This window comes from Catenuloplanes atrovinosus (genome assembly GCF_031458235.1).
Classification (GTDB): domain Bacteria; phylum Actinomycetota; class Actinomycetes; order Mycobacteriales; family Micromonosporaceae; genus Catenuloplanes; species Catenuloplanes atrovinosus.
On record NZ_JAVDYB010000001.1, the window covers coordinates 3,416,244 to 4,326,728 of the forward strand.

The window sequence follows — 910,485 nt, forward strand, 5'->3', positions numbered from 1 at the left end:
GCCGGTGACCACGAACCTCATGGGCATGTACAAGCCGGTCGACTACCACCGGTGGGCGCCGCACCTGGACTTCGCGAGCTGGGACAACTACCCGCCGGACGACACCGCGCACGCGCGGATGGCGTTCACCCACGACCTGATGCGCGGGATCAAGGGCGGCGCGCCGTTCTGGCTGATGGAGCAGACCCCGTCGACCACCGCGTCCCGGCAGGTCAACCCGGTCAAGCGGCCCGGCGTGATGCGGCTGTGGAGCTGGCAGGCGGTCGCGCACGGCGCGGACGCGGTGCTGTTCTTCCAGCTACGGGCGAGTCGCGGTGCCTGCGAGAAGTACCACGGCGCGGTGATCGGGCACGCCGGGCGGGACGACACGCGCGTGTTCCGCGAGGTGGCGGCGCTCGGCGCGGAGCTGCGCGTGCTCGGCGGCGTCACGCTGGGCGCGCGCACGCCGGCCCGGGTGGCGCTGCTGTTCGACTGGGACAGTTGGTGGGCGCTGGAGATGACCGACGGGCTCAACCGGCACCTGCGCTACACCGAGATCGTGCTGGCGTACCACCGGGCGGTCTGGGCGTGCGGCACGGACCTGGACGCGGTCGCGGTCACGGCCGATCTCAGCGGATACGACGTGGTGCTCGCCCCGGCGCTGCACGTGCTGGCGGACGGCGTGGCCGAGCGGCTGGCCGAGGTGGCCGCGCGCGGCGGCACGGTCGTCGTCACGTTCCTGTCCGGGCTGGTCGACGCGCACGCCCGGGCGTACCTCGGCGATCCGCCGCTGACCTCGCTGCTCGGCGTGCGGGTGGACGAGTGGGACTCGCGCGAGCCGGCCACGGTCAACCCGGTCACGCTGCCCGGCGGGCCGGACGTGGCGGCGCGCCTGCACTTCGATCTGATCACGCCGGTGACGGCCGCGGTCGAGGGCGTCTACGGCGCCGACTTCTACGCGGGCACGCCCGCGGTGACCCGCAACGAGTACGGCGGCGGCGAGGCCTGGTACGTCGGCACCGCGCTGGAGCAGGCCGGCGTGGACCGGGTGGTGCGCCGCGCGCTGGACCGGCACGGGCTGGCCGGGCCGTACGCGGACGTGGCCGGCCTGGAGGTGGCCACGCGGGTCACGGCGGACGGCGTACCGCTGACGTTCCTGCTCAACCACCGCGACGAGCCGGTGGAGGTGGTCGCGGACCGGGACGCCACGGACCTGCTCACCGGTGCCCCCGTCACCGGCGGCGCGACGCTCCGGCTGGCACCGAAGGACGTCCTGATCCTGCGGTGACTCAGCGCTTGACCGCGACCGCGCCGGTCATCTGCACGTGGACGTCGTTCTCCGCCGGGTCGACGCCCGGCTCCGGCCGCCAGTGGTGGACCGGGACCACGCCCGGCTCCTCCAGCTCCAGCCCGCGGAACAGGCCGCGCACCTCGTCGTCGGTGCGCGGCTTCGCCGGGATGCCGCGCGCCTTGTAGCTCGCGGCGGCGCCGACCGCCTGCAGACTGTTCGCCGTGACCGTGGAGATCGCCAGCGCGCTGCCGGCCGGGACCGCGGCGAGCAGCGCGTCGATGATCGCGTGCGCCTCCGCCTCGTCCGTGATGAACTGCAGCACCGCGATCAGGCTGATCGCCACCGGCCGGGACAGGTCCAGCGTCTCGCGCAACTGCGGCGCGGCCAGGATGGCGGGCACGTCGCGCAGGTCCGCGTCGAGGTAGGCGGTGGCGCCGGCCGGGTGCGAGGTCAGCAGCGCGCGGGCGTGCGCCAGCACCAGCGGGTCGTTGTCCACGTACACGATCCGGGACTCGGGCGCGATCTCCTGCACCACCTCGTGCAGGTTCGGCGAGGTCGGCAGCCCGGTGCCGATGTCCAGGAACTGGCGGATGCCGTGCTCGCGGGCCAGGTGGCGAGCCACGCGCACCATGTAGTGCCGATTCTCCCGCATGGAGATCGGCAGGCTCGGCGAGGCCTGGAGGATCGCCTCCGCCGCCTTGCGGTCGGCCTCGAAGTTGTCCTTGCCGCCCAGCAGGAAGTCGTAGATGCGGGCGGAGTGGGCAACGGTCGTGTTCAGCTCAAGCGGCGGCACGCTGTGAAATCTACTCGCCCGCGGTCCCGGATGGACAGACGGGTTCGCCGCCGTCCGCGGTCACGGCGGGTGACCGACGGGTTCAGGCAAACGCGAGACGCAGCCAGGCCCACAGTTCCTCCGATCGGTGCGCGACCCGGGCGTGGACCGCGGGCAGCGTGCGCCGCAGCCAGGCGCGGAACGACTCCGGTGTGTCGAGGATGCGCTGCTGATCAGCGCGGCTCTCCCGGTCGAGCGCGGTGACGATCGCCCGGCGGTCGCGGTGGTCGACCTCGGTCACCGGTTCGCCCGGCTCTCCCGGTGCGCCCGGTCGACCAGCCGGACCAGGTCGGGTGCGCGGCAGCAGCCGGCTGCGCGGTGCCGGAGCATGGCGCGCAGCAGGCCCGGCATCCGGCGGCGGGCCGGCGTGACGCGGCGGCGCGCCAGGCCGGTGGCCGCGGCGGTGAGCTGGCTCATCTGCCCTCCTCGAAGATCTCGCGGTGCAGCCGGTCGAGGTTCCAGCCGGCCTCGATCGAGTACGGCACGACCCGGACCCGGCCGGCGGTGGTCCAGGCGGACGGGATGACGCCGGCGGCGGCCTCGGACAGCGTGCGGCGGATCAGGTCGGCGCCGGCCGGCTCGGCGGCGCTGCCCGGCAGCCCGGTGAGCCGGGCGTCGAACCGGCCGACCGCGAGCACCAACCGGGTCCGGGCCGCGACGAACCGGGCGTGGTCCCGCCAGAAGAGCTGGTCCTGGCGGTACGTCCGGACGGCCGCGTGGGTGATCCAGACGAGCACGTCCGCGTGCGGCAGCCAGCGGCGGTGATGCGCGTCGTAGTCCGTGTCCGCGGCGATGCCGGGCAGGTCAACGACCAGCCAGGACCGGCCGTTCGCCGCTCGCAGCCGGTGCGCGGACGGGCCGGTGCGGCACTCGCGCAGCGGGTCGGTGTCCAGGCCGAGCGCGAACAGCCGGTTCAGCGTGAGGCCCTTGCCGACCCCGCGTCTGCCGACGAAGACCGCGGTGGGAAGGGAGCGTCGCATACCCTCCGGTCTACCGCCGCGACGGGCCGGGCACATCCCCTCGATCCGCGGCGGGCACCCCCTCGGCGACCGCCTCGGCCAGCACCGCGTCCTCGTCCTCGACCGGCTGGATCTCCAGCTTGCCGTGCCGGACCGCACGCATCAGGTTCTCGATGCTCTTGGGCCGGTAGTGCATCGCGGCGGCGATCGCGGCGTGCGTGGCACCGTCCAGGTGGAGGCGGATCGCCCGGCGCTCGTGGGCGCCGAGCCCGTGGCCGGTGTGGCGCCCGACCGGCAGGGACAGCTCGGCCGCGAGCGCGCTTGCCTGCCCATGGTACGCACCGGCGCCGCACTCGCGGAACCCGCGCAGCGCCCGGTCGACGAACCGCTCGGCGGCGCGCCGCCGGCCCAGGGCGGTCAGGCAGCGGGCCGCGACCATCCGCACCCGGCCGGCCTCCAGCGGCAGCCCCACCCGCTCGGCCGCGCGCAGCGCCGCGAAGGCCAGGTCACGCGCGGTCGCCGGGTCGCCGGCCGCGAGCGCGATCTGCGCCGCCACCCGGTCCGCGGCCATCCGCGCGGACGCGCGGCCCAGGTGGTCGTAGCGGCTGCGGAACGCGGTCAGCTCGGCCGTGGCCTCGTCCAGGCGGCCGAGGCGGCTGAGCGCGTCCGCGCGCAGCGGCCCGAACAGGTGGGTGCCCGGCTCGCCGACGTCCAGCACCGCGGCCAGGTCGTCGGCCGCGGTCAGCAGCGCGCCCGGGTCGTCGCGAGCCTGGGCGAGCGCGGCCAGCCCGCCGGCGAAGTAGGCGCGCCCGATCCGGGTGACGGCGGTGTTGCCGGCCGAGCGGACCAGTTCCTCCGCGGTCTCCCAGTCGCCGCGGGCCGCATGCGGGTACGCCCCCAACGCCCGGACCAGCGCGAAGTCCCAGAACCGGGCGTTGGCCTCGGCGTCGTCCGCGGCCCAGCGCGCCAGGTGCACGGCCGCGTCCAGGTCACCGCGGCGGAACTCGGTCTCGGCGAGGTAGGCCAGCGCCTGGCCGATCCGCAGCGACTCGCCGCGGGTGGCGCGCCGCACCGCCTCGGTCAGGTCGTCCCGGGCGGCGTCCAGTTCGTCCGCCCAGAGGTGGATCATGCCGCGGGCGACCAGCGCGTCCAGCCCGGACGCGCGGACCAGCGCGGTGGAGCTGGTCAGCGCGGCCAGCGCCGCCGCGCCGTCGCCGACCATGGCCAGGCCGACGCTGCGGGCGAACCAGGCGAACGTGAGCACGGACGGGTCCCGGGGCCCGAGCGCCAGCGCGCGGTCGGCGTAGCTGACCGTGTCCTCGTGGCGCAGCTCCACGATGCCGACGATCGCGATCTGGCCACAGATGCGGGCCTCGAGGTCGACGGGCGCGGCGTCGCCGCCGGCGTCCGGGCCGGCGGGCGCGCCCGCGCTCGCGTCGAGGTCGTCCAGCGCGGCCCGGAAGCCGGCCTGGGCCGCGGGCAGATCGCCGCCGATCAGCAGCAGGTAGCTGCGCACGTACGACCGCCACGGGCTGGGCGGCAGGTCGTCGAGCGCGTCCAGGTAGCGCGCGGCGGTGGCGATGTCGCCGGAGACGAGCAGCAGCTCCACCGCCTCGAGCAGCCGGGCCGCGCGGTGCGGGCTGTCGCGCGGGGTCAACTCCAGCGCCTGGGCCAGGAACCGCGCGGCGCGCTGTGGGCGTCCGGCGCGCTGCTCCGTGCGGGCCACCCGGGCGACCGCCTCGGCGAGGTGCTCGTCCGGGCGGTCGCTGGCCGCGACCCGGTGCCAGACGGTGTCCCGGTCGCCGAGCTTGGCGGCGGCGCGGTGCAGCGCGCCGCGCCGGTCGGCGGGCAGGCGCGCGTACGCGGCGTCGCGGACCAGCGTGGTGACGAACCGCAGCCGCCGGCCGGCGCTGCCGGGCTCCTCGTCGAGCAGCCCGGCCTCGACCCCGGCAGCCAGCGCGACCCGCACGTCGGCGCCGTGCAGCTCGCGCACGTCCGCGACGCTGAACCGCCGGCCCAGCACGGCGGCCGCCATGATCACGTCCTGCACCTCGGCCGGCAGGTCGGCGAGCCCGGCCGCGACCGCGCGGGCCACGTCCGGCGGCGCGTCCAGCGGCCCGATCGCGGCGGTGAGCGTGCCCGGGTCGTACCGGTCGAGCAGGTGCACCGCGTGCACCGGGTGCCCGCCGGTGATCTCGTGCAGCCGGACCGCGGCGGCGGTCGGCAGTTGCCGCTTGCGCGCGTGCGCGACGTGCATCAGGTCGTCCACGGTCAGCCCGCCGAGCGTGATCTCGTCCACCCGGGCCGGGTCGGCGTCGTCCACCCACTGCTGGGCCCGGTCCGGGTCGGCGTCCTGGCCGGCCAGCCGCCAGGTGGGGTCGATGCCGTCCTGGTAGGCGAGCACGATCAGCAGCGGGTGACCGGTGGCCCGGCCGGACGCGTGGCGCAGCGCGGCCAGCGAGGGCGCGTCGGCCCGGTGCGCGTCGTCGACGAACACGATCAGGCCGCCGGCCCGCTCGATCAGCCCGGCCAGCGTGGAGGCGACCAGGAACGGGTCGGCCGTCTCGGCCAGCGGCACCGGCTCGCCGGCCAGCTCGCGCAGGATCGCGGTGAGCACGGCCCACGGCGAGACGAAACCGGCCCGGTCCGCGCTGACCCGGATGGCGCGCGGCGCACCGTCCATCGTGGTCAGCACGTGCCGGACCAGCGCGGTCTTGCCGATGCCCGCGGGCCCGTGCACGGCGGCCAGCCGGGGCCCGCCGTCGCGTGCGGCACGCCACGCCCGGTGCAGCATCCCGGCCTCGGCCGCCCGGCCGACGAACTCGAATCGCTGGCTCATCAGGGCCGGACATTAGCAACGCGGCCGTACCGTCGATGCGCGGTTTTGTCCGTCTTCGACGCTGAGGCCGAAAGCGGCCCCCTCCCCGGTGCGGGAGGGGGCCGCCGGGCGATCAGTTGGCGGTGAAGGAGTAGAGGTCGCCGCCGTCGAGGTGGAAGCGGAGCCGGACCGCGCCGGCCGGCAGCGTGCTGCCGCCGGTCCAGGCCGCGCGCACGCCGGGTGCCCGCGCGTCGGTCGTCACCGGGACGGAGTCGGCCGGTCCGTACCCCTGGACGGGGTTGCCGTTGGCGTCGAGCACCTCCACGCGCAGCGAGTCACCGGCCGCGGCGGGCCGGTAGTTGACGGTGAGCGCCTTGCCGGCCGCGGTCAGCGGGCGCGTGGTGACCACGCCGGTGCCGTCCGCGTGGAACGAGGCGAACCGGTCGGTGGGCCAGGAGACCATGCCGACGTTGGCCGGACCGTAGTTCGTCGTGCACTGACCGGCGTTCTTGGCCGCGTCGTCGCACATGTGCTCGCCCGCGAACGCGCCGTAGTACAGGCGCGTCTGCGAGGTGCCGTCCGGCAGCGTGACCGTGACGAGCCCGCTGCTGGACAGCGCGAACCCGTAGTCCCAGGTGCCCGGCGCGCCCGGCTGGACGAGATTGCCGCGGCCGGGCCGGCTCCAGTTGACCAGGTCGCGGGAGGCGGCCACGCCGAGGTGGCTGCGGCCCTTGTCCGTGCCGGGGTTGCCGAACGGGTTCGGGCTGTAGACGATGTCGAAGATCCACGGGACGCCGAGGTACTGGTCGCCGTAGCGGATCGCCGGCATGCCGTAGATCTCGCTCCACGCGGTGGTGCCGAGCCGGCCCGCGCCGGCCGGGATCAGCGCGTCGTCGAGCAGGTCGGCCGCGAAGGACGGCCGCGGCGTGGTCCACGTCTTGAAGTCCACGCTGGTGGACACCCAGGTGGTACGCGGGCCGAACGGCGAGGTCAGCTGGTTCTTGATCATCGCGACGAACCGCTGGGTGGCCGGGTCCCAGGTGGCCGTGGCCACGTCGAAGCCGGGAATCCCGCGGGCGCCGGGGATGGCGGTCCAGGTGATGCCGTCGTTCGACTGCTTGCCGATGTACTGGGTGTTCTCGGCGGCCATCATGAAGAACTTCGGCACCGAGCTGCCCGGGGCCCAGGCCGGGTTGCGCACGACGCCCTGCGGGCCGCCGGAGAACACGGCCGAGGTGCGGCCGTCCCGGCTCCAGGTGATGCCGTCATTGCTGATCGCCCGGCCGGTGCCGGTGCTGGTCTGGTACCACATCGTGTACGCGGGCTCGCCGGGGAACGCGGCGGGCAGCACGGTGCCGCCCATCCGCGGATTCGCGTCCCAGGTGCCCGCGCCGGTGCCGGTCAGCACCCGGCCGTCCGTACCGGCCTTGGTGCCGGGGTGGACGACGCGCTCCACGCCGGAGTAGGACTCGACGCGCTGGTCGCCGACGAACAGCACGGTCGCGCCGGTCGCCAGCGCCGCGCTGTCCGCCACGTCCGCGCTGGAGCGCAGCTCCACGTCGTCCCACCGGGTCTGCCCGACGCCGGCCAGGTCGCCGTAGAGCCGGACGCTGGTCGTGGTGGCGCCGGCCGGCGCGGTCCGGCCCACCGTGACCTTCTGCCAGCCGGCGCCGGCCGGCACGACCGTGTCCAGCGAGTCGATCCGGTTGCCGTTCGCGTCGCGGAACTCCACGTAGATCCGCGCGCCGTCGCCGCTGAGCCGGTGCGCCCAGGCGGACGCCGTGATCGTCTCGCCGGCGTTGACCGGGACCGCGTCGCTGAGCACGGAGACGGCCTCGTTCGCGGACGTGTCGTTGATCAGCACGTAGCCGGTGCCGCCGTGTGCGACCGTGCCGCGCAGCAACTGGACCGGGCAGGCCGTGCCGGTGCAGTTCTGCTCGGTCGAGGTCCACTGGGTCGGGACCTCGGTGTTGCGCCGCTCCTCGAAGCCCGCGTTCGGCACCTTGCGCAGCGGCGGCGGCAGCGCGGTGAGCCCCGCGTCGTCCCAGTGGGTGGTGCCGTTGTCGGCCCAGGTGGAGTAGGCGAGCACGGTCGCGGTGACCGCGTCCTCCGGCACCGTGCCGACCGCGGTCAGCCGCTGCCACGCGGTGCTGGAGGCGGCCTCCATCGAGCTGACCGGCGTGGTGCGCGAGCCGTCCGCGCGCCAGAACTCCAGATAGAGTGTTCCGCCGGCCCCCGCGGCCGACTGCTGCACCCAGATGGAGGCGGTCAGTTCCTCGCCCGGCAGCACGGCCAGGTGCGCGCTGCGCACGCTGACGCCGCTGCCGGTCGAGGTGTCGGTGATGCGGACCGCGCCGTTGCCGCCGTGCACCGGGGAGGTGACGACCGCGGTCGCGCCCGCGTTGTCGGTGGACCAGGAGGACAGCCCGGACTCGAAGCCCGGGTTCGCGAGGAGGCGCGGTGACGGTGACACCGCCGCCGTCGCCTGCGTCTCCGTCACCGCGACGAAGGCGCCGATCAGTAGCGCGGCAGTGACCGCGCGTGTAAGTGATCTCACGGTCGTCATTCATAGCAGGGGCTGGATGCGAGTTGATCGTCCCGATCGGACGTTCAACTTCTGTTCACCGACTAAAGTCGGCGGCCGGTCGACTCCCGGCCGCTGCGGATGGTCCCCCGGCCCTCGTACGGTCGGCGTATGCACGGGCCGACCCTGGTGACGGACCGGGCGCTGGGCCCGGACCTGGCGCGCGGCTTCATGCTGCTGTTCATCGCGCTGGCCAACTCGCATTACTTCCTGCGCGGGTCCTCCGTGCTCGGCGGCTACCCGCAGGAGGGCACGGCCGTGGACTCGGCCGTGATCTGGCTGCTGTCCACGTTCGTGGACGGGCGCGCGTTCCCGCTGTTCGGCCTGCTGTTCGGGTACGGCGTGGCACGCATCGCCGACCGGCAGCGGTGGCGCGGCCCGCGCGGCGTGCGGTGGCTGCTGTGGCGTCGCGCCGCGGTGCTGATCGCGGTCGGCCTGGTCGACGCGATGCTGTTCTACGTCGGGGACATCCTGGCCATGTACGGCGTACTGCTGATCGCCGGCGCCTGGCTGGTCCACCGGCGCGACCGCTGGCTGCTGGTGGTCGCGGTGGCGCTCACCGCGCTGAACGCGATCCCGAGCGCCGATCTGTCCACGGTCAGCGCCGCCGGGCCGGACCCGTCCATGCTGCCGCCGGACCCGGTCGCGATGGTGATCCACCGGCTGCCGGTGGCGCTGGTGATCGCACTGGTCGGCCCGCTCGGGTTCGCGGCCCCGTTCGCGGTCGGGCTGTGGGCCGGCCGGCGCCGGATTCTGGAGCGGCCGCCGCGCTGGCTCACCACCGTCGCCGCCGGCGGCATCGGGGCCGCGGTGCTGGGCGCGCAGCCGATCGCGCTGGCACTGGCCGGGGCGGTCGCGCCGCCCGGCCGGGCGGTGTTCGAGGCGCTGGGCGCGCTGCACGCCACGACCGGCCTGCTCGGCGGCTTCGGGTACGCGGCCGCGGCCGCGCTCCTGGCGTCCCGGCTCGCCCGCCGGCCCGGCCGGGTGACCACCGCGATCGCCGCGACCGGGCAGCGCTCGATGAGCTGCTACCTGCTGCAGTCGGTGACGTGGGCGGTGGTGTTCACCCCGTTCCTGCTCGACCTGTCCGGCGCCCTCTCCGTCACCACCACGGCGCTGCTGGCGACGGCCACGTGGGCGGCCACGGTGGTGCTCGCCGACCGCATGCGGCGGGCCGGGCAGCGGGGCCCGTTCGAGACGCTGGTCCGGCGGGTCACGTACGGCACGTGGTGATCCCGCCGTCGTCTGCCGCCGCACACCTCGCCGACCGCGACGCGCACCCACGAGCTGACATAGTCATCCGAAACTGTTGACGCTGTCATCTCGTAGGCCTACGCTGCTGAGGTGACAGCGTCATCTTAATGGCGCACAGCTGCGGGAGGAACCATGAACATCTTTCTGACGGGCGGCTCCGGATTCGCCGGAGGTGCCATCCTTCGGCGGATGGTGGCCGGCGGTCACACCGTCCACGCGCTCGCCAGATCCGAGCGCGCCGCCGCGGCGGTCAGCGCCGCCGGAGGGGTACCGGTGCGCGGCGACCTGTCGGATCTGGGCGAGCCCGGCAGCCGGCCGGCCTGGCTCGGCGCTCTCGACCGGATCGACGCCGTGGTGCACGCGGCGGCCTTCATGGAGTTCTGGGGCCCGGATCAGCGGTTCGTCGACCGCAACCTGCTGCCGGCCCGCGCCCTGTACCAGGCGGCCGTCACCGCGGGCGTCGAGCGCTTCGTGCTGGTCTCCGCGGCCAGCGTCTCCACCGGCGACAACCACGCGAGCGTGGTGGACGAGAACACCGACCCGGGCCGGCCGAACATCGCGTACAGCCGGGTCAAGCTCCGCACCGAGCGGGAACTGCTCGCCATGCCGCACGGCAGGACGGCACTGGTGATCATCCGGCCGCCGTTCATCTGGGGGCAGGGCATGACGCACACCCTCCAGGGCTTCATCGACGCGGTCCGGGGCGGCCGGTTCTCCTGGATCGACGGCGGGCGGCATCTGGTCGACTTCGTGCACGTCGACAACCTCGCCCACGCCGCCACCCTGGCGCTGACCAACGGGGAGCACGGCCTGATCTGCTACGTCACCGACGACAGCCCGCGCCCGGTCCGGGACTTCCTCACCCCGCTGCTGGCCACCCGCGACGTCGACGTGAGCAAGGCCAACAGCGTCCCGCGCGCGATCGCGTCGCCGCTGGCCACGGTGATGGAGACGGTCGCCAAGGTGCGTCGCAGCGCGACCGCGCCGCCGCTGACCCAGTGGATGATCTCGTTCGTCGGCCGCGATCGCGTCTACGACATCACCCGGGCGCGCACCCGGCTCGGATACCAGCCCGAAGTCACCGTCGAGGAAGGACTCCGCCGGATGGCGGGGGCCCGCAAGTGACCGTCTCCGCCCGAGAGGACAGCGTCATGAAGCGATTCACGGTCGAGAACGTCACGGCGAGCATCAGGCGGGTGACGTTCGCCAATCCGCCGGTCAACCTCGTCGACGCGGCCACCCTGTCCGAGCTGTCGCGGATCGTCGACTCGCTGAGCCACGACGAGGAGGTCACGGTCGTCGTCTTCGGCAGTGCGGTGCCGGGGTACTTCATGAACCACGCCGACGGCGACGACTTCCCCGCGTTGCTGGCCATGACCGGCGACACCGGCAGCCCGATCTTCCTTGACCTCACCACCCGGCTGGCCACCGCGCCGCTCGTCAGCATCGGCGCGATCCGCGTTCGACCTGCGGTACGCCGGGCGTGAGGACGCCACCTTCGGCCAGCCCGAGGCGGCCGTCGGCCTGATCGCCGGTGGCGGCGCCGGCGAGCGCCTGCCGCGGCTGCTCGCAGGGTGGGCCGGGCGCCGGCGGCGAGGAACCCGTCGGGCAGGGCGATCGGTACGACCGCGCGGCCCGGCCGGCTCGCCGCCGGCCACGTCGACGTCGCCGTCCGGCACGTGCCGCGGCTTCGGCCGCGTGCTCTCGACGTCCCCGGTCTCCGCCGAGCGCGGCGGCGGAGTCTTCGGTGGAGTCGACCGTCGACGACGCCGCGGACCCGATCGCATACCTGCGCGGCGGGGTCCGGCTACATCACCGGCGCGACGTACGGCGTCAACGGCGGTGCGCAGATCCACTGACGATCGAGTTCGTGCTCGTCAGCGGTGCCGGCTCGTGGTCACCGGGCACGCGCCCGATCGATCTGCGAGGCGGTCCGGCCGCTCCCGGAGGGTCGCCACCGCAGGCCGTCGGCGAGCAGACTCGCCACGAAGCCCGCGGCGGCGGCCGCGACCACTCCGGCCAGCAACGCGAGCCACGGGTCCGGCGCCGCCCGGACCTCGAGGACCGGGACCGAGAACAGCAGAGCCCGCACGCCCACCTCGGCCGACGCTCGCGACAGCACCGCCAGGACGCCCAGGACCGCGCCGGTCACCGGCCCGAACCAGGCCGCGAAGACCACCGCCCGGCGAACCGGACCCCCCGCACGGACGGTCACCGAGGCGACGACCACCCCGGCCGCCACCAGGATGACGCCGGCCACCACGACGAGCATCCCGCCCGCGGGCAGTGCCACGCCACCGTCCAGCACACAGGACAGCGCACCATCAACGTGCACCGGCCACGGCACCCCCAGGCCCAGCAGCACCGCACCCCCGACGGCCACCGGCGACGCCAGCACGACACCTCCGGCCGCCGCCGGCCCGGCGACGATCCACACACCGAGAACACCCAGGACCGCGAGCACAGACGCGGACCAGCCGAGGGTACGCAGCCCGGCCGCGCTCGCCGGGAACCGCGCGACCAGCAGGCACACCGCCACCACCGCCAGCGCACCGCCGGCCGCGCCCAGCACCGCCGGACCGGCCGCCACCGCGACCACGCCGTCCAGCGACGACAGCGACCCGCCACCGCCGAACGGCAGCCCCGTACCGGGGAACGGCAGGCCGGCGCCGGACGACGCACAGCGAGGCGCCGCACCACCCCCGGTGAGCGCATCACCGACCGGCGCGGTCACCGGCCCGCGCGCCGCCCAGGCCGCCACGCCCACACCACCGGCGACGACCGCGACCGCCGACGCGCCGCGGAGCAGAAGCCGCTCGCGACCGCGCCATAGCAGCAGCACTCCCAGCACCACCGCACCGACCAGCGAAATCCCCAGCGGTATCACTTCGACCCGGGCCTGCACCGCGATCGGCAGGCCGCCCGGCGCGGCACCGACCTCGGCCGGCCCGCCGGCCGCCATGGCGACGAGAGCCGCCGTGAGCCGATCCACCCGCCCGAACCGGCCGGCGTCCAACAGCAGCAGCCCGCCCACTGCCGTGCCCGCCATGGCCAGCAGCGCGACCCCCGCCGCGGCCGCACCCTCGTAGACGTCGCGCACCGCCATCAGACGTCACGACCCCGATACGCCGCCCGGCCGCCGTACACCGGCGTCAACGGCGCCGGAAGCCCGGTGCGCACGGTGGCCGAACCCCGGTCCGGGTCCCCCACGCCGCCAGGCCCGGTCCCCCCGCCGCCCCGCACCGTGCACGCCGCCATCGCCCGGCAGCCGTACCGCTCGGACAGCCCACTTACCTCGATCATTGCCATGGCGACATGCTGACCGCCCGCGCTGACCGGTTCCGCGGCACTTCTGGGAAGGTTCTGAGACATCCACCGATCCGGCCGGGCGGCGGGACCGGCCGGACCGGCGATGAACGTCCTGGATCCGGCCTCAGGACGGCGTCAGGATCAGCCATCCGAAGCCGACAACGCCGCGGTAGCCGCTGAGGTACTCGTCGCGCCGCTGATCGGCGAACGACCGGGCGGCCGGAGTGCCGAGCCGCTCGATGCCCGCGCGCCAGTCAGACTCGAAGTCGTCCCATTCGGCCACCGTCGACTCGGCGATGTGCAGTGGCCGGAACCCGGCGTCCACCGCCGCCCGCGCCAGGGACGGCAGGTCCGGTAGCTCACCGAACACCTCGCGGACGCGCCCGTCCGGAGCGGTGCGGTAGAAGCCGTCGGCGAACAGTGCCTTCCCGCCGGGCGCGGTGAGACGGCGCAACGCGGCCAGTGCCTGGCCGGCATCGCCCCAGATGTGCCCGGCACCCACGTTGAGGACGAGCTCGGCGGGCCGGCGCCAACCGGCTGCGTCGTCGCTGTGGAAGGTGACCCGCGTAGACAGTCCTCGTTCCGCCGCACGCTGCCGAGCCCGTTCCCCCTCGGCGACATCGCGCTCGACCCCGTCACCAGCGATACCGAACGTCTCACACAGCCGCATCAGCAGTCGGCCGTTGCCGCACCCCAGGTCCAGCGCGCGCCATCCCGCCCCGGCCGGCTCCAGCCGCCGGACCACATCGGCCGCCCGGTGCTCGCTCAGGGGCGCGTTGTAATCGATGCCGGCCGCCGCGGCGGCCAGATACACCTTCAGTTCTTCCTCGGTCACCGGCACACGGTACTGCGGCACGAACTCGCGCTCGGCCGCGTTCGCAGACTCCGTGGCGGGAACTGTTCTCAGCGAAGGCTGATCGCCGCATAGATGCAAGCAAGGCCGAACGACATCGCCGCAAATAGGTACATTATCGACACAAGAACAGAAGGTGCCTCCGCCTTGCCGCGTTTCCGCAGAATCTCCGCGGTAACCGCTAGCGACGGAACCTCAAGCCGCTCCGCCAGGCGGGCTTCGAGCTCGACGGTAGGGCCGATCGCGGCGTCCATGAACACCTTGTAGGCGCGGTCCGCGTACCAGAAGGCGCAACCGATCAACATGCCGGAGGCGCCGACAGCTACCGCGACAACGGTCAGGCCACCGCCAACGGCGGTTATATAGCCAGCCGTCACGAACGCCGCGATGACCAGATAGTAGTTGACCAGTTGCAGGCGCTGCGACCGCCGGGTTTCCACCAATGACCACAGGTGACTCAACGCCGCCAGGAAAATCTGATCATCATTGTTGGGCGGCCGCGGATCGGGTGCGCCCATCGACATGACCCACCTCCGATCTCGATGACGGAGTCGCACCCACTATCCCAACACGACGTCCCGTGACGCCATACCGCAAGCACCGCGAGCGCCGAGTCCGATCCACCAGGACGCGCGCACCGGCATGGCGCAGAAGAGCGATCACCGAGTTCGTGCCGAGCCGTAAAGGCGACACATCGTGGTGGCGTGCACGTTCTATCGTGCAGGGAAGCGAACGTCGAGCGAACTGGTGGCCGTCATGGGTGCGGAAGAGCTCCGCCAGAGGATCGTGCTGGCGACGATCCCCCTGCTCGACGACTACGAAACGCTGACCATGGCGCGGATCGCCGAGGCCGCGGGAATCGATGAGGCCGAACTCCTGACGATCTTTCCCGATAAGGACGCGGTCGTCCAGGCGTGGAGTTCCATGCTGATGGCGCAGCTGAGCGCGGCGAGCAACCCCACCGAGGACGTAGGCAAGCTGAACGCGATCCGGATGGATCAGCCGATCGGGCCGCGCCTTGTCGAGGTGGTCACCATCCTCGGCGCCTACTACGATCGCATCCGCGCCGAGCTCGAATCCGTCGAGCGGGTCGGCTTCCCACGCCACGGCACGGCCACTGAGGCGGGCACCGCACCACTGAGCCGGAACGATTTCCGGGTCCTCGGCAGCCTGCCCGAGTTTCAGCAGGCGGTCGCGAGACTGCTGAAACCGGACGAGCAACGCCTACGCGTTCCCGTCGAGGTCCTCGCGGAGATATTCCTCAGCATGTCGCGATTCTGCACCCGGGCGCCGAACGAGGTACGTCCGCTGCCGGCCGAACAGGTCGTCCACCTCTTCCTGCACGGCGCCCTGATCAGCGACTGACGGCTACGACGGGACGCCGCGGACGTGCTCTGGCAGCGGCACGACTGGCAGCACGTCGATCCCCTCGGTACGCCGTCCGGGACGGGCCCGGACGGCGTACCGGTTCAGGCGACGATCCAGCTCAGCGTGTGGGTGCGGGTGTTGCCGTCCGGGTCGGTGGCGGTCAGGGTGACGGGGTACTCGCCGGCCACGGTGGGCGTGCCGGAGATCCGGGTGGTGCCGGGGTCGAGGCGGGTGCCCGGCGGCAGGCCGGTGGCGGTCAGCGTGACCGGTCGCCGCTGCGGGTGCGTGACCTGGACGTAGTGGTAGGTCGAGGCGCCGGCGGCATCGTGCCAGGCCCCGATGAAACGGATCTTCGGGCCGGTCGGCGCGGGCGGGACCGGACGGGTGCCGTCGACCCCGACCGCGGTCCACGCGGCGGCCACGGTGGACACCTCCACGCTCGACGGGCCGTAGAGGTCGGTGGCGGCCCGCAGCGTCGCGGCCCGGGCGCCGGCATAGTCGGTGTTCGAGACCATGTACTCGGTCACCGCGCGGAACCAGATCCGCCCGGCGCGCTCGTTGCCCAGCCCGGTGACCGCGGGCGCCCCACCACAGGTCGGGCTGTCACCCCAGGCAGACCGTCCACTACCGACGGACAGCTGGTAGAAGAACTTGATCGCGGGCGCCCCGATCCGGTGGTTGGACGGCTCGTCCACCAAACTCGGATCCCAGCAGCCCTTCCCGGCGCCGTTACGGGTGGGGTCGTCCATGTACCGCAACGGCCCGCCCGGCGTGCTCTCCCCGATCATGTAGTCGGGTGCGTCCGCCGGATTACCGGCCGCGAACTCGACCAGCGTGCCCAGGATGTCACTGTTCGCCTCGTTGAGCCCACCGGACTCACCGAAGTTGTCGAAACCGGCGGTCACCCCGGAGACGCCGTGCCCGATCTCGTGCGCCACGACATCGATGGCGTTCATCGACCGGCTACCGGCCGGCGGCGGGCTCAGCAGCACACACCGGCAGTCGGCCTCGTAGGACGCCACACCGTCCGGCTCGCCGACGTTGGTGAGAACCAGCGGGCCCACCCCGTCACCGGCGATCCCGAACCGCCCGTGCACGGCCCGCAGATAGTCCCAGGTCACCTCGGCGGCATAGTAGGCGTCGACGTTCGCCGTGGCCCGGTCGTCGGCGACACCGGTACCCCACCGGTTGTCGGCGTCGGTGGGACGGACTCCGCTGTACGGGCCCTGGAAGAAGCCGCCGCCGAGGTCGCGTACCTCCAGGCCGCCGCGGCCGCGGTCGACCAGCGCGTACCCGCCGGCCCGATCCCGCTCGGTGACGATCGTGACCGTACCGCTGTGGAACCCGTGCGCGATACCGGCGGCGCCGGGCGCGGCGTTCGCCGCCGGAGGACCGGAGACGGCGACCGCACCGAGGACGCCCGTCACGGCCACCAGCCGCACGAGCCGCCCTCCGGCACGGCGCCGCCGCACTGTGGTCGAGGTGTCTGTCATGGCGGCGACCGTACGACCGTCCACATAAGGCGAAGATAAGCGGCCACGGTACGGCGAGAGTGCTCCGTACCATCGGCGCCACCGGCCGAAGGCTGAGCAACCGCTGAGGGCCGCTCAGCCTGCGCACGGGTACGCGCATCGACGATGGTGACGTTCGGTTCACGCATCATCGTCACGGGGGTTGATCCAATGCGGAAGAAGATCCTGACGGCCGCGGTCGCGCTCGCCGCCACGACCGGCCTGCTGGGCGCGGCGGCGCCGGCCACGGCGGACCGCAAGCCGGATGAGCCGAGCTTGACCGGCTCCGCGCAGTTGTTCCGGCTGGACGGGCAGGACGTGCGGTTCACGTTCGACGTGCGCGGGTTCGCCATGGACGCGCAGGGCACGTTCCGGTTCACGCACCGGCACGGCGAGCAGTACGGCTGGGCGGACCTCAAGGCGGACTGCCTGATCACCGGCGGGCCGGTCGCGACCGTCACCGGCATCGTCACGGCCACGAACGTGCCGGGGCTGATGGGGCAGCGCAAGGGCGTGTCGGTGTACGACCACGGTCGCCACGACCGGCTCGGTTACAGCTGGCCGATCTCGCACGACATCCACGTCGAGCAGTGCCTGAGCATGGCGCCGTTCGAGACCGTACGCACCGGCGACTTCCGGGTCGAGCACTGGTTCCCGCCGCTGCCGCGGTAGGGCACCGAATGGTGACACCTTCCGCACCGACTCCGTTCGACTTTTGCTTTGGTCGATCTTCGAGTGGCTTGGGTGAAGCGATTCTGAAGCTGATGTGAAATTCCTGACTGCTACGTTTCCTGCCACCGCCAACGTGCCATTCGTGATGGGAGAAGACATGTCACCGCAACGTAATCGCCGTCGCTCGGTGCTGCTGTCGGCCGCGGCGGTCGCCTGCGCGGCCGCGACGATCACCGTGGCGAGCGCGACCCCGGCGTCCGCCGCCACCGGCGTGCTCATACTCAGGCACTCGGACCCGGCCGGCAACATCACTTACCTCGCCAACCCCGCCCCGGGGTGCTACTCCGTACGCGACGGCTACAACGTCGCCGACAACCGGCTCAACACCTACGTCCTCGCGTATCGGAGCACCTTCTGTAACGGCTCGGCGATCCGGATCGAGCCCGGCACCGCGCCGTCTCTGTGGCAGACCGCCTACAGCGTCCAGGTGCCCAGCTGAGGCCCGGCGTGGCGCCGTACCGGTCGGGGAACGACGTACGGCGCCACGATCGGATAGGCGCACCGGCCGCGGACAGGTGAAGGAAAACCGGCCGATGTCGACGATCCCGGACGGCCGGGATGGTCCGCGGCGGTGCGGACCATCAGCCGGGGTCTGGCATTCTTGGGGCGTGGCCGACCTGGAACTGCGACACCTCAGGTACCTCGTCGCCGTGGCGGAGACCGGGAGCATCACCCGCGCGGCGCGGCGGCTGCTGCTGACCCAGCCGGCGCTGTCGCGTGCGCTGCGGTCGCTGGAGCGGGCGGCCGGGGTGCCGCTGCTCGTGCGTGGGTCGCACGCCACCGAGCTCACGGCGGCCGGAGCGGTGCTCTTGGCGGACGCGTACGACCTGCTGGAACGCTCCAGGATCGCGCTGGAACGGGCGCGGGAGACGGAGACGCTGACCGTGACCGCGCCCGCCTGTGACGTCATCGCCGTGGCGGCGGCCAGCCGGGACTTCGAGGCGGCGAATCCGGGAGTCCAGATCGACGTGGTGCCGCGTGACTGGCTGGCCCCGGAGGAGCTGCGGGCGGGCACGGCGGACGTGTCGATCCTGCGTGACTCGTTCGATCGGCACGGCCTCGCGGTCGAGTCGATCATGACGGAGCCGCGCATGGTGGTGCTGGGCGCGGACCATCCGCTCGGCGAACGGGAGCGTCTGACCCTCGCTGACCTGCGGGACGAGACGTTCACCTACTGGGCGGGCATGTCCGGTGCGGAGGCGGCGCATTGGACCGGCGCCGACGTGGACGGGCAGCCACGCCGGCAGAGCCTGCGCATCCGGTCGGTGACCGACGTGCTCGCCGCGGTCGCGCTCGGGCGGGCGGTCGTGTACGCCCACGGCTCGACACTTCCGGAGAAACTGCCGGGCATGTCCGTACGGCCGGTCGAGGGCCTGTCCGGGAGCCGCCTGGAGGTGGGGACGCCGTCGCGTGCCACCGGGGCCGCACGGTTGTTCGTGGAGCACATTCTGCGGTGGCCTGCCTGGCGGGCATGACCCGCTCTGCCCGATCGGCATTACCGCCGGTTCCACGCCGCTGGTTGGATCAGGCAAATGCAAGATCAATCAACTGTCGTCATCACCGGCGCCAGCTCGGGCATCGGGCTCGCCGTGGCGGAACTCGTCGCGGCGCGGGGCGCCCACGTCGTGCTGGTCGGCCGGACCGAGCAGCGTCTCGCGCCGGCCGTCGACCGGGTCCGGGAGGCCGGACACGGCCGGACACCGGGACGGTTCCTCGCCGACTTCGAGCGGCTCGCGGACGTCCGCGCGCTGGCCGACCAGTTGCGGGACCGATACCCGACGATCGACGTGCTGATCAACAACGCGGGCGGGCGGATACGGTCATATCGCCGCACCGTGGACGGGAACGAGGCGACGGTCCAGGTCAACCACCTGGCGCACTTCCTGCTCAGCGGCCTGCTGCGAGACCGGCTGCGCGGTGGCCGGATCATCAACACCGCCGTGCGGCCGGCACCCAACGTCCGGATCGCCCCGGAGGACCTGAACGGCGCGCCCGAGCGGTACCGCGGCGTGCCCGCCTACCAGATGACCAAGGCGGCCAACATCCTCTTCGCCATGGAGGCGGCCCGCCGCTGGCCGGACATTCTCAGCGTCAGCTTCCATCCCGGCCTGGTACGCACGAACATCGGCGACGGAACGGCGCTACGGTACTTCTTCCGGTACGCACCGTTCCTGATCAGCCCGGAGCGGTCCGCCGCCGACATGGCCCCGCTGATCACCGCCCCGGCGGACGAACTGCGCAACGGCGGCTTCTACGCCGGCGGCAAGCTGCCCCGGCTCAACCGCCGGATCTTCAACCCCGACATCGCCGCACGACTCTGGAGCACCTCGGAGGCCTTGGTGGCGAAGGGTTGACGTCAACGATCGGGTGAGGTGGCCACGGATGGACTCAGGCCCGGGTCCGGGGATTCGGCATCGCCGGCGTCGGAGTCGTTTCTCCTCGTGTCCCGTGCGTACCGCTCCAGCGCTGCCGCCATCTCCTCCTCGGTCATCGGCCGGCTCGGTTCCGTCCCTCGACCTCCCATGACGATGTTCCCCGGTCCCGTCTGGCCGGGGAACATGCGCTCGATGTCCTCCAGGGTCAACGGGGTGCCGGACGCGCTCGGTGCAGGGCTTGCCCCGGCCGTTGCGGGAACAGCGGACACCGTCGCATCCGGCGCCGCGGCGGGCTCGTGGTCCGCCGGAGCCGTGCAGGCGGTCATCGCCACGCCCAACACGGCGGACACCAGCATCACCATGTGTCGCCCCGCCATCGTCAATCCTCTCGGCCGCCCGATTCACTGCGCGGAACGGTACGCGGCGACGAGGGGTACGCACCGTCGGCTTGCGAGCCGGGTTATTGGCTCCATATGGCCGCCCACCGCGCCCGAAAGGCCGCAAGACAATGCCCGTCCCAGGGCAGGAACATCCGGAAGATTCCTCAGGTGTGACCGGCGTGATGCGGGAACGAGCCAAGCGTCAAGCCTTTATCGAGGCACCCGCGAGGATTGCCGAACGTCGACCGCCGGCCCGTCCGGACGCCATGGGTGACCGCTGTCGGCCAGCGGGGCAGCATGCCGGCCGGCCGTGAGCGCGTCACAGGAGCCCGGCGTCGCCGCCGGGGATGGCGGATCCGGCCGGGGGCGGCCGGCCGGATCGCGGTGGGCGGAATCAGTGGAGGTAGCCCTCGACGCGGACGTAGGTGTAGCCGGCGGCGTACGCGGAATCGATGCCCACCTGCGTGGCGGTGGTGAAATTGTCGCCCCGGGCCTCGTTCCAGAACAGGTACAGCGGGCGTCCGCCGGACGTACCCACGTAGCCCTCGACCCGCACGTAGGTGTAGCCGGCGGCGTACGCGGAATCGATGCCCACCTGGGTCGAGGTGGTGAAGTTGTCGCCGCGGGCGGCGCTCCAGAACAGGTACAGCGGCCGGGTGCCGGAGACCTGCGTGGTGTGGAGGTAGCCCTCGTTACGGACGAAGCTGTACCCGGCCGCCGTTGCGGCGGAGTCGCCGGCCGCGGTGCCCGAGCTGAAGTTGTCCTCGCGGGCGCCGCTCCACCAGGTGGTGAGCGGGGTGCTCGCGGGCACCGCGGCCCGGTCCGGTCCCGGGCCGGCGACGGCCGGCCCGGCGAGGGCGAACGTACCCGCGAGCGCCGCCACGATCGTGGCGAGAATTGCCTTCCGCATCCGCTTCTCCCATCGGAGTGTCCCCCATTCCCGTGAATGAGGTCGTCTCCAGTAGAGCGGTCCGGGCGGCACGAAATCCAGATAGCTGTCAATGTCGCGCCATTGTGTATCAACGGCGCTGTTCGTATCTCGCGTTCAATTCAGAGCATTTCGCGTCCCGATCAGCATCCTACGCCATAAGAATGCCTCACCCGATTCGAATGCAGCGTTTCCGACACATATCCCGCGGCGCGCGGACTACGGCGGCCGGAACCTCCGCGGCGGCTCTCCAGGAACAGCTGCGGTACCGATCCACGGACGGCCGGTTCCTGGTGTACTCCCTGTCGCGCGTCGGGCGAGACCATCTCTTCGCCTCCGTTCCACTCTGCCGCGGCACGAGTGAGTTCCATATGCTGGCCGGATGTATTCGACGACGGTCTCCCGGCACATCGCGGCGCCCCGAGACGTGATCTACCGGGCGTTGCTGGACGCGGACGCGATCGCAACGTGGCGGACGCCGGACGGCATGACCGGGCACGTGCACGAGTTCGAGGCGCGGGAGGGCGGCCGGTTCCGCGTCTCGCTCAGCTATGTGGACGAGGCCGGGGCCGGCAAGTCGGGTGCGCACACCGACACCTATCGGGGCCGGTTCGTCACGCTGGTGGCGGGTGAGCGGGTGGTCGAGGAGCTGGCGTTCGAGTCGGACGATCCGGCGCTGGGCGGGGTGATGACGATGACCACCACGCTGGCCGACTCCGGCGGCGGCACCGAGGTGACGATCGTCCACGAGGGCGTGCCCGACGTCGTCCCGCCGGCCGACAACGAGGTCGGCACGCGCATGGCGCTCGACAACCTGGCCCGCTTCGTCGGGGCCTGACCGGCAGCTCAGCTCACGGTGACCGGCCGCGGGACACGGCGGCGCCGCAGGACACCGGCGAGCAGGATGACGAGGACGCCGGCGGCGGGGACGATCAGCAGGCCGGTGCGCAGGCTGGTGGCGTCCGCGACGGCGCCGACCAGCGGCGGGGAGACCAGGGGGCCGAGGCGCATCAGCCAGGAGACCACGGTCAGGCCGGTGCCGGGCGCCAGGCCGGGCAGTTCGTCGGCCTCGTGCATCGCGGCGGGCACCAGTGTGGCGACGCCGAAGCCGGCGGCGGCGAAGCCGAGGACGGTGCCGGGGATCGACGGCATGGCGAGTGCCAGGCCCATGCCGGCCGCGACGATCAGGCCGCCGGCGCGGGCGACCGTGCGCTGGCCGAAGCGGTCGACCAGCCGGTCGCCGATGAGCCGGCCGGCGAACTGGGCGCCGACCAGCGCGATGTAGCCCCAGGCGGCGACCTCGGCGGCGGCGTGCAGCGAGCCGGAGAGGTAGACGGCGGCCCACGAGGTGCCGGCGTCCTCGACGAGCGTGCCGCCGACCGCGATCAGGGTGAGTGCGGCGATCAGCAGCCAAACCCGTGCCGGGACGCGGGGACGTCCGTACCCGTGCGGGGTGGTGGTCTCCGGTGTCTCCGGGCCGGGCAGCCGGAAGCGCCACGCGACCAGCGCGACGATCACCAGCAGCGCGCCGGAGACGCCCAGGTGCACGCCGAGGGAGAGGCCGAGCGCGATCGCGCCGGCGGCCATGGCGCCGCCGGTGACCGCGCCGATCGACCAGATCGCGTGGAACGAGTTGATGATCGAGCGGCCGTATCGGCGCTGCACGCGCAGGCCGTGCGCGTTCTGCGCGACGTCGGTGATCGCGTCCATGGCGCCGGCCAGGAACAGCATGGCGGCGAAGACGGCGACCGCGGGGGCCAGGCCGGCGAGCAGCACGCCGGCCGCGGTCAGCACCGTGCCGGCGGCGGCCACGGTGGCGGAGCCGAACCGGCGCACCAGCACGCCGGCGGCGAGGCCGGCGACGATCGCGCCGGTCGGGAACGCGGCGACGGACAGGCCGTAGAGCGCGTTGCTCAGCCCGAGGCCGGCCTTGATCTCGGGGTAGCGCGGGACCAGGTTCGCGAACAGCGCGCCGTTGGTGAAGAACAGCGCGCCGACGGCCAGCCGCGCCCGCCGGACAGGATCAGTCATGCGTACGATCGTACACATGGCTCGTGTACGATCGTACGCATGACGCAGGATGTGCCGAAGGCCACGCGACGCCACGACCCCGAGCGCCGGGACCGGATCATCGACGCGTGCTTGGACGTCATCGCGGAGTCCGGCGTGGCCGGCGCCTCGCACCGCCGGATCGCGGCCGCGGCCGGCGTGCCGCTCGGCTCGATGACCTACCACTTCACCGGCATGGACCAGTTGCTCCGGGAGGCGTTCGACCGGTTCACCAGCGGGTTCGCCGCGCAGTTCGAGCGCCGGATGGCCGCGGCGGCGGACCTCGACGCCGCCCGGCGCGCGGTGGCGGACCTGATCCTGGTCGACCTGTACGCCAGCCGGCGCGAGCTGGTGATCACGCACGAGCTGTACACGCTGGCGGCGCGCGAGCCGGCCTACCGGACGCTGACCAACGAGTGGATGCGGCGCAGCCGGGCCGCGCTGGAGCGGCACTTCGACCCGGTCACCACGCGGCTGCTGGACGCGCTGATCGAGGGCCTGACCATCCACCGCGCGCTGGACACCGAGCCGGCCGACCCGGCCGACGTCACGGACGCGATCGATCGGATCACCCGCGCGCGGCGCTGAGAAAGCCCATTCTCCGGCGTCGCGCCCGGCCGCGCTCATATTCTCGTGGGCGATGACGGTTCCCGATCCGGCGTTCATGGTCGCCTACTGCGAGCAGACGCTGCCCGGCATGCTGACCGACGTGTGCGAGGTGCCCGAGGAGTTCGCCCGCCGGATCGGCGCCGACGTGCTGCGCCGGGCGGAGGCGCTGGCCAGCCTGCCGGTCCGGGAGCAGGACGTGCTGATCGCGCCGTTCGTCGAGGAGGCGTACCACCAGGAGCCGATCGACGCGCCGTTGGACCTCAAGGCCAAGGTCACGGTCACGGTACGTAACGGCCTGCTGGACGAGGCGGTCCGCGGCGGCGCGCCGACCTACGGCGTGGCGGCCGTGCTCCGGTACGCGGCCGCGCCGCTGTCACACCTGCTGGGCGCGCGGCTGCGCGAGCCGGTCGGGGTCGCCGGCACGCACCCGTTCATGGGTCTGGCCGGGCGTTTCCCGCGCGCGTGGGCCTGCCTGGAGGCGCTGACCGACGGCTTCGCCGAGGGCGGGCGGCGCGAGCTGCGGCTGCCGGCCGCGCCGGTGCCCGCGCTGCCGCCGATCCCGGACCAGGCCCTGCTCGCGCGGCTGCGCCGGGCCGCCGCCGGCGAGGCGGTGCTGCACGTGCCGGCGCTCAGCGGCTGCGCCCGGGACAGCCGCCGGCTGCACGGCATCCTGGAGTACCTGCTGGCGCACCACGCCACGGTGCTGACCACGAACTACCTGATCCGGCCCACCGACGTGTGGGTGCGGCGCGGCGACCTGGTCAGCCCGGACGGGGCGGACCCGTACCTGGGCGTGCGGGACACCCGCGGGCTGACCGGCGCGCACCGCTCGCTCGCGGAGTCGGTCGGCGCGCGCTGAGCCCGTACCGCCGATCAGGGTTTGCGGCCGACCGCGGTCCACACGTTGATGTCGGAGCGCTCCGGGATGACCGCGCCCGGGTCCGGGCGCCACTCCGAGGCCGGGACCACGCCCGGCTCGATCAGCTCCAGACCGTCGAAGAGCGCGGCGAACTCCTCACGCGGACGGGTCCACACGTCGGACTTGCCCTGCTCGACCAGCTGCCGGTAGAGCGCCTGCTGCTCGGGCGTGCCGAAGTCGGAGGTGGCGTGCGTGGCGACCAGGTAACTGCCGGACGGCAGCGCGTCGAGCAGGCGGCCCACGATCGGCTTGGCCGCGCCGTCGCCGTGGATGAAGTGCAGCACCGCGATCAGCATCAGCCCGACCGGCCGGCTCAGGTCCAGCGTGTCGGCCAGGATCGGATCGCCCAGGATCGCGTCCGGGTCGTTGAGGTCGGCCTCGATGTACGCGGTGCGCCCCTCCGGGCTGCTGTTGAGCAGCGCCCGCGCGTGCACCATGACCAGCGGGTCGTTGTCGACGTAGACGATCCGGCTCTCCGGCGCGTGCCGCTGCGCGACCTCGTGCGTGTTGTCGGCGGTCGGCAGCCCGGTGCCGATGTCCAGGAACTGCCGGATGCCGGCCTCGGCCGCGAGGAACCGGGTGGCGCGCTGCAGCATCGCCCGGTTCGCGATCGCGCCGTCGCGCACCTTCGGGAACAGGCGCTCCAGCTCGTCACCGGAGGCACGGTCGGCGGCGAAGTGGTCCTTGCCACCCAGCCAGTAGTTGTAGCGGCGGGCGGGGTGCGCCACGGACGGATCTATGCCGGGGGCGGCGGCTGCGCTGGTGTCGTCCACACCGAGCACGATAGCGCCACCGGCGGCCCGCCACGACGAGGGTCTACAAGCGACGGGTGACGACCGCAACCCGATCTTGCTATAGGCATCTCCTACCGCGCGTGTCAGGATTACCCCGTGTACGAAGGAGCGGCGCTCGCCGGTGCCGTACTGCTCGCCGCGACCGCCGCCGGCCTCTGGTGGCGCGCCCGCGACGGCCGGCTCACACCGGAGGAGCCCGTGGACGACCACCGTCTCGATCCCGCGCTGCGCGACGCACTCGGCGTGCTGCCGGGCGAGGTCACGCTGTTGCAGTTCTCGACCGCGTTCTGCGCACCGTGCCGGGCCACCCGCGCGGTGCTGGCCGGGGTCGGGCGGGACACCGACGGCGTCCGGCACGTCGAGGTCGACGCGGAGAGCCACCTCGACGCGGTCCGCGCGCTGAAGATATGGGCGACGCCGACCACGCTGATCATCGACGCGCAGTCACGGATCGTCGGCCGGGCCGGCGGCGTGCCGACCCGGCCTCAGGTGCTCGCGGCCGTCGCCGCGCTGATCCCCCGGAAAGAAGAACAGTGAACGGCATAGACCCGCGCGGCCCGCGCTTCGGCGCCGCGCTCACCTCCGTCGTCCTGGTCGTCGTGCTGGTCACCGGCTCGGGCTGGCTGGCGCTGGCCCAGGCGGTGGTCTTCGCGATCACCGCGCTGGACCTGCGCCTGGGCCCGTACGCCCTGCTCTACCGCGCGCTGGTGGCGCCGCGGCTCGGCCCGCCCGCGGAGCTGGAGGCACCGGAGCCGCCGCGCTTCGCCCAGCTGGTGGGCATGGTGTTCACCGTCGCGGCCACGATCGGCTACCTGGCCGGTGCGCCCGTGGCCGGCGCGGTGTTCGCCGGGGCCGCGCTGTTCGCCGCGTTCCTCAACGCCGCGTTCGGCTTCTGTCTCGGCTGCCGGATGTACCTGGTCATCCGGCGGCTGGCGCCCCGCTGACCCCGCGCCGCGGCAGCATGTCGTCGAACGGCAGCGGCGCGACCCGCGCGGCGTCGGCGGCCGGCGCGCTCACGCCGGCCCAGCGGCGCAGCGTGGCGGTCGCGGCCGCGGCGTCCTCCGGGGTGAGGCGGGAGATGTTGGCGCCGTGGTTCGCGCCCGGCGCCACGTACGCGTACGAGTCGTGGCGGCTGGGCGTGAACGGCTCCGCGCCCCACGGGTCGTTCTGGCCGTAGACGAACAGCATGCGCGGCGCGGCCGTGCGCACCCACCGGTCGACGTCGATCATCGGCAGCGGGTTGTGCGGCGCGCGCAGCTCCCGGGGCAGCGTGGAGACCGCGCTGTACAGCCCCGGGTAGTCGCGCAGGCCGCGCAGGTGGTCGAAGCGCAGGCTCGGCCAGCCCAGCTGCGTGGCGGCCTGGTAGTAGTACGGCCAGTAGTACTCCAGCGCCTGGTCCGTGTAGAACGACCAGCCCGCGACCTCGTCGATCCAGGCGTAGAGCTCCTCGTCGGTGGCGGTCGCCGGCGGCACGGCCGGGCAGTCCGCGACCGACCGGTACTGCCAGAACGCCCACACCGCGTCGAGCACGGTCATCTCGAACGAGCGGTCCGCGGTGCCGAGCGTGCGGGTGAACGTCCAGCCGTTCGCCGCGGCCTGCTCCTCCAGCCGGGGCACCAGCCGGTCGCGCCGCTTCAGCGCCTCCCGCTGCAGGTCGTCGAGCGCGCCGCGGCAGGCCGCGTCGGCGACCGTGCCGAAGAACCGGTCGTACGCGCCGTCGAGGTCGTTGAGCACGTCGTTCGGCGCGACGTAGGCGACCACGCCGTCCACGTCGTGCGGGTAGAACCGGCGGTGGTAGACCGAGGTCATGCCGCCCTTGCTGGCGCCGGTCTGGATCCACTTCCCCGAGTAGATCGTCTTGAGCGCCCGCACGATCCGGTGCTCGTCCGTGGCCTCCTGCCAGATGGTCAGGTCGCGCCAGTCGGCCGGCGCGGGCCGCGACGGCGTGAAGAACCGGTGCTCGACCGACACCTGGTTGGCGTCGAGCAGCCGGGTCGGCTCGGTGCGCGACGCGGTCGGCGTGGCCGGCAGCCCGTAACCGCTGGTGGCGAGCACGACCGGCGCGTCGGCCGACCGGTGCAGCAGCGTCAGCCGCTGCTCGTAGGTGCCGCGCCCGGGGTGCCGGTGGTCGGCCGGCTGCCGGTAGGTGAGCACGAAGAACCGGTATCCGGCGGGCGCGCTCTCCGACACGATGGTCAGGCCGGGGATCGCGGACAGCCGGTCGACGAGATCGTCGGCGGCCGCGGCGGCCGGGACGGCGGGGGTCAGCAGGGCCAGCACGAGGACGAGGATGGTCAGCACACGACTGCGCATTGACGGATTCTAATAGATCTTCCGGCCGCGGATGTCCCCGATCCCGGACTTGCGGAAGAAATACGTATTGATCTGGTCGCGCCACTCGATCGCGGACCGCAGCTGCTCGTCCAGCAGCGTGGACACCCGCGCGTGCACGTCCGGCGCGATCTTGATGCGCTGCCACCGCTCGCGCATCGCCTCCACCTCGGACACGCCCGCGAAGTGCGTGTCGTAGATGTGCTGGATCACCGTCTCGCCGCTGCGCAGCACGTGTGTGTAGGGCACGTGGTGCATGAACAGCAGCAGCTCGTCGGGGCAGTCGGCCAGGGACTCGAAGATCTCGTTCCACGGGTACGGGTAGAGGCCGGTGTATCCGGTGCCGGTCGCCACCGTGCGGTCCACCCCGACGCCGTCCCGGTCCGCGAAGTGGTAGGTGCCCCACGGCGTGTACTCGTACCCGTCCACGTCCGGGCCGTAGTGATGGCCGGGCCGGACCATGAACCCGACGCCGAGCGGCGCGGTGTACCGCTCGTACGTCCGCCACGACTCGTCCATGATCGCGTGCAGCGCCTCGCGGGCCGCGTCGTCCGGGTCGAAGGTCAAGGTGATCCACTCGTCCAGGATCGTCTCCGGCGCCAGCGACGGGTCCCAGGCCAGGCGCCCGAACGCGTACAGGTTCGCCTGGGCGAGCGGGTGGCCGGTCCAGAACGGGTCGTCCCCGGTGTTGGCCACGCCGGCCAGCTCGCGCGCGGCCGGCGCGCCGCTGATCACCGCGGACCACATCGGCGCCAGGTAGCAGACGTGTCGCTGCTGCCCCGTGTACTCCTGGGTGATCTGCAGCTCCATCGCCAGCCGGGTGCGCGGCATCGCGGCCAGCACCGGCGAGATCGGCTCGCGCGGCTGGAAGTCCATCGGGCCGTGCTTGACCTGGAGGACGACGTTGCCGGCGAACGCGCCGTCGAGCGGCGCGAAGTGGTCGTACGCGGCGCGGGCCCGGTCGGTGGTGCGGTCACGCCAGTCCTGCCGGTGGTTGTAGACGAACGCGCGCCAGTGCACCACGCCACCGTGCGGGGCGAGCGCCTCGGCCAGCATGTTCGCCCCGTCGGCGTGCGTGCGGCCGTAGGCGAACGGGCCCGGCCGGCCCTCCGAGTCGGCCTTGACCAGCACGCCGCCGAAGTCGGGGATGCGCTCGTAGACCGCGGCGAGCGTGACCGACCACCAGGCGCGCACGGCCGGGTCGAGCGGGTCGGCGGTGTCCAGCCCGCCGAGCACGATCGGGGCGGCGAACGTGACGGCCAGGTGGACACGCACCGCGTACGGCCGGAAGACGTCGGCCAGCGTGACCAGGTCGGGCAGCCGGTCGGTGAGCAGCCGCGCCTCGGTGGCGTGCACGTTGACGTTGTTGAGCGCGACCGCGTTGATGCCGATGCTGGCCAGCAGCCGGGCGTAGTCGCGCACGCGCGGCAGGTCGGCGGTGCGCAGCGCGCCCGCCCGCCAGAACAGCGACCCGCCCGCATAACCCCGCTCCACCTGGCCCATGACCGGGTGGACGTCCAGGTTGTCCCAGTGGTCGAGCATGCGGCGGGCGAACGCGGGCGCGCTGTCGATGCGCGGGCCGGGGACGAAGGCGGACTCCCCCATCCGTACCGTGGCGAACAGGCCGTGCAACAGCCCGGCGTGCGTCGCCGACGAGACCGTGGTGACGTGCCGCTCGCGCGTGATGGCGTAGCCGTCGGCGCCGCCGATCCGCAGGATCAGGTCGGCCTCGCCGGTGGTGACCAGCTCACCGCCGTGCAGCGCGCAGGCGGCCCGGACCTCGTCGCGGACCGTGCCGGTCACGTCGACCCGGACCCGGCGCGTGCCGATCGGCCGCCACGCCTCGGTCGGGAGCCACGCCGGGTGGACGGAGGTGGTCGTCACCCGGCGAGTCTAACGTCCGTCGATGGCTATCGGCCGCATCCGCCAGGAAGCTCCTTTATCCGGATGTTCCGGAAGGAGACGGTGTCGGCGTCGCCGTGGTTCTGGATGCCGATGTGCCCGGCCAGCGACCGTACGGCGTCGGTGTCGGTGAAGTCGGTGATCCGCACGCCGTTCAGGAAGACCTGCAGGCGGTCCCCCTCGACCAGCAGCTCGAACGTGTTCCACTCCCCCGGCGGGTTGAGCGCGGCGTCGCGGGCCGCCTGGTCCGCGGCCTGGAACGTGTAGACCGCGCCGGTGGTGCGGTCGGGCGCGTCGGTGGCGTCGATCTGGATCTCGTAACCGTTGTCCACCGCCGACCACGGATCGTCCGACGGCGGGAAGCCGATGAACACGCCGCTGTTGTCGTCGCCGGTCATCCGCCAGTCCAGCTTCAGCGAGTAGCTGGTGAACCGCTCGGCCTCGTACCAGAACAGCCCCATCCCGCCGGTCGAGGTCAGCGTGGCGTCCGCGTTCGTGAAGGCGCCCGGCCCGGCCTGCGCCCAGCCGGCGGTGTCGCCGTCGTAGAGGGCGGTGTAGCCGGTCTCCGGGCGGCAGTCGGCCCGCGCCTGCCCGGCCGCGTACCGGATGCCGCCGAGCAGGTGCCGCCGGAAGTCCGGGTCCGCGAACGACTCCGCCGTGTGACCGCCACCGGTGTAGAAGGACCGGCCGCCGTCCAGCGTCTTGCACCACGCGATCGGATGGTCCGCGCCCATCCCGCCACCGGTGTACGTGGACTCGTCCAGCGTGGCCAGCACGTGCGCGGTGGCCCGCGGGTTGGTGCGGTAGTCGTACCACTCGTCGGTGCGGGTCCAGTCCCGCGGCAGGTGCGCGGTGGCCGGGTGCGCCCGGTCCTCGACGCGCACCGTGGCCGGCTGGATCGCCGGGTGCCGGGCGAAGTACGCGCCGACCAGCTCGCCGTAGAACGGCCAGTCGTACTCGGTGTCCGCGGCCGCGTGCACGCCCACGAAGCCGCGACCAGCCCGGACGTACGACTCGAACGCGGCCTGCTGCTCCGCGTCCAGCACGTCACCGGTGGTGCTGAGGAACACCACCGCCTCGTAGCCGTCCAGCCCCGCCGCGGTGAACACACCCGCGTCCTCGGTCGCGGTCACCGTGAACCCGGCCTCCGCGCCCAGGTCGCGGACCGCCTGCACGCCGGCCGGGATGGAATCGTGCCGGAACCCGGCCGTCTTCGAGAAAACCAGCACGTCGAACGGATCGTCCGCGAGCGGCACCGGACCCGCCATCAGCACCATGGCCGCGAGCATTCGACCGATCATGACAACACCCACTTCCCGTCGGTACGCCGTCCCCGCCACTGATCAGGGTGCCATATCCATCGATTCTTCTCATGGTGGCGCTGATTCGGTGGAGCCGCGCGGCGCCGCTGGCGATGATCGGCGGCGTGCGGACGTACCCGGGGACGACCCGGCTGGAGCCGCGCGTTCCCCGGCGAGCGGCCGCAGACCATTCCGGGCGCGGAACACGGGAACGGCGCGCGGAAAAATGTCGTACCCGGGTGGCATTCTGCGCGGCATGGCACATCTGACACCGATCCCTGCCGAGCAGCCCCGCCCGCGGCAGGTCATTTCGCAGCGGGACGCGCGCACGCGCCTGTCGCACCTGCTCGCGCGCACCGGTCCCGCCGACATCGTCACCGTCATCGCCGACGGCGACCGCCCGCTGGCCGCGCTGGTGCCGGTCCCGGCCGCGCAGAGCGCCGCGGAGGCGGCCGCCGCCGCCCGCCGCGCCGGCCAGGTCGCCGCCGGCTGGTCCGCCCGCCTGGAGACGCTGCGCGCCCAGCTGCTGGCCCGCCACGCCGCGGAGACGGAGAGCCTGGTCAGGGCGCTCTCCGAGGCCTGGGCCGAGCTGGACCGCCGCTGCCCGCCCGGCCGCGACGCCACCGTCGACCACCTCCGCGCCGCCCACCTCCCCCTCCTGGCCGACGACCGGCGCCGCGCCGCCTGAGCCGGCGGACCCGCCTCACGGCCGTCGGGGGTGGACGGTGCGGCTAGGCGGTCGGTCCGGGACGTGCCGGGCGACCTCACCGACGATCAGCGGCGCTTCCCGAGGGAGGCCGGCCTGGTCCACCTCTTCGCGGAGGCGGCGTTCGCGGGCGAGCTCGCGGTCCGGACGGCGATCGGGCTGCCCGCGACCCAGGGGGCGTCGTTCGCGGGCTGACCCGCCGCGGCGGCGCCGCCGCTAATCGAACACGTGTTCTATGCTGGCGCGGTGACCATCCTGCATGCCGACCTGGACTCGTTCTACGCGTCCGTGGAGCAGCGTGACGATGTGCGGCTGCGGGGGCGGCCGGTGCTGGTCGGCGGCGGGGTGGTGCTGGCGGCCAGCTACGAGGCGAAGGCGCGCGGCGTCCGTACGCCGATGGGGTTGTCGCAGGCCAGGGCGCTGTGTCCGGACGCGGTCGTGGTGCCGCCCCGGATGGGGGCGTACGTGGAGGCCAGCCGGCGGGTGTTCGAGATCTTCCGGGACACGACCCCGCTGGTCGAGGGGATCTCGATCGACGAGGCGTTCCTGGACGTGAGCGGGCTGCGGAGGATTCGCGGCGGGCCGGAGGAGATCGCGGCGACGCTGCGGGCGGACGTGCGGCAGCGGGTCGGACTCCCGATCACGGTGGGGGTGGCGCGGACGAAGTTCCTGGCCAAGGTGGCCAGCGGCGTGGGCAAGCCGGACGGGCTGCTGGTCGTACCGCCGGACGGTGAACTGGATTTCCTGCATCCGCTGCCGGTGGAGCGGCTGTGGGGCGTCGGGCCGGTGACCGCGGCGAGGCTGCGGGACCGGCAGATCCACACGGTCGGGCACGTGGCCCGGATCGGGGAGGCGGCGCTGGTCGCGATGCTGGGCGCCGCCGCCGGCCGCCACCTGCACGCGCTCGCCCACAACCACGACCCCCGGCGGGTTCGGGTGGGAGCGCGGCGCGGATCGATCGGCTCGCAGTGCGCGCTGGGGCGCGGGCCGCACGCGTTCGCCGAGGTGGACGCGGTGCTGGCGGCACTGGTCGACCGCGTGGCGCGGCGCATGCGGGCGGCGGGCCGGCCGGGGCGCACGGTGATGCTGCGGCTGCGGTTCGCCGACTACACGCGGGCGACGCGCTCGCGCAGCCTCCTCAAGGCCACGACGAGCACGCGGGCGATCCTGGCGACCGCGCGGGCGCTGCTGACCGCGGCCCGGCCGCTGATCACCGAGCGTGGCATCACGCTGGTCGGCGTGGCCGTCGGGAACCTGGACGGCGGCGGCGCGGTCCAGCCCGAACTGCCGTTCGACGACCCGCACGACGAGGGCCTGGACTCCGCGCTGGACGCGATCCGCGACCGGTTCGGCGCGTCGTCGGTCACCCGTGCGGACCGGCTCGGCCGCGACCTGCACCAGGCCGCCCCGCTCCTGCCGGACTAAGGCGTGTCGACGTGGGGGCCGGAGCGGGGCGAGGCCCGGCGGTCGTCACCCGCGGGCCCGTCCGACACCCCCGCCGTCCTCTGCCGGCACGCCGATCCGCAGGCCCAGCGCGCCGCCCGGCGAGCCGGGTCCATCGACCATCGACACGGCGGCCGGGAACCGCACCCGCCCGGTGGCGATCAGGCGGCGCAGCGCCGGGCCGAGCGGGCGTTCCACCAGGCGGTGGACCAGCCAGGCGACGACGAGCAGCACCAGGATCGCGCCGGCGACGAGCAGCGGCACCGGGAGACCGGTGCGGTCGTAGGCGTACCGGATCATCGTGTAGCCGATGCGCGGATGCAGCAGATACAACGGGTACGACACGGCCCCGGCCACGGCCAGCCAGCGCCAGCTCCAGCGGTCGGTGTGCCCGAGCGCGATCGCCAGCAGCACCGCGAACCCGAGCGTGATGATCAGCAGCCCCGGCCCGACCGGCACCGGGAAGCCGGGGTTCGCGAACAGCACGCGCTCCCGCACGCGGACCAGGCTGAGCAGCCACGACGCGACGAGCAGCAACCCCACCGGCAGGGTCATCCCGTGCCGGCGGATCAGATAGAGCGTCATACCGGCCACGAAGTACGGCGCGAACTGCGGCATGACCAGCTCCGCGAGCGGCACCTCGGCCGGTACGACGACGGCCGCGGCCAGCCAGCCGGCGCCCAGCGCGAGCACCCGGCCACGGGTGAGTCCCAGCGCGATCACGACCGTGAACAGCAGGTAGAAGCGCAACTCGTACCAGAGCGTCCAGTAGACGGTGTCGACGTAGGGCACGTTCAGCGGCGCGGCGAGCATGGTGAGGTTGACGGCCACGTCACCGCCGGTCAGGCCGTGCGGCAGCGGGATGCCCTCGGTCAGCGGGAACCAGGTCATCACGGCCGTGGTGATCAGCACGCACGCCCAGAACGCCGGGTAGAGCCGGCCGGCCCGGGAGGCGAGGAAGGCGCGCGGGGTCCGGTCCCAGCCGCTCATGCAGATGACGAAGCCGCTGATCATGAAGAACACCTCCACGCCGAGGAAGCCGTAGATCAGCACCGAGTTCACCGCCTGCGGCAGATGCGTGCTGGTCGGCCGTACGCCGTCCACCGACCAGGCCATGCCGAGGTGGTGGGCGGCCACCACCAGCGCGCACAGCAGCCGCAGCCCGTCCAGGGCCAGCAGGCGATCCTTCGTCGCAGCCATGATCGGCCGCCTCCTGTCTTTCTGCGCAGGGTTCATCGCCGCGGGTGGCGCGGCCACCGGCGGTGCGAAAGGCGAGAACGGTAGGTCAGGCCCGGGCGGGCAGTCGGATGGTGAAGGTGCTGCCGTGGCCGGCGCGGCTGGTCGCGGTGACGGTGCCGCCGTGCGCGGCGGCGAGGTCGCGGACGATGGCCAGGCCGAGGCCGCTGCCGCCGGTGTGCCGGCTGCGGGACCGGTCCGCGCGCCAGAAGCGGGTGAAGACGTGCGGCAGATCGTCCTCGCCGATCCCGTCGCCGGCGTCGACGACCTCGATCACCAGATCGTCGCCGTCGAGACGGGAGCGGACGGTCACGGTGCCGCCCGGCGGGGAGTGCCGGACCGCGTTGGAGAGCAGGTTGCCGACGGCCTGGCGCATCCGGAGCGGGTCGAGCGTCACCTCGGGATCGCCGGCCGGTTCGGTCACGATCGTGACGTCCCCGGAGCGGCTGCGGTGCACGGCGGCGACCTGGTCCAGCAACTCGTTGACGTAGACCGGCTCCGGGTGCAGGCGCAGCCGCCCGGCGTCGGCCGCGGCGAGGTCGCGCAGGTCGTCGATGATGTGCTGAAGCACGTCGGCCTCGTCGGCGAGCAGATCCAGCAGCTCGGGGTCGGGGTCCGCCACACCGTCCCGGGCGGCCTGCAGCCAGGCACGGATGTTGGTCAGCGGCGTGCCGAGCTCGTGCGCGATGTCGTCGACCATCGCCTGCCGCTGCCGTTCCCCGGCCTCGCGGCGCTCGGTCAGGTCGTTGAACGCGGCGGTGAGCCGGCCAATCTCGTCCCGGCCCCGGATCGGGACGCGGGCGACGCCCTGCTCGGCGGCGTGGGTGAGCGCGCGCAGCGGCCGGGACATCCGCAGGCCGACCACCAGCGTGACCGCGACGGCGACCGCGAGCACCAGCGCCGAGACGCCCGCGATCCGCAGCGTGCTGGCCCGGGAGAGGTCGAAGACCGGGCCGGCCACCGATGGCGCGTCGTGGATGTAGAGGTACGCGGGCGAGACCACGTACGGCCGGAGCTGCTCCCGGAGGGATTCATCGATGCATTTCTGCGTCTCCGTCCCCGCGCGGGTGCTTCCGGTCCAGGTGAAGCCGAGCAGCACGGTGACCGTGCCGCCTCCCAGGCAGTCGTTGGTGAGGACGGTCAGCTCGTTCAGCGCCCGCCGTTCGGTGTCGGTGGGGACGTCGGCGCCGGACTTCCGCAGGCAATCGGCTAGCTGCGCGTCCGGTGTGACGCGGTCCTCGTGGACCAGCGTCGGCCGGCCGCCGGTCTCATCGGCGATCCATGTGTCGAGGCCCTTGTCGGTCATGCACGACTCCGCCGCCAGCACGCGCTCGGACACGGTCGCCAATTCGGCATCGGTGAGCCGGTACGGGCCGACCGCGCGCCGGTCGATACCGCGCCCGGTGGGGTCGCCGGAGAGGTAGCCCTCGAGGTAGAGCGGGTCGACCACCGCCGCCGGCCGGGCCGGCAGGCCCGGCGACGTCTCCGAGCTGGCCAGGAACCCGCCGTCCAGACCGGTCAGCGTGATCTGCCGGCCGGTCCCCGTGGCGAGTTCGGCGAGCAGCGGCTGCACCTCGGACCAGTCGGTGTGCGTCGCGGCGTAGCCGACCACCTCGTCGTAGATCATCTGGTCGTAGGAGAACTCGTGGCCCTGCGCCTGCACGATCGCGCGCGTGGTGCTCTGCGCCGCGAGCCACGCGGTGGCCGTCACGGCGCACAGCATGACCCCCAGCGAGAGGGCCAGCAGCCGCGCGACCAGGCTGCGGTGCAGCGGGACGCGCGTCACCGTGACCCGTCCGTGAGCTTGTAGCCGATGCCGTAGACGGTCAGCAGGTAGGCCGGGCGGCGCGGATTGGGCTCGATCTTGCGGCGCAACCTCATGACGTGCATGTCGACGGTACGGTCGGTGGCCGCGGCCTCGAAGCCACGGGCCCGCTCCAGCAGCTGCGCGCGGGTGAACACCCGGTCCGGCGCGGCGGCCATCGCGGCCAGGATCTCGAACTCACCGGGCGTACAGTCCACCCGGCGCCCGCCGCTGGTCACGTGCCGGCCCCGGACGTCGACCACGATCTCGCCGACCCGCAGCTCGGCGTCCGGCTCGGCCGGCGCCCACTGGCTGCGGCGCAGCATCGTGCGGACCCGCGCCATCAACTCCCGCGGGTTGTAGGGCTTGATCAGGTAGTCGTCCGCCCCCGCGTCCAGTCCGCGCAGCAGGTTGTCCTCGTCGCGCCGGGCGGTCAGCATCAGCACCGGCACGTTGCTCTCCCGGCGCAGCACCCGGCAGACCTCGACGCCGTTCAACTGCGGCATCATCACGTCCAGGATGACCAAGTCCGGCCGGGCCTGCCGGACCTGGTCGATCGCATCCCGGCCGCCGTGCACGACCGAGGCGCGGTACCCGCCCGCCTCCAGGTACCGCCGGACCACCTCGGCCTGCCGGGCGTCATCCTCAGCGACCAGCACATGAGCACGCACAGCAGCGACTATAGGCAGCCGGGACCCGGCAGCGGCCGATCATGACAATGCCGATACAACCGAACGATCCGAGGCCGGCGAGGCTCGGCCGGACACGCCCCGGCGGCGTACGGCAGGATGATCGGATGCCGCGGATCCGGGGAGCCAGCATCGAGGAGCACCACGAGATGGTGTGGGCCGACCTGGCCGAGGCGCTGCGGCGGCTGCTGGGCGAGCGCGACTACGACTCGATCAACATGGGGCACATCGCGGCGCGGGCGGGACTGGCCCGCAACACGCTGTACAACTACGCCGCGGACAAGGGCGCGCTGGTGCTGGCGCTGACGGAGCGGCTGAGCCGGCCCGCGGTCGGGCACGTGGCGGCGATCGCGGCGCGCCGCGCGGATCCGGCGGCCGAGCGGCTGCGGGAGATCGTCGAGGTGGTCCTGACCGCGTTCACCGACCGGGTCCTGCAACTGATGTTCCGCACCGGCGCGGGGCCGGCGAAGGGCCCGGACGGCCCGTTCCACGCGATCGTGGCCGCGGTGGAGGACGTGGTGCGGGACGGCATCGCGGGTGGCGAGTTCCGCGACGTCGGCGACGTGCCGCTGACGGTGGAGCTGCTGTCCGGCGTGATGCGGGCGGGCGCGGAGCGCATCGGCCGGGATCCGGCCACGGTCACTGACACGGTCCGCGCGGTACGGGAGACCGTCCTGGCGTCCCTGGCGGCCTGACCGCGCGCGTCACCGGGCGGCGATGGTGGCGATGGCCAGCGCCTCGCGGGCGTGGGTGCCGGTGAGTCCCGCCGACTCGGTGCTCAGCGTCTGGAGGTAGGTGAGCCCGGCCGGGCCGCACCGGCGCAGCGCGTGGGCGCTCTCGTGCGCGACCCGGTACTCCGCGTCCGCCACGTGCGCGGCCAGCCGGGTGGCGGCGGCCGGTGATCCGATGGTGCCGAGCGCCTGCGCCGCGGCGGCGCGGATCGGCGGCGCGGCGTCCGAGTCGAGGACCTCCAGCAGCGGCGCGACCCCGTCCCGGGCGCCGAGCCGGCCCAGGGTCCGGGCGGCCACCACGCGCGCCTCCGACGACTCGTCCGCGCGCAGCACGCCGGCGATCAGCGTGATGAGCGACCGGGACGGCGCCTTCAGCAGCGCGAGCGCCTCCAGCGCGGTCAGCCGGACCAGCAGCGCCGGGTGGTCGAGCGCGGCGCGCAGCGCACCCTCGGCGCCGCTGCCGCACTGGGCCAGCGCCAGCCCGACCATCTGCGCGGACGCCGGCTGCGCGCGGGCCAGGCTGGCCAGCAGCCGCCACGCGGCACGCGGGTCGCCGATGCGCCCGAGCGCGCGCACCGAGACCAGCCGCACGTCCGCGTTCTCGTCGTCGAGCAGGTCACACAGCCGCGGAACCGCCTCGGTCGCCTGGAGGTTGCCGAGCAGTTCCGCGGCGCGCGCCCGGCGCACCGGTGCGCGCCTGGTGAGCTCGCGCAGCGCGCGGTCGGCCGCGCCCCGGCGCCGGAACACCTCGACCAGGCCGGCGTGCGCCTCGCCGCGCACCTTGGCCAGCATCGCCACGGCGGCCGGCTCGGCGGCCGTCCAGGCGTCCTGCGGCAGCCCGGCCAGCGCGTCGATCTGGTCGGCCGGGCCGCCGTCCGCGACGAAGGAGAGCAGTTCACGCCGGGGTACGGCGGCGAGCCGGGCCCGGCGCCGGGCACGGTGCAGCCGGGCCGCGCGGACCAGGATCACCACCGCGACCAGCACGAGCAGCAGCAGCCACATGCCGACGATGACGCGGGTAATCGTCTCGATCATGGTGTCGCTGCGGCCGTCCGTCATGTGCACCGTTTCTCACGCCGTGCGGTATGCCCCTTTCGTACCGTATCAGTGATCAGTGCGCGCCCTGCGCACGATCCGGCTCGTCCTTGCGATGGTCGCCGAAGCGCGGGTCGACGTCCTCCCCCACCGCGTCGGGGTCGGGCAGCTCGGCCATCGGATCGCTGTCGGCCGACCCGGGACCGTCCTGCGTCGTGTACTCGGAGTACTGCTCGGGGTTGATATCGCTCATGCCGTAATCCCTCTACGCTGCGGTGACGCCGTGGTCGACGCTGAGCCACCGATTCGCTCGTGCCGGGCATGTACCCCGATTCGCCCGAAAGATCCCTGCGAGCACCGGCCGGGGGAAGTCCACTGAGGATGTTGCCACGACCGACCGGTTCGACCCCGGGGTCCACGCATCCGGCGCGCCGGTACGACTACTGACCGGGCGGCACCACGACGTCGCCGACCGCGGTGGCGCGCAAGCCCTGGTCCGCGATCACCACAGCCGGAGGCGGCGGTCCGCGACGCTCACCCGGATCCGCTGGCCCCAGGTCAGCTGGAGCGCGTCGGCCTCGAGGCCGTCGGCGAACGCGACCAGTCGCTCCGACTCCGCGGCCACCTCCAGTTCCTGGCCGGCCCGCAGCAGGCCGGCGACCTGGCTGACGCCGGTGGCCGGCGACGGCCAGGCCTCGCGGACGTACCAGCAGAGATCCGGGTCGGCCGGGGCCGGCATCGGCGGGGCGGCGGCGCGCTCCCGGGCGATCGACGCGCACCAGCCCGTCGCGCCGGTGCCGGTGCCGACGATCAGCCCGGACGAGGACTGGCGTTCCCGCCGGCCGTCCGGCGCGGTGAGCAGGTACCGGGCGGACTGGTGGCCGGCGTGCCCGACGTAGACCTCGTTGAGGCCGTGCAGCTCCTGGCCGTCGTCCAGGCGGGCGACGACCATGGTCCGCTCCTCGCCGCCGTCCCGCCGGCGGAGCAGCCCGGCCACCTCGGCCGGGGCGTGGCGGACCAGCACGCCGGCGTTGCGCCCCGGCTCCGGATCCACGCCGATCACCGGCTGGCCGTCGAGGTACTTCGCCACGTTCGCCACCAGGCCGTCCTGGCCGACGGCGATGACCACGTCCTCCGGCGCGAACAGGAAACGCGGCAGGTCCGTGCGCTCCACGTGGCCACGGCGCCAGTCGGCCGGGATCGCGGCGCCGACCGCGGTGAGCGCCGCGGCCAGCGCGTCGTGCCGCGCGGCCACCTCGGCCAGGTCACGGCCGCGCTCGCGCAGGAAGAACGCGGCCGCGCCGCGGGTGCCGTGCCGGGCGAGCAGTTCATCGAGCTCGCTGCGCCGCGACACGATCACCACCCGCGGACTCAGGCTGCTCATGCCGGAATCCCCGCCGCGCCGCGGTGACGCCGAGCCACCGATTCGCTCGCAAGCTCGCTCATGCCGGGCCATCCTCCACGCCGCGGTGACGCCGTGGTCGGCGCCGAGCCACCGATTCGCTCGCAAGCTCGCTCATGCCGGAATCCCCGCTACGCCGCGGTGACGCCGTGGTCGGCGCTGAGCCACAAATTCGCTCGCAGGCTCGCTCATGCCAGCCGCCCCACCAGCTTGCTGAGCAGGTCGGGAGTGACGGTCAGCTCGTTGATCGAGGGGAGTTGGCCGGCGAGTTCCTTGAGCGCGAGCGCCTGGAGCACGGCCGGGGGCAGGTCGCGGTAGGCGGCCAGGCGCGCGGCCTCGGCCTCCGCCTCGGCCAGGCCGACCAGCCGGGTGCCGGCGGCGCGCGCCTCGTCCCGTACCCGCGCGGCATCGGCTTCCGCACCGGCGGCGCGCCGCAGGCGGTCCGCCTCGGCCGCGCTCGCCACGTCCTGCCGCTCCGCGTCCAGCTCGGCCTCGCGGCGGGTGTTGGCGCCGCGCTGCTCGACCAGTTGCTGCTCGCGGCGGGCCAGTTCGATGCGGCTCTGCAACTCGTTCTCCGCGATGGATCGCTCCTGCTCGACCGCGTGCGCGCGCCGCGCGTAGGTGGCCCGGTCCGCGTCCTGCTGCACCTGCTCGCGAGTCGGCGTCTGCAGCGCGCGCTCCAGCTCCGGCTCGGGCCGCAGCGCCACCACACGCGCGCTGACCACGGCCACGCCGGTCTCGGTCAGCCGCGGATCGGCCGCCAGCGCGCCCGCGACCGCGGCCCGGACCGGCGCGATGCCGGTGGTCAGCGCCTCCGCCAGCGGCAACCGGGCCAGCAGGTCCAGCGCGGGCTGCTGGGCCAGCTCGGCGAGCATGCCGGCCACCTGGTCGAGCGGCTGACCACGCCAGGTCCCCCGGTACGGATCGATCGAGAAGTCCAGGCGCGCTGCCGCCGCGGCCGGGTCGCTGACCCGGTAGGTGACCGTCGCCTGCACGGTGACGTCCGCGAAGTCCTCGGTCCGCGCGTGGAACAGCAGCGGCAGCTCGCGGTCGTCGACCGGCACCTCGGACAGCGCCGCGGTCAGCGGCCGGTACCAGAACGACAGCCCGGTGCCGGCGCGCCGGACCCGGCCGCCCACGGTGTGGCTGACCCAGCTGGTCGGCGCGGCGCGCAGGTGCCGCAGGTGGAAGCGTCGAGTCACATCGGCCATGGTGATCCCTCCCGGCGTTTTTCGTCATCATGACGATAAACCCGGGACGCTATTATCGTCAACGTGACGATTAACCTCACGGTGGACCTGGTGCTGCTCACCATCCGCGGCGGCGAGCTCCAGGTGCTGCTCATCCGGCGCGGCATCCCGCCGTACCAGGGGATGTGGGCGCTGCCCGGCGGTTTCGTGCTGGACGGCGAGGACCTGCCGGAGGCGGCGGCCCGGGAGCTGCGCGAGGAGACCGGGCTGGATCCGCAGGCCGGGCACCTGGAGCAGTTGGCCACCTACGGCACGCCGGGCCGGGATCCGCGCGGGCGCGTGGTGACGGTCGCCTACCTGGCGCTGCTGCCGGACCTGCCGGCCCCGGTCGCGGGCAGCGACGCGGCCGGCGCGGAGTGGCGGCGGTACGACGAGGTGGCCGACGGCGGGCTCGCGTTCGACCACGACCGCATCCTGCGCGACGGCATCGAGCGCGCCCGGTCGAAGCTGGAGTACACGCCGCTGGCCACCGCGTTCTGCCCGGCCGAGTTCACCATCGCGGACCTGCGCGCGGTCTACGAGACCGTGTGGCAGACCCGGATCGACGCCCGGAACTTCCACCGCAAGGTCACCGGCGCGGAGGGCTTCGTCGAGCCGACCGGCGGCACCGTGATCCGCGACCGTGGCCGCCCGGCCCAGCTGTTCCGCCGTGGCCCGGCCGCGCTGCTGCACCCGCCCCTGATGCGGCCCGCGGAATGATGTCCGTAAATCGATGGCCGACCGGTCCCGTCGTCCGGTAGACCATCAGCCATGCAGTGGCAGCGGCGACTGACCGCGATCCTGGACGACGAGGCGGGGGCCGGCCGGTTCAGCGGCACGATCCTGGTCACCCGGCGCGACGAGACGCTGTTCTCCGGTGCGTACGGGCTGGCCGACCGGGAGCGGGCGACGCCGGTCACCATGGAAACCCGGTTCGCGATCGGCTCGATCACCAAGCTGCTGACCGCCACCGCGATCGTGCGGCTGATCCAGGACGGCACGATCACCGCGGCCGACCCGGTCGGCCGCTGGCTGCCCGACTACCCGAACCCGGAGGTGGCCGCGAAGGTCACGGTGCACCACCTGCTCACCCACACCGGCGGCACCGGCGACATCATGGTGCCCGAGCACTGGGAGCGCCGGCACGAGATCCGCACGCCGGACGACCACGTCGGCCTCCTCGGACACCGTGCCCCGACCTTCGAGCCCGGGCGGTGGTACGACTACAGCAACTACGGCTACGTCCTGCTCGGCGCGATCATCGAGCGGGCGAGCGGGCGTGGGCATCCCGAGCAGGTGCGCGAGACCGTGCTGCGGCCGGCGGGCATGACGCGGTCCGGCAACGAGCCCGACGAGCCGCCGGCCGCGGACCTGGCCGTCGGCTACACCGGCGAGGAGCGCGTCCCGAACACCGACTACCGGTTCCTGCGCGGCAACCCGGCCGGCGGCGCCTCCGCCACCGCCGGTGACCTGGTCCGGTTCGCGCGCGCGGTGCTGCGTCACGAGCTGCTGGACGCCGCGCACACCGAGCTGCTGACCACCGCGAAGGTGAACATCGGCTTCACCGGGCGGCAGGCGTACGGGTTCGCCGAGCGGACGATCCACGGCGTCCGCACGATCGGCGGCGCCGGCGGCTTCCCGGGCGCGAACGCGGAGCTGGTCATCCACCCGCCGTCCGAGCACGTCATCGTGGTGCTGGCCAACCTCGACCCGCCCGCCGCGTCGGACGTCGCCCGCTTCATCGACTTCGCACTGCCCGCGGCCGACCTGCTGCCGGACGGCTAGCGCGCGGTCAGTGCGGGCACGCCGTGGCCGGGCGGCGCCTCGTCGTACCGGCGGATCGCGCCCCGGCCCGCGGCCTTCGCCTCGTACAGCGCCAGATCGGCCCGGTGCAGCAGCGCGTCCGGGTCGTAATCGCCGCCGGTGGTGGTGGCGATGCCGATGCTGGCCCGCACGTCGATGGCGCGGCCGGGCACGATCGACATCGGCTCGGACAGCCGGTCCGCGATCCGCGCCGCGACCGCGTCCGCGCCCGCCGGGTCGTCGAGCCGCGGCAGCAGCACCACGAACTCGTCGCCGCCGAAGCGGGCGACCATCTCGCCGGCGCGCAGCGAGTCGGTGAGCCGCCGGCCGACCTCCACCAGCAGCGCGTCGCCCGCGGCGTGCCCGAGCGTGTCGTTGACCGGTTTGAAGCCGTCCAGGTCGACCATCAGTACGCCGGTGCAGGTGTCCGGCCCCGCCGTGGCCGCGGACTCGTGGAAGCGCTGGTAGAGCGCGGCCCGGTTGGGCAGCCCGGTGAGCGTGTCGTGGTTCGCCTGGAAGTGCAGCATCGCCTGCTGCTCGTCGACCTTGCGCAGCAGACCGCGGACGAACACCAGGCCGAGGAACTGCCGGACGAACGCCAGCACCACCGTGATCAGCAGCATCCAGGTGAGCGTCGGGCTGAGCGTGCCGTTCCGCGCGTACAGCGTCACCACGCCGGCCAGCGCGAGGCCGGTGGGTACGTACGGCAGCAGCGCCCACGGCCCGGAGAACCACCGGCGCCCGGTGCCGTCCGCCTCGGGCAGCCGGGCGTGCGCGGCCAGCGCGGCCAGCACGCCGCCGACGATCGGGCCGGCGCCGGCCCCGTTCGCGTACCAGGGCAGCTGGTGGACCTGGTTGTAGACGGTGATCGTGTGAGCCACCACGATCACGGTCAGCGCGGCGAGGAACAGGCTCAGCGCGTGCAGGTACCGGTGCTGCTCGGTCCGCGACACGAGCACCAGCGCCGCGGCCAGGCCGACGATGTCCGGCAGCATCAGCGCCAGGAACGCCGCCCGGGACGATTCCGGCAGGGTCGCCATGACGGGGCCGAGCACGAGGTGCCACGAGACCATGAACAGCGCGCTGGACACCGCCGCCACGTCGATCAGCTGGATCAGCCGGGTGAACCGGTCCGGCGGGGACGGCGCATGCAGCCACAGCATCACCACGGCGGTCACCGCCGCGGGCACCGCGACCACGCCGGCCAGCTGCGCCAGGCCGGGGCTCGCCAGCACCCCGCTCAGCGCGGCCAGCAGGTAGGCGACCGCGAGCAGCGCGTCGGTGACCGCGGCGGCCCGCCAGCCCCCGCGGATGCGGCCCCGCTCGGCGCGCACGTGGCGGCGGCAGCCCACCACGCCGTACGCGACCGCCGCGGACGCCGGCCCGAACACCAGCAGCGCGCCCACCGCGATCGACAGCACCGGCAGCATCACCTGCACCACGGCGCCCACGGCCACGGCCGACCCCAGCAGCACGGTGACTCTTCGCCCCACGAACGACTCTTCGGCCGCGCCGGGCCGCGCTTGAGCGGTAGCGACGGCCCGGCCCGGTCATCGCGCGACCGGCGCCAGGTGCGCGTGTGCCCACTCCGCCAGGCTGGTCAGCGGCAGGCCGAGCGACCGCGCGAACTCCGGCCTGGCCGGCTGCCCGGCCCGGTTCAGCAGGTCGTTGGAGACCACCGCGTACGGCGGCATCCCGGCCGCGACCGCCTCGTCCTCGGTCATGTCCGGCGCGGCCAGCGGCGTGCCGAGCGCGCCGGACAGCACCGCGGCGACCTCCGCCATCGTCAGATAGTCGCTCGCCAGCTCCAGCTCCACGCCGTGGAAACGCTCCGGATCGGCGAACGCCGCCGCGGCGGCCCGGCCGACGTCCCGCACCGCCACCAGCGACAGGTGCGTGCCCGGCTTGAGCGTGGTCGCCAGCCCGCCCGCGACGCCGCGCGGGAACAGGTAGGCGGTGCGGGGCAGCAGGTTCTCCATGAAGAAGGCCGGCTTGATCAGCGTCCAGTGCCGGAAGCCCGCCTCGCGTACCCGCTGCTCCGCCCCGGCCTTGGCGCCCAGCACGCGGTCCATGTGCGCGCGGCGCTCGGCGGACCAGCCCGGCACCGCGGTGTGCCGGTCGGAGCCGGAGACGGACGTGTGCACGAACTGCGTGACGCCGGCCGTGCGCGCCGCCTCGATCAGGTTCACCGCCAGGGTCAGCTCGCCCTCGAAGTCGTAGCCGCCGTCGTCGAACGCGGGCATCTGCACGGAGAAGACCGCGTGGGCGCCGTCGGCGGCGCGGGCCAGCGACTCGCGGTCACGCAGGTCGCCGACGCGCAGCTCGGCGCCGCGGCGGGCCAGCTCGCGCGCGGCCGGCGACTCCGGGTCGCGGACCAGCGCGCGGACCGCGACACCGGCGGTGAGCAGCTCATCCGCGGTGGCGCCGCCCTGCTGACCGGTCGCACCGACTACCAGGACCGTCATGACGTACCCCTCTCGATCGAAACGGCGGACCACGCCGTTTCCTTGGAGGTACGATATGGCGGACCCCGCCGTTTATGCAAGGACCGAGGTGGACGCCCATGACCGGCCAGCGCGCGGACGCCCGCCGCAACTACGCGCTCCTGCTCGCCGTGGCCTCCGAGGCCGTCGCCGCGCACGGCGCGGACGCGTCGCTGGAGCAGATCGCGCGCACCGCCGGCGTCGGCTCCGGCACCGTGCGCCGCCACTTCCCCACCCGGCACGCGCTGCTGGCGGCCGTCTTCCGCGAGCGCGTCGAGTCGCTGTGCGCGGCGGCCCGGGACCTGTCCGGGCGGCTGCCCGCGCGGGAGGCGCTGCTGGAGTGGCTGCGCCTGGTGACCGCGTCCGCCGCCACCATCGGCGGGCTGGCGACCGCGCTCAACCGTGATCGGGTGGCCGCACCGGGAGAGCCGCACACCCACTGCGCCACCACCCAGCTCACCTCGGCGGGCGCACCGCTGGTGGCGCGGGCGACCGCCGCTGGCGCGCTGACCCCGGGCGTGACGATCTCCGACCTGCTGACGCTGGTCACCGGCATCTCGCTGGCCGCGGCGCCGCACCCGGACCCGGCGGCGGAGGCGGAACGGCTGCTCGCCCTCACCGTCGCCGGCATCAGCCCGGTGCCATGACGGCTGTCCACGCGTCGTACCGCGGTGGTGGGATCGGTACATGGCTCTGATCGCGTACGACAGCGCGGACGCGGCGGCGTTCGAGGCGAACCGGCATCTGCGGGACGACGACCTCGCCACCTGGCGGGCGGCGATCGGCCGATATCTGCGGCCGCAGCCGGGGATGCGCCTGCTCGACCTGGGATGCGGGACCGGGAGCTGGGCGCGGGCGTTCCGCGACTGGTGGCCCGGCGCCGACGTGGTGGCGGTGGAGCCGGCGGCGGCGATGCGCGAGCGCGCGGTGTTCCGGCCGGTCCTCGCCGGTAGCGCCGAGGACATTCCGCTGGCGTCCGGCAGCGTCGACGCGGTGTGGCTGTCCACGGTCGTCCACCACATCGCCGACCTTGGGGCGGCCGCCCGGGAGATCCGGCGGGTGCTGCGGCCGGGCGCGCCGGTGCTGATCCGGTCCGCGTTCGCCGGGCGGCACGGGGCGATCAGCCTGTTCCGCTGGTTTCCGGAGGCGGTCGCGGTGCTCGACCGGTACCCGAGCATCGCCGGCGTCGAGGCCGCGTTCGCCGGCGCCGGGTTCGCCACGGCCGGCTGCGAACCGGTCCCGCAGGTGTCGGCCCCGTCGCTGGCGGAGGCCGTCGCCGGGCTGCGCCGTGCCGCGCACACCCCGTTGCAGCTGATCAGCGACGACGCGTACGCGGCGGGGCTGGCCCGGATGCGCGCTGCCGCGCTCACCGAGCGTGGGCCGGTGGTGGACGCGCTCGATCTGCTGGTGCTGCGCTGAGCCGTCAGCCGATCGCGGCGAGCACGGGTCTGCGGCCGGCCGGTACGCGGGTGAACGGGACCGGCCAGGACGCCCGGCTGCCACACCGGTCGGCGGGGGCGCAGACCGCGTGGTACATGGCGTCGGCGGAGCCCAGCGGCAGGGACGCGAGCACGGCCGCGACGTGCAGCGTGCCGCCGGTCTCGGCCGTGGCGATGCTCAGGTAGCCCCACTGACCGCCGGGGATCGTGCCGGCGACCGTGGGCAGGGAGATCATCTGCTCCCAGCCGCCGTCGGCGCGGCGCGCGGTGTAGCGGAGGCCCTGCGTGCCCGAACGCGCGAGCAGGTGGAATCGGCCGGCCGCCACCGAACCGCTGAGCTGCTGGAACTGATGGTCTTTGGGGTTGCCGGTACGCCGCTGCACGTCCTCGAACCGCGTCCACCGCGCGGCCTCGAGGCGGCGGGCGTGGAAGAGGCCGTTGTCGATCGTGGAGACCGCGAGGTGCAGGTCGGGGCCGTCACCGGCGATGGTCACGTCCGTGACGTAGCCGGGGTCGCCGGCGGTGGTCCGCTTGACGTCGGTGAAGGCGGACCAGGTCCCGTTCGCGTGGCGGACCGCGTGGTACAGGCCGGTGCTGCCGAGCACGGCGAGGTGGAGCTCGCCGTTCGCGTGCGCCACGGCGACACGATGCAGGGTTCCGGCGTCGTTGCCGCGCGGCACCGCGTCCTTGACGTCGGTCAGCGGCGCGGACCACGTGCCGTTCGCCCGCCGGATGCCGTGGAACGCGCGCCCGGCGTGATTGATCGTCACCACCTGCAGTTCCCCGCCGATCGTGACGGTGGCCATGTCCCGGTGCGCGCGGTTGGCGCCCCAGGGGGCGGGAGCCGCGAATGGCGTCCAGCGGCGGTCGCGTCCGCGCATGCCGTGCAGCACCGTGCCGTCCCCGTCCGCGATGACCGCCTGTAGGTCTCCGGGCGCCGCCCGCGCCGCGTTCGGCATCAGCAGGACGGCCGACAGCACGGACAGCGCGAGCGACATCCCGGCCGCGACCCAGCGTTTCATCGTCGCACTCCACCTACTCATGTAACGACATTTCGGACATGTCACTTTAGCGAATGGGCCGGGGCCGGGCGCGCGGGCACCCGGCCGCCCTGCGGGGCTCGTCGCGCCATGGCATCGAGGTCGTAGCGCCGGCGTGAATCCCGCTCGATGGAAGTTGCAACGGCTCAGCCCACCGTTCGTACCGGATGGTGGGCTGGATGGCCATGGATGTACGTCGTCCGGATGATCGGAGCCCTGCCACCTGCGCGTGGCTTCCGGATGGTCGAGTTGTCGGCGGGTGTCGATGCCGGAAGACTGGCGCGGTGCGGGAGTACCAGGTCCTCGGTGGACGATATCGGCTGGACGGTGAGGTGGGCCGCGGCGGCATGGCGGTCGTCTGGCGCGCCTACGACGAGGTCCTCGGCCGCGCCGTGGCCGTGAAGGTGCTGGACGGGGAGTACGCGGCCGATCCCGGCGCCCGGGGGCGCATCCGCGAGGAGGCGCGGGCGGCGGCGCGACTGTCCCATCCGAACATCGCGCAGGTGTACGACTTCGGCGAGGTGCCGGACGGCGACGACGTCCTGCCGTACGTGGTGATGGAGCTGGTCAGCGGCGTGACGCTGGCCCGCCGGCTGCGCACCGAGCCGTTGCCGCTGGACGCGGCGCTGCGCTGCTGCGCGGAGATCGCGGCGGCGCTGACGGCGGCGCACGAGGAAGGGCTCGTCCACCGCGACATCAAGCCCGCGAACGTGATGCTCACCCGGCAGGGCGCGAAGGTGGTCGACTTCGGCATCGCGGCGATCGCGACGCCCGGCAGCGGCGGCGGGCCGGTGGAGGTGCCGGTCGGCACGCCCGGGTACATCGCGCCGGAGCGGCTGACCGGCGACGGCGTCTATCCGGCCACGGACGTGTACGCGCTCGGCGTGCTGCTCTACCTGCTGATCTCGGGGCGTGCGCCGTGGACGGCGGAGAGCATCACCGAGATGCTGGACGCGCACGTCTACACGGAGCCGGATCCGCTGCCGCCGCTGCCGCACGTGCCGCCGGCCGTCGTCGACCTGTGCCGGCGGTGCCTGCGCAAGGACCCGGTGGGGCGGCCGACCGCGCGGGAGGCGGCCATCGTGCTGGCGCGGGCCGCGGGCATCCGGGTCGTGACGGAGGAGCCCGCCCCGCCGGACGAGACGACCGCACCACCGGCGGTGGAAGCCCGGGTGGCCGAGGCCGCCTCGGCAGACGCGGCGGACGAATGGCCGGCTGACCCCGCGGAGGGCGACGCAGCGCACGCCGCGGGCGGCGGCGCGGCACATGCCGCGGACAGCGGAGCCGCACATGCCGCCGATGGCTGGGCAGCCCACGCCGGAGGCGGCCGGGCAGCCGACGCCGCGGGCGGCCGGGCGGCCGACGCCGCGGGCGGCCGGGCGGCCGACGCCGCGGGCGGCCGGGCGGCCGACGCCGCCGACGGCAACCCCGCGCACGCCGCGAGCGGCGGCGCGGCAGCCGGCGCCGATGGCTGGGCGGCACACGCCGCGGATGGCTGGGCGGCACACGCCACGCACGGCTGGGCAGCCGACGCCGCGAGGGACGGCGCGGCTCACGCCCCGGACGGCCGAGCGACCGACGCCGCCGACGGCAGCGCGGCACACGCCGCAGACGGCGGCGCCGCCCACACCCCGCACGACGAATCCGCACAGATCCCGCACGGCAGGCGCCCCCGGGCCACACGCCGCCGCAGGGTCGCGATCGTGGCCGGAGCGGTCGCGCTCCTCGCCGCCACCGGACTGGCCGCCGCCCTCCTCACCACCGGCGACACCCCCGGCGCCACCCCCACGCTCCCCTCCGGCTCCGCCGCCGCGCCGCCGACCGCGGCCCCCCAGCCCGGCGCCACCACCGATCCGCTCACCGGCGGCGCCCAGACCGGCCCGGTCCCCGGTGCCGTCCCCGATCCCGCGAAGTCCGCACCGGGCGGCACCGCCGCGCAGTCCTCCGCCGGCGCGACCCGCACCGACCCGAACCGGCCCCAGGGAGGGCCCGCCGCCACCACCGCACCGCCCGCCGGCCCGGGCCCGGAACCGGAGCCCGAGCCGGAACCCGAGCCGGAGCCGGAACCCCAACAGCGCACGCTCACCTCCCACGCGGGCACCGTCGAGGCCACCTGCACCACCGCCGGCCAGGCCCGGTTGCTGTCCTACGCCGCGACCAAGCCCTACAAGGAACAGTCGGTGAGCCCCGGCCCGGCCGATGCCGCGGAGATCGTGTTCCGGCACGGGAACCGCTACGTCACGATGACCGTGACCTGCTCCGGCGGGGTCCCGTCCGCGGTGACGGAGGACGGCTAGCGCTGAGCCCTATACCCCGCGATAGAGGCGGATTTCCGCTTCCGGGCCGACGGACGGGCGCCGCGCCACCCATACCGTGATCTTCGATGTCGGAGAACACGGAACCGGGAGTGGACATGACCGAGGAGATGACGGTCGGCAAGCGCCTCACCGACTCGCTGCACCGGGTGCGCGGGGTGGCGAACGGACCGATCGGCACCGCTCTGCTGCTGTGGTCGATCGCGGGCGACAAGGAGGTCGCGCCGCTGCTGGACGCGTTCGACATCTCGGCGCGGGTGATCCTGGCGGTGGCGCGCACGCCGGGTCGCGTGTCGGCGGAGCCGGAGACGGGGCCGATGTGGGACCCGGACGCGGAGCCGCGCCGAGGACCGTTCGACGACTGCCCGAAGGTCCGCGACACCGTCACCGACCAGGTCATACCGCTCTCCGCCGCGGCGGCCGAGGCGCTGCGCGACAGCCCGGACGACTCGCGCGTGGCGCTGCTGGCCGCGCTGCTGGCGAATCCGGTGTCGGACGCGTCCGCGGTGATCCGCGACTGCGGCGTGGCACCGGGCGAGATCCGGGAGGCGGCCCGGACCGGGCGGGTGCCACGGCTGCCGGACCGGGTGGCGCCCGAGCTGCGACCGGCCCGGGACGCGCTGATCGGCCGGGTACGCTACCGGGGCCGTGGCTGGCGCGACCGGCTGCTGTTCTCCGTGCTCGCCCGCGAGGTCAACCACGCGGATCACCCGGTCATGTGGATCCGGCTGGAGGCCGACGAGCGGGCGCGCGCGGAGCGCCGGGAGACCCGGACCGACGACCTGCTGCTCGCCCTGCTGGTCACGCACGAGGTCGCGCTCGCATACCCGCATCTGACCACGGGCACGCGCTCGCGCTTCGCCGGCGGCGACGCGTTGATCGCCCAGGGCATAGACCACCAGCGGGTACGCGGTGTGCGGCTCGACGACCGGCCGGACGAGGTGCCGGCGGGCACGGTGCTGCGCCCGGGCCCGGACTGGCCGGAGGACACCGGCGTGCTGCTGGACCGGCTGGCCGCGCACCCGGGCAACCGCTCCGCCCGAATCCTCGCCGCGCTCGGCCACGCCTGACCCGCGCCCCGTGGCTCACCGGTCGAGCACCGGCCGCCCGCCCGCGGCCCACGGTCAGGGAAAGGCCCGGCGGCGCGTCTCAGGCGGTGCACCTCCGCCGGGAACGGGGCCCAGCCGGGTCGCGGCGCGATCGGCAGCCATCCCTCGCCGACGTGTTCTCGTGGATCAGCGAGGCCAGTGCGCGGGAGTCGGGCACGTCGCCGATCGGCAGCGATCTCCAGGGTCTGCGATGGCCGGCGCGGCGAATCTCGACGAATCGGCGACCGACGTCGACGCGATCGAGGTCGCGCCAGGGCAGGAACTCGTCGCCGATCGTGAGACCGCCGGGTCCGGCGGTGATCGCGCCGAAGTGGACGGGGGTGCCGTGGAGCAGGGAGTCGCGGGCGCGGATCAGCGCGGCGTCCGCGATGCGGCCGGCCACGCCGTCCAGGGGTGCGAGGATGTCGACCTCGCCGGTGCCGTCGCGCAGGCGGAGCACGGTGGCGTACGACCAGCTTCCGGTGCCCTGGGCGCCGTGGTGGTAGGTGGCGCGCTCCACGTACTCCAGGTCGTCCCAGGCGTAGGCGGTGATCGTGCCACGGTGGGCGCGCACCAGGCCGTGGGTGAACTCGTAGAGGTGCGGGCGGTTCCGGCGACGGCCGCGCGACACCTCCTCGACGGTCACGCCGACCAGGATGCCCGCGCCGACGAACGCGGCCCACCAGTGCACGATGGCCGAGACCTCGCTGGTCCGCGCGATCATGACGACCATGGTGCCGTAGAACGCGAGGCCGGCCAGCGTCATCGCGATCGGGACGACCGGGCCGGGCGGCTCGTGCACGGTGACGAGCGCGCCGAACCGGCGCTCGGTGGCCACCGCCTCGGGCGTCAGGTCCCCCGCCATCAGTCGAGCGTATCGACGCCGGGCAACACGCCACGGTCAGCCGGTGGGGCCGGTGGCGAAGAAGCGGGTGAGGTCGTCGGCCGCGGTCGGCGAGAGCATCATGGCCTGGACGCGCGCGGACATCTCGGCGATCGGGCGGGTGCGGGCGAACATCGCCGCCTCGTAGGACCGGATCGCCGCGTCCGGGTCGGCGGGGTCGGCGGCGAGCGCGGCGGCCAGGTCGGCGGCGTCCAGCATGGCCTGGTTGGCGCCCTCGCCGACCGGCGGCATCAGGTGCGCGGCGTCGCCGATGAGCGTGCGGCCGGGGCGGTGGGTCCAGCGCGTACCGATGGGCAGGGCCTCGATCCGGCGCGGCACCGGGGCGTCGTCGGCGGCGTCGATCAGGGCGGTGAGGCGCGCGTCCCACCCGTCGAACAGAGCCAGCAACTCCCGCTTGCCGTGCAGCCGGTGCTCGGCGCGCGAGGAGATCCCGACGCGGAGGTCCCCGTCGCCGAGGCGTTGCGCGGCGAGGATCCGGTTCGCCCCGACGCACCAGAGGTTCCCGGGGCCGACCAGGTCGGCGAGGTCCGGGTGGCGGCGGTCCACATCGCGGACGGTCAGCTCCACCAGCGTGGCCACGTAGGACGGCCGCGCGTCGGTCAGCAGCGGGCGGACGGCCGAGCGCGCGCCGTCCGCGCCGACGAGCAGGTCGCAGTCGGCGCGGCGGCCGTCGTCGAAGGTCAGCGCGAAGCCGCGGCCGTCGCGCGGGGTGACCGTCGCGAGTCGGTGGCCCCACGCCACCACGTCGCCGGGGAGCGAGTCGAGCAGCAGGTCGCGCAGCAGCGCAGCACCCGCCGGTCGATCTCGGGACGGCCGGAGAACGAGTCGGGCTCCGGGACGTGGTGCACGAGCGTGCGGCCGTGCGGGTCGAGGATGCGGTGCTCCTCCCCCTCGGGCCGCGCCGCGGACCGGAACCGGGCGGTCAGGCCCGCGGCGGCCAGCGCGCGCTGCCCGGACTCCGGGTGCAGGTCGAGCATGCCGCCCTGGGACCGCGCGGACCGGCTCGGCTCGCGTTCGTACACGGTCGCCGCGATGCCGTGCCGGTGCAGGATCAGGGCCAGCGTCAGGCCGCCGAGGCCGCCGCCGGCGATCGCGATCCGCATGATCAACCCCCGTTGCCGTACGATGTATTACATGGATACGTCGTACGGTAGCGCGGCGGTGCCGGTGTGGGAACGGCCCGAACCCCGGCCGCGGGCGGCACCGGTGCCGCTGAGCCGCGCCACGATCGCCGCCACCGCGATCCGGCTGGCCGACGCGGACGGGCTCGACGGGCTGTCCGTGCGCCGGCTCGCCAAGGAGCTCGGCGTCGGCCCGATGCGCCTCTACGACTACGTCACCAACCGCTCCGAGCTGCTCGACCTGATGGTCGACAGGGTCTACGAGGAGATCGGCGGGACCAGCGAGACCGGCGAGTGGCGCGCGACGGTCCTGGCCGTCGTGCACCGGACCCGTCGCGCCGCCCTCGCGCACGAGTGGTTCGCCGACCTGCTCGGCGGGCGCCCGCACCTGGGGCCGCACGCGCTCGCCGTGGGTGAGACGACCGCGGCCGCGCTCAGCCGGGCCCCCGGCGTGCGCGACCTCGACGACCTCCAGCGGGCCCTGGGCGCGCTCAACGCGTTCATGATCGGGGCGATCCGCGCCGAGATCACCGAGCGCCGCGCCGCGCGCGCCACCGGCACCGACCTGAGTACCTGGCAGGCCGGCCTCGGTCCCTACCTGGCCCGGATGCTGGACACCGGCCGCTACCCCACGGTCGCGCGGCTGGTGGCCGACGGCGCGCACCTCGACGCGGAGGACACGTTCACCCGCAACCTGACCACGGTCCTGGACGGCGTCACCGGCCGGCCGTGATCAGCTCTCGCCGGGGCGGACCAGGCCGGTGTCGTACGCGATGATGACGGCCTGGACGCGGTCCCGGGCGTGCAGCTTGGCGAGGACGCGGCCGACGTGCTTCTTCACGGTGGACTCGGTGAGCACCAGGCGTTCGGCGATCTCGGTGTTGGTCCAGCCGCGGCCGACGGCGACCAGGACCTCGTGCTCCCGCTCGCTCAGCGTGGCCAGCCGCGGGTCATCCACGGGCGCGGCGCCGGCGTCCCGGGTGTACGCCTCCATCAGCCGCCGGGTCAGCCGCGGCGCGACCACGGCGTCGCCGGCGTCGACCGCGCGGATGCCGGCGATCAGCTCCTCCGGGCGGGCGTCCTTCAGCAGGAAGCCGCTGGCGCCGGCGCGCAGGCCGGCATAGACGTACTCGTCCAGGTCGAACGTGGTCAAAATCAGCACCCGGGTACGGCCGCCGACCGCCACGATCCGGCGGGTGGCCTCGATGCCGTCCATGCCCGGCATGCGCACGTCCATCAGCACCACGTCCGGCCGCAGTTCCCCGGCCATCCGGACCGCCTCCGCGCCGTGCCCGGCCTCGCCGACCGACGACATCCCGGGCGTGCCCTCCAGCAGCATCCGGAAGCCGAGGCGCTGCAACGGCTGGTCGTCCACGATGAGGACCGTGGTCATGCCAGCGCCGCCGGGCGGTCGTGCAGCAGCGCCTCGATCCGCCAGCCGCCGGCGTCGTCGCGGCCGGCGACCACCTCGCCGCCGTAGAGGCCGGCCCGCTCCCGGATGCCGGTCAGGCCGTGGCCCGGCTCGTCCGCGGCCGCCGCGACGAACCCGGGCGCCGGGCCGGTGTCGCGCACCCGTACCCGTACCGTGCGGTCGCCGGCCGCGCTCACGGTGACGGTGGCGGCGGATCCGGCGCCCGCGTGCTTCAGCGTGTTGGTCAGCGCCTCCTGGACGATGCGGTAGACGGTCAGCTGAAGGCCGTCGCCGAACGCGCCGATGTCGCCGTCGGTGCGGTAGTCGACGTCGAGACCGGCCGCGCGCACGCGGCGCACCAGGTCGTCGAGGTCGGCCACGCCGGGCTGCGGGCTGAGCCGGGCGTCGGTGGTGCCGTCGCGCAGCACGCCGAGCACGCGGCGCAGTTCGCCGAGCGCCTGGCGGCCGGTCTCGCCGATCAGGCGCAGCGGCTCCGCGGTGGACTCGCCGCGGCTGGCCGCCAGCACGGCGCCACCGTCGGCGAGGCCGATCATCACGGACAGGTTGTGGCCGACGATGTCGTGCATCTCGCGGGCGACGCGGGAGCGCTCGGTCGCGGCGGTGAGGCGTTCCCGCTGGTCGCGCTCGACCTCCAGGCGACGGGCCCGGTCCTCGAGCGCGGCCAGGTACGCCGCGCGGGTGCGCACGGTCAGCGCGAGCGCCACCGCGGCGGTAGCCGTACCGAGCATGAAGAATCCGGCGTGCCACGGGTGCGAGACCGACAGCAGCGCGAACAGCCCGGTCACCACGACGACCGCGGTGCCGGCGCAGGCCCACGCCAGCGTGCGCAGGTTGCCGTAGCGGGCCACCGCGTACAGCGCCAGCAGCATCGCCATCCCGGCCTGCAGCCACGCACCGGCCAGCCAGCTGCCGAACGTGACCGCGAGGATGATCGCCAGGACGACGCCCGGGGCGCGCCGGCGCCACCAGAGCGCGACCACCATGACGGCGACCAGCACCGCCGTGACGCCCGGCGGGAGCGTGCCGAGTTGCTGGTCGCCGAACGGGCCGCCGGCCGAGGCCCGCTCGTCGCCGTACACGTCGCGCAGGCCGGACAGGATCACCGGGACCATCACCAGCAGGTCCAGCACCCAGGGCCGCCGCCGGACGGCGGCGGCCAGCCTCTGCTGCGCCCGCAGCAGCCAGGTGTCGCTCATCGCACCCATTCTGACCTATGCGTCCGTCTTCACCAGGCGGTACGCGGCCGCGGCGAGCGTGACGGCCACCCAGCCGCCGAAGATGGCCAGTCCGGTCCACGGCCGGTCCGAGGTGGTCGACATGATCTCGGAGCCCGCGTTCGAGGGCAGATAGCCGTCGATCGCGTCGTACCAGTCGGACGGCAGCAGCGTCGCCAGGCCGGGCAGGATCAGCAGGCCACCGGCGAGGATCGCGATGCCGCCCGCGCTGGAGCGCACCAGCATGCCCAGCGCCACCCCGAGCACGCCCACGCCACCCAGGTAGAGACCGGTGCCGAACAGGCTGCGCAGCACGTTCTCGTCGCCGAAGCCCATCGCGACCGTCTCGCCGTCCAGGACGGGCAGGCCGATCGCGAACGCGGCGAACGCGCCCACCGCGCCCACGACCAGCGCGATCGGGCCGTAGAGCAGGGCCTTCGCCCAGAGGACCGGAAGCCGCGACGGTACGGCCGTGAGCGTGGCCCGGATCAGGCCGGTGGTGTACTCGCCCGCACTCACCAGCACGCCGAGCACGCCGAGCGCCAGCGACGCGAACGTGGTGCCGGAGATCGCGATCGAGACCGCGTCCGCGCCCTCCGGCCCGAGCGGCCCGGGCGGGCCGACCTCGCCCCCGGTGGCGGGCGAGTAGGCGAGCGCGGCGATCACGCCGAGCGCGCCGAGCAGCAGCAGTGAGGTGCTCAGCGTGATCCAGGTGGAGCGCAGCGACCAGAACTTGGTCCACTCCCCCGCGAACACGCCGCCGAAGGTAAGTTTCCGGCCGGGCGTCCCGTGCGGCCGCGGTTCCGGCGTGGCCGGCGCCGAGCCGACGTATTCGGTCGCAAGCTGAGTCATGCCAGGCTTCCCTTCAGTCCATCGTTCCGGCGTGGTCGGCGCTGAGCCGATGATTCACTCGCAAGCTCGCTCATGCCGGGCCACCCTTCAGGCCGCGGTTCCGGCGTGGTCGGCGCCGAGCCGATGATTCACTCGCAAGCTCGCTCATGCCGGGCCACCCTTCAGGCCGCGGTTCCGGCGTGGTCGGCGCTGAGCCGATGATTCACTCGCAAGCTCGCTCATGCCGGGCCACCCTTCAGGCCGCGGTTCCGGCGTGGTCGGCGCCGAGCCGATGATTCACTCGCAAGCTCGTTCATGCGGGCACGCTCCCGTACTCGATGCTGTCTCTGGTCAGGTCCATGAACGCGTCCTCCAGCGAGGCGGTACGCGTGGTGAGCTGGTAGAGCGGCACGCCGTGCGCGCTCGCGATCGCGCCGATCTCGCGCGCGTCCATGCCGGTGACGTCCAGCTCGCCCTCGATCGACGAGGCCACGCTCACGCCCGGGCGGGCCAGCAGGCCGCGCAGCCGGTCGGCCTCGTCGCTGCCGACCCGTACCTCGGTGCCGGCGCTGTTGATCAGGTCTTTGACGCTCGTGTCGGCGAGCAGCCGGCCCTTGCCGACCACCACCAGGTGGTCCGCGATCAGCGCGGTCTCCGCCATCAGGTGCGAGGAGAGCATCACGGTGCGGCCCTCCGCGGCCAGGCTGCCGAGCAGGCCGCGCACCCACAGCACGCCCTCCGGGTCCAGCCCGTTGACCGGCTCGTCCAGCATGACCACGGCCGGGTCGCCGAGCAGCGCGGCCGCGATGCCGAGCCGCTGTCCCATGCCGAGCGAGAACGCGCCGGCCCGCTTGCCCGCGACCGCGGTCAGCCCGGACAGCTCCAGCACCTCGTCGACCCGCTGGCGCGGGATGCCGTGCGTGCGGGCCAGCCCGAGCAGGTGACTGCGCGCGCTGCGCCCCGGGTGCACCGACCGCGCCTCCAGCAGGGCGCCGATCTCGCGCAGCGGCGCGGCGTGCTCGCGGTAGCGCCGGCCGTTGACCCGGACCGTACCCTCGGTGGGCTCGTCCAGCCCGATGATCATGCGCATGGTGGTCGACTTGCCGGCCCCGTTCGGCCCCAGGAACCCGGTGACCTGGCCCGGCTGCGCCGTGAACGTCAGCCCGTCCACCGCGGTCTTCGGTCCGTACCGTTTGGTGACCTGCCGCACCTCGATCATGCCGCCGCTCCTCGTTCGGTGATTCCCATGGGATTCACGCTATGAGCGCGGCGGCCGGTGATCGTGGTACCGCGGGCCACACCTGATCCGGGCCGCTGGTACCTGGGTACCAGCGGCCGGCGCGGTTACGCTCCGATGATGCGGTTGATCGGGCTGATCGGTGGAATGAGTTGGCAGTCGACGGCGGAGTACTACCGGCTGATCAACGAGATGGTGGCGGAGCGGCTGGGCGGGCTGCACTCCGCGCGCTGCCTGCTGTACTCGGTGGACTTCGCGTCGATCGAGCGGATGCAGGCGGACGGCCGGTGGAGCGACGCGGCGGCGGAGCTGGGCACGGCCGCACGGGCGCTGGAGGCGGGCGGCGCCGAGCTGCTGGCGCTGTGCACGAACACGATGCACAAGGTGGCCGGCGAGGTGCAGTCGCACGTGCGCATCCCGCTGCTGCACATCGCGGACGCGACCGCCGAGGCCGCGCTGGCCGCGGGCGTGACCACGGTCGGGCTGCTGGGCACGCGGTTCACCATGGCGGAGTCGTTCCTGGCCGACCGGCTGGCCACGCACGGGCTGCGCGTGCTGCGGCCGAACGCGCAGGACCAGCGGCTGGTCAACGACATCATCTACGGCGAGCTGTGCGTGGGCATCGTGCGGCCGGAGTCCCGGGCGGCGTACCGGGGGGTGATCCGGCGGCTGGTCTCGGCCGGCGCGGACGGCGTCGTCTACGGGTGCACGGAGATCGAGCTGCTGGTCGACCAGTCCGACAGCGACGTTCCCGTCTTCGCCTCGACCCGGCTGCACTGCGCGGCCGTGGTCGAGGCGGCCCTGTCGGTCCAGTAGGGGCAGACGGCCGTCAGGCGGGGTGGCAGTCGGCGTGCGTGGAGCGCAGCGCCCGCACGTCCGCCCCGATGCCGCCCTGGAACCACACCTGCTGGCCGCGGTCCCCACCCTGGTAGATGCGGGGGTCGCCGAGTTGATGCGGCTGCGGCGGATTCTGCTCGGTCCCGCTCGTCCAGTACCGGATTCGAATGCACCATCCCGGTCCCACGTAGACGCCCGCGGTGGACGCGTAGCCGGAGAACCGGCCGGGTGGGATCAGGTCGTCGTACGTCCCGTGCCTGTAGCTGCCGTCCTTGGCCTGGATGGCACCGACCGAGATCTCACTGGTGTTGCGCACCTCCCCGACCGGCGCGTCGGCGGCTCGCGATGCCGCCGTCGCGGGTGACGTCAGGCCGGCGGCGAGCCCGGCGGTCGCGGCGATCACGGATGCCCATGTCCTCTTGTCCATCTCGGCTCCTGTCTCTGGGCGGATGCTCAGCGAAACACCGCCCGGCTTCAGCGCGGCTTCAGCCGGGTGCGGCCGTACTCGGCGAGGGCGTGGAAGGCGGCCTTCGGCTCCCACGGCATGCCCGGGTGGGTGGTGCCGGTGCGGCCCGGCGGCAGGACGCGGACGATGCCGAAGCTGGCGAGGTCGAAGTCGTGCGCCGGGTCGTCGGAGGTGGGCAGGTGGCGGGCGGCGAAGGTCTGGACGAACGCGGTGTCCACGCCGCCGGCGTCGAAGACGTCGAGGAGCTCGCGCAGGTAGGTGGCCTGTTCGGCCTCGTCGCGGGTGACGGTCTCGGTGAGCCGGACGGGGCGCGCGGTGCGTTCGTCGTAGCCGATGATGTCGCTGCGGCTGCCCCGGGCGGCGGCGCCGGTGAAGGCGGCGCAGCCGAACTCGGTGACGGCGAACGGCTTGCCGAGCGCGGCCATGGCGGCGAGGTTCGCGGGCAGCGCGGCGGCGTTGGTGGCGTCGCGGTAGCCGGCGTCGGTGGCGATGAAGTCGAAGGGCGTCCAGTCGACCGCCTCCATAGGGAGCGATGCGTACCCTATCGGGCCGCCGAACCGGGCCCGGGCGCCCGCGGCGGCGCGGGACAGCAGCGCGTTGGTGCGCCGCTGCACGTCCGGGAGGGTCTCGCGCAGCCGCGCCGGGTCGGCGACGGCGGCGGCCCGCTCGGTCAGCGTGCGGCCGGGCATCAGCCCGATCGTCATCAGGCTGATCTCCGAACCGGCGAGGAAGCGCACGTCCGCGCCCCGCCGCCGGACGCGCTCGGCGCGCTCGGCCGCGTCCAGCAGGAACGCCAGCAGTTCGTCGGTGGTCAGGTCGTTGGTGAACGGGCAGTACCAGACCTCCAGGCCGGCCGCGGCCGCGTGCTCGGCGGCCACCTCCAGGCGGTCGGCGACGCCGCCGGTGACGCGCACGGCGTCGGCGCGCAGTTCCTCGCGGATGATCCGCATGTCCGCGGCCACGACGCCGGGGTCGAACGGCTCGTGCGTGGTGGTGCCGAGGTGGGTGAAGCCGGTGTCGTAGGTGACGCCCCAGGCGCGCATGACTACCTCCAATAGGGTACGGCCGGTACCGTACATCAAATAGCGTACGATGCGTACCGTGGCGGAGGGGCAGCGGCGGCGCGGCGCGGAACTGGAGGACGCGATCCTGCGCGCGGCCGCGGAGGAGCTGACCGACTCCGGCTACGCCGGCATGACCATGGACCGGGTGGCCCGGCGGGCCGGCACGAACAAGAACGCGATCTACCGCCGCTGGCCGCAGCGTGCCGCCCTCGGCATCGCGGCCTACAAGCGGCTGGCGCGCGACCGCACGCCGGTCCCGGACACCGGCAGCCTCCGCGACGACGCGCTCGACCTGCTGCGTCAGGCCAACGCGACGTGGTCGTCACCCGTCGGCGCGATCCTGCGCGACCTGCTCGCCGCCGCCGCGGACGAGCCGGCCCTGCTGGAGTCGCTGCGCTCCCAGGCCGGCGGCGGAGCCGTGAACGCGGCCTGGTTCACGGTGCTGAGCAGGGCGGTCGCCCGCGGCGAGGCCCCGCCGGAGGCAGTCCATCCGCGGGTCGCGTCGCTGCCGATGACGATGCTGCGCGGCGAGTACGCGCTGCGCGGCATCCCGGCCGTCCCGGACGAGGTGCTCGCCGAGATCGTCGACGAGGTCTTCCTGCCGCTGGTCCGCGGGCGCGGGACCGCTCACCACCAGTAGTTGTCCTGCGGCCGGTACGGAGCCTCCAGCTCGGTGACCTCGTCGCCGGTCAGGCGCAGGCCGAGCGCGGCGACGGCGTCCTCCAGAGCCAGCGTCCACCGATGCATGCCGGCCTCGGGGCGCCCGTAGCTCATGCACCCCAGGCCGATCCGGCTCACCCGCAGGCCGGTCCGGCCCAACCGGGTGTGTTCTACCCCAGCACCTCCCGCACTATCATGATCTCCAATCGTCATTCGCCGTACGTGAGTGTGGGGGCATCGTGAAGTTGTTGCTCACGTCGGGGGGTGTCACGAACGCGAGCATCCGGGCGGCGCTCGTGGAGCTGCTCGGCAAGCCGATCTCGGAGTGCCGTGCGCTGTGCGTACCGACGGCGCAGTGGGGGCATCCGGCGTGCGGGCCGTCGTCGGTGCGCGGGCTGGTGGCCGCCGAGCCCGACTGGCGGCACTTCACCGGGCTGGGCTGGGGCTCGCTCGGCGTCCTCGAGCTCACGGCGCTGCCCACGATCGGTGCCGAGCGGTGGGTGCCGTGGGTGCGGGAGGCCGATGCGCTGCTGGTCGACGGCGGCGACGCGACGTACCTGTGTCACTGGATGCGCGAGTCCGGGCTGGCCGGCCTGCTGCCGTCGCTGCCGGACACGGTGTGGGTGGGCGTGAGCGCCGGGAGCATGGTGATGACGCCGCGCATCGGCGCGTACTTCGTGGAGTGGGCGGCCGCGCCGGACGACCGCACCCTGGGAGTCGTCGACTTCTCGATCTTCCCGCATCTGAACGCGTTCCCCACCAACACGCCGGCCCACGCGCAGCGGTGGGCGGCGGACCTCGGCGTCCCGGCGTACGCCATCGACGAGCAGACGGCCATCAGGGTGGCCGACGGCTCCGTCGAGGTGATCTCCGAGGGAGAGTGGACCGCGTTCGGTCAGATCTGATTCTCGCCGCCGTCGACGTAGAGGTTGGCGCCGAGCATGAAGCTGCTGTCGGCTGAGGCGAGGAACGCGACCGCGGCGGCGATCTCCTCCGGGCGGCCCAGCCGGCCGATGGCGATCCGGCTCCCCTCGCTCGCCTTGAAGGCCGCGGCGTCGACGCCGGCGAGCTCCGCGAGTTCCGCCATGCCGCTGGTGTCGGTCGGGCCGGCCGAGATCGCGTTGACCCGGATGCCCCGGCCCTTGAGCTCGTTGGCCCAGGTGCGCGCGAACGACCGGATCGCCGCCTTGGACGCCGAGTACGCACCGAAGCCCAGCGTGGCGTTGTCGGCCGCGGTGGACGCGTTGAGGATCACCGAGGCGCCGTCGTTGAGCAGCGGCAACGCCTTCTGCACGGTCAGCATGGTGCCGGTGACGTTGACGCCGAAGACGCGGTCCAGCTCCGCCACGCTGATCGTGTCGATGGTGGCGATCGTGGCGGCGGCCGCGTTGGCGAACAGCACGTCCAGCCCGCGGCCGTACGCGCGGACGGTCTCGTAGAGGCGATCCAGGTCGCCGGGGTCGGTGATGTCGCCCCGCACCGCGGTGACGCCCTCCCCGATCGCCTCGACCGCCTCCGTCAGCTCGGCCTCGCGCCGGCCGGTGATGAACACGTGCGCGCCCTCGGCCACCAGCCGTGCCGCGGTGGCCCGGCCGATGCCCCGGGTGCCGCCGCCGGTGATCACCGCGGTCTTGCCTGCCAGTCGGTTCATGTCCGTACGCTCCCTAATTATGTTCCGGTCGGAACGGAACAGAACTATAGCAGTTGTGTTCCGGCTGGAACAGAAGGGGATATGATCGGTCACGTGGTGAGCAGACAGGGCGCGCCGGTGGGCCGCCCCCGCGGGTTCGACGTCGACGAGGCGCTCGAGAAGGCCATGCTGGTCTTCTGGAGCCGTGGCTACGACGGCGTCAGCCTCAGCGACCTGGCGCGCGCCATGGGGATCACCAAGACCAGCCTCTACGCGGCCTTCGGCAACAAGGACGAACTGTTCCAGAAGGCGCTGCACCGCTACAGCGAGGGCCCGGCGTCGTACGCGGTCGACGCGCTCGCGGAGCCGACGTCACGCGCGGTGGCCGCGGCCTACCTGATGGGATCGGTCCGCACCTCGACCTGGCCGGGCGGGCCCGCCGGCTGCCTGTCCACCCAGGCGTTCATGGCCGCCGGCCACCTCGAGAAGCCGCTGCGCGACGCGCTCGACACCTGGCGCGTGGAGAACCGGGCCCGGCTGCGCGCCCGCTTCGCGCGCGCGATCGACGAGGGCGACCTGCCCGCGGACGCCGACCCCGACGTGCTGGCCCGTTACCTGATGACCACCGCGGACGGCCTCGCCGTCCAGGCCTCGGCCGGCGCCACCCGCGCCGAACTCGAGCAGGTGGCGCACGCCGCGGTCCGCAACTGGCCGCCCGCCTGAGCCGTCTCGGCTGGCCGCGACCGACAAGGCCCCGCCATGACGATGATCGCCGGCGCCGGGCGTGGCGGGATCAGGTGGCGGACAGGACGTCGACGATGAAGCGGAGGGCGCCGGCCGGCTGCCCGCCGGTCGGGTTGTCGCCGTAGGCGAGGGCGGCCGGGATGTCGAGCTGGACCCGGCTGCCGACCTTCGCGCCGGCCAGGCCCTGGTCCCAGCCCTGGATCACGTTGCCGGCGCCGAGCTGGAAGCTGAACGGCTCCGAGCGGCTCCAGGACGAGTCGAACTCCTGGCCGTCGGCGTAGGTGACGCCGACGTAGTTCACGGTGATCGTCTGGCCGGCCTGGGCGGCCGCACCCGTACCCTCGATGAGGTTGGTCGCCTTGAGCTCGGTGACCGCGCCGGCGCCGGCGGTCGCGGCCGGCTTCCGGCTCAGCGCGGGATCGGCGCCCGCGGGCACCGGCGGGAACGCGGCACCCGTGCTCGGCGCGGCGGCACTGGGCGTGGCGGCGCCGGGCGTGGCGGCGCCGTCGGCGGCGGGCGGGTCCGGCTGCGCCAGCACGGTGCCGATCCACACGGCCAGCCCGACCACGACGGCCACCACGCCCACGGCGGCGCCGCCGACGGCCAGCGCCCGGCGGCGTCTCCGCATCGCCTGGGCGCGCGCCTTGGCGGCCTTGGCCTCGGCCCGCTTCTCGGCCTTCGTCTTGAGCGGCGGCCCACCGGCGTTACGCCGGCCGGCGGCACGGTTGGCAGCCGCGCTGCCACGGCTCGTCAGGGGATCAGACACCGCCCGACAATACGACAGCCCGCCCGGAGCGAGCCGCCCCGGCCCGGCGGCTCGTCGGCCTATCGCGGCACGGTCGTGGTGGGCTCGTCGTATTCGCCGAGGGTGTGGCGGAGCCGGTGGTTGAGCTCGTTGATCGACTGGCGCAGGTCGCGGTCGGTGCCGCCCGGGCTGAGCAGGTCGGCGGTCTCCAGGTGACGGCGGACGCGGTCGGCGAGCCGGGCCGGGATGCCGCCGGCCAGGAGTTCGCCCTCCAGGAGCGCCATGAGCCTGATCATGAAGGACAGATCGCTGGTACGGCACGGCCGCGGCGCGACCGCCTCCGATGCGCCGGTGCTCATGCGTCAAGGGTAGTCAGGACGGGCGGACGGCCATGTACGACAGGTTCAGGTTGGAGACCCCGACGCTGCTGTGGGGGATGGGGACGGCGACGGTGCGCAGGGCGTGCCCGCCGTTGCGGTCGAAGACCGTGTAGGTGAGGGTGCCGTCGTCGTCGCGGGTGGTGCTCAGGGTGTGCAGCGCGGTGCCGGAGAAGGCGGTGAGCGTCTGCGTGTCGCGGCCGGCGCCGGTGGGGCGGCCGGTGTCGAAGAGCGTCGTGGTGCTGCCCGTCGCGGGGTCGGTGGAGAAGACCCGGCCATCGGCGTGGTACCACTCGAGCCGGCCGTTCCGCCAGTCCTGCACGGCGTACCCCATGTCGTCCAGGGTCAGTGTGGTGCCGTCGCGGAAGGTGAGCGGGTGCTGGCGGTGGTCGCCGGTGCGGGTGTCCCACGAGACGATCCGCGGGTGCTCGGTGCCGTCGGGGTCGGTGTCCCAGGACAGGAACGTGATGATGCCGTCGTGGCACGGAACCTGGCCGGGCGGGGTGCCGCTGCCGAGGTGCGCCCGCCATCCGACGACCTGCTCGCCGCCGTCCGCGGGCGAGAGCCGGGCGAGGAGCTGGGCGTTCGGGCCCAGCGACGACTGCCGCGCGTGGGTGCCGGGGATGTTGGTCAGCCCGAAGACCCGGTCGTCGCAGAGCGCCCCGGTGAAGTAGTCGCCCTGCACGTCGTACCCGCGGGCGCCCGCTTCCGTGGTGATGACGACCCGGTTGAGGTAGCCGCCGCCGTCGGTGTCGCCGACGTTGTAGACGCCGGCGGTGCCGCCGCCGGGCAGGGCGAACATCAGGTTCTGCGCGGTGACCTTGCCGCTGGCGGTTCTGGTCATCCCGGTCTCGGTGAGGCGGAAATCGGTGTGCTCGTCGGCGAAGGCGAGACCGTCCCGGGACCAGACCGGGCGCATCATGTCCATCCGCGCGGTCCGCACCGTCCGGAAGGAGCCGTCCGGGGCGACGAGCACCACGAATCCGGGCTCGTGTTTCTCGCCGGCCACCGTGTACATCTCGGAGTTCTGCGGACCGACGAAGAAGGCCATGACGGCGTCGCCCAGCCGCGCCTCGCCGTCGTCGACCGCGGCCCGGTCGAACAACCGCCGGCCCTCCGAGTGGAAGACGGATCCGCACGCCGCCGTGACCATCAGCGTCAGCGCGGCGATCGCCACGAACACCGTCCGCCTCACCATGCCGCTCCTTCGCGAGCAGCCAGGACTCAGGGGGTACGGACGGGGCTGCGCGTTTCGACATGATGTGGTGCGACCGGATGCCCCGGCAAGGAGGCGCGTGACCGACGGCTTCGCGCCGGACGGCCCGGCCCGCACGACGAGCGCGTGAGCGGCCGTACGACTTTCGGTCAGCGACAGCGGGCGTCAGGTGATCCAGCGGCGTTCGATGGTGACCAGGGTGCCGGTGGGTGACGGGGTGACGCGCACGTCGCCGAAGGCGTTCATCAGCACGGCGCCGCGGCCGCGGTCGAGAGCGGGTGGGCGGGCGCGCCACGTGCCGAAGTCCTGCACCTCGATGCGGATCAGGCCGTCGCGGGCGCGCAGGCGGACCTCGACGTGCGGGCGGGACGGGGCCTGGGTGTGCTCGACGGCGTTGTTGACCGCCTCCGTGGTGGCGATCTGCAGGTCGTAGAGCAGATCCGGGTCGATCTTGTCGTCGGGCAGCATCGCGCGCAGATCACGGCGGACCGCGGCCGCGGCGCTCGGCTCCAGCGGGTACGTCCAGACGACGTCGACCTCCGGCAGGTCCGGCTCGCGTCCGGCGCGGTGCCGGCCGCCGCTCCCGGCGGCTTCGAGACCCTCCGCGACCGGCGCGGCCCCGGCCGGGACGGTCGACTCTGGCGAGGCGGGCAACTCGGCCGAAGACGGCGGCCCGGCCGCGCCACGCGGCTCCGCCGGAGACGGCGACGTGGTCGCAACCGGCGACTCGGCCGCGCCACGCGGCTCCGCCGAAGGCGGCGCATCCGCCGCGGCCGGAGCGGGCTGGGCGGCGGGCGGTTGAACGGCCGGTGCGTGCTCGTCGGCGCGGGAGAGGCGGAGGCCGGTCCGGACGCGGGCGATCAGGTCGGCGGCGGTGAAGGGCTTGACGATGTAGTCGTCGGCGCCCGCGTCGAGGCCCTCCGCGCCGGACTCGCCGCCGGCCCGCGCGGAGAGCATCACGATCGGCAGCCGGCGGGTGGCCTCCTCCTGACGCAGCGCGCGGACCAGCGCGAAGCCGTCCGAGCGGGGCATCATCACGTCGGTGATCACCAGGTCGGGCGGGTCGGCCAGGATCGACCGGAGCGCGGCCTCGCCGTCGCCGGCGGTGCGCACCGACCAGCCCTGCGCGGTGAGCAGCCGGGTCAGGTAGGCGCGCATGTCGGCGTTGTCGTCGACGACCAGGATCTCCGCGGCGGGGCCGGGCAGGTGCGTGTCGGCCGGATGGTCGTCGAGCCAGCCGGTGGCCTCGCGGACGGCGGCCCGCGCCGTGGTCATCGGGTCGGTGGCGGGTGCGTCCGGGACGCCGGTCGCGTCGATGGCGGACCACGGCAGCGTCACCGTGAACGTGGTGCCCTCGCCGGGGGCGCTGTCGACCGTGACGTCGCCGCCCTGCAGGCGGGTCAGCTCCCGGACCAGCGCCAGGCCGATGCCGGTGCCCTCGTGGCTGCGGGAGCGGGCCCCGTGTACCCGGTGGAAGCGGTCGAACAGGTGCGGGAGTTCGGCCGGGTCGACGCCGATGCCGGTGTCGGCGACCGAGAGGTGGACCGCGTCGGCGCCGGCGCGCAGCGTCACCCGGATCTCGCCGACGAACGTGAACTTGAGCGCGTTGGAGAGCAGGTTGGTGACGATCCGCTCCCAGTGCTCCGGGTCGACCGCGACCGGGCGCGGCAGCGGCGGGCAGTCGACGACCAGGCGCAGGCCGGCGCGCTCGATCGCCGCGCGGAAGACCGCGGCCAGCTCGCGGGTGAACGCGGGCAGGTCCACGCCGGCCGGGGTGGCGCGGGCCCGGCCGGCCTCGACGCTGGAGAACGTGAGCAGGTCGTTGACCAGGCCGAGCATGCGGCCGGCGTTGCGCCAGGCGGTGTCGACGCGTTCGCGCTGGACCGGGTCGAGCGGTGCGGTCTCGTCGGCGAGCGCGTCGGCCAGCGGGCCGAGCATGAGCGTCAGCGGGGTACGGAACTCGTGGCTGACGTTCGTGAAGAAGTCGGTCTTCACCCGGTCGAGCTCGGCCAGCGCCGCGGCCCGGGCGCGTTCCTCCTGGTAGGCGCGGGCGGTCCGGACCGCGACCGCGACCTGCTGGCCGAGCAGCGCGAAGAACGACCGGTACGTCTCGTCCAGCGCGCGGCTGGGGCTGACGCCGGCCAGCAGCACGCCGACCGGCTCGCCGGGCCCGGCCGACGGCAGCGGCTGCGCCAGCGTGACCTCGACCGGGTCGTCCCACGGGCCGGCGGGCACGGCTATCCGGCCACCGGCCGGGGTCACCTGGACGGTGCCGGTGGCGGCTGCCGCGCGTACCCCCCAGTGGTCTTGATCGTGGATCTCCGCGGGCAGCGCGGGCGGCGTCGCGGCGGTGGCCGCGACCCGACGGAGGATCGCGCCGTCGCGCAGGTAGACGGCGGCGAACGGCACGTCGAGCGGGTGTTCGCCGATCACGTCGCAGAGGCGGGCGCAGGTCTGGCCGACGTCGTCCAGCGCGGTGCCGGCGGGCACCGAGACCTCGCGCAGCAGCCGGAGCCGGCGCTCGCCGACGACCTGGTCGGTGACCTCGCTGCAGACGGTGAGCACGCCGACGGTCACGCCGTCGTCGTCGCGGGCCGGGGCGTGCGAGACGCTGAAGTACGCCTCCTCGCGGTAGCCGGAGCGGTTGAGCAGCAGTCGCAGCGCCGGGACCCAGCTGGCGACGCCGGTGGCCATCGCGTCGTTGATCAGCGGCGCGAGCACGTCCCAGCCCTCGGCGAGCGTGATCCGCACGTCGTGGCCGAGCGCGGCCGGGTGCCGGTCGCCGATCAGCGCGGAGTACGCGTCGTTGTAGAGCTGGGTGAAGCGCGGCCCCCAGAGCAGCAGCATCGGGTAGCGGGAGGAGAGCACGATGCGCACCGCGGCGCGCAGGCTCTGCGGCCAGCCGGCCACCGGGCCGAGGTCGGTACGCGACCAGTCGAGGGCCCCCATCAGCCGGCCGGTCTCGCCGCCGGAGGCGAAGAGATCGTCCGTCACCGCGTACCCCCTGTTCATCGCCGGTCGTGTCATACCCGGCCGACCGACTTTCGCACATCCCTCGACGAGTGTCGCGACGAGGTCGCGCCCACGGTTTCGCCGCAAACCCCTAGAAAAGGGGCGATAGTACCGATGACCGGTGCGATGCCGTCTCGCCTTCGGTGCGTAGACGCCTCATTCACGGGAGTTCGTCGCCGATGGTGATGAACGAGTCATGCCGATAGCGGCCACGGCTCGCGATACCTGCTCACGGAGCGTATGGGGCAACAGATGAGGTTCGGGCCGTCGCTGATGCGTACGCTCGCCTTCACCGTCGTCTACGTCGGCGCGACCTATCTCGGCCGGCTGACGGTGATGGACGAGACGAACCTGAGCCTGGTCTGGCCGGCCGCCGGGGTGTCGGCCGTGTGGTTCCTCGTGCAGTACGCGTCCCGCTGGCGGTTCCTGGACGTCGCCGCCCTGTCCGCGGCCACCATCGTGGTGAACATCGCGACCGGCGCGCCCCCGGTGCTGGCGCTGTGGTTCGTCGCCGCCAACCTCGTGCAGGCGGGGGTCTTCGCGTGGCTGTTCCGGCGCTGGCTGCCCGGGCTGTGGGGAGCCGGGGGCGAGCGCCCGCTGGCCCGGCTGGCCGAGTTGTGGCGCCTGATCGCCGCCGCGTTCCTGAGCACCGCGTGCGGCACGATGATCGGTCCCACCGGGGTGTGGGTGGTCAACGGCGTCTACTCGTGGCCGGCGAGCGCGGTCTGGCTGACCCGCAACACGGTGAGCATCCTGCTCATCGGCGCGGTCGGCGTCCGCGTCGGCCGGCTCCTGCACGCCTGGCGGACCGACCCGGAATATCGCGGCGCCCTTCGGCGGTGGCGGGCCCTCGGGCCGCACCGGCGGCTGGAGTACGTGCTGCTCGTGGTGGCCTCTGCCGTCGCCTACACCGCCGTGTTCGGCATCGACCACCGGCTCCCGCTGGCCTTCACCGTGATCGTGGTGACGGTGTGGGCGGCCTCGCGCCTGCACACGACCTTCGTGGTGGTGCACGACCTGGTGTTCGGCACCGTGGCGGTGTTGTTCACGCTGGGCGGCACCGGCGTGTTCGCCCACATCCCCTCGTACCCGGCCCGCGCGCTGGTGGCGCAGGCGTTCGTCGGCGTGATCACGGTGGTCGGGCTGGCCCTGGCGCTGGGACGCGACGAGCGGGTCGCGCTGGTGCGACAGGTGAGCGCCGGCGAGCGGGCCGCCGCCCGGCAGGCCGGGATGCTGACCGCCATCGTCGAGTCGATGACCGAGGGGCTCACCGTCGTCGACGAGGAGGGCCGGGTGCTGCTCCGGAACCCGGCGGTGGGCCGCCTCGTCGGCGGCGTCGTCGGCGACACCGGCCGGATGGCCGAACCCGGTCACTACGGCCTGTTCCACCCCGACGGCCGGCCGCTGGCGCCGGAGGAGATGCCGCACCGGCGCGCGCTGGCCGGCACGGACGTGCGGAACACGGACATCCTGGTCCGCAACCCCGGCGTACCGGCGGGCCGGCTGCTCAGCGTCAGCTCCACCGCGCTGTCCGACGATGCCGAGGGCAGACGGTACGCCGTCACGGTCTTCCACGACGTCACCGCGGAACGACGCCACCGCGACGAACTGGCCTCGTTCGCCGGCACGGTCGCGCACGACCTGCAGAACCCGCTGGCGACCGTGGAGGGGTGGAGCGAGGCGCTGACCGGGTTGATCGAGGAGGCCGCGGACCATCCCGCCATGGCGGAGGCGGCGGACGCGAACCGGCGCATCCAGCGAGCCACCGCCCGCATGCGCAACATGATCAACGACCTGCTGGCGTACACCACCGCCCGCGACGCCGCCCTCCAGCCGACCATGGTCGACCTCGCCGAGCTGGTCGCCGACATCGCGGCCGCGCGCGTCGACCAGGCGCGCAGCAACGACCTTCCGGTGCCGGTCGTCCACGCCGGCGAGGTGCATCCGGTGTACGCCGATCCCGTCCTGGTCCGTCAGCTGCTGGAGAACCTGCTCGGCAACGCGATCAAGTACACCGCGCCGGGCGTGACGCCGCAGATCACCGTCACCACGGAACGCGACGAGCGGCAGGTGACGGTCACCATCGACGACAACGGCATCGGCATCCCGCCGGGGCAGCACGACACCGTCTTCGAGAACTTCCACCGCGCCCATCAGCGGTCCGGGTACGCCGGTACGGGGCTCGGCCTGGGCATCTGCAAGCGCATCGTCGAACGCCACGGCGGCAGCATCCGCGCGGCCGCCAACCCCGCCGGGCACGGCACCCGCCTGGTCTTCACCCTCCCCGCGGACGCGAGCGCCGTACCGGCCGAACCGGAACCGTCCCCGCCCGCGCCGCCCGTTCCCGTCCCTGGCCACGCCGCCCCCGGCGACGAGGACCCCGCACCGGCGCAGCCGGCGCCGGTGTTCGAGCACACCGCCCGCCTCGTCCTGGACTACCTGCACGAGCGGATGCCGCTGGCCTTCTGGTCGGTCACCCGCGTGGAGAACGGCCGGCAGACCTACCTCTACCTCGACGCCGACAACGGATACGGGCTGCGGCAGGGGCAGAGCCACCCGTGGGAGCAGAGCTTCTGCATCCACATGGCCGCCGGCCGGGCGCCGGCCGTCGCGCTGGACGCGCAGCGGGTGCCGGCCTACGCGAACGCCGGCGTCAACGCGCTGATCGACATCGGCACCTACGCCGGGGCGGTCATCGCCGAACCCGACGGCACGCTGTTCGGCGCCATCTGCGGTCTCGACCCGCAGGCGCGCCCCGGCGACGCCCGGATGGCCGACGCCGAGCCGCTGCTCGCCCTGCTCGGCCGGATGCTCACCGTGGCGCTGGCGGCCGACCGCGCCCAGGACCGGTCCGCCATCGCGCTGCTGCACGAGCAGTCCTGCGCCGAGACCGACACCCTCACCGGCCTGCCGAACCGGCGCGCGTGGGAACGGTTCGTCGCGCATGCCCGGAGCCGTTACGAACGTCTGGGCGACCCCACGGTCATCGCCGTGCTCGACCTCGACGGACTCAAGGTCATCAACGACAGCCAGGGGCACGCGGCCGGGGACGCGTACCTGATCGCCGCCGCCACCGCGATCCGGCGCGCGCTCCGCGACACCGACGTCGTGGCGCGGCTCGGCGGCGACGAGTTCGGATTCCTGCTGTACGACTGCACCGAGACGGACGCCGACCGGGCGATCGCGCGCATCGAGGCACAGCTGTCCGCCGACGGTGTGGAGGCGTCCGTCGGCTGGGCCGCCGTCGACCCGGCCACCGGGTTCGCCGCCGCGCTGGACCGCGCCGACGCCGCCATGTACGCCGCCAAGGTCGCGCGCCGGCGGGTGCGGGCGGGCGCCGGCTGACCCGCGGGCGTCCTCACCGCGCCGCCGGCCGGAGCGGGAGGTGGTGCGCGTACGCGTCGGTGGTGAAGAACGCGGGCAGGTCCTCCGCCAGCGCGGTGCGGGTGAACACCGCGGCGGCGGCACCGGCCCGGGCCCGCCCGGCGGCGTCGCGCCCGGCGGTCAGCGCGGCGAGTTCCTCGGTCAGGACGGCGCGGACCAGGTCCTCGGTGACCGTTCCGCCACCGGCCATCGGGGTGCGGTGGTAGAGCCACTGCCACACCTGACAGCGGGCGATCTCGGCGGTGGCCGCGTCCTCCATCAGGTTCCGCAGCGCGACCGCGCCGGTGCCGCCGAGCCAGGCGTCGATGTAGCGCAGCGCCACCGCGATGTCGGCGCGCAGCCCCGCCTCGGTGACCCGGCCGGGCGTCTTGTCCACGGCCAGCAGGTCGGCCTCGGTGACCTCGACGTCGTCCCGGGCGCGGTCGAGCTGGTGCGGGCGCCGGCCGAGGACCGCGTCGAAGGCCTCCCGGCAGACGCCGACCAGGCCGGGGTGCGCGACCCAGGAGCCGTCGAAGCCGTCGGCCGCCTCGCGCCGCTTGTCCGCCAGCACCCGTTCCAGCACCTCCGGGCCGGTGCCGGGGCGGGGGATGAACGCGGACATCCCGCCGATCGCGTGCGCGCCGCGCCGGTGGGCGGTACGCACCAGCAGCTCGGTGTACGCCCGCATGAACGGCACGGTCATGGTCACGTCGGACCGGTCCGGGAGCACGAACTCCTGCCGCTGCCCGAAGTTCTTGATGATGCTGAAGATGTAGTCCCACCGGCCCGCGTTCAGCCCGGCCGCGTGCTCGCGCAGCTCGTAGAGGATCTCGTCCATCTGGAACGCGGCGGTGATCGTCTCGATCAGCACGGTCGCGCGGACGGTGCCGATCGGCAGGCCGAGGTACTGCTGGGCGAAGACGAACACGTCGTTCCACAGCCGCGCCTCGCGGTGGTCCTCAAGTTTCGGCAGGTAGAAGTACGGGCCGGCGCCCGCGTCGAGCTGCCGTCGCGCGCAGTGGAACAGGTGCAGGCCGGCGTCGAACAGGCTCGCCGAGATCGGCCGCCCGTCGACCACCAGGCCCTTCTCCGCGAGGTGCCAGCCGCGCGGCCGCACCACGATCGTCGCCGTCCGGCCGGCGAGCGCGTAGCGCTTCCCGCGCGCGTCCGTGAAGTCGAGGCGGCGGTCCAGCGCGTCCATCAGCGTCAGCTGCCCGGACACCACGTTGTGCCAGGCCGGCGACATGGCGTCCTCGAAGTCGGCCATCCACACGGACGCGCCGGAGTTGAGCGCGTTCACGGTCATCGCCGGTTCCGGCGGGCCGGTGATCTCGACCCGCCGGTCGGCCAGGCCGGGCGCGGGCGGCGCCACCCGCCAGCCCGCGTCGGCGCGGATGTGCGCGGTCTCCGGCAGGAAACCGGGCACCTGGCCGCTCGCCCACCGGGCCCGCCGCGCCCGCCGGGTGTCCAGCAGCGCGGCCCGGCGACCGGCGAACCGCCCGTCCAGCGCCACCAGGAAGTGCAGCGCCTCCGGCGTGAGAACCTCGTCGAAGCGTACGGCCGCGGGGCCCTTGACCTGGTATCTCACGCGAACTGCTCCGCCTCGGTGGAGCCGTGCAGCGCGGTGGTCTCCGCCGCCGGGTTGAGCACGGTGCTGATCAGGTCGAAGTAGCCGGTGCCGACCTCCCGCTGGTGCTTGACCGCGGTGTAGCCGCGCTCCTCCGCGGCGAACTCCCGCTCCTGGAGCCCGACGTAGGCGGACATGCCGTCGCGGGCGTACCCGTGCGCGAGGTCGAACATGGAGTAGTTCAGCGCGTGGAATCCGGCGAGCGTGATGAACTGGAACCGGTAGCCCATGTGCCCGAGTTCCTTCTGGAACGTGGCGATCGTGGTGTCGTCCAGGTGCCGGCGCCAGTTGAACGACGGCGAGCAGTTGTAGGCCAGCAGCTGGTCCGGGTACCGGTCCTTGATCGCGGTGGCGAACCGGCGCGCGACCTCCAGGTCCGGCGTGCTCGTCTCCATCCACAACAGGTCCGCGTGCGGCGCGTAGGCCAGCCCCCGGGCGATGCACGCGTCGATGCCGCTGCGGAAACGGTAGAACCCCTCGGCGGTACGGTCGCCGGTGACGAACGGCCGGTCGCGCTCGTCGACGTCCGTGGTCAGCAGCGCCGCGGCCTGAGCGTCGGTGCGCGCGATGATCAGCGACGGCACGCCGGCGACGTCGGCGGCGAGCCTGGCGGCCTCCAGCGTGCGCACGTGCTGCCCGGTCGGCACGAGCACCTTGCCGCCCAGGTGACCGCACTTCTTCTCGGACGCGAGCTGGTCCTCCCAGTGCACGCCGGCCGCACCCGCCACGATCATCGCGGTCATCAGCTCGTACGCGTTGAGCACGCCGCCGAACCCGGCCTCCGCGTCCGCGACGATCGGCGCGAGCCAGTCGGTGCTCTCCCCCTCCGCCGTGGTGATCTGCCCGGCGCGCAGCAGCGCGTTGTTGATCCGGCGCACCACCGCGGGCACCGAGTTCGCCGGGTAGAGGCTCTGGTCGGGATAGGTGTGCCCGGAGAGGTTGGCGTCCGCGGCGACCTGCCAGCCGGACAGGTAGATCGCCTTGAGGCCGGCCCGGACCATCTGCACGGCCTGGTTCCCGGTCAGCGCGCCGAGCGCGGGAACGAAGTCCTCCTCGTGCAGCAGCTGCCACAGCCGCCGCGCGCCGAGCCGGGCGAGCGTGTGCTCCTCCTGCACCACGCCGCGCAGCCGCACCACGTCCTCGGCCGAGTAGCTGCGCTCGATGCCGCTCCACCTCGGGTCGGTGGCCCATTCCTCGCGCAGTCTCGCCACTGCCTCCGTCATCTCGGAACTCCTTTGTTCGGGACCGGAGAAACCACGGTCACACGCGGACGGAATGGGGGTCGAGGCACGGAAGAAGCCAATTACTGCGAAGTTTCCGCGGTGGTTTGCCAACTTGTTAAGCGGCATATTTGCAGTACTGCCAACGCGCTGACCGGGAGGAGCTGAGGACCATCACCAAGATCTTCGCCGGGGCGCGGCTGCGCCGGCTGCGGGAGGAACGCGCGCTGAACCAGACCGAGCTGGCCCGGCACCTCGGCATCTCACCGAGCTATCTCAACCAGATCGAGCACGACGTACGGCCACTCACCGCGCCGGTGCTCATCCGCGCCACCGAGCTGTTCGGCGTCGATCCGGGCGTGTTCTCCCCGCACGCCACGCCGCAACTCGTCACCGCGCTGCGCGAGGCGCTCGACGGCGTCGGCGGCGTGGCCGGCCTGACCGAGCTCGCCACCCGGCTGCCGGACGTCGCCGAGGCCGTGATCGACCTGCACCGGCGGTACCGGCAGGTGGCCGACCAGCTCACCGAGCTGGTCGGCGACCGGGAGCGGGTCGGCCGCAGCCCGCACGACCAGGTCACCGACTTCTTCCACCGGCGGCAGAACTACGTACCCGCGCTGGACGAGGCGGCCGAGGAACTGGCCACCGCGATGGGACTGCGCCGCGGCCGGGTCCGGGCCGCGCTGTGCGACCGGCTCGCGCGGCGCCACGGGATCGAGGTCGCGCACGACGAGGAGCTCGGCGGTGACCTGCACCGGTACCGCGCGCGGACCCGGACGCTGCACCTGGCCACGTCGCTGCGCGCCGGGCAGGAGGCGATGCGGATGGCCGCGCAGCTCGCGCTGCTGGAGTTCGCCGACGTGATCGACGAGATCGTCGAGGAGGAGCGGTTCGACGACGTACAGACGCAGATTCTGACGCGGGTCGGGCTGGCCAACTACTTCGCGGCCGCGCTCATCCTGCCGTACGAGCGGTTCCTTACCGCGGCGGAGCAGCGCCGGTACGACATCGAGCTGCTCACCGAGCACTTCGCGATGGGCTGGGAGAGCATCTGCCACCGGCTCAGCACGCTGCAGCGCCCGCGCGCCCGGGGCGTGCCGTTCTCGTTCGTGCGCGTCGACCGGGCCGGCAACCTCTCCAAGCGGCAGTCCGCCACCGGCTTCCCGTTCTCCCGTACCGGCGGCACCTGTCCGCTGTGGAACGTCTACGAGGCGTTCGGCGCGCCGGGCCGGGTGGTCACCCAGGTGGCGGCCATGCCGGACGGGCAGCGCTACCTGTGGATCGCCCGGACGATCACCCGGCACCACGGCGGCTACGGCCAGCCCGGCAAGGCCTACGCGATCGGGCTGGGCTGCGAGATCCGGCACGCGGGGCGGCTGGTCTACTCCGCCGGCATGGACCTGCACGACGCGGCCGCGGCCACGCCGATCGGGCCCGGCTGCAAGACCTGCGAGCGGTCGAACTGCCCGCAGCGCGCGGCGCCGCCGATCAACGGGCGCCTCGACCTGGACGAGAATCGCAGCACGTTCATCCCGTACCCGCTGCGCTGATCGGCCTTGCCACATCGATCGAGCCGAATCTATGCTCTCAGGAATGCGCTTTCCAGCAGGACAGCGGTGTGGCGCCGGTGCACTTCTCGACCATGAAGGTGAGAACACGGATGAAACGGTCAACAGCCCTCCGATGGGTGACCGGAAGTGCCATCGCGGCGGTCGGCGCCGCGGTCATGCTGTCGCTGCCCCAGGCCTGGGCCGCGGACGGCAACCTGAGCCTCGGCGGCGGCGCCGACGGCTCCAGCAAGGCCGGCGGCACCAGCTACGGCAACGTCAAGGACGGCAGCACTAGCACGTACTGGTCGCCGAGCGGCGCGACCGGCTACGTGTCGGTCAAGTGGAGCAGCGCCACCTCGGTCAACCGGGTCGTCATCCAGCAGGCGTCCGGCGGCGGGTCGATCACCGGGTGGCGGCTGCTCAACGCGGACAGCGGCGCCGTGCTCGCCAGCGGCAGCGGCAGCCCGGGCACCATCTCCTTCGCCGCCACCTCGCTGAAGAAGGTCACGCTGGACATCACCGGCGCGTCGAGCGCGCCACGGATCGCCGAGTTCGAGACGTACTCCGGCGGCGGCTCCACACCGACGACCGCCCCGACCACCGGCGGCCCGGTGCCGACGCCCACGGGCGGCGCCGGCACCCCGACCGGCGCGTGGCCGTCCTCGGCCGGCTCGGTGTCGATCTCCGGCACGGTCAGCGTGTCCGGCACGTTCGACGGCGGGATGAAGACCTACTGCTGCATCGGCGACGGCGGGCAGAGCGAGTCCCAGGACCCGATGTTCTCCATCGCGAACGGCGGCACGCTGCAGAACGTCATCCTCGGCTCCCCCGCCGGTGACGGCGTGCACTGCGAGGGCACCTGCACACTGCGCAACGTCTGGTGGAACGACATCGGCGAGGACGCCGCCACGTTCAAGGGCACCGGCGGCGGCACCTCGTACGTGATCGGCGGCGGCGCCCGGTCCGGCAGCGACAAGACGTTCCAGCACAACGGCAACGGCACCGTGAGCATCAGCGGCTTCTACCTCAAGGGCTCCGGCAAGCTGTACCGGGCCTGCGGCAACTGCTCGACCTCGCATCAGCGGCACGTGAGAATCGACAACGTGCTGCTGGACGACATCGACATGGTCGCCGGCATCAACAGCAACTGGGGCGACACCGCCACCATCACCCGGGTCACGCTGGTCGGCTCGGCCACGGTGTGCGGCAAGTACCAGGGCGTCAGCAAGGGCAACGAGCCCTCCTACCTCGGCGAGGGCTGGAACGACGCCAACTGCAAGGTCAACCGCAGCGACATCACCTATCGATAGGCACGGCACACCCGGGCCGGCCACCCACGACGGGGTGGCCGGCCCGCGCCTCTGGGGGATTGCCCCGCCCACGTACGATGACGTCCGTGAATGGGCCGTTCGAGGTGTCGATCCGGGTCGACGACCAGCCGTCTCTCTACCGCTGGCTGACGCTCGATCCCGACGTGCGGCGCCACGCCACGGTCACGCTGCCGTCCGCGCCGCCGCGCCCCGGCGGGATGGGCGGCGCCCTCGACGTCATCAACGTGGTTCTCGGCAACGGCATCGCGCTGAGCAGCCTGCTCGTCGCGGTGTCCGCGTGGCGGGAGTCCCGGCCCCGGCCGCCGGTGACCCGGATCGAGCGCGGCGACGTCAGCATCACCATCGAGGACGCCTCGCCGGAGACCGTGCGCCGGATCGTCGACGCGCTCGGCGACCCGCCGGCGGAGCCGGGCGATGGCGCTCTCTGATCCTGGCGCCTCCCGCGCCGTCCTGATCGGCGTCCACTCCTACGCCCGGATGCCGGACCTGCCCGCGGTCGCGCGCAACCTGGCCGATCTGCGCGCGGCGCTCACCGACCACCGGACCTGGGGACTGCCCGACGGACATTGCCGCGTCGTCGCTGCGCCGCGCGACGCGGAGGCGATCCTCGACGCCGTGACCAAGGCGGGAGAGCAGGCGACGGACACGCTGCTCGTCTACTACGCCGGCCACGGCCTCACCGACCCGCACAGCGACGAGTTGCACCTGACGCTGCCCGGCTCCAACCCCCAGTTCAGCGCGACGGCGCTGCGGTACGACGATCTTCGGCGGGCGATCCGGAACCCGCTGGTCCGCGCGCGCCGCACGGTGGTGATCCTGGACTGCTGCTACAGCGGGCGCGCGCTCGACGGCGGCATGGGCGCCACCCCCACCACCGAGCAGACCGTGACCGAGGGCAGCCACGTGCTGACCGCCGCCGGTCCGACCAGGAGGGCCTGGTCACCGCCGGGTGAGCGGCACACCGCCTTCACCGGGGAGCTCATCCGGGCGCTCACCAACGGCATTCCCGACGGGCCCGAGTTGCTGAGCACCGATGTCGTCTACCGCCATGTCCACACGGAACTGCGGGCGAAGGGCCGTCCGGAGCCGCAACAGGCGAACCGTAACGCCGGCGGCGACATCGTCATCGCCCGCAACCGCGCCGTACCCGGCGCGCCGCCACCGCCGCCGCCGCCGTGGTGGCGGCGGATCCGGTTCCCGGCCCGCACGCCGATCTCACTGGCCGTGGTGGTGGCGCTGGCGGCAGTGACCGCGATCGCCTGGCGGCTGTGGGACGGAGCCCGCGCGCCGGACACCGCGCTGCCGGACACCGTGCACGCCTGCCGGGCCGCCGGGACGGTGCCGCCCGGCGCCGCTGCCGCCTACGGCTGCCGCTACCACGACGGCCGTCCCACCGCCGTGGCCGTCTACCCGAACTCGGCCGCGCTCGACACCGCCTACGACACGGTGCGCGACGGCGCCCGGGGCGTCCGGAGCACCGGCGACTGCACGACGGAGGAGGACGCCGAGCACCGCTATCCGGTCACCGGCACCGCGGCCGGCCGCGTGCTGTGCACCAGCTGCGCCGACGGCACCAGCATCGTGTGGACCGACGACGACACGCTCGCGCTGCTCCGCATCGACGCGCCGGCCACGGAGCGGGTGGCGCTCCGGGAGTCCTGGAACCGGATGGTGGCGTCGCCGCCCGCGTTCCCGTCCCCCGCCGAGAAGAAGCTGATCGGCATGGGTGTCGGCACCGGGTGCAAACGGGCCGGCATCAGTGAGCTGGACGACTTCCCTGGCGCGATCGCCGCAGTCGCCTGCATCGGCGAGCGCGGCCAGCCCGCCACCTACTTCCAGTTCGAGTCGCTGGCGGGGCTGCAGCGGGCGATGACCGACCACCTGCCCGGCGACGGCGACCTCGCCGTCGAGAGCTGCTCCGGCGGCGAGGAGCCGGACTACACCGGCGGCCGACGGTACGACGTACGCAGCGTCTACCTCGGAGTGGTGCTGTGCTATGCCGCCGTCGACGGCAACCACATCGTCGAGTGGAGCGTCGAGCCCTTACTCGTCGCCGGACGCATCGCGGGCAGCGTGGCCGCGTCTCTGGTCGACTGGTGGACGAGTTACCGGGCCCCGCCGACCGAGCTGGTCGTGCAGACGCTCAATCGTCAGGTCGGGTTCCCGAACGAGGCCGAGAAGGCGCTGCTGGCCCTGATCCCCGAGCCGTCCAGGAAGGACTGCATGCGCCCGTCGGAGGAGTTCAAGGGACAGCACGTCGGAGGGTATGCCGTGTCCGCGGCCGTGGTGTGCCGGGCCGGCACAGGACCGCCGATCATCTTCTATTACCAGTTCACGAACAAGAAGGACCTCACCGAGAACTACGCCCCGGACGCCGGACCGGACGGCGACTGCACCGCCTCCGACACCGCGGTCACCGGCGAATCGGCCTACTCACGCGGCGGCACCACCGGCCGGCTGCGATGCGAGGATCAGGACGGCAGCCTGGCCCGGTTCTGGACCGACGAGCGGCGGCTCATCTTCGGGCTCGCGTTCCAGGGCAGAGACGCCAAAGTCATGGCGGAGTGGTGGGAGCACGACGCGGGCCCGCTCTGAGGCCGCTCACCCGCGGACCGTGCCACTCACCTCCAGCGTGCCCGTCCCGCTGCCCGAGCCCTCGGTCCGCCCGGTCACCGCGCCGTCGAAGATCGCGATGAGTTCGGCGTATCCGCCGCGGTGCGTCAACGTCAGATTCCACCGGTGCTGCCTGCCGTCCGCCGGAACCTCCACGGTCTTCCGCCACGGCAGCGACACGGACTCCTCGGTGCTGCTCTCGCCGTCCAGTTCGTACACGATCGACACGACCTCGGCGTCACCCTCGGCGCTGAACACCAGGTTGTGCGGCGCCTGCACCGCGACCGAGGTGGTCACCGGCGCCGGCGCCGATGCCGGCGCTGACACCGGCGCCGGCGGCTCCCGGTCCACGCCTCCCCCGCCGCAGCCGGCGACGAGGACGGTCAACAGCACGCCGATCCCGTACCCAAGAGGTCGCATCCCGCGACTGTAGAACCGGGCCTCACCGGCATTGGCTCCGTTCGCGAGTTTCGCGCTCTGGCGCGAACTTCGTGATCGATCTTGACTCGCGGGCCGCCAGCCGCCGTCCTTCCGGCTTCCCCGCTGGCATGATCTTCCTGCGAGAGGCTTCGTGCGGGCCGGCCGAGATCGAGCCGGACCGGGAAGACGCTAAGCGCGAGCGACTCGGTTTGGTCAGCGGGTCGCCCGGCGGCGGTCGACGGCGAAAAGGAAGAGCCAGAGCCAGCCGACGGACACGCACAGCCGCTGCCAGAGTCCTGCGGCGGAGGTCCACGGGGCGACGCCGGAGAAGCCCATCGTCGCGAAGGCGAACAGCACAGCGAACGCCACCGAACTCAGAGCCGAGTAGGCGGCGAACCAGATCGATCCGCGACGCGCGAACGCGACGCTCGCGGTCAGCATGGCAAGGGCCAGCGCGGTGAAGCCGGGCAGCGAGAATGCGAGATCGTGCAGTTGTCCGTGCCAGGTGGCCGGAGTCGCGGCCGTCGGGTAGCCCCCCACGGGGTCGGTGGGAAAAACGCCCGCGCCGATCAGCCCGATGCCCCATATCGCCACGAGCGGCGGCACGACCAGCGAACCGGGCCCGGGGCGCAGACTGCGCCGCAGACCGATCGAGAACAGGACCACCAGCAGGCCGGCGGCGATGAAGGCGGTCACCTGCCGCCAGCCCTGCGGTCCCAGAGCGAGCGAGCTGACCGGATGCCGGAGCGGGGAGTATCCGCCGCCGCGGAGCGCGCCTTCCGCGAGGAACATCGCGGTGAACAGAGGACCGGCGACAAGACCGGCGATGAGCAGTCGGCTGGGGCGGGAAGGTGGCCGCTCAGGAGCGGCCGCCGGCACGGCGGTCAGCAGCGTCATGCTGTCAACCTTAGTTGACAGCTACTCCGGTCGTCAACTTAGGTTGACAGCCGTCACCGCCAGGGCGATCAGGTCTCCCCATCGAGGGACTAGGCGTGGGTGAGCATGAAGGCCAGCAGGAAGCCCGCGCAGGTGATGATGCCGACCAGCGGGCCGGAGTATTTCACGGCCACCGGGACCATCGTGTCGGCCAGCATGGTCAGGATCGCGCCGGCGGCGAAGGCCTGCACGACCGCGACCGTGGCCGGGCCGGCGCCGCCGAGCAGCAGGTAGCCCAGGGCGGCGGCCACGGCGCAGACGACGGTCACGCCGCACCAGAGGGAGAGGATCCAGCGTGCCGAACGGCCGGAGGCGCGCAGGCCGACGGCGGCGGAGAGTGACTCGGGCACGTTGGACAGGAACACCCCGGCGACCACCGCCACGCTGACCGTGCCGCCGCCGAGCAGCGAGACGCCGATCGCGGCCGACTCCGGGATGCCGTCCAGCATCGCGCCCAGCACCAGGGCGAGCGCGGCGCCCCCGGCGTTCGCCGCCGGATGCTTGCGCCGGTCACCGCCGCGCCGGTCGACGATCGCGTCCCCGGCGAAGAACGTCAGCGCACCGGCCAGGATGCCGATCCCGACCGGAACCGCGCCCGCCTCGGTGAACGCCTCCTCGACCAGGTCGAACGAGACCGTCGAGATCAGCACGCCGGCCCCGAACGCCATGACCACGCCGACCACCCGCTCCGGCACCGGCCGCACCAGCCCCAGCACGGCCCCGAGGACGAGCGCGAAACCGCCGACGAACCCCCAGAACGCAGCCTCCAGCACCGCGCCCATGCTAGTCCGGCGTTCCGTCGCCCGCCGATCGACGCCGTCGAAGACCATGAAGGCCAGCTGCCCGCTTCCGGCGTGGTGGCGGTCCGCATGCTCCCGCGGGCACCGGTCGTCGCTAGCGCTCCTCCCTGCCGGTCCCGCGGCTGGTCGCGCCAAGAAGCGGGCGGCCGGCAACGTTTCGGGCCGCCCGGCCTGTCCGGCGGGAACGTCACCCGCGCGACAGAACTCGACCGGCGGCGGACCTCGCGCGCTCTCCCCGGCCACGCCGGAACCGGCTCCGTCGCCGCGAGCGGAGCGGAGCGCCAGCGGAGTCGAAGCCCGCGGCGAGGTTGGCCCGCGGGAGCGTGCGGGACTCAGCCACGCCGGAAGCGGGAAGATCGGAAAGCGGGAGAAGGAAACGGGTCCAGGCGTCCCTCCCGCACCGGGACGCCTGGACCGTGATCGGGAGGACGGTTAGAGGCCGGTCCTTCGGCGGTGGCGGCGTGGGCGCAGTGGGGCGGCGACGCCGCCGGGGCGCTGGCTGCCGGATCGAGGGATCGGGGTGCGTGGGGTGGTGGCGGCCGGGTGGACGGCCGGGAGCACCAGGTCCGGGTCGGCGGCGAGGATGCGGCGGTGGGCGGACTGGAGGCCGGCTCCCGGGTCGATGCCGAGTTCGTCCGCGAGGAGCAGGCGGACGTCCTGGTAGACGGCGAGCGCGTCGGCCTGGCGGCCGGCCTGGTAGAGCGCGAGCATCAGCAGTTCGTGGACGCGTTCGCGGAGCGGGTGCTCGTCGGCGAGCGCGACCAGTTCCGGGATCGCCTCCTCGGCGTGGCCGAGGTCGACCTCGGCGGCCAGCAGGTCGATGCGGGCGGCCAGCATCTGCTGTTCGAGGCGGGTGCGCTGGGCGTCGGCGTACGGGCCGCCGGCGCCGGAGAGCGGCCGGCCGCGGTGCAGGGCGACGGCGGCGCGCAGCGCGTCGGCGGTGGCCTCCGGGTCCCCGCGGCGGCGGGCCTCGCGGGCCTCGGCCACGTGCGCATGGAAAACGGTTACATCGGTGGCCTCACGATCGACCGGCAGCGCGTAGCCGCCGCCGACGGAGACGATGGTGGCGGCGTCACGCAGCAGCGTGCGCAGCCGGGACAGGTAGGTGCGCACCGTGTTGATGGCGCTGCGTGGCGGCTCGTCCCCCCAGACGGCCGCGACGAGCTCGTCGACGGTGACCATGGCGCCCTCGCGCAGCAGCAGCGCGGCCAGCACGGTGCGCTGCTGCGGTGAACCGAGCGGCAGCTCGGTGGCGCCGTCCCAGGCCCGAACCGGCCCGAGCAGCGCGAAACGTATCCCCCCGGATGTCATGCCTCTACATCCCCCCACAACGTCTGTACGGTCAACGCCCACCGGTAGTCCGGTGGACGATATGAACGCTAGAAGGATGGACAGGTCAACCACTGAGCAAATTCTGAACGCGCCGCTCAGCGCGCTCCGATCATTGCGGCGTCATGCGATCGTCGATCCCGCGGTGGTGGTTTGAGGGTCATGACCACCCCGGCCGCACCGGTCCGCCCCGCCGACATCCTGTCGGCCGTTCTCTCCAACGACTCGCACGCCGTGGCCATCCGGTACGGCGACCGCAGTTGGACGTGGCGCGCGTTCACGGCGCGGGTGCGGGCCGCGGCCGGCATGCTGCACGGGCTGGGCGTGCTGCGCGGCGACCGGGTGGCGCACCTGGCCGGTAACGGCCCGGCCACGCTGGAGATCGCGCTGGCGTGCGCCTGGATCGGCGCGGTCTACGTGCCGATCGGCGGGCGGACCACGGAGGGCGAGGCCGCGTACATCGTGGACGACGCCGCCGCGCCGGTGCTGCTGTGCGGCGACGGGCGCGCGGAGCGGATGGGCCGGGTACGCGTGCTGATGCCGCACCTGCGCGAGCTGGTCGACATGGAGCGCAGTTACGAGCTGCTGCTGGCGGAAGCGCCGGCCACCGTCCGCCGGACCGATGTCGCCGACGACGACCCGTTCTGCCAGCTCTACGGGCCCGGCCGGGACGGTTTCCCGCGCGGCGCGGTGCTCACGCACGCGGCGATGGCGTCGGTCTGCGACGCGCTGGCGGACGCGATCGGCCTGACGCCGTCCGGGGTGAACCTGGTGGTGACGCCGATGTCCCGGGTGGCCGCGCTGTCCCAGGCGCTGATGGGGGTACGGCACGGCGCGCAGACCGTGATCATGCCGGACGTGTCCGCGGCCGCGGTGCTGGACGTGATCGAGTCGCTGCGGGTGACGCACACGTTCGTGGTGCCGACGCTGCTGGCCGCGATGGCCGCGGAGCCGGGCGCCGCCGGCCGGGACCTGAGCAGCCTGGTCAACCTGGCCTACGGCGCCGCGCCGATGCCGCCGTCGATGATCCGCGCGGTCGAGTCCGTGCTGCACGCGAACCTGTTGCAGGTGTACGGCGTGACGGAGGCGGCCGGCGCGACGACCGTGCTGCGCGCGGCCGACCACGCGGACTCGGTGCGGGTGGCGTCCGCGGGCCGGCCGCTGCCGGGCGTGCGGCTGCGGATCCGGGACCCGCGCAGCGGCGAGGGCATCCCGGACGGCGTGGTCGGTGAGGTGTGGGTGTCCTCGCCGCGCGCGATGACGTCGTACTGGCGGCAGCCGGAGGAGACCGCGGCGGTGATGACGCCGGACGGCTGGCTGCGCACCGGCGACACCGGCTACCTGGACGCGGACGGATACCTCTATCTGGTCGGCCGGGTCAGGGAGGCGGCAGCATAGCCCGCAGCCGGTCCGCGGACGGGTGGTAGACGCCGTCCAGCCGTTCCGCCGCGCGGGCCCGGCAGTGCGCGGACGCGCCCTCGTGGCCCAGCTCGTGGTGGCAGGCGGCCAGCCGGGCCAGCAGCTCCACCGTGATCCACTCGTCGTTGCGCTGGAGCGACAGCGCGTGCTCGTACGCGGAGATGGCACCCTCGAGGTCGCCGGCGTGCTGGCGCATCCGCCCGATCTGCTGCCAGCCGTTCTGCACCTGCAACCAGTTGCCGATGCTCTCGTGCACCGCGATCCCGGCCGCGCGCTCCGCGACCGCGGCGTGCACGTCGCCGGTGCGGTGCAGCACGCGCAGCGCGGTCAGCCGGTAGGTGAAGCCGATCAGGTCGCGCGCGTGCGTGGTGCGCCCGTCCACGCGGCCGGGCGGCCCGGTCCGGTCGATCTCGTCGAGCAGCGCGCGCATCTCGTCCGCGTACCCGGCGGCCCGCTCGATCGACTCGCCGTCCGGCCATTCGTCCCGCTCGGTGATCGCGCTGCCCATGCCGCCCAGCCCGATCGCGATCCGGATCGGGTCGCCGGCCTCGCGCCCCACCTCCGCGGTCAGCGCCCACTCCCGGAACGCCTGGTCGTGGTCGCCGCCCCGGAGGTAGCAGTTGCCGAGCACGTTGTGCAGGTAGCCGCGCCACCACAGGTCACCGCGGCGGCGGGCGGCGGCCAGCGCGATGCGGGCGACCGGGATCGCCTCGTCCCACCGTCCGAGGTGGTCGAGCAGGAAGCCGTTCATGCCCCAGCAGAGCAGCCAGACGTACTCGTCGAGCCGGTGCCGGTCGGCGGCCCCGACCGCGGCGCGCAGGTTCGCCCGCTCCGCCTCGAACCAGGCGACCGCGTCCGGTACGTCGACGGGCGTGAACGGGACGACGCCGTCCGCGGGCGTGCCCGGGTCGAGCTGCCGGCGGTACGGGTTGGCGAGCCGCGCGCCCGCGACCACCGAGTGCAGGTAGTGGTCGAGGATGCGGCGCAGCGCGTCCTCCGGCAGGTCGTCGGAGATCTCGGCGGCGTAGGCCCGGACCAGGTCGTGCGCGGCGTACCGCCCGGGCCGGGGTTCGCTCAGCAGCTGCGCGTCGGTGAGTTCGCCGAGCAGGTCGAGCGTGCCGGAGGAGGTGCGGCCGGCCACGCTGATCGCGGTGGCCAGCGCCACGTCCGGCCCGGGGTGCCGGCCGAGCCGCCGGAACAGCTCGGCCGCGTCCGGTCCGAGCCGCCGATAGGACCAGGAGAAGACGGTACGGACGTCCCGCCCCGCGTTGACGGCGGAGAAGGCGTCCAGCCCGTCCCGGCGGCGCAGCTCGGCCGCGACCGTGGCCAGCGTGAACATCGGGCTGCGGTCGGCCCAGGCGGCGCAGATCGCCAGCGCCAGCGGCAGCCCGCCGCACACCCGGACGATCTCCGCGGCGGCCCACGGCTCCGCGTCCACCCGCGCGGCGCCGAGCCGGGAGCGCAGGTAGCCGACCGCGTCCGCGTCGCTGAACACGTCCAGGCCGACCGAGCGCGCGTCCTCGTCGACCGTGAGCCCGCCGAGGTAGCTGCGGCTGGTGACCAGCACGGCGCAGCCGGCCGAACCGGGCAGCAGCGGCCGGACCTGGTCGTCGTCGCGCGCGTTGTCCAGCACCACCAGCACCTTCCGGCCGGCCAGCACGCTGCGGTAGAGCGCGGCAAGACCGTCCAGGGTGGACGGCTGGTTGGCGCGGGGCACGCCGAGCGCCTCCAGGAAGCCGTGCAGCGCCTCGGCCGGCTCCAGCGGCGCCCCGCTCGGTGCGAACCCGCGCAGGTCCACGTAGAGCTGCCCGTCCGGGTAGCGGGTCGCGGCCCGGTGCGCCCAGTGCAGCGCCAGGCTGGTCTTGCCGACGCCGCCGAGGCCGCCGACCAGCACCAGCGGGCGCGGGCCGGCGACCGCGTCGAGGCGGGCCAGTTCCGCGGTCCGGCCGGTGAACGCGGCGGGCGGCGCGGGTAGCTGCGCGGGGCGCACCGTGCGCCGGTCGGTCAGCTCGCGGTGGGCGTCGCGCAGCATCGGGCCGGGCTCGATGCCGAGCTCGCCGACCAGCCGCTCGCGGGTGAGCCGGTAGCGCTCCAGCGCGTCGGCGGTGCGGCCGGCCGCGGCGAGCGTGCGCAGCAGCCGGGCGTGCAGGCCCTCGTCGTACGGGTGCCAGCCGGTGGCGCGGTCCAGCACCGGCGCGAGCACGGCGCCGCGGTCGCGGTCCAGCGCGACGTCCGCGGCCTCGGCCAGCACGGCCGCGTGCTCGCGGTCCAGATCCGCGAAGACCGGGTGCGCGCGGGCCTCCGGCGGCAGTCCGGTGCCGGCCGGCGCGGTCCACAGCCCGAGGGCCGCCGCGTACGCGTCCACCGCCGCCTCCGGCCGACCGGCCTCGACCAGGTCCCGCGCCTGGCTCAGGAAGGCGCGAAAGCGCCGCAGGTCGGAGTCGACGTCTAGGCGGTATCCGGCGGCGGAGCGGCCGATCGTGCCGGCCACCCGGCGCAGCCGGCTGACGTACTGCTGCACGGTCGCGGCCGCGGCCTGCGGCGGATCGCCGGACCAGAGCACGTCGGAGATGACGCCGGCCGCGACCGGCTCACCGGCGGCGGCGAGCAGCACGGCCAGCAGCACCCGCTGTTGCGGTGAGCCGAGGTCCAGCTCCGTGCCGTCGCGCAGGCCGCGGACCGGGCCCAGCACCTCGAACCACATCGGCACGCGGGCTCAGCCCTCGGCCGCTTCGTAGGCGTCCAGCCGCGCGCGAAGCTGGTCGGCGTAGGCGTGGTAGACGCCGTCGGCGAGCCGGCGGGCCCGGGCGCGCAGCCGGGCCGCGGCCGCCCGGTCGCCGAGCCGGGCGTGGCAGGCGGCCAGCGACACCAGCACCTCGGTGCCGCTCCACTGCCAGCGCTGCATCAGGGCGAGGCCGCGCTCGTACGCCTCGATCGCCTCCGCGTCCTTGCCCACGTGCTGGTAGATGCGGCCGAGCAGCTCCCAGCTCCACCCCTCGCGCGCCCAGTTGCCGATGCTGCGGTGCAGCTCGATGCCGCGGCGCATCTCGGCCGCGGCGGCCTCCACGTCGCCGGTGCGGTGCAGGATGCGCAGCGCGAACGACTCGGTGCAGATGCCCAGCAGCTCGCGCGCGCGGGCCGCGTACGAGCCGGTGGTGAGCGGCCCGGCGTCGCTGTCCAGGTGACCGCAGAGCGCCACGGCCTCGTCCGCGAGCGCGGCGGCCCGCTCGATCTCGTCGCCGGTCGGCCAGCGCCCGGTGTCGGTGAGCGTGCTCGCCATGCCGGCCAGGCCGATGCCGGTACGGACCGGGTCGTCGGACTCCCGCCCGGCCTGCGCCGCGAGCGACCACTGCCGGTACGCCTCCGCGTAGTCGCCGAAGCGGTGGTGGCAGATGCCCAGCGCGTTGTGCAGGTAGCCGCGCCACCACAGCGAGTTCTGCCGCTCGGCCGCGGCCAGCGCGCGGCGGGCCGCCGGGATGACCTCGTCCCACCGGCCGAGCTGGTCCATCAGGTAGCCGTTCAGCCCCCAGGAGAAGTACCACAGGTACGGGTCGAGCCCGTGCTGCTCCGCGCTGTCCATCGCGGCCCGGATGTTCTCCCGCTCCTCACCGAACCAGGCCAGCGCCTCCTCGGTGTCGCGCGGGCGCAACGGCCGTACCCCGTCCGCGGGCCGGCCCGCGTCGATCGGCGCGCGCAGCGGGTTGACCAGCTGCGCGCCGGCGAGCAGCGAGTGCAGGTAGTGGTCGAGCGTGCGGCGCAGCGTCTCCTCCCGCTCGGCCGGCTCACCCAGTTCGGCCGCGTACGCACGGACCAGGTCGTGCGCGCCGTACCGGCCGGGCCGTAGCTCCGAGATCAGGTGCGCGTCGGCCAGCTCGGCCAGCAGCGCCAGCGTCTCCGGCACGCGCCGCCCGGCGATGCTGGCCACGGTGCCGAGCGCCACGTCGCCACCGGGGTGCAGGCCCAGCCGGCGGAACAGCTCGGCGGCGCCGGGCGTGAGTCGCCGGTACGACCAGGAGAACACCGCGCGCACGTCCCGCCCGGCGGCGACGCCCGCGAACGCGTCCAGCCCGGCGCGGCGCCGGATCTCGGCCGCGACCGTGCCCAGCGTGAACGCGGGGCTCCGCTCGGTCCAGGCGGCGCAGATCGCCAGCGCCAGCGGCAGCCCGCCGCACACCTCGATGATCTCGGCGGCCGCCTCCGGCTCCGCGTCCACCCGCTCCTTGCCGAGCCGGGAGCGCAGGTAGCGGTAGGCGTCCGCGTCGCTGAACACGTCCAGGCCGACCGAGCGGGCGCCCTCGTCGACCGCGAGCCCGCCGAGGTAGCTGCGGCTGGTCACCACGACCGCGCAGCCGGCCGTGCCGGGCAGCAGCGGGCGCACCTGCTCGTCGTCGCGCGCGTTGTCCAGCACCACCAGGATCTTCCGGCCGGCCAGTACGCTGCGGTACAGCGCGGACAGCCCGTCCAGCGTGGACGGCTGGTTGGCCCGCGGCACGCCGAGCGCCTCCAGGAAGCCGTGCAGCGCCTCGACCGGCGGAAGCGGCGGGTTGCGCGGCGCGAACCCGCGCAGGTCCACGTAGAGCTGGCCGTCCGGGTAGTCGGACATGACCCGGTGCGCCCAGCGCAGCGCCAGCGCGGTCTTGCCGACGCCGCCGAGGCCGCCCACCACGACCAGCGGCATCGCGCCCTCGGCGAGCGAGTCCAGGCGGTCCAGCTCGACGTCGCGGCCGGAGAACGAGCCGAGGTCGGCGGGTAGCTGCGCGGGGCGTACCACCTGCGGCTTCTCGGTCACCACGGGAGCCGGCTCCGGCTCCGGCTCGGCCAGCAGCTCGCGATGCGCGGCCTGGAGCAGCGGGCCGGGCTCGATGCCCAGCTCGTCGACCAGCCGGTCGCGCACCTCCCGGTAGCGGCGCATCGCGTCGGCGCGGCGGCCGGCCGCGGCCAGCGCGCGCAGCAGCCGGGCGTGCACGCCCTCGTCGAACGGGTGCCAGACCGCGGCCCGGTCCAGCGCCGGGACCAGCGCGGGGCCGTACCCGCAGGACAGCGCGTCGTCGGCGGCCTCGACCAGGGTGGTGACGTGCTCGCGGTCCAGCCCGGTGAAGACCGGGTGCTCGCGCGCCTCGGGTGGCAGGTTCGCCGCGGCCGGTCCGGTCCAGAGCGCGAACGCCTCCCGGAACATCGCGCCGGCCGCGGCCTTGTCCGCGCCGTACAGCTCGCGGGCGTCCCGGATCAGCGCGCGCCAGCGCAGCAGGTCGACCTGGCCGGTGTCCGCCGCGAGCTGGTAGCCGCCGGCCGTGCGCCGCAGCAGGCCGCCCTGGTCGCGGGCGGGCCGGTCCGGCTCGATGATCTTGCGGAGGCGGCTGACGTACTGCTGCACCGTGGCGGCCGCGGCGGCCGGCGGCGCGTCGCCCCAGAGCACGTCCAGAATCGTGGGTACGCCGACCGGCTCACCGGCCGCGGCCAGCAGCACCGCGAGCAGCGTGCGCTGCTGCGGCGGCCCCAGCTCCAGCTCTACGTCGTCCCGGCGGCCCCGCACCGGTCCGAGCACCTGCAACCACATGTGCGTATCCGTCTCAGGCACCGGCCGCCGGGGCCAGCAGCGCGTCCGCGGCGGCGGTGCGCAGCCAGGCGACCGCCTCGCCGTCGCTCCAGTGCAGGTCGTCGACGAGCGTGAACAGCGATGAGTATCCGAAGTAGAACCAGAGCAGCGCGTCCGCGTGCGCCACGTCGACGCCGCTGCGCAGCGCGCCGATCCGGGCCAGGCGCTGCGCGGCCAGCCGCAGGCCGGACCGGTACCGCTCGGTCGCCTCGGCCAGCGACGCGGCCGCGTCCGGCTCGTGCGGCGCCGTGGCCATGATGACCCGCAGCACGTCGCCCCACTCCCGGCGCATGTCCAGCGTGGTGGCCGCGACCAGGTCGAGCACGCGGCCGGGGTCGCCGGCGCGGTCGATCAGCTCCAGGTTCGCGGTGACCGCGGGCGCGGCGGCGCACAGCCGCATCAGCGAGCGCAGCAGCCCGGCCTTGCCGCCGGCCACCGCGTAGACCGTCGCGGGCGAGACGCGGGCGGCGCGCGCCACCTCCTCGACCTTGACCGCGAAGTAGCCGCGCTCACGGAACAGGCGCCGGGCGGCCTCGAGGATGGATCGGTGGGTCGCGGCCGTATACCCAGCGCGACGACTGCGCCGCGCCGGTCCCGCCTGGGTGGTGCTCATAACGGGCGAGTCTAGGTCGGTTCACTGGAGACCGGCTCCAGCGAAGCCTCGGTATATCGATTTCTGTCGCCTATCCGGCTCGTGTCCGCGATGAACGGTACGGATACGCACGGTGACCGGTCATGTTCGCTTGATCGTTTCACCTGGGATTTTGAACCGTTCCGGGTGCCGTCCGTCAACAAGGTGGATCACCGCTGCACGATGCACGATCTGCGAGGAGAAACAGTGAGCACCGCACCACGCACCGTCGACGAACTGACCGGACCACGGCCGCTGCCGGTGGTCGGGAACCTGGTGCGGATGCGCACGGACCGCGAGGGGCATCGCGCGTACGACCGGTGGGCGCGCGAGTACGGGCCGACCTACCTGCTGCGCTTCGGGCGGATGCCGATCGTGGTCTCCGGCGACGGGCCGATCGTCGAGGCGGTGCTGCGCGACCGGCCGCACGGCTTCACCCGTACCCGCGTGGGCCCGGTCCTCGAGGGACTCGGCATCGACGGCGTGTTCGGCGCCGAGGGCGAGCGATGGCGACGGCTGCGGAAGCTCGCCGCGCAGAGCCTGAACGCGGCCTACCTGCGCGAGTACTTCACCACCATCACCCGGTCCGGCACGCGGCTGCGCACCCGCTGGGCCTCGGCCGCCGCGGACGGCCGGCCGGTCGACGTGCTGGACGACATGATGCGGTTCACGCTGGACGTCACCACCACGCTCGCGATCGGCCACGACCTCAACGCGCTCGAGGCCGCCGGCGACGGCCTGCACCGCCGGCTGGCCGAGCTGTTCCCGGAGATCGGCCGCCGCCTCTACGCCCCGGTCCCGCTGCACCGGTGGATCACGCTCCCCCGCGACCGGCGCCGCGAGCGGGCGATGCGCGAGGTCGACGCGCTCGTCCGGGTCGCGTACGCGGAGGCGCGCTCCCGGGCCGCCACCGGCGCGAAGCCGCGCACGTTCCTGGAGGCGCTGGCCGGCGTGGCGGACGTCACCCACGAGGAGTTGGTCGGCAACGTGCTCACCATGCTGCTCGCGGGCCAGGACACCACCTCCTCCACCGCCGCGTGGACGCTGCACTACCTGTCCCGGCACCCGGAGGCCCAGCAGCGGGTACGGAACGAGGCCGTCGCCGCGTTCGGCCCGTCCGGGATGCCCGCGGACCCCGGCCCGCTGCGCGCGCTGCCGTTCACGGACGCCGCGATCCGGGAGGCGATGCGGCTCCGGCCGATCGCGCCCGTGATGGGCTTCCGGCCGACCCGCGACACCGTGCTCCCCGGCACCGGGTACGACCTGCGGCTGCCCGCCGGCCAGTCCATTCTGCTGCTGCTCGCGCACGGCGCCCGGTCGGTGGACGACCCGGACGCGTTCCGCCCGGAGCGCTGGCTCGGCGACAACCCGCCCACGCCCGCGCCGCTGCACCCGTTCGGCGCCGGCCCCCGCTTCTGCCCCGGCCACAACCTGGCGCTGGTGGAGGTCGCGCTGGTCACCGCGCTGCTCTGCCGCGACTTCCGGCTCACCCCGGACGGCGGCCCGGTCGGCGAGAAACTCGCGTTCACCGCGTTCCCGACCGGACTGCGGCTGCGCCTAGGCGTCGGTCAGTGACTGCGTGCCGAGGACGATCGCGAGCGCCAGCCGCTCCGCGTCCTCGGTGCCCGGCTCCGCGGTGTAGACCATGATCCGCAGATCGTCCTGCGCGACGACGAGCGTGTCACAGTCGAGCGTCATCCGGCCGACCGCGGGATGGTCGATCACCTTCCGCCGCGACGGGCCCGGCACGTCGACCGGCAGCTCCGCGTCCCAGAGCGCCGGAAACGCCGGGCACGCGCCGCGCAGCTCGCCGATCAGCCGCGCCAGCGTACGGTCCGCGGGGTAGCGCGACGCGGTCAGGCGCAGATCCGCGACCAGGCGCGCCTCGTGCGCGGCCCGCTCCTCCGGCGTGAGCACCACGCGCTCGTTGTGGCCGGACAGGTTGCGCCAGACCGCGTTGCGCTCCAGTCCCCGCCAGGTCGTGGTGGCCCCCATCAGCGCGTCGAACGGCGCGTTCGCCAGCACCAGCGTCCACGTCGCGTCGTACACCACGACCGGCGTGTGCGCGAGCCGGTCGAGCAGCCGCTGCACGCTCGGCGTGACCCGGGACGGCACCACGTCACGCCCGGGAGCCGCATGCCCGGCCAGCCGGTAGAGCAGGTCACGCTCCGCGTCCGACAGCCGCAGCGCCCGCGCCAGCGCCTCCACCACCTGCGCGGACGGCGCCGTCGCGCGGCCCTGTTCGAGCCGGGTCAGGTAGTCGGCCGAGATCCCCGCCAGTCCGGCCAGTTCCTCACGCCGCAGGCCACTGGCCCGCCGCCGCGGCCCGACCGGCACCCCGACCGCCTCGGGCACCACCCGGTCCCGCCAGCGCCGCACCATCCTCCCGAACTCCATGCATCCCAGTCTGCGCGCCCCCGACGCCGCTGTCCTGGCCCCACCAGTCCTACCGTTGCGCCGCCGGAGGAGAGCCGGCACCCGCGCGAGTTCGAGGGATCGTGGCGGAGGGTACGGACGTCGCCGCGGGACCGGCCGGTCGTCGGCGGCCCCGCGGCGAGGGGTCAGCCGACGCTGACGTTCAGCTCGGCGACCGAGGTCCAAGCCCGTCCCTGCACCTCGGAGAGCGCCCGCAGCCGTACGTACCGGCCGGTCTTGGCGGCGAAGCTGACGGTCTGCTCAGCTGTGGTGTTCGGGAAGGTGCCGGTCGCGACCGCCGTGCCCCACGTGGTGCCGTCGGTGGAGACGTAGACCTCGTAGGCCGCGATGCGGCCGTTGCTCGCGTTCTGCCGCGGTAGGTAGTAGAGGTCGGTCACCGACCGGCTGGCGCCGAGATCGAGGACGATCTCGTGCGGATGCGGCGTGGTGACGGTGCCCCACTCGGTGTGCCAGAACGTCGCCGGGTTGCCGTCGAGCACGCGGACCGCCGGGGCGTTCTCGTCCACGGTCTCCTGGCTGTCGTAGGAGCGTACGGTGATCGCCGACTGTGCCAGCCGCCGCTTGGTGTAGGTCGCGGTATAGGTGGTCGCGGTCGCCGGCGCGGTGATCACGTGGGTCTGCGCGCCGTTGTCCGACCAGCGGGTGAAGTCGTACTGCCCCTGCGGGGTGACGGCGCTCGCCGTGTTCGCCGAGCCCTGGATGACGGTCAGGGTGAACGGGGTGGTGCGCGCGGTGGAGCCGACGGTCACCTGCAGGCCCGGCGGGCTGGTCACGAACGTCAGGTTCACCGTCTTCGGGTTGAGCCGCCGGGTGGTGGTCACGCTCAGCCCGCCCGCGTCCGTCGCGGTCAGCTCCAGCTCCAGATAGGACGGATATTCGTGGTCCGGCGCGAGGAACGTGCCGGACGCCACGCCGTTCCACTCCTGCACGACGTGGACGTGGCAGTTGTCGCTGGTGAAGCAGTGGTGCTGCAACAGCCGCCAGCGCAGTCCGCTCGCCGGGATCGTCCCCTGCTGGGCGTCGGTCGCGCGCCCGGTGAAGCCGATCGAGTCGCCCACCGCGAAGGTCAGCGTGCCCGGCGGTGTGTCGATCACCGGTGTCGGGGCGGTGTTTCCGCTGGATATCGCCACGGTACGGGTGTCGGAGGCGCCCAGCGTGTCGGTCACGGTCAGCCGCGCCGTGTAGGGCCCGCCCGCCGGGTACGTGTAGGTCGCGGTCGGCGTGGTCGCGTCGACGGTCCCGTCGTCGGTGAAGTCCCACGCGAAGCGCAGCAGACCCTGGTCGGCCGGGTCCGGGTCGGACGAGCCGGTCCCGTTGAAGGTGACGGTCAACGGCGCCGTGCCGGTGGTCGGCGACGCGCTCACCACCGCGGTCGGCGGCTGGTTCCCGTCGAAGTAGCGGATCCGCCGGATCGTTCCCGCCGCGTCCGCGTAGTACAGGTCGCCGCCCGGCCCGATCGCCAGGTCGACCGGGTTGGCCGCGGGCGCCACGAACGTCTGCCGGTTCGCCGCCACCGGCACGCCACCCGGGCTGGCCGGCGTCATCGCCCAGATGCAGTCGCGGGTGTAGTCGGCGAAGAAGAGCGCTCCCCGGTACGCCGCCGGGTACGTGCCGCCGGTCGCCGGGTAGAACGCCGCGCCGGACACCGACGAGCCGCCGCTCGGGCAGGTCTCGCCGGTCACCACCGTCGCGTTGTGGTTGTAGGCGTAGAACGGCGCCGTCTGCCCGCCCGAGGTGTAGAGGCTCTCGCACATGGTGAGGTTCGCGCCGTCGTACCCGCCCTGCCGTGCGGTGCCCTCGAAGCAGGGCCAGCCGAAGTTCGTCGGGCCGGCAGCCGGGTTCGTCACCCGGTTGATCTCCTCCCAGGTGTTCCAGCCGACGTCGCCGAGCCACACCTCGCTCGTCCCCGGCCGGATCGCGAACCGGTACGGGTTGCGCAGGCCGTACGCCACGATCCGCCGCGCGTTCGCGTCGGCGCTGGCGCCGAGCGGGTTGCCGGCCGCGGCCGCGCCGGTCGCCGGGTCGAGCCGCAGCAGTGCGCCGTCGAGCGACGTCGGGTCGGCGAGCGTCCGCACGTCCTGCGACCGCAGCGCGCCGCCCTCCGCGCCCGGGGGCGCCATGGTGCCGCCCGGTGGGTCGGCGCACGGATTGATCGGGTTGCCGAGCTGCCCGTAGTCGGTCGCGCTGTAGCTGGCGCCGTCACCGGAGCTGAGGTAGAGCATCCCGTCGGCGCCGAAGTGCAGGTCGCCGATCGAGTGACTCGGGTACTGCTGGCACCAGTCATGGATGAGCACCTGCTCGGTGCCGCCGGTCAGCTTGGAGAGCCGCCCGGTGACGACGCACCGCCCGCCGTTCGCGCCACCGACGCTCGTGCAGTTGTCGTTCCACACCGGCGCCGACTGCCCGGGCGGCGCGTCGTAGGTGTAGAGCACGAACACGTCCGGTACCGCGGGGAAATCCGGGTGCAGCGCGAGCCCGAGCAGGCCGCGGTCGTTCTGGTTGTGCACATTGGTGGACAGGTCGGCGTAGATCGTCGGAGTGGTGTCGGCGATGCTGTCGAAGACCTTGATGCGCCCGGCCTTCTCGGCCACGAAGACGCGGCCGTCCGCGGCGAACTCGATGTTCATCGGCTGGCTGAGTCCGGTCAGGACGGTCTGCTCCCGGAAGCCGGCGGGCAGCGCCTCCGCGCTCGTCGGCAGCGCCCGGCCGCTCGTCTCCTGACCGGGACCGTGGTGCCGATGGTCACCCGGTGCCGGTGGGGGCGCGGGTGCGGCCCCACTCGCGGCCGGCACCGCATGGAGCGCGCCGGCGGTGGCGACCGTGGCGGCCGCGACAAAAAGTGACAGGATGCGTCGGCGCATCGACATTTTTTCTCCCCAAAGGACATCTCGTGAATGCGCCCGGGAGGCCCGTTATCCCGAGCGGCCGCCGCCAATCTAGGTGCTGTCCGCGCGCCTATGGGGAACCGAAAGAATTTGCAGGCGTGCGGTCCGCCCCTTCCGACTCTTGCCCGGAAAGGCGGACCGGCCGGGGAATCCCGGGATCTTCCCATCGATGGTGCCGATATGGCGGCGAAGCGCAGGGGATACGCCTTTTCGCGGCCACGCCCGGCGATCACGCAGAGACCCGGCCGATCACACCGTGCCGCCGATATCCGCAATCTGCGGTGAGTACGCCGCAATTCGGATACGTCTGCGCCGGTGCTCACTTTTCATACTTCGGCCTCGATTCTGGATTTCGATATGAAGCCCCGCCCTTATCGGCGAGAAGCGGCCGGCGATCGAGCGGGCGGGGCGGCCGAATCCGTGGGAGTGCGTCGTCCCGGGCCGGTCTGAAGCCGAAGTGAAGTCGCGGGCGCCGATGATCGGGGACGTGCGCACCGCTTCGCATCGGAGGATTTGATGACGATCGACTGGCTGGCCGACGTGCTGCGGGCCGAGGGCCTGACCGTGATCGAGGAGGGTGACTGGCGCGCGCGGGGTGCCGGCGGCGAGTTCGCGCCGATCGGCGTGCTGTGGCACCACACGGCGAGCGTGTCGGGTGCGGCGGATCCGGCTCCGGCGCTGCGGGCGGTGGTCGACGGCTCCGACTGCCACGCGCTCGTGGACTACCACGGCACGTTCCACCTGGTCTCCGCGAACCGCGTGCAGCACGCCGGGCACTGCGGCGGCAGCGGGCCGATCCCGGCCGGTGACGGCGACGCCATGCTGATCGGCTGGCGGATCGACTACCAGGGCGAGACGCAGGCGATGACGGTCGCGCAGTACACCGCGTCCGTCGTGGGCACGGCGGCGGTGCTGCGGAGGCTCGGCAGGGACCCGGAGTTCGCCCGCGGCCACCGGGAGACCGGCATCCGCAGTGAACCCGATCCCGGCCTGGTGGACCTGGACCGGATGCGCGCGGACGTGGCGGCGGCGCTGGCGGGCCGCTCGGCGACACCCAGCTCGGCATCGGGGGCACGCCGAACGGCACGGTCCGGCCGCTGACCGCCGGCGTGCGCCGAGCTGACCGGTGGGCCGGCCCGTCGATCGAAGGGCCGGCCCACCCTCAGGCGGACGCGAGCAGCGCGGCGAGCCGGTCGGCGGACACGCTGCGGCCGGGGGCGGCGAACATGCCCTCGGGGTCGAGGTACGCGTGATTGGCGGGCGTGCCGGGCGCGAACCGGCGGCTGTCGTCGAGCGCCCCGGCGTCGTACGCGTCGTAGCCGAGCGTCCCGATCAGCTCCGCCACCGTGGCCTTGGCCGCGGCGTCGTCGCCCGTGACGGCCAGCGCGCTGCGGTCCGGGGCGCCGGCCGGGCGGCCGAGCGTGGCCAGGTGCTTGTGGAAGATGTTGCTGAACGCCTTGACCACGAACGACTCGGGCAGGTGCGCCTGGAGCAGGCCGGCGGACGTGACGCGACCGGCGTCGAGGTCCGCGAGACGCCCGTCCCGGTCGGGGTTGTAGTTCGTGGTGTCGATGACGACCTTGCCGCGCAGCGGCGCCACCGGAACCTGCCGGTACGCGTGGAACGGGACGCACACCACGACCAGGTCGCCGTCGCGGGCCGCCTCCTCCACGGTCGCGGCGCGGGCCCGCGGGCCGAGGTCCCGCGCCAGGTCGCGGAGCGTGCCGGGGCCGCGGCTGTTGCTCAGGACGACGTCGTGGCCGGCGTCGGCCGCGAGCCGCGCGAGCGTGCCGCCGACCCGACCGCTGCCGATGAAACCGATGGTGGTCATGGTGTCTCCAATAAGCGAAGGTGTGCCTTGACTTTAGCGAAGGGACCCCTTCGATTCAACCGGAGACGGTACGCTCTCCGATGTGGATTCAGTCGCGCTGGTGAGCCTCTCCGAGCCGTCCGATGAGCTACGCGATCTGCTCGGCTGGCTGGGGGACGAGCCCTCGCTGCGCGGCCGGTTGACGCCGGTCGAGCACGCGCCGCTGCCGGGGACGCTGGGCCCCTGGCTGGAGGCGATCGCGGTGGCGGTCGGGCCCGGCGGCGTCGCGGCGGTGCTGGCCTCCACGGTGATCACCTGGCTGCGCAACCGGCACTCGGACGTCACGGTGCGGATCGAGGCACCGGACGGCTCGGTGGTCGAGGTGGACGCCAAGCGCGTCCGGTCCCTGGAGGCCGCCCGGCTGGTCGCCGAGGCGGAGCGGATCTCCCGCTCGCTGGAGCCGCCGGCGATCGAGGGTCAGTCGCAGGGCGAGTCGTAGGGCAGATCCGGCACGTGCTGCGCCCACTGCGCGGCGGTGATCGGCTCACCCATGGCGGCGCACAGGTTGCCGGCCGCCTGCTCCGGGTCCAGTGACCAGACGTCGACCGCCTCCGGCGTCCGTACCGCCAGAAGCCGGCTGTCGTGGCTGAAACTCAGGTGGTGCGGGCTGGTGCCCACGTCGAGCGTGGCGATCCGGCGCGGGCTCGCCGGGTCGGCGATCGACCACAGGTCCACCTCCGAGGCGAGCGGGTCCCCGAGCAGCGCCAGCAGCCGCCCGTCCGGGCTGACCGCGAGACCGGCGGTGCCCTCCTTCGACCGGGTCAGGATGGTGGTCGGCGTGCCCAGCACCCCCGACCCGTCGACCGGGACGAGCTGGATGAACACGCTGGCGTCGCCCACCACCAGAGTGCGGCCGTCCGGGGTGAACGCGCCCGCGGCCAGCGGCGCCCCGGGTGTCAGGTCCCGGCCGGAGACGACGGCGGGCCGGTCCGGGTGCGTGACGTCCCACACCTCGACCCGGGTGTCGCCGAAGACCGCCAGCCGCCGCCCGTCCGGGGAGAACGACAGCCGGGCCGCCGGGACCGGCCGCGCCAGCACCTCCCGCGGCGCCTCGGGCGCGCTGACGTCGTAGATCCGCAACCGGGGCGCGGGCGGCTCCGGCCAGTCCGGCGGCCGTTCTTCGATGTCCCGGTCCATCACGGCCAGCAACCGGCCGTCCGGGCTGAACTCCACGCCGGACACGCCGGCCGTCAGGCTGAGCGTGCCCGCGGGAGCGCCGGCCGGGTCGGCGGTCCGCACCAGGTCGATCCGCGGCGGGTCGCTCCGCGCGCGCGGGACCGCGACCAGCGCGCCGTCCGGCCGGAACGCGGTGTGCAGGTAGTCGTCCGGTGCCGGGCCCCGGCCGAGCGGGCCGACCTCGCCGACCAACTCGGGCCGGGCCAGTTCGTCCAGCCGCCACAGCCGGGTGCCGTAGTACGAGGCGTCGGCCAGCAGCCGCGGCAGCGTGGGCGAGAACCGCGCGGTGCCCCAGAGGGTGCCGGGGCCCGGCAGCGTGGTCGCCGCGCCCGGCTGCCAGGCGTCGGTCAGATCCCAGTGGACGACGCCGAGGTCGCCGGCGGTGGCCACCACGGTACGGCCGCCGGTCGCGGCCGGGGGCAGGATCAGCACCGCGCCGATGGCTCTCTCGAGGGAGAGCTCGTCGTCGTCCCGCCCGACCGGGCGCAGGCGGTCGTCGCCGGCCTGTTCCGGATCGTGACGCCAGGTGGCCAGCCGTGCCGAGTCGCAGCCGGCGAGGACGAAGCGCAGGTTCTGGCTCGGCGTCAGCGACATGATCTTGGCGCAGGCGTTCAGGGTCGTCCTCGCGTAGCGCTCGGTGATCGCCTCCGGCCGGGCCGGGTCGGCCAGCCGCCAGATCCTCGGGAACTGCTCGACCTCGTCGCCGGCCACCGTGATCAGGTGCGCGCCGGTCGCGTCGAACGCCACCCGGCGCATGACGACCAGGGCGAACCCCTCTTCAGGACCGGGCGGTGCCGTGATCTCGGCCGGCGCGGTCACGCCGCCCGGGCCCGCCGGGTTCCACAGCCGGACCGGACCGCCGGCCGACGCCGCGGCGATCAGGCGGCCGTCCGGCGAGACCGCGACCGAGTCGACCGGGCCCGCGTCCGGCCCGAGCGGTGCCAGCTCCTCGGGTTTCGCCGGCTCGGCCAGGTCCCAGCGCCGGACCCGGCCGTCCTTGCCCGCGGCGACCAGCAGCCGCCCGTCGCCGCTGAGCGCGACCGAGCTCACCGTCGGGCCGGCCGGCAGGGCCGCCACCTGGCGCGGGCGCCGCGGGTCGGCGAGGTCCCAGACGCGCACCTCCGGCCGGGGGGCGGTGTCGAGCCGGAGCGTGGGGGCCGGACCCGGTCGCCCGGTCCCGGCCGCGAGCAGCCGCCCGTCCCCGCTGACCGCCACCGGCGCCGCGGACAGCCCGGTCAGCTCCGCCAGGCGGGCGCGGGCGAACGGGTCCCACAGCACGATGCCCGTTCCGGTGGTGTACGCGGTCACCCGCCTGTCCGTGGACGCGTCCAGGTCGTAGACCGGGCCGCCCGCGTGCAACTGGCCCGGATTCGTCTGCCGGGCCAGGACCGGCCCGGAGCCGACCTCCGGATCGAGCCGGTACGCGGTCAGCGCCAGCTGCGCCGCCAGCCCGGGCTGCCGCTCGGCGAGCCGGGCGGCGTCCTCCGCCAGCAGCCGCGCCACCGCCGAGTGCTGCCGCTCGACCGCTCGCCGCTGGAACACCACGGCCGCGGTCGCCGCGACCACGGCCAGCACCAGCAGCGCCGAGAGCACCGCGATCAGCGCGGTCCGCAGCCGGGCCCCGCGCCGCTGCTGCCGGTGGGAGAGCGCGACGAACTCGGCCTCCAGGCCCGCGATGGCGCGGTCGGCGCCCTCCTCCCGCACCGCGGCCAGGCGGCTGCCCCGGTAGAGCAGCGCGGCATCCCGGCCGGAGTCCCGCCAGGCCCGCGCATCGGTGCCGAGCCGTTGCCGGACCCGCAGCCAGTCCCGGTCCGCGGCCAGCCACTCGTGCAGCCGGGGCCAGGCGGTGAGCAGCGCCTCGTGGCTCAGCCGCACGGTGTCCCGGTCGGTGGTGACCAGCCGGGCCGCGGTGAACACCTCCAGCGCCCGCTCCGCCGCCGCCCGGTCCGGCAGGCCCTGGAACAGCTCGTCACGGGCGGCCGGGCGGGTGGTGTCGGGGCCGTCGTCCGCGATGACGACCAGGCGCGGCAGCATGCGGCGCAGCGCGTCCCGCTCCGCGGCGGCGAGCCCGTCGTACGCCTCGTCCGCGCTGTTCTTGATCGCCACCGTGATGCCGCCGCGGGCCCGGTACCCGGCCAGCGTGAGCCGGTCGCCGCGGCGGCCCAGCCAGGTCGCCCAGAGCGCGTGCGACAGCAGCGGCAGCCGCGCGCTCGCGCCCGCGCCGGGTGGCGCCGCCCCCTGCACGCCCATCTCGGTCAGCATCGTCTCGGCCAGTCCGTCGTCCAGCCGCAGCCCGGCGTCGGCGGCCGGGCCCTCGATCGCCTCGCGCAGTTCGGCCGCGGTCATCGCGGGCAGCAGCACCTGGTGCGCGGCGAGGGCGCCGGCCAGTTCCGGCTGCTCCGCGGCCGCGGCGAAGAAGTCCGCCCGCAGCGCGGTCACCACCAGGTCTCCCCCGGCGGCGATCGCGGCCACGGCGGCGAGGAACGCGGCGCGCTCGGCGGGGTCGTCGCAGAGCGTGAAGACCTGCTCCACCTGGTCCACGACCAGCACCATCCGGTCGGCGCCCCGGGCGGCCCGGGCCCGCGCGGCGAGTAGCACCGGGTCCGCCGGGCCGTCGGCCGCGTCCGGCTCGTCCGCGGCGGCGCGCAGCCGGGCCACGAGCAGGTCGAGCGGATGGTCACCGGGCGTGAGCACCAGGTCCGGCCAGCCGGCGGCGCCGGCGAGCGGCTCACCGCCGTCGCCCCGGCGCAGGGCCGGGAGCAGGCCCGCGAGCAGCAGCGACGTCTTCCCGGTGCCGGACGCGGCGACCAGCACCAGCGGCGTCCCGGCCGCCAGCGCCCGGCCGCAACGGTCCAGCAGCATCGCCACCGCCCGGTCCCGGCCGCGGAAGAGCGCCGCGTCCCCCGGGCCGAAGGAGCGCAGGCCGGGGTACGGACTCGGCCCGTCGCTCGGCGCCGGCTCGTCGTCCTCGGCCGCGGGCGCGGCCGGGTGGGCGGCGTTGAGCGCGATGGTCAGCGTGCCCGCGTCGTCGCGCACCTCGCGCCGGGGTGAGGGTGCGCCGTCCGCGCGCAGCCGCTCGGCGAGTCGCTCGAAGACCCGGTTGAGCGTGAGGCGGCGCGGGGAGCGCGGGTCGCCGTGCCGGAGCAGGTCCACGAACGCGCGGGAGAACGCGGTCAGCTCCGCGCCCTCCGGCGCCAGCGCGAGCCGCTCCGCGGAGGCGACCAGGTACGCCCCGTCCGCGACCGGCGGGCTGAACCCGGGCGCGGCGAGCCGGACCCCGGCGGGCAGCGTGGCCCGGCCGGAGTAGCAGCAGTCCAGCACGATCACGACCGGCACGCGCACCTGCCGTACCGCGTCCTGCACGGCCTGGAACGGAAGCGCGTCGGTGGCGGCGGTCACGGGCCGGAGCCGGTCGGTGCCGGCGGCGGCGAGGTAGAGCTCGTCGCGCGGCCCGAGCAGCCCGTGCCCGACGAAGTAGACGACCAGCGCGGTGCGGGCCGATGCGACCGCCTCGGCCACCGCGTCCGCCATGGCCGACCCGGTCGGTGGGTCGATCAGCAGCGTGACGCTCGCCGGCGGAATGCGCCCGGCCTCGGTGAGCGCCGCCGCCACCGCCTCGGCGCTGCGCGCGGCGGCCGGCACCGAGGTGAGCGTCGGCCCGGCATGCGTGGCGGTGCCGATGACCAGCACCCGGACGCCGTCGTTCGAGAGATCGGTCGACTCCACCACTCGCTCCCCCGCCGTGGGCCCCGAGCATACCGACCCCAGTCGATCTTCGGGTCAGGTGGATCGGCGCTCAGCCCAGCGGTACGACGTAGGAGTCCACGCGGGCGATCAGCTCGTCGCGGAAGGTGAAGACGTCGTTGAAGGCGAACCGGAACGGGCCGTGCGCGACACTCACGCCGCGCCCCTCGCCCAGCGTGACCACGACCGGCCCGTCCTGGTAGACGCGCTGCACGTCGAGCGCGGGGCTGCCGCTGAACCCCGGGTTCTCGATCTCGCCGTCGAACTCGGCCTTGCCGCGCGTGGTCCGGTGGCCGTGGATGACCCACTCCACGTCGTCGGTCAGCGTGGCGAGGATGCGCGGGTGGTCGCTCGCGCGGAAGCCGGCGAAGTAGTCCTCCACCACGTCGCGCCGGGTCCGCTGCGCCGACAGGTGCGCGGCGAGCGCGTCCAGGATCGAGGTCAGCCCGGTGGCGGCCCGCTCCGTGCGCAGCTCCGGCGGCAGGTGCCGCTGGTGGACGGTGAGCTCGGCGCCGTCGCCGGCCGCGCGGATCGTGACGGTGGTGCGCAGCCCGGTCAGCGGCTCGTCGAAGACCAGCTCGCGCGGCGCGTCCACGCTGACGTAGACGAACCGCAGCCGACGCACGGCACCGCCGGGCGCGCGGGTGTCCAGCGCGAACTCGCCGCCGGGGCGCAGGTCCACGGTGACGGAGCCGGCCGGCACGGTGGCGTGCGAGCCGCCCCAGAACGCGGCGATGCTGGCCGGGGAGGTGAACGCGGCCCAGACCCGGTCCGGCGTGGCCGGCAGGTGGCGGTGGGCGATCAGCTCGTCGCCGCGCAGCCGCGCGGTCACCGGGCCGCCCCGTCCTGGCCGAGGTGCCGCTCGAGGGCGTCGAGGCGGTCGTTCCAGGCGCGGCGCTGCTCGTCGATCCAGGTGCTCAGCGGCGAGAGCCGGTCGGCGCGCAGCCGGCACGGGCGGCTGGTGCCCTCGCGGCGCTGCTCGACCAGCCCGCAGCGGCGCAGCACGCCGAGGTGGTGCGAGATCGCCTGCTGGGTGAGGTCGAACGGCACGGCGAGTTCCTTGACCGTGGCGTCGCCCTGCGCGAGGCGGGCGACCAGGGCGCGGCGGACGGGGTCGGCGAGCGCGGCGAAGGCGGCGTCGAGGTCGGGGGCCGCCAGGGTGGAGGACATGCCCAGACCCTATTAACAAACAGTCATTTGCACAAGCGGTTCGTTGTAGAGGTGGGTTGCGTTGGAGTGCACTCCAACGCCTAGCGTCGCGCCATGCGAACGACAGGCATGGCCCTGACGGCTCCCGGCGGTACCTGGGAGCCCTACGATTTCGAGCGCCGGGCACTGCGCCCCGACGACGTCGCGGTCCGCGTCACCTGGTGCGGGGTGTGCCACAGCGACCTGCACGCGGCCGAGGCGATGACCGCCGGATCGCCGCCGCTGGTGCCGGGACACGAGTTCGTCGGCGAGGTCACGGCCGTGGGCGGCGAGGTGACGGAGTTCCGGGTGGGCGATCCGGTCGCGGTGGGCAACATCGTCGACTCGTGCGGCACGTGCACCGCCTGCCGCGCCGGCCAGGAGCAGTTCTGCGTGGAGTACCCGACCACCACGTACGGCGGCCGGGACCGCGTCGACGGCAGCGCCACGCTCGGCGCGTACTCCCGCGACTACGTGGTGCGCGAGGCCTTCGTGTACCCGCTGCCGTCCGGCCTGGACCCGGCCGGCGTGGCGCCGCTGATGTGCGCGGGCGCGACCGTTTACGAGCCGCTGCGCCGCTGGAACGCCGGCCCCGGCCAGCTGGTCGGCGTGGTCGGGCTGGGCGGCCTCGGTCACCTGGCGGTCAAGTTCGCGGTGGCGCTGGGCGCCCGGGTGGCGGTGTTCACCACGTCGCCGGGGAAGGAGGCGGCGGCGCGCGAGCTCGGCGCGGACGAGGTGATCGTCTCCGGCGACCCGGACGCGATGGCGGCGCAGTCCGGCCGGTTCGATCTGATCATCGACACCGCGTCGGCCAAGCACGACCCGTCGCCGTACCTGCGGGCGCTCCGGATGGACGGCACGCTCTGCATGCTCGGCATCCCCGACCGCTACGAGCCGGAGGCGATGGCGCTGCTCTACGGCTTCAAGCGGCTGACCGGCTCCGGCAGCTCCGGCCGGCCACGCACCCGGGAGATGCTGGAGTTCGCGGCCCGCCACGGCATCACCGCGGACGTGGAGCGGATTCCCGCGCGGCGCGTCGGGCACGCGCTCGACCGCCTGTCCCGCAACGACGTGCGCTGGCGGTTCGTGCTGGATCTCGCCGACCTGGACGCGGACGCCCCGGCGGACTCCGGCGTACGCTCGGCCGGGTGACGATCCCCACCACGACCGCGCTCGGCATCCGCGAGGTGGCCGAGCTGACCGGCATGACCCCGGACACCCTCCGCTGGTACGAACGTGAGGGCCTGATCCCGCTCGTCAAGCGAACCTCGGACGGCCGCCGCCGGTACGGTCCGGCGGCCGTCCGGTTCGTCCGGCTGGTCCAGGCGCTGCGCCGCACCGGCATGCCGGTCGCGGAGGTCCGCCACTTCGTCAGGCTCGGCCCGGGCGACCCCGCCTCCGCCGAGCGCCGGCTGCGCATCCTCGAGGAGCAGGAGCAGCGGCTGCACGCCCGGCGGGCCGAACTGGACGAGGACCTCCGCGTGGTCCGCGACAAGATGGCCGGCTACCGAGACCTGATCGCCCGGGGCCTCGACTGCGAGGACGAGGACTGACCCTCGCCGGCCCGTGACGGCACCGGCAGGGAGCCCGCTGCCCGCGGGAACACGGCCTTCTATTTGACCCTGCGATGAGTCCTGGCGACGAGCTTGTCGTACTCCCGGTGCGTGTCCAGCCAGGCGGTCAGCAGCGGGCAGATGGGCACGACCGTGCGGCCGCGGGCGCGGGCGTCGTCCATCACCGCGCGGGCGAGCGCGGCGTCGACGCCGGTGTTCTCGAAGCCGGGCTCGACGTCGGTGTGCGTGCACGCGATGATCGGGCCGGTCACCTGGTAGGTGAGCACGCCGGCGAGCGCGCCCGCCTCGTCCCGCGCCTCGAAGCGCTCCTTCTCGGCCAGGTCGGTCACCGTGTACGTCACCCGACCATCCAATCACGCCGTCACCCGCCGCCCCGGTCAGCCCGGCCAGGGCCCCGGTCCGGGGCCCTGGCCGGTGAAGGACGCCGCGGGCGGTCGCGCCGCGCGCCGGGGTCGATCAGCGCAGGGGCAGCGCCGATCAGGCGGTGACCGCGCGGACGTGGGCGCGTTCGCCCTGCCGTCCCACGAGGCTCAGGAACTCGACCGGGCCGGCGGGGGTGGCGCCGAACCAGTGCGGGGTGCGGGTGTCGAACTCGGCGGCCTCGCCGGCGGCCAGGAGCAGGTCGTGCCGGTCCAGCACCAGGCGGAGGGTGCCGTTGAGCACGTACACCCAGTCGTGGCCCTCGTGCGTACGCAGCGCCGGTTCCTGGCTCTCGGCCGCGGCGGGCAGGACGAACTTGTACGCCTGGATGCCGCCGGGGCGGCGGGTGAGCGGCAGGATGACCGCGCCGTCGTCGCAGGCCAGCGGGCGCAGGTTGATGCGCGGGTCGCCGGTCGGCGGCGCGTCGACCAGTTCGTCGAGCGTGACGCCGTGCGCGCGGGCCAGCGGCAGGAGCTGCTCCAGCGTGGGCCGGCGCAGGCCCGCCTCCAAGCGCGACAGCGTGCTGACGGAGATGCCGGTCCGCCGGGCGAGCGCGGTGAGCGTGACGTCGCGCCGCGCCCGCAGCCGCTTGAGGCGGGGGCCGACCGCGTCCAGTGCCTTCTCGAAGTCCTCGTCCACCCGACGACTTTGCCATTTGGCAAAGATGTTTGCCAGTCCGGCGAGGCGGCGCGCAGCATCGGCGGTGCTCCGACCGAGAGAGGGAACCATGAACAACACGTCCGTCGTCCTGATCGACGATCCGCGGCGGCGCCGCGCGGTCCTGCTGGCGGTGTGCGTCGCGCTGATGGCGGTGATCGCCTCCGTCACCGGCCTGAACGTGGCGCAGCCGCAGATCGCGCTGGCGTTCGGCGCGTCGCAGAGCGCCGTGCTGTGGATGATCAACGCGTACACCATCACGCTGGCGGCGCTGCTGCTGCCGCTCGGCGCGGTCGGCGACCGCTGGGGCCGCCGGCCGGTGCTGCTCATCGGGCTGGTCCTGTTCGGCGTGGCCAACGCGATGGCCGCGCTGGCCACGTCCACCGAGGTCATGGTCGCGGCCCGGCTGCTCAGCGGCGTGGGCGCCGCGATGATCATGCCGGTCACGCTGGCCGTGATCACCTCGACGTTCCCGGACGCCGAACGGTCCCGCGCGATCGGGGTGTGGACCGCGGTCGCCGGCGGTGGCGGCGTCCTCGGCATGTACCTGTCCGCGCTGCTCGTCGACGTGGCGACCTGGCGGTGGCTGTTCGCGCTGCCGATCGCGCTGGTCGTGGTCGCGGTCGCCATGACGCTGCGCGCGGTGCCGGACTCCCGCGAGACCAGCGCGCACCGGTTCGACCTGGTGGGTTCGCTGACCTCCGTGGTGGCGGTGGTCGGCCTGATCGTGGTGCTGCACGAGGGCCCGGAGCGTGGGTGGACCGCCCCGGAGACGCTGATCAGCCTGGCGCTCGGCCTGGCCGGTCTCGCGGCGTTCGCCGGATGGGAGCGACGGCACCCGGCGCCGCTGCTGGACGTCCGGCTGTTCCGCGAGCGGGGCCTGTCCAGCGGGTCGATGACGCTGCTGGCGGTCTTCGGCGTGCAGGCCGGGATCTTCGTGGTGCTCTACCCGTACTTCCAGGTGCTGCTCGGCTGGTCCGGCCTGCTGTCCACGCTGGCGCTGATGCCGTCCGCGCTGTCCATGATGGCCGCCTCGGGTCTCGCGCCGGTCGTGGCCGCGCGGCTCGGCGCCCGGGTCACCATGCTGGCCGGCGTCGTCGTGGGCGGCGCCGGGCTCGCCTCGATGGCGCTCGCCGTCTCCGCCGACCGCGGCTACCCGTCGATCCTGTTCGGCATGATCGCGATGGGGGTCGGCATGGGCCTGGCGATGACGCCGTCCACCGAGGCCATCACCACCGCGCTGCCGCGCGACCGGCAGGGCGTCGCCTCCGCGCTCAACGACGTCACCCGCGAACTCGGCACCGCGCTCGGCGTCGCGCTGCTGGGCACCGTGCTGTCCGCCGGCTACCGCGACGCGATCGACGCCCGGCTGACCGGCCTGCCGCCGGAGACCGCGGAGACGGCGCGGCTGGGCGTCGCCAACGCCGTCGCCACCGGCGCGGGCCCCGCGCTGGTCCGCGCGGCCGAGGAGGCGTTCATCGCCGGGTGGCGGCAGGCGATGTGGGTGGGCGTCGCGGTGATGGCGGCCCTGTTCGTGTTCGTCCTGCTCCGCGGCCCGCGCGCCGCCACCCGCACCACCGGCGCCGAGGTGGAACGGCCGGCGGACGTCCCCGCTTGACGTTGTCGGTGGCGGACCGGGAGCTGGTGTTCGAGGCGTTCACCGAGGTGCGGCACCTGTCGCGGTGGTGGGGCCCGCTCGTTCGAGTGCGGCACCGGCGTCCGCCTGTCCGGCCGGGTGGACGCATCCCGGATCACGCTGACGCAGCCCGGCGGGTCACGCGCCTGACCTGTACCGCGCAGGCGCCGGCCGGGTAGACGGACAGGACCAGGGCGTGCGGGTTCGAGAACCGCGCACGCCCTGGTGGTCGGGGGAACGGTGTTGGTCAGCGCAGGAACTCCAGGAGCATCGTGGTGAGTTCCCGCGGTCGTTCCTCGGTGAGCCAGTGACCGGTGTCGGCCATGACCCGAGTCTCGACATCGGCGGCGTAGCCCCGCCACTGGGTGCCCACGGCGCCGCTCAGGGCTTCTTCGCCGCCGACGGCCAGGACGGGCATCCGGAGCGGACCCGCCTCGCGGAACCTCTCGTTCTGGGCGATGTCCGTGTGGAGGGCCTGGTACATGTCCATCCACGCCTCGAACCGGCCGGGCTCGCGGAGGTACCGGGCGTAGAACTCGTAGTCGCGGTCGTCGAAGGCGCCGTCCACCGCCAGGTACTGCTCGATGAACCCCTTGACCAGGTCCCGCTCGTGTCCACGGACCAGATCCTCGGCGAAGTCCTTCTGGAAGAACCCCAGGTGCCACGTCGACAGCTCCCCCTCCGCGGGGAAGGCCGGGAACGTGTAGAGGGAGCGGTCGGGGATGGGCCCTTCCATCACGACCATTCGGCTGACCTCGTCGGGCCACATGGCGGCGTACGGGTAGGCGATCCACGCGCCGATGTCGTGGGCGACGATCTGGACGCCCTTGTCGAGCTTGAGCTGGGTGAGCAGCTCGTGCACGTCGTCGGCCAGTTGTGCCGTGTCGTAGCCCTTCGGCGGGACGGAGGATTCACCGGTCCCGCGCAGGTCGACCGCGATCACGGTGTGCTCCTCGGCGAGTGCCGTGAGCTGCGGCTCCCACTCGGCGGAGGTCTGCGGGAAACCGTGCAGCAGCACCACGGGCGAGCCGCTGCCACCGCGGAGGTAGTGCATCCGGAAGTCGTTCACCCGCGCGTACCTCGACTGGAAGCCGTCCGGCGGCCGATAGGACGACCCGGCGGCGGCCGGCTCCGGCCGCGGGTCCACGCCGGCGTTCCCGGTGCCCGCGAGAACGGCGATGGCGGCGATGACGGTCGCGATCAGGACGGCCGTTCTCTTTCTCATGGTTCTCTCCTCATGTCCGGGACCGACGCCCGCGATCAAGGGGACGGTGCGATCGGCTCAGTGGTCGACGGCGGCCATGTTGGCTTCGTCGTAGCGGTCGCCGGTGGCCGGCGCGAGGTTGCGCAGCCGGGCGATCTGGCCGTCGGTGAGGCTTATCTGGTCGGCGGCGGCGTTCTCCTCCAGCCGGTCGATGCGCGTGGTGCCGGGGATGGGGACGACGTCGTCGCCCTGGGCGAGCAGCCAGGCGAGCGCGACCTGCGCGGGCGTGGCCCCGGCGTCGGCGGCGACGGCGCGGACCTCGTCGACGATGCGCATGTTGCGTTCGAGGTTGCCGCCGGCGAAGCGCGGGTTGGTACGGCGCCAGTCGTCGGCGTCGAGGTCGTCCAGCGAGCGGATGCCGCCGGTGAGGAACCCGCGGCCCAGCGGGGAGTACGGTACGAGACCCACGCCCAGCTCGCGCAGGACCGGCAGCACCTCGGCCTCGGGGTCGCGGGCCCACAGCGAGTACTCGGACTGCACCGCGGCGATCGGGTGAACGGCGTGCGCCCGCCGGATCGTCGCGGGCCCGGCCTCCGACAGTCCGATGTGGCGGATCTTGCCCTCGGCCACCAGCTCCGCCAGCGCGCCGACGGTCTCCTCGATCGGCGTGTCCCCGTCCCCCCGGTGCTGGTAATAGAGGTCCAGGTGGTCGGTGCCGAGGCGGCGCAGCGACCCCTCCACCGCGAGCCGGACGTTGGCCGGGGTGCTGTCATTGCCCGGGCGGCCGGTGTGCGAGATGTGGCCGAACTTGGTGGCGAGCACCACCTCGTCCCGGCGTCCCCGGATGGCGCGGCCGACCAGTTCCTCGTTGACGTAGGGCCCGTACGCCTCGGCGGTGTCGATGTGCGTGACGCCGAGGTCCAGGGCCCGCCGGATGGTGCGGATCGACTGGTCGTCGCGTTGGCCGGCGCCGGTGTAGAAGGCCGACATGCCCATGGCGCCCAGGCCGATGCGGGAGGTCTCCAGCCCGCCGAGCGAGGTGGTTCTCATCGTGGTGATCCTCTTCCTGTGGTAGCGCGACCGACTTAAGTCCCGGTCGGTCCAGAACGCTAGCACATCTGGACCGATTGGTAGTAAAGTCGCTCGGGAAGCTGGTCACCCGGGCCCGCCGACCCGGATCGAGGAGGATGCCGTCATGAGTGGATCCCAGAGCACGGCGTTCGGCCGCCCCCGGGAGTTCGACCTCGACGAGGCGCTGGAGCGAGCCATGCAGGTGTTCTGGGCGCGGGGATACGACGGCACCAGCCTCACGGACCTGACCGGCGCGATGGGGATCACCAAGTCGAGCATGTACGCCGCCTTCGGCAACAAGGAGCAGCTCTTCCGCAAGGCCGTGCAGCGCTACGCCGAAGGGCCCGCCTCCTACGCGACACGCGCCCTGCGGGAGCCGACCGCGCGCGCGGTGGCCGAGGCGTTCCTCCGCGGAGCCGTCCGGACCACGACGGCGCCCGGAAGCCCGGCCGGGTGCCTGTCGGTGCAGGGTGCGCTGGCGGTGAGCGAGCAGTGCCGGCCGGCGCACGACCTGCTGGCCGGCTGGCGCATCGACGCGGGCGACCAGCTCGAGGCGCGCTTCCGGCGCGCCGTCGAGGAGGGTGATCTCTCGCGTGACGCCGACCCGGGACGCCTCGCCCGATACGTCATGACGACGGCGTTCGGCATCGCCGTCCAGGCCGCCAACGGGCTCGGGCCCGACACGCTCGACGAGATCGTCGACACGGCGCTGGTCGCGTGGCCGGCGTGACCGCCCCGCTCGGCGTCGGGATCGTCGGGCTGAGCGCGTCGGGCGGATGGGCGGCCGGGGCGCACCTGCCCGCGTTGTCGGCGGTCGACGGGATCGAGCTCACCGCCCTGGCGACGAGTTCCCACGCGTCGGCCGCCGCCGCGAGCGCCGCGTTCGGAGTGCCCGGCTACGCCTCGGTCGAGCAGCTCGTGAAGGACGACAACGTGGATCTCGTGGTCGTCGCGGTCAAGGTGCCCCGGCACCGTGAGCTGGTGTTGCCCGCGCTACGGGCGGGAGTCCCCGTGCTCAGCGAGTGGCCCTTCGCGGTCGGCCTGGCCGAGGCCGAGGAGATGGCGGGCGCCGCCGGCCACACGCGCACCTTCATCGGCCTTCATGGACGCTCCTCGCCCACCCTCCGCTGGCTGGCCGGCCTCGTCTCCGACGGGTACGTCGGGGACGTGCTGTCCGCGACGGTGCTGGCGTCATCGGTCGAGTGGGGCAGCCCGGTCTCCGAGCGCATGCGATACACCCTCGATCGCACGCTCGGCGCCACGATGCTCACCATCGCCTTCGGGAACACCATCGACGTGGTGTCGATGATCGTCGGCGAGTTGCGGGACGTGGTCGCCACGACGGCGACCCGGCGCCCGGCCGTTCCGCTCGGCCGCACCGGGCAGACGGTGCCGATGACCGCCGAGGACCAGATCGCCGTCTCCGGCACACTGCCCGGCGGGGCGATCCTCTCCGTCCATCACCGTGGCGCAACGGTCCCCGGACCCGGGTTCTCCATGATCATCGACGGTACCGAGGGAACCCTCGAGATCAGCTCCGCGAACGGATATCCGCACCTTTGGCCGGTCACGGTGCTCGGCACACGAGGTCGCGCCCCGCTGACGCGACTGCTACCGCCCGATCGGGACGACGACTACCCACACCTGGCCGGGACACCGATGCACAACCTGGCGCACACGTACGCGGCGATCCACAACGATCTCGTCGACGGCACCACGACCGCCCCGGATTTCGCCCACGCCGTCCGGCGTCACCGGCTCCTGGACGCGATCGTCCGATCGGCCGCCGAGGGACGGCGCGTCTCTCTCGCGGAAGTCTGACGGGGAACGCCCCGGAAGGATTGATGCCGATGACCGATAACGGCCTGCACGACCAGCTCACCGCGTGAGGTCCTCGGACGGCTCCGGCCGGCCTGGCGGATCACGGATCGCACGGCCGCGGCGGCCGGCCCGCCGACGCTAACCTTCATCCATAGGCATGGATGAAGGGGGACGCCTGTGTCGCGCAGGGTCGGGCATGCCGTCGGTGCCGCCGCGTCCGTGCTGGTCGGCGTGGGCATCGGCATCGTGGCGAACGTGGTGACGGCCAGTTGGTCGTGGACGTGGGCGCTGGCGCTGGGTGCGCTGGTGTCGAGTCTGGTCGCGCTGGAGACGGTGCGATCGCTGCGCGGCGGCGGCGATCCGGAGTCCGGACCGGTCGGTGTCGCGGGCAGGTACGCCGTGCTGGGGACCGCGTCGGTCAGCCTGATCGCCATCGTCGCGCTGGTGTGGCTGGTGCCGCGGGGCGGCGGGCGCGCCGGCACGTCCTGCCAGTACGAGCCCTACCCGACAATCCCGGAGCTGGCGTATCGATGCGTGATGGACCGGTGGCGGCCGGACTCGACCATCCCGGTGTTCGACGCGGCGCGGCCCGGCGCCGAGGCCGGCGAACTGCGCCAGCACACCGGCGCACGGCAGTACTTCGAGTGCCAGCTCCCGGGCGAGCCCATCGCGCTGGACGGGACGGTGCGCACCGGGCACTGGGCGCTCACGCTGGCCGACGATCCCCCGCACTGGGGCGTGGTCCCGCAGGTCTACTTCGAGGACGGCGGCTCCGGCGAGCGCGACCGGGCGCTGCCCGACTGCGGCACCGCCCAGCTCGACAAGATCGGGAAACCGTACCGGCGGTAGGGCTCCGGCGCTCCGCGGTCATGAGACCCCGCCGTTCCAGGACCGCCACAGGTGCGCGTACCGGCCGCCGGCGGCGAGCAGGGCGTCGTGCGTGCCCTGCTCCACCACGCGGCCGTGGTCGAGGACGAGGATCCGGTCCGCGTCCGCGGCCTGCACCAGGCGGTGCGCGACGATCAGCGTGGTGCGGCCCTCGGTGGCGGCGGCCGCGGCCCGGTCCAGGTCACGGGCGCCCGCGCTGCCCGCCTCCGCGGTGGCCTCGTCCAGCACGGCGACGGCCGGGTCGGCCAGGATCAGCCGGGCCAGCGCGAGCTGCTGGGCCTGCGCGGCGGTCAGCCGGTGGCCGCCCTCGCCGACGTGCGTGGCCAGGCCGTCCGGCAGCGTACGCAGCCAGCCGGTGGCACCGACCCGGTCGAGCGCCTTCTCGATCTCGGCGTCGTCCGCGTCCGGCCGGGCCAGGCGCAGGTCCTCCGCGAGCGGGCCGGCGAAGACGTGCACCTCCTGGCTGACCAGCGCGATCTCCTTGCGTACCCGGATCTCTCCGAGGTCTTCCAGGGGTACGCCGCGCAGGCGCGCCGCACCGTCCGAGGCCGGGATGATCCCGGCCGCGATCCCGGCGAGCGTGCTCTTCCCCGCGCCGCTGGCCCCGACCAGCGCCACCCGCTCCCCCGGCGCCAGCGTGAGCGTGACGTCCTCCAGCACGGTGGGGCCGTCCTGGTAGTGGTGCCGGCGCACCGTGACGCTCAGCGCGGCGTCGTGGTCCCCCACGACCGGATCCGCCGCGGCCGGTACGGGCGGCAGCGACGCCACCCCGACCAGTCGCGCCAGGCTCGCGCCGGCCTGCATGACCGCGTCGGATTCGAGCAGGATCAGGCCGATCGGGTTGAACAGCCGGTGGAAGTACAGCGCCGCCGCCGTGGCCGCGCCGACCGTGACCGCGTCCGCGCGGACCAGCAGGAATCCGGCGATCAGCACGGTGCTGAGCCCGACGAACTCGGCCCGGTTGATCCGCAGCCCGAACCGGGTGAACACCCCGAACACGGTCAGCCCCAGGTCCCGGGCCGCGGCCGACCGGTCCGCGATCCGCGCCACGTGCGCGTCCTCGGCGCGGTAGGCGCGGACCGTGGCGGCGCCGTGCAGCGCGCCGGCCATCGCCTGGGACCGCTCGCCGGTGGCGATCCGCTCCCGGGCGTAGTAGGGCGTCGACCGCGGCAGGTACCAGCGCAGCGCCAGCACGTAGCCGGGGGCCGCGACCAGCCCGGCCAGGCCGAGCCGCCAGTCCAGCGTGAACAGCCCGCCCGCGGTGAGCACCACGGTGAGCAGCGCGCCGACCATCAGCGGTCCGATGCCGGTGATCGCGTTGGTGACCACGGCCACGTCGTCGCCGGCGCGCGCGACCAGGTCGCCGGTGCCGGCCCGCTCCAGCGTGCTGGACGGCAGGTGCAGCGCACGGTCGAGCACGCGCTCGCGCAGCCGGGCCAGCACGGTCTCACCGAGCCGCGCCGCGGCGGCGGCACCGGCGGCGGTGAGCACGCCGGCGACCACGGCGGCGGCCGCGATCACGCCCGCCCACATCAGGACGCGGTCGGTGCCGGCGCCCGCGATCACGTCGTCCACGAGCCGGCCGAGGACCCACGGCGCGATCAGGCCGGACGCGGACGCGGCGACCAGCAGCACGCCCGCGGCGGCGCTGAGCCCGGGCAGCCGGCGGAACTCGGCGACGACCGCGGCCCAGGCCTCCCGGCCGGTGGCGGTGGGCAGCAGGTGGGTGGTGCTCATCCCGGGCTCCGCCGCCTGCTGCGGTTCCGGCGTGGCCGGCGCTGGAGCTGATGATTCGCGCGCGAGCTCGCTCATCGCAGGACTGCCTCCCGGTATCGGGCGTCGGCCGCGGCCAGCGCGTCGTGGGTTCCCTCGGCGACCACGCGGCCGCCGTCCAGCACCGCGATCCGGTGCGCGGCGCGCAGCAGCGCGGGACTGCTGGTGATCACCAGGGTGCCGCGCGGCGCGGTGCCACGCGCGGCGGTCAGGCCGTCCGCGACCAGGCCCTCGGTCACCGCGTCGACCGAGGTGGTGGGCTCGTGCAGGACCAGCACCGGCGGGTCGGCGGCGAGCGCGCGGGCCAGGCCGACACGCTGCCGCTGCCCGCCGGAGAGGTTCGCGCCGCGCTCGGTCAGCACCCGGTCCAGCCCGTCCGGGTGGGCGTCGACCACGTCCTCCGCGCCGGCGGCGCGGAGCGCACCCAGCAGGGGCTCGTCGCCGTCCGCGGCCGTGCCGGCGGCCAGATTCGTCCGGAGCGTGCCCTCGAACAGCGCCACGTCGTGCTGCTCGACCAGCAGCGCGCCCCGGGCGGCGTCCAGCGTCAGCGTCTCGGCCGGCACGCCGTCGATCCGTACCGCGCCCCGGTAGTCCTCCCGCGGCACGCGCCCGGACAGCAGCGTGACCAGCGCGTCCGCGTCGCGCGGGTCGTAGGCGACCACGCCCACGATCTCCCCGGCGCCGACGGTCAGCGACACCCCGTCCAGGTTGCGGTATGCGACGCCGTCCAGCGCGAGCCGCGTCTCCGCCGGCTCGCCGGGCGTCGCGGACCCGGGCGTGACCAGCGGCGCCGCGCCGAGCACCCGCCCGACCCGGGTCGCCGACGCCTTCGCGGTGGCGAACAGCTGCACGCACCAGCCGAGCGTCTGCACCGGCTCCGCGATGAACTGCGCGAGCCCGATCACCGCGACCAACTCGCCCACGGTCAGCCGGCCGCGCAGCGCCAGCCACCCGGCCACGCCGGCCACGGCCGCCAGGAACAGCCCGTTCACCGCGGTGGTCAGGCCCAGGTGCAGGCCCTTGGTGTTGGCCGCGCGCAGCGTGACGCCGAGCGCGTGCGAACTGGCCGCCGCGTACCGCCGGGCCGCGTGGTCCTGTGCCCCGATGCCGCGCAGCACGCGCAGCCCGGAGACCAGGTCGACCGCGAGCGCGGTGGTGGTGGCCAGCGCCTCCTGCTGGGCCTCGCTGCGCCGGGTGAGCAGCGGCGCGAGCCGTTGCAGGGCGAGGACCACCAGCGGTACGCCGAGCAGCACGCCCAGCCCGAGCGGCACGTCCACGACCAGCAGCGCGGTCGCGGAGACGGCCAGCGCGGTGATCGCGGCCGCCGCCACGCCGGCCGCGCGGAGCACGAGCGTGGACAGCTCCGCGTCGGTGGCGGTGACGGAGAGCAGTTCGCCGTCGCGCAGCCCGGCCCGCAGCCCGCGTGGGTCGAGCGCGCGCCGGGCGATCTCCACGCGCGTGGTGTGCGACTCGTGCTCGACCGCGGCGTAGCCGAGGCGGGCGCCGAAGAAGTAGGAGAACGCCAGGACGGTGAAGAGCAGCGCCAGGCCGGCGAGCGACAGCAGGAGCGCGCGGGCGTCGGAGGTGTCGACCGCGCGGTCGATGACCACGCCGATCATCACCGGGACGAGAGCCTCGGCGGCCTGATGGGAGCACAGGAAGACCACGCTCACGCCGATCCGGGTGCGCTGGCGGCGCAGTATCCGCCGCTGCACCGCGCTGGCGGACAGTTCGCCGGCCGTCGCCATCAGGAGCCCGCGAGTTCGGTCAGGGCCGGGCCCATTCGGTCGGCGAGCCGGATTCCGGTGCCGAGCGAGGCGGCGCCGGAGCCGATCGGGTCGACCCGGCCGGCCTTCACGGCGGGCGGGTTCTTCCACGGGTCGAGGTCGGTCATGGCGGCATTATCCGGTGCGGCGGTGACGCCGTCGGGACCGGCGCCGCCGTCTTTGCGCACGTCGATCCGCTCGGCCGAGCACTCCTCGGTCCGCGCGGCCCGCGACGCGGACGGCTCCGCCGACCGGACGCCGCGCGCCGGCGGCCGGTGGTGTGCTCTCCGTGGCCACCCGCACGAACGAGAACGCTCGTCGCAAGCGAATCCACAATGGCCACCGCCGGCCGCCGCCACCTGTGCGCCGGCCTGTCCCGGCGACGGAGCGCGTCTACTTCCGCGGCGCACCACGGCCCGACCCCCTGACCGGCCCGGCGACGCGGCGAGCGCCGACCCCTGTCAGATCGAGGACAGTCGATTACGGCGTGCGCTCTCGCATGGGAGCGTTTCGGCGTCGAGGGCCTTCGGCACGTTGGAATCGTCCATACGACGAAACGGGGTACAACGCATGAATCGCATCCTCCAGCGTGCTCTGGGCGCGCTGGCGCTGGCCGGAGCACTGGTGCTCAGCACCACCGGCCCCGCCTCCGCGGAACCGTCCTCGGCCGGCTCCGCCGGTGCCGCCGTCGCGGCCGACCGCGCGGCGGACATCACGCCCGCCTCGCCGGAGCTGGCCGCGCGCCTCGCGCTGTCCTGCCCGTCCGGCAACGTCTGCGTCTGGCCCAACACGGGCGGCACCAGCAACCGGTGCACCTGGACCAACGCCGACGCCGACTGGCGCAGCGGATCCGTCGCCTGTTCCTGGTCGGGCACGCAGCCGGTCCGCGCGGCATACAACAACGGTCAGAGCACGGCGTACGACGTCGTGTGCCTGTACCGGAACGCCAACTACAGTGGTGGCTACCTGTTCCTGTTCCAGCGCGGCGACTCGTGGACGAGCTCCAGCGGCGTCTTCACCCGCTCGCACCGCTGGCTGGCACCCACCACCCCCTGCCTGAGCTGACGCGTCAGGCACGTCCGGCACATCGCGGTGCCCCGTCCCGGTCTCGGCCGGCACGGGGCACCGCCCCGGATGCGGTGACCGGAGCGCCCGTTCGGGGCAGCCGGCCGGTGTCCCGGCTCCGAGACCGGCGCTGGCAACGATGTGGGCTCGGCGAAGACCGCCGCGGAAGCCCGTGGGAGTACGGCATGACCGGGCGGTACGCCGCCTCGGGGTCCACGATGAACGATAGATGTCGCGGTGAAACCGATTTCTGGCCCCGCGACGTCCCGCGGTTCGGAACACTGTCCCGATGACGACGCCGACGATCACCACCCGGTCCCTCAACCGCGCAGCCCTCGCCCGCCAGTTGCTGCTGGCCCGCGCGCCGCTGTCCACGCCGGAGGGCGTCCGCCGGGTGGTGGCGTTGCAGGCGCAGTCCCCCGCCTCGCCGTACCTGGCGCTGTGGAACCGGCTGGCCGGCTTCGATCCGGCCACGCTGGACGCCGCCTACGCGGACGGCACCGTCGTGCGGGCCACGCTGATCCGGATGACGCTGCACGCGGCGCACGCGGACGACTGGCCGGTGCTGCACGGCGCGATGGCGCCGCGGCTGCGCGACGGGCGGCTCTACGACCAGCGCTACACCTCCACCGGGCTGTCCGACGTGGACGGTGACGCGCTGCTGCCCGCGCTGGCCGAGTTCGCCGCCACGCCGCGCACCGGTACGGACATCGAGACGATGCTGACCGAGCGATCAGGCGTGCCCGGCCGGTGGGTGTGGTGGGCGCTGCGCACGTTCGCGCCGCTGCACCACGTGCCGACCGGCGGGCCGTGGGCGTTCGGCCCGCCGCCCGCCACCTACGTCGCGGCGCGGGGATCGCGGCCCGCGGAGGAGGCGGCGCAGGCGCTCGTGCTCCGCTACCTGGAGGGCTTCGGGCCCGCGACGCTCCAGGACATCGGGCAGTTCACGCTGATGACCCAGTCGGCGATCCGGCGCGCGGCCGACGCGCTCGGCGACCGGTTGATCCGGTTCACCGGCCCGGCGAAGGCGAAGCTGCTGGACGTGCCGGGCGGCGAGATCCCGGACGAGGACACGCCCGCGCCGCCGCGGCTGCTGCCCATGTGGGACAGCATCCTGCTGGCCTACGCCGACCGCAGCCGCGTCGTCCCCCCGGCGTACCGTCCGGTGATCTTCCGCCGGAACGGCGACGTCCTACCGGCCGTGCTGGTCGACGGGCAGGTCGCCGGCGTCTGGCGGGCGACCGGCGACGGCATCGAGGTGACCGCGTTCCGCCCGCTCGACGACCCGGCGTGGCACGGGCTGACCGGCGAGGCGCGGTCGCTGATCGCGTTCCTGGCCGGCCGCGACCCCGAGGTCTACAGCCGGTACGGGCACTGGTGGCAGAAGGACCTGCCGGCCGCCGACGTCCGGACGCTCCGCTGAGCCTCGTTCCCGGGAACTAGTCCCGCTCCGCCCCGCGCCCTACGCACCGGCCCGGCCGGATTCCTACCGTCTGGAGCATGCTTCTCCGACTTCTCCTCGCGGCGTCGTTCGTCGCCGTGACCGTCGCCGCGGGCGGCGCGCCGGCCGTCGCGCACGCGCCCGCCGTCGCCGCGGACACGCTGCTGGCGCAGACGATCGGCGGGATGGAGCTGACGCTGGCGATCCGGCGCGCCACGGAGGTGCCCGGGCCGCTGCGGGTGGACGTCATCCCGCACGTCCCGGTGCGCGCCCTGCCGATCGAGGTGACGGTCCGGTCGGCCACGTCGACGGCGGTCGCCACCGGGTCCGCCCGGCTGGAGCGGGACGCCGCGCGTACGTACCCGGTCGCCCTGACCGTCGGCGAGAGCGGGCCGCACTGGCTGGAGCTGCGCGCCGGGGACGAGTTCTCCCAGTTGCCCTTCCAGGTGCTGCTTCCGCGCGCGTCGGCCGCGCAGCTGTGGACGAGCGGTGCGCTCGCGGCGGCGGCGCTGCTGCTGATCGGCGCGCTGGCCGCGGCCGGCCTGGGCCCGCGCCGGATTGCGCTGCCGCTCGGCGGTGCCGGCGGGATGGCGCTGGTCGTCGCGGCGACGCTCGCCGTGGCGCCGCCGGCCGACCCGGCCGGGGCGGCCGAGCCGGCCGGCCGGCCGTACGTGCAGGCCCGGTTCACCGCGGTCCCGGCCGGCGCGGATCTGCTGCTGCGGTTCACCCTGCTGGACTCCTCGACCGGCCGGCCGGTGGACGACCTGGTGCCGCACCACCAGGCACTGGCGCACGCGGTGGTGTCCTCCGTGGACGGCGCGAGCCTCCACCACCTGCACCCCCGGCGCACGGCCGCCGGCCAGCTGGAGATGCGGCTGCGCGGCGCGCGGCCGGGTCCGTACCGGGTGGACGTGGAGTTCGAGCGCGAGGACTCCGGCGGCCAGCTCGTCTCCGGCCGCTTCGAGGTCGCCGGGGCGGCGCGCACCGAGGCGGAGACCCCGGCGACGCTGCCGACGACCCCCGGGCGGGTGGTCGCCGGCCGGCCGGTGCAGATCGAGATCGACACCGGGCCGGGGCGGGTGCAGCCGTGGCTGGGCATGGCCGGCCACCTGATCGTCCGCACCGAGCGAGGGGACTTCCTCGGGCACGCGCACGAGCAGGCGTCGATGGCGGCCGGCGGCGCCGTGCCGGACGACACCGTCGCGGCGTTCGAGCCGCGACTGCGTTTCGCGTTCACGTTCCCCGAGCCGGGGCGCTACTTCGTGTGGCTGCAGTACGCCCGGGACCTGCGGATCGTGACGGTGCCGTACGTGGTCGAGGTCGCACCGTGAGCGCGCGGACCGTGACCGGGCTGATCGCGCTGGCCGTCACGGCGGTGCTGGCCGTGCTCGGCGTGGTGCGGGCCGGCCGCCCGGACCCGGCCCCGCTGACCGGCGGCGGACGCGAGTTCATGGTCGCCGCGCGGCTCGACCCGGCGGCCACCGGCGTGATCGGCGTGGAGATCGAGCTGTCGCGGCGCGACGGCGGGCCGGTCGCCGTCCGGGCGGTGGCGGTCTCCGCCGTCATGCCGGCGATGGGTCACGTCACGGCGGAGCGGGCGGCGGAGCCGCTGGGCCCGGCGCGCTTCCGCGTGCACGGGGAGCTTTTCACCATGCCGGGGGCGTGGCGGATGGACGTCCGAGTGGACACCGATACCGGATCCGATGTCGTCGGCATCGCGGTCACGGTCGACCGTTGAGGAGGAAACGAGTGATCGAACGCAGAGGCGCATGGACCTTGCTGGGCGCCTACACCCTGCTGTGGTTCGGCGTGGCGTGGGACGGGCAGTGGCACGTCGACGTGGGCCCGGACACGTTCTACACCGCACCACACCTGATGTTCTACGCGGGTTCCGCCCTGCTCGGGTTCTGCTCACTGGCCGTGGTGCTGCTGGTGACCCGCCGCCCGGAGGCGTCCGCCGGCACGACCGTCCCGGTCGGGCCGTTCCGCGCGCCGATCGCCTTCCTGGTGACCGGGCTCGGCGCGGCCGCGCATCTGCTCTACGGCGCCACGGACCTCTGGTGGCACGAGGTCTACGGCTTCGACATCCTCGAGGAGACCCCGTCACACTTCGGGCTGTTTCTCGGCATGCAGCTGGAGATAGCCGGCGTGGTGCTGGCGTTCCTCGGGCTGCGCGGCGAACGGTCCGGGCGGTGGGGCCTGGCCGCGGCGATCTCGCTGTTCGTCGCGAGCGCCGCGATCGGCGTCGACGGCGAGCCGCTGGGCATCCCGCTGAACGTGCTGGGTCTCGGTGCCGGTACGGCCTGGGTCGTCGGCATGGTGGTCGGCGCCGGCCTGTCCGCCCGCTGGCTGGCGGCCATCGGGGCCGCCTACGTCGTGCTGCTCGGCCTGACGTTCCTGTTCCCGCCGTGGGCCACCCGGGTCTACGCCGACGCGATCGATCTGCGCATGCGGGACAACGCGCCGGGCATACCCATCGCGGCGCTCGCGCTCCCGCTGCTGTTTCCGCTGATCGCCCTGCTGCTCGCGGCCGCGGTACGGACGGCCCGGCGCCGGCGGCTCACGCCGCGCGTGGCGATGCTGGCGGTCGGCGCGCTGACCGCACTGACGGTGGTGGCCCAGACGGTGCTGATGAGCAGCCCCTCCATCGCTACGGTCCTGCACCTGGCGCTGACCGGAGCCGCCGGCGCCGGCCTGTGCTGGGTCGGCTGGCAGAACGCGGCGCTGCTGCGCGCGGCGCGACCGGAGGTGGCCGTCGCATGAGCCGCCGTTCGATGTGGACCGGGTGGCCGCGTACCGCCCTGGTGATGATGTCCGCCGCGGTCGCGCTGCTGTCCGCGGCCACCCCGGCCGCCGCGGCCGTGCCGAAGCCGGAGCGGGTGCACAGCGAGACGATGACGCTGGGCGGCACCACGATGACCGCCTCGTTCAGCGACTGGCCGCTGCGCGCCACCAGATCGCTAGACTTCACGTTCGAGCCGGCGGGTGGCATCGAGGGACGCCGCGGCACGCTCCGCGCCGTCTCCCCCGGCGGCGCGGTGACCGCGCTGGGCATGGCCAGCCGCCTCGCCGGCGAGAAGGAGATGACGCTGGTCCGGCACCCGCGGGATTACGGGGTCTGGGGCCTGGACGCGGTCGCGCTGCCCGAGGAGGGAATGTGGCGGTTCGAGTTCACCCTGCACGGCCCGGAGGGGGCCTCGACCGGGACGCTGGCGTTGCCGGTCGGTCCCCGTCCCGGTCCTCCGATCCTGCTGAGCTGGACGGCCGGGCTGCTTCCCTGGATCATCGCGGGGTTCTGGCTGACGTACCGCTGGATCCGGAGCCGGCCGGCACGACGGAGGATCGCGTCCGCCTGGAGCGGTTGAGCGCCGCGCTGCTGGTCGGCCTGCCGCCGCTGGCGGCGATCTGGCCGGTGCTGGAGGGCGACGTGCAGGGGCCGGTGTGGCTGCTGGCCTGCCTCGTCGCCGGACAGTCGGTGGCGCTGCTCCGGAGCCGCCGGTCTCCGCTGGCCACGTTGGTGATCGTCGCCTTGCTGGAGACGGTGCTGATCGTCGTCGACATGGAGCTGCTGGTCGGCGTCATGGCCGCGGTCTGCGGACTGGGCGCCTGGGCCGGCCGCCGCCACCAGCGCATCGGGCTGGCCTTCGGCGCCGTGCTGCTCGCGGTGCTGGCGGCGGCGAACCTGATCAGCGGTCCACGGCCCGGGCACGTGCTCCCCGGTGCCGCCGCGCTGATCGCGATGTTCGCCGGGTTCTGGGTGGTGGGCCGGCTCAACGCCCACGACTTCCATCGGCTCGGCGAACTGCGGCGGTACTCGCGCCGGCTGGAGGAGGAGCGGGCGGCCGTCGAACGGCGCGCCGCCGAGCGGGAACGGTTGCTGCTGGCCCGGGAACTGCACGACATCCTGAATCACGCGGTCACCGCGATGGTGCTGGACGCCGACGCCACGGCCGAGACCGGGGACCCGGCCGAGTGGCGGGCGGCGCTGGAGCGGGTCGCGGGGACCGGCCGCCAGTCACTGGCCGAGCTGCGCCGCCTGCTCGGGGTGCTGCGGACCGCCCCCGACCTGCCGGGCTACCATCCGCTCGCCGTGCTGCCCGGCCTGGACGACGTGGACGCGCTGGTGGCGGTGGACCGGGAGGGCGGCCCGCGCGTGCGGCTGGAACGCCACGGCACGGTGCGCCCGGTCGACGCCAGCGTGGGACAGGCGGTCTACCGGGTGGTGCAGGAGTCGCTGACCAACGTGGCCCGGCACGCCGGGCCGGTCGAGGTTGCGGTGTCCCTGACGTACGCCGCGGAGGCGCTCACCGTGCGGGTGGTCAACGCGCGCGCGACCCGCCCGCCGTCGAAGGCCGGCGGCGGGCTCGGGCTGATCGGCATGCGGGAACGGGTGGAGCTCGTCGGCGGGGCGCTGTCGGCCCGGCCGGCCGACGGCGGCTTCGCCGTCACCGCCACGTTCCCGCTGCGGAGCCCGGCATGACCGAGCCCGGCTCGATCCGCGTGCTGGTCGTGGACGACGAGCGGCTGCTGCGGGAGGCCCTGACCCGGCTGATCGGCGCCGCGCCGGACCTCGACGTCGTGGGTGCGGCGACCGACGGCGCCGAGGCGGTGACGATGGCCGGGCGGCTGGCGCCCGACGTGGTGCTGATGGACATCCGGATGCCGGTGATGGACGGGATCGAGGCGACCCGCCGGGTCGTCGCCGGCCCGCCCACGCCGGCCGGCCGGCCGCCCCGGGTGCTCGTGCTCACCACGTACGACCTGGACAGCTACGTGTACGCGGCGCTGTCCGCCGGTGCCAGCGGCTTCCTGCTCAAGGACGCGCCCAGCGAGCGGCTGCGCGACGGCATCCGCGTGGTCGCCTCCGGGCAGGCGGTGCTGGCCCCGGAGGCGACCGCCCGCCTGATCGAGACGCTCGGCCCGGCCCTGCCGAGCCGGGAGGACGAGCGCCTGCACGCCGCCGTGCGTCACCTCTCCCGGCGGGAACGAGAGGTGTGCGACCTGGTGGGCCGGGGCCTGTCCAACGACGAGATCGCGCAGCGGCTGGACATCAGCCGTTACACGGTGAAGGCGCACGTGTCGAGCATCCTGGCGAAGCTGGGGGTGCCCGACCGGGTGCACGTGGTGCTGGCCTGGTCCCGCCGGCCCCCGCCCCCGGTGACCGGGCTCAGGGACGGAAGTCCAGGTATGGGGCCAGGCCCAGCATGACGGAGGCGGCACGCCGGGCCGCCAGGTCGTGGTGGTCGCCGGCCGAGGGCTTGGTGGCGTCGGCCAGGTCGGAGATGCCGCGGATGGTGAGCCAGCCGTAGCGGGTGCTGTCGCCGGCGGCCTCGTGGAACGCCTGCGCCGCGCCGGCCGCCTCCGTCTCCACCGCGAGCACGTTCTCGTGGACGGTACGCAGCCAGGTGCGGATGTGCGAGTCCCGGTCCGTGACGACCGCGTTGCCGGAGCCGACCGGGCCGCGGAAGACGCGGAAGCGCGGATCGTGCGGGGTGTACCGGTGGTGGGCGTCGAACTCGTTGAGCCGGTGCCCGAGCTCGCCGCGGACGGTCTGCACCCAGCCGCGCACCCTCGGGCCGCCCGCGGTCTCGCGGCGCGCGTCGTAGGCGATGATCTGATCGGAGATCACCACGTCGCCGACCCGCACCCAGTCCGCGACCGCGCCCGCGATGCCGACCAGCAGCACGACCGCGGGCCGGAACCGGGTGCTCAGCTCGCGGGCGGCGAGCGCGGCGGACTCCGTACCCGGCCGCAGGGTCTGCAAGACCACGACGCGCATCGGCGGTCGCCGCGGGACCGGCAGCCACGCCTCGTAGTACTGCGGTCCGCCGGGCGAGGGGCGGCTGGCGTGGCCGCCGGTCAGCGCGGTGACCACCGCGTGTTGCTCCTGCGGCAGCACGGTGATCACCCCTAGGTCGGTCCGCGGCTCCTCCGGCTCGGCATCGGCCGCGGGCCCGGCGCCCGGCCCGGCGGCGGCGTTGAACCGCGAGCCGCTGATCGCGCTGCCGGTGACGATGTTCGACCCGCTGATCACGGACGGCCTCCACCGGACTTCGCGCCGAGCGAGGAGTTCTCGATCCGGCTGTTGGTGACGATGTTGGAGCCGGAGATGTTGAGCACCGAGTCGGCGCGCTGCCGGTACTCCGTGGTGTCCACGCCCTTGGCGTCCAGGAAGTCCAGCACCGCGGCGAGCGTGCGGCGCTCGATCAGCCGCTGGAACCTGTCCACGTCCTGCAGCTGCACCCGGTTCCGCGCGGTGCCGGACTGGCCCAGCTCGCGCACGCCGATCCGGGCGCCGTAGTCGTAGCCGCGCTCGACCTGCAACGCGACCGGCCCGCCGCTGGACGACACCAGCTGGATCAGGGCGCGCACCAGCCGGCGCGGCGCCCGCGCCACGGTCCGCGGCGTGTCCGCCAGCCCGCGCCACAGCGCCCGTGCCCAGGCCGCCGCGCCGGTGCCGCCGACCAGCGAGACCACGCGGTACCGGTCGTCGCACGGGCCGAGCGCGGTGGTGGTCAGCTCCAGGTAGAGCGACCTGCCCTGCACCGCCACGTGGACGTGCACGGACGTGACCAGTTCGCCGCCCCAGGACACCACCCGGCAGGCCAGCGCGTGCCGGGCCGGCGTGGTGGGGTGCCGGATCACCGCGCTCATCGTCTCCGGGCCGGTGTACGGCGCCAGGTGGCTGACCTCGGTCCCGGACAGCATCACGGTGTCCTGCACGGTCAGCCCCGCGATGGTCTCCTCGGCGTCCCGGCCGGGCACCGCGACCAGCCCGTGCAGGTGCTCGCGGAGGTGCGCGACCAGTTCCTCGGCCTCGAACGGCGGCCGCTCGAACTCCCGCGAGCGCTCGGTCAGTTCGTCCGGCACGATGCCCAGCTCGGCCGCGCGCGCGGTCGCGGGGTCGGGCAGCGGCCGGACCAGGCGCTGCGCGAAGCCCCACGTCTCGACGAGGCCGCCGGCGCCGACGTACGGCTCGAAGCCGCCGTACACGACCGTGTTGGCGAACTGCTGCCGGTTGATCTCGCGGAGCCGGGGCGTGTCCACCGGTACGGTCGGCACGGTCCCCGGGCGGAACCCGTCCAGTTCCCACTGCCGCCACAGCGACCAGGCGACCGGCACCGCGAACAGCAGCACGGTCACCATGAGCGCCGCGCCGGCCGTCACCCGGGCCCGCACCTGCAGCCACTCCAGGTCGGCCGGGCTGACCTGGCCGAGGTCGCCGGCCGCCTGAGCGATCAGCGCGACGGTCAGGTACAGCGAGAGCGCCGTGGTCAGGCCCCAGGCCGCGAAGAGCAGCCCGCCGCGGAGCAGCAGCAGGCTCGGGTCGGCGCCCACGCCGTCGCGCAGCCGGCGCACGGTGTCCCGCACGAACCGCCAGGCGGACACGGTGAGCTGCACGCTGACCAGGTTTAGCAGCACGTACGCGAGCACGGTGGTGGACAGGCAGAGGGTGAGGCCGAGCATGACCACGATCGCGGCGTCGCGCCAGATCGCGATGTTGCGGGCGCGCAGGCAGTGCGCGATCACCGGCACCAGGTTGAACCCGTGCGACGGCGCCACGATGCGCCGCGGCTGGTGGTAGACCTCGCCGAGCGTGACGTCGCGGAACTCGTCGTCCAGATAGGCCGCCGCGCACAGGTGCCGGGTCGCGGTGACCGGATCGTCGGGGAACGGTGGCGCGGATACGGAATATGTCATGAGCCTCTCCCATACGGTGTCGGCGATCCCTGGTAATGAATCACGCACCCGATCCGGTATGAATCGAATGGACGGGCGCACCGGAACGCCCGCCCGGCCGCGCGGGCTGGCTGAACGGTCCCGGGCGGATCTACATTGGGGTGTGGTGACGTTCAGTGCCTCGGTGCGGATGGGATTCGTCGTCGACGTGGCGGGCTACAGCCGCCGGTCCGCGCGGGAGAAGGTGGATCTCCAGCATCGGGTGACCGCTTTCACCGACGAGGTGCTGGCCGACCTGGACCTGCGGATCGGGGACACGCACCACCACGGCACCGGCGACGGCATCGTGGTCTTCCTGCCCACCGAGGTCGAGGTGCACCGCGCGCTGGCCCGGCTGCTGCGATCCGCGGTGGAGACGCTGGCCGAGGACAACCGCCGCTACCGCGACCGCATGCGGCTCCGGATGGCGGTGGTGATCGGACCGCTCGGCCCGGCCGCGATCGGCTTCTCGGGCGACGCGGTCGTGGAGGCCGGCCGGCTGGTCGACAGCGACGCGCTGCGCCGCGCGCTCGACCGGCGTCCCGGCGCCGACCTGGCGGTCATGGTGTCCGACCAGCTCCATTCGTACGCCATTCGGGAGCGTCATTCCGGCCTTTCGGCCGACGATTTCTCACCGGTCGAGGTGGAGACCAAGGAATATCGGAAGAACGCGTGGCTGTGGCGCGGCCCGTCCATTCCGGAGCGGGCCCGGCCGGGCGCGTTCCGGCTGCGCGGGGACGACGCTCCGAATTGCACGATCGGCATACGGTCCGGCGGAATCATGCAGATTCACGACGCCGACGTCTGGGTCAACAGCGAGAACACGGACATGGAGATGGCGCGGATCAACGACTTCTCGGTGTCCAGCATCATCCGCTACCACGGCTCGCACCGGGACGCCGGCGGCCACGTCGTGCACGACGTCATCGCGGACGAGCTGGCCCGCGCGGTCGGCGGCGTCAGCCCGGTCGCGCCGGCGGCCGCGTTCGCCACCGGCGCCGGCGCGCTGACCGCCAGCAACGCGGTCCGCTGGATCGTGCACGTCGCCGCGGTCCAGGGCGAGCCGGGCGCGGGCTTCCGCCAGGTGCGCAAGGTGGGCGCGTGCGTCTACAACGCGCTCTCGCTGGCCGAGCGGCTGGACGGCGCCACCAGCATCCTGGTGCCGATGCTCGGCACCGGCGTGGCCGGCGGTGCGCTCGCGCCCACCGCGACCGACCTGGTGACGGCCGCCGCCGACTACCTCGTCGCGCACCCGGCGACACGGCTGCGCGCGGTCTGGTTCCTGGCCTACACCGACCCGGAGCGCGCGGCGCTGCACGACGCCCTCACCGAGCACGCGGCCCTGCGCCCGGCCACCGGCTGACGCCGCGCGACGGTGGCGTTCGTGCTGCGGCGGCGGCCGGCGCGATCAATGGCCAGGCGGCCGTCGGGCGCGGCGGCGCGCTGCCCCTCTGGAGAGCATCAGCGGGCACGCCGCGCGGCTCACCTGGAACGAGGCAGCGGCCCCGCCTGCTCCACCACTACCGCACCACTGTCGGCGGCTCCGTCGAGGCCACCATGGCCGGCTCGGTCACCCTGCCCCGACGCGGCTCGCGGGTGGCGGCGGGCACCTCGCCCGCCGCCGCCGGAAGTGTGACGCAGAAGCGGGAGCCGCCGCCCGGGTTGTCCTCCACCGTGATGGTGCCGCCGTGGCGTTCCGCGATGCGGCGGCAGATGGCGAGCCCGAGGCCGGTGCCGGCGTAGCCGTCGGCCGCGTGCGCGCGATGGAAGTCGTTGAAGACCTTGGCGTGCTGGCCGGGCGGGATGCCGATGCCGCGGTCGGCCACCTCGAGGCGCACCCGCCCGTCCGGCAGCGCGCTCGTGGTCACGTCCACCCGGGCGGGACGGCCGGGCGGCGTGTACTTGATCGCGTTACCGATCAGGTTGTCGACCACCTGGCGCAGCATGCCGGCGTCCGCGCGCACCGGCGCGAGCGGGCCCACGTACACCTGCGGTGCGGGGTCGCCGGCGGTGGCCAGGCGCTCCGCGACCACGTCGTCGACGATCGCGCGCAGGTCCACGTCGGCCGGCCGCAGCGCACCGTCCCGGGCGTGTGCCATGCCGAGCAGGTCGTCGATCAGGCGGCGCATGCGGCGGCCGGTCGCGGCGACCCGGGAGAGCGTGCGCAGCTGTTCCTCGGTCACCGTGGGCGCGTCGGACAGCTCGTCGAGCAGCAGGTCGACGTAGCCGATGACCATGGCCAGCGGATTCTTCAGGTCGTGCGCGACGATGCCGGCGAACGCGGCCAGTTCCGCCTCCCGCTCGCGCAGCGCGGTCACGTCGTAGGCGCAGGAGACCGCGCCGACGATGGCACCGTCCGGGTCGCGCAGCGCCCGCGCATGGGCGAGCAGGCGGCGTACCGTGCCGTCCGGCATGGTCCGGACGATCTCCTCCGCCTGCACCGACTCGTCCCGCAGCGCGCGCAGCAGCGGCGCCTCCTCCGCGGTCAGCGGTGTGCCGTCCGGCTTGCTCAGGCCCAGCGGCTCGATCGTGTCCCGGACGTGGATCACGGCGGGGCCGTCGAAGCGGGACCGGCCGCTGCGGTTCATGTGCACCACGGCGCCGGACGCGTCGCAGGTCACCACCGTGAGATCCAGCAGATCCAGCACCTGGACCAGGTACGCGCGTTGCGCCTCCACCGCCCGGGCGGAGGCACGCAGCTCGCGGGTGGCGGTCTCCACCCGCGCGCGGGCCCGGGCCCGCCCGGTGGCCAGCGCCCAGATCAGCGCGGCGACACACACCGACACCGCGGAGCCGGCCGTCGCCAGCAGCGCCGGCACGCCGCGCCGGGAGCCGTCCAGCGCCGCGGCCGGCACCGCGAACCGCAGCGACCAGGCCCGGTTGCCGACCCTGATGTGCGCGCCGCCGGTCAGGTCCCGCGCGCCGGTCGCGGCTCCGGGCAGCGACGCGACCTCGGCCCGGGCGCCGCGCACGGTCGCCCGCAGCGTCACGTCGACCGGTTCCGGCGTGCCGGTGTCCAGCGCGCCGGCCAGCAGGTCCCGGCCGCGCATGCCCATCACCACCCAGCCGGCGAACTCGCGCACGCCCGGCGACGGCGCGGTGAAGACCGGCGCGGTCACCACGAACGACAGCTGCCGCACCTCGACCGGCACGTCCGCGTCGCGCAGCAGCCAGTACGCGTCGGACACGGTCAGCCGCCGGCCGTCCCGGGCGCCGCGCAACGCGACGACCGCCTCCCGGGACGCGGACACGTCGACGCCGGCCATCCGCTCCCGGCCGCCGTCCAGCGACGCGTCGAACACGTAGAAGTAGTGCTCCGGCTCGGCCACGTTGATCGGCCGCAGGCTCAGCCCGGTGGCGCCGCGCTGCTGCCACCGCCGCTGCGCCTCGGCCACCCGCCCGCGCGCGACCGGCGCCAGGAACGCGATCGCGGTGGCGCCGGGCAGCCGCATGCGCTCGACCGGCGCGACCGCGGTCCGGAACTCGCGCCCGGTCACCGCGGTCCGGTCGCTGAGCGAGGCCGCGACCAGCGACACCGCGTCCGTGTACCGCCGGGCCTCGGCCGCCACCCGGGTCGCGATCGCGTTGGACCGCTGCCGGAGCTGCTCCGCCGCCGCGTCCCGCTGACCCGCCGCGACCACGCCGCCGGCCACCAGCGCCAGCACGACGCCGAGCACGGCGACGGCGGACGCGAGCACGGTGGCACCGCGCCAGCCCGTTCCCCGGCCGGACGACATGTCCGCACCATCGGCCACCCGGCGCGCGTTCTGAGCGTCCCGGGCCGTCCGACTGCGGCAGATCCGCCGGTCAGGCGGCCGCGGCCGGCCGTCCGGTGGAGTCCGCGGGGGTGGTTTCGGGCGCGGGACGACGGGTCAGCACGCGCGGGCCGGACGGGGTGATGGCGACCGTGTGCTCGGAGTGGGCGGTGCGCGAGCCGTCGGCCGAGCGGATCGTCCAGCCGTCCGCGTCGTACCGGATCTTATCGGTGGAACGGCAGAACCAGGGCTCGATCGCGATGGTCAGGCCGGGCTCCAGCTTCATGCCGCGACCGGGCCGGCCGCTGTTCGACACGTGCGGGTCCTCGTGCATGGTGCGGCCGATGCCGTGCCCGCCGAACTCGCCGTTGACGCCGTAGCCGTACGAGCGGGCGACCTCGCCGATCGCGGCCGAGACGTCGCCGAGCCGGCCGCCGGGCTGGGCGGCGGCGATCGCGGCCTCCAGCGCGACCTCGGTGGCCTCGATCAGCGTCAGGTCCGCCGGGTCGGGCGTGCCGACCACGAACGAGAGCGCGGAGTCGGCGACCCAGCCGTCGATGCCGACCGCCATGTCGATGGTGAGCAGGTCGCCGTCGCGCAGCACGTAGTCGTGCGGCAGCCCGTGCAGCACCGCGTCGTTGACCGACAGGCACAGCACGTTGCGGAACGGGCCGCGCCCGAACGACGGCGCGTAGTCCCAGTAGCACGACTCGGCACCGCGCTCCTCGATCCGCCGCCGCGCGTGGCGCTCGACGTCCATCAGGTTGACGCTGACCGCGGCGACCCGGCTCAGCTCGGCCAGCAGCTCCCCCACGAACTGGCCGGTCACCGCCATCCGGTCGATCTCGTCGGCCGACTTGAGCTCGATCACGACAGACTCCCTATCCGTGCGTGGTATTTCTATACCGGGATTTTTATACCACGCAGCGCGGCGCGCGCGTCCGCCCGGGTCGGCCGCGGACCCGGATGACCACCTTCCCGCGCGCGTGACCTCCGGCGACGCGCGCGTGCGCGGACCTACCCGATGATCGGATATTCCGCCGCGACCGGCACGGTGCGGCGCCCGGTGCCGGCCAGCGCCGCGCCGGCCGCGAGCGCGGCACCACGGGCACGGGCCTCGACGCGGCCACGACCCCGGTCGCGCCGCCCGGCCGGCATCGTCCTCGCCGGCATCGGCATGACGAGCTGATTCATCGCCCGCTTCCGGCGGGCCGGCTTCCACGTCGGCCGTGACCGCTACGGGGTGCGGCCGGAGCGCCAGCGGGCCAGGTTCGCGCGTACGGAGGCGGTGCCCGGATGCTCGGGACCGAGCACCGCCTCGCACTCCGCCAGCAGGCCCGCGAACGCGGTCACCGCACCGGCGGCGTCTCCGGCCATCCCGCGCGCGTACGCGAGGTTGCTGCGGCACGTCCACGTGTTCGCGTGGTGCGCGCCGAACACCTGCGCCGACTCCGCGGTCAGCACCTCGTACGCGGCCACCGCGCCGGCCGCGTCGCCGGACTCGCCCAGCCAGCGCGCCGCGTTGCCGCGGGCCAGCAGCGCCCGCGGATGGTCCGGGCCGAGCAGCCGGGCGGCGTCCGCGGCCAGGCGCGCGCAGGCCGCGGCGGCACCGGCCGGGTCGCCGGACGTGCCCCGGCTGTGACAGGCGCGCGCCCGCACCGGGTGCAGCGCCACCGCGTCGCCGGCCGCGCCGAGCAGCGCGTCCACGCCGGCGCGCAGGCGGCACGCGTATCCGGGGTCCGGCTCCCGGTCCGGCCAGGCCGCGAGCGTGGCGTCCGCCGCCGCAGTGGCCGCGTCCGCCAGTTCCGCCGCGGACAGGTCGTCCAGCAGCAGCCGCCGGACCAGCGGATGCAGTGCCGCCGCGGCGTCGTCCGCGGTGACCAGCCCGAACCGGTGCAGGCGGCGCAGCCCGGCGCGGACCTCGTCCGGGTCCAGCGGGTTCGCCGCGGCCGCGTGCGTGCACAGCCAGTCCCGGGCCGCGCGGGTGAGCAGCACCGGCACCGGGATCGCGGCCGGGTCGAGCACCGCGCACAGCGCCAGCAGCGGGGTGGCCAGCCCGGCCGGGCGCGCCCGGTCCGCGGCCTCGACCGCCAGGGCCAGCGAGGCCGCGACCGCGCGGTCCGGCTCGCGGTGCACGCCGGTGCCGCGCGCGGCCAGCCGCCGCCGGTACCAGGAGCAGGGCAGCGCCTCCTCCACGATGACCGCGCCGGCCAGCGCCACCGCGAGCGGCAGGCCGCCCAGGTCCCCGGCGACGCCGTCCGGGTCGTCCGCGAGGTCCGGGCGGCGGGCCAGCCGGGTACGCAGGAAGTCCCGCGCCTCGGTCCGGGTGAACGCGTCCAGCGGCACGTCCCGGCCCGGCACCGCGGCGGCCGGCAGGCGCGTGGTGATCACGGTGCGGCCGTCCGGCGGCGGCAGCAGCCCGTCCAGGTCGGCCGCGTCCGTGACGTCGTCCAGCACCACCAGCCAGCGGCGGCCGTCGTCGGCGAGCGCGTCCGGCAGCGGCCGGCCCAGCTCGGCGGCGGCCCGGCCGTACCCGCTGATGATCTGCTCCTGGGAACCGGCCCTGATCCAGATCAGCAGGTCGATCTCGCGCCCGCGCCACAGCTCCTCGGCCAGGTGCGCGGCCGCCTGGGTCTTGCCCGCGCCGCCCGGCCCGGTCAGCACCCAGCGGCCCGGCCGCGCCGCGATGCCCCGGGCGGACGCGCGCGGCTGGTGCCCGTCGGCCGGCGGGGGCACCGTGCCGATCCGGGTCCGGCTCGCGTCCCGGGCGGTGCCGCGCGGCCGGGGGAAGGCTCGTTCGTAGAGCTCGCGCCAGGCGGTCATGGTCAGCTCCTGTGCCGCGATCGGCCGTTGCCGGCTGGCCGCGTAGCCGGCGCAACCGTCGATGAACGCCTCCACCGTGGCCCACCGCATGCCGCCGGACCCGCCGGTGACCGCCGCGAGCGCTGATCGGCTGACCCGGTGCCCCCGGCGGTGCGCGTGGTCCTTCAGGCTCTCCGCCTTCGGGAGTCCCGCGCTGGTGTGCAGGCGGCGGAGTCGCTGCCGCAACATGTCCACCGGGCGCTCGTCGGGCACCGTTCGTCCTCCTCGCCACGAACCGGGAGCCGCGCGGCCGGCTGTCCGCGCGGTCAGGCGAGCACGGACGGTAGTCGTGGCGTGGGGGGTGTGACGGACAGCGCGTCCGGGGGTCGCCCGATCAGGCGCCGTGCTGGAGTGATCGTTCAGTCAGGCGGGCTCCGGTCGGCGGCGAGGCCGCGCGCGGAACACGTCGCCGCGGCCCGCCGCCAGTCGGAGGTCGAACAGCCCCTTCCGGCGGAGTACGCCGCCCCGTGGCGCCCGCTCCGCCGTTTCGACCACTCCCGGCAGGTTAGTCAAATTTGCGACGCGCGGGAACGGTCGTTGATCCATCTGATCCACCGGAAGGGCCAGGGCGGTTTCCGCCTTCCGGTCAGTTCCGCACAGCCGGCTGCCGGAACCCTCAGGTCGGCCGGCCGGCGTCCGATGCGCCGGGTCCCCGGACCTCGAGGAGCCGTTTCATGCGCAGAACCGCATCCGCCGCCGTCACCGCCCTGCTCGTCGCCGGGCTGCTGACGGTTCCCGCCTCGGCCGCCCAGGCCCGCAAGGGCGACCGCACGCCGCCGCGGCTGAAGGTCACGTCCTACTCGATGCAGGACAACCGGCTCACGGTCGCGGTCGCCGCCTCCGACGCGTCCGGCGTCCGAGCGGTGTCGCTGCTGGTCCGCGGCAAGATCGTCGCCACCGACACCACCGCGCCGTACCAGCTCTCGGCCGACCTGTCCGCGTACCCGGGCGAGGTCAAGTGGAAGGTCCGCGCCATCGACCGCCGCGGGAACGACCGCGTCAGCGAGGAGCGCAAGTCCCGGGTCAAGCCGCGCCCGGACCGCAACCGGCCGCGCCCGGCACCGTCGGTCTCGCCCTCGGTGTCCCCGACCGTGACGCCGACCGTGTCGCCGACGGTGTCCCCGACCGGCACGGCCGAGCCGGAGCCGACCGAGACGGTCGAGCCGCAGCCGACCGGGACCGTCGAGCCGCAGCCGACCGAGACGGACTGACCGGCCGGCGCCGGCCACGGGTCCCGGGCGCACCCGGGACCCGCCGCGGGCGCCGCCGGTCAGCCGACGAGGATGACGGTCTTGCCGGGCAGCGTGCCGGTGGCCGCGTCGCGGTGCACGGCCGGCAGGTCGTCCAGCGGGCGGCGGTCCACGACGTGCAGCCGGAGCCGGCCCCGGTCCACGCGGTCGACCAGGTCGGCCAGGTGGCCGCCGTGCGGGCCGACCCACACGCCGGCGGTGCGCACCGACCGGGACTCGTCGGCCGGGACCGGACCGGCGGAGCTGACGATCGTGCCGCCGTCCGCCGCGTACGCGGTCAGCCTCGCCAGGTCCTCGGGCGCCAGCCGGACATGGTTGACCACCACGTCGAACGGCCCGCCCACGGCCGCCGGGCCCGCGTCCAGGTCGAGCGGGCCGGTCACGTGCGCCGCCCCGTAGCCGCGCAGCCGGTCGGCGTGCCGGAGGTCGTCGACCGCGGTCACGGTCGCGCCGGCATCCGCCGCGAGCTGCACCACGATGCCACCCACCGCGCCGCCCGCGCCGTTGACCAGCACGGTCTGGCCGGCCTCGATCCCGGCCAGCTCGATCGCGGCCTGGCGCGCGGCCAGCCCGGTCAGCGGCAGTGCGGCCGCGTCGGCCAGCGTGAGACTGCGCGGCGCGGCGGCCACCAGGTCGGCCGCGATCACCGCGTACTCCGCGGCGCCGCCGTGCACGTCCAGCGGGAACATCCCGATCACCGGATCGCCCACCCGCAGCCCGTCGACGCCCTCGCCGAGCTCCGCGACCGTGCCGGCCACGTCCAGGCCCGGAGTGATCGGCAGCGGCGTGGGGATCAGCTCGGCGAGCACGCCCAGCCGGATGTGGTCGTCGACCGGGTTGAACGAGGTGGCGGCCACCTTGACCAGCACCTGACCGGCGCCGGGCACCGGACGCTCCACCTCCTCCCGGCGCAGCACGCCGGCGCCGCCGAACTCGTGGTATCGAATCGCCTTCATGGAACTCTCCCGATGCGCTGACTTTCCTGGGCAACTGAGAGCGGAGTCTGCCTGACTTGCCCAGGCAAGTCAATCGGGGAGACGTACGCTGGGCGGCATGACCGGCGCACCCCGATGGCTCGACGACGAGCAGCAGCAGCTGTGGCAGGACCTGCTCACCGTGGTCATCGGCCTGCCGGCGTTGCTGGACCGCCAGATGCAGCGGGACGAGGGCATCTCCCACTTCGAGTACAGCGTGCTGGCCCGGCTCTCGATGACCGAGACGCTCACCATGCGGCTCAGCGACCTGGCCGCGCAGTGCAACAGCACGCTGCCCCGGCTGTCCAAGGTGATGGTCCGGTTCGAGCAGCACGCCTGGGTCACCCGGCACCCCGACCCGGACAACGGCCGGTACACGCTGGCCACGCTCACCGAGGCCGGCCTGGCGAAGGTCGTGCGGTCCGCGCCCGCCCACGTCGAGCAGGTCAGGCGGCTGGTCTTCGACCCGCTCGGCACCGCGCAGCAACGTCATCTCGCCGCCGCGCTGGCCCGCGTCGCCGCCCCGATCCGCGACCGGCTCGACGGCCGCTGAGCGCTGCGGGTTCGTCGCGTCACCGGCGTCGCATTCGATGGCGGCTAGGCTCGGCCGCGTCCAGGATCGGCCAGGCGGCATCGCGACCGGTGCCCGCCGAACACTAGCCGACCGTCAGGTCCTGGTGGCCGATCACGCGCAGCAGGTCCAGCTTCCGCGCGGTCTCGGAGCCGGGCGCGGCGGTCAGGAGGAGCAGCCGCCGGCCGTCGCTGTCCAGTAGCTCCACGTCCAGGTCCAGCACGCCGACGGCCGGGTGCGCGACGCGCTTGTGCCGGAGTTGTTTCACCCGCACGTCATGGCGGTCCCACAGCCGCGCGAAGTCGGCGCTGCGCGCCCGCAGGCGCTCCACGACCGCGGTGGCGACCGGGTCGCCGCCGCGGGCCGCGTGCACCGCGCGCAGGTCCGCGACCAGCGCGGCGCCGATCGTGTCATGATCGTCGGCGACGAACACGCCGCGCACGCTCGGCTCGGTGAACCAGCGGTACACCCAGGACGCCTCCGGGCCGCCGCCGCGCGCCAGGTCGCCGAGGACCGCGATCGCCAGGTCGTTCTGTGCCAGGATCTCGCCGAGGTCCGTGGTGATCAGCGCGGGCGTGTCGGTGAGCCGATCGAGCAGGTGCAGCAGCCCGGGGCGGACGTGCGCCAGCCGCGTGTGGTCCGCGGGCGCCGGGTGCCCGGCGACCCGGAACAGGTAGTCGCGCTCGTCCCGGGTCAGTCGCAGCGCGCGGGCCAGCGCGGTCAGCATCGACGGTGACGGCTGCGGCGACTGCCCCCGCTCCAGCCGGTTGTAGTAGTCGACGGACATGACCGCGAGCCCGGCGACCTCCTCGCGGCGCAGGCCGGGTGTGCGGCGGCGCACGCCCGGCGGCAGCCCCACGTCGGCGGGCCGGATCGCCTCGCGCCGGCGGCGGAGGAAGGCGGCGAGCGCGGGACGGTCCATGCGCTCCAGCATGATCGCCGCGCCCGCGCTCAGCCAGTGATCGCGGATCACCGGCTGAGCGGTGCCTTCCCGCTCCGGGCGCGGCGGCGCAGGGTCGAGCGCATGACCTCACGACTTCTGATCACCGGCGGTACGGTCCTGGCCGGTGCGCCGATGCACGGCGAGTTCCGCCGCGCCGACCTGCTCGCCGAGGCCGGCCGGATCGTCGGCATCGGCACGTTCCCACCGGTCACGGACGCGGAGATGGTGGACGCGACCGGCATGCTGGTGCTGCCCGGCTTCGTGGACGCGCACGCTCACCTGTGGGAGGCGTCGATGCGCGGCATCACGGCCGAGTGGGACCTGCTCGACTTCCTGTACGGCATCCGATTCCACCACGCGAGCCTGCACACGCCGGACGACGTCTACGCGGGCGCGCTGGCCGGCGCGCTGGCCTCCCTCGACGCCGGCACCACCACGGTGCTGGACCACATGCACCTGCCGGCGCACGCGGAGCCGGGACTGCGCGCGGTCCGGGACGCGGGCATCCGCGCGGTGTGGGCGAGCGCGCCGGCCGCGGTCCGGGCCGCGGCCGCCGGCGGGCTGACCACCGACGCCGGCGGCCTGGTCACGCTCGCGGTCGCGGCCGACGAGATCGGGAACGCGCCGTGGGCGACCACCCGCGCCGAGTACCTGTTCGCCCGCGAGCGGGACCTGCCGCTGACCGCGCACCTGGAGACGATCTGGGGCCCGGTACGCGCGCCGGAGATCGAGTGGCTGCACCGCGACGGGCTGCTCGGCCCGCGCCAGGTGTTCTCGCACGTCAACGCGGCATCCGAGGACGCGCTGCGGCTGCTGGCCGACCACGGCGCCGCGGTGGTGTCCACGCCGGACACCGAGCTGCAGATGGGCATCGGCCACCCGGTGCTCGGCCGCGCCGCCGCGCTCGGCGTGCCGGCCGCGCTGGGCAGCGACATCCAGGCGAACAACGGGCCGGACCTGTTCGCCGCGATGCGCCTGGCCCGGCAGGCGGAGAACGGCCGCGCCCAGCGCGCGGTGCTGGACGCGGACGGCACCGGCGGGCTGGCCGGCGTGCCGATGAGCACCCGCGAGGTGCTGCACGCGGCCACGCTGGGCGGCGCGCGGGCGCTCGGCCTGGATCACCTGGCCGGCTCGCTGGAGCCGGGCAAGCAGGCGGACGTGGTGCTGCTGCGGGTGGACGGCATCCGGCACCGGCCGCTGACCGACCCGTTCGCCACGGTCGTGCTGCACGCCGGGCCGGGCGACGTGGACTCGGTGTTCGTGGCGGGCCGCGCGGTGAAGCGGGCCGGCGTGCTGGACGGCGCGCGGCGCGCCACCGGCCTGGTGGAGGCCGCGTGGGCGCGGCTGGCCGAGCGGATGGACGCGGCCGGTGGCCGCCACCCGCACCGGCCGGCGGACCTGATCGCGCGGGTGGTGGCGCAGGCGGCCGCGAACGCCCCGGCCTGGGCCTGAGCCGGTCAGAACCGGTGCGGGCGGGCCGGGTCGGCGGGCCAGCCGGGGTCGCCGGTGGCGGCGAAGCGCAGCCAGGCCGCTCGCATCGGCGCGCCGTCCGCGGTGACCTCCGCCCACGAGCGCCCGTTCAGGATCGGCGCGCCCGCCCAGTCCGCCTCCGTGCCGAACAGCCACGGCAGCTCGCCGCAGTGCGCACCGCGCAGCGGCAGCGATGGGCCGGGCGCGCCGACCCGGTACGTGTGCACGCGCGCGCCGCCGGAAGCCAGCAGCTCCGCGAAGCGCTGCGCGGGGCGGGTGAACACGCGCGCGGTCGACGCCTGCTGGAGGCCGGGCACGGTGGCCAGCGGCGTGTCGCGGAAGAAGTACGCGAGTTCGCGCTCCGCCGTACCCACGACGACCTGGAGGTCCTTGGCGCCCTCGCGGGCGGTGTCGCGCCACTCGTCCGGTGCGGGCAGCGGCTCGGCGCCGGCGACCGGCATGAACGCGGGCACGAGGCCGCCGAGCGTACGCACCGCGAGGTCGCGCTCGGTGCGCTCCTGCGCGGCCACGATCTCCGCCACGGTCGCGTCCCGTGGGTCGGTGCCGAGCCGGCGCACGAACGCGGCGGCCGCCCGCGCGGACGCGGCCGGGGACCCGAGCCCCAGCCCGAGCGGCGGGCTCTGCGCGATCGCGCGGTGGAACAGGCCGCGCGCGGCCGGCACGCCGATCAGGCAGGCGACCGCGTGCGCGCCGGACGAGTGGCCGACCAGCGTGATCCGGTCCGGGTCGCCGCCCAGCGCGGCGGCGTTGTCCCGGATCCAGCGCAGCGCGGTCAGCTGGTCGAGCAGCCCGAGGTTGCCGGGCGCGAGGCCGGGCAGGCGCAGCCAGCCGAGCGCGCCGATCCGGCTGCCGACGCTGACCACCACGGCGTCACCCTCGCGGGCCAGACGGCGCGGGTCGTACCGGCCCCAGGCCACGCCGCCGGACCGGTAGCCGCCGCCGTGCAGGAACACCAGCACCGGGCGGCGCCGGTCGTCCGCGGCCGGCGTGGCCACGGTGAGCCGCAGGCAGTCCTCGGTCAGCGGTCCGACAGTGATCACGCCGAGTCCGGACGTGGGGCGGGACGCGGGCTGCGGCGGGACGCCCACGTCCGCGAGCGCGTCCCGCTCACCGGTCCACGGCTCCTCCGGTACCGGCTCGGCGAAGCGGGCGGCGGTGGCGTACCGGACGCCGCGCAGCACGGTCAGGCCGCGCTCGCGGCGCGCGCGTAGCACGCCCCCGGCGACGCGCACCGGCGTGGCCGTCCACGGTTCGTCATCCGCGGATCCATCCGGGCCGACTGTGCTGGTGATCATGAGTTCAGGAGCCCCCTTGTGCGCCGCCCGGCTTTCGGGGGCTGAAGGAGAACGGTGCCATGTGGCGTAGAACGATCACGTGCGGGCTACTCCTCACGGCGGCGGGCTCGGTCATTCTGGCGCTGGCACCGACCGGCGCGCCGGCCGGCCCGATGGTGGGCGGGGCCGGGTGGCCGCGGTGGGCGGTGGTGGCCGTGGCGTGGGCGGTGCCACTGCTGCCGGTGCTGTTCGTGCCGCTGCTGGTGCTGGCGATCCGGCCGCACCCGCAGCGCGCGCTGCCCGGTCTGCTGGTGGCCGCGGCCGGTGCCGCGCTCACGCTCGCGATCGGCTCGGTCCTCAAGGACCAGTTCCAGGGGGTACGCCCGTGCGCGGCGCCCGGCGCGGACCGCGCGCTGCTGTCCTGCCCGCCCGACTGGTCGTATCCGAGCACGATCTCCGGCCTGGTCGCGGCCGTCGCGGTCGGCGTGGCCGTGATCTCCCGCCGGCTGGCCGTGACCGCGGCCGTACTGGCGGCGCTGTGCGCGGCCGGGCGTGTGCTCGGCGGCGTGCACTCGGTGCCCGACGTGCTGGCCGGGCTGGTGCTGGGCGCGGCCGTCGCCGGCGCGCTGGCGCTCTGGGTGCCGGCTGCCGTCCGTACCCCCGTGTGATGTGAAGGTCCCGGCGGCCCGTGCCGCCGGGACCCGGCCGGCTCAGTCCTGCCCCGGCAGCCCCTCGGCCGGGATCAGCTCCGGCTCCTCGATCTCCGGGCGCCCCTCACGCAGGTGGCGGTTGTGCCGCGGCTCCTGGCGGGTCTTCTGGTCGTTGAGCTTGCGGCGCAGGTCGTCGCGCACGTCGTTCAGCGCCGCGTGCAGGTCCTCCTCGGTGGAGGTGGTGACCAGCTTCGGGCGGCCGGCGATCCAGCACTCCAGCGTCACCTTCTGCCCCTTCGCGGCCCGGTCCTTGACCGAGACCTCCAGCTCCGTGGCGTCGGTGTCGAACGCGGCCAGGCGCGCGTCCAGCGTGGCGAACTGCTCGGCGATCCAGTTCCGGTCCCCCTGGGAGAATCCGGCGCCGACCCGCAGGCAGGTGGCGACGGTGGCCGGGCTCGCGGCGGTTGTCATGGCAGCTCCTCACGTGCGTTCCGGTACGGCATCCCGCCCGGCCGGTGACGACCGGGCGGTAGTGGCCCTCATACCCGTCCCGACGCGATCCAATACGCATTGGCTGCTCTTTTGCCGACCGTTTAATCGAAGAATTCCAATTCATCACTGCGTGTCGCGGATGCGACACCGGTAGCCGCGCGACCAGGAGTCTCTTAACCCGGACGTGACAATGCGGGATTAGTGTCGTGCCAATTGATCGTCATCACAGCGTTGGTCCCGGTTTTCACGGGGGGCTCCTTCGCGGGGGATTCCGGAGGTGCGGCATGGCGGACATCCCGGTAACGTCACTGACCATCGGCATCGCGGCCACGCCGGACGACCGCCGCCGGCTCGCCCGCCTCCTCGGCGACACCGAGGCCTTCCTGATCGTGTCCAGCGTCGACCAGGCCCGCCAGTTCCTCGACATCGTCGGCTCCCCCGAGGCCACGGTCGTCACGGTCTCGTCCGCCGCCTCCCCCGCGACCCCCCTCGACGCCGAGGCCGCCGACCGCGCCGACCGCGCCGATCTCGCCGACGGCCCCACGCCGGCGGTGGCCCCCGCCCCGCTCCCGGGCGCCCGCACGCGAGCACCGGAGGACTCCCTCACGCTGCGCGTCGACTCCGACCGGCGCGTGCTGCGCTGGCGGGACCGCGAGGTCGGCCTCACCCCGCTCGAACACGACTTCCTGCGCTGCCTGGTCGCCTCCCCCGGCCAGGTCTGGACCTACAAGCGCCTCCACCTCGAGGTCTGGGGCAACGAACACCTCGGCCGCGGCTCCGACCTCCACTCCGTCGTCCGCCGCATCCGCCGCAAACTCACCTGGCTCGGCACCTCCGCCCGCATCCAATCCGTCCGCGGCGTCGGCTTCCGCTACGCCTCCCACTGACCACCCCTCGCCGCCCCTCGCCACCCGCCCCTCGCCGCGCCGCCCCTCGCCGCGCCGCCCCTCGCCGCCCCCGCCTCGCCGCCCCGCCCCTCCCTCCCCCGCCTCGCCGCGCCGGCCGCACCCCTGTCGCGCCGGCCGCGCCGCCGCCCCCCATCGCGTCGATCTAGGGCGGATTCCGGCGCTTTGATCTCTGATCACGCGAATACCGCCTAGATCGGCGAGCCGGAAGGGCGGGGCCGGGTGGACGGGGCTTGCGAGCGCGGGCGGACCCGGGGCGGGCCGGTCCCGACCCGCCGGGTTCCAGCGCTGGCTGGACCTCGCGGCGGCCGGCCGGCCGCCGGTGGGGTTCCGCTCCTGGTAGGGCTCCGCAGGCAACCGGGGTCCCGCACGTGGCGGGGCCCCCGCCGACAACCGAGCCCCGCACGCAACCGGTCCCCCGCAGATGGCCGGGGTCCTGCAGATGACCGGAGTCCCGCAGAGGCCAGAGCCCCGCGCGGCCAGAGCCGTGCGCGGCCAGAGCCGTGCGCGGCCAGAGCCATGCACGGCCAGAGCCATGCACGGCCAGAGCCATGCACGGCCAGAGCCATGCACGGCCAGAGCCATGCACGGCCAGAGCCATGCACGGCCAGAGCCATGCACGGCCAGAGCCATGCACGGCCAGAGCCATGCACGGCCAGAGCCATGCACGGCCAGAGCCATGCACGGCCAGAGCCATGCACGGCCAGAGCCATGCACGGCCAGAGCCATGCACGGCCAGAGCCATGCACGGCCAGAGCCATGCACGGCCAGAGCGCCACACGTGGCCGCAGTGCCGAACGTGGCTAGAGCACCGCGCGTGGCTAGAACGCCCGGCGTGGCCAGAGTGCCGCGTGGCAGAGTGCCGCGTGGCAGAGTCCCGCGCGGGCAGAGTCCCGCGCGGCCAAAGCGCCGCGCGGCCAAAGGCGGTCACGGCCGGAGCGGAGAAGGCCCTTACGCCCCGCACCCATCACCCGGCATCACGGGGCGGCGGAGCCGCCGATACAGGACCGAGCCCTGGGGGGCCCACCGCCGCCGCGTCCCGCGCGCCTCCCAAACCACGAGACGACCCGCGCCAGATTAAGAAAATCAAGATCGACATGTTGAAAGTTAATACCCCGCCACCCCATACTTCAGATATGGCGGAGCGGGCGATGGACTGGCAGGAGCTGACGAACCTGACGCGGGGGCGGGCGTTCGTCGTCGAGCGGGTGCGGCTGGCGGGGGGCGTGGCGATCGAGGGCGGGTTCGAGCTGCCGCAGCTCGCTCAGTTGAGCGCGGAGGATCAGGTCTTCGTCACCGCGTTCGTGCGGTGTCACGGCTCGATCAAGGAGATGGAGCGGATCTTCGGCGTCAGCTACCCGACGATCAAGTCGCGGCTGAACCGGATCTCGCAGGCGCTCGACTTCGTGGAGACCGATCCGGGGCCCTCGCGAGCCGACGTGATCGAGCGGCTGCGCCGGGGCGAGATCACGGCGCAGCAGGCACTGGCCGAGCTGGAGGACCGGCGATGATGCCGCAGCTCGTGACCGTACGGGTGGACCGCGCCGGCAGGCGCCCGGTCCGGGCCTGGGTCCCGGTGCTGCCGCTGGCGCTCCTGCTCGGGCCGCTCGTCGTGCTGGCCGCGGTCGTGGCCTGCCTGATCTTCCGCGTGCACCCGACGCGGGCACTCGCCGCCGGCTGGCGCGTCCTCTCCGCGCTGCCCGGCACCCGGTTCCACCTCGGGCAGGGCCGCACGGGCCTGCTCGTCACCATCCGATGAGCAAGGGAGCGGGGACCATGACGGAGCAACGCAAGGACATCCTGGACATGCTGGCCGAGGGCAAGATCACCGCGGCGGAGGCGGACCAGCTGATCGCGGCGCTGGAGCGGGACCGGCCGCCGTCGCCGCCGGGGCCGGACGGGCCGCCGACGGGCCGGCCGAAGTACCTGCGGCTGATGGTGGAGACGGTGGAGAACGGCGAGGAGGGCCGGATCAACATCCGCGTGCCGCTGCAGCTGCTGCGCGCGGGCGTGCGGCTGGCCGCGCTGATCCCGCCGGTGGCGCTCGAGCACGCCAACGCCCAGCTGCACCGCTCCGGCGTGCCGATCGACCTGGCCCAGCTCAAGCCGGAGCAGTTGGAGGCGCTGGTCGAGCACCTGGACGACGTGATCGTGGACGTCGCCCAGCCGGACGCCAGCGTCCGCGTCTTCTGCGAGTGACGCGATGACCTGGTCCGGCATGATCCCGGTCGACGACACCGCGCTCTACACCCGGGACACCGGCGGTCCCGGCCGTCCGGTGGTGTATCTGAACGGCGCGTACGCGGACCAGTCACACTGGCGCCGGGTGATCGCCGAACTCGGTGACGGCTACCGGCACATCACGTACGACGAGCGCGCCCGCGGCCGGTCGCGGCGCTCGGCCGACTACTCGTTCGAGGGCTGCCTGCGCGACCTGGACGCGGTGCTGACCGCCCGTGGCGTGGACCGGCCGCTGCTGGTGGGCTGGTCGTTCGGCGGCGTCGTGGCCTGGCACTGGGCGGACCGGTTCCCGGAGCGGACGCTGGGCGTGGTGTGCGTGGACGCGTTCCCGGTCGGCGTCACCGGCGAGGAGGGGCGGGCGCGGATCCGGCGGCTGTTCCGCCGCGCGCGGTTCGCGTTGCCGATCACCAGCCTGATCGGCATGGGGGCGCGGATGAGCGCCGACCAGCACGCGGACGTCAACATCGAGCTCAACGAGATCGCCGCCGCGAGCGTGCCGGTGCTGGAGCGCCTGACCCGCCCGGTGCGGTTCGTCCTGGCCACCGGCGACAGCATGGGCAGCGGCGGCGGCGAGATGGACGCGGGCCGGGCCACGCTCGAGCCGCTGCTCGCCCGCAACCCGCTGCTGACCGTGGGCGCGCGGGTGCCGAGCAACCACACCGGAGTTCTGCGCCGGGATTCGCCCGCGGTGGCCCGGACGGTACGGGAGCTGGCCGCGAGCTGAACGGGGGGCGGGGCCCGCCCCGGGCCGCGACACGGCTCGGGACGGGCCCCGCGAGGGCGGGATCGGATCTAGCAGGTGGTGGGGCGCAGCACCCAGTCGACCGTGGTCGGGGTGCTGGTGTTGATCTTCGCGGTACGGGTCTGCGGCTTCCACCCGTCCTTGGCGACGATCAGCGTGAGCGGGTTGTTGCGGTTGTCCAGCCAGTGCGCGTACTTGCCGGCCGCGTCCGTGGTGAACGTGAACGACATCGCCCACGAGTCGACCTGGACGGTGGCCCCGGTCAGCGGCGCGCTCACGCCCTGGCAGTTCACCCCGGTCACGGTGCCGAGCAGCTTGCCCCAGGTCTTGGGCTGCTGGACGGTGAGCGTGACCGGCACCGGTGCCACGGCGTACGGCGTGTTCTCCTTGATCGCGATCCCAGCCGTGTACGTACCGGGCTGCTCCACCGCACCGGACAGGCCGACCGTGACCGTGACCGACGCGCCGGGCGCGAGCGTGGCGGTCGTCTTGTCCAGCGTCAGCCACGGCACGTCGGCCGCGGTGGCGCACTCGGTGAAGCCGGGCAGCGCCTCGCTGTCCGGCAGCGCGTTGAAGTTGCCGGACGAGCCGCCGACCTTGTAGAACCCGCACGCCGCGCCGCCGCGGTAGCGGGCCGTGTTGGCGTTCGGCAACGCGGACCAGGTGCCGGCCGCCGGGTCGTAGGCGAAGCCGGCGTTGGTGATCGCGCCGCCCTGCGAGCCGCCGACGACCAGCAGCTGACCGTTGGCCACCGCGTACGACGCCGCCCAGTTGTCGGCCGGCGCGTCCGCGATCGCGGTCCACGTCGTACCGTCGAAGCTGTAGGACGCCTTCTGCGACGCGCTGCCGTCGTTGCCGCCGGTGCAGTAGATGACGTCGTCGATGGCGCCGCAGGAGCTGAACGCCACGGACTTCGGGTACGCCGGGAGCGTCGACCAGGTGTTCGTCGCCGGGTTGTACGCGGTCACCGTGTTGGATATCGGCGCGCAGGCGGCCGTGGTGCAGCCGCCGATCGCGTAGAGCTTGCCGTTCGCGACCGCCTGACCGGCCGCGGCGCGCGGCGCGGGGTTGTCGGCGAGCCGGGTCCAGGTGTTCGCGGCCGGGTCGTACGACCAGGTCGTGGCGGAGGGTCCGGTCGGGCCCCAGCCACCGGTTACCACGATCTTGCCGCCGAGCACGCCGGCCGTGACCGCGTTGCGGGCCTCGGGCAGGTCCGCGATGCCGATCCAGGTCTGCGCCACCGGGTCGTACACGTAGTTCTTGGTGGTGGCCGCGGTGCCGTTGCCGCCGCCGATGGAGTAGGTCCTGCCGTCCAGCGAGACCACCCGGTTGTCCATCACGGTGGCCGGGTAGTCGGTGATGTCCGCCCACGGCGCCGCGTTCGGTGCCGGGGCCGGCGTGGTGGCGGTGGTGCCCATCGACGCGCGGCTGGCGAGCGACGCCGGCGTGGTCAGGCGCTGCAACGGCGCACCGGCCGCGGCGAGGATCTGCCGGTCGGTGACCTTGGTGCCGTCCGCGCGGAGCAGCTCGAAGCCGCCCGGCCGCTCACTGAACTCCAGCTCCACCGGCAGGCCGCCGGTGTTGGTGACGGTCAGCTTCTTGTTCACCGTGCCGTCCGGCATGCGGACCGTACCGGTGATCGAGGCGGGTTTGACCGTGATCTGCCCGGCGGCGAGCTGGAACGACGTGGTGACGACCTTGTTCGCCTTGACCGTGACGGACTTGGTCTGGGACTGGTAGTTCGGTGCGGCCGCGGTGAGGTCGACCTTGCCGATCGCGGTGGACACCAGCCAGAAGAAGCCGTCCTCCAGGCCCGGGTCGTCCGGGGTGGCGACGCTGACGGTCTTCTCCGTGGCCTTGGCACCGCTGGTGATGGTGGCGCCGTTGACGTACCCGCCGCTGTTCTTGTCCTCGACGTGGCCGACGACGAGCCCGGCGGTGACCGGCTTGCACGCGAAGGTGGAGCCGATCAGCACGTTGTCGATCTGCCACCACCACTCGTAGCTGGCGTCGTAGTAGTGGAAGCGGACCTGGACGTCGTCCTGCCCGGCCGCGGCCGGGATCGGGAGTTCGGTGACGCGCGGGCCGAGTGCGTCCGCGGTCTGCCGCAGCACGGTGGTCCAGGTGGCGCCGCCGTCGATGCTCAGGTCGACGTCGGCCCGGTCCGAGCCGAGCCAGTTGAAGTCCTGGTTGAACCGGATGACCGGCGCGGTCACCGCGGACAGGTTGACCACGGGGCTGACCAGCGAGGTGTCCTGCGCGCCGCCGGCGCCGTAGTCGTCGCTGTCCACGATGGCGAAGCCGCCGGCGCCGCCGGTGCGGTTGCCGCGGTTGCCGTCGTCGGTGAACTTCCAGGTCTGGCCGCGTCCGGCCGCGTCGGTGACGGTCCAGCCGGACGGCGTGGTGCCGCCGGTCTCGAACGTCTCGTAGACGCCGTCGGAGGCCCAGCCGTAGCCGGGCGCGGTGGCGCACGACGCGGAGTCGATCGGGACGGCCCGGTCGTAGGTGGTGTCCGCGACGCCGACCGTGACGTCCTCGCTGACGGTCTGGTATCCGGAGTAGACCGGGTCGACGGTCAGCTCGTACGTCGCGCCGGCGGGCAGCTCCAGCTCGTAGTAGCCGTCGGTCGGGTCGGTGTAGTCGGAGATGCCGGCCGGGCCGGCCACCGTGACCTTGGCGTAGAGCGGCCAGCCGTGCCCGGAGCCGTCCGTGATCGTGCCGGTGACCTTGACCTTCGGCACCTCGGCGAGCTGCACGTTCAGCGTGGTGGTGGCGTTGTTCGTGATCGTGGCGGTGCGGGTGACGGCCGCGTATCCGAACGCGGTGATCGTGACCGTGTAGTCGCCGGCCGGCAGCAGCACGCTGAACGTGCCGTCCGCGGCCGTGGTGAGCGTGCGCTGGACCGCGCCGGCGACGGTGACCGTGGCGCCGGCGACCGGTGCGCCGTCCGGGCCGGTGACGGTGCCGGCCAGCGTGCCGGTGTCGCCGATCGGTGCGGCGTTGAGCAGCGCGAGCGCGTCGAGCCGGCCCTCGCCCCAGACGTTGTTGTCCGTGGCCGTGCCGCCGCAGGTGGTGTTGGACGTGTCGATCGCGGTGCCGTCGAGCAGCGCGCGGGTGCCGGCGATGTCGCCGACCAGCGCGGGCGCGGCGGACCAGAGCAGTGCGATCGCACCGGCCAGGTGCGGCGCGGCCATCGAGGTGCCGGAGATGCTGTCGTACCCGTTACCGGGCACGCTGGAGCGCACGTTCACGCCGGGGGCGGAGATGTTCGGCTTGATGCCGCCGTTCTGCCCGGCGCCGCGGGCGGAGAAGCTCGCGATCGCGTTGTTCACGTCGTAGGCGCCGGTCGAGTAGTTGGCCTCCAGGCTGCCCGGGGAGCCGCTGGTCTGGCAGCCGGGCCCGCTGTTGCCGTTCGACCAGACGCCGAAGATGCCGGACGCGGCCCAGGCCTCGCTGATGTCGGCCATGAACGGGTCGTTGGACGGCAGCCGCGTACCCCAGGAGTTGTTGATGATGTTGGGGCGCTTGCTGGCGTCCGGGTTCAGCCCGGCGAGGTCGGTCGGCTCCAGCATCCACTGGCCGGAGTTGATCAGGGCGGCGTCGGAGGGGCAGCAGCCGTTGGCCGCGATCCACGTCACGCCGGGCGCGACGCCGACCTGGTTGGCGCCGTCCGCGCCCGCCATGGTGCCCATCGTGTGCGTGCCGTGCCCGTCGGTGTCGCACGGCGTGCCGGCGCAGGCACCGGCCGCGTCGAAGAAGTTGTAGGCGTGGTCGAACGTGCCGTCGCCGTTGTTGCCCCGGTACTTGCCGACCAGCGCGGGGTGGTCGAACTGGACGCCGGTGTCGATGTTGGCGATGACGACGTTCTCGCCGGTCACGCCGTACTGCGACCACACGTCGTCGGCGTTGATGCTGGCGATGCCCCACTCCAGGGCGTTGACCACCTTCTCGTCGTCGCCCTCCTTCGTCTCCGGGATCTCGTAGGCCATGCTCGGGTAGAGCGCCTCGACCTCGGGCAGCGCGGCGATCTTCTGCGCGGTCATGGTGGACCCGCCGGTCACCTTGATCGCGTTGGTGGCCCAGAACGACTGGAAGGTCACGCCGGCCGCGGTGAGCTCGGCGCGGGCCTTCTCCTGCGCGGCGCTCGCGGTCCTCTTCAGCTCGGCGGCGACCGCGGTGCCGCGCGCGTTCCAGTCCTTGATGGCGGCGGCCTGACGCAGGTCCGCCTTGGCGCCGAACCGGATCCAGTAGTCCGCCTCCGCCTTCGCCTCGAACTGCGCGTCGAGTGCCTGCGGGATCTTGTCTTCCTTGGCGGCGGCCTGCGCGGGTGGCGCACCGGCCACGGCCACCAGGAGGCTCGCGGCCGCGACGGCCGTGGCCGCGGCGGCTCTAAGCAGGTGTGGACGATCGAACATCGATGCTGCCTCTCCTCGGTACGACTCGGGGGTTGAGCGAGTCATTCGGAGGGCGGCGGAAGTCTCGCCCCGCCGTTCGGATGAGACTGGAACGGCGAACTTCCATGCCCAGGCCCCGGAGGGATGACGCCGGAAGCCCGAAGGGACACTATGATCTAGCAGAATGGACGATCAAGACGCTACGTAAGCAAGTTGTCACCAAGAGATAAGCAGCCGGACGACGGCCCGACGCCGTTGCTGATCGCGGTCGCGTCCTCCCCCGAGGAGCGCCTGCGGCTGGCCGAACGCCTGGAGGGCATCGCTCCGGTGCTGCTCGTGGCCGACCTGGACGAGCTGCACCGGCTGCTGGCCGCACGCGACGCCGGGCCCGGGTGAGTGTCGGGCACAAGCGCCGGACGTGAGCAGTTCCCCAGCATTCAGCGACCTTTGAACGTACGTTCAGCCGCCGTCGAGGTTTAAATCCGTCCGATGTGGTTAGGGTGCCGCGGCCTCGGCGCCCAGCCGGAGCGGTGCGGTCGCCGGCAGATCCTCCCCGTTGATTCGTCGGGTTTAGCGACGGTGCAGAGGGTGTTGCCGGTTCAAACACGGATCGACGAATTTCCCCGCATTCGGCGACCGGGGTGGGCGCTCGGGCCTCTGACGAGGGACAATCCGATCACTACCGCCTGTCGAAGGAGACCGATGGCTCCGCCCCTGAACCGGCTGACCGGCCTGTTCCGCGCCGGCCGCCGGGACCACTCGCCGCTGACCAGCGCATTCTCGCTGATCATCTGCGGCCTGCTGGCCGGTGTGGTCGTCGCCGCGGCGGCTTTCCCGGTGGCCGCGATATCCGGGCTCGCCACGAAGTCCGGCATCGAGGCGTTCGACAAGCTGCCGACCGAGCTCACGGTGCAGCGGACGCCGCAGAATACGTACATCTACACGTCGGACAACAAGACGCAGCTCGCCATGATCTATGACGAGAACCGCAAGGACGTGACGTACGAGGAAATCCCCAAGGTCATGCGCGACGCGATCGTCGCGGCCGAGGACCGCATGTTCTACCAGCACCACGGCGTCGACTACCGGGGCATCCTGCGCGCGTTCCTGAACAACAAGTCCGGCGCCACCACGCAGGGCGCATCCACCCTGACCATGCAGTACGTACGGATGGCGATCTCCTACTCGGCCACCCACCCGGCCGACGTGGTCGCGGCGACCGAGGACACCACGGCCCGCAAGGCCCGCGAGGCGCGGTACGCGATGCAGATCGAGGAGGAGCTGTCCAAGGAGGAGATCCTCACCCGCTATCTGAACATGGCACCGTTCGGCGCCGGCGCCTACGGCATCTGGGCCGCCAGCGAGGTGTACTTCTCCAAGCAGCCCAAGGACCTCACGGTCGAGGAGGCCGCGCTGCTGGCCGGCATGGTCAAGGCGCCGTCCGCGTACGACCCCACCACCGAGGAGGGGAAGAAGCTGTCGCTGGACCGCCGCAACAACTACGTCATCCCCGGCATGGTGGAACTCGGCATGATCACCGCCGAGCAGGCGGAGAAGGCCAAGGCCACGGAGATCAAGGTCAGCGGCAAGCGCACGCCGGGCGGCTGCGTCAACACGCCGAAGAACGACTGGGGCTACTTCTGCGACTACTTCTACCGGTGGTGGATGGAGCAGGAGACCTTCGGCGCCACCCCGTTCGACCGGGAGCGGCGGCTCAAGAGCGGCGGCTACCGCATCGTCACCTCGCTCGACGCGGGCATGCAGAAGTCGGCGCGCACCCACGTCAGCAAGTACGCGGCGGACGGCAACAAGAACGCGCTGATGGTCTCGGCCGTGCAGCCGGGCACCGGCCAGGTGCGCGCGCTGGCGGTGAACCGGGTCTACAAGAACGACGACAAGGGCAACGAGCCGAACAGTGACCCGGAGAAGCGGCGGGCCGGCGTGCGCGGGTCGTACCCGAACACCACGAACCCGATCATCACCGGCAGCCCGGACGTGGGCGGGTTCCAGGCCGGGTCGACGTTCAAGCTGTTCACGATGATCGCGGCGCTGGAGAAGGGCTACCCGCTGACCTACGACATCGCCTCGCCGCGGTCGTACTACGTCTCCAACTTCCCGATCGAGCCGAACACGAGCGGCCCCTGCCGTGGCCGGCCGATCTACTGCCCGACGAACTTCTCCGCGAACCTGACCGGCACGTTCAACATGTGGTCCGGGTTCGGCCGGTCGGTGAACACGTACTTCGTACCGCTGGAGGAGCGCGTCGGGGCGGACAAGGCGGTCGAGGTGGCCGAGCGCCTCGGCATCAAGTTCCGCGACCCGGACGACCAGGAGCTGGCGGATAACGCCTCCACCTGGGGCGCGTTCACGCTGGGCGTCTCCGGCACCACATCGCTCGACCTGGCCAACGCGTACGCGACGATCGCGGCCGAGGGCAGGTACTGCGAGCCGATCCCGGTGCTGGAGATCTGGCAGGACAAGCAGAAGCTGGCGGCCGGCGATCCGCGCTGCTCGCAGGTCATCGACAAGGACGTGGCCCGGGCCGCTGCGGACGCGGCGCGCTGCCCGGTCGGCGACTCCTCCGACACCTCGCGGTGCGCGGGCGCGACCGACCCGGGCGCCTGGGACCGCGTCGGCAAGCCGGTGATCGGCAAGTCCGGCACCACCGACGGCAACCGCACCGCCGCGTTCGTGCTCAGCACCGTGCAGATGACCGTGGCCGGCATCGTCGCGGACCCGGACAACCACAACACGTCCATGCTGGGCGGCGGCGACGGCTGGTGGAACCCGCACACCGAGGCGGTCAACCCCGCGGTGACGAACACGCTGGCGGACTTCATGAAGGGCAAGGAGGCGAAGGAGTTCGCCCCGCCCAGCGAGAAGATGATCACGGGCAAGCTGGCCGCGATCCCGTCCGTGGAGTGCAACTCGGTCGAGGACGCCACCACCCGGCTCAAGGCGCGCGGCTTCCAGATCAGCGTCTCGCCGGAGCGGGTCGACTCCAGTTGCGCGGCCGGCCGCGTGGCCCGCACCGAGCCCGGCGACAGCACCATCGAGGGCGGCACCGTCGTGCTGCGCATCAGCAACGGCAACACCCCGCCCCAGCCCCCGACCAACGGCAACGACAACGACGATGACGACGACGAACAGGACGACGACGATCAGAACCCGGGCCTGCCCGACATCCCCGGCCTACCCGACATCCCCGGCCTGCCCGACCTCCCCGGCGGCGACTGACCCCCACCCCCACCCACCTCATGCGTCGATCTAGGGAGGATTCCGGCGGTGTGATCTCCAATCGCGAGACTCCGTCCTAGATCGACGAGTGAGGAGCCCCCGGGGGGGCGGGTAGGGTGCGGGGGTGCGAGGGTCGCGGATCGGGGAGGCCGGCACGGTCACGGTCGCGACCGGCGTGACGGCCGAGGAGGCGCTGCGCGCGTTCGGCGCGGACCCGGGCGATCCCCGGCCGTTCCCGGACGACCGCCTCCCGGCCGGCGGCGAGCGCGAGCGGATCACGGTGCTGGCCACGCCGGAGGCGGTGCTGGTGGTGGAGGACAACCACTACCGGGGCGCGCGGGCGGAGGTCCTGACCGCGCTGTCCGCGGGCGGGCGGGCCGCGAGCATGTTCTGGAACGTGCGCGCGCTGACCCGGCTGTCGTTCGCGGAGCGGGGGCGGATGGTGGCGGGGGCCGAGCCGACCGGGAGGACGGAGTGGCCGGCCGAGCTGTCCGAGGTGCTCGCCGGGCTGGACTTCGGCACGTTCGACAAGGTCAGCAAGGGGCTGCTGGCGGTGGAGCGGTTCACCGGGCGCGGCATCACGCCGGCGGACCTGGCGGCCATCGAGGAGGCCGGGGTGGCGTACCCGGCGCCGGACCCGCCGAGCCCGCCGACCCGCCCGGCCGGGCCGATGCCGCCCGGGTGGAGGCTGCTCGGCGTGCTGCGGCCGCCTCGATAGCGGCGTTCGCCGCGCCGCCGGACGCCGTTCATGTCACGCTCCGCCGCAGGAGACGCACGCACCGCTAGAGTTCCCGGCATGGATCGACGATCTTTGTTGCGTGCCACCGTGGCGGGAGCGGGCGGCCTCGCGCTGCCGTTCACCGCGTGGTCGGCGGCGTACGCGGCGCCGGCGCAGAACGCGGCCGGACCCTATGGACCGTTGCAGGCGGCGGACGCGAACGGCATCCAGCTGCCCGCCGGATTCACCAGCCGGGTGATCGCCCGGTCCCGGCAGACCGTGCCCGGCACCTCGTACGTCTGGCACGACGCGCCGGACGGCGGCGCGGTCATCCCGAACGGCACCGGCTGGATCTACGTGTCGAACTCCGAGGTCAGCTCGTCGGCCGGCGGCGGCGCGTCGCGGATCGTGTTCGACGCCAACGGTAACGTCACCGGCGCGTCGCGCATCCTGTCCGGGACGAACATGAACTGCGCCGGCGGCAAGACGCCGTGGAACACCTGGCTGTCCTGCGAGGAGGTCTCGCTCGGCCGGGTGTGGGAGACGTACCCGCTGGGCGGCACCGCCGTGGTCCGGCCCGCGATGGGACGGTTCAAGCACGAGGCCGCCGCGGCCGACCCGGACCGCCGGGTGATCTACCTGACCGAGGACGAGACGGACGGGCGGTTCTACCGGTTCGTACCGACGACGTGGGGTGATCTGTCCGCGGGCACGCTGCAGGTCCTCATCGCCGGATCGGGCACGTCCGGGACATTCAGCTGGCAGAACGTGCCCGACCCGGACGGCTCGCCGACCGCGACGCGCTACCAGGTGAGCGGCGCGAAGTCGTTCAACGGCGGCGAGGGCTGCCACTACGCGAACGGTACGGTCTGGTTCACCACCAAGGGCGACAACCGGGTCTGGCAGGTCAACCCGGCCGCCGGCACGTACGAGCTGGCCTACGACGACAACCTGGTCAACCCGGGGCCGGCGCCGCTGACCGGCGTGGACAACGTGACCAGTTCGTCCTTCGGCGACCTCTACGTGGCCGAGGACGGCGGCAACATGGAGATCTGCATGATCACCCCGGACGACAGGATCTCGGTGTTCCTGCGGGTCAACGGCCAGGGCTCGTCCGAACTGACCGGGCCCGCCTTCACCCCGGCCGGCAACCGCCTCTACTTCTCCTCCCAGCGCGGCACCTCCGGCTCCTCCTCCGGCGGCATCACGTACTGCGTGACCGGCCCGTTCCGTACCTGACCCGCCGGCCGGCGCGTGCGCCCCGCCCGGCTCAGCCGGGCGGGGCATCGGGGTCGCGGGTGTCGTGCGGTGACTGGACCAGGGAGAGGATCGTGTCGGCCGGGGTGCCGGTGGGGGCGTAGAGGCGCAGCGTGGTGCCGGCGGCCCGGTGCAGGGTGATCAGCTGGTGCAGGGCCGCGACGCCGGCGCTGGCCAGGTGGGTGACCCCGGTCAGGTCCATGATCAGAGGGCGGGTGCCGCTGACGCCGGCGACGCGGGTGTGCAGGTCCAGTTCGGCGACCGTGCCGGCGTCGACCGGGCCGTCCACCCGGATCCGCGGGCCCGCCGCCGACGGCTGCTCGATCACCAGCAGTGGCGCGGACTGCGGCGCCGGGGCAGCCGAGGTACGTCCGCTGAGGTCGTTGCCGGTGAGCAGCCGGGCCGGGGTGCTGGCGCGCAGCGTGACGGTGGCGACGGTGCCCGCGTCGTCGTGCTCCACCCGCAGCGTGTCGACGAGGCCCTCGGCGAGGCGCAGGCCCATGCCCCGGTCGGGGGTGGGCACCGGCTCCCGCCACCGGCCGCGGTCGGCGACCGAGGCTTGCAGGTCGCCGGCGTCGGTGAGCGCGACCGTCAGGTGACAGGATCGGGGGCCGGGCGAGTCGACGAAGGCGTGGTCGAAGACGTTGCTGACCAGCTCCACGACCGCGTGCCGCAGCGCGTCCGCGTCGTGCGGCCCGATCCGCGCGTGGTCCGTCCAGTCCGCCAGCCGGTGGCGGACCGTGGCGATCGCGCCGGGCCCGTCGTCGGTCACCCACAGCTCCAGCGCGGCCGGTGCGGGCAGGCGCTGGACGGCCAGCAGCGTGATGTCGTCGCTGTGCCCGGTGGACCGGGTCAGCACCTCCAGCGTCTCGGTGCACACCCGTTCCGCCGCCGGGCCCGCGTCCTGCGGGAAGACGCGGCCGGCGGCGACCCGGGCCAGCTCGACGGTGCTGCGCGCCAGCTCACGCCCGGGGCGTTCGAGGATTCCGTCGGTGTAGAGCAGCACCAGCTCGCCCTCGGCCAGCCGGTCCGTGCCGGTCGTCGCGTGGGCGAACCCGCCGCCGACCCCGAGCGGCCCGGCGCCGGTGGGCGCCAGGTAGCGGAACCGCTCGTCGGGCGTGAGGACCAGCGGTGCCGGGTGCCCGGCGGTGCAGTACTCCACGGCGCCGGTGGCCGGGTCGAGCAGCACCACGCAGACGGTGGCGGCACGGGCACCCGGGATTCGTTCCGCGGCGGCGTCGACGGCGGTCAGCGCGGCGCGCGGGTCGGCCGTGGCGATCAGGTGCTCGTGCAGCAGGATGCGCAGCTGGCCCATGGTGGCCGACGCGGCGACTCCGTGCCCGACGACGTCGCCGACGACCAGCGCCGTCCGGCCGTCCGGCAGCACCACCGCGTCGAACCAGTCGCCGCCGGCCGCGACCTCCGCGTCGGCCAGCAGGTAGCTGGCCGCGATCTGCAACCGCGGCAGCACCGGCAGCCCGGCCGGCAGCAGCTCCCGCTGTAGCGCGTCGATCACGTCGCGGGCCCGGGCGTACCGCCGCTCCGCCTCGTCCGTCCGCCGCTGCGCCGCCTGGCGCTCCCGCACCCGCTCGGTCGAGTCGGTCACCCTGGTGGTGATGCCGACGACCGCGCCGTCCGGCCCTCGGCGGGGCCACACGTCGCAGTCGACGAACATCTCCATGGTGCCGCCGCTGTCCGGCAGGTTGATCTGGATCCGCCACTCCCGGAACGTCTCCGGCTCGCCGGTGTCCAGCACCCGCGTGAAAATCTCCCGGACGCCCTGGCGCAGCACCTCGGGGAACATCTCGTCGAACGGCCTGCCGATCACGTCCTGCCGCCCGGCGTACGACCGCCACGCCCCGCTCGCCGCCACGAACCGCAGCTCCGGGCCGTCCAGCGCGCACAGCAGCAGCGGCACCTGCTCGAACACCCGCTGCACGACCTCGGGATCACCCGCCAGGCGCGACAGATCAGCACCGTCCGGCACGACGCCACCCACCCCTCAGCTGGACCGGCCTCCAGGACTATCACAGCCCGGTGGCCACGACCGCCCAGCTTGTCAGGTCGATGGCAGCAGCGGCCGCAGTGCCTCGCCGGCCGCGGTGACCACGCCGGGCTCGTGGCCGTTGTGGATCATGTTGACGATCAGGCCGCCGACGCCGTGGGCGAGCACCTCGTCGTGCAGCACCGAGGCCACGTGGTCCGGCGTGCCGACCACGGTGACGCTCCGCTGGAAGTCGGTGAGTTTCGCGGTGACCGCGGCCGCCTCCGCGGTGGAGCCGGTCACGATGACGCGGCTCAAAAACGACGTGGCCAGCGTGGCCGGGTCGCGGCCGATCTCCTCGCAGCGCCGCCGGAGCACGGCCAGCTTGTGCGGGAGGTCCGGCCGGTAGCAGTTGATGTTGTGGTGGTCGGCGTACCGCGCGGCCAGCGGGAACGTGCGGTTCTCGCCGCTGCCACCGGTCATGATCGGTACGGCCGGGCGCAGCCGCGGATTGTTGAGCGCGTTCTCCACCCGGTACCACCGCCCCGCCAGCGTCGGCGCCTCGCCGCGCAGCATCGGCCCGATGATCCGCAGCGCCTCGTCCAGCCGCGTGAACCGGTCGGTCCAGGTGCCGAACGTGAAGCCGTAGTCGTCGTGCTCGCGCTGGAACCAGCCGGCGCCGATGCCCAGCACCGCGCGCCCGCCGGAGATCACGTCGAGCGTGGTCACGGTCTTGGCGAGCAGCGCGGGATTACGGTACGTGTTCCCGGTGACGAGCGTGGCCAGCCGCACGGCGCGCGTCTCGCGGGCCAGCGCGCCCAGCGTCGTGTAGGCCTCCAGCATCGGCTCCTCCGCCGGCGCGATCGTCGGTAGCTGGTACATGTGGTCCATGACCAGCACGGTGTCGAAGCCGGCGGCCTCCGCCTCGCGGGCCTGCGCCGCGACCGTGCCGAAGATCTTGTCGACCGGCGTGCCGGGATAGCTGAAGTTCGGGATCTGATATCCGAGCCTGATCGTCACGTCCCGTGTCCCCGTTCTCATGTAAGAGCCCTCTAACACGCTAATGTAAGAGACCACTAACACCAGGGCAAGGGGGTACGGATGGCGCGCGGCGGCTACCACCACGGCGACCTGCGGGCCGCGCTGGTGCGGGCGAGCCGGGACCTGCTGGCCGAGTCCGGGCCGGCCGGGTTCTCCGTGGCCCGGGTGGCGAAGCGGCTCGGCGTCAGCACGGCGGCGCCGTACCGGCACTTTCCGGACCGCGAGCACCTGCTCTCGGCGGTCGCGGCGACGGCCGCACGCGAGCTGGCGTCCGACCTCGCGGCGGCGGCCGACCGGGCCGGCGACGATCCGGTGGCCCGGTTCGCGGCGGCGGGTGCGGCCTACGCGCGCTTCACCGTCCGTACCGGCGCGGGATTTCTGGTGATCTTCTCGACCGAACTGTCCGGCGTGGCCGACCCCGAGCGCACGGATGCGACGCGCGCGCTGATGAGCCGGTGGATCGACCTGGTCACGGCCACCGGCGACCGCCCGATGCAGGACTCGCTGCGCCTGATCGAGGAGCAGGTCGCGCTCGCCCAGGGCTACGCCACGCTCTACACCCAGGGCTTCTTCCACCGCGCGTCGGTGCCGGTGGAGGAGATCGCAACGCGGGTCGAGCAGGGCAGCCGCCGCCTGGTGAGCTGAGCGCCTACACCACCGTCCACCGGCGCACGGCCACCCCGTCCGCCGCGTAGAACACCGTGCCGCCGCCCACCCGGGCCGCGACGACCGCGAGGATGTCCCGCTCGCCCGGCGGCCCGTCCGGCACCGGATCGGCGCCGCCGAGGATCGTGCACCATCCCGGGACCGAACACAAAAGAACATTAACGAAATCGACCTGCGCCTATTGCCACACGTTCCATCGTCGTGCTTGATTGTTTCCGAGTGTTTCAGGGCTGTTGCCGCCCAGAAACGCACCAGACGCCCCCGTGAGAAGGGAAAGCGTACGGATGAAGGCATTCACCGGGCTGGTCGCCGCGCTCGTCGTGGTCGCCGGCTCCCCCACCGCCGCGCTCGCGGCGCCACCGCGCTGGCAGCCCGGCACGCCACCGATCGCCACCCCGTGGACGGACGAGGTCGGCCCGCACAACGCGCTCCCCGAATACCCCCGGCCGCAACTCACCCGCGCCCGCTGGCAGAGCCTCAACGGCGTGTGGGAGTTCGCCGGCGCGACCGAGGGACAGGCGCCGCCGGTCGGGACCACGCTGGCCGAGCGCGTGCTGGTGCCGTACCCGATCGAGTCCGCGCTCTCCGGCATCCAGCGCTCCGAGGACCGCATGTTCTACCGGCGCACCTTCACCGTGCCGGCCGGCTGGCGGATCGGCGGCGACCAGCGGCTCCGGCTCAACTTCGGCGCGGTCGACTACGACGCCACCGTGTGGGTCAACGGCCGGCAGGTCACCACGCACCGCGGCGGGTACGACGCGTTCAGCGTCGACGTCACGGACGCGCTGCGCCGGCACGGCCCACAGGAGATCATCGTCGGCGTCGAGGACCTCACCGACGCCACCTGGCAGCCGGTCGGCAAACAGCGCAACGTGCCGGACGCCGGGATCTTCTACGTCGGAGCGTCCGGCATCTGGCAGAGCGTGTGGATGGAGCCGGTCCGGCGCGGCGCCGTCGACCGCCTCCAGCTGACGCCCGACATCACGAACGGCGTGCTGCGCGTGACCCCGCAGCTCGCGGACGGCACCGGGCTCACGGTCGAGGCGGTCGCGAAGGCCGGCAACCGCGTGGTCGGGCGGGCCGGCGGCGCCGCCGGCGGCGAGCTGCGCGTGCCCGTGCCGAATCCGAGGCTCTGGTCCCCCGACTCGCCCTACCTCTACGACCTGACCGTGCGGGTGCTGCGCGGCCGTACCGTGGTGGACGAGGTCGGGTCGTACTTCGGCATGCGCGAGGTCGGCAAGGCGGTCGGCGCGGACGGCAAGCTCTACCAGACGCTGAATGGGGAGATCCTGTTCAACCTCTCCACGCTCGACCAGGGCTACTGGCCGGACGGCATCTACACGGCGCCGACCGACGAGGCGCTCAAGTTCGACATCGAGCAGACCAAGCGGCTCGGCTTCAACACCATCCGCAAGCACATCAAGACCGAGCCCGACCGCTGGTACTACTGGGCGGACCGGCTCGGCATGATGGTCTGGCAGGACATGCCGTCGATGCGTACCGGCGGCACTCCCCCGGTCGAGGCGCAGGTCGAGTTCGAACGGCAGCTGCACGAGATCGTCGAGGAGAAGAAGTCCTGGACGTCGATCACCGTGTGGGTGCCGTTCAACGAGGGCTGGGGCGAGTGGGACCGCGAGGCCACCGGCCGGATCGCGGACTCGGTCAAGGCACAGGACCCGAGCCGGATCGTCAACGCGCACAGCGGCGTGAACTGCTGCGCCTCCAAGGGCGACTCCGGGCGCGGCGACATGATCGACTGGCACGAATACGTGGGACCGGCGTCCCCGCAGCCGGACGCGACCCGGGTGGCGGCCGACGGCGAGCACGGCGGCTTCGGCCTGGAGGTGCCGGGCCACATGTGGTACCCGGACGGCCACGCCTACGAGATGACGCCGGACAGCGCCACGCTCACCCGGCGCTACGTGGAGAACCAGACCGACCTGCTGCGCGCGGCGAACCGGTGCGGGCTCTCCGGCTCGGTCTACACCCAGATCACCGACGTGGAGCACGAGGTCAACGGCTTCTACACGTACGACCGGGCGATCGAGAAGATGGACTTCGACGCGGTCGCCTCGATCAACCGGCGGATCATCGCGTCGGTCGACGGCACCGGCGCCGGCGCGCCGCAGCCCGGCCCCGGCACGCCCGGCCTGACCGGCGTCGGCTACTGGCCGCTCGACGGCACCGCCACCGACGAGGCCGGCGACCGCGACGGCACGCTCGTCGGGGAACCCACCTGGACCGCCGGGCACACCGGCTCGGCCCTGCAGTTCAACGGCGCCGGGCAGTACGTGGAGACCGCCGGCCCGGTGCTGGACACCACCGGCAGCTACAGCGTGTCCGCGTGGGTCCGGCTGGACAGCCTCGGCGGCTGGGCCACCGCGGTCGGGCAGGACGGCACCAACCGCAGCGCGTTCTTCCTGCAGTACTCCAGCGCGGACAACCGGTTCGCGTTCTCCTTCGCGGGCGGGCGCGCGCTGGCCCCGACCGTGCCGGAGACCGGGCGCTGGTACCACCTGACCGGCGTGCGGGACGTGGTGGACGGCACCATCCGGCTGTACGTCGACGGCCAGCCGGCCGGCACCACGCGCGCCTGCCACGGCGACACGTCCGCCGGGCCGCTGACGATCGGCCGCGCTCGATTCAACAGCGGGCCGGTCGACTTCTGGCGTGGGGCGATCGACCAGGTACATGTCTACGATCGGGCACTGACGGCTGCCGAAGTGGCTACTCTGTATTCGTCCAACTCGTGAGTTTGGGTGGCCCGGGAAGTGCAACTTGCGCGTTTCGGGCCACCCGGCATCCGCTCGGTCGTTGGACCCTTCAGAAACCCCTCGGCTCTGGAGGTTCCGGATGGGCCCTGGCGAAGTACCGCTGCGGAGAAGCGCGCACGCCACGTCGAACATCGACGAGGCGCACGAGGCCCTGCGGCGCTTCTACTTCGACTTCACCGCGCACGTGCCCCGCGATCTCGCCCAGTTCACGTACAGCCTGCGATCCGTCGACAGCGGCGTGATCGGCCTCGACCGGCTGCGGTACTCGACCACGCTCGACATCGTCACCGAGCCGGTCCAGTACGTGCACGCCACCTACCTGCTGAGCGGCAGCCTGACCGTCCGCTCCGGTGGCGAGCAGGTCCGGGTCGCGCCCGGCGAGCTGGTCCTGGTCCCGCCGGGCAAGGCGTTCCAGGGGCGCCTGGACGACTTCGACGTGCGCATCCTGCGCCTGCCGCTGAGCGCGGTCACGCACGCGGCGGCGGCCCGCTGGGGCATCGAGCCGGCCGACTTCGCGTTCCGCTCCATGACGCCGATCTCCGCGCCGCTGGCCCGCTACTGGCGCGAAACGCTCGCCTACCTGCACCGGGTCGCGCTCAATCCGGACGCGGCACTGCCCAGCGCGCCCGCCCACGCGGCCATCGTCGACCTGGCCGCGGCCGCGACCATCGCCACGTTCCCCAGCACCGCGAGCACCGCCTGCTACCTGCCCGGCCCCGGCCACACCGGACCGGGCCCGGTCCGGCGCGCGATCGCGTACCTGGAGGAGAAGGCGTCGGACGCGGTCACCCTCGCGGACGTGGCGGCGGCGGCCGGCACCGGGCCGCGCGGCCTGCAAGCGGCGTTCCGGCGCCATCTCGACACCACGCCGATGGGCTACCTGCGGCGCATCCGGCTGGAACGCGCGCACCGGGACCTGCTGGGTGCGGACCCGGGGCGCGGGGCGACGGTCGGGGCGATCGCACGGCAGTGGGGGTTCACCCACCTCGGCCGCTTCGCGGCTGCCTACCGGGAGACCTACGGCACCTCCCCGGCGGAGACCCTGCGCACTCGCTGACGGGCCCGAGGCGCCGGCTCGGGCCCGGCCGCCCCGGTCCTCTCGCCGCCGCGCCGCCGCACGTCACACTGCCTAAGTCATCCTAGGAGGCTAGCCCCATTCGATGCGGCAGGGTCGACAGCGCCCCCGGCGGACGCCGGCAGACGGACAGCCGGTGCGGCAACCAGCGGAACCGGCGGCGGAGGCCGCGTGGGTTGAGCGGGACCAGCAGCGCGACCGGCTCCGCCCGGTGGGCCGGAGCGGAGCGCCGGCGGAGCCGGACGACCGGCGGGGTCGGCCCGCGGGAGCACGCCCGGGGCGACCCCGCCGGAAGCGGGAAACCAAGATCTTAGAAATCGTCCGGGGTACGGATGCGGTCGCGGACCCAGACGCCGGCCTCCTTGAGGCGGGCGGTGCCGGAGTAGGCGCCGGCCGCGCAGGTGCCCGGCGTGAAGACGGCGCCGGAGCGGTGGTCGTCGGAGTAGTTCCAGTTGACCCAGCTGACCTTGTTCTGCGCCATCAGGTCCAGGTACTGCTGCGAGCGGGCGAAGTCGTTGGGGCCGTCGCCGGTGTACTCCTGGGTGCCGAACTCGGTGACGAACATCGGCAGGCGGGCGATCGCGTCGCGGAACGTGGTCAGGTACCAGTCGTCGTGCGAGGCGGCGTAGAAGTGGAACGTGTACATGACGTTCCCGGCGGTGATCGGGTTCGCCAGGATGCGGGCCAGGCCCGCACCGTCGCCGGACGCGCCGAGCGACGACCAGTCCTCGGTGCCGACCAGCACGATGCCGTCCGGGTCCTGCGCGCGGATGACCGGGATGACCTGGTCGGCGTACGACTTGATGGTGTTCCAGTGCACGCCGCTGGGCTCGTTGGCGATCTCGTACAGGATGTTGGTCTTGTCCCGGTGGCGCGCGGCGATCTGGCCGAAGAAGGTCTTGGCACGGTCCAGGTTGTGGTTCGGGTCGCCGGGCGACAGCATGTGCCAGTCGACGATCGCGTAGAGGCCGCGCGCGGTCGCCTTCTCGATGTAGTCGTTGACCCGGGCGGTGAAGCCGGCCGGGTCGGTCTCGTAACCGCCCTCCTGCACGTACATGGAGATGCGCAGGACGTCCGCCTTCCACTCGGTGGCGAGCACGTCGAGCGAGGCGTCGTTGACGCACTGGGCGTACCACTGGATGCCGTGGGTGCTCATGCCGCGCAGTTGGATCGGCTTGCCGTGGCTGTTGCAGAGTTGCCGGCCGCAGACGCTGAGCTGACCGTTCTGGGAGACGGGCGTGACGGCGTCGGCGGTTTCGGCCGCCCGTGCGGATGCGCCGGCGATGCCCATGCCGACGGCAACGAGCGCGGTGGCGGCGAGAGACGCGAGAAGACCGGAGCGGCGCATGGACGTCCTCCATCAGATATCGACGTCCGGTAATCATTTAAGGATATTTACCGATCTGTCAAGATCTTGGATGTATCAATGGATGTCGCACCCGTCCCGCGGGTGGCCGCCACGCCGGTGACAGGGTCGAGGCGCGAGCCCGGGGATCGGCTCGGCCGGCGCGGTGCCGCGCCCACACTGAAGATCGGCGTCGTCGCCGTGGCCCGCGGGGTGTTGGTGTCCGGCGGGCGTCGCGGCCCGGCGCCGCCCCGGCGCCGTCGCCGTCCGCCTCGTCGACCACGGCGCCGGGCCGCCACGGGGCGCCCGGCGCGGATATCAGGCGCGGTGGCCGTCGACGCGGACGCGGAAGGAGAGCGCGGGGCCCGGCGTCGGCGTGGCCTTGCGGGCCAGTTCGTAGCCGGGCGACTCCAGGCTCAGGTCGAGGCGGTGGAAGATCCGGGCCATGGTGACCAGCATCTGCACCTCCGCCAGCGTCTTTCCGAGGCAGACGTGCTGGCCGCGGCCGTACGGGGAGAACGCGCCCGGGGCCAGGTGCTCGGCGCGGGGCTTCTCGTACCGGTCGATGTCGAACCGGTACGGATCAGGGTAGAACTCCTCGAGGAAGTGCGGCACGGTGGTGCCGATGTAGAGCGTCTCGCCCTCCGCGATGCGGTGTCCGTGGAACGTGAAGTCGCGGGTGGCGGTGCGCATCTGCACCACCGCGATCGGGTAGAGCCGCAGCGTCTCCATCAGCGCGCCGCGGATCGCCGGGATGCCGCGCAGGTCACGCTCCGTGAGGGTGGGCCGGGCGAACAGCTCGTCCGCCTCCGCCCGCACCCGGGCGAGCACGTCGGGGTGTTTGAGCACCGCGTAGAGGAACGCGGAGATCGTGTTGGCCACCGTGTCCAGACCCGCCACGTAGGGCCCGGTCACGCTGATCATCAGGTCGGAGTCGGGCATGGCGCGCGGGTTGTCGCGGTTGGCGCGCAGCAGGTCGTCGATGAGGAGCGCCGGCCGCGCGTCCGCGCCGGCCCGTGCCCGGTCGTCGATCATGGCGCGGCTGAGCTCGGCGACGCGCCGTTTGGCCCGCCGGTACCGCGGGTCGTGCAGCAGCAGCCGCGGGTGCTGGCGGGTGACCAGCACATTCAGGATGTACATGGTGACCAGCCGGATGTCCGGCACGTACTCCGGCCGGGACGCGCCGCTCATCAGCTCGCCGAGCTGGTCGGTGACCAGCGCCTGCATCGAGCGCAGCACCGGCACCGCGCTCCCCGGCCGCCAGGCGCGGTCGAGATTACGGTCAGTGATCGCCACGACCTCGTCGAGCCGGTCCGCGATCGCCTCCCGCGAATAGCCGCGGCGCATGATGTCGCGCAGCTCCTTGTGCGACGGCCCGTCCTCGCCGGACAGCGTGCGGGTCGCACCGTACTCGTCGACCAGCCCGCGCCAGAACTCGCGCGACCGCAGGCTCTCCCGCCCCTCCTTCGTCCCCATCCACTCGGCCGCCTCCGGCCCGGCGATCACCGCATGCTCGCGCCCGAGGACGCGGACCCGGAACACCGGCCCGTGCTCCCGGTAACAGTCCACGAAGAACCGTGCCGGATCCCTGCTCATCCGCAGCGCGTTGCCCACCAGGGGCAGCCCGCGCACCATCGGGGTCCGCACCTCACCGTCCACCGTCACGATCTCGCATCGTATCGACACCCATGATCCTCCGGGACCCCGCTCGCAACGGACGGCACAACACCCAAAAGGTCCCTGACCCGCGGTACGGGTGACAGCACCGGGATCATGATCGGTGCCGGCGGCCCGCCGCGGGCGGCGGCGGGCGTCTGGCAACCGCACCGAGGTCGCTGCCTACCGCCGCCGAACCCGGCCGGGTCCGCCCAGTGCGGCGGAGACGCCGTAGTGGTCGGACAGGTGGGTGGCGCGGCCGTCGGCGAGCGGGACCGGGTCCTGGAAAATCAGGTCGGCGTGGCCGGTGAGGTGGCGGGTGAGGACGTGGTCGAAGGCGGGCGGCGACGGCCGGGCCGGCGTGGGGCGGTAGGTCGGGCGTGGGTCGCCGCCGAGCACGTCGCGCAGCCCCGTGGCGGCGAGGAAGTCAACCAGTGCGGGCTTGCCGCGCGGCACGTTGAGATCTCCGGCCACCACCACCGGCCGGGCGGCCGGGAGCGCGTTCAGCCAGGTCGCCAGGCACTCCAGCTCCGCCCGCTGGACGCGGGTGTAGCGGCTCCCCTCGGACCAGTCGCCATCACGATTCGCGGACAGGTGGGTGTTGACCACCACGGTGCCGTCGATCGTCGCGCTCTGAAAGCCCTTGCGCATCAACCATTCCGGCCGCGCCGGGCCGGTCAGCGGGAACGGTGTGAAGGAGAACCCGGTGACGGGCCGCCGGGACAGCAGCACCAGCCCGCCCTCCAGCAGCATGCGGCCGGAGAACCCGCAGTGGACGAAGCCGCGCCGCAGCAGCGCGGCATGCCGCCGGTACATGACCTCCTGGAGGCAGACGACGTCGTGCTCGCCCCGCTCCAGCAGCGCACCGAGCGCCGACAGCCGCGCCCGCACGTCGCCCCGGAACAGCGTGTTGAACGTCAGGAGCCGCATCGCGCCCGTCCGGTCAGCAGCGCGATCGGCCAGCTGAGCAGGACCAGCGGGATGATCAGCAGGTACTCCACCAGTGGGATGCGGGTGATCTCGTGGAGGTCGCCGAGGCCGCGCCACGAGTAGACCGCGACGGCCGCGAGCGCGTAGCAGCCCAGGATCGCCCAGCGGGTACGGGCGCCGAGGCCCAGGCCGTGCATCTGGGTGATGACGAAGACGGCGAGGAAGCCGAACAGGAACATCGGCCACGCGCCGCCGGGGCCGGAGTTCATCACCGCGACCAGCGTCCCGTGCGCCGCGACCAGCAGTTCGAGGCTCACCGTCCACCAGCGGTTCAGGTGCGCGGTGGTGAAGATCAGGCTGCTCTGGAGCAGCAGCAGGAACACGTAGAAGAATCCGATCAGGTGGCCGCTGGTGACCTCCATCGGGTGGTACCAGAACGTGTAGACGACCGCCCAGCTGAACAGGTAGCCGTGGTAGCGGCGGGCGAAGTCCACCACCGTGGCCGGGATCGGGGCGCGGCGGCCGGCGACCAGGCCGCGGCGGCGGTTCTCCATCAGGAGCACCATGACCAGCAGCAGCACGACCGAGCCCTGCGAGCTGAAGATCGACACGTCCTGGGCGAGGCCGTCGTAGAAGACGTGCGTCTGGAGCAGGTGCAGCGCCACGAAACCGAGATTCGCCGCGAGCGCGACCACGTTGATCCGTCCCAGACCGCGGCGGTAGCGGCGGACGCGCGTCTGCCCGTACCAGATCAGGCCCCAGGAGGCGGCCTGGTGGGCGGCGTAGCCGAGCCAGGCCGACAGCCGGGTCCACCCGGTCGGCTCGGGGAGCTGCCAGTAGTACCAGCTCGCGCCCGTGTCCGGCAGGAACGCGACCGGGCGCAGGCCCTGGCCGAGCAGCCACACCAGGCCGGTCAGCAGCGCCACGGCCGGCACGCCGATCAGCAGCGCGCGCTCACTTCGTACCCCCGTGTCATTGACCACGGACCGGAGTATGCCGGATATTCAGTAGGCTGAATAATGGAAGTCCTTCGATGGAGGGAGCGGCATGGGCCGGTACCGGTTGCGGGTCAACGGCAGGCGCAGGGTCGTCGACGTCCCCGGCGACACGCCGTTGCTCTGGGCGCTGCGCGACGAGCTCGGGCTGACCGGGCCGCGCTACGGCTGCGGCGTCGGCGCGTGCGGCGCGTGCGTGTCGCTGATCGACGGCGCGGCCGCGCGGCCCTGCGTGCGCACGGTCGAGGAGGTGCGGGACGCGGCGATCACCACGATCGAGGCGCTGGACGACCATCCGGTGCAGCGGGCGTGGCTGGAGCTGGACGTGGCCCAGTGCGGCTACTGCCAGCCCGGGCAGATCATGACCGTGGTGGCGCTGCTCGCGGCCGTGCCCGACCCGGACGACGCACAGGTCGAGGCCGCGCTGCGGGACAACGTCTGCCGCTGCGGTACGTACCCGCGCATCCGGGCCGCGGTCCGGCGCGCGGCCGAGCTGACCCGGGAGGCGCGATGATCACCCGGCGTGCGCTGCTGGGCGCGGCGCTGGTGGTGGCCGTGCCGCTGCCGGACGGCGGCACCTCGCTGCGGCCCACGGTGTTCGTGCGCGTCGAGCCGGACGGGCGCGTCGTCGCGACCGTTCCCACCCCCGAGACCGGCCAGGGGGTACGGACCATGGCCGCGATCCTGATCGCCGAGGAACTCGCGCTCGACGTGCCGGACGTGACGCTGGAGCAGGCGCCCGGCGACACCGCCACGTTCGGCGCGCAGGCGGTGGCGAACTCGATGTCCAGCCGCCGGCTCACCGAACCGCTGCGCACCGCCGCCGCGACCGCGCGCTGCCTGCTCGTCGCGGCCGCCGCCGCCCGCTGGCGGGTCCCGGCCGCGGAGTGCACCGCCCGGCACGGGCGCGTCGAGCACCCGCGGCGCGGCGCGCTCCCCTACCGCGCGCTGGTCGCGGACGCTGCCGCGCTCGACCCGGCCACCGTCCCGGTCACGCTGACGCCGCCGGAGCGCTGGCGGCTGATCGGCCGCACCCGGGCCCCCCGCGCGGACGCGCGCGACATCGTCACCGGCCGGGCCCGCTACGGCACCGAGTCCGCGCCGCCCGGCGCGCTGGTCGCGGTCGTGGCGCGCCCGGCCTGGATCGGCGCCACCGTGTCCGCGGTGGACTCCGACGCCGCGCTCGCGGTGCCGGGCGTGGTCACGGTGCTACGGCTCGACCCGCCGGGCGCCGGGCAGGGCGGCGTCGCCGTGGTGGCCCGGTCGACCGCGGCCGCGCTGAAGGGCCGCGCGGCGCTGCGCGTGACCTGGACCGGCGGCACCCCGGACGCGGACAGCCGCGCCTGGCTGGACGACCTGGCCGCCGCGCTGCCCGCCACGCCGGACACGCCCCCGCCCGCGCTGGAGCGCGTCTACCGGCTGCCGCTGCTGGCGCACGCGCCGATGGAGCCGATGAACGCGACCGCGCACGTCACCGCCGACACGGTACGGGTGTGGGCGCCGGTGCAGGACCCCGGCGGGCTGCGCACCCAGCTCGCCCGGCAGCTCGGGCTGGCCGAGACCGCCGTGCGGGTGCACCCCACGCTGGCCGGTGGCGGGTTCGGGCGGCGCATCGAGCCGGACGCGGTGCTGGAGGCGATCGCCTGCTCGCGCGCGGCCGGTGCGCCGGTCACGGTCCGGTGGACGCGGGACGACGACATGCGGCACGACTCGTACCGGCCGATGTCCGTGCACCGCCTCACCGCGACGCTGGACGCGGACGGGGTACCGATCGGGCGTACCCACGCGGTGGCGACCTGGCCGTTGACCGTGCTGCCGTTCACCAGCCCGGCGCTGGTGAAGGCCAGCGGCGACCACTTCCCCTACACCGTGCCCGGCGAGGTGACGGTCACGCTGCGACCGGCGCCGCTGCGCACCGGGTTCTGGCGCGCGGTCTACGCCGGCCAGTTCGGCTACGCGGAGGAGTGCTTCCTGTCCGAGATCGCCCGGCGCGGCGGCCACGACGAGGTCGCGCTGCGGCGACGGCTGCTGCCGGACGGCTCGCGGCTGCGCCGGGTGCTGGACGCCGCCGCCGGCCGCGCCGGCTGGACGCCCGGGCCCGGACAGGGCGCGGCCTGCCACCTCGACTACGGCTCCGCGATCGCGGTGCTGGTCACCGCGGACCCGGCGGCCCGCCGCGTGCGCCGGGTGACCGCGGCCGTGGACGTCGGCATCCCGATCCACCCGTCCGGCGTGATCGCGCAGGTCGAGGGCGGCATCCTGGACGCGCTGTCCACCGTGCTCGGCGCGCAGATCACCGTCCGCGACGGTGCGGTGGTGCAGTCGTCGTTCCGCGACTACGCCTGGGCGCGGATCGGCGACTGCCCGGAGATCGACGTGGTGCTGGTGCCGTCCGAGGAGCCGATCGGCGGGCTGGGCGAGCTGGCCTACCCGCCGGCCGCGGCCGCGATCGCGTCCGCGCTGGCGACCGAGCCGGTGACCGGCATGCCGTACGGCGTGGCGGTCGGCTGAGGCGTGGAAGAATGATCGGGTGCGCGGCGACGTCGACTCCTGGCCGACCGGCCGGCTGCTGTCGGTCGCCGCGCGCATGGTCGAGGCGCGGTTCGACGCGTTCCTCGCCGGGCTCGACCTCACCCACGCCGGCCTGATCACGCTGCACCACCTGGTCGGCGGCCCGCTGCCGCAGCGCGAGCTGGCCCGCCTGTGCCGGGTCACCGACCAGACCATGAGCCGCACCATCGAACGCCTCGCCCGCACCGGCCACGTCGAGCGCGCGCTCGACGCCGCGGATCGCCGCCGCACCCGGGTCGCGATCACCACGCTGGGCGCGGAGGCGCTGGCCGCCGCGCGCCTCGAGGAGCGCCGCTCCGAGCGCTTCTTCGGCACGGTCGACGACTACGACCGGTTCCGCGACCAGCTCATCCGCCTGATCGAGGCGGCCGGCGACCGCTGACGCGGGAGGTCGTCGTACCCGTCGGCCAGGTTCCGTCCTCGTGCGGAAGGATCTCGACGCGGACGGCCGGGCCGGGCTCACCCATGCGTGCGGTGCCGCTGGACGTGCGCCGTGCCGCCGCCGTTCACCGGCGGGGAGGGGTGGCGGGCCGGGGGCGCGGCCGCCGCGTGCCGGCATCTGACCGGCGACGCCGAGCCGGTGGTGCCGATGCCGTGACCGGGGGCGGCCCGCGGCGAGCGTCAGGCCGCGAGCGGGCGGTGCAGGTGCTGGTCGGTGACCCAGACGTGGGCGGCGTGCAGCACCGTCTTGATCGGCTGGACGTCCGTGGTGGCGGTGCGGATCGCGGTGGCCGGGACGATCGGGCCGTCCTCGGTGTCGATCATCTCGCGCAGCCAGTGCCGCAGGTGGGACAGCAGGTTCTCGGCGGCGAAGATCCGGATCAGCTCGGTGCCGGCGGCGAGCCGCACGATGGTGTGGCCGGGGTCGGGGGCGGGCAGGCCGGCACACCACGCGTCCAGCTCGGCGACCGTGTCGGCGCCGGCGAGGTAGGCGGTCAGCTCGTCGCCCAGCGCGGCCGCGCACCTGCCGGCCAGCACGGGCAGCTCGATCGTGGAGTGAAGCGGCGCGAGAAGGACCATGTCCACGAGGGTACCCATCGACGCACGCTCACGAAACGGCCGAAGGTCCCGATTGCCCCCGATACCAGAGAGTGGCCTGATCGGCGAGGACCGCCAGCGCGGGCGCGCCACCGTCCAGCGCGGCCATGAAGTCGGCCCAGGAGTCGAGCACGTGACCGCCGGTCTCCGGGGGCGCGGCGCCGGTCAGGTAGTTGGGCAGCAGCACCGCGTTCGTGAGCAGCCAGGACACGTACCGGCCGTCGCCGTCCCAGCCGGGCACCGCGCACGTCTCGGTCAGGTGCTCGCGCAGCGTCTCGGCGTCGTCCCAGCGCAGCATCTCCGACTTGTGGGTGAGGCTGGAGATGTGCGGGTTGTAGAGCTGGGCGATGCCGAAGCGGTACATCTCCCGCCACTGCTGCCAGAACAGCGCGTCGTCCCGGGTGCCCAGCGTCATGATCGAGTGGGCGGGCCGGTCCAGCAGCAGATGATGCAGGTACGCCCACATCGTCATCGGCGTGAGCAGCCGGTTCGTGTTGCGCCGCAGCAACGCCTGGACGATCTCCCAGGCGCGCGGCTCCAGCTCGTGCGCGGCCACGTTCGGCACCGCCTTGATCGAGGCGAGCACGCTGTACAGCGACGGGTTGTGCTCGCCGTAGAAGTCGCGGGCCACGGTCCACGGGTCGACCGGGCGCAGCAGGTGCTCCGGCGACGGCGACTCGCGCTGGAGCCGGATGAAGTCCGACAGGGACACGAACTCGACGTCCAGGCCGGGCGCGGTCGCACCGATCCAGCGGCGCAGGTCGGCCTCGAACGCGGCGCCGGTGACGCGCGGATCGCGGATGCCGAAGTCGTCCAGGCACACCAGCAGGCTGGCGCCGCGCGCCGCGAGCGCGCCCGCGACCAGCGCCTGCGCCATGTGGATCACCGAGGTACGGGCGCGCAGCCGTACCGGCCAGAAGATCATCGACGGCGTGCCGGTGTCGGCCGGCGCGAACTGCCAGCCGAACCGCCGCTCCAACTGGCGGATCAGGCCGAGGAAGTCGTCCGGCGGCGTGGAGGCCGGGTGCGAGACGAACTCGCCCTCCCAGACCGGGTGCCGGTGGCGGTGCCGGGGACCGGCCGCGCGCGGCACCACGGTCACGCCGAGGCGCGCGGCCAGGCCGGACAGCAGCCGTTCCGCGTCCACGCCGGCGAAGCACTCCACCCGCGCCACGCCCTCGCCGCGCAACTGCTCGCAGCGGCGCGCCGCGCCCTCCGGGTCGTCCGGGTGCAGCGCCCACAGCACCGTGACCGGCCGCTGCTGGGCCACCTCCACCAGCGCGGACGTGATCGTGCCGGCCCAGTCGCTGCTGCCGATCACGCACACCGTCTCGCCGGTGATCAGGTCCGCGACCGGGCCGATGGTCGGCTTGCGGGTGAACCGGGACGGGTCGTGCACCAGCGGCGTGCGGTCGCCGGCCACCACCGGGCGCCAGAAGCCGTGCAGGTGGAACACGCGCACGGCGCCGTCGTAGGCGTTGTCGCGGTCCCAGCGGCCGTCCACGTCCAGCGGCGTGGTGATCGCCCGGCCGCTGGCGGTCCGGATCGCGATCTCCAGCTGCGGGTCGAAGTTCGTGGTCAGCACGCGGTTGTCGAACGCGCCGGGCAGGCCGGCCAGCACCGCGCCGAGCGCCTCCACCGCGGGCGACAGCATCCACGAGCCGAGATCGTTCTCCAGGTCCTCGCCGAGCTCCGCGGTGACGCGCTGCCAGAGCCCGTGCGTGGCCAGCGGGCCGGCCAGCCGGTCCGGCGGGCGGTACTTCTCCAGCACCGCCTGCTGCGCGATCACGTCGAAGCCGTCGCCGCCGACCCAGTTCGCGAAGATCCGCCGGTACTCGGTGTACAACTCGCTGGGCGGGCCCTCACCGCGCCGCACCCGGGCCAGCGCCAGCATGCGGGTGAGGTCGCCGCCGTCGCTGCGGCCGACCGCGTACTGCTCCGCCAGGCGCAGCACGTCCGCGACGCCCGGCGTGGCGTCCGCGCCGATGCCGGAGCCGAGGATGAGCGTGATCTGCTCCTCCCGGCGGAAGGACTCGTACAGCCGGTCCGCGAGGAGCTGCTCGGACATCACAGGTCTCCCCTCAGGTCGGCGATCCCCTCGTGGGTGCGCACGAGCACGCCGCCGTCGAGGTAGGACTCCAGCTCGCCGGGGGCCCAGCCGAAGTACCCGCTGAACACGCGGACCCACGCGAACGTGTGCCGCAGCTCGTCGGGCGGCGCTGTCAGCGACAGTACGCCGAGCCGGTCCTTGATCGGACGGAACCGGGGCGGCGGCGGGAGCGTGGGCCACAACCGGGCCAGCGCGATGTAGCCGTCCCGGGCGACCGGGCCGCCGTACCGGACCACCGGGTCGGACAGTTGCTCCCGCCAGGCCGGCGTGAACTCGTCCGGCAGCGGCGCCGGATGGCCGTACAGGTCGATGCCGGCCGCGCCGGTCTCGTCGTGCGCCAGCACCAGGATCCGGCCGCCGGCCAGGTCCCGGTCGGCGACGCCGCGGCCGGCCCGCAGCACGACGCCGGCCAGGTTCTCCTTGCTCAGCGCCGCGTTGCGGACCAGCCCGAAACTGCCACCCGCATTGCGCTCGCGCAGTTCGGGGCGCTCGAAGCCGCGTGCGGTGAGCGCGGTGCGGACGCGCCGCCAGATCGCCGCCATGGTCAGCACCGGCTCGCCGCCCGGGACGCCGTCGCGCAGCACGCGCAGCAGCTCGCCGGTGAACGCCGTGTACGGCTCGCCCTCCGGCGCGGCGGCCCGCCGGTTCGACGGCGCGGACACGAACAGGCAGGTGCGGTCCAGCTCGGCGACGTCGGCGACCTCGTCGGTGCCGCCCTGCGCGGCCGACATCAGGTTGTCCGCGCGGCCCGCGTAGCAGCAGTCCAGGATCACGGCGCGGCGGGTCGCGGCGCTGCCGGCCAGTGCGCGGCCGATCCAGTCGTACGGCAGCCCGGCCTCGTCCGGCACCTCCGGCTCGCACTCGGCCAGCGCCAGGATCAGCTGCCCGTTGATCGGGTCGATCAGCCCGTGACCGGCGTAGTAGATCAGCAACAGCCCGCCCTCGCCGACCGCGGCCGCGGCCGTGCGGATGGTGCGGCCGACCTCACGCGGGCTGGCCTCGTCCAGCACCACGTGGCAGTTCTCCGCGGGCAGCCCCCACAGCGCCTCGTCCCGCAACGCCTCGGCCAGCGACGACACGTTCCCGGCCACGGCCGGCAGCGGCGGCAGGTGCGAGTAGGTCGTCGCCCCGATCAACACCACCTGCGACGCGGCCGGATCCGCAAGGTCCGCCCGGGTCATGACCCGCTGAGCTCACGCATCGCCGCCTCGACGGCGGCCGGGTCGGACGTCTCGATCGTGACCGTGCGGCCGTCCTCGGTCTCCCGGGTGATGGTCACGGTCGGTGCCGCGCGGCGGGTGTCCCGCCACTGGGCGATGGCCAGCCCGAGCTGCACCAGCGTCAGTCCACTACCGACGATCAGGCTGAGCATCTCCACGCCCACGCCCATCTCGTTGCCGCCGAGCGTGTCCGCGTAGCGGAGGTCGCCGTGCGCGCGCACGTCACGCTCCTCCTGCAGCCACGATCGAAGGTTCCGTACCTCGTCGGGGTCGTCGCCCTGCACCCGGAGCACTACCCGCACCGCGTCGCTCTCCATCCGGCCACTGTATGGAAATGCGACAATAGCCGTCCGCCGATGCGTCCGCCACACCGCCGGGTCGGCGCGCCCGTGGATCGGCCGGGGGGAGGTCGGCGTGGACGGACCGGCCGTGCGCCTCGCGGCGCAGGTCCGGGCGGGTATCCGTACCGCATCGGAGGTCGTCGAGGAGGCGCTGGAGGCCGCGGCGCGGCTGGATCCGGAGTTGCACTTCCTCGCGTCGCTCGACGCGGCCGGCGCCCGCGCCGCCGCCCGGAGGCCACCGGCCGGCCCGCTGGCCGGCGTCCCGTTCCTGATCAAGTCGGGTACGCCCCGGGACGCGCCGATCGTGACGCGGCTGGTCGCGGCCGGTGCGATCCCGATCGGCACGTCCACCCGGTCGCGCCCCGGGTCCGCGGCGCGGACGCACGGGTGGAACGGCACCGACTACACCCGGAACCCGTGGGACCCGGCCCGCTCCTCCGGTGGGTCGTCGGCCGGCGCGGCGGCGGCCGTGGCCGCGGGCGTGGTGCCGATCGCGACCGGCGGCGACAGCGGCGGCTCGCTGCGCATCCCGGCCGCGTTCTGCGGCGTGGCCGGGTTCAAGGGCACGGCCGGGCGGGTGCCGCGGTTCCGGCCGGACCACAACGGCCTGCTCACCCCGGGCATCATCGGCGCCGACCTGTCCGACGTGGTGACCGCGACCGCGATCGTCTCCGGCCCGCATCGGCGTGACCCCGCCGCGCTGCCCGCCTGGCCGGTTCCGGTGCCGCGGGACGGGCCGTGGCGCATCGCCTACCGGCCCGGGCTCGGCGGTGTGCACGCGGCGCCGGAGATCGACGCGGCGGTCCGGGCGCGGGTGGCGGCGTGCGGCGTCGAGGTGGTGGACGTGCCGCTGGAGCTGCGGCCGGTCGCGGACGCCTGGGAGGCGCTGTACGCGGCCGGGGCCCCGGGGCCCGCGGCCGGAATCCGCCGGCACAACGCGACCGCGCTCGCGGATCTCTTCGCGGCCGTGGACGCGCTCGTCACCCCGACCACGCTGACGGTCGCGCACGGGTTCGCGGGGCCGCCGCCCGGCGACTTCGTCGGCGACCCGTGCTGGCATCTCAACGTGACCGGAAACCCGGCGGTGAGCGTGCCGGCCGCGCTGGTCCGTGGGCTGCCGGCCGGGCTGCAGGTGGTCGCCGCGCACGGGCGGGACGACGTGGCGGTCGCGGTGGCGCACGTGCTGCGGGCGCCGCTGCCACCGCCGCCGATCCGGCGCTGAGCGACCCGCGGCGTTCGGCGGCGCGGGCCGTGGAGATCGACCAGAATGACGCTCGGGGCGGGGCCTGCTCGGAAGGCCCCGCCCCGCGGGATGCGGCGGGCGCGACGGCCGTCAGCGTCCGTCGCGCCGGAGACCCGCCGGTGCGGGCGCCGCGGTTCTGGGACGGGCGGCGCACCACGCCGGCGATCCGCGGTCACGACGCGTCCCCTGCGTGACCGCGGGCGGTTCCGGATGAGGACGTATTCCATGCGCTACAAGGGACCAAACCCCCGATAATCCGGTCACCGGTCCGCGGCGGTCACCAGGCGCTCGGCCAGTTCGGCGAGCGGGATGGCGAGCGCGGCCGAGGCGGCCTCGAGGATCGAGCGGGCCTCGACCTCGGCGCAGCCCCACTGGGCCATGATCACGCCGGAGGCGCGGTGCAGCACCGGCGGGTCGCCGATCGCGGCGCCGTCGCGCTGCCGGAGCAGGTGGGCCAGCAGCAGGCCGGAGTGCTCGGCCAGCACGCGGGCGAGGACCTCCGCCGTGGTGTCGACGCCGCCCGCCTCCGTCGCGTACAGGCTGAGCGTGGCCACGGTGTCGCGGCCGACGTCGATCGGGGAGATCAGCGCGCTGCGGACGCCGTGGCGCAGCGCCTCGCGCCGCCAGTCCGGCCAGCGCCGGTCCGCGGCCACGTCGAAGCAGGCCACCGGCTCGCGGAGCCGGATCGCCACCAGGCCGGGCCCGTCGCCGGCGCGCAGCTCCGCCCGGTTCAGCGCCACCAGCGCGGACGGCCGGGCGGCCAGGCCCGCCGGATGGCTGACTCCCCACAGCGAGACGCCGCACGGGACCGAGAGCGTGTCGTGCACGGTGGTGACGATGTCGTGCACCGCGTGCCCCACGTCCGGTGTGTCGAGCAGTCGCGCGGCCAGTTCGCGCATCAACCCGGCGATCTCGATCGGATGAGGGCTGTCCAAGTTCATAGTGATCTCCCCAGCGGCCGGCGCACTGGCTTCCCGCATCCGCGGGCGGCAAACGGCCGGAGATGGGCGGATCAACCCGCGTTGAAGTTGTCCTCGACGTCGCGCCGCAGGTGGGTGACGGTCTCGCCGAGCAGCCGGCGCAGCCGGTCCTCGTCCAGCGGCGCGCGCACCTCGGCGCTCACCTCGCTGCCGCCGGCCGGCGCGTCGCCGACCCGCGCGGAGCCGTGCGGCCCGGTGCCCGTCGCGGGCCGCCAGCGCACCTCCAGCCGGTCGGGGTCGATGTCGACGTCGTACTCGGCCCGGTGGCCGCCGCCGCGCACCAGCAGCCGTCCGCCGGGCGCGGGCTCGGCCGTCACGCCCACCGGCAGCCACCGCGTTGCCCGGTCCGGGTCGGTGAGCACGCCGAACACCACCTCCGCGGGTGCGTTGAAGCCGAACGTGCCGCGCACGGCCGTCGTCTCGTCACCGCTCGTCGCCATCGTGCCTCTTCCTCCCGCCGGGTGCCTGGTCGCACCGGCGGCTTCCCCGTCCCGTGGGCTTCACACCCGTTCCGGTGATCTCGGCGTGGTCAGGCGTGGGACGCCTGGTGGATCGCGGCGACGCCGAGCACGGTCAGCACGCGCAGCACCCACGGGGAGGGATCGCGCAGCACCATCCGGATGCCCGCGTCCCGGGCCGCCTCGTGGCAGCGCACCAGGCCGCGCGCGCCCGCCGCGTCCAGGAACGTGAGGCCGCGCGCGTCGATCTCGATCACCTCGCCGGCCGGTGGCGTGCACACCCGGGCGAACGCGGCCTCCAGCAGCGACACCGAGTCGCGGTCGAGCTCGCCCGTGACGGCCAGGCGCACGAGCCGGCCCTCGCGCCGCGCGACGGTCAGCACGTCGACGTGCAGGTAGTCCACCGGGATGTCGGAACGGTGCATGGCGTGTGGTTCTCCGCGGGACGGTGGCCGCGGCCCCGCACCGGTGCAGGTCGAGCCGCCTCCGGCCGACGGTAGCGCGCCGGGTCGTGGGCGGCGGCCGATCTCCCGCGCGGGTGGGCGTGGCGTGCGGTCAGCGGACACCGCTCATCAGGCGGCGCAGCGGCACCGCGATCAGGGCGAGCGCCGCGCCGAGCACCACCGCGACCGCGCCGAGCACGCCGAAGTAGCCGGTCTCCCGGGACGGGTCGTAGAAGCCGGCCAGCGTGCCGGACATCGCGGTGCCGAGCGCCACGGAGAGGAAGAACAGCGCCACCATCTGGGTGTGGAACGCGTGCGGCGCCAGCTTCGTGGCGACGGACAGGCCGACCGGGGAGAGCAGCAGTTCCGCGATCGTGAACACGAACAGGATGCCGGCCAGCGCGAGCAGCGGCGCGCTGTTCGGGCCGCCGCCGGCCAGCGGCAGGAACAGCAGGAACGCCACGCCCATGATCGCGGTACCGGCCGCGAACTTGATCGGCGTGCTCGGCTGGCGGTCGCCGAGGCGGTTCCACAGCAGCGCGAACACGCCGGAGAGCAGGATGATGAAGACCGGGTTGATCGACTGGACCCAGGAGACGGGCATCTCCCAGCCGAACAGGTTCCGGTTCAGGCGCTCGTCCGCGTAGATCGTCACCACCGTGAACTGCTGCTGGTAGAGCGACCAGAACGCGGCGCTGGCGATGAACAGCGGGATGAACGCGAGCACGCGGCGGCGCTCGACCGGGGTGACCGCGCGCGCCGTGAGGATCACCGCGAAGTAGGCGACGGCCGCGATCGCGCTGGCCGCGACCACCACGTCGGAGAGCCGATCGGTGAGGAACACGATCACGGCCGCGACCACCGCGGCGACCACGACGCCGGCCACGATCACCAGCGGGCGGCGGGCGGCCGGGAGCGGGTTCGGCACCTCGCGGGCGGCGCCGGTCAGCCGGCGGCGGCCGAACGAGTACTGGATCAGGCCGGCCGCCATGCCGACCGCGGCCAGGCCGAAGCCCCAGTGGAAGCCGGCCCGCTGCTGGAGCAGGCCGGTGGCGAGCGGGCCGGCCAGCGCGCCCACGTTGATACCGAGGTAGAACAGGGAGAACCCGGCGTCGCGGCGGTCGTCGCCCGCCGCGTAGAGCGAGCCGACCAGCGAGGTCGCGGTGGCCTTGACCCCGCCGCTGCCGATCGCGACCAGGATCAGGCCGGCCGCCACGCCGGCCAGGCCGGGCAGCAGCGCCAGCGCCAGGTGCCCGGCCATCACCACGACCGCGCTGGCGAACAGCGTCCGCTCCGCGCCGAGCACCCGGTCGGCCAGCCACGCGCCGAGGATCGTGGAGAGATAGACCGAGCCGCCGTACGCACCGACGATGCCGGCCGCGGTGTCCTGGTCGATGCCGAGCCCGCCCTCGGCCGCCGAATAGTACAGGTAGATCAGCAGGATTCCCTGCATGCCGTAGAACGAGAACCGCTCCCAGAGCTCGACGCCGAAGAGGTTGGCCAGCGCCGCCGGCTGGCCGAGGAATCGTCCCCGCTCGCTTTGTTCCATGGTGTCCGGTTACCCCGTCGACGTGAGACCGACTCACGTCAATTCGCGCTGATTAGCGGGCCGCCACCGGGGGTAGCACTCTGGGTGACCGGCCGGATCGGCGCGCCGGATTCCCACGGAGGTGCGTGCGATGGAGTGGTGGGTCTGGCTGATCATCGCGGTGGTGGTGATCGCCTTGGTGGTCGGCACGGTGCTGGCGATCCAGTCACGACGGCGGCGGGGCGGCGTCGTGGCCGTCGACACCCGGCGTGGAACGGACCGTTCATGATCACACTGGTACGGGCGACCGAGCTGATCGGCCGTCCGGTGGTGACGCTGGCCGGTGACGACATCGCCCAGATCAAGGACGTCGTGTTCGCCGCCCCCGGCGGTCACCTGATCGGCTTCACGCTGGCCGGGCGCGGCCGGTTCGCCGGCCCGCTCGACCGCGCGCTGCCGTGGGACCGGGTGCACGGCGCCGGCCGCGACGCCATCATCGTCTCCGACGGCGAGCTGCCGACCCGGGACGAACTGGTCAGCCGCGCCGACCTGCGGAACCGCGACGTGCTGGGCGACGCGGTGCTCACCGACGCCGGGACCGCGCTCGGCACGGTCACCGACGTGGTCGTCGAGCTGGGCGTCGCGCCGCAGGTGGCCGGCTACCAGATCCGCACCGGCGAGGCGCTGCCGCCGGCCGGGCGTACCGTGCTGATCCCGCTGCCGGAGGCGATGTCCGTGTCCGGCGAGGCGGTCGTGGTGGCCGCCACCGTCGCCCAGCACGCGACCGAGGACCTCGCCGCGCTCGGCGCCACCATCTCGTCGTACCGCGCCCGCACCGGGGAGAGCCGATGACCACCTGGTCCGAGATCAAACGCCACCGGGTCGTGGACACCGGCAGCGCCACCACGGTCGCGAAGGTCGACGGCGTCGTCGTCGACCCGCGCGCCGGCACGGTCGTGGCGTTCACCGCGGGCAAGGGCCGGGTGGTGCACTGGCCGGACGTGGCCGGCATCGGGGACGCGATCACGGTCGCGTCCGCGGACGCGGTCCGCCCGGCCGAGGGACGCGCCGCCGGGCTGCTCGGCGGCGACCACGAGTTGCTGAAGAAGCGCGTGCTCACGGACGGCGGCGACGAGATCGGCCGGGTGAGCGACCTGGCGTTCGACGCGGCGACCGGGCGGGTCACGGAGCTGCGCACCAAGGACGCGACGATCGACGGCGGGCGGCTGATCGGCTGCGGCCCGTACGCGGTGATCGTCCGGACCGCGTGATCCGGGCGACGAACGTTTCGTACGGTGCCGGGTTACGCCTTTCCGGGCATGACACCGATTCTGCTGCTGCACGGCCTCACGTTCGACCACCGCCAGTGGGACGCGGTACGGCGGGAACTGCCCGGCCACCCCGTGCTCGCGCTCGACCTGCCCGGCCACGGCGCCACTCCCCCGCTGGATGCGCACCGCACCGATGACGTCGCGGCCTGGGTGCACGAGCGGGTCGTCGCGGCCGGGCTGGACGCGCCGATCGTGGCCGGTCACTCGCTCGGCGGCGTGCTGGCCACGGTCTACGCGGCCCGGTATCCGGCGCGCGGCGTGATCGACGTCGACCAGCCGCTGCTGCTCGGCGGGTTCGGCGCGCTGGTCCGCCGGGCCGAGCCGGTGCTGCGCGGCCCGGACTGGCGCACGGTCTGGGACGGGCTGGTCGCGGGCATGCACGCGGAGCTGCTGCCGGCCGGGGTGCGCCCGCTGACCGTGGGCCGGCCGAGCGCGGCACTGCTGCTCGGCTACTGGGCCGAGATCCTGGAGCACGACGACGAGGAGATCGCCCGGCGGCGCGCGGCGGAGCTGTCGGCCATCGCCGCGCGCGGGCTGCCGTACACGCACGTGGCGTCGACCGAGCCACCGGCCGCGTACCGCCGCTGGCTGACCTCACTGGTGCCGGACGCGTCCGTGGCCGTGATCCCGGGCGGCGGCCACTTCCCGCACCTGGCCGATCCGCGCGCGGTGGCGCGGCTGATCGCCGCTCAGTCCAGCCGCCAGCCCGCCGGCCCGCCCGCCGCGGGCTGATAGCGCAGCCGGTGGCCGGTCCGCACGGACGCCGCCAGGTGCGCCGCCGCGAGCGGTGCGGTCGCCGCGACCCGGTCGATCGCCGCGCGCACGGCCCGGGTCGCGTTGACCCGGGCCCGCTCGGCCTCGTCCCCGGCACGCCGCGGCCGCCCGCCCAGCCCGGTCGCCCGCCGCAGCTCGCCGATCAGCGCGGCCCGCTCGGCCTGGGCGCGCGCCGAGCCATCCACGTCACCGGCCCGATCGGCCGCCTCGACCTCCGCATCAAGATCCACAAGCCGTCGCCGGTACGCCGTCCGCGCCGCCCCGTCCAGCACCGGCTCGGCGACCGGCACCACCAGCCCGGCCCCGCCCGCCACCAGATCCAGCGCCGCTATCTCCCGCCCCGGCGCGGCGAGCAGCGCCCGCAGAAACCGCACCCCCCGCCCATCCCGCAGCCGCGCCGTCTCCCCGCCCGCGCCCAGCCACCACCCGTCCCCGTCCCGCAGAAGCCCCCAGACGTCGCCGTCGCGCGCGAGTGGCCGGCCGTCGCCGGGGTGTCCCGGCCGGGCGCCGCGGGGGCGGGGGTTGTCCGCCGGGGCGGGTAGGCCGAGGCGGGTCGCGAGCTGGGTGGCTTCGGCGAGGTCGGCGGAGGTGCCGCGGGCGCGGAGGGTGGAGACCAGCCAGGGCAGGGTGCCGAGGCGTCGCTCCAGGGTGATGGCGGCGTCGAGATGGTGGGCGTCGCCGGAGAGACGGCCGAGCAGGTCGTCGACCGGGCCGGTGATCGTGTTGCCGCCGCCCCAGACGACCAGGCGGCCGGCGAACGGGAGCAGCACGGCGTAGAGCCTCTCCGCGGCCGCCCGGTCGCCGACCAGGTGCGCGACCATGGCGAGGTCGGCGACCGCGCCCAGCCAGCGCGGGCCGGTGCCGGCCAGCACCGGGGGCAGCAGCCGGGCCAGGTCGAGCGCGGCCTCGTCCGTGCGGCCGGCGGCGGCGAGCGTGAGCGCGGCGGTGGCCTCGAAGAAGTGCCCGGGCAGGCGCCGGGCCAGGCGGTGCAGCCGCTCCGGGCCGTCGTGGCGGGTGCCGCGCAGCAGCGCCAGGTGCCCGGTCAGCGACGCGACCAGCCGGTCGGTGTCGGCCAGGCCCGCCCGCCGGCCCCGCTCGGCAATCTGCGCGGTCAGCGCCTCGGCCGTGCCGAACCGGCCGCGGATCGTGGCCAGCATCGCCTGCCGGGCCGTCACCACCACCGCGGCCTCCGCGTCGCCGGCCAACTCGCCGGCCCGCCGATACACGCCCAGCGTGACCTCGGCCCCGTCCAGATCGGCCAGTTCGGCCTGGGCGGTGAACCGCCAGAGCAGCCCGCGCAGCTCGGTCCGCGCGTCGCCGGCCCGCCGGGCCAGCTCGATGATCTCGGCGGAGACGGTCAGCCGTTCCACGGCGGCGGCCGGGTCCCAGCACGCGTGCAGGCCGTCGTCGAGCACCCGGGCCAGCGTGCCCGGGTCACCGGCGGCGCGGGCGGAGGCGACCGCGCGATCGACCAGCTCCCGGCGGCGGGCGCCCGCGGTCGGGTCGGCCAGCAGCTCGCGGGCCAGCCGGGAGAGCGCGGGCGGCCGGTCCCCCGCGTACGCCTCCAGCAGCCGGACCAGGCCGGTGTCCGGTTCCAGGAAGGCGGTGCGGGCCGGCACGGCGAGCGCCCGCTCGACCACCTCGGCCGCGCCGGCGCCGGGCGGCAGTCCCTCGGCCAGCGCCAGCGCGGGACCGGGCAGGCCGCCGGAGGCGAGCCAGATCGCGTGTACGGCGTCCGGCGCGAGACCGAGCAGCGCGGCCAGCTCCGGTGCGGTGAGCCCGCCGAGCCGCAGCTCCGGGTCCAGGCCCAGCGGCTCGGCCGAGGTGACCAGCACGGCGTTGCCGGCGGCGGCGAGGCGCCGGACCTCGGCCGGATCCGGCGGTACGGGGTCGTCGATGACGATCAGCGCGGGACGGCCGGGCTCGGGCCGCACCGGAAGGCCGCGCGCGGTGGCCAGCGCGATCGCCGCCTCGGCGACCGTGGTCCGGCCGGAGCCGCGCGGGCCGACGACCGCGAGCACGCCGCCGCGGCCCGCGGCCAGCGCGCCGGCCAGCCGGGCGATCGCGTCCGCGTACCTCGGGTGTGTCACGTCGCCGGGAGTCTACGTGTTCGGGACCCGCGTCGATGCGCGCGCCGGGCGGGCCGTGACCACCCCGTGCGGCGCCATGCCGTGGTGACCGGCGTCGCCGAGCGGGCCCGGGCCGGTCGGTTCCCGGCGGACCGCCCGCCCGGCGCGGGCCGCGGTCAGTCCTTCAACGCGGCGAGGACCAGGTCGAGGTGGTGGGTGACCGGGACGGAGGCGGCCATCGCGGTCGCGCGGACGGCCGGGGCGCAGCCACCGGCCAGCTCACGCGCGATGTAGTCGAGCGTGTGGACGTGCGCCTTCTGCTGCATGGCCAGCCAGGCCGCGTCGAACTCGGCGCCGTCCTTCGCCACCACGGCGGCCAGGTCGTCGCGCTGCTGCTGGTTCGGCTTCCGCGGCAGCGTGACCCGGTGACGCTCGGCCAGCCGGTCGATCTTCGCGTCCAGCCGGCCGTGGTCCGCGACCAGCGTGGTCGCGATCTGGCGAACCGTCTCGTTCGCGGACTCGGCGAGCGCGGCCCGGCCGGCCGCCTGCTCGGCCAGGTTGCCGCGGTGCGCGCGGACCAGGTACTTCACGTCCTCGGCGCAGATCGGCGCGGACGCGGCGGCGGGCGCGCCGACGGTCAGCATCGCGCCGGCCAGCAGCGCCGCGGACAGCGTGGAAAGGATGCGCATGGTGATGTCCCCCGGTAGGTGCGGCGTGCGGAACCACGCCGCTGCGACGACGCGAGTACCCGCCATCCGAGCAGCTCAACCACCCTTTATCACCCTTGGTAGTGACGTAATCGCGCTACGCGACCAGCGCCGCGCGAAACTCGCGGCCCTTCGGTGACCAGCGGCGAAACCGGCTCCGATGCGGCGTCGGAGCGGCGGCGGAGCCGCCGCGAGGTTGGCCCGCGGGAGCATGCGGGCCGCACCACGCCGGGAGCGGGCAGATCGATCGTGGGGTCCGGGGCTCGGTCCCGGGGAAACACAGCGCCCGCGGGAGCATGCGGGCCCGCGACCACACCGGAGAGCGGGCACATCGATCGCGGGGTCCGGGGCTCGGTCCCGGGGAAACACAGCGCCCGCGGGAGCATGCGGGCCCGCGACCACACCGGAGAGCGGGCACATCGATCGCGGGGTCCGGGGCTCGGCCCCGGGAAAACACAGCGCCCGCGGGAGCACGCGGGCCGCACCACGCCGGAAGCGGCAGAAGTCGATCTTCAAGAGTTCGTCATGGGGCGCTTCCTAGGCTGCCTCCGACCTTGGGGAGGGGCGCGATGGCGGAGGACGACGGCAAGCGGGCGCTGGTGGCGGGGCTGTACGCGGAGCACGCGGAGGCGCTGCTGCGGTTCCTGCTGCGGCTGACGCACGGTGACCGGCAGCTGGCCGAGGACCTCGTGCAGGAGACGATGCTGCGCGCGTGGCGGCACGTGGACAACCTGCCCGGCGAGTGGGAGCCGCGGCGGCGCTGGCTGTTCATCGTGGCGCGGCGGCTGACCATCGACGTGGTGCGGGTGCGGCGGAACCGGCCGGTGGAGTCGGGGGCGATGGACCTGGCGCGCATCCCGTCCGAGCGCGACGCCGCGGAGGCGGTGGTGGCGGCGCAGACCGTGCGGCGGGCGCTGCCGAAGCTGAGCCGCATGCACCGGACCGTGCTGGTCGCGCTCTACCACGAGGGGCTGACCGGGCCGGAGCTGGCCGAGGCGCTGGACGTGCCGGTCGGGACCGTCAAGTCCCGCACCCACTACGCGCTGCGGGCGCTGCGGCGGATCGTCGAGACCGGCTGAGCGGGTGTGTGCGGGCTCTCGCCCGGTTCGGCTTGAATCCGGCCGATGCGCGGCGATGGTGCCTTTCGGCATCCCCCCGCACTCTCTCGCATGCCTGGAGGCATCGACAATGGATTCGCCCCGGCGCAACCGCTTCGACGATCTGAGCCTGAACACCAAGATCCTCACCGCCGTCTGTACGGCCGTGGTGGTGGCCGTCGTGGTCGGCGCCGTCGGGCTGCTCAAGCTGCACCAGGCCGCCGAGTCCGCGAACCTGCTCTACCGCGGCAGCGTGGCCAACATCAAGGCGGTCGGCGAGATCAAGACCGAGATCTACAAGGCCCGGCTCGCCGCCGCCAACGAGGCGATCTCGCGGACCGACGCCGACCGGGAGCGGTACGCGACGGAGTTCACCGCGCACGCCGAGGCGTACGCCGACGCGATGGCCGCCTACCGGGCCGGCCACCCGGCCGGCGACCCGGCCACGATCGACGACCTGGACGCGGCCTGGCAGCGGTACCTGGCCGTCGCGTCGAACCAGCTGATGCCCGCCGCCGTCGCCGGCGACGTGGCCACCTGGGCCGCCGTGCGCGACTCGAACGTCGGCCCGCTGATGAAGGAGGTCGACGCGAACCTCGCCGAGCTGGACGCCGCCGAGACCGCGGACGCGCGCGCGAAGGCCGAGATCGCCGCCGCCGACTACGAGACCGGCCGCCGCACCTCGATCATCGTCATTGTCGTCGGTGCCGGGCTCGCGCTCCTCCTCGGCCTGCTCGTCTCCCGCCGGATCGTGCGCGCGCTCAACGGCGTGCGCGCCGTCGCCGAGGCCATGGCCGCCGGCGACCTCACCCACACCACCGGCGTCACCTCCCGCGACGAGACCGGCCGGATGGCCGCCGCGATCGACACCGCCGTGGAGAATCTGCGGCGTACGGTCCGCACCATCGACGGCTCCGCCACCTCCCTGTCCGGCGCCGCCGACCAGATGACCAGCACCGCCTCGCACATCGCCGACTCCGCAGCCGAGACGTCCGCGCAGGCCCGCGCGGTGTCCGCCGCCGCCGACGAGGTCTCCCGCAGCGTCGAGACGGTCTCCGCCGGCGGCGAGGAGATGGGCGCCTCCATCCGCGAGATCTCGCAGAACGCGGCCGAGGCCGCCCGGGTCGCCGCGGAGGCGGTCAGCATCACCGCGCTCACCTCCGAGACCATGAGCAAGCTCGGCGAGTCCTCCGCGGAGATCGGGAGCGTGATCAAGGTGATCACCGCGATCGCCGCGCAGACGAACCTGCTGGCACTGAACGCGACCATCGAGGCGGCGCGGGCCGGCGACGCGGGCAAGGGTTTCGCGGTGGTGGCGTCGGAGGTCAAGGACTTGGCGCAGGAGACCGCGCGGGCCACGGAGGACATCGGGCGGCGGGTGGAGGCCATCCAGGCCGACACCGCCGGCGCGGTGGCCGCGATCGAGGAGATCTCCGCCGTGATCGCCCGGATCAGCGACTTCCAGACGACGATCGCGTCCGCCGTGGAGGAGCAGACCGCGACGACGGCCGAGATGAACCGCAGCGTGAGCGAGGCCTCCAGCGGGACGAACGAGATCGCGCAGAACATCACGCTGGTCGCCCAGGCCGCGGAGACGACGAGTCTCGGCGTCGACGAGACCCGGGTGGCGACCGGCGAACTGGCACGGATGTCGAGCGAGCTGAACGCGCTGGTGGCGGGGTTCCGGTACTGATGCCGGAGGGCGTAACGGAGTGCGGCCCGGCCGAAGCCGGGCCGCACGCGCTGCCTGCCCGCGACGTTTCAAGGCGTGACCCTTGGCGACAGTGCCCGGCTCACGAGGCACCCGTGACGAAGTCGACCTCCGGGTGGCGGGGCGATGGGCCGTCGAACAAGGACTGCGGTCTCCCCCGCAGGTGCAGGTCGAAGAACGCGCGGTCGTACCGCCGGATGAGGTCGATGACGCGGGTGCCGTCCAACGGCTGCACCTCCTCCCCGATCAGCGGGCCGAACGTCGCGGCGTCGCTGAAGGAGAAGTGCTCCATCAGCGGTACGTTGAGCCAGCGCCGCCATCCGCCCAGTTGCGTCCAGGTCAGCGGCCACGACGGATCGGCGGCGGGATCGCCGTGCGCGGCGGCCCCGAACAGCAGGAACGGCCGGTCCATGGTGCGGGTGACGTCGTGGTGGAACGTGCCGTCCATGTTGATCCCGGCGTCCACCCGCGGGTCGTCGAGCATGACGGCCGCGGCGGCGGCGCCGCCGAGTGAGTGGCCGGCCGCGGCTACGCGGCGGGCGTCGATCGGCCACCGGGCCGGCGAGGCCAGCAGCCGGTCCAGCACGAACGACAGGTCGCCGGCCCGGCTCGCCACGATCGTGGCCCAGTTCTTGTCGTCCCGGGCGCAGAGCACGCACTCCGTGACCCGCCCGTCGGGGAACGTGATGGCCGCGGCCTCGTAGGTGTGGTCGACGCCGGCCACCACGTACCCTCGGCTGGCCAGGTCTTCGGCGAGCGCGGTCTGCAGCCAGCGCGGCGTGCCGAAGCCGGGCGACAGCAGGACGAGCGGCAGCGGCCCGGCGGCGCGCAGCGGCGGTGCACCGGTGCGCGCGTGCGCGCGGACGCGGGTGAGCGCGTCCGGCGCCGCGCCCTCCACCTCGAACAGGTCGACGAACAGCGACGACTCGGCCGGGGACGCGTACGTGACCCGGGGGCCCCGGGCGGCGGCGGCCGGGTACCAGACCGAGACCATCAGTTCCCGGGGCCCGTCCGGCACCCACGGATCGACGCGGTCGCGGTCGACCAGATGAAGATCCTCACGGCCCACCGGGTGCGGACCGGTGGGCGCTGGCAGCGTGACCGTGACCGGGCCGGCGGTGGCCGGCACCGGCACGGCCACCACGCTGAGCGCGACCAGCAGGGCGATCATCGATGCGTTCATGCCCGGCATCATGCGGCCGGGTAGCTGAACGGCCGCTGAGACGCGGTCACCAGACCGCGCAGTGGTGCCGCTCCGCCGCCACCTCGGCCGGCTCCGCGACGGTGCCGCCGGCCCGCAGGTTCAGCTGCGTGCCCGGGTCGCCGTACGCGGGCCAGGTGGGGGCGCCGTCGGCGCGGGGTTCGCCGGTCGTCACGAACGCCGCCCAGTAGGCGCGCATCTGCCGGGCCAGCCGCTGCTGTGGTTCGGTCAGCGGGCGCGGGTCGTCGAGCACGGTGAAGATCATGGAGAGGTCGGCGCCGTGCGCGGTGGTGCCGGCCATGTCGGGCGGCGGTGTGAACCGGAAGGCCGGCAGGTCCGGCTCGGTCAGTTCGTACACCCAGACCCGGTCGCCCAGGTCGCGGTAGGTGATCATGTTCGGGCAGGCGAACGACCGGTCGCCGTAGACGTCGGCGAACGCCCGGTTCGGGGTTCGGCCGGCCAGCGGGTAGGCCGCCTTCGCCGCCTCGGCCCTGGGCCCGGCGAGCGTGCTGAGGAACTCGGTGAAGCGGGCCTCGTCGAGCGGCGGCGCGGCGTAGGCGCCGGCGACCAGCGACGCGCCCTCGTCGCGGACGATGCCCATCAGCACGGGTACGTCGGCCGCCTCCCCCGCGGCGATGGCCTCGGACGGGCGCCGGGGCAGCGTCTCCGTTCCCGTCGCCGGGCTCCAGTAGTAGACGTTGGCGGCGGCGACCTTCTCCGTGGGCAGCGCCCGGAGGCAGTCCAGATTCGCGTCCGGGCAGCCGAGCCCGGCGGCGTAGGTGGTGCCGAGCCCGTCGAGCACCGGCAAAGGCTTCCAGGTGTCGGCCGCCGGCCCGAGTCCCGGCCGCAGCGTGTCCAGCGCGTTGGTGCCGTGGCAGGCGGAGCTGCCGAGGATGGCCCGGTGGAACAGCCCCCGGGAGGCGGGCGAGGCCAGGTGTGAGCAGACGCTGTCGCCGCCGGCGGAGACGCCGTACAGCGTGACGCGGCCGGGGTCGCCGCCGAACGCGGCGATGTTCTGCTGGACCCAGCGCAGGGCGAGTTGCTGGTCCCGCAGCCCGAACGTGCCGCCGCCGGGGAGCCCCGGCACGGACAGGAACCCCAGCGCGCCGAGCCGGTAGTTGATGGAGACGACCACGATCCCGCCCTCGGTGACGAGCCGGCGCGGGTCGGTCTCGTCGGCACCGCCGACGTTCAGGCCGCCGCCGTGAATCCAGACCAGCACCGGGCGTTTCGCGCCGCTCCGGGTGCCGGACGGGCCGTGCACGGCGAGGGTCAGGCAGTCCTCGTCGCCGAGCAGGGCACCGGACGGACCGGTCTGGGGGCAGCGCGGGCCGGGCCGGGTGGCGTCCCGCTCGCCCGGCCAGGCGTCGGCGGGCCGCGGGGCGGTCCAGCGGGCGGCGCCGGTCGGCGGCGCCGCGTACGGGATGCCCTGGAACGCCACGACGGTGCGGTCGTCGGTGCCGCGCAGGCCGCCCTGCGCGACGGTGACCCGGTCGCCGACGGCCGGTGGCGTGGACGGTTCGGTGGCGCACCCGGCGGCGGCCACCGCGAGGGTGAGCAGAACGCTGATGCGTGCCAATGTCCTCATGCCTCAACGATCGGCGTGCCCGGCGGCCCGCCGCCATCCGGGCGGGGGCTGAACCGGGAAACCCACCGGCCGGTGGATGCCCGGGTCATCCCTCGCCGAGCAGGCCCAGTTCGTAGGCGGCGGCGACCGCGGCGGCCCGGTCCGTGACGCCGAGCTTGTCGTAGATGTGCAGCAGGTGCGTCTTGACGGTGGCCTCGCTGATGAACAGTTCGGCCGCGCACGCGCGGTTGCTGTGCCCGGCGGCGATCGTGCGGAGCACCTCGATCTCCCGGGCGGACAGCCGGGGCGCGGCCGGCTCCGGATGGCGCAGGTGCGCGAGAATCCGGGACGCGACGGCCGGCGCCAGCACCGACCCGCCGTGTGCCGCCGCGCGGACCGCGCGGATCAGTTCCGCCGGCGGCGCGTCCTTGAGCAGGTAGCCGGTGGCGCCGGCGTGCACCGCCCGCATGATGTCGCCGTCGGTGTCGTAGGTGGTCAGCACGAGCACCCGGGCCCGGCTTCCGGCGCGGGCCAGGTCCTCGGCCGCGGTCACCCCGTCACCGCCGGGCATGCGCAGGTCCAGCAGGATGACGTCCGGCTCCAGCGCCAGGGCCGCCCGGACCGCGGCCGGTCCGTCGCCGGCCTCGCCGACCACGAGCACGTCGTGCGCCGTGGAGAGCACGCCGCGCAGCCCGTGCCGGACGACGGGATGGTCGTCGACGATCAGCAGCCTGATCATGTGGCGTCCGTCCCGGCCGGCAGCAGGACGGACAGGACCGTGCCGGCGCCCGGCGCCGACTCGATCTCCATCCGGCCACCGACCGCCTCGGCACGCTCGCGTATCCCGGTGAGGCCGAAGCTGCCCGGGCGCGCCCCGTCCGGGGCGAAACCCCGGCCGTCGTCGCGGACGTCGAGCGCCACGGCGTCGTCCATCGCGGTGAGGGTCACCACGACCTTGCTCGCGCCGGCGTGCCGGGCGGCGTTGGCCAGCGCTTCCCGCAGTGCTCGCAGCAGCACGACCTCGCCGGCCCGGGACAGGCCGGCCGGCGGCGGATCGGCCCTGAGGTCGGCGTCGACGCCGGTGTCGCCGGTCCACTCGTCGACCGTGTCGCGGAGCGCCGCGATCAGCCCGCCGGACAGCGGCGCCGGGCGGAGCGCGTGCAGGGAGCGGCGTGCGTCGTCCAGTGTGGAGCGCGCGAGGCCGGCGGCCCGATCCAGATGGCCGCCGGCGGGCTCGGGCACGGAACCCGCGCACCGGGCGGCGTCGAGCTGGGTCAGCACCCCGGCCAGGCCCTGCGCGAGCGTGTCGTGGATCTCCCGGGCGACGCGCGCCCGCTCGGCGACGGCGCCCGCCTCGCGCGCCTGCTCGACCAGGCGCCGGTGGAGGCGGGCGTTCTCGGCGGCGGCGGCCTCCAGCGCGGCGACGGCCCGGCGGCGCTGCTCGCTCTGCTCCTGGATCCACCGGCTCACCGTGCCGGAGCCGCCGAGCAGCACCGTCTGCACGGCCACCACGGCCGCCGTGATCGCCCAGGCCGTGGCGCCCTCCGGCGGTCCCGGCACCACGTTGACGAGCACCGAGAACGCGAACACCCCGGGGAAGCCGCGCCAGTCGAGGGTGAGCATCGGCGCCGCCACCAGCCCGCCGATCGCGGCGATCACGAAGACCGGATCCATCCTGATCAGCGCCGCGTGGAGCGCCCACAGCACCGCGAGATGAAGGACCACCGCGTGGTCACCGCGCGGTCGCCGCGCCACCCACCGCCAGCCGAGGTGTCCCCATGCGGCCGTCGCGACGACCAAGGGCATCAGCAGCGGGTACGGGCGGTCCGGCGCGACCGCGACGGCGAGCGCGGTGGCGGCGGCCGTCAACGCGAGCGGCAGCAGGGCCAGCGCCCGCGCCAGCCGGCCGTCGATCAGCTCCGTGGCCGGCGCGGGCGGGTGCGCGTCGCGGTCGGTCATGCCGCGTCAGTACCCGGCCGCCGCCGAGATCACCCGTCGCCCGCACCGGCGGGGCGACGCTGATCACGACGGCACCGCCACACCCCCGGCGGTACGTACCATCGATCGGGTCGTGATCGTCGTCGTCCCGCCGAGGTGCCCATGTCCGAGCCCGTGACGCGGCACCGCACCGTGGTGGTCATCGGCGGTGGCCAGGCCGGGCTGTCCGCCGGGTACCACCTGAAGCGGCGCGGTTTCACCGGCGACGGCGGCCCCCGGTCGTTCGTGGTGCTGGACGCGGAGGACGCGCCGGGCGGGGCGTGGCGGCACCGGTGGGAGTCGCTGCGGATGGCGACCGTGAACGGGATCTTCGACCTGCCCGGTTTCCCGAAGCCGCCGATCGACCCGGAGGAGCCCAGCCGCACCGCGGTGCCGCGCTACTTCGCCGCGTTCGAGGAGCGGGCGGGGCTGCCGATCCGGCGCCCGGTGACGGTGTCGCGCGTGCTGCCCGGCCACCCGTTCCGGCTGGAGACCAGCGACGGCACGTGGCACGCCGACGCGATCATCAACGCCACCGGCACCTGGACTAACCCGGTGCGCCCGCACTACCCCGGGCAGGAGACGTTCACCGGGCTGCAGCTGCACACGCACGAGTACGTGTCCGCCGCGGCCCTGGCCGGCCGGCGCGTCGCGGTGATCGGCGGCGGCATCTCTGCCGTGCAACTGCTGGAGGAGATCTCCCGCGGCGCCACCACGTTCTGGTACACCCGCCGCGAGCCGGTGTTCCGGGACGGCGACTTCACCCCGGAGGTGGCCGGGCGCGAGGTGATCGCGAAGGTGGTGGCGGACGTCGAGGCGGGCCGCCCGACCGGCAGCGTCGTGTCGTACACGGACCTGATCTGGACGCCGTACGCGCTGGCCGCCAAGGAGCGCGGCGCGCTGGAGCGACGGCCGATGTTCACCGCGATCGAGCCCGGCGGCGTCCGGGAGGCGGACGGCTCGTACACGCCGGTCGACGTGATCCTGTGGGCCACCGGGTTCAAGGCCGCGCTGGCGCACCTCGACCCGCTCGGGCTGCGGAACGCGGCGGGCGGCATCCGGCTGATCGGCACGCGGGTGGCCGGCGAGCCGCGCGTGCACCTGATCGGCTTCGGCCCGTCGCAGTCCACGGTGGGCGCGAACCGGGCCGGCCGGGACGCGGTGCGCGCGCTCGAGTCGTACCTCGGCTGAGGTCAGTCGTCCTGGTTCTTCGCGGCGTCGTAGGCGAACTGGAGGAAGTCGGAGACGGCGGTGGCGGTGAGCGCGGTCGCGGCCAGCCGGGTCAGCCGCGGCGCCAGCACCAGGCCGCCGGTCAGGCCGGTGGCCGCCCAGACGCCGAGGCAGAACGGGCAGGTGACCAGCTCGCCGACGCCGTGCCGGAGGCTGCTGCCCTCGTCGCGTACCTCCTCGTTGAGCTCCGCGGCCCCGGCCGGTCCGGCGTAGCGGGTGACCGGCGCGCGCAGCGGGCTGGTCACCGCACCCTTCGCGATCAGGCGGCTGAGCTTGTGCGTGGCGACCGAGATCAGCGCCACGTCGGCCAGGGACGGGCGCTCCGGGATCGGCCGTCCGGTGATCCGGACGGCGGCGGCCAGCGCGGCCGCGAGACCGCCGAACGCGGCCAGCGCGGTGGCGTAGCCGTGCAGCGGCCGGTGCTCGTGCGGCGCGTACCGGCGAGCGGTGCGCGCGAGCGCGGTCCGCGCGGTGTCCAACATCCGTGTTCCTCCAGCCCAGGTGCCCTTCGCTGTGGTCCGTCTACCCCTGATGCCGGAACACCAATCCCCCCATCTGGTTGTCCGGGGTGACTACCATCGCGGCGTCCCGACCCGGATGATCGAGGTGACCGCAGTTGTCCACTCCGCCCGCGCGCCCGGCCCGCCCGATCGGCCTGCTCCCCGTCGTCCCCGCGCTGCTCGCGCTGCTGGTCTGGTACGTCGTGCCGGCGCTGCGCACGCTGTGGGCCAGCTTCCAGAGCGCCAGCCTGTTCGGCAGCGGCGGCGGTGGTCCCGCCGGGCTGGACAACTACTCCCGGATCGCCGAGCAGGGGTTCTTCGGCTCGTTCGGGTTCGTGCTGCTCATCGCGGTGCTGCCGGTGCTCGCCGCGTGCGTGCTCGCGCCGGTGCTGGCCTGGCTGGCCCACCGAGGGGGTACGCCGGGCCGGCTGATCGTCCGGCTCGGCCTGGTGCTGCCGATGGTCATCGTCACGCCGGTCGGCCTGGGGCTGGGCTGGCTGCTCGCCCGTGACCGGGCCCCGGACGGGCCGCTGGCGGCGCAGCTGCTGGTCGGGCAGGTCGTCTGGCTGACCCTGCTCGGCCTGCTGACCGGCGCGGGCGTCACCGTGTTCCTCGCCGCGCTGCGCCGCAGCGGCACCGGCCGCCCGGTCCGGGCGGTCGTCGCGGCCGGCCTGGCGCTCGGGCTCGCGGTCGTCGCGTACACGGTGCAGCTCTGGGCGTACCCGTACACGCTGACCGGCGGCGGGCCGCGCGAGGCCACCGTCACGCCGCTGCTCACGATCTACCAGGTCGCGTTCCGGTTCGCGGACTTCGGCGCCGGCGCGGCCGGCGGCACGCTGCTCGCGGCGCTGCTCGGCGTGCTCGGCCTGGCCGCGGTCGCGGTGCTGGTCCTCACCGGCGTGCGCGTCGACGTGGTGGACCGGGCCACCGGCGCCCGCCCGGCGAGCCCGCTGCCGCTGGCCGGAGCGCTGGTGCTGCTGGCCGTGGTGCTCGGGATGAGCGCCTGGGGCCTGTGGCCGTATCTGTCCGCGCCGGTCGCCGACGTGCCGGACACGCTGGGCGGCGCGGGCAGCGCGTTCAACACCTGGGCGCCGCCGCTGATCACCACCGCGGTCGGTGTGACGCTGGCCGCGCTGGCCGGGTTCGGCATCGGCGCGCTGCGCCCGCTCGGCGACCGCAGCGAGCTGCTGCTGTTCCTGTTCGCGCCGTGGCTGTTCGTCGGCACCGGCCCGTTCGGCACGGTGCACTTCCAGACGCTGCACGACCTCGGCCTGATCGACACGTCGCTGGCGCTGCTGCCGCCGACGTACCTGAGCATTCCGGCGCTGGTCGTGTTCACGCTGCTGTTCCGCGGCCTGGCCGAGTCGCGCCCGGGCAGCCCGGTCCGGACGCTGCCGCCCGCGCTGCCGATGGCCGCGGTGGTCGCCGGCGTGACCTACCTGGTGCAGACGCAGGACGCGTTCTGGCAGACGCTCACGGTCCTGGACCCGGAGCGGCAGCCGACGCCGGCCGCGGCGCTGCGGCTGGTGGGCCTGGGCCCGGGCCCGGCCGACGGCCTGGCGTCGGTTCCGCTGCCGGTGGTGGTCGTGGTGCTGTTCGCGCTGGCGCTGGCGGTGCTCCAGGTCCTCTACCTGGACCGGCTGTCGCTCCGGACGACGCCGCCGGCGGTGGCGTATCCGCCGGTCTTCGACACCGGTTATCCGCCGGCCGGTTTCTCGGCCGTGCCGCGGCCGGCGGATCGGCGCTGACCCGGATCAGATGGTGAAGCGGTTGACCCGCTCCGGGTGGACGACGATGCGCAGCACACCCATGCCGCGCCACTCGTCGAGCAGCTTGTGCTGCTCCGGGCCGACCGAGGGCCAGTAGCGCTCGCCGAGGCGGGCCGCCAGTTCGTAGGCGCCCTCCTCGTGCACCGTGACCGGGCCCTCCACCGACACCCAGTGCTCCGGCTCACCGACCGGCGACGCCACCACGACGGAGGCGCGGGGCTGCTCCCGCAACCGCTCGATCTTGTGCGTCTCCGGCTCGGAGAACATCTGAAGCGTCCCCTCCGCGGTCGCCTCGAACCACACCGGGCGCGGCGCGGGCCAGCGCCCCTCGCGCGGCGCGACGGTGAGGAAGGCGTACAGCGGACGGGTCAGCAGGGCGAGATCATCATCGCGGAACATGCGTCCCACCGTACGACGACGCGGTGTTCACCGACACCGCCCCCACCCGCCCGCCCGGCCGTCCCGCCCCCGCCCCCGCGCCCGCCCCCGCGCCCGCCCCCGCCCGCGGGGCGGCTCCTCTCGCGTCGATCTAGGGCGGATTCCCGCGCGTTGATCTCCGATCACGCGAATCCGCCCTAGATCGGCGAGCCAGGGAGCGAGGCGGGCCGGGGGGCGGGGGCGGGGGCGGGGAGCGGGCAGGGGCGGGCGATCGGATCGGATCGGTGGGGTCGGGTGGGGGTGGGGGTGGGTGGGGGAGGCTGGGGGTGGAGAAGGGGGCTGCATGGTCATCGCGGCGTTGAACCGGCTCGTCGGGCTGGTCGAGGAGGGGCCGGAGCTGGATGTGGCCGGGCTGGCCAGGACGCTGGGGACGACCGAGTATCACCTGCGGCGGATGTTCTCGTCGCTGGCCGGGATGCCGCTGTCGGAGTACGTGCGGCGGCGCCGGATGACGGTCGCGGCGGCGGACGTGGTGCGCGGTGAGGACGACCTGCTGACCATCGCGGTACGGCACGGCTACGGGTCGACCGAGGCGTTCGGGCGGGCGTTCCGGGCGGTGCACGGCGCCGGGCCGGGGGATGTGCGCCGCGACGGCGGGCCCCTTCGCACACAACCGCAGCTCAGGTTCCGCCTGACCGTCGAAGGGAACTCGTCCATGGACACCCGCATCGTCGAGCGGCCGGCGTTCCGGCTGGTCGGGCACGCGACCCGCGTGCCGCTGATCTACGAGGGCGTCAACCCGCACATCCAGCGGCACCTCGCGTCGCTGCCGCCGGAGGCGCACGTCCGGCTGAAGGCACTCAGCGGCGCCGAGCCGGCCGGGCTGCTGCAGGTCACCGACGATCTGGCGCAGGACAGCCCGGAGGGGACCGAGCTGACCTACCTGCACGGGGTCGCGGTCCCGGACGGCACGCCGGTGCCGGACGACCTGGACGCGATCGGCGTGCCGGCCGGCCGGTGGGCGGTGTTCCGCAGCTCGGGGGCGTACCCGGGCCGGCTGCAGGCGACCTGGGCGGCGACGGCGAGCGAGTGGTTCCCGTCCAACCCGTGGCGGCTGCGGCCGGGGCCGTCCATCGTGGCGGTGCTCGACCGGGCGGACGACTTCAGCACCGCGACCACGGACCTGTGGCTACCGGTCGAGCCCGCCCGGTGACCGCACCGCGCCGAGGAACGCCGCCGGCTCCTCGACGTGCCCGAGGTGGATCGTGCCGTTCGGCGCGTGACGGCCCTGGTGCCGCCGGTTGACGATCGGATGATCAGCGGAGCCGTTCGGCGGTCCGGGACACGTGCCGGGCCAGCAGGTCGGCCGCCGCGTCCGCGTCCCGGGCCAGCGCGGCCTCCTCGAGGCGCCGGTGCTCGCCGAGGTAGTCGCGGTCCGGGTCGCGGTCGGCGGACCAGCGGCGGGCCAGCTCGGTGGCGAGCCACAGCCGGTCGAACGTCTCCAGCAGCACCGCGTTGCCGCAGCCGTCGAGCAGCGCGCGGTGGAACTCGTGGTGGACGCGCGACCACTCCGCGGTCACGTGCCGGTCGCCGGGCCGGGTCGGGGGCGTACGGGCCAGCCGGTGGTGCGCGGCCCGGACCCGCGCCTCCCAGTCCAGGTCGCCGCGCGCGATCGCGAGGCGGAGCAGCTCGGGTTCGAGCACGCACCGGGCCTCGGCCAGTTCCTGCCACCGCCGGTCAGACTGGGTGGGTACGGCGAAGCCGCGGTTGTCCATCCGGTCGGCGAGCCCGTCGCCGGCCAGCCGGACCAGCGCCTCCCGGACCACGGCGAGGCTGACCCCGTGCGCGTCGGCCAGTTCCTGCGGCTTGAGCGCACCGCCGGGCGGCACGTCGCCGCGCAGCACCGCCTCGCGCAGCACCGTGTAGATCTGCCCGGCCTTCGTCTCCGCCATGACGCCGATCATAGACCATTTGACGAATAATCGATTTTTAGTGCTATGGTCGATCGTGATGCCGACGAGAACCGAGAGGATTCGCATGAACGACCCCTTCGCCCGCCTCCCCGAGGCGGCGGCCTTCACCGTGACCAGCGCCAGCGTCGCCGACGGCGCACCGCTGGCCGAGGCGCAGCGCGCCGGGAACGTCTCGCCCCAGCTCTCCTGGAGCGGCGCGCCCGAGGGCACGAAGAGCTACGCCGTCACCGCGTACGACCCGGACGCGCCGACCGGCTCCGGCTTCTGGCACTGGGCGGTGGCGGACATCCCGGCCGGCGTGACCGAGCTGCCCGAGGGCGCCGGCGACGACACCGGCGCGGGCCTGCCGGACGGCGCCTTCCAGCTCCCCAACGACGTGCGCCTGGCGCGGTACGTGGGCGCCGCCCCGCCGCCCGGGCACGGCGAGCACCGGTACGTGTTCGTGGTGCACGCGCTGGACGTCGAGTCGATCGGCGTGCCCGCGGACGCCACGCCCGCGATGCTGGGCTTAACCATGGCCGGGCACATCCTCGGCCGCGCGGTGCTGACCGCCACCGCGGAGACCCGGGCCTGACCGGATGGGCAGGGCCCGCGCGGGTCCTGCCCATCCCCGTCGGCCGGTATACCGTTGCCGTCGACAAACGACCGGTACGACCGGCAGGAGAGATCCCGCATGACCGTGCTCACCATCCGTACCGTCGATGATCCGGTCCTTCGCCGGGTCGCGGACCCCGTGACCGACTTCGACGCCGAGCTCGATCGGCTGGTCCGCGACCTCGGCGAGACGCTGGAGCAGGCCCGCGGCGCCGGGCTGGCCGCGCCGCAGCTCGGCGTGAGCCTGCGCGTGTTCGCCATCAACCCGGACCTGCCCGGCAACGAGCTGCGGCTGGATCACCTGGTCAACCCGGTGCTGGAGTTCCCGGACGCCGAGGAGCAGGACGGCCCCGAGGGCTGCCTGTCCATCCCCGGCGTCTACCTGGACACCAAGCGCCGGATGAACGTGGCGGCCAAGGGCTACACCAAGCTGGGCGACCCGGTGCAGGTGGTCGGCTCCGGCCTGCTGGCCCGCTGCATCCAGCACGAGACCGACCACCTGGACGGCGTCCTGTTCATCGACCGCCAGGACCCCGAGCGCCGGGCCCGCCTGCTCACCACCCTCCGCGCCGCCGACTGGTGGGACGACGCGGCCGCCCCGACCGTGCGGGTCAGCCCGCACTGACGGCCGGCGGCCGGCGCCCGAGGTAGGCGTCGATGGTCAACGCGACGACGCCCAGCACCACCGGGGTGCCGGGCGCGGTGGCCAGGTGGACGGTCATGGCGCCGTCCGGCGTGAACGAGCAGTCGGCGCCGGGCAGGTAGAGCGGCCAGAGCCCGTGCCCGAGGTTGGCGAGGATGATCTGCTGGTCCTCCTCGCCGTACGGGCCGGCGGACTCGACGGTCACCTCCAGGGAGTCGACCACGATCAGCGCGTTGGTGACGTACCGGAGGATGCCGAACGCGGTCGTCCAGTCCAGCGGCCCCTCGGGCGACCAGGGCGGACCGTCCGGCGTGGCGTGCGCGATGCCGAGCACGGCCGAGGAGAACCACGGGCCGGGAACCGGGCGGCGGAGCAGCACGTGCCCGGCGGACACGCGCAGCCGGAACTCCGCGGCGGCGAAGCGCCGCGCCTGCTCGGTCTCCGGGTCGCTGAGACCCCACAGGCCGGCGGGCTCGCCCAGCTCGCCGGCGGTGTCCGTGACGATCGTGTCGCTGTCCACGGTGAACTCGCGGGACGGCGCGGCCTTGAGCGCGGCGGTGACGTCGTCGACCGTGTCGTCCCAGTCCGGCGCGCGGCCGGGCCGCGGCGGCTCCGCGGTGGTGTCGAGGTAGGGCAGCAGCGCGATCGTGGCGGCGCCGAGCGGTTCCAGGATCATGCCGGCCAGCGCGGTGGTGCCGCGGCCGGCCACCGCGGGATGGTGCAGCAGCGCCCAGTTCCTGAACAGCGCGGGGTACGCGGTGGCCGACGGCGGGCGGCCCGGCCGGCTCGCCAGGAACCGGGCGAACTCGTCCGCGATCCGCCGGCCGACCGCGGCCGTGAACCGGTCCTCGGCCGGGATCTCCAGTGAGGCCAGGATTCGCCGGTACGTGCCGGAGAGCGAGTCGGCCGGCGCGCCCGGGTCCCGGTAGAGCGTCGCGGACGGCAGCCGGTCGAGCAGCCGCCACAGCGCGAGGTCGTCCGCCGGCACCGGCGCCGGCTGCAGGAGCTGGACGCCGGTGCCGGGCAGCCCGAGCCCGGCGACGAGCGCGGTGGCGTACCCGGCGGCGATGTCGTCAAAGGTCATGGTGGCAAACCCCCCGAGTGCGGCGGTGCCGGCGGGTGGGCCGCCGGCACCGCGCGGAGCCCGGTCAGCCGAGGTACTCCTCGGCGCGGAAGACGTTCGCGCCGAGCACGACCGGAACGCCGGGCTGACTGGTGATGGTGACGGTGAGTTCGCCGCTGTCGGCGAAGTGGAACTGGGTGCGGGTGCCGCTGTCGGAGGCGGACGTGTAGAACGGCCACAGGCCGCCGCCGGAGTTCGTCCTGATCTCGGTGATGTCGTCGACCGTGAACTTGGCCAGCGAGTGGAACGTGAGGTTGATCGTGTCGACCACGATCAGGCTGGTGAGGAACCGGGCCAGGCTGCCGTTCTGCGGGTCGAACGTGTTGGTCCAGTTCTTCAGCGCGCCCCGCACCCACGGCGGGGTGACGTCCCGCTGGCTGAACGCGATCTGGGTGCCGGCCGAGCTGAACCAGGAGCCGGGCACCGGCGAGAAGACCGTGATGTGGCCGAACGAGCCGCGCATCTCCATCTCGCTCTCGGAGAACACGGTGCTGATCCGCGAACTCGTGGTGGTCCCCCGGTGCAGGCCGAAGAACACGTTGGACCGGCCGCGCGCCCAGGTGTTGCTGATGTTCGTGTTGACCGTCGACTGCTTGTAGTTGAACGCCCGGGACGGTGCCGCGGCGAGCTCGGCCTTGAGCTGGTCGATGCCCTCGTCCCAGTCGGGCTGCCGGTCCGGCACGGGCGGGTCGGCGGCGGGGTCGCCCACGTACGGCACCAGCCGCAGCGCGCCGGAGGCGATCGGGTCCAGCAGCATGTTGGACAGCGCGGTCGCGCCGATGTTGGCGTACCGCGGGTGCCGCAGGAACGCCCAGTTCCGGAACAGCGCGGGCAGCTGGCTCAGCGCGGGCGGCGCCGGCCGGTTGAGCAGGAAGTCGAAGAACTCGTCGCGCACGTTCTGCGGAATCTTGCTCTCGAACTGGCTCTCCGCGTCCGACTGCAACGACGACCACAGCGCCTTGTAGTTGTCGAAGTACTGCGCGCCGGTGGAAAGCGCCGGATCGCTGAATATCGCTTCCGGCGGAATCAGGTTGAAGTACTGGTTCCACAGATCATTCGTGGTGAGGACCGGAGACGCCGGCTGAAGCAGCGCGAAGTGCTGCCGCGACAGCCCGACACTGTCCACGAGCGCGTTGTAGAACCCGGCGTTGACGTCTTGGAATGGCATGGAAATCCTCCCCTACTCCTGCCATTTCACGGGCGTGGCAGGCCTATGACCTGCCCTTCGACGGGCGGACTGAGCCGCCGCACCGTCCGGGACGCGTGCGTTCACGGGCGCTGCCGATGGTCATTCATATATGTTTTACGAATGCGGCTCATCGCGGTGGCAGATCTTAATTCCGCCGCGCCGTTTACATCCCAGTAACACAACGTAGAAACGGCCAAACATCAAGTCAACGCCCGTCACGGGCCCTTGCGTCATCTGCATGATGCCCGGTACGGCGTATCAACTCGACGCCCCTTTCCACGGCGCGCCGGACGAATCCGCCAAATGCCCGACATTCCCCGGTATCCCGATCTCGATGCACGATCGTGGCGCGCCGGCGGGCGACCGCGGCGGCGATTGATATCCGGTCGACACGGTGGCCCGCCCTTCGTACCCTCGTGGTCGTCGGGTTGTGATCTTTGGTCTTCGAGGGGAGGACGCCGTGCGCCATCGGACCGCGGCCGTCGTCCCCGTCTCCCGCTTCGAGCCGATCCTCGTGTCCTCGGTGCCCAGCCCCGGCTGCGCCACCGGGGCTGGACGTGCCTGACCGCCTGCGATCACCGCAGCGCGGCCGGCCGGGCGCCGTCCCCTGATCGGATCATCCTCGAAGGACAGGACCATGCGTGTCCGTAATCTCGGCATCCTCGCCCACGTCGACGCGGGCAAGACCACCCTCACCGAACGCGTGCTGTTCACCACCGGCGCCACCTACAAGCAGGGCGAGGTGCACGACGGTACGACCGTGACCGACAGCGACCCGCAGGAACGCAGCCGTGGCATCACCATCTTCGCGGCCGCGGTCAGCGCGGACTGGAACGGCCACCGCCTGAACCTGATCGACACGCCCGGCCACGTCGACTTCTCCGACGAGGTCGAGCGGTCGCTGCGGGTGCTGGACGGTGCGGTCGTGGTGTTCGACGGCGTGGCCGGCGTGGAGCCGCAGACCGAGTCGGTCTGGCGCGCCGCGGACCGGTACGGCGTGCCCCGCATCGTGTTCGTCAACAAGCTGGACCGCCCCGGCGCGTCACTGGACCACGTCGTGGCGTCCATCGTGGACCGGCTCGGCGCCGCGCCGCTGGTGGTGCAGGTGCCGATCGGCCGCGAGGACGGCTTCGCCGGCGTCGTCGACCTGGTCGGCATGCGGCGCCTGACCTGGCCGGACGGCGTGCTGCGGAGCGAGCCCGCGGACGACGCGGAGGCGTGGGCCGCGCGCGGTGCGCTGGAGGAGGCGGTGGCGGAACGGCACGCCGCCGCCCTGGAGGAACTGGGCGACATGTCGGAGACGACGCTGCGCGCGGCGATCCGCGACCTCACCGTGGCGGGCGACGCGGTGCCGGTGCTGTGCGGCTCCGCGTACCGGGACAAGGGCGTCGAACCGCTGCTGGACGCGGTGGTCGACTACCTGCCCGCGCCCGGCGGCGATCCGGGCGCGCCGCCGGCCGCGCTGGTCTTCAAGGTGCACACCGCGCGGGCCGGCCGGGTCACCTACGCACGGATCTACGACGGCACGATCAGGAAGGGGGACGTGTTGTGGGACGCGACCGCGCGGCGCACCGAGCGCGTCGCCCGGGTACTGCGGCTGCACGCGGACCGGCACACCGACCTGGACGTCGCCGTCGCCGGCGACATCGTCGGCCTGGCCGGCGTGAAGGCGGCCCGGGCCGGCGCCACGCTGTCCGGCCGCGACCATCCGGTGCTGCTGGAGGCGCCGCGCACCGCGGAACCGCTGGTCTCCGTGGCCGTCGAGGCGGCGAACCGCGCGGACGCGCAACGGCTGCCGATCGCGCTCGCCGCGCTGGTCGACGAGGACCCCTCGCTGACGCTGCGCACCGACCCGCAGACCGGGCAGACGCTGCTGTCCGGGCTCGGCGAACTGCACCTGGAGGTGGCCGTGGAAGGGCTGCGCCGCACCAGCGGCCTGTCCGTGCGGACCGGCCGGCCGCGGGTCGCCCACCGCGAGACCGTGGTGCGCGGCGTGACGGACTTCGTCTTCCGGCACGTCAAGCAGGACGGCGGTGCGGGTCAGTTCGCGCACGTGGTGCTGACCGTGGCACCGGCGGCGGACGGCTTCTCGTTCGGCTCCACGGTGACCGGCGGGCGGGTGCCGGCCGAGTACGTACGCGCGGTCGAGGCCGGCTGCCGGGACGCGCTCGTGCTCGGCGAGCACCCGGTGACCGGCCTGGCCGTGACGCTGACCGACGGCGCCACGCACGTCAAGGACTCGTCCGAGACGGCATTCCGCACCGCCGGCCGGCTCGGGCTGCGCGCCGCGCTCGCCGCCTGCGAGCTGGCCCTGCTGGAACCGGTCGCCGAGGTGACGGTGACCGCGCCCGGCGACGCCATCGGCGGCGTGCTCGGCGACCTCGCGGCCCGGCGCGGCCAGGTCACCGGCACCACCGAGCGCACGGTGACGGCCGTGGTGCCGCTCGCGGCGCTGTTCGGCTACGCGACCGCGCTGCGCAGCCGCACCAGCGGCCGGGCGACCTTCACCAGCCGCCCGGCCGGCTACCGGCCCGCGTGACGCGCACCTGACGGGGGCGGATCCGATCGGGTCCGCCCCCCTTAGGATCGGCACGTGGGACGGATAGCGGTGATCGGCGCCGGCGTGATCGGGCTGTCGGTCGCGTACGAGCTGGCCGGTGCCGGCCACGACGTGACCGTGCTGGCGGACCGGGACCACACCGGCGCGGTCTCCTCGGTCGCGGCCGCGATCTGGTTCCCGCACGCGGTGGACGCGGCGCCGCGCGTGCTGGAGTCGGCCCGGCTGACGCGTGACCGGCTGGCGTCGCTGGCCGCCGACGCGCGCACCGGCGTCCGGCTGCGCACCGGCACCGTGCTCACCCGCCGCCCGGACCCGGACCTGTCCTGGACCGCGGCCGTGCCCGGCCACCGCCCCGCCACCGCGGCCGAGCTGCCGCCCGGCGCCGCGGGGGTCACCTGCGAGCTGCCGGTCGCGGTGACGAACGTCTACCTCGCCTGGCTGCGCGCCTCGGTGCTGGGCCGGGGCGTGGAGATCCGGGCCGTCGCGCTCGGCACGCCGGACGAGGCGGGCGAGGGCTTCGACGCGGTGGTGGTCGCGGCCGGCATCCGGTCCGGCGCGCTGCTCGGCGGCGACGACCAGGTGTTCCCGATCCGCGGCCAGATCGTCCGGCTGGCCAACCCGGGCCTGACCCGCTGGCTGCTCGACGACGACAACCCGGACGGGCTCACCTACGTGGTGCCGCGCGACGACGACGTGGTCTGCGGCGGCACCGGCGACGCCGGCTCCTGGGACGAGACCGCGGACCCGGACGTCGAGCGGGCCATCCTGCGCCGCGTGACCGCGCTGGTGCCGGAGCTGGCCGGGGCGCCGATCGTGTCGCGCGCCGTCGGCCTCCGCCCGGCCCGCACCTCCGTGCGGCTGGAGCGCGTGGACGGGTACGCCGTGCCGGTCATCGCCGCCTACGGCCACGGCGGCTCCGGGTTCACGCTCTCCTGGGGCGAGGCGGCCCGGGTCCGCGAGCTCATCGACGCTCTCTAGCGGCCGACGCCAGGAACTCGTTGTACCGCGCGTGCGCCCCGTCGCCGTGCCGGTCCGCCCGGCGCTGTTCCCGCTCGTCGGACCGGATCCACTGCCGTACCAGCACGATCATCACCAGCGCGGCCGGGATCTCGCCGAACGCCCAGGCGATCGCCGCGCCCAGCCGCTGATCGTCCAGTGGCGGCGCGGCCCACGGCGGGTGCACCGCCAGGTACCACTCCGGCGCGATCAGGGTGGTGCTCTGCGACAGCGTCAGCCCGAAGAACGCGTGCACCACCATGGACGCGAAGTGCACCAGCACCAGGATCGGCGGCGCCACCCGCGGCCGGCCCAGGTCCACCCCGATCAGCACCCAGAACAGCAGGTACCCGGCGAGCACGAAGTGCGCCAGCATCGCCAGGTGGCCCAGGTGGTAGCGCATCAGCAGGCCGAGCAGCCCGCCGAAGTAGAGCCCGTACAGGCTGACGCCGTAGACGGCGAGCGCGGACAGCGGGTGGGTGAGCGCGCGGGCGACCCGGCTGTGCAGCACGATCAGCAGCCACTCGCGGACCGCGCCGGGCGAGGTGCGCAGCGCCAGCGTGACCGGCGCGCCCAGGACCAGCAGGATCGGCACCGCCATGGACAGCAGCATGTGCTGGACCATGTGCACGCTGAACAGCACGTACGCGTACCGGCCGAGGCCCAGGCCGGTCACCGCCGCCAGCAGCAGCATCCCGGCGACCCAGGCGGCCGTGCGGGTGACCGGCCAGGGCGCGCGCAGCCGCCGCACCCCGGCCAGGTAGGCGCCGATCCCGACCGCCGCGACCGTGAGGAAGAACAGGTCCGGCAGCGGGTCGCCGAGCAGCCGGGCGGCGGTGAGCGGCTCCGGCATCGGGAAGCCGATCGTCTCCACGATCGGGTCGTCGCTGACCGTGTCGTCCGGGATCGGCGCCGGGCTGCGGGACAGCGCGGCGGCCAGCCCGAACGCGGCGCCGAACAGCACCACCTCGCCGGCCGCGAGCCGGATGAACGCGGGACGGCGCAGCATGGCGCGCCGGTGCGCCGCGCCGATCGCGCCCAGGCCGAGCAGCGCGACCAGCTTCGCCGCCAGCAGCGCGCCGTACGCGGTGCGCCAGTCGCCGCCGAGCCGTACCGCGCCGTTGATCACGCCGCTGACCGCGACGGCGACGAAGCAGATCAGCGCCAGGTGGCTGTACCGGGCGAGCGCCGCCGGCAACGCCCTGTTCCGCCGGACGGTGAGCAGCGCGATCAGCCCGCCCGCCCAGAGCGCCGCGCCGAGCACGTGCATGGCCAGGCTGGTCACCGCGAGCTGGTGGTTGCCGGCGCCGGCCGCGTGCCCGGTGAACGCGGGCGGCAGCACCGCCACCATCGCCACGCCCGCGGCCCACGCGGCCGTGTAGCGGGACAGCGCCACCTGGCACAGCACCGCCACGGCCGCGGCCAGCACCGCCTGGATCAGCAGCGCCTGCCCCTGCGAGATGGACCCGGCGAAGCTCAGCACGGCCGCGGGCGGCAGCCGGTGCAGGGGCGCGCCGAGCACGTCGGAGAGCGTGAACGCGATCAGCGCCAGCGCGGTCAGGCTCCACAGCGCGGCGGTCCAGCGCGCCCGCCGCACCATCCGGAACGCGGTCGCGGAGATCGCCCGCCCCTCCCCCGGCAGCACGAACGCGCCGGTCACCACCAGTCCCGCGGTCACCGTGGCGAGCGCGTCGGAGAGCAGCCGGAGCGCGGGCAGCCCCCACACCGTGGCCGCGCCCGGCTGCGCCAGCCCCACGATCTCGGTCGTGTCCGCGCCCCCGCCCTGCCACAGGGCCAGGCCGAGCGCGGACACGGCCACGCCCGCCGCGGTCGCCACCACGTATCCGTTCCAGGTCACCGCTGGTGGTCGCGCCGGGCGCGGCGGCGGTTCCCGGACGCCCTGTGACGACGGGCTCAGTCAGCGCGGTTCCAGCACCACCACGGCGGTCTCGGCCGGGCGCAGCGCCGCGTACGCGTCCAGGCTGGCGTCCACGGTGCGGTACAGCTCCCACAGGCGCTCACGCTCCGCGCCCTCGGCGGCCCGGGCGCGCACCGGACGGCGGCCGCCCGCGACGTCCACGGTGGCCTCGGGGCGGGCGCGCAGGTTCAGCCACCAGGCCGGCTCCGGCGCGCCCCAGCCGTTCATCGCCAGCGTGACCAGGTTCGGGCCGTCCTCCACGTAGGCCAGGATGACGCCACGCGCGCGGCCGGTGCGCCGCCCGTGGGTGGTCAGCCGCATCGCGCCCCACCGGCCGTTCCTCGGCCGCCACAGGCCGAGCCGACCGCCGCTGCACCGCACCACCGCGCGGTGCACCGACCAGAACGTCCGAATGACCAGGCGCGGCGGAACCCGCACCTCACGTGTCTCCACCATGCGCCCGACTATCCGGCAGCAACGCTGTGACCCCGCTGAGATCGGGCCGAAGAAGCGACAATCGATCTTCCCGCTTCCGGCGTGGCCGGGGTCCGCATGCTCCCGCGGGCACCGGTCGGCCGTGGCCGGCCTCCCTGCCGGTCCCGCGCGGGGAAAACCCGGCCGTGGTCGGGACGTGCCCGAGCACGCCGTCGCAGATGACCGCGACCGGCGTCCCCGCCGGTCGCGGCCTGATCATCGGCTCAGCTGGCCCACCACTTCTGGTTGGTCTCGCCCTTACACGTCCAGAGCTGGAGCGCGGCGCCGTTCGCGTCGTTCCAGTCCACCACGTCGACGCACTTGCCGACCTCCGTGTTGACCAGGTCGTGCGCGGTGTTCACCTTGAAGCGCTGGGCCCAGCCGCCGTTGCACGTCGCGAGCTGGATGCGGGTGCCGTCGTCGGAGGAGGCCCAGGCCAGGTCCATGCAGAGGCCCTTGTGCCGGATCGTGCCATTCTCGAAGGTGAACTTCTGCGAGGCGCCGCCGGTGCACGTCCACAGTTGGAGCGTCGCGCCGTCGACCGCGGACGGCGCGTCGATGCACTTGTCCGCGTACCCCTTGATCTGATATTGGGTCGGCCCGCCGCTGGTGGGCTGCTGCGCGGGCGGGTCGTTCGCCGCGGGCGGCGCGGGCTGCTGGCCCTGCTGCTGTGTGGTGGCCCGCTGCGTGGGCGTGGCGTTCGTGCCGGGCGGGGGCGCGGCGAGGTTCGGCGTCGGCGTCCGGGTCGCCTGCGGGGTGGGCTGGGCGCCGGCCGGCGGCGTGACCGGGCCCAGGCGCGCGTCCTTGGCGTAGTAGGCGGTGTAGTCGAGCACGCGCTGCGCGAAGTCCTTGACGGTGGGCGAGTCCGGCACGCCCTCGGCCTGGCGGATCGCGGTCGGTCCCCATTGGAACGCGGCCAGCGCCACCGGGTACGGGTCCTCGGCCAGACCGGACAGTTCCGCGGAGAGCGCGCACATGGTGCGGCCGAGCGTGGGGATGGCCACGGCCGCGTCCCACGGCGACGCGCCGGCCTGGCCGTAGCGGTTCCAGACCGCGGGCAGGAACTGGGCGATGCCCTGCGCGCCGTCCGTGCCGAGCTTGTTCGCGTTGAACGCGGACGCGGCCATCAGCTGCGCCGCGATCTTCGGGCCGGAGACCGCGGCGCACTCCTTGCCCGCGTTCTTCACCAGCTCCACGTACTGGTCCGGGACTGGGACCGGGGCCACGTCCGGGTTCTGCGCGGGCGGGTCGTCCGGTTCGTCCGCGTCCTCGGTGGCGAAGTCCGGCCGGGCCGCGTACCAGGCCGCGTAGGAGGCGACCTCGTTCACGTACGCGGCGGAGTCGTTCGGCACGGCCGAACGGGCCAGCACCGTGTCCAGCCCGGAGCGGTGCGCGCCGAGCGCCAGCTCCCACAGGCTGCCGCCGACGTCCCGGTGCCGGATCTGCCCGACCATGTCGCACATGTAGTGGGCGAGCGCGAACACGTTCGCCTCCGGGTCGAGCCGCTTCGCGCCGACCCACGGCTTCCACTGCTCCCACACCTCGTCGGTGAGGCCGGCCAGGCCGGACCCGCCCCGCTCGGTGCGCGCGGCCGCGTCGAACCCGGACTCCGCCATCAGCTGCCCGGCCAGCCGGGACGCGGTCAGCGACGGGCAGGAGAGCGCGGCCTGCGCGATCATGGGCACCTGCGCGGCCGGCACGGGCACGCCCTCACGCACCGGGCCGGCGGTCGCGGTGCCGGCGATCGAGCCGGTCACCGCGCCGGCGCCGATCAGCGCCAGCACGACCGCGATGCCGATGGCGCGGCGAGCCACCGGGCGGCGGGTCGCCTCGACGAGTGCCTGGACTCTCACGATCACTCCTAGAAGCACGCGGGGTCAGCCGCGGAGGACTATAGGGGCGACGGCCAGGACACCTGTCACTGGCACGCCATCTCTACGGATGGCGCCGCATCCGGTTCAATGTCCGCGGAAGATTTCACGGTCGCCCGGCATCGCGTTGAACTGCGCCCCGCGCCGGCCGTCGTCGTGACGTCGGGGCACGTACACATGGGATTTCGGAGGCGTCAGGTGGTCCGGTTGTCGCGGGTGCGAAGTGCCGTAGCAGCGCTCGTCGTGGCGGGTGCGGTCGTGCTGCCGGCCGGGCCCGGGCACGCGGCCGCGCCGGACGAGTCGCGGTACCTGAAGTACTACGAGGTACGCGAGCCGGAGAGCCTGTCGGAGATCGCCGGCCGGCTGCTCAACGACCCGGCCCGCGCGGACGACATCTACCACCTGAACGCGGACCGGGTGCAGCCGAACGGCGGGCGGATCATCAGCACCGGCCAGGAGCTGCCCGCGGGCTGGACGCTGGTGCTGCCCTGGGACGCGGTCGGCGACCAGGTCCGCTACGGCGTGGTGCCCGGCACCGCGCCGTCGTCGGCCGCGCCGTCCCCGTCGCCGTCGGCGCCGCCGTCCGGCCCGCCGGCCGGATGCAGCACGATCGCGGCCACGGGCGGCGGCTCCACCTGGGCGTACGACACGCTGGCGATCGACGAGGCGTGGGCGCGCGGCACCGGCGAGGGCGTGCTGGTCGGTGTGATCGACTCGGGCGTGGACGCCGGCCTCGCCGCGCTGGCCGGGCGCGTGGCCCAGGGCGCGGACGTGACCACCGGCACCGGCGGCGGCGACCTGGACTGCCTCGGCTCCGGCACCGGCATGGCCTCGATCATCGCGGCGCGCGGCGGCGACGGCGACGGCGCGATCGACGGCGTGGCACCGGGCGCCACCATCCTCCCGGTACGCATCGTCGCCACCGCGGACGAGGCCGACCCGGCGGTCGCGGCGACCGGCATCCAGGTGGCGGTCTCGGCCGGCGCCACCGTGATCGCGCTCGGCTCCTACGTGGACGTCACGGACGAGGCGGTGGCCGCGGCCGTCACCGACGCGATCGACCACGACGTGGTGATCGTCTGCCCCGCGCCGGTCGACGGCACCGCCACCGACGCCGGCCCGCAGCGCCCCGGCCTGCTCCGCGTCGGCGGCTCCGGCCCGGACGGCCAGCCCGCCGCGCCGTACCTGCCCGGCGGCGTGGACGTGATCGCACCCGGCATCGACGTGGCCACCTACGGCCCCGGCGGCGTCGGCCCGCGCGCCGGCAGCGGCACGCAGTACGCGGTCGCGTTCGCCGCCGGCACCGCCGCACTGGTCCGGGCCGCGCTCCCGGACCTGACCGCCGCACAGGTCACCCGCCGCATCGGCAGCACCGCCAACCCCGGCGCCCAGGCCCCCCGCGACGACGCCACCGGCCTCGGCATGATCAACCCGCGCGCCGCGGTCATGGTCACCCTCCCCGACGAGGCCCTCCCCCTGCACGCCGGCTCCGGCCGCGACCTGGGCCCGTACCGCACCGCCGTCCTCGCCGTGATCCTCTCCGTCGTGGTCGCCGCCGTCTGGTTGATCATCTGGCGGGTGCGCCGCTTCATGGCCACCTGATCCCCGCCCGTTGCTGTGCGCCACATGGTACTGTGTGGCGCATGGTGAGCGATGCCTTCGACAAGCTGGAGCAGGAGCTCCGGCGCGGCGTCGTCGTGCTCGCGGTGCTCTCCCAGCTTCGCGACCTCCGGTACGGATACGAGCTGCGCCAGTCGCTCGCCGGCCAGGGGCTGACCATCGAGGAGGGCACGCTCTACCCACTGCTGCGCCGGCTGGAGGGTCAGGGCCTGCTGACCAGCGAGTGGCGCACCACGGAGGGCAAGCCACGGCGGTACTACGCCCTCAGCACCGACGGCCGCACGCTCTACCAGCGGCTCACCGGCACCTGGCGCGGGCTGAACGAGGCGATGGAGCACCTTCTCGAGGAGGACACGCCGACATGACCGACGACGAACTCATCTCCCGATACGTGGCCGACGTGATCGCGCTACTCCCCCGCCGGCAGCGCGCCGATGTGGCCCGCGAGCTGCGCGACCTGCTTCGTGAGGAGCTCACCGGTCCCGACGACACCCGCACGCTGCTCACCCGGTTCGGCCATCCCGCCGAGGTCGCCGCGCGCTACACCGCGCCCGTGGCGCTGATCGACCCCGCCGACACCCGCCGCTTCCTGCTGCTGGCCGGCGGCGGCGCGCTCCTCGTCCACCTCGGCGGCGCGCTCCTCTCCCCGCACGACCTCGCCGCCGCGGCCGAGGTCACCTGGCCCGTCGTCCTCGGCTGGCTCGGCGTGCTCGTCGCCGCGTTCGCCGGCACCGCCTGGTGGCGCCGGCGCCACACCGGCCCGCCGGCGTGGAAGCCGCGCCCGCCCCTCTCCGATCGTGTCAACCGCGTCGGCCGCACCGCCGCCGTCGCGGTCTTCGCGCTCGGCACGCTGATCCTGGTCGACCCGGCCGCCGTGATGCACGCGCTGGGCGCCGCCCCCGCCCCGTTCGCGTACCACCCCGATTTCCTGCTGGTCCGCGGCCCCGTGCTGCTCACGCTGCTGATCCTCGGCCTGGCCCTGCAGACCACGCTCGCCTGGACCGGGCGCTGGACCCGGCCCCTCCACCTCGCCGACCTCATCCACAGCCTGCTCGTCTGCGCCGCGATGGCCTGGGCGATCAGCGCCGGCCCGGTCTTCAGCGCCGCCCCCACCGACCGCACCACCAAGGCCGCCGCCGCCCTCATCATCCTCATCACCCTCGCCGACCTCGCCTTCCGCGCCCGCCGCCTGAGCGTCGCCCACGCCCTCGCCTCGTGACCGGTGGACCGGGCTCAGGTCCGTGGGCGGGATGCCGATCGTCGCGGTGGAGTGAAGGAGCCCGCCGTGGTCAAGCGTGTGATCGGCCTGATGGTGATCGTGCCGCTGGTGGTGCTCGCCCTGCTCTGGGTGCACCACAACGGGGAGCGGGTCGGCGACGACTTCGCCGACACGATCTGTGAGCTGCGCGCCTGCTGAACGCACGCGGCCGAGCCGCGACCCCGGGCGGGATCGCGGCTCGCGCCGGTGCGGTCAGCTGTGCAGGTCGGCCAGGACGGACTCGGGGGCCGGCTTGCCGAGCATCCGGCAGATGGTCACGGTGTCCGCGGCCATGACGACCCGGACGTACCGGTTGGCGCCCTCGTTCGGCTCCAGTTCGGCGGGCTCGCCGGTGGAGTCGGTGACCGCGGTACGGCGGCCGTCGGCCGTGGTGACCGCGGTGCTGTGGTGGCCCAGCGTGTCGCCGCCGTGGCCCCAGACCGTGCCGCAGGGCGAGTCGATCCGGAGCAGGCCGAGGCCGTAGCCGCCGTCGATCGGGAACTCGGCCGGCAGCTCGACCGTGGTCTTCATCTCGGCGAGTTGGGCGCGGGACAGCAGCTTGCCGCTGAGCACCGCGGACATGAACCGGGACAGGTCGTCCGGCGTGGAGATGATCGCCCCGGCCGCGCCGGCCCAGCCGCCGAGCGGGCGGTCGGAGACGTCCACGTACTCGGGCGTGCCGCCGGCGTACGAGATGGCGTAGCCGTGTGCGTACCCCCGTCCGGTGTTCGTCGCGTACGGGTCGGCGTAGTAGGTGTTCCGCAGGCCGAGCGGCCCGGTGATCCGCTGCCGCACCAGGTCCGGCATGCGCGTGCCGGTCAGCTCCTCGAGGATCATGCCGAGCAGCGTGTAGTTCGTGTTCGAGTACGACCAGCCCTGGCCGGGCGCGAAGTTCGGCTCGTGCGCGAACGCGATGGCGAGCAGTTCCTCCTCCGTGAAGACGTGCTGCGGGTCCTGCTCCATCCGGGAGAAGAACTCCGGGTCGGAGGTGTAGGAGAACAGCCCGCTGGTGTGGTTGAGCAGCATCCGTACCGTGATGTTCTCGCCGTTCGCCACGATGCCGGGCAGGTAGCGCTCGACCGGCGCGTCCAGCTCGACCTGGCCGCGGTCGACGAGCTGGAGCACCAGGACGGCCACGAAGGTCTTGGTGTTGCTGCCGATCTCGAACTGGTCCCGCGCGGTGATCGGCCGGCCGGTCGCGCGGTCGGCGACGCCCGCGGTGGTGACGGCGACCCGGCGGCCGTCGTCGACGCGGGCGACGTAGCCCGGCACGCCGACGCTCAGCACGCTGCGGGCCACGTCCCGCATGACCCGGTCGTGGCCGGCGTCACCGGCCAGCGCGGCCGTTCCGGACCCGGCCAGCGCGGCCGTCGCGGTCAGCACGATCGCGGCGCCCCGCAGGGAGCGCGCGGTCCGGTTCGTGATGTTCGTGTTCGTCGTCATACGTCGATCCTGCCCGGCTTCTGCCGGTTCGGTCACTGCCGTGTACTACCCGATCGCGGGTAGGGCCAGCACTACCTCGCCACGCGCAGCGCGCCCACCGCGGCGGCCAGCATGATCGCCGCGAGCACCAGCACGGCCGGGCCCGGCCCGGCCGCGGCGAGCAGCAGTCCGGCCAGGAGCGACCCGACCGGCATGACGCCCCAGGACAGCGTCATCGACGCGCTGGTCACGCGGCCGAGCAGCTCGTTCGGGGTGAGCAGCGCGCAGTAGCCGACGATCACCACGTTCCACACCGGGCCGGCGAACGCGCACCCGGCCGCGATCGCACCGAGCTGCCACGGCCCGTCGGCGAGCAGGAACAGCGGCAGCAGCGCGGCCCAGAACCAGACCACCCCGATGATCACGGTACGGTCCGGGAGGAGCCGGTGCAGCGTGCCCGCCGCGACCGCGCCCGCCAGCCCGCCGCCGGCGTAGACGCCGAGCATGACGCCGATCTCGCCCGCGGTGGCGCCGCCGTCCCGGGCGAGGACCACGAGCACCAGCCCGAGCGCCTGGAAGACCAGGTTGCTGACCGCGGTGAGCAGGATCGCGGCCCGGATCAGCGGCTGCCGCCGAATCCAGCGCAGGCCGGTGCGGGTGGCGCGCCACAGCGGCTCCGGCGGCGCGGTCGGCTCCGGCCGCAGGTTCCCGCGCAGGAACAGCAGCGCGATCGAGGCGGCCGCGTACGACAGTGCGTCCACCGCGAACGGCAGCGCCCGGTCGAGCCCGAACAGCAGGCCGCCGAGCGGGCCGCCGGCCAGCGCGGCGCCGCGCTCGCGTACCTCGTTCTGCGCGATCGCCCGATGCACCTGGCCCGCCGGCACGATCATCGGCAGCGCCGCGGACTCGGCCAGGCCGAAGAAGACGAAGCACAGCCCCTGCGCGAACGCGGCCACCGCGAGATGCGCGACCGTGAGCGCGTCCAGCCACAGCGCGATCGGCACGGTGGCCAGCACCAGCCCGGCCGTGACCTCGCTGAGCAGCAGAATCCGGCGGCGGTCCCAGCGGTCCACCAGCGGCCCGGCCGGCAGGTGCCCGATCAGGTACGGCAGCGTGGCCGCGGCCCCGACCAGGCCGGCGTCCGCGGGCGATCCGGTCATCGCCAGCACGAGCAGCGGCATCGCGGTGGCGCTCATCCGCGCGCCGAGCGTGGAGACGACCTGCCCGCTCCAGAGCAGGACGAAGTCGCGGTTGCGCCAGAGCGGGGTCACGGCGTCGGGAACGCGTGGAACAGCACGGTCACGTGCCGCCGCCCGGGCCCGGGCTCGCGGTGCCAGCGGGTGAGGAAATCCAGGTACTCCGCGCCGAACCGGGCCAGTTCCTCCGCGGTCAGCGCGGTCTCGCCGAACGAGTGCTGGGCCGCGTCGGCGAACTCGCCGTGCGCCTCCCGGTCCGCGAGGTAGGCGTGCAGGTCGGCCTCGGACCGTGCCAGCCACTGCCGGCCGATCTCCGCCGCGACCGCCGCGGCCTCCGGGTCGGCCGCGCGCCGGGGCAGCCGCACGTCCTCGCGTACGGCCCGCCAGTACCGCCGCCGCCCGGCCGATGGCGCGGTGTCGTCCTCGACGAACCCGAACCGCTCGAGCTGCCGCAGGTGGTAGCTGGCCGCGCCGCGGTCGACGCCCAGCTCGGCGGCCAGGTCGGCGGAGGTGGCGGGCCCGTCCCGCCGCAGCCGCGCCAGCATCCGCTGCCGCAACGGGTGGGCGAGCGCCTTGAGCGCGTCGACGTCGGAGAGGATTCTGGGCTCGGCCATGGTTGAGAAGATATCTTTGCAAAGATTTCTTCTCAACCCTCGGTCACGTGAACAGCGGCAGGAGCGGCAGCGCGTTCACCGCGCCGTGCACCGCCACCAGCGGCCAGAACCGGCGGTAGCGCGACCACAGGTAGCCGGTGAACAGGCCGAAGAAGCCCTGGAACGCCACGATCCCGGCCACCGCCACCCACGGGTGATCGCCGCCGAGGTGGCTCGGCAGGTGCATGGCCGCGAACAGCAGCGACGTCGCCACGATCGCCGGCCACCGGCCCGCCAGCGCCTCGATCCGGGTCTGCAGCGTGACGCGGTAGAAGAACTCCTCCAGCACGCTCGCGGTCAGGAACGTCACCGTCATCGCGGTCGCGAGATAGACCCGGTCCAGGTCCTCGTAGGGCGTCAGGTCGGCCGGCACCCGGAACGCCAGGACGCCCCAGCCGACGATCGCCGGAAGGACCCAGAACCATCGCACGGGTACGGCCGGCGGCAGCCCGGCCCGGATCAGCCGGGTCACCAGCAGCGCGCCGCCGAGGAACAGCGCGACCTTGATCAGCGGATAGGCGAGCGACTGCGCACCGGCGATGGCGACCAGCGCCGGGAACGCGACCGCGATCCCCACCAGCCACCGGACCTGCCGCGCGATCGCCGCCCGGTCCGGCGGCTGCGCCTCCACCGTGGACGGCCGGGACGGCGGCAGCAGCCGGACCAGCGCCATCCCGGCCAGCGCCGGCACTACCGCCGTCCACAGTGGCCGCCCGCCCGCGCCCTCGTCCGACGAGGTCACGATCTCGGTGTGGCCGGTCAGGAGCAGCAGCAGGGGCGCCAGGACGAACAGGGCGCCACCCGCCGCGGTGAGGACGACACGGGGAGTCATGGTCGTGATTGTGCGGCGCCGGCGCCACCCCCGGTCACGGCTCCTCGGGCATCACCTGCAACTTGGTGCGCTGCACCAGGTCGGCCAGCGACATGACCTTGTCCATGTCCCACGGCTGCGGCCGCCCGCCCGGCACCGGTTCGTCGCCGCCCTCCACGAACAGGTCCTCCGGCCCGCCCGGCGTGAACAGGAACAGCGTGCGGACGTCGGTCGTGCCGACGTTGCGGAAGCGGTGCCGGCGCCCGCGCGGGATGAAGACGAACGAACCCGGCTCGCCGATGAACGTCCGGTCGCCGTCCAGGAACTCCAACTCGCCGTCGAGCAGGAAGAACGCCTCGTCCTCGTCGGTGTGCGCGTGCGCGATCGGCCCGCCGCCGGGCGGCACGACCGCGTCGATCAGCGCCAGCGATCCGTTCGTGTCGTGCCGCGTCGCCTTGATCGTGTAGATGTCACCGGACACCCACTTGGTCAGCCCCTCGGACGGCGGCACGTAGAGCAGGCCACCGCGGGCGCCGCGCGGAGTGTCGAGATCGGGCACGGAGAAGCTCATGGGATGACGTCCCTCGCAATCGCATTGATCACTACTTGAGGCTGTATGTTTGCACAAACAAACACTGCGGTCCAGCGTGTCGTGCGGTCGTCCGTACCGCGATTGATAGCGTGCCCAGCGTGAACGAGCAGCCGCTGAACGCCGACGAGGAGGCCGCCTGGCGCGCCATCGCCCGGGTCGCCACGTTCCTGCCGCGGATCATCGACGCCGAGTTGCTGCGCCTCACCAACCTGACGCTCAGCGAATACCTGGTGCTGATGCTGCTGTCCGAGGCCCCCGGCCGCTCACTGCGGATGTCCGAACTGGCCGACGGCATCCTGATCAGCTTCAGCGGCCTCACCCGCCTGGTCGAGCGCCTCGAACGCGAGAACATGGTGGAACGCATCCGCGCGGAGACCGACGGCCGTGGTCAGCGCGCCGTCCTCACCGACACCGGGTTGGCCCGCCTCGAGGCCGCCTGGCCCGGCCACCTCGCCAGCGTCCGCCGCGTCGTCATCGATCACCTGGCCGGGCTCGACCTCCCGGCGCTCGCCGCCGCCCTCAACGCCATCGTCGACGAGAACGCCTCCCGAGGCCCCCGCGGCACCACCGCCCGCCAGCGCCGCCGTCGCTGATCCAAAGGGTGTGATCCACCCGGTGTCATTCGGGTGTCGATGGTGGGCGCGCATCATGCGGGCGGTGAGCATCCAGATCAAGCGGGACGGGCGCGTGCTGACCGTGCTCGTCGACGCGCCGCCGCACAACTACCTCGACCGGCCGCTCGTGGAGGCGCTGCACGGCGTGCTGCGCCAGGTGGAGCGCGATCCCGGCATCGGTGCGGTGGTCGTGGGGAGCGCGGTGCCGGGCCGGTACCTGACGCACTGGGACATCGCGGACCTGCTGCACGGCGCGGAGACGTCGCCGCGGCTGCCGATGCCGGTGGCACGCGCGGTGCTGGGGGCGGTTCGCGGACTGACCGGCCTCGGCGCGGGCCGGCTGCTGGCGCGGTCGCCGCTGGCGGGGGTGTACGCGATGGCGCGGTTCCAGGAACTGGCGCTGCGGCTGCTGCGCTCCCCCGCGATCTGGATCGCCGCGATCGACGGGCCGTGCGGCGGCGGTGGCCTGGAGCTCAGCGTGTTCTTCGACGTGCGGGTCGCGTCGGCGCGCTCGTCGTTCCTGGTGCCGGAGCTGACCATCGGGCTGACCACCACGCTCGGCTCGCAGCGGCTGACCCACCTGCTCGGGCCGGCCCGCGCGCTGCGGCTGCTGCTGGACGCGGAGCCGTGCACGGCCGCGGAGGCGCTGGACGCCGGCCTGATCGACCGGGTCCGCCCGGCCGACCCGATGGCGGAGGCCCAGCGACTCGCCCACCGGTACGCACGGCGCCCGCGCGCCCACGTCGGCCGGCAGAAACAGCTGATCAACCGGGCCTACGAGCGGACCGCGCTGCAGACGCTGAACGGCGAGGGCGTGTCGCAACTGGTCGGCGTGCCGACGCCGGGCACCCGGGCCGCGATGCGCCGCTGGCTGGAGCTGCGCCGCCCGGACGGGGAGAGCACGTTCCTCACCGACATGCGCCCATGGGCGGACGGGACGGCGCTGGACCTGAACTCACCGCCGCCGGAACGCTGAACCGCACGCGCGCGGTGAGCGTGCCCGGCTCCTCCCGGGACCACTCCGCGCCCAGCCGGGTGAAGACCCGCTTGCCGCGCGCGTTGTCCGCCTCGACCAGCGCCTCGATGCCGCACGCGCCGGCCGCCCGCGCCTCCCACACCAGGTAGGCCGCCGCGCGCGTGCCGAGCCCGCGCCCCTGCCAGGCGTCCTCGATCAGCAGCCCGGCCTCCCACAGCGCGGCCGGATCGGTGCCGATCACGTTGACCAGCCCGACCGTGCGCCGCTCCACGGTGACCAGCGCGCTGAACCCGAACGGCGGATCACACAGCGCCGTCCACTCGCCGCGCCTGATCCGATCCCGCTGCCCGTGATAGCGGGCCCGCCGCGTCTCGGCCGAGCAGCGCGCGTGCATGTCGTTCACCGCGTCGAGATCGGACGCCACGGCCCGCCGGATCACCGCGAGGTCGCGAACATCGTTCATGCCCCACACGGTGGCCGCCCGGACTGCTCACCCACCAGCCCGCCGCTGTTCAGTCCGCTGCCACCCGGACCCGGCAGAGGGCCGTGCCCCGGGTCAGACGGTGTTGAGCAGGTCGAGGGCGCTCTGCTGGCAACTGTGGTTGGTGTCGACGTACGGGCCGGACCAGTGGGATCCGTACGCGTCGAAGGAGTTGCGGTTGGCGGCGTGCATGGTGTCGGCGTTGCGGCGCAGCCACGGGGTGTAGGCGCCGCCGGTGGCGCGGTCGAGGGTGCCGAGGCCGCGGGCGAAGGCACCCTTCCAGGCGGGCTGGTCGCCGGTGCAGGAGTCCTGTTCGCCGGGCTCGCGGAGGATGCCGTTCTGGGTGAGGCGGCCGGAGACGGTGACCGCGTCGGCGAGGCGGCGGGCGGTGCCGAGCGCGTCGGCGCTGCCGGTGAGCCGATTGAGTTCGGTCAGCGCGTGGATGAGCACGCCCTGGTTGTACGTGAGCGGGCCGCTCACCCCGCGGCAGGTCTGGAGGCTGATCCCGTCGATGACCAGGTTGTCGCCGTTGATCATGCCGGTGTTGCGGAACCAGGCCCAGCCGGCCTCGGCCCGGGCGCGGTACGCGGCGTCGCCGGTGCGCTGCGCGAGCACGGCGTTGAGCTGGATGTAGAGGCTGTTGGCGATCGCGTTCTTGTACTGCTTGTCGCTGCGCCACCAGACGCCGCCGCCGCACACGCCGTCCCAGTAGGCGTGCATGTGGTCGGCGTCGGCGCGCGCGGTGTTCAGGTACCGTACGTCGCCGGTCAGATCGTAGGCGGCCACCCAGGCCAGGCCCCACCAGCCGGTGTCGTCGATGTACTCGTTGCGGAACTGGCCCCACGCGCCGTTGATCTGCCGGTCGTAGGTGTTCGCGATCGCGTAGCGGTAGCTGCCCATGCCGGAGACGCGGGCGTTCTCGATCAGCGCGGACATGGCGTTCGCGCTGGTCCACCACGCGTTGCCGTCGAACAGGCCGGTGCTCTGGTCGTACCGCATCATCAGCGCGGTGGCGGCGGCGCGCTTGCGGTCACCGGCGTTCCACGTGCTGCGCACCCACGGCGTGCAGGCCACCTCGGGCCGGTCGCCGGCCTTGCCGCACGCGCGCAGCACGCCGACGCCGCGCGCGTTCCAGTCGTCGACGTTGAACATGCCGGTACGCCAGGCGCGTGAGCCGGCCGGGACCGCGGTCCGGCCGGCCGGCGTCCAGGTGCGGCCGCCGTCGAACGACCGGTCCAGCCACGTCTCGTCGCCGGCCGCGCCGTTCTCGATGGTCGCCCAGATCATCGTGTCCGGGTCACTGACGTGCGCGCGCAGCGTGCGGCCGTGGACGGCGGCGCTGACCGGCGCGCGGTCGCCGCCGGCCTGGGCCGGGTCGCGGCCGTCGCAGTGCAGGTTGCAGATCACCGCCGCGGTCTCGAGCTCGGCGGCCGAGCCGGCCGAGGTCTGTGCCACGAACCCGCCCGCGGCCGTCACCGCGAGCACCACCGCTCCCACGATCTTCCGCTTCATCGTCCGCCTCCCACGCGACCGAGCGACCGGATCAGGCGGACATCATCCCTCGCGTTCCACGCGATGAGGCAGTGATTAGGGTTGATTTAGGCTAAACCCTCGCGGGTCGGGTCGAGCGCGGCACCCGCCCGGTACTCGCTGGTCAGCGCGGCCTCACCGAGGTGGGCCAGCGCCGCCTCGCGGACGCGGGCCAGCTCCAGCGCGTCGTCCGGGTCCGGGACCTGCCCGAGCCCGGCGAACGCGCGATCGGCCAGGCCGAGCATGCGCGCGGCGCGGGCGTGGTCGCCCTCGGCCGAGGCCAGCGCCGCCGCGGCCACCACCACGTACGGTACGAACGCGTCGTACCCGCGGGCGAAGACCGTCTCCCGGCTGCGGGCGAACAGCTCGCGCGCCCGGTCCAGGTTGCCGAGCCGCAGCTCCGTGAAGCCGAGGTTGTGCGTCTCGGCGTTGACGTGCTCGGGCCGGCCCAGTTCCTCGTTGAGCGCGATGTTCGCCTCGTAGAGCGTGCGCGCCCCGAGCAGGTCGCCGGAGAGCCTGGTCACCGCGGCCAGCACGTGCCGGGGGCGTTCCTCCAGCCGGCGCTCACCGGCGCGGACCGCGACCGCCAGTGCCTCGCCGGCCAGCCGCCTGGACTCGTCCAGGTCGCCGCCGCGCGCCGCGACCCGGGCCAGCGCGTACAGCGCCTCCACCTGGCCGGCCGGGTCGCCTTCCGCGCGGGCGCGCGCGACCTCGGCCTCGGCCAGCCGGACGACCTCGGCGGTGTCCCCGCGCCGGAACGTGGACCGGATCAGCTCCGCGAAACTCTCGGTGTTCATGATCCGCACACCGTACCGGAACCGGGCCGGTGACATGATGGCGCGATGTTCCAGGCGGGGGTGCGGTCGCGGCAGGTCGGTACGTTCATGCTGGCGGAGGACGAGGTCGCGTTCGGCGAGCGGCTGGCGCCGGCGATCGCGGAGCTGGGCCGGTGGGAGACGCACGACCGGCACGCCCGCACCGTCACGCTGCACGACTCGCTGCCGGACGCGATGCGCCGCAGCCGGGGGCAGGCGTTCCTGCGCCCGCGCGGCGAGGACGGCGACCCGGTCGGCCCGCTGATCCAGTACCTGCGCAGCACCACGCTCGCGGACGAGCCGGGCACGATGCGGCCCGGCCGGCTGGCGCTGCGGTGGTTCCCGGACGACCACGCCGACGGCGTGCGCCGGGACTTCGCGCACCTGGCGGACGCGGCCTGGCAGGCGTTGCGGGAGGTCACGTCCGCGCACGTGGAGACGGACGCGGGCGAGCCGGCGCGGCGCTACCGGATCGGCGCGGCGGCGACGGCGTGGGCGCTGGCGCACCCGGACCGGCGCCTGCACGACGGCGGCCGGGCGCTGCGGGTGCGCGCTACTCACCCGGTGCGGTGACCGCCCACAGCTCCGGGTGCCGGGTCAGGTGGACCAGGCGCTCGATCAGCCGGCGCTGCGCCGGGGTGCCGGCCGAGCCGCCCCACAGCGGTGCCGCGCTCAGGCCGTCGGCCGCGGCCACCACCAGGGCCAGCAGGTCCTCCGGCAAGCCGTCGGCGGCCAGCTCGGCGTCGATCCGCTCGACCTCGGCGCGGGCCAGCGCGGCCACCGCCGGCACGGTCATCAGCTGCGTGATCAGGCCGATCGACTCGCGGGCGGAGACCTCGTCGTCGGCCAGCACCGAACGCAGGTAGGCGCGCGCCAGCCGGCCCGGCGCCCGGTCCGCCGGATCGATCGCCGCGTCCAGACTGGCCTGGAAGACCGCGAGCTGATCCCGGGCCAGCTCCAGGATCAGGTGGTCCTTGCTGGCGAAGTGGTAGATCAGCCCGCCCTTGGAGACGCCGGCGAACCGGGCGATCTCGTCCAGCGACGCGTGGATGCCGCGCGCGCGGACGGCCGCGCCCGCCGCCGCCAGCAGCGCGCGCCGGGTGTCCTCCGGTGATCGCCCCGCGGTCCGTCCCACGCCGTCACCGTACCGAGCGGCCGGACGGGATCAGCGCCCACGCCAGCACCGCCGCGCCGGCCGTCAGCCCGGCCGCGACCAGCGACGTGGTCCGCATGGCCGCGACGAACGCGTCCCGCGCCGCCTCCGCGCCGGGCGACCCGGCCGGCAGCACGCGCAGCGCCGAGCCGAGCGAGTCGCGCACCGCGGCCGGCGCGCCCTCGTCGATCCGGGCCCGGTACACGGCCGTGAGCAGCGATCCGAGCACCGCGATGCCGAGCACCACGCCCAGTTCGTTCGCGGTCTCGGTGATCGCCGACACCGCGCCGGCCTTGCGCGGCGGCGCCGCGGAGACGATCGCGTCGCCGGTCAGCGTCATCGACAGCCCGATGCCCAGCCCGATCGGGACCAGGGCGAGAGCCAGCCACGGGTACGGCCCGGTCGCCGCCGCCGCGACCCCGGCCAGCCCGGCGCTCGCCACCGCCAGCCCGAGCGCGATCGCGCGCCCCCGCCCGAGCCGGGTCACGGCCACGCCGATCACCGCGACGACCACCATCGAGGCGAGGGTGGCGGGCAACTCCGCGAGCCCGGCGCGCAGCGGGTTGAGCCCGCGGGCGAACTGCAGGTACTGCGAGAAGAAGAACAGCAGCCCGGTCAGCGCCACGATGGAGATCACGTTGGCCGCCACCGCGCCGGAGAAGGCCGGCGCGCGGAACAGCCCCACGTCCAGCATCGGCGCGTCCAGCCGCCGCTGCCGCCGCACGAACAGCACGCCGCCGGCCAGCCCGGCCGCCAGGCAGCCGAGCGCCACTCCGTCCGGGCCGTACCCGGCGAGGTGCTTGATCGCGAAGATCAGCGGCACGATCGCGGCCATCGACAGCACGGCCGAGAGCACGTCGAACCGGCCCGGGTCCGGGTCGCGCGACTCCGGCAGCAGCCGGAAACCGGAGATCAGCACCAGCACCATCACGGGTACGTTGATCAGGAACACCGACCCCCACCAGAAGTGCTCCAGCAGCACCCCACCGGTGAGCGGCCCGATCGCGGACCCGGCGCCGAACGCGGTGGACCAGACCGCGATCGCCCGCGTCCGCTCCACCGGGTCCGGGAAGATGTTGCGGATCAGCGACAGCGTGGACGGCATCAGCGCCGCCCCGGCCACACCCAGCAGCAGCCGCGCGCCGATCAGCGCCTCCGCGCTGGTGGCGAACGCGGCCAGCAGCGACGCCGCGCCGAACGCGACCGCGCCGATCAACAGCACCCGCTTGCGCCCGAACCGGTCGGCGAGGTTGCCGGCCGGCACCAGCAGCCCGGCCAGCGCCAGCGAGTAGACGTCGCCGATCCACAGGATCTGCTCCGCGCTCGGCGCGAGGCTCGCGGTCAGCGCGGGCACGGCCAGCGCCAGCACCGTCCCGTCGATGGCCAGCAGCAGCACGGCCGCGCAGAGCACGGCCAGCGCGGCCCACCGCCGACCCGCGGAGAGCACCGGCCCGGCCTCGGGCTCCAGCGTCGTGTCCATACCCGAAACTTTACCGACCAGTCGGTGCAGTTTCCAGCGTGATCCCCGGCTCAGCTCGAGGCGTCCGGCCGGCACGGTGGACACGACGCCCGCCCCGGGTGCGCGCTCCCACGTACCCGCTGGTCATCGTGGTTCCGATCGGGGGCGCGCGGCCGTCAACCTTTCCGGGCGCACGGCCGTCTTCCCTCCCGTGGCAGGCGAGGAGCCGGATGGGTGCGAATGACGTGCGGAGGAAAGCGGCGTATCGTGCCCTGTCGGTGATTGGCGGGAGTGAGTAGATGAGCGGGTACGGCGACAGCGATCGCCCGGACGACTGGTTCGGGCCGAGCACGCCCCCACGTGCCTCCGGCAGCGCCCGGCCCGGTTACCCCGGCGCATCCGGTCCCAGCAGCGGCAGCGCCCGGCCCGGTTACCCCGGCGCATCCGGTCCCAGCAGCGGCAGCGCCCGCGTGCCGGGTGCCACCCCGGGGCGCGCCCCGGTGGGCGGCGGCCCGGCCGTCGGCGGTGCGCGGGTGCCGGGCACGGCCAGGGTGCCGGTGAGCGGCAGCGCGCCGGTCAGCGGACGCGCCACGCCCGGAGCCGCCGGCATCCGCCCCGTCTCCCCCGCGGGACCGGCCGGGAGCGGACCGGCCGGGAGCGGGAAGGGCCGCCGTGGCCGGCGTGCCGCCGGGCCGCTCAGCCCCGAGGCGGCCAAGCGTGCCCGGCGCCGGAAGATCGCCAACTGGTCGATCGCCGCGTTCGCGGTCGTCACCCTGGTGGCCGGCGTCAGCATCATGGGGCTGACCTACGCCTTCGACGACATCCCGGACATCAACACGTTCGAGCCGGAGACCTCCACCGTCGTGTACGCGGACGGCTCGGAGCTGACCAAGCTGGGCGCGCAGAACCGCACGCTGGTGCCGGCCGAGAAGATATCCCCGCTGGTCAAGCACGCGGTCGCGGCGGCCGAGGACCAGAAGTTCTACGAACACTCCGGCATCGACCTCAAGGGCATCGCCCGCGCCGCGTGGAACAACATCTCCGGCGGCAACACCCAGGGCGCGTCCACGATCACCCAGCAGTACGCGCGGCACGCCGCGGAGCTGACCGGCATCAACTACAACCGGAAGATCCGCGAGGCGCTGCTGGCCCGCAAGATCGAGGACAGGTACGAGAAGGACGAGATCATCTCGCTGTACCTGAACGCGATCTACTTCGGCCGCGGCGCGCACGGCGTCGAGGCCGCGGCGAAGGCCTACTTCAACAAGTCGGTCACCGCGATGCCCGGCGAGAAGGACGCCCTCACCGCGTCCGAGGCCGCGGTGCTCGCCTCCGTGATCAAGCAGCCGGAGCCCGACCCGGTCACCGGCCACCAGGGCTACGACCCGCACCACAACGCCGAGGAAGCGAAGATCCGCTGGGGGTACACGCTCGACAACATGGTCGAGGCGGGCTGGATCACCTCGCAGGAGCGGTCCGAGGCGGCGTACCCGGAGAAGACGCTGGCCGAGTACGACCCGAAGGCCTGCCAGCTCCAGTGCCTCAACGACAAGCCGGTCGGCCTGATCATGGAGTACGTGCGGGCCGAGCTGGCGGCGATGGGCATCACGGACTGGCAGCAGCGGCCGTACAAGATCCAGCTCTCGATCAACCCGGCCGTACAGAAGGCGGCCGAGGAGGCGGCCTCGCGCAAGAGCGAGTCCTCGCCGATGCACGAGCTGCCGGAGAACCACCAGGCCGCGCTGGTCGCGATCGACCCGAAGACCGGCCAGGTGCTCGCCTACTACGGCGGCGACGACGGTGCCGGCTTCGACTTCGCCGGGCTGAACGGCGGTCACTCGCCGGGCTCGACCGCCAAGATGTACACGCTCGCGGCCGCGCTGCGCGAGGGCATGTCGATGGAGTCGCGCTGGGACTCGACCATCGAGAAGGACGAGGAGCGCGACCGGGAGATCTCCAACGCCGGCCGCACGCCGCCCGCCTGCGCGAAGTCGTGCTCGCTGGAGGAGATGACCATCCGGTCGTGGAACAGCCCGTTCTACATGATGACCAAGGAGATGGGCCCGGAGAAGGTCGTCGAGGCCGCCCGGGACGCCGGCATCAAATCCATGTGGACCAACGACGGCGACGAGATCGACCTGACCGCCGTGGAGCCCACCGCGGTCGCGCCCAGCAAGTTCGACGTGGAGGTCGGCTTCGGGCAGTACCCGGTGAAGGTGATCGAGCACGTCAACGGCCTCGCCACGCTCGCCGCGGGCGGCGTCCACCGCCAGGCCCACTTCGTGGTCGGCGTCGAGCGGAAGAACCCGGCGACCGGCGCGTGGGTCAAGGTCGACGGCGCGGAGGTGAAGTCGGAGCAGGCCTTCGAGGAGGAGCAGGTGGCCAGCCTGCTGGAGGTGCTGCAGAAGATCCCCGCCTCGAGTGACGGCAACGACGTGTCGCTGGACGGCGGCCGGCCCGCGTTCGCCAAGTCCGGCACCTGGGAGCTCGGCCCGTCCGACCCGACGGCGAACGGCGACGCCTGGTACCTCGGCGCGACCCGGCAGGTGGCGACCGGCGTCTGGGTCGGCACCAGCGGCGACCGGAAGGCGCTCACCAACCCGGACGGCGAGCCGATCTACGGCGGCCAGGAACCGGCCAGCATCTGGAAGATGTTCATGGACGCCGTCCACGCGCAGCTCAAGCTGGAGGTGGAGCAGTTCCCGGAGGGTGGGCCGATCGGTGACCCGGCCAAGTTCGCCAACGGTCTCGCCGTGCCCGAGACGCCCGTGACCAGCAGCGCGCCTCCGGCACCGGGCAACGGCGGCGACCCGGCCGGCACCCCCGCGACGCCCGACGGTGGCGCGGGCAACCCCGGCGGCCCGGGCGGCGACGAGGACGACGAGCCGGTCACACCGACCTCGCCCCCGCCACCGCCGCCCTCCCCGACCGCGGGCGCACCCACCTCCAGCCCGCCGCCGCGCGGTGAGGAGGACGAGTAACGACCGAGGGGGCGAGGCCGGCACCGGCCTCGCCCCCTCGCGTTCACCGCGGGTTCCGGTCACCGTCTTCGGACGCTCCTACCGTTCGGGGCGCACCGCCCCCGAGCGAAGGAGAGTCCATGCTGCGTCGCATGTCGACCGTGCTGGCCGTCGCGGCCGCACTCCTCACCGTCACGCAGGCCGCCCCCGCGCAGGCGCACGGCCGCACCGCGCCGCTGCCCCAGGCGCACGCGCACAACGACTACGAGCACGAGCGGCCGCTGCTGGACGCGCTCGACCACGGCTTCACCAGCGTCGAGGCGGACATCTACCTGGTCGGCGGCGAGCTGCTCGTCGCGCACGACCCGGAGGACCTCCAGCCCGGCCGTACGCTGGCGGCGCTGTACCTGGACCCGCTGGTGGAGCGCGTCCGGGCGAACCGTGGCCGGGTCTACCGGGGCAGCCCGATCTCCCTCCAACTGCTGATCGACATCAAGAACACCGGTGCCGCGACCTACACCGCGCTGGACGCCACGCTGCGCGAGTACCGCACGATCCTGAGCCGGTACGCGTACGGCCGGGTCACCACCGGCGCGGTCACCGCCGTGATCAGCGGCGACCGCCCGCGCGAGCTGATGGAGTCGCAGACCGTCCGGTACGCGTTCTACGACGGCCGGATGAGCGACCTCACGGCCGGCGCGCCGGCCGAGTTCATCCCGCTGATCAGCGACAACTGGAACAACGTCTTCAGCTGGCAGGGCGACGGCCCGATGCCGGCCGACCAGCGCGCCCGGCTGCGCGAGATCGTCCGTACCGCGCACGAGGACGGCCGCCGGGTGCGGTTCTGGGCCACGCCGGACACGGCCGGCCCGGCCCGTACCGCGGTCTGGACCGAGCTGCGCCGGGCCGGCGTCGACCACATCAACACCGACGACCTGGCCGGCCTGGAGGCGTTCCTCCGCGCGAAGCGCTGATCAGACGGACAGCGGCGGCCGCCGGGCCACGACGCACACGTTGTGCGCGTCGAGCGCCCCGGCGGCCACCAGCGCGGTCAGGCACTCGTCGATGAACGCGTCCGTGTCGTCGCCGAGCACCTCGGCCTGCGCCGCGAACGTGGCGGCCCGCAGCGTCGCGCGCAGCCGGTCCAGGTCACCGGCGCCGAGGTCCGGCGCGACCGGTTCGGCCGGCGACACGGCCAGGCCCTCCGCGGCCAGCAGCACCGACACCTCGTCCGCGGGATGCTGGTAGATCAGGATCGGCGCCTCGCGCAGCCGCTCCCGCCACGCGGGCCGGTCCGCCACCGCGCGCAGCGTGTCGCGCAGTGCGAACCCGTCCGCGCGCGCCTGCGCGGCGCTGTACTGCAACACCAGCAGGCCACCGGGCGCGACCGCGCGGGCCATGGTCCGTACCGGATGGGTGAAGTCCTCCAGCCAGTGCAGCATCCACGACGAGTGGACCACGTCGTACCCGCCGGGCTCCAGCGCCAGCCGGCGGGCGTCCCGCTGCTCCACCGTGACCGGCAGCGCCGCGCACCGGGCCCGCGCCGCCTCCACCATGGACTCGCTGACGTCGGACGCGTCGACCGTCATGCCGCGCCGGGCCATCGCCTCCGCGACCTCGCCGGACCCGCAGCCCACGTCCGCGAACCGGCCGCCGCGCGGCACCCCGGCCCGGGCCAGCGCCTTCAGCGCCGCGTGGACCTGCCCGGTGTTCGCCGCCCGGTACGGCTCCGCCCGCCACTCGTGCCCGGTCCGCGACATCGCACTCCCCTTCGTCGATGCCTACGGTCCCAGCTCCGCGCACGGGCCGCCACCCCACGCATACGATGAACCACGATGAGTACGCCAGGGTTGTACGCGGTCAGCGACCTGCACGTCACGTACGTGGAGAACAGGGAGATCACGGAGTCGCTGCGGCCGGTCACCCCGGACGACTGGCTGATCGTGGCCGGTGACGTGGCGGAGAAGGTCGCCGACATCCAGCGCACGCTGGCGCTGCTGGCCTCGCGGTGGGCGACCGTGATCTGGGCGCCGGGGAACCACGAGCTGTGGACGGTCCGCGACGACGCGGTGCGGCTGCGCGGCGAGGAGCGCTACCGGCACCTGGTCGAGGTCGCCCGCGAGCTGGGCGTGCACACGCCGGAGGATCCGTACCCGGTGTGGAACGACGTGGTGATCGCGCCGCTGTTCGTCGGCTACGACTACTCGTGGCGGGTGCCCGGCGTGTCCACGAAGGAGGAGTCGCTGCGCAACGCGGAGCGGGCGGGCGTGGTCTGCACGGACGAGTTCGTGCTGCACCCTGATCCGTACCCGGGCCGGGACGCCTGGTGCGCCGCCCGGGCCGCGATCACCGAGGCCCGCCTGGCGGCGATCCCGGACGGCCTGCCGACCGTGCTGGCCAACCACTATCCGCTGGTCCGCGAGCCCACCGCGGTGCTGTGGAAGCCGGAGTTCGCGCAGTGGTGCGGCACCGACCTGACCGCGGACTGGCACCTGCGCTTCCGCGCCACCGTCATGGTCTACGGCCACCTGCACATCCCGCGTACCACCTGGCACGACGGGGTCCGCTTCGAGGAGGTGTCGCTCGGCTACCCGCGCGAGTGGCGGCAGCGCGGCTCCGGCACGCCCGCCCCGGTCCGCCGAATCCTCCCGGCATGATCGAACGGCTGCTCCCGCCCGGCATCGCCTGGGCCGAGACGTTCGGCGACGAGGACTGCGCGCTGTTCCCGGCCGAGGAGGCCGCCATCGCCCGCGCCGTGGACAAGCGCCGCCGCGAGTTCGTCACCGCCCGCTGGTGCGCCCGCCGCGCACTCGCCACGCTCGGCCTGCCCCCGTCGCCCATCGTGCCCGGCGAACGCGGCGCCCCCGGCTGGCCCCCCGGCGTCGTCGGCGCCATCACGCACTGTCCCGGCTACCGGGCCGCGGTCGCCGCCCGTACCCCCGCCGTCCGCTCCGTCGGAGTCGACGCCGAACTGCACGAGCCGCTCCCGGACGGCGTGCTCGACCTGGTCAGCGTGCCGGAGGAACGCGCCTGGCTCGCCGCCGCCCCGGCCGGCACCCACTGGGACCGCCTGCTGTTCAGCGCGAAGGAGTCCGTCTACAAGGCCTGGTTCCCGCTGGCCCGCCGCTGGCTCGGCTTCGAGGAGGCCCGCCTCACCGCCCTCCCGGACGGCACCTTCCACGCCGACCTCCTGGTCGACGGGCCGGTCACCGCCTTCTCCGGCCGCTGGCTGACCGCGGACGGCCTGATCCTGACCGCGATCGTCCACACCAGAGCCTGACATGCCATTTTCCCGCTTCCGGCGCGGTCACCGTCCGCACGCTCCCGCGGGCACCGGTCGTCGCTTGCGCTCCTCCCTGCACGCTCCGTGGCCGGCCGCGACCCGGCACCGGTGCCGTCTCCCCGCCGCGCGCCGGCTCCTCACCGCGAGGTCTCCGGTGCGTGGTGCGTCGCATCACACACCGGAGCCTCGTTGCCTGAGGCGCCCTAGCAGGTGACGGTGACGCTGCTCGTTCGCCGCTCCTCGTCGTGGTTGTTCGTGGCCGAGTTCCTCCAGAAGAAGAGTGCCGAGATGACGACGGTCTCGGTCGTGCCTTGGCAGGTGTCGTAACCGGACACCAGGCGTTCCCACCGGGAGCTGTAGACGTTGTCGCCCCAACTGTGTCCATCGTCGGCCCGCGCCTCGACGATGTCGACGTCGTAGGCGGTGCCGCCCGCCGCGTCCGTGACCTCCACCCAGAGGCGGAAGCGGTGGAGCCGATCGTCGTAGTGCAGCTCCATGCAGCGCAGGACCTGCGTGCCGACGCACGTGCCCTCCGGCGGGCGATAGATGTGGATCGCGGCCTGGGCGCTCGACGCGCTGACCACGAGGCCCGTTGCGGCCACGGCGACGACGGCGAGCAGCCGCGCCAGCATTCTCGGGACGAGTGTCATGTCTCCTCCTGCCAACTGTGGACATCCACGATCGCCGTTCGACCGCGGCCCGGCGTCGGCCGCGCCACGCACTTCCGGCTACGTCGTGGCGCGTACGCGGGACGGCGCCCTACGTGCGGCGGCGTAAACGCGCCCTAGCCGCGCAGCGTGGCGAAGACGTCGTCGGTCAGTGGCCGGTTGCGTGGCCGGCCCGGCTCGATGAACCACTCCCGGCCCGCGACCGCGGCGAAGATCGGGGCGGGCAGGCCGGCCAGCGCGGCCACGGTCCGGATGCCGGGGCCGCCGGTGGCCTGGCTGGCGTGGGCGCGCAGCGCGGCCCGCTTCTGGCGGGCGTAGCGGCGCACGTCCACCGCGTGGGTGAGCTGCTCGTGCGGGGTGAACACGGTCGCGGCGCCGTCCAGCGGCAGCCGCGGCAGCAGCCGGCCGGCGAGGCCGAGCACGGCCAGCAGCGGCCGGAGCGCGCGGCGGTCCACGGTGGCCTCCAGCAGCAGCGGCGTCCGGGCGAGCCGCGCGGCCACCGGCGCGACGCGGTGCACCTGCACGTGGTCCGGGTGGCCGTAGCCGCCGCGCGCGTCGTAGCCGGTCAGCGCGTCCGCGTGTTCCTCGCGCAGGATCGCGGCCAGCCGGTGCGCCACCTCCTCGACCGGCGCGTCCGCGAAGCACCCGCCGGTGCCGGCGTGCAGGCCGGAGTCGCGGTAGCCGAGCACCTCCACCCGCGCGCAGCCCAGCGCCCCGGCCGCGGCCAGCAGCTCCGCGTGCCGGCGGCCGCCCAGCTCGCCGCCGGAGGCGAGCCCGGCCTCGCCCAGCGTCGCGGTCACCAGCACCACGCGGTGCCCCTCGGCCGCGGCCCGCGCCAGCGTGCCCCCGGTCAGCAGCGTCTCGTCGTCCGGATGCGCGTGGAAGGACACGATCGTGTAGGTCATGCCGCCCCGTCGCCCGCCAGCTCGCCGCCGGGCATCCGGCCCGCGGCGGCCCGCGCCGGGCCGATCGCCGGCCTCACACCCGCACCAGCGGGTCGCGGAGGCGGGCGGCGGCGGCGTAGCGGGTGTCGGCGGCGGCGAGGACGGTGTCCCAGTGGAGGCGGGGCACGACCGCGCGGTTGTGCCGGGCCACGTCCGCGAGCAGCGCGGGTGAGGTCAGCAGGCGCGCGAGCGTGGAGATCAGCTCGGCGTCGGAGCCGACCAGCCAGCCGTCCACGCCGTGCTCGACGAAGTCCGCGACGCCGCTGCCCTGCCGCGCCACCACGGGCAGGCCGGCGCAGCGGGCCTCGAGCGCGGCGATGCCGAACGACTCGCGCGGCGCGGGCGCGACGTAGAGGTCCGCGGCGGCCAGCAGCGCCCGGATCTCGTGGCGGGGCAGCGCGCCGGTCAGCCGTACCCCCGAGGTCATCCCCGACCCGGCGACCTCGGCCCGCAGGCGCGGAAGCTGCGGCCCGTCGCCGACCAGGATCGCGCGGAAGCCGCCGGGGTGCGCGTCGTGCAGCGCCAGCAGCGCGCGCAGCAGCGGCCGGGGCCGTTTGCGGCGGACCATGCGCATCACGCTGACCACGGTCGGCGGCCCGTCCCGCGGCGCGACCGGCGGGGCCAGCCAGGCGGCCGGGTCGATGCCGTTGGGCAGCACCGCGACCGGCGTGCCGTCGAGCGCCTCGCGGACCGCGGCGGCCGCGGCGGTGCTGACCGCGGCCCAGTCGACCGGCCAGCGGGTGGCGCCGCGGCGGCGCGCGTACCAGCGCATCAGCGGGATCACGTCGTGCCACATCGAATGCACGGAGACCACCGTGGGTACGCCGTGCGCGCCGGCCAGCCGGGCCGCGCTCCAGGCCAGCGGCGAGAACGCGGACACGTGCGCGTGCACCGCCTGCGCGCCGCGCTCCCGCAGCACCCGGCACAGTTCCCGGCCCCGGACCGCGCGGTACGGCCCGGCGCCGGGCGCGCTCAGCCGAACCACCGGAACCGGCTCGTGCTCCACCGGGGACGGCGACCCGGTCGCGGTGATCACGAAGGGGGCGTGGCCGGCCGCGGCCTGCCGGGCGGCGAGGTCGCGGACCTGGAGCTCCACGCCGCCGAGACGGGGCAGGTAGACGTCGGTCACGTGGGCGATGCGCATGGTCGGGTTCTCCGGGGTCGACGGCTCACGCCGGTGTCGGGCGGTCGCCGCGACGGCGCGCGGCGAGCCACAGCAGGACCGCGATGCCGCCGACCGGGATCTCGGCGGCGAAGACGAGGCCGCGGAAGAGCAGCACCCCGGCGAGCGCGCCGGTGGCGTCCACGCCGAGCCCGATGAGCACCGCGACCGCGCCGGTCTCGACCAGTCCGGTGCCGCCCGGCGTGAGCGCGGCGAGGGTGAGGCCGCGGGCGGCGGCGAGGCCGGCGAGCAGGACCGGCACCGGTACGGTCACGCCGACGGCGGTGAGGCAGAGCCAGAGCAGCACGCCCTCGGACAGGCAGTAGCCGGCCATGCCCGCGGTGAGCGGCCGCCACCGCCGCCGTACCAGCCGGTCCACGCCGTCCAGGAGCGCCGCGACCGCGCCGGTCCAGCCGGGCGAGGCTCCGCGGGCCAGCCGTTCGGCGAGCGTCACCAGGCGCAGCAGCGGGCGGGCTTGGCCGAGCGAGGCCGCGACCAGCAGCGCGCCCGCGACCGCGGCGAGCACCGCGACGCCGAGCCACGGCGGCCACGGCCGGAGCCGCCCGGCCGCCATCAGCGCCACGACCGCGACCACCGGCAGCATCAGCCGCGCGGCCACGTCCCAGACCTTGGACACCACCACGAAGCGGGCGAAGTCACGGTTCGTGTGTCCCCAGCCGCGCACCATGGTCAGGTTGAGCACGGTGCCGGCGACGCCGCCGAGCGGCAGCACGTTCGCGACCGCGCTGCCGGAGAGGTTGAGCGTGAGCGCGCGCAGGTGGGTCAGGCCGGGCAGCGACGCGTCCAGCACGAACGTGTGCACCCAGAGGCCGGCCAGCCAGACGGTGCCGAGCAGCAGCAGCCAGCGCCAGCCGACCTGGCTGATCGACGCCCAGGCGGCGGTCCAGGAGGCGCCCGCCTCGGCCAGGTGATGCCCGGCCCAGGCCACGACCAGCACGGCCGCCAGCAGCAGTCCGAGGCGTCGCAGCCGTCCGCGCCGCGACGTCGCGGTCCGCTCCATCCACTCCTCCCCGGCCACCGGTAGATAACTCACGGTAGCCTTCGATGGTGCGTTTTACGGGTATTTAAGCCGTTTCGGGCACGCGTTGCGGGGCGGTACAAAATCCACTCCGCGGGGTAAACGCCCGGCATGTCCCCCGCACCGTGGCCTCTGGCCGTGGCGGCTCTGGCCGCCCTCCCCGGCGCCTACGCCGGGCTCGCCGACTACCTCGGCCTGCCGTCCGTCGCACTCACGCCGGTGGTGGCCGCGGTCGTCTTCGGCGCCGCGATCATCGGCGCCGCGTTCCTGCTCTCCTGGGCCGCGGAGGCCGCGCAGTCCGAGGTGAGCGCCGGGGTGGCGCTCGCGTTCCTGGCGTTCCTGGCGGTGCTGCCGGAGTACGCGGTCGACTTCGTCTTCACCTGGCGGGCCGGCGAGACGTTCGCGGCCGAGGGGCACTGCGCCCCGGTCGCGGGCGAGGACCCGTGCGCGCTGGCGCTGGCCAACATGACCGGCGCGAACCGGGTGCTGGTCGGCATCGGCTGGCCGCTGGTGGTGCTGATCGCCGCGCTGGTCGCCCGCCGCCACCCGCGCCGCGCGGACCGGGAGCCGAGCGTGCCCGCGCCCGGCCACGTACGGCTGGCCCGGCCCATGTCGATCGAGGTGGTCGCGCTCGGCGTGGCCACCGTCTACTCGCTGACGCTGCCGCTGCGGCACTCGCTCACGCTGGTCGACGCGGCAGTGCTGGTCAGCATCTTCGTCCTGTACGCGTGGCGGCTGTCCCAGGCCCCGGTCGAGGAGCCGGACCTGATCGGCACCGCCGCCTGGATCGCCGATCGGGGCCGGCGCGCCCGCCGCTGGTGGCTGGCCGGCCTGTTCGCCGTGGCGGCCGCGGTCATCCTGGTCACCGCGGAGCACTTCGCCGACTCCGTGGTCGGCACCGGCGAGCAGCTCGGCATCGACCGCTTCCTGCTGGTGCAGTGGGCCGCGCCGGTCGCCAGCGAGGCGCCGGAGCTGATCGTGGCCTGCCTCTACGCGTGGCGGCTGCGCGCCTCGCACGCGCTCGGCACGCTGCTGTCCAGCAAGGTCAACCAGTGGACGCTGCTGGTCGGCACGATCCCGATCGTGTTCGCCATCTCCTCCGGCAGCCCGCACGGCCTGCCGCTCAGCGGTCACCAGCGGTACGAGCTGCTGATCACCGCGGCGCAGTCGCTGTTCGCGGTGAGCCTGCTGCTCGACCTGCGGCTCACGCTGTGGGGCTCGGCCGTGCTGATCGGGCTGTTCGGCGCGCAGTTCACGGCCAGCCTGACGCTCTCCGACGCCGCCAACCGCACCGTGCTGATCGTGCTCTCCGCCGTCTACCTGGCGCTCGCCGCGATCATGATGGTGGTCTCCCGGCGCCGCGCGGTCCGCCTGTTCCGGGAGGGCACGGTGGCACGCTTGGACCAGGTCCCCGAGTGGGACCCGGAGGGCGCCGGGCAGCGCGGATGACGCACCTATACTTGCCGCTCCGGCGTACGGGGAGGTGACCGTGTCACTGTCGGATCCGGGCCGGCTGGACGCGCTGGCCCGTACCGGGCTGGGCGCCGCACCGGACGAGATGTTCGACCGGTTCGCCGACCTGGTCCGCCGCGTGCTCGGCGTGCCGGTCGCGCTGGTCTCGCTGGTCAGCGACGAGCGGCAGTTCCTCCCCGGCGCGTTCGGGCTGGCCGAGCCGTGGATGACGCGGCGCGAGACCACGCTGTCGCACGCGTTCTGCCAGCCCGTGGTGCTCAGCGCCGAGCCGCTGGTGGTCACGGACGCGCGGACCGACCCCCGGGTCACCGGGCACCTCGCGATCGAGGACCTGAACGTGATCGGGTACGCCGGCATGCCGCTGACCGACGCGGAGGGCCGGGTGCTCGGCGCGCTGTGCGCGATCGACGACGAGTCGCACGCCTGGACCGAGGAGGAGCTGGCGCTGCTGTCCGACCTGGCCGCCGCCTGCTCGGACAGCCTGCGGTTGCGGATCGCCACCCGGCGCGCCGGCGCCGCCTTCGACCGCAGTCAGTTGCTGCTGCGGGCCAGCACCACGCTCGCGGACACCAGCACGATCTCGGACGTCGTCGACGCGGTGCGGCACCTGGTGACCGGCACGCTCGACCCGGCCTACGTCGGGCTGTCGCTGACCGACGCGAGCAGCGTGCACCTGCACAGCGGCGACTCGCTGCCCACCGAGGTGGCCCGCCGGTGGAACCGGTACGACCGCACCGCCACCACCCCGTCCGCGCTCGCCGCCGACCGCGGCGAGATGGTGCTGCTGCCGGACCCGGCGGCGGTCGCGGCCCAGGTGCCGGACGCGGCGCCGACGTTCGCCGAGATGGGCTGGCAGTCCGGCGCCAGCGTGCCGCTGCCCGGGCCGGAGGGCCCGATCGGCGCGCTCACGTTCGTCTGGAAGCAGCCCAACCCGCTCGACGACACGGAGCAGGCCGTGCTCGCCGCGCTGGCCGGCTACGTGGCGCAGGCGCTCGGCCGCGCGGGCACGCTCGCCGACCGCCGGGACGCGGCCTCCACCATGCAGAAGGCGCTGCTGTCCCCGCTGCCCACGCACGGCCAGGTGCGGATGGCGGCCCGCTACCTGCCCGCCCACCACGCGGACCACGTCGGCGGCGACTGGTACGACGCGATCCGCATCGACGAGCACCGGCTCGCGCTGGTGATCGGCGACGTGAGCGGGCACAGCATCCAGGCCGCGGCCGCCATGAGCCAGTTGCGCAGCATCCTCCGCACGCTGCTGATCGACCGGCGGGAGTCGCCCGCCGCGGTGCTGCGCCGGCTGGAGCACACCAGCCGGGCGCTGCACGCGCCGGAGCTGACCACGGCCGTGCTCGCGTACCTGGACCGCACGCCCACCGGCCGGTACGCGCTGACCTGGTCGAACGCGGGCCACCCGCCGCCGCTGCTGGCCGTGGCGGGCGGTGGCGTCGTCGCGCTGGACGGCGGCGATCCGCTGCTCGGCGCGTTCCGGCACCCCGCGCGGCGCAGCCAGACCGTGGAGCTGCCGCCGGGCGCGGTGCTGGTGCTGCACACGGACGGGCTGGTCGAGACGCGCACCGACCCGATCGACGTGGGCCTGGACCGGGTGCGGGAGCTGCTGCGCCGGCACGCCGCCGACGATCCCGAGCGCATCGCGGACACGCTGGTCAGCCGCGTCGGCAGCCGGTACGAGGACGACGTGGCGCTGCTCGTGGTGTCCGTGCCGTGAGGGCGTGAAACCGCTCATCCGGGGAATGCACGGGTCATGAACCAGTACACGATCCGTGACCCGCGCAGCCAGTACCCGACGCCCGACCAGCTCACCGGCGGCGACCAGGGCGAGCCCGGCACCACCGGCGAGATGCCGGACAAGCCGGACCACGGCGAGGACACCTATCAGGGCTCCGGGCGGCTGTCCGGGCGCCGCGCGGTGATCACCGGCGGCGACTCCGGCATCGGCCGCGCGGTGGCGATCGCCTACGCCCGCGAGGGCGCCGACGTGCTCATCTCCTACCTGCCCGAGGAGGAGAAGGACGCCGACGACACGGCCGCGCTGATCGAGAAGGCCGGCCGCAAGGCGGTCAAGGTGCCCGGTGACATCCGCGACGAGGCGCACTGCGGCGAGATCATCAACCGCGCGGTGAGCGAGCTCGGCGGCATCGACATCCTGGTCAACAACGCCGCGTTCCAGATGGCCCAGCCCGGCGGGATCACCGACATCACCACCGAGCAGTTCGACAAGGTGATGAAGACCAACCTGTACGCGATGTTCTGGCTGTGCCGCGCCGCGGTCCCGCACATGCCGGCCGGCGCGGTCATCATCAACACCGCGTCGATCCAGGCGTACCAGTCCTCCGCGCCGCTGCTCGACTACGCCACCACCAAGGGCGGCATCGTGGCGTTCACCAAGGCCCTCGCCGAGGACCTGGCGGAGAAGGGCATCCGGGTGAACGCGGTCGCGCCGGGCCCGATCTGGACGCCGCTGATCCCGGCGACCATGCCGGAGAAGAAGGTGGAGAGTTTCGGCGGGGACACGCCGCTCAAGCGCGCCGGTCAGCCCGCCGAGCTGGCACCCGCCTATGTGTACTTCGCCAGCCAGGAGTCCAGCTACACCACGGGAGAGGTACTCGGCGTCACCGGCGGTAAGCCGGTGAGCTGACAGTCAGCGTCGCGTCACAATGCTGTCGTATCCCTGGCGTAGGCTCGGGCACACAGCTTCCCGATCGGAGCAGAGTGTGACCGGATCCTTCTCAGTGGTGAAGTCCGAGGACGGCGAGGGCACCATCCGCCTGTCGATCAGCGGCGACGTCGACAACGACGTCGCCCCGGCGCTCACCGACATCATCGCCAACGCGGCGGACCAGCCCGGCACCGGGCCGATCGTGGTCGACCTCGACCGCGTGTCGGCGCTGACCGCGGCCGGGATCCGGGCCCTGCTGGAGGGACGCGCGGCGGCGGAACGGTGCGATCGTCCGTACCGGATCGTCAACGTGCACGACGAGACCGCCGGTCACGCGCTGCGCGTCAGCGGGCTCGCCGACATCGCCGAGCCGGTCACCGTGGTCCACCAGCGACGGTGACCGGGCGGCCGGCTCACCGGTCGATCGGCAGGCCCGCCCAGACCACCTTGCCGCCCGGCGCCGGCAGCACGCCCCAGCGCCGGGCGATCGCCTCCACCAGCCGCAGGCCGCGGCCGGTGGAGGGCAGCTCCGGCGGGCCCGGGTCCAGCCGCGGCACGCCCGTGGAGCCGTCGCCGACCAGGATCAGCAGGTGCCGGCGGCCGAGCGAGACCCGCAGGTCGGCCATGGTGCGCGCGTGCACGATCGCGTTGGTGACCAGCTCGCCCGCGATCATCGCGGCCGGCACGGACAGCGTCGGCAGGTTCCATCGCACGCAGGCCTGCTCGGTCAGCTCCCGGGCGCGCCGGCTGGCCCCGGCCGTGGGCAGCATCGTGTCGCCGGCGGTCGGCATCCGGCGCGCCGCCCGCGCGGCCAGCGCCGCCGCCGCGGAGGGATAGACCGCCAGCCGGCCGTACGCGTCGCCGGCCAGCAGGTCCGCGGTCTCCGGCCGGGGCGCGCACAGCAGCAGCGGCGTGCCCGGCCACACCGCCGCCTGCCAGGCCACGGTACGGAACACGGACAGCGCCACCGGCTCGCGCACGCGCAGCCCGGCCAGGTCGACGATCAGCGCGTCCGGCACCCCGACCAGGCACTTCGACAGCGCGGCCCGCACCTGCGGCGCGCTGGACAGCGTCAGGTCACCGGAGAGGCGCACCAGCATCCGGGTCCCGACCTGGTCGACCTCACATCCGAACGGCGGCACCACTCCATTGTCGTCCGCCCGCCGGTCCTCCGCCGGGCCGGGGGCGGATCAGACCCTTCCGGTGACCGGGTACGCCATCCGATGGCCGGGATCCGGCCCCCCGCGAACCGCTTCGGTCACGGTGAGTGGCGCGACGGTCACTTCGACCCGATCGGGAGGGCGGCCTCGTGCGGGTGGAACAGCAGGTGGAGCGCGCCGTCGAGGTCGAGCCGCCGGATGCCGATGCCGTAGACCGGCTCGAGGACCGCCGGGTCGAGCACCTCGTCCACGGTGCCGGCCGCGACCACTCCCCCGTCGCCGAGCAGCACGAGGTCGTCGCAGTAGCGGGCGGCCAGGTTGAGGTCGTGCAGCACCACGACCGCGCAGGTGCGCAGTGACCGGACCAGCCGCAGGATCTCGTGCTGGTAGCGGATGTCCAGGTGGTTCGTGGGCTCGTCGAGCAGCAGGTGGGTGGCCTGCTGGGCCAGCGCGCGGGCGATCAGCACCCGCTGCCGCTCCCCGCCGGACAGCCCGGCGAACGGCCGCGCGCCCAGGTGCGCCGCGCCGACCCGGTCCAGGCAGGCCACGGCGATCTCGCGGTCGGCCCGGCCGGTGCGCTGGAAGGTGCCGAGGTGCGGGCCGCGGCCGAGCAGCACCAGCTCGCCGACGGTCAGCGCGGTCTCGCCGCCGGTCTCCTGCACCACCACGGCCAGCCGGCGCGCGGCCTCGCGCGCCCCGAGCCCGGCCAGCGGGTCGCCGTCCACCGTGACCGTGCCGGCCGGTGCGCGCAGCGCGCCGTAGAGCAGGCGCAGCAGCGTGGTCTTGCCGCTGCCGTTCGGGCCGATCAGCCCGAGCACGCGGCCGGGGCGCGCGGTGACGCTGACGCCGTCGATCACGGGGTTCGCGCCGTAGCGCCAGGAGACGCCGGCCGCCTCGATCACGCGCCGGCCCCGAACCGGGCGACGATCCGCTCCAGGCCGTCGACGGAGAGCGGCGACGGCGGCTCGGTGAAGTTGAACAGCTGCGTCATCACGTCGCCGTTCCGGACCGCGGTGAGCTCCGCCGAGCCGGGCAGGTCGGTGAGCGCCCGGCGCACCGCGTCCGGGTCCCCGTCGCTGTGCAGCAGGATGATCACGTCGGGGTTCCGGCCGAGCAACTCCTCCAGCGTGATCTCGAAGACCCGCTCGGTGGAGTCGCCGAACACGTTGCTGAAGCCGGCCGCGGTGACCTGCGGGTGCGCCATGCTGGTGCTGCCGTACGCGTACGTGACGCCGCCGCCGGCCGTCGGGTAGAGCACGGCCGCGGTGCGCCCGGACGGCGTACCCACGGCGGTCTGGATCTCGTTCATCCGCTCCCTGAGCGCCTCGGTCGCGGCCCGCGCCTCGGCCGGGCGGCCGAACACCCGGCCGTAGGTCTCCAGCTGCCGGTAGACGTCGTCGAACGTCGGCACCGCCGTGCTGCCCGGGCACATGGCCGGCTCCTCCAGCAGCGGGATGCCGACCGCGGCGAGCGCGTCGCGGGAGAGGTTCTCGACCTCGCCGAGCACCAGGTCCGGCTGCTGGGCGATCACCGTCTCCTTGGAGATCCGCAGGTGGCCGCTGGTGTCCATCTCGTCCGTGAGCAGCGGGATCCGGTCCAGCTCGGCGAGCGTGGCCGGGTCGTAGTACTCCGCCGGGTACACGCCGGCGCGCGCGGTGACGCGGTCCATCACCCCCAGCTCGTGGAGGTACGGCACGGCCGCGCTCTTGAGCAGCACGACGCGTCGCGGCGTCGCGCCGAACGTGACGTCGACGCCGCAGTTGCTGACCGTGACGGCCCGCGGCCCGGCCGGTGCGCCGCCGGCTCCGCAGGCCGTGGCCAGCATCAGCGTCGCGGTCAGGATCGCTGCCAGGGGTGCCTTCATCGTGGGTCTCCTCAGCCGGTGGCGTGCAGGCGGCGGATCAGGATCAACAGGAACGGGGCGCCGAGCAGCGACGTGACGATGCCGATCGGGATCTCCTGCGGCGCGAGCAGCACGCGGGCCACCACGTCCGCCCAGACCAGCAGGATCGCGCCGAGCAGCGCGGCGACCGGCACCACGCGCACGTGCGCGGCGCCCACCAGGCGGCGGGCCAGATGCGGCACGACCAGTCCGGCGAAGCCGATGCTGCCGGACGCGGACACCAGCACGCCGACCGCGAGCGACACGATCACCAGCAGCCGCATCCGGAATCGGTCCGGCGAGACGCCCAGCGTGTGCGCGGTCTCGTCGCCGACCGCGAGCACGTCCAGCCGGCGTCCGAGCACGGTCAGGTAGAGCGCCGTGCCGATCACCACGATCGCGGTGACCGCGAGCAGCGGGTCCCAGCGGGCCAGGCCGAGCGAGCCGAGCAGCCAGAACATCACCGACCGGGAGCCCTCGGCCGAGCCGGACGCGAAGATCAGGAAGCTGGTCGCGGCGTAGAGCGCGTAGCCGACCGCGACGCCGGCCAGCAGCAGCCGGATCGAGGTGATCCGCCCGCCGCTGCGCGCGATCACGAAGACCAGCAGCGAGGCGGCGAGCGCGCCGGCGAACGCGCTGCCGGAGAGCGCGTACTGGCCGAACCCCGCGCCCGCGCCGAACAGCAGCGCCGCGGCGGCGCCGCTGGACGCGCCGGAGTTGATGCCCAGCAGGTACGGGTCGGCGAGCACGTTGCGGACCATGGCCTGGAGCGCGACGCCGCAGATCGCCAGGCCGGCGCCGACCGTCATGCCGAGCAGGACGCGGGGCAGGCGCACCTGCCAGACGATCGCCTCGTGCGGCGGCGCCCACTCCGTCCCGGACGGGAGGCCGGTGAGCCGGTGCGCGATGATCCGGGCCACCGTGACCGGGTCGATCGCGACGGCGCCGGTCCCGACCGCCACCAGACCGGTGAGGACCAGCGCCGCGCTCAGGCCGGCCAGCCACCCGGCGGTGCTGCGCCGGCGCGCGCCCACGCCCAGCGGGTCGGAGGACACCGGCCGCTCTCCCGTCGCCTACGTTGTTGCAAAAGACTGGCAACAACGTAGCAGCAAGATCAAGGCGCCGGGAAGCCCCGGAGATCGGTGAGCAGCGTCTCCACCCGGCGGCGGATCTCGTCCCGGATCGGGCGGACCGCGGCCACGTCCCGGCCCGCCGGGTCGTCCAGCTTCCAGTCCTCGTAGCGCTTGCCGGGGAACACCGGGCAGGCGTCGCCGCAGCCCATGGTGATGATGACGTCGGAGGTGCGCGCGGTCTCGTACTCCAGCAGCGTCGGCGTCCCGCCGCTGATGTCGATGCCCACCTCGCGCATCGCCTCCACCGCGGCCGGGTTGACCGCCTCGGCCGGCTCCGACCCCGCGGAGCGCACCTCGACCGCGTCACCGCCCAGGTGACGCAGCCACCCGGCCGCCATCTGCGAGCGCCCGGCATTGTGGACGCAGACGAACAACACGCTGATCTTGTCGGTCATCGAGACCCCCTGGTCACTGTCGTCGGATCGGTGGGGAAGAATCGCCGGCGCGCCCAGAGCGACACGTAGACCAGCGCGACCAGCACCGGCACCTCGATCAGCGGCCCGACCACGCCGGCCAGCGCCTGCCCGGAGGTGAGGCCGAACGTGCCGATCGCGACCGCGATGGCCAGCTCGAAGTTGTTGCCCGCGGCGGTGAACGCCAGCGTGGTGGTGCGCGCGTAGGTGAGCCCGATGGCCCGGCCGAGCAGGTACGACCCGGCCCACATGATCGCGAAGTAGGCCAGCAGCGGCAGCGCGATGCGGGCCACGTCCCACGGCCGGCCGAGGATCGCGTCGCCCTGGAGCGCGAAGAGGACCACGATCGTGAAGAGCAGGCCGTAGAGCGCGGCCGGGCCGATCGCGGGCAGCAGCCGGCTCTCGTACCAGTCGCGGCCCTTCGCGCGCTCGCCGAGCACGCGGGTCAGGTATCCGGCGGCCAGCGGGATGCCCAGGAAGATCAGCACGTTGCCGGCGATCGCCCATCCGGAGACCTCCAGCGCGGCGCCGGCGAACCCGAGCCAGCCCGGCAGCACGGACAGGTAGAACCAGCCCAGCAGCCCGAACGCGAGCAGCTGGAAGACCGAGTTGAGCGCGACGAGCACCGCGGCCGCCTCCCGGTCGCCGCAGGCCAGGTCGTTCCAGATGATCACCATGGCGATGCAGCGGGCCAGGCCCACGATGATCAGCCCGGTCCGGTACTCCGGCTGGTCGGGCAGGAACAGCCAGGCCAGCGCGACCATCAGCGCCGGCCCGGCCACCCAGTTCAGCACCAGGGACGAGACGAGCAGCCGGCGGTCGGCGGTGACCGTGTCCAGCCGGTCGTACCGCACCTTGGCCAGCACCGGATACATCATGATCAGCAGCCCGGCCGCGATCGGCAGCGACAGCCCGCCGACCCGCACCGCGTCCAGCGCGCCGGCCAGGCCCGGCACGGCGCGGCCGAGCAGCAGGCCCGCGGCCATGGCGACGCCGATCCAGACGGGCAGCCACCGGTCCAGCCGGGACAGGCGCGCCACGACGGCGGTTTCCGCACCGGTCATGTCGACATGGTGCCGCGCCCGGGCCGGAAGCGATGGCTCAACGTTCATCACGGTGATTTCTATCAGCTTACTTAGACGGCTGTCTAGGTTGACATCTCTCTAACCAGCGGGCAGTCTCTGATTCGACGATCATCGAGATAGGGAGATGAGACTATGTACGAGCACCCGATCGTAGTGATCGGCGCGGGGCCGGTCGGCCTGGCCGCCGCCGCCCACCTGCACGAGCGCGGCCTGCCGTTCCTCGTCCTGGAGGCCGGCGACGGCCCCGGCGCGGCCGTGCGGCAGTGGGCCCACGTGCGCCTGTTCTCGCCGTGGCGCCACGACGTCGACCTCGCCGCCGGCCGGCTGCTGGGCGCGGCCGGCTGGACCGCGCCCGACCCCGACGCGCTGCCCACCGGCGGGCAACTGGCCGCCGACTACCTGCGGCCGCTCGCCGCCCTGCCCGCGCTCGCGCTGCACCTCCGCTACGGCGCGCGGGTCGTCGCGGTGACCCGGCAGGGCATGGACCGCCTGCGCACCGCCGGGCGGGAGAACGCGCCGTTCCTGATCCGGCTCGCCGACGGCACCGACGTGCTGGCCGGCGCGGTCATCGACGCCTCCGGCACCTGGGCCACGCCGAACCCCCTCGGCGCCGCGGGCATCCCCGCGCACGGCGAGGCGGAGGCGGCGGCGTTCATCGGCCGGGCCCTGCCCGACGTGCTGGGCGCCGACCGTGGCCACCACGCGGGCCGGCACACGCTCGTGGTCGGCGCCGGCCACTCCGCCGCGACCACGCTGCTGGACCTGGCCACGCTCGCGGACCGGGCGCCCGGCACCACGGTGACCTGGGCGATCCGGGCCGGCGACCCGGCGCGCACCTACGGCGGTGGGGCCGCCGACGCGCTGCCCGCCCGCGGCGCGCTCGGCAGCCGGCTGCGGCGGCACGTGGAGTCCGGCCGGATCACGCTGCTGACCGGCTTCGCCGTGCGGGCGCTCGCGGTGGCCGGCGACCGGGTCGAGGTCTCCGACGGGCGGCGTACCGTCACCGCGGACCGGATCGTGTCCGCGACCGGCTTCCGGCCCGACCACACGATCGTCGCCGAGCTGCGGCTGGACCTGGACCCGATCCTGGGCTCCACGCGTACGCTGGCGCCGCTGATCGACCCGAACGAGCACTCCTGCGGCACGGTCCCGCCGCACGGCATCGACGCGCTCGCGCACCCGGAGGCCGGCTACTACGCGGTCGGCGTCAAGAGCTACGGCCGCGCGCCGACGTTCCTGCTCGCCACCGGGTACGAGCAGGCCCGCTCCGTCGTCGCCGGGCTGGCCGGGGACTGGGACGCGGCCCGGGACGTACGGCTCGACCTGCCCGAGACCGGCGTGTGCGGCTCCGGCCCGGAGCCCGCGGACGACTGCTGCGGCACCGCGCTGCCCACCCTGATCCGGATCGGCGGCGCCCGCTGACTCACGCCCGGCGCTTGCGCGGCGCCGCGGAGCGGGGCGGCTGGGTGCGCATGTGGTCGCGGACCCGGGCCATGATGTCGCCGAGGTGGCGCAGGTCGTCCGGGCCGAGCGGGGCGAACAGCAGCTCGCGGGTGACCCGCACGTGCCCGGGCAGCACGCGCTGCAGCAGCGCGAGGCCGTCGTCGGTGATGGTGACCAGGGTGGCGCGCTCGTCGTCCGGGCAGGGCCCGCGGGTGATCAGGCCGGCCTTCTCCAGCAGGCCGGCCTGATAGGTCAGGCCGCTGCGGCTGTAGACGACGCCGTCGGCCAGCTCCGTCATGCTCAGCCGCCCCTTGGCGTCGGCGAGCCGCGCGAGCAGCTGGAACTGGACGTAGCTGAGCCCGCCCTCGGCGCGGAGCTGCTGCTCCACGTGGTGCTGGAGCAGGCCGGCGGCCTCCATCAGCGCGAAGTACGTCTGGAGCTGGTCGGGTGCGAGCCCTTCGTCCACGCCTACACGATACAGGTTGGAATTTGAAGCATCAGGGACGCAGCAGCGTACGGACCGCGGCCTCGCGCAGCCACGCCTCCGCCTCGGCCTCGGTCCAGGTGGCGTCGCGGAGCAGCCGCGGCCAGGAGTAGATGCCGAACAGGTACCACAGCACGTCGGTGGCCCGCTCCACGGAGACGCCGTCCGCGAGCACGTCCAGCGTGGCCAGGCGCCGGGCCACCGCCGCGATCGCGGTGCGGTAGTCGTCGTTGGCGTCGGTGAGCAGCGTGCGGGCGAACGGCTCGGAGGCGGCCGTGTCGAGCAGCAGCCCGATCACGGCCGCGTGCTCCCGGTAGCTGGCCGCGGTCCCCCGCGCCAGCAGCTCGATCACCTCGTGCCCGGTGGCGGCGGCCTCGACCCGGCGCAGCGTCTCGGCCACCTCCGCGTCCTCGACGCCCTGCCGGACCAGGTGTTCCAGCAGCACGGGCTTGCCGCCGACGCTGGTGTAGACGGTCGCGACGACCACGCCGGCGGCCTTGGCGATGTCGTTGACGGTGGCCTTCGCGTACCCGTCGGCGGTGAAGCGCTCGCGCGCGGCCCGCAGGATCAGCTCGCGGGTCTGCTCCGCCGCCTGCGCGCGCCGGGTGTTCGGGTTCGCGGCCATGTGCTCCGCCTCTGCTCGCCGTGGTGCCCCAGCCTAGATCGCGCCGGAGAGCGCCGCCGCGACCTCCTCCGGCGACGGCATGGCGTCGATCTGCTTGCGCACGTCCGCGGCCGCGGCCGCGTAGGCCGGATCCTCGAGGACGGTACGCACGGCCGCGCGCAGCCGCTCCGGATCGGGCCGGCCCGGCGCGGTGGCGACGCCGCACCCGGCCGCGGTGACGGCCGCGGCCTGGATGAACTGGTCCGCGCCCTGCGGCACGACCACGACCGGCAGCCCGAGCGAGAGCGCGCCGAGCACCGTGCCGGCGCCGCCGTGCGTGACCACCGCGGTGACGCCGGCCAGCAGCCCGGCCATCGGCTGGAACGGCACCAGCCGCGGCTCGGCCGGGCCGGCGCCGGGCAGCGCGGTGCCGACGAACTCCGCGTCGACGCCGTCCCGCATCGCGGTCAGCAGGTCGAGGACGATCTCCGGGTCGCCGAAGTGCGAGCCGAACGTGACCAGCACGCGTGGGCGGCCGGGCGCGGGCGGCGCGAGCGCGGGCGTGACGTCGCCGTCCGGGCCGCGGTGCGCCTCGGGGCGCAGCGGCAGCCGGGTCACGCCGTCCGGGATGCCGACCGGGCCGAGCGCGTCCGGGCACAGGTCGAGCAGCCAGCGGCCGGCCGGCAGCGTGGCCGGGGCGTCCAGGCCGCGCGCGGTGAAGTGCGGCGCCGTGCTCGCCGCGATCGCGGTGCGGAACTCGGCCGGCACGCCGGGGCCGAACGAGAGCGTGGCCAGCGGTGCGCCGAGCACGGCCGCGACCAGCGGGCCGACCGTGTCGGTCAGCTCGTTGACGACCAGGTCCGGCGCCCACTCCCGGGCCACCGCGACCGCCTCGTCCGCCGTGGTGTCCAGGCGGATCTCGCCGAAGAACGCGGAGACGCTCTCCGGCGTGGGGTCGGCCGCCGCGTCCTGGCCGGTGCGCGCCGCGGCCTCGGCGAACAGCGCGTCCGGCATCGGCCCGGCCGGCAGGTGGTCGAAGCCCTCGGCGGCCAGGACCGGGGTCATGCCGGCCGCGGTCATGAACGCGACCCGGTCGCCGCGCCGGGCGAACGCGCGGGCCAGGGGCAGGAGCGGATACGTGTGCCCGATCGCGGGCACGCAGCTGAACAGAACTCGCATACCCATCAGAATACAATTCTGATGACCAGAATGCCATTCTGATGAGATGCCCGCACGAAAGTCGCCCGATCCGGCGCGTTGATCCGCGCCGTTTCGGGTAGAAGACGGCGGTGGGGAATCTGAGCACGTCGCTTCCACCCTCGGACGCGACAGAGGTACGGGTGTGGACCTTGCACACCCCTGAAGAGCTGCGCAAACTACGAGCCGGGCTGGGCGAGATCATCGCCGATGCACCGTGGCGGGACGGGGACGCGCTGGCGGACGTACCGGAACGAATGGTCCTGGTCGCCAGCGAACTCGCGACGAACGCGATCCGGCACGGCCAGCCGCCCACGGAGGTGCGACTGCTGCGTACCGACGCCGAATTCGTCCTGGACGTGCTCGATCACGACCCGGACACGCCGCCGGAGCCGTCCGACGCGTCCACCTTCGCCTCCGGCGGGCGCGGGCTGCAGATCGCGCAGCGGCTGTCCCTGGACGTCGGCTGGTACACGGCCGACGAGTCCAAGCACGTCTGGGCCAGCTTCCCGATCAGCGCCGAGCCGGCGGCGGAATGAGGTTCCACCGGCGCCCGGAGCCCGGGCGCCGGTGGGTCACCGGACCGGCGACGGCACCGCCGGGCGGCGGCCGAGCGCCGAGATGCCGAGCGCGGTGGCGAACAGCAGCCCGGCCAGCACCGCGAACGGACCGTAGTTCGCCATGGTCAGATCGGTCCAGAACGGGTAGGCGGGGTCGTAGCCACCGCGGGCCAGCTCCGGCAGGTAGCCTCGCGCGCCGTGCACCGGCGGCCAGAGCAGCGGCAGCCCGATCCAGGCCGCGGCGCCGGCCAGCACGGACGCGGAGGCCCGGCCGTCGGACCGGCGGCTCGCCCAGCCCACGACCAGCCAGGTGACCGCCGCGCCGAGCAGGCCGGCGGCCAGCGTGACCGCGGAGATCCACGCCGGCTCCGCCGCGTTCACGGAGACGATCAGGAAGTCGTCGCCCTGCTCGGGGTGGTAGTTGTCCCCCACGCTCAGGATCAGCCCGTCCCGGCGCGCGCTCAGGAACTGCCGGTCGCCGACCTCCCGGCCCAGCGTGGCGTCGTGGGCGTTCATCGTGCCCTGATCGACGATCTCCCAGCCGGCCGCGGCCAGCCTCGCCCGCAGGCCCGCCATGTACGCCGTCACCTGCCGCGTCTCCGGCGTGCCGGGCATCCGGTCGTACAGTCGCCGGGCGGTGAGCTGCTCGCCGGGCGGGTAGCCGAACGGCTGGTCACCCTGCGCCTCCAGCTCCACGCCCGGCGCGATCAGCTCCGCGATCCGGCCCGCCGCCGCCTCGTCCGGCAGCCCCGGCCCGGCCTGCCAGGCCAGCCGGTTGGTCGCGGACGCGGCCACGAACCCGCCGGCGAACGCGAGGAGCAGACTCAGCACCACGACGGTACGGCTGCGCGGGTGACCCAGCCGGGCCCGCAGCCCGTGCCGCACCAGGTTGACCGCGCGCGGGCGCGCTCCCCCGGCCTCCGCCGCCATGGCCAGCGTGTCCAGCACCTCGTCCCGGCGCGGACCCTTCGGGTACGCCAGGAGCAGCAACCGATTCCACATCACGCGACCCAATATAAAGATAATCTGACTATCGGGCCACCCCGCCGACGATCAGTTCAGTGTCCGCGTCGTGCTCCAGGTGCGGCGGCCCGGCGACGATCGCGGTGGCGCGGTCCCACGGCCGCTCGCGCGCCATGAACGGCAACTCCTCCCGCAGCCAGCTCGCCACCTGCTCGCGCTGCCCGGCCGAGTCCCCGTCACGCGCCGCCAGCAGCCGTTCCTGCGCGCCGAGATCCCCCTGGAGGTAGACGGACGCGTCCAGCCACGGCGCCAACTCCTCCCGGATCACGCCGGTCCCCTCCACCCAGACCACCTCCGCACCCGCGGGCACGCTGATCGACCCCGGCCGCCCGCGCGCGATCCAGGCCTCGGGCCGGTAGTCGACCGCCTCCCCCCGGTGCAGCGGCCGCAACACGTTCTCCACCAGCAGCCCGCCCCAGTCGAAGCAGGCGTGATGCCACGCCACATCGTCGGTGTGCACGACCGCGGACCCCGGCACCAGCCGCCGGAACCGCTCCGCCAGCGTCGACTTCCCCGCCCCACCACGCCCGTCGATCCCGATCACCCTCGGCCGCCCCACCACCGTCCCCGCCGCATCCCACAACCACCCGACGACCTCCCGCGCCGCCACCACCCGCCACCCACCGACCTCCACCTCACCCGGACGCAGACGCATCGGCCACCCCCTCCAGAAAGGACCGGTCACCTCACCCTACGAAACAGCGCGGCAGGCCGGGGCCATGCAGGAATCCGGCGCGACCGGTGAGCCAGCACTACGAACGGGCGGTCGCTGACCCGGGGGGATCGGGCGCGCGCCAGGAGCTGGCGCCGCACCTTCGGCGGCATTTCCACGCGCAGGGCGGCCACGCCGGAAAACGCGTTGCGGCCGTGAGCCGGGGACGGTCATGATCTCGGCATGACGTACTGACGGACCACCCCGACGGCCCCGTGGCGATCTCGCCCGGCGGTGCCGCATGTCCGCGTCTTTCCGCCAGCTACGTGAAGTGAGCGAATCCTTGTCTTCCCAGCACGCCAGTGTGTCCGTTTTCGCGTCGGAGTCGAGTTGGATCGAGTCGGATGCGCTCGACCAGTGTCGCCAGGTGGCGGCGCTCGACGGCATGGTGCACGTCGCCGCCATGCCGGATCTGCATCCGGGTAAGGGGGCGCCGATCGGGGCGGCGATGTCGTCTCGGGTGCTGTATCCGTTCCTGGTGGGGTCGGACATCGGGTGCGGGATCGCGGTGTTCCCGATCAGGGTGAAGCGGCCGGTGCCGGAGCGGCTGGCGGCCAGGTTCCCGGACCTGGACCGGCCGCTCGATCCGGACGACGTGGAGAGCGAGATTCCCGCGGGGTACGTGGAGCAGCTCGGCACGGTCGGGCGCGGCAACCACTTCGTCGAGCTGGCGCGGGTGCGGCAGGTGCACGACGAGGCGCACGCCGCGCGGCTCGGGCTCGGCGCGGACGACCTGGTGCTGATCGTGCACAGTGGATCGCGCGGCCTCGGCGAGCGGATTCTGCGCGCGCACACCGAGGTGCACGGCGCCGGTCCGGCCGCGGACGTGCACGGCTACCTCGCGGCGCACGACGACGCGGTCCGGTGGGGTTCGCTGAACCGGCGGCTGATGGCGGCGCGCGTCGCGGAGGCGCTGGGCGCCGCGGTGGAGGACCCGATCGTGGACGAGTGCCACAACTCCGTGTCCGTGGTGGACGGCCGTTACCTGCACCGGAAGGGCGCGGCGAACGGCGACGGGCGGGACGTGCTGGTCGCGGGCACCCGCGGTACCGCCTCCTACCTGGTGGCCGCGCACGCGGGCCCGGACGCGAACTACTCGGTCGCGCACGGCGCCGGGCGCAAGATGTCGCGGGCGGACGCACTGCGCCGGGGTAGGGCGAAGCACACGGTGGAGGAGCTGCGGCGCACGCCGGTCGGGTCCTACGTGGTGTGCGGCGACCGGCAGCTGCTGTTCGAGGAGGCGCCGACCGCGTACAAGAAGATCGAGCGGGTGATCGACGACCTGGTGGAGTTCGGGCTGGCCACGCCCGTGGTCAGCACCCACCCGGTGGTCACCTACAAGACCGCGGACCGGGGTGGCCGGCGATGAACCTGCTGGTGTCGGCGGGCCGCGGGCCGCTGGAGTGCTCGTGGGCGCTGGCGCACCTGGTGCGCCGCCTGGAGGCGGAGGCGGCGCGCCGGAAGGTGACGGTCACCCGCGTGCAGGAGGTGCCCGGGGATCGGCCGGGTACCTACCGGTCGATCCTGCTGTCCGTGTCGGACCCGGCGTTCGCGGCGGCGTGGACCGGCACGCTGTGCTGGCAGGCGCCGTCGCCGTTCCGGTCCACGAGCCGCAAGAACTGGTACGTCATCGCCGCGCCGGTCGCCACCGCGGCCGAGCGGACCGTGTTCGACGAGGCGGACGTGGAGATCGTCCCGATCCGCACCGGCGGGCCCGGCGGCCAGCACCGCAACAAGGTCAGCTCCTCGGTGCGCGCCACGCACCGCCCGACCGGGCTGGTGGTGGTCGCGGACACCGAGCGGCGCTTCGGGCTGAACCGGCAGGCGGCGCTGCGCCGGCTGCGGGAGCGGATCGAGGCCGGCGATGCCGCGGCCGGCGAGCGGCTGAAGACGCGGCGCTGGGAGGTCCACGACGACCTGATCCGCGGCAACCCGATCCGTACCGAACGGCCGTAGCCGCGCCTACGCTGCATGGCGTGGTCCTCAGTATCGACTTCGGCACGTCGCACACCACGGCCGCGGTGTCCACACCGGAGGGCGGCGCGACGCCCGTGCTGTTCGACGGCTTCCCGCTGCTGCCGTCCGCGGTCTGCGCGGCCGGGGACCGGCTGTTCACCGGCCGGGACGCGGTGCAGTGGGGCGGCAGCCGGCCTGAGGCGTTCGAGCCGTGGCCGAAGCGGCGCGTCGACGACGGCGTGCTGCTGCTCGGCGACCGGGAGGTGCCGGTCGCCGAGGCGATCGGCGCGGTGCTGGCCCGGGTCGCGGCGGAGCATCGCGGCGGCGTGGGCGAGCTGGTGCTGACCCATCCGGCCGCGTGGGGCCCGCACCGGCGGGCGGTGCTGACCGCGGCGGCGCACCGGGCGGGCCTGCCCGCGCCGCGCCTGGTGCCGGAGCCGGTCGCGGCCGCGCAACGGCTGGTCACGACCGGCCACGACGTGCCGGCCGGGCACTGCGCGATCGTGTACGACTTCGGCGGCGGCACCTTCGACGCCACGGTCCTCACCCGTACCGCCGGCGGTTTCGCGGTGGTGGCCAGCGAAGGGCTGCCGGACGCGGGCGGGCTCGACGTGGACGAGGCGGTGCTCGGCGTGCTCGCCGCCACGCTGCCGGACCCGGACGGGCGGTGGCCGCGGCTGCTGGCGCCGTCCGGCCCGGCGGACCGGCGGGCCGCGCGGCAGCTGCGCGAGGAGGTGCGCGGCGCCAAGGAGATGCTGTCCCGCACCGCGTCCGCGTCGGTGTACGTGCCGCTGCTGGACCGCGAGGCGGTGCTGGGCAGGCCGCAGTTCGAGCTGGTGGCCCGGACCGTGATCGAGCGGACCGTGACGGCCACCCGGTCGGCGCTGCGGGCGGCGGGCCCGGACGCGGGCCCGCTGGCCGCGATCTTCATGGTGGGCGGGTCGAGCCGGATTCCGCTCGCCGCCACGATGCTGCACCGGGCCTTCGACGTGGCGCCGGTCGTGCTGGACCAGTCGGAGCTGGTGGTGGCGCTGGGCGCGGCCGAGCCCGGCACATCGCCGCCATCCTCGCCGCCGGCGGAGAGGCCGGCGGAGAGGCCGGCGGAGAGGCCGGTGGAGAGGATGGCGGCAGAACCGGCGGAGAGACCCGTGGAGAGGCCGGCGGAGGAACCCGTGGAGGCGCCCGCACCCCGGCCCCCCGAACCCTCGATCGGACGGGACTTCGCCGTGCTGTTCGGGCTGATCGTGCTGTTGTTCGCGATCATCTGGCTGGTGACGCGGGAGAGCTGAACCACTTGTTGTATGCATCGTTGCATACAACCCGGTAGCGTCGTGGCACATGACGGCGACGCTCACCGCCCCGGCCCCCGCGCTCACGATCACCGCACAGCGGCGCCCGTGGATCTCCGTATACGCCGTCATGTTCTTCTCCACCTGGGCCGGCAACCAGTTCAGCCCGCTCCTGCTGCTCTACAAGCAGCGTGAGCACTACTCCGCGCTCGCCGTCAACGGCTTCCTCGGCGTCTACGTGCTCGGGCTCGCGCCCGCGTTCGTGCTCAGCGGCGCGCTCTCCGACCGGTACGGCCGCCGCCCGGTCATGTTCGGCGGCGTGCTGGCCGCGCTGGCCGCCAGCACCGCGCTGGCGTTCGGTGGGACCGGCCCGGTGATGATCTGCGTCGGGCGGCTGCTGGCCGGCATCGCGGTCGGCACCGCGACCTGCGTCGGCACCTCCTGGCTGAAGGAGCTGTCGCAGGGCGTCTACGACCCGCGCGCGGACGCCGGCGCCGGTGCCCGCCGCGCCACCACCTCGTTCTCACTCGGGTCCGCCGCGGGCGCGCTGGTCGCGGGCCTGTTCGCACAGTGGGGCCCGTGGCCGCTGCAACTGCCGTTCGTGATCCACGTGCTGCTCACACTGCCGTTCGCCTGGCTGGTGCTGCGTGCGCCGGAAACCGCGGTCACCGTCGGCGCGCCCACGCGGTCGCGGGTGCCCACCGCCGGGCACCCCCGGTTCGTCCGGGTGGTGATGGTGGCCGCGCCGTGGCTGTTCGTGGCGCCGTCGGTCACGTTCGGATACCTGCCGGTGCTGCTGGAGGAGACCACGCCCGGCGCCGGCATCGCGTACGCCACGCTGCTCACCGTCCTGGCGCTCGGCGTCTCCGCCCTCATCCAGCCGTGGGCGAAACGCCTGGTCACGACGCGCACCGGTCCCGGCCTGGTGGCCGCGATCCTGCTGATCACCGCGGGCGTGACGCTGGCCGCGATCGCGGACCACGCGCGCTCCTGGCCACTCGGCCTGCTCGTGGCCGTGGTGATGGGCTGCGGCATCGGCGTCGGCATGGTCTGCGCGATCCTCGAGGTGCAGCGCATCGCCGGTCCGGGCGACCTGGCCGCGCTCACCGGCGTCTTCTACGCGATCGCGTACACCGGCTTCCTGACGCCCGCCGTGCTGGCCGCGCTCACCGGCGCACTCGGCAGCACCGCACCGCTGCTCGGTGTGGCCACGCTCGGCCTGCTCAGCGCCCTGCTCCTGATCATCGCCCACCGCCGGACCCGCTGAACGACCACACGAGCATCCACCGGTACGAACGCCCACCGTTCCACGCGGCACGGAGCCTCCCCGGCCGACATCCTTCGATGGATGCCGGAACGCGTGGTACGGACGGCCGACCCTGCGCGGGCGACATCGCGTCACCGTGCCCCGACCACTCAGTTGGGCGGGCGAGGGACGGTCGCGACGACGGTGGGGTGTGGGCAGACGTGGGCTTGTGGCGGCGCGGCGGACACCGGACCAAGGGCGAGCACGACGAGGTGGTGATCCTCGGGCGCGAGGTCATCGCCGGTGCGTACCCCGCCGAGTTGGTCGCCTTCGACGACGTGGCCTGCGAGCTGCGCCGCGGCCGGGCCTCGTCCGCGCGACGGCCACGCCCACCGGTCGCCGCGTCCGGCTCGATATCCCCCGCGCTGCTCGGCGTGCTCCAGGCGCTGTCCGCCGCGTTCGGCACCGGCACCCCCGGCCCGCTCCCCGAACCGGCCCGCCGCCGCGTGGCCACGCTGCTCAACCGCCGCCCCGGCGCGACCGCCCTCACCCCCGCCGAGGAGACCGCGGTCCGCGACACCCTGGTCGAGGCCGCCGTCTCCCGCCACTCCCTCAGCCGCGACGACGCGGAACGCCTCGGCAGCGCCGTCATCGCCACCCTCCGCCTCCGCGGCGACTGCCGCCGCTGACCACTCCCGGCCGTCACGGCCCCAGCCTGCGGGCGGCGATGCGGACCAGGTCGTGGAGCCGGTACCGCCCGTCCGCCGCGGGCGCGAGCAGCCCGGCGCCGCGCAGTTCCTCGATCGCGGGCGAGGCCTCGGCGGGCACCTGACCGGGCGCGTGCGCCAGGCGGTGGATCACCGACCGGGCGTGCGCGGAGAGCCGGCCGAACGACGTCGCGAGCGCGGCCTCGACGGACAGGTCACCGGCGGACAGCACCGCGAGCCGCCGGTCCTCGTCGGCGAGCCGGTCCGCCAGGTGGGCCGCCGTCCCGCCCGGCCGCCCGGTGAGCCGGTTCCCGGCGATCCGCAGCGCCAGCGGCAGGTGCCCGCAGTAGTCCGCGACCGCCGCCATGGCCGCATCGGCGGGCGCGCCGGTGATCGCCGCGAGCAGCGCGACCGATTCGCCCGCGGGCAGGGGGCCCAGCGGAATCCGCACCGCGCCGTCGATCCCCGGCAGCGGCGACCGGCTGGTGATCACCAGGGCGGCGCCGGCCCGCGGCGGCTCCGGCGGGAGGTCCCCGGCGACGTCGTCGAGGACGATCAGCCGGCGGCCCCGTGCCCCGGCCGCGAGCGTCCGCCGCAGCCGCCCGGCCACGTCGACCGCTCCACCGGCCTCCGCGCCGGACCGCGACGGCCGGGTGCCCCGGCAGTCGAGGAACGAGACGCCGCCCGGAAACCGGCCGGCCGTCCGGGACACGGTGTGCACCACCAGCGCGGTCTTGCCCACCCCGGCCATCCCGTGCACGATCACCGGGGCGCCGTCCCGCACCGCCCGCGCAAGCAGCTCGGCCGGTTCCGTACGCCCGGTGAAGTCGGGCACGGCGCGCGGCAGCGCGAACGCGTCCTCCGGCACCGCCCGCGCGACCGCCGCGGCCTCGGTCAGGACCGCGCGATCGTCCGCGCCCAGTCCGAGCGCGCCCGCGAGCGCGTCGAGCGTACGGTCCCGGGCCGTGCTCTGCCCGCGCTCCAGGTCGCCGAGGGCGCGCACGCTGATGCCGGACGCGGCGGACAGCTCGTGCAGCGTCAGGCGGGCCGCGTGCCGGTGGGCGCGGATCAGCACGGCGAGGGGTGGCGGGTGCACATCGGCTTCCTGGGTTCTCGGAGGGGCTCCGCCAGCCTGCCGGGACGGTACGCTCCCGGGCTTGAGTACGACGACTGCGCCCGCTACTGCGATGGCAGAATGACGTCGTGCCCGCCGCCTCCGACCCGCTCCTGTTCGGACGCGACGACGAGCTGTCGGTGCTGGAGCGGCTGGCCGCCGACGCGGCCGGGGGCCGGGGTGGCGCGCTGGTCATCCGCGGCGAGCCCGGCATCGGCAAGACCGCGCTGCTCGACGCGCTGGAGAGGGCGGCGGCGCGGCACGGCATGCGGGTGCTGCGGGCGGCCGGGACGGAGAGCGAGTCCCGTCTGCCGTACGCCGCGATCCACCAGCTCATCCACCCGCTGAGCGCGCGCGTCGGCGACCTGCCGCCCGCGCACCGGGCCGCGCTGCGCACCTCGCTCTGGCTGGAGGACGGCGAGCCGGACGTGTACGCGGTCGCGCTCGCGCTGCTCGAACTGATCACCGAGGTCGCCGCGGACCGCCCGGTCGCACTGCTCCTCGACGACCTGCACTGGCTGGACCGGGCCAGCCTGGACGTGCTCGGCTTCGTGGCCCGCCGGGTGGCGACCGAGCCGGTCCTCGCGGTCGGCGCCACCCGCACCGTCGCGCTGGACGGCCCACGGCGCCGCACCGGCCTGCCGGACACCGAGCTCGGCCGGCTCGACAGCGTGGACGCGGCCGCGCTGCTGGACGCCCGGGCGCCACGACTGCCGCACGCGGTCCGGCAGCGGCTGCTCGCCGAGGCCGCCGGCAACCCGCTGGCGCTGGTCGAGCTGTCCAAGACCGTGGCCGCGGAGACGCCGGCGGACGGCACGTTGCCGCTGAACCACCGGCTGGAGGCCGCGTTCGCCGCCCGCGCCGCCGGGCTCGGCGCGCGCGCCGCCGCGCTGCTGCTGGTGCTGGCCGCGGACACCACGTGCGACCTGCGCCGGCTGCTCGCGGCCGCGTCCGCCATCCGCGGCGAGGAGGTCGGGCTGCCCGACGCGCAGGACGCGATCGACGCGGGCCTGATCGAGGTCGCCGGCGCGGCCATGCGGTTTCGGCACCCGCTGATGCGCTCGGCCGTCTACCAGCGGGCGTCCATGGTGGACCGGCTGGCGGCGCACCGCGCGCTCGCGGCCCAGCTCACCGCCGTGCCGGACCGTCGCCTGTGGCACCTGGCCGCGGCCGCGATCGGCACCGACGAGTCGCTCGCCCGCGAGCTGGCGCAATACGCCGACCGGGCCCACCTGCGCGGCGGCACCATGTCGGCGGTCGCCGCGCTGCGCCGGGCCGGCGAGCTGACCGACGATCCGCGTACCGCCCGGTCGCTGTTGCTTCGCGCGGCCGAACTGGCCAGCGAGGTCGGCGCCCGGTACGAGGTCGAGCAGCTGCTGGCCGGCGGCGACCTGACCGGGCTCGGGCCGGTCGAGCAGGCCCGGCTGACGAACGTGACGGAGGTGGTCCGGTACGGCCGCTACCGGGACCCGCTGCAGCGCGTGCGCGACCTGACCGGCATCGCGGTCGCGGCGCACCGGGCCGGCCGGCCGGAACTCGCCATGCAGGTGCTGTGGCGCGCCGCGTCCCGCTGCTTCTTCCAGGCGACCGGGCCGGAGACCGCGGAGGCCCGGGCCACGGTCGCCGCGCTGGTCGACGACGCGGCGCCGGGTCCGGACGACCCGCAGGCGCTGGCGATCCTGGCGTACACGGTGCCGGAGGAGCGCGGCCACGAGGTGCTGGAGCGGCTGCGGCGCGCCACCGCGGACGGCCCGGACGCGATGCGCTTCCTGGGGAGCGCATCGCTGGTGCTGGGCGACTTCGCCCGCAGCTGCGAGTGCATCGACGTGGCGGCCGCCGACGCGCGCGCCCAGGGCCGGCTCGGCGTGCTGGCCCGGCTGCTCGGCGGCGGCAACTGGGGCCGGCTGTGGCTCGGCCAGTGGGACACCGCGCACGCGGAGCTGACCGAGGCCCGGGCGCTCGCCCAGGAGACCGGCGAGGCGTTCTACGAGGTCGCCGCGCAGACCAGCATCGCCGCGATCACGGCCATGCGCGGCGACCTCGACCACGCCACCGCGCTGCTGGACGAGGTCGCGGCCAGCCCGCTCGCGGCCGGCATGCGCTACATCCAGGTCGCTCTGGCCCAGACGCGCGGCCTGGTGCACCTGTTCCGGGGAGACGCGCGGGAGGCGTACGCGACGCTGGCGCGGACGTTCGATCCGGCGCATCCCAGCTACCACCGGTACATGCGCTGGTGGCTGGTGCCCGACCTGCTCGACGCGGCCGTGGCCGCCGGCCGCCTGGACGACGCCCGTGCGCTGATCGCCGGGCTGCCCGAGCTGGCCGGCCGCGTCGGCGCGCCGATCCTGGTGGTGGCCGCGCAGTACGCGGCCGTCGTCACCGGCCCGGACCCGGAGCCGGACGTCTTCACCGGCGAGCTCGCGCGCTGGCCGGTCTACCGGGCGCGCCTGCAACTGCACCTCGGCGGCCGGCTGCGCCGCCGGCACCACACCCGGGCCGCGCGGGATCTGCTCCGCGCGGCCCGGGACACGTTCGACGCGCTCGGCGCCGGCCCGTGGTCCGAGACCGCCCGGGCCGAGCTGCGCGCCACCGGCGAGCAGAGCCGCCGGCGCGTCTCATCGGCGCGGGAGCAGCTCTCCCCGCAGGAGCTCCAGATCGCCACGCTGGCCGCCGAGGGGCTGACCAACCGCGAGATCGCCGAGCGCCTGTTCCTCTCGCACCGGACGATCGGCTCCCACCTGTACCGGATCTACCCGAAGCTGGGCGTCACCCGCCGCGCCCAGCTCGCCGCGGTGCTCGACGGCGGGTGACGCCGGCACGCCACGGGCCGCGCGAACGGACTCGCGCGGCCCGTGGTCACGAGCGGGTCAGCGCGCGTGGCGCTGCGCCCAGTCAAGGGCGGTGTCGGCGATCCGCTCCCAGCCCGGCTCGGCGCACGTCCAGTGCGAGCGGCCCGGGAACTCGACGTAGTCTGTGACCGTGCCCTCGCCGCGGTAGTGGTGGGCGTTGGAGCGGTTCACCGACGGCGGCATGATGTGGTCCGCGCCGCCGGCGATGAACAGCAGCGGGGCCCGATTCGGGTTGCGGTAGTCGACCCAGGTCTCCTGCCTGCCCGGCTTGAAGTTGGCGATCAGGCCGTACGACCAGACCCAGCTGCCCGGCGCCGGGATCGCGTACCGCTCGTAGGCGGCGCGCGAGTCCGCTTCGGACAGCGTGTTGGTGAACGCGTACCGCCACTGCTCGTGGGTGAAGCCGGCGGCCCGATGGCGCTTGGCCGGATTGTTCAGGATCGGGAACAGCGACCGGATCTGCGACGGCGGCGTGACCCGGATGCCCTCGGTCGGCGCCGAGTTGATCACCACGCCGGCGGCGCCGTGGCCGCGATCCAGGAGCAGCTGCGTCAGCGTACCGCCGAAGGAATGGCCCATGATGATCGGCTTTTCCGGCAGCGCGGTGATCACTTTTTCCAGGTGGGCGACGGTGTCCGGCACGGTCAGCGTAGCGATCGGCGTCGGGTCCGCGCGCAGCGCCTCGACCTCCACCTCGAAGCCGGGGTACGCCGGGGTGATCACGGTGTGGCCCTTCGCCTCGAAGTGCCGGACCCACCCCTCCCAGCTGCGCGGCGTCACCCACAGCCCATGAACCAGAACAATGGTGCTCATGCCGTACACCCCTCCTCGCTGCCGATACGCCGTGGTCGGCGCTGAGCCGATGATTCGCTCGCAAGCTCGCTCATGCCGGACCCCCCTCCACGCTCCCGATACGCCGTAGTCGGCGCTGAGCCGATGATTCGCTCGCAAGCTCGCTCATGCCGTCCACTCCCTTAGAAACGCGAGCAGGTCGGCGCCGAGCTGCTCCTTGTGGGTGTCGGTGATGCCGTGCGGTGCGCCGGCGTAGACGATCAGCTCGGCGTCCTTGATCAGGGCGGCGGACCGCTTGCCGCCCACGTCGAACGGCACGACCTGGTCCGCGTCGCCGTGGATGACCAGCGTCGGCACGTCGAACCGGGCGAGGTCGTCACGGAAGTCGGTGGCCGAGAACGCGGCGATGCACTCGTAGGCGTTGCGGTGCCCGGACGCCATCGACTGCAGCCAGAACGCGTCCCGCACGCCCTGCGACGCGGCGCCGCCGAAGAACGGCCCGGCCGCCAGATCACGATAGGTCTGCGACCGGTCGGCCAGCGACCCGGCGCGGATCGCGTCGAACACCGTGACCGGCACGCCCTCCGGGTTGTCCGGCGTGCGCAGCATGAACGGCGGCACCGCGGAGACCAGCACGGCCTGCGCGACCCGGCCGGTGCCGTGCCGCCCGATGTACCGCGCCACCTCGCCGCCGCCGGTGGAGAACCCGACCAGCGTCGCGTCCCGCAGGTCCAGCGAGTCCAGCAGCGCGGCGAGATCGTCCGCGTAGGTGTCCATCTCGTTGCCGTGCCAGGTCTGCGTGGATCGGCCGTGCCCGCGCCGGTCGTGCGCGATCACCCGGTAGCCGTGCGCGGCCAGGTACAGCGCCTGCGCCTCCCAGCTGTCGGAGTTGAGCGGCCAGCCGTGCGACAGCACCACCGGGCGGCCGCTCCCCCAGTCCTTGTAGAAGATCTGCGCGCCGTCCTCGACGGTGACGAAAGGCATGATCAACGACCCTTCGAGACGGTACGGGCGGCGAGCGCGATCAGGTCGGCCGTGACCCGCGGCTGGGAGATCATGGCGACGTGCGAGGCGCGGATCTCGACGGTGCGCGCCCCGGCCCGCGTCGCCATGAACCGCTGCGCCGCGGCCGGGATGAGCTGGTCGTCGCGCGCGACGAGGTACCAGGACGGAACCTGCCGCCAGGCCGGCGCGCCGGACGGCTCGCTCAGCGTGCGTGTGTCACCGGGCCGCTGCGTCGCCCACATCAGGTCGGTGGTGGCGGTCGGCAGGTCACCGGCGAACACCTCGCGGAACGCGGCGGCCTTGACGTACCCGTCGTACCCGCCGGGGTGCGGCCGGACGTCCAGCTGCGCCTCGCCGAGCCTGGTGCCGGGGAACAGCACCTGGAGGTCGTGCACGGTCTCGCCGGCGTCGGGCGCGAACGCGGCCACGTAGACGAGCGCCTTCACGTTCGCGTTGCCGGTGGCCGCGTTCGTCAGCACGAAGCCGCCGTACGAGTGCCCGGCCAGCACGATCGGGCCGGGCACGGTGGTCAGGAAGTCCGCCAGGTAGGCGGCGTCGGACGCGACGCCGCGCAGCGGATTCGGCGGTGCCAGCACCGGGTAGCCGTCGCGGCTCAGGCGGCGGATCACCTCGGTCCAGCCGGACGCGTCCGCGAACGCGCCGTGCACCAGCACGACAGTGGGTTTGGGCCCGGTGCCGCCCGCCGCGGCCGGGACCGCGGTCGTGGCGGTGAGGACGCCGGCGGCCACGACGGCCGCCGAGCCGGCCAGCACCGTACGCCGGGGTAGTTCGCTCATGAAATCGCTCTCCTGAGGCGTCTGCGATCGATACGAGCCACATGCAACCAGCGGACGCACCGGCGAACCATGCGGAACATTAGGCGGAATGGGAGCGGTGCCACGGCTCCTCGGCGCGCAGCCGGCCCGCCGCGTACAGCCGGATCAGCTCGTGCATGCGGTAGCGGTCCGCGCCCTCCGGCTGCAGCAGCCCCGAGTCGAGCAACTCCTCCAGCAGGTCCTCCGCGGTGAGCGGGTCGTACCCGGCCAGGTCGGCGGCGCCGAACGGCTCGGTCGGCACCCACGCCAGCCGCCGGAACAGCGTCCGGGCCGGCCCGCCGAGCCGTTCATAGGAGACGGCGAACGCGGCCTCGACGCCGGTGTCCTCCGTGCTCAGTGCCGTCAGGCGGCGATCCGCGTCGGCGAGTTCCGCGATGAGCCGGCCGGTGCCGCCGCCGGCCAGCCGATTCGCCGCGAGCCGCAACGCCAGCGGGAGATGCCCGCAGAGCCGGGCGACCGCGACGAGTTCCTCCTCCGTACCGGGTTCAGCGCCGGCCGTGCGCAGCAGCGCGACCGCATCCGCGAGCGGCAGCGGCGTCACCGCGCACCGCCGGACCGCCGCCAGGCCGCCCAGCGGGCGCCGGCTCGTGATCAGCACGCTGCCCGCGCCCGGCAGCAGCTCGCGGACCTGCGCCTCACCGGCCGCGTCGTCCAGGACGAGCAGGCACCGCCGCCGGCCGAGGAGCGCGCGCAGCTGCCCGGCCCGCTCGTCCGCGTCGGCCGCGATCCGTCGCGGCGGCACGCCCAAGGCCCGGAACAGCACCGCCTGCACGTCACCGGGCGCGGCCGGTTCCGGCGCGGTGCCGCGCAGGTCCACGTGCAGCGCGCCGCCCGGGAACCGGTGCCGGTGCAGCTCCGCCGCGCGGATCGCCAGCGCGGTCTTGCCCACCCCGGGCGGCCCGTGCAGCACCGTGACCGACGCGGGCGCCTCGGTCGTGACCCGGTCGCCGAGCACGGCCAGTTCGGCCTCCCGGCCGACGAACTCGGCGGTACGCCTGGGCAGCTCACCGGCGCGCGGCCGGCCCGCCGGCACGCCCGGGTCCCAGCCGGCGCGGGCCAGCGCGGCGAACGCGGCCGCGTCGCCCGGGCCCAGCCGGAGCGCCGCCGCCAGCGCCGCGACCGTGCGGGCCCGCGGTGCCCGGTTGCGGCCGCGCTCGGTGTCGCTGATCGCGCGCACACTCACGCCGGACGCCCCGGCGAGCGCCTCGATCGTCAGGCCCGCCCGGATGCGCAGGTCACGAAGCCGATCCCCGAACACGTCGTGCACCGGACGACGCTATCGGCGGACGACCCCGGCGCCCTCGGCCCTCGCTGCGCGACCGTCGGCTCACCGTGCATGATCATCACCGGGCGGCCGGCGCAGCGCGCTGGGCAGCACGCCGTACCGTGCCTTGAACCGGCGGGTGAAGTGGGTCGGGTCGCGGAACCCCCAGGCGCGCGCGATCGCCGCCACCGACCGTCCCCGGCTCTCCGGCCGCAGCAGCTCGTGCCGCGCCGCGCGCAGCCGCTCCCCGATGATCCACTGCTCCAGGCTCAGCCCCGCGTCCGCGCACACCTGGTAGAGGTGCCGCGGCGACACGTGGTGCGCCGCCGCGATCATCGCCGGGGTCAGGTCCGGGTCCGCGAGCCGGGCCCGCACGAACGCCCGCACCCGCGTCAGCAGCGTCTCCGCCATCGCCCGCCGCGTGCCCGGCCCCGGCCGCGCCACCGAGGCCAGCAGCGCCCGCACCAGCTCCACGCTCGCCGTGGCCACCCCGGCGTCGCCGGCCAGCCGCGCCGGATCGCGGGCCAGATGTCCCACGTGGTCGGTCACCATCCGGTAGTACGGCGACGACCTGATCTGGGGCACCGCGCCGCGCACCACGTCCACCGGCAGTCCCAGCCGGTCGAACGGGATCTGCACCGCGCCCGCCGCCCCGTCCCCCGACCACGAGTAGTCGTACGCCCCCGACAGGTCGACCGCCAGCAGTTCCCCCGCCGGCACCCGCCACCGCCGACCCGCCTGCTCGATCCGCCCCTCCGCCGTCAACTGCACCGACAGCGCCAGGACCGGCATCGCCTCCCGCCGCGCCAGCCGCTCCGTCCGCAACAGCCGAATCCCCGACGACCGGTGCGTGAACACGTTCCCGTCGCCGTGCTCCCACACCTCCAGCCGCGCATGCCCCGGCCCCGCCTCGTCCTCATGAATCACCCGGCACGGCGCCGACGCGTACATCATCGCCGCGTACACCGCCTCGGCCCGCTCCCCGGGCGTCAGCCCCTCGGTATCCAGAACAAACGTCATCGTGGCCGCCTCCGCCGTCGCCCGAGCCATAGTCTGCACCCTCCGCGCGGGCCGGACGCACGGGCCGCGAGCCCGCAGCGTTGTCCGGCCGATTCAGCAATCGGGGAAGGGAAGATCACCTCAACGGGTGAACAAGGCCAGGCCGATGTCATCAATGGCGTCCGCGCTGACCGTCATGGTCGCCCACAACGGGCGACTCGCTCGGCACGTGGGAGAAATGCGAAAGCGGCGACCGGAACGACCGGCGGCGGCAGGCCCGCACCTGCCGCCGCCTTCGGGGGTGGGGTCAGGTCGTGGGTCGGCGGCGGCGGTGGAGGGTGCCGAGGGTGACGTCGAGCAGGAGGAAGGCGGCGAGGCTGAGGCCGAGCAGTGGGAGGAACCAGCCGGCCGCGAGCGTGACGGCGGCGAGTGCGAGCAGTGCGGGCCAGGGCAGGCTACGGAGGCCGGCGGGTGGGAGGAGTGGGCCGGGGCGCCGGCGGGAGACGCTGGTGGGGCGGCGCTGCCACCACATGCGGTAGCCGAGGACGACCAGGGTGGTCAGGCCGGCGGCGAGGAGTGCGAGCGCGAGCTGGTGGGGCAGGCCGAAGAGGGCGCCCATGTGGAGGTCGACGCCCCAGCGGGCCAGCTTGGCCATGAACGGGTAGTCGGCGAAGCGGACGGTGTCGGTGACGGCGAGCGTGGCCGGGTCGACGGCGGCGGCGTCGACGGAGGTGGGGTACGCGCGGTCGACCTCGGTGACGGTCCAGGCGCGGGACTCGCCGGTGGGCACGCCGATCTCGACCTGGTCGGAGTCGATGTCCGCGAGGCGGGCGGCGCCGAGGATGGCGTCGATCTGGGTGGGGTCGGCGGCGCCGGGCGGTGGCGTGACCTGACCGCCGTGGCCGGCGTGGGAGTCGCCGGTGGACGGTGCGGCGGCGGGGCCGAGCGCGGTGTCCAGCGACGGGGTGGACCAGCCGAGCTGGGCGCGGAGCGCGGTGACGTTGCCGCCGGCGTACTGGGACCAGGTCAGGCCGGTGGCGGAGAGCGCGAGCAGGCCGGCCAGGAGCCAGACGCCGAGGAACGCGTGCCAGCCGCGGGTGCGGGCGCGGCCACGCGGACGCCGGGGTACGAACGGGCCGCGGCGGGCGCGGCCGAGCCGGAGCGCGAGGCCGCCGAGCGCGACCACCCACAGCCAGGAGGCGGCGAGCTCGCTGTAGAGGCGGCCGGCGTCGCCGAGGTGCAGCGACCGGTGCAGCTCGTCGATCCAGGAGCGGACCGGCAGCGCGCCGCTGGTGCCGTAGACGGTGGCCTGGCCGAGCACGCGCCCGTCGGCCGGGTCGATGAAGACCGCGTGACGATACGACTCGGGGAACGACCCGTCGTCGAAGATCACCCGGGTGGTGCCGCCCTCGGGCGCGGGCCGCACCGCGACCAGGCCCTGCACCTCCGTGGCCCGCTGCGCGACCACGACCTGCTGCACGAGCGGGATCGCGACCGGGCCGCCCTCCAGCAGGTCGGCGTAGACGGCCTTCTCCACCTGCGGGCTGAGCGCGTAGAGGCCGCCACTCAGCGCGGCGACCAGCAGGAACGGGCCGATCAGGACGCCGGCGTAGAAGTGCAGCCGGTGGACCAGCGGCCGGAGAGCGGCCCAGGTGCCGGGCCGCGCCGGTGCGCGCGTGATCTCGACGTCGACCGCCGTGCCGGCGCGCTCCGGGGGTGTCACGCCGTCCACACCGTGCCGCGCGCCTGGTACTCCAGCGCCTCCTCGACCTTGATGGCCACGTCCGCGTGCAGCTCACGCCCGATCAGGTGCAGCGCGAGGTCCAGGCCGGAGGTGATGCCGCCGGCGGTGACCAGGTCGCCGTCGTCGACCACGCGCGCGTTCTTGATCACGCCGCCGCGCGCGGTCACCTGCGCCCGGGCGACCGTGTGGGTGGTGCAGGGGCGTCCGGTGAGCAGTCCGGCGGCGGCGAGCAGGACCGCGCCGGTGCAGACCGACGACATGATCAGGCCGGGGCGGCGGGCGGCGGCGAGCGCGTCCGGGAGCGCACCGTTGTTGATCTCCGCCCAGATGCCGGGCTCGTTCGGCCGGCCGCCGCCGGGGACGATGAGCACGTCCGCCTCGTGCGGCCGCCAGCCGCGGTCGACCGTCACGCGGGTGCCGAACGCCGCGGTGATCGTGCGTGGCCGGCCGAGCACGGTATAGCCGGTGTCGACCGGACGCTCGCTGTACCACCCGGCCAGCGAGAACACCTCCTGCGGCCCGATGAAGTCCTGCTCCTCGACGCCGTCGAACAGCACGATCCGGACTCGGAGCGGCCGGGTCGCGGCCTCGGCCGGTCTCGCGCCGATCAGCGTCCCCACGCCCGCGACCGCACCCGTCGCCAGCACTGTCCGTCGGTCCATCGATGACTCCTCCACAGCGGATCACTGCACCGGTAGTCGGCGGAACGGCCGCCGTGGTTCCCACGTAACCGCGACATTGACATCAAAGCACGTCGATGCCTAGGGTGCCCGAAAAGGTTTTCGGCGTACGAAGGGGTACGAATCATGAGAAGCATGCGAAGACCGGCGCTGCTGGCGGCCGCGATCGCACTGGCCACGGCGGTCACCGGCACCATGGTCACGCCGGCACCGGCCGCACCGGCACAGGCGACCGCGGCCGGCGCCGCCGAGTGGAACCCGCCGGCCCACCTGAGCGCCGCGCTGGACCGGGTGTGGCAGCACCAGGAGGACACGTACGGCAACCTGTACGGGTTCCGCAACTACATCTGGGACCAGCTGATCGCGGCGCGGGGCAGCATCAACTACTGCGTGCGCTGGGACTCCAGCGCGCCGGTGAGCGCCGCGCTGCGCGACCAGATCGAGGTCAAGCTCGGCCAGCAGTTCAACAAGTGGATCGCGGCGATGGCCGGCTTCGACGGCTTCCCGTACACGTACGTGCCGGTGAACGTGGTCGGCTGGGCGGTGCGGGACCGCAACACTCTCCAGTGGACGGACGACTCGGTCGACGTCTATGTCGGCGACATCCGGGAGAACGCGCCGCAGTGCGCGGAGCCGTGCGGGCGCTTCTTCAACCAGAACGGCCAGTACCCCAACTGCCCCGGCGGGTACGCCCATCACTACGACATGTCGCTGTGGCTCACCGCCGGCATGGGCGGCGGCGCGGGCGGCGACTGGGGCCAGCGGGTGGGCAGCGAGTACTTCGTGAACTCGATCAACCAGGAGAACCAGCACATCCTGCTGCACGAGATCGGCCACGGCCTCGGCCTGGACGACTTCTACGACTGGGACCCGGGCGTCGGCGGCTTCCTGATGAAGGCCGGCTCCGCCACCATGATCACCGAGTTCGACACGTGGATGGCGCGCGACTGGTGGCGCCACCTCAAGAGCCGGTACGGGCTATGACCGACGCGCCACCCCGGTGGACTCGCGCACGATGAGCCGGGTCGGCATGCGCACCACCCCGGCGGCCGGATCACCGTCGAGCGCCGCGAACAGCGCCTTGACCGCGGCGGCACCGAGCTGTTCCAGGTTGAGGTCGACGGTGGTCAGCGGCGGGCGGCACTCGGCGGCGATCACCTCCCAGTTGTCGTAGCCGACCACGGCCACGTCGTCCGGCACCGCGCGGCCGAGGTCGCGCAGCGTCTCGGTCGCGCCGTACGCGATCTGGTCGCTGCCGCAGAAGATCGCGTCCACGTCCGGGTGCGCGGAGAGCAGCATCGCCGCCGCGTGCCGCCCCCACCGCTGGGACCACTGGCCGAACAGCGGCTCCCCCACCGGGTCGAGGCCGGACTCCCGCAGGACCGCGCCGAACGCGGACGCGCGGTCCCGGGCGGCCCGGTAGCCGTGGTCGCCGGTGATGTGCGCGACGCGGCGGCGGCCCAGCGACACGAGATGGCGGGTGGCCAGCCGGGCGCCGCCCGCGTCGTCGGCCACGATGGACACGTCGGCCGGGTCGTCGGACTCGCAGTAGACGTAGACCACCGGGACCGGAATGTCGCGGGTCAGCGACGGGCGCACCTCGTTGGCGTCGCCGAGGATGATGAAGCCGTCCACCTGCCGGGCCAGCAGCGTACGGATGTAGTGGCGGCGGCGGATCGCGTCGCCGCGCGCGTCGCAGAGCAGCACGCTCATCTGCTCGTCGCCGAGCGCGTTCTCCGCGCCGAGCAGCACCGGGATGGTGAACCGGGCCGCGGACAGCTCGTCGGTGAGCAGGCCGATCGTGCGCGTGTTGCCCGAGATCAGGCCGCGGGCCAGCACGTTCGGCTGGAACTTGAGCTCGTCCGCGGCGGCCTGCACGCGCTGCCGGGTGGCGGCCGCGACCTCGCCACGCGCGTTGAGCGCCTTGGACGCGGTGGCGACCGAGACGCCGGCGAGCCGTGCCACGTCGGTGAGGGTCACGGCCTGCGCCCGCTGCCTCGCCACGCGTACCCCCATGGTCGAAAGCTTTCGGATCAGCATAGCGGCCGGGACGGTCCCGCAATCGCCCCGACATAGACCGTTGACAGTGGATTAACGCGGGTGCCACGATGCCCGAAAACGGTTTCGGACGCGCTGGGGGCCGATCCTTGGCGCGCGGGCCGGCGGCGGTGCTCGTGGTAGTCTCGCCCGTCCAACCGTCCGTCCTGCGCACTCGGAGTGCCGGATCCGTGACCGGCGGCATGGCGCATGCCCTGCCTGATCCTCCAGCGAGGATGCGTCGGTTGCATGGCCGGCGCGCCGCTGAGGCTTGACCCTGACACGGTGACAAGGTCTTGACTGCGCGGTATGCAGACGGACATGGTGCGCGCGCTGGGCAGTGACAATCCGACGGTGCGGCTGCGTGCCGCGCTGGCGGTCGGCACCCGGCCGGAACCGGCGCTGATCGGCGCGCTGATCGGGCGGTGCGCGGTGGAGCCGGACTTCTCCGTGCGGGAGACGCTGACCTGGGCGCTCACCCGGCACCCGGCGTCGCTGACCGTGCCGCGGCTGATCGACGAGCTGGCCGCGGAGGGCGCGCAGGCGCGCAGCCAGGCGCTGCACACGCTGTCCAAGATCGGGGACCGGCGGGCGTGGCCGGCCATCACGCGCGCGCTGCTGACCGACGCGGACGACGAGGTGGCGCGCAGCGCGTGGCGGGCCGCGGTGGCGCTGGTGCCGGACGGCGCGGAGGCGGGGCTGGCCGAGGTGCTGGCGACCCAGCTCGGGCGCGGCGGGCGGGACGTGCGACTGAGCCTGAGCCGGGCGCTGATCGCGCTCGGCGACGCGGCCGAGCCGGTGCTGCGCGCGGCGGCGGGCGCGGCCGACCCGGGCGTGCGCCGGCACGCACTCGCCACAGAACGGCTGGCCGAGGACCCGGAGGCCGGGTTCGACGTCGCGCGCGGGGAGGCGGCGCGCATAGTTGCCCTCGGAGCATCGGACGGGGGTGAGCGATAGGTGCTGATCGGTGAGGTGGCGCGCCGGTCCGGGGTGAGCGCGCGCATGCTCCGGCACTACGAGTCGCTGGGCCTGGTGCGGCCGACCGGGCGCACCGGCGCCGGCTACCGGGAGTACTCCGGCGAGGACATCCGGCGAATCCTGCACATCGAGATCCTGCGCTCGCTCGGGCTGTCGCTGCGCGAGGTCGGGCGCGCGCTGGACGATCCCGGCTTCGCGCCGTCCGCGCTCGTCGACGACCTGGAGCGGCGTACGCGGGACCGCATCGCGGCGGAGACGGAGCTGCTCACCCGGCTGCGCCGGATCGGGGCCGCGGAGCCGGCCGGCTGGGAGGACGTGCTCCAGACCGTGGCGCTGCTGCACGCGCTCGGGTCGGAGAACGCGGCGAAACGGCAGCGCGCCGCGCTGTCACCCGCGCCGGAGGCGCCGGTGGACGCGCTGGTCGAGGCCGCGCTGAGCGAGTCGGATCCGAACGTGGCCGGCGCGCTGCGCTGGGCGCTGGCCCGGTCCGGCGACGACGCGCTCGCGCCGCTCGCCGACGGGCTGGACTCGCCGGAGGCGCGGGTGCGCGACCGCGCCGTGCGGGCCATCGCCGAGATCCCGGGCGACGCCGCGACCGCGCTGCTGCGCGACGCGCTCACCCACCCGGACCCGGCGATCCGCCGGTACGCGGCGCTGGCGCTCGGCCCGCGCGGCGCGGCCGAGGCGGTTCCCACGCTGATCGACATGATCGTCGAGGACGTGCGGGACGCGGAGGCGGCGGACGCGCTCAGCGCGCTGGCGGGCGACCCGGCGACCGCGGAATCGATCGCCGCCGGGCTGGCCGGCCGGGCCGTCGGCGGTACCGTCCCGCCCGCGGCGCGGCTGCGGCTGGCGCAGGCGCTCGCGGACATCCCGCGCGAGACGGCGTCGCGGGCGCTGGCGGAGCTGTCCAGGGACGAGGACCGCGCGGTCGCGCTCACCGCCACGTACATCCTCACGCGCCGCGGCGACGCCCCGGCGTGACGGCCGCCGGTCAGTCCGCCACGGAGATCGCGGCGGCCGGGCAGATCGCGGCGGCGTGCCGCACGTCCGCGGCATCGCCCGGGTCCGGCCGGTCGGTGAGCAGCGTGACGATGCCGTCCTCGTCGCGCTGGTCGAAGACCTCGGGGGCGGTGATGACGCACTGCCCGGAGCCGATGCAGCTGTCCTGATCCACGGAGAGCCTCATCGGATCAGTCAACGCCGATCAACGGTGCCGGTCAAGCGACGCCCGGCTACTCGAACCGGACACCGTCGATGGTGACGGTGCCGCGGCCGCCGTACCAGAAGCCCATCGCGAGCTGGCCCGGGCGGGTGGGGTCGATGCCGTTCGCGGCCATCGGGATGCGGATGTCACGGTACCGCGTGGTCACCGCCGGCCGGGCGCCACCGTCCAGGACGTACTCGCCGAGGAGCCGGGTGGTGCCGCCGAGGCTGAGGTGGAAGTGGGACTCCTCGCCGCCGGCATCGCCCCTGATCCGGACCACCAGGTGCGTGTACGCGGAGACGTCGGTGCCGACGTCGCTGCCGAACCAGCCGCAGTTGTCGTAGCGCAGCGTGAGCGCGCCGTCGGCGACCACGCCGCCGCCGTCGCCGTTGGCGAAGCAGTTGCCGCCGGTCCAGCCGCGCAGGTCGTTCCGGGCGTCCGCGGGATAGGCGGGCGCGCCGTCGAAGTCGTCGAGCGTCAGGCCGCCACCGGCCGGGACCGACGAGGTCGGCTCCGGCTCCGGCTCCGGCTCCGGCTCCGGGGCGGATGGTGCCGGAGTGCCGCCCGCACCCGGGTCGACGGCGAGGTTACCGAGGCCGAGCCAGCCGTCGCCGCCCTGGCTCGCGTTGCCGAAGCGCAGCTTCTTCGCCGCCGGACTGATCGCCTCCAGCGGGTTCCGCACCCGCAGCACCACCTGATAGGACCCGGCCGGTACGCCGGTGAGGTCCACGCCGGTCTGGAAGTACCGCGGGTGCCCGTGGTCGAGGTACGCCGCGCCCGCGTTCCAGTCCGGGAACGCCCGGATGCGCAGCGGCATGACCGTGCGCAGGTCCCACGAGGTGTCCCAGGTCTTCACCACCGTGCCGGCCGCGTCCCGGAGGCCGAGCGACATCGTCCACGGGTAGTAGAACGGCGCGACGCCCCGGTTCGCGATGGTGACCCCGACCGTGGCCGTGCCGCTCGCGCGGTCCGGCAGGTACGCGTGGGTGGCCGTCAGGTCGTACCCCATCAGCCGTACGGCCTCGGCCACCCGCGGATCCGAGGGGGCATAGCCCTGGCTGCCCTGGTTGATCTTCCAGGTGGTGTGCTCCAGCTCGATGCAGGCCCGCATGTCGTCGACCTGCCCGGAGCCGCCCGGCCAGGCGTCGAACGCGGTCCCCTGAATCTCCGGCCGCACCTCGCCGCCCATCGAGCTCGTCATCCACTTGTTCTCCACGCCCCGGTCGAGCGCGCGTTCCAGCTGCGAGTACGAGGCGCCGCCCAGGGATCGCGGCAACGTGACCCCGGCCGCGGGTGAGCCCTCCCGGTAGCAGAACGAGTCGTCGTGGTAGCCGATGTCGAGGTCGTCCGCCGCGCCGCCGGCCGACTCCGGATAGCGGATCTCCAGCTTGGTGACGTCGAAGGCGTCGTCGAACGCGCGCACGATCCGCGCGCCGCTGGCATCGGTGGGCATCAGGTTCGGGTGGCCGTCCCCGGTGTCCGCGTCGAACGGCCAGGTGTGCCACTCGCCCCAGAGCCCGACGATGCCGAGGTTGAGGAAGCCGATCCGCGGGTCGCCGTCGTAGCGGGCACCGAGCGCGCCGATGAACGCGGTGACCGCGTCCAGCAGGTACGGGCTGTCGTAGTCCGGCGAGACCGTTCCCCAGTGCGTGTTGGTCCGGTAGGCCACGTGCCCGTCGAAGCAGCGCGGGATCGCGTTGGCCGGGTGGCCTCCGGTGCCGCCCGGGTACTCCAGGTAGAACCGGATCGCGGCCTGGTTGCCGTATGACGCCATCTCGTTCAGCGCGCGGTCCACCACGGACCAGTCGTACGCGGCGCAGTTCCCCGCGTCCCGCATCACCTCGGACAGGCCGAAGTAGCTCCAGGACAGCGACCGCGGATAGCCCGCGTTCTGGTCCTCGCCGGGGACGTAGAACCGGGCGAAGCCCTTGAGCGGGTTGTCCAGCGGTCCGGGCGCGGCGGTCAACGCGTGCGCGGTCAGCGACGGGTCCGGTGCGGCCGGCGGCGCGGGCCGCTCGGGCACGCCGGACACCGCGGCGGCGGGCCGGGCGAACAGGTCGGCGGCGGCGCTGTGCGCGGCGAAGAGGGCCGCGAGCGCGAAGACCGCGCAGAGCGCGATCAGGCGGGCATGGCGCATGGCGGATCCTTCATACGGGTCGGCGGCTCACCGGCAGCCTATGGCGGTGAACCGCCGGCAACCGTACGGCCGGGGGTAACACCCACGAACGGCGCGCTCAGCGGCCGAGGCGGCGCCCCGCGGCCGTGGCCAGCGACGCGGTCAGCACCACCGCGATCGCCGGCGCCAGCACCAGGTGCGGCGCGCCGAACAGGTGGGCGCGCCCGTCCGACACCATCGCGCCCCACTCGGGCGTCGGCGGCTGCACGCCCAGGCCCAGGAACGACAGGCCGGACACGCTCAGCAGCGTGCCCGCGAAGCGCAGGCACAGGTGCGCGACCAGCGGCGACCGGATGTTCGGCGCGATGTGCCGCCCGGCGATGCGCAGCGGGCCGGCGCCGAGCGCGCGCGCCGCGTCCACGTAGTTCAGCCCGGCCTCGCGTACGGTCAGCTGGTAGGCCTGCCGGGCGAACGGCGTCCAGCCGACCGCGCACACCGCGACCAGGACGGACGGCAGGCCAGGGCCGAGCACGACGGCCGCGAGCAGCCCGATCAGCACGGTCGGCAGCGATGCGCACAGGTCCGCGAGGCGGGCCACCCCGCCCCGGCCGAGATAGCCCGCGACCAGCCCGGCGAGCGTGCCGGCCACGGCCGGGAACAGCACGCCGGCCGCGGTCAGGCCGAGCGTGAGCCGGCCGCCGGAGACCAGCCGGGACAGCACGTCCCGGCCGAGTTGGTCGGTGCCGAGCGGGTGCGCCCAGGACGGGCCGGCCAGGATCGCGGTGAAGTCGGTGGCCACCGGGTCGGGCAGCGCCAGCGGCGCCAGCAGGAACACGGCGCCGGCGGCGAGCAGCCACCTCATCCGCGGTCCCGCGCGACCGGGTCCAGCGCGAGCTGCACCACCTCGGCCAGCACACCGCCGGCCAGCGCGATCGCCAGCACGACCAGCGTCGCCGCCTGCACCACGGGCAGGTCCTGGGCGAGCACGGCATCGTAGAGCAGCCGGCCCAGCCCGAGTACGCCGTAGACGACCTCGACCACCACGGAACCGCCGATCAGCCCGGCCACGAACATGCCGGACAGCGACAGCACGGAGACGGTCCCCTGCCGGGCCGCGTGCCGCCACAGGATCCACGACGGCCGCAGCCCGTGCGCGCGGGCGGCGCGGATGTGCGGCCGGGTCAGCACCTCCACCGTCTCCGCGCGGACCAGCTGCGCCGCGAGCGCGGCCGGGTAGACCGCCATGGTGAGCACGGGCAGCACCACGTGCCGGGGCTCGCCCCAGCCGACCGCCGGCAGCACACCGCCCCACACGGCGAAGACCAGGATCAGCACCGGCGCCAGCACGAACTCCGGCACGGACACGCCGAGCACGCCGCCGCCGGTCAGCAGCCGGTCGGCCCAGCCGCCCGGGCGGTGCGCCGCGCGCACGCCGGCCGGGATGCCGGCCGCGGCCGCGAGCAGCAGGGACAGCGCGGCCGGCAGCGAGGAGACCAACAGCGCGTCGAGCACCATGGCGGCGACCGGCGTGCGGGTCACGAACGACAGCCCGAGGTCGCCGCGCAGCGCCGCCAGCAGCCACCGCCAGTACTGCTCGGCCGGCGAGGCGTCGAGGCCGAACTCCGCGGCGACACGGGCCCGCACGGCGGCGTCCGGCACCTCCGTGGCCACCCGCGTGCGCAGCACCGTGCCGGCGAACACCCGACAGGGGTTGTCGGGAATCGCTGGCACGATCCCGTACCGGATGACCATGCGATTCCGTTCGCGACAGGAGATCACCATGGACGACGGCCGTGCCGACTTCGACTTCATCTTCGGCGACTGGCGGGTACGCAACCGCAGGATCAGGGACAACGCGGACCCCGAGTGCACCGAGTGGGTCGAGTTCGACGCGACCGCGCACGCGGAGCCGATCCTCGGCGGCCTCGGCCACATCGACCGCATCACGGCCGAGGACCCGCCGTTCGAGGGTCTCACGCTGCGCCAGTTCGACCCGGAGGCGCGCGTGTGGCGGATCTGGTGGGCCTCCAGCCGCCGGCCCGGCCACCTCGACCCGCCGCTGGAGGGCGCGTGGCGCGACGGCCGCGGCGTCTTCGAGGGCGACGACGTGGTCGGCGGCAGGCCGGTGCGGCTGCGGTTCGAGTGGACCACGGACGGCGCCGACGCCGCCCGCTGGCAGCAGGAGTTCTCCTGGGACGGCGGCCGGACGTGGCGGCTCAACTGGGTGATGGAGCTGTCCCGCACCGGCGCCGCTTGACCCTCACGCCGGTCGAGGGTCCAGGCTCGCCCGCATGGACACGGTGATGACCGAACTGGGACGAGGACTCGAGCTGGCGCGCGCGGGCGAGCGCGCGCGGGCCCGGGAGACGCTGACGACGCTGTGGGACACCGTGGGCGAGCACGGCGACGCGCTGCACCGGTGCAGCATCGCCCACCACCTCGCCGACCTCCAGGACGATGTGCACGACGAGTTGCGCTGGGACGAGCGCGCGCTCGCCGCCGTGGCCGACCTCGACGACGCCCGGGCGCGGGCACACGACGCCTCGCTGCGGGTGCGTGCCTTCCTGCCGTCGCTGCACCTCAACCTGGCGGACGGCTACCTGCGCGCTGGTCAGGCCGGGCGGGCCCGGCAGCACGCCGACGCCACCGAGGCCCACCTGAGCGAACTCCCCGACGACGACTACGGCACGATGATCCGTTCCGCGCTCGCGCGCATCCGGTCCTCGCTGGGCTGAGGCCCCCCGCGTTCCGGGCCGGCGGCTCCACGTCCGCCGGCCGGGCCAGGTACCCCACCGGGCGAACGGGAGCCGGTGGCCGCGCGCGTCGAACAGCGGAGACCGCCGCCGCCACCGTCAGCGGTTCGCCACCGGGCTGGGGGTGACCGGGGGGACGTGCTGGAAGCGCACCCGGCTCAGCCAGCCCGGGAGGTCGCTGAGCACGTACAGTTCACCGGTGACGTCGGTGCCGATGGCGGTCGGCTGGGTGGGGAAGTTGCCGATCGTGGCGGTGTCGTAGCCGCCGCCGGACTTCGGGCGCACGGCGAACACCCGGGTCGAGCAGTAGTCGGCGGCGATGTACGTACCGTATGCCTGGGGGGTCTTGGCTCCTCGGTAGACCGGGCCGCCGGTCACCGAGCAGTTGTCGTTGTAGTGGTCGTACTCGAAGACCGGGTCGGTGTAGCGCACGTCGGACCGGCACTGCTCCGGGTCGAAGATCGGCGTGCCCTCCCGGCACGACCAGCCCAGGTTCGCGCCGCCCTGCCAGGGGCGGATGTGGTTGATCTCCTCGACCAGGCCCTGGCCGACGTCACCGATCCACAGCGAGCCGTCCACCGGGTCCACGGAGAACCGCCACGGGTTGCGCAGCCCGTAGAGCCAGATCTCCGGCCGGGCACCCGCCCTGCGGACGAACGGATTGTCGGACGGTACGCAGTAGAGCTTCGTGCCGCACGCCCGGTTGACGTCGATCCGCACGATCTTGCCGAGCAGCGTGCCGAGATCCTGCCCGGCCTTGAACGGGTCGTTCGCGTGGCCACCGTCGCCGAGCGACCAGTAGAGATAGCCGTCCCGGCCGAACGCCACCTGCCCGCCGTTGTGGTTGCCGTACTCCGCGTGCTCCTGCGTCAGCAGCACCTGCAGCCGATCCGGGGCGCCGATCGGCACCCGCGCCAGCGTCAGCGCACCGGCCGGCAGGCTCGTGTAGGCCACGTAGAGCAGCCCGGTGCGCGCGAAGTTCGGCGCGGGCGTGATGCCGAGCAGGCCACGCTCGTTGTTCGACGGGTCGACCAGCGCGGTCAGGTCCAGCACCGGCTCGGCCGCCAGGCCGGTGCCCGGATGGTACGCCCGGACGGTGCCGGCCTTCTCCGCGATCAGCATCCGCCCGTCCGGCAGCCCGGTGATCGCGATCGGCCGCCGCAGCCCGGACGCCACCTGCTCGGTGGCGACGGTCAGCTCCGTCAGCGGCGTCGCGCGGGTGTGCGAGGTCTCGGCCGCCGCGTCGCCCGCCACCGACACGGAGGTCAGCAGCAGCGCGGACAGGGCCGTAACCAGCAGGCCGGCCAGCATGGCGGCCGGACGCAGACGGCGTCGTGACATGTCTGAGCTCCTCGATCGAGGTGGCGGAGGCGGTGCGGGAGCGCTCCCAGAATACATCGACATAAGGCGATGTCCAGTCGGCCGCTCACGTGCGCGAGCCCTGGCCGCCCACGGCCCGGAGCCGTACGGCGAAGACGAGGCTCCCCACAGCGGACCGCGCCGATGGGTGGAGGGGCGGTCGTCCGTTGGGGACTGTGATTCCGGCCGGCATCGTGCTTCAGTGCTTGGACGAGTATCGGCTGGTGGAGTCGGCCTCGCGGTGAATCGCACTCACTTTCCGACCAGTGTGGAGGACGTTCGTGGCGCAGTTGATCCCGGTGCGGGTGGGTGCGGTCGAGGTGCTGCTGGAAGCGGTGCCGGTGGCGGGTTCGCAGGAGACGTCGGCGGCGGGCCGGGTGGCGGACTACGCGGCCGGGGCGTTCGAGCGGGCGCAGGCCGTGCTGGAGGAGGCGGCGGTGTCGACGGCGCGGACGGTGGGCCGGATCGTGGCCCGGGCCGGCAGCCCGGAGCTGGTGGAGGTGGAGTTCGGGGTGAAGGTCTCGGCGAAGGGCGACGTGATCGTCGCCGGCTCGACGGGCGAGGCCTCGCTGAAGGTGAAGATCGTCTACGGGGCGGCGGCCGTCGGCGGCGTGCCGGAGGAGGAGCCGGTGCCGTGACGGTGCCCGGCCTGGAGTTCCTCGGCCGGGTCGCCGGCGCGGAGGGCACCGCGGTGGGCACCTGTTTCCAGGTGGAGGCGGGCGTCCTGGTCACGGCCCGTCACGTGCTGCGCGATGCCGGCGCGGCCGAACTCGGTGACGTGGTGCGGGTGGCGCCGATCGGCGGCGGCCCGGCCCGGGACGCCGTGGTCGCGCGCGTCGACGACGTCCACGATCTGGCGGTGCTCACCACCCGTACCCCGTTGGCGGGTTCGTGTGTTCGTCTGATCCGGTCGGACGCGGTGCGCGACGACGAGCCGGTGACGGTGGCCGGCCACCCCACGATCGAGGACCCGGGCCACACCTACCAGCTGGTGTCCTCCGGCGGCCGGTGGCGGGGCCCGGCGTTGCGGGAGAACGTGCTGTGGTCGCGCCTGCAGGCGGACGCGGTGATGCCGGGGATGAGCGGCGCGCCGGTGCTGCGGGCCGCGGACCGGGCCGTGGCCGGCGTGGTGTCCGGCCGCTACAACTCCGCGGACGGCTGGCTGGCCAATGCGGTGTGGGTGGCCCGCGTCGAGGACCTGCGGCCGCTGCTGGACGGTGTCGCCCGGGTGGAGATCGACGACGACCTGCCGTCCGGGACGCGGCTGGACGTGGTGCTCGCGGTGTCGGACTCGCGGGTGCACCTGTCCGGGGCCGGCGAGGACGTGACGGCCGATCATCGCGGCGTGCGGGCCGGCCTGGTCAACGCGCTGCACGACGTGCGGCGGGAGCGGGCGCGACCGCAGACGGTGGTACGCGACGACGTCACCGCGGTGCGGAGCGCGCCGGGCGTGGTGTCGTTGCGTCGCGCCGGTGAGCTGCTGGCCGAGTCGTTCCTGCCGGTGCCGGTGGCGCAGGCGCTCGCCCGGGTGCTGCACCGCGCGGAGCGGGCCCATGTCCCGGTACGGTTCGGCGTCGAGGCGCCCGGGCACTGGCCGCTGCCGTGGGAGGCGCTGCCGGAGCCGGTGACCGGCCGGCCGCTGGTGCTGCACGAGCTGGTGTCGGTGTATCGCCGGGTGCCCTCGGCCGGCTCCCGCTCCACGCCCGCCGGCGGCCCGCTGCGGATCGTGGTCGCGATCGCGTCGCCGGAGACGGGCGGCGGCCCCCTGCTGGACTACGAGCGGGAACTCAGCAGCGTGCTGGACGCGGTGCACTCGGCGCACCGCAGCCGGGCGGTGGTGCGGATCGTGCCGTTCGCCACCACCGCCGCGATCCGCGCGGTCCTGGACGAGGACGCCACGCACGTGCTGCACCTGTCCGCGCACGGCGCCCCCGGGCTGCTGCACCTGGAGGACGAGCGGGGCAACGCCCGCGGCGTCGACGCGGAGACCCTGGTGCGGGAGGCGATCCCGCCGGGCCGGATGCCACGGGTGATCTCCCTGGCCGCCTGCTACACCGACGCGGAGGGCGAGGACGGCGCGCAGTCGTTCGCCGCGCAGCTGGCCCGGCGCGGCGCCGGCGCGGTGATCGCGACCCAGACCTCGGTGACCGACGTGTACGCCACCCAGCTCTTCGCCCGCGTCTACGCGGAACTCGCCGGGTCCGGCTCGCCGGACGTGGTCGCCGCGGTCGCGCAGTCTCGCCGCGCGGTGCAACAGAACTTCTCCATGGGTACGGACGCGCTGACCCAAGCGGTGGCCGGCATGGACGAGTGGAGCGTGGTCAGCGTGCTGGCCTCCGCCCCGGCCGTGACCGTCGTGGACGGTGACGCTCCCGCCGGGCGGCGGGCGGAGACCGTCCCGGACCTGAAGGGTCTGCTGGCGCGCCCGGTGGGGCAGTTCGTCGGCCGCCGCCACGCCCAGCGCGTCCTGCCCGGCCTGTTGCTCAGCGACGGTACGGCCGGGGTGTTGCTGCACGGCATCGGCGGGATCGGCAAGACGACCCTGGCCGCGGAGCTGGTCCGCCGGCTGCTGGACACCGCGGATGACTGGCGCCTGGTCACCGTGACCGGCACGGCCACCGTGGACGGCGTACTCGCCGCGGTGGCCGACGTGGCGCGCCGGGACCTGCTCCGCCGGCAGGAACTGTTCGGGGACGCGGCGGTGGCCGTGCAGACGGCCGGCCGGGTGGACGTGCCGTGGCGGGACCGGTTCGGGCTGCTGCGGGAGGACGTTCTGGCCGGCGTCCGGATTCTGCTGGTGCTGGACAACTTCGAGGACAACCTCGCCGCGGACGCCGGCCACGGCTGGTCGATCACGGATCCGAACCTGGCGGGGCTGCTCGCCGCGTGGCTCGGCAGTCCCGGCCGTAGCCGGCTGCTGATCACCTGCCGGTATCCGTTCGCGCTCGGCGGCCGGTTGCACGCCTATCAGGTGCCGCCGCTGAGTCTGGCCGAGACCCGGAAGCTGCTGTGGTCGCTGCCCCGCCTCGACCGGCACGCCGCCGACGAGTCCGGGCGGGAGCGGGTGTGGCGCACGGTCGGCGGGCACCCGCGGGCGCTGGAATACCTGGATGCGCTGCTGCCCGACGCGCAGTCCGGCACGGCGGGGTCCGGCCGCTTCGCCGACATCACCGATCGGCTGCGCGACGCGGTCCAGGACCGTCTCGGGCCGGACCGGGCCGCGGAGTGGCTGGGGCAGAAGCGCACTCTCGACGCCGCGCTCGCCGACACCGTCACGCTGGCCGCCGACGACGTGCTGCTCACCGAACACCTGGACCGGCTCGCCGCCATCGACGGCGCCGTCACGCTCCTGGCCGCGATCAGCGTCTACCGCGAACCGGTCGATCGCAACGCACTGCTGTTCCACGTCGGTGTCCCGGACCCGAACCCGCCGGCCGGACCCGATCCGGGCGAGGCGGTAGCGCAGATCCGTGAGCTGCTTGCGCGCTATCAGTTCGAGCTGGACGACCTCGGCGATGTGGTCGGCCCGGACAGCCCGTTGACGCCGACCGACCGGGAACGCCTGGAACCGCTCGTTGAAGAGGTTTCGCGGCCGCCGGAGGCGCCGTTCGCCGCACCGGCAGGCCTCGACGGGCTGATCCGGCACCTATCCGGGACAGGATTGGTCGCCACGCTCGATGATGGCCGGATAGTGATGCACCGGTGGACGGCCACCGAACTCCACCAGCGCTGGGACGCCCCCACCAGCCCTCACCACCGACCGGCGCTCGTCGCCTCCGCCCACCGCGAGGCCGCCGCCTACTGGCGATGGCGCGTGAACGTCTGGCCGCAGGACCGGACCGCCGACCTCCACGACATGGAGGAGGCCCGTCACCATCTGCTCGCCAACGGCGACTCGGACGCCGCCGGCGTCATCACCGAGTACATCTGTGATCAGCTCCACACCTCGGGTGCGTGGGACCGGGAGACCAGCCTCATCCACGACACCCTGCGCCGGCTTCCCCCAAATTCGCCTCGTCGCCCCGCCTACTTCTACAAGCTCGGCGTTCTCGCCCAGGCTCGGGGAGACTACGCGGAAGCCGAGCGCCGCTTTCAGCAGGCTCTCGACCGGGACGAGGAACTCGGCAACCGAGCCGGCGCCGCCAGCAGCTACGGTCAGCTCGGCGTTCTCGCCCAGGCTCGGGGCGATTACCCGCAAGCGGAACGGCGCTATCGGCAAGCCCTCGCCATCGACGAGGAGCTCGGCAACCGAGCCGGCGCGGCCAACACCCACCACCAACTGGGCATCCTCGCCCAGGACCGGGGGGACTACTCCGAAGCCGAACGCCGCTACCGACAGGCCCTCACCACCTTCGAGGAACTCGGCAACCGAGCCGCCACGGCCAACACCCACCACCAACTGGGCATCCTCGCCCAGAACCGGGGGGACTACTCCGAAGCCGAACGCCGCTACCGACAGGCCCTCACCACCTTCGAGGAACTCGGCAACCGAGCCGCCACGGCCAACACCCACCACCAACTGGGCATCCTCGCCCAGATTCGGCATGACTACGCGGAAGCCGAACGCCGCTACCAACAGGCCCTCACCATCGACGAGGAACTCGGCAACCGGGCCGGCGCCGCCAGCAGCTACGGTCAGCTCGGCATGCTCGCTCAGGACCGGGAGGACTACTCCGAAGCCGAACGCCGCTACCGACAGGCCCTCACCACCTTCGAGGAACTCGGCAACCGAGCGGAAGCCGCCATCAGCCACCACCAGCTCGGCATGCTCGCACAGGAGCGGGGAGACCACTCCGAAGCCGAACGCCGCTACCAGCAGGCCCTCACCATCGACGAAGAACTCGGCAACCGGGCCGGCGCCGCCATCAGCCACCACCAGCTCGGCATGCTCGCACAGGACCGGGGGGACCGCTCCGAAGCCGAACGCCGCTACCAGCAGGCCCTCACCACCTTCGAGGAACTCGGCCACCGAGCGTCCGCGGCCGCCTCGATCAGCCAACTCGGTGTCCTGCGGGCCGACATGAACGACGCCGCCGGGGCGGTCCCGCTCCACTGCCGCGCACTTGCCATACGGCTCGGCATCGGGCTCCCGGAAGCCGGATTCGATATCGTCCGGCTCCGGGACCTTCGTACGAAACTGGACGAGACGACGTTCACTCAGGCGGCCGGCACCGTCCTCGACGACCAGTCCCTGGCCGCGCTGATCGCGATACTCGAAGACGCCGACGAACCGGAACACGGAGACGGCACATGATCCGACGACCCGGGAGCACGTAGCCCTCGCCGGGCGTACGTGGTGACGAGTCACACCGCTACCCCGCCGGGCATAGCGAAAGAGTCACGACCAGGCTTTCCACAGCCGGGCGTAGACCCCGTCGGCGGCGAGAAGCGCGTCATGCGTGCCCTCCTCGACGATGCGGCCCTCATCCAGCACCGCGATCCGGTCGCACGCGCGGGCCTGGCTGAGGCGGTGCGCGACGACGATGGCCGTGCGTCCCTCGATCACCGCCGCGGCGGCCCGATCCAGAACCCGGGCACCCGCGCTCCCCGCCTCCGCCGTGGCCTCGTCCAGGATCACCACCGGCGGGTCCCGCAGCAGCACCCGGGCCAGCGCGAGCTGCTGCGCCTCGGCCGGCCCCGGCGTGGCGACCTCCCCGAGACCATGCGCCCACCCCACCGCGTGCAACGCCGCGACGAGGCGCTCGTCCCCGGCGTCCGGCGCCGCGAGCGTGAGATCGTCCCGAACGGTGCCGGCGAAGGCGTGCGTCTCCTGCGACACGAGGCAGACCCAGTCCCGCAGCACCTCCGCATCCAGCGCCCCGACCGGAACCGCACCGTCCGCGTCGGTCAGCGTGACCCGCCCGGCGGTCGGCGGCAGCACGGCGGCCACGATCCCGGCCAGCGTCGTCTTCCCGGCCCCGCTGGCGCCGACCAGTGCCAGCGACGTACCCGGTGCGATGGTCAGATCAAGACCTTTCAAAACCTCCCGCCGGTACGTATGCCGCACGCCCTCCACCCGCACCCCGACGGCCCCGCGCGGCTTACGCGCGACGCCCGCCGGTGCGGACGGGACCAGCAGCACCCCGACGGTTCGGGCCAGCGCCGCGCCCGCCCGCTGCACCTCGTCGAAGGAGAGCAGCAACGTCCCGAGCGGCGTGAACAGCCGGTGGAAGAGAAGCGCCGCCGCGGTCGCCGCGCCGATCGTGGTCGCGTCCACGCGCACCAGCCACCACCCGGTCAGCAGGATCGCGGAGAGCCCGATCGCCTCCGCCGCGTTCATCGACTTGCTGAACCACACGTAGAGCCGCAGCGCGCGAAGACCCGTGGTGAGCGCCTCGGCCGAGGCCGCCTCGACCCGGCCGGTCTGCAGCCCGGACATGTCGTACGCCGCCACGGTCTCCCGGCCGCGCAGCGATTCGATCAGGACGCGTCCGCGTTCCGCGGCGAGGCGGCGTTCGTCGGCGTAGAGCCGGCCCGCGCGCGGGAGGTAGAGGTGGAGGCTGATCGCGTACACCGGGAAGACCAGGGCGAACGCGAGCGTGAGCCGCCAGTCGAGGGTGAGGAAACCGGACGCGGCGACGGCGACCGTGATCACCGCGAGGAAGACCTGGGTGATCAGCGGGACGGCGGTGGCGACGTTCTCCACGTCCTCGGTGACGCGGGAGGAGACGTCGCCGCTGCCGGCGCGTTCCAGCACCGGTGCGGGCAGGCGCAGCGACGCGCCGAGCACCGACTCGCGCAGCCGGGCGGCGACGCGCGCGCCGAGCCGTTCGGTGGCGCGGCGGGCCAGCGCGGTACCGGCGGCGGCGACCAGCGCGGCGACGGTCACCAGGGCGAACAGCGCGGGCCGGAATCCGTCGATCAGGCGGCCGAGCAGCAGCGGCGTGGCCACGGTGCCGATCGCGCCGACCAGCGTCCAGGCGAGCGCGGCCCGGGCGGCGGCGGGTTCGGCGCGGACCGTGCGGGCCAGCCCGGCGAGCGTCCGGCGTGCGGTGGCGATCGGCAGCGCGCTCATCGCAGCACCGCCGCGGCGTAGCCGGTGTCCGCGCCGAGCAGCGCGGCCGTGGACAGCACGGCCGGCCCGCGGTCGGGCAGGAACAGCACCCGGTCGCAGCGGGACAGCAGCGCCGGTGAGGTGGTCACCACCACGGTCGCGCCGCCGCTCTGCCGCCGGAACGCGGCCAGCCCGGCCGCGGCGTCGTGCTCGGTGACCGCGTCGACCGCGGTCAGCGGATCCCGGAGAACGAGCATCGGGGGTACGGCCGCGAGCGCCCGGGCCAGCGCCACCCGCTGACGCTGCCCGCCGGAGAGGTTGGCGCTGCCGTCGAGCAGGCCCTCGTCCAGGTCGGTGACGTGCGCGGCGGCCAGCGCCCGGCGGCCCGCCGCGCCGGTGTCGCGGCCGGTGTCCAGCGCCTCGGTGAGCGTGCGGCCGAGGAGCGTGACCGCGTGCGGCTCGGCCAGCACGTACCGGCGGAGGTCCGGGTGTCCGGGTGGTAGCTGCCCGAACGTGACCTCGCCCCGATCCGGCGCGCGCCGCCCGGCGAAGATCTCCGCGGCCGTGTCCGCGACGGCCCGGTCGGCCGCGACCACGCCGAGCAGTTCGCCCGGCCGCAGCGTCAGGTCGATGCCGGTGACCGGCCCGATCGCGGCGGCGCGCAGCCGGGGCGGCCCGGCCTCGCCCGGTGCCGGTCCGGTGTCCGGCGCGGGAGCGGGACGCAGCGCCGTGATCCGGGCCGCGCCGGCCCGGGCGGCGAAGATCTGCTGGACGCCGCGGGCGACGCGCTGCACCGGGTCGCCGACGAACGAGACCATGGTGACCGCGGTGACGAATCCGCCGATGGTGATCCGGCTGGCCGAGACCATGGCGGCCGCGGCCGCGACCGTGCCCAGCAGCGCGATCGCGGACGCGAGCAGGCCCATGCCCTCGACCAGCGAGACCGCGGTGGCGCTGCGCAGCGCCGCGTCGCGGGCGTCGGCGACCGTGTCCCGGTAGCGGCGCAGCGCCTCGGGCACGCCGCCGAAGCCGCGCAGCGTGCGCAGCGCGGTGACGAACTCGGCGGCGAGCGCGGCGGCCCGGCCGACCAGCCGCTGCCGTGCTCCGGCCCGGCGCTCCAGCCAGGGTCCGAGGCGGCGCACGGCCCAGGTCAGCGCGGGTACCAGCAGCAGGATGCCGAGCCCGAGCAGCGGGTCGACGCGGAGCAGGACCACCACCGTGACCACCAGGCCGGCGACGCCGGAGACGATGCCGACCAGGCCGCGCAGGAACTCGGCCGCGGCGGTGGCGTCCACGGTGAGCACGCTGACCAGGTCGCCGGTCCGCCGGTCGGCACCGAGGCCCGGGTCGGCCAGCAGCGCCGCGGTGGTGCGGACCCGCAGCCGGTGGGCCTCGCCGAGCACCGCGCCGTTCAGCCGCCAGTACGCCATGCCGGCGGCCGCCCCGAGCACCACGAACAGCAGCAGGATACCGGCCACGGCCAGCAGGATCGCGGACGGCGGGCCGCCGTCGACCGCGTGGTCGACGGTCAGCCCGATCGCCAGCGGGACCAGCGCCTCGCAGATCTGGTGGATGCCGGACCCGGTGCAGCAGAGCGCCACGGCACGGGCGTGGCGGCGGACCATGTCACGCAACATGGTCCGGGACGTTAGGCGGGCCCGCCGCGCCCCTCCATCGGTTCGGCCGGAACCGAATCCTGCGCGGTGAACAGCGCGAGCAGTGACGCGCCGAGCGGCTCCAGCCGGTAGAAGACCTGCCGCTCGACCCGCGACCGGGACACCAGGCCGGCCTCCTGCAGGCCGGTGAGCTGCTCGGAGACGGTGCTCGGCGCGCGGCCCAGGACGGCGGCGAGGCCGCTGGTGGTGGCCGGTTCGGTGAGCGCGCGCAGCACCGCGGCCCGGCCCGCGCCGATCAGCAGCGCCAGCCGGTCCCGGTCCGGCGGCGCGGGGGCGGTCCGCGCGGACAGCACGGCCGCGCCGCGCGCCGGATAGGTGATCATGAGGGTGGCCGGGTCGTCGGTGCTGACCGTGGCGCGGTCGCAGGCCAGCACCAGCGGCACCAGCAGCAGCCGCCGGTCGCCGCCGGCCAGCGCGGACTCCCGGCGCTTGGGCAGCGACAGCACCGGTGCGTCCCAGCCGGCGGTGCCGCTCAGGCCGCGCAGCACCGCCTCCGGCCCGTGCTCGGCGAGCACCCGCGCGCGCAGCACGATCTCCTCCTCCAGCACCGCGCGCATGGCCGGCCAGTGCGGCGCGATGGCCAGTTCCCAGAACGCCTCGACCGCGTCCGCGAGCCGGCCGAACGAGTCCGCGGTGGAGTCCAGATAGGACCGCAGCACGTCCGGCACGCCCTCCGGATAGTGCTTGGCGCACTGGGCCGCGATCACCTCGTGCGGGGTGCTGCGCAGCAGCGCCAGTTCGTCCGCGAGCGCGGGGCGGGCGGACGGCGGCGGGGGCTGGACCGCGTCCGGCGTCGGCCGGGCGTGCTCGGTGCCGTAGAGCAGCGCGTACAGCCGGAGCGGCCCGGTCTCCGGCGTGGCGCGCAGCACCTCGGCGGCGTGCGCGGCCCACTCCGCGTACGGCCAGGGCGCGTCCCTCCCCTGCCGGGTGCGGTGCACCAGTTCGACGCCGCTGACCACCTCGCGCAGCGGGCTGATGGCGAGCCGGGTCCGCTCCCGCGTCGGCTCGTCCAGGTGAATCCGGATCACGACGGCCCGTTCGAGCCCGGGAGCCGCACGGCGCTCACCTCCCGCCGAAGCAGGAGCGCCGCTCGACCAGCCGGACCGGGAGCACGACCGTGCCCGGCTCGGCCACCGGCGGGGCGTCGAGGCGGCTCAGCAGGTGGCGGGCGGCCGCCGCGCCCATCACGGCCGGGTCCTGGTCCACGACGGTGACCGGCGGGTCGAGCAGGGCCGCGAGCGGGAAGTCGCCGAAGCCGACCACCGCGACCCGGCTCCGCTTCAGCTCCGGGACGCAGGCGATGGTGGTGCGCGGGTCCGCGATGACGATGGCGTCGGCCCCGCGGTCGCACAGCGCGCGGAAGCCCGCGGCGGCGTCCTCCGGCGACTCGACGTCGTCGACGACGAGCGAGGCGGGACCGTCCTCACCGAGCGCCTGGCGGTAGCCGGCGAGCCGGGCGCGGGAGGTGGGCAGGTGCGGGGCCCGGCCGAGGAAGCCGACCCGGGTGTTGCCGTGGCCGAGCAGGTGCCGGGTGGCCTCCGCCGCGCCCCGGAGGTCGTCGTGCACGAACGCGTCGACGGGCAGCCCGGCCGGGGGCTGGTCGACGAAGACGGTCGGCACCGACGCCGGCGCGGAGGCCAGGTAGGACTGGTCCGCGGAGACCGGCGCCAGCACGAGGCCGGCCAGGTGACGGCGCAGCAGCGAGGTGACGATGTCGCGTTCGGCCGCCGGGTCGAAGCCGGTCGCGGAGACCATGGTGGCGTACCCCCGGGTCTTCATCTCGGCGTCGACCGCGCTGACGATGGCCGCGAAGAACGGATCGAGCAGCGTGGGTACGGCCACGCCGACGACGCTGCCGCGGCCCCGGCGGAAGGTCTGGGCGAGGTCGTTGGGCACGTAGTTGCTCTGAGCGAGCGCGGCCTGCACCCGCTCGCGCAGCTCCGGCCGCACGTGCGGGTCGCCGTTGAAGACGCGCGAGACGGTCTTGAGGCTCACGCCGGCCAGCGCCGCCACGTCCCGCATCGTTGCCACGGTCCGGATGATAGCCCGCGGTTGACACCGGTGTCCACGAGCTTGACACCGGTGTCATCGCGTGATGCCCTGGAGATGACACCGGTGTCAAAGAGGAGGGAACGAGCCGATGCGAGACATGTCGCCCCGGGCGTGGACGCTGCTGACGCTGCTGGCGGTCGCGACGCTGCTGGTCATGACCACGGAGACGCTGCCGATCGGGCTGCTGCCCCAGGTGGCCCGCGGGCTCGGCGTCGCCGAGGACCGGGTCGGGCTGCTGGTCACCGGATACGGCGCGGTCGTCGTGGTGGCCGCGGTGCCGCTGAGCGCGGTGATCGCCCGGTTCCCGATCCGGCTCGCCACGCTGGGCGTGCTCGCCGTCCTCGTGGTCAGCATCGGCGTGACCGCGGCGAGCCCCGGCCTGCCGACGGCCTTCGCCGCGCGGCTGCTCGGCGGTGCCGCCCACGCGGTCTTCTACTCGTGCACGTTCGTCATGGCGACGTCCGCCGTCCCGGAACGGCTGCACGCCCGCGCCGTGGCCGTGGTCGGCGCCGGCAACGCGGTCGCGCTCGCCCTCGGCGTCCCCGCGGCAACCGCGGTCGGCGCGTCGGCCGGGTGGCGCACCCCCTTCTGGATCGCGGCCGTCGCGCTCACGGCCACCGCCGTCGCGATCGGCGTGGTCTACCGCCCGGTGGCCGCGTCCGAGGCCCGGCCCACCGCCGCCGGCCACCTGCTGCGGGCCGCCGTGGCACCGCCGCTGCTGCGGGTCGCCGCCACGATCGTCCTGGTCATGACCGCTCACTTCGTCACCTACACGTACGTGGCGCCGCTGCTCACCGGCTCCGGCATCGCGGAGCGCGCCGTCAGCCTCGTCCTGCTCGGCTACGGCGTCGCGGGCGTCGCCGGCCTCGTCGTCGCCGGCCGCTTCGCGCAGTCACGCCTGTCGCCGCTGCTCGTCGCGTCGGTCGCCATCACGTTCGCCGCTCTGACGCTGCTGTGGCTCCTCCGGGGCAGCGCCGCCGGCACCGTCGCCGCGATCATCCTCTGGGGTACCGCCTTCGGCGCCGCCCCCACGCTCTGGCAGCTCACCGCCGTGCGGGCGGCCCCCCGGGCCGCGTCCATCGGCCCCGCCGTCGTCAACTCCGCCTTCAACGTCGGCATCTCGGCCGGCGCCTGGGCCGGCGGCCTGGTCCTCACCGACCTCGGAACCGGCGCGTTGCCCCTGCTCAGCATGGCCGTGCTCGCCGCCGCCGGCATCCTGCTGCTGCGCCGCCCCACCTCCGCCCCGCCCTCGCGGCACGGCGACGAACAGGCCGAGCCCGCACCGGCGGAGGCGCACGACCGCGTGGCTCGCGCGACACGGTGACCAACGACGACCCGCCTCCCGGGCACGACAACCGGCGCCCACCGCGCTCGCACGGCACGACGACCAGCGGCGACACGGCTCCCGGCCACGACAACCGGCGCCGACCGCGCTCGCACGGCACGACAACCGGCGCCGACCGCGCTCACACGGCACGACGACCAGCGGCGACACGTCTCCCGGCCACGACAACCGGCGCCGACCGCGCTCACACGGCACGACGACCAGCGGCGACACGGCTCCCGGGACCCCGATCACCAGCAGCGCCGCGGCTCGCGCGGCCCGATCACCGAATCAGCGCGGCTCACGGGACGCCATGCCGACGGCGGCACCGGCTCCGATGCGGCGAAGCCGCCGCGGGTTCGCTCGCGAGACCGTGCGAACCGCACCATGGCTGACTCGCCGCCGCCTCCAGGCATAGCCGGGGACGACCCGCAGCCGCGCCGGTGGAGGCAACCGGCCGCGCGGCTCGCGAGGGCACGGTGACCAACGGCGGCACCGGCTCCGATGCGGCGTCGGAGCGGCGGCGCAGACGCCGCGAGGTTGGCCCGCGGGAGCATGCGGGCCGCACCACGCCGGAAGCGGGCATATCTATCGTGCGGTCGAGGGCTCGGTCCCGGAACGGCACAGCCCCCGCGAGAGCAGGCGGACCGCCACCACGCCGGAACGAGGCCGTCGACGCTCAAGCCCCGGGCAAGCCGCCGCCCGCCGGACCGTGACGACGCGGGGAGCGGAGGATCGAGGCTCGTCCTGGCAGACTGCGGGGGTGGCGGATGTGGGGCCGCGGGCCGTGGTGGAGGCGGTGTGGCGGGCGGACGGCGCGAGCATGCTGGGGGTGCTCAGCCGGCGGCTCGGTGATCTGGACCGGGCCGAGGAGGCGCTGCAGGACGCGATCGCGGCGGCGCTGGACCGGTGGCCGGCCGACGGGGTGCCGGAGAGTCCGGCCGGGTGGCTGGTGACGACGGCGTGGCGGCGGGCGCTGGACCGGGTTCGGCACGAGGCGACCGCGCGGGCGAAGCTGCCGCTGCTGGTGGAGCCGGAGCCGGGGCCGCCGACCGGGGACGACCGGCTCGGGCTGATGTTCGCGTGCTGTCATCCGGGGCTGGCGGTGTCGGCGCAGGTGGCGTTGACGCTGCACGCGGTGGCGGGGCTGCCCGCGGCGCGGATCGGGGCCGCGTTCCTGCTGCCGGAGGCGACGGTCGCGCAGCGCCTGGTGCGGGCGAAACGGCGGCTGCGCGACTCCGGCGCCGATTTCACCATCCCGGGACCACGGGGGTACGCGGAGCGCCTCGCCCAACTGCTCCAGGTCATCTATCTGATCTACAACGAGGGGTATCTGGAGCGGCGCGAGCTGGCGCGCGAAGGGCTGGACCTGGCCCGGCAACTGGCCGCGCTGCTGCCGGGCGAGCCGGAGGCGGCGGGGCTGGCCGCGCTGGTCGAGCTGCACGAGTCGCGGGCCGGTGCCCGGTTCACCGGGGACGGCGCGCTGGTGCTGCTGGAGGACCAGGACCGGGCGCGCTGGGACCGGGCGCTGATCGGCTCGGCGGTGCACCGGCTGCGGGCCGCGATGGGCGCGGACCGGCCGGGGCCGTACCAGTTGCAGGCCGCGATCGCGACGCAGCACGCGCTGGCCCGGTCGGTGGCGGACACCGACTGGGCGGCGATCCGGCGGCTCTACGATCTGCTGCACGCGGCGACCGGCAACCCGGTGGTGCTGCTCGGCCGCGCGGTGGCGACCCGGCACACGAGCGGGGCCGGGACCGCGCTGGCGGAGGTGGACGCGCTGGCGGCGCGGCTCGGCGAGTACCGGCTGTTCCACGCCACGCGCGCGGAGCTGCTGACCGCGCTGGGCCGGGACGCGGAGGCGGGGTCCGCGACGCGGCGCGCGCTGGCGCTCGCCACGAACCCCGCCGAACGTGCCCTGCTGGCCGCGCGGCTCAGCGACCGGTAGTCGGCCGGACCTCGATCTTGTCGCCGAACGCGGTGATGCCGGGCCACCCGGACGCGATCGCGATCGCCTCGTCCAGGTCGTCCGCGTCGAACAGGATGAAGCCGCCGACGACCTCCTTGAGCTCCAGGTACGGCCCGTCGGTGACCACCGGCAGGCCGTCCGCGCCGCGGCTGACCGTCTTGGCGGTGCGCACCGGCTCCAGTTCCGCGCCGACGCCCGGCATCTTGCCGGCCGCCTCCCACTTCGCGGACCAGGCGCCGATCTCGGCCATCACCTCGGCGACCCGCTCCTCGCCGGCGTCCCAGTTGGACTCCGCGCCGCAGATGAGCATCGCGTACCGCATGTCGTTCTCCCTTCGCGGCCGGTCACGCGCCGGTCCGCATGATGCTGACGCGCGAGCGGGGCGCCACTCGACGTACCGTCGCCGATTTTTCCGCAGCGGTTAGGCTGGCGGGCGATGACGCTGACGTCCGACGAGGTGGAGCTGTTCGCGCGTGTCCGGGGGCGCCTGGAGGCGATCGCGTACCGGATGCTGGGGTCGGCCGCCGACGCGGAGGACGCGGTGCAGGACACGTTCCTGCGCTGGCAGGCCGCGGACCGGGAGCGGATCGAGACGCCGGAGGCCTGGCTGACCCGGGTGCTCACCAACGTGTGCCTCAACGAGCTGACCTCGGCGCGGGCGCGGCGGGAGACGTACGTCGGGCGGTGGCTGCCGGAGCCGGTGCCGGCCGGCGACCCGATGCTCGGCCCGGCGGAGAGCGCGGAGCAGCGGGAGTCCGTGTCGATCGCGGTGCTCACGCTGATGGAGCGACTGTCCCCGCAGGAGCGCGCGGTCTACGTGCTCCGCACGGCGTTCGGCTACCCGCACGCGGAGATCGCCGGGATGCTCGGTCTCACCGAGGCGAACTGCCAGCAGCTGTACCGGCGGGCCCGGCAGCACCTCGCGGACGGCCGGACCCGGACCCCGGTCGACGCGGCCACCGCCCGTAGCATCGCCGAGCGGTTCCTCGCGGCCGCGGTCAGCGGCGAGGTCGAGCCGCTGGTGCGCATGCTGGCCGGCGACGCGATCAGCATGGCCGACGGCGGCGGTCAGGTGCCGGCCCGCAGCACGCCGATCGTGGGCGCGCTGGCGATCGCCCGGTTCCTGCGCACCTCGTTCCAGCCGGCCGCCGCGCGACGGTTCGTCGGCGAGGATCTCACGCTGCACGCCGACGTGGTCAACGGCGGCCCGGCGGTGGTGGCCACGGCCGGGGAGCGGATCGTCGGCGTGCTGGTGCTGGACGTGACCGAGGACGGCATCGCGGCCATCCACGTGCAGGCGAACCCGGCGAAGCTGGAGCGCCTCGGCCGGCGGTGAGCCAGCACACAGCCGGCGGCTGTCAGGGATCGCCGGGCTGCCCGGTTCAGGAGGCGAGTGCACACGTCCTCTCCTGACGGGAGCGATCATGAATCACCGCATCGTCGTCCTCGGCGCCGGCTACTCCGGCGTCCACGCGGCCGGGCGGCTGGCCCGCCGGCTGCACGCCGACATCACGCTGGTCGACGCGCAGCCCGAGTTCACCGAACGCATCCGCCTGCACCAGCTCGCCACCGGGCAGGAGCTGCGCCCGCGCCCGCTGCGGGACGTCCTGGCCGGCACCCGCGTCACGCCGCGCACCGGCACGGTGGCCGCGGTCGACGCGGACCGGCGGACCGTCACGCTCGCCGGCGGCGACACCATCCGGTACGACACGCTGGTGTACGCGCTCGGCAGCACCGCCGGGGACCAGGGCGTGCCCGGCGTCGACGCGCACGCGTACCACGTCGCGGGCCGGGCCGCCGCGCTGCGCCTGCGGGACCGCCTCCGCGCGCTCGGCGCGGGTGACGCGGTGCTGGTCGTCGGCGGCGGCCTGACCGGCATCGAGTCCGCCACCGAGATCGCCGAGTCCCGGCCGGACCTGCGCGTCACGCTCGCGGCCCGCGGCCGGGCCGGTGGCCTGCTGGGCGCCCGCGCGCAGCGGCACCTGCGGGACGTGCTGGCCCGGCTCGGCGTGACCGTGCTGGACCACACGGAGATCGCGCGCGTCGGGCCGGACGGCGTGGTCACCGGCGACGGCGCGCACGTGCCGGCCGCGGTGACCGTGTGGACGGCCGGGTTCGCCGTCCACCCGATCGCGGCCGCGAGCACGCTGACGGTCTCCGGCGCCGGCCGGATCGTGGTCGACGGCAGCATGCGCTCGGTCTCGCACCCGGACGTGTACGCGGTGGGCGACGCCGCGCACGCGCTCGGCGCGAACGGCGAGCCGCTGCGGATGGCGTGCGGCTCCGGCATCCCGATGGCGTGGCAGGCCGCGGACGCGATCGCGGCGCGGCTGACCGGCGGCCGGGTCCGGGAACGCCCGATCCGGTTCTACGCGCAGTGCATCAGCCTCGGCCGCCACGACGGCATCGTGCAGTTCGTCGACGGCGATGACCGGCCCACGTCGTCGGTGCTGACCGGGGGTGCGGCGGCGCGGGTGAAGGAGTTCGTCTGCGCGGGCGCGGCCTGGTCGATCGGCCACCCGACGCTGCTGCTGCCGATGCGGCGGCGCCGGGTGAGCGCGGTTCCGGCGCCGGTCGCGGAAGGGGTGGGCCGCTGAGGCTCCGGTCGCCCCGCGCCGGGGCGACCGGCCGGCTCCCCGGTCAGGACGCGCGGCCGATGATGTGCGGTGAGGCCGGCCCCGACGCGCCCTCCGACGGGAACCGGAACCGGCGCAGGTCCGTGATCGTGAACCCGGCCGCCGTGATCGCCGCCGCCGTGTCCCGCGCGATGTGGCAGCCGCCGCTCAGCGGGGGCCAGATCGTGGCGTCCAGGAGCCGCTGCAACCGGCGGAGCCCGCCCGGCTCCTCCGCCGCGACGTGCTCGAAGAAGCGCAGCTCTCCCCCGGGCCGGAGCACGCGGCGGATCTCGGCGAGCGCGGCGGCCGGGTCCGCGACCGTGCACAGCACCATCGCGGAGACCGCCGCGTCGAACTCGCCGTCCGCCGCGGGCAGCGCCTCGGCCAGGCCGTCCACCACCCGGATCGGCACGGGCGCGGAGCGGGCAGCGACCCCCGCGGCGGCCCGCAGCCGGGGCTCGGGCTCCACCGCGAGCACCTCCGTGACGGCCGGGGGGTAGTGCCCGAACATCCGGCCGTTGCCGGCGCCGACCTCGATCACCCGGCCGGAGAGCCCGGCGGCGACCGTGGCCCGGTGCCCGGCGACGCCGGCCTCGTCCATCTTCACGCTGACCCGCTGGTAGATCCGGGCGAACACCGGATGGGACACCGACGACACGGCCACCTCCATCTCTCCGCACCCCATGGTGGCCACCGGCCGCCACCCGGACGCGTTATTGCAATGGCTTTGCAACTACCGCATGATGACTGTGGTGCGTTCGCCACGGGAGAGGCGGGCGCGAGGGGGGTGTCCCGGCATCGCGATGATCCACGCGCCGGGACATTCCCTCCCCCGTCGCTATCGCGGGCCGGGCGCGACCAGGCGGCGTTCCCACGCCCAGGCCGCGATCTCGACCCGGTTGCGGGCGCCGAGCTTCGCCTGGACGCTGCTCAGGTGCGTCTTGACCGTTCCCACCGAGATGAACAGCTCCGCGGCGATCTCCGCGTTCGTGCGGCCCTGCGCGGTCAGCCGCACCACGTCCAGCTCGCGCGGGGACAGATCGCCCAGGTCCTGCCGCACCGGCGCGGGCGGCGTCAGGTGCTCCAGCAGCCGTACCGTGATGGACGGGCTGATCAGGGCGTCGCCGGAGGCGGCGGCGCGCACCGCCTCGACCAGCAGCGCCGGGCCCGAGTCCTTGAGCAGGAAGCCGCAGGCGCCGTTGCGCAGCGCCGCGTGCACGTACTCGTCCAGGTCGAACGTGGTCACCACGACCACGTTGACCGGATCGGCGACGCCCGGGCCGGCCAGCCGGCGCAGCGCCTCCAGGCCGTCCATCCGCGGCATCCGGATGTCCATCAGCGCCACGTCCGGCCGCAGCCGCAGCGCCAGCTCGACCGCCTGCATGCCGTCCGCGGCCTCGCCCACCAGCTCCATGTCCGGCTGCGCGCCGATGATCATGCCGAAGCCGGTACGCACCATCGCCTGGTCGTCCGCGACCAGCACCCGGATCGTCACCGTTCCCCCTCACCCGCCGCGATCGGAAGCGCCGCGTCGACCACCCATCCTCCGTTGATGCCGGGACCGGCGCGCAGCCACCCGCCGACGGACGCTACCCGTTCGCCGAGGCCGTCCAGCCCGTATCCGGTGCGGTCGGTCGCGCGCGGCGCCGCGGCGCCGTCGTTGGTCACCCGGACGAACAACCAGTCGGGGGTACGCCGCAGCCGCACATCGGCACGCGTGGCGTTCACCGCGTGCCGGCGCACGTTGGTCAGCGCCTCCATCACCACCCGGTACGCCGACGTGCTCACGTCCACCGGCAGCCCGTCCAGCGCGCCCTCGACGTAGAGCACCGCCCGCGCGCCGCCCGCGGCGGAGAACTGCTCCAGCAGCGGCCCGAGGTCCGCGACCCCGGCCAGCGGCGCCAGCGGTGCGGCCGCGTCACCGCCGCGCAGCACGCCGACCATCCGGCGCATCGCGGCCATCGTCTCCGCGCCGGCCCGCTCGATCTGGTCCAGCGCGGTGATCACCCGCTGCGGGTCCTGCTCCGCGATGAACCGCGCGCCCTGCGCCTGCACCACGATGCCGGTCACGTGGTGGGCGATGAAGTCGTGCAGGTCCCGGGCGAACTCGGCGCGCTGCTCGGCCCGTACCGTGGCGATCTGCCGCTCCCGCTGACCCGCGGTGAACCGGGTCCAGACGCCGGTGGCGCCGATCGCGCCACCGATCATGGTCAGCATCATGCCGAAGATCAGCAGCTCGAGGCCGGACGAGGCGCGCTGCGTCTGCACCAGCAGCGCGAACAGCAGCGCGGCGCCGGCCGGCCAGGCCAGCGCGGGCCGCCCGTGGCGGGCCACCGCGAACAGCACCGCCAGCAGCGCCACGGTCTCGGCGAAGCCCCAGCCGGAACCGGAGTCGGTGGAGCCGCCGGTGCCGAACAGCGTGAGCAAGGTCAGCACCACCGAGGCGGCGCCGAGCACGATCGCGAACGCGGGTACGAGCCGGCTGCCCAGCCGCTTGTGCCGGCTCCACAGCAGCGTGCCGGCGGTCGTCAGCACCAGCGACGGCGCCAGCATCACCAGTGTGGCCTCTGACCCGCCGGCCGCGGCGATGAACAGGTCGATCAGGAAGGCGAACGCGGTCAGCAGGAGCAAAGCGATCCGCCGGACGCTGGGGCGGCGCCGCTTCCGTTCAGAGATCATCATCGTCCTCCCAGCGTAGTCGCGGTGCGGCCGGATCCGGTTCTGCCGATCGGCGGGGCACGCGCTCTGACTTTCGGCGGAGGAACCGGGACGATCTCCGGTCGCCGGGCGGATGTGTGCCACCCGCCGGAATCGGCAGGCTGTGCTCGCTCTCGTTTCCAACCGAAGGGACTTCGATGATGATGCTCGCCTGCGAGGCACGTGACCTGGTCAAGGTCTACGGCCGCGGCGACACCGCGGTACGTGCGCTGGACGGCGTGTCGGTGGGTTTTCCGCGGGCCGAGTTCACCGCCATCATGGGCCCCTCGGGTTCCGGCAAGTCGACGCTGATGCACTGCCTGGCCGGCCTCGACCGCGCCACCAGCGGCGCGGTGCTGCTCGGCGACGTGGACCTCAGCCGCCAGTCCGACCGCGTGCTCACCCAGGTCCGCCGCGAGCGGATCGGCTTCGTCTTCCAGGCGTTCAACCTGCTGCCGCAGCTCACCGCGGCGCAGAACATCACGCTCCCGCTGGACCTGTCCGGTCGCAAGCCCGACCCCGCCCTGTTCGGCCGGCTGGTCGACGTGCTCGGCCTGCGCGACCGGCTCCGGCACCGGCCCAGTGAGCTGTCCGGCGGCCAGCAGCAGCGCGTCGCCCTGGCCCGCGCGCTGATCTCCCGCCCGGAGGCGGTCTTCGCGGACGAGCCGACCGGCAACCTGGACTCGCGTACCGGCGCGGAGGTGTTGTCCTTCCTGCGCGACGCGGTCCGCGAGTACGGCCAGACCGTCGTCATGGTCACCCACGACCCGATCGCGGCGTCCTACGCCGACCGCGTGGTCATGCTGGCCGACGGCCGGATCTCCGGCGAGATCATGCGCCCGACCCGCGAGTCCGTCGCCGACGCGCTGAACCAGCTGGCCGGTGCCCGATGACCGTCCTGCGCACCCAGCTCGCGGGCCTCGCCCGCCGCCCGGCCCGGCTGCTGCTGACCGGCCTGGCGCTGATCGTCGCCGCCACGGTCGTCTTCGGCACCGTGCTGGCCCAGCGGATCACCCACCAGACCATCCTGGACACCTTCAGCGGTACGTCGGCGAACGCGGACCTGGTGATCGGCATCAGGACCCCGGCCACCCCCGAGGCGCTGGAGGTCGTCCGGAACACCCCCGGCGTGGAGTCCGCCACCGCGCGCAACTCCGTCTACTACGACGTGCCGTCGGTGCCCGGCACCTACCTCGTGCTCGCCGGTGACCCGGGCCGCGGCCCGCTGTCCGAGGTGACCCTCACCTCCGGCACCTATCCGAACGCGGAGAACCAGATCGCGGTCACGCCGCGCACCGCCGACCGGATGGGCCTGACGGTCGGCCGGACGATCGCCGTCCGGCTGGGCCCGGAGAATCCGGTGCGAAACCTCACCGTCACCGGCATCGTCGAGCCGGCGCGCGGCGAGGGCTTCTCCGGCATCGCGTTCACCACCGGGGATTTCGTCACCAGGATGAGCGCCGGCGACTCCCCGACCTACGAGCAGTACGGCATCGGCCGGGTCGAGGTGCACCTGGTGCCCGGCACCGACGCACAGGCGGTGGTGCAGCGGTTGTCCGGCACGCTGCCGCAGGGCATCGACCCGACGGGCGACGGCACCGCCAAGGCCCCGATCGACGTGCGGATCGGCGCGGAGGTGCGCAAGGAGGAGGCGCTGAACGCGGCGTCCTCGATGAACGAACTGTTCTACCTCGTCGGCCTCTTCGTCGCGATCGCGGCGGCCGCGGCAGCGCTGGTCGCCACGTCCACGTTCCGGATCGTGTTCGCCCAGCGGATGCGCCAGCTGGCACTGCTGCGGGCCGTCGGCGCCGGCCGCGGGCCGCTGACCCGGGCGCTGATCGTGGAGGGCGCGCTCACCGGCGCGACCGCCGGCGTCACCGGCGTGCTGATCGCGTACGGGCTCGGCCTCGCCGCCGGACCGGCCGTGCGCGTCTTCTCCGACACCGAGCTGGCCACGCCCGGCCTGCCGATCCTGCCCGCCGTGCTGGTCGTGGCCGGCACCACCCTGATCGCGGTGATCGCGGTCCTCTCCCCCGCCGTGACCGCCGCCCGCGTCGCCCCGCTGGAGGCGCTGCGCTCCGCGGCCGTCACCGGCGCCACCGCCCGGCTCGGCGTGGTCCGCTGGGTGTTCGGCCTGCTGCTCACGGCGGCCTCGCTGGCGCTGGTCGCGATCGCCGTGACGATGCTGCCGGAACCGAACGAGCCGAGCAACGGCGAGGGCGTCCTGCTGGCCACGGTCGCGGGCGGCGCACTCGGCTTCTTCGCGCTGGTCGTGCTCGGCCCCGCGGTACTGCGGCCGGTGCTGTGGCTGGTCGGCCAGCCGCTGCGCGCGCTCGGCCCGACCGGCCGGCTCGCGGTCGGCGCGGTCGGCAACGCACCCAAGCGGGCCGCCGCGGTCAGCGTGGTCGTGGCGCTGGCCGTCATGCTGGTCGCCGGCGCGCTGGTCACCCTCTCCACCGCCCGCACCACCATGGAGGAGGAGTTGGCCCTGATGGCCCCGGCCGACATACAGATCGCGGCCGACGCCGGCAAGACGGTGCCGACCGCCGCGGTCGAGGCGGCCCGCGCCCACCCGGAACTGACAAACGTCATCCCGTTCCGCCTCGCGGAGGCGAACATCCCGATCGTGAGCGAGAACGGCGAAAGAGGGAACCCCGCGCGCCCGATCGCCGACCTGTCGCTGACCGCGCTGAGCACCCGGGACGACATCCGCGTCACCGAGGGATCGCTGGACGACCTCGGCCCCGGCAAGGCCGTCGCGCTGGACTTCGCGGACCAGTTCACCGGCAGTCTCGGCTACGGCGAGACCACCACGATCACCCACGAGGGCCGCAGCATCCAAGTCACCGTGGTCGCCACCGTCTCCGGCCTGCCGATGGACACGTGGGCGCTGCTCGACCCGGCCGACCTGACCGCGCTCGGCTTCGCCCCGGAGCCGACCACCCTGCTCGCCGACGCGGCCGATGACGAGACCGCCGCGTACCAGGCCGCGGTGACGCTCTCGCCCGGCCTCGGCGTGGTCGTGCTCACCGACGAGCGCGACGAGCTCGCCAGGCAGCTGCTGATAATCACGATCGTCGCGCTGGGGCTGGTCGGCATGACCGTCTCCGTCGCGGTCGTCGGCGTCGGCACCACCACCGCGCTCTCCGTCGTCGAACGCCTCCGCGAAGCCGGCCTGCTCCGCGCCGTCGGCATGTCCCGCGGCCGGCTGCGCGCCACCCTGCTGCTGGAGGCCTCGCTGTACGGCGTGGTCGGCTCACTGCTCGGCCTGGCCCTGGCCATCCCGTTCGCGTGGCTGATGCTCTCCGGGGTCGGCCTGGACGCGCCGCTCACACTCCCGTGGGGCGAACTGGCCCTGGTCGTCCTGATCCTGGGCATCCTCACCGCCCTTTCCGGCGTCCTCCCCGCCCGCCGCGCCTCCCGGGTCGCCCCGACAGCGGCACTCGCCATGGACTGACACTCTTAGGGGGTACGAGACGGGGCTCCGCGATTCGCGGGGCCCCGTCTTCCGTCCCCGCCAGCACGACGGCAAGGTCGCGTCGCGTGGGGCGAGGGCGGCGTCAGGACGAGCGAGAGCCGCGCAGGCCGAACAACGCCGCGCCGGACCGACAGCGACAACAGCAGGCGGCGGCGGAGCAACGGCAACAGCGCCAACGGCTTCGGCAGCAGCAGCGCGGACGCCAGCAGCAGCGGCGCAGCACCGCCAGCGGCAGCGGCACCGCCAGCGGCAGCGCCAGCGGCCCCAGCACCAACGGTTAGCGTGGAGGCGGCAGCGGTCTCGTCATGGGGATGCCCGCGTCGAGGCACACCGAGCAGACGCCGGTGAGCAGGACGGCGCCGTACATGCCGTCGATGGGCCGGTCATCGTCCGGTGTGTCGTAACTCCGCCGGATCACGTCGCCGAGCCTCGCTACCTTCTCGTGACGTGAGTCTGCCAGCTGGTCCGCCGGCTTTCGCGCCTCGGACTCGGTGACCGTGGGCGCGCCACCGCGCGCGAGTTCCTGTGAGAAGTCATCTATCCGGCGGCATGCGGCCACATCGGAATCCTCACGAACGGCGTGCACGACGGCGGTGCAGACTCCGGCCAGCATCGGCGCCCCGACCACCACGACAGCCACCACCGGCCAGCGGTTCCGGCGCCAGGCGGACTCCGCGACGGTCGACTGTGGACTCGCCACCCCACCAGTTTCCGAGGCGACCCGGGACTCGGCGGCGGAATCACGCGGCTCGGGAGGCGGTTCGGCTGACGGCCCGGGCGAAGTCATGCGCGACATCATGCAGTGATCTTGCCGCGGGCTTCCGGCGGTTTCCGGCCGCGTCCAGCGGGCCCGTGCGGCCGATCGCACCGGCACGACGCAGCCACAACCACACCCCCAGCCAACCACCCAGAACCGCGCCGCAACGCGGACCTGGCACGGAGCGCCGCAGGGGCTGCGGTGTCCGGATCTGTGCCCACGACATCGCACTCGCGCCGCGACACGGACCCGGCACGGAGAGCCGCACCGATTGCGGTGTCCGGATCTGTGCCCGCGACATCGCGCCCGCGCCGCGACACGCACCGAGCGCCGCACCGGTTGCGGTGTCCGCATGGCGCGGAACATCGCACCCGCGACACGGCCCCGGCACGGAGAGCCGCACACGATGCGGTGTCCGCCTGGCCCAGACATCGCAACCGCCCCGCGACACCAACCCGGCACGGAGAGCCGCACAGGATGCGATGTCCGCCTGGCCCAGACATCACAACCGCCCGCGACACCAACCCGGCACGGAGAGCCGCACGGGCTGCGATGTCCGCATGGCCCAGACATCGCAACCGCCCCGCGACACCAACCCGGCACGGAGGGCCGCACAGGATGCGATGTCCGCATGGCCCGGACATCGCAACCGCGCCGCGCTACGGGATCGGCGGACCGCGCCGGCCGCGCGGGTTTCGGCCACACGGACACCGGCTCCGATGCGGCGGCGGAGCGGCGGCGGAGCCGGCGCGAGGTTGGCCCGCGGGAGCGTGCGGAATCGGCCACGCCGGAAGCGGGAATATCGGGATGCGGGATCGTCGCAGGAACGACACGCCGCCCGCCGGAGGACGCGGCCCGCGGCCCCGCCGGGGGGCGGGATACCGGGGTCCGGGGTCGTTCCCGGAGCAGTCCGGTCCGGCACGAGCATGCGGGGGCAGCCACGCCGGGAGCGGGAAGATCAAATGTGGCCTTGGGCACCGGCGGGGGGTGCGTTACATGGTTGCCGCAAGTCCCAGCGTTGAGTACTGGCGGTGGCGGCGGTGGGGGCGTTTGGCGGCCCGGGCAACAAACGGGGTGATGGTTTGTGGTGGACCGGGGCGGGGAAAGGGGGCGTGATTCCGGGCGCGGGGTCCCGGATGGTGGAGCGGGGGCGGGATGTCGATCACGACGAGGCCTCAGGTTGATCACTTTGCGTGAGTTCGCCTGCGCTGTTTCGTACCGTTATATCGTGATTTTGGGGTTTTAGCGGGCGCGGCGATGGGCTATAGCACACGTGCACTACCGAATTGTTACAAGCGGCGGTCGTGCGGGATCTTGCGAAACGTGTTCGCCTTAAAATAAGTTCTTCCCCGCAACAAATGCACATCAGCTGATGTAGACCTCCCGGAGGCAACCATGACGGTCGTGAGGCGGAGCGGGGATTCCCGTCCGTGCACGGTACGGTCCAGGACCGGGGAGCCCCGGCCATGAGCAGTGCCCCGGTTCTGCTTGAGATGCGCAACATCACCAAGGAGTTCCCTGGTGTGAAAGCGCTCTCCGACGTCTCGCTCCGCGTGAAGGCGGGCGAGATCCATGCCATCTGCGGTGAGAACGGCGCCGGCAAGTCCACGCTGATGAAGGTGCTCAGCGGCGTCTACCCGTACGGCTCCTACGACGGGCAGATCATCTACCAGGGCTCCGAGGTCAAGTTCGGGGACATCCGGGCCAGCGAGAACGCGGGCATCGTGATCATCCACCAGGAGCTCGCGCTGATCCCGCTCATGTCGATCACCGAGAACCTGTTCCTCGGCAACGAGCCGCGCAAGAACGGTGCGATCGACTGGACCGCGGCGCAGCTCAAGGCCATGGAGCTGATGGCGCGCGTGGGTCTGCAGGAGAACCCGGACACGCTGGTCAAGGACCTGGGCGTGGGCAAGCAGCAGCTCATCGAGATCGCCAAGGCGTTCGCCAAGAACGTGAAGCTGCTGATCCTGGACGAGCCGACCGCGGCGCTGAACGAGAACGACTCCCAGCACCTGCTGGACCTGCTGCGCGGCTTCCGTGAGCGCGGCATCACCTCGATCATCATCTCGCACAAGCTGAACGAGATCGAGGCGATCGCGGACTCCATCACGATCATCCGGGACGGCAAGAGCGTCGAGACGCTGGACGTCAAGGCGGACGGCGTCGACGAGGACCGGATCGTGCGCGGCATGGTCGGCCGCGAGCTGACCAACCGCTACCCGGAGCACACGCCGAAGATCGGCGAGGTCTTCTTCGAGGTGCGCGACTGGACCGTGCGGCACCCGATCTCCGCGGACCGGCTGGTCGCCAAGGGTTCGAGCTTCACGGTGCGGCGCGGCGAGATCGTCGGGTTCGCGGGCCTGATGGGCGCCGGGCGCACCGAGCTGGCGATGAGCATCTTCGGCCGCTCGTACGGCGTGTACGAGGGCGGTGAGATCTGGAAGGACGGCAAGCGCATCGAGATCAAGACGGTCTCGGACGCGATCCACCACGGCCTGGCCTACGTCAGCGAGGACCGCAAGGCCGTCGGGCTCAACCTGCTCGACGACATCAAGACCTCCACGGTCTCGGCGAAGCTGTCGAAGATCCGCAAGTTCCTCAAGCTGGACGAGGTCGCGGAGTACAAGGCGGCCGAGGGCTACCGCAAGAGCCTGCGGATCAAGACGCCGACCGTGGACGAGGGCGTCAACAAGCTCTCCGGCGGCAACCAGCAGAAGGTCGTCCTGGCGAAGTGGATGTTCACCGACCCGGACCTGCTGATCCTGGACGAGCCCACGCGCGGCATCGACGTGGGCGCGAAGTACGAGATCTACGGCATCATCCAGCAGCTCGCGGACCAGGGTAAGGGCGTCATCGTCATCTCCTCGGAGCTGCCCGAGCTGCTCGGCCTCTGCGACCGCATCTACACCGTGTTCGAGGGCTCCATCACGGGCGTCATCGACCGGGCCGACGCGACCCAGGAAAACCTCATGAAGCAGATGACCTCCAACAAGAAGATGCAGACGCGATGAGCCGATTCAAGGACCTTCAAAAGAACCTCTTCGGGGGTACGACCAGCAACGCGCGCCAGTTCGGCATGATCTTCGCCCTGGTGGCGATCGTGCTGTTCTTCCAGATCTGGACGAACGGGCTGACCCTCAGCTCCGGCAACATGATCGCGGTCGTCAGTCAGTACTCGTACATCCTCATCCTGGCCATCGGCATGCTGATGGTGATCGTCGCCGGCCACATCGACCTGTCGGTCGGCTCGGTCGCCGCGTTCACCGGCATCGTGGTCGCGAAGCTGATGGCCGACCAGAACATCCCGTGGTTCCTGGCGCTGCTCATCGGCCTCGGCATCGGCGCGCTGGTCGGTGCCTGGCAGGGCTTCTGGGTCGCGTACGTCGGCGTGCCCGCGTTCATCGTCACGCTGGCCGGCATGCTCATCTTCCGCGGTGCCAACCAGTACGTCGGCAAGTCGCAGACCGTCGCGGTGCCGGAGGGCTTCCAGACGATCGGCGGTGGCTTCCTGCCCGAGGTCGGCCCGGTCACCGGCTACAACAACCTGACGCTGCTGCTCGGCTTCGCGGTCTGCGTCGCGGTGATCGTCCGGGAGTGGCAGCTGCGCCGCACCCGCCACCTGATGCATGCCGAGGCCGGCCCGATCTGGGTCTCGGTGCTGCGCATCGCCATCCTGATGGCCGTCATCCTGTTCGCCACCTTCCGGTTCGCCGGTGGCCGGATCGGCACCAGCTTCCCGATCTCCGGCATCATCCTCGGCGTCCTGGTCGTGGCGTACTCGTTCTACACCCGCAACACCGCGGCCGGCCGGCACATCTACGCGGTCGGCGGCAACTCCCGCGCGGCCGAGCTGTCCGGCGTGAAGCTCCAGCGCGTCAACTTCTTCGTCATGATGAACATGGGCGTGCTGGCCGCGCTGGCCGGCATGATCTTCGTGGCCCGCTCCCGCGCGTCCGGCCCGCAGGACGGCCTGAGCTGGGAGCTGGAGGCGATCGCCGCGGTCTTCATCGGTGGCGCCGCGGTCGCCGGCGGTCTCGGCACGGTCTCCGGCTCGATCGTCGGCGGCCTGGTCATGGCCGTCCTCAACAACGGCCTGATCCTCAAGGGCATCGGCGCGGACAGCGTGCAGATCATCAAGGGCCTCGTGCTGCTGCTCGCGGTCGCGCTGGACGTCTACAACAAGCAGCAGGGCCGGTTCTCCATCATCGGTTCGGTCACCAAGGGGTTCCGCGGCAGCGGTCCCACGGCACCCGTCGGCTCGGGCACGCCGCAGCAGGTCAAGACTCCGGTGGCCGGCTAACCGCCGGTCACCCAGACGCGGGGCGGGCAGGTCCGTCCGCCCCGTGACATTCACTGAAGAAGGGCACCTCCATCCATGCGTAAGTACCTCGCCAGGAGCGTGGCGATCAGCGCCGTCGCTCTGCTGGCCCTGTCCTCGGCCGCCTGTGGCTCCGAGCGTGAGGGCGAGAACCCGTCCGGCGGCGCCAGTGGCGGCACCGGCGGCTTCGCGGCCGACTCGCTGATCGGCGTGGCGCTGCCGGCGAAGACCTCGGAGAACTGGGTTCTCGCGGTCGACCTGTTCACCAACGGGCTGAAGGAGGCCGGCTTCCAGGCCGACGTCCAGTCCGCCGGTGCGTCCACCACCGTGGCCGACCAGCAGAACCAGATCTCGTCCATGATCACCAAGGGCGCGAAGGTCATCATCATCGGCGCCACCGACGCCGCGCAGCTCTCCGCGCAGGTCGACCAGGCGCACGACGCCGGTATCAAGGTCATCGCTTACGACCGCCTGATCAAGGGCACCGCGAACGTCGACTACTACGTCGCGTTCGACAACTTCAAGGTCGGCCAGCTCCAGGGCCAGGCGCTGCTGGACGGCATGAAGGCCAAGAAGCCGAACGGGCCGTACACCATCGAGCTGTTCTCCGGCTCCTCGGACGACAACAACTCCGGCGTCTTCTTCGACGGCGCCATGAGCGTCCTGCAGCCCGAGATCGACAAGGGCAACGTGGTCGTCGGCTCCGGCCAGACCCAGGTCACCCAGACCGCCACCGACGGCTGGAAGGCCGAGAACGCGCAGCGCCGCATGGACGCGCTGCTCACCTCGACCTACAACGGCAACAAGACGCTCGACGGCGTCCTCTCCCCGAACGACACCCTGGCCCGCGCCATCATCACCTCGGTCAAGGGCGCCGGCAAGCCGCTGCCCGTCGTGACCGGTCAGGACTCCGAGGTCGAGTCGGTCAAGTCGATCGTCGCCGGCGAGCAGTACATGACCATCAACAAGGACACCCGCAACCTGGTCAAGGCCTCGATCGACATGGTCAAGGCGCTGCAGTCCGGCGGGGCCCCGCAGGTCAACGACACCACGTCGTACAACAACGGCGTCAAGGTCGTCCCGGCCTACCTGCTGCCGCCGGTGGTCGTCACCAAGGCCAACGCGGCCGAGGCGTACGCCAACGACCCGACGCTGTCCGCGCTGACCAAGTAATCAGCCGTCCCTGACGGACAGGGCCCCTGGGATCATGCGATCCCAGGGGCTTTTCCGTGCCCGCCTCCGGTCCCGGTCGTGCCGGCGGGCAGTGGCGACTAGCGTGTCGGCGATGGACTGTCATACCTGCCGGCACAATGAGGCGATGGATACGCTCCCGCCGCGGGAACTCGTGGGGGCGGACGAGCGATGGCGGGTCGCCCACGCCTTCGACTCGGCGTTGCCGGGGTGGCTGGTCCTCGTTCCGCGCCGGCACGTGGAGTCGATCGCCGAGCTGACGGATGCGGAGGCGGCGGGCCTCGGGGTGTGGCAGGTACGGCTCTCGCGGGCGCTGCGCGCAGTGACGGGGTGCGCGAAGACGTACCTGGTGCAGTTCGCGGAGAAGGAGGGCTTCGCCCACGTGCACTTCCATGTGGTGCCGCGCATGCCGGACGTCCCGGAGGATCGTCGGGGGCCGCGCGTCTTCGGCTACCTGGGTGCGCCCGAGGACCAGCGTGTCTCCGTCCAGGAGCAGGACGTCATCGCCACGGCTCTGCGCGGTCAGCTCACCGGACCGGCCGGTGTGTGACGGCCGTTGCGGCGCCGAGGTAGGTTGAACGCGTTCGATGTGAGGGCGCGACGTCGGCGGCGCGGACCTCACCGGCGCCGGCTCCGCTGCACCACCTTCGACGGCGCCGATGTCAGCGCGACGATCGGCCTGACCACGGAGTAACTCGCGTGGTCGAACCGGTACCGCCATCGGCAGTGGTTCCGCTCCGCCATCCCACGTTCTTCTCGCCTTCCGGGACCGTGCAGCCGGGTCAGGTCCACCACGGTCACGGGTGGACCTGACAGTGCGAGATCCGGCTGGACGGGGCGGCGCCGGGTCAGGCCAGGGCGGCGGCCTTCATGGCGAGGTCGTAGCTGCGCAGGCGGGCGTCCGGGTCGTAGATGGAGCAGGCCAGCATGAGTTCGTCCGCGCCGGTCTCCGCCACCACCTCGGCGAAACGTCGCGCCACCGTGTCCACGCTGCCGCGGGCCTGGGCCGCGGTGTGCGCCTCGACACCGGCGCGGACGTCGTCGGGGAGGCCGATCGCGGCCGCGTCCTCCGGGGTGGGCAGGACCTCGTCGCCGCGGCCGGTCTGGATGAAGGCGAACGTGAGGGCCATCGGCATGCCGAGCCGGGCCGCCTCCTCGTCGGTGTCCGCGACGACCGACTCCAGCGCCACCATCACGTACGGCCGGTCGAGCCAGCGCGACGGCCGGAAGCGCTCCCGGTAGCGGGCCGCGGCCGCGGCCGTCTGGTCCGGCCGGAAGTGGTGGGCGAAGGCGACCGGCAGGCCCAGCTCGGCGGCCAGCTCCGCGCCCGCCGGGCTGGACGACAGCAGCCACGGCGCCGGCCGCGGTATCTCGACGCCGGCCGGCCCGGAGGTCAGCCGGATTCCGGACTCGCCGGACACGTGCGAGAGCACCTCGCGCACGTCCGCCTGGTACTGCGCGTCGGTGGTCGGGTCCGCGCCGCGGCGCAGCGCCCGGATGATCTGCTGGTCGTTCGTGCCCGGCCCGCGGCCGATGCCCAGGTCGATGCGGTCCGGGTGCAGGGTGGCGAGCGTGGCGAACTGCTCGGCCACGGTCAGCGGCGCGTGGTTCGGGGCCAGCACGCCGCCGGCGCCGACCCGGATGCGGGAGGTCCGGGCCGCGGCGTGCGCGATCAGCACCGGCGGGACCACGCTGGCGGCCAGCGTCGAGCCGTGGTGCTCGGCGAACCAGACCCGGCGGTAGCCGAGCTCGTCCACGTGCTTCACGGCGCGCATGGCCACGTCCAGCGCGTCGGCGGCGGTCCGGCCGGTTTCGGTGAGGGCGAGTTCCAGGGCAGACAGGGCGATCGGCATGCGGTCGAGCCTAACCAGCCGAGCGATTCGTCCCGTTGCCTGCGAATGTCAGGCGCGCTGGGCCAGCGCCTTGGCGATCAGGGCGGCGGCCTGGCGGCGTACCTGGGGAATCTGCCGGTAGAGCGCGTTGCCGGGGCACTCGGTCTGGACGCCGTCGCGGTGCCCGGAGACGCGGGCGAAGATCACCTGGTTGCCGGGCTGGTAGCGGTTGTCCGCCCGGGATTCCAGGATCGCCTGCGCGGCCGGGTCGGCGGCCTCGGGGCCGAGCTTCCAGGCGGCGAGGTGGGCCAGCGAGCGGATCGCGGCGGCGGACGCGCCCTTCGCGCCGTACGTGCCGAGCACCACCACGCCGAGCGAGTTGGTGTTGAACCCGAACGTGTGCGCGCCCATCACGTGCAGCTCCGCGCCGCCGCGCCGTCCCTCGTAGACGGTGCCGCACTTGTCGACCACGAAGTTGTAGCCGATGTCGCCCCACTTGCGGCTCTTGACGTGATAGACGTGGATGGCCCGGATCAGCGCGGCCGACTGCGCGCAGGTGTAGTCGTTCGTCCCGGCCGTGTGGTGCACGAACATCACCTGCGGCGCGCCGGTGTAGACGACGCCGCCGCGGTTGATGCGCTCGTCGGCCCGCCAGGCGGCGCGGTCCACCATGGCGGGCGCGCCGACCAGCGGCGCCGGCACCGGCACCACCGGCGTGGCGGTGACCACGGACGGCGGGGTGGGCACCGCGGACGCGACGGCCGGGTTGACCAGTTCCAGGCGCATCCCGGACGGCAGCGGCGACCGGCCGAGCGCGCGGATGCGCAGCTCCACGCCGTCGGCCGGGCCCACCCAGAGCGGGTCGGTGCCGCCGCGCATGCCGGTCGCCTCGGCCCGGTCGCCGTCCGGGCCGTAGTGCTGGTCGACGTCGAGCGCGCGCCACTGGCTCCAGGCATGCCGGGTGCGGGTGCGCACCTGCGCCGTACCAGAGATCGACTGCGCCGCGTCCGGCCAGGTCACGCCGATCAGGCTGAACGGCCGCACGGTACGGGCCGGCAGCGTCACCGTCCCGCCGTCACGCGCCGCGGCCAGTTCCACCCGCTGCACCGCCGGGTCGGTCTGCCCGGCCACCGCGACCCCGACGCCACCGGCGCCGAGCGCCACGGCGGTGAGGGCGGGCAGCACCCATCCGCGCATCGGCACTGGGCCCTTTCCAACCCGGCGCACCCGGACCGTCGAGCGTCGCCTCGCCGCCCAGCCCCACAGGCCAGGTTGACAATCGCGCACTGTCGATACCCCCGTGATCGATCGTTCCTCCCCGCGAGGCTAACCCCGGAAAGCGGCGAATCAGCCCGAATCGGAAGATGACCTAGGGCGCGCTCACCCGCCACTGGCGGACGGTGACGGCGCCGCCGAGCGCGGTGGTGGCGTAGTTGAACACGCCGAACCGGTAGCCCATGAAGAACCGCCAGTCGTTGTTGAGCGTGAACGCGGGCCCGAGCGTGGTGAACGTGGTGCCGTTCGTGCTGTACGAGAAGGTGGCCGTGCGGCCCGCGCCGGGGCGGATGTCGGCGTTGACCCGCAGCCAGATCCGGCCGCCGGTGACCGTCGCGCCGGCCTGCTCGCTGCCGGTGCCGGTGGTGGTCCAGCCGTTGGTGGACATGCTCAGCCCGTTGGTCATCGAGACCCGGGTGACGCCGTTGTCCTTGCGGATGCCGATCCAGGCGGACTGGTCGCGCAGCATGGCCAGCCCGGCGCGGTCGCCGTTGGCCATGCCGGTGTAGTCCAGCTCGATCGTGGCGGTGGAGGACGGCCCCTGGATGCGCCGGGTGAGCGTGTTCCGGGCGTTGTAGAGGTCGCCGGTCACGGTCGCGGTCTGTAGTCGCAGGCCGTTGCCGACGCTGTACCGGCCGGTGTCCGGGTTGTGGTTCCACTCGTACTGCGGGCCGAGCGTGGCGGCGGTGAAGTCGTCCGAGCCGGTCATCGGCGCCACGGTCCGGGTCGTGTTGATCGCGGGCTTCGGGTAGGTGGTGCCCCAGCGGCCGTTGACGGTGGTCAGGACCGGCCAGTCGCCGTTCCAGGTGATCGGCGCGAGCGTCGGCATGCGGCCGCCGGGGTAGGCGTCGGTGAACGCCATGTACCACCAGTCGCCGTTCTGCGTCTGCACGAGGCCACCCTGATGCGGTACGCCGCCGCCCTGGATCGGCCCGGGCAGGTCGAGCAGCACCTGCCGTTGCTCGTACGGGCCCCACGGGCTGGTCGAGCGCAGCACGTACTGGCCGTTGGCGGGCCGGGTGAGCCAGATGTAGTAGAAGTTGCCGCGCTTGTACATCCGCGCGCCCTCGAGGGTGCCGATGGACGGCGGGGTCTGGTAGACCGTCTGCGACCGGACCTCGGAGGTCAGGTCGGGCGACAACTGCGCCACGCTGATCGTGCCGTTGCCGTAGGCGACGTACGGGGTGTCGTTGTCGAACAGCAGGCCGGGGTCGTAGTAGCACTTGTTGATCCGCGCCCGCTTCGACCAGCCGGTGCCCGCCGACGCGGACGTGTAGACGTAGGTGCGGTTGAACTCGGTGCACCCCATCCAGTAGTAGGTGCTGTTCGCCGGCCGGTAGTTGAACGCGGACGCCCAGATGCCCTTGACGTAGGCGCGCCCGCCGGACAGGTCGTAGGCGCCGGAGTCGAAGTCCAGCCGGGGCACCGAGTGTCCCGCGTACTCCCAGTTGACCAGGTCGTACGAGCGCAGCACGGGCGCGCCCGGCGAGTAGTGCATCGTCGAGGCCGAGTAGTAGTAGGCGTCGCCCACCCGGATGATGTCCCCGTCCGCGAAGTCCTGCCACACCACCGGATTGGTGAAGGTGGCGTCCGCCGGCGGGGCGGCGTGCGCGGTAACGGCGCTGCCGCCGGTGACGAGCAGCAGGATCGCGGTGACCAGGGCAGTCGCCATGCGTCGCAGGGGCCGGGCGGCCGGCTGTCCGAGGTGTGTCATGTTCGCGCTCACATTCGTGATCGGTGCACGTCGCGCAACGTATTTATGCCTGGCTATGTTGCCATTCAGTTTCGGCGTCATCAAGGGGCAAAGTTGATTGGCCAAAAGTGTTATGGACACGGCCTCAGCACGGTCGGCACCCTTTCGTACCCTCGAAGGAAATTCTTTCTCTTGAATGTCTTGAAATGTTCTGGCAATGTTGCGAGCGGGCATGTTAGCGCTCTCATCCGGAGAGGACGAGGATCATGAGACGGTGGAAAGCCCTGCTCGCCGCGGGCATCCTGCTGCTGTCGGCCACCGCGTTCGCCGCGGCACCGGCGCACGCCCTGGACAACGGGGTGGGCCGGACCCCTCCGATGGGGTGGAACAGCTGGAACACGTTCGCCTGCAACATCAACGAGCAGCTGATCCGGCAGACCGCGGACAGCATCGTCAGCTCCGGCATGCGCGACCTCGGCTACCAGTACGTGGTGGTCGACGACTGCTGGATGGCGCCCCAGCGGGACGCGAACGGCAATCTCCAGGGTGACCCGGGCCGCTTCCCGAGCGGGATGAAGGCGCTCGGCGACTACCTGCACGCGCGGAACCTCAAGTTCGGCATCTACCAGGCGCCGCTGGACCAGACCTGCGCGCAGTACTTCGACTCCTACCCGGGCGCGACCGGCAGCCTCGGCCACGAGGCGCAGGACGCCCGGCAGTTCGCCGCCTGGGGCGTGGACTACCTCAAGTACGACTGGTGCTCGCCCACCGGCACCATCGGTGAGCAGGTCGCCAGGTTCGCGCTGATGCGCGACGCGCTGGCCGCCACCGGCCGGCCGATCCTCTACAGCATCAACCCGAACAGCATCCACGAGAAGACCGGCCCGCAGCGCGACTGGGGCGACGTGGCCAACATCTGGCGCACCACCGAGGACATCACGCTCGCCTGGGACACCGGGCAGACCAACGGCTACCCGATGGGCATCAAGAACATCGTCGACGTGAACGTGCCGCTGGCCCGGTACGCCGAGCCGGGCGGCTTCAACGACCCGGACATGATGGAGGTCGGCCGCGGCACGCTGACCGACACCGAGCAGCGCTCGCACTTCGCGCTGTGGGCGGTCATGGCCGCGCCGCTGATCGCCGGCAACGACGTGCGGTCGATGTCCGCCGCCACCCAGACGATCCTGAAGAACCCCCGGCTGATCGCGATCAATCAGGACTCCCTCGGCCGGCAGGCCGTGCAGGTCGCGGGCGACGCCGGCCACCGGGTGCTCGCCAAGCGCCTGGCCAACGGCGACGTCGCGGTCGCGCTGTTCAACTCCGGCGGCGCCACCCGGACCATCTCCACCACCGCCGCGGCGATCGGCAAGTCCGGCGCGGCGTCGTACTCGCTGGTCGACGCGTGGACCGGCGCGACCACCACCACGACCGGCACGATCAGCGCCAGCGTGCCCGCGCACGGCACCGTGGTCTACCGGGTCAGCGGCGGCACCACCGGCGACCCGCAGCAGCCGGCCTCGGGTGGCCTGGTCAGCGCCGCGTCCGGCCGGTGCCTGGACGTGCCGAACAGCAACACCGCCAACGGCACCCAGCCGGTCATCTGGGACTGCAACGGCGCGGCGAACCAGACGTGGACCGTGGCCGGTCAGAGCCTCCAGGCGCTGGGCAAGTGCCTGGACGCGCCGATCGGCGCCACCGCCGGGGCCAAGGCACAGCTGTGGGACTGCAACGGCGGCGCCAACCAGCAGTGGACGCTGCAGTCCAACGGCACGATCCGCGGCAACCAGTCCGGCCTGTGCCTGGACGTCAACGACAACCAGACCGCCAACGGCACGCTGGTGCTGCTGTGGACCTGCACCGGCGCGGCGAACCAGCTGTGGAGCCGGCGATGAGACGGCTCACCACGCTGCTGTGCGCGCTCGCGCTGCTCGTCGTGCCGGCGCTGATCGTCGTGCCCGCCGGGCCCGCGCGCGCCGACAACCCGATCGTGCAGACCATCTACACCGCCGACCCGGCACCGCTGGTGCACAACGGCCGCGTCTACCTCTACACCGGCCACGACGAGGACGGCTCCACCTGGTTCACCATGCGGGAGTGGCGGGCCTACTCGTCCGCCGACATGGTCAACTGGACCGACCACGGCTCGCCGATGAGCGTCGCCACGTTCAGCTGGGCGAGCGCGGACGCCTGGGCCGGTCAGGTCGTCGAACGCAACGGCAGGTTCTACTGGTACGTGCCGGTGACCAGCCGGGCGACCGGGCGGATGGCCATCGGCGTCGGGGTGTCCAGCAGCCCCACCGGGCCGTTCACCGACGCCATCGGGCGCCCGCTGGTCGAGAACGGCGAGATCGACCCGACCGTCCTGATCGACACGGACGGCCAGGCCTACCTCTACTGGGGCAACCCCAACCTGTGGTACGTACGGCTGAACACCGACATGGTCAGCTACAGCGGCGGCGTGCACCAGATCCCGCTCACCACGGCCGGCTTCGGCACCCGCACCGGCGACGCGAACCGGCCCACGCTCTACGAGGAAGGGCCCTGGGTCTACCGGCGCAACGGCCTGTACTACAACGTCTTCGCGGCGAAGTGCTGCTCCGAGTTCATCGCCTACTCCACCGCGCCCGGGCCGACCGGGCCGTGGACGTATCGCGGCACCATCATGCCGACGCAGGGCACCAGCTTCACCAACCACGCCGGCATCATCGACTTCAAGGGCGGGTCGTACTTCTTCTACCACAACGGCGCGCTGCCCGGCGGGGGTGGATTCACCCGCTCGGTCGCGGTCGAGAAGTTCACCTACAACGCGGACGGCACCATCCCGACGATCACCATGACCGAGGCCGGCGCGCCGCAGAACGGCACGCTCGATCCGTACGCCCGGCAGGAGGCCGAGACCATCGCGTGGAGCTCCGGCGTGGAGACCGAGCCCGCGTCCGGGGGCGGCATGAACGTCGGCTTCCTCGACAACGGCGACTACATCAAGGTCAAGGGCGTCGCCTTCGGTACGGGTGCGGCCTCCTTCACCGCCCGGGTCGCCTCGGCCGCGGCCGGCGGGCGCATCGAGCTGCGGATCGGCGGACCGACCGGCACGACGGCCGGCACCTGCACCGTCCCCGCCACCGGCGGCTGGCAGACCTGGACCACCGTCTCCTGCCCGGTGTCCGGCCTCACCGGCACCCGGGACCTCTACCTGAGGTTCGCCGGCGGCTCCGGCTATCTGTTCAACGTGGACTCGTGGCAGTTCACCGGCGGTTAGGCACTGCCCCGGACCACCAGCTCGACCGGTAGCGTGACCCGCCCGGCCGGCTCCCCCGCGAGCAGCCGGGCGGCCTCCGCCACCGCCACCGCGCCCATCCGGCGCTTGTCGATGGCCACGCTGGTCAGCGGCGGGTCGATCAGCTCGCCGATCGGCAGCCCGTCGAAGCCGACGATCGCGCAGTCGCCGGGCACGGACACGCCGAGGCGGCGCGCGGCCCGGTACGCCCCGAGCGCCAGCAGGTCGTTGAACGTGAACACGGCCGTGATGTCCGGCCGGGCCGCGCGCAGCAGCGTGAACCGCGCCTCGCCGTCCTCGACCGTGGGCGAGCCGCCGATGATCGCGTCGTCGGCCACGGTCAGGCCGTGCTCGGCCATGGCCGCCAGGAACGCGGGCCGGCGGTCCGGCACCCCGCCGGCCGCGGTCGGGCAGTCGATCATGCCGATCGCCCGGTGCCCGCTCGCCACCAGATGCGCCACGGCCGCGCGCACGCCGGCCGCCGCGTCGACCACCACGCCGCCGAACGCCGGCTCGTGCACCGGGCGGCCCAGCACCACCAGCGGCACGCCCTCGGTCGCCCCGGCCAGCGTGGCGTCCGGCTCGCTGAGGTAGCCGATCAGCACGTCGACCTGCGCGGCCAGCGTGCGGATCACCTCGGGCTCGCGGGACTGGTGGTTCTGCGTACTGCTGATCAGCACCTGCCAGCCCTTCGCCTCCGCGGCCTCTATCACGCCGGCGATCAGCTCCGGGAAGAACGGGTTCACCACGTCGGAGACGATCAGGCCGAGCGTGGTGGCGCCCGGGCGCACCAGGCCGCGGGCGAACCGGGACGGCCGGTAGTTCAGCTCGCGGGCGGCGTCGAGCACGCGGCGGCGGGTGTCCGGGTCGATCTCCCCCTTGTCGTTGATCGCGCGGGACACGGTCTGGTGGGAGACGCCGGCCAGTCGCGCCACGTCCTTGAGGGTGACGCGCCGGGGCGGCTGCTGCTGTTCACTCACGATCGTCGCATCGTATCCGCCCTCCCCTGGACCTTCGCGCCGCATGCCGTTAACGTTAACGTGAACGCTCACGGGAACGTTAACGGATCATTGAGGAGGTCACGGTCATGAATCTCGCTGCTGTGCTGCTGAGCGTGGAGGCCGCGAAGCGATCCGCCCGGTCGGCCCTGCCGGACGCCCCGGTGCGCGAGGAGCGCCGGCGCCGGTGGTGGCCTATCCGGCGGGCGCGGTCACAGTGAGCCCCACTGCCGCGCGTGATCGCGCAGGTGCGCGTGCACCACCTCGGCCGACCGCCCGCCGCACCCCGGCTTCGTCACCAGGTAGAGCGTGTTCAGCGGCTCGATCACCGGCCGGTGCAACTGGATCACCGCGCCGGACGCCAGCGCCGGATCGGCCAGGTATCGCGGCAGCACCGAGGCACCCACGCCCGCGACCACGGCCGCCAGCACCGCGCGCAGGTCGGGCACGGTCAGCGCGACCGGGTTCGGCGGGCGGCGGCCGAACTCCGACCGCCAGTACCGCCGGACGATCGGCAGATCCTCCGCGTACGCGACCAGCGGCAGGTGCGACAGCGCGGTCACCGGGTTCGCGCCGAGCAGTGCCGCATCCACGGTACGGGCCAGCGCGGGCGTCGCCACCAGCACGAACTGCTCGTCGATCAGGGGGGTGGCGCGCAGCGCACGCGCGGCCGGCCGGATCGCGGAGACCACCAGGTCGTACTCGCACCGGCCCAGCGCCGCGAGGAGGTCCTCGGCCAGGCCGAACGACGCGCGCACGGTCAGGCCCCGCGCGATCAGCGGTGCGAGCGCGGGCAGCACGCGCAGCGACATCAGCTCGGCCGGGCCGGCCAGCCGTACCGTGCCCAGCGGCTCCGGCGCCTCCGGACCACCGGCCGGCACGGCCTGGCGCAACGCGTCCAGGTGCGGGGCGATACGGCGGGCCAGTTCGTCCGCGCGGGCCGTGGGAAGCACGCCGCGCGGCGTACGGTCGAACAGCGGCCCACCGGCCTGCCGCTCCAGCCGGGCCAGCCGGCCGGACACGGCGGGCTGGCTCAGCCCGCCCGCGGTCGCGGCGGCGGAGAGCGATCCGGTGCGGTACACGTCCAGGAACGTGCCGAGCAGGTCAAGATCCACGGTATAAGGAATCTTATAGCCGGTCGCGCATGCGGCGATAGGTTCGGTGTGAACACCCCACGTGGAACGGAGAAGGAACCATGCCCTCGGTGCTCATGGTGGTCACGGCCGCGGACACGCTCACGCTCGCGGACGGCACCGCCCACCCGACCGGCTTCTGGGCCGAGGAGGTCGCCGCCTCGCACCGCATCCTGCGTGAGGGCGGCGTCGACGTGCGCATCGCCACGCCCGGCGGCCGTCCCGCCCCGGTCGACCCGGCAAGCCTGGACGCGCGCGGCGGCGTCGGCGAGGCCGAGGCCGCGGAGTTCCGCGCCTACCTCGACTCGATCGCCGACGAACTGCGCGCTCCCCTGCCGCTGTCCGACGCCGCCGCCGGCGACTACGACGCGATCTACCTGCCCGGCGGCCACGGCCCGATGACCGACCTGGCCACCGACCCCGACCTGGCCCGGCTGCTCGCCGACGCCGACGCACGCCGCCTCACCATCGCCGCACTCTGCCACGGCCCGGCCGGACTGATCTCCGCCAAGGCCGGCGACGGCACGTTCCTCTTCGCCGGCCGCCGCCTCACCGTCTTCACCGACGAGGAGGAACGCCAGGGCGGCACCGGCGACGCGACCCCGTGGTGGGTCGAGTCCCGCCTCCGCGACCTGGGCGCGACGATCACGCCGGGCGCCGCCTGGTCCAGCACCGTCGTCATCGACGGCAACCTCATCACCGGCCAGAACCCGCAGTCCAGCGTGGACACCGCCCACACCGTCCTGCACACCCTCACCAAAACCCACTAGAACCCTCCGCCCCACCCGCTCCCCCGCGCCCGCCCGCTCCCCGCGCCCGCCTCTTGCCGCGCCGCCCTCTTGCCGCGCCGCCCTCTTGCCGCGCCACCCTCCTGCCGCGTCGCCCTCTTGCCGCGTCGATCTAGGGTGGATTCCAGCGCATTGATCTCCCACCACGGGAATCCGCCCTAGATCGGCGACAAGGGTGGCGGGCGGCGCGGGCGGGGGCGTCCGCTGGCCGCCGCGGCGCGGGCGGGGGCGTCCGCTGGCCGCCGCGCCGCTGGCCGCCGCAGCCCACTGCGCTGCTGCCCACCGCACCGCGCCCACCGCCCCAGACCGGCGCCGATCTAGGGCGGATTCCGGCGCATTGATCTCCAAACGCGGGAATCCGCCCTAGATCGGCGACAAGGATGGCGGGCGGCGCGGGGCGGCGGGGTGGGTGGAGCAGGGGGGTCAGGCGTGGGAGAGGGTGGTGAAGTCGTCGTCGGAGAGGGTGATCTGGGCGGCGGCGACGTTCTGTTCCAGGTGGGTGACGGAGGACGTGCCGGGGATCGGGAGCATGACCGGGGAGCGGCGCAGCAGCCAGGCGAGCGCGAGCTGGGACGGGGTGACGCCGAGGCGCTTGGCCGGCTCCTCCAGCGGGCCGCCGGGCTGCGCGAGCCGGCCGGTGGCCAGCGGGAACCACGGGATGAACGCCAGGCCGTTGGCCTCCGCGTAGGAGAGCACGTCCTCGGAGTCGCGGTCGACGAGGTTGTAGCGGTTCTGCACCGAGACGATCGGCGCGATGGCGCGGGCGGCCTCGAGCTGCGCGACCGTCACCTCGGACAGGCCGATGTGCTGGATCTTGCCTTCCCGGCGGAGCGCGTCGAGCTCGCCGATCTGGTCCTCCAGCGGGACCGCCGGGTCGATGCGGTGCAGCTGGAGCAACGGGATGCGCTCGAGGCCGAGGTGGCGCAGGTTCAGCTCGGTCTGCTGGCGAAGGTATTCGGGGCGGCCGAGCGGCGTCCAGATGTTCGGGCCCTGCCGGGTGTGCCCGACCTTGGTGGCGATGACCAGATCATCACGGTACGGGTGCAGCGCCTTGCGCAGCAGCAGGTCGGCGGTGAACGGGCCGTACGCGTCCGCGGTGTCGATCAGCGTCACGCCGAGTTCGACGGTGCGCCGCAGCACGCGCAGCGCCTCGTCCGGGTCGGCCGGGTCGCCCCACACGCCGGGGCCGGTGAGCTGCATCGTGCCGTACCCCAGGCGGGTGACCGGCAGGTCGCCGCCGATCGCGTAGGTGCCGGACGGCTTCGCGGAGAGCAGGGTCTCAGACATGGGGCTTCTTTCCTCGGGAGACGATCGTCTCGGGAAACCATCGCTTCCCCCGCACGTCTTCCCTCCGGACGTGTAACAAAACTCATCCCATGTTTCCGGCGTGTATGGGTAGCGTGTCCGGGTGCTCGGACCCTACAGAGACCTGCTGCGCGATCCGCGCGTGCTGACCCCGTTCGCCCTCGCCGTGGTGGCCCGGCTGCCGTTCGCCATGGTGCCGCTCGGCCTGGTCGTGCTGATCGAGGAGATCCGGGGTCAGTACGCCAGCGCCGGCCTGGTCACCGGCGCGTTCGCGCTGGCGACGGCCGTCGGTACGCCGGTCTGGGCGACGCTGCTGGACCGCGCCGGGCAGCCGCGCGTGGTGGCACCGACCGCGCTCGCCTCGTCCGCGTTCCTGGTCGCGCTCACGCTGCTGGCCGTGCGGGGCGCGCCGGACCCGGTGCTGGTCGCGATGGCCGCGCTGGTCGGCCTCACGTTCCCGCCGATGAACCCGGCGATGCGGGTGGCCTGGTCGGCCGTGCTGCCGGAGCCGGAGCGGCGCGAGTCGGCCTGGGCGATGGACGCCGCGGCCGTGGAGACGATCTTCGTGGCCGGCCCGCTCGCGCTGACCGCGCTGCTGGCCGGGCCGCCCGCGCTGCCGCTGCTGGCCACGGCCGGGCTGATGGCGTTCGGCGGGCTCGGCTACGCGCGCACCTACGCGGCACGGACCTCGCGGGCCGCACCGGCCGGCGGAGCCTCGCGCGGCCGGTCGCCGCTGCGCTCCCCGGGCGTGGTGCTGGCCGTGGCCACCGCCGCCGGCGTCGCGATCGGGTTCGGGCACTTCGACGTGGGCCTGACCGCGACCGCGGAGCGGGTCTTCGCCTCGACCGGCATGCTGGGCGTGCTGTTCGCGTTCGTCGCCGGTGGCAGCGCGGCCGGCGGCCTGGTCTACGGCGCGCGCCGGTGGGCCGGGGAGGCGCGGCTGCGGCTGCCGCTGACCATCGCGGCGTACGGCGCCGGCACCGGCCTGGTCGCGCTGCTGATCGCCGCCACCGGCCAGCCGCCGCTGCTGGTGCTGCTGCCGCTGCTCACGCTCACCGGGCTGACCATCGCGCCCAGCCTGATCATCCAGCAGGCGCTGGTCGACACGTACACGGCCGAGGACCGGCGCAGCGAGGCGCAGGGCTGGCTGTCCACCGGCATCACGGCCGGGAACGCGGTCGGGATGGCGATCGCGGGCCCGCTGATCGACGGCAGCGGGCCGGCCGCCGCGTTCGGCGGTGGTGCGGTGGCGCTGCTGCTGGCCACGCTGATCGCGGTGGCGGCGCAGCGCTGGTGGCGGGCGCCGGTCGCCGCCGGTCCCGTCCCGCAGGCGGTACGGGACGGGACGTGACGCGGCGGCAACGCGCGCGGGCCGCGTACCCCGGTCAGCTGATCTCTTCGACCTTGATGCTGGGACCGTTCGGCTGGATCGTCACGGTGTCGTAGCCGGTGTCGGTCTGTTCCTTGTAGACGACCTCCACCTCCGTGACCACCTGCGCGACCGGGCCCTTCGGCGGCTCGATGGTGAGGTCGAGGAGCAGGTCGCGCGGGTTGATGCCCTGCGGCTCGGTGCGCGTGAGCGTGACCGTGTACCCGGGCGTGGGCAGTTGCAGGCGGCCGGTGACCCGCAGGGTGAACGGGCCGGGCGGCTGACGGTTGAAGAACGCCGTCCACTCCCCCTCGGCCGGGCCGGTGGCGTCGAACACCTCGATACGCTCCCGCTTCGTGGCGCCGACCACCTCGACGCCCTTGGTGCCGAGGGTACTCGTGACGTTGAGCGACACGTCGTACGGCGTGAGCACCGGCATGCCGATGCCGGACAGCGTGCCGACGACCTCGACCTCCCAGTACTCGGGCTGGCGCACGTAGACGCGCGGCACCAGTTCGACCCGCATGTTCGACCACGGCTTCATGCCGCTGACCCGCAGCACCCACTGCGGCGGGAACGTCTTGAGCATGATGACCGAGGCCTCGTCGAAGTCGATCAGCCGGCTGGTGGTCGCCGCCGGCGCCGCCGCGAACGCGCGCAGCTGGGCCTCGTCCGGCCCGTCGTGGAATTCGTTGGTCATGCCTCTCCCTCCGTGCTTTTCGGGAGGAGCCACGGGCCGACCGTCCCGATACTGTCGGGTTCCGGCGCCGTGGCACGATGGGCGCATGACGGCATGGGGGGACGTGGAGAAGGCGGAGCCGGCGTTCGCGGCGCGGGTGCGGGCGGCGTTCGACGCGCGCAAGCACAAGACGATCGCCACGCTGAGCGCGGACGGCGCGCCCCGGATCTCCGGCATCGAGGCGTCGTTCGCGGACGGCGAGCTGACGTTCGGCTCGATGGCCCACGCGCGCAAGGGCGCGGACCTGCGCCGGGACCCGCGGTTCGCGCTGCACAGCGCCACGGTGGACCCGGTCGAGGGCGACGAGGCGGCGTGGCCGGGCGAGGCCAAGATCTCCGGGCGCGCGCTGCCCGCCGGGCCGCTCCCGGAGGGGCCGGCCGGCGAGCTGTTCCGGGCGGACATCACCTCGGTCACCCACACCGGGCTGAACGACGAGGCCACGCACCTGGTCGTGGAGTGGTGGACGCCGGAGCACGGCCTGCGGCGCGTCGAGCGGGAGTAACCCGTCAGGCCGCGACCTGGAACTGGACGCGCACGATCTCCTCGCAGATCAGGGCGAACATCTCCTCGCGTACCCTGTTGTGCTCGACGTCGTGGTCGTAGCGGCGGTACGCCGCCTCGTCCGCGAAGTCGCCGGTGATGGCGAAGGACCAGTTGCCGGCGCGCAGCCCGGCGTCCACGCCCGCGTCCACGGTCAGGCAGCCGGCCGGCTCCAGCGCGACGATGGCGGCCAGTGCGCGGTCGATCTCGTCCCGGGGCACGCCCGGGCGCAGCCGCCCGACCACCACGTTCCGGATCACCCGTCCATTGTGCGGCCCGGGCCGGGAAGAATCCCGCCGAACGGCAAATTCCATTCGCGGAATAATCACGCGGGAATGAACGTGAATCACGATTCGCGGCGGATATCTGTCATGTCGCCACAGCGATGAGAATAGATATCATGAGTCGTCGGGATTGGCCACACCGACTACCCGAGGTAAGCGTCCGCAGACCGACAGCAAGCCACAAAGCCGGAAATATCCCTCTTTAACGGGTCGTGGTGATTGTTATGGACTGTGTAACCGCCGACCGCCCGCCGAGACGACGAGCCAACCCCCGCGCATCGAAGATCACCTGGTCGGGGACGACGGCGACCCACCGCCGGGTGATCTTCGCGGAGACTGCGCCGAATGTCCGTAGGCGCACGTCGGGAGCCTATACGGTGAACGCGACGACATTGATCCGCGCCATCCGGCACGGCGTATCGCCCGGCCGCTTCCATATAGGACAGTGACATCATGGGTCGATCGCCGCTCACCGCCCTGGTTCCGCTGCTCATCCTGACCACCGCCGCCTGCGGGGTGGTGGACCGCGACCCGGCCACCACGCTGCCCCCGGGCACCGTGCACGTGCTCCACTCGACGTCCGACGCACCGCTGCCCGGTGGCCGGCCCGCCGACGCGGCCGGACTGGTCGGCGGCCACGCGCTGCTGCACGTCCAGGAGACCGGCGTGGTGACCCGGCTCGACCGGCTCACCGCGCAACGCTGGGGACTGCCCGAGGAGGTCCGTGCCGACGACGGCGACGAGCTGGTCTGGGCGTCGCTCTCGCTGGGCGGGCGGCAGTGGCGCAACGCCGACCGCGACGTCGAGTGGGCGCGCCTGACCGTGCTGGCCGGCGGCGTGCGCACGCCGATCACCGTGCCGCTCACCGGTTCCGCGGACCCGGCCGTGTACACGGACGCGGTGCTGGTCAGCGTGCCGGCCGGCGCGCCGGTGCTGGTGCAGCTCACCGACGACGGCGTGACCCAGAGCATCGACGTGCGGTCCGGCGAGCGCATCGACGACGCCCGCGGCGTCTATCCCCGGCCGGTCCAGGAGGACGGCTTCCGGTACGCCGGGAACGGCACCATCAACGGCGTCCCGGTCCGGTTCCAGGCCTTCGCGGACGGATACTCCCTGGAGCCGTGGGCGCCCGGCCTCGGCTGGGCCCGGGACGGCCGCGCCTGGCTGGCCGTCAAGCGGTTCCGCGTCTCCGGCGGCACCGCCGACGTCGAGCTGACGCTGGACCCGGCCCGGGTGATCAGCGTGCTCGGCCCGGACGGCACCGTCCACCGGGCCGGCACCGACCGCATCCCGACGTCGCTGAGCAGCGGCATCATCCCGCACGGCGTGTACGTCGAGGTGCCCGCCGACTTCCGGTACGGCGTGCTGCGCTTCGCCCCCGCCCACCTCAAGCGCGGCCTCGACCCGGTGACCTGGCAGCGCGAGCCCGCCGCCGCGGACTTCCCGATCGGCCTGAGCTGACCCGATCCGCGCAGCAAGCCCTAAAGCGGGCGCCGCGCGCGCCGATGGGGCGGTCGTGGGCGAAGCCCGGAGCGAGATGCGCGGCGCGCGCGACTGGGGCTCGGCGGTCACCAGCGCCTCGATCGTGCTGCTCGGCGCCTACCTGTGCTGGTACGCCACCGGCTGGGGCTCCGAGTGGACCCGGACCGTGGTCACCGACGTCGTGTACGTGCCGCTGGCGCTGGCGTTCACGGCGCTGGCGGTACGCGCGGCGGCGCACCGCCGGCTCGACCGCGCGGCCCGGCGCGCCTGGTGGGTGATCTCCGCGGCGTTCGGCTGCCAGCTCGTCGCGCACACGCTGTGGATGCTGGACGAGGTGGTGCTGCGCCGCACCACGTTCCCGTCCTGGGCGGACTTCTGGTTCCTGGCGTTCGTCCCGGTGATGTTCGCCGGGCTGCTGCTGCTGCCGGGCGCGAACCGGCGGCACCGCGACCACGTCCGGCTGGCCGTGGACGTGCTCACCGTCGGCGCGAGCGCGTTCATGGTCTTCTGGTACCTGGTGCTCGGCCCGATCTTCGCGGAGCGGCGCACCGACCTGATCACCAAGCTGCTGACCGTGGCGCTGCCGGTCGGCGACCTGGTGCTGGTGCTGGCCGTGAGCACGGTGGTGCTGCGCCGCTCGACCCGGGCCGTGCAGGGGCCGGCCTCGGTGCTGGCGGCCGCGATCGTGGCGTTCGTGATCGCGGACGTCAGCTACGTCTACATCCAGCTGCACGGCGGGTTCACCGGCGGTGACTGGCCGGACATGTTCTGGCTGACCGGGTGCCTGCTGCTGGTGCTGGCCGCGGACCGGCAGTACCGGTGGGCGGAGCACCGGGAGATCCGCGTGGAGCGGCGGGTGGCCGGCGCGACCTGGCTGCCGTACGGCGCCATCGTGATCGCCTACGGCCTGCTCGGCGTGGTGGCGGGCGTGCAGGGCGCGTACCCGGTCGGCGGCATGGTGGTCGGCTCGATCGCGCTGACCGGGCTGGTGCTGCTGCGCCAGGTCTACGCGCTGAAGGAGAACGAGGAACTGGCCGTCACCGACCCGCTGACCGGGCTGGCCAACCGCGCGCTGGTCAACGAGCGGCTCGCGGTCGTCACGTCGCAGCCGATCCGCGCGCACCGGCGTACCGCGGTGCTGCTGATCGACCTGGACCGCTTCAAGCCGATCAACGACGCGTACGGCCACGAGGCGGGCGACGCGATCCTCGTCGCGGTCGGCACCGCGCTGCTGTCCAGCGTGCGCCGCCGGGACACGGTGGGCCGGCTGGGCGGCGACGAGTTCGCGGTGATCCTGGAGGACCTGCCTGACCAGGCCGCGGCCGAGGCGACCGCGCAGCGCATCCTGGACGCGTTGCGGCTGCCGGTCGTCTTCGGCGAGCACCTGCTCAGCGTGGAGGCCAGCGTCGGCCTGGCTTTCCGCAACACCGCCACGGTGGACGGCGACGCGCTGCTGCACCAGGCGGACGTGGCCATGTACACCGCGAAGCGCGCGGGCCGCGGCCGGTTCGCGGTCTACGCGCCGGAACTGGACGGCAGCGCGCGCGACGCCGGGCTCCGCCGCGCCATCGAGACCGGCCGGATGGTGCTGCACTACCAGCCCGAGTTCGCGCTCGCGGACAACCGGATCACCGCGATCGAGGCGCTGGTCCGCTGGGACCACCCCACGCACGGCCTGCTGATGCCGGAGGACTTCATCGACCTCGCGGACGAGACCGGCGCGATCGCCCAGCTCGGCGACTGGGTGTTGCGGACCGCGTGCCGGGAGGCGCTGGACTTCCCGTGCCGGGTCGCGGTCAACGTCTCCGCCCGGCAGCTCGCCCAGCCGAACCTGGTCACGTCCGTGGCGCGCATCCTCGGCGAGACCGGCCTGCCCGGCGGCCGGCTCACGCTGGAGCTGGCCGAGGGCGCGCTGCTGCCGATCGACGAGCACCTGAAGGCGCGGCTGGACGGGCTGTGCGCGCTCGGCGTCACGCTCAGCGTGGACGACTTCGGCCTCGGTCACGCCGCGCTCAACGTGCTGCGCGACCTGCCGGTCAGCACGGTCAAGCTGCACGGCTCGCTCACCGCCGGCGTGCACACCGACCGGGCCGCGCACGACCTGGCCGCGGCGCTGGTCGCGGCCGGGCACGCGCTGGGGCTGTCCGTGGTGGCGGAGGCGGCCGAGCACGAGGCGCAGGTGGCGGCGCTGCGGGCGATGGGCTGCGACCGGGCGCAGGGGTTCGGGCTGTGCCCGCCGCTCTCGCGGACGCGGCTGGACGAGCGACTGGCCGATCCCGCGCGGGCGTGACGTGCGCTTTTCAGCCTGTACGCCCTTATTTCCACCCGTACCGTGGAATGATCACTGGGTCTGATGAGCGGATGGATCCATGGCGAAGGTGTTGGTGGTCGACGACGAACCGGACCTGCGGTTCGTACATCGTCGCATCCTCGGCCGCGCCGGCCACGACGTCACCGAGGCCGGCGACGGCGCGGCGGCGCTCCGGACCGTCCGGGAACTGCGGCCGGACCTGGTGGTCACGGACATGATGATGCCGGTCATGGGCGGCGACGAGCTGATCCGCCGGCTGCGGGCCGACCCGGCGACCGCGGACATCCCCATCCTGGTGATCAGCGGCGACTGGCAGCTCGCCTCCGGCGCGGACGCCGTGCTCGCCAAGCCGTGCCGCGGCCAGGACCTGATCAACGCGACCGAGAGCCTGCTACAGAGGGGACGGCAGGAGTGAAGCGGCTGTCGACCGGGGCGTCCGACCTCGACCTGATCCTGGGCGGGGGCTTGGAGCCCGGGTCCGTGGTCGTGCTGTCCGGCCCGCCCGGCGCGGGCAAGACCATCCTGGCGCAGCAGATGTGCTTCGCGGGCGCGGCCGAGGGGCGCAAGGCCGTCTACTACACGGCGCTGTCGGAGCCGCACTCGAAGCTGGTGGAGCACCTGCGCGGCTTCAGCTTCTTCGCGCCCGAGCACCTCGGGCCCAGCATCCGGTACGTACACCTCGGCGACATGCTCCGGGACCGCAGCCAGGGCACGTTCGCCGCGCTGATCGACGAGGTGGTGCGCACCGCGTTCGAGGAGGAGCCGTCGCTGGTCGTCATCGACAGCATGAAGATGGTGCGTGACTTCGTCGGCGAGCACGACCTGCGGATGTCGCTCTACGACCTGACCAGCCGCGTCGCGCACAGCGGCGTGGTGCTGCTGCTGCTCGGCGAGTACACGCCGGAGGAGACGCAGACCGGCGCGGAGTTCGCCATCGCGGACGGCATCATCCAGATGTCGTACGAGTTCACCGCACCGATGGACCGCCGCGGCCTGCGCGTGCTCAAGCTGCGCGGCACCCCGCACCTGGCCGGCACGCACACCATGCACATCACCTCGGACGGCGTCCGGGTGCACCCGCGGGTCGAGTCGCTCAAGCAGGGCGAGGTGCGCCTCCGCGGCGAGCGCGTGCGCACCGGCATCCCCGGCCTGGACGAGCTGACGGGCGGCGGCATCCCGCGCGACGACGCCACGCTGGTGCTCGGGCCCACCGGCGTCGGGAAGACCATCGGCTGCCTGCACTTCCTCGCGGAGGGCATCGGCCAGGGCGGGCGCTGCCTGTACATCACGTTCCAGGACACGCCGGAGGAGCTGATCCAGACCGCGGCCACGTTCGGCTGGGACTTCGAGGCCGCTCGGAAGGACGGCACGCTGATCATCTCGCACGTGCCGATGGGCGACCTCGACCTCGACGCGCTCGCCTCGGTGGCCCGCCACGCGCTCGCCGACGGGACCATCATCCGGATCGTCATCGACGGCCTGTCCGAGATGGCGAACGCGGCCCGGCAGGCGCAACGCTTCCCCGCGTACCTGCGCAGCCTGCTGGGCGTGATCCGGGCCGGCGGCGCCTCGCTCTGGGTGACCAGCGAGACCGGCGCGTTCGGCCCGATCGAGGAGCCGCTGGCCGGGCTGATGTTCCTGTTCCACAACGTGATCCAGCTGCGCTACATCGAACACTGCGCGGAGATCGGGCGGGCCGTGAACATCCTCAAGATGCGCAACAGCCCGCACGACTCCGGCCTGCACACCTGCCACGTCACCGGCGCCGGGCTGACGATCGGCGAGCGCCTGCGGAACGCGTCCGGCATGCTCGCCTGGACCGTGCTGCGCGACTGCCCGCCGCCCGGCGAACGCTAGGCCACCTTCTCCAGCACGGCGAACTCGTCGTCGGTCAGCGTGATCGACGAGGCGGCCAGGTTCTCCTCCAGGTGCGCGGTCGACCTCGTGCCCGGGATCGGCAGCATCACCGGCGAGCGGCGCAGCAGCCAGGCGAGCGCGAGCTGGTTGATCGAGGCGCCGTGACCGGCCGCGATCGCGGCGACCGCGCCGTCCGGGTCGGGCAGACCGGTGCCGGCCAGCGGGTACCACGGGATGAACGCGATGCCCTCCCGCTCCGCGTACTCCAGCACGTCCGCGGCGGTCCGGTCGGTGAGGTTGAACAGGTTCTGCACGGACGCGATCGGCGTCACCGCCTGCGCGGCCCGCACCTGCTCGACCGTCACCTCGGACAGCCCGATGTGCCGGACCTTGCCCTCGCGCCGCAGGTCGGCGAGCGTGCCCACCTGGTCCTCGATCGGCACGTGCGGGTCGACGCGGTGCAGCTGGAGCAGGTCGATCCGGTCGAGGCCGAGCACGCGCAGGCTCAGCTCGGTCTGCTGGCGCAGGTACTCCGGGCGGCCGACCGGCACCCACTCGCCCGGGCGCGGCCGGCTGACGCCGACCTTCGTGGCGATGACCAGATCACGGGGGTACGGGTGCAGCGCGCGGCGGATGAGCTCGTCCGTGACGAACGGGCCGTAGGCGTCCGCGGTGTCGATGAGCGTGACGCCGCGCTCCACCGCGCGGCGCAGCACCGCGACCGCGCCGTCCTGGTCAGTCGGGTACCCGAAGAACCCGGGGCCGGTCAGCTGCATGGCGCCGTAGCCGAGCCGGCCCACGCTCAGATCTCCACCGATGGCAAAAGAAGACGACATTTCACACCTTTTCCGGTGAGGCGGTTGATCGGCTACCACCGTGCGCCGGGTGCCGGGGTGCCGCCCAGACCCGCTTGTGGGTATCCCTGGCAGGGTCAGGCACCGGGCCGGGCCGGCCGCGCATACTCGATGTCATGACGACCAGCCCGCTCGGCGAGTTCCTCGCGGCCCACCGCGCCCGCATCACCCCGGAGCAGGCCGGGCTGCCGCGCTACGGCGACCGGCGGCGCGTCGACGGGCTGCGGCGCGAGGAACTGGCGATGCTGGCCGGCGTCAGCTCCTCCTACTACACGCGCCTGGAGCAGGGGCAGTCCCGCAACGCCTCGCCGCAGGTGGTGGACGCGCTCGCCACCGCGCTGCGGCTGGACGAGACCGAGCGGCTGCACCTGCACCGGCTGGCCGCCGCGGAGACCCGCCCGCACCGGGTCCGCCGGCCGGCCGCGCAGACGCCGGATCCGGGGCTGGTGGAGCTGCTCGGCGCGATGTCGGCCGTACCGGCGATGGTGGTCGGGTCGCGCAAGGACGTGCTGGCGTGGAATCCGCTCGGTCACGCGCTGCTCGCCGGCCACCTGCCCGCGGACGCGCCGGCCCGGCCCGGCACCCGCCCGAACCTGGCCCGTCTGATCTTCCTCGATCCGGAGCTGCGCGAGCTGTTCGTGGACTGGCCGGCCAAGGCGCGCGCGGACGTCGGCTGCCTGCGCCTGTTCGCCGGTCAGTACCCGGACGACCCGGCGCTGGCCGAGCTGGTCGGGCAGTTGGCGGTGGGCAGCCCGGAGTTCGCGGCGTACTGGGCGGACCATCGTGTGGTGGCGTGCACGTCCTCCGCCTACGAACTGCGGCACCCGCTGGTCGGCCGGATCACGGTGACCGAGCAGGCGCTGAGCACCAACGAGTCGATCGGCCAGCGGCTGGTCACCTACACCGCGCCGGGCGGTTCGCCGTCCGCTGAGGCGCTCGCGCTGCTCGCGCAGCTGGTCGGCGACGCGGCCCGGAGCCCGCGGCCGGTACCCGCCTCGTCCGGGGTCTGACGGGCACCCCCTCCTCCCGCTACGCTGCCTCGCATGCCGCTTCCCGCCGACGTGCAGAGCCGCCTCCGCGATCCCGGCTTCTGGCGTGCGTACCTCTTCGAGCCGCAGGACGAGGACGACGACCTTTACGACGATCTCGACGAGGACGACGACGAGGACGCCTCGTTCGTCGTGGAGTTCCCGGTCGGTGACGGCTACGCGCTGGTCCTGGACATCGACGTGTCGATCAGGATGGTGAACCTGGCGCTGCGCACGCCGGACAGCGACGAGACGCTGGAGCTGGGCTGGGACGACGAGGCGCACTGGCACCCGCACGCGCTCCGCTGGGTGGAGCTGGACCTCATCGCCCGCGCCGCCGCCGCGCTCGACCCCGGGCTGCCGCACCCCGGCCCGGTCGTCGCGCTCACGTCCCGGTTCGTCGTGCTGGCCGCCACCGAGCCCGGCGACCCCGACGACGTGGGCCCGCTCGACGAGATCACCCGGCTGCTCGACCACGCCTACGGTCCTCCCCCGGCCGGCGCGCCGTGGTGGCCGAGCGCGGACGACCTGCTGGACCGCATCGACGGCCGCGGCAACGGCGTGGTGTGGCGGCGTGACGCGGTCGGCGACTGGACGGTCGACCAGGACGAGACGGACCCGGCCGGCTTCGCGCTCTACAGCACGCGCGTGCCCGGCGGCGAGTTCCCGTTCGCGCGGTGGCGCGAGCTGCTGGCCGCCGCCGCGGCCACGCTCACCTGAGCCCGGTGGTGGCGATGCCCTTGACCGGGTACGTGTGGCCGGCGACGAAGAGGCCGAGCACCGGGGCGACGGAGACGAACGACATGGCGAACAGCTGACCCCACCGGCTCCTAGCCCTCCGCCGCCTTCCGCTCGATCTGGACCGGATTCACCTGACCTGGCGATCGATGCGACGGAATCCGCCTAGCTCGCCGCGGATGGGCGGGCGGGGACGGGGTGTGGTGACCAGCGGCGGTGCCGGCAGGGAGGCCGGCCAACGGCCGACCGGTGCCCAATGCCACTTAGCTTATTTTGATCTTGGTGGTGGGTGGAAGCGGTACGTGGCGGGGCTGGGGTGGCGGGTGGAGGCGGGTTCGTGGCGTTGTTTGGGTCGGTACATGTTGCGGCGGCAGCGTTTGACGGCGCGGGGGCAGGTGCGGTGGCGGCGGGCGGGGTTGAGTGTGCGGGTGATCTGGGCCCAGATGCGGGGTAGTCGGGTGGTCCAGTCTTCAGGGGGAAATGGCCGCTGAGCCGGTGGCTGAGCGGCGCGCGAGGCGTAGTGCGCGGGTGAAGCTGATCCGGTCGGGGTCGATCGCGGCAGCGTCGGCGGCGCGGGTGATCAGCACGGTCATGGCGTGCTGGATTAGTAGCCAGGCCCAGATTTCCTGGTGGACGAGGTCGGGCAGTTTCGAGCGCAGGATCCGGCCGGGCCCGCGGAGGTGGGTTTTGAGCTGGTCGTTGGCGGTTTCGTGTTCCCAGCGCAGGTGGTATGCCTCGGCGAGTTCGTCCGGGCCGGCCTGGGCGGGGTCGATGATGGTGGTGGCCAGGGTGATCAGTTCGCTGGTGCCGTTACCACTACGGTCGGGTACGTCGTATGCGACGACTCGGGCGAGGTGGGCGGCGGGCAGGCCACGGTCGTTGATCGCGTCGTCGCAGGTGTCCAGGGTCCGGTCGGCCGCGGCGGCCAGGATCCGGTCCCGGCGGCCACCACGGATCGTCTTGTCCATCAACACGGTCAGATAGGTGCCGTCGGCCAAAACCTCGATCACCGGCAGCCGGATCCCGGCCTGGATCCGCCAGAGCAGGTCCGCGCCGGTCGCCTGCGCCCGGTCCCACGCCGCGAACGAGTAAAACGACCGGTCCGCGGTCAGTAGTTCCCCGCGGCGCAGCCGTGCATACAACGGCATGGCCAGGGTCTGTTCCCCGACCGCATACGCGCCGACCTCCGCCGCCAAAAACGCGTGCGTCCCGCACTCAGTCAACGCCACGACCCGGGCCTTCGGGAACGCCGACGGGCCACCACCGGTCCGGGAATACCCGAACTCGGCCGCGTTCTCCGTCGTGTCCGGCACGTCCACGTCGAACCCGTCGATGGCAAGGACCCGCCAGTCCCGCAACCACGCACCTGACGTGACCGCGGACGCGACCGGCCGGGCGACCCGCTCGAACACCTCCGCCAGCACATCCCGGCCCAGCCGCTTACGGGCCTGACTGATCCCACCGGCCGTCGGCGGCGACCACCCCGCGTCCCAGCACCCGAACCGATCCAACGCCCCGGTCACCTTCACCGCGACCTCGGCATAATCATCATCCGGGAACAGCCACAAACCCATCGTCAGATACGCCGTCACATGCGGCGGCAACTTCCCATCCGACCGCCTCGCCTGCACCCCACACTCCGCGACCGCGGCATCCACCACGTCCCGCGGCACCGCCGTGACCAGCACCCCGACCGACACCTGATCCGGCCGCACATCCACACCCGACACCACCACATCGAAGCAGACAAACCAGCCACACCACCCACCAGACCACCAAGATCAAAATAAGCTAAGTGGCATTGGACCGGTGCCCGCGGGAGCATGCGGGTCCCGGCCAGGCCGGAAGCGGGTAAATGGGGAAAGGTCAGTTCTGTGTGGGTTCGGGGCCCGCTGCGAGGCCGACGGTCCAGGCGGTGTGGGCGCCGAGGAAGACGAGGAGGGCGAGCATGATGCCCTCGATCTGGAGGGCGGTCAGCGGCAGGCCGTCGAACGGGACCAGGGCCCACACCGCGATCAGCAGGTAGAGCGGGATGCCGACGACTCGGAGGAGGAGGGCGCCGCGGCGGGTCATCTCGTTCTCGCGGGCGACGGATGGGGAGAGCAGCAGGATGGAGAGGGCGCCGAGCAGGCCGGCCAGGGCGAACGCGGAGCGCCAGAAGGCGGGGACGTTCGGGGCGACCTGGGCGAGCAGGGAGAGCGCGCCGGGGATGAGGAACTGCAGCGAGACCGTGTAGGCCATGCGGCGCACCCGGGGGCCGCCCTCGCGGAGCTGGCGGCGCTCGGTGACGGCGACCCACCAGAGGCCGAGAAGTGTGAAGTTGATGCCGGCGACCGCGGCGTAGAACTGACCGACGTCCATGGCGCGGGAGGGTAGCGAGTCGCGCGGACGGCGACGGCCCCGGGGGATCTCCCCGAGGCCGTACGGATGATCCGTCAGTGAACCATGATCGGCGCGGCGGCCGGCTGGTCGTCGTTCAGGTGCGCGACCTCGCGCTTGCGCGGGAGGAACAGCGCGGGTACGAACGTGCACAGCACCAGGGCGAACGCGACCCAGAAGGTGTGCGCGAACGCGGTGGCGGCGAAGTCGAGGCCGCGCTGGATGAGCGACGGGTCGATGCCCTGCGCGGACTCGGGGTTGATCTGCGAGCCGATCGCCAGCTGCGCCTCGGTGGCGGTCTGGCCGTTCGGCAGCGGGACCGGCGTCGAGTCGTTGAGGTTGCTGGTCAGCAGCACGGACATGATCGCGGTGCCGACCGAGCCGCCGATCTGCTGGAGGATGTTGACCAGGGTGGAGCCGCGCGCGACCTCGTGGCTGGTGAGCGTCTTCAGCGCGGACGTCATGATCGGCATCATCGTGCCGCCCATGCCGAGGCCCATCACGAACAGCGAGCCGCACAGCAGCCAGTACGACGTGTCCGCGTCCAGCTGGGTGAACGTGAACAGCCCGAGCGCGATCAGGACCAGCGCGAACGGGACGGTACGGCCGACCGGGACCCGGTCCGCCAGCGTGCCCGCGATCGGCATGGTGACCATCGCGCCGAGGCCCTGCGGCGCCATCAGCAGGCCCGCGTGCAGCGTCGACTCGCCGCGCACCTGCAGGAAGTAGCTCGGGAACAGCAGTCCGGCGCCCATGAACGCGATGATGAACACGGTGATCGTGATCGAGGCGACGGTCAGGTTCCGGTTGCGGAACAGCCGCAGGTCGAGCAGCGGGTGCCGGGGCGTGAACGAGTAGAGCACGAAGCCGATCACCAGCAGCGCGCCCACCACCATCGGCGCCCACACCTTGGCCGAGCTCATCGTGCCCTCCTCGGGCAGCGACGACAGGCCGAACAGCAGCGACGCCAGGCCCGGCGAGAGCATCAGCATGCCGAGGAAGTCGAACGACTCGGACGGTTCCGGCGCGTCCTTGGGCAGCACCACGTACGCGTAGATCAGCGCGATGATGCCGATCGGCAGGTTGATCAGGAAGATCCAGTGCCAGGTGGCCACGTCGATCAGCCAGCCGCCGAGGATCGGGCCCATGATCGGGCCGAGCAGCATCGGGATGCCGAGCACCGCCATCAGCCGGCCGATCCGCTCCGGGCCGGCCGCGCGCGTCATGATCGTCATGCCGAGCGGCATCAGCATGCCGCCGCCGAGCCCCTGGAGCACGCGGAACGCGATCAGCGTGGTGATCGAGTCGGCCATGGCGCAGAGCACGGAACCGATCGTGAACAGCGCGACCGCGGCCATGTAGAGCCGCTTGGTGCCGAACCGGTCGGCCGCCCATCCGGTGAGCGGGATGACGGTGGCGAGCGCCAGCGTGTACCCCGTCATAGTCCAGGCGACGCGCGCGTAGGAGGCGCCGAACTCCTCCTGGAACGTCGGCAGCGCCACGCTGACGACCGTCACGTCCAGGATCGACATGATCGCGCCGAGCACGACGACGCCGGCGACCCGCAGGACCGCGCCATCGAGTTTCTGCGATGTGACGGGCGCTGATTGACTATTCATGGGCTCCCCCCGCGACAAAAAATCCGGGCCCAGCCTAATCATGACGCCGACTCGTCCGCTTCCGGATTAAAACCGTCGGCGGTACGGGTGGAGGAGCGCATCACCCCACGTCACGGCCGCTCTCATAGTGACGGGTGTGGCCTTTGTCCACGCTTGCGAAATCATGCCGCAACAATGCGATGGAGACGATCCTCACTCGCGGAATAACGGACGCCGCGGCGGTAAGTTACCCGCCCGTTGCATACATGCCCAGCCCTCGGTGTGACCTGCGCCAAAAAAGGACTCGGAGGAGCCCGGGCCGCTGGACCCGGCGCGACTGCCGGTCGGCGCGGAGACGGATGCGTATCTGTGCGGGCCGGTCTCGTTCATGCGCACGGTCCGCGCGGCACTGCCGACCCGCGGCGTGCCGACCGAGCGGGCGACCGTGCCGGCGGCGGTGTAACCGGGCCGAACGGACTCGCGGACGGCCCGGTTCAGGTGGGTTCCGGCCATGGCCGGCAATCGGGACCCGGGCTCTTGGCACTCCGCGCCCAACATTTCGGCATCGACGACCCGGCCATCGCCTCGGTGACCGGGCCGGCCACGGGTGCGGTTCCGGCTCGGTCCGTGGCGCGTCAGCGGCCGGTGGCTTCGAGTTGATCGAATGCCATGTTCCACCACGATTCCGGGTCGGCGAACGCGGAGGGATCGACATTGATGAGTTCGGCGCGGATCGCGGCGGCGCGGTCCGCGCGGGCACGGCCGCCCGGGTCGTTGACGATGAGCCGCCCGAGCCGGTAGAGGAACTCGACGAATGCCGCGAGCGTGCCGTTGACCGCCTCGAAGTTCGGCGTCTCCAGGTCGAGTAGCACGACCGCGCCGGTCACCGAGTCCACGCAGAAGAGCATCTGTGGATCCTCCGGCGAACTGCCCAGCACGATGTAGATCCGCGGCCCCTCGTCGCCGATCTCAATCTTCAGTTTGGAGAACAGCCCGATGCCCTCGACCCGGGTGTCGGCCATGAACAGAATCGGCACGGCGCCCGGCAGGACACCGGCCGGTGGCAGGGCTTCCGGCGGGAGCGGGCTCAGCACGTCGTCGAATCGCTCGAACGGGAATCGGATCAGTCCCTCGCTTCCCCAGAGGGCGGCGAGCTGGTCGTAGGTGACGGTCATGCGCCCGGTTCCCCGTCCTCGTCATCGGAGCCGGCCACACCCTGATCCGCGAGGAAGTTCCACCACTCGTCGTCGTCGGCACCGAGCTCGGCATATCCCGCGCCGAAGACGTAGTAGGCGAGAAACGAGTCAAGGTCGCTCGCGACTCCCTCGAACTCCTCGCGCATGTACCACTCGTCGCCGTCGGTGCGCGGGAAGTACCAGACGGCGCCGGTCTCGCGGTGCAGCAGCAGCGGCTCCTCGTGCAGCCTGCCGAAGACGAACCACTTGTCGGGTTCGTCGGAGACGCGGGTGAAGCCCGGCATATCGCCGAGGACGGACTGGAAATACCCGTACGTGCGCGTGCTGGACAGGCTGAAGGCGCCGGCCAGGATGCCGTCGGCCACCTCCAGCAGTTCCCGTACGGGCTGCGGCACATCGTCGGGGATCTTGTCGCTCGGCACGGCGCCCTGGATCTCCGCCCAGCTGAGGGTTTCGGGCTGGCCGGCCTCGAGGTCGGCGCGTAACTCCTCAATGAGTTCGCGCAGGTCCGGATTCAATCCACTACCTCTATTCGGATGGGTGTCCCATCGGGCAGGGTCCTGATCTGCTGCCAGATCTGATTACCGATGTCCCGGTTGGTATCAGCGTCCAACAACCGTAGATTACTGGCGTCGTCCGCACCCCCCAGCTGCAACTCCCACACATGATCGGGGTCGAGGGTGTCCAGCTTGTCGGTGAGCTTCCGGGACGTCTCCTTGTCGTGCGGCCAGTACTTCTTCCAGATCGCCTCCCGCACCCGCTGCTTGTACGCCTTGGTGATCGCATCGTTCCGCGCGACCGGGTTGGCCTGCTTGAACAGCTTGCCGTCGTCGCTGAGCCTCTGCAGTGCGCGCATCTTGCGGTCGAACGGGCCCTGCTTGTACCCGGCCTTGCGCTGAACCTTGATCGTGACCTCGGGCAGGTTGTTGTTCCGGGTCACCGGCGGCGCGGGCGGTTTACGCGGCTTGGGCGGCTTCGCCGCCGCCTCCACGGCCTTGGTGACGAGCGTGCCAGCCTTCGTCGGCTTCTGCGCACCGCCGCGCGCCTTCGAGCCCTTCGGAGCGCTGCTACGCATTGAGCAGCTCCTGCAGGACCTGATCGATGAGCAGACCGACGATCTCCCGCGTGATCATCTGGAAGATCGGGATCTCCAGCAGCGACGCACCGAAGGTGACAGCCGCGGTCGCGATGGCCTGGGCGACCTGAAAGACTAGGATCGCCAGCTGGACGATCACCTGAATCTTCAATGCGAGCACGATCGCGGCGCAGGCGATCAGGCCGGTGCCGATCAGCATGGCCGCCTGCGAGTAGTTCGGCAGCTGGCCGGGACCGCTGTCGGGGTCCGTCCACCACTTCTGGAACGCCTGCATCGACTCGCCGCGATGCTGCGACCAGACGGCAGTCGCGGCCGCGCCGGCCTCGCCGGACGCGCCGGCGACCACACCGGAGAAGTCCATCCAGGCCTGGCCCATCTCGAACAGCTTCTCCTCGTCGGCCTCCGGCCATGACAGGCCGATCCACCCGAGCGCGGTGATGAGTTCGCCAGGTAGCTGAAGTCCCATGCGCTCAGCCCAGCATTCCCTGGATGCCCCGCATCGCGTTGGCGGCGTCTTGCTCGACCTGCTCGAAGTTGTCCGCCATCTGCGTCAGGTCACTACCCGCCTCGCCGATCTCCTCGGCGGCCAGGCCGATACAGTCCAACACCCAGGCCGAGGCCGCCGTGTACGCCATCCCGATCAGTGAACCGATGTCGTCGGCACCCCATGGCTCCCCGTAGCCCTCCATCCGGGCCTCGAAGGCCTCCAATTGATCGATGAAGCGCCGGCCGGCGTCGATCACCTGGTCGCCACCGGCACGCAGCTGGGCGGGTTCGACCTCGAAACCGCTCACCGGGAACCCCCTCCGGCCATCCGCTGCTGTGCCTCGGTCAGCGTCTGCAGGAACGCGCTGAGACGAGGAACCGCCGTATCGCGTACCTGCTCCAGCTGTTCGGCCAGTTGCGAGAGATCTCCCGGCGCAGGGACCTGCGCCGTGCCACGCATCGAGTCGATCGCCGCGTTCACCGCCGCGATGACCCGATCACCGACCTCCGCCGAGCCGAGCCGCATGACCCGCGGGTCCAGGACCAGCGACTCCAATCGGCCGTCAGCGCCGAACTCGGCACGGACCTGCCCATCCTCGGACTCGCCGATCCGGCGTAGGCGTGCCGTCTCCTCGTCCTCGGGCTCTGCGCCGGTGGCGCGTAGCGCGCCCACCGTAGCGTCCAGCATCCGAGCGAACTCCCCGCTCGCCGGCCCACTCATCGACATACGCCCTCCCGACGGCATGCAAGACACCGCAGAGCGTAGTCAGGACGAGCAACGCCACCCCAGCGCACACACCCCGGGGACGCCTCGCCGTCAATATCGAACGCTCGATCAGCGGGTCCTCCGGGTTTCGCGGCGTCAAGGCTCCAGGCGGATCACCGTCGATGGGGTCCGACATCGCTGCTCGTCCGGCGCCGCCCCACCCTATCGCCAAGGCAACGGCGGGACGCCGCTCACGTTCGTCGTCGAGCAGATGCATCAGTCGCTGCCGTGTTCTCACCCGGGCAACTGGTGAGGGCCGCCGAGCGAGCCGGTTCTGCCGCGGATCGACGCCGCCGCAATCCGCGAGGCGACGGCGTCAGCCTGGCGGCGCTCACGGCCACGGCCACCCTTCCGGGTGGAGCTTCCGCGAACGTAGCCACCTCGGCCTTGCCCCAACGGCCCTCCGCGCGGCCGCCGCGTCGCACCGCTCGGCCACAAGCGTGCCGAAGGCACACCCTAGGACCACGACGCCGACTGCCGCAGCCGCACCGTGTCCACGCCGAGGTCGTGCAGCCAGCGCACCGCCGCCGACTCGGCGTCGTCCAGCGCCGCGGCCAGCACGTGCGTGGTGCCGATGTCCGAATGCCCGGCCGCCCGGGCCAGCTCGCCCGCCCGGTCCAGCGCGTCGATCACCCGGCGGCCCCATACCGGGTCGCCGGGACGGCCGCCGCTCCACAGTCGCCGCGCGGTCTCCTCCGGGCCGAGCACGTCGCCGGGCTCGGCGCCGTCCGCGGGCTCCGGCGCGGCGGGCAGCCCGGCGGCGCGCAGCAGCTCGCCACCCCGGTTGTGCGCCCGGAACCGCTCGGCCAGCCGGACGCCGCCCGCCGCCAACTGGGCGTCCAGGCTGAGCACGGCGAGCAGCAGCGCCTCGGTGGTCACCCGGTCGTGGCCGGCCCGAACCGCCTGGCGCAGCACCTCACTCTCCAGGTTCGGCAGGACCGGGCCGCCCCAACGTGGATCACGACCGACCCGCCGGGCGACGAAGCCGGTGAGCAGCCGCAGCGGCGCCGGCAACGGCGGGTCCAGCGCCTGCAGCGGGGTGAGCATGCCCAGCATCGGCGTGTACGGCTCCACGGCGCTGCCGGGTGCGGACCGGACCGCCCGGGCGATGCCGGGCAGGTCGGCCCCGGCCGCGGCGGCCCAGGCGGTCAGCTCCGGGTCGGGGTGCCGCAGCGCCGCGGCGGCCAGCACCCCGATCCCGATCCAGCCACCGTCGCCGGCCTGCGCCGCGGCCTCGGCCAGCGCCGTGCGCAGCCCCGCCGACCAGACCGGGTCCCCGCCCGCGTCGGCGTGGGCCCGGTCCCGGCCGGACAGGTTGCGCAGCACCCACCACCGGGCCTCCCGCAGCGACGCGGCCCCCGGTCCGTGGGCGACGTCGACCGCCCGCCCGGAGTCCGCACCGCCCGCTGCAGGTTGTCTCACCGCAGCCCCAGGCCGCTCGGCTGGGCCGGCGGACTGCCCGGTGGAAGCGTCAGCGCCGAGAGCGTCGGCGGTGAGGCCGGGCAGCCGGTCGCGGAGATCGGCGTGCTCCTTCGCGATCACGGCGAGCAGCAGGCCGGTTGTCACGGCCGGCCGGCCCCGAACCAGGGCCGCGCGCCAGGCGGCCGCCAATGCCTCGGAACTCGGCAGGTCCGGCTCCGGGCCGAATGGTGCGTCTCCCATCGGAGTTTCTCTTTCGCCGTGCACCGATTGTCGGTCGCGTAGCCCCACCACGAACCTACCGCCTTGGCCGCTCCCGACCAGCCAAAACCGTCGCGGCCGGCACGACGGACCCTCCGAGAGGATGACGAGTCGACCCTGCCTCGTCGCAAGGTCGCGGCACACCTCGAACTGCCCAGGCGAGACTCACTGTCCGGATCTCCGGCCGAGCGTGCGGAGTGGGTGGCGGGCGGCAATTTCGGCGAGGCCGGGTTCGTTCCGGTTATCCTGCGTCGGCAGTCGATCCGCAGTGGGGAGTTGGGATGCGCCTCTTCAAGGTCACGGTCACCGCTTCGCCGCGAGAGCACACCGCGCGTTAGTCGGTCCACCGTCGGGCTCCGGCCCACGGTGTGGTGCTCCTCGCCGCGAAGCGGTCGCTCACGCGACGACCGTTTCCCCTTGCTCGAGGAGCTATTTTGCGTGCCCTTTTCTCCGCGCGTCTCGGCGCGGACTTCACCAGACTCTGGACCGCCGCCGCGGTGTCCAACATCGGAGACGGCATCACCATGGCGGCCGGCCCGCTGCTGATCTTGTCCCTCACCACCGACCCGGCCCTCGTCGGCGGCGCCGTCTTCGTCCAACAACTACCCTGGCTACTGTTCGCATTGATCAGCGGCGCCTACGTCGACCGGCTCGACCGCCGCAAACTGGTCGTCACGGTCAATACCTTGCGCGCGGTGGCGCTCGCCGCGCTGACCTTCGCCGTCGCCGCCGACATCCTCACCGTCGCCATGATCTACACGGTGTTCTTCCTCCTCGGTACCGGGGAAACGTTGGCCGACACCGCCTCCGGCGCGTTCCTGCCCGCCATCGTGGCACCGGACCGGCTGGCCACCGCCAACGCCCGGCTGATGGCCACCTTCACCATCGCCAACCAGTTCGTGGCCAAGCCGCTGGGTGCGTGGCTATTCGTGATCGCCGCCGCCGTACCGTTCGGCGTCAACGCGATGACCTTCGCCGTGGCCGCGGCGCTGATGGCGACGATCCGGCCGATCCCCGCGCAGCCGTCCGCACCACGTCGGGGCCTGCATGCGGAGATCACCGACGGTGTCCGCTGGCTCTGGGAACACCGCCTGCTGCGCACGCTCGCCGTGAGCACCGGGCTGGCGAACGTCGCATTCTGCGCCGCTTTCGCCACTCTGGTGCTCTACGCCCGGCAACGGCTCGGCCTGTCCGACGTCGGCTTCGGCTTCCTGCTGACCACCTTCGCCGTCGGTGGGCTGCTCGGCACCGTACTCGCGCCGAGGCTGCTACGCATTGTCGGGGCCTGCACCCTGCTGCGCGCCGGCCTCCTCGTCGAGGGCATCACCCACACCACCCTGGCGATCACCACGACGCCGCTCGTTGCCGCCACAATCCTGATCGTTTTTGGGATACACACCATGGTCTGGGGCGTCATCGTGGTGACCCTGCGCCAACGCATGGTGCCCGAGAGCCTGCTCGGCCGGGTCGGCAGCGCCTACTCGCTGCTCGATGTCGGCGGCGCTGCCCTCGGCTCGCTCCTCGGCGCAACCCTCGCCCACCTCTGGGGCCTCACCACACCATTCTGGATCGCCGCCGCCGTGATGGCACTCCTCGCTACCGCCACCTGGCGGCCACTGCGTCAAGCATCAGCCGCCTGACGCATCCAAAGGGTTCCGCCTGGCCACGTACCGGCGCGCCAGGCGGAACCCGGTCGTACGGCAACGCGATCCGCGCCTCACACCCATCGACGCCTCGCGGCGGACACCGACGAGTTCTTACGGATCTCCGCGGGCCGAGCCGGTCGGCGATTACGCCGCTAGGTCGCCACCGGCGCGGCAGCGCACGACCGGCGGCAGAAGAGCGCCGTAGGTACTCGACGCGTGGCTTCCTCGAGAATACGAAGAAGCGTGTCCGTGGTCTTGCGCGCCTCCAAACTCGTCCCGCCATCCTCACTGCTGGGCCGGCTGCTGAGCGGCTTACACGCTTCGACGCTGTTGTCCTCGATCGGACAGCGGGACCACCGCTCGGGACGATGGACGGATCTCGATGGTGGACGGATCGTTTGCTCGTCCCGGTGGTGCGCACCTGAACGAGGTCGTGGAATGACGAAGAGCCAGAGTAGCGATAGGCGTTGGATCGGCGTTTGGGGCGCAATTTTGACCCTGGTCGCGGTGGTGATTCCGTTGGGAGCCGGGTCGCTGTTCGGCTACTCAGACAAGATGCTGGTGTACGCGGGCGCCGTGGTCACCGCGCTCGTCGCCCACACACTGACCCGGCAGTCCAACCGCCGGCTCGCGGTCGAACAGAAGAACAGCTTCGACCAGCTGAAGCTGGAAGCGGCGATGCGTGCCGGGCAGCTCGTCAGCTGCAAGGACGGCCTGGGCGTCGACCGGGCCGCAGCCGCCTCCAGCCTGCTGGCGCTGACTCGCCTCGACCAGCCCGGGCTCGCTGTCGCCATGCTGGTCGACCTCTGGGACGGGGGAAAGGACAAGGTCTCCACCGAAACCGCGATCCTGGTCATCGATGGGGCGCTGCGGTCGGATCAGCGCAACGCCCAACTGATGGCGGCCGAGTTGCTCTGCCGCAACGCTCGCAGTCTCGACGCGTGCCAGTCGCTGCACTGGCCGAGCGCGATCGATGGGGGCTGGGATCCCCGCTTCGGCGACAAGACCAAGCTTCTACTGTTCGAGGCGCTGCTCGACATGACATTGACAACGACGCCGAACGAGAACGCTCTCCGTTCGGTCGCCGTCCGCCTCTACGGCGTGTGGGCGGCCGAGGCCGCAGTGGCCGACAGATCGCAGGACGTGAGCCATGCCAGGGTGATGGGCTGCGTCGGCACTTTGATCAAGGCACTCCTGCCGCAGATGGAGGTGCTCGGCTACACCGACTTCAACCAGGGCGACAGTCGGGTAACCCTCAAAGACTTCGCGGCCGCGGCGGCAACCGCGGCCGACAATCCCGACGAGTTCCTGCACCGAATCGTCGCGCAGCGCGCCGAGGAGCTCATCGCTTGGTCCCTCCTGTGCGACTGCGTCGACCTGTCCCAGGGAAGCATCGCAAGTGCCGTCGGCCAGGGCGGATCTCTGTTGCTGGCGGTCGACCGATCAAAGCTTCAACAGCCCCGATGATGCCGCAGGTGCTTGTCGCGTCCGCGACCGAGGTCGCCGAGGCGGGCAACGCAGACCTCGCCGCTCCTTATCCGCGGCATGACAGTGCGTCGGCACAGCGCTTGACATATCGATGAGATATCTCCCGTACTACCCGGCGACAGGCGAGAGAGATCGTGTATGTCCAGTGGCACGCCGACGGTTCGAGTTCGTGGCCTCGTCGTACCCGAACTGCTACTGCACTTGCTGCAACGTGGCGCGTGGCGCCACCCCGGCGAGAAGGCTCTTGCTCGAACGATTCCCTGGTTCGCGGACGAGCTGGATTTCCTCGCCACCGTGCACGACATGGAGTGGGAGTCTTGCGCACTCGACCACCTGGTCGAAGACGAGACCACAGCCCAGATCTTCAGCCTCGCCCGAGGCGGCTCGACGGTCCCCGTCTCGCCGCCCCGGCTGGACGTGGACAAGGCATTCTTCATCGCCGTAGCCAGGTACGCAGGCGACGACACCGCGGTCGCGCTCGACTATCGAACAAACGCTTCGGACCCTTCGCCGCTTGGATAGAGCGCAGAGAAGATGCCGCAGAAGCTGTTGCCATTCTGCGCGCTGGTGTTCCCACCATGCTGCGATAGCAGCGGCACGTGGCTGCTATCCGCCATGGCGACGGTTCCGCGGGGCGAATAGGTACGTCCGCCCATCGGCATGTCCACCCGTCGTATCACCGAAGACGAGGATTGAGTGCCGTGTCCGAGGTCATTGATCATCTTGGTCGAGACCGTCAAGCGGGGGTCGGCCGAGTGCGGACCGTGCCTCAGCCAGGACGGCCGGCGCGGTGACACTGGACAGCACGTGTCGCAATGCCTTCCGATAGGCCACCTCGAAAGCCTCTGCGGCGGGTACGGCCACGTCGGGTTCCACGCCGCCGCCCTCCCAGTTGGTGCCGGTGAGTGGGTTGACGGAACGTGCCACCGGTACCGCGATCTCGAAGGTCGGCGTGATCGGGAAGGCCTCCGTCGGATGGGCGCCTCCCCGGGTTGTCTCCCCGACCAGGATCGCGCGCCCCTGCGCCTTGAGGTTGTAGCAGATCTCCTCGCCGCCCGAGAACGTGACTCCGCTGGTCAGCAGGTACACGGGCCGGTCGAGATATCGCTCGCCGGGTAGCCAGGCATGGCTCCAGTACTGACGGGTACGTCCGGTGGCACCTTCGTAGACGCTGTTGAGGTGGGTTTCCCCGTCCGGGAAGAAGTAGCTCGTCCAGAAGACGGCACCGTCCGGAGATCCACCCCGGTTATCCCGAAGATCGACGATCAGCGCATGGGTATGTGACACCAATTCCATGGCCGCCACGATCGCGCGCCCGCCCAGACCAGCCGAGGCGACGGTTCGCAGCTCCAGCAGCCCGACGTTGCCGTCCATCCGCTGCACCCGCGCGATGCCGTAATTATGGAGCCGTTGCTGCTCCCGCCAGACCGCCTCGAATTCGGACTTGGTAGATACCTCGCGCATTTCCTGCGCACGCACCCGCACCCGCAAATGCTTGTCCTGACAGACCTCGAACAGGTCCGCCGTCAACCGCTCACCGAGGGTCTCCTCATCCAGTCGGTCATATTCACCGGCGGTCAGCCGCTCGCGTACGCGGTCGGCCGCCACGTGCGCCCTGTCGGGAAAGACGTATGTGCCGCACAACAGCTCAAGTGCTTTCTCCACGAGATACACCGACATCGAACGACCATATCGAAGACTCATCGTCACCCGCGAGGCGTCCGCTCATCGACAGATCCGGATTGGAGTGTCGCTCCGGCCACGGCTGCACCGTGTGACAACTCGCCCGGGGGGCGTGCGCTGGGACGGTGGCAGATCCGGGTCTCGGACGGCCACCTCGGCTGCGTAGGCATGTGCGTCGCGTCTAGCATCCCGGCGTGAGCTTCACCGTCGGACGAGCCGCGCTCGTCATTGTGGATCTGATGCCGAGACTGGTGAGCCTGGATCTCGGCCCGCATCTCGGCGCGGATGTGGTGGCCCGGGCGGCACTTCTGGCAAACGCCTGGCGGCGGGCCGGGGCGCCGGTCGTGTTGGTGCGAGTGGAACGTCCTGGCGTCACATCACAACCGCCGGGCAGCGACTTCGTACCGGAGATCCAGCCCCAGGAATGCGACATCGTCGTCGTCAAACGCACGATCGGGGCCTTCTACGGAACCGACCTGTCCGTCCGGCTGCGGGAACGAGGCGTTGACACTGTGGTCATGACCGGTCTGGCCACGACCATGGGCGTCGAATCCACCGCCCGCGCTGCTGCCGACCACGGCTTCGACGTGCTGTTTGTAGCCGACGCCATGAGTGGCATGACGACCGCCGAACACCACCACGCTCTTTCTGTGGTTCTCCCGCGCTTCGGCCCTGTGGTCCAGACCGAGGAGATATTAGCCTGGCTCTGACCCGCGGGCTCCGAGCCTGCCGGCTTCCGTGTGCAATCGGCTCGCCGAAGAGATGGGGCTGGCCGTCTCTGTTGACCGCAAGCAGCCCGGGCGGTGGGTGCGGGAACCGCCGACCGAAGCGGGGGTTACCGTGGATCAATAGCAAACCCCAGGATGAGGCCGCAGATGATTAACATGCAGGAGTTCGCGCGGCGGCTGAGCACTCTCGGAGCCGGTGTGTACACCAGCGACGACGTCGTGGATCTGGCGACGGCCGCCGATGTTCGTATCAGTGCTGACCGCGAGATCGACGCCGCCATGGCGCAGCGTTTGCTCAACCAGATCTCGCCCACGCCGCCCGTCACCGGAGCACAGATCACGGCATCGCAGTGGCCGCCACCTGTGTCTTCCCAGCGTGCAGCGCCTCCGGTGTCGTTTTCCAGCCCCGGTGCCGTCGACGGCCCGGCTGATCAGCCGTCGCGACCCCGCAGGCCTGGGCCCGCGCGCAGCAATCGGCGACCGGGCACTCGACCAACTGGCAGGTGACACTACTAACCCGCTCCGGCAGTTCCTGCGGCTCGGATGGCGGCGCGTGGTCGACACCGCCGGGTACCGACTTGTTGCCGGTCGCACGGGGCTCGTAGACGGCTGGACCGCATCTCGCTTCCGCCGAAGTCACGGGCTGCTTGTGCTGAGTGGCTGGCAGCATGGCAGGCCAGCAGCGCGGATCGCGGCAGATGCGGGCACGTGCGCCCCGATTGACTTCACCGTCGCTTACGCGGAGCGTGGACAGGTCCCGGAGGCGGGGTCGCGGGCTGCTCGATGTGCCGGCCATGCCGGCGCCGGGCCGCCGTCGCTTGTCCGGTCAGCGGGTGGGACTGTCGCCGCGCCGTGCGTGGCACTGGGTGCGGTCGGCGCACATATCGCCAGGCGGTGCTGCGGCGCGAGCGAGGCTCCAGGAGCGGCATCGGGTTTGGCCGGTTCGATGTCTTACCCGGAGCCTCGCCTTCGTTGATGTACGACTCCTATGTGCCCGCGCTGACCTGCAAGCTCATCGGTTACCGCAGAAGAGCGGGCCGATCGGTGGGCTTACGATCGCGCCGGCTGGACGAGCCGCAGGATTGCGTTCGCCACTTCTCCGGGATGGGTCACCATCGACTGCCGCGGCCCACCGGCTGCGGAGTCAGCCCGAGGCGCGCGGCGAATTCGGCGCCGGGGCGGATCAGGACCTGGTCGTTGTCGCTGAGCAGGTAGTGCATCGGCACGCTCAGCCCGGAGATGTCGGCGACATCGAGCGCCTCCGTGAAATAGCCGCCCGGCATCGGCACCATCAGGTCCGCGAAGAAGGATCGCAGTTCCTCACCGGATTCCGGCAACAGCAACGGCAGATACCCCGGTTCGACCGGAATCGTGCCGTCCGGGGTGGCCTCGATCGCCGCCCGGAGCTGCGGGCCCATCAGGTCGCTCTCGTCGGCGACTGACACGCCCTTGCGCGGCACCATGGCGTTGAACAACACGATCCCGCTCAGCCGTCCGGCCACCCGGTGCGCGGCACCCGTGACCGGGTAGCCGCCCCAACTGTGCGCGACCAGCACCACGTCACGCAGATCCCGCTTCTCGATCTCGGCGATCAGATGCTCGACCGCGTCGGACAGGTGCAGGCCGGAACGTACGTCCCCGCCGGCCAGCCCGGGTGAGGTGATGGTGATCGCGGTGTGCCCCGCGGCACGCAGCCGCTCGGCCACCGGCTGCCAGACCCAGCCACCCTGCCAGGCGCCGGGAACGAGTACGAAGGTCGTGGACATCGGCGAATGCCTTCCGATTCGGAGACGAGACGCCCACAGGATGCGGATCGAACCCCGGATGTTCGGTCAGCCGGCGAAAAAGACCCGCAAATCTCTCACCCGGCCTCGCTGGGACGAGAGCAGCCAGTACGCGTACGCCGAACACGTGCGTTCCGTGTCCTCGTCGCTGCGCACCTCGATCTCCCACAACGTCAGCTCACGGGTGGCCGACACCCCCGCCACGTGCGGCCGCATTCCCGCGGACACGTTGCGGTCCATCACCTCGCCCAGCGGCGGGATACCCCGAGTACGCCGCCCGGTCGACCACGCGCCGGTGACCTCGGGATGCCAGCTGTCGCGCAGATACGCCTCGAACGTTCCCTCGTTGCCGGCCGCGGCCGCATGCCGCGCCTCGGCCCAGTGCCTTGACATATCGGCCGCGCCGTCGGCGTATCCGTCCCTGGCCGCGGTGAGCTTTCCGGCCAGGAGTCTGCGCGCCTCGTGCAGACGACGGCGGACCGTGCCCGACGGCACCCCGCAGAGCGCCGCGATGTCCTCGTACGCGGTCACGGGCGAGAAATAGCGCAGCAGGGTGACCGTGCGCAGCGGCAACGACAGCTCGCCGATCGCGTGTGCCACCCAGTCCCGCAGGGCCCGCCCCTCCAGCAGCGAATCCTGGTCGCCGGACCCCGACGCCGCCTCCAGCAGCTCGACGGGCAGGGCCGTTCGGGCGCGCAGGCGCATCCGGCAACAGTTGCGGACTATCGCCCGTAGCCACGGGCCGGCGGCAGCCGGGTCGCGCAGCTCGCCGATCCTCGCCAGGGCGATCAGGGCGGCGTCCTGGACGGCGTCCTCGGCCTCGTCGCCGCGGGGCAGCACGCTCAGCGCGACCGCCATCATCCCGGCGCGGTGGCGGGCCAGCAGCTCACCGAGCGCCCCGGCATCGCCACGCTGTGCCAGCAACGCCAACTCGGTGCCCGCCTCGGCGGGGTGTGCCAGCATGCGCGAAGTCTAGCGACGATTCCGGTGACCAAGAGCCTCACCCTCATCGATCTCCGCTACGTTGCCGCCTGCGGTCGCCCAGCGGCGCTGATACGTACGGTGGATCACTTCATGGAGAAATTCCATGAGTACGTGTCAGTAAGCTTTGTCCATGGCGGTGGATGAGATTGCGGCGTCGTTGCTCCATCAGGTGACGACCATCGCCGGTCAGGTGACCGGCCGGATGCAGGAGGGCCTCGAGCGCCTGGACCTGACCGGACCGACGGCGAACCTGCTATGGGTGCTGAATCCCGAGGACGACCCGCAGTCGCTGCGCAGGCTGGCCACCCTGCTTCACTGCGACCCCTCCAACATCAGCCTGCTGAGCGCGCAGTTGGAGGAGCGCGGGCTGGCCGAGCGACATCCGCATCCGCGCGATCGACGCGTACGGACGCTGGTGTTGACGCCGGAGGGCAGGAAGGTTCGTGAGCGCCTGCTTACCGTCGTCGCGCAGCGTTCCCCCTTCGCTGATCTTGACGGCGAGGAGCAGCGGCTCCTGCAGTCCCTGCTGGCCAAGGCGCTCAACGGTCCGCAGTGAGGGCGGTCACCGGCACCTGATAATACTTGAGAAACTCATGTAGCTTGTAAAGCATGAGCGATGGCACAGGTCCAAGACGGGTACGGCTGACGGCGGCCGGCGGCGCCGACGTCCTGAGGGTGGAGCCCATGTCGGTGCCGGAGCCCGGCCCGGGGCAGATACTCATCAAGGTGGAGGCCGCGGGGGTGGCCTTCAACGACATCTCGACGCGTGCGGGCCTCAACCCCGGCCCGCTGCCCGACGTGCTCGGGTTCGACGTCGTCGGCCATGTCGAGAAGGTGGGAGCCGGCGTCGAGGACGTCGCCGTCGGCCAGCGGGTCGGCGCGCTCGTCGGCACCGGCGGGTACGCGACCCACGCACTGGCCACCTCGCGGCGGACCGCGCGGCTGCCCGAGGGGCATCCCGCCGAGGAACTCGACGCGCTCGTGCTCAACTACCTCACGGCCTGGCAGATGTTCCACCGCATAGCCCAGCCGGCCCCGGGGCAGGCGGTGCTGGTCATCGGCGCGGCCGGCGGCGTCGGGTCGGCGTTGTGCCAGATCGCCAGCGCTGCCGGCGTCGAGGTCTACGGCACCTCCAGCCGGGCCCGGCGGGCTCGGGTCGAAGCCAACGGAGCCACCTGGGTAGCCGGCGCGGAAGACGTGCCGGTGCCGGTCGCGGCCACATTCGACCCGGTGGGCGGGCCGTCGCTCGCACGTTCGCGTCGCGCCACGAAACGGTCAGGCGTGGTCGTGTCGTACGGCTTCAGCTTCACCGTCGGCGCCGGATACTCCAAGGCCGGTGCGATGGCGCGCACCGTCCTCGCCCTCCTGCGAGCGAAACTCTCACCGGGCGCCCGCGTGGTGGTGCACATGGTGGAACGACGCGTCGACAAGGACCTGGCCGGCTTCCGGGCCGATATGACCGCGCTGGTCGAGCAACTGCGGACCGGGGCCCTCAAACCGGAGGTCACCACCCTGCCGCTCGACCGGGCCGCCGACGCGCACCGCCGCCTCGAAAACCGCGAAGTCGACGGCAAACTCGTCCTCATCCCGTGACGGGGAGCGAACCGCGGCCATCTCCCATGAGTCGCCGTACGCGATATATCCGCGCTCGGGCCGCTCGGGATCGACACACATGTACACGGCGGTGCGATCGTTGAACGTGTCACGCATGATCTCGTGCTTCAACGGCCGCGAGACACGGCATCGACCCCAAACGCGCGGTGGCGCGCCCGTTCGCCAACACCGTCTCGTCGATTCCTCCCTCGCCGAGAGTTCCGCGACAGGCGGCATGACCGGGATCCGTCCCGGCTGATCCTCCAGCACCGTTCCCCGTCGGGTCCGCACACCCGTACTTGGTCGCCGCCCGCGGCGCCGGGTGTGGCGGGCGCTACTTCCACCGCATAGATTGGTCGCTGTCTGTACGGCGGGGAGGGCGGCTTGGCGGGCAACGGCGAACCGGTGGCGGTCGCGCGCATCCGCACCTCTGCCGGTCACCTCGTCGGCACCGGTTTCCTGGTCGCTTCGGACCTGGTGCTGACCTGTACCCACGTCGTTCGTGCCGCGCTGGCGGCTGACTTCACCGCGGAGCCGCCGGCCGACACCGTGGAACTCGAGTTTCCGATGCCGCACGGGACCTTCCGCGCGCAGGGACACGTGGCCGCCTGGACGTCGGAGGAATCGGGCAGCCGCGGCGACACCGCCCTGCTGCGCCTGACCACCGCCCCGCCGCCGGAGCTGCCGGTCGCCCGTCTCGGCTCGACGGGGACGGCCCGCGACGAGCCGGTCCGGATCTACGGTCACGCGCTGCAGCGCGCCCACGGTCCGGGGGACGTGATCGTCGGCACGGCGGTCAGTGGGCGGGTCGGGCTGCTGCAGATCAACACCGAGGGCGGGCTGCAGGTCGAGCCGGGTTACAGCGGGTCACCGGTCTACCAGGCGTCCACCGGCCTGGTCGTGGGCATGGTCGTTCAGCGGATCACCGGCCGGTCCACCTGCAACGCCGTGCCGGTCGAGGCCGTTCTGGAGAACTTCCCCGAGCTGGCCGAGCCGGCACCGCGGGCCACGTCGCCGTACCGCGGGCTGGAACCGTTCGACGCACAGCACGCGGCCTGGTTCAAGGGGCGGGAGGCGCTCACCGAACGCCTTACCACCGCGATCACCAACCGGCCACTGCTGATTCTCGTGGGCTCGTCCGGCAGCGGCAAGTCCTCCGTGATCCGGGCCGGGCTGATCCCGGCCCTGCGGGCGCGGGGCGTCGAGGCCTTCACGGAACGGTTGTTGCTCCGCGACGCCGTGGAGAACGTGGTGGCCCGCCTGGTCCTGCGTGCGATCAAGCCGGACGCCGTGGCCGAGGAGGAACCCCGGATGGCCGAGCGCCTGCGCACCGATGCCATGAGCACCGTGTTCGGCTTGGCCGGGGCGCTCGACGAGCGGGCCGGCGACGGCGGTCTGCTGTTCTTCGTCGACCAGCTCGAGGAGGCGCCGCCGGAGGCGGTCGACACCGCGCTGCTGCTCCTCGACGCCCTGGTGCGAACCGCTCGGCGGCATCCGGACGGGACCGTGCGGGTCGCCGCGGCGGTCACCTTGCGTGCCGGGTTCCTCGAGAAGGTGGTCCGTGACGAGAGCAGCGGCGTGGTCGACCGGGCCGCGCTCGACGTCGTCTGGCCGATGCGGCGCGAGGAGTTGCGGGCCGCGGTACGAGCGGGCGGTGTGCGGTTCGAGAGCGGGCTGGACGAGGTGATCCTGGCCGACGCGGGCAGCGAGCCCGGGAAGCTGCCACTGATCGAGTTCACCCTGGAGCTGTTGTGGCAGCGCCGTCGCCGGCACGACGAACTGACGCTCGCCGCGTACGAGAGGCTGGGCGGGGTCTCGGGTGCGCTCGCCACCTACGCCGACCAGGTTCTCGACCAGCATCCGAAGGCCGGTCGCGAACGCATCCGTGCCGTGCTGACCGCGATGGCCAGACCGTCGGACGACGGCACCGGCTTCCGACGCCGGCCGCTCGAACTTCCCGATCACGGGTCACCGGACCGGGCCGTCATCGAGTTGCTGGCCGCCCGGCGACTGGTCGTGGTGACCGTGCCGCAGGACCGGCCCGCCTACGCCGAGCCGGCGCACCAGGCGCTGCTGGATGGCTGGCCCACCTTGCGCGGGTGGCTCGACGAGGACCGGGAGTTCCTGGCCTGGCACGATCAGGTGCGCGCCGACCGCCGGCGCTGGGTCGTGGCCGGCCGCGACCCGGACGCGCTGCTGCGCGGTACGGCCCTGGGCGAGGCGCTCCGCTGGACGGCCGAGCGAGGCGGTGAACTCGGCGAGGCGGACCGCGCCTTCGTGGCCGAGAGCGGCGCCCGGGCGAGGCGTCGGCGGAATCTTCTGCGTGCCGTGGTCGCGGCCGTCTCGGTGCTGGCACTGGTCGCCGGCGTGTCCGCGGTGGTGGCCCTGCTTCAGAACGCGGAGCTGAGCGAGCGGGCGCGCGCCGCCGCGTCGCGCCAGTTCGCCTCGCATTCGCTGCGCTTCCGCGACACCGACCCGGCGAAGGCCCTACAGTTCGCGCAGGCGGCCTGGCGGGCCGACGAAACCCCGGAGGCGTACGGGGCGCTGCTGACCCAGTATGCGAGGCTCGACCCCGTCGACCGGGTGTTCCCGTACCTCTGGGAGGGAACCGCCGAGCAGATTCAGGCCAGCGACGACGGCCGGGTAGTGACCGTGACCGGCGGCGAGACCCCGGTCGTCTGGACCGGCCTGACCGGCGGGGCCCCGCAGCGGGTGCGGCTGGACGGGGTCGAAGCCGTCACACAGCTTCAGGTCGATCCGTCCGGCCGCTATGTGGCCGGTGCCGCCGACGACGGCACGGTCCTGGTGTGGGACCTCACGCGACCGCAGGCACCCCGCACGCTGGCGACCGCGTCCACCGCCGGCCAGGTGAGCCGGCTGATGGTCGAGCACATCGCGTTCAGTGACGACGGGACCCGGCTGGCGGTGTCCCGGACGGTCAACATTGCGGGCGGTGGTGTCCCCCCGGACGCGAAGCCGGACGTGCGGATCTGGGACCTGACCGCCGGCGTCCCGGTCCCCTCGGCCGTGCCGCTCAGCAACGACTTCTTTCGCGCCTACCTCGGATCGCAGCCGGGGACCGTGGTGTTCCAGGAGGCCCAGGGCGTGGTCCTGTACGACCTCGCCTCCGGCCGGGCCCGCGCGTCCTATCGCGAGAGGAGTGCCCTGGTGGCCGACAACGGCGCGGCGGTGGCGGACTGCGAGAACGGGCAACTGCGGGTCCGGGACTCGGCGACCGGCAAGCTCCGCCGGAACACCGCGGTGGCCTGCGGCCTCATATCCGTCGACAGCACCACGAACGCGATCGTCAGCGACGGCAACGTGGTGGATCTGAGCACCGGTGTCGCCCACCGTACCTCTCTGCCGCCCGTCGTCGAAGGACTCACCGGGGGCCCACAGCCCGGGGTGAGTGTGGTGACCGCACCGGACGGCGGCCTGCTCGCCCTGGGCGTACGCGGTGAGGCGCTCTACCGGACGCGCCCGGCTCGGTTGCCTGACGGCGCGCTGCGGGAGGCCGACGACGTCGTCTGGCAAGCGCGGTGGATGGTGACACCGGACGGCAGGTACGCGATGACCGCCCGCACCTCGGGTGAGATCGAGCTGTCCGACGCGGCGACCGGCCGATTGATATCCCGCATCCGTACGTCGGAGAAGCAGGGATCCGGGTCCTGGGCTCCGCCGTTCGCCTTCACGCCGGACAGCCGTCACCTGATCGGCATCGGGGCCGACGCCCTGTCCGTCTACGCGCTGCCGACACTGACGCTCGAACGGCGTATCCCGCTTCCGTTACCCGGCCAGGAATCGACGGCTCCCGGAGCCGGGGACGCGTCCAATGCCAGCTTCGCCGTGACGGGAGAGGATCGCGTCGTGGTGCTCCACCAGGGCGTACTCTCCTGGTTGACGATCAGCACGGGGCAGCCGGCCGGTCCGCCGCTCCCCCTTGCCGAAAGCGGCGTTTACGCGGGCTATCAGGCCGTGTTCGCGGGGATCGCCGCCGTGCGGCCCGGCCATCCGCACGAGATCGCCGTCAACCGCGCGGTGGGAGTGCTGGAGATCTGGAGTCTCGATCAGCGCGAGGTCGTGCGGACGCTCGACGTCGGCCCGGGAGCCGGTCCGGGGGCCGTCGTCTTCGACGCGAACGGCGAACAGGTGGCGGTGGCGACGAGTTCCGGTCTGCTGGAGGTCTGGGACGTCGATGACGAGAGCCTGCTGCGACCGGTGCCCGCGCCGACACACAGCGAACCTCTCGGGTTCACACCGGAGGGTTACCTGATCGTCGAGGAAAGCACCGGGTCCGACAACAGTACGCAGGTCTGGGACGTCGATGCGGGGGTGACTCTCGCGGAGATACCGGTCGGCGGTCCGTACGGTTCATGGCGATTGGACGGTGCCGTTCTGATCAGGCGGGTCTACGAGGTCGATCAGGCCATTCCGCTCGATCCCGGCCGCTGGGCCCAGCGGCTGTGCGAGCTCAACGACCGGCCCTTCACCGAAGGGGAGCGAGAGATCTTGCGCCGCGACGGGTTGTCCACCGACGCTCCGTGCCGATGATCGGTTGACCGTGCCAATAGGCTCGGCCACATGACACAGGTCTTGGTTATGCCCCTGGACGACGGCGGGTCCGTGCTCGTGGAGGTCCCCGACGAGCCCGGCAGCCTGGCGAACGCCGGCCGCGCCACCGAGGCGATCACGAACGCCACGGAGACCCTCCAGCAGGCCCTGGCCCGGGTCCGCCCGGCGGCCGCGGCGATCCGCGACAGCATCCGGGAGATGGTCGATCCACCTGAGCGAATCGGTGTCGAGTTCGGAGTGAGGGTCACCGCCGAGGCCGGGGTGGTCATCGCCAAGGCCAAGAGCGAGGCCAATTTCACCGTACGGCTGGAGTGGGGAAAGCCGCCGGGAGCATAGGCGACAGCTCAAGACGCGTGCGGCGTCACACGCGCCGCGGATTTCCCCGCCGACGATCCGGTTGAAGGACGCGTCCCGCGCGGCGGCGAGCCATAACCCTCATCGGTACGGGCCGAGGCTCGCCGTCGTTCGGGGCGGCCTGATCGCCGCGATCGACGAGTACGCGAACCCGGCCGCCCGGACCAACCTGGGCCTCTGCATCCGCAGCGCGGATTTGGAGTCGTGGGACGCCTCGACCATCGTGATCAGTGCCTCCCACGTCGCGGTGTGGTTGGCTGGACACTACGTGGAGACAGACATGAATGTCTGTCCGGATGTGGGGTGGCCATGTGCGGGATTGTCGGCTGGGTGGACTTCGCCCGGGACCTGACGGCGGAGCATGCGACCATCCGCGCGATGACCGCCACGATGGCGCTGCGCGGCCCCGATGACGAGGGCGTCTGGCTCGACGAGAGCGTCGCGCTCGGACATCGGCGGCTCGCGGTCATCGACATCCCCGGCGGGACCCAGCCGATGACCGTCCGGCGCGACGGCACCGTGACCGCCGTACTCACCTACAGCGGCGAGGTCTACAACTTCCGGGAACTACGCACCGAACTACGCGGCCACGGCCACCCGTTCCGCACCGACAGCGACACCGAGGTACTCCTGCGCGCCTATCTACAGTGGGGCGACCGATTCGTCGAACGGCTACGCGGCATCTTCGCCTTCGGCCTGTGGGACCACGCGCACCAACGCCTGATCCTGGGCCGCGACCGGATCGGCGTCAAACCGCTGTACTACCGGCCCACCCCACACGGGCTCCTCTTCGCCTCCGAACCGAAAGCAATCCTGGCCCACCCCACCGTCACCGCCGAGGTCGACCCGGACGGACTGCGTGAACTGCTGACACACTTCACCTCCCCCGGCCGAACCCCCTACCGCGACATGTACGACGTACGGCCAGGACAACTGATAATCACGGACCGAACCGGCGTGCGCCACCAGCGCTACTGGTCGCTGCACACCGACGAGCACCCCGACGACCTGCCCACCACCGTACGCACCGTACGGCAACTCCTGGAGGAGGCGGTCACCGAGCAACTGATCGCCGACGTGCCACTGTGCACACTGCTCTCCGGCGGCCTGGACTCCTCGACACTCACCGCCATCGCCGCCGGCTCACCGACGACCGGCTCACGCATCCGCACCTATGCCATCGACTTCGCCGGGCAGACCGAGAACTTCCGGCCCGACGCGGTACGGGACGCACCCGACACCCCGTTCGTGCACGACGTGGTGGCGCATCTGGGCGGTCATCGGGTCGAGCACCGGGACATCGTGCTGGACACCGCGATGATGATGGATCCGCTGCACCGTACCGGTGTCCTGCTCGCCAATGACCTGCCCACCCCGATGGGCGACATGTACCAGTCGCTGTACCTGCTGTTCCGGGCGGTGCGCGAACATTCGACGGTGGCCCTGTCCGGCGAGGTCGCCGATGAGGTGTTCGGCGGCTACTGGTGGTTCCATGACCGGTCGGCGATCGCCAACGACACGTTCCCGTGGCTGTTTCCCCGCCACCCGGCGGCCGGCGGAGGGAACCCGATCGTCGAGTTGCTCGACCCCGGCCTGGCCGCCCTGCTGGACCTGCCCGGATATCAGGCCGATCGGTACCGCGACGCGCTCGCCGAGGTCGACCACCTGCCCGGCGAGGACCCGTGGGAGCGGCGGATGCGCGAGGTGAGCTACCTGGCCCAGATCTGGTGGGTGCCGTTCCTGCTCGCCCGCAAGGACCGGATGAGCATGGCGCACGGCCTCGAGGTCCGGGTGCCGTTCGCCGACCATCGGCTGCTGGAGTACGTCTACCGCGTACCGTGGTCGATGAAGTTCTTCGACGGGCAGGAGAAGAGCCTGCTCCGTGCGGCCGTCGCGGACCTGTTGCCGGATTCGGTGCTCCAGCGGCGAAAGAGTCCCTATCCGTCCACTCAGGACGTGCGGTACGAGCGGATGCTGCGGGCACGTGCCGGCGAGATCCTCGCCGATCCGGCGGCGCCGAGCGCCGGGCTGCTCAACGTGCCGGCGTTGACGGAGCTGTTCCGGTCGCCGCTGGAGAGCAGCGGGTTCGGCCCACGGCGGCGCTCCGCCGAGCTGGTGGTCGGGCTCGACGACTGGCTGCGCCGCTATCCGGTGCGGTTGCGGCTGTCCTGATCGGTGCGCCGTCTCACGCCCGGTGGGCGGAGATGTCCCGGGCCCATGGCAGCATCAGCCGTTCCAGGCCGGCGACCAGATAGAACAGGCCCGCGCTGAGCAGGGCGAGCAACACCAGGCTCACGAACGCCAGCGGGGTCTCGAACTGCGCGGACGCCTTGACGATGACGCTACCGAGCCCGGAGTTCGGGTTGTTGGTCTCGGCCACGACGGCACCGATCACCGCGAGCGGCACGGAGAGTTTGAGCCCCACGAAGATCTGCGGCAGTGCCCACGGCACCCGTACCTTGACGTACGCCTGCCAGCGGGAGGCGGCCAGCGACTCGGTGAGCTCGCCCAACTCGGCCGGGGTCGAGGCGAGGCCGGACATGGTCGTCACCAGCATCGGGAAGAAGCAGATGAGGACGACCAGCACGACCTTCGGCTCGATGTCGAATCCGAGCCACACGACCAGCAGCGGGGCCAGCCCCACCTTCGGCACGGCGTTGAGCGCCACGAGCACCGGCATGACCGCACGCTCGACGCCACGGAACGCGGCCAGCAGCAGGGCGACGGCGAATCCGCCGCCCATGGCGATGCCGAAGCCGATCAGCGTCACCTTCACGGTCTCCAGCGAACGCTCCAGGAGGTACTGCCCGCGCCCCGGCTCCCGCAGCGACTCGACGAGGTCGGGTGGCCCGGGCAGGAACAGCGGGCTGACCTCGAACAACGCGGTGAACAGCCACCACAGTCCGACCGCCACGGCGATCCCGAGCAGCGGCAGCCCGAGCGCCGGCGGGCGCCACCGCACCCGGCCGCCGGCCGGTTCAGCGTTCACCTGTCGCTCGTGGGAAGGAACCGGGCGTCGGCGACGTCGGCGGGGCTCAGCCCGGGAGGGATCAGGCCGAGCTCCTGCAACAGGGCGATGTTGCGCGCCATCCGCGCCTCGTCGAAGGTGCCCACCGCAACGCCGGCCGCCGGCAGGCTGTTCGGCTTGAGGATCGCCAGCTCCTGTGCCGCCTGGCCGGCATCGACCGTGTTGTCGATCCCGCGCAGCACCTCGCCGATCTCCTCCGGGTTGTCGACGGCGTACCTGACCCCGCGCATGATCGCCTGGTTGAAGCGCCGGACCAGGTCCGGGCTCCGGTCGATGACGTTCTGGTGCGTCATGATCGTCATGCCGTACAGGTCGGCGATGAAGTCGCTGTAAGGGAACATCATCACGGTACGGCCGCCGGCCAGCTTCTCCAGGCCGGGCTTCGTCGGCAGCTGGGTGGCCAGCGCCGCTACCCGGTTGCTCACCAGCAGATTCCCGCTGTTCTGCGTGGTCGCGTCGACCCACGTGATGCTCTTCTCGTCGATGCCGGCCAACCGGGCGAACGCCGGAAACAGTGCTCTCGGCGCCGCACCCACCACCGCGCCCAACGTCTTGCCCCGCAGGTCGCGTGGTGCGGTGAAACCCATGTCCGCGAAGGCGGCCACCGCGTTGAGGGTGCGCTGGTGCACCACACCGATGATCCGTAGCGAGCGGTCCTCCGGCTTCGCGGCCTTGCCGGCCCGGATGATCGCCCCGGCGGCGTCGATCGAGGCGAACTGGGCCTGCCCGGCGAGCAGCTGATTGTGGTTGTAGTCGCCGGCCTGGCCGTACTGGACGTTGACCTCGATCCCGGCCTCGGCGAAGTACTCCTTGTGCACCGCGGCGTGGATGTACGCGTCCCGGCCGAGATTGCCGAACGACGTGAGGTATGTGACCCGGTCGAGCGTGCCGCCGCCCGTCCGGCCGTCGCGGGAACAGGCGGCGAGTGCCGCGCCCGCGGCCGAAGCGGTCGTCACGGCCATGAACGTCCTGCGCGAGAGCGTCATCGCACTTCCATCCGTGTCAGGTGACGTGCGGGGCCGGTGCGTCGGCGGTACGCCCGCGTCGACAGCACCGTCCGGACGCCAGCGGACGAGGAGTGACGATCACCTGGGAACCGAGCGAAGGGCGCTCGACGAATCCGACCAAGACCGCTTCCCCCGGTGCGCTGGTCCGGCGGCCCGACGCTACAACGTCCATCGACGTCCGACGACATCGAAGCTGGTCTTTCACGGGTGGTGAGAGATGTCGGTCCGGCGACACGACACCTGCCCGGCGGCGTGCATGATGCCGATTCGCCGACCGGTCCGACTCCGACGACCCACCCGGGCGCCCCGTGCGGCTGATTGCGGGGCGGTTAGCGAGATCGTCCAGACGCGGCACGGTACGAGTGGTCGCACCGGTCACGTCCGCCGCGGTCCGCCCCCTTTCCGCAACAACCGGTTCCAACGCCGGCAGAACGAGCTTGAGAGCTCAACGCTCACGCGCTCGCGCGCGTGGGCTTGAGCGTGATGCCGTCGATCGCGGCGTCGGCGATGCGGTTCAGCGTCTCGGTGTCGACCCCCGCCTTGAGCAGTGCTTCGAGTCCGCGGTGGGTGGCGAGAATGAGCCCGCCGAGCGCCCCGGAGTCGGCGGCCGGGTCAACCTGCCCGGCACGCTGAGCCTGCTCGACGAGCAGACGGCAGCTCTCATGCAGCGTCTCGTACGCCGCGAGCGATCGGGCAGCGATGCGCTCGTCCTCCCACGCCAGTTCGGCGGTGGTCTTGGCCAGCAGGCAGCCACGCCGGTCGGGGCAACCCTCCGGCGCCGTCAGCCAGGCGCGGAGGCGGTCGAGCGCCTGATCCTCTGGACCGTCGACCCGGGCCGCGGCGCTTCGGTCGGAGTTCTCGCAGTACTCCTCGAAGATGCGCCGGAACAGCGAGTCCTTGTCGCCGAAAGCGCTGTAGAGGCTGCCTTTGCTGAGCCCCGTCACGCGGGAGAGATCCTCGACCGAGGTGCCGTGGTAGCCGGTTTCGTTGAACTGCCGGCGCACAGCGACCAGCACGTCGTGCTCATCGAACTTTCGTGGACGCCCCATATCTGCACGATACTCCGTTCTGAACGCCGGTTCAAAATAGTTCTGGACATCCGTTCCAGAATCTGCTTATTCTGAACGCATGTTCAAAACTCTTGTTCCTGCAGACATCACCGAGTTCGCCGGCAAGCGCGCGATCGTCACCGGCGGCTCTCGCGGCATCGGTGCGGCCATCGTGCAGCGGCTGCTCGACGGCGGTGCGAGCGTCGTCACCACGGCACGCAACGCCACCGACGAGACGCCGAAGGGCGCCACCTTCATTCAGGGCGACATCAGCACGCTCGCCGGCGTTCAGGCGTTCGCCGCGGCCGCGCTGCGCGAACTCGGCGGTGTCGACATCGTGGTGAACAACGCGGCCGCGGCCCGGACCCACCTCGGCGGCATCGCGTCCATCCCCGACGAGGAATGGCTCGACGCGCTCGACCTCAACTACCTGTCCGCCGTACGAGTCAACAACGCGCTGCTGCCGGCACTGCGCGAGGCCGGGGCGGGCGGCGTGATCGTCAACATCTCGTCCGGGTCGGCGATCCTGCCGGGCCCGCCGCTGGCGCACTACGGTGCCGCGAAGGCGGCGCTCAACACCTACGGCAAGGCGCTCGCCGCCGAGCTCGCGCCGGCCGGAATCCGGGTCACCACGATCATGCCCGGCAACGTGCTCACCCCCGGAGCCGACGTGATCCGCCAGAACTTCGCCGACGCGATGGGCGTCGAGCTCGCCGCGATCACCGCGGGCATCCCGCTCGGCCGCCCCGGTGACCCGCGTGACATCGCGGAGGCCGTCGCCTTCCTCGCCTCCGACCGAGCCCAGTGGATCACCGGCACCAGCCTGAACGTCGACGGCGGCGAACTTCCCGCCATCTAGCTCCAGACCCGGTCGGCCGCGCGGGCCCAGCCTTTTTCGCCGGGCCCGCCCGGCCGACCGGGGTCGTCCCCGACTTCCGCGCCGCGAGGCCGGTCGTCGCGACCGGCGGCCTTCTCGCGCACAGCCCCATACCAACGACTGGCAGGACGATCACATGACCGGCGATCCGGCGACAGCATCGAAGGACAGCGGCGCTGCGACAAGCGCCCACGGCAACCGTGCGCTGTGGCGCGAGCGGCTCGGCCGGGTCGGCGTGTGGAGCATGCAGCTGCGCACCGCTCCCGCCCAGGCCATCGAACACGCCGCGCATGATCTGGACGACGCCGGGTTCCGCGCACTGTGGATTCCCGGGCTGGACGGCGGTCCGGTGTTCGCCGACGCGCAACGCCTACTGACGGCCACCGGGCAGGCGTCCGTCGTCATCGGCGTACAGAGCATCTGGAAGCAGGAGTCCGCCGAGCTGGCCGCACACGCCGCCACGGTCGAGTCGCGTTTCCCCGGCCGGCTGCTCACCGGGCTGGGCGTGAGCGCCGCCGAAGTAGCCCGTGCCCTCGGCAAACCGTTCAGCACGGCCGTCCAGGAGATGGACAACTACCTGCAAGGCCTCGACGACGCGCCGACGCCGCTTGCCCAGCAGCGCCGGCTGCTGGGCTCGCTCGGACCCGCAATGGCCCGGCTCGCCGGAGCCCGGACCGCAGGACTACACCCGTTCCTCGTGCCGGCCGAGGCCGCCGCCGGCTACCGCGAGAATCTCGGCAACGACGCCCTGCTCGCCCCGCACCTGGCCGTCGTCCTGGACACCGACCCGAGCCGGGCCCGCGAGATCGCCCGGGGTGGCATCGGCTTCTTCCTCGGCCTGCACACCTACCAGGGCAACCTGCGCCGGCTCGGATTCTCCGACGCCGACTTCGTGCCCGGCGGCAGCGACCGCCTGATCGACGCCCTGGTCGCCTGGGGCGACCTCGACGCCGTCCACGCCCGGATCCAGCAGCACCTGGACGCCGGCGCCGACCACGTCGCGCTGCACGTCATCACCCCCGGACAGCAGATCCCCAGCCGGCAGTGGGCCGAACTCGCCACCCTCCTACCGCACCTCACCTGACCCCGATGCCCGACCACGGCCACTCCCCCGCTGTTCTCCGCCTCCCGGACGGCACCACGCATTGATGACAGCGACACCGACGAGTGGGTGATCCATCTTCATGGGGAGCAGCCCGGACCCGTTGTGACCAGCGCCTAGATGCCTAGAGCGGTCAGGTGAGCGCGGATCTGGTCGGCTCCTGGCAGGCCGAGGTCGATGTGGATGGCGAAGGCATGCCGGTAGTGCCGGCGGGCAAGGGCCCGGTTACCTCGGGCTCGATGAGCGTGACCGAGGCCGGTGTGGGCGCGGGCCTGTTGGACCCGGGCGCCGGTCTCGACAGCGAGGGTGTGGGCCGCGGTGTGGTGGCGGAATGCGATGTCCGGCCGGCCCGCGGCCTGAGCTGCCTCACCGAGTCCGTTGTACGTGAACACCCGGCCCTCCCGGTGGCCGATCTGCTCGTACAGGGCTCCAGCCGCCTGGTGGCGCTTCGTAGCTTCGGTGGGCTGCCCGAGGCGGAGGAAGAGCATGCCGAGGCTGTCCAGCGTGCTGGCTTCGGCCAGGAGGTTGCCGGTCTCTCGGGACAGGCGCAGGGCCTCGTCGAGGTAGCCGGTGGACAGACCGTACCGTCCCTGCTGCAGTTCGAGGTCGCCAAGGCAGATCAACGGATATGCCTCGCCGATGCGGTTTCCGGCCCGGCGGTACAACCGGTGGGCGGCTTTCAGGTGTGCGATCGCCGACGGGTACCGGCCGCGCAATCTGTCGATCACGCCCAGGTTGGTACAGGCACGGGCCTGGCCGTCGAGATCATTATTCCGCCGGTACAGGCGCAGTGCCTGCCGCAGCTGGTCGGTCGCCTGCTCGAGCCGGCCCAATTGGCCGAGCACGCCGCCGAGGCCGAGGCGCGCATGAGCTTTCGCGGTCGGATCATCCGTCTGGAGAGCACAGCCATGGATGGCCAACGCGTCGGTGAGGTATCCCCCGTCGAGATAGCCGAACAGGATGCGAGAGAGTCGCGCCGTGTGGGCCGGCCAGCCGTGCGCGGCGGCGTGCGCGGCGACGGCGATCAGAGTAGGCCGTTCGCTGTCCAACCAGCCCCGGGCAAGCTCCCGGCCGGTGAGACAGGGAACGTGTGTGCTGGCCTGGCCGATGTGAGGCCGCAGGTGGGCGTCGAAAGGGTGCAGACTGTTCACGGCGGCCGCGGTCGCGGTGAGGTAATAGTCGAAGAGGCGGGTCAGCGCGGCGCGGCGGGCGGCCGGACGGTCTTCGTCGGTGGCTTGCGTGGTGGCGTAGGCGCGAACGAGGTCGTGGAAGGAGTACCGTCCCGGTACGGCCTGCTGCAGCAGATGATCGCGGTGAAGTCGGTCGAGATCGGCCCGAACGGTGGTCGGATCGGTGCCGACGATGGCCGCGGCGGCGTAGGCGTCGAAGTCCTGGCCCGGGTGCAGGGCGAGCAGCCGGAGTGTCCGTCGCTGGTCGGCGGGCAGGTGCTGGTAGGACAGGTGGAGGGCGACCTCGACGCCGGCATCCAGGCGCCGCTGGTGATGGCGTTCGTCGAGCCGGTCGGCGTGGTCGGTCAACGTCCAGCCCGGTGTGCCGCTGATGTGCCCGGTAGTCAGGCTCAGGGCCAGGGGGAGATAGTCGCACCGCCGGGCGATCCGCGCGGCAGCGTGCGGATCGGGGCCCATAGGTGCGTCGGGGACGGCCCGGGTGAGAAACGCCAGCGCCTCATCGGGGGTGAACACGTCCACCGGCAGGTGGACCGCGGAACGCAGGCCGGTGAGGCGGCGCCGGCTGGTGATCAGGGTGAGACACCCCGGGAGGGTCGCGAGCAGCGGGCGGACCTGCTCGGTGGAGGCGGCGTTGTCCAGCACAACCAGGGCCCGGATACCGGCGAGGTGGTCACGGTAGGCGGCGGTGCGCCCGGCGAGGTCGTGCGGAATCCGCTGGCCGGGCATCCCGAGCAGGCGCAGGAATCCGTCCAGGACCGCAGCCGGGTCCGCCGGCGGCTGCGCGGGGTCGGGATCGAAGCCGCGCACGTTGACGAAGAGCACCCGCTCGAACGGCTGCTGCCGGTGGAGCAGGTGTCCGGCACGCACCGCGAGCTCGGTCTTGCCGACCCCGGCCATGCCCTCGATCGCGACGACCGCCACCGCATGCTCGTCCTGTCCCGCGTGACGGATCCGGTCGAGTTCATCGGTGCGGCCGGTGAACCAGGTCGGTTCCGGCGGGAGGCGGTCCCGCACACGGACCTGGGACACCGCCTCGATCTCCCCGTCCACCACACGTAGGGCCTGCCGCCACGCCGTCACGTACCCGGTATCGGGATGCAGCGCATGGACCACCGCCACCACCAGGTCGGCGTCCATCCGCCGCCGGCCCGGCCGGAAGCAGTACGCGACGGTGGACCTGGACACCAGCTCACGGGCCGGCCGGCCCGCCGCGGTCCAGGCCGCGTTCACCCGGCCTTTGATCGTCTCGTAGGACGGATTACCGGCCCAGGCCTTCAGCCGGCGCAGCTGTTCGACGAGATCATCAAGGCTGGCGGCCCCCGAGGGGTTGGGCAGCATCGCGAACTCCTGCGCCGACGTGGTCACGGGGTCACCCGGCACGGCATCGCCCCCATCAGCCGGATCCGATGTCCGTGTCGATGTTAGCGCTCGCGGCGCTGGCGGCAGGTCACACGGGACGGTCGCCGTGATCGTCCGGATCGCCGGCGGCCGGCCCGCGGTCGGCATCCGAATTCGTCCGAAGTTCGCTGTCGCCCGGGGATCGACGTCCAACACTGAGCGGGCCGTCCACCGGTGAACGACCCGCGGATCATCCGACGAAGGGACGTGCCACATGCGAATCGCTCCGCGGCCGATTCCCTCACCACGTCGGCGGCGGCCGCCACGCTGCTCATCGGCGGCGCGACCGGTGCCGACGTCTCGCAGCCGACCGGGAGCCCGCAGCACGGCGTACAAGCCGTGGGCGCAAGGCCCCCACGGCTGCTGGTGCGGATGACGCCGGGTCGCCAGCCTCGGACAGCGGTGGGCCGGAACGCCGGCCCGATGTCCATGTCGATCGGTACAAGACGGAGGGATGCTTCATGTCGAAGAACAAACGCCGGGTCGCCGGAACGCTCACTCTGATGACCATGCTCGCGCTGTGGGCCGCGTTGCTCCCGGGTGGTGCCGCACAAGCGGGCGTGGCGGGGACCGCCGTCGCTCACGCCCGGGCCGAGGCGGAGGTCGGCTGCACCAGCTTCAGCAACATGTTCCAGCGCTCGCCGGCCTACTACCTGCACATACCGACGGTCGGTTGGGACTCCGGGGACGTCGACTGCGTCCTGGCCCGGGGCATGAACAACGTCGGCGTGCTGGCCCTGCAGGAAAGCCTGAACAGATGCTACGGGCAAGGGCTCGCTACGGACGGGCAATTCGGCGCCAACACGGAGCGAGCCGTGCGCAATGCCCAGAACATCATCAATTCGCAGTACAACGCGGGGATCGCGGTGGACGGACGATACGGCCCCCAGACCGCCTTCTGGTTCCACCACCAGATCTACGACCACAACAACGGCGGCTACCACACCGGTGCGTGTTCGCGCTGGGGGTGGTAGAGCCGCGACCGTAGCGCAGGCGCCGCTTATACAGCCGCGCAGCTGGCGCCGTCTATGACGTCTATTCGATCGTTGAAAGATGGAGACGAAATCTCATGCTGAAAAGCGAACACCGAATCGCGCGGGCGTTCGGCCTGCCGGCCGGCCGCGCCGGCACCTTCCGCGTCAGTTCCAGGCCCGGGTGGCGCCGATCCTCAATGCGGATCAGGACGCTGTTCGTCGCCGTCGTCGCCCTGACCGCGGTCACCGCGGTCGCTCCGCAGGCGGCGTCCGCCGCGGACGTACCGATGAAACTCATCAACGCCTACAACGACCGTACGCACTGCCTCAACTTTGACGACAACGTCGTATACCTCGACGAGTGCAGCACTTCCGGAACGACGCGGTGGCTGTTCGTCCCGAATCCGGACAGCATCGTGAACAACTATCGGCTGATCGCGTACGGTCACGGGGTCAACAACTACTGCCTCACGCAGCCGGACAAGTTCAACGCTCACGTCATGGTCAGCTGGTGCAGCGGCGCGCAAACCCAGTCATGGACCATCTCCTACAACGGCCCGGGCAACAGGATCACCAACGACAACAGCGGGAAATGCCTCGACGCGTCGTGGGACAGTGCAGGCACCATAACCGCCTGGACCTGCTACAACCCGCTCACCCTCAATCAACAGTGGTTCAACGCATAAGCTGAGCTCCGACCTCGGCCGGCGGTGCACTACCGCCGGCCGACCTCGGCCGCGAGAACCGGTCTCCGCGACCCCCAGCGGCTGCCCGCCGGTCCGAGCCACACGACCCCCTCGGCGGTACGACTCCGCCCCGGTCAGAGCCCTCGGACCAGCCCCCCGGACGGGGGAAGCTCCCACCCCGGCATCGTGTCGCCGAGCTGGTGGTGCCGGAAGAACTCGGTGACCGCGGCGCGCTCTTCGGCGTCGGGTTCGGTGTTCGTGCACTCGGGCTGAGGGAGAGCCATCACCTTCGTGCAGTCCTCGCGTTGGAGGTCGCCCAGGGACAGCATGTGACCCAGCTCGTGCACCAGGACGCGGACGGCACCGTACCGCCTGGCGTCGGTCACGTCGATGTAGATCAGACCCATGCCGAGGCCGACCGGGTCCACGCGCGACTGGTGGCCGTCCGGGGTCTCGATCTCCTCAACGCTGAGCGTGGCAGGCGTCGACTGCTCGACGAACCGGATCGACGGTACGGCACGATTCCAGATGGCGATGGCCTCACGGCCCGCGTCCACGCTGCTGCCGGCGGCCAGGAAGTCGATCGGCACCGTCACCGGGGGCGGCCCGGCCGGGTCCGCGTGCGAGGGCGGCGCACCGGCGATTCCGGCGACGAGCAGGCCCGCGGCCGCAACGGCCACCGCCAGCGTCGCCACCCGCCCGCGCCAACTGGTGTACGCCGACCGGCCCGTGCCCGGCGGGAGCAGATCGTCTGTCATGCGGAACTCCTGATGGTCACGCCCGGCGCGCGCCGGGGCACTGCTGCTTGGCTCGTTACGATATCCGTCCTATATGGAAGGCCGATATGGATTGCCGGGTACATCCGATACGTGGCTGTCCGCGGCGGCCGGGCGAAACCACCGCGGACAGCCGCCGCTGCTACACGGGTTGGGTGACTCCGCCGTGGCGCTGCTCGCCCGGCTCTAACCGGAGTCGGGCCAGGCCCCGCAACGGCTGACATGAGGGCTCATACGTCGACGTCGCGGTCCGCAGCCGGCGACCGGATGTGGCTGCCGCACCACCGTGATCGGGCGGGCGGTCCTCGTCCCGCACCAGGTCGACAACAACCGCGGCCCAGGATGAACAGGGCTCATTGTGTGTCCGGCCGGAACAGGCGCGGGGCGAAATCGATGAGGTTCTTCTGCCATGCGTCCCAGCCGTGCGGGCCCTCGGTGACCCCGGCGAACTCGTACCGGATGCCCAGGCGGTCGAACGCGGCCATCGTGGCCATCGTGAAGGGGTACACGAAGTCGGTCGCGTTGCCGACGTACACCCGGAGCAGTTTCGTGCCGTTGTTGATGGCCTCGGCGTCATAGCCGGTGGGGTCGACGCCGCCGCCGGGCGTGCCGATCGCCGAGGAGAACGTGCCGATGTAGGCGAACTCGCCGGGGTGCGTCTTGAGGACGTCGTACGTCTGGAATCCGCCCATCGACAGACCGGCGAGCGCCTGTCCCGCCGGATCCTCGGCGATGTGGTATTCGGCGCGGGCCGCCGGGAGGATGTTCTCCCGCAGCTCCTTGGTGAAGTCGGGAACGTTGCCGTTGCCCATCACGACCACCATCGGGACGATGTCGCCGTCACGGAACTCGTTGTCGAGAATCTGTTTGGCGCGGCCCATCTCGACCCAGTCGGTGTAGCTCTGGCCACCGCCGTGCTGCAGATAGAGCACCGGGTACGGGGCCGGCCGGTGCGGATCGTAGCCCGGTGGCGTCCACACGTAGGCCGAGCGTTGCTCTCCGGCCACGGTGCTGTGATAGGTGAGCGTCTCGACCGTGCCGCCCTGGCCGGGCGGGACGTCGGTGAGCAGGCGCGCCCGCTCACCGGGGACCAGGAACGTGCTCCACGTCGGCTCCGTGGTGATCCTCGTCGGGTTCGAGGTGTCCTTCTTCGAGACGCCGTCCACGATGAACTTGTAGTAGTAGAACCACGGCTTGAGGGGTCCCACGGTTCCCCGCCACCGGTCACCGACGCGGGTCAGCGGAACATTGACCCAGCTGCCGCCGGGCGCCCAGTTGCCCCAGAGCGTGACCTGCTGCGCGCCGGCGAACTCGGTGCCGGTCTCGACCGTGACGAAGGTGTCGCCGTTGGCGAGGGTGGTGAGCCACGGAGTCGGGGTCGTCCCGGGCGCCGGCGGCGTGAACTCGTGCCGCAGGGGCAGGTGGCCGCGGCTCGGGCCGTGGTCCGGCGCGGAACGGAACAGCCTGGGCACGAAATCGGCCAGATTCTCCTGCCAAGCCGTCCAGTTGTGACCGGCGTCGGGGTTGACCCCGTCGAATTGATGCCTGACGCCGACCCGGTCCAGCCTGCGCAGCAACCGGTAGGTGGGGTTGTACGCGGCGTCGGTCACGTTGCCGGTGTACAGCCGCAGCAACCGGGTGCCCGCGTTGACCGATCGGGCGTCGGCGTGGAGGCCGCCCTCGGGGTAGCCGCCGGCGAACGACCCGACGTACGCGAATTCGCCCGGGCGGGTCAACGCGATGCGAAGGGCCTGCGCGCCACCGGACGACGCGCCGGCGAGTGCCTGGCGCTCCGGGTCGCGGGCAACGTTGTACCTGGCGTGCACGGCGCGCATGAGGTGCTTCAGCTCGGTCCGGAAGTCGGCGGTGTCGCTGCCGCCCATCACGACGACCATCGGCTCCATCCGGCCCTCGACCGAGAGGTTGTCCAAGATCTGCCGGGCGCGTCCGAGCTCGGCCCAGTCGGCGTGGCCGCCACCCGCACCGTGCTGCAGGTACAGCACCGGGTACGGCCGGGTACGGCGCGCGTCGTACCGCGGCGGGGTCCAGACGTTCGCCGCCCGGCCCCGGTAGGTGACCGTCGTGATCGCGCCGCCCTGGCCCGCCGGCACGTCGGTGAGGAGCCGCGCCGAGTCACCCGGGATGAACAGGGTACGCCAGCTCGGATCCGAGGTGACCGTCGCGTCGTTCGTGGAATCCGCGAAGATCCTCGTGCCGTCACCCTTGAGCCGGTAGTGGTACAACCCGGCCGGCAGCGGCCCGATCACCGACGTCCAGGCATCGCCGGAGCGGCTCAGGCCGAGTTCCGACACGTTCGAGGACGGGCCGAAGTTCGCCTCGACGACGACCGACGACACGGTGCCGACGGCGTCCTGAACGTCGGCGGCCGGAACGCGGAACGACACGAAACCTCCGGACACGGTGACCCACGGCGCCGCCGCGGCGGCCACCGGTTGCGCCCCGGCCAACCCGGCCGCGCCGCAGATGACAGCGGTGACGAGGACCGCGACGAACCGCTGACGTACGGCAGACCGCAGCGATCGCAGCGATCGCCGTGATCGCCGCCGGAGACGGGAAGTGGGAGTCATTCGGACTCCTCCTGGGACGGCGATCCGACTCCTCAGGATTACATAGATGGCTCTGAATGTGTATGCGGCGCCGGAGCGCAATTCCGGTCACCATCGGGGGCCTGGTAGACAAAGTGGTTCACGTGGTGGGGCGGGCGGTGACAGCCACACCGGCGACGCCGCGTTCGAGCTGGCCCTGAGTGGCGCTCAGCGCCCGACGTCGCGATGGTCAACGGTCGAAAACCGGTAGCTCGTCGGCGCACCCGAGGCGATCATGGCAGCGTGAAGCAGTACCGGGACCTCGGCGACCCACTCGATGGTGCCGATGTCGTACTCATCGGCCTGTTCTCGGCCAAGGAGAAGCAGTACGAGGCCAGGCTGGACGAATTCGCCGGCCTGGTGGAGGCCCGCGGCGGACGGGTGGTGGCCCGGTTTGTCCAGCGCCGGGGGGCCTCCGACCGGTGGAAGCGGCGCCCCGGCGGATCGCTGCGAATGTCGCAGCCCTTCTCACGCCGCACACTGCTGACCCATGGCAAGCTCCGCGAGATCGCCCAGGCGTGCCGGGAGTCGCAGATAGACGCCGCAGTCTTCGTGAACACTCTGACACATCGCCAGCGAAGCGTCTTGGCCGGTATTCTCGGCTGCCTCGTTTTCAGCGGCGAAGACCTGGCCGTCCACGGGGAGACCGGGTAGTTTCGTCCGCCGAAGCCGGCCCCGTTCGGGGCAGAAGACAGCCGTCGGCAAGTCGCTGCGCGACCGGTTCCGCATCAAGATCCCGCCTACCGGACAACAGCGACGTCCGCGTATCGCTTGGATCGCGGCAGATCCGTATATCTGATCATGACTCGGGCAGCTATGGCGTCGATCTTCGAAACGGTGAATTGCCGTGCTCGGCTGTTCTTCCGCTTCTCTCGTGCTGTCGTGTGTTGACCTATTCTGTGTGCGTTGTGGGTGGTGTGGGCTCGGTAGCATGGGCGTTCGCTGGTTGCCGGGGAGGCTTTGGGGTGGCTGGAGAGCGGTCGGGGCTGGATTTCTTCATCAGTTATGCGAGTGAGAATCGCGTGTGGGCTGAGTGGATCTCGGTGCAGCTTGAAGGGGCGGGGTACTCGACGCGGTATCAGGCAGCGGATTTCCGGCCGGGCCGGGATTTCGTGCATGAGATGCAGGCGGCGATTGTGGCCGCGGAGCGGACGATCGCGGTGTTGTCGCCGGCATATCTGGTGTCGGAATTCGGCGAGTCGGAGTGGCGCGCGGCGTTCGCGCGGGATCCGACGGGTGAACTCGGTGTGCTGATCCCGGTGTTGGTGCAGCCGTGTGAGCCGCCGGGTTTGCTGGCCAGCCGGGTGTATGTGGACCTGACCGAGGTCGGTGAGGTGGGTGCGCGGCGGAAGTTGCTGGCGGCGGTGGACACCGACCGGCCACGGCCGGCGTCGGCGCCTTATCCGGGGCGGGGTGGTGTGCCGCGGCCGGTGCGGTTTCCCGGCGCCGGGCCGGAGGTGGCGAATCTGCCGCAGCGGAATCTGTTGTTCACCGGCCGGGACGGCTTGGTGCGGCAGGTGTATGAGGGGTTGCGGTCACCGGGGCCGGCGGCGGTGGTGTCGGGGGCGTTGCACGGGCTGGGTGGGGTGGGTAAGACCACCCTGGCGGTCGAGTACGCGTACCGGTTCCGCAGTGATTACGACGTGGTGTGGTGGATCGACGCGGAGCAGCCCGCGACCGTGGTGGGGCAGTTGGCCGCGCTCGGCCGGGAGTTGGGTTTGACGGTGCCGGTCGACGATCCGGATGTGGTCGCGGCCGTGTTCGGGCGGTTGCAGGGTTTGGACCGGTGGCTGCTGATCTTTGATAACGCGGAGCATCCGTCGTCGCTTGCCGGTCTGATCCCGGCCGGTGGTGGGGGGCATGTGCTGGTGACCTCGCGCTGGCCGGATTGGCGGGGGCGGGCGCGCACGGTGCAGGTGGGTGTGTGGCGGCGGGCGGAGTCGGTGGCTTTCCTGCGGTCCCGGACCCGGCACGACGACGAACGGTTGCTGTCGCAGTTGGCGGAGTTGGTGGGTGACCTGCCGCTGGCGGTGGAAGAGGCCGCGGCCTATCTGGAACAGACCGGTGAAGATTTGGCCGTCTACGTCGGGCTGGTCCGCGACCGTGCCCGGGAGATCTTCGCACCAGCCGTGGCAGAGGAGGGTGTGGGTACGCCGGGGGACGTTGATGGGCGGCGGGTGGCCACGGTGTGGTCGTTGTCGCTGGAACGGGTCCATACGACGCAGCCGCTGGCCGAGCGACTGCTGACGGTGTTGGCGTTTCTGGCGCCGCAGGTTCCGCGGGGCTTGGTCGCTGAGGCGCCGGACCTGTTGCCGCCGGAGCTTGGTGTGGTGGTGTCGGACCGGCTGGCCTACAACCGGCTGCTGGAGGCCGCGGGCCGGTACGCGCTGATCGAGCTGACCCCGGCCCATACCGAGATGCACCGCTTGGTTCAGACCGTCGTGCAGGCCCGCCTCGACCCGGTCGAGGAAGCCCGCTGGGCCGGTGTCGCGATCACACTGGTGCGTGCGCTGTTTCCGGACGACAGCTGGGAGGTGGAGCGCTGGGATGACTGCCGGCGTCTGCTGCCACAGGTGCTGGCCGTGGCCGAGCACGCCGAACGCCTGCACGTCGGCGAAGACGACGCGGGCTTCCTGCTGCACCGCGCGTCCGCCTATCTACGTGAGTCGGGTCAGTACCGGCAAGCCGAACCACTCGCCCGACGCGCCCTGCACCTCACCAGCACCGCATCCGGCCCCGAACACCCCGACACCGCCTGGCGCCACGACGAACTCGGCCGCGTCTTACAGGATCTGGGCCAACTGGACGAGGCCCACACCCAGTTCGAGCAGGCCCTGGCGATCGGCCTGGCCACCTTCGGCCCCGACCACCCGGCCATTGGTATCTGGCGCAACAACCTCGGCCGCGTGTTGCAGGAGTTGGGCCGGCTGGACGAGGCCCACGCCCAGTTGGAGCTGGCGCTGACGATCGGCCTGGCCGCACTCGGTCCCGACCATCCTCACATCGGCATCTGGCGCGGCAATCTCGGCGGCGTGTTGCAGGAGTTGGGCCGGCTGGACGAGGCCCACACCCAGTTAGAGCAGGCCCTGACGATCAGCCTGGCCACCCTCGGCCCCAACCACCCCGACATCGGCATCTGGCGCAACAACCTCGGCCGCGTGTTGCAGGCGCTGGGCCGACTCGACGAGGCCCACACCCAGTTCGAGCAGGCCCTGACCATCGGCCTGGCCACCCTCGGTCCCGACCACCCGGAGATCGGCACCTGGCGCGGCAACCTCGGCCGCGTGTTGCAGGCGCTGGGCCGACTCGACGAGGCCCACACCCAGTTGGAGCAGGCCCTGACGATCAGCCTGGCCGCCCTCGGCCCCGACCACCCCGAAATCGGCATCCGGCGCGGCAACCTCGGCGACGTGTTGCAGGATCTAGGCCGGCTGGACGAGGCCCACACCCAATACGAGCAGGCCCTGACCATCAGCCTGGCCGCCCTCGGCCCCAACCACCCGCACATCGGCAGTTGGCGCAACAACCTCGGCAGCGTGTTGCAGTCGCTGGGCCGGCTGGACGAGGCCCACACCCAATACGAGCAGGCCCTGACCATCAGCCTGGCCGCCCTCGGCCCCAACCACCCCGACATCGGCATCCGGCGCAGCAACCTCGGCGGCGTGTTGCAGGAACTGGGCCGGCTGGACGAGGCCCGCGCTCAATACGAGCAGGCCCTGACCGTCGGCCTGGCCGCCCTCGGCCCCAACCACCCCGACATCGGCATCCGGCGCGGCAACCTCGGCAGCGTGTTGCAGGAACTGGGCCGGCTGGACGAGGCCCACACCCAGTACGAGCAGGCCCTGACCATCAGCCTGGCCGCCCTCGGCCCCAACCACCCGACCATCGGTATCTGGCGCAGCAACCTCGGCGGCGTGTTGCAGGAACTGGGCCGACTGGACGAGGCCCACACCCAGTACGAGCAGGCCCTGACCATCAGCCTGGCCGCCCTCGGCCCCAACCACCCACAGACCACCGCCATCCGCGCCCACCTCACGCTACTCGACGATCACCGCCATCAAGCGGCGCAGCCACCGGAGCCACTCCGGGGAGCAGACAGTGAGTCCGATAAAGGAGGCTGAATCTCGGCGAGGCTCGTGCAGGCACCGGCAGGTCCGGATGGCGGCCACCCTGCGGACCCGGCTGCACCGTGTGGCACTCGCTTAAGGCTGGCGCGTGCTTGGACAGCGGCAGATCCGTGGGGTTCCAGTCGTACAGCAATGTGCATTGTCGTGGGAGCTGATCGAGCCGTTGCTGCCGACGTGGCGGGAGAATCGTCCGTGGCCGGTGCGGTGCCGGTGTGCCTGCGGACGCTCCTGCCGGGCCACAGGCTTGCGGCCTGTGGGGCGTGGTCGGCGTGGTCGCGGCGGATCTTCTCGTGCTCGTCCCGGTCGAGGTCGGCGTCGTCGTTCGCGGTGAGCGTCGCGCCGGCGGCTACCCATCGGCATCCCGAGCACGGGCGCCGGTCGGGCCGATGTCGGCCCGACCGGTGTACCGTGCCGCTCCGGGGCGGGCTCGGGCGTTTCTGAGTTCGGTCCTGGCCGTCAGCGGCGTGCGGGAGCCGCGGCCGGGCTGATCGGCGTCACCCCCGTGGGCCGTTGTTGACGCAGTCGAGCCAGTCGTCGTTGATGCCGAGGTATACGGGGACCTCCTGCGTGTGTGAGCCCGAGGTGGCGCGCACCTTCAGCACGTACTCGGACTTCTCCGGGATCGGCGGCATCCAGGCCGATGCCCCGCCCACCGCGCCGTGGTCGTCCGAGTGGCCGGGCGGGAGGTTCGGGCCCTGGGCGGGCTCGAACCCCGGCGGAGTGTCCACGAGCCTGATCCGAAGCTCCTCCGACCAGGTGCCCTCGATGAAGACCGGGAAGTAGATGATGCGTCCGAGATCGGTGGGCGTGCAGAACCGCTGATGCAGGTCGATCAGCCGCCACGTCGCCGGCGAGGCGGTCGCCGCCGCGGCGGGGGTGGGTGGGCCGGCGGTTACGGCCAGCGCCAGCCCGACCGCGAGGCCGAGGATCGAGCGGGCGAGGATTCGACGTCGTGTCACGGTTGCCTCCAGCAAGGATCGGGCGGGTCGTAGCACCGCACGGAGGGAACGTAACCGACAAATCTCAGCCCGAATTCAGAACAGACCCCGGCGAATCGGCCACCTCCCGGCCTCGTGCGCTAGAGATCCCGTCCGGGTGGGGCGGAGCGGCGGTGCGGGGCGCTCGGCGATGCCGATCACCCGCGCGGTAGACCCGGCAACAAGCGCATCCGATCGCCGACGGCGCAGGGACGCGGCTCGACGTGATCACGATCGGCGCGACCGTGCCGGACATCAGCATGGCCGTGGCCCTGCTCGGTTCCGTGCCGCCGATCGCCGGCGGGGGTGTGCGGCCACGCTTCCGGTGCTGGCTGGCACGGGCCGCGACGGCAAGGGTCTCCGAGCCGAGTGCCGCGGTCGCGGCATCAGGCCGGTAATCCGCAACGCGGACGCACGCACACCAGAGGCCCCGGACGGGTTGCGCGACGTCGTCGAACAGGGCATCGCCCCGCTCCATCTACCGCGGGACCGGCAGGGAGGAGCGCCAGCGACGACCGGTGCCCGCGGGAGCATGCGGATCGGCACCACGCCGGAAGCGGGACAATGGAACTCGTGGTCTTCGTCGTGGCTCCGCTAGCCCTTCATGATCGGGGAGGAGTAGACCGAGGAGACGCGGAAGCCGGCGAGCCAGTCCGTCAGGCGCCTGGCCTCCGCATGAAGCAGTTCCTCCTCCACCGCGGACACCGGCTCGGCCAGCCGGATGCGCACCGCGCCGGACGGGTCCTGGATCCAGGCGCCGACGACGCGGCCGTTCACCCAGGCGGTGGTGCCGGCGTTGCCGCGGGTGTCGAAGATCAGGTCGCGGTGGGGGCCGAGGTAGAAGTCGCGGGACTGCCAGCCCATCACGGTCGGGTCGAGCACGGGGAGCAGGGCGGCCCACGGGGCGGGGGCGGGCACCTCGTCGAGGTCGTCGGGGAGGAGCCAGCCGGTGCGGCCGGAGTCGAGGGTGACCTGCTCGGCGGCGAGGGTGGTGAGGGCGGCGCGGACGGTGGACTTGGTGCCGCCGAGCCACCACACCAGGTCGTCCTCGGTGCCGGGGCCGAACGACCAGAGCCAGCGGCGGATGATCTCGCGGTATCCGTCGGCGGCGGTCGGCCAGCTGGGGGACGTGCCGAGCCAGTCGGCCATCGGGGTCCAGCGGGGGCGGGAGACGTGCCAGCCGCCGGTGTTGGTGCCGCGCACGAGGTCGGCGGTGAGGCCGAGGTGGTTGAGGACGCGGCCGGCGACGGGGAGGCCGGCGGCCTTGACGTCGATCATGGGTACGGCGAGGCGGATCTCCTGTGCGGTGCGGCCGCCGGGCACGCCGTCCAGCGCGGCCAGCACCTCGGCGCGTGCCCGGTCCAGCCAGGCGCCGCCGTCGGGGGTGAGGCCGTCGGTGACCACGTCCTTGGCGAGGCGGGCGCGCTCGGTGGCGGCGACCCGCGCGGACGCGCTCGGCCAGGCGAAGGGCAGCAGGTCGCGCGGGAAGACGAAGAGGGTGCGCCGCATCGCGAGCTGCTTGACCAGGGTGCGGTCGGCGTGGAGTGCGCGGTCCAAATCGTCGGGCTTCAGCGTGTCCATCCGCGCCCAGCAGGACAGGTAGACCGTGGGCGGCTCGGTGGCGTGCAGCACGGTCACGGCGCGGGCGGCGTCCTCCACGGTGGTGGCGCGGAACGGCGGGGCCAGGGCGTGGCGGACGCCCAGCCGGGCGCGCCGCTCATGATCGGACACGTGACGCATGCCGACATGCTGTCACAGGGGTACGACAATTCAGCCGTTCACCAGCTTGGAGAGGTTGGTCAGGCTGGTGACCAGCGCGGTCGTGTACATCAGGATGCGGCCGGCCCACTTCGCGACCGCGGCCACGATCTGGGCGGCGATCACCGGGATGGTGACCACGAAGATGGCCTCGACCGCCCAGACGATCACACGGGCGACCAGGTCGGCGATCAGGTCGCGGACCACCTCGCGGACGAACGTGACCAGGTTTCCGGCGGCGGTGGTCGCGGACGCCATCGCCACCGAGATGCCGCCGAGCCCGGCGACCGCGGCCACGTTGTGGCCCATCAGCGACTGGTACGCCTCGGCCGCGTGCCCGGCCCAGTCCGGCACGTCGCCGGCCAGGTGCGACTGGAGGTCTACGGACATCTGCTGGAGCGCGCCGGCCATGTTCTCCCAGGTGGCGGCGTGCGAGGCGATCACGTCGGGCATGCCGGTGAGCGCGTCCAGCATCTCGCGCAGCGGCTCGAAGTACTCCATCGCCCAGCTGATGCCGCTGGCCAGCAGCGCGCTGAACGGGTCCAGCACGGTGGAGACCGCGTCCAGGCCGAACGCGGCACCGGCGAGCAGGTCGTCGACCCAGCCCTCGCTCTGGATCGCCGCGTTCAGGTCGGCGAAGCCCTCGGCCAGCGAGATGCCGGTGTATCCGGTGCGCGTCGACTCGACCGGCGCGACGAGCGAGCCATCGGCCATCAGGTGAGCCGCCCTTCCAGGCCCTTCATCGAGTTCTCCGCGTCGCTGTCGGCCGCCTCGTACGCGTCCGCGGTCTTGCGGAGCAGGTCGGCCGCGATGCGGAGGTTCTCCTCGACGTACGCGATGATCTCGTCCTGCCGGGTGTGCCGGCTCTCCAGGATGCCGGCGATCCAGCCGCAGAGCAGCCCGTACGCCGCGTCGTCCTGGCCGATGTGCGTGCTCGCGTCCTTGACCGGCCCGAACGCCGCGCGGACCGCGTCGATGTTGCCGGCGTGCGCGCGGATCTGGTCCGCGTCGACCGCCCAGCCCTCCCCGGCCGCCATCCGCTACCCCCGCCAGCCGTGGCCGTCGTATCCGGAGCCGGGCCGCCACTCGTCGGGGTCCGGCTCCGGGCGCAGCCGGCGGTCGACCCGCTCGGCGATCGCGCGTGCGGCGGCGGAGTCGGTGCCCACGGTCTCCGCGATGATCTCCTGGGAGCGGTCCGCGATCTGCGTCTTCGCCAGCCGGATCGTGTCCATGATCGTGCGCGCGACGACCTCGGGCGCGACGCGCTGGATGCCGCGGCCGAGCGTCAGGTCGAGCAGCGCGCCGGTGTTGTCCACCGTGACCTCGCACAGGCCGTGCTCGTCGGAGACCGTCACGCGGAGCCCGTCGAGCCGCTCGCTCATCGCCCTGGTGTCCGCGGCGAGCTTGTCGATCCGGCCCTTCCAGGCGCGCATCCGATCCATAGCGCCCTCGGGATCGAGAATCCCGCCCCCGCTCAGAGCCCCGGTCTCCATGCGCCTCCCTCCACCGGCCCGTGTCCCGCCGCAACATCGTAAGGGCCCGCCGCCCGCCACCCGGTACCGTCCCCGGCATGACCAGCCACCTCGACGCCGTTCGCGCCTCCTACGACACCGTGGCGGCGGCCTACGCCGATCAGCTCGCGGACGAGCTGGCCGGCAAGCCGGTGGACCGGGCGATGCTCGGTGTGCTGGCCGCGCTCGCCGGTGACGGCCCGGTCGGCGACCTCGGGTGCGGGCCGGGGCGGGTCTCCGCGTACCTGCACGGGCTGGGCGTTCCGGACGTGGTGGGCGTGGATCTGTCGCCGGCGATGATCGCGGAGGCGCGGCGCCGCTATCCGGGGCCGCGGTTCGAGGTGGGGTCGATCGACCGGCTGGACGGGATCGCGGACGGTGGGCTGGCCGGTGCGGTCGCGTGGTACTCGATCATTCACACGCCGCGGGAGGGGGTGCCGGGGCTGCTGGCGGAGTGTCGCCGCGTGGTGCGGCCGGGCGGTCCGCTGCTGCTGGCCTTTCAGTCCATCCACCCCGGGATGCCCGATCGGGTACGGGTGGAGCGCGCGTACGGGCACGAGGGCCTGACGCTCGACGCGTACCGGTGGGATCCCGGCACCGTGATGGCTCTGCTGGTGGCGGCCGGTTTCGTGGCGCACACGACGGCGGTGCGGGAGCCGCAGGGGCGGGAGCGGACGCCGCAGGCGTACCTCATCGCCGTCTGATTGTGGGGGTTTCGGCGCAAGAATAAGACGGGATTACGGAAATGTTGCGCACGCGTCTTGCGCGGGGATCGGTGCGCTTCGTAGTGTCGGGCACCCATCGACGAATCGAGTGTCCGTGATGTCCTCGCCCCGCCGCGCGGGACGGGTGATCGTGACCGCCGTGCTCCTCTCCGGTCTCGTCGCCGCGCCCGCGCACGCCTCGCCCACGCCCACGCCGGTGACCCGGGCCGGCATCGACCCCGCGCTCACCGCCGGGCGCGGCGCGGACGTGCCGTTCCTGGAGCAGGAGGCGGAGCGCGCCGCCACCAGCGGGACCGTGATCGGCCCGTCGCGCGACGCCTACACGCTGCCGGCGGAGGCGTCCGGGCGCAGCGCGGTCTCGCTCGCGCCCGGGCAGTGGGTGGAGTTCACGCTGCCGCGCGCGGCCGACGCGATCACGGTGCGCTACAGCATCCCGGACGCGCCGGGCGGCGGCGGGATCACCGCGCCGCTGACCGTCACCGTCAACGGCCGCGACGCCCGCACCATGACGCTGACCTCGGAATACTCCTGGCTGTACAACCAGTATCCGTTCACCAACGACCCGGGCGCGGACCTGCTGCACCCGGACTGGTGGATCACCGAGTGCGGGTGCGTGCCGGCCGCCACCACGCCCGCACCGGTCATCACGAAGCCGTTCCGGCCGAGCCACTTCTACGACGAGCAGCGGCTGCGGCTGGATCGGGTGTACCGGGCCGGCGACCGGGTGCGGCTGACCGCGCCGACCGGGACGCGCGCGGCGTGGACCGTGATCGACCTGCTCGACTCCGAGCTCGCCGGGCCGCCGCGGGTGCTGACGCGGGCCGCGAACGTGCTGGCGTTCGGCGCGGACCCGACCGGGCGGCGGGACGCGGCGCCGGCGATCGAGCGGGCCATCGCGTTCGCCCGCAAGGTGCGCGTGCCGGTCTATCTGCCGCCCGGCACGTTCCAGGTGAACCGGCACATCATCGTGGACGACGTGACGATCGAGGGCGCCGGCACCTGGCACACGATCGTCAAGGGCCGGCAGGTCGCGCTGGATCCGCCCGCGCCGGACGGGTCCGTGCACACCGGCGTCGGGTTCTACGGCGCGGACGGCGGCTCCCGGAACGTACGGCTGGCGCACTTCGCGATCGAGGGCGACGTCCGCGAACGGATCGACACCGACCAGGTCAACGGCGTCGGCGGGGCGATGAGCGACTCCGTGATCGAGCACCTGCACATCCGGCACACCAAGGTCGGCCTCTGGTTCGACGGCCCGATGACCCGCATGCGCGTGCTGAACAACATGATCGTCGACCAGATCGCGGACGGGCTCAACTTCCACACCGGCGTCACCGACTCGGTGGTGCGCAACAACGTGGTGCGCAACTCCGGCGACGACGCGCTGGCGATGTGGTCGGAGACGACCGCGAACGCGCGCAACGTCATCGACCGCAACACCGTGCAGACCCCGGTGCTGGCCAACGGCATCGCCGTCTACGGCGGCACGGACAACACGGTCTCCGGCAACCTGGTCGCCGACCCGATCCGCGAGGGCAGCGCGCTGCACGCCGGTTCCCGCTTCGGCGCCGAGCCCTTCGCCGGCACGTTGCGCTTCACCGGCAACACGACGGTACGGGCCGGCACGTTCGAGCTGAACTGGCGGGTCGGGCTGGGGGCTCTGTGGCTGTACGCACTGGAGAGCGACATCGACTCCGGCGTCCGCGCGTCCGGCAACCACTTCCTGGACAGCACGTACAACGCGGTCATGCTGGTCTCCGACTGGCCGGTCAAGGACCTCTACTCGATCAGCGACGTGGTGGTCAGCGACACCCGCGTGGACGGCACCGGCACCTCGGTGATCAGCGCGCGGGTGGCGGGCTCGCTCACGGTGACCGATGTGGACGCCCGGAACGTGGGCGCGGTGGGCGTCAACAACTGCGGCAGCTTCGGCTTCCCGCCCTCCGGCTCCGAGTTCACCATCCTCGACGGCGGCGGCAACGACGGCGGCTGGCTCGCCCCCTGGATGCTCCCCAACACCATCACCTGCGACGACCGCCCACCGGTGGTCCCACCGCCCCCACCGTCGCCGTGGGGCGGTCAGCGGTAGGGCCGGGCCTAGGCTGGCTCGTCGTGACGAGCTGGAACCCGTACCTCGACGACCCCGCCCTGCTCCCGGACGGCGAGGCGGCACCGGTTCACGGCCTCGCCGTCAATCCGGCCGCGCCGGTGGAGCTGCTCCTGCGGATGCTCGACCGGCGCCCGGACGCCATGGCCGTGGCGCTGCGGCACCGTCCGGACCTGCCGCATCCGGTCGCCGAGGCCGCGGCCCGGCACCCGGACGAGGCGACCCGCCGGGCGCTCGCGGGCAACCCGGACCTGACTCCGGGCATCCGGTCGGTGCTCGCGCACGACCCGATCATGGCGATCGCGGAATGCGCGGCGGGGCGCGCGGCCTCGCCGCCCTGGCCGGAAGCGGCGCGCACGCTGGCGGTCCGGCAGATCGAGCGGATGCTGTCGCTGTTCCGGCGTGCGCGCATGGAGGAGCACGAACTGCTCGACGAGATCGCCCGGGAGCTGCCCTACCGGAACGAGGCGGTGCCGGCGGTCGCGGCGGAGCATCCGGACCCGCTGATCCGGCGCGCCGCCGCACTGGTCGTGCCGATCGACGGACCGCACTGGCGCCGCCTCACCGCGGACGAGGACGAGCGGGTGCGCTCGGAGATCGAGCGCCGCGCGGGCGACCGGGCCCGCCGGCGCGACCATGTGTACACGATGGACGATCTGCGGGTACGGATGAACGGGTACGCGTACCGCGCGCTGATGGCCGAGTGCCGCCTCGCGCCGGAGCTGATCGCGTACACGCTGGAGACCGGCGTGGCCAGTGGCGGCGCCGAGGCCGTCGCCGGCAACCCGCACCTGACGCCGGACGCCGTCGAAGCCGTGGCCGGCCACCCCGCGCCGGAGGTGCGGGCCGCGGCGGCGCGGCGCCCGGACCTGACCCGCGCGCAGCTCGACCGGCTCGCCGCCGACCCGGACGCGTCCGTGCGCACCCGCGTGTCCCTGCACCCCGCGCTCACCGAGCCGGAACGCGCGGCGATCGACATCGACGTCTCCACGATGCCCCGCTCGTTCCCGTCCGCGCCGTGCGAGGACGTGGCCGACTCGGTCCGGATGGCCGCGTCCGTGAATCCGCTGCTGCGCCGCCGGGCCGCGATCGACCCGCGCCTGCCCGCCGGCCCGGTGGCCGCGCTCGCCGAGGACGCCGACCCGGTGGTGCGCGATCTGCTCGCCCGCCACCATCCGGACGCGCCGCCCGCCGTGCTGCTGGACGCCTTCCGGCGGAACCGGCACCGAAGGGAGCTGACCCGGCATCGGAACTTCCCGACGACCGGCCTGGCGCCGCTGGCCGCCGACGCTGATCCGCAGCTCAGGATCGTGGCGCTCCGCGATCCACGGCTCGATCCGGCGACGCTGCTGGACGACCGCGATCCCACGGTACGCCGGGCGGCGGCGGCCTGCCCCCGCCTGCCGGCCGCCCGGATCGTCGCGCTGTTGGAGCAGCCCGGCCTGTGCGCCGCGGCAGCGTCCAATGAGGCCTTGCCCGTACCGTCGATGTGGAAGGTTCTTTCATGACCCCGTCGCCGGGTGGGCGTTGCGGTGCGGGCGGCGGGTCAGGGCCGAGCCGTACCGCGGGAGTCACGGTCCGCTCACGAGGCGACCGGGCGCCGGTCAGCCGAACCGCGTCGGTACGACCGTCAGGTCCGCGAGGTTGACCCGCGCGGGGACGGACACCGAGAACGTGATCGCCGCGGCCACGTCGTCGGCCGTGATGGTTTCGATGGCGGCCCGCAGCTCGCCCAGGCCGGCGCGGGTGGCCTCGTGCGTCATGTCGTCGCCGAGTTCGGTGACGGCGAAGGCGGGGGCGATCGTGCGCACCCGCACGCCGCGCGGGCCGAGGGAGGCGCGCAGATTCCGGGTCAACTGCGCGACGGCGGCCTTGGTGGCGCCGTAGACCGGGTAGTCCGCGAAGATCGTGTCGGCCGCGATGGAGCCGACGTTGACCAGGTCCGCGGCGCGGCCGTCGCCGGCCGCGCCGAGCAGGTCGCCGACGAACGCGCGGCCGGTGGCCACCAGGCCCCGCAGGTTCACGTCGATCATGCGGTCCCATTCGGCCGGGTCGGCGACCTCGAACGGCGCGCCGAGCATCGTGCCGGCGTTCGCCACGACCAGGTCGGGCCGGCCGAGCGCGTCCCGGATCGCGGTGGCGGCGCCGGTCAGCGCGGACGGCACGCCGACGTCGACCGGCAGCGGGAGCACCGCCGCGGCGCCGGAGGCGCGCAGTTCCGCGGCGAGCTCGTCGAGTCGCGCGGCGCGCCGGCCGAGCAGCGCGACCGCCGCGCCCTCGGCGGCGAACCGGCGTGCGGTGGCGGCGCCGATGCCCGCGCTGGCTCCGGTGATCACGGCGACGCGCCCGGCGAGCGCGCCGGTGGCTGAGGTGTGGATATCGCTCATGACCTCGATGCTTCGCCGCCGGGCGGGCGCGTTCCAGGACGGAATCCGTCCTGGGTGCGTCGCACCCTGGCTGCGCGCGGCGGACAATCACGGGATGCTGACATGGGTCACCGCGTACCTGGACCGGCCGGAGCGGGCGCTCGACGAGGCGGTCGCCTTCTGGGAGTCCGTGACCGGCGCGTTCGCGGTGCCGCAGCGGTCGCCGCGGTTCGTCGGGCTGCGACCGGTCGCCGGGGACGTGAGCGTGATGGTGCAGGGCGTCCAGGACGGGCCGGGCGGCGTGCACCTGGACCTGGCGGTGGAGAACGTGCCCGCGTTCGCCGCGCTCGCGGTCCGGGCCGGCGCCGCCGAGGTGGCCGATCACGGCGCGTGGCGGGTGCTGCGCTCCCCCGCCGGGCTGACGTTCTGCGTGGACACCGCGGACGGCCGGCACGTGCGGCCGGCGCCGGCCGAGGGCGTGCTGCTCGACCAGGTGTCGCTGGACATCGGCCCGGACGCGCACGATGCCGAGCTGGCGTTCTGGACCGCGATCACCGGCTGGGACCCGCGGCCGACCTCGCTGCCGGAGCTGCGGCGGCTGCACCCGCCGGCGGGTGCGCCGATCCAGTTGCTCGTCCAGCGCTGCGCGACGGAGCGGCCGGCCGGCGCGCACCCGGACCTGGCGTGTGCGGACATTCCCGCGGTCCGGGCCCGGCACGAGGCGCTGGGCGCGGCGTTCGTGGCCGAGTTCCCCGGCTGGACCGTGATGCGGGACCCGGCCGGCGGCGTCTACTGCCTCACCGGCCGCCCGCCGGTCTGACACGACGACGAATCCGGCGGGGGTACGCCGTACCCCCGCCGGATCGTGATCTTCTAGAGGACCGCGGCCGCGACGCCGTCCGGGTTGCCGAAGCGGTGCGCGGTGATGCTGACCGCCTGCTCGCGCAGGAACGGCAGCAGCTCGATGCGGCCCGACTCGGTCACCGGGCCGCCGTAGACGGCCAGGTCGGGACGGCCGCCGGTGGCGGTGACCACGGCGGGGACCGAGCCGCCGACCAGGCGGGCGCGGCCCGGGCCGAGGCGCGCGGTCCACGCCTCCAGCGGCTCGACCGTGTGCGCGATGCCGAGCGCCTCGGGCAGCGGCACCGCGGTGGAGACGGTCAGGTCCGCGCCGGCCAGCGTGCCGGCCACGACCAGGCGGACCAGCTCCGCGACCGAGCCGCCGGCCTCGAGGCGCAGCTCGACCGGGACCGGCAGGTAGCGCAGCACGTTGCGCTCCGCGGCCAGGCCGGAGACGTCCGAGGGCGCGAAGTGGCCCGCCCACGCCTCGGCGTCGCTGCGGGCGGCGCGCTCCAGGTAGGCGGCGTCGTCGCCGGACAGGGCCTGCTTAGCGCGGCCGAGCAGGTTGCGGACGCGCGCGCTCGGCTCGGTGACCGCGGCGGCCGGGCGGGACGCCCAGTCACCGAGGCCGATCAGGTAGTTCGGGCCGCCGGCCTTGGTGCCGGGGCCGACCGAGGAGCGCTTCCAGCCGCCGAACGGCTGCCGGCGCACGATCGCGCCGGTGGTGCCGCGGTTGACGTAGAGGTTGCCGGCCCGGACCCGGTTGAGCCAGGTGCGCAGCTCGGCCACGTCCAGCGAGTGGATGCCGGAGGTCAGGCCGTACTCGACCTCGTTGACGATGTCGATCGCCTCGCTGAGCGTGTCCGCGGTCATGATGCCGAGGATCGGGCCGAAGTACTCGGTGTGGTGGTAGGCGGAGCCGCGCCGCACGCCGTCCCGCACGCCGGGGCTCCACAGCCGGCCGGTCTCGTCGAGCCGCTTCGGTTCCAGCAGCCAGGACTCGCCCTCGCCGAGCGTGGTCAGGCCGTCGAGCAGCTTGCCGGTGGCCGGCTCGATCACCGGGCCGACCTGCGCGGCCGGGTCCCACGGGTAGCCGACCGTGAGTGAGGAGACCGCGTCCAGCAGCTGGGTGCGGAACCGCGTGGAGCGGGCGACGGAGCCGACCAGCACGACCAGCGACGCGGCCGAGCACTTCTGCCCGGCATGGCCGAACGCGGAGTGGACCACGTCCTTGACCGCGAGGTCGAGGTCCGCGCTGGGCGTCACGATGATCGCGTTCTTGCCGCTGGTCTCGGCCAGCAGCGGCAGGTCGGGGCGGAACGAGCGGAACAGCTCCGCGGTCTCGTACGCGCCGGTCAGGATCGTCCGGTCGATCTTCGGGTGGGCGATCAGCGACGCGCCCAGCTCGCCCTCGTCGACCTGCACCAGCGTGAGCACGTCGCGGGAGACGCCGGCGTCGTCGAGCGCCTCCCAGATCGCCTCGGCCAGCACGGCGCCGCAGCGCTCGGCCGGGCCGGCGGGCTTGAGCACGGCGGCGGACCCGGCGGCGAGCGCGGCCAGCACGCCGCCGGCCGGGATCGCGACCGGAAAGTTCCACGGCGGCGTGACCAGCGTGATCCCGGCGGGCGTGAACGCGGCGCCGTCGACGTCGTCCAGCTCGCGGGCCAGTTCCGCGTAGTAGTGGGCGAAGTCGACGGCCTCGGACACCTCGGGGTCGGCCTGGTCCGCGGTCTTGCCGGCCTCCGCGGCCATCACCTCGATCAGCGCGGCGCGGTGCGCCTCGATCCGCTCACCGACGCGGTGCAGCACCTTGGCCCGGTCCTCGCCGGTGACGCCGCCCCAGGTGGTGGCGCCGGCCTTCTCGAGGAGGTCGTTGAGCGCGGCCGTGCTGTCGATCCGGGCCGCGTCGATCCGCGCCGTACCGATGTCGGAGCTCTCGGCCTTTCGCACGGCGGCGCGGACCCAGTCGCGGTTGGTGGCCACCGACGGGTCCGTGTCCGGCGTGTTCTCGAAGTGCCCGATCGTGGCGACCGGGACGACCGCGTGCCGGTCCGCGACCCGGTGCGCCGGCGGCACCTCGGCGTCCAGCGCGGCCAGCGAGGCCTCGAACCGGCGCCGCTCCCGCTCGAAGAGCGCCTCGGAGGAGTTCAGGTCGAACACCGCGGACATGAAGTTCTCGCTGCTCGCGCCCTCTTCCAGGCGGCGGATCAGGTACGCGATCGCCACGTCGAACTGGGCCGGCTTGACCACCGGCGTGTAGAGCAGCAGCCCGCCGACCTCGCGCCGGACCGCCTCCGCCTGGCCCTGCGCCATGCCGAGCAGCATCTCGAACTCGATGCCGTCCCGGACGCCGCGCTCGCCGGCCAGCAGCCACGCGTACGCCACGTCGAACAGGTTGTGGCCGGCCACGCCCAGTCGCACGTTCCCGATCCGGTCCGGGTGCAGCGCGTAGTCCAGCACCCGCTTGTAGTTCGTGTCCGTCTCGACCTTGCTGCCCCAGGTGGCCAGCGGCCAGCCGTGCAGCGACGCCTCGACCTGCTCCATCGGCAGGTTCGCGCCCTTCACCAGGCGCACCTTGATGCCGGCGCCGCCCCGGGCGCGCCGGGCCGCGGACCACTCCTGCAGCCGCATCATGGCGGACAGGGCGTCCGGGAGGTACGCCTGGAGCACGATCCCGGCCTCCAGGTCCAGGAACTCCGGGCGGTCGAGCAGGCGGGTGAAGACCTCGATGGTCAGATCGAGGTCCTTGTACTCCTCCATGTCGAGGTTGATGAACTTGCGCTCGTCCCGGGCGCGGGTGAACAGCGGCGTCAACCGCGTCTGGATGTGCGCGACCGCCTCGTCGAACGCCCACGGGTTGTGCGGCGCGACCGTGGCCGACACCTTGATCGAGACGTAGTCGACGTCCGGGCGGGCGAGCAGCCGCTCGGTCTCGGTCAGCCGGTGCGCGGCCTCGCCCCGGCCCAGCACGGCCTCGCCGAGGAGGTTGACGTTGAGCCGTACCCCCTGGCCCTTGATCTTCTGGATGGCCTTGCCGAGGCGGGCGTCGGTCGCGTCGACGATCAGGTGGCCGACCATCTCGCGCAGCACGCGGCGGGCGATCGGCACCACCACGCCGGGCATCGTGGGGGCGAGCGCGCCACCGGCCTTCACGGCCGCGCGCAACGGCGCGGGCAGGAACGACGGCACGTCGCGGGCCAGGCGGCTGAGCGCGCGGGCGCTGACCCGCGGATCCTCCGGCCGGACGACGCCGTCGACGAAGCCGACCGCGAACGACAGGCCCTTGGGGTCGCGCAGCACGCCGGCCAGCTGGGCGGCGGAGCCGGAGACGGGATACGTCTCGGCCTCACGCAGCCAGCGCCGGACCAGGGTGACGGCCGCGGCGCTCAGCTCGGGGTCGGTGGCGTTCATCTCGGTGGTTCCCTCCATGGCTTGAGATGCCCAGTTTCGGTCCCCTCCTTGCATTAGGAAAAGCGATCGTTTGTGACGGGTATTCTTCAGGCTGGGTTAACTGTCTCTCCGCGGGTGCGCGACAACACGGTCTTCGTTTCCCGCACCCGCGCTCTTGATCAGATCAGCGAGGAGTGACCGGATGCTGGAGATCCGCCGGCTCGTGCTGCTGCGCGAGCTCGCCATCCGGGGCACGATCGCGGCCGTCGCCGAGGCGCTCAACTTCTCCCCCTCCGCCGTTTCCCAGCAGCTCAGCCTGCTGGAGAAGGAGACCGGCATGGTGCTGCTGCGCAAGTCCGGCCGGCGGCTGCAGCTCACCCCGCAGGCCGAGGTGCTGGTCGCGTCCGCGGGCGAGGTGCTGGACACCCTGGAGCGCGCGGAGGCCGCGTTGCAGGCCTCGCTCACCCGGGTCAGCGGGCGCGTGCGGGTGGCCGTGTTCCAGTCCGCGGCGCTGGCGCTGATGCCGGCCGCGCTGCGCAGCATGGCGGAGAACCATCCGGACGTACGCGTGGAGATGGTGCAGCGGGAGCCGGAGGAGGCGCTGCGCGAGACCTGGGCGCGCGACTTCGACATGGTGGTCGCGGAGCAGTACCCGGCGCACGCGGCACCGCACCACCCCGGCCTGGACCGGCGCGACCTGACCACGGACGCGATCCGGCTCGCGCTGCCGCCGGCCGAGACGTCGCCGCGCCCGGTCAGCGACCTCCGCGACGCCCGCGACATGCCGTGGGTGATGGAGCCGCACGGCACCGCGTCCCGGCACTTCGCGCTGCAGACCTGCCGGGTCGCCGGGTTCGAGCCGGACGTGCGCTACGAGACCGCGGACCTGCAGTCGCAGATCCGGCTGGTCGAGTCCGGCAACGCGGTCGCGCTCATCCCGGACCTGGTCTGGACCGGACGGTCCACGTCGTGCCGGCTGGTGGAGCTGCCGTCCGCGCCGCGCCGCACCATCTTCACGGCGCAGCGCGTCGCGGGCGCGGCGTCGCCGGCGGCCCGCGCGTTCCGGCAGACCCTCGAACGGGCCGCGGCCGGCTAGAGCCTTTATCGAAGGGGGGCGGAGCGAGGCTAGAGCCAGCGGACCTCGGTCACGGTGCCCTGCGGGTCGAACGTGAGCCGGAAGCCGCCGGTGGTGTCGTCGCGCGCGCTCAGGTCCGTGAACAGCTCGTCCACGCTGCTCGGTGTGCGGTCCGCGCGCCACACCTCGGCGGCCGGGTCGACCCGGACCGTCACCCACGGCCCGGTGCCGTCGATCGTCTCCCGGTTCTCATCCTGGCTCGCCTGGCGAACCCGCAGCAGCAGCCGGCCGGAGGAACGGTCCCGGCCGGCGCTGTCGATCTGCATGAAGAACTCGCCGTTCCAGACGTTCTCGGTGACGGTCGTGTCGTCGTACGGCCCGGTGGTGTTGTCGTCGCCGCGCGGCCAGGCGGCGGCCGTGGCACCGGCGAGCGCGGCCGCCACCACCAGCGCGGCCACGAACATCACCCGGCGCCCGCGCCCGGCCGGCGTGGAGACCGGGATCGCGGCGGCGCCGTACACCTTCGTCCGGTCCATCGGCCGGGCCGCCTTCACGGTCAGCTCCGCGTCCGGGCCGCTGACGTCCTCGGCGGTGACCGCGCCGGACGCGACCGCCAGTTCCGGCGCCTCCACCGCGGCCGGCGCCACCCCCAGCGCGCGGTGCAGCAGCGTGGCCAGCAGCGGCACCCGGCTGCCGCCGCCGACCAGGAACACGCCGCCCAGCGACGACCGCTCCACCCGCGCCTCGCGCAGCACGGCCAGCGTGGCGTCGACGGTCCGGTCCAGCACCGGGCGGGCCAGCGCCTCGAACTGCTCGCGGCCCAGCGGCGCCTCCTGCTGGAGGATCGGCAGGTGGATGTGGGTGCCCGGGGAGCGGGACAGCGCCTCCTTGCCGACCCGCACGCCGGTCCAGAAGGCGCGGGACGCGGCCCGGTCGGCGGGCGCGGACGGCGCGACCAGCCGGGTCCAGGCGGCGCCGTGGCGCGGCGCGTAGACCGTGCCGAGGTGCGCGACGATCGCGGCGTCCAGGTCCAGGCCGCCGCCGTCCGGCAGGCCGGTCGTGGCCAGCACCTCGAAGCCGGTCGGCGTGCGGCGGACCACGGACGCGTCCACCGTGCCCGCGCCCACGTCGCAGACCAGCGCGGTGCCGCCGGCCGGGAGCGCGTCACCGGCGGTGGCGGCGAAGTGGGCCGCGGCCGCGACCGGCTCGCTGATCAGGCGCACCGAGTTCAGCCCGGCGCGGGCGGCGGCCTCCCACAGCACCTCGCGGCGCTGGGCGCCCCACGCGGCCGGATGGGTCAGCGTGACGCGCTGCGGCGGCGCGGGAAGCTGCGCGACCACCCGGCGCAGCACGGTCGCGATCAGGTCGGCCACCGCGAACTCCACGCCGCCGAGCAGCACCGACTTCTCGTCGATGCGCTGCTTCGGGTAGGGCTCGAACCGCTCCGGCGCGGACGCCGCCGCGTGCACCGCGTCCGGGCCGGCCACCAGGCGCCCGGCCGGGTCCGCGCAGACGCCGGAGGGCAGCGCCGGCACGCCGTCGAACAGCACGGGGCGTACGCCCTGGCGTCCGGCCAGCACCGCGACCGTGCTGGACGTGCCGAAGTCGATGCAGAGGTGCGTCACCGGACCAAAATAGTGCGTCCGCTATACCTGTCCACGTGGGGTCTTCACTGCTCGACATCGTCCGCCGGTCGCCCGCGCCGGCCACCGCCGTCGCCGTGTTCGGCCCGGACGAGGTGTTCACCCGGGTGGTGCACGGCACCGCGGACCTGACCACCGGCCGGCCGGTCACCGACGAGGACTGGTGGGACCTGGCCAGCCTGACGAAGGTGCTGGTCACGTTGCCGGAGGTGCGCGATCTGGTGCCGAACCCGGACCTGCCGCTGGAAGACCTCTGGCCCGAGGCACGGGGGTACGCCGTCGGCCGCGCCACGGTTCGCGCGCTGCTCACGCACACGGCCGGCCTGCCCGCCACCGTCCCGTTCTACCGCACCGCGACCGGCCGCGACGCGGTGCTGCGCGCGGTGCTCGCCCAGCCGCTCGGCCCGCCCGAGGAGGTCTACAGCGATCTCGGTTTCATGCTGCTCGGCCGGATGGTGGAGGCGCTGTCCGGCCGCACGCTGGACGCGCTCGCCCGCGACCGTACCGGCCTGCGCTTCGGCGCACCGCCGTCGTCCTCGGTCGCGACCGAACTCGACCCGTGGCGCGGCCGGCTGATCGTCGGCGAGGTGCACGACGAGAACGCCGCCGCGATGGGCGGCGTGGCCGGTCAGGCCGGCGCGTTCGGCACGCTGTCGCTGGTCACGGCCGCGGCACAGACCTGGCTGCGCGGCCCGGCGATCACCCCGGCCCGGCCGGGCGCCACGTTCGGCCTGGGCTGGATGGTCACGCCGCGCCCGGGTCTCGGGTCCACCCGGCTGCCCGGCTTCGGCCACACCGGCTACGTCGGCAACCGCCTCTGGCTCTCACCGTCCCGCGGCCTGGGCGTGCTCATCCTCGCCAACCGCGTCCACCCCACCCGCGAGGGCACCGCGGAGCCGTACGTCCGCTGGTGCTCCTCGCTCTTCGCACACCTCGAATCGCGGATCTAGGCAGCCGCGGGCTCCAGGGTCTTGATCGTCCGGGTGGTGACCACGTCGGCCGGGATGAGCGGCTCCACCGGCACGGCGATCGGGACCGGGGCCGGGGTGCGGCGGCGGGCCAGCAGGCGCAGGGCCAGGACCGCGACGCCGGGGAGGCTGGCGACCAGGGCGAACAGGCCGTAGACGACCGCGACCGTGAGGCCCTGGGTGGCGCTGAAGCCGGCGGTGGCGAACGCCCAGGCGAGGAAGCCCTCGCGCGGGCCGAAGCCGCCGATGCTGACCGGCAGCACCATCACCAGCAGCGCGGTGACCAGCAGCGGGAGCAGCGTCCGCGCGGGGGCGTACGACCCGGCGGCGCGCGCGGCCAGCAGGAACGTGGCCAGGTGCCCGCCGAGGACGATCGCGGAGGCGAGCAGGATGCCGGGCAGCGTGCGGCGGGCGAGCAGGCCACGGCGGATGTCGCCGGTGGCGGTGCGCCAGGCGCGGCGCAGCCGGCCCGGGTTGCGGCGCAGCTTGATCACGGCGAACGCGCAGGCCAGCACGATGCCGGTGGCGACGGCCGCGAGCACGGCCGGGGAGACCGAGACGACGTCCGCGACCGCCAGCGCCAGGCCGGGGTGCGCGACGAGCACGACCGCGCCGACCGCGAAGAGCATGATCTGACCGGCGGTACGTTCCAGCACCACCACCCGGACGCCACGCCCGACGTCGCCGGTGTCACGGCCGTTGCGCACCGCGCGGTCGACGTCGCCGAGCAGCCCGCCGGGGAGCGTGGCGTTGAGGAACAGCGCCTGGTAGTAGTCGGCGATCGCGCCGCGCAGCGGGAGCCGGATGCCGAGGGCGCGCGCGGTCAGGCACCAGCGCCAGGCGCTGAAGACCGTGGTGAGCAGGCCGATGCCGGCCGCCGCGAGCAGCGTGGGCCAGGTCAGCACGCGCAGGCCGTCGAGGAACGCGACCGAGCCGAGCCGCCAGAACAGCAGCGCGAGGATCGCGGCGCCCGCGACCGGCTTCGCCCAGGAGAGGAACTTCTGCATCATCGGGACACCTCGGTCGGCAGCGCCAGCAGGTCGGTGTGGTGCACGGTGACGGTCAGGTCACCGGCCGCGGCCCGCGCGAGGCGGCGGCTGAGGTAGTCGTCGATCTCGCGCTCGACGCCGGTGTCGCGGCCCAGCCGGGTGGAGGCTGCGGTGACCCAGCCGCGCAGCCACTCCGCGGTCAGCTCGCGCCGGTCCGGGCCGAGCCGCCACGGGCTGGGCGCCGCGTGCACCGTGACGCCGCGCGCGCGGAACGCGTCCGCCAGCGCGTCGGCCGCGTCCGGGCCGAGCAGCGTGCGGCCGGCCACGTGGTGCCGCAGGTGGGCGTTGAACGCGCTGTTCAGCGGCCCGTCCAGCGGTTCCGCCGGGTCGAGCTCGGCGCGCCCGGTGACGGAGAGGGTGAGCAGCGCGGGCGTGCCGGACTCGGCGCAGGCGGCGGCGAGCCGGGCCGCGTCGCCCGCGTCCAGCAGGTCCAGCAGCGCGGACGCGGTGACCAGCGAGACGCCGTCCAGGTCCGCCGCGGTCAGCTTGGTGATGTCGCCGCGCCGGGTCTCCACGGTGACCGCGGCGCCGGTGCCGATCATGCTGGCCGCCGCCACGTCGAGCAGGTCCGGGTCCCGGTCCTGCATGATCCAGTGCTGGCGGCCGTCCAGCAGCGGTGCCAGCCAGCGGGCCATCGAGCCGGTGCCGCAGCCGAGGTCCAGGATCACCGGGTCGGGGACGTCCGCCAGGCGGCCGCGGAGCAGGTCCACCAGCTCCGTCGCGCGGGCCGCGGCGTCCGCGGGCTCACGCAGGTCCAGCCACGTCGAGGCGTACCTCGGCGCTTCGGCGACTCTCATCCCGGCCTCCACTGACGGTAACGATGGGTGCTCCGCCTCCCGGCCGGTCAAGATCTCCGGCGGTCGACGTCACCTGGAGGTACGAGCATTTCGCGGATCCGGTTCGATGATCCGGTGAACCGTCCGCCGCGAGTTTCCGTGTTGACAGAACGCGACCGCGGCGAGCCGCCGTGGTCACCCGGCATGGAGGATGCACAGTGACTGCAGGCGTATGGACCGGCACGGTCAGTCCCCTTCGCGGCCCCGCGGCCGGGCTGCTCGCGCAGTTCGCCGTGCTCGGCGGCCTCACCGCCGCGGTCGGTCTCGGCGCGGGCGGCTGGGTGACCGGCACGGTCTACGCGCTCGCGCTCTGCGCCCTGCTCGCCCGCGCCATGCACCGCTCCGGGCTGCGCGTGTTCGGCCCGGCCAACGCGGTCACGCTGTCCCGCGCCACCCTGGTCGGCGGCGTCACCGCGCTGGTCACGGAGGCCCGTACCCCGGTCGCCGTGCTGGTCGTGCTCGCCTCCGTCGCGCTGGTGCTGGACGGCGTGGACGGCGTCGTCGCCCGCCGCACCGGCAGCACCTCCCCGTTCGGCGCCCGCTTCGACGGCGAGGTCGACGCGTTCCTGATCCTGGTCCTGAGCGTGTACGTGTCGTACCACCTGGGCTGGTGGGTGCTGGCGATCGGCGCGTTCCGGTACGCGTTCGTGGCGGCCGGCTGGCACTTCACCTGGCTGCGGGGCGACCTGCCGGTGCGCTACTCCCGCAAGACCGTGGCCGCGGTGCAGGGCGTGGTGCTGGTCACGGCCGCGTCCGGCCTGCTCCCGGGCCTGGTCGCCGGCGTCCTGGTGGCCGCCGCGCTGGCCGCGCTAATCTGGTCGTTCGGCCGCGACATCGCCTACCTGCACCGCACGTACGCCTGATCCGCCCGGCCGCGGCGACCACGCCGGCCCCCGGCCTGGCATGATCCACGCGTGCGCGTGTGGAGGACGATCGTCGCGGTGACCGCGGTGCTGCTGGCCGTGGCGATCGGGCTGCACGGCCTGGTGCCGAACGCGGGGCCGCGGCTGGGCAGCCTGATCGAGACGTTCCTGCCCTGGCTGGGCCTGGGCGTCCCGGTGGTGCTGGTGCTCGCGCTGACCGCCCGGTCACGGATCGTCGTGCTCACCGCCGTGCTGCCGCTGGCCGCGTGGCTGATCGTCTGCGGCGGCAAGCTGCTGCCCGGCCGGGACGCCCCGCACGACCTGACCGTGGTGCAGCACAACCTCAGTGACGAGAACCCCGATCCCGCCGGTACGGCACGCGCGCTGATGGCCGCGCGGCCCGACCTGATCGGCGTCGAGGAACTGCTGCCGGAGAACGTCGCGGCCTACCAGGCGGTGTTCGCCGCCGAGTACCCGTACCGGGCCGTGCACGGCACCGTCGGCCTGTGGTCCCGGTTCCCGATCGCCGAGTCGCGCCTGGTCGACCTGCGCCCGTCCGACGTGGACGATCCCGAGTGGAACCGCGGCCTGCGCGCGGTCGTCGGCACGCCGCGCGGCGACGTCGCGGTCTACGTCGCGCACCTGCCGTCGCTGCGGCTCGGCGCCGGCGGCTTCGGCAGCGAGCGGCGCGACGAGAGCGCCACCTTCCTCGGCAACGCGCTGGCACGCGAGCCGCTCGACCGGATCGTCCTGATCGGCGACCTGAACGGCACCACCGACGACCGCGGCCTGCGCCCGATCCGCGCCGTGGTCACCACCACGGGCCGGGGCTTCGCGTTCTCCTGGCCGGCCGGCACGCCGATCGCCCGGATCGACCAGATCATGGCGCGCTCGCTCACCGTCACCCGCATCTGGACGCTGGACCGCACCGGCAGCGACCACCTCCCGATCGCGGCGCGCCTCAGGTTCTGAGCCCGGGCGCACGATCGCCGCCACCGTGGACAGAGGTCGCGCCGGGCGCTCACGTCCTGGCGGCCAGCCACTCCAGCGCCGGGACCGCGGTCCAGGGCAGCACGGAGATGTGCCCCTCCCCCGGGACGATCCACACCTCGGCGCCGGGGACCAGGTCACGCGCGTGCGCGGCCGGCACCACCCGGTCGTCCGCGCCGTGCGCCAGCAGCACCGGCGCCGCGATCGCGGCCGGGTCGAAGCCCCACGGTGTGACGTACGCCAGGTCGTCGTCGATCAGCGGCCCCGGGCCGTTCGCCACCGCGGGCGCGACCACCTCGCCGAACCAGGACCACTCCCCGTCCAGCGCCGCCCAGTCCGCGGCCGTGAAGTCCGGCGGCGGGGCGCTCACCGCCTCGTGGGCCTCCTTGGCGGTACGGCCGGCGACGGCGGCGCGCAGCCCGGCCTCCGTGACCGGCCCCATGCCGTCGAACCAGGTCTCGTCGCGGTACGGCGCCGGCCCGGAGATCGACGCCGCCGCGGTCACCCGGCCCGGCAGCAGCGCGGCGCAGGCCAGCGCGTGCGGTCCGCCACCGGAGTGACCGAGCACCGCGAACCGGTCCACGCCCAGCGCGTCCGCGACCGTGGCCGCGTCCCGGGCCGCGGACGCGACATCGCGCCCCGGCACCGGCGTGGAACCGCCGTAGCCGGGCCGGTCGTAGCCGATCAGCCGCACGCCCAGCCGGTTCGCCGCCGCGTACAGCGGGCCCGGTGGCGTGCCCACGTTCGGCGTCCCGTGATGCCACATGACCACGCGCGAGCCCGTGCCTCGATCGTGGACCCGCAGCGTCCGCCCGTCCCCCGTGATGACGTCCATGCCCCCATTCAAGTGCAAAGATCGACCGGACCGGTAGCGCCGGCGCGCCCGAAGATCCGTCCCGCGGACGAGCGCGTGCGGCTCGCGGTGGACGCGGTGGGTCCGGCGCACGGCGGATGTGAGCGTTGGCGCTGGTCGCATAGCCTTTCGGACATGACGATCTCGCTGGCTGAGGAACTGGTTCTGCTCGCGTACAACGACGAGGGCAGCGCGTACGGGATGAGTACGTGGCTCGACTACGGCGTGGCCGGCGCGCACCTGGTGGAGCTGGCGCTGGCGGAGCGGATCGAGCTGCGCGACGGCCGGGTCACCGTGATCGACGCGACGCCGACCGGGTCGCCGCCGGTCGACGCGGCGCTGGCCACGATCGCGGCGGACGACAAGCCGCGCAAGGCGCAGGACCTGATCTACCGGCTGTCCAAGCGGGCGCGCACGCCGGTGCTGGACGCGCTGGTGGAGCGCGGCATCCTGGAACGTCGGGCGGAGAAGGTGCTGCGCATCATCCCGGTCACCCGGTACCCGTCCCCGGACGGCGGCGAGCCCGCCGTGGAGACCGAGCGCCGGCGGCTGATGCGCGCGGCGGTCGACGGCACCGACACCACGCCGGACACGCGGACGCTGGCGCTGTGCACCCTGGTCCACGCGCTCGACTGGGAGCGCCGGGTCTTCCCGGACCTGCCGAAGCGGGAGACGCGGAAGCGCCTCAAGGAGCTCGGCGAGCAGCACTGGGCCGGCGTCGCGGTGGGCAGGCTGGTCAAGGAGCTGGCCGCACTCATCGCGTCCACGGTCGCGGCGATCACCGTGGCCGCTGCCGCCGGCGCCTGATCCGCCCACCGGAGCCGCGGTGAGCAGGTAAAATGCGGTAGACGCGCTCCCTCTCGGCCGCCGTTTCGCGCGGCAGCGCCCCGATCGTCCGACGTAGAGGGGGAGATCATGTCACGTCGTGCCGCACCCGTCGTCGCGGGCGCGCTGTCGGTCCTCGTCGCCGCCGCGCCCGCGCCCGCCACGGCGGGCGCGTTCTGGGACAGCTTCGAGGAGCCGCCGGCGCCGGCCGGCGGCTTCCACACGTACCGTCAGGGTGCGGTGGCCGGCCCGTGGACCGTGATCGGCGGTGACGTCGACCTGATCGGCGGCGGTTTCTGGGCGGCGCAGCACGAGGCGCAGTCGATGGATCTGAACGGTACGGCCGCCGGCGCGATCCGCGCGACGTTCCGCACCACGCTGGCCGCCACCTACCGCGTCGGCTTCCGGCTGGCCGGGAACCCGTCGGGCGGCCCGGCCGTCAAGACCGGCGTGGCCGGCATCGACGGCCAGGAGCGGCTGGAGCTCGCGTTCGACACCACCGGCAGGACCACGACCACCATGGGGTACGCGGAGCAGTGGTTCACGTTCCGCGCCACGCGCGCGGAGACGTCGGTGGAGTTCGTCAGCACCACGCCGGGCGCGCACGGCCCGGTCCTCGACAACGTCCTGATCCAGCCCTGCACCATCACCGACTGCACGGCCGGACAGTAACGGCCGGCCATCCACTCAGCCGGCGTTCGCGGACTGAGTGCTCAGTCAGTTACCTGTCGGTCCGTTGAGGACGGTCGCGTGCCCCCGGCGCTCGCGAGGCCGGCGTCGCGCACACTCCCTCGGGACGTCGGCCGACGGGGACTCGTTCCACAGAGGATGACGACATGCGACCGGGATAGGGGCGTGGCGGAAACGGCGAGATTTCCGCAGAGGAACCGAGCCGCGCGGCCGGGGACACGAGCGCGACGGACGCCGCAGGTTCCCGCGGAGAGACCGAGCCGCGCGGCCGGGGACACGAGCGCGACGGACGCCGCGTGGGGTTCCCGCGGAGAAACCGAGCCGTGCGCCGGGGACACAAGTGCGGCGGACGCCGCGGGGTTTCCGTGACCAGCGGCGGAACCGGCTCCGATGCGGCGGCGGAGCGGCGGCGGAGCCGCCGCGAGGTTGGCCCGCGGGAGCATGCGGGCCGCGCCACGCCGGAAGCGGGAAGAGCACGGGGGTCTTCCCGCTTCGGCGGGCCGGTCAGGTGGTGATGTCCCAGCCGAGGAGGAGGGCGTCGCCCGCGGTGTAGGCGGTGCGGTTCGTCAGGCTGAGGCCGGTGGGGAGGCGGGTGTCGCCGGGGGTTTCGGTGGTGGCGGAGATGGCGACGATCAGGCGGTCGGCGAGGCCGGCGTCGAGCAGCGACGTGATCAGCCGGGCGCCGCCCTCGACCAGCAGGGTCTGGACGCCGCTGCGGCGCAGTTCGGCGAGGACCGTGGGGAGGTCGACGCCGTGCGGGCCGGCGGAGACCTCGCGCAGGCCGACGCCGGCGGCCTGGATCGCGTCGGCGCGGGCGGCGTCGGCGGCCTTGGTGGTGAAGACCGTGGTGGCGGCGTCGCCGCCGAAGACGCGCGCGGTGAGCGGCAGGTCGAGGTCGCCGTCCAGGACCACGCGGAGCGGGTGGGCGCCGGGGACCAGCTCGACCGTGAGGGACGGGTCGGTGCGGCGGACGGTACCGGCGCCGACCATGACCGCGTCGGTGGCGGCGCGCAGCGCGTGCTCCTCGGCCGTGGGGATGCCGGGGTCGCGCTGGATGCGGCCGTCCAGGGTCTGGGTGACGCGGACCATCACATACGGGCGGTCCGGGCGCGGGCGGATCCGGCCGATCAGGCCGCGGACGTCGATGCCGGCCTCCGGCACGGTGACCGGCTCCGCGCCGATCGGGGCGACGTGGCCCATCCGCGCGGCCTTCGTGGTGAGGTAGGCGGCGTTGCGCGCGTGGGCCGCGGTCTGCAGGCCGACCATGGTCTGCACGGTGAGGCCGCCGGCGCGCAGGCCCTCGACCTTGTCCGGGTTGTTCGACATCAGGTTGACCGACTCGACGCCGATCGCGCGCAGCACGTGCGCGGACTCGCCGTAAGTGCGCGCGTCCGCGGGCAGGCCGAGGCGCAGGTTCGCGTCCAGCGTGTCCGCGCCGTTGTCCTGCTCGACGTACGCGCGGAGCTTGTTGACCAGGCCGATCCCGCGACCCTCGTGGCCGGTGATGTAGAGGACCACGCCACGCCCGGCGGCGGCCACGGTGCGCATCGCGGTGCGCAGCTGCACGCCGCAGTCGCAGCGCAGCGAGCCGAGCGCGTCGCCGGTGAGGCACTCCGAGTGGAGGCGGGTGAGCACGGGCTCACTGCCGGTGACGTCGCCGCGGATCAGCGCGAGCAGCGTGTGCCCGGCCGCGGTCTCGAAGACCCGGGTCCGGAACTCCCCGTACGGCGTGGGAATCACCACGGAACAGACCTCGACCGGCGCGGGCGCCGGATCGCCCGTTCGCTGTGGCGGAAGAATCATGGCACCTTTGCTACCACGTGGATCAGCCACTGCCCACCGCCAGACCGATAAATGCCCACGCCGGGGCTATATGGCTATATGTCCATTAAAGAGATCTTTGGGGGAAGTCCGTGAAAGCGCGCGCCGTCCGGTTCCTGGCACCGCGCTCGGTCGCGGTCGAGGACGTGCACCTCGACGACCCGACCGGCGATGAGCTGCTGGTACGCACCGTCTACTCCGGAATCAGCGCGGGCACGGAGCTGCTGGCCTACCGCGGCGAACTGGACGCGGAGACGCCGCTCGACGAGACGCTCGCCGCCTTCGAGGGTGGCTTTCATTACCCGTTCGGGTACGGCTACAGCGCGGTCGGCCGCACCCCCGACGGCACCGCGGTCTTCGCGTTCCACCCGCACCAGTCCCACTTCACCGCGCCCGCCGCCGACGTGCTGCCGCTGCCGGACGGCCTGGATCCGCGGCTGGCCACCATGTTCCCGCTCGTCGAGACCGCGTTGCAGCTCAGCCTCGACGCGGGCCCGGTGCTGGGCGAGACCGTGCTGGTCACCGGCCTCGGCGCGGTGGGGCTGCTGACCTCGCTGCTACTCACCCGGGCCGGCGCGGAGGTGGTGGCGCTGGAGCCGCAGCAGTGGCGGCGCTCGCTGGCCGGCTCGGTCGGCATCACCGCGCGGCACCCGGACGAGTCGGACGCGCGGGCGGCGCTGCTGGTGGAGACGTCTGGTGCCCCGCGCGCGCTCGCGGACGGGCTCGGGCGGCTGCGTCACGAGGGCACCGCGCTGGTCGGCTCCTGGTACGGCACCAAGCCGGTCTCCCTGCCGCTCGGCGGCGACTTCCACCGCCGCCGCCTCACCATCCGCTCCAGCCAGGTGTCCACGATCCCGGCCGCGCAGCAGGACCGGTGGACCCGCGACCGCCGCCGCGCCACCGCGCTGGCCCTGATGCCGGGGTTGCCGCTGGCCGCGCTCGCCACCACGGAGTTCGCGTTCGAGAACGCGCCCGCCGCCTACGAGGCACTCGACCGGGGCGCACCCGGAGTCCTGCACGCGGCGCTGCGATATGAATGAGGGCATGTACGAAGTCGGCACCTCCCGAGAAGTCCGCGCTTACCACACGATGCCCGGAATGCCCCCGCCCGAGGGCGAGCGGCACTCCCACGACTACCGCCTCGACATCCGCGTCACCCGCCCCCGGCTGGACGCGCGCGACATGGTCGTCGACCTCGACGTGCTCAACGACGCGCTGCGCGGCGTGACCGACCGGCTGCACGAGGCCGACCTGGACGAGATCGTCGGCAAGGAGACCACCAAGGACGCGGTCACCGTGGAGGTCTTCTCCCAGTGGCTGCACGCGGTGCTGGCGAGCGCGGTCGGCCCGGTCGCGGGCGCCACACTGCACGTGCGCGTCTGGGAGGACCCGCGGATGTACGGCGGATACGAGGGCCCGCTCGGTGACTGACCTCGCCGTCTCGCTGCTCACGCTCGGCGACCCGGCCACGATGACCGGTGGTTACCTCTACCACCGGCGCGTCGCCGACCGGGCGCCGCGCTTCGGCGCGCGGGTCGACTTCGTGTCGCTGCCGTCCTGGCGGTTCCCGCTGCCCGCGCTGGCCGGCGCCACCATGCTGCGCCGGATCCGGGCCGCCGCGCCGGACGTGCTGCTGGTCGACAGCATCGTGGCCGGGCTGGCCGGGCCGTGGCTGGCCGCGACGCGCGGGCTGCCGCCGATCGCGGCCATCCTGCACCAGCCGCCCGGCGGCATCGACCACGCCTCCGGCCGTCAGCGCGCGCAGGCCTCGCTGGACCGGGCCTTCTACAAGCGGGTCCGGCGCATGATCGTCGCGTCCGAGGACCTGGCGAACACGCTTCGTGGCCAGGGATTCGACCCGGCGCTGCTCGCGGTCGTCCCACCGGGCCGGGACGCCGCCGCCGAGCCGGTCGACCCGCCCGGCGACCTCCGGCAGGGCCGGCAGGTCGCGATCCTCTCGGTCGGCAACTGGATGGCGCGCAAGGGCCTGCTCGACCTGCTCGAGGCGTTCTCGAATCTGCCGCCCGGCGCCGCCACGCTGCACCTGGTCGGCGACGAGACCGTGGAGCCCGGCTACGCCGCGCGCGTCCGGGCCCGGCTGCGACGGCCGGACCTGCGGGACCGCGTCGTCACGCACGGCGTCGTCACGCCCGCCGAGGTGGCCGGCTTCTACCGCCGGGCCGACGTCTTCGCGCTGGCGAGCACGCGCGAGCCGTACGGCACGGTCTACGGCGAGGCGATGGCGGCCGGGCTGCCGGTCGTCGGCTGGAACGCCGGCAACCTCCCGCACCTGGCCACCCACGGCGTGGAGGGGCTGGCGGTGCCGCCCGGCGACCGGGTGGCGCTCACCGCCGCGCTGCTGCGCCTGGCCACCGACGACGCGTACCGCACCGCGATGGCCACGGCCGCGCGACGGAAGGCCGACACGTTCCCCACCTGGGACGACACGTCCCGCATGCTCTTTACCGAGCTCCGCGCGCTGGCGGAGCACACCACTGTCAGGGAGGCGCAGCCGTGACCCGGTTCGAGGCGGTCCTGTTCGACGCGGGCGATACGCTCATCCGCCTCTCCGGCAGCGGCGAGACGCTGCTGCACCGCGCCGCCGCGGCCCGTGGCGCCGGCCCGCTGGACGCGGGCGAGGTGAGCGCGGCCTGGCAGCGGGTGCTCGACCGCAGCAGCACCGCCGAGGAACTGGCGAAGGGCCGCGACCTCTCCCCCGACCGGCATCGCCAGGTGTGGACCGCGCTCTACGCCGAGGCCGGCTGCGACAAGCTGCTGCCCGGCCTCAGCGACGACCTCTACGAGCTCACCGTGGCCGCGGAGTCGTGGGAGGCGTTCGAGGACACCCTGCCCACGCTGCACGGCCTGCGCGAGCGCGGCCTGCGCGTCGGCGTGGTCAGCGACACCGGCTTCGACCTGCGGCCCGCGCTCGACCGGCTGGGCATCACGCCGTACGTGGAGACGATCGTCATGTCCTTCGAGCACGGCGCCTGCAAACCGGCCGTCACCTGCTTCACCGCGGCGGCGGACCGGCTCGGCGTCGCCCCGGACCGCACGCTGATGGTCGGCGACAACCCGCTCACCGACTCCGGCGCGGTCGCGGCCGGCATGTTCGCGTTCCTGCTGCCGAAGCCGGCCCCCACCGGCCCGCGCGGGCTGCACCACGTGCTGAACCTGGTCTGACCTCTCAGGTGATCACGGCGGGGAGGACGGCCGCGATCGCCACCGCGGCCTCCACCGCCGCCAGCGCCCCCGTCACGCCCGCGCCGTCGCGCAGCCGCGCGAGCCGCTCCCGCAACCGCGGCGCGGGCACGTCCGGGAAGATCACGCCGTCCCAGCCGAGCGCGCCGACCAGCACGCAGAGCGCGGCCGTGCGCGCGTCCACCGGCCCGTCGCCCGCCACGGCCGCGGCCATCCGTCGCCGCGCGCCGGTCTCCTCGGCCGGTTCGGCGCCGTGCGGGCTCGGGAAGCGCGTCCGGGGGAACACCAGCAGCACCCGGTCCCGTACCCGCTCCAGCACCCCGGCCGCGACCAGCCGGTCCAGCACCGCGTCGGTCCCGTCCCGGCCCAGCTCCACCACCCACTGCCGGGCCGGCATCGCCTTCTCCGCGGCGAGCCGCTCCAGCGCCGCGTCCACCGTGGCCATGCCGGTCGGCGCCCGATCGACCACGGTCACCAGGTCACCGTCGACCGCGACCCGCCCGGCGACCACCAGCTCCAGCAGGCACGCCCCGCCGACGCCGTGCGGCAGGAACCGCGCGGTGCCGTGCGGCCTTCCGTCGTCGCCGTAGGCGAGCAGCACGATCTCCTCGGCCAGTGAGAGCATCATGATCGAAATCATATTCCCGCTCCCGGCGTGGTCGCCTCCCGGTGCTCCCGCGGGCACCGGTCGTCGCCGGCGCTCCTCCCTGCCGGTCCCGCGGTGCCCGCGAGCGGCCTCAGTCCTGGGCGGTGGCGCGGACCACGAGGTCGTTGACGTCGACGGAGGGAGGCTGGGAGATGGCGTACGCGATCGCCTCGCCGATCGATTCCGGTGCGATCGCGACCCGGTCCCTGGCCGCGGTGAGCGTGGCCCGCATCCGCTCGTTCGGGATCGTGTCGGTGAAGCCGGTCCGCACGAACCCCGGCGACACGACGGTGACCCGGAAGCCGCCCCCGCCCTCCTGGCGCAGCCCTTCGGAGACGGTGCGGACCGCGTTCTTGGTCGCGCCGTAGACCGTCATGCCGGGACGGACGGCCAGCCCGGCGACGGAGACGACGTTGACGAAGTGTCCGTCGCCCTGCGCGCGGAAGACCGGCAACGCGGCGGCCACGCCGTACAGCACGCCCTTGAGGTTGACGTCGATCATCGCGTCCCACTCGGCCACGTGCAGGTCGTCGAGGGGCGAGATGGGACCGATGCCGGCGTTGCTGACCAGCACGTCCAGTCGCCCGAAGCGCTGCCGGGCGAGCGCGACCAGGGACGCGAGGTCGGCACGCCGGGTGACGTCGGTGACGGTGACGGCGGCCGCTCCCCCGGCCTCGGTGATCTCCGCGGCGATCCGTTCCAGGCGGTCGGCGCGGCGGGCGCCCAGCACGACCCGGGCGCCGCGCGCGGCCAGCATGCGAGCGGTCACGGCGCCGATGCCGTCGCTGGCCCCGGTGATCGCGACGACCTTGCCCTCGATTCCTGACATGGAGCACCCCTTAGACTTAAGCGGACAGCTGTCCGCGGACGTCTTCACGCTAGCGGACAACTGTCCGCTTAGCCAAGGGAGGGATGAGCCGGATGGCGGAGGGCACGGCGCGGCGCGCGGACGCGGCGCAGAACCGGGAGCGGATCTTGACGGCCGCACGGGAGGAACTGGCCCGAGCGGCCGACGTCAGCATGCACGCGATCGCGAAGCGGGCCGGCGTCGGCCAGGGCACGCTCTACCGGCACTTCCCGACCCGGGAGGCGCTGCTGCTGGCGGTCTACCGGCACGACGTCACCGAACTGGTCGACGCGGCGACGACGCTGCTGGCCGAGACGCCCGACCCGGTGCTGGCGCTGCGGCGCTGGCTGGACCGGCTGGCCTCGTTCGGCCGGGTCAAGCACGGGCTGGCCGGCGCGCTGCACGCGGCGACGTACGCGGACCTGAGCGCCGGCCACTACCGCCCGGTCGTCGAGGCGATCGCGCTGCTGCTGCGCGCGGGCCGGGACGCCGGCCGGATCCGCGACGACGCCGACGCCGAGCACCTGCTGCTGCTCGTCGGGTTTCTCTGGCGCGGCGACCCGGACCCGGACCGCGACCGGCGGAACGGGCACCTGCTGGACATCGTGCTGGACGGGCTGAGTACCGCCCCGCGGATACCGCTGCCTCGCCGATGAGCGGCCGGGCGGCTCGCACACACCGTCAGCGGCTGGCCTCGCCGCGGAGGTAGTGCAGGACGGCGGCGACCCGGCGGTCGGTCTGGTCGTCCGGTGAGAGTTCGAGTTTGGCGAAGATGCTGCGGATGTGCTTGTGGACCGCGCCGTCCGTGACGAACAGCTTCTCGGCGATGGCGGCGTTGCCGAGGCCCTCGGCCATCAGCGCGAGCACGTCGCGTTCGCGAGGGCTCAGCCGCGCGAGTTTGGAGTCGGGGCGGGTGCGGGTGAGCAGCTGTGCCACCACCTCGGGGTCGATGGCGGTGCCGCCGCCGGCCACCCGGTGCAGCGCGGCCATGAACTCCTCGACCCGGCCGACACGCTCCTTGAGCATGTAACCCAGGCTGCCGCCGCCCTGGGTGAACAGCTCGGTGGCGAACGCCTGCTCGACGTACGCGGAGAGCACCAGCACGGCGAGGCCGGGCCGCCGGCGGCGCGCCTCGACGGCGGCCTGGATGCCCTCGTCGGTGTGGGTGGGCGGCATGCGCACGTCGACGATGGCCACGTCGGGCTCGTGCTCGTCCACGGCGGCGAGGAACGTCACCGGGTTGTCCGCGGTGTCCACCACGTCCAGGCCCTCCGCGCGCAGCAGCAGCGCCAGGCCCTCGCGCAGCAGCGCGTCGTCCTCCGCGATCACAATCCGCACGGCAGCTCCACCTCCACAGTGGTCGGACCGCCCACCGGGCTGGTCAGCGTGACGGTGCCGTCGTGCGCCTCGGCCCGGCGGCGGATGCCGGTCAGGCCGGTCCCGCCGTCGGCGTCCGCGCCGCCGTGGCCGTCGTCCGTGACGACCAGGCGCAGCACGTCCGCCGCGCGGGTGAGCGTGATCGAGGCCCGGGAGGCGCCGCTGTGCTTGGCGACGTTGGTCAGCGCCTCGGCGGCCACGAAGTACGCGGTCGCCTCCACGGACGCCGCGCACCGGCCGGGCACGTCCGCGTCGACCGTGACCGGGACCGGGCAGGTCGCGGCCAGCGAGGCGAGCGCGTCGGGGAGACTTCGATCGGACAGCACCGGCGGCAGGATACTGCGCACCACCCCGCGCAGCTCCGCGAGGGCCAGTTCGGCCGCGCTCTGCGCGCGCTCCAGGATCTCGTCCGCGGTGTCCGGGTCCCGGCGGACCGCGCGCCGGGCCGCGCCGAGCAGCACGTTCACCGCGACCAGCCGGTTCTGGGTGCCGTCGTGCAGCGCGCGCTCGATGCGGCGCAGCTCCACCGCGTGCGCGTCCAGCGCGGCGGCGCGGGTGGCGGTCAGCTCCGCGATCCGCATCGCCATGTCCTCGCCGGGCGCGGGCCGCAGCAGTCGCCGGCCGGGCAGCTCCTGGAGCGTGACCAGGTACGGCAGCGCGTACAGCGTGAGCAGCAGGTATCCGGCGCCCATCAGCCCGACCAGCCAGGCGCCGCCCTGGGTGCGGATCAGCGGCCAGCCGATGGCCGGCGTCGCGTCCGCGGCCGGGACGAACCGCCAGTAGAGCGGGAACAACCCGTCGCGCACGATGTCGATCGCGATGGTCAGCCCGACCGCGCCGAGGAAGAACCCCACGGTGGCGTGCAGCCCGAGCCAGCGCAGCTCGCGGCCGGTCGCCGGGTCGGTGAGCACGGCGCGCAGCTCACTTTGCGGCGGCAGGCCGGTGGGCAGGCCGAGGCGGCGGCGCTCCACGTCCGCGACCGCGCGCAGCCGCCCCATGGCGAACGGCGCGACGCGCGGCAGGACCAGCGCCAGCGCGAGCGGCCACAGCGTCAGCAGCGCCAGGGTGCCGGTCCACATGCCGGTCCCGGCGCGCTCCACGGCCGTGATCCCGATCCGGAGGCGCCGTTGGACGGCCTCGGCGACGGACATGCGATGCCTCCCGGTGAGCGAGTGCTTCCCGGCGACCGTAGGCCACGGGCCGGTAGGCACGGCAAGGGGCGCGGCCGGAAAGTACAGCCTGCTGTACCACGGCTGGGCAGTGCGCGGGATCGGCGACGAACGGGCCCGCCCATAGCGTCGAAGACATCGAGAGGACCCCCCGTGAAGGAGTTCGACATGGCCGCCGACCCGTACCGACTGACCGATTCCGACCCGCAGGACCCGCAGGACCCCTCGCGGACGCCGCAGGACACCCAGAATCACCGCACCCGGCTGGTGCTCTGGGTGGTGCTGGTGGTCAGCGCCGGCCTCAACGCCGCGCTGTCGACCGTGAACGTCTGGGCCGGCTCCGCGGTCGGCGTGATCGTGCTCGGCACCGCGGTCGCGCTGGTCGTCAACTACCGCAAGGGGAAGCGCTGATGCTGGCCACGACCACGCGCACCGCGGTGACGCTGGAGGACGTCGTCAAGACGTACCCCGGCGGCGTCCGCGCCCTGGACGGCGTGTCGCTGTCCGTGGACGCCGGCACGTTCCTGGCCGTGATGGGCCCGTCCGGCTCCGGCAAGAGCACGCTGATGCACTGCGCGGCCGGGCTCGACACACCGACCAGCGGACGGGCGTTCATCGAGGGTACGGAGATCAGCCGGCTCAACGAGACGAAGCGCACCGAGCTGCGCCGCGCCCGCGTCGGCTTCATCTTCCAGCAGTACAACCTGCTGCCCTCGCTCAGCGTGGCGGACAACATCACGCTGCCGCTGCGCCTGGCCGGGGCCGCGCCGGACCGCGAGTGGATCGGCACGCTGGTCGACCGCGTCGGCCTGGCCGGGCGTCTGCACCACCGCCCGTCCGAGCTGTCCGGCGGGCAGCAGCAGCGCGTCGCGGTCGCCCGCGCGCTGGTCAGCCGGCCGGCCGTGGTGTTCGCGGACGAGCCGACCGGCGCGCTGGACATCCGTACCGCCCGGGAGGTCCTTGATCTTCTGCGGGCGCTCGTCGACGAGTTCGGCCAGACCGTCGTCATGGTCACCCACGACCCGGCCGCCGCCGCCCGCGCCGATCTCGCGCTGGTGATGGCGGACGGGCGGATCGCCGACACGATCGTCGCGCCGGCCGCGCCGCACCTGGCCCGCCGGCTCACCGAGCTGGAAACGGAGTAACGCCATGCTGTACCTCGCCGCACGCATGGCCCGGCAGCGGATAGCCGGGCTGGTCGCGGTCGCCTGCGCCACGATGGGCGGCGCCGCACTGGTCGCCGCGATCGGCGTGGTCGCGGAGTCCGGCCTGCGCGGGCACCCCGACCCGGGGCGCCTGGCGCCGGCGGACGTGGTGGTGTCCGCGCCGCAGCTCTATCAGGTGCCCGAGGACCTGCCGATCGCGCTGCCGGAGCGGGCCGGCGTGCCGTCCTCGCTGGTCACCGCGCTGGCCGGGCTGCCCGGCGTGACCGCGGCGATCGGCGACGTGACCGTGGCCGCGGCCGTGTTCGGCCCGGACGGGCGGGTGCTGCCGGTCGAGGGGCACGGCTGGTCGTCGACCGCGCTGCTGCCGGGCACCGGGACCGGGCCGACCGGCACCGAGGAGGGCGGGCGGCCGACCGGCATCCCGGACGGGCTGACCGCGCCGGCCGGCGACGCCGAGGTGGCGATGGACGCCGCGACCGCGAGCGCGGCCGGTGTCGCGCCCGGCGGGACCGTGCGGCTCAGCTCCGGCGGGCGGACCGGCGACTACCGGGTCACGGCCGTGCTCGACGCCGGCGGCCCGGCCGTGTACTTCGCCGACCGGACCGCGATCACGCTCAGCGGCCGTACCGGGGACCGGGTGGACCTGGTCGCGCTGCGCACCGAGCCGGGCCGCGCGGACGAGGTCGCGGACGCGGCCCGCGCGCTGGACGGCGGGCTCGCGGTGAGCACCGGCGCGGCGCGCGGCGACGTGGCGGACCCGGCGGCCGCGGCGGCACGGCGGATGCTGCCGCTGCTGGCCGGGTCGCTGTCCGGCGTCACCCTGGTGGTGATGGGCATCATCGTCGGGGGCGCGCTCGCGGTCGCGCTGGCCGGGCAGCGGCGCGAGCTGGCGCTGCTGCGCGCGGTCGGCGCCACGCCCCGGCAGATCCGCCGGCTCGCGACCCGGCAGGCGCTGATCGCCTCCACCGTCGCGTCGATCCCCGGCGCCGCGCTCGGCTACCTGGTGGCGGAGGCGTTCCGCGGGCTGCTGGCCGGGCTGGGCATGGTCCCGGCCGGGCTGCCGCTGCTGTGGAGCCCGCTGCCGGCCGTGGCCGCGGTGCTGCTGATGGCGCTGACCTCGTGGATCGCGGCGCTGTGCGCGGTGCTGAAGACCTCGCGGATGCCGGCGACCGAGGCCGTGGCCGGCTCGCGGACGGAACCGCGTACCCCCTCGGTCTGGCGCTTCTCCGCGGGCCTGGTCGTGCTGGCCGGCGCGAACGCGCTGGCGGTGCTGCCGCTGGTGTCGCGCACCGAGATCGGCGCCGCGACCACCGCGATGGCCGGCATCCTGGCCGCGGTCGGCCTGGCCATGTCCGGTCCCGGCCTGCTGGCCCGCGCCGGTCGCGCGATGGCACGCCGGCTCCCGGCGCGGGCGGCGGCGCCGACGTGGCTCGCGGTCGCCAACACCCGGGGGTACGCGGTGCGCACCGCCGCCGCGATCAGCACGCTCGCGGTCGCGGTGGTGTTCACGCTCACCTACGCGCTGACCCAGACCACGGTGCTGGCCGGCGCCACCCGGGACCTCACGGACGCCACCCGCGCCCAGCTGTCCGTGACCGCGCCGGCGCTGGGCCGGGTGCCGTCCGAGCTGGCCGGCGCGGTCCGGCAGGTGCCCGGCGTGACCGGCGCGGCGATGGTCGGCGACACCGCGGTGATCTGGACGTACCGGCTGTTCGGCGAGGAACAGGTGGAGCCGTCGGCCGCCACCGTGCTGACGCCGGACGCCGCGTCCGTGCTGGACCTGGACGTGCGCGACGGCGACCTGAGCGGGCTGACCGGTGCCACGGTCGCGGTCGACGCCGGTGCGGCGCGCGCTCGCGGCGTGGGGGTGGGCGACGAGATCACGCTGGCGCTCGGCGACGGCACGCCGGCCACCGCGCGGGTGGTCGCGGTCTACGGCCGCGGTCTCGGCTTCGGCCCGGTCGTGCTCTCCCGCGACCTGGCGGCCGGGCACGCCACCGGCCTGGACCAGCGGCTGCTGGTGCGCGCGGACTCCGCGGCGGCGATCGCGGCGGTGGAGGCGCTGGTCGCGTCCCGGCCGGGTACGGTGGCCGGCCCGGCCGACCCCGGGTCCGCGCGCGTGTCGCCGGAGCTGTGGCTGAACATCGCCGTGCTCGGCGTGCTGCTCGGCTACCTGCTGCTCGGCATCGCGAACAAGCTGGTCACCGCGACCGCGCAGCGCCGGGACGAGCTGACGCTGCTGCGGCTGACCGGCGCGACCCCGGCGCAGGTCCGCGCCATGCTGCGCGGCGAGGCCACGCTGATCTGGGTCTTCGCGACCGTGGGCGGCGTGGGGCTGGCGGTCGTACCGCTGATGCTGCTGTCCCTGGGGTTCCTGCACCGGCCGTGGCCGGCCGGGCCGTGGTGGATCGGCCCCGCGGTGGTGGGGGTGGTGGGCCTGCTCGCGTTCCTCAGCGTCGAGATCCCCGGCCGCCGGGTGCTGCGCGACGCATCCGTGGCGGTCTGACCGGGGTGGCCGGGCGCTCCCGGCCGCTCCGGCGTACCCTGTGTCCACTGAGGAGGGGGTGGGTGGTCGTGGAGTCGCGCAGGCGGTACGTGGAGCGTGCCGCGTCCGGGCCCGGCTACCTGGCGATAGTGGGCACGGCCGCGGTCGTCGTCGGCGTCGTCTCCGCGCTGCTGGAGGCCTGGGCCCCGTGGTGAGCGCCGCCGCTCAGTCCTCGCCGGAGAGCGCGCCCGCCGCGCCCTCCCGCCAGTAGCCGCGGACCGCCACCCGCTCGGCCGGCAGGCCCCGTTCGTGCCGGAAGTGGGTGCGCAACGCGCGCATCACCGCGGCCTCGCCCGCGCCCCAGACGAACGAGCCGGGCCCGATCGGCACGCCGCGCACCGCGTCGATCACGGTCTCCACCGGCGCCGCGCCCAGCCGGCGGAGGTCGGCCGGGCGACCACCGCCGAGCACCCGCTCCGGGCCCTCGGCCAGCACCAGCACCCGGACGACCGCCTCCGGCGGCAGTTCCTCCAGGAACCGCTCGGCCGCGGGCAGCCCGGTCTCGTCCGCGATCAGCAGGTAGTCGTCGCAGTCGGCCGGGAAGACCTGGCTGACCCGCGGCCCGATCACGCCCAGCGCGTCGCCGGGCGCGGCCGTGGTGGCCCACCGGCCGGCCGGGCCGTGCGCGTGCAGCACGAAGTCGAGCGTCAGCTCCACGGCGTCCGCGTCGAACCGGCGCGGCGTGTAGTCGCGGATCGCGCTCGCGTCCCGGCGGCCCGGCGCGGGCAGCGCCAGCTCGCCGGTCTCCGGGTCCGGCACCACGATCCGCACGTGGTCGGCCGCGGCCAGCGGCACCCACGGGAAGTCGGCCTCCAGCTCCGGCCCGCCCAGCACGACGCGGCGCATGGTGGGGCTCAGCTCCTCGACCCGGAGCACCTCGAGCCGCCGTCGCCGCTCCTGGTGGGACACGCGTCGCACCAGCCCGGCGCCCCTGCCTCCCTCGCGCGCCGCGGTGCCGCGGCCAGTCGGTTGTGTCACCGGTCCATTCTGCTGCCGCGCCCGGGCACGCCGGAGCAGGGGGTCCGGCTCAGTCGCTCATGTCGCCGGTGCCGGGAGTGCCGGGGCGCAGGCCGTACCGCAGCAGCAGCACGCCCTTCGGCGAGGTGAACGGCGGCTCCAGCAGCTCGAGGCTGGACGGCACCGCGCCGCCGTCGAACACCTTCTTGCCGACGCCGAGCACGATCGGGTGGATCCACAGGTTCAGCCGGTCGAAGAGGCGCTCGCGCAGCAGCGACTGCACCAGGTTCAGGCTGCCGATCACGTGGATCTTCTCGTGCGTGGCCCGCACCTTCTCCACGGCGCCGGCCAGGTCCGGGCCGAGCAGCGTCGAGCCGGCCCAGTCCAGCGCGGGCGTGCCGCGCGAGGCGACGTACTTCGGGATGCGGTTGAACAGCCGGGCGATCACGTCGTCGCGCCCCGGCCAGTACGCGGCGAAGATGTCGTAGGTGCGGCGGCCGAGCAGCAGCGCGTCCATCCCCTCCATGCCGGCGAGCACGCGCTCCCCGGTCGTCTCGTCCGACAGCGGCGCCTGCCACCCGCCGAACGGGAAACCCTCCGGGTCCTCGTGCGGTCCGCCCGGCGCCTGCCCGACCAGGTCCAGCGTCGCGAACAGGTCGATGTGAACGATGCCCATGATGTCCTCCTCGTGGTCCGTCACCGGTACAGACCCGCGACGGCGCCGGAACTCATCGGTCATCCGCCGAGCCGGGTGAGCAGCCGGCCGACCAGCTCGTGCAGCCGGTCCCGATCCGCCGGCGGCAGCACCGGGTCGACGGCCTCGGCCACCGCCTCCGCGTAGGTGACGGACGCGGCGGCGAGCGTGTCCCGGCCGGCACCGGTGAGGGCCAGGCGGCTGGCGCGGCGGTCGTCCGGGTCCGGCTCGCGGGCGAGCAGGCCGAGCGTGACCATCCGGTCGGCGAGCTTGCTCGCGCCGCCGACCGTGATGCTCATCCGCTGCGCGAGGTCGCCGACCCGGGCCGGGCCGCCGGCCAGCGCGTGCAGCGCCTGGAAGCGGGCCAGCGTCACATCGTGCGCGTCGCGCAGGCGCGCGTCGACCCGATCCCAGAGCAGGATCTGCACGCGGATCAGGTCGTCCAGCCAGGTGATGCGGTCGCTCACGGAATCTCCTTTTATGTTCCTTGGAATATTCTTCCACGGAATGCGTTGGCGAGTGGCATGACCATGCGAGCTGTCGTGCTGACCGGTCCGGGACCGGTCGAGAATCTGTCCGTGCGGGATCTGCCGATCCCGGAGCCGGAGCCGGGGTGGGTACGCATCGCGGTGCGCGCGTTCGGCCTGAACCGCTCCGAACTGCACCTCCGGCTCGGGTACGCGCACAACGCCCGCTTCCCGATCGTGCCCGGCATCGAGGCCACCGGCGTGGTGGACGCCGCGCCCGGCACGGACCTGCGGCCCGGCCAGCAGGTGGTGGCCATGATGGGCGGGATGGGCCGCGCGTTCGACGGCGGCTACGCGGAGTACACGGTGGTGCCGCGCGCGCAGGTGATCCCGTTCCGGTCCGAGCTGCCGTGGGAGGTGCTCGGCGCGGTGCCGGAGACGCTGCAGACCGCGTACGGCTCGCTCACCGTCGGCCTCGACCTGCGCCCCGGGCAGACGCTGCTGATCCGGGGCGGCACGTCCGCGCTCGGCTACGCCACCGCGGCACTGGCCCGCGACCTCGGCGCGACCGTGCTCGCCACCACGCGGCAGCGCGCCCGCCTCGATGACCTCGCCGCCCACGGCGTCGATCATCCACTGCTCGACGACGGCGCGGTGGCCGCCTCCGTCCGCCGCATCCTGCCGGACGGCGTGGACGCGGCGCTGGAACTGGTCGGCACGCCCACGCTCCCGGACACGCTGGCGGCCACGCGCGTGCACGGAACCGTGTGCATGGCCGGAATGCTGTCCAACGTGTGGACCGTGCCGGACTTCTACCCGATCGCCTACCTCCCGGCCGGCGTGCGGCTGACCGGCTACAGCGGCGACGCGTCCGACCTGCCGCCGGCCGTGCTCCAGCGCGCGCTCGACCAGATCGCGGCCGGCACGCTCACGCTCGGCCCGATCACCACCTACCCGCTCGACCGCATCCGCGACGCCCACCACGACATCGAAACCAACGCCATCAGCGGCAAGGCCGTCGCCCTCCCCCACCCACCCCTCTAGCCCACACCCCCTCCCCGCCCTCCCGCCCGCCACGCCGTCGCACACCGACGCCCTCCGCGCCGTCGCACGCCGTCGCCCTCCGCGCCGACGCCCGCCACGCCGTCGCACGCCGACGCCCGCCACGCCGTCGCACGCCGACGCCCTCCGCGCCGATCTAGGGAGGATTCACGCTTTTGGAGATCGAAGTGCTGGAATCCGCCCTAGATCGGCACGGAGGGGGCGGCGGCGGTGCGCCGCGGGCCGTGGGCGCACGCCGGACGGAGCCCGCGGCGGGCCGAGCGCCCGCCCCAGGCCGGGAGCCCGCGGCAGGCCGGGAGGGCACCGCGGGCCAGAAGGGCACCGAGGGCCAGAAGGGCACCGAGGGCCAGAAGGGCACCGCAGGCCAGAAGGGCACCGCAGGCCAGAAGGGCACCGCAGGCCAGAAGGGCACCGCAGGCCAGAAGGGCACCGCAGGCCAGAAGGGCACCGCAGGCCAGAAGTGCACCGCGGGCCGGGAGGGCACCACGGGCCAGCAGGGCACCACGGGCCAGCAGGGCACCACGGGCCAGCAGGGCACCGCGGGCCGGGAGGGCACCGCAGGCCGGGACCCCACCACGGGCCGGGAGCCCGCGCGGGGCCGGGGTCAGAAGGCGGCCAGGGAGGGCTGGTCGCCCGCGTCGTGGGCTGCCAGGAGGGCGGCGAAGCGGTCGGCCGGCATGATGCGGATGCCGAGTTCCTCCGCCTTCGCCGCCTTGGAGCCGGCGCCGTCGCCGACCACCACCAGCTGCGTCTTCTTCGAGACGGAGCCGGAGGACTTGCCGCCCAGCCGCTCGACCGCCTCGTTGCCCTCGTTGCGGCTCAGGCCGGGGACCGAGCCGGTGACCACCACGGTCATCGGCGTGCCGTCCTCGTTCCGCAGCGGCAGCCGCGCGCCGCCGCCGGCCGCCTCCGCGGTCGAGCCCGACTCGGCGGCGGCTGCCGCGGCGCGCTCCGAGGCCGGGATGACGCCCGGCTCCACCAGGTTGACGCCGCGGGCCGCCAGCTTGTCGATGATCGGGGCGAGTTCGCGCAGCTCGGCCGCGATGGTGGCGGCGCGCTCCGGGCCGACGCCCTCCACCTCCTGCAGTTGCTCGACGGAGGCGCCGGTCAGCTCGCCCATGGTGCCGAAGTGGCGGGCCAGCCGCCGGGACATCGACCGCCCGGTCATCCGCACGCCGAGCCCGGTCAGCACGCGGGACATCGGCTGCGTCTTGGAACCCTCGATGTTCGCGATCAGCTTGGCCGCGGAGGTGGCGCCGAGCCGCTCCAGCTGCGCGACCGCCGCCACGTCCAGGTCGTAGAGGTCGGCCGGGTCGGTGACCATGCCGGCCGCGACCAGCGCGCGGATCACCTTGTCGCCGAGGCCCTCGATGTCCATCGAGTCGCGGGCCGCGAAGTACGCCAACGACTCGGTCGCGCCGCACGCGCGGCCCTGCGTGCACCGCCAGCGCTTCTGCGAGCGGTCGATCTCGCCGCCGCAGCGCGGGCAGTGCTCCGGCGGCGTGAACGCCACCGAGTCGGCCGCGCGCTCGTCCAGTTTCGCCCCGGTGATCTCCGGGATGACCTCGCCGGCCCGGCGGACGAAGACGGTGTCGCCGACGCGCACGTCCCGGCGCACCAGATCGTCGAAGTTGTGCAGCGTGGCGGAGGTGACCACGACGCCGCCGACCTGGACCGGCGCGATCACGGCCACCGGGGTGATCACGCCGGTGCGCCCGACCTGCACCTCGATCGCGGTGAGCGTGCTGGTCCGGGTGTCGGCCGGGAACTTGAACGCGGTCGCCCAGCGCGGCGCGCGGCTGGACGAACCGGCCGCGTCCCGGTCCGCCGGCGCGTCCGCCTTGATCACCGCGCCGTCGATGTCGAAGCCGAGCTTGCCGCGCAGCGCGCCGAGCGAGGTGACCGCGTCGACCAACTCGTCCGCGGTCGCGCAGCGCGGCATGCCGGCCGGCGACTGCGCGGTGGTGGTGACGCCCAGCTCCGCGATCGCGGCCATCGCGGCGCTGTGCGTGAGCCCCTCACCGTCCGGCAGGTCGTGCACCGCGTACGCCAGGAAGGACAGGGGCGCCAGGTACGCCCGGTCCTGCGCGCGCAGCGTGCCGGCGGCGGCGTTGCGCGGGTTCGCGAACGGGGCGCCGCCGTGCGCGACGCGCAGCTCGTTCGCCCGGGCGAAGTCGTCGTCGGTCATGAAGACCTCGCCGCGCACCTCCACCGTGACCGGCCGGGTCAGCCGGCCGGGCAGCCCGGCGACCGCCCGCGCCTGTGCGGTCACGTCCTCCCCCGCCGTGCCGTCGCCGCGCGTCGCGACCTGCACCAGGGCGCCGTCGACGTAGCGCGCGGCGATCGCCATGCCGTCGATCTTCGGCTCGACCGTGAACCCGGCGACCGGCCGGCCGATCACCTTCTCCAGGCGGGCCGCCCACTGCCGCAACTCGTCGGAGTCGAACACGTTCGCCAGGCTCAGCATGGGGGTGCTGTGCACGACGTCGCCGGCCACGCCGCCGCCGGCCGCGACCACCTCGGTCGGCGAGTCCGCCACCGCCCACTCCGGGTGCGCCGCCTCGCTGGCCGAGACCCGCGCGAACAGCGCGTCGTAGGTCGCATCGTCCATGACGATGTCCTCGCCCGCGTAGTACGCCGCGGCGGCCTCCCGCATCCGCGCGATCGCCTCCCGGTAGTCGTCGGCGGTGGCGAACGGCGCGGCGTGCGCCGCGTCGACGACGGGTGCGATCTCGTTACCGGCGGTCGTGGGCATGAACACTCGTCTCCTCAAGCTGCTGCGTGACGGTGTTCTTCATACTCCAGAGGTACGACAACTTCCGGCATCCCGCCGCCACGGGCGTCCGCGGCGGCGGGATGGCGATCCGCTCGTCGGCCGCCCCGGCGGCGCACGTGCGTACCCCGTGATAGGTCTTGCTCAGCCGATCGCGAAGCTCGGGTGCGGCGGCTGGTTGTAGGCGGTGTTCTGCCAGGCGACCGCCGCGCGGTACATCCGGTCCTGCATCAGCGACACGCGGGAGATGCTGGTCGGCTCCGTGGTCTGGTAGATCCGCAGCGCCGTGTTGTTCGTGGTCGGCCAGATCACCTCCTCGCGCCAGTCGCCGAGGATGTCGGCCTGCAGCGACGGGGTCGCCTTGGTGCCGTTGTTGGAGTGCACGCCGCCGGCGGACAGCAGCGTGGTGTCGGCCGATGTGCCGTACTTCCTGATGGTGGTGCCGTCCAGCAGTTCGCGCTGGCCGTCGCCGTCCCACCAGATGACGAAGTTGGCCGAGGACGGCTTGCGCCCGATGTTCGCGCCGGACGTGTTGCGCAGCCCGTCGACCGCGTTGGACCAGGACTCCGCGCCGGGGCTGCCGGACCAGATGTCGGCGGAGACGCCGCGGCCGTTGTCGCAGCCGCAGGCCGGGTTCGACCAGATGATCGCGCCGGTGCGGGCGTCCGCCATGTACGCGGCGAGCTTCGTCCCGTCCTCGTCGACCTTGAACACCTCGAGGCCGCCGCGGCTGGGGATTAGGTCGCCCACGTGCAGCGCGTCGCCGTGCCCCTGGCCGGTGCGCCACAGCCCGGCGCCGTTGTCGTCGATCGCGATCGCGCCGTAGACGATCTCGTCGCGCCCGTCCGCGTCCACGTCGGCGATGGACAGGTTGTGGTTGCCCTGCCCGGCCCAGGCGGAGCCGTTGGTCGAGGAGTTGCTGTCGAACGTCCACTTGCGAGTGAGTGCGCCGTTGCGGAAGTCCCAGGCCGCCACCACGGTACGGGTGTAGTAGCCGCGCGCCATGATGATGCTCGGGTACGACCCGTTGAGATAGGCCGTGCCGGCCAGGAACCGGTCCACCCGGTTGCCGTAGCTGTCACCCCACGACGACACGTTCCCGCGCGGCGGCACGTAGTCCACGGTGGCCATCGCGCGCCCGGTCTGTCCGTTGAAGACGGTCAGGAACTCCGGCCCGGCCAGGATGTAGCCGGAGCTGTTCCGGTGGTCCGCGCTCGCGTTGCCGATCACGGTGCCGGCCCCGTCGCGCGTGCCGTCCGCGGTCTTCATCGCCACTTCGGCCCGGCCGTCCCCGTCGTAGTCGAAGACCTGGAACTGCGTGTAGTGCGCGCCGGCCCGGATGTTGCGCCCGAGGTCGATGCGCCACAGCCGGGTGCCGTTCAGCTCGTACGCGTCGATGAACACGTTCCCGGTGTAGCCGGACTGCGAGTTGTCCTTGGCGTTGGACGGGTCCCACTTCAGCACGATCTCGTACGCGCCGTCGCCGTCCAGGTCGCCCACGGACGCGTCGTTCGCCGCGTACGTGTAGGCGACGCCGTCCGGGGTGGTGCCGCCGGCCGGCACCTGGATCGGCACGTCCTGGCTGCTGGCGAGCGTGCGCACCGGCTCCTCCGCGGCCAGGGTCTCGACGCCGCCGGTGACCGGCCGGACCGTGTAGGTGGCGTTCGCGGGCGCGCCGGCGTCGGTGAAGTTCGTGGCAGGCGCGGTGCCGATCCGGACGCCGTCCCGGTACACGGTGAACGTCACGCCGGCCGGGTCGGACCGCAGCAGCCGCCAGGAGAGGAAGTTGCCGCGGTCGGTGCGGATGCTGACCAGGCCGCGGCCGAGGTTCGCGGTGTCGTCGACGGCGGCCGGCGTCCCGCCGGTCGCGGGCTCCGTCTCCGCCGCGTGCGCGACGGTCACGCCGCCGCCGGTGAGCAACAGCCCGGTGGCGGTCAGCAGCACGTACCGTTTCTTGAGACGTTTCATCTGCGGGGGTCCCCTGCGCTCGAGGCCGCGGTCCGCGTGAGGGTCCGGCCGGTGCCGGTCGGTGGCCGGCACCGGCGGCGGGCGCGGCGGGCCACGGCCGTGCGGTGCGCTTCCCGGTGGCGGCGGAAAGCGGTTTCCCAGGCCGCTTAACCTAGGCGTTACATTGCAAACTGTCAATACCTGGTAGGGTTGTCCCCCGCCCTGGCAGTCGGGCTCGCGGGAGTGCGCACGCCCCGGCCCGGCCGCCATGCTGGCCGCATGCGAATCGTCCTGCTCCGATGCGCGCTCGCGGCCACGCTGCTGCTGACCGTCACCGCGGCCGCCGCCGGTCCCACCCGCCTGCAACGGGACGTCGACGCGCTGCGGGCGCTCGGCGTCACCGCCGCGCTGGCCCGCCTCGAGACCACGTCCGGCACCACGATCGCCACCGCCGGCACGCCCACGTCCGACCCGTACCTGCGGATCGGCAGCACCACCAAGGCGTTCGTGGCCGTGGTCGTGCTGCAACTGTGCGCGGAGGGGCGGCTGTCGCTGGACGCGCCGGTGCCCGGCGTGCCGGCCCGCGTGACGGTCCGGCAGCTGCTCCAGCACACCAGCGGCATCCACGACTACACACAGGACCTGCTGCCCGACTACCTCACGCCCGACGACTACCGGCGCAACCGCTGGCGCACCTACGCACCGGACGAACTCATCGGCATCGCGTTCCAACACCCCTCCACGGGTACGGGCTGGAGCTACTCGAACACCAATTACCTGCTGCTCGGGCGGCTGATCGAGCAGGTGACCGGGCACAGCTGGGAGCACGAGGTGCACGCCCGCGTCCTCCGCCCGCTCGGCCTGCGCCACACGATCACACCGGGCACCTGGCCGTACCTGCCGCAGCCGCACGCCCGCAACTACCTGCGCTTCGCACCCGGGGCGCCGTTGACCGACACCACCGTCGCGGTCCGCGGCCTGGACAGCGGCGCGGACGGTTCCATGATCAGCACGGCGTCCGACGTGAACGCGTTCCTCCGCGCGCTGCTCGGCGGCCGGCTGCTGCCGCCCGCACAGCTCGCCGAGATGCGCACGCTGGTCACGGTCCCGGACGACCAGGGCTACCCGTCCGGCAGCGGCGACGGACTCGGCATCTTCTATCGCCCGCTCCCGTGCGGCGGCGGCCACTGGGGCCACGGCGGCAACGGCTTCGGCTACTCCGTCTTCCCCGGCATCGACGTCGAGCGCGACCGCGTCCTCACCGTCTCCGTCTTCACCCGCACCGCCGACCCGGCCGAGAACGCCACCTGGGACGCCGCCATCGACACCCTCGTCACCCACGCCTTCTGCGACTGACCCGTTCCGGCCCGTGGGCGCGGCCACCGCCGCGCCCACCCGATCACGGCGAGACTCGCGGCAGTTCCGGGACCAGCGGCGGGACCGGCTCCGATGCGGCGTCGGAGCGGCGGCGGAGCCGCCGCGAGGTTGGCCCGCGGGAGCGTACGGGCGTGATCACGCCGGAAGCGGGAATACGAACGGTTGTCAAAGGTGCGCGAACCGCGGTGGCCGGCCCGGCGGCCGGTGAGTGCGCTCTCTCAGGGAACCGGCAGTTTCGGCACCGGGAGCACTGGAAGCGGTCGGTTACCGTGGGTGGCAGAGTTGGTGAGGAGATGGGGTGCGGTGAGCGGTTTCGTCAAGCGGTTCCTGCTGTCGATGGTGGCGTCGAGGCTCCAGCGGAGGGCGCACCGGGGCAATCCGGTCGCGGGCGGGCTGCTGGGTGAGATCAACCGGCGCCTCTACGGGCACGGCCACGGGCACGGCGGCTACGGGCGTCACCCGTACGGGCCGCCGCCCGGATATCACCACGGTGGTGGCTACCACGGTCACTCCCGATACAAGGGGCACTACCGGCACAAGGGGCACTACCGCCGCAAGTTCTGGTAGGTGACTCAGACCTTCCGCGCCACGGCGCCGTAGGCGTCGATCGGCTCGACGTCGGCGGAGTCCGGCCGCCACGCGGAGATCCGCACCAGGCCGGGCTCCACCATGGACAGTCCGTCGAAGCAGGTGGCGAGCTCCTCGGGGCTGCGCAGGACGTACGGCACGCCGCCGCTCTCGGCCAGCCGGCGCGCGCCCTCGACCACGGCGGGCGTGGTGTTGGTGCCGTCCCACAGCACCAGGTGACTGCCGGGCACCGTGTCGGCCATCATCCGCGCGACGATCGACCGGACCACGGCCAGGTCCGGCTCGTAGCCCATCACGCCCATGAACATGACCGCGATCGGCTCGCGGAAGTCCAGCGCGGTCGCGGCCTCGGCCAGGATTCGCTCCGGCTCGTGGTAGTCGGCGTGCACGTACCGGGTGGCGCCGCCGCCGTCCAGCAGGGTGCGGGCGTGCGCCAGCACCATCGGGTCGTTGTCCACGTAGACGACGCGCGCCTCGTGCGCCACGCCCCGCGCGACCTCGTGCGTGTTCTGCATGGTGGGCAGCCCGGTGCCGACGTCCAGGAACTGCCGGATGCCGGCCTCCGCCGCGAGGTGGCGCACCGCCCGGATCAGGAAGCCGCGGGACAGCCGCGCCATCGCCGCGATCTGCGGGTAGACCCGCACGACGGCGTCGCCCGCGGCCCGGTCGGCGGCGAAGTTGTCCGTGCCGCCCATCCAGTAGTTCCAGATCCGCGCGGCGTGCGGCACGTCCGTTCGCAGATCCGCCTCCGGCTGAGTCATGACTCCGTTTGTAATCAACCTGGAGATCATCGGCAAGTACGCGCGTCCGTCAGCCAGGCGGTGAGCGAGTCCGCGTCTCACCGCGCCATCATGGCGAACCTGCGGCGGCGCGCGCGCCGCAATAACGCGCGCAGAGGGTGACAGAACCTGGCACCTACCGCTGGCAGAGTTCAGCTCGCGCCAGGGCAAGCCGGGCGAACACTCGAACGGAGTCATCATGAGCATCACCACCACCACGCACCTGAACTTCCGTGGCGACGCCCGCGCGGCGCTGGAGTTCTACCAGTCCGTCTTCGGCGGCGAGATCGCGGTGGCCACGCACCAGCAGGCCTACGGCACCGAGGACCCGGCCGAGGCCGACCTCGTCGCGTGGGGGCAGGTGCGGGCGGAGAACGGCTTCCACGTCATGGCCTTCGACGTGCCGGCCGGCCAGTCCTACGACCCGGGCGACAAGCCGGTCTTCGTCTCCGTCCGCGGCACCGACGCCGACGAGATCACCGGCTACTGGAAGGGCCTGGCTGACGGCGCCACGATCATCCAGGACCTGGCACCGTCCGGCTGGACGCCGCTCTACGGCATGCTCAAGGACCGCTTCGGCGTCACCTGGGTCCTCGACATCGCCGTCGCCTACCAGGCCGCCTGACCCACGCCGGTGCGCGGCACGCCGACTCGCGTGCCGCGCACGTCGCCGTGCGGAGGCGTGCGGCGGCGTGCGGCGGCGTGCGGAGGCCGCGAGCGTCGCCGTTGGTCGAGCGGGTGCCGGGAGCGTCGTCGTCAGGAGAGCGCGGGGGCGGTGCGGTCGGAGGTCCATTCGGTGGCCCAGGTGGCGAAGTCGTCCGGGGGCAGCGGGCGGCAGAAGAGGTAGCCCTGGCCGACCTCGCACCCCATGTCCGCGATCGCCTCGTGGGTGCGCTCGTCCTCGACGCCCTCCACCACGACCTGAAGGCCCAGCGCGTGGGCCAGCTCGACCATCGCGGTGACGATGGGCCGGCCGCGCGGGGTGGAGAGGATCTCCGTGGTGAACTGGCGGTCGATCTTCAGCTCGTCCAGCGGCAGCACCTGGAGGTAGCTCATCGACGAGTAACCGGTGCCGAAGTCGTCGATCGAGAGCAGGACGCCGCGGTCGCGCATGTCGCGCAGCGCGGCGGCGGCGCGGGGCGGGTCGTCGACCAGCGCGCTCTCGGTGATCTCGATGGTCAGCTGGCCGGCGGCGGTGCCGTACCGGTCCATCAGCGCGGCCACCCGGGCGGGGAAGCCGGGGTCGAGCAGGTTGGACGCGCCGACGTTCACCGAGACCGGCATCAGCAGGCCGTCGTGCCGCCAGCGCTGGTGCTGAGCGAGCGCGGCCTCGAGCACGGCGTCGGTGAGCGGGCGCATCAGGTCGCTCTGCTCGGCGGTGGGGACGAACAGGTGCGGGCCGAGCAGTCCGCGGACCGGGTGCCGCCAGCGGACCAGCGCCTCCGCCCCGCAGAGCGTGCGCGTGCCGACCCGCACCTTGGGCTGGTAGTGCAGTTCGAGCTCGCCGTTCTCGATGGCGCGGCGCAGCTCGCCGAGCAGCGTGAGCCGCTCGAAGCTGTTCTGGTCGGCGTCCGGATCGTACATGCTGATGCCGTTGTGCCCGCGTTTCGCCGCGTACATGGCGACGTCCGCGTGCTGGAGCAGCTCCGCGGCGCTGGTGCTGGGCGAGGGGTAGAACGCGACGCCGATGCTGCCGCTGATGTCGAGCGTCAGGCCCTCCAGCTCGGCCGGGCCGCAGAGCGCGGCCAGGATGCGCTCGCCGATGTCCATCACCTCCTCCGCGGAGTCGACCGCGGAGAGCAGCACCGCGAACTCGTCGCCGCCGAGGCGCGCGACCAGGTCCGTACCGCGGGAGGCGCCGGTCAGCCGCCGGGCCACCTCCTGCAGCAGCAGGTCGCCGGCGTGGTGGCCGAGCGTGTCGTTGACCTCCTTGAACCGGTTGAGGTCGATGAGCAGCAGGCCGACCCCGGCGCCGCCCGGCACCGTACGCCCGATGGCCTTCTCGATGCCCTCGGTGAGCAGGTTGCGGTTGGCGACGCCGGTGAGGCCGTCGTGGCTGGCCCGGTAGCGGCTCTCCGCGGCCTGCCGCTCGGTGCTGCGCTGGTAGACCAGCAGTACCACGGTGCAGAAGACGACCAGTGCCAGGTCGGCCAGGGAGATGACGGTGACGGCCAGCTTGATCTGGTCGCTGTCCTGCCGTGCCTCGCGGAGCCGGTCGCCGATCTCCAGGTTGTTCCGCGCAATGTTGAGCGAGGCCTGCTTGCGCAGCGCCGCGGCGCTGAGCGCGGCCTGCCGGGCCTGGTGGCGGAGCGCGTCCTCGTCACCGCCGCGGGTGACGTCGACCAGGTTCCGCAGCGTGTAGCTGTACCCGCCGTACGTGTTCTGCAGCGACCGGGCCTGCGCGCTGTCGTCCGGCCCGCCGTACGCGTTGAGCCAGCGCAGGTTCTCCTCGGCCGAGCCGATCGATCCGGACAGCACGGCGCGGCCCTCCGCGCTCTGCTGCTCCAGGAAGTCGACCAGCATCTCGTACTCAATGTTGATCTTCAGATAGACCTCGTTCCACTGCTGGCTGACCTGCTGCCGGCCGGCGACGGACGCGGAGGCCTGGGCGGCGGTGCGCGCGCTGATGAACGCCAGCCCGGCGAGCAGCGTGAGGCCGATGGTGAGCGCCACGATCGCGCTGCGGGCGACCGCGCGGCGCTGCAACCAGTGACGCATCCGCCCGCACCTCCCCTCGTCATCGCCCATCGTCCGGAGCCGGGTTTCCCTGAGCTAATCCGGAATCGTGCCGATGGGGCGGACATGGACGTGTCCCGCCGGGTCGCCGCCGCGCTGACCGTGGCGCTGCTGGCGTGCGCCGCCGGGTGCACCGGCGCAGCGGACGACCGGCGGGCCGGCGCGGTGGCGCTGCTGGTCGCGGGCCGCCAGTTCGGGTTCGTGCAGGAGATGACGTTCGGCTTCGCGCACGGCGTGGACGAGGTCGGCGGCGTCGCGCACACCGAGTCCGGCCCCGGGGTCGCGGACAGCGCCGCGCAACTGGAGCAGTTCCACGCGGCGGAGCAGGCGTCCCCGGCCAGCCTCGCCGTCTTCACGCTCACCCCGGAGCTGTTCGCGGACTCGATCGGCTCCGCGATCACCCGCGGCACACCGGTGATCTCGGTGCACGCGCCGCCCGCGCCCGGCTCCGGGGTGCGGCTGTTCGTCGGCAACGACAACTACCGGCTCGGCGCGATGCTGGGCGAGGCGGTCGCGGCGCGGCTGCCCGCCACCACCGGCGGCGTGATCGTGATCGGCTCGGTCTCGCCCGGCATCCCGTCGCTGGACAGCCGCGTGGCGGGCGTGCGGGACACGCTGCACCGGCTGCTGCCGACCGTGGTCGTGGTCGGCCCGTTCGACACCAAGCAGGAGCCGGGCGCGAACCTGCGCGCCTGGCAGACGCTGCACCGGGCGAACCCGGGCGCGCTCGCGCTGATCGGCGTCGGCGGACGCGACGCCAACTCCATCGCCGCGCTGCGCGCCGCCGGCCACGATCCGTGGGTGGCCGGCGCGATCGGCTTCGACGACTCCTCGCTGACGCTCGCCGCCAAGGGCCGGATGGTGCTCGTCTCCACCGAGACCTACCTTCAAGGCCAGGTCGCCGGCCGCCTCCAGGCGCTCGCCGCGAAGACCGGCCGCCCGCTCCCGATCGGCTGGATCCAGACCCCCGGCCTGCTGATCGACGACCGCAACGCAGCCGCGATCATCGCCCGCCAGTTCTCCGAGGCGCGCCGCCAGCAGTGGTTCCGCGACATGGCCGACACCATCGTCCACGCACCGGAGCAGTTCCTGCGACCGCTCGAGGACGCGGTCTAAGAAGATCAAATTCTTTCTCTTCCCGCGTCCGGCGTGGTCGCCTTCCGAGTGCTCCCGCGGGCACCGGTCGGCCGCGGGCGGCCTCCCTGCACGTGTCGCGGTGGTCGCCAGGGGACGTCGGTCAGTCGTCCCAGGCGAGGCGGGGCCGGCCGCCGGCCAGGGAGACGACGCGGGCCAGCAGCAGCTTGTCGTCGATCGCGATGACGACGCGTTCGCCGCGCTGGACGGTGAGGTCGCCGCCGGTGACGGCGCCGCCGAGCGCGGTCGCCTGGAACGTGACCCGGGCGGAGCCGGTCGAGGTCCACAGCCAGGCCGGGCCGCTGGGCACGGCGGCGCCGTCCGCTCCGGTGGTCCAGGTGATGGCGGCGACCATGTCGCGGTCCGCGGGGCGCAGCTGGGTGAACGCGAACCGGGCCCGGCCGACCCGGCCGTCGATGGTGGCGGCGATGCAGGTCATCGGGGATTCGCCGAGCGTGATCCGGGCGGCCACGGTGACACCGGCCGGGATCTCGCGGTCGAGCTGGGCGGAGAAGCCGCCGACGGACATGTCGGTGGTACGGCCGGTGGCGGGCTCGTCGGCACCGGGCCACCAGATGGTGGCGGCCGAGGTGACCGGCTGCCGGACGTAGCGGCGGCGGTCGGCACCGGTCGGGCGCGGCAGGCCGAGGTGCAGGTCGGGGCCGTCGGTGCCGCGCACCGCGGCCCACCAGCGGCCGAGCGGCGTGACCCGCACCAGCGAGACGGTGTCGAACGTCTCCAGCCCGGTCCAGGTGCCGGCGTTCCGCCGCAGATGCAGGGAACGGTCACCGGCGGCGATCACGGTCGCCTCGCCGCCGGGCTCGACCCGGACCGGCACGTCCACCCATCCCTGAAGATCCGCCATGCCCATATAGTGTCTGAAACATACCGATAAATCCGGGCGAATCGCAGTAGGGTGAAGGGCGCAGAGGAGGTCCGTGCCGTGTCGATGTCCCGTCGGCGGGTGTTGCGCGCCGCCGCCGGCCTGGCGACCGCCTCGATCACCGGATGCGGCGGGGACGGGCCGGGCATCGCGACCGGCGGTGGCGAGACGGTGCTGTGGTACTGGCCGGGCGGGCTCAGCGGCGCGGTGCTGAGCGACGCGGTGACGCACTTCGCGGCCCGGACCACGCTGCGGCCCACCCCGATCGACGGCGACTACCGGGCGCGGCTCGCCGAGGTGCTGGCCGGGCCGCCCACCGCGGTGCCGTCGATCGCGGGCATCCGCAGCGAGGAGATCGCGGCGTTCCTGCCGCGCGCGGATCTCTTCGCGGACCTGCGCCCACTCGGCGCGGAGGAGGTCGCCGGGCAGTACGTGCCGTGGAAGTGGCAGCAGGCCAGCGCGCCGGACAACCGGCTGATCGGCTTCCCGGCCGGCATCGGGCCGACCGCGATGTACTACCGCACGGACGTCTTCGAGCGCGCCGGCCTGCCGGTCGAGCCGACCGAGGTGGCGGACGCGATCGGCACCTGGAACGACTACGTCGAGGCGGGCCTGCAGATCGGCCGCGCACTGCCGGGCACCCGCCTGCTCCGCAACGCGCAGGAGCTGTTCGTCATCGTCGTCCACCAGGGTGCGAAGCGGTTCATCGACGAGGCGAACCACTTCGTCGGTGACGGTACGCACGTGCGCGCCGCCTGGGAGACGGCCGCGCGGCTGGTCGGCACCGGCGTCAGCGCGGGCATCCCGGCCGCGGACGACGCGCGGTGGCGGACCGCGCTGCGGGACGGCACGCTCGCGACCGAGCTGGGCGCGGCGTGGCGCGGTCACGACCTCAAGACCGCGGCGCCGGGCGCGTCCGGGCGGTGGCGGGTGACGTCGGGGCCGGCCGCGGGCGCGGACTACGGCGGGGCGTTCCTGTCGCTGCCGGTCAACGGGCGGGATCCGGCGCTGGCGTACGAGATCGTGGCCTGGCTGCTGTCCCCGGAGAATCAGGCGCGCGCGTTCACCGACGCCGGGCTGTTCCCGGCCTCCCCCGCCACGTACACGATGGCCGCGCTGCGCGAGCCGGACCCGTACTTCGGCGGCCAGCTCACCGGCGAGGTGTTCGGCGCCTCGGCCGAGCGCGCGCGGCTGGTCTACGAGGCTCCGGCGGACGTGGACGTGCAACGCGTGTACGTCCGGCAGCTCGGCGCCTACGAGCGCGGCGACAAGACCGAGACGGAGGCGTGGCGCGACGCGGTCGCCGAGGGCCGCCGCCTCGCCACCAGCCTCGGCGTCAACTGACGCGGCCCCGAGCGGCCGATGTGGAGGATCGCACGCCGTCACCCGTACGGGTGCGCGGCGCGAATGGCGAAAGACCGCAGAACGAAGTAGTAAGTGTGCGGAGAGTGACCACTGTGGTCGTGCCGAGACAGAACCGGCCCTTCGAACGAAACACCGGCGAAGCCGGGCGCCGCACGGGAGCATGCCCGGGAGATCTACATCGCCTGCGGCCGTGAGCGCGGCGCCGAACCGGTCGGGACGTAGACGCCGCGTCCCTGGTGACCCTGCAGTTCACCCAGCGTATTGAGCATGCGGATGGCCATCTTGACCGGCTCGGCACTGCAGTTGTACGCCACGGTGAGCTCGGAGATGGACGGCAGCTTGTCGCCGGGCTTGAGGTCGCCGTTCGCGATCTTGGTGCGGATGTCAGCCATGATCTGCTGGTAGATGGGGGTGGCGGGCATGGTGAGGGACTCCCTTGGTCAGCGCCTGCCATGACATCACGCTGGACCTCGGATAACAAGCATCCCAAGAATCCTCAGTATCCACAGTTGACTTGGAATGAGAAGCATTCTAGGTTTTCGTGCCGAGGGTCCGCCCGTTCTGCTCTTGGTCAGCAACTTTGGGTGACGATGGCGGGCCCTCCCCCTGATCGGGGCGGCCCCTCACCCGACCGCCCCGGCGCCGTGTCGACGCTGGAGAACCCCCTCGCCGCGACCGCGGCCGCTCCTCGCCGACTTGGAATGCAAAGAATGCCGAGAAGGGATGTTGCAGTGGCATCACTGCTGAACCGGCCGCTCAGCCGCCGGACGCTGCTGGCAGGCAGCGCGGCGGCCGGCGTCGGCCTCACCGGGCTGGCCGCCGCCGGTTGCACGTCGAACCCGACCTCCGAGGTGGCCGCGCCGAGTGGCGAGCTGCGCAAGACCACGTACATGACCGCGTTCGGTCTGCCGGGTCGCGAGGCCGCCGGTGCGGTGGCGAAGGGCAAGGGCTTCTTCCAGGAGGCCGGCCTCGACGTCACCATCGTCGCGGGCGCGGCCGGCGAGAAGAACTACGCGGCCATGGAGTCCGGGCAGGTCGACTTCGGCGCGGTGGACTGGTCGGGCGCGGTCCCGCGCTACGCCAAGGGCGGCAAGGCCGTGAAGATCGTGGCCGCGATCCACTCGCAGACCCTCATCTCGATGGTGACGCTGCCCAGCAAGGGCATCACCAGCGCGCGCCAGCTCATCGGCAAGAAGATCGGCGTGGGCGCGGGCGCGGCGCCGAAGTCCGTCTTCCCGGCGTACGCGTCCGCGTTCAACATCGACCCGGCCGAGCTCAACACCGTGCAGTGGCAGGAGGTCGCGCCCGACCAGGTCGCGGGCCTGCTGATCGCGGGCCAGGTCGACGCGATCGGCCTGTTCGTCGCGGGTACGCCCGGCGTGCGCAAGGCCGCGATCGGCAAGGGCCTGATCACCAAGGAGCAGGACCTGGTGGTGCTGCCCTACTCCGACGGCCTGACCGACCTGATGGGCAACGTGCTCACCGCGCGCACCCAGCTCATCCAGGAGCAGCCGCAGTTGGTCCGCGACTTCACCGGCGCGCTGATGAAGGGCCTGGACTACGCCATCAACAACCCGGAGGAGTCGGCGAAGATCCTGGCCGAGCAGGTGCCGGAGACCGACCCGGAGGTGGCGGCCGCGGAGCTGACCATCATGAAGACCTACGTCTACCCGCAGGACAGCACGAAGCCGATCGGCTACATCGACGAGGCGCGCGCCGCGAAGGGCGCCGCGATCCTCGAGGGCGTGCTCCAGCTGCCGCCGATCGACGTCGGCGACATGATCGATTTCAACTTCGTTCCCGGCGCCGCGCCGGTCCCGGCCTCCTCGTCGGCGAAGTGACGCGGGCATGACGGACATCCGGCCGTACCCGCTGAGCAACCTGCACGAGGCCTCCGGCGACCATCACGACGCGCTCAGCGCCCTGCTCGACGACGACACCATGTACCGGATCACCAGCCTGATCGACCGGGAGAGCTTCCCGGCGACCGGGCTGCCGTCCGGCACCTGGGCCGGCGCGCGCATGCTCGAGGTCGGCGCCGGCGCCGGCAGCGTGGCGCAGAAGATGCGCTATCTGGTCGGCGAGACCGGGCGGGTGGTCGCGCTCGACCTGCATCCGGCGATCGAGCCGGACGGCAACCTCGACGTGGTGCGGCTCGACCTGCTCTCCGACGAGCCGCTGCCGGAGGGCCCGTTCCACCTGATCCACGCGCGGCTCACGCTCGGCCACCTGCCGCCGCGCAAGGCCATCACGGCGCGGCTGGCCGAGCGGCTCGCGCCGGGCGGCTGGCTGTGCCTGGAGGACTTCCGGGCCCGGCGGGAGCACATCGCGGTGTCCGGCGAGGGCGCGGACGTCGTGGAGGAGTTCCAGCGGACCGTGGGCCGGAAGGTGTTCGACGCGCACGGCACGGACCCGGGCTGGGCGCCGAGCATCCACGGTGTCCTCACCGGGCTCGGCCTGACCAATGTGGATACGAAGACGTTCAGTTCGTACTGGGGTGGCGGGAACGCGGGTGCGCGCTTCCTGACCGCGATCCACGCGCAGACCTACGACAAGGTGCTCGCGGCCGGCATGGCGAAGGAGCGGCTCGACCGGGTGCCGGAGATCATGGCGGACCCCGCGACGCTGATCCACGGCCACGAGGTCTTCTCGGTCGTCGGCCAGCGCGCCTGATCTCGCACCGTGCCGGGCGTGCCCGAGCACACCGGGACCGCCATCTTCCCGGTGTGCCCGCGCACGCCCGGCACATCCTATAAAGGGAGTCCTCTGTGTCTCTTCGCGCGACCGCGTTGCCGACCGCCGGGGTGATCGGCGTCGTGCTGGCCTGGTGGACGTTCACCGTGCTGGGCAACGTGCCCGAGTTCTTCCTGCCGTCGCCGCCGCAGATCTTCGACGCGTTCCTGCAGAAGCCGGGCTACCTGCTCGCCGAGGCGGGCGTCACGCTGATCGAGACGCTGGCCGGGTTCGCGATCGCCACCGTGGCCGGGCTCGGCATCGGCGTCGCGCTCGCGGCGTCGCGGACCGCGGACCGGGTCACGCTGCCGGTCTTCGTGGCGCTGAACGCCGTACCGAAGGTGGCCCTGGCGCCGCTGCTGCTGTTCTGGCTCGGCTTCGGGTTCCCGCCGAAGATCACGCTCGTGGCGATCATGTGTTTCTTCCCGGTGCTGCTGGCGGTGAAGCAGGGGCTGACCTCCGCGCCGACCGAGTCGCTGGAGCTGGCCGCGTCGCTGTGCGCGAACCGGCGCCAGACGTTCCTCAAGATCCGCATTCACTACGCGCTGCCGCAGATCTTCCTGGGGCTGAAGACCGCGATCAACCTGGCCGTGATCGGCGCGGTGGTGGCCGAACTGTCCAACCCGGAGCGCGGGCTGGGCACCGTGATCAGCCGCAGCACGTCGAACTTCGACACCCCGGCCGCGTTCGCCGCGATCGTGCTGCTGGCGGTCATCTCGGTGGCGCTGTTCTACGGCGTCGCGCTGATCGAGCGGCTGCTGCTGCCGTGGGCGCGGGAGACCAGCGGCTAGCCCCGCCAGGCGGTGAGGATCGCGCGCACGGCCCGGTCGCCGAGGTGCCGCGCGCGGTCCGGCCCGATGGTGCCGAGGTGGCCGAGGGACGCCATGCCGTGCAGCGTGCCCCAGAGCATCTCGCACCCCTCCCCCAGGTCCAGCGGCGTCTCGTTCTCCGCGGCCCACCCGGCGAGCAGGCCGTAGACGAGCTCGGTGACCGGCGTGGCGGACCGCTGCCGCGCGGCCGGGTCGAGCAGCGTGTTGTTCATCGCCTGGTACAGGTGCGGGTGCTCGCCGGCGAACCGCAGGTAGGCGTCGGCGCCGCGCAGAATCCGCTCCCCGGCCGGGCCGGGCGCGTCGATCGCGGCCGCCATCTCCCCGCGCAACCGCCGGTACCCCTGCTCGACCAGGACCAGGATCAGGCCGTCCTTGCCGTCGAAGTGCTGGTAGACGACCGGCGCGGTGTACTCGACCTCGGCGGCCACCCGGCGGACCGTCAGCGCGGCGGAGCCCTCGGCCTCCAGCACGTTCAGCGCCGCCGCGACGATCCTGGCCCGAACGTCGGCTCGCTCACGTTCCCGCCGCGTTGACATGTTCTGTGGCACCGCCCTAACTTAACAGTGTTCGGAAATCTAACAGTGTTAGGCAGGGGCGCATGTATGAGGTGCCGGAGTACCTGAGCCGCGATCACTACGAGGCACTGGTCATCGGCAGCGGCTTCGGCGGCGCCGTGGCCGTCTGCCGGCTCGCCCAGGCGGGCATCGACGTCGCCGTGGTCGAGCGCGGGCGCCGCTGGCCGGCCGGCAGCTTCCCGCGCGACCTGACCCGGCTCGACGACGGCTGGCTGTGGCTGTGCAACCACGGCCTCTACGACGCGCTGCCGCTCAACGACATCCTCGCCGTCCGCGCCGCCGGCTACGGCGGCGGCTCGCTGGTCTACGCGAACGTGGCCGCCCGGTCGCCGCAGCCGGTGTTCCGGGACTGGCCCGCGCCGTACAGCCGCGCACACCTGGAGGAGTACTACGACCTCGCCGCGCACATGCTCGACGTATCCCCGGTCCCGGACGACCGCGAGCTGCCACCGAAGACGCGCCTGATGGCCGAGGCCGCGTCCCGGCTCGGCCACCGCGAGGGCTTCTTCCACCCGAACCTGGCCGTGACGTTCGAGGACCGCGGCGAGGGGCAGACCAACCGGTTCGGCGTGCCGCAGCGCGGCTGCACCTACTGTGGACAGTGCGACATCGGCTGCAACGTCGGCGCCAAGAACACGCTGGACCACAACTACCTGGCGCTGGCCGAGCGGGCCGGCGCCGAGGTCGGCCTGCGCACCGAGGCGCTCTGGATCGGCACCACCGGCGACGGCCGCTACCGGGTCAAGCTGCGCGAGCACGGACACGCCGAGCCGGTCGAGCGCGAGGTCACCGCGCGGTACGTGTTCCTGTGCGCCGGCGCGCTCGGCAGCACCGAGATCCTGCTGCGCAGCCGCGACCAGTACGGCACGCTGCCCGGCCTGCCCGCCACGATCGGCAACGGCTTCTCCGGCAACGGCGACTTCCTCAGCTTCGGCCGCAACCTCGGCGCCGAGTTCGCGCCCTCGGTCGGCCCGACCATCACCACCGCCTCCGTGATCCGCGGCGGCGATCCCGACGACGAGCGCTGGTTCGTGCTGGAGGACGGCGGCTTCTCCGAGCACATCGCGGAGCTGGTCCGCACCATGCACCTGCCGTCCTATCTGGCCGGGCGGATGAGCCGGAGCATGACGTTCATGCTGGACCAGGCCAAGTCCTTCGCCCGCCAGTTGGAGACCGGCCGCACCGCCGTGCTGCTCGCCATGGGCCGCGACCACGCCGACGGCCGGATCGAGCTGCGCGGGGCCAAGCACCGGCTGCGCGTCGTGTGGAACACCACCCGCAACGATCCGCTCTACACCGACGAGCAGACCGCGTCCGGCGCCGTGGTCCGCGCGCTCGGCGGCACGCCGTTCACCACCCCGACGTGGCGCATGTTCCGGCAGCCGGTGACCGTGCACAACCTCGGCGGCGTACCCATGGGCAGCGCCGCCACGCCCGACGGCGAGGTGCTCGGCCATCCCGGGCTGTACGTGCTGGACGGCGCGCTGCTGCCCGGCTCCACCGGCGGTAACCCGTCCCTGACCATCACCGCCGTCGCCGAGCGCTGCATCGAGCGCGCGGTCCGCGCCATCACCGGCGATCCGGCCTGGCGGGCCCCCGAGCGCGCCGACGTCACCCCGCGCCCCGCACCCGAGGACGCCGCCGTCGAGGCCCTCTCCCGGCGCGGCCCGATCCGCCGCGACCCGGCCGGCCTGCGCTTCGCCGAGGTGATGACCGGCTCCGTGAACGGCGCCGCCGCCCAACTGCGCCTCACCGTGGAGATCCCGGACCTGCAAGCCATGATCGACGACCCGGCGCACGCCGCCACGCTCTACGGGACCGTCCGCGTCGCCGGCCTGACCGCCCGCCCCGCCATGGTCACCGACGGCACCCTGCACCTGCTCGCCACCGTGGACGGCGGCCCCGCGCGGACCATGACCTACCAGGTCCCGTTCACCGACGACACCGGCCGCGCCTGGCTGCTGCACGGCACCAAGCACGTGCGCCGCGGCTGGCGTACCAACCCGTGGATCGCCACCACCCGCCTCGCCGTCGCCGTCGTCGACCCCGACGACCGCTACGACGCGGTCACCCCCACCGGCCGGATGACCATCTCCGTCCCCGAGGTCGCCCGCCTGCTGACCTCGCTGCGGCCCACCGGCTCCGGCGGCGCCGGGACGATCGCGCGTTTCGGCGCCTTCTTCACCGGCCAGGTGGCGCGGGCCTTCCTGCAGCCCTCGCGATGACCCCCGGCCGCCGATGCCCTACGGTCGTGCGCCGCGCGAACCGCCGGCGCACGACACGCGACGCGCAGGATCGCGCGGCCGGGCCGGCCGGATGATCCGGGATCACACCCCCGGCGGAGGCGTCGGCAGCACGTACGGGCTGTGCAGGTGCTGGCGCAGCGCGCGCACGTCGAAGGCGACCCGGTCGCGGGCCTCCGGGTCGCGGATCGCCAGGGCGATCAGGCCGGCCAGCCGGCCCGCCTGCTGCTCCCCCAGGCCGGCGTGCACCGCCTCCGCCACGCCGAGGCTCAGCGCCGGCACCCCGCCGAAGCCCGGCAGGTCGTGGCGGATCTCCGCATCGATGCCGCCGGCCGCCAGGCGCTCCCCCGCCACGGCGGCGTCGACGCCGGCCGGGCGCGTGTCCACCCACAACTGGTGCCCGCCGGTGAAACCGCGCTCCGCCGCCTGCGGCACCAGCCCTTCGGCCGCCAGCGCGCCTCCCAGTGCCCGCGCGGTCCGCACCACCGCGCGCGCGTACGCGAGGCCGGCCCGCGACTGGAACTCGGCCAGCGCCAGCCCGAGCGCGCAGACCGCCGCCAGGTGATGCGAGGCGATCAGGTCCCGTTCCGCGGCGAACACGGCCTCGGCGACCCCGGCGGTACGCATGGCGAGCACGCCGTGCTGCGGACCCGGGAACGCGGTGTGCGTCGATCCGCCGATGCTGTCCGCGCCGAGGTGCAGCGGGTTCGGCAGCAGGCCGCCGAAGATCAGTGGCATGGTGGCGGAGATGTCCACGTGGGTGCGGACGCCGCCGGTCACGGCCAGCAGGTCGGGCAGCGGCAGCGGGAACAGCCCGCCGTCCTCGAAGAGGACCAGCGCGGGCCGGTGCGCGGCTATCGCCGCCTCCAGGGCGGACGGGTCGGGCCGGTACGGGTCCGCGTGCGCGAGGTGCACCGCCGCGTACCGCATGCGTGCGACCAGCCGGGACGTGCGGCACGGGCCGTCGTGGGCGGCGTGGACGACCAGGACCGTACCGCCGGGCGGTGCGTCCAGGGACGCGAGGACGAGCGTGGTCGACTGGGTGCCGGAGAGCGGCCGGGCGGAGACGTAGGAGGCGCCGGTCGCGACGTGCAGGAGCGGCAGCGTCAGGTCGGTCTCGATCCGGGCGGCGTGCCGGCGGGACGGCAGCGTCCAGTTGGCCGGGTCGCCGTCGATGTTGAAGAACGCGCGGGCCGCCGCGTCCGTGCCGAACACGGCCCTGGCCAGCCGCGATCCGGCGTTCTCGCTCGGGACCAGCGAGATGACCCGGGCCGCGCGGCGCTGGTGGCTGGAGAGAGCGTCGAGTCCGGCGGACAGCAGATCCTCAACGTCGACCACGGCGGGCACGGTCCTCCTCGGGGCACGGGTGCTGCGGGCCGCGGCAGCGTGCAGAGGGACTCTACGTGAGTAATCGGATCGCCGCAGTCCGTACAGTCATCGTGCCGTACCAATGGGTGATATTGAAGGTCTCCAGCAGCCTATTAGACGCCCTTCGATCCAGAATGGAGGGTCGTGGGCCGGACGATCCGGCCCATCCCCGCGTCCGTTGATCAGTAGCTGGTGTACGTGACGGTCTCGGAGTAGGTCACGGTGACCTCCTCGGCCGCGAGCGAGGTGTAGCCGCCCGGGACCTCGTAGGTCTCCTCGGCCACGCCGTCGCCGTCGTAGTCGACCGTGGCGACGTCCGCGAGCCCGTCCCCGTCCAGGTCGGCGACGGTGTAGATGCTGCCGTCCTCGAACTGCTCCGCGACCACGTAGTCGTCGGTGCCGTTGCCGTCCGCGTCCATCTGGAACTCGTAGATCTCGCTCATCCTTGTTCTATCTCCCTGTGCGTTGTGCGCCGTGCTTGTGACAGGAACATTAGGCGGCGGGCGGCCGCGATGTATCCCGGGAAAATGCCACCCCGTCGACCGTGCCGCGCGCGCCGAGCAGGTCGCCGCCGGCCGCGCAGGAGGCCACGAACCGCCGGCCGTCGGCCGTCCGGCCCACCACGACGGCGTCCTGCCCCGGTTTGCGGGTGTACGTCTCCACGACCGCGGGCCCGGCCGGGTCGTCGCACACCTCCACCGGGGGCACGCGGTCGAGCGCGGCCTGGATAGCGGCGCCGTCGCCCGGGCGCCACGGCGCGGGCACGGCCGAGTAGACGCCCACCGAGTACTTGCTGAGGAACCCGCCGTTCGCGCCGACCAGCCCGTACGTGCCCGGTGCCCGCCGCACCCGGCGGACCGTCTCCGCGATCGCGTGCAGCGCGTAGTCGTTGCCGGGACCGCCGAAGAACGGCAGCCCGCCGGTGACGGTCAGCCCGCGCGGGTCGTCGGCCGCCAGCCCGAGCCCGTCGCAGACCGCGAACACCGCGATCGGGAAGCAGCTGTACAGGTCGAGCACGTCCACGTCGCCGAGCGCGAGGCCGGCGACGTCCAGCGCGTGCCGGACAGCGGCGACCGCGGCCGGGTACGCGGACAGGTCGGGCCGCTCCAGCACCGGCTTCTCCCGCAGGTCGGCGTGGCCGTGCAGGAACACCCAGCGGTCCGGCGGGACGCCGAGCCGCCGCGCGGCCGCCACCGAGGCCAGCAGCACGGCCGCGCCCTGGTTGACCTTGTCCCGGGAGACCAGATACCGCGGGTACGGGTCGGCGACCAGCCGGTTCGCCGGCGTCGGCGTGACCAGCTCCGCCGCGGTGCGCACGGTCGGCGCGGCGGCGTGCGGATGCCCGGCGGCGACGCGCGTGAACGGCGCGAACAGCGCGCCCATCGCGGCCGCGTACGCCGCCTCGGACAGGCCGAGCCGGGCCCGGCGCGCGTGCTCGAACAGCGCGTACTGCCCGGGCGGGTCGAGCAGGCCGTGCGCGGCGAGCCGCGGCGGCATCAGCCCGTCCAGCCCGTACCCCCGGTCCTCGAGCTGCCCGCCGACGTGCTCGGTGAAGTCCGGCCGGTCGTCCGCGCCGGCGAACCGGGCGACCGTGGAGATCGCCTCGGCGCCGCAGACCAGTGCGGTGTCCGCGCGCCCGGCCGCGATCTCGCCGGCCAGCTCGGTGACCAGTCGTTGCGGCGCCTGCCCGCCGGTGACGTCCAGGATCGCCCGCGCGGGTGACTGCCCGAGCCGGGCCGCGACCGCGCGCGGCGGGTTGTCCGCCCGGCCGAGCGGCGCGTGCGACCAGGGCGTGGAGATCTCGAACTGCCGGACCGCCGCGACCACGTCGACGTGCACGCCGCCGGCCAGCGCCTCCGCGGCCGCGGCCGCCGCCAGGTCCACCGGGGACATCCGCCGGTAGCCGGGGTCGTCCAGGCGCTCGGAGGCCTCCCCCACGCCGATGATCACGGGCGTGCGGTCGTCGATCACAGGGCGCGCCCCAGCCGCGCGATTTGGGCCGCGCACTCCTCCGCCATGCTGCGAGTGATCTCCGCGGCCGGGCGCAGTCCACGGAACGAGCCGACCACCTGCCCGATGAAGAACGACTCCAGCTTCAGCGCGCCCTCGTGCCCGGCCGCGGCGGCGTCGTCGATGCGCTGCCACGCCTCGCCGGTCAGCAGCGGCTGCAGCGGCAACGGCAGCGGCGCCGGGCTGCCCGGCCGCTCCCACTCGTCGTGCCAGGCGCTGCGCAGCTGCCGGGCCGGCTTGCCGGTGCGGGTCGGCGAGCGCAGCGTGTCCGCGCTGGTCGCGGCCAGGAACTTCGACTTGATCGCCGCGTTCGCCACGTCCTCGTGGCTGGACAGCCACACCGAACCGCACCACACGCCGGCCGCGCCGAGCGCGAGCGCGGCCGCCATCTGCCGCCCGTCCGCGATCCCGCCCGCGGCCAGCACCGGGATGTCGCCGGCCAGGTCGGCGATCTCCGGGGTGAGGACCATGGTGGCGATCGTGCCGGTGTGCCCGCCGGCCTCGGTGCCCTGCGCGACCAGCAGGTCGACGCCGGCCTCCAGCTGCCGAACCGCGTGCTTGGGCGCGCCGACCAGCGCGGCGACGATCACCCCGGCCGCCTTGCCGCGCGCGACCAGCTCCGGCGGCGGCGTGCCGAGCGCGTTCGCGATCAGCGCGATCCGGTGCTGGAACGCCACGTCCAGCAGCGCGGCCACGCCGGTCGGGCTGACCCCGGCCGCGAACTCGTCCGCGATGTCCCGGGTGTCCGTCGGCGGGATGCCGTACCGGTCGAGCAGGTCGTTGACGAACGCGAAGTGCTCGGCCGGGATCTGCGCGCGCAGGCTGGCGATCAGGTCGTCCGGGTCGCCGGCCGCGAACCTGGAGGGGACGAGCAGGTCGACGCCGTACGGCCGGCCACCGACCCGCTCCTCGATCCAGGTCAGCTGCGCGTCCAGTTCCTCCGGCGCGTACGCCGAGGCGGCCAGCACGCCGAACCCGCCCGCGTTGGTCACCTCGGCCACCACCGCGGGCGAGCGGTTGAACCCCACGATCGGATGCCGCACGCCGGTCAGCTCAGTGAACGCGGTCCGCATCGGCACATCGTGCCCCGCGTCACCGCCGGCCGCCAGCCCCTACCCGCGGCCGAACGCGGCCTCGATCTCCGCGTCGGTCAGCGACCCGGCCCGGAACGTGGTGGTGCCCGGCCCGAGCAGTTCCCGCGCCGCGGTACGGGCGGCGCCGTAGGCGGCCCAGGCGAGCGCGCCGCCGGTGGAGACGCGGCGGACGCCGAGCGCGGCCAGCTCGGGCACGCTCGGCGCGCCGGAGGTGGCCAGCACGTTCACCGGCCCGCCCGCCGCCGCGACCACGCGGGCGATGTCCTCGGGCGCGCGGAGTCCGGGCGCGTAGAGCACGTCCGCGCCGGCCTCGCGGTACGCGCGCAGCCGCGCGACCGTGTCGTCCAGGTCGTCGTGGCCGTACAGGTGGTTCTCCGCGCGGGCGGTGAGCACGATGCCGTGCCGCGCGCAGGCCGACGCGGCGGCGGCCACCCGCGCGACCGCGTCGTCGCGGGTCTCGACCCGGCCGGCGCCCGGGTCGTAGTCCTCGATGGAGATGCCGGCCGCGCCGGCCGCGGCCAGCGCGTCCACGGTGGCGGCGACGTCGTCGAAGCACCGCTCGGCGTCCACGTTGAGCGGCACCCCGACCGCGGCGGTCACCGCGGCCACGTGCGCGACCAGCTCGTCCAGCGTGACCCGCTGGTCGAGTTTGCCGAGCGCGGCCGCGAGGCCGGAGGAGGTGGTGGCCAGCGCCGGGAAGCCCAGGCTCTCCAGCAGGCGGGCGGAGCCGGTGTCCCACGGGTTCGGCATCACGAACGTGCCGGACACGTGCAACGCGCGGAAGCGGTCGCGAAGATCGGTCATGGGCCTCAGCGTACGATCTGCGCCATGCAGGATCGGGGACTCGACACTTCCACCGACGCCGTCATCGCCGCCCTGGAGGCGTTCGACCGCGAGGCCTTCGGTGAGGCGATGCAGGAGCTGGCGCGGGCCACGCCGCGGTCCCGGCCGGACGAGGTGGCAACCGCGCTGACCCGGCTCGCGCCGGTGCTGGAGCGGCTGCCGATCGGCGTCGGCGGGCACCTGGCGCAGCTGACCGGCAGCATGGTCGACTTCGGCGGCACGCCGGACCTGGTGCTGCCCGTGCTGGTCGACCGCGCGTGCGAGGCGCTGGAGGCCGCGGCCCGGTTCCGCGTGCTGCACGAGAAGGCGTACGGCGAGGTGCCCGCCCCGGACGACCACGAGCGGATCCCGGCCACGATCGAGCGGTTCGTCGAGGGCGCGGACGCGCACGGGCTGTCCGACGTGGAGGGTCAGGCGCTGGTCGAGGCGTGGTTCACCGGCGAGCACTGGGTGCAGCCGGTGCTCTACCTGGCGCAGCGCCGCGACGTGCGGGCCGCGCTGCCGCAGCGCGACCGGCTGACCGCGGCAGTCGAGGCCACCCGCGACCACCTCGAAACGGCCGGCTGGCTGCACGGGCTGCTGCTGGTCCTCGACGACGCGCCGCTGATCGTGCTGCACCGCGAGTCCGGGCGCGGCTTCGAGGTCACGATCAGCGGGATCGGCGACAACTTCCAGCTGCACACGCTGCTCACCGCCGCGCTGATGGGCGGCGACCGCGGGCTGCCCGGCGAGCGGCCGTCCGAGGAGGAGATCGCGGCCGCCACGGACGGGCCGGAGCTGGAGCCGGAGGGCGGCATGATCGGCCGGGTGAACCTGGTCGACGGCGAGGGCACCTGGATCTGGAACGAGGGCCGTCCCGCGGACATCCCGGTCTACGACGGCGCGCGCGTGGTGGTGCTGGACCCGCCGCCGTACCGGCGCACCTGGAGCACCGGCCGGCCGTACCCGCTGATGGTCCCGTCCGTGACCGCGGAGGAGCTGCCCGCCGCGGAGGCCGCCCGCTGGCTGAGCCGGGTGAAGCCGGCCGCGTAACGCGTGTCCACCGACCGGTGGACAACCGGATTCCGTCCACCGGTCGTCCCTCGCGCCGTCGTGACCTCGAAGAATCGAGTGCATGGCAGTCATCGAGGTGCGAGACCTGATCAAACGGTACGGCGGGTACACCGCCGTCGACGGCATCGCGCTGACGGTCGAGCGCGGCGAGGTGTTCGGCCTGCTCGGCCCGAACGGCGCGGGCAAGACCACCACGGTCGAGATCCTGGAGGGCTACCGCCGGCGTGACGGCGGCCAGGTGCGCGTGCTCGGCGAGGACCCGGGCCGGGCCGGCCGCCGCTGGCGCTCCCGGCTCGGGATCGTGCCGCAGGGCGCGCAGGACGGCGGCGAGCTGACCGTCCGCGAGTACGTCCGGCACGTGGCCCGCTTCTACCCGCGCCCACGCGACCCGGACACGGTCATCGAACGCTGCGGCCTGGCCGGGAAGGCGGGCGCGCGGCTGCGCACGCTCTCCGGCGGGCAGCGCCGGCGCGTCGACGTGGCGCTCGGCATCGTCGGCGACCCCGAGCTGCTGTTCCTGGACGAGCCGACCACCGGGTTCGACCCGGAGGCCCGCCGGGACTTCTGGTCGCTGATCCGCGACCTCGCCGCGGACGGCACCACGATCGTGCTGACCAGCCACTACCTGGACGAGGTGGAGGCGCTCGCGGGCCGGCTGGCGGTGCTGTCCGGCGGCCGGATCGTGGCCGAGGGCACGCCGCGCACGATCGGCGGCCGGACCGCGGACTCGATCGTGAGCTGGCGGGACGGCGACGGCCCGCACCGCGTGGTGACGGACGAGCCGATGCCGCTGCTGTCCACGCTCTCCGGCCGGGCCACGGCCGTGACCGACCTGCGCGTCCAGCCGCGCAGCCTGGAGGACGTCTACCTGGAACTGATCGGAGACAACCGATGACGACGACCACCGTGCGCGGCCCGGCCGCGACGCTGCCCTCGACGCTGCGGATCGGGCTGTCCCGGGGCGCGGCCGAGGTGCGCGCCTACTTCCGCGAGCGGGACGCCGTGGTGTTCACGTTCGCGCTGCCCACGCTGATCCTGGTGCTGCTCGGCTACATCTTCGACGAGCCGCTGGACGGCGCGCCCGGCACCCGGGTCAGCCAGGTGTTCGCGGCCGGGATGGTCGCGTACGGCATCCTCTCGACCGCGTTCATCAGCGTCGGCATCGGCATCGCCGCCGACCGCGAGGACGGGACGCTGAAGCGCCTGCGCGGCACGCCGGCGACCGCCGGGGCGTACCTCATCGGAAAGATCGTGCTGGTGGCGGTGACGACGGCCGGGTCCGTCGCCCTCATGCTCGCGACCGCGGTGCTGCTGTTCGGCCTCGACCTGCCCAGCGACACGGGGCGCTGGGTGACGTTCGGCTGGCTGATGGCACTGTCCGTGGTCGCGTGCACGCTGCTCGGCATCGCCGCCAGCACCCTGGCCCGGTCCGCGCGCAGCGCGCCGGCGGTGATGAACCTGCCGGTCCTCGCGCTGCAGTTCGTCTCCGGGATCTTCGTGCACATCACCGCGCTGCCGGATGCGATGCTGACCGTGGCGTCGTGGTTCCCGGTGAAGTGGATGGGCCAGGGATTCCGGTCGGTGTTCCTGCCGGACTCGCTGGCCGCGCAGGAGGTGGCGGGCTCGTGGGAGCACGGCAGGATCGCGCTGGTGCTGACCGCCTGGTGCCTGCTGGGCCTGGTGCTGTGCCTGGCGACGTTCCGGTGGACGGACCGCCGCACGCGATGAGGCGCTGGCTGTGGCCGTGGGACGCGTACCTGCTGATCTGCCTGACCGTGGTGACCGTGGCGGTCGCGCGCAACCAGGAGGTGTCGCCGGCCGCCCGGGTGACCGCCGCGGCCGCGATCGCGCTGATCGCGGCCGCCTGGCTGTTCTGGGGCCGGCGCACCGCGCCGCGCCGCGAGGAGGAGGCGCCGGCCGGGAACGCCGCCTTCATGGCGTGCGTGACCGTGCTGTTCGTGATCGCGGTGTGGGCGCAGGAGATGAGCACGTTCGCGCTGTTCGCGGTCGCGTCCATGCCGTTCCTGTGCCTGCCGATGCGCCCGGCGCTGGTCGCGGCCGCGGTGCTGAACCTGGCGCCGGTGCCGATCGGGCTGGCGCGCGGCGGCGGCTGGGAGGAGTTCCGGCTCGACGCGCCGATAGCCGCGATCGGGCTGACCTTCTCCGTGCTGATCGGCACCACCATCGGGCGGATCTCCCGGGAGAGCGCGGAACGGGCCCGGCTGATCGAGGAGCTGGAGGCCAGCCGCGCACGGGTCGCGGCGCTGTCGCACGACGCGGGCGTGGCCGCGGAACGGGCCCGGCTGGCCGCGGAGATCCACGACACGCTGGCGCAGGGGTTCACCAGCATCGTCACGCTCGCCCAGGCGATCGAGTCCGAACTGGACACGGATCGGGCCGCGGCCGACCGGCACCTGGCGCTGGTGCTGCGTACCGCGCGGGAAAACCTGGCCGAGGCGCGCGCGATGGTGACCGTGCTGGCCCCGGCCGAGCTGCACGGCCGCCCGCTGGCCGAGGTGCTCACCCGGCTGGCCGCCGCGCACGGGGCGACCTGCACGGTCGAGGCGGGCGACTTCCCGACCGCGGTGGAGGTGGTGATCGTGCGGACCGCGCAGGAGGCGCTGACCAACGTGCGGCGGCACGCCGGCGCGAGCACGGTCACCGTCGACCTGGCCGGCACCCGGCTGACCATCAGCGACGACGGGGTGGGCTTCAACGTCCGTCAGGACACCGGCGGGTACGGACTGCGCGGCATGCGGGCCCGCGCGGAGCAGATCGGCGCCCGCCTCACCGTCACCTCCGCACCGGGGGCCGGAACCACGATCGAACTGGACGTACCGTCATGATCAAAATCCTGCTGGTCGACGACCACCCGGTGGTACGCGACGGGCTGCGCGGCATGCTCGGCGCCGAGCCGGACCTGGACGTGGTCGGCGAGGCCGGCTCCGGCCTGGAGGCGGTCACCGCGGCCCGCGCGCTGCGCCCGGACGTGGTGCTGATGGACCTGCGGATGCCCGGCGTGGACGGCGCCACCGCCACCGGGCTGATCCTGTCCGAGCTGCCCCAGGTTCGCGTGGTGGTGCTGACCACGTACGACACGGACGCGGACATCCTGCGCGCGGTCGAGGCGGGCGCGTCCGGTTACCTGCTCAAGGACGCCAGCCGCGCGGAGCTGACCGACGCGATCCGCGCCGCCGGCCGCGGCGAGACCGTGCTGGCCCCGGCCGTCGCGGGCCGGCTGGTCCGGCAGGTGCGCCAGCCCGCCGCGCCGACGCTCACCGCGCGCGAACTGGAGGTGCTGCGGCTGGTCGCGCGCGGCCACACGAACGCGGAGATCGGCCGCCACCTGCACATCAGCGAGGCGACCGTGAAGACGCACCTGCTGCGCACGTTCGCGAAGCTGGACGTCTCCGACCGTACGGCCGCGGTCACCACCGCCATGTCCCGCGGACTGATCTGAGCGCCGGCACTCTAATCCTGGCCTCAGGTTGAGCGGGGACGATGAGCGGTAAAGGCATCGATTGGAGGGGGCCGAGGTGCGGATCATCATCGCGGATGACGAGGCGGCCATCCGTGAGTCGCTGGAGCGGGTGCTCCAGGTCGAGGGGTACGACACCAGTACGGTCGCCAACGGTCTCGCCGTGCTCGACGAGGTCGACGGGGTGGGCGGTGACACGCTGGATCTGTTGATCCTGGACGTGATGATGCCCCGTCTCGGCGGGTTGGAGACCTGCCGGCGGTTGCGGGCGGCGGGCCGGGATCTGCCGGTGCTGATGCTGACCGCCCGGGATCAGGTCTCCGACCGGGTCGCGGGGCTGGATGCGGGTGCCGACGACTACCTGCCCAAGCCGTTCGCCACGGAGGAGTTGCTGGCCCGGGTGCGGGCGCTGCTGCGTCGGCGCACGCCGGCCGGCGGGGAGTCGCAGGTCCTGTCGTTCGCCGACGTCCGGCTGGATCCGGACCGGTTCGAGGCGTGGCGTGGCGGGCGGCCGCTGCGCCTGACCCGGACCGAGTTCTCCCTGCTGGAGGTTCTGGTGCGCAACGCGACCCGGGTGTTGCCCCGCGACGTGCTGTTCGAGGCGATCTGGGGCTTCGACATGAGCACCACCGCCAACAACCTCCAGGTGTACGTGAGCTACCTGCGCCGCAAGCTGGAGGCCGAGGGCGAGCCGCGGTTGATCTACACGCTGCGCGGCCTGGGATACACGTTGCGGGAGACTCCTCCGTGAGCCGGTCCACCGGCCGGGGACCGCGCCGGTTCACCCGGTGGTGGCGCCGGCGGTCGCTGCGGACCAGGATGACGGTGATCGCGGCGACGGCCATCGCGGCCAGCGTGTTCGTGTCCTTCCAGGTGGCCACCGAGCTGCTGGGCGGGGAGTTGCGGGACGCCGCGGAGAACCAGCTTCGCGCCGACTCCCGGGTCCTGGCCGCGGACGCGGAGCGCGCCGGTCTGGCGCGGGTCCAGCTACCGCCCTATCCCGGATCCGGCCGGCTGGTGCGGGTCATCCTGGCCGACGGCTCGACCCGGACCCCGGCCGGCCAACCCGCGCTGCCCCCGGTCAGCGAGGCCGCCGGGCGGGTGGCGCAGGGCGTGTCGGCCGACCTGATGGAGTCCAGGGACGGCGACGACGAGGGTTACCTCGTCTACACGCTGCGGGCGGGTGACGGCGCGGTCCAGGTGGCCCGCCTCGCCGACGACGGCCCGATCAATCAGCTCGGGTTCGGCATGCTGGTGCTCGGGCTGCTCTGCGTGGCCGGGGGCGCGCTTGTCGGACGCGCCGTGGCGCGGGCCGGGCTGGCACCGATCGACCGGCTGACCGCCGCCGCGGTGCGGGTCGCGCAGACCCGGGATCTCGACGCCGCCATTCCGGACGAGGGCGGTGGGGAGATCCGGCGGCTGGTCCAGTCGATCAACGACATGCTCGCCGCGCTCCGGGAATCCCGGCAGGCTCAGCGGCTGCTCGCCGAGGACGCCGCTCACGAGCTCAAGACCCCGCTCACCAGCCTGCGCCTCAACGTCGAGCTGCTGATCCGGCTCGATCGGCGCGGCACCCTGAACAGCGCGCTGCCGGCGGAGAGCCGGACCCGGCTGCTCAACGATCTGGGCGCTCAGGTGGCCGAGTTGAGCACCCTCGCCGCCGAGCTGACCGACCTGGCACGCGGTGACATCAGCGACGAGAACACCGAGTTGCTCGACTTCGCCGACGTGGTGGTGGCCGCCGTGACCCGGGCGCGCTCCCGCAAGCCCGGCATCGAGGTCGCGGTCGACGCGAACTCCGTGTGGGTGAGCGGGCGCCCCGCCGCGCTGCAACGGGCGGTGCTCAACCTCATCGACAACGCCGGCAAGTGGTCCCCCGCGGAGCAGCCGGTCCAGGTCCGGCTCCGTGCCGAGGGTCGGTCGGCGGTGCTCGAGGTCGACGACGCCGGGCCGGGCATCGACGTCGCCGACGTACCGCGGGTGTTCGACCGGTTCTACCGTGCCGAGAGTGCCCGGGCGTTGCCCGGGTCCGGTCTGGGGCTGTCGATCGTGCGGCGGGTCGTCGACGCCCACGGCGGCCGGGTCGCCGTCGCCCGCTCCGCACGCGGTGGCGCGCTGCTGCGGGTCGAGCTTCCGGCCGCGTCCCCGCCCGCCCCGATCGCGCGGTTCACCGCCGGGGAGGACCCCGCGGTCCGCTGACCCGCCCCCTGGGCACGTGTCCCGGCTGGCCCGTTCCCCAGGGCGCGGGTCCCGGCTGGCCCGTTCCCCAGGGCGCGGGTCCCGCTGGCCCGCCGTCGGGGCGCGGCGCGGGCCGGCGGGCGGCGGCCGCCGGACTCGGGAAAAGGACCCGGGACGGGCTGGGCGCCCGTCCCGGATCTCGTTGGTGCCGCCGCGCTCACCGGTGCAGCGCGAGCTCCTCGTCGCCGGTGAGCGGCTGGGGCCCGGCCGGCGGTTCCGCCGTCGGCCGGGACAGCCGGCTCGGCCACCAGATCCGCCGGCCGATCAGCAGGGTGAGGGCCGGGACCAGGACCGACCGCACCAACAGCGCGTCGAGCAGCACGCCGAAGGCGACCAGGAAGCCGACCTCGATCAGCATCACCAGCGGAAGCGTGGTGAGGACCGCGAACGTGGCCGCCAGGACCACGCCGGCCGAGGTGATGACGCCACCGGTGGCGGACAGCGCCTTGAGCATGCCCGCCCCGGTGCCGAGCCGCACGGTCTCCTCCCGGGCCCGGCTGGCCAGGAAGATGTTGTAGTCGACGCCGAGCGCCACCAGGAACAGGAACGCCAGCAGCGGCACCGAGTAGTCGATGCCCTTGAACCCGAGGATCGTGTCGAAGACGAAGACGCTGCCGCCGAAGGCCGCGGCGAATGAGACGATCACGGTGGCCATCAGGACCAGCGGGGCCACGATCGCGCGCAGCAGCAGCCCGAGCACGATCAGGACGACGGCGAGCACCAGCGGGATCACCAGCCTCTCGTCGCGGCTGGTGGTCGCCGCGGTGTCGAGGTTCTCCGCACTCGGCCCGCCGACGATCGCCTCCGCCCCGCTCACCGCGTGCACGGCGGCGCGTACCCGCGTGATCGTGTCGTACTCCGCGGCGGTGTCCGGTGCGTCCGTCGGGTACACGGAGATGTCGGTCCAGCCACCGGTGGTCTGACCCGGGACGGCCTCGGCCACACCGCGGGTGTTCTTGACGACCTCGAGCACCCGGTCCTGGTACGCCGGCCGGGTGAAGACCGTCATCGGCTGGCCGCCCAGCTCCGGGAAGTGCTGGCGGAGAACGGTGAACCCGGTGACCGACTCCGGCGGGGACAGGAACTGGTCCTGCTCCCGCAGGGCGCCGGTGTTGCCGGTCAGCCCGATGGCCAGCACGCCGAGGACTCCGAGGGAGCCGATCGTCGCCACCCACCGGCGGCGGCCGATCATGGCACCGAGTCGTCCCCACAGCCCCGGCTTCTCCGTCACGGCCGTGCTGAACCGCGGGATGGCCGGCCAGAAGATCCGCCGGCCGAGCACCACGAGCACCGCCGGGAACAGCGTCAGCATGGCCGCCAGCGCGCACAGGATGCCGGCCGCACCGATCGGGCCCAGTCCGCTGGTGCTGTTCAGGTCCGCGACGAGCAGGCAGAGCAGGCCGGCGACCACGGTGGCCGCGGACGCGGCGATGGCCGGCGCCGCGCTGCGCAGCGCGTGCACCATCGCGACCCGGACATTCTCGTGGTGGTGCAGGGTCTCCCGATATCGGGCGATGAGCAACAGCGCGTAGTCCGTGCCGACGCCGAACACCAGGATCGTCAGCAGCGCCGAATTCTGGTCGTTGATCACGATGCCGAAGCCCTTGACGAGCAGGTAGACGGTCGCCATCGCGGTCAGTGCGGCCACGCCGACCACCACCAGCGGGATGAACCACAACACCGGGCTGCGATAGGTGAGGATGAGCAGGATCGTGACGACGATGACGGTGGTGAGGAAGACCTGTAGGTCGATGCCGTCGAAGACGGCGTCCATGTCGCCGTCGATCGCGGCCGGGCCGGTCACGTCCAGGTCCAGGCCGGCGGGGCGGTCCTTCGCGGCGTCACGCAACGGGCCGACGATGGCCTCCGGTCCGCCGTAGGTCGTGCTCACGTCGAGGGTGAACAGCATCGCCTTGCCGTCGGCGGAGGGCCTCGTCGCCGGGCCCTCGTCCTCCTCGGGGGCCGCCGCCTTCGGCGGGTACCGCGTGGCGAGGGTGTCGTAGTGGCGCTGGACCGTGGCGCGGTCGGCGTCGGTCAGCCCGCCGGCGCGGTGGTACACGAAGACGAACGTATGGTCCTCACCGCCGGGGAGAGTGTCCTCCAGCATCGCGACCTTGGTGGACTCGGCGCTCGCCGGCAGGGTGTCCACGGCTTTGTCCGTGGTGACGGAGCTCAATTGTCCGCTCAACGGCACCATGACCGCCGCCAGCGCCACCCACAGGCCGATCACCAACCACGGCACCCACCGGCCGGCCAACCGACCGACCGGCGCCTCGCCGGACGGTCCTGCGTTGACTGCCATCAATAGCCTCCTACATACGAGTTGCGTCGCTCATCTGCGGCTGATGTCGTACCGAGCGAACCTGAGACGACCGTTAATCCGCTGGTCAGTCCGGTTGGGGCGGGCAGCGCGCCACGACTTCCCCGCGGGTGCCGGCCGGCGCTCCGGAGTGGTACCGCGGTACCGCCGCTCAGCCGAGAATGACGACCGCGGTACGACGAAACCGGACGGAATCGGGCCTAGCTTTCGAGCTATGACGGAATGTGATAGCCCACTGTGGAGGCTCGCGACGGGCACCATGCCGCTGGCGGCGGTGCTGGCCGTCGCCGCCTGCGGGCCGGACACCGGCAGCAGGCCGGCGCCCACCGCGGCCGACTCGCACAGCGCGCACGCGGGCGGGTCGTCGGCTCCACCGCAGCCGCTGCGCGCCGGCGAACGGTTCCTCGACCTGAGGATGGCGGAGGCCTACACGCCCGCGCCGCCGGAGGGAGGCGGCTCGGACGAGTACCGGTGCCAGGTGATCGATCCGGGCCTGACCGAGGCGGCGTTCCTGACCGGCACCCAATTCACCCCCGAGAACGTCACCATGGCGCACCACGCCATCGTGTACGTGGTGCCGCCGGGCGGCGCCGCCGCGGTGCGCGAGCACGACGCGAAGACCCCCGGTCCCGGCTGGCAGTGTTTCGGCGGAACCGGCGTGCCCGGCGCCGAGAACGAGGAGGGGGATGCCACCTGGGTGGACACCTGGGCGCCGGGCGCCACGGAGGCGCTGCTCAACCACGACGCCGGCTACCGGCTGGAGCCGGGCAGCCTGATCATCCTCCAGATCCACTACAACCTGCTCGCGACCGACGGCAAGCCGGCCGGGTCGGACCGCTCGGCGGTACGGCTGCGGCTGACGGACGGCACGCCCCAGACCCGGGAACTCGTCACGTGGTCCATCGACGCGCCGACCGAACTGCCCTGCGCCCCCGACGAGTCCGGTCCGCTCTGCGATCGGGCGGCCTCGATCGCGGACACGACGAAGCGGTTCGGGGAGGACGTCGGCGGGATGGCGGACCGTCAGGTGGAGGAGTGCAGCCAGGGTACGCCGAGGCCCGGTAACACCCAGAGCTGCGACGAGCAGGTGGAGGAGCCGGCGACGCTGTTCGCCGGGTTCGGCCACATGCACATGCTCGGGCGCTCCATCACGGTCGAGCTCAACCCGGGCACGCCGAAGGCCGAGGTCGTGCTCGACGTGCCGCGGTTCGACTTCGACAACCAGCGGTTGATGCCACTGCCGACGCCGGTGGACATCGGCCCGGGAGACGTACTGCGGGTGACGTGCACGCACGACGCGGGGCTGCGCAAACAGGTGCCGCAGCTCAAGAGGCTCCCGCCGCGCTACGTGACGTGGGGCGACGGCACCAGCGACGAGATGTGTTCGGGCATCATGACGGTCTCCCCCCGCGAGTCCTGACAAGGGGTCGATCACGGGCGGTGCAGCGGCTCGGCCCGCGGCGGTGTGGCCGGGAACCACGCCTGCGCCCGCGGGGAACGCGCGCGGTGCGGCGCCGGCCGGGTGAGTCGCAGGTCGTAGGCGAAGATGACGGCCTGAATCCGGTCCCGTGCGCCGATCTTGGCGAGGACCCGCCCGACGTGGGTCTTCACCGTCGACTCCGACAGCGTGAACCGTTGCGCGATCTCGCCGTTGGTGAGGCCGTGGCCGATGGCGACGAGGATCTCGCGCTCGCGGTCGGTCAGGAAGTCCAGCCGGTGATCCTGCGGTCCGGGCTCGCAGAGGTCATCGTCGAGCCGGTCGGCGACCGCGTCGAGCAGCCGCCGGGTCAGCGCCGGGGCAATCACCGCGTCCCCGGCGGCGACGGCCCGGATGCCGGCGAGCAGCTCCTCCGGGCGGACGTCCTTGTGCAGGAGACCGCTCGCCCCGGCCCGCAGCGCGGCGAACGCGTGCCGGTCCGAGTCGGACGCCGTCAGCACCAGGACCCGCGAACGCCCACTGGTGGCGACGATGCGCCGGGTGGTCTCGATCCCGTCGACGCCCGGCATACGGATGTCCATCAGCACCACGTCGGGACGCAGCTCGGTGATCCGGCGAACGGTCTCGGCGCCGGTCTCGGCCTCGCCGACGATCTCGGTTTCGAGGGTGTTCTCCAGCAGCACGCGCAGGCCCAAGCGCTGTAGCGGCTGGGCATCCGCCACGAACACAGAGATCATGAATGGCTGCCTCTCCGGGGGCGCGGCCGTCCGGTACGGGCCGGCGCCGACGTGCCGCCGTCACGCGTGACGCGTTCGGCCGGGCCGACCGGGCCGAGCCCCGCGTCGCCCGGCGATCCCCCGGTCATACCGAGCGATCCTGAGACGACCGTTAGAGCGCCGTTCAGGCCGGTCGGCCGGATCACCGTCGCAGGCCGCGCGACGCTGCGACGGATCGTGAACGGCGACATCCCGTGCGGCCGTCGCGGTGACCCGGCCGACCGGGCGGTTCACGGTCGCTGCCGCGGACGTACGGAGTCCGGCTCGCCGGATGCCGCTTCGTGCGTCACCGGTCCGGCGGTCATCCCGCTGAGACAGCGGGAACCGATCACCCCGTCACGCCGACCAACTCGCCGAAGGATCAACGAGGAGGACAGCAGATGGGTAGGACCTCGCGTTTCGGTGCCGGACTGGTGCTGGCACTGGCGCTGGGCGGTCTCACCGCGTGCGCGAACGACGGCAACGCGGCCGCACCGTCATCGAGCGCCACCGCCGCGAGCACGCCGGCCGGGCTGACCGTCCGGGACCCGTGGATCAAGGCGGCGGACACCGGCATGACCGCCGCGTTCGGCACGCTGGTCAACGGCGGCAGCACGGACGTCACCGTGGTCTCCGCGGCCACCGAGGTCTCGCCGATGATGGAGCTGCACGAGACCACCATGGTCAACGGCGCCATGCAGATGCAGCCCAAGCAGGGCGGCTTCACCATCCCGGCCGGCGGCGAGCACGTGCTCCAGCCCGGCGGCGACCACATCATGATGATGGGCCTCACCACGCCGGTGCAGGCCGGCGACGAGATCGTGGTGACGCTGACGCTCGGCGACGGCAGCACGACCCGGTTCACCGCGATCGGCAAGCCGTTCACCGGCGCCCAGGAGTCGTACGCGCCCGGCGCGCACGGCAGCGCCATGCCGTCCATGTCCGCCGGGGCGCATTCGTGACCGGTCCGCAGCTCAGCCGGCGCGGGCTGTTCACCGGCGGTGCCGCCGCTCTCGGCGGCGCCGTCGCGGGCGGCGCGGTCGTCACCGCGCTGCGACCGGAGCCCGCGCCCGCACCGCCGCCGGCACCGGACCTGGTCGACTTCGGCCAGGCGATCGAGCCGTTCCACGGCGCGCGGCAGGCCGGGGTGGAGACCGTGCCGCAGGCGCACGCCGCGTTCGTCGCGTTCACGCTGCGGCCCGGCACCGACCGGGCCGCGCTCGGCCGGATGATGCGGCTGCTCAGCGACGACGCGGCGCGGCTGACCCGGGGCGAGGCGCCGCTGGCCGACACGGAGGCCGAGCTGGCCGTGGTCCCGGCGCGGCTGACCGTCACGTTCGGCTTCGGGCCCGGGCTGTACGCGGCGGCCGGGCTGCCCTCCCCGGTCGCGGCGCTGCCCGCGTTCCCGCAGATAGACAGGCTGGAGGAGCGCTGGAACGGCGGCGACCTGCTGATCCAGATCTGCGCGGACGACTCGATCACGGTCGCCCACGCGCAACGCATGCTGATCAAGGACAGCCGCCCGTTCGCGACCGTCCGATGGGTGCAGCGCGGCTTCCGGCGCAGCGCCGGCACGGAGGCGTCCGTCCGTACCCAGCGCAACCTGCTCGGCCAGCTCGACGGCACCGCGAACCCGGCGCCCGGCACCGCCTCGTTCGGCACCGCGGTCTGGCGTGAGGACGGCTCCACCCAGCTGGTGGTGCGACGTATCCGCGCCGAACTGGAATCGTGGGACCTGCTCGGCCGTGCCGACAAGGAGAACGCGGTCGGCCGGAAGCTCGACAGCGGCGCGCCGCTGACCGGCGTCACCGAGCTGGACGAGCCGGACTTCGCGAGGCTGGACGCCACCGGGTTCCCGGTCATGCCGGACTTCGCGCACGTCACCCGCGCGCGGCAGACCGACGACCGGCTCAAAATCGTGCGCCGGCCGTACAACTACGACGACGCGCCGGCCGCGGACGGGACCGCGGACTGTGGACTGATCTTCGCGTCGTACCAGGCGGACATCGTGCGGCAGTACCTCCCGATCCAGCGGCGGCTGGCGGAGAAGGACCTGCTCAACGAGTGGATCACGCCGATCGGGTCGGCCGTGTTCTCGGTCCCGCCGGGCGCTGCGGAGGGCGGCTGGGTCGGGCAGGGGGTGCTCGCGTGATGCGCCGGGTCGTGGTGGCGGCGCTCGCGGTCGCGGTGGCGGTGCTGGTTCCGGCCGCGCCGGCGTACGCGCACAACCGGCTCACCTCGTCCACGCCCGCGGAGGGGGCACGGCTGGAGGCGGCACCGGCGCAGATCGCGCTGACCTTCGCGGAATCGCTGAATCCGGTGTACACCCAGGTCATCGTCTCGGACGCGGCGAAGGCGCGGGTGGCGGTGTCCGATCCGGTGGTGGACGGCGCCACGGCGACGGTCACGCTCGCGGGTGCGCCGGCGCACGGGGTGTACACGGTGGCGTACCGGGTGGTGTCCAAGGACGGGCATCCGGTGCAGGGGTCGTACGCGTTCACGGTCGGCTCCGGCGTCCCGAGCGCGGCCCCGGAGGTCACCGATCCGGCCTCCACGGCCGCTCCCCCGGCGGCCGGTGGGCCGCCGACGGGGGTGGTCGCGCTGGTGGCGATCGGGGCGGTGGTGCTCGTCGCGGGCGGAGCGGTCGCGTTCCGGTTCTCCCGCCGGCGCACGACCCCTGCCGCATCCTGACGCCCTCCCCCCGCCGCGCCGCGTCGATCCAGGCGCGAGGCGGCTGGACCCGGCGCGACAGGACCCCGCCGGGTGCGGCGGGGTCGGTGGCGGGTCAGTCCCAGGTGATCATCATGCGTTCGGGGCCGCGGGTGGAGAGGCCCGTCTTCCAGTCGATGCCGGCCTCGCCGTCGGACAGGCGGAGGCCGGGCAGGCGGCCGAAGAGCATGCCGATCGCGACCTGCAGCTCCATCCGGGCCAGCGGCGCGCCCAGGCAGTGGTGGGCGCCGTGGCCGAAGCCGACGTGGGACGCCTCCTCGCGGCGCAGGTCCAGCCGGGCCGGGTCGGTGAAGACGGACTCGTCGCGGTTGGCCGAGGTGACGGCGGGCAGCACCGGCTCGCCCGCGCGGACCAGGACGCCGCCGAGCTCGACGTCCTCGGTCGCGTAGCGTGGGATGCCGGCGCCGAGGCCGAGCGGCACGAAGCGCATCAGCTCCTCCACCGCGCGCGGCACGTCGTCCAGCGCGGACAGTTGGGCCGGGTGGTTGAGCAGTACGTAGACGAAGTTCGGGATCTGTGACGCGGTGGTCTCGTGGCCGGCGACCAGGATCGCCTGGATGAGCGAGAGCATCTCGTCCTCGGAGAGCCGGTCCTGCTCGTCGCGCGCCTGGACCAGCGCGGTGATCAGGTCCTCGCGCGGTTCGGCGCGGCGCCGCGCGATGAGCCCGGCCGTGTACTCACGCATGGCCAGCGCGCACGCGCCGACCTCCTCGGGCGTGTACCGCGTGGTGGACAGGAAAGCGTCGGACCAGTACCGGAACTCGCCCCGGTCCTCGAACGGCACGCCGAGCAGTTCGCAGATCACCGCGACCGGCAGCGGCAGCGCGAACGCCTCCACCAGGTCGGCCGGCCCGCCGGCCACGAGCATGTCGTCGATCAGGCCGTCCGCCAGCCGCTGTACGCGCGGCCGGAGCCGCTCGATGCGCCGTACCGTGAAGGCCTTGGTCACCAGGCGGCGGAGTCGGCTGTGCTCCGGCGGGTCCAGCGACATGATGTTGCCGGGCGGCGGGATCAGCGGGCGCAGGCGTGGCTCGTCGCGGCCCGTCGCGGCGGCCCGGCTGAAGCGCGGGTCGCCGAGCACGATCTTGACATCGTCGTAGCGGGTGGCGAGCCAGGCCGGCTCGCCGTAGGGCAGCCGGACGCGGATCATCGGCTGGTTGCGCAGCTCGGCGAGCTGCGGGTCGGGATCGAGCCGTTCGGGGATCGCTGCCGGATAGGCGCGCGGTTCATCCACGGTCGTCATAACCCTCAGGCGTACGCCGTGTGCCTTAGGGTGTCAACCGCCGGCACACCGCGTACGCCATCCTAGGAGGCTGGCCTGATATTTAGAGCCGCTGAAGCTGGGTGACGACCATGGCGAGCGCGAAGAAGCCGTAGAAGCCGATCGCGACGACCATGCCGCCGAGGCGCCAGCCGCGCATGCGCACCGCGGCGGGCAGGTCCCGGATGTTGAGGCGGACCAGCAGGATCGAGTAGAGCAGCGTGACCACGGACGCGGCGCAGGTGGAGACGATGAGCAGGCCGAGCGGCTGGGTGAAGCCGGCCAGCAGGATGATCGAGCCGAGCACGATCTCGGTCCAGACGACCAGCAGGTAGAGGCGGGGCTCGGTCCAGCGGGCCGATCCCGGCAGGTAGGAGCGGCGGACGAAGTCGGCGGCGAGCCGGCCGATGACGTCCAGCAGGCCCATGGCGGCGGCCCAGAGCGAGACCGCGGCGATCGCGAAGAACAGCAGCTTCAGCCAGACGCCGACCCGGCCGGCGAGCACGTCGCCCTCGATGCGCAGGAACGACGGGTCGTTCTTCAGGTCGCCGCGTCCGGCCAGCGTCTCGTACGCCAGCAGGCTCATGATCGTGATGGTGAGCAGGCAGACGGCCACGAACGTGACCAGGTGCTCCACGTTCGCCCGCCGCCACCAGACCCGCCAGCGCTCCAGGTTGGCGGAGGACTCCGCGAGCTCGAACCGGTCCGCGCCGGCCGGTTCCGAGCGCCCGGTGATCGGCGAGATCAGCCGCGGCACGTGCGCGCCCATCCCGTACCGCTTGTCCCGGATCCAGTTGCTCAGCACCAGGTTGTGCACGCCGCCGGCCCCGGCCGCGCCGATCGCGCTGAGCAGCATCACGAATGTGATCTCCGGTGGGATGCGGCCGAACTCGACCACCGCGGCCCGGGCGCCGGAGCCCCAGGTGGACAGCGAGATGACGAACACCGCCACGACCAGCAGGAAGAACAGCGTGAGCGCGACCTTGACGGTCTCCACCCGCTCGACCGTGGTGTAGACGACGCGGGACACGGACAGCAGCACGCCGACCAGCACCAGCACCAGCACGGTGATCCACACCGGGTCGCCGCCGCCGATCAGGTAGGTGAACACGGTGGAGCCGCTGGTCGCCCAGCCGGGCCAGACGTACTGGAACGCGCCGGCCAGGCAGATGATCACACCCCAGCCCTTCCACCAGCGGGAGAAGCCGGCGACCACGGTCTGCCCAGTGGCCAGCGTGTACCGCTCGATCTCCATGTTGATGACGAACTGGACGAGCAGCGTGGTGATGGCGAGCCAGAGCAGGCCGAGGCCGCCGAGCACGGTCAGGTAGGGCCAGAGGATGATCTCACCGGCGGCCATGCCGATGCCGACCGCGACGACGCCGGGGCCGATCATCCGCCGCAACGGTACGGGAGCGGGTAGGTCAGTCATGTCGCACTCCTAGGAGAGCAGAAGATCCAGGTGGCGCAGCATCCGCGCGATATCGGGGGTGCGCCCGGTGAACAGCCGGAACGCGGCGGCGGCCTGGTACGCGCACATGGCGGTGCCGCCGAGCGTGCGCAGGCCGGCCGCGCGGGCGGCGCGCAGCAGGGGCGTGTGGACCGGCATGTAGACGATGTCGGCGACCCAGAGGCCGGGGTGCAGCAGCTCCGCCGGCAACGGCAGTCCCGGGTGCCGGTGCATGCCGACGGGGCTGGCGTTGACCAGGCCGTCGGCCGTCTCGATCGCGGCGGGCAGGTCGGTCGGATCCGCCACCGCGATGCGGTCGGTGTCGAAGTGCAGGCTGAGCGTCTCGGCGAGCAGTCCGCGCCGGTCCAGGTCGGGATCGGTCACGGTGAGGTGGCCGACGCCCAGGCCGAGCAGCGCGTGCGCGCAGGCGGCACCGGCACCGCCCGCGCCGAGCTGCACGACGCGGCGGGTGGCCACGTCGGGGAGCCCGGTGCGGAACGACTCGGTGAAGCCGTACCCGTCGGTGTTGTGCCCGTGCCGCTCACCGTCGCGGAACACGACGGTGTTGACCGCGCCGATCGCCCGTGCCTGTGGCGACAGCCGGTCGAGCAGCCCGACCACGTGCTGCTTGAACGGATGGGTGATGTTGAGCCCGGCGAAGCCGTCGCGTTCGGCGTCGTCGAGCAGCCGGCCGAGCGTGGCCGGGGTGCCCGCCCGGTCCACGTCGATCAGCTCATAGCTCAGGTCGAGGCCCTGCCGGCGGGCCTCGGTCTCGTGCAGCGCGGGCGAGAACGACGCATCGATCCCGGCGCCGATCAGTCCACACCGCATCCGATGACTCCCTTGAATGTACGAACTGGTACGTTAGTTATCCTGGTCACATTCGTCCGTGTCAAGACCCACATGCAGACTGGAGCGATGGAGAAGATGACCGTGGCGGCACCGGCGGAACGACGCCGTGACGCCGCGCGCACCCGGGCGGAGATCATCGACGTGGCCACGGACGAGTTCGCCAACCGGGGGTACTCCGGCGCGCGGGTGGACGAGATCGCGGCGCGCACCCGCACCACGAAGCGGATGATCTACTACTACTTCGGGGGCAAGGAGCAGCTCTACCGCGCGGTGCTGGAGCGGGCGTACGCGGAGATCCGGGCGGCGGAGCGGGCCGTGGACGTCGAACACCTCGACCCCGCCACCGCGGTACGGCGGCTGGCCGAGGTGACGTTCGACCACCACGAGGCGCACCCCGCGTTCATCCAACTGGTCGGTGTGGAGAACGCCCAGCACGCCCAGCACATCGCGCACGTGGCCCGGCTGGTGGACCTGAACAGCTCGGCCGTGGACCTGCTGCGCGGGGTGCTCGAGCGCGGGCAGGCGGAGGGCGTGTTCCGCACGGACGTGGACGCGCTGGACGTACACATGATGATCAGTTCGTTCTGCTTCTTCCGGGTGGCGAACCGGCACACGTTCGGCGCGCTGTTCGACCGCGACCTGCTGGATCCGGAGCGGCGCGCGCACTACCGGGCCATGCTCGGCGACCTGGTCACCGGATATCTACGCATTTAGGAGTCATGTCATGCGGCGGTCGATCGCGACGGTGTGCGTCTCCGGGACGCTGGACGACAAGTTGACCGCCGCGTCGGCGGCCGGGTTCGACGGGATCGAGCTGTTCGAGAACGACCTGGTGGTGTCGCCGTGGTCGCCGGCCGAGATCCGGTCCCGGTGCGCGGACCTGGGCCTGTCGATCGACCTCTACCAGCCGTTCCGCGACTTCGAGGCCGTACCGGCGGAGCTTCTGGAGGCCAATCTCCGGCGCGCGGAGCGCACGTTCGACGTGATGGAGGCGCTCGGCACCGGCACCGTGCTGGTCTGCTCGTCCGTGTCGCCGGCGGCGGTGGACGACGACGGGCTCGCGGCGGAACAGCTCGCGCTGCTGGCCGGCCGCGCCGCCGACCGGGGGATCAGGATCGCCTACGAGGCACTCGCCTGGGGACGGCACGTCTCCACCTGGGACCACGCGTGGCGCGTCGTGCGCGCGGCCGACCATCCCGCGCTCGGGCTGTGCCTGGACTCGTTCCACATCCTGTCGCGGGAGATCTCCCCGGCCGGGATCGCGGACATCACGCCCGGGAAGATCTTCTTCGTGCAGCTCGCCGACGCGCCGCACCTGCGCATGGACGTGCTCCAGTGGAGCCGCCACCACCGTCTCTTCCCCGGCCAGGGCGCGTTCGACCTGGCCGGCCTGATCACCACCATCCTGACCAGTGGGTACGACGGACCGCTCTCGCTGGAGGTGTTCAACGACGTCTTCCGGCAGGCGGACCCGGCGCGCACCGCGGTCGACGCGATGCGCTCGCTGATCGCGCTGGAGGACCGGGCCGGCCTGCGCCCGCTGCCGCCCGCGCCCGCGCTGCGCGGTCACGCGTTCACCGAGTTCGCGGTGGACGGCGGCAGCAGCCCGCGACTGCGGGAGGCGTTGCGCGGCCTCGGATTCACGCACACCGGCCAGCACCGCACCAAGCCCGTCGAGCTGTGGGAGCAGTCCGCCTGCCGGGTCGTGCTGAACAGCGCGGTCACCCGGCCCGGCGCGGCGATCAGCGCGTTCGCGGTCGGCACGGACGACCCGGCGGCCGCGCTGCACCGCGCGGAGGCGCTGCGCGCGCCGGCCCGGGTGAGCGAGCACGGCCCGCGCGAGACCTCGCTGGCCTCCGTCACCGCGCCGGACGGCACCGAGGTGTTCGTGACCGGGCCGGACCCGGCCTGGCGCGCCGACTTCCTGCCGACCGGCGACTCCCCCGGCGCCGGCATCGGGCTCACCGTCACCGACCACATCGGCCTGACGCAGCCGTTCGACCACTTCGACGAGGCCGGGCTGTTCTACGACTCGGTGCTCGGGCTGGACCGGCTCGCCACGGAGGAGTTCGCGGCGCCGTTCGGCCTGATGCGCTCGCGTGCGCTCGCCACCGCCGGGCGGGAGGTGCGGCTGGCGCTGACCGTCGCGCTGCTGCGCCGCGGCGAGTGGGCGCCCGGCGTACCGGACCCGCAGCACGTCGCGTTCGCCACCGAGGACATCGTGGCCACGGCCGCGCGCGTGCCGCGGCGGCTGACCATCCCGGACAACTACTACGCCGACCTGGCGGCCCGGTTCGCGCTGCCCGACGCGGTCGTGTCCACGCTGCGGCGGCACGGCATCCTCTACGACCGGGACGCACGCGGCGGCGAGCTGCTGCACTTCTACACGCCGGTGCACGGCGGGCGGGTGTTCTTCGAGATCATCGAGCGGCGCGCCGGCTACGACGGCTTCGGCGAGGTCAACGCGCCGGTCCGGATGGCCGCACACCGGCACCTGCGGCTCACCGGCGGGTGACACCACCCTTTGCATGCGGGCGGTAACGTGCCGTACATGGCCACGCCGACCGTGACCCGCACGATGGCCGAGGTGCTCGGCCTCCTGCTCCAAGCGTGGCAGGAGGGCTCCGAGCTGCACGGCTGGCTCATCATGCGGTCGCTGCGCCGCCCCGGTCCGGCCGTCTACGCCGCGCTCGACGCGCTGGAGGACGCGGGCTGGACCACCGCCACCTGGGAGGCGCTGCCGTCCGGCACGCGCCGCGCCCGGCGCCGCTACTACCGGCTCTCCGCCGCCGGCGTGGAGGCGGCCCGGCAGCACGCCACGCTGCCGGAACCCGAGCGGCCACGCTGGTGGCGGCCGCAGCCCGGCTTCGGGATGGCGGCCCGATGAACGGCATCGAGATCGTGCTGGCGCTGCTGCTCGGCGTGCTGGTCAACGAGTTCACCGGCGTGTCCCCCTGGCTGGGGCGGCGGCTCGCGGTCTGGTCCGCGCGGCTGCGCTACGGCGACACGCCGCGCGGCCGGATCCGCGCGGAGGAGTTGGAGGCGGTGATCGACGCCCGCCCGGGCAGCTTCCTCAAGCTCGCCACCGGCGCCAACCTGGCCGCCGCGTCGCTGGCCACCCGCGCCCGGCGGCTGATCTCCGGCGAGTCCGGCGGCCCCTCCGCGGAGGAGGTGCTGGCCTCGGCCGAGCGCTCCCCGATGCTGCTGGAGGACGAGCCGACCGCGGTGGTGGCGCGCTACCTCTTCCCGACCGAGCGCTACCGTGGCGAGTGGAAGCGGCACTGGGTCAACCCGGTCCGCGGCACACTCGTGATCCTGGTCTACGGCGGGCTGCTGCAGTGGCTGATCGCCATCTACGTCCGCGACCGCTACCAGTGGTGGTGCGCCGCCGCGATGGGCCTGGTGACCGTGACGCTGCTGGCGCACCGGTGGTGCGACTGGCACCTGGGCCGGTTCGTGATCACCAACCGGCGCATGATGATCACCGCGGGCGTCGTCCGCCGTACCGTGGCGATGATGCCGCTGACCCGGGTGGTCGACGTGCGGTACGTGCAGTCGCCGCTCGGCCGGATGCTGCACTACGGCTCGTTCCAGCTGGAGTCGGCGAGCCGGCGCAACGCGCTGCGCGTGGTCGCGGACGTGCCCAACCCCAACGAGCTGTACCTGCGCCTGGTCGAGGAGATCTACGAGCCGGAGGCGGTCGAGGCCCGGATGGGCCGGAACGCCCTGCCGGACACGGACCCGCTGGCCGACCTGGACCTCTCCGACCTGGACATCTCCACTCTGGATCGCCCCGGCACCGGTGATCCCCAGCCGCCCGAACTCGTCGCGCTCATGGAGAAGCTGACCTGCTCGATGGACGCGCTCACCGCCGCCATCGACCGGTTGCAGCCACCGCCGCGCCCCTGAAGCCCGCATGCCCGTCCGGTCGATCACCGTCGCTATCCTGCTGCCGCGTATTCATCGGTGAACGGAGAGACGATGACGGACTATCGGTGGGAGACGGCGTCGGGCGGGCGCATCCCGGACGGGGCGATCCCGCACGGGTACGACGACGACGGCTCGCCGCTGTGGGTGTGCCGCGCCTGGCTGCACGGCGGCCTGCACCCCGGCAAGGTCCGCCCCGGGCTGGGCATGGCCGGCATCGCGTGGGGCGGCGAGGAGGTCGGCATCCCCGGTGAGTACGAGGTCCTGATGGACCGCGGCATCTGGGGCATCGCGGACGGCGGGGACGTGCCCGGCGACGCGTACCCCGCCGGCCACGAGCACCACGGCATCACGCTCTACGTGGCCCGGGCCGCCATCGACGGCAACAACCTCCAGATCGGCAAGGTGCGCGAGGAGTTCCGCGCGGCCAACATCGGCTACGGCAACGAGGAACACACGGTCCGCGCGTACGAGGTGCTGCTCCGCCCGAACGCCCCGATCTTCGTGTCGTTGAAGGGCTCCGCCCCGGCGGCGTACGAACCGCAGGACCTCACCGACATGGTGCCGCAGTCCTTCACCCCGATGCGCCCGACCCTCCCGGCCGAGCCGCTCAGCCCCGCCACCCGCCTGACGCCCACGTCCTCCGTCCCGGTGCAGACCACGGTCGCGCCGGTGACGGTGGACGGCAACCGCATCACGGTCACGGTCACGGTGGAACTGGGCGACCGCCGGGACCAGTAGGACCGGCGGTCCACAGTCGACGATCCGCGGAGGCGGCCGGATCCCGCTCGCTTCCGCGGGCGAGGACCGGCCACGCCGTTCTCACGGCCCGCTCCCCCGGACGGCCGGCTTACGCGCGCCGCGCGGGACAGCACCGGGTGCGCCGCTCTCGCAGCCCACTCCCCCGGACGGCCGGCTTACGCGCGCCGCGCGGGACAGCACCGGGTGCGCCGCTCTCGCAGCCCACTCCCCCGAATGATCGGTTCCGCACGCTCCGCGGGACAGAATCCGGATGCGCCGCGCTCGCGGCGAGGTGGAAGCGAAAGCCCTTGCCAGCGCGACCCGATTATCTGATCCGCCGCCGCGCCTCGGAGATCGCGATTCTCACTTTGTGAGGCTCAGGCACGTTATTCGGCAGGAATTACGTGCCTGAGCCTCACAAAGCCACAGTGGACGACCGACTTGCGCCCGCGATATGCCGAAATTTCGGGCGTGGAGCGCCCGCAGGCCACTCGTAACGTGAGCTGGTATCGCCGTGCGGGGTTGCGAGACCTGGCATGTCCGCGTCGCGTCCGCGTGGACGGGCCTTGCCGGAAGCGGAAGCGAGCGCGGGGACGGGAGCGGAAGCGGGGCGCGGCGGGGATGGTGGGTGGGGCGGGACTGGCGTGGGTTGACGTGGGCGGGTGCGGGACCGGCGGGGAGGAGCGCCGGCGACGGCCGGTGCCCGCTCCGGACATGCGGGCCGCCACCACGCCGGAAGCGGAAAACCGGTGGTGTGAACGGCTACGGCGGGGTCAGCAGGTAGTCGTCGGCGTCGGGGCTCCAGGTGAGGTCGACGGCGCCGCTGGTCGCGGCGGCCTTGCAGAACTGCAGGAAGGAGCGGTAGCCGAGCTTCTTCTCGCTGAAGTCGGGGGCGATCTTGCGGACCCGGTTCTTCAGGCCGGAGAGCGCGACCGCGCCGTTGGTCGCGGCCAGGTCGAGCACGACCGCGCGCAGGACGCCGAACGCGGCCTCGCGGTCGCCGTGTTCGGGGAGGCTGACCTCGGGGTCGCCCTTGGCGGAGCCGTCGCCGAGTTCGATCACGTTCTGTTCGCGCAGGTGGCGCAGCAGCTCGCCGAACGCGCGGAAGCCGTAGTCGGCCTCGCTGAACGTGGGGTCCTTGCGCAGCAGGGTGCGTTTGAGCGTGGACGCGGTGACCGCGCCGTTCGAGCTGTGCTGGAGGCCGGAGACGGTCTGCGCGACCAGTGCGGCGAGCGCGTCGGCGGGTTCGGTCTCGGGCGCGTCGGGCTCCGGGGCCGGCGCCTCGGCGATCGGCTCGGCGGGCTCCGGCTTCACGGGCGCGGCCGTGGCCGTGGCCGCCGGCCGGCCGCGGCGGGTGCGGGCGGGCGGGATCTCGACGCCCTCGAGGCGGTCGTAGTAGAGGAACTCGTCGCAGGCCGGGGGCAGCAGCGCGGAGGTGGACTGCTGCACGCCGACGCCGATCACACGCTTGTTGAGCTCGCGCAGCTTGTGCACCAGCGGCGTGAAGTCGCTGTCGCCGGTGCAGAGCACGAACGTGGAGATGTAGGGGCGCTCGAACGCCAGCTCCAGCGCGTCCACCACCATCTTGATGTCCGCCGCGTTCTTGCGGGACGCGCCCATCCGCTGCGGGATGTCGATCAGCTCGACGTGCGACCGGGTCAGCATCCGGCGGTCCTCGTCGAAGTACGACCAGTCCGCGTACGCCCGCCGCACCACCACGCGACCCCGCTCGGCCAGCGCGTCCGCGACCGGCTTCAGCGCGAACGTCATGCCCCCGAGATGGTCGCGCGCCCCGATCGCCAGGTTCTCGTAGTCGAGGAACAGCGCGATCCGCTCTTCGTGATCCACGCTGGCCAGCCTACGCCCGGCCGGCTGGCTGAGTGAACGGTCAGCGCAGCGTTGATCCATGACGGCGTGCCGTACGTGCCATCCGGTGAGCGGATCGGGCCGGCGGATGGGAGTGGCTGTGGCGGGTGAGGGCGTCGGGGAGTCGCGGGCGGCTGGAGCGCCGGCGGGGTGGCCGTCGATCGCGGACTACTGGCCGGACGCGCCGCATCGGATCGGGCCGGAGGCGGACGTCTATCACCTGGACGATACGGAGGCCGTGATGCCGAACGCGGCCGTGGTGCGGGCGGTGGCGCCGAAGGCGGAGCCGAGTGAGGCGGAGCCACGCGATCCGTTCGAGGACCTGGTGCTGGCCGAGGACCTGGCGCCGCCGGAGCCGCACTGGAACGGGGAGACCGCGGCGGCGCCGGTGGTGCGGCGGCGCGGGCGGGTGCTGGCCACGGTGGCGTTCGCGGCGCTGCTGCTGGCGGGCCTGACCGCGGCGATCGTGGTGCAGGTGCCGGACGGCGAGCAGGGCACGACCGCGGCGCCGCCGGTGGAGGCGCCGGCCCGGGAGGAGCGGCCCGCGCTGACCGCGTCCGCACCGCTCGACGGCCGGGAGGAGGCCTCGTTCGCGCTGCTCACGGAGGTGACGATCCTGACGGTACGGTCCACGGCGCTGGACGGGGAGCTGTTCCGGATCAGCGCGCCGGAGGGCGGCGGCGTGCGGCCGAACGCGGTCACCTCCGACGGCGAGGTGCGGCTGTTCCTGGAGGAGACCGGGGACGAGGACGCCACCGCGACGGTGGAGGTGCTGCTCAGCGACGAGGTGCGGTGGTCGGTGCGGCTGCTGGCCGGCGTGGACGAGGGCACCGTGGACCTGAGCGCGGCCGCGGTCTCCGAGGTCACCCTGGCCGGCGGCGCCACCAGCATCGACCTCAGCCTGCCCAGCCCGGACGGCACGCTGCCGATCTCGCTCACCAAGGGCGCGAACCGGCTGACGGTACGTACCCCGGCGCGGGTCCCGGCCCGGGCCGCGATCCGGCAGGGGGCCGGCACGGTCGAGATCGACGGCGCGACCAGGAGCGGCATCGCGAAGGGCGAGGTCTTCCAGTCCCGCGACTGGCGGTCCGCCACCGACCGCCTCGACCTGGACGCGTCCGCCGGCCTGGGCACGCTGCGGATCGAGGCGGCCTGACCTGCCGCATCCCTCTGGAGTACGGGGCCCCTCCCCCGCCGGCACGACGCGCACCTCGGTACGCGGCGGTAACGTCGCAGGCGAGAACGCGGAGAAGGCGGTGAGGGCGGGTGACGGAGGCACAGCCGATGCGCACGCTGGGCTGGGTCATGCTGGGCGCGCTGGCCGGCCTGCTGCTGGTGATCACCGCCACCACCGTCGCGGACATCTACGACCTGCCGGTGCTGGTGGCCTTCGGCGCCGCGACCGCGAGCTGTGCCGCGCTGCCGCTGGTGCTGGTCCGGCCCCGGCTGGCGGCGGCGCTCCAGGCCGCTGCGGTCACGGTCTTCGCCTGGGCCCAGCCGGTCGACCAGGGCACCTGGCCGCTGGCCGTGCCGGTGATGCTGGTGTTGCTCGTGCACATCGGCCTGGTCGGGCTGTCCCGGCCGTGGGGCGAGGCGGTGGCGACCTGGTGGACCAGCGGCCTGGTCTGCATCCTGCTGGCGCTGTTCGACCCGCGCGGGCGCGGCATCGACGACGCGGACGTGACCCTGGTCGTCTACACGGCGAACTCGATGCTGGTCATGTTCGGCGCGATCCTGTGGCGGCAGCGCACGCTGATCCGCCGGCAGCTCGCCGAGGCCCGCCGCGACGTGGCGCTGGAGCAGGCGCAGCGGGCCGTGGTGGAGGAGCGCACCCGGATCGCGCGGGAGTTGCACGACGTGGTCGCGCACAGCATGTCGGTGATCCACATGCAGGCCACCTCCGCGGCGTACCGGCTGAAGGACGTGGACGACGAGTCGCGCGCCGAGTTCGGCCGGATCGCGGCCGGCACCCGCACCGCGCTGCAGGAGATGCGCGCGCTGCTGTCGCTGCTGCGCGACGAGGAGAGCGAGCGCCCGCTGCGACCCGCGCCCGGCCTGCGCGACCTGGACGAGCTGGCCTCCTCGGCCCGGCGCGGCGGCGTCGCGGTGGAGTTGGAGGTGCCGGCCGAGGTGCGCGGGCTGGACATCCCGGAGACCGTGGGCGTGGCCGCGTTCCGGATCGTGCAGGAGTCGCTGAGCAACGTGGTGCGGCACGCGCCCGGCGCGGACGCTCGGGTGCTGATCGGCGCCACCGGCGGGGAGCTGACCGTCGAGGTGGTCAACGATCCGGCGCGCCGGGTGCCGCGGCCGATCGAGGATCCGCGGCGCGCCGGGCACGGCCTGATCGGGATGCGGGAGCGGGCGCGGCAGGCGGGTGGCACCATTCAGACCGGGCCGCGGCCGGACGGCGGCTACCGGGTGGCCGCCACCCTGCCCCTGACGAACGGAGTGAAGCTCGTATGATCCGCGTCCTGGTCGTCGACGATCAGCCGATGATCCGCGCCGGCATCCGCGCGATCCTCGACGCGCAGCCCGGCCTGAGCGTGGTCGGCGAGGCCGAGGACGGCCGGGCCGGCGTGCGCCTCAGCGGCTCGCTGCGCCCTGACGTGGTGCTGATGGACGTGCGCATGCCGGAGCTGGACGGGCTGGCCGCCACGCGCGAGCTGCTCGGGGCGCGGCAGCAGGGCGCGCACGTGCCGCGCGTGCTGATGCTGACCACGTTCGACATCGACGATTACGTGTACGAGGCGTTGCGCGCCGGCGCGAGCGGCTTCCTGCTCAAGGACAGCGAGCCGGAGGAACTGGTCCGGGCCGTGCGCGTGGTGGCGAACAGCGAGTCGCTGCTGTCCCCCAGCATCACCCGCCGCCTGATCGAGAACTTCGTCGACGCGCAGCCGCGCAAGCCCTCGCCCGCGCTGAACGCGCTCACCGACCGGGAGCGCGAGGTGCTGCGCCTGATGGCGACCGGCATGTCGAACGCGGAGATCGCCGCCGACCTGTTCATCGCCGAGCAGACCACGAAGACCCACGTCAGCCGCATCCTGAACAAGTTGGGTCTGCGCGACCGGGTGCATGCGGTGGTGTTCGGCTACGAGAACGGGCTGGTCGTCCCCGGGCGCCGATGAGGAACTCGTCCGGCGCCCGGGGTGTCGCCCGTCAGGCCGTGCCGGTCAGCACCTCGAAGAGGTCGCCGCGGCAGTCCAAGGCCGCCTCCCGCAGCGCGGCCACGCGGGTCACCTGTCCGGCCGGCGGGAGCGACCGCAGTGCGGTCCAGGCCTGGTCGGTGGCCGCCCGGTCCTCGTCCGTGTAGGTCGCCGGCGGAGTCGGCCGGTCGAGCAGCCAGGAGGCGGCGACCGCGCGGGCGGCGCGCTCGCGCACGTCGGCCTCGCGGGTGGTGTAGTCGTCGCAGCGCAGCGTGCCGGCGCCGTCGAGCAGGTCCTCCACCAGCGTGGGACCGCCGGTGACCAGCGCGCCGTCGGCGTCGACGGTCAGGCGTACCCGTACCGTCGCGTGGTCCTGATCCACCCGGGTCCCGAAGTCGTGCGGGTCCTGGATCAGCGCGACCGGCGGGTTCGGCAGGCGGCCCAGCGCGGCCAGCGCCTCGCGCGCCGGCCCGGTCAGCTCCGGCAGCGTGGTGGCGTAGGCGCGGGTCACGCAGACCCGTGGCGTGCCGTCCGCGCAGACCTCGGCCGCGGCGCCGGCGTCCAGGCCGGTTCCGCGCGCGGCGGGCGGCAGCACCAGCAGCGCGCCGGCCAGCCCGGCGGCCAGCACCGCGACGGCGGACGCGCGCGCGGCCGGGCGGGGGCGGCGCGGCAGCGCGTAGAGCAGGAAGCCGGCCGCGCCGAGCGCCACGAACCAGATCGCCCGGCCCGCCACCGCGCCCGCCTCGAACCGCGTGAACTCGGCCGCGATCGCGGTGTCCGGCAGGTACGACGGCAGCAGGGCGAGCGCGCCGACCGGCCGGTCCTGCGCCACCATCTCCAGCGCGATCGTCACCGCCAGGGACAGCACCAGCGAGAGCGGCACCGTCCACAGTGATGGGAAGGCGCGGCCGGCCGCGAGCCCGAGCAGCCCGGCGGCGGCGACGCCGAGCGCGCCGGCCAGCAGCGGCCAGGGCCAGCCGGACGGCCAGTAGGTGTCCGCGTCCAGCACGGCCAGGCCGAGCGGGCGGGCGAGCGCGGCCAGGTAGGCGGCGGCCAGCCCGGCGCCGAGCAGCGTGGCGCGCAGCGCGAGCCGGGACCACGGCGGGCGGGGCGTGACGCCGATCAGCTCACCGGTCCCGGCCGCGCCGTCCCGGCGCCCGAGGATCACGCCGATGGTCAGCGCCAGCGGCCAGAGCAGCGACAGCGCGGAGTGGTGGTTCACCACGGTCGCGCCGACCAGGCCGGGCCAGCGCGGGTCCATGCCGTCCGAGGTCAGCACGCCGGCCGCCAACAGCATCACCGCCACCAGCACGAGCAGCCAGGTACGGCGCAGTTCCAGCAGTGCCAGTCGGATCGTCATCGGAGCACCTCCGCGTACCCTCGCTCGTATCGGCTCGTCACGTCGTCGTCCTCGCCGGCACCGGCGTGCGCGGCCAGCTCCGCGGGCGTGCCGCGGAACACGATCCGGCCCTCGCGCAGCACCACCAGGTCGGTGCAGGCCACGGCCACGTCCTCGATCACGTGGGTGGCGATCACCACGCACGCGGTCCGGCCCAGGCCGCGCAGCAGCACGCGCAGCTCCTGCCGGGTGCCCGGGTCGACGCCCGCGGTCGGCTCGTCCAGGATCAGCAGGCCCGGGTCGCCGACCAGCGCCTGCGCCAGCCCGACCCGGCGGATCATGCCGCCGGAGAGCGTCCGCAGCTTCTCGTCCGCGCACCCGGTGAGCCCGGTCTGGTCGATCGCGCGCTGCGCCGCGGCCGGGATGTCGTGCGCCGGCAGCTCCTTCAGCCAGGCCAGGTACTCGACGAACTCCCGTACCGTGAACCGCTTGTAGTAGCCGAAGGCCTGTGGCAGGTAGCCCAGTTGCCGGCGCACGGCACGCACGTCGCCACCACCGTGGATCGACTGACCGATCAGGTCGAGCGTGCCCGCGGCCGGTGGCGTCACCGTGGCGAGCGCGCGCAGCAGCGTGGTCTTGCCGGCCCCGTTCGGGCCGAGCACACCGTGCACGCCGGGACCGAGGTCCAGGTCCACGCCCTCGATCGCGAGCCGGCGCCCGGCGTGGACCGACAGGCCCTCCGCACGGATCGGCCAGGCGGCCGGGCGGTCATCGTCTATCGCACGCATCCTGCTCCTATCGGATAAATCGGTATCGGTTACGGAATCGGACGGTGATCGCCGCGGCGGCCACGGTCACCGCGAGCCAGGCCGGCGCCGCGGCCGCGTCCAGGACCACCGGGTCCCAGGCGTCCGCCAGCGTGGGCGCCACGACCACGAGCGACCAGAGCGCGGTCACCGCGACCGCGGCACGGCCCACGCCGACCAGCGCGCCGCCGGCCAGCACCACGGTGGTGAAGGCGAGCCCGGGCAGCAGCCAGCGGGCCGGGGACGCGCCGACCGCCAGCCCGGCCAGCGCCACCGGCGGCAGCGTCACCAGCAGCGCCACCAGCGTGCGGCGCAGCACCAACGTCAGCCCGGCCTGCGGCGTGACCGCGACCAGCGCGTGCGCCGGATCGGTCCACCGGTTCCAGGAGACCGCGACGCCGAGCACCGGCACCAGCGGCGCGATCAGAAGCAGCAGCGGGGTACGGTCCGCCGGCCCGCCCGTCTCCAGCAGCACCGCGGCGAGCGGCACCGCGACCGTCATCGCCAGCCAGGGCAGCACGGCCGGGACCGCCCACCGGGCCAGCGCGCGCCGCACCCGGTGCCGCAGCCCCCAGAGCCGGCCGTGCCCGGGCCCGAGTCGCGGCTCCACCGCCACCCGCACGGACTCGACCAGCCCGGGCAGCACCGGGTCCGCCCGGATCGCCTCGGCCATCCGGGCGCGGCAGTCCGGGCAGCGCTCCAGGTGCGCCTCCAGCACCCAGAGCGTCTCCTCCGGGAGGTCGCCGCCGGTGGCGTACCGGGTCAGCAGGTCGGTGGGGACACAGTGGCCGGTCATGACAGCGCCCTCCGCAGCTCGATCCGGGCCCGGCGCACCCGGGTCTTCACCGTGCCCTCCGGCACGCCCAGCAGCGCCGACGTCTCGCGCGCGGTCAGCCCGTCCAGCACCATCGCGCGCAGCACCGCGCGCAGTTCCGGTGCCAGCCGGCCGAGGGCCGCCGCGAGCGCCCCGTCCGGGATGCCGTCCAGTACCTCGTCCTCGGCCGCCGGCGCGGTGGCCCGTACCGGCTCGCCGGCCAGCGGCACCTCGTCGTGCCGGGCCCGCCGCCGGAACGCGTCCACCAGCCGGCGGGCCGCGATCGTCCACAGCCACCCGGCCGCGGTTCCACCCATCGGATCACCCACATAGCTCGCCGCGGCCCGCCAGGCCGCGAGATACGAGTCCTGCATCACCTCGGCCACCAGGTCGTCATCCCGGCAGCGACGCCGCAGGCGCACCGCGAGCCACGGCGCGGTACGCCGATAGAACTCGTCGAACGCGGCCCGATCGCCACGGCCGACGCGCCGCAGCAACGCCTCCTCGTCGAGTTCACTCACTCCCGCACTGTGGTTCACGCCAGGTAGGTCGTCACCCCGACACGACCGAGATTGCCGTCGGAGGGTGACCTGCGTCACGTTGTCCGGAGCACCTACGATGCGGGCATGCGCGTGTCGGTGGCGGTGTCGCTGGCCCTGGTGGCCGGGCTGGCCGGCTGTGCGGCGCTGCCCGAGGAGCTGGAGGTTCGGCGACACTGCGACGGGCCGAACATGGTCTACGAGGTGTGGGACCGGGACCCGGGTGACTCGGAGGAGCCGGAGACCGAGTTCGAGCAGGTCGAGGTGGCGCCGGATGATCCGCGCTGCCCGAGCGCGGCGCCCGCGACGCTGGAACCGGCCACCGCGACACTCGCGCCGGCCACCGCCACGCTGGAACCGGCCACCGCCACGCTGGCGCCGGCCCCACGACCGGAGATGGGAGACGGGTGATGAGGACCGTGCGGAGCGCGGCGGTGGTGGCCCTGGTGCTGGTCGCGGCGACCGGTTGCGCCACGGACCGGTCGGAGGTGCGGACCCGCTGCGACGGGCCCAACATGGTGTACGAGGCGTGGGTGGACGAGCCGGGCTGGGGCGGCGTCGAGTTCAGTCACATCGAGGTCGTGCCGAACGATCCCCGGTGCGCGGCCGGAGCCGTGCCGACGCCGACGCCGTCAGGGCAGTGAGCCGCGCGCGACCGGGAAGTCGAAGTACGTGTCCGGGTAGGGCTCGCCGGCCAGCGTGAAGTGCCACCACTCCTTGCTGTAGCCGGTGAACCCGGCCGCGGCCATGGTGTCCCGGAGCAGGATTCGGTTCGCGCGCGGCACGCCGGTGACGCGCGGATCGAGCGTGTGCGCCAGCGGGTCGAAGCAGTCGTAGCCCGTGCCCATGTCGACGCCGTTGTCCCTGAACCGGCGGGACACGGGCGCGTAGCAGGCCGTGAGCGGCTGCCCCGGACGGTACGCGGGCTGGCGCGCGGCCGGCAGGCGAACGATCGTCAGGTCCACCGTGCTGCCGCGGCTGTGCCCGGACCGGCGCGCCAGATATCCGGCGTCGAAGAGCGATCCCTTGTCGGTACGCGGGTAGAACTCCGCCTTCATGCGCTGGTCCGAGCGGTCCTCCGCCCAGGCGGCGAAGTCCGCGACCGCCCGCCGCGGCCGGTAGCAGTCGTACACCTTGAGCGACAGCCCGCGTGGCCGCAGCGCCGCCTGCGCGTTCTTCAACGCCCGGGCGGCCGGCCTGGTCAGGATGCAGAGCGGCTCCCGATAACCCTTGATCCGCCGCCCGACGAAGTTGTGCGCCGAGTGATAGCGCATCTCGGTCAGGATCGTCGCGTCCACCGCCGCGAGGTCCACGAACCGCGCGGGCGCGGGTGCCGGGATCGCGAACATCGCCATGGCCGCGACCGCGGCCGTCAGGTGCCGTACCACCACCACATCATCAGGGGTACGAACCGATCACGGTCAGCGACGCGCCGACTACAGCGGCACAATGTGCAGGTCACGGCCGGCCCGCTCGCACCGCTCGGCGTCCCGGGAACAACCAGATCGTAGTGCGCGGACGCCCTCACGCGGGGGCGGATGGACAATTCCCGCCGCCGGGGCGGGAACGCCACGGGCGAGGGCGCGTCAGGTTGCGGTTCGGCGCCGCCGGTGCCCGAGAGCGGTACGCCGGCGGAGTTCGTTTTCGGGACAGAACGCCTCTCTGGCGCGGATCTCTTGATCTATGGTGCGGCATTGCCGATATGTGAGTGCCGGAACCCTGGCGCGCGAGGAGGTGACAGCGGTGGGCGGACGACGCGTGGTGGTGAGCGCGCCCGTCGTGCTGTCCGTCGCCATCGTCGCGGCGCAGGTCGTGGCGCTCGTCCTGCCCGAGACGCGCAGTGCGATCTTCGGCCTCTCCCTGCTGACCGCCGACGGCCTCGGCGTCGTCTACTCGCTGCGGGCGGCGCGGCACCGGGCCCGCGTCACCTGGCGGCTGGCGGCGGCCGGGCGCGCGCTCTCCCTCGTCACCACGATCTCCTTCGCCGTCGACGCGGCCGTCGGGAGCATCGCCGTCTGGTGGGTCGGGGTCGTCGCGGGGCTCGGGATGTTCGGCTGCCTCGCCGCGTCCGTGCTGTCCATATCCGTACGGCGGATGGAGGGGCGGCAGCGCTGGGCCTTCGCGGCCGAGACCTACGCGGTCTTCAACGGCGCGTTCATGCTGGTCTGGTACTTCGCGCTGCACCCGACGCTGCACGGCGGGCCGAACGCGAACTGGACGATGGCGGTCGGCTATCCGCTGGGGAACCTGCTGCTCGGCGTCGCGGTCTGCGCGGTGCTGCTGCGCGGCGGCGTCACCCGGCTCGGCGACCCGGTCACCACGCTGCTCGGCGGCGTGCTGTTCTACGCGATCGCGGACACGCTCCACGCGTCGGTGGGCGCGCGCGGCGAGCACGCGCCCACGTCCGCGACCGTCGTGGTCAGCCTGAGCCTGGCGTCGCTGGTGATGACGGTGGCGGCGATGCGCGCGGACGCGGCGGGCAGCGCCGGCAGCCCTCCACGCCCCGCGCCGGTGCAGGCGCCGTCCTGGTCCGCGTACCTGCCGTTCGTCAGCATCGCCGCCGGGAACACGCTGATGTTCGGCGGCACGCTGCGCGGAACCGAGTTCGACCTCTGGGGCGGGCTGGTGCTGGCCCAGACCGGCATCATCGCGGCGCTGCTGGTCCGGCAGGTGATCTCGCTGCGGGACAGCCGCGAACTGGCGGTGACCGACACGCTGACCGGACTGGCGAACCTCGCCGGGCTGCGCGCGGGCCTGGACCGGGCCGCCCACCGCCGCGAGGGCGTGGCGATGCTGGTGGTGGACCTGGACGACTTCAAGCCGGTGAACGACCGCTACGGCCACGACACCGGCAACCGGGTGCTGATCGAGGTGTCGCGGGCGCTGCGCGCGCACATCCGGTCGGCCGACATCGCGGCCCGGGTCGGCGGCGACGAGTTCGTGGTGGTGCTGACCGGCGTCGAGGACCGCTCCGAGGCGACCGGCGTGGCGTCGCGGATCCTGGCCGCGCTCACCGCCGCGCCGGTGCGGGTCGGCGCGGACAGCATCCCGGTGCGGGCCAGCATCGGCGTGGCGTTCATGGGCCCGGACGAGGATTCGCAGGAGCTGCAGCACCGCGCGGACCTGGCCATGTACGAGGCGAAGCGGTCCGGCAAGCATCTGGTGAAGCTCTACGAGCCGTCCATGGTCGACCGCCGCGCCCGGGACGGCGTGCTGGCCGAGCTGCTGGGCGACGCGCTGCACGCCGGTGAGCTGCAGGTGGTCTACCAGCCGCTGGTCGACCTCTCCGACGGCCGCCCGGTCGGCGTGGAGGCGCTGGTCCGCTGGCACCACCGCGACCTGGGCCCGGTCTCGCCGATGGAGTTCATCCCGGTCGCAGAGCGCACCGGGATGATCACCACGCTCGGCCTGTGGGTGCTGGAGGAGGCGTGCCGGCAGGTCCGCGCCTGGCAGTTGCGCCGCCCCGGCTGCCGGATCTACGCCAGCGTCAACATCTCCCCGCGCCAGCTGCAGGAGCCCACGCTGGTCGGCGACGTCCTCGCGGTGCTGTCCCGTACCGGGCTGCCCGCCACCGATCTGGTCCTGGAGATCACCGAGTCCGCGATCGTCGACGAGCACGCCGCCGTGCCCGCGCTGGCCGACCTCCGCGCGCACGGCGTCCGCATCGCGATCGACGACTTCGGCACCGGCTACTCGTCCCTCCAGTACCTCACCCGTCTACCGGTCGACGTCCTCAAAATTGATCGAAGCTTCGTCTCCCAGCTCGACAGCACTCCCGAGGGCGCCGCCGTCGCCGAGGCCGTGATCCGTCTCGGCCAGGTCCTCGGCCTCCGCACCATCGCCGAGGGCATCGAGACCCCCGCGCAGGCCGCCGAGCTGCAACTCCTCGGCTGCGGCCACGGCCAGGGCTACCTCTTCGCCCGCCCGATGCCCGCCGCCGACCTCGACGACATGATGGGCACCGCGCCGATCCGCGGCTGAAACCCCTTGCCACACACCGTTTTCCCGCTTCCGGCGGGGTCGCGCCCCGCACGCTCCCGCGGGCCAACCTCGCGGCGGCTCCGCCGCCGCTCCGACGCCGCATCGGAGCCGGTCCCGGCGTGGTCCCGCCGGCGGCGCCGGTGTGCGGTGACCACCCACGGTTCTGACAGGGAGGCCGGCCGACGGCCGACCGGTGCCCGCGGGAGCATGCGGGCCCCGGCCAGGCCGGAAGCGGGTATATCAAAGGGTTTCAGACCGTCAGCGTCCAGGTGTTGAGGTAGCCGGTGTCGCCGGAGGCGTTGTCCTTGACGGAGAGGCGCCAGGCGCCGTTGGCGGTCTCGCTGGACAGGTTGGCGGTGTAGCTCGTGTTCACGTTGGCCGCGCCGTCCGATGTGGACGCGGACTTGAGGACGTAGTACGTGTTGTCCGGGGCGTAGAGGTAGATGGAGACGTCGCCGCGGAACGGGTGAACGATGTTGACGTGGACGGTGGAGGTGCTGGCGGCGGTCGGACGGGCGCAGCCGGAGATGGTGATGGTGCTGGTCACCGGCGAGCCGGCGTCCGGGATGGTGACATCGGTGCCGTTGGTGCCGGTGCAGGCGCCGCCGGTCGAGGTGGGGGACGGGGTGGCGGTGCGGGTGGGGGTGGCGCCGATGACCGGGTCGACCGTGATCGTGCTGTTGGTGCAGGAGGCCGCGTACGAGGTGAGCGCGTTCTTCTCGGCGGTGTCGACGGTCAGGCCCCAGCGGGTCTTCACGGCGGTCCACTCGGTGATGTAGCGGCAGTGCACGCCGGTGACGGACGGCATCCACTCGGCGGGGTCGCGGTCGCCCTTGGACTGGTTGACGTCGTCGGTGACGGCGGCGAGGGCGCGCGCGTCGCCGAGGTCGTTGGCGAAGGACTGGCGCTGCGCGGAGGTCCAGGAGCGGGCGCCGGAGTCCCAGGACTCGGCCAGCGGCACCAGGTGGTCGATGTCCAGGTCGGCCGGGTCGGTCCAGGTGGCGCCGTCGAAGTAGGAGTTCCAGCGTCCGCCGCTGAGCGTGCAGCCGGAGCCGACCGACGGCGCGGTGCTGGCCTCGGCGATCAGCACCTCGTAGCGGGTGTTGCAGCCGTCGCCGTCCGCGTCGATCCAGTGGTTGAACAGGTCCCGGTCGTAGCCGGTGCGAACCTCGGTGGCGACCGGCAGGTTGGCGATCATCGTGCGCAGCGGCTGCGAGACGGCGGCGGCCTGTGCGGGCGCGGCGACGACGACGGTGAGCAGTCCGGCGGCGAGCGCGGCGGCGGCGGTGGCGATCGCGGCGATCCGGGTCCGGGTGACGGAACGGCCGGACCGGCCGGGTGCGGCGGCGAGGCGGAGGGTGCGGGCCATGGCGGTACTCCCTTGCCGGTGACGAAAGGGGGTCGCCGTATTTCTAGCCCGTGGCGATCGACCGGGAGAACACCGCACATGTGAATTCTTGATATTGAAAGCGGACTCTCTCGGAGGTTGTCGAGCGGTTCGTCGACCCGATGCTGATCGCTCGTTGATCGCATTCCTGTTCGCTGGCCACGTTCTCATGCCGACGACGATGGAGTGACTCGAATGCGGATTCCGACCAGCCGCCGCACCGTGCTGGGCGCCGGCGCGGCGGCCGGCGCGGCCGTCCTGCTCGCGCCGGGCGCGGCCGAGGCGGGCACGCGCGCCGGCGCACCGGCCGGGCGGGTGCTGCGGCCCGGCGACACCGGCTACGACGCCGAGGTCAGCCCGTTCAACCTGAACCAGATCCCGCGTCCCGGCGTGGTCTTCGCGGCCGCGGGCGCGGACGACGTGCGGGCCGCGGTCCGGTACGCGGCCGTCCGCCGCGCCCCGGTGGGCGTGCTCGCCACCGGGCATCAGCCGTCCGTGCCGATCGGGCCGGACGCGGTGCTGGTCAGCACGCGGGCGATGCGCGGCGTGACGATCGACCCGCGGCGCCGGGTCGCGCGCGTCCAGGCCGGCGCGCTCTGGTCCGATGTGGTCGACCGGGCGCTGGAGCACGGACTGGCGCCGCTGAACGGGTCCACGCCGACGGTCGGCGTGGTCGGGTACACGCTCGGCGGCGGGCTCAGCCCGACGCTGGGCCGCAAGCACGGGTACGCCGCCGACCACGTGCGCGCGATCGACCTGGTCAGCGCGGACGGCCGGCTGCGGACCGTGACCGCGCGGAGCGACGCGGAGCTGTTCTTCGGCCTGCGCGGTGGCAAGAGCAACTTCGGCCTCGTGACCGCGCTGGAGTTCGGCCTGTTCCCGGTGCCCACGATGTACGGCGGCGCGATCATGGTGGACGGGCGGGACGCGGCGCGGCTGCTGCACGCGTACCGGGCGTGGGTCAGGCGGGTGCCGGACGCGATGTCGTCGTCGGTGGCGCTGCTGCGGCTGCCGGACGTGCCCCAGGTGCCGGCGCCGCTGCGCGGCAAGCTGGTGGCCAGCCTGCGGATCGCCTACGCCGGCCGGGCGGACACCGGCGAGGCGCTGGTCCGGCCGCTGCGCGCGGTCGCCACGCCGCTGTCGGACACGGTCGCGGAGATGCCGTACGCCGCGTACCCGGCCATCCACTCGGACCCGACCACGCCGACGTCCGCGTACGAGCGCACCGGCCTGCTCCGCACGCTGGACGCGGACGCGGTCGACGCGCTGATCGCGGCCGTCGGCCCGGACGCGCGCACCCCGATCGCCGCGGTGGAGATCCGGCATCTGGGCGGCGCGCTGGCCCGGCAGCCCCGCTACCCGAGCGCGATCTCGCACCGGGACGCCGCGTTCACACTGTTCGTCGCGGGCATCGGCGGCCCGGCGGAGGCGCCGGTCATCCGGCGGGCGGCCGCGGACGTCATCCGGCGCATGCGGCCGTGGAGCACCGGCGGCATGTACCTGAACTTCATGAACACGGACGACGTGTCGGCCGACTCGGTGCGCGCTGCGTACCGGCCGGACGTCCACCGCCGGCTGGTGGCGCTGAAGCGCCGCGTCGACCCGCACAACACGTTCCGCCTGAACCACAACATCGCACCCCGCTGACCGGTACGGGCCGCGCGGGTCACGCCCGGCGGGCGAACGCGAGCGCGAGCTGGGTGCGGTCGCGCAGGCCGAGTTTGCGCAGCGCGGCGGAGACGTGATTCTTGACCGTGCCCTCGGTGAGGAACAGCGTGCGCGCGATCTCCTGATTGGACGCCCCGGTGGCGACCAGGCGGGCGATCTCCTCCTCCCGCGCGGAGAGCGGCACCGGCGGCGGTGCGGGCGGGTCGTCGTCCAGGCGGGCGACGACCCGGCCCGCGACCTGGGCGTCGATGACCGTGCCGCCGCGCGCGGCCACGCGGATCGCGGCGACCAGCGTCTCCGGCGACGCGTCCTTGAGCAGGAAGCCGCGCGCGCCGGCCCGGAGGCTGCCGAACACGAACTCGTCGTCGTCGAACGTGGTCAGCAGCAGCGCGCGCACGCCCGGGTGCGCCACGGCGAGCCGGGCGATCAGCTCCACGCCGGTCATGCCGGGCATGCGCGCGTCGACCAGCGCCACGTCCGCGTCGGCCAGCGCCGGCAGGGCCAGCGCCGCCGGCCCGGACGCGGCCTCGCCGGTCACCGCGATGTCCGGTTCCAGTTCCAGCAGCCGGGACAGGCCGCGGCGGATCAGGTCCTGGTCGTCCACGAGCACCACCCGGATCGGTACGCCGCTCACGCCGGCCGCCCCGCCTCGTCGTGCCGCGGGCGGGCACCGGCCGGCTCCGGAAGGTCGACGCGGACCTCGAACCCGCCGCCCGGTGCGTCGCAGGTGGTCAGGGAGCCGCCGGCGTCGCGGGCGCGGCCGGCCAGCGAGGTCAGTCCGAAGCCGGGCGGCGCGCCGCCGGAGCCGCGACCGTCGTCGGTCACGCGCAGGTGCACGCCGCCGGGCGCGAAGCCGAGGCGGACCGCGACGCGGGTGCCGCCGGAGTGGCGCAGCGCGTTCGTCAGCGTCTCCTGAAGCGCGCGGAACAACACGGTCTCCCGGCCCGGGTCGAGCGGGCGCTCCTCGCCGTCGACCGCCACGTCCACGTCCAGGCCGGTGCCCTGGAACGAGCGGGCCAGCTCGCGGAGCGCGTCACTGCCCCGGCGGCCGTCGAGCTGCGGCGGGCGCAGTGCGCGGACGACCCGGCGGATCTCCTGGAGCGCGTCGCCGGTGAGCGTCTTGGCCTGGCGGACGTCCTGCCACGCCGAGTCCGGCTCGCGGTCGCGCCACCGTTCCGCGTTCTCCAGGCCGACCTTGACCACGGTCAGGTGGTGGCCGACGGAGTCGTGCAGCTCGCGGGCCATGCGTACCCGTTCCTCGGCCACGGCCAGTTCGTGCGTGCGCTCGGCGTACCGGCGCAGTTGCCGGTGGGCCTCGGCCAGTTCGCCGTGCAGCCGGTCGGCACCGTCGCGCGCGGCCCGGGCCTCGGTCACGGCGGTGGCCAGCGTCATCACGAACACGCCGTACAGCGCGATCGCGAACGCCTCGTACGCGGCGTGCGCGGGTGACCTGTGCACCGCCAGCAGCTGCGCGGCGAACTGGGCGACCGCGAGCACCGCCGTGGTGAGCGCGCCGGCGCGCGGGCCGAACACGAGCGTGATGTTGGTCAGCGCGATCAGGAGCAGGAACAGGCTGATGCTGGAGCCGTCGGCCGCGCCGGCCAGCACCGCGAGCAGCGTGAACGCGGCGGTGACCGGCCACCGGCCGGTGCCGCGCCGCCACCGCAGCGCGGGCCAGAGCAGCGCGATCAGCGCCAGCAGCCCGATCTCCAGCGCGCGGACGGCGGCGGGCACCTCCCAGAGCGCGGCCTGCAACAGCGCCACCGACGCGATACAGCCCCAGAAGAGCACGCCGATCAGGCGCGGCCGGTCCCTGTTCACGCGCTCAGCGTAGGGCCGCGACGGGTGCCGGTCGTCCGGCGCGAGGAGGACGCCGGGCATGACCGAGGTCATGGTTCCGCTCATGACCGCGGCGCGATGTGCCGGGAGCGGCGCGTCCATAGCGTTCCGGGCATGACTGAGATCGTTCCGCGCGTTCCGCTACCGGTTCGCGCCGTCCTCACGCTGGCCGCGCTGTTCGTGGCCGCGTTCTCCGGCTACCTCGCGATGGTGCTGCCGGCCGGCACCGGCCGGACCGTGGTGAGCCACCTGTGCGCCACCGTGATCGGGCTGGGGCTGGCGATCGCCCTGGTCCGCGGCGTGGACCGGCGGCCGGTGGCCGCGCTCGGGCTCGGGCGGCCCGCGCCGGGCGCGAGCCTCGCCGCGCTGGCCGCGATCGGCGCGTGCACCGCGGCCGCGACCGGGCTGGCCGCCGCGCTCGGGCTCACCACGCCGGCCCCTGAGGTGCCGGACGTGCCGATGTGGACGCTCCTGGCGGGCGTACTGACGATGCTGACCCGGGCGTTCCTGTTGCAGGGCTTCCCGGAGGAGGTGCTGTTCCGCGGCTACCTGGTGCAGTCCGCGCTCGGCCGGCTGCCGCTGTGGGGCGTGACCGCGCTGTCCGTGCTGGTGTTCGGCCTGCCGCACCTGCTCTCCGGCTCCGGTGCGCAGTCGTTCGGGCAGCAGGTGCTGTTCCTGCTGCTGCCGATCGGGTTCGCGCTGCTGGCCACCGCGTTCCGGCTGCGGAGCGGGTCGGTCTGGCCGGCGGTGGCGGTGCACGGCGGGTTCCACGTGAGCTGGTGGGCGGCCGGGCTGTTCGTGACGCCGCGGCCGGAGGCGTACGGCGCGTTCCTCGCGGTCGCGGGCGCGGTGTTCCTGGTGGTGGGCCTGGCCGCGGCGGTCTGGGCGGTCAGGCGAACGCGCGCAGCTTCTCCGGGTTCCGTACGGCCAGGATTCGGTGGATTCGCGCGTCCGTGACCTCGACCGTGATCAGCACGCGCGGGCCGGCCGGCGCGGTGACCAGGATCGCCGGTGCGCCGTTGGCGGTGACGATCGACCAGGTGGTCGCGCCGCCGGTGGCCAGCTTGTGGGCGATGCCGGCCAGGAAGTCGGGCAGGCGGCGGTTGACCGGGCGGAGCGCGGCGCTGACCCGGCCGCCGCCGTCGGAGTGGAAGTCGGCGTCGGCGGCGAGCAGGGACTCCAGGCCGTGCACGTCGCCGTCGCGCGCGGCGGCCAGGAACGCCTCCAGCAGCCGGCGGTGGGTGGCCGGGTCGGCCGGCGTGCGGCGGTGAGCGGTCAGGTGGGCCCGGGCGCGGGTGACGAGCTGCCGCGCGTTCGCCTCGGTCACCTCGAGGATCTCGGCGATCCGGCGGTACGGGTAGTCGAACGCCTCGCGCAGCACGTAGGCGGCGCGCTCGCGGGCGCCGAGCCGCTCCAGCAGCATCAGCACGGCCAGGTCGAGCGCCTCCGCGCGTTCGGCGCCGAGCGCGGGGTCGGCGCCGGTCGCGACCGGCTCCGGCAGCCACGGCCCGGGGTAGGTCTCCCGGCGCGCGCGGGCGGACGTGACCTCGTTGATGGCCAGCCGGGTGATCGTGGTGACGAGGAAGCCGACCGGGTCCCGCACCGTCCGATGGTCGGTCCGCTGCCAGCGCACCCAGGTCTCCTGGACCAGGTCCTCCGCCTCCGCCGCGCTGCCGAGCATGCGGTAGCCGATGCCGAACAGCCGGTCACGCGTGCCGAGGAACGCGGTCAGCGGGTCGGGCGGCACCGGCGGAGCATATCGGGCGCGCGGGGTCAGGCGGTGCGCGGCGCCAGCACGTGGCTGCGCACCAGGCATTGGTTCCAGCTCAGGCAGAGCGGTCGCATCCGGCAGCGGCCGGCGGCGGGGCAGGACCGCACGCGGCGCTCGCGGAACTCGGACAGCCGCACCACGACGTCGTCCGGACCGGTATCGACCTCCACCTGACCTCCTCAGCGGCACGTTGCCGTCTACAACGAGATCGGGCGGCCGAGGTTCACGGATTCGGCGATCTTTCGGGCCGGGCTGTCACAGATCGCGGGGCGGTCCGGTCCTGCTGTCGTAACGACACCGACGGAAGGAACGACAGTGAGGATCGTAGTGATCGGCGGCACCGGGGTGATCGGCGCGAAGGTCGTGACGCGGCTGCGCGCCGAGGGGCACGGGGCGGTCGCGGCGTCGCCGGGCACCGGCGTGGACAGCATCACCGGCGCGGGCCTGGACGACGCGCTGACCGGCGCGGACGCGGTGGTGGACGTCACCAACTCGCCGGCCTGGGGCGACGAGGAGGCGCGGCGTTTCTTCACCACCTCCACCCGGAACCTGCTGGACGCGGCGCGGCGGGCGGGCGTGCGGCACCACGTGGCGCTCACCATCGTCGGCGCGGAACGGCTGCCCGGCTCCGGATACCTGCGGGCGAAGGTGGCGCAGGAGGAGCTGATCAAGGAGGGCGGTGTGCCGTACACCATCGTGCGGGCCACGCAGTTCTTCGAGTTCATCGCGGGCATCGCGCAGAGCTCCACGGTCGGCACCGAGGTGCGGATTCCGCCGGCGCGGTTCCAGCCGGTCGCGGCGGACGACGTGGCCGCCGTGCTGGTGGAGGTGGCGACGGGCCCGGCCACCAACCAGACCGTGCAGGTGGCCGGCCCGGAGGTGTTCGGTTTCCCGGAGATCGTGGCCCGTGAGCTGGGCGACGATCCGCGCACCGTGGTGGCGGACCCGGACGCCGGCTACTTCGGCGCCGAGCTGCCGGACGACGGGCTGATCCCGGTGCCGGGCACGGCCCGGCTGGGCGCGACCGACTACGCCACCTGGGCCGCGAAGCGCTGACCCGGCCGGGGCGGGAGGCGGCCGCTCCCGCCCCGGGCACCGGTACTGAGTCGTGGGTCAGCTAAGGTCCGTGCCGGCATATCCGTGACAACGGGCTGTGCGTAACCCGTGTTCGCGGCTGCCGGCGACGGCGCTGAGGGCTCATTCGTGACCAGGTCCGGATGATCTCTCCGGTGAGCATCGACACCGCCGGAAACGGGACTCCACGCCCACGACTGTCCGTTGATCAGGATGGAACGGGAGCGTGGAGAATGACACAGAACGCAGAGCACAGGGTCGTCATCGTCGGCGCCGGGTTCGGCGGGGTCTACGCGGCACGGGCGCTGCGCAGGGCGCCGGTCCGGGTCACCGTGATCAACGGGACCAACCACCATGTGTTCGAGCCGCTGATCTACCAGGTCGCGACCGGTGTCCTCTCCCCCGGTGAGGTGGCCACGCCGGTCCGCGAGCTGCTCGGCGGGCAGCGCAACACGGAGGTGCGGCTCGGCTGGGTCACCGGCGTCGACGCCGAGGCGCGGACGGTCACCGCGAGCGGGCCGGGCGGCACGTACACGGTCGGCTACGACACGCTGATCGTCGCGGCCGGCGCCACCCAGTCGTACTTCGGCAACGACGGCTTCGCCGAGCACGCGCCCGGCATGAAGACGCTGGACGACGCGCTGGACCTGCGCGGGCGCGTCTTCGGCGCGTTCGAGGCCGCGGAGGTCGCCACCGACCCGGCCGACGTCGAGCGGCTGCTCACGTTCGTCATCGTGGGCGCGGGCCCGACCGGCGTGGAACTGGCCGGCTCGATCTCCGAGATAGCCACGCGCACGCTGCGCGGCCGGTACCGCAACATCGACCCGGCCTCGGCCAGGATCGTGCTGCTCGACGCGGTCGACCGGGTGCTGCCCACGTTCCGCGCGCCGCTGTCCGCCAGCGCGGAGAAGCGCCTCCGGAAGCTCGGCGTCGACGTGCGGCTCGGCACCAAGGTCGTCGACGTCGACGCGGACGGCGTGAAGATCGAGACCACGGACGGCGCGGAGCGGATCGACGCGGCCACCAAGATCTGGGCCGCCGGCGTGGCCGGCACCGCGCTGGGCCGCCGCCTGGCCGAGGCCACCGGCGCCGAGACCGACCGCGGCGGGCGCATCCTGGTCGCGCCGGACCTGACCGTGCCCGGCCACCCGGAGATCTTCGTGGTCGGCGAGTCCGGCACGCTGAACCGGCTGCCCGGCGTGGCCCAGGTGGCGATGCAGGGCGGCACGTACGCCGGCCGGACCATCGCGCGCCGCGTCGCCGGCAAGCCCGCCGGCAAGCCGTTCTCCTACTTCGACAAGGGGAACATGGCCGTGGTGTCACGGTGGAACGCGGTCGCGAACGTCGGCCCGCTCACCTTCGGCGGCCCGCTCGGCTGGCTGATGTGGCTGGCCGTGCACGTCTACTACCTGCACGGCGGCCGCAACCGCGCCACCACGCTGCTGCGCTGGGCGATCAGCTTCCTCGGCCGCAACCGCTCCGAGTGGTCAATCGCGTCCAGCCGCATGCCGTCCTGACCGTCGTGTGACGCGGGCCCGGCGACGACCGCCGGCCCGCGTCGGCCGGACGTCACCCCGGCTCCCCCGAGGCCGCCGCGTCACGCCACAGGGCGAGCGAGGCGCGGGTGACCGCGAGGTCCGGGTGGCCGGGGCTGAGCACCCGCTCCCGGTCGGCGAGCAAGCGGGTGAGCGCGTCGACGGCGTGGCCGCGCAGATAAGGCGAGACTGCCGCGGGCGACCAGCGGATGCGGATGGTCCGGGCCGCGCGACGTCCTTCGTGGCGTCATGAACTCCCCGCCACTCTCAACGTATATCGCACCCCCGGTCTTGCGGCAAGACCCGGGTCGTACCCCAGAATTGCCCGGTTCATGGCTTTGAACTGGGGGTTTGTCGTGATCGACGTGATCGTTGCCGGGGGTGGGCCGACCGGCATGATGCTGGCGGCGGAGTTGCGGCTGCACGGCGTGCGCGTGGTGGTGCTGGAGCGGGACGCGGAGCCGTCGCCGATCGTGCGGTCGCTGGGGCTGCACGCGCGCAGCATCGAGATCCTGGATCAGCGCGGAATCCTGGACCGGTTCCTCGCGCAGGGCACCCGGCATCCGCTCGGCGGGTTCTTCGCCGGCATCCGCAAGCCGGCGCCGGAGCGGCTGGACACGGCGCACGGCTACGTGCTGGGCCTGCCGCAGCCGATCACCGACCGGCTGCTGACCGAGTGGGCCGCGTCGCTGGGCGCGGAGATCCGCCGCGGGTGCGAGGTGCGCGGGCTGTCGCAGGACGAGTCCGGGGTGGACGTGGAGGTGGGCTCCGGCGAGCGGCTGCGGGCGCGGTTCGTGGTCGGCTGCGACGGTGGGCACAGCACGGTGCGCAAGCTGCTCGGCATCGGCTTCCCCGGCGAGCCGAGCCGGGTCGACACCCTCATCGGCGAGATGGAGGTTACCGCGTCGGCGGACGAGATCGCCGTGGCGAACGAGGAGGTGCGCCGGACGCAGCTGCGGTTCGGGCTGATGCCGCTGGCCGGGGGTGGGTACCGGATCGGCGTACCCGCTGATGGGGTTTCCGCCTCGGCGCCGTCCCTCGAGGACTTCAAGGAACAGCTGCGCGCCGTCGCGGGTACGGACTTCGGCGCGCACTCGCCGCGCTGGCTGTCCCGGTTCGGGGACGCGACGCGGCTGGCGGACCGCTACCGGGCCGGGCGGGTGCTGCTGGCCGGGGACGCCGCGCACGTGCACCCGCCGGCCGGTGGGCAGGGGCTCAACCTGGGCCTGCAGGACGCGCACAACCTCGGCTGGAAGCTGGCGGCGACGGTGCGCGGGTGGGCGCCGGACGGGCTGCTGGACAGCTACGGCAGCGAGCGGCGGCCGGTCGCGGCGGACGTGCTGGACAACACGCGGGCGCAGCTGACGCTGATGTCGCTGGAGCCGGGTCCGCTGGCGGTGCGGCGGCTGGTGGCGGAGCTGATGGACTTCCCCGAGGTCAGCCGGTTCCTCACCGAGAAGATCACGGCCTTGGGGGTACGGTACGACGTCGGCGGCGGGCATCCGCTGGCCGGACGGCATCTGCGGGACGTACGGCTCGGGCGCGGGCGGCTCTACGAGCTGATGCGGGACGGGCGCGGGCTGCTGCTGGACCGGACCGGACGGCTCTCCGCGGCGGGCTGGGACGACCGCGTCGACCACGTGGTGGACGGCAGCGACGAGCTGGACGCGCCGGCCGTGCTGCTGCGGCCGGACGGGCACGTGGCCTGGGCCGGCGACGACCAGGCGGAACTGCGCGAGCGGCTGACCCGATGGTTCGGCGCCGATTGACGGGGCATCACGTCGGTATGGCGGTGATTCTGATGACCGGCGCGGCCGGGTCGATCGGGCGGATGCTGCGCGCGCGGCTGGCCCACCACGAACTGCGGCTGACCGACGTCCGCGCCGAGGAGGGCGTCGACCGGCTCGACGTCACGGACGCGGACGCGGTGGAGCGGGCGTGCCGGGGCGTGGACGCGGTCGTGCACCTGGGCGGGATCGCCGGCGAGGGGCCGTTCGAGGACGTGCTGGCGGTCAACGTGCGCGGCACCGAACGGGTGCTGCAGGCCGCGCGGCGCACCGGCGTGCCGCGCGTGGTGCTGGCGTCCAGCAACCACGCGGCCGGACTGTACGAACGCGGCGACGCGGGACCGGACGGGCTGGCCGACGACGTGGCCGCCCGGCCGGACTCCTACTACGGCTGGAGCAAGGCGTCGATGGAGCAGCTCGGGCGGTTGTACTACGACCGGTACGGGCTGCACGTGATCTGCCTGCGGATCGGCTCCTGCTGCGAGCGGCCGGCCGACCCGCGCGACCTGTCCGTCTGGCTGTCGCCGGACGACGCGGGACGGCTGGTCGAGGCCGCGCTCACCGCCACCGGGTGGCGGCTGGTCTGGGGCGTGTCGGCGAACACGCGCCGCTGGTGGTCGACCGCGGGCGGGCTGGCGATCGGCTACTACCCGCGCGACGACGCGGAGTCCTGGGCCCGCCAGGTCGGCGAGCCGGACCTGACCGCCCCGGAGAACCGCCTGGTCGGCGGCCCGATGACGGCCAAGCCCCTGGGCGGATAGCCCCGCCCGGCCGGCAACCGCCCCCGCCGGCGACCGCCCGCCCGGCCGGCGACCGCCCGCCCGCCGGTAACCGCCCGCCCGCCGGCGACCGCGGCGCGGCCGGGACCGGATCGCCGGGTGCGCCGCGGCTCGTGGTGACCGCGGCGGGACCGGCTCCGACGCGGCGGCGGAGCGGCGGCGGAGACGCCGCGAGGTTGGCCCGCGGGAGCGTGCGGGCCGGGCCACGCCGGGAGCGGGAAAATCGGGGTCCGAAGCCGGCTCGGCGGGTCATGGGCAGGTCAGCACGTGCTCCGCGATCTGGTCGATGCCGGCGCGGTGCTCGGTGAGGCCGCGGCCGAGTTCGGCGAGGCGGCGGACCCAGTGCACCCGCTCGGACTGTGGCAGGTACGGCGCATGCTGGTGGATCATCGCGCGGATGGCGGCCGGGTCGTCGCCGGCGAGGTGGCGGCGGACGGCCTCGAGGATGGCGCCGCTGGCGCCGTCGTCGAGCACGCCGCCGGTGAGCGCCGCGAAGTCGGCCAGGGCGGCGCCGGACGCGTCGCCGGCCAGCAGCGTGGGCACGACCGTCGGGAGGCGGTCGTGGCGGGCGTCGCCGGCGGCCAGGAAGTCGAGCGCGGTCTCGGCGAGCGCCGGCGCGGTCTCGGCCAGCCGCAGGAACGTGTCGTGCGCGGTGAACAGGCCGTCCGTGTCGAGCGCGGCGATCTGCCCGCGGAGCTCCTTGAGCGCGGTGCCGTGCGCGGCCAGCTCGGCGCGGACCGCGGCGGCGTCGGTGAGCGGCAGCGACAGGTACGACGCCAGCCGCTCGTGCGGGCGGGGCAGCTCGGGGCGGCTGATCCGGCCGGTGACCGTGCCGAGCACACCGGCGTCGAGCTCGGTGGCGGGCGGCAGCCCGGTGAGCCCGTGGGCGACCCACGGGTTGTCGAGTGTGAAGTCTCCGGTGCCGGTGGTGCGGTAGAGCAGCGGGGCGCCGTAGCGGCCGAGCATCCGCACCAGCGCGGGGTCGACGCCGCCGCGCGTGACCACGACCGGCACCCGGCCGTTGAGGGCGTGCTGGAACAGCAGCGACTCCAGGCGGTGCCGCTGACCGCGGCCGGGTGGCGCGAACGTCCGCTCGTCCTCGACGACGATCACCGGGTGGTCGAGCGTCGCGGCGGCCGCGGCGAGCTGGTCGAGGAAGCGTTCCGGGGCGGCCGACGCGCCGCCGACCACGTCGAGCGTGCGGCCGCCGGGCAGGTCGCGGACCGAGCGGACGCCGGCCGGGCGCCGGACGGGCCGGTCCGGCGCGTCGCGGGGACGGCCGGCGTCCAGGTCCAGCAGGCGGGTGCGCACGTCCAGGTCGTGGCCGGGCAGCAGGGCCAGCCGCAGGCCGGTGGGCGGGCCGGTGAACACGGCGGCCGTGCCGGTGCCGGGGTCGAGCAGCGCGACGCCTTGTCCATCATGGACGGCGAGCAGGACGTGGTCGCCGGCGGCCACCAGCGCGTGCGTGCCGGGCGGGGTGCGCTCCAGCCGGGCGAGCAGGTCGCCGAGGCCGTCCACCGGCTCGGCCGGGCCGGTGAGGTCGCGCGCGTCGAGCCGGCGGCCGTGGGCGCGCAACACGTCGCCGTAGCGGTGGTCGACCAGCGCCGTGGGCAGTCCGATGTGGATGTGTTCGCCGTCGAGCAGGATGCGGCCCGGCGGGTACGGCCGGTCGTGGTCCAGGATGGACGGTGGGACGTCGTGGTACGGGTGCGGCGCCCAGTGCCGGGCCGGCGCGATCCGGGCGAACACCGCGTCCGTGCGCGGCACCGGCCGGCCGTCGCGGTCGAGCCAGGTCACCCGGTGTGCCGCGGCGGACGCGTCCGCGCGCCGGGCCGCGGTCGCGGGCACGATCACCGGCAGGCCGAGCAGGTCCGCGCGCGCGGCCGGGCCGGCCAGGTCGCCGCCGTCGTCGCGCAGCGGGAACTCCACCATCCGGTCGACCGCCTCCGGCGGCATGCCGCGCAGGAACTGGAACAGCACCTCGCGCGCGCGGACCACGGCAGGTCCGGTGCCGGCGCCGGCCGCCTCGATCATGCCGGTGCCGAGCAGCACCGCGGTCAGCCCGTCGAACGCGGGCGCCCGCCAGGCGCCGTCGAGCAGCGGGTCGGTGTCCGCGTCCACCAGCGGGCCGCGCAGGTAGACGCCGGCGCCGACCGGGACCACGTGGTCCATGCAGATCGCGTCCATGGCGCGCGGGATGATCGGGATCTCGTTCACCGGGTCCTCCTCAGCAGGTCGACAGCGTGTCGGTGGCGACGTCCAGCAGGTCGGCTCGGCGTGTCGCGGCGTCGGTGCCCTCCGCGCGCATCGCCTTCGCCAGCGCGTCCATCCGGCCCACCCAGGCGGCGCGGTCGATCGGGTCGACGCAGCCGATCGCGGCGGACCCGGTCACCTCGCGCAGCCGCCGGACCAGTGGATGGGCCAGCGGATCGTGGTCCGCCTCGGCCTCACGCAGCGCGGTGACCACCTCGAACACGGTGAGGTTCGCCCGGTCGACCGCGGTCGTGGCGGTGGCCCGGACCAGCGCGAGCGCCTGGTCGCGGGTGACCGCGCCGGCCAGCACGAGCTGGAACAGCAGCCCGTCCATCGGGAACCGCCCGCGCCGGCCGCCGTCCCGGCTCAGGTAGTCGTAGACGAACGCGGGCGGCACGGCCCCGCGGTCGTACGGCGGCTCCTGGTCCAGCACGGTCGTCGCGACCGGCGTCAGCCGTTCCGCCGGGAGCCGGTCGTGCGGCGCGGCCAGCTCCAGCGCGGTGCGGAAGGCGCCGAGCCGGACGTCGTCCGGGAACGCCGCGGCCTCCGCGCGCAGCGCCTCCAGCACCGCCGGCTCGCGCAGTGCCGCGTGGTGTTCCCGCTGGTAGGCCTCGGCCTCCGGCCAGCCGGGCGTGAGCAGCCAGCGGGCCAGGGCATCCGGCAGCGACGGGCCGGCCGGCGGCGCGGGCACCGCCGCCGCGGCGGCGAACAGGTCGGCGTCCGGCAGCGGCGCGCGGCGCGCCACGGTGCCGTCCGGGTGCTCGGCCTGCCACGCCTGGTCGAGCCCGTCCGTGACCGGCCGGATGAGGACCGGCCGGTGCTCGGCCAGGACCCGGTCCAGCGGCTCCGCGGTCTGCCGGGTGCCCGCGGTGGTCAGCACCACGGGCGACACCCCGGCCCGGCGGTACGCGTGCAGCGTCTCGCCGAGCCGCCGGATCGCCTCCGGCGCCTCCGCCCCGGAGAGGCCGACCGCGATCATCGGGCGGTCCGGCACCGCGTGCGTGGTGATCGCGGTGAGCAGCCGCTGCGCGTCCGCGCCGGTCCAGTCGCCGAGTCGCAGCAGTTCGGGCACGGGCGGGGTCCGGCCGGCCTCGATCCCGGCCCGGGCCGTGCCGTCCGCCTCGTCCAGCGCCCGGGCGAGCAGGTCCCCGGTCAGCGCGCCGTCGCCCAGGTCCAGCACGGTGTTCGCGGCGGTCACCAGCCGCCACCCGCGGCGGCGGTGGGTACCGGTCGCGTCCCGGGTCACCCGGTCGACCGCGTGGACGACGGTGAGCCGGTGCTCCTGGCGGAGGTCATTGAGCTCGGCGTCGAACGCGGTGACCGCGACGATCGCGGTGCGGGCCAGGTGCGGTGCCTCGTCCAGCAGCCGCCGCACCGCGGCACCGTGACCGTTCTGCCGGCCGGGCCGGGCGGCTTCCTGGAGCGCGCCGCTCAGCACCAGCGCGTGACCGCGGGCGGCCGCGAGCTCGCCGAGCGCGACCGCCCACGGTGGAGCGTCGCCCTCGCCGTTCACCCAGCGGAGCGCGCGATCGGCTCCGCCCTCCAGCCAGGCCCGGCCGTCGGCCGCGCGCCGGTCCGCGGGTACGGCGAGTTCCCGCTCGTACGCGGCGCGGGCGATCGCGGCCAGCGCCGCGTTGTGCCCGCGCGCCCGCTCGGCCGACTCCCGCCGCGCGCCGTAGGAGCGCACCTCGACGACCACGTGCGGGCGCAGCAGGCCGCTCGTCGCGACGTCCACCGGCACGTCGGTCACGCCGGAGCCGAGCACGGCCCGCTGGGTGATCCGGGCCGCGTCGCCGCGGATGGCGCTGTCCGCGTACTGCCGAAGGGTCAGGTCGTCGTCCTCGCTGTGGCCGACGCCGAGCGCGCCGAACTCGACCGGTGCGTCCGGCTCCAGGTCGGTGTCGACGCGGTACCGCTCGTCGAAGTCGGGGATGCGCGCGCGGAACAGCGCCTCGAGGTCGGTCCAGATCCGGTCGGCGTCCCGGTCGAGGTACTCGCGCACGGCGGCCGGCAGCAGCCGCCGCAGGTCGGCGAAGGCCGGCACCCGGGACAGCACCGCGATGTTGACCTTGTTCAGCTCATGCTCGTTGACCAGGTGGTGTGCCACGCCGGCGAAGTTGTCGTAGAACAGCGCCGCGTAACCGGCGAGTTCGGTCGCCGCCCGGTCGGCGTCCGCCACCGCCGGCGCGCCCGGGGTACGCAGGAACTCCCGGAACCGCAGCGCCAGCGCGTCGCCGAACGCGAGGCCGTCGGCGAGGTGGGCCCTGGTCCGGTAACCGAGCGCCGTGGTGCGCCACGTGTTCTCCCGGACGTGGGCCAGGAAGTCGCGCAGCCCGGACAGCACGATGCCGTGCGTGTAGTGGTAGTGGGAACCGGGCACGTCGCCGACCGGCGGGCGGCCCACCATGGTCCTCGTGCCCAGCGTGGTGAACTCCACCTTCTCGCCGGCGAGGAAGGCGGTCAGCTTCATGGCCGCGCCCTCGCCGTCCGCGCCGGGGATCAGGTCGGCGGCCGCGGCCATCCGGGCGAACGCGTCGAACACCGGGCCGGGCGCGGCCCTGTTCACCTCGTGCGGGTGCGTGCTCATGATCGAGCTGACCCGCTCGATCATGCCGGCGACCACCTCCCGCACCTCACCGCCGGTGGCATCGGCCGCCGCCCGGGTGGCGTGGTACCGCCCGTCCGCCAGGTAGAAGGTCTTGGTCTCGACCTCGATCTGCCAGGAACCGTCGACCGCCTTGGCCAGCGGCCGGCCGGCCAGGTCCTCGGCACGCGACCGCCGGTCGAAGAAGAGCATCACGGTCTGCTCGTCCTCGATGCCGGAGCCGCGGTACCGGCGCTCGGCGTGGTCGGTCATCGCCAGTGCGGTCGCGGCCGGCCGCGCGGACTCCGGCGCGGCCGTCGTGACCGGGACCGCGGTGCCGTCGGCCGCGAAGACGCGCGTGCGCAGGTCCACCACCGTCGGGCCGAGCGGGCCGGCCGCGGCCGTCATCTCCGCGTGTGTGCGCACCCGGTCCGCCTGGGCGCGCGCGCTCGGATCGACCCAGAGCACGCCGTCCTCGGTGTGCACGACCAGGAACGCGTGGCCGTACGAGCCGGGGCGCCCGGTCAGCACGAACGCGGTGCGCCCCACCTCGGCGCCGACCAGCCGGGCGATCTCGTCCCAGTCCGCCACCCGGGGCCAGGTGACGGGCGCGCCCCAGCCGGCCCAGATGCCGCCGTGGGTGGTGAGGTCGTCGCGGGACCGGCCGTCCTGCGGGGTCAGCGTCACGCCGCGCCGGCCGAACAGCTCGTCCCTGGCCAGCGAGACGGCCGTGGCGCAGTACACCTCGCCGGACCCGGCCCCGATCGCGCGCCGGATCCGCGTGCTGAGCTCTCGCATGCCCTCGGCGGAGTACGGCACCGGCGACGGCGTCCGCGCGGGTGACGGCGGCATCGGCGACGCGGTGGTGACCGCCCGGGGTGGCTCGGTGAGCGGGGGCGTGTCCGGTCGCGGGGGCGCGCCGAAGGTGAAGTCCGGCCGGAAGATCGCGTCCGCGCCCGGGAGCGGCGACGGGCGGCGGGCCGGCGTGGCCGCCCGGTTCCACCACGACTCCGGCGGCGCGGTGCCGGGCCACCCGGTCGGCACCGGGCGGTGCGGCGCGAGCTGTTCCGAACCGCGCCGCGACGGAGGGGGCGAGGCCGACATCGACGCGTACGGGGTGAGCGACGGCCGGCGTGACGAGGGCCAGCCGGTCGCTGAGTCGCGCCGGGGCAGGTGCCGCGGGTCGGAGGGGCGCCGCCCGTCCGGGATGGACGGCTGCGGCTGGTACAGCGACGAGCGCCGCGACAGCACGATCGGGTCCGTGACGGTGTCGCGGGTGTGGCGCACCGGCGGCAGCATCGCCGGCGTGGGCGCGTCGGGCAGTCCCGAGCGGGAGCGCGCCGGGGTGGGCGCCGGCGGCCGGGCCGGGCGGCGTTCGCCCGCGCCGTCCACGAGGGACACGTTCGCGGGCGGCAGCGTGCCGGTGCCGGGCGGCGCCTCGTTGCCGTCCCAGAGCGGGACCGGCCCGGGCGGCGCGGGCCAGGGGCGGAAGCGCACCACGCCCTCGCCGAGGTGATGCTGCCGGGTGATGCCGACGCTCATGCCGCGCTGCTCGGGCGGGGCCTGCCAGGACAGGTGCGCGCCGTGCTGCACCGCCACGTGCATGCCACGCAGCGCGTCCACCAGCCGCTCGTAGCGGGCTCCGGTGATCCGCTCGCCGGTGTCCGCGTCCAGGATGTCGAACGGGTCGTGGTCCGCGGTGATCTGCCGGTAGGTGCCGTACCTGCGGTCGCCGGCCGGTGGCTCGTAGAGGTAGAGCAGGCCGTGCAGTTCGAACACCCGGTCGGCGCCGCGGTCCGGCACCGGGCCGCCGGACCGCGACGCGGCCTCCCAGGCGGCGGCGCGCGCCTCGTACCGCTGCCGCAGCTCCTCCGCCACGTGCACCGGGTGCGCCGGCTCGTACGTGCCGACCAGGCCGAGCACCTCGTCCGTGGCGCCGATCAGCGCGTCGGTCGCGCCGATCGTCTTGTCCTTGACCTCCATCGGCTTCGGTACGGCGCCCACCCGCAGGTACGGCACCGCGTGCGGGTTCGTCGGCCGGAAGTCCAGCACGATGTTCTCCGCGTCGACGAACCGCTGGATGCGCCGCTGGTTCTCCACCGGCATGCCGTGCACGGTCTCGGTCTCCCGCTCGGTCAGCGGCGTGCCCGCGCCGATCGCGCGGCCCAGCGCGGCGTACCGGCCGCCGTCCCGGAGCACGTACACCGACGGGCGGCCGGGCGCGGGCACCGGGGTGACCGCGGCACCGTGCCGGGGCACCTCGACCGCGGTGAGGTCCAGCGCGAGCGCGGCGGCGCCGAGCAGCACGCCGTCGGTCCAGTCGCCGCGCAGCGCGGGGTCGCTCAGCGCGGCGCGGGCGAATTCGCGCGCGGTCGGCGGCGTGGTGGCGCGCGCCAGGTACCGGAGCACGGCGGCGCCGGGCGTCGCGTCCGTGACCGGCCGGGCGAGCGCGGCGGCCAGCGCGGCGCGCCGCCGCGGCGTCAGCAGCGTCTCCAGTGGCACGTCCAGTTCGGACAGCGGATCGGCGAGCCGCGCGGCCACGTGGCGGCGGAGCGCGGCGGCGGACCGCTCCCCCAGCGGATGCAGCCACTCGTGCAGGCCCTGCCGCGTGACGCTGCCGAGCAGCGCCTCGAACGGGTCGTCCGACGTGGCCGGCGCGACGCGGCGGCCGGCCACGAACTCCCGGGCCTGGTCGGTGTCCCCGGCCGGGACCCACGCCTGGTAGTGCCGCTCGGTGAACCGGTAGCCGACGTACAGCGGCGCGCCGGTGCCGCCCGCGAAGACCTCGTGTGCGGTGCCGTCGCCGTCCAGCCGCACCTGCCGGACCGGGCGGTCGATCACGGCGGCCAGCACCGCGAGCAGCGCGCCGCCCAGGTCGAGGCCCTCCTCGCCGGCACCGGCGAGCGCGGGGCCGGCGTCGTGCCAGGCCCAGTCCCCGGCGATCCGGAGCAGTTCGGCGCGCAGGTCGACGCCGTCGGGCAGCTGCGGGAACGTCTCGTACAGGCCGGTCAGCCACGCGGACAGCGGCGTGCCGGCGTCCAGCGTGGTCAGCAGCGCGACGGCACGGCGGCGCAGCGCCTCCGCGATGTCGTCCAGCCGGCCGGCCGGCACGTTCCGGTCGGCGCGCGCGGCGAGCAGCCGGGCCAGCGCGTCCGCCGGCATGCCGGGCAGCGCGGCCACCTCGTGCGGCGCGCCGAGCGCGACGGCGAGCAGCATGCACCGACCGAGCCCGGGTACGTCGATCGCGGTGCCCGGCAGCGGCGGCTCCCCGCCGGCGCGAGCGTGGTCCGGATGCGCGCCGGGCGCGGCGCCCGCCGGGTTCCGCGCGGTCAGCGGGCCGCCCGGGGTGGATGTGGCCAGCACCGTGCGGTCGTGCAACGCGGCCGGGAGGTCGGCCGGGTCCAGCGCGCGGACCGCGCCCGGGCCGTCCACGCGCGGCTCCACCCACCACAGCCGGCCGCCCTCGGCGACCAGCCAGGTCGCCCGGTCCCCGCCCGGCGCGCGGAGCAGCGCGGCGGTGCCGGGCGTGCCCGGCGGGAGCGGCTCGCCCTCGGGCGTGCCGAGCAGCGCGAGCGCGTCGGCCATCGGATACGGCCGCACGGCGCGGATCAGCTCGGCCGGGTCCACGCCGGCCGGAACGCCGGCCCAGACGAGCGCGACCCCGAGTTGGTACGTGGCGTCCGGCGCCGGGGACCGCGACTCGTCCGCCGCGGACCAGGACGGCACGCGCAGGTCGTCGCGAATCCGCTGCACCGTGCTCAGCCACTCGGTCAGCCGCTGCCACGGCGTGCGGTCGCCGCGGCCGGCCAGCTCCACGGCCGCGCGCAGCGCCTCGCGCGTCGCCGCCCGCGCGCGCGGCAGCACCACCACCGCCCGTGGCCGGTCCGTCGTCTCCCGGCCGTCGTCGTCGACGCCGATCACCCGGGCGGACCACGGCGGGGGCCCGGCCGGCACCGGCGCGTGCACCGGCAGGCCGAGCACGTCCGCGCGCTCCAGCAGCGTGGCCGGGTCGGTGCGGGAGCCGGGCAGCGTGCCGAGCACCACCTCCCGCCGGGCCCGCTCGGGGAGCCGGTCCAGCACGCGGCGCAGCTCGGTCACGGCGAGCGGGCTCGCCAGCGTCTCCTCGGTCGCGAACACCGTGGTCCGGCCGGGCAGCCGGCGCGCCAGCAGCGCGTCCTGCAGCGCGGACGGGTCGACCGGCCGGGTCATCGGCCCGTCGTGGAAGAACACGCCGGCCGGCACCGGGATGAGCCGGCCGTCGCCGCAGATCGTGCCGAACGCGCCGAATTCCGCCATGTGGCCCGCCCTTCTGTTCCCGTCACCGGCAGACCCGCGTCAGACCGGACGAAGCCGTATCTACGTGGCGACCGCGTGCCGGGTTCACCGCCGGCGGTGAGAAATGGCCCGGCTATCGTGGGCGGATGCCCGCAGACGACCGGCCGCAGCGCCCGGTACCGCTGATTCTGCTGATCGGCAGCGTGTTCCTGACCATCACGGTGGTCGAGGTGCTCGCCCGCGGCTTGGAGCGGAACTGGATCGTCAGCCTGTTGTTGCTGGTCGGCGAGTTCGCGATCGGCGTGGTGCTCGCGGTCGCGATCTGGACGCTCGTGGTGACGCGGCGTTCCTGAGGCGCGACGCAGGGGCGATGTGGGCCGGATCGCAGCGGCCGAGGGGTGGTATCGACGGGCATCGGAGCGAAGAATTCCTGTGTCCTACACCCTGTCGGTACAGGAGTCTTTCGATGCCGCTCTCCCCTCTGAGCCGCCGCACGCTGCTCGCCGCCGGTAGCGTCGCGGCCGGCGCGCTGGCGATCCCGGCCGCCGCCTCCGCCGCGCCCGCGTCCGCCGAGCCCGCGCCCACCACGCCGGCCGCGGCCGTGCGCCGCCTGCTGGCCGGCAACCACCGCTTCGCCACCGGCCACGCCCGGCACCCGCACCAGACGCTCGACCGTCTGCGGGAGGTGGCCACCGGGCAGGACCCGTGGGCCGTCGTCCTCGGTTGCGCCGACTCGCGCGTCTCGCCCGAGCTGCTCTTCGACGAGGGCATCGGCGACCTGTTCGACAACCGCGTGGCCGGCAACATCGTGGACGACCTGCTGCTCGGCAGCATGGAGTACGCGGTCGAGGAGTTCGCCCCGCCGCTGATCGTGGTGCTCGGCCACGAGCGCTGCGGCGCGGTCAGCGCCACCATCAACGCCATCAACACCGGCGGCGAGGCGCCCGGCCACATCGCGTCCATCGTGGAGGCGCTCCGCCCCATCGTCGCCCCGTACGCCGCCGCGCCGGACGGCGTCGAGCGCGGCGTGCAGGCGAACGTCCGCGCCCAGGCCGCCGCGATCCTCTCGCGCAGCGAGATCATCCGGGAGCACGTCGAGTCCGGTCACGGGGCCGTGGTCGGCGCCCGCTACGACCTCGACACCGGCGTGGTCACGCTCGTCCACTGAGGACCGTCCGGTCGGAGGCTCGCGCCTCCGGCCGGTTCTTCGTGGTGACCCGCCACGGACCCCGCGGGGAGGAGATCAGCGACGACCGGCGCTCGCTCCGCGCATGCGGCTTCCTCGGTCAGCCCGCCTGCGCCGCGTGCAGCGCGGCGTAGCGGCCGTTGCGGGCCAGGAGCTGGCCGTGCGAGCCGATCTCGGCGATGCGGCCGCCGTCGAGCACGACGATGCGGTCGGCCCGGCGGATGGTGGAGAGCCGGTGCGCCACCACCAGCGTGGTGCGGCCGCGCATCAGGCGGTCCAGCGCGGCCTTGACCTGCGCCTCCGACTCCGGATCGAGCGCGCTGGTGGCCTCGTCGAGCAGCAGCACGCGCGGATCGCGGATGAGCGCGCGGGCGATCGCGATGCGCTGCCGCTGACCGCCGGAGAGCCGGGCGCCGCGCTCGCCGACCACGGTGTCCCAGCCGTCCGGCTGCGAGTCGACGATGTCCAGCGCGTGGGCGTCGCGGAGCGCGGCGCGCAGCCGGTCGTCGCAGACCCGGTCCAGGCCGTAGGTGACGTTCTCCCGGATCGTGCCCTCGAAGAGCACGGACTCCTGCGGCACGACCGAGACGAAGCGCCGGGCGGTGCGCAGGTCGAGTTCCTGCATGTCGGTGCCGTCCAGCAGAATCCGGCCGCCGGTGGGGCGGATGAAGCCGAGCACCAGGTTCAGGATCGTGGACTTGCCGGCGCCGGACGGCCCCACGAACGCGACCGTCTCGCCGGGGGCGATGTCCAGGTCGACGCCGTGCAGGCCGTCCTGCGTGGCGCCCGGGTGGCGGTGCGAGACGGATTCGAGCGTGATCCGGCCGGTGACCGCGGTGACCGTGCGCTTGCCCTCGTTCTGCTCCAGGTCCGGCTCCTGCAGCACCTCGGCGATCGAGCGGACCGACTCGACGCCGCGGGCGGCCACCGGGAGCAGGCTGAGCAGCTGGATCAGGCCCTGGGTGAGCAGCGCGAAGTAGCTGGAGAGCAGCACCACCTCGCCGGGCGTGATCGGCAGCGCGCCGGTGAGCGAGAAAATCGCGGCCAGCACCAGGCAGGCCACGCCGAGCAGCTGCATCGTGACCCAGGACATCGACGCGGTGTGGCCGTTGAGCATGTCCAGCCGGAGCGCCTCGCGGCGGACGCCCTCGGCACCGTCGGCCACCCGGGAGACCGCGGTCCGCTCCAGGCCGTGCGCGCGGGTGACCGGGATCAGCGAGGCCATCTCGCCGACACGCGCGGCGAACACCTCCATCTCCAGGCGGAAGCGCTCGTTGCGGGCCCGGGACCGGCGCGCCACGGTGTGCCGGACCAGCAGCGCCAGCGGGACGGTCAGCAGGTAGACCGGCAGGAACTCCGGGACCATCACCGCGGTCATCGCGGTCGCGCCGATCAGCACCATGACGGCGGACAGCAGCGGGTGCGCGACCTGCTGGAGCATCAGCTCGATGTTCTCGACGTCGCGGACCACCTTGTTCTGCACGATCGAGGAGCTGGCCCGGGTGTGGAACCCTATCGACAGGCTCTGCAGGCGGGCGGCGAGCGCGTTGCGCAGCCCGGCGCCGGTGTCCCGGACCACGCGCATGAAGTGGTGCGTGTAGAGCAGGTGGTTCGGATAGTTCTGCGCCAGCAGCACGAACGCCACGGCGAACCAGACCAGCACGGTGGAGGTGCGGCCGCCGTTCGCCACGATGTCGATGATCTTCGCGGTGATCACGGGCAGGAACCAGAGCGGGATCTCCTTCAGCATGAAGGAGCCGATCGCCAGCGAGATGCGCCCGGGACGGCGGCGCAGGAGCCGGAGGACGGACCGGACCGGATGAGCGCCGTCGACGACCATCGGTGCTGAGGAAAGCGCTTGCCCTGCCATTCCGGTCAGTCTAGCCGCGCGAGCCGGTTCAGGGCGGGCCGAGGTGCCGGGCCACCCGCGCCGCGTCCGGGGCCATGCCGCCGAGCGTGCCGGAGGCAAGCGTGTGCTGGAACGGCAGACCCACGAACCCCAGCCGGGGTACGTCACCGGGGCGCGCGCCGAGCCAGTCCAGGCGGGGCCGGAGGCCGGTGCACCAGACGACGGTGGCGACGTCCAGCACCCGGCCGTCCGCGAGCACCGGCCGGCCGTGGTGGACCGAGGTCACCCGCGGCACGCGGGTGACGCCGGCCGCGGCCAGCGAGCGGGCGGTGTGCCAGATCAGCGGGCTGGCGCGGCGCCGCAGGAAGCGCCGGGCGGCGTCGCCCGGGACCGGCAGCCGGTAGAGGGCGCGCACCGCGCGGCCGCGGGCCACCGCGAGCGGCACCCGCCCGGTGCGCGGGCCGGCGAGGTAGGTGCGGTGGGTGGCCGCGACCATGCTGGCGATGTCCGCGCCGGACTGGCCCGCGCCGACCACCAGCACCGGGCCGCCGGGCAGGCCCGCCGCGCCGCGGTACCCGGCGGAGTGCACCTGGCGGATGCCGGGGTCCAGCGCACCGGCGAACGGCGGCACCACCGGGACCGCGTGCGCGCCGCCCGCCCAGACCAGCCGGTCCGCGACGACCGGGCCGGCCGTGGTGGACAGGTGGTGCCGGCCGTCGCGGTAGGCGTGCGCCCGGACCTCGGTACCCAGCCGCACCTCGATCCGCTGCCGGGCCGCGTACTCCTCCAGGTAGTCGGCGTAGTCGTCCTTGTCCGGGTGGCCGTCCGGATCGCCGGGCAGCGCCAGCCCCGGCAGCGCGCAGTAGCGGGCCGGCGTGAACAGCCGCAGCCCGTCGTACCGCTGCCGCCAGCTGTCGCCGATCCGGGCGCCCGCGTCGAGCACCACCGGGTCGTGCCGGCGCAGCCGGACCGCGGTGGCCAGTCCGGCCGCGCCCGCGCCGACCACGACCGTCGTTCCCATGGGTGACGACGATAGCCGCGGCCGGGCTTTACCGGCCGGGCGCACGGGGCAACCATGGACGGATGCGGATGTCCGCCGCGCCGCCGGACGACTTCGTCGCGTACGTCGACCGGCGGTTGCCGCAGGTGCGCGCCCGGGTCGCGGGCGAGGTGCCGGCGCCGGACCGGGACGAGGTGCTCACCGAGGTCCTCACCGGGCTCGCCGGGCGCTGGGCGCTGCTGCGCGTCGCCGCCCGGCTCGGGCGCCCCGCGCTGACCGACCGCTGCGTGGAACGGCTCGTGGTGCACCGGGCGCGGCTGTGGCGGGAGCGGCAGATCTACCCGGTGGAGGTCACGGTCTGGGACCTGCCGCCCGCTCCCCCGCGCCCGGCCGGGCCGACCGGGCCGGTCAGCGTCGCGCTGCGCCGGGCGTCGGTGCTCGACTCGACGGTCCGGCCGCCGCTCGCCGCGCTCGCCGAGGCGTCCACCGCGTGGTGGCACGCCTACGAGGCGCGGCGGCGGGCCGGCCGGATCGTCCGGGTGACGCTGTTCGTGCTGTTCCTGCTCGCGATCTGGACCGCGGCGGGCTGACCTCGGCTCAGGCGGTGGCGCGCGTGAGCAGCGCGGTGATCGCTGCCTCGCTGTCCGGGGTGAGCGCGGTCAGCGCGTACGAGGTCGGCCACATGACGCCGTCGTCCAGCGGCGCGTTGTCGTTGAAGCCGAGCGTGGCGTACCGCGTCTTGAACTTGCCCGCGGGCTGCAGGAAGCAGAGCACCTTGCCGTCCTTCGCCCAGGCGGGCATGCCGTAGTACGTCTTCGCCACCAGGCCCGGCGCGTGCTCGGTGACCAGCGCGTGCACCCGTTCGGCCAGCGCCCGGTCCTCCTCCGGCAACTCGGCGATCTTCGCGAGCAGGTCGGCCTCGCCGTCCGTCCGGCCCTTGCGCGCCCGCAACTCCTGGGCGCGCTCCTTCATCGCCGCGCGCTCCTGCGCGGAGAATCCCTCGTCCGCCCGTTTCCGCCCTGCCATCCCCGGCTCCTTTCCGCAGCTCCGGCCCTCATGCTAGGCACCGGCCCGGCGCCGGGACTTCTCGAAAACTGACCGGTCGATCCGGCGGGAGGCGATCCCGGGCGGCGCGGATTCCCAGCCTCGACGGCATGGAGCCGGTGGATGTGGCCGGGTCAGGTGAACCGCGGTGATCCGGTGCGGGTGCGCTTGAGCTCGAAGAAGTCGGGGTAGCTCGCGAGCGCGAGGGCGCCGTCGAAGACCCGGAGGGCGTCCTCGCCGCGGGGGATGCTGTTGAGGACCGGGCCGAAGAACGCGACGCCGTCGATGTGGATCGTGGGCGTGCCGACGTCGTCGCCGACCGGGTCCATGCCCTCGTGGTGACTCTTGCGGAGTGCCGCGTCCCACTCGTCGCCGGCGGCCGCGCCCGCCAGCTCGGCGGGCAGGCCCACCTCGGCGAGCGCCTCCGGGATGACGGTGTCCAGCTCGCGCTTGCGGCCCTGGTCGTGGATGCGGGTGCCGAGCGCGGTGTAGAGCGGGCCGAGCACGTCGTCGCCGTGCCGCTGCCAGGCGGCGGTGACCACCCGGACCGTGCCGAGCGAGCGGTCGACCGTCTCGCGGTAGCCCGGGTCGAGCTCACGGCCCTCGTTCAGCACGAACAGGCTCATCACGTGCCAGCGGAGGTCGATGTCGCGCCGCTCGCGCACCTCGAGGATCCAGCGGGAGGTCACCCAGGCGTACGGGCACGCCGGGTCGAAGTAGAAGTCGACGGTCGTCATCCCGGCAGACTATGACGACCAACAGATGATCTGGGGTACGAACAGACGGTTTACCGCACTCCTCATACTCCGATCGGACCGGGAATGATCTCCGCCCGCGGCCGGTTGAACGCGCGTCACGACACCGGTGGGTAGTAGGCCTGCGGCGCCTCCGGCATCACGTACGCCGGGGGCCGCTCGGCGGTGCGGGCGGCCAGCCCGTCCCGGACGTTCTTCTGCACCGCCACGGCCGCGAACAGCGTCATGCCGTACGCCAGGCCGTAGAAGCCCTTCTCGCTGAGCGCCATCCCGCTGTTCCACAGCCCGACCGTCAGCATCACCACGCCCGCACCGGTCACCAGCCAGGACAGGCCCAGGTAGAGCGCGGAGACCGGCACCGCCTCGGCGCGGTCGCGGACCGCCTTCTGCACGGAGACCGCGGCGAACACGCCCATGATCAGGACTGCCGCGTAGAAGCCCTTCTCGCTGCGCGCCATGCCCGCGTTCCACAGGCCGACGCCGAAGCAGACGATGCCGAGCAGCAGCGCCGCCCAGGAGGCGCCGATGAAGGCCGGGGTGGGCTTGCCGTGGTTCGTCATGGGGGTCTCCGTGGGGATCGTGTCGCCGGCCCGGTGCCGTCGCTGCGACAAGACTCCGGGAAACCCCAGGTCAGGGGCGTGAGTAGCGGTACTCAACCGGTCTGGGTGCCGTTCCCGCCGGCCTTGCAAGCCGGTCACAAGTGATTCGCAAACCGTGCTCCCCACCATGTCCGGGACCCGAGACGGCGAACACCTGGACGGTATGCGACATGGGCACGGCCGAGGCGCGGATGCGCACGCTGCACGAACGGCACGCGGACCCGGTGCTGCGCTTCCTGGTCCGGCTGGTGAACGGCGACCACCGTACGGCCGAGGACCTGCTGCAGGAGACCATGCTGCGCGCCTGGCGGCACATCGGCGAGCTGGGCATCGAGGCGGAGAACCAGCGCCGCTGGCTGTTCACGGTCGCCCGCCGGGTCGCCATCGACGCCTCCCGCATGCGGCGCGCCCGCCCGGACGAGATCGGCGCCGTCGACCTGTCGCTGCTCCCGGACGACGCCGACGTCACCGCCGCCGCGGAGGCCGCGGTGCTGGTCCGGGACGCGCTGCCGCGACTGCGGGAGGACCACCGGGCGGTGCTGGTCGCGCTCTACTACGCGGGCATGACCACGGCGGAGATGGCCGAGCACTTCGACATCCCGGACGGTACGGTCAAGTCCCGCACCCACTACGCGATGCGCGCGCTGCGGTCGATCATCGGGGAGAGCGGGTAGGGCGGCTCCGGGTCGCACCGGCCCGGTGGCCGCGAACGTCGACGCCCGGGTGCGCGGACCCGCCGCGTTCACCGCGGTCCCGCAGGAGCGGCCCACCGTCACGGACCCGCGGGCGGCCCCGGGCGGCGATCGCGCGGGTCAGGCCGCCCGGTACAGATCGTCGTGCGAGCCGCCGAGCGTCACGACGCCCGGTTCGCCCTCGATGGAGCCGACCACCTGGTCCCCGGAGGCGTAGACGTCCGTGGCGAACAGGCCGGCGGTGTCGATCCGCAGATAGCCGCTGCTCACCAGGTGTTCGGCGGCCCCGGCCGCGACGTCCGGCCGGACATCCGTGCCGGGCATCTGCACCGCGGTCACCGTTCCGATGGTGTCCCCGAGCGAGTCGACGACACTCATGCCGACATTCACGCGCGCGATCGGCAGCGCGGTGAGGGGCGTGTCCTGAGGTTGCATGCGGGTGGAGTTTCCAGCCCAGGAGGCTCGAAACCTCTTGTTTTGCCCGGCGCCCGGACTTCGGCATCTCCATGCGTGGCCCGCCGCCCCGACCGCACGGCGCGGCGAGGGGGCTTAGGCGTGGGGAGTGGCCGGGGACGCTCGTCTCGTGCGGCGTGAGCCGGCGCGCGTCGTCCAGCCGACGACGGTGGCCAGCGGGCTCATGCGGCGATCGGCAGGCCGGGTGAGGTGAACGCGCGGCCGTCCTCGGTGACGGCGGCGGACTCGTAACCGTCGGTGGCGATCTTCTCCAGCCAGGTGAGCGCGTCGCGGTCCATGGCGAGCGCGGCGGTGGCGTACGCGTCGGCGAGCGTGAGGTCCGGGCCGACCACGGTGACGGAGCGGAGGAAGTGGGCGGGCCGGCCGGTGCGCGGGTTCATCACGTGGGCGCCGCGCTCGTACGTGCCGGAGGTGGCCACGGCCGCGTCGGTGACCGCGAGTTTCCAGGCGAGCTTGCCGGCGTCCCACGGGTGGCGGACGCCGACGCGCCAGGTGCGGTCGCCGCGGGCGCGGATGTCGCCGCCGGCGCCGATGTAGTGGGTGTGCGCGCCGGCGGCGGGAGGCCTCCTCGACGGACCAGCCCTTGACGTAGCCGGACGGGTCCAGGACCTTGCCGTAGTACGCGTCGAAGTAGCCGTCCGTGGCGCGCCACAGGTCGGCGCAGGCGCCCAGCACGTGCCGCAGGTCCGGGTGGCAGTCGGTGGAGGTCAGCTCGCCGCGGCGCATGCGGCTGACCTCGCTGTCCGGCTTGTACGTGCTGAAGCGCGCGTCCACCTCGTGCAGCCACGCGCACACGTCCGCGACCAGCGCCCGCAGTTCGCCCGCGGGGCGGTCGTCGGCCAGCTCGATGCTGACCGCGGTGCCCATGACCTGTTCGACGTGGCGCACGGTCCGGCCTCAGCCCTGCGCCTCGTCCAGCGCGGCCTGCAGCGACTCCTTGTACGAGTCGGTGGTGAACGTGGCGCCGGAGACCGCGTCCACGTCGTCCGCGCTCTCCGCGTTCACGGCGGACTCGTTGAGCTTCTCGATCGCGGGCGGGTTGATCGTCGCGCTGTTGCCGGCGGTCGGGTAGGTCGCGTCGGCAGCGGTGATCTTGCCGTCCTCGACCGTGATGGTCACCTGGATGGTGCCGTACGGGTTCTTCGCGGCCGCACCCTGGAAGTCGCCGTCGGTCAGGCCGCCACCGCCACCGCCGCCCTCGGCGGCGTCCTCCTCCTCGCCGCCACCGGCCGGCGGGGCCTCCTCCTCCTGGTTCCCGGCGTCGTCACCACCGGCGTCGTCCGCGGGGGCGTCCTCCGCCGGGGTCTCCGCCACGGCCACGATCTGCGTCGGCGCGGCCATCCGGACACCGAAGATCATGCCAACGCCGGCGAGCGTGCCGAGGACTGCTGCGGTACTGCGTCGCACCGGAGGTCTCCTTCAGGTCAAGGACAAGGTCATCAGGGGGTACGCGGCGCGCGTACCGGCGGTTCAGAACTCGAACGGGTCGAGGTGGATCTGGCTCTTGGGCACCTCGAGGTCGCTCAGCGTGTCGATCGCGGCCTCGACCAGGCCGGGCGGCCCGCACAGGTAGACGTCGCGCTCGGACACGTCCGGCACCAGCTCGCGCATGCCGTCCACGGTGAGCAGCCGGCGCGGCCCGGGTTCGTTGCGGCCGCCGACGACGTAGAAGACCTGGGCACCGCGCCGCACGGCCAGTTCCTCCAGCTCGTCGCGGAACACGACCTCGTCCGCGCGGCCGGCCCGGTAGATCACGACGGTGCCGGACGGCATGTCCTCCAGCAGCGCGCGGATCGGCGCGATGCCGCTGCCGCCCGCGATGAGCAGCGCCAGCCGCTGGGTACGCCGTTCCGCCGTGAACGTGCCGTACGGTCCCTGCAGCCACACGCGGGTGCCGGGCCGCAGCTCGCGCAGCGCCTCCGTGTAGCGGCCGACCGCGGTGACGGTGAGCCGCAGCCACTGCGCGTTCGGCGCGGCGGAGAGCGAGAACGGGTGCGACTGCCACCAGGCGCCACCGGTCAGGAACCGCCAGCGCATGAACTGCCCGCCGCGCGCGCCGAGCCGGTCCAGGTTGCGCCCGTCGATGTAGACGGAGAAGCTGCCGCGGCCCTCGTTGACCACCTCGACGACCTCGAACCGGTGCCGGAGGTTCATCCACAGCGGCTCGACGATCCGGCCCCAGACCACGGCGGAGATGACCAACGCGGTCAGGCCGGGCCAGAAGACCGAGGCGAACCGGCCGCTGAGGTCCGCGCCGGTGGCGACCTGGTGGCCGTAGCCGAGCAGCAGGACCAGGTACGCGCTGAGGTGCAGGCCCTTCCAGATCTCGTAGGACAGCAGCCGGCGCAGGCCGCGGATGGAGATCAGCGCGATGAAGATCATGATGACGGTGGCGGCCAGCGCCTCCATCATCTTCGGAAGCGTGGTGATGATCGTGAAGGCCTGCGTGACCACGTCGGTCTCGGCGGTCAGCGCGTACCCGTACACGATGAAGACGATGTGCGCGATCACCGAGACGCACAGCGAGGTGCCCAGCCCGCGGTGCCACCGCAGCAGGTCGCGGGAGCCGACCCAGTCCTCCAGCCAGGAGACGCGGCTCATCATCAGCAACTGGATGAAGAGCAGGTAGCCGCCGATCAGGCCGGTGACGCGGCCGATCGCGAGCATCAGCGTGGGCAGGTCGTTGACCGCGCCGGGCTGGGTGTCGAAGATCCAGAGCGAGACGCTGGTGCCGAGCCCGCCGAGGAACAGCAGGACCGTGAAGAGGCGGTTACCGGCGAAGGGGTTGGCCGGTTCGTCGCCCTCGGTGTCCGCCGCGGCCCGGGTGCCGGTGCGGTACCGGGCCGGCGCGGGCTCGTCGTCGTAGAGATCCCGCGGCTGCCGGCGCCACGGCTGCGCGGTCGTGGTCTGCTGGTACGCCCCGGACCCCGCCTCCCACGCGGCGGCCGGCTGGTCGTACCGGCGCGCCTCGTAGCGGCCGTTCTCGTCGTAGCCACCGCGCTCCTCGTACCCGCCCTGGTCGGAGTAGCCACGCTGGTCCGGGTAACCGCGCCGGTCGTCGTCCGGACCGGACGCACCGGACGCGCCGGACGAGCCGGTGCCGTAAGAGTCGTAAGAGTCGTACGACTCACGGGCGGTACGACGTGCGCCTCCCGCGGCGTCGTCGTACCGTACCCATGAGGTCGTCGGCGGTCCCTGCGCCACTGTTCCCTCTACCCCCTGCCGGGCCCCCTGCTGGAGAGGCCGTCAGGAGGAGGTACGCAGCGCGAGCCCACTCGGATCACAAGATCCAGAAAAACACCGGCTGGCGGACGACTTGCCTACTATTGGGCGGTTTCCCCGGCCGCCCCGTCTCACCTGGTGAGCGCCCAGGTGATCTCCCCGTGCCGGGCCACGAACCGGTCCGATCCCCGCCCCGGCCCCTCGGTCGCCAGCGCGACCACGGCGTCCGTGCCCTCGGTCACCGTCTGCGGCCCGCTGTGGCCGTTGAGCGCGGTCGCGGTGTAGCCGGGGTCGGCCGTGTTGATCCGGATCTCCGGCAGCGCCCGCGCGTACTGGCTGGTCAGCATGGTCAGCGCGGCTTTCGACGCGGCGTAGACCGGCACGATCGCGCCGGACTCCGGCCGGTCCGGGTCGTGCGTGGCGGCCAGGTCGCCCATGGCGCTGCCGACGTTGATGATCACCGGGTCGGCGGAGCCGCGCAGCAGCGGCAGGAACGCGGTGGTCACCCGCACCACGCCGGCGACGTTGACGTCCAGCACGCGCAGCGTGTCCGCGCCGGTCAGCGCGGCCGGGTCGAACCCGGACTGGTTGACGCCGGCGTTGTTGACCAGCACGTCGACGTGCCCCTCGTGCCGCGCGACGTCGTCCGCGGCGGCGGCCACGGACGCGTCGTCGGTGACGTCGATCCGGACGAACCGGGCGCCGAGCGCGGTCGCGGCCGCGGCGCCGGCCTCCGGGTCGCGCGCGCCGAGCAGCACGGTGTGTCCCGCCGCGATCAGGCGGCGGGCGGTCTCGTGTCCGAGGCCCTTGTTGGCCCCGGTGATGAACGTGATCGTCATGCGCTCATCGTTCGCCCGCCGCACCGCGCGGACCAGGGAAGATCCTTACCACCATGGGTACGGACCGGCGCGGCACAATCGACGTCATGACGACCGAGCCGACCGAGCTGGGCCCGACGCTGCGCGCGTGGCGCGACCGGCTCTCCCCCGCCGCCGCCGGGCTGCCGGCCGGCCGGTCCCGCCGCGCGGCCGGGCTGCGCCGCGAGGAGCTGGCCGAGCTGGCCGGGATCTCCGTCGACTACGTGGTGCGGCTGGAGCAGGGCCGGTTCGCCACCCCGTCCGCGCAGGTGTTGGCCGCGCTGGCGCGCGCGTTGCAGCTCACCGCGGACGAGCGCGACCACCTGTACCGGCTGGCCCGCCTGGTGCCGCCGTCGCCCGGCGAGGTGTCCGACCACATCCCGCCCGCGCTGCACCGGATGCTGCACCGGCTGGGCGACGCGGCCGTGGCGGTCTTCGCCGCGGACTGGCGGCTGATCCGGTGGAACCGCGGCTGGGCCGCGCTGCTCGGCGACCCCTCCGCCACGGCGCCCGCGCTGCGCAACTTCGCGCGGGACACGTTCCCGGTCGACGGCGACGGCCCGCCGATGGTGCGCTGGCCCGTGGTGTCGCTGACCGGCGGGAGCGCCGAGGCCGCGATCGTCTCCGACCTGCGCCGCGCCTCCGGCCGGTTCCCGCGCAGCCGCCGCCTGCACGACCTGATCGGCACGCTGGAGCGCGGTAACGCGCGGTTCGCCCGGCTCTGGGCCGCCGGCGCGGTGGGCGCGCACCGGGAGGAGCACAAGATCATCGAGCATCCGGTGGCCGGGCCGGTCTCGGTCGACTGCGACGTGCTGACGGACGGCGACGCGGAGCTGAAGATCGTGGTGCTGACCGCGGTGCCCGGCTCGGCGGACGAGACGCGGCTGCGGCTGGCCATGCTGTCCGGCGTGGTCAGCGCACCTCGAACACCGGACCCCGTGGCGTGAACGGCAGGCGGGCCGCGGCCGGCGTCAGGTACGCGTGCTCGCGCCGCACCCGGACCGCGTCGCACCAGCCGTCCGTGATGATCAGGATGGGCGCGGCCGGCGGGAAGTCCGGCGCGCGTTCCAGCAGGTCGACGCCGGGTTGCAGGACGGTGCCGCCGCGCCCGCGCACGCGCACCCGTCCGGCGATCCCCGCCACCGGCAGGTAGCCGGCGTCGTAGGCGACCGCGTCGCAGAAGACCACGCGGGCCGCGGGCACGTCGCGCGCGGTGGCGTAGGACGCGATCGCGCCGAGCGCCTTGCCGAGCAGTTCGTGGTTCATCGACCCGGACGTGTCCAGCACGACGCCGAACGTGTGCCGTGGGACCGGCTCGTGGGGTGCGTACCGGCCGGGGCGGGGGATGTGCGGGGTGCTCGCCTGGCGGCGGGACGGGCGGGCGAACGAGCGGCGCGGCTCCGGTCCGGGCACGAACTCGTCGAACCAGCGGGCCAGCCGGGCGTCCCAGGGCAGCGGCGGGTGTTCGAGCACCCGGATCTCCGCCTCCAGGCCGGCCGGCAGCAGCCCGCGGGCCTGGTTCCGGTGGTACGCGTACCCGGTGAGCAGCGCGCGGCGGCAGAACTCGTCCAGGTCCACGCCCGCGCCCGGGGCGCGCGCCCAGGGCAGCGGCTCGCCCAGGATGTCCGGCCGGCCCTGCCCGCGCAGCGTGCCGACCTTCCGCAGCCGGCGCAGGTCACCGGCGATCCGGTCGTAGACCGCCTCGGCGGACAGCCCGGCCAGGTCCGGGTCGTACAGCACCCGGTCCGGCGGCTCGCCGACGCCCATCTCGACCAGCCAGCCGTTGATCACGTAGTCGGCCGCGACGTTCCACAGGTACCCCTCGCGCGCGCCGGCCCGGTCGCCGTGCCGCAGCGCCGCGTGCAGCATCTCGTGGGCCAGCACGAACCGCCACTGCGCCTCGCCGAGCCGCCGCAGCGGGTTGATGTAGATCTCGCCGGAGCGCGCGGACACGGCCGCGAGGCCGATCTCCCAGCGCGTGGCGGTGGGCACGTCCGCCACGATGGTGAACCCGGCGGCCAGGCCGCCGAGCAGCGGGTACGACGACACGAACCAGCCCATCGCGCGCTGCCACGGCGCGCGGGGGCCACCGCTGCCGTCGGTGAGCGAGGCGCGCGCGCCGGCCGCCACCTCCACCGCGGCGGTCGCGGCCGCGGACAGCCCGACCGCGAACCGGCCCGGCCAGTCCGGCGGCCCGTCGCGCGGCGCCGGCACCGCCCGGTTCAGGCAGTCGTCGAAGCCGCCGGCGCCGCAGGCCGACAGCTCGTCCGGCACGCCGCCGCGGGCCCGCCACTGCCGGACCAGCACCTCCTCGTCCAGCGCGGGCAGCTCGGCCGGGAGCACGATCGGCTCGGTGCCGAGCTTGACCGCGCGCTGGAAGCGGGTGACCGCGAGGCAGGCGGCGCGCGCCTCGAACTCGTCGGGCGCCGCGGCGGCGTGGCCGAAGCCGAGGTGCAGCAGGCAGTGCGCCAGCACCCAGGTCCACTCGGCCCCGGAGAGCCGCAGCGCCCACTTCCCGCCGAGGATCTGCCCGCGCACGTCGACGGTGGCGAACGTGCGGCGCTCGCCGAGGGACGGGTGGCCGGAGAGCGCGAAGGCGGCGCGCGGATGGTGGTCGGCCATCGGCGCGAACATCGGATGCGCGGTGACGGCCCGCCAGGCCAGGTCCGCGACGGTCGGCTCCGGCTTCCTCCTCCGGTTCGCCACGGTCAGGCCCGGGCGGCCACGAGCCGCGGCAGGTCCCGGCTCACCTCGACCAGGAACCAGGAGGGCAGCACCGGTACGCCGTCGCCGTCCGCCGCGATGACCAGCTGCGCGCACTCCAGGGAGATCTCGGCCAGCTCGACCAGCAGCGCCTTGGCCCGGTGCGCGAACTGCCGCAGGTTCGGCGAGGCGTGCTCCTTGGCCGCGGGCAGGTCCTTGATCAGACGCGAGCGCAGCGACTCGGCCAGGAAGTACAGCAGGTCCCGGTCCGTGGGCGCGGTGGGCCAGCCGGCGTCGCCGCGCAGGATCGCCTCCAGCCCGTACCGATGCCGAATGATCTTGAAGTATCCGGCGAAGCCGGCCGCGTGCGACGCGGTGAGCGTGCCGTGCGCCAGCACCCGCACGGTCTCCTCGTCGACGTCGTCGCCGAACGAGCGCAGCGCGTCGGAGAGCATGTGCCAGCTGCGCGGCGTGGAGAAGACCTCCTCCGTCTTCGGCGGCTCCACCCACAGCTGGTCAGGGCGCTCGGCCAGGTAGCCGGTGATCCACGGGTGGATGCCGGCAGTGGCGGCCCAGGCCAGCCAGTCGTCCACGCTCGCCCGCAGGTGCACGTGCAGCAGCCGGTTGACCAGCGCGCTCGCCATCGGCCGGGCCAGCGCGCCGTCCGTGCCGCGGTTGCCCGCGCCGATCACGATCGAGCCGGCGGGCAGCTCGTACGCGCCGATCCGCCGGTCCAGGATCAGCGAGTAGAACGCCTTCTGCACGTCCGGCGAGGACGCGTTCAGCTCGTCCAGGAACAGGCAGTACGGCGCGTCGCGGGCGATCGTCTCCGGCGGCGCGAACCGGCTGCGCCCGTCCCGCAGCTCCGGCACGCCGATCAGGTCCTCCGCCGCGAGCTGCGTGCCGACCAGCGAGACGCACTCCAGGCCGAGCGACGCGGCGAAGTCGCGGACCAGCGAGCTCTTGCCGATGCCGGGCGCGCCCCAGACGAACACCGGCCGCACCACGGAGACGTGCAGCAACAGCCCGGGAAGGTGAGCCGGGGTGACGGTGACGGCCGCGCGCATGGCCGCCATGCTCCCCGGTCCGGCGCGCGTTTTCCACAGGTTTACCGGGCGCGCGCCGATGGACCGGGACTCGTGTTCAACGGCCGCGGCGGGAGGCTCCGGTGGCATCACAGACCTACCTGCTGTCCGACCCCGACCGCACGGTGGTGGCCGCGCGCCCGGTGGCCGTGCCGGGCGGGCGGCGGGTGCGCCGGGGCTGGCTGACCGAGGTGCGGGTGCCGGTCGGTCACCGGCTGGGCCGGCACGGCGACGCGCTCTCCGCGCGGCTGATCACGGTGCTCGGGCTCGGGCTGCTGTGCGCGGTGTTCGCGGTGCTGGACCTGACGGTCGCGGCGCGCGTGACCGTGCTGGCGCTGCTGGTCGCGTTCGGGTGGCTGGGCGTGGCGTACCGGCGGGTGAACCGGCTGGCCGCGCTGGTGCGGGGCGCGGGCGCGCACGTGCTCACCGCGGACGAGGAGCGGGACGACCTGCGCACCGCGGTACGGCTGGCCGAGCGGGTGTGGGCGCACCGGGCCGCGATGCCGTCCGCGGACACCGCGCGCGTGCTCGGCCGCGGGATCGAGGAGCTGGCCGCGGTGCTGGTGCAGCGGCAGCGGCTCCGCCGGATCCGGGACGGCCTGCACCGGCACAGCCACGCCGGCCTGCCCGCCGACAGCCCGGCCGTGCTCGCGGCCCGGGAGCAGGGCGAGCGCGCCGACGCACTGCTGTCCGACCTGGACGGTCAGGTGGCCCGGCAGCTCACCGCGCTGCGGAACGCGGCGGAGACCGGCGCCGGGCTGATCCGGGAGATCACGCTGGGCGACGCGGCCCGGCGTACCCGCGCGGCGCTGGACTCGCTGGAGCCGGCCGCGCCCGCGTCCGACGTGGACGCCGGGACCGGCTTCGTGACCGCCTACCGTGACCTGGCCGCCCGGTACGGCCACGACCTCTACCGCTGACGGATGCCGATCATGAACAACGTGCGCTGGGCCGGAACCGTGGTGGTCGCGCTCTGCCTGGGCGTGCTCGCGCTGGGCTGGCCGTACCTGCTCGGCGGCTGGCTGGCCGGCGCACTCGGCGCGGGCGCGGGCGTCCGTACCGGCGTGGCCTGGCTGCTGGAGGGCGCGTATCTGGTCGGGCTGCCGATGACCGTCGCGCTGTCCCGGCGGCGCGGGCTGGGCGCCGGGACGGTCACCCGGGTGGTGCTGCCGGTCGTCTACTGCGTGTTCGGGCTGGCGCTGCTGGCCGCCACCGCCGTGCTGTTCACGGCCTGACCAGCTCCGTCCCGGCCTGCTCGTAGATGCGCCGGGGGTCGTTGAGCGGGTCGGCGTGCCACATCCGGATCGGGATGGTCGGGCGCAGCAGCCGGCCGCGCTCCACGTTCGCCTCGCTGTCCACGGTGGAGAGCGCGAGGCCGCTCACGCGCAGGTCGGTCAGGGGCGCGCGGCGGTCCGGCAGCAACGCGTCGGCCAGGAACACCGCGTCCCAGGCCGGGATCAGGTAGGTGCCGAGGTCGTTCGGCCGGCAGCCCTGCTTGACGGCCGCGTCCAGCGGGCACGCGTCGAGCAGTTCGCCGGTGGCCCGCGCCGCCGGGTCCCGGCCCGCGCAGGCGAACGTGGCGTTCTCCGCCAGGCCGAGCAGGTCACGTGAGGCGTACACCTGGTCGGTCAGCGTCGCCAGCCCCGCCTCCGTGAGGTCCGCGCACGACGGCCCGCCCACGTGGTAGTCGACCGGCCAGTCCGCGTTGCTCACCGCGCGCAGCTGGTGGTTGGCCATGAACCGGCTCACCGACACGTCCGCGATCACCAGCCGGGGCCGGGAGTGCCCGCACACCTCGTTGACCCGCTGCACGAACTCGGCGAAGCGGGTCCAGCGGTCGGCGAAGTACAGCACGGTCGGTGTCGGCGCGTCCGCGCAGACCGACGCGTCGATCCGGTCCAGGGCGGCCACGTGCCGGGCCGTGACGTCCGGCCGGTTCAGCCCCTTGACCACCGCCAGCAGGTCGTTGACCAGTGACGTCGTGTACTGGTCGGTCGGGTTCGGCGCCGCGTAGACGTCCAGGCGGTAACCGTCCGGGAAGGACAGCCGGTCGACCACGTCCTTCGCGTAGTCCCGGTTCGCGTGCGCGAGCTGGAGGTAGCCGGGGCGGTTCACGAACGGCGCGCCCGGCTCGCCCAGGTCGGCCAGCAGGTTCGGCGCGATGAACGGGATGTTCGCGTCCAGCAGCCGGTTGATCGCGCGCTGCGTCACGTCCCGGGAGTCGCCGCCGCCGATCACCACCAGCCGGTCCCCCAGCCACCGCTGACGCTCGACGATCATCGCGGCGATGTCGTCCGCGTGCGCCACGTCCTGCGTCGCGTCCGCGATCACCACGTGCAGCCGCCTGTCCGTCTGCGTGAAGTACGTCTGCGCGAACATCAGCGCGCGCAGCTGGTCGCGCTCGGACGGGTAGTCGCGGCCGTCCGCGCAGCGCGCCGGGTCGGCCGGCAGCGGGTCGCAGGAGAGCGCGCCGAGCCAGACCACGGTCAGGTCGCCGTCCCGCAGCGGCTCGTTCAGCTCCAGGATGCGGCGTTGCAGCGCGATCGTGTCCGGGTCGCGCCCGAACGCGCGCGCCGCGAACACGCCCGGGTCCGCGGTGTCCAGCAGGCCGTAGCAGCGCTGCCCGTCCGGCGTCGCGCGCAGCACCGTGATGCCGGTCGAGGTGGGCAGCGTGTAGCAGCCGCTGGTCACGCCCGGCAGCCACTCCGACCGGGTCCAGCCGAGGAAGCCGAGCAGCAGCGTGAGCACGGCCAGGATCGCGTGGTGCGTGGTGGTGAGCGCGGGTCGGCGTACCGTCGCGACGATCTTGTCGGACACCAGGACCGGCAGGATGATCGCGGCCACCGAGACCGCGAGCGCGCGTGCCTCGGTGCTGCCCTGGAAGATGTCCGCCACGAACACGGTCGCGGTCGCGAACACCACCGCGGTGCCGCCCAGCACCGCGACCAGGCGCAGGTCCGGGCTGAGCAGCGTGGCCACCACGGCCAGCGTGACCGCGATCAGGATGGTCCAGACGCTCAGGTAGCCGGTGATCGCGGTGTGCACGACCACCACCAGGATCGCCAGCACCGCGGCCAGCCGCGCCCGCGCCCGGCTGGCGATCACCGAGGTCAGGCGGGACGCCTCCGGGCTCGACTCGGCCAGCAGCACGCGCAGCCGCGCGGCCAGCCGCACCAGCCCCCAGAACAGCGCGGCCGAGGCCAGCACCAGCGCGATCGACCCGATGCCGGTCACGCCGGCGAGCAGCGACCGCACCACGATCACCGCGGCCAGCAGCACGGCCGCGACGCGCAGCGCCACGTCCGGCGCCAGCAGGGAGCGCACGAATCCGGGCATCGGTCCCTCACACCACGACGACGGCGAATGTGGCGTCCACCGTAGACAGGCGCCGCCACCCCGGCCGGGCGATTCGTCCCGTTCGACAAAGACAGCCTGGGTGTCTAAAGTTTCGACAGCCAGGTTGTCTTTATCGCTCGGAGGTATCCGTCGTGACCGTCACCCACCACACCGTCAACGGCCTGCACTACGTCACCGCCGGCACGTCGGGATCGCCGATCCTGCTGGTGCACGGCTTCCCGGAGACCTGGCGGGCGTTCCGCCGGGTCATCCCGCCGCTGGCGGAGACGCACCGCGTGATCGCCGTCGACCTGCCCGGCTTCGGCGACTCCTCCCTCGGCTCCGACCCGGGGAGCGCCGCCGCGGCGGAGGAGCTGCACCGGCTGATCACGCACCTGGGAGTCGGGCCGGTGCACCTCGCGGGGCAGGACATCAGCGGCGGCACCGTGTTCCGCCTCGCCGCCACCCACCCGGAGGACGTGCGCACCCTCACCGCGATCGAGACCGGGCTGGCCGGGTTCGGTGCGGAGCTGCTGGCCGACGTCACGCACGGCGGCGCGTGGTACATCGGCGCGCTGACCACGCCCGGCGTCCCGGAGCTGCTGTTCGCCGGCCGCGAGCGGGAGTTCATCGCCGGTCACCTGTTCCCGACGTACGGCGCCACGGTGCCGGACGCCGACCTCGACGAGTTCGTCCGCGCGTACGCCCGGCCGCACGGCCTGCGCGGCGCGTCAGCGCTCTACCGGTCGCTGCTCTCCGAGGGCGACGAGCTGCGCGCGCTGGCCCCGCTCACCGTGCCGGTGCTCGCGATCGGCAGCAGCGGCGGCCCGTTCACCGCCACCACCATGGAGCAGGTCACGGCCGGCCCGGTCACCTCGGTCCAGCTCGACGGCGTCGGCCACTACGTCGCGCTGGAGGCCCCGGACGCGCTCGCCGCCGAACTTCTGCGCTTCCTGAAGACCGTGGACTGATGCGATCGAACGACCGCCCCGGTTCGCACGTCTGCACCGACATGCGCGTTCTCTACTCCGCACCGCCGCAGGCCGGGCATCTGCTGCCCGGCCTGCCGACGATCAGCGCCCTGCGCGCCGCCGGCCACGAGGTGCTGCTCGCCGGCTACGGCGCGGACCCGGCCGGATACGCCGTGACCGGGCTGCCGGTCGTGGACGTCGGCGGCGACCTGACGGTCGACCAGGCCTACCGCTCGCTGCCCTCCGGCAACCGGTTCGAGCACCCCACCGACCTGTCCCCGGCGGGCATCCTGCGACGCCCGGCCGCGGCGAACGCGATCCTCTCCCGGAACCTGATCGGCCCGCTGCTCGGCGTGATCCGCGACTGGCGGCCGGACGTGCTGCTCTACGACCCGTTCCAGGGCGCGGTGCCGCTGGCGTCCGCGATCACCGGGGTGCCCGCGGTGGAGCACGGGTTCGGGCTGATCAGCGGGCCGATGCTGACCGCGCTGATCGCGGAGGAGCTGGCGGAGACGTACCGGGAGCACGGCGCGGCCGGCCCCGCGCCGGCACCCGTCATCGAGGTGGTGCCGCCGAGCCTGCGCGAGCCCGGCCCGGACGCCTGGCAGGTGCGCTACGTCCCGCTGCACGGCGCGTCCGCGCTCCCCCGCGACCTGCTCGCGCCCGCCGACCGGCCGCGCGTGCTGCTCACCTTCGGCACGATCGTCGGCACCGGCGAGCGCGACCGCCGCCTCGGCGAGCTGCTGCCGCTGCTGGCCGGCACGGACGCGGACTTCCTGCTGCCCGCCGCCCAGGACACCGGCCCGCTGCCGGGCAACGTGCGCGCGCTGCCGTGGGCGCCGGTCACCGAGGTGCTGCGCCACTGCCGGGCGATCATCCACCACGGCGGCGCCGGCACGCTGATGGCCGCGGTCACCACCGGCACGCCCCAGCTGATCATCCCGCACCACGGGGACCAGTTCCACAACGCCGAGGTCGTCACCCGCGCCGGCATCGGCCTGACCACCGCCGGCACCGGCGACCTCACCCCCGCGCTGCTGGACCGCCTGCTGCACGACGCGTCCCTGGTCGCGGCCGTGGAGCGGGTCCGCGCGGAGAACGCCCGGCAGCCGGCGCCGTCCACACTGGTCGCACGCTTCGAGAGCCTTCGGTAACCGGCCCGCCTCCGCGTGGCGGGAACGCGCGGGTGGGCGAGACCGCCCACCCGCGCGCATCGCGCTCAGCTCGCGCGGCGGGTCACCACGTACTCCGCGTCGGCCGTGTCCGCCTGGAAGAGCACCGTGTTCGTGCCGGGCGGCAGCGAGCAGGTCACCGTGCGGGAGACGAACGAGGCGGTGTAGCAGACCCGGTAGCCCTCCGGCGCGAGCACCCGGATCCGCGCGTCCCCGGCGCCGGAGACCCGGGTCCAGGTGATCCGCTCGGTCGCCGCGTGCTGGCCGGCCGGGATGGTCAGGCAGCGCACGTACCCGTCCCCGCCGGTCGCAAGCGTGACGCCGGGCTCGCCGGCCGGCAGCGTGACGCAGCCGGCGCCGACGCCGTCGGCCCGTAACACCGTGAGCGTGTACGGGCCCGGTGCGTACCCGGACCGGGCGTTGACCAGGATGGAGAACGGCGCGACGCCGGAGAGCAGGCAGGTGTCGGGGGTGAGGCTGCCCGGGCCCTCGCAGAGGTTCTCGCCGGTCGCGTCCGTCACCAGCAGGTCCGGCTGGCCGCCGCCGGTGGCGTCGTCCGGGTGCGCCACGGTGATCCGGGTGCCGGCCGGTGCCGACAGTCGCAGGCAGTCCCACTCCCCGATGCTGTCGAAGCCGCCACGGTACGGCGCATCGGTCACGTCCACGCAGCCGGTGGCCGCGATCCGGGGCAGCAGCGTCGCGGCGTAGCGCTGGTCCACGTCGATCACCGTCGAGGACACTCGCGGATCCCGGATGGCGATGTACGTGCCCGCGGCCGGGAACGTACAGATCGTGCCGCCACACACCTTCGCGCCGGTGCCGTCGTAGATCGAGGCGTAGACGACGCTGTTCCGCTCGTCGACCGTCTCGAACCGATAGTCGCCGGCCGCCGGGACCGTGATCGCGCGGCACCGGACACCGTCGAGCGTGCCGCCCGGCGCGCCGCCGTAGCCGCCCGGCGTCACCACCGGGCAACCGGCCGGGTCGGTGAACGGCGCGACCTGCGCCGCGTAGGGCACCTCGGCCGGATTCTCGTACGGCCAGGCGTACGGCAGCGCGATGATCTTGAACGGCTCGGTGCCGGCCAGCCGGCAGCCGTCCCCGGAATAGGCCGCGTCGCACGCGTCCGCCCCGGAGGCGTCCACCACCCGGTGATGAAACTCGGAGTAGGTCAGCGCCTGGGCCGCCTGGAAGATCACGTCGCCGGTCCGCGCGGGGAACGGCAGGCAGTCGGTCTGCACCCGCGACGTGAACGCGCCCCGGTGAGCCGGCGCGTTCCAGGCGGTGGTCAGCGCGGGCGCGCACCCGGCGGTCCCGGCCAGGCCGGTGACCGCGACCTCGTACGTGGTCGGGCCGGTCAGGTTGGTGTACTCGACCAGCAGGGTGTACGCGCCCGCGGCCGGGAGCTCGCACCGCCCGTATGCCAGCCAGCGTTCGCACACCACGGCGCCGTCCGGGCCGTACACCTTCCAGGAGAAGCTCTGCGCCTGATCGAGGCGGATCTCGTAGCGGCCCGCGCCGGCGGTCAGCGCGTGACAGGACCCGGCCTCGTCGGCCGCGTCCCCGGTGCGCCGCGTCGCGGCCGGGTCACCGAAGTCGCTGATCGGCAGCACCGGGCAGCCGGTGGCGGCGGACAGCCGCGGCAGCCGGAGCCGGTAGTCGGCGGCCTGACCGTACAGTTCCCGGAGCACCGCCCGGTACGGCCCGGCGCCGGTCAGCGTGCACGTGGTGGTGTACTGCAGGTGGCACACCTGCGTGCCGTCGGCCGCGCGGATGACGCCGCGCACGTCCCCCGGCCCGCTGCCGGGGCGGACGACCCGCAGTTCGCTCCCGGACGGCTGGTCGACGATGAAGCAGTCGCCGAGCGCGTCCTGCTCCAGCGTGCCGGTCACGCCGGGCGAGTCGAACCCGAAGACGTCGGCGGGCAGCACGGTGCACGACCGCCGCGGCGCGGCGAGCGAGTCCATGGAGATCGAGTACGACGCGGTGCCCTCGCCCCAGGACAGCTCGACCTCGACCGTGTAGGTGCCGGCGCCGAGCCGACACTCGCCGTGCGAGCGGTCGTGCAGGTAGCAGACCCCGCCTCCGGTGGCGTCGAGCACGGTGGTGGTGATCAGGTCCCCGGCCGTACCGATCCAGTAGTCGACCGGGCCGTCGGCGGTCAGCGCGTACGAGTGCCGTTCCGCACCGCTGATCTCCGCGCAGGAGACCGGCACGCCCAGCGCGATCGTGCCGCCGGCACAGCCGTCGTCGGTGATGGCGGCCCGCGCGACCGGCGCCGTGGACGTGACGGCCGGGATGTCCGGCGCCGCGCGGGCCGCGGCCGCCTCCGGTGCGGCGGCCGGTGGCGCCGCCTGGGCCGCACCCGGTGAGACGAGCAGGGCGGCCGTGACCGCCAGCGCGGCGAGCACCGCGCGCACCGGCGTCACTGAGATATGTCGCATGCGTACCCCCGGGTCGGCTCCGCGCCCTCTGCGCGGCCCGCGGGATGGTTGCACATATGTTGATCTCCAAGCCAGGCCATTGGTGACCGTCCGTTCCGAGGTCGGGGCCGCGAGTGAGCTGCTCGACGGTCGAATTCCGGCGATCTTGGGCCCGCAAGAACCGACCTTCTCCGCGAAGGAGGCTTCGTCCGGCGGATCATGTCGGGCCGGGCACCGGCGCGCCTCTTTGAGCGTGTTTGCTCCGGTATGTCCGGTGGTGCCGGATTCCGCACGTTCGGCGCACGCATCGGTCCTGGGTAGGTTGATCGTGATGTCGACGGGATCGGAGGACCGCATGCGCCGCGCAGTGCTGACCGCGCTCGCCGCCGCGCTGCTCACCGGCGTGAGCGCGTGTGCCGCGACGCCGGCCTCCCCCGGGCCGGCGCCGTCCGCCGCGTCCCCCGGGTTCGCCGCCGGCCTCGGCGCCGGGCCGCCGCCGGGGGCGAGCCCGGCCACGCCCCCGGCATCCCCGTCCGGCCCGGTGCCCGCAGCCGGGGACGGCGAGACCGTGCGGGTCGCGGACTTCGAGCGCGCCGCCGCCGGCACCGCCTACGGCGAGGGCGAGTGGCGCGGCGACGACTGGCCGGCACTATGGGAGCTGGGGATGAGCACCCGCGCGACGGTCGACGCGGCCGTGGCGCACTCCGGCGGGCAATCGCTGCGAGTGCGGTATCCGGCCGGGAAGTTCGGGCCGGAGGAGTCCGGCGCGCAGGCGCCGTTCACGCTGGAACCGCGGCGCGAGTACTACGTCTCGCAGTGGGTCCGGTTCGGGGCCGGGTTCAGCTTCGGGACCACCAGCTTCGCCGGCAAGGTGGGGCTGGGGCTGGCCGGCGGCGACTCGTGTTCCGGCGGGCAGGCCTGTGACGGGACGAACGGGTTCAGCTCCCGGCTGATCTGGGGCCGGGACGGCACGGCGGCCATCTACTACTACTCGATGGGCCACGCCGGGCAGTACGGCGACGCGGCCGACCTGGTCGCCGGCGGCACGCGGGTGCGGTGGCGGTCGGACCGCTGGGTGAACGTCGTGCAGCGGCTGCGGGTCAACACGGTCGCGGGCGGGCAGGCGACCGCGGACGGCGAGATCGAGGTGTGGGTGGACGGCGTCCGGGCGGCGCTCGTCACCGGGCTGCGGTTCGTCAGCAACGGCGATCAGGTGGACAGGGCGTACTTCTCGTCGTTCGCCGGCGGCGGGGACGCCACGTTCGCGCCCCGCACCGACAGCGTGATCTTCTACGACGACCTGGAGGTCTCGACGGGCTGGCCGGGGACGGCGGCGGCGCGGTCCCCGGCGTGATCCCGTCCTAGAGCCGGGCCCGGCCGGCGGCCTCGGCCTCGTCGACCGCGGCGTCGTGCCGCGCGGTGGCGCGGTCCTGGGCGCGGTCGTCCCGGTCGGCGCCGGCGGCGGCCGCGCGGCGCTGGGACCCCGACGGTGCCGGGTCGCCGACGACGCCGCCGCGGATGCGGTTGTTCGTGGCGACCTGGGCGGCCGGGTTGTTGCGCTGCACGGTCAGCGCGCCGTTGATGATGTTGTCGTCCAGGGTGACGCCGCCGGTGGTGTTGGTGATGCTGACGTCCGCGCCGAAGTAGCCGCCGGACGCGCAACTGTCCAGCGTGCCGTTCGGGCCGACCTGGACGCCGCCGACGTTGCCGGCGAACGTGGAGCGGCCGCCGACCGCGCTGCCGCAGATCACGCTGCCGGTGGCGCTGTTGAGCACCGAGAGCCCGCCGTCGACGAACGAGTCGTGCACGTCGGTGTAGTAGGTGCCGTTGGTGTTGACCGAACCGGTGACCGTGGTGCCGTCGCCGAGGCGGATGTCGCCGGCGTTCGCGCTGACCGTACCGGCGATGGTCGCGCCGTCGGCGAACAGGAACGTGTCGATCGTGGACGAGCCCTTGGCCCGTACCGTGATCGCGCCGCTGTCCGAGGACTGGAGGTAGACGCCGTAGCCGCCGGCCGCGACCACGACGTCCCCGCGGACCGTGCTGTTCCGGGCGTCCAGGTAGCCGTCGGACGCCACCTCGACCAGCCCGTCCACCCGGCCGCCGTCGACGACCAGGTTGGCGCCGGCGGCCACGCTCACGTTGCCGGTGATGATCGTGCCGGTGAGCGCGCACGACTCGCCCGGCGGCACGTAGAGGTCGTTCGGCACGGTGACCGCGCCGCCGGTGCCGATGCAGTAGGTGACCAGGCCGGCGCTGGCGCTCGGTGCGGCGCCGAGCACGGCCGCGGTGACGGCCGCGGCGGTGGCGGCGGCCAGGGTGACGGTACGTCTCATCGTCGCAACTCCTGTCTATGAGCCGATCGAGGACCGCGCGGCAGCACGCACGATCGTTCCGGCCTGTCGGGTGGTCAGGGTGCCGGCCGTGACGAGCCCGCTGGTGACGGCCTCGACGTGCCGGACGAACGCGGCGTGGTTCGGGTAGGCGGCGCGCTCCGCGATCAGGTCGCTGACCGTGCAGCCGTCGCCGGTGTCGCGGTTGGGGACGCGGGTGTCGTCACCGTCGATGACCACGGTGTCCCGCGGGTCGGAGTCGGGGCAGGCGTCGGTGCCGTCGGCGACCACGGTGAACGTCACGGTCCCCGCGGTCGCGGCGTTCCCGGCGTTGTCGGTGGCGCGGAAGCCCACGGTGTGCGCGCCGGGCGCGGTGACCCGGACCGGCGCGGTGTACGTGGTCCACGCGCCGCCGTCCAGCCGGTACTCGGTGGTGGCCACGCCGGACTCGCCGTCGGTGGCGGTGACCGTGACGGTGGCGCCGCCGACGTACCCGCCGTCCGGGTTCCGCGTGCCGGTGACGGCCGCGGTGACGGCCGGCGCGGTGGTGTCCGGCTGCTCCGGCTCGGCGATGGTGAAGTGCGACATCTGCTCGGCGGAGCGGTTGCCCGCGGTGTCGGTGGCCCGGTAGTGCAGCATGTGCATGCCGGCGGCCGAGACCACGACCGGCGCGGTGTACGCGGTCCACGCGCCGCCGTCCAGCTGGTACTCGATCGTCGCCACGCCGGAGTCGTCGTCGGTCGCGCTCAGCGTCGCGGTGACCGGGCCGGTGTAGGTGCCGGTGCCGTCCCGTTCCCCGGCGAGCTGGACGGTGGCGACCGGCGGCGTGACGTCCTCGTCCGGCTCCGGCGCGACCACGGTGAACTGCACCGAGCCGGTCGCCGAGGTGTTGCCCGCCCGGTCGGTGGCGCGGAACTGCACCGAGTGGTCGCCGAGCGCGGTCACCGCCACCGGCGCGGTGTAGGCGGTCCAGCTGGTGTCGTCGACCTGGTACTCGATCGTGCCGACGCCCGACCCGCCGGTGTCCGCGGCGGTGACCGTCACCGTGGCCGAGCCGACGTAGTCGCCGTCCGCGTCGCGGGTGCCGGAGAGCGTGCCGGTGACCGTGGGCGGCGCGGTGTCCGGGTCGCCCGGCCCGTCCGTGACCGTGAACTCGCCGGCCATGGTGCCGTGCCCGGGGATGGTGCAGAGGTAGCGGTACGTACCGGGGGTCAGCGTGACGGTGGCGGTGTGCCGGCCGTTGTTGGCGTCGAACGGGTTGGCCAGGATGTTCAGCGCGACGTCGTGGTTGTAGCCGGGCGTGCTGGTGTCGAACGTGAGCGTGTGCGGCATCCCGACGGTGTTGCCGGTCGCGACGCTGTTCTCGAACACGATCGTGGTCTCGCCGGCCACCGCGGTCGTGGGCGCGGTCTTGTACCTGGTGATGTCGCCGTCCGCGGTCCAGGTGAGTGTTTGCGCGGCTTGCAGGGCGTACGCGGGCGGGGCGAGGCTGGGGGCCAGCACGAGCAGCAGGCCGGCCAGCGCCACCCCGGCGCGCCGGAGCGTCTTCCGTACGGACATGGCACCTTCCTGGGTGAGCGCGGGGCCGGCACGCGGCCGGCCCCGCGTCCGGTTAGAGCGACCGCACCCGGATGTTGCGGAACTCGATCACGTCGGCGTTGCCGTGGTTCTGCAGGCCGATGTGTCCGGTGAGGAACTGCCGCAGGTCGGTCGGTGGGTCACCGGCCCGCGAGGACTGCTGTCCCGGCGTGTTGTCGAACTCGTTGATCACCACGCCGTTGCGGATGATCGTGTAGTGCTGGCCGACCACCTTCACCTCGTAGTCGTTCCAGACGTTCTTCGGCGTGACCCCGGCGTTGTCCAGCGGCCGCGGGTCGAAGTTGTAGATCGACCCGGTCTTCTGCGGCTCCCCGGCCGTACCGTCGTAGATCTGGATCTCGTGGCCGCAGTAGATCGCCACCCAGGCCTGTGAGGTCGCCGCCGAGCCGGTCCGGCCGCACTCCGGCCGCTGGGCGACCGGCGTCCGCGGGTCCGGGAACCGGGCGAACACGCCGCTGTTCGCGCGCGTCTCGCCGGTGCCGAGGTCGCGGAACTGCAACCGCAGCGAGAAGTCGCCCAGCTCCTTGGTGTGCCAGAGCATGCCCAGGCCGCCGGAGGAGCGCAGGTTGCCGTCCGGCTGGATGGTGAACTCGCCCGACGGGGCCATCACCCAGCCGGCCAGCGACTCCGCCGTGCCGTCGAACAGCGGCTCGTACCCGGTCCGGCCCGGCAGGCCGATCGGCGAGGACGCCGCCGCGCGGGTCAGCGCGCCCGCCTGCCGGCTGGTGATGGTGCCGTCCTTGACGAGCCGGTCCGCGACCGCGGTGACGTCCCGGACGAACGTGTCGTGGTCCGGCCAGACGCCCTCGTCGTCGATCAGATCGTTGATCGTGCAGGCGCCGGTGGCCTTCCGGTTCGGCACGCCGGTGTCGGTGTCGCCGATGACCACGTTCGCCCGGGTGTCCGGTGCGGCGCAGTCCACGGTCACGGTCGACTGCACGGTGACCACCTCGCCGTCCGCGTACGTCACCGTGTGCTTGACCTGGTAACTGCCGGCCTTCGCGTACGTGTGCCGCGGGTCGGTCTCGGTCGAGGACGTGCCGTCGCCGAAGTCCCAGCGGTGGGTGACGCCACCGGAGCGGGAGCCGTCGAACGCGTACGCCAGCGCCTTGTTCTGCACCGCGACGCCGGCCGCGGCCGGGACCGGGGTGGCCGGCCCGCCGGTGTACGACACCTTGATCAGCTTCTGCACGGAGCTGAGGCTGAAGAAGCCGGTGCCGTAGTCGAGCAGGTAGAGCGCGCCGTCCTGGCCGAACTTCGCGTCCATCCAGGAGTACAACTGGTTGTCACCGACGCCGGTCGGCAGGATCGCGCGCAGCGTCTCCGCGAACGGCGGCGGGGACTGCGACGGCACGCCCGCCGGGTCCACGGTCACCGCGACCCGGTTGGCGCCGTTCGACTGGTCGCCCAGCAGCCACTTGTCGTCCCAGTACTTCGGCCAGGCCACGCCGCTGTTCTGGTCGACCCGGTCGTAGTGGTAGGTCGGCCCGGACATGACCGCCTGCCCGCCGCCCTTGAGGTACGGCTGGGTGTAGGTGGCCTGCGACGCCACGTACGTCGGGACGCCGTTCTCGCGCAGCGGGAAGACCGGGCCGCCGCCGTCCGGCGAGTACCAGATCATGTTGTCCCGGGCCGGCGGGATGTCCACCAGACCGGTGTTGCGCGGCGAGGTGTTCTTCAGGTCGTCGCAGTCGTACCAGCCGGTGAGCTGCGTCGCGTCGGTGTTGCTGCGATCCCGGTACGGCTGCCGGTTGCCCATGCAGTACGGCCAGCCCTGGTTGCCCGCCGAGGTGAGGATGGTGGCGGTCTCGTACTTGGCCGGGCCCAGCTCCGGGCTCGGCGCCGAGGCGTCCGGCCCGACCCAGCCCGCGGTCAGCCACTGCCGTTCCTCGTCGACCTGGAGTCGCGAGATGTTCCGCACGCCCATCACGTAGATCTCCGGGCGGGTCTTCTCCGTGCCCGGCGGGAACAGGTTGCCCTGCGGGATCGTGTACGTGCCGTCCGGCTCCGGGTGGATGCGGATGATCTTGCCGGCCAGGTCGTTGGTGTTGCCGGAGGTGCGGCGCGCGTCCTGGAACGAGATGCCCGCGTACTCCTGGGTCCAGTTGTTGCCGGAGTAGCCGTTCGACCCGCCGGAGGAGTTGCTGTCGCCCGATCCGATGTAGAGGTTGCCCTGCGCGTCGAACGCCATGCCGCCGCCCGCGTGGCAGCAGCTGTGGATCTGCACGGTGAACTTCAGCAGATCCTTGCGCGAGGCCAGATCCAGCGTCCCGGCGGTACGGTCGTAGGTGAACCGGCTGATCGTGCGCTCACCGGTGCGCTTCTCCCGGTCGATCGACGCGTGCGGCATCCAGTAGACGTAGACCCAGCCGTTCTCGGTGAACTTCGGGTCGGTGACGATGCCGAGCAGGCCCTCCTCGTTCTTGACCAGCTCGTCGCCGCTGCCCCGGTTGCCCATCACCGGCAGCGTGGTCACCAGCTTCACGGCCTTGGTCCTCGGGTCGTACGTGTGGATCGTGCCGCAGCCGAGGCCCACGTTCGGGTTCGCCCAGTCCACGATCGGGCCGCTCGGGCAGGCCGCCTTGCCGACGTAGAAGATCGTGCCGTCCGGCGCCACGGTCAGGCCGTGCGGCTCGCCGATCTGGTCGAGCTGGCCGGGCTGGTTCTGCGGGGTCAGCCGCTCGATCTTGTAGTTGGCGGCGATGGTGGCCTTGCAGTCGCCGCGCACCCGCCCGGACGCCCAGTCCAGCGCGCCGCGCAGGTGCTTGCGGAACGCGTCCTCGCCGTAGCTGCCCTCGGTGTGCCCCATGCCGGTGTAGAACGACCGGCCGCCGGAGTAGTCCCGGCACCAGGAGATCGGGTGGAACGGGCCGTTCGCGTTCGCGCCCGGGTTGTAGTGCCGCTCCTCGACCTGCGCGACCGTGTGCACGGTGCCCAGCGGGTTCGGCTCCCAGTTGTACCAGCGGTCCGAGCGGCGCACGGTCAGCGGCAGGTCCCGGGTGGACGGGTGGTCGCGGTCCAGGATGTCCACGACGGACTCGGCCACGGCCGGGGACGGCGGGAACACGCCGGTGCCGGAGAACAGCTTCCAGTCGGCGAGCTGGGTGAGCGGCTCGCCGCTGTTGGCCGTGACGTTCAGGCGCCAGAACCTGTACGTGGCGGGCGTGGCCAGGTCGTACCGCTTCGGCAGGAACCGGCCCGCGAAGTCCTCGTTGGCGCGGCGGTCGACGTCGGTCCAGGTCTGCCCGTCGGCCGAGCCCTGCAGCGTCCAGTCCCGCGGGTCGCGGCCCTCGAAGTCGTTGGCGGAGGTCAGCCCGTACGACTGGACGGTCTTCGCCGCGGGCAGCTCGTACGTGACCCAGCCGGTCTGCGCGCGGACCAGCCACTTGGTGGCCGAGTCGCCGTCGGCGAGCTTGGCCGCGGTCTCGCTCGGCGGGTTCTCCCCGCTGGCCGTGACCGTGGACACCGCCTCCGCGCCCGCGCCGGCCGGCCGGGTGCCGATCAGCCCGGTGAACCAGGTCGAGTCGAGCTGCGCCTTGGCCGCGTCACCGACGCCGACGAAGCCGTTGCCGGCCCGGATGTACGCCTGGAGCGCGGACTCCTGGTCGGCGTTCAGCGCGGCGCCGGTCGCGGAGAGGAACACCACCGCGCGGTACGCGGCCAGCCCGGCCGCGCTGAACACGGCCGGGTCGGTGCTCTCCGTGACCTCCACGTCGCCGGCCAGCTCTTTGATCGTCTGGGTGGCCCGGACGACCGGGTCCTCCTGCTGGGCCGCGGGGCCGTGGAAGACGAGAATCCGGTCCTGCTGCGGCGCCGCCGTGGGCGCCGCCTGCGCGGCCCGCGGCACCGGCCCGACGAGCAGGGCGACGGCCGCCAGAGCCGCCGTGAGCTTCCGTTTCATCCGGTGTGCCCTCCATGATCAGACTGGCTGTGGATGTGCCCCTTGAAACGGTCGATGGCCTCCTGCGCGCCGGGCGGCATGCTGCCGTCCGCGTTGCGCACCAGGAAGACGCCGGCCATGCCGGTGTCGGAGTGGCTCTGCACGTGGCAGTGGTACATCCAGGCGCCCGGGCCACCGCCCTCCCCCGCCAGCACCTGGAAGCCGAACGAACTGCCCGGCCCGAGGTCCTTGTTGTCGATCGAGGGGCTCGGGTCGTTCGGCCCCTCCAGCATCCCGGTGCGGTTGTCCACCCAGCGGTGCGCGTGCAGGTGGAACGTGTGGTAGAGGTTGCCGTGCCCGATCGCGACCCACTCCACCCGCTCGCCCAGGTTCGCCTCGAAGATCGGCGTGTGCGGCGCGATCAGGTTGTTGATCGTGGTGTCGTGCAGGACCGCGACGAACTGCCGGTCCGGCAGGATGTCGCCGCGCCGGCGCACGATCAGCGCGCCGTAGAGCCCGCGCAGCACGCCCGCGGTGCCGTGCTCGGTGCCCATCGCGTGGTCGTGGTAGTGCCAGTAGCCGGCGCTGCCCGGCATGAAGCGCCGGCCGGCCGCCGCGGTCATCTCGTGCGACCGCCACGTGTACGTCCGGGTCTCGCCCGGCCCGTTGAACGAGCCGTTGAACGGAGAGCCGTCCGAGTCGGTGCTGTAGTCCACGCCGTGCGGGTGGATCGACAGCCGCTGGTCGGTCGTGTTGACCAGTGTGATCTCCAGGGTGTCGCCCTCGTACATCTCCAGGATCGGCCCCGGGATCGTGGCCTTGCCGCGCTCCAGGCCGTAGCCGTACCGGTTGTCGCCGAGCGCCTCGGCGTACACGGTGATCCGCCGGACCGCACCGGCCGCGCGCGCCGGTGCGCCGTTCGACGTGACCGCCGCGGTGAGCGTGGGCACGGCCAGGCCCAGCGCGCCGACGCCGACGAGCGACCGGCGCGAGAAGGCCCACCGCCGGCCCGTCCGCTTCTCAACGTTGTCGACGTTGTCGTCCATGCGTCTCCGTTCGTGTCGGGACGGCAGCACACCTCGAGGCTGGTCGCGGAGAGTCACCGCCAGACCAGGCCATCGAGTCTCATGACTTTTGTCGGACGAAGCCAAACCTAAGCACCGGATCGACAAAAGTAAAGCTCCCTTATGGAAAAAGGCCGATGGCGCATGGCGACATCAGTGCAGCTCAAAAGCGATCCTGAGAGTTGCCCGACCGTGCGTCACGGAGTCACGCAGCGGCGTGGGAGCGCTACCGAGGCGAGTTACCAGGCCTTTAACCCTCAAGATCCTCGGCAATACCGGCGCAACAAGCGGTCACATCGATCACTGTCGGTAAACTCGCGTGGGCGCTTGCGGCTCAAGCGGCTCGAGGTCGCATAGTGGGCGGCGTGGAGATGGACGAGCTGTACCCGATCGGGGACGTGGCGCGCCGGACCGGGCTGAGCGTCAGCGCGATCCGGTACTACGCGGACGCGGGCGTGGTGGCGCCGGCCGCGACCGGCGCGGCCGGGCACCGGCTGTACGACGTGGCCGGCATCGCCCGGCTGGAGCTGGTGCGGACGCTGCGCGAGCTGGACGCGGGGCTGGACGAGATCCGGCGGGTGCTGGCCGGCGAGGCGACGCTGCGGGACCTGGCCGCCACCCACCTGGAACTGGTGGAACGACAGGAGGGACGGCTGCGCACCCGGCGGGCGGTGCTGCGGACCATCCTCCGGCAGGGGTCGACGGGAGAGCGGGTGACGCTGATGCACAAGCTGGCGGGCATGTCGGACGAGGAGCGCGACCGGCTGATCGACGAGTTCTGGGCCGAGGTAACGGACGGCCTGGAGGTGCCGGAACGGCTCAAGGAGTGGTGGCGGGCCGCACGGCCGGTGCTGCCCGAGCAGCCGACCACGGCGCAGTTGGAGGCGTGGATCGAGCTGGCCGACCTGGTGCGGGACCGCGAGGTCCGGCAGGCCGTCCGGCAGCAGCTGTTCGACCTGTGCACCACCGGAGCCGGCCCGCTGATGAGCTCGGACCCGATGCTGGACGCGATGGAGGCGGCCACCCCGATCGGCCAGGCCGCGATGGACGCGGCCCGGGCGAACGTGCCGCCGGACTCGGCGGAGGCCCGCGAGATCGCCGCCCGGTGGGCCGGCTGGCTGGCCGAGGTCGCCCGGCAACCCGACGGCCCGCAGTGGCGCCGCGCGGCCGCCGACAACATGGAACTCGCCGACGAACTGGACCAGCCGCCGAGCCCGGACGAGGGACCGTACGAGCGCTACATGTCCCTGGTGACGGCCGTCAACGGCGCACCGGAGCGCTTCCCGTTCCGGTGGCTCGCCGCCGCACTCCGCGCCTCCGCCTGACCGCGGGCTCGCCGGACCACCGCGGAACGCACAGGGGCCGGTCACGTCGTCGGCGGCGAGGGGCCCCGGCGGAGGTCCCGCGCACCCGGGGCGGCGTTCGGGCTGGTGGCCACGGACCCGCCGGAAGCGGTCACCCGCGGCCCGTGCGGCCGACCGGGCGGCGGGGGTGGCCGCGAGTCACGCGGCCACCCCCGTCCCACCCCCCGGAGGCGAGGCTCAGCGGCGCGGCTCCCAGCGGAACAGGCGGGAGGCGAGCGCGATCGCGACGACCACCCAGCTCAGCGTGGGGGCCAGCAGGATCAGCGAGTCGGTGACCGGGACGCCGCCGTTCCAGGCGTCGAGCACGAGTTCGGTGGCGGCGCCGCCCGGGAGCAGACGCTTGAGCAGCGTGAGGGACTCCGTGCCGGAGATGCCGACCCAGCTGCACACCGCGATCACGCCGAGGCTGGCCGGCAGCGTGGTGACCTGGGCGTGCTCGGGCGAGTTGGTCAGGCCGGCGGTGGCCAGCGCCAGCGCGGTCATCATCACCACGGTGGCGACGACGGCCGCGACCAGCAGCGCGGGGTGCGCGGGCGGCTCCGCCACCACGGCCAGCACGCTGAGGATCGCGGCGATCTGGATCAGCGCGATCGCGGTGACCGGGAGGATCAGGCCGGTGAGGATGCCGGCGTCGCCGGCGGCGGTGGAACGCAACCGCTTGAGGAAGAGGTTCTGCCGGCGGCCGGCCAGCGTGGTGACCGCGGTGGCGTAGAGGCCGAACGCGCAGATGGTGAACAGCACGATCGCGGCGATGTAGCCGAGGCTGGCGAGGGACGCGAAGACCTCGTGCCGATAGATGAAGAACGCGCTGACCGCGACCGGCATGACCAGGCTGGTGACCAGCACCAGGCGGTTGCGGAAGATCTGGGCGAGTTCGCTGCGGGCGATGGCGAGCATGGGGTGACGGCCTTTCAGTGGATGGCGCGGAAGACGTCGTCGAGGCGGGTCTGGCCGGCCTCGAGGTCGCGCAGTTCGATCGCGTTGTCGTGCGCCCAGCCGAGCAGCTGGTAGAGGTCCCTGGGCAGGTCGGTGGTGCGTACCGTCCAGCGGCCGTCGCCGTCGTCGGTGGCCGGCAGCGGCGGCGGGACCGCGGCCGGCAGCGTCACCCGGATGACGGACGGCAGCGTGGCGGTCAGCTCGGAGACCGTGCCCTCACGGTGGAACGCGCCGCGGTGCATCAGGCCGATCCGGTCCGCGCGCTGCTGCGCCTCCTCCAGGTAGTGCGTGGTGAGCACGATGGTGGAGCCGTCCTCGCGCAGCCGGTCGACCGCGTTCCAGAGCGCGTCCCGGGACTGGATGTCCAGGCCGGTGGTCGGCTCGTCCAGGAAGATCAGCTCGGGCGCGCCCCAGATCGCGGTGGCGAAGTCGAGCCGCCGCTTCTCGCCGCCGGAGAGCTGGGCGACCGTGGTGCCGGCCTTCCGCGTCAGGTCGGCGACCGCGAGCACGCGGTCGACCGTGTCCTCGCGGCGGCTCAGGCCGCCGATCAGCCCCACCGACTCGCGCACGGTCAGGTCCGGCGAGAAGCCGCTCTCCTGGAGCATGATGCCCATCCGCGGGCGTACGGCGCGGCGGTCACGCGGGTCGTGGCCGAAGACGGTGACCGTGCCGGAGGTCGGCGTCCGGTGGCCCTCGACGATCTCCAGGGTCGAGGTCTTCCCGGCGCCGTTCGTGCCGAGCAGCGCGTAGAGCTCGCCGCGCTGCACCCGGAACGACAGGTCCCGGACCGCGTGGAAGTCGCCGTAGCGGAGGTTCAGGTTCTGCACGTCGATGACCATGCCGTCGATTCCACCGGCCCGGCGCGGCGCGCGGCAGTGTGCCCGCGTCACCGTCGAGACATGACGTGGCGTCACTGCCGCCGGCGCGCGGGCGCGGCCGATACTGAGCGATGACTCTGCCGCCGGATCCGGGGACGCCACCCATGGGCATCACGTTCGACCGCAAGACCGCGACGCGGGGGCAGTTGCGCGTGCTCAACCTCGTCACCGGCCTGCCGCCGATCGTCGGCGCCGGGGCGCTGGTGATCGTGCTCGACGCCCGCACCTGGCTGGACGTGCTGGTCATGTGCACCGGCCTGGCCGCGGCCGTGATCACCTTCGAGCGGTGGGCCGCGCACGACCTGTTCCGGGTGGCGCTGCCGTGCCTGGCCGTCACCGTCGTCGTGTGGCCGGTCGGCGCGCTGTGGCTGCACCTGCCGAGCGCGTACTACGGGCTGTGCGTCGTGGGCGCGCACATCGTGCCCCGGGTCCCGCGGTACCGGCGGGCGGCCGCGGTCGCGCTGGTCGGCTACGTCGCGGCCGTGGGCGGGCTGCACCTGGCGCTGTTCGGCGGCGAGCTGCCGGGCGCGCTGGTCGACTACGTGATGCTGCCGACCGGCGTCACCGCCGTGGTGGCCGGGTTCATGTTCCCGAACAAGCGCTTCTACGACGTGGTGCAGGAGCTGGAGGAGTCGCGCGAGCGGGAGGCGGAACTGGCCGTGGCGCGCGAGCGGGTGCGCTTCGCCGGCGACCTGCACGACATCCAGGGGCACACGCTGCACGTGGTGAAGTTGAAGACCGCGCTGGCGCAGCGGCTGGTCCGCACCGACCCGGCACGCGCGGAGGAGGAACTGCGCGAGATCCACGCGCTGGTCAGCGACACCATCACGCAGACCAAGGAGCTGGCGTACGCGCAGCGGCGGCTCAACCTCACGGCCGAGCTGGAGAACGCGAAGAACCTGTTCGAGGCGGCCGGCATCCGGGTCGAGGTGACCCGCGAGGGCGACGAGACCGGCGCGCGGGTGCTGCTCGGGCAGGTGCTGCGCGAGACCACGACGAACATCCTGCGCCACGCGCAGGCCACCGAGGTACGGATCACGCTCACCGGGTCCGGCATCACCATCGTCAACGACGGCGTGCGCGACGACGCGCCGCCGGAGCTGCGCGGGCTCTCCGCGCTGCGGCAGCGGGTGGTGGATGACGGCGGCGAGCTGACCGCGGAGCGGCGCGACGGCCGGTTCATCACGGCCGCCGGCTGGGAGGGGACGCGATGACGACCGTGGTGCTGGCCGACGACGAGGCGCTGCTGCGCAAGGCGATGGCCGCGCTGCTGCCGATGGAGGGCGACATCACCGTCCTGGCCGAGGCCGCGGACGGTGACGAGGCGGTGCGCGAGACGCTGCGCCACCGGCCGGACGTGCTCGTCATCGACCTGGAGATGCCCGGCACCGACGGGCTCGGCGCGGTCGCGGAGATCCGCCGTGCCCGGCCCGGGCAGGTGATCCTGATGCTGACCCGGCACGCGCGCCCCGGCGTGCTGCGCAAGGCGCTGAAGCTGGGTGTGCAGGGGTTCGTCAGCAAGTCCGCCGAACCCGCGCACATCACCTCGGTGATCGCCACGCTGCACGCCGGCCGGCGCTGGATCGACCCGGACGTGTCCGCGCTCGCGGTGATCGACGACTGCCCGCTGACGGACCGCGAGCTGGACGTGCTGCGGGTGACCGGCGAGGGCTACTCCGTGGCGGACATCGCGGCCCGGCTGCACCTCGCGCCCGGCACGGTCCGCAACTACCTCTCCAACGCCATGCAGAAGACCCAGACCCAGACCCGCCACGAGGCCGCCCGGTACGCGCGCGAGCACGACTGGCTCTGAACGGGGCGTGCGCGCCGCCGTTAACATCGGGGCATGCTGACGGCACGGAGAGCGAGCATGTGGCGCGACAGGTACGAGATCGGCGCGGACGGCAGGGAGATCACCACCTGGAGCGGCTCGTTCTGGCGGCAGGGCGGCGACTTCGCACTGGACGGGCGGTCGTACCGGGTGCGCAGCTCCGTGATGGGGCGCTCGTACACGATGACCGACGACGGCGGGCGCACCATCGCGTCGGCCAGCCGGGTCGGGCGGAAGCGGTGGACCGTCGAGGCGGACGGCCGGACGTACCACTTCCGCCGCGCCTCGTTCTGGAGCGGCGACCAGGAGCTGCACGACGACGTCGGCCACCGGGGCTCGATCCGGCGCACCGGCTTCTGGCGCACCGGCGTGGTCGCGGACCTGCCCGGCCTGCCGCCGCCGATCCAGGTGTTCGTGCTCGGCGTGGTCATCTCGATGTGGAACGCGGAGCAGGCTGCCGTGGCGGGCGCCTGACCACGGCGTCCCGCGGCCCGGCCGCGATCAGGCGGCGCAGCGCGGGCGTCAGCGGGCGCTCCACCAGGCGGTGGACCAGCCAGGCCAGCGCCAGCAGCGCCGCGACGGCGGCCACCAGCAGCACGGGCGCGGGCAGGCCGACGCGCTCGTGCGCGTACCGCATCATGGTGAAGCCGACCCGCGGATGCAGCAGGTAGAACGGGTACGACACCGCACCGGCGACGGCCAGCGGGCGCCAGTTCCACCGGTCGGTGGCGCCGAGCGCGACGGCCAGCAGCACGCCGTACGCCAGCGTGATGATCAAAAGTGCGGGCCGGACCGGCACCGGGAAGCCCGGGTTGGCGAACAGCACCCGCTCCCGCACCCGGAACAGGCTTACGAGCCAGGACCCGGCGAGCAGCGCCCAGAGCGGGACGCTCGGGCCGGAACGGCGGATCAGGTGGATCGTCATGCCGGCGACGAAGCACGGCGCGAACTGCGGCATCACCAGCTCGGCGAGCGGCACGCCCGGCGGCACCAGGACCGAGGCGGTCAGCCAGACCACGCACGGCTTCTGAGGCGGCGCGGGCGCTTCTCCTCAGGTCGGGGCGGGCGTGACCGATCGGGGCGTCGACAGAGCCGTCGCCGTCTTCCGGGGTGGTCGCACATGCCGCGCAGCGCCGCGCGTCGTACCGTAGGTGTCCTGCCGGCCGTCGTGCTGGTGCTGCTGGCCGGGGTCGCGGTCGCGCCGCCACCGGCGGCGGCGGTCGTGCTGCCGCGCTGTGGGGACGGCGGGACGCCCGCGGTCGTCGCGCTGCACGATCCGCACTTCTACGTCGACTCCGCCGCCACCGCGATGCTGCTGTCCGGGTTCGCCGGCTACCGGGTGGAGGCCGGTGCGTCGGCCCGTGGGCGGCTGTGGCTGCAGGTGGGCGGGTTCACCGGCGGCGTGCTCGGCCTGGCGCCGGGACAGCCGGCGGCGGCCGCGCTCCCGGCCCTGTCCAGCGGCGGCAGCGCGGCCCGGTACCTGCTGCTGACCGCGACCGGCACCACCACGATCCCGCAGTCGCACACCGTGACCCTGTTCGACGGCACGCCCGCGTCCGGGACCGCGCTGTGCACGCGGCCGTTCACCTACACGGACGTGGTGGACACGATCAAGGCGCTGGCGAACAAGGTGCAGAGCGTCTCCGCGTCCGTGCCGTCGGGGTCGGCGAAGCTCGGCGACGTGGTCACCGTGACCGTGCAGGGCGACACCGGCACGCTGGGCGCCGGGCCGCCGAACGACCCCGGGGTGCTGTCCTACACGCCGAACGCGCTCGGCAACTTCCCGGCCGGGGCGTGGCGGCTGGAGCGCACCGAGCTGACGATCTCGCCGGACGGCACGGCGCCGCCGCTCACCTACACCGACCGGCTGTACCTGACCGGCGCCAGCGGGCCGGCCCGGCCGTACACGGCCCGCTACGTGTTCCGGGCGATCGGGCCGAGCGCCGTCGCCGCGCCGCTGAAGCCGATCCAGTACATCGCCAGCGGCACCCAGGTCAAACACACCGACATCGGGGGTACGGCGCTGGGCGCGCTCCCGCCGGTCGACGTGACCGCGCCGATCACCGTCGGCAAGGAGGCCGGCCCGGACCTGCTGCCGGCCGGCGGCGGGCTGGTCACGTACACGCTGACCCTGACCAACGCGGCGAGCACCGCCGGGCTCGTCGACTGGGTGTCCGACACGCTGCCGGACGACTCGGCCTACCAGACCGGCACGATGCGGATCGGCGGCCGAACCGTCGCGGACCCGGCCGTCACCGGGCGCACCATGGTCGTGCAGGGGCCGATCGCGGTCCCGGCCGGGGGCAGCCTCCGGCTCTCCTACCAGGTGCGGCTCGGCGCGACCGCCGGCACCCGGACCAACGCGGCCGTGGCCCACTTCGGCGAGGTGGTCCTGGACCGCAGCGCCGACGTGACCGCCTCGGCACCGGCCACCGCCGCCGTCACCGTGGTCAGCGCCGCCGGCCTGAGCGTGCCGTCCGTGACCGTCTCCACCGCGGCCGGCAACCCGGTGACCGTGGACCCGGTGGCCGGGGTGACCGCGCCGTCCGGGCTGCCGCTGCGGATCACCGCGCTCGGCGCGCCGGGCGGCGGCGCGGCGGTGCTCGGTGCCGACGGCTCGGTCACCTACAACCCGGCCGCGGGCGCGTCCGGCACCGTGTCGTTCGGCTACACGGCCACCGACGGCTACAGCACCGGATCGGGCACCGTCACCGTGAACGTCACGCCGGTGGCCGCCGCCGACCTCTACAGCACCGGGCGGAGCACCACGCTGACCGCGTCCACCGGCGTGCTGGCCAACGACGCGTGCACCGGCTGCACGGTGAGCACGACGCCGGTCAGCGGGCCGGGCAGCGGCACGCTGACCATGTCCGGGAACGGCACGTTCAGCTACGTGCCGGCCGGCAGCACCAGCGGGACGGTCACGTTCACCTACCGGGCCACGGACGCGGCGGGGCGCACGGCGGACGGGCAGGTCACGATCAACGTGGCGGACCTCGCGCCGGACTTCGCCGCCACCGCGTACCAGACCGCGATCAACCCGCTGCCGCTCCAGGCCAACGATCCCGGGTGCGGCAACGCGTGCCGGCCCCAGGCGGGCACGGCGCCGGCGCTGGGCGCGGTCGTCTACCCGACCGGCGGCGGCAGCGTCGTCTCGTACACGCCGCACGCCGGCGTGTGGGGGCTGGACGTGTTCGCCTACGGGGTCACCGGCAACAGCGGCGGCGTCACCACCCCGGTCACGATCCTGGTCGGGCCGCCGGCGGTGGCCCGGCAGACGGCCTACGGCACCGCGGTCACCGGCGCGCTGCCCGCCGGCGGCTCGTGCGGGCGATGCGCCTACGCCCCCGGCACCGCGCCCGCGCACGGCACCGTCACGGTCGACGCGTCCACCGGGGCGTCGACCTACCGGCCCGCGTCCGGGTACGCGGGCACGGACTCCTACACCTACGAGGTGCGGGACCCGGTCAGCGGGCTGCGCACCACCGGGACCGTGACCGTCACGGTCGGGCCGCGCGCCGAGGACGACACCGCCTCGGTGCTGCTCGGCGCCACCGTCACCGGCGACGCGTCGGCCAACGACGCCTGCCCGGCCACCTGCACCCGGCAGTTGCTGACCGGGCCGTCCTCGGGCGCGCTGACCTTCAATCCGGACGGCACCTACTCGTACACGCCGGGCGGCACCATCGGCGCGTTCACCGCCACCTACCGGGTCACCAGTTCCGTGTCCGGCGCGGTGGCCGCGGACGGCACCATCCGGCTGACCGTGGGCGGCGCGGCCGACGACACCGCCACCACCGCACCCGGCCAGGCGGTCACCGTCGACGTGCGCGCCAACGACCCCTGCGCCTGCGTGCTCACCGCGGTCGGGCAGCCGCCGTCGGGCACGGCGGCGATCAGCAACGGGGCGGTGGTCTACACCCCGGCCGCCGGGTTCACCGGGCGGGTCACGATCCCGTACACGGTCGGCCAGGGCGGGGTCACCACCGGCGCGACCCTGGTCGTGACCGTGACCCCGCAGGCCGTGGCCGACACCGTCACCACCGTCGCCGGCACGCCGATCGAGGTATTACCGCTGGTCAACGACGTGTGCGCGGGGTGCGCGCTGACCGGCACCGGGCAGCCCGGCAGCGGAACGGCGAGCGTGTCCGGCGGCGTCGTCACGTACACGCCGGCCGGGGCGGGAACGGTCACGTTCCCGTACGGCGTCACGGACGAGTCCGGATCGACGGCGGCCGGAACGATCACGGTCCGCGTCGTGGCGGCACCCGCGGTCGCGGACGACGCCGTGGCCACGGTCGCCGCGGCACCGGCCGTCGCGGACGTGCTCGGCAACGACGTGTGCGCCGGATGCGCGGTGACGATCACCGGCGATCCGCGCTCCGGGACGGCGACCGTGGACGTGCGCGGGCGCGCGGTCTACCTGGCGGCGCCCGGGTTCAGCGGGGTGGACACCTTCCGCTACACGGCGACCGATCCGGGCACCGGCGCGTACGCGACGGCGGTCGTCACCGTCACCGTGGCGCCGTCCGGCCGGGACGACGAGGCGTACACCCGGATCGGTGTGCCGGTCGACGTCCCGGTGCTGGACAACGACGCGTGCACGTCCTGCACCGTGCAGGCGACCGTGACGGCCGGGCAGGTCAGCGCGTCGGTCGCCGGCGGGACGGTCACCGTCACGCCGAACCCGGGCTGGACCGGCACCGCGACCGTCGGCTACACCGCGACCGACCCGGTCACCGGCCTGACCGCCACCGCGACGGTCACCGTGGACGTCAACGACGCCCGGCCCGACTCCGCCACGGCCGCGGCCGGTGCCCCGGTCGCCGGCCTGGACGTGCTGGCCAACGACTACTGCCCCGGGTGCGCGGTCACCGCGGTCACGGCGGCGACCTTCGGCACCGCCTCCGTCCAGGGCGGCACGGTGAGCTGGCAGCCGCCGGCCGGCTTCGCCGGGGTGGCGTCGTTCGGCTACACCGCCGGGACCGGCGGGCACACCGTCACCAGCACGGTACGAATCCTCGTCGCACCCGCGGCCGTCCCCGTCGCCGTGCCCGCGGGCCAGGCCGGGACCGTCACGCCGGTGCCGTCCGGGAACTGCCCCGGATGCGCCCTGATCCCGCTCACCGGTCCGGAGCACGGCGACGTCGACGGGGGCGGTGCCGGGTTCACCTACACGCCGGTGCCCGGATACCAGGGGCCGGACACGTTCGACTACCGCGTCACCGACCCGGTCTCGAAGCGCACCGTCACCGCCACCGCGCTGCTCACCGTGGGCGGGCAGGCGCCGCCGGCCAAGGTGACCGTCAGCGCGAGCCCGGTGACCGTGGCGGCCGAGCCGCGGGACGGGGACGCGGTGACCTGGCGGTGGACGGTGACCAACAGCGGCGGCCAGAGCCTGCGGGCGATCGGCGCGGTCGCCGCCGACGGCGGGTCGGTCGCCTGCCCGGGCGCCACGCTCGCGGTCGGCGCCGGCATGGAGTGCACGGCCGCCCGGACGCTCACCCAGAACCAGATCGACGCGGGCACGGCCACGGCCGGCCTGGCCGTGACCGCGACGCCGGACACCGGCGGCGACGTCACCGACGGTGCACCGGCGACGGTGACGCTGACGCACGCGGCGCGGCTCGGGGTGACGGCGGCCGCGGTCCCGCAACCGGGCGACCTGATCGGGATCACGTACACGGTGACCAACACCGGCAACGTCACGCTGCGGCACCTCGGCGTCGTGCTGAGCCCGGGCGCGATCGCGCTGGCCTGCGCGGCGGTCACGCTGGCCCCGGGGGCGGGCACGGCGTGCACCGGTCAGCACGCGGTCACGCCGGCGGACCGGACCGCGGGGACGTGGAACGCGACCGGGACCGCGACGGCGGACCCGCCCGGGAGCGCAGCGGCGGTGACCGGGCAGCAGGCGGTGTCCGTGCAGCTCACCGTGGCGTCACCGGCGCCATCGGTCTCACCGTCGGCGCCGGTTTCGCCGTCGATCTCGCCGTCGCCGTCGATCGCGCCGTCGCCGTCGGTTTCGCCGTCGCCGTCGGTGACCCCGTCGGCATCGGCCACGCCTTCGGTGTCCGCCTCGCCGTCCGTGTCCCCCACCGCCTCGCCGACCGTGTCCCCCACCGCGTCGCCGACCGTGGCTCCCACCGCCGGCAGCGCGGTGCTCGGCGTGGTCTGGTTCGACCGGAACCAGGACGGCGACCGGGACCCCGGCGAGTGGCCGCTGCCCGGCGTCCAGGTGCGCATCAGCCGGGTCACCGGCGACGGCGCCGCCCTGGCCGCCGCCACCGCGGTCCCGTCCCGCACCGCCACCACCGCCGCCGACGGCGGTTATCGCTTCGCCGGCCTGCCGCCCGGCGATTACCGGGTGACCGCGGCCGTCAGCGCCGACGGCTTCTCCTACAGCTCCGACAGCGACGGCGACGACGACTGGTCCGTCACCGTGCGCACCGGCGACGCCGCCACCGCGACCGCCGAGTTCGCCGGCATCGGCCGCGGCGCGTTCGACGGTGTCATCTACGACAACGCGACCGGCGCCCCGATCGCCGGCGCGAACGTCACCTGCCGCTGGGCCGGCCTGGACGACGTCATGCGCACCGCCGACGACGTCCTGATGACCGTCGACGCGAGCCCGACCGGCGGCTTCACGCTGACCAGCCTTCCCTACGGCGCCTACGAGTGCGGCGGCCGGGACCCGCGCACCGGCGCGGCGTCGGCCGTCGCCCAGGTCGCGGTGCTCAGCGCCGACCGGCAGCACGTACCGCTGCCGGTCGGCACCACGGACTCCGGGCCGGACCTGCCCACCACCGGCGACGGCGTGCTGCCGCTGGTCGGCACCGGCCTGCTCCTGCTCATCACCGGCGCCGTGGCCGCGTCCGCCGGCCGTCGCCGCCGGCTATAGACCGAACGCGAGCAGCACGTTGCCGTACGGGCTGGGGTAGGCCGGGGCGTATCCGGACTGGACGTACAGCATGCCGTCGGCGACCACGGCGCCGCCGTTGCCGGAGATGGCGCTGCCGAAGCCGGTCAGGCCGTTGACGCCCTGGAACTCGCGGATGGTGTCGAACTCCCACAGGATCGCGCCGGTGGCGGCCGAGTAGATGCGCATCTTGCCGTCGTTGCTGCCCTCGTAGACCAGGCCGGGGGTGCTGGTGACGGCCGGCGTGTGGGCCGGTGCGCAGATGCCGGGCGGGAACGCGGCGGCGCCGCCGGTGGTGCAGCCGTCCGCGGGGCTCGGCGTCTCCCACAGCACCTGCCCGGTCGCCGGGCTCAGCGCGAACAGTGTGCCCGGGTCCGCGAAGTACGTCGCCACGTACAGCCGGTGACCGTCGAAGCTGCTCCCCCACTGGATGCCGGAGATGCCGCCGCTGGGCCACGGCACGGAGAGCTGCCGCCGCCACTCGACCGCGCCGGTCCGCGCGTCGAACGCGTGGTAGACGCCGCTCTTCTGGCCGACCCCGACCAGCGTACGGCCGGGAAGGCGGATGATGTTCGGCGTCGCGCCGATGTCGTAGTCGAGCGCGCTGCCGTCCTTCAGTCCCGGGCAGTACCCTTCCGCGTCCGGCTCGTTGCACAGGCTCCGCCACGTGTCCGAGTCGGTGACCTGCTGCTTCCACCGCACCGCGCCGCTGCGCGCGTCCAGTGCCAGCAGCGAGTCGAAGTCGCCCTCGCTGCCCGTGTAGTTCTGCCCGGTGCCGACGTAGAGCGTGCCGGTCGCCGGGTCGATCACCGGGGAGCTCCAGACGCCCGCGCCGGACGGCTCGAACCGCGCGGCCCCGCTCGGCCAGGTGCCCACCTGCCGCGGCTCCGGCACGGTCCAGTACCGCCAGGCCAGTTCGCCGGTGCGCGCGTCGATCGCGTCCAGGTGACCACGGAACGTGCAGCACGGGTAGTCCTCGCCGCCCGTGTTCTCCGCGCTGGACGCGCCGATGTAGATCTTCCCGTCGTAGTAGAGCGGCGAGCTGGTGTGCCAGCCCATCGGGTGCGGCTCGGTGTCCCGGGCCCACACCACGCGGCCGGTCCGCTGGTCCAGCGCGTACACGTACCCGCGGCTGTCGCCGAAGAAGACCTTGCCGGCCGCGACCGCGGGCCCGTCCAGCACGACCGCGTCGCCGGCCTCCGGGTCCACCGAGGTCAGCGTGAACGTCCAGCGGGTGGCGCCGGTCTTCGCGTCGCGCGCGTAGAACCGCCCGTCCGGACCGCCGAAGTAGATCACGCCGTCCACCACCGCGGGCTGGCTCTTGACCGGCGTCTCGGTCTCCGGGTACGCGAACGCCCACTTCAGCGTGAGGCGTCCCGCGGTCGCCGGGTTGATGCGCCGCTCGTCCGCGTTGTGCCGCGAGCCGCGCGTGTCGCCCTGCCAGGTCGGCCAGTCACCGCGGTGGCGGGTGGCCGCGGCGGCCGGATCCGCGGCGACGACGAGCAAGGGAAGTATCGTCGCCATCGCGGCGATACGGCGGAAGACGCGCATGTCCATCACCCCCGTGCGGCGGTGTGGCGTGCGCCATCATGGACCGCCGCGCCCACTGTAGAGGTCGATGTCCATCGAGGTCTGTCGTCTTCCCGATCGGCCGCCGCGGCCGGGCGCGGTCACAGCGCGACGTAGACCAGCTTCACCGGTACGGTGTCGACGCCGGCCGGGCCGGAGCCGCCGAAGACCTCCAGGCGTACCGTCCAGGTGGTCGACGTGATGTCGCCGGGCAGCATGCCGAGCCAGGCGGTGAACGACGCGCAGTCGCGGTAGATGGCGATCTTGTCCTTGATCGGGCCGCCGTGCGGGACCGCGCTGCCGGAGCAGAGCACCTTCCGGACGCCGCCCCTGCCGTGCGCGGTCCACCGGAACCGGGTGCCCGGCACGGCCTTCTTGCCGTCCACGCCCTTGCCCGCGAACGCGATCGCCACCGGATCGCCGTGCAGCGACTGCCTGGTCAGCGGCCCGGCCGGCGTGGTGATCGTCGCGGTCGGCGTGGGCAGCGGGCCGGCCTGCGCGACGGTCGCGCCCATCGTCGCCGCCAGCACCCCGGCCGCGATCCCCGCCGATGTGGTCTTGCCTCTCATCTCGTCCCCCTGTCGTGATGACTCCTCCCGGTAGCCAAGCCCGGTCGCCGGCCGGGCGGGCGGCGAACGCGGGACAACCAGCCGATCGGCCGGATCACCGGGCCGAAAGTCGCGGGAGGGTGACCGGCAAGCGCGACACCGCGTCCTGGTGCCTTCGTGCGGATCACGGGAACGTCCGGTCCGCCGAACTACGGCCGCCGGATGCGCGTCAGTACCAGCAGGAACGCGCCCAGCACGATCATCGCGAACCCGAGCGCGGCCGGCCCGGTCACGCGGAGGCCGGTGACCGGCAGGCCACCGCCGCGGACCGCGGTGGCGACCAGCGTGCGGGGCTCGCCGTCCGGTCCGGCGCCGCGCGCGAGCAGCGTGACCACGCCGTCCGGGGGCACCACCACGGCGGTCAGGCCGCCGTCCGTGTCCGCGGCCGGCATCGCCAGCGTGGCCGGTCCGGTGCCGTCCGCGCGATACCCGGCCAGCGCCACGGACGAGCGCGGCAGGAACCCGGCGCCCCGGACCTCGACGCGCGCCCCGGCCCGCCTCGTCTGAAGATCAAAAGCATCCGCCGGTACGGACGCCGGCGCGCTCGGCGAGCCCGGGGTGCTCCGGCCCGGCGCGTAGGCGGGCGCGCTCGTCCCGTTGGAACGCACGCTGATCCGGTACGAGACGCCCGCGCGGGCGCCGAGCACGCAGCCGAACGTGCGCCAATCGAGCGTCGCGCAGCTGGCGCCGCCCGGCTCCGCGTAGGCGACGTAGTGCGACAGCCCGGTGTCCACCGCGGGACTCCGCCAGCTCACCCGGATCGACGACACCCCGGGCTCGGCCACCACGTCCACCGGCGGCGCCGGCGCCGGCGCGTGCGCCGAGGCGGTCGGGGCCGTGGCGATCAGGCCCGCGGCGGCCAGCGCCGTGACCAGTGCGAATCTCAACATCACGAGGGACAAAATAGACAAAACCGACGTGATGCCGGGTTCGCCGCGCCGTCGTCACCGCAGCGGGCGGCAGAACAGCGCGGCCGGGCCGCCGGAGGAGCCGATCCGCCGGGTGAACGCGACACCGCCCGCGTACTCACCGTCGGCGCACTGGCCCTTGGAGCGCTGGTACGCGAACTCGCCGCCCGGCTCACCGGCCGGCCGGTTGTCGCCGCGGTCGAACCAGACCGTGCGCCCGCCGGCACCCAGCGCGCCCGTCACGGCCGTGCAGAGCGCGCTGGACACGACCGCGCCGCGCACCGCGTACCCGGTCATCACGTGCCCGGCCGGGCACTGGAACTTCGTGTAGCCGCTCGCCCAGTCCGGGGTGACGTGCCGCTCGTCCGTGACGACCTGGTAGGCGGCGGTCGTACCGATGCCGGAGACGTCCGTGCACAGGCCGCGGTTGCCGCTGTGGCTCAGCCCGATCAGGCGCTGGCCGTCCGGGCAGGCGGCCTTACGCGCGCCGCCGTCCCAGTCGCCGGCCGCCCGCATCCGTGCCGACCGCACGAAGTCGCCGTGGTCCGGGCTGAGCATCGACCAGCGCGCGACCGGCGCGACCGGGCCGGTGCGGCCGGGCGCGGCGACCAGCCGGTCCCAGTCGGCGGCGCGCCAGTCACCGCCGTCGCGGACCGTGCTCCGCACGCCGGCGCGGTCCCAGTGGATCAGCGCCCACCCGTTGGTCGCCTTGGCCTCGCCCCAGCCGACCAGCGGCCAGTACGCGAAGTCCGCGTCCGCCTGGATCAGGTAGTCCACGAAGTTGCCGAACCAGGCCCGCTGCGCCGCGCCGGTGCCGGGACTGCCGCCGACGCCGAACTCGCTGATCCACACCGGGGCGGTGAAGTGCCGGCCGGACTCCGCCGCCACGTAGAACGCCTCCCGGTACAGCGTGGCGAACAGCTCCTCGCGGCTGAGGTCCCGGTACCGCGGGTCGCTGGTCTCGCCGACGCCGGTCGCGCCGCTGTGCCGCGAGCCGGTGTAGTCGTAGAAGTGCGCGGAGTAGACCAGCTTGCCGGAGACCGTGAGCGTGTGCGACAGCCGGCCCACCGGCGTCAGCGTCGGCCGCCCGTGGTCGAAGCCGTCGACCGGCAGCCCGTACCAGTTGATGCCCTCCACGATGATCAGCAGGTTCGGGTTCGCCTCCGCGAGGATCCGCTCCCCCGCCCGCTGCGACGCCGCGAACCAGTCGTGCGCGTCGCCGAGGCCCCAGTTGGGATCGTCGAACACGTCCCGGCGCACCTCGTTGTAGAGATCCGCGCCCACCACGCGCGGGTTGTCCCGGTAGCGCGCGGCCATGAACACCCAGTCCTGCTCCCACGCGGCCGCGGTCTGCGCCGAGTTCCACCGCTCGTTGCCGTCCACGCCGCAGCACCAGCGCGTGGTGTTGGTGTGGTTGTTCAGGATGACCGCCAGTCCCGCGCCGGTCAGCGCGGCCACCACCGCGTCGTAGACCTGCAGCGGCGTCCGCCCGCGCAACTGCGGGTTCGCGGCCACGTCCGCGTCCGCCACCGGCCGCGCGTCCCGGATCATCTCGTTCGAGAACGGCAGCCGTACGCTGTTCAGCCCCAGCTCCGCGAAGCTCGCCACGATCTCGCCGACCGGCGCCCGGTCCAGCCCCATCGGGATGCGGTGCGCGTTCTCGCCCGCGTGGTGGTTCGCGTCCACCGCCGTGTCGCCCGAGCCGGTCCAGGTGCCGCTGGCGCCGTGCCAGTTCCCCGATTTCAGCTTGAACCGTGCTCCGGTCGCGTCCACGACGTACCGCCCGCGCGTGCTGAGCGGCGCCGTCCAGCCGTCCACCTCCGGCGCGGACGCCCGCGCCCCCGTGTCCGTGGCCACCAGCGTGGACACCACCAGCAGCATCGCGGTCAACGCCCGCACGACCATGCCACACCCCTCTCGGATCGACGGCGATCCATTATCACCCGGGTGCGGCGATCGGCGTCAGAACAGGGCGAGCTGACCCGGGCTGGGCTCGCGGCGGTGGCGCTGCGGCCGGCGGAAGACCGGCGGGTGCGGCTCCGTGACGCGCGTGTTCCGGGTGGCGGTCAGCGCCCAGAGCGCCGGCCCGAGGGTGGGCCCGCCGGAGACGGCCAGCGCGGCCCGGACCGTGGCGGTGTCCAGCGGCAGCCGCGCGCCGTCCAGGTGCGGAATCGGCAGGTCCGCGCGCATGCGCATCAGCCGGCGGTTGCGCGCCACCACCTGCCGCGCGTCGGGCGCGGCCAGCCGCTCCGCCGCCTGCTCACCGACCGCGGCCCGGACCGCGTGCCCGCCGGCGTCCAGGTCGGCCCAGGCCGCGTCGACCGTGCCGAGCGACGCGAGCAGCCGCGCCGAGATCGCCGCGCCGAAGCCGCGTACCCCCGGAAGGTTGTCCGACGGGTCGCCGCGCAGCGCCGCGTAGTCCAGGTATTGGTGCGGGTGCACGCCGCACAGCTCGTGCAGCCCCGCCGCGTCGATCAGCACCGCCTCGTCGAAGCCCCCGTTGCGGATTCGCAGCACCGAGGTGGCGTCGTCGATCAGCGCGAACGCGTCCCGGTCGCTGGTCATCAGGATCGACCGCCAGCCCGCCCGGCGCGCCTGCGCCGCGCTGCTGGCCAGCACGTCATCGGCCTCGTAGCCGCCGGGCACCACCGTGCACAGCCCCGCCGCGCGCAACAGCCCCGGCGCCGCCGCGAGCTGCGCCACCAGCTCGCCCGGTTTGTCCGGCCGATGGGCCTTGTAGCCGGGATAGTCCGCCCGCCGCGCCGACTCCTCCGGGCAGTCGAACCCGACCACGACCGCATCCGGCCGCAGCCGCGCCACGGCCCGCGCCGCGTACCGCGCGAAGCCCCGCAACGCCCACGCGTCGAGCTCCCCCGCGTCCGCCGCCCCGGCATGGTACGTCCGGTGCATCAGACTGTTCCCGTCCAGCACGAGCAACAGCGGCCCCGGATTCGACACCCAGGAAGCGTAGCGCTCAGGTTCGGGCACACCGGGGAGTGGTCGCGGACGTAGGCTCGGCGCCATGACGACGACGGAGACGCGGACGCTCGGGGTGCCGGGCGCGGAACTGGTCTACGACGTGCGCGGGCCGCTGCCGGCCGCGGACGGGCGACCGCCGCTGCTGATGATCGGCCAGCCGATGACCGCCGACGGGTTCCAGGCGCTCGCCGGGCACTTCACCGACCGGACCGTGGTCACCTACGACCCGCGCGGCCTGGGGCGCAGCACCCGCACGGACGGCCGGACCGACCACACCCCGCAGCGGCAGGCGGAGGATCTGCACCTGCTGATCGAGGCGCTCGGCGCGGGACCGGTCGAGCTGTTCGGCAGCAGCGGGGGCGCCGTCACCGGGCTGGAGCTGGTCACGCGGCACCCGGGTGACGTGGTCACGCTGGTGGCGCACGAGCCGCCGATCAACGCGGTGCTGCCGGACGCGGAGGCGGCGGAGCGGGCGCGGGACGGGTTCCACCAGGCGTACCAGAAGGGCGGCTGGGGCGCCGGCATGGCCGCGTTCGTGGCGATGACCTCCTGGCAGGGCGAGTTCACCGAGGCGTACTTCGCGCAGCCGGCGCCGGACCCGGCCGCGTTCGGCATGCCGGCGGACGACGACGGCACGCGGGAGGACCCGCTGCTGTCGAAGGCGTCGTGGGCGGTCTCCGACTACCGGCCGGACGTGGCGGCGCTGACGGCGGCGCCGGCCCGGGTGGTGATCGCGGTGGGCGAGGAGACCGGCGACACCTACACCGGGCGGACCGCGGTCGCGCTGGCCCGCCTGCTGGGCCAGGAGGCCGCGATGTTCCCGAGCCATCACGGCGGGTTCATGGGCGGCGAGCACGGCTACGCGGGCAAGCCGCCGGAGTTCGCCGCCCGGCTGCGGGAGATCCTCGGCTGACCGGGCCGGCGTACCCCCTTAACCGCCCACCGCGCTCTTGAGGTCCTGGGCCCGCTCCGTCCCCTCCCACGGCAGCAGGTCGCGCCCGAAGTGCCCGTAAGCGGCCGTCTGCCGGTAGATCGGCCGCAGCAGGTCCAGGTCGCGGATGATCGCGGCCGGGCGCAGGTCGAAGACCTCCGTGATCGCCCGCTCGATCCGCTCCGCCGGCACGTTCTCCGTCCCGAACGTCTCCACCGACACGCTCACCGGGTGCGCGCGGCCGATCGCGTACGCCACCTGCGTCTCGCACCGCTCCGCCAGCCCCGCCGCCACCACGTTCTTGGCGACCCACCGCATCGCGTACGCCCCCGACCGGTCCACCTTCGACGGGTCCTTGCCCGAGAACGCCCCTCCCCCGTGCCGCGCGTATCCGCCGTACGTATCGACGATGATCTTCCGTCCGGTCAGTCCCGCGTCCCCCATCGGCCCGCCGATCTCGAACCGCCCGGTCGGGTTGACCAGCAGCCGGTACCCGGCCACGTCCAGGTCCAGCGAGGCCAGCACCGGCTCCACCACCCGCTCCCGCACGTCCGGCACGAGCAGCCCGTCCAGCGACACCTCCGGCGCGTGCTGGCTGGAGACCACCACCGTCTCCAGCCGCACCGGCCGCGCGCCGTCGTAACCCACGGTGACCTGGGTCTTGCCGTCCGGCCGCAGGTACGGCACGGACCCGTCCCGGCGCACCTCCGCGAGCCGGCGCGCCATCCGGTGGGCCAGCGCGATCGGCAGCGGCATCAGCTCCGGCGTCTCCGCGCAGGCGAAGCCGAACATCATGCCCTGATCGCCGGCGCCCTGCGCGTCCAGTTCCTCGGCGGAGCCGTCCTCCCGGCGCTCGACCGCGGTGTCGACGCCGCGCGCGATGTCCGGCGACTGCGCGCCGATGGACACGCTGACGCCGCAGGAGGCGCCGTCGAAGCCCTTGGCGGACGAGTCGTACCCGATGCCGAGCACGACGTCGCGGACGATGGCCGGGATGTCCGCGTACGCCCGGGTGGTCACCTCGCCGGCCACGTGCACCTGACCGGTAGTAATCAGCGTCTCCACCGCGACGCGGCTGCGCGGATCGTCCGCGAGCAGCGCGTCCAGGATGCCGTCGCTGATCTGGTCAGCGATCTTGTCCGGGTGCCCCTCGGTCACCGACTCGGACGTGAACAGGCGCATGACGGTCCCCCTAAGAGATCAAACCCGTGTCGTGCTTGGCGGTACGGAACAGCGGGTGGTCGATGAGGTCGCGCAGGTACGGCGCGGTGGTGCGCACGCCCTGCCCCTCGATGCCGAACTCGCCGAGCGCGCGCCGCATGCGGGCCATCGCCTGCTCCCGGTCCGGCGCCCAGGCGATCACCTTGGCCAGCAGCGAGTCGTAGTCCGGCGGCACCCGGTAGCCGGCGTACCCGTGCGTGTCCACGCGGACGAACTGCCCGCCCGGCGGCAGGAACGTGGTGACCACGCCGGGCGTGGGCAGGAAGTCGCGCGCCGGGTCCTCCGCGTTGACCCGGCACTCGATCGCCACGCCGTCGAGCCGCACGTCCTCCTGGCGCAGCGTCATGCGTTCGCCGGCCGCGATCAGGATCTGCTCGCGGACCAGGTCGACGCCGGTGACCATCTCGGTGACCGGGTGCTCGACCTGGAGCCGGCAGTTGACCTCCATCAGGTGGAAGTCGTTCTCCCGCCCGACCAGGAACTCGAACGTGCCCGCGCCCACGTAGCCGGCCGCGCGGGCGCCGGTGACCGCGGCCGTGCGGATCCGGTCCAGCAGCTCGTCCGGAAGGCCGGGCGCGGGTGACTCCTCGATCAGCTTCTGGTGCCGGCGCTGCACCGAGCAGTCGCGCTCGCCCAGGTGGATGACGCCGCCGTGGGTGTCCGCGAGCACCTGGACCTCGACGTGGCGGGCGGACTCCAGGAACCGTTCGAGGTAGACCCGGCTGTCGCCGAACAGCGCCTGTGCGGCCGCGCGCGACTCGAGGTATCCGGTGGTCAGCTCGCCCGCGTCGCGGACCACCCGGACGCCGCGGCCACCACCGCCGGCGACCGCCTTGATGATCACGGGGAGGCCGATCCGGTCCGCGGTCTCGCGCGCCTCGGCCGGCGTCTCCACCGCGTGCGTGGTGCCGGGCAGGATCGGCAGGCCGGCCGCGGCCATCAGCGCGCGGGTGCGGGCCTTGTCGGCGAGCCGCGCCATCACGTCCGGCGGCGGGCCGATGAACGTGAGGTCGTTGGCCGCGCAGATCTCCGCGAAGTCCGGGTCCTCGGAGAGGAAGCCGTAACCGGGGTGGACCGCCTCGGCGCCGGCCAGCCGCGCGGCCTCCACGATCGCGGGTGGGCTCAGGTAGCTGCGGCGGCCGGGCGCGGGCCCGATGTGGACGGCGTCGTCGGCGATCCGGACCACGGCGGAGTCCCGGTCGGCCGTGGAGTAGACCGCGATGCTGCGGATTCCCATCTCCCGGCAGGTGCGGGCGACGCGGACGGCGATCTCGCCGCGGTTGGCGATGAGCACTGACTCGAACACGGCGCCCCCGCTCAGCCGGCCACGGCGATCAGGTGCTCGCCGTACTCGACCGGGCTGCCGTCCTCGGCCAGGATCTTGACCACCTCGCCGGCCGCCTCCGCCTCGACCGGGATCATGATCTTCATGGCCTCGATGATCGCGACCTGCTGGCCGGGCCGGACCGTGTCGCCCTCGCGGACGAACGGCTCCTCGCCCGGCTTCGGCGCGCGGTAGAACACGCCGACCATCGGCGCGCTGACGTACGCCAGCCCGGCGTCGGACGACTCCGGCGCGCGCGGAACCGCGGCCGGGGCCGCCTCCGGCGCCGCGGTCTCCGCCCACTCCATCTCCACCATCAGGTCGCCGTGTTGCAGGCGCAGGCGGCGCACCGGCGCCGGCGACGCCGCCAGCAGCCGCGCCACGCTCGTGCAGGCCTCGTCGAGCTCGTCCGTCACCGGTCGGTCCCTCCTTCGTCGACGCCGAGCGCCCGGAAGCGCGCGTGCCGGCGCGCCACGAGCTCCTCGGGGGTACGGGTGAGCAGCGCGGACAGCTCGTGGACGAGCACCGCCCGCAGCCGGCTCGCGGTGTGCGCGGGTGCGGTGTGCGCGCCGCCGTCCGGCTCCGGCACGACCGCGTCCACCACGCCGGTGGCGACCAGGTCGCGCGGCCGCAGCCCGAGCGCGGCCGCGGCCCGCGGCGCCTCCGCCGCGCTCTTCCACAGGATCGCGGCGCAGCCCTCCGGGCTGATCACCGAGTAGATCGCGCCGGAGGCCATCAGCACCCGGTCGGCCACGCCCAGCGCGAGCGCGCCGCCGCTGCCGCCCTCGCCGGTGACCGTCGCGATCACCGGCACCGGGAGCCCGGCCATCAGGCGCAGGTTCTCCGCGATCGCGATGGCCTGGCCGTTCTCCTCGGCCTCCATGCCGTGGTAGGCGCCGGGCGTGTCGATCAGCGTGAGCACCGGGACGCCGAGCTTCGCGGCCATCCGCATCAGGCGCGCGGCCTTGCGATACCCGGCGGGCGTGGCCATGCCGAAGTTGCGCGCGGCCAGGTCCGCGGGCGTGTGCCCCTTCTGCGTGCCGATCAGCATCACCGGCTGCCCGCCGATCCGGCCGAGCCCGCCCACGATCGCCGGATCGTCGCCGGAGGTGCGGTCGCCGTGCAACTCCTGGAACGTGTCCAGCACCGACCCGGCGTAGTCGAGCGTGGTCGGCCGCCCCAGGTGCCGGGCCGTCCGCACCTGCTCCCACGGGTCCGGGTCGGCCAGCGCGGCCGGCTCGGCGATCGGCGCCACGCCGCCGCCGGGCAGGTCGCCGCGGGTGAGCAGCAGCCGGCCCAGCGTCTCGCGCAGCTGCGTGCGCGGCCGGATGCCGTCGATCATGCCGCGGGCCAGCAGGAACTCCGCCGTCTGGAAGCCCTCCGGCAGCGCCGCCCGCATGGTCTGCGCGATGACGCGCGGGCCGGCGAAGCCCAGCCGCGCGCCGGGCTCCGCGATGATCACGTCGCAGAGCGTGGCGAACGACGCGGCCACGCCCCCGTACGTCGGGTCGGTGACCAGGCACACGGTGAGCACGCCGGCCTCGTCCAGCCGGCGCAGCGCCGAGGCGGTCTTGGCCATCTGCATCAGCGACAGCGCGCCCTCCTGCATGCGCGCGCCGCCGGACGCGGCCACGATCAGCAGCGGCGTGCTCGCGTCGCGCGCCCGCTCCGCGGTCTGCGTGATCAGCTCGCCGACCGCGGTGCCGAGGCTGCCGCCGAGAAACCGGAAATCCATCACGGCGGCGAACAGCGGCCGGCCGTGCACGGTGCCGCGCACGCAGACCACGGCCTCGTCCAGCCCGGTCGCGTCCCGGGCCTGAGCCAGCCGCAGCGGGTACGGCCGGGAGTCGACGAACCCGAGCCGGTCCACCGTGGACGCCGTCACGTCCAGCGGCCGCACGCTGCCCTCGTCGAACAGCTGCGCGATCCGCTGCGGCGCGGACAGCGGCTCGTGGTGGCCGCACTCCGGGCACACCCGCAGGTTCCGGTCGAGGCGCCGGCCGTAGAGCAGGGACCGGCACCGCCCGCACACCGACCACTCGGTCAGACTCGCGGTCGGCACCGCAGCCGAGGTCGTCATGCCGGACCGTCCTCTTCACTGCGGTCCCGGCGTGGTCGGCGCTGAGCCGATGATTCGCTCGCAAGCTCGCTCATGCCGGACCCCCCTCTTCACTGCGGTCCCGGCGTGGTCGGCGCTGAGCCGATGATTCGCTCGCAAGCTCGCTCATGCCGGACCCCCCTCTTCACTGCGGTCCCGGCGTGGTCGGCGCTGAGCCGATGATTCGCTCGCAAGCTCGCTCATGCCGGACCCCCCTCTTCACTGCGGTCCCGGCGTGGTCGGCGCTGAGCCGATGATTCGCTCGCAAGCTCGCTCATGCCGCGGCCTTCTCCACCAGGTCCCGGATGCGGTCCTGCTGGGCCCGGGAGGTGCGGTTGAGGTGGGCGGTCATGCCCTCGTCGTCGGTGTGCGCACCCGGCTTCAGCTCGAAGTCCTGCACCCAGCGCATCAGCACGCCGTCGTCGCGCGGCACGTACTCCCAGAACAGGTTCATGTACTTGAACGCGCCCGTCTCGATGCGCCGGGCCCGGACCGTGTGCGTGGCCGGGTCGGCGGTTCGCTCGGAGACCCAGCTCCACACGCGACCGGCCTCGTCCGGGTGCATGGTGAGGCGGAACCGGACCGTGTCGCCGTCGCGGTGCAGGATCTCCGCGGACGCGTACTCGCTGAACAGCTCCGGCCAGCTCGCCACGTCGTTGGTCATCTCCCAGACCAGGTCCAGCGGCGCCGCGATGAGCACGCTGTTGTCGGTGTGCCCGGCCATGTCAGGCCTCCGCCAGGCGCGCGTTGACGAAGTCCAGGACGTCCCGCGGCGTCTTCATCGACGTGGCCGCGTCGTCCGGGATGACGACGCCGTACTCCTGGCGCACGATCGAGGCCAGCTCCAGCATCGCCAGCGAGTCGTAGCCGAGCTCGCCGAAGAGCGCGTCCGCGGTCTCCGGCGCCGCCCAGTCGACGCCCTCGACCGCGCCGGACGAGGTCTCCAGGATGCGCCGCAGGTCCGGCAGCGTGAACGTGGTCATGACGATCCCTCCGTGGTGGGGGCGCCGCCGACCAGCGGCGGCGCGGCGTCCGGGTGCGGGACTTCCTCGGTGTCGACGTGGCCCAGCTCGGGGCGGGGCGCCAGCGGCGCGATCTGGAAGACCAGCAGCGCGGTCTCGCCGCCGGTGTTCTCGATCCGGTGTCGCTGGCCGCGGCGGACCATGACGGCCTCGTCCGCGGCGAGCACGACCTTCTCGCCGTCGATCCGGATCGTCACCTCGCCGCGCACCAGGTAGCAGAACTTGTCGGAGTACGGGTTGTACTGCTCGGCCACGTACTCGCCGGGCTCCAGCGTGACCGTGCCCAGGAAGCCGGCGGTGGCGTCGACCGTGCGCGGGCTGAGCAGGATGCGCACGTCACCACCGATCCGGTTGATCGCGGGTACGTCCGCGGCGCTGACCTTGCGTACCGGTTGCCGGTGCATGTGCCCGTCAGTCCTTCCGGTCGGCGACGAGGATGCGGAACGGCAGGTCGGTCGGGTGCACGGTGGCCGGCCCGAACCCGCCGGCCGCGAGCGCCCGGTCGTAGGCCGCGACCGAGTGCGACTCCCCCTCGTGCGTCCACACCAGCATCAGCACGGAGAACAGGTACGGCGCCGGGTCCAGCGCGGGCGGCTCGTCGCCGGTGGTGAACCCGACGATCACCAGCCGGCCGCCCGGCCGGACCACGGTGCCGAGCCGGGTGACCAGCTCGGTGACCCGCTGCTCGGAGAAGTGGTGCGTGACGTTGGTGAGCAGGACCAGGTCGTACGGCCCGCCCAGCGGCTCGGTGAACATGTCGCCCGGGATGAACGACGCGCGGTCGGCCACGCCCATCGCGGCCGCGTGCTGCGCCGTCACCGCGAGCACGTTCTCCCAGTCCAGCGACCACACGCGCGCGTGCGGGTTGTGCGCGGCCATGGTGTAGCCGTACATGCCGTGGCCGCAGGCGACGTCGAGCACGTCCAGCGTCTCGCGCTCCTTCGCCCACGGCGCGAGCACCTCCGCCATCACCTCGGCGGTCGGCCGGGCGACCTTCGTGGCGTACTCCGCGAAGTCCTCCCAGTAGCGGTAGCCGGGCGTCTCCGCGTGCGTGTCCAGCACGGTGCCGCCGGCCCGGACCGCGCCGTCGAGGTCGCGCAGCGCGTCCCACTCCCAGTCGCTGGACATCACCTTGACCATGCCGCCGAGATAGTCCGGCCGCGTGCTGACCAGGTGCTCGGCCGCGGCCGGGGCCAGCGCGAACCGGCCGTCGACCGGCTCCACCAGCCCGATCGCGGCCAGCGCGTCCAGCAGGATGCGGGCGCCGCGCGGATGCAGCTCGCGCCGGGCCGCGAGGTCGTCCGCGCCGAGCGGCCCGTCGGCCAGCGCGTCGAACACCCCCAGCCCTACGCCGGTACGCAGCAGGCTGGTCTTCTTGTATGCCTGCATCATGTCGGAGATGTCGCGTCGGGTCAGCGTGCTCGTCACAACCGGCTCCCTTCGTCGGCGGACCAGGTGTAGAACGGCTGGGCCATGGAGTCGCGCAGCTCGGTCCAGCCGTCCGGGGCGTACCGGCGCAGGTAGGCCGCGAGTCGCGCGTTGACCTGCTGGAAGTCGGGGCGGGAGCGTGCGGCGTAGAGCTTGTCCAGCACGTCGTGGTCCGCTTCGAGCAGGTGCAGGTAGAGGTCGTGGTGCCGGAACAGCGTCCGGCGGCTGATCCCCACGACCTGGGGCATGTCGCCCTCGTCGTGCTCGCGGAACAGCTCGGCGACGGTGTCCGCGTGCGCCGGGTCCATCCGCATCACCATGAGCGCGCGGTATGCCATTCGAGGTGTCCCTTCGTCAGCGGGCGAGGAGGCGGCGCAGCGGCACGTCGTGCTCCGCGCCCGGTCCGGTGGCGCGCCAGGCGACGATGCCGTCCGGCCGGACCAGCAGCGCGCCGCCGTGGTCCAGCCCCGCGGCGGCCTGCCACCCCGCGTCCGGGTCGATCAGATCCACCCCCAGGCGGTACGCACGCAGCGGCACGCCCAGCTCGGCGGCGACCCGCGCGGCCGAGTCCGCCCACGCGCCCCCGCCCGGCGCCGCGACCAGCGTGAGGTCGTCGGTGAACAGGTCGATCGTGGAGACCCGCGCGCCGTCCCGGACCACCCAGCCGTGCGGCACCCGGCTGCCCGGCTCGCCGGTGAACGACAGCGCGCGCGGCAGCACCTCCGCGTCCGGCGGGGCGCCCTCGACCGCGGCCGAGTCGTACCGGTAGCCCATGGTCACCACCACGAAGTCGCGGTAGCGGTCCCGGTCCTCCTCGGCCAGCCGGCCCCGGCTGCGGAACAGCATCCACGCCTGGTCCGCCGTGGCCGCGCCGATCGGGTGCCGCTCGGCCTGATACGTGTCCAGCAGCGCCGGGCCGGCCTCGCCGCGCAGCACGGCCGCGAGCTTCCAGGCCAGGTTGTGCGCGTCCTGCACGCCCGCGTTGACGCCGAACCCACCGGCCGGCGGGTGCGCGTGGCAGGCGTCCCCGGCCAGGAACACCCGCCCGGCCCGGTATCCGTCCGCGACCATGTGGGTGGCGTCCCACGGCGTGTACGACTCCACGTCCACGTCCAGGTGCGGGTCACCGGCCGCGATCCGGGCGTACTCCACGCACCGCTCCCGGGTGAAATCGGCCGGCGACTGCCCGCGCTCCGGGTAGTAGTTGACGCCGAACATCCACCGGCCCGGCTCGATGTAGAGCAGCAGCCCCTGCGCGGCCGGGTTCATCAGGTAGATCAGCGTGAACCGGGGCGCGTCGTCCGGCAGCTCGATCTTCGCGCGGAAGATGATGCTGACGAAGTGACCGGCCGAACCGTGGCTGCGCTGCCCGATGCCGACCAGGTCGCGGACCGTGCTCTTCACCCCGTCCGCGCCGACCAGGTAGTCCGCCCGCACGGTCTCGCCCTGGTCCAGCGTCGCGGTGACGCCGTCCGCGTCCTGGCTGAGCCCGGTCAGCGCGGTGCCGAACCGGACCTCCGCGCCGGCGGCCACGGCCGCGTCGTGGATCAGCGGCTCGTAGTGGTCCTGCCCGCACCAGATCGGCCAGCTCGGGCTGAAGTCCGCGTACGGCACGTCGTGCGACTCCAGCACGAACGACTCCCGCAGCTCGGCCAGCGACCGCGCGCCCAGCATCACCAGGGGCGTGGCCCGCCCGGCCCGGACCAGCTCGGTCTCCTGATCCGGCCCGACGATCTTCAGCCCGGCGTCGCGGATCGGGTCCTCCAGCCCGGCCGTGCGGAACAGCTCCATGGTGCGCGCGTGCAGGCCGGTGGCGCGCGGGATCGAGGAGAGCGCGGCGCGGCGCTCCACGACCAGCGGCCGGATGCCGCGGCGGGCCAGGAACAGCGCGGTGGACAGTCCGACCGGCCCGGCGCCGGTGATCAGCACCTGTGTCCGTTCAGTCACGGGGGTTCGCCTCCTCGACGTACACGACGCGGTACGTGCCGCGCTCCGGCCGGGCGATCGCGCGGACCTCCGCGAAGTGCGGGTGCACCTCCGGGTCCGCGAGCATCGCCTCGATGTGCTCCTCGCTCTCCCACTGGGCGTAGTTGACGACCCGGGTGCCGTCGACGCTGGCGTGGATGTTCGCCGAGACGAAGCCCGGCACGTGCCGCATCACCGACTCCGTCGTCTCCACCAGCAGCGCGACCAGCTTCTTCTGGTCCTCCGGCTCCACGTGGAAGACATTGATCATCGTCGCCACACCATTTTTCACACCGATCTCGCTCATGCCGGACGCTCCTCTCCACTGCGGTTCCGGCGTGGTCGGCGCTGAGCCGATGATTCGCTCGCAAGCTCGCTCATGCCGCCACCCGCGCTTCCAGCAGCGCCCAGCCGCGCTCGGCCGGCGTGTTGACGAGCGTGAAGCCGGCCGCGGCGAACAGGTCGGTCCACTCGCGCAGCGTGCGCTCCTTGCCGCCGAACAGCACCAGCATGTCGATGTCGATGATCTTGGAGTGGTCCCACTGGTTCAGCGGCGGCACCACCTGGTCGATCGCGATCAGCGTGGCGCCGGAGTCGCCGATCGTCTCGCGCAGCCGCCGCAGCAGCGCCAGGCACCGCTCGTCCGGCCAGTTGTGGATGATCGACTTCAGGATGTACGCGTCGCAGCCGCGCGGCAGCTCGTCCGCGAAGAAGTCGCCGCCGGTCACGGTCACCCGGTCCGCGACGCCCGCCTCCTTCAGCACCGGCTCCGCGTCCGCCACCACCTCCGGCAGGTCGAACAGGTGCCCCTCGCCGGCCGGATGCCGCTGCAGCATCCGGGACAGGAAGTAGCCGTTGCCGCCGCCGACGTCGGCGATCCGGCGGAACCGCTCCGGCGCCAGCTCACCGGCGAACCGGTCGGCCAGCCGCCGGCTCCAGTGCGCCATGAACCCCTCGAAGAACCGGTTGTGCTCCGGGTGACCGGCCAGGTAGTCGTAGAACGGCATGCCGTACACCCGGTCGAACGCGGGCTCGCCGGTGCGCACGCTGTGCAGGATCTCCGCGTACGGCAGCCGGGTCAGGTCCGTGTTGCTGAACTGCACCATCGGCCGCAGCCCGCCGATGCGGTCCGAGCGCAGCCCCTCGCCCAGCGGCGTCAGCGCGAACACGTCGCCGTCCCGCTCCTCGAAGATGCCCACGGACGCGGCGCCGCGCAGCACCCGGCGCAGCGCGTCGGTGTGCGTCCCCGTCTCCGCGGCCAATTCCGGCACCGTGCGCGGCCGCTCGGCCAGCAGGTCCGCGACGGCCAGCTCGCTGACCGCGTAGATCACGTGGGAGATCTGCTTCGCGCTGCCGAGGACGGCGATCTGCCGCTCCCGGTCGTCCAGCCGCTGTCGCTCGTCGAAGTTCGCGGCGGCTGCCAGGCTCGCGTCGGTCATCGGACGGTCGTCCTTTCGGTAGAGGCGGTGCCGCGCAGCACCAGGGCCGAGTTGAAACCGCCGGCGCCGCGTGCCAGCACCAGCGCGGTACGCACCGCGGCCGGGCGGGCCGCGTCGCGTACCAGGTCGAGCAGGTCGCCGTGGGCCGGCGCGCGGACGTTGACGGTCGGCGGGATCACGCCGTCCCGCATGGCCAGCAGCGCGGTGGCCACGTCCAGCGCGGCACCGCCCGCGTACAGCCGGCCGGTCATGGTCTTCGGCGCGGTGACCGGGACCCCGCCGGGCCCGAACACCGCCGCGATCGCGTCCGCCTCGACCCGGTCCGGCTCCGGCTCGCCGGCCGCGTCCGCGAACACGACGTCCACATCGGACGGAGCCATGGCGGCGTCGTTCAGCGCGAGCCGGATCGCGCGCTCCAGACCGGGCGCGCGGCCGGAACCGGGCCGCGGGTCGAACGTCGCGGCGTACCCGCTGATTTCCCCGTAGGCACGGGCACCGCGCGCTCGCGCCGCGTCCGCGTCCTCCACGATCAGGATCGCGCCGCCCTCGCCGGCCACGTACCCGTGCGCCCGCGCGTCGAACGGCAGGAACGCGGCGTCCGGCGCGGTGCTGGTGCTGAGCCGGCCGGACGCCAGCTGCGCCACCCAGCCCCACGGGCACAGCGCCGAGTCCACGCCACCGGTGACCATCAGCCCGATGCCGTGCCGCACCTGCCGCCGCGCCTGAGCCAGCGCGTCCAGGCCGCCCGCCTGGTCCGCGACCAGCACGCCGGTGGGGCCGCGCATGCCGTTGCGGATCGAGATCTGGCCGGTGTTGACCGCGTAGAACCAGGCGAACGACTGGTACGCGCTGACGTGCTCCGGCCCCTTGCTCCACAGCTTCTCCAGCTCGCGGTGCCCGAACTCGAAGCCGCCGGCCGAACCCGCGGTCACCACGCCCATGCCGAACTCCGGCAGCGCCGCGGTGTCCACCCGCGCGTCCGCCAGCGCCCAGTCCGCCGCGGTCAGCGCCAGCCGGGTCATGTGGTCGGTCTGCGGGATCAGCCGGCTCGGCAGGTGCGCGCGCACGTCGAAGCCGGGCACCTCGCCGGCGAGCGTGGCCGGGTAGCGCGCCGGGTCGAACCGGGTGATCCGCCCGATCCCGCCGCGGCCGTCCCGGGTCGCCGCCCAGTACGCCTCCGTGCCCAGCCCGTTCGGCGCGGTCACGCCGAGCCCGGTGACCACCGCCCGCGCCGCGCTCACGCCGCACCGCCGGTCCGGGACAGCAGCATCGCGCTCTGGAAGCCGCCGAAGCCGCTGCCGACGCTGAGCACCGTGCCGACCCGCCGCTCGCGCGCGACCAGCGGCACGTAGTCCAGGTCGCACTCGGGGTCGCGCTCGTGCAGGTTCGCGGTCGGCGGCACCACGCCGTGCCGGATCGCCAGCACCGACGCCGCGATCTCGATCGAGCCGATCGCGCCGAGCGAGTGCCCGACCATCGACTTGATCGAGCTGACCGGCGTCCGGTACGCGTGGTCGCCCAGGCTGCGCTTGAACGCGGCCGTCTCGTGCCGGTCGTTCTGCTTGGTGCCGGAGCCGTGCGCGTTGATGTAGTCGATCGTCTCCGGCGCCAGCCGCGCGTCGTCCAGCGCGGACCGGATCGCCTCGGCCATCTCCCGCCCGTCCGGCCGCAGCCCGGTCATGTGGAACGCGTTGGACCGGGACGCGAAGCCGGACACCTCCGCGTAGACCTGCGCGCCGCGGCGGCGGGCGTGCTCGAACTCCTCCAGCACGAAGATCGCCGAGCCCTCGCCCAGCACGAACCCGTCCCGGCTGCTGTCGAACGGCCGGGACGCGTGCGCCGGGTCGTCGTTGCGCGGCGTGGTCGCCTTGATCGCGTCGAAGCAGGCCACCGTGATCGGCGAGATCGGCGCGTCCGTCGCGCCGGCCACCATCACGTCGGCCGCGCCCTCCCGGATCAGCTCCCGGGCGTGGCCGACCGCGTCCAGCCCGGACGTGCAGCCGGTGGAGACCACGGTGGCCGGACCCTCCGCGCCGGTGAACCAGGCCACCTCGCGGGCGAACGAGCTCGGCACCAGGTAGTCGTAGAGGTGCGGCACCGCGTACCCGTGGTCGGTCAGCCACTGCCGGCCGCCGTCGCTGACCACCACGTACTCCCGCTCCAGGCTCATCGTGGCGCCGACCGCGGTGCCGACCACCACGCCGGTGCGGTGCGGGTCCACGGCGGACAGGTCGAGCCCGCTGTCCGCCACCGCCTCCCGCGCGCAGACCACCGCGAGCTGCGCCGCCCGGTCCATCCGGCGGATCTCCTGCGGGCTGAGCCCCTCCGCGACCGGGTCGAAGTCGCACTCCGCCGCCACCCGGGAGCGGAACGGCGACGGGTCGAAGAACGAGATGGTCCGCGTCGCGGTGCGACCGGAGGTGATCAGCTCCCAGAACGCCTTGACCCCGTTGCCGCCCGGCGCCATCACGCCGATCCCGGTGATCACCACCCGGCGGGTGTCATCGTGCCTGCTGTGCATGGTGGGATGTGCCCCCGTTCCTCGATCGGGCGTCTTCGCCGACGCTATGGGCCGTCCCTAGACGGCGGATCGCATTCCGCTCGAGCCCGCGCCGAGCACGTCCCGGTGCAGCCGCTGCACCTCCGGCGACGGGTCGATGCCGAGCTCGTCGCGGAGCACGGTGCGCAGCCGGTGGTACGACTGGAGCGCCTCGCCGCGCCGCCCGGCCCGGCCGAGCACCGCGATCAGCTGCTGGTGGAACCACTCGTTGAGCGGGTGCATCGCCACCAGGTAGCGCAGCTCGCCGATCAGCTCCCGGCCGCGGCCCAGCGCCACGTCCGCCTGGATGCGCAGCTCGATCGCGCGGATCCGCTGCTCCTCCAGGTGGGTGGCGTGCGCGCTGAGCGCCCGGCCGAGCGTGACGTCGCCGAGCGGCCCGCCGCGCCACACGTCCAGCGCGGCGCGCAGCGCGGTCGCCGCCTCGGCGGGCCGGTCGTCGTGCAGCGCGTCGCGGCCGGAGTCCAGCAGCCGGGCGAACGCGTCCAGGTCCAGCCGGCCCGGCGCGAGCACCAGCCGGTAGCCGCCGCCGATGCTCTCGATCGGCACGTCCAGCCGCTCCCGCGAGAACTGCTTGCGCAGGTGGTAGACGTAGGTCTGGACGGTGGTGACCGCGCTGCGGGTCGGCTCGTCGCCCCAGATCTCCCGGATCAGGGCGTCCACCGTGACCACCCGGTTGGCCCGGAGCAGCAGGAGCGCCAGCACGGTGCGCACCTTGGGTGGGGTCGGTGTGAGGATTCGCCCGTCGTGCGTCAGCTCGATCGGGCCCAGGACTCGGAAGTGCGCCATGTCGTGCATCCCCCGTGGTGACGTACGAATTCCGTTCCCACGAAGCTATGGACCGCGGCCCGGACGGCACAGGCACTTCAGGTCAGGATCGGGTATCACCAATGGGGATCGCCCGGTATCGAAAGGCGCATTGCCTTCCGGCCGGCGGCGTGTCAGCGTGGACGTCCGGTGTCGTCGTCCGGGCTGCTGATCAGCGACGCGGCGAGCGCCTTGTTGACCGCGTCGATGCGCGAGACCGCGCCCAGCTTCGCGAAGATGTTGCGCATGTCGCGCTTGACCGTGGCCTCGGAGTGGCCGAGCCAGCGGGCGATCTGCACGTTGGTCATCGCGCGCGCCGCGAGCTGCAGCGTCTCGCTCTCCCGCGCGGTCAGCCGGCCCGCGTGGCGCCCGCCCTGCACCTGCGCCAGGCTCTCCCGCGACACGGACAGCAGCACCGACCCGGACGGCTCGCTGGCGCTGCGCACGGCCGCGATCAGCTCCTGGCGGCCCGCGCTCTTCAGCAGGTAGCCGCGGATTCCGGCGGCCAGCAGGCGGCGCAGCAGGGCCGGCCCGTCGTACATGCTCAGAATGATCACGGCGGTACGCGGTGAGGTCTCCGCGATGCGGCGGACGGTCTCGGTCGCGTCCGCGCCCGGGATCTCCACGTCCAGCAGCACGATGTCCGGCTGGGCCGCGCTCACCCGCGCGATCGCGGTGTCGCTGTCGCCGGCCTCGTCCACCACGGCGATGTCGGGCTGCGCCTCCAGCACCCACCGCAGGCCGTCCCGGACCAGGGCGTGATCGTCGACGATGACCACCCGGATCGGGTCGGTACGGTCGCTCACGTCTCCCAGCCCCCGTCTCGTGTCCCTTGCGCCGGGGTGGCCGTCACGCGCGTGACGGCCACCCCGGCCTCCGCTCAGCCCGAAGCGGGCACGCGGACCACCTCTCCGGCGGCGAGGCCGTCGTTCGACACGTAGAACGCGCCGTCCGGGCCCTGCGCGACCGACATCGGCGTGGTCAGCCCGGCGCTCGCCAACTCCGTCCGCGTACCGTCCCGCTCGACGCGCCAGAGCGCGCCGGTCAGGTCCGCGGAGTCGAGACCGTACCGGGCGATCTCCAGGACCACCAGGCGGCCGCGCCGGTCGAACGTCAGATCGATGATGTTGGTGAAGCCGGTCTGGTACACCGTGGGCGCCTGCCCCGGCACGATCCGCCACACCTTGGCGCCGCCCCGCGGGAACGGGTGCCCGGTCAACTGGCCGACGTAGAGCGCGCCGTCCGGGCCGCGGGTGACCGCCACCGGCACCGCGTCGGCCGGCACCGTGGCACCCGGCGGCAGGCCCCACTCCGGCGGCGCCGGCACCTGCTCCTCCGGGAACACCGCCACCAGTTCCACCCGGCCGGACCGGTCCACCGAGAACAGCGTGTTACCGGCCGCGTCCGCCACGTACGACGTGCGCGCGCCGGCGTACAGTCCGTACGGCTGGCTCTCCAGCGGGCCGCCGGCCGGGTTGTGCGCCAGCTCGTACGCGGTGACGTCGCCGGTCACCCGCCACGAGCCGCGCGGCCCGGCCTGCACCACCGTGCCCAGCGCGGCACCCGCGGGGCCGAGCTGCGCGCGGTTCTCCGGGTTCGTGCTGTACCCGATCGCCACGTTCAGCCGCCCGTACGGGTCGAACGCCACGTCGTGCGGCCCGTACGTGGACAGGCCCTCGCCGTCGCTGCGCAGCGACGGCAGCCCGGTGAGCACCCGCCGCTGCGTGCCACGGGTGATCGCGGTCACCGCGCCGGTGTCGCCCAGGCAGAGCTGCGACTCGTACGGCCCCGGGATGCACGGCCCGGCGCCGCCCGCACCCGCCTCGGCGACGTAGAGCGTGCCGTCCGGGCCGAAGGTCAGCCCGCGCGGGTTGACCAGCCCGTCCGCCACCACGCGCGGCCCGCCGCCGGTGCCCGTCGTCCCCGCCACGGCGCCCCCGGGTGCGAGCGCGGTGAGCGCCAGCACCGGAGCGACGAGAAGGCCGGCACGCTGTGTCCATGTCAGCATTCGTTCTCCTCTCTCGCTGTTCGGCGCCCAGTGTGGTCATCCGCGGTCGAGGCGGGCTCGAGCGACGGACTACTCCGGGTGGTTCACGGTGTCGTGCCCCACCTCGTACGGCGAGGTGACGCCGTCGTACATCACGTGCATCAACATGCCGTTGTTGGCGTGGTCGAGGTTGTGGCAGTGGTCCATCCACAGCCCCGGGTTGTCCGCGCGGAACCCGATCTCGTAGATCTCGCCGGGCCGGACGTCCAGGCTGTCCGTCCACCATGGACTTCCGGTGACCGGTGCGCCGTTGCGGGTGAGCACCAGCGCGTGGTGCCCGTGCAGGTGCATCGGATGGTTCTGGTGGCTGCGGTTGACGATCCGCACCTTGACCAGCTCGCCCTCGCGCACCATCAGCGTCGGCGCGTCCGGGAAGCTCAGCCCGTTGATGGTCGGCAGGAAGTGCATGCGGCCGTCGTAGAACCCGAACCGGTCGTCCAGGATCTGGGTGAAGCCGCGGTCGAACCGGCTGTCCGGCCCGAACGGCGCGGCGGTCGCGGTGCCGTACCCGTCCGGCGTGAACTCCGGCAGCGTCTCGTCCACCACCGGCGGCGCCTCGCCCGGGCCGGTGCCCGGGGTGAGCGTCAGCCCGGTGTTGGTGCTGCCCACCTCCGTCAGGTGCACGGGCGTGGCCGGCATGGTGAAGCTCAGGTCGTACCGCCCACCGGTGGAGACCGGCAGCCGCATCGCGGTCAGTTCGGTCGGGCCGCTGACGTCGACGCCGTCGATCGCCACCACCCGGTACGGCGCGCCGCTGAGCACGAACGCGCGCGCCTGGGAGTCGGAGACCGGGTTGTTGTCCGTGTTGATCAGGCGCAGCCGGACCGTGGTGCCGGGCGCGACCGTCTGCGTCTGCGGCGTGTCCGCCGCGCCGAACGCCGGGATGATCTCGTCGCCCGTGTGCCACTCGTGCGGCATCACGGTGATCTCCCGCTGCTCCGGGACGCCGCCGGCCGGCTCCACGATCAGCGGCCCGAACAGCCCGGCGCGCACGCCCACGATCGGGTTCTGGTGGGTGTGGTACCAGAACGTGCCGGCCTGCTCGGCCCGGAACCGGTACACGTAGGACTGACCGGGCTCGACCGAGTCCTGCGTCGCGCCGGCCACGCCGTCCTCCGCGTTCGGCACGTTGAGGCCGTGCCAGTGGATCGTCACGCCCTCGTCCGGCAGCTGGTTGACCAGCGTGACCTCGACCAGGTCGCCCTGGGTGAAGCGCAGCTCCGGCCCGGGGGCGCCGCCGTCGTAGGTCCACGCCCGGACGGTGCGGCCGGAGGTGAGGCGCAGTTCGTGCTCGCCGGCGGTGAGCGTGAGGCGCACGTCCGGCTCGCCGTCGCGCGGCCCGGTCAGGTCCGCGACGCTGACCGTCCGTTGATGGTGGTCGCCGCCGCTCGGCCCGCCGCCCCAGTCGACCCGGGTGTGGCTCGCCATGCTGAGCCGGTCCGGCACCCGGCTGGCCACGGACGCGCCGCCGGCCAGCACGGCCGCGCCGACGAGCACCAGCGCGGGGCTGATCAGGCGGATCCACCGCCCGGGCCGGGGTACGGGGGGACCGCCGGCCCGGGCCACCCGGTGGATCCGGGCCCGCCACCACCAGAGCACCGCGGCAGCGGCGATGACCGGCGTGGCGTGGGTGAGGATGTCGTCGAGGTAGGAGGGGACCGGCCGGGACACGTAGCCGACGTACACCCCGACCAGTGCCGAGACCGCGGTGGTGTAGACCGGCACCACGAGGCGCGGGTCGGTGGCGCCGGTGAGCGGGCCGCCGCGGGCCTGGCCCCACAGCCGCGGCAGCGACCAGGCCAGCACGCCGGCCAGCGGGATCAGCATGATCGGCATCTGCACGATCACCCGGTTCTCCGCGAAGTCCCAGGCCACGGTCCAGAGCAGGATGGTGGTGACCACCTTGGCCACGGTCGGCACCAGCGCGACCAGCACCAGGACCCGGGCGAGCCGGGCGGCGCGGCGGCGCGCGGCGTCGTCCGCGGCGCGGGTCACCCGGCCGGTGGCGAACGCCGCGACCGACCAGAGCACGAAAAGGACGCCCGACAGAATGCCGTCGAGATTCTCCGCAAATTCAAACATGATCCGCTTTCTGAGGTGCGCATTCGGACACCCTTCCGGGCACCTCAGACAACGGTATGGCGACGCGATGCCGGCGCCATCCGTTCGATTGCGTCGGCGGCTACGTAAATATGCGTAGCCGGCCTCATTCTCCAGGACTGATCAGACCGGTCTCGTACGCCAGCACCACCAGCTGGGTACGGTCCCGCACGCCCAGCTTGGTGATCGCGCGCTGCACGTGCGTGCGCGCGGTGGCCGGGCTCATCGACAGCCGCGCGCCGATCTCGTCGTTGGCCAGCCCGCGCGCGGCCAGCGCCATCACCTCGCGCTCGCGGCCGGTCAGCACCGCGAGCCGGCCCGGGTCCGCGGTGCGGGCGCCCCGCGCCCGCAGCGTGTCCACCAGCACCCGGGTGGCCCGCGGCGTCACCAGCATCTCGCCGGCCGCCACCACGCGTACCGCGCGGCGCAGGTCCTCCGGCTCGACGTCCTTCAGCAGGAACCCGTCCGCACCGGCGCGCAGCGCGTCGAGCAGGTAGTCGTCCAGGTCGAACGTGGTCAGCGCGATGATCCGTACCGCCGCCAGCGCGGGGTCCGCGGTGATCCGGCGGATCGCCTCGACGCCGTCCAGCACCGGCATGCGGATGTCCATCAGCACCACGTCCGGCCGGGTGCCGCGGACCACGGCCACGGCCCGCGCGCCGTCGCCGGCCTCGCCCACCACCCGGATGTCGTCGCTGTTGTCCAGCAGGCCGTGCAGGCCGGCGCGGACCAGCACCTGGTCGTCCGCGAGCACCACCCGGATCGTCACGCGGCCTCCTCGCCGCCGGCGACGGGCAGCCGCGCATGCACGCGGAAGCCACCGCCGGGGCGCGGGCCGGCGGACAGCGCGCCGCCGACCACGGCGGCCCGCTCCGCCATGCCGCGCAGGCCCACGCCGGGCCCGTCCGGCGGCGCGGCCCCGGCGCCCCGGCCGTCGTCGGTCACCTCCACGTCCAGCGTGCCCGGCGCGTACCGCAGGTCGATGCGCACCCGGTGCGCGCCCGCGTGCCGGACCGTGTTGGTCAGCGCCTCCTGGATGATCCGGTACGCGGTGAGCGCCACCGGCCCGGGAACCGGCGCCGGCTCCCCCGCGGTCACCACCGTGGCCTCGAGCCCGGCGGCGCGCGCGACCTCGGCCAGCGCCGCGATGCCGTCCAGGCCGGGCGGCGGCGCCAGCGACGCCGGCCCGCGCAGCAGCCCGACCGCGGTGCGCAGCTCCGTCATCGCCTGCCGCGCCGTGGACCGGATCGCGCGCAGCGCCACGCGCGCCTCGTCCGGCCGGCTGTCCAGCACGTCGTCCGCGAGCCCGGCCTGCACGGTGATCGCCGCGATCGTGTGACCGAGCACGTCGTGCACCTCGCGCGCGATGCGCAGCCGTTCCTCCGCGACCCGGCGCGCCGCCTCCTGCTCACGGGCGGCCTCCGCGCGCACCAGCCGCTCCTGCGCCTCGGCCAGCCGCACCCGGCGGCTGCGGATGGTCTCGCCGAGCAGCACCACCACCATCAGCAGCGAGCCGTCCGTCACGGTGGCGGCGAGCGCGGGCAGCCACGGCTGGCCCAGGATGTGGTGCCGCATCAGCAGCTCCAGCACCAGAAACCCGCCCGCGACCAGCGCGGCCCAGCGCAGCCGGGCGAACGCCGCGGCCGAGTAGAGCGCGGCGGCCAGTGGCAGCGCGGGCGGGATGCCCGGGTACTCCGCCACGTAATAGCCCATCAGCGCGACGCCGCCGGCCAGCAGCACGCCCAGCGGCCATCGCCGGCGGCCCAGCAGCAGGACGCCGAGAAGCACCGCGATCGCGGCCGATCCGGCGTCCGGCGGGCGGGCGCCGGGCTCGTCCGCGACGGCGATCGCTATCAGCACGGCCGCCGTCGTGAGCACGCCCAGGCCCGCGTCCTCGAGGAGCGGCGGTAGCCGGCGGGTGCTCATCCGGTCACAGTACGTCGGTGCGCGCTCAGGCTCCCTCACCCACCCGCCGCCGATGGTGCGCGGACAGCAGCGACGCCGCGACCGCCTTGTTCACCGCGTCCACCCGGGAGACCGCGCCCAGCTTGGTGAAGACGCTGCGCAGGTGCCGCTTGACGGTCGGTACGGCCAGGCCCAGCCGCGCCGCCACCTGTGCGTTGCTCTGCGCCTGGCCGACCAGTTGCAGCACCTCGCGCTCCCGGGGCGAGAGCACCGGCCGGCGGCCGGCCGGATCCTGCGCCTCCAGCAGGCTGTCCCGGGAGACGGCCAGCACCACCGGCGCGTGGCGCTGGCCGGCGTTGCGCACCGCGGCGACCAGCTCGCCCTGGCTCGCGCTCTTGAGCAGGTAACCCGCGATGCCGAGCGTGATCAGCTCGCGCAGCAGCGCCGGGCCGTCGTACATGGTGAGGATGACGACCGCGGTGTCCGGCGAGACCGCGCGGATGCGCCGCACCGTCACGGTCACGTCGTCGCCCGGGATCCGCACGTCGAGCAGCACCACGTCCGGCCGGTTCGCGCGGACCGCGCGGACCGCGCCGGCGCTGTCCCCGGCCTCGTCCAGCACGTCCAGGTCGGGCTGGGCGCCGAGGATCTCCCGCAGCCCCTCCCGGACCAGCACGTGGTCGTCGACCAGGACGATCGAGGTGCGGCTCATCGCGCGGCCCGGTCGCCGGTCCGGGCGGGCAGCGGCACGGCCAGGTCGACGCGGGTGCCGTACCCGGACCGGCTGGTGATCCGCAGCCGGCCGCCGAGCGCCTCGGCGCGGTCGGTCATCGACCACAGGCCGGTGCCGGTGCGCGCGGCGTCCACGTCGAACCCGGTGCCGTCGTCGCGCACCATCGCCCACAGCCGGCGCGGCATGATGTCGACGCGCACGGTCAGCTCGGACGCGGCGGCGTGCGCGAACGCGTTGTGCATCGCCTCCCGGAGCATCAGGAACACCTGGTCGCGGAGCGCGGCCGGGGCCCACGCCTCGTCGCCGTGCACCGCGACGCGCACCTCCACCGCGTCACCGCCGCCGAACGTGGCGGCGGCGGCCCGCAGCGCCGGCTCCAGGCTCTCCGGCGGCTCGATCAGGGCCAGCTCACCGGCCATCGTGCGGACGAACATCAGCGCGTCGCGCATCGCCTCCCGCGCGCGCCGGACCCGCACGTCCGGCGTGGCGCCGGCCCGCTCCTGCGCGCCCTCGAACGCCTCCAGGCTGCGGTACGCCGCGCTCAGCCCGTGCCCGAGCCGGTCGTGCAGCTCGCGGCCGGCCACCCGGCGCTCGGCGCGGTGGGTATCGCGGACGTCGGCCAGCAGCTCGTCCAGCCGGGCGCGCCCGCTGGTCACCAGCCGCCCGGTGATCGCACGGTGCAGCGCGCCGGCCGCCGCCGCGGTGACCGCGGGCGCGTCCGGGCGGCCGTCCACCGCGGTCACCACGGCCGCGAGCACGCTCTCGAACAGCGCACCCACGGCGCGGGCGGCCTGGTCGGGGTCGAGCGCGTCCAGCGTGAACTCCGGCACCTTCTCCGGGCCGCTGGGCGCGCTCGGCTCGCGCAGCAGCCGGACCGCCGTGGTGATCGTCTGCTCGGCCGCGCCGGCCAGCCGCGCCGTGGCCGGGGCCACGTCGGTCAGCTCGGGCAGCGCGGTCAGCCGCCGCCGGAACGCCGCCACCGCGGCGGCGCGGTCCCGCTCCAGCACGTGGGCGGCCGCCTCCCGGGCCACGTCGCCACACCCCTCATGATCCATTAATCACTCCTCGCCGACCCAAGGAATGCGCACATCGCAGCACCGGCACGTCTCCCCCTGTTTAGACGTACGAATGTTTCTGCCCCGTTAATGGATTCACGCACGAAATACCAGTCGACCGAATGCATCCCCCCACCGGGCGGTTCGCCGTCGAAGTCTACGGTCCATTTTTCACATTCGTAAGTCGGCTAGCGGTCTCGGAGCCATTTTGGCTGGTCGATGGGGCCGACTTTTCACACGACCGTGCGCGCCACGTGTTTGATAGGCGCCGAATGGGCGATTTCGCGGGGATAATCCCCCGCCTATCGAAGTGCATCGAATAATTGCGTTACATCAAGGAAGGCTTACTGACCGGTGCGGCCGTCGACGCACTCGCGCAGCAGGTCCGCGTGACCGCAGTGCCGGGCGTACTCCTCGATCATGTGGATCAGCACGTCGCGGACCGCGGTCCGCTCACCCCGCGGGGTCAGGGCCTCGGCGCCGAGGTCCGCCTCGGTGATCCCGTCCAGCCAGGCGTCCGCGTCCGCCACCTGTGCCCGCCACGACGCGAACGCGTCCGCCACCACGCCCGGATCGGCGGTCGCCCCGTTGAAGTCCAGGTCGCCGTCGTCCGCGCTCCAGTAGATCCGCGGCTCGTCCCGGTTGCCGCGGAGCACCCGGTGGAACCAGTGGTGCTCCACCCGGGCCAGATGCCGGACCAGGCCGATCAGGCTCATCGTGGACGGCGGCACGGCGCGCGCGGCCAGTTGCGCGGGCGTGAGGTCGCGGCACTTCAGCTCCAGCGTGAGCCGGTAGTTCGTCAGGTACTCCCGGATGGTCGCCAACTCGCCGACCGGGTTGCCCTGCGTGCGCGGGTCCTCCTCCGGTCGCAGCCACATCCCGTCAAAGCCGACCACATGCTCCGCCATCGGACCACCATCACGCACGCCCGGCCCGGCGCACAAACGCTTTCACAGGTCGGGCTTGTAAATCAGCGCCCACTTCTGCTCGTCGGCGGTGTCGCACGGCACCAGCACGAGCTGGACGCCGCCCCCGGCCGGCAGCGTGACGCACAGGTCGGAGACCACGTTGCGCAGCCGGTAGTACGGCACGCCCCCGGCGACCGACCGCGGCTCCAGCCGGAAGTGCTGGTTGTCCCCGACGGCGCAGTCCATCTCCACCAGCGCGGTCCCGGCCTCCACCGCGGCCGCGCCGGGCGGGTCGATGCAGAAGCCGTCGTCGATGTTCTGGATCCAGTAGCCGTGGTAGCCGTCCTCGTCGACCGCCCGCGGCACGAACAGCCACTCCTGGTTGTCCTCCACGGCCGGGCTGCACTCGTGGTGCTGCACCGGCCGGTCCCGGTCACCGCCGGCGGACCGCTCGAGGTCGGTGCAGGTGCCGGAGCCGAGGTTGCGGACGAAGAACGGGCCGACCGGCACGGCCGTGCCGTCCGCGACCCGGATCACCGGCCGGCCGGTCGTCACCGGCAGCCGCGGCGGCAGCGGGCGGCCCGGCTCGGCCCGGTCCGGCGCCGGCCGCGGGCTCCCGGTGGCCGGCGCGGGCGCGGCCGGTGGCGGGGCCGCGGGGTTCCGGGCCTCCGGGCGGGCGACCGTGAGCGCGGCGGCGGCGCCGGCGATGAGCAGGACCGACACCGCGGCCAGCACGCCCTCGACGCTCCTCCCCTGCCGCCGGCGGCGCGTGGGCGGCGCCGGCTCCGGTTTCGGCGCGGCCTTCGGCGGCGGACTCGCCTCGGGCGCCGCCGTCGCCCTCGGCGCCGGTTTCGGCTTCGGCCTGGGTGCCCGGCGCGGGGTACGGAACGGCCGGCGCAGCGGCGCGCGGACCGCCTCGGCGGCCTCGCGCAACTCCGGGCGTTCCGCCAGCCCGGCGGCCGCCGGCGTACCCGTGTTGAGCAGCAGGTCGACCAGCTCCGGCGCGGTCGGCCGGGCCGCCGGCTCCTTGGCCAGCGACCGGGCCACGATCCCGCGCAGCGACGCCGGCAGCCCGTCCAGGTCCGGCTCCTGGGTGAGGATGCGGGCCGCGATCACGCCCGCCGCGTCGGCGTGGAACGGCGTGCGCCCGGTCGCCGCGTACGTCACCACGGCGCCCCAGGCGAACACGTCCGCGGCCGGTCCGATCGCGCGGCCCTTGCCGTCGAACCGCTCGGGTGCCATGTACGCCACCGTGCCGACCACCTGGTCCGAGCGGGTGAGGCTGCTGGTCGCCTCCACCGCGCGCGCGATCCCGAAGTCGATCACCTTGGGCGTTCCCAGCGCGAACAGCACGTTCGACGGCTTCAGGTCGCGGTGGATCACGCCGGCGCCGTGGATCGCGGACAGCGCGGTGGCCACGCCGATCGCCACGCCGTGCAGGTCGCCGCCGGTCAGCGGGCCGCGCTCGCGGACCACGCCGGCCAGATTCGGGCCCTGCACGTACTCGACCACCAGGTACGGCGTGGAGTGGTCCGGATCGGCGTCCAGCACGGCGGCGGTGCAGAACGGCGGCACCTGCCGGGCGCGCTCGACCTCGCGGCGGAACCGCGCCAGGAACTCCTCCTGCCCGGCCAGCTCCGGCCGGATCACCTTGACCGCGACCGCCCGGCCGTCCGGCGCGCGCCCGAGGTAGATGGTGCCCATGCCGCCCTGGCCGAGCCGGCTGAACAGCTCGTAGACCCCGAGCCGGCGCGGATCGCCGGGGCGCAGCGGGATGCTCTGTCCGTTGGGGTGCGAAGCCCGCTCGGGAGGCATGAGCCCATAGGCTACCGGACGTCCCACTCGACGATCAGGCGGTCGAGGCCGCGGAAGTTGAGGCTGGGCCGCCAGGACAGCTCCGGTTCCGCGAGCCGGAGGCCGGGCAGCCGGTCCAGCAGCGCGCGCAGCACGATGTCGCCCTCCAGGCGGGCCAGGCTGGCGCCCGGGCAGAAGTGCGCGCCGTGGCCGAAGGCCAGGTGACGGGCCTTGCCGGTGCGTCCGAGGTCGAGCGTGTGCGGGTCGGGGAACGCGGCCGGGTCCCGGTTGGCGGCGCCGAGGATCAGCAGGACGGGCTGGCCCGCGCCGATCCGCTCGCCGCCCAGGTCCAGGTCCTCGGTGGCGCGGCGCAGCACCAGCTGGAGCGGGCTGTCGTACCGCAGCAGCTCCTCGATCGCGGTCGCCGGGTCCGTGGCCAGCCGCGGGATCTGGCCGGGGTGGCGCAGCAGCGCGAGGAGCGCGTTGCCGAGGAAGTGCGTGGTGGTCTCGTGCCCGGCCAGCAGCAACAGGATCGTGTTCGCCACGGCCTCGTCGCGGCTGAGGTCCCCGGGCCGCAGCAGCGCCTCCGGCCGGTCGATCAGCCGGTCGAAGTAGGCGGCCATGCCGGCGACGCCGCGGTCGGCCGCCGCCTTCTCGCCCGCGGTCAGCCGCGCGTTGCCGAACGCGGCGGCCACGTCGTTCGACCAGGCGAGCAGCTGCTCGCGGTCCGGCTCCGGCGCGTGGATCAGCGCGCAGATCGCGTTGAACGGCAACGGCACCGCCAGGTCCGCCACCACGTCCATCCGCCCGGCGGGCCGTACCCGGTCGATGATCTCGTGCACCGCCGCGCTGATCGGCTCGCGCAGCGCCTCGACCGAGCGCGCCGTGAACGTGCGGCTCACGGCCCGCCGCAGCCGCGCGTGCTCCAGCGCGTCCCGGTAGAGCATGCTGCGGCTGATCACGGTGGCGAACCGGCGCAGCCCGTCCTCCACCGCGTCCGGCTCCGGGAAGCGCACGGACGACATGCGCGAGTCGGTCAGCGCGGCGGCGACCAGCTCGTGCCCGGTGACGACCCAGGAGCTCACCACCCGGTCCCAGTAGCACGGGCCCGCGCCGCGCAGCCCGTCGTAGAAGCCGTAGAGGTCGCGCTGCGCCTCCGGCCGGACCGCCGTGAGCAGCGTCCGGGGGCGGTCTGTCACCACGGCTGTCCTCCACGCTCGAACGGGCGACGCATGGTATCCCGCGCCGGTGCCGGTGGATAACGCGCTGGGCCGCGGACGGTGACGGCGGACTCTCATCGGTCTCACATGAGGGCATGATGTGATGCGGGCATCATGACCGCTCGCATCCTCGTCGTCGACGACGCCCCGAATCTGGTGGACCTGCTGCGTACCGTGCTGGAGTTCCACGGGTTCGCGGTGCGCGCGGCGGGCACCGCGGCCGAGGCGGTGGCCGCCGCCGGTGCGTACCGGCCGGATCTGATCCTGCTCGACGTGATGCTGCCGGACGGCGACGGGATGGACGTCTGCCGCCGGCTGCGCGCGGCCGGCTCGGACGCGGCCGTCGTGTTCCTCACCGCCCGGGACGCGCGCGGCGACGAGATCGCCGGGCTGGCCTACGGCGGCGACGACTGGATCACCAAGCCGTTCGACATGGACGTGCTGCTGGCGCGCGTGCGCGCGGTGCTGCGCCGCACCCGCGCCGCCGCGCCGCCGGAGCCCGACCGCGTGCTGCGCTACGCGGATCTCGAGCTGCACCGGGACACGCTGGAGGTGCGCCGGGCCGGGCAGGTGGTGACGCTCTCCCCCACCGAGCTGCGGCTGCTGCGGTACTTCCTGGAAAATCCGGGCCGGGTGCTGTCCCGGGCGCAGATCCACCGCGCGGTCTGGGAGTACGACCTCGGCGCCGCCTCCAACGTGGTCGACACCTACGTCGGCTACCTGCGCCGCAAGCTGGACCCGCTCGGCCCGCCGCTGCTGGTCACGCACCGCGGCTTCGGCTACGCGCTGCGGAGCACCGGCCCATGACGCTGCGCCGCTCGCTGCTGCTGGCGATGATCGGGCTGACCGCGCTCGGCCTGCTGGTGGTGACCGGCACCGCGACCGTGATGCTGCGCGCCCATCTGCTCGACCGCGCCGACGACCAGTTGCGCGCCGCCGCGGAGGTGGCCCGGTACCGGTTCCAGCTGGAGGCGCTGGACCCGGTGCAACGGCCGCGGACCGTGCGCGAGGTGGTCTCGGTGACCGAGTTCCTGATCGAGATCCGCAGCACGGAGACCGGCACGGTACGCATGGTCGGCACCGCGCCGGTCCCGGCCCGCCCGCTGCTCGAGCGGGCCGACCTCGGCGTCACGGAACCGCAGGACGTGGACGGCTTCCGCGCGGTGGTGGTGCACGACCGCGGGATGACCATCCTAGTCGCGCTGCCGGTCGAGCCGGTGAACGCGACCGCGCGCCGGCTGGCGGCGGTCGCCGCGGTCACGTCGCTGGCCGTGCTGGCGGTGCTGACCGCGTTCGCCCGATGGGTGCTGATCCGCCGGCTGCGCCCGCTGAACGAGATCGCCGCGGCCGCCACCGAGCTGGCCGACGGCCACCTGGACCGCCGCGTGCCGGACCCGCCGCACGGGCCGCGCACCGAGGTCGGCCGGCTGACCACCGCCGTCAACGGCATGCTCACCCGGATCCAGGCCGCGCTCGCCGACCGGGAGCGCTCGGAGCAGCGGATGCGCGACTTCGTCGCGGACGCGTCGCACGAGCTGCGCACGCCGGTCACCGCGATCCGCGGCTACCTCCAGCTCGTCCGGACCGGCGTGGTGGACCTGCACGCGCGCCCGGACGTGCTGCGCCGGCTGGAGCAGGAGGCGAACCGGATGAGTTCCATGGTCACCTCGCTGCTCTACCTGGCCCGGCTGGACGCGGAGCCGCCCGCGCGGCACGCGCCGGTCGACCTCGCCGCGCTCGCCCGGGACGCGGTCGCGGACGCCGCCGCGGTGGAGCCGGACCGCCCGCTCGCCGTGGCGGCGCCGGAGCACTGCGAGGTGGTCGGCGACGAGGACTCGCTGCGCCGCGTGCTGGCGAACCTGCTGAGCAACGTGCGCGCGCACACGCCACCCGGCACGGCCGCGCGGGTCACGCTCACCGCCGGGCCCGAGCGGGTGCGGCTGGCCGTCACGGACGACGGGCCGGGCCTGGACGCGGACGCCGCGGCGCACGCGTTCGACCGGTTCTGGCGGGCCGGCGCGGCCCGGTCGGAGGCGGACGGCGCCGGGCTGGGGCTGGCCATCGTGGCGGAGGTGATCCACGCCCACGGCGGCGACGTGGGCATCGACGGCTCCACCGTGTGGTGCACGCTGCCGCGCCCGGCCTGAGTTCACGACGAACTCTCATCCGGCTCGCACCGCACCGGCATCCGCGCCTGGTGGCATGGCCGTCATGCCGAAGAGACAATGGATCGTCGCCGGAGCGCTCGTGGCGGCGCTGGCCGTACCGGTCGCGGTGGACCGCACCGTGGCCGCCGTGGCCGAGAACCGGGTCGCCGCGCTGCTGAGCTGCGCCACCGGGGCCACCGGGGACCTGGACGTGACCATCGGCGGCTTCCCGTTCCTCACCCAGTTGGTACGCGGCGCGTTCGACCAGGTACGGCTGCGCGCGGACGCGGTGACGGTCCGGGACGTCGCGCTGCACGACATCGACATCGAGGCGCACGGCCTGCGCGGCACGTCCGTGGACTCGCTGACCGCCACCGGCGTGCTCGCGTGGTCGGGCCTCGGCTCCGTGGTGACCGAGCGGCTCGGCGCCGGCGGGCTGAACACCGGCGGGCTGAACATCGGCGCGCTGGAGCTGGGCGGCGACGACGCGGGACGGCTGGCCGTCACCGCGGCGCTGCCGATCGCCGGCACCTCCGTGCCCGCGACCGTCTACGCGGATCTGGCCGTGGCCGGCACCACGCTGACCATCACGCCGGCCGAGGTCGAGCTGTCCGCGCTGGGGCTGCGCGTCCCCGCGTCCCGGCTGCCGTCCGCGCTGGCCGGACCGCACACGGTGCCGTTGCCCGCGCTCCCGGCCGGGCTGGTCCTGCAGCGCGTCGCCGCCACCGCCGACGGCCTCGCGGTGACCGTGGCCGGCACCGGCATGAGCGCCGACGGGATCGGCACGCCGCATACCGACACCACCGGCACCTGCGAGGGTACGAACGAATGAGCACCATCGAGAGCGGCGTCATGCACCGGGTGATGACGCGCTGCGGCCGGTTCACCACGCGTCATCCGTACCCGGTGATCGTGGTCTGGCTGCTCCTCACCGTCACGATCGCCGCACTGGTCGTCGCGTTCGGCCGCCCGATCGACGAGGACGCCACCCTGCCCGGCAGCGCCGGGCAGCACGGACGCGAGGTGCTGGAGGCGCACCTCGGCGGCGCGGCCGACGCGAACGGCCAGGTGATCCTGCGCTCGTCCGGCGCCCGGCTGGACGAGCCCGCCACCGCCGCCGCGATCGCCGAGACCGCGGCCCGGATCGACGCGGTGGAGCACGTCAGCGCGGTCGCCCGGCCGGTGCTCAGCGCGGACGGGCTGACCGGATACCTGGACGTGTCGCTGGACGTCGGGCCGCAGGAGCTGACCAGGGCGACCACCGTCGAGATCATGGACGCGGCCGGTACGCCCGGGCTGGAGACGCTGCCCGGCGGCGCGCTGACCCGGGCGCAGGGCGGCACCGGCCACAGCGAGGCGTTCGGCGTCGTGGTCGCGCTGGCCGTGCTGGTGGTGGCGTTCGGCGGCCTGGTCGCCGCCGCGCTGCCGCTGCTCACGGCCGCGCTCGTGCTGATCATCGGGGTCGGCGCGATCGGCCTGGCCGGGCACCTCACCGGCATCCCGTCCGTGGCCACCACGCTCGGCACGATGATCGGTCTCGGGGTCGGCATCGACTACGCGCTGTTCCTGATCACCCGGTACCGCGCCCTGCTCGACCGCGGCCGGCCGGTGCGGGACGCGATCGTCGGCACGGTGGCGTCGTCCGGCAGCGCGGTCGTCTTCGCGGGCGGCACCGTGGTGGTGGCACTGTGCGGGCTGGGCGTGGCCGGCGTGCCGATCCTCGCCACGCTGGGCTGGACAGCAGGGCTGGTCGTGCTGGTCGCGGTCGCGGCCGCCACCACGCTGCTGCCCGCGATGCTGACGCTGCTCGGCCCGCGGATCGACGCGCTGCCGGTCCGGCGCCGGTCCCGGGCCGGCCGGGCGTCGGCGTGGGGCCGGCTCGCCGACCGGGTGATCCGCCGCCCGTGGCGGTACGCGCTGGCCAGCACCCTGCTGCTGCTCGTGCTGGCCGCGCCGCTGACCGCGATGACGCTCGGCCAGACCGACGCGGGCGACAAGGCGGCCGGCTCGGCCGAGCGCGCCGGCTACGAGGCGATGGCCGCCGCGTTCGGCCCCGGCATCAACGGCCCGATCACCGTGGTCGCGGAGCTGTCCCCGGCCGCGACCGGCCGCGACGACCCGCGGCTGACCGCACTGACCGGCGCGGCCGCGGCCGTGCCCGGCGTCACGCAGGCGAACCCGGCGCGGCTCGCCGAGGACGGCCTGGTCGCGTCCGTGCGCGTCATCCCCGGCACCGCACCGGGCGACCCGGCCACGCTGGACACCATCGACCGGCTGGCCGCGCTGGACGTGGACGGCGCCGCGATCTCGGTGACCGGGCAGACCGCGATCCGCGGCGAGCTGGCCGAGCGCGTCGGCGACCGCATGCCGCTGGTGATCGTGCTGGTGGTGCTGCTCAGCGGCCTGCTGGTGCTGATCGCGTTCCGGGCGCCGGTGGTGGCCGCGAAGGCCGCGGTGATGAACCTGCTGTCCGTGGCCGCGGCCTACGGCGCGCTGACCGCGGTGTTCCAGTGGGGCTGGGGCGCGGAGCTGATCGGGCTGGACGGGCCGGTGCCGATCGAGGCGTACGTACCGATGATGCTCTTCGCCCTGCTGTTCGGCCTGTCCATGGACTACGAGGTGTTCCTGCTGACCGCGGTCCGCGAGTCCTGGGAGCGCACCGGGGACAACCGCCGCGCGGTCCGGGACGGGCTGTCCGACACCGGCGTGGTGATCACCTCCGCCGCGCTGATCATGGTGTGCGTGTTCGCCAGCTTCGTGCTCAGCGACGAGCCGGTGATCAAGATGATGGGCCTGGGCCTGGCCGTCGCCATCGCGGTCGACGCCACGGTCATCCGCGGCCTGCTGGTGCCCGCCACCATGACCCTGCTCGGCGACGCCAACTGGTGGACGCCGCGCACCACCCGCCGCGCGCCCGAGTCCCCCGATCAAGCCCGGTGGGCGGTACCCTCCGAATCGGACGGAGCGGAACCGGCCCGCAGCGGGGGGAGCCCGGCATGACCGACCCGGCGACGCCGCAGACCGCCAGGGTGTGGAACTACTGGCTCGGCGGCACCGACAACTTCCCGGCCGACCGCGCGCTCGGCGACGAGATCGCCCAGGCGTTCCCCCTGGTCGTGGAGATCGCGCGGGCGACCCGCTCGGTGCTGACGCGCGCGGTCCGGCACCTGGTCGCGGAGGCCGGCGTCCGGCAGTTCCTGGACGTCGGCGCCGGCCTGCCGACCGCGGACAACACGCACGAGGTGGCCCAGTCGGTGGCGCCGGAGTGCCGCGTGGTCTACGTGGACTTCGACGCGCACGTCCAGGCGCACGCACGGCGGCTGCTGCGCGGCCACCCGGCCGGCGCCACCGACTTCGTCCACGCGGACCTGCGCGACCCGGCGACCATCCTGCGCGAGGCCGCCCGCACGCTGGACCTGGACCGACCGGTCGCGGTGATCCTCTCCGGCATCCTGGCGCACCTGCCGAGCGCGGCCGAGGCGCGCGCGGCCGTGCGGGCGCTGATGGCGCCGCTGCCCTCCGGCAGCCACCTGGTGGCCATCGACGGCGCGGACACCAACCCCGAGCTCAACGACGTGATGCGGATCTGGAACCAGACCGCCGACCCGCCGTACGAGATGCGCTCCCCCGCCGAGATCCGCTCCTACTTCGACGGGCTGGAGCTGCTCCCGCCCGGCCTGGTCGACGTCACGCTCTGGCACCCGGCGGGCGGCCCGGTCCCCCCGCTGGACAACCTCATCGGGGTGGCCCGCAAGCCATGACCCGCGAGCCCGGCGAAACTCTGCGAGAATGCCGGGCATGAGCGAGCTTGCGAGCGAATCATCAGCTCAGCGCCGACCACGGCGTGACGGCAGCGGGAAGGATAACGCGGCATGAGCGAGCTTGCGAGCGAATCATCAGCTCAGCGCCGACCACGGCGTGACTGCGGCGGGAAGGATAACGCGGCATGAGCGAGCTTGCGAGCGAATCATCAGCTCAGCGCCGACCACGGCGTAATTGCAGCGGGAAGGATAACGCGGCGTGAGTGACTCTGAGGAGAAGATGGGCCGGCGTGCGCTCTTCGGCCGGACGACGCTGCTGGCCGCGGGTGCCGCGGTCACGCTGCTGGGGCTGACCGGCTGCCCCGGCGGCGAGCAGGACGACGACGGTGACGACGACGACGGCGGCGATGACGACGACTAGCGGGACGCGGCCCCCGGCCTGAGCCGGGGGCCGCGCCACCTCAGCCGGTCATCGGCCGGTGATGGTGAACTGTGAGCCCGGCTCGATGACGACGTCGCCGTCCGCCGAGTTCGTGATGGTCACGTTGCTCAGCACCGCGTTGCCGCGCGCGCCGCCCATCGCCAGGATGCCCGCGCCGTTGTTCGACCGGTCGATCCGGACGTTCGTGATCTGCACGTTCGGCATGTTGCCGCCGCCGTTCTTGAACTGGATGCCGTCGTAGGTGGAGTCCAGGATCTCGGTGTCCCGGATGACCACGCCGGTGATGTCCCGCGTCTGCGGGTAGAGCGTGATCGCGCCGAACTCCTGGTCCTCGTTCCAGAACGCCCCGCCCGTACGGTGCAGGCCGTTGTTCGCGACCAGCGTGGTCCCGCCGAACGGCAGCGGGCTGTGGTCGGTGGCCAGCATGATCCCCGGGTAGGTCGCGGTGTCCGAGACGAGGTTGTTCTCCACCGCGTTGTCGATGCCGCCGTAGATCGCGATGCCGTTCGCCCGCCACGGCAGCTGCACCGTGTTGTTGACGAACCGGTTGTTCGACGCGATGTCGACGGCCTGGTCCCGCACGTACGGGTTCGCCCACACGGCCAGCGAGTCGTCGCCCGTGGTCCGGAACGACGAGTTGAACACGCGCGAGTTCTTCGTACCGTTGCTGAAGTTGATGCCGTCCGCGAACGTGTTCCGGATGCGCATGCCGGAGAACTCGACCGTGTTCGCCGGGTTCCAGTACGCGGGCGTGTCCGAGTAGTCCCGGCCGACCCAGGCGCCGACGTTCACGTGCTCGATCCACACGTTGCTGATCCGGGTGTTGCGCCCGAACCGCCCGTTGAGCCCGTGCCCGCGGTTCGCCCGGTTCTGCGTGTTGCCGAAGATCGCCAGGTCGGAGATCTGCGTGTTGTCGTCGATGTCGAAGCCGACGTTGCCCTCGTGCGGGTGGTTGATGCCGCCCACCACCTGGTGCGGCTGCGTGTCCGAGTAGAGCTGGCTGTGCCACATGCCGGCGCCGCGGATCACGACGTTGCGCAGGCCACGCTGGTTGTACTGGCCGCGGTTCGGGTCCGGGGAGAGGATCTTCTGCTCCTGGCGCCACCGGCCGGCCGGAATCCACACGCAGGAGATCACGCCGTTCTCGTCGTCGGTCACCGCGCGCTGGATCGCCGCGGTGTCGTCCTGGCCGTCGTTCGGCACCGCGCCGTACGTGGTGATCGAGGTGCAACCGGCCGGCTGGGACGCGGCCGGGGCGACCTGCTCCAGGTCGATGAGATCGATGATGTAGAACGCCGCGCTGTCACCGGCGTCGCGCTGCAGCTTGAACCGGGTGCCGGCCGGGTAGGACGTGCCCAGCAGCGCGTGCGACTCGTCGAACAGGCGCCGCGCGTCCGCGGACGGCGTGTTGGACAGGCTCTCGGTCTCGTCCGTGGTGCCGTAGAGCCAGCTGTTGCGCGAGGACAGCGTCAGCTTCCGGGAGAACTGGTCGTTGACGTACAGGCTGATGGTGTGGTCCTGGCCGCCGCCGTTCGGCGCGTCCGGCACCGAGTTGCGCACCACGATCGAGTTCGACGGCACCGTGGACGTGAACTCGACGAACTGTCCGGTGCTGGTGAGCCGCACCGACCTGCGCCCGGACGACTCCGACCCGAAGTTCGTGTGCCCGAACGTGCGCAGCGGGTCCGCCTCCACCAGCGCGCCGGAGTAGCGCGCGGCCTCCGCCTCGTACTCCGCGTAGGGCAGCGCGGCGCCGCGGCCCACGCCGATCGGGCGGGACAGCGCGTTGTTGGTCTCGTCCGTCTCCGCCACCGCGCCGGTCGCGTCCGCGGTGGCGGTCACGGTGGCGCCGCCGGTCGTCGCGGTCCAGGTCCCGCCGATCGGCACGGTGGCGGTCGCGCCCGCGGCCAGCGCCGGTGTGGCCCCGGTCAGCGTGGTGCCGCCCACCGTGATCCGGGTGGTCGAGGCGCCCGCGGCCGCGTTCCCCCGGTTGGCGACCGTCGCGGTGAACGAGACCGCGGTCCCGGCGGACGGGTTCGCCGGGCTCGGCGTGATGCCGGTGACGTGCAGGTCGGGCCCGGTCGGCGGCGGCGTCCACTCGCCGATCACCTGCAGCTCGCCGACCTGGCCGCCGGGCGCGCCGGTGTTCGCGGCGAACTGCAGCTGGAGGTCGGCGACCCGGCCGGTGACCGGGATGGTCACCGTGTTCTGGTTCGAGCCCGGGTCGAAGCGGTAGTCCGCGCGCGCCTTCAGCGAGGTGAACCCGGCCGCGCCCGCCGCCCGGCCCAGGACCTGAAGGCTCTGGGTACGCGCGGCCCAGATCGGGTCGGGGTTGAGTTTGACCACGACGGAGGTGACGTCGGCGTCCGCACCGAGCCGCACGGTCAGCGTGGCCGGGAAGCCGTTGGACTCCCAGTAGGTGCCGATGTTGCCGTCGTTGGCGTTCGGCGCGACGAACGAGAAGACGGTCGAGGACGCCTCGATCGGCTTCCCGGCCGCGAGATCCGCCGCCGCGGCCCGGGCGGGCGGTGCGGCGAGCGTGGTGAGCGTGGTGGTGGCGACGGTGAGCGCCGCCAGGAGATGCGTCAGTTTCATGGCGTCCTGCTTCCAGGGGGGAGGCCGTCACGATATTTCGTCCCTCGCCGCAGAAATTTCGATCACTTGCCGACTTCTTGCGGTCGAGGGCATTCAATGTTTCAGATATGTCACCGTTTCGTCAATGTCCCGCGCTGCCTGGGTGCACCGCACCCAGGCGACCCCGGGTGCTCCGCCATACAGTGATCCCATGGCACGATCACCGCTCGGCGACTTCCTGCGGCGGCGGCGCGACCAGGTCAGCCCCGCCGAGGTCGGGATCACCGGCACCGGCGTGCGGCGGGTGGCCGGGCTGCGCCGCGAGGAGGTCGCGATGCTGGCCGGCGTCAGCGTCGACTACTACGTGCGGCTGGAGCAGGGCCGCGAGCGCACCCCGTCCGCCCAGATGCTGGACGCGCTGAGCGGCGCGCTGCTGCTCGACGAGGACGCCCGGATGCACCTGTTCCGGCTGGCCGGCCTGGCACCGCGCGGCGGCGTCGACACCGGGCCGGAACGCGCGGACCCGGCGCTGCTGACGCTCATGGCCGCCTGGCCGGACAACCCCGCGCTGCTGTACGGCCGCGCCTACGACGTGCTGGCCGCGAACCCGCTCGCCGAGGCGCTGTTCCGGGGCTTCCCGTTCTCCCGCAACCTGATGCTGTCGCTGTTCCTCGACCCGGCCGCCCGCGCGTTCTACCGCGACTGGCCCGAGGCCGCCGCCAACGCGGTCGCCGGCTTCCGCCTAGCCTTCGGCGGCGCACCGCACCACCCGCGCCTCCGGGAGGTGCTGTCCACATTGACCGAGCACAGTGCGGAGTTCCGCACGCTCTGGGCCGAACACCGCGCGCGCGGCAAGTCCCTGGAGGTCAAGACGTTCCGGCACCCCGAGATCGGCGAGACCACGCTGCGCATGCACACGTTCGACGTGCGCTCCGCGCCCGGGCAGGAACTCGTCGTCTACCACGCGGAGCCCGGCACCCCGGCCGCCGACAACCTCCGGCTCCTCGCCACGCTCGCCGCCACCGCCCTGACCGAACGGCCCTGACCGCCCCGCTAGCCTGACCCGTCGGCCGCGCCGCGATGTTCGGCGTTCGACCCGCCTGGTGGTGACCGCCCGGTCAGCCGCCGGTGGCGTAGCGGATGCCGCCCAGCAGGTGGCCGAGCACGGCGGGCTCCGCGTAGGACTCGGCGGTGTGGCCGAGCGCGGTGTAGAAGGATCGGCCGCCCAGGGAGTCGTGACACCAGGCCAGCGGGTGGTCGGCGCCCATCGCGCCGCCGGTGTAGGACGTCTCGTCCACGCGCAGCAGCACACGCACCCGGTCGCGCGGGTTGGTGCGGAAGTCGTACCACTCATCGGTGCGTGACCAGACCGCGGGCAGGTGCGCGGTGGCCGGGTGCGCCGAATCCTCGACGAGCAGGCGGGCGGGCTGCACGTCGGGGTGCCTGTCGAACCGGGCACCGACCAGCTCGCCGAAGAACGGCCAGTCGTACTCGGTGGTGGAGGCGGCGTGAATGCCGGCGAAGCCGCCGCCGTCACGGACGTAGCGCTCCAGCGCGTCCCGCGCGGACGGGTCGGCGGAGATGGTGCCGCTGGTGCTGAGGAACGTCACGGCGGCGAACCCGGCGAGCTCCCCGGGCGTGAGCACCGCGGGGTCCTCGGTCGCCACGACCTCGAAACGGTGATCCCGGCCGAGCGCGGTCAGCGCCGCCACCCCGGCCGGGATCGAGTCGTGCCGGAAGCCCGTCGTCCGGCTGTACACCAGGATTCGCACCCGGCCGAGCCTAGCGGGCGGGTCCCGGCGCCGGCCTCGTCAGGCCCGGCCGTGACCGAATGTCAACGCCGGTTCGCGTTCTCTTTCCATCCCGTTACGGCCCGGTCGCGCGGTCACGCTGGGACGATACGGATAGGCGAGTACGTCACAACTCGTTGCACCCAGTGCAACGGTGCACTTAGTGTAAGAACGTGCAACCCACCGATCGCCGCGCCGCGCTCAAGGCGCGTCACCGTCGCGCGATCATCGACGCGGCGACCGCGCTCATCTCGGAGAGCGGTGCGGCCCGGTTCAGCGTCGATCAGCTCGCCGCGCGCGCGGACGTCTCCCGGCGCACGGTCTTCAACCACTTCTCCTCGATCGACGACATCGTCACCACCGCGTGCACCGACGTGCTCGGCGTCGTGGTGGACAACTTCCGCGCCGCGTTCAGCGCCAGCCCGGTCGAGCCGGGCAACCGCGCCTCCATGTTCGAGGCGGTCACCGCCGCGCTGCGGGCCACCGACGTGCCGAGCGTGATCGCGTTCATCTGGCAGGCGCTGGGCGGCTTCGGCCCCGGCGACCCGCGGCCGCAGCAGATCTTCCAGGCCACGTTCTCGCGTACCACCGATGAACTGGCCCGTGAACTGGCCGAACGCAACGCGGCCGAGGACTCGCTCGACGCGGAACTGCTGGTCAGCTCGCTCATGCACGGCGTCGAGGTGATCGCCCACCGGTGGATCACCGAGACCGGCGCCGCCACCGACGACGCGGCGCTCGCGCTCTGGGGCCGCCTGCTCGACCGGCTCATCGACAACGTCCGCACCGGCTACTGACCGTACGATCGAAAGCAAAGGGACCATGGCAGAGATGCTGTATCGCCTGGGACGCTTCAGCGCCCGGCGAGCCTGGGCAGTCCTGATCACCTGGCTGGTGATCCTGGGCCTGTCCGTCACCGCCTACTTCGTCGCGGGCGGCACGCTGTCGTCACAGGTGACGATCCCGGGCACGGAGACCGCGAAGGTCACCGACCAGCTCGCGGCGCGCTTCCCGGCCGCCAGCGGCGGCACCGGCACGATCGTGTTCCACACCGGCGACGGCGCGCCGTTCACCGCGGAGCAGCAGGCCGCGATCGGCGCGCTGCTGACCTCCACCGGCGAGCTGGACGGCGTCGCGACCACACGCGACCCGTTCGCCACCGCGCAGCAGATCGCCGCGCAGACCGAGCAGCTGACCGCCGGCCAGGAGCGGATCGACACCGAGCGGGCGAAGCTGGACGCCGGTCAGCAGCAGCTCGACGCCGGCCGGCAGCAGCTCGAGGCCGCGAAGGCGCAGGCACCGCCGCAGGCCCAGGCCCAGTTCGAGGCGCAGCAGGCGCAGCTCGACGCGCAGCAGGCGCAGCTGGACGCGGGCCGCACGCAGCTCGACGCGGAGGCCGCCAAGGTCGACGTCGGCCGCAAGCTGATCGAGATGTCCTCCGAGATCCGCACGGTCTCCACGGACAACACCACCGCGGTCGCCGCGGTCGTCTTCACCGACCGCCAGCTCGACGTCACGCCGGAGATCAAGGAGCGCGTCGTCGACCACGTCACCGGCGGCGTCCCGGCCGGCGTCGAGGCGGACTTCTCCAACGAGATCACCCAGACCGTCCCGCAGGTCTTCGGCGTCGGCGAGGCGGTCGGCCTGGTCGTCGCCGCGATCACGCTGATCGTCATGCTCGGCACGCTCATCGCGGCCGCACTGCCGCTGGTCGGCGCGCTGGTCGGCGTGGGCGTGGGCGTCACGCTGTCGCTGGCCATGTCCGGCGTCATCGACATGCTCTCGATCACGCCGGTGCTCGGCGTGATGCTCGGCCTCGCGGTCGGCATCGACTACAGCCTGTTCATCCTCAACCGGCACCGCCGGCAGCTGCTCGCCGGCATGGACGTGCACGAGTCGATCGGCCTGGCCAACGGCACCTCCGGCAACGCGGTCGTGTTCGCCGGCTCCACCGTGCTGGTCGCGCTGCTCGCGCTGAACATCACCGGCATCGGCTTCCTCGGCCTGATGGGCACGGTCGGCGCGATCTGCGTCGCGGTCTCCGTGATCATCGCGGTCACGCTCACGCCCGCGCTGCTCGGCCTGCTCAAGCTGCGCGTGCTCACCCGCAAGGCGCGCGCCACCATCGGCCAGCCGCACCACGACACCACGCCCACCACGCCGATGGGCACCGGCCGCGCGATCCTCACCGCGGTCGCGACGCTGGCCGTGCTGATCGTGGTGGCGATCCCGGCGCTGTCCATGCGGCTCGGCCTGCCGGACGGCTCCTCCGAGTCCGAGGACTCCACGCAGTACCAGGCGTACCAGCAGATCGAGGAGAAGTTCGGCGCCGGCGTCAACGGCCCGCTGCTGGTCGTGGCGGAACTGCCCGCCCCGGTCGCGGACGAGGAGGCCGCCCGTCCCGAGCAGGTCCGGATCGGCACCCTGCTGCTCGGCCAGCAGGACGTCACCGCGGTCGCGCCGGTCGGCCTCTCCGAGGACCGCAAGCTGCTCGCGTTCCAGGTCGTCCCCGCCGAGGGCCCGAACAGCGAGTCGACCGGCGAACTCGTCCGCACGCTGCGCGGCCTCTCCCCGGTCGAGGGGAACGTGACGCTCGGCGTGGCCGGCAGCGCCAGCGGCAACATCGACGTCTCCGAGCAGCTCTCCGACGCGCTGCCGCTCTACCTGAGCGTCGTGGTCGGCCTCTCGCTGATCATCCTGATCTTCGTGTTCCGGTCGATCCTGGTGCCGGTGACCGCCACGCTCGGCTTCGTGCTGTCACTGTTCGCCACGTTCGGCGGCATCACCGCGATCTTCCAGTGGGGCTGGCTCGGCCAGATCTTCGACGTACACGACCCGGGCCCCATCCTCAGCTTCCTGCCCACCATCCTGATCGGCATCCTGTTCGGCCTCGCCATGGACTACCAGCTGTTCCTGGTCTCCGGCATGCGTGAGGCCTACGCCCACGGCTCCGCCGCCCGCCTCGCCGTCCGGCAGGGCGTCCACGCCGGCCGCGTCGTGGTCACCGCCGCCGCGATCATCATGATCTCCGTCTTCGGCGGCTTCATCTTCTCCCACACCACGATGATCCGCTCCATCGGCTTCGGCCTCGCCTTCGGCGTCCTCGCCGACGCGTTCCTGGTCCGCATGCTGCTGATCCCGGCCATCATGCACCTGCTCGGCCGCTCCGCCTGGTGGATCCCCCGCTGGCTCGACCGCATCCTGCCCAACGTCGACGTCGAGGGCGCCGCCCTCGAACGCCGCCACCCCTCCACCCCGCACGAAACCCCGGAGAACACCGGCCAGGCCGCTCCGGCAACGCCCATCCCCTGATTGATCTACCCGCTTCCGGCGTGGTGACGGTCCGCATGCTCCCGCGGGCACCGGTCGGTCGTTGACCGACCTCCCTGCCGGTCCCGCACCCGCTCACCACAACCCGATGCCCGCCGCCCCAGCGGCGGGCATCACCTTTCCCTCGCCCCGCCCCCGCCCCCGCCCCCGCCTCGCCTCGCCCCGCCTCGCCCCGCCCCGCCTCGCCCCGCCTGGCCGCGTCGATCTAGGGCGGATTCCGGCGCTTTGATCTCCAATCACGTGAATGTGACCTAGATCGGCGGGGCAGGGGCGCGGCGAGGCGGGGGTGCGGAGGCGCGGCGGGGCGAGGGCGGGGAGGGTCAGCGGCGTTCGGCCGTGAAGAGGGCGGTCACCTCCGCGTCGGTGAGGGCGCGGTCGTAGGCGTGGACGCCGTCGATCGCGCCGGACCACCAGTCGGTCTCGTTGCCGGCGTACTTGGCGCGGCCGACCGCGAACGAGCCGGTGCTCACCACCACGGGCCCGGCGGTGGTGGCGGCCGCGCGGGCGCCGTCCACGTACAGCCGGACCTCGCCGGAGGCGCCGTCGCGGACGCCGACCAGGTGGTACCACCGGTTCAGGTCGGGCGTGACGGGCAGCCGGGCGCGGTTGCCGCCGGGCGTGCTGAAGGCGAACGCGCCCTGGCCGTACTGCAGGTAGAACGGGCTCTCCGCGCGCCGCCCGTCCTGGCTGACCGCGGTGGCGTAGTTGCCGGGCAGTTCGTCCAGCGACACCCACGCGGCGATCGTGTACGACCCGGCGGTGTCGACCACCGGCCCGGCGGTCTCGGCCGCGTCACCGTCGCCGTCGAAGGCCAGCGCGGAGCCGGAGACGCCCGGCGTCCAGGCGGTGTTCCCGGTGAGCGTCAGGTCGGCGCCGCTGCCGCTGGTGTCGCGCGCGGTGGTGCCGCTGCCCTCGTCCAGCGCCCAGTCGCCGCGGCCGGGGAAGGTCGCGTCCTCGCCGGCGGACGCCCCCGCGGCGATCACCTTCTGGTTGATCGCCCTGACCGGGGCCGGGTCGACCTTGATCTCCCGCCGGTCGTACGTCCAGAGGCCGTTGAGCTCGTTCTCCAGGTCGGTGATCTGGGTGTAGACCGAACCGGACAGCTCCGCACCCGCGGCCTCGAGGTAGAACCGCTCGGTGTTGTCGACGTACTTCGCGGTCAGCGCCGCCTTGTCCGCCACGCCGCTGTAGATCACGGCCGGGGCGCCGGGCCACATGTGGCCGGGCGTGCGGAGCGTGAACCCGCCGTGCTCGCCGTCCATCGCCACGCGCGTGGCGTCCGGGAACGGCGGGTCGGTGTTGTTGTAGTCGTGGTGGTCGATGACCTCGCCCTTGCCGGAGTCACCCTTGGAGTCGCAGCAGTTCACGCCGGAGTGCGCGTTCACGATGCGGGACGGGTCCGCGGCCTTGACCTGCTCGGCGATCTGGCCGGTGGCGGTGCGGTCCCACTCGCCCCAGCCCTCGTTGAAGACCACCCAGCCGATGATCGACGGCGAGAACCGGAGCTGTTCCATGATCTCCCGGCCCTGGCTGAGGAACGCCTCCTGGCCGGCCGTGGTGCGGATGGTCGCGGAGACGAAGTCCTGCCAGACCAGCAGGCCCAGCTCGTCGGCGTGCCGGTACCAGCGGGCCGGTTCGGCCTTGATGTGCTTGCGGACCGCGTTGAAGCCGAGCTTCTTGGTCTCCTCCAGGTCGAAGCGCAACGCCGCGTCGCTCGGTGCCGTGTACAGCCCGTCCGGGAAGAAGCCCTGGTCGAGCGTGGCGAGCGAGAAGACCGGCTTGCCGTTGAGCACCAGCTTCGGGAAGCCGCCGACCGTCTGCACCTCGATGTGCCGCATGCCGAAGTAGCCGCGCACCGTGTCGGTGACCCGGCCCTGGGTGAGCGTGACGTCGAGGTCGTAGAGGTACGGGTCGTCCGGGCTCCACAGCCGCGGGTTGGTGATCTTCAACTGGAGCGGCGTGTTGGCAGCGCCGCTGACCGTACCGACGCGGCGGCCCTGCTTGTCCAGCGCGGTGGCGGTCACCCTGGCGTTGGTGGCGGCCGACTTCACGGTCACGGTGAGCGCGGAGCGCGCCACGTCCGGCGTGGTGACCAGCGAGTCGATCGCGGCGGTGGCGACCGGCTCCATCCAGACGGTCTGCCAGATGCCGGACGACGGCGTGTAGACGATGCCGCCCGGGCTGGTGGACTGCTTGCCCTTGGGCTGGTCCGGGCCGGTGGTGTCGGTGACCGCGACGACGATCTCCTGTGCGCCGCGCCCGCGCAGCGCGTCCGTGATGTCCGCGGTGAACGCGGTGTATCCGCCGGTGTGCTCCGTGACCAGCGTGCCGTTGACCCACACCCGGGCCTGGTAGTCGACCGCGCCGAAGTTCAGCTTGATCCGCTTGCCGGACCAGTCGCGCGGCACCGTGACGAGCTTGCGGTAGAACATGTGGTCCTCGCGCCGCTCGATGCCGGACAGCTGCGACTCGACCGGGAACGGCACGATGATCCGCTCGTCCAGCCGCTTGCCGAAGACCGGCGCCTCCCCGGCCTCGGCGTCCGCGAACTCCCACGGCCCGTTGAGGTGGAGCCACTGCTTGCGGATCAGCTGCGGCCGCGGGTACTCCGGCAGTGGCTTGTTCCGGTCGAGCTTGTCGCCCCACGGCGTGGTGAGGCGCTGGGTGGACGCGTTCGAGGCGGACCGGATCACCTGGGGTACGGCCTCGCCGCCCACCACCAGGCCGCCCTCGCCGGTGTAGCCGATCCGTACCCGCTGGTCCTTGAGGATCTTCTCGGCCAGCGTGATCACCAGCCGCTTGCCGCGCACGGCGACGGCCTCGATCGGCATCGGCGTGGTGTCGACCTCGACGGTCAGGCTGCTCGCGGACGGCGCGGCGTCGATCCGGCTCTCGAAGTCCGCGACGAGCGTGCGCCCGTCCTTCTGCACGCCGAACGTGACCGGGTAGACCTGGAAGCCGTCCGGCGGCGTGAACGCGGACTCGGGCACGATCTGCTTGGCCAGGCCGGCGGCGGACCAGCGCAGGAACAGGTTCGCGCCGCCGATGTCCTGGAACATCTCGATGCGTACGTCGTGTGCCTGGCCGGCCACCAGGTGCACCGGCGCGCTGGTCTGCTCCACGTCCCAGTCGCCGACCCAGTGGTCGATCACCGGCTGCCCGTCCAGCAGGAAGCGGAAGCCGTTGTCGCCGATCATGTGGAACGTGTAGTCGCCGGTCGCCGGCGCGGTGAGCTTGCCGGTCCAGCGGGCCGTGGTGTGCTCGGTGCGACCGGTCAGCGAGCCGAACGTGCCGGCCAGGCCGGGCAGGTCGATGTTCGGGTCGAGCGACACGCCGCCCAGCTCCGCGAAGTCGCGGGCGCCCGGAGCGGACATTCGGTAGTACTCGCCCTTCAGGCCGTGCACGGTCGCCGGGGCGGCCGTCGCGGCGACCGCGGGCGACACGATCATCGATAGGATCAGCAGCGCTACCAGGGAGAATGACCGCAGGGGCGATCTCGGCATCAGGCGTGTCCCTTCCGGACGACGACGATTGCCGATCCACATTGACTGATCTTTATTCGCGATGTCAACAGAGTGAAACAAAACCGTGCACAGTAGAACGCCGGTGGACCGCCGACCGGGCCCACCGGCGTGATCGCCCGGCCTACTTGCTCCGGGCCTTGCGCGTGCTGGAGGCGTTCGCCTTCTGGATCGCGTCGACCAGCTCGGGCTTGGTCATCCGGGACCGGCCGCGGATCTCCAGCCGCTTGGCCACGTCCATCAGGTGGGTCTTGGAGGCGTTCGCGTCCACGCCGCCGGCCGTCTTCGCCCGGGTGTTCCGCCCGCCCGCGGCCTTGGCGTCGCTCGGGCCCTTCTTCGCCTTCGGCTCCCAGTGGTCGCCGACCTTCTCGAACGAGTGCTTGACCGCGGAGAACGCGGTGCGGTGCGCCCGCTCCCCCTCGCCGTACTGCTCCACCGCCGAGTCGTGCGTCTTCGCGTACGTCTCCTGCGCCTTCTTCGGCGACCGCTTCAGCGTGCTCGGCATGTCCTCACGGGCCGGCATGACGTACCTCCCTGGTGGTTGGTGTTCGTTCGTGACTCTCCTACCCGGCCGGGCGCGCGTCATGCGGCCGTTTGCCGCCGTCGCGCGCGGGTAGCCGACCGCCATGACCCCTGACGAGAAGCAGTCACCGCTCGGGCAGCCGGCCGGCGTCGCCGACCCGGAACCCGACCCGGACTTCGCCGGCGAGCACGAGGACACCGCGGTGAGCAAGGACATCACCGGCGGCCAGGACGAGGACGCGGAACCGGAGGCGCCCGGCGGCTGGTCCGGCATGGAGCCGACCGACTGAGCTGGTTTCCGCCGGTCGCATACCGGGTAGCCGGTTATGTGAACGGCCCGGATCCCATCGGGCCTGCACCGCACGGAGGTCGACATGGGCACCGATGACAAGATCGACAACAAGGTCGAGGAAGCCGGCGGCAAGGTCAAGGAGCACGTCGGCCGCGCTACCGACGACCGCGACCTGGAGGCCGAGGGCAAGGCCGACCAGAGCAGCTCCCACGTCAAGCAGGCCGTCGAGCACGTCAAGGACGCCTTCAAGTCCTGACCACAGCGTCTTAACGGGTGGCCGGCCCCTCGGGGCGGCCACCCGTTTCGCGTGTCAGCTGCTGCGGGCGATGAACTGCGGGTTCTCGATCAGGAAGGTGCCGAGCGTGCCGGCCTCCGCGGCGTCGAGCATGGCGAGGGACTTGTCGTCGAGGTCCTCGTAGGCGATGCCGTCGACGATCACGGTGTTGACGTTGCCGGCGTTGGTCTTGATCAGCGTGAGGTCGTTGGCCGCGACGCCCTTGAGCGTGAACAGGAAGTCGGCCGGCGGGATGCCGCCGGTGTCCAGCACGAACGCGTCGCCCGCGGCCTTCACCAGGTTGTTCAGCTTGCCCAGGTCGGTGAGCACGCCCCGGGTGGTGGCCTGCTTGACGATCGCCTTGATCAGCTGCTGCTGGTGCCGCTGGCGGCCGTAGTCGCCGTCGCTCAGGCTCTTGCGGATGCGCGCGTAGTCGAGCGCCTCGGTGGCGCTCATCTTCCGGCAGCCCTTCTCGTGGACGAACGGCGTGACGCCGGGTGGGAGCTGGATGCCGGCCGCCTCGGAGTGCCAGCCCTGCACCAGTTTGCCGTCCGCGTCCACGCCGAGGTGCGCGGACTCGGCCGTCTCGTCCACGCACATGTCCACGCCGCCGAGCGCGTGGATCACACTGGCGAAGCCGCTGAAGTCGATGATCGCGGCGCCGTTGAAGCGGATGCCGGTCACCTTGTTGAGCGTGGTGGAGAGCAGCGTCATGCCGCTGGCGCGTTTTTCCAGCTCGGAGCCCTGGACGTTATATCCGTACGAGAACGCTGAATTGATCTTGTAAGATCCGCCGGGGAAGCCGGCCTTCTCGTACGCCGGGACCTCGACCAGCCAGTCCCGCGGAATGGAGATCAGGTATGCCTGATCGTGCGTCTCCGGGATGTGCAGAATGATGATCGTGTCGGACAGGACGCCGGTCTCGGACGAGCCGGGCGGGCGCGCGTCGATGCCGACGAGCAGCAGGTTCACCGCGCCGTCGATGTTGTTGCCGGACGCGCCGTCCTGCGCGGCGGCGTCACCCTCCAACAGCGAGCCCTGGGTGAACGCGGTCGACGCCCGGTTGATCACCGTGTGCGCCGCGACCAGCGTGCCACCGCTGAGCACCACCAGCACCGCGCCGAAGATCAGGAGAAGTCGCGCCCACAGCGGATCCCCGCGACGCTTCGTCACCATTGAGCCTTTTTCACCCTGGCGCACCCGAACCGTCCAGCGCCGCCGCGCCCCCCGGCCCCGCAGGCCAGGTTGAAAATCGCTCATCGTGCGCACCCCTCCCCCGGCGCTCGATCCGAGCCTCACGCAGGCTAGCAATCATTGACGACAACGGATAGGAACGATGTGAGCTGCGTCGCTTTCCGGATCAATACCGGCACCTGATGACTTCCCGAGATGTCGTTAGGGAACAGGAACCGCAGACCGACGGGGGGCGTACGAGATGAAAATTCCGCGCTGGGCGCGCATCGTCCTCATTCTCGGCGCCGTGCTGGCGGTCGCGAGCACCGGCACGATCGTCGGCGCGCGCATGCTGATCGACGGCGCGACCGCGGCCATCCCGCAGACCACGCTGATCGAGGGCGACGCCCGGGCACCCCGGCGCGAGCAGGGCAAGGCCATCGACGGCGCGATCAACCTGCTCCTGGTCGGCATCGACGCGCGCGACACCGGCGGTGGCAGCGACGGCGACTCGGTCCGGTCGGACACGATCATCATCCTGCACATCCCGAAGGCGCACGACCGGGCGTACCTGATCTCCGTCCCGCGTGACTGGCTGGTCGACATCCCGGCGTACCGCAAGAACGGCTTCGCCGGCATCAGCGACAAAATCAACACCGCGTTCTCCGCCGGGTACGCGGGCGACGGCGACCGCATGGAGAAACTCGGCCGCGGCGTGGACCTGCTGTCGACCACGCTCAACAAGACGACCGGCATCCAGTTCGACGGCGCCGCGATCATCGACTTCGACGGCTTCGCCAGCGTGATCCACGCGCTCGGCGGCGTGGACATGTGCGTGGCCGAGGCCGCCGAGTCCGCGCACCTCGGCGTGGACGCGGACGGCAAACTGGTGCAGGGCTGGTACTCCGAGGCGTACGGCATCCAGCTCCCGCCGGGGGCGCAGCCGTTCGTGCACCGCCCCGGCTGCCGGACCATGAGCGCGACCGAGGCGCTCGACTACTCCCGCATCCGCAAGAGCCTGCCGAACGGCGACTACGACCGGCAGAATCACCAGCAGCAGCTGATCAAGGCGATCGTGGACAAGGCCACCACCCGCGGCGTCCTCACCGACCTCGGCAAACTCAACGACCTGGTCGCCGCCGCCGGCGACGCATTCGTCCTGGACACCGGCGACGCCTCCATCGCCGACTACGTCTTCACCCTCCGCAACCTCCGCGCGGACGACATGGTGCTACTCAAGACCAACGCCGGCAAGACCAACACCCAGTTCATCAACGGTACGTCGTTCGAGATGCTCGACCAGCCCTCGATGGACATGCTGACCGCCGCCAAGAACGGCACCCTCGACACCTTCCTCACCCAACACCCCGACTACAACGCCGACTCCCCCGCCGCGGACAAGTAACACTCCGGCACTCCTCTGCCCCAGCCACCCGCCGGCCCTGCCGCTGGCAACCGACGCCCGCCGGCCCTGCCGCTGGCAACCGACGCCCGCCGGCCCTGCCGCTGGCGACTGACGCCCGACAGCGGCTGCCAGGTGGCGGCCGGCCACGCCGGCCAGCGTCACGGCGGCTGGTGTCCCGGCGCGTGGCGGGTGCCGGTCGGCAGCCGACGCAGCCGGTTGCCGCGCAGCGGCGGACAACGGCCAGCCGCTCCGGCTGACGCCCGACCGCCGCGTAGCGGATTCCGGTCGGCAGCCGACACTGCCGGTTGGCGCGCAGCGGCGGCAACGGCCAGCCGCTCCGGCCGACGCGCAGCGGCGGCAACGGCCAGCCCTGGTGACCGGCAGCCGACCCTGGCGGTTGGCGGGTGAGCCTGCCGGTTGGCGGGTGAGCCTGCCGGTCGGCGGGTGAGCCTGCCGGTCGGCGAATAGTGCTCCGCATCGGCGGGCGCCCCGCGCCCGATATTTCGGCATATTGGCGATGGAAGTTGATCGCCATTCTGACTTTGTGAGGCGTAGGCACGTTATTCCGGCCGAATAACGTGCCTACGCCTCACAAAGTGGGCGATCAAGCAAATTCGCAAGAAAGATCGTGGTCTTCTTGAGCCGCACGGTCATGCGAGCGGCGACGATATGCATATCCGGCATCGCATTCTCCGCGGAATGCCGCCCACACGGTCGCGGCTCCGCCGCCATTCCGGCCGCGGTCGACGATCGGCGGCGAAACGCCGCACGCGATCACGCGGCCAGGATTGAGAACGACCCGCACCGCACAAACCTCCCCGGCCACGCCGGGACCGGCTGCAGCGCCGCGTGCGAAGCGGACTCCCCCGGCCACGCCGGAGCCAACTCCAGCGCCACGCGCGAAGCGGACTCTCCCCCGGCCACGCCGGAACCGGCTGCAGCGCCGCCTGCGGAGCGGACTCCCCGGCCACACCGGAGCCAACTCCAGCGCCACGCGCGAAGCGGACTCCCCCGGCCACACCGGAACCGGCTCCAGCGCCACGCACGAAGCAGACTCCCCCGGCCACACCGGAACCGGCTCCAGCGCCACGCACGAAGCAGACTCCCCCGGCCACACCGGAACCGGCTCCAGCGCCACGCACGAAGCGGACCCCCCGGCCACGCCGGAACCGGCTCCGTCGCCGCGTGCGGAGCGGAGCGCTAGCGGAGTCGGAGCCCGCGGCGAGGTTTGCCCGCGGGAGCATGCGGAACTCGACCCGCCGGAAGCGGGAAAATCGAGGTCACAAGGTTTTCCCGAAGCGGCACAGCGCACGGAACCCGGGCCGGGCCGAAGCGGAGATCGGCCCCCGGAGCGGCACCGCGCTCCCGGGAACAGGGGCACCCGGCCAAGCCGGTCGGGAGGCGGGAGAGCCGGCGGGCGCGGGAGAGGTCCCGCGCCCGGCCGTCGATGTCAGTCGTTCTTGTCGTCGTCGGCGCGGTCCGGGTCCGGCTCGCTCGGGGGCTTCTGGCCGGCGCGCTCCTCGGTTTCGGTTTCGGGAACGCCGTAGCCCTCTTCGGCGGCGCCGCGGTCCGGCTGTTCGGTCATGGTCGTGCTCCTTTCGGTTGCGATGTGTGCGGTGGGGACCCGGGGGTCAGGACAGGGAGCTGGCCGCGTCCGGGTGGGCGTCCTCGTGGACGCCGATGCCGAGGCGGTCGACGAGTTCGCCGCCGAGCCAGGCCGCGCCGCTGCCGGCGGCCAGGGCGATCACCTCGAGGACGAACGCCAGCACGCCGGGCTCGTGGGTGGTGCCGTCCAGGCGCAGCAGCCATGAGATCAGGAAGAGCACCAGCACCAGGCCGTTGATGGCGCCGTGCAGCAGGCCGATGCGCTTGGCGCGGGTGCCGGGCGGGATGGCGGTCCAGTCGAGCCAGCCGGTGGCGGACGCGATGACGGCGCCGATCAGGCCGGCGCCGATGTTCCAGAAGCCTACCTGGCCGAATACGTCGTTGCCGGTGATCAGGTGGACGAGGTCGAAGATGGTGCCGGTGACCAGGAGTCCGAGCGGGAAGACGATGACCATCGGATGCACCGGGTGGCCCAGCGCGCGTACTCGTGTCTGCATGCGACGGCGCATACCCGCGTCGATGCGCCTGAACCGCGTCGTTTGAAGCAGGTGCCTGGGGGCACGCGGTCGCGGACGGCGTTCGAGAGGAGACGAGCACATGAGACGCGCGGTGTTCACGATGGCGGTGGGCGGTGCGGTCGGGGTGGCGGCGGTGGCCGCGGTCCGCCGCGGACGGCAGGCGCGGGCCGCCGCCGACGACCGCTGGCACAGCATCACGATCAACCGGGAGCCGGAGGAGGTCGGGCCGCAACCGCAGCCGCTGCACGATCTGGGTGAGGCGATCCAGGTGCGGGTCCGCCCGGCGCCCGGCGGCCGGGGCACGGAGATCGCGGCGCGCTGCGTGAATCCGAACCCGGACGGCGTGCGGGCGCTGCGCCGCGCGCTGCGCGAGACGCGGACGCTGGTGGAGACCGGTGAGGTGCTGCTGCCGGACGCGCCGCCGACGACGCGGCGCACGCCGCTGGGCGCGCCGCTGGCGTACGCGACCCGGCACGGACGGCAGGAGGGACGGCTGTGAGGGCGCTGTGCTGGGAAGGCGTGAACGACCTCGCGGTACGGGACGTGCCCGACCCCGAGATGCGCAACGAGCAGGACATCGTCGTCAAGGTGCGCAAGACCGTCACGTGCGGTTCGGACCTGCACCTGATCGGCGGGTACATCCCGTTCATGAGCCGCGGGGACGTGCTCGGCCACGAGTTCGTCGGCGAGGTGGTCGAGGTCGGCGCGCAGGTGCGCAAACACCGGGTCGGCGACCGGGTGGTGGTCAGTTCGTTCGTGTCCTGCGGCCGGTGCTGGTTCTGCTCGCAGGAGCTCTACTCGCTGTGCGACAACGGCAACACGAACCCGGCGATCACGGAGTCGATGTGGGGCTTCGCGCCCGGCGGCTGCTTCGGCTACTCGCACGCGATGGGCGGCTTCGCGGGCAGCCACGCGGAGTACATCCGGGTCCCGTTCGGCGACGTCGGCGCGTTCACCATCCCGGACGAGGTCGACGACCTGCGCGCGCTGTTCGCGTCGGACTCCGCCGCGACCGGCTGGATGGGCGCGGACCTCGGCGGCGTGAAGCCCGGCGACGTGGTGGCGGTCTGGGGTGCCGGCGCGGTCGGGCAGATGGCCGCGCGCGCGTCCGTGCTGCTCGGCGCGGAGCGCGTGCTGATCATCGACCGGTACGACAACCGCCTCGACCAGGCCGCGAAGTTCGCCGGTGCGGAGCCGCTGAACTATGTGCGCGACGACGTGGGCGCGGCGCTGCTGGAGGCGACCGGCGGGCGCGGCCCGGACGTGTGCATCGAGGCGGTCGGCATGGAGGCGCACCGGCCCGGCCCGCAGCACGCGTACGACCAGGTGAAGCAGCAGCTGCGGTTGCAGACCGACCGGCCGTCCGCGGTCCGGGACGCGATCTATCAGGCGCGCAAGGGCGGCAGCGTGTTCGTGCTCGGCGTCTACGCCGGGTTCGTCGACAAGTTCCCGCTCGGCGCCATGATGAACAAGGGCCTGACCGTCCGCGGTGCCCAGATGCACGGCCAGCGGTACATCCCGATGCTGCTGGACCGGATGGCGCGCGGCGAGCTGGTGACCGAGCACCTGGCCACCCACGTGATGCCGCTGGACCGCGGTGTCGAGGGATACCGGATGTTCAAGGACAAGGAGGACGGCTGCGTGCGCGCGGTCTTCGAGCCCTGACGGTACCCGGCCGGCGTGTGTCCCCGGGGGGACACGCGTCGGCCCGGGCGGGCCGCCGGATCGGGGCAGTCCCTTCGGCGAGGAGAGGACACCCGCGGAAGGGGGACACGTCATGCCGGACCGCGTCAGTACCGCGATGCTCGGCCGTACCGCTGTCATCGGCCTTTATCTGATCGCCCTGCTGGTCGCGCCCGGCCCGGCCGCCGCCGCGCCGGCGGCGCTGCTGGGCATGGTGTGGGTGGCCGGGTACGCCCGGGAGCTCACCCGCCGGACCGGGGCGCCCGATGGCCGTTGAGCAGGCCGTCGCCGTCGCGCCGCTCACCATCCGGACCCGGATCGCGCGGGTCGCGCCGTGGTTCGGGCCCGCGTTCGTGGCCGCGGTCGCGTACGTGGACCCGGGCAACTTCGCCACGAACTTCACCGGCGGCGCCGCGTTCGGCTACCAGCTGGTCTGGGTGATCCTGGGCGCGAACCTGATGGCGATGCTGGTCCAGTCGCTGTCCGCGAAGCTGGGCCTGGTCACCGGCCGCGACCTGCCGGAGCTGTGCCGCGCGCACCTGCCCCGCCCGGTCAGCCGCGGCCTGTGGGTGCAGGCCGAGCTGGTGGCGATGGCGACCGACCTGGCCGAGGTGATCGGCGGCGCGCTGGCGCTGGCGCTGCTGTTCGGCATCCCGTTGCCGATCGGCGGCGCGATCACCTGCGCGGTCTCGTTCGCGCTGCTCGGGTTGCAACAGCGCGGCTACCGCACGTTCGAGTCGGTGATCGCCGGCATGCTCGGCGTGATCCTGGCCGGCTTCCTCTACACGGTGCTGCGCTCCGGCGCCGAGCCGGCCGCGCTGGCCGCCGGCATGGTGCCGTCGTTCTCCGGCGCGGACAGCCTGCTGCTGGCCACCGGCATCCTGGGTGCGACGGTCATGCCGCACGTGATCTATCTGCACTCCGCGCTGGCCAAGACGCGCACGCCGGGGATCAGCGGGCCCGCCGAGCTGCGCCGCGCGCTGGGCTGCCAGCGGCTCGACATCCTGGTCGCGCTGGGCCTGGCCGGGCTGGTCAACCTGGCCATGCTGGTGATCGCGGCGCGGCTGTTCCACGGCCGGGCGGTCGGCGACACCGGCACGCTGGAGGGCATCCACGCGGCGCTCGGCGTCAGCCTGGACTCGGCGGCCGCGCTCGCGTTCGCGCTGGCGCTGCTGGCGTCCGGGTTCGCGTCGTCGAGCGTGGGCACGTACGCCGGCCAGGTCGTCATGCAGGGGTTCATCCGCCGGCGGATTCCGCTGACGGTACGCCGGGCGCTGACCATGGCGCCCGCGATGGTGGTGCTGCTGCTCGGCGTGGACCCGACCACCGCGCTGGTGCTGTCCCAGGTGGTGCTGTCGTTCGGCGTGCCGTTCGCGCTGGTGCCGCTGGTGATGCTGACCCGGCGCCGGGACGTGCTGGGCGAGCACGTCAACCGTCCGATCACGACGGTCGCGGCCTCGGTGGTCGCCGCGCTGATCATCGCGCTCAACGTGTTCCTGCTGATCCGCACGTTCGCGGGCTGAGCCCCGTTTGTACCCCTTCGTGGCGGGCACCCGGTCGCCGCGAAGGGGGTCACGGATGCGATCTCAGATCAGGCCGGCGCTTCCGGCCAGCGCCGCCGCCTCGGTCCGGCTGGTCACGCGCAGTTTGCGCAGCAGCGTGGCGGTCAGCCGTTTGACCGTACGCTCCGAGACGTGCAGTTCCTCGGCGATCTCGGTGGTGGTGGCACCGGCCGCGATCAGCCGCAGCAGGCGCCGCTCCGCGTCGTCCAGGTGCACCGGCGGTGCCGGGCGGGGCCCGCGCCCGGGCGTGAGCAGCGGGCCGAGCAGCCAGGACGGCAGCACCGACCAGCCGTCCAGGATGGACAGCAGGGGGGACAGCAGCGCCTCCGCGTCCATCGACTTGGGCAGGAAGCCCTCCGCGCCGGCACGCAGCGCCTCGACCGCGGGCTCCGGGTTCTCGTCCCCGGACATCGCCACGATCCTGGTGCGTGCCACCGTCCGCCGGATGGCCGCGATCGCCCGGATGCCGCCCGGCGCCGGCATGTGCAGATCCACCAGGGCCAGATCCGCCACGGTACGAAGGACGAGCCCCGCCGCGCCGGCCGCGTCCCCGGTGGAGGCCACCACGGTCGCCCGCCCACCGGTGATCCTGGGCAGCAGCAACTCCATGCCCTGCACGAACAGCGGATGGTCGTCGATCAGCACGACGCGCAGCGCGGGGGGCGACATGTCGCCCGCGTTCCCACCGGCATCCCGGACATGCGCGTCATGACCGGTTCGCTGTGGCGCCTCGCCAAGCGCCTCGTCCCCGGGCGCGCCCGGCCGGGCGCGGTCACCGCCGGCGAGATGCTGGTGCTGCGCACGCTCTGCCACGAGCTCCGCCCGCCGGTCAGCACGCTCGGCTCGCTCCTGCGCGCGCTCGACCGCGAGACGGACCCGCCGGCGCGGGGTGCGGACGACTCGCACGCGCTCGCCCGGCTGGCCGCCGCGCACACCCGGCACCTGGAGGAGTTGCTGCGGCACGCCGCCGACATCGCCGAGGGGCTCAGTCGCGCGCCGGACGACGCTGCGACCGTGCCGCTCGGCCGGCTGCTGCCCGAGCTGGCCGCCACCGTGCCGGACGGCCGCCTCGACCTGCGGGTCGGCGCCGCCGCGGCCCGCTGGCCGGTGCATCCCCGGCACACCCGGCAGATCCTGATGAACCTGCTGGCCAACGCGGTACGGCACGGGCCGGCGGACGGCCGGATCACGCTGCTCGCGCGTACCGGCGCGCGGTCCCTGCGGTTGATGGTGTGCGACGAGGGTGAGGTCACCGCGGAGCTGACGGCCGCGCTGCGCCGGGACGCGGCACCGGCCGGCATGCACGGCCTGGGACTGTGGCTGGTCCGGCAGCTCGCCCGGCGGCACGGCGGCAGCGTCCACGCGCGCCCGGTCGTACCGTCCGGGGTCGCGGTCTGTGTGCTCCTCCCCCGCCGTCCCGGACTGTCACGCCGGGGCCAGCGGTTGGCCCGGTGAGGCCCGCCCCCCGGGCACTCGGTGTGCAACGACACGTCGGCACATCACAGGGAGGACCTGACCGTGTTCAGTCACATCAAGGACCTGCAGTTCGAGGCGAAGCCGGACGGCCCGGACGCGCTCTTCGCCCGCCGGCTGCAGGAGGTGCTCGGCGGCAAGTGGGGCGAGCTGACCGTCGCGAACCAGTACCTGTTCCAGGGCTGGAGCTGCCGGCTCCCCGGCAAGTACAAGGACCTGCTGCTCGACGTGGGCACCGAGGAGATGGGCCACGTCGAGATGATCTGCACGATGATCGCCCGCCTGCTGGAGGGCGCGCCGCAGAACCTGCACGAGGCCGCCGCGGACGACAACCCGATGCTGGCCGCCATCTACAGCGGAGAGAACCCGGCCCAGTTCATCCACGCCGGCGGCGGGCCGCTGCCGGTGGACAGCAACGGCGTGCCGTGGAACGGCTCGTTCATCACCGCCAGCGGCAACCTGATGGCCGACTTCCAGCTCAACGTGACCGCCGAGGCCCAGGGCCGCCTCCAGGTCGCCCGCCTGTTCCACATGACCGACGACCCGGGCGTCAAGCAGATGCTCCGCTTCCTGCTGGCCCGCGACACCATGCACCAGAACATGTGGATGGCCGCGCTCCAGCAGCTCAAGGACGACGGCCTGGAGGACATGCCGATCCCGGACGCCTTCCCGGACGCGGAGCAGGAGAACGAGTTCGCCTACCAGCTGCTCAACTTCTCCGCGGGCGAGGACTCGGCCGAGGGCCGCTGGGCCTCCGGACCGGCCCCGGACGGCAAGGGCACGTTCAGCTACGACCCGGCGCCCGCGGCCCACGCTCCGGCCCCGGTCCTCCCGCCGGGCGACCCGCGGCTCTACGGCACCCCGCCACCGACCCCGGGCGGCATCATCGGCGCGGTCAAGGACGCCCTCAGCTGAGCACCGTCCCCCTCCCCAGAGGGCCGGAACCGTCCTTCACCGGCGGTTCCGGCCCGGGGTCGTGGGTCTGGTGAGCGCGGGTCGCGGTGCGGGGACTAACCTGACCGTTATGCCCGGCTCGCGTACGCTCCGCATCGCCTCCCGCAACTCGCCCATGGCCCTGGCGCAGGTGGAGCGCGTCCGGGGGCTGATCGCGGCCCGGCACCCCGACGTGTCCGTGACGGTCGTCGGCATGACGACCAGCGGGGACCGGTGGCAGGGCAGCCTGGCGGCGCTGGGCGGCAAGGGCGCGTTCACCAAGGAGGTGGATCGGGCGCTGCTGGACGGTGCGGCCGATCTCGCGGTGCACTGCGTGAAGGACGTGCCCGGCGACCGGCCCGCCCCGGCCGGCACGGTGCTGGCGTCCTACCTGACCCGCGACGACGTCCGGGACTGCGTGGTGCAGCCGGGCGGGCTCACGCTCGCGGAGCTGCCGGCCGGCGCGCGGATCGGCACCTCGTCGGTGCGGCGGGTGGCCCAGCTCGCGCTGCACTGGCCGCAGCTGACCGCGGTCCCGGTCCGCGGCAACGCCAACACCCGGCTGGCCAAGCTGGACGCCGGTGAATACGACGCGCTGCTGCTGGCCGTGGCCGGGCTCGAACGGATCGGCCAGGCGCACCGCATCACGCAGATCGTGGACGTCGAGACCATGGTGCCCGCGGTCGGTTCGGGCACGCTGGTGCTCCAGTGCCGCGACGACGACCCGGCCACCCGGGACCTCGCGGCCGGCCTCGGCGACCGGCGCACCTGGCAGGAGACCGTCGCCGAGCGCACCATGCTGCACATCCTGCAGGGCTCCTGCCACTCCCCGATCGCCGGCTACGCCCGGACCGAGCCGGACGGGCGGATCAGCCTGCGCGCCCGGGTCATCAGCCTGGACGGCAAGACCGTCCTCGACGTGCACGAGTGGGCCGCCGACCCGGTCACGCTCGGCACCAGCGTGGCCGCCGCCCTCCTCCGCCAGGGCGCCCGCGACCTGCTGGGCTGACCGGGTTCCGCTCGCGCGACCACGGATCGTGCGGGGCGCAGCGCACGCGACGACCGGTGCCCGCACCGAGCGCGCGGGAACCGGGCCGCCGGACGCGGGTCTCTAGGTCGCCTGCATGTGGGTCCGCAGCGTGCCCAGGGCCCGTTGCAGCAGCCGTGACACGTGCATCTGTGAGATCCCGAGATGCTCACCGATCCGCGCCTGCGTCCACTCCTGGTAGAAGCGCAGCGTGATGATCTCCCGCTCGCGCGGGGAGAGCGCGCGCAGCGCCGGGCCGAGGTCGAGCAGCGACTCGGTCAGCGCGAAGCGCGGGTCCTCGCCACCGAGCAGGTCGCCGAGTTCCTTGCTGTCGCCGTCGTCGGCGACGGGACGGGAGAGCGAGACGGCGGAGTACGCCTGCGCACCCTCGATGCCCTCGATGACCTGCTCCTCCGTGACCCGGAGGTGGGCCGCGAGCTCGGGGACGGTCGGGCTGCGGCCGAGCGAGTGGGTGAGCGTGGTGGCGGCGTCGATGATGGCGAGGCGCATCTCCTGGACGCGGCGCGGGACGCGGACGGACCAGGTGCGGTCACGGAAGTAGCGGCGCAGTTCGCCGAGGACGGTGGGGACCGCGAAGCCGACGAACTCCCCGGCCTGCGGATCATAGCGGTCGATCGCCTTGATCAGGCCCATGGCGGCGACCTGGCGCAGGTCCTCGTCGGCCGCGCCGCGGCCGGAGAAGCGGCGGGCCAGCCGGTACGCCATGGGAATCCAGGCCTCGATGGCGCGCTCCCGGGCCCGGGGGCGGCGCCGGTCGTCCACGGGCAGGCCGGTGAACGCCTCGAGGGCCTTGGTGGCGCGGACGTCCTCGTCGGTCGCTATGTCGTGCACGGGGGCGATGGTGCTGCTCACGGTGTCCTCCGAAGGCACATCAGGTACGGGGGACAGCCTGGCTTCCCCCAATCCGCGCTCCCAACCGGGTGAATTCTCATTCGGAGCAGGCCGGGATGCCCTCCAGCGCGCCGTCGCGGAACTCGGCGATCCGGTCGAACGCGCCCGCGGCCGCGTTCTCGTCGGAGCGGCCGAGCGTGAGCAGCGCGGTGACGGCCTCGTCGAGGTCGCCGGGCGACAGCCGGACGTCGCTGCCGGTACCGCGGTTGAGCAGGTCGTACGTCCAGGTGCCGGCCAGGCAGTCGGTGGCGAGGCGGCCGTCGCGGTCGGTGCTGGACCGGCCCCGGCGCTCCTGGACGGCCTGCGCGAACAGCCCGCCGATCAGCATGCCGAGCGCGTTGTCGCCGATCCGGTCGTGCAGCGCCGGCCCGAGCCGCGTGTTGTCGAACGCCACGTAGCCGCCGGACGCGCAGTAGAACGCCTGGTCGTCCAGGCTGCCCGCGCCCGGCGGCGGGACGCGCCCCTCGCACCGCGGCGCGTCGCCGTCGAACGGCTCGATGCGCAGCGGCGCCCACTGCGCGCCACCGGCCACCCGGGGGTACGCTCGCGCCCAGTACTCCTGCACGTCCTCGCCGAGCAGCTCGATCGTCTGGTCGTAGGGCAGGTCGCCGCCGGTGGCCGCCTCCTCGCGGGTGGTGAACGGCACCTCGGTGATCGGCAGGTTCTCCGCGTCGTACCCGGCGCACCGGGCCGGGCCCTCCTCGACGCCGTCCTGGAACGCGCGGATCCGGTCGAACGCGTTGCCGTGCGCCTGCGGGTTGGTGGCGGACGTGCCGGGCTCGTCGCGCAGTTGCAGGATGCCGGCGACGGTGTCGTCCAGCTCGCGCGCGGTCGGCGCGGCGAACGTGGCGGACCGGCCGCCGATCACGTCGCCGACCCAGGCGCCGGCGTAGCAGTCCGCCTGCTGTTCCAGCACCACGGTGGGCTGGCGGCCGACGCCGAGCCGGGTCTGGACGGCGTGGCCGTACTCGTGGGCCAGCACCACGCCGGTGAGCAGCGCGCCGAAGTCCTGGTGGAGCTGGGGCACGAGCACCTCGGCGTCCCAGGCGATGTAGTCGTCGGCCGGGCAGTAGTAGGCGTTCGGCTGGTACTCCCCCGCCGCGTCACCGCAGGCCGGTGGCGGGTCGTTGCGCGTGTACGGGTGGCGCCCACCGCGCACCGGCTCGAACGCGGCACCGCCCGCCAGCCGCGGGTACGCGCCGGCCCAGTACCGCTCGACGTCGGTCAGCGCGTTCTCGGCGGTCCGGTTCGCCTCGTCCGGGGAGACCGGCGCGCCGGTGCGCCCGAGCCCGTCGCCCGGCGTGCCGGGCCGCTGCGGCGTGTCCTCGAATCCGCCGGACGCGACCACCACGCATCCGCTCAGCAGCGCCAGCGTCGCCGCGCCGGCCACCAGCCCGCGAACGGTCCTGCCCCGAGAGTTCATGCCGGACCGGGTGCCCGCGCGGGGCGGCGGTGAAACTCAGCCTTCGACGCCGGTCGCGGTGTGCGGCGAGCCGACCGGCTTCGATTCCGGGGAGCCGCGCTCGCGCAGGTAGACCGCGAGCACCACCATGGACAGCACGGCGAGCAGCTCGGACTGCCAGTTCTGGAACGTGCGGTTCCAGAATTCCGGGGTGATCAGGTACCCCGCCCAGGTGACCGGGTCCTCGCGCGAGCGCAGTTGCTCGGAGTTGTACGCCACGACGCCGGCCACGGACTGGCCCAGCCAGGACAGCAGGAAGATCGAGCCCATGGTGAGCGACAGCGAGTGCGAGTAGACCGCCCGGCGCAGGCCGCCCGCACGCGCCCAGGACGGCGCGTCCGGCTCGTCGACCTTCTGCTCCTCGTCGCTCTCCCGCCCGGCCTTGTCGAGCTGCTTCGACTCCGGCGAGCCGCGCTGCACCAGCCACACCGTGGCCGTGATGAAGAGCAGGAACTGCAGGTACTCCGACTGCCAGTTCTCCGCCACGTCGACCGCGAACGAGGACGAGGTCAGGTAGCGGCCGAGCGAGACGGTCTGGAGGCCGTCGGAGAGCTGCCGGTCGTTGAAGTCCGCGTGACCGCTGAGCGCCTGACCGATCAGGGCCAGCACGAACAGCAGCGCGAAGAACAGGCTGAGCCCGTTGCGGCGCATGGGTGGGGCCCTCCTATCGGTGCAGCAGTCCGACCGTGAAGACCAGGCCGAGCCCGGCGGCGATCAGGATCAGGCAGGCGATGAACATGGCGCGCACGGTCAGCTCCCCTCGAGGACGCAGTCGTAGGGCCGGTCCGGCACCGGCGTGCAGCCCGCGGCCACCACGCGCCATCCGCCGGTGAACTCGGCGAGGAACACGGTGTCGGTGTCCAGCACCACCTGCGCCTGGTCGACGTAGACGCGGGCCGCCTCGACCGCGCCGGGCGCGGGCAGGTCCTCGTCGGCCAGCGCCTGCTCGCACGGCCCGTCCAGCGACTCGGCGGTGGCCGGGGCGAGCAGCGCGCAGGCCGCGCCCGGGTCGTCGGCGGCGGCGCTCAGGAAGCGGGTGGCCACGTCCGCGGCCGCGTCGGCGCGGGCGCTCTCGCCGGCGCACCCGGCCAGGCCGAGCACCAGCAGGACCGGCAGTATCCGTCTCACCATGATCCGACCCGGTTTCCCGTCGGCGGGATTTCTACACCTGTCTCTTTCAGAAGGTGTCGCGGTAGAGCGAGCAGCCGCGGCAGACCTCCGGCGGGTCGTCCGTGGTCAGCCGGCGGCGGAACTCCCGGTACGGCGCGCCGGACCAGATCTCCGGGAACGTGGAGTCCGCCATCGAACCGAGCGAGACGCGGTCGTCGCCCATCACCATGCAGCACGGCTGTACGACGCCCGCGCTGGTCAGGTAGGCCGCCTCCCACGGCCAGGAGCAGCCACGCCCGGCCACGGCGTCGACCGGCACGGTGTGCGGCAGGCGCAGTCGCAGCCCGTGCTCGGCCGCGGCCGCGGTGGCGCCGGCGAAGACCGCGTCGGCCCGGTCGGTGTCCGCGCCGGTCCAGAGTGCCTGCCCGGCGGTGAACTCACGGATCTCGTGGTAGCGCCCGGCCGGGTCCGCGTCGGAGAAGCTGTGCGAGAGGTTCTGCACGTGCAGCTCGTCCACGCCGATGCTGCTCAGCAGCCGGATCAGGTCGGGCAGCTCGGCCAGGTTGTCGCGCATGGCCACGAACACCACGCGAATCCACGGGGTGGCGCTGCCGGCCGCCCGTTTCGCGCGGACCAGCCCGGCCAGGTTGTCCACCACCGTGCCGAACGTGGCGCCGTCCCGGATCGACTCATACGCGGCCGCGCTCGCCCCGTCCAGCGACACGTGCAGCCAGTCGACGCCGCTGTCCACCAGTTCGGCGGCGCGGCGCGCGGTCAGCAGGGTGGCGTTGGTGTTGAAGCCGACCGTGATCCGCCGCCGTTTCGCCGCCACGATCATGTCGAGCAGGTACGGCGAGAGCAGCGGCTCGCCGAGCCCCTGGAGGGTGAGCCGGTTCAGCCCGGGCACCTCCGCGAGCACGCGGTGGAACAGCTCCGGGCGCATCGCCCCGGCCAGCTTGTTCACCGGCGGGCGGTAGCGGACCAGGCACATCACGCACCGGAGATTGCACGCGGAGGTGATCTCCAGCTGGAGATGCCGCGGCAGCGGGGGATCGATCATCCCCGGCGCCAGTCGTCGTTCTCCGGGTGCGTGCCGGTGATGATCGCGACGTGCGGGGAGTCCTGCGTCATGGCGGGGCCTTACCCCCGTCGATGCGCCGAAAACCCAGGATTAATCGGTACGGGAGGGGGCACGCGGGGCGGATGACCATGCCCGAACACCTGATCTCGCTCGGGGCCGCCCTCAAGGCCGCCGGGTACGCGTTCACCACCGTCACGCCCGCCACGCACGAGCGGGTCAACCGCCGCCCGGAGAACGCCCGGGCCACGGACCTGCGCGGCGTCTTCGGCTGGAGCCGGCCGTTCGGCCCCGGCGTGCTGCCGGACGAGATCGTGGACCTGATGGACGCGGCCGGCGTGCTGGACCGCGACGGGGACGAGTGGCGCAGCCGGGTCCGGTTCTCCAGCTACGACGGCGAGCTGTTCGTGCACTCCCCGTACCCGACCACGGACGCGGACGCGGTGTTCTTCGGGCCGGACACGTACCGGATGGCCGACGCCGCGGCGGCGCACGTGCGTACCCGGCGGCGGCCGGTGCGGCGGGCGGTGGACATCGGCACCGGCACCGGCGCGGGCGCGATCACGGTGGCGAAGCGCGCGCCGGGCGCGGAGGTCTTCGCGGTGGACATCAACGACGCCGCGCTGAACTTCACCCGGGTCAACATCGCACTGTCGGACATGCGCGGCGTGCGGCCGTGCCACAGCAACCTGCTCAAGGACGTGGACGGCTCGTTCGACCTGATCATCTCCAACCCGCCGTTCATGATCGACCCGGCCGGGCGGGCGTACCGGGACGGCGGCGGCACCTCCGGGCACGAGCTGTCGCTGTCCATCATCGACGTGGCGGCGGAGCGGCTGGACCCGGGCGGCTCGCTGGTGCTGTTCAGCGGCGCCGGCATCGTCGACGGCGTGGACCCGCTGCGCACCGCCGCCGCGGAACGGCTCGCCGGCACCGGCCTGAACTGGTCCTACCGCGAGGTCGACCCGGACGTGTACGACGAGGAACTGGACGGCGACGCCTACCGCCACGCGGAGCGGATCGCCGTGGTCGTGCTCACCGCCACCCGGCCCGAGTGGGAGTGACATGGATTCGACGGCGAGCGTGACGTACATCGGCAACGCGACCACGCTGCTGCGGCTGGGCGACGTCACGCTGCTCACCGACCCCGCGTTCCGCCCGGCCGGCAGCCGCTACTACCTGGGCTACGGCGCGTGGACACGGCGGCTGCTGGACCCGGCGTGCGGGCTCGGCGATCTGCCCGCACTGGACGGCGTGCTCCTCTCGCACCTGCACTCCGACCACTTCGACAGCGTGGCCGGCCGCGGCCTGGCACCGGACCTGCCGATCATCACCACGCCGCAGGCCCGGCGGAAGCTGCGCCGCAAGCGCTTCTCCGTCGTGCACGGGCTCCCCACCTGGGAGGAGTTCGACCTGTCGCGGGGCCGGCAACGGGTCCGGGTCACCGCGGTGCCCGGCCGGCACGGCCCCGGCCTGGCCGACCGGCTGCTGCCGGACGTGATGGGCTCGGTGGTGGAGCTGTTCGAGGACGACGTGTGCCGGCTGCGCCTCTACATCACCGGCGACACGCTGCACCGGCCGATGCTGGCGGAGGTGCCGCGCCGCTGCGGCGACATCGACGCCATGCTGATCCACCTGGGCGGCACCCGGCTGCTCGGCATGCTGCTGACCATGGACGCGCGGCAGGGCGCGGACCTGACCGAGGTGATCCGGCCGCGGCTGACGCTGCCGATCCACCACGACGACTTCCGCGTGTTCACGTCGCCGGTCAGCGACTACTTCGCCCGCGCGCGCGAGCGCGGGCTGGCCGGGGTGGAGCCGATCGGGCGCGGCGACACGGTGGCGCTGCCGCTGCGGGACACCGTTTAGGCCCACGATCACCGGGAAGACGGGCACGCCCCGGCCGATCCCAGACGAAACGAGTACCCGATGTTGTCCGATGTGTCTCCCAGCTCGCAGGTCGCGATGGCGGACCCGGCCGTGCCGACGGTCGGGGTCGAGGAGGAGTTCCTGCTGCTCGATCCGGTGACCGGGGAGAACGTGCCGGTGGCGGAGCAGGTCCGGGCCGATCTGCCGGAGGGGGTGCGCGAGCACAGCAGGCCCGAGTTCCGGCGCAGCATGGTGGAGATGGTCAGCCCGGTGTGCCGGAGCCTGGCGGAGCTGTCGTACCACCTGCGGCGCCACCGCCGGGCGGCCGCGCTGGCCGCGCGCGGCGTGGGCGCCCGGCTGACCGCGATCGGCGCCACCCCGATGCGCGAGCCCGACCTCTCGGTCCCGGAGGGTGACCGGTACCGGCTGATGGCGGAGCGGTTCGGCACGATCGCCCGCGAGCCGGGACTGTGCGGCCTGCACGTGCACGTCGGCGTCCCGGACCGGGAACTGGCCGTGCAGGTCTGCGCGCACCTGCGCGGGTGGATGCCGCTGATCCAGGCGATGACCGCGAACTCCCCGATCTTCAACGGTGTGGACACCGGCCACGCGAGCTGGCGCGCCGTGCAGATCCAGCGGTGGCCGAGCCTGGGCCCCTCCCCGGTGTTCGGCTCCGCCGCCGAGTACGACGCGGCCGTGGCCGGCCTGATCGAGTCCGGCGCGATGATCGACAGCGGCATGACGTTCTGGTACGCCCGGCTCTCCGACCGCTACCCCACGGTCGAGATCCGGGTCGGCGACGTCTGCGCGACCGCACGGGACACCGTGCTGATCGCCGGGCTGCTGCGCGCGCTGGTCGCCACCGTGAGCGAGGACGCGCGGACCGGCGTGCCGGTGCCGGACGTGGCCGACTGCCTGGTGCACGCGGCGCACTGGCGGGCCGCCCGGGAGGGCCTGGACGGCGAGCTGTTCGACCTGCGCACCGGCCGCGCCCGCCCGGCCTGGGAGCTGGTCGAGGACCTGCTGACGGCCGTCACCCCGGCCCTGGTCCGGCACGGCGACCTGCACACGGTGCTGGCCTCGCTGGACGGGTTGCGGCGGTTCGGCACCGGCGCCGCCCGGCAGCGCCGCGTGCTCCAGACGACCGGCAGCGTGCCCGAGACGCTGGGCACGCTGGCCCGGCTGACCGTCAACGGATGAGGAGAGACACCGTGCGCGAGCACCTGGACACCGACCGGCTGGTCGCGGACCTGGTGGACTGGATCCGGCTGCCCTCGGTGGCCGGCGTCCCGGACCGGGCCGGCGACCTGACGCGCTCCGCCCGCTGGCTGGCCGGCGCGCTGCGGGAGACCGGCTTCCCGGACGTGACGGTCGCGGACCCGGGCGGCGCGCCGGCCGTGATCGCCCGCTGGTGCGCGGCGCCGGGCGCGCCGACCGTGCTGGTCTACAGCCACCACGACGTGCGCGCGGCCGAGGACGAGGAGTGGGAGGAGACGCGCCCGTTCGCGCCGGTGCTGCGCGACGGCTTCGTCTACGGCCGGGGCGCCTCGGACGCCAAGGGGCAGGTGGTGGCGCACCTGTGGGGGCTGCGCGCGCACCTGGCGGCGACCGGGCGGTCCGTACCCGCGGTGAATCTGATCTGGTTCATCGAGGGTGAGGAGGAGACCGGCTCGGCGCACCTGGCCGAACTGCTCGACGAGCACCGCATCGAGGCCGACCTGGTCGTCTACTCCGACACGCTGCTCTGGCACCGCGACCATCCCGCGATCTGCGTCAGCATGCGCGGCGGGCTCAACGCCTCGCTCCAGGTGTACGGCCCGCGGCGCGACGTGCACAGCGGCGCGGTCTCCGGCCCGGCACCGAACCCGCTGGTCGCGCTCTCCCGGCTGATCGCGCGCCTGCACGACGACAAGGGGCGGGTGACGCTGCCCGGCTTCTACGACGCGGTGACCGAGCCGACCGAGCGCACCCGGGCCGCGCTGGCCGCGCTGCCGTACTCGGACGAGGACTGGCTGGCCCGGTCGGAGACGCGCAGCATCGGCGGCGAGGAGGGCTTCACCGTGCTGGAGCGGCTGTGGGCACGCCCGGTCGTGGAGGTGCTGACCGCGGCCGCCGGCGATCCGTACGGCCCGGCCCGGGGCGCGGTCCCGGCCGTGGCGAGCGCCAGCATCACGATCCGCACCGTGCCCGAGCAGACGAGCGCGGAGGTCGCCGAGCAACTGCGCCGCTGGGTGCGGGAGACCATCGACGACGGCGTGGAGTACGAGCTGTCCGTCTCGGAGGAACTGGCGCAGGAGCCGTACCGGACCCCGGACGACCACCCGGCGGTGGCGCTACTGGACGCGGCCGTGCGCGACGGCTTCGGCGCCGCCGTGGTGGGCCGGATGGGCAACGCCGGTGGCGGTCCCGCGGATCTGCTGTCCCGGGCGACCGGCGCGCCGGTGCTGTTCTTCGGCACCGGGCTGCCGGAGGACCGCTGGCACGACAGCGACGAGCGCGTCTCGGTGGACGTGCTGGTGGCCGGCGCCGCCACGCTGGCGTCGCTGTGGGGCCGCCTGGCCGAGGCTCAGTGGTCGCGGTAGGACGCGCCGCCGTGTGACTCCGGGGAGGCCGGCTTCGCGCCGCCCTCCGGCGGGCCCGCGACCGACTGCTGACCGGCCGCCAGCTCCGGGAACTTCGCGTCGAACGCCGGCCGCTCCGAGCGGATGCGCGGCATGCGGTCGAAGTTGCGCAGCGGCGGCGGGCTGGAGGTGGCCCACTCCAGGCTGTTCCCGTGCCCCCACGGGTCGTCCACGGTGACCAGCCGGCCCGCCTTGTAGGAGTGCCACACGTTCCACAGGAACGGCAGCGTGGACAGGCCGAGCACGAACGAGCCGACCGTGGAGAACGTGTTCAGCGCCGTGAAGCCGTCCTGCTCCAGGTAGTCCGCGTACCGCCGGGGCATGCCCTCCGAGCCCAGCCAGTGGTGCACCAGGAAGGTGGCGTGGAAGCCGAGGAAGGTCAGCCAGAAGTGGAGCTTGCCGAGGCGCTCGTCCAGCATCCGGCCGAACATCTTCGGGAACCAGAAGTAGATGCCGGCGAAGACCGCGAACACGATCGTGCCGAACAGCACGTAGTGGAAGTGCGCCACCACGAAGTACGTGTCGTGGGTGTGGAAGTCGACCGGCGGGCTCGCCAGCAGCACGCCGGACAGCCCGCCGAACAGGAACGTGACCAGGAACCCGATCGAGAACAGCATCGGTGACTCGAACGTGAGCTGCCCGCGCCACATCGTGCCGATCCAGGAGAAGAACTTCAGCCCGGTCGGTACGGCGATCAGGTAACTGAGGAAGCTGAAGAACGGCAGCAGCACCTGCCCGGTGGCGAACATGTGGTGCGCCCACACGCTCATCGACAGCGCCGCGATCACCAGGGTGGCACCGACCAGCGGCTTGTAGCCGAAGACCGGCTTGCGGCTGAAGACCGGGATGACCTCCGTGATGATCCCGAAGAACGGCAGCGCGATGATGTACACCTCGGGGTGACCGAAGAACCAGAAGAGGTGCTGCCACAGCATCGGACCGTTGGTCGCCGGGTCGTAGACGTGCGCGCCGAGCGTGCGGTCCGCGGCCAGCGCCAGCAGCGCCGCCGCCAGGAACGGGAACACCAGCACCACCAGCAGGCTGGTGATCAGGATGTTCCACGTGAAGATCGGCATGCGGAACATGGTCATGCCGGGCGCGCGCAGCGTCAGGATCGTGGTGATCATGTTGACGCCGCCGAGGATGGTGCCGAGGCCGGACAGCACCAGCCCGGTGATCCACAGGTTGGCGCCGAGGCCCGGCGAGTGCGTGCCGTCGGACAGCGGCGTGTACCCGGTCCAGCCGAAGTCGGCCGCGCCGCCCGGCGTGATGAACCCGCCCATCACGATGATGCCGCCGAAGAGGTACAGCCAGTACGCGAACGAGTTCAGCCGCGGGAACGCCACGTCCGGCGCGCCGATCTGGATCGGCACCACGTAGTTGGCGAACGCGAACACCACCGGCGTGGCGAAGAACAGCAGCATGATCGTGCCGTGCATGGTGAACAGCTGGTTGTACTGCTCCGGCGACAGGATCTGCAGGCCCGGCCGCGCCAGCTCGGCCCGCATGATCAGCGCCATCAGCCCGCCGGCCATGAAGAACACGAACGACGTGACCAGGTACATGATCCCGATCTGCTTCGCGTCCGTGGTGCTGAGCAGCTTGGCCAGCGCGGAGCCGCGAACCGCCTTGCGCACCGGCGCCTGACGGGTCTGGATGGGCCTCGGGACGAGGGTCGTCATGCGATCACTCCAATGCTCGCCGGCGCGGCCCCGCGTGCCCAGCATCGACCGCGATAAACGGCCCTGTCCAGCGGTCACTTGCGGTGATCGGGTAGCTGTTGGAGAGTATCCAGGTGGGAACGCGTGACGAGATAGCGGCGCTGCCGCCGGAGTCCGACCTGACCCGCGCCGACTCGCTCGCCCGGGAGATCTTCTCCGACGTGGCGAACAAGTGGGCGCTGCTGATCATCGAGTTCCTGGGCATTCGCACCATGCGCTTCGGCGAGCTGCGTGACGCCGTCGGCGGCATCAGCCACAAGATGCTCACCCAGAACCTGCGCACGCTGGAACGCAACGGCCTGGTCACCCGCACGGTGCACCCCACCATCCCGCCACGCGTGGACTACTCGCTCACCGAGGCCGGCGACGCGCTCCGCGCGGTGGTCGACGGCATGTGCGACTGGACCCAGCGCTACCTGGGCCACATCGAGTCCTCGCGCTCGCGCTACGACTCCTGAGCCGCGCGGAATTTCCACGGCTGCATCACGGCATTTAACGGGCCTGAACTCACCCGTTAGGGAACCGCTTCGGCGAATCTCTTGAACCCTTCCAAGAAACCGTTCCGTGCATATTCCATGCCGCCCCACCATGGCATGAAGACGGCGTGAACCCATTGCCCGAACCCTTGCCCCATGGCTAACGTTCTCGCGTCGGAAGCGGTGGCACCGCACGATTCCGACGCCTCGGAGTCACCGGCACGAGCGGTGGCACCGAATGTACCGGCATCGGCCGATGCGAATTCCTCATTCACGGCGAAAGCCATTATCGAAAGGTGCAAACATGCCTTCCTACGAGAAGCCCGTGCTGACCCCGCAGGGCGACTTCCGGACCGAGACCGGCATCGGGAACCGCGGCCCGAAGGACCTGCTGGGCGGCAAGCAGCTCCTCTGATCGGCATGATCCAGCCGGGCGGCGGCCAGCAGGCCGCCGCCCGGCCCCCTGCGGAGGAAGGACCAGCGTCATGACCCGTTCCACCCGTGTCGCCGGACTGCCGGACTGGTTCCTCGTCCTCCCGGACGACCCGGCCGCCGCCACCGCCGCCGAGCCGGTGCGGCCCTTCGCCGGCCGGGTGCTCGACCATCCCGGCGGGCGTCCCTGGCTGCTCGGGCGCTGGACCGGTGAGCGGCTGACCACCGGCACGGCCGGCGACGTCACCGTGGCGGTCTCCGGCACCCACCTGGTCTCCCCGGAGGCGGCGGGCGCGGCGGCCGAGCGGGTCCGGGCCACCGGGCGCGTCGACGGCGACGTGATCGGCGCGCCGGGCAGCTACCACGTCATCGTGCGCACGCCGGCCGGAACGTACCTGCGCGCCGGCGCCACCGAGGTGCGGCGCGTCTTCGTCGCCCGGACCGGTCCGGCGCCGCTCGCCGGTGACCGCGCCGACGTGCTCGCCGCGCTGCGTGGCGCCGCGCTCGACCCGGTCCGGCTGGCACTGCACCTGCTCGACCCGCAGACGCTGCACCCGCTGGCCGGCACCCCGGTGTGGGGCGGGATCGACGCGGTCCCGGGCGGCTCCTGGGCGGCGCTCGACCGGACCGGCCGGGTGTCGTTGCGCCGCTGGTGGACGCCGCCGGAGCCGGTCACCCCGATGGCCGAGGCCGCGCCCGCCCTGCGGGACGCGCTGATCGACGCGGTGCGGGTGCGCACCGCCGGGCGCCCGCTGGTCACCGCCGACCTCGGCGGGCTCGACTCCACCGCGGTGTGCAGCGTCGCCGCGCGGCACGGCGGCACCGCGGTCGCGGCGTACACGGTGGACGTCCACGACCCGCTCGGCGACGACGTCCGCTGGGCCGAGGCCACGGTCGCGGCGCTCGGCATCGAGCACCGGCTGGTGCCGGCCGAGGACATGCCGATGACGTACGACGGCCTCACCGGCCCGGCCGAGAGCTGGGACGAGCCCTGCCTGACCACGGTGGACCGCAACCGCTGGAAGACGCTGATGCGGCTGGCCGTGGAGCGCGGGTCCACGGTGCACCTGACCGGGATCGGCGGCGACGAACTGCTCTACGGCACCACCGCGCACCTGCACGGGCTGCTGCGCCGGCGGCCGCGGACCGCCTGGCGCGCGGTGCGCGGGTTCGCGGCCAAGTACCGCTGGCCCCGCGACCGGACACTGCGCCAGCTCGCCGGCCGCGGGCCGTACCAGGCCTGGCTGCGCCGGGTCGCGGACGAGCTGACCGCGCCGCCGCCCCCGCTGCGCGAGCCGATGCTCGACTGGGGCAGCCCGCCGCGACTGCCGCCGTGGACCACACCGGAGGCGGTGGCGGCCGTCCGCGGGCTGATCCGGGCGGAGGCCGCCGGCGTGACTGCGCTGGCACCGGGTCGCGGGCCGCACCGCGAGCTGGAGGCGATCCGGTCGCTGTCCCGCACCACCCGGCAGCTCCGGCAGATGGCCGCGCCGCTCGGCCTCGACTACGCGGCGCCGTACTACGACGACCGGGTGGTGACGGCCGCGTTGCGGACCGACCCCGCGGACCGGATCACGCCGTGGCGGTACAAGCCGCTGATCGTCGAGGCCATGCGCGGCGTCGTGCCGGAGGTCAGCCGCGAGCGCGCCACCAAGGCGAACGCGATGGTCGAGGAGGAGACCGGCCTGCGGCGGCACCGCGACGACCTGCTGGCGCTCTGCGACGACTCCCGGCTGGCCGGGCTCGGCCTGATCGACGCGGCCGCGTTCCGCGCGGCCTGTGCCCGCCCGCCCGACGCCGGCCTGCAATGCGGCGTGCTGCACCAGACGCTCGCCTGCGAGGTGTGGCTGCGCTCGCTCGAACAATCCACCGTTCCGGCCTGAGGAGGACCCCGGATGACCACCACGCTGCGATCCGGCGTGCTGATGACCGACACCGAGTACGGCGTCGTGCTGCTCGACGAGCGCACCGGCGCGTACTACACGCTCAACCCGACCGCCGCGCTGGTCGTGCGCACGCTCGACGAGGGCGGCGACGAGGCGGCCGCGGCCGCGGCGCTGGTCACCCGGTTCGGCGTGGACCGGCGGACCGCGAGCGAGGACGTCGCCGAGCTGGTCGGCTCGCTCCGCACGGCCGGGCTGCTGCGCCGATGAGCCTGCCGGAGACCATCGCGTACAACCCGGGCGCACTGCCCTTCACCACGCGCTGGACCGCGCGCGCGGCCGTGACCGCCGCCCGCGTGCTGGCCCGCCGCCGCCCGGACCGGGTCCGGCGGGTGATGCAGCGGCTGTGCCGCGGCGCGCGCCCGGCCGGCACCGCGCAGGTGCTGGCCGCGCACCGGGCGGTGACCGCGGCGAGCCTGGTCTGCGCCGGCCGGGAGGGCTGTCTGCCCCGGTCGATCGCGATCGCGCTGCTGTGCCGCCTGCGCGGCACCTGGCCGACCTGGTGCGTGGGCGTGCGGCGGATGCCGCCGTTCGCCGCGCACGCCTGGGTGCAGGTGGACGGCGAACCGGTCGGCGAGGACTTCCCCGCCGACTACTTCCGGCTGTTCTACACGGTCGGCTAGCGCGACCATGCGCCCCGACCTGTCCGGCTGGCGTGACGTGTGGCGGCTGACCGCGGGGCACCGGCGCGCGATCACCGCGGCGGCCGTGCTCAGCCTCGCCGGGTCCGCGCTGGCGCTGGCGCAGCCGATCCTGGCGCGCGACGCGGTCGACACGGCCGCGGCCGGGACCGTGCCGTGGCCGGTGCTCGGCACGCTGGTGCTGCTCTTCGCGGTCCAGGCCGCGACGATGGCACTCGGCCGCTACGTGCAGGCGCACACCGGCGAGACGATGATGGTGCGGCTGCGCCGCCGGATCATCGACCACCTGCTCCGGGTACGCATCCCGGAGCTGGACCGGCACCGGACCGGCGACCTGATCGCGCGCGCCGGCGGCGACACCGCGGTGGTTCGCACGCTGATCGCGCAGAGCCTCGGCTCCGGCATCGCGGGCGTGGCCGGGCTGGCCGGCACCGTGGCGCTGCTGGGCTGGCTGGACCCGTGGCTGCTGGGCGCGGTGACGGCGATGTTCGGCGTCGCGGTGGCGGCGCTGCTGGCGATCGTGCGGCGGCTGCGCGTGGCGTCCCGCGGCGCGCAGGCCGCGGAGGGCGCGCTGGTGGCGGACCTGGAGCGGGCGCTCGGCGCGATCCGCACGGTGCGGGCCGGCCGCGCCGAGGCGTACGAGAGCGCGCGCGCCGTCGCGGTGGCGCGCCGGGCCCGGGACGCGAACCTGCGGATGGCCCGGCTGGCCGCGGTCAGCGGGCCCGCGAACGACCTGGCGGTCAGCGGCGCGTTCCTGGTGGTGCTGCTGGTCGGCGCCACCCGGGTCGCGGCCGGCGAGACCAGCCTCGGGCAGTTGGTGGCGTTCACGCTGGCGATGACGTACCTGGCCGCGCCGATCGGTGAGATCTTCCTGGCGGTCACCGCGATCCAGCAGGGATCCGGCGCGCTGCACCGGATCAACGAGGTGCTCGCGCTGCCCCGGGAGACCGACCCGGCGGAGTCCCCGCCGCACGTCCCGGCCGGGCCGGTGCTGCGACTCCGCGACGTGTGGTTCGGCTACCACCCGGACCGGCCGGTGCTGCGCGGGATCGACCTGGTGGTCCCGGCGCGCGGGCACCTCGCGCTGGTCGGGCCGTCCGGCGCCGGCAAGTCCACACTGTTCGCGCTGGTCGAGCGCTTCTACGACCCGGATCGCGGCACCATCCTGCTGCACGGGCAGGACGTGCGATCCATGCCGTACGGCCGGCTGCGCGCCACCGTGGGCCTGGTCGAGCAGGACTGCCCGCTGCTGCACGGCACGCTGCGGGAGAACCTGCTCTACGGCGGCGGGCCGGCCGACGACGACGAGGTGCACCGCACGCTCGCGCTGACCAACCTGACCGAGGTCGTCGCCGCGCTCCCCCGCGGGCTGGACACGGACGTCGGCGAGCACGGCCGGCTGCTCTCCGGCGGGCAGCGCCAGCGCGTCGCGATCGCCCGCTGCCTGCTCGCCCGTCCCCGGCTCATCCTGCTCGACGAGCCCACGGCGCACCTGGACCCGGACAGCGAGCGCGCGCTGGCCGACACGATCCGGGACGTCTCCCGGGTCTGCGCGCTGATCGTGATCGCGCACCGGTTCTCCACCGTGCGCGGCGCGGACCGGATCGTGGTCATCGACGGCGGCACCGTGGCCGCGAGCGGCACGCACGAGGAGTTGCTCCGGCGCAACGCGTACTACCGCCGCCTGGCGGCCACGGCCGCGCCGGTCGCGACGGCCGGGCGCTGAGGCGGGTCAGTCCAGCACGGCCGTGGCCTCGATCTCCACCAGGTGTTCCGGGACGTCGAGCGCGACGATGCCGAACAGCGAGGCCGGCGGCGTGGCGGTGCTGCCCAGCCGGGTGCGGGCCCGGTCCAGGCCGTCGAGCAGCTCCGGCATCCGGTCGGGCGTCCAATCGACCACGTGCACGACCAGCTTCACCACGTCGTCGAGCGTGGCGCCGGCGGCGGCCAGCGCGGTGGCCACGTTCAGGTAGGCGCGCTCGACCTGGCCGGCCAGGTCACCGGGCGCGACCGTGGTGCCGTCGGCGTCCCAGGAGACCTGGCCGGCGACGTGCACCAGCCGGGAGCCGGTGGCCACGGAGACGTGGTGGTAGACGGGGACCTGGGGCAGCCCGGCGGCGTTGATCATGGTGACGGCCATCTGGTGGGAACCTCTCCTCGGTAACTGTTGGTTACTGAGAAACCGTAAGAGATCGGTCCCGGCCCGCGGAAGAAGGTACTTTTTCCCGCTCAAGGCACCTTTGAGTAACCGGCCTGGCGCGGCGTCGCGGTGGTGACGGCGCGGCGGGTGGCCAGCAGCGTGAGGCGGCCGTCGTGGTGCGGGTGCCAACCCAGTTCGGTACGGGCGCGCGTGCAGTCCAGCAGCGGGCTGTCGATCAGCAGGTCGGCCCAGGACGGGTCGAGCGGGTGCAGCCGCAGGCGCCAGGTCACGCCGAGCAGGCGGCGCAGCAGCGGGCGGGAGATCGGCACGTGCCGGCCGCCCATCAGCCGCGCCAGCACCGCGGCGGACATGGCCGGCTCGTCGGTCACGTTGAACGCGCCGGTGGCGCGCGCCAGCAGCGCGCGGCCCACCACGTCGGCGACGTCCTGGGCGGCCGACACCTGCGTCACGGTCTGCGCCGGCAGCGGCAGCAGGGGCAGCCGGCCGATCCGGTGGGCCAGCGGCGCGGAGTTGCCCAGCGCGAGCCGGGCCAGGTCGGCCGCGGCCGCGGGCTGGATGACGGCGAGCGGGCGGATCCGGGCGACGCGCAGCTCCGGCAGGTCCGCCCCGAGCCGGTCGAGCAGGTCCTCGACCGCCACCTTGTCCTGGCTGTACGTCGAGCCGGGCACGCCGCGCCGGGGCCAGTCCTCGGTGACCCGCACGCCCGGATCGGCGCGGGAGTAGACCGCGGCGGAGGACAGGTGCACCAGGTGCGGTACGCGCGCGCGGGCCACCGCGGTCAGCACGTTCGCGGAACCGGCCAGGTTGGTGCGCTCCTGCGCCGGGCGGTCGTGACCGGCCACGATGTGCCAGGCCAGGTGGACGACCGCGTCGGCGCCGGTGAACGCCTCGGCCAGCGCGCCGGCCGCGCCCGGGGCGCCCACGTCCACGGCGCGCCAGCCGATCCCGTGCGGGTCGTCCGGCGGCACGCGGCGGGCGATGCCCACCACGTCACGCACCTCGGGCCGCGCGGTCAGCCACGCCACCACCGCGGACCCGATGTTGCCACTGGCACCCGTCACCACTACGCGCATCGGGTGGTCATTCCCCGCGCCGCCGGATCTACACGGCGCGGGGGCGGCCCGGCGTCAGGAATGGTCGCCGGCGGTCTTCGCGCCCGGGTCGTACGGCGACACCTGGCCCTCCGGCACCGGCCGCTTGCCGGTCTTGTCGTGGGCACCGCCCGGCGCCTCGACCGGGTCGGCGTCCTCGGTCCGCTGCTTGGTGGTGGGGCTCTCGCCGCTGCGCCGCATCTCGGGCTGCTGGATGTTCGTCATGGGGTCCGACTACCCCCTTGACCGGCGGACATGCGGGCCGGTCAGCGCGCCGGCGGCAGCGTGCCGGTGTCCAGCAGGAAGCGCGCCACCTCGGCGATCTTGCGGCGCTGCGCGCGGGCGGTGCCGCGGAGCACCTCGAACGCGCGGACCGCGTCCAGTCGGCGCTGCGCCATCAGGAAGCCGACCGCGCGCTCGATGACGATGCGGTAGTCCAGCGCGTACTGCAGCTGGCCGGCGAGCTCACCCGCGTGCTGGGCGGCGAGCGCGGTGCTGAGCGTGGCGCCGATGACGTCGGAGTAGCGGGTCAGCGCCGCCATCTCCGAGTCGTCCCAGGCGTGCGGCTCCGCGTGGAAGATGTCCAGGGTGCCGACCGGGACCTGGCCGAGCCGGACCGGCACGCCGAGCACCGCGACCACGTCGTGCGCGAGGAACTCGTCGCGGACCTTCGGCCAGCGCGGCTCGTCCCGCATGTCCACCGCACGGACCAGCTCGTTGGTCACGAACGCGGACACGCACGGGCCCTCGCCGGTCTCGCTCTGCACCTCCTCCATGGCCCGGCTGGCACCGTTGCTGGCGGCGACGTACCGCAGCGTGTTCTCCTCATCGGCGATCATGAGGCCGCTGCCACGCACCCGGAACAGCGCGACCACCGCGTCGACCGCCTCGCTGACCGCGTCGCCGAGATCGCGCCCGGTCTCGCCGCCCAGGCGGCGCAGGCTGCCGGCGAGCCGGTCGGAGTCGATGTTCGGCATGTGACCTCAGTCCTCGTCGGGCAGCAACCGGCCGGCGATCGTGCCCGGCTGCGCGGCGGCGCCGAGGCGCAGCAGGACGGCCAGCACGTTCGCGTACGCCTCGACGGCCTCGATGCGCTCCCGCGTCCACCGGTGCGCGGCGGCGGTCATCACGTTGAGCGTACCGATCGCACGGCCGGAGATCAGTATCGGAGCGGACGCGACCCCGCGGAACGGCAGCACGTCGCCGTCGGCCTCGACCATGAACTCCCAGAGCCGGGGGTACGCGCCGCCCGCACCGAGATCATCGACGGTGACCGTGCGGTCGCGCCGGACGCAGTCGACGCCGGGCCCGACGCCGGTGCGCTGCTGGGCCAGCTCGAGCAGCGCACTCGGCGGGTCGGAGGAGCCGACCACGCACAGCTCGCCGCGCTCGTCGAGCATCATCAGCCCGGTGCCGTCGACGCCGAGCACGCTGCGCGCCGCGGCCAGCGCGTCGGACAGCCGCTCCGCCAGCGCGTCGGCCGTCAGCGCGCCGGGTGTGTCCGTGTGGTGCATGAGCTGTCGCAGGCTGTCGTCCAGAGCCTGACGGTCGTGCATCGTGCCTCCCGGGTGATTGGCAGGACGCGTTACCCCCGAAGGGGCCGGGGAAACGGCCGGATGTTTGAAAACCGGCGCCCGGGGTGAAAGTGTGGCCGCAGGTGACCGTCTCCGCCCTGTGTCCGCGGACCGATGTCGTGAGGATCGACCATGCCCGCGGACGCTCGTGCGGAATTCGTGATGGATCTGGTCAGCCGGCTGCCCGAGCCGGAGCGGACGCTCGTCACGCTGCGCCGGTCCGGCGTGGGCGAGGCGGAGATCGCGGCGCGGCTGGGCCTGACGCCCGAGCAGGCGTCACAGTCGCTGACCCGGGCGTTCGCCTGGCTGCGGCGGGCCATGTTGGCCGAGACCGTGCCCGACTGGTCCGGCGCCTGGGGCCTGCGGATCGGCACCGAGTTCACCGCACCCGCCGAGGTGCGCCTCACCGTGACCGGCGAGATCGACCGGGACAACGCTGCCGAGCTCGGCGAATGCGTGCTCGCCGCGCTGGGCGCGGAGCTCCGGCCGGCGGTGCTGACGCTGGATCTGGCCGGCGTGCCGCTGCTCGACGTCGCGGCCGCGCGGGTGCTGCGGGCCGCGTCCGAGGCGGCCGCGTCACGCGGGACCCGGATCGAGCTGGTGCGGATGTCGCCCGCGGTCCGTGCCGCGCTGCGCGTGTGCGGGCTCGACCCGCTGGTCCGGGACTGACGGCGGCGGGCACCGCGCCGCGCGCGATGCCCGCCGGATAGATCAGCCGTTCGTGTCGCCGGCGCCGGTGCGCTTCTGCGCCTCGTCGACGCCGCGGTCGATCTGGTCGGCGTGCTTGCCGCCGGTGCGCTGGTCGGCCATGTCCCCGGCCTTCTCCAGGCCCTGGTCGACCTGCTTGTCGTGCTTGTCGGCGAAGTCGTCCGCCTTCTGGAGGAAGTCACTCATCGGTTCCGCTCCTAATCCTCGTGCTGTCCCTCTCGGCTACCCGCACGGGCCTCGATCACACGCGTGACCGGCCGGCGTTCCGCGCGTACCCGCCGGGGTGACTCGCCGCCGCGGCCGGACCACGACCGCGACCGGACCAGCGGCACCGAGGCGGGACGCCATACGTAGATCCGTCTCATGGTTTTCGCCTCCTTCACAGCCCGGAACGCCTACCCGCTCCCGAGGCGCTCCATGCGTGCGATCGGGGAGGCGCCGATCACACATAGCGACGGGCGGTGGACGCGCGCTGCGTGGCGTCGAGCGGGGCCAGCCGCGCCTCCACGTCACGCGGGCGGGTACGGCGGCGGGAGAGCACCCAGGGCAGCCCGCACACCGCGTCCCACCAGGCCAGCGCGGACGTGCGGTCGCGCGGCACGCTCATCGCCAGGAACGCGGTCCGGCGCAGCGCGGGCAGCACCGGGCGGCGCAGCCAGGTGAACCACAGCGTGTTGCGCAGGCCGACCCGGCGGCGCCGCACCGAGTCCCGGGCGAGGGAGGCGGCGTGGTGCACCACCAGCCGCTCCAGGTAACAGATCTCCCAGCCCGCGCTGAGCAGGTCCGTGGCCAGCAGTTCCTCCTCGCCGCCGAGCCACAGCCGGGGGCTGAACCCGCCCGCGGCCAGGAACGCGTCCCGGCGCACCACGGACGCACCGGCCAGGAAGCTGCCGAGCGCCGGGCCGGGCAGCCAGTCCGGGCCCGGCACCGGCGACTCGCGCAGCTCCGCCACGATCGGGTCGTCGCCGCCGGCCGGTTCCACGACGATGCGCGCGTTGACCACCGCCAGGCGCGGGTACGCGTCCAGCGCGTCCGCGGCCGCGCGCAGGCTGCCCGGCTCCCACCAGGTGTCGTCGTCGCAGAACGCCACGTACGGCGTGTGCAGCCGGGCCACGCCGGCGTTGCGGCCCGCCGCGCCCAGGTTCTCCCGGAGCGCGAGCACCTCCACCTGCGGGAAGCGTTCGCGCAGCGCGTCGGCGGTGCCGTCCGAGGAGCCGTTGTCGACCACCACGACCGGTGGCCGTTCGGGCAGGTCCACCAGCCGTGCGACGGCGCCGATCACCTCGTCCCGCCGCTGGTGGGTGACGACCACCACCCCGATCCGCGAGTTGGTCATGGGGCCGGTCGTACCCACTCAGCGGTGATCGACGCCTGCCCGCCCGGGTGAAACGCGACGCGTCACTTCGTGGCGCGGCCGGTCAGCTTGTCGCGCAGCCGGTCGACCAGGCCGACGCCCGGCCCGACCAGTTTGTGGAAGACCGCGCTGTTCGGCGCGCTCGGGTGCGGCCGGGTGGGCGCGAGCTTCTTCGCGTTCTCCACCTTGGTGGCCAGCTCGACCATCTCCTCGCGGGGCACGCGGCGGCGCAGCTCGGGGAACTGCTCGGTCTCCTCGTCCTGGACGTGGTCGGCCAGCAGCGTCTCCAGGTGGCGCAGCGTCTCGTCGAACGCGGGATCGGACACGTCGATGCCCTCGAGGGCCTTCATCGCACGCTCCAGCTCCTCGTGCTCCTCCACGTCGTGCGCGACCGCCTTGTCCCCGTCGTCGAGGTAGCGGCGCATGACCGGGTAGACGTACATCTCCTCGGCCACGGCGTGCCGGACCAGCTCGCTGATCGCGGTGTCGGCCAGGTCCCGGCGCATCATCGGGTCGCGGATCGTCCAGATCTCGCCGATCAGCGCGGTCACGTCGCGGTGGTCGGCCGTGAGCACGTCGACGACGTCGCGGCCGGTCTCGGTGCTGGTCATGGGCTCTCCTTCGAGGTCGGTACGGGGGTGGCCGCCCCCGCGTACCCCGTGTGACCCCGCTTACCCGGCCGACTTCGTGCCCGCGGCCCGCGCGCGACGGTTACGCCGGCCGCCCGCGACCGCTCCGATACATCGACGTCACCGCAGGCTGATCGCGTACAGGTGGAGGCGCGGATCGTCGGGCAGCGTCAGCGAACGGATCTCCTTGCCGCTCGCCAGCGGCACGCTGACCGCGAAGAGGCTCACCGGCGGCCCGTCCACGCCCTGGCCCGCCTTGATCCGGTGCGGCATGGACAGCACCGCGGTGGTGCCGGGCGACGGGCTGCCGCACCAGTCCGCGACCGTGACAGCGCGGGTCTCCACGCTCCCGTCGGCGTAGCCGATCGTCAGCGCGCCCGTGACCGGCCCGTTGTGCGTGGTGGCGACCAGCTCCAGCGACGAGTGCGCGCCCCGCGGCAGCACCAGCGACTGCCCCGACGCCGTCACGAGGTTCGGCGCGGCACCGGCCGGGTCCGGCGCCTGATAGGTCACGCCGTTCCAGACGATCGGCCCGGCCGGGGGCAGCAGCGCCGCGTCGTAGCTCCACCCGCCGGTGTCGAAGTTCCCCTGGTCGGTGGCCTCTACCGTGGCGGTGCCGTCGCGCGTCAGCTCCGGCGTCAGGTCGACCGCGCACGCGGTGCCCGGCGCGCAGGTCAGCGCGGGCCGCACCGCGACGGTCGCGGTCCGGGTGACCGTGTTCGCGCCGCCCACCGTGACGCGCACCGGGTACGACCCGTTCGCGACGCCGTCCGGCGCGGTGACCGTGACCGTGGCCGTCGTGGCGACCGGCAGGTGCGACGAGCGCAGCGCCGGCAGCCGTGCCGGGCTGACCGTCGCGGTCCACCCGGCCGGCGCGGCCACCGTGACCGTGGGCCGCAGCGTGGTCGGCGACTGCGCCACGATGTCCACCGTGAACGTGGTGGTGCCGCCCGCGGGCAGCGCGGCCGAGGCCGGCCGCAGCGAGGCGTCGACGCGCCGGCGGCCGTCCTGCGGGGCCCGGTTCACCGACGGCGGTTCGGCGTTCGGCGCGGTTCCCCACGACGACGGCCGGGAGCCGACCGTGTGCGCCAGCGTGCCGCCGTCCGCGACCGCGTCCCAGGACACCCAGTTCTCGGTGAGATGGACGCCGTCCACCCGGGCGCTCCGCACGTACCGGTCGGTGTCGCTCACGCCGGGCGCGGTGATCCGCAGCGTGCCGGAGCCGGTCCGCACGGTCGCGGACGGGAACAGCGGCGTGGACACCGCGAGGAAGTCCGCGCCGCTCATCGTCGGGTAGAGGCCGAGCGCGGAGAAGACGTACCAGGCGCTCATCGTGCCCAGGTCGTCGTTGCCGGTCATGCCGTCCGGCCCAGTGGTGAACAGCGTCATGGCCGCGCGGACCACGGTCGCGGCCTTCGCGGGCGCGCCGGCCCAGTGGTACATGTACGGCGCGAGCAGGTCCGGCTCGTTGTTCGGGTTGTAGGTCGGCTTGGCGTAGTAGTCGTACGGCGCGGCGATCCAGTCCTCGCGGGCCGTGCGGGCCGGGTCGGTGAGCAGCCGGTCGTAGGCGAAGAACTCGTCCAGCCGCTGCTCCGCGCCGCGCCGGCCGCCCATCAGCGCGACCAGCCCGGCCGGGTCCTGCGGCACCAGCCACTGGTACTGGTACGCGCCGCCCTCGTGGAACTGATGGGACGCGGCGACCGGGTCGTACGGCGTGAGCCAGGTGCCGTCCACGGTGCGCGGCCGGAACTGCCGGGTCGAGGAGTCCCACAGGTTGCGGTACCACTGGCCGCGGGCCGCGAACATCCGGGCGTCCTCCTGCTTGCCCAGGCCCTCGGCCATCAGCGCGAGCGCGGCGTCCGCGGCCGCGTACTCCAGCGTGGCCGACGCCGGGTGGACGCAGTCGTTGTCGCCGCCCTTGTGCCCGCAGTCGGTGCCGAGCCGCAGCCCGGACGGGATGTAGCCGCGGTCGGCGTAGTAGTCCTGACCGGTGCGCCCGTTATACGGCGAGTCGGCCGGCGGCTGGCTGGTGGCGTTCGCCCGCAGCAGCGCGTACGCCTCCTCCTCGTGCCCGGCGAGCAGGCCCTTCGACCAGTTCTCCACCAGGAACGGCGTGACCGGGTCGCCGGTCATGATGTTGGTCTCGCTGTTCGCCAGCGCCCAGCGGGGCAGCCAGCCACCGTCGCGCCCGACGGCCAGCACGGAGAGCGCCACGTCCCGCGCCACGTCCGGCGCGAGCAGTTCCAGGAGCTGGTTCTGCGGGCGGTACGTGTCCCACAGCGACAGGTTCTGGTACGGCGTGTAGCCCTGCGCGGTGTGCACCTGCCGGTCGAAGCCGACGTACCGGCCGTCCACGTCGCCGGCCAGGTTCGGATGCAGCAGCGAGTGGTAGAGCGCGGTGTAGAAGACGGCGCGCCGCTCGTCCGTACCCCCGTCGATCGTGATCCTGGAGAGCTCCGAGACCCACCGCTCGCGGAGCGCGGCGCGGACCGCGTCGAAGTCGAACCCGGACCCGGTCTCGGCCGCGAGGTTCTTCCGGGCGCCGTCCGCCCCGGTGTAGGACAGGCCGACCTTCACCACCACGTCGCGGTCCGCCGCGGTGTCGAACGTGACGTAGGCGCCGTTGCCGCCGGCGCCGGCCGCGTCCCGGCTCTCCGGGCTGATCGTGGCGCCGCGCCAGGTGCCGAACGCGGTGAACGGCCGGTCGAACTCCGCGGTGAACCAGACCGTGTGGTCGTCCTTGCCCGCGCAGAAGTTGCCCGCGTTCACCCGGCCCTCGATCGTCCGGTCGCCCACCACGTGGATCTCGGAGTCGAACACGTTCTGGTTCGCCTTACCGGTGTTGAACAGCACGTTCGCCGCGCTGCCGGCCGGGAACGAGTAGCGCTGCCAGCCGGTGCGCGCGGTCGCGGTCAGCTCCGCGTCGATGTCGTAGCGGGACAGCCCGACGCGGTAGTAGCCCGGGCTCGCCTCCTCGTCGTCGTGCGAGAACGCGGACCGGTAGGCGTTGTGGTCGGTGCTGGTGACCGCGCCGGTGGTCGGCATGATCGGCAGTTCGCCGGCCACGCCGCAGCCCACGCCGGACAGGTGCGTCTGGCTGAAGCCGTAGATCGAGTCGGCGAGGTAGTCGTACCCGCCCTGACCGCCGGTGTCCGGGCTGACCTGCACCATGCCGAACGGCGCGGAGGCGCCGGGGAACGTGTTGCCGAAGTTCTGCGTGCCGACGAACGGCCGTACCAGGTCGATCGGGGCCGCCACCCGCGACGTCTCCACGACGGGCACCCCCGGTGCGGCCAGCAGCGCGGCCACGAGCACATTGCGGATCATCGACACCTCCGTCACGGGCGTGTGATCACGTTGCCACCGCCGAGCGACGAATGTCAATCAGCCGCGATCTCGCGCGTGGGTCTTGGCGAGCTGCAGGTCGCGCATGACCTCGCCGGCCATCCGCACCGAGGCCGCGTCCAGCACGTTGCCGAACTCGATCACCCGGACCCGGCCGGCCAGGCGGGCCGCCAGGTCCGGCATCTCGCTCGGCACCACCACCAGGTCGACGTCGCGCAGGTCCTCGTCCGTGGTGCCGGTCAGCACCTCGATGTTGGTCACGCCGGCCTGGGTGAGCGAGTCGCGGATGCTGACCGCCTGGTCCTCGGTGGAGTAGAGCAGGCCGACCGTGCGGCCCTTCGGCACCTGCGCGATCTGCACCAGCGTCTGGAGGTGCGGCGCCGCCACGATCGCCACCACCTCGGTCTCCGGGCGCCGCATCAGCGTACGCACCTCGGCCAGGTGGAAGAACGTGGTCAGCACCAGGTCGGGACGCTCCGCCTCGGCGTCGAACGCGCCCAGCACCAGCGGCTTCACCGACGCGCCGAGCCGCGTGCCCAGCTCGGACGCGAAGTACCGGGCGCGCTCCTCGTTGCACTCGACGAACGACACCGCGATCGTCCGCTCCGCCTCCCAGGCGGCCAGGCCCGCGATCAGGTCGCGGATCTCCCCGGCGGAGAGGCCGAGGTCCAGGCACTCGCGGGCGGCGGCGGACAGGATCTCGCGGGCCCGGTTGCGGGCGGCGGACGTGGACCGGGCCTGCCCGCCGCCGACCACCACCATGCCGTTGCGGCCACGCGGCTCGATCAGGCCCAGCGCGCGCAGCTCGCCGTAGGCGTGGGCGACCGTGTTGCGGTTGATGCCGAGGTTGTCGGCGAGCAGCCGGGAGCCCGGCAGCCGCTCGCCGTCGCGGAGCAGCCCCATCTCGATCATGAGCGTCACCTGGGACACGATCTGCCGGTAGACCGGCACGTCCGAGTGCCGGCTGACGCTCATGCCGGCGATCACAGGGCCCACTCCCACACGGTTCGTCCCGGCCCTTCTCAGTCCAGCACCCGGCGCATCCGCAGGCTGCGGATGTGGTCGTCGACCCGGGACAGCGCGGCGCGCACGGTCTCCACCGGCTCGAACCCGCGCGCCCGGTAGAAGCCGATGCCCGCGCTGTCGCCCAGGAACACCGACACCCACATCTGGCGGCCACCGGCCGCGCGGATCTGCGCGGTGACCCGGTCCAGCAGCATCGTGCCCAGGCCGCGCCCGCGCGCCGCCGCCTCCAGGTAGACCAGCGACAGCTCGCCGGCCCGCGCGCCGATCATGCCGCCGCCGGCCGCGCCGAGCACCCGGCCGCGCTCCTCCACGACCTGGTAGCCGAACCACTCCGGCGGAGCCGGCGCCACCTCGGTCGCGACCCGCGCCTCGTCGTAGAACGCGACGACGGTGCGCTCGATGTACCCCTGAGGCAGCAGGTCACGGTACGTCTCGCGGTAGGCGGTGGCGCAGATCCCAGCGATGCTGGCCACGTCGGCTTCGGTGGCTTGGCGGACAACGGTGGTCAACGACGATCCTGGCACGACCGCAACATTAGATGTCCCGGCCGGGGCCGCTGCGCCGGGTGACGCGCGGCACCGGCCGGGTCACCCCCTTACGGCTTGGAGCGCGGGCCGCTCTCCGGTTCCAGCGAGTCGACGAACTCGTGCGGGTTCTCCGACCTCGCGGCGACGCGGGCCGCCTCCGCCTCCGCGTGCATCGCGCGGGCCGCGGCCGCCGGGTCCACGCCGACGCGCTGCGCCGCCCGGACCACACCGGCGTAGGCCTCCTCGGCCAGCGTGTACGCGAGCCGGTACTCGTGCGCGGCGAACGCGGCCTTGGCCAGGCCGAGCTTCACGTCCGCGGCGTACAGGTCCGCGGTCGCCCGGCGCGCGTCCGGGTCGGCCAGCACGTCCGCGGACAGCCGGTTCGCGGCCTCGGCGTACGCCGCGGTCAGGAACCGGTCGCTGTTGTCCCGGTCGAACTGACTGAAGTCCCAGTTCACGTCGATGTAGCTCATCATCGAGTTGCTCTCGTCGCCGACCCAGGCGAAGTAGAAGTCACCGGTCGGGATGATGTCCGTCGCCGCCTCGCTGTCCCACCCGTCGTGCGGGTGGTGCATGCCGAGGTGGTGGCCGACCTCGTGGATCTGCGTCGTGGTCAGGCCATAGCCGGCGGCCACGACCTGCGGGTTCAGGAACGAGTAGACGTAGCTGGCGGTGCCGTCGACGAAGTTGTCGTCCGCGTAGCCGAGCAGCCCGCTGACGTTCGCCTCGGTCACGTAGTTGAACATCGGCAGCTCGTAGTCGACCCGCCCGGCGTCGTCCCGGGTCCGCTCCAGGTTCTCCGTGGTGTAGAGGTACAGGTTCGCGTCCGGCGGCAGCGTCTGGCCCTCGTAGCAGGGCTCACCCGTCACGTACTGACCGATGAGGCAGGCGCGGTTCCGCTCGTCCAGCGGGAGGTCCTGCTCGTCGTAGTCCATCGGGTTGCGCCAGCGCAGCTCCGACAGCTCGTCCACCAGCAGATCCGCCGTGATGTACGACGAGCCGTCCACGCCCGGCCAGCCCTCGTACGTGTTGCTGTCCAGGTTGATCGACTTCGGCAGGTTCGCCGGGAGCTCCACCGGATAGATCGGCGAGGTGGTCATCAGCAGGTCGAGCGCCACGTACCGGGTGAGCTTGGCCAGGTCACCGGGGAGCGCGTCCGGCGAGCGGAAGCCCCCGTCCGCGTACTCCCACGCGGTCGGCATCCGGTAGTCCGGCTCGCCGTCGCCGTCCACGTCCAGCTCGTCGACGATGTAGTTCGTCATGTTCGCGTCCGGGCCGGCCGACATGTCCGCGAACCAGACCCGCCGGGTCGCGCCCAGACTGGTCTCCTCGTCGTCCGCCGTGGTCCCGCCCCAGGCCATCATCTTGCGGCTGTCCCGGTTCGCGCCGAAGTCGAACCCGGTGTCCGGATCCGGCTCGCCGGTCTTCGTGTAGACGTGGAACTTGAAGTCCGACCGCCCGTGCCAGTTGATCAGGAAGACCGTGTTGCGCCGCGTGTCCACGCCGTGCGGCGGGTTGAACGCGAGGTACTTCTCCACGCTCGGCGCGTCGATGTAGTGGTTGTCCGTGACGTCCAGGACGTTGCGCTCCTGGTCGTTGTAGGCCGCCTGGTACTCGGTCAGCGGCGCGGGCGTGGCCAGGCTGGACAGCTTCCGGAAGAACCTGTCCTCGTACCCGCGGTCCGCGTAGGAGATCTTGTAGTCGTAGATGTACGTGATACCGAGCTTCTCCTGCTCGCCGTACCACCGCCGGGACGTCACCTCCGGCTCATACGTCCTGGCCAGACCCGCGCGGAACGCCGTCTGGTCCACCTCGGCCCGGTCGTAGCCGAGGAACACCACGTTGACCGGGACCTTCTCGACGAGCTTCGGCTGCCCTCCGGGCACCAGATGGGCGAACCTGGGCGCCGGTGCCGCCGCACCCGCCGGCGTCGCCGACGCCCCGATCATCGCCGCGATAAGCGCTGTGACAAGCGCCGCTCTCCGTCTCATGCGGACACGTTGCCATCGCCGGCGCCATCCGTAAATGCCTACATGACAATATGGGCATGGCTAAATTAGGTCGCAGGCCAGCACATTCTCGCTTTCCGCGTGGTCACGCGCGAGTCCTTCCACCGACGCCGAGCCCCCGCTTCCGGCGCGGGCGCCACCCGCGGGCGCCGAGCCGGCCCAGGGGACGACCCCAGACCCCGATATTCCCGCTCCCGGCGCGGTCACGACCCACATGCTCCCGCGGGCGCGGAGCCGACCCCGGACCCCGATATTCCCGCTCCCGGCGCGGTCGCGGCCCGCATGCTCCCGCGGGCCAACCTCGCGGCGGCTCCGCCGCCGCTCCGACGCCGCGTCGGAGCCGGTGCCGCCGCTGGTCACCCAACCCCCGCGATCGCCGCCCGGGGCCGGGCCCGCCGCCGCGCCGGGTGCCCCGCGCGGGTCATGCGCGGGACACCGGCTCCCGGGGCGTCCGCATGCCCGGGATGCCGTGACGGCTGGCGATCAGCTGGTCTTGGTGACCACGACGGAGCTGACCGGGGTCGCGTTGAGCCGCTCGACCGGGGTGGTCACGCCGTTGCCCCAGGTGCCGTCGTTGGTGGCGTCCTGCTTGTGCTTGCGCAGCGACTCGAACTCCGCCAGCGTGAGCCGGTCGATGCGGACAGTCCACTTCTCGCCGATGCCCTCGCCGTCCTTCGGGCCCAGCGTGACGGAGTAGTCCTCGGCCACACCGTTCTTGACCACGACCGGGCCGTCGAGGAAGCACCACTCCTTGACGCACACGGTGAGCGCCAGCTTGGTGGTGGTGGAGGTCGCGTCCTCGGGCGACAGCGTGAACGACACCGTGAAGTCCCGGGACACGCCGTCGCCGTCCTTCGGCGCGACGATGGCGGTCACCGCGGCCGGCGGGGTGGGCTGCCCGGTGGCGTCGGCCACCGGCGAGTTCGGGTCCGCGCCGGGCCGGACCAGCACCACGACCAGCATGATGACGGCGAAGACCACGGCCGCGGCGGCGATCACCCACGGCATCCGCGACGGCCGCTTCGCGGCGGGCGCCCCGAAGATCGGCGGCCCGTATCCGGACGCCCCGGACACCGGCGGCCCATAACCGGGCACACCGGAAACCGGCTGCCCGAAGCCCGGCGCGCCGGAAACCGGCTGCCCGTAACCGGCGCCTCCATACATCGGCTGCCCGTAGTCGGGAGCGCCGGACACCGGCTGCCCGTAACCGGGACCGGAGACGGGCGGCCCATAGCCGGGCGTACCAGACACCGGCTGCCCGTAACCGGGCATACCAGGCCCCGGCGGGCCGTAGCCGGGGACACCGGAGACCGGCTGACCGGAACCCGGCCCACCGGACACCGGCTGGCCGTAGCCGGGGACACCGGAGACCGGCTGACCGGAACCCGGCCCACCGGACACCGGCTGGCCGTAGCCGGGAACGCCGGAGACCGGCTGACCGGAACCCGGCCCACCGGACACCGGCTGGCCGTAGCCGGGGACACCGGAGACCGGCTGACCGGAACCCGGCCCACCGGACACCGGCTGGCCGTAGCCGGGAACGCCGGAGACCGGCTGGCTCGGGGCGGGCACCGCGAACGGCGGTAGCGCCGTCGTCGGCGCCTCACCGCCCGGCGCGGGAGCGCCCGGCGCGGACTGACCCAGCGGCACCGGCGCGGTCGGCGCCTCACCGTCCGGCGCGGGAGCCCCGGACACCGGCTGACCCAGCGGCATCGGCTCCGTGGGCGGCTCTCCGCCCGGCACGGCGGCACCGGACGCCGGCATGGAAGCGGCCGGTACCGCGTTCTCGGCCGCCGCCGGAGTGCCGTCCGACACGTAGCCGCGGGCGTGCACGACCGCCGGGTGGGACTCGCCGAGGGCGGCCGGGCCGTGCTCCGCGACGAGCGCGAAGTTCCTCCGGGCGACCAGCCGGTTGGCCAGTTCGTCCGCGACCACGGCCAGGTCGTACGCGAGCAGCACCATCACCGGGTCGGCCGGCTGGCTGCGCTGCTGGCCGGCCGCGTAGGCCTCCTCCAGCAGGCGGCGGGCGCCGGGGTGGTCGCCGGCCTGCACGTGAAGGCCCGCGAGCTGCCGCATCGTGGCCAGCAGCTCCGGGCCGCCGGCGGCGAGGCCGGGGCGGGCCTGGTCGACGACGCGGGTCAGCAGTGCCTGGGCCCCGGCCAGGTCTCCGCTGTCGGCGAGCTGCTGGGCCTGCTGACGGGCTTCAGGATACGAACGCACCCGGACATGGTTCCTGATCGACGCAACCGGCCGCCACTCCGGTCCCACGGGGCCGCGCGAATCGGTAACGTAGAGTACCGTTCCGGCTCATGATTGCCGTCAAGCCGTGGCACCTCCTGCTGCTCCTGGTCGTGGTCGCGATCACGGCCGTCATGGTCCTGCTGAACCGGCGGAGGTAGCTCAGGCCCCGGCCGACCGCCGCCCGGTGCGCAGGTCGATGCGGTGCGTGGCGCCGCCGAACGCGATGATCATGCCGGGGTCGCCGTGCCGCAGCCGGCAGGCCGGGTTGTCGAGCTGCGTCTCCGGATCGGCCGCCGGCACGCGGCCGTTCACGGTGAACGGCCCGGACCACGCCAGCTCCAGCGCGGGCTCGCCGGGCCGGGCGTACCGGACCCGCGCCGCCCCGAAGGCCGGCGTCGCGAGGCCGTCGACGAACGCGGCGAACGAGCCGTGCGTGGCGCGGCGGCCGACCACGCACACCCACGCGGTGCCGGGGCCGCGCGGCACCAGCTCCTGCCAGGCCTCGGAGCCGGCGGTGACGAACTCGGCGCCGCCGTCCACGGCGAGCGCGACGTAGCCGTCGCCGCGCCGCCCGGCCGTCCACGGCCCGCGCGCGGCCCACTCGTCCAGGTGCGCGCGCGGGAACCAGGCATGGGTACGGCCGACCGGGTCGTCCGGCGGGATCGCGTACAGCGCCAGCAGCGTGCCACCGTGCTGGCGCACCCGGGGCAGGACGCGGTTGCCGGCCCACGCGTTCGGCCGCGACGACGGGGAGACGGACGCGTTCGGCGGATGCGTCACGAAGATCTGCGTCTCCGGGCCGAGCGTGGCGCCCCACACGTGCTCCTGCAGCCCGGGCAGCCCGGCCCGGTAGTCCTGCGCGCTGGCCAGCATCACGTCCGGCGTGCGATGCACCACCACGTCCGAGCCGTACGGCCGGTCCAGCAGGTCCCGTTCCGGCAGGTAGCGCCCGCGGTAGCGCTGCCGGCCGCGCCAGTCGCCGCCGTGGTCCGCCACCGCCCGGACCACGGCCGGCACGGCGTAGCCGCGCGCGGTGGCCAGCACGGTGGCGGGCAGCAGCGCGTCGTTGAGCGCGCCGACGCCGAAGCACAGCCGCATGATCGGCGCGGTCTCCTCCAGCCGGGACGAGCGCAGCGCGCCCACGTAGGACCGGCCGTGCGCGCAGCCGTGCACGCCGCGCCACGAGTTCGCGGCCAGACTGAACAGCACCCGATCGGCGAGCCCGGCGGCCAGGCCGGCGAGCGCGCGGTCCGCGCCCAGCTCGGCCAGCGAGACCAGTGCCAGCAGGTCGATCGCGAGGTACGCGTTGGAGTCGAACTCGCTGAACCCGCCCGCCAGCCGCCGGGTCATCCACTCCCCCGCCATCGCCCGGCCGTGCTCCGCGTGCCGCCGCCCGGTCCAGCCCGTGTTGCCGAACACGTCGTCGCGGAACGCCTCGCCGGCCAGCGTCTCCGCCGTGTGCCAGACCAGCTGGTGGTTCTCGGTGAAGTAGCACATGGCGTCCAGGCCGGGCTGGTCGATCCAGTACTTGAAGCCGCGCAGCGCCGCGCGCACCTCGTCGCGCAGCCCCGGCGCCCAGTTCCCCGGCGGCACCCGGTGCCACAGGTTGAGCAGCCCCACGGCCTCGAAGTCGGCGCAGTCGGCCCGCTCGCGGATCATCGTGAGCGCGCGGCCGAGCGGGTCCGCGGTGACCGCGTCGCCGGTGAGCGTCCAGCGGGCCAGCGCGGCCGGGGCACCGGCGCCGGCCGCGGCGTGCTCCAGCAGCTCGCGCCGCCAGTCGTCCGGCGTGCCGACCGGGCGCTCCCGATGCTCACCGGGCAGCAGCACCCCGTCCAGATCCCGATGCACCGGTACGCCGGGCGCGTCCACGCCGACCCGCAGCCGCACCGGCCCGGGCGGCCCGGCCAGCGGTATCCGCGCCCGGCCGCCGTCCAGCGTGACCGCCCCGCCGCGGTCCGGGCCGCCCGGCCACCACACCCGCAGCCGGGCGCCGTCCGGACCGGTCAGCTCCGCCGCGGCATCCGGGCCCGGGATCGCCCAGGCCGCCAGCCCGACCGCGTCCAGCAGGTCCTCGGCGCGGGCGGACGCGTCCTCGTCCGCGCCCGGGCACGGCACGATCACGCGGACCGGCGGGCCGGCCACGCGTACCCGCAGGATCTGCCGGCACTCGCGGAAGCCCGCCTGCCAGAGCGCGGCGACGAGCGTGGACACCCCGGACGGCAGCCACACCCGGACCGTCCACTCCAGAGGCTCCATGTAGGACACGCGGTCGGAGCCGCCGATCGGCGCGCCGTCGTGGAACAGCCGCACCGGGCCGGTGCCGGCCACGCGCAGCTCGCGCCACTCCGCCTGGTCGACCTCGACGGTGGCGGCGGCCAGCGCGGTCCGGTACTCCGGCGTGAAGCAGAACGCGCTCCAGTCGACCAGGCCGTCCGCCGCGGTGTGCGCGCGCCGCCACGTACCCTCGTGGCCCTGGAACGTGAACGCCGCGCCCTCCGCGGCGGCGGCCGGGACCGGGCCGTCCGCGGGAAGCGGCCGCGCCCGGTGCAGCGCCTCCTTCAGCGGCGTGGCGTCCGGCCCGTTGGTGAGCCGCCACCGTCCGTGCGGGCCCCACGGCGGGCCCGTCGCGTCCAGGTGCGCGCCCAGGTCGCCGGCCGGGGACGACCAGGCCGGGCCGGTCAGCCAGTCGCGGATCGTGCCGTGCCGGTCGAGGCGGTGGACGGTGCGGCTCATCGCAGGCCGGTGGCGGCGATGCCGCGGGTGATGTGCCGCTGCAGGACCAGGAAGATGACGATGACCGGGATCATGCTGACCACGGACATGGCCAGGATGTAGTTGAACGGCACCACGAGCTGGCCGTCGAACTGGGCCAGCGCGACCGGCAGCGTGTACTTGTCCTGGTCCTGGCTGATGATGAGCGGCCAGAGGAAGTCGTTCCACCGCCAGATCACGGAGAAGATGGCGAGCACCGCCAGCGGCGGCGCGCATAGCGGCACGATGATCCGGACGAACGTGCGGAACTCGCCGGCGCCGTCGATGCGCGCGGCCTCGATCAGCTCGTCCGGCAGGCCCAGCATGTACTGCCGGAGCAGGAACACGCCGGTCGGGGTGGCGGCGGGCGGGATGATCAGTCCCCAGAGCGAGTTGACCAGGCCCAGGTCGGCCGCGACCTCGTACACCGAGATCAGGATGACCTGAAGCGGGATCATGATGGTGCCGAGCGTGACCAGGAACAGCACGGTGCGGCCCCGGAAGTTGTACTTGGCCAGCCCGTACGCGGCCATGGTGTTGATCACCAGGGTGAGCGCGGTGGCCGCGACCGTGACGACGACGCTGTTGCGCAGGTAGACGCCGAAGTCGAAGGTGCGCAGCGCCTCCGTGTAGTTGGTCGGCGCGAACGAGGCCGGCAGCGGCGACGGCGGGCGCGCGGCCAGCTCCGCCTGCGTCTTGAACGAGGAGAGCACGGCCCAGACGATCGGCACCAGCACCACCAGCGACAGCGCGATGAGCAGCGTGTAGGCCAGCACCTGGCCGGTGGCGGGCGGCCGGCGGCCGGTCGCCGACCTCCAGGTGCTCATGCCGGGCTCCCCGGAACGCTGCGGTTCCGGCGTGGTCGGCGCTGAGCCGATGATTCGCTCGCAAGCTCGCTCATGCCGGGCTCCATCGGAACGCTGCGGTTCCGGCGTGGTCGGCGCTGAGCCGATGATTCGCTCGCAAGCTCGCTCATGCCGGCCGCCGGTCGAGCAGCACGTTGATCAGTGTGAGGCCGAAGACCGTGCAGAAGAGGATGACGGAGCCGGCCGCGGCCAGCCCGTACCGGATGGGTGACTGGAACGCGTTCTGGTAGATGTACTGGACCATGAGCGTGGTGGCGCCGATCGGGCCGCCGCCGGTGAGCGTCCAGATGAAGTCGAAGGCCTGGAAGCCGGCGATCATGCTGAGGATGACCACGACCATGGTGGTGGGGCGCAGCAGCGGCAGCGTGATGTAGCGCAGGCGCTGCCAGGCGGAGGCACCGTCGATCATGGCGGCGGCGTGGTGGTTCGGGTCGATGCCCTGGAGGCCGGCCAGGATGATCAGCGCGTAGAAGCCGAGGTGCGTCCAGAGTCCGACGAAGACGACCGCGGCCATCGCGAGCCGGCCGTCCACCAGCCACGGGACGTCCGCGCCGAGCAGCGTGTTCGCCAGGCCGTTGCGGCGGTCCAGGATCCAGCCCCAGATCAGGCCGACCACCACCGGGGAGAGCAGCACCGGCAGGAAGAAGATCGCCCGGAAGGCACCGCGGCCACGCAGCCGCCGGTCGAGCAGCAGCGCCAGCCCGATCGCGCCGATCGTGCAGAGCACCACGAAGCAGACCGCGAAGATCGCGGTGGCGCGCGCCGCGGCCCAGAAGTCCGCGCTGCGGACCAGCTCGGTGTAGTTGCTCGTGCCGGCGTAGGTGAACGTGCGGCCGTTGGTGCTGTCGTACGCGCTGATCGTGACGTTGTTGATCGCAGGCCAGATGGTGAAGACCCCGAAGATCAGCATGTTCGGGAGGACGAACAGGTACGGCGCCACCCGGATGTTCCACGGCGTGCGGGCCGCGGTCATCGGGGCACGGCCGCCTTCTGCGCCTCGTCACGGATCTCCTGCGCGGCCCGCTCCGGCGTCTGCGCGTCGGTCAGCACCTTGCCGAGCGCGGTGACGGCCGCGCGCGCGGTGGCGTTGAACCCGGGGCTGTACGCGGCGGCGTAGGTGTCCGCGGGCGTGCGCTGGATCTCCTGGAGGAAGACGTTCATGTCCTCCGCCCGGGACGGGTACTGGATACCGGAGTCGATCAGGTCCTTGCGGGTGGGCAGGAACGCGGCCTCCTGGCACAGCCGCCGCTGCGACTCGGCCGAGGTCATGAACGCGATGAACTCCGCGGCCAGCGCCTGGTGCGCGCTCTGCCGGAACGACGCGAGGAACTTGCCGCCGGGGAAGCCGCCGCAGCGTTCGCCGCACGGGTTCGGCGCGGCCTGCCAGGCGAACGCCGCGGACTTCGCGAACGCGCTGACCTGCCAGTTGCCGCTGATGTAGACCGGGACCTGCTGGGCCAGGAAGATCTCGTTGGCCGCCTTGTACTTGGTGCCGGCCGACAGCCACAGGTCCGCCGGCATCGCGCCGGTCTCGTGCAGCCGGGCGAACTCGGTGATCGCGGCCGTGGCCTTGGCGGCGTCCAGCGTGACCGTCTCGCCGTTGAGGTACGTGGTGCCGTACTGGCTGAGCATGGTGGCGAACCGGTGCCCGGAGACGTCCATGGCGAGCGCGTACTCCGTGCCGTTGGCGCGCTGCACGGCCTGCGCCGCCTCGATCAGCTGGGGCCAGGTCCACGGCGCCGCCGGGTCGGGCAGCGGTACGCCGGCCGCGCGGAACTGGTCGACGTTGATGATCGGCGCGTTCATGGTGAGGTCGCTGGGCACCGCGATCAGCTCGCCGTTCGGCCCGGTCGTCGCGGGCGTGGCGCCGTCGATGAACCGGCCGGACAGCGCGTCCCGCTGGTGCGCGCCGAGGTCGAGCAGGTCGGCGCGGAACGGCGCCAGGTCGGTCAGCCGGGCCACGTCCGGCGCGTTGCCGCCGGAGAGCCGGGCCTGCAGCTGCTGCTCGAGATTCGCGTACGGCACGACCTGGAGGTTGACGGTGGCGCCACTGCGCCGCTCGAACTCCGCGATCAGCGCGCGGGTGACCGCCTCGTCCGGGCCGTCGGTGAAGTAGACGTACGTGAGGTTCCGGTCGGCGGCCTGGTCGGCCTCCCCCTCGCCGGAGCCGCCGGGTGCGCAGGCGGCCAGCGCCAGGACGGTGAGCAGGGACATCAGTCTGGTTCGAGCCGAGCGCGACATGCGTCACCGCCTGGTCGTCAGCGGGTTGGGAGCCCGCTGGGACCGTATCCATCGACGAGAGGACATGTCAACGCCCGGTAATCCCATGATTACCGAAAAAATTCTCAAATCGGTGGCAGCAGCGGGCGCGGGCCGGCGCGTTCAGGGGGTGGAGTTGTACAACGAGGCTCGAGGAGTGGCATCGATGGCGTCCAAGCGCAGGCGGATCACAGTCGGGGTGGCGGTGACGGCGACCGTGGCCGTGCTCCTCGGCGTCGGCATCGGCACGGCGAACGCCGGGACCCGCAAGCCCTGGTGGGAGCGGTGGAACCCGAAGCCCCGGCCGGTCGCGAGCGCGTCCGCCACCCCGTCCCCGAGCGTCACCACGGCCGCGCCCACCGCGTCACCGCGCCCGTCGGCGCCGGCGTCGGCCGCGCCGTCCCCCTCCCGGCCCGCCACGGCGCCGTCGCCGACGCCGTCGAAGACCACCTCGGCGGGCACCTGGGCGCCGCCGCCGGCGAACGCGGGCTTCGACTACCAGATCGGCGGGGCGTACGCGCCGCCGTCCGGCGTGACCGTGGTCAGCCGGGACAGCGAGGTCAGCCCGGCCGCCGGGATCTACAACATCTGCTACATCAACGCGTTCCAGGCCCAGCCCGGCGCCGAGTCGTGGTGGAAGAGCAACCACCCGGACCTGCTGCTCCGCGACAAGAACGGCGAACTGGTCGTGGACGAGGACTGGGATGAGCTGATGCTCGACTTCTCCACGCCGGCCAAGCGCACCGCGCTGACCACGATCGTCGGCGGCTGGATCGACCGGTGCGCGGCCAAGGGCTTCAAGGCGATCGAGCCGGACAACCTGGATTCGTACACCCGCTCCAACGGGCTGCTGACCCAGGCGCAGGCGGTGGAGTACGCGGCGTCGCTCTCCGCCTACGCGCACGGCAAGGGCCTGGCCGTCGGCCAGAAGAACCTCGCGGAGCTGTCCACGGCCGCGGCGAAGAAGGCCGGATTCGACTTCGCGGTCGCGGAGGAGTGCGCGGTCTGGAACGAGTGCGGCGCGTACACCGCCACGTACGGTAACAACGTCATCGTGATCGAATACACTCAGAGCGGCTTCACGAAGGCGTGCACCGGGTTCGGTGGCAAGCTGTCGGTCGTGCTGCGCGACGTCGACGTGACCGCCCCCGGATCGCGTACGTACGTGTTCAAGGGCTGCTGAGCCGCTGTCCCGATTCCGCTACGCCCCCGAGATCTCCGGTGCCCCGCGCGGGCCCGGAGATCTCCGGCGTCCAGGCGAACAGGCCACGATGACCACCAACGAGCCGACCACGGCAGTCACCGGCCGTGCGGAGGACTTCGACGACTTCGTGCACGGCCGCGGCCGGGCGCTGCTGCGGTTCGCCTACGTGCTGTCCGGCGACGCGCACCTCGCGGAGGACCTGGTGCAGGAGGTGCTCGCCCGGATGCACCGGCGCTGGCACAAGGTCACCGCGATGGACAGCCCGGAGGCGTACGTCCGGACCTCGATCGTCCGCCAGTTCATCTCCTGGCGCCGGCGGCGATCGTCCCGCGAGGCGGTCCTCGCCGAGCTGCCGGAACCGGCCGGCCCGGACGAGCCGCAGCAGCGCGTGCTGGCCCGCGACCAGATGTGGTCGCTGCTGGCCGGCCTGCCACGCGCGCAGCGCGCCGTGCTGGTGCTGCGCTTCTACTGCGACCTGCCGGACGACGAGATCGCCGCGCTGCTCGGCTGCGCGCAGTCCACGGTCCGGTCCCACGCGGCCCGCGCGCTCGCCCGGATGCGGACCATGTTGACCGAGAAAGGGGTGGGCGGCGATGGATGAGCTGGATCGGTTGCTCGCGGAGACGATGCACACCGCGGCCGGCCGCGCACCCTCCGACGACGGCCTGCTGCACACGGTGCACGAGCGGTCCCGCCGCTACCACCGGCGGCGCGTGATCACGAGCCTGTCCGCGGTCGCGGCCGTGGTGGCCGTCGGTGTCCCGTTCGTGTCCGTGCTGGCCACCCGCCCGAACTCGGAGCTGCCGCCGGCCGCCACCGCGCCGGCCGTACCGCCGTCCCGCACGGCGTCGGCCACGCCGTCGCCGTCACCGTCACCGTCGGTGCCGTCGAGCGCGCCGCCGTCGTCCCCCGCGTCACCGGCGCGCAGCGCGGACGCGCCCGGGGCCACCGCCGTGACGCTGGCCGAGGGCTGGACCGCGCCCGCGTTCCCGTACACGCTGGGTGACAACGACAACCGGAACGCACCGGTCGCGTCGATGGACGGCGGCGACCTGATCGCGTTCTTCGAGACCACCGACCCGGAGCGGGACGCGGACATCACGGTCACGGTCTCCGCCGCGCGGCCGTCGTTCGGCACGGCCGGCTCCGAGGCCGCCACCCGGGTACGCGGCCGCGACGGCACGCTGCGGACCGTGGACGTGCAGCCGGCCCGGCAGCTCACGCTCTACTGGCAGGAGTCGCCGAGCCGGTGGATCACGCTGGCCACCGACGACACGTACACGCCGGAGGAGGTGGTCGCCTGGGCCGACGGCCTGGCCGACGCCGCGATCGCGGTGCGGGCGCCGTTCCAGCTCGGCCTCTCCCCCACCGGCCTGACCACCGAGACGGTCACCCGCTCCCGGATGGTCTTCGCCTCCCCCGGCACCGGCGGCATCAGCCTGGTGCTGCGCCAGCGCCGCACGCTCACCGGCGTGAACCAGAAGGTCAACGGCGACGACGCCGCCCTCACCCGGGACACCGCCGGCACCCGGCTCGCGATCGACGTCCGCGACTGGGACGCCACCCTGGAGATCACGGTCGGCGAGGGCCTCACCCTCACCGACGCCGATCTGCTGCGCCTCGCCACCAGCGTGCGCATCCTCACCTACTCCGACCCGGAGTAGCACCGTCCCGCCCGCCCGCCGACTCAGCGGCTGGCGGGCGGGAACCGGCCGTAGTCCTCAACGATGGTGGCGCTCAGGGTCATCAGGTCCGGGTCCTCCCGCTGGAGGTCCGGGTCCTTGAAGCTGAACGCGAACAGGCCGCTCGAGACGAGGTCGCCGAGGATCGCGGGGGCGAAGGTGCGGTGCAGGTCGTCGAGGTAGACGTCGACGGGGTCCTCGTGCGGGCCGTAGTGGGCGACCATGACCGGGCCGTACCGGCCCAGCTCGTGGACCATCTGCACGATGTGCGTGGCGTTGCCCTCCGGGACGAACGCGCCGAAACTCTGGAAGTCGGACGCGCGCATCGGCTCCGCGAAGTACTGGAACATCGAGCGGCCGGCGCCCTCGGCCGGCTCGTCGTGCGAGGCGTTCCAGCCGTCCCAGTTCAGGCCGATCCGCAGGTTCGGTGCCGCCGCGCGCATGACGGCCATGACCTCGAAGTAGCGCTCCTTGAGCGCCAGGTAGTACGCCGTGGTCGCGGGGTCGTCGAGGTATCCGTTGTTCGCGCAGGCGAGCTTCTGCAGACCGCTGAACATCGACACGTAGAGCGGCGGGCCGTCCGCCGGGCCGGCGAACGCGGCGGCGAGCCGGCGCATGTCGGTCAGGAACTCCGATGACAGCGGGTACGGCTGGCCGCAGGCGCGACCGTACCGCGTCTCCAGCGACGTGCCCTTCTCCCAGGTGCCCACGACCACGTGCATGGCGCGGCCGGACGCGTAGGTCCGCGGGACCACGTCCGCGCGCCAGCCCTCGAACCGCTCCAGGTCCGTCTGCTTGTGGTACCACGTGGTGACCATGCCGATCCCGGCGCTCATCAGCGGTGACGCCTCCGCCCGCACCGGGTCGGGCCCGAGCCCGAACAGCAGCTTCGGCGCGGCCGGCAGGCCGCCCGCCTGGCCGCCGGCCGCCCGGAACAGCTGCTGTCCCGCCACGCTCGACCCGCCGGCCAGCACCAGCACGCCGGCCACGACCAGCGCGAGCAGCCCGGCCGGCACGCGCCGGCGCCGCAGGCCCCGGCCCGGCGGCGCCGGGCCGTCCGCGATCACCTCGACGACCGGCCCGGGTGGCGCGGGCGGGGACACCGGCGGGACGGTCTGCTCGGCCGTCTCCGACAGCAGCGCCCGGTAGACCTCGCGCAGCCGGCTGCCCGGCTCCGCGCCGAACGTCTCCAGCAGCAGCACGCGCGCCCGCTCGTAGCTGGCCAGCGCGTCCACCTGCCAGCCGGCCGCGCGCTGGGCCAGCACCAGCCGCTCCCAGGCCGGCTCGCGCAGCCGGTCCTCGGTGAGCATCGCGCGGGCCAGCGCGATCGCCTCGCCCGGCTCGCCGGACGCGACCAGCGCGTCGGCCAGCGTGTACCGCGCGGTCCAGCGCAGCTCGTCGAGGTGCCGGGCGGCCACCGGGTCGAGCGCGTCCTCCTCCGGCGTGCCGCGCCACAGCGCCAGCGCCCGCTGCTGCGCGCGGACCGCCTCGGCCGGGTCGCCCCGGCCCAGCGCGTCCGCTCCGGCCTCCACCAGGGCCTCGAACACGTCCGCGTCCAGCTCGCCGTGGGCGACCGTGAGCCGGTACGCCCCGCCACGGCCGGCCAGGCGCGCGGCTCCGTCCGAACCCGCCGGAAGGATCTTGCGCAGCTGGTGGACGTAGGTCTTGATGCTGCCGCTGATCGAGCTGGGGTAGTCGGTGCGCTCCCACAGCGCGGCCGCCAGCGTGTCGTTGTCCACCCAGCGGTTGCGGTGGCGCAGCAGCGCGGCGAGCAGCGTGCGGCGCCGGCCCGGCGGCAGCGGTGCGACGGTGCCGTCCGCGCCCGCCACGGCCAGCGGGCCCAGCACGGCGAACAGCGGCTCCTCCATTGGACGCACACGCACTCCCCAGGACGCGGAAATCGATGCCGACGCCTCAGCCTAGGGCAAGTGGCGCCCGCCACGTCACCCCGATGTAACCGCTCTGACCTGCGGTTTCACCATTTGCTCACCGCACTCTGACCGCGCGCGGGGCACTGTGGACGCATCCGCCAGTCCCTGATCGCGGGTCATGACGCCCGGCCGGCCCCGTCCCTAGCGTGACCTCGCCGAGCATTACCACCTACGCGAGGAGGACCCATGCGAATACAGCTGGCGGCCGCGGTCGCCGGGCTCGTGGTGATCACCGGAACCGGGATCACCGTGGCACACGCGGCGGCACCGGCCGCCGACGCCGGGCGCACCGGCTCGCGGGTGAACACCTGCGCCAACCCGGTCGTCGACCGGGACGTCACCGGCTGGGGCCGGCACGGCACCGGCGCGACCGGCGCCCGGGTCGCGGTCGGCGCGCACGTCGCGGCCGGGTACGCCTACCGGCAGCCGGCCGCGAACGGCGCGAACCCGGAGATGTACCTGCCGCAGAAGGACGTGGTCGCGGGCGAGCGCTGGTCGTTCGCGATGGACACCTGGGTCAGCGGCCCGGCCACCTCGGTGACCGCGCGGATGCAGGTCGACTGGTACAGCGCGGCGAGCATCTACCTCGGGCACACCAACGGCGGCGAGGTCGCGGTCACGCCGAACGCGGCCGAGACGTGGACGCGGGTCGCGGCCGAGTTCACCGCGCCGGCCGGCGCCACCCGGGCGAACGTGACCGCGCGGCTGGCCGCGCCGGCCGGCATGACCTGGTCCGCGACCGCCTGCGACTACCAGCCGGTCTCGCGGGCCACCCCGTCCCCCACGCCGACGACGCCGGCGCCGGGCGGGGACACGGCGGCGGGACGGCACAACTGGGGCACGCCGCTGCCCGCGTCCGACGAGTTCAACTACGGCAGCACGGCGGCGCCGGCCAAGCCGGACGCGACCAAGTGGAAGCTGGCCGGCAGCGAGGCCACCGGCTGCTGGGCGGGGCACGACGGCAACGGCCGCCGATGCGAGGAGAACAGCCGGGTGCTCGGCGGGATACTGCGGATGACCGGCGACGCGGACGGCGACACCGGCCTGCTGGGCAGCCTGTACGACCAGCGGTACGGCCGGTGGGAGGTGCGCGCCCGCTCGCAGGCGACGTCGCCGGACAACGGCCGCCAGTACCACCCGGTGCTGCTGCTCTGGCCGCGCAGCGAGCAGTGGCCGCAGGGCGCGGAGTACGACTACCTGGAGAACAGCGCGCCGGGCGAGCAGTGCGCGGGCGCGTTCATGCACTACCCGAACCACCAGCCCAAGGAGCAGGAGCACGCGACCAGGTGCGACGTGGACCTGTCGCAGTGGCACAACTTCGGCTTCGAGTGGACGCCGCAGCACGTCAAGGGCTTCATCGACGGCGAGCAGTGGTTCGTGTTCGACCGGGACTGCATCCAGTGCGCGCCCGGCCCGATGTTCCAGACCATTCAGCTCGACAACTTCCACGGCGGTAACCTGCAGACCGCGGTGTTCGAGGTGGACTGGGCACGGGTCTACTCGCTCTGACCGGTCTCGTCCGCGGGGCCTCGCCGGTCGACGGCGAGGCCCTCCGGCGTGTAGAGCCCGTCCGCCACGGCCCGGACCAGCAGGTCCGCCTTTGTCGGCAGGTGGTGGCCCAGGTCCGCGTACTTCTGCCGGATGCGCTTGATGTACATCTCCACGGTGTGCGGCGAGATGCCCATCCGGCGCGCCACCGACGCCTTGGTCAGCGACCCGAGCCACCAGCACAGCGCCGCGTGTTCGCGCGCGGACAGGTGCGGGACGGTTCTGGCGGCCGTGCCCCGCCCGTGTGGCACGGCCTCCAGCACCTCGGCGATCAGCTCCCGGCGATCACTGTCCACCGTGAACACGACCACCGGGCGGTCGTGCAGGCCGAGCACGCACGCGCCGGAGTCGCACACCAGCACGTCCGGGTCGTCGGCCGCCTCGACCACCACCAGCCGCGGATCCTGCCGCAGCCACGACCGCACCCCTTCCGCCACGACCGGCCGCATCCCGGCCACGCTCACGCGGATCGTCTCCACATCCATGACCATCAAGCGTGGGTACGCGGGTGAGCGGCCGGTCATGATCGGGTGATCCCGCGGTCAGCAGGACACGCAGGCGAACCTGAACGTGGTCGCCCGGAATCCGATGTTGGCCGCGCTGTTCCTGGTCACCGGCTTGGCCCGGCCGGTGCAGCCGGCCGACTCGAAGAAGTAGCCCTCGATGGTGCTGTTGTTGCGGTACGACTGGTACGGGCCGAAGTTGAAGCCGCGGCAGCTGCCGAGTGCGCCCGCCGGCAGGCTGTACACCCCGCCGGACTCCCCGGCGCCCTGGTACATGCAGAACGTGTTCGCGGGACAGGGGGCCGCCGCGCTCGCGAGAGCCGGGGCCGGTGCGACCAGGGCGGCCGACGCGACGGCCGCCCCCAATACCGCTGTGACGGCCATCCGCCGTCGATTCGTGGTTGTCATGGCCCCAGCCTGCGGCGCCCGGTCAGTGCCGGGTGAAGGTCCGGGTCACATCGGCGCCGGTGAATGATCGGTCATCGCGGTGACGGCGGGCGGGGCGACGGTGGCGCGGGCCGGTCCGCCACCGGCGCCAGCGGGAACGTGGCCGTGTCGCCGTCCGCGACCGTCACCTCCGTACCCTCGTGGTGGAACGTCGTGGCGTCGCCGCTCGCCTCGTAGCACACCTTGCCCGGCGTGACCGTCACGGTCAGCCGTGCCCGCCGCCAGCGCACCCGGAACCGCAGCCGGGTCAGCCCCGGTGGCAGCCGCGGCGCGAAGGACAGCCGCCCGCCGGAGTCACGCAGCCCGCCGAAGCCCATCACCAGCGCCATCCACGCGCCCGCGCACGCGGCGATGTGCAGCCCGTCGCCGCCGGACTCGCCGCCGCCGCGCAGATCGAGCAGCGCGGCCTCGGCCAGGTACGCGTGCGCCAGCGACAGGTGCCCGACCTCGGCCGCGAGCACCGCCTGCACCGGCGCGGAGAGCGAGGAGTCCCGTACCGTCCGGGCCTCGTAGTAGTCGAAGTTCCGCCGCTTCTGCTCGGCCGTGAACGCGTCGCCGCGCATCAGCATGGCCAGCACCAGGTCCGCCTGCTTGACCACCTGGCGGCGGTAGAGGTTGAGGTACGGATGGTGCAGCATCAGCGGGAACCGGTCGCCCGGGAACGTCCACTCCTCCAGCCGGGTGAACCCGGCCGCCTGCTCGTGCACGCCGTGCCGCTCGTCGAACGGGATCGCGATCCGGTCGGCGATCTCCAGCGAGTGCTCGTCGAGCGCGGCGGCGCGCAGGTTCTGCTGCGCCATCAGGTTGGTGTAGACGTTGTCGTCCATCAGCGCGCTGTACTCGTCCGGCCCGGTGACGCCCGAGACGTGCGCCACGCCGTCCGCGTCCAGGTGGGACACGCTGATCCACAGCCGCGCGGTCTCGTCGATCAGCTCGCGGCCGGCCTCGCGCATGAACGTCTCGTCGCCGGTGGCCGCGTGGTAGCGCAGCACCGCGCCCGCGATGTCCGCGTTCACGTGCAGCCCCGCGGTGCCGGCCGGCCAGTAGCCGGAGCACTCCGGCCCGGTGATCGTCCGCCAGGCGAACGCGGCGCCGTCCAGGCCCAGCTCGCGGGCGCGGTCGCGGGCGTGGTCGAGCGTGTGGTGGCGCCAGCGCAGCGCGCGCTCCGCGTACTCCGGGTGGGTGTAGGTGAGCACCGGGAGCACGTAGATCTCGGTGTCCCAGAGCGTGTGGCCGTCGTACCCGTTGCCGGTCAGGCCCTTCGCCGGCACCGGGCCCGGCACGGACAGCGCACCGGCCTGCAGCACGTGGAACAGCCCGAACCGGACCGCCTGCTGCACCTCCGGGTCGCCGTCGATCTCCACGTCCGCGCCGGACCAGAACTCCGCCAGGACCCGGCACTGCTCGTCCGCGAGCGCGTCGAAGCCGGCGGAGGCCGCCGCGTCCCGCTCCCGCAGCGCGGCGCCGCGGACGTCCTCGCCGCCGTCCCACCGGTACGCCACCATCTTGTCGAAGCGCAGCTCGCCGTGGCCCTCCGCGGTCCACCGGAGCAGGTCCGGCTCCGCCTGGGCCGTGCCGTCCGCGCCGGTGTGCGCGACCGCGGCGGCCACCGTGATCCCGGAGCGGCGGGTGCGGTGGACCAGCACGTCGCGGTCGTGCGCGACCGGCTCGAACGGCGCCCGGATCACCGCGCTGGCCCGCGGATCGTCGCGCGCCTCCGGCGGCTCCTCGTTGACGCGCAGGTCGGACTCGACCCGCAGCGGTGCGTCCGCGCGCACGGTCCAGCGGAACGCCGCGACGGACGGCCGCGCGAACGACACCAGCCGCTCGCTGCGCAACCACACGTCCACGCCGGCCGGGGAGGTCCACTCGACCTCCCGGACCAGCGTGCCGCGCCGCAGGTCGAGCACGCGCTCGTGGCGGCGCACGGTGCCGGTCCGCACGTCGAACCGCTCACCGCCGACGGTCAGCGTGACCGGCTTCGCGTTCGGCGCGTCCACCACGGTCTGGGTGCGCTCCGGGAACGCGTACCCAGCCTCGGGATAGCTGACGTCGCGCTCCTCGTACAGCGAGTTGAGGTAGGTGCCGGGCATGCCGCACAGCTCCGGCTCGTCCAGGTTGCCGCGCAGCCCGATGTGGCCGTTGGCCAGCGCGAACACGGACTCACGCTGGCGCAGCTCGTCGTCCTCCGGCACGCCGGTCTCCCGGATCGCCCACGGCTCGGCCGCCCCGATCTCAGACATGGGCACGCTCCGGGCGGGGGTGTCGGGATATCAGCATGCGTTTCCCCTTACCCAGGTGCGACCCTCCGATCAACGCGGCGCGCGTGATCTCGCTCAACCGGTGCCCGGCCGGCCGGCGAGCGCGTCGCCGTGCCAGTCGCCGTGCCAGGAGTGCCAGAGCTCCGCGTACGGGCCGCCGGCGGCCAGCAGGTCGTGGTGCGTGCCCAGCTCGATGATCCGCCCGGCGTGCATGACCGCGACCCGGTCCGCGTCGTGCGCGGTCTGCAGGCGGTGGGCGACCGCGATGACCGTGCGCTCGTGCAGCACGGCGGCGAGCGCGCGCTCCGCGGTGCGGGCCGCGGTCGGGTCGAGCAGCGCGGTGGCCTCGTCCAGGATGACCGTGTGCGGGTCGGCCAGCAGCACCCGGGCCAGCGCGAGCTGCTGCGCCCGCGCGCCGTCCAGCGGCTCCGCGCCGAGGTCACGGTCCAGGTCGCCGGCCCAGTCCGCGCCGACCGTGCGCAGCGCGCGGCGCAGTTCCTCGTCCGGCGCGGGGCTCATCAGGTTGGCGCGCAGCGTGTCACGGAAGACGTGGTGCTCCTGGGTGACCAGCACGACCTGGCGGCGCAGCAGGTCCGGGGGCAGGTCGGCGATGGGCACGCCGCCGACCGTGACGGTGCCGGCCGTGGGGCGGTCGACGCCGGCGATCAGGCGGCCGAGCGTGGACTTGCCCGCGCCGGAGAGCCCGACCACGGCCAGGCGCTCGCCGGGGCGCACCGTGAGGTCGACGTCGTGCAGCACGTCCGGGCCGGTGCCGTAGGCGTACCGGACGCCGGCGATCTCGATCCGGTCGCCGTCCGGCGCACGCGCCGCCACCGCGGGCCGCGTCGGGATGGTGGCCACGCCCTCGATCCGGGCGAACGCGGCGGCGCTGCTCTGCACCTGTTCGATGTAGATCAGGATGGTGTCCAGCGGGCCGACCAGCTGCCGCAGGTAGAGCACGGCGGCCGCGACCGTGCCGAGCGTGACCCGGCCGTTCGCGTAGAGCAGGCCGCCGAGCAACAGCACCAGTACCGCCGGGACCTCGTAGATGGTCTCCACCGACGGGTAGAAGACGCTGCGCAGCGCCAGCGAGGCCTCCCGGGTGCGGCGGGTCTCCGTCATCGCGGCCTGCCCGGCGTCGAGCCGGCGGCGGTGCAGCCCGAACGCCTCCACCGTGCGCGCACCGGTCGTGGTCGCGGCCAGCTCCTCCGCGAGCAGCGAGTTCGCCTGCCCCTCGGCCAGGTAGACGGCGCGGGCGCGGCGCAGGTAGTAGCGGGTGACGAACCAGATGCCGGAGAGGCCGAGCACGCCGCTGACGCCGAGCAGCGGGTCGAGCACGACCACGGCCGCGACCAGGAACACCACCTGCACCGCGCCGACGAAGACGCCGGGCAGCACGTCGCGCAGCGTGGTGGCGACCGTGTCCACGTCGGTCGTGCCGCGCGCGACCAGGTCGCCGGTGGGCACCCGCTCCGCGACCGCGGCGGGCAGGCCGAGCACCCGGTGCAGGAACGTCTCCCGGATGCGCGCGGCCGTGCGCTCGCCGAACCGGTACGCGGTGCCCAGCGCGTACCGGCTGATCAGCGTCTGCGCGACCGCGCAGCCGACCACCGCGAGCGTGAGCCGGTCCACGTCCGCGACGCCGCCGCCCGCGGCGACCGTGTCGATGACGCGGCCGAGCAGGAACGGCGCGCCGAGCCCGGCGACCGCGGCGAGCGAGCCGAGCGCCAGCATCAGCGCCACCGTCCGCCGGTCGGCCGCGATCAGCCGGGCCGCCGCGCGGAGCACGTGCCGCTGGTCCGCGATCACGCCGGGTCCCCGAACGCGCGGGTGACCAGCGCGCGGTAGCCGGGCGAGGACGCCAGCAGCGCGCGATGCGTGCCGGACCCGGCAACCCGGCCGTCGACCAGGTAGAACACGGTGTCGGCGCGGTCCAGCAGGGCCGGCGAGGTGGTCGCCACGACCGTGCCGCGGCCGGACCGCGCGGCGGTCAGCCGCTTCGCGATCGCGGCCTCGGTGTGCGCGTCCACGGCCGAGGTGGGCTCCACCGCGAGCAGCGTCTCCGGGTCGGCGTACAGCGCGCGGGCCAGCCGTACCCGCTGACGCTGGCCGCCGGAGAGGTTGCGCCCGCCCCAGTCGACCGGCCGGCCGGGGTCCTCGCCCACGTCGTGCGCCACGGCCGCGGTGATCGCGTCCCGTACCCGCCGGTCGTCCGGGTCGTACCGGCCGGCGATCACGTCGCGCAGCGCGCCCGCGAAGATCGCGGCGTCGTTCTCCGCGACCAGGATCCGATCTCGCACCTCGACCCGGTCCACACCGGACAGCGGCGCGCCGCCCCAGGTGACGTGCGACGGCGCGTACCGTCCGAGCCGGTCGATGATCTCGGCGGCGTCCGCGGGGCGGGAGCCGGCCAGCGCGGTCAGCCGCCCGGGCTCCGCGGTGACGCCGGAGTCCGGATCGTGCAGCGGCGCCGGGCCGGCCGGTCCGGGCACGCCGGCCGGGTCCTCCACCGGCAGGCGCAGGAACGTGACCACCCGGCGCGCCGCGACCACGCCGTGCGTGAGATCCCGGCCGCAGAGGATCAGGATCTCGACCGGGATGCCGAGCATCGCGGTGTAGCCGTAGACCGCGACCAGTTGCCCGGGCGTGAGGTCACCGGCGACCGCGATCCGCGCGGCCAGCCAGATCACCACCGCGAGGAACACCACCGGCAGGCCGCCGCCGAGCGCGCCGATCCAGCTCGACGGCACGCCGACCCGGTAGCCCTGGTCGCGCAGGCGGGCGGAGTCCTCGTCGTACCGTCGCCGGTGGGTGTCCTTGCCGCCGAGTCCGTTGAGGACGCGCAGGCCGCCGACGATGTCGGTGAGCCGGGTGTTCAGCTCGCCCTGCCGTTCCCGGTAGCGGCCGCCGGCCTCGCGGGTGCGGGTCAGCAGCGGCACGATCAGCAGCGCCAGCATCGGTACGCCGGCCAGCACGACCGCCGCGAGCAGCGGCGACATCCGGTACAGCAGCATCGCGATCACCAGGCAGGCCAGGGTGGACGCCACGCCGACGCCGGCCACGTTCAGCGCCCGGCCGATCGCCCACACGTCGGAGATGCCGATCGTGACCACCTCGCCCGCGGTGATCCGGCGGGGCAGCGCGGCGCCGAGCCGGACCGACTGCCGCAGCACCAGGTCCGCGGTCTCCAGCGCCGCGGCCATCCGCATCCGGGTCATGGTGCGGTGCCGCATGATGCCGAGCCCGGCGCTGAGCACGCCGACCACGAGCAGCACCGCGGCCCAGGTGAACAGCGCGTCCGGGCGGCGCGCCGCGAGCCCGCGGTCGATCGCCTGGGAGATCAGGTACGGCGTGGCGGCCAGGCTCAGGAACCAGGCGGAGCCGAAGAACGCGCCGAGCGCCACCCGCCACGCCAGCCGGCGCGTGAGCCACCAGAGATATCGCCAGGGTCCGCGGGTGTCCACCCACGCATCCTTCCGTACCGCTCCGGCCCGGTCCTCCCATTTACCGGATGCGATGCGTCACGCCCGGGCCATCAGCGGCCGGGCCAGCGCGGCGAACTCCGCCGGACGTTCCAGCTGTGGCATGTGGCCGGTGCCGGGGAACAGATGCGACTCCGCGTGCGGCAGCGCGGCGCACGCGGCCGTCAGGTGCGCGGCCGGCAGGATCAGGTCGCGCTCGCCCCAGACGATCAGCGTGGGCCGCGGGGTACGGGCCACGCGCGCCAGCAGCTCCGACCGCCACGGCGCCGCGATCCCCCGGAACCCGCCCAACTCCCGCGCGATCTCCAGGTACACCGCGGCGAAGTCCGGCTGCCGGGCGATCCGCACGGCCGTGGCCACGCGCTCGTCGGTGACCAGCGACCGGTCCGCGAAGATGGCGCGCTCGGCGCGGCGGGCGAACCGGGGCCGGAGGCCGCCGAGCATGCGGCGGCCGAGCCCGGGCACGGCCAGCAGCCGCATCGCGAACGTGACCTCGCTGCCGAATCCGGCGCTGTTGACCAGCGTCAGCGTCCGGACCCGGTCGGGGTCGCCGGTCAGCATGCGCATGGCGACGGCGCCGCCCAGCGAGTTGCCCATCAGGTGGATCGGCCGGGTCTCGCCGAGCGCGTCCAGCACGGCCCACACGCCGCCGGCCAGCGAGCCGAGCGTGACCGGCTCCGGCAGCCGGCGGGACAACCCGAAGCCGGGCAGATCCATGCTGATCACCCGGTACGCGTCGTCGAGCAGCGGATGCTGCGGCGACCAGTCCTCCAGGCTGCGGCCGATGCCGTGCAGCAGCACCACCGGCGGCGCGTCCGGCGCGCCGGTGGCGTGGTACCGGATCCGGCTCCCGCGCACCTCCACCCACCTCATGCGCGGTGTCCGTGTGGCCGGCGCTGGGCCCTCGCGGCGGCGGCCGAGGTGAGGGCGTGCATGACCCGGGCGTGCCCGTTCGGCAGCAGCCGGGCCAGCAGGTCCGGCACCGCGGCGTCCGCGCCGATCAGCAGCCGGGCGCGGCGCCGCGCGACCGCGCGCAGGATGCGCTCCGCCGCCCTCTCCGGCGGGTAGCGCAGCAGCGCCGCGAACTGCCGGCGGCCCGCCTCGACCTCGTCGGCCGGCACGCCGCTGCCGATCAGCGCGCGCTCCGCGATCCGGGTGCGCACGCCGCCCGGGTGCGCGGTGGTCACGCCGACGCCCAGGTGCGCGAGCTCGCTGTGCAGCACCTGGCTGAGCCCGCGCAGCGCGAACTTGCTGGCCGCGTACGCGCTGTGCCCGGCCGGCGCGATCAGCCCGAACAGGCTGGAGACGTTGACCAGGTGGCCGCCCGGCTCCGCGGTGAGCGCGGGCAGCAGCGCGTGCGTGAGCAGCATCGGCGCGCGGAAGTTCACGTTCATCACGGTCTCGAACTCGGCCACGGTCACCTGGTCGAACCGGCCGCCGAGCGCGATGCCCGCATTGTTGATCAGCAGGCCGATCGCGGGGTGCTCGGCGCGCACGCGCGCGGCCACGCCGTCCACCGCGTCCCGGTCCGCGAGGTCCGCCACGATCGTCCGCACGGCCGGGCCGGGGAACTCCGCCCGGATGCGCTCCGCGAGCGCGGCGAGCCGGGCGTCGTCCACGTCGACCAGCACCAGGTGGCTGCCGCGCGCGGCCAGCCCGCGCGCGAGGTGCTCACCGATGCCGCCGGCCGCGCCGGTGAGCACGGCCGTGCGCCCCGCGAACCGGTACGGCCCCGGTCGTGGCCGGCGCCGAGCCGAGTGCTCGCTCATCGTTCGTCCCCTCTCCCGTGCCGGGCGGAAGGTCATCCGCTCGGTGACGTCCGCGCGCGGCACCGTGCGCGCGTCGCGCCGGTAGTCCTGCCCGACCCGCCACGGGTCCCGGTCGCCCTGCCGGGGGAACAGGTCGAGCGCGCGCCGCACGTACCCGGAGGACAGCTCGATCAGCGGGCGCGCGGCCTCGCCGGGGTCGTCCGGGATCGCGACCGCGAGGCCGTGCCGGTCCAGATGCTCCAGCAGCCGGCACACGTACCGGTGGCAGAGGTCGGCGCGCAGCGTCCAGGACACGTTGACGTAGCCCATGCAGAACGCCAGGTTGGGCACGCCGCCGAGCATCATGCCGCGGTACGCGACCCGGTCCCCGATGGACACCGGCTCGCCGTCCACGGTGAGCCGCACGCCGCCGATCGGCCGCAGCCGCAGCCCGGTCGCGGACACCACCACGTCCGCCTCGAGGACCTGCCCGGAGCGCAGCCGCACGCCCTCGGGCACGAACCGGTCGATATGCCCGGTGACCACGGACGCCCGCCCGGCCCGGATCTCCCGGTACAGGTCGCCGCCCGGGATCACGCAGAGCCGCTGGTCCCACGGGTCGTAGGCGGGCGTGAAGTGCGCGTCCACGGACGCCCGGTCGCGCAGGAACGCCACGGCCGCCGCGCGCAGCGCCGCCCGTGTGGCCCGCGGATGCCGGCGCGCCGCCTCGTAGAGCCGCTGGGTCAGGCCCGCGTAGACGCCGTGCGACAGCCGGTCCGCCAGCGCCGCCGGCAGCACCCGGCGGGCCGGGCGGCCGATCAGGTCGCGGCGCGGCAGCGGCAGCAGGTAGCTCGGCGAGCGCTGCAGCATGGTGACGTGCGCGGCGTCGCGGGACATGGCCGGCACCAGCGTGACCGCGGTCGCACCGCTGCCGATCACCACCACGCGCCGGCCCCGGTGGTCCAGATCGGACGGCCAGGACTGCGGGTGGACCAGCCGGCCCGCGAAGTCGGCCACGCCGGCGAACTCGGGCTCGTGCCCGCGGTCGTAGGCGTAGTAGCCGGTGCAGGCGTAGAGGAAACCGCAGGTCAGCTCCGTGCCGTCGGCGAGCGACACGGTCCACCGCGCGTCCGCGGAGGACCAGCTCGCCGCCGTCACCCGGGCGCGGAAGCGGATGTGCGGCGTGATGCCACCGTCGTCCGCGGTCCGGCGGATGTAGTCCCGGATCCGGTCGCCGGACGCGATCGACTCCGCGCCGCGCCACGGCCGGAACGGATAGCCCAGGGTGATCATGTCGGAGTCGGACCGCACGCCGGGGTAGCGGAACAGGTCCCAGGTGCCGCCGATCGCGTCCCGCGCCTCCAGGACCGCGAACGTCGTGCCGGGCAGCGCCTCGCGCAGCCGCCAGGCCGCGCCGATCCCGGACAGACCGGCACCGATGATCAGCACGTCGTAGTGGCCGGTCACGATCCGGCCCGTCCCGCGTCGCCGTGCCAGGGCGGGGTGCCGGTACCGGAGAGCCGCACGCCGCCCCACGGGTCGGGCTCGCTCAGCCGGACCGGGGCCGGGGGTGCGCCGCCGAGGTCGAGCCGTCCCTCGCGGAGCCCGCCGCTGACCAGCTCGCGCAGCCGGGCGTGCGGCGCGGTGCGCCCGGCCCAGCGGAACCGGCCCTCGACCGGCTCGAACCGGGCCGACAGCCGTACGTCGACCGGGTGCCGCTCACCGCCCGCGTGCACGGTGGCCGCACCCCGGTACTCCTGGTCGGTCACGTCATGTCTCCTCCCGGAAGGCGGCCAGGCCGCCGGGGACGTCGGCGGCGTGCCGGATGCCGGCCACGCCGCCCCACAGGAACGTGGTCAGGTAGTCCGCGAGCGCCTCCCGGCTGATCGGCTGCTGCTGCCGCAGCCACCAGTCGCCGACCGCCTGCACGTAGCCGACCACGCCGTACGACCAGGGCAACGCGGCGCCGGAGTCGAGGCCACGGGCGCGCAGCCGGTCGCCGAAGATCCGGGCCAGGCCGCTGGCCACGGTGTCGATCACGTCGGTGACCACGTCGCGGCGGCGGGCGATGTCCGGCTGGTGCACCACGAACCGGTAGAGGTGCGTGTCCGCCGCGATGTGCGCCAGGTACGCGTCGATCGCGGCGCCGATCGCGGCCCGCTCCTCGCGCACCGCCGCGACCGCCGGGACGATCGCGTCCAGCACCAGCTCGGCGGCGCGCTGCCCGACCGCGAGCCACAGCTCGGACTTGTCCGCGAAGTAGCGGTAGAGCACCGGCTTGCTGACCCCGGCGTGCGCCGCGATCGCGTCCATCCCGACCTCCGGGCCGAACTGCCGGATGGCGTCGATCGCGGCCTCGGTCAGCTCGGATCGTCGCTGCTCACGGTGTCCGGCCCAGCGTCCGCGCCGCCCGTCGGTATTGACCGGCGTCTCATCAGCGTGCATGGTACTAGGAGTAACTGTTACTTCCGGTAACGTCAAGTACTTCCGGTAACGTCAAGTACTTCCGGTAACGTCAAGTGGGGGCATCCATGACGCCCGATCGCGAACGCACCGCCACCCGCCTGCTGCACTCCTCGGCCGCGCACTCGTACGATCCGGAGGTCGAGATCGACTGGGCCGCGCCGCTGGCGCCGGACACGTACTTCGTGCCACCGCACCGGTCCAGCCTCTACGGCACGGCGATCTGGGACCGGCTCACCGACGAGCAGCGGATCACGCTGACCCGGCACGAGGCGGCCAGCATCGCCGGGCTGGGCATCTGGTTCGAGACGATCCTCATGCAGCTGCTGGTGCGCGACTACTACCGGCAGGACCCGACCGCGGCGCACGCGCAGTACGCGCTCACCGAGATCGCGGACGAGTGTCGCCACTCCGTGATGTTCGGCCGGATGATCGAGCGGCTGGACACGCCGGTCTACCGCCCGGACGGGCTGAACGCACTGCTCGGCCGCTGGATCGGCGCCACCGGCACCGGTCCGCGGATGTTCGCCGCCATCCTCATCTGCGAGGAGATCCTGGACACGCTGCAGCGCGAGGCGATGGCCGACGAGCGGGTCCAGCCGCTGGTCCGGATGGTCTCCCGCATCCACGTGGTGGAGGAGGCCCGGCACGTGCGCTACGCCCGCGAGGAGCTGGCCCGCCAGGTGCGGGCGGCCGGCCGGCGCCGGCTCGCGTTCGACCGGCTGGTGATCGGCCGCGCCGCCTACCTGTGCGGCACCCGTCTGGTCCACCCCGAGGTCTACCGCGCGATCGGCCTCGACCCGGCCGCCGGCCGCCGCGCCGCGTGGGCCAACCCGCACTTCCGGGAGACGGTGCGCTGGGCGGGTGAGCGCGTGGTCGCGTACCTGGCCGACCTGGACCTGATCCGCGGCGCCGGCCTGCCGTTCTGGCGGCGCTCGGGCCTGCTCCCGGCATCGTTCGCCGGCGCCGGGGTAAGCGCATCCCCATGACCTGGGGCGTGGACGGCATCTTCGGCGGGCTGGCGCGACTGCGCGGCGGCAAACCCATTCACAAGCCCGGCCGGGTGTACGACGCCCGCCTGCTCCGCCGCGGCGGTGGCACCTGGGGCGTGCCGTGGCTGGACGAGCCGGGCGAGGACACCGGCGTGGTCCGCCTCTCCCGCGGCGCCGGCCTGCCCCGCCCGCTGCCGGACGTGCTTGGCCTCGCGTTCGGCTTCACCACCGCCGGCGGCGCCCGCCACGACCTGCTGCTCTCCACCGGCGGCACCGGCCGGTTCACCCGCCACCTGCTGGTCCCCCGCCGCGACCCGCTGCGCAGCGAGTACAGCACGCTGTTCCCGTACCGGTCCGGCGACCTGCGGGTGACGATCACCGCCCGGCCGCGCCCGGTCTGCCGCGGCGGCCCCCTGTTCCTGCTGCACGCCGCCGTCCCGGGCGGCACCGCCCGCGAGTTAGGCCTGCTGGTCCTGGACGCCGCCCGCGGCGACGAGCCGATCGCCTTCGACCCGGTGCTGCACCCCCTCCCCGGCCTCACGCTTCCGGGCCCGATCGCCGCGTTGCGCGCCGGCGCCTATCGCGGCGCCCGTGCCGCCCGTGGCCGCGCCCTGGACGAGGTGCCCGTGTCCGCGCCGACGCCGCCCTTGACCTTGCGGTAACCACAGGGCCGACCATGAGGTCATGTTGTCCATCAGCGAATTCAGCGCTTTGTGCCGGCTCACCCCGCAGGCGCTGCGGTTCTACCACGCCGAGGGTCTGCTCGTCCCGGCCGCGGTCGACGAGCGGACCGGCTACCGCTCGTACGAGCTGCGGCAGGTCGAGCGGGCCATGCTCATCGCGGTGCTGCGCGGCACGGAGATGAGCGTCGCGCTCGTCCGGCAGGCCGTCGACGAGCCCGACGCGGCCGCCGGCCTGCTGGAGCAGCACGTCACGGAGGTGCGGCGCCGGCGGCGGCTGCAGGACGAGGCGATCGGCGACGCGCACGCGTTCCTCACCTCCTGGCCGGAGGTGCGCACGGTGCACGCGCCCGCGACGACCGCGGTGTCGGCGACGGTGCCCGGCGTGGCGTCCGGGGACGACGGGTACGAGTGGGCCGAGGCCGACGCCGCCTGCGCCGGCGCCGTGGCGGACCTGGTCCGTACCGTGACGGCGTGCGGTGCGGTCGTGTCCGGGACACCGTGGCGATCGTGGTCGATGGGGGTGCCCGACCTGCACACCGGGACCGGGTCCCCGGACTGGCCGCGGCTGCGGGTGACGGTTCCGGTCACGGCCGGCGAGGAGTCACTGGCGGCGCTTCCGGACGATGTGGAGGCGTGGGTGTTCGAGGCCCGCGACGAGCTGTCCGTCCTGATCCCGGGGCGCGGCTCGACGGCGAAGTTCGGCACCGCGCTGTCCCGCCTGCTCGCGCATCCGCTCGAGGGCGCGGTCGCCGACCTCTCCCGCATGCGCCAGGTGCTGCACCCCGACGGCGTGGAGACGGCCGTGGCGATCGTCGCGGCGGCCCCCGGCGAGGTGGAGCGGGAGTTCCCGCGCCTGACCGGCCGCGCCCGCACGGTGCTGGGACTGGCCGTCGATCAGGCCCGGGCGGCGTCCTCCCCGACCGTGGGGACGGGACACCTGCTCGGCGGCATCATCGGCGAGGGCGCCAACCTGGCGCTCGCCGTGCTGCGCGCCGCCGGGATCGACCCGGAACAGGTGCGGCGGGAGCTGGCGGAGCGCACGGAGACCGAGCCGGGCGACTCGCCGGGAACGACGTCGCCGCCGTTGAGCACCGCGGCGGCCCGGGCGTTCGCGTCGGCCGAGACCGAGGCGGCGGCGCTGGGCTCCACCTACGTCGGGTGCGAGCACCTGCTGCTCGGGCTGCTCGGCGACACCGCGGGCGCCGCCGGGCAGGTCCTGCGGGCGCTGGGCGCCGAGGTCAGCTCGGCCCGCCGGACCCTGACCGCGGCAGTGACCGGCCACCGCCCGTGACCCGGGGATCGCGGGGGGGCGTGCGGGGTCAGGTGGCGCAGGGCGCGGGACGCGGCGACCGTGACGGCCAGGGCGGTGGCGGTGGCCCCGGCGGCGGTGGCGATCACGGGGAACGCGACCACGGCGCCGAGGACGACGAGTTGGCGATGCATGACGTGCCTCCTTCCACACCCCGACGGTAGGAGCGCGGGCCGGCGGCGGGCAGAGGCGGACGGCCTGTCCCCCGTGGGAGCTACGGCCCGGTGCGCTCGCTGCGGTGACGATTCGGGCCCCGCGAATCCATAGCGTTCTCCTTGTCACCGAGACATGGACGAACGAGAGGGACCTGGGTCATGGCACGCAGCTCGTGGACGGTACGGCTTCGATTCCCGCTGATGCTGGTGGGAGTGTTCGTGATCCTGGGGGTCGCCCAGGGCACGACGGCCGCGCGGCAGGACGACATCACCTGGGCGGTGTCCGCCGGCTTCGCCACGGCGATCCTGGCCGTGGTCGGATACGGACTGCTCAGCAGGTGGATCGAGCGGCGCAGGCCGACGGAGGTCTCGGTCGGCGGCGCGGTCCGCTGGCTGATCCCGGGCACGGTCATCGGCGGCGGCGGGTTCGCGCTGGTCATGCTGGTCATCTGGCAGCTCGGCGGGTGGGGCACGATGACGCGCGGCACCTGGGAGGGGCTGGCCGCGATGGCCGGCATCATGGCCTGCGTCGCGGTCTGCGAGGAGTTGCTGTTCCGTGGCGTGCTGCTGCGGATCGTGGCGGAGCGGTTCGGCGGCTGGGTCGCGCTGCTCGTCTCCGCGCCGCTGTTCGGCGTGATGCACCTGATCAACGCGGGTGCCGACCCGGTCGGCGCGATCGCGATCACGGTCACCGGCGGGCTGCTGCTCGGCGCCGCCTACCTGGCCACCCGGTCGCTGTGGCTGCCGATCGGCATCCACTTCGGACTGAACGCGGTCCAGCACGCGGTCTTCGGCGTCACGACGGACGCCGACGTGCTGCCCGACTACTCGCTCTACAACACCACGCTGTCCGGCCCGGAGCTGCTCACCGGCGGCGGGAACGGGCCCGAGTCCAGCCTGGTCCTGATCCTGCTGCTGTCGGTGCCGACCGTGGCGCTGATCTGGTACGCGGCCGCGACCGGCCGGATGCGCCGCGTGACGGCGCCGTCCCCGCAGCCCGTGCCCGCGCGCGCCTGACTACGGTAGCGCCGTGCGACTCCTCACCCGGTGGCGTGGCTGGGACGTCACGATTCGTGATCTCCCGGCCGCGCTGCTGCTGTTCTTCCTGGCCCTGCCCGCACTGGGCAACACCGGCACGCAGCTCGGCACGCTGCCGACCCGGCCGCTCGACGCGTGGGGGCTGGCGGTGCTGGCGCTGGAGTGCCTGCCGCTGGCCATCCGGCGCAAGTGGCCGGTCACCGCGACCGCGCTGGCCGCGACCGGGTTCGCGCTCGACCAGCTGCTGTCGTACCACACGGTCGGCGGCACCGCGTTCGCGTTCGCGCTGATCAGCGCGGGGGCGCACGTGGCGTACCGGCGGCGGCTCGTGATGGTCCTGCTCACCGCCGCGTTCGTGGCGCTGGCCGCCGGGATGCACCTGCTCGGCGCGGCCGAGCCGCTGATCGACTGGCTGATGCTGTACGCGGTGATGGCCGCGCTGTGGGCCGCCGGGGGCTGGCTGCGCGCGAGCCGGGCGGCCGAGGCCGAGCGGCGGCGGCAGGTGGCCGAGGCGACCCGCGAGGCCGAGCGCACCCGCATCGCGCGGGAGCTGCACGACGTGGTGACGCACCACGTGACCGCGATGGTGGTGCAGGCGGAGGCGGCCCGGTACCTGACCGCGGCGCCGGACCGGCTGGACGCGACGCTGACCGCGGTCACCGACACCGGCCGGCGGGCCATCACCGACCTGCGGCACCTGCTCGACCTGCTCAACCCCGAGCACGGCGCGATCCCGGCGGTGGGCGCGTTCGACACGCTGGTGGAGCGCACCCGCGACGCCGGGCAGCCGGTCGAGCTGGAGGAGCAGGGCACGCCGGCCGGCGTGGCGGGCAGCGCGGAGTTCGTGGCGTACCGGGTGGTGCAGGAGTCCTTGACCAACGCGCTCAAGTACGCGCACGGTAGCCCCACCGTGGTCCGGGTGCGGCACGGGGAGAGGACGATCAGCGTGGAGATCAGCACCGCGGGCACCGGCACCGGTAGCGGCACGTCGCCCGGCGGCAGCGGGCGCGGGCTGGCCGGGCTGCGCGAGCGCGTGGCCGTGCTCGGCGGCGAGTTCAGCGCCGGGCCGGACGGCGGTGGTTTCCTGGTGCGCGCGGTCATCCCGCTGGGCGGCGCCGCGTGAGCGCGCCGGTGCGGGTGCTGATCGCCGACGACCAGATGCTGATCCGCACCGGCCTGGCCACGATCATCGACGCGCAGCCGGACCTCGAGGTGGTCGGCGAGTGCGGCGACGGGCAGGCCGCGGTCGACCTGGCCGCCAAGCTGCGCCCGGACGTGGTGGTGATGGACGTGCGCATGCCGGTGCTGGACGGCATCGAGGCGACCCGCCGGCTCGCCGGCGCCGGCGTCCCCGACCCGGTCAAGGTGCTGGTGGTGACCACGTTCAACCTGGACCGGTACGTCTACGAGGCGCTGCGCGCCGGCGCCAGCGGCTTCCTGCTCAAGGACGCGCCGCCGGACCGGCTGCTGCACGGCATCCGCACCGTGGCGATCGGCGCCGCGCTGCTCGATCCCGAGGTCACCCGCCAGCTGGTCGGCCGGTACGCGGCCCGGATCCGCCCGGCGGAGGCCACGCCGCCGGACGACGTCCCGCTGACGCCGCGCGAGCTGGAGGTGTTGCGCCTGATCGCGAACGGCCTGTCCAACGCGGAGATCGCCGCCACGCTGGTGATCAGCCACGAGACCGTGAAGACGTTCGTCTCCCGCATCCTCACCAAGCTCGGTCTCCGCGACCGCGTGCAGGCGGTCGTCTACGCGTACCGCAACGGCCTGGTGACCTGATCGCGCGTCAGCATGTGCTGACAGAACCGGGTCCGTCAGCCTATGCTGACAGCATGAGCCGAGAGAGCCTGACGTCGCTGGCCGCCGCGGCCGGCGCGGCCGACCCGGAGACCGGCCTGGCCGCGGTCGCGGCGCTGCGCCGACTGCTGGACGAGGTCGAGACCGCGCACGTGGCACGCGCCCGCGCGGCCGGCTGGTCCTGGGAGGCGATCGCCGCCGCGCTCGGCGTCCGCCGCCAGACCGCGCACCGCAAGCACGCCCACGCCACCCCGAAGGAGCGACCATGAGCATGCTGGACCGGTTCGACGACGTCGCGCGCCGCGCGATCGTCCGCGCCGGGCTGCTGGCCCGGGAGGCCGGCCGCGACCGGCTCGACGACGAGACGCTGCTGGTCGCACTGGCCGCGTCCGCGCGCGTGGCGACCCGCCTGGGCGTGCCCGCGGACGCGGTACGCGACGCCTGCCCCGGCGCCGCGGCCGGACGGGACCGCGAGCTGCTGGCCGCGCTCGGCATCGACCTGGACGAGGTCCGCGACCGGCTGCCGGTCCGCATCGACGACCCGGCCCGGTGGCGGCTGCACCGGCCGATCCCGCTGCCGCTGCGGGTGCGGCTCACCGGCCCCGGCGTGTCGCTGGTGCTCACCGAGCCGGCCCGCAAGGCCGTGGAGGTGGCGCTCAACCTGCGCGGGTACGGCACGCCGGTCACCGAGGACGGCCTGCTGCGCGGCGTGCTGGCCGACCGGCGCACGCCGTCGTTCCGCGCGCTGCGCCGGCTGCGGATCGACCTGCCCCGGCTGGCCACCTCGGTGTACGCGCGGGGCTGAGCCCGGGTAGGTTAGCCGTCAGGTGTGCCGGGAAGGCTGGTCGGCGAGGTCCTCACCCCGTCCTGCCCTGAGGGAGTCCGATGTCCGGTGCGCCGCCCCGATCCGCCCGTCAGTTGTTCGGCCGCGGGACCTGGCCGGAGGTCAGCCGGATCGCCGACATCCTGCGCATGGAGACCGTCGGCGGCGTGCTCCTGCTGGTCGCGGCCGTGGCGGCGCTCGTCTGGGCGAACTCGCCGTGGGCCGCGGCCTACCGAAGCCTGAGCGAGCTGACCGTCGGGCCGCACGCGCTGCACCTGGACCTCACGCTGGCGCAGTGGGCGGCGGACGGCCTGCTGGCCGTGTTCTTCTTCGTGGCGGGCCTGGAGCTCAAGCGCGAGTTCGTCGCCGGTGACCTGCGCGACCCGCGGCGCGCCGCGATGCCGGTCGCGGCCGCGGTGGGCGGCATGGCCGTACCCGCGCTGATCTTCACCGCGGTCAACGCCGGCCTGCCCGGCGGGTCGCTGGCCGGCTGGGCGGTGCCGACCGCGACCGACATCGCGTTCGCGCTGGCCGTGCTGGCGGTGATCAGCACCGATCTGCCGGCCGCGCTGCGCACGTTCCTGCTCACCCTCGCGGTCGTCGACGACCTGCTGGCGATCACCATCATCGCGGTCTTCTACACCGGTTCGCTCAGCCTGCTGCCGCTGCTGGCCGCGGCCGTACCACTGGGGCTGTTCGCCTTCCTGGTGCAGCGCCGGGTGCGCTCGTGGTGGCTGCTGCTCCCGCTGGCCGCGCTGACCTGGGGCCTGGTGCACGCGTCCGGCGTGCACGCCACCGTGGCGGGCGTGCTGCTCGGCTTCGCGGTCCCGGTGGTGCGCCGCGCCGCCGGCGACGGCCCCGGGCTGGCCGAGCACTTCGAGCACCGGTGGCGCCCGCTGTCCGCCGGGGTCGCGGTGCCGGTGTTCGCGTTCTTCGCCGCCGGGGTCTCGGTCGCCGGCGCGGGCGGCCTCGGCGAGAGCCTGCGCGACCCGGTCACCATCGGCATCATCGGCGGTCTGGTGCTCGGCAAGTGCGTGGGCGTGCTCGGCACCACCTGGCTGGTGCAGCGCTTCACCCGCTCCGAGCTCGGCGACGAGCTGAGCTGGTGGGACGTGTTCGGCCTGTCGCTGCTGGCCGGCATCGGGTTCACGGTGTCGCTGCTGATCGGCGAGCTGGCGTTCGGGTCCGGCAGCGAGCAGGACGACCACGCCCGGATCGGCATCCTGGCCGGCTCACTGATCGCCGCACTGCTGGCCACCGTGGTGCTGCGCATCCGCAACCACCACTACCGCCGCCTCCGCGAGATCGAGGAACGCGACGCCGACGCCGACGGCATCCCGGACGTGTACCAGGAGCGGTAGGTCTTCCCGCCGGGCTCTGGCGGGAGTACCGTCAGCGACAGGTGTGCCGGGAAGTCTGGTCGGCGGTCATGATCCGTTCTGCGACCGGAAGGGCTCCCGGCGATGACCGATCCCGTGCTGCGCACGACCCACCTGACCAAACGGTACGGACGGCTCACGGCCGTCGACGACCTGACGCTCGACGTCCCGGCCGGCGAGGTGTTCGGCTTCCTCGGCCCGAACGGCGCCGGCAAGTCCACCACCATCCGCATGCTGCTCGGTCTCGCGCGCCCCACGGCCGGCCGCGCGTGGATCGCCGGGGTGGACGCCACCGACGTCGCCCGCGCGCACCGGCACCTGGCGTACGTACCGGCCGACGTGGCGCTCTGGCCCGGTCTGACCGGCGCGGAGATCCTGCACCTGCTGGCCCGCACCGGGCCGGGCACCGACCTCGCCTACCGCGACGAGCTGATCGGCCGCTTCGGCCTGGACCCCGCCAGGCCGGCCCGGACGTACTCCACCGGCAACCGCCAGAAGGTCGCGCTGATCGCCGCGTTCGCCACCCGCGCGCCGCTGCTGATCCTGGACGAGCCGACCAGCGGGCTCGACCCGCTGATGGAGCGCGAGTTCCGGACCGCGGTCACGGCGGCGCGGGACCGCGGCCAGACGGTCTTCCTCAGCTCGCACCAGCTCGCCGAGGTGGAGGCGGTCTGCGACCGGGTCGGCATCCTGCGCGCGGGCCGGCTGGTCGAGGTGGCGTCCGTGCCGCGGCTGCGCGGGATGCACCGCGCCGAGGTCACGGTCGCCTACACCGGCGCGCCGCCCGCGCTGGACGCGGTGCCCGGCGTCGAGGGCGTCTCCGGCACGGGCGACGGGCGGCTGCGGTTCGCGCTGACCGGCCCGCCCGCGCCCGCGCTCAAGGCGCTGGCCGAGGCGCAGGTGACCGCGTTCACGGTGCGCGAGCCCGGCCTGGAGGAGATCTTCCTGGACTACTACGGCACGGAGACGGCCCGATGAGCGCCGCCGCGGCCGTCGGCGGGCTCGCGGCGCGCCAGATCCGCCGGGGCGGGCTGATCGTGCTCGGTTTCGCCGCCGCCATGCCCGCCCTCGTCGCCGCCACCTACGACACCGTCGCGGCCGATCCGGCCGCGATGGCGGGCCTGGAGACGATCGCCACGAACCCGGCGGTCCGCACGCTCTTCGGCGAGCCCGTCGCGCTCGACCGGGCCGGCGGCTTCACGGTCTGGCGGGTCGGCACCGCCCTCGCGGTCGTCGTCGGCGTCTGGTCGGTGCTGGCCACCACGCGCGTCACGCGCGGCGAGGAGGACGCCGGGCGCTGGGACGTGCTGCTCGCCGGCCGGGTGCCGGCGCGCGCCGTGCTCGCCCGGCATCTGGCCGTGGTCGCGCTGGTCCCGGTCGCGGTGGGCGCCGCCGTGACCGCGGTGCTGGCCGCCGCCGGCGGGCCGGACCGGGCGGGCGCGGCCGTGCACGGCGCCGGGCTCGCCGTGCTCGGCCTATTCGCCGTCGCGGTCGCCGCGCTGGCCGCACAGATCCTGCCCGCGCGCGCTCAGGCCACCGGGGCCGCGATCGCCGTGCTCGGCGCCGGCCTGCTGATGCGGATGGTCGGCGATGGCCTGGACGGCGTGGCGTGGTTGCGCTGGCTGTCCCCGTTCGGACTTCTCGCGCGCAGTGCGCCGTACGACCGGGACGATCCCGTACCGCTGCTGATCCTGCTCGGCGCGGCCGTGCTGACCGGCGCGGCGGCGCTGGCCGTGGCCGGGCGCCGGGACGTCGGCGGCGGCCTGGTCGCCCCGGCCGGGCCGCGGCGCCCGCGCCCCGGCCTGCTCGGCGGGGTGGCGCCGTTCGCGGTCCGCCGCGCGCTGCCCGCGGTCGCCGCGTGGTCCGCCGGCATCGTCGCCTACTTCCTGCTCATCGGCCTGACCGTCACGTCGGTGGCCGAGTTCCTGGCGGCCAACGCAGCGTTCACCGGCACCGCCGCGGAGGCCGGTTTCGCCGGGCTGGACACGACCGGCGGCCTGACCGCCACGCTCTTCGCGGTGCTGGCGCTGCCGGTCGGCGCGTTCACCGGGGTACGCCTGGCCGCGTTCACCGCCGCCGAGACCGACCGCCGCCTGGCCACACTCGCCGCCGGCCCGCTGAGCCGGCACCGGCTGCTCGGCGCCGAGGTCGCCGCCACCGTCGGCGGCGCGCTGGTGCTGCTCACCGCGGCCGCGGTCGCCACCTGGGCGGGCGTCGCCGCGGCCGGTGGCGCGCTGCCGCTGACCGCCGCGCTCGCCGGTACCTGGAACACGCTGCCGATCGTGCTGCTCAGCCTCGGTGCCGCGGTCCTGGCCGTCGGCGCCGCACCCCGCCTGACCGCGCTCGCCGCCGCCGTCCCGTCCACCGGCGGCTTCCTGCTCCAGGTGATCGCGGACAGCACCGGCGCCCCCGGCTGGGTCGCCGCGATGTCACCGTTCGCCCACCTGGCCCCGGTCCCCCTGCTCCCCGCGAACCTCCCCGCCGCCGCGACGACCACCGCGATCGCCGCGGCCCTCACCCTGCTCGGCGTTCTCGCCTACCGCCGCCGGGACCTGGCCTCATGATTCCGCCGCGCCGGGCGCTCCGGCGCGGCGGAAGTGAGACCCAGATCAACGGTGATCGGTGCCCCGGGCGCAGTACCGTGACGAGGTGCCGATGACAGCCAATGTGACCAGCGCAGACCTTCAGGAGATCCGGCAGTCCGTGCTGGGGGCCGCCGACCCGCTCGGCGTCGCCGCGGATCTGGCGGATGCCGTGGACGCCGGGCGGCTGGCCGACCCGGGTGATGCCGGGTACGCACTGATGCTCGCCGCCGAGATCGCGGAGAGCCGCAACAAGCTCGACGCCGCCCTGCGGTACGCGGACCGGGCCCTCGAGGCCTACGGAACGCGGGAGGACGGTGAGGTCGACTCCGCCCGCGCGATGCGGGCCCGAATCCTGTTCCGGGCCGGCCGCGACGACGAGGCGATGGCGGTGCTCGAGGCGCTGCGCCCGTCGCTGACCCGCTACCCGGACGCGGCGGCGTACGTGAGCGCGGCGCTGGCCGCGGGCAAGCGCCACAAGGTCGCGGAGGAGTGGCTGACCGAGGCGGTGCGGGCCGCGTTCGCCGAGCGCGGCGAGTCCGCGGAGCCGGCCAGCGCCGAGGACGCCGGGCTGCTGTTCTTCCTGCTGCAGCAGCGGCACCGGATCCGCCACGTGCTGGGCCTGCCGCACGACGGGCACGACAACCTCGCGGACCGGCTGGAGACCAGGCTGGCCAACGCGGGCGCCGCCGGTGCCGCCGCGGCCGAGGGCGACCTGCTGTTCTGGCCGGAGGCCGAGTTCGGCCGGGTGGTCGCGCAGTGGCCGGCGCTGTCCGAGGCGTACGGCAAGAGCTGGGACGAGCACCGCGCCCGCCTGGAGCGGGAGCTGGTCCGGCTGACCGCGGCCGGGCAGACCGGCCTGACGCTGCCGACCGGCACGGCCGACGGGCTGACCCGGTTCGCCGGCGAGGACGGCGACCCGGCCGACCCGCGCCGGGTACGCACGCCAGCAGTCCGCCCGCCCGGGGCTGATCGCCTGGCCGCCGGAGCGCAACGGTGCCTGCTGGTGCGGCTCCGGCCAGAAGTACAAGAAGTGCTGCCTGCCGCGGTCGCGCGGCTGACCCCTACGGTTCCCAGTAGACCTCGACCCGGTGCCCGTCCGGGTCGAGGCACTTGAACGCGGTGTAGTCCGGCCCGTCCTCGCGCTCGACGACCGGTACGCCGTCGCCGTCCATCCGGCGCAGCAGCGCGCGTACCCCGTCCGGGTCCGGCTGCCGGAATCCGAAGTGCAGGAACGCCGGCGCGGGCGCCACCGTCTCGACCGGGTGCAGCGCCAGGTCGAAGCCGCCGCCGTCGCGCACGATGACCGTGCCGTCCGGATAGCGCCGGGCCGTGGCCGGGTCGAAGCCGAAGTAGGCCGCGTAGAACTCGATGCTGCGCCGGGGCTCCCGCACCGGCAGCCCGAGGTGGTCGACTCCCATCCCTCCAGCGAACCGTACCGCGTCAAGCGGCTCGGCCTGTGCGAACATCTCCCAGGGCGACACCGGCCCGCGAGGGGGGAACTTCGATGACTCCGGACACCGAAAGCGGCGCCCGGCGGGACGTGGTGCCGTTCGGCCAGGCCGTCCGCGCCTGGTTCATGATCTCGTTGCAGACGTTCGGCGGCCCGGCCGGGCAGATCGCGGTCATGCAGCACCACCTGGTCGACGAGCGCCGCTGGATCGGCCAGAAGCGGTTCCTGCACGCGCTCAACTACTGCATGCTGCTGCCCGGCCCGGAGGCCCAGCAGCTCGCGATCTACGTCGGCTGGCTGCTCAACGGCCTGCGCGGCGGCCTGGTCGCGGGCACGCTGTTCGTGCTGCCCGGCGTCGTGGCGCTGCTGGCGCTCTCCGGCATCTACGTGGCCTACGGCGACACCACCGTGGTCACCGCGCTGTTCGCCGGGCTCGGGCCGGCCGTCGTCGCGATCGTCGCCCAGGCCGTCTGGCGGGTCGGCGGCCGCGCGCTGACCAACCGGATTCTGCTCGGCTTCGCGGTCGCCGCGTTCGCCGCGCTCGCGCTGTTCGCCACGCCGTTCCCGATCGTCATCGCCGTCGCCGCGCTCGCCGGCTGGGCACTGCACCGGTGGCGGCCCCGCCTGGTCACCACCGGCGGCGGCCACCAGGCCGGCCCGGACGGCCCGGAACCGCTGATCTCCGACGACGCCCTGCACCACGAACGGCCCTCCGCCCGCCGTACCGCGACGATCCTCACCGTCGGCCTGATCGCCTGGTTCGCGCCGGTCGCCGCGTTCGCCGTGGCCACCGGCGGCGACAGCGTCTACACACAGCAGGGGCTGTTCTTCTCCGGCACCGCGGTGGTCACGTTCGGCGGCGCCTACGCCGTGCTGGCGTTCGTCGCCCAGCGCGCCGTCGAGCACTACGGCTGGCTCACCGCCGGCGACATGGTGCGCGGCCTCGCGCTCGCCGAGAGCACGCCCGGACCGCTGATCATGGTGGTGCAGTTCGTGGCGTTCCTCGGCGCCTACCACGATCCCGGCCCGCTCGACCCGTGGACCGCGGGCGTGGTCGCCTCGCTGCTCACCACGTGGGTGACGTTCGTGCCGTGCTTCCTGTTCGTGCTGCTCGGCGCGCCGTACATCGAGCGGCTGCGCGGCAACCAGGCCATCTCCGCCGCGCTCACCGGCATCACCGCGGCCGTGGTCGGCGTGATCGCGAACCTCGGCCTCTACTTCGCGCTGCACACGCTGTTCGGCCGCACCCGCGACGTCGACGCCGGCATCCTCCACCTCACGCTGCCCGAGCTGGGCACGGCCCGCCCGGTCCCGATCGCCATCACGGTCGTCGCGGTCGCGCTGATCTTCTGGCGCAAGTGGTCGGTGCTGCGGGTGCTGGCCGTCTGCGGCGCGCTCGGCCTGGCCGCCGGCCTCGCCGGCCTGCCCGGCGTCTGACCGCCGCCCCGGGTCAGAGCAGGCCGTGGTCCCTGGCGTGGATCGCGGCCTGGGTGCGGTCGCGGAGGCCGAGGCGGCTGAGGATGTGCGAGACGTGGTTCTTGACCGTGCCCTCGCTGACGAACAGGTGCGCCGCGATCTCCCGGTTGGTGGCGCCGCGGGCGATCAGCCGGAGGACCTCGATCTCGCGCGCGGTCAGCGGCAGCCGGCCCGGGGGCGCCGGGCGGTCCAGCGCGCCGGTCAGGTGGCGCAGCGCGGCGGCGTCGTGCTGGGCGACGCCCGCGTGCGCGAGCCGGACGGCCTGCGCCAGGTCGCGCGCGGGCAGGTTCTTGAGCAGGTAGCCGCTGGTCCCGGCGTGCAGCGCGCCGAGCACGTACTCCTCGTCGTCGAACGTGGTGAGCATCAGCACCCGGCAGGACGGCAGTCGATCGCGCAGCAGTTCGGCGGCGCGCAGCCCGTCGAGCCCGGGCATGCGCACGTCCATCAGCACCACGTCCGGCGCGGTGCGCTCGGCCAGCTCGACGGCGGCGTGGCCGTCCGCGGCGGTGCCGACCACGGCGATGCCGGGCTCGAGGCCGAGCAGCGCGGCGATGCCCTCCCGGACCAGGGACTGGTCGTCGGCGACGAGCACGCGGACGTCGGTCACGCCGCACCGCCCACGCGCGCCACGACGCGGGTGCCGCGGCCGGGTGACGAGTCGATGTGGATCTCGCCGCCGAGCGCGGTCAGCCGTTCCCGCATGCCGCGCAGGCCGCCGCCCTCGGCCGTGCCGGCCGGAAATCCGCGCCCGTTGTCGGCCACCTCCACGCTCGCCGGCCCGGGGGCCTCGAAGCGGACCGTGATCCGGACCAGGTCGGCGCCGGCGTGGCGGCGCGCGTTGGTCAGCGCCTCCTGCGCCACCCGGTAGAGGGCCTCCAGCCCGGGGCGCGGGTGGCCGGTCTCCTCGCCGGTGCGGGTGACCGCCACCCGGAAGCCGGGGTCGTCGAGCCCGCCGGCGAGCGCCTCGATCGCGGCCACCAGCGAGAACGGCTCGGCCCGCAGCGCGCCGACGGACTCGCGTACCTCCGCCAGCGCCCGGGCCGCCGCGGCGCGCGCGTCGGCGACGGCGCGGTCCGCCACGGCCGGGTCCCGGGGCCGGAAGGCCTCCGCCTTCTCCAGCTGGACGCCGACCGCGGTCAGGTGGTGGCCGACGCTGTCGTGGATGTCGCGGGCCAGCCGGTTGCGCTCGGCCGCCGCGCTCAGCTCCGCGACCTGCCGCTGTGCCGCGCGCAGCTCGCCGACCAGGCGTTCCGCGCGTTCCCGGCTGCGTCGCTGGCCGTCCGCGATGGCGGCGGTGACCAGCGTGAGCACCAGGCCGACCGCGAACATCAGCAGATCCGAGACGGTCTCCGGGTCGGTGTGCCAGCCGGGTGCGCGCGCCGCGGCGACGGTCGCGCCGAGCAGGCAGGCGGCGGCGAGCGCGAGCGCGGCGCGGCGGCCGAGCACCACGTAGGCGAAGAACGGCGCCAGGATGAACAGCGCCCGGCCGAAGCCGCCCGGGTCCGCGACAGCGACCACCGCGAACAGCGCGAGGCGCGCGCCCAGCAACGGGACGGCCCACCGCCGGATCCGCTCGATGAACAGCAGCGCGGCGAGCGCGGCGACGAAGACGCCGAGCGCGGCCGGGGACCGGTCCGGCGCCAGGCCGGCCGCCGCCCAGTAGAGGCCGGTGGCGAGCACGGTGACGTAGAGGCCCGAGGCCATCGCGCCGACTGGCATGCCCGTCACCGTAGGACCACGCCGCCAGCCCACCGGGCCAGCCGGTCGTCATGTGTCCCCGCGGTGCGATCCTGGCCGGTCGGCACTGTCCGCCCCGGTGACCGTCCCGGCACGCTGGGCGGCATGACCGACACCCTGCTGTACCGACTCGCCGCGCTCGCCGGGCTGACCGGCGGCGCGCTGACCGTCATCGCCGTGTGCCGCCGCGCCGGCCTGCTGCCCGACACCGGGCTGACCCACGCGCTGGCGCCGCCCGCGACCGCGCTCCTGCTGTTCACGCTGACCGCGTTCTACCTGGTGCAGCGCCATGCGGCCGGGCGGTTGGGCCTGGCCGGGTTCGTGCTCAACCACCTGGGGCTGAGCGGCCTGTTCGCGATCGAGTTCCTCACCCACGCGGTGCTGCAGTACCAGGACGCGGCGGCGCGGGAGCAGGTGCTGACCGGACCGGGGCAGCCGTACTTCCTGACCGTGGCCCTGATCTTCCTGGCCGGCGTGCTGGTCTTCGGCGTCGCGTCGTGGCGGGCCGGCGTGCTGCCGCGGTGGGCGCTGGCGCTCTACGTGGTCGGGCTGAGCGCGGCGGCGTTGCGTACCTCCGTGCCCGAATGGGTCTACCTGGGCGGCCTGCTGGCCGGCTCGGCGGGCGTGCTGTGGCTGTCGGCCGTGCTGCCCCGCCTGGCCGCCCGCGGCTCCGACCGGCGGGAGCCGCTGGCCGCCGCGTGATAGAAACGCCGCATGCACCGGATCGTGGTGCTCCTCGACGAGCACTCCAATCCGTTCGAGCTCGGCTGTGTGCTGGAGGTCTTCGGCCTGCACCGGCCGGAGCTGGGCGGGGCGCTCTACGACGTGCGGCTGTGCGCGCCGGAGCCGGCCACCGTGATGCGCCAGGGCTTCTTCACGCTGTCCGGCGTCGGCGGGCTCGGCGAGGCGGACGGCGCGGACACGCTGATCGTGCCGAATCGGCCGGACGTGGGCACGCCGGCCCGCCCGTCCGTGCTGGCCGCGATCCGGGCCGCCCACGCGCGCGGCGTCCGGCTGGTCAGCCTGTGCAGCGGCGCCTTTACGCTGGCCGAGGCCGGGGTGCTGGACGGGCGCCGGGCCACCACCCACTGGCAGCTCGCCGGCGCGTTCCGGGCCCGGTTCCCGGCCGTGCGGCTGGAGCCGGACGTGCTGTTCGTCGACGACGGCGACGTGCTGACCTCGGCCGGCAGCGCGGCCGCGCTGGACCTGGGCCTGCACGTGGTGCGGCGCGATCACGGCGCGGAGATCGCGGCCGCGGTCGGCCGCCGGCTGGTCTTCGCCACGCACCGCGACGGCGGGCAGCGGCAGTTCGTCGAGCGGCCGGTGCCGGACGCGCGGGACGAGTCGCTGGGCCCGCTGCTGGCCTGGGCGCAGCGCCGGCTGGACCGGCCGCTGACCGTGCGGGACCTGGCCGAGCACGCGGCGGTCAGCCCGGCCACGCTGCACCGGCGGTTCCGCGCCCAGCTCGGCACCACGCCGCTGGCCTGGCTGACCGGGGAGCGGCTGGCGCTGGCCTGCCGGCTGATCGAGCGCGGCGAGCGGCGGGTGGACGTGGTGGCGCGGGACAGCGGGCTGGGTACGGCCGCGAACCTGCGCATGGTGATGCGCCGCGATCTCGGGCTGACGCCGTCGGAGTACCGCCGCCGCTTCGCCGCCTGACACGATCCTTGCGAAAACCGCGATTCCCGCACCTCCCGCCGCGGCGGCGCGGTCCGGCACGATCGAGCCATGATCACGAAGACATCCGTGGGTACGGCCGCGCGGGCGCTCACCGAGTACTGGTCGCAGCGCGTCGTGGCGGAGGCGAACGGCAACCTGTTCAAGGTGGCGAAGGGCATCGGCTCCACCACCTGGCACGCCCACCAGGACCAGGAGGAGACGTTCCTGGTGCTGGACGGCGCGCTGACCGTGCGGCTGCGGGACGGCGACGTGCGGCTGGAGGCCGGCGACCTGCTGGTCATCCCGCGTGGCGTGGAGCACTGCCCGGTCGCGGAGGAGGAGGTGCTGCTGCTCCTCGTCGGCCCGGACGTCACGTCCACCCCCGAGGGCGGCAAACCGGCCTGGAGCGCGACCTGACCCACATTATTTCTGACTGCCAATTATGCGGACTACGCTGGATGGATGAATGACGTTCCCGGTCCACCGCCGGAGAGTCAGCTGCTGGCCGGGCTCGCCCGGCTGGGGCAGGCGGTGCGCATGGAGGCGTGGCGCAACGCCGGCCCGCACAAGCTCTCGCCGCTGCAGGCGGACATCGTCGGGCTGATCCACGGCAGCCGGGCCGCGCTGCGCCAGGGTGACATCGTGGCCGCGCTGGCGTCCACGCCGCCCACGGTCTCGGACGCGGTGAAGGTGTTGCGCCGCAAGGAGTTGCTGGCGGCGACGCGCGATCCGGCGGACGCGCGGGCGGTGCTGCTCACGCTGACCGAGACCGGGCGCGCGGAGGCCGAGCGGCTGAACGTCATGTCGGAGAGCCTGGGCAGCGCGGTCGCGACCCTGCCGGAGGGGGACTTCGCGGCGACGCTGCGCGGCATCGTCACGCTGATGCGCGAGTTGCAGGAGCGCCGGCTGATCCCGGTCTCGCAGATGTGCCTGACCTGCCGGTTCTACGTGCCGGACGCGCACCCGCCGGAGACCGGCCGGCCGCACCACTGCAACTTCGTGGACGCGCCGTTCGGCGACGCGGAGCTGCGGGTCACCTGCCCGGACCACGAGCTGCCATGACGCGACGAGGCGGGGCCCGCCGGGCCCCGCCTCGTCCGCACGGTGAGGCTCAGGCGACGGCCGGGAAGTCCAGCGTGGTCTGCCCGACCGAGTTGAAGTAGTTGGTGAACGTGTTGAGCGCGACCGCGGCCACGATCTCACCGATCTCACCGTCGGAGTAGCCGGCGTCGCGGACCGCCCGGAGGTCCTCGTCGGAGACGAAGCCCTTGGCGGCGATGACCGCCTTGGCGAACGTCAGCGCGGCCTGGACCTTGGCGTCGGACGCCCGCGCGCTGCGGCCCGCGACCAGGTCCTCCTCGCTGACGCCGGCCTTGGCGCCGAGCACGGTGTGCGCGGCCAGGCAGTAGTCGCAGTCGTTCTCGACCGCGGCGACCAGCGCGATCTGTTCCTGCACCCGGCCGGGCAGCAGGCCCTTCGACAGCGCGCCGCTGAACTGGAGGTACGCGTCCAGCACGGCCGGTGAGCTGGCCATCGCCCGCATCATGTTCGGCGTGGTGCCCAGGGCGCGCTCGACCCGGCCGAGCAGCGTGCGGGCCTGCGGCTCGGCGGTGGCGGGGTCGACGGTGGCGAGACGTGGCATGACTGTTTCCCTTCAACGTTTGTTGGCAGTGCCAAACTTACCGCCCGGCGGCCACGACGCAACGTGATGAGCATTACCCACAGTTAGTTGGCAGTCCTATATATGCTGACCCTCATGCAGGTAGCAGTGCTTCAGCACGTTCCGTTCGAGGGGCCCGCACTGATCACACCGGCGCTGGCCGGGGCCGGCGCCGACGTGCGCGTGGTCCGCCTCGACCTCGGCGACCCGGTGCCGGACGCGGCCGAGGTCGGCGCGCTGGTGGTGCTGGGCGGCCCGATGGGCGCGCTCGACGACCACGACCACCCCCACCTGGCACGCGAACGCGCGCTCATCGCCGACTGCGTGCGCCGCGATCGGCCCGTGCTCGGCGTCTGCCTCGGCGCCCAGCTGCTCGCCGCCGCGCTCGGCGCGGACGTGCGCCGCGGCCCGGCCGCCGAGTCCGGCACCGGCACCGTCACGCTGACCCCGGCCGGGCTGGACGACCCGGTGCTCGGCCCGGCCGGGCCACGGCCGCCGGTCGTGCACTGGCATCGGGACACGTTCGGCCTGCCGGCCGGCGCGGTGCTGCTGGCCGGCTCGGACACGTACCCGCACCAGGCGTTCCGCGCCGGGCGCTCGTACGGCTTCCAGTTCCACGTCGAGTTCGACGGCGACGCGCTCGACCGGGCCGCGCCGCACCTGCCGGCCGGCACCGTCATCGACCCGGTCGCCATGCGCGCGGTGGAGACCGCCGGCGCACACATCCTCGCGCGCTGGGCGCGCACCCTTCCCGAAGGAGCCTGAGATGCACCCGTCCGCCCCCGCCTGGTCCACCACCCGCTGGTTCAACAGCGACCCGCTCACGCTCGGCGCGCTGCGGGGCCACGTCGTGGTCCTGGAGGCCTTCCAGATGCTCTGCCCCGGCTGCGTGAGCCAGGGCCTGCCGCAGGCGTCCCGGCTGGCCCGGGTGTTCGGCGACGACATCCGGGTGATCGGCCTGCACAGCGTGTTCGAGCATCACGCGGCGATGACGCCGGTCAGCCTGGAGGCGTTCCTGCACGAGTACAAGATCAGCTTCCCGGTCGGCGTGGACGCGCACGACGGCGACGACCCCACGCCGGTCACGTTCGCCCGGTACGGCATGCGCGGCACCCCGACCACCGTGCTGATCGACCGGGACGGCGCGGTCCGCGCGCATCACTTCGGCGCGGTCGACGACCTGGCGCTCGGCGCGGCCGTCGCCCGGCTGGTGGCCGCCGCACCCACCCCGGCCCCGGCCCCGGCGGTCGCGGACGAGCCCTCGGTGTGCACGATCGACGGCGTCTGCTCGTGACGGCACGCCGCCGTGGCTCCGGAAGTTTCGGCGCTCGGCGGCCCGTACCGTTTCATATCGATGCACTTGAATGCCGCGATAGATGTCCGTAACGTCGGCCCGAGCGCCGGCGTCTCCGGTACGCCGGCCCGGCGACAGAGGAGAGCGGAATGAGAACAGCGCGGTTCGCGGCGATGCTGGCGACGATCCTCCTGGCCACCACCGGCACGGCCACGGCGGCACCGGCCGGCGATTCCGGCACGGCGCGCGCACGATGGACGATGGGCGGGCACGACATCGGCAACAGCCGGTCCAACCCGGCCGAGCGGGTCCTCGGCCCGGCCACGGTGCCGCGGCTCGCCGTCGACTGGACCGCCACCACGGCCGGCGACGTCTCCGCCACGCCCGCGGTGGCCGGCGGCGCGGTCTACGTCCCGGACTGGGGCGGCGCGTTCCACAAGCTCGACGCGCGCACCGGCGCGGTGATCTGGACCAGGTCGGTGGCCGAGTGGGCCGGGGTGGCGGGCACGTTCTCCCGGACCAGCCCGGTCGTGCACGGCGACACCGTCTACCTCGGCACGCAGGCCGGCGCGGTGCTGCTCGCGGTCGACACCCGCACCGGCGATCTGCGCTGGCGCGCCGCCATGGACCCGCACCCGCAGGCGATCCTGACCTCATCCCCGGTGATCCACGACGGCGTGCTCTACCAGGGCGTGTCGTCGCTGGAGTTCCTGCTCGCCGGCGACCCGGCCTACGACTGCTGCACGTTCCGCGGCAGCCTGGTCGCGGTGGACGCGCGCACCGGCGCGGTGCGGTGGAAGTCGCACACGCTGCCGGACCAGGGGCCGGGCGGGGACATCTTCAGCGGCGCCTCCGTGTGGGGCAGCACGCCCACCGTCGACCCGCGCAGCGGCACCGTGTTCGTCGGCACCGGGCAGAACTACTCCGTGCCGGCCAGCGCACGGGAGTGCCAGGAGAACGGCGGTACGCCGCGCGACTGCCTGCCGTCGTGGAACGCCAAGGACTCGATCGTCGCGTTCGACCTGCGCACCGGCCGGCTGAAGTGGTCCACCGGGCCGGAGCGCTTCGACGAGTGGAACCTCGCCTGCCTCCCCGGCTTCCCGCCGAACAACTGCCCGAACCCCGGGCCGGACCACGACACCAGCGACGGTACGCACCTGTTCACGCTCCCCGGCAAGCACGGCAAGCCCCGGCTCGCGGTCGGCGCCGGGCAGAAGAGCGGCGAGTTCTGGATGCTGGACGCGGCCACCGGGGAGATCATCTGGAGCGCGTCGGTGGGCCCGGGCTCGGTGCTCGGCGGCATCGAGTGGGGCACCGCCACGGACGGCCGGCGCATCTACTTCGCGGAGACCAACATGGACCGGGTGCCGTACCAGCTGCCCGGCGGCGAGACGATCGACTACAGCTCGTTCGGCGCGCTGGACGTCGCCACCGGCCGGATCCTGTGGCAGGTGCCGGAGCCGCACGGCGGACAGGCGGTCGGCCCGGCCACCGTGGCGAACGGCGTCGCCTACTTCGGCGCGCTGAACGGCTGGATGTACGCGCTGGACGCGGCCACCGGCGAGGTGCTCTGGGAGCACCTCGGCGCGGGCGCCTCCAACGCCGGTCCGGCCATCGTGGACGGTCGGCTCTACTGGGGCAACGGCTACCAGCGGCTCGGCGCACCCAGCACCACGTTCTACTCGTTCGCGCTGCCGCGGCCGTGAGCGCGCGGGGTTCCGGGCCGCATGCGGGGCGGCCCGGAACCTCGGCTCACGCGTCCGCGAGCGTGTCGCGCAGCGCGTAGTAGGCGGGCTTGGGGCGCAGGTCGTCCCACATCACGGTGGCGGCACCCTCGGCCGGGAAGAAGTGCGGCACCCACGAGTACTTGTCCGTGACACCCCAGATGGTGAACGAGTTGCAGCCGTCCACCGCCAGGCAGGCATCGAGCACGGTCGTGTAATAGTCGGCCTGCGTGGCCAACTGCTCCGCGGTCGGCACGCCGCCCTCGGGCAGGTCCATCCGCACGTCCAGCTCGGTCACCGCGGTGTGCAGACCCAGGTCGTCGAAGCGTTGCAGCACCGTGCGGAGCTGGTCCGGCTTGCCGTACCGCATGCTCAGGTGCGCCTGGGTGGCGAAACCGTGCACCGGCACGCCCTCGGCCAGCAACTGCCGGGCCAGCGCCTCGTACGCGTCCACCTTGGCACCCGGGAAGTCCACGCCGTAGTCGTTGAGGAACAACTGGGCGTGCGGGTCCGCGCGGTGCGCCCAGCGGAACGCGTCCGCCACGATGCCGGGGCCCAGCTCACGGATGAAGATGTTCTCCTGCCGGTAGGCGCCGTTCTCGTCCAGGATCTCGTTCGCCACGTCCCATTGGTGGATCTTCCCGCGGTAGTGCCCGACCACGGTGAAGATGTGCTCCTTGAGGATCGCGCGCAGCTCGGCCTTGGTGAACGTGCCCTCGGTCAGCCACGCCGGGTTCTGGCTGTGCCAGAGCAGCGTGTGCCCGCGTACCGCCTGGCCGTTCTGCCGCGCGAAGCGGACGATCGCGTCGGCCGGGCCGAACCGGTACTCGTCCCGTTCCGGATGGATGAACTCCCACTTCATCTGGTTCTCCGGGCTGAGCGAGCTGAACTCGCGGGCCAGCACCCGCCGGTACGCCCGGTCGTTCGGGAACGGGTCCGGGTACTCCTGCTCCAGGTGGTGGCCGCCGCCCGCGACCGCGGTGCCGATCCGCAGGTCGTGCGGGGCCGCGCGGCGCAGCGTGAGCTCCCGCCCGCCGGCCTGGGCCGGCATCGCGCCGCCGGTGACGAGGACCGTCGCGACCGCGAGCGCGGCCACGACGGCTCGATGAGCCTTCATCAGATCACTCCCCTGCCGAAACTTCCGGAAATCTGTCCGTGCATGTTCGTCTGGGACGCTAGGCACGACAGTGGAGTTCGTCAATGACGGCTGCCCGCGATATCGCAATCCTCCCGATAAGCCTCCGAAACTTTCGGCATTACCCCGCCGTCAGGTAGCGGTCGGCCACCGCGGCGGGCCGCTCCAGAATCCGGCCCTCCGCCAGGTTGCGGGCCAGCCGCAGGTACTGCGCGTGCGTCCAGGCCAGCGGCGTCGCGGAGAACGTGGGCGTGCCCGGCGCGAAGCCGGGACGCCCGGCCGGCGGCGTGCGGTCCCAGACCTGCTCCGGCAGCATGCCGCCGGGCCCGGCCGCGGCGGCCATCGCGGCCAGCCGGGTCGCGGCCGCCCGCCGGTCGCCGGCCGCGATCTCGTACTCGCCGCGTTCGCCGCTGAGCAGCGGCCAGGCCCGGCCCCGGGAGACCAGCGAGCCCGGCGGCTCGTCGTACTCCCACTGGCTGCCGTCGAGTTGCTCGCCGAAGCCGTCGAACGAGGCCCGGTGCCAGAAGAAGCCGCGCGGGGTGGCCACGCCGAGCTGCGCGTCGACCACGGCCAGGGTGTTCACCACGTCCGGATCGGACGGCGGCAGGATGCCGAGGCGCACCAGGTCGAGGAAGCTCGGGTCGACGACGCGCCGCTGGTCCACACCGGTCGGCCCGCCGTCGCCGATGTCGTAGGTGGTGCCGGCGTCCGGGTCGCCGTCCTTGGTCAGGCGCAGGAAGTACGGCTTCGCCGAGTACGGCCCGGTGGTGGTCACGGTCCACGTCTTGACCCGGTCCCGCCAGGCGTCGGCCGTCGCCAGGTACCGGTCCGCCGAGGCGGCGTCGCCGCGGGAGCGCGCCAGGTCGGCGGCGCAGACCAGCCCGGCGATCGCGGTGGCGATGGTGTTCGGCGAGTACCCCGACTGGTTCTCCCAGCGCTCCTGCGGCGTGAACGGGGCGCCGGGATAGCCGGCGAGGAAGTCGGCCGCCCGCTTGACGCCCGGCCAGGCGTCCGCGCGGCCGAGCTGGTAGGCGAGCACGATCGGCAGCGCCACCTCGTCCAGTTGCAGGCCGCCCCACACCGGCGTGCCGTCCACCTGGGAGTTCTGCGGGAACGAGCCGTCCGGCCGCTGCTGCACCCGGAACAGGTAGTCGAGCGCGCGGTTCGCGCCGGCCCGGTCGCCGGCCGCGATCAGGCCGGTGGCGATCTGATAGAGATCACGAGACCACACCAGATGGTACGGGCCGGAGGGGTCGTCCGTGCCGAACGCCCACGGCGAGGCCGGCGCCGCCACGTACGCCCCCGGGTGGGTCTTGTCCTCCAGCGCCGCGAGGATCAGCGCGGACGTCTGCCAGAGCCGGCGGTCCGCCACCCGCGGCGGGGCGGTCAGACCCTTGAGGTGAGCGTTCCAGCCGTCCGCGTAGGAGCGCGCCACCGGCCCGAACCCGGCGCGCAGCGAGCGCCGCGCGGTGTCCAGCGCCGCCGCCTCCGTGCCGCCGAAGCCGAGCGCCAGCGTGGTCCGCCGGTCGCGCAGCGCCGCGGTCTGCACCAGGTTGCCGGCGCCGGCCGACGCGTACCGCCAGTCCATCCGGCCGTCGCGCAGGTCCGTCCGCCCGTCGCTGACCCCGGCGAATCCGCTGGACGTGGCCGCGAACGTGCCGGCCAGCGCGCTGGACACGCCGCCGTCCGTGGCCACCAGCGCGCCGTCCACGGTCCGGCCCGCGTCGCCACCGCGCGAGTTGCCCAGCGCCGGATCGTAGACCGCGTACAGCCGGTGCGTGCGCGGCGCGTCGAACGCCAGGTCGACCAGCACCGTGGACCGCGCCGGGTCGGTGACGTAGTCCGCGGTCAGCCGCCATCCCGCGCCGTCGAAGACCTGCCGGAAGCGCAGGCCGCCGAGCTGCTCCGTGCGTACCCGCGCGGTCTCCACGCCGTGCCGGCCGGTCACCGTGAAGGCCAGCGCGCGGGCGCTCGGCCCGCCGATCGTCGGGTAGAAGATCTCGCCGAGCCCGCCCTCCCGCTGCACGGTCGCCCACACCGGGCTCTCCCGCGTCCGCGACGTCACCAGCCCCGACTTGTCCGCCGGCAGGTACTGCTCATCGACGCCGGGCGCACCGGGCGCCGCCGGCCCCGGCGCGACCCCGATCGTGGCCACCATCAGCACGGGCAGCAGCGGTGTCATGTGGACCTCCTCGGGTCCGGTCTACCGCGCCCCTCCCTTGATCGCATCCCTACGCCGGGAACCCGTTCGCCCCGGTGCACACCGGCGCTCCGGTCCCGGGCCTACGGCCTTTCCGGCCGCTGGAGCGGGCACGTCAACGGCCTCACGGCCACCGCCGCACTCCTCGCCGCCGACCCTCTTCGAGGTCGTCGAGATCTTCTGGCCGGCGCCCCCGCGTCCGGCGCGTAGCGAACCGTCACGGGTTGTCGCCTGCGGCGCCGGGGGCGGGGCGGCGCCGCAGGTGTCCGGAGATGTGCAGGGTGACGCGGTGGTCGCGGTCGTCCAGCCGGATGAGGACGACGTCGCGGCCGTCGGGGTGCTGGGCGGGGCGGGGATCGCGGGTGCGCGTGTCGCCGTCGGGGGTCACGAGTCCACCACGTCCTCGGCCTTGGCGCAGGCGGCGTCGCCGAGTTCGAGCGCGGTCGCCAGCTTGTCGTCGTCGTCGCCGCGGAGCGCGTCGAAGATCTCCTGGGCCCGGCGCATGCAGGGCATGAGCACGTCGCGTTGCTCGGTGACGTCGGACAGCTCGTCCTCGGCCGCGGCGCGTGCGGCCTCCATGTCCTTGACGCGCCGCTCCGCCTCGGCGGCCTGTGCGTCGCGCTCCTGGAGCTGGGCGCGGGTGTCGCTGACGGTGCCGCGCTCGTTGACGTAGAGGCCGAAGCCGGCGCCGGCGAGCACGAGCAGCAGGAAGCAGGCGACCGCGAGCAGCAGCGTGGTGATGCCCATCGGCGAGTCCGCGGGCGGCAGGCCGAACGGCGGCGGCCCGGAGGTCGGGGACAGGCCGAGCGGCGGCGGCGCCGAGGTCGGCGGCGGGACCGGGGCCGGCTGCGGATAGGCGGGCGCGGGGCCGGCCTGAGGCGGGTACGGGTTGCCCTCCGGTCCGTACGACGGGTACGACATGGTTCTCCTGTTCTCGGTCAGCGGACGCGACCCCTCAGGTGACTCGCTGCCTTCGGCTCGTCATGCAGCGTATTCACCTCGGTGACCGCGCGGTGATGGTCGTTCGACCACCATCGGGACCGACGATCCGCGCGCGCGGGGATACCATGGCCCCCGTGCCGGGCGCGGTGGAGAAGAGACTTCTCGATCAGGGACTGCGATACGCGCTCGGGCTGCGCATCGTCGTGACAGGACTGTCCAGTTCGGTCGCTCTCGCGCTCGCGGCGATGCCCGACCGGGCGGTGGCGGCCGTCGTGATCACCGCGTTCAACGCGTGGAGTCTGCTCTACGCCGTCGTCATGGTGCGCGGGTCCGGGCGCGCCCGTCAATGGCTGCCGCTCGTGGACGTCGCGGCCGTGTGCGCGATCTGCCTGAGCATGACCTGGACCGTCACGCCGGACCCGCGCGGCGGCGCCACCTGGGTGCTCATCGCGCTGAACATGGCCGTCGTCACCTACCCGTGGCAGGTCGGCGGGCGGGCGCTGGCCGCGGCCACGCTGACCATCATCGGGTTCTACTACCTGGGCGCGACGCTGGCGGACCCGGGCGGCTGGCTCGCCGACCGGACGCTCGGGCCGTGGACCGCGGCGGAGGCGGCGCTGTCCTGGGGGCTGTACCGGTTCGTGCGGCGCGGCGCCCGCGCCTCCGACCGGCTGATCGCGCGCGGCGCGCAGTTGCGCCGGGCGGCGGAGATCGCGGCCGCGCGCCGGGCCGGCGAGCGAGAATACCTGGCGGCGCTGCACGACACCGCGGCCGCGACGCTGCTGATGGTCGGCGGCGGCGTCGCCGGCCGCGCCGAGCCGTGGCTGTCCGAGCAGGCCCGGCGCGACCTGCGCGAGCTCGGCCGGTCCGGCGACGCGGCGGACGGCGAGACCGATCTGGTCCCGATGCTGCGCGAGGCGGCCCGGCACACGCCGCTGCGCATCACCTGGCGTACCCCCGAGAGCCTGTTCCTGCCGGCCGCGGACGCGGTGTCGGTCAGCCGGGGCGTCCGGGAGGCGCTCGCCAACGTGACCCGGCACGCCGGCACCGACCGTGCCGAGATCCGGGTCCGCCAGGACGACGCGCGGGTGACGGTGGAGGTGGCCGACGCCGGCCGCGGGTTCGACCCGTCCCGGATCGCCGACGACCGGTACGGCGTGACCCGCTCGCTGGTGGAGCGCATGATCCGCATCGGCGGCCGGGCCCGGATCGACAGCGCGCCCGGCACCGGCACCACCGTCACGCTGACCTGCCCGCGCGCGCTGCCGGACGTCACCGGCGACCGCGAGGTGATCAGCGCGTCGTTCCAGCGCGGCCTGCGCTGGGCGGTGATCAGTATCAGCCTGGCGATCCTGCTGCTGCTCGACCTGCCCCGGCTGCTGGCCAGCGGCGCCGCGTACACCGCGCTCTGGCCGCAGGTGGCCACCTGGTGCGGCCTGGTCGCGGTGACGCTGACCGTGGCGGTCGCCACCTGGCGGGACCGCCCGCTCGGCCGGTGGCGGTGGCCGCTGGTCGCGCTGGTCCTCGCGCTGTCCGTGCTGGCGACCGCCGCCGTCCGCCCGGAGTACCTGCTGGGCGCCGCGCACTGGTCCGAGGGCGACGCCGGCTGGCCGGTCGTGCTGCTGCTGATGGAGGGCCGGATCGCCGTCCTGGTCGCGGTGCTGGCCGGCCAGTACCTGATCACATTCGGCCAGGCCGCCATCGCCGGGGAGGCCGCGCTCAGCGTGGCCGGCGCGATCAGCGCCACCTGGGCGGTGCTCTCCTACCAGCTCGCCACCGCGATGATCGCGGCCGTGCTGCGCGGCCTGGCCGCCACGTCCGCGCGCGAGCTGCACGCGGCCGAGCGGCTGCGCACCGCGGAGGAGGTGGCCCGGCACCTGCACGCGGACCGGACCGGGCGGATCGCGGCGCTGGCGGCCACGGCCGTGCCGCTGCTGGAGGGTCTGGCGTCCGGCGCGCTCGATCCGGGCGACGAGTCCGTCCGGCGCGCGTGCGCGGCCGAGGCCGCCCGGATGCGGCGGCTCATCGCGGACGACGCCACCCACGCGGACGCACTCGCCCACGAACTGCGCGCCTGCATCGAGCAGGCCGAGCGGGACGGGGTCACGGTCACGTTCGCGGAGCAGGGCGCCCGCCCGGAGCTGCCGCCGCGGGTGCGCCGCCGGCTGGTGGAGCCGGCCATCGCCGCGCTCGCCACCGCGCGCGGCCGGGCCCGGCTCACGGTCAGCGGCACCCGGGAGACCGTGACGGTCAGCGTCGTCGCCGCCTGCGAGCCTCCGCCGCCGGCACCGGACGGCGACGGGGTCCGGCGGTCCGTGCTGGCGGACGGCGACCGCCTCTGGATCCAAGCAGCCTGGCAGGGAGAAGCATGATCACTGCGGTCGTGGTGGACGATCATCCGGTCGTCATCGCCGGCGTACGGTCCTGGTGCGCGCTCGCCGGTCCGCCGATCGACGTGGTGGCCGCCGGTCCCACGGTCGCGGTCGCCTGGACGGAGCCGGGCGACCGGGCCGACGTGGTGGTCCTCGATCTGCAGCTCGACGCCACCGGCCCCGCGTACGGCGATCTCAAGCGGCTGGTGGACGCGGGCCGCCAGGTCGTGGTCTACAGCATGCGCGCCGACCGGGAGACCGCGCTGACCGCGCTCGACATCGGCGCGTTCACCTACCTGACCAAGGCGGAGGGCGAGGAGCACCTGGTCGCGGCGATCACGGCGGCGGCGGCGAACGCGCCGTACACGCCGCCGACGCTGTCCGGCGCGTTCGGCACGGACGAGCGCCCGCACCGGCCGCGGCTGTCGCCGCGCGAGCATCAGATCCTGATCGAGTGGTTCCACTCCGAGTCCAAGGAGATGGTCGCCCGCCGCCTGGACGTCACGGTCCACCGGGTCAACTCCTGCCTGGAGCGGGTACGCGTGAAGTACGCCAACGTGGGCCGGGAGGCGCCGACGAAGGCCGCCCTGGTCGCCCGCGCGCTCCAGGACGGCCTGATCACCACGGACGAGCTGTGAGCCGTCAGTAGACGAAGCGGGACACCGAGGCCTGCAGCTCGTTCGACATCCGGGAGAGCTCGGCGGCGGAGCGCTGCGCGTCCGCCACCGACTCCGCGGTGGTCCGCGCGTTCTCCGCGACGCTGTCGATGCTGGCGCTGATCTGGCCGGTGGCGTTGGCGGCCTCGGTGACGTTGCGGTTCATCTCGGCGGTGGTGGCGGATTGTTCTTCGACGGCGGAGGCGATGGTGGTGGTGTAGTCGTTGATGCGGCCGATGACTTCGGCGATCTCCTGGATGGCGGTGACGGCCTGGTTGCTGTCGGCCTGGATGGCCTCGACGCGGCGGGAGATGTCCTCGGTGGCGCGGGCGGTCTCCTGGGCGAGGTCTTTGACCTCGGTGGCGACGACGGCGAAGCCTTTGCCGGCCTCGCCGGCGCGGGCGGCTTCGATGGTGGCGTTGAGGGCGAGCAGGTTGGTCTGTTCGGCGATGGCGGTGATGACCTTGATGACGTCGCCGATCTGGCGGGAGGACTCGCCGAGCGTGGCGATGGTCTGGTTGGTCGACTCGGCCACGGCCACGGCCTGACCCGCGACCTCCGCGGCCGCGCCGGCGCTCTGCGCGATCTCACCGATCGCGGCGCCCATCTCCTCCGAGCCGGCCGCGACCGTGGTCACGCCCTGCGACACCTCCTCCGACGCGGCGGACACCAGGCGGGCCTGGGTGGAGGCCTCCTCCGCGTTCTTGGCGATCTGGTTCGCGATCGCCGAGGTCTCCTCCGCGGCAGCGGCGAGGCCGTGCGCGGCGCCGCCGACCGAGCCGATGACCTCGCGCAGCTGGGCCTGTGCGCGGGTGAGCATCCCCGCCATCCGGCCGACCTCGTCCCGGCTGGTCACGTCCGCCACGACCGTGAGGTCGCCGCGTTCCATCGCCTCCAGCGACGCCTGCACGTGGGCGAGCGGCCGGACGATCAGCCGGGCGACGTACAGCGCGAGCGCGATCGCCACGATCAGCCCGATCAGCAGCACGATGACGACCAGCCGCTGCGCCGTGGCGGCCACCGCGGAGTTGTCGTCCGCCTGCTTCCTGGCCTTCTCCGACTGGGCCGCGTTCTCCGCGTCCATCGCGTCCGCGGCGTCCGAGATCAGCGGCAGCACGTTGTCGCGGTACTCGGTGGCGAACCCGGCCGTGTCGCCGCGGTCGGCCAGCGGGATCAGCGTGTTCTGCGAGGCGTCCAGGAACCGCTGGAAGTTGTCGACGAACGCGTCGATCTGCGCCGGGTCCGCCGCGTACGGCCGGTACGCCTCGATGCCGTCGGTCACCCGGGTCACCCGCTCGTCGATCTCCTGCTTGAGGTCGGCGCGGGTCGCGGTGGACGCCACGCCGTACTCCAGCACCCGGCCGCGGATGCCCTGGAACGGCTGGTAGATCGCGGCCAGTTGGACCAGCGGGTCGACGCTGTCGGTGTACAGCGCCCGGCTCTCCCGGTCCAGCGCCTGGATCCGCGTGAAACCGGTGTAGGCGATGGCCACCGCGGCCAGCGCCATCGCCACGACGATCGACAGGATCTTCGTGTTGACCCGCAGGTCGGCGAACCAGTTCCCGCTCTTGCCTGCCGGCATGGTCGTTCCCCTCACGTCACTGAGCCTGCCGAATCCCCATCGTCCGGCGGACGGCCCGGTTGAGGGATTTCCGCGCGGTGGCGGGCCTGGCGGGCGGCGAGGGGCCGCGGAGGCGGTCCGGGCGGTCGCGCCGCGGGTGTTCGACGCGATCGACGCGCACCCGTGGGCCGCCGCCCGGCTCGCCCGGGAACCGTGGCGGCCGGCGACGCCGCTGGTCTTCGAGGGCACCGGCGGTCCGGCGCCCGCGCGCAGGTCGCGGCGGGACTTCCCGGGCACGACGGCCGGGCGCGGTTCCTGGCCGGCATCGACGCCCGCCGGTGGCGCCACGGCCCGCGGGCGGCGATGGTCACCGTCCGCGGGCCGTGGCGGCGCACGTCAGTGCAGGCGGACCGTGACGGCGGTACGGCCGTGGTCCACGGTGACCCGGCGGCCGGCCGCGGAGACGACCCGGGCGAACCGGCCCCGCACGTGGCGGGCGCGCAGCACGGTCAGCTCGATCGGGCGGCGGCCGGCGGCGGAGCGGTCGTCGACGGTGAGGACGCCGCCGAGGTCGGCCTCGTCGTCCACCGTGACGATCGCGCCGCGGCCGGCGCGCGCCGGCACGGTGAGCGTGCCGCCGCGCTGGACGAACTCGCCGCGCACCCGCAGCGCGCCCGCCACCCGCAGCTCGCCGCCGGTCACGGTCACGTCGCCGCGGCCGAGCGCGGACGCGGCAGCGGCGATCAGCGCGCCGGCCCGCAGGTGCGTACCGCCGCGGTAGTCGTTGTCGCCGGTCAGCGTGAGCGCGCCGGTGCCGGACTTGACCAGGCCACCCCGGCCGCCGATGTCGTTGCGCCAGGCGTCCGCCGCGGCGAAGCCGCCGGCCGCCGCGTCCATGACCACCTCCACGGTACGGTCGAACGCGCCGTAGCCGTCCGCCGCCGCGAACAGGTTGAGCCGTCCCCAGAGCTCCGGGCCGTCCAGCAGCGGGTGGCCGGACTCGATCGCGGTGGTGCGCAGGACCTCGCGGCGCTGCTCCGCGGTCAGGTACGGCAGGCGCGTCTCCAGGAGCACCTCCGCGCCGGCGGGCACCACCATCGGCACGCCACGCACGCCGGTCCGGGGCAGGTCGTAGGTCAGCTTCGGCAGCGCGATCCGCGCGTTGGCGGCCCGGTCCGCGTACGGGTCGGTGGCGGTGGTGCCGCCGTGCGCGTACCCGTGCAGGTCCGCGCCGACGCGGGCGGTGAGGTAGGCGCGGGCCTGCTCGCGGGCCTGGGCCTTGAGCGCGGCGTTCGCCGGGTCGCCGAGGATGGCCGCGGCGAGCGCGGTGGCGAGGACGCGACCGCCGATCACGTCGAGCGGCGAGTGCATGCCGGAGACGATGCGGGTGTCGGCCAGGTCCAGCGCCGCGGTCACCAGTTCCTGGAAGCGCTCCGGGATCGCGTACGCGTAGGCGAGCGCGGCCAGGTGGAACGCGTTGGCGTGGCCGCTGGGCATGCCGCCGTCGTCGGCCGGCGTGGTGCTGCGCTGCCGGAGCAGCTGGGCGGCGACCGTGACCGGCGAGTCGTACACCGGGTAGCCCAGCTCGTCGACCTTGCCGGTGTCCACGACCTGGCCGGACTCGGTCATTCGCCACGGGCGCGGGTACTGGTAGGCCGTCTTGCTCGGGTTGCCGGAGGAGAACGGGCCGCGCAGCGTGTTGACCAGCGTGACCACCTGGCCGAGGGCGGAGGACGGCGAGCCGGCGCCGAGCGCCGCACCGGCCGGCGCGCCCGCCGGGACCGCGTCGTCGATCTTGGTGGGCGGCGTGCCGTCCGGCGCGGACGTGATGCCGGTGACCGCGAGCGCGCCCTCCCGGTAGATCGGCGCGAGCGGGCCGAGGCCGGCGGTCGCGGCGTAGCTCTGGTGCTGCCGGTCCTGGATGAACGCGCGCGCGGCCTGCTCCGGCGTGCGAGCTCGGGTGATCTTGACGACGTGGCGCATGTTGGCGCGCTGCACCGCGTGGTCCAGCACCGTGCCGGTGTTCCAGGCGGTGCCGGTGCGCCACACCCGCTGCATGCCGGAGAGGATGCGCACCGCGGCGTTACCCGTCACGGTGAGGTCGGCGGCCACGTTGGTCCGGTAGGTGGCGATGAACGGCTCGACGCCGGGCAGCGTGGCGGCGGCCGAGGCCGGGGAGCCGGTCAGCAGACTCGCCGCGGTCGGCCCGGCGACGAGTCCGGCCGAGGTGACGGCGGTGGCGCGCAGCACCGCGCGACGGCTCACGTTCATGGGGTTTCTCCTGCTGAATGGCGATTCAGGTCGCCGTCATGCTGGTGCGGGCGGGCGTCCGGCGCGCGAACGCGATCTTGTCGCACCGTGAACTGTGGCCGCACCGCTGCTCAGCGCGGCGGCTCCGGCGCGGTCCCCACCGGCAGGAACAGGCTCACCGTGGTGCCGTGGCCCACCTCGGACTCCACGGTCACCCGGCCGCCGTGCGCGCGCACGATGGCCTGGACGATCGCCAGGCCCAGGCCCGAGCCGCCGTACTCGCGGCTGCGGCTGGCCTCGGCGCGCCAGAAGCGGTCGAACAGCCGGGGCAGGTCGGCCGCGGGGATGCCGGAGCCGTCGTCGGCGACGTCCACCCGCAGGTCGTCGCCGTCGCGGCGGAGCGTGAGCCGTACCCGGGTGCCGGGCGGGTTGTGCTGGACCGCGTTGCCGACCAGGTTGCGCAGCACCTGTTGCAGGCGGGCCGCGTCGCCGCTGACCGGGGGCCGGTCCGGCGGTGCCGCCAGCGCGATGTCCAGCCCGGGGTGGATCACCTGGGCGTCCTCGACCACGCTTCCGGCCAGCGCGGCCACGTCCAGCGGGCGGCTGTCCAGCGGCCGGCCGGTGTCCAGCCGGGCCAGCAGCCCCAGCTCGTCGACCAGCAGCCGGATCCGGCCCACCTCGTCCTCGATCCGGGCCACGGCCTGCTCGACGTCGTCGCCGCTGAGCCCGCCCTGCCGGTACAGCTCCAGCCAGCCGGAGACGGTGGCGAGCGGAGTACGCAGCTCGTGCGAGGCGTCCGCGGCGAACGTGCGCGCCCGGTCCTCCGCGCGCGCCTGCGCGTCGAAGGCCCGGTTCACGGCCGCGGCCAGCACGTCGGTCTCGGTGCCGTGGTCCGAGACCGGCAGCCGCTCGTCGCGGGACCCGTTCGCGATCGCGTCCGCGGCCTGCGCCATCTCGGCCAGCGGGCGCAGGCCGATGTGCAACACCACCATGGTCAGCGCCATCAGCACCACCACGGCGACCAGCGCGATCGCCGCCATGCTGCCGGCGAACCCGGCGATGGTCGCGCGGTCGACGCTCGCGTCGTTGACCAGGATCAGGTGCGCGACCTCGTCCGCGTTCCGGTCGGCGTGGACGATCCGCATGCCGGGCGTGTCGACCAGCACGGCCACGGCCGCGTCCTCGGTCACCAGGATGTCCCCGGGCGCGCCGGCGCCGGCGAGCCGGGCCAGTTCGTACTCCCGCCCGGCGCTGGTGCCGATCGCGAACAGGATGCGGCCGCCGCCGTCCAGGCCCATGATGCCGAGCGGCGGGCCGAGCATGGTCTCGAACTGGTCCGCGTTCACCGTCTGCGGGCCGGACTCGACCAGCGTGGCGATCCGCCGTTCGTCGTCGCGCAGCTTGGCCACGGACCGCTCGAAGAGGTAGTCGTTGACCAGCACCGCAGTGATCACGGCGCTGACGCCGAGCGCGGCCACGAACAGCATCAGGAAGCCCGCGAGCAGCCGGCCGCGGATGCCGGCCCGCCAGCGGCGGCTCATCGCGCGTGCCGGAGTGAGTAGCCGACGCCGCGTACCGTGTGGATCAGCGGTTCGTGCCCGTCGTCGACCTTGCGGCGCAGGTTGGAGATGAACCGCTCCACCACGACCGAGTCGCCGCCGAAGTCGTACTGCCAGACCGCCTCGAGGATCTGCGCCTTGGACAGCACCTGCCCCGGGTGCGTGATGAGCAGGTGCAGCAGCTTGAACTCGGTCGGCGACAGGTGCACCGGGCGGTCGCCGCGGCGCACCTCGTGACGCTGCGGGTCCAGCGAGAGGTCGTGGAAGGTCAGGGCGGCACCGGCCGGCACCGCCGTGCCGCGCGAGCGGCGCAGCAGCGCCTCGATCCGCGCCCCGATCTCCACCACGCTGAACGGCTTGACCACGTAGTCGTCGCCGCCCAGCTGCAGGCCGCGCACCCGGTCCTCGACCGCGTCCCGCGCGGTGAGGAACAGCACCGGCACCCCGATCGACCGCGACCGCAGCAGCGTGAGCACGTCGAAGCCGGTGCCGCCGGGCAGCATCACGTCGAGCACGATGACGTCGGGCAGGCCGGCCGCCACCCGCTCCAGTGCCTGCGGGATGTCGGCCGCGGTGTCCACGTCGTAGCCGGCGAACCGCAGCGCGGAGGTCAGCAGACCGCGGATGCCCGGGTCGTCGTCGACCACGAGCACGCGGTCCCGGTCACCGGTGTCAGCCATTCGCCGTCCTCCGTCTGCGTCCGCGTGGTCCCGCTCAGCCTCGCCGCCCACCTTGACGGCCGGCCCTCACCGATCTTGACGGTTCCTTGACGGTCACCTGCCCGGGGGTCAGGAACCGGTGGCGTCACCGCGCCCTCCTTGCCCCGCGGCGAACGTGGCGATTCACCGTTCCCTGAATACAGCGGCGACCTGCTCGGGCTGGTCCTGGCCGTGGACCCGGCGGCCTGCCCGGACGCCGGCGCGGAGGGCTGCTGCTGATGACGACGCTGCCGCTGGCCCCGCGCCGTGCCACGCTCACCCGCCGCATCCGGCTGCTGGTCGCGGCCACCATCGGCTACAACGTCGCCGAGGCCGTGATCGCGATCGGCGCGGGCTATGCGGCCGGGTCCACCGCGCTGATCGGCTTCGGCCTCGACTCGGTCATCGAGGTCTCCTCCGCCGCCGCGGTCGCCTGGCAGTTCGCCGGCCGCGACCCGCGGGCCCGGGAGCGGACGGCGCTGCGCGTCATCGCGGTCTCGTTCTTCGCGCTCGCGGCGTACGTCACCGTCGAGTCGGCCCGCGCGCTGCTCGGTGGCGCCGAGGCCGCGCACTCCACGGCCGGCCTGCTGCTCGCCGCGGCGTCGCTGGTGGTCATGCCGGGCCTGTCGTACGCGCAGCGCCGCGCCGGCCGCGAACTCGGCTCGCGCAGCGCGGTCGCCGACTCCAGGCAGACGCTGCTGTGCACGTACCTGTCCGCGGTCCTGCTCGCCGGTCTCGCGCTGAACAGCCTTCTCGGCTGGTCCTGGGCCGACCCGGTCGCCGCGCTGGTGATCGCGGCGGTCGCGGTCAAGGAGGGACGCGACGCCTGGCGCGGCGACGCCTGCTGCGCCGACGGGCACTGCGCGCCGGTCAGGTGATGATCGCGCGGGCGACCGGCCAGGCGCCGTCCGACCAGTTGCAGAGGACGGTCCAGGTGGTGGCCGTCGCCGGGTCGTGGACGGACCGGAATGACACGCCCGCGTCCTGGCCCTCCAGCTGGATCCGCCCGTCCGGGCGCAGCCAGAAACCGAGTCCGTACCCGAAGTCGCCGTCGGCCCGGGCGGTGTGCGGGCGGACCAGCTCGGCGACGGACGCCGGTGAGACCAGGACGCCGCCGAACAGCGCGCGCCAGAACGTGCTGATGTCCGCCGCCGTGCTGTACGCGCCGCCGTCCCCGTTGCCGCGCACCGGCAGGTGCAGCACGTTGCTGCGCGGGCCGTCCCGGTACAGGTAGCCGACCGCCGTGTTCGACGGCAGTTCGTCCGAGCGGAGGTACGCGGTGCCGGCCATCCCCGCCGGGCGGAACACGCGCGCGTCGATCAGGTCGTGGAACGGCACGCCGCTCGCGCGCTCCAGGATGAGCGCCAGCACCACGTATCCGCCGTTGCAGTACCGGAACCGCTCCCCCGCTCCGAACACGGTCGGGAGGCCGTCCAGCATGGGCAGGAACGCGTCGGTACGGTCCAGCCGGTGCACCGGCTCGCTCAGCACGTGCGCCGTGACGTCGTCGTTCTCGTTCTCGTACTCGTCGAGGTAGTCGCCGATGCCGGACCGGTGCGCCAGCAGGTGTTCCACCGTCACGTCGGCCGCGATCAGCGGCAGGTCCGCGCCCAGCAGCGACCGGGCCGTGGTGTCCCGCCGCAGCTCGCCGGACTCGATCAGGCTCAGCGCCGCGACCGCCACGAATCCCTTGGAGCCGCTGGCGATCGCGAAGCGGGTGTCCACCCGGTTCGGCCGCTCGTCCGCGCGGTTCGCCAGGCCGTAGGCCCGCCGCAGCGACGGCTCACCGGCCCGGTCCACCGAGACCACGCCGCTGAACTCCGCCGGCACCACCAGGTCGTCCACGTCACGCAGCGTACAAATGCGGACGCGGTGGCGCACCGCGTTTTCCGCCGGCGGCGGCCCGCCCCCCGGGGGGTACGGGAGCGGGCCGCGATCACATCAGGCCGGTTCGATCCAGATGTTGCGGTAGCGCACGTTCGCGCCGGGGTCGCCGTGGTCCTGGAGGCGGATCGGCAGCGCGGCCGGGCTCTCCGCGGCGCCGGCGCCGGTCGGGCCGTCGATGGCGACGTTGTTGTGCACGGTGACGCCGTTCCACACCACGGTGACGCGGGCGTTCTCCGTCTTCGTGGTGCCGTTCCAGCGGGCCGCGCGGAACGTGATGTCGTAGGACTGCCACGTCTCCGGCGCGGTGGCGGCGTTGGCGGTGGGCACCGCCTTCTGGTAGATGGCCGCGCAGTCGTCGTTGGCCGGCGACGCCTTCCCGTACGAGTCGAGCACCTGCACCTCGTACCGGTCCTGCAGATAGACGCCGCTGTTAGCGCGGGCCTGCCCGGTCACGGTGGCGGGCAGGTTCGGCAGCCAGAACTCGACGTGCAGCGTGAAGTCGCCGAACGTCTGCTTGGTCCGGATGTCGCCGCCGAGCACCTCGGCCGAGCCGCCGGAGACCGGCCAGGTGACCGCGCTGCCGTCGGCGTTGCGGAACGCGTTCAGGCTCCCGCCGTCGAAGAGCGTGATCCGGCTCGGGCCGTTGTGCGTCCAGCGCTGCTGTGCCACGTTCGCCCAGGTCCACAGCTGCACCGGGGTGCCGTCCGCGCTCGACCCGCCGGCCGCGTCGAGCACCTTGCCGGACTGCGGGTTGACCAGCGCACCGTCGGCCCGGGCCTGCCACACCTGCGCGGCGCTGTTGTTGCAGGTGTAGAGCTGCACCCGGGTGCCGTCGGCGGTGCCGGAGTTGTCCACGTCCAGGCACTTGCCGAGCGCGCGCAGCGTGTCACCCTCCCGCGTCCAGCTCTGCGCGGTCGAGTTGTTGCAGGTGTGCAGCTGGACCTTGGCACCGTCCGCGATGTTCGCGTTCTCCACGTCAAGGCACTTGCCGCCGATCCCGGTGATCGTCCCGGTCCGGTTGCCGGGCGCGGCCGTGCCGCCGACGGTGAGGCTGTCCAGGTTGACGTGCCCGGAGTCGCCGGTGTCGACCCGGTAGGAGACCGCGTTGGCGCCCGCGCGCAACGTCACGGAGTCGGCCAGCGTCGCCCAGGTGTCCCAGTTCGCGGTGCTGGGCAGGCTGACCTGTTTCACCCGCGCCCCGTTGACGTACAGGCTGAGGGTCTTGGTCATCTGGGAGGGGTTGGGCCCGTTGCTGTAGCGCAGCGAGATCGGGTAGGCGCCCGCGGACGGCACGTTCACCGTGAACGTGGTCGCCGAGCCGGCCGCGCCGTGCCCCGCCGAGAAGCCGCTGCCGGTGTAGCCGGGGTGGTCGGTCGCGACGGCGGTGCTGCCGGTGAGCCCGGACCACTCCGCCTCCACCACGGAGGACTTGAGCGTGCTGCCGTCGGCCAGGCTGTTCAGCGTGTACCAGGCCTCGGTGCTCCACAGCGACTGGTTGGCGGTGGAGGTGAACGGGCGCGGCGAGCGCACGTGCACGACCCGGCCGGGCTTGAGGCCGGCCAGCTTGAGCGTGACCTTCAGGCGGTCGGCCGAGAGCGTGGCGGAGGCGACGGTGAGCGACTCCTCGTCGACCTTCGGGCCGCCGTAGTCCGGCGTCGGGACGTACCGCCACTGCTTGGCCCGGTAGCGGGAGGCCAGTTGCGCGGCGGTGGCGTCCGAGACCGGCTGGGTGTACTCCAGCTCGAAGCCGTCCGGGATCGCCCGCATCGCCTTGATGTCGAAGACGCTCGCGCCGTTCGGCGTCAGCTTCTGCAGGCCGTAGGTGAGCTTGCCCTCCTGGCCCCAGTTGCCGCCGGCGCCGAGCCCGCCGGCGTAGATCGCGCCGTCCGGCCCCTGGCTGATCCGCAGCACGCCCATCTCCAGGCCCTGGGTCAGGCGGAAGACCGCGCCCTGGTACTGACCGCCGACCTTCTCCAGGTAGGCGCGCTGCACGCCGCCGTAGGTGACGTCACCGAAGAGCAGCTGTCCCGCGTACGGCCCGGAGTTGAGCATCAGCGGCGTGCTCGGCGAGTTCGCGATCTCGTTCTGCGGCAGCCACAGCACCGGCTGGGTGACCGGCTGAAGGTCGAACGGCCCGTCCGGGTTGGTGTAGTGGCCGAAGAACCGGTCCTGCTTGACCTGCACCAGCTTCGACGACGGCAGCCAGCCGCCCTGGTTGTCCAGCACGAAGATGTCGCCCTCCGGGCCGAAGTTCAACCCGTTGGGGGTACGCAGCCCGCCCGCGATGTACTGCACCGCGCCGGTGGATCTATTGATCTTGAGCGTGGTGCCGCGGTTCGGCGAGCCCTGCGGGTCGGTGGTCGCGCCGCCCAGGTTGATCGAGACGGACAGGTTCAGGTAGAAGAACCCGTCCTGGTAGAGCAGACCGAACGCGAACTCGTGGAAGTTGCCGTCGAACGGCCAGGTGGCGACGCGCCGGTACTGGTCGATCGCGCCGTCGCCGTTGGTGTCGTTGAGCTCGGTCAGCTCGTGCTTCTGCGACACGTAGATCTTACCGTCGACGATCTTCAAGCCCATCGGCTCGCGCAGCCCGGTGGCGATCCTCCGGTAGGTGACCTGGCTCGGCGAGGTGTTCCCTGTGACGCCGCTGAGCACGTAGACCTCGCCGGCCGTGGTGTCGCTGCCGCCCCAGGTGGCGATGGCCAGGCGCCCGTCCGGGTACCAGTCCATCGCGCTCACCTGCGGGTTGAAGCCGGCCGGCCGCAGGTTGGTGAGCGTGTAGCCGGGGTGCACGCCGGTCAGCGGCAGGCCGTCGCCCGGGCTGTCCCCGGTGCTCTCGCACTCCTTGCGGCCCGGCGCGGTCACCCGCACCACGCCCGCGTCCGTGCTCAGCGCGCTCTCCGGGACGACCGTGAACGCGCCCGCGCCCGGCGGGCGCCACTCCAGCGTCAGCTGCTGGCCGCCGTCGCGCTCGAAGTAGTCGAGGTGCAGCGCGTGATAGCCGGTGGACAGCGTGATCGTGCCCTCCACCGGGGTCGGGCCGTGCGCGCCGTCGTTGTTGATCACGGTCGTGCCGTCGATCAGCAGCCGCGAGCCGTCGTCGCTGGTCAGGCGGAAGGCGTAGGCGCCCGCGGCGGTGACGTTGACGTTGCCGGTCACCTCGGACTGGAAGCGGTCCTCCAGTCCGAAGTCGGCGGCGGTGGTCCAGTTGATCGTCGGCAGTCGCTTGTCGACGTTCGGGGTCTGACCGGGCTTGAGCGTGCAGATCGAGTCGCGCGCGGTCTGCAGGTCGAACGTGCGGAGCGTGACGCCGGGCTCCTGCGGGGGAACGGCGGCAGCGGCGGCGGGGAGCGCGGGCAACAGGCCCGCGAGCGTGGTGACGGCGAGGAGCACGAGCGGTGTCTTCTTCATCGGACCGTCCAGACGTCGACAGAAATCGATGCCCGAGACGCTAGGACGCTTTTGCTCGCTCGTCCAGAACTTTCACACGATTATTTAAAAGTTTGTTTCCAGTATTGACTCGCCGATTGAGTCAGTTGACTTAAACCGGCGTGATCGGTTGGCTTGACGAACCCGGAGATCCGACGCGAAAGGCCACGAATGACCCGCGATGATCTCGGTTTCGACCCCGACGCGCTGCGTGCCAGGTACCGGCGCGAGCGCGATCGCCGGCTGCGGCCGGAGGGTGCCGGGCAGTATCGGCGGGCGGCCGGCGAGTTCGGCTACTACGCCACCGACCCGTACACCCCGCGCGCCGACCGGGCCGCGGTGCACGACCGGGTGGACGCGGTGATCGTGGGCGCCGGGTTCGGCGGGCTGCTGACCGGCGCGGAACTGCGCCGGGCCGGCCTCGCCGGCATCCGCCTGATCGACGAGGCCGGCGACGTCGGCGGCACCTGGTACTGGAACCGCTACCCCGGCATCCACTGCGACATCGAATCGTCGATCTACCTGCCGCTGCTGGAGGAGGTCGGTACCGTACCGGCCTGGCGCTACTCCCCCGGCGAGGAGATCCGCCGCCACGCGATCGCGCTCGCCGAGCACGCCGGCCTCTACCGCGACACGCTGTTCCACACCCGCGTCACCGAGCTGCGCTGGGACGCCGAGGCGGCGCAGTGGCAGGTGCGCACGGACCGCGGCGACGACTTCCGGGCCCGGTACGTGGTCGTCTCACCGGGCACGCTGACGCAGCCGAAGCTGCCGGGCATCCCCGGCATCGAGACCTTCCGCGGGCACACGTTCCACACCAGCCGCTGGGACTACGCCTACACCGGCGGCGACGCGAACGGCGGTCTGCGCGAGCTCGCCGGCAAGCGGGTCGGGGTGGTCGGCACCGGCGCGACCGGCATCCAGGTCATCCCGCACCTCGGCCGGGACGCGGGGCAGCTCTACGTCTTCCAGCGCACGCCGTCCTCGGTGGACGTGCGCGACAACCGGCCGCTGCCGCCGGACTGGACCGCGGGGCTGAAGCCGGGCTGGCAGCGCGAGCGGATGGACAACTTCCTCACCATCGTCAGCGGCGGGCACACCGACACCGACCTCGTCGGTGACGGCTGGACCGGCACCGGCCACCTGCAAACCACCTACCTGACCGGTACGCGGGCCGCCATGACGGACGAGGAACTCGAACTGGCGGACTTCGTGAAGATGAACGCGATCCGCGCCCGGATCGAGGAGGTGGTCAGCGATCCGGTGGTCGCGGAGAAGCTCAAGCCCTGGTACCGGTACATGTGCAAGCGGCCGGGGTTCAGCGACACCTACCTGCCCACGTTCAACCGGCCCAACGTCACGCTGGTCGACACCGCGGACACCGGCGGGATCACCCGGATGACCGGGAACGCGGTCGTGGTCGGCGACACCGAGTTCGAGGTGGACTGCGTCATCTTCGCCACCGGCTTCGAGACCGGCGTCTCCGGCGTCGTCTCCGGCACCCTGCCGGTCCTCGGCCGCGACGGCGTACCGCTGCTGCGGGCCTGGGCGCGGGGACCGCGCACGCTGCACGGCTTCTACAGCCACGGCTATCCGAACCTGTTCCACCTGGGCGCGCTGCAGAACGCGAACTCCGTCAACTTCGTGCATCTGCTGCACGAGCAGGCGATCCACATCGGCGCGGTGGTCGCCGAGGCCGGCCGGCGCGGCGCGCGCCGGATCGAGCCGGCCGCGGAGGCGGAGGCGGCCTGGGTGGCCACCATCCGCCGGGTCGCGCCGGACACGGTCGCGTTCCAGGCCGCGTGCACGCCCGGGTACTACAACAACGAGGGCCGGCCGCGGCCGGTCAACGACTCCTACGGGCCCGGGCCGGTCGCGTTCCACGAGTTGCTGCGCCGCTGGCGCGCCGACGACCGCTTCGGCGAGGTGCTGGTGTCCTGACCATGGGCATGGCCCGGCGTGGGGGGATACGCCGGGCCATGCGGTGTGGGGTGGGATACGTGCGGGTCAGGTGCCGGCGATCAGGAGCTGCCAGACGGTCGGGTCGACCACGCCGTTCGCCGGGCGGTCGTGCGTGGACTGGAACGACGCGACGGCGGCCTGGGTGGCGGCTCCGAAGACGCCGTCGACGGTGAGGTTCGCGCCGGTGGCGTTCAGCGCGACCTGCGCGGCCCGGACCGCGCTGCCCTGGTCGCCGCGCTGCACCTGGCGGAGCAGCTTGGACCAGGTGACCATGCCGACGATCCCGTCCGGGGTGGCGCCGCGGGCGGACTGGAACGCGCGGACCGCGGTCTCGGTGGCCGGCCCGAATTCGCCGTCCACGGTCACGCTCTGCCCGGCCGCGTTCAGCAGGTGCTGCAGGACCCGCACGTCCGTACCGGTCGAGCCGCGCTCGGTCCGCGGCCAGGGCGCCGGCTGATCGGCCTGGGTCCACCAGGTCGTCTGCTTCGACGCGCCGGCCCGGCTGAAGCTGAAGTGCACGTGATCGGTGTGCGGGTTGCTGCCGGTGTAGGTGCGCCAGCCGTCCGCGGCCTGGTAGGAGCCCCAGATCCGGCCGTCGAAGATGATGTACATGACGCCGAGCCGCCGGGCGTTCGCGTGCCGGTTGCCGTGCGCGTCGGTGGCGAGCAGCCAGGCCAGGAACTCATCGGCCCGGGCGTGGTCCGCGCCGCTGGCCGCGTTGATCGTCCAGTCCCAGGCGCGGCCCTCCTTGTGCTCGGTCACCTCGCCGTCGGCGCAGGAGCGGACGATGCCGGAGTCACCGGTCGTCGGGTAGGTGCGCAGCGCCAGCTCGCGGAAGCCGAGCACGCCCGGCTTGGCGACCGGGTCGCAGGTGTTCTGCGGGTCGTAGGCCGCGTACGCGTCGATGGTCGTGCCGAAGACCGGTGTGACGGGTGGTACGGCGGCGGCCGGGCTCGCCGCGACCAGCACGGCCGCGGTCGCCGCGACGGCCGTGACCGCGCAACGGCGAAGGGTGGCTGCGAGGCGCATCAATCTCTCCGGGGGTGTGCGGGCCTCGATCGGGAGACGGCCCGCGAAGGACTGTGCGCGGCGCGCGGGGCGACCGGCAACGGCCCGGCGCGTTTGTGGGACGGCGGGACGCCCGCGCGGCACGGACGTGCGCGGACCTCAGGCTCCTGGGACGGGCGTGGGACGCGCGCCCGGCACCCCGGCCGTCCCGGCGGATCCCAGGCGCGTCCCGGGCCGCGCGCCGCGCACCTCGTCGGCGCGGGTGACCGCGAACGGCCGTCCCAGATCGATCACGGTCGTGGACCGGGACCCCGGACGGCTGGCACGGTGGCTGGCGAGCCGGGCGGCGGCACCGGACAGCCGGAGGGGAGGACCCGTGACCGTTCCACCGTGCGTGTGCGCCGGCCTACCGCCCGGGCCCGGTCGCCTCGGCCGTCGGTGGCGTGGGGGTCGGCGTCGCGTTCAGCGCGGCCTCGCAGAAGGGCCACGAGCGGAAGTCCCGCGTGACGCTCCACAGCTGGCGCGCGGCGTTGATGTTCCACTCCGGATCGAACGCCTGCACCGGCGTACCCTCGAGCTTCTTGAGCGTGCTGTCGGAGATCTGGAAGACGCCCCAGTTGCGCGAGCCGTTGGTGTTCGGCGTGATGTGCAGCGGGTCGAGCCGGGACTGGCAGCGCGCGATCGCCACCGCGTGGTCCGGGTCCTCCGGGAAGACCTGCCGGATCCGGGCCTCCACCTGCTCGCGCGGCCAGGTCGCCATGCTCACCCGCTGCTCGTAGAGCGCGGCCTTGGTGGCGTCGTCGACCACCCCCCGGGGCGGCAACCCGGCCAGCACCTGGAACGCGGTGACCCGGCGCAGCGTCTCCGGGCCGAACGCGCCGTCGACGTCGAGCTTCCCGCCCGCCCGGGCCAGCAGCGTCTGCACCTCAAAGACACACTCGTCGTTCTGGCCCATGCTGACCGGGTCCTCGCACGCGCGGGAGAAGAGCATGCGGTCGTCGGCCGGGCCGGTGGCCGGCGGGTCCTGCGGGTTACGCAGCGCGTACAGCCCCGCGGCGGCGGCGAGGACCACGGCCACGCAGACGGCGGCGGCGAGCGCGATCAGACGGCGGCGGGGACGGCGCGGCGGCGCGGACTCGGACGGCTCCATCGCGATCACCGGCTCGGCCGCGGGCTGCTCGGCGGCGGGCTCCTCGGTGGCGGGCGGCTCGGGCTCCGCGCCCACCTCCACCTCCGCGGGAGCGTCCGCGGGGACCGGGGCCGGCGGGCGGGTGACCGGCTCGGTGCGGCGGACCGCCTCGGCCGCGGCCCAGAGCCGGTGCAGGTGGCGGATCTCCTCCGGGGAGGCGCCGCAGGACTTGGCGAACGACAGGACGATCCGGTAGTCCTGCGGGACGCTGGCGCCCGAACAGTACCGGTGCAGGCTCGAACTGCTGACGCCGGCCAGCTTGCCCAATTGACTGAATCCGAAGCCGCTGCGGTTCTTCAACATCCGCAGGTAGGCAGCGAACCGTTCGGTGTGGTCGAGATGTTCGTCAATGACCTCCCCCGGCATGGCCCGACCATACACCAAAGCGCCTGACCGGCCTTTATTGGCATTAGCAACCACTTTCAGCCAAATCGCCGCGCGCCGACTCGCGGATCGCGAAACGGCCCACGAACGACGGGGAGAACGGGATGCGAACGCCGGAGACCACCGCCGAACACCTGCTGACCGGCCTGGCCGCGGAGTTGTCCGCGCAGCTGTCCAGGGAACTGGACGAACGGCAGCGACGGCTGGTGCTGGGCGCGCGGGCCCGGCTGCTGGGCCGGGGCGGGATCGCGCTGGTGGCCCGCGCCGCGGGCGTCAACCGGAAGACCGTGGCCCGCGGCGTGGCGGAGCTGGACGAGGAGTCCCGGCCGGCGGGCCGGGTCCGCGCGCGGGGCGCCGGGCGGCGTACCGCCACCGAGGCCGACGAGGGTCTGGAGCGGGCGCTGTGGCGGCTGATCGAGCCGCGCGCGGCCGGTGCCGGGCGGCCACCGCTGCGCTGGACGACCAGCTCCGTGCGCCGCCTGACGGACGCGTTGCACGCCGCCGGGCATCCGGTGTCGACCTGGACCGTGCACCGGTTGCTGCGGGCCCACGGGTTCCGGCCGGCCGGGGCGCGCCGTGGCCGCGGACCCCGGTCGGCCGGCGACCGGGAGGGCCGGTTCCGCCGGCTCGGCGAGCGGGCCGCGGACTTCCTGGGCGCCGGCGATCCGGTGGTCTGCCTGACCGCGTGGGCGGACACCGCGCCGGACGGCGGCTCCGGCCGGTGCCGGGTCCCGGTCGGCGGCGACCGGGAGACGGCCGTGGCCGCGGTGGCGGCGCTGCGCCGGTGGTGGTCCGCGACGGGTGCGCTCGAGCATCCCGGCGCCCGGCGGCTGCTGGTGGTGGTCGACGACCCGGACACCGGCGAGGACCGCAGCCCGTGGCTGCGGGCCGGGTGCGCCGCACTCGCATCGGACGGCGGGCCGGCGGTCACGGTCGGCCACCTGCCGCCCGGCATCAGCCGGTGGAACCGCCTCGAACGCCGGGTGTCCGAACGGGTCGCACTCGGCCCGCGGGGCGGCCTGCTGGTGGTGGACGCGGTCCGGCCCGACGGCCCGGAGAACTGAGCTTTTTCAACCTGACGCACCGAACCGTCCGGCGTCGCCCTGCCGCCCGGCCACAGGCCAGGTTGAAATGGCTCACTGATTGACCAATTAATTGTCTCGCAGAACCATAAATGCCCGGCAATGGCCACGCAATGCCTCTTCAGGAAATAATCGCGGTCCGGAAAAATAGGTCATTAACGGCTCCTCGCATTGACGTTTTTATGTCCCCTCGACAGGGTGGACGGCACGCGGCCCGTACCGGCGGGCCATCGTTACGGGGAGTATCCGGATGACAATACCCAAGGTATTCCGTCTGTTCGTGGCGCTGTTAATGGCGCTTACCGCAACGGCCACATTGAACGTCGTGATGGCCGGCCCCGCCTCCGCCGACGCCTGCTACACCTGGAACCGCACGCTCCGGGACGGCATGTCCGGAGAGGACGTCCGGCAGCTGCAGATCCGGGTCGCCGGCTGGACGGCCTCCGGCGAGGTGCTCTCCATCGACGGTGAGTACGGACCGCGCACCGCCGCGGCGGTGGGCCGGTTCCAGACCGCGTACGGCCTGTCCTCGGACGGCGTCGCCGGCCCGCAGACGTTCAACCAGATCTACGCGCTCCAGGACGACGACTGCAGCCCGATCCACTTCACGTTCGCCGAGGTCACCCAGTCGTCGACCTGTGGCAGTCAGGCCAGCCTGCAGGGCGGCGCGGTGCCGGCCGCGCAGGTGCGGCAGAACCTGATCCGGTCCATGTGGCGGGCCGAGGCGCTGCGCCGTCAGCTCGGCGACGCCCCGCTGATCGTCACGTCCGGCTTCCGCAGCGTGGCCTGCAACCAGCAGGTGGGCGGCTCGGCCGGCAGCCGGCACACCTACGGTGACGCGCTGGACTTCACCGGCACGCCGAGCCTGTGCGCCATCGCGCGGCAGGCCCGCACCGCCGGCTTCAACGAGATCATCGGCCCCGGCGCCGCCGGCCACAGCGACCACACCCACCTGGCCGACAAGCCGAGCCGCACCTGGTCCGCGCCGAACTGCTTCTGACCGCGGGTCTTCCGCACACGTCCCGGGGGTCGTGGCGCTACCGCGGCCCTCGGTCTCCACTGAGGAGGTCCCGCTCGTGACAATCCGTTCCTCTCCCGGCACCACCCGGTCCACGCCGGCGCGCGCGGTCGCGGCGGCCGTCGCGTTCGTCCTCGCGCTCGGCGGCGCCGTGCTCGGTCCCGCGCAGCCGGCCAGCGCGTTCCCGGGTGCGTTCTTCCACACCCAGCGCGAGGGCAACCGAGGCGTCGACACCCAGGCCGTGCAGTACCTGCTGCAGGCCCGGGGGCATTCCACCACCGCCGACGGCGTCTTCGGCCCCAACACCCGCTCGTCGGTGGTGGCCTTCCAGGACTCCCGCGGCCTGGAAGACGACGGCATCGTCGGGCCGCAGACCTGGGGCGCGCTCATCGTGACCGTCCGTCAGGGCGACTCCGGCGCGGCGGTCCGTGCGGTGCAGGCGCTGCTGAACAAGAAGCGGCGGCTGTCGCTGGCCGTCGACGGCGTCTTCGGCTCCGGCACCCACGCGGCGGTGGTCGCGTTCCAGAACCACGCCGGGATCACCGCCGACGGCATCGTCGGGCCGACGACCTGGCAGAACCTGGTCTGGCACTACGCGTACCCGTCGTTCACCGACATGTGCGACCAGGACCCGGACGGCAACGGCGCCGCCAACTGGGGCACCGGCGCCAGCATCGGCTCGCTGGAGGCCGCGGCCGCGTCCTTCGCCGGCAGCGGCAACGGCCGGCTGCCGCTGGGCGACATCAGCTTCGAGCACGGCGGCGACATCCCCGGCCACAGCACCCACGAGGGCGGCCTGGACGTGGACGTGTGGCCGATCCGCACCGACTCGGCGCAGTGCACGGCCGGCCGGATCACCTGGCAGTCGTCCGCGTACGACCGGGCGGCCACCCGGCTCCTGGTCCAGCGCATCCGGGCCACCGGCCGGGTGGAGAGCATCTTCTTCAACGATCCCACCCTCATCAGCGAGGGGCTGACCACGAACTACCCGAACCACGACAACCACCTGCACATCAACTACCTGTGAGTGCCTCCGGGGCCGGCCGCCGTCGGGCGGCCGGTCCCTCGGCACGGGGGAGGTCCGCATGTCAGCACGTCCACTGTCCCGGCGCACGCTGTTCGGAGCGGGGCTGAGCGGCGCCGCCATCGCGGTCGGGGTGCCGCTGTCCGGCGCCGGGCCCGCGCTCGCCACCAGCCGCATCATCCCCACCGCCACCTGGGGCGCCCGGCCGCCGAGCGAGCCGATCACGGTGCTGGCCACGCCGCCGAACAAGATCATCGTGCACCACACGGCGTCGGCGAACAGCACCGATCTCAGCCGCGCGCACGCGGAGGCGCTCGCCCGGTCCATCCAGGCCGACCACATGTCCCGCGGGTTCATCGACACCGGGCAGCACTTCACGATCAGCCGGGGCGGGTTCACGCTGGAGGGCCGGCACCGCAGCCTGGAGGTGTTGCAGGCGGGCGGCGGCCACGTGGCCAGCGCGCACACCACCGGGCAGAACGACGAGGCGGTCGGCATCGAGAACGAGGGCACCTACACCACCGCCGTGCCACCGGCGGCGCTGTACGACCAGCTCGTCGCGCTGTGCACGGACATCTGCCGGGCGTGGGGGTTCAATCCGCGCGAGATCTACGGCCACCGTGACTTCGCGGCCACCGCCTGCCCCGGCGACGTGCTCTACGCCCGGCTGGCCACGCTGCGCACGGACGTGGCGGGCCGGCTCGGCGTCGCGGTCGACCCGTGGCCCACCTTCGGCGAGGGCGCGCGCGGTCAGCACGTGCGGACCATCCAGCACCTGCTCCGGCAGCACGGCGCGACGGTCACGGCCGACGGCGCGTTCGGCCCGGCCACCGCCGCCGCGGTCCGCGCGTTCCAGACCTCGCGGGGCCTGACGGCCGACGGCGTGGTGGGACCGCCGACCTGGCCCGTCCTGATCGTCACGGTCCGCAACGGCGCCTCCGGCCCGGCCGTGGAGGCGGTGCAGGACCAGCTCGCCGCGCGCGGCTACGGCGTGTCGGTCGACGGCCGGTTCGGCCCGAACACGGAGGCGGCGGTCCGCGCGTTCCAGACCGATCGGGGCCTCGCCTCCGACGGCGTCGCCGGGCCGCACACGTGGCGCGCGCTGGTGTCCTGACCAGGCCGTACCATGGCGCGGGTGGAGCCCGAGGTGAACACCGCGATCGACCTGGACCGGCGGCTCGCGGACGCGATCGAGCGGCTCGGCACCGGGATGCGCGCGCTCGCGCAGCAGAGCGCGCGCACCCGGGGTCTCTCACCGCTGCAGCAGCAGGCCGTGCTGGCGCTGTTCCGCCGCCCGACCGTGCGCCGCGAGGTCAACGCGCTGGCCGCGGAGTTCGACGTCACCACGCCCACCATGTCCGACGCCGTCTCCGCGCTGGAGCGCAAGCAGCTGATCACCCGCTCGCCGGCCGCGGACGGCCGCCGCCGCTCGCTGACGCTGACCCCGCTGGGCGTGTCCGTCGCGCGCGAGCTGACCGACTGGGACGCGCCGCTGCGCGACGCGCTGGCCAGGCTGCCCGCCGAGGACCGCGCGACCACGCTGCACAGCCTGCTGCGCCTGATCGCGGACCTGCGGCGCCGCGGCGTGATGAGCGCGGCCCGGATGTGCACCACGTGCCGCTTCTTCCGGCCGGACGTGCACGACGACCCGGCCGCGCCGCACCACTGCGCGCTGCTGGGCGCGCCGCTGCCGCTGATCGAGCTGCGCACCGACTGCCCCGAGCACCAGCCGGTCTGACGGTCAGCCGCCGGTGAAGACCTCCACCCGGCCCCGGCCGCCCTCCTTGGCGCGGTAGAGCGCCAGGTCGGCACTGTGGATCAGCGCGTCCGGCTCCTGCGCGCCATCGTCCAGCACGGCGATGCCGATCGAGGCGCCGATGATCACGGTGTGGCCGCCGACGTCGTACGGCTCGCTGATCCGGCGCCGGATGCGGTCCGCGATGGCCCGGGCGTCGTCGCGGTCCGGCAGGCCACGGCAGAGCACCAGGAACTCGTCGCCGCCGAAGCGCCCGGCAGTGTCCTCCGGCCGGATCGTGTCGGTCAGGCGCGCCGCCACCTGCTTCAGCAGCGCGTCGCCGGCGGCGTGGCCGTACGCGTCGTTGACCGGCTTGAAGCCGTCCAGGTCGAGGAAGAGCACGGCCACCATGCCCTCGGACCCGCCCGGCCGGGTCCGGCGCCGGGCCGCGACGGCCTCGTCCACCCGCTCCAGGATCAGCGCGCGGTTCGGCAGCCCGGTCAGCGCGTCGTGCAGCCGGGCCCGGGCGAGACGGGCGGAGCGGGCCAGCGCGGACAGCCCGATCAGCACGATGGCCAGCATGGCGGCCGCGAACGCGGCGAACAGCTGCCACGCGACCCGCCCGGTGGACTCCACCGGTGCCAGCAGCGACGCCTGCGGCGCGGTCATCACCAGCCGCCAGTCGCTGCCCGCGACGGCGTGCGCGGAGAAGTAGTCGTCGCCGGTCACCCCGCTGGTGTGGGTGCGCAGCGCGCCGGCCAGCGCCTGGTCCGGCAGCGGCACGCCCGGCGCGGTCCCGTCGGTCGAGACGATGACCCGGCCGGCGCCGTCGATCACGTGGGAGGTGGCGGCCGAGACGCCCAGCGCGCCGGAGACGATCACGGACAGCTCGCTCACCGGGATCGGCACCACCACCATGCGTACCCCGTCCGGCGCCTCGAACGGCTGGAACGCGAGCACGGCCGGGCCGTCGTCGCCGTCCCGGACGTCACCGAACGCCAGCCGGCCGGTGCTCGCCGCGATGCGGAAGCCGCTGTCGACCGGCGCGGCCCGGGCGCTCGCGGTGGCGGTGACCGGGTCGGCGACCAGCAGGCCGCCGTCCGCGTCGAGCACCGCGTACCAGGCGGTGTCCAGTGCCGGCGTGCCGAGCTGCGCGCGCAGCTGCGCGGGCGTGCCGGAGAACTGGGTGACCGCGACGGCCCGGGTCTTGGCGTCGCTGGCGCCCAGCGTGCCGCCGATGAGCTGGCCCGCGACCCGGGCGCGCGCGTCGAAGTCGGCGAGCACCCCGGCCCGCGCGCCGGACGTGGTGCGGGCCAGGTAGAGCCCGGCGCCGGTCACCAGCGCGGCGCTGAGCAGCACGGCGACCCCGATGCTGAGCCGGCTCGCCCACGACGTCATGTCGTCTTCATCGGCAGGCGGAGCACGGACTGAACCCCTCCCGGCGGGCGATGCGATCCGTGACGGTCACCTCATCATCGCAACATAGTTAGGACTCCTATATAACCTGGGGCATGGTGTGGATCGATGGAGAGGAGACCGACGTGGACCCGCTGCGTCACTTCCAGGAGGTGCACCGGCCGGCGCTGCTCGCCTTCGCGACCCGGCTCGCCCACGGCGACGTGCACCGGGCCGAGGACGTCGTGCAGGAGACGCTGCTGCGCGCGTGGCGCCACCCGGAGGCGCGCGACACGGACGGGCACTGGAGCCGGCCCTGGCTGCTCACCGTGGCCCGGCGGATAGTGATCGACCAGGCCCGCGCCGCGCGGGCCCGGCCGGTCGAGTACCTCGACGATCCGGCCCTCGCCCACCGGCACGCCGACCCGGTCGACGAGATCGACCGGCTGCTCGACCGGCGCGAGGTGCTGGCCGCGCTGAGCACGCTCTCCGCGCGGCAGCGCACCATCCTGGTCGAGCTGCACCTCCGGGGGCGTACCGCGGTGGAGGTGGCCGCCGCGCTCGGCGTGCCGGCCGGCACGGTCAGATCGCGCGGGTTCTACGCGCTGCGCGCGCTCCGCGACGCGCTCGTGCGCCGCGGCTTCCACACCGACCCGGTCGCGCGCACCACGCGCCGCTGACCGCACGTCGCCGGCGGCCGGCGCTCAGTGCGGGGCGTGCTGGTTCAGCACCGTGCGTACCCGCTGGAGCAGCTCGCGGCTGGTGAACGGCTTCTCGATCATCACGACGCCGTCGTGCAGCGTGCCGTTGCTGGTGAGCACCGGCTCGGCGTAGCCGGACATGTAGAGCACCGGCGTGCCGGGACGGATCTCGGTGATCCGGGCCGCGGCCTCGTTGCCGGTCATGCCCGGCATGATCACGTCGGTGAGCAGCAGGTCGATCCGCTCCGGGTGGGTCTGGGCGAGGTGGATGGCCTTGGCGCCGCCGTCGGCGGACAGCACCTGGTAGCCGGCCCTGGTCAGGATGCGGCCGGTGATCTGCCGCAGCGCGTCCTCGTCCTCGATCATGAGGATCGTCTCGTGCCCGCGCTCCCCCGTCTCCGGCGCGGCCGGCCGCCCGGTGCCGCCGGTCGACGCCGGCGCGGCGGGCTGGTCCGCGGCCGGCAGCAGGATCGTGACCGTGGTGCCGATGTCGACCTCGGAGTAGAGGTGCACGTCGCCGCCGGCCGCGGTGGCGATGCCGTAGACCGTGGCCAGGCCGAGGCCGGTGCCGGAACCCCGTGGCTTGGTGGTGTAGAACGGCTCCATCGCGCGTTCCACCACCTCGCGCGGCATGCCGCAGCCGGTGTCGCTGACCCGCAGCCGTACGTACCGGCCGGGCTTGAGGTGGTTCCCCGCGACGTCGTCCGGCCCGAGCTCGACGTTGCTGGTGTCGATGAAGAGCGTGCCGCCGGCCGGCATCGCGTCGCGGGCGTTGTCGCACAGGTGCGCCAGCATCTGCTCGAGCCGGCCGGAGTCGGCGTGGACGGTCCACAGGTCCCGGTCGAGCTGGGTGATCAGGTGGACGTCGGAGCCGAGCGCGCGGCGCAGCATCTCCTCGGCGTCGCCGATGACGTGGTTGAGGCTGAGCACCTGTGCCCGGGTGACGTCCCGCCGGCCGAACGCGAGCAGTTGCTTGGTCAGCCCGGTGGCGCGCTCGGCGGCCCGGCGGATGTGGCCGAGGTCGGCCCGGGCGGCGGCGATCTCGTCCGGGCCGAGCGCGGTGGCCTCCTCGAACGTGTCGATCAGCATCTCCGTGTAGTTGCCGATCACGGCCAGGATGTTGTTGAAGTCGTGTGCGACGCCGCCGGCCAGCTTCCCCAGGCTCTCCAGGCGCCGGGCGTTCTGCAGGCGCCGCTCGCCCGCGTCGCGCTCGGCCTGGGCGATCAGGCGGTCGCGTTCCGCCTGCGCGATGAGCCGGTCGGTGACGTCGCGGATGGCCGCGGAGACGACCGTGCCCTCGCCCGTCTCCAGCGCGGAGAGGCTGATCTCGACGGGGAACTCGGAGCCGTCCTTGCGGACGGCCGTGACCGCGGTGCCCGCGCCGAGCCGGCGGGGTACGGGATCGGCGAAGTACCGGGCGCGCAGCCCGGGATGCGCGGCGCGGAACCGCTCGGGGACCAGCATCTCGATGTTGCGGCCGAGCATCTCCTCCCGGTCGTAGCCGAACATCCGTTCCGCCTGTGCGTTGATCAGGGTGACGGTGCCGTCGCGCCGCACACCGACCATGGCGTCCGGCGCCGACTCCAGCAGTTCGTGGAACATCGACTCGGCGCGCTGCCGCTCGGTGATGTCGCGAGAGATGGACGCGACGCCGGCGATCTGGCCCGAGGAATCGAGGATCGGTGACAACGTCAGCGAGACCGTGATGGCGTGGCCGTCCTTGCACCGTCGCTGGAGGTGTTCGAGCTCGATGCGCTCGCCGGCCGCGATCCGGCGCAGCAGGTCCCGCTCGAGCTGCTGCCGGCCGGGCGGCAGCAGCACGGCGGCGTTCCGCCCGATGATCTCCTCGGCGCGGTATCCGTAGATCCGCTCCGCGCCCGCGTTCCAGCTGGTGATCACGCCGTCCAGCGTCTTGCCGATGATCGCGTCGTGCGAGGACTGCACGATGCCGGCCAGTCTCTCCCGCTCGGCCAGCATCGCGGCCCGCTCCGCCAGCGCGGCGGCGTGCGCGGCCAACTCGGTGTACAGCGCCACGTCGTCGTCGGCGAACAGCGTCCGGTACCGGTTGAGCATCACCAGCGCGGCCCGGCCGTGCCGGGTGTCGAACGGCGTCGCGGTCACGAACCGGGTGCCGGACGCGGCGACCAACTCCACCGCGACCGCGGGCGGGTGCGTCCAGCCGGCCAGCGCGTCGATGGTGAGCGGCGGCGCCAGCAGGTCACGGACCTCGCGCTCGTCGACCTCCCGGTCGATCAGCGGCTCCTCCGCGTCGGTCAGCACGCGCGCGCACCCGCCCGCGCCGGGGAACACCACCGCCACCAGGTCGCAGCCGAGCACCTGGCGAGCGCAGCGGCAGTAGTGCTGCCAGGTCCGGGTCGCGGGCGCGTCCGGCGGCGCGGTCAGCATGTGCCGGCTCATCGCGTAGGCGGCGCCGGACGACCAGGAGCGGCGCAGCCAGCGCGGCGGCACGAAGGCCAGCAGGTAGAGCAGGCCGGAGACCAGCGCGAGCAGGCGCGCGTGCACGGCCACGGCCGGACCGCCGGCCATCACCAGCACCGCCGTCCCGAACAGCGCGGTGGCGGCCGCGGCGTACCTCAGCCGGATCCGGGCCGCGCCCGCGCGCCGCCCGGCCTGCGCCGCCAGCAGCCCCGCCGCGAGCACCTCCAGCGCGAAGAACACGCCCGAGGCCGCGCCGATCACCGGCCGCGGCAGCGGGACGTCCCGGGAGAGCAGAACCGGCAGCGCGGTGCCGGCCCAGGCGACGGTCGCGCCGGCCAGCGCCCACCACGGCACCCGCCGCAACCGGCCGACGAGACGCAGCGTGATCACCGGTTTCGCGAACAGCAGCGCGAGGAACACCCGCGTCACCACCGGCGGCACCGACTCGGCGAACACCTGGATCACGCCGAGGACGAACAACAGCGACACGGACGCGAACACCCACATCGCGTCGCGCAACAACGGGTCGCGTCGGCGCAGGTAGCTGAACGCCATCCACCCGAGAATCACCACGTAGACCGTGGTAACCGCTACCAGCGCCATAGCCAGTGCCCCCATCCGATATGGCGATATCAGACAGTCCATCCGCATGTTAGGCCGGGCGAAATCGCTTTCGCGGCGGAAAACAAAAACCGCATAGCACATGGCGGTACGAATGCGTACCGAATTCGTCGGAAGGGCACGGTGCACCGGGCGCGGCCAGCGGCCGTCCCGCCGGAACATACCCCCTGGTCAGTCCGTCAATCCGGCGTCACGGAAGGAGGAGGGCGAGACCGTGCTCGAAGCGCGCGTCGAAGGACTCCTCGGCGAGCGCGGGCAGCAGGCGGCGCAGGGCGGGCCGGTCGCCGGGGTCGAGCGCGCCGGTGGCGCGGGCCGGCAGCGCCTGCTCCTCCTGCACGAGGCCGAGCACGAAGTAGACGATCGCCCACAGCGTCCACACCGCCTCGCGCTCGTCCAGGCCGGCGTCGAGCAGCGCGGCGGCCAGCGCCTCGGCCACGTCCAGCGTGGCGGGCTCGGCCGCGTACGTTCCCGCGACGATCGCGGCGCCGTCGCGGTGGGCGAGCAGCGCGTGGCGGTAGCGGCGGGCGATCTCGACGGCGCGGGCCCGGCCGCCGGCCGGCAGGTCGTCCAGGCGCACGCCGGCCACGATCGCGTCGGCGATCAGCTCCTCCAGCCGGGCCTTGCTCTTCGCGTGCCAGACCACCGTGTTCATCCGGACGCCGAGCCGGGCCGCGATCGCGCGCAGCGAGACGCCGGCGGCGCCCTCGTCACGCAGCACCTCCAGCGCGGCGCGCACCACGTCCGCTTGACTCTTGGTCACCGACCCAGTCTACTGTCTTGGTCACTGACCAAGGAGGAGACATGGACGTCGTCGTGGTGGGTGCCGGGCCGACCGGACTGTGGCTGGCCGGGGAGTTGCGGCTCGGCGGCGCCTCGGTCACCGTGCTGGAATCGCGGCCCGAGCGCGACCGGCACTCCAAGGCGCTCACCGTGCACCCCCGCACGCTGGAGATCTTCGATACGCGCGGCGTCGTGGACCGGTTCCTGGCCGAGGGGCTGCGCGTGCCGAACGGGCACTTCGCCTCGCTGCCGGACCGGCTGGACTTCTCCGTGCTGGACACGCCGTACCCGTACACGCTGGTGCTGCCCCAGGCCCGCACGGAGGAACTGCTGGAGGAGCGCGCCCGCGCGCTCGGCGCGGTGATCCGGCGCGGCGTCCGGGTCGCCGGCCTGGCGCCGGACGGCGTACGCCTGGACGACGGCTCCACGGTCGCCGGGCGGTACGTGGCCGGGTGCGACGGCACGCGCAGCACGATCCGCGACGCGGCCGGCATCGGCTTCCCGGGCACGGACACGACCGTCCGGGGCTGGCTCGCCGACGTGGTGCTGGACGCGCCGCCGGCCGGTGGCGTGCTCACGCTCAGCGGCCCGCACGGCGGCCTGATGGTGGTGCCGATGCCCGGCGGCCTGCACCGCCTGGTCGGCGTGGACGCGCGACCGGCCGATGATCGCGCGCCCACGCTGGACGAGGTGCGGGCGACCGTGCTGCGCGTCGCGGGCACCGACTTCGGCATGCGCGATCCCGACTGGCTGTCCCGGTTCGGCAACGCCGCCCGGCAGGCCGACGCCTATCGCAGGGGACGCGTGCTCCTGGCCGGGGACGCCGCGCACATGCACTTCCCGGCCGGCGGCGTCGGCATGAACGTCGGCATCCAGGACGCGCACAACCTCGGCTGGAAGCTGGCCGCGGTCGCCGGCGGGCGCGCGCCGGACGCGCTGCTGGACACGTACCACGCGGAGCGGCACCCGGTCGGCGCCGAACTGCTGGAGCACACCCGCGCGCAGACCGCGCTGATGACCGCGTACTCCGCGGACGGCCAGGCGCTGCGCCGGGTGCTGAGCGGGCTGATCGCCACCGTGCCCGGCCTGTCCCGCGCGCTGGCCGAACGCCTCTCCGGGCTGTCCGTGACCTACCCGGCCGGGCCGCGGACGCCCGACCGGCCACTGCCGGACGGCGGCACGCTCTTCACCCGGCTGCGGGCCGGCGGGCACGTCGGCACGGTACGCCCGGACGGGCACCCCGCCGGGTGACCGCCCCGGGTCAGCGCGGCGGGGTCAGGCGGTAGATCAGCCCGGCTGCGGGACGTAGCCGAGATCGGTGAGGTCGTCGCTCCCGGTCGTGTCCGGCACGCAGTAGGGCCAGCCCAGCTCCGCGCCGGGCGTGATCCGGGCGACCTGGTCGACCGGGTTCTCGTTGATGTACGCCGGGACCAGTTGTCCGTACTGCCCGGTGTCGTCGCGGAACGGGTACGGCTGGTTGTCGGCCTGGTTGATCGCGCTCCACAGCGTGCCGTCCGGCGCGAAGGCCAGGCCCGAGCCGTTGCGCACCCCGGTGGCGACGGTCCGGTTGCCGGTGCCGTCCAGCCCGGCCCGGGCGATCGTGGCCCGCTCCGGCGTACCGGTGCGGTCGATCGGGTCGTCGTTGGTGCGCGACCCGAGGTTGTAGAAGACCGTGTCGCCGCGGACCACTGGGGTGATCCGGTCGTGTCCGCCGGTGGGCAGGCCGTCCAGGATCACCCGCTGGTTCGACACGGCGCCGCCGGCGTAGTCCCACGCGACGATCCGGCTCCGGTCGCCGAGCACGAGGATGTGGCGGCCGTGCCGGGTCGCGACCGCGATGCCCTGCGGGTGGTTCAGCCCGCCGGCCAGCGTGGTCACCGTGGGGCCCCGCCCGCCGGCCGCCGGGGTGAGCAGCACGAGCGACCGCCCGGCACCGGTGGAGACCAGCAGGCGGCCGTCCGGCGTCCAGGCCGGGCGGCGCGCGCCCGGGACGTTCGCCCAGACCTCGGCGGTCCAGCCCCTGCGCAGGTTCAGCGACCGGCCGGCGGCGGCGCCGGGGTCGACGCCGCCGGCCACGGTCAGCGCCACCGGCGACAGGGCGCCGCCGTGGCCGGGCGCGGCGGCGCCGCCCGCCTGCGGTGCGCCGAGGGCCAGCAGCAGCCCGAGGGACAGCGCCGCGGCGCCCGGGAAGGAGATGCGCATGGCTCCACCTCTCGCCGAGAAGCCGACGCATCGACGATAGTGAACGACTTCGCGCTGCGGGAGGGTTCGCGCATTCCCGCGGCGCGTGTGGGGATGCCCACCTTGCCCCGGAGCCGCGGCCGGTCAATAGTTGGCAGTGCCAAAAGTTCCGAAGGAGGCACCCGAGATGACTCGCTCCGCTCTCTCCCGCCGGGTCGTGGTCCCCGCCGTCACCGGCGCCGTCGTGGCGGCCGCGGCCGCCGTGGCCATCGGCACGACCGTCACGGACCACGACGGCGGGCCGGCCACCGAGCCGGTGGCCGCGGTCGCGCCCGATCACCACCACGGGCCCGGCATCACGTCCGCGCCCGGCGACGCCGAACTCGCGCCGTTCGACCTGGTCAAGACGTCAGTCCGCCGCCAGGGCGACACCGTGGTCTTCACCGAGCAGGTCCGCGGCCGGGCCGGCGCGATCACGCCCACACCGGTCGGCGAGTTCGGCGGCAGCTCCGTGCTCAGCTACGTCTGGCCGGTCTCGCTCGACGCGTCCACGGTCGGGTTCACCGAGGACAGCGGCACGCTCGCGCTGGCCGCCACCAGCCACCCGGACTTCGACGACACGCCGCTGGTCGACGAGAACGGCAACGGCCGCAAGGACGACGACGGCGGCCTCTGGCACGCGCACTGGGTCGTGCTGGTGCCGGACACCACCCGGCCGGACGGCGCGCTGAAGGTCCGCGACATCCTGCCCGGTGAGACGCCCGCGCTGCCGGCGACCTGGCCGGGCGCGCCGATCTACATCGACAGCCCGTCCTACCCGACCACGCTCACCGGGCAGACCGTCCGGATCGCCGTACCGATGCGGGCGCTGGGCTTCCCGGAGTGGTTCTCCTACGACGGCGTCACCGCGGCGCTCAAGGTCCACGCCGACCTGCACGACCCGCTGCTGCGCGTGGAGAACGTCTTCGACGTGGCCTCCGGCGACCTGTCCCTGCCCGGCCGTTTCCGCAAGTGACCCCGCCACCTCCCCCGACCTGGAGTGCGACATGACCGCCAGCTGGCTTCCGTCCCTGATCACCGCGACCCCGGAGGAGGGCTTCGACCTCGCGATCAAGCTCTCCCGGATGGCCGTCAAGAAGACCCAGCCCGACGACGAGGTACGGGCCCGCCTGCGCCCGGTCTACGCCGAGGACCCCACCGCCCTGGTCGCCATCTCGCACGTGGTGGCCGCCAACTTCCAGACCGTGGCCGCGGCCAACGGCTACTGGCGCCCGGCGACCGCTTGAACCCCGCACCGTGCGGCGGCCCGGACGCCCGGGCCGCCGCACGCGGTTCGGGCCGCGGCCGGGACGGCCGGGCGCGCGGCACCGCCGCGGAGCGCCGCCGGCCGGCGCGCCGTGCCGCCGGTTCAGTACGTCGCCCGGCCGCCGCTGATGTCGTAGACCGCGCCGGTGGAGAAGCTGACCCGGTCGGAGGCGAGCCACGCGATCAGCTCGGCCACCTCCTCCGGGCGGCCGACCCGGCGCATCGGGATCAGGCCGGTGATGTGCGCGAGCGCGTCCGGCGCGGTGTGCGCGTTCATCGGCGTCTCGATCACGGCCGGGGCGATCGCGTTGACCAGCACGCCGCTGGTGGCCAGCTCCTTGCCGAGCGACTTGGTGAGCGCGATGACCGCGGCCTTGGACGCGGAGTACGGCGACATGTTCGGGTTGCCGTCCTTGCCGGCCATGCTGGCGAGGTTCACGACGCGCCCCCAGCCGCGGTCCCGCATGCCCGGCACGAACGCGTGGCAGGTGTTGAACGTGCCGTGCACGTTGACCGCGAACGTGCGGTCCCAGCCGTCCCGGTCGATCTCCCACAGCGGCGCGTTCGGCCCGACGATGCCGGCGGAGTTGACCAGGATGTCGACCGCGCCGATCCGGTCCGCGGCGGCGTGCACCGCGCCGGTGTCGCTGACGTCGAGCCGGATGTCCGCGCTCCCGGCCAGGTCCAGCGTGACGACCCGGACGCCGTCCGCGGCCAGCCGGACCGCGGCCGCGGCGCCGAGACCGCTGCATCCGCCGGTGATCACGGCGGTACGGGTGCCGCTCATCGGGACCGCCCTTCGCGTTCGGTGCGGGCCTCGGCCGGCTCGCGCTGGATGATCCTCAGTGGGATTCGCGGGAGACCTGGTCGCCGCTGCCGCCGAGCAGGAAGTCGCAGTCGGCGCCGGTGTCGGCCTGCCCGACCGTGTCGACGTAGAGGCGCTCCCAGCCGCGGACCGGCGCCGCGAACGCCTTCACCATCTCCGGCGCGGGGTCGCGGACGGCCAGCTCGATGTCCGGGATGTCCACGTCCAGCCGCCGGTTCTGCACATCGAGGATGATCATGTCGCCGGTACGGACCTTGCCGAGCGGCCCACCGGCCGCGGCCTCCGGGGTGACGTGCAAGACCACGGTGCCGTACGCGGTGCCGCTCATCCGCCCGTCGCAGACGCGCACCATGTCGCGCACACCCTGCGCGAGCAGCTTGGCCGGCAGCGGCATGTTCGACACCTCCGGCATGCCCGGGTAGCCCTTGGGCCCGCAGCCGCGCAGCACCAGCACGGAGTCCGCGGTCACGTCCAGGTCCGGGTCGTCGAGACGGGCGTGCAGGTCCTCGATGGAGTCGAAGACGACGGCCGGGCCGCGGTGGCGCAGCAGGTGCGGCGACGCAGCCGCCGGTTTGATCACCGCGCCGCCCGGCGCCAGGTTGCCGCGCAGCACCGCGATGCCCGCGTGCGGCCGCAGCGGCCGCTCGCGCGGCCGGATCACCTCGCGGTCGTAGACGCGCGCGTCGCCGAGGTGGTCGACCAGCGGACGGCCGGTCACCGTGAGCGCGGCCGGGTCGAGCAGGTCCCGGACCTCGGCGAGCACCGCGTGCAGCCCGCCCGCGCGATGGAGGTCGTCCATCAGGAACCGGCCCGCCGGTTGCAGGTCGACCAGCAACGGCACGCCCGCGCCGGTACGGTCGAAGTCGTCCTGGGTCAGCGCCACGCCGGCCCGGCCCGCGATCGCCAGCAGGTGCACCACCGCGTTGGTGGAGCCGCCGAGCGCGGCCAGCGCCACGATCGCGTTGAGGAACGAGCCGCGGCTCAGCACGGTGCTGGGCCGGCGGCCGGTGTCGGCCAGCTCGACCGCGAGTTCCCCGGTGGCGTGCGCGGCCTCCAGCAGCCGGCTGTCCGGCGCGGGCGTGCCGGCCACGCCCGGGAGCGTCATGCCGAGCACCTCCGCGAGCAGGCCCATGGTCGACGCCGTACCCATGGTGTTGCAATGGCCCTTGCTCCTGATCATCGACGACTCGGAGCGCTGGAACTCGGCGGCCGACAGCGTGCCCGCCCGCACCTCCTCGCTGAGCTTCCACACGTCGGTGCCGCAGCCGAGCGGGACGCCGCGGAACGTGCCGGTCAGCATCGGGCCGCCGGGCACCACCACCGCGGGCAGGTCGACCGACGCGGCGCCCATCAGCAGCGCGGGGATCGTCTTGTCGCAGCCGCCGAGCAGCACCACCGCGTCGATCGGGTTGGCGCGCAACATCTCCTCGATGGACATCGCGGCCAGGTTGCGCCACAGCATGGCGGTGGGGCGCACCTGCGTCTCGCCGAGCGACATCACCGGCAGGTGCAGCGCGACGCCGCCCGCGCGGTGAATGCCGTCGGCGACGCTGCGGGCCACCTCGGTCAGGTGCGCGTTGCACGGCGTGAGGTCGGACGCGGTGTCCGCGATCGCGATGTGCGGGCGGCCACCGAACGCGTCGGCGGGCAGGCCGCGGCGCATCCAGGCCCGGTGGATGTAGCTGTTGCGGCCGTCTCCGGCGTACCACTGCGCGCTTCGCCGTGCCTGCATGAAGACCCCTTGAGATCAAGGACACTCGATGAGATCGTAACGCTTCACCGACCCTACGGAGCACACGTGATCCCGGCCTACACCGCCCGGCCCGCCGGCACCGGCGTCTTCCAACTCGGCGAGGGCCCCGTCTGGGACCCCGGCCGGCAACGGCTGCTCTGGGTGGACATCGACGGGCACGCCGTGCACGAGGGCACGCTGGACGTGGCCGGCGGGCTGATCACCGAGACCGGCATCCGGCGGTTCGCGGCCGAGGTCGGCGCGGTCGCGGTGGCCGCGTCCGGCGAGCTGATCGTGGCCGAGCGGGAGACGCTGACCCGCGTGGCGCCGGACGGCACCCGCACCGAGCTGGCCCGGGTGCTCCCGCGCGGCACGCCGAGCCGGCTCAACGACGGCGCGGTCGATCCGGCCGGGCGGTTCCTGGTCGGCAGCCTCGGCCCGGGCCGGGAGGTGCTGGTGCGCCTCGACCCCGGCGGCCTCACCACGCTCGACGCCGACCTCCGGCTCTCCAACGGGCTGGCCTGGAGCCCGGCCGGCGACCGGATGTACAGCATCGACACCGTCCCCGGCACGATCTGGGCCCGCGACTACGACGCCGTCACCGGCGCGACCGGCGAGCGGCGGGAGGCGTTTCGCGTCACGGACGGCTCGCCGGACGGCATGTGCGCGGACGTGGAGGGCAACCTGTGGATCGCGGTCTGGGGCGGCGGCCGGGTGGAGCGCCGGACCCCGGACGGCCGGCTGCTGGCCACCGTCACCGTCGGCGCGCCGCACACCACGAGCGCCGCCTTCGCCGGGCCGGACCTGGACGTGCTGGTCATCACCACCGCCGTCGACGGCCCGGCCGAGCCCGACGGCGCGGGGCGGCTGTTCACCGCCCGGGTGGACACCACGGGATTGCCGGTCCCGTACTGGGCGCCCGGCCGGTGATGCGCGCGCTGGTGTTCACCGGCCCGGGTACGGCCGAGGTGCGGCGGGTGCCCGAGCCGGAGGCCGGCGCCGGCGAGGTCGTGGTGGACGTGGAGCGCGTCGGCGTCTGCGGCACCGACGTGGAGCTGTTCACCGGCGAGATGAGCTATCTGCACACCGGCCGCACCACCTACCCGCTGCGTCCCGGGCACGAGTGGGCCGGCACGGTCACGGCGGCCGGGCCGGGCGTGGACCGGTCGTGGGTCGGGCGGCGCGTCACCGGCGACACGATGATCGGCTGCGGGCGGTGCCGGCGCTGCCTCGCCGGCCGTCATCACGTCTGCGGCCGGCTGCGCGAACTCGGCATCTCCGACGGCCTGCCGGGCGCGCTCGCGGAACGGCTGGCCTACCCGGCGGCGTACCTGCGGGCGCTGCCCGGCGCGCTGGACGCGAGCGTGGGCGCGCTGGTCGAGCCGGGCGGCAACGCGCTGCGCGGCGTGGCGGCGGCCGGGGTCGTACCCGGGGAACGGCTCCTGGTCCTGGGCACCGCCACCATCGGGCTGCTCGTCGCGATGTTCGCCCGGGCGCGCGGCGCCGAGGTGCACCTGATGGGGCATCGCGAGGACGGCCTGGCGCTGCCGCGCTCGCTGGGCTTCGCCGACGCCTGGACGCGCGCCACGCTGCCCGCCCTGGCCTGGGACGCGGTGGTGGACGCGTCCAACGCACCGCGGCTGCCCGCGCTCGCACTGGAGCTGGTCGAGCCGGGCCGCCGCGTCGTCTACATCGGACTCGCGGGCTCGCCGAGCACGGTGGACACCCGCGCGATCGCGCTCAAGGACGTCACCGCGGTCGGCGTCCTCGGCGCCTCCGCCGGCCTGGCCGGCACCGTCGCGGCGTACGCGGACGGCTCCGTCGACCCGCGCCCGCTGATCGCCACCACGATCGGCCTCGACGCCCTCGCCGAGGTCCTCGCCGGCCGCCGCCCCGCCGGCGCCGGCCCGGGCCCGAAGATCCTGGTCGATCCTCGGGCCTGAGGGCTACGGCCGGTCGGCGGGCGCGTGCCACCCCGACCGGGCAGGCGGCGCGGCGCGCCGGAGCGGCGAACCGGGCCGAAAGGCCCTGCCGCCGGCGGCCGGGCGGCGGCAGGCTGCCCTGGACGAGGGAGGACGGGCATGCGCCGATGGATCATGGACCGGCTGTACGCGGCGAAGCGCCGGATGTACCCGGACGACCGGCCCGGGCGGCTCGCCCGGCTGCTGAACCGGCTGGACGCGGCGCAGTACGGCGCCGGGCTGCTGACGCCGCGGCGGGCCGTGACGCTGGAGGTCACCGGGCGGCGCAGCGGGCGGCCGATCCCGGTGCCGGTGGTCGTCGCCACGGTCGACGGCGAGCGCTACCTGGTGTCGATGCTGGGCGAGCGCGCCAACTGGGTGCGCAACGTGCGCGCCGCGGGCGGCCGGGCCGTGCTGCGCCGGGGCCGCCGGGAACCGGTGCTGCTCACCGAGGTCCCGGCGGCGCGGCGGCCACCGATCCTGCGCCGCTACCTGCGGCTGGCGCCCGGAGCCCGGCCGCACCTGCCGATCACGGCCGAGACGTCCGAGGCGGAGCTGCGTACCGTGGCCGAGGGTTTCCCGGTCTTCCACGTCACGCGGAGCTGACCAGCACCTCGTCGAGCCCGCGGCGCGGCGTGGCCGGTCCGGGCCGGCCGTACCCGGCGCGGAGGATCACCTGGGCGTACCGCCGGTCTCCGTCGCCGCCGGCGAGGTGCCGCAGCGCCGGTACGTCCAGCGCCTGATTCATCGGCGTGACCACCAGCCCGTGCACGGTCGCGGTGAGCAGCACCCGTTGCAGCGCCTGCCCGGCACGCACCCAGTCGTAGGGGGTGTCCCCGGCCGTGGACAGCACCATCAGGGCCGGGAAGCGCTCGAAGCGCGCCGTCATCCGGCGGCCGAGTTCCGGGTGGCCGAGCCGGAAGTCGCGCAGCGCCAGCCGGTGCCCGGAGTCCTCCGGCGCGAACGCGGCCGCCGGGACGCCGTCCGCGCGCGACGGCGGCCCGCCGGTCCAGGCCGCGATCTCGTTCCGGTAGACCGGGTCGCGCCGCAGCGTCTCCTCCGCCGCCCGGGTGAGCGCCAGCAGGCCGTCCCGGGTGACCGGGTCGCAGACGGTCAGCCTGGCGCCCTCCGCCGCGGCGGCCGCCAGGAGATCCTGCTGGACGCGCCACGGGATCGCGCCGGTCTCCAGCGGCAGCCGGCTGGTGTGCCGCCGGCCGATCGCCGCGGCCAGCCCCAGCACGCTGGCGCCGGGCGGCGCGAACGGCCCGGGCAGCACCGCGACCAGCGCGTCCGGGCGGGCGCGGTCCGGCAGGATGCGCTGCACGGGCAGCCGGCCGCGGGCGCGCATCGCCACCCGCAGGTTGAGCGCGGCGGCGCCGACGCTGATCGCCAGCAGCCGCCCGGCCGGGTCGAGCACGCGCAGCCGGCGCCGGTCGTCGGCCAGCACCTCGATCTCCGGCCCGGGCACGCGGAACCGCCACGGCTGCGTGTTGTGGACCGAGGGCGCCGCGACCGCCGCCGCCAGGCAGGCGTCCAGCGTCTCCGGGGACAGGGCGCCGATCACCGCGGATGCCGGTGCCATGGCTACCGCTCCAACTGGACGCGCGTGCCGAGCACGTCCTCGAGGTCTCCGGCGGCCGTGACCAGCAGCCGGTTCCCGAGATCGGCCAGCGCCCGGGCGACCGCGATCTCGTCGCCGACCTCCGGCACCACCGGCTCGTCCGGATGGACGGCCGCCGAGCCGTGACCGATCAGCTCGTTGCTGATCTCGTCGTACAGCTGCGCCTCGGCGTACGTCCTCCGGTGCGTCTCCCCGATGAGGATCTCCACGTTCCACCGCTTCGTCGCGGACATGACGCCCTCCTTCCTCCCGTCCCCAGGATCGGCGCCACCACACGCGCCGCCCAGGGCCGAAGGACCGCCAGCCCCCGCGAACCGGCCCCCGGCACCTCAGGCGGCGGCGCGATCTCCGGTGCGGCGGCGGCGCAGCGTCGCGTCCCCGAGGGCGGGAGGTACGTACGCGATGTCCAACGGTGCGGCCGAGGGGGCGGGTGCGCATGTGCGGTCCTTCGGTGAGGTGGGATGTCCGCCCCACACTGGCGGCGGCAGGTGACAGGAAGTGACACCTACCGGGGGCAGAATCGGGGGCATGCCGAAGACCTCCGCGCGATTGCTGGCCCTGCTGTCGCTGTTGCAGAGCCGCCGGGACTGGTCCGGTGCGGTGCTGGCCGAGCGGCTCGACATCAGCCTGCGCACCGTGCGCCGCGACGTCGACCGGCTCCGGGAGCTCGGCTACCCGATCGCCGCGGTGAAGGGGCCGGACGGCGGTTACCGGCTCCACGCGGGTACGGAACTGCCGCCGCTGCTGTTCGACGACGAGCAGGCGATCGCGCTCACCGTCGCGTTGCAGGTCGCGGCGACCAGCCGGGGCAGCGGCATCGCGGAGGCGGCCGGGCGGGCGCTGGCCACCGTCCGGCAGGTCCTGCCGTCGCGGCTGCGGCACCGGGTGAACGCGCTCAGCGTCACCGCGGTCGACCGGCCGGTCGCGCGCCCGGCCGCGCCGGTCGGCGGCGACGTGCTCCTGGCGCTCAGCGCCGCCGTGCACGCCCGCGAGGTGCTGCGCTTCGACTACGGCGAGGATCGGCGCCGGGCCGAGCCGCACCACGTCGTCACCTGGGACGGGCGGTGGTACCTGGTCGCCTGGGACCTGGACCGGGAGGACTGGCGCACGTTCCGGGTGGACCGCATCGTGCCCCGCACGCCGAACGGCCCGCGGTTCACGCCGCGCGAGCTGCCCGGCGGCGACGTCGCCAGGTACGTGATCGGCCGGTTCCGCGGCTCCGGCGACGACTCCGGCGACTGGCCCTGCCGCGGCACGGTGATCCTCGACCGGCCCGCCGCGGACGTGGCGCTCTACACGCGTGACGGCCTGGTCGAGGCGCTCGGCCCGGACCGCTGCCGGCTCACGCTCGGCTCCTGGTCCTGGGCGGCCCTGGCCGCCGCGATCGCCCGCTTCGACGCGGACCTCGAGGTGGTCGGCCCGGCCGAGCTGACCGAGGCCTTCGCCCACCTGGCCCGCCGCTTCACCCAGGCCGCGCGGTCCCGGCCGGCGTCCCCGGTCACCTGACCGGCGACGGGCTCGGCGAGCACCGGGCCGGGTCGCTGCAGACCGGGTCCGGGTCGCCGCCACCGCGCGGCAGCAGCAGGACCAGCAGCGCGATCAGCGCGATCAGCGTGCCGGACAGCAGCACCACGGTCCGGCGGCGCGCGGGGCGGGGCGGCGGTGCCGCCGCGGGGGCCGCGGACACCGGGGTACGCAACGGGAACGACGACGAGGGGAGCACCGTGAAGCCCTCCTCGTCGGCCAGGAAGCGGCGGTACGCGTGGCGCGCCTCCCCCAGCGCCACCTCCAGCTCCGCGCGGCCCGGCTCGCCCGCGGTCCCCTCCCGCCAGGCGACGCCGTACAGGAACCGCAGCGGGCGGCCGTGCTCGTCCCGGACCGGCGCTCCCGGCCGTACCCCCGGATCGTCCAGGTCCGCCGAGGTCACGTCGTGGGCCGCGTAGGTGATCCGGAGGCGCACGCCACCGGCCGGCACCGCGACGACCCGCGGCGGATCGTCCGGGGCGAGCGTGCGCAGCGAATCGGTCAGCACGCCGTACGCGCGCGCCTCGACCAGGAAGTCCGGCGCGAGCACGGCGCTGTAGTCGCGCCGCCGCCCGGCCGCGACCAGCACCGGCCATCCGGCCGTCACTCCGCACCGTCCAGCCGGGAGGCGGGCAGCCGGCCCTCCAGCACGTCCACCCGGCTGCGCAGGTCGCGGATCACCCGCCGCTGGGCGAACTGGAAGTCCTCCACCTCGCGCTCGGCCTCGCTCAGCGCCCGCTCGGTGATCGCGTTCCGGGCGTCGGCGCGCGGGCCGTACAGTTCGGCCGCGGCGGCACCGATGAACGCGGTGTAGGGCGCGCTGAACGCGGCGACGCCGCTGGTCACTCGCGCGGCGTGGGCCACCACGAACGCGCCCAGCTCGGCCAGCGCGGCAGCCGGCCCGGCACCGGTGCGGCGGCGGACGGCCTCCATCGCGGCCTCCAGCTTCTGCCGGTCGAGCGCCCGCGCGACCTGCTCGAACACGTCCGGGACGACCGCGGCCAGCGGCACGTCCACGTTGGTCGGGCGCAGCTCGCCGCCGGGCACCTTGGCGACCTCGCCCGCGTCGTCCATCTCGGCGAAGGACGGGCCGACCGCGCTGACCGGGATCAGCCGCACCACCCGGCGGGCGGCGTGCTCGCGCACCAGCTCGCGGAAGCCGCGGTTGGACATCAGCAGCTTGCGGACCGCGCGCAGCCGCGCGTCGTCGTCGACGTCGATGTCGCGCAGCAGGTCCCACTTGGTGATGATGAACGTGACCGGCTTGTCCACGGTCAGCATCCGGTTGATCATCGCGGTCATCGCGTGCTGGAGCCGGACCCGGCCCTCGGGGACGCCGTCGTACCACTGCCGGACCCGGTGGCCGTCGACGATGCCGATCAGCGCGTCGGCGCGCTGGACCTGGGCGTCCAGCTCGGACCACAGGTGCGAGCCGGGTTCCTCGGGCTCCGTGAGGATCTTCCCGGCGTACTCCAGGTAGACCAGGCGCAGCACCGGGCGCAGCTCGCCGGAGGCGGTCCTGGTCCGTACGGTGAAGGTGAACTCGCGGGTGTCCGCCACCGCGGTGCCGGCCGGCCAGTCCCGTGCGGTGTCCTCGACCTGGCTGAACCACTGGTTGAGCAGCGCCACCTCGGCTCGCGGCGCGGTCAGCAGGTACGACCGACCGGCCCACACCTGCATCTCGTGGTACATGCTGGCCAGCAGCAGCGTCTTGCCGGAGCCGCGCGGCCCGAGCGCGGCCACCCGGAACGTCGGCACGCCGGCCTCGTCGCCGCTGACCGGCCGGTCCACCCGCCGCGAGCGCAGCCGGAGGACGACCAGGACGACGGCCGCCAGCAGCACGATCACAAGGAGAAGGCTCATCGGTCGAGCATGGGCGCGCGCACCCGGCCGGACCAGCGCGCCGGTCCGGTCAGCGGACCAGCGTCAGATTTCTGGCGATGTCCGCGGCGGCGCGCCGCACCCGGCCGGTGACCGCGGGCGGGACCGCCGGCGCGACCACGATCGCGGAGAGCGAGGCGACCAGCCGCCCGCCCGGCTCACGGATGCCCACGGCCACGCAGGACAGTCCGGGAACGATGCCCTGATCGATGGCGACGCCCCGGTCGCGGATCGCCGCGCGCGCCCGGCGCCACTCCAGGCCGGACATCGGCGCCGGCGGCCCGGCGTCCTCCCGCTCCGCCAGCAGCAGCTGGCCGGCGGCCGTGACCGGCGGAAACGTCATCAGGCCGAGGTCGAGCAGCATCCGCTCCCTGGCGACCACGGAGGACACGCAGACGATCTCGTGCTCCCGCAGCACCGCCACGCCGACGGTGCAGCCGGTCCGCAGCGCGAGCTCCCGGCACGGCTCGTACGCGGCGCCGCGCAGCCGGCGCACCGGCCGGCGCGGGTCGGTGAGCGCGCTCAGCATCCGGCCGAGCCGGTAGCCGCCGCGCACCCGCTCGACCGCGCCGAGCGCTTCGAGCTGGTCGAGCAGCCGGTACGTGGTCGCCTTCGGCAGGCCGCTGAGCCGCGCGACCGCGGACAGGCCCACCGCGTCCACCTCGGAGAGCGCCTCCAGCAGCTGGAACGCGCCCTCCAGCACGCCGCGCCCGCGCGCCTCGGCCGTCTCCGGTCCGGTCCGATCCATCCGCCTCACCGCATCCGCCGTCGTCGGTCCAGCTCATCGCGGCGGGACGGGGAACCGCCTCCCCCATCAGGACATAATCAGCCGGGGGTACGGTCGGGTCAGCGACCGGCCGGGGCCGTCTCGGCGCGGGTGACGTGCCAGCCGGCCGCGTCCAGCGCCGCCACCGCGGAGCCGGCCGCGGCGGGCGGGACCTCCAGGTGGACGACCAACTCGTCCTCGGCGTGCGGCAGCGGTTCGGCCCGGTCCGCGGTGACGCCGTGCGGCGCCGCCGCGCGGAGCAGGCGGCCCAGCGCGCCCGGCTCCCGGCCGAGCACCACCCGCAGCCGGTCCGGCACCTGGGCCGGCCGGGTGCGGACCGCGCCGGCCGCGCCCCGCTCCAGCACGTCGGTGATCGTGCGCAGCGCGCGCTCGCGCCCGTCCGGGCCGGTCCCGTCCAGGGCGTCGACCGCGGCCGACAGGCGGGCGAGGTCGTCACGCACGTCGCGCAGCACGGCCGCGATCGCGGGCGCGTTCGCGTGGACGATGCCGGTCCACAGCGCCGGGTCACCGGCCGCGATGCGGGTGACGTCCCGCGCCCCCTGGCCGATCAGCGCGTCCGTGCCGGCCGGCGCGTCCCGCAGGCGGGCCGCGGTCAGGCTCGCCATCAGGTGCGGCACGTGCGAGGTGACCGCCACCATGGCGTCGTGCGCGCGGCTGTCCAGCCGGACCGGCACCGCGCCGCACAGCACGGCCAGTGCGGTGGCGTCGTCCAGCGCCGCGGCGCCGGTCCGTCCGGAGGGGGTGAGCACCCAGGTCCGGCCGGCGAAGAGGTCCGCCGTGGCGGCCAGCGGGCCGGACCGCTCCCGGCCGGCCATCGGGTGGCCGCCGACGTACGCGACCGGGTCGGGCGCCAGCCGCAGCGCGTCGCGCTCCGGCCCCGCCTTGACGCCGGCCACGTCGGTGTAGCTGCGCGCCGACCGCCGGTGCTGCGCGTCGCGCAGCACCGGGCCGACGTGGGCGGGCGGCACCGCGATCAGTGCCAGGTCCACCGGGTGCCGGGGCGGCTCGGCCAGGCCCGCGCCGAGCGACTCGGCCACCCGGGCGGCCGTGACGTCGCGGTCGGCGAGGAAGACGGTCACCCCGGCGCGCCGGGCGGCCAGCGCCACCGAGGTGCCGATCAGCCCGGTGCCGATCACCAGCAGGCTGCGTACCATCTCAGGCCTGCGCCGCGGCCTGCTCGCGCTCGACCGCCTCGTACAGCGCCTTGATGTTGTTGGTGCCGAAGGTGCGCGCGCCGCGCCGCTCGATCAGCTCGTAGAACAGCGTGCGCTTCGGGTGGGTGGACGCCGTGAAGATCTGGAGCATCACGCCGGCGTAGTCGCGGTCCGCGAGGATGTTCAGCTCGCGCAGCCGCTCCACCGGCACGCCGACCGAGCCGAGCCGCCCGGGCAGCGCCTCGTAGTACTCCCCCGGCGTGGTGAGGAACGGCACGCCCTGGTCCGCGCAGGTGCGCACGCCGGACACGATGTCCTCGGTACGGAACGCGACGTGCTGCACGCCCGCGCCGTCGTGCGCCTCGATGAACGCGTCGATCTGCCCGGGGTCACGGCTGAGGTCCGGCTCGATGATGGTGAACGTGACGCCGCGGGACGCGCTCTGCACCACCTTGGACCGCATCGCCTGCTTGCCGACGATGATCTGCTCCTCGAACGTCTGCTCGAAGTCGAAGACGTCCCGGTAGCGGCGGATGGCGGGGTCCAGCTCACCGGCGGGCAGGCACACCGCCAGGTGGTCCACCTCCAGCAGCAGGCCGCCGGCCGGTCGCGGCTGCTCCGCGATGAGGCCCGGCGCGAACGGCCCGGCCGGGTCGCGGCGCGAGGTGAAGCGGTGCTCGACGTCGCCGAAGCCGTCCACCGAGGCGAACGTGACCGGCCCGCCCTCGCCGTCGGGCGTGCTGGGCGGCCCGAGCGGCGCCGCGCCGCGCGCGACCGCCTCGGCGAACGCCGCGGCCGCGTCCTCGACCGCGAAGCCGACCGCGGCGATGCCCTCGCCGTGCCGGGCGAGGTAGTCGTGACCGCGGTGGCCGGCGGCCAGCGGCGTGGTCACCAGCAGCGTGATGTCGTGTTGGCGGAGCAGGATGGAGAGCGCGTCGGCCCGACCGGTGTCCGGGCCGCCGCGGCCGTGGACGGCGAAGCCGAAGCCGGTGCACAGCCGCGCCGCCGTCTCCTCCGCGTCCTCGCTGAAGATTTCCAGATGGTCGATCGTACGGATGTCCATGTCTCCGCTCCCTGGCGTCATTGCTCGAGGTCCGGGCGCAGCGCTTCGGCACCGCCCAGGTAGACGTGCCGGATCTCGGTCCGGCCGCGGTCCACGTCGACGTGCGCGAGCAGGCGCACCACCCGGGGCATCGCGCCCGGTACGGCGATCTCGCTCGCGCACAGCAGCGGCACGTCGTCGAGCCCGGCCTTGCGTGCGGCCTTGGCCGGGAACTCGGCGGTCAGGTCCGGCGTCGTGGTGAACAGCACGCTGACCACGTCGGTGCTGGTCAGCTCGTTGCGGGTCATGATCTCGGTGACCAGCTCGACGGTGGCCTCCATGATCCGGGACCGGTCGTCGGCGGACACCTGGACGGCTCCCCGGATGGCGTGCACCGTCATCGGTGCCATCCGGCCGAAGAGTCGGGGTGTGTCATGCGTGCGCCTCTCGTCGGGTCTCCGCGTCGATGAACGCGACCAGGCGGGTGATGCCCTCGTCGATCTCCTCGGGCGACAGGTAGCTGACCGAGAGCCGGATGGCCCGGCGTCCGCCGTCGTCCGGGTGGAAGTAGCGCATCGGCGTCCAGATCACGCCGTACTCCTCCGCGGACCGGGTGAGCGCCGCCTCGTCCGCCTCGAACCCGACCGTCACGCCGAGGAAGAAGCCGCCGGTCGGCTCGTTCCACCGCACGCCCAGCTCGGCGCGGCGCTGCGGGGGCAGCCGGTCGGCGAGCCGGTCGAGCACCCACCGCATGGCGTCGCCGTAGTGGCCGGCCGCCTTGGCGTTCAGCTCGGAGACCCGGCCACCGGCCGCGAGCAGCGCGCCGGCCACCACGGCCTGGCTCAGCGACGAGGTGTTGACCGTCACCATGCTTTTGATCTTCGACAGCTCGTCGGCCAGCAGCCCGGTCCGGCCGTCGTCGCCCACCACGGTCTGGTCGGCCACGGCGAAGCCCACCCGCGCGCCGGGGAACAGCGTCTTCGAGTACGACCCGAGGTGCACCACCGCGCGGTGCCGGTCCAGCGCCTTCAGCGTCGGCACCGGCGCGCCCGGGCTGACCAGCCGGTACGGCGAGTCCTCCAGGATCAGCAGGTCCTCGCGCGCGGCCAGGTCCAGCAGCGCGGCGCGGTCCGCGAGCGACAGCGTGGACCCGGACGGGTTGGCGTGGTCGGGCACCAGGTAGAACGCGCGCGGCCGGCGCCCGGCGGCCCGCTGATCCCGGATCGCCGCCTCCAGGATGGACAGCGAGAACCCCGCCGCCGACTCCGGCACCGGGCAGAGCGTGACGTCCAGCAGCCGGGCGATCCCGGTGATGCCCACGTAGCAGGGGCTGGAGACGAGCAGCACGTCGTCCGGGTCCCGGATCAGCGCGCGGACGGCGAGCATCATCGCCTCCTGCGCGCCGACCGTGACCACGATGGACTCGGGCCGCACGTCGATGCCCTCGTCCCGGCGCAGCGAGTCGGCGATGATCTCGCGGATCTGGCCGGCGGTCGGGCCGTACTGGTAGACCGCCGTGCGCACCTGCTCGGGCGAGGCGCCCCGTTCCGCGAGGTGGTCGAGATAGCGGCGGAGGTGGGTGAGCACCTCTTCGGTCTCGAAGAATCCGTCGTACGGGCGGCCCGGCGCGAATGAGATCGCCTCGGGATAGCGCAGGGTCACCTCGTTGAGGAAGTTCATCGTGTCCAGAACCGGGTCGGAAACGCTGGAATGCAATTCCGACTTACGTAGCACGGATGATCCCACCACAATTCTCCCGGTCGATTCCTCAGCGCTTGTCACTCGGTTCGACAATCGCACGCGTGGCATCGGTGAACAATGCGTCCAACCGACTGTCAGGCCGGTTCTCCGGCGCTGGACGGGGACGGCCGGGCGGGGACGCCGGCCCACGTGTCGTGGTCGATCTTCCGCAGCCGCTCGTCCTCGTTCTCCGTGATGCGCGCGCAGGTGTAGCGCAGCAGCGGCGGCGCCATCACCGACGTGACGATCGCGACCAGCACGACGATCGTGTAGCCGGCGGTGTTCAGGATGCCCAGCCGCAGGCCGGTGAGCGCCACCACCACCTCCACCACGCCCCGGGAGTTCATGCCCGCGCCGATCGCCAGGCCCTCCCAGCGGCTGAGCCGGCTGAGGCGGGCGCCCGCGTACGCCCCGGCGAACTTGCCGAGGATCGCCACCGCCAGCACCACCACCGCGGCGAGCGCCACCCGGGGCTCGGCCAGCGCGGTCAGGTCCATCCGGAACCCGGCCGTGGCCAGGAACAGCGGCGCCAGCACGGTGAGCACGACGGTGCGCAGCGCGGCCAGCTTCGCCTGGTTCGCCGCCCGCGGCAGCCCGACCAGGATGCCGGCCACGAACGCGCCGAAGACCGGCTCCATGTGCAGCGCCTGGGTCATCGCGGCGCCGGTCAGGACGATGACGACCGCGGTGACGATGCTGGGGCCGGGTCCCTCGGCGCGGTCGGCCAGCCGCATCGCCCGGCGCACCAGCGGCCGGCCGGCCAGCACGGCGAGGGCGACGAAGCCGAGCAGGTAGCCGATCGCCTGGAACACGTGCCCGGCGGCCAGCCCGACCGTGGCGGCCATCGACACCACCGACAGCAGGAACCAGCCGACCGCGTCGTCGATCGTGCCGGCCGCCATGGTCAGCTGGCCGATGTCGCGGTGCAGCAGCCGCATGTCGGAGAGCGTCTTGGCGATCACCGGGATGGCCGTCACGCACATCGCCACGGCGATGAAGCCGGCGAACAGCGTCCGGTCCGCCACCGGTGCGCCGCTGATCCAGTCGGCCAGCAGATAGCCGACGCCGAGGCCGAGCACCAGCGGGATGAGCAGGCCGCCCAGGCTGATCCGCGCGGCGGTGGCCTTGCGCCGCCGTACCATCGCGACGTCCAGGTGGGTGCCGGTGAGCCCGACCAGCAGCAGGATGCCGAGCTGGCCGACCGCGTCCAGCAGGTTCATCTGCTGCGCGGCGGACGGGAAGATCCAGCCGGTCAGGCCGGGCAGCAGGTGGCCGAGCAGCGACGGCCCCAGGATGACGCCGGTGGCCAGCTCGCCCACGATGGCCGGCATGCCGACCCGTTCCGCGAGGCTGGCGAGGAGCCGGGCGACCAGCAACAGCGTCACCACGGCGACCAGGAACACGAGCAACTGATGGCCGCCGAGCGACGGGGGCGGCGCGGTGAACGTCATCGGACGGCTCTCCTCGGATAGATCGGGCACCTGCCGGCCCTCCACCGGGTCCGGACCGCCGGCCCGCCCGTCCAACCGATCAACCGGCCGGCGGACATCCACAGTGGAGGGTCATGGAGCGTGCCCGCCCCGCGGCGGGCACGCTCCGGTCACGAGAGGGACGGATTACGACGCGGCCGCCCGCCGCAGGGTGCGGTCGCAGGCGGCCAGGTGGGCGCCGAGTGCCTCGTCGAAGCTCTGCTGGCCGGCCTCGAGCATCAGCTGACGCCGGATCGCCACTTCGCTGCCCGGCATCGCCGCGGCGGCGGCCGCGACCTCGGCCAGCGCGCCGCCCGGCTCCTCGGTGACCACATCGATCAGGCCCGCGGACGCGGCCGCCTCGGCCTCGATCGGCGTGCCGAGCAGCGCCGCACGGCGCAGCCCGCGGGCACCGCCCTGCCGGGCCAGCCGGTACAGCGCCATGCCCGGCCAGGTCGCGTCACCACCGACCGGCACGACCAGGCGCGCGCCCGCGGCCGCGATCCGCACGTCGGCGGCGAGCAGCACGTCCAGCGCGATGCCGCCGCAGTCGCCCGCGGCAACCGCGACGGTCGTCAGGCCGAGCCGCTCCAGCCGGCGAACCGTCCGCTCCCATTTGGTCACCAGCCCGACATCGAGCGTACGCGTCCACCCGGGCAGCGGAGCCCCGGACGCGTACACCACCAGGACTCCCGCGCCGAAATCGTCCTCGGCGCGGTCGCACAGCCGCTGCACCGCCTCGACCTCGGCGGCCGACGGCGGCCGGCTCCCGTCCACGCGCAGCACCAGGTCGTCGACGCCCGCCGCGGTCACCACTGGACCAGCGCCATCTCGATGGTGGAGCCCGGGCCCATGGTCATCAGCACGCCGTAGTCGCCGGGCTCGGTGACGCCCTCCTCGGCCAGCCGCTCGTAGGAGAACAGGAACGAGCCGCTGGAGAGGTTGCCGTGGTCGCGCAGGACGCCGACGGTGTGCCGCACGTCGTGCCGGCTCAGGCCCAGGTTCACCACGACCGCGTCGATCACCTTCTTGCCGCCGGAGTGCACCAGCCAGTGCGCGATGTCGCTGCGGCGCAGGCCCGTGCCGGCGAGCAGGCGGTCGATCACGGTCTCCGCGTTCGCGCCCACCACGTACGGGATCTGCGGGTCGAGGAAGAAGCTGAACCGGCCGAGGTCGCTGTCCCAGTCGTAGCGCATCGCCTCGATCGCCTCGGTGATCAGGAAGCTGGCGAACTTGAGGATGCGCGGTCCCGGCCGGGGCTCGCCGGCGCCGTCGCTGATCAGCGCCACGGCCGCGGCGCCGTCGCCGAACAGGCTGTTGACCACGGCGGTACGCATGCTGCCGTCCAGCGCGTAGGCGGCCGAGCACGCCTCGGTGCAGAGCACGACGCCCAGCTCACCCGGGTGCGCCGCGGACCATCCGGCGACCACGTTGAGCGCGTTGAGACCGGCGTTGCAGCCCATGCCCACGATGTCGGCGCGGCTGCAGTGCGGGTCGATGCCGAGGTCCTTGATGATCCGCGCGCTCAGCCCGGGGGTGAGGAAGCCGGTCGACGTGACGCAGCACAGGTGCCGCAGGTCGGACAGCGAGGCGCCGACGTCCTTCAGGCAGTTCTGCAGCGCCTGGCCGCCCATCTCGATCGCCAGGCGCTCGTGCTTGGCCAGCAGCTCGCCCTGCGGCTCCGGCCGGCGGCGCCCGTCCGCGTCCGGCTCCGGCAGCGTGAGGTGGCGGGCGGCGATGGCGCTGTTCAGATAGACGGACCGCACCTTCGGGTCGTCGATGCCGAGCACGTCGAGCAGCTCGGTCTGGGAGATCGGCGTGCCGGTCGTCGCGGTGCCCACTCCGACCATTCGGGAAATCGCCGGCGCCAGCGTTCCGGCGGGACGTTCGAGGGTGACCGTCATCGGTACATCCACCCCCACATGCGGCGCTTACTGCAGACCAGCTTCTTGACCGACCACGTGGACATTACGCACCTCTCCTGGAATGCCGCGGATAACTGCCACGACGAACCTAGAGAGGACCATTCATTCGCGTCAAACGCGCGTCCAACCGTTCGATTCTGTTTCCGGTAATGCGCATTCAGCGCCGGTGATGGCGCAATCCCGACCGGCTGTGCACGTTGAGTTTTCGGTAGATCTTGGTGAGGTGCTGCTCGACCGTGCTGACCGTGATGCGCAGGTGCCCGGCGATCTGCCGGTTGGTGTTCCCGGCGGCGGCGAGCGCGGCGACGCGCTGCTCGGCGTCGGTGAGCTTGCCGCCGTCCGCCGCCTCGGCCGGCCGCTCGGCCCGGGCCGGCTCGGCCGCGTGCCCGGCCGTGGTGGACGCGACCTCGGCCGCGTCCGCCCCCCACCGGGCCATCAGCTCGGCGGCCGACCGGAAGTGCGTCAGCGCGCTCTGCGGGTGCCCCATGGCCTCGTGGTAGAGCCCGAGCGCGTGCAGGTACGGCAGCACGAACGGGGTGTCGAACATGGCCGCCGGCACCGGCACCGCGAGGTACGTCCGCGCCGCCTCCGGGTCGACCAGGTCGGTGGCCGCGCGGACCGCGACCGACAGCGGCAGGCCGGCCACGATGCCCCAGGCCGGCGGCGGGACGAGGTCGAGCACCTCGCGGATCTCGCCCAGCGCCGTCCCGCCGTCCCCGGCGCGCAGCGCCGCCACCGCCTTGATCATGCCGATCAGCGCCCGGCGCATCGGCACCCGCGCGACCCAGTCCTCCTTCAGCAGCGCGTTGCACCAGGTGGCCACCTCGTCCGGCCGGCCGGTCCGCACCAGCATGACGAGCGCGTAGAGCGCGGGTGTGAGCGAGGTGCCGGCGCGGATCCCGTCCAGCATCTGATCGGCCTGCTCGGTCGCCAGGTCGTCGTACGCGGACGTGGCCGCGGACGTGAGGTAGGTGACCGCGGCCATCGGGCCCGATCCGGCCAGCGACGGCTCGACGGGCGGGCCGGTCTCCGCGCTGCGCTCCACGCCCAGCCCGGCGCGCCGGTACAGCTGCCAGAGCTGGGCCAGGCTCGATCCCTCGTCCGGCATCCCGGCCAGCCGCATCAGTTCGTCGGCCTCGCCGAACTCGCCCCACCACAGCAGATGCCCGACCACGATCAGCACGCCGGACGGGGTGAGCAGCCCGCCCCGCGCGTCGCGTGCGAGGCCGTGCAGCCACCGCGCGGCGCGGCTCGGATCGGCGTGCCACTGCGCGTCCGCGGCCAGCACCGCGGCCTGGGCGCGCTGCTCCTGGCCGGAGCTGGCGCCGACCGCGTAGCGCAGGCTGTTCACCGCGCTGTCGACGTCGCCGGCCGTCATCGCCTCCCGCGCCGCCTCGCCCAGGATGTCCACCCGCCAGGTGCCCTTGCCGCCGTCCTGCGCGGTGACCAGGTGCTCCGCCACCGCGCTCGCCGGCGCGCCACTGGCGTGCAGCAGCTCGGCCGCGCGGCCGTGCAGGGTGGCCAGGCTGCCCAGCGGGATGCTGGCCAGCACCGCCGAGCGGGTGTGGCCGTGCCGGAAGCCCTCGGCCCCGTCCGCGCTCTCCGCGCCGGCCAGGCCGATCTCGTACAGGTCCCGCATGCACTCGCGCACCAGCACGACGTCCGCGCCGCCGAGCTCGGCGACCAGCGCCGGGGTGGCGTATTCGCCGAGCACCGCCATCAGCCGCGCCACCTCGGCCGTGGCGGGCGAGGACCGGTGCAGGATGCGCAGCACGGCCTGCCGGAAGTTGACGCCGGGCTCGCCGGACGCCGGCCCCGGCAGCGCGGTGCGGTCGTCGAGGAGCGCGTGCACCAGCAGCGGGTTGCCGCCGCTGACCTCGATGCAGAACCGGATGGACTCCGCGTCCGCCGCACCGCCGAGCCGCTCGATCACCTGCTCGGCGACCTCCGCCGGGGTGAGCGGCGCCAGCTGGATCCGGTGACAGTAGGGCAGGTGCAGCATCTCGGCCCGCAGACCGGCCGTGTCCCGCTCGTAGGACGTGCACTCGTTGAGCACGATGACCAGCTCGGAGTGCTCGATCCGCCGGACCACGTAGCCGAGGAAGCGCAGCGACTGCTCGTCGGCGAAATGCACGTCGTCGATGCCGATGACGACCGGCCGGCCGCCGATGAAGCGATGGATCGCGGCCCCGATCTCATCCATCGCCCGGTGCTCGTCGCATCCGCCGAACCACGCCGCGTCCGGGAAGGGGCCGGGCATGCCGGCCGCGCGCATCGACTCGACGAGCCGGTCCAGCACGCCGAACGGGCGTCCCCGTTCTCCCGCCGAGGCGGTGACCATGAAGCACAGGCCGCCCAGGCGCCGCGCGTGCGCGGTCATCTCCTGCGCGAGCGCCGTCTTGCCGGCGCCCACCGGGCCGCTGATCAGCAGCACAGCGCCCTTCCCCCGGGTGGCCGCCGCGTAAACGTCATCGAACAGAAGCAATCTCGAATTCTGCTCACTCAGCGTCACAGGTCCCCCGTACTCAGCAATTCTCATTGCGACCTGGGGTTTCACCTTACCGCCGCTCCGCCAGCTGAGAAACCCTTCATCCACTTCGGACTCCCGCGCTTCACGGCGGGCCTCTTGGACTCTCTCATACGGTACGGGAATCTCAAAGTTTCCTCGAAGGAGGATAAAACCTCAATGATCGAGACATCGGTCGCGGCGATATCGCATACGATCCACCGCAGCTCAGCGGCTATCCGCGCGCCATCACCTAGATCGATGTCGGCGATCGGACAGCCGGCCCGGACAACGGGGCCCAGCTCAGTGCACATGTGATGACCAGCCGAATCCCGCACGCAGCGCTCGCCGTACACGCGAATCCCAGCGACCGAGCCGGCACCCGGTGCACCCGGGGAGGACCGCCGGCCGCCCCGGGCCCGCTCGTGGGCGGGACACGGATCACGGCGAACCGCTCGAATGGGAATATGAACTCGGAAATGCACCTCATCGTGTCCAGTAACACTTTGGCCGAATACGCTATGCGAGCCATAAGATTTCTGCGACTCCCGGCTCCGTCGATACGGGAGTGTCAATGCCGGATAATCGAGAGAACGAACCAGGGGACCCGATGCCGACCGACTACCTGGAACTTTCATGTCGAAGGCCCGCACGAGCGGGAGAGGACGGGTGATCGTGGACCGCAATGCCGACCCGGTCACCGCGGACGATTTCGCGCGCGCCGCCGCCGGAATCCTTCCCGCCGAGATCTGGGACTTCATCGCCGGCGGCAGCGGTGCCGAGACCACGCTCGCGGCGAATCGCACCGCTTTGGACAGCGTCTTCCTGCGCCCCCGCGTGCTGCGTGACGTCTCCGCCTGCACCACCCGGTCGACGCTGCTGGGCCGGCCGGTCGATCTGCCGGTCGCCACCGCACCGGTGGCCTATCAGCGCCTGGTGCATCCGGACGGTGAGGCGGCCACCGCGCGGGCCGCGGCCGCGGCGGGGGTGCCGTTCGTCGCCAGCACGCTCAGCAGCGTCCCGCTCGAACAGGTCATCGAGGCCGGCGGGCGGGTATGGTTCCAGCTGTACTGGCTGCGCGACGACGACGCCACGCTCGGCCTGGTCCGGCGCGCGGAGCGGACCGGCTGCGACGCCATCGTGCTCACCGTGGACGTGCCGTGGATGGGCCGCCGCCTGCGCGACATCCGCAACCGGTTCGCGCTGCCCGCGCACATCCGCGCCGCCAACATCACGACCACCGACGCCGCGCACGAGCGCAACGGGCACGGCTCCGCGGTCGCCGCGCACACCAGCCAGGAGTTCACCCCCGCGTTGACCTGGTCGGTGGTCGACCGGATCCGCCAGGCGACCCGGCTGCCACTGGTGCTGAAGGGGTTGCTGGCCCCGGAGGACGCGGTGCAGGCGATCGAGTACGGCGTGGACGCGATCGTGGTCTCCAACCACGGCGGGCGCCAGCTCGACGGCGCGGTCCCCAGCATCGACGCGCTCCCGGAGATCGTCGACGTGGTGCGCGGCGGCTGCGAGATCCTGCTCGACAGCGGCATCCGCACCGGCACGGACGTGCTGCGCGCGCTGGCGCTCGGCGCCTCGGGCGTCCTGATCGGACGGCCGCTGATCTGGGGGCTGGCCGTCGGCGGCGAGCGCGGCGCGGCCCGGGTGCTGGAACTGCTCGCCACCGAGCTGCGCGACGCCATGGGCCTGGCCGGGTGCGAGGACATCGCCGCCGCCCGGCGGCTGCGCACCACGCGGACCCCGTCGGTGTCCGCGGGCCGCGCCGCACCGCCCGCCGTCCAAGCGTCCATCACCGCCGGTTGGACGGTCGCCTGACCGCCGGAGACGCGGGCCGGGCCGGCGCACCGGCCCCCCGCGTCACCGCCCCGACCAGCGCGGCGGGCGCTTCTCCGCGAACGCGCGCGGGCCCTCCACGGCGTCGGCGCTCCCCCGGCGGCGCTCCTCCCAGGCGTACGTGGCGGTGAACGCCTCCGGCAGCGGCAGATCGACCGAGCACAGCGCGGCCTCCTTGATCGCCCGGACCGCCAGCGGTGCCGCCTCGACCAGGTCAGCGACCCAGCCGTCCACGCACTCGTCCAGCCGGTCGGCCGGCACCACGTCGTTGACCAGGCCGTAGGCGTGCGCGGTGGCCGCGTCCATCCGCCGGCCGGTGAGCAGGTGCGCCATCGCCACCCGCTGCGGGAGCTGGCGGATCAACCGGAACACACCCCCGGCCCCCGGTACGAGCCCGAGCCGCACCTCCGGCAGCCCGAACACCGACCGGTCGGAGGCGACGGCCAGGTCGCAGGCGAGGGCCAGCTCGAAGCCGCCGCCCAGCGCGTACCCGTCGATCCTGGCGACCACCGGCTTGCTGAACCCGAACCGCTCGGTGAGCCGCGGCCAGCCCGGCTGTCCCCGGCTGCCGAAGGTGGACGGCGGCGTGCCCGCCGCGTCCCGCCGGGCCCGCTCCTTCAGGTCCTGACCCACGGAGAACGCCCGGTCGCCGGCGCCGGTCAGTACCACGACCCGGATCTCGCCGTCGGCCTCGGCGTCGTCCCACACCCGGGCCAGTTCCTCGTGCATGCGCAGGTCCATGGCGTTGAGCACGTCCGGCCGGTCCAGCGTCACCCGGGCCACGTGGTCCCGCTTCAGGTAGCGCACCCGGGTCAGGTTCACGCCGGGCGCTCCGCGAAGCGGCCGACCTTGGTGATGACGTCGTCGGCGTGGATGCGCAGCGCCTGTGCCAGCGCGAACTCGGCCAGGTAGGCGCGCAGCCCGTCGAGCGGCTCCTCGACCAGGTTGAGCATGCGCCGGTTGGCCACCACCGCGTCGCCGGCGAGCCGGGCCACCGCCCGGTCCACCGCGCCGTCCATCTCCTCCGGCGGCACCACCTCGTCCACCAGCAGCCGCGCGTCCGGCTCGGCCGCCATGATCCGGCGTCCGCCCAGGATGACCTGCCGCGCCAGCCGGGCCCCGGCGATCCGGCCGAGCCGCAGGTTGGCCGCGCCCGGGACGATGCCCTCGGTGGCCGCGGGCAGGCTGAGGTACGCGTCCGAGGCGGCCACCACGTGGTCGAACACCAGCAGGAGCTGGCAGCCGCCGCCGATCGCGAACGTGTCGACCGCGGCCACCCACGGCTTCTCCACCGGCGGCGCCCACCGGTCCGGGTCGTCGTCGGACAGGCCGCGCACCAGCTTGTGCAGGTAGCCCAGCTCGCGCCGGAGCAGGAAGCCGGTCAGCGAGATCCGGCCCGCGCTGATCGCCTTCAGGTTGATCCCGGCGCTGAACACCCGGCGGCCGCGGTACCGCGGGTGGCTCATCACGCCGCCGCGGACCAGCCCGACCCGCACGTCCGGGTCGAGCAGGGCCAGGTCGACGGCGGTCTCCATGTCGTCGACCTGCTGTTCGTCCTCCGCGTTCAGGCAGTCGTCCCGGCACATGGTCAGCCGGGCCACGCCGTCGCGCCGCTCCAGCCGCACCGCCGGGGTCTCCAGCACGCCGGTGCGCCGGAACTCCGGCAGCAGCTCCAGCGCGCGCGGCGTGGGCCGCAGCATCGCGTCCATCAGGTGCCGGCCGGCGCGCTCGGACCGCAGCACCGCGCGCAGGAAGATGCCCTGGTCGATCTCGCGTCCCTCCTGGTCCGCCTGCGGCCGGGCGCGCTCCTCGGTCAGTTGCTCGGGCGTGGGCACCAGTCCCGGGAACGTGTACGCGGCGCCCTCGACGAGCTCGGCCACCCGCAACGGCCGGGCGCGGCCCTCGGTGAGCTCGTCGTAGACCTGATCGGCGTACGCGTTCAGGAAGCCGGTCCGCCGGCGGCGGGCGGTGTCGTGCGCGGACGCCGCCTCGGCCCGCTGCCGTGGCGTCCGCGCGCCGGGCGGTGGCAGCGCGGCCAGCAGCCGCTCCGTGTCCGCCGCGATCTCCGCGAGGCGGACCCGGTCGGCGCCGAGTCCCCGTGGCAGCACCTGCACGACCATTCGGCTCCTCCGCTCAACGCATGGCGATCGAGGAAAGGGTATGGGGTTCCGGCATTTCCCCATCCGTGTCCAACCGTCGATCCGGTGCCGGTTGGACAGCGCGGAATGGCATCGTTCAGCGTTCCGCCGACATCGCCTTGGCACGCCGCCACTGCTCGTCGGTGAGGCCCCGGCGCCAATACCCGGAAATGGAGAGCAGCTCCTTGCGCATCCCGCGCTCACGCAGCAGGAAACGGCGCAGCTCGCGCATGGCGCCGCCCTCGCCGTGCACGAATGCCTGCACCACGCCGGGGTCGAAGGGCAGCGCCCGGACCGCCTCGACCAGGCTCTCGCCGCGGCTGCGGTGCACCCACCGGACCGCGCAGTCGGCGGCGGTCGGCAGCGGCTGCTCGTCCGCGGCGTCGGCCACCTCGATGACCGCCTTCGCCCGGGTGCCCGGCGTCATCGCCGCCAGCGTCACCGCGATCGCCGGTAGCGCGACCGCGTCGCCGGCCAGCAGATGCCAGTCGGCCTCGGGACCGGGACGGTACAGTCCGCGCAGGTCACCCATGAGCACCGGGTCGCCGATGCGCAGTCCGGACAGCCAGGACCGGGTCAGCCCGGCACGGCCGTGGTCGTAGATGTCGATCGCCAGTTCGGCCGCGGCCGGGTCCAGCGAGCGCACCGTGTAGGTCCGGATGCGCGGCCACGCCGACCGCGGCAGCTCCGCGTGCATGCGGCGCAGGTCCAGGTTCTCCGGAAGCGTCACGCCGGGCCGCGGAATGACCAGCCGCACGTACGTGTCCGTGAACGGGCCCGGCGTGACATGCGCTATGGCGGGTCCGGTGACGACCATTCTCGTCATTCGCGGAGCTATTCTCTCCAGGCGTCGGAGTGACAATCTGAGAAGAGGGCGCTCGGGCGCTGATAATCCGATCATGTTCCCTCCCGCCGATTGCCGGCACCCGGCAAGGATAGGCTAACAAACTGCATTCCAGAAATGCGCGGTCGGACACTTCGGTACGGTTGACAGCCGCCCTGACAACGCTGCGATAGTGACTCCGCCGACAATTCCCGGTGGGAGGGTTCATGAATGTCAGTGCCGAACCGGTGTTCCTCAGGCCCAACGCGATCATCGAGCCGCTGGTCGACCGGTTCTACGCGTGGCTGCACGTCGTGTCGCCGGCCACGGCGGCGATGAACCTGGCGAAGGCGCAGATCCCCCTGCTGGAGTCGTACCCGCGCGACGGCGTCGCCGGCCCGTCGCGCGGCGCGGAGGTCGAGGCGCTGCTGGACTCGATCCGGACCGACCGCGCGGACATGCTGGCGCTGGCCGGCGCGATCACCGAGGCCGACGACCTGATCCGGCGCAGCGCCACCGGTTTCGAGCTGACGCACCTGTACCCGAAGCTGCCGCCGGCGCTGCACGGGCTGGCCGAGCCGGCCTACGACACCGGCAACCAGGCGTCGCTGCGCCTGCGCGAGCCGCTGCTGTACGCGAGCCGGTACTACGACGCCAGACGCCAGTCGGTCCAGGTCTCCCTGGACACCGGCGCGGCGAGGCCGTCCATCCTGGACACGCCGCGGCTGTCCCGGCCGGACGCGCTGGACCTGCACGTCCCGTTCACCCACCCGGGCATCGACGCGCTGTTCGCGGCGCGGATCGCGCCCACCACGACGGACCGGCTGCGCGAGGTGCTCGGCCTGGACGACGTCGGGACCGCGCGGCTGCGGCGGTTGCTCACCGACGCGCCGCGGCTGTCACCGGACCGGCACATCGAGAAGGGCGGGCGGATTCGCTACTTCGGGCACGCGTGCCTGGTGATCCAGTCGGCCGGGACCACGATCGTCACCGACCCGTTCATCAGCGCCGGCGACGGCCACGATGATCGGTACACGCTCGCCGACCTGCCGGACCGCATCGACCTGGTACTCATCACGCACGGCCACCCGGACCACCTGGTGCTGGAGACGCTGCTGCCGCTCCGCACCCGGATCGGCGCGGTGGTGGTGCCCCGCTCCTCGCGCGGCAACCTGTGCGACCCGTCGATCGGGCTGTTCCTGCGCGCGCTGGGCTTCGAGGTCCTCGAGGTGGACGACTTCGACGAGGTCCCGATCCCGGGCGGCGGGGTGGTGGCGACGCCGTTCCTCGGTGAGCACGGCGACCTGGACATCCGCGCCAAGTCCACGTTCGTGGTACGGATCGCGGACGCGACCGTCTACGTGGGCGCGGAGTCGTCGGGCGCCGACCCGGTGGCGTACCGCTACGTCCGCGACCGGATCGGCCAGATCGACCTGGCGTTCCTCGGCATGGAGTGCGAGGGCGCGCCGCTCGACCGGCTCTACCACGGGCTGCTGACCCGGCCGGTGAGCGCGCCGATGAGCGAGTCGCGCACGCTGTCGCGCGCCACGGCCGCGCAGGCCATGGCGATCATGACGGAGCTCGGCGCGGACGAGGGCTACATCTACGCGATGGGCCGGGAGAGCTGGCAGAGCCACGTCATGGCCGCGCCGGACGCCGACGACACGTTCCAGCTCAAGCAGATCGAGGAGTTCCTCGGCTGGTGCTCCGGCAACGGCATCACCGCCGAGCGTCTCGCCGGCCGCCGCGAGTGGCGCTGGTAGACGCGGACGGCCGGGGGCCGGACCACCGGATGCGGCGGTCCGGCCCCTCTCGCGCCGGCGGCGCCGGGTCAGCTGGCCACCCGATGCCCCGGCACCCGGGTCGCGAAGTCCGCCCACAGGTCGGCGAACTGACGCGCCAGGTCGGCCACCACGTCGGTGCAGTGCGGCGGCACGTTGTCGACCATCGTCTCCCACTCCTTCGCCCAGTGGGCGTGCAGCGACAGCAGCCGCAACAGGTTCCGGCCGGTGTCGGTGTACCGCAGCGCCGGATCCCCCATCAGCCGCTTGATGACGACGGCGCGGTCGATCATCGGCTCGTGCCGCTCACCGGTACGTACCAGGTTCAGCGTGTGCCGGTCCCGGCCCCTGCCCTTCGCCGCCGGTTGCGCGGCGTCCCGCCCGCGCCGTGACGGCACCAGCTCCGCGCCGCTGAGCAGCCGGTTGCGCACGTCGCGCGCGGTCTCCGGGGAGATCGCCGCGGCCTTGGCGACCTGGCGCAGCGACAGGTTGGGGTTCTCCGTCATCAGCTGGCCGGCGAGCAGCCGGCCCGCGCTGCAGTCCAGCGGGCGCACCCGGCCGTCCTGCCCGATCCGGCTGGACGCCGGCGCCGAGCCGCCGGTCATCCGCCGCCGGATGTCCGCGACCGTGCCCGGCGAGATGCCGGTCACCGCCGCGACCCGCCGGTCCGACCACTGTGGATGCGACAGCGCGATGCGCTCGGCCGCGCGCTTGCGGTCGGCCAGCGCCAGCGGCAGGCCGTGGGAAACGTTGAGCCACACCGACAGTACGAACGCCTCGTCCTCGGTACCGTCGAAGAAGCGACCGGTGATGGTGTTCTCACCGCGCCGGATCGCGGCCTGGATCCGGTGGGTGCCGTCGATGACACGCATGGTGGGGCGGTGCACCACGATCGGCGGCAGCTCCTGCTGCACCGCGGCCATCGCCTCCACGTGGATCAGGTCGGCCCCGGCCTGCCGGGGCGATCCGCTCAGCACGAGCGAGCTGATCTCCATGTCGATGACCGGCTGCCGGTTGATGTCCTCTTCCTCTGGTGTCAAAGCAGCTCCTAAGCTCGTGACATCGCGCGCGCTCGAGGGGGACCGGCGCGCGGGTGAAGTCAGGGCGGGCCTCGAACGAGGCCAGGCACACGACGGCTCGGTACGGCCGTGCCTCCGGCCTGAGCCCATGCCGGAGCGCCGCGCCGGAACAGGGGGTTTCCGGGCGGTTTCGGGCATGGGGTGGCCGATGACCGATTCGGCGGATCCGTGGCTGACGGCGCGCACTTCCGTGCAGGGGGCGCGGAGGCACGCGTGGGGCGATCCACCGGATGGGATGGGCACGCCGCAGTCGGCGCGTCGCGGAGGCGTTCCGCGCGCGATCGTGTGGCCACGACCGGTCCACAGTGACCGGTCCGGGCACGTCGGCGTCGCGCTGTCAACGGGACGGAACGCGCGGCGGAACTCAGTCTTCGATCATGGACTCTTCTCCCCGTGTGTGTGGCGGCTATGACCTGCCGTGTTCGCGGGCATTGTGTGGCGCTTGCCCCGACGGCCCCAAATTACATCCACTTGTTGCGATGGGTAACCCCTGTTCCACTCCCCGTAGCGGCACCCCTAACCCCTACCCCGGGGTGCCGGCCGGGGTCACACACCGGCGGGGACCTGCGTGAAGGCACCGGCCGGCAGCGCCAGCTCGCGTCCCACGACGGGCGGCAGTGTCGCCACAATGTCCGCGATTTCCCGGATATCGGACTCGGGCAGTGCCTGGTCGCCGTCGCAGAGCGCCATCTTCGGCTCCGGGTGGACGTCGATGAGCAGACCGTCCGCGCCCACCGCGATCGCGGCCCGGGTCAGCGGCACCACCAGATCGCGGCGCCCGCCGGAGTGCGACGGGTCCACGATCACCGGCAGGTGCGACAGCCGCTGGGCCACCGGCACCGCGCTGATGTCCAGGGTGTTGCGGGTGGCGGTCTCGAACGTCCGGATACCGCGCTCGCAGAGCACGATGTCCAGGTTTCCGCGCTGCGCGATGTACTCCGCGGCGCTCAGCCACTCCTCGATGGTGGCGCTGAAGCCGCGCTTGAGCAGCACCGGCTTCCCGGCCGAGCCGACCGCCTGGAGGAGTGCGAAGTTCTGCATGTTGCGGGCGCCGACCTGGAGCATGTCCGCGTAGGACGCCACCATGTCCACGCTGCCGGGATCGATGACCTCGGTGACGACCGGCAGACCGGTCTCCGCGCGCACCTCGGCCAGGATGCGCAGACCGGCCTCGCCGAGCCCCTGGTACGAGTACGGCGATGTGCGCGGCTTGAACGCGCCACCGCGCAGCAGGGAGGCGCCGGCGGACCGTGCCAGCCGCGCCGCCTTGAGCGTCTGCTCCGGCGACTCCACCGCGCACGGACCGGCGATCACGGTCAGCGTGCCCGGGCCGATCGGCACGCCGCCGACCCGGATCACCGACCGGTCCGCGTGATGCTCCCGGCTGACGAGCTTGAACGGCACGGACACCCGGATCACCTGGAGCACCCCGGGCAGGCTGCCCAGGTTGAGCGCCTCGAAGTCGGCCACGTCGCCGACCAGCCCGACGATGGTCCGGGACAGGCCGCGACTGACGAACGCCTGCCCGCCGGCCGACCGCACCGAACCGACGACCGCGTCCACGTCCGCCGGGGTAGCACCCGGCGCCATCACGACGACCATGACAAGTCTCTCCTCTTCTCACCCTCACGGGTTGCGCTCGGTCTTCCTGGATTCGCGGCACGCCGCCGCACACGGCAGCGGCGACCCTCGTGGTGCACCGGTTCTCCCACCTGCCCGGAGACCGACACTCCACGAAGGCCGCCGCCCGAGGAGCACACCCCTGACCGTGCGATCAGGGCTGCGACCAGTTCCATTCGTGCTGGTCGAGCAGATGGGCGAACTTCACGCCCTTGTTCGCGCACCAGGTCTCGAACTTCGCGATCTGCTGCAGCTGGTACGAGTCCTCGTTGTAGCTGGTGGCCATGACGTGGCCGAGCCAGCTCTCCTCCCCCATCGCGTAGATGTACGCCTCCTCCGCACCCAGTTCGGTGACGATCTCCGCGGCCTGCGCCGCGTCGGAGCCGGACATCTTGCGGGTCTCGGCCATCTTCTTGGGCAGCGCCTTGGTCAGGTACGGCTGGTACTGCCAGCTCAGCGGCGCACCGTCGCACTCCATGCCGATGAACGCGATGTCCACCCGGCCGAGGTGGGCGCGGACGTAGCGGTAGAGCACCGGGTCGACGCCGGAGGAGTCCGCGCCCACGAAGATCGACTTCCCGCCGAGGCGGACGAAGTACGTCGACTTGGCGCGGATGTCCAGGTCGGCGTGCTCACCGAAGAACGGCGTGGCGACGATCTTGCCGCCGGGGAACTCCACCTCGTCGAAGTCGTTCACCTCGATCGCGGGCAGCCCGTAGCTGCGCAGGTACAGCGCCAGCGAGGGGTCCGGCAGGTTGCCGCGGGAGCTGCGCGGCACGATGAACGTGCCCACCCGGCCGCGCAGCTGGAGCAGCGTCTCCGGCACCAGGTGGTCGGAGTGGCCGTGCGTGATCAGCACGTAGTCGATGAAGTCCGGCAGGTCGTTGTAGGTGTACCGGCCGGTCGCGCCGGTGTCCGCGCTGATGAACGGGTCCGTCATGATGGTCACGTCGGGCGTCTGCATCAGCAGGCAGGCGTGGCCCCAGTAGCGGATTCGGGCACCGGCCGCGACGTGCCGGTCCGAGGCCAGCGCGGACTCCGGCACCAGCAGGCGGGAGAGCTGCGCCGCCTGCGCGTCGTCGAGCTCCAGCGCCTCGCGGAGCGCGCCCGGCGTGGTGGGCCGGACCCGGGACCGGAACAGCGCCTCCAGGCCGGGGTGGTGGAACGGGATGGAGAGCTCCAGCACGTCCGGCGAGGGCAGCCGCGGCGTGCTCATCACGAACGGCCGCTCGATCCCGGTCTCCACCGAGATCTGCACCGACTGACGGTCCTCGGTGTACGCCTTGCTCTTGTAGACCAGCGGCTCCTGGAAGTGCATCGAGGGCGCGTTGTTGGTGTCGTAGGTGACCTCCACCAGGCCGGCCAGCTCCGCGGGCAGCTTGGGGTAGAGCGGCCGGAGGTCGTACCCGGTCGCCTCCGCCAGCACCAGCTTCTCCGCCTCCGCGATCGCCTCGGCGAACCGGATCATGTCGGCGCGGTCCCGCCGGATGGTGGCGAGCAGCGCCGCCACCTCGTCGGCGCGCTTGTCGTCGACGTTGATGAAGAACCCGCCGCGGAACTTCGGGTCGCGGCTGCCCCGGAAGTGCCACTCCGGCGCCTGGAGGTAGGACTCCATCATCGGGATCAGCCGGTTGGCCAGCGTCATGGTGGCCATGACCGGCGCCGTCGCGTACATCGAGGCGTAGAACCGGTCGACCAGCGGCTCGATGATGGTGTTGGGCCGGAGGAACACGTGCTCGTCGCTCATTCTCACTCCTTGTGATCGAATAGTGGGCTGTCCGCACCGGAGGACACGCCGGCGATCAGGTCCACGAACGACTCCGCCGCGGCGTGCTCGCTGTTCGTGACCTCCCTGGCCCGCTGGAAGTACGAATCCGCGGGCGCGTCCGTCCCGTGGAAGGACGCCAGGACGCCGGTGACGGCCGCGTACTCGCGGCGGTACCGCGTCTCGAACTCGGTCAGCGCGGTCTTCTCGTCCACGCCGCCCGCGAGCACGCCGCCGACCGACCGCGCCGCGAGCACCGCGCCGTAGGTCGCCAGGTGCACGCCGGAGGAGAGCACCGGGTCGACGGCGCACGCGGCGTCGCCGGCCAGGATCACCCCGGGCCGCCAGAACGACGTGCGCTCGTAGGAGGAGACCTCGGTGACCCGCAGCCTCCCGTACCCGCCGGCCCGCACCCGCGACGCCTCGGCCAGCAGCCGCGCGACGACCGGGCACTCGGCGATCAGCGCCGCGAAGAACGCCTCCCGATCGCCCTCGGCCGGCACCGCCGACCCGGGCGGCAGCACCGCGCCGACGCTGCACAGCCCGCCGATGATCTGGGTGTACCAGAACCAGCCGCCGCCGAAGGCCGCGATCAGGTTCCCCTCGTACGGCGCCGGCTCCGGGCACCGTCCGAAGTAGCCGGACACCGCCGTTCCGCGCGGCAGGCCGGGGTGCGGCCGGACCGCGCCGACGCCGGCGTCCAGCGGGCCCTCCCCGCCCGTGGCATCCACCACGAACCGCGCACGCACCGCGCGGCCGGCACCGTCCGGGCCGGTGTAGCGCAGGCCGGATGCCCGGCCGTCGCCCTCGGTCACGCCGGTGGCCGTGCACCCCTCACGCACCTCGACGCCCCGCCGCCGCGCGTTGCGCAGCAGCATCTCGTCGAACCGTGCCCGCTGGACCTGGTACCCGAACGACGTCTGCGCGGTCAGCCGCGGCGAGTCGGCGAACGAGTACGTCCACGGCTCCGGATCGGTGCCCCAGCGGAAGGCGCCGCCCCGGCTCACCGTGAAGTCGGACGCCGCCAGCTCGCCGGTGAGGCCGAGCATCCGGCACACGCCGTGCACGGTGGCCGGCGGCAGCGTCTCGCCGAGCCGGTACCGGGGGAAGACCTCCTTCTCCAGCAGCAGCACCCGATGGCCGTCCATGGCCACCAGCGTCGCCACCGTCGCGCCGGCCGGCCCGCCGCCGGCCACCACCACGTCGAACTCCTCCACCGGCATCTCCACCATCCCCGTCCGCCGCCCGCTACCAGGTGACCGGCAACCGGTCCGGGCTGTCGATGAACGCCCGCCGGAGCCGTACCGAGTCGGCGGGCACGGCCAGGCTCAGCCCGGGGAACCGCCGCCACAGGCTCTGGTAAGCCATGCGCAGCACCGCGCGCGCCACCGCCGCACCGATGCAGTGGTGGATGCCGTGCCCGAACGCCAGGTGCGGGGCCGCGGCACGGCTCGCGTCCAGCGTGTTCGGCTCCGGCGTGAGCGCCTCGTCCCGGTTCGCCATCAGGATCGAGCAGAGGACCATGTCCCCGGCCCTGATCAGCTGCCCGTCCACGACCACGTCCCGGACGGCCATCCGCGGCGTCGGCTGCTGGATCGCGGACAGGTACCGCAGCAACTCGTTGACCAGCCGGTCCGCCTCCTCGCGGCCGGCGAAGAGCAGTCGCCGCTGGCCGGGATTCTCCAGCAGCGCCAGGATGCCGTAGCCGAGCATCCCCGCGACGCTCTCGACGCCGCCGAGGACGAGCGCGGTGCACACGCCCTTCAGCTCCTCGTCGGTGACGTCCGCACCGTGCTCGCGCACCAGCATGCCGATGAACCCCTCGTCCGGGTCCTTCCGCTGCGCGGTGATGAGCTTGTTCAGGTACCGGTTGAACGCCGCGCTGTCCGCCGCCCGGGCCTTGTACCCGCGGCTGAGATCGACGTTCTGCCGGACCCGCCGGATGAACTCGGTCCGGTCGTCGCGCGGGATGCCGAGCAGCTCGCACAGGGTGCCGCCGCCGACCGGGTCGGCGAACAGCACCTGCACGTCCGCGGGCGGGCCCTCGGCCTCCACCTCGTCGAGGCACTCGTCGATCAGCGCCTGGATCGCGGGCTCCAGGCGGCGGATGCGCCGTACCGTGAACTCCGGGGTCAGCATCCGCCGCAGGCGGGTGTGTTCCGGCGGATCGTAGGCGCCGATCTGCCCGACCACCTCCGGCGGAACGGGCACGCCCTCGCCGCCGGCCGGTTCCGCGTCGGACACCCGCGGCCGCGTCGAGAAGTTCTCGTGGTCGCCGATGATCCGCCGTACGACGTCGTAGCCCATCGCCTGCCAGACGTAGTCCCTGCCGGTCTGGGTGATCGCGCCGCCGGTGATCCGGATCAGCGGACCGTGCGCCCGGAGGGCGAACATGTCCTCGTGCGGGTCGCAGCCGGTCCGCCGCATGTACTTCGCGGACGGCTCCACCAGCGGCGCGGCCTCGTCGACGTCGGGTTCCATGGCGGGCCGGCTCACGCGGGACGGTAGGGCAGCCACTTCATCCCGTCGGGCGAGACCACCAGCCCGCCGGGGAAGATCGGCAGCTCGGGTTCGGCGTCCGCGCCCAGCACGGCCTTCATCTGCACCTGGCCGCCCTCCTGCATCACCTGCTTGACCACGTGCGACTTGAACATCGGCACCATGTTGCCGTCGTCGCTGGAGGCCATCTGGTCCACGGCCGCGGCGAACTCGGCGCTGCGCTCGGCGATCCGGCCGGACGCGGCCAGCGCGGCCTCGCCGGAGGAGACGCCGCCGATCAACTCCACGAACGACTCCAGCTCGGTGCGCTTGTTGTTGGTGACCTTCTTGGCCTGCCAGAAGTACGACTCCTCGTTCACGTTCATCTCGTAGAACGACACGAGGAACTCGTAGAACACCCCGTACTCGCGGCGGTACCGCGCCTCGAACTCGGTCAGCGCGGTCTTCTCGTCCAGGTCGTCCGCGAGCACGCTGTTGATCGAGCGGGCGGCCAGCAGCGCGCTGTACGTCGCCAGGTGCACGCCGGAGGAGAACACCGGGTCCACGAAGCACGCGGCGTCGCCGACCAGGATCATGCCGGGCCGCCAGAAGCTCGTCTGGTGGTACGAGTAGTCCTTGCGCACGCGCAGTTCGCCGTACCGCCCGGTGGTGATCCGGCGCGCGTCCGCCAGGTACTCGGAGATCAGCGGGCACTCCGCGATCAGCGCCTTCAGCGCCTGCTCCCGGTCGCCCTGGATCTTGTCCGCGTCCTCCCGGCGCACCACCGCGCCGACGCTGGTCATCGTGTCGCTGAGCGGGATGTACCAGAACCAGCCGCTGTCGAACGCGACGCTGAGGATGTTGCCCGAGTACGGCGCGGGCAGCCGCTTGCCGTTCTCGAAGTAGCCGAACAGCGCCAGGCTGCGGAAGAACTCCGAGTAGTTCCGGGTGCCGCCGACGCTGTTGTAGAGCCGGCTCTTGTTGCCGGACGCGTCGACCACGAACCGGGCGTACACCTCGCGCTCCGCGCCGTCCGGGTCGGTGTAGCGCAGGCCGGTCACCCGCTCGTCACCCTCGATCACGCCGGTGACCGCGCGGCCCTCGCGCACCTCGACGCCCTTGCGCCGCGCGTTGCGCAGCAGGATCTCGTCGAACCGCGCCCGCTCGACCTGGTAGGCGAACGACGTCGGGCCGGTCATCTTCGGCGAGACCGCGAACGAGAACGTCCACGGCTCCGGGCGGGCGCCCCACCGGAAGGTGCCGCCCCGCTTGATCGGGAAGCCCGCCTCGGCCAGTTCCTCGGTGACGCCGAGCATCCGGCACACCCCGTGGACGGTGGAGGGCAGCAGCGACTCGCCGATCTGGTACCGGGGGAAGACCTCCTTCTCCAGCAGCAGCACCCGATGGCCCTGCATGGCCACCAACGCCGCCAGCGTCGAACCCGCCGGCCCGCCGCCGGCCACCACCACGTCGAACTCTTCCACTGGCATGTCGCACCGTCTCTCGATCGAGTGACTGATCTACTGTGGTTGATTCTCTCGTCGCATCGCGTCGTCGTGAAGCAATTCAGATAGACACTGGCGAATCAATGGTCATAACCGAACCGGGCGGCCAGCGCCGCGAATTCGGACCCGTCCCGCAACCGTTCCCGGTAGGCGTCCTCGATGTCCTGACCCATGAAGGCGAGCGACTGGCCCTGCTTCCCCTCGCCGATGAACGAGAATGCGTTCCCCGGCTCTTTCCCGGCCCATCTCGTCACCGGCGGCGGTTTCCGGCCCGCCTTGTCCTTCTTCTCCATCTCGCGCATGCGGTCGATCGTGCTGCCGTCCACCGCGAGCTGGATGTCCCGATCCCGGACGGGCCGGCCGAGCTCCAAAAATTTGACGATCTCGGTGAACTCGCCGACCGGATCGCCGCGCATGTCCTCGTACCGTACCGTCAGAATCTCGATGTCCGGAAAACTCCGCCGGACGATGTCGGGCGAGCTCCACGCCTTCAGATTCTCGGTCCACGATCCGATTCCGATGCGGCCGCGATCGGCGAAGAAACTCTCGTGCGCGATAAAGCCCTCGGCGATCCGCCGGCACGCCGCCGTGTCGTCCCGGGAGATGTGCATCATCCGCAGGCTGCTGAGCAGCACGTCCCGCGGGTTCCGGACGATGTAGACCGCCTTGCGCGACAGGTCACGGTAGAGGCGCAGCAGGGGGACGTCGGGCAGGAAGTGGGTCTTGACGAGGTACGAACCGTCGTCGTCCCACGGCGGCACGCCGCCCTCCGCGATCATCGGATGGATGTCGGGGATCAGCTGTTGCAGACCTCGGAGACTCTCGGCCGGAGCACCACCGATGTAGGCCGTCAGCATGCTGCGCAGCCAGGTGTTGCCGGACTTGGGGTAGCTGGCGATCCAGGAGATCCGGGTCATCGTGCTCCTTCTGTTCGTGCCGGTCCGGGCGGATGACGGTCACCACGCGACCGTCAGGCTGGTCAGTCCGTACGCCGGGGTGCTCGTCCGGAACGCGGGCGGCAGGTCCGGGTCGGCCTGCCGCAGGCCCGGGAAGCGCCGCCACAGCGCGGTGTAGACGGCGCGCAGCTCCAGGCGGGCCAGCGCGGAGCCGAGACAGTGGTGGACGCCGTGCCCGAACGCGACGTGCGGGACCGGGTCGCGCGTGACGTCGAGGCGGTCCGGGTCCGGCAACAGCCCGGGGTCGCGGTTGGCGGCGGGGAGCGAGCAGAGGACCGTCTCGCCCTTCCTGATCACCTGGTCCCCGACGGCGACGTCCTCCATCGCGGTCCGCGGCGTGGGCGCGTACGGCACGGTCAGGTACCGGATCAGCTCGTCGACCGCCCGGTCCGCCGACCTGTCGTCGCCGCGCAGCGCCGCGAGCTGCTCCGGGTGGCGCAGCAGCGCGAGCACGCCCAGCCCGATCATGCCCGAGATGTTGTCGTCGCCGGCCAGCATGACCTGCACGCAGAAGCCCCGCAGCTCCTCGTCCGTGATCTGGTCGCCGTGCTCGGCGACGATCGCCCCGATCAGCCCCTCCCCCGGGTCCTTCCGCTCCCTGGCCATCATCGTCACCAGGTAGCGGGAGAACGCCTCGCCCGCGGCCGCGCGCCGCCGGGCGCTCAGCGACGCGTCCAGGTGCCGGTGGCACAGCTGCAGGAACATGGCGCGGTCGTCCCGCGGCACCCCGATCAGCTCGCACAGCACGGCGCCGGGCACCACGTCGGCGACCAGCTCGATCAGGTCCGCCGGAGGCCCGGCCCGCTCCACCGCGTCCAGCCGCTCCGCCACGATCTCGTCGATCAGCGGTGCCAGGCGGCGCATGCGGCGCTGGGTGAAGGCCGGCATCAGCAGCGACCGGAGCCGGGTGTGCTCGGGCGGGTCGTAGTCCATCAGGTTGCCGACCAGCTCACGCGGCCGGAAGAGGCCCGGCCCGCCGCCGTCGTCCCGCCGGTCGAAGCGGCGCCGGGTGCTGAACCGGCGGTGGTCGCCGAGCACCTGCCGTACGACGGCGTGGTCCGCGGCGAGCCAGGTGGACTCCGCGTCCGCGCCGGACCCGATGGTGATCCTGGTCAGGCCGCCGGCGGCGCGCAGCTCGTCCGCCGGGTCGAAGCCCTGCCGGAGCGTGTGCAGCGGAGGCGTGTGCTCACCACTCAACGGGAAGCTCCTCCACCGCGAAGGGCGCCGGCCGGCCCGGCTTGAAGCGCAGTTCCTCCTCCGGGACGGCCAGCCGCAGCGACGGGAACCGGCGGACCAGCGCGGGCAGGATCACCTGAAGTTCCAGCCGGACCAGCGGCGCACCGATGCAGTGGTGGATGCCGTGCCCGAACGCCAGATGGGTGACGTCCGGCCGGGTGATGTCGAACCGGTCCCCCGGCGCCCGGTTGATCGCCATGATCGAGCAGGTCACCACGTCGCCGGCGTGGACGTCCCGGCCCGCCACCCGCACGTCGGTGCGCGCCACCCGGGGCGAGGGCGCCTCGACGACCGACCCGAAGCGGAGCACCTCCTCGATCGCGCCGTCCAGCAGCTCGGGTCGCTCGCGCAGCAGCGTGAACTGCTCCGGATGGGTCACCAGCAGCAGCACCGCCACCGCCAGCTGCGCCGCGATCTGCTCGGTCGCCATGGTCAGGCTCGCCTCGGCCAGCCCGGCCAGTTCCTCGTCGGTGACGGCGTCACCGTGCTCGCGGATCAGGGCGCCGAGCATCCCCTCGCCGGGGTCGCGGCGCTTGCGAGCGGCGAGCTTCTCGGTGTAGGCGACGACGCCCATGCCGGACGCCACGCGCTGCCGGGCGACCCGGCTCTCCCGGGTCTCCCGGATCATGCGCGACAGCTCGCCCTGGTCGTCGCGGGGCACGCCGAGGAACTCGCAGGCGATGAACGCGGGGATCGGCCAGGCGGCGTACCGGACGAAGTCGGCCGGGGACCCCACGCTCTCGAAGTCGTCCAGGCCCTCCTCGACGATCTCCTCGATCCGGGACCGCAGCCGCTCCATCCGCCGGACCGAGTACGCCGGCGCCACCGTCCTGCGCAGCCGGGTGTGGTCGGGCGGGTCGTAGGCCTGGAGGATGCCGGGCAGCCGGGCCCGGTCCGCCTCGTCGTCGACCGGCCGCGCGGAGCTGAACCGCTGATGGTCGGCGAGGATCTCACGGACCTCGTCGTAGCCGGTCACCAGCCACTGCTTGCGGTCGCCCATCCCCGGCTCACTGTCGTACTCGTGGATCGGCCCGTCCTTACACAGCTCGTCGAACTCCGGCACCGGGTCGAGCCGGATGCGCTGATGCGGCAGGGGAAGTGCCATCGGATCTCCTATGCGTGCGCGTCACCAGTCGAGCAGCAGGGCTTCCACGTCGAACGGCGGCGGCCCCAGCCTGATCTCGCGGTCCGGCTCGGCCAGCCGCAGCGTGGGAAAGCGGTGTGCCAGCGCCGGGATCGCGGTCCGGAACACCAGCTCGGCCATGGAGCGGCCGAGGCAGTGATGGATGCCGTGCCCGAACGCGACATGCTCCACCCGGTCCCGGGTCAGGTCGAAGTCGTCCGCCGGGTCCGGGAAGTCGCGGCGGTTCGCGGCCAGCAGCGAGCAGGTGACGGCGTCGCCGGCCCTGATGAGGTGGTCGCCGATCCGCACGTCCGACATCGCGACGCGCGGATGGGTCTTCTCGTCCGTGGTGAGGTACCGGATCAGCTCGTCCAGCCAGTCCGGCACGGCCTCCGGCTTCTCCCGCAGCAGCGTGAACTGCCCGGGGTGCAGCGCCATCAGCCACGCGCCCGCGGCCAGGAACCGGGCCACCTGGTCCGCGCCCGCGCCCATCACGAACGCGGCCACGCCGGTCAGCTCCGCGTCGGTGATCTCGTCGCCGTACTCGCGGACCACGACGCCGAACATGTCGTCGCCGGGATCGCGGCGGGCGCGCGCCGCCACCTTGTTCATGTAGGTCATGTACTTGTTCCCGGCCGCGACCCGCCGCTTGTCCGACCGGTCGGTCCGGCTGGCGTGCAGGCAGCGCGCCAGATCGGCCTGGTCGTCCCGGGGGATGCCGAGGAAGTCGCAGGTCGCGGTGGTCGCCACCGCCCAGCCGAAGCGCGGTACGAAGTCCACCGGCCCGCCGATCGCCTCGATCGCGTCCAGGCTGTCCTCGACGATCCGCTCCACCTGCGGCTGGAACCTCTGCATGCGCCGGACCGCGAACGCCGGCGCGACCATCCGGCGCAGCCGCGTATGCTCCGGCGGGTCGTAGTGGGTCAGGAAGCCGGGCCAGGCCAGGCCGGCCGCGGTACCGCCGTAGAGCAGCCGGGCGCTGAATTCGGCGCCGCCGAGCACGCGGCGGACCTCGTCGTACCCGGTGGCGAGCCACGCGGTCCGGCCACCCGGCTGCTCCTCCGCGCCCAGCACGGTCAGCGGGCCCTCGGCCATCAGCTCGCGGAGCTGCGGCACCGGGTCGAAGCCGTCCCGCCGGTGCAGCTCCGAGGCGCGGCTGACGTTGATCTTCTCGAACACGCCACGGGTCCTTTCGCTCGTCCAACCGTCCGCATCGGGCGGCTGGACACCGTCACTCAGGCGCCGACCTGCTCGATCAGGCTCTTGGGCCGCAGGTCCGTCCAGTTCTCCTCGACGTAGGCCAGGCACTCCCGCCGGGTGGCCTCGCCGTACACGCGGGTCCAGCCGGCCGGCACCTCCGCGAACGCGGGCCAGAGGGAGTGCTGGCCCTCGTCGTTGACCAGGACGAGGAAGGAGCCGTCTTCGTTGTCGAACGGATTGGTCATCGTGGGTCCTCTCCCGCTCCGGCCGGGCCGGAGCTTCTCGGCATGTCGGTGCGGCCGGGCCGCGTCATCCGCCTCCGCCGCGCACCACGTAGTGCACCGGCTCGGGCTCGTCGTCGTAGAGTTCCGCCGCGTCCGCCGCCGGGGCCTCGGGCTCGGCGGTGCCGCCCGGCCGCGCGAACTGCGTGTGGTAGAGCACCGCGTAGAGACCGTTCCGGGCGAGCAGTTCCTCGTGCGTGCCGCGCTCCCGCACCCGTCCCTCGTCGATGACCAGGATCTGGTCCGCCTCGCGGATGGTGGACAGCCGGTGGGCGATCACCAGTGAGGTGCGGTTGTGCAGCGCGGTCTTGAGCGCGCGCTGGACCGCGGCCTCCGACTCGGAGTCCAGGTGCGCGGTGGCCTCGTCCAGCACGACCACCGTGGGCGCCTTCAGCAGCAGCCGCGCGATGGCCAGGCGCTGCTTCTCGCCGCCCGACATGCGGTAGCCGCGATCGCCGGTGACGGTGTCGAGCCCGTTCGGCAGCGACCTGATCAGGTCCCAGATCTGGGCCGCCCGGCACGCCTCGATCAGGTCGTCCTCGGTGGCGGTCGGCCGGGCGTAGAGCAGGTTCTCCCGGATCGTGTCGTGGAAGAGGTACGCGTCCTGGCTGACCACGCCCACGGTCTCGCGCAGCGAGTCGAACGTGAGGTCGCGCAGGTCGTGCCCGCCGACGCGGACGGTGCCGGAGTTCGGGTCGTACAGCCGGGACACCAGGTGGGTGAGCGTGCTCTTCCCGGCTCCGGACGGGCCGACGAGCGCGGTCATGCTGCCGGCCGGTACGTGCAGGGTCACCCCGCGCAGCACGTCCTGCATCGATTCCGCGCGCTCACGCCCGGCCCGCACGTGCTCCAGCGACGGCAGCGAGACCTCGTCCGCGGTGGGGTAGCGGAACGAGACGTTCTCGAACTCGACGTCCGGCACCACGTTCCTGGGCAGCGCGACCGCGCCCGGGCGCTCCTTGATCAGCGGCTCGAGGTCGAGCAGCTCGAACGTGCGGGAGAAGCTCACCACCACGGTCTGCGCGGTCTTCTGCAGTCCGGAGAGCTGGACGATCGGGCCGAACAGCCGCCCGAGCAGCGTGGCGATGGCGACCAGCGCGCCGAGTGCGATCGCGCCGTCGAGCACCAGCGCGCCGCCGATGCCGTAGACCAGCGCGGTGGCCAGCGAGGCCATCAGGCCCATCATGACGAAGGCGAGCCGGCCCCACACCGCGATGCTGACACCGATCCGGCGGATGTGCTCGGCCCGCCGGGTGTACTCGGCCATCTCCTCGTCCGGGCGGCCGAACAGCTTGGCGAGCATCGCGCCCTGCACGTTGAGCCGCTCCTGGAGCTGCCCGCCCAGGCCGGCGTTCGCCTCCATCTGCCGGCCGGTGCGCCGCTGGATCACCTTTCCCACGTAGATCCACGGCACGATGAAGATCGGGATGATCACCAGCGTGATGACGGCGACGAACCACGACAGGTAGAACATCTCGGCCAGCACCAGCAGCACCGTGAGCGCGCTGGTGGCCGCCATCAGCAGGTAGCCGAACTCCTGCTGCGCCATGATCAGTTCGGTGTGGACGCGGCCGACCAGCACGCCGGTCTGGGTTCGGGTGAAGAACGCCACCGGCATCCGCCGGACGTGGTCGAGCGCCTGGATGCGCAGGTCGTAGGTGACCCCCTCGCCGATCCGCCCGGAGATGTACGCGGACACCAGTTGCAGCGCGGCGCCGACCACGGCGAGCCCGGCGGCCAGGCCGGCGGTCCTCGCCACGAGCCCGAGGTCGTTCTTCAGAATGCCGTCGTCGACCAATTGCATCAGCAGCAGCGGAATGGCGACCACGATGAGCGAATCCAGCGTCGCGACGACGGCGAATATCGCCACCTTGCCGATGTGCGGGCGAAAATAGCCGAGCACTCTGCGCACCGTTCCCGGGCGGACCGAGGTCTGCCAGGGGTCCGGATCATCATCGCTTCGATGGGGTTCCCCGCCGAATTGCATCACTACCTGTGACACGAAAGTTCCCCTATCACGGGATTCGCGAAGTCATTGATCTACATCATGCTGAGCCGGGCCGATGTCCACGAGTGGGTTCACGCCACCATTTCCGGCGCGTTCCGGCCGATCGCCTCGCACAGCCGGCGCGCGGCCACGTCCGTACCGTCGGTGCGGACGGTGCCGGCCACCGCGGCCGCCCGGGCGCGGACCTCCGGCGCGGCCACCGCGTCGAGCGCGCCGGACAGCGACTCGACGGTGGGGACCGGGCCCGGGTGCGCCACGCCGATCCCGAGTTCGGCGACCCGCTCGGCGTACCGCGGCTGATCCGCGATCTGGGGCACCACGATCTGGGGTACGCCGGCCAGCGTGGCCACGTGCGTCGTGCCCGTGCCGCCGTGGTGGACGGCGACCGCCACCCGGCCGAACAGCGCCCGCAGGTTCACCTCGCCGATCGCGAGGCAGTCGTCCCCGTCGCCGGGCTGCGTCAGGCCGGCCCACCCGCGGGAGATGATCAGCCGCCCGCCCCGCGCCCGGACCGCCGCCACGGCCACCCGCGTCACTTCGGCGGGCGCCGGCCCGCTGCCGAAACCGAGGTACACCGGGGGCGGACCGGCCCGCAGGAACGCCTCCAGCGCGGGCGCCAGCGGCCGCTCGTCGGGCAGCATCCACGCACCGGTCGGCGCCGCGCCGGCGCCCGGCCGCGGCGGCGCCAGCACCGGGTCCGCGGCCAGCCACGGCCGGTCGGTGCAGTAGTAGTCGTAGACGTTCCGCACCGGCGGCAGGCCGATCGACGCGCGCCGCTCGTTGAGCGGGCCGCCGAACATCCGGTCGGCACCCCGGTTGTACGACTCGCGCTGCTCCGGCGTGGGCAGCAGGTACGGCGAGGCGATCGCGTAGAAGTACCGGATGCCCAGCTTCTCGGCCACCGACCGGACCGCTGCCGCGCCGGACGGCAGGCCGCTGGCCACGATCGCGTCGCAGCCCTCGGCCACCGCCGGCACCGTGTCGAACCGCTCGGCGAGCCGCGCGGCCACCAGCTCGGGCTCCGGTCCCCGGCCGGCCTCGCGCGGCCCGTCCAGCATCGAGCGGTCGGCCAGCACGAGCGGCACCCCGGTCTCGGCCAGCCGCTCCGCGAAGTTCGACGGCGCGCACATCCGCGCGTCCGCCCCGAGTGCCCGCAGCCGCGCGGCCAGCGCCACCAGCGGTTCGACGTCGCCGCGCGGCCCGCGCGACCAGAACAGGACTCGCATCTCTCTCCTCGGGGCGGTGGCGTGTCCAACCGGCCGCATTGCGCGGCTGGACGGCGGTCCTAGGACAGCCGCACGGCGCCGGCGTTCACGCAGGACAGCAGCGTGCGCGCCTGGACGTTGAGGTAGTGGCCGTGGCCGGCCAGGTCGCCGAGCTGGCCGGCGGTGGCCCACTGGAAGCCGGGCGGCGGTTGCGCCCCGACCTCGTCCGCGGTGACGTCGACCAACAGGTACCGGTTCTCCGCGTTGAGGAACCGACCGCCCTCCTCGGAGTGCGTCGCCGCGTAGCGAATCCGCTCGGGCGGCGCCGCCAGCACCAGGTCCAGGAACGGTGGGCGGTGTTGCGCGGGCAGGTGCAGCCAGTTGGCCGGGTCGCACTGCACGGTCGGGGCCAGCTCCACCGTGTCCAGGAACCCGGCCTCCGGCTTCGCCTGGACCAGCAGATGCGGTACGCCGCCGATGTTCCGGACCAGGAACGCGGTGACCCCCTTGCCGGTCGGCTCGATCAGCGGCTGCGACCAGCTCGGCACCTCCCGGCTGCTCGCCTCCACCGCGACCGCCACCACCCGGAAGTAGCGGCCGTCCGGCCGGTGGATCGACCACGCGCCGCGCTCCCAGCCCGCGATCCCGGCCAGCGGCCGGCGCTCGGCCACCGCGTTCCACCGGGACCGCTCGACGGTGAACCAGGATCGCAGCTCCGCGTCGGTGTGCAGCGCGCCCGACTCCGGGACGGCCATCGGCAGGCAGGCGATGACCGTGCGCGCGTCCATGTTGACCACGTTGTCCAGCCGCAGCAGCTCGCCGATCTGGCCGAGCGTGAGCCAGCAGAAGTCCTCGTGCGGCACCACCTCGCCGACCGCCTCGACCAGCATGTTGCGGTTGGACTTGCGGTAGAACCAGGAGCCGTGCTCGGACTGGAGCACGTCGGTGAGCACCCGGCCGCGGCCCGCGCCGGCGAAGTGCTCCAGGTAGCGCACGCCGGCGCCGCGGTGCACGCCGGTGTAGTTGCTGCGGGTGGCCTGCACGGTCGGCGAGAGCTGGAGCCGGTTCGGGTTGCCCGGCTCCATCTTGGCCTGGAGCAGGAAGTGCAGGACGCCGTCGAACTCCTTCACCAGGATGCCCAGGATGCCGACCTCCGGCTGGCGGATGATCGGCTGCTCCCAGTTGCGGATCAGGCCCTCGCCGAGCGTGACGGACAGCCCCTCGACGCTGAAGAATCGGCCGGTGCGGTGCACCAGGTCGCCCGTACCCGGCGCGAACGACCAGCCGTCCAGGTCGGCGAACGGTATCCGGTCGACCCGGAACCGGTGCGCCCGGGCCCGGTCGGCGAACCACGGCGGGAAGTCCTCGGTCCGCATCATGTGGCCGTGCCCGGTCTGCTCCGCCGAGCGCCGCAGCCGGTGCGGCAGCGCGTCGTCGACGCGGGGGCGCAGGCCGGCGGGCGCGGTCAGCACGGCCGGGCGCGAGTTCACCGCCGTCACAGCGTCTCCAGGACGGTACGGAGCGCGTCGATGACCCGGTCCTGCACGGACTCGGGCAGCGACGGGTACATCGGCAGCGAGAAGATCTCGCCGGCCAGCGCCTCGGTGACCGGCAGCGAGCCCGGCCGGTAGCCGAGGTGGGCGAAGCCGCTCATCGTGTGCACCGGCCACGGGTAGCTGATGTTCAGCGCGATGTCGTGACGCGTGAGCGCCTCGAGGATCTCGTCGCGGCGGGGGTGGCGGACCACGTACACGTAGTAGACGTGGGTGTTGCCGGGGGCGGTGGCCGGCAGCCGGAGCCCGTCCGGCGCGACGAGGTCGCCGAGGCGTTCCTCGTACCGGCGGGCGACCGCGTTGCGCCCGGCGATGTACTCGTCCAGCCGGCGCAGCTTCCGCCGCAGGATCTCGGCCTGGACCTCGTCCAGCCGGGCGTTGTGACCCGGCGTGCGCACGACGTAGTAGACCTTGTCCATGCCGTAGTAGCGCAGTTGCTTGAGGTCGCGGTCCACCCGCTCGTCCGCGGTCAGGACCGCACCGCCGTCGCCGTACGCGCCGAGCACCTTGGTCGGATAGAACGAGAACGCCGCGGCGTCGCCCATGGTCCCGGCCAGCCGCCCGTGCCGGCGCGCGCCGTGCGCCTGCGCGCAGTCCTCCAGGATCTTGAGCCCGTGCCGCTCGGCCAGCGCGGTCAGCGGCGCCATGTCGACGCACTGACCGTAGAGATGCACCGGGACGACGGCCCTGGTCCGTGGCGTGATCGCGGCGGCGACCCGGTCGACGTCCATCAGGAAGTCCTCGGCGCGCACGTCCACGAAGACCGGCGTCGCCCCGGCTCCGGCGATCGCCACCACGGTCGGCGCCGCCGTGTTCGACACGGTGATCACCTCGTCGCCGGGCCCGACGCCCAGCGCCTCGAGGCCGAGCTTCACCGCGTTGGTCCCGTTGTCCACGCCGGTGGCGTGGCCGAGCCCGTGGTACGCGGCGAACTCCGCCTCGAACCCGCGGACGCTCTCGCCGAGCACCAACTGCCCGGAGCCGAAAACCGTCTGCACCGCGTCGAGGATGTCGTCCTTCTCCTTGGCGTACTCCGGCAGGTAATCCCATACACGAGTGGTCACTGGGCTGGCTCCCGATCGTCGAAGGGCGGTCTGACCTCACACGGCGGCGGCGGGCCTCTCCCGGCTGACCGTGTCGAGCAACTGGCGCGCGACCGTCGCGGCGGCGTCGTCGCGGATCGTGGCCGCGACCGCGGCCGCCCGCGCCCGTGTCCCGGGCGCCAGCGCCGTGGTGAGCGCGGCCGACAGTGACTCGCGGGTGGGGTCCGGGCCGTCGTGGGCCACGCCGGCGCCCAGCGCGGCCACCCGCTCGGCGAAGTACGGCTGGTCCGTGTCCCGGGGGATCACGATCTGCGGGCTGCCGGCGCGGGTGGCCACGGTGGTCGTGCCCGCGCTGCCGTGGTGGACGACCGCGGCCACCCGGCCGAACAGCACCTGCAGGTTGGTCTCCTCGACGACCAGGCAGTCGGCGCCGTCGTCGGGCGCGGCGAGGTCGGCCCAGCCGCGGGACAGGATCACCCGCAGGCCGCGGGCCCGGATCGCCTCGATCGCCACGGTGGCGGCGTCGTCGGTGCCGGACTGGCTGCCGAACCCCACGTACACCGCGGGCGGGCCGGCCGCGAGGAACGCCTCCAGCTCCGCCGAGAGCGGCCGGTCGTCCGGCAGTATCCAGGCGCCGGTCTGCACCGCGTCCTGGCCGGGCCGCAGCGGTGCCAGGACCGGATCGGCCGCCATCCAGGGCCGGTCGGTGTGGCCGTACCCGAAGATGTCCGCCACCGGCGGCAGCCCGATCGCGGCCCGCCGATCGTTGACCGGGCCGGCGAACCGGTCGCGGAACCGCTGCGCGCGCTGCTCCCACAGCACCCGGTTGTCGGTCACGCCGGGGGTACGCCGCTCGTCCAGCGGCGGCGGGTGGTGCGGCGACGGCAGGTAGACCGGTGCGTGGGTGGCGTAGAAGTACGGAATGCCGAGCCGCTCGGCGACCGACCGCACCGCGACCGCGGCGGACAGCTCCCCGGTCGTCACCACCGCGTCGCAGCCCTCGGCCGCCGGCGGTACCTGGTCGAACTGCATGGCGACGGCCTCGTACGCCATCCGCCGCTCCTCCTCGGGCGTCGGCCGCCGGCGCAGCATCATGCGCATCGCCCGGCCGATCGGCACCAGCGGCACGTCCACCTCGGCCAGCCGCTCGGCGGCCAGCGGCGGCGCGCACATCAGCACCTCCGCGCCCAGCTCTCGCAGCCGCACGCCCAGCGCCACCAGCGGTTCCACGTCGCCGCGGCTTCCGCAGGTGGTCAGCAGCACACGCATCTCGTACCTCCTCTTCAACGGGGCCCGGCGCGTTCCCGCGCCCTCCGGCGCGGACGGCTCAGGCGGGGACGGCGGACTCGGCCACGTCGAGCAGCAGCCGCGCGGCCACCGTGGCCCCGTCGGCGCGGATCGTGCCGGCCACGGCGGCGGCACGCTCGCGGGTCCGCGGGCTCAGTGCCGTCGCGAGCGCGGCCGACAGCGACTCGACGGTCGGGGTCGGGCCGTCGTGCGCCGCGCCGATGCCCAGCGCCGCCACCCGGCCCGCGAGGTACGGCTGGTCCACCAGCTGCGGCACGACGACCTGCGGAGCGCCGGCCCGGGCGGCCGCGGTGGTGGTGCCGACGCCGCCGTGGTGGACGACCGCGGCCACCCGGCGGAACAGCGCCTGGTGGTTCACCTCGCCGACGGCGATGCAGTCGGCGTGGTCCTCGGGCAGCGCCAGGCCGGCCCAGCCGCGGGAGAGGATCACCCGGCAGCCCTGGGCGCGGATCGCGTCGACCGCCACCCTGGCGGCGTCCGCGGGCGCGCGCATGCTACCGAATCCGACGTACACCGGAGGCGGACCGGCCTCCAGGAACGCGGTCAGGTCCGCGGGCAGCGGCCGGTCGTCGGGCGTGATCCAGGCGCCGGTCTGCACGACCGCGAGATCCGTCGGCCGCAGCGGCGCCAGGACCGGGTCCGCGGCCAGCAGCGGGCGGTCGGTGAAGCCGTACCCGAAGACGTCCTCCACCGGCGGCAGGCCGAGCTCCGCCCGGCGGCGGTTGAGCGGATCGCCGAACCGGCGGAGCGCGTGCCGGTTGTTCCGGTCCCACAGCTCCCGGTTGCCGGCTCCGTCCGCCGCGGACGGCTCGCCGAGCGGCGGCGGTGGCGGGTAGTGCGGCGACGGCACGAAGATCGGGCAGTAGAAGCCGTAGAAGTACGGGATGCCCTGCGCCTCGGCCACCGACCGGACCGCGACCGCGGCGGCCAGCACGCCGGTCGCCACCACCGCGTCGCACCCCTCGGCCGCCGCCGGGACGGTCTCGAACTGCTCGGCCATCGCCTCGGCCGCGAGCCGCGGCGCGTCCTCGGGCCGGGGCCGCGCGCCGTTCATCACGCTCCGGGCCGACCGGCCCACCGGCACCAGCGGCACGCCGGCCTCGGCCAGCCGGTCCGCCGAGTCCGGGGACGCGCACATCCGCACCTCGGCGCCGAGCTCCCGCAGCCGCACCGCCAGCGCCACCATCGGTTCGACGTCGCCCCGGCTGCCGGACGTGGACAACAGCACACGCATCGCGCATTCTCCTATTCCGCGGGTTCTCGGCATCGACCGATCGCCCCATTCCGCCGGCGTACGCGGAATGGGGTCGTGCGGCGCCGGAATCGACCGGGTCGTCACCGGAGGGCACCACGGCGGTCGTCAACGCGCTGACAAATCCTTATCGGATGGATGAATCGGCGACTTTCGCCATCAGCGCCGATTCTGCTGAACAATGACGGTGTCCACGACCGGTCCAACCGACCGCTTCGGACACTTGGACGGAATCGACTGTCTTGCCGGCGCTCTCGCCCTCATCGATGCGTGATGGTTTAGTCCAGGTCGGGCGGATGCCCGACCCCGGAAGGAGCCACCATGCCCCACACCTGCCAGATCTGCGGCGGCGCGCTCGAGGAGTTCCTGGACCTCGGCCGGCAGCCGCTCGCCGACGCCTTCCTGACCGAGCGCGATCTGCCGGACGAGTTCATGTACCGGCTCGCGGTCGGCGCCTGCCCGGCGTGCACGATGGTGCAGCTCGTCGAGCAGGTTCCGCGCGAGAAGATGTTCCACACGGACTACCCGTACTACTCCTCCGGCTCCTCGGTGATGCGCGAACACTTCCAGCGCACCGCGCGCACGCTGCTGGCCGCGGCCGGCCCGGACCCGTTCGTGGTGGAGATCGGCAGCAACGACGGCGTGCTGCTGCGGACCGTGCACGACGCGGGCGCGCGGCACCTCGGCTTCGAGCCGTCCGGCAAGGTCGCGGCGGCCTCGATGGAGTACGGGGTCCACGTGCGCAACGAGTTCTTCGACGCCGGCACCGCGGCCGACGCGCGGCGCGAGGAGGGGGCCGCGGACGTCATCTTCTCGGCCAACACGATCTGCCACATCCCGTACATGCGCTCGGTGCTGGAGGGCATCCGCACGCTGCTCGCGCCGGACGGCGTCTTCGTCTTCGAGGACCCCTACTTCGGTGACATCGTGGCGAAGACGTCCTTCGACCAGATCTACGACGAGCACTTCTACTTCTTCACCGCCCGCTCGGTGCAGGCCATGGTCGCCCCGTTCGGCCTGGAACTGGTCGACGTGCGGCGGCTGCCGGTGCACGGCGGCGAGGTGCGCTACACCGTCGCCCACGCCGGGGCGCGCACGCCGTCGGACGCGGTCGCCACGCTGATCGCCGAGGAGCGGGCCCGGGGCCTGGCCGACCCGGCGACGCTGCGCCGCTTCGCGGCCGGCACCGCGCGCATCCGGGACGACCTGCGGGCGCTGCTGCGGCGGCTGCGCGACGAGGGCCACCGGGTGGTCGGCTACGGCGCCACCGCCAAGAGCGCGACCGTCACCAACTACGCCGGCATCGGGCCGGAGCTGGTCGAGTTCGTGTGCGACACGACGCCGGCCAAGCAGGGCCGGCTCACGCCGGGCATGCACATCCCGGTACGGCCCGCGGAGGCGTTCGCCGACCCGTACCCCGGCTACGCGCTGCTGTTCGCGTGGAACCACGCCGACGAGATCATGGCGAAGGAGCAGGGGTTCCGCGCGGCGGGCGGGAAGTGGATCCGGTACGTGCCCGACGTGCACGTCAGCTGAGGACGGAGCCCGGCATGTCGGAACGAGCACGTCAGCTCGCGGTCGGCGGAGCGTACGCGTTCACCACGCCCGCCTTCCCGGACGACCGCGGCGTCTTCCTGTCGCCGTACCAGCGCGCGGTCTTCGTCGAGGCGCTCGGCCATCCGCTGTTCCCGGTGGCCCAGTGCAGCTACAGCGTGTCCCGGCGCGGGGTGGTGCGGGGCGTGCACTACACCGCCACCCCGCCCGGCTGCGCCAAGTACGTCTACTGCCCGCGCGGCCGGGTGCTCGACATCGTGGTCGACCTGCGGGTGGGCAGCCCCACGTTCGGCGTCCACGACGCGGTGGAGCTGGCCGGCCCGGACTTCCCGGCCGTCTACCTCCCGGTCGGGGTGGGGCACGCGTTCGTCGCCCTGGAGGACGAGACCGTGATGACCTACCTGCTCTCCACCGAGTACCGGCCGGAGAACGAACTCGCGGTCGCCGCCCTGGACCCCGCGCTGGAGCTGCCGATCCCGCGCGACCTCACCCCGGTGCTGTCCGACCGGGACCGGCGGGCGGTCACGCTGAGCGAGGCGCTGGCCCGCGGGCTGCTGCCCAGCTACGAGGCCGCGCTCGCGATCCGGCCCGGCCGGTGACGCGGCCGGCGGAGGTGCCCGACCCGCGGTCGAGCGCCTCCGCCGGCCCGTTCACAGGTATGCGCACACCTGGACCCGGCTGTGGTCGCCGAGCAGCAGCCGGTGTGCCCGGGGCGTGCGCGGCGCCGGGATGACCTCCACCTCGCGGCCGATCAGCGACGCCTCGATCCGCCCCACGCCGCGGATCACCGAGCTGCCGAGCACCACGGAGTACTCCAGCTCGCTCTCGATGATCCGGCAGTCCTCCGCGACCGAGGTGAACGGCCCCACGTAGGAGTTCTCCACCACGGAGCCGGCCCCGATGATCACCGGCCCCACGATGCGGGAGCCGCGCACCACCGCGCCCGGACCCACCGTCACCCGGCCGATCAGCTCCGAGGCGTCGTCCACCACGCCGGCGATCTCCGGTTCCAGCCCCTCCAGGACCAGCCGGTTGACCTCCAGGATGTCGGCGACGTTGCCGGTGTCCTTCCAGTAGCCCTCGGTTATCGTCGTCACCACCGGATGGCCGGCGTGCATCAGCCCGGAGATCGCGTGGCTGATCTCCAGTTCGCCCCGGGCCGAGGGCGTCAGGCCGGCCACGATCGGGTGCACCGCGGCGGTGAAGAGGAAGACGCCGACCAGCGCCAGATCGCTCTTGGGGTGCCGGGGCTTCTCCTCCAGCCCGATCAGCCGCCCCTCGACGTCCAGCTCCGCCACCCCGAACGCGCGCGGATCGGCGACCTTGGTCAGCATGATCTGCGCGGCGGGCCGGTCGGCGCGGAACTGCTCGACCAGCCCGGTGATGCCCCCGATCAGGAAGTTGTCGCCGAGGTACATCACGAAGTCGTCGTCGCCCAGGAACTCGCGGGCGATGAGCACCGTGTGCGCCAGGCCGAGCGGGGCCGCCTGCGGCAGGTAGGTCACCCGCAGGCCCCAGTCCGACCCGTCGCCGATGGCCCGCCGGACCTCCTCCGCCGTGTCGCCCACCACGATGCCGACCTCGGTGATGCCGGCCTCGGCGATCGACTCCAGCACGTAGAAGATGACCGGCTTGTTCGCGATCGGGATGAGCTGTTTGGCGGAGGTGTGGGTGATCGGCCGCAGCCGGGTCCCCGCACCTCCCGCCGGTATCAGCGCCTTCACGCCGCCGCTCCCGGGCGCCGGAGCTTCTCGGCGACGACCGCCCCGATCCGGGCCAGCGCCGCGGGCTGCACCATCTCGTAGTGGTTGACCTCGATCTCGTGCGGCTCGATCGCCCCGCCGGTCAGGTCCTGCCAGCTGGCGATCGCCTCGGCCACGGGCAGGTGCGCGGGACGGTCCACCGTGGCCACGAACAGCAGCACGTCGCTGCTGAACGGCGCGGCCGTGTGATCCGGGCCGACGGTCCAGAGGTTCCGCATCACCGCCTCCAGGCGGGCCCGGGCGCCGCCGCCCTGGACCAGTTGGCCGGCCAGCTCCAGCTCCTGCTGCTTCCGCTTCTCGAGCGCCTCCTCGTCGCGCGCGGCCTCCTCGGTCGGCGTGCCCTTCGCGTTCCGTCCCATGTAGACCGGGTACGCGTCGAGCAGCGCCAGCAGGCCGACCCGCTCGCCGGCCGCCTCCAGCAGCACGGTCATCGCCTGCGCGATCCGCCCGCCGAGGGACCAGCCCAGCAGGTGGTACGGCCCGGACGGCTGCACGGTGCGGATCTGCGCGACGTAGTCGGCGGCCATCTCCTCGACGCTGCCGGGGAGCGCCTCCGTGCGGGCCAGGCCGCGCGCCTGCACGCCGTAGACCGGCTGGTTCGCCGGCAGGTGCCGCAGCAACGGCCCGTAGTTCCAGCTGAGGCCGCCGCTCGCGTGGACGCAGAAGAGCGGCGGGCGGTCGCCGGTCGCGCGCAGCGGCAGCAGCACCTCGTAGTCGCCGGTCTTCACCGAGGCGCCCGAACCGCGGCGCTCCCCCACCACGTGCAGTTCCCCGGCGGAGTTCTCGCGGGCGAGCAGGCCGGTACGCACCATCCGCCGCCCGGCCGGCCCGAACGGGCAGGGCTCGCCCGCGTCCACCGCGGGGCCGGTCACGTACAGCTCACCGACGGCGCCGGGCGCGACCGGGCGCCGCCGGTCGTCGAGCAACAGCGCGCCGAGCGGGCCGGCCAGGTCCGCGACCGCCTCCGGCACGGCACCGGACCAGCGGACCGGCGCGATCACCGGATCGTCGCGCCGGGCGTCGTCCAGCAGCACGTCCAGCTCGCTGATCCGCCGGCCGGGGTCCTCCGCGACCTGCTCCAGCACGCGGACCAGCCGCCGGGCCAGCGTCTCGGCGGTGTCCTCGTCGAACAGGTCCGCGGCGTAGTGCAGGATGCCGTCGATGCCGGCCTCGTCGTCCTCGTCGTCGCGGCGCTCGGTGAGCGCGAACGCCAGGTCCAGCTCGATCGCCTCCACCCCGGCGGGCTCCGCGGTGGTCCGCAGCGCGGGCAGGTCCGCGGCGTCCCAGGCGACGCTGTCCTCCTCGCTCACCCGCAGCCCGACTTGGAACACCGGGTGCCGGGAGAGCGAGGCGGGCAGGCCGAGCAGCTCCGGAATCCGCTCGAACGGCACGTCCAGGTGCTGGCGCGCCTCCCGGACCGCCTCCTGCACGCGCGCGACGACCTCCAGGAACGTCGGATCGGCGGAGAGGTCCGTACGCACCGGGAACGGCCTGGCGAACGGCCCGATCATCGGCTCCAGGTCGATCAGGTCCTCGTCGCGCGGCAGCGTCGTGCCGATCACCAGGTCCTCGCCCGCACCGTACGCGACCAGCAGCATGGCGAGCGCGGCGTGCACCGTCTGGAGCGTGTCGGCGCCGGCCGCCTCCACCGTCCTCGCCAGCCGGGCGTGCGCGCCGGCGCCGAGCCGCACCGGGACCGTGCCGGCCCGCCGGGACGGGATGGCCGCCCGGGGGCGGTCGACCGGCAGCACCGTCTCCCCGTCGATCCCGGCCAGGTGGTTGCGCCAGAAGCCCACCTGGTCGCTCATCAGGCTGTCCTGCTCGCGCGCGCCGTCGAGCAGCCGTCCCTCCCAGATCGCGTAGTCGGCGAACTGGAGGACCAGCGGCGCGCGCTCCGGGGCGCGGCCGGCACGGCGCGCGCCGTACGCGGCCGCGAGGTCCCGGAAGAACACGTCCATCGACTCGTCGTCCGCGACGATCCGGTGCATTGTCACGCTCAGCACGTGCTCACGCTCGCCGAGCGCGAACAGGTCGCAGCGCCACGGCAGGTCCCGGGTGAGGTCGAACGGCCGCTCGCGCCGCTCGGCCAGCAGCCCGGGAAGGTCCTCCTCCGCGGCCGGGACCGGCGTCAGCCGTACCGCCGCGGTCTCGTGAACGTGCTGGTGCACGTCCTCGGCGCCGCCGGGGAACGTGGTGCGCAGGATCTCGTGGCGGACGGCCACGTCGCCGATCGCCGCCTCCAGCGCGGGCACGTCCAGGCGGCCGCGCAGGCGCAGCGCCACCGACACGTGCAGCCCGCGGGTCTCCTCCGACGGGCCGGCCAGCAGCCAGGCCCGCAGCTGCCGGGCGGTGAGCGGCACCCGCTCCGGCCGGGTGACCGGCTCCAGCGCCGGGCGGGACTTCGCGGCCAGCGCGCGGGCCACGCCGGCCGGCGTGGGCGAGGAGAACAGCTGCCGGATGGGCAGATCCGCGCCGAGCTCCTCGCGGATGCGCGCGATCAGCCGCATGGCCAGCGCCGAGCTGCCGCCCAGTTCGTGGAAGGCGTCGTCGACGCCGGCCCGCTCGACGCCGAGGATCTCGGCGTAGAGCGCGCACAGCACCTTCTCCGTCTCGCTCTCCGGCGCCTTCGCGGACGCGCCGCCGGCCAGGTCCGGGGCGGGCAGCGCCCGGCGGTCGACCTTGCTGTTGGCGGTGACGGGCAGGCTGACCAGCCCGACGATCGCCACGGGCACCATGTAGGCGGGCAGCACCAGGCCCATCCGCCGCCGGATCTCCTCGGTGTCCACCTCGCCGGCGTCGGAGACGACGTAGCCGACCAGCCGCCGCTCACCCGGCTGGTCCTCGCGCGCCACCACGACCGCCTCGCGGACGCCCGGCTGGGCCGCCAGCACGGCCTCCACCTCGGCCAGCTCCACCCGGAACCCGCGGATCTTCACCTGGTCGTCGGCGCGGCCGAGGAACACCACCTCGCCGTCGCGGTTCCAGCGTGCCAGGTCGCCGGTGCGGTACATGCGTTCGCCGTCGAGGAACGGGCAGGCCACGAATCGTTCGGCGGTCAGGTCCGGCCGGGCCAGGTAGCCGCGCGCCAGGCCGGTGCCCGCGATGTACAGCTCGCCGGTCACGCCCGGCGGAACCGGGCGCAGGAAGGCGTCGAGCAGGTAGATCCTGCGGTTGGTCATCGGGCGGCCGATCGGCAGCTCCGGCCCGACCGCCTCGCCCGGCTCGATCGGCTTCCAGGTGGCGCACAGCGTGGTCTCGGTCGGCCCGTACGTGTTGCGCACCACCAGGCCGGGCCGGGCCCGCCGCAGCTGCTCCACCGTGTGGGCGGGCACCACGTCGCCGCCGGTCCCGACCTCGCGCAGGCCGGTGAAGCAGTCCGGGGAGGACTCCGCCAGCGCGCGGAACGTGCCGGCGGTCAGGTGCACCGCGGTCGCGCCCCGGGCCACGGCCTCGCGGATGCCGCCCGCGTCGACCACGCCCGGCTCGGCGACCAGGACCCGGCCGCCCGTGACGAGCGGCACCCACATCTCGTACAGCGAGGGGTCGAAGACGTGCGTGGCGTGCATCAGGACACCGTCGCCGGGGCCGATCCGCCAGCCGGCGTCGCCCGCCAGGCCGGCCACCGCGCCGTGCGGGACGGCCACGCCCTTCGGCTCACCGGTGGAGCCGGACGTGTACATGACGTACGCCAGGTCGTCGGCGCCGATCCGGGCGGCCGGCGCCGTGGCGGCGCAGCGGTCCACGGCCGCGCGCGTCTCCGGAGCGTCCAGGACCACGAGGGTACGGCCGGGCAGCGCCTCGCCGGTGGCCGCCGTGCAGACGACCGCCGAGACGCCGGCGCCGTCCAGCACGAACGCGATCCGCTCGGCCGGGTGCGCGATGTCCACCGGCACGTACGCGGCACCGGCCTTCCAGATCGCCAGGAACACGATCGGCAGGTCCGCGGACCGCTCCATGGCCACGCCCACCCGGTCGCCGCGCCGGACGCCGCGTTCGATCAGGTAGGACGCCAGCCGGTTCGACGCCGCGTCGGCCTGCGCGTAGGTGAGTTCCGCGCCGTCCGGGCCGGCGATCGCCACCGCGTCCGGTGCCGCGGCCACCCGCCGGGCGAACAGCTCCGGCACGGACGCGCCGGGCACCGGCCCCGCGGTCGCGTTCCACTCGTCCACCACCGTGGCGCGCTCGGCCTCGCCGAGCAGCGTCAGCCGGCCGACCGGCACGTCCGGGTCGGCGACCAGCCGCTCCAGCACGCGGGCGATCGCGCCGGCGACCGACTCGGCGACCTCGCGGCCGAACAGGCCCCGGTCGTAGTTCAGGATCACCGGCATGCGCTCGCCCGGGCCGGAGACCAGCGTGAACGGGTAGTGCGAGGCGTCCCGTCCCTTCCGCACCGGTCGCATGTGCAGGCCGTCGCCGGCCGGCCGGTCGAGCCCGGTGCGCGGGAAGTTCTCGTAGATGACGAGCGTGTCGAAGACCGCGCCGGGGCCGGCGACGGCCTGCACCTCCTGCAGGCCGAGGTGCTGGTGGGCGCCGAGCGCCGACTGGGTGCGCTGGAGCCCGGCGAGCAGGTCGACGACGCGCTGCCCGCCGTCCAGCCGGGCGCGCACCGGCAGCGTGGTGAGCAGCATGCCGACCATCGACTCCACCCGGGCGAGCGCGGCGGGCCGCCCCGAGGAGGTGGAGCCGAACACCACGTCGGTACGGCCGGCCAGCTGCGCCAGCACGATCGCCCACGCGCCCTGCACCACGGTGTTCATGGTCAGGTCGCGGGCGCGCGCCAGCCGGGTCAGGCCGTCGGTCAGCTCCGCGGGCAGCTCGATCATCACCGTGTCGATGTCCGGCACCCGCGCCGGATCGGCGGGCGCGACCGCGGTGGGCGTGTCCAGCCCGGCGAGCGCGTTGCGCCACGCCGCCCGCGCCGCGTCCTTGTCCTGCCGGCCCAGCCAGGCGAGGTAGTCGCGGTAGGACACCGCGGGCGGCAGCCCGGACGCGTCGCCGTCCGCCGCGTAGATCGCGGCCAGCTCGCGGTGCAGGATCGGCATGGACCAGCCGTCCACCAGCACGTGGTGCAGCGTGTGCACCAGCAGGTGCCGGTCCGGGCCGAGCCGGATCAGGTGCAGCTTCATCAGCGGCGCGGTCTCCAGGCGGAGCCGCTCGGCCATCTCCTCCTCGGCCACCCGGCTCACCTCGCCGTCGGCCAGGTCGTCCGGCAGCCCGGTCAGGTCGGTCTCGCGCCACGGGATCTCCACGTCCCGCTGGATCACCTGCACCATCTGCGCGCCGCTGACGTAGCGGAAGCAGGCGCGCAGCGCGGCGTGCCGGTCCACGAGCGCCTGCCAGGACGCCCGCAGCCGCGCCGCGTCCAGCGGCCCGTCGATGCCGTAGACGGACTGCACGGTGTACGTGTCCGGCCCGTCCGCGTCGAGCGCGGTGTGGTAGAGCATCCCCTCCTGGAGCGGCGACAGCGGCCAGACGTCTTCCACGGTGGAACGGGGCTTCGCACGAGTGTCGTCGATGGTCACGGTCTACTCCTTATTCGCCGGCCGGTCCGGCCTCGAGTCGGTCCATCTGTTCGGGCGAGAGGGCCACCAGCGGGCCCGCGGGGGACTCCGGCGCCGCGGCGTCCCCGTCGTCGGCGGGGAGTTCCTTGACGAGCGCCGCCAGCCGTTCCGGCGTCTTCTCGTCGAACACCTGCCACGGGGTCAGTTCCAGCCCTTCCCGGCGGGCCCGGGTGGACAGCTGCATGGAGGTGATCGAGTCGCCGCCGAGCTCGAAGAAGCTGTCGTCGGCGGCCACCCGGTCCAGGCCCAGCACCTCCGCGAAGAGCGCGCACAGCCGCTCCTCCATGGCGGTGCGCGGGTCCCGCCCGGACGACGTACCGGCGAAGTCGGGGGCGCGCAGCGCCCGGTGATCGACCTTGCCGTTGGGGGTCAGGGGCATGGTCTCCAGCGGTACGAACGCGGCCGGCACCATGTGCTGGGGCAGGCGCGCGACCGCGGCCTCCCGGAGCGCGGTGATCAGCGTGTCGTCCGCCGGACCGGCCGCCGGGACGACGTACGCCACCAGCTGCTTCTCCCCCGGCCCGTCCTCGCGGGCGACCACCGCCACCTGGGCGACGCCCGGACGGCCCGCCAGCACGGCCTCGATCTCCCCCGGCTCGATCCGGTACCCGCGCACCTTGACCTGCGCGTCGGCCCGGCCGGCGAAGACCAGCTCGCCGTCCCGGGTCCAGCGCGCCCGGTCGCCGGTGCGGTACATCCGGCCGCCCGGCATGAACGGGTCCGCGACGAACCGCTCCGCGGTCAGGCCCGGCCGTCCCAGGTATCCGCGGGCGAGCCCGGCACCGGCCACGTAGAGCTCCCCGGCCACGCCCACCGGCACCGGCTGGAGGAACGCGTCGAGCAGGTACGCCCGCGTGTTCGTGATCGGACGGCCGATCGGGACCGCGTCCCGCCCGGGGGTCAGCGGCGCGCTCATCGTCGCGCACACGGTCGTCTCGGTCGGCCCGTAGGCGTTGACCATCCGGTGCCCCGGCGCCCACCGGTCCACCAGCGCGGGCGGGCAGGCCTCGCCGGCCACGATCAGCGTCTCCAGGCTCGCCGGCAGGTCGTCCTCGACGGCCAGCACGCTCGGCGGCACCGTCACATGGGTGACGTCCCACCGGCGTACCGCCTCGCCCAGCGTCACCCGGGGCGGCATGCTCTCCGGGCCGGCCAGCACGATGGACCCGCCGGACAGCAGCGCCATGCACACCTCGGAGACCGCGGCGTCGAAGCCGAGCGAGGCGAACTGGAGCACCCGCGACGCGGGCGTCACCGCGAAGCGCGCGATCTGGGCGCGCGCCAGGTTGCCCAGCCCGGCGTGGGTGACCAGCACGCCCTTGGGCACGCCGGTCGATCCGGACGTGTAGATCACGTACGCGCCGTCGGCCGCGAGCACGCGCGGCAGCGCGGTCCCCGGATCGGCCGCGGACGGCTCGCCCGGCACCAGCACGGTGCCGGTGAAGCCGTCCGGCACGGCCGCCCGGGTCGCGGCCGAGCAGACCAGCACGTCCGGCGCCGCGTCGGCCAGCATCAGCGCGATCCGCTCGCCGGGGTAGTCCGGGTCGACCGGGACGAACACGCCGCCGGCCAGCGACACCCCGAGCAGCGTCACCACCAGCTCGGCCGACCGCTCCACCAGCACGGCCACCCGGGTCTCCCGGCGCACGCCCGACGCGGCCAGCCGCCGCGCCAGCGTCTCCGCCTCGGCCAGCAGCTCGCCGAACGTCAGGTCGCGCGCCGCGGTCCGGACCGCCACCGCGTCCCGCGAGCGTTCCACCTGGCGGCGGAACAGCACCGGCAGCGGCTCCGCGGTCAGCGGTGCGGCGGTGTCGTTCCACTGCTCCACCACCAGCTCGCGGCGTGCGGCGTCGAGCAGGCCGATCCGGCCCACCGGCGTCCGCGGCGCGGCCACCACCTGCTCCAGCGCGTGGACGATCGCCGCGAGCATCTCCTCGGCCCGGGTCCGGTCGATCACGTCCGGCCGGTAGATGAACTCGCCGTGGACGCCGCCGTCCTCCGACGCGCGCATCGACACCGGGTAGTGCCCGCTGTCGTCCGGGATTCCGGCCGGGCGCATGACCAGCGCGTCCGGGCTCTCGGACGGGCGCGGCGGGCGCGGGTAGTTCTCGAACACCACGAGCGTGTCGAAGGCCGCGCCCGGCCCGGCGAACTGGTTGATCTCGCTCAGCCCGACGTGCTGGTGCGCCATCATCGCGACCTGGCGGCGTTGCAGATCCGTGAGCATGTCCACGAACGGCGTGGCGCCGTCCAGCCGCGCCCGGACCGGCAGCGTGTTCATGAACAGGCCGACCACGGAGCCGACGCCGGGGATCTCCGGCGGACGGCCGGCCACGGCGGAGCCGAAGACCACGTCGTCGCGTCCGGTCAGCCGGGCCAGCAGCAGCGCCCAGACGCCCTGGAACAGCGTGTTCATCGTGACGCCGTGCCCGCGGGTGAACTCCGCCAGGCGCCGGCTCAGCGCGTCGTCGAGCGTGAACCGCACCCGCTCCGGCGCGACCGGCGCGCTGATGCTGTCCGGCGGCACCACATGGGTCGGCTCGTCCAGCCCGGCCAGCTCGGACCGCCAGGCCTCCCGGGCGGCCTCCTTGTCCTGGCGCGCCAGCCAGGCCAGGTAGTCGCGGTAGGAGGTCGGGGCCGGCAGCGCGCCGCCGTCCCCGCCGGCCTCGTACGCGGCCATCACGTCCACGGAGAGGATCGGCAGCGACCATCCGTCGCACGAGATGTGGTGCGACGCCAGCATCAGCCGGTGCCGGCGCTCGCCGAGGCGGACCAGGTGCAGGCGCAGCAGCGGCGCCCGGGTCACGTCGAACCGGTCGTCGCGCAGCTCCGCCACCAGCCGGTCGAACTCGGCCAGCGCCTCGTCCTCCGGCAGGTGCGACAGGTCGGTCTCCCGCCAGGGCAGCGTCAGCTCGCGGGCGATCACCTGCACGGCCGTGCCGGACTCGAGCTGGTGGAAGCTCGCGCGCAGCGCGGCGTGCCGGTCCAGCACGGCCTGCCAGGACGCGCGCAGCCGGGCGGCGTCCAGCGGCCCGTCGATGGCGAGCGTGCGCAGGCCCGCGTAGACGTCCGGGCCCCGCTCGTCGACCGCGTGGAACAGCAGCCCCTCCTGCAGCGGGGAGAGCGGCCAGATGTCGAGCAGGCCCGGTACGGCCGTCTCGATCTCCGCCACGTCCCGCTGCGACAGCGCGGCGAGCGGGAAGTCCGACGGCGTGTGCCCGCCCGCGCGGACGTCGCCCGCGTGCGCGGCCAGGCCGGTCAGCATGTCCAGCCAGGCCGTGCCGAGCGACTCCGCCGCGGCGTCGTCGAGGAGCCGGCCGGCCCAGGTCACGGTCAGGTCCAGCCGGGGGCCGTCCGCGGCGTCCAGCACGGCCGCGTCGATCTCCAGGGCGTGCCGCAGCGGCGCGTCCGGGTCGGCCGTGCCGCCGATGGTCCCGACCGGCTGCCAGGGCTCGGCGTCCCCGCCGGGCGCGGCGGCGAACCGGCCCAGGTAGTTGAACCCGATCTCCGGCGCCGGCAACGCGGCCAGGACCGGCCCGGTCTCGGCGTTGAGGTGACGCAGCATCCCGTAGCCGAGCCCGCCGTCCGGCACCGCGCGCACGCTCTCCTTGACGGCCTTCAGCAGGTCACCGGCCGCGTCGCCGCCCGACCTCGCCTCGGCCGGGTCGATCCCGGTCAGGTCCAGCCGGACCGGGTGCACGTCGGTGAACCAGCCGACCGTCCGGGACGGGTCCAGCCCGCCGATCGGCCGGCGGCCGTGCCCTTCGACGTCCACCACGACCGCGGTGCCGCCGCGCCATCCGGCCACCGCGCCCGCCAGCGTGGCCAGCAGCACCTCCTGAACTCCACAGTGGAAGGCCGAGGTGACCCGCTCCACCAGCGCGGCCGCCCGGTCCGGCGGCACGGTCCACGACCTGCGGCCCGCGGTCGAGACGGTGTCCCGCGCCGGGTCCGGCGCGCCCAGCCGGGGCGCGCCGTCGCCGAGGATCGCGGTCCATACCGGCAGCTCCGCGGTACGCGCCGCCGCCTGCTCGGCCAGCGTCCGCGCCCAGCGCCGGAACGAGACGTCCACCGGATCGGGCGCGGGCTCCCGGCCCTCGGCCACCGCCTCGCACGCGGCGCGCAGCTCCGGCAGCAGGATGCGCCAGGACACCGCGTCGGCCACGAGGTGGTGCGCGACCAGCGCGAGCCGGCCGGTGCGCCCGGGCCCGGCGTCCACCCACACCGCGCGGATCAGCACGCCGGCGGCCGGGTCCAGCCGCGCCGCGGTCTCCGCGGCGGAGCGGTCCGCGAGCGCGTCGAGGTCGGCGTCGCCGGCCGCCACGCGGTCGACCAGGCGCGCCGCGTCCACCGTGCCGCGCTCGGCCACGACCAGGCGGGGCTCCGCTCCCCCGGTCCCGACGACCCGGGCGCGCAGGAGGTCGTGCGCGTCGATCAGCGCGCCCAGCCCGGCCGCGAGCGTGTCCACCGTCAGCCCGGCGGGCGCGCCCACGGTCGTCCACTGCGCCAGCGCGCCCCGGGTCAGCGCGCCGGGATCGCGGTCGAGCAGCGCCCGCAGCACCGGCGTCCAGGGGACCTCGCCGGCGCCGTCGTCGGCACCGGCCGGCCGCTCACCGCCGCGCTCCGCGATCGCGGCCAGGCCGGCCGGCGTCCGGTGGTCGAAGACGTCGGTGGCGCCGAAGACCACGTTCTCCCGCCGGGCGCGCGAGGCGAGCTGCATCGACAGGATCGAGTCGCCGCCCAGCTCGAAGAAGCTGTCGTCGGCGCCGACCCGGTCCACGCCGAGGATCTCGGCGAACAGCGCGCACAGCACCCGTTCGGTCTCGGTGCGCGGCTCGCGGCCGGCCGGCCTCCCGGCGAACTCGGGGTCGGGCAGCGCGGCGCGGTCGATCTTGCCGTTGACCGTCAGCGGGAAGCCGTCCAGCACCACCACCGCGGCCGGCACCATGAATTCCGGCAGCCGGGCCGCCAGGTTCTCGCGTACGGTGCCGGGGTCCGCGGCCGCGTCGCCCGCCGCCGTCACGTAGGCGATCAGCCGCTTCTCCCCCGGCCGGTCCTCGCGCGCCACCACCACCGCCTGCGCCACGCCGGGCTCCGCGGTCAGCGCCGCCTCGATCTCGGCCGGCTCGACCCGGTACCCGCGGATCTTCACCTGGGCGTCGGCGCGGCCGGCGAACAGCAGTTCGTCCCGGTCCGTCCAGCGGGCCAGGTCACCGGTGCGGTACATCCGCTCGCCGGCGGCGAACGGGTCGGCGACGAACCGCTCCGCGGTCGCGGCGGCGGCGCCCAGATAGCCGCGGGCCAGGCCGGCGCCCGCGAGGTACAGCTCGCCGGTCACGCCCGGGCCGACCGGCTGGAGGAACGCGTCGAGCACGTACACCCGACGGCCGGCCAGCGGACGGCCGATCGGCAGCGCGTCACCGGGCGCGGCGCCCGGCTCGATCACATGCCAGGTGGCGCAGAGCGTGGTCTCGGTCGGGCCGTAGAGGTGCCGGACGCGCACGTCCGGGCAGGCCGCGCGCACCCGGGCGACGGAGGCCGGCGGGACGGCGTCGCCGCCGGTCAGCACCTCGCGCAGCCCGCGGAACGCGTCCGCCGCCTCGTCCGCCAGCGCCCGGAACGCCCCGGCGGTCAGGTGGACCGTGGTCACCCCGCGCGCGATCGCGTCCCGCAGCCGTTGCGCGTCGACCGTGCCCGGCTCCGCGACCAGCACGCGGGCGCCGGCGACCAGCGGCGCCCAGATCTCCAGCAGCGACGCGTCGAACGCGTGCGAGGCGTGCATCAGCACGTGGTCGTCCGCCCCGAGCGCCCAGCCCGGGTCGCCGGCCAGCGCCGCCACGCCGCCGTGCGGCACCGCCACGCCCTTCGGCACGCCGGTGGACCCGGACGTGTACATCACGTACGCCACGTCGTGCGCGCCGGCCGTGAACGACGGCGCCGGGCCGGTCGCGGGCGCGCCCGGGAGCACCGGCGCGATCCCGGCCGGCAGCAGGTGCCGGGTCGCCTCCGCGCAGACCGCCACGGACACGCCGGCGCCGGTCAGCATCCGCGCGATCCGCTCCCCGGGGTCCTTCACGTTCACCGGTACGTACCCGGCCCCCGCCTTCCAGATCGCGAGCAGCGCCACGAACAGGCCGGCGCCGCGCTCCAGCACCACGCCGACGTGGTCGCCGCGCCGCACCCCCGCGCCGGCCAGGTGCCCGGCGAGCCGGTCCGACTCGCGGTCGAGGTCCGCGTAGGACAGCGTGCGGTCCCGGTCGGTGACCGCCACCGCGTCCGGCGAGCCGGCCACCCGCCGCCGGAACGCCTCCACCACGGTCGCGCCGCCGGCCGCCTCCCCGGTCGCGTGCCCGCGCGCCGGCCCTGCCGTCACGGCCAGCCGGCCGGTGAGCAGCGAGGGGTCCGCGACCAGTCGTTCCATCACCCGCACGACCTGCCGGGCGACCTCCACGGCCGTCTCCCGGACGATGCGGTCCGGCCGGTACGACACGCGGATCTGGAGGCGCTCGCCGGGGCTGGCGCTCATGGTCAGCGGGTAGCTGGTGCCGGTCCGGGTGACCGCCGAGCTGATGCGGACGGCACCGTCGGCGCCGAGGCCGGCGGCGTCCATCGGGAAGTTCTCGACCATCATGATGGTGTCGAAGACCGCGCCCGGCCCGGTCACCTTCTGGATCTCCCGCAGCCCCATGTACTGGTGCTCGGTCAGCGCCACCTGGCGTGCCTGCAGGTCGTGGAGCAGGTCCAGCACCGGCCGGCCGCCGTCGAGGCGTACCCGCACCGGGACGGTGTTGATGAACATCCCCACCATCCGCTCGACGTCCGGGACCTCGGCGGGGCGTCCGGACACCACCGTGCCGAACACCACGTCGGTACGGCCCGCGAGCCGCGCCAGCACCAGCGCCCAGGCGCCCTGCACGATCGTGCTCAACGTCAGCCCGTGCCCGCGGGCGAACTCGGTCAGCCGCCGAGTGTCCCGGAGGGACAGCGACTCGCAGTGCTCGTCCGGCATCACCATGGTCTTGCCCGCGTCCGCGTCCACCACGGTCGGCTCGTCCGCCCCGGCGAACTCCGCGCGCCACGCCGACCGGGTCGCCGCCCGGTCCTGACGGCTCAGCCAGGCCAGGTAGTCCCGGAAGGACGGCGGCGTCGCCGCGCCTTGGCCACCGGCGTACGCTGCCGACATCTCGCCCAGGATGATCGGCGTCGACCAGCCGTCCAGCACCAGGTGGTGGGAGGTCACCACGAGGCGGTGCCGGTGCTCGCCGAGCCGGATCAGCAGCAGCCGCAGCAGTGGCGCCCGGCCGATGTCGAAGCGGCGCGCCTGGTCCGCGGCGAGCAGGCGCCCGACCTCCGCGTCCGCGTCCGCCCCGGCCAGGTGCGACACGTCCGCCACCCGCCACGGGATGTCCGCGCCGGCCACCACGACCTGCACCGTCTCGCCGGAGCGGAGCTGGTGGAACGTGGTCCGCAGCGATTCGTGCCGGGCGACCAGCGAGGTCCACGCCGCGTGCAGCCGGTCCGCCTCGAGCGGCCCGTCCAGGTCGAGGATGCGCTGGCTCTGGTAGACGTCGACGCCGGCCTCGTCGAGCGTGCGCTCGAAGAGCATGCCCTCCTGCAGCGCGGACAGCGGCCAGACGTCGGTCAGCCCCGGCGCCGCCGCCTCCAGCTCCTCGACGTCCCGCTGTGCCAGCCGGACCAGGTCGAAGTCGGACGGCGTGTGCCCGCCCCCGGGGTGCGCGGCCAGCCCGGTCAGCAGCTCCAGCCAGGCCTCGCCGAGCCGGTCCACCGTGCCGGGGTCGAGGTCGCGGCCGTCCAGCGTGAGCCGCAGCCGGGGGCCGTCCGGGGTGTCCAGAACGTCCGCGGCGGCCTCCAGCGCGTGCGCCAGCACCAGATCCGGGCCGGCCTCGCCGGCGCCCAGCGTGCCCTCGCGCAGCTCCCACGGCGTGGCCGCGGAGGCCGCGCCGGACCGGCCGAGGTAGTTGAACCCGATCTCCGGGGCGGGCAGCGCGGCCAGCCGGTCCGCCGTGGCCGGGTTGAGGTGGCGCAGCAGCCCGTAGCCGAGCCCGTCGCCGGGCACCGCGCGGACCTGCTCCTTCACGGCCTTCAGCAGCGCGCCCGCGGCGGCGCCGCCGGCCGCGGCGGACGCCAGGTCGACGCCGGAGACGTCCAGGCGGACCGGGTGCGCGCTGGTGAACCAGCCGACGGTCCGCAGCAGGTCCTCGCCGTCGGCGGCGTGCCGGCCGTGGCCCTCCACGTCCACCAGCACGCCGTCACCGCCCCGCCGGCGTGCCACCGCACCGGCCAGGCCGGCGAGCAGGATCTCCGGGACTCCGCAGTGGAACGCGCCCGGCAGCCGGCCGAGCAGGCTCCGCGCCGCGTCCCCGGACAGCGTCGCCGACCACGAGTGCGGCTGCCCGGTGCGCGATCCCACCGGCGGGTCCGCCGCGTCCAGCACCGCGACCCAGTGGTCCAGCTCGGCCACGGTGCTCTCGCTGAGCGCGCGCTCGGTCAGCCGCCGCGCCCACGCCCGGTACGGCGTCGCCTCCGGCTCCAGCGCGGGGGTCCGGCCGGCGACCGCGTCGTCGTACGCCGCGCGCAGGTCCGGCAGCACGATGCCCCACGAGACCGCGTCGACCACCAGGTGGTGCGCGACCAGCGCCAGGCGGCCCGGCCCGGCGTCCCCGGCGTCGATCCACACCACCCGCACGACGCTCCCGGCCGACGGGTCCAGCGTGGCCGCCGCCGCGCCGGCCTCGCGCGCGGCGAGCGCGTCCAGGTCCCCGGCCGCGGCCGGCACCCGGGTGATCAGGTCCGTCGCGGTCACGGCGCCCCGCTCGGGCACCACCAGCCGTCCGCCCGGCTCGACCCGCGCGCGCAGCAGGTCGTGCGTGTCCAGCACGGCCCGCAGCGCCGTGGCCAGCGCGCCGGGGTCCAGGCCGGCCGGTGCGACCACCACCCGGGCCTGCGCGAAGCCGGGGCGTACCGCGTCGTCGCCGAGCGCGCGCATCACCGGCGTCCACGGCACCTCGCCGATCGCCTGGTCCGCCGCGGGCCGGGCCGGGCGCGCCGGGCCGGCGGCCCGGGCCAGCGCGGCCAGCCGCTCCGGCGTCCGGTGCTCGAACACCTGCCGCGGCGTCAGCGGGAGGCCCTCCCGGCGCGCGCGGGCGGCGACCTGCATCGACGAGATCGAATCGCCGCCGAGCGCGAAGAAGCTGTCCTCGGGCCCGACCCGGTCCAGGCCCAGAACCTGCGCGAACACGTCACAGAGCAGGCGCTCGGCCGCGGTGGCCGGCGCCCGGCCCGCGGCGGCCGGCGCGAACCGCGGTGCGGGCAGCGCCTGCCGGTCCACCTTGCCGTTCACGGTCAGCGGCAGCGCGTCCAGCACCAGCACCGCGGCCGGGAGCATGAACTCGGGCATCGTCTCGGCGAGCCGGGCCCGCAGCGACGCCGGGTCGGTGTCCGCGCCGGCCTCGGGCACCACGTAGCCGATCAGGTGCTCACCGCGCACGGAGACCACGGCCTGGGCCACGCCCGGCAGCCGGCCGAGCACCGCCTCGACCTCACCCGGCTCCACCCGGTAGCCGCGGATCTTGACCTGGTCGTCCGCGCGGCCGGCGAACACCAGCGCGCCGTCGTCCGCCCAGCGGGCCAGGTCACCGGTCCGGTACATCCGGCCGCCGGGTACGAACGGGTCGGCGACGAACCGCTCCGCCGTCAGCGCCGGACGGCCCAGGTAACCGCGCGCCACGCCGGCGCCGGCCACGTACAGCTCGCCCGCCACGCCCGGGGGCAGCGGGCGCAGGAACGCGTCCAGCACGTAGGCGCGCCGGCCCGCGAGCGGGCGCCCGATCGGCAGCACCGCGCCGGTCCGGTCGCCGGGCTCGAGCAGCCACCAGGTCGCGCACAGCGTGGCCTCGGTCGGGCCGTAGAGGTGCCGCACCCGCACGTCCGGGCAGGCGCGCCGGACCCGCTCCACGGCCGCGAGCGGTACCGCGTCGCCGCCGGTCAGCACCTCGCGCAGCCCGGCGACCGACTCCGGCGACTCCTCGGCCAGGACGCGGAACGCGCCCGCGGTCAGGTGCGCGGCCGTGACGCCGCCGGCCACGTACCCGGCCAGCGCCGGCCCGTCCACCGCGCCCGGCCCGGCGATCGTCACCCGGGCGCCGGACAGCAGCGGCACCCAGATCTCGAACAGCGAGATGTCGAACGCGTGCGAGGCGTGCATCAGCACGGCGTCGCCCGGCCCGATCCCCCAGCCGGGCTCGCCGGCCAGCGCCGCCACGTCGCCGTGCGTGACCGCGACGCCCTTCGGCGTGCCGGTCGAGCCCGAGGTGTACATGACGTAGGCGAGGTCGCCGGCGCCGGTGGCCACGGTCAGCGGCGTGGCGTCCTCGATCGCCCGCCGGGTCCGCGGGTCGTCCGGCACGATCGGGTCGAGTCCGGCGTCGCGCACGGTGGCGCGGAACGTCTCCGCGCACACCGCCGCGGCCGGCGCGGCGTCGGTCAGCATGAACCGCACGCGCTCGGCCGGGTAGGCGGGGTCGACCGGCACGAACGCCGCGCCCGCCCGCCACACGCCGAGCAGCGTGGCGATCAGCGTGGACGAGCGTTCCATCAGTACCGCGACCCGGTCCCCGCGGCGGACGCCCCGGCCGGCGAGGTGGCCGGCGAGCCGTTCCGCGTACGCGTTCAGCTCCCCGTACGACATGGTGCCGTCGCGGCCGGCCACCGCCACCTCGTCGCGCCGGCCCGCCACCTGGCGGTCGAACAGCTCCAGCGCGTGCCGGTCCGGTGCCGCCCCGGACGCCGCGCTCCAGTCCCGTACCACCAGCTCCCGCTCGGCCTCGCCGATCACCTCGACGTCGCCGACCGTGATTCCGGGCGTCCCGGTCAGCTGGCGCAGCACCCGGGTGAACCGCTCGACGACGGCCAGCGCGGCCCGCTCGTCGAAGTGCTCAGGCAGGTAGTCGAGCTTGAGGAGCAGCGACTCACCGGGTACGGCGACGAGCGTGAGCGGGTAGTGGGCGGTCTCCCGGCCCTGGTGCACGCGGATGCCGAACGCGTCCGCGGAGCGCCGGGCGGCGAGCTCCCGGGGGAAGTTCTCGAAGACCAGCAGCGTGTCGAAGACCGCGCCGGGGCCGGCCGCCTTCTGGATGTCGGCAAGCCCCACGAACTGCTCGGGGATGAGTGCCGACTGCCGCTTCTGCAGCTCCGCCAGCAGTTCGGCGACCGGGGTCGCGCCGCGCAGCCGCACGCGGACCGGCACGGTGTTGAGGAACAGGCCGACCATCCGCTCCACGCCGGGCAGGTCCGCCGGGCGGGCCGACACCGTGGCGCCGAAGACGACGTCCGTGCGGCCGGCGAGCCGGGCCAGCACCAGCGCCCACGCGCCCTGCACCACCGTGTTCAGGGTCAGTCCGTGGCCGCGGGCGAGTTCCTCCAGCGCGCGGCTGAGCGGCCGCGGCAGCTCGACCGTGACGCTCTCCGGCACGCCCGGCCCGTGCCCCGGGTCGGCGGGCGCCACCAGCGTCGGCTCGTCGGTGCCGCGCAGCTGCGCCGTCCACGCGGCCAGCGCGCGGTCCCGGTCCTGCCGGCGCAGCCAGGCCAGGTACTCCCCGTACGACGTCACGTCCGGCAGGTCCGGTGCGCCGTCCCCGGCCGCGTACAGCGTGGACAGCTCGTCGAAGACGATCGGCAGCGACCAGCCGTCCATGATGGAGTGGTGGCAGGTGACCACCAGGCGGTGGCGGTCCGCGGCGAGCCGGATCAGCGTCAGCCGCAGCAACGGCGCCTTCGCCACGTCGAACGGGCGCAGCCGGTCCTCCTCGGCCAGCTCGCGTACTGCCGCGTCCGGCTCGTCGAGGCCGGAGAGGTCCGCCTCGCGCCACGGCAGGTCCACCCGCGCGGCGACGACCTGCACGGTCTCGCCGCTGCGGCGCTGACGGAAGCAGGCGCGCAGCGCGGCGTGCCGGGTCAGCAGCGCCTCCCACGCCGTACGCAGCCGCGCCGCGTCCACCGGCCCGTCCAGTTCCAGTATCCAGTGTCCGACGTAGACGTCCGGGCCCTGGTCGTCGTAGACGGCGTGGAACAGCAGGCCCTCCTGCAACGGCGACAGCGGCCAGATGTCCTCGATCAGCGACTGCGTCACGGATATCTCCCTCGTTCTTCGGAAGGCTGGGAAGTGGCTCACACGTCCGCGCCGAGCTCGGCCTCGAGTTCGGCGATCTCGGCGCGGTCCAGGTCGACGAGGCCGAAGCGCTCCACCGGCGTCCGTGCCGGTTCGTCCGCACCGCCGGCCGGCGGTGCGGACAGGGCCGCGAGGCCCGCGGGCGTCCGGCGCTCGAACACCTCGCGCGCGCCGAAGCTCATCCCGTCGCGCCGGGCGCGCACCGCGAGCTGCATCGACGTGATCGAGTCGCCGCCCAGTTCGAAGAAGCTGTCGTCGGCGCCGACCCGATCCAGGCCGAGCACCTCGGCGAAGAGCGCGCACAGCGCCCGTTCCGCCGCGGTGGCCGGCTCCCGGCCGGAGACCCGCGCGCTGAAGTCGGGGTCGGGCAGCGCGTCCCGGTCCACCTTCCCGTTCGGGGTGACCGGCAGCGCGTCCAGCACCAGCACGGCGGCCGGCACCATGTAGTCGGGCAGCACCGCGGCGAGCCGTTCGCGCAGCGACTCCGGGTCCGCCTCGCCGTCCGCGGTCACGTAGCCGATCAGCCGGCCGTCCCGGGCCAGCACCACGGCCTGGTGGACGCCGGGCTGCGCGGCCAGCACCGTCTCGACCTCACCCGGTTCCACCCGGAAACCGCGGATCTTGACCTGCGTGTCGGCCCGCCCGGCGAACACCAGTTCGCCGTCACCGGTCCAGTACGCCAGGTCACCGCTGCGGTACATCCGCTCGCCCGGGACGAAGGCGTCGGCCACGAACCGTTCCGCGGTCAGCGCCGCCCGGCCCAGGTAGCCGTGGGCCACGCCGGCGCCGGCGATGTAGAGGTCGCCCACGACGCCCGGCGGGAGCGGGCGGAGGAAGACGTCCAGCACGTACATCCGGCGGCCGGGCTGCGGCCCGCCGATCGGCAGGACCGGGCCCAGCCGGTCGCCCGGGTCGATCCGCTTCCGGGTCACGCACATGGTGGTCTCGGTCGGGCCGTACGTGTGCCAGAGCAGCAGGTCGGGGCACGCCCGCCGGAGCCGCTCCACCGCGTCCAGCGGCACCACGTCGCCGCCGGTCGCCACCACGCGCAGCCCCGCGAAGGACTCCGCCGCCTCGTGCGCCAGCGCGCGGAACTGCCCGGCGGTGAAGTTCACCGCGGTGAGCCCGTCCGCCACGTGCGCGGCGAGCCGCCGCGCGTCCACCACGCCCGGCTCGGCGATCATCACCTGCGCGCCGCGGGCGAGCGGCACCCACACGTCGAACACGGACGCGTCGAACGTGTGCGGCGCGTGCATCAACACGGCGTCGCCCGCCCCCACGCCCCAGCCGGGGTCGCCGGCGAACACCGGTACGCCCCCGTGCGGGACCGCCACGCCCTTCGGCATCCCGGTCGATCCGGACGTGTACATCACGTACGCCAGGTCGTCCGGCCCGATCCCGGCCGGCGGCAGCGCGCTCTCGGCCAGGTCGTCCACGTCGATCCGCCGATGACCGGCCGGCACCGCGCCCGCGGTCCCCGCCCCGCACAGCACGGCCGTGACCCCGGCGTCGGCCAGCATGAACGCCACCCGGTCCGCCGGGTAGCCCGGGTCGACCGGCACGAACGCGGCGCCGGCCTTCCACACCGCGAGCCAGGCCGCCGGCACCTCGGCCGAACGCTCCAGCATCACCCCGACGCGGTCGCCGCGCCGCACGCCCCGGCCGGCCAGCGTCCGCGCCAGCCGGCCCGACCACGCGTCGAGCTCCGCGTACGACCACGACCGTCCCCCGGCCGTCATCGCGGTCGCGCCGGGTGTGCGCGCCGCGTGCCGGCCGAACAGGTGCAGCGCGGTCGGCGCGTCCACGGTCCGCGGCGTCTTGTTCCACCGCTCGACCGTCAGCGCGCGGCCGGCCTCGCTGAGCGGGTCCAGGCGGCCCACGGCGGCGTCCGGTGCCGCGATCATCCGCTCCAGCACGCGGGTGAACCCGTGCAGCGTCTCCTCGGCGACGCCCGGGTCGAGCGTCTCCGGCCGGTACTGGACCTCGGTCTCCAGGCGCTCGCCCGGCATGACGCCCAGCGTGATCGCGTACGGCGACGCCTGCCGGACCTCCAGCGGGCTCAGCCGCAGCTCGCGCCGGGCGTCCGGCGCCGCGCCCGGGTCGACGTAGTTCTCGAACACCACGATCGTGTCGAAGCTCGCCGCGCCGAGCTTCTGGATCTCCGGCAGCCCCAGGTGGTGGTGCGCGATCAGCGCGGACTGCCGCCTCTGCAGTTCGGTCAGCGTCTCCAGGACGGTCCGGTTGCCGTCCAGCCGCACGCGTACCGGCACGGTGTTGATGAACAGGCCCGCGACGCGCTCCACGCCGGGCAGTTCCGCCGGGCGCCCGGCGACCGTGGCACCGAAGACCACGTCGGTGCGGCGCGCCAGCCGGGCCAGCACCAGCGCCCACGCGCCCTGGATCAGCGTGTTCAGCGTCAGCCCGCGCTCGCGGGCGAACCCGGTGAGCGCGGACGTGAACTCCGCGGAGTGGCGGACCACCGCGCGGGCCGGTAGCTCCGGTGCCCGGCCGGGCCGCTCCGGCAGGCCGAGCGCGGACCCGTCGGCGCCGGACAGCTCCGCCCGCCACGCCGCCCGGGCGGCCTCCCGGTCCTGCCGTCCCAGCCAGGCCAGATAGTCACGGTACGAGCCGGCCGGCGGCGGCCCGGCGGCGACGCCCCCGGCCTCGTACACCCGGAGCAGGTCGGCCTCGACGATCGCGCGCGACCAGCCGTCCATCAGCAGGTGGTGGCTGGTGGTCACCAGGCAGTGCCGCTCCGGGCCGAGCCGGATCAGCGACAGCCGCAGCAGCGGGGGCCTGGCCAGGTCGAACCGCCGGGCCCGCTCCTTCTCCGCGATCGTGCTCACCTCGGCCGACGCGTCCTCGGCGGACAGTCCGGACAGGTCGTGCTCGGCCCACGGCAGCTCCACCCGGCGGGGGATCAGCTGCACGGTCTCGCCGGACCTGCGCCGGTGGAAGGACGCGCGCAGCGCCGGGTGCCGGTCCAGGACGGCCGCCCAGGACCGGCGGAACCGGTCGGTGTCCAGCGGCCCCTCGATCAGCTGCGTCTGCTGGATGAGGTAGATGTCCGGCGCCTCGTCGTCGATCGAGGCGTGGTAGAGCATCCCCTCCTGCATCGGTGACAGCGGCCAGAGCTCCGCGAGCGCCGATCCGGGGGACGTCGACGGAGTGTTCACGATGTCTGGCCTCCATTGAGTTCGGCTGCGAGCGCCTCGAAGCCCTCGATCTCGTCCTGGTCCAGGTCGAGCAGGTCGAAGTCGGACGCGGTGTGCCCGCCGGCCGACGGGTCCTCCGCGCGCCGGGCCAGCCCGGACAGCACCTCCAGCCACTCGCGGCCCAGCCGCTCCGCCTCACCGTCGGCCAGCCGCCCGGCCGGCCAGCTCAGTGCCAGCCTGAGCAGCGGACCGTCCGGCCCGTCCTCGAGGACCACGTCCGCGTCCAGGTCGTGCGGCAGATCCGCGCCCGGGCCGAGCATGCCGCCGACGCCGCCCACCGGCTCCCACTCCCGTGCCTCGGTGACGTGCCGGCCCATGTAGTTGAAGCCGATCCGCGGCGACGGCAGCGCGGCCAGTTCCGGTCCCGTCTCCGGGTTGAGGAACCGCAGCAGGCCGTAGCCGAGCCCGTCGCCCGGCACCGTCCGGGACTGCTCCTTGACGGCCTTCAGCAGCCGTTCCGCCGCCGGGCCGCCGGCCGGTACGCCGGTCAGGTCGAGGCCGGCCAGGTCCAGGCGCACCGGGTGCACGCCGGTGAACCAGCCCACCGTGCGGGACACGTCCAGCCCGCCGACCGGGTGACGGCCGTGGCCCTCCACGTCGACCAGCACCACGTCCCCGCCGCGCCACCGCGCGACCGCGCCCGCCAGCCCGGCGAGCAGCACCTCGTGCACGCCGCAGAAGAACACCGCGGGTGCCCGCCCGGCCAGCACGGACGCCCGGGCCGGCGGCAGCACCCAGGAGCGCGAACACACGCCGCCCGCGCCCGGCGCGGGCCCGCCGCCGTGGTGCTCGCCCGCGCCGGCCACGGATCGCCAGTACGGCAGCTCCGCCACCCGCTCCGCGGAGACCGCGTCCCGCACCAGCGCGTCCGCCCACCGCCGGAACGACACCGGCACCGGGTCCAGCGCGGGTGCGCGGCCGGCCGCCACCGCCTCGTACGCCTGCCGGACGTCCGGGACCAGCACCCGCCAGGACACGCCGTCGACCGCGAGGTGGTGCGCCACCAGCACCAGCCGCCCCGGCCGGTCCGGACCGGCGTCGACCAGCACGGCCCGCGTCACCGCGCCCGCCGCCGGGTCCAGCCGGGCCACCGCGGCCCGCGCCGCCTCCTGCGCCACGTCGTCCGGGTCCGCGGCCGGGCCGGCCACCACCCGGCTCACCGCGCCGGCGACGTCCACCGACCCGGGCGGGCCGGTCAGCAGCCGGCCGGAGTCCACCCGCAGCCGCAGCATGTCGTGCGTGTCCACCACCGCGGTCAGCGCGGTCACCAGCGTCCGCTCGTCCAGGCCCGGGGGTACGGCGACCACCGTCCACTGCGCGAAGCCCGCGTCCAGCGCCGCGTCGCCCAGCAGCCGCATCACCGGCGTCCACGCGACCTCGCCCGGGCCGTCGGCCGTGGTGGCGCCGTCCCGGTCCGGCCGCGGCGCGTGCGCCACGACGCGGGCGAGCCGTTCCGGCGTGCGCGCCTCGAAGACGTCGTGCGCGGCGAACGTCAGCCCCCGGCGCCGGGCGCGGGCCACCAGTTGCATCGAGGTGATGGAGTCGCCGCCCACGGCGAAGAAGCTGTCGTCCACGCCGACCCGGTCCAGCCGCAGCACCTCGGCGAACAGCTCGCACAGCGCCCGCTCGACGTCCGTGGCCGGCCGGCGGCCGGTGGTCCCGGCCGCGAAGTCGGGGTCCGGCAGCGCACCGCGGTCGATCTTGCCGTTCGGCGTGGCCGGCAACGCCTCCAGCGCCACCACCACCGCGGGCACCAGGTGGTGCGGCAGCCGGGAGGCGAGATCGTCGCGGACCGCCCGCGCGTCGACGCCGGCCGGCGAGACGTAGCCGATCAGCCGGTCGTCCCGGACGGTCACCGCGGCCTGGGCGACGCCGGGGTACGCGGACAGCGCGGCCTCGATCTCGCCGGGCTCGACCCGGAAGCCGCGGACCTTGATCTGCTCGTCGGCCCGCCCGGCGAAGACCAACTCGCCGTCGCCGGTCCGGTACGCCAGGTCGCCCGTGCGGTACATCCGCGCGCCGGGGACGAACGGGTCGGCGACGAACCGCTCCGCGGTCAGCGCGGACCGGCCCAGGTAGCCGCGGGCCAGCCCGATGCCGGTGACGTACAGCTCGCCGGTGAGCCCCGGCGGCAGCGGCCGGAGGAACGCGTCCAGCACGTAGCACCGGCCGCCCGCGATCGGCGTACCGATCGGGACGATGCCCCGGCCGGAGCTCAGCGGCGCGCTCATGGTCGCGCACACCGTCGCCTCGGTCGGCCCGTAGGCGTTGACCAGCCGCCGTCCCGCCGCCCAGCGGTCCACCAGGCTGGGCGGGCAGGCCTCGCCGGCCACCACCACGGTCTCCAGCCGGTCCGGCAGCGCGTCCGCGGTGGCCAGCACCGACGGTGGCACGGTCACGTGGGTGACCTCCCACCGGTCCAGGGCCTCGGCCAGCGACACCCGCGGCGGCAGGTCCTGCTCCGGCGCCATCACCAGCCGCGCGCCGGACAGCAGCGCCATCAGCACCTCGGACACCATCGCGTCGAAGCCGAGCGCCGCGAACTGCAGCACCCGGGACGACGGCGACACCGCGAAGCGCGCGATCTGCGCGGCGGCCAGGTTTCCCAGGCCCGCGTGCGGGACGACGACGCCCTTCGGGGTGCCGGTCGACCCGGACGTGTAGATGACGTACGCGGCGTCGTCCGGCCGCACCCGCGGCAGCCGGGCCGCCGCGCCCGCGATCAGGTCGGTCTCCTCGAGCACCAGCAGCCGATCCGCGAAGTCCGCGGGGACCGCCTCCCGGGTCTTGCCCACGCACACCACCAGCGCGGGGTCCGCCTCGCCGAGGATCAGCCGGACCCGTTCCTCGGGGTAGGCCGGGTCCACCGGCACGAAGGCGCCGCCGGCCAGCGACACGCCCAGCATGCCGACCACCCACCACGCCGACCTGCCGACCACCACGCCGATCCGGCTCTCCCGCCCGGCCCCGCGCGCGGTCAGCGCCGCGGCCAGGCCGGCCGCGCGGTCCCACAGCTCCCGGTAGGTCAGTTCGCCGTCGCCGTCCACCACGGCCACGTCCCGCGGCCGGGCCGCCACCGCGCGCCGTACCAGTTCGGGCAGCGAGTCCCCGGCCGCCAGCGCCGGGACCGGCCGGTTCGCCGGCGCCGTGCCGACGCCGAACGCGCCCACCGATCCGGACGGGTCCGCGGCGAGCGCGCCGAGCGCGTCGGCGAACCACCCGAGCACCGACTCCGCGACGGTCTCCTCGACCTGCCCGTGCCGGTACGCGAGCTGGATGCGCAGGCGGTCGCCCGGGATGATGCCGAGCGTCAGCGGGTAGTGCGTGCCCTCGATCGTGCCCAGGTAGGTGAACCGGCCGAAGTCGCGCGGATAGCTCTCGAACACCAGCAGCGAGTCGAACGTGACGCCCGGCCCGGCCGCCTTCTGGATCTCCGACAGTCCCAGGTGCTGGTGCGGCATCAGGGCCGCCTGGCGCCGTTGCAGGCCGGCGAGCATGTCGACGATCCGCTCGCCGCCGTGCAGCGGCACCCGGACCGGCACCGTGTTCATCATCAGGCCCGGCATCGACTCGACGTCCGGCAGCTCCGCGGGACGGCTGGCGACCGTGGTGCCGAACACCACGTCGGTCCGCCGCGCGAGGCGCGCCAGCACCATCGCCCACACGCCCTGCACCACGGTGTTGAGCGTCAGCCCGTGGTCGCGGGTCAGCTCCAGCAGCGCGGCGTACCGCTCCGGCGCCAGGAACGCCACCCGGTACTCGTAGCCGGTGCCGGCCGCCGCGCCGCCGATCCGCGCGGGCTCGTCCAGGCCGGCCAGTTCCGCGCGCCAGGCCTCGCGCGCCGCCTCCCGGTCCTGCCGTTGCAGCCAGGCCAGATAGTCCCGGTACGACGCGGTGCCCGCCCGCTCCGGCAGCCGCCCGCCGGCCGCGTACGCCTCGGACACCTCGCTCAGGATCACCGACACCGACCAGCCGTCCATCAGCGCGTGGTGGTGCACGACCAGCAGCCGGTGCCGGTCCTCGCCGAGCCGGGCCAGCACCAGCCGGAACAGCGGCGCCGTGGCCAGGTCGAAGCGCTGCTGCTGTTCCCGCCCGGCCAGCTCCCGCACGGCCGCGTCGGCGTCCCCGGCGCCGGTCAGGTCCACCTCGCGCCACGGCAGCACGACGTGCTCCGCGACCGCCTGCACCGTCTTCCCGGACGCCAGGCGGTGGAAGCTCAGCCGCAGCTCCGCGTGCCGGGCGAAGACCGACTCCCAGGCCGCGCGCAGCCGGTCCACGTCCAGCGGCCCGTGCAGCCCCAGAATCCACTGCCCCTGGTAGATGTCCGGACCCTCGGCGTCCAGCGTCGACTGGAAGAACAGCCCCTCCTGCAGCGGCGCCAGCGGCCAGACCTCCGCGGCCCCCGGTACGACCGCCGCCAGCTCCCCCCGGTCCTCCGCGGTGAGCGTGATCAGCGGGCGGTCGGCGGGCCCGTCGGCCGGCGCCGGGCGCGCCACCGCCGCCAGCCGTGCCGGGGTGCCCTCCTCGAAGACCTGGGACGGCGTCACCAGCAGCCCGGCCCGGGTGGCGCGCGCCGCCAGCCGCATCGCGGCGATGGAGTCACCACCCAGCTCGAACAGGCTGTCGTCGACCCCGATCCGGTCCCGGCCGAGCACGTCCGCGAAGAGCGCGCACAGCACCCGCTCCGTCTCGGTGCCGGGCTCCCGGCCGGTGGCGCCGGCCGCGAAGACGGGCGCGGGCAGCGCGGCGCGGTCGACCTTGCCGTTGCCGGTCAGCGGCAGCGCGTCCAGCGCGATCACCGCGGCCGGGACCAGGTGGTCCGGCAGCACCGCGCCGAGCCGTTCCCGGATGCGGTCCGGGTCCGCGTCCGCCACCACGTAGGCGATCAGGCGCCCGTCGAGCGGCACCACCACGGCCTCGTGCACGTCCGGCGCGGCGGTCAGCGCGGCCTCGATCTCGCCCGGCTCGACCCGGAACCCGCGGATCTTCACCTGGTCGTCGGCGCGGCCCGCGAACACCAGCTCGCCGTCCGGCGTGCGGCGCGCCAGGTCGCCGGTGCGGTACATCCGCTCGCCGGCCGCGGACGGGTCCGCCACGAACCGCTCCGCGGTGAGCGCGGACCGGCCCAGGTAGCCGTCGGCCAGGCCGGCGCCGGACAGGTACAGGTCGCCGGTCACGCCGGGCGGCACCGGCCGCAGCGCCGCGTCCAGCACCTGGGCGCGGCGGCCCGGCAGCGGGTGGCCGATCGGCAGCACCGGGCCCAGCTCGTCGCCCGGGGCGAGCAGCCGCCAGGTCGCGCACAGCGTCGTCTCGGTCGGGCCGTACAGGTGCCGGACGCGCGCGCCGGGGTGGGCCGCGCGCACCTTCTCGACCGCGTGCACCGGCACCACGTCGCCGCCGGTCAGCACCTCGCGCAGCCCGGCGAAGGACTCCGGCGACTCCTCCGCCACCGCGCGGAAGCTGCCCGCGGTCAGGTGCGCGCGGGTCACGCCGGCCGCGACGGCCTCGCGCAGGCGCCGGGCGTCCACCGGGCCGGGCGCGGCGATCACCACGCGGGCTCCGGACACCAGCGGCACCCAGATCTCGTACAGGGAGGCGTCGAACGCGTACGGCGCGTGCATGAGGACCGCGTCGCCGGGCTCCACGGCCCAGCCGTCGGCGCCGACCAGCTCCGCGACGCTCCGGTGCGGCACGGCCACGCCCTTCGGCGTGCCGGTCGAGCCGGAGGTGTACATGACGTACGCCAGGTCGCCGGGCCGGACGGTGAGCGCGGGCGGGTCGCCGGTGCCGTCGTCCGCCACCACGATCGGCGTGATCCCCGTCGGTACGCGGTCGCGCGTGGCCGCCGAGCACAGCATCAGCGAGGTCCCCGCGTCCGCCGCCATGAACGCCACCCGCGGCGCCGGGTAGCCGGCGTCCACCGGTACGTACGCCGCGCCCGCCTTCCAGACGGCGAGCAGCGCCACCAGCAGGTCCGCCGAGCGCTCCAGCATGACCGCGACGCGGTCGCCGCGGCGCACGCCCCGGCCGGCCAGGCGCGCGGCCAGCCGCCCGGCGAGCCCGTCGAGCTCCCGGTACGTCAGCGTGCGGGCGCCGTCGACCACGGCCACCGCGTCCGGCGTCCGGTCCGCCCGCACGGCGAGCAGTTCCGGCACCGTCGGCGCGGCCTGCGCTGCGGAATCCATCGTCATCCTCCGTCATCGATCGGCGAGGATTGGCCGGCCTCGCGGATCGCGGACCACCGAGATCCCCATGATGCTGAACGGGATCGATGTCTACGAGCTGGTCCAAGCGCTCATTTCTGACGCTTGGACGCGGCCGTCATCGCGCTTACCGCGTGCGCCGGCGGCGGTGACCAGCGCCGTCGGGAACGCGGCGGAGACATATCGTCGGCGTATCGAAAACGGGATACCTTCTCGCAACACCGCGCTGCCTTGAATGGGCCGCATGCTTCACGGCCGGCCCGGCGGCGTGTTCCGTGGCGAGCCCGTGCGAATGACGGCCCCCACCTCCAGCGCCCCCACGGCGGCACCCATAATCCATGGATGCGGGCGGGACGAGGCTGTGTCGATCGGCCTCTAGACCTACACGCTCAATGTCCGAGATTCGAAGGCGAGCAGCATGAGTAGACTGAAAGTCGGAATTCTGTTCGGGGGCCGCTCCGAGGAACATCCCATCTCCATCAAGTCCGCGCAAGAAGTCGCCAAGAACCTCGATCTCGAGAAGTACGAGCCGTACTACATCGGGATCACCAAGGACGGCGCGTGGAAGCTCTGCGACGGCCCGAGCCCGGAGTGGGAGAGCGGCACCACCCGCCCGGCCGTGCTGTCCCCGGACCGCGCCACCGGCGGTCTGCTGATCCTCGAGGACGGCCGGTTCGAGACGCTCCCGCTCGACGTCGTGCTGCCGGTGCTGCACGGCAAGCAGGGCGAGGACGGCGCGATGCAGGGTCTGATGGAGCTGTCCGGCATCCCGTACGTGGGCTGTGACATCCAGAGCTCCGCGCTGTGCATGGACAAGTCCCTGGCGTACCTGGTGGTGCGCAGCGCGGGCATCGCCACGCCGAACTTCTGGATCGTCAACTCGGACCAGGACGTGGACCCGGGCCAGCTGACGTACCCGGTCTTCGTCAAGCCCGCCCGCTCGGGTTCGTCGTTCGGCGTCAGCAAGGTCACCCGCCAGGAGGAGCTGGGCGACGCGCTCAAGACCGCCCGGCAGTACGACTCCAAGGTGCTGATCGAGGAGGCGGTCGTCGCCAGCGAGATCGGCTGCGCCGTCATGGGCAACGACGAGGAGCTGTTCACCGGCGAGGTGGACCACATCGCGCTGTCCCACGGCTTCTTCCGGATTCACCAGGAGGACCAGCCGGAGGTCCGGTCGGAGAACTCGACGCCGATCGTCCCGGCCGACATCCCGGAGGAGTCGCGCGCGCTCGTCCAGCAGACCGCGAAGGCGATCTACCGCGCGCTGGGCTGCCGCGGGCTCGCCCGGGTCGACATGTTCCTCAAGGAGGACGGCTCCGTCGTGCTCAACGAGGTCAACACGCTGCCCGGCCTGACGTCGTACAGCCGCTACCCGCGGATGATGGCCGCCGCGGGCCTGCCGCTGGGCGAGGTCATCGACCGGCTGGTGTCGCTGGCGCTGGCCGGACGGGCCGAGGGCTAGGCATCTCGTCGTCGCGCGCTGGGGCGATGCTCCAGCGCGCGGATCGAGATCCTCACCGGTCCGGCGGCGCCGCGGGCAGCCGCACGGTGACGCACAGGCCGCCGTCCGCCCGCGGGCTGAGCGCGAGCGTGCCGTCGTGCGCGTGCACGATCGCGTTGACGATCGCCAGGCCCAGCCCGACGCCGGCGTGGTCCGCGCGGATGCGCTGCTCGGTGCCGCGCTGGAACGGCTCGGTCAGGGTGGCGGTGAGCGCGGGCGTGAGTTCCTTGCCGGTGTTCTCGACCGTCAGCGTCACGCTTTCCGGCCCGTCGCTCGTCGTCACCCAGACGTAGCCGTGCTCCGGCAGGTTGTGCACGACCGCGTTCTGCACCAGGTTCGTGGTGAGCTGGAGCAGCAGCGTGGGCGAGCCGACGGTGTGCGCGATGTCGCCCGCGGTCTCGATGGTCGCGCCGTACTTCTCCGCCAGCGGCAGCAGCGTCTCCGCGGCCTGCTCCGCGACCAGCGACAGGTCCACCCGCTCCCGGGCGAAGGACCGCTGCTCCGCGCGGCTGAACAGCAGCAGCGCCTCGGTGAGCGCGATCGCCCGCGCGTTGACCGCGTAGAGCCGGTCGACCACCTCGCCGGTGGCGCTGTTCGGATCCTTGCGCGCCACGTCGAGCAGCGTCTGCATGATCGCCAGCGGTGTGCGCAGCTCGTGCGAGGCGTTGGCGGCGAATCGCCGGTGCTCCGCGACCAGCGCCTCCAGGCGGTCGAGCATCAGGTCGAAGGCGTCGGCCAGCTCGCGGAACTCGTCGCCGCGACCGGGCAGCCGGAGGCGGTGCGAGAGCGAGCCGTCCGCGGCCGTGCGCGCCGCGTCCGTGATCCGGGTCAGCGGCGCGAGCATCCGGCCGGCCACGATCCAGCCGCCCACCAGCCCGAAGACCAGCAGGAACAGCAGCACCCCGGCGGCTCGCGGCGCGAACGTGCGCAGCGCTCCGGGCGGCGGGCCGGGCACGTGGCGCAGCAGGAACACCCACACGGCGGTCAGCAGCAGGCCCCCGGCCAGCAGCAGGAACCCGGCGTAGCTGAGGGTCAGCTTGAGGCGGACGCTCGCCCCGCGGGCTCTATCCAAGATCTCCTCCGCCACGCGCGGCCTCCGGCTGGGCACTGATGCGGTACCCTACGCCGGCCACGGTGGCGATGAGCCATGGTTCGCCGAGCCGCTTGCGCAGCGCGGAGACGGTGATCCGCACCGCGTTGGTGAACGGGTCGGCGTTCTCGTCCCAGGCGCGCTCCAGCAACTCCTTCGCGCTGACCACGCCCCCCTCCGCGGCGACCAGCACCTCCAGCACGGCGAACTGCTTGCGGGTGAGCGGGACGTACCGCCCGTCCCGGTGCACCTCGCGGCGGAACGGGTCGAGCCGCAGGCCCGCTATCTCCCGCACCGGCGGCCGGTTGTAGGCGCGCCGGCGGTTGAGCGCCCGCAATCTGATCACGAGTTCGCGGAATTCAAACGGCTTGGTGACGTAGTCGTCCGCGCCCAGCTCGAATCCGGTCGCCTTGTCGTCGATCCGATCGGCGGCGGTGAGCATGAGAATGGGAATGCCGCTGCCGGAGGAGACGATTCGCTTGGCGATCTCGTCGCCGGACGGCCCGGGGATGTCGCGGTCCAGGACGGCGATGTCGTAGGCGTTGATGCTGAGCAGTTCGAGCGCGGTGTCGCCGTCGCCGGCGATGTCGGCCGCGATCGCTTCCAGGCGCAGCCCATCGCGGATCGCTTCCGCGAGATAGGGCTCGTCCTCGACGATCAACACACGCACGCTCCGATGCTACGAGTCGGCTCATATCGTCGGCCTATCGAAAACCGCATACGTGTCGACAACATTACGCTGCGTGAGTGTCAGTGCACCGGAGCGCACGGAAACGCACCGGGGAAAGCCCCACCCCACGGACGGCGTCGAAGGTCGACGATTTGCGCTGACTCGTACCATTGGGCTCATGCGTGTGCTGGTCGTCGAGGACGAACCCTACCTGGCGGAGGCGATCCGCGATGGGCTGCGTCTGGAGGCGATCGCGGCCGACATCGCCGGCGACGGCGACACCGCGCTGGAACTACTCAGCGTCAACGCCTACGACATCGCGGTCCTCGACCGGGGCATCCCCGGCCCGGGCCCGTCCGGTGACGAGATCGCCGAGCGGATCGTCGCCTCGCGCAGCGGCATCCCCATCCTGATGCTCACCGCGGCGGACCGGATCGACGACAAGGCCACCGGGTTCGAGCTGGGCGCCGACGACTACGTCACCAAGCCGTTCGAGCTGCGCGAGCTGGTACTCCGGCTGCGGGCGCTCAACCGCCGGCGCGCGCACAGCCGGCCGCCGGTGCGGGAGATAGCGGGCCTGCGGCTCGACTCGTTCCGCCGCGAGGTCTACCGGGACGGGCGGTACGTGGCGCTCACCCGCAAGCAGTTCGCCGTGCTGGAGGTGCTGGTCGCCAGCGAGGGCGGCGTGATCAGCGCGGAGGAGCTGCTGGAGCGCGCCTGGGACGGCAACGCCGACCCGTTCACCAACGCGGTCCGGATCACCGTCTCCGCGCTGCGCAAGCGGCTCGGCGAGCCGCGGATCATCGCGACGATACCGGGCGTCGGCTATCGGATCGACATCGGCCAGGAGGCCGCCGACCGCGGCTAGCGGGGGATCTCTCCCCCGCCGCCGCGTCCCGCCTCAGCGCTGATTCGCGATGGGGAAGTCGAAGTACGTGTCGGGGTAGGGCTCGTCCCGCAGCGTGTAGTGCCACCACTCGCAGTCGTACCGGACGAATCCGCTCTCCTCCATGATGGAGCAGAGGTGTTCCCGGTTCTTCGTCTCGTCCGGCGTGATCCCCTCCGCGCCGTGGTGCGAGACCGGGTCCATCAGGTCGTAGTCGCCGCCCATCCAGACCACCTCGTTCGTGGCGAGGTCGTAGATGGTCAGGTCGACCGTGCTGCCGCGGCTGTGGCCGGACTTCGCGGCCACGTACCCCTGCTCGAACATCTGCGGACGGTCGATGTTCGGATAGTGGCGCGGCTTGCGCCGGCCGTCCTCCGGCTGCTCCGACCAGCGCAGGAAGCAGTCCACCGCGCGCTGCGGCCGGTACCCGTCCCAGAGCAGCAGGCCGAATCCGCGCGACTCGGCCTTCTCCTGCGCGCGGGCCAGCGCGGCACACAGCGCCTTGGTGCCGACGATCCGATTCACCTCGTACCCGTCCACCGGCTTGCCGGTGAAGTTGTCCCAGGTGGCGTACTTGGCGTCCCAGCGAATTCCCGGTACGAGTTCGTCCACGAAGGCGAAGTCGTCATTCATCGGTCGTCTCCCGGCAGGGTCATCGGCACGATTCCGGCGCGCAGCCTAGCCACGCTGCTCGCCGCTGGCGAAGCTCACACAATTGATCAGGCTGTTCTCGACGGTGTCGCTGAGCGCGTGATCGGTGTAATAGGCCGTGTGCGGGCTGATCAGCACATTCGGCATTTCCTGCAGCCGCAGCAACGCCTTGCTCTCGATCGGGTTGTTCCGCCGATCGGTGTAAAATATACCCTCTTCGCCCTCGATGACGTCCAGCGCCGCGCCGCCGAGCCGCCCGCTCTCCAGCGCCGCGAGCAGCGCCTCGGTGTCGATCAGCGGGCCACGCCCGGTATTGATGATGAACGCGCCGTCCTTCATCCCCGCGATCCGCTGCGCGTTGATGAGATGGTGCGTGTCCGCGGTGAGCGGCGTGTGCAGCGTGACGATGTCGCTCTCCCGCAGCAATTCGTCCAGCGGCACGTAGGGGGCGACGGAGACGTCCCGCCGGCTGTCGCAGGCCAGCACGCGGCAGCGGAAGCCGGCCAACCGGTCGATCACGGCCGAGCCGATCCGGCCGGTGCCGACCACGCCGACGGTCAGGTCGCGCAGCTCCCGCCCGCGCGTGTCGCTCAGCCGGTAGTCATGGGCGTCGGTGCGGCGAACCATGGCCTTCGCGTGGCGGACGGCCATCAGCATCATCATGAGCGTGAAGTCGGCCACGCTGTCCGGCGAGTACGCGACGTTGCCGACGGAGATGCCGACGCTCTTCGCGTACGCCACGTCCAGGTGGTTGTACCCGATGCTGCGCGTCGAGATGTACTCCACACCGGCCCGGCTCAGCGCCAGCAGCGTGTCGTTGGTGATCCGGGTCTTGTGCCCGACGCTGATGCACCGGTTCCCGGCAGCCAGATCGACGTTGGCCTCGGAGACCGCCGCCTCCGTGATCGTCGGCCGCACGCCGAAGCGCGGTGCCAGCTCACGGAACAAGACGGCCTCGTCCTGGCCGCATCCGTACATGGTGATCCCCGTCGTCTCGGCGACGGAGGCGGACGACGACGTCAGCGATCCGGTGCGGGAGGCCGCCGTTGGTGCTGGTTCGCTGTAACCCATGGCGGACAGTCAAGGGAGCACGGTGTTGCCAGCACGTATGAGGTTTTTGATATGCCCACGATATGTGCGTCAGCGTTCCCGCCACATGGCGCGCAGCGACTCCGCCAGGCCGTGCTCCGGGGTCCAGCCCAGCACGTCCGCGGCGCGCCGGACGTCCGCCTGGATCCAGTCGCCGCCCACGCTGCGCACCGCGCTGCCGTCGTCGTAGAGCGCGCCCTCGGGCAGCCCGGCCGCCTCGGTCAGCGCGCGGATCACGTCCGCGATCGGCACCGCGGCGCCGCTGCCGATGTTGAACGCCTGACCGGTGGCGGTGGAGGCGAGCGCACGGCTCACCGCCGCGGCCACGTCCCGCACGTCCACGAAGTCGCGGCGCGCGTCGGCCACGCCCATGCCGACGCGCTCGCCGCCGGCCGCGGCGCGGGCCCGCGCCAGCAGCTTGCCCGGCAGGCCGGCCGGGGAGGGATGCGGCCCGGTCACGTTCGTCAGCCGGAGCACGACGCCGTCGATCCGGCCGGACCGGGCCGCGTCCAGCACCGCGGTGGAGCCGCCGAGCTTGCTGCGGGCGTAGTCGCCGGCCGGGCGCGGCGCGGCGTCCTCGTGCACGGATACGCCGGGCGGCACCGGGCCGTACTCGTGGATGGTGCCGAGGTGGACCAGCCGCGGGCGCCAGGGCACCGCGGCGATCGCGTCGACCAGCCGGCGCACCGCGCGCACGTTCGTCTCGATCAGGTGCTCCGCCGGGTGGTCCCAGCCGTCCGAGGTGTTGGCGCCGTCCGTGGCGTTGACCACCGCGCCGATCCGCTCGTCGCACAGCAGCGCGGTCAGCCGTGGCACGTCCGCGGCGGCGACGTCCATCCGCAGGAACCGGCCGGCGTCCGGCACCGCGGTCGCGTGCCGCGCCACGGCCAGCACGGTCCACCCGTCCCGGCGCAGCCGCGCGCAGACGTGCCGGCCGATCGAGCCGGTGCCGCCCAGCACCACCACGCGCCGGCCGGTGCCGAGTTCGCGATCCATGCGCACCCCCGCTCAGGTCTGGGCCCACGGTAGGGGCGGGCCGGCGCGGGGGGCCAGCGTCCAACCCCGGGCCGGCGAACCTTAGGGAACCTTTAGGGCGGCGACCTCTGGCTTCGATCTGTTAAGAGTCTTAATAATTGGCGAACCCCAATACCTCCGGCTCCCCCACTGGAGAAGATCGCCATGAAGCTCAACCGGAAGTTCGCGGCCGCGCTGGTCGTGGCCCTCACCGGAACCGGGATGGGCGCCTCGCTGGCGCTCGCCCCCGGCGCCTCCGCCGCCGTCGCCTGCGCCCCGGCCTGGAGCGCGTCCGCCGTCTACGTCAAGGACAACACCGTCTCGTACGCGTCCCGCAACTACACCGCGAAGTGGTGGACGCAGAACGAGGTCCCGACCGCCAGCGGCCAGTGGGGCGTCTGGGCCGACAACGGCGCGTGCGGCGGCACCACCCCGCCGACCACCCCGCCGGTCACGCCGCCGCCCACCACCGGCACCAAGATGGCGTCCGCGCCGTACATCTACCCCGGCTGGGGCAACCCGCCGGCGCCGGCGACCGTGATGAACGCGACCGGGATCAAGGCGTTCACCATCGCGTTCGTGCTGGCCAACGGCTGCAATCCGGTGTGGGACGGGGAGAGCGGGCTGACCGGCGGCGTGCACGCCAGCACGATCGCGGCGATCCGGGCGGCCGGTGGCGACGTCGTACCGTCGATCGGCGGCTGGAGCGGCAACAAGCTCGGCCCGAACTGCGCCACGCCGGAGGCGCTGGCCGGCGCGTACCAGAAGGTGATCGACGCGTTCGGCCTCAAGGCGATCGACATCGACATCGAGAACACGGACGAGTTCGAGAACTACACGGTCCAGGACCGCATCCTGGGCGCACTGAAGATCATCAAGCGGAACAACCCGTCGGTGAAGACGATCCTCACCTTCGGCACCACGCCGACCGGCCCCAACGTGCACGGCATCCGCCTGATCAACCAGGCCCGGGCGCTCGACGCGAACATCGACATCTTCACGCAGATGCCGTTCGACTTCAACGGCGGCGCGGACATGTACGCCAGCACCGTGGGCGCCTCCGAGGGCCTGAAGAAGCAGCTCAAGACCACGTTCGGCTGGACCGACGCGCAGGCGTACTCACGGATGGGCATCTCCGGCATGAACGGCCTGTCCGACCAGCAGGAGCTGACCACGGTCGAGACCTGGACCCGCATCCGCGACTACGCGAAGGCCAACAACCTCGCCCGCTTCACGTTCTGGGCGGTCAACCGCGACCGCGGCTGCGCCGGCGGCGGCGTCGTCTCCCACTGCAGCGGCATCGACCAGTCCGACTGGGCCTTCACCAAGGTCAGCGCCGGGTTCTGAGAACCGGATCACGAGCGGTTCCGGGGGTACGGCGTACCCCCGGAACCGCTTTCTCATGGCGCCGGAACGGCCGCCGCCGCCAGGTGCGCGTTCTCCTGGTGGGCCGCGGTGAGCCGCACCCGGCTGAGGCGCCAGCCGTCCGGCGTGCGGACCGCCTCGTCGTCGTAGAAGCCGACCACCAGCCAGCGGTCCGGACCGTCACCGGCCACCTCGCCGGGCACCCAGTGCTCGGCGCGCACGTGCGCGTGGATCGTCGCGCGGTCGCCGTCGATCTCGACGACGTGGCCGGTGATGGCGTGGTGCGTCGCGGTGAACACGCCGAACGCGCCACGGAGGATCTCGAGGTAGTCGGAGAGCGGCACCGTCATCGGCGGCACCCCGGCCACGGACTCGAAGTCGAGCGCGATCGGATCGGTGAAGACCCGGCCGGGCAGGTCGGTGAAGTCCCGCAGGTCAGCTATGTCGGCGTATCGGCTCAGCAACTCGATGAGCTCGGCGCGGTCGGTGAGCGCGTTCATCGCACGGCGTCCTCTCCTGGTTTAACGACAACCTGTCGCAAAGATTACGACACATCGTCGCGAAAGGCCAGGAGCCAGTGCGCGCCGGCCCGGTCTCGAGCACGGTGCCGACCGTGCGGGGCAGCATCATTCCGGCGAGTGGTCCGACGAGTAGGGCGAACTGACGCCGGCGTACGCGAGGTGCATGATCATGCCGTTGGCGCCGTGCGAGAAGTTGTGGCAGTGGTCCATCCAGATGCCCGGGTTGTCCGCGACGAACTCCACCTCGTACGCCTCGCCGGTGCCGACGTTGAGCGTGTCGGTCCACCATGGACTCCCGGAGACCGGCACGCCGTTGCGGGACAGCACCCGGATCCGATGCCCGTGCAGGTGGAACGGATGATCGGCCACGCTGCGGCTGGCGATGCGCACCCGCACCCGGTCGCCGAGCGACACGTCCAGCGTCGGTACGGCCGGGTACAGCCGCCCGTTGATCAGGCTGCTCACGTAGGAGAACCGGCCCTGGCTGAACCCGAAGCCGTCGTCCAGCCGGAGGTCGAACGTCCGCTGGTACGCGCCGTCCGGCCGGTCCGCGCCGGAGCCGTACGCCAGCGGGTCGAACAGCGCGCCGCCGGCCGGCGCGACCGGGTCACGCGCCCCCGGCAAGGCCAGCGTGAGCGTGGCGTCCGGGCTGCCGTCCACCGCGACGATCACCGCCTCGGCCGGCATGGTGAACGCCACGTCGTACCGTCCGCCCGCGGCCAGCGGCAGCCCGGTGCCCGCGCGCAGCTCGGTGGCGCCCTGGATCGCGTTGCCGTCCAGCGCCGCGACCCGGAACGGCACGCCGCCGACCCGGATCGTCTGCCGGTCCTCGGAGCTGTTGACCAGGCGCAGCAGCACGGTCGTGCCGGGCGCCGCGTCCTGCCGCGCCGGCCGGTCCGCCACGTCCAGCGCCGCCCCCTCCGTGCCCGGCCACACGTGCGTGAACAGCGTCCGCTCCAGCGCCGCGACCGGCGCGGCCTCGTCGATGATCAGCGCGCCGAACAGTCCCTTCGCCACGTTCCGCGAGCCGTCCCGGTGCGTGTGGTACCAGTAGGTGCCGGCCCGGGTCGGCACGAACCGGTAGACGTGCCGCTGCCCCGGCGGCACCGCGTCCTGCGTCACGCCGGGCACGCCGTCCTCCGCGTTCGGCACGTCCACGCCGTGCCAGTGCAGCGTGACTCCCTCGGCGACGTCCGTGTTGACCAGCGTCACCTCGACCAGCTGGCCCTTTCGCGCACGCAGCTGCGGTCCCGGCGCGGCCCCGTTCACCGTGATCCCCTCGACGGTACGGCCGGAGGCCAGCGTGATCGCGCCGCGCGCGGCCGTGAGCGTGAACCGCACGTCCGCCGCCCGGTCGCGCGGCCCGGTGAGCCGGTCGACGCTCTGCTGCCCGCCCGCGTGCCGGTGCGCACCCTCCGCGGCCGCGTTCGCCCGCTCCGCCACCACCAGCGTCACGGCGGGCACCAGCAGCGCGACCGTGGCCAGCCACGGCAGCGCGGCCGGCCGCGACCCGGCCGCCCGCCGGCGGGTGAGCGGCACGGACAGCGCGGCGACCAGCACCAGCACCGCGACCGAACCGGCCAGCACCGCGGTCACGTCCCGCGGGCCGAACGGCACCAGCAGCCACCAGACGGACAGCAGCACGCCGGCCGTGGCCACGTGCGCCGCGGTCCGGCCCGGCCGCCACAGCGCCCAGGCGACCGGCAGCACCGCCAGCGGCACCTGCACGGTCAGCCGCGAGTCCGCCAGCAGCACGCTGCCGGTCATCAGCGCCACGGCGACCGCCAGCCGCGACGCCACCACGGCGGCGACCACGCGGGCCCAGGTCCGGCCCGGCCGGAACCCGTAGACCGGCGCGACCGCGAGCGCCACCACCGCCAAGGTCAGGTCGACGAAAATCAGAATCCCGTACACCGCACCACGGTGACCGCCGGGGCCGCTTCCCCGCGTCGGCAGTCGGTGCCTACCGCCGGATCTAGGCATCGACCGGCCCGCCCGGCCACGGAGGTGGCGGGACGGGCCGTCCGCGCGGTCAGCGGCCGTAGGTCTCCAGCAGCCGCAGCCAGATCTCGCTGACCGTGGGGTACGCCGGCACCGCGTGCCAGAGCCGGTCCAGCGGCACCTCACCGGCCACCGCGATCGTCGCGGCGTGAATCAGCTCCGCGACGTCCGGCCCGGCCAGCGTGCACCCGACGATCACGTGCCGGTCCTCGTCCACCACCATCCGGGCGCGGCCCCGATAGCCGTCCGCGTGCAGCGAGGCGCCGGCGACCGCGCCCAGGTCGTAGTCCACGACCCGGGTCCGCAGCCCGGCCTCGTCCGCCGCGGCGGCGGTCAGGCCCACCGACGCGACCTCCGGCTCGGTGAACACCACCTGCGGCACCGCGCTCACGTCCGCGGTGGCGGCGTGCCGGCCCCAGCGGCCGTCCTCCACGGGCTCGCCCTTCGCGCGCGCCACGATCACGTCGCCGGTCGCGCGGGCCTGGTACTTGCCCTGGTGGGTGAGGAGCACGCGCCGGTTCACGTCGCCGGCCGCGTACAGCCAGCCGCCGCCGTCGACCACCCGCATCGTCTCGTCGACCGTCAGCCAGGAGCCGGGCCGCAGCCCGATCCGGTCCAGGCCGACGTCCCACGTGTTCGGCGTGCGCCCGACCGCGACCAGGACCTCGTCGGCCTCGATCTCCTCGCCACCGGCCAGCGTGATGCGTACGGTGCCGTCCGCGTCGCGGCGCACCGCGGTCGCCTCGGCGCCCGTCCGCACCGACGCGCCGGCCTCCCGCAGCGCCTCGGCGACCAGCTCTCCGGCGAACGGCTCGGCCGCCGGCAGCACGCCGCCCCGGGCCAGCAGCGTCACCGCGCTGCCGAGCGCCGCGAACGCGGTGGCCATCTCCGACCCGACCACGCCGGCACCGATCACGGCGAGCCGGCCCGGCACCGCGCTCGCGGCGGCCGCCTCCCGGCTGGTCCACGGCGCGGACGCGCGCAGCCCGTCGATGTCCGGCACCAGCGCGCCGCTGCCGGTGGCGACGACCACGGCGTGCCGGGCGGTCAGCGTGCTGATGACGCCGTCGTCGCCGGTCACCTCGACGACCTTGGCGGAGGCGATCCGGCCGTGGCCGCGGTGCAGCGCGATCCCGGCCGACTCCAGCCAGGCGACCTGGCCGTCGTCCTTCCAGTGCGCGGCGAACTCGTCGCGCCGGCCGAGCACCGCGGCCACGTCCAGATCCCCGGTCGCCGCCTCCCGCGCGCCGGGCAGCCGACGGGCCGCCCGCAGCGCGGACGCGCTCCGCAGCAGCGCCTTGGTGGGCATGCAGGCCCAGTACGAGCACTCGCCGCCGACCAGCTCGCGCTCCACGATCGCGGCCGTCAGGCCGCCCTTGACGACGCGGTCGGCGACGTTCTCCCCGACCGGCCCGGCGCCGATGACGACGACGTCGTAGGTGGTGTCCATGTCACGCCTCCCGGGCGGCGCGGCCCAGCCGCAGGGCCGAGATGAGGAAGAAGACGCCGCCCGGGATGGCGTACCCGATCGCGTTGGTCAGCGTGATCCCGTCCTGGGCGGCCGACGCGATGAACGACGTACCGGCGAGCACGGAGATGGCGCCGCTGATGATCATCGGCCACTGGCCGCCCATCCGGCGCCGGGTGACGCCCACGATGAGCTGGAGCAGCCCGGCGACGACGGCCCACGCGCCCCAGACGCGCAGCACGGCCGGGATGCCGGAGGTGGTGGCGATCGCCACGCCGACCGCGGTGAGCAGGCTGATCGCGATGTTCGCGTAGAGCAGGACCGGCCGCCCGGTGGTACGCGACGCCCGCAGGTCGACCACGGCCGCGGCCACGTCGAACAGCGGGTAGAGCACGAGCAGCGCGATCGCGAGCGGGCCGAGGTTCGCCGCGGTGGTGAACATCGCGAGCGCCCAGACGATGGCGAAGGCGAAGCGGACGAAGTACAACCGCCGCAGGGTCGACGCGGTCCCAGCGACGCCGGGTGATGCAGTGGTGGTCACAGTGGATCCTTTCCAACGACCGGCTCGACCGGCACCAACAAGAACGAACGTTCTGTCACGCCGAAGCATGGACCGTCGCCGCCGCACTGTCAAGACCGAACGTTCTACCTACCTAACTCCGTGCGGAACGAACGTTCTGTCCGCTACAGTCGGCACATGACGCACGGCGACCTCGCGACCCGGCCCTCGGAGGCACGGCTGCGGCTGCTCACCACGGCGACCCGGATCTTCTACGCCGAGGGCATCCACGCGGTCGGCGTCGACCGGATCACGGCCGAGGCCAAGGTGACCCGGGCCACCTTCTACCGGCACTTCCCGAGCAAGGAAGATCTGGTGCTGGCGTACCTGCGCGCGGTGCACCAGTTGGAGCGCGACCGGTTCGACGCGGCCGTCGCCGGCAACGCGTCACCGGGCGACGCACTGCTCGGCATCGCGGACGCGATCGCGGAGAGCATCCGGACGCCCGGCTTCCGCGGGTGCGCCTTCCTGAACGCCGCCGCGGAGTATCCCGCCGCCGACCACCCCGTACACCGGGAGATCATCACCCATCGGCAGTGGTTCCTGGAGACCATCACGGCGCTGCTCGCGCGCGCCACGGACGAGCCGGCGGACCCGGCCGCGCGCCACTACGTGATGCTCCGCGACGGGGCCATGGCGGCCGGCTGCCTGTTCGACCCGAAGCTGGTGGCCGAGACGTTCCTGCACGGCGTCGAGGGCCTGGTCCGCATCCACACCGGCCGCCGGACCACCTGAAACGGCATCGGCGCCACGGGCCGGGTGGCCCGTGGCGCCGATCGGGCGATCCGCTAGCGCTCGATGTCCGAGAACAGCCCCTTGAACGGCACCCGCGTGCCGGCCAGCCCGCCGAAGACCTCGGCCGCCGCCGGGGTGGCCACCGCGGCGGACGCGTCCTCGTAGCTGTCGAAGTACAGGTCCAGCGTCCGGTACGCGGGCGTGGGCGTGCCGTCCTCCTTCGGCCACACCTTGGCCGACTCCAGTCGCAGCAGCCGCGGGAGCGTGGCCGCGGCGGCCCGCACCTCCGCGTAGGCCTTCTCGAACTCGTCCGGGTCCGCGGGGTTGTCGATGACCAGCGTGATCTTGGTGGGCACGGGGCTCTCCTCGCTCAGGTGTAACGAACGTTCTATCCACCTGGAACGCTATCGAGCGCGGACCGCCCGGTCAAGACCGAACGTTCTACCTCTCCATCCGCTCCAGGTCGTCGAGGAGGCTCGGCCGCTTCGGCACCCAGTCCAATTCCTCGCGGGTACGCACGCCGGACGACGGCTGGTCGATCGCCATGATCGCGCCGATCGGGCCGTACGTCTCCGCGGGCACCGGCCGGACCGGCAGGCCCAGGCGGCGGCCGATGACCGTGGCGAGGTCGCGCACCCGGTCCCCCTCGTCGGCCACGGCGTGCCAGGCGCGGCCGGCCGGTGACCGCTCCAGCGCCAGCCGGAAGAGCACGGCCGCGTCGAGCACGTGCACCGCGGGCCAGCGCTGCTCGCCGTCGCCCGGGTAGCCGGACACGCCACTCTCCCGCGCGACGGCGGCCAGCATGGCCGCGAAGCCGCCGGGCCCACCGTGGTGCACGCTGCGCGGCAGCCGGACGGAGGAGGCGCGGACCCCGCGCGCGGCCAGCGCCAGCGCGCCGGTGACCGCGACACCCCGGCCACCGACCGGCCCGTCCGTGGACGCGGGGTCGTCCTCGGTGGACACGCGGCCGGCCATGACCGGCGTGCCGGCCACGGTCACGAACGGCCGGTCACTGCCGATCAGGACCTCACCGAGGGCGGCGATCGCGGCGCTCTCCTCCGCGACCGCGCCGGCCAGCGCCTCCGCGGTGCTGAAGTCGTGGTGGAACGCCAGGTGGATGACGCCCTCGGCCCGCGCGGCGCCGGCGCGCAGGACGTCGAGGTCGGCGAGGCCGCCGCGCAGCGGCTCGGCGCCGGCCCGCTCGGCGGCCCGGGCGGACGCGTCGGAGCGGGCGAGGGCGAGGACGGTGTGGCCGTTGCCGAGCAGCTCGGCGACGACCGCGGACCCGATCGCGCCGGTGCCGCCGGTGACGAAGACGTGCATGACTTCTCCCCAAGTGATGGGACTCTTGTCCCGTCACCGTAGCAGAGTGATGGGACCAAAGTCCCGTCACTATGATGGACCGCATGGCACGGTGGGAGCCCGGCGCGCGCGAGCGCCTCGTCCTCGCGGCCGTCGACCTGTTCAACGAGCAGGGCTACGACGCCACGACGGTGGTCCAGATCGCGGAGCGGGCCGGGGTCACCAAGAGCACGTTCTTCCGGCACTTCCCGGACAAGCGCAGCGTGCTCGCGGCCGGCCAGGAGACGCTGAGCCGCGCGTTCGCCGCCGGGATCGCCGAGGCCCCGGCCGGCGCCGGCCCGCTCGACGCCGTCGCCGCCGGCCTGGAGCGCGTCTCCGCCTCGATGGGCCCGCTCAACCGCGAGCTGGCGCCGCGCCTGCGGGCCGCCGTCGCCGCGAACGCCGAGCTGCAGGAGCACACCGCGCTCAAGACGGTCGGGCTGGCGGCCGCGGTGACGGCCGCCCTGGTCGCGCGCGGCGTGCCCGACCCGGTCGCGGCGCTCGCGGGCGAGCTGGGCACGCTCGCCTTCAAGCGCGGCTTCGCCGAGTGGTCCGAGGGCGACCGCGCCGCTCACGACGACCTGTCCCGCTACACGCTGGCCGCCCTCGCCGACCTGCGCGTCGCCACCGCCGCGCTGGGCTGACCGCCCGATCGTCCATAGTGGTGGGAACGCATCAGTCCCGTCGCCCGTGGAGGACCGCGCAGTGACCGCCTACGTCATCATCGATCTCGATGTCACCGATTCGGCCGGATTCCGCGAGTACGCCGAGGCCGTACTCCCGATGATCCGGCGCGCCGGGGGCCGCCCGCTGGTCTCCGACCGGCAGCCCGTGGTCCTGGAGGGCGACTGGACGCCGTCCACCGTGGTCATGTACGAGTTCCCGGACCGGGAGGCCGCGGAGCGCTTCTGGCACTCGCCGGAGTACCAGCCGCTCAAGGAGCTGCGCCGCCGGTACGCGACGGTCCGGGTCGTCGTCGCGGAGAACCCCCCGCGCCCGTGACGGCCGTCAGCCGCCGAACGGCACGCCGCCGCACCAGACGCGGACGACCCCGCGGGTGGCGCGGATGTCGGCCAGCGGGTCGCCGTCGATCAGCAGCAGGTCCGCGCGCAGGCCCGGGCGCACGGCGCCGCGGTCGGCGAGCCCGAAGTGGCGGGCCGGCAGCACCGTGGCCGCGCGCAGCGCCTCGGCGGGCGTGAGGCCGGCGTCGACGAGTAGCTCCAGCTCGCGGTGCATGCTCTCGCCGTGCGGCACCGGTGACGGGCTGCCGGGTGCGGCGTTCGCGTCGGTGCCGGCCAGGATCGGCACGCCGGCCCGGTGCAGCTCGCCGACGCCGCGGGCCGCGCCCGCGTACGCCTCGGCCCGGCCCAGCGCGCGGGCGAGCTCCTCCATTATGGTCAGCGTCGGCACCGCGACGCGCCCGTCCGCCGCCACCCGGGCCGCCGTCGCGCCGTCCAGCGGCGGGCCGAGCGGCACGTGCGTCACGACGTCCGCGCCGATGTCGAGGGCCAGCGCGTACGCGCCGGCCGAGGCGGCGTGCGCCACCACGATCCGGCCACGGGCGTGCGCGGCGGACACCACCGCCGTGGCCGCGGCGGGGTCGGGCCCGCCCTCACCCGGCGCCTCCAGCACGATCTTGATGTAGTCGGCGCCGTCCGCGAGCCGCGTCTCCACGTACCGCTCGGCATGATCCGGGTCCGTCAGGACCGCCTCCGCGGGCATTCCCAGGTGCGAGTGCGGCCCGGCCGGACCGATCACCGGCAGGCCCGCGCTGCGGAGGTCCGCCGTGCCGGGCACGCCGCGCAGCGACGCGGCCAGACCGGCCGGCCAGCTCGCCATGTCGAGCCCCGTGGTCACGCCGTGGGCCGCGAGCCGGTCCAGCGTCTCCCGCCCGTGCAGGTGCACGTGGGCGTCGATCAGGCCCGGCAGCAGCACCGCGCCGCCACCGTCGTAGGGCGCGGCGCCGGTCGGGTCGTCGCCGATCAGCCCGCCGTCGACGACCACGGTGCGCGGCTCGGTGAGGCGCTCGCCGTCGAAGACCCGGATGTTGGTGAGGGCGGTCCTGTCGCTCATGCGCGCTCCCCGTTAAGAGACGAATTTGTTCCTTAATGTAGGCCATCCGCCCGCCGGGCGCTATACAGGACCTCATGACCACCACGCCGGCCCGCGCCACCCGGCGCCGCGGCGACGAGCTGACCCGCGCGATCTACCTGGCCACGCTGGCCGAACTCGCCGAGACCAGCTTCGACAAGCTCAGCTTCGACCGGGTCGCCGCGCGCGCCGGCACCGGCAAGGGCGGCATCTACCGCCGCTGGGCCTCCCCCGCCGACCTCGTCCTCGCCGCCCTGACCGACCCGCTCTGCGGCTTCCCGGACACCCCCGACCCGCGCACCGGCAGCCTCCGCACCGACCTGCTCACCCTGCTGCGCGGCTTCGCCCACGCACTCGACGAGCCGCACGGCCGCGCACTGCGCCCGCTGATGGCCCAGCGCGCCCGCCACCCCCATCTGTACGAGCGCATCCGGGACCTGGTCTTCCGCCCCCGCCAGGAAATGATCCTCGGCGTGCTCCGGACCGCGGTGGACCGCGGCGAGGCCCGTCCCGGCGCGGTCACCCCCCGGATCGCGGCGCTCGGCCCACGCTTGGTGCTGGCCTCCCACATGGACGCCGGCCCCGTCCCGGACACCGAGACCACCGCCATCGTCGACGAAATCCTCATACCGCTGATCCGGCCTCTCTCACCCACCCCCTGACGCGAGACCCATCACAGCCGTAAGGATCCGCAACTAAATCAGCTTGCCGAGCAGCTCGGCGCCCGCGTGATTGCTCGCGACCGAGGTCGTCAGTTGGACGGTGGATTCGGAGAATTGGCGGTCAACATTGAACGGCGAGTCACTACGGCAGACGGCATCGCTCGAATCCTGGGAGGTGAGTGAAACTTGCTTCGCGGACACGCAGCTAGCAGCCCCGACGCCCTGAATGAGATCCACAAACGGTGGGTCGCCGGTCGCAACCGAGATACTGCCAGTGCCGACTATCGCGATGAATGGTACGACGAGCAGTGTGGGTTATGTAAGTTTTGGTTCCCGCTTGCCGGCGAATTGGGATCGGACTATGGAGTTTGCGCTAACGCCCAATCACCCTTTGACGGTAGGGTCCGATTTGAGCATGACGGCTGCGATGAATTCGACGATGCGGGAGAGTGGGTCACGCCTGATTCAGCGTGACGGGCCAGGCAATCAATAATGTCCAGCACATCGAATGTCTTTAGTGGCAGAATCCGTCTTCGGGCGACTCATTTGGACATTGGGTGACGCCTCTGCCAAGATGCCGATGCCGCCATCTTTGTACGCTGGCAGGCACATCGTCGGCACCCGGGCCACATGGGAAGGCGCTACTCTGCGACTCGGTACGGGATGCCGCGGACGACGTGACTCGGCGTCGCGAGTGGTTCAGCGCCGATCCCCGAACCACTCACGAGGTGGCTGGTGGTTGGATCGCCCCGTTCGGCCGGACTGTCCGAGGCTTCGTGTGGCGGGCGGTCGGGTGTGGTGGGCGTGCGCGCGGGGAACTCTGTGCCTGAGGACCACGGCCGGCTTCACCTTCGAGATATACAGCGATCTCGCTTACGGAGAATGGATTCTCTCGGTGTGGTCTCCCGACGACGAACAGCGGATTCCCGTCTACGACCTCGAGGGACCGATCCCGCCCGAGCTGGCATAGGGATGCGCGAGTCACGCGTCGGTCGGGGGGTCCAGCGCGGTGAGCAGGCGTTCGGCGGTGGGGAGTTCGGGGTGGTTGAGCATGCGGAGGATCGGCAGGGCGGCGTGCAGCGCCGCGGCGGCCTCGGTGGGCCGCCGTTGCGTGTGGGCGAGCGTGGCGAGCCGTAGGTCGACGAGCGCGGTCTGCAGGGTGGCGCCGTCGGCATCGAGGAGGTCTCGGGCCTGCCGGAGCGGCGGCTCGGCCTCGGTGGTGCGGCCGGCGGCGAGCAGCGTCTGGCCGAGGATGGTCAGGCATCGGCCCTGGCTGTAGCGGTCCGGCAGCGCGGCCAGCCGCGCCGGCAGCGGCTCCAGGCCGGCGATCGCCTCGTCGAAGCGGGACAGGCCGGCCAGCGCGCGGGCCCGGTGCATGCGGATCAGCAGGCGGCCACGCGGGGAGCCGTCGCGGTCGGTCAGCGGTACGGCCTCGTCGAAGTGGGCGAGCGCGGCCGCGTAGGACTCGCGGTGCAGTTCGGCGAGGCCGAGCCACTCCAGGGCGCTGGCGGTGCCGCGGCCGTGTCCCTGCGATCGGGCGATGCCGAGCGAGCGGGTCAACGCGGCGATAGCGGGTTCGGCGCGGCCGGACTCCAGGTACGCGCAGCCGAGCTGGTGATGCATCCGCAACTGCGCGACCGGGTCGCCGGACTCGGTCGCGGCGCGGACGCCGAGCTCGTGGGTGCGGATCCAGGCCTGGTAGTCGCGTCCGCGGAAATACAGGTTCCACAGCGCCTCGCAGAGCTGCCAGACCAGATCGTGCCAGCCGTGGTCGTACGCGACCGTCACCGTCACGGCCAGGTTCGCGGCCTGGGCGCTGAGGTGTTCCATGGCGGCGGCACGTTCGGCGGCGTCCGGCGAGGCGGTGAGGCCGGCGTAGCGCGGGCCGGCCCGGAAGCGGTTCGACACGGTGGCGTCGGCGCGAACGGTGTCGTCCAGGCGGTGTTCGACCACCCGGCGCACGGCGTCGGCGAGGGCGCCCGGTGGCTCGTCCCGGGTGGCGACCTCGCGGGCGTGGGCGAGGATCAGGCTGTGCATCCGGTAGCCGGTGCCGTGCTCCTCGATCAGGTGCACCTCGGCGAGCGTCTGCAGCAGGTCTTCGGCCTCGCCGGGCGGGAGCGCGGCGAGCGCGGCGGCCGACTCGGCGCTCACGTCCGGGCCGGGATGGTGGCCTAGCAGCCGGTACAGCCGGGCGACCGGCGCGGTCAGCTGCTGGTACAGCACGTCGTAGATCGCGCGCACCACCGGGACCCCCTCCACGGTGAGGCTGTCGAGCGGCTGCCGCGCGGCGTGCACCAGGCGGGCGATCGGCCAGCGCGGACGGCTCGCCAGGCGGGCGCCGGCCGCGGACACCGCCAGCGGCAGGTACTCGCACAGGCTGGTCAGCGCGACCGCGTCGGGGCGCTCCGCGGCCACCCGGGCCTGATCGATCAGCGCCCCGAGCAGGGCCAGCGCCTCGTCCTCGGGCATCCGGCCGAGCTCCAGCAACGCGTTCCGGTCGCCGCCCAGGCCGTCGAGGGAGTGCCAGCTGGTGACCAGCACGACCGCGCCGGTGGACGCCGGGATGAGCGGCCGCACCTGGCTCGCGCTGAGCGCGTCGTCCAGCAGCACGAGGACCCGCCGGTCGGCGGTGAGGGTACGGTACAGCGCCGTTCGCTGGTCGAGCGTCTGCGGTACGCGTGCGGCGTCCACGCCGAGCGCGATGAGGAACTGGCCGAGCACCTCGGTGGTGGACGTCGGCACGTCGGTGCGGCCGCCGAGCGTGGCGTACAGCTGCCCGTCCGGGAAGTCCGCGCTGACCTGGTGACCCCAGTGCAGCGCGAGCGCGGTCTTGCCGACGCCGCCCTCGCCGGTCACGACCACGGTGATCGGGCGTCCCGGCCGCGCGCCGGTGCCACGGTGCCGGTCCAGCGAGCGGACCGCGTCGCGCCGGCCGCTGAACACGCCCGGTCCCGCGGGCAGCATGCGCGGCACCGGTGGTGGGGCGGCCGCACGCTGGTGAAAGTGGACGCCGCCGAAGACCTGGCGGGCCAGGACCGCCAGGTCGGCGCTGCCGCCGAAGTCGTTCACGTGTTCGGCAGCCACACATCCCTCCCCCACGAGCCCGCGCCGCCACGCGAGCCTACTCGACCGTGGCACCGGCCACTATGGTGGAACGATGGACCCGTTGACCGCCACCGTCCTCGCCACCGCGATCGCGCCGCTGGTCAGCGGCGCCGCCGGAGAGGCCGGCCGGCAGGCCTGGCAGTCGCTGGCCGACCGCACCCGGGCGGTCTTCCGGCGGGACGCCGGCGAGCTGCCCGCCGAGCCGGAGCCCGCGCAGGTTCCGGCGGTCGCCGAGACGCTCGCCGCGCGGGCCGCGGACGACCCCGGCCTCGCCCGGTGGCTGCGGCAGTGGCTGGAGCAGGAGGCACGGCCGGCCGCGGGCCACGTGACGAACGTCGTCAGCGGCACCGCCGGCACGGTGATCATGGGCCGTGACTTCTCCGGCGGGATCACCATCGGGCGTGACGACGCCCGATGACGCGGGGGTAGCCTGGTCGTCCCCGGCGGGAGGGTCGATGACGGCGATATCGTGGCGGCGGGTCCCGGTGGGCGCGCAGAGCGGCCATTGGAACACGGTGCGGTACGAGCGGCGGATCCTCGTCGTCGTGCACAACATGACCGCGGCGAACCGGCTGGCCGACATCCTCCCCGTCTTCTCCGGCGACGTCCGCGTGCAGATGGTCTTCACCTGTCCCGGGTCGTCGCCGTTCACCCGCGAGGTCGAGGATTTCCTGTCGGCGCTGCCGGCCATCCCGTGGGAGCAGGCGGTGAGCACACCGTTCGACCTGGCGCTGGCGGCCAGCCACGGCGGCGATCTCCACGAGATAGCGGCGCCGCTGTTCATCTTCCCGCACGGCGTCGGCTACTCGAAATACTCCCCGCCCGGGACAGTAACCGGCACCATTCCGAACGGGTTGAACGAGCCGGGAGCCGGGAGCCGGGAGCCGGGAGCCGTTCGGCATGTCGCCGCGGTGGCTGATGCACGGTGAGACCGTCGTTCCGTCCGTTCTCGCGCTGTCGCACGCCGAGCAGCGGGGACGGCTCGCCCGGTGGACGCCCGCCGCGGCCGGCCGGGGCCTGGTGGTCGGCGATCCCTGCTACGACCGCCTGCTGATCAGCAGGCGGCTGCGGGACGCGTACCGGCGCGCCTACGGCGTGGACGACGGCAGGCGCCTGGTGTTCGTGTCGTCCACCTGGTGGAGCAGATCGTCGTTCGGCTCGGACCCCGGCCTGATCGCCCGGCTGGCCGCCGCGCTTCCGGTCGACGAGTACCAGCTCGTCGCCGCGCTGCACCCGTCGACCTGGGCCGCGCACGGCGCCTGGCAGGTCCGGGCCTGGCTGGCCGAGCCGCTGCGGTCCGGCCTGGTCCTGCTCGACCCCCGGCAGGGCTGGCACACCGCGCTGCTCGCCGCCGACCTGGTGATCGGCGATCACGGCGCGGTCACCTGCTACGCGGCGGGCTGCGGGATTCCGGTGGTGCTGGCCGCCTCGGCGGACGAGGAGGTCATCGCCGAGTCCGTGATCGGCCAGTTGCTTCGCACCGCGCCGCGGCTGCGCCCCGAGGGCGACCTGCGCGCCCAGCTCGACGACACCATCGCCCGGTTCGACCCGGAGTCGTACGCGGGCGTCCGTGATCTCATCTCGTCCGAGCCGGGCCGCGCCGCCGCGCTGATCCGGGCCGCCGGCTACGCGGCGATGAGCCTGCCGGAGCCGCCGGCCCCGGTGCGGCCGCTGCCGTTTCCGCCCCCGGACCGGATCACGCGCCAGGACCCCGCCGCCGCGATCGTCACCGTACGCACCGAGCCGGGCGGCGTCCGCGTGAGCCGCCATCCGGCCGCCGTCGCCCTGGAGCGGCGGCCACCCGGGTTGACCACCGGCCACCTGGTCGCGGCGGACGACCCGGACGGCCTCCCCTGGCTGGAGGCGGCCGATGTGATCGTCGGCCGCGCCCCGCAGCCGGAGGACGGCTGGGCCGGGCGGACGCTGCGCTCCTTCCCCGGCTGCGCGCTCGCCGCCGTACCGCTGGATGATCGGCGGTGTCTGGTGACCGGCCGGGACGGCGCGCGGCGGCTGTTCACCGCCGGTGCGGCGTTGCCCGACGCCGCGGTGCTGGCCTCGGTCGCGTACACGCACGACGCGCCCGCCGGGAGCATCCCCTTGATCACCCCGGCGGGCGTCGTCACCGTCGCATGGCGGCCGGTGGACCAGGTGTGATCTAGACCGCCACCACGCGCCAGGTCTTGTCGGGGCTGCCGTTGTCGGGTCCTTGGATGACCGGGGTGCCCCAGGCGGTGGCGCCGCCGAGCAGGCCGAGCAGTTTGCCGCTGTGGGCGTTGCGGATGCGTACCGTGCCGTCGCCGTTGTCGATCAGGGTCCAGCGGTGGTCGGCGGTGCCGTTGTCCGACCATTGCAGCACGCGGGCGTCGTCGCTGGTGGACATGGTGTCGACGCCGAGGACCTTGCCGCTGTTGACGTTGCGGAGGCGGACGTCGCCGCCGTCGGGGAGGCGCTCCCAGCGGTGGTCGGCGGTGCCGGTGTCGCCCCAGACGATCGCCGGGCCGCCGTCGGCGGTGGACATGTCCTGGATGCCGAGCACCAGCCCGGTCGCCGCGTTGACCAGCTTGTACGTGGTCGTGGCCGAGCCTGTGTTCCAGTACACGGTGTAGTTGAACCCGTGGGCGTCGTGGAACGGGCCCAGGTTGACGGTCTGCCCGTTGGCGGTGGCGGTGAACGCCAGGCCGCCGGTCCTGGTGATCGACGCGACGGTCAGTGACGGCAGCGCGGTCAGCGTGGTGTTGCCGTAGTTCCCGCAGAGCACGACCGGGCCGTACGTGACGGCCTGCACGTGCGGGGCGTCGTTGGCGGGCTTCATGATCACGCGCATCGGCAGCCGGACCGTGACGGTGTCGCCGTCCGCCCAGGCGCGCGTGACGGTGGCGTACCCGCCGGGGGTGGTGTCGATCGTCTGCGCGGTGCCGTTGACGCTGATCGTCGCGCCGGTCGTCCACGCGGGGATGCGGACGCGGATGCCCCAGGTGCCGCTCATCGTGCCGGACAGGCGCAGAGTGGTGGTGTCGGTGGCCGGGTAGGTGGTGGTCTGGGTGACGGTGATGCCGCGCTGGGCCCAGGTGAGCACCGACGGTACGAACAGGTTCACGGTCAGCGTGGTGCCGTTGTGGAAGTAGATCGAGTCCATCAGCTTCGTGTTGGTCTCGATGCCGGTGCCCTGGCAGCACCAGAAGCTGTCGTAGTCGGTGCTCCAGGTGCCGCCGCCCCAGGCCGGCCCGACGCCGCGCCGGCCGCCCGGGCGCAGCGGCGTGAAGTAGGTGATGTGGCCGTTGGCGCTGGCCGGGTTCTGTGCGCCGACGAGGTGGTTGAGCAGCGCGGTCTCGTAGTAGTCGAAGTACGCGGCCCGGTTCGGGTCGAGCAGCCACAGCTCGCGCGTGAGGTCGAGCATGTTGTACGTGTTGCACTGCTCGCAGGTGTCGTTGGTGAGGTAGCCGGCGATCGCGTTCGGCGGGCGGAAGTGCTCGGCCTGGCTGTTGCCGCCGATGACGTAGGTGTGCGCGCCGACCGTGATGTTCCAGGCGTTGCCGGCGATGTCCCGGTACCGGGTGGTGCCGGTGGCCTTGTACTCGCGGGCCGCGCCGATCCACTTCGGGACCTGGGTGTTGGCGTGCAGCCCGTTGAGCCGGTCCTGGCCGGCGGCGAGCGGATCGAACACGGCCCGGTGGTCGAAGCGCTGCGCCACGGTCAGCCAGCGCTGGTCGCCGGTCTGCTGGTAGAGGTCGGTGAGCACCGCGTTCATGCCGCCGAACTCGGTGCCCAGCATGGCCTGCAGCTGGCTGTCGGTGAGCCGCCCGGTGCGGGTGTCGACCCAGCCGGCGAGCGCGAGCAGCACGGTGCGGGCGCGGTCGTCGCCGATGTACCGCCAGACGTCGAGCAGGCCGGCCAGCGTCTTGTGGATGCAGTAGTAGGGAACGTTGCCGTTGGTCAGCGTGCGGTTCTCCACCGCGGTGATGTCGGACTCCGGGAAGCCGGACAGGTAGCCGGCGGTGAATCCGGCCGCGGCGTTGTTGGCCTGGCATCTCGCCAGCTCCGCGACCATGCGCACGGCCTTGTCCCGGCAGGTGGTGTCGCCGAGCACCGCCCAGGCCTGCGCCCACGCGGTGAGGAAGTGGCCCTGCACGTGCGACCGGAACGGGAAGGTGGGCGCGTCCCAGCCGCCGTTCGCGGCGGCGCCGCCGGTGGAGAGCCGGTGGTTGGCCCGGAAGACGTACAGCAGCCGCTCGACGTCGACCGCGCGCAGGTAGTTCAGGGTGCGGTTCTGGTTGTCCAGGAACCGGCCGGCGGTCAGCCGGACCTGCCCGAGCGGGAACGCGTACGCGCCGACGCCGAGATCCGGGCGGACCGGCGGCAGTTCGGCCGCGGACGCCGGCGCGGCGTGGGCCACGGTGGCGCCGGTGGCCGAGACGATCGCGCCGGCGCCCGCGAGGTGCAGCATCTGCCGCCGACTGAGGTGCGCGGAGGACATCGGAACGCTCCTTGGATGAGAGGGATGGACGGTGGCCCGGGGAGGGCGGGCCACCGTCACGCCGTCAGCGCTGCAGGGTCAACAGCCCCGGCCGGTACGGCAGCAGGCCGTAGTCGCCGCCCGAGGCCGGGTCGCGGCCCTGGTAGAGGAAGCGCAGGTTGCAGGGGTCGATGGTCATGGTCTGGTCCGCGCTGGTGCGCAGCAGCTCGCCGTGGCTGATGTCGTTGGTCCAGGTGGCGCCGCTGTTGGCGCGGCCGGCGAACGGGTTGCTCTCGCTGGTCGCCTGCGGGGTCCAGGAGCCGCCCAGGCTGCTCGAGGTGAACGAGCGGAAGTAGCGCCCGTTCGCGCCGATCGCCTCGACGATCATCAGGTACTGGTTCTGGCCCGCGACCTTGTAGACCTGCACCGCCTCGAAGAGGTTGTTCGTGGTGTCGCTCATGACCACGGTGGAGGTGGAGCCGAAGCTGCCCGGGAAGTTCCCGATCGGCATGCTGGCCCGGTAGATCCGGCCGTTGTCACCGGCGAAGAACAGGTACATGGTCGACGCGTCACCGATCACGGCCTGGTCGATCGGCCCGGTCGGCGAGTTGGAGATGCTGCCGGAGAACAGCGTCTGCGGCGCCGACCAGCCGTTCGGGTTCGTCGGGTCGCTGGACGTGCGGTAGGAGAACGCCGGCCCGCCCCACTGGTAGGCGAGCACCCACACGTTGCGCGGGGCGAAGTAGAACAGCGACGGGGCGACCGTGGCCGACGACATCGCGTTCTGCGTGGCCGAGCCCATCTCCGAGTAGTTCGTGAACAGGCTGAAGTTCATCGAACCCCAGGTCGTGCCGGTGTCGTGGGTGGTGGCGTAGACGAGCTGCCGGCCGTTGTACGGCGCCACGGTGAAGTCCTTGAGCGACACCCAGCCCGGCCGCGGCTGCGCCAGCGGACCGGTCGAGCTCCACCGGTACGTCGAGGGAAGCGAGCAGTTGCCGGTCGGCGGCGGCGTGGTGGGCGTGCCGGCGCCGAGCCGGACGAGCTGCCACTGCTGGTTGGTGCCGTTCCAGTCGCTGTACTGCACGATGTTGCCGCCGTCCGCGGTGGACGCGCCCTGCACCTCGATCGCCTTGCCGCTGTTGCGGTTGATCAGCTGGATGTAGCCGTCCACGTCCTGCACGGTGAACTGCTGGTTGGCGGCGTTCTGGTCGGCCCACTGGACGATGGCGCCACCGTCCGCGGTGGACCAGTTGTGGACGTCGAGCACCTTGCCGGACAGCCGGGACTTCAACCGGTACTGCCCGCCGCCGGAGTCGACGAACTGCCACTGCTGCTGGTTGCCGTCGTTGCGCGCCCACTGGGTGATCCGCGCGCCGTCGCTCGTGGCCAGGTTGTAGACGTCCAGCGCCTTGCCGCTGTTGCGGTTGACCAGCACGTACCACGCGCTGGTGTCGATGGTGGCGGCCGACGCCGCGGTGGCGGTCACCACCGCGGTCGCGGTGCCGACCAGCGCGGTCACGAGCGCGAGCACCAGCCCGTACCGCCGCCTATTCTTGATCTTCATTCCGTGCGTCCTTCCGGCCACCGCGCAGGTGGCCTGAATGGGGGGATTCGGGTCCATGAGAGCGCTAACATGGCGTGGCCACCAATATTGCCATCTCGTTTCATGACATTCAAGAAGCGTGATGGATATGCCGCATAGTGGCAGCTCAGAGCGATGGCTTAGCTAAGTCTTAAATGGCGCGACCCGATCAATGGCGCGTTCATAACAGTTTTTCAGTGGGCGAATCCAGATCGCTTTCTCCGACCGGCGGGCGGCCCGCCGGCACCCCGCCGGGAAAAAGTTCGTCGATCTTGTCGATCCGGTGAGGGTCGCGCTCGACCCATGAGTGAGAGCCGGCGCACGGCCGGTCCGCACACCTCGGAGGATCGACATGACCACCACCCGCATCGCCCCCACCGGCCTGCGCACGCTGCTGCTGGAGGGCGTCGCCGCGATCGCCGTCGCCAGCGCCGCCACCACGGCCGTCGCGGCCGCCGGGCGCGGCGCCGGGATCAGCCTGGACATCGCGGGCGCGCCGATCCCGCTGTCCGGCTTCGCCACGCTCACCGCGTTCTTCTCGCTGATCGGCGTGGTGCTCGCGGTGGTCCTGCGCCGCTTCGCCCGCCGGCCACGCCGCACGTTCACCGCCACCACCGTGGTCCTGACGCTGCTGTCGCTGGTCCCGGACGTGATCGCGGACGCCACCTGGGACACCCGCGTCCTGCTCATGATCACCCACCTGGTCGCGGCCGCGATCGTGATCCCCGTGCTCGCCCGCCGCCTCCCCCGATGAACCCCTGAATCAGGTGGTCGACGGAATCATGGTGTCTTGGAGCCAGTACCAGCCGTCGCCCAGCGACCACCGGGTGCGGAACTGGGAGCCGTAGCAGTCGTAGGTGCCGGCGGGCGGCGCGTCCCCGAGAAAGGCGAAGCCGCCCACACCGTCCGGCGTCGTGGTCCGGGCCGGCAGCAGCAGCCCCGACCCGCCGATCCGCGCCACCGAACCCTTGATCGACAGATGGCGCAGCTCCGGCGGAAGCAACTCGCCGTAGTAGGAGTCCGGGATCAGGCCGCCACCGGCCGCGACGGCGACGACCGCCGCGAAGTCGGCACGATGAACCCGGTAGTAGCCGCGCACCGACGCCGCCGTCCAGTCGACCGCCACCACGGCCGCCGCCACCACGGCCGCCACCGCCAGCCCCGCCACCGTCCGCTTCGGACGCCGCGGCGCCCACTCCCCCGCCACCACCATCGCGGTGACGATCGCCGCCGTCAGGTACGCCGCTCCCCGCACCAGCCCGGCCTCCGACGCCATGACCACCCGGGCGACCCACACCCCGCCCACCTCGACGGCCACCACCGCCGCCCACGCCGCGCAGACCAGCGCCACCCGGGCCACCACACCCCACACCCGCCCACCCACGCCCCACATTGAACCATCCCCCCACCCCCCTCTTCGCCCCGCGATCTAGGGCGGATTCCAGCGTTTCGATCTCCAATCACGTGAATCCGCCCTAGATCGACGGGGCGGTGGCCCGGGACAGGGCAGCGGTCACGGTGGGGCGGCGCCCGGACCGCGGCGAGATGCGTCGGGTCGAGGACGCGCGACGGTGCGATGGAGAACTGCATCATCGGACTCAACGCGGCGACCTGGGCGTCGAACTTGAAGCCGTCCACGCCGGTCTCGGCGATCAGCGCGTCCAGCCGTCCGGTGATCCACGCGACCGCGCCGGGATGCGTGAGATGGGTTGGACGGGTCGTCGCCGGCCGGGGCGAGGTCGCGCCGGAACGGCCGGGTGCCGAAGGGCATCCGTACCCCGTCCTCGATCGCGCCGCCCCACCAGCCCTCGCCGGCCTCCACGGGCAACTCCCACCGGTCCTGGGGGTCGGAGATCGCGTCGCTACCATGCTGGGTCATCAACGGGGAGGAATTCATGAATGGATTGTGGCGGTCGATGATGGCCGCGTGCGGGATCGGGGCGGTGGTGATCGGGCTCGGGGTCGCCGCGCCGGGGCCGGCCGGGGCGCAGGCGGTGGCGCCGGTGACGTTCAGCAACTGGGACGTCGGGATCGGCGGGCCCGGGCAGGGGCCGGACCCGGCGGGCAAGCCGGTGCGGATCGAGATGTCCTGGTGGGCGGTGCAGGACGATCCGGGTGATCCGTACGACTGGACGGAGTACGACGAGGTCGTCGCGCGGGCGGAGGCGGCCGGGCAGAAGATCCTCGTGCTGATCACCTACGCGCCGCCGTGGGCGAACGGCGGCCACACGCTGGCGGACGGGCTGGACCACTGGTTCCCGCTGCCGGAGTGGGACGCGGAGTGGGACGAGTTCGTCGTGGCGCTGACCCGGCGGTACGCGGGGCGGGTGTGGGCCTACGAGATCTGGAACGAGCCGAACCACGCCGCGTTCGGCAACTACGGCGGCGGCACGGACCTGGAGCGCAAGACCCGCTACTGGACGCTCGCGGACCGTACGTACAGCCTGATCAAGGACGAGTGCGAGGCCTGCACCGTGCTGGCCGGCGGCTCCGCGGCCGGCACCCGGCCGGCGAACCAGCCCGCGATCCCGGACAGCGTGCCGAACCCGAACTCGCCCGCCGAGTGGCTGACCTTCTACTACGCGAACGACTTCGGCGACGCCTTCGACGCGGTGGCGCACCACCCGTACCCGATCTGGCATCAGCGGCAGGGCCCGTCACAGTCGGACTGCGCGCGGCCGGACCGGGTCCTGTACGGCCCGTCCTACCAGCCCGGCAAGCCGTACCACCGGCAGTGCGGTCAGCTGGCCGCGCTGCGCGCGGTGCTGGTCGATCACGGCGAGGGGCACAAGAAGATCTGGGGCACCGAGTGGGGGTACCCGACGAAGTCCGGCATGGGCGCGTCGCACCCGTCCCTGGAGCTGATCCGGGACTTCGAGGTCGAGGGCGTGCACCGCTGGCGGGAGACCGACTACCTCGGGCCGCTCTTCCTGTACCAGTACCGGGACTCGGCCGGCTGTACGGACGCCGACGTGAACCCGGAGTGCCACTACGGCATCGTCCGCCGGGACGGCACGCGCAAGGAGCCGCGCTACAGCGAGCTGGCGAAGAAGGTCGCGAACCACATGCCGGCCTCGCTGACCACCGGCGAGAGCATCCGGGCGTACTCGGCGCTGCGGTCGCCGAACGGCCGCTTCCACCTGTGGATGCAGGGTGACGGCAACCTGGTGCTGTACGACTCGTCCACCGGCCGCGCGCTGTGGAGCGTGGTGAACAAGGGCGCCCGGCGCCTGCTCGTCCAGCCGGACGGCAACCTGGTGCTCTACAAGAACGCGGACACGCCGGTCGCGGTCTGGTCCAGCCAGACGCCCACCGCGGGCCGGGCCACGCTGTGGATGCAGGACGACGGCAACCTGGTGCTCTACCGCGACGACACCGGCCGGCCGGTCTGGGCCAGCAACACCGTGGTGAGCTGACCTGAGCAGGGGGCCGCCACTTCGTTGCGGCGAAGCGGTGGCCTCCCCGCACGTGGCCGTGCCCCGGCGGGGCACACTGGCACGGTGACGACGGAGCAGACCGGCGCGGGACCGCTCGGGGCGGACGAACAGAAGATCAGCTTCGACCGGTACGCATCCGCGGAGCTCGCGCTGCCGGACACCCGGCCCGAGGCGCTACATGAGCTTATGTCCGAGTTCAACCGGTTCATGATGGTTTACCGGTTCGGGATGGCCGAGATGAGCACCAAGGTCAGCATCCTGGCCGAGGAACTGTCCCACCGCGCGGCCGGCAACCCGATCGAGCACGTCAGCACCCGGCTGAAGACCCCGGCCAGCCTGACCGCCAAGGCGCAGCGGGTCGGCTGCCCGCTCACCTTCGACGCGCTCCGCGACCGGATCCGCGACATCGCCGGCATCCGGATCGTGTGCAGCTTCACCTCGGACGTGTACACGGTCGCCGGCATGCTGACCCGCCAGCCCGACGTCACGCTGGTGGAGACGAAGGACTACATCGCCGCGCCGAAGCCGAACGGCTACCGCAGCCTGCACCTGATCGTCGAGATCCCGGTCTTCATGTCCGAGCGCGTCATCTCCGTACCGGTGGAGGTGCAGTTGCGCACGGTCGCGATGGACTTCTGGGCCAGCCTCGAACACAAGATCTACTACAAGCACGGCCAGGACATCCCGGCCCCGCTGCGCGCCGAGCTGATGGCCACCGCCGACGACGCGGCCCGCCTCGACGCCCGCATGGAGCGCCTGCACCAGCAGATCCACGGCCCGCGTCAGTGAGCCGGCCGGGCCGGCGTCAGGGCTTGCGCCCGACCACCCCGTAGCCGGCCACGTCCTGGTGCCGGGCGCGCTGCCCCTCCGGGACGTCGGAGCGCCACTCCGAGGCGACCACGATGCCGGGGTCGATCAGTTCCAGGCCGGTGAAGAACTCGGCGATCTGATCCCTGGTCCGGGAGAACGCGTCCGTCTGCCCGGCCTCGGTACGCCGCCGGTGGTCGGCGGCGAGGTCCGGCGGGAGCGTGTCGGTGGAGAAGTGCAGCATGGCGACGTAGCTGCCGGACGGCAGCGCGTCGACCAGCCGGCGGATGATCGCACGCGACTCGTCGTCGTCCTTGATGAAGTGGACCACGGCGAACAGCATCAGCGCGATGGGCCGCTCGAAGTCGAGGACGTCCCGCACGTCCGGGTGACCGAGGATGCCGTCCGGGTTCCGCAGGTCCTCCTCGAGGTAGTAGGTGCGGCCCTCCGGGGAACTGGTCAGCAGCGCCCGGGAGTGCGCCATCACCATCGGGTCGTTGTCGACGTACACCACGCGGCACGACGGATTCACCCGCTGGGCGACCTCGTGCGTGTTGTTCTCGGTGGGCAGGCCGGTCCCGATGTCGAGGAACTGGTCGATGCCCGCCTCACCGGCGAGGAACTCGACCACGCGCCGCAGGAAGTACCGCCCCTCGCGGACCGAGATCCCGACGCCGGGGAACAACCGCTCGATCTCGCGGCCGGCCGCGCGGTCCACCTCGAAGTTGTCCTTACCGCCGAGGAGGTAGTTGTACCGGCGCGCGGAGTGCACCGTGGTGGTGTCGATCCGCGCACTCCGCGCCGCGTTCTCGTCCATCGTCGTCCCTTCCTTCGCGCGCTCGGCGCGGACCGCCGCGTCGCGGCCACCCTACCCTCCGCGCGGCCGGTCCGAGCACAGTGGACCGGCGGTTCACCGCTGGGTGTAGATCAGTCCGAGCTTGTCGATCTCGTCGCCGGCGCGGCCGTGGAAGCCGGCGATCTGCCAGCCGGACGGCGCGGTCCGGGTGACGCAGTCCGCGGTCGTGGTGCCGCCGGCCAGCGCCCGCCCGGAGCTCGTGGTGAACCGGGCCGAGAAGATCCTGGTGGTGTCGCTGTGCTTGCCCTGGCACAGCGACACCGAGGTCAGGTACTCCCCGGCGGCCAGCGTGAGCGTCGTCGCCGTGCCGCCGGTGCCGCCGTGGCGCAGCACCGGGCCGCCGGCCCGGGCCAGTTCGACACCGTCGACGCGCTCGCCGGCCCGCAGCGTGACCGCGGTGGCCCGGGCGCCGGCCGGGACGGCGGGGAGGTCATTGAAGTAGCCGCCGTGCGGGCCGCCGAACTGCTCGCTCATGCGGTACGCCGGGTTGGTCGACCAGGTGAACGCCGCGCTGATCGGGAAGTGGTCGCTGAGCATGAGGCCGTCGCCGGTCAGGAAGCCGGCGTGCTCGTTGTGGTAGTCCGTGGCGGTCAGCGTGAGCAGCCGGCTCCCCCGGTAGAGGATCTTGTCGACCACCTCGCAGGTGTCGGTGATCGCGGCCTCGTCGCACAACAGCGCGTCGCTGCCGGCCGTCGGCGCCACCCCGCCGCGCTCCAGGCGTACCCACGCGTCGGTCAGCCCGTTGGCCGCGGCGAACGCCGCGATCGTGTCCCCGCTACGGGTGTATCGAGTGTTCGTGTCGCCCATGACGATCACCGCGTTGCCCGCGGAGTGGCCGGCGATGAACGCGCTGAGCTGGTTCAGGTTGTCGGCCCGCGAGTACAGGTCGCCGCTGCTCACGCCCGCGTTGGTGTGCAGGTTGTACATGTCTACGTAGACGCCCTCGGCGAGCCGCGTGCGCATGAAGGTGAATCCCTTGGGCGTCAGGCAGTCGCCGGAGTCGAACTGGCACGAGTTCCACCGCGCGCGCTCGAAGTCGCCGGTGTCGTACGGCAGGTCGGACAGCGTGTTCAGGCCGCTGCCGATCCCGGCGCCGCCACTGGTGGGCGTCCGGTACGGGTGCGCGTCCGCCGCGTACAGCCTGGCGTGGTAGTTGAAGTCCTCCTGCACGTGCACCACGTCGTACGGGCCGAGGCGCTGCCCGATCGCGGTGGTCGCCGTGTCCCGCGGCGTCGGCGCGCTCGAAATCGCCTCCGGCAGCCCGGCGACGTTGTAGGTCAGCACCGTGAACGCGCCGCTCGCCGCGGCGGCCGGCGACGCCGTGGCGAGCACGGCGACGGCGGTCCCGGCGAGCGTGACGAGGGCGGCCAGCGCGGCCGTGATTCGCGACATGCACCGGACGGTAGACATCGACGGCCCTGAAGGAAATGCCGGGAAAGGCGCCTTCCGTCAGCGTTCACGCGCGCATCGGCCCGCGTTCGCCGCCGCGTTGCGGGTCGGCGTGGCTCGGCTGCCGTCCGGGACGAGTCAAAAGTTGACCGTACGGTCCAGAATCGATATCGTCGGCGGATGGCCCGCCCCCGGAAGTTCGACGAGCAGCAGGTGCTCCGCTCCGCGACCGAGGTCTTCTGGACGTCCGGCTTCGCGGCGGCGTCGCTGGACGACCTGATGCGGGCGACGGGCCTGGGCAAGGGCAGCCTGTACGGCGCGTTCGGCGACAAACAGGCGCTGTTCCTGCGGGTGCTCGAGGGCTACTGCGCGGACGCCGCGGCGAGCCTGCGCGATCGGTTGCACGGCCCGGACTCGTCGTCGGCCGCCCGGCTGCGGGCCCTGTTCGACGCGATGGTCACCGCCGGTGACCCGTCCGGCCCGCCGCGCGCCTGCCTGCTCGCCAAGTCGACCGCGGAACTGGCGGCGACGCACCCCGAGGTCGCCGGCCGGGCGCGGCAGACGTTCACCGCGATCGCCGATCTGCTGGAGGCGGAGGTGCGCGGCGCCCAGGCCGCGGGCGACATACCCGCCGACCGGGACGCCCGGCGGACCGCCCACCACCTGCTGGCCGTGTTGCGCGGCATGGAGGCGCTGACCGAGGCCGGCATGGACCGATCGGTGCTGCGCGACACCGCCGACACCGCCCTCGCGGCGGCCGGCCTCCGCTGACGGGCCGCGCGCACCAGGCCGGCACCGGCCACGTGGCCGCGCGTTCGCCGGGCGCCGGTCCGGCGGTTGTCCGACGTTGTTTGTCCACCGGCCGCCGCCTGGGGCCGGACAACCTCCGCACCGCTAGACAGTGAACCAGCGCACGAACCGCGCTGACGCAGGTCACTGACAGGAGCGGAGAAGCAATGAAGACAATGAGGATCATCGGTACGGCCGTCGCCGCACTGGTCGCCACGCTGCTGGCGGCGCAGCCGGCGGCCGCCGCACCGACCCAGGCGACGACCCGACCCGGCCTCGACCGGGCCGCCGCCTGGGACTGCGCGCAGGGCTACTCCTGCTACTACGACGACATCTACGGCGAGGTGAAGCTGTTCACCGCGGCGCGCTGCGGCTGGCACGACCTGAGGGGCGGCAGCTACCAGAACCGCATCTCGTCGGTCGCCAACTACACCAGCGGCTGGGTGCGGGTATGGATCTGGCGGAACGCCGGCTACTGGGAGCAGCACGGCTACCTCTACCCGGGCGGCGTCGGATACTTCGACACGAACGACATCGACGCGATCGACATCGACTGCTGAACGCCGGCTCGCACGACCGCCGCGCCGGCGGGGTGGCCGATCGGCCATCTCACCGGCGCGGCACCCTTCCCGCGACCCGGCCCGCCCTCAGGGCCGACGTGTGGCGGCGCCCGGAGGGTGTGGTCCCGCCGAGCCGTCAGAGCCAGCCGGAGCGGCGGAAGAGGCGGTGGAGGACGAGCGCGGAGGTGGCCATCAGGCCGAGCGCGGCGAAGTAGCCGAAGCGCCAGCGCAGCTCCGGCATGAAGTCGAAGTTCATGCCGTACACGCCGGCGATGGCGGTCTGGGCGGCGGCGATCGCGGCCCAGGAGGCGATCTTGCGCATGTCGTTGTTCTGCTCGACCGCGACCTGCGCCAGCCGGGCCTGCATGATGGAGTTGATCAGCTCGTCGAAGCCGGCCACCCGGTCGACCGCGCGGCTGAGCCGGCCGGTGACGTCGGTGAAGTAGTGGCGCAGCTGCTCGGGCAGCCGGTGCCCGGAGTCCTCGGCCAGTTCGCGCAGCGGCACCTGGAGCGGCAGCACCGCCCGCTTGAACTCGACCACCTCGCGTTTGAGCTGGTAGATCTGCTGGAGGTCGAGGCGGGAGTCGCGGGCGAACGCGATCTCCTCCAGCCGCTCCAGATCCGTCTCGACGTGCCCGGCGACCTCCAGGTACAGCCGCACCATCCGGTCGCAGACCGTGTGCGCCACCGCCCACGGGCCCAGCGCCAGCATCGACGGCCGCTGCTGCAGGTCCGCGCGCACGTCGGCCAGCGCGCCCGCGGCGCCGTGCCGGACCGTGATGACGAACCGGTCACCGATCACGATCATCACGTCGCCGGTGTCGACCACCTCCGAGGTGGCGGTCAGGTCGTCGTGCTCCACGTACCGGGCGGTGCGCAGCACCAGCAGCGTCACGTCGCCGTGCCGCTCGACCACCGGCCGGTGCCCGTCGGTCAGCGCCTGCGCCACGGTCAGCTCGTGCAGCCCGAAGACGCGCCCGACCTCGGCCATCAGCGCGGCGTCGGGCTCGTGCAGTCCCAGCCACACGTACGCGCCCCGGGCCCGGCGCGCCGCGGCGTACGCGTCGGCGTAGTGCGGCCGGCCGGGACGGCGCCGGCCCTGCGTGTAGACGGCGCAGTCGACCACCGCGTGCGGGTTCTCCCGCGGCGCCACCGGGCGGCCCGGCCCGGCCGGAGCCGGCAGGCGCAGCCGGGCCAGCAGCGCCCGGCCCGGCGCCGGCAGACGTACACCCCACCGCGGGTCGGCCACGGCTCACCTCCATCATCGCGTCGATCATCACGGTACGGGCAGCGCCACGGCCGGATCCGGCGGCATGCGGACGGCTCAGCACCCGGGACATCGGACGCGGTCTGGACGTCGTTCTCGCCGTGAGCGGCAGCGTCGGGCCGGCGAACCGCGGCAGCGCCTCGGTCACGGTCGGGAGCTCGGCGATGTCCGCCACGTGCTCCTGGAGCGTCTGCAGGCCGGGCGCGTTCGGGTAGGCGCCGATCGCGATCCGGCCGTCGCCGTCGGGCCGAAGTCGATCCGCACCCGGTCGCGGGTGATGCCGTTCCACCCGGACCCCTGTTCGGCCCGCGTGTCCGTGCCCGCCGCGGTCCGCACCACATCCGCGTTCGCGACGCCCACGCCGGTGCCGGGCGCGACGGCCGGCTTGCGGTACTTCCTCGTCGTCATGCCGTGAACGCCATGGCGCACCGCCACCTGCCCTCTTCGGGGCACCGGCGGGCTCAGCCGCCGTCGAGCGGCGTCGCCTCCTCGTCGGACCACTCGATCGCGAGCGCGTCGAGCCACGGCTCGAACGGCTCCCCGATGCTGCCGAGCGACTCGTGCGAGTCCGCGGCCCGGCGGCCGGCCTCCTCGACGCGCGCGAGCGGCACACCGTACAGACTCGCCAGCCGCTCCCGGGCCGCCGGGCCGGCCAGCACCGCGCCGGGGTCGCCGGACGGCTCCGGCGCCGTGAGGGCGGGCACGCCGGTCAGCGACGGTTCGCCCTCGTCCGTGTAGGCCTCGCCGGTCTCCTCGTCCCGTGGGTAGATGTAGAACTGATAGGCGCGGCCACCGGGCGCCAGCGCCACCACCTCGCCGCCGAACTCGTCGTGGTCGAGCGCGAGGAACGCCCGGCGCGCCGGCCCGTCGTCGGTGACCAGTTCCGCGCAGAGCGGGGCCAGTTCCTCGTAGCCGGCGCCGACCGCCTGCAGTTCCAGCCGTGGCCCGTCCGGCGTTCGCGCCAGCGCGGCGAACGAGGTCTCACACCGCTCCCGCAGCGGCCGCAGCACCCGGTCGAGGTCCGCGCCGGGCACCAGGTCCAGCCACGCGGCGGCCATGAAGGTCGACATACCGCACAAGCCTAGTCAAGACATGAAGAAATAGACGGAAAACGGGTACGGGGGCGCGCCGTTCGGCGCCGCCCACGCCGGAGATCTCGACGCCGTGCGCCGGCCGCTCGGGCGGAGGCGGGACCGCATCCGGCATCGGCGTGGCCGACGTTCGGCGGCACCGCTCGCTACCGGCGCTCGGGCAGCGAGTCCCCCGGCCTGACCAGCCGATGCTGGTACGCGAAGACCACCAGCTGCGCCCGGTCGCGCACGTCCAGCTTCGCCATCGTGCGGTTGATGTGCGTCTTGACGGTCAGCGGCGACAGGTACAGCCGCTCGGCGATGGCGTCGTTGGACAGCCCGTGCGCCACCAACAGCAGGATCTCGTGCTCACGGTCGGTGAGCAGCGCCAGCTCCGGCAGTTGCCGCGCCGGCGGGAGGATGTGGTGGATCAACCGGCTGACCAGCCCGCTGGTGGCCCGGGGCGACAGCAGCGCCTCCCCCGCCGCCACCACCCGCACGGCGTTCACCAGGTCGCCGGGCGCCACGTTCTTGCCCAGGAACCCGCTCGCACCCGCCTGCAACGCGTAGATCACGTTGTCGTCGTCGTCGAACGTGGTCAGCACCACCACCCGTACGCCGGCGAGGCGCTCGTCCGCGCCGATCCGGCGGGTCGCCTCGATGCCGTCCACCTGGGGCATGCGGATGTCCATCAGCACCACGTCGACCCGGCCACTGTGGCACAGCTCGACCGCCTCCGCGCCGTCGGCGGCCTCACCGACCACCTCCAGGCCCGGCTCCGCGTCGATGATCATCCGGAATCCGGCACGGATGAGCGCCTGGTCGTCGGCGAGCAGAACGCGAATGGTCACGGCACCTCGGCAGCGGTGGGCGGGTTGGCGCGGTCGATCGTCTGATCGCCGGTGGGCAGGGCGGCACGGACTCGGAAGAGGCCGCCGGGGGCCGGTCCGGCCTCGATCGTGCCGTGCGCGGCGGCGGCCCGCTCGCGCATGCCGACCAGCCCGAACCCGGAACCGGGCCGGCCGCCGCCGCGCCCGGCCACGCGGTTCCTGACGTCGATACTCAGCGTGTCCGCGGCGTACTCCAGGTCGAGGGTGGCACCGCCGTCGCCGTGCCGGTGCGCGTTGGTCAACGCCTCCTGCACGATCCGGTACGCGGCCAGGTTCACCACCGCCGGCAGCGGCCGCGGCTCGCCGCGCTGCCGGAACCGCACCGGGAAACCGGTGTCGCGCAGCCCGGCCAGCAGTTCCGGCAGGCGGTCCACACCGGGCGCGGGCTCGGTGCTGCGCAGATCGTCCGGGTCGCGCAGCACGCTCACCACCGACTTGATCTCGTCCAGGACCGTGTCCGCGGCGGTACGGATGTGCCCGAGCACCGGCCACACCTTCTCCGGCTCGTTGCGCAGCACGTGCCCGGCCGCGCCGGCGTGGACGCTGATCACCGCGATGTGGTGGGCGACGACGTCGTGCAGTTCGCGGGCGATGCGCAGCCGCTCGTCCATCACCCGGCGGCGCGCCTCCACCTCCCGGGTCGCCTCCGCCTGCCGGGCCCGCTCGGTCACCTCCGCGACGTACGCCCGGCGCATCCGCACCGAATCGCCCCACACGGCGCCGCCGACGATGAGCGCGAACGCGGTGAACTGCTCGGTGTTCCACCAGTCCGTGACGTACGTCAGCGTGCCGGCGAGCATGATCGAGCTCCACAGCAGGAGGGCGAAGAACCAGGGCTGGCGGCGCGGGCTGTACAGCGCGGTGGCGTAGGTCAGCATGCCGGCGACGACGAACAGCCCGTCCGGCGGCCGGCTCACCACGACGGCGACCATGCTGAGCGCGGCGGCGGCCAGCAGGATCTGCACCGGGTACCGGCGGCGGGCCAGCAGCAGCACGGCGCACAGCACCGAAGGCAGCATGCTCATCGGGTGCACCGCGGTGTAGCCGTTGAACAGCACGAACAGGACCCCGACGGTCGCCAGCACCAGATCGGTCAGCGGCCCCCGGTACCGGTCGAGGTACCGGGCTCGCCATCGACCACACATCGCCCGCACGATCACGACGGTAGTGCCGGCCGCGTCATTACCCCAGCCGCGGTACGCCGGAGCCTGCGCTCGCGGTATCCGCGGCCCGCGCCCGGACGACGCGCCACCCGGCCGCGCGACCGTAGCGTCGGACGCGGTTGGCACGTCGACACACAGATAGGCGGAAACGATGTCTGGTCCTACCCGTCGTGGGTTCATCGCCGGCACAGCGGCGCTGGGAGGTGCGGCGCTGGTCGGCAGCCCGGCGGCCGCGAAGGTGACGGCGGACGGGGTACGCGACTCGCCCGTGATCCGGCCGGGCGACGCCCGCTACGAGGACCTGGTGCTGCGCCGGACCAGCGAGCGGTTCTTCCCGCGCCCGGAGGCGTTCCGGCTGCCCACCACGACCGAGCAGGTGGTGCGCGCCGTGGACGGCGCGGTCCGCGCGGGCAAGCGGATCACCGTCCGCAGCGGCGGGCACTGCTACGAGAACTTCGTCGGCGACGGCGCCGAGGTGATCATCGACATGTCCGCGATGCGGCAGGTCACGTTCGACCAGCACCGCAACGCGTTCATGATCGAGTCCGGCGCCACGCTGTGGACCGTGTTCGAGCGGCTCTACCTCGGGTGGGGCGTCACCATCCCGGGCGGCCAGTGCGGCACCGTGGCCGCGGGCGGGCACATCCAGGGCGGCGGCTACGGCGCGCTGTCCCGGCTGTTCGGCTCCGTGGTCGACTACCTGTACGCGGTGGAGGTCGTCGTGGTGGACGCCTCCGGGCGCGCGCGGGCGGTCGTGGCCACGCGCGAGCCGGGCGACCCGAACCGGGAGCTGTGGTGGGCGCACACCGGCGCCGGCGGCGGCAACTTCGGCGTGGTCACCCGCTACTGGATGCGCACGCCCGGCGCCACCGGCACCGACCCCACCCGCCTGCTCCCGCGACCGCCCGCGGTGACGCTCGAGACCACGCTCGCCTGGAGCTGGCACACCGTCACCGAGGAGTCGTTCCACCGGCTGCTGCGCAACTACGGCGAATGGCACGAGCGCAACAGCGCGCCCGGCTCCCGCTACGCCAGCCTCTTCAGCCTGCTGCCGCTCACCCGCCGGAACACCGGTGACGACCCCGGCGCGTTCGCGATGGTGACCGCGATGGACGGCACGCTGCCCGACGCGGACCAACTGCTGCGCGACTACATCGCCGAGGTCACCGACGGCGTGCCGGGCGTGATCACGGTGCAGCCGCCGCGCCGGCTGCCGTGGCTGGCCGGGGTGAAGTCCGGGTCGATGAGCGAGGACGAGCAGGCCGGGACGTTCAAGGTGAAGGCGTCCTACCTGCGGAAGCGGTTCACCGACGAGCAGATCCGGACCGCGTACACCTTCCTGACCAGCACGGACCACGACAACGAGAGCGCGACGCTGCTGCTGGCCTCGTACGGCGGCCAGGTCAACGCCGTGGCGCCGGACGCGACCGCCATGCCGCAGCGGGACAGCATCATGAAGGCGATCTACTACGTCATCTGGACCGACCCGGACGGCGAGCGGGCGAACCTGGACTGGATGCGCCGGTGGTACGGCGAGATGCACCGGGACACCGGCGGCGTGCCGGTCCCGAACGCCGTGACCGACGGCTCCTACATCAACTACCCGGACGTCGACACCACCGACCCGCGGTGGAACACGTCCGGCATCCCCTGGCACACGCTGTACTGGAAGGACAACTACCCGCGGCTCCAGCGCGTCAAGGCCCGCTGGGACCCTCGCGACCTGTTCCACCACGCCATGTCGATCAAGCTGCCGTCCCGCCCGTGACCGCGGGCCTCGCGCCGCACGCGGCCGCGGCCTAGTCTCGGCGCTCGTGAGCCTGCTGGTGCATGTGTGGGTGTGGGACGACGACGGCGGCCGGGACGTGCTGGACGACCCGCCGGGCGTGTCCGATCTGGCCGGACCCGAGCGCTGGCGCCAGGAGGTCTGGGGCGCCGGTTCCGCCTTCGGCGCGCGGCTGCTGCCCCGGCTGGACGGCAACGACCTCTGGGTGCCGCCCGGCGAGGTGGACGACCTGCTGGCCGAGTGCGCGCTCTACCGGCGGAACCTGCGCGCGCTCGCCGAATTCCCCGACCACGCGGACACGATCGTCACCCGCCTGTCGAACATCGAGGCCGCCGCCCGCCGGGCTCGTGACCGCCACGGCGGCGTCGTGGTGTGGTGACGCCGTGGCTTTCCGGACCTCGCCGAATCCTCGGCGAGGTCAGACATCGCGGACGCGGAACGCCACGTGGCCGGCGACGGTGACCGCGACGGCCGTCAGCGTCAGCAGGACGATGCCGGTGGCCGGGGCCACCGTGCCGTGGACCGGGACGACCGCGTAGGCCGACTGGCCCGCGGTGATCGGCCAGAGCCGGCCGAACAGTTCGCCGAACACGCCGGGCAGGCCCGGACCCAGCGCCGGGACCAGCAGCAGCGCGCCGACCAGCACGGCGAGGCTGGTGGTGGCGGAGCGGGCCAGCGCGCCGACCGCGAGGCCGACCAGCGCGACGAGCGTCAGGTAGAGCACGGCGCCGGCGAGCGCGGCGGCCACGCCGGGATCGGCCACGCCGGCCGCGGGCAGGCCCGCGCCGCCGAGCATCAGCTGCACCACGGTGAAGCTGAGCAGCGTGGTGGCGAGCGCGACCAACAGCCCGAGGCCCGCCACCACCACGGTCTTGGCCGCCAGCAGGCGCGAGCGCGACGGTACGAACACCAGGCTGGTGCCGACCAGGCCGGTGCCGAACTCGGGCGTCACGCTGAGCGCGCCGAGCATCCCGATGATGAGCTGGGCGAACAGGAAGCCCTTGAGGCTGGTCCAGGTCGGATCCCAGCCGGCCGGAAGATCGGCTGGGGACCCGCCGAGCAGGTCGGTGGCGCCGAGCACGCTGAGCGCCACCCCGGAGGCGACGGCGCTCACCGCCGCGAGCCAGGTGCTGCGGACGCTGCGCAGCTTGGTCCACTCCGAACGGATCAGGTTCATGCCGGACCGTCCGTTGCGGTGTCCGGGTGGCCGGCGCTGAGCCGATGATTTACTCGCACGCTCGCTCATGCCGCGTGGCTCCCGTACTCGGTGGCGTCGTGGGTGAGTCGCAGGAAGACGTCCTCGAGCGATTCGCGCGCCCGGACCAGTTCGTCGAGCGCGATGCCCTCGGCCGCGGCGATCTTGCCGACCGTGGAGGCGTCGGTGCCGGTCACGGCGAAGGACGAGTCGGGCCGCGCGGCGAAGTCGACGCCGGAGGCGCGCAGCGCGCGGGCGAGCGCGTCCGGCGTGGACGTCCGTACCGTGACGGTCCGGGTGGTGTTCTCCTCGACGAACCGCTCGAGCGTGGTCTCGGCGATGAGCCGGCCACGCCCGACCACGATGACGTCGTCCGCGGTCAGCTCCAGTTCCGACATGAGGTGGCTGGAGAACAGGATGGTGCGGCCCTGAGCGGCCAGGTCGCGCATGAGCGTGCGCATCCAGCGGATGCCCTCCGGATCGAGCCCGTTGAGCGGCTCGTCCAGGACCAGCACGCCGGGGTCGCCGAGCAGCGCGGTGGCGATGCCGAGCCGCTGCTGCATGCCGAGCGAGAACTCGCCGGCCGGGCGGGTGGCGGCGCCGCTCAGGCCCACCAGGTCCAGCACCTCGCCGACCCGGGTGCGCGCGAGGCCGGCCGCGTGGGCGAACGTGAGCAGGTGATCGGCCGCGGTGCGGTGCGGGTGCACCGCCCGCGCGTCCAGCAGCGCGCCGATGGTGCGCGCGGGATCGTCGAGGTCGGCGAGCCGGCGCCCGCCGATCGTGACGGTGCCGCCGGTGGGCCGGGACAGGCCGAACAGCATGCGCAGCGTGGTGCTCTTCCCGGCCCCGTTCGGGCCGAGGAAGCCGGTGACGACGCCGGGCCGCGCGGTGAAGGACAACCCGTCCACCGCGAGCGTTCCGCCGTACCGCTTGGTCAGTGCTCTGGCCTGGATCTCGACGCCCTCGGGCGGGTGGGTTCGCAATCTCCGGTCGGGCAACGCCGCCTCCTCAAAAAGTACACCGCCGGGTGTATTTTAACGGGCGGGTGGGACCCCGACAACCAGGACGTAGGCTGCTGCGATGCGCAGGATCATCGCGGAGGAGCAGACCCCGGGCCGCCGACGGCGGTCCGAGGAGAAGAAGACCGCCATCCTCGACGCGGCGGAGAACCTGTTCATCACCGACGGGTACGAACGGACCACGGTGGACGCGGTGGCCGCGCGCGCCCAGGTCTCCAAGCGGACGCTCTACAACCACTTCAGCGACAAGGAGATCATCTTTCTGCGCGTGCTCGGCCGCGTGCACGAGTCGCTGCTGGGCACCATCCGCGCCGCCGTCGACGAGGAGCTGACGACCGGCCGCGACCTGCGCGAGGCGCTGACCACCTTCGCCCACCGCATCGTCGACCGCGCGTTCGGGTCGGCCGACTACCTGACCTACCGCCGGCTGACCGCGCAGCCGCAGGCGGTGCCGCGCCCGCCGGAGGGGAACCGCGGCCGTCCGCTGAGCCTGCTCGAGCAGCGGTTCGCCGAGCTGGCGGCGGACGGCCGGATCCGCGCGCCGCGCCCCCGCGTGGCGGCACGGCACTTCACGGCGCTCACGATCAGCCTGGCGCAGGAGGCGTTGATGGGCGACCAGGACGACACCGGGCCCGCGGACCTGGACGACATCATCGCGGACGGGGTGGACGCGTTCCTGCGCGCGTACGGCGCGGGATCGTAGGCGTCAGCGGCCCGCCGCCGCCAGGCGCGCGTTGCGGAGGTCGAGCGCCTCCTGGGTGGCGGGCACGATCAGGTCGCCGCCGGGCCCGGCGGTGGCCTGCGCGCGCTCGGCGTACGGCCGCTGGCGGGTCTCGTACTCGTGAAACGCGGCGCCGAGATCACCGGGGTGCGCGCGCAGCGCCTCGGCGAGCAGCCAGGCCCCGGTGAGGGCGAGCGACGCTCCGCGGCCGGCCATCGGGGACGCGCAGTGCGCGGCGTCGCCCACCAGCACGACGCGGCCCCGGTGCCAGGACGGCAGCCGGATCTGACTGACCGAGTCGAAGTACAGCTCCGGATCGCGGCGGACGGCGTCGAGGATCTCCGGGACCCGCCACTCGTCGTGCCCCGCGAAGGCGTCGAGGACGATCCGCCGCTGCGCGTCCAGGTCGTGGTAGTCGTAGTCGATCCACCCGGAGCGGAAGTTGAGCACGCCGAGCGCGGTGTCGCGGTACCGGGTGATGCCGATCAGGTGGCCGGGCCAGTTCAGGATCGGGTTTCCGCGCCCGGCGCCGGCCCCGGCGGGCAGCTCGGTCAGCGCGACGTAGAAGCCGAGGTGCCTCAGGTAGTCCCGCTCCGGGCCGAACGTCAGCCGGCGGGTCAGCGAGTGCACGCCGTCCGCGCCGACCACCAGGTCGAAGCGGTCCCGCCGGCCGGAGACGAACGTGACGTCGACACCGTCGCCGTCGTCGTGCAGCTCGCCGATCGACTCGCCGAAGGCGACGGTGGTGGCCGGGCTCAGCGCCTCGTACAGCACGCGGGCGAGGTCCTCGCGGGGGATCTCGATGTCGTCCGGAGTGTCGCTCACCTCGTCGCCGGGGAGCTCGGCCAGCACGGTGCCGTCCGCGTCGACGAAGTGCACCCGCTCGGTCATGTCGACCCGGCGGTCGCGGATCCGGTCGAGCAGGCCCATCCGGCGGGCGACGTCGATCGCGTCGCCGCGGATGTCGATGGGAGAGCCGTTGACGCGCAGGTGACCGGCGCGTTCGACCAGCGTGACGTCGTGGCCGGTGGCGCCGAGATCGATGGCGGTGGCGAGGCCGGCCATGCCGGCTCCGCAGATGAGGATGCGCATGACGCCCTTTCTAGCGCGAATACGGCCACTAAAGCAACAAGATGTCGCGTTAACGGCCGTGGGTGATAATCCACCGATGACCGACGTGCAGAGGCGGCCGGGCGGGCGCTCGTCCCGGGTACGCGCCCAGGTGCTCGACGCGACGGTCACGCTCGTCGCCCGGCACGGCGTCGCCGGCCTGCGCTATGACGAGGTGGCCGAGCTGGCCGGCGTCAACCGGGCCAGCGTCTACCGCCGGTGGCCGCGGCGGGACGCGCTGATCAGCGAGGCGCTCGCCGACCTCGCCGACCGGGAGGCGCCGATCGGCGACACCGGCGACCTGCGCGCGGACCTCGTCGAGTTCCTGGTCACGCTGGCCGCCAGCCAGTCCAGCCCGCTCGGCCGCGCCCTCGCCGGCGTCCTGCACACCGCCGGGAGCAGCCCGGACGTCCGCCGGGTCGTCCAGGCCTTCTACGAACGGCGCACCGGCACGCTGCACCGGCGCATCACCCGCGCCGTGGACCGCGGCGAGCTGCCACCGGTCGACGCCCACCTGCTCGCCGACCTGCTCGCCGGCCCGGTCCACCTGCACGCCACCCACGACACCGGCGCCTTCACCCCCACCGACGCCACCCGCATCGTCGACATCGTCCTGGCCGGCATCCGCGTGACCGGCGACCAGCGGCCGTGACCATCACGTCGCGGCGCCGCAGAATTCGGTGTCGATGGTGCCGCCGGAGTTGGTGACGCCGATCCGGAACGGAAGCCGCCCGGCGGCGCCGGGTGACGGCTCCACGCCGACCATGCGAATGCCCGGGTGGCGACGCTGCCGGTTCGCCACCGTCGCGGTGGGGGTTCCAGAGTTCGTTGGTGCCGATCACCCCACTGCCGCCCCGGTTCGGATATCGATGACCTCCGCCAGGCCGTGGGCGAGATCCTCTCTGTCCCAGGCGACGAACATCATTCTGAGCTGGCCGAGCAGATAGTCGATCCGTTCCTCGCCGAGCTTCGCGATGAAGTCGTCCAGCAGCCTGGCGATCGCCACCGAGGACGGCTCGGTTGCGGTGGTGGTGACATCCGCCAGCTTCGCCGCGATCTCCTCGAAATGGTCGCCCGCGAGGTCCTTCAGCGCGTCGGGATGGTGCTGGAACCAGTAGCTGCGGGCCACCTCCGGGCGCGAGAGAATGGCCTGCCGGAGATAGCTGAGGCGCTCCTGCTCAACCGCCCGCTCCTGCTGCTCGACGACGGCCCGGCGCCGGAGTGCGTTCACCTCCTCGGCGGCCTGCCGTGCGGCGTCGGAGGCGTACACCGTCATCCGTGAGCGGGCGAGCCGCACCCCTGACGGAAGCTGGTGCCGCCACCGCTCCCCGGCGAGCACATTGAGTTCGATCTCCAACCGGCCCGCATCGGTCACGAGATAGCCGGCGGCGTGCCGGTTCGCCTCCACATAGAACGTGTTGCGCAGTCTCCATCGGAGGTCCGGCGGGCCGTACCAGTCGATCTCGAAATGGGTGTCGAAGTACGCGCCGGCCATCTTGCTGTTCAGCGCGGCCGTGAAATGCTCGCTCCGGGCCGGCTCCACCTCGACGAGTTCCGGCCTGGCCAGCAGACGGCGTACGTCCCACCCGAACGGCGACGAGAAATTCATCGGAGCACCACCGGTTCGGGCGAACGGGCGCCACGGGCGAACGGATCGGCGTGGCAGATTCGTTCGATCATCAGGTCGCGCACGGCGCGACGGCGTGGGTCGACGTCGCCGCCCATCGGCTGCCATTGCACGACGAAGCCCACCAGCCGCGAGGCCCGGACGCTCGCGCCCGGATTCACCCCCACCGCCTGAAACATCAGCTCACCGACCACCGGTGCCAGACTCGAATCCTCCGCCGCGGCCGACAGCCACGAGGCCATCGCCGGCCAGATCTCCTCGGGCACTGCCGGGAGCAACGCGAAGACCTGGCTCAGGCCGGCGACCAGCTCCGTCCGCGTCTGCTCCGGCTGTTCGAGAAGAAACCGCAGGAGCCGCCTGGCGCCGGGCGGATCGGCGGTCAACCCGGCGAGGCAGCGCAGGCCCACCGATCGGCGCGGCTCTTCGGCAGTGATCCAGTCGGTCACCCGGTGCAGCACGTCCAGCCGGTGCCGAGGCCGCTCCCAAAGTCGCAGGACACCGGCCACGACTTCACTCTCCACGCTGTCGAACCCACGTGCTGCCAGATTGTTGAGCCTGGTGAAGGCCGCCCGCGGATAACTGTCCGCGAGTTCGCCCGCGCAAACTATCGCGATCATGCCGAGCACTCCGGTGTCGGTCGACTCGGACGCCCACCGGTTCAGCCGTCTACGTGTCCTCGGGCCTGCCTCCGGACTCAGCGCGATCGCTGTCACCAGCCCGGCGACCACGGGGCGAAGGGTCACGTGCTGCCAGCGCTGGATGACCCAGTAGATCTCCGGCGCATCGGGTTCCGGCACCGACATCGCCATCGTGAACATGGCGTCGGCTATCCGTTCGGCGATCGGTACCGACGGCACACTCCCCCGTCTCATGGGAAGCCGCACGGCCCAGAACCACAGGTGTTTCCGGAATTCGTCCGATCGGTCCGCGTGCACGAAACCGAGCACGGACGCCGCGTAGGCGGGCCGATCGAACATGACCCGGTGCCGTTCGTCGAGTCGAGCGTTCACCGTGGCCGCCAGCTGCCTGATGCCGGCGCTTGCGATCCCGCCGTACGCATCCGGCGGCTCTTTGAGCTCCCGGCCGAGCGCCTCGGCCTGACGCAGGACCAGGCTGCCCGGCTCGCCCTCCAAGAACGCCAGTGCGATGAGGAACAGCCGGGCGCGAGCGTCCTCGACCTTGGCGAACCACCCCTCCAACTCGTCGTTCCAGTTGCGGTACGCCTGCACGGCCTGCTCCGCGATCGCCGTGACCGGATCGTTGACGTTCTGCGCGAGCACGATGTCCGCGGCGGCGACGATGCGCAGCGCGAGGCGTCGCACCTGACGCGGAGGGAGATCCGTCAGGGTCTCCGCGAGCGCCTGGTGATGCGCCAGCGCGTCGACGTCGAGCCGGTGTTCCTGACCCGCCAGCTCCTTCAGCAGCACCGCTCGTGGCTCGGGCGGACCGACCGCCAGCGCGTTGACGCCATGCACCCCACCGAGGAGCTGCTGGACGCGCGGATCGATGATCACTACAAGATAGTCACCGCGGGTGATCAGAACCCTCTGGTAGGTCGCTATCTCGGACTCCAGCGCCGACACGGACCGGCTGACGGCACCGTCCGGTACCGTGAGAATGTAGGCCGCCGCGCTCTGACTCGGCCAGCCGACCTGGTCGATCGGCAGCAGGCATTGCTTGTCGTCATCGATCGGCACGTCATGCACCGGGCGTCCGAGCCTGCTCAGCAGCGCCACCGCCGCCGTGTGGACACCGGTCCCCCGCTCGCCCACCAACAGCACGCTTCGGTGTTCCTCGACCACCGTGGCCGCCCGGTCGGTATCCATCGCGAGCTTGGGATTGGCAGGCCGGAAGAAGACGCGGTCGACGTAGCCCTCGAGCGTCAGGGTGATGTCCCCGGCGTTCAGCTGCTGAGCGGCACGGATCTGACCGTAGTACTGGTTGATGTACTGGTTCATGCTGCGGGTGTACGTAGCCGTTTGCCCGTAGTTCGTCGCCGTGACCGGTCCGTCGAGTCCCAGCAGGTCGGCGGGCTCGTCCGGGTCGTACTCCTCCTCGGCAGGGAACTGGGTCTCGGGTGCGTCGATCATCGCGGGCCGCCCTGGTGCATGCCGCCGTGATTCACCGTGGCGACCTGACCGGAGTTCTCTCTCACCGTGGGCCCCGCGATCCCGCGCGGAGTGCCGGGCGCCCGGGCGGACGACGGCCCGGCGTCGGACTGCGGCAACCCGATGGCCAGGAGATTTCCCGATACCTCCGGGACGAGGAGCCACGCGCGCTGCGCGAACGACTTGCCCTCCACGGTGGCGGGCACCTCGAGGAAGTGATCCGGGTGCCGGCCCGCGTACCCCTCGGCCACCACGTCCTGGAAGACCCGATCGGACAGAATGCACGCGAGGAACGTGACGTGCGGGCTCGCGGCGGCGAGCATGGCCTTGACCGGCCGGGAATCGAGCAGACGGTGGGTGTCGTTGCGGGCCGCGCCGTTTCCGGTGCGGTCCGGGCGATCGGAGTCGACGGGCAACGGGCCGACGTTGAGGCTCATCCGCAACCGCAGCCTCGCCTGTCCCTGGCGAACCGAACGGTTGTGGGACGCCAGCCGCGCCTGGAGAAGCGCCGGCACCGGTTCGATCACGTACGGCAGGATCTCGGTCGGCAAGCCGATGGCGAATCCGTCGCCGGAGGGACCGAAGAACAGCGGACTGTTCCAGTGCTGGCCCAGTCCCGCGTCGGCGAAGACCTCACCGACCAGGCTCGGGATGAGCCCACTGATCGTCTCTTGGGTACTGCCGGGCTCGGCGGTGAAGTCCTTCGCGTCGACTGCCATGATCGCCCGGTACGGGGGTAGATCGACCGACTGCTCGAACGGAACGTGTCCCATGTGGCCTCCAGCCATCAGGTGCGCGAACCCGGTCATCGTCGGCCGTCATGCCCTCCCGGCTCTGCCCAGAAATGTGCTTTCGGGGAGTAACCGCCACCATCCACACCCGGATAGGCGTGCCGGGACAGCGCGTCCACGTCCACGATGACCACAAGACGCCGTCCGGTTCTCAGCACGCCGGCGGCGCGCAGCGCGGACAACTCACCCACGACAGCGTTACGGGACGCACCAACCAGTTCGGCGAGCTCCTGCTGAGGCAGGCTGACCGGAGGCCGGCCGGGTATCCTGCGGTTCTCCTCCTCCAGCCGTAGCAGTGCGCGGGCCAGGCGCTGCCGGACCGGAAGCACGGCCAACTCGGTCCGCTGGATGTCCGCCTCGCGCAGCCGGTCGACCGTGTACGTGGCGAACCCCGGGGCCACGGTCGGACGGCTCACGAAGTCCCGGAACTGGTCACCGGTGAGCAGCTGTGTCAGCACCGTCGTCAACGCGGTGACGGTCGCGAATCGTGGCTGCCCGTCAAGCGCGGCGAAGTCACCCACCACATCACCGGCCGCGCGGACGGTCAGCATCGCCTGGGCGCCGTCCGGCTCGCACCGCGCGATCTTCACGCAACCCGCGAGAATGACGTGCACGTGCCGGCCTCGATCCCCCTGGCGGAAGATCATGTCGCGTGGGGCGAATCGCACCGGCACTCCGACCTGGAGGATTCCCTTCCACTCCGCCTCCGGCAGCGACCCGAAAAGTCCACCGGCCGGCAATGCGGTCCATTGTGAGTAACGGGCCACGTGCCGAGCGTAGTCGCACTGCGGTCGCCTGGCGAACACTCACTCGGGCACGACATTGCCGGAGATTGATCTGAGCAGCGTGCGGCGTGACGGCTCAGAGTGGTGATCCGGGCACCCGGTCCCGGCCGTCCGTCCAGCCGCGGCGGGCGGCCAGGATCACGACCAGCAGGACGATCGACAGCAGCGGCGCCGGGTGGCCGAGGATCAGCGCGAGCAGCAGGTCGAGCAGCCCGCCGGTGACCGCGGCGGCGAAGACCCAGGCCGGCGCGGTGCCGCCGCCCCGGCGCCGGCCGCGGACCGTGCCCCACGGCTTGGCGATGGACAGCCAGCCCTGGAACGCGATCGCCGAGGCCATCAGCGCCGTGCCCGCCACCTGCGCCGGCGCCGGACCGGTCACGGCGGACTCGGCGAGCTGCGGCGACAGCAGGAAGATGCCCGCGTAGAGCTGCACGAGCGTGATCGCGAACTTGGTCAGCACCCACCAGTGCCGGAAGAAGCCCCACGGCGTCGCGGCCGACAGCACGATCCCGGTGAACGCGGAGACGCCCGCCATCGGCGCCAGCAGCCGGCCGTCCGTGGCCAGCGACATCGCGGTCGAGGCCGTGCGCACGGCCGGGTCATCCGAGGCGAGCCCGGTGGCGAGCATGACGCACAGCGCCATCGCCTGCGCCATCCAGCCGGCCGAGCTGAGCACATGAAGCCAGACGGTCAACTGCCGCCACCGTTTCCGATCCCGCACGCCGCCCATCGTCGCCGGAACGCGGCCCGCTGCCATCCACGATGACCCGTAGTCACGGTGACTACGGGTCATCCCCGAGCCGGGCCTCAGGTCATGTGCAGCGGCCGCCGGGTGGACCGGATCACCCGGCCCGCGGCGCCCACCGCGGGCGGCCTCCCTTCCGAATCCGTGGCCGCAAGTCCGAACGGGCCGTGTACCCGTCACCACGCGGGGTACCCGGCCGCCATGATGACGCGAGTGGTGTGGCAGGGCGTGGTGGCGGGCCTGGCCGGGGTCGCCGTGATGACCTTGGCCGAGAAGGCCGAACAGCGGTTCACCGGGCGACCCGACTCGTACGTCCCCGCCCGCACGCTGTCCCGCCTGACCGGCCTGCCCGAGAGCGGCCCGCGCCCGCCACGCTGGCGCAACCTGGCCATGCACTACGGCACCGGCGCCGCCGTGGGCGTGCTGCGCAGCGTGATGGCCCAGGCCGGCCTGCGCGGCCCGGTCGCCTCCGGCATGTTCACCGTGGTCCGCCTGACCACCGACCAGATCCTGGAGAACGCCACCGGCACCGGCGCCCCACCCCAGACCTGGCCCCGCACCGAACTCGCCGTCGACCTCCTCCACAAGGCCGTCTACGGCTTCGTCACCGGCGCCGTCGCCGATTCCCTCGCCGCCCGCGGCGGCCCCGGCCCCGGCCGGCGGCACGCCTCCCTCCGCCCCGGCCGCGAGTCCGGTGTCGGCCCGATCCCCCGCCGCGCGGCCTGGGCCGCGCGTTAGGCCCCGGTCAGAGCAACACCCGACGCCTGGTCTCCGCGGCGTCGCTCTCCAGCACCGCGCGCGCTTCCGGGAGACTTCGACGGGCGATCTCCAAGAGGCCGACCGTCCGGTCCCGTAGCTCCCCGACCCATTCCTCCCTGGTCCAGTCCTCGCCGCTGGTCGCCACCGCGACGATCCTCGCGGCGTCCTCCTCCGCCGCGGTCACGTCCCCCAGCATCAGCGACGCCCGGAACCGGATCTCGAGATGCCAAGGGTCGTCCACCCCCGACTTCAGCAGCTCGGACGCCTCGTGGCGAACGTCCTCCACGGAGGTGAACCTGGCGAAGTACGGCAACGCCTCCCGCTCGATGATCTGCAACAGCTCCGTCATCACCGGTTCGGCCTCGTCGACGCCGGCCGGCGCCGCCAACGGCGGACGACCACGGCCGATGGGGGCGCAGAAAGGCCCCATCAAGTCTTCCTGAGGAACCGGCAAGAACTGCACGACCATGGACACGTACAACGAATCGCCTCGTGGGCGCGCGTCAAGAAGGAGGGTTCTGAAAACGGTATCCGAAGGCTCCACGAAAAGAAGTCGCCTCTTGATTTTCCAGTCACCCGGCAGGGCCGGAATCAGATACCGATCCGCGCAGCGTTGCCATAGTCTCAGATTCACCTGAGGCCCCTCAATGTTGACCGCACAACCGAATGTACTCCGTGTGACTCCCCACCCCGGTGGTCACCGGAAAAGATCTGGCCCGCGATGACGGCACCGCGCCCGCTCCCCGGCGTGGCGGGGAGCGGGCGCCCTCGCTACGAGTTCAACGCGGACGTCGGCGGCGTGCGCGCCGCCCGGAGCGCCGGGTAGAAGCCGGCCACCGCGCCGATCACCAGTGTCGCCGCGACCGCGGTGACCAGGGCGACCGGTGGGAGGGCGAACGGGGTGCCGCTGATCAGCGCCATCCCGCCGGTGACGGCGGCGCCGAGGGCGCAGCCGCAGACGCCGCCGAGCGCGGACAGCAACAGTGCCTCCGCCAGGAACTGGACCAGCACGTGCCGCCGGGTGGCGCCGAGCGACCGCCGCAGTCCGATCTCCCGGCGGCGCTCCAGCACCGAGATGATCATCGTGTTCGCCACGCCGATGCCGCCGACCAGCAGCGCGACCGAGCCGATACCGATCAACAGCCCGGTGAACGCCCGATCGGCGGCGTTCTTCGCGGCGAGCGCGTCCGACGGGCGCGACACGTCCACCTCGTTCGGGGCCTGCGGCGAGATGGTGCGGGCCAGCAGCGGCCGCACCCGCTCCACGGCCTCCTCCGCGGACCGCTCGTAGAGCGTGGTCGGCCGGCCGTCGAAGCCGAAGCGCTCGGTCGCCACCCCGGCGCCGATCAGCGCGGCACCGTCCAGCTCCGGCGCCAGCGGCACCGGGTCCAGGACGCCGAGCACCGTGAAGAACGCGCCGCCCAGCCACACCTGGGAGCCCGGTGACACCACGCCGAGCCGGCGGGCCGCGGACGCGCCGAGCACCACGCCGGGGAAGCGCGCGGTCGCCTCGTTGAGCCAGTCGCCGGTCCGGACCGTCCCGGCCACCACGTCGAGCAGCCCCAGATCCGCCACCATCGTGGTGATGCCGCCCGTCTCGGCCGGGTCGGAGAGCGGGCTGCGGTACACCGGCTCGGTCAGCGCCGCGGTGCTGCCGACCGACTCGACGCCGTCCATCATGGCCACCTTGCCGGCGGCGTCGGCGGCCAGCGTGACCTGCTGCCCGGTCAGGTCCCGGCCGGCCTTCGCGGTGAGCAGGTTCGTACCGAGCCGGGCCAGTTCCTCGTTCAGCCGGGCCTGGCCGGACGCGGAGATGCCGATTACCGACACCATGGCGGCGATGCCGATCGCGATGCCCAGCGCGGACAGCACGGCCCGCGCGGGCCGGGCCCGCAGGCCGGTGGTGCCGAGCCGGAGCACGTCACGGGCGAGCAGCCGGGATCTCATCCGATCACCCGGCCGTCCTGGACCACGATCCGGCGGGGCAGCCGCTCGGCCAGCCCGGTGTCGTGCGTGATGACCACGATGGTGGTCCCCTGCCGGTTCAGCTCGTGGAGCAGCTCGACCACCGCGGCGCCGGAGACCGAATCGAGGTTGCCGGTCGGCTCGTCCGCGAGCAGCAGCGGCGGGTCGCCGATGACCGCGCGGGCGATCGCGACCCGCTGCCGTTCGCCGCCGGAGAGCTGATGCGGGCGGTGGTCCAGCCGATGGCCGAGCCCGACGCGCTCCAGCGCGGCGACCGCGCGCCGGCGGCGCTCGGCGAGCCGCACCCCGGTGTAGAGCAGGCCGTCCGCGACGTTGTCGACCGCGGTCACGCCCTCCGCCAGGTGGAACTGCTGAAAGACGAAACCGATCCGGTACGCGCGCAGCGCCGACAGCCCGCGGTCGTCGAGGCCGGCGACGTCCCGGCCGTCGATCCGCGCCACGCCCGCGGTGGGCCGGTCGAGCGTGCCGATGATGTTGAGCAACGTGGACTTGCCGGAGCCGCTCGGGCCGACGATCGCGACCAGCTCACCCTCCTCGATGCTGAGCGAGACGCCCGCGCAGGCCAGCACGGGCGGCTCGCCGTACGCGCGCTCCACGTCCTCCAGGGAGACGATCGTGCTCATCGGCGCGGCACCACCACGCGCTGACCGGCCGCCAGTCCCTCGCCGGAGACCTCCACCCGGCCGCCGGCGAACAGCCCGGTGGTCACCGGCGTCCGGCGGGCCGTGCCGTCGTCGCCGACGATCTCCACCCCGAACCGCCGCTCGTCGATGGCCAGCAGCGCACCGACCGGTACGGACAGCACGTCCTCCCGCCGGTCGCTCGGCAGCGTGACGGTCACCGACGCCTGCTGGAGCGACGCGGCGGCCTTCGGGTCGGAGAGCGTGACCACCACCGGGATCACGGTCTGCGGCGGCTCCTGCCCCGCCGACTCCGTCGGCGTACCGACCGAGGAGATCCTGCCCTCGGTGGTGGCCCCGCCGGGGAGCCGGATGCCGACCTCGGTGCCGGTCACCGCGAGGCGCTGGTCGGCGAGCTTCAGGTCGACCTCGACGATCTGGGTGGTGCTGGTCGCGGCGTAGAGGCCGGCGCCCGGGCCGACCCGGTCGCCCACCCGGGCCGTCGCGGTGCCGACGCGCAGGTCGCCGTCCGCGAAGAGCACCGAACCGAGCGGCAACCGGCCGGTACGCTCCAGGCCGGTCGCCTTCTGCCACGCGTCGATCGCGTTCGCGGTCACCCAGGTGAACGTGGGCCCCGGCGCGTCCCGCAGGTGCCCGAGCCGGCGCAGCCCGTGCTCCAGTTGCTCCACGTCCGGGCCGTCCGCCATGCCGAACTCGAAGTCGCGCCACGCGGGAAGCGTCCCGTGCAGCAGCGGCACCGGCACGTTGTCCACCGCGAAGAGCCGGCCGCCGAGGCGTACCACCGAACCGGGCGCGGGCAGGCCGGTCAGCGTGCCGGCACCGGCCGCCTGGACGGTCCGCTCGCCGGCGTAGCGCAGCGTGCCGGCCGCGGCCGTGCTGCCCTCCAGGTCGCCGCGGACGATCGGCTCGGTGGCGCCGTCGAAGCGGGGGGTGGCGGCCGGCCGCGCCTCGCCGAAGTCCCGCGCGGCCCGCAGCCCGACCCCCGCGCCGACCGCCACGGCACCGCCCGCGGCGAGCCGGATCAGTGTGCGGCGCCGCATCAGCGGTCCGCCGGCGGCGCGACGCCGGCCATGCCGCAGGCCCGGAGGGCCTCCTCCGGCCAGCTCGCGTCGAACGCCATGCCCTGCCCCGGCTGCGGGTCCGGCACGTCCACGCCGTGCTCACGCAGGCACTGCACCTTCTTCAGCTGCTGCTCCATCCGCTCCTCGTCCGTCATCGGCCCGCCCTCTCCGGCCGGCGGCTCGCCCACCTCGGCCCGGCACGCGGTCGCCGCCTCGCTCACGTGCTCCTGGCCGGGGCCGCCCCCGAGCGCGATCGCGCCGTTCTCCTCCGGGTCGGGCATGTCGACGCCACGGCCGCGCATGCACGCGGCGAAGGCCAGCGCCCACTCGTGCTGCGTCCGCTCCGCCGACGCCTCCGGCGCGGCCGTGTCCTCCGGCGCGGCCGTCCCGTCCGTCGTGCCGCAGGCCGCCGCACCACCGGCGGCGAGCAGCGCCACCAGCGTCAGGGCCACCATCCGTACTCTCATGACCACTCCGTCCGTTCACCGCGGCCGGGCACCGCGGACACGGGACAGTCGAGCAGCGGCCGCGTTGTCAGGAGGTTCAAAGAAACGTTTACGGTTGCTCAACGTTCCGTGTGCTTGGCTGTCGATCATGCGCGTCCTGATCGTCGAAGATGAGCCGTACCTCGCCGACGCCATCCGCACCGGCCTGCGCCGGGCGACCATCGCCGCCGACGTCGTGCACGACGGGGGGTCCGCGCTGGAGGCGGTCACGGCGAACGACTACGACGTGGTGGTGCTCGACCGCGACCTGCCCGGCGTGCACGGCGACGACGTGTGCGCCCGGATCGCGTCCGACCACCCGCGCCTGCGCGTGCTGATGCTCACCGCCGCGCGGACGCTCGGCGACCGGGTGGCCGGCTTCGAGCTGGGCGCGGACGACTACCTGGCCAAGCCGTTCGAGTTTCCGGAACTGGTCGCGCGCCTCCGTGCGCTGGAGCGGCGCATCCAGCCGGCCCGCCCGCCCGTGATCGAGTCCCACGGGGTACGCCTGGACCCGTTCCGGCGTGAGGTGTACCGCGACGGCCGGCTGGTCCGGCTCAGCCCGAAGGAGTTCGCGGTGCTCCAGGTACTGATGAACGCCGCGGGCGGGGTCCTCAGCACGGAGACCCTGCTGGAGAAGGCCTGGGACGCCAACGCGGACCCGTTCACCAACACGCCGCGGGTGACCATCTCGCACCTGCGCAAGCGTCTCGGCGAACCGTGGGTGATCCGGACCGTGCCGGGCGTGGGCTACCGGTTCGGGGAGTGACGTGCTCCGGCTGACCATCCGCACCCGGCTCACCCTCACCTACTCCGCGCTGGTCACCGGGTGCGCGGTCGCGCTGGCCGCCGCCGTCTACCTGTTCATGCGGTACGTCCCCGTCTACCAGATCGAGGCGGCCGAGCGGGTCGTCGTGCCCGCGTCCCCGATCGGCGGCGTGTCTGCGCCGCGGGAGCGCCTGCCCGACGCGATCGCCATCTACGACTCCTCGGATTTCCTCGACACGCTGCTGCTGGCCTCCGCCGGCGCGCTCGTCCTGCTGATCTCGACCGGCGTGCTGGCCGCCTGGCTCGTCTCCGGCCGCATCGTGAAACCGCTCGCGGTCATCAACGCCGCCGCGACCCGCGCCGCGACCGGCACGCTGGATCACCGCGTCGCGCTGCCCGGCCCACGCGACGAGATCCGCGACCTCTCCGACACGTTCGACCGCATGCTCGCCTCACTGGAACGCGCCTTCGCCGCCCACCGCCGCTTCGCGGCCAACGCCTCGCACGAGCTGACCACGCCGCTCGCCACCACGAAGACCATGCTGGACGTCGCCCTCGACGACCCCGCCACCGACGCCGGCGCGTTCCGCCGGCTCGCCGAGCGGCTCCGCGAGGTCAACCGCGCGAACATCGAGACCGTGAACGCGCTGCTCGACCTCGCCAACGCGCAGAGCGGCAGCCTGACCCGTACCGAGATCGATCTGTGCGCGCTGATCGGCGACGTCGTCACCGGCCTCATGCCCGAGGCCACCGCGGCCGGCATCACCCTCATCGGCCCCGCCCCGGACCGGGACGCGTCCCCGGCCGCCCTGGGCGACCCGATCCTCCTCCGTCAGGCCGTCTCCAACCTCGTCCGCAACGCCGTCCGCCACAACCACCCGGGCGGTCACGCCGTGGTCCAGTTGCACGCCACCCGCGTCACCGTCACCAACACCGGCCCGGTCATCCCCCGGGCCGTCGTCGGCACCCTGGTCGAGCCGTTCGTGCGCGGCGGCGGTCGCACCCTCACCCGCGACTCCGGCCACGGCCTCGGACTGGCCATCGTCGCCGCCGTCGCCACCGCACACGACGCCACGCTCACCCTCCACCCCAACCCCACCGGCGGCCTGACCGTTCACCTGACGCTCCCGGAGGCCTGCCGCGACGCCCGTCGATCGCCCGTCCACCGGACGTCATGACCGGGCACCGCCAATGGCTGCTGTCCCGGGAACGCGCGAAGGGAGCCACGGGGTGGACGCGACGACACGGCACACGGCGCTCGGGCGGCTCGTCCCGGCGCTGCTGGTCTCGCACGTGGGCTACTACATCGCGGTGATCACGCCCGTACAGCTGCTGCTCACCCTGAAGCTGACCGCGATCGCCGGCGGCGCCGCCACCGGGGTCTTCGGCGTCGTCGCCGGCCTCGGCGCGCTGGCCGCGCTGATCAGCCACCCGATCGCGGGGCGGATCAGCGACCGGACCGGGTCGCGGTTCGGCCGCCGGCGCGTCTGGATCCTCGCCGGCGCGATCACCGGCGCCGCCGCGCTCGCGCTGGTCGGCCTCTCCACCACGGTGTGGCAGGTCGCGTTGCTGTGGTGCGCCGCGCAGACGCTGCTCACCCTCCAGGCCGCCGCGACCAGCGCGGTCGTCGCGGACCAGGTGCCGGCGGACCGCCGGGGCGGTGTCTCCGGGCTGATCGGCATGACGCTCGCGGTCGGCCCGCTCGCCGGCCTCGCGCTGGCGAACGGCTTCCCGGCCGGCTCCGCGGCACAGTGGACCGCGGTGGCCGTGGCGACCGCGATCGCCGGCGTCGTCACGGTGCTGCTGCTGCGCGACGCGCCCGCGCAGGTGGTGGCCGAGCCGTGGGGCGTACCCGCGCTGGTGCGCACCTTCTGGATCGACCCTCGCCGGTATCCGGCGTTCGGCTGGGCGTGCCTGGTCCGGCTCCTGGTCACCTGCGCGTTCGCGGGGAACACCTACTACGCGTTCTACCTGCTGCAGCGGTTCGGGGTGACCCAGGAGCGGCTCGGGCCGCTGGTGCTGCGGCTGACCCTGCTGTCGATCGTCATGATCGCGGTGACCAGCGTGGTCGTCGGCCACCTGTCCGACGTGACCGGCCGGCAGAAGCCGTTCGTGGTGTTCACCGTCCTGGTCGGCGCCGTCGGCCTGGTCACGCTCGCCGTCGCGCCGTCGCTGCCGTACGTCTTCGTCTCCGCCGCGCTGCTCGGCACCGGCACCGGCGCGTTCGTCGCCGTCGACCTGGCGATGTGTGTGCGCCTGCTGCCGAGCGGCATCGATGCCGGCCGCGACATGGCGATCGCCGGCACCGCGGGCTCACTGCCCCAGTCGCTGGTCCCGTTCCTCGCCCCGCCGCTGCTCGCACTCGGCGGTTACCCGGCCTTGTTCCTCTCCCTCGCGGTCCTCGGCCTGCTCGGCCTCGCCGCGCTGCGACGGGTGCCGGAGGCCGGCCGGGAGCGGGAGGCGCCGGCCGCGCTCGCGGACCGACCGGTCTGACGGCGAGCCTTCTCTCTGCCGTCTCGCCGCCCGTGCGTACCGTCGTTTCGCGCTTTTCTCGGCAGTGGACTGGCTGATTGATCGGTCAAACATGCGATTGCCCTTATATGAGCGTCTCCGCGCCGGCCGCCGAAGGACACTAATGGTCCTTTGTGTTATCGCCCGCCGGGGGTGGCGGGCTCATGAAAAGGGGGAAACAGCATGAAGGTACGTACGGCGATTCTCGCCACGCTGACCGCGATCGCCATCCTCGCGTTGCCGTCGACCGCGGTCGCGGAATCCGCGGCACCGCGTGCGGCGGTGGCCACCGCGAACCTGTACCGGCTCTACAGCGGCGGCGCGGGCGACCACTTCTACACCACCAACTGGTCCGAGGCGCAGAACGCGTTCAACAACCTCGGATACAAGTACGAGGGCGTCGCGGCGCGGGTCTGGCCGGGCAGCGGCGCCGGGCGCGTCTCGCTGTACCGCCTGTTCCACCCGGGCAGCGGTGACCATTTCTACACCACCAATTGGACCGAGGCGCAGAACGCGTTCAACAACCTCGGATACAAGTACGAGGGCATCGCGGCGTACGTGCGCGCGGGCGGCGGCCCGGGCCTGGTCGCCCTGTACCGCCTGTACCACCCCGGTCCCAGCGACCACTTCTACACCACGAACTGGACCGAGGCGCAGAACGCGTTCAACAACCTCGGATACCGGTACGAGGGGATCGCGGCGTACGTGCTTCCCGCCTGACCCGGCGGCACGATCCACGGGCGGCGCCCGGTGCGACCGGCACCGGGCGCCGGCGCGGCGGGCCGCGCCCTGCCGCCGAAGACGCGAGGATCGACACGGCTGACGACTCCGGACACCGCGCACCCTGCCGGACGCCGCGTCCGCCCACGGTACGGAGGCGGGCGTACGAACGGCTACGCGGTGCGGCCGACGCGCGCCGGCGGCCCGGCGGCCATGGTGGACCGCAGCGGACGACACGACGGTCGCCGCGGACGTCAGGGGGAGACGGCAGATGACGAACACGAGACACACCACGCCGGTACGGCGGTGGGCGCCGATCGCGGTCGGCGTGGCGCTGGCCACGATCGCGACGGTACCGGCGGCGCACGCCGCGCCGCCGCCCGCGCGGGCCGGCGAGGAGCACTGCCTGGTGGTGCTGGACGACAGCACCGCACGAGCCGCCGCGCGCCACTGCGCGGCTTCGCCGGAGGCGGCCGAGCGCGAGTACCGCGCCGCGAACCCCGGTGCGGCGCCGCGCGTCCTGCTCCTCGGTCTCTACGACGAGCCGAACTACCGGGGCGCGAGTGTCATGCTCGAGGGAAGCCCGGGTTTGTGCGATCAAGCCGGTCGCGGCCTGCGCGAGCTCGGGTCGCTGAACAACCGCGTCTCGTCGTTCCGGCGGCACGACTCGTGCCCGAAGGTCACCGGCTACGACTTGCCGAACTGGATGGGCGCCGTGTACGGCCCGTGGACGACGGACATGCCGTGGGTCGGTCCCGAGGCGGACAACCGCATGGGGTCGCTCCAGTTCAGCCTCGCCTGAGCGCAGGATTGCGCAAAGTTCGCCCGAGATTGCGGACCGCCCGCCGAGCACCGTGAGGCGGGCGGCCCGCCCGACGCCCGCCGGATCAGGCCAAGATCGTCATCCGCGCCCGAATGCCCGTCCACGAGCGGAAACGTGACCCGGGACGGCCGTGACCACCGTCCTCTATCCTCGGGCCCCATGGCTGAGTTGACGCTGCTGGGACTGCGCGTGACGGTGGAGGTGGCCCGCTGGGGCTCCTTCACCGGCGCGGCCCGCTCGCTGGGCTACACCCAGTCCGCGATTTCACGTCAGATCAGCGTCGTCGAGGCCGCGGTCGGCAGCCCGGTGTTCGAGCGGGAGGCGCGCGGCGTGCGGCCCACGCCGGCCGGCCGCGTGCTGTTGCGGCACGCCGAACAGGTGCTGGCCCAGTTGGAGGCCGCCGGGCGGGAGATGGCCGGCCTGCGTGACCAACTCGCCGGCCATCTGACCGTCACGGCGTACCCGACCGCCGCCGCGAGCGTCGTGCCGCGTGCGATCCGCCGGCTGCGGGCGGAACACCCGGCGCTCACCGCGGCGGTGTGGGAGGTGAGCAGTCCCGCCCAGGTGCTGCGGCTGCGCGCGGGCGGCACCGATGTGGCCGTGATGGCGTCCGGCCCCGGGCTGCCGGACTACGACCTGGACGGCCTGCGCGTCGAACGGGTCCGCACGAGGCGCGCGCTCGGCGTCGCCATCAGCATCGATCATCCGCTGGCCGGCCGCGACGAGGTGGACATCGACGACCTCGCCGGTGAGGCCTGGATAGTCGGCGTGGGCCGGGAGGGCGAACCGCAGTTCGGGCCGTGGCCCACGCTCGCCGAGCCGAGGGTCGCGGGCCAGGCGTACGGCTGGCCGGCCCGGCTCGGCCTGGTCGCCGCCGGCATCGGCGTGACGGTCATGCCCGCGATGGCCGCCGACATCGTCCCGGCCGGGGTGAAGTGGCTGGCGGTCACCGACCCGAAGCTCGTGCACCGGCGGGACACGCTCATCGTGACCCCGGCGAACCGGTCCGCGGGCGCCGCCGCGCTCGTCGGCGCGCTGAAGGACGAACTGGTCACGTTCACGGTGCCGTCCTGACCCGCGTGCCGCCACCGCATACCCCCATGCGGGACCGTCGTGGCTCGCCCGGCCGCGCGGTGGCACGCTTCTCTGGTGACCCACCGTGAGACCGCCGCCCTCTCGCCGTTGAGCGAACGTTGACCGCCGTGACGTGCCCTGAACCCATGCGAGCGGATCAGGATTCCCACGGTACGGACGGGTCGCCCGCCGGCGGCGGCTGCCGCCGGCCGCACCGGGGCGCCGGGCCGGTGGCGACGTGCCCGGGTCCGCGCCCGTCACCGGCGGTGCGCACCGACGCCGGCCCGGGCCGTCCGCTGGCGTCCAGCGCCGGACTGGGCTGGCGGACCGTCCGCGCCGGCCTGTGCGCGGACCCCGCGCAGCTGGAGGAGTTCGTCGCGCCCGCCTCGCCGGAACTCGTCATGATCATGGTGGTGACCGGCCGGTACACGATCGAGAGCAGGCAGGCCCGGGGCTGGCGCGCGGCCGAGTACGCCCCCGGGTCCGTGGCGGTGAACGCCCCCGGCCGGCAGAGCGTCTTCCGGTGGCGCTCCTCCGGCCAGGCGAGCCTGGAGTCGCTGCACGTCGGGTTCCCCGCGGCGGTGCTCCACCAGACGCTGGACGACCTCGACGTGGCCCACGACGACGCCGAACGGCTCGACACGCTGTCCCTCGACGATCCGTACGTGTCGGCGTCGCTGTCGGCGCTGCACCGCGCGCTCGACGCCGGCGCGGCCGGGCTCTACGCCGACATGGTCGGCGAGTCGCTGCTGACCCACCTGGTCTACACCGGCGTGGCCGGTGCGGCGCAGCGTGCCCGGATCGCGGCGGATCCGGGCTCACTGGGCCCGCGGGAGCTGGCCCGGGTCGTCGACTACATGCACGAACGCATCGCGGACACCATCCAGCTGGATGAGCTGGCCGGGCTGGTGAACATCAGCAAGTTCCACTTCCTGCGGATGTTCACCAGGGCGACCGGGCTCACCCCGCATCGCTATCTCACCCGCCTCCGGCTGCAGCGCGCGGCCGGTCTGCTGCGCAACAGCGGCCTGAGCGTCCAGCGGATCGCGATGGCCTGCGGCTACACCAGCGCCAGCCGTTTCGCGGCGGCGTTCCGGCGGCAGTACGGCGTGTCCCCGGCCGGCTATCGGCGTTGAGGTCCCGGCCCGCGCGCCGAGGCGGCAATACCGGGCGCATCTCGCGCAATTCAGCAGGTCGAGCGGGGCCCGTGGCCACCTACGCTCACGGGCCATGAGCGTCTTTCTGGTGATCGAGGTGGAGCACTCCGACGCGGAGAGGTTCCGCGAGTACGAGCGGCAGGCCCAGCCGATCGCGTTCCGGTTCGGGGCCGAGTTGGTCGCCCGGGACGAGAACCCGCTGCTCGTCGAGCGCGACGACAAGCCGACGCTGAGCGTGATCCTCCGGTTCCCGGACAAGGCGGCGGTCGAGGGCTACTTCGCCGCGGCCGACTACGCGCCGCTGCGGCGGTTCCGCCAGTCGTTCGCCACCGCCCGCGCCATCGCGATCGAGGCCTGACCGGCGCGCACGGCGTACCGTCGACCGCTTTTCGGACTTGTGAGGGAACAGCACTGTGGCGACTGGTGATCGCGCAAGGTCGGCGGCCGCTCGCTTCGCCGGCATCGCCTCGGCGGCGGCCCCGGCCGGGCCGCGGACCCCGCTCGGGCGGGCGGTCGTGCTCGGCGGCAGCATCGCCGGGCTGATGGCGGCCCGCGTGCTCAGCGAGCACGCGCGCGAGGTGCTGATCGTCGAGCGCGACGACCTGGACGCGCTGAACGTCTCCGACGCGCGGATGGCCGCCGACCCGGACGCGGTCGGCAGCCGGCCGGGGGTGCCGCAGAGCGGGCAGCTGCACGCGCTGCTCCCGGCCGGGCAGGTGCAGTTGGGGCGGTGGTTCCCCGGCTTCGCGGAGCAGGCGTGGGCCGCCGGCGCGGTGAACCCGCCCCGCACCGCGGTACGCCTCCATCTCAACGGGCGGCTGAACCGCACCGTGCCGCCGGAGCCGGGCGCCGAGGGCACGTTCGCCAGCCGCGCGTTCCTCGAGGCGCTGATCCGCAACCGGGTCCTCGGGCTGCCGAACGTGCGCGCCCGGCACGGCCGGGCCGACGGCCTGCTGCTGCACGGCGACGCGGTCACCGGCGTGCGCGTGCGGCCGGACGGCGGCGGCGCCGTCGCCGACGAGCGGGCCGACCTGGTCGTCGACTGCACCGGCCGGTCCAGCCGGATCAACGACTGGCTCGAGGCGTACGGCTACCCGCGCGCGCCGATGCGGCGCATCGGCATCAAGCTCAACTACGCCACGGCCCGGATACCCCGCCCGGCCGGCCCGGACGTGTGGATCGCGACGTCGGTGGTCACGCCCGGGCCGGGGCGCACGGCCCGGCTCGGCTTCTTCACCCCGATCGAGCACGACCGCTGGAGTCTGCTCGTCGCCGGGTACGGCGACGACCGGCCCGGGCGGGACCCGGCGGACTTCCTGCGGCGCGTGCGGAGCCTGCCACCGGAGTTCGGCGCGGCCGTCGGCGACCCGGGGGAGGTCGGCGAGATCGCCACCTACCACCAGGCCGACAGCCGGCGGCGCGACTTCCACCTGCTCGACCGCTTCCCCGCGCGGCTGCTGGTCGCCGGTGACGCCGTCGCCTCCCTCAACCCCGCCTACGGCCACGGCATGAGCGCCGCCATGTTGCACGCCTCCTGTCTGTCGGCCTACCTGCGGAGCGGCCCGGACCTCACCCGGCCCGCCCGCTCCTACTTCGCGGACGTGGCGCTGGTCGTCGACGCGGCCTGGCAGAACTCCGCCATGATCGACGTGGCGCTGCCGCACGTGGACGGGCCGTACCCGCGCGGGTACCGGGCCGCCGCCTGGTTCAGCGACCGCGTCGTCGAGGCCGCCCGGCGGGACCCGCGGATCAACCGGGAGGTGAGCCTGGTGTCGTCGCTGCTCGCCCACCCGGCCGCGCTCTCCCGTCCGTCGTTCCTGCTGCGCGTGCTCACCGCCTGACACGCGCATGGTCCGGGCGTCAGGGCGTCAATTGATCGGCTCCAGGTCGCCCGGACCGAACGAATGACGCCCGAGGCGCCGTCGACGCCGAGATGTCCGCACGACGTTCGGCGGTGGCCCGCCGACGGCGGCGCGGCACGTACCGTCGCCGCAGATCTCCTGGAGATCGATCAGCACGCGGTTCAGGAATATCGAGGACACAGCCATGACAGTCAGACTCCGGTTCTCCGCCCTCGGCCCGATGCGCATGTGGCGCGACACCGAGGAGATCCCGGTCGGGTCCCCGCAGCAACAGGCCCTGCTGGCCGCGCTGGTGCTGGTGCAGCAGCGGCCGTTGACCGCCGGTGAGCTGATCCGGGTGCTCTGGCACGACGACCCGCCGCGCACCGCGCTCGGCACCGTCCGGACCTACCTGACCCGCCTGCGCCGCCTGCTCGACGGCACCGGCGCCGAGATCGCGAGCCTGGCCGGCAGCTACGTGCTGCGCGGCGATCGGGTCAGCGCGGACGTCTGGCGGCTGGACGCCGCCGTCATCCGCGCACAGCGGCTGTTGCGCGGCGGCGACCCGGAGGCCGCGCTCGCCGCGCTCGAGGACGTGCTCACCGGCGACACCGCCGAGCCGCTCGCCGGAGTCCCCGGGCGCTGGGCGGCGACCCAGCGCATGCGGCTGTCGGACCGGCGGGACACCGCCATCGAGCTGCGGTCCACGGCGCGGTTGCAGATCGGCGACCCGACCGCGGAGGATCTCGCCGACCTCGCCCGGCTGGTCGACGCGCACCCGCTGCGCGAGGGTCCCCGCGCGGTGCTGATGGTCGCGCTCTACCGGTCCGGCCGGCAGGCCGAGGCGCTGGCCACCTACCGGCAGGGCTACGAGCTGCTTCGCGACGAGCTCGCGGTCGAGCCGGGTCCGGCGTTGCAGGCCACGCACCGGCGAATTCTGCTCGCCGATCCGCGCCTGACGGTCACCGGGCGCCCGCGGTGGACGTCTTACCCGTATGGTGCGGGCGATCTCGCACGGTCGACGGGAGGCGGAACACATGGTCGATGAACGGCAGCCGCGGAAGGGGCGTCCGCTGCACCGGCGTGGCGGGACCCGCGGCACGCGGATCGTCGCGCTGGTCACCGCGATCCTGGTGATCGGCGGCCTGGCCGGTGCCGGCTATCTCGCCCGCGACCGCTTCATCACCCCGGACTACGACGGGCCGGGTCAGGGTGAGGCGATGGTCGAGGTGAAGGCGGGCGCGTCCGCGACCGCGATCGGCAGCGCGCTGCACGAGAAGGACGTGGTGAAGTCCGTCAAGGCGTTCGTCGTGGCCGCGAACGCGAACCCGGACAGCACGGCCATCCAGGTCGGCTTCTACCGGGTCAAGAAGCAGATGCGGGCGGCGGACGCGCTGCGGATGCTGCTCGACCTGGAGAACAGGGTCTCCACCAAGGTCACGATCCCCGAGGGTACGACGTCGTTCGACGTCTTCAAGGCGCTGGCCGAGGCGACGGAGATCCCGGTCGAGGACTTCCGGGACGCCGCGAAGGACCCGGTCGCGCTGGGCGTGCCGGAGTTCTGGTTCACCCGCGGCGACGGCAGGACGACGGAGAAGTCGATCGAGGGCTTCCTGTACCCGGACACGTACCACTTCGATCCGGGCCTGGACGCGGCGCAGTTGCTCGGCGTCATGGTGCGGCGCTTCCTCGACGTCACGGCGGAGATCGACTTCGTGGCGAAGGTGGAGGACCGGCCGGAGGACCTCACGCCGTACGACGCGCTGATGATCGCCTCGCTGTGCCAGTCCGAGGCGGGGATCGCGGAGGACTTCCCGCGGGTGGCCCGGGTCATCTACAACACGATGTTCGAGCCCGGCGAGGAGATCGGCTACCGCCCGGTGCTGCGCCTGGACGTGACGATCAACTACGGCCTGATGCTGCGGGGTAAGGCCCCGAAGCCGTCCGGCACGCTCACCGTCCCCGAGCTGCGCGACGCCACCAACCCGTGGAACACGCACCTCAACGAGGGCCTGCCGCCGTCCCCGATCACCAATCCGGGCAAGGCCGCGCTACAGGCGGCGGAGAGCCCCGCCGACGGCGACTGGTACTTCTTCGTCGCCATCGACGGCACCGGCCGCTCCGCGTTCGCCGCCACACACGCCGAACACGAACTGAACCAGGACAGGGCCCGCGCGAACGGCGCGCTGTAGGCGGGGCCGCGTCTGCGCACCCACCACCGGCCCGGCTCCTACGGCCGCCCGTTCCACCAGCGGGGACAGCGGATGGTCCTCGGCCCGCTCAATCCGGCCGAGGACCGGCGGCTACCGGTGGGACGGCTCGCCGCCCGTGGCCTCGTCGAGGGAGCCGGTCAGGTCGTCGCCGGGGACGGCGATGTTCTCCGCGGCCTCGTGACGGCGCTCGCCGGGATCGTCCGGGTCGTCGGCCGGGGGCGGGCCGAGCGCGCCCGCGTCGAACTCCTGCCGGTCCGGGTCGCCGAGGACGTCGTCCCTGGACATCGGTGCTCCTCTCGTCGCGGATGATCCGTACCGTCCGCGTACCCGCGCGGGGTGCGTTCATTCACGCGCCGGCGAGCGGGCCTGGCGCGATCGGCTGAGCCGGGCGGGCCGGCCTGTGGCGTGGGTAACACCGCGCAGCGGAGCCGGCGGCCCGGCGCGTTCCGGGGTGAGGCGCGCCCGCGGGGCACGCCACCCGGAGCGACAGGAAGGTCATCGCATGTCCTCGAGGATTCGATGGATCGGCGGAGGGCTCGTGCTCGCGCTGACCGCCGGGCTCGGTGTCGCCCTGGCCGCCACGGCGAACGCGTCCATCGGTGAGGCGTCCGCCACCAGCACCGCCACGGACGTCACCTACCGTTTCACGTACTCGGGCACGCCGGATTTCGCGCGCGCCTACGTCGACACCGACCGGGACGCCGCCACCGGGTTCGCGCTGGGCGGCGTCGGCGCCGAGTTCCTGCTGGAGAACGCCACCCTGTACCGGCACAGCGGGTCCGGCTGGGACTGGACCGCGATCACGCAGGTCACGCACGCGCACGCGGACGGGGTGGCGACCTGGACGCTGCCGCGCGCCGCGATCGGCGAGTCGGCCACGCCCGGCGAGACCGACCTGGTGTTCCAGGTGGAGTCGCCGGAACAGACCTCGGAGAAGATCACCCAGCGGTACGGCGACGCCGCGCCCAGCCAGTCGAACCCGCCTACCGCTGTGCCGGGCGGAACGGTCAGCTACGCCCCGACCGATGAGATCTTCGCGAATCCGGAGCGCGGTCTGTACCGGCACGCCGGTGAGTGTGATTCGGCGACCTTCGACGAGGCGACGCTGCGCTCGTACCGTACCGGCGCGAAGATCTCGCTGGTGATGTGCGTGTTCTACCTGCGTGGGTTCCGGACCGGGCCGATCGGTGCGGACGCGCTGGCGCATCTGCAGAAGCAGTTCGACACCGTACGCGCGGCAGGTCTGAAAATGGTGTTGCGGTTCGCCTACACCGACTCCGCCGACGGCGCCGATGCCACGAAAACGCAGGTCCTGGCGCACCTGGATCAGTTGGAGCCGTATCTGCGGGGCAACGCCGACGTGATCGCGGTCATGCAGTCCGGGTTCGTCGGTGCCTGGGGCGAGGGCTACTACACGCAGAACTTCGGTAACAACGGTGTCGTGACCGCGGCCGACCGGGCCAACCGCAAGGCCGTGCACGACAAGATCCTTCAGGTGCTGCCCACCACCCGGATGGTGCAGCTGCGCACGCCGCACCTCAAGCGCACCATGTACGGCACCGCGGCGCTGACCGACGCGCAGGCCTACGACGGCTCCGCGCCGGCACGCACCGGCCACCACAACGACTGCTTCCTCGCCGACGACACCGACCAGGGCACCTACCTCGACCGGGCCGTCGAACACCCGTACCTGCGGGCGGAGACCCGCTACACCGCAATGGGCGGCGAGACCTGCGCCGTGCACCCCACCTGGACACAGTGCGCCACCGCCACCGCCGAGATGGCCGGCCTGCACTGGACCTACCTCAACGTCGACTACCACCCCGGCGTGATCGACGGCTTCCGCACCGGCGGCTGCATGCCCACCGTGGAAACCCGCCTCGGCTACCGCCTCGCCCTCGTCGACGGCACCTTCCCGCCGACCGCCACTGGCGGCCAACACCTGACCATCAACCTGACGGTACGCAACGACGGCTGGTCCGCCCCGATCAACCCCCGCCGCGCCGACCTGATCCTCCGCTCCACCACGACCGGCACCGTGACCCGCCTGCCGCTCACCGCCGACCCCCGCCGCTGGGCCGCCGGCACGACCACGACCGTCACCGAAACCCTCACCGTGCCCGACACCCTGACCGCCGGCAGCTACGACCTGCTGCTCCACCTGCCCGACCCACAGCTGCCCACCCGCCCCGAATACGCCATCCGCACCGCGAACGCGGGAATCTGGGAACCGGCGACCGGCTACAACAACCTGGGCACCACGACCACCGTCCCATAGGGACTTCGCCCCGCCGTATGTGGCCGAATCCTCAGCCATCCTTTAACCAGCACGCGCGATGGTTATGTGGCGACCGGGAATCCGGCCACTAACGACAGAATCCACTGCGATCGGGGGATGTCTCATGGAACTGTTCACGCTCGAGATCGAAATGGACGAGGACACGGTAACCGCCCTGACCGACGGCAACTTCGCCCTCTACGGACTGCGTGCCGTCGCCACGTCCGCGCCCAGCGGCGAACCCACCATCTGGTTCAACACCACCGACTTCGGCCTGAACATGTCGGTCAGCTGGGTGGAGCAGTACTCGATGTACACGTCGAAGCTGAAGAGCTTCGGCCAGAACACCATTATCCGCGCAACCAACAATTACCCGGCTTCACTGGGTGAGGTTCTCACCGTCACGAACAGGTCCGGTGTCGGAGATGTCGCCGCGAGCGACGAGTACCCCGCATACCTGGCGATCGACAATCAGCAGACATCCGAGCCGTTCATCGCGGGCATCTGCACTCTCGACCCCAGCGGTGATTACCAGCCGTCGGGTGCCTTCAAACTCTACGGCCACAATCTCGATCTGTTCCAGCCGATTACCAAGGCGGCCTTCTTCTTCGCGTCCGCCCCACACAACAACGGGACGGTCATCCAGCATGCCGTGACCCAGGGGTTCCTGGTGGACTTCACCGGATCACCCGGCAACGCCCGGAGCGTCGGGTACAACATCAACAACGGCTGGAACAACGGCGGCAAGACGTGGGGCAAGGCCATCGCCGCGGGTGACGCCCTCGACAGCGTCCTCATCGTCCACTCGGACGAACTGGCGGCCCTGGCGGCACAGCGGCGCGTCGTCATGAGCTGACGGACGCACCCCTGACCGGTCGTGGGTGCGGAGGCGATGCCGGTCCGCACCCACGCAGGTCATGGTTCAGTGTCCAACACGGCCCGGTGCCGTGGACGCGCCCTGCGCCGCCAGCTCGGGATTCAGCACCCGCATGGGGGCGAGTTCGACGTCCTGGCAGTAGAAGGGCGGCATCCTCGCCGCCAGCGACGCGATGTCGAAGTCGGTGACCCCGGCAGGTGTCCGGATGTATTGGAAGCTCGACGGGAACGCCTGCGGTACGGCACCTTCCATGGTGGAGCCGTACGCGCCGAAGGTCATGACGCCGGCCGCGCGTGACGGATCGGGCGCGACCAGGTGCACGAAGGTGCAGTATTTGGCGTGCGTCAGAGTCGCCGCGGCGGTGTCGCGAACCGATCGATCGGAATCGTTCATGAGGTTCCAGCGGAGCTGGGCGTAATCCCGCGTGGACTCGAGGAACGCGGTACGGATCGGAGAGCGCGCTTCGGCGCCGCCGGTACAGCTCAGCAGATTGCCGAACGGGTCGAGCAAGGCCACCGCGTTTCGGGCGGAGCCCCGGTTCGCGGCCTGATCGGCGACAGCGGTGAGGTGTGGCAGCAATTCCGGCCCGGGAAATCGCGGGTGGGCACTACGGGTGGTGAGCGTGTCGGGATACAGCGTCTGGAGCGCGAGGCGGATCGGGTCGTCCGACGGAAGGTGGACCGGGTCTCGCATGTCGGCGGGAGCACGGCCGCTTTCGTTATCGCTGGTCCGGACGTTGTTGACGCTGCCCGCGAAAACGAGCTGGCTCAGTTCCAGAGTGTCGGCCGCGATGGCCTGGTCGGCGAAGACGGTCAACGTGCCGCCACGGTGGGCGCGCCGGCATGGGGCGGTGACGGCGTAGTAGCCGAAGGTCTCCTTGGCGCGCCGCTGCACATCGGCTGGCAGGGTGGGGAACTCGCAACGCTCGTCGTAGTTGATGCCGGCGTAGGTGTCGATCGCGGACACGCCGACGTTGAATCCGGCGGTGAGCAGTGCGCCCGCGCACATCGCGCATGGATCCAGCGAGGTGACGACTGTCAGCTGCGAGGGGTCGGGCAGGTGCAAGGGCCGGCGGTTGGCGAAGTACCAATCGACGAGCTGACGTTCCCCGTGTGCGGTGGGATCGTGCAGAAGGAACCCGGCATCGGAATCGGGATGGGTTCGCAGCACCTCATTGTGCATCGTCTTCACGACCGTACCCGTGCCGTTGTCGATGATGCAGCCGCCGACGGCGAAGGTGCCTCGCAGGGACGCGAGTACGGCCTCATCGACCGCGACCCGCGCCGCGGCGTCCGCGGTGTCGACTTTCCTGACGTCGTTCATGGGCGCATTCCTCTCCTGGAAGGTTTTCGCCGGTTCACGGCCGGCAAGCGCGGTGACAGCGCCGGCACGTGTGATCACGGCGAGGCCTTCCGCACCCGCCCATCGTCCGTGAGATCGGCTAAATAACGGCTAAGGCGTCGGTCCTGGCCTGGATCTCGGCGATGCGTCGGACGAACCACCGCTGTCCCTGCCGTTCTGCCACGTCATGAGCGAGCCGCCGGCGTTCCGTGATCTCCGCCGCCGGGGAGTGGGCCGCCGCGAACGCGTCCGCCGTCACGAGATGGATATAAGGAAGGAGAAGACGTTCACCGGTGCGCTCGGCAAGCCGAACGGCGGCCAACGCACGATCCCGTGCCTCGGCCCGCCGGCCCGCCGCCAATTCGACCGTGGCGGCCACGGCATGAAAATAGGGCAGCAATGATCTCGACCCGGTGGTGTGATCGAGCGCCTCCTCCATCAGCTTGATCCCCTCCCGGGGATTTCCGCCGACGGACACCGCCCAGCCGAGCATCACCTGCGCCCAGATCACGAAATTGTCCCTGCCCAGCTCGATCGCCGATTCCAGGGACGATTCGGCCAGGCCGTGGGTGCTCGGCGCGTCACCTACGAGCTGCTGTGTGATGGCGTACGAGAGGTCCGTGAAACACGATCCATCGGCGGCGTTGGCGTCCCGGGCGATTCTGCGTGCCCCTGCGAAAAGACGGTCGCATCGATCCGGCCGATCCTGGGTGAAGGCCGCAAGACCGGTCAACGACAGTTCCAGGCACGCGGTGTTCGTCTCGACGAACACGCCGAGTGGCGATGTGGTCTGCTGCTTGGGGGAACGTGCGGTCGCGAGGTCGGGGTCGGACAGCTCGGCCGCCTCGGCGAGCCGCCCGGTGAGGACCAGAGTGACGGCATGGAAGCGGCGCAGTCCTCCGGCGGTCTCCGGCGCACAATCCGGTGGCAACGCCGACAGCGCCTGGCTGCCGTGTCGCGCCGCCTCGTCGTAACGACCCAGGCCGCGCAGTGCCGCGATGAGGACCAGGTCGGTGACGTGTCTGAGGTCGGGTTGACCGAGCGGGACGGCGAGGTCCCGGGCGCGTGCCGCGAGCCGGTGAACTTCGTCGTCGATGAAGTTCGTCATCAGCATGGACCCGGCTAGCAGAAGGCTCGCGGTCAGTTCGAGCCGGTCCCGTTCGATGCCGGCGGGTGTCTGCGGAATCAGGTGCAAAGCTCGCCGCAGATAGGTGCTCGACTCGAAGAAGCGGGCCGCGGCCACGGCTTGCTGGGCAGCCTGGACGAAGAGGCCCACGGCGCTACCGGGATCGCCCGCGGCGGCCAGATGGTCCGCCCACCGTCCCGGCTCGCACGACATGGACGAGGCCGAGCCCATCCATTCGGCGATCCGCCGGTGCAGCTCCACCCGTACCCGCCGGGGCAGGGAGGCGTAGGCACAGTCCTCCAGCAGAGCATGGCTGTAGGTGTACAGCTCCTCGCCGTAGTTGTCTGTCCGCCGCAGCACGCCCGCCGCCACCAGCTCGGCCAATTCGCGGGTGAGCGTTGCCGGGTCTGCACCGCTGGTGGTGGACTCGTCGCAGAGACGAGCCGCCAGGGCGCGGCCGAATGGGCCGCCGACCACCGCGCATCGCTGTGCCAGGGCCTTGGCCGGGCCGAGCGTGTCGAGCCGGGCGAAGAGCGATGCCCTCAGCGAGGCGGGCACCTCGACCGCCGCACCTTCCGCCGATGGAGCGGCAGCCACGGCCGCCAGGGTCAGTTCCCGCAGGTACAACGGGTGTCCATCGCACCGTTGCACGATCTGGTTGACCGTTGCCGTGTGCAGGCGCCGGGCGCCGGCCGTGTGGAGCACCAGGGCGCGGCCATCCTGTTCCCGCAATCGGTGCAGTCGCACCCGGCACGCCATCGACGCCAGGCGTGGCGGCAGGTCGTCGGTGCGGCTCGCGATGAGCACGACACCGTCGGTCATCTCCGCCACGACGTTCTCGAGAAGTTCCCGGGTCTCCTCGTCGACGTCGTGGAGATCGTCGACCACCAGCCGGACCGGGTGATCACCGGCGCACGCGAGCAGCCAGGCCGCGACGGCTCGCCGCCGGGCGGCACCGGTGAGTGCCGAGGGCTGCGGGGAAGCGGCCCAGCCGGCGAGTTCGCCGAGCGTGGGCAGTAGGACCACCGCATCGTTGCCGGCCGGCCCCGCCTGGCCCAGTTCCAGGGAGAGCTGGGCCAGGTCGCGATAGCGCGCGGTCAGGGCTGCCGCGACCGGATGCAGGGGCTGATCCCGGCGGTGCCTGTCACCGCGCAGGACAGGCATCCCGTCGCCGGGCCGCCGGCCGCCGAGTTCGTCCAGCGCTCTTCCGATGAGCAAGGTCTTGCCGATTCCCGCTTCACCGAGGAGGAGAACGACCGCCGGGCCGCGCCTGCCGGTGACGGCTCGCCGGATCTCGGCCAGTGCGGCGTCACGTCCGCGCATGAAACCGCCGCTCGCTTCGCCGGCCAGGGGCGCTTTCTCACCGACGACCACGAATGACCCGTCGGCGGAGCACCCGTCCCGGCTGAACGTGAACCAGCCGGCGGCCAATGCGACGGCCTCGGCCGACACGCGGACATCGCCCGCTCCGGTGACCCGCTGGAGTCGTCCGGCGAGCGCGGGAGTGTGGCCGAAGACTCCGGCCTCCCCGCCGGTACGGAAGACCGCGAGGCCGGTATGCACCCCCGCCGATACGCCCGCGATCGGGCCCGGAGCAATCGGCCGGGCCGCCGCCAGCGCCGCCCGGATCGCCCTGCACAGATCATCCTCACCCGCGACCGGATATCCGAAACACGCGAGCAGGTGGCCCTCCTCCGCGGCGAGCGGGGTTCCACCGTGCCGGCCGATGATCCGACGTATCTCGGTGCGGAACGCCTCCACCTGCGTCATGAGGTCCTCGGGGTCGAGGTCACCCGCCAGCCGGTCGAAGGCGACGATCCCCAGGCTGACGAAGGTCGCCGATCGCCGCTCGTCGGCGGCCGGAGTGGCGTGCGGAGGCGGGACGGCCACACCGAGCCCCGGGTCCTGACGAAGGACGCTGAGTTCCATCCGGCGCAGTTCCGGACCAGGGTCGATTCCGAGTTCGTCCGCCAGCAGATCTCGCACCCGCTGATACGTGGCCAGCGCGTCGCTTTGGCACCCGCTGCGGTAGTACGCCTCCATCAGGAGCGCCCACGGCCGTTCCCGGCAGGGGTCGGTCTCCGTCAGCTCGATCAGGGCGGGAACCGCGTCGGCGGGCCGGCCGCCATGCACCTGCAAGGCCAGGTGTTCCTCGGCCGCCTCGACCCGCAGGACGTCCAGCGGACGGGCCGCGCGCTCCACCACCACGAAGGCCCTCAGGTCGGCGAGGGCCGGCGCGGACCAGAGGGCCATGGCCTCGCGGTAGCGGCTCTCCGCCCGGCTCGGATCGACGCTGGTGGCCGCCCGGGCATCCGCGAGCAGCCGCTTGAACCGGTAGAGGTCGAACTCGTCGTCGCCGAGAACCAGCCGGTAGCCGAACGGTTCGCTCACGATGCGGCCGGGAGAGTCGAGGCTACCGCGGAGGTGGGCGATGTATACCTGAAGAGTCTTGCGTGGCCGGCCCGGCGCGTCCTCGTTCCACAGACCGTCGATCAGCTCGTCGACACTGACCACGTGGTTGGCCCGTAACGCCAGCAGCGCGAGAACCAGCCTCTGCTTCGGGCCACCCAGATTGACATCATGTCCGATGTTGGCGCTGATCGGTCCAAGAATGCGAAGGAACACAAAAGCATTCTGTAGTTGCATGAACACTCACTGTCACGATTTAGCCCAAGTGACGGAATCTTGACAAATGCCGTACCGACATTCGGCTGGCATAGCGGCGGAGGGATGCCTCGGCGTTCCTACCGGCCCGGCCTGACGGCGACCGCGTCGGCGGAATCCCGCCCTTTCAATGATCAATTAGGATGCGGTGGTGCTGCCGCCGCTGCAGGTGATCGACTTCGATCCCGCGACCCCGTATCCGGAGGTCGGGGTGTTGCGGCAGGCGCTGGTCCGTGGGGACTGGCCGGCCGTCCGCGGGCTCTGGGGCCGGTCCGATCACGCCACCCGCTCGGAGCTGCTGGCCTCGGTCGATCCGCTGCGAGACGGCGACACGACCGTGATCGGGGCCGCCCTGGCGGCCGACCCCGCGGACCCGGTGGCCGCCGTGTTCGCCGCGCGGCGGCTGATCGCCGCGGCCGCGCCGGTGCGGGACCCGGTGGAACACGATCGCCTGCTGGTGCGCGCGGAGGCGCTGCTGTCCGCGACGACCGCCCGCCACCCGGCCGACGTCACCGCCTGGGAGCAGCGGATCGTGGTCGCCCCGCCGCTGGGGCTCGGCCTCGACGAGTGCGTCCGGCGGTACGCACGGCTGGCCGCGCTCGCGCCGCACCACGTCCCCGGCCAACTCGCCCACCTGGACGCGCTGTGTCCCCGGGACGACGGCGGCTGGGAGCCGGCGCACGCGTTCGCCCGGGAGCGGATGATGGCGGCGCCGCCCGGCGCGCACAACGGGGTGCTGGTCGCGGTCGCGCACCTGGAGCGGTTCTTCCGGCAGCCGCAGTGGGACATCCGGCCACTGCGCGACGCCCGGGAGCGACTCTACGAGGCGGCGCACCGGTCGGTGTGGCATCCGGGGTTCCGCCGTACGGCCGGCTGGGCGTACGCGGTCAACGTGTTCGCGTGCGCCTTCGCGCTGGTCTCGGATCGCGCGGCGGCGGACGGGCTGTTCGCCACGATCGGCCCGATCGCCACCCGGCGGCCATGGGACCGCTTCGCCGGCCACGCCGGCCCGGGTGAGAACTTCCGGTACCTGAGAGGCGCGATCCCGCGGTGACGATCACACGGACCGAGATCGACGGGGTGCCGGTCGTCATCGCGCCCGGCGACGGACCGCTGACGGCCGGGCTGGTCTTCCGGGTGGGGCGCGCCGACGAGCCGACCGCCCGCGCCGGCCTCACCCGCCTGGCGGGGCGGCTGGCGGGCGGCTGCGACGTCGGGGCGCTCACCACCACGTTCCGGGTGCGCGGCGACGGCGCCGAGGTGGTCGCGGACCTGGACCGGGTCTGCCGGGCGCTCGCCGATCCGCCGCTCGACAGGCTGGCGGAGGCGCGGGAGGAGCTGCTCGCCGCCGCGTGGACGTCGGCTCCGGCGGAGACGCTGGCGTTCCGGCGGTACGGTGCGCGCGGGCACGGCCTCGTCGGCGTCCCGGAGTACGGGCTGCACGTCATCACCGCGGACGAGCTGCGCCGGTGGAACGCCCGCTACTTCACCCGGGCGAACGCGATGCTGTGGATCACCGGTGGCGGACCGCCGGACGGGCTGCGACTGCCGCTGCCGGACGGCGGCGCGCGCGAGCCGGTGCCGGAGGCGGTGTCCGTGCTCGCGGAGACGCCCGCGTACGCCGCCTTCGCGGAGGTGAACACGGTCGCGCTGCAGTCGATCGTGCGCGGGGGCCCGGCCGCGTCCGCGTTCACCCGGTCGCTGAGCCGGCTGCTGCCGGCGGCCACGGTCGGCTGCGTGCCCCGCGACCGCGACCACGCCACGCTGACCGTGCTGCTGGACGCGCCACCGGGGCGCCGGGACTCCGCGATCGGCGCGCTCGCCGACGCTGTGGCCGCGCTGCGGCTCGGCCCGATCCCGCCGCTCACGCCCACCCCGGACGCCCGCGACGCCGCCGCGCTGGTCCGGGACGAGTTGCTCGGCCACGTGCCGGAGGACGGCCCGGTGGACGTGGCCCGGGTCGCCGCGCAGGCGTGGGATTCGGCGCTGCTGATGGTGCCGTCCCACCACCGGACCGGCCGGGGACCGACGTGGGCCGGCTTCGCCGCGCCGCCCGGTTCCGACACGGCACCGCCGGTCGAGGGCCGCCGCTTCCGCATGCACGGCGACCGGGAGGCGATCCTGATCATCGGTGCCGAGGGCGTCACCATGGAGCTGAACGGGGCACGCGCCACGGTCCGCCACACCGAGACCGTGGTGATGCTGGCCTGGCCGGACGGCGCCCGCCGGCTGTTCAGCCCGGACGTCCAGGTGCACATCGAGCCGCACGTGTTCACGGTGAACGTGGCCGCGATGGCCGCGATCGACGCGGCCGTGCCAGCCGAGCTGCGCGTGGACATGCCGGCCCGCCCGCCGGGCGAGATCCCGAGACGCCCCGGCCTGTTCCGCCGCCCCCAGTGATAGCCATTCATCGATATACTGCCGGGCGTGAAAGCGCTCGCTGCCCTCGCCGCCCTCGTCCTCCTCTCCCCCGCCGCCGGCGCGGCCGACACCGGCACGCACCGCACCGGCTCCTGCGCGCCGCACCGGGCCCTGCTGTTCTGCGAGGACTTCGAGCGCCTCCCGGCCGGCGGCGCCAGCAGCATGGCGTGGGGCATCGACACCCGCAACGGCACGCTCACCGTCGAGCGCCCGGCCCGCGGCGACAAGGTCCTGCACGTGCGGACGCGGGACAACGGCCGCGCGTTCCTGACCGTCCACGACCTGGCCGTGCCCGGCGACCGGCTCTACGGCCGCATGCTGGTCCGGGTGGCCGCGTTCCCCACCGCGCCGGACTGGGCGCACTTCACGCTGGTCGAGGCGACCGGCACCGGCAGCGCCGAGGTGGTGCGACCGCTCGGCGGGCAGTGGGTGCCACCGGCCGGCCGAGCACTGTGGGGCATCGGCGCGGACGGCGGGCCCACCGGCGACTGGACCGACTGGCAGGAGTCCGCACCGGCCGAGGCCGGCCGGTGGCAGTGCGTCGAGTGGCTGCTCGACCGGGACGGCAACCGCGTCCTCGTCTGGCTCGGCGATCCGGCCACCCCGGCGCTGTCCGTCTCCGAGCGCGACCACGGCGGCGCGGACGTGCCGTTCGTGCTCCCGGACGTCACCACCGTCAAGGTCGGCTGGCAGCTCTACCAGGGCGGCACCACGCCGGCCGGGTTCGACGTGTGGATCGACGACGTCGCGCTCGCCCCGCACCGCCTCGGCTGCGCGCCGGACTGACCGCGGGTCAGCGGCGGGCGGTCAGCACCCGGGCCGTGGCGGGCAATTCGTAGGCTCCGTCGCCGGTGCGATACTCGCCGATCACGTCGGCCATCACGGCGCGGGCCTCGTCGTACCGTGGCGGGTCGAGGGTGTCGAAGAGCGCCTTGAGGGGGCCGAAGCCGGCCACGAACGCCCACCACGCGTCGAAGCTCGGGTAGCGGGTGGTCCAGTCGCACCAGGCGCCCGTGACGTCCCGCAGGCCCGCGGCCGTCAGGTGGCCCTCGAGCGCGCCCGGCCGCGCGGACCCGGCGAAGGCGGTCTCGAACGCGGGGACGGCGCCCGGCGGCAGCACCTGCCGCAGCACCCCCAGACCGAATCGGGTGTACGGGCTGCCCGCCAGCTCCGCCCAGGTGCCGATGCTGAGCGTCCCGCCGGTACGCAGCACCCGCGCCGCCTCCCGCGACGCCACGTCGAACGGCGCGGTGCCGGGCATCAGCAGGCCCATCCGCGAGATGACCGCGTCGACGCCGCCGTCGGCGAGGTCCAGCCGTTCCATGGGCATCCGGCGGAAGTCGACGGCCAGGCCCTCCCGCGCCGCTCGCGCACGCCCGGCGTCGAGCGCCGCCGCGTTGACGTCGATGCCGGTGACCCGCAGGTCCGGGCGGCGGCGGGCCAGGTCGAGGCTCAGCCCGCCGGTGCCGCATCCCAGCTGTACCACGTGCGCGCCCTCGGGCAGCCCCGCCAGCGGCGCCAGCAGCGTGTCACCGAGCCCGCTCAGCAGCCTCATCACGTTGTCGTCGTTCACCGGTCCCAGGCTGCCGGGCGGTGCGGCCGCCCGCCATACGCCGCTGACGCGCGCGCATACGCCGGTCACCCCCGCTCGGTGCGGTAGCGGCCCGGCGGCATGCCGTACTTGCGGCGGAACGCGGCCGTGAACGCGAACGGCGTCGCGTACCCGGTGCGGCGCGCGACGGCCGTCAGCGGCTCGCGCGTCTCCCGCAGCAGCCGCTCACCCGCGGCCAGCCGCCGATCGGTCAGGTACGCCATCGGCGGCGCGCCGGTCACCGCCTGGAAGCGCCGGGTGAACGCGCTGCGCGACAGCCCCGCGAGGTCGCTGAGCTGCTGCACGGTCCACGGCCGCGCCGGCTGCTCGTGCATCGCCCGCAGCGCCTCCGCGACGCCCGGCTCGTCGCTGAACGGCCAGCGCCGCTGCAGGTGGCGCAGGATGTGCACGAGCATCAGATCGATCAGCGCGCCCCGCGCCGCACCGCTGCCCGGCCCCTCCCGCGCGTAGTCCGCGCCGAGCATCTCCACCACCGCGCGCAGATGCGGATCGTCGTCGTAGTCGGGGGTGAACGCGACCACCTCCGGCAGGTGCCGGAGCAGCGCGGGCAGCCGCCCACCCGGCAGCGGGTACGTACCGCACAGGAACTCGAAGTCCGCCGGCGCGGCCGGCGGCGTCTCCCCCATCGCGGCCGGCGGAAGCTCCGCGAGCGTGCAGGGCTCGCGGGCGATGCCGTGCGCGGCACCGGCGGCCACGAACACGATGTCCCCACGCCGCACCGCGGCCGGCGCCGACCGCTCGGTGATCAGCCAGCCGTCACCAGAGAGCATCACGTGGAAGCCGAGCACCGGCATGACGGGCAGCCGCAGCCCGTACGGCCCGGACTCCGCGATCCGCCGCCCGTTGGCCCGGCCGACGCTCACGCTGCCGACCGCGGCCGTGATCAGATCCATCGTCCGATGGTAGTCCGCCCTCCACCGCCCCCTCCGCGCGTTCGATGCCGTTCCGGACAGTACGGACCTGTGCGGTCGGCACCCGAACAGCGATCGGACAGGTTGTGATGTCGGTCGATGAGGTTCCGCGCCGGAACCTCCCGAGTCGAAGGAGCACCTCATGCGCAGACGCGCGATACGTACCGCCCTCGCCGCCGCGGTGATGACGACCCTGGCACTGCTCACCGCTCCCTCCTCCGTCGCCCAGGCGGCCGGCACCACCGCGGCGGCGCCGGCCACGCCCGTGTGGTCCCTCTACAACGCCGGTAGCGTGGGCGTGGGCTTCATCTATTCGGGCTGGCCGATCAGCGGGCAGTACGAGGACGTCCTGGATCCCGGATGGGTCGCGCTCGACGTCTACGGGGTCTACATCGGCTCCGGCTACTGCGCCCAGCGGTGGACCAGCACCTCCTCAGCCGTCGACGGCCCGTGGAGGCGCGCCGGCTCGGACTTCCCTCCCGGCAAGTACCAGCTCTCCGGGCAGTACTACGTCAAGATCGTGCCCTACCGCGGCACGTGCTGACCCGGCCGGGACCGGACACGGTCGACGTCGCGACACGTCCGTCCGGGTCCGCGGCGACATGACATCTATTGTCGGTCTTCTATGGTTAACTGAAGGCCGTGACGACCGAACGTCAACCGGCCGCCGAGCGGTTCCTGCCAGACAGACCCGGTTCAGCGACTGACTTCGTGGCCGACCTTCGGCGGCTCCGGGCAGAGGTGGGGGCACCATCCCTCCGCGACCTGGGACGGATCGCGAATCGGCGCCGCACCGAGCCGCTGCCGGCCAGCACCACCTCGGAGGTGCTGGCCGGTAAGCGATTACCGAGGCTTCCCCGGCTGGAGTTCGTCGAGTCGTACGTGGGCGCCTGCCTGACGAAGGCCGGCCTGCCGGAGGAGCACATCGCCGACCGGATGACGCGGTGGCGCGACGCCTGGCTGTCGCTCGCCGAGTCGAAGCCGTCCGAGGCGCCGCCACCGTCCCCCGCCCCGGCGCGGCGGAGGCGCCTCGGACGGGGCTGGGTGCTGGTGGCCGCGGCGTTCGCGGCCGGGGCGCTCGTCGGATCGGCCGGGATCCGCTCGATCGGCACCCCCGACCCGGCCGGAACCCTCACCGCCCTCGACCCGGCCGGAACCCTCCCGGCGTCCGCGGAACAGAGCGACGCCTGCGAGGCGCCCGGCCCGGCCGCCACCGGACGCGACGCGCTCGCCGGCACCCCACCGTGGTGGACCGACAAGGCCGACTTGCCGCTCGACGCCGGCGACCGGGCATTCGGCATCACGGTGCGACCCGGCACGTCCCGCCCCGGCGACCTGATCGTCGTGAAGAGCGCCGTACGCATCGAAACCGGCCGCCGCTACGTGCTCACGTTCACCGCCCGCGCCGACCGCCCGGCCAGCTTCCGCGTCCGGGTCCAGGACAACGACGCCCCGCACTACGTCCACTCCATCGACCGGGACCTGCCGGTCGACACCCAGAACTGCCACCATCGGTACGAGTTCACCGGCGGCAAGACCAGCGCCCAGTCCGAACTCACATTCCAGCTCGGCGGCCAGCCCCACGAGTTCCACCTCAACATCAGCGCCGTCACCCTGGTCGAGATCGACTGATCGTCCACTGAGGTGCACCCAACCGGCGATCCGCATCCGCCGGGGCCGTCCTCTACGGTCGTCCACGCCCGACGTGGTGCACCTGGTCGAGGAGCGGCCGGTCGCGGTCTTCGACGCGAAGTACAAACTGGAGAGCCCGACGTCCCGCTACCCGAACGCGGACGCCTACCAGATGCTCGCCTACTGCACCGCCCTCCACGTGCCGGCCGGATGGCTGCTCTACGCCCAGGGCAGCGGGCCCGCGCGTACCCGCCGGATCCGGCACACCGGCATCGACGTCATCCACCATCCGCTGGACCTGACGGCGTCACCGGACCACATCCTGGCCGACATCCGGCGTGTCGCCGCCACGGCGATGGGCGGCCAGGCCCGGTAGCGGCGGCACGTCATTCGCCGGGGCGGGTGCGCAGGGTGCGTGCCCACGGGGCGTCGACGCTCACCGCGTCGATCGCCACCAGGACGTTGCTGAGCAGGGCGTCGGCGAAGTAGCGGCGGATGCGGTCCTCGGCGGCGCCGGTGGCCGCGCGCAGGTATTCGACCTGTCTGGCGTAGCAGGCGCGGACGGCCTCGCCGATGACCGGGTCGGCGGCGCTGCCCTGCGCGTGCAGCAGGATCATCAGCATGGTCCGGTCGGCGATGAGCTCGTCGTAGGAGGCGCTGATCGCCCGCAGGATCGTCTCCGGGTCGGTGCCGCGGACCGTGGCCACCGCCGCGGACGCGGACTCCAGCAGGCGGTCGGAGCAGTGGTCGATGACGGCGGCGAACAGCGCCTGCTTGTCCTTGAACAGCCGGTACAGGTATCCCTGGGAGATGCCGGCGGCCGCGGCGACGTCCGTCGTGGAGGTGCCGTAGTAGCCGCGTTCGGAGAACGCCTGGACAGCGGTGCGCAGCACCGTCGCCCGGCGTTCCGCGGCGGTGGAGCGCTGTCGTGCCTTCGCCTGCATGCGACCAATCAACCACAGGTCATCGCGTTGTGAACGCCGACACCATGCCGTCGGTGCCGCCGAGCGCGTCCGCGACGACCTGCGGGTTCCAGTAGTCGACGAAGCGGCTCATCCTGCCGCCGGTCGTCTCGACGACGCAGATGAACGCCTGGTGGTACGGCCGGCCGGTGCGCCGCGCGACCCCGGTGCCGCTGACCTCCGCGATGACCAGGGTCGGGTCGACCGTGTCGTGGAACCGGGGCTCGGAGAACGTGACACGGAAGTTCTCCGCGAAGCTCGTCACGTGGGCGAGCAGGCGCTGGCGTCCGGCGACCCGGGCCGGGTAGCCGGCCGGGGCGTAGGGGAACTCCACGGCGCCGTCCTCGGTGAACAGGTCCACCCAGTCCTCGCCGCGCCCGGCCGCCAGCAGGTCCAGGTGGTCCCGGAAGACATGCTGCGTAGCTCTGCGGACGCTGTCGTCATCACTCACACGTCACCCCTGTGGTTGACCTACCTCAACAAAAGCACTGGTAGGTAAGGATCTTCAGCGCTTCCCTCGTAAGTAAGTAATTAACCACTCGCATAATTGTGTGTCAAGGCCGGCCGAACAGCGCGGCCAGGGCCGCGTCCGAGGCGGCCAGCGCGGTGCGGTCGAAGGTGCTGCTCGCGGCGACCAGTTCCGCCGCTCCGGTACGGTCGAGCAGCTCGGCGAGCCGGCGCTCCACCCGGGCCGGGGTGCCGGTGATCGCGGCGGCGACGGTCTGCGCGAGATACTGCCGCTGGCGCGCGGTGGGGTGCGCGGCGCGGACCGCGTCCACCGGTTCCAGCGGCGGGAAGACGCCGGTCGTCCGGCTTCGGGCCATCGACCACGCCTCCGGCAGCAGCAGGTCGGCGGCCTCCGCGTCGGTGTCCGCGATCAGCACGTCGAGGCTGATCGCCACGCGTGGCCGCTGCTGCTGTACGGACGGCCGGAAGTCGCGCCGGTACGCGGCGAGCGCGTGCAGCCCGGGCTCCGGGTCGCCGCCGACGCCCAGCAGCGGCCCGCCCACGATCACCGGCAGCCCGGCCGCGGCCGCCACCTGCAGTCCACTCCCGGTGGCCAGCACGTACAGCGGCACCGCGCCCTCCGGCCGCGGGCGCAGCGTGACCTCGGCCGAGCCGGTGAGGAACGCGCGCAACTCGTCGAGGTCGGCGGCGAAGTCACGCTCGGTCTGCCGCAGCGCCCGGCGCACCGGCGGGGTGAAGCCGGGCGAGCGGCCCAGCCCCAGATCCACCCGGCCCGGCGCGAACGCGGACAGCGTGGCGAACTGCTCGGCGACCACGATCGGTTGATGGTGCGGCAGCATCACCCCGGCGGAGCCGACCCGGATCGTCGTGGTCGCGCCGGCCACCACTGCCAGCAGCACCGCCGGGGCCGCCCCCGCCACACCGGGAACCGCGTGATGCTCGGCGACCCAGAACCGGTCGTACCCGTGCCGCTCCGCCCACCTCGCCCGCGCCACGGTGCCACGCAGCGCCGCGGTGTCGGACTCACCGGCACGGGTACGGGACCGGTCCAGCAGGGATACGCCGACCTCGGAGTTGATCACCCCAGATCCAGCGCCGCCGGACGGGGACTTGTTCCCCCGCGGGGGGGCGTGGCCCTGCCGGAGAAAACCCCATGGGACCTTCGTGCGGTCGCGGCGGGAGCGCCGGCAGGAGGGCGCGGACCTCACCGTCGAGTGGTACACACCCGCTCGGAGCTGGGCCGCGGCGGAACGCCGTCGGCGCGGGTGCTGGACCGCGTGGCCGGCGCGCTGCTGCTGAGCCGCGCCTGACCCCGCGACGTCAGCGCCCCCGCGGCTCGCCGACGAGGTCGGCGAGCGCCTCCCTCACGACGGCGACGTCGGCCCGGAACATCCCCGGCCGGGAGCGCCCCATCCTGCCCGCGAACCAGTACAGGAACGCGGAGATGGCCAGCGCGATGTACGACCCCGGGTTCCTGAACCACTCGCCGAGCATCGACAGGAGCCCGAGGAGCAGCGTCACCGTCGCCGGGACGGCGTAGATCCAGACCCAGATCAGCGCGTTGAACGACTCCCGGATCGTGCCCGTCAGCATCATGTCCGCACCGGACCACGGTCCGGCGTCCGCCGCGGCGACCGGCGTGGGGGCCGCGGCGACCGGCGTGGGTACCGCGGCGACCGAGGCCGGCCGGATCGGGCCGGTGGCACGTCGCGGCGGGACGGCCGGCGGGGCGGCCGGCGGGGCGGCCGGCGCCGGCCGGGCGACGAGCCGGCCCTTGAAGTGCGCGGACATCTGGTACGGACTGCCGTTGACCCGCACCTTGACCCGCCCGGACCGGTAGACCCAGGCGTGCGACGATCCGCTGAATATCCACCGGAATCGCTTGTCGCCCAGCTTGTCGCCCAGCTCCGCCAGCTTGTCGCCGTCGGCCCTGATCGAGACCTTCTCCGAATGACGCGTCAGCCGCATGCGTCCCCCCTCTTCGTGCCCGGCCACCATACGCGGCGGACGCCACCCCCGGCGATCTACACATTGACATCGGTCGAAGGTGCGATGTCTGATGGGTCGATCAGTCATTGGGGGTTGCCGATGAGCCGCACCATGACCGCGCCCGGGGCCGGCGCATGACGCTTCTCCTCGAGGCGACCGGCGTGCGCAAGAGCTTCCCCGGCGTGCGGGCACTGAGCGACATGCACCTGGAGCTGCGGCACGACGAGGTGCTGGCGCTGGTCGGGGAGAACGGTGCCGGCAAGTCCACGCTGATGAAGCTGCTGACCGGCGCGCTCCGGCCGGACGCCGGCACGTTCCGGCTGGACGGCGAGGAGTTCGACCCGCGGCGGGCGGAGCCGCTCGGGATCAGCATCATCCATCAGGAGTTCAACCTGATGCCGGACCTGACCGTCGCGCAGAACGTCCTGATCGGGCGCGAGCCGCGTACCCTCGGCATGTTCATCGACGAGCGCCGGCTCAACGCGCGCACCGGCGAGCTGCTGGACCGCCTGGGTCTGCCGCTCGACCCGCGGGCGCGGGTCGGCGACCTGCCGGTGGCGCGCCAGCAGCTGGTCGAGATCGCGAAGGCGCTGTCCCACGAGGCCCGCGTGCTGATCATGGACGAGCCCACGGCCGCGCTGAACGACGCCGAGGTGGCGGTGCTGCACGGGCTGATCCGGCGGTTCACCGGCCCGCGCACCGGCGTCATCTACATCTCGCACCGGATGGAGGAGCTGACCCGCGTCTCCGACCGGATCACGGTGATCCGCGACGGCCGCCACATCGGCACGGTGGAGACGAGGGGGGTGGAGCTGCCCCGGGTCATCTCCATGATGGTGGGCCGGGAGCTGGACCTGAGCGCGACGCCGGTCGGCGTCCGCGACGACCGCGCGCCGGTGCTGTCCGTGCGCGGCCTCGCCACGAAGAGGCTGCTGAAGGACATCACCTTCGAGGTACGCGAGGGCGAGATCCTCGGCATCGCGGGCCTGATGGGCGCGGGCCGCACCGAGCTGGGGCGCGCGATCGCCGGCGCCGATCCGATCTCCGCCGGCACCATCAGCGTCCGCGGCCGTCCCGTGCGGATCACCAGCCCGGCCCGGGCCGCCGCACTGGGCATCGGCTACCTCTCCGAGGACCGCAAGCGCTTCGGCCTGCTGCTGGACCAGTCCGTGGCCGCGAACATCGCGGTCGGCTCGCTGGGCGGCCCGCTGTCCCGGGCCGGTTTCGTGGACGACGGCCGGGTCCGCGCCACCGCCCAGCGATACATCGACGCCCTGCGGATCAAGACAGCGGGGGTACGCCAGGAGGCGCGCCACCTCTCCGGCGGCAACCAGCAGAAGGTGGTCATCGCCCGGTGGCTGGCCAGGGACTGCGACCTCCTGATCGTCGACGAGCCCACCCGCGGCATCGACGTCGGCGCCAAGGAGGAGATCTACCAGCTGCTCAACGAGCTGGCCGGGCAGGGCCGCGCGATCGTCATGATCAGCTCGGAGCTGCCGGAGATCCTGCGGATGGCACACCGCGTGCTGGTGCTCAGCGGCGGCCGGCTGACCGGCGAGCTGTCCGCGGCCGAGGCCACCCAGGAACGCATCATGCACCTGGCCACGCGGCGGGGGGTGTGATGTGCTCGCCCGGCTCCAGCAACTCCTCGCGTTCGCCGGCCTGATCGTCATCGCGGCGGTCTTCGCGGTGGCCACGCCCACGTTCGGCACGTACGGCAACGTGGTCAACATCCTGTTCTCCACCGTGGTGATCGGGCTGCTCGCGCTGGGCACCACGTTCGTCATCGTGACCGGCGGCATCGACCTGTCGATCGGCACCGGCATGGCGCTGTGCGCGGTCATGTCCGGCACGTTCGTCGTCACCTGGGGCCTGCCGTGGCCGCTGGGCGCGCTGCTCGCGGTGCTCTTCGGCGGCCTGATCGGGCTGGTCAACGGCGTCAGCACGGCGCGCTTCGGGCTGCCGCCGTTCATCGCGACGCTCGCCACCATGCTGGTCGCGCAGGGCCTGGCGCTGGTCGTCTCGGAGAGCACGCCGATCTACTTCAACGACTCTCCCGGTTACCTGTTGCTCTCCACCGGCACGCTGATCCCGGACTTCCCGAACGCGGTACTGGTGCTGATCGCGGCCACCGCGGTCGCGGCCGTGCTGCTGCGCCGGAGCGTGCTCGGCCGGTACGCGTTCGCGATGGGCAGCAACGAGGAGGCCACCGCGCTGTCCGGCATCGACGTGACCCGCTGGAAGATCGCGATCTACACGCTGGCCGGGTTGTTCACCGGCCTGGCCGGGGTGATGATCTCGGCCCGGCTCGGCTCCGCGCAGCCGGCCACCGGCGCCGGCTACGAGTTGCAGGCCATCGCCGCGGTGGTGATCGGCGGCACCTCGCTCTCCGGCGGCCGGGGTTCGATCGTCGGCACCGTGATCGGCGCGCTGATCATCTCGGTGCTCAACAACGGCCTTCAGCTGCTGTCCATCCCGCAGGAGTGGCAGAACGTGATTCTCGGGATCGTCATCCTCATCGCCGTCTACGCCGACATGGCCCGGCGCCGGGCGGTCGCCGTCCACTAAGGAGTGAGTCTCATGCGCAGACGTCAGCTGCTGATCGGCGGCCTGGCCGTGGCCGGGCTCGCGGCCTGCGACCGCGGCTCCGGCGCCGCCGGCGACGGTCCGTACGTCGCGATCGTCTCCAAGGGCTTCCAGCACCAGTTCTGGCAGGCGGTGAAGAAGGGCGCGGAGCAGGAGGCGGCCGGCGCCGGCGCCACCATCACGTTCGAGGGCCCGGCCACCGAGAAGGAGGTCGAAGCGCAGATCACCATGCTCACCAACGCGATCGCCAAGCGCCCGGACGCGATCGGGTTCGCCGCGCTCGACTCCAGGGCCGCGGAGGGCCTGCTCCAGCAGGCGAAGGCGCAGAACATCCCGGTGATCGCGTTCGACTCCGGCGTGGAATCCCAGGTGCCGCTGACCACCGCCGCCACCGACAATCTCGCGGCCGCCGGCGAGGCCGCCAAGCACATGTCCGAGCTGATCGGCGGCTCAGGAAAGGTGGCGCTGGTGGTGCACGACCAGACCAGCCTCACCGGGCAGCAGCGGCGGGACGGCTTCACCGGGTGGATGGCCGCGAACGCGCCCGGCGTGCAACTGCTGCCGGTCCAGTACGGCGAGGGCGACCAGGCCAGATCGGCCGACATCACCAAGTCGATCCTGGGCGCGAACCCGGACGTCAAGGGCATCTACGGCGCCAACGAGGGCTCCGCGATCGGCGTGGTCCGCGGCGTCCAGGAGTCCGGCCGTACCGGCGTGACGATCGTCGGTTTCGACTCCGGCAAGGCCCAGCTGGACGCGATCCGGTCCGGGCTGATGGCCGGCGCGATCACGCAGAACCCGGTCGGCATGGGCGCCGCACTGGTCTCCGCCGCACTCCGGGCGATCCGCGGCGAGACCCTGGAGAAGACCATCGACACCGGCTACTTCTGGTACGACAACACCAACATCGACAGCCCGGAGATCCAGGCCGTGCTCTACCAGTAGCGGCTCAACCGGTGCGCGGCGCGACCGGGAGCGCGGCCCGCCGCAGGACCACGCCCACCACGTCGCCGGTGGTCAGGAAGCCTAGCTGCCGGGAGTCCATGCTGTCCGGGGCGGTGCCGAGGACCAGCAACCGCCCGGCGGGTACGAGGTCCGGCCCGCCCGCCGTGCGCAGCTGCGGCGGGACCGGCTCGCCCGCGGTCGCGACCACCCGCTTGACCATCGGCGGGCCGCTGTCGTGGATGCGGAACATCACCACGTCACCGGTGCGGCAGCGGCCGGTGCGGCGGACCAGCACCCGGGACCCGGCGGCGATCAGCGGCTGCATGCTGGAACCGGTGACCGTGACCACGATCAGCGACCGGCGCGCCCACCCGGCCGCCACCGCCAGCAGCACGCACGCGACCAGGAGGAACGCCAGCATCAGGCACCGCCGGCGGGCGCGGGGCCGACGATCACCACGTCGCCGGGGCGGGGGACGCGGGCGTCCTGGTAGGTGGTGGCCTGGAGGCGGAACAGCGACGCGTACCGGCCGCCGTCGAGGGACATCAGCTCGTCGTGGGTGCCGCGTTCGGTGATCCGGCCCGCGTCCAGCACGACGATCAGGTCCGCGTCGCGCAGGGCGCCGAGCCGGTGCGACACGAGCAGGCTGGTACGGCCGGCCCGGCGGGCGGCGAGCGTACGGTGCACGTGGTGCTCGGCGACGGCGTCCAGCCCCGCGCTGGGCTCGTCCAGGATGAGCAGGTCGGCGTCGTCGCGCAGCACGGAGCGGGCGATCGCCAGCCGCTGGAGCTGGCCGCCGGAGAGCATCACGCCCCGGTCGTCACCGGCGCCCAGGAAGCTCAGGCTGACCATCGTGTCGTAGCGGCGCGGAAGGTGGTCGACCGCCTCGGCCAGGCCGCCCAGCTCGGCCGCGGACCGTACCCTCCCGGCGTCGTCCAGGTGTTCCAGGGCGCCGACGCCGATGTTCTCCCGGACGGTCAGGTCGTAGGTGACGAAGTCCTGGAAGGTGGCCGAGATCCGGCGGCGCAGCGTCTCCGCGGACAGATCGCGGATGTCCACCCCGTCCCAGAGGATCGCGCCGCGCTCCGGGTCGTAGAGGCGGCAGAGCAGCTTGACCAGCGTGGTCTTCCCGGCGCCGTTGAGCCCGACCACGCCGATCGCCTGCCCGGCCGGGATGGTCAGGTCGACGCCGCGCAGCACCCACGGCCCGTCCGGGGTGTACCGGAACCAGACGTCGCGCAGCTCGATGCCCCGGGTCAGCGGCGCGGCCGGGCGGGTGCCGTCGGTCAGGTCGTCCGCGGCCTCCATCACGGCCGTGTAGTGGCGCATCAGCAGCAGACCGGCCTGGACCCGGCCGAGGCTGAGCAGCAGCCCGCCGATCGCGCTCTGCATCGCGGCGACGGCCGCGACGAACAGGCCGACGTCGCCGACCGTGGCCCCGCCCGCGGCCGCGCGCCAGGCGACGACGCCCACGCCGACGCCGCCGACGACGCCGTTGAGCAGCGCGAGCAGGCTCTGGATGAGCGCCGCCCGGCGCTGCACGGACAGTTCCACGTCGACGCCCCGGGTGAGCGCCTCGATCATCCGGCCGTGGAACAGCGCGCCGAGGCCGAAGAGGCGTACCTCCTTGGCGGCGTGCCGTTCGGTGAGCAGCGAGCGGTAGTAGTACTGGCGGCGCTGGACCGGCGAGATGGTCTGCGCGGCGGCCGCGTGCCGGCGGGCGGTGGCGCGCTGCCCGAGGTACGCCGGGACCAGCGCGGCCAGCAGCAGCAGCCCGATCGGCGGCCAGATCGTCATCAGCGTGCCCGCGAACCCGGCGACCGCCACGGTCTGCCGCAGCACCTCCAGGCCGAACATGACGACCTCGTTCGGGGTGATGTCCGCGGCCTGCGACGCCAGCCGCAGCCGGTCCTGGTGCGCCGGCTCCTCGAAGTAGCGCAGCCCGATCAGCCGGTTGACCCGCAGGCTCAGCCCGGACTGCACCCGCAGCGTGACCGCGCGCTGCACCCGGGCGCCCAGGTACATGGACACCTCGCCGATGACCAGCACGGCGCCGCCGGTGAGGGCGGCGCCGAGCGCGAGCAGCAGCACCGGTACGGCACCGGGCGTACCGGCGGCGAGCCGGTCGATGAGCAGCTTCATCAGCCAGGCGGCGACCGGCGCGGCGCCGCCGGCCAGCAGCGCGAGCGCGGCCAGCGCCGCGTACCCGCCGGGTGCCGCGCGGAGCCCGATCAGCAGCGATTGCCGGGCGATCCGCCAGCGCTGCCGCGCCGGGAGGGACGCCGAATCCCCGGTGTCACCGGCCGCGATGACGACGGTCACGCGTGCGCCCCGGCGAGCTGGTCGAGCGCCAGACCGGACCGGGTGATGACCGCGTCGGCGACGGTGAACACGCGCGGGTAGCCGTCGACGCCGCCGAACGCGTCGCCGATCGGGCCGCCCAGATCGGCGCGGCTGACCAGCGCCCACGGCACCCGGGCCGCGACCTCCGCGGTCGCCCGGTCGTCCCCGGCCACGAACAGGACCAGCCGCTCGCCGGGCACGGGTGCGCCGGACGCCAGCTCGTCGATCGTCACCTCGCACGGCGGGCAGCCGGCGGAGACGAACGCCACCAGGCTGCGGCCGTCCGCGAGGTCCCGGTCGGTGAGCGGCGCGCCGGTCGTGGTGCGGGCCGTGAACGCGCCGATCCGGCGGCCGGGCGGCGTCAGCGACAGCGACGGGCCCGGGGTGGCCGGCCGGTCCCGCAGGTGCCGGATCACGGCCGCGGTGAGGCTCAGGTTGAGCAGCGTCAGGGTCAGGGTGACGATCAGTCCGGCGAGCATCAACCACGTCATGGCAGGTCCCGTCTCGGGTGGGTGAGGGCGAACCGCAGCTCGCGCGGGAAGGACAGCGCCGCGGCGGCCAGGGCGGCGCAGGAGAGCAGCAGGCCACCGGCGACCGGGCCGGGCGTGGCCGCGGCGGCGGTGGACGCGGTGGCGCCGAGCGCGCAGATCAGCACCAGGATCGCGTTGCGGATCAGCTCGGCCCGGCCGATCGGACCTGCGTCACCGCCGAAGCAGTTGCAGCGCACCTCGTGACCGGCCCGGCGCGCGGCCAGCACGGCCAGCGAGATCCCGGTCAGCAGCAGGCCGCCCAGGGCCAGGCCGGCGACCGCGGTGGCCGGCACCGCCACCAGGACCAGCACCGCGGCCTCGGCGGCGACGACGAGCGCGGCGACCGCGGTCCGGGCCTGATACGGCAACCAGGTGAACCCGGCCAGCGAGGCGCGGAACTCCCGCCACCGCTCGTGCCCGCTCACCTTGCCGATGATCGCCAGCGCCATCACGAAGCCGATCACGCCACGGCAGACGAGTTCTACTGAGGACATCGACACCTCCCGGGGGCCGGCCGGTGCGGGTGCACCGGCCGGCCGTCACGCACTCCGTCGGGTCAGCAGCTTCCGACGGCGTAGAGATAGGTGCAGGAGCTGGGGATACAGCCACAGTCACAGCTGTAGACCCGCGAGCAGTTGGCGTACCAGAGGGTGCCGCCACTGCAGATGTAGTAGTACGCATTCCCACAGGGGCCGGGGCAGATCGTGCAGGCCCCCGCCTCCTCCTGCGGGAGGAGCCGGCCGAGCAGCCGGCTACCGAGGTTGGTCAGAACTGTGGACATCGAGCTCCCTTCACTCACGCGCCCCGGCGTCGCGGGGCGCGGCCCAGATCGGTCTCGCATCCGGAAGCTTGGGCCGAGCGTAAGAGGCTCGTAACAATGCACAAAATCGTTAACGCCGGACAGTTGGACACCGGTCCCGCCGGGTCGCGTACGGTCTGCTACCCGGCGGCCGGCACCTCCGCCGAGCCGGCGCGGAAGGCGTCCACCCCGCCACCGGAACGGGACGTGCTCGCCGAGATGCCGCGGCCGGAGCCGGCCGAGGCCGCGGGCACCGTCGGGAGCCGTGCGGTCACGTCATGACGCCGTCCAGGCGCCCGGTCCATCCGTCCAGTGCAAGGCCGGGGTCGGTGGCCAGCACGCCGGCCAGCAGTGTCGCGTACACGTCGCGGAAGTCGACGGTGTGCTTGAGGTCGCCGTCGTCGAGGTCGGTCAGGCTGGGCTGCTCGCCGTGCAGGCCGCCGCGCACGCCGTCGCCCAGCAGGAAGACATCCGACGCGGTGCCGTGATCGGTGCCGTCGGAGGCGTTGGCCCGCACCCGCCGGCCGAACTCCGAGTAGACCGCGATCACGACGCCCCGGCCGGTCATCCGTTCCGCGAACGCGGCCAGCGGCCCGTCCAGCCGGGCCAGCTGCGCCCGCTGGGTGTCCTTGCTGTCGGCGTGCAGGTCGAACCCGCCCAGCGACACGGAGTAGACGCGGGTCGCCGCGCCCGCCTCGATGCACCGGGCCACCAGCGCGAGCTGCCGGTCCAGCGGGGGCGCGTCGCCGCCGGTCGCCGTGGCGGGCGCGTCGGGCTCGGTCTCGTCGCCGGCCGGCGCCCCGTCGTCGACCTGGGCCATCAGGTCCTGGACCCGCATCAGGTCGGCGAAGCAGGCCGCCGCGCGGGCCTGCGCCGCGGACTCGCCGGCCGCCGGGGTGCCGAACGCCGTCAGCACGCCGGGGCCGGCCGCCTTCGGCAGCGTCAACGTTCCGCCGGGCACGGTGGCGCCGGCGGAGGTGGCGCCGGCCAGCAGTGGAGGCAGCACCGGCTCGAACGACACCGCCAGGCGCGGATCGCCGCTCGTGGTGTCCAGCCAGCGGCCGAGCCACCCGGTGGTGCCCGGCCGGTCCGGCTGGGCGGTCTGCCAGATGTCCATCGACTGGAAGTGGCTGCGGTTCGGCCTCGGATAGCCGACCCCGCGGACGACCGCCAGCCGGCCGCTGCCGTACAGCCGGTGCAGGCCGGGCATTCCGGGGTTGAACGCGAGGCCGTCGCCCAGGTCGAGCAGTTCCTCCGCCGGGTACGTCATGCCGGGCCGGGCGGCCGCGTAGGCCGGATCCGCGTACGGGATGACCGTGTTCAAGCCGTCGTTGCCGCCGTACAGGGTGACCAGGACCAGAGTCTTCGCCAGCGGATCGCGCGCGGGCGCGGTGGCCAGCACGTCCCGCAGGCCGACCGCGGTGGCGCCGGCCGCCAGGGCCGCGCCGCCGGTGATCCCGCCGGCGATGAGCAGCCGGCGCCGGGTGAGGGTGTTCATGTCGGACTCCTGTCAGTGAACGGCGTACTCCGGGCTGGCCAGGCCGAGCGCCAGCAGCCGGCGGGGGTCGTCGACGTCGCGCAGCCCGGCGTACGTACGGTCGGTCCAGGTGTCGACGGCCAGCAGCGTGGCCAGCTGTTCGGCGCCGTCCAGACCCTCCGCCGCGGCCGGGGCGAGCGCGGCGAGCTGCTGACCGGCCCGCAGCCGGGCCACGGTGCCGGACGTGGTGAGCCAGGCGGTCCCCTCCGGCCAGCCGCCGACCGACGGCGGCGCGAACGGCACCTGACCCAGCGTCCGCAGCACCGCGGGCAGCCGCGCGCCGGTCCGCTCATCGACCGGAATCCCGAGCTGGCGGACCGCCCCGATGAGCCACTCCACCGGCTGTTTCACCAGCGTGCCCGCGGTCGCCGCGAACTCCGGCGCGCGGCACATCGCCCGGATCAGCGCGGTGGTGTCCCGGCCGGCCGCCAACACCGGCGACGGTACGGGCGACGTGGTCCCGGCGTAGCGGGCCCAGAGCCGGCCGGCCAGGAAGGGCACGTGCGCCTCGTGCCGGACGAGCAGGTCGGCGAAGGAGTCGACGTCGAAGGTGCCGGTCCGGCCGAGCAGCGTGACCGCGCCGTCGTCGTGCCGCTGCGGCACCAGGCGGGCGGTGCCGGAGCGGTGGTCCACCTGCCAGCCGGTGAGCACCCGCGCCGCCGCCTTGACGTCCGCCTCCGAGTAGGCGCCCAGCCCCAGGGTGAACAGCTCCATGACCTCGCGGGCCAGGTTCTCGTTCGGCGCCTTCCGGGTGTTCCGCTGCCCGTCCAGCCAGATGATCAGGGCGGGGTCGCGCAGCATCGCGCGGATGAGCGGGCCGGTGTCGCCGGCGCCGTACCGCCGGAAGGTCTGCTGCTGGGCCAGCATCAGGTGGGCGGAACGCACCTTGCGCGCGCTGGTCGCCCAGTGCCCGTGCCAGAAGAACGTCAGCTTCTCGGCCGATCCGCCGCCGGCCATCCGCGCCAGCCACCAGCGTGTCGCCGTCGCGACCTGCGCCCGCTGCTCCTGCCGGGCGCGCTGCCGCTGCTCCCGGGCGGCGCCGGCGTCGAGCATCGCGTACGGGTCGACGTCCAGCTCCGGCGGGCGCACCTCGGCGGCGGGCCGCAGCAGGCCGTCGAGTGTGGCCTCGTAGCCGGCCGCCGTGGCGGCGTCGATCTCGGCGGCGGTCGGCCCGAACGTAAGACGGCGGAGCAGATGGGAGATCGCACGACGGTCGGCCATGGCCGCACGCTAGGCCGCCGGTGTAAGGATCAGGTAAGCCTCACGTTCGGCCGGGGTACGGCAGCGTCATCGTGAACCTGGCACCGCCCTCGGGCGCATGGCCCGCCTCGATGGCGCCGTCCAGCCGGGCCACCAGGCGCGCGGCCAGGGCCAGGCCCAGCCCGCTGCCGGTCTTGCGCTCGTGCCGGTACCGCTGTTGCAGCGCACCGCGCTGGAACGCCACGGTGAGATCCTCGTCCGTGAAGCCGGGGCCGCCGTCGCGGACCTCCACCACGCCACCGGCCCCGCCGGCACGGACGGCGAGGATCAGCGGCGCACCGGCCGGCAGCACCCGCAGCGCGTTCTCGCACAGGCCGTCGATCACCTGCCGGAGCCGAGCCGGATCGGTCTCCACCGTGACCGGGCCGGCCGGTAGCTCCACGGAGAGCAGCGGGCCGTCCGGGCCGCAGCGCGGCGCCCACGCCTGCCCGGCCTGGGCGACGAGCTCGATCAGATCGACCGGCTGCGGGTGCACCGGCAGGTCCGCCGCCTCCAGCCGGGAAAGCACCAGCAGGTCCGAGATCAGCCGGTCCAGGCGGTCGGCCTCGGACCGCATGAGCGCACCGGCCGCGGGTACGCCGTCGGCCGCCAGCACACCGTCGGCCAGCGCCTCCGCGTACCCGCGGATGGTCGCCAGCGGGGTGCGCAGCTCGTGCGAGACGGACAGCAGGAACTCGCGCTCCCGGCCCTCGCTGATGTGCAGCGCGGCACCGAGCTGGTTGAGCGCCGTCGCCAGCTCCGCGGCCTCGGCCGGCGGCCGGACCGCCAGCCGCACCGAGCGATCTCCGGCCGACAGACGTGCCGCCGCCAGCGCCGCCTGCCGCAGCGGTCGGGCCACCACGTACGCCAGCAGCGCGCCCGCGCCGGCACCGCCGGCCAGACCGGCGAGCAGGGCGATCCACACCCCGCCCAGCACCCGCGCGTCGGCTCCGCGCACGGCCGCGCGGGTCAGCACCACGCCGCTGTCGTTGCCGCTGAGCGGGCGCCCGGAGATCAGCACCGGCTCGCCCGCGACGACGTCCCGCGTGTCCACCGCCTCGCCGGCCGCGATCCGCGCGATCACCCGCTCGGGCAGCCCCGGCCGGTCCGCGGCACCGCGCCGGACGAGGTAGACGGCGATACCCTGCTCGCGCAGCCGGGCGACGATCCGTTGCCGGGCCACCGGCCGCTCGGTGGCCAGCAACTCGACCGCCAGCGCGGACTTCTCCGCCAGATCGACGCGGGCCGCCTCGTCGGCGGAGCGCACGGCGAGGGGCAGCGCCACCAGCGCGGTGACGAGCACGCAGACCACCGCGGTGGCCGCGGTGACCAGGATGGCGCGGCCGACGAAGGTCCTAGGCATCGGCGGTGTAGCCGACGCCGCGGACCGTCCGGATCACGCCGGCCGCGTCGCCGAGCTTCGCGCGGACCTGGGCGACGTGCACGTCGACCGTGCGGGTGCCGTCGGGCGAGGCGTAGCCCCAGACCCCGGCCAGCAGTTCCTCGCGGGTGAACACCCGGCCGGGCCGGCGCAGCAGGTGACCGAGCAGGTCGAACTCGGTCTGCGTCAGCGACAGCGGGCGGCCGGCCACGGTCACCAGACGCCGCTGCGGGTCCAGCGCCACCGGCCCCAGCGTGCGGACCGCCGCGCCGTCGCCGGGCCCGGCCGCGCGCCGCACCAGCGCGCGCACCCGTGCGACCAGCTCGCGCGGGCTGAACGGCTTGGTCACGTAGTCGTCGCCGCCGAGTTCGAGCCCGAGGATTCGGTCGACCTCGTCGTTGCGGGCGGTCAGGAACACCACCGGCGTCCAGTCACCGTCCGCGCGCAGCCGCCGGCAGATGTCGGTGCCGTCCATCCCGGGCAGCGCGATGTCCAGCACGCAGGCCACCGGCCGCAGCCTCCGGGCGGCCGCCAGGCCGGCCGGGCCGTCCCGCTCCACGTGCACCCCGAAGCCGTCGCGGCTCAGGTAGAGCCGGACGAGGTCGGCGATCGGCCGCTCGTCCTCCACGACGAGGACCAGTCCCTTCCCGCTCACCGCCCCATTGTGCCGTCACGGACGCCGGCCGGACAGCCGGGCAACGACGGCACCCCGGCCGAGTGGCGGGTCGCGGATGGAGTGCGCCGCGCACGTGGCCGTGCACCTGCTCGCGGCCGGCCGGCGGACGCTCGCCCGGACGTTCGCCACCCGCGGCATCGACCGTTTCGCGGCGCCGGCCACCTGGCACACCGGCCCGCACGGTGTGCCACTGCTCGACCGCACGCTGGTCCGGCCGGCGTGCCGCGTCATCCGCCGCATCCCGGCCGGCGACCACGCCATCGTGCTGGCCACCCCGCTCACCGGCGCGACCCGGATCGCCGGGAACCGAACGGGTTCGCGGTACGACTACCCACGCGGAGACCGGCACGTGACGCGGGTCTCCGCCGACGCCACGGTGGTCGTGGGGAATCCGGGCGGGTCGGCTGCCCCCGCCCGGAGGCCGGCGCCACCGCGCCGGCGACACCCAAGACGAGGAAACGCCGATGTCCGTCACCCCCGAGGTCACCGCGCCCGCTCCGGCCTCGACCCCCGTCCCCCGCCGCGCCGGCGGCGGCTCCGCGTTCGGTGCGCTGCTGCTGCGACTGCACTTCTACGCCGGCATCATGATCGCGCCGTTCCTGGTGGTCGCGGCCGTCACCGGCCTGCTGTTCGTCTCCACGCCCACGCTCGACCGGATCGTCTACGCCGACGAACTGCTGGTCGACGAGGCCGGCGGTGACACCGTCCCGGTGTCGCAGCAGCTCGCCGCCGCACGGGCGGCACACCCCGAGGGCACCATCACCGGGGTACGGGTGAAGGGCGGCGAGTGGACGACCCACGTCGACTTCGCGATGCCGGAGCTGGCCGCGGCCGAGAAGGTGCACACCGTCTACGTGGACCCGTACACCGGGGCGGTGACCGGGCAGTTGACCACCCAGTTCGGCTGGACGCCGCTGCAGGCCTGGCTGGACGTGCTGCACCGCGACCTGCACCTCGGCACGGTCGGCAACCTCTACTCGGAGCTGGCCGCGAGCTGGCTGTGGGTGATCGCGCTGGGCGGCATCGTGCTCTGGTGGCGCCGCCGCCGTACCGTGCGGAAGCTCTTCGCTCCTGAACTGTCCGCCCGGAAGGGCGTGCGCCGGACCCGGGGCTGGCACGGCGCGGTCGGCGCGTGGCTGCTCGTCGGCCTGCTCGGCCTGTCCGCCACCGGGCTGACCTGGTCGAACTACGCCGGCGCGAACTTCGGCCTGCTGATCGACCAGATCAAGGGCGGCACACCGTACGTCTCGACCGCGCTCACCGGTGCCCCGCCCGGCGAGGCCGGCGGCCACCACGGCGGCGGCGCCGCACCGGCCACCGGCGCCGACCCGGACGGCATCGACACCGCGCTCGCGGTCGCCCGGGACAACGGCCTGGACGGGCCGGTCTCGATCATCCCGCCGGCCGACGCCGCCACGGCGTGGCAGGTCACGCAGATCGACACGCAGTTCCCGGAGCGGTTGGACAGCGTCGCGGTCGACCCCACCACGAGCACGGTCACCGACCGGGTCGACTTCGCCGACTGGCCGGTCACCGCCAAGCTCACCAACTGGGGCATCAACGCCCACATGGGACTGCTGTTCGGGTTGGCCAACCAGATCCTGCTGGCCGCGCTCGCGATCGGCCTGCTCTGCGTCATCCTCTGGGGCTACCGCATGTGGTGGCAGCGCCGGCCCACCCGCGACGGCCGTCGCGCGCTGGTCGGCACCGCCCCGGCCCGGGTGGACTGGCGAGCGGTCCCGGCCTGGGCGATCGTGGCCGGCATCCTGGTGGTGTTCGCGATCGGCTGGGCGCTGCCGCTGTTCGGCATCCCGCTCGCCGCGTTCATCGTCGTCGACGCGATCGTGACCACGGTCCGCGAGCGTCGCGGCGGCCCGGTGGGTGGCTGAGCCGCCTCCTACCAGGACGCCTTGCGTACCCCCGGAAGCTCGCCGCGCAGAGCCAGCTCGCGGAACCGGACCCGGGACAGCCCGAAACGGCTGAGCACGCCGCGCGGCCGGCCGTCGATCTGGTCGCGGTCGCGCCGCCGGCTCGGGCTGGAGTCGCGCGGCAACGACGCGAGGGTACGCACGGCGGCCGCGCGCACGCCCGGGTCGGTGTCCGGCGCGGAGATCGCCCGCTTCAGCGCGGCGCGCCGCTCCGCGTAGCGCGCGACCAGCGCGGCCCGGCGCCTCTCCCGCTCGATGAGACCGCGGCGGGCCATCAGCGCTCCTCGCGGAAGTCGACGTGCCGGCGCGCCATCGGGTCGTACTTGCGCAGGACCAGCCGGTCCGGGTCGTTACGCCGGTTCTTGCGGGTCACGTACGTGTAGCCGGTCCCCGCGGTGCTGCGCAGTTTGATCACGGGGCGGACCTCATTGCTCCTGGCCATCAGAGCCGCACTCCCCTGGCGCGCAACCGGGCGACGACCGAGTCGATGCCGTCCCGGTCGATGATCTTCAGCCCGGTGGTGCTGACGGTCAGGCGGACGGTGGTGCCGTCCGCGAGCCGGAAGCGGCGGCGCTGCACGTTGGGAATCCAGCGGCGCCGGGTGCGGCGGTGGGAGTGCGACACGGCGTTGCCGAAGCTCGGCTTCGCGCCGGTCACGTCACAGATGGAGGACACGACCCGACTCTAAACGAAAATCGTTGTCATTATCAACTCGATGCGCCAGGATGGCCGGATGAGTGCCGATCCGATCACCTCCGTCGCCTCCCCGGCCGTGGACCACCGGCCCGCCGTCACCGTGCTGTCCGGCTTCTCCGCCGGGGCCGTCCAGGCCGCGACCCGCGCCCTGCTCGTCGCGGACGACAGCCTCGTCGCGATCCGCCATGACCTCACCGGGCTGCGGCACGGGCTGGTCGGCCGTACGGTCGAGACCGCCGCCGCGGTCCTCGAGCACACCGCGGTCGACCTGGCGCACGGCTGCGTGTCCTGCACGCTGCGCGAGGACGTGCTGCCCACGCTGGTCCGGCTGGCCCGCGAGCGCCCCGGCCGCGATCTGCTGCTGGCCCTCCCGCCCGCGGTCGAGCCCGAGACCGTCGCGTCGGCCTGCGCGCACACCCTGGTCGACGGCGCGCCGGTGACCGGCAGCGTGCGGTTCGACAGCTACGTCGCCGTCGTGGACGCGGACCGCTTCCTGGACGACCTGGCCAGCCCGGACGACCTGCGCGACCGCGGCCTGCACGCGGCCGACGACGACCATCGGGCGGTCGCCGAGGTGGTCGCGCACCAGGTCGAGTTCAGCGACACCGTCATCCTCTGGAGCCGCCCCGGCACCGACGCGCTGGAACTCGACCGGCTCGACGCGCTCGTGCACCGCCTCGCCCCGTGGGCGGTCCGCGTCCCCACCGGCACCGCACCGAGCCTGGACTGCACCGGGCTGGCCGCGCGCGTCCGCCGCACCGGGCGCCACGACCCGCGGCGCCCCGGCGTACTCGGGCTCGCGCTCGAGGGCCGTCCGATCGCCGTGCACGACCCCGACGGCGGCCACGGCGTCACGTCCATCGCCTTCGATGCCCGCCGGCCGTTCCACCCGAGGCGGCTGCACGACGCGCTGGAGGAGCTGACCGAGCATGCGCTGCGCGGGCGCGGCCAGCTCTGGATCGCCAGCCAGCCCGACGTGGCGGTGGCGTTCGAGTTCGCCGGCGGCGGCGTCAGCCTGGGCAGCCTCGGCTACTGGCTGGCCGCCCTGCCCGCCGGCCGGTGGACCGAGACCAGCGACGACCGGCGCCTCGCCGCCGACCTCGACTGGGACCCGTACTACGGCGACCGGCGCACCGCGCTCGCGCTGATCGGCCTGCACCTCGACCACGACGCCGTCACCGCGCTGCTGCACCGCTGCCTGCTCACCGACGCGGAACTGGCCGACGGATTCGACACCTGGCACGACCTGGACGACCCGTTCGCCGACTGCTTCCCGTTGACCGGCGACGATTGAGCCTTGACTCCTCGACCGCTGCGCCGGGTGCCGACCTGGGCGGCGGGCGCTCGGCGCCGGCGACCGCACCCGGTTCGTCGTCGTCGCCTACCGGAGCGGCTTCGCCCGCCCCGGTAGGTGGCCGCCGGCGTCACACGCCCGCCGTCGACCGGATCCAGTCGCGGTGGGCGGCGATGCTCGAGTAGACGGTGATTCCGCGGGGGTCGTCGCCGTCGTGGTCGAGCATCGACGCGACGCCGACCTGTTCGCCCTCGTGGAACTGGGGGCCGCCGGAGTCGCCCGGCATGGCGGCGCCGGTCCGGCCCTGGTTAACGAGGGCTCTGCCGCCGAACATGTCCGTACGGCCGTCCGCCGGCATCACCGTCACCTCGGCGACCTTCAGCCGCGGCGCGGGCGGTCCACCCGGGGTCTCCCGTCCCCAGCCGTAGATTCTGTCGATCTCACCCGGGTCCGGGTCGGTGCCGGCGAGCCTCGCGTACCCGGTGCGCACCGGGCGGGACAGGTGGAGCAGGGCTACGTCGGAGTCGATCAAGGGGTGCTTCTCGTCGACGCGGACATCCGTACCGGCTCCGAATTCGTTGTTTCCGATCTTGACCCGCATCTCGTCGTCCGGGTCGACGCAGTGCCGGGCGGTGAGCACCCATCGGGGCGCGATGACGGTGCCGCCGCAGACGAAGCCGTCCGCCACGCGGCCCGGCTCCTCCGTGTAGACCTGCGCGGCCCAGGGGGCCCGGGCGGAGACGACGCCGCCCACGATGGCCTGAGCCTCCGCGGGGGCCAGGACGACCGCTGTCAGGACGCATGTCACGGCCAGAACGCGCATGGGGAATCCCTTCCGGTGACGAGGATGTCCCACTCAACCTGCCCGGCCGATGTCCCGGTGCGGTCCGGCCCGGGTCCCGGTCCCGTCGCAGGAAGCGCGCGTCAGCTCGACCAGGCGCTCGGGGCCGGCTCGCGGGTGGAGGGCAGTCCGGTGTGGGCCGCCCACTCCCGCATCCACTGCGGCAGCACCCGATCCTCCGGGGCCGGGTCCGCCCAGGTGAGGACCTCCTCCATGGGTACGACCCCGGCGCCGCGCCGGATGAAGCGCATCCGGACGGCCGCCTCCGCGTAGATCTCCCCGTCGACCGTGAAGCGCTGCTCGAAGTAGACCGCCCGCTCGTCCACGCCGGCGATCCGCGTCTCGACCGTGAAGGTGTCGCCGAGGTTCAGCGACTTGCGGTACGTGATCGTCTGATTCGCCACCACCGCCTGGACCCGCTCCCGCCGGGACCGGTCCCAGATGCCGGACCGGATCACCAGGTCCATCCGGCCCAGGTCGAGGAACGACAGGTAGGCGCTGTTGGTCATGTGCAGGTAGATGTCGAGATCGCGCGGGCGCACCGTGTAGGTCCGGCGGCTCACGTGCCAGGCGCTGAGCCGGCCCCGCCGCTTCGCCGTCGCCAGCAGCCAGAAGAGACGCACGAACATGTTCATTACAAGCCTCGCTTCGACGGACCTCTCCTTGACACTGTCAAGGAGGGCCAGTATCCGATCATCACGTTGACAGTGTCAAGGGCGGGACGCGACACTCAGACGTGGCATCTACCGAGGATTCGGCGGCCGAACCGCGTACCGACGGCCGTGCGGCTCTGATGAAGGCGGCCTGGCAGGAACTCGCCGAACACGGCACCGCCGGGCTCAGCCTGCGCGCCGTGGCGCGTCGCGCCGGGGTGTCCCACGCCGCCCCCAAGCACCACTTCGCCGACCGGGCCGGCCTGCTGACCGCGCTCGCGGTCGAGGGGTACGCCGCCCTGGTCGAACGATTCCGCACGGTGCTCGACCCGCTCAGCGACCCGGTAGAGATCATCGAGGCCCTCGGCCGCACCTACCTCGACTTCGGCCTGACCCGGCCCGACATGTTCGAGGTCATGTACGGCACCGAGCCGCTGCGCGCCGACGACCCCGAGTTGGCGGCGGCCCGGGCATACGTCATGAGTCTGCTCAGCGGCGCCGTCGCCGGTGTGCGCGCCGACCGTTCCGCCGACGGCGGCCGGCCGATCACCGACCCGTCGCTGATGACCTGGGCATTCATCCACGGCCTGACCCAGATCGCCCGCGACGGCTCGCTGCGGCGCGTCACCGGCAGCCCCGGCCCGGCCGAGACCGCCGCCCGCGCCCACCACCTCATCGCCACCTTCATCGCCTGGCTGCGCCTGGCGGAACACCGCGCCTGACCTGCGGCCCGGTCCGGCCGGCGCCGGTGCGTCCGGTGGGTCGGAAGCGATGAAGCACGGGCAGTGACCTCCACGCGTCGGAGCGAGGTCGTGTTGCCCAGATATTGACGGGCCGCTTCATCGAGGTAACAATCCCTCAGAGAGCGCTCTCTCGTCCGTACCCCCCGGTCCCGCCGTACGTCTGTCTCACGGACACGCGGCAACCCGTCGACAGGCAGGAATATGACTCCTCCGACAGTGACTTCGCCACCGCCGCACAAGCGCCGACGCCGTGGGCTGGTGGTGCTCAGCGCCGCCCTGTCCGCGGTCGTCGGCATCAGCGTCGCCTCGGTCACCCTGAACGCCAACGCCGCGGAGACCCCGCTGTCGCAGGGTAAGCCGGCCACCTCCTCGTCCGTCGAGGCCGGTTTCAACGCGTCCGCCGCGGTCGACGGTGACACCGGTACCCGCTGGTCCAGCGCGTTCGCCGACCCGCAGTGGCTTCAGGTCGACCTGGGCAGCACCCAGACGATCAGCCGCGTCGTGCTGAACTGGGAGGCCGCGTACGCCTCCGCGTTCACCATCCAGACCTCGCCGAACGGCACCACCTGGACCGACATCACCCCGGTCACCGCGGGCCAGGCCGGCGTACAGACCCTGACCGTGACCGGCAGCGGCCGGTACGTACGGATGAACGGCACCACGCGGGCCACCCCGTACGGCTACTCGCTCTGGGAGTTCCAGGTGTTCGGCGCCGGCGCGAACCCGACGACGCCGCCGCCCACCACGAGCCTGCCCACCTCCGACACCCCGGACTTCGGCCCGAACGTGCGGATCTTCGACCAGTCCACGTCCGCGGCGACCATCCAGTCCGCGGTGGACCAGGCGTTCAACGCGCAGCTGCGCAGCCCGACCGCGCAGTTCGGGCCCCAGCGGCACGTGTTCCTCTTCAAGCCCGGTACGTACGGGCGGGTCTGGGCCAACGTCGGGTTCTACACCACGGTCGCCGGTCTGGGCCTCAACCCCGACGACGTGACGATCAACGGCGCGGTCAACGTCGACTCCGGCTGGAACTACGGAGACGAGTCCAACGCGACCCAGAACTTCTGGCGCAGCGTGGAGAACCTGTCCATCGTGCCCGAGGGCGGCACCAACCGGTGGGCCGTCTCCCAGGCCGCCCCGATGCGCCGCGTGCACATCAAGGGCAACCTGACCCTCGCGCCGTCCAACCAGGACGTCGGGCAGGGCTACTCCAGCGGCGGCTACCTGGCCGACTCCGTCGTCGACGGCGTCGTCTCCTCCGGCTCCCAGCAGCAGTGGTACACCCGCGACAGCCGGATCTCCCGCTGGGACGGCGGCGTGTGGAACATGGTCTACTCCGGCGTCCAGGGCGCCCCGGCCAACGCGTTCCCGAACCCGCCGCACACCACGCTGGCGACCACGCCGGTCACCCGGGAGAAGCCGTACCTCTACGTCGACAACGCCGGGCTCTACCGCGTGTTCGTCCCCGCCCTGCGGCGCAACTCCGCCGGCGCGACCTGGCCGAACACGCCCGGCACCTCGATCCCGATGCGCGAGTTCTACGTCGCCAAGCCCGGTGACAGCGCCGCGCGGATCAACGCCGCCCTGGCGCAGGGCCTGAACCTGTTCTTCACGCCCGGCACGTACACCATCGACCAGACCCTCCGGGTCACCCGGCCGAACACCGTGGTGACCGGCATCGGCTACCCGACGCTGATCCCGAGCAACGGGGTCGAGGCGCTCAACGTCGCGGACGTCGACGGCGTGAAGGTCAGCGGCCTGACGTTCGACGCCGGCACCACGAACAGCCCGACGCTGATGAGCGTCGGACAGCCCGGCGTCCACACCGACCACGCGGCGAACCCGATCAGCGTGCAGGACGTCTTCTTCCGCATCGGCAGCAGCGTCCAGGGCAAGGCGACCACCACGCTCGCCGTGCACAGCGACGACACGATCATCGACCACATCTGGGCGTGGCGGGCCGACCACGGCGGCGCACCGACCGGCTGGACGGTCAACACCGGTGACACCGGCCTGATCGTCAACGGCGACGACGTGCTCGCCACCGGCCTGTTCGTCGAGCACTACCAGAAGTACGAGGTGATCTGGAACGGCAACCGGGGGAAGACGATCTTCTTCCAGAACGAGAAGCCGTACGACGTGCCGAACCAGGCCGCGTGGATCGGCCCGCGGGGCAACGGCTACGCCGCCTACAAGGTCGCCGACAACGTCACCGACCACCAGCTCTGGGGCGGCGGCTCGTACGCCTACTTCAACGTCAACCCCAGCGTCCGGGTGGACCGCGCCTTCGAGGTGCCCAACCGGCCCGGCGTCCAGCTGCGCAGCATCCTGACCGTCTCGCTCGGCGACGTCGGCACCATCGCCAACGTCGTCAACGACACCGGCGGCGCCGTCCCCAACCCGGCCGGCAACACCACGCCCCGCCAGGTCGTGGCCTACCCCTGATCCGCGTAGTACCGAGCTGAACCCGGCGGCCACCGGTGCGATCCCGCACCGGTGGTCGCTTCCGTCACACCGGTCGGTGGACCGGGTCGAGGCGGGGCTCGACGACCGCGCGGCCACGGCCGCGGACTTCCTGCTTCGGCGCCGGCCCACCGGGCTGGCTATGGTGCTCGCATGGTGATCAGACCGTCCGCCGCCGTGGCCGCCGCCTTTCTCGCCGACGGGCCGGCCGACGACGTCGACCTCGGCCTGTTCGGACAGTTCGCCGGGTCCTGGGTCCTGGACTGCACGGAGTACGAACTCGACGGCTCGACGAGCGTCCGCCGGGGCGAGTGGCACTTCGGGTACGCGCTGGGCGGGCGGGCGACCACCGATGTCTGGATTCTGCCCGGGGTCGAACACGGTGTCAGCGTGCGGTTCCCCGATCCCGCGGCCGGCCCGGGCGTGTGGCGCTCGACCTGGGTCGGACCGGGCCGGCGCCGGGCGCACACGTTCCTGGCCGCTCGCGCCGGGGACGAGATCGTGCTCGACGGCGGCGATCTGCGCTGGACCTTCTCCGACATCGAAACCGGCACGTTCCGCTGGCGGAACGAGGCGCGGCGGCCCGACGGCACCTGGCGGCTGCAGCAGACGTTCGAGGTCTGGCGGCAGGCCTGACCGGCGGGCGCCGCTACGGCTCCGGCGCCGCGCCGTGGGCTGAGAGCCGATCGCCGTGGGGCGCCGGGCCGCCGAGCCCCTGGGCCGGCGCCGGGCATCGCCGGCCGCCGCATTCGCGGGCCGGCGGCAACGTCGCCAGCGGCCTGACCGAAGCCCTCACCCCCCGCTGACCTCGCGCCCCGCCGCCGGCCGCGGCTATCGTGATCGGCCGCCCCGGCGGGTGGCGCCGACTCGGCTCCCCGCGGAGAAGGCGGCGGCACCGGACGGCTTCTGCGCGGCCGGCGGGGCCTCGCTCGCGCTGCCCGTCGCCCGGGAACGGGCCTTGCGGCGCGGGCCGGCCGCCGCGGCGGCGGACGATCGGGAGCGGGTCCGGCCGGCCGCCCTGGCGGGCTCGGCGGCGGCCTCGGCCGGCGGGGCGACCAGCGTCCGGGGGCCGGGGACGAGCTGATGGAGGAACGGGTCGCCGGGCCGCAGGCGCGTGGTCGTGGCGGTGATGCCGGCCTTACGGGCGAGGTGGCGGACGTCGTCGACCTGGTCGTCGGTCATGAGCGTGACGACCATGCCGGTCGCGCCCGCCCGGGCGGTCCGGCCGGAACGGTGCAGATATGCCTTGTACTCGGCCGGCGGGTCGGCGTGGATGACCAGCGCGACGTCGTCGACGTGGATGCCACGCGCCGCGATGTCGGTCGCCACCAGCGTGCTGGCGGTGCCGGCGGCGAACGCGGTGAGGTTGCGGCTGCGCGCGTTCTGCCCCAGGTTGCCGTGCAGCTCTATGGCGGACACGCCCGCCTGGACGAGCTGGCGGGTGAGCGTCTTCGCCCGCCGCTTGGTCCGGGCGAAGACCAGCGTACGGCCCGGGGCCGCGGCCAGGTCGACCAGCACGGTCAGCATGTCCCGCTGGCCGATGTGCAGCATGTGGTGCGGCACGGCGACCGGCGCCGCCACGACGTCGACGCTGTGCGTGACCGGGTCGGTGAGGTATCGCCGGACCAGGACGTCGACGCCGGCGTCCAGCGTGGCCGAGAAGAGCAGCCGCTGAGCACGACGCGGGGTCTGGTCGAGCAACCGCCGGACGGCCGGCAGGAAGCCGAGGTCGGCCATGTGGTCCGCCTCGTCGAGCACGGTGATCTCCACCGCGTCGAGGTTGACGTGCCCGCCGTCGACCAGGTCGAGCAGCCGGCCCGGGCAGGCGACGAGGACGTCGACGCCGGCCCGGAGCCCGGCGATCTGACGGCTCGCGCTCACGCCACCGAACACGGTGAGTGTGCGCAGCGACACGGCCGCCGCCAGGGGCGCGATCGACGCCTCGATCTGTGCGGCGAGCTCGCGGGTCGGCGCCAGGATCAGGGCCCGGGGCCGTCCCTGGCGACGCGGCGCGGGCCGCGCGATCAGGCGGGCCAGCAGCGGCACCGAGAAGGCATAGGTCTTGCCCGACCCGGTGCGCCCGCGGCCGAGGACGTCACGTCCGGCCAGCGCGTCCGGCAGCGTCGCGGCCTGGATCGGGAACGGGGTGGTGACGCCGTTCGCGGCCAGCGCCGCGACGATCGGGGCGGGCACACCGAGCCCGCTGAACGTGGTGGGGGAAGCGGTTGATCGAGGGCGGCGTGCCGCCATGCAGTCTCCGAACGTGGAAGGGCGCGCTGCCCGGCACCGGCCGGCGGCCGGGTGCGCAGGAGCCGCGGTCGAGCGCGGCGGGGCAGAACAGTGAAACCGTACGCCCCAATGTACCCGAGCAGTGCCGGGGCACCTCGCGCTCGCCACGTATCAGCGGCTCATGAGCGAGCCGCGGGCCGGCCTGGCCACCGTCCACGCCGCGGCCGCCGCCGGCGAGCCGCACGGCAAGACCGTCGTCGTCGCCCGGCACCCCGAACTCCGCACCCCTGAGCCGGTCCCCGGTCCGCGCACCGGCGCGGCATTGTGCCGGGGAGCGGATATGCCGTTCGGCGACTACAACTTTCGACAGATGCGGATTTGGGCGAATTTCGGCACGGTGAGATCGGCCTGACCGGGGCAGCTCGACGCGGGGGAACCGGAGCGATGCTCCGACCGGTCGGAAAACTCCACGAGAAAGGCACGACATGCTGTCACGACGACACCTGCTCGCGGGCGCGACGGGGGCGGGCGCGCTCGCCCTGGCCGCCGCCGCGGGCGCGAACGCCTTCGCCGGCGAGACCACGGGCGCGGGCAAGGGCGGTGCGCGGCGCCTGCCGACCACGCTCGCCAACCGGCGGACGCGGATCGAGAGCCGGTCGCGGACCGACGTCGCCGACTTCACCCTCACCCACCTGTCGGTCGTCTCGTCGGCGGCCACGGGGGTCCGGCTGCGTACCGGCTCGGGGTGGGGAGAATGGATCGACCTCGCGGCGGCCTCCTGCGGGCGCACCCGGGACGACAAGGCCGGGTCCGGCCGCCGTCGCTCACTGGTGCTGGCCCGCGACGTCACCGGCTACGAGGTGCAGACCGGTGACGGCAGCGCCGTCGCGGTCACCGAGCTGAACACCGTCGACGGTCCCGCCGGTCCGGTCGCCGGCACGAAGACGCGGCAGCTGCGTACCCGCGGCGGCCAGTGCGACGTGCCGGCGTATCTGTCCCGGGCGGCGTGGGGCGCGGACGAGTCGCTGCGCTTCAGCGCCGACGGCACCGAGTCGTGGCCGGCGGAGTTCGCCCCGGTCCAGACGCTGACGGTCCACCACACCGGGGTCTACGAGCACAACGACGACCCGGATCCGGCCGCCACCGTGCGCGCCGTCTACTACGACGACTGCGTGATCGACGACTTCGGCGACGTCGGATACCAGCTCCTCATCGACCGCGACGGCGCCGTCTACGAGGGCCGCGTCTCCGGCGACGACGGCTTCCCGGTCTACAACCGCGAGCTGAACATGGTTACCGCTGGGCACACCCGCGCATGCAACATCGGCAACATCGGCGTGGTGCTGCTCGGTCGCTTCACCTCCGCCCAGCCCACCGCCGCGGCCCGCGAGTCCCTGGTCAAGGTGCTCGCGCTGCTGTCGAAGGTCTCCGGCCTCGACCCGGCCGGCACGACCACCTACGTGAACACGGTCAGCGGCGTCACCGGCCAGGTGCCCGTGATCCAGGGACACCGCGACTGGGCGCCGTTTCACCCGGATAACAACACCGAGTGCCCCGGCGACGCGTTCGGTCCCACGCTGGAGTCGATCCGCCGGGACGTCGCGGCTCTGGCCTGACCGGCACGGGACGGTGACCGGAGGTTCTCCGGTCACCGTCCCACGCCGGCCGGAGAACGTCCCTTCCCCCGGATGGCGCACGTACCAGGGGGCGAAGGACTTCGATGCGGGACATACTCGGGGGATGTCCGAGCGACCGTTCCGATTCGGTGTGGCGCTGACCGGCGTCGTGTCGCGTACCGCATGGCTGGAGAAGGTGCGGCGTGCGGCAGATCTCGGTTATGACGTGCTGCAGATCCCCGATCATCTCGGGTTCACCGCGCCGTTCCCGGCCCTGGTGGCCGCCGCGGAGGCGACCGGCACGATGCGGCTGGGCACCTTCGTGCTCAACGCCGCGCTCTACCGCCCGTGGGTGCTGGCCCGGGACGTGGCCGACACGTGGCGGCTCACCGGCGGGCGCTTCGAGCTGGGCCTGGGCACCGGCTACATGGAGCACGAGTTCGCCGCGGCCGGGCTGCCGTTCGGCTCCGGCGCCGAGCGGCTGGCCTACCTGGCCCACACGCTCCGGGAGGTACGCGGGCGGCTGGCCGCCGAGCCGGACCGGCCGGACCCGCCGGTGATGCTGGCCGGTGCCGGGCGGCGGCTGCTGCAGTTGGCCGGCCGGGAGGCGGACATCGTCGGCTTCTCCGTCCAGGCGGCGGTGACCCCGGGCGTGGAGCCGGAGCGCGCCCTCGCCGACCGGATCGCCGTGGTCCGCGCCGCCGCCGGCGATCGCTTCGCCGGCCTGGAGCTGAACATGATCGTCGGCGCGGTCGGGCGTAGCACCGCGGAGTCGGACCTGACCATCGCCCGGGCCGCGACCGGCCTGCCCGACGAGGAACTGCTCGGACTGCCGAGCGTGCTGTGCGGCCCGGAACAGGTGATCGCCGACCGGCTGCGGCGCTACCGGGACGAGTTCGGCATCTCCTACTACGGCGTGCTGGAGCCGCACATGACCGCGTTCGCCCGGGTCATCCCGCTGCTGCGCTGACCGGTGCGTACGTGCTGCTGTAGACGACGACGCGCAGATCACCCGGGTTGAGGGTCATCACGTCCAGGTCCAGGTCGAGGTGGCCGTGCACCCGGCTCGGCACGCGGATCCGGTCCGCGTGCCCGCCCGGGGCGGGCGGCGCGTCCCAGAGCTGGACGAAGTCCCCGCTCAGCCGGCGCAGGTCGGTGATCATCGACGACAGCTCGGCGTCGGCCGGGTAACGGCGGGCCGCCTCGCGCAGTTCGGCCACGACGGTGGCGCGGAACCCCGCCAGCCGATCGGGCACCTGGAACACCGAGGGTCCCGCCTCGGTGAACGCGCGCCACACCACGTTCCGGCCGCGGCCCGGCGTCTCCGGAACGGTGCACACGTCCGAGTGCCACAGCTCGTTGGCGGCCAGCACCGTCCAGCTCGCGTCGCAGACGCAGACCGCGACCTCGGTCAGCCGTGCCAGCATCCGATGCGCCGGCTCGGTGATCTCGCGCGGGACCATGCCGTCCGGCTCCGGCGGCGCCGCGAATCCGGCGAGTGCCCGCAGCCGGTCGTGCTCCCCCGGGGCCAGCCGCAGCGCCCGCGCGATCGCGTCGACCACGCCCGGTGACGGCCGACGACGCCCCTGCTCCAGCCGCTTCACATGCTCCTCGGACACGCCCACGACGCCGGCGAGCTCGTCCCGGCGCAGCCCGGGCACGCGCCGGACGGCGGGCAACGAGGCCGGCACCCCGACCTCACCCGGCGAGAACCGCTGCCGCAGGGTTCGCAGCGCGGTCCCGAAGTCGTCCTGCCCCTGCATGAGCCCATTCTGTCAGCCGCACACGAGCTCAACCCCGATGGCATGGGTACGCCTGCGCGCTCCGCCGCAGGTGACGCTCGCCGGTGCTGTTGCTGCTGGTGCCGTGTGTGCCGTTCGGGAACCGCGCGCGGTCAGAGGCGGGCGCGGGTCTCCGCCGGGAGGCCGAGCAGGAAGTCGGCGAAGGAGCGCGGCGGCGTACCCGTGATGTCCTGGACCGTCGTGGTGGTGCGGTCCTCGGCGCCGCCGGCGATCGCCTCGTCCAGGGCGGCGAGCAGGTCGGCGAACGGCGCCGGGATGCCGCGCCGCCGGTGACGCGCGGACAGTTCGGCCGGGCTGACCCGCCGGTGCCGGATCCGGCGGCCGGTCACGCCGCTGAGCATGGCCGCGACGTCGTCGAAGCTCAGCGGCGCCGGGCCGGTCAGCACCACGTCCCGCCCGGCCGGGACCGCGCCGGTGAGGAAGCGGGCGGCGACCGCGGCGATGTCGTCCGGGTCGATGAACGGGACGCGACCGTCACCGGTCGCGCTGACGATCTCGTCGTGGCGGCGTACCGAGTCGGCGTGCAGGTGGTCGAGGACGAAGTTGCTGGCGAACCAGCTCGGCCGCAGCACCGCCCACTCCGGCACGTGCGCCGCCAGACTCGCGCCGGCCGCACCGAGACCCGGACCACCCAGCGGTACGGCCGAGGAGCCCAGCAGCACCATCCGCCGCACCCGGCACCGGCGCGCCTCCGCGAGGAACGGCGCGACCACCGGCATCGGGTCCGCGACGCCGGGCGGCAGCACGAGATAGACGCCGTCCACGTCGGTCAGTGCCGGGCGGTGGGTCGCCGGATCGGCCCAGTCGAACCGCACGTCCGCCCGCGCGGACCGGCCCGCCCGGCGAACCGGGGTGCCGTGCGCCTCCAGCCGGCGGGCGAGGCGGCTGCCGGTGGTGCCGGAGGCGGCCGTGACCAGCACGGTCATGCGGACAGCTCCGCCATCAGCATCGGGTTCCAGTAGTCGCGGTAGTGCCGGATGCGGCCGTCGACAATGGTGAGCACCGCGACGTACCGGGCGGTGTAGGGAGCGCCGGTGGCGACGACCCGGCCGCTGGCGGCCAACTCGGCGACGATCACCCGCGGGTCCGCGGTCTCGTGCACCACGACGTCGTGGATGCGCTGGATGTCGAGCCAGTCGGTGTAGCCGTCCAGGTACGCCTCGACGGCGGCCCGGCCGTCGAGCCGCTGCGGGCGGCCGGGCGGCGCGAACGGGAACTCCATCACCGCGTCGTCGGCGTAGAGCGCGGTGAACGCGGCCATGTCGTGGGCGAGCAGCGCGTCGGTGGCACGCCGGAAGACGGCCACGGGGGTGTCGGTCACGAGTCCTCCACTAGACTGCGGACTGTCGGTCCGTTTCACCGTAGCGGACTATCGGTCCGTTTGGGAAGGCGGGTGTCGTGCGAGCGGACAAGGCACGCAACCGGGAGGCCGTGCTGGCCGCCGCGGAACAGCTCTTCGCGCGGGCCACCGACCCGGACGAGGTCTCCATGGACGCCGTCGCGGCGGCCGCCGGCGTCGGCAAGGGCACCATCTTCCGCGGCTTCGGCGATCGCCGCGGACTGATCCAGGCCCTCTACGACGAGCAGGTCGCCCGCGAACTGGCCGCCGACCCGGCGGAGTCGGCCGCCGAGCTGCTGACCCGGGTGTGGACGTTCAAGCACCGCCACCGCGGCCTTACGCTCGCCCTGGAACGGGAGGGACACGGCAGCCCGTACGCCAACGCCGCCTACGCCCGCCTGCACGCCGAGCTGACCGCCCACGTCACCCGGGCACGCGGCCCGGCGGACGCGCCCTTCCTCGCGCACGCACTGCTCGCCGCCGTCCGCAGCGACCTGGTGGAACACCTCCGCACCCACCCGGACGTCGACCCGATCGCCGGTCTGCACGCCCTGACCCACCACATCCTCGGCACCGCCCCGGACCACCCGAGATCCGAGGCCGGCCGAACGTCCCGGCCCGTGTCGCACTGATCACCGGCGATATCTCCTACGAAGCAGAGGACGGGTACGCGAGTGAGCCGCAGACGTCTGATAGCCGCGGCGGTCGCCATGGCGGCCATCGGTGGGGTCTGGGCCGCATGGCGAGCCGCGCCGTTCGCCCCGTCGATGGAAGCCGAGCGCGTCTATCGCCGATGCCCCGAGCCGCCGGCGACCTCCGGGACCGGACCCATGCCCGAGCCGTCGGCCACCTCCGGGACCGGGCCCATGGTCGCGGAGGCCTCGTACCGCGAACTGCAACTGTGCGCGCTGGGACGGACGCCCGCCGAACGAAGCGAGTCGCCGCGTCTGCGCCCGGAGGACGCGCGCGACCTCCTCACTCGCCTGAACGCGCTGCCCACCGAGCCGCCGGGGCCGGGCTGTGACGGCGTCCCGGCGTCTCCCACGCACCTGCTGGTCCTCAGGGACGGCGCGCGGTCCGTCGTCGTCTCCCTCGACACCGGCCCGTGCGACACGGTCCTGCACTCAACCGGCGTCCGATACGGTGCCGGCGAGATCCATCGCCTCGCCGAGGAGCTGATCGCCGAATATCGGTGACGCGCCGGCTAACGATGGGCCGTCACCCGGTCGGCGAGGGGGAGGCGGACGGTGAAGAGGGCGCCGGTGCCGGGGTTGGCGGCGGCGGTGATGGTGCCGCCGTGTTTCTCCACCACGTCGCGGACCAGGGCGAGGCCGAGGCCGAAGCCGGTGGTCGTGCCGCCGTGGTGGAAGCGGTGGAAGATGCGCTCGGTGTCGGCCGGGTCGAGGCCGATGCCGGTGTCGGCGACCGTGAGCTCGGCCGTGTCGGTGGCGGTGCGGGTGGTCACGGTGATCGTGCCGCCCGGCGGGGTGTGCGCGAGGGCGTTGCCGATGAGTTCGCCGATGACGCGGCGCAGCGCGGAGGCGATGCCGGGCACGATCAGCGGGCCGGGGTCGCCGGCGGCGGTGAGCGTGATGCCGCGGGCGGCGGCACGGTCGGTGTCCAGGGTGACCGTGTCGCGGGCGATGGCGGCGAGGTCGACGTCGTCCGGCAGGCGGGTGCCGAGCTGCGCGGAGAGCAGCAGGTCGTCGACGATCTCGCCGAGCAGCCGGGTATTGCCGATCAGGCGGTCCAGGTCGGTACGGTGCTCCGGCGGGATCGACGCGCGGCGGGCCAGCAGCTGGGCGCGGGTGTGCACGCGGGCGATCGGGGTGCGCAGTTCGTGGCTGGCGTCGGCGACGAAGCGGCGCTGGCGGCTGAGCGCGTCGGCCAGCGGGGCGACCGCGCGACCGCCGACGAACAGGCCGGCCAGGACCGCGACGACCAGGCCGAGCGCGGCGGCGAAACCGATCGCCTCGAGCAGCAGCAGCCGGTCGGCGCGCTGGTAGCGGGTGTCGAAGACCGCCTGCACGGCGTCCGTGCCGCGCCGCTGGGTGAGCACCTCGTAGACGGTGCCGTTGCGCGCCACGGTCGCCGACCGGGTGCCGCCGGACGCGGCCACCTCCTCGAGCTGCTCCACGAGCGGGAAGCCGGGCGGTGGCGGAATCCCGGCGCCCGCGGTGGAGGAGCCGCCGGAGAACACGATCAGCCAGGTGCAGCCGGGCGGGCCGCTCGGGTCGCCGTACTGCATGGTCCAGGCCAGCTCCCGGTCGATCTGCGTGCGCTGCCCGCCGACCAGGACCGCGTAGGAGACGCCGCCGACCAGTGCGACCAGCCCCACCACGATCAGGCCGACGATCAGCCCGATCTGGCGGCGGGCGCGGGCCACGGCGGCGCGGTCGGCCGGTTCCCAGTTCACAGCTCCCCCAGCCGGTAGCCGAGCCCGTGCACGGTCCGCACCGCGGCGCGCCCGAGCTTGCGCCGCAGGTAGTAGACGTAGGTGTCCACGATGGACGCGGCGTGCGCCTCGTCGAAGACCCGGCGGCGCAGCTCCGCGCGGGAGTGCACGGCCGACGGCCGCGCGGCCAGGATTCGCAGCAGCTCGAACTCGCGGGCGGAGAGCGGCACCCGGTCACCGGTCGGCAGCACCGCGTCGCGCAGCGTCAGGTCGAGCAGCCCGGCGCCGATCCGCAGCGCCTCGGTGGCGTCGGTGGCGCGCCGGCACAGCGCGCGCAGCCGGGCGCTCAGCTCGTCCAGGTCGAACGGCTTGACCAGGTAGTCGTCGGCGCCCGCGTCGAGGCCGGCCACCCGGTCGTCGACCGAGCCGAGCGCGGTGAGCATCAGCGCCCGGGCCGGGACCGCCCGTTTTCGCAGCCGGGTCAGCAGGTCGAGCCCGTCCAGTGCGGGCAGGCGACGATCGATGACCATCACGTCGTACGGACGGCTGAGCCCCAGGTGCAGGCCGCGCTGACCGTCCGGGGCATGGTCGACGAGGTAGCCCTCGCCGGCCAGCGCCTCGGTCAGCGTCTCGGAGAGATCGGCGTCGTCCTCGACGAGGAGAAGAGTTCCGCTCCTACGCATTCGCCGAGAATCCCACAGGTTGAACACTCAACGACAGTGGTAAATGTCTCTAGGTTCAATGGGAACCAACAACGGCCGCCGGTGAAACCGGAATGCGACTCGCCTCCCGGCGCTCCAGCCAGGACAGCACCGGCGTGGTCATCAGCGTGGTGACCAGCGCGACCAGCACCAGCGCGGTGAACATGGCCGGTCCGACGATGCCCGCCTCCAAACCCACGTTCAGCGCGATCAGCTGCATCAGTCCGCGCGCGTTCATCAGCGCGCCGACCCGCAGCGCGACCGGTTGCGTCTCCCCGCGCATCCGGGCCGCGGCCCAGCACCCGCCGAATTTACCGGCCACCGCGAGCGCCACGCAGACCAGCGCGAACAGCAGCACGGCCGGATCGGACAGCAGCGCGAACTCGGTACGCAGGCCGGAGAAGGTGAAGAACAGCGGCAGGAACACGATCTGGCAGATCGGGTTGAGCGTGTTCACCACCGACTCGGTGCGGGCCATGCGGGGCATGACCGCGCCCACCGCGAACGCGCCGAAGACCGCGTACAGGCCGATCTCGTCGGTGTACCAGGCGATCAGGAACAGCAGCGCCACCGTGCCGAGCAGCCGCGTGGCGTCGCTCATCCGGTCGCTGCCCATGAGCCTGGCGGACAGCGGCCGCACCACGTACCAGATCAGGACCGCGAAGATCACCGCGCCGCCGATCGTGGTCAGCGCGGGCACGATCGCCCCGGACGCGACCGCCAGCACGCAGGCGAGCAGGATCCAGGCGACCGCGTCGTCGATGGCGCCCGCGGCCAGCGACACCGCGCCGTGCCGGGTCCCGGCGTGCCCCTTCTCCGTGATGATCCGGGCCATCATCGGGAACGCGGTGATCGCCAGCGCCACGCCCACGAACGCGGCGGAGACGCCGATCGGCACGCCGGGCTTGAGCACCGGCACCCGGTCGCCGGTGCCCAGCACCAGCAGCACGCCGAGCGCGAGCGGGACGACCACGCCCGCGGCCGAGACCGCCCCGGCGGTGCCGAACAGGCCGTGGATGCGGTGCGAGCGGAACGCGTACCCGGCCTGGAACATGAAGATGACCAGGCCGACCTGGCCGACCACGTAGAGGATCGGGTACAGCTCGCGCGGGAAGAGCGCGGCCTGTACGCCCGGCAGCAGCAGGCCGAGCAGCGACGGGCCGAGCAGCACCCCGGCCAGCATCTCGCTGACCACGGCGGGCTGGCCGACCTTGCCGAGCAGCCAGGCGACCAGCCGGCAGACGAGCAGGATAGCGGCGACCGCGATGAAGAACCGCGGCGCGAGTTCGACGGGACTCACAGGCCTCCCCCTTGGAAGTAGGTGGTGCACAACCGCTGCCGGCGGGCGTCGATGACCATCCAGCTGCCGAGCACGAGTTGAGTGACGGCGCGGCCCACGTCCGCCCACCGGTCGCGCAGGCGCATCGCGGCCAGCCGCGCCCGGCCCGGCGGCCGGGCCCCGGGCGGCGTCAGGTAGCAGGGGCCACGCGACGGCAGCGACCGGCTGTGGGCCACGGACGAGGCGAGCGTGCACCGGCGCAGCACCTCGCGGACGGCCGCGCGCAGCATCACCGGTGCGGCGCCACGGGCCGGGCAGGCACGGTTCGCGGTCACGCCGAACGGGATGAAATGCGCGTCGCGCCGCCTCAGACTGAGCCACCGGTCAGGATCGAACGTATCGTCCGCGGCCGGGCCGGTGCGCTGGTACGCCAGATAGTTGAACAGCAGCACCGACCCGGCCGGCAGCGTCACCGCGGGCGTGACCTCGATCGGCGCCGACGTGATCCGATGCGCCACGCCGAACAGCGGGAACACCCGCAGCGTCTCGTCGATGACCCGGTCCAACTCGTCGTCGCCGGCCGCGCCGGCCACGCCCGGGTGCTGCGCGATCGCCAGCAGCACGTGCGCGGACGCCTCGGACATCTGCACCACCGCGGTGTTGAAGAACGCACCCTGCAGGTACCAGGCCGTCTCCTCGGCGGTGAACGGCGCCGGCAGCACGACCGGGCAGGTCCCGTCCTCGACGCGCCGCCGCAGGTAGCGGGTCAGCCGATCGCGCCGGTCCAGGTGCCGCAGCCCGCAGCACTTCAGCGCGGTCACCACGTCGTCGGCGTTCGCCACGATCATCGCCCGGGCGTCCGGCGGGCACGGCTCGCCGAAGACCAGCTCGTAGTAGACCTCGGCCCAGACCGGCATCATCGCGTCGCGCAGCCGCACGTGGGCGGTCCGGCCAGGTGGGAGCCGGTCGAGTGCGCGCCGGGTCGCGTCCGTGGCCAGCCGCTCCGAGCGGGC

General features: G+C 73.6%; 804 protein-coding genes and 4 pseudogenes (2 of these 808 running past the window's edge). 358 read left to right on the forward strand and 450 right to left on the reverse strand.

What is annotated here, in order from left to right; translation table 11 throughout:
• Positions 1-1,267: the 3' portion of a beta-galactosidase gene (locus J2S41_RS15365; RefSeq protein ID WP_310368323.1), read on the forward strand. The gene continues 716 nt to the left of window position 1, outside the view; only the last 1,267 of its 1,983 coding nucleotides appear in the window; its start codon lies beyond the left edge, outside the window; its stop codon occupies positions 1,265-1,267.
• A gap of 1 nt (position 1,268) precedes the next feature.
• Here the strand turns inward: J2S41_RS15365 and J2S41_RS15370 are convergent, their stop codons facing one another.
• From J2S41_RS15370 to J2S41_RS15395, 6 genes are all read right to left on the reverse strand, one after another.
• Positions 1,269-2,063 carry an SAM-dependent methyltransferase gene (locus J2S41_RS15370; RefSeq protein ID WP_310368324.1) on the reverse strand — a complete coding sequence of 265 codons (795 nt, stop codon included), beginning with the start codon at positions 2,061-2,063 and terminating at the stop codon, positions 1,269-1,271.
• Positions 2,064-2,145: 82 nt separating this feature from the next.
• A complete protein-coding gene (locus J2S41_RS15375) occupies positions 2,146-2,343 on the reverse strand; it encodes a hypothetical protein (RefSeq protein ID WP_310368325.1) in 198 nt (65 codons plus the stop codon).
• The gene (locus J2S41_RS15380) at positions 2,340-2,519 is read right to left on the reverse strand and encodes a hypothetical protein (RefSeq protein ID WP_310368326.1); all 180 of its coding nucleotides are present in this window, start codon (positions 2,517-2,519) and stop codon (positions 2,340-2,342) included. Before J2S41_RS15380 ends, J2S41_RS15375 begins: the two co-directional genes overlap by 4 nt.
• Positions 2,516-3,082: a P-loop NTPase family protein gene (locus tag J2S41_RS15385; protein WP_310368327.1), complete on the reverse strand. Its 567-nt coding sequence runs from the start codon at positions 3,080-3,082 to the stop codon at positions 2,516-2,518. The genes J2S41_RS15380 and J2S41_RS15385 overlap by 4 nt, the downstream gene beginning before the upstream one ends.
• Before the next feature lie 10 nt (positions 3,083-3,092).
• Positions 3,093-5,900: an ATP-binding protein gene (locus J2S41_RS15390; protein ID WP_310368328.1), complete on the reverse strand. Its 2,808-nt coding sequence runs from the start codon at positions 5,898-5,900 to the stop codon at positions 3,093-3,095.
• Positions 5,901-6,012: 112 nt separating this feature from the next.
• Entirely contained in the window at positions 6,013-8,445 is a 2,433-nt protein-coding gene (locus tag J2S41_RS15395) for a carbohydrate binding domain-containing protein (protein ID WP_445343923.1), read from the reverse strand.
• A 129-nt stretch (positions 8,446-8,574) separates the two neighbouring features.
• On the opposite strand from J2S41_RS15395, the gene J2S41_RS15400 reads away from it, so the two are divergent.
• The 3 genes from J2S41_RS15400 to J2S41_RS15410 all read left to right on the forward strand — a co-directional run bounded on the left by J2S41_RS15400 (position 8,575) and on the right by J2S41_RS15410 (position 11,204).
• Positions 8,575-9,696, forward strand: coding sequence for a DUF418 domain-containing protein (locus J2S41_RS15400; RefSeq protein WP_310368332.1), 1,122 nt, complete (start codon positions 8,575-8,577; stop codon positions 9,694-9,696).
• Between the two features lie 153 nt (positions 9,697-9,849).
• Positions 9,850-10,842: an NAD-dependent epimerase/dehydratase family protein gene (locus J2S41_RS15405; RefSeq protein WP_310368333.1), complete on the forward strand. Its 993-nt coding sequence runs from the start codon at positions 9,850-9,852 to the stop codon at positions 10,840-10,842.
• Between the two features lie 26 nt (positions 10,843-10,868).
• Positions 10,869-11,204 (forward strand): Clp protease/crotonase-like domain-containing protein, encoded by a 336-nt coding sequence (locus J2S41_RS15410; RefSeq protein ID WP_310368335.1) that lies wholly within the window; start codon positions 10,869-10,871, stop codon positions 11,202-11,204.
• 410 nt (positions 11,205-11,614) lie between these two features.
• Here J2S41_RS15410 and J2S41_RS15415 read toward each other — a convergent pair whose 3' ends face one another.
• The 3 genes from J2S41_RS15415 to J2S41_RS15425 all read right to left on the reverse strand — a co-directional run bounded on the left by J2S41_RS15415 (position 11,615) and on the right by J2S41_RS15425 (position 14,403).
• Entirely contained in the window at positions 11,615-12,823 is a 1,209-nt protein-coding gene (locus J2S41_RS15415; protein WP_310368337.1) for a hypothetical protein, read from the reverse strand.
• 327 nt (positions 12,824-13,150) lie between these two features.
• On the reverse strand, positions 13,151-13,861 hold the full coding sequence (locus J2S41_RS15420) for an SAM-dependent methyltransferase (RefSeq protein ID WP_310368339.1): 711 nt from the start codon (positions 13,859-13,861) through the stop codon (positions 13,151-13,153).
• Between the two features lie 68 nt (positions 13,862-13,929).
• On the reverse strand, positions 13,930-14,403 hold the full coding sequence (locus J2S41_RS15425; RefSeq protein WP_310368341.1) for a hypothetical protein: 474 nt from the start codon (positions 14,401-14,403) through the stop codon (positions 13,930-13,932).
• A 232-nt stretch (positions 14,404-14,635) separates the two neighbouring features.
• Here J2S41_RS15425 and J2S41_RS15430 point away from each other — a divergent pair, with 232 nt between their 5' ends.
• Complete coding sequence (locus tag J2S41_RS15430) at positions 14,636-15,244, forward strand: TetR/AcrR family transcriptional regulator (RefSeq protein ID WP_310368342.1); 609 nt, start codon at positions 14,636-14,638, stop codon at positions 15,242-15,244.
• Between the two features lie 104 nt (positions 15,245-15,348).
• On the opposite strand, the gene J2S41_RS15435 is transcribed toward J2S41_RS15430, so the two are convergent.
• A complete protein-coding gene (locus tag J2S41_RS15435) occupies positions 15,349-16,740 on the reverse strand; it encodes a M4 family metallopeptidase (protein WP_310368343.1) in 1,392 nt (463 codons plus the stop codon).
• 189 nt (positions 16,741-16,929) lie between these two features.
• On the opposite strand from J2S41_RS15435, the gene J2S41_RS15440 reads away from it, so the two are divergent.
• The 4 genes from J2S41_RS15440 (at position 16,930) to J2S41_RS15455 (ending at position 19,844) form a co-directional block, all read left to right on the forward strand.
• Complete coding sequence (locus tag J2S41_RS15440; RefSeq protein ID WP_310368344.1) at positions 16,930-17,430, forward strand: hypothetical protein; 501 nt, start codon at positions 16,930-16,932, stop codon at positions 17,428-17,430.
• A 94-nt stretch (positions 17,431-17,524) separates the two neighbouring features.
• Complete coding sequence (locus J2S41_RS15445; protein WP_310368346.1) at positions 17,525-17,929, forward strand: hypothetical protein; 405 nt, start codon at positions 17,525-17,527, stop codon at positions 17,927-17,929.
• Between the two features lie 169 nt (positions 17,930-18,098).
• Positions 18,099-18,965 (forward strand): LysR family transcriptional regulator, encoded by an 867-nt coding sequence (locus J2S41_RS15450; RefSeq protein WP_310368348.1) that lies wholly within the window; start codon positions 18,099-18,101, stop codon positions 18,963-18,965.
• 57 nt (positions 18,966-19,022) lie between these two features.
• Positions 19,023-19,844: an SDR family NAD(P)-dependent oxidoreductase gene (locus J2S41_RS15455; RefSeq protein WP_310368349.1), complete on the forward strand. Its 822-nt coding sequence runs from the start codon at positions 19,023-19,025 to the stop codon at positions 19,842-19,844.
• Between the two features lie 2 nt (positions 19,845-19,846).
• Here the strand turns inward: J2S41_RS15455 and J2S41_RS15460 are convergent, their stop codons facing one another.
• Positions 19,847-20,227: a hypothetical protein gene (locus J2S41_RS15460; protein ID WP_310368350.1), complete on the reverse strand. Its 381-nt coding sequence runs from the start codon at positions 20,225-20,227 to the stop codon at positions 19,847-19,849.
• Positions 20,228-20,639: 412 nt separating this feature from the next.
• Complete coding sequence (locus J2S41_RS15465) at positions 20,640-21,155, reverse strand: hypothetical protein (protein WP_310368351.1); 516 nt, start codon at positions 21,153-21,155, stop codon at positions 20,640-20,642.
• Positions 21,156-21,555: 400 nt separating this feature from the next.
• Here J2S41_RS15465 and J2S41_RS15470 point away from each other — a divergent pair, with 400 nt between their 5' ends.
• On the forward strand, positions 21,556-22,011 hold the full coding sequence (locus J2S41_RS15470; protein WP_310368353.1) for an SRPBCC family protein: 456 nt from the start codon (positions 21,556-21,558) through the stop codon (positions 22,009-22,011).
• A gap of 8 nt (positions 22,012-22,019) precedes the next feature.
• Here the strand turns inward: J2S41_RS15470 and J2S41_RS15475 are convergent, their stop codons facing one another.
• Entirely contained in the window at positions 22,020-23,204 is a 1,185-nt protein-coding gene (locus J2S41_RS15475) for an MFS transporter (RefSeq protein WP_310368354.1), read from the reverse strand.
• A gap of 39 nt (positions 23,205-23,243) precedes the next feature.
• Between J2S41_RS15475 and J2S41_RS15480 the strand changes: the two genes are divergently transcribed.
• Together J2S41_RS15480 and J2S41_RS15485 are read left to right on the forward strand one after the other, a co-directional pair.
• Positions 23,244-23,810, forward strand: coding sequence for a TetR/AcrR family transcriptional regulator (locus J2S41_RS15480; RefSeq protein WP_310368356.1), 567 nt, complete (start codon positions 23,244-23,246; stop codon positions 23,808-23,810).
• A gap of 52 nt (positions 23,811-23,862) precedes the next feature.
• Positions 23,863-24,690: a hypothetical protein gene (locus J2S41_RS15485; RefSeq protein ID WP_310368358.1), complete on the forward strand. Its 828-nt coding sequence runs from the start codon at positions 23,863-23,865 to the stop codon at positions 24,688-24,690.
• Between the two features lie 14 nt (positions 24,691-24,704).
• Here J2S41_RS15485 and J2S41_RS15490 read toward each other — a convergent pair whose 3' ends face one another.
• A complete protein-coding gene (locus J2S41_RS15490; RefSeq protein ID WP_310368360.1) occupies positions 24,705-25,523 on the reverse strand; it encodes an SAM-dependent methyltransferase in 819 nt (272 codons plus the stop codon).
• Positions 25,524-25,640: 117 nt separating this feature from the next.
• On the opposite strand from J2S41_RS15490, the gene J2S41_RS15495 reads away from it, so the two are divergent.
• A complete protein-coding gene (locus J2S41_RS15495) occupies positions 25,641-26,081 on the forward strand; it encodes a TlpA family protein disulfide reductase (RefSeq protein ID WP_310368361.1) in 441 nt (146 codons plus the stop codon).
• Complete coding sequence (locus J2S41_RS15500; protein ID WP_310368363.1) at positions 26,078-26,488, forward strand: DUF4395 domain-containing protein; 411 nt, start codon at positions 26,078-26,080, stop codon at positions 26,486-26,488. The genes J2S41_RS15495 and J2S41_RS15500 overlap by 4 nt, the downstream gene beginning before the upstream one ends.
• On the opposite strand, the gene J2S41_RS15505 is transcribed toward J2S41_RS15500, so the two are convergent.
• From J2S41_RS15505 to J2S41_RS15515, 3 genes and pseudogenes are all read right to left on the reverse strand, one after another.
• Positions 26,463-27,857 (reverse strand): S28 family serine protease, encoded by a 1,395-nt coding sequence (locus tag J2S41_RS15505; protein WP_310368365.1) that lies wholly within the window; start codon positions 27,855-27,857, stop codon positions 26,463-26,465. The genes J2S41_RS15500 and J2S41_RS15505 overlap by 26 nt on opposite strands.
• Before the next feature lie 9 nt (positions 27,858-27,866).
• Entirely contained in the window at positions 27,867-29,759 is a 1,893-nt protein-coding gene (locus tag J2S41_RS15510; RefSeq protein ID WP_310368366.1) for an alpha-glucuronidase, read from the reverse strand.
• A 41-nt stretch (positions 29,760-29,800) separates the two neighbouring features.
• A pseudogene (locus J2S41_RS15515) lies at positions 29,801-31,078 on the reverse strand (ThuA domain-containing protein); the annotation flags it as partial.
• Positions 31,079-31,334: 256 nt separating this feature from the next.
• Between J2S41_RS15515 and J2S41_RS15520 the strand changes: the two are divergent.
• The 3 genes from J2S41_RS15520 to dinB all read left to right on the forward strand — a co-directional run bounded on the left by J2S41_RS15520 (position 31,335) and on the right by dinB (position 33,209).
• Positions 31,335-31,766 (forward strand): type II toxin-antitoxin system Phd/YefM family antitoxin, encoded by a 432-nt coding sequence (locus tag J2S41_RS15520; RefSeq protein WP_310368367.1) that lies wholly within the window; start codon positions 31,335-31,337, stop codon positions 31,764-31,766.
• Positions 31,767-31,829: 63 nt separating this feature from the next.
• On the forward strand, positions 31,830-31,979 hold the full coding sequence (locus J2S41_RS15525) for a hypothetical protein (RefSeq protein ID WP_310368369.1): 150 nt from the start codon (positions 31,830-31,832) through the stop codon (positions 31,977-31,979).
• Positions 31,980-32,030: 51 nt separating this feature from the next.
• Positions 32,031-33,209: a DNA polymerase IV gene (gene dinB, locus J2S41_RS15530; protein ID WP_310368372.1), complete on the forward strand. Its 1,179-nt coding sequence runs from the start codon at positions 32,031-32,033 to the stop codon at positions 33,207-33,209.
• A 45-nt stretch (positions 33,210-33,254) separates the two neighbouring features.
• Here the strand turns inward: dinB and J2S41_RS15535 are convergent, their stop codons facing one another.
• The 3 genes from J2S41_RS15535 to J2S41_RS15545 form a co-directional block, all read right to left on the reverse strand.
• Positions 33,255-34,427, reverse strand: coding sequence for an acyltransferase family protein (locus J2S41_RS15535; protein WP_310368374.1), 1,173 nt, complete (start codon positions 34,425-34,427; stop codon positions 33,255-33,257).
• A gap of 85 nt (positions 34,428-34,512) precedes the next feature.
• On the reverse strand, positions 34,513-36,249 hold the full coding sequence (locus J2S41_RS15540; protein ID WP_310368376.1) for a sensor histidine kinase: 1,737 nt from the start codon (positions 36,247-36,249) through the stop codon (positions 34,513-34,515).
• Entirely contained in the window at positions 36,246-36,938 is a 693-nt protein-coding gene (locus tag J2S41_RS15545) for a response regulator (protein ID WP_310368379.1), read from the reverse strand. Before J2S41_RS15545 ends, J2S41_RS15540 begins: the two co-directional genes overlap by 4 nt.
• Before the next feature lie 125 nt (positions 36,939-37,063).
• Here J2S41_RS15545 and J2S41_RS15550 point away from each other — a divergent pair, with 125 nt between their 5' ends.
• A complete protein-coding gene (locus J2S41_RS15550) occupies positions 37,064-37,651 on the forward strand; it encodes a TetR/AcrR family transcriptional regulator (protein ID WP_310368381.1) in 588 nt (195 codons plus the stop codon).
• Positions 37,652-37,660: 9 nt separating this feature from the next.
• Here the strand turns inward: J2S41_RS15550 and J2S41_RS15555 are convergent, their stop codons facing one another.
• The 4 genes from J2S41_RS15555 to J2S41_RS15570 form a co-directional block, all read right to left on the reverse strand.
• A complete protein-coding gene (locus J2S41_RS15555; protein WP_310368383.1) occupies positions 37,661-38,746 on the reverse strand; it encodes a HEAT repeat domain-containing protein in 1,086 nt (361 codons plus the stop codon).
• Positions 38,747-38,798: 52 nt separating this feature from the next.
• Positions 38,799-38,975 carry a hypothetical protein gene (locus tag J2S41_RS15560; protein WP_310368385.1) on the reverse strand — a complete coding sequence of 59 codons (177 nt, stop codon included), beginning with the start codon at positions 38,973-38,975 and terminating at the stop codon, positions 38,799-38,801.
• A 249-nt stretch (positions 38,976-39,224) separates the two neighbouring features.
• Entirely contained in the window at positions 39,225-40,106 is an 882-nt protein-coding gene (locus J2S41_RS15565) for an NAD(+)/NADH kinase (protein WP_310368386.1), read from the reverse strand.
• Positions 40,107-40,312: 206 nt separating this feature from the next.
• Positions 40,313-41,335: an SPFH domain-containing protein gene (locus J2S41_RS15570; RefSeq protein WP_310368387.1), complete on the reverse strand. Its 1,023-nt coding sequence runs from the start codon at positions 41,333-41,335 to the stop codon at positions 40,313-40,315.
• 69 nt (positions 41,336-41,404) lie between these two features.
• Here J2S41_RS15570 and J2S41_RS15575 point away from each other — a divergent pair, with 69 nt between their 5' ends.
• Both J2S41_RS15575 and J2S41_RS15580 read left to right on the forward strand, forming a co-directional pair.
• Positions 41,405-42,073 carry an NUDIX hydrolase gene (locus J2S41_RS15575; protein WP_374728255.1) on the forward strand — a complete coding sequence of 223 codons (669 nt, stop codon included), beginning with the start codon at positions 41,405-41,407 and terminating at the stop codon, positions 42,071-42,073.
• Positions 42,074-42,124: 51 nt separating this feature from the next.
• Positions 42,125-43,138, forward strand: a complete 1,014-nt coding sequence (locus tag J2S41_RS15580) for a serine hydrolase domain-containing protein (protein WP_310368391.1) — start codon at positions 42,125-42,127, stop codon at positions 43,136-43,138.
• On the opposite strand, the gene J2S41_RS15585 is transcribed toward J2S41_RS15580, so the two are convergent.
• Entirely contained in the window at positions 43,135-44,649 is a 1,515-nt protein-coding gene (locus J2S41_RS15585; RefSeq protein WP_310368393.1) for a diguanylate cyclase domain-containing protein, read from the reverse strand. The genes J2S41_RS15580 and J2S41_RS15585 overlap by 4 nt on opposite strands.
• Before the next feature lie 57 nt (positions 44,650-44,706).
• Positions 44,707-45,621, reverse strand: coding sequence for an NmrA/HSCARG family protein (locus J2S41_RS15590; RefSeq protein ID WP_310368394.1), 915 nt, complete (start codon positions 45,619-45,621; stop codon positions 44,707-44,709).
• Positions 45,622-45,719: 98 nt separating this feature from the next.
• Between J2S41_RS15590 and J2S41_RS15595 the strand changes: the two genes are divergently transcribed.
• Positions 45,720-46,286 (forward strand): TetR/AcrR family transcriptional regulator, encoded by a 567-nt coding sequence (locus J2S41_RS15595; protein ID WP_310368396.1) that lies wholly within the window; start codon positions 45,720-45,722, stop codon positions 46,284-46,286.
• Between the two features lie 40 nt (positions 46,287-46,326).
• Positions 46,327-47,058, forward strand: a complete 732-nt coding sequence (locus J2S41_RS15600) for a class I SAM-dependent methyltransferase (RefSeq protein ID WP_310368397.1) — start codon at positions 46,327-46,329, stop codon at positions 47,056-47,058.
• Positions 47,059-47,062: 4 nt separating this feature from the next.
• Here the strand turns inward: J2S41_RS15600 and J2S41_RS15605 are convergent, their stop codons facing one another.
• The gene (locus tag J2S41_RS15605) at positions 47,063-48,100 is read right to left on the reverse strand and encodes a hypothetical protein (protein ID WP_310368398.1); all 1,038 of its coding nucleotides are present in this window, start codon (positions 48,098-48,100) and stop codon (positions 47,063-47,065) included.
• A 302-nt stretch (positions 48,101-48,402) separates the two neighbouring features.
• On the opposite strand from J2S41_RS15605, the gene J2S41_RS15610 reads away from it, so the two are divergent.
• Positions 48,403-50,415 carry a serine/threonine-protein kinase gene (locus J2S41_RS15610; protein WP_310368399.1) on the forward strand — a complete coding sequence of 671 codons (2,013 nt, stop codon included), beginning with the start codon at positions 48,403-48,405 and terminating at the stop codon, positions 50,413-50,415.
• An 86-nt stretch (positions 50,416-50,501) separates the two neighbouring features.
• Positions 50,502-51,503, forward strand: a complete 1,002-nt coding sequence (locus J2S41_RS15615; protein WP_310368400.1) for a hypothetical protein — start codon at positions 50,502-50,504, stop codon at positions 51,501-51,503.
• A 79-nt stretch (positions 51,504-51,582) separates the two neighbouring features.
• On the opposite strand, the gene J2S41_RS15620 is transcribed toward J2S41_RS15615, so the two are convergent.
• From J2S41_RS15620 to J2S41_RS15630, 3 genes are read right to left on the reverse strand one after another with little or no spacing between them, the layout of a single operon-like run.
• Positions 51,583-52,386, reverse strand: coding sequence for a DUF6585 family protein (locus tag J2S41_RS15620; RefSeq protein WP_310368402.1), 804 nt, complete (start codon positions 52,384-52,386; stop codon positions 51,583-51,585).
• 36 nt (positions 52,387-52,422) lie between these two features.
• Positions 52,423-53,169 (reverse strand): FAD-dependent oxidoreductase, encoded by a 747-nt coding sequence (locus J2S41_RS15625; protein ID WP_310368404.1) that lies wholly within the window; start codon positions 53,167-53,169, stop codon positions 52,423-52,425.
• A complete protein-coding gene (locus tag J2S41_RS15630; RefSeq protein ID WP_310368406.1) occupies positions 53,106-53,528 on the reverse strand; it encodes an FAD-dependent monooxygenase in 423 nt (140 codons plus the stop codon). Before J2S41_RS15630 ends, J2S41_RS15625 begins: the two co-directional genes overlap by 64 nt.
• Positions 53,529-53,559: 31 nt before the next feature.
• Here J2S41_RS15630 and J2S41_RS15635 point away from each other — a divergent pair, with 31 nt between their 5' ends.
• Positions 53,560-54,279: a TetR/AcrR family transcriptional regulator gene (locus J2S41_RS15635; protein WP_310368408.1), complete on the forward strand. Its 720-nt coding sequence runs from the start codon at positions 53,560-53,562 to the stop codon at positions 54,277-54,279.
• Here the strand turns inward: J2S41_RS15635 and J2S41_RS15640 are convergent, their stop codons facing one another.
• The 4 genes from J2S41_RS15640 to J2S41_RS15655 all read right to left on the reverse strand — a co-directional run bounded on the left by J2S41_RS15640 (position 54,280) and on the right by J2S41_RS15655 (position 58,242).
• Entirely contained in the window at positions 54,280-54,939 is a 660-nt protein-coding gene (locus J2S41_RS15640; protein ID WP_310368410.1) for a response regulator, read from the reverse strand.
• Complete coding sequence (locus J2S41_RS15645; RefSeq protein WP_310368412.1) at positions 54,936-56,174, reverse strand: sensor histidine kinase; 1,239 nt, start codon at positions 56,172-56,174, stop codon at positions 54,936-54,938. Before J2S41_RS15645 ends, J2S41_RS15640 begins: the two co-directional genes overlap by 4 nt.
• A 15-nt stretch (positions 56,175-56,189) precedes the next feature.
• Positions 56,190-57,044, reverse strand: coding sequence for an ABC-2 transporter permease (locus J2S41_RS15650; RefSeq protein WP_310368415.1), 855 nt, complete (start codon positions 57,042-57,044; stop codon positions 56,190-56,192).
• A gap of 292 nt (positions 57,045-57,336) precedes the next feature.
• Entirely contained in the window at positions 57,337-58,242 is a 906-nt protein-coding gene (locus J2S41_RS15655) for an ABC transporter ATP-binding protein (RefSeq protein WP_310368417.1), read from the reverse strand.
• Between the two features lie 138 nt (positions 58,243-58,380).
• On the opposite strand from J2S41_RS15655, the gene J2S41_RS15660 reads away from it, so the two are divergent.
• Positions 58,381-59,076, forward strand: coding sequence for an aspartate/glutamate racemase family protein (locus J2S41_RS15660; RefSeq protein WP_310368418.1), 696 nt, complete (start codon positions 58,381-58,383; stop codon positions 59,074-59,076).
• A 13-nt stretch (positions 59,077-59,089) separates the two neighbouring features.
• Here the strand turns inward: J2S41_RS15660 and J2S41_RS15665 are convergent, their stop codons facing one another.
• Entirely contained in the window at positions 59,090-59,524 is a 435-nt protein-coding gene (locus J2S41_RS15665) for a hypothetical protein (RefSeq protein WP_310368419.1), read from the reverse strand.
• 47 nt (positions 59,525-59,571) lie between these two features.
• A complete protein-coding gene (locus tag J2S41_RS15670; RefSeq protein ID WP_310368421.1) occupies positions 59,572-60,606 on the reverse strand; it encodes a hypothetical protein in 1,035 nt (344 codons plus the stop codon).
• A gap of 58 nt (positions 60,607-60,664) precedes the next feature.
• On the opposite strand from J2S41_RS15670, the gene J2S41_RS15675 reads away from it, so the two are divergent.
• The gene (locus tag J2S41_RS15675; protein ID WP_310368423.1) at positions 60,665-61,267 is read left to right on the forward strand and encodes a TetR/AcrR family transcriptional regulator; all 603 of its coding nucleotides are present in this window, start codon (positions 60,665-60,667) and stop codon (positions 61,265-61,267) included.
• Here the strand turns inward: J2S41_RS15675 and J2S41_RS15680 are convergent.
• Complete coding sequence (locus tag J2S41_RS15680; RefSeq protein WP_310368425.1) at positions 61,255-61,401, reverse strand: hypothetical protein; 147 nt, start codon at positions 61,399-61,401, stop codon at positions 61,255-61,257. The genes J2S41_RS15675 and J2S41_RS15680 overlap by 13 nt on opposite strands.
• A gap of 125 nt (positions 61,402-61,526) precedes the next feature.
• On the opposite strand from J2S41_RS15680, the gene J2S41_RS15685 reads away from it, so the two are divergent.
• On the forward strand, positions 61,527-62,192 hold the full coding sequence (locus J2S41_RS15685) for a Type 1 glutamine amidotransferase-like domain-containing protein (RefSeq protein ID WP_310368426.1): 666 nt from the start codon (positions 61,527-61,529) through the stop codon (positions 62,190-62,192).
• Here the strand turns inward: J2S41_RS15685 and J2S41_RS15690 are convergent.
• Entirely contained in the window at positions 62,183-62,938 is a 756-nt protein-coding gene (locus J2S41_RS15690) for an SDR family NAD(P)-dependent oxidoreductase (protein ID WP_310368427.1), read from the reverse strand. The genes J2S41_RS15685 and J2S41_RS15690 overlap by 10 nt on opposite strands.
• 93 nt (positions 62,939-63,031) lie before the next feature.
• Between J2S41_RS15690 and J2S41_RS15695 the strand changes: the two genes are divergently transcribed.
• Positions 63,032-63,640, forward strand: a complete 609-nt coding sequence (locus J2S41_RS15695) for a TetR/AcrR family transcriptional regulator (RefSeq protein WP_310368428.1) — start codon at positions 63,032-63,034, stop codon at positions 63,638-63,640.
• Between the two features lie 70 nt (positions 63,641-63,710).
• Here the strand turns inward: J2S41_RS15695 and J2S41_RS15700 are convergent, their stop codons facing one another.
• The 4 genes from J2S41_RS15700 to J2S41_RS15715 form a co-directional block, all read right to left on the reverse strand.
• The gene (locus J2S41_RS15700) at positions 63,711-64,427 is read right to left on the reverse strand and encodes an FKBP-type peptidyl-prolyl cis-trans isomerase (protein WP_310368430.1); all 717 of its coding nucleotides are present in this window, start codon (positions 64,425-64,427) and stop codon (positions 63,711-63,713) included.
• A 59-nt stretch (positions 64,428-64,486) separates the two neighbouring features.
• On the reverse strand, positions 64,487-64,765 hold the full coding sequence (locus tag J2S41_RS15705; RefSeq protein WP_310368432.1) for a hypothetical protein: 279 nt from the start codon (positions 64,763-64,765) through the stop codon (positions 64,487-64,489).
• 13 nt (positions 64,766-64,778) lie between these two features.
• The gene (locus J2S41_RS15710; RefSeq protein WP_310368433.1) at positions 64,779-65,981 is read right to left on the reverse strand and encodes a hypothetical protein; all 1,203 of its coding nucleotides are present in this window, start codon (positions 65,979-65,981) and stop codon (positions 64,779-64,781) included.
• 183 nt (positions 65,982-66,164) lie between these two features.
• Positions 66,165-68,993 (reverse strand): ATP-binding protein, encoded by a 2,829-nt coding sequence (locus J2S41_RS15715; RefSeq protein WP_310368435.1) that lies wholly within the window; start codon positions 68,991-68,993, stop codon positions 66,165-66,167.
• Between the two features lie 270 nt (positions 68,994-69,263).
• On the opposite strand from J2S41_RS15715, the gene J2S41_RS15720 reads away from it, so the two are divergent.
• Entirely contained in the window at positions 69,264-72,356 is a 3,093-nt protein-coding gene (locus J2S41_RS15720) for a diguanylate cyclase domain-containing protein (protein ID WP_310368436.1), read from the forward strand.
• 13 nt (positions 72,357-72,369) lie between these two features.
• Here J2S41_RS15720 and aceB read toward each other — a convergent pair whose 3' ends face one another.
• Together aceB and aceA are read right to left on the reverse strand one after the other, a co-directional pair.
• The gene (gene aceB / locus J2S41_RS15725; RefSeq protein WP_310368438.1) at positions 72,370-73,962 is read right to left on the reverse strand and encodes a malate synthase A; all 1,593 of its coding nucleotides are present in this window, start codon (positions 73,960-73,962) and stop codon (positions 72,370-72,372) included.
• Positions 73,959-75,224 (reverse strand): isocitrate lyase, encoded by a 1,266-nt coding sequence (gene aceA, locus J2S41_RS15730; protein WP_310368440.1) that lies wholly within the window; start codon positions 75,222-75,224, stop codon positions 73,959-73,961. Before aceA ends, aceB begins: the two co-directional genes overlap by 4 nt.
• 128 nt (positions 75,225-75,352) lie before the next feature.
• Here aceA and J2S41_RS15735 point away from each other — a divergent pair, with 128 nt between their 5' ends.
• The 4 genes from J2S41_RS15735 (at position 75,353) to J2S41_RS15750 (ending at position 80,697) form a co-directional block, all read left to right on the forward strand.
• Complete coding sequence (locus J2S41_RS15735) at positions 75,353-76,771, forward strand: short-chain fatty acyl-CoA regulator family protein (protein ID WP_310368441.1); 1,419 nt, start codon at positions 75,353-75,355, stop codon at positions 76,769-76,771.
• A 137-nt stretch (positions 76,772-76,908) separates the two neighbouring features.
• On the forward strand, positions 76,909-78,081 hold the full coding sequence (locus J2S41_RS15740) for a pectate lyase (RefSeq protein ID WP_310368443.1): 1,173 nt from the start codon (positions 76,909-76,911) through the stop codon (positions 78,079-78,081).
• Positions 78,082-78,167: 86 nt separating this feature from the next.
• A complete protein-coding gene (locus J2S41_RS15745; protein ID WP_310368445.1) occupies positions 78,168-78,530 on the forward strand; it encodes an effector-associated constant component EACC1 in 363 nt (120 codons plus the stop codon).
• Positions 78,517-80,697 (forward strand): caspase family protein, encoded by a 2,181-nt coding sequence (locus tag J2S41_RS15750; protein ID WP_310368447.1) that lies wholly within the window; start codon positions 78,517-78,519, stop codon positions 80,695-80,697. Before J2S41_RS15745 ends, J2S41_RS15750 begins: the two co-directional genes overlap by 14 nt.
• Before the next feature lie 6 nt (positions 80,698-80,703).
• On the opposite strand, the gene J2S41_RS15755 is transcribed toward J2S41_RS15750, so the two are convergent.
• The 4 genes from J2S41_RS15755 to J2S41_RS15770 all read right to left on the reverse strand — a co-directional run bounded on the left by J2S41_RS15755 (position 80,704) and on the right by J2S41_RS15770 (position 84,182).
• Positions 80,704-81,135, reverse strand: coding sequence for a hypothetical protein (locus J2S41_RS15755; protein WP_310368448.1), 432 nt, complete (start codon positions 81,133-81,135; stop codon positions 80,704-80,706).
• Positions 81,136-81,348: 213 nt separating this feature from the next.
• On the reverse strand, positions 81,349-82,032 hold the full coding sequence (locus J2S41_RS15760) for a DUF998 domain-containing protein (protein ID WP_310368450.1): 684 nt from the start codon (positions 82,030-82,032) through the stop codon (positions 81,349-81,351).
• Between the two features lie 89 nt (positions 82,033-82,121).
• Positions 82,122-82,844, reverse strand: coding sequence for a ZIP family metal transporter (locus tag J2S41_RS15765; protein WP_374728131.1), 723 nt, complete (start codon positions 82,842-82,844; stop codon positions 82,122-82,124).
• A 459-nt stretch (positions 82,845-83,303) separates the two neighbouring features.
• A complete protein-coding gene (locus tag J2S41_RS15770) occupies positions 83,304-84,182 on the reverse strand; it encodes an AfsR/SARP family transcriptional regulator (protein ID WP_310368452.1) in 879 nt (292 codons plus the stop codon).
• 180 nt (positions 84,183-84,362) lie between these two features.
• Between J2S41_RS15770 and J2S41_RS15775 the strand changes: the two genes are divergently transcribed.
• Positions 84,363-85,598, forward strand: coding sequence for an AMP-binding protein (locus J2S41_RS15775; protein ID WP_310368453.1), 1,236 nt, complete (start codon positions 84,363-84,365; stop codon positions 85,596-85,598).
• Here J2S41_RS15775 and J2S41_RS15780 read toward each other — a convergent pair.
• The 3 genes from J2S41_RS15780 to J2S41_RS15790 are packed head-to-tail and all read right to left on the reverse strand — an operon-like array spanning position 85,579 to position 91,828.
• The gene (locus J2S41_RS15780; RefSeq protein WP_310376388.1) at positions 85,579-88,323 is read right to left on the reverse strand and encodes an AfsR/SARP family transcriptional regulator; all 2,745 of its coding nucleotides are present in this window, start codon (positions 88,321-88,323) and stop codon (positions 85,579-85,581) included. The two genes, J2S41_RS15775 and J2S41_RS15780, sit on opposite strands and share 20 nt — an antisense overlap.
• Positions 88,324-88,335: 12 nt before the next feature.
• A complete protein-coding gene (locus tag J2S41_RS15785; RefSeq protein ID WP_310368454.1) occupies positions 88,336-91,176 on the reverse strand; it encodes an AfsR/SARP family transcriptional regulator in 2,841 nt (946 codons plus the stop codon).
• 13 nt (positions 91,177-91,189) lie between these two features.
• Positions 91,190-91,828 carry a TetR/AcrR family transcriptional regulator gene (locus J2S41_RS15790; protein WP_310368456.1) on the reverse strand — a complete coding sequence of 213 codons (639 nt, stop codon included), beginning with the start codon at positions 91,826-91,828 and terminating at the stop codon, positions 91,190-91,192.
• A 225-nt stretch (positions 91,829-92,053) separates the two neighbouring features.
• On the opposite strand from J2S41_RS15790, the gene J2S41_RS15795 reads away from it, so the two are divergent.
• The gene (locus tag J2S41_RS15795; RefSeq protein WP_310368458.1) at positions 92,054-93,421 is read left to right on the forward strand and encodes a cytochrome P450; all 1,368 of its coding nucleotides are present in this window, start codon (positions 92,054-92,056) and stop codon (positions 93,419-93,421) included.
• Here J2S41_RS15795 and J2S41_RS15800 read toward each other — a convergent pair.
• Both J2S41_RS15800 and J2S41_RS15805 read right to left on the reverse strand, forming a co-directional pair.
• The gene (locus J2S41_RS15800) at positions 93,404-94,243 is read right to left on the reverse strand and encodes a helix-turn-helix transcriptional regulator (RefSeq protein WP_310368461.1); all 840 of its coding nucleotides are present in this window, start codon (positions 94,241-94,243) and stop codon (positions 93,404-93,406) included. The two genes, J2S41_RS15795 and J2S41_RS15800, sit on opposite strands and share 18 nt — an antisense overlap.
• Positions 94,244-94,407: 164 nt before the next feature.
• The gene (locus J2S41_RS15805) at positions 94,408-97,149 is read right to left on the reverse strand and encodes a PQQ-dependent sugar dehydrogenase (protein WP_310368463.1); all 2,742 of its coding nucleotides are present in this window, start codon (positions 97,147-97,149) and stop codon (positions 94,408-94,410) included.
• 534 nt (positions 97,150-97,683) lie between these two features.
• Here J2S41_RS15805 and J2S41_RS15810 point away from each other — a divergent pair.
• Positions 97,684-98,268 carry a peptidoglycan recognition protein family protein gene (locus J2S41_RS15810; RefSeq protein WP_310368465.1) on the forward strand — a complete coding sequence of 195 codons (585 nt, stop codon included), beginning with the start codon at positions 97,684-97,686 and terminating at the stop codon, positions 98,266-98,268.
• 61 nt (positions 98,269-98,329) lie between these two features.
• On the opposite strand, the gene J2S41_RS15815 is transcribed toward J2S41_RS15810, so the two are convergent.
• Positions 98,330-98,998 (reverse strand): NADPH-dependent F420 reductase, encoded by a 669-nt coding sequence (locus tag J2S41_RS15815; protein WP_310368467.1) that lies wholly within the window; start codon positions 98,996-98,998, stop codon positions 98,330-98,332.
• Positions 98,999-99,080: 82 nt separating this feature from the next.
• On the opposite strand from J2S41_RS15815, the gene J2S41_RS15820 reads away from it, so the two are divergent.
• Positions 99,081-99,476, forward strand: coding sequence for an effector-associated constant component EACC1 (locus tag J2S41_RS15820; protein ID WP_310368470.1), 396 nt, complete (start codon positions 99,081-99,083; stop codon positions 99,474-99,476).
• Here the strand turns inward: J2S41_RS15820 and J2S41_RS15825 are convergent.
• The 3 genes from J2S41_RS15825 to J2S41_RS15835 form a co-directional block, all read right to left on the reverse strand.
• Complete coding sequence (locus J2S41_RS15825) at positions 99,455-103,939, reverse strand: caspase, EACC1-associated type (protein ID WP_310368472.1); 4,485 nt, start codon at positions 103,937-103,939, stop codon at positions 99,455-99,457. The two genes, J2S41_RS15820 and J2S41_RS15825, sit on opposite strands and share 22 nt — an antisense overlap.
• 70 nt (positions 103,940-104,009) lie before the next feature.
• Entirely contained in the window at positions 104,010-104,789 is a 780-nt protein-coding gene (locus tag J2S41_RS15830) for an SRPBCC domain-containing protein (protein ID WP_310368473.1), read from the reverse strand.
• Complete coding sequence (locus tag J2S41_RS15835) at positions 104,786-105,127, reverse strand: ArsR/SmtB family transcription factor (protein ID WP_310368474.1); 342 nt, start codon at positions 105,125-105,127, stop codon at positions 104,786-104,788. Before J2S41_RS15835 ends, J2S41_RS15830 begins: the two co-directional genes overlap by 4 nt.
• A 93-nt stretch (positions 105,128-105,220) precedes the next feature.
• Between J2S41_RS15835 and J2S41_RS15840 the strand changes: the two genes are divergently transcribed.
• Both J2S41_RS15840 and J2S41_RS15845 read left to right on the forward strand, forming a co-directional pair.
• Positions 105,221-106,297 carry an NAD(P)-dependent alcohol dehydrogenase gene (locus J2S41_RS15840; RefSeq protein WP_310368476.1) on the forward strand — a complete coding sequence of 359 codons (1,077 nt, stop codon included), beginning with the start codon at positions 105,221-105,223 and terminating at the stop codon, positions 106,295-106,297.
• A complete protein-coding gene (locus tag J2S41_RS15845) occupies positions 106,294-106,698 on the forward strand; it encodes a MerR family transcriptional regulator (protein WP_310368478.1) in 405 nt (134 codons plus the stop codon). The genes J2S41_RS15840 and J2S41_RS15845 overlap by 4 nt, the downstream gene beginning before the upstream one ends.
• 59 nt (positions 106,699-106,757) lie before the next feature.
• Here J2S41_RS15845 and J2S41_RS15850 read toward each other — a convergent pair whose 3' ends face one another.
• Positions 106,758-107,060 carry a GNAT family N-acetyltransferase gene (locus tag J2S41_RS15850; RefSeq protein WP_310368480.1) on the reverse strand — a complete coding sequence of 101 codons (303 nt, stop codon included), beginning with the start codon at positions 107,058-107,060 and terminating at the stop codon, positions 106,758-106,760.
• A gap of 136 nt (positions 107,061-107,196) precedes the next feature.
• Complete coding sequence (locus J2S41_RS15855; protein ID WP_374728132.1) at positions 107,197-107,868, reverse strand: helix-turn-helix domain-containing protein; 672 nt, start codon at positions 107,866-107,868, stop codon at positions 107,197-107,199.
• On the opposite strand from J2S41_RS15855, the gene J2S41_RS15860 reads away from it, so the two are divergent.
• Entirely contained in the window at positions 107,867-109,414 is a 1,548-nt protein-coding gene (locus J2S41_RS15860; protein WP_310368483.1) for an MFS transporter, read from the forward strand. The two genes, J2S41_RS15855 and J2S41_RS15860, sit on opposite strands and share 2 nt — an antisense overlap.
• A 265-nt stretch (positions 109,415-109,679) precedes the next feature.
• Here J2S41_RS15860 and J2S41_RS15865 read toward each other — a convergent pair whose 3' ends face one another.
• Both J2S41_RS15865 and J2S41_RS15870 read right to left on the reverse strand, forming a co-directional pair.
• Positions 109,680-110,657, reverse strand: a complete 978-nt coding sequence (locus tag J2S41_RS15865) for an alpha/beta fold hydrolase (protein WP_310368485.1) — start codon at positions 110,655-110,657, stop codon at positions 109,680-109,682.
• A gap of 57 nt (positions 110,658-110,714) precedes the next feature.
• Positions 110,715-111,686: an aldo/keto reductase gene (locus tag J2S41_RS15870; protein WP_310368487.1), complete on the reverse strand. Its 972-nt coding sequence runs from the start codon at positions 111,684-111,686 to the stop codon at positions 110,715-110,717.
• Positions 111,687-111,831: 145 nt separating this feature from the next.
• On the opposite strand from J2S41_RS15870, the gene J2S41_RS15875 reads away from it, so the two are divergent.
• From J2S41_RS15875 to J2S41_RS15885, 3 genes are all read left to right on the forward strand, one after another.
• The gene (locus J2S41_RS15875) at positions 111,832-112,437 is read left to right on the forward strand and encodes a TetR/AcrR family transcriptional regulator (RefSeq protein WP_310368489.1); all 606 of its coding nucleotides are present in this window, start codon (positions 111,832-111,834) and stop codon (positions 112,435-112,437) included.
• Positions 112,434-113,528, forward strand: a complete 1,095-nt coding sequence (locus J2S41_RS15880; protein ID WP_310368491.1) for a Gfo/Idh/MocA family protein — start codon at positions 112,434-112,436, stop codon at positions 113,526-113,528. Before J2S41_RS15875 ends, J2S41_RS15880 begins: the two co-directional genes overlap by 4 nt.
• Positions 113,529-113,705: 177 nt before the next feature.
• Positions 113,706-114,377 carry a hypothetical protein gene (locus tag J2S41_RS15885; RefSeq protein ID WP_310368493.1) on the forward strand — a complete coding sequence of 224 codons (672 nt, stop codon included), beginning with the start codon at positions 113,706-113,708 and terminating at the stop codon, positions 114,375-114,377.
• An 18-nt stretch (positions 114,378-114,395) separates the two neighbouring features.
• On the opposite strand, the gene J2S41_RS15890 is transcribed toward J2S41_RS15885, so the two are convergent.
• The 3 genes from J2S41_RS15890 to J2S41_RS15900 form a co-directional block, all read right to left on the reverse strand.
• Complete coding sequence (locus tag J2S41_RS15890; protein ID WP_310376390.1) at positions 114,396-116,153, reverse strand: ABC transporter ATP-binding protein; 1,758 nt, start codon at positions 116,151-116,153, stop codon at positions 114,396-114,398.
• A gap of 71 nt (positions 116,154-116,224) precedes the next feature.
• Positions 116,225-117,937 (reverse strand): ABC transporter ATP-binding protein, encoded by a 1,713-nt coding sequence (locus tag J2S41_RS15895; protein WP_310368494.1) that lies wholly within the window; start codon positions 117,935-117,937, stop codon positions 116,225-116,227.
• Positions 117,937-118,083 (reverse strand): hypothetical protein, encoded by a 147-nt coding sequence (locus J2S41_RS15900; RefSeq protein WP_310368496.1) that lies wholly within the window; start codon positions 118,081-118,083, stop codon positions 117,937-117,939. The genes J2S41_RS15895 and J2S41_RS15900 overlap by 1 nt, the downstream gene beginning before the upstream one ends.
• Before the next feature lie 442 nt (positions 118,084-118,525).
• Between J2S41_RS15900 and J2S41_RS15905 the strand changes: the two genes are divergently transcribed.
• The 8 genes from J2S41_RS15905 (at position 118,526) to J2S41_RS15940 (ending at position 125,669) form a co-directional block, all read left to right on the forward strand.
• A complete protein-coding gene (locus J2S41_RS15905; protein WP_310368497.1) occupies positions 118,526-119,020 on the forward strand; it encodes a peptidase inhibitor family I36 protein in 495 nt (164 codons plus the stop codon).
• 289 nt (positions 119,021-119,309) lie between these two features.
• Positions 119,310-120,443, forward strand: a complete 1,134-nt coding sequence (locus J2S41_RS15910; RefSeq protein ID WP_310368498.1) for a winged helix DNA-binding domain-containing protein — start codon at positions 119,310-119,312, stop codon at positions 120,441-120,443.
• A gap of 77 nt (positions 120,444-120,520) precedes the next feature.
• Entirely contained in the window at positions 120,521-121,792 is a 1,272-nt protein-coding gene (locus J2S41_RS15915) for a DUF8832 domain-containing protein (RefSeq protein ID WP_310368499.1), read from the forward strand.
• The gene (locus tag J2S41_RS15920; RefSeq protein ID WP_310368501.1) at positions 121,789-122,199 is read left to right on the forward strand and encodes a hypothetical protein; all 411 of its coding nucleotides are present in this window, start codon (positions 121,789-121,791) and stop codon (positions 122,197-122,199) included. Before J2S41_RS15915 ends, J2S41_RS15920 begins: the two co-directional genes overlap by 4 nt.
• Before the next feature lie 11 nt (positions 122,200-122,210).
• Positions 122,211-123,224, forward strand: a complete 1,014-nt coding sequence (locus tag J2S41_RS15925; RefSeq protein WP_310368504.1) for a hypothetical protein — start codon at positions 122,211-122,213, stop codon at positions 123,222-123,224.
• Complete coding sequence (locus tag J2S41_RS15930; protein WP_310368505.1) at positions 123,221-123,826, forward strand: hypothetical protein; 606 nt, start codon at positions 123,221-123,223, stop codon at positions 123,824-123,826. Before J2S41_RS15925 ends, J2S41_RS15930 begins: the two co-directional genes overlap by 4 nt.
• The gene (locus J2S41_RS15935; RefSeq protein WP_310368507.1) at positions 123,823-124,941 is read left to right on the forward strand and encodes a sensor histidine kinase; all 1,119 of its coding nucleotides are present in this window, start codon (positions 123,823-123,825) and stop codon (positions 124,939-124,941) included. Before J2S41_RS15930 ends, J2S41_RS15935 begins: the two co-directional genes overlap by 4 nt.
• Complete coding sequence (locus J2S41_RS15940) at positions 124,938-125,669, forward strand: response regulator (RefSeq protein WP_310368509.1); 732 nt, start codon at positions 124,938-124,940, stop codon at positions 125,667-125,669. The genes J2S41_RS15935 and J2S41_RS15940 overlap by 4 nt, the downstream gene beginning before the upstream one ends.
• On the opposite strand, the gene J2S41_RS15945 is transcribed toward J2S41_RS15940, so the two are convergent.
• Complete coding sequence (locus tag J2S41_RS15945) at positions 125,629-126,495, reverse strand: 5'-methylthioadenosine/S-adenosylhomocysteine nucleosidase family protein (RefSeq protein ID WP_310368510.1); 867 nt, start codon at positions 126,493-126,495, stop codon at positions 125,629-125,631. The genes J2S41_RS15940 and J2S41_RS15945 overlap by 41 nt on opposite strands.
• Positions 126,492-128,162: an AbeC-like domain-containing protein gene (locus tag J2S41_RS15950; RefSeq protein ID WP_310368511.1), complete on the reverse strand. Its 1,671-nt coding sequence runs from the start codon at positions 128,160-128,162 to the stop codon at positions 126,492-126,494. Before J2S41_RS15950 ends, J2S41_RS15945 begins: the two co-directional genes overlap by 4 nt.
• A 145-nt stretch (positions 128,163-128,307) precedes the next feature.
• Between J2S41_RS15950 and J2S41_RS15955 the strand changes: the two genes are divergently transcribed.
• Positions 128,308-129,543 carry a macro domain-containing protein gene (locus tag J2S41_RS15955; RefSeq protein ID WP_310368512.1) on the forward strand — a complete coding sequence of 412 codons (1,236 nt, stop codon included), beginning with the start codon at positions 128,308-128,310 and terminating at the stop codon, positions 129,541-129,543.
• Between the two features lie 157 nt (positions 129,544-129,700).
• Here the strand turns inward: J2S41_RS15955 and J2S41_RS15960 are convergent, their stop codons facing one another.
• The 4 genes from J2S41_RS15960 to J2S41_RS15975 all read right to left on the reverse strand — a co-directional run bounded on the left by J2S41_RS15960 (position 129,701) and on the right by J2S41_RS15975 (position 135,010).
• The gene (locus J2S41_RS15960) at positions 129,701-131,917 is read right to left on the reverse strand and encodes an ATP-binding protein (RefSeq protein WP_310368514.1); all 2,217 of its coding nucleotides are present in this window, start codon (positions 131,915-131,917) and stop codon (positions 129,701-129,703) included.
• 70 nt (positions 131,918-131,987) lie between these two features.
• Positions 131,988-132,806, reverse strand: coding sequence for a type I methionyl aminopeptidase (map, locus tag J2S41_RS15965; protein ID WP_310368515.1), 819 nt, complete (start codon positions 132,804-132,806; stop codon positions 131,988-131,990).
• 146 nt (positions 132,807-132,952) lie between these two features.
• Complete coding sequence (locus tag J2S41_RS15970) at positions 132,953-133,129, reverse strand: hypothetical protein (protein WP_310368516.1); 177 nt, start codon at positions 133,127-133,129, stop codon at positions 132,953-132,955.
• A 42-nt stretch (positions 133,130-133,171) separates the two neighbouring features.
• Entirely contained in the window at positions 133,172-135,010 is a 1,839-nt protein-coding gene (locus tag J2S41_RS15975; protein WP_310368517.1) for a tetratricopeptide repeat-containing protein, read from the reverse strand.
• A 461-nt stretch (positions 135,011-135,471) separates the two neighbouring features.
• On the opposite strand from J2S41_RS15975, the gene J2S41_RS15980 reads away from it, so the two are divergent.
• Entirely contained in the window at positions 135,472-136,008 is a 537-nt protein-coding gene (locus J2S41_RS15980; protein ID WP_310368519.1) for an Ig-like domain-containing protein, read from the forward strand.
• A gap of 59 nt (positions 136,009-136,067) precedes the next feature.
• Here J2S41_RS15980 and J2S41_RS15985 read toward each other — a convergent pair whose 3' ends face one another.
• Positions 136,068-137,003: an NADP-dependent oxidoreductase gene (locus J2S41_RS15985; protein WP_310368521.1), complete on the reverse strand. Its 936-nt coding sequence runs from the start codon at positions 137,001-137,003 to the stop codon at positions 136,068-136,070.
• 97 nt (positions 137,004-137,100) lie between these two features.
• Between J2S41_RS15985 and J2S41_RS15990 the strand changes: the two genes are divergently transcribed.
• Positions 137,101-137,574, forward strand: a complete 474-nt coding sequence (locus tag J2S41_RS15990) for a MarR family winged helix-turn-helix transcriptional regulator (RefSeq protein ID WP_310368523.1) — start codon at positions 137,101-137,103, stop codon at positions 137,572-137,574.
• Between the two features lie 103 nt (positions 137,575-137,677).
• On the opposite strand, the gene J2S41_RS15995 is transcribed toward J2S41_RS15990, so the two are convergent.
• Positions 137,678-138,514 carry a helix-turn-helix transcriptional regulator gene (locus tag J2S41_RS15995; RefSeq protein ID WP_310376392.1) on the reverse strand — a complete coding sequence of 279 codons (837 nt, stop codon included), beginning with the start codon at positions 138,512-138,514 and terminating at the stop codon, positions 137,678-137,680.
• Positions 138,515-138,616: 102 nt separating this feature from the next.
• Here J2S41_RS15995 and J2S41_RS16000 point away from each other — a divergent pair, with 102 nt between their 5' ends.
• Positions 138,617-139,987 (forward strand): amidohydrolase family protein, encoded by a 1,371-nt coding sequence (locus J2S41_RS16000; RefSeq protein WP_310368525.1) that lies wholly within the window; start codon positions 138,617-138,619, stop codon positions 139,985-139,987.
• 5 nt (positions 139,988-139,992) lie between these two features.
• Here the strand turns inward: J2S41_RS16000 and J2S41_RS16005 are convergent, their stop codons facing one another.
• Positions 139,993-141,321: a carboxylesterase family protein gene (locus tag J2S41_RS16005; RefSeq protein ID WP_310368527.1), complete on the reverse strand. Its 1,329-nt coding sequence runs from the start codon at positions 141,319-141,321 to the stop codon at positions 139,993-139,995.
• A gap of 59 nt (positions 141,322-141,380) precedes the next feature.
• Between J2S41_RS16005 and J2S41_RS16010 the strand changes: the two genes are divergently transcribed.
• On the forward strand, positions 141,381-141,968 hold the full coding sequence (locus tag J2S41_RS16010) for a phosphatase PAP2 family protein (protein ID WP_310368529.1): 588 nt from the start codon (positions 141,381-141,383) through the stop codon (positions 141,966-141,968).
• A 42-nt stretch (positions 141,969-142,010) separates the two neighbouring features.
• Here J2S41_RS16010 and J2S41_RS16015 read toward each other — a convergent pair whose 3' ends face one another.
• Complete coding sequence (locus J2S41_RS16015; protein WP_310368531.1) at positions 142,011-142,421, reverse strand: HPF/RaiA family ribosome-associated protein; 411 nt, start codon at positions 142,419-142,421, stop codon at positions 142,011-142,013.
• A 305-nt stretch (positions 142,422-142,726) separates the two neighbouring features.
• On the opposite strand from J2S41_RS16015, the gene J2S41_RS16020 reads away from it, so the two are divergent.
• From J2S41_RS16020 to J2S41_RS16040, 5 genes are all read left to right on the forward strand, one after another.
• On the forward strand, positions 142,727-143,329 hold the full coding sequence (locus J2S41_RS16020; protein WP_310368532.1) for a winged helix-turn-helix domain-containing protein: 603 nt from the start codon (positions 142,727-142,729) through the stop codon (positions 143,327-143,329).
• A gap of 1,154 nt (positions 143,330-144,483) precedes the next feature.
• Positions 144,484-144,858 (forward strand): DUF2089 domain-containing protein, encoded by a 375-nt coding sequence (locus J2S41_RS16025; RefSeq protein WP_310368534.1) that lies wholly within the window; start codon positions 144,484-144,486, stop codon positions 144,856-144,858.
• Positions 144,855-145,106 carry a hypothetical protein gene (locus tag J2S41_RS16030; protein ID WP_310368536.1) on the forward strand — a complete coding sequence of 84 codons (252 nt, stop codon included), beginning with the start codon at positions 144,855-144,857 and terminating at the stop codon, positions 145,104-145,106. Before J2S41_RS16025 ends, J2S41_RS16030 begins: the two co-directional genes overlap by 4 nt.
• Before the next feature lie 17 nt (positions 145,107-145,123).
• Positions 145,124-145,546 (forward strand): SHOCT-like domain-containing protein, encoded by a 423-nt coding sequence (locus J2S41_RS16035; RefSeq protein WP_310368538.1) that lies wholly within the window; start codon positions 145,124-145,126, stop codon positions 145,544-145,546.
• Positions 145,547-145,550: 4 nt separating this feature from the next.
• Positions 145,551-146,312 carry an alpha/beta fold hydrolase gene (locus tag J2S41_RS16040; RefSeq protein ID WP_310368539.1) on the forward strand — a complete coding sequence of 254 codons (762 nt, stop codon included), beginning with the start codon at positions 145,551-145,553 and terminating at the stop codon, positions 146,310-146,312.
• A 68-nt stretch (positions 146,313-146,380) separates the two neighbouring features.
• Here the strand turns inward: J2S41_RS16040 and J2S41_RS16045 are convergent, their stop codons facing one another.
• Positions 146,381-150,745 (reverse strand): S8 family serine peptidase, encoded by a 4,365-nt coding sequence (locus J2S41_RS16045; RefSeq protein ID WP_310368542.1) that lies wholly within the window; start codon positions 150,743-150,745, stop codon positions 146,381-146,383.
• A 192-nt stretch (positions 150,746-150,937) separates the two neighbouring features.
• On the opposite strand from J2S41_RS16045, the gene J2S41_RS16050 reads away from it, so the two are divergent.
• The 4 genes from J2S41_RS16050 (at position 150,938) to J2S41_RS16065 (ending at position 155,918) form a co-directional block, all read left to right on the forward strand.
• Positions 150,938-151,120, forward strand: coding sequence for a hypothetical protein (locus tag J2S41_RS16050; RefSeq protein ID WP_310368543.1), 183 nt, complete (start codon positions 150,938-150,940; stop codon positions 151,118-151,120).
• 306 nt (positions 151,121-151,426) lie between these two features.
• Positions 151,427-153,961: a transglycosylase domain-containing protein gene (locus J2S41_RS16055; RefSeq protein WP_310368545.1), complete on the forward strand. Its 2,535-nt coding sequence runs from the start codon at positions 151,427-151,429 to the stop codon at positions 153,959-153,961.
• Between the two features lie 124 nt (positions 153,962-154,085).
• On the forward strand, positions 154,086-154,679 hold the full coding sequence (locus J2S41_RS16060) for a DUF6461 domain-containing protein (RefSeq protein WP_310368547.1): 594 nt from the start codon (positions 154,086-154,088) through the stop codon (positions 154,677-154,679).
• 78 nt (positions 154,680-154,757) lie between these two features.
• The gene (locus J2S41_RS16065) at positions 154,758-155,918 is read left to right on the forward strand and encodes an alkaline phosphatase PhoX (RefSeq protein WP_310368549.1); all 1,161 of its coding nucleotides are present in this window, start codon (positions 154,758-154,760) and stop codon (positions 155,916-155,918) included.
• 31 nt (positions 155,919-155,949) lie between these two features.
• On the opposite strand, the gene J2S41_RS16070 is transcribed toward J2S41_RS16065, so the two are convergent.
• Together J2S41_RS16070 and J2S41_RS16075 are read right to left on the reverse strand one after the other, a co-directional pair.
• A complete protein-coding gene (locus J2S41_RS16070) occupies positions 155,950-157,923 on the reverse strand; it encodes a SpoIIE family protein phosphatase (RefSeq protein ID WP_310368551.1) in 1,974 nt (657 codons plus the stop codon).
• A gap of 72 nt (positions 157,924-157,995) precedes the next feature.
• Positions 157,996-158,940 carry an LLM class F420-dependent oxidoreductase gene (locus J2S41_RS16075; protein ID WP_310368553.1) on the reverse strand — a complete coding sequence of 315 codons (945 nt, stop codon included), beginning with the start codon at positions 158,938-158,940 and terminating at the stop codon, positions 157,996-157,998.
• An 81-nt stretch (positions 158,941-159,021) separates the two neighbouring features.
• Between J2S41_RS16075 and J2S41_RS16080 the strand changes: the two genes are divergently transcribed.
• Complete coding sequence (locus J2S41_RS16080; protein WP_310368555.1) at positions 159,022-159,606, forward strand: TetR/AcrR family transcriptional regulator; 585 nt, start codon at positions 159,022-159,024, stop codon at positions 159,604-159,606.
• A gap of 4 nt (positions 159,607-159,610) precedes the next feature.
• On the opposite strand, the gene J2S41_RS16085 is transcribed toward J2S41_RS16080, so the two are convergent.
• Entirely contained in the window at positions 159,611-159,778 is a 168-nt protein-coding gene (locus tag J2S41_RS16085) for a hypothetical protein (protein WP_310368557.1), read from the reverse strand.
• Between the two features lie 133 nt (positions 159,779-159,911).
• On the opposite strand from J2S41_RS16085, the gene J2S41_RS16090 reads away from it, so the two are divergent.
• Both J2S41_RS16090 and J2S41_RS16095 read left to right on the forward strand, forming a co-directional pair.
• On the forward strand, positions 159,912-162,380 hold the full coding sequence (locus tag J2S41_RS16090) for a LamG-like jellyroll fold domain-containing protein (RefSeq protein ID WP_310368558.1): 2,469 nt from the start codon (positions 159,912-159,914) through the stop codon (positions 162,378-162,380).
• Positions 162,381-162,480: 100 nt separating this feature from the next.
• Positions 162,481-163,458, forward strand: a complete 978-nt coding sequence (locus J2S41_RS16095; RefSeq protein WP_310368559.1) for an AraC family transcriptional regulator — start codon at positions 162,481-162,483, stop codon at positions 163,456-163,458.
• Positions 163,459-163,786: 328 nt separating this feature from the next.
• On the opposite strand, the pseudogene J2S41_RS16100 reads toward J2S41_RS16095, so the two are convergent.
• From J2S41_RS16100 to J2S41_RS16115, 4 genes and pseudogenes are all read right to left on the reverse strand, one after another.
• Positions 163,787-164,832, reverse strand: a pseudogene (locus J2S41_RS16100) (glycoside hydrolase family 5 protein); the annotation flags it as partial.
• Positions 164,833-165,139: 307 nt separating this feature from the next.
• Complete coding sequence (locus J2S41_RS16105) at positions 165,140-166,486, reverse strand: cytochrome P450 (RefSeq protein WP_310368560.1); 1,347 nt, start codon at positions 166,484-166,486, stop codon at positions 165,140-165,142.
• A 174-nt stretch (positions 166,487-166,660) separates the two neighbouring features.
• Positions 166,661-167,407: an endonuclease/exonuclease/phosphatase family protein gene (locus J2S41_RS16110; protein ID WP_310368561.1), complete on the reverse strand. Its 747-nt coding sequence runs from the start codon at positions 167,405-167,407 to the stop codon at positions 166,661-166,663.
• Positions 167,395-168,390: a hypothetical protein gene (locus J2S41_RS16115; RefSeq protein WP_310368562.1), complete on the reverse strand. Its 996-nt coding sequence runs from the start codon at positions 168,388-168,390 to the stop codon at positions 167,395-167,397. The genes J2S41_RS16110 and J2S41_RS16115 overlap by 13 nt, the downstream gene beginning before the upstream one ends.
• A 64-nt stretch (positions 168,391-168,454) precedes the next feature.
• Between J2S41_RS16115 and J2S41_RS16120 the strand changes: the two genes are divergently transcribed.
• Genes J2S41_RS16120 through J2S41_RS16130 form a run of 3 tightly spaced genes read left to right on the forward strand, consistent with a single transcriptional unit; the run spans position 168,455 to position 171,355 of the window.
• Positions 168,455-168,916, forward strand: a complete 462-nt coding sequence (locus J2S41_RS16120; protein WP_310368564.1) for a (2Fe-2S)-binding protein — start codon at positions 168,455-168,457, stop codon at positions 168,914-168,916.
• Positions 168,913-170,913 (forward strand): xanthine dehydrogenase family protein molybdopterin-binding subunit, encoded by a 2,001-nt coding sequence (locus J2S41_RS16125; protein ID WP_310368565.1) that lies wholly within the window; start codon positions 168,913-168,915, stop codon positions 170,911-170,913. The genes J2S41_RS16120 and J2S41_RS16125 overlap by 4 nt, the downstream gene beginning before the upstream one ends.
• Positions 170,914-170,932: 19 nt before the next feature.
• A complete protein-coding gene (locus tag J2S41_RS16130; RefSeq protein ID WP_310368567.1) occupies positions 170,933-171,355 on the forward strand; it encodes a MarR family winged helix-turn-helix transcriptional regulator in 423 nt (140 codons plus the stop codon).
• Positions 171,356-171,594: 239 nt separating this feature from the next.
• On the opposite strand, the gene J2S41_RS16135 is transcribed toward J2S41_RS16130, so the two are convergent.
• Genes J2S41_RS16135 through J2S41_RS16150 form a run of 4 tightly spaced genes read right to left on the reverse strand, consistent with a single transcriptional unit; the run spans position 171,595 to position 175,658 of the window.
• Positions 171,595-171,993: a hypothetical protein gene (locus tag J2S41_RS16135; protein WP_310368569.1), complete on the reverse strand. Its 399-nt coding sequence runs from the start codon at positions 171,991-171,993 to the stop codon at positions 171,595-171,597.
• 28 nt (positions 171,994-172,021) lie between these two features.
• The gene (locus tag J2S41_RS16140) at positions 172,022-174,079 is read right to left on the reverse strand and encodes an SIR2 family protein (RefSeq protein WP_310368570.1); all 2,058 of its coding nucleotides are present in this window, start codon (positions 174,077-174,079) and stop codon (positions 172,022-172,024) included.
• The gene (locus J2S41_RS16145) at positions 174,079-175,302 is read right to left on the reverse strand and encodes a YqgE/AlgH family protein (protein WP_310368572.1); all 1,224 of its coding nucleotides are present in this window, start codon (positions 175,300-175,302) and stop codon (positions 174,079-174,081) included. Before J2S41_RS16145 ends, J2S41_RS16140 begins: the two co-directional genes overlap by 1 nt.
• Positions 175,299-175,658 (reverse strand): effector-associated constant component EACC1, encoded by a 360-nt coding sequence (locus J2S41_RS16150; protein WP_310368573.1) that lies wholly within the window; start codon positions 175,656-175,658, stop codon positions 175,299-175,301. The genes J2S41_RS16145 and J2S41_RS16150 overlap by 4 nt, the downstream gene beginning before the upstream one ends.
• A 97-nt stretch (positions 175,659-175,755) precedes the next feature.
• Between J2S41_RS16150 and J2S41_RS16155 the strand changes: the two genes are divergently transcribed.
• On the forward strand, positions 175,756-176,904 hold the full coding sequence (locus tag J2S41_RS16155) for an amidase family protein (protein ID WP_310368575.1): 1,149 nt from the start codon (positions 175,756-175,758) through the stop codon (positions 176,902-176,904).
• A 281-nt stretch (positions 176,905-177,185) separates the two neighbouring features.
• Here the strand turns inward: J2S41_RS16155 and J2S41_RS16160 are convergent, their stop codons facing one another.
• The 4 genes from J2S41_RS16160 to J2S41_RS16175 form a co-directional block, all read right to left on the reverse strand.
• On the reverse strand, positions 177,186-177,866 hold the full coding sequence (locus J2S41_RS16160) for a GAF domain-containing protein (protein ID WP_310368577.1): 681 nt from the start codon (positions 177,864-177,866) through the stop codon (positions 177,186-177,188).
• Positions 177,867-177,937: 71 nt separating this feature from the next.
• The gene (locus J2S41_RS16165) at positions 177,938-178,345 is read right to left on the reverse strand and encodes an SRPBCC family protein (RefSeq protein ID WP_310368579.1); all 408 of its coding nucleotides are present in this window, start codon (positions 178,343-178,345) and stop codon (positions 177,938-177,940) included.
• A gap of 89 nt (positions 178,346-178,434) precedes the next feature.
• Positions 178,435-178,788, reverse strand: a complete 354-nt coding sequence (locus J2S41_RS16170; protein ID WP_310368581.1) for an STAS domain-containing protein — start codon at positions 178,786-178,788, stop codon at positions 178,435-178,437.
• Between the two features lie 130 nt (positions 178,789-178,918).
• Entirely contained in the window at positions 178,919-180,355 is a 1,437-nt protein-coding gene (locus tag J2S41_RS16175; RefSeq protein WP_310368583.1) for a peptide MFS transporter, read from the reverse strand.
• 130 nt (positions 180,356-180,485) lie between these two features.
• On the opposite strand from J2S41_RS16175, the gene J2S41_RS16180 reads away from it, so the two are divergent.
• From J2S41_RS16180 to J2S41_RS16195, 4 genes are read left to right on the forward strand one after another with little or no spacing between them, the layout of a single operon-like run.
• Positions 180,486-180,623 (forward strand): hypothetical protein, encoded by a 138-nt coding sequence (locus tag J2S41_RS16180; RefSeq protein WP_310368585.1) that lies wholly within the window; start codon positions 180,486-180,488, stop codon positions 180,621-180,623.
• The gene (locus tag J2S41_RS16185) at positions 180,620-181,186 is read left to right on the forward strand and encodes a PRC-barrel domain-containing protein (protein ID WP_310368586.1); all 567 of its coding nucleotides are present in this window, start codon (positions 180,620-180,622) and stop codon (positions 181,184-181,186) included. Before J2S41_RS16180 ends, J2S41_RS16185 begins: the two co-directional genes overlap by 4 nt.
• Positions 181,183-181,605 (forward strand): PRC-barrel domain-containing protein, encoded by a 423-nt coding sequence (locus J2S41_RS16190; RefSeq protein ID WP_310368587.1) that lies wholly within the window; start codon positions 181,183-181,185, stop codon positions 181,603-181,605. The genes J2S41_RS16185 and J2S41_RS16190 overlap by 4 nt, the downstream gene beginning before the upstream one ends.
• A gap of 48 nt (positions 181,606-181,653) precedes the next feature.
• Positions 181,654-182,397 carry an alpha/beta fold hydrolase gene (locus J2S41_RS16195; RefSeq protein ID WP_310368589.1) on the forward strand — a complete coding sequence of 248 codons (744 nt, stop codon included), beginning with the start codon at positions 181,654-181,656 and terminating at the stop codon, positions 182,395-182,397.
• Here the strand turns inward: J2S41_RS16195 and J2S41_RS16200 are convergent.
• Both J2S41_RS16200 and J2S41_RS16205 read right to left on the reverse strand, forming a co-directional pair.
• Entirely contained in the window at positions 182,355-184,529 is a 2,175-nt protein-coding gene (locus J2S41_RS16200; protein WP_310368591.1) for a hypothetical protein, read from the reverse strand. The two genes, J2S41_RS16195 and J2S41_RS16200, sit on opposite strands and share 43 nt — an antisense overlap.
• A gap of 155 nt (positions 184,530-184,684) precedes the next feature.
• Positions 184,685-185,197: a DUF4142 domain-containing protein gene (locus J2S41_RS16205; protein ID WP_310368593.1), complete on the reverse strand. Its 513-nt coding sequence runs from the start codon at positions 185,195-185,197 to the stop codon at positions 184,685-184,687.
• 587 nt (positions 185,198-185,784) lie between these two features.
• Between J2S41_RS16205 and J2S41_RS16210 the strand changes: the two genes are divergently transcribed.
• Positions 185,785-186,294 (forward strand): sigma-70 family RNA polymerase sigma factor, encoded by a 510-nt coding sequence (locus J2S41_RS16210; protein WP_310368595.1) that lies wholly within the window; start codon positions 185,785-185,787, stop codon positions 186,292-186,294.
• Between the two features lie 109 nt (positions 186,295-186,403).
• Positions 186,404-188,005, forward strand: a complete 1,602-nt coding sequence (locus tag J2S41_RS16215) for a methyl-accepting chemotaxis protein (RefSeq protein ID WP_310368597.1) — start codon at positions 186,404-186,406, stop codon at positions 188,003-188,005.
• A 100-nt stretch (positions 188,006-188,105) separates the two neighbouring features.
• On the opposite strand, the gene J2S41_RS16220 is transcribed toward J2S41_RS16215, so the two are convergent.
• From J2S41_RS16220 to J2S41_RS16235, 4 genes are all read right to left on the reverse strand, one after another.
• On the reverse strand, positions 188,106-189,206 hold the full coding sequence (locus tag J2S41_RS16220; RefSeq protein ID WP_310368599.1) for an alpha/beta hydrolase family protein: 1,101 nt from the start codon (positions 189,204-189,206) through the stop codon (positions 188,106-188,108).
• Positions 189,207-189,252: 46 nt separating this feature from the next.
• A complete protein-coding gene (locus J2S41_RS16225; protein WP_310368600.1) occupies positions 189,253-190,812 on the reverse strand; it encodes a carboxylesterase/lipase family protein in 1,560 nt (519 codons plus the stop codon).
• An 85-nt stretch (positions 190,813-190,897) separates the two neighbouring features.
• Positions 190,898-191,530, reverse strand: coding sequence for a response regulator (locus J2S41_RS16230; protein WP_310368601.1), 633 nt, complete (start codon positions 191,528-191,530; stop codon positions 190,898-190,900).
• Complete coding sequence (locus J2S41_RS16235) at positions 191,527-192,750, reverse strand: sensor histidine kinase (protein WP_310368603.1); 1,224 nt, start codon at positions 192,748-192,750, stop codon at positions 191,527-191,529. The genes J2S41_RS16230 and J2S41_RS16235 overlap by 4 nt, the downstream gene beginning before the upstream one ends.
• Before the next feature lie 141 nt (positions 192,751-192,891).
• On the opposite strand from J2S41_RS16235, the gene J2S41_RS16240 reads away from it, so the two are divergent.
• Positions 192,892-193,959 (forward strand): NAD(P)-binding domain-containing protein, encoded by a 1,068-nt coding sequence (locus tag J2S41_RS16240; RefSeq protein ID WP_310368605.1) that lies wholly within the window; start codon positions 192,892-192,894, stop codon positions 193,957-193,959.
• Between the two features lie 2 nt (positions 193,960-193,961).
• On the opposite strand, the gene J2S41_RS16245 is transcribed toward J2S41_RS16240, so the two are convergent.
• Positions 193,962-194,480 (reverse strand): DUF1360 domain-containing protein, encoded by a 519-nt coding sequence (locus J2S41_RS16245; protein ID WP_310368606.1) that lies wholly within the window; start codon positions 194,478-194,480, stop codon positions 193,962-193,964.
• A 134-nt stretch (positions 194,481-194,614) separates the two neighbouring features.
• Here J2S41_RS16245 and J2S41_RS16250 point away from each other — a divergent pair, with 134 nt between their 5' ends.
• On the forward strand, positions 194,615-196,246 hold the full coding sequence (locus tag J2S41_RS16250) for a sugar ABC transporter permease (RefSeq protein ID WP_310368608.1): 1,632 nt from the start codon (positions 194,615-194,617) through the stop codon (positions 196,244-196,246).
• 6 nt (positions 196,247-196,252) lie between these two features.
• Here the strand turns inward: J2S41_RS16250 and J2S41_RS16255 are convergent, their stop codons facing one another.
• The gene (locus J2S41_RS16255) at positions 196,253-196,666 is read right to left on the reverse strand and encodes a pyridoxamine 5'-phosphate oxidase family protein (RefSeq protein ID WP_310368610.1); all 414 of its coding nucleotides are present in this window, start codon (positions 196,664-196,666) and stop codon (positions 196,253-196,255) included.
• 322 nt (positions 196,667-196,988) lie between these two features.
• Here J2S41_RS16255 and J2S41_RS16260 point away from each other — a divergent pair, with 322 nt between their 5' ends.
• Entirely contained in the window at positions 196,989-197,858 is an 870-nt protein-coding gene (locus tag J2S41_RS16260; protein WP_310368612.1) for an AraC family transcriptional regulator, read from the forward strand.
• 103 nt (positions 197,859-197,961) lie between these two features.
• Here J2S41_RS16260 and J2S41_RS16265 read toward each other — a convergent pair whose 3' ends face one another.
• The gene (locus J2S41_RS16265) at positions 197,962-198,597 is read right to left on the reverse strand and encodes a GntR family transcriptional regulator (protein ID WP_310368614.1); all 636 of its coding nucleotides are present in this window, start codon (positions 198,595-198,597) and stop codon (positions 197,962-197,964) included.
• A gap of 85 nt (positions 198,598-198,682) precedes the next feature.
• Here J2S41_RS16265 and J2S41_RS16270 point away from each other — a divergent pair, with 85 nt between their 5' ends.
• Positions 198,683-199,192: a YbhB/YbcL family Raf kinase inhibitor-like protein gene (locus J2S41_RS16270; protein ID WP_310368616.1), complete on the forward strand. Its 510-nt coding sequence runs from the start codon at positions 198,683-198,685 to the stop codon at positions 199,190-199,192.
• A gap of 99 nt (positions 199,193-199,291) precedes the next feature.
• The gene (gene def, locus J2S41_RS16275; protein WP_310368617.1) at positions 199,292-199,837 is read left to right on the forward strand and encodes a peptide deformylase; all 546 of its coding nucleotides are present in this window, start codon (positions 199,292-199,294) and stop codon (positions 199,835-199,837) included.
• Here def and J2S41_RS16280 read toward each other — a convergent pair.
• Together J2S41_RS16280 and J2S41_RS16285 are read right to left on the reverse strand one after the other, a co-directional pair.
• Positions 199,824-200,939 carry a hypothetical protein gene (locus J2S41_RS16280; RefSeq protein WP_310368619.1) on the reverse strand — a complete coding sequence of 372 codons (1,116 nt, stop codon included), beginning with the start codon at positions 200,937-200,939 and terminating at the stop codon, positions 199,824-199,826. The two genes, def and J2S41_RS16280, sit on opposite strands and share 14 nt — an antisense overlap.
• A 64-nt stretch (positions 200,940-201,003) precedes the next feature.
• Entirely contained in the window at positions 201,004-202,146 is a 1,143-nt protein-coding gene (locus tag J2S41_RS16285) for a hypothetical protein (RefSeq protein ID WP_310368621.1), read from the reverse strand.
• 658 nt (positions 202,147-202,804) lie between these two features.
• Here J2S41_RS16285 and J2S41_RS16290 point away from each other — a divergent pair.
• Both J2S41_RS16290 and J2S41_RS16295 read left to right on the forward strand, forming a co-directional pair.
• On the forward strand, positions 202,805-204,706 hold the full coding sequence (locus J2S41_RS16290; protein WP_310368622.1) for an elongation factor G: 1,902 nt from the start codon (positions 202,805-202,807) through the stop codon (positions 204,704-204,706).
• A gap of 54 nt (positions 204,707-204,760) precedes the next feature.
• Positions 204,761-205,705 (forward strand): FAD-dependent oxidoreductase, encoded by a 945-nt coding sequence (locus J2S41_RS16295; protein WP_310368623.1) that lies wholly within the window; start codon positions 204,761-204,763, stop codon positions 205,703-205,705.
• Here the strand turns inward: J2S41_RS16295 and J2S41_RS16300 are convergent.
• From J2S41_RS16300 to J2S41_RS16310, 3 genes are all read right to left on the reverse strand, one after another.
• Entirely contained in the window at positions 205,689-207,581 is a 1,893-nt protein-coding gene (locus J2S41_RS16300) for a bifunctional copper resistance protein CopD/cytochrome c oxidase assembly protein (protein WP_310368624.1), read from the reverse strand. The two genes, J2S41_RS16295 and J2S41_RS16300, sit on opposite strands and share 17 nt — an antisense overlap.
• A 60-nt stretch (positions 207,582-207,641) precedes the next feature.
• Positions 207,642-208,097 carry a nitroreductase/quinone reductase family protein gene (locus tag J2S41_RS16305; protein WP_310368625.1) on the reverse strand — a complete coding sequence of 152 codons (456 nt, stop codon included), beginning with the start codon at positions 208,095-208,097 and terminating at the stop codon, positions 207,642-207,644.
• 242 nt (positions 208,098-208,339) lie between these two features.
• Positions 208,340-209,968: a ricin-type beta-trefoil lectin domain protein gene (locus J2S41_RS16310; RefSeq protein ID WP_310368628.1), complete on the reverse strand. Its 1,629-nt coding sequence runs from the start codon at positions 209,966-209,968 to the stop codon at positions 208,340-208,342.
• Between the two features lie 261 nt (positions 209,969-210,229).
• Between J2S41_RS16310 and J2S41_RS16315 the strand changes: the two genes are divergently transcribed.
• The 4 genes from J2S41_RS16315 (at position 210,230) to J2S41_RS16330 (ending at position 213,023) form a co-directional block, all read left to right on the forward strand.
• A complete protein-coding gene (locus J2S41_RS16315; protein WP_310368630.1) occupies positions 210,230-211,588 on the forward strand; it encodes a S8 family serine peptidase in 1,359 nt (452 codons plus the stop codon).
• Between the two features lie 41 nt (positions 211,589-211,629).
• Positions 211,630-211,971: a PadR family transcriptional regulator gene (locus tag J2S41_RS16320; RefSeq protein ID WP_310368632.1), complete on the forward strand. Its 342-nt coding sequence runs from the start codon at positions 211,630-211,632 to the stop codon at positions 211,969-211,971.
• Positions 211,968-212,825: a hypothetical protein gene (locus tag J2S41_RS16325; protein ID WP_310368634.1), complete on the forward strand. Its 858-nt coding sequence runs from the start codon at positions 211,968-211,970 to the stop codon at positions 212,823-212,825. Before J2S41_RS16320 ends, J2S41_RS16325 begins: the two co-directional genes overlap by 4 nt.
• Before the next feature lie 66 nt (positions 212,826-212,891).
• A complete protein-coding gene (locus tag J2S41_RS16330; protein WP_310368635.1) occupies positions 212,892-213,023 on the forward strand; it encodes a hypothetical protein in 132 nt (43 codons plus the stop codon).
• A 54-nt stretch (positions 213,024-213,077) separates the two neighbouring features.
• On the opposite strand, the gene J2S41_RS16335 is transcribed toward J2S41_RS16330, so the two are convergent.
• The 5 genes from J2S41_RS16335 to J2S41_RS16355 form a co-directional block, all read right to left on the reverse strand.
• Positions 213,078-214,307, reverse strand: a complete 1,230-nt coding sequence (locus tag J2S41_RS16335) for a serine hydrolase domain-containing protein (protein WP_310368637.1) — start codon at positions 214,305-214,307, stop codon at positions 213,078-213,080.
• Between the two features lie 71 nt (positions 214,308-214,378).
• Positions 214,379-215,557: an MFS transporter gene (locus tag J2S41_RS16340; protein ID WP_310368639.1), complete on the reverse strand. Its 1,179-nt coding sequence runs from the start codon at positions 215,555-215,557 to the stop codon at positions 214,379-214,381.
• Positions 215,554-216,096, reverse strand: a complete 543-nt coding sequence (locus J2S41_RS16345; RefSeq protein ID WP_310368641.1) for an ArsR/SmtB family transcription factor — start codon at positions 216,094-216,096, stop codon at positions 215,554-215,556. Before J2S41_RS16345 ends, J2S41_RS16340 begins: the two co-directional genes overlap by 4 nt.
• Before the next feature lie 43 nt (positions 216,097-216,139).
• Positions 216,140-216,967 (reverse strand): CPBP family intramembrane glutamic endopeptidase, encoded by an 828-nt coding sequence (locus tag J2S41_RS16350; RefSeq protein WP_310368643.1) that lies wholly within the window; start codon positions 216,965-216,967, stop codon positions 216,140-216,142.
• Positions 216,968-217,001: 34 nt separating this feature from the next.
• On the reverse strand, positions 217,002-217,517 hold the full coding sequence (locus tag J2S41_RS16355; RefSeq protein WP_310368645.1) for a cupin domain-containing protein: 516 nt from the start codon (positions 217,515-217,517) through the stop codon (positions 217,002-217,004).
• A 119-nt stretch (positions 217,518-217,636) separates the two neighbouring features.
• Between J2S41_RS16355 and J2S41_RS16360 the strand changes: the two genes are divergently transcribed.
• Both J2S41_RS16360 and J2S41_RS16365 read left to right on the forward strand, forming a co-directional pair.
• Positions 217,637-218,131, forward strand: a complete 495-nt coding sequence (locus tag J2S41_RS16360; protein WP_310368646.1) for a MarR family winged helix-turn-helix transcriptional regulator — start codon at positions 217,637-217,639, stop codon at positions 218,129-218,131.
• Between the two features lie 64 nt (positions 218,132-218,195).
• Entirely contained in the window at positions 218,196-219,128 is a 933-nt protein-coding gene (locus J2S41_RS16365) for an enoyl-CoA hydratase/isomerase family protein (RefSeq protein ID WP_310368648.1), read from the forward strand.
• Here J2S41_RS16365 and J2S41_RS16370 read toward each other — a convergent pair.
• From J2S41_RS16370 to J2S41_RS16380, 3 genes are all read right to left on the reverse strand, one after another.
• The gene (locus tag J2S41_RS16370) at positions 219,061-219,591 is read right to left on the reverse strand and encodes a GNAT family N-acetyltransferase (RefSeq protein WP_310368651.1); all 531 of its coding nucleotides are present in this window, start codon (positions 219,589-219,591) and stop codon (positions 219,061-219,063) included. The two genes, J2S41_RS16365 and J2S41_RS16370, sit on opposite strands and share 68 nt — an antisense overlap.
• A 93-nt stretch (positions 219,592-219,684) precedes the next feature.
• Complete coding sequence (locus J2S41_RS16375) at positions 219,685-221,121, reverse strand: glycoside hydrolase family 76 protein (RefSeq protein WP_310368653.1); 1,437 nt, start codon at positions 221,119-221,121, stop codon at positions 219,685-219,687.
• A gap of 86 nt (positions 221,122-221,207) precedes the next feature.
• Positions 221,208-221,936 carry a tetratricopeptide repeat protein gene (locus J2S41_RS16380; RefSeq protein WP_310368655.1) on the reverse strand — a complete coding sequence of 243 codons (729 nt, stop codon included), beginning with the start codon at positions 221,934-221,936 and terminating at the stop codon, positions 221,208-221,210.
• Positions 221,937-221,981: 45 nt separating this feature from the next.
• Here J2S41_RS16380 and J2S41_RS16385 point away from each other — a divergent pair, with 45 nt between their 5' ends.
• Entirely contained in the window at positions 221,982-222,527 is a 546-nt protein-coding gene (locus tag J2S41_RS16385) for a hypothetical protein (RefSeq protein ID WP_310368656.1), read from the forward strand.
• Here J2S41_RS16385 and J2S41_RS16390 read toward each other — a convergent pair.
• Together J2S41_RS16390 and J2S41_RS16395 are read right to left on the reverse strand one after the other, a co-directional pair.
• On the reverse strand, positions 222,508-223,089 hold the full coding sequence (locus tag J2S41_RS16390) for a TetR/AcrR family transcriptional regulator (RefSeq protein WP_310368658.1): 582 nt from the start codon (positions 223,087-223,089) through the stop codon (positions 222,508-222,510). The two genes, J2S41_RS16385 and J2S41_RS16390, sit on opposite strands and share 20 nt — an antisense overlap.
• Before the next feature lie 4 nt (positions 223,090-223,093).
• Positions 223,094-224,587 carry an MFS transporter gene (locus J2S41_RS16395; RefSeq protein WP_310368660.1) on the reverse strand — a complete coding sequence of 498 codons (1,494 nt, stop codon included), beginning with the start codon at positions 224,585-224,587 and terminating at the stop codon, positions 223,094-223,096.
• Positions 224,588-224,865: 278 nt separating this feature from the next.
• Between J2S41_RS16395 and J2S41_RS16400 the strand changes: the two genes are divergently transcribed.
• Positions 224,866-227,547 (forward strand): transglycosylase domain-containing protein, encoded by a 2,682-nt coding sequence (locus tag J2S41_RS16400; RefSeq protein WP_310368663.1) that lies wholly within the window; start codon positions 224,866-224,868, stop codon positions 227,545-227,547.
• 119 nt (positions 227,548-227,666) lie between these two features.
• Positions 227,667-228,500 (forward strand): phosphatidylinositol-specific phospholipase C/glycerophosphodiester phosphodiesterase family protein, encoded by an 834-nt coding sequence (locus J2S41_RS16405; protein ID WP_310368665.1) that lies wholly within the window; start codon positions 227,667-227,669, stop codon positions 228,498-228,500.
• Here J2S41_RS16405 and J2S41_RS16410 read toward each other — a convergent pair whose 3' ends face one another.
• The gene (locus J2S41_RS16410; protein WP_310368667.1) at positions 228,501-229,286 is read right to left on the reverse strand and encodes a class I SAM-dependent methyltransferase; all 786 of its coding nucleotides are present in this window, start codon (positions 229,284-229,286) and stop codon (positions 228,501-228,503) included.
• A gap of 75 nt (positions 229,287-229,361) precedes the next feature.
• Between J2S41_RS16410 and J2S41_RS16415 the strand changes: the two genes are divergently transcribed.
• Both J2S41_RS16415 and J2S41_RS16420 read left to right on the forward strand, forming a co-directional pair.
• Positions 229,362-230,183, forward strand: a complete 822-nt coding sequence (locus J2S41_RS16415; protein ID WP_310368670.1) for a metallophosphoesterase family protein — start codon at positions 229,362-229,364, stop codon at positions 230,181-230,183.
• Entirely contained in the window at positions 230,180-230,806 is a 627-nt protein-coding gene (locus J2S41_RS16420; RefSeq protein ID WP_310368671.1) for a 4'-phosphopantetheinyl transferase family protein, read from the forward strand. The genes J2S41_RS16415 and J2S41_RS16420 overlap by 4 nt, the downstream gene beginning before the upstream one ends.
• A 206-nt stretch (positions 230,807-231,012) precedes the next feature.
• Here the strand turns inward: J2S41_RS16420 and J2S41_RS16425 are convergent, their stop codons facing one another.
• The 4 genes from J2S41_RS16425 to J2S41_RS16440 form a co-directional block, all read right to left on the reverse strand.
• A complete protein-coding gene (locus tag J2S41_RS16425; protein ID WP_310368672.1) occupies positions 231,013-231,459 on the reverse strand; it encodes a hypothetical protein in 447 nt (148 codons plus the stop codon).
• Positions 231,460-231,593: 134 nt separating this feature from the next.
• Positions 231,594-232,382 (reverse strand): PIG-L family deacetylase, encoded by a 789-nt coding sequence (locus J2S41_RS16430; protein ID WP_310368674.1) that lies wholly within the window; start codon positions 232,380-232,382, stop codon positions 231,594-231,596.
• Positions 232,383-232,455: 73 nt separating this feature from the next.
• On the reverse strand, positions 232,456-233,565 hold the full coding sequence (locus J2S41_RS16435) for a glycosyltransferase (RefSeq protein ID WP_310368676.1): 1,110 nt from the start codon (positions 233,563-233,565) through the stop codon (positions 232,456-232,458).
• A 25-nt stretch (positions 233,566-233,590) separates the two neighbouring features.
• On the reverse strand, positions 233,591-234,637 hold the full coding sequence (locus tag J2S41_RS16440) for a lysylphosphatidylglycerol synthase domain-containing protein (RefSeq protein WP_310368677.1): 1,047 nt from the start codon (positions 234,635-234,637) through the stop codon (positions 233,591-233,593).
• Between the two features lie 123 nt (positions 234,638-234,760).
• On the opposite strand from J2S41_RS16440, the gene J2S41_RS16445 reads away from it, so the two are divergent.
• The 4 genes from J2S41_RS16445 (at position 234,761) to J2S41_RS16460 (ending at position 239,175) form a co-directional block, all read left to right on the forward strand.
• Positions 234,761-236,071 (forward strand): calcium:cation antiporter family protein, encoded by a 1,311-nt coding sequence (locus J2S41_RS16445; protein ID WP_310368678.1) that lies wholly within the window; start codon positions 234,761-234,763, stop codon positions 236,069-236,071.
• Positions 236,072-236,111: 40 nt separating this feature from the next.
• A complete protein-coding gene (locus J2S41_RS16450; RefSeq protein ID WP_310368679.1) occupies positions 236,112-237,824 on the forward strand; it encodes a GAF domain-containing SpoIIE family protein phosphatase in 1,713 nt (570 codons plus the stop codon).
• 36 nt (positions 237,825-237,860) lie between these two features.
• Complete coding sequence (locus tag J2S41_RS16455) at positions 237,861-238,754, forward strand: SDR family oxidoreductase (protein ID WP_310368680.1); 894 nt, start codon at positions 237,861-237,863, stop codon at positions 238,752-238,754.
• 97 nt (positions 238,755-238,851) lie between these two features.
• Positions 238,852-239,175, forward strand: a complete 324-nt coding sequence (locus J2S41_RS16460) for an STAS domain-containing protein (RefSeq protein ID WP_310368681.1) — start codon at positions 238,852-238,854, stop codon at positions 239,173-239,175.
• 13 nt (positions 239,176-239,188) lie between these two features.
• On the opposite strand, the gene J2S41_RS16465 is transcribed toward J2S41_RS16460, so the two are convergent.
• From J2S41_RS16465 to arsB, 6 genes are all read right to left on the reverse strand, one after another.
• Positions 239,189-239,917 carry an STAS domain-containing protein gene (locus J2S41_RS16465; protein ID WP_310368682.1) on the reverse strand — a complete coding sequence of 243 codons (729 nt, stop codon included), beginning with the start codon at positions 239,915-239,917 and terminating at the stop codon, positions 239,189-239,191.
• A 137-nt stretch (positions 239,918-240,054) separates the two neighbouring features.
• Complete coding sequence (locus J2S41_RS16470; RefSeq protein ID WP_310368683.1) at positions 240,055-240,837, reverse strand: ABC transporter ATP-binding protein; 783 nt, start codon at positions 240,835-240,837, stop codon at positions 240,055-240,057.
• Positions 240,834-241,799: an ABC transporter substrate-binding protein gene (locus tag J2S41_RS16475; protein WP_310368684.1), complete on the reverse strand. Its 966-nt coding sequence runs from the start codon at positions 241,797-241,799 to the stop codon at positions 240,834-240,836. The genes J2S41_RS16470 and J2S41_RS16475 overlap by 4 nt, the downstream gene beginning before the upstream one ends.
• An 11-nt stretch (positions 241,800-241,810) precedes the next feature.
• On the reverse strand, positions 241,811-242,872 hold the full coding sequence (locus tag J2S41_RS16480) for a FecCD family ABC transporter permease (protein ID WP_310368685.1): 1,062 nt from the start codon (positions 242,870-242,872) through the stop codon (positions 241,811-241,813).
• A 59-nt stretch (positions 242,873-242,931) separates the two neighbouring features.
• Positions 242,932-243,345: an arsenate reductase ArsC gene (locus J2S41_RS16485; RefSeq protein WP_310368687.1), complete on the reverse strand. Its 414-nt coding sequence runs from the start codon at positions 243,343-243,345 to the stop codon at positions 242,932-242,934.
• The gene (gene arsB / locus J2S41_RS16490) at positions 243,342-244,427 is read right to left on the reverse strand and encodes an ACR3 family arsenite efflux transporter (protein WP_310368688.1); all 1,086 of its coding nucleotides are present in this window, start codon (positions 244,425-244,427) and stop codon (positions 243,342-243,344) included. The genes J2S41_RS16485 and arsB overlap by 4 nt, the downstream gene beginning before the upstream one ends.
• Before the next feature lie 153 nt (positions 244,428-244,580).
• Here arsB and J2S41_RS16495 point away from each other — a divergent pair, with 153 nt between their 5' ends.
• Positions 244,581-245,870, forward strand: coding sequence for an NAD(P)-binding domain-containing protein (locus J2S41_RS16495; protein WP_310368689.1), 1,290 nt, complete (start codon positions 244,581-244,583; stop codon positions 245,868-245,870).
• A 1-nt stretch (position 245,871) separates the two neighbouring features.
• On the opposite strand, the gene J2S41_RS16500 is transcribed toward J2S41_RS16495, so the two are convergent.
• Genes J2S41_RS16500 through J2S41_RS16510 form a run of 3 tightly spaced genes read right to left on the reverse strand, consistent with a single transcriptional unit; the run spans position 245,872 to position 248,158 of the window.
• Positions 245,872-246,357 carry a MarR family winged helix-turn-helix transcriptional regulator gene (locus J2S41_RS16500; protein WP_310368690.1) on the reverse strand — a complete coding sequence of 162 codons (486 nt, stop codon included), beginning with the start codon at positions 246,355-246,357 and terminating at the stop codon, positions 245,872-245,874.
• 31 nt (positions 246,358-246,388) lie between these two features.
• Positions 246,389-247,000, reverse strand: a complete 612-nt coding sequence (locus tag J2S41_RS16505) for a TetR/AcrR family transcriptional regulator (RefSeq protein WP_310368691.1) — start codon at positions 246,998-247,000, stop codon at positions 246,389-246,391.
• A 33-nt stretch (positions 247,001-247,033) separates the two neighbouring features.
• The gene (locus J2S41_RS16510; protein ID WP_310368692.1) at positions 247,034-248,158 is read right to left on the reverse strand and encodes a glycosyltransferase; all 1,125 of its coding nucleotides are present in this window, start codon (positions 248,156-248,158) and stop codon (positions 247,034-247,036) included.
• 161 nt (positions 248,159-248,319) lie between these two features.
• Here J2S41_RS16510 and J2S41_RS16515 point away from each other — a divergent pair, with 161 nt between their 5' ends.
• Positions 248,320-248,715, forward strand: coding sequence for an ATP-binding protein (locus J2S41_RS16515; protein WP_310368693.1), 396 nt, complete (start codon positions 248,320-248,322; stop codon positions 248,713-248,715).
• 36 nt (positions 248,716-248,751) lie between these two features.
• Here the strand turns inward: J2S41_RS16515 and J2S41_RS16520 are convergent, their stop codons facing one another.
• Positions 248,752-249,741, reverse strand: coding sequence for a hypothetical protein (locus J2S41_RS16520; RefSeq protein ID WP_310368695.1), 990 nt, complete (start codon positions 249,739-249,741; stop codon positions 248,752-248,754).
• Positions 249,742-249,766: 25 nt separating this feature from the next.
• Positions 249,767-250,414, reverse strand: a complete 648-nt coding sequence (locus J2S41_RS16525) for a hypothetical protein (RefSeq protein ID WP_310368696.1) — start codon at positions 250,412-250,414, stop codon at positions 249,767-249,769.
• Positions 250,415-250,712: 298 nt separating this feature from the next.
• Here J2S41_RS16525 and J2S41_RS16530 point away from each other — a divergent pair, with 298 nt between their 5' ends.
• The 5 genes from J2S41_RS16530 (at position 250,713) to J2S41_RS16550 (ending at position 255,651) form a co-directional block, all read left to right on the forward strand.
• Entirely contained in the window at positions 250,713-251,840 is a 1,128-nt protein-coding gene (locus J2S41_RS16530; protein WP_310368698.1) for an RNA ligase RtcB family protein, read from the forward strand.
• Positions 251,837-252,427 (forward strand): peptide chain release factor-like protein, encoded by a 591-nt coding sequence (locus J2S41_RS16535; RefSeq protein WP_310368699.1) that lies wholly within the window; start codon positions 251,837-251,839, stop codon positions 252,425-252,427. Before J2S41_RS16530 ends, J2S41_RS16535 begins: the two co-directional genes overlap by 4 nt.
• Positions 252,428-252,447: 20 nt before the next feature.
• Positions 252,448-253,716, forward strand: coding sequence for an Hsp70 family protein (locus J2S41_RS16540; protein WP_310368701.1), 1,269 nt, complete (start codon positions 252,448-252,450; stop codon positions 253,714-253,716).
• A 49-nt stretch (positions 253,717-253,765) separates the two neighbouring features.
• The gene (locus J2S41_RS16545) at positions 253,766-254,983 is read left to right on the forward strand and encodes an MFS transporter (protein WP_310368702.1); all 1,218 of its coding nucleotides are present in this window, start codon (positions 253,766-253,768) and stop codon (positions 254,981-254,983) included.
• 200 nt (positions 254,984-255,183) lie between these two features.
• Positions 255,184-255,651 carry a hypothetical protein gene (locus J2S41_RS16550; protein ID WP_310368703.1) on the forward strand — a complete coding sequence of 156 codons (468 nt, stop codon included), beginning with the start codon at positions 255,184-255,186 and terminating at the stop codon, positions 255,649-255,651.
• A gap of 13 nt (positions 255,652-255,664) precedes the next feature.
• On the opposite strand, the gene J2S41_RS16555 is transcribed toward J2S41_RS16550, so the two are convergent.
• The gene (locus J2S41_RS16555; RefSeq protein ID WP_310368705.1) at positions 255,665-256,765 is read right to left on the reverse strand and encodes a helix-turn-helix domain-containing protein; all 1,101 of its coding nucleotides are present in this window, start codon (positions 256,763-256,765) and stop codon (positions 255,665-255,667) included.
• 107 nt (positions 256,766-256,872) lie between these two features.
• Between J2S41_RS16555 and J2S41_RS16560 the strand changes: the two genes are divergently transcribed.
• Positions 256,873-259,593, forward strand: a complete 2,721-nt coding sequence (locus J2S41_RS16560) for an AAA family ATPase (protein ID WP_310368707.1) — start codon at positions 256,873-256,875, stop codon at positions 259,591-259,593.
• A gap of 57 nt (positions 259,594-259,650) precedes the next feature.
• Here the strand turns inward: J2S41_RS16560 and J2S41_RS16565 are convergent, their stop codons facing one another.
• The 7 genes from J2S41_RS16565 to J2S41_RS16595 form a co-directional block, all read right to left on the reverse strand.
• On the reverse strand, positions 259,651-260,445 hold the full coding sequence (locus J2S41_RS16565) for an alpha/beta hydrolase (RefSeq protein WP_310368709.1): 795 nt from the start codon (positions 260,443-260,445) through the stop codon (positions 259,651-259,653).
• A 144-nt stretch (positions 260,446-260,589) separates the two neighbouring features.
• The gene (locus tag J2S41_RS16570; RefSeq protein WP_310368711.1) at positions 260,590-261,408 is read right to left on the reverse strand and encodes an alpha/beta fold hydrolase; all 819 of its coding nucleotides are present in this window, start codon (positions 261,406-261,408) and stop codon (positions 260,590-260,592) included.
• A 2-nt stretch (positions 261,409-261,410) separates the two neighbouring features.
• Positions 261,411-262,226, reverse strand: coding sequence for an alpha/beta fold hydrolase (locus tag J2S41_RS16575; RefSeq protein ID WP_310368712.1), 816 nt, complete (start codon positions 262,224-262,226; stop codon positions 261,411-261,413).
• Positions 262,227-262,305: 79 nt separating this feature from the next.
• On the reverse strand, positions 262,306-263,532 hold the full coding sequence (locus J2S41_RS16580) for a helix-turn-helix domain-containing protein (protein ID WP_310368714.1): 1,227 nt from the start codon (positions 263,530-263,532) through the stop codon (positions 262,306-262,308).
• A 60-nt stretch (positions 263,533-263,592) separates the two neighbouring features.
• The gene (locus tag J2S41_RS16585) at positions 263,593-264,579 is read right to left on the reverse strand and encodes a helix-turn-helix domain-containing protein (RefSeq protein ID WP_310368717.1); all 987 of its coding nucleotides are present in this window, start codon (positions 264,577-264,579) and stop codon (positions 263,593-263,595) included.
• A gap of 256 nt (positions 264,580-264,835) precedes the next feature.
• A complete protein-coding gene (locus tag J2S41_RS16590) occupies positions 264,836-266,251 on the reverse strand; it encodes a PepSY-associated TM helix domain-containing protein (protein WP_310368718.1) in 1,416 nt (471 codons plus the stop codon).
• Entirely contained in the window at positions 266,248-266,934 is a 687-nt protein-coding gene (locus tag J2S41_RS16595; protein WP_310368720.1) for a DJ-1/PfpI family protein, read from the reverse strand. The genes J2S41_RS16590 and J2S41_RS16595 overlap by 4 nt, the downstream gene beginning before the upstream one ends.
• Positions 266,935-267,087: 153 nt before the next feature.
• Here J2S41_RS16595 and J2S41_RS16600 point away from each other — a divergent pair, with 153 nt between their 5' ends.
• Entirely contained in the window at positions 267,088-267,936 is an 849-nt protein-coding gene (locus J2S41_RS16600) for a hypothetical protein (RefSeq protein WP_310368722.1), read from the forward strand.
• Here J2S41_RS16600 and J2S41_RS16605 read toward each other — a convergent pair.
• The gene (locus J2S41_RS16605) at positions 267,931-268,968 is read right to left on the reverse strand and encodes a LacI family DNA-binding transcriptional regulator (RefSeq protein WP_310368724.1); all 1,038 of its coding nucleotides are present in this window, start codon (positions 268,966-268,968) and stop codon (positions 267,931-267,933) included. The genes J2S41_RS16600 and J2S41_RS16605 overlap by 6 nt on opposite strands.
• 330 nt (positions 268,969-269,298) lie before the next feature.
• On the opposite strand from J2S41_RS16605, the gene J2S41_RS16610 reads away from it, so the two are divergent.
• Both J2S41_RS16610 and J2S41_RS16615 read left to right on the forward strand, forming a co-directional pair.
• Positions 269,299-269,946 (forward strand): HEAT repeat domain-containing protein, encoded by a 648-nt coding sequence (locus J2S41_RS16610; protein WP_310368725.1) that lies wholly within the window; start codon positions 269,299-269,301, stop codon positions 269,944-269,946.
• Complete coding sequence (locus J2S41_RS16615; protein ID WP_310368727.1) at positions 269,947-270,951, forward strand: HEAT repeat domain-containing protein; 1,005 nt, start codon at positions 269,947-269,949, stop codon at positions 270,949-270,951.
• Positions 270,952-270,961: 10 nt separating this feature from the next.
• Here J2S41_RS16615 and J2S41_RS16620 read toward each other — a convergent pair whose 3' ends face one another.
• The 4 genes from J2S41_RS16620 to J2S41_RS16635 form a co-directional block, all read right to left on the reverse strand.
• Positions 270,962-271,156, reverse strand: coding sequence for a ferredoxin (locus tag J2S41_RS16620; RefSeq protein ID WP_310368728.1), 195 nt, complete (start codon positions 271,154-271,156; stop codon positions 270,962-270,964).
• Between the two features lie 46 nt (positions 271,157-271,202).
• Complete coding sequence (locus J2S41_RS16625) at positions 271,203-273,311, reverse strand: DUF4832 domain-containing protein (RefSeq protein ID WP_310368729.1); 2,109 nt, start codon at positions 273,309-273,311, stop codon at positions 271,203-271,205.
• A gap of 97 nt (positions 273,312-273,408) precedes the next feature.
• Positions 273,409-274,152 carry an ABC transporter permease gene (locus tag J2S41_RS16630; protein WP_310368730.1) on the reverse strand — a complete coding sequence of 248 codons (744 nt, stop codon included), beginning with the start codon at positions 274,150-274,152 and terminating at the stop codon, positions 273,409-273,411.
• Entirely contained in the window at positions 274,149-275,021 is an 873-nt protein-coding gene (locus J2S41_RS16635) for an ABC transporter permease (RefSeq protein ID WP_310368732.1), read from the reverse strand. The genes J2S41_RS16630 and J2S41_RS16635 overlap by 4 nt, the downstream gene beginning before the upstream one ends.
• 49 nt (positions 275,022-275,070) lie before the next feature.
• Between J2S41_RS16635 and J2S41_RS16640 the strand changes: the two genes are divergently transcribed.
• Together J2S41_RS16640 and J2S41_RS16645 are read left to right on the forward strand one after the other, a co-directional pair.
• Positions 275,071-275,547, forward strand: a complete 477-nt coding sequence (locus J2S41_RS16640) for a hypothetical protein (RefSeq protein ID WP_310368734.1) — start codon at positions 275,071-275,073, stop codon at positions 275,545-275,547.
• Between the two features lie 34 nt (positions 275,548-275,581).
• Positions 275,582-276,025, forward strand: coding sequence for a hypothetical protein (locus tag J2S41_RS16645; RefSeq protein WP_310368736.1), 444 nt, complete (start codon positions 275,582-275,584; stop codon positions 276,023-276,025).
• 117 nt (positions 276,026-276,142) lie between these two features.
• Here the strand turns inward: J2S41_RS16645 and J2S41_RS16650 are convergent, their stop codons facing one another.
• A complete protein-coding gene (locus tag J2S41_RS16650; protein WP_310368738.1) occupies positions 276,143-277,384 on the reverse strand; it encodes a PQQ-dependent sugar dehydrogenase in 1,242 nt (413 codons plus the stop codon).
• 299 nt (positions 277,385-277,683) lie between these two features.
• Here J2S41_RS16650 and J2S41_RS16655 point away from each other — a divergent pair, with 299 nt between their 5' ends.
• Positions 277,684-278,040, forward strand: a complete 357-nt coding sequence (locus tag J2S41_RS16655; RefSeq protein WP_310368740.1) for a CU044_2847 family protein — start codon at positions 277,684-277,686, stop codon at positions 278,038-278,040.
• Positions 278,037-282,656, forward strand: a complete 4,620-nt coding sequence (locus J2S41_RS16660) for a tetratricopeptide repeat protein (RefSeq protein WP_310368741.1) — start codon at positions 278,037-278,039, stop codon at positions 282,654-282,656. The genes J2S41_RS16655 and J2S41_RS16660 overlap by 4 nt, the downstream gene beginning before the upstream one ends.
• Positions 282,657-282,740: 84 nt before the next feature.
• Here J2S41_RS16660 and J2S41_RS16665 read toward each other — a convergent pair whose 3' ends face one another.
• The 4 genes from J2S41_RS16665 to J2S41_RS16680 are packed head-to-tail and all read right to left on the reverse strand — an operon-like array spanning position 282,741 to position 288,094.
• Positions 282,741-284,417: an ABC transporter ATP-binding protein gene (locus tag J2S41_RS16665; protein ID WP_310368743.1), complete on the reverse strand. Its 1,677-nt coding sequence runs from the start codon at positions 284,415-284,417 to the stop codon at positions 282,741-282,743.
• Complete coding sequence (locus J2S41_RS16670) at positions 284,414-286,033, reverse strand: ABC transporter transmembrane domain-containing protein (RefSeq protein ID WP_310368745.1); 1,620 nt, start codon at positions 286,031-286,033, stop codon at positions 284,414-284,416. Before J2S41_RS16670 ends, J2S41_RS16665 begins: the two co-directional genes overlap by 4 nt.
• A gap of 11 nt (positions 286,034-286,044) precedes the next feature.
• Entirely contained in the window at positions 286,045-287,100 is a 1,056-nt protein-coding gene (locus J2S41_RS16675; protein ID WP_310368746.1) for an ArsR/SmtB family transcription factor, read from the reverse strand.
• Positions 287,101-287,134: 34 nt separating this feature from the next.
• Positions 287,135-288,094, reverse strand: coding sequence for a LacI family DNA-binding transcriptional regulator (locus J2S41_RS16680; RefSeq protein ID WP_310376394.1), 960 nt, complete (start codon positions 288,092-288,094; stop codon positions 287,135-287,137).
• 118 nt (positions 288,095-288,212) lie between these two features.
• Here J2S41_RS16680 and J2S41_RS16685 point away from each other — a divergent pair, with 118 nt between their 5' ends.
• Together J2S41_RS16685 and J2S41_RS16690 are read left to right on the forward strand one after the other, a co-directional pair.
• On the forward strand, positions 288,213-289,448 hold the full coding sequence (locus tag J2S41_RS16685) for an MFS transporter (protein ID WP_310368747.1): 1,236 nt from the start codon (positions 288,213-288,215) through the stop codon (positions 289,446-289,448).
• A gap of 763 nt (positions 289,449-290,211) precedes the next feature.
• A complete protein-coding gene (locus J2S41_RS16690; RefSeq protein ID WP_310368749.1) occupies positions 290,212-291,396 on the forward strand; it encodes an RNA polymerase sigma factor in 1,185 nt (394 codons plus the stop codon).
• Here the strand turns inward: J2S41_RS16690 and J2S41_RS16695 are convergent.
• The gene (locus J2S41_RS16695) at positions 291,383-291,739 is read right to left on the reverse strand and encodes a YciI family protein (protein WP_310368751.1); all 357 of its coding nucleotides are present in this window, start codon (positions 291,737-291,739) and stop codon (positions 291,383-291,385) included. The genes J2S41_RS16690 and J2S41_RS16695 overlap by 14 nt on opposite strands.
• A gap of 114 nt (positions 291,740-291,853) precedes the next feature.
• On the opposite strand from J2S41_RS16695, the gene J2S41_RS16700 reads away from it, so the two are divergent.
• Complete coding sequence (locus tag J2S41_RS16700; RefSeq protein ID WP_310368753.1) at positions 291,854-292,753, forward strand: RNA polymerase sigma-70 factor; 900 nt, start codon at positions 291,854-291,856, stop codon at positions 292,751-292,753.
• Positions 292,754-292,841: 88 nt separating this feature from the next.
• A complete protein-coding gene (locus J2S41_RS16705; protein ID WP_310368755.1) occupies positions 292,842-294,014 on the forward strand; it encodes an NAD(P)/FAD-dependent oxidoreductase in 1,173 nt (390 codons plus the stop codon).
• Between the two features lie 43 nt (positions 294,015-294,057).
• Here the strand turns inward: J2S41_RS16705 and J2S41_RS16710 are convergent, their stop codons facing one another.
• The 3 genes from J2S41_RS16710 to J2S41_RS16720 all read right to left on the reverse strand — a co-directional run bounded on the left by J2S41_RS16710 (position 294,058) and on the right by J2S41_RS16720 (position 296,711).
• Entirely contained in the window at positions 294,058-294,702 is a 645-nt protein-coding gene (locus tag J2S41_RS16710; RefSeq protein ID WP_310368757.1) for a class I SAM-dependent methyltransferase, read from the reverse strand.
• 168 nt (positions 294,703-294,870) lie between these two features.
• Positions 294,871-295,527: a response regulator gene (locus tag J2S41_RS16715; protein WP_310368758.1), complete on the reverse strand. Its 657-nt coding sequence runs from the start codon at positions 295,525-295,527 to the stop codon at positions 294,871-294,873.
• Complete coding sequence (locus J2S41_RS16720; protein ID WP_310368760.1) at positions 295,524-296,711, reverse strand: sensor histidine kinase; 1,188 nt, start codon at positions 296,709-296,711, stop codon at positions 295,524-295,526. Before J2S41_RS16720 ends, J2S41_RS16715 begins: the two co-directional genes overlap by 4 nt.
• 176 nt (positions 296,712-296,887) lie before the next feature.
• Between J2S41_RS16720 and J2S41_RS16725 the strand changes: the two genes are divergently transcribed.
• Entirely contained in the window at positions 296,888-297,622 is a 735-nt protein-coding gene (locus J2S41_RS16725; protein WP_310368762.1) for an ABC transporter ATP-binding protein, read from the forward strand.
• Positions 297,619-300,186 (forward strand): FtsX-like permease family protein, encoded by a 2,568-nt coding sequence (locus tag J2S41_RS16730; protein WP_310368764.1) that lies wholly within the window; start codon positions 297,619-297,621, stop codon positions 300,184-300,186. The genes J2S41_RS16725 and J2S41_RS16730 overlap by 4 nt, the downstream gene beginning before the upstream one ends.
• Positions 300,187-300,484: 298 nt before the next feature.
• Here J2S41_RS16730 and J2S41_RS16735 read toward each other — a convergent pair whose 3' ends face one another.
• Positions 300,485-300,838, reverse strand: a complete 354-nt coding sequence (locus tag J2S41_RS16735) for a hypothetical protein (RefSeq protein WP_310368766.1) — start codon at positions 300,836-300,838, stop codon at positions 300,485-300,487.
• A gap of 1,592 nt (positions 300,839-302,430) precedes the next feature.
• Between J2S41_RS16735 and mmsA the strand changes: the two genes are divergently transcribed.
• The 4 genes from mmsA (at position 302,431) to J2S41_RS16755 (ending at position 307,026) form a co-directional block, all read left to right on the forward strand.
• Positions 302,431-303,978 carry a multiple monosaccharide ABC transporter ATP-binding protein gene (mmsA, locus tag J2S41_RS16740; protein ID WP_310368768.1) on the forward strand — a complete coding sequence of 516 codons (1,548 nt, stop codon included), beginning with the start codon at positions 302,431-302,433 and terminating at the stop codon, positions 303,976-303,978.
• On the forward strand, positions 303,975-305,267 hold the full coding sequence (gene mmsB, locus J2S41_RS16745) for a multiple monosaccharide ABC transporter permease (protein WP_310368770.1): 1,293 nt from the start codon (positions 303,975-303,977) through the stop codon (positions 305,265-305,267). The genes mmsA and mmsB overlap by 4 nt, the downstream gene beginning before the upstream one ends.
• Positions 305,268-305,342: 75 nt before the next feature.
• Positions 305,343-306,458 (forward strand): substrate-binding domain-containing protein, encoded by a 1,116-nt coding sequence (locus tag J2S41_RS16750; protein WP_310368772.1) that lies wholly within the window; start codon positions 305,343-305,345, stop codon positions 306,456-306,458.
• Between the two features lie 145 nt (positions 306,459-306,603).
• On the forward strand, positions 306,604-307,026 hold the full coding sequence (locus J2S41_RS16755) for an HIT family protein (protein ID WP_310368775.1): 423 nt from the start codon (positions 306,604-306,606) through the stop codon (positions 307,024-307,026).
• Positions 307,027-307,324: 298 nt separating this feature from the next.
• Here the strand turns inward: J2S41_RS16755 and J2S41_RS16760 are convergent, their stop codons facing one another.
• The 3 genes from J2S41_RS16760 to J2S41_RS16770 form a co-directional block, all read right to left on the reverse strand.
• Complete coding sequence (locus J2S41_RS16760; protein WP_310368777.1) at positions 307,325-308,329, reverse strand: LLM class flavin-dependent oxidoreductase; 1,005 nt, start codon at positions 308,327-308,329, stop codon at positions 307,325-307,327.
• 48 nt (positions 308,330-308,377) lie between these two features.
• Positions 308,378-309,505 carry a peptidoglycan recognition protein family protein gene (locus J2S41_RS16765; protein WP_310368778.1) on the reverse strand — a complete coding sequence of 376 codons (1,128 nt, stop codon included), beginning with the start codon at positions 309,503-309,505 and terminating at the stop codon, positions 308,378-308,380.
• Positions 309,506-309,677: 172 nt separating this feature from the next.
• On the reverse strand, positions 309,678-311,255 hold the full coding sequence (locus tag J2S41_RS16770; protein ID WP_310368780.1) for a glycoside hydrolase family 43 protein: 1,578 nt from the start codon (positions 311,253-311,255) through the stop codon (positions 309,678-309,680).
• A 287-nt stretch (positions 311,256-311,542) separates the two neighbouring features.
• Between J2S41_RS16770 and J2S41_RS16775 the strand changes: the two genes are divergently transcribed.
• A complete protein-coding gene (locus tag J2S41_RS16775; RefSeq protein ID WP_310368781.1) occupies positions 311,543-313,171 on the forward strand; it encodes a glycoside hydrolase family 27 protein in 1,629 nt (542 codons plus the stop codon).
• The gene (locus J2S41_RS16780; protein ID WP_310368782.1) at positions 313,168-314,538 is read left to right on the forward strand and encodes a glycoside hydrolase family 43 protein; all 1,371 of its coding nucleotides are present in this window, start codon (positions 313,168-313,170) and stop codon (positions 314,536-314,538) included. The genes J2S41_RS16775 and J2S41_RS16780 overlap by 4 nt, the downstream gene beginning before the upstream one ends.
• Here the strand turns inward: J2S41_RS16780 and J2S41_RS16785 are convergent.
• Both J2S41_RS16785 and J2S41_RS16790 read right to left on the reverse strand, forming a co-directional pair.
• The gene (locus J2S41_RS16785; RefSeq protein ID WP_310368783.1) at positions 314,535-315,536 is read right to left on the reverse strand and encodes a LacI family DNA-binding transcriptional regulator; all 1,002 of its coding nucleotides are present in this window, start codon (positions 315,534-315,536) and stop codon (positions 314,535-314,537) included. The genes J2S41_RS16780 and J2S41_RS16785 overlap by 4 nt on opposite strands.
• A gap of 230 nt (positions 315,537-315,766) precedes the next feature.
• Positions 315,767-316,669, reverse strand: a complete 903-nt coding sequence (locus J2S41_RS16790; protein WP_310368785.1) for a LysR family transcriptional regulator — start codon at positions 316,667-316,669, stop codon at positions 315,767-315,769.
• An 80-nt stretch (positions 316,670-316,749) separates the two neighbouring features.
• Between J2S41_RS16790 and J2S41_RS16795 the strand changes: the two genes are divergently transcribed.
• On the forward strand, positions 316,750-317,457 hold the full coding sequence (locus tag J2S41_RS16795) for a type 1 glutamine amidotransferase domain-containing protein (RefSeq protein WP_310368787.1): 708 nt from the start codon (positions 316,750-316,752) through the stop codon (positions 317,455-317,457).
• A gap of 441 nt (positions 317,458-317,898) precedes the next feature.
• Here the strand turns inward: J2S41_RS16795 and J2S41_RS16800 are convergent, their stop codons facing one another.
• Positions 317,899-318,762 (reverse strand): aldo/keto reductase, encoded by an 864-nt coding sequence (locus tag J2S41_RS16800; RefSeq protein ID WP_310368789.1) that lies wholly within the window; start codon positions 318,760-318,762, stop codon positions 317,899-317,901.
• A gap of 121 nt (positions 318,763-318,883) precedes the next feature.
• On the opposite strand from J2S41_RS16800, the gene J2S41_RS16805 reads away from it, so the two are divergent.
• Positions 318,884-320,131, forward strand: coding sequence for an MFS transporter (locus tag J2S41_RS16805; protein ID WP_310368790.1), 1,248 nt, complete (start codon positions 318,884-318,886; stop codon positions 320,129-320,131).
• Between the two features lie 34 nt (positions 320,132-320,165).
• Here J2S41_RS16805 and J2S41_RS16810 read toward each other — a convergent pair whose 3' ends face one another.
• On the reverse strand, positions 320,166-320,849 hold the full coding sequence (locus tag J2S41_RS16810; RefSeq protein WP_310368792.1) for a hypothetical protein: 684 nt from the start codon (positions 320,847-320,849) through the stop codon (positions 320,166-320,168).
• 85 nt (positions 320,850-320,934) lie between these two features.
• Here J2S41_RS16810 and J2S41_RS16815 point away from each other — a divergent pair, with 85 nt between their 5' ends.
• Positions 320,935-321,390, forward strand: a complete 456-nt coding sequence (locus J2S41_RS16815; RefSeq protein WP_310368794.1) for a pyridoxamine 5'-phosphate oxidase family protein — start codon at positions 320,935-320,937, stop codon at positions 321,388-321,390.
• Between the two features lie 4 nt (positions 321,391-321,394).
• On the opposite strand, the gene J2S41_RS16820 is transcribed toward J2S41_RS16815, so the two are convergent.
• Positions 321,395-321,688 (reverse strand): Dabb family protein, encoded by a 294-nt coding sequence (locus tag J2S41_RS16820; protein ID WP_310368796.1) that lies wholly within the window; start codon positions 321,686-321,688, stop codon positions 321,395-321,397.
• A gap of 477 nt (positions 321,689-322,165) precedes the next feature.
• Between J2S41_RS16820 and J2S41_RS16825 the strand changes: the two genes are divergently transcribed.
• From J2S41_RS16825 to J2S41_RS16840, 4 genes are all read left to right on the forward strand, one after another.
• A complete protein-coding gene (locus tag J2S41_RS16825) occupies positions 322,166-323,173 on the forward strand; it encodes a hypothetical protein (protein WP_310368798.1) in 1,008 nt (335 codons plus the stop codon).
• 55 nt (positions 323,174-323,228) lie between these two features.
• The gene (locus J2S41_RS16830; RefSeq protein WP_310368800.1) at positions 323,229-325,484 is read left to right on the forward strand and encodes a putative bifunctional diguanylate cyclase/phosphodiesterase; all 2,256 of its coding nucleotides are present in this window, start codon (positions 323,229-323,231) and stop codon (positions 325,482-325,484) included.
• A 79-nt stretch (positions 325,485-325,563) separates the two neighbouring features.
• Positions 325,564-325,920 (forward strand): response regulator, encoded by a 357-nt coding sequence (locus J2S41_RS16835; protein ID WP_310368802.1) that lies wholly within the window; start codon positions 325,564-325,566, stop codon positions 325,918-325,920.
• Positions 325,917-327,362 (forward strand): RAD55 family ATPase, encoded by a 1,446-nt coding sequence (locus J2S41_RS16840; protein WP_310368804.1) that lies wholly within the window; start codon positions 325,917-325,919, stop codon positions 327,360-327,362. Before J2S41_RS16835 ends, J2S41_RS16840 begins: the two co-directional genes overlap by 4 nt.
• Here J2S41_RS16840 and J2S41_RS16845 read toward each other — a convergent pair.
• On the reverse strand, positions 327,359-328,198 hold the full coding sequence (locus J2S41_RS16845; RefSeq protein ID WP_310368806.1) for an aldo/keto reductase: 840 nt from the start codon (positions 328,196-328,198) through the stop codon (positions 327,359-327,361). The two genes, J2S41_RS16840 and J2S41_RS16845, sit on opposite strands and share 4 nt — an antisense overlap.
• A gap of 134 nt (positions 328,199-328,332) precedes the next feature.
• On the opposite strand from J2S41_RS16845, the gene J2S41_RS16850 reads away from it, so the two are divergent.
• The gene (locus tag J2S41_RS16850) at positions 328,333-329,226 is read left to right on the forward strand and encodes a helix-turn-helix domain-containing protein (RefSeq protein WP_310368807.1); all 894 of its coding nucleotides are present in this window, start codon (positions 328,333-328,335) and stop codon (positions 329,224-329,226) included.
• 33 nt (positions 329,227-329,259) lie between these two features.
• Positions 329,260-329,964: a hypothetical protein gene (locus J2S41_RS16855; RefSeq protein ID WP_310368809.1), complete on the forward strand. Its 705-nt coding sequence runs from the start codon at positions 329,260-329,262 to the stop codon at positions 329,962-329,964.
• A 488-nt stretch (positions 329,965-330,452) separates the two neighbouring features.
• Here J2S41_RS16855 and J2S41_RS16860 read toward each other — a convergent pair whose 3' ends face one another.
• From J2S41_RS16860 to J2S41_RS16905, 10 genes are all read right to left on the reverse strand, one after another.
• Positions 330,453-331,703 carry an IS4 family transposase gene (locus tag J2S41_RS16860; RefSeq protein ID WP_310368189.1) on the reverse strand — a complete coding sequence of 417 codons (1,251 nt, stop codon included), beginning with the start codon at positions 331,701-331,703 and terminating at the stop codon, positions 330,453-330,455.
• A gap of 145 nt (positions 331,704-331,848) precedes the next feature.
• Positions 331,849-332,343, reverse strand: coding sequence for a hypothetical protein (locus J2S41_RS16865; protein WP_310368811.1), 495 nt, complete (start codon positions 332,341-332,343; stop codon positions 331,849-331,851).
• Between the two features lie 74 nt (positions 332,344-332,417).
• The gene (locus tag J2S41_RS16870) at positions 332,418-333,980 is read right to left on the reverse strand and encodes a DHA2 family efflux MFS transporter permease subunit (RefSeq protein ID WP_310368813.1); all 1,563 of its coding nucleotides are present in this window, start codon (positions 333,978-333,980) and stop codon (positions 332,418-332,420) included.
• Between the two features lie 614 nt (positions 333,981-334,594).
• Positions 334,595-335,134, reverse strand: coding sequence for an SUKH-4 family immunity protein (locus J2S41_RS16875; protein ID WP_310368815.1), 540 nt, complete (start codon positions 335,132-335,134; stop codon positions 334,595-334,597).
• Positions 335,131-335,673 carry an SUKH-4 family immunity protein gene (locus tag J2S41_RS16880; RefSeq protein ID WP_310368817.1) on the reverse strand — a complete coding sequence of 181 codons (543 nt, stop codon included), beginning with the start codon at positions 335,671-335,673 and terminating at the stop codon, positions 335,131-335,133. Before J2S41_RS16880 ends, J2S41_RS16875 begins: the two co-directional genes overlap by 4 nt.
• Complete coding sequence (locus J2S41_RS16885; protein WP_310368819.1) at positions 335,670-336,230, reverse strand: endonuclease; 561 nt, start codon at positions 336,228-336,230, stop codon at positions 335,670-335,672. Before J2S41_RS16885 ends, J2S41_RS16880 begins: the two co-directional genes overlap by 4 nt.
• The gene (locus J2S41_RS16890) at positions 336,223-336,717 is read right to left on the reverse strand and encodes a WXG100-like domain-containing protein (protein ID WP_310368821.1); all 495 of its coding nucleotides are present in this window, start codon (positions 336,715-336,717) and stop codon (positions 336,223-336,225) included. The genes J2S41_RS16885 and J2S41_RS16890 overlap by 8 nt, the downstream gene beginning before the upstream one ends.
• A gap of 4 nt (positions 336,718-336,721) precedes the next feature.
• Positions 336,722-337,045 (reverse strand): hypothetical protein, encoded by a 324-nt coding sequence (locus J2S41_RS16895; protein WP_310368823.1) that lies wholly within the window; start codon positions 337,043-337,045, stop codon positions 336,722-336,724.
• On the reverse strand, positions 337,042-337,425 hold the full coding sequence (locus J2S41_RS16900) for a YbaB/EbfC family nucleoid-associated protein (RefSeq protein ID WP_310368824.1): 384 nt from the start codon (positions 337,423-337,425) through the stop codon (positions 337,042-337,044). Before J2S41_RS16900 ends, J2S41_RS16895 begins: the two co-directional genes overlap by 4 nt.
• A gap of 534 nt (positions 337,426-337,959) precedes the next feature.
• The gene (locus J2S41_RS16905) at positions 337,960-339,165 is read right to left on the reverse strand and encodes a Clp protease N-terminal domain-containing protein (RefSeq protein WP_310368827.1); all 1,206 of its coding nucleotides are present in this window, start codon (positions 339,163-339,165) and stop codon (positions 337,960-337,962) included.
• A 452-nt stretch (positions 339,166-339,617) separates the two neighbouring features.
• Here J2S41_RS16905 and J2S41_RS16910 point away from each other — a divergent pair, with 452 nt between their 5' ends.
• The 3 genes from J2S41_RS16910 to J2S41_RS16920 all read left to right on the forward strand — a co-directional run bounded on the left by J2S41_RS16910 (position 339,618) and on the right by J2S41_RS16920 (position 342,839).
• On the forward strand, positions 339,618-340,823 hold the full coding sequence (locus J2S41_RS16910) for an MFS transporter (protein ID WP_310368829.1): 1,206 nt from the start codon (positions 339,618-339,620) through the stop codon (positions 340,821-340,823).
• 444 nt (positions 340,824-341,267) lie between these two features.
• Entirely contained in the window at positions 341,268-342,296 is a 1,029-nt protein-coding gene (locus tag J2S41_RS16915) for a hypothetical protein (RefSeq protein WP_310368830.1), read from the forward strand.
• Positions 342,297-342,455: 159 nt separating this feature from the next.
• Complete coding sequence (locus J2S41_RS16920) at positions 342,456-342,839, forward strand: hypothetical protein (RefSeq protein WP_310368831.1); 384 nt, start codon at positions 342,456-342,458, stop codon at positions 342,837-342,839.
• A gap of 189 nt (positions 342,840-343,028) precedes the next feature.
• Here the strand turns inward: J2S41_RS16920 and J2S41_RS16925 are convergent, their stop codons facing one another.
• The gene (locus tag J2S41_RS16925) at positions 343,029-343,997 is read right to left on the reverse strand and encodes a S41 family peptidase (protein WP_310368832.1); all 969 of its coding nucleotides are present in this window, start codon (positions 343,995-343,997) and stop codon (positions 343,029-343,031) included.
• Positions 343,998-344,194: 197 nt separating this feature from the next.
• Here J2S41_RS16925 and J2S41_RS16930 point away from each other — a divergent pair, with 197 nt between their 5' ends.
• Positions 344,195-344,710 (forward strand): isochorismatase family protein, encoded by a 516-nt coding sequence (locus tag J2S41_RS16930; protein ID WP_310368833.1) that lies wholly within the window; start codon positions 344,195-344,197, stop codon positions 344,708-344,710.
• Positions 344,711-344,884: 174 nt separating this feature from the next.
• Positions 344,885-345,235 (forward strand): hypothetical protein, encoded by a 351-nt coding sequence (locus tag J2S41_RS16935; RefSeq protein ID WP_310368834.1) that lies wholly within the window; start codon positions 344,885-344,887, stop codon positions 345,233-345,235.
• A 602-nt stretch (positions 345,236-345,837) separates the two neighbouring features.
• Here the strand turns inward: J2S41_RS16935 and J2S41_RS16940 are convergent.
• Positions 345,838-346,494, reverse strand: coding sequence for an alpha/beta hydrolase (locus tag J2S41_RS16940; protein ID WP_310368835.1), 657 nt, complete (start codon positions 346,492-346,494; stop codon positions 345,838-345,840).
• A 66-nt stretch (positions 346,495-346,560) separates the two neighbouring features.
• Positions 346,561-347,475: an RNA polymerase sigma factor gene (locus J2S41_RS16945; RefSeq protein WP_310368836.1), complete on the reverse strand. Its 915-nt coding sequence runs from the start codon at positions 347,473-347,475 to the stop codon at positions 346,561-346,563.
• Between the two features lie 151 nt (positions 347,476-347,626).
• Here J2S41_RS16945 and J2S41_RS16950 point away from each other — a divergent pair, with 151 nt between their 5' ends.
• The 5 genes from J2S41_RS16950 to asnB all read left to right on the forward strand — a co-directional run bounded on the left by J2S41_RS16950 (position 347,627) and on the right by asnB (position 356,187).
• Positions 347,627-348,052, forward strand: a complete 426-nt coding sequence (locus tag J2S41_RS16950; protein WP_310368837.1) for a MarR family winged helix-turn-helix transcriptional regulator — start codon at positions 347,627-347,629, stop codon at positions 348,050-348,052.
• Between the two features lie 128 nt (positions 348,053-348,180).
• Positions 348,181-349,089 (forward strand): alcohol dehydrogenase catalytic domain-containing protein, encoded by a 909-nt coding sequence (locus tag J2S41_RS16955; RefSeq protein WP_310368838.1) that lies wholly within the window; start codon positions 348,181-348,183, stop codon positions 349,087-349,089.
• A 384-nt stretch (positions 349,090-349,473) separates the two neighbouring features.
• Complete coding sequence (locus J2S41_RS16960) at positions 349,474-353,640, forward strand: nSTAND1 domain-containing NTPase (RefSeq protein WP_310368839.1); 4,167 nt, start codon at positions 349,474-349,476, stop codon at positions 353,638-353,640.
• A gap of 30 nt (positions 353,641-353,670) precedes the next feature.
• Entirely contained in the window at positions 353,671-353,997 is a 327-nt protein-coding gene (locus J2S41_RS16965; protein WP_310368840.1) for a CU044_2847 family protein, read from the forward strand.
• Between the two features lie 327 nt (positions 353,998-354,324).
• Positions 354,325-356,187 carry an asparagine synthase (glutamine-hydrolyzing) gene (asnB, locus tag J2S41_RS16970; protein WP_310368841.1) on the forward strand — a complete coding sequence of 621 codons (1,863 nt, stop codon included), beginning with the start codon at positions 354,325-354,327 and terminating at the stop codon, positions 356,185-356,187.
• Positions 356,188-356,200: 13 nt separating this feature from the next.
• Here the strand turns inward: asnB and J2S41_RS16975 are convergent, their stop codons facing one another.
• The 3 genes from J2S41_RS16975 to J2S41_RS16985 form a co-directional block, all read right to left on the reverse strand.
• Positions 356,201-357,004, reverse strand: a complete 804-nt coding sequence (locus J2S41_RS16975) for an ABC transporter permease (RefSeq protein WP_310368842.1) — start codon at positions 357,002-357,004, stop codon at positions 356,201-356,203.
• Positions 357,001-358,029, reverse strand: coding sequence for an ABC transporter substrate-binding protein (locus J2S41_RS16980; protein WP_310368843.1), 1,029 nt, complete (start codon positions 358,027-358,029; stop codon positions 357,001-357,003). Before J2S41_RS16980 ends, J2S41_RS16975 begins: the two co-directional genes overlap by 4 nt.
• Positions 358,030-358,502: 473 nt before the next feature.
• On the reverse strand, positions 358,503-359,099 hold the full coding sequence (locus J2S41_RS16985; RefSeq protein WP_310368844.1) for a TetR/AcrR family transcriptional regulator: 597 nt from the start codon (positions 359,097-359,099) through the stop codon (positions 358,503-358,505).
• A gap of 79 nt (positions 359,100-359,178) precedes the next feature.
• On the opposite strand from J2S41_RS16985, the gene J2S41_RS16990 reads away from it, so the two are divergent.
• Complete coding sequence (locus J2S41_RS16990; RefSeq protein ID WP_310368845.1) at positions 359,179-359,958, forward strand: SDR family oxidoreductase; 780 nt, start codon at positions 359,179-359,181, stop codon at positions 359,956-359,958.
• Positions 359,959-360,112: 154 nt separating this feature from the next.
• Positions 360,113-361,060, forward strand: coding sequence for a TIGR03620 family F420-dependent LLM class oxidoreductase (locus J2S41_RS16995; protein ID WP_310368846.1), 948 nt, complete (start codon positions 360,113-360,115; stop codon positions 361,058-361,060).
• Between the two features lie 134 nt (positions 361,061-361,194).
• Here J2S41_RS16995 and J2S41_RS17000 read toward each other — a convergent pair whose 3' ends face one another.
• On the reverse strand, positions 361,195-363,633 hold the full coding sequence (locus J2S41_RS17000; RefSeq protein WP_310368847.1) for a tetratricopeptide repeat protein: 2,439 nt from the start codon (positions 363,631-363,633) through the stop codon (positions 361,195-361,197).
• A 494-nt stretch (positions 363,634-364,127) separates the two neighbouring features.
• Here J2S41_RS17000 and J2S41_RS17005 point away from each other — a divergent pair, with 494 nt between their 5' ends.
• Positions 364,128-364,640, forward strand: coding sequence for a peptidoglycan-binding domain-containing protein (locus J2S41_RS17005; protein WP_310368848.1), 513 nt, complete (start codon positions 364,128-364,130; stop codon positions 364,638-364,640).
• A 95-nt stretch (positions 364,641-364,735) separates the two neighbouring features.
• Positions 364,736-365,326: an RICIN domain-containing protein gene (locus J2S41_RS17010; RefSeq protein WP_310368849.1), complete on the forward strand. Its 591-nt coding sequence runs from the start codon at positions 364,736-364,738 to the stop codon at positions 365,324-365,326.
• Positions 365,327-365,460: 134 nt separating this feature from the next.
• Here J2S41_RS17010 and J2S41_RS17015 read toward each other — a convergent pair whose 3' ends face one another.
• On the reverse strand, positions 365,461-366,084 hold the full coding sequence (locus J2S41_RS17015) for a snapalysin family zinc-dependent metalloprotease (RefSeq protein ID WP_310368850.1): 624 nt from the start codon (positions 366,082-366,084) through the stop codon (positions 365,461-365,463).
• 371 nt (positions 366,085-366,455) lie between these two features.
• Positions 366,456-368,507, reverse strand: a complete 2,052-nt coding sequence (locus tag J2S41_RS17020) for an alpha/beta hydrolase (protein ID WP_310368851.1) — start codon at positions 368,505-368,507, stop codon at positions 366,456-366,458.
• Positions 368,508-368,951: 444 nt separating this feature from the next.
• On the opposite strand from J2S41_RS17020, the gene J2S41_RS17025 reads away from it, so the two are divergent.
• Together J2S41_RS17025 and fxsT are read left to right on the forward strand one after the other, a co-directional pair.
• Positions 368,952-369,362, forward strand: a complete 411-nt coding sequence (locus tag J2S41_RS17025; protein WP_310368852.1) for an HflX-like GTP-binding protein — start codon at positions 368,952-368,954, stop codon at positions 369,360-369,362.
• 311 nt (positions 369,363-369,673) lie between these two features.
• Positions 369,674-372,829, forward strand: a complete 3,156-nt coding sequence (gene fxsT / locus J2S41_RS17030; protein WP_310368853.1) for an FxSxx-COOH system tetratricopeptide repeat protein — start codon at positions 369,674-369,676, stop codon at positions 372,827-372,829.
• A gap of 500 nt (positions 372,830-373,329) precedes the next feature.
• On the opposite strand, the gene J2S41_RS17035 is transcribed toward fxsT, so the two are convergent.
• The 5 genes from J2S41_RS17035 to J2S41_RS17055 form a co-directional block, all read right to left on the reverse strand.
• Complete coding sequence (locus J2S41_RS17035; RefSeq protein ID WP_310368854.1) at positions 373,330-373,794, reverse strand: DUF5980 family protein; 465 nt, start codon at positions 373,792-373,794, stop codon at positions 373,330-373,332.
• Positions 373,795-374,406: 612 nt separating this feature from the next.
• A complete protein-coding gene (locus J2S41_RS17040) occupies positions 374,407-375,552 on the reverse strand; it encodes a winged helix DNA-binding domain-containing protein (RefSeq protein WP_310368855.1) in 1,146 nt (381 codons plus the stop codon).
• A 30-nt stretch (positions 375,553-375,582) separates the two neighbouring features.
• Positions 375,583-376,284 (reverse strand): WXG100 family type VII secretion target, encoded by a 702-nt coding sequence (locus tag J2S41_RS17045; protein ID WP_310368856.1) that lies wholly within the window; start codon positions 376,282-376,284, stop codon positions 375,583-375,585.
• On the reverse strand, positions 376,284-376,607 hold the full coding sequence (locus tag J2S41_RS17050; protein ID WP_310368857.1) for a type VII secretion target: 324 nt from the start codon (positions 376,605-376,607) through the stop codon (positions 376,284-376,286). Before J2S41_RS17050 ends, J2S41_RS17045 begins: the two co-directional genes overlap by 1 nt.
• A gap of 3 nt (positions 376,608-376,610) precedes the next feature.
• Positions 376,611-377,063: a YbaB/EbfC family nucleoid-associated protein gene (locus tag J2S41_RS17055; RefSeq protein ID WP_310368858.1), complete on the reverse strand. Its 453-nt coding sequence runs from the start codon at positions 377,061-377,063 to the stop codon at positions 376,611-376,613.
• Positions 377,064-377,140: 77 nt separating this feature from the next.
• Between J2S41_RS17055 and J2S41_RS17060 the strand changes: the two genes are divergently transcribed.
• From J2S41_RS17060 to J2S41_RS17070, 3 genes are all read left to right on the forward strand, one after another.
• Complete coding sequence (locus J2S41_RS17060) at positions 377,141-377,785, forward strand: class I SAM-dependent methyltransferase (RefSeq protein WP_310368859.1); 645 nt, start codon at positions 377,141-377,143, stop codon at positions 377,783-377,785.
• Positions 377,786-377,903: 118 nt separating this feature from the next.
• Positions 377,904-379,895, forward strand: coding sequence for a glycosyl hydrolase family 28-related protein (locus tag J2S41_RS17065; RefSeq protein WP_310368860.1), 1,992 nt, complete (start codon positions 377,904-377,906; stop codon positions 379,893-379,895).
• 23 nt (positions 379,896-379,918) lie between these two features.
• Complete coding sequence (locus J2S41_RS17070) at positions 379,919-381,421, forward strand: hypothetical protein (RefSeq protein ID WP_310368861.1); 1,503 nt, start codon at positions 379,919-379,921, stop codon at positions 381,419-381,421.
• 96 nt (positions 381,422-381,517) lie between these two features.
• On the opposite strand, the gene J2S41_RS17075 is transcribed toward J2S41_RS17070, so the two are convergent.
• Complete coding sequence (locus tag J2S41_RS17075; RefSeq protein ID WP_310368862.1) at positions 381,518-382,300, reverse strand: SDR family oxidoreductase; 783 nt, start codon at positions 382,298-382,300, stop codon at positions 381,518-381,520.
• A 94-nt stretch (positions 382,301-382,394) separates the two neighbouring features.
• Here J2S41_RS17075 and J2S41_RS17080 point away from each other — a divergent pair, with 94 nt between their 5' ends.
• Positions 382,395-383,099: a VOC family protein gene (locus J2S41_RS17080; protein WP_310368863.1), complete on the forward strand. Its 705-nt coding sequence runs from the start codon at positions 382,395-382,397 to the stop codon at positions 383,097-383,099.
• Between the two features lie 53 nt (positions 383,100-383,152).
• Here J2S41_RS17080 and J2S41_RS17085 read toward each other — a convergent pair whose 3' ends face one another.
• The gene (locus J2S41_RS17085) at positions 383,153-386,548 is read right to left on the reverse strand and encodes a bifunctional proline dehydrogenase/L-glutamate gamma-semialdehyde dehydrogenase (protein ID WP_310368864.1); all 3,396 of its coding nucleotides are present in this window, start codon (positions 386,546-386,548) and stop codon (positions 383,153-383,155) included.
• Positions 386,549-386,711: 163 nt separating this feature from the next.
• Between J2S41_RS17085 and J2S41_RS17090 the strand changes: the two genes are divergently transcribed.
• A complete protein-coding gene (locus J2S41_RS17090; RefSeq protein WP_310368865.1) occupies positions 386,712-387,605 on the forward strand; it encodes a LysR family transcriptional regulator in 894 nt (297 codons plus the stop codon).
• 29 nt (positions 387,606-387,634) lie between these two features.
• Here J2S41_RS17090 and J2S41_RS17095 read toward each other — a convergent pair whose 3' ends face one another.
• Positions 387,635-389,209 carry an Hsp70 family protein gene (locus J2S41_RS17095; RefSeq protein WP_310368866.1) on the reverse strand — a complete coding sequence of 525 codons (1,575 nt, stop codon included), beginning with the start codon at positions 389,207-389,209 and terminating at the stop codon, positions 387,635-387,637.
• A 35-nt stretch (positions 389,210-389,244) separates the two neighbouring features.
• Here J2S41_RS17095 and J2S41_RS17100 point away from each other — a divergent pair, with 35 nt between their 5' ends.
• Positions 389,245-390,177, forward strand: coding sequence for a serine hydrolase domain-containing protein (locus tag J2S41_RS17100; RefSeq protein WP_310368867.1), 933 nt, complete (start codon positions 389,245-389,247; stop codon positions 390,175-390,177).
• Here J2S41_RS17100 and J2S41_RS17105 read toward each other — a convergent pair.
• Both J2S41_RS17105 and J2S41_RS17110 read right to left on the reverse strand, forming a co-directional pair.
• The gene (locus J2S41_RS17105; protein WP_310368868.1) at positions 390,174-391,205 is read right to left on the reverse strand and encodes a lysylphosphatidylglycerol synthase transmembrane domain-containing protein; all 1,032 of its coding nucleotides are present in this window, start codon (positions 391,203-391,205) and stop codon (positions 390,174-390,176) included. The two genes, J2S41_RS17100 and J2S41_RS17105, sit on opposite strands and share 4 nt — an antisense overlap.
• Positions 391,202-392,041 carry a class I SAM-dependent methyltransferase gene (locus tag J2S41_RS17110; RefSeq protein ID WP_310368869.1) on the reverse strand — a complete coding sequence of 280 codons (840 nt, stop codon included), beginning with the start codon at positions 392,039-392,041 and terminating at the stop codon, positions 391,202-391,204. Before J2S41_RS17110 ends, J2S41_RS17105 begins: the two co-directional genes overlap by 4 nt.
• A gap of 197 nt (positions 392,042-392,238) precedes the next feature.
• Between J2S41_RS17110 and J2S41_RS17115 the strand changes: the two genes are divergently transcribed.
• Positions 392,239-392,943, forward strand: a complete 705-nt coding sequence (locus J2S41_RS17115; RefSeq protein WP_310368870.1) for a CDP-alcohol phosphatidyltransferase family protein — start codon at positions 392,239-392,241, stop codon at positions 392,941-392,943.
• 51 nt (positions 392,944-392,994) lie between these two features.
• Complete coding sequence (locus J2S41_RS17120; RefSeq protein WP_310368871.1) at positions 392,995-393,915, forward strand: endonuclease/exonuclease/phosphatase family protein; 921 nt, start codon at positions 392,995-392,997, stop codon at positions 393,913-393,915.
• A gap of 49 nt (positions 393,916-393,964) precedes the next feature.
• Here the strand turns inward: J2S41_RS17120 and J2S41_RS17125 are convergent, their stop codons facing one another.
• On the reverse strand, positions 393,965-394,768 hold the full coding sequence (locus J2S41_RS17125) for an alpha/beta fold hydrolase (protein WP_310368872.1): 804 nt from the start codon (positions 394,766-394,768) through the stop codon (positions 393,965-393,967).
• A 153-nt stretch (positions 394,769-394,921) separates the two neighbouring features.
• Here J2S41_RS17125 and J2S41_RS17130 point away from each other — a divergent pair, with 153 nt between their 5' ends.
• On the forward strand, positions 394,922-395,593 hold the full coding sequence (locus J2S41_RS17130) for a GOLPH3/VPS74 family protein (RefSeq protein ID WP_310368873.1): 672 nt from the start codon (positions 394,922-394,924) through the stop codon (positions 395,591-395,593).
• A 108-nt stretch (positions 395,594-395,701) separates the two neighbouring features.
• Positions 395,702-396,283, forward strand: coding sequence for a choice-of-anchor C family protein (locus J2S41_RS17135; protein ID WP_310368874.1), 582 nt, complete (start codon positions 395,702-395,704; stop codon positions 396,281-396,283).
• A 522-nt stretch (positions 396,284-396,805) separates the two neighbouring features.
• On the opposite strand, the gene ribA is transcribed toward J2S41_RS17135, so the two are convergent.
• A complete protein-coding gene (gene ribA, locus J2S41_RS17140; protein ID WP_310368875.1) occupies positions 396,806-398,104 on the reverse strand; it encodes a GTP cyclohydrolase II RibA in 1,299 nt (432 codons plus the stop codon).
• 110 nt (positions 398,105-398,214) lie between these two features.
• Between ribA and J2S41_RS17145 the strand changes: the two genes are divergently transcribed.
• From J2S41_RS17145 to J2S41_RS17160, 4 genes are read left to right on the forward strand one after another with little or no spacing between them, the layout of a single operon-like run.
• Entirely contained in the window at positions 398,215-399,162 is a 948-nt protein-coding gene (locus J2S41_RS17145; protein ID WP_310368876.1) for a zinc-dependent alcohol dehydrogenase, read from the forward strand.
• A gap of 4 nt (positions 399,163-399,166) precedes the next feature.
• Positions 399,167-399,553: a 6-pyruvoyl trahydropterin synthase family protein gene (locus J2S41_RS17150; protein WP_310368877.1), complete on the forward strand. Its 387-nt coding sequence runs from the start codon at positions 399,167-399,169 to the stop codon at positions 399,551-399,553.
• Entirely contained in the window at positions 399,546-400,640 is a 1,095-nt protein-coding gene (locus tag J2S41_RS17155) for a glycosyltransferase family 4 protein (RefSeq protein WP_310368878.1), read from the forward strand. The genes J2S41_RS17150 and J2S41_RS17155 overlap by 8 nt, the downstream gene beginning before the upstream one ends.
• Positions 400,637-401,305: an HAD family hydrolase gene (locus J2S41_RS17160; protein ID WP_310368879.1), complete on the forward strand. Its 669-nt coding sequence runs from the start codon at positions 400,637-400,639 to the stop codon at positions 401,303-401,305. Before J2S41_RS17155 ends, J2S41_RS17160 begins: the two co-directional genes overlap by 4 nt.
• 4 nt (positions 401,306-401,309) lie before the next feature.
• Here J2S41_RS17160 and J2S41_RS17165 read toward each other — a convergent pair whose 3' ends face one another.
• Together J2S41_RS17165 and J2S41_RS17170 are read right to left on the reverse strand one after the other, a co-directional pair.
• Complete coding sequence (locus J2S41_RS17165) at positions 401,310-401,951, reverse strand: GOLPH3/VPS74 family protein (RefSeq protein ID WP_310368880.1); 642 nt, start codon at positions 401,949-401,951, stop codon at positions 401,310-401,312.
• Between the two features lie 109 nt (positions 401,952-402,060).
• Complete coding sequence (locus tag J2S41_RS17170) at positions 402,061-402,798, reverse strand: SDR family oxidoreductase (RefSeq protein ID WP_310368881.1); 738 nt, start codon at positions 402,796-402,798, stop codon at positions 402,061-402,063.
• A 92-nt stretch (positions 402,799-402,890) separates the two neighbouring features.
• Here J2S41_RS17170 and J2S41_RS17175 point away from each other — a divergent pair, with 92 nt between their 5' ends.
• Positions 402,891-403,472, forward strand: a complete 582-nt coding sequence (locus tag J2S41_RS17175; RefSeq protein ID WP_310368882.1) for a TetR/AcrR family transcriptional regulator — start codon at positions 402,891-402,893, stop codon at positions 403,470-403,472.
• Positions 403,473-403,497: 25 nt separating this feature from the next.
• On the opposite strand, the gene J2S41_RS17180 is transcribed toward J2S41_RS17175, so the two are convergent.
• Together J2S41_RS17180 and J2S41_RS17185 are read right to left on the reverse strand one after the other, a co-directional pair.
• Positions 403,498-404,154: a response regulator gene (locus tag J2S41_RS17180; RefSeq protein WP_310368883.1), complete on the reverse strand. Its 657-nt coding sequence runs from the start codon at positions 404,152-404,154 to the stop codon at positions 403,498-403,500.
• Entirely contained in the window at positions 404,142-405,344 is a 1,203-nt protein-coding gene (locus tag J2S41_RS17185) for a sensor histidine kinase (RefSeq protein ID WP_310368884.1), read from the reverse strand. The genes J2S41_RS17180 and J2S41_RS17185 overlap by 13 nt, the downstream gene beginning before the upstream one ends.
• A 171-nt stretch (positions 405,345-405,515) precedes the next feature.
• Between J2S41_RS17185 and J2S41_RS17190 the strand changes: the two genes are divergently transcribed.
• The 4 genes from J2S41_RS17190 (at position 405,516) to J2S41_RS17205 (ending at position 409,228) form a co-directional block, all read left to right on the forward strand.
• Positions 405,516-405,773 (forward strand): hypothetical protein, encoded by a 258-nt coding sequence (locus J2S41_RS17190; RefSeq protein WP_310368885.1) that lies wholly within the window; start codon positions 405,516-405,518, stop codon positions 405,771-405,773.
• Positions 405,773-406,507 carry an ABC transporter ATP-binding protein gene (locus J2S41_RS17195; RefSeq protein ID WP_310368886.1) on the forward strand — a complete coding sequence of 245 codons (735 nt, stop codon included), beginning with the start codon at positions 405,773-405,775 and terminating at the stop codon, positions 406,505-406,507. Before J2S41_RS17190 ends, J2S41_RS17195 begins: the two co-directional genes overlap by 1 nt.
• Before the next feature lie 4 nt (positions 406,508-406,511).
• Entirely contained in the window at positions 406,512-409,034 is a 2,523-nt protein-coding gene (locus tag J2S41_RS17200; protein WP_310368887.1) for an FtsX-like permease family protein, read from the forward strand.
• Between the two features lie 68 nt (positions 409,035-409,102).
• Positions 409,103-409,228, forward strand: coding sequence for a hypothetical protein (locus J2S41_RS17205; RefSeq protein ID WP_310368888.1), 126 nt, complete (start codon positions 409,103-409,105; stop codon positions 409,226-409,228).
• A 10-nt stretch (positions 409,229-409,238) separates the two neighbouring features.
• Here the strand turns inward: J2S41_RS17205 and J2S41_RS17210 are convergent, their stop codons facing one another.
• From J2S41_RS17210 to J2S41_RS17220, 3 genes are read right to left on the reverse strand one after another with little or no spacing between them, the layout of a single operon-like run.
• On the reverse strand, positions 409,239-410,051 hold the full coding sequence (locus J2S41_RS17210) for a siderophore-interacting protein (RefSeq protein WP_310368889.1): 813 nt from the start codon (positions 410,049-410,051) through the stop codon (positions 409,239-409,241).
• Positions 410,052-410,100: 49 nt separating this feature from the next.
• Positions 410,101-410,706: a dihydrofolate reductase family protein gene (locus J2S41_RS17215; RefSeq protein WP_310368890.1), complete on the reverse strand. Its 606-nt coding sequence runs from the start codon at positions 410,704-410,706 to the stop codon at positions 410,101-410,103.
• 59 nt (positions 410,707-410,765) lie between these two features.
• Entirely contained in the window at positions 410,766-411,191 is a 426-nt protein-coding gene (locus tag J2S41_RS17220) for a MarR family winged helix-turn-helix transcriptional regulator (protein WP_310368891.1), read from the reverse strand.
• A 57-nt stretch (positions 411,192-411,248) separates the two neighbouring features.
• On the opposite strand from J2S41_RS17220, the gene J2S41_RS17225 reads away from it, so the two are divergent.
• A complete protein-coding gene (locus J2S41_RS17225) occupies positions 411,249-412,235 on the forward strand; it encodes an alcohol dehydrogenase catalytic domain-containing protein (protein ID WP_310368892.1) in 987 nt (328 codons plus the stop codon).
• A gap of 622 nt (positions 412,236-412,857) precedes the next feature.
• On the opposite strand, the gene ligA is transcribed toward J2S41_RS17225, so the two are convergent.
• On the reverse strand, positions 412,858-415,008 hold the full coding sequence (ligA, locus tag J2S41_RS17230; RefSeq protein WP_310368893.1) for an NAD-dependent DNA ligase LigA: 2,151 nt from the start codon (positions 415,006-415,008) through the stop codon (positions 412,858-412,860).
• 26 nt (positions 415,009-415,034) lie between these two features.
• Between ligA and J2S41_RS17235 the strand changes: the two genes are divergently transcribed.
• Positions 415,035-415,160 (forward strand): hypothetical protein, encoded by a 126-nt coding sequence (locus J2S41_RS17235; protein WP_310368894.1) that lies wholly within the window; start codon positions 415,035-415,037, stop codon positions 415,158-415,160.
• Positions 415,161-415,170: 10 nt separating this feature from the next.
• On the opposite strand, the gene J2S41_RS17240 is transcribed toward J2S41_RS17235, so the two are convergent.
• A complete protein-coding gene (locus J2S41_RS17240; RefSeq protein WP_310368895.1) occupies positions 415,171-416,994 on the reverse strand; it encodes a rhamnogalacturonan lyase in 1,824 nt (607 codons plus the stop codon).
• A gap of 258 nt (positions 416,995-417,252) precedes the next feature.
• Here J2S41_RS17240 and J2S41_RS17245 point away from each other — a divergent pair, with 258 nt between their 5' ends.
• Together J2S41_RS17245 and J2S41_RS17250 are read left to right on the forward strand one after the other, a co-directional pair.
• Entirely contained in the window at positions 417,253-418,329 is a 1,077-nt protein-coding gene (locus tag J2S41_RS17245) for a serine hydrolase domain-containing protein (RefSeq protein ID WP_310368896.1), read from the forward strand.
• Positions 418,330-418,653: 324 nt separating this feature from the next.
• A complete protein-coding gene (locus J2S41_RS17250; protein WP_310368897.1) occupies positions 418,654-418,917 on the forward strand; it encodes a hypothetical protein in 264 nt (87 codons plus the stop codon).
• Positions 418,918-418,922: 5 nt separating this feature from the next.
• On the opposite strand, the gene J2S41_RS17255 is transcribed toward J2S41_RS17250, so the two are convergent.
• Positions 418,923-419,699 carry an SAM-dependent methyltransferase gene (locus tag J2S41_RS17255; protein ID WP_310368898.1) on the reverse strand — a complete coding sequence of 259 codons (777 nt, stop codon included), beginning with the start codon at positions 419,697-419,699 and terminating at the stop codon, positions 418,923-418,925.
• A 217-nt stretch (positions 419,700-419,916) separates the two neighbouring features.
• On the opposite strand from J2S41_RS17255, the gene J2S41_RS17260 reads away from it, so the two are divergent.
• Positions 419,917-420,342 carry a VOC family protein gene (locus J2S41_RS17260; RefSeq protein WP_310368899.1) on the forward strand — a complete coding sequence of 142 codons (426 nt, stop codon included), beginning with the start codon at positions 419,917-419,919 and terminating at the stop codon, positions 420,340-420,342.
• 131 nt (positions 420,343-420,473) lie between these two features.
• Here J2S41_RS17260 and J2S41_RS17265 read toward each other — a convergent pair whose 3' ends face one another.
• A complete protein-coding gene (locus tag J2S41_RS17265) occupies positions 420,474-422,435 on the reverse strand; it encodes a putative bifunctional diguanylate cyclase/phosphodiesterase (protein WP_310368900.1) in 1,962 nt (653 codons plus the stop codon).
• A gap of 84 nt (positions 422,436-422,519) precedes the next feature.
• Here J2S41_RS17265 and J2S41_RS17270 point away from each other — a divergent pair, with 84 nt between their 5' ends.
• Positions 422,520-423,569 carry a sugar ABC transporter substrate-binding protein gene (locus J2S41_RS17270; RefSeq protein ID WP_310368901.1) on the forward strand — a complete coding sequence of 350 codons (1,050 nt, stop codon included), beginning with the start codon at positions 422,520-422,522 and terminating at the stop codon, positions 423,567-423,569.
• Between the two features lie 121 nt (positions 423,570-423,690).
• On the opposite strand, the gene J2S41_RS17275 is transcribed toward J2S41_RS17270, so the two are convergent.
• A complete protein-coding gene (locus J2S41_RS17275; protein ID WP_310368902.1) occupies positions 423,691-424,452 on the reverse strand; it encodes a PilZ domain-containing protein in 762 nt (253 codons plus the stop codon).
• An 84-nt stretch (positions 424,453-424,536) separates the two neighbouring features.
• Here J2S41_RS17275 and J2S41_RS17280 point away from each other — a divergent pair, with 84 nt between their 5' ends.
• The gene (locus J2S41_RS17280) at positions 424,537-425,814 is read left to right on the forward strand and encodes an ABC transporter substrate-binding protein (RefSeq protein ID WP_310376396.1); all 1,278 of its coding nucleotides are present in this window, start codon (positions 424,537-424,539) and stop codon (positions 425,812-425,814) included.
• A gap of 194 nt (positions 425,815-426,008) precedes the next feature.
• Here J2S41_RS17280 and J2S41_RS17285 read toward each other — a convergent pair whose 3' ends face one another.
• Positions 426,009-426,257: a winged helix-turn-helix domain-containing protein gene (locus J2S41_RS17285; protein WP_310368903.1), complete on the reverse strand. Its 249-nt coding sequence runs from the start codon at positions 426,255-426,257 to the stop codon at positions 426,009-426,011.
• A gap of 309 nt (positions 426,258-426,566) precedes the next feature.
• Here J2S41_RS17285 and J2S41_RS17290 point away from each other — a divergent pair, with 309 nt between their 5' ends.
• From J2S41_RS17290 to J2S41_RS17300, 3 genes are all read left to right on the forward strand, one after another.
• A complete protein-coding gene (locus tag J2S41_RS17290; protein WP_310368904.1) occupies positions 426,567-427,676 on the forward strand; it encodes an ABC transporter substrate-binding protein in 1,110 nt (369 codons plus the stop codon).
• Positions 427,677-427,683: 7 nt separating this feature from the next.
• Complete coding sequence (locus J2S41_RS17295; RefSeq protein ID WP_310368905.1) at positions 427,684-428,508, forward strand: class I SAM-dependent methyltransferase; 825 nt, start codon at positions 427,684-427,686, stop codon at positions 428,506-428,508.
• 95 nt (positions 428,509-428,603) lie between these two features.
• Positions 428,604-429,359 carry an ABC transporter permease gene (locus J2S41_RS17300; protein ID WP_310368906.1) on the forward strand — a complete coding sequence of 252 codons (756 nt, stop codon included), beginning with the start codon at positions 428,604-428,606 and terminating at the stop codon, positions 429,357-429,359.
• On the opposite strand, the gene J2S41_RS17305 is transcribed toward J2S41_RS17300, so the two are convergent.
• Positions 429,356-429,934 (reverse strand): TetR/AcrR family transcriptional regulator, encoded by a 579-nt coding sequence (locus J2S41_RS17305; protein ID WP_310368907.1) that lies wholly within the window; start codon positions 429,932-429,934, stop codon positions 429,356-429,358. The genes J2S41_RS17300 and J2S41_RS17305 overlap by 4 nt on opposite strands.
• Positions 429,935-429,996: 62 nt before the next feature.
• Between J2S41_RS17305 and J2S41_RS17310 the strand changes: the two genes are divergently transcribed.
• A complete protein-coding gene (locus J2S41_RS17310; protein ID WP_310368908.1) occupies positions 429,997-432,198 on the forward strand; it encodes a GMC family oxidoreductase N-terminal domain-containing protein in 2,202 nt (733 codons plus the stop codon).
• A gap of 102 nt (positions 432,199-432,300) precedes the next feature.
• Here J2S41_RS17310 and J2S41_RS17315 read toward each other — a convergent pair whose 3' ends face one another.
• From J2S41_RS17315 to J2S41_RS17335, 5 genes are all read right to left on the reverse strand, one after another.
• Entirely contained in the window at positions 432,301-433,554 is a 1,254-nt protein-coding gene (locus tag J2S41_RS17315) for a PLP-dependent aminotransferase family protein (protein WP_310368909.1), read from the reverse strand.
• A 212-nt stretch (positions 433,555-433,766) separates the two neighbouring features.
• Positions 433,767-434,027 carry a hypothetical protein gene (locus J2S41_RS17320; protein ID WP_310368910.1) on the reverse strand — a complete coding sequence of 87 codons (261 nt, stop codon included), beginning with the start codon at positions 434,025-434,027 and terminating at the stop codon, positions 433,767-433,769.
• Between the two features lie 49 nt (positions 434,028-434,076).
• On the reverse strand, positions 434,077-435,555 hold the full coding sequence (locus J2S41_RS17325) for an acetyl-CoA acetyltransferase (protein ID WP_310368911.1): 1,479 nt from the start codon (positions 435,553-435,555) through the stop codon (positions 434,077-434,079).
• Positions 435,552-436,667, reverse strand: coding sequence for an NAD(P)H-dependent flavin oxidoreductase (locus J2S41_RS17330; RefSeq protein WP_310368912.1), 1,116 nt, complete (start codon positions 436,665-436,667; stop codon positions 435,552-435,554). Before J2S41_RS17330 ends, J2S41_RS17325 begins: the two co-directional genes overlap by 4 nt.
• A gap of 39 nt (positions 436,668-436,706) precedes the next feature.
• Positions 436,707-437,492 carry an isocitrate lyase/PEP mutase family protein gene (locus J2S41_RS17335; protein WP_310368913.1) on the reverse strand — a complete coding sequence of 262 codons (786 nt, stop codon included), beginning with the start codon at positions 437,490-437,492 and terminating at the stop codon, positions 436,707-436,709.
• Between the two features lie 24 nt (positions 437,493-437,516).
• Between J2S41_RS17335 and J2S41_RS17340 the strand changes: the two genes are divergently transcribed.
• From J2S41_RS17340 to J2S41_RS17370, 7 genes are all read left to right on the forward strand, one after another.
• Entirely contained in the window at positions 437,517-438,563 is a 1,047-nt protein-coding gene (locus J2S41_RS17340; protein ID WP_310368914.1) for a hypothetical protein, read from the forward strand.
• 82 nt (positions 438,564-438,645) lie between these two features.
• The gene (locus J2S41_RS17345; RefSeq protein ID WP_310368915.1) at positions 438,646-439,479 is read left to right on the forward strand and encodes an ABC transporter ATP-binding protein; all 834 of its coding nucleotides are present in this window, start codon (positions 438,646-438,648) and stop codon (positions 439,477-439,479) included.
• On the forward strand, positions 439,476-440,312 hold the full coding sequence (locus J2S41_RS17350) for an ABC transporter permease (protein ID WP_310368916.1): 837 nt from the start codon (positions 439,476-439,478) through the stop codon (positions 440,310-440,312). The genes J2S41_RS17345 and J2S41_RS17350 overlap by 4 nt, the downstream gene beginning before the upstream one ends.
• The gene (locus J2S41_RS17355) at positions 440,309-441,430 is read left to right on the forward strand and encodes a sensor histidine kinase (RefSeq protein ID WP_310368917.1); all 1,122 of its coding nucleotides are present in this window, start codon (positions 440,309-440,311) and stop codon (positions 441,428-441,430) included. The genes J2S41_RS17350 and J2S41_RS17355 overlap by 4 nt, the downstream gene beginning before the upstream one ends.
• The gene (locus J2S41_RS17360; RefSeq protein ID WP_310368918.1) at positions 441,427-442,044 is read left to right on the forward strand and encodes a response regulator; all 618 of its coding nucleotides are present in this window, start codon (positions 441,427-441,429) and stop codon (positions 442,042-442,044) included. Before J2S41_RS17355 ends, J2S41_RS17360 begins: the two co-directional genes overlap by 4 nt.
• A gap of 76 nt (positions 442,045-442,120) precedes the next feature.
• Complete coding sequence (locus J2S41_RS17365; protein ID WP_310368919.1) at positions 442,121-442,813, forward strand: response regulator transcription factor; 693 nt, start codon at positions 442,121-442,123, stop codon at positions 442,811-442,813.
• The gene (locus J2S41_RS17370) at positions 442,810-444,261 is read left to right on the forward strand and encodes a HAMP domain-containing sensor histidine kinase (RefSeq protein WP_310368920.1); all 1,452 of its coding nucleotides are present in this window, start codon (positions 442,810-442,812) and stop codon (positions 444,259-444,261) included. The genes J2S41_RS17365 and J2S41_RS17370 overlap by 4 nt, the downstream gene beginning before the upstream one ends.
• A 196-nt stretch (positions 444,262-444,457) precedes the next feature.
• Here the strand turns inward: J2S41_RS17370 and J2S41_RS17375 are convergent, their stop codons facing one another.
• Positions 444,458-446,602, reverse strand: a complete 2,145-nt coding sequence (locus J2S41_RS17375; RefSeq protein ID WP_310368921.1) for an MMPL family transporter — start codon at positions 446,600-446,602, stop codon at positions 444,458-444,460.
• 232 nt (positions 446,603-446,834) lie between these two features.
• Between J2S41_RS17375 and J2S41_RS17380 the strand changes: the two genes are divergently transcribed.
• The gene (locus J2S41_RS17380; protein WP_310368922.1) at positions 446,835-448,040 is read left to right on the forward strand and encodes a monooxygenase; all 1,206 of its coding nucleotides are present in this window, start codon (positions 446,835-446,837) and stop codon (positions 448,038-448,040) included.
• Positions 448,041-448,051: 11 nt separating this feature from the next.
• On the opposite strand, the gene J2S41_RS17385 is transcribed toward J2S41_RS17380, so the two are convergent.
• A complete protein-coding gene (locus J2S41_RS17385) occupies positions 448,052-448,795 on the reverse strand; it encodes a response regulator (protein ID WP_310368923.1) in 744 nt (247 codons plus the stop codon).
• Between the two features lie 419 nt (positions 448,796-449,214).
• On the opposite strand from J2S41_RS17385, the gene J2S41_RS17390 reads away from it, so the two are divergent.
• The 3 genes from J2S41_RS17390 to J2S41_RS17400 are packed head-to-tail and all read left to right on the forward strand — an operon-like array spanning position 449,215 to position 451,504.
• A complete protein-coding gene (locus tag J2S41_RS17390) occupies positions 449,215-449,775 on the forward strand; it encodes a copper chaperone PCu(A)C (protein ID WP_310368924.1) in 561 nt (186 codons plus the stop codon).
• Entirely contained in the window at positions 449,772-450,965 is a 1,194-nt protein-coding gene (locus J2S41_RS17395; RefSeq protein ID WP_310368925.1) for a Dyp-type peroxidase, read from the forward strand. The genes J2S41_RS17390 and J2S41_RS17395 overlap by 4 nt, the downstream gene beginning before the upstream one ends.
• Positions 450,965-451,504, forward strand: a complete 540-nt coding sequence (locus tag J2S41_RS17400; RefSeq protein ID WP_310376398.1) for a copper resistance CopC family protein — start codon at positions 450,965-450,967, stop codon at positions 451,502-451,504. The genes J2S41_RS17395 and J2S41_RS17400 overlap by 1 nt, the downstream gene beginning before the upstream one ends.
• 94 nt (positions 451,505-451,598) lie before the next feature.
• Here the strand turns inward: J2S41_RS17400 and J2S41_RS17405 are convergent, their stop codons facing one another.
• From J2S41_RS17405 to J2S41_RS17415, 3 genes are all read right to left on the reverse strand, one after another.
• Positions 451,599-452,786, reverse strand: coding sequence for a cytochrome P450 (locus tag J2S41_RS17405; protein ID WP_310368926.1), 1,188 nt, complete (start codon positions 452,784-452,786; stop codon positions 451,599-451,601).
• Positions 452,787-452,868: 82 nt separating this feature from the next.
• Entirely contained in the window at positions 452,869-454,236 is a 1,368-nt protein-coding gene (locus J2S41_RS17410; RefSeq protein WP_310368927.1) for an Nramp family divalent metal transporter, read from the reverse strand.
• A gap of 9 nt (positions 454,237-454,245) precedes the next feature.
• Positions 454,246-455,085: a shikimate dehydrogenase gene (locus tag J2S41_RS17415; protein WP_310368928.1), complete on the reverse strand. Its 840-nt coding sequence runs from the start codon at positions 455,083-455,085 to the stop codon at positions 454,246-454,248.
• 87 nt (positions 455,086-455,172) lie between these two features.
• Here J2S41_RS17415 and J2S41_RS17420 point away from each other — a divergent pair, with 87 nt between their 5' ends.
• The 5 genes from J2S41_RS17420 to J2S41_RS17440 all read left to right on the forward strand — a co-directional run bounded on the left by J2S41_RS17420 (position 455,173) and on the right by J2S41_RS17440 (position 459,774).
• Positions 455,173-455,820 (forward strand): TetR/AcrR family transcriptional regulator, encoded by a 648-nt coding sequence (locus J2S41_RS17420; protein ID WP_310368929.1) that lies wholly within the window; start codon positions 455,173-455,175, stop codon positions 455,818-455,820.
• A gap of 10 nt (positions 455,821-455,830) precedes the next feature.
• Positions 455,831-457,621 carry a bifunctional sugar phosphate isomerase/epimerase/4-hydroxyphenylpyruvate dioxygenase family protein gene (locus tag J2S41_RS17425; RefSeq protein WP_310368930.1) on the forward strand — a complete coding sequence of 597 codons (1,791 nt, stop codon included), beginning with the start codon at positions 455,831-455,833 and terminating at the stop codon, positions 457,619-457,621.
• 36 nt (positions 457,622-457,657) lie between these two features.
• A complete protein-coding gene (locus J2S41_RS17430; protein WP_310368931.1) occupies positions 457,658-457,993 on the forward strand; it encodes a hypothetical protein in 336 nt (111 codons plus the stop codon).
• Positions 457,990-459,015, forward strand: a complete 1,026-nt coding sequence (locus J2S41_RS17435) for a PH domain-containing protein (protein WP_310368932.1) — start codon at positions 457,990-457,992, stop codon at positions 459,013-459,015. The genes J2S41_RS17430 and J2S41_RS17435 overlap by 4 nt, the downstream gene beginning before the upstream one ends.
• Positions 459,016-459,087: 72 nt before the next feature.
• The gene (locus tag J2S41_RS17440) at positions 459,088-459,774 is read left to right on the forward strand and encodes a DUF3421 domain-containing protein (RefSeq protein WP_310368933.1); all 687 of its coding nucleotides are present in this window, start codon (positions 459,088-459,090) and stop codon (positions 459,772-459,774) included.
• Positions 459,775-460,536: 762 nt separating this feature from the next.
• Here the strand turns inward: J2S41_RS17440 and J2S41_RS17445 are convergent.
• Positions 460,537-461,622, reverse strand: coding sequence for an NYN domain-containing protein (locus J2S41_RS17445; RefSeq protein ID WP_310368934.1), 1,086 nt, complete (start codon positions 461,620-461,622; stop codon positions 460,537-460,539).
• 106 nt (positions 461,623-461,728) lie between these two features.
• Between J2S41_RS17445 and J2S41_RS17450 the strand changes: the two genes are divergently transcribed.
• The 3 genes from J2S41_RS17450 (at position 461,729) to J2S41_RS17460 (ending at position 464,765) form a co-directional block, all read left to right on the forward strand.
• Entirely contained in the window at positions 461,729-462,796 is a 1,068-nt protein-coding gene (locus J2S41_RS17450; protein WP_310368935.1) for a hypothetical protein, read from the forward strand.
• Between the two features lie 110 nt (positions 462,797-462,906).
• Entirely contained in the window at positions 462,907-464,103 is a 1,197-nt protein-coding gene (locus tag J2S41_RS17455) for a sensor histidine kinase (RefSeq protein ID WP_310368936.1), read from the forward strand.
• Entirely contained in the window at positions 464,100-464,765 is a 666-nt protein-coding gene (locus J2S41_RS17460; RefSeq protein ID WP_310368937.1) for a response regulator, read from the forward strand. The genes J2S41_RS17455 and J2S41_RS17460 overlap by 4 nt, the downstream gene beginning before the upstream one ends.
• Before the next feature lie 31 nt (positions 464,766-464,796).
• Here J2S41_RS17460 and J2S41_RS17465 read toward each other — a convergent pair whose 3' ends face one another.
• From J2S41_RS17465 to J2S41_RS17480, 4 genes are read right to left on the reverse strand one after another with little or no spacing between them, the layout of a single operon-like run.
• A complete protein-coding gene (locus J2S41_RS17465) occupies positions 464,797-466,143 on the reverse strand; it encodes a hypothetical protein (protein WP_310368938.1) in 1,347 nt (448 codons plus the stop codon).
• Entirely contained in the window at positions 466,140-466,910 is a 771-nt protein-coding gene (locus J2S41_RS17470) for an ATP-binding cassette domain-containing protein (RefSeq protein ID WP_310368939.1), read from the reverse strand. The genes J2S41_RS17465 and J2S41_RS17470 overlap by 4 nt, the downstream gene beginning before the upstream one ends.
• Positions 466,911-466,917: 7 nt before the next feature.
• Entirely contained in the window at positions 466,918-467,724 is an 807-nt protein-coding gene (locus J2S41_RS17475) for a zf-HC2 domain-containing protein (RefSeq protein WP_310368940.1), read from the reverse strand.
• Positions 467,721-468,263: an RNA polymerase sigma factor gene (locus tag J2S41_RS17480; protein ID WP_310368941.1), complete on the reverse strand. Its 543-nt coding sequence runs from the start codon at positions 468,261-468,263 to the stop codon at positions 467,721-467,723. Before J2S41_RS17480 ends, J2S41_RS17475 begins: the two co-directional genes overlap by 4 nt.
• A gap of 105 nt (positions 468,264-468,368) precedes the next feature.
• On the opposite strand from J2S41_RS17480, the gene J2S41_RS17485 reads away from it, so the two are divergent.
• A complete protein-coding gene (locus J2S41_RS17485; protein WP_310368942.1) occupies positions 468,369-468,692 on the forward strand; it encodes a hypothetical protein in 324 nt (107 codons plus the stop codon).
• Positions 468,692-468,925 (forward strand): hypothetical protein, encoded by a 234-nt coding sequence (locus J2S41_RS17490; RefSeq protein ID WP_310368943.1) that lies wholly within the window; start codon positions 468,692-468,694, stop codon positions 468,923-468,925. Before J2S41_RS17485 ends, J2S41_RS17490 begins: the two co-directional genes overlap by 1 nt.
• Here the strand turns inward: J2S41_RS17490 and J2S41_RS17495 are convergent.
• Complete coding sequence (locus tag J2S41_RS17495; RefSeq protein WP_310368944.1) at positions 468,914-469,669, reverse strand: M15 family metallopeptidase; 756 nt, start codon at positions 469,667-469,669, stop codon at positions 468,914-468,916. The two genes, J2S41_RS17490 and J2S41_RS17495, sit on opposite strands and share 12 nt — an antisense overlap.
• A gap of 355 nt (positions 469,670-470,024) precedes the next feature.
• On the opposite strand from J2S41_RS17495, the gene J2S41_RS17500 reads away from it, so the two are divergent.
• Positions 470,025-472,262 (forward strand): putative bifunctional diguanylate cyclase/phosphodiesterase, encoded by a 2,238-nt coding sequence (locus J2S41_RS17500; protein ID WP_310368945.1) that lies wholly within the window; start codon positions 470,025-470,027, stop codon positions 472,260-472,262.
• A 250-nt stretch (positions 472,263-472,512) separates the two neighbouring features.
• Here the strand turns inward: J2S41_RS17500 and J2S41_RS17505 are convergent, their stop codons facing one another.
• Positions 472,513-473,631 (reverse strand): proprotein convertase P-domain-containing protein, encoded by a 1,119-nt coding sequence (locus tag J2S41_RS17505; RefSeq protein ID WP_310368946.1) that lies wholly within the window; start codon positions 473,629-473,631, stop codon positions 472,513-472,515.
• Between the two features lie 213 nt (positions 473,632-473,844).
• Between J2S41_RS17505 and J2S41_RS17510 the strand changes: the two genes are divergently transcribed.
• Positions 473,845-475,296 (forward strand): FAD-binding oxidoreductase, encoded by a 1,452-nt coding sequence (locus J2S41_RS17510; RefSeq protein WP_310368947.1) that lies wholly within the window; start codon positions 473,845-473,847, stop codon positions 475,294-475,296.
• A 19-nt stretch (positions 475,297-475,315) separates the two neighbouring features.
• Here the strand turns inward: J2S41_RS17510 and J2S41_RS17515 are convergent, their stop codons facing one another.
• Positions 475,316-475,951, reverse strand: coding sequence for a response regulator (locus J2S41_RS17515; protein WP_310368948.1), 636 nt, complete (start codon positions 475,949-475,951; stop codon positions 475,316-475,318).
• Positions 475,948-477,138 (reverse strand): sensor histidine kinase, encoded by a 1,191-nt coding sequence (locus J2S41_RS17520; protein ID WP_310368949.1) that lies wholly within the window; start codon positions 477,136-477,138, stop codon positions 475,948-475,950. The genes J2S41_RS17515 and J2S41_RS17520 overlap by 4 nt, the downstream gene beginning before the upstream one ends.
• Positions 477,139-477,270: 132 nt before the next feature.
• Between J2S41_RS17520 and J2S41_RS17525 the strand changes: the two genes are divergently transcribed.
• Complete coding sequence (locus J2S41_RS17525) at positions 477,271-478,113, forward strand: CPBP family intramembrane glutamic endopeptidase (protein ID WP_310368950.1); 843 nt, start codon at positions 477,271-477,273, stop codon at positions 478,111-478,113.
• Here the strand turns inward: J2S41_RS17525 and sigJ are convergent.
• Together sigJ and J2S41_RS17535 are read right to left on the reverse strand one after the other, a co-directional pair.
• Positions 478,046-478,903 (reverse strand): RNA polymerase sigma factor SigJ, encoded by an 858-nt coding sequence (gene sigJ, locus J2S41_RS17530; RefSeq protein ID WP_310368951.1) that lies wholly within the window; start codon positions 478,901-478,903, stop codon positions 478,046-478,048. The two genes, J2S41_RS17525 and sigJ, sit on opposite strands and share 68 nt — an antisense overlap.
• Before the next feature lie 26 nt (positions 478,904-478,929).
• A complete protein-coding gene (locus tag J2S41_RS17535; RefSeq protein WP_310368952.1) occupies positions 478,930-479,097 on the reverse strand; it encodes a hypothetical protein in 168 nt (55 codons plus the stop codon).
• A gap of 145 nt (positions 479,098-479,242) precedes the next feature.
• Between J2S41_RS17535 and J2S41_RS17540 the strand changes: the two genes are divergently transcribed.
• The 4 genes from J2S41_RS17540 (at position 479,243) to J2S41_RS17555 (ending at position 484,084) form a co-directional block, all read left to right on the forward strand.
• Positions 479,243-479,983 carry an SDR family oxidoreductase gene (locus tag J2S41_RS17540; RefSeq protein WP_310368953.1) on the forward strand — a complete coding sequence of 247 codons (741 nt, stop codon included), beginning with the start codon at positions 479,243-479,245 and terminating at the stop codon, positions 479,981-479,983.
• 251 nt (positions 479,984-480,234) lie between these two features.
• Positions 480,235-481,518 (forward strand): NAD(P)/FAD-dependent oxidoreductase, encoded by a 1,284-nt coding sequence (locus J2S41_RS17545; protein WP_310368954.1) that lies wholly within the window; start codon positions 480,235-480,237, stop codon positions 481,516-481,518.
• 374 nt (positions 481,519-481,892) lie between these two features.
• A complete protein-coding gene (gene rox, locus J2S41_RS17550) occupies positions 481,893-483,305 on the forward strand; it encodes a rifampin monooxygenase (protein ID WP_310376400.1) in 1,413 nt (470 codons plus the stop codon).
• Between the two features lie 17 nt (positions 483,306-483,322).
• On the forward strand, positions 483,323-484,084 hold the full coding sequence (locus J2S41_RS17555; protein WP_310368955.1) for an NAD-dependent epimerase/dehydratase family protein: 762 nt from the start codon (positions 483,323-483,325) through the stop codon (positions 484,082-484,084).
• A gap of 267 nt (positions 484,085-484,351) precedes the next feature.
• Here J2S41_RS17555 and J2S41_RS17560 read toward each other — a convergent pair whose 3' ends face one another.
• Both J2S41_RS17560 and J2S41_RS17565 read right to left on the reverse strand, forming a co-directional pair.
• Positions 484,352-486,319, reverse strand: a complete 1,968-nt coding sequence (locus J2S41_RS17560) for a hypothetical protein (RefSeq protein WP_310368956.1) — start codon at positions 486,317-486,319, stop codon at positions 484,352-484,354.
• A gap of 10 nt (positions 486,320-486,329) precedes the next feature.
• Positions 486,330-493,235 carry a hypothetical protein gene (locus J2S41_RS17565; RefSeq protein ID WP_310368957.1) on the reverse strand — a complete coding sequence of 2,302 codons (6,906 nt, stop codon included), beginning with the start codon at positions 493,233-493,235 and terminating at the stop codon, positions 486,330-486,332.
• A 125-nt stretch (positions 493,236-493,360) separates the two neighbouring features.
• Here J2S41_RS17565 and J2S41_RS17570 point away from each other — a divergent pair, with 125 nt between their 5' ends.
• Together J2S41_RS17570 and J2S41_RS17575 are read left to right on the forward strand one after the other, a co-directional pair.
• Complete coding sequence (locus J2S41_RS17570) at positions 493,361-493,567, forward strand: hypothetical protein (RefSeq protein ID WP_310368958.1); 207 nt, start codon at positions 493,361-493,363, stop codon at positions 493,565-493,567.
• Between the two features lie 113 nt (positions 493,568-493,680).
• Complete coding sequence (locus J2S41_RS17575; protein WP_310368959.1) at positions 493,681-494,382, forward strand: carbonic anhydrase; 702 nt, start codon at positions 493,681-493,683, stop codon at positions 494,380-494,382.
• A gap of 118 nt (positions 494,383-494,500) precedes the next feature.
• Here the strand turns inward: J2S41_RS17575 and J2S41_RS17580 are convergent, their stop codons facing one another.
• Positions 494,501-496,240: an ABC transporter ATP-binding protein gene (locus tag J2S41_RS17580; protein WP_310368960.1), complete on the reverse strand. Its 1,740-nt coding sequence runs from the start codon at positions 496,238-496,240 to the stop codon at positions 494,501-494,503.
• A gap of 58 nt (positions 496,241-496,298) precedes the next feature.
• Complete coding sequence (locus J2S41_RS17585) at positions 496,299-497,270, reverse strand: flavin-containing monooxygenase (protein WP_310368961.1); 972 nt, start codon at positions 497,268-497,270, stop codon at positions 496,299-496,301.
• A gap of 62 nt (positions 497,271-497,332) precedes the next feature.
• On the opposite strand from J2S41_RS17585, the gene J2S41_RS17590 reads away from it, so the two are divergent.
• Complete coding sequence (locus J2S41_RS17590; RefSeq protein ID WP_310368962.1) at positions 497,333-497,839, forward strand: hypothetical protein; 507 nt, start codon at positions 497,333-497,335, stop codon at positions 497,837-497,839.
• Positions 497,840-497,846: 7 nt separating this feature from the next.
• Here J2S41_RS17590 and J2S41_RS17595 read toward each other — a convergent pair whose 3' ends face one another.
• From J2S41_RS17595 to yiaA, 3 genes are all read right to left on the reverse strand, one after another.
• Positions 497,847-498,275, reverse strand: coding sequence for an iron chaperone (locus J2S41_RS17595; protein WP_310368963.1), 429 nt, complete (start codon positions 498,273-498,275; stop codon positions 497,847-497,849).
• Between the two features lie 152 nt (positions 498,276-498,427).
• On the reverse strand, positions 498,428-499,030 hold the full coding sequence (locus J2S41_RS17600) for a mycothiol-dependent nitroreductase Rv2466c family protein (protein ID WP_310368964.1): 603 nt from the start codon (positions 499,028-499,030) through the stop codon (positions 498,428-498,430).
• Between the two features lie 116 nt (positions 499,031-499,146).
• The gene (gene yiaA / locus J2S41_RS17605) at positions 499,147-499,608 is read right to left on the reverse strand and encodes an inner membrane protein YiaA (RefSeq protein ID WP_310368965.1); all 462 of its coding nucleotides are present in this window, start codon (positions 499,606-499,608) and stop codon (positions 499,147-499,149) included.
• Positions 499,609-499,817: 209 nt separating this feature from the next.
• Between yiaA and J2S41_RS17610 the strand changes: the two genes are divergently transcribed.
• Positions 499,818-500,321 carry a sigma-70 family RNA polymerase sigma factor gene (locus J2S41_RS17610; RefSeq protein WP_310368966.1) on the forward strand — a complete coding sequence of 168 codons (504 nt, stop codon included), beginning with the start codon at positions 499,818-499,820 and terminating at the stop codon, positions 500,319-500,321.
• 138 nt (positions 500,322-500,459) lie between these two features.
• Here J2S41_RS17610 and J2S41_RS17615 read toward each other — a convergent pair whose 3' ends face one another.
• The 6 genes and pseudogenes from J2S41_RS17615 to J2S41_RS17640 form a co-directional block, all read right to left on the reverse strand.
• The gene (locus J2S41_RS17615; RefSeq protein WP_310368967.1) at positions 500,460-500,774 is read right to left on the reverse strand and encodes a hypothetical protein; all 315 of its coding nucleotides are present in this window, start codon (positions 500,772-500,774) and stop codon (positions 500,460-500,462) included.
• Between the two features lie 200 nt (positions 500,775-500,974).
• The gene (locus J2S41_RS17620) at positions 500,975-501,346 is read right to left on the reverse strand and encodes an FAD:protein FMN transferase (protein ID WP_310376403.1); all 372 of its coding nucleotides are present in this window, start codon (positions 501,344-501,346) and stop codon (positions 500,975-500,977) included.
• Between the two features lie 118 nt (positions 501,347-501,464).
• A pseudogene (locus J2S41_RS17625) lies at positions 501,465-501,680 on the reverse strand (FAD:protein FMN transferase); the annotation flags it as partial.
• Between the two features lie 30 nt (positions 501,681-501,710).
• Entirely contained in the window at positions 501,711-502,220 is a 510-nt protein-coding gene (locus J2S41_RS17630; protein WP_310368968.1) for an FMN-binding protein, read from the reverse strand.
• A gap of 63 nt (positions 502,221-502,283) precedes the next feature.
• Positions 502,284-504,017, reverse strand: coding sequence for a ferredoxin reductase family protein (locus J2S41_RS17635; RefSeq protein WP_310368969.1), 1,734 nt, complete (start codon positions 504,015-504,017; stop codon positions 502,284-502,286).
• A gap of 149 nt (positions 504,018-504,166) precedes the next feature.
• Positions 504,167-504,874, reverse strand: a complete 708-nt coding sequence (locus J2S41_RS17640) for an SDR family NAD(P)-dependent oxidoreductase (protein WP_310368970.1) — start codon at positions 504,872-504,874, stop codon at positions 504,167-504,169.
• An 86-nt stretch (positions 504,875-504,960) separates the two neighbouring features.
• Between J2S41_RS17640 and J2S41_RS17645 the strand changes: the two genes are divergently transcribed.
• On the forward strand, positions 504,961-505,839 hold the full coding sequence (locus J2S41_RS17645) for a helix-turn-helix domain-containing protein (RefSeq protein ID WP_310368971.1): 879 nt from the start codon (positions 504,961-504,963) through the stop codon (positions 505,837-505,839).
• On the opposite strand, the gene J2S41_RS17650 is transcribed toward J2S41_RS17645, so the two are convergent.
• Entirely contained in the window at positions 505,805-507,598 is a 1,794-nt protein-coding gene (locus tag J2S41_RS17650; RefSeq protein WP_445343925.1) for a vWA domain-containing protein, read from the reverse strand. The two genes, J2S41_RS17645 and J2S41_RS17650, sit on opposite strands and share 35 nt — an antisense overlap.
• Before the next feature lie 2 nt (positions 507,599-507,600).
• Positions 507,601-508,662 (reverse strand): ATP-binding protein, encoded by a 1,062-nt coding sequence (locus tag J2S41_RS17655; protein ID WP_310368972.1) that lies wholly within the window; start codon positions 508,660-508,662, stop codon positions 507,601-507,603.
• A 101-nt stretch (positions 508,663-508,763) separates the two neighbouring features.
• Here J2S41_RS17655 and J2S41_RS17660 point away from each other — a divergent pair, with 101 nt between their 5' ends.
• Positions 508,764-509,600 carry a hypothetical protein gene (locus J2S41_RS17660; protein WP_310368973.1) on the forward strand — a complete coding sequence of 279 codons (837 nt, stop codon included), beginning with the start codon at positions 508,764-508,766 and terminating at the stop codon, positions 509,598-509,600.
• Positions 509,601-509,612: 12 nt separating this feature from the next.
• Positions 509,613-509,915, forward strand: coding sequence for a hypothetical protein (locus J2S41_RS17665; RefSeq protein ID WP_310368974.1), 303 nt, complete (start codon positions 509,613-509,615; stop codon positions 509,913-509,915).
• On the opposite strand, the gene J2S41_RS17670 is transcribed toward J2S41_RS17665, so the two are convergent.
• Complete coding sequence (locus J2S41_RS17670) at positions 509,905-512,016, reverse strand: hypothetical protein (protein ID WP_310368975.1); 2,112 nt, start codon at positions 512,014-512,016, stop codon at positions 509,905-509,907. The two genes, J2S41_RS17665 and J2S41_RS17670, sit on opposite strands and share 11 nt — an antisense overlap.
• Positions 512,017-512,168: 152 nt before the next feature.
• Here J2S41_RS17670 and J2S41_RS17675 point away from each other — a divergent pair, with 152 nt between their 5' ends.
• Together J2S41_RS17675 and J2S41_RS17680 are read left to right on the forward strand one after the other, a co-directional pair.
• The gene (locus tag J2S41_RS17675; protein ID WP_310368976.1) at positions 512,169-512,987 is read left to right on the forward strand and encodes an alpha/beta fold hydrolase; all 819 of its coding nucleotides are present in this window, start codon (positions 512,169-512,171) and stop codon (positions 512,985-512,987) included.
• Positions 512,987-514,141 carry a nucleotide disphospho-sugar-binding domain-containing protein gene (locus J2S41_RS17680; protein WP_310368977.1) on the forward strand — a complete coding sequence of 385 codons (1,155 nt, stop codon included), beginning with the start codon at positions 512,987-512,989 and terminating at the stop codon, positions 514,139-514,141. Before J2S41_RS17675 ends, J2S41_RS17680 begins: the two co-directional genes overlap by 1 nt.
• Positions 514,142-514,206: 65 nt before the next feature.
• Here the strand turns inward: J2S41_RS17680 and J2S41_RS17685 are convergent, their stop codons facing one another.
• Positions 514,207-516,603, reverse strand: a complete 2,397-nt coding sequence (locus J2S41_RS17685; RefSeq protein ID WP_310368978.1) for a hypothetical protein — start codon at positions 516,601-516,603, stop codon at positions 514,207-514,209.
• A 310-nt stretch (positions 516,604-516,913) separates the two neighbouring features.
• Here J2S41_RS17685 and J2S41_RS17690 point away from each other — a divergent pair, with 310 nt between their 5' ends.
• Complete coding sequence (locus J2S41_RS17690; RefSeq protein WP_310368979.1) at positions 516,914-517,936, forward strand: polysaccharide lyase; 1,023 nt, start codon at positions 516,914-516,916, stop codon at positions 517,934-517,936.
• Between the two features lie 7 nt (positions 517,937-517,943).
• On the opposite strand, the gene J2S41_RS17695 is transcribed toward J2S41_RS17690, so the two are convergent.
• Genes J2S41_RS17695 through J2S41_RS17710 form a run of 4 tightly spaced genes read right to left on the reverse strand, consistent with a single transcriptional unit; the run spans position 517,944 to position 525,440 of the window.
• Complete coding sequence (locus tag J2S41_RS17695; protein WP_310368980.1) at positions 517,944-518,918, reverse strand: hypothetical protein; 975 nt, start codon at positions 518,916-518,918, stop codon at positions 517,944-517,946.
• A gap of 15 nt (positions 518,919-518,933) precedes the next feature.
• Complete coding sequence (locus tag J2S41_RS17700) at positions 518,934-520,475, reverse strand: OmpL47-type beta-barrel domain-containing protein (protein ID WP_310368981.1); 1,542 nt, start codon at positions 520,473-520,475, stop codon at positions 518,934-518,936.
• 52 nt (positions 520,476-520,527) lie between these two features.
• Entirely contained in the window at positions 520,528-524,415 is a 3,888-nt protein-coding gene (locus tag J2S41_RS17705; RefSeq protein ID WP_310368982.1) for a ThuA domain-containing protein, read from the reverse strand.
• Positions 524,412-525,440, reverse strand: coding sequence for a multicopper oxidase domain-containing protein (locus J2S41_RS17710; RefSeq protein ID WP_310368983.1), 1,029 nt, complete (start codon positions 525,438-525,440; stop codon positions 524,412-524,414). Before J2S41_RS17710 ends, J2S41_RS17705 begins: the two co-directional genes overlap by 4 nt.
• Positions 525,441-525,823: 383 nt before the next feature.
• Here J2S41_RS17710 and J2S41_RS17715 point away from each other — a divergent pair, with 383 nt between their 5' ends.
• Entirely contained in the window at positions 525,824-526,783 is a 960-nt protein-coding gene (locus J2S41_RS17715) for a MerR family transcriptional regulator (RefSeq protein ID WP_310368984.1), read from the forward strand.
• A gap of 216 nt (positions 526,784-526,999) precedes the next feature.
• On the opposite strand, the gene J2S41_RS17720 is transcribed toward J2S41_RS17715, so the two are convergent.
• Positions 527,000-527,719 (reverse strand): ABC transporter permease, encoded by a 720-nt coding sequence (locus J2S41_RS17720; RefSeq protein ID WP_310368985.1) that lies wholly within the window; start codon positions 527,717-527,719, stop codon positions 527,000-527,002.
• A gap of 14 nt (positions 527,720-527,733) precedes the next feature.
• The gene (locus tag J2S41_RS17725) at positions 527,734-528,597 is read right to left on the reverse strand and encodes an ABC transporter ATP-binding protein (RefSeq protein ID WP_310368986.1); all 864 of its coding nucleotides are present in this window, start codon (positions 528,595-528,597) and stop codon (positions 527,734-527,736) included.
• Between the two features lie 143 nt (positions 528,598-528,740).
• Between J2S41_RS17725 and J2S41_RS17730 the strand changes: the two genes are divergently transcribed.
• The 3 genes from J2S41_RS17730 to J2S41_RS17740 are packed head-to-tail and all read left to right on the forward strand — an operon-like array spanning position 528,741 to position 530,941.
• Complete coding sequence (locus J2S41_RS17730; protein WP_310368987.1) at positions 528,741-529,850, forward strand: sensor histidine kinase; 1,110 nt, start codon at positions 528,741-528,743, stop codon at positions 529,848-529,850.
• A complete protein-coding gene (locus J2S41_RS17735) occupies positions 529,847-530,449 on the forward strand; it encodes a response regulator transcription factor (RefSeq protein WP_310368988.1) in 603 nt (200 codons plus the stop codon). Before J2S41_RS17730 ends, J2S41_RS17735 begins: the two co-directional genes overlap by 4 nt.
• A gap of 57 nt (positions 530,450-530,506) precedes the next feature.
• Positions 530,507-530,941 carry a hypothetical protein gene (locus tag J2S41_RS17740; RefSeq protein WP_310368989.1) on the forward strand — a complete coding sequence of 145 codons (435 nt, stop codon included), beginning with the start codon at positions 530,507-530,509 and terminating at the stop codon, positions 530,939-530,941.
• On the opposite strand, the gene J2S41_RS17745 is transcribed toward J2S41_RS17740, so the two are convergent.
• Positions 530,895-531,485 carry an acyltransferase gene (locus J2S41_RS17745; RefSeq protein ID WP_310368990.1) on the reverse strand — a complete coding sequence of 197 codons (591 nt, stop codon included), beginning with the start codon at positions 531,483-531,485 and terminating at the stop codon, positions 530,895-530,897. The genes J2S41_RS17740 and J2S41_RS17745 overlap by 47 nt on opposite strands.
• Before the next feature lie 102 nt (positions 531,486-531,587).
• On the opposite strand from J2S41_RS17745, the gene J2S41_RS17750 reads away from it, so the two are divergent.
• Positions 531,588-537,365, forward strand: coding sequence for an Ig-like domain-containing protein (locus tag J2S41_RS17750; RefSeq protein WP_310368991.1), 5,778 nt, complete (start codon positions 531,588-531,590; stop codon positions 537,363-537,365).
• On the opposite strand, the gene J2S41_RS17755 is transcribed toward J2S41_RS17750, so the two are convergent.
• From J2S41_RS17755 to J2S41_RS17775, 5 genes are all read right to left on the reverse strand, one after another.
• The gene (locus J2S41_RS17755; protein WP_310368992.1) at positions 537,360-538,934 is read right to left on the reverse strand and encodes an outer membrane protein assembly factor BamB family protein; all 1,575 of its coding nucleotides are present in this window, start codon (positions 538,932-538,934) and stop codon (positions 537,360-537,362) included. The two genes, J2S41_RS17750 and J2S41_RS17755, sit on opposite strands and share 6 nt — an antisense overlap.
• 119 nt (positions 538,935-539,053) lie before the next feature.
• A complete protein-coding gene (locus J2S41_RS17760; protein WP_310368993.1) occupies positions 539,054-539,521 on the reverse strand; it encodes a hypothetical protein in 468 nt (155 codons plus the stop codon).
• A gap of 188 nt (positions 539,522-539,709) precedes the next feature.
• A complete protein-coding gene (locus J2S41_RS17765; RefSeq protein WP_310368994.1) occupies positions 539,710-540,453 on the reverse strand; it encodes a hypothetical protein in 744 nt (247 codons plus the stop codon).
• Positions 540,454-540,504: 51 nt separating this feature from the next.
• Positions 540,505-542,373 carry a glycoside hydrolase family 5 protein gene (locus J2S41_RS17770; protein WP_310368995.1) on the reverse strand — a complete coding sequence of 623 codons (1,869 nt, stop codon included), beginning with the start codon at positions 542,371-542,373 and terminating at the stop codon, positions 540,505-540,507.
• Between the two features lie 57 nt (positions 542,374-542,430).
• Positions 542,431-543,426 carry a 5'-3' exonuclease gene (locus J2S41_RS17775; RefSeq protein ID WP_310368996.1) on the reverse strand — a complete coding sequence of 332 codons (996 nt, stop codon included), beginning with the start codon at positions 543,424-543,426 and terminating at the stop codon, positions 542,431-542,433.
• A 64-nt stretch (positions 543,427-543,490) separates the two neighbouring features.
• Here J2S41_RS17775 and J2S41_RS17780 point away from each other — a divergent pair, with 64 nt between their 5' ends.
• A complete protein-coding gene (locus tag J2S41_RS17780) occupies positions 543,491-544,360 on the forward strand; it encodes an alpha/beta fold hydrolase (RefSeq protein ID WP_310368997.1) in 870 nt (289 codons plus the stop codon).
• Between the two features lie 18 nt (positions 544,361-544,378).
• On the opposite strand, the gene metK is transcribed toward J2S41_RS17780, so the two are convergent.
• The 25 genes from metK to J2S41_RS17905 form a co-directional block, all read right to left on the reverse strand.
• Complete coding sequence (metK, locus tag J2S41_RS17785; RefSeq protein ID WP_310368998.1) at positions 544,379-545,560, reverse strand: methionine adenosyltransferase; 1,182 nt, start codon at positions 545,558-545,560, stop codon at positions 544,379-544,381.
• A 10-nt stretch (positions 545,561-545,570) separates the two neighbouring features.
• Complete coding sequence (locus J2S41_RS17790; protein WP_310368999.1) at positions 545,571-546,905, reverse strand: acetyl-CoA carboxylase biotin carboxylase subunit; 1,335 nt, start codon at positions 546,903-546,905, stop codon at positions 545,571-545,573.
• An 11-nt stretch (positions 546,906-546,916) separates the two neighbouring features.
• Positions 546,917-547,339: an acetyl-CoA carboxylase biotin carboxyl carrier protein gene (locus J2S41_RS17795; RefSeq protein WP_310369000.1), complete on the reverse strand. Its 423-nt coding sequence runs from the start codon at positions 547,337-547,339 to the stop codon at positions 546,917-546,919.
• Positions 547,336-549,003 (reverse strand): acetyl-CoA carboxylase carboxyltransferase subunit alpha, encoded by a 1,668-nt coding sequence (locus tag J2S41_RS17800; protein ID WP_310369001.1) that lies wholly within the window; start codon positions 549,001-549,003, stop codon positions 547,336-547,338. Before J2S41_RS17800 ends, J2S41_RS17795 begins: the two co-directional genes overlap by 4 nt.
• 292 nt (positions 549,004-549,295) lie before the next feature.
• On the reverse strand, positions 549,296-549,745 hold the full coding sequence (locus tag J2S41_RS17805) for an SRPBCC family protein (protein WP_310369002.1): 450 nt from the start codon (positions 549,743-549,745) through the stop codon (positions 549,296-549,298).
• A gap of 1 nt (position 549,746) precedes the next feature.
• Positions 549,747-550,004, reverse strand: a complete 258-nt coding sequence (locus J2S41_RS17810; protein WP_310369003.1) for an acyl carrier protein — start codon at positions 550,002-550,004, stop codon at positions 549,747-549,749.
• Entirely contained in the window at positions 550,001-550,447 is a 447-nt protein-coding gene (locus J2S41_RS17815; RefSeq protein ID WP_310369004.1) for a cupin domain-containing protein, read from the reverse strand. The genes J2S41_RS17810 and J2S41_RS17815 overlap by 4 nt, the downstream gene beginning before the upstream one ends.
• A gap of 7 nt (positions 550,448-550,454) precedes the next feature.
• Positions 550,455-551,471, reverse strand: a complete 1,017-nt coding sequence (locus J2S41_RS17820; RefSeq protein WP_310369005.1) for a class I SAM-dependent methyltransferase — start codon at positions 551,469-551,471, stop codon at positions 550,455-550,457.
• Entirely contained in the window at positions 551,468-551,809 is a 342-nt protein-coding gene (locus J2S41_RS17825) for a TcmI family type II polyketide cyclase (RefSeq protein ID WP_310369006.1), read from the reverse strand. Before J2S41_RS17825 ends, J2S41_RS17820 begins: the two co-directional genes overlap by 4 nt.
• Positions 551,810-551,825: 16 nt before the next feature.
• Positions 551,826-553,418 carry an FAD-dependent oxidoreductase gene (locus J2S41_RS17830; RefSeq protein ID WP_310369007.1) on the reverse strand — a complete coding sequence of 531 codons (1,593 nt, stop codon included), beginning with the start codon at positions 553,416-553,418 and terminating at the stop codon, positions 551,826-551,828.
• Positions 553,411-553,743 carry an antibiotic biosynthesis monooxygenase family protein gene (locus J2S41_RS17835; protein ID WP_310369008.1) on the reverse strand — a complete coding sequence of 111 codons (333 nt, stop codon included), beginning with the start codon at positions 553,741-553,743 and terminating at the stop codon, positions 553,411-553,413. Before J2S41_RS17835 ends, J2S41_RS17830 begins: the two co-directional genes overlap by 8 nt.
• Before the next feature lie 70 nt (positions 553,744-553,813).
• Positions 553,814-554,875, reverse strand: coding sequence for a methyltransferase (locus J2S41_RS17840; protein WP_310369009.1), 1,062 nt, complete (start codon positions 554,873-554,875; stop codon positions 553,814-553,816).
• Entirely contained in the window at positions 554,872-556,116 is a 1,245-nt protein-coding gene (locus J2S41_RS17845) for a ketosynthase chain-length factor (protein WP_310369010.1), read from the reverse strand. The genes J2S41_RS17840 and J2S41_RS17845 overlap by 4 nt, the downstream gene beginning before the upstream one ends.
• Entirely contained in the window at positions 556,113-557,396 is a 1,284-nt protein-coding gene (locus tag J2S41_RS17850) for a beta-ketoacyl-[acyl-carrier-protein] synthase family protein (protein ID WP_310369011.1), read from the reverse strand. Before J2S41_RS17850 ends, J2S41_RS17845 begins: the two co-directional genes overlap by 4 nt.
• A gap of 57 nt (positions 557,397-557,453) precedes the next feature.
• A complete protein-coding gene (locus J2S41_RS17855) occupies positions 557,454-558,221 on the reverse strand; it encodes an AfsR/SARP family transcriptional regulator (RefSeq protein ID WP_310369012.1) in 768 nt (255 codons plus the stop codon).
• A 152-nt stretch (positions 558,222-558,373) separates the two neighbouring features.
• Entirely contained in the window at positions 558,374-559,045 is a 672-nt protein-coding gene (locus J2S41_RS17860; protein ID WP_310369013.1) for a response regulator transcription factor, read from the reverse strand.
• Positions 559,046-559,119: 74 nt separating this feature from the next.
• Complete coding sequence (locus tag J2S41_RS17865) at positions 559,120-560,247, reverse strand: ScyD/ScyE family protein (protein WP_310369014.1); 1,128 nt, start codon at positions 560,245-560,247, stop codon at positions 559,120-559,122.
• Positions 560,248-560,316: 69 nt separating this feature from the next.
• Positions 560,317-562,368 carry a multicopper oxidase family protein gene (locus J2S41_RS17870; RefSeq protein WP_310369015.1) on the reverse strand — a complete coding sequence of 684 codons (2,052 nt, stop codon included), beginning with the start codon at positions 562,366-562,368 and terminating at the stop codon, positions 560,317-560,319.
• A gap of 124 nt (positions 562,369-562,492) precedes the next feature.
• On the reverse strand, positions 562,493-563,155 hold the full coding sequence (locus J2S41_RS17875) for a response regulator (RefSeq protein ID WP_310369016.1): 663 nt from the start codon (positions 563,153-563,155) through the stop codon (positions 562,493-562,495).
• On the reverse strand, positions 563,152-564,312 hold the full coding sequence (locus J2S41_RS17880; RefSeq protein ID WP_310369017.1) for a sensor histidine kinase: 1,161 nt from the start codon (positions 564,310-564,312) through the stop codon (positions 563,152-563,154). Before J2S41_RS17880 ends, J2S41_RS17875 begins: the two co-directional genes overlap by 4 nt.
• A 25-nt stretch (positions 564,313-564,337) precedes the next feature.
• A complete protein-coding gene (locus tag J2S41_RS17885) occupies positions 564,338-565,003 on the reverse strand; it encodes a response regulator transcription factor (RefSeq protein WP_310369018.1) in 666 nt (221 codons plus the stop codon).
• Complete coding sequence (locus J2S41_RS17890; RefSeq protein WP_310369019.1) at positions 565,000-566,079, reverse strand: sensor histidine kinase; 1,080 nt, start codon at positions 566,077-566,079, stop codon at positions 565,000-565,002. The genes J2S41_RS17885 and J2S41_RS17890 overlap by 4 nt, the downstream gene beginning before the upstream one ends.
• 344 nt (positions 566,080-566,423) lie before the next feature.
• A complete protein-coding gene (locus J2S41_RS17895) occupies positions 566,424-566,987 on the reverse strand; it encodes a DinB family protein (protein ID WP_310369020.1) in 564 nt (187 codons plus the stop codon).
• A gap of 42 nt (positions 566,988-567,029) precedes the next feature.
• Positions 567,030-568,802, reverse strand: coding sequence for a serine/threonine protein kinase (locus J2S41_RS17900; RefSeq protein ID WP_310369021.1), 1,773 nt, complete (start codon positions 568,800-568,802; stop codon positions 567,030-567,032).
• Between the two features lie 11 nt (positions 568,803-568,813).
• Positions 568,814-569,980, reverse strand: a complete 1,167-nt coding sequence (locus J2S41_RS17905; RefSeq protein ID WP_310369022.1) for a cytochrome P450 — start codon at positions 569,978-569,980, stop codon at positions 568,814-568,816.
• Between the two features lie 135 nt (positions 569,981-570,115).
• On the opposite strand from J2S41_RS17905, the gene J2S41_RS17910 reads away from it, so the two are divergent.
• From J2S41_RS17910 to J2S41_RS17935, 6 genes are all read left to right on the forward strand, one after another.
• Positions 570,116-570,808 (forward strand): response regulator transcription factor, encoded by a 693-nt coding sequence (locus J2S41_RS17910; RefSeq protein ID WP_310369023.1) that lies wholly within the window; start codon positions 570,116-570,118, stop codon positions 570,806-570,808.
• Entirely contained in the window at positions 570,805-572,148 is a 1,344-nt protein-coding gene (locus J2S41_RS17915; protein ID WP_310369024.1) for a sensor histidine kinase, read from the forward strand. Before J2S41_RS17910 ends, J2S41_RS17915 begins: the two co-directional genes overlap by 4 nt.
• Positions 572,149-572,212: 64 nt before the next feature.
• The gene (locus tag J2S41_RS17920) at positions 572,213-572,980 is read left to right on the forward strand and encodes an LmeA family phospholipid-binding protein (protein WP_310369025.1); all 768 of its coding nucleotides are present in this window, start codon (positions 572,213-572,215) and stop codon (positions 572,978-572,980) included.
• Positions 572,977-575,148, forward strand: coding sequence for an MMPL family transporter (locus J2S41_RS17925; protein ID WP_310369026.1), 2,172 nt, complete (start codon positions 572,977-572,979; stop codon positions 575,146-575,148). Before J2S41_RS17920 ends, J2S41_RS17925 begins: the two co-directional genes overlap by 4 nt.
• Positions 575,145-575,909: an SAM-dependent methyltransferase gene (locus J2S41_RS17930; protein ID WP_310369027.1), complete on the forward strand. Its 765-nt coding sequence runs from the start codon at positions 575,145-575,147 to the stop codon at positions 575,907-575,909. The genes J2S41_RS17925 and J2S41_RS17930 overlap by 4 nt, the downstream gene beginning before the upstream one ends.
• A gap of 259 nt (positions 575,910-576,168) precedes the next feature.
• Complete coding sequence (locus tag J2S41_RS17935; RefSeq protein ID WP_310369028.1) at positions 576,169-576,330, forward strand: hypothetical protein; 162 nt, start codon at positions 576,169-576,171, stop codon at positions 576,328-576,330.
• A gap of 48 nt (positions 576,331-576,378) precedes the next feature.
• On the opposite strand, the gene J2S41_RS17940 is transcribed toward J2S41_RS17935, so the two are convergent.
• Entirely contained in the window at positions 576,379-578,946 is a 2,568-nt protein-coding gene (locus J2S41_RS17940; protein ID WP_310369029.1) for a CARDB domain-containing protein, read from the reverse strand.
• A gap of 190 nt (positions 578,947-579,136) precedes the next feature.
• Between J2S41_RS17940 and J2S41_RS17945 the strand changes: the two genes are divergently transcribed.
• Positions 579,137-579,970 carry a helix-turn-helix domain-containing protein gene (locus J2S41_RS17945; RefSeq protein ID WP_310369030.1) on the forward strand — a complete coding sequence of 278 codons (834 nt, stop codon included), beginning with the start codon at positions 579,137-579,139 and terminating at the stop codon, positions 579,968-579,970.
• A 73-nt stretch (positions 579,971-580,043) separates the two neighbouring features.
• Here J2S41_RS17945 and J2S41_RS17950 read toward each other — a convergent pair whose 3' ends face one another.
• Positions 580,044-580,697: a ThuA domain-containing protein gene (locus tag J2S41_RS17950; RefSeq protein WP_310369031.1), complete on the reverse strand. Its 654-nt coding sequence runs from the start codon at positions 580,695-580,697 to the stop codon at positions 580,044-580,046.
• A gap of 191 nt (positions 580,698-580,888) precedes the next feature.
• Between J2S41_RS17950 and J2S41_RS17955 the strand changes: the two genes are divergently transcribed.
• Complete coding sequence (locus J2S41_RS17955; RefSeq protein WP_310369032.1) at positions 580,889-581,512, forward strand: TetR/AcrR family transcriptional regulator; 624 nt, start codon at positions 580,889-580,891, stop codon at positions 581,510-581,512.
• Between the two features lie 34 nt (positions 581,513-581,546).
• A complete protein-coding gene (locus J2S41_RS17960; protein ID WP_310369033.1) occupies positions 581,547-584,027 on the forward strand; it encodes an MMPL family transporter in 2,481 nt (826 codons plus the stop codon).
• A 338-nt stretch (positions 584,028-584,365) separates the two neighbouring features.
• Here J2S41_RS17960 and J2S41_RS17965 read toward each other — a convergent pair whose 3' ends face one another.
• Both J2S41_RS17965 and J2S41_RS17970 read right to left on the reverse strand, forming a co-directional pair.
• On the reverse strand, positions 584,366-587,494 hold the full coding sequence (locus J2S41_RS17965) for a LamG-like jellyroll fold domain-containing protein (RefSeq protein ID WP_310369034.1): 3,129 nt from the start codon (positions 587,492-587,494) through the stop codon (positions 584,366-584,368).
• A gap of 196 nt (positions 587,495-587,690) precedes the next feature.
• On the reverse strand, positions 587,691-588,089 hold the full coding sequence (locus J2S41_RS17970) for a ChaB family protein (RefSeq protein ID WP_310369035.1): 399 nt from the start codon (positions 588,087-588,089) through the stop codon (positions 587,691-587,693).
• A 103-nt stretch (positions 588,090-588,192) separates the two neighbouring features.
• Between J2S41_RS17970 and J2S41_RS17975 the strand changes: the two genes are divergently transcribed.
• Together J2S41_RS17975 and J2S41_RS17980 are read left to right on the forward strand one after the other, a co-directional pair.
• Positions 588,193-588,378: a hypothetical protein gene (locus J2S41_RS17975; protein WP_310369036.1), complete on the forward strand. Its 186-nt coding sequence runs from the start codon at positions 588,193-588,195 to the stop codon at positions 588,376-588,378.
• A gap of 84 nt (positions 588,379-588,462) precedes the next feature.
• The gene (locus J2S41_RS17980) at positions 588,463-588,636 is read left to right on the forward strand and encodes a CsbD family protein (RefSeq protein WP_307236520.1); all 174 of its coding nucleotides are present in this window, start codon (positions 588,463-588,465) and stop codon (positions 588,634-588,636) included.
• Between the two features lie 54 nt (positions 588,637-588,690).
• Here J2S41_RS17980 and J2S41_RS17985 read toward each other — a convergent pair whose 3' ends face one another.
• Complete coding sequence (locus J2S41_RS17985) at positions 588,691-589,830, reverse strand: LCP family protein (protein ID WP_310369037.1); 1,140 nt, start codon at positions 589,828-589,830, stop codon at positions 588,691-588,693.
• A 259-nt stretch (positions 589,831-590,089) separates the two neighbouring features.
• Between J2S41_RS17985 and J2S41_RS17990 the strand changes: the two genes are divergently transcribed.
• Positions 590,090-591,232, forward strand: a complete 1,143-nt coding sequence (locus J2S41_RS17990; protein ID WP_310369038.1) for an LCP family protein — start codon at positions 590,090-590,092, stop codon at positions 591,230-591,232.
• Positions 591,233-592,682: 1,450 nt separating this feature from the next.
• Here the strand turns inward: J2S41_RS17990 and J2S41_RS17995 are convergent.
• Together J2S41_RS17995 and J2S41_RS18000 are read right to left on the reverse strand one after the other, a co-directional pair.
• Complete coding sequence (locus tag J2S41_RS17995) at positions 592,683-592,817, reverse strand: hypothetical protein (RefSeq protein ID WP_310369039.1); 135 nt, start codon at positions 592,815-592,817, stop codon at positions 592,683-592,685.
• A 46-nt stretch (positions 592,818-592,863) separates the two neighbouring features.
• Positions 592,864-593,334: a DUF2231 domain-containing protein gene (locus tag J2S41_RS18000; protein ID WP_310369040.1), complete on the reverse strand. Its 471-nt coding sequence runs from the start codon at positions 593,332-593,334 to the stop codon at positions 592,864-592,866.
• A 100-nt stretch (positions 593,335-593,434) separates the two neighbouring features.
• On the opposite strand from J2S41_RS18000, the gene J2S41_RS18005 reads away from it, so the two are divergent.
• From J2S41_RS18005 to J2S41_RS18020, 4 genes are all read left to right on the forward strand, one after another.
• Entirely contained in the window at positions 593,435-593,854 is a 420-nt protein-coding gene (locus J2S41_RS18005) for a hypothetical protein (protein WP_310369041.1), read from the forward strand.
• Positions 593,851-595,020 carry a zinc-dependent alcohol dehydrogenase gene (locus J2S41_RS18010; protein ID WP_310369042.1) on the forward strand — a complete coding sequence of 390 codons (1,170 nt, stop codon included), beginning with the start codon at positions 593,851-593,853 and terminating at the stop codon, positions 595,018-595,020. The genes J2S41_RS18005 and J2S41_RS18010 overlap by 4 nt, the downstream gene beginning before the upstream one ends.
• A gap of 112 nt (positions 595,021-595,132) precedes the next feature.
• Positions 595,133-595,315, forward strand: coding sequence for a hypothetical protein (locus tag J2S41_RS18015; RefSeq protein ID WP_310369043.1), 183 nt, complete (start codon positions 595,133-595,135; stop codon positions 595,313-595,315).
• On the forward strand, positions 595,305-596,561 hold the full coding sequence (locus J2S41_RS18020; protein ID WP_310369044.1) for an Nramp family divalent metal transporter: 1,257 nt from the start codon (positions 595,305-595,307) through the stop codon (positions 596,559-596,561). Before J2S41_RS18015 ends, J2S41_RS18020 begins: the two co-directional genes overlap by 11 nt.
• A 63-nt stretch (positions 596,562-596,624) precedes the next feature.
• On the opposite strand, the gene J2S41_RS18025 is transcribed toward J2S41_RS18020, so the two are convergent.
• A complete protein-coding gene (locus J2S41_RS18025; RefSeq protein ID WP_310369045.1) occupies positions 596,625-597,269 on the reverse strand; it encodes a response regulator in 645 nt (214 codons plus the stop codon).
• A gap of 39 nt (positions 597,270-597,308) precedes the next feature.
• On the opposite strand from J2S41_RS18025, the gene J2S41_RS18030 reads away from it, so the two are divergent.
• The 3 genes from J2S41_RS18030 to hemC all read left to right on the forward strand — a co-directional run bounded on the left by J2S41_RS18030 (position 597,309) and on the right by hemC (position 600,015).
• Positions 597,309-598,055, forward strand: coding sequence for a sensor histidine kinase (locus J2S41_RS18030; RefSeq protein WP_310369046.1), 747 nt, complete (start codon positions 597,309-597,311; stop codon positions 598,053-598,055).
• Positions 598,056-598,118: 63 nt separating this feature from the next.
• Positions 598,119-598,988, forward strand: coding sequence for a manganese catalase (locus J2S41_RS18035; RefSeq protein WP_310369047.1), 870 nt, complete (start codon positions 598,119-598,121; stop codon positions 598,986-598,988).
• Between the two features lie 109 nt (positions 598,989-599,097).
• Positions 599,098-600,015: a hydroxymethylbilane synthase gene (gene hemC, locus J2S41_RS18040; RefSeq protein WP_310369048.1), complete on the forward strand. Its 918-nt coding sequence runs from the start codon at positions 599,098-599,100 to the stop codon at positions 600,013-600,015.
• 102 nt (positions 600,016-600,117) lie between these two features.
• Here hemC and J2S41_RS18045 read toward each other — a convergent pair whose 3' ends face one another.
• The 5 genes from J2S41_RS18045 to J2S41_RS18065 all read right to left on the reverse strand — a co-directional run bounded on the left by J2S41_RS18045 (position 600,118) and on the right by J2S41_RS18065 (position 604,577).
• Complete coding sequence (locus J2S41_RS18045) at positions 600,118-600,885, reverse strand: SigB/SigF/SigG family RNA polymerase sigma factor (RefSeq protein ID WP_374728133.1); 768 nt, start codon at positions 600,883-600,885, stop codon at positions 600,118-600,120.
• A gap of 97 nt (positions 600,886-600,982) precedes the next feature.
• A complete protein-coding gene (locus tag J2S41_RS18050) occupies positions 600,983-602,368 on the reverse strand; it encodes a neutral zinc metallopeptidase (protein WP_310369049.1) in 1,386 nt (461 codons plus the stop codon).
• Positions 602,369-602,404: 36 nt separating this feature from the next.
• Positions 602,405-603,058 (reverse strand): DUF6766 family protein, encoded by a 654-nt coding sequence (locus J2S41_RS18055; RefSeq protein WP_310369050.1) that lies wholly within the window; start codon positions 603,056-603,058, stop codon positions 602,405-602,407.
• Positions 603,059-603,157: 99 nt separating this feature from the next.
• A complete protein-coding gene (locus J2S41_RS18060) occupies positions 603,158-603,538 on the reverse strand; it encodes a hypothetical protein (RefSeq protein ID WP_310369051.1) in 381 nt (126 codons plus the stop codon).
• A gap of 46 nt (positions 603,539-603,584) precedes the next feature.
• Positions 603,585-604,577 carry a radical SAM protein gene (locus J2S41_RS18065; protein ID WP_310369052.1) on the reverse strand — a complete coding sequence of 331 codons (993 nt, stop codon included), beginning with the start codon at positions 604,575-604,577 and terminating at the stop codon, positions 603,585-603,587.
• Positions 604,578-604,720: 143 nt separating this feature from the next.
• On the opposite strand from J2S41_RS18065, the gene J2S41_RS18070 reads away from it, so the two are divergent.
• Genes J2S41_RS18070 through J2S41_RS18085 form a run of 4 tightly spaced genes read left to right on the forward strand, consistent with a single transcriptional unit; the run spans position 604,721 to position 609,046 of the window.
• The gene (locus J2S41_RS18070) at positions 604,721-605,659 is read left to right on the forward strand and encodes a methyltransferase (RefSeq protein WP_310369053.1); all 939 of its coding nucleotides are present in this window, start codon (positions 604,721-604,723) and stop codon (positions 605,657-605,659) included.
• Between the two features lies 1 nt (position 605,660).
• The gene (locus J2S41_RS18075) at positions 605,661-606,464 is read left to right on the forward strand and encodes an MBL fold metallo-hydrolase (protein WP_310369054.1); all 804 of its coding nucleotides are present in this window, start codon (positions 605,661-605,663) and stop codon (positions 606,462-606,464) included.
• Positions 606,465-606,524: 60 nt separating this feature from the next.
• Complete coding sequence (locus J2S41_RS18080; RefSeq protein WP_374728134.1) at positions 606,525-607,664, forward strand: carboxylate-amine ligase; 1,140 nt, start codon at positions 606,525-606,527, stop codon at positions 607,662-607,664.
• The gene (locus J2S41_RS18085; RefSeq protein WP_310369055.1) at positions 607,661-609,046 is read left to right on the forward strand and encodes a M20/M25/M40 family metallo-hydrolase; all 1,386 of its coding nucleotides are present in this window, start codon (positions 607,661-607,663) and stop codon (positions 609,044-609,046) included. The genes J2S41_RS18080 and J2S41_RS18085 overlap by 4 nt, the downstream gene beginning before the upstream one ends.
• Here the strand turns inward: J2S41_RS18085 and ctaD are convergent.
• Positions 609,031-610,767, reverse strand: coding sequence for an aa3-type cytochrome oxidase subunit I (gene ctaD / locus J2S41_RS18090; RefSeq protein WP_310369056.1), 1,737 nt, complete (start codon positions 610,765-610,767; stop codon positions 609,031-609,033). The two genes, J2S41_RS18085 and ctaD, sit on opposite strands and share 16 nt — an antisense overlap.
• A 113-nt stretch (positions 610,768-610,880) precedes the next feature.
• Here ctaD and J2S41_RS18095 point away from each other — a divergent pair, with 113 nt between their 5' ends.
• The 6 genes from J2S41_RS18095 to J2S41_RS18120 all read left to right on the forward strand — a co-directional run bounded on the left by J2S41_RS18095 (position 610,881) and on the right by J2S41_RS18120 (position 616,024).
• Positions 610,881-611,264, forward strand: coding sequence for a winged helix-turn-helix transcriptional regulator (locus tag J2S41_RS18095; RefSeq protein WP_310369057.1), 384 nt, complete (start codon positions 610,881-610,883; stop codon positions 611,262-611,264).
• A gap of 322 nt (positions 611,265-611,586) precedes the next feature.
• Positions 611,587-611,697: a keywimysin-related RiPP gene (locus J2S41_RS18100; protein ID WP_310369058.1), complete on the forward strand. Its 111-nt coding sequence runs from the start codon at positions 611,587-611,589 to the stop codon at positions 611,695-611,697.
• Positions 611,698-611,767: 70 nt separating this feature from the next.
• Complete coding sequence (locus tag J2S41_RS18105) at positions 611,768-613,597, forward strand: asparagine synthase-related protein (RefSeq protein ID WP_310369059.1); 1,830 nt, start codon at positions 611,768-611,770, stop codon at positions 613,595-613,597.
• A 12-nt stretch (positions 613,598-613,609) separates the two neighbouring features.
• Positions 613,610-613,867 carry a lasso peptide biosynthesis PqqD family chaperone gene (locus J2S41_RS18110; protein WP_310369060.1) on the forward strand — a complete coding sequence of 86 codons (258 nt, stop codon included), beginning with the start codon at positions 613,610-613,612 and terminating at the stop codon, positions 613,865-613,867.
• A complete protein-coding gene (locus J2S41_RS18115; RefSeq protein WP_310369061.1) occupies positions 613,864-614,280 on the forward strand; it encodes a lasso peptide biosynthesis B2 protein in 417 nt (138 codons plus the stop codon). Before J2S41_RS18110 ends, J2S41_RS18115 begins: the two co-directional genes overlap by 4 nt.
• 7 nt (positions 614,281-614,287) lie before the next feature.
• Positions 614,288-616,024, forward strand: coding sequence for an ABC transporter ATP-binding protein (locus J2S41_RS18120; protein ID WP_310369062.1), 1,737 nt, complete (start codon positions 614,288-614,290; stop codon positions 616,022-616,024).
• A gap of 6 nt (positions 616,025-616,030) precedes the next feature.
• Here J2S41_RS18120 and J2S41_RS18125 read toward each other — a convergent pair whose 3' ends face one another.
• The 5 genes from J2S41_RS18125 to J2S41_RS18145 form a co-directional block, all read right to left on the reverse strand.
• Positions 616,031-616,438, reverse strand: coding sequence for a Rid family hydrolase (locus J2S41_RS18125; protein WP_310369063.1), 408 nt, complete (start codon positions 616,436-616,438; stop codon positions 616,031-616,033).
• Positions 616,439-616,527: 89 nt separating this feature from the next.
• Positions 616,528-617,532, reverse strand: a complete 1,005-nt coding sequence (locus tag J2S41_RS18130) for an NAD-dependent epimerase/dehydratase family protein (RefSeq protein WP_310369064.1) — start codon at positions 617,530-617,532, stop codon at positions 616,528-616,530.
• A gap of 54 nt (positions 617,533-617,586) precedes the next feature.
• Entirely contained in the window at positions 617,587-617,775 is a 189-nt protein-coding gene (locus J2S41_RS18135) for a hypothetical protein (protein WP_310369065.1), read from the reverse strand.
• Positions 617,776-617,816: 41 nt separating this feature from the next.
• Positions 617,817-618,527 carry a GAF and ANTAR domain-containing protein gene (locus J2S41_RS18140; RefSeq protein WP_310369066.1) on the reverse strand — a complete coding sequence of 237 codons (711 nt, stop codon included), beginning with the start codon at positions 618,525-618,527 and terminating at the stop codon, positions 617,817-617,819.
• Between the two features lie 6 nt (positions 618,528-618,533).
• The gene (locus J2S41_RS18145; RefSeq protein WP_310369067.1) at positions 618,534-619,106 is read right to left on the reverse strand and encodes a GAF domain-containing protein; all 573 of its coding nucleotides are present in this window, start codon (positions 619,104-619,106) and stop codon (positions 618,534-618,536) included.
• Positions 619,107-619,256: 150 nt separating this feature from the next.
• Between J2S41_RS18145 and J2S41_RS18150 the strand changes: the two genes are divergently transcribed.
• Positions 619,257-619,793 (forward strand): STAS domain-containing protein, encoded by a 537-nt coding sequence (locus J2S41_RS18150; RefSeq protein WP_310369068.1) that lies wholly within the window; start codon positions 619,257-619,259, stop codon positions 619,791-619,793.
• Between the two features lie 42 nt (positions 619,794-619,835).
• Here J2S41_RS18150 and J2S41_RS18155 read toward each other — a convergent pair whose 3' ends face one another.
• From J2S41_RS18155 to J2S41_RS18210, 12 genes are all read right to left on the reverse strand, one after another.
• Positions 619,836-620,018, reverse strand: a complete 183-nt coding sequence (locus J2S41_RS18155) for an antitoxin (protein ID WP_310369069.1) — start codon at positions 620,016-620,018, stop codon at positions 619,836-619,838.
• A gap of 256 nt (positions 620,019-620,274) precedes the next feature.
• Positions 620,275-621,168 (reverse strand): glycosyltransferase family 2 protein, encoded by an 894-nt coding sequence (locus J2S41_RS18160; protein ID WP_310369070.1) that lies wholly within the window; start codon positions 621,166-621,168, stop codon positions 620,275-620,277.
• Between the two features lie 62 nt (positions 621,169-621,230).
• A complete protein-coding gene (locus J2S41_RS18165; RefSeq protein WP_310369071.1) occupies positions 621,231-621,797 on the reverse strand; it encodes a hemerythrin domain-containing protein in 567 nt (188 codons plus the stop codon).
• Positions 621,798-621,935: 138 nt separating this feature from the next.
• Positions 621,936-625,142, reverse strand: coding sequence for a GH92 family glycosyl hydrolase (locus J2S41_RS18170; RefSeq protein WP_310369072.1), 3,207 nt, complete (start codon positions 625,140-625,142; stop codon positions 621,936-621,938).
• A 57-nt stretch (positions 625,143-625,199) separates the two neighbouring features.
• Positions 625,200-626,135 carry a GntR family transcriptional regulator gene (locus tag J2S41_RS18175; RefSeq protein WP_310369073.1) on the reverse strand — a complete coding sequence of 312 codons (936 nt, stop codon included), beginning with the start codon at positions 626,133-626,135 and terminating at the stop codon, positions 625,200-625,202.
• A 47-nt stretch (positions 626,136-626,182) separates the two neighbouring features.
• Complete coding sequence (locus J2S41_RS18180; protein WP_310369074.1) at positions 626,183-626,659, reverse strand: GNAT family N-acetyltransferase; 477 nt, start codon at positions 626,657-626,659, stop codon at positions 626,183-626,185.
• Positions 626,660-626,781: 122 nt separating this feature from the next.
• A complete protein-coding gene (locus J2S41_RS18185) occupies positions 626,782-628,599 on the reverse strand; it encodes a zinc metalloprotease (RefSeq protein ID WP_310369075.1) in 1,818 nt (605 codons plus the stop codon).
• Between the two features lie 606 nt (positions 628,600-629,205).
• Positions 629,206-630,942, reverse strand: coding sequence for a YML083C domain-containing protein (locus tag J2S41_RS18190; RefSeq protein WP_310369076.1), 1,737 nt, complete (start codon positions 630,940-630,942; stop codon positions 629,206-629,208).
• A 180-nt stretch (positions 630,943-631,122) separates the two neighbouring features.
• Positions 631,123-633,696 carry a hypothetical protein gene (locus J2S41_RS18195; RefSeq protein WP_310369077.1) on the reverse strand — a complete coding sequence of 858 codons (2,574 nt, stop codon included), beginning with the start codon at positions 633,694-633,696 and terminating at the stop codon, positions 631,123-631,125.
• Positions 633,693-634,541 (reverse strand): carbohydrate ABC transporter permease, encoded by an 849-nt coding sequence (locus tag J2S41_RS18200; RefSeq protein WP_310369078.1) that lies wholly within the window; start codon positions 634,539-634,541, stop codon positions 633,693-633,695. The genes J2S41_RS18195 and J2S41_RS18200 overlap by 4 nt, the downstream gene beginning before the upstream one ends.
• Positions 634,542-634,686: 145 nt before the next feature.
• Entirely contained in the window at positions 634,687-635,553 is an 867-nt protein-coding gene (locus J2S41_RS18205; protein WP_310369079.1) for a carbohydrate ABC transporter permease, read from the reverse strand.
• Complete coding sequence (locus J2S41_RS18210; RefSeq protein WP_310369080.1) at positions 635,550-636,794, reverse strand: ABC transporter substrate-binding protein; 1,245 nt, start codon at positions 636,792-636,794, stop codon at positions 635,550-635,552. The genes J2S41_RS18205 and J2S41_RS18210 overlap by 4 nt, the downstream gene beginning before the upstream one ends.
• Before the next feature lie 211 nt (positions 636,795-637,005).
• Between J2S41_RS18210 and J2S41_RS18215 the strand changes: the two genes are divergently transcribed.
• From J2S41_RS18215 to J2S41_RS18225, 3 genes are all read left to right on the forward strand, one after another.
• Positions 637,006-638,022 (forward strand): endo alpha-1,4 polygalactosaminidase, encoded by a 1,017-nt coding sequence (locus J2S41_RS18215; RefSeq protein WP_310369081.1) that lies wholly within the window; start codon positions 637,006-637,008, stop codon positions 638,020-638,022.
• An 88-nt stretch (positions 638,023-638,110) separates the two neighbouring features.
• Entirely contained in the window at positions 638,111-638,644 is a 534-nt protein-coding gene (locus tag J2S41_RS18220; protein WP_310369082.1) for a SigE family RNA polymerase sigma factor, read from the forward strand.
• Entirely contained in the window at positions 638,637-639,707 is a 1,071-nt protein-coding gene (locus J2S41_RS18225; RefSeq protein ID WP_310369083.1) for a hypothetical protein, read from the forward strand. Before J2S41_RS18220 ends, J2S41_RS18225 begins: the two co-directional genes overlap by 8 nt.
• Positions 639,708-639,730: 23 nt before the next feature.
• Here J2S41_RS18225 and J2S41_RS18230 read toward each other — a convergent pair whose 3' ends face one another.
• Complete coding sequence (locus tag J2S41_RS18230; protein ID WP_310376409.1) at positions 639,731-641,593, reverse strand: AfsR/SARP family transcriptional regulator; 1,863 nt, start codon at positions 641,591-641,593, stop codon at positions 639,731-639,733.
• A 249-nt stretch (positions 641,594-641,842) separates the two neighbouring features.
• On the opposite strand from J2S41_RS18230, the gene J2S41_RS18235 reads away from it, so the two are divergent.
• The gene (locus tag J2S41_RS18235) at positions 641,843-643,165 is read left to right on the forward strand and encodes a glycoside hydrolase family 16 protein (RefSeq protein ID WP_310369084.1); all 1,323 of its coding nucleotides are present in this window, start codon (positions 641,843-641,845) and stop codon (positions 643,163-643,165) included.
• Here the strand turns inward: J2S41_RS18235 and J2S41_RS18240 are convergent.
• The 9 genes from J2S41_RS18240 to J2S41_RS18285 all read right to left on the reverse strand — a co-directional run bounded on the left by J2S41_RS18240 (position 643,153) and on the right by J2S41_RS18285 (position 654,090).
• Positions 643,153-643,689, reverse strand: a complete 537-nt coding sequence (locus tag J2S41_RS18240; RefSeq protein ID WP_310369085.1) for a response regulator transcription factor — start codon at positions 643,687-643,689, stop codon at positions 643,153-643,155. The genes J2S41_RS18235 and J2S41_RS18240 overlap by 13 nt on opposite strands.
• A gap of 57 nt (positions 643,690-643,746) precedes the next feature.
• Positions 643,747-644,091 (reverse strand): peptidase inhibitor family I36 protein, encoded by a 345-nt coding sequence (locus J2S41_RS18245; RefSeq protein WP_310369086.1) that lies wholly within the window; start codon positions 644,089-644,091, stop codon positions 643,747-643,749.
• Between the two features lie 95 nt (positions 644,092-644,186).
• On the reverse strand, positions 644,187-646,397 hold the full coding sequence (locus J2S41_RS18250) for a glycoside hydrolase family 65 protein (RefSeq protein ID WP_310369087.1): 2,211 nt from the start codon (positions 646,395-646,397) through the stop codon (positions 644,187-644,189).
• 93 nt (positions 646,398-646,490) lie between these two features.
• The gene (locus J2S41_RS18255; RefSeq protein WP_310369088.1) at positions 646,491-648,224 is read right to left on the reverse strand and encodes an ABC transporter ATP-binding protein; all 1,734 of its coding nucleotides are present in this window, start codon (positions 648,222-648,224) and stop codon (positions 646,491-646,493) included.
• A complete protein-coding gene (locus tag J2S41_RS18260; RefSeq protein ID WP_310376410.1) occupies positions 648,221-649,819 on the reverse strand; it encodes an ABC transporter transmembrane domain-containing protein in 1,599 nt (532 codons plus the stop codon). The genes J2S41_RS18255 and J2S41_RS18260 overlap by 4 nt, the downstream gene beginning before the upstream one ends.
• A 117-nt stretch (positions 649,820-649,936) precedes the next feature.
• Positions 649,937-650,770, reverse strand: a complete 834-nt coding sequence (locus tag J2S41_RS18265; RefSeq protein WP_310369089.1) for an alpha/beta fold hydrolase — start codon at positions 650,768-650,770, stop codon at positions 649,937-649,939.
• On the reverse strand, positions 650,767-653,112 hold the full coding sequence (locus J2S41_RS39840; RefSeq protein WP_374728135.1) for an SDR family NAD(P)-dependent oxidoreductase: 2,346 nt from the start codon (positions 653,110-653,112) through the stop codon (positions 650,767-650,769). Before J2S41_RS39840 ends, J2S41_RS18265 begins: the two co-directional genes overlap by 4 nt.
• The gene (locus J2S41_RS18280; RefSeq protein WP_310369090.1) at positions 653,109-653,414 is read right to left on the reverse strand and encodes a DUF4873 domain-containing protein; all 306 of its coding nucleotides are present in this window, start codon (positions 653,412-653,414) and stop codon (positions 653,109-653,111) included. The genes J2S41_RS39840 and J2S41_RS18280 overlap by 4 nt, the downstream gene beginning before the upstream one ends.
• 1 nt (position 653,415) lies before the next feature.
• Positions 653,416-654,090, reverse strand: coding sequence for a TetR/AcrR family transcriptional regulator (locus J2S41_RS18285; protein ID WP_310369091.1), 675 nt, complete (start codon positions 654,088-654,090; stop codon positions 653,416-653,418).
• Positions 654,091-654,176: 86 nt separating this feature from the next.
• Between J2S41_RS18285 and J2S41_RS18290 the strand changes: the two genes are divergently transcribed.
• From J2S41_RS18290 to J2S41_RS40005, 12 genes are all read left to right on the forward strand, one after another.
• Complete coding sequence (locus J2S41_RS18290; protein WP_310369092.1) at positions 654,177-655,097, forward strand: AurF N-oxygenase family protein; 921 nt, start codon at positions 654,177-654,179, stop codon at positions 655,095-655,097.
• The gene (locus J2S41_RS18295) at positions 655,094-655,762 is read left to right on the forward strand and encodes a hypothetical protein (protein WP_310369093.1); all 669 of its coding nucleotides are present in this window, start codon (positions 655,094-655,096) and stop codon (positions 655,760-655,762) included. Before J2S41_RS18290 ends, J2S41_RS18295 begins: the two co-directional genes overlap by 4 nt.
• A 22-nt stretch (positions 655,763-655,784) precedes the next feature.
• Positions 655,785-657,074: a Clp protease N-terminal domain-containing protein gene (locus J2S41_RS18300; RefSeq protein WP_310369094.1), complete on the forward strand. Its 1,290-nt coding sequence runs from the start codon at positions 655,785-655,787 to the stop codon at positions 657,072-657,074.
• 332 nt (positions 657,075-657,406) lie between these two features.
• Positions 657,407-658,264 carry a CPBP family intramembrane glutamic endopeptidase gene (locus J2S41_RS18305; RefSeq protein ID WP_310369095.1) on the forward strand — a complete coding sequence of 286 codons (858 nt, stop codon included), beginning with the start codon at positions 657,407-657,409 and terminating at the stop codon, positions 658,262-658,264.
• 13 nt (positions 658,265-658,277) lie between these two features.
• Entirely contained in the window at positions 658,278-659,408 is a 1,131-nt protein-coding gene (locus J2S41_RS18310; RefSeq protein ID WP_310369096.1) for a sensor histidine kinase, read from the forward strand.
• Positions 659,405-660,067 carry a response regulator gene (locus J2S41_RS18315; RefSeq protein ID WP_310369097.1) on the forward strand — a complete coding sequence of 221 codons (663 nt, stop codon included), beginning with the start codon at positions 659,405-659,407 and terminating at the stop codon, positions 660,065-660,067. Before J2S41_RS18310 ends, J2S41_RS18315 begins: the two co-directional genes overlap by 4 nt.
• 53 nt (positions 660,068-660,120) lie before the next feature.
• Entirely contained in the window at positions 660,121-660,354 is a 234-nt protein-coding gene (locus tag J2S41_RS18320; protein ID WP_310369098.1) for a helix-turn-helix domain-containing protein, read from the forward strand.
• A complete protein-coding gene (locus J2S41_RS18325) occupies positions 660,351-660,890 on the forward strand; it encodes a Clp protease N-terminal domain-containing protein (protein WP_310369099.1) in 540 nt (179 codons plus the stop codon). The genes J2S41_RS18320 and J2S41_RS18325 overlap by 4 nt, the downstream gene beginning before the upstream one ends.
• A gap of 80 nt (positions 660,891-660,970) precedes the next feature.
• Entirely contained in the window at positions 660,971-662,269 is a 1,299-nt protein-coding gene (gene nhaA / locus J2S41_RS18330) for a Na+/H+ antiporter NhaA (RefSeq protein WP_310369100.1), read from the forward strand.
• A 102-nt stretch (positions 662,270-662,371) separates the two neighbouring features.
• Positions 662,372-663,265 carry an ABC transporter ATP-binding protein gene (locus tag J2S41_RS18335; protein ID WP_310369101.1) on the forward strand — a complete coding sequence of 298 codons (894 nt, stop codon included), beginning with the start codon at positions 662,372-662,374 and terminating at the stop codon, positions 663,263-663,265.
• Positions 663,262-664,851 carry an efflux permease Rv1217c-related protein gene (locus J2S41_RS18340; RefSeq protein WP_310369102.1) on the forward strand — a complete coding sequence of 530 codons (1,590 nt, stop codon included), beginning with the start codon at positions 663,262-663,264 and terminating at the stop codon, positions 664,849-664,851. The genes J2S41_RS18335 and J2S41_RS18340 overlap by 4 nt, the downstream gene beginning before the upstream one ends.
• A 91-nt stretch (positions 664,852-664,942) precedes the next feature.
• On the forward strand, positions 664,943-665,986 hold the full coding sequence (locus J2S41_RS40005; protein ID WP_445343926.1) for a hypothetical protein: 1,044 nt from the start codon (positions 664,943-664,945) through the stop codon (positions 665,984-665,986).
• On the opposite strand, the gene J2S41_RS18350 is transcribed toward J2S41_RS40005, so the two are convergent.
• Entirely contained in the window at positions 665,934-666,290 is a 357-nt protein-coding gene (locus J2S41_RS18350) for a VOC family protein (protein ID WP_310369103.1), read from the reverse strand. The genes J2S41_RS40005 and J2S41_RS18350 overlap by 53 nt on opposite strands.
• Positions 666,291-666,376: 86 nt before the next feature.
• Here J2S41_RS18350 and chrA point away from each other — a divergent pair, with 86 nt between their 5' ends.
• Positions 666,377-667,759, forward strand: a complete 1,383-nt coding sequence (gene chrA, locus J2S41_RS18355) for a chromate efflux transporter (protein WP_310369104.1) — start codon at positions 666,377-666,379, stop codon at positions 667,757-667,759.
• A gap of 13 nt (positions 667,760-667,772) precedes the next feature.
• Here chrA and J2S41_RS18360 read toward each other — a convergent pair whose 3' ends face one another.
• Positions 667,773-668,405, reverse strand: a complete 633-nt coding sequence (locus J2S41_RS18360) for a response regulator (protein WP_310369105.1) — start codon at positions 668,403-668,405, stop codon at positions 667,773-667,775.
• Entirely contained in the window at positions 668,402-669,517 is a 1,116-nt protein-coding gene (locus tag J2S41_RS18365; RefSeq protein ID WP_310369106.1) for a sensor histidine kinase, read from the reverse strand. Before J2S41_RS18365 ends, J2S41_RS18360 begins: the two co-directional genes overlap by 4 nt.
• A 123-nt stretch (positions 669,518-669,640) precedes the next feature.
• Between J2S41_RS18365 and J2S41_RS18370 the strand changes: the two genes are divergently transcribed.
• The 4 genes from J2S41_RS18370 to J2S41_RS18385 all read left to right on the forward strand — a co-directional run bounded on the left by J2S41_RS18370 (position 669,641) and on the right by J2S41_RS18385 (position 672,256).
• Positions 669,641-670,237 (forward strand): hypothetical protein, encoded by a 597-nt coding sequence (locus tag J2S41_RS18370; protein WP_310369107.1) that lies wholly within the window; start codon positions 669,641-669,643, stop codon positions 670,235-670,237.
• 12 nt (positions 670,238-670,249) lie between these two features.
• On the forward strand, positions 670,250-671,194 hold the full coding sequence (locus J2S41_RS18375) for a GlxA family transcriptional regulator (protein ID WP_310369108.1): 945 nt from the start codon (positions 670,250-670,252) through the stop codon (positions 671,192-671,194).
• A gap of 69 nt (positions 671,195-671,263) precedes the next feature.
• The gene (locus J2S41_RS18380) at positions 671,264-671,611 is read left to right on the forward strand and encodes a cupin domain-containing protein (protein ID WP_310369109.1); all 348 of its coding nucleotides are present in this window, start codon (positions 671,264-671,266) and stop codon (positions 671,609-671,611) included.
• A gap of 45 nt (positions 671,612-671,656) precedes the next feature.
• Entirely contained in the window at positions 671,657-672,256 is a 600-nt protein-coding gene (locus J2S41_RS18385) for a MarR family winged helix-turn-helix transcriptional regulator (RefSeq protein ID WP_310369110.1), read from the forward strand.
• Between the two features lie 49 nt (positions 672,257-672,305).
• Here the strand turns inward: J2S41_RS18385 and J2S41_RS18390 are convergent, their stop codons facing one another.
• Positions 672,306-672,836 carry a carboxymuconolactone decarboxylase family protein gene (locus tag J2S41_RS18390; RefSeq protein WP_310369111.1) on the reverse strand — a complete coding sequence of 177 codons (531 nt, stop codon included), beginning with the start codon at positions 672,834-672,836 and terminating at the stop codon, positions 672,306-672,308.
• Between the two features lie 114 nt (positions 672,837-672,950).
• Here J2S41_RS18390 and J2S41_RS18395 point away from each other — a divergent pair, with 114 nt between their 5' ends.
• From J2S41_RS18395 to J2S41_RS18405, 3 genes are all read left to right on the forward strand, one after another.
• On the forward strand, positions 672,951-673,619 hold the full coding sequence (locus tag J2S41_RS18395) for a type 1 glutamine amidotransferase (protein WP_310369112.1): 669 nt from the start codon (positions 672,951-672,953) through the stop codon (positions 673,617-673,619).
• A 1-nt stretch (position 673,620) separates the two neighbouring features.
• Positions 673,621-674,148: a peroxiredoxin family protein gene (locus tag J2S41_RS18400; protein WP_310369113.1), complete on the forward strand. Its 528-nt coding sequence runs from the start codon at positions 673,621-673,623 to the stop codon at positions 674,146-674,148.
• Positions 674,149-674,297: 149 nt separating this feature from the next.
• Complete coding sequence (locus tag J2S41_RS18405) at positions 674,298-675,854, forward strand: outer membrane protein assembly factor BamB family protein (protein WP_310369114.1); 1,557 nt, start codon at positions 674,298-674,300, stop codon at positions 675,852-675,854.
• A 46-nt stretch (positions 675,855-675,900) separates the two neighbouring features.
• Here J2S41_RS18405 and J2S41_RS18410 read toward each other — a convergent pair whose 3' ends face one another.
• The 4 genes from J2S41_RS18410 to J2S41_RS18425 form a co-directional block, all read right to left on the reverse strand.
• Complete coding sequence (locus tag J2S41_RS18410) at positions 675,901-676,989, reverse strand: endo-1,4-beta-xylanase (protein ID WP_310369115.1); 1,089 nt, start codon at positions 676,987-676,989, stop codon at positions 675,901-675,903.
• Positions 676,990-677,128: 139 nt separating this feature from the next.
• On the reverse strand, positions 677,129-679,189 hold the full coding sequence (locus J2S41_RS18415; RefSeq protein ID WP_310369116.1) for a glycoside hydrolase family 15 protein: 2,061 nt from the start codon (positions 679,187-679,189) through the stop codon (positions 677,129-677,131).
• A gap of 235 nt (positions 679,190-679,424) precedes the next feature.
• Positions 679,425-679,595, reverse strand: a complete 171-nt coding sequence (locus tag J2S41_RS18420; RefSeq protein WP_310369117.1) for a hypothetical protein — start codon at positions 679,593-679,595, stop codon at positions 679,425-679,427.
• Positions 679,592-680,128 carry a hypothetical protein gene (locus J2S41_RS18425; protein ID WP_310369118.1) on the reverse strand — a complete coding sequence of 179 codons (537 nt, stop codon included), beginning with the start codon at positions 680,126-680,128 and terminating at the stop codon, positions 679,592-679,594. Before J2S41_RS18425 ends, J2S41_RS18420 begins: the two co-directional genes overlap by 4 nt.
• A 155-nt stretch (positions 680,129-680,283) precedes the next feature.
• On the opposite strand from J2S41_RS18425, the gene J2S41_RS18430 reads away from it, so the two are divergent.
• A complete protein-coding gene (locus J2S41_RS18430) occupies positions 680,284-682,521 on the forward strand; it encodes a sensor histidine kinase (protein ID WP_310369119.1) in 2,238 nt (745 codons plus the stop codon).
• Positions 682,518-683,159 (forward strand): DNA-binding response regulator, encoded by a 642-nt coding sequence (locus J2S41_RS18435; protein ID WP_310369120.1) that lies wholly within the window; start codon positions 682,518-682,520, stop codon positions 683,157-683,159. Before J2S41_RS18430 ends, J2S41_RS18435 begins: the two co-directional genes overlap by 4 nt.
• A 4-nt stretch (positions 683,160-683,163) precedes the next feature.
• On the opposite strand, the gene J2S41_RS18440 is transcribed toward J2S41_RS18435, so the two are convergent.
• From J2S41_RS18440 to J2S41_RS18455, 4 genes are all read right to left on the reverse strand, one after another.
• Entirely contained in the window at positions 683,164-684,774 is a 1,611-nt protein-coding gene (locus J2S41_RS18440; protein WP_310369121.1) for a methyl-accepting chemotaxis protein, read from the reverse strand.
• Positions 684,775-685,134: 360 nt separating this feature from the next.
• A complete protein-coding gene (locus J2S41_RS18445) occupies positions 685,135-687,009 on the reverse strand; it encodes a phosphatase PAP2 family protein (RefSeq protein WP_310369122.1) in 1,875 nt (624 codons plus the stop codon).
• A 110-nt stretch (positions 687,010-687,119) separates the two neighbouring features.
• Positions 687,120-688,529, reverse strand: coding sequence for a sensor histidine kinase (locus tag J2S41_RS18450; protein ID WP_310369123.1), 1,410 nt, complete (start codon positions 688,527-688,529; stop codon positions 687,120-687,122).
• Positions 688,526-689,227, reverse strand: a complete 702-nt coding sequence (locus J2S41_RS18455; RefSeq protein ID WP_310369124.1) for a response regulator transcription factor — start codon at positions 689,225-689,227, stop codon at positions 688,526-688,528. The genes J2S41_RS18450 and J2S41_RS18455 overlap by 4 nt, the downstream gene beginning before the upstream one ends.
• Before the next feature lie 144 nt (positions 689,228-689,371).
• On the opposite strand from J2S41_RS18455, the pseudogene J2S41_RS18460 reads away from it, so the two are divergent.
• Positions 689,372-689,485 (forward strand): annotated as a pseudogene (locus J2S41_RS18460) (transcriptional regulator); the annotation flags it as partial.
• Positions 689,485-690,123 carry a cation efflux transmembrane domain-containing protein gene (locus tag J2S41_RS18465; protein ID WP_310369125.1) on the forward strand — a complete coding sequence of 213 codons (639 nt, stop codon included), beginning with the start codon at positions 689,485-689,487 and terminating at the stop codon, positions 690,121-690,123. The pseudogene J2S41_RS18460 and the gene J2S41_RS18465, both read left to right, overlap by 1 nt.
• Here J2S41_RS18465 and J2S41_RS18470 read toward each other — a convergent pair.
• Positions 690,116-691,090, reverse strand: a complete 975-nt coding sequence (locus tag J2S41_RS18470) for a serine hydrolase domain-containing protein (RefSeq protein ID WP_310369126.1) — start codon at positions 691,088-691,090, stop codon at positions 690,116-690,118. The genes J2S41_RS18465 and J2S41_RS18470 overlap by 8 nt on opposite strands.
• A gap of 96 nt (positions 691,091-691,186) precedes the next feature.
• Positions 691,187-694,543, reverse strand: coding sequence for a 3-keto-alpha-glucoside-1,2-lyase-like domain-containing protein (locus J2S41_RS18475; protein ID WP_310369127.1), 3,357 nt, complete (start codon positions 694,541-694,543; stop codon positions 691,187-691,189).
• Between the two features lie 189 nt (positions 694,544-694,732).
• On the opposite strand from J2S41_RS18475, the gene J2S41_RS18480 reads away from it, so the two are divergent.
• Positions 694,733-696,502 (forward strand): flavin-containing monooxygenase, encoded by a 1,770-nt coding sequence (locus tag J2S41_RS18480; RefSeq protein WP_310369128.1) that lies wholly within the window; start codon positions 694,733-694,735, stop codon positions 696,500-696,502.
• 66 nt (positions 696,503-696,568) lie between these two features.
• On the opposite strand, the gene J2S41_RS18485 is transcribed toward J2S41_RS18480, so the two are convergent.
• Positions 696,569-697,552: a peptidoglycan-binding domain-containing protein gene (locus tag J2S41_RS18485; RefSeq protein ID WP_310369129.1), complete on the reverse strand. Its 984-nt coding sequence runs from the start codon at positions 697,550-697,552 to the stop codon at positions 696,569-696,571.
• 385 nt (positions 697,553-697,937) lie between these two features.
• Positions 697,938-699,086, reverse strand: coding sequence for a helix-turn-helix domain-containing protein (locus tag J2S41_RS18490; protein ID WP_310369130.1), 1,149 nt, complete (start codon positions 699,084-699,086; stop codon positions 697,938-697,940).
• Between the two features lie 122 nt (positions 699,087-699,208).
• Here J2S41_RS18490 and J2S41_RS18495 point away from each other — a divergent pair, with 122 nt between their 5' ends.
• From J2S41_RS18495 to J2S41_RS18515, 5 genes are all read left to right on the forward strand, one after another.
• Positions 699,209-700,168 carry an ISAzo13-like element transposase-related protein gene (locus J2S41_RS18495; protein WP_310369131.1) on the forward strand — a complete coding sequence of 320 codons (960 nt, stop codon included), beginning with the start codon at positions 699,209-699,211 and terminating at the stop codon, positions 700,166-700,168.
• 346 nt (positions 700,169-700,514) lie between these two features.
• On the forward strand, positions 700,515-701,186 hold the full coding sequence (locus J2S41_RS18500) for a D-Ala-D-Ala carboxypeptidase family metallohydrolase (protein ID WP_310376414.1): 672 nt from the start codon (positions 700,515-700,517) through the stop codon (positions 701,184-701,186).
• Between the two features lie 76 nt (positions 701,187-701,262).
• On the forward strand, positions 701,263-702,231 hold the full coding sequence (locus tag J2S41_RS18505; protein ID WP_310369132.1) for a penicillin-insensitive murein endopeptidase: 969 nt from the start codon (positions 701,263-701,265) through the stop codon (positions 702,229-702,231).
• Between the two features lie 58 nt (positions 702,232-702,289).
• Complete coding sequence (locus J2S41_RS18510; RefSeq protein WP_310369133.1) at positions 702,290-703,342, forward strand: peptidoglycan recognition protein family protein; 1,053 nt, start codon at positions 702,290-702,292, stop codon at positions 703,340-703,342.
• 21 nt (positions 703,343-703,363) lie between these two features.
• The gene (locus tag J2S41_RS18515; RefSeq protein WP_310369134.1) at positions 703,364-703,966 is read left to right on the forward strand and encodes a MarR family winged helix-turn-helix transcriptional regulator; all 603 of its coding nucleotides are present in this window, start codon (positions 703,364-703,366) and stop codon (positions 703,964-703,966) included.
• Positions 703,967-703,969: 3 nt separating this feature from the next.
• Here J2S41_RS18515 and J2S41_RS18520 read toward each other — a convergent pair whose 3' ends face one another.
• Entirely contained in the window at positions 703,970-705,361 is a 1,392-nt protein-coding gene (locus J2S41_RS18520) for a diguanylate cyclase domain-containing protein (RefSeq protein ID WP_310369135.1), read from the reverse strand.
• 113 nt (positions 705,362-705,474) lie between these two features.
• Here J2S41_RS18520 and J2S41_RS18525 point away from each other — a divergent pair, with 113 nt between their 5' ends.
• Entirely contained in the window at positions 705,475-706,038 is a 564-nt protein-coding gene (locus tag J2S41_RS18525) for a sigma-70 family RNA polymerase sigma factor (protein ID WP_310369136.1), read from the forward strand.
• Positions 706,039-706,062: 24 nt separating this feature from the next.
• On the opposite strand, the gene J2S41_RS18530 is transcribed toward J2S41_RS18525, so the two are convergent.
• Complete coding sequence (locus tag J2S41_RS18530) at positions 706,063-709,101, reverse strand: hybrid sensor histidine kinase/response regulator (protein WP_310369137.1); 3,039 nt, start codon at positions 709,099-709,101, stop codon at positions 706,063-706,065.
• Between the two features lie 208 nt (positions 709,102-709,309).
• On the reverse strand, positions 709,310-709,879 hold the full coding sequence (locus tag J2S41_RS18535) for a TetR/AcrR family transcriptional regulator C-terminal domain-containing protein (RefSeq protein WP_310369138.1): 570 nt from the start codon (positions 709,877-709,879) through the stop codon (positions 709,310-709,312).
• Between the two features lie 41 nt (positions 709,880-709,920).
• On the opposite strand from J2S41_RS18535, the gene J2S41_RS18540 reads away from it, so the two are divergent.
• Positions 709,921-711,150 carry an FAD-dependent monooxygenase gene (locus tag J2S41_RS18540; protein WP_310369139.1) on the forward strand — a complete coding sequence of 410 codons (1,230 nt, stop codon included), beginning with the start codon at positions 709,921-709,923 and terminating at the stop codon, positions 711,148-711,150.
• A 36-nt stretch (positions 711,151-711,186) separates the two neighbouring features.
• On the opposite strand, the gene J2S41_RS18545 is transcribed toward J2S41_RS18540, so the two are convergent.
• Complete coding sequence (locus J2S41_RS18545) at positions 711,187-712,101, reverse strand: PQQ-dependent sugar dehydrogenase family protein (RefSeq protein ID WP_310369140.1); 915 nt, start codon at positions 712,099-712,101, stop codon at positions 711,187-711,189.
• A 166-nt stretch (positions 712,102-712,267) separates the two neighbouring features.
• On the opposite strand from J2S41_RS18545, the gene J2S41_RS18550 reads away from it, so the two are divergent.
• Both J2S41_RS18550 and J2S41_RS18555 read left to right on the forward strand, forming a co-directional pair.
• On the forward strand, positions 712,268-713,095 hold the full coding sequence (locus J2S41_RS18550) for a hypothetical protein (RefSeq protein ID WP_310369141.1): 828 nt from the start codon (positions 712,268-712,270) through the stop codon (positions 713,093-713,095).
• 31 nt (positions 713,096-713,126) lie between these two features.
• Positions 713,127-713,366, forward strand: coding sequence for a hexameric tyrosine-coordinated heme protein (locus J2S41_RS18555; protein ID WP_310369142.1), 240 nt, complete (start codon positions 713,127-713,129; stop codon positions 713,364-713,366).
• A 122-nt stretch (positions 713,367-713,488) separates the two neighbouring features.
• Here the strand turns inward: J2S41_RS18555 and J2S41_RS18560 are convergent, their stop codons facing one another.
• Both J2S41_RS18560 and J2S41_RS18565 read right to left on the reverse strand, forming a co-directional pair.
• The gene (locus J2S41_RS18560) at positions 713,489-714,172 is read right to left on the reverse strand and encodes an SDR family NAD(P)-dependent oxidoreductase (protein ID WP_310369143.1); all 684 of its coding nucleotides are present in this window, start codon (positions 714,170-714,172) and stop codon (positions 713,489-713,491) included.
• A gap of 55 nt (positions 714,173-714,227) precedes the next feature.
• Complete coding sequence (locus J2S41_RS18565) at positions 714,228-715,943, reverse strand: dihydroxy-acid dehydratase (protein WP_310369144.1); 1,716 nt, start codon at positions 715,941-715,943, stop codon at positions 714,228-714,230.
• Positions 715,944-716,009: 66 nt separating this feature from the next.
• Between J2S41_RS18565 and J2S41_RS18570 the strand changes: the two genes are divergently transcribed.
• The 3 genes from J2S41_RS18570 to J2S41_RS18580 all read left to right on the forward strand — a co-directional run bounded on the left by J2S41_RS18570 (position 716,010) and on the right by J2S41_RS18580 (position 718,510).
• The gene (locus J2S41_RS18570; RefSeq protein WP_310369145.1) at positions 716,010-716,873 is read left to right on the forward strand and encodes an SMP-30/gluconolactonase/LRE family protein; all 864 of its coding nucleotides are present in this window, start codon (positions 716,010-716,012) and stop codon (positions 716,871-716,873) included.
• Positions 716,873-717,886, forward strand: a complete 1,014-nt coding sequence (locus J2S41_RS18575; protein WP_310369146.1) for a zinc-dependent alcohol dehydrogenase — start codon at positions 716,873-716,875, stop codon at positions 717,884-717,886. The genes J2S41_RS18570 and J2S41_RS18575 overlap by 1 nt, the downstream gene beginning before the upstream one ends.
• A gap of 138 nt (positions 717,887-718,024) precedes the next feature.
• Positions 718,025-718,510 (forward strand): nitroreductase/quinone reductase family protein, encoded by a 486-nt coding sequence (locus J2S41_RS18580; RefSeq protein WP_310369147.1) that lies wholly within the window; start codon positions 718,025-718,027, stop codon positions 718,508-718,510.
• On the opposite strand, the gene J2S41_RS18585 is transcribed toward J2S41_RS18580, so the two are convergent.
• Together J2S41_RS18585 and J2S41_RS18590 are read right to left on the reverse strand one after the other, a co-directional pair.
• Positions 718,497-719,486, reverse strand: coding sequence for an Acg family FMN-binding oxidoreductase (locus J2S41_RS18585; protein ID WP_310369148.1), 990 nt, complete (start codon positions 719,484-719,486; stop codon positions 718,497-718,499). The two genes, J2S41_RS18580 and J2S41_RS18585, sit on opposite strands and share 14 nt — an antisense overlap.
• Positions 719,487-719,488: 2 nt before the next feature.
• Complete coding sequence (locus J2S41_RS18590) at positions 719,489-719,758, reverse strand: DUF1876 domain-containing protein (protein ID WP_310369149.1); 270 nt, start codon at positions 719,756-719,758, stop codon at positions 719,489-719,491.
• A gap of 295 nt (positions 719,759-720,053) precedes the next feature.
• On the opposite strand from J2S41_RS18590, the gene J2S41_RS18595 reads away from it, so the two are divergent.
• The gene (locus tag J2S41_RS18595; RefSeq protein ID WP_310369150.1) at positions 720,054-721,031 is read left to right on the forward strand and encodes a helix-turn-helix transcriptional regulator; all 978 of its coding nucleotides are present in this window, start codon (positions 720,054-720,056) and stop codon (positions 721,029-721,031) included.
• Here J2S41_RS18595 and J2S41_RS18600 read toward each other — a convergent pair.
• The 11 genes from J2S41_RS18600 to J2S41_RS18650 form a co-directional block, all read right to left on the reverse strand.
• Complete coding sequence (locus tag J2S41_RS18600; RefSeq protein ID WP_310369151.1) at positions 721,024-721,656, reverse strand: hypothetical protein; 633 nt, start codon at positions 721,654-721,656, stop codon at positions 721,024-721,026. The two genes, J2S41_RS18595 and J2S41_RS18600, sit on opposite strands and share 8 nt — an antisense overlap.
• Positions 721,653-722,912: a P-loop NTPase family protein gene (locus J2S41_RS18605; RefSeq protein ID WP_310369152.1), complete on the reverse strand. Its 1,260-nt coding sequence runs from the start codon at positions 722,910-722,912 to the stop codon at positions 721,653-721,655. The genes J2S41_RS18600 and J2S41_RS18605 overlap by 4 nt, the downstream gene beginning before the upstream one ends.
• 49 nt (positions 722,913-722,961) lie before the next feature.
• Positions 722,962-723,678, reverse strand: a complete 717-nt coding sequence (locus J2S41_RS18610) for a helix-turn-helix domain-containing protein (RefSeq protein WP_310369153.1) — start codon at positions 723,676-723,678, stop codon at positions 722,962-722,964.
• Positions 723,679-723,776: 98 nt separating this feature from the next.
• Complete coding sequence (locus J2S41_RS18615) at positions 723,777-724,871, reverse strand: prephenate dehydrogenase (protein WP_310369154.1); 1,095 nt, start codon at positions 724,869-724,871, stop codon at positions 723,777-723,779.
• Position 724,872: 1 nt separating this feature from the next.
• Positions 724,873-725,934 (reverse strand): 4-hydroxyphenylpyruvate dioxygenase, encoded by a 1,062-nt coding sequence (gene hppD, locus J2S41_RS18620; RefSeq protein WP_310369155.1) that lies wholly within the window; start codon positions 725,932-725,934, stop codon positions 724,873-724,875.
• Positions 725,935-725,951: 17 nt separating this feature from the next.
• Positions 725,952-726,323, reverse strand: a complete 372-nt coding sequence (aroH, locus tag J2S41_RS18625; protein WP_310369156.1) for a chorismate mutase — start codon at positions 726,321-726,323, stop codon at positions 725,952-725,954.
• 22 nt (positions 726,324-726,345) lie between these two features.
• Positions 726,346-727,722 (reverse strand): aminotransferase-like domain-containing protein, encoded by a 1,377-nt coding sequence (locus tag J2S41_RS18630; RefSeq protein WP_374728136.1) that lies wholly within the window; start codon positions 727,720-727,722, stop codon positions 726,346-726,348.
• Positions 727,723-727,748: 26 nt separating this feature from the next.
• On the reverse strand, positions 727,749-729,104 hold the full coding sequence (locus J2S41_RS18635) for a cation:proton antiporter (RefSeq protein ID WP_310369158.1): 1,356 nt from the start codon (positions 729,102-729,104) through the stop codon (positions 727,749-727,751).
• 165 nt (positions 729,105-729,269) lie between these two features.
• Complete coding sequence (gene dpgB / locus J2S41_RS18640; RefSeq protein ID WP_310369159.1) at positions 729,270-729,938, reverse strand: enoyl-CoA-hydratase DpgB; 669 nt, start codon at positions 729,936-729,938, stop codon at positions 729,270-729,272.
• Positions 729,932-730,963 carry a 3,5-dihydroxyphenylacetyl-CoA synthase DpgA gene (gene dpgA, locus J2S41_RS18645; protein ID WP_310369160.1) on the reverse strand — a complete coding sequence of 344 codons (1,032 nt, stop codon included), beginning with the start codon at positions 730,961-730,963 and terminating at the stop codon, positions 729,932-729,934. Before dpgA ends, dpgB begins: the two co-directional genes overlap by 7 nt.
• A 241-nt stretch (positions 730,964-731,204) precedes the next feature.
• Entirely contained in the window at positions 731,205-733,532 is a 2,328-nt protein-coding gene (locus tag J2S41_RS18650; RefSeq protein WP_310369161.1) for a LuxR C-terminal-related transcriptional regulator, read from the reverse strand.
• A gap of 657 nt (positions 733,533-734,189) precedes the next feature.
• On the opposite strand from J2S41_RS18650, the gene J2S41_RS18655 reads away from it, so the two are divergent.
• Positions 734,190-735,383, forward strand: a complete 1,194-nt coding sequence (locus J2S41_RS18655; RefSeq protein ID WP_374728137.1) for an alpha-hydroxy acid oxidase — start codon at positions 734,190-734,192, stop codon at positions 735,381-735,383.
• Between the two features lie 42 nt (positions 735,384-735,425).
• Here J2S41_RS18655 and dpgD read toward each other — a convergent pair whose 3' ends face one another.
• The 3 genes from dpgD to J2S41_RS18670 form a co-directional block, all read right to left on the reverse strand.
• On the reverse strand, positions 735,426-736,223 hold the full coding sequence (gene dpgD, locus J2S41_RS18660; protein WP_310369163.1) for an enoyl-CoA-hydratase DpgD: 798 nt from the start codon (positions 736,221-736,223) through the stop codon (positions 735,426-735,428).
• On the reverse strand, positions 736,220-737,515 hold the full coding sequence (gene dpgC, locus J2S41_RS18665) for a (3,5-dihydroxyphenyl)acetyl-CoA 1,2-dioxygenase DpgC (protein ID WP_310369164.1): 1,296 nt from the start codon (positions 737,513-737,515) through the stop codon (positions 736,220-736,222). Before dpgC ends, dpgD begins: the two co-directional genes overlap by 4 nt.
• A 121-nt stretch (positions 737,516-737,636) precedes the next feature.
• Positions 737,637-738,440 (reverse strand): siderophore-interacting protein, encoded by an 804-nt coding sequence (locus J2S41_RS18670; RefSeq protein ID WP_310369165.1) that lies wholly within the window; start codon positions 738,438-738,440, stop codon positions 737,637-737,639.
• A 149-nt stretch (positions 738,441-738,589) separates the two neighbouring features.
• Between J2S41_RS18670 and J2S41_RS18675 the strand changes: the two genes are divergently transcribed.
• Positions 738,590-740,125, forward strand: coding sequence for an MBL fold metallo-hydrolase (locus tag J2S41_RS18675; RefSeq protein ID WP_310369166.1), 1,536 nt, complete (start codon positions 738,590-738,592; stop codon positions 740,123-740,125).
• A 68-nt stretch (positions 740,126-740,193) separates the two neighbouring features.
• Here the strand turns inward: J2S41_RS18675 and J2S41_RS18680 are convergent, their stop codons facing one another.
• The 17 genes from J2S41_RS18680 to J2S41_RS18760 all read right to left on the reverse strand — a co-directional run bounded on the left by J2S41_RS18680 (position 740,194) and on the right by J2S41_RS18760 (position 761,737).
• Complete coding sequence (locus tag J2S41_RS18680) at positions 740,194-741,183, reverse strand: ParB/RepB/Spo0J family partition protein (protein WP_310369167.1); 990 nt, start codon at positions 741,181-741,183, stop codon at positions 740,194-740,196.
• Positions 741,184-741,768: 585 nt separating this feature from the next.
• On the reverse strand, positions 741,769-742,824 hold the full coding sequence (gene aroF, locus J2S41_RS18685; RefSeq protein WP_310369168.1) for a 3-deoxy-7-phosphoheptulonate synthase: 1,056 nt from the start codon (positions 742,822-742,824) through the stop codon (positions 741,769-741,771).
• Between the two features lie 172 nt (positions 742,825-742,996).
• Complete coding sequence (locus J2S41_RS18690) at positions 742,997-744,589, reverse strand: MBL fold metallo-hydrolase (protein WP_310369169.1); 1,593 nt, start codon at positions 744,587-744,589, stop codon at positions 742,997-742,999.
• Positions 744,590-744,591: 2 nt separating this feature from the next.
• Positions 744,592-745,824 (reverse strand): FAD-dependent oxidoreductase, encoded by a 1,233-nt coding sequence (locus J2S41_RS18695; RefSeq protein ID WP_310369170.1) that lies wholly within the window; start codon positions 745,822-745,824, stop codon positions 744,592-744,594.
• Positions 745,825-745,855: 31 nt separating this feature from the next.
• Positions 745,856-747,088, reverse strand: coding sequence for a cytochrome P450 (locus J2S41_RS18700; protein ID WP_310369171.1), 1,233 nt, complete (start codon positions 747,086-747,088; stop codon positions 745,856-745,858).
• Positions 747,089-747,099: 11 nt separating this feature from the next.
• Positions 747,100-748,575 (reverse strand): tryptophan halogenase family protein, encoded by a 1,476-nt coding sequence (locus tag J2S41_RS18705; RefSeq protein ID WP_310369172.1) that lies wholly within the window; start codon positions 748,573-748,575, stop codon positions 747,100-747,102.
• Between the two features lie 95 nt (positions 748,576-748,670).
• The gene (locus J2S41_RS18710) at positions 748,671-749,507 is read right to left on the reverse strand and encodes a sulfotransferase domain-containing protein (protein ID WP_310369173.1); all 837 of its coding nucleotides are present in this window, start codon (positions 749,505-749,507) and stop codon (positions 748,671-748,673) included.
• A gap of 39 nt (positions 749,508-749,546) precedes the next feature.
• On the reverse strand, positions 749,547-750,743 hold the full coding sequence (locus J2S41_RS18715) for a cytochrome P450 (RefSeq protein ID WP_310369174.1): 1,197 nt from the start codon (positions 750,741-750,743) through the stop codon (positions 749,547-749,549).
• Positions 750,733-751,887 (reverse strand): cytochrome P450, encoded by a 1,155-nt coding sequence (locus J2S41_RS18720; RefSeq protein WP_310369175.1) that lies wholly within the window; start codon positions 751,885-751,887, stop codon positions 750,733-750,735. Before J2S41_RS18720 ends, J2S41_RS18715 begins: the two co-directional genes overlap by 11 nt.
• A gap of 21 nt (positions 751,888-751,908) precedes the next feature.
• Positions 751,909-753,084 (reverse strand): cytochrome P450, encoded by a 1,176-nt coding sequence (locus J2S41_RS18725; RefSeq protein WP_310369176.1) that lies wholly within the window; start codon positions 753,082-753,084, stop codon positions 751,909-751,911.
• 56 nt (positions 753,085-753,140) lie between these two features.
• On the reverse strand, positions 753,141-753,350 hold the full coding sequence (locus tag J2S41_RS18730; protein ID WP_310369177.1) for an MbtH family protein: 210 nt from the start codon (positions 753,348-753,350) through the stop codon (positions 753,141-753,143).
• 64 nt (positions 753,351-753,414) lie between these two features.
• Complete coding sequence (locus tag J2S41_RS18735; RefSeq protein WP_310369178.1) at positions 753,415-755,289, reverse strand: ABC transporter ATP-binding protein; 1,875 nt, start codon at positions 755,287-755,289, stop codon at positions 753,415-753,417.
• A 176-nt stretch (positions 755,290-755,465) separates the two neighbouring features.
• Positions 755,466-756,620: a glycosyltransferase gene (locus tag J2S41_RS18740; protein WP_310369179.1), complete on the reverse strand. Its 1,155-nt coding sequence runs from the start codon at positions 756,618-756,620 to the stop codon at positions 755,466-755,468.
• A 59-nt stretch (positions 756,621-756,679) separates the two neighbouring features.
• Complete coding sequence (locus J2S41_RS18745; RefSeq protein ID WP_310376415.1) at positions 756,680-758,068, reverse strand: NDP-hexose 2,3-dehydratase family protein; 1,389 nt, start codon at positions 758,066-758,068, stop codon at positions 756,680-756,682.
• A gap of 26 nt (positions 758,069-758,094) precedes the next feature.
• Entirely contained in the window at positions 758,095-759,216 is a 1,122-nt protein-coding gene (locus J2S41_RS18750) for a DegT/DnrJ/EryC1/StrS family aminotransferase (RefSeq protein ID WP_310369180.1), read from the reverse strand.
• A 36-nt stretch (positions 759,217-759,252) separates the two neighbouring features.
• Positions 759,253-760,464 carry a glycosyltransferase gene (locus J2S41_RS18755; protein WP_310369181.1) on the reverse strand — a complete coding sequence of 404 codons (1,212 nt, stop codon included), beginning with the start codon at positions 760,462-760,464 and terminating at the stop codon, positions 759,253-759,255.
• Positions 760,465-760,522: 58 nt separating this feature from the next.
• Positions 760,523-761,737: a glycosyltransferase gene (locus J2S41_RS18760; RefSeq protein WP_310369182.1), complete on the reverse strand. Its 1,215-nt coding sequence runs from the start codon at positions 761,735-761,737 to the stop codon at positions 760,523-760,525.
• A 339-nt stretch (positions 761,738-762,076) separates the two neighbouring features.
• Here J2S41_RS18760 and J2S41_RS18765 point away from each other — a divergent pair, with 339 nt between their 5' ends.
• Together J2S41_RS18765 and J2S41_RS18770 are read left to right on the forward strand one after the other, a co-directional pair.
• A complete protein-coding gene (locus J2S41_RS18765) occupies positions 762,077-763,291 on the forward strand; it encodes a methyltransferase domain-containing protein (protein ID WP_310369183.1) in 1,215 nt (404 codons plus the stop codon).
• A gap of 14 nt (positions 763,292-763,305) precedes the next feature.
• Positions 763,306-763,908, forward strand: coding sequence for a dTDP-4-dehydrorhamnose 3,5-epimerase family protein (locus tag J2S41_RS18770; protein ID WP_310369184.1), 603 nt, complete (start codon positions 763,306-763,308; stop codon positions 763,906-763,908).
• Between the two features lie 51 nt (positions 763,909-763,959).
• Here the strand turns inward: J2S41_RS18770 and J2S41_RS18775 are convergent, their stop codons facing one another.
• From J2S41_RS18775 to J2S41_RS18795, 5 genes are read right to left on the reverse strand one after another with little or no spacing between them, the layout of a single operon-like run.
• Positions 763,960-765,033 carry a glucose-1-phosphate thymidylyltransferase gene (locus J2S41_RS18775; RefSeq protein WP_310369185.1) on the reverse strand — a complete coding sequence of 358 codons (1,074 nt, stop codon included), beginning with the start codon at positions 765,031-765,033 and terminating at the stop codon, positions 763,960-763,962.
• The gene (locus J2S41_RS18780) at positions 765,030-770,594 is read right to left on the reverse strand and encodes a non-ribosomal peptide synthetase (protein WP_310369186.1); all 5,565 of its coding nucleotides are present in this window, start codon (positions 770,592-770,594) and stop codon (positions 765,030-765,032) included. The genes J2S41_RS18775 and J2S41_RS18780 overlap by 4 nt, the downstream gene beginning before the upstream one ends.
• A 10-nt stretch (positions 770,595-770,604) precedes the next feature.
• Positions 770,605-782,781, reverse strand: a complete 12,177-nt coding sequence (locus J2S41_RS18785) for a non-ribosomal peptide synthetase (protein ID WP_310369187.1) — start codon at positions 782,779-782,781, stop codon at positions 770,605-770,607.
• Positions 782,782-782,819: 38 nt separating this feature from the next.
• Positions 782,820-785,996 carry a non-ribosomal peptide synthetase gene (locus J2S41_RS18790; RefSeq protein ID WP_310369188.1) on the reverse strand — a complete coding sequence of 1,059 codons (3,177 nt, stop codon included), beginning with the start codon at positions 785,994-785,996 and terminating at the stop codon, positions 782,820-782,822.
• Positions 785,993-792,220: a non-ribosomal peptide synthetase gene (locus J2S41_RS18795; RefSeq protein WP_310369189.1), complete on the reverse strand. Its 6,228-nt coding sequence runs from the start codon at positions 792,218-792,220 to the stop codon at positions 785,993-785,995. The genes J2S41_RS18790 and J2S41_RS18795 overlap by 4 nt, the downstream gene beginning before the upstream one ends.
• Before the next feature lie 436 nt (positions 792,221-792,656).
• Between J2S41_RS18795 and vanA the strand changes: the two genes are divergently transcribed.
• Complete coding sequence (gene vanA, locus J2S41_RS18800) at positions 792,657-793,700, forward strand: D-alanine--(R)-lactate ligase (RefSeq protein WP_310369190.1); 1,044 nt, start codon at positions 792,657-792,659, stop codon at positions 793,698-793,700.
• Between the two features lie 52 nt (positions 793,701-793,752).
• Here the strand turns inward: vanA and J2S41_RS18805 are convergent, their stop codons facing one another.
• Positions 793,753-794,811, reverse strand: a complete 1,059-nt coding sequence (locus tag J2S41_RS18805; RefSeq protein ID WP_310369191.1) for a sensor histidine kinase — start codon at positions 794,809-794,811, stop codon at positions 793,753-793,755.
• A complete protein-coding gene (locus J2S41_RS18810) occupies positions 794,804-795,499 on the reverse strand; it encodes a response regulator transcription factor (RefSeq protein ID WP_310369192.1) in 696 nt (231 codons plus the stop codon). The genes J2S41_RS18805 and J2S41_RS18810 overlap by 8 nt, the downstream gene beginning before the upstream one ends.
• A 178-nt stretch (positions 795,500-795,677) precedes the next feature.
• Here J2S41_RS18810 and J2S41_RS18815 point away from each other — a divergent pair, with 178 nt between their 5' ends.
• On the forward strand, positions 795,678-796,367 hold the full coding sequence (locus tag J2S41_RS18815; RefSeq protein ID WP_310369193.1) for a response regulator transcription factor: 690 nt from the start codon (positions 795,678-795,680) through the stop codon (positions 796,365-796,367).
• Between the two features lie 33 nt (positions 796,368-796,400).
• Here J2S41_RS18815 and vanX read toward each other — a convergent pair whose 3' ends face one another.
• The 3 genes from vanX to J2S41_RS18830 all read right to left on the reverse strand — a co-directional run bounded on the left by vanX (position 796,401) and on the right by J2S41_RS18830 (position 799,121).
• On the reverse strand, positions 796,401-797,018 hold the full coding sequence (gene vanX / locus J2S41_RS18820) for a D-Ala-D-Ala dipeptidase VanX (protein WP_310369194.1): 618 nt from the start codon (positions 797,016-797,018) through the stop codon (positions 796,401-796,403).
• A 45-nt stretch (positions 797,019-797,063) separates the two neighbouring features.
• Positions 797,064-798,014 carry a D-isomer specific 2-hydroxyacid dehydrogenase family protein gene (locus J2S41_RS18825; RefSeq protein WP_310376417.1) on the reverse strand — a complete coding sequence of 317 codons (951 nt, stop codon included), beginning with the start codon at positions 798,012-798,014 and terminating at the stop codon, positions 797,064-797,066.
• Between the two features lie 162 nt (positions 798,015-798,176).
• The gene (locus J2S41_RS18830) at positions 798,177-799,121 is read right to left on the reverse strand and encodes an NAD-dependent epimerase/dehydratase family protein (protein WP_310369195.1); all 945 of its coding nucleotides are present in this window, start codon (positions 799,119-799,121) and stop codon (positions 798,177-798,179) included.
• Between the two features lie 183 nt (positions 799,122-799,304).
• On the opposite strand from J2S41_RS18830, the gene J2S41_RS18835 reads away from it, so the two are divergent.
• On the forward strand, positions 799,305-800,486 hold the full coding sequence (locus tag J2S41_RS18835; protein WP_310369196.1) for a carbohydrate-binding protein: 1,182 nt from the start codon (positions 799,305-799,307) through the stop codon (positions 800,484-800,486).
• Positions 800,487-800,539: 53 nt separating this feature from the next.
• On the opposite strand, the gene J2S41_RS18840 is transcribed toward J2S41_RS18835, so the two are convergent.
• From J2S41_RS18840 to J2S41_RS18855, 4 genes are all read right to left on the reverse strand, one after another.
• Positions 800,540-801,004, reverse strand: a complete 465-nt coding sequence (locus tag J2S41_RS18840; protein ID WP_310369197.1) for a nuclear transport factor 2 family protein — start codon at positions 801,002-801,004, stop codon at positions 800,540-800,542.
• A 126-nt stretch (positions 801,005-801,130) separates the two neighbouring features.
• Positions 801,131-802,939 carry a multicopper oxidase family protein gene (locus J2S41_RS18845; protein ID WP_310369198.1) on the reverse strand — a complete coding sequence of 603 codons (1,809 nt, stop codon included), beginning with the start codon at positions 802,937-802,939 and terminating at the stop codon, positions 801,131-801,133.
• A gap of 118 nt (positions 802,940-803,057) precedes the next feature.
• Positions 803,058-804,476: a dihydrolipoyl dehydrogenase family protein gene (locus J2S41_RS18850; protein ID WP_310369199.1), complete on the reverse strand. Its 1,419-nt coding sequence runs from the start codon at positions 804,474-804,476 to the stop codon at positions 803,058-803,060.
• Position 804,477: 1 nt separating this feature from the next.
• Positions 804,478-805,035: a hypothetical protein gene (locus tag J2S41_RS18855; RefSeq protein ID WP_310369200.1), complete on the reverse strand. Its 558-nt coding sequence runs from the start codon at positions 805,033-805,035 to the stop codon at positions 804,478-804,480.
• 156 nt (positions 805,036-805,191) lie between these two features.
• On the opposite strand from J2S41_RS18855, the gene J2S41_RS18860 reads away from it, so the two are divergent.
• The gene (locus J2S41_RS18860; protein ID WP_310369201.1) at positions 805,192-805,788 is read left to right on the forward strand and encodes a TetR/AcrR family transcriptional regulator; all 597 of its coding nucleotides are present in this window, start codon (positions 805,192-805,194) and stop codon (positions 805,786-805,788) included.
• Between the two features lie 53 nt (positions 805,789-805,841).
• Here J2S41_RS18860 and J2S41_RS18865 read toward each other — a convergent pair whose 3' ends face one another.
• Together J2S41_RS18865 and J2S41_RS18870 are read right to left on the reverse strand one after the other, a co-directional pair.
• The gene (locus tag J2S41_RS18865) at positions 805,842-806,144 is read right to left on the reverse strand and encodes a hypothetical protein (RefSeq protein WP_310369202.1); all 303 of its coding nucleotides are present in this window, start codon (positions 806,142-806,144) and stop codon (positions 805,842-805,844) included.
• 85 nt (positions 806,145-806,229) lie between these two features.
• Positions 806,230-807,111, reverse strand: coding sequence for an SDR family oxidoreductase (locus J2S41_RS18870; protein WP_310369203.1), 882 nt, complete (start codon positions 807,109-807,111; stop codon positions 806,230-806,232).
• A gap of 83 nt (positions 807,112-807,194) precedes the next feature.
• Here J2S41_RS18870 and J2S41_RS18875 point away from each other — a divergent pair, with 83 nt between their 5' ends.
• Together J2S41_RS18875 and J2S41_RS18880 are read left to right on the forward strand one after the other, a co-directional pair.
• A complete protein-coding gene (locus J2S41_RS18875; RefSeq protein WP_310369204.1) occupies positions 807,195-807,773 on the forward strand; it encodes a TetR/AcrR family transcriptional regulator in 579 nt (192 codons plus the stop codon).
• 61 nt (positions 807,774-807,834) lie between these two features.
• A complete protein-coding gene (locus J2S41_RS18880; protein WP_310369205.1) occupies positions 807,835-808,131 on the forward strand; it encodes a DUF1330 domain-containing protein in 297 nt (98 codons plus the stop codon).
• 6 nt (positions 808,132-808,137) lie between these two features.
• Here J2S41_RS18880 and J2S41_RS18885 read toward each other — a convergent pair whose 3' ends face one another.
• The gene (locus tag J2S41_RS18885; RefSeq protein WP_310369206.1) at positions 808,138-809,202 is read right to left on the reverse strand and encodes an amidohydrolase family protein; all 1,065 of its coding nucleotides are present in this window, start codon (positions 809,200-809,202) and stop codon (positions 808,138-808,140) included.
• A gap of 74 nt (positions 809,203-809,276) precedes the next feature.
• Here J2S41_RS18885 and J2S41_RS18890 point away from each other — a divergent pair, with 74 nt between their 5' ends.
• Positions 809,277-809,882, forward strand: a complete 606-nt coding sequence (locus J2S41_RS18890) for a TetR/AcrR family transcriptional regulator (RefSeq protein ID WP_310369207.1) — start codon at positions 809,277-809,279, stop codon at positions 809,880-809,882.
• A gap of 33 nt (positions 809,883-809,915) precedes the next feature.
• On the opposite strand, the gene J2S41_RS18895 is transcribed toward J2S41_RS18890, so the two are convergent.
• Positions 809,916-810,119, reverse strand: coding sequence for a hypothetical protein (locus J2S41_RS18895; RefSeq protein ID WP_310376875.1), 204 nt, complete (start codon positions 810,117-810,119; stop codon positions 809,916-809,918).
• Between J2S41_RS18895 and J2S41_RS18900 the strand changes: the two genes are divergently transcribed.
• Positions 810,069-810,356: a DUF3027 domain-containing protein gene (locus J2S41_RS18900; protein WP_310369208.1), complete on the forward strand. Its 288-nt coding sequence runs from the start codon at positions 810,069-810,071 to the stop codon at positions 810,354-810,356. The genes J2S41_RS18895 and J2S41_RS18900 overlap by 51 nt on opposite strands.
• Positions 810,357-810,863: 507 nt before the next feature.
• Here J2S41_RS18900 and J2S41_RS18905 read toward each other — a convergent pair.
• The gene (locus J2S41_RS18905) at positions 810,864-812,966 is read right to left on the reverse strand and encodes an NB-ARC domain-containing protein (protein WP_310369209.1); all 2,103 of its coding nucleotides are present in this window, start codon (positions 812,964-812,966) and stop codon (positions 810,864-810,866) included.
• A 73-nt stretch (positions 812,967-813,039) separates the two neighbouring features.
• Here J2S41_RS18905 and J2S41_RS18910 point away from each other — a divergent pair, with 73 nt between their 5' ends.
• From J2S41_RS18910 to J2S41_RS18920, 3 genes are read left to right on the forward strand one after another with little or no spacing between them, the layout of a single operon-like run.
• Positions 813,040-813,405 carry a hypothetical protein gene (locus J2S41_RS18910; RefSeq protein ID WP_310369210.1) on the forward strand — a complete coding sequence of 122 codons (366 nt, stop codon included), beginning with the start codon at positions 813,040-813,042 and terminating at the stop codon, positions 813,403-813,405.
• A gap of 37 nt (positions 813,406-813,442) precedes the next feature.
• Complete coding sequence (locus J2S41_RS18915; RefSeq protein WP_310369211.1) at positions 813,443-813,916, forward strand: hypothetical protein; 474 nt, start codon at positions 813,443-813,445, stop codon at positions 813,914-813,916.
• On the forward strand, positions 813,906-815,141 hold the full coding sequence (locus tag J2S41_RS18920; RefSeq protein ID WP_310369212.1) for a hypothetical protein: 1,236 nt from the start codon (positions 813,906-813,908) through the stop codon (positions 815,139-815,141). Before J2S41_RS18915 ends, J2S41_RS18920 begins: the two co-directional genes overlap by 11 nt.
• 1 nt (position 815,142) lies before the next feature.
• On the opposite strand, the gene J2S41_RS18925 is transcribed toward J2S41_RS18920, so the two are convergent.
• Entirely contained in the window at positions 815,143-817,461 is a 2,319-nt protein-coding gene (locus tag J2S41_RS18925; protein WP_310369213.1) for a beta-L-arabinofuranosidase domain-containing protein, read from the reverse strand.
• A gap of 64 nt (positions 817,462-817,525) precedes the next feature.
• On the reverse strand, positions 817,526-819,004 hold the full coding sequence (locus J2S41_RS18930; RefSeq protein ID WP_310369214.1) for a non-reducing end alpha-L-arabinofuranosidase family hydrolase: 1,479 nt from the start codon (positions 819,002-819,004) through the stop codon (positions 817,526-817,528).
• A gap of 370 nt (positions 819,005-819,374) precedes the next feature.
• Here J2S41_RS18930 and J2S41_RS18935 point away from each other — a divergent pair, with 370 nt between their 5' ends.
• Positions 819,375-819,776, forward strand: a complete 402-nt coding sequence (locus tag J2S41_RS18935) for a DUF6069 family protein (RefSeq protein WP_310369215.1) — start codon at positions 819,375-819,377, stop codon at positions 819,774-819,776.
• A gap of 9 nt (positions 819,777-819,785) precedes the next feature.
• Here the strand turns inward: J2S41_RS18935 and J2S41_RS18940 are convergent, their stop codons facing one another.
• Entirely contained in the window at positions 819,786-820,406 is a 621-nt protein-coding gene (locus J2S41_RS18940; RefSeq protein WP_310369216.1) for a hypothetical protein, read from the reverse strand.
• 511 nt (positions 820,407-820,917) lie between these two features.
• Here J2S41_RS18940 and J2S41_RS18945 point away from each other — a divergent pair.
• Positions 820,918-822,438: a hypothetical protein gene (locus J2S41_RS18945; protein WP_310369217.1), complete on the forward strand. Its 1,521-nt coding sequence runs from the start codon at positions 820,918-820,920 to the stop codon at positions 822,436-822,438.
• Between the two features lie 84 nt (positions 822,439-822,522).
• Complete coding sequence (locus tag J2S41_RS18950; protein ID WP_310369218.1) at positions 822,523-823,248, forward strand: GTP pyrophosphokinase; 726 nt, start codon at positions 822,523-822,525, stop codon at positions 823,246-823,248.
• A 16-nt stretch (positions 823,249-823,264) separates the two neighbouring features.
• Here J2S41_RS18950 and J2S41_RS18955 read toward each other — a convergent pair whose 3' ends face one another.
• Positions 823,265-824,083: an SAM-dependent methyltransferase gene (locus J2S41_RS18955; protein ID WP_310369219.1), complete on the reverse strand. Its 819-nt coding sequence runs from the start codon at positions 824,081-824,083 to the stop codon at positions 823,265-823,267.
• Positions 824,084-824,176: 93 nt separating this feature from the next.
• Positions 824,177-825,514 carry a jacalin-like lectin gene (locus J2S41_RS18960; RefSeq protein ID WP_310369220.1) on the reverse strand — a complete coding sequence of 446 codons (1,338 nt, stop codon included), beginning with the start codon at positions 825,512-825,514 and terminating at the stop codon, positions 824,177-824,179.
• A gap of 177 nt (positions 825,515-825,691) precedes the next feature.
• On the opposite strand from J2S41_RS18960, the gene J2S41_RS18965 reads away from it, so the two are divergent.
• Positions 825,692-826,282, forward strand: a complete 591-nt coding sequence (locus J2S41_RS18965) for a TetR/AcrR family transcriptional regulator (RefSeq protein ID WP_310369221.1) — start codon at positions 825,692-825,694, stop codon at positions 826,280-826,282.
• Between the two features lie 185 nt (positions 826,283-826,467).
• On the forward strand, positions 826,468-826,860 hold the full coding sequence (locus J2S41_RS18970; RefSeq protein WP_310369222.1) for a hypothetical protein: 393 nt from the start codon (positions 826,468-826,470) through the stop codon (positions 826,858-826,860).
• A 136-nt stretch (positions 826,861-826,996) separates the two neighbouring features.
• Here J2S41_RS18970 and J2S41_RS18975 read toward each other — a convergent pair whose 3' ends face one another.
• The 4 genes from J2S41_RS18975 to J2S41_RS18990 all read right to left on the reverse strand — a co-directional run bounded on the left by J2S41_RS18975 (position 826,997) and on the right by J2S41_RS18990 (position 831,232).
• Complete coding sequence (locus J2S41_RS18975) at positions 826,997-828,109, reverse strand: magnesium and cobalt transport protein CorA (RefSeq protein WP_310369223.1); 1,113 nt, start codon at positions 828,107-828,109, stop codon at positions 826,997-826,999.
• Positions 828,110-828,588: 479 nt separating this feature from the next.
• On the reverse strand, positions 828,589-829,197 hold the full coding sequence (locus J2S41_RS18980) for a hypothetical protein (RefSeq protein WP_310369224.1): 609 nt from the start codon (positions 829,195-829,197) through the stop codon (positions 828,589-828,591).
• A 167-nt stretch (positions 829,198-829,364) separates the two neighbouring features.
• Entirely contained in the window at positions 829,365-830,048 is a 684-nt protein-coding gene (locus tag J2S41_RS18985) for a response regulator (RefSeq protein ID WP_310369225.1), read from the reverse strand.
• Positions 830,045-831,232, reverse strand: coding sequence for a sensor histidine kinase (locus tag J2S41_RS18990; protein ID WP_310369226.1), 1,188 nt, complete (start codon positions 831,230-831,232; stop codon positions 830,045-830,047). Before J2S41_RS18990 ends, J2S41_RS18985 begins: the two co-directional genes overlap by 4 nt.
• Before the next feature lie 169 nt (positions 831,233-831,401).
• On the opposite strand from J2S41_RS18990, the gene J2S41_RS18995 reads away from it, so the two are divergent.
• Positions 831,402-833,018, forward strand: a complete 1,617-nt coding sequence (locus tag J2S41_RS18995; protein ID WP_310369227.1) for an FAD-binding oxidoreductase — start codon at positions 831,402-831,404, stop codon at positions 833,016-833,018.
• A 46-nt stretch (positions 833,019-833,064) separates the two neighbouring features.
• The gene (locus J2S41_RS19000) at positions 833,065-833,415 is read left to right on the forward strand and encodes a hypothetical protein (protein ID WP_310369228.1); all 351 of its coding nucleotides are present in this window, start codon (positions 833,065-833,067) and stop codon (positions 833,413-833,415) included.
• 39 nt (positions 833,416-833,454) lie between these two features.
• Here the strand turns inward: J2S41_RS19000 and J2S41_RS19005 are convergent, their stop codons facing one another.
• A complete protein-coding gene (locus J2S41_RS19005) occupies positions 833,455-834,213 on the reverse strand; it encodes an ABC transporter permease (RefSeq protein ID WP_310369229.1) in 759 nt (252 codons plus the stop codon).
• Between the two features lie 65 nt (positions 834,214-834,278).
• Positions 834,279-835,229 carry an ABC transporter ATP-binding protein gene (locus tag J2S41_RS19010; RefSeq protein ID WP_310369230.1) on the reverse strand — a complete coding sequence of 317 codons (951 nt, stop codon included), beginning with the start codon at positions 835,227-835,229 and terminating at the stop codon, positions 834,279-834,281.
• An 82-nt stretch (positions 835,230-835,311) separates the two neighbouring features.
• On the opposite strand from J2S41_RS19010, the gene J2S41_RS19015 reads away from it, so the two are divergent.
• Positions 835,312-835,953 carry a TetR/AcrR family transcriptional regulator gene (locus J2S41_RS19015; RefSeq protein WP_310369231.1) on the forward strand — a complete coding sequence of 214 codons (642 nt, stop codon included), beginning with the start codon at positions 835,312-835,314 and terminating at the stop codon, positions 835,951-835,953.
• Between the two features lie 3 nt (positions 835,954-835,956).
• On the opposite strand, the gene J2S41_RS19020 is transcribed toward J2S41_RS19015, so the two are convergent.
• Entirely contained in the window at positions 835,957-837,063 is a 1,107-nt protein-coding gene (locus J2S41_RS19020) for an FAD-dependent monooxygenase (RefSeq protein ID WP_310369232.1), read from the reverse strand.
• A gap of 76 nt (positions 837,064-837,139) precedes the next feature.
• On the opposite strand from J2S41_RS19020, the gene J2S41_RS19025 reads away from it, so the two are divergent.
• A complete protein-coding gene (locus tag J2S41_RS19025; protein ID WP_310369233.1) occupies positions 837,140-837,733 on the forward strand; it encodes a TetR/AcrR family transcriptional regulator in 594 nt (197 codons plus the stop codon).
• Positions 837,734-837,919: 186 nt separating this feature from the next.
• Here the strand turns inward: J2S41_RS19025 and J2S41_RS19030 are convergent, their stop codons facing one another.
• From J2S41_RS19030 to J2S41_RS19050, 5 genes are all read right to left on the reverse strand, one after another.
• A complete protein-coding gene (locus tag J2S41_RS19030; protein ID WP_310369234.1) occupies positions 837,920-838,690 on the reverse strand; it encodes a hypothetical protein in 771 nt (256 codons plus the stop codon).
• The gene (locus tag J2S41_RS19035) at positions 838,687-840,798 is read right to left on the reverse strand and encodes a hypothetical protein (protein WP_310369235.1); all 2,112 of its coding nucleotides are present in this window, start codon (positions 840,796-840,798) and stop codon (positions 838,687-838,689) included. Before J2S41_RS19035 ends, J2S41_RS19030 begins: the two co-directional genes overlap by 4 nt.
• Complete coding sequence (locus tag J2S41_RS19040; RefSeq protein ID WP_310369236.1) at positions 840,795-841,625, reverse strand: hypothetical protein; 831 nt, start codon at positions 841,623-841,625, stop codon at positions 840,795-840,797. The genes J2S41_RS19035 and J2S41_RS19040 overlap by 4 nt, the downstream gene beginning before the upstream one ends.
• Positions 841,622-842,374: a Crp/Fnr family transcriptional regulator gene (locus tag J2S41_RS19045; protein ID WP_310369237.1), complete on the reverse strand. Its 753-nt coding sequence runs from the start codon at positions 842,372-842,374 to the stop codon at positions 841,622-841,624. Before J2S41_RS19045 ends, J2S41_RS19040 begins: the two co-directional genes overlap by 4 nt.
• Positions 842,375-842,468: 94 nt before the next feature.
• Positions 842,469-843,113 carry a hypothetical protein gene (locus J2S41_RS19050; RefSeq protein WP_310369238.1) on the reverse strand — a complete coding sequence of 215 codons (645 nt, stop codon included), beginning with the start codon at positions 843,111-843,113 and terminating at the stop codon, positions 842,469-842,471.
• A gap of 225 nt (positions 843,114-843,338) precedes the next feature.
• Here J2S41_RS19050 and J2S41_RS19055 point away from each other — a divergent pair, with 225 nt between their 5' ends.
• On the forward strand, positions 843,339-843,875 hold the full coding sequence (locus J2S41_RS19055) for a hypothetical protein (RefSeq protein WP_310369239.1): 537 nt from the start codon (positions 843,339-843,341) through the stop codon (positions 843,873-843,875).
• Between the two features lie 7 nt (positions 843,876-843,882).
• On the opposite strand, the gene J2S41_RS19060 is transcribed toward J2S41_RS19055, so the two are convergent.
• The 5 genes from J2S41_RS19060 to J2S41_RS19080 all read right to left on the reverse strand — a co-directional run bounded on the left by J2S41_RS19060 (position 843,883) and on the right by J2S41_RS19080 (position 848,051).
• Positions 843,883-844,371: a hypothetical protein gene (locus tag J2S41_RS19060; protein WP_310369240.1), complete on the reverse strand. Its 489-nt coding sequence runs from the start codon at positions 844,369-844,371 to the stop codon at positions 843,883-843,885.
• Between the two features lie 296 nt (positions 844,372-844,667).
• Entirely contained in the window at positions 844,668-845,843 is a 1,176-nt protein-coding gene (locus tag J2S41_RS19065; RefSeq protein WP_310369241.1) for an ABC transporter permease, read from the reverse strand.
• Positions 845,840-846,505 carry an ABC transporter ATP-binding protein gene (locus J2S41_RS19070; protein WP_310369242.1) on the reverse strand — a complete coding sequence of 222 codons (666 nt, stop codon included), beginning with the start codon at positions 846,503-846,505 and terminating at the stop codon, positions 845,840-845,842. The genes J2S41_RS19065 and J2S41_RS19070 overlap by 4 nt, the downstream gene beginning before the upstream one ends.
• The gene (locus tag J2S41_RS19075; protein WP_310369243.1) at positions 846,502-847,563 is read right to left on the reverse strand and encodes a peptidoglycan-binding protein; all 1,062 of its coding nucleotides are present in this window, start codon (positions 847,561-847,563) and stop codon (positions 846,502-846,504) included. Before J2S41_RS19075 ends, J2S41_RS19070 begins: the two co-directional genes overlap by 4 nt.
• A complete protein-coding gene (locus tag J2S41_RS19080; protein WP_310369244.1) occupies positions 847,563-848,051 on the reverse strand; it encodes a hypothetical protein in 489 nt (162 codons plus the stop codon). The genes J2S41_RS19075 and J2S41_RS19080 overlap by 1 nt, the downstream gene beginning before the upstream one ends.
• 127 nt (positions 848,052-848,178) lie before the next feature.
• On the opposite strand from J2S41_RS19080, the gene J2S41_RS19085 reads away from it, so the two are divergent.
• From J2S41_RS19085 to J2S41_RS19125, 9 genes are all read left to right on the forward strand, one after another.
• Positions 848,179-848,838: a response regulator transcription factor gene (locus tag J2S41_RS19085; protein WP_310369245.1), complete on the forward strand. Its 660-nt coding sequence runs from the start codon at positions 848,179-848,181 to the stop codon at positions 848,836-848,838.
• A 1-nt stretch (position 848,839) separates the two neighbouring features.
• Entirely contained in the window at positions 848,840-850,015 is a 1,176-nt protein-coding gene (locus J2S41_RS19090; protein ID WP_310369246.1) for a sensor histidine kinase, read from the forward strand.
• A 52-nt stretch (positions 850,016-850,067) separates the two neighbouring features.
• Entirely contained in the window at positions 850,068-851,330 is a 1,263-nt protein-coding gene (locus J2S41_RS19095) for an MFS transporter (RefSeq protein ID WP_310369247.1), read from the forward strand.
• A gap of 201 nt (positions 851,331-851,531) precedes the next feature.
• Entirely contained in the window at positions 851,532-852,068 is a 537-nt protein-coding gene (locus J2S41_RS19100; protein WP_310369248.1) for a hypothetical protein, read from the forward strand.
• A 271-nt stretch (positions 852,069-852,339) separates the two neighbouring features.
• On the forward strand, positions 852,340-852,870 hold the full coding sequence (locus J2S41_RS19105; RefSeq protein WP_310369249.1) for a beta/gamma crystallin family protein: 531 nt from the start codon (positions 852,340-852,342) through the stop codon (positions 852,868-852,870).
• Positions 852,871-853,050: 180 nt separating this feature from the next.
• Positions 853,051-853,965 carry a LysR family transcriptional regulator gene (locus J2S41_RS19110; RefSeq protein ID WP_310369250.1) on the forward strand — a complete coding sequence of 305 codons (915 nt, stop codon included), beginning with the start codon at positions 853,051-853,053 and terminating at the stop codon, positions 853,963-853,965.
• A 266-nt stretch (positions 853,966-854,231) separates the two neighbouring features.
• Entirely contained in the window at positions 854,232-855,101 is an 870-nt protein-coding gene (locus J2S41_RS19115) for a helix-turn-helix domain-containing protein (protein WP_310369251.1), read from the forward strand.
• A 94-nt stretch (positions 855,102-855,195) separates the two neighbouring features.
• Complete coding sequence (locus J2S41_RS19120; protein ID WP_310369252.1) at positions 855,196-855,480, forward strand: DUF1330 domain-containing protein; 285 nt, start codon at positions 855,196-855,198, stop codon at positions 855,478-855,480.
• A 55-nt stretch (positions 855,481-855,535) separates the two neighbouring features.
• On the forward strand, positions 855,536-856,963 hold the full coding sequence (locus J2S41_RS19125) for an FAD-dependent oxidoreductase (protein ID WP_310369253.1): 1,428 nt from the start codon (positions 855,536-855,538) through the stop codon (positions 856,961-856,963).
• A gap of 27 nt (positions 856,964-856,990) precedes the next feature.
• Here J2S41_RS19125 and J2S41_RS19130 read toward each other — a convergent pair whose 3' ends face one another.
• The gene (locus J2S41_RS19130; RefSeq protein WP_310369254.1) at positions 856,991-857,170 is read right to left on the reverse strand and encodes a hypothetical protein; all 180 of its coding nucleotides are present in this window, start codon (positions 857,168-857,170) and stop codon (positions 856,991-856,993) included.
• On the opposite strand from J2S41_RS19130, the gene J2S41_RS19135 reads away from it, so the two are divergent.
• Both J2S41_RS19135 and mltG read left to right on the forward strand, forming a co-directional pair.
• On the forward strand, positions 857,169-858,011 hold the full coding sequence (locus tag J2S41_RS19135; RefSeq protein WP_310369255.1) for an AfsR/SARP family transcriptional regulator: 843 nt from the start codon (positions 857,169-857,171) through the stop codon (positions 858,009-858,011). The two genes, J2S41_RS19130 and J2S41_RS19135, sit on opposite strands and share 2 nt — an antisense overlap.
• Positions 858,001-859,155 carry an endolytic transglycosylase MltG gene (mltG, locus tag J2S41_RS19140; protein ID WP_310369256.1) on the forward strand — a complete coding sequence of 385 codons (1,155 nt, stop codon included), beginning with the start codon at positions 858,001-858,003 and terminating at the stop codon, positions 859,153-859,155. The genes J2S41_RS19135 and mltG overlap by 11 nt, the downstream gene beginning before the upstream one ends.
• A gap of 111 nt (positions 859,156-859,266) precedes the next feature.
• On the opposite strand, the gene J2S41_RS19145 is transcribed toward mltG, so the two are convergent.
• Positions 859,267-859,461: a hypothetical protein gene (locus J2S41_RS19145; RefSeq protein WP_310369257.1), complete on the reverse strand. Its 195-nt coding sequence runs from the start codon at positions 859,459-859,461 to the stop codon at positions 859,267-859,269.
• Positions 859,462-859,678: 217 nt separating this feature from the next.
• Between J2S41_RS19145 and J2S41_RS19150 the strand changes: the two genes are divergently transcribed.
• Both J2S41_RS19150 and J2S41_RS19155 read left to right on the forward strand, forming a co-directional pair.
• Positions 859,679-861,454, forward strand: a complete 1,776-nt coding sequence (locus tag J2S41_RS19150; RefSeq protein ID WP_310369258.1) for a DUF4832 domain-containing protein — start codon at positions 859,679-859,681, stop codon at positions 861,452-861,454.
• Positions 861,455-861,578: 124 nt separating this feature from the next.
• Positions 861,579-862,310 (forward strand): hypothetical protein, encoded by a 732-nt coding sequence (locus J2S41_RS19155; protein ID WP_310369259.1) that lies wholly within the window; start codon positions 861,579-861,581, stop codon positions 862,308-862,310.
• A 66-nt stretch (positions 862,311-862,376) separates the two neighbouring features.
• On the opposite strand, the gene J2S41_RS19160 is transcribed toward J2S41_RS19155, so the two are convergent.
• Positions 862,377-863,732 carry a cytidine/deoxycytidylate deaminase family protein gene (locus J2S41_RS19160; RefSeq protein ID WP_310369260.1) on the reverse strand — a complete coding sequence of 452 codons (1,356 nt, stop codon included), beginning with the start codon at positions 863,730-863,732 and terminating at the stop codon, positions 862,377-862,379.
• Positions 863,733-863,772: 40 nt separating this feature from the next.
• Positions 863,773-867,444, reverse strand: a complete 3,672-nt coding sequence (locus J2S41_RS19165) for an ATP-binding protein (protein WP_310369261.1) — start codon at positions 867,442-867,444, stop codon at positions 863,773-863,775.
• Between the two features lie 169 nt (positions 867,445-867,613).
• Here J2S41_RS19165 and J2S41_RS19170 point away from each other — a divergent pair, with 169 nt between their 5' ends.
• The 3 genes from J2S41_RS19170 to J2S41_RS19180 are packed head-to-tail and all read left to right on the forward strand — an operon-like array spanning position 867,614 to position 870,669.
• The gene (locus J2S41_RS19170) at positions 867,614-868,516 is read left to right on the forward strand and encodes a hypothetical protein (RefSeq protein WP_310369262.1); all 903 of its coding nucleotides are present in this window, start codon (positions 867,614-867,616) and stop codon (positions 868,514-868,516) included.
• Positions 868,513-869,862 (forward strand): hypothetical protein, encoded by a 1,350-nt coding sequence (locus J2S41_RS19175; RefSeq protein ID WP_310369263.1) that lies wholly within the window; start codon positions 868,513-868,515, stop codon positions 869,860-869,862. The genes J2S41_RS19170 and J2S41_RS19175 overlap by 4 nt, the downstream gene beginning before the upstream one ends.
• A gap of 27 nt (positions 869,863-869,889) precedes the next feature.
• Positions 869,890-870,669 (forward strand): hypothetical protein, encoded by a 780-nt coding sequence (locus J2S41_RS19180; RefSeq protein WP_310369264.1) that lies wholly within the window; start codon positions 869,890-869,892, stop codon positions 870,667-870,669.
• 7 nt (positions 870,670-870,676) lie between these two features.
• Here J2S41_RS19180 and J2S41_RS19185 read toward each other — a convergent pair whose 3' ends face one another.
• Both J2S41_RS19185 and J2S41_RS19190 read right to left on the reverse strand, forming a co-directional pair.
• A complete protein-coding gene (locus J2S41_RS19185) occupies positions 870,677-871,456 on the reverse strand; it encodes a class I SAM-dependent methyltransferase (RefSeq protein WP_310369265.1) in 780 nt (259 codons plus the stop codon).
• A gap of 65 nt (positions 871,457-871,521) precedes the next feature.
• Positions 871,522-872,388: a helix-turn-helix transcriptional regulator gene (locus tag J2S41_RS19190; protein ID WP_310369266.1), complete on the reverse strand. Its 867-nt coding sequence runs from the start codon at positions 872,386-872,388 to the stop codon at positions 871,522-871,524.
• Positions 872,389-872,548: 160 nt separating this feature from the next.
• Between J2S41_RS19190 and J2S41_RS19195 the strand changes: the two genes are divergently transcribed.
• The 3 genes from J2S41_RS19195 (at position 872,549) to J2S41_RS19205 (ending at position 874,414) form a co-directional block, all read left to right on the forward strand.
• Positions 872,549-872,950: a hypothetical protein gene (locus tag J2S41_RS19195; RefSeq protein ID WP_310369267.1), complete on the forward strand. Its 402-nt coding sequence runs from the start codon at positions 872,549-872,551 to the stop codon at positions 872,948-872,950.
• 197 nt (positions 872,951-873,147) lie between these two features.
• A complete protein-coding gene (locus tag J2S41_RS19200; RefSeq protein WP_310369268.1) occupies positions 873,148-874,038 on the forward strand; it encodes a carbohydrate binding domain-containing protein in 891 nt (296 codons plus the stop codon).
• Positions 874,039-874,072: 34 nt separating this feature from the next.
• On the forward strand, positions 874,073-874,414 hold the full coding sequence (locus J2S41_RS19205) for a 5-methylcytosine restriction system specificity protein McrC (RefSeq protein ID WP_310376419.1): 342 nt from the start codon (positions 874,073-874,075) through the stop codon (positions 874,412-874,414).
• A 10-nt stretch (positions 874,415-874,424) separates the two neighbouring features.
• Here J2S41_RS19205 and J2S41_RS19210 read toward each other — a convergent pair whose 3' ends face one another.
• From J2S41_RS19210 to J2S41_RS19225, 4 genes are all read right to left on the reverse strand, one after another.
• On the reverse strand, positions 874,425-874,982 hold the full coding sequence (locus tag J2S41_RS19210) for a TetR/AcrR family transcriptional regulator (protein WP_310369269.1): 558 nt from the start codon (positions 874,980-874,982) through the stop codon (positions 874,425-874,427).
• Positions 874,983-875,001: 19 nt separating this feature from the next.
• Positions 875,002-875,451 carry a nuclear transport factor 2 family protein gene (locus J2S41_RS19215; RefSeq protein ID WP_310369270.1) on the reverse strand — a complete coding sequence of 150 codons (450 nt, stop codon included), beginning with the start codon at positions 875,449-875,451 and terminating at the stop codon, positions 875,002-875,004.
• A gap of 103 nt (positions 875,452-875,554) precedes the next feature.
• A complete protein-coding gene (locus J2S41_RS19220; protein ID WP_310369271.1) occupies positions 875,555-876,550 on the reverse strand; it encodes an MsnO8 family LLM class oxidoreductase in 996 nt (331 codons plus the stop codon).
• Positions 876,551-876,788: 238 nt separating this feature from the next.
• Positions 876,789-877,436, reverse strand: coding sequence for a hypothetical protein (locus J2S41_RS19225; protein ID WP_310369272.1), 648 nt, complete (start codon positions 877,434-877,436; stop codon positions 876,789-876,791).
• Between the two features lie 155 nt (positions 877,437-877,591).
• On the opposite strand from J2S41_RS19225, the gene J2S41_RS19230 reads away from it, so the two are divergent.
• The 3 genes from J2S41_RS19230 to J2S41_RS19240 are packed head-to-tail and all read left to right on the forward strand — an operon-like array spanning position 877,592 to position 880,988.
• Positions 877,592-879,079 (forward strand): sugar ABC transporter ATP-binding protein, encoded by a 1,488-nt coding sequence (locus J2S41_RS19230; protein WP_310369273.1) that lies wholly within the window; start codon positions 877,592-877,594, stop codon positions 879,077-879,079.
• A 1-nt stretch (position 879,080) separates the two neighbouring features.
• Positions 879,081-880,025, forward strand: a complete 945-nt coding sequence (locus J2S41_RS19235; protein ID WP_310369274.1) for an ABC transporter permease — start codon at positions 879,081-879,083, stop codon at positions 880,023-880,025.
• Positions 880,026-880,037: 12 nt separating this feature from the next.
• Positions 880,038-880,988 (forward strand): ABC transporter substrate-binding protein, encoded by a 951-nt coding sequence (locus J2S41_RS19240; RefSeq protein ID WP_310369275.1) that lies wholly within the window; start codon positions 880,038-880,040, stop codon positions 880,986-880,988.
• A gap of 4 nt (positions 880,989-880,992) precedes the next feature.
• On the opposite strand, the gene J2S41_RS19245 is transcribed toward J2S41_RS19240, so the two are convergent.
• Genes J2S41_RS19245 through J2S41_RS19260 form a run of 4 tightly spaced genes read right to left on the reverse strand, consistent with a single transcriptional unit; the run spans position 880,993 to position 884,355 of the window.
• Positions 880,993-881,409: a S26 family signal peptidase gene (locus tag J2S41_RS19245; RefSeq protein WP_310369276.1), complete on the reverse strand. Its 417-nt coding sequence runs from the start codon at positions 881,407-881,409 to the stop codon at positions 880,993-880,995.
• On the reverse strand, positions 881,409-883,310 hold the full coding sequence (locus J2S41_RS19250; RefSeq protein WP_310369277.1) for an ABC transporter ATP-binding protein: 1,902 nt from the start codon (positions 883,308-883,310) through the stop codon (positions 881,409-881,411). Before J2S41_RS19250 ends, J2S41_RS19245 begins: the two co-directional genes overlap by 1 nt.
• Positions 883,307-883,822 (reverse strand): peroxiredoxin family protein, encoded by a 516-nt coding sequence (locus J2S41_RS19255; protein WP_310369278.1) that lies wholly within the window; start codon positions 883,820-883,822, stop codon positions 883,307-883,309. Before J2S41_RS19255 ends, J2S41_RS19250 begins: the two co-directional genes overlap by 4 nt.
• Positions 883,819-884,355, reverse strand: a complete 537-nt coding sequence (locus J2S41_RS19260; RefSeq protein WP_310369279.1) for a MauE/DoxX family redox-associated membrane protein — start codon at positions 884,353-884,355, stop codon at positions 883,819-883,821. Before J2S41_RS19260 ends, J2S41_RS19255 begins: the two co-directional genes overlap by 4 nt.
• A 383-nt stretch (positions 884,356-884,738) precedes the next feature.
• Between J2S41_RS19260 and J2S41_RS19265 the strand changes: the two genes are divergently transcribed.
• Positions 884,739-884,942, forward strand: coding sequence for a hypothetical protein (locus J2S41_RS19265; protein WP_310369280.1), 204 nt, complete (start codon positions 884,739-884,741; stop codon positions 884,940-884,942).
• On the opposite strand, the gene J2S41_RS19270 is transcribed toward J2S41_RS19265, so the two are convergent.
• From J2S41_RS19270 to J2S41_RS19285, 4 genes are read right to left on the reverse strand one after another with little or no spacing between them, the layout of a single operon-like run.
• Complete coding sequence (locus tag J2S41_RS19270; protein WP_310369281.1) at positions 884,932-886,158, reverse strand: DUF1501 domain-containing protein; 1,227 nt, start codon at positions 886,156-886,158, stop codon at positions 884,932-884,934. The genes J2S41_RS19265 and J2S41_RS19270 overlap by 11 nt on opposite strands.
• A 12-nt stretch (positions 886,159-886,170) precedes the next feature.
• A complete protein-coding gene (locus J2S41_RS19275; RefSeq protein ID WP_310369282.1) occupies positions 886,171-887,418 on the reverse strand; it encodes a DUF1800 domain-containing protein in 1,248 nt (415 codons plus the stop codon).
• A 40-nt stretch (positions 887,419-887,458) separates the two neighbouring features.
• Positions 887,459-888,799, reverse strand: a complete 1,341-nt coding sequence (locus tag J2S41_RS19280; RefSeq protein WP_310369283.1) for a sensor histidine kinase — start codon at positions 888,797-888,799, stop codon at positions 887,459-887,461.
• Positions 888,792-889,472: a response regulator transcription factor gene (locus J2S41_RS19285; RefSeq protein WP_310369284.1), complete on the reverse strand. Its 681-nt coding sequence runs from the start codon at positions 889,470-889,472 to the stop codon at positions 888,792-888,794. Before J2S41_RS19285 ends, J2S41_RS19280 begins: the two co-directional genes overlap by 8 nt.
• A 76-nt stretch (positions 889,473-889,548) precedes the next feature.
• Between J2S41_RS19285 and J2S41_RS39845 the strand changes: the two genes are divergently transcribed.
• Positions 889,549-890,193, forward strand: coding sequence for a flavin reductase (locus J2S41_RS39845; RefSeq protein WP_374728138.1), 645 nt, complete (start codon positions 889,549-889,551; stop codon positions 890,191-890,193).
• Positions 890,078-891,382, forward strand: coding sequence for a PepSY-associated TM helix domain-containing protein (locus tag J2S41_RS19295; RefSeq protein ID WP_374728256.1), 1,305 nt, complete (start codon positions 890,078-890,080; stop codon positions 891,380-891,382). Before J2S41_RS39845 ends, J2S41_RS19295 begins: the two co-directional genes overlap by 116 nt.
• Positions 891,383-891,390: 8 nt before the next feature.
• Here the strand turns inward: J2S41_RS19295 and rpsN are convergent, their stop codons facing one another.
• The 3 genes from rpsN to rpmB are packed head-to-tail and all read right to left on the reverse strand — an operon-like array spanning position 891,391 to position 892,096.
• A complete protein-coding gene (gene rpsN / locus J2S41_RS19300) occupies positions 891,391-891,696 on the reverse strand; it encodes a 30S ribosomal protein S14 (protein ID WP_310369286.1) in 306 nt (101 codons plus the stop codon).
• Positions 891,696-891,863 carry a 50S ribosomal protein L33 gene (rpmG, locus tag J2S41_RS19305; protein ID WP_310369287.1) on the reverse strand — a complete coding sequence of 56 codons (168 nt, stop codon included), beginning with the start codon at positions 891,861-891,863 and terminating at the stop codon, positions 891,696-891,698. Before rpmG ends, rpsN begins: the two co-directional genes overlap by 1 nt.
• Entirely contained in the window at positions 891,863-892,096 is a 234-nt protein-coding gene (gene rpmB / locus J2S41_RS19310) for a 50S ribosomal protein L28 (protein ID WP_310369288.1), read from the reverse strand. The genes rpmG and rpmB overlap by 1 nt, the downstream gene beginning before the upstream one ends.
• 58 nt (positions 892,097-892,154) lie before the next feature.
• On the opposite strand from rpmB, the gene J2S41_RS19315 reads away from it, so the two are divergent.
• The gene (locus J2S41_RS19315; RefSeq protein ID WP_310369289.1) at positions 892,155-893,411 is read left to right on the forward strand and encodes a CobW family GTP-binding protein; all 1,257 of its coding nucleotides are present in this window, start codon (positions 892,155-892,157) and stop codon (positions 893,409-893,411) included.
• Positions 893,412-893,541: 130 nt separating this feature from the next.
• On the opposite strand, the gene J2S41_RS19320 is transcribed toward J2S41_RS19315, so the two are convergent.
• Together J2S41_RS19320 and J2S41_RS19325 are read right to left on the reverse strand one after the other, a co-directional pair.
• The gene (locus J2S41_RS19320) at positions 893,542-894,234 is read right to left on the reverse strand and encodes a S1 family peptidase (protein WP_310369290.1); all 693 of its coding nucleotides are present in this window, start codon (positions 894,232-894,234) and stop codon (positions 893,542-893,544) included.
• Between the two features lie 101 nt (positions 894,235-894,335).
• The gene (locus tag J2S41_RS19325) at positions 894,336-894,887 is read right to left on the reverse strand and encodes an acyl-CoA thioesterase (RefSeq protein WP_310369291.1); all 552 of its coding nucleotides are present in this window, start codon (positions 894,885-894,887) and stop codon (positions 894,336-894,338) included.
• A 158-nt stretch (positions 894,888-895,045) separates the two neighbouring features.
• Here J2S41_RS19325 and J2S41_RS19330 point away from each other — a divergent pair, with 158 nt between their 5' ends.
• The 3 genes from J2S41_RS19330 to J2S41_RS19340 all read left to right on the forward strand — a co-directional run bounded on the left by J2S41_RS19330 (position 895,046) and on the right by J2S41_RS19340 (position 898,747).
• Positions 895,046-895,627, forward strand: a complete 582-nt coding sequence (locus J2S41_RS19330; RefSeq protein WP_310369292.1) for a TetR/AcrR family transcriptional regulator — start codon at positions 895,046-895,048, stop codon at positions 895,625-895,627.
• Positions 895,628-895,849: 222 nt separating this feature from the next.
• Positions 895,850-898,093 carry a pectate lyase-like domain-containing protein gene (locus tag J2S41_RS19335; RefSeq protein WP_310369293.1) on the forward strand — a complete coding sequence of 748 codons (2,244 nt, stop codon included), beginning with the start codon at positions 895,850-895,852 and terminating at the stop codon, positions 898,091-898,093.
• 171 nt (positions 898,094-898,264) lie between these two features.
• Positions 898,265-898,747 (forward strand): hypothetical protein, encoded by a 483-nt coding sequence (locus tag J2S41_RS19340; RefSeq protein WP_310369294.1) that lies wholly within the window; start codon positions 898,265-898,267, stop codon positions 898,745-898,747.
• Positions 898,748-898,942: 195 nt separating this feature from the next.
• Here the strand turns inward: J2S41_RS19340 and J2S41_RS19345 are convergent, their stop codons facing one another.
• The gene (locus tag J2S41_RS19345) at positions 898,943-900,361 is read right to left on the reverse strand and encodes a DEAD/DEAH box helicase (protein ID WP_310369295.1); all 1,419 of its coding nucleotides are present in this window, start codon (positions 900,359-900,361) and stop codon (positions 898,943-898,945) included.
• Between the two features lie 160 nt (positions 900,362-900,521).
• Here J2S41_RS19345 and J2S41_RS19350 point away from each other — a divergent pair, with 160 nt between their 5' ends.
• The 3 genes from J2S41_RS19350 (at position 900,522) to J2S41_RS19360 (ending at position 902,926) form a co-directional block, all read left to right on the forward strand.
• Entirely contained in the window at positions 900,522-900,752 is a 231-nt protein-coding gene (locus tag J2S41_RS19350) for a hypothetical protein (RefSeq protein ID WP_310369296.1), read from the forward strand.
• 73 nt (positions 900,753-900,825) lie between these two features.
• On the forward strand, positions 900,826-901,956 hold the full coding sequence (locus J2S41_RS19355; protein WP_310369297.1) for a peptidoglycan recognition protein family protein: 1,131 nt from the start codon (positions 900,826-900,828) through the stop codon (positions 901,954-901,956).
• Positions 901,957-902,080: 124 nt separating this feature from the next.
• A complete protein-coding gene (locus tag J2S41_RS19360; RefSeq protein ID WP_310369298.1) occupies positions 902,081-902,926 on the forward strand; it encodes a TIGR03621 family F420-dependent LLM class oxidoreductase in 846 nt (281 codons plus the stop codon).
• Here J2S41_RS19360 and J2S41_RS19365 read toward each other — a convergent pair.
• The 3 genes from J2S41_RS19365 to J2S41_RS19375 form a co-directional block, all read right to left on the reverse strand.
• Entirely contained in the window at positions 902,907-903,719 is an 813-nt protein-coding gene (locus J2S41_RS19365; protein ID WP_310369299.1) for a helix-turn-helix domain-containing protein, read from the reverse strand. The genes J2S41_RS19360 and J2S41_RS19365 overlap by 20 nt on opposite strands.
• 131 nt (positions 903,720-903,850) lie before the next feature.
• The gene (locus J2S41_RS19370) at positions 903,851-904,684 is read right to left on the reverse strand and encodes a Rossmann-fold NAD(P)-binding domain-containing protein (protein WP_310369300.1); all 834 of its coding nucleotides are present in this window, start codon (positions 904,682-904,684) and stop codon (positions 903,851-903,853) included.
• The gene (locus J2S41_RS19375) at positions 904,681-905,079 is read right to left on the reverse strand and encodes a nuclear transport factor 2 family protein (RefSeq protein ID WP_310369301.1); all 399 of its coding nucleotides are present in this window, start codon (positions 905,077-905,079) and stop codon (positions 904,681-904,683) included. The genes J2S41_RS19370 and J2S41_RS19375 overlap by 4 nt, the downstream gene beginning before the upstream one ends.
• A gap of 77 nt (positions 905,080-905,156) precedes the next feature.
• On the opposite strand from J2S41_RS19375, the gene J2S41_RS19380 reads away from it, so the two are divergent.
• Together J2S41_RS19380 and J2S41_RS19385 are read left to right on the forward strand one after the other, a co-directional pair.
• Positions 905,157-905,729: a TetR/AcrR family transcriptional regulator gene (locus J2S41_RS19380; protein ID WP_310369302.1), complete on the forward strand. Its 573-nt coding sequence runs from the start codon at positions 905,157-905,159 to the stop codon at positions 905,727-905,729.
• 198 nt (positions 905,730-905,927) lie between these two features.
• Complete coding sequence (locus J2S41_RS19385) at positions 905,928-906,293, forward strand: hypothetical protein (protein ID WP_310369303.1); 366 nt, start codon at positions 905,928-905,930, stop codon at positions 906,291-906,293.
• A gap of 8 nt (positions 906,294-906,301) precedes the next feature.
• Here J2S41_RS19385 and J2S41_RS19390 read toward each other — a convergent pair whose 3' ends face one another.
• The 4 genes in view from J2S41_RS19390 to J2S41_RS19405 are tightly spaced (at most 55 nt apart) and all read right to left on the reverse strand, a layout consistent with a single transcriptional unit that may run on beyond the window.
• Positions 906,302-907,513, reverse strand: coding sequence for a sensor histidine kinase (locus J2S41_RS19390; protein WP_310369304.1), 1,212 nt, complete (start codon positions 907,511-907,513; stop codon positions 906,302-906,304).
• Positions 907,510-908,175, reverse strand: coding sequence for a response regulator transcription factor (locus tag J2S41_RS19395; protein WP_310369305.1), 666 nt, complete (start codon positions 908,173-908,175; stop codon positions 907,510-907,512). Before J2S41_RS19395 ends, J2S41_RS19390 begins: the two co-directional genes overlap by 4 nt.
• Positions 908,176-908,230: 55 nt before the next feature.
• Entirely contained in the window at positions 908,231-909,493 is a 1,263-nt protein-coding gene (locus J2S41_RS19400; protein ID WP_310369306.1) for a cation:proton antiporter, read from the reverse strand.
• On the reverse strand, positions 909,490-910,485 hold the 3' portion of the coding sequence (locus tag J2S41_RS19405; RefSeq protein WP_310369307.1) for a cytochrome P450. The gene runs 333 nt beyond the window's last position; 996 of the gene's 1,329 nt are visible here — the last part of the coding sequence; its start codon lies beyond the right edge, outside the window; its stop codon occupies positions 909,490-909,492. The genes J2S41_RS19400 and J2S41_RS19405 overlap by 4 nt, the downstream gene beginning before the upstream one ends.

Excerpts from the sequence above, each read along its gene's own strand:
- J2S41_RS15380 (WP_310368326.1), bottom strand. The coding sequence starts at position 2,519 with ATGAGCCAGCTCACCGCCGCGGCCACCGGCCTGGCGCGCCGCCGCGTC.
- J2S41_RS15385 (WP_310368327.1), bottom strand. The coding sequence starts at position 3,082 with ATGCGACGCTCCCTTCCCACCGCGGTCTTCGTCGGCAGACGCGGGGTC.
- J2S41_RS15390 (WP_310368328.1), bottom strand. The coding sequence starts at position 5,900 with ATGAGCCAGCGATTCGAGTTCGTCGGCCGGGCGGCCGAGGCCGGGATG.
- J2S41_RS15395 (WP_445343923.1), bottom strand. The coding sequence starts at position 8,445 with ATGACGACCGTGAGATCACTTACACGCGCGGTCACTGCCGCGCTACTG.
- J2S41_RS15400 (WP_310368332.1), top strand. The coding sequence starts at position 8,575 with ATGCACGGGCCGACCCTGGTGACGGACCGGGCGCTGGGCCCGGACCTG.
- J2S41_RS15405 (WP_310368333.1), top strand. The coding sequence starts at position 9,850 with ATGAACATCTTTCTGACGGGCGGCTCCGGATTCGCCGGAGGTGCCATC.
- J2S41_RS15410 (WP_310368335.1), top strand. The coding sequence starts at position 10,869 with ATGAAGCGATTCACGGTCGAGAACGTCACGGCGAGCATCAGGCGGGTG.
- J2S41_RS15415 (WP_310368337.1), bottom strand. The coding sequence starts at position 12,823 with ATGGCGGTGCGCGACGTCTACGAGGGTGCGGCCGCGGCGGGGGTCGCG.
- J2S41_RS15425 (WP_310368341.1), bottom strand. The coding sequence starts at position 14,403 with ATGTCGATGGGCGCACCCGATCCGCGGCCGCCCAACAATGATGATCAG.
- J2S41_RS15430 (WP_310368342.1), top strand. The coding sequence starts at position 14,636 with ATGGGTGCGGAAGAGCTCCGCCAGAGGATCGTGCTGGCGACGATCCCC.
- J2S41_RS15435 (WP_310368343.1), bottom strand. The coding sequence starts at position 16,740 with ATGACAGACACCTCGACCACAGTGCGGCGGCGCCGTGCCGGAGGGCGG.
- J2S41_RS15440 (WP_310368344.1), top strand. The coding sequence starts at position 16,930 with ATGCGGAAGAAGATCCTGACGGCCGCGGTCGCGCTCGCCGCCACGACC.
- J2S41_RS15455 (WP_310368349.1), top strand. The coding sequence starts at position 19,023 with ATGCAAGATCAATCAACTGTCGTCATCACCGGCGCCAGCTCGGGCATC.
- J2S41_RS15460 (WP_310368350.1), bottom strand. The coding sequence starts at position 20,227 with ATGGTGATGCTGGTGTCCGCCGTGTTGGGCGTGGCGATGACCGCCTGC.
- J2S41_RS15465 (WP_310368351.1), bottom strand. The coding sequence starts at position 21,155 with ATGCGGAAGGCAATTCTCGCCACGATCGTGGCGGCGCTCGCGGGTACG.
- J2S41_RS15470 (WP_310368353.1), top strand. The coding sequence starts at position 21,556 with ATGTATTCGACGACGGTCTCCCGGCACATCGCGGCGCCCCGAGACGTG.
- J2S41_RS15475 (WP_310368354.1), bottom strand. The coding sequence starts at position 23,204 with ATGACTGATCCTGTCCGGCGGGCGCGGCTGGCCGTCGGCGCGCTGTTC.
- J2S41_RS15480 (WP_310368356.1), top strand. The coding sequence starts at position 23,244 with ATGACGCAGGATGTGCCGAAGGCCACGCGACGCCACGACCCCGAGCGC.
- J2S41_RS15485 (WP_310368358.1), top strand. The coding sequence starts at position 23,863 with ATGACGGTTCCCGATCCGGCGTTCATGGTCGCCTACTGCGAGCAGACG.
- J2S41_RS15505 (WP_310368365.1), bottom strand. The coding sequence starts at position 27,857 with ATGCGCAGTCGTGTGCTGACCATCCTCGTCCTCGTGCTGGCCCTGCTG.
- J2S41_RS15520 (WP_310368367.1), top strand. The coding sequence starts at position 31,335 with ATGGCACATCTGACACCGATCCCTGCCGAGCAGCCCCGCCCGCGGCAG.
- J2S41_RS15535 (WP_310368374.1), bottom strand. The coding sequence starts at position 34,427 with ATGGCTGCGACGAAGGATCGCCTGCTGGCCCTGGACGGGCTGCGGCTG.
- J2S41_RS15550 (WP_310368381.1), top strand. The coding sequence starts at position 37,064 with ATGCCGCGGATCCGGGGAGCCAGCATCGAGGAGCACCACGAGATGGTG.
- J2S41_RS15555 (WP_310368383.1), bottom strand. The coding sequence starts at position 38,746 with ATGACGGACGGCCGCAGCGACACCATGATCGAGACGATTACCCGCGTC.
- J2S41_RS15560 (WP_310368385.1), bottom strand. The coding sequence starts at position 38,975 with ATGAGCGATATCAACCCCGAGCAGTACTCCGAGTACACGACGCAGGAC.
- J2S41_RS15565 (WP_310368386.1), bottom strand. The coding sequence starts at position 40,106 with ATGAGCAGCCTGAGTCCGCGGGTGGTGATCGTGTCGCGGCGCAGCGAG.
- J2S41_RS15570 (WP_310368387.1), bottom strand. The coding sequence starts at position 41,335 with ATGGCCGATGTGACTCGACGCTTCCACCTGCGGCACCTGCGCGCCGCG.
- J2S41_RS15580 (WP_310368391.1), top strand. The coding sequence starts at position 42,125 with ATGCAGTGGCAGCGGCGACTGACCGCGATCCTGGACGACGAGGCGGGG.
- J2S41_RS15590 (WP_310368394.1), bottom strand. The coding sequence starts at position 45,621 with ATGACGGTCCTGGTAGTCGGTGCGACCGGTCAGCAGGGCGGCGCCACC.
- J2S41_RS15595 (WP_310368396.1), top strand. The coding sequence starts at position 45,720 with ATGACCGGCCAGCGCGCGGACGCCCGCCGCAACTACGCGCTCCTGCTC.
- J2S41_RS15600 (WP_310368397.1), top strand. The coding sequence starts at position 46,327 with ATGGCTCTGATCGCGTACGACAGCGCGGACGCGGCGGCGTTCGAGGCG.
- J2S41_RS15605 (WP_310368398.1), bottom strand. The coding sequence starts at position 48,100 with ATGAAACGCTGGGTCGCGGCCGGGATGTCGCTCGCGCTGTCCGTGCTG.
- J2S41_RS15615 (WP_310368400.1), top strand. The coding sequence starts at position 50,502 with ATGTCGGAGAACACGGAACCGGGAGTGGACATGACCGAGGAGATGACG.
- J2S41_RS15620 (WP_310368402.1), bottom strand. The coding sequence starts at position 52,386 with ATGGCGGGGGACCTGACGCCCGAGGCGGTGGCCACCGAGCGCCGGTTC.
- J2S41_RS15630 (WP_310368406.1), bottom strand. The coding sequence starts at position 53,528 with ATGCGGATCGCGATCGCCGGCGGCGGCCTCGGCGGCCTGACGCTGGCC.
- J2S41_RS15635 (WP_310368408.1), top strand. The coding sequence starts at position 53,560 with ATGGATACGTCGTACGGTAGCGCGGCGGTGCCGGTGTGGGAACGGCCC.
- J2S41_RS15640 (WP_310368410.1), bottom strand. The coding sequence starts at position 54,939 with ATGACCACGGTCCTCATCGTGGACGACCAGCCGTTGCAGCGCCTCGGC.
- J2S41_RS15645 (WP_310368412.1), bottom strand. The coding sequence starts at position 56,174 with ATGAGCGACACCTGGCTGCTGCGGGCGCAGCAGAGGCTGGCCGCCGCC.
- J2S41_RS15650 (WP_310368415.1), bottom strand. The coding sequence starts at position 57,044 with ATGACTCAGCTTGCGACCGAATACGTCGGCTCGGCGCCGGCCACGCCG.
- J2S41_RS15655 (WP_310368417.1), bottom strand. The coding sequence starts at position 58,242 with ATGATCGAGGTGCGGCAGGTCACCAAACGGTACGGACCGAAGACCGCG.
- J2S41_RS15660 (WP_310368418.1), top strand. The coding sequence starts at position 58,381 with ATGCGGTTGATCGGGCTGATCGGTGGAATGAGTTGGCAGTCGACGGCG.
- J2S41_RS15665 (WP_310368419.1), bottom strand. The coding sequence starts at position 59,524 with ATGGACAAGAGGACATGGGCATCCGTGATCGCCGCGACCGCCGGGCTC.
- J2S41_RS15670 (WP_310368421.1), bottom strand. The coding sequence starts at position 60,606 with ATGCGCGCCTGGGGCGTCACCTACGACACCGGCTTCACCCACCTCGGC.
- J2S41_RS15680 (WP_310368425.1), bottom strand. The coding sequence starts at position 61,401 with ATGAGCTACGGGCGCCCCGAGGCCGGCATGCATCGGTGGACGCTGGCT.
- J2S41_RS15690 (WP_310368427.1), bottom strand. The coding sequence starts at position 62,938 with ATGAACCGACTGGCAGGCAAGACCGCGGTGATCACCGGCGGCGGCACC.
- J2S41_RS15705 (WP_310368432.1), bottom strand. The coding sequence starts at position 64,765 with ATGAGCACCGGCGCATCGGAGGCGGTCGCGCCGCGGCCGTGCCGTACC.
- J2S41_RS15710 (WP_310368433.1), bottom strand. The coding sequence starts at position 65,981 with ATGGTGAGGCGGACGGTGTTCGTGGCGATCGCCGCGCTGACGCTGATG.
- J2S41_RS15720 (WP_310368436.1), top strand. The coding sequence starts at position 69,264 with ATGAGGTTCGGGCCGTCGCTGATGCGTACGCTCGCCTTCACCGTCGTC.
- aceA (WP_310368440.1), bottom strand. The coding sequence starts at position 75,224 with ATGACGGAGGCAGTGGCGAGACTGCGCGAGGAATGGGCCACCGACCCG.
- J2S41_RS15750 (WP_310368447.1), top strand. The coding sequence starts at position 78,517 with ATGGCGCTCTCTGATCCTGGCGCCTCCCGCGCCGTCCTGATCGGCGTC.
- J2S41_RS15755 (WP_310368448.1), bottom strand. The coding sequence starts at position 81,135 with ATGCGACCTCTTGGGTACGGGATCGGCGTGCTGTTGACCGTCCTCGTC.
- J2S41_RS15760 (WP_310368450.1), bottom strand. The coding sequence starts at position 82,032 with ATGACGCTGCTGACCGCCGTGCCGGCGGCCGCTCCTGAGCGGCCACCT.
- J2S41_RS15770 (WP_310368452.1), bottom strand. The coding sequence starts at position 84,182 with ATGACATCCGGGGGGATACGTTTCGCGCTGCTCGGGCCGGTTCGGGCC.
- J2S41_RS15775 (WP_310368453.1), top strand. The coding sequence starts at position 84,363 with ATGACCACCCCGGCCGCACCGGTCCGCCCCGCCGACATCCTGTCGGCC.
- J2S41_RS15780 (WP_310376388.1), bottom strand. The coding sequence starts at position 88,323 with ATGTGGTTCGAGGTGCTGGGCCCGGTCCGCGGCCTGCGCGACGGCACG.
- J2S41_RS15785 (WP_310368454.1), bottom strand. The coding sequence starts at position 91,176 with ATGTGGTTGCAGGTGCTCGGACCGGTGCGGGGCCGCCGGGACGACGTA.
- J2S41_RS15790 (WP_310368456.1), bottom strand. The coding sequence starts at position 91,828 with ATGAGCACCACCCAGGCGGGACCGGCGCGGCGCAGTCGTCGCGCTGGG.
- J2S41_RS15800 (WP_310368461.1), bottom strand. The coding sequence starts at position 94,243 with ATGGAGTTCGGGAGGATGGTGCGGCGCTGGCGGGACCGGGTGGTGCCC.
- J2S41_RS15805 (WP_310368463.1), bottom strand. The coding sequence starts at position 97,149 with ATGTCGATGCGCCGACGCATCCTGTCACTTTTTGTCGCGGCCGCCACG.
- J2S41_RS15810 (WP_310368465.1), top strand. The coding sequence starts at position 97,684 with ATGACGATCGACTGGCTGGCCGACGTGCTGCGGGCCGAGGGCCTGACC.
- J2S41_RS15815 (WP_310368467.1), bottom strand. The coding sequence starts at position 98,998 with ATGACCACCATCGGTTTCATCGGCAGCGGTCGGGTCGGCGGCACGCTC.
- J2S41_RS15835 (WP_310368474.1), bottom strand. The coding sequence starts at position 105,127 with ATGTCCTCCACCCTGGCGGCCCCCGACCTCGACGCCGCCTTCGCCGCG.
- J2S41_RS15840 (WP_310368476.1), top strand. The coding sequence starts at position 105,221 with ATGCGAACGACAGGCATGGCCCTGACGGCTCCCGGCGGTACCTGGGAG.
- J2S41_RS15860 (WP_310368483.1), top strand. The coding sequence starts at position 107,867 with ATGAACAACACGTCCGTCGTCCTGATCGACGATCCGCGGCGGCGCCGC.
- J2S41_RS15855 (WP_374728132.1), bottom strand. The coding sequence starts at position 107,868 with ATGGTTCCCTCTCTCGGTCGGAGCACCGCCGATGCTGCGCGCCGCCTC.
- J2S41_RS15865 (WP_310368485.1), bottom strand. The coding sequence starts at position 110,657 with ATGAGAAAGAGAACGGCCGTCCTGATCGCGACCGTCATCGCCGCCATC.
- J2S41_RS15870 (WP_310368487.1), bottom strand. The coding sequence starts at position 111,686 with ATGAGAACCACCTCGCTCGGCGGGCTGGAGACCTCCCGCATCGGCCTG.
- J2S41_RS15875 (WP_310368489.1), top strand. The coding sequence starts at position 111,832 with ATGAGTGGATCCCAGAGCACGGCGTTCGGCCGCCCCCGGGAGTTCGAC.
- J2S41_RS15890 (WP_310376390.1), bottom strand. The coding sequence starts at position 116,153 with ATGAGCACCACCCACCTGCTGCCCACCGCCACCGGCCGGGAGGCCTGG.
- J2S41_RS15895 (WP_310368494.1), bottom strand. The coding sequence starts at position 117,937 with ATGGCGACGGCCGGCGAACTGTCCGCCAGCGCGGTGCAGCGGCGGATA.
- J2S41_RS15900 (WP_310368496.1), bottom strand. The coding sequence starts at position 118,083 with ATGACCGACCTCGACCCGTGGAAGAACCCGCCCGCCGTGAAGGCCGGC.
- J2S41_RS15905 (WP_310368497.1), top strand. The coding sequence starts at position 118,526 with ATGAATCGCATCCTCCAGCGTGCTCTGGGCGCGCTGGCGCTGGCCGGA.
- J2S41_RS15910 (WP_310368498.1), top strand. The coding sequence starts at position 119,310 with ATGACGACGCCGACGATCACCACCCGGTCCCTCAACCGCGCAGCCCTC.
- J2S41_RS15915 (WP_310368499.1), top strand. The coding sequence starts at position 120,521 with ATGCTTCTCCGACTTCTCCTCGCGGCGTCGTTCGTCGCCGTGACCGTC.
- J2S41_RS15930 (WP_310368505.1), top strand. The coding sequence starts at position 123,221 with ATGAGCCGCCGTTCGATGTGGACCGGGTGGCCGCGTACCGCCCTGGTG.
- J2S41_RS15940 (WP_310368509.1), top strand. The coding sequence starts at position 124,938 with ATGACCGAGCCCGGCTCGATCCGCGTGCTGGTCGTGGACGACGAGCGG.
- J2S41_RS15950 (WP_310368511.1), bottom strand. The coding sequence starts at position 128,162 with ATGACATATTCCGTATCCGCGCCACCGTTCCCCGACGATCCGGTCACC.
- J2S41_RS15960 (WP_310368514.1), bottom strand. The coding sequence starts at position 131,917 with ATGTCGTCCGGCCGGGGAACGGGCTGGCGCGGTGCCACCGTGCTCGCG.
- J2S41_RS15970 (WP_310368516.1), bottom strand. The coding sequence starts at position 133,129 with ATGAATCAGCTCGTCATGCCGATGCCGGCGAGGACGATGCCGGCCGGG.
- J2S41_RS15980 (WP_310368519.1), top strand. The coding sequence starts at position 135,472 with ATGCGCAGAACCGCATCCGCCGCCGTCACCGCCCTGCTCGTCGCCGGG.
- J2S41_RS15985 (WP_310368521.1), bottom strand. The coding sequence starts at position 137,003 with ATGAAGGCGATTCGATACCACGAGTTCGGCGGCGCCGGCGTGCTGCGC.
- J2S41_RS15990 (WP_310368523.1), top strand. The coding sequence starts at position 137,101 with ATGACCGGCGCACCCCGATGGCTCGACGACGAGCAGCAGCAGCTGTGG.
- J2S41_RS15995 (WP_310376392.1), bottom strand. The coding sequence starts at position 138,514 with ATGGACCGTCCCGCGCTCGCCGCCTTCCTCCGCCGCCGGCGCGAGGCG.
- J2S41_RS16000 (WP_310368525.1), top strand. The coding sequence starts at position 138,617 with ATGACCTCACGACTTCTGATCACCGGCGGTACGGTCCTGGCCGGTGCG.
- J2S41_RS16005 (WP_310368527.1), bottom strand. The coding sequence starts at position 141,321 with ATGATCACCAGCACAGTCGGCCCGGATGGATCCGCGGATGACGAACCG.
- J2S41_RS16010 (WP_310368529.1), top strand. The coding sequence starts at position 141,381 with ATGTGGCGTAGAACGATCACGTGCGGGCTACTCCTCACGGCGGCGGGC.
- J2S41_RS16015 (WP_310368531.1), bottom strand. The coding sequence starts at position 142,421 with ATGACAACCGCCGCGAGCCCGGCCACCGTCGCCACCTGCCTGCGGGTC.
- J2S41_RS16020 (WP_310368532.1), top strand. The coding sequence starts at position 142,727 with ATGGCGGACATCCCGGTAACGTCACTGACCATCGGCATCGCGGCCACG.
- J2S41_RS16025 (WP_310368534.1), top strand. The coding sequence starts at position 144,484 with ATGGCGGAGCGGGCGATGGACTGGCAGGAGCTGACGAACCTGACGCGG.
- J2S41_RS16030 (WP_310368536.1), top strand. The coding sequence starts at position 144,855 with ATGATGCCGCAGCTCGTGACCGTACGGGTGGACCGCGCCGGCAGGCGC.
- J2S41_RS16035 (WP_310368538.1), top strand. The coding sequence starts at position 145,124 with ATGACGGAGCAACGCAAGGACATCCTGGACATGCTGGCCGAGGGCAAG.
- J2S41_RS16040 (WP_310368539.1), top strand. The coding sequence starts at position 145,551 with ATGACCTGGTCCGGCATGATCCCGGTCGACGACACCGCGCTCTACACC.
- J2S41_RS16045 (WP_310368542.1), bottom strand. The coding sequence starts at position 150,745 with ATGTTCGATCGTCCACACCTGCTTAGAGCCGCCGCGGCCACGGCCGTC.
- J2S41_RS16055 (WP_310368545.1), top strand. The coding sequence starts at position 151,427 with ATGGCTCCGCCCCTGAACCGGCTGACCGGCCTGTTCCGCGCCGGCCGC.
- J2S41_RS16065 (WP_310368549.1), top strand. The coding sequence starts at position 154,758 with ATGGATCGACGATCTTTGTTGCGTGCCACCGTGGCGGGAGCGGGCGGC.
- J2S41_RS16080 (WP_310368555.1), top strand. The coding sequence starts at position 159,022 with ATGGCGCGCGGCGGCTACCACCACGGCGACCTGCGGGCCGCGCTGGTG.
- J2S41_RS16090 (WP_310368558.1), top strand. The coding sequence starts at position 159,912 with ATGAAGGCATTCACCGGGCTGGTCGCCGCGCTCGTCGTGGTCGCCGGC.
- J2S41_RS16095 (WP_310368559.1), top strand. The coding sequence starts at position 162,481 with ATGGGCCCTGGCGAAGTACCGCTGCGGAGAAGCGCGCACGCCACGTCG.
- J2S41_RS16110 (WP_310368561.1), bottom strand. The coding sequence starts at position 167,407 with ATGCGGCTCCTGACGTTCAACACGCTGTTCCGGGGCGACGTGCGGGCG.
- J2S41_RS16120 (WP_310368564.1), top strand. The coding sequence starts at position 168,455 with ATGGGCCGGTACCGGTTGCGGGTCAACGGCAGGCGCAGGGTCGTCGAC.
- J2S41_RS16125 (WP_310368565.1), top strand. The coding sequence starts at position 168,913 with ATGATCACCCGGCGTGCGCTGCTGGGCGCGGCGCTGGTGGTGGCCGTG.
- J2S41_RS16135 (WP_310368569.1), bottom strand. The coding sequence starts at position 171,993 with ATGGTCCTTCTCGCGCCGCTTCACTCCACGATCGAGCTGCCCGTGCTG.
- J2S41_RS16140 (WP_310368570.1), bottom strand. The coding sequence starts at position 174,079 with ATGTCCGAGCAGCTCCTCGCGGACCGGCTGTACGAGTCCTTCCGCCGG.
- J2S41_RS16145 (WP_310368572.1), bottom strand. The coding sequence starts at position 175,302 with ATGACCCGGGCGGACCTTGCGGATCCGGCCGCGTCGCAGGTGGTGTTG.
- J2S41_RS16150 (WP_310368573.1), bottom strand. The coding sequence starts at position 175,658 with ATGGAGAGCGACGCGGTGCGGGTAGTGCTCCGGGTGCAGGGCGACGAC.
- J2S41_RS16160 (WP_310368577.1), bottom strand. The coding sequence starts at position 177,866 with ATGAACTTGGACAGCCCTCATCCGATCGAGATCGCCGGGTTGATGCGC.
- J2S41_RS16165 (WP_310368579.1), bottom strand. The coding sequence starts at position 178,345 with ATGGCGACGAGCGGTGACGAGACGACGGCCGTGCGCGGCACGTTCGGC.
- J2S41_RS16170 (WP_310368581.1), bottom strand. The coding sequence starts at position 178,788 with ATGCACCGTTCCGACATCCCGGTGGACTACCTGCACGTCGACGTGCTG.
- J2S41_RS16175 (WP_310368583.1), bottom strand. The coding sequence starts at position 180,355 with ATGGAACAAAGCGAGCGGGGACGATTCCTCGGCCAGCCGGCGGCGCTG.
- J2S41_RS16180 (WP_310368585.1), top strand. The coding sequence starts at position 180,486 with ATGGAGTGGTGGGTCTGGCTGATCATCGCGGTGGTGGTGATCGCCTTG.
- J2S41_RS16185 (WP_310368586.1), top strand. The coding sequence starts at position 180,620 with ATGATCACACTGGTACGGGCGACCGAGCTGATCGGCCGTCCGGTGGTG.
- J2S41_RS16190 (WP_310368587.1), top strand. The coding sequence starts at position 181,183 with ATGACCACCTGGTCCGAGATCAAACGCCACCGGGTCGTGGACACCGGC.
- J2S41_RS16195 (WP_310368589.1), top strand. The coding sequence starts at position 181,654 with ATGACACCGATTCTGCTGCTGCACGGCCTCACGTTCGACCACCGCCAG.
- J2S41_RS16205 (WP_310368593.1), bottom strand. The coding sequence starts at position 185,197 with ATGCGCATCCTTTCCACGCTGTCCGCGGCGCTGCTGGCCGGCGCGATG.
- J2S41_RS16210 (WP_310368595.1), top strand. The coding sequence starts at position 185,785 with ATGGCGGAGGACGACGGCAAGCGGGCGCTGGTGGCGGGGCTGTACGCG.
- J2S41_RS16215 (WP_310368597.1), top strand. The coding sequence starts at position 186,404 with ATGGATTCGCCCCGGCGCAACCGCTTCGACGATCTGAGCCTGAACACC.
- J2S41_RS16220 (WP_310368599.1), bottom strand. The coding sequence starts at position 189,206 with ATGAACGCATCGATGATCGCCCTGCTGGTCGCGCTCAGCGTGGTGGCC.
- J2S41_RS16225 (WP_310368600.1), bottom strand. The coding sequence starts at position 190,812 with ATGAGGACATTGGCACGCATCAGCGTTCTGCTCACCCTCGCGGTGGCC.
- J2S41_RS16230 (WP_310368601.1), bottom strand. The coding sequence starts at position 191,530 with ATGATCAGGCTGCTGATCGTCGACGACCATCCCGTCGTCCGGCACGGG.
- J2S41_RS16235 (WP_310368603.1), bottom strand. The coding sequence starts at position 192,750 with ATGACCGACCGCGACGCGCACCCGCCCGCGCCGGCCACGGAGCTGATC.
- J2S41_RS16240 (WP_310368605.1), top strand. The coding sequence starts at position 192,892 with ATGTCCGAGCCCGTGACGCGGCACCGCACCGTGGTGGTCATCGGCGGT.
- J2S41_RS16245 (WP_310368606.1), bottom strand. The coding sequence starts at position 194,480 with ATGTTGGACACCGCGCGGACCGCGCTCGCGCGCACCGCTCGCCGGTAC.
- J2S41_RS16255 (WP_310368610.1), bottom strand. The coding sequence starts at position 196,666 with ATGTTCCGCGATGATGATCTCGCCCTGCTGACCCGTCCGCTGTACGCC.
- J2S41_RS16260 (WP_310368612.1), top strand. The coding sequence starts at position 196,989 with ATGGTCATCGCGGCGTTGAACCGGCTCGTCGGGCTGGTCGAGGAGGGG.
- J2S41_RS16265 (WP_310368614.1), bottom strand. The coding sequence starts at position 198,597 with ATGGCGGAGACGAAGGCCGGGCAGATCTACACGGTGCTGCGCGAGGCG.
- J2S41_RS16270 (WP_310368616.1), top strand. The coding sequence starts at position 198,683 with ATGAACGACCCCTTCGCCCGCCTCCCCGAGGCGGCGGCCTTCACCGTG.
- def (WP_310368617.1), top strand. The coding sequence starts at position 199,292 with ATGACCGTGCTCACCATCCGTACCGTCGATGATCCGGTCCTTCGCCGG.
- J2S41_RS16280 (WP_310368619.1), bottom strand. The coding sequence starts at position 200,939 with ATGACCTTTGACGACATCGCCGCCGGGTACGCCACCGCGCTCGTCGCC.
- J2S41_RS16285 (WP_310368621.1), bottom strand. The coding sequence starts at position 202,146 with ATGCCATTCCAAGACGTCAACGCCGGGTTCTACAACGCGCTCGTGGAC.
- J2S41_RS16290 (WP_310368622.1), top strand. The coding sequence starts at position 202,805 with ATGCGTGTCCGTAATCTCGGCATCCTCGCCCACGTCGACGCGGGCAAG.
- J2S41_RS16305 (WP_310368625.1), bottom strand. The coding sequence starts at position 208,097 with ATGGTGGAGACACGTGAGGTGCGGGTTCCGCCGCGCCTGGTCATTCGG.
- J2S41_RS16320 (WP_310368632.1), top strand. The coding sequence starts at position 211,630 with ATGGTGAGCGATGCCTTCGACAAGCTGGAGCAGGAGCTCCGGCGCGGC.
- J2S41_RS16325 (WP_310368634.1), top strand. The coding sequence starts at position 211,968 with ATGACCGACGACGAACTCATCTCCCGATACGTGGCCGACGTGATCGCG.
- J2S41_RS16335 (WP_310368637.1), bottom strand. The coding sequence starts at position 214,307 with ATGACGACGAACACGAACATCACGAACCGGACCGCGCGCTCCCTGCGG.
- J2S41_RS16345 (WP_310368641.1), bottom strand. The coding sequence starts at position 216,096 with ATGGCCGAGCCCAGAATCCTCTCCGACGTCGACGCGCTCAAGGCGCTC.
- J2S41_RS16350 (WP_310368643.1), bottom strand. The coding sequence starts at position 216,967 with ATGACTCCCCGTGTCGTCCTCACCGCGGCGGGTGGCGCCCTGTTCGTC.
- J2S41_RS16355 (WP_310368645.1), bottom strand. The coding sequence starts at position 217,517 with ATGAGCTTCTCCGTGCCCGATCTCGACACTCCGCGCGGCGCCCGCGGT.
- J2S41_RS16370 (WP_310368651.1), bottom strand. The coding sequence starts at position 219,591 with ATGAACGATGTTCGCGACCTCGCGGTGATCCGGCGGGCCGTGGCGTCC.
- J2S41_RS16375 (WP_310368653.1), bottom strand. The coding sequence starts at position 221,121 with ATGAAGCGGAAGATCGTGGGAGCGGTGGTGCTCGCGGTGACGGCCGCG.
- J2S41_RS16380 (WP_310368655.1), bottom strand. The coding sequence starts at position 221,936 with ATGAACACCGAGAGTTTCGCGGAGCTGATCCGGTCCACGTTCCGGCGC.
- J2S41_RS16385 (WP_310368656.1), top strand. The coding sequence starts at position 221,982 with ATGTTCCAGGCGGGGGTGCGGTCGCGGCAGGTCGGTACGTTCATGCTG.
- J2S41_RS16395 (WP_310368660.1), bottom strand. The coding sequence starts at position 224,587 with ATGGACACGACGCTGGAGCCCGAGGCCGGGCCGGTGCTCTCCGCGGGT.
- J2S41_RS16400 (WP_310368663.1), top strand. The coding sequence starts at position 224,866 with ATGAGCGGGTACGGCGACAGCGATCGCCCGGACGACTGGTTCGGGCCG.
- J2S41_RS16405 (WP_310368665.1), top strand. The coding sequence starts at position 227,667 with ATGCTGCGTCGCATGTCGACCGTGCTGGCCGTCGCGGCCGCACTCCTC.
- J2S41_RS16410 (WP_310368667.1), bottom strand. The coding sequence starts at position 229,286 with ATGTCGCGGACCGGGCACGAGTGGCGGGCGGAGCCGTACCGGGCGGCG.
- J2S41_RS16415 (WP_310368670.1), top strand. The coding sequence starts at position 229,362 with ATGAGTACGCCAGGGTTGTACGCGGTCAGCGACCTGCACGTCACGTAC.
- J2S41_RS16420 (WP_310368671.1), top strand. The coding sequence starts at position 230,180 with ATGATCGAACGGCTGCTCCCGCCCGGCATCGCCTGGGCCGAGACGTTC.
- J2S41_RS16425 (WP_310368672.1), bottom strand. The coding sequence starts at position 231,459 with ATGACACTCGTCCCGAGAATGCTGGCGCGGCTGCTCGCCGTCGTCGCC.
- J2S41_RS16430 (WP_310368674.1), bottom strand. The coding sequence starts at position 232,382 with ATGACCTACACGATCGTGTCCTTCCACGCGCATCCGGACGACGAGACG.
- J2S41_RS16435 (WP_310368676.1), bottom strand. The coding sequence starts at position 233,565 with ATGCGCATCGCCCACGTGACCGACGTCTACCTGCCCCGTCTCGGCGGC.
- J2S41_RS16455 (WP_310368680.1), top strand. The coding sequence starts at position 237,861 with ATGAACCAGTACACGATCCGTGACCCGCGCAGCCAGTACCCGACGCCC.
- J2S41_RS16475 (WP_310368684.1), bottom strand. The coding sequence starts at position 241,799 with ATGAAGGCACCCCTGGCAGCGATCCTGACCGCGACGCTGATGCTGGCC.
- J2S41_RS16485 (WP_310368687.1), bottom strand. The coding sequence starts at position 243,345 with ATGACCGACAAGATCAGCGTGTTGTTCGTCTGCGTCCACAATGCCGGG.
- arsB (WP_310368688.1), bottom strand. The coding sequence starts at position 244,427 with ATGACCGGTGCGGAAACCGCCGTCGTGGCGCGCCTGTCCCGGCTGGAC.
- J2S41_RS16495 (WP_310368689.1), top strand. The coding sequence starts at position 244,581 with ATGTACGAGCACCCGATCGTAGTGATCGGCGCGGGGCCGGTCGGCCTG.
- J2S41_RS16505 (WP_310368691.1), bottom strand. The coding sequence starts at position 247,000 with ATGGCCGCGAACCCGAACACCCGGCGCGCGCAGGCGGCGGAGCAGACC.
- J2S41_RS16510 (WP_310368692.1), bottom strand. The coding sequence starts at position 248,158 with ATGCGAGTTCTGTTCAGCTGCGTGCCCGCGATCGGGCACACGTATCCG.
- J2S41_RS16525 (WP_310368696.1), bottom strand. The coding sequence starts at position 250,414 with ATGCGTCTGCGTCCGGGTGAGGTGGAGGTCGGTGGGTGGCGGGTGGTG.
- J2S41_RS16530 (WP_310368698.1), top strand. The coding sequence starts at position 250,713 with ATGTCCGCGTCTTTCCGCCAGCTACGTGAAGTGAGCGAATCCTTGTCT.
- J2S41_RS16535 (WP_310368699.1), top strand. The coding sequence starts at position 251,837 with ATGAACCTGCTGGTGTCGGCGGGCCGCGGGCCGCTGGAGTGCTCGTGG.
- J2S41_RS16545 (WP_310368702.1), top strand. The coding sequence starts at position 253,766 with ATGACGGCGACGCTCACCGCCCCGGCCCCCGCGCTCACGATCACCGCA.
- J2S41_RS16565 (WP_310368709.1), bottom strand. The coding sequence starts at position 260,445 with ATGAGCACCATTGTTCTGGTTCATGGGCTGTGGGTGACGCCGCGCAGC.
- J2S41_RS16570 (WP_310368711.1), bottom strand. The coding sequence starts at position 261,408 with ATGCCTTTCGTCACCGTCGAGGACGGCGCGCAGATCTTCTACAAGGAC.
- J2S41_RS16575 (WP_310368712.1), bottom strand. The coding sequence starts at position 262,226 with ATGAGCGAACTACCCCGGCGTACGGTGCTGGCCGGCTCGGCGGCCGTC.
- J2S41_RS16585 (WP_310368717.1), bottom strand. The coding sequence starts at position 264,579 with ATGGCTCGGGCGACGGCGGAGGCGGCCACGATGACGTTTGTTCTGGAT.
- J2S41_RS16595 (WP_310368720.1), bottom strand. The coding sequence starts at position 266,934 with ATGGACCGACGGACAGTGCTGGCGACGGGTGCGGTCGCGGGCGTGGGG.
- J2S41_RS16600 (WP_310368722.1), top strand. The coding sequence starts at position 267,088 with ATGCGAAGACCGGCGCTGCTGGCGGCCGCGATCGCACTGGCCACGGCG.
- J2S41_RS16605 (WP_310368724.1), bottom strand. The coding sequence starts at position 268,968 with ATGGGGGTACGCGTGGCGAGGCAGCGGGCGCAGGCCGTGACCCTCACC.
- J2S41_RS16610 (WP_310368725.1), top strand. The coding sequence starts at position 269,299 with ATGCAGACGGACATGGTGCGCGCGCTGGGCAGTGACAATCCGACGGTG.
- J2S41_RS16620 (WP_310368728.1), bottom strand. The coding sequence starts at position 271,156 with ATGAGGCTCTCCGTGGATCAGGACAGCTGCATCGGCTCCGGGCAGTGC.
- J2S41_RS16625 (WP_310368729.1), bottom strand. The coding sequence starts at position 273,311 with ATGCGCCATGCCCGCCTGATCGCGCTCTGCGCGGTCTTCGCGCTCGCG.
- J2S41_RS16630 (WP_310368730.1), bottom strand. The coding sequence starts at position 274,152 with ATGAGGTGGCTGCTCGCCGCCGGCGCCGTGTTCCTGCTGGCGCCGCTG.
- J2S41_RS16640 (WP_310368734.1), top strand. The coding sequence starts at position 275,071 with ATGGACGACGGCCGTGCCGACTTCGACTTCATCTTCGGCGACTGGCGG.
- J2S41_RS16645 (WP_310368736.1), top strand. The coding sequence starts at position 275,582 with ATGGACACGGTGATGACCGAACTGGGACGAGGACTCGAGCTGGCGCGC.
- J2S41_RS16650 (WP_310368738.1), bottom strand. The coding sequence starts at position 277,384 with ATGTCACGACGCCGTCTGCGTCCGGCCGCCATGCTGGCCGGCCTGCTG.
- J2S41_RS16665 (WP_310368743.1), bottom strand. The coding sequence starts at position 284,417 with ATGAGCGCGCTGCCGATCGCCACCGCACGCCGGACGCTCGCCGGGCTG.
- J2S41_RS16670 (WP_310368745.1), bottom strand. The coding sequence starts at position 286,033 with ATGTTGCGTGACATGGTCCGCCGCCACGCCCGTGCCGTGGCGCTCTGC.
- J2S41_RS16680 (WP_310376394.1), bottom strand. The coding sequence starts at position 288,094 with ATGCGGGACGTGGCGGCGCTGGCCGGCGTGAGCCTCAAGACCGTCTCG.
- J2S41_RS16685 (WP_310368747.1), top strand. The coding sequence starts at position 288,213 with ATGCGAGACATGTCGCCCCGGGCGTGGACGCTGCTGACGCTGCTGGCG.
- J2S41_RS16695 (WP_310368751.1), bottom strand. The coding sequence starts at position 291,739 with ATGCGGTACGCGATGCTCATCTGCGGCGCGGAGTCCAACTGGGACGCC.
- J2S41_RS16700 (WP_310368753.1), top strand. The coding sequence starts at position 291,854 with ATGACGCTGACGTCCGACGAGGTGGAGCTGTTCGCGCGTGTCCGGGGG.
- J2S41_RS16705 (WP_310368755.1), top strand. The coding sequence starts at position 292,842 with ATGAATCACCGCATCGTCGTCCTCGGCGCCGGCTACTCCGGCGTCCAC.
- J2S41_RS16710 (WP_310368757.1), bottom strand. The coding sequence starts at position 294,702 with ATGGAGGTGGCCGTGTCGTCGGTGTCCCATCCGGTGTTCGCCCGGATC.
- J2S41_RS16720 (WP_310368760.1), bottom strand. The coding sequence starts at position 296,711 with ATGATCTCTGAACGGAAGCGGCGCCGCCCCAGCGTCCGGCGGATCGCT.
- J2S41_RS16725 (WP_310368762.1), top strand. The coding sequence starts at position 296,888 with ATGATGATGCTCGCCTGCGAGGCACGTGACCTGGTCAAGGTCTACGGC.
- J2S41_RS16730 (WP_310368764.1), top strand. The coding sequence starts at position 297,619 with ATGACCGTCCTGCGCACCCAGCTCGCGGGCCTCGCCCGCCGCCCGGCC.
- mmsA (WP_310368768.1), top strand. The coding sequence starts at position 302,431 with ATGAGCAGTGCCCCGGTTCTGCTTGAGATGCGCAACATCACCAAGGAG.
- mmsB (WP_310368770.1), top strand. The coding sequence starts at position 303,975 with ATGAGCCGATTCAAGGACCTTCAAAAGAACCTCTTCGGGGGTACGACC.
- J2S41_RS16750 (WP_310368772.1), top strand. The coding sequence starts at position 305,343 with ATGCGTAAGTACCTCGCCAGGAGCGTGGCGATCAGCGCCGTCGCTCTG.
- J2S41_RS16755 (WP_310368775.1), top strand. The coding sequence starts at position 306,604 with ATGGATACGCTCCCGCCGCGGGAACTCGTGGGGGCGGACGAGCGATGG.
- J2S41_RS16760 (WP_310368777.1), bottom strand. The coding sequence starts at position 308,329 with ATGCCGATCGCCCTGTCTGCCCTGGAACTCGCCCTCACCGAAACCGGC.
- J2S41_RS16765 (WP_310368778.1), bottom strand. The coding sequence starts at position 309,505 with ATGCGCGGATGGGTGCTGCCCGCCCTCACCGCCGTGGCGCTCGGCGCC.
- J2S41_RS16770 (WP_310368780.1), bottom strand. The coding sequence starts at position 311,255 with ATGGCGACTGCCCTGGTCACCGCGATCCTGCTGCTCGTCACCGGCGGC.
- J2S41_RS16775 (WP_310368781.1), top strand. The coding sequence starts at position 311,543 with ATGAGACGGTGGAAAGCCCTGCTCGCCGCGGGCATCCTGCTGCTGTCG.
- J2S41_RS16780 (WP_310368782.1), top strand. The coding sequence starts at position 313,168 with ATGAGACGGCTCACCACGCTGCTGTGCGCGCTCGCGCTGCTCGTCGTG.
- J2S41_RS16795 (WP_310368787.1), top strand. The coding sequence starts at position 316,750 with ATGCCCTCGGTGCTCATGGTGGTCACGGCCGCGGACACGCTCACGCTC.
- J2S41_RS16800 (WP_310368789.1), bottom strand. The coding sequence starts at position 318,762 with ATGTCTGAGACCCTGCTCTCCGCGAAGCCGTCCGGCACCTACGCGATC.
- J2S41_RS16810 (WP_310368792.1), bottom strand. The coding sequence starts at position 320,849 with ATGACCAACGAATTCCACGACGGGCCGGACGAGGCCCAGCTGCGCGCG.
- J2S41_RS16815 (WP_310368794.1), top strand. The coding sequence starts at position 320,935 with ATGACGGCATGGGGGGACGTGGAGAAGGCGGAGCCGGCGTTCGCGGCG.
- J2S41_RS16825 (WP_310368798.1), top strand. The coding sequence starts at position 322,166 with ATGGGTCGATCGCCGCTCACCGCCCTGGTTCCGCTGCTCATCCTGACC.
- J2S41_RS16835 (WP_310368802.1), top strand. The coding sequence starts at position 325,564 with ATGGCGAAGGTGTTGGTGGTCGACGACGAACCGGACCTGCGGTTCGTA.
- J2S41_RS16845 (WP_310368806.1), bottom strand. The coding sequence starts at position 328,198 with ATGTCGTCTTCTTTTGCCATCGGTGGAGATCTGAGCGTGGGCCGGCTC.
- J2S41_RS16850 (WP_310368807.1), top strand. The coding sequence starts at position 328,333 with ATGACGACCAGCCCGCTCGGCGAGTTCCTCGCGGCCCACCGCGCCCGC.
- J2S41_RS16855 (WP_310368809.1), top strand. The coding sequence starts at position 329,260 with ATGCCGCTTCCCGCCGACGTGCAGAGCCGCCTCCGCGATCCCGGCTTC.
- J2S41_RS16865 (WP_310368811.1), bottom strand. The coding sequence starts at position 332,343 with ATGGACGTCGGTCAGTTCTACGCCGCGGTCGCCGGCATCAACTTCACA.
- J2S41_RS16870 (WP_310368813.1), bottom strand. The coding sequence starts at position 333,980 with ATGAATAGTCAATCAGCGCCCGTCACATCGCAGAAACTCGATGGCGCG.
- J2S41_RS16875 (WP_310368815.1), bottom strand. The coding sequence starts at position 335,134 with ATGACCGTCACCTACGACCAGCTCGCCGCCCTCTGGGGAAGCGAGGGA.
- J2S41_RS16885 (WP_310368819.1), bottom strand. The coding sequence starts at position 336,230 with ATGCGTAGCAGCGCTCCGAAGGGCTCGAAGGCGCGCGGCGGTGCGCAG.
- J2S41_RS16890 (WP_310368821.1), bottom strand. The coding sequence starts at position 336,717 with ATGGGACTTCAGCTACCTGGCGAACTCATCACCGCGCTCGGGTGGATC.
- J2S41_RS16900 (WP_310368824.1), bottom strand. The coding sequence starts at position 337,425 with ATGCTGGACGCTACGGTGGGCGCGCTACGCGCCACCGGCGCAGAGCCC.
- J2S41_RS16905 (WP_310368827.1), bottom strand. The coding sequence starts at position 339,165 with ATGGGAGACGCACCATTCGGCCCGGAGCCGGACCTGCCGAGTTCCGAG.
- J2S41_RS16915 (WP_310368830.1), top strand. The coding sequence starts at position 341,268 with ATGACGAAGAGCCAGAGTAGCGATAGGCGTTGGATCGGCGTTTGGGGC.
- J2S41_RS16920 (WP_310368831.1), top strand. The coding sequence starts at position 342,456 with ATGTCCAGTGGCACGCCGACGGTTCGAGTTCGTGGCCTCGTCGTACCC.
- J2S41_RS16925 (WP_310368832.1), bottom strand. The coding sequence starts at position 343,997 with ATGTCGGTGTATCTCGTGGAGAAAGCACTTGAGCTGTTGTGCGGCACA.
- J2S41_RS16935 (WP_310368834.1), top strand. The coding sequence starts at position 344,885 with ATGCAGGAGTTCGCGCGGCGGCTGAGCACTCTCGGAGCCGGTGTGTAC.
- J2S41_RS16940 (WP_310368835.1), bottom strand. The coding sequence starts at position 346,494 with ATGTCCACGACCTTCGTACTCGTTCCCGGCGCCTGGCAGGGTGGCTGG.
- J2S41_RS16945 (WP_310368836.1), bottom strand. The coding sequence starts at position 347,475 with ATGCTGGCACACCCCGCCGAGGCGGGCACCGAGTTGGCGTTGCTGGCA.
- J2S41_RS16950 (WP_310368837.1), top strand. The coding sequence starts at position 347,627 with ATGGCGGTGGATGAGATTGCGGCGTCGTTGCTCCATCAGGTGACGACC.
- J2S41_RS16955 (WP_310368838.1), top strand. The coding sequence starts at position 348,181 with ATGTCGGTGCCGGAGCCCGGCCCGGGGCAGATACTCATCAAGGTGGAG.
- J2S41_RS16965 (WP_310368840.1), top strand. The coding sequence starts at position 353,671 with ATGACACAGGTCTTGGTTATGCCCCTGGACGACGGCGGGTCCGTGCTC.
- asnB (WP_310368841.1), top strand. The coding sequence starts at position 354,325 with ATGTGCGGGATTGTCGGCTGGGTGGACTTCGCCCGGGACCTGACGGCG.
- J2S41_RS16980 (WP_310368843.1), bottom strand. The coding sequence starts at position 358,029 with ATGACGCTCTCGCGCAGGACGTTCATGGCCGTGACGACCGCTTCGGCC.
- J2S41_RS16985 (WP_310368844.1), bottom strand. The coding sequence starts at position 359,099 with ATGGGGCGTCCACGAAAGTTCGATGAGCACGACGTGCTGGTCGCTGTG.
- J2S41_RS16990 (WP_310368845.1), top strand. The coding sequence starts at position 359,179 with ATGTTCAAAACTCTTGTTCCTGCAGACATCACCGAGTTCGCCGGCAAG.
- J2S41_RS16995 (WP_310368846.1), top strand. The coding sequence starts at position 360,113 with ATGACCGGCGATCCGGCGACAGCATCGAAGGACAGCGGCGCTGCGACA.
- J2S41_RS17005 (WP_310368848.1), top strand. The coding sequence starts at position 364,128 with ATGTCGAAGAACAAACGCCGGGTCGCCGGAACGCTCACTCTGATGACC.
- J2S41_RS17010 (WP_310368849.1), top strand. The coding sequence starts at position 364,736 with ATGCTGAAAAGCGAACACCGAATCGCGCGGGCGTTCGGCCTGCCGGCC.
- J2S41_RS17015 (WP_310368850.1), bottom strand. The coding sequence starts at position 366,084 with ATGACAGACGATCTGCTCCCGCCGGGCACGGGCCGGTCGGCGTACACC.
- J2S41_RS17040 (WP_310368855.1), bottom strand. The coding sequence starts at position 375,552 with ATGCGTCACGTGTCCGATCATGAGCGGCGCGCCCGGCTGGGCGTCCGC.
- J2S41_RS17045 (WP_310368856.1), bottom strand. The coding sequence starts at position 376,284 with ATGGCCGATGGCTCGCTCGTCGCGCCGGTCGAGTCGACGCGCACCGGA.
- J2S41_RS17050 (WP_310368857.1), bottom strand. The coding sequence starts at position 376,607 with ATGGCGGCCGGGGAGGGCTGGGCGGTCGACGCGGACCAGATCCGCGCG.
- J2S41_RS17055 (WP_310368858.1), bottom strand. The coding sequence starts at position 377,063 with ATGGAGACCGGGGCTCTGAGCGGGGGCGGGATTCTCGATCCCGAGGGC.
- J2S41_RS17060 (WP_310368859.1), top strand. The coding sequence starts at position 377,141 with ATGACCAGCCACCTCGACGCCGTTCGCGCCTCCTACGACACCGTGGCG.
- J2S41_RS17065 (WP_310368860.1), top strand. The coding sequence starts at position 377,904 with ATGTCCTCGCCCCGCCGCGCGGGACGGGTGATCGTGACCGCCGTGCTC.
- J2S41_RS17075 (WP_310368862.1), bottom strand. The coding sequence starts at position 382,300 with ATGAGCGATATCCACACCTCAGCCACCGGCGCGCTCGCCGGGCGCGTC.
- J2S41_RS17080 (WP_310368863.1), top strand. The coding sequence starts at position 382,395 with ATGCTGACATGGGTCACCGCGTACCTGGACCGGCCGGAGCGGGCGCTC.
- J2S41_RS17085 (WP_310368864.1), bottom strand. The coding sequence starts at position 386,548 with ATGGAGGGAACCACCGAGATGAACGCCACCGACCCCGAGCTGAGCGCC.
- J2S41_RS17090 (WP_310368865.1), top strand. The coding sequence starts at position 386,712 with ATGCTGGAGATCCGCCGGCTCGTGCTGCTGCGCGAGCTCGCCATCCGG.
- J2S41_RS17105 (WP_310368868.1), bottom strand. The coding sequence starts at position 391,205 with ATGATGCAGAAGTTCCTCTCCTGGGCGAAGCCGGTCGCGGGCGCCGCG.
- J2S41_RS17110 (WP_310368869.1), bottom strand. The coding sequence starts at position 392,041 with ATGAGAGTCGCCGAAGCGCCGAGGTACGCCTCGACGTGGCTGGACCTG.
- J2S41_RS17125 (WP_310368872.1), bottom strand. The coding sequence starts at position 394,768 with ATGGACGTCATCACGGGGGACGGGCGGACGCTGCGGGTCCACGATCGA.
- J2S41_RS17130 (WP_310368873.1), top strand. The coding sequence starts at position 394,922 with ATGACGATCTCGCTGGCTGAGGAACTGGTTCTGCTCGCGTACAACGAC.
- J2S41_RS17135 (WP_310368874.1), top strand. The coding sequence starts at position 395,702 with ATGTCACGTCGTGCCGCACCCGTCGTCGCGGGCGCGCTGTCGGTCCTC.
- ribA (WP_310368875.1), bottom strand. The coding sequence starts at position 398,104 with ATGATTCTTCCGCCACAGCGAACGGGCGATCCGGCGCCCGCGCCGGTC.
- J2S41_RS17150 (WP_310368877.1), top strand. The coding sequence starts at position 399,167 with ATGTACGAAGTCGGCACCTCCCGAGAAGTCCGCGCTTACCACACGATG.
- J2S41_RS17165 (WP_310368880.1), bottom strand. The coding sequence starts at position 401,951 with ATGATGCTCTCACTGGCCGAGGAGATCGTGCTGCTCGCCTACGGCGAC.
- J2S41_RS17170 (WP_310368881.1), bottom strand. The coding sequence starts at position 402,798 with ATGTCAGGAATCGAGGGCAAGGTCGTCGCGATCACCGGGGCCAGCGAC.
- J2S41_RS17175 (WP_310368882.1), top strand. The coding sequence starts at position 402,891 with ATGGCGGAGGGCACGGCGCGGCGCGCGGACGCGGCGCAGAACCGGGAG.
- J2S41_RS17185 (WP_310368884.1), bottom strand. The coding sequence starts at position 405,344 with ATGTCCGTCGCCGAGGCCGTCCAACGGCGCCTCCGGATCGGGATCACG.
- J2S41_RS17195 (WP_310368886.1), top strand. The coding sequence starts at position 405,773 with ATGCTGGCCACGACCACGCGCACCGCGGTGACGCTGGAGGACGTCGTC.
- J2S41_RS17200 (WP_310368887.1), top strand. The coding sequence starts at position 406,512 with ATGCTGTACCTCGCCGCACGCATGGCCCGGCAGCGGATAGCCGGGCTG.
- J2S41_RS17215 (WP_310368890.1), bottom strand. The coding sequence starts at position 410,706 with ATGGGCATCGTTCACATCGACCTGTTCGCGACGCTGGACCTGGTCGGG.
- J2S41_RS17225 (WP_310368892.1), top strand. The coding sequence starts at position 411,249 with ATGACCATGCGAGCTGTCGTGCTGACCGGTCCGGGACCGGTCGAGAAT.
- ligA (WP_310368893.1), bottom strand. The coding sequence starts at position 415,008 with ATGCCCACGACCGCCGGTAACGAGATCGCACCCGTCGTCGACGCGGCG.
- J2S41_RS17240 (WP_310368895.1), bottom strand. The coding sequence starts at position 416,994 with ATGAAACGTCTCAAGAAACGGTACGTGCTGCTGACCGCCACCGGGCTG.
- J2S41_RS17245 (WP_310368896.1), top strand. The coding sequence starts at position 417,253 with ATGCGAATCGTCCTGCTCCGATGCGCGCTCGCGGCCACGCTGCTGCTG.
- J2S41_RS17255 (WP_310368898.1), bottom strand. The coding sequence starts at position 419,699 with ATGACTCAGCCGGAGGCGGATCTGCGAACGGACGTGCCGCACGCCGCG.
- J2S41_RS17260 (WP_310368899.1), top strand. The coding sequence starts at position 419,917 with ATGAGCATCACCACCACCACGCACCTGAACTTCCGTGGCGACGCCCGC.
- J2S41_RS17265 (WP_310368900.1), bottom strand. The coding sequence starts at position 422,435 with ATGCGTCACTGGTTGCAGCGCCGCGCGGTCGCCCGCAGCGCGATCGTG.
- J2S41_RS17270 (WP_310368901.1), top strand. The coding sequence starts at position 422,520 with ATGGACGTGTCCCGCCGGGTCGCCGCCGCGCTGACCGTGGCGCTGCTG.
- J2S41_RS17275 (WP_310368902.1), bottom strand. The coding sequence starts at position 424,452 with ATGGCGGATCTTCAGGGATGGGTGGACGTGCCGGTCCGGGTCGAGCCC.
- J2S41_RS17280 (WP_310376396.1), top strand. The coding sequence starts at position 424,537 with ATGTCCCGTCGGCGGGTGTTGCGCGCCGCCGCCGGCCTGGCGACCGCC.
- J2S41_RS17285 (WP_310368903.1), bottom strand. The coding sequence starts at position 426,257 with ATGCCCGCCACCCCCATCTACCAGCAGATCATGGCTGACATCCGCACC.
- J2S41_RS17295 (WP_310368905.1), top strand. The coding sequence starts at position 427,684 with ATGACGGACATCCGGCCGTACCCGCTGAGCAACCTGCACGAGGCCTCC.
- J2S41_RS17305 (WP_310368907.1), bottom strand. The coding sequence starts at position 429,934 with ATGTCAACGCGGCGGGAACGTGAGCGAGCCGACGTTCGGGCCAGGATC.
- J2S41_RS17310 (WP_310368908.1), top strand. The coding sequence starts at position 429,997 with ATGTATGAGGTGCCGGAGTACCTGAGCCGCGATCACTACGAGGCACTG.
- J2S41_RS17320 (WP_310368910.1), bottom strand. The coding sequence starts at position 434,027 with ATGAGCGAGATCTACGAGTTCCAGATGGACGCGGACGGCAACGGCACC.
- J2S41_RS17330 (WP_310368912.1), bottom strand. The coding sequence starts at position 436,667 with ATGCGGACCGCGTTCACTGAGCTGACCGGCGTGCGGCATCCGATCGTG.
- J2S41_RS17335 (WP_310368913.1), bottom strand. The coding sequence starts at position 437,492 with ATGACCGATCTTCGCGACCGCTTCCGCGCGTTGCACGTGTCCGGCACG.
- J2S41_RS17340 (WP_310368914.1), top strand. The coding sequence starts at position 437,517 with ATGCAGGATCGGGGACTCGACACTTCCACCGACGCCGTCATCGCCGCC.
- J2S41_RS17345 (WP_310368915.1), top strand. The coding sequence starts at position 438,646 with ATGGCAGTCATCGAGGTGCGAGACCTGATCAAACGGTACGGCGGGTAC.
- J2S41_RS17350 (WP_310368916.1), top strand. The coding sequence starts at position 439,476 with ATGACGACGACCACCGTGCGCGGCCCGGCCGCGACGCTGCCCTCGACG.
- J2S41_RS17355 (WP_310368917.1), top strand. The coding sequence starts at position 440,309 with ATGAGGCGCTGGCTGTGGCCGTGGGACGCGTACCTGCTGATCTGCCTG.
- J2S41_RS17360 (WP_310368918.1), top strand. The coding sequence starts at position 441,427 with ATGATCAAAATCCTGCTGGTCGACGACCACCCGGTGGTACGCGACGGG.
- J2S41_RS17375 (WP_310368921.1), bottom strand. The coding sequence starts at position 446,602 with ATGGCAGTCAACGCAGGACCGTCCGGCGAGGCGCCGGTCGGTCGGTTG.
- J2S41_RS17380 (WP_310368922.1), top strand. The coding sequence starts at position 446,835 with ATGACGGAATGTGATAGCCCACTGTGGAGGCTCGCGACGGGCACCATG.
- J2S41_RS17385 (WP_310368923.1), bottom strand. The coding sequence starts at position 448,795 with ATGATCTCTGTGTTCGTGGCGGATGCCCAGCCGCTACAGCGCTTGGGC.
- J2S41_RS17390 (WP_310368924.1), top strand. The coding sequence starts at position 449,215 with ATGGGTAGGACCTCGCGTTTCGGTGCCGGACTGGTGCTGGCACTGGCG.
- J2S41_RS17400 (WP_310376398.1), top strand. The coding sequence starts at position 450,965 with ATGCGCCGGGTCGTGGTGGCGGCGCTCGCGGTCGCGGTGGCGGTGCTG.
- J2S41_RS17405 (WP_310368926.1), bottom strand. The coding sequence starts at position 452,786 with ATGACGACCGTGGATGAACCGCGCGCCTATCCGGCAGCGATCCCCGAA.
- J2S41_RS17410 (WP_310368927.1), bottom strand. The coding sequence starts at position 454,236 with ATGACTGACCTACCCGCTCCCGTACCGTTGCGGCGGATGATCGGCCCC.
- J2S41_RS17415 (WP_310368928.1), bottom strand. The coding sequence starts at position 455,085 with ATGCGGTGTGGACTGATCGGCGCCGGGATCGATGCGTCGTTCTCGCCC.
- J2S41_RS17420 (WP_310368929.1), top strand. The coding sequence starts at position 455,173 with ATGGAGAAGATGACCGTGGCGGCACCGGCGGAACGACGCCGTGACGCC.
- J2S41_RS17425 (WP_310368930.1), top strand. The coding sequence starts at position 455,831 with ATGCGGCGGTCGATCGCGACGGTGTGCGTCTCCGGGACGCTGGACGAC.
- J2S41_RS17430 (WP_310368931.1), top strand. The coding sequence starts at position 457,658 with ATGGCCACGCCGACCGTGACCCGCACGATGGCCGAGGTGCTCGGCCTC.
- J2S41_RS17435 (WP_310368932.1), top strand. The coding sequence starts at position 457,990 with ATGAACGGCATCGAGATCGTGCTGGCGCTGCTGCTCGGCGTGCTGGTC.
- J2S41_RS17440 (WP_310368933.1), top strand. The coding sequence starts at position 459,088 with ATGACGGACTATCGGTGGGAGACGGCGTCGGGCGGGCGCATCCCGGAC.
- J2S41_RS17450 (WP_310368935.1), top strand. The coding sequence starts at position 461,729 with ATGGGAGTGGCTGTGGCGGGTGAGGGCGTCGGGGAGTCGCGGGCGGCT.
- J2S41_RS17460 (WP_310368937.1), top strand. The coding sequence starts at position 464,100 with ATGATCCGCGTCCTGGTCGTCGACGATCAGCCGATGATCCGCGCCGGC.
- J2S41_RS17465 (WP_310368938.1), bottom strand. The coding sequence starts at position 466,143 with ATGACGATCCGACTGGCACTGCTGGAACTGCGCCGTACCTGGCTGCTC.
- J2S41_RS17470 (WP_310368939.1), bottom strand. The coding sequence starts at position 466,910 with ATGCGTGCGATAGACGATGACCGCCCGGCCGCCTGGCCGATCCGTGCG.
- J2S41_RS17475 (WP_310368940.1), bottom strand. The coding sequence starts at position 467,724 with ATGACCGGCCACTGTGTCCCCACCGACCTGCTGACCCGGTACGCCACC.
- J2S41_RS17485 (WP_310368942.1), top strand. The coding sequence starts at position 468,369 with ATGCGCGTGTCGGTGGCGGTGTCGCTGGCCCTGGTGGCCGGGCTGGCC.
- J2S41_RS17490 (WP_310368943.1), top strand. The coding sequence starts at position 468,692 with ATGAGGACCGTGCGGAGCGCGGCGGTGGTGGCCCTGGTGCTGGTCGCG.
- J2S41_RS17505 (WP_310368946.1), bottom strand. The coding sequence starts at position 473,631 with ATGGCCCGCACCCTCCGCCTCGCCGCCGCACCCGGCCGGTCCGGCCGT.
- J2S41_RS17510 (WP_310368947.1), top strand. The coding sequence starts at position 473,845 with ATGCGGATTCCGACCAGCCGCCGCACCGTGCTGGGCGCCGGCGCGGCG.
- J2S41_RS17525 (WP_310368950.1), top strand. The coding sequence starts at position 477,271 with ATGACTGAGATCGTTCCGCGCGTTCCGCTACCGGTTCGCGCCGTCCTC.
- J2S41_RS17545 (WP_310368954.1), top strand. The coding sequence starts at position 480,235 with ATGACACAGAACGCAGAGCACAGGGTCGTCATCGTCGGCGCCGGGTTC.
- J2S41_RS17555 (WP_310368955.1), top strand. The coding sequence starts at position 483,323 with ATGGCGGTGATTCTGATGACCGGCGCGGCCGGGTCGATCGGGCGGATG.
- J2S41_RS17565 (WP_310368957.1), bottom strand. The coding sequence starts at position 493,235 with ATGGCGGAATTCGGCGCGTTCGGCACGATCTGCGGCGACGGCCGGCTC.
- J2S41_RS17570 (WP_310368958.1), top strand. The coding sequence starts at position 493,361 with ATGCCCGCAGACGACCGGCCGCAGCGCCCGGTACCGCTGATTCTGCTG.
- J2S41_RS17575 (WP_310368959.1), top strand. The coding sequence starts at position 493,681 with ATGCCGCTCTCCCCTCTGAGCCGCCGCACGCTGCTCGCCGCCGGTAGC.
- J2S41_RS17580 (WP_310368960.1), bottom strand. The coding sequence starts at position 496,240 with ATGGTCGTCGACGGCGCTCATCCGGTCCGGTCCGTCCTCCGGCTCCTG.
- J2S41_RS17585 (WP_310368961.1), bottom strand. The coding sequence starts at position 497,270 with ATGGGAACGACGGTCGTGGTCGGCGCGGGCGCGGCCGGACTGGCCACC.
- J2S41_RS17590 (WP_310368962.1), top strand. The coding sequence starts at position 497,333 with ATGCGGATGTCCGCCGCGCCGCCGGACGACTTCGTCGCGTACGTCGAC.
- J2S41_RS17595 (WP_310368963.1), bottom strand. The coding sequence starts at position 498,275 with ATGGCAGGGCGGAAACGGGCGGACGAGGGATTCTCCGCGCAGGAGCGC.
- J2S41_RS17600 (WP_310368964.1), bottom strand. The coding sequence starts at position 499,030 with ATGACGACCGTCGACTTCTACTTCGACCCGGCGTGCCCGTACGCCTGG.
- yiaA (WP_310368965.1), bottom strand. The coding sequence starts at position 499,608 with ATGACGAACCACGGCAAGCCCACCCCGGCCTTCATCGGCGCCTCCTGG.
- J2S41_RS17610 (WP_310368966.1), top strand. The coding sequence starts at position 499,818 with ATGGGCACGGCCGAGGCGCGGATGCGCACGCTGCACGAACGGCACGCG.
- J2S41_RS17615 (WP_310368967.1), bottom strand. The coding sequence starts at position 500,774 with ATGCAACCTCAGGACACGCCCCTCACCGCGCTGCCGATCGCGCGCGTG.
- J2S41_RS17640 (WP_310368970.1), bottom strand. The coding sequence starts at position 504,874 with ATGACGATCACGTTCATCACCGGGGCCAACAAGGGCCTCGGACACGAG.
- J2S41_RS17645 (WP_310368971.1), top strand. The coding sequence starts at position 504,961 with ATGACGACCGAGCCGACCGAGCTGGGCCCGACGCTGCGCGCGTGGCGC.
- J2S41_RS17655 (WP_310368972.1), bottom strand. The coding sequence starts at position 508,662 with ATGCGCGCGGCCGTCACCGTCACCCCGGCTCACCTTCCCGGGCTGTTG.
- J2S41_RS17665 (WP_310368974.1), top strand. The coding sequence starts at position 509,613 with ATGAACAACGTGCGCTGGGCCGGAACCGTGGTGGTCGCGCTCTGCCTG.
- J2S41_RS17670 (WP_310368975.1), bottom strand. The coding sequence starts at position 512,016 with ATGCCCGGATTCGTGCGCTCCCTGCTGGCGCCGGACGTGGCGCTGCGC.
- J2S41_RS17680 (WP_310368977.1), top strand. The coding sequence starts at position 512,987 with ATGCGATCGAACGACCGCCCCGGTTCGCACGTCTGCACCGACATGCGC.
- J2S41_RS17685 (WP_310368978.1), bottom strand. The coding sequence starts at position 516,603 with ATGCGACATATCTCAGTGACGCCGGTGCGCGCGGTGCTCGCCGCGCTG.
- J2S41_RS17690 (WP_310368979.1), top strand. The coding sequence starts at position 516,914 with ATGTCGACGGGATCGGAGGACCGCATGCGCCGCGCAGTGCTGACCGCG.
- J2S41_RS17695 (WP_310368980.1), bottom strand. The coding sequence starts at position 518,918 with ATGAGACGTACCGTCACCCTGGCCGCCGCCACCGCCGCGGCCGTCACC.
- J2S41_RS17700 (WP_310368981.1), bottom strand. The coding sequence starts at position 520,475 with ATGTCCGTACGGAAGACGCTCCGGCGCGCCGGGGTGGCGCTGGCCGGC.
- J2S41_RS17705 (WP_310368982.1), bottom strand. The coding sequence starts at position 524,415 with ATGAAACGGAAGCTCACGGCGGCTCTGGCGGCCGTCGCCCTGCTCGTC.
- J2S41_RS17710 (WP_310368983.1), bottom strand. The coding sequence starts at position 525,440 with ATGGACGACAACGTCGACAACGTTGAGAAGCGGACGGGCCGGCGGTGG.
- J2S41_RS17720 (WP_310368985.1), bottom strand. The coding sequence starts at position 527,719 with ATGCTCGCCATCGCCCGCAGCGAACTCGCCCAGATCTTCCGCAACCGC.
- J2S41_RS17725 (WP_310368986.1), bottom strand. The coding sequence starts at position 528,597 with ATGGTCATCGACGTGCAGAACCTGAACCTCCGCTACGGCGACTTCCAC.
- J2S41_RS17730 (WP_310368987.1), top strand. The coding sequence starts at position 528,741 with ATGGGCATCACGTTCGACCGCAAGACCGCGACGCGGGGGCAGTTGCGC.
- J2S41_RS17735 (WP_310368988.1), top strand. The coding sequence starts at position 529,847 with ATGACGACCGTGGTGCTGGCCGACGACGAGGCGCTGCTGCGCAAGGCG.
- J2S41_RS17740 (WP_310368989.1), top strand. The coding sequence starts at position 530,507 with ATGTGGCGCGACAGGTACGAGATCGGCGCGGACGGCAGGGAGATCACC.
- J2S41_RS17750 (WP_310368991.1), top strand. The coding sequence starts at position 531,588 with ATGCCGCGCAGCGCCGCGCGTCGTACCGTAGGTGTCCTGCCGGCCGTC.
- J2S41_RS17755 (WP_310368992.1), bottom strand. The coding sequence starts at position 538,934 with ATGCGCGTCTTCCGCCGTATCGCCGCGATGGCGACGATACTTCCCTTG.
- J2S41_RS17760 (WP_310368993.1), bottom strand. The coding sequence starts at position 539,521 with ATGAGAGGCAAGACCACATCGGCGGGGATCGCGGCCGGGGTGCTGGCG.
- J2S41_RS17770 (WP_310368995.1), bottom strand. The coding sequence starts at position 542,373 with ATGGTCGTGCGGGCGTTGACCGCGATGCTGCTGGTGGTGTCCACGCTG.
- J2S41_RS17780 (WP_310368997.1), top strand. The coding sequence starts at position 543,491 with ATGACGACGACGGAGACGCGGACGCTCGGGGTGCCGGGCGCGGAACTG.
- metK (WP_310368998.1), bottom strand. The coding sequence starts at position 545,560 with ATGCGCCTGTTCACGTCCGAGTCGGTGACCGAGGGGCACCCGGACAAG.
- J2S41_RS17800 (WP_310369001.1), bottom strand. The coding sequence starts at position 549,003 with ATGACGACCTCGGCTGCGGTGCCGACCGCGAGTCTGACCGAGTGGTCG.
- J2S41_RS17805 (WP_310369002.1), bottom strand. The coding sequence starts at position 549,745 with ATGGCCGGGCACACCGACAACAGCGTGCTCATCGCGGCGCCGCTGGAC.
- J2S41_RS17810 (WP_310369003.1), bottom strand. The coding sequence starts at position 550,004 with ATGACCACGTTCACGCTGCCGGACCTGCGGCGCATCCTGGAGACCTCG.
- J2S41_RS17815 (WP_310369004.1), bottom strand. The coding sequence starts at position 550,447 with ATGCACCGGCAACCGGTACGCAAGGTCAGCGCCGCGGACGTACCCGCG.
- J2S41_RS17825 (WP_310369006.1), bottom strand. The coding sequence starts at position 551,809 with ATGGCATACCGCGCGCTCATGGTGATGCGGATGGACCCGGCGCACGCG.
- J2S41_RS17835 (WP_310369008.1), bottom strand. The coding sequence starts at position 553,743 with ATGAGCGAGATCGGTGTGAAAAATGGTGTGGCGACGATGATCAATGTC.
- J2S41_RS17840 (WP_310369009.1), bottom strand. The coding sequence starts at position 554,875 with ATGACCGACGCGAGCCTGGCAGCCGCCGCGAACTTCGACGAGCGACAG.
- J2S41_RS17850 (WP_310369011.1), bottom strand. The coding sequence starts at position 557,396 with ATGCACAGCAGGCACGATGACACCCGCCGGGTGGTGATCACCGGGATC.
- J2S41_RS17855 (WP_310369012.1), bottom strand. The coding sequence starts at position 558,221 with ATGGCGCACTTCCGAGTCCTGGGCCCGATCGAGCTGACGCACGACGGG.
- J2S41_RS17865 (WP_310369014.1), bottom strand. The coding sequence starts at position 560,247 with ATGCTGACATGGACACAGCGTGCCGGCCTTCTCGTCGCTCCGGTGCTG.
- J2S41_RS17870 (WP_310369015.1), bottom strand. The coding sequence starts at position 562,368 with ATGTTTGAATTTGCGGAGAATCTCGACGGCATTCTGTCGGGCGTCCTT.
- J2S41_RS17880 (WP_310369017.1), bottom strand. The coding sequence starts at position 564,312 with ATGAGCACCCGCCGGCTACCGCCGCTCCTCGAGGACGCGGGCCTGGGC.
- J2S41_RS17885 (WP_310369018.1), bottom strand. The coding sequence starts at position 565,003 with ATGAGCCGCACCTCGATCGTCCTGGTCGACGACCACGTGCTGGTCCGG.
- J2S41_RS17890 (WP_310369019.1), bottom strand. The coding sequence starts at position 566,079 with ATGGATCATGAGGGGTGTGGCGACGTGGCCCGGGAGGCGGCCGCCCAC.
- J2S41_RS17895 (WP_310369020.1), bottom strand. The coding sequence starts at position 566,987 with ATGGCGGAGCATGTGGTCGGCTTTGACGGGATGTGGCTGCGACCGGAG.
- J2S41_RS17900 (WP_310369021.1), bottom strand. The coding sequence starts at position 568,802 with ATGCCTCCCGAGCGGGCTTCGCACCCCAACGGACAGAGCATCCCGCTG.
- J2S41_RS17910 (WP_310369023.1), top strand. The coding sequence starts at position 570,116 with ATGACCGCTCGCATCCTCGTCGTCGACGACGCCCCGAATCTGGTGGAC.
- J2S41_RS17915 (WP_310369024.1), top strand. The coding sequence starts at position 570,805 with ATGACGCTGCGCCGCTCGCTGCTGCTGGCGATGATCGGGCTGACCGCG.
- J2S41_RS17920 (WP_310369025.1), top strand. The coding sequence starts at position 572,213 with ATGCCGAAGAGACAATGGATCGTCGCCGGAGCGCTCGTGGCGGCGCTG.
- J2S41_RS17925 (WP_310369026.1), top strand. The coding sequence starts at position 572,977 with ATGAGCACCATCGAGAGCGGCGTCATGCACCGGGTGATGACGCGCTGC.
- J2S41_RS17930 (WP_310369027.1), top strand. The coding sequence starts at position 575,145 with ATGACCGACCCGGCGACGCCGCAGACCGCCAGGGTGTGGAACTACTGG.
- J2S41_RS17940 (WP_310369029.1), bottom strand. The coding sequence starts at position 578,946 with ATGAAACTGACGCATCTCCTGGCGGCGCTCACCGTCGCCACCACCACG.
- J2S41_RS17945 (WP_310369030.1), top strand. The coding sequence starts at position 579,137 with ATGGCACGATCACCGCTCGGCGACTTCCTGCGGCGGCGGCGCGACCAG.
- J2S41_RS17960 (WP_310369033.1), top strand. The coding sequence starts at position 581,547 with ATGCTGTATCGCCTGGGACGCTTCAGCGCCCGGCGAGCCTGGGCAGTC.
- J2S41_RS17965 (WP_310369034.1), bottom strand. The coding sequence starts at position 587,494 with ATGATCGTGTCGCCCGCGGTCGCCGCGACGGCCGCCCCGGCGACCGTG.
- J2S41_RS17970 (WP_310369035.1), bottom strand. The coding sequence starts at position 588,089 with ATGCCGGCCCGTGAGGACATGCCGAGCACGCTGAAGCGGTCGCCGAAG.
- J2S41_RS17975 (WP_310369036.1), top strand. The coding sequence starts at position 588,193 with ATGACCCCTGACGAGAAGCAGTCACCGCTCGGGCAGCCGGCCGGCGTC.
- J2S41_RS17980 (WP_307236520.1), top strand. The coding sequence starts at position 588,463 with ATGGGCACCGATGACAAGATCGACAACAAGGTCGAGGAAGCCGGCGGC.
- J2S41_RS17985 (WP_310369037.1), bottom strand. The coding sequence starts at position 589,830 with ATGGTGACGAAGCGTCGCGGGGATCCGCTGTGGGCGCGACTTCTCCTG.
- J2S41_RS17990 (WP_310369038.1), top strand. The coding sequence starts at position 590,090 with ATGAAAATTCCGCGCTGGGCGCGCATCGTCCTCATTCTCGGCGCCGTG.
- J2S41_RS17995 (WP_310369039.1), bottom strand. The coding sequence starts at position 592,817 with ATGACCGAACAGCCGGACCGCGGCGCCGCCGAAGAGGGCTACGGCGTT.
- J2S41_RS18000 (WP_310369040.1), bottom strand. The coding sequence starts at position 593,334 with ATGCAGACACGAGTACGCGCGCTGGGCCACCCGGTGCATCCGATGGTC.
- J2S41_RS18005 (WP_310369041.1), top strand. The coding sequence starts at position 593,435 with ATGAGACGCGCGGTGTTCACGATGGCGGTGGGCGGTGCGGTCGGGGTG.
- J2S41_RS18015 (WP_310369043.1), top strand. The coding sequence starts at position 595,133 with ATGCCGGACCGCGTCAGTACCGCGATGCTCGGCCGTACCGCTGTCATC.
- J2S41_RS18020 (WP_310369044.1), top strand. The coding sequence starts at position 595,305 with ATGGCCGTTGAGCAGGCCGTCGCCGTCGCGCCGCTCACCATCCGGACC.
- J2S41_RS18025 (WP_310369045.1), bottom strand. The coding sequence starts at position 597,269 with ATGTCGCCCCCCGCGCTGCGCGTCGTGCTGATCGACGACCATCCGCTG.
- J2S41_RS18030 (WP_310369046.1), top strand. The coding sequence starts at position 597,309 with ATGACCGGTTCGCTGTGGCGCCTCGCCAAGCGCCTCGTCCCCGGGCGC.
- hemC (WP_310369048.1), top strand. The coding sequence starts at position 599,098 with ATGCCCGGCTCGCGTACGCTCCGCATCGCCTCCCGCAACTCGCCCATG.
- J2S41_RS18050 (WP_310369049.1), bottom strand. The coding sequence starts at position 602,368 with ATGAACTCTCGGGGCAGGACCGTTCGCGGGCTGGTGGCCGGCGCGGCG.
- J2S41_RS18055 (WP_310369050.1), bottom strand. The coding sequence starts at position 603,058 with ATGCGCCGCAACGGGCTCAGCCTGTTCTTCGCGCTGCTGTTCGTGCTG.
- J2S41_RS18060 (WP_310369051.1), bottom strand. The coding sequence starts at position 603,538 with ATGGTGAGACGGATACTGCCGGTCCTGCTGGTGCTCGGCCTGGCCGGG.
- J2S41_RS18065 (WP_310369052.1), bottom strand. The coding sequence starts at position 604,577 with ATGATCGATCCCCCGCTGCCGCGGCATCTCCAGCTGGAGATCACCTCC.
- J2S41_RS18070 (WP_310369053.1), top strand. The coding sequence starts at position 604,721 with ATGACCATGCCCGAACACCTGATCTCGCTCGGGGCCGCCCTCAAGGCC.
- J2S41_RS18075 (WP_310369054.1), top strand. The coding sequence starts at position 605,661 with ATGGATTCGACGGCGAGCGTGACGTACATCGGCAACGCGACCACGCTG.
- J2S41_RS18080 (WP_374728134.1), top strand. The coding sequence starts at position 606,525 with ATGTTGTCCGATGTGTCTCCCAGCTCGCAGGTCGCGATGGCGGACCCG.
- J2S41_RS18085 (WP_310369055.1), top strand. The coding sequence starts at position 607,661 with ATGAGGAGAGACACCGTGCGCGAGCACCTGGACACCGACCGGCTGGTC.
- ctaD (WP_310369056.1), bottom strand. The coding sequence starts at position 610,767 with ATGACGACCCTCGTCCCGAGGCCCATCCAGACCCGTCAGGCGCCGGTG.
- J2S41_RS18100 (WP_310369058.1), top strand. The coding sequence starts at position 611,587 with ATGCCTTCCTACGAGAAGCCCGTGCTGACCCCGCAGGGCGACTTCCGG.
- J2S41_RS18105 (WP_310369059.1), top strand. The coding sequence starts at position 611,768 with ATGACCCGTTCCACCCGTGTCGCCGGACTGCCGGACTGGTTCCTCGTC.
- J2S41_RS18110 (WP_310369060.1), top strand. The coding sequence starts at position 613,610 with ATGACCACCACGCTGCGATCCGGCGTGCTGATGACCGACACCGAGTAC.
- J2S41_RS18115 (WP_310369061.1), top strand. The coding sequence starts at position 613,864 with ATGAGCCTGCCGGAGACCATCGCGTACAACCCGGGCGCACTGCCCTTC.
- J2S41_RS18120 (WP_310369062.1), top strand. The coding sequence starts at position 614,288 with ATGCGCCCCGACCTGTCCGGCTGGCGTGACGTGTGGCGGCTGACCGCG.
- J2S41_RS18125 (WP_310369063.1), bottom strand. The coding sequence starts at position 616,438 with ATGGCCGTCACCATGATCAACGCCGCCGGGCTGCCCCAGGTCCCCGTC.
- J2S41_RS18130 (WP_310369064.1), bottom strand. The coding sequence starts at position 617,532 with ATGCGCGTAGTGGTGACGGGTGCCAGTGGCAACATCGGGTCCGCGGTG.
- J2S41_RS18135 (WP_310369065.1), bottom strand. The coding sequence starts at position 617,775 with ATGACGAACATCCAGCAGCCCGAGATGCGGCGCAGCGGCGAGAGCCCC.
- J2S41_RS18140 (WP_310369066.1), bottom strand. The coding sequence starts at position 618,527 with ATGCCGAACATCGACTCCGACCGGCTCGCCGGCAGCCTGCGCCGCCTG.
- J2S41_RS18145 (WP_310369067.1), bottom strand. The coding sequence starts at position 619,106 with ATGCACGACCGTCAGGCTCTGGACGACAGCCTGCGACAGCTCATGCAC.
- J2S41_RS18150 (WP_310369068.1), top strand. The coding sequence starts at position 619,257 with ATGCCCGCGGACGCTCGTGCGGAATTCGTGATGGATCTGGTCAGCCGG.
- J2S41_RS18155 (WP_310369069.1), bottom strand. The coding sequence starts at position 620,018 with ATGAGTGACTTCCTCCAGAAGGCGGACGACTTCGCCGACAAGCACGAC.
- J2S41_RS18160 (WP_310369070.1), bottom strand. The coding sequence starts at position 621,168 with ATGACCAACTCGCGGATCGGGGTGGTGGTCGTCACCCACCAGCGGCGG.
- J2S41_RS18165 (WP_310369071.1), bottom strand. The coding sequence starts at position 621,797 with ATGACCAGCACCGAGACCGGCCGCGACGTCGTCGACGTGCTCACGGCC.
- J2S41_RS18170 (WP_310369072.1), bottom strand. The coding sequence starts at position 625,142 with ATGATCCGCAATGTGCTCGTGGCCGCGCTGCTGGCCGCACCGGGGGTG.
- J2S41_RS18175 (WP_310369073.1), bottom strand. The coding sequence starts at position 626,135 with ATGAGCGTCAGCCGGCACTCGGACGTGCCGGTCTACCGGCAGATCGTG.
- J2S41_RS18195 (WP_310369077.1), bottom strand. The coding sequence starts at position 633,696 with ATGAGCCGCACCGTCCACCGCCTCGACCGGCACGGCACGATCCGCGAC.
- J2S41_RS18200 (WP_310369078.1), bottom strand. The coding sequence starts at position 634,541 with ATGAGCACCTGGAGGTCGGCGACCGGCCGCCGGCCGCCCGCCACCGGC.
- J2S41_RS18205 (WP_310369079.1), bottom strand. The coding sequence starts at position 635,553 with ATGACCGCGGCCCGCACGCCGTGGAACATCCGGGTGGCGCCGTACCTG.
- J2S41_RS18210 (WP_310369080.1), bottom strand. The coding sequence starts at position 636,794 with ATGTCCCTGCTCACCGTCCTGGCGCTGGCCGCCTGCGCACCCGGCGGC.
- J2S41_RS18215 (WP_310369081.1), top strand. The coding sequence starts at position 637,006 with ATGGCGTCCAAGCGCAGGCGGATCACAGTCGGGGTGGCGGTGACGGCG.
- J2S41_RS18220 (WP_310369082.1), top strand. The coding sequence starts at position 638,111 with ATGACCACCAACGAGCCGACCACGGCAGTCACCGGCCGTGCGGAGGAC.
- J2S41_RS18225 (WP_310369083.1), top strand. The coding sequence starts at position 638,637 with ATGGATGAGCTGGATCGGTTGCTCGCGGAGACGATGCACACCGCGGCC.
- J2S41_RS18230 (WP_310376409.1), bottom strand. The coding sequence starts at position 641,593 with ATGGAGGAGCCGCTGTTCGCCGTGCTGGGCCCGCTGGCCGTGGCGGGC.
- J2S41_RS18235 (WP_310369084.1), top strand. The coding sequence starts at position 641,843 with ATGCGAATACAGCTGGCGGCCGCGGTCGCCGGGCTCGTGGTGATCACC.
- J2S41_RS18240 (WP_310369085.1), bottom strand. The coding sequence starts at position 643,689 with ATGGATGTGGAGACGATCCGCGTGAGCGTGGCCGGGATGCGGCCGGTC.
- J2S41_RS18245 (WP_310369086.1), bottom strand. The coding sequence starts at position 644,091 with ATGGCCGTCACAGCGGTATTGGGGGCGGCCGTCGCGTCGGCCGCCCTG.
- J2S41_RS18250 (WP_310369087.1), bottom strand. The coding sequence starts at position 646,397 with ATGTCTGAGATCGGGGCGGCCGAGCCGTGGGCGATCCGGGAGACCGGC.
- J2S41_RS18265 (WP_310369089.1), bottom strand. The coding sequence starts at position 650,770 with ATGAGGTGGGTGGAGGTGCGCGGGAGCCGGATCCGGTACCACGCCACC.
- J2S41_RS18285 (WP_310369091.1), bottom strand. The coding sequence starts at position 654,090 with ATGCACGCTGATGAGACGCCGGTCAATACCGACGGGCGGCGCGGACGC.
- J2S41_RS18290 (WP_310369092.1), top strand. The coding sequence starts at position 654,177 with ATGACGCCCGATCGCGAACGCACCGCCACCCGCCTGCTGCACTCCTCG.
- J2S41_RS18295 (WP_310369093.1), top strand. The coding sequence starts at position 655,094 with ATGACCTGGGGCGTGGACGGCATCTTCGGCGGGCTGGCGCGACTGCGC.
- J2S41_RS18300 (WP_310369094.1), top strand. The coding sequence starts at position 655,785 with ATGTTGTCCATCAGCGAATTCAGCGCTTTGTGCCGGCTCACCCCGCAG.
- J2S41_RS18305 (WP_310369095.1), top strand. The coding sequence starts at position 657,407 with ATGGCACGCAGCTCGTGGACGGTACGGCTTCGATTCCCGCTGATGCTG.
- J2S41_RS18320 (WP_310369098.1), top strand. The coding sequence starts at position 660,121 with ATGAGCCGAGAGAGCCTGACGTCGCTGGCCGCCGCGGCCGGCGCGGCC.
- J2S41_RS18325 (WP_310369099.1), top strand. The coding sequence starts at position 660,351 with ATGAGCATGCTGGACCGGTTCGACGACGTCGCGCGCCGCGCGATCGTC.
- nhaA (WP_310369100.1), top strand. The coding sequence starts at position 660,971 with ATGTCCGGTGCGCCGCCCCGATCCGCCCGTCAGTTGTTCGGCCGCGGG.
- J2S41_RS18335 (WP_310369101.1), top strand. The coding sequence starts at position 662,372 with ATGACCGATCCCGTGCTGCGCACGACCCACCTGACCAAACGGTACGGA.
- J2S41_RS18340 (WP_310369102.1), top strand. The coding sequence starts at position 663,262 with ATGAGCGCCGCCGCGGCCGTCGGCGGGCTCGCGGCGCGCCAGATCCGC.
- J2S41_RS40005 (WP_445343926.1), top strand. The coding sequence starts at position 664,943 with ATGACAGCCAATGTGACCAGCGCAGACCTTCAGGAGATCCGGCAGTCC.
- J2S41_RS18350 (WP_310369103.1), bottom strand. The coding sequence starts at position 666,290 with ATGGGAGTCGACCACCTCGGGCTGCCGGTGCGGGAGCCCCGGCGCAGC.
- chrA (WP_310369104.1), top strand. The coding sequence starts at position 666,377 with ATGACTCCGGACACCGAAAGCGGCGCCCGGCGGGACGTGGTGCCGTTC.
- J2S41_RS18365 (WP_310369106.1), bottom strand. The coding sequence starts at position 669,517 with ATGCCAGTCGGCGCGATGGCCTCGGGCCTCTACGTCACCGTGCTCGCC.
- J2S41_RS18370 (WP_310369107.1), top strand. The coding sequence starts at position 669,641 with ATGACCGACACCCTGCTGTACCGACTCGCCGCGCTCGCCGGGCTGACC.
- J2S41_RS18375 (WP_310369108.1), top strand. The coding sequence starts at position 670,250 with ATGCACCGGATCGTGGTGCTCCTCGACGAGCACTCCAATCCGTTCGAG.
- J2S41_RS18380 (WP_310369109.1), top strand. The coding sequence starts at position 671,264 with ATGATCACGAAGACATCCGTGGGTACGGCCGCGCGGGCGCTCACCGAG.
- J2S41_RS18385 (WP_310369110.1), top strand. The coding sequence starts at position 671,657 with ATGAATGACGTTCCCGGTCCACCGCCGGAGAGTCAGCTGCTGGCCGGG.
- J2S41_RS18390 (WP_310369111.1), bottom strand. The coding sequence starts at position 672,836 with ATGCCACGTCTCGCCACCGTCGACCCCGCCACCGCCGAGCCGCAGGCC.
- J2S41_RS18395 (WP_310369112.1), top strand. The coding sequence starts at position 672,951 with ATGCAGGTAGCAGTGCTTCAGCACGTTCCGTTCGAGGGGCCCGCACTG.
- J2S41_RS18400 (WP_310369113.1), top strand. The coding sequence starts at position 673,621 with ATGCACCCGTCCGCCCCCGCCTGGTCCACCACCCGCTGGTTCAACAGC.
- J2S41_RS18405 (WP_310369114.1), top strand. The coding sequence starts at position 674,298 with ATGAGAACAGCGCGGTTCGCGGCGATGCTGGCGACGATCCTCCTGGCC.
- J2S41_RS18410 (WP_310369115.1), bottom strand. The coding sequence starts at position 676,989 with ATGAAGGCTCATCGAGCCGTCGTGGCCGCGCTCGCGGTCGCGACGGTC.
- J2S41_RS18415 (WP_310369116.1), bottom strand. The coding sequence starts at position 679,189 with ATGACACCGCTGCTGCCCGTGCTGATGGTGGCCACGATCGGGGTCGCG.
- J2S41_RS18425 (WP_310369118.1), bottom strand. The coding sequence starts at position 680,128 with ATGTCGTACCCGTCGTACGGACCGGAGGGCAACCCGTACCCGCCTCAG.
- J2S41_RS18435 (WP_310369120.1), top strand. The coding sequence starts at position 682,518 with ATGATCACTGCGGTCGTGGTGGACGATCATCCGGTCGTCATCGCCGGC.
- J2S41_RS18445 (WP_310369122.1), bottom strand. The coding sequence starts at position 687,009 with ATGAACGTGAGCCGTCGCGCGGTGCTGCGCGCCACCGCCGTCACCTCG.
- J2S41_RS18450 (WP_310369123.1), bottom strand. The coding sequence starts at position 688,529 with ATGAGCCGCCGCTGGCGGGCCGGCATCCGCGGCCGGCTGCTCGCGGGC.
- J2S41_RS18455 (WP_310369124.1), bottom strand. The coding sequence starts at position 689,227 with ATGGCTGACACCGGTGACCGGGACCGCGTGCTCGTGGTCGACGACGAC.
- J2S41_RS18465 (WP_310369125.1), top strand. The coding sequence starts at position 689,485 with ATGACGACGCTGCCGCTGGCCCCGCGCCGTGCCACGCTCACCCGCCGC.
- J2S41_RS18475 (WP_310369127.1), bottom strand. The coding sequence starts at position 694,543 with ATGAAGAAGACACCGCTCGTGCTCCTCGCCGTCACCACGCTCGCGGGC.
- J2S41_RS18480 (WP_310369128.1), top strand. The coding sequence starts at position 694,733 with ATGACCCGCGATGATCTCGGTTTCGACCCCGACGCGCTGCGTGCCAGG.
- J2S41_RS18485 (WP_310369129.1), bottom strand. The coding sequence starts at position 697,552 with ATGCGCCTCGCAGCCACCCTTCGCCGTTGCGCGGTCACGGCCGTCGCG.
- J2S41_RS18490 (WP_310369130.1), bottom strand. The coding sequence starts at position 699,086 with ATGCCGGGGGAGGTCATTGACGAACATCTCGACCACACCGAACGGTTC.
- J2S41_RS18495 (WP_310369131.1), top strand. The coding sequence starts at position 699,209 with ATGCGAACGCCGGAGACCACCGCCGAACACCTGCTGACCGGCCTGGCC.
- J2S41_RS18500 (WP_310376414.1), top strand. The coding sequence starts at position 700,515 with ATGGCCGGCCCCGCCTCCGCCGACGCCTGCTACACCTGGAACCGCACG.
- J2S41_RS18510 (WP_310369133.1), top strand. The coding sequence starts at position 702,290 with ATGTCAGCACGTCCACTGTCCCGGCGCACGCTGTTCGGAGCGGGGCTG.
- J2S41_RS18520 (WP_310369135.1), bottom strand. The coding sequence starts at position 705,361 with ATGACGTCGTGGGCGAGCCGGCTCAGCATCGGGGTCGCCGTGCTGCTC.
- J2S41_RS18525 (WP_310369136.1), top strand. The coding sequence starts at position 705,475 with ATGGTGTGGATCGATGGAGAGGAGACCGACGTGGACCCGCTGCGTCAC.
- J2S41_RS18530 (WP_310369137.1), bottom strand. The coding sequence starts at position 709,101 with ATGGCGCTGGTAGCGGTTACCACGGTCTACGTGGTGATTCTCGGGTGG.
- J2S41_RS18540 (WP_310369139.1), top strand. The coding sequence starts at position 709,921 with ATGGACGTCGTCGTGGTGGGTGCCGGGCCGACCGGACTGTGGCTGGCC.
- J2S41_RS18545 (WP_310369140.1), bottom strand. The coding sequence starts at position 712,101 with ATGCGCATCTCCTTCCCGGGCGCCGCGGCGCTGTCCCTCGGGCTGCTG.
- J2S41_RS18550 (WP_310369141.1), top strand. The coding sequence starts at position 712,268 with ATGACTCGCTCCGCTCTCTCCCGCCGGGTCGTGGTCCCCGCCGTCACC.
- J2S41_RS18555 (WP_310369142.1), top strand. The coding sequence starts at position 713,127 with ATGACCGCCAGCTGGCTTCCGTCCCTGATCACCGCGACCCCGGAGGAG.
- J2S41_RS18560 (WP_310369143.1), bottom strand. The coding sequence starts at position 714,172 with ATGAGCGGCACCCGTACCGCCGTGATCACCGGCGGATGCAGCGGTCTC.
- J2S41_RS18565 (WP_310369144.1), bottom strand. The coding sequence starts at position 715,943 with ATGCAGGCACGGCGAAGCGCGCAGTGGTACGCCGGAGACGGCCGCAAC.
- J2S41_RS18575 (WP_310369146.1), top strand. The coding sequence starts at position 716,873 with ATGCGCGCGCTGGTGTTCACCGGCCCGGGTACGGCCGAGGTGCGGCGG.
- J2S41_RS18580 (WP_310369147.1), top strand. The coding sequence starts at position 718,025 with ATGCGCCGATGGATCATGGACCGGCTGTACGCGGCGAAGCGCCGGATG.
- J2S41_RS18585 (WP_310369148.1), bottom strand. The coding sequence starts at position 719,486 with ATGGCACCGGCATCCGCGGTGATCGGCGCCCTGTCCCCGGAGACGCTG.
- J2S41_RS18590 (WP_310369149.1), bottom strand. The coding sequence starts at position 719,758 with ATGTCCGCGACGAAGCGGTGGAACGTGGAGATCCTCATCGGGGAGACG.
- J2S41_RS18595 (WP_310369150.1), top strand. The coding sequence starts at position 720,054 with ATGCCGAAGACCTCCGCGCGATTGCTGGCCCTGCTGTCGCTGTTGCAG.
- J2S41_RS18605 (WP_310369152.1), bottom strand. The coding sequence starts at position 722,912 with ATGAGCCTTCTCCTTGTGATCGTGCTGCTGGCGGCCGTCGTCCTGGTC.
- J2S41_RS18610 (WP_310369153.1), bottom strand. The coding sequence starts at position 723,678 with ATGGATCGGACCGGACCGGAGACGGCCGAGGCGCGCGGGCGCGGCGTG.
- J2S41_RS18615 (WP_310369154.1), bottom strand. The coding sequence starts at position 724,871 with ATGGTACGCAGCCTGCTGGTGATCGGCACCGGGCTGATCGGCACCTCG.
- hppD (WP_310369155.1), bottom strand. The coding sequence starts at position 725,934 with ATGGACATCCGTACGATCGACCATCTGGAAATCTTCAGCGAGGACGCG.
- aroH (WP_310369156.1), bottom strand. The coding sequence starts at position 726,323 with ATGGCACCGATGACGGTGCACGCCATCCGGGGAGCCGTCCAGGTGTCC.
- J2S41_RS18630 (WP_374728136.1), bottom strand. The coding sequence starts at position 727,722 with ATGCCACGCGTGCGATTGTCGAACCGAGTGACAAGCGCTGAGGAATCG.
- J2S41_RS18635 (WP_310369158.1), bottom strand. The coding sequence starts at position 729,104 with ATGACGTTCACCGCGCCGCCCCCGTCGCTCGGCGGCCATCAGTTGCTC.
- J2S41_RS18655 (WP_374728137.1), top strand. The coding sequence starts at position 734,190 with ATGTCGAAGGCCCGCACGAGCGGGAGAGGACGGGTGATCGTGGACCGC.
- J2S41_RS18670 (WP_310369165.1), bottom strand. The coding sequence starts at position 738,440 with ATGATCGGATTATCAGCGCCCGAGCGCCCTCTTCTCAGATTGTCACTC.
- J2S41_RS18675 (WP_310369166.1), top strand. The coding sequence starts at position 738,590 with ATGAATGTCAGTGCCGAACCGGTGTTCCTCAGGCCCAACGCGATCATC.
- aroF (WP_310369168.1), bottom strand. The coding sequence starts at position 742,824 with ATGGTCGTCGTGATGGCGCCGGGTGCTACCCCGGCGGACGTGGACGCG.
- J2S41_RS18690 (WP_310369169.1), bottom strand. The coding sequence starts at position 744,589 with ATGAGCGACGAGCACGTGTTCCTCCGGCCCAACACCATCATCGAGCCG.
- J2S41_RS18700 (WP_310369171.1), bottom strand. The coding sequence starts at position 747,088 with ATGGAACCCGACGTCGACGAGGCCGCGCCGCTGGTGGAGCCGTCCGCG.
- J2S41_RS18705 (WP_310369172.1), bottom strand. The coding sequence starts at position 748,575 with ATGCCAGTGGAAGAGTTCGACGTGGTGGTGGCCGGCGGCGGGCCGGCG.
- J2S41_RS18710 (WP_310369173.1), bottom strand. The coding sequence starts at position 749,507 with ATGACCCGGATCTCCTGGATCGCCAGCTACCCCAAGTCCGGCAACACC.
- J2S41_RS18720 (WP_310369175.1), bottom strand. The coding sequence starts at position 751,887 with ATGGCACTTCCCCTGCCGCATCAGCGCATCCGGCTCGACCCGGTGCCG.
- J2S41_RS18730 (WP_310369177.1), bottom strand. The coding sequence starts at position 753,350 with ATGACCAATCCGTTCGACAACGAAGACGGCTCCTTCCTCGTCCTGGTC.
- J2S41_RS18740 (WP_310369179.1), bottom strand. The coding sequence starts at position 756,620 with ATGCGAGTCCTGTTCTGGTCGCGCGGGCCGCGCGGCGACGTCGAACCG.
- J2S41_RS18755 (WP_310369181.1), bottom strand. The coding sequence starts at position 760,464 with ATGCGTGTGCTGCTGACCACCTGCGGAAGCCGCGGCGACGTGGAACCG.
- J2S41_RS18760 (WP_310369182.1), bottom strand. The coding sequence starts at position 761,737 with ATGCGTGTGCTGTTGTCCACGTCCGGCAGCCGGGGCGACGTCGAACCG.
- J2S41_RS18765 (WP_310369183.1), top strand. The coding sequence starts at position 762,077 with ATGCCCCACACCTGCCAGATCTGCGGCGGCGCGCTCGAGGAGTTCCTG.
- J2S41_RS18770 (WP_310369184.1), top strand. The coding sequence starts at position 763,306 with ATGTCGGAACGAGCACGTCAGCTCGCGGTCGGCGGAGCGTACGCGTTC.
- J2S41_RS18795 (WP_310369189.1), bottom strand. The coding sequence starts at position 792,220 with ATGGATTCCGCAGCGCAGGCCGCGCCGACGGTGCCGGAACTGCTCGCC.
- vanA (WP_310369190.1), top strand. The coding sequence starts at position 792,657 with ATGAGTAGACTGAAAGTCGGAATTCTGTTCGGGGGCCGCTCCGAGGAA.
- J2S41_RS18815 (WP_310369193.1), top strand. The coding sequence starts at position 795,678 with ATGCGTGTGCTGGTCGTCGAGGACGAACCCTACCTGGCGGAGGCGATC.
- vanX (WP_310369194.1), bottom strand. The coding sequence starts at position 797,018 with ATGAATGACGACTTCGCCTTCGTGGACGAACTCGTACCGGGAATTCGC.
- J2S41_RS18825 (WP_310376417.1), bottom strand. The coding sequence starts at position 798,014 with ATGTACGGATGCGGCCAGGACGAGGCCGTCTTGTTCCGTGAGCTGGCA.
- J2S41_RS18830 (WP_310369195.1), bottom strand. The coding sequence starts at position 799,121 with ATGGATCGCGAACTCGGCACCGGCCGGCGCGTGGTGGTGCTGGGCGGC.
- J2S41_RS18835 (WP_310369196.1), top strand. The coding sequence starts at position 799,305 with ATGAAGCTCAACCGGAAGTTCGCGGCCGCGCTGGTCGTGGCCCTCACC.
- J2S41_RS18840 (WP_310369197.1), bottom strand. The coding sequence starts at position 801,004 with ATGAACGCGCTCACCGACCGCGCCGAGCTCATCGAGTTGCTGAGCCGA.
- J2S41_RS18850 (WP_310369199.1), bottom strand. The coding sequence starts at position 804,476 with ATGGACACCACCTACGACGTCGTCGTCATCGGCGCCGGGCCGGTCGGG.
- J2S41_RS18860 (WP_310369201.1), top strand. The coding sequence starts at position 805,192 with ATGACGCACGGCGACCTCGCGACCCGGCCCTCGGAGGCACGGCTGCGG.
- J2S41_RS18870 (WP_310369203.1), bottom strand. The coding sequence starts at position 807,111 with ATGCACGTCTTCGTCACCGGCGGCACCGGCGCGATCGGGTCCGCGGTC.
- J2S41_RS18875 (WP_310369204.1), top strand. The coding sequence starts at position 807,195 with ATGGCACGGTGGGAGCCCGGCGCGCGCGAGCGCCTCGTCCTCGCGGCC.
- J2S41_RS18885 (WP_310369206.1), bottom strand. The coding sequence starts at position 809,202 with ATGAGCGACAGGACCGCCCTCACCAACATCCGGGTCTTCGACGGCGAG.
- J2S41_RS18890 (WP_310369207.1), top strand. The coding sequence starts at position 809,277 with ATGACCACCACGCCGGCCCGCGCCACCCGGCGCCGCGGCGACGAGCTG.
- J2S41_RS18910 (WP_310369210.1), top strand. The coding sequence starts at position 813,040 with ATGGACCCGTTGACCGCCACCGTCCTCGCCACCGCGATCGCGCCGCTG.
- J2S41_RS18915 (WP_310369211.1), top strand. The coding sequence starts at position 813,443 with ATGACGGCGATATCGTGGCGGCGGGTCCCGGTGGGCGCGCAGAGCGGC.
- J2S41_RS18920 (WP_310369212.1), top strand. The coding sequence starts at position 813,906 with ATGCACGGTGAGACCGTCGTTCCGTCCGTTCTCGCGCTGTCGCACGCC.
- J2S41_RS18925 (WP_310369213.1), bottom strand. The coding sequence starts at position 817,461 with ATGTCCTCCGCGCACCTCAGTCGGCGGCAGATGCTGCACCTCGCGGGC.
- J2S41_RS18930 (WP_310369214.1), bottom strand. The coding sequence starts at position 819,004 with ATGAAGATCAAGAATAGGCGGCGGTACGGGCTGGTGCTCGCGCTCGTG.
- J2S41_RS18935 (WP_310369215.1), top strand. The coding sequence starts at position 819,375 with ATGACCACCACCCGCATCGCCCCCACCGGCCTGCGCACGCTGCTGCTG.
- J2S41_RS18945 (WP_310369217.1), top strand. The coding sequence starts at position 820,918 with ATGAATGGATTGTGGCGGTCGATGATGGCCGCGTGCGGGATCGGGGCG.
- J2S41_RS18955 (WP_310369219.1), bottom strand. The coding sequence starts at position 824,083 with ATGGACGAGAACGCGGCGCGGAGTGCGCGGATCGACACCACCACGGTG.
- J2S41_RS18960 (WP_310369220.1), bottom strand. The coding sequence starts at position 825,514 with ATGTCGCGAATCACGGCCGCGCTGGCCGCCCTCGTCACGCTCGCCGGG.
- J2S41_RS18965 (WP_310369221.1), top strand. The coding sequence starts at position 825,692 with ATGGCCCGCCCCCGGAAGTTCGACGAGCAGCAGGTGCTCCGCTCCGCG.
- J2S41_RS18970 (WP_310369222.1), top strand. The coding sequence starts at position 826,468 with ATGAAGACAATGAGGATCATCGGTACGGCCGTCGCCGCACTGGTCGCC.
- J2S41_RS18980 (WP_310369224.1), bottom strand. The coding sequence starts at position 829,197 with ATGTCGACCTTCATGGCCGCCGCGTGGCTGGACCTGGTGCCCGGCGCG.
- J2S41_RS18990 (WP_310369226.1), bottom strand. The coding sequence starts at position 831,232 with ATGTGTGGTCGATGGCGAGCCCGGTACCTCGACCGGTACCGGGGGCCG.
- J2S41_RS18995 (WP_310369227.1), top strand. The coding sequence starts at position 831,402 with ATGTCTGGTCCTACCCGTCGTGGGTTCATCGCCGGCACAGCGGCGCTG.
- J2S41_RS19005 (WP_310369229.1), bottom strand. The coding sequence starts at position 834,213 with ATGAACCTGATCCGTTCGGAGTGGACCAAGCTGCGCAGCGTCCGCAGC.
- J2S41_RS19015 (WP_310369231.1), top strand. The coding sequence starts at position 835,312 with ATGCGCAGGATCATCGCGGAGGAGCAGACCCCGGGCCGCCGACGGCGG.
- J2S41_RS19020 (WP_310369232.1), bottom strand. The coding sequence starts at position 837,063 with ATGCGCATCCTCATCTGCGGAGCCGGCATGGCCGGCCTCGCCACCGCC.
- J2S41_RS19025 (WP_310369233.1), top strand. The coding sequence starts at position 837,140 with ATGACCGACGTGCAGAGGCGGCCGGGCGGGCGCTCGTCCCGGGTACGC.
- J2S41_RS19030 (WP_310369234.1), bottom strand. The coding sequence starts at position 838,690 with ATGAATTTCTCGTCGCCGTTCGGGTGGGACGTACGCCGTCTGCTGGCC.
- J2S41_RS19035 (WP_310369235.1), bottom strand. The coding sequence starts at position 840,798 with ATGATCGACGCACCCGAGACCCAGTTCCCTGCCGAGGAGGAGTACGAC.
- J2S41_RS19040 (WP_310369236.1), bottom strand. The coding sequence starts at position 841,625 with ATGACCGGGTTCGCGCACCTGATGGCTGGAGGCCACATGGGACACGTT.
- J2S41_RS19055 (WP_310369239.1), top strand. The coding sequence starts at position 843,339 with ATGATGACGCGAGTGGTGTGGCAGGGCGTGGTGGCGGGCCTGGCCGGG.
- J2S41_RS19065 (WP_310369241.1), bottom strand. The coding sequence starts at position 845,843 with ATGAGATCCCGGCTGCTCGCCCGTGACGTGCTCCGGCTCGGCACCACC.
- J2S41_RS19070 (WP_310369242.1), bottom strand. The coding sequence starts at position 846,505 with ATGAGCACGATCGTCTCCCTGGAGGACGTGGAGCGCGCGTACGGCGAG.
- J2S41_RS19075 (WP_310369243.1), bottom strand. The coding sequence starts at position 847,563 with ATGCGGCGCCGCACACTGATCCGGCTCGCCGCGGGCGGTGCCGTGGCG.
- J2S41_RS19080 (WP_310369244.1), bottom strand. The coding sequence starts at position 848,051 with ATGAGAGTACGGATGGTGGCCCTGACGCTGGTGGCGCTGCTCGCCGCC.
- J2S41_RS19085 (WP_310369245.1), top strand. The coding sequence starts at position 848,179 with ATGCGCGTCCTGATCGTCGAAGATGAGCCGTACCTCGCCGACGCCATC.
- J2S41_RS19100 (WP_310369248.1), top strand. The coding sequence starts at position 851,532 with ATGAAGGTACGTACGGCGATTCTCGCCACGCTGACCGCGATCGCCATC.
- J2S41_RS19105 (WP_310369249.1), top strand. The coding sequence starts at position 852,340 with ATGACGAACACGAGACACACCACGCCGGTACGGCGGTGGGCGCCGATC.
- J2S41_RS19110 (WP_310369250.1), top strand. The coding sequence starts at position 853,051 with ATGGCTGAGTTGACGCTGCTGGGACTGCGCGTGACGGTGGAGGTGGCC.
- J2S41_RS19120 (WP_310369252.1), top strand. The coding sequence starts at position 855,196 with ATGAGCGTCTTTCTGGTGATCGAGGTGGAGCACTCCGACGCGGAGAGG.
- J2S41_RS19135 (WP_310369255.1), top strand. The coding sequence starts at position 857,169 with ATGACAGTCAGACTCCGGTTCTCCGCCCTCGGCCCGATGCGCATGTGG.
- J2S41_RS19130 (WP_310369254.1), bottom strand. The coding sequence starts at position 857,170 with ATGGCTGTGTCCTCGATATTCCTGAACCGCGTGCTGATCGATCTCCAG.
- mltG (WP_310369256.1), top strand. The coding sequence starts at position 858,001 with ATGGTCGATGAACGGCAGCCGCGGAAGGGGCGTCCGCTGCACCGGCGT.
- J2S41_RS19145 (WP_310369257.1), bottom strand. The coding sequence starts at position 859,461 with ATGTCCAGGGACGACGTCCTCGGCGACCCGGACCGGCAGGAGTTCGAC.
- J2S41_RS19150 (WP_310369258.1), top strand. The coding sequence starts at position 859,679 with ATGTCCTCGAGGATTCGATGGATCGGCGGAGGGCTCGTGCTCGCGCTG.
- J2S41_RS19155 (WP_310369259.1), top strand. The coding sequence starts at position 861,579 with ATGGAACTGTTCACGCTCGAGATCGAAATGGACGAGGACACGGTAACC.
- J2S41_RS19165 (WP_310369261.1), bottom strand. The coding sequence starts at position 867,444 with ATGCAACTACAGAATGCTTTTGTGTTCCTTCGCATTCTTGGACCGATC.
- J2S41_RS19190 (WP_310369266.1), bottom strand. The coding sequence starts at position 872,388 with ATGGATCTGATCACGGCCGCGGTCGGCAGCGTGAGCGTCGGCCGGGCC.
- J2S41_RS19195 (WP_310369267.1), top strand. The coding sequence starts at position 872,549 with ATGCGCAGACGCGCGATACGTACCGCCCTCGCCGCCGCGGTGATGACG.
- J2S41_RS19210 (WP_310369269.1), bottom strand. The coding sequence starts at position 874,982 with ATGCAGGCGAAGGCACGACAGCGCTCCACCGCCGCGGAACGCCGGGCG.
- J2S41_RS19225 (WP_310369272.1), bottom strand. The coding sequence starts at position 877,436 with ATGCGGCTGACGCGTCATTCGGAGAAGGTCTCGATCAGGGCCGACGGC.
- J2S41_RS19230 (WP_310369273.1), top strand. The coding sequence starts at position 877,592 with ATGACGCTTCTCCTCGAGGCGACCGGCGTGCGCAAGAGCTTCCCCGGC.
- J2S41_RS19240 (WP_310369275.1), top strand. The coding sequence starts at position 880,038 with ATGCGCAGACGTCAGCTGCTGATCGGCGGCCTGGCCGTGGCCGGGCTC.
- J2S41_RS19245 (WP_310369276.1), bottom strand. The coding sequence starts at position 881,409 with ATGCTGGCGTTCCTCCTGGTCGCGTGCGTGCTGCTGGCGGTGGCGGCC.
- J2S41_RS19255 (WP_310369278.1), bottom strand. The coding sequence starts at position 883,822 with ATGACGTGGTTGATGCTCGCCGGACTGATCGTCACCCTGACCCTGACG.
- J2S41_RS19260 (WP_310369279.1), bottom strand. The coding sequence starts at position 884,355 with ATGTCCTCAGTAGAACTCGTCTGCCGTGGCGTGATCGGCTTCGTGATG.
- J2S41_RS19265 (WP_310369280.1), top strand. The coding sequence starts at position 884,739 with ATGCACAAAATCGTTAACGCCGGACAGTTGGACACCGGTCCCGCCGGG.
- J2S41_RS19270 (WP_310369281.1), bottom strand. The coding sequence starts at position 886,158 with ATGAACACCCTCACCCGGCGCCGGCTGCTCATCGCCGGCGGGATCACC.
- J2S41_RS19275 (WP_310369282.1), bottom strand. The coding sequence starts at position 887,418 with ATGGCCGACCGTCGTGCGATCTCCCATCTGCTCCGCCGTCTTACGTTC.
- J2S41_RS19280 (WP_310369283.1), bottom strand. The coding sequence starts at position 888,799 with ATGCCTAGGACCTTCGTCGGCCGCGCCATCCTGGTCACCGCGGCCACC.
- J2S41_RS39845 (WP_374728138.1), top strand. The coding sequence starts at position 889,549 with ATGGAGTGCGCCGCGCACGTGGCCGTGCACCTGCTCGCGGCCGGCCGG.
- J2S41_RS19295 (WP_374728256.1), top strand. The coding sequence starts at position 890,078 with ATGATCGCGCCGTTCCTGGTGGTCGCGGCCGTCACCGGCCTGCTGTTC.
- rpsN (WP_310369286.1), bottom strand. The coding sequence starts at position 891,696 with ATGGCCCGCCGCGGTCTCATCGAGCGGGAGAGGCGCCGGGCCGCGCTG.
- rpmG (WP_310369287.1), bottom strand. The coding sequence starts at position 891,863 with ATGGCCAGGAGCAATGAGGTCCGCCCCGTGATCAAACTGCGCAGCACC.
- J2S41_RS19315 (WP_310369289.1), top strand. The coding sequence starts at position 892,155 with ATGAGTGCCGATCCGATCACCTCCGTCGCCTCCCCGGCCGTGGACCAC.
- J2S41_RS19320 (WP_310369290.1), bottom strand. The coding sequence starts at position 894,234 with ATGCGCGTTCTGGCCGTGACATGCGTCCTGACAGCGGTCGTCCTGGCC.
- J2S41_RS19325 (WP_310369291.1), bottom strand. The coding sequence starts at position 894,887 with ATGAACATGTTCGTGCGTCTCTTCTGGCTGCTGGCGACGGCGAAGCGG.
- J2S41_RS19330 (WP_310369292.1), top strand. The coding sequence starts at position 895,046 with ATGAAGGCGGCCTGGCAGGAACTCGCCGAACACGGCACCGCCGGGCTC.
- J2S41_RS19335 (WP_310369293.1), top strand. The coding sequence starts at position 895,850 with ATGACTCCTCCGACAGTGACTTCGCCACCGCCGCACAAGCGCCGACGC.
- J2S41_RS19340 (WP_310369294.1), top strand. The coding sequence starts at position 898,265 with ATGGTGATCAGACCGTCCGCCGCCGTGGCCGCCGCCTTTCTCGCCGAC.
- J2S41_RS19345 (WP_310369295.1), bottom strand. The coding sequence starts at position 900,361 with ATGGCGGCACGCCGCCCTCGATCAACCGCTTCCCCCACCACGTTCAGC.
- J2S41_RS19350 (WP_310369296.1), top strand. The coding sequence starts at position 900,522 with ATGAGCGAGCCGCGGGCCGGCCTGGCCACCGTCCACGCCGCGGCCGCC.
- J2S41_RS19355 (WP_310369297.1), top strand. The coding sequence starts at position 900,826 with ATGCTGTCACGACGACACCTGCTCGCGGGCGCGACGGGGGCGGGCGCG.
- J2S41_RS19360 (WP_310369298.1), top strand. The coding sequence starts at position 902,081 with ATGTCCGAGCGACCGTTCCGATTCGGTGTGGCGCTGACCGGCGTCGTG.
- J2S41_RS19365 (WP_310369299.1), bottom strand. The coding sequence starts at position 903,719 with ATGCAGGGGCAGGACGACTTCGGGACCGCGCTGCGAACCCTGCGGCAG.
- J2S41_RS19370 (WP_310369300.1), bottom strand. The coding sequence starts at position 904,684 with ATGACCGTGCTGGTCACGGCCGCCTCCGGCACCACCGGCAGCCGCCTC.
- J2S41_RS19385 (WP_310369303.1), top strand. The coding sequence starts at position 905,928 with ATGCCCGAGCCGTCGGCCACCTCCGGGACCGGGCCCATGGTCGCGGAG.
- J2S41_RS19395 (WP_310369305.1), bottom strand. The coding sequence starts at position 908,175 with ATGCGTAGGAGCGGAACTCTTCTCCTCGTCGAGGACGACGCCGATCTC.